The organism is Desulfobacter sp. (assembly GCA_028768545.1).
Classification (GTDB): domain Bacteria; phylum Desulfobacterota; class Desulfobacteria; order Desulfobacterales; family Desulfobacteraceae; genus Desulfobacter.
The window spans coordinates 2,888,015-3,650,000 of the sequence record CP054838.1; the positions used below are offsets into that span (position 1 = coordinate 2,888,015).

General features: G+C 46.1%; 682 protein-coding genes, 10 tRNA genes, 2 other RNA genes, 44 pseudogenes and 1 riboswitch (2 of these 739 cut by a window edge). Of the genes and pseudogenes, 404 read left to right on the forward strand and 334 right to left on the reverse strand.

Annotation, left to right across the window (positions count from 1 at the left end):
• The 8 genes in view from HUN05_13980 to HUN05_14015 are tightly spaced (at most 30 nt apart) and all read left to right on the forward strand, a layout consistent with a single transcriptional unit that may run on beyond the window.
• Positions 1 to 565, forward strand: the end of a protein-coding gene (locus HUN05_13980; GenBank protein WDP86097.1) for a M20/M25/M40 family metallo-hydrolase. The gene continues 578 nt to the left of window position 1, outside the view; 565 of the gene's 1,143 nt are visible here — the last part of the coding sequence; its start codon lies off the left edge, out of view; its stop codon occupies positions 563 to 565.
• A complete protein-coding gene (gene larC, locus HUN05_13985) occupies positions 566 to 1,816 on the forward strand; it encodes a nickel pincer cofactor biosynthesis protein LarC (GenBank protein WDP86098.1) in 1,251 nt (416 codons plus the stop codon).
• Positions 1,816 to 2,292 carry a phosphatidylglycerophosphatase A gene (locus HUN05_13990; GenBank protein WDP86099.1) on the forward strand — a complete coding sequence of 159 codons (477 nt, stop codon included), beginning with the start codon at positions 1,816 to 1,818 and terminating at the stop codon, positions 2,290 to 2,292. The genes larC and HUN05_13990 overlap by 1 nt, the downstream gene beginning before the upstream one ends.
• 11 nt (positions 2,293 to 2,303) lie before the next feature.
• Positions 2,304 to 3,347, forward strand: coding sequence for a recombinase RecA (gene recA, locus HUN05_13995; protein ID WDP86100.1), 1,044 nt, complete (start codon positions 2,304 to 2,306; stop codon positions 3,345 to 3,347).
• A gap of 30 nt (positions 3,348 to 3,377) precedes the next feature.
• Positions 3,378 to 5,999, forward strand: a complete 2,622-nt coding sequence (gene alaS, locus HUN05_14000; protein WDP86101.1) for an alanine--tRNA ligase — start codon at positions 3,378 to 3,380, stop codon at positions 5,997 to 5,999.
• Positions 5,996 to 7,024, forward strand: a complete 1,029-nt coding sequence (locus HUN05_14005; GenBank protein ID WDP86102.1) for an ABC transporter permease subunit — start codon at positions 5,996 to 5,998, stop codon at positions 7,022 to 7,024. The genes alaS and HUN05_14005 overlap by 4 nt, the downstream gene beginning before the upstream one ends.
• Before the next feature lie 8 nt (positions 7,025 to 7,032).
• The gene (locus tag HUN05_14010) at positions 7,033 to 8,079 is read left to right on the forward strand and encodes an ABC transporter permease subunit (protein ID WDP86103.1); all 1,047 of its coding nucleotides are present in this window, start codon (positions 7,033 to 7,035) and stop codon (positions 8,077 to 8,079) included.
• Between the two features lie 9 nt (positions 8,080 to 8,088).
• On the forward strand, positions 8,089 to 8,769 hold the full coding sequence (locus HUN05_14015) for a LysE family translocator (protein ID WDP86104.1): 681 nt from the start codon (positions 8,089 to 8,091) through the stop codon (positions 8,767 to 8,769).
• On the opposite strand, the gene HUN05_14020 is transcribed toward HUN05_14015, so the two are convergent.
• The gene (locus HUN05_14020; protein ID WDP86105.1) at positions 8,705 to 9,415 is read right to left on the reverse strand and encodes an IS6 family transposase; all 711 of its coding nucleotides are present in this window, start codon (positions 9,413 to 9,415) and stop codon (positions 8,705 to 8,707) included. The two genes, HUN05_14015 and HUN05_14020, sit on opposite strands and share 65 nt — an antisense overlap.
• A 20-nt stretch (positions 9,416 to 9,435) precedes the next feature.
• Positions 9,436 to 10,455 (reverse strand): L-2-hydroxyglutarate oxidase, encoded by a 1,020-nt coding sequence (gene lhgO, locus HUN05_14025; protein ID WDP86106.1) that lies wholly within the window; start codon positions 10,453 to 10,455, stop codon positions 9,436 to 9,438.
• A 231-nt stretch (positions 10,456 to 10,686) separates the two neighbouring features.
• Here lhgO and HUN05_14030 point away from each other — a divergent pair, with 231 nt between their 5' ends.
• From HUN05_14030 to HUN05_14100, 15 genes are all read left to right on the forward strand, one after another.
• Positions 10,687 to 11,085 carry an iron-sulfur cluster assembly scaffold protein gene (locus HUN05_14030; GenBank protein WDP86107.1) on the forward strand — a complete coding sequence of 133 codons (399 nt, stop codon included), beginning with the start codon at positions 10,687 to 10,689 and terminating at the stop codon, positions 11,083 to 11,085.
• Positions 11,086 to 11,305: 220 nt separating this feature from the next.
• Positions 11,306 to 11,704: a response regulator gene (locus HUN05_14035; GenBank protein WDP86108.1), complete on the forward strand. Its 399-nt coding sequence runs from the start codon at positions 11,306 to 11,308 to the stop codon at positions 11,702 to 11,704.
• A gap of 2 nt (positions 11,705 to 11,706) precedes the next feature.
• A complete protein-coding gene (locus tag HUN05_14040; protein WDP86109.1) occupies positions 11,707 to 12,945 on the forward strand; it encodes a Tmc redox complex protein TmcD in 1,239 nt (412 codons plus the stop codon).
• Positions 12,946 to 12,956: 11 nt separating this feature from the next.
• The gene (locus HUN05_14045) at positions 12,957 to 13,616 is read left to right on the forward strand and encodes a nitrate reductase (protein ID WDP86110.1); all 660 of its coding nucleotides are present in this window, start codon (positions 12,957 to 12,959) and stop codon (positions 13,614 to 13,616) included.
• Positions 13,617 to 13,672: 56 nt separating this feature from the next.
• Positions 13,673 to 15,022, forward strand: coding sequence for a (Fe-S)-binding protein (locus HUN05_14050; GenBank protein WDP86111.1), 1,350 nt, complete (start codon positions 13,673 to 13,675; stop codon positions 15,020 to 15,022).
• Positions 15,006 to 15,410, forward strand: a complete 405-nt coding sequence (locus HUN05_14055; protein WDP88071.1) for a cytochrome c3 family protein — start codon at positions 15,006 to 15,008, stop codon at positions 15,408 to 15,410. The genes HUN05_14050 and HUN05_14055 overlap by 17 nt, the downstream gene beginning before the upstream one ends.
• A gap of 11 nt (positions 15,411 to 15,421) precedes the next feature.
• Positions 15,422 to 15,778, forward strand: coding sequence for a response regulator (locus tag HUN05_14060; protein WDP86112.1), 357 nt, complete (start codon positions 15,422 to 15,424; stop codon positions 15,776 to 15,778).
• Positions 15,779 to 16,187: 409 nt separating this feature from the next.
• Complete coding sequence (locus HUN05_14065) at positions 16,188 to 16,922, forward strand: hypothetical protein (GenBank protein WDP86113.1); 735 nt, start codon at positions 16,188 to 16,190, stop codon at positions 16,920 to 16,922.
• 233 nt (positions 16,923 to 17,155) lie between these two features.
• Positions 17,156 to 17,881: a transporter substrate-binding domain-containing protein gene (locus tag HUN05_14070; GenBank protein ID WDP86114.1), complete on the forward strand. Its 726-nt coding sequence runs from the start codon at positions 17,156 to 17,158 to the stop codon at positions 17,879 to 17,881.
• Positions 17,882 to 18,361: 480 nt separating this feature from the next.
• Positions 18,362 to 18,754, forward strand: coding sequence for a hypothetical protein (locus HUN05_14075; GenBank protein ID WDP86115.1), 393 nt, complete (start codon positions 18,362 to 18,364; stop codon positions 18,752 to 18,754).
• 17 nt (positions 18,755 to 18,771) lie between these two features.
• Positions 18,772 to 19,473 (forward strand): MBL fold metallo-hydrolase, encoded by a 702-nt coding sequence (locus HUN05_14080; protein WDP86116.1) that lies wholly within the window; start codon positions 18,772 to 18,774, stop codon positions 19,471 to 19,473.
• Positions 19,474 to 19,609: 136 nt separating this feature from the next.
• Positions 19,610 to 20,443, forward strand: coding sequence for an adenosylmethionine decarboxylase (speD, locus tag HUN05_14085; GenBank protein ID WDP86117.1), 834 nt, complete (start codon positions 19,610 to 19,612; stop codon positions 20,441 to 20,443).
• 35 nt (positions 20,444 to 20,478) lie between these two features.
• A complete protein-coding gene (speE, locus tag HUN05_14090) occupies positions 20,479 to 21,342 on the forward strand; it encodes a spermidine synthase (protein ID WDP86118.1) in 864 nt (287 codons plus the stop codon).
• Between the two features lie 2 nt (positions 21,343 to 21,344).
• On the forward strand, positions 21,345 to 21,779 hold the full coding sequence (locus HUN05_14095; protein WDP86119.1) for a GNAT family N-acetyltransferase: 435 nt from the start codon (positions 21,345 to 21,347) through the stop codon (positions 21,777 to 21,779).
• An 8-nt stretch (positions 21,780 to 21,787) separates the two neighbouring features.
• Positions 21,788 to 22,717, forward strand: coding sequence for a DUF2156 domain-containing protein (locus HUN05_14100; GenBank protein ID WDP86120.1), 930 nt, complete (start codon positions 21,788 to 21,790; stop codon positions 22,715 to 22,717).
• A gap of 3 nt (positions 22,718 to 22,720) precedes the next feature.
• Here HUN05_14100 and HUN05_14105 read toward each other — a convergent pair whose 3' ends face one another.
• The 4 genes from HUN05_14105 to HUN05_14120 all read right to left on the reverse strand — a co-directional run bounded on the left by HUN05_14105 (position 22,721) and on the right by HUN05_14120 (position 24,677).
• Complete coding sequence (locus HUN05_14105) at positions 22,721 to 23,131, reverse strand: DUF3124 domain-containing protein (protein ID WDP88072.1); 411 nt, start codon at positions 23,129 to 23,131, stop codon at positions 22,721 to 22,723.
• A 147-nt stretch (positions 23,132 to 23,278) separates the two neighbouring features.
• Positions 23,279 to 23,671 (reverse strand): C40 family peptidase, encoded by a 393-nt coding sequence (locus tag HUN05_14110; GenBank protein ID WDP86121.1) that lies wholly within the window; start codon positions 23,669 to 23,671, stop codon positions 23,279 to 23,281.
• Between the two features lie 150 nt (positions 23,672 to 23,821).
• Positions 23,822 to 24,301: an LEA type 2 family protein gene (locus tag HUN05_14115; GenBank protein ID WDP86122.1), complete on the reverse strand. Its 480-nt coding sequence runs from the start codon at positions 24,299 to 24,301 to the stop codon at positions 23,822 to 23,824.
• Positions 24,302 to 24,323: 22 nt separating this feature from the next.
• A complete protein-coding gene (locus tag HUN05_14120; protein WDP86123.1) occupies positions 24,324 to 24,677 on the reverse strand; it encodes a hypothetical protein in 354 nt (117 codons plus the stop codon).
• A 179-nt stretch (positions 24,678 to 24,856) separates the two neighbouring features.
• On the opposite strand from HUN05_14120, the gene HUN05_14125 reads away from it, so the two are divergent.
• A complete protein-coding gene (locus HUN05_14125; protein WDP86124.1) occupies positions 24,857 to 25,396 on the forward strand; it encodes a hydrolase in 540 nt (179 codons plus the stop codon).
• Positions 25,397 to 25,402: 6 nt separating this feature from the next.
• Here HUN05_14125 and HUN05_14130 read toward each other — a convergent pair whose 3' ends face one another.
• Positions 25,403 to 25,981, reverse strand: coding sequence for a SprA-related family protein (locus HUN05_14130; protein ID WDP86125.1), 579 nt, complete (start codon positions 25,979 to 25,981; stop codon positions 25,403 to 25,405).
• Between the two features lie 340 nt (positions 25,982 to 26,321).
• Here HUN05_14130 and hisB point away from each other — a divergent pair, with 340 nt between their 5' ends.
• The 9 genes from hisB (at position 26,322) to ispD (ending at position 34,958) form a co-directional block, all read left to right on the forward strand.
• Positions 26,322 to 26,909 (forward strand): imidazoleglycerol-phosphate dehydratase HisB, encoded by a 588-nt coding sequence (gene hisB, locus HUN05_14135; GenBank protein WDP86126.1) that lies wholly within the window; start codon positions 26,322 to 26,324, stop codon positions 26,907 to 26,909.
• 94 nt (positions 26,910 to 27,003) lie between these two features.
• Positions 27,004 to 28,782: a DNA primase gene (locus HUN05_14140; GenBank protein WDP86127.1), complete on the forward strand. Its 1,779-nt coding sequence runs from the start codon at positions 27,004 to 27,006 to the stop codon at positions 28,780 to 28,782.
• A gap of 27 nt (positions 28,783 to 28,809) precedes the next feature.
• Positions 28,810 to 30,642, forward strand: a complete 1,833-nt coding sequence (rpoD, locus tag HUN05_14145) for an RNA polymerase sigma factor RpoD (protein WDP86128.1) — start codon at positions 28,810 to 28,812, stop codon at positions 30,640 to 30,642.
• Positions 30,643 to 30,697: 55 nt separating this feature from the next.
• A tRNA-Ile gene (locus HUN05_14150) sits at positions 30,698 to 30,774 on the forward strand.
• Between the two features lie 185 nt (positions 30,775 to 30,959).
• Positions 30,960 to 31,775, forward strand: coding sequence for a Nif3-like dinuclear metal center hexameric protein (locus tag HUN05_14155; protein WDP88073.1), 816 nt, complete (start codon positions 30,960 to 30,962; stop codon positions 31,773 to 31,775).
• 11 nt (positions 31,776 to 31,786) lie between these two features.
• Positions 31,787 to 32,500: a nucleotide-binding protein gene (locus tag HUN05_14160; GenBank protein ID WDP86129.1), complete on the forward strand. Its 714-nt coding sequence runs from the start codon at positions 31,787 to 31,789 to the stop codon at positions 32,498 to 32,500.
• A gap of 13 nt (positions 32,501 to 32,513) precedes the next feature.
• Positions 32,514 to 32,898: RNase P RNA component class A (rnpB, locus tag HUN05_14165), an RNA gene on the forward strand.
• A 23-nt stretch (positions 32,899 to 32,921) separates the two neighbouring features.
• Positions 32,922 to 34,232 carry an HPr family phosphocarrier protein gene (locus tag HUN05_14170; protein ID WDP86130.1) on the forward strand — a complete coding sequence of 437 codons (1,311 nt, stop codon included), beginning with the start codon at positions 32,922 to 32,924 and terminating at the stop codon, positions 34,230 to 34,232.
• A complete protein-coding gene (gene ispD, locus HUN05_14175) occupies positions 34,233 to 34,958 on the forward strand; it encodes a 2-C-methyl-D-erythritol 4-phosphate cytidylyltransferase (protein ID WDP86131.1) in 726 nt (241 codons plus the stop codon).
• A gap of 20 nt (positions 34,959 to 34,978) precedes the next feature.
• Here ispD and HUN05_14180 read toward each other — a convergent pair whose 3' ends face one another.
• Positions 34,979 to 35,452, reverse strand: a complete 474-nt coding sequence (locus tag HUN05_14180) for an acyl-CoA thioesterase (protein ID WDP86132.1) — start codon at positions 35,450 to 35,452, stop codon at positions 34,979 to 34,981.
• Positions 35,453 to 35,630: 178 nt separating this feature from the next.
• Here HUN05_14180 and HUN05_14185 point away from each other — a divergent pair.
• A pseudogene (locus tag HUN05_14185) lies at positions 35,631 to 36,569 on the forward strand (ABC transporter substrate-binding protein).
• A 31-nt stretch (positions 36,570 to 36,600) separates the two neighbouring features.
• Here the strand turns inward: HUN05_14185 and HUN05_14190 are convergent.
• The 3 genes and pseudogenes from HUN05_14190 to HUN05_14200 all read right to left on the reverse strand — a co-directional run bounded on the left by HUN05_14190 (position 36,601) and on the right by HUN05_14200 (position 38,941).
• Positions 36,601 to 37,302 (reverse strand): hypothetical protein, encoded by a 702-nt coding sequence (locus HUN05_14190; protein WDP86133.1) that lies wholly within the window; start codon positions 37,300 to 37,302, stop codon positions 36,601 to 36,603.
• Between the two features lie 96 nt (positions 37,303 to 37,398).
• Positions 37,399 to 38,016: a hypothetical protein gene (locus tag HUN05_14195; protein ID WDP86134.1), complete on the reverse strand. Its 618-nt coding sequence runs from the start codon at positions 38,014 to 38,016 to the stop codon at positions 37,399 to 37,401.
• Between the two features lie 20 nt (positions 38,017 to 38,036).
• Positions 38,037 to 38,941: pseudogene (locus HUN05_14200) on the reverse strand (nitroreductase family protein).
• Between the two features lie 279 nt (positions 38,942 to 39,220).
• Here HUN05_14200 and HUN05_14205 point away from each other — a divergent pair.
• Together HUN05_14205 and HUN05_14210 are read left to right on the forward strand one after the other, a co-directional pair.
• Positions 39,221 to 41,284, forward strand: a complete 2,064-nt coding sequence (locus HUN05_14205; GenBank protein ID WDP86135.1) for a serine protein kinase PrkA — start codon at positions 39,221 to 39,223, stop codon at positions 41,282 to 41,284.
• A gap of 76 nt (positions 41,285 to 41,360) precedes the next feature.
• Positions 41,361 to 42,428, forward strand: a complete 1,068-nt coding sequence (locus tag HUN05_14210) for a DUF444 family protein (GenBank protein ID WDP86136.1) — start codon at positions 41,361 to 41,363, stop codon at positions 42,426 to 42,428.
• Here the strand turns inward: HUN05_14210 and HUN05_14215 are convergent.
• A complete protein-coding gene (locus tag HUN05_14215; protein WDP86137.1) occupies positions 42,364 to 43,074 on the reverse strand; it encodes an IS6 family transposase in 711 nt (236 codons plus the stop codon). The genes HUN05_14210 and HUN05_14215 overlap by 65 nt on opposite strands.
• 75 nt (positions 43,075 to 43,149) lie before the next feature.
• Here HUN05_14215 and tadA (HUN05_14220) point away from each other — a divergent pair.
• Positions 43,150 to 44,202 (forward strand): annotated as a pseudogene (gene tadA, locus HUN05_14220) (Flp pilus assembly complex ATPase component TadA).
• Position 44,203: 1 nt separating this feature from the next.
• On the opposite strand, the gene HUN05_14225 reads toward tadA (HUN05_14220), so the two are convergent.
• The 3 genes from HUN05_14225 to maf are packed head-to-tail and all read right to left on the reverse strand — an operon-like array spanning position 44,204 to position 46,031.
• The gene (locus HUN05_14225) at positions 44,204 to 44,740 is read right to left on the reverse strand and encodes an epoxyqueuosine reductase QueH (protein WDP86138.1); all 537 of its coding nucleotides are present in this window, start codon (positions 44,738 to 44,740) and stop codon (positions 44,204 to 44,206) included.
• On the reverse strand, positions 44,737 to 45,426 hold the full coding sequence (locus HUN05_14230; GenBank protein WDP86139.1) for a YggS family pyridoxal phosphate-dependent enzyme: 690 nt from the start codon (positions 45,424 to 45,426) through the stop codon (positions 44,737 to 44,739). Before HUN05_14230 ends, HUN05_14225 begins: the two co-directional genes overlap by 4 nt.
• Before the next feature lie 11 nt (positions 45,427 to 45,437).
• Positions 45,438 to 46,031, reverse strand: a complete 594-nt coding sequence (gene maf / locus HUN05_14235; protein WDP86140.1) for a septum formation inhibitor Maf — start codon at positions 46,029 to 46,031, stop codon at positions 45,438 to 45,440.
• A 493-nt stretch (positions 46,032 to 46,524) separates the two neighbouring features.
• Here maf and HUN05_14240 point away from each other — a divergent pair.
• Positions 46,525 to 47,220, forward strand: a pseudogene (locus HUN05_14240) (IS6 family transposase).
• Positions 47,221 to 47,401: 181 nt separating this feature from the next.
• Here HUN05_14240 and HUN05_14245 read toward each other — a convergent pair.
• From HUN05_14245 to HUN05_14255, 3 genes are all read right to left on the reverse strand, one after another.
• Positions 47,402 to 48,613, reverse strand: coding sequence for an IS256 family transposase (locus tag HUN05_14245; GenBank protein ID WDP86141.1), 1,212 nt, complete (start codon positions 48,611 to 48,613; stop codon positions 47,402 to 47,404).
• 232 nt (positions 48,614 to 48,845) lie between these two features.
• Positions 48,846 to 50,675, reverse strand: coding sequence for an acyl-CoA dehydrogenase (locus HUN05_14250; protein WDP86142.1), 1,830 nt, complete (start codon positions 50,673 to 50,675; stop codon positions 48,846 to 48,848).
• A gap of 96 nt (positions 50,676 to 50,771) precedes the next feature.
• Complete coding sequence (locus tag HUN05_14255; GenBank protein ID WDP86143.1) at positions 50,772 to 51,383, reverse strand: TetR/AcrR family transcriptional regulator; 612 nt, start codon at positions 51,381 to 51,383, stop codon at positions 50,772 to 50,774.
• 1,111 nt (positions 51,384 to 52,494) lie between these two features.
• Here HUN05_14255 and HUN05_14260 point away from each other — a divergent pair.
• Positions 52,495 to 52,752, forward strand: a complete 258-nt coding sequence (locus HUN05_14260) for a hypothetical protein (GenBank protein ID WDP86144.1) — start codon at positions 52,495 to 52,497, stop codon at positions 52,750 to 52,752.
• Between the two features lie 49 nt (positions 52,753 to 52,801).
• Positions 52,802 to 53,512 (forward strand): IS6 family transposase, encoded by a 711-nt coding sequence (locus HUN05_14265; GenBank protein ID WDP86145.1) that lies wholly within the window; start codon positions 52,802 to 52,804, stop codon positions 53,510 to 53,512.
• Between the two features lie 141 nt (positions 53,513 to 53,653).
• Here HUN05_14265 and HUN05_14270 read toward each other — a convergent pair whose 3' ends face one another.
• Positions 53,654 to 53,929 (reverse strand): hypothetical protein, encoded by a 276-nt coding sequence (locus HUN05_14270; protein WDP86146.1) that lies wholly within the window; start codon positions 53,927 to 53,929, stop codon positions 53,654 to 53,656.
• A gap of 34 nt (positions 53,930 to 53,963) precedes the next feature.
• On the opposite strand from HUN05_14270, the gene HUN05_14275 reads away from it, so the two are divergent.
• Positions 53,964 to 55,175: an IS256 family transposase gene (locus HUN05_14275; GenBank protein ID WDP86147.1), complete on the forward strand. Its 1,212-nt coding sequence runs from the start codon at positions 53,964 to 53,966 to the stop codon at positions 55,173 to 55,175.
• Positions 55,176 to 55,280: 105 nt separating this feature from the next.
• Here HUN05_14275 and HUN05_14280 read toward each other — a convergent pair whose 3' ends face one another.
• From HUN05_14280 to HUN05_14315, 8 genes and pseudogenes are all read right to left on the reverse strand, one after another.
• Entirely contained in the window at positions 55,281 to 55,511 is a 231-nt protein-coding gene (locus HUN05_14280; protein ID WDP86148.1) for a hypothetical protein, read from the reverse strand.
• On the reverse strand, positions 55,508 to 55,708 hold the full coding sequence (locus HUN05_14285; protein ID WDP86149.1) for a hypothetical protein: 201 nt from the start codon (positions 55,706 to 55,708) through the stop codon (positions 55,508 to 55,510). The genes HUN05_14280 and HUN05_14285 overlap by 4 nt, the downstream gene beginning before the upstream one ends.
• Positions 55,695 to 55,901, reverse strand: coding sequence for a TraR/DksA C4-type zinc finger protein (locus HUN05_14290; protein WDP86150.1), 207 nt, complete (start codon positions 55,899 to 55,901; stop codon positions 55,695 to 55,697). Before HUN05_14290 ends, HUN05_14285 begins: the two co-directional genes overlap by 14 nt.
• Positions 55,902 to 56,351, reverse strand: coding sequence for a DUF2597 family protein (locus tag HUN05_14295; protein ID WDP86151.1), 450 nt, complete (start codon positions 56,349 to 56,351; stop codon positions 55,902 to 55,904).
• Positions 56,352 to 56,366: 15 nt separating this feature from the next.
• Positions 56,367 to 57,476: pseudogene (locus tag HUN05_14300) on the reverse strand (DUF2586 family protein).
• 9 nt (positions 57,477 to 57,485) lie between these two features.
• Positions 57,486 to 58,181: a virion morphogenesis protein gene (locus HUN05_14305; protein ID WDP86152.1), complete on the reverse strand. Its 696-nt coding sequence runs from the start codon at positions 58,179 to 58,181 to the stop codon at positions 57,486 to 57,488.
• Complete coding sequence (locus HUN05_14310; GenBank protein ID WDP86153.1) at positions 58,181 to 58,630, reverse strand: phage tail protein; 450 nt, start codon at positions 58,628 to 58,630, stop codon at positions 58,181 to 58,183. The genes HUN05_14305 and HUN05_14310 overlap by 1 nt, the downstream gene beginning before the upstream one ends.
• Positions 58,627 to 59,094, reverse strand: a complete 468-nt coding sequence (locus tag HUN05_14315; GenBank protein ID WDP86154.1) for a head completion/stabilization protein — start codon at positions 59,092 to 59,094, stop codon at positions 58,627 to 58,629. The genes HUN05_14310 and HUN05_14315 overlap by 4 nt, the downstream gene beginning before the upstream one ends.
• Positions 59,095 to 59,321: 227 nt before the next feature.
• Between HUN05_14315 and HUN05_14320 the strand changes: the two genes are divergently transcribed.
• Entirely contained in the window at positions 59,322 to 59,621 is a 300-nt protein-coding gene (locus tag HUN05_14320; protein WDP86155.1) for a type II toxin-antitoxin system RelE/ParE family toxin, read from the forward strand.
• Positions 59,622 to 59,624: 3 nt separating this feature from the next.
• Positions 59,625 to 59,903: a putative addiction module antidote protein gene (locus HUN05_14325; GenBank protein WDP86156.1), complete on the forward strand. Its 279-nt coding sequence runs from the start codon at positions 59,625 to 59,627 to the stop codon at positions 59,901 to 59,903.
• A gap of 90 nt (positions 59,904 to 59,993) precedes the next feature.
• Here HUN05_14325 and HUN05_14330 read toward each other — a convergent pair whose 3' ends face one another.
• Genes HUN05_14330 through HUN05_14340 form a run of 3 tightly spaced genes read right to left on the reverse strand, consistent with a single transcriptional unit; the run spans position 59,994 to position 62,641 of the window.
• A complete protein-coding gene (locus tag HUN05_14330; GenBank protein WDP86157.1) occupies positions 59,994 to 60,677 on the reverse strand; it encodes a hypothetical protein in 684 nt (227 codons plus the stop codon).
• A gap of 35 nt (positions 60,678 to 60,712) precedes the next feature.
• The gene (locus tag HUN05_14335) at positions 60,713 to 61,744 is read right to left on the reverse strand and encodes a phage major capsid protein, P2 family (protein ID WDP86158.1); all 1,032 of its coding nucleotides are present in this window, start codon (positions 61,742 to 61,744) and stop codon (positions 60,713 to 60,715) included.
• A 36-nt stretch (positions 61,745 to 61,780) separates the two neighbouring features.
• Positions 61,781 to 62,641, reverse strand: coding sequence for a GPO family capsid scaffolding protein (locus HUN05_14340; protein ID WDP86159.1), 861 nt, complete (start codon positions 62,639 to 62,641; stop codon positions 61,781 to 61,783).
• Positions 62,642 to 62,787: 146 nt separating this feature from the next.
• On the opposite strand from HUN05_14340, the pseudogene HUN05_14345 reads away from it, so the two are divergent.
• From HUN05_14345 to HUN05_14355, 3 genes and pseudogenes are all read left to right on the forward strand, one after another.
• A pseudogene (locus tag HUN05_14345) lies at positions 62,788 to 64,527 on the forward strand (terminase).
• Between the two features lie 12 nt (positions 64,528 to 64,539).
• Positions 64,540 to 65,556 carry a phage portal protein gene (locus HUN05_14350; GenBank protein WDP86160.1) on the forward strand — a complete coding sequence of 339 codons (1,017 nt, stop codon included), beginning with the start codon at positions 64,540 to 64,542 and terminating at the stop codon, positions 65,554 to 65,556.
• Between the two features lie 31 nt (positions 65,557 to 65,587).
• Positions 65,588 to 65,842: an ogr/Delta-like zinc finger family protein gene (locus HUN05_14355; protein WDP86161.1), complete on the forward strand. Its 255-nt coding sequence runs from the start codon at positions 65,588 to 65,590 to the stop codon at positions 65,840 to 65,842.
• A 775-nt stretch (positions 65,843 to 66,617) separates the two neighbouring features.
• On the opposite strand, the gene HUN05_14360 is transcribed toward HUN05_14355, so the two are convergent.
• Positions 66,618 to 66,693, reverse strand: a tRNA-Lys gene (locus HUN05_14360).
• Positions 66,694 to 66,877: 184 nt separating this feature from the next.
• Here HUN05_14360 and hemL point away from each other — a divergent pair.
• The 12 genes from hemL (at position 66,878) to HUN05_14420 (ending at position 80,170) form a co-directional block, all read left to right on the forward strand.
• Complete coding sequence (gene hemL / locus HUN05_14365; GenBank protein WDP86162.1) at positions 66,878 to 68,164, forward strand: glutamate-1-semialdehyde 2,1-aminomutase; 1,287 nt, start codon at positions 66,878 to 66,880, stop codon at positions 68,162 to 68,164.
• A complete protein-coding gene (gene mpl, locus HUN05_14370; protein ID WDP86163.1) occupies positions 68,164 to 69,564 on the forward strand; it encodes a UDP-N-acetylmuramate:L-alanyl-gamma-D-glutamyl-meso-diaminopimelate ligase in 1,401 nt (466 codons plus the stop codon). Before hemL ends, mpl begins: the two co-directional genes overlap by 1 nt.
• Positions 69,561 to 69,761 carry a hypothetical protein gene (locus tag HUN05_14375; GenBank protein WDP86164.1) on the forward strand — a complete coding sequence of 67 codons (201 nt, stop codon included), beginning with the start codon at positions 69,561 to 69,563 and terminating at the stop codon, positions 69,759 to 69,761. The genes mpl and HUN05_14375 overlap by 4 nt, the downstream gene beginning before the upstream one ends.
• A gap of 4 nt (positions 69,762 to 69,765) precedes the next feature.
• Positions 69,766 to 70,197 carry a hemerythrin family protein gene (locus tag HUN05_14380; protein WDP86165.1) on the forward strand — a complete coding sequence of 144 codons (432 nt, stop codon included), beginning with the start codon at positions 69,766 to 69,768 and terminating at the stop codon, positions 70,195 to 70,197.
• 565 nt (positions 70,198 to 70,762) lie between these two features.
• Positions 70,763 to 72,517 (forward strand): exodeoxyribonuclease V subunit alpha, encoded by a 1,755-nt coding sequence (gene recD / locus HUN05_14385; GenBank protein ID WDP86166.1) that lies wholly within the window; start codon positions 70,763 to 70,765, stop codon positions 72,515 to 72,517.
• 75 nt (positions 72,518 to 72,592) lie between these two features.
• Positions 72,593 to 73,918 carry a cytochrome c biogenesis protein ResB gene (locus HUN05_14390; protein WDP88074.1) on the forward strand — a complete coding sequence of 442 codons (1,326 nt, stop codon included), beginning with the start codon at positions 72,593 to 72,595 and terminating at the stop codon, positions 73,916 to 73,918.
• Between the two features lie 5 nt (positions 73,919 to 73,923).
• A complete protein-coding gene (gene ccsB / locus HUN05_14395) occupies positions 73,924 to 74,757 on the forward strand; it encodes a c-type cytochrome biogenesis protein CcsB (protein WDP86167.1) in 834 nt (277 codons plus the stop codon).
• Positions 74,758 to 74,991: 234 nt separating this feature from the next.
• A complete protein-coding gene (locus HUN05_14400) occupies positions 74,992 to 75,663 on the forward strand; it encodes a cytochrome c3 family protein (GenBank protein WDP86168.1) in 672 nt (223 codons plus the stop codon).
• A gap of 42 nt (positions 75,664 to 75,705) precedes the next feature.
• Entirely contained in the window at positions 75,706 to 77,832 is a 2,127-nt protein-coding gene (locus HUN05_14405; protein ID WDP86169.1) for a molybdopterin-dependent oxidoreductase, read from the forward strand.
• A 34-nt stretch (positions 77,833 to 77,866) separates the two neighbouring features.
• Positions 77,867 to 78,721 (forward strand): 4Fe-4S dicluster domain-containing protein, encoded by an 855-nt coding sequence (locus HUN05_14410; protein WDP86170.1) that lies wholly within the window; start codon positions 77,867 to 77,869, stop codon positions 78,719 to 78,721.
• A gap of 27 nt (positions 78,722 to 78,748) precedes the next feature.
• Positions 78,749 to 79,999 carry a polysulfide reductase NrfD gene (gene nrfD, locus HUN05_14415; GenBank protein WDP86171.1) on the forward strand — a complete coding sequence of 417 codons (1,251 nt, stop codon included), beginning with the start codon at positions 78,749 to 78,751 and terminating at the stop codon, positions 79,997 to 79,999.
• A gap of 12 nt (positions 80,000 to 80,011) precedes the next feature.
• The gene (locus HUN05_14420; GenBank protein WDP86172.1) at positions 80,012 to 80,170 is read left to right on the forward strand and encodes a hypothetical protein; all 159 of its coding nucleotides are present in this window, start codon (positions 80,012 to 80,014) and stop codon (positions 80,168 to 80,170) included.
• Between the two features lie 104 nt (positions 80,171 to 80,274).
• Here HUN05_14420 and HUN05_14425 read toward each other — a convergent pair whose 3' ends face one another.
• The 3 genes from HUN05_14425 to HUN05_14435 all read right to left on the reverse strand — a co-directional run bounded on the left by HUN05_14425 (position 80,275) and on the right by HUN05_14435 (position 82,232).
• A complete protein-coding gene (locus tag HUN05_14425; GenBank protein ID WDP86173.1) occupies positions 80,275 to 80,703 on the reverse strand; it encodes an Hsp20/alpha crystallin family protein in 429 nt (142 codons plus the stop codon).
• A gap of 195 nt (positions 80,704 to 80,898) precedes the next feature.
• Positions 80,899 to 81,186, reverse strand: coding sequence for a hypothetical protein (locus HUN05_14430; protein WDP86174.1), 288 nt, complete (start codon positions 81,184 to 81,186; stop codon positions 80,899 to 80,901).
• 302 nt (positions 81,187 to 81,488) lie between these two features.
• Complete coding sequence (locus HUN05_14435; protein ID WDP86175.1) at positions 81,489 to 82,232, reverse strand: hypothetical protein; 744 nt, start codon at positions 82,230 to 82,232, stop codon at positions 81,489 to 81,491.
• A 615-nt stretch (positions 82,233 to 82,847) separates the two neighbouring features.
• On the opposite strand from HUN05_14435, the gene HUN05_14440 reads away from it, so the two are divergent.
• Positions 82,848 to 84,521: a Na/Pi cotransporter family protein gene (locus tag HUN05_14440; protein WDP86176.1), complete on the forward strand. Its 1,674-nt coding sequence runs from the start codon at positions 82,848 to 82,850 to the stop codon at positions 84,519 to 84,521.
• A 27-nt stretch (positions 84,522 to 84,548) separates the two neighbouring features.
• Here the strand turns inward: HUN05_14440 and HUN05_14445 are convergent, their stop codons facing one another.
• From HUN05_14445 to HUN05_14465, 5 genes are read right to left on the reverse strand one after another with little or no spacing between them, the layout of a single operon-like run.
• Positions 84,549 to 85,364, reverse strand: coding sequence for an alpha/beta fold hydrolase (locus HUN05_14445; GenBank protein WDP86177.1), 816 nt, complete (start codon positions 85,362 to 85,364; stop codon positions 84,549 to 84,551).
• Between the two features lie 23 nt (positions 85,365 to 85,387).
• Positions 85,388 to 85,900 carry a DUF1232 domain-containing protein gene (locus HUN05_14450; protein WDP86178.1) on the reverse strand — a complete coding sequence of 171 codons (513 nt, stop codon included), beginning with the start codon at positions 85,898 to 85,900 and terminating at the stop codon, positions 85,388 to 85,390.
• A 5-nt stretch (positions 85,901 to 85,905) separates the two neighbouring features.
• Positions 85,906 to 86,742, reverse strand: coding sequence for a dihydrodipicolinate reductase (gene dapB, locus HUN05_14455; protein WDP86179.1), 837 nt, complete (start codon positions 86,740 to 86,742; stop codon positions 85,906 to 85,908).
• Positions 86,717 to 88,408, reverse strand: a complete 1,692-nt coding sequence (locus HUN05_14460) for a phosphotransferase (protein WDP86180.1) — start codon at positions 88,406 to 88,408, stop codon at positions 86,717 to 86,719. Before HUN05_14460 ends, dapB begins: the two co-directional genes overlap by 26 nt.
• A 4-nt stretch (positions 88,409 to 88,412) precedes the next feature.
• The gene (locus HUN05_14465) at positions 88,413 to 91,058 is read right to left on the reverse strand and encodes a 1-acyl-sn-glycerol-3-phosphate acyltransferase (protein ID WDP86181.1); all 2,646 of its coding nucleotides are present in this window, start codon (positions 91,056 to 91,058) and stop codon (positions 88,413 to 88,415) included.
• Between the two features lie 303 nt (positions 91,059 to 91,361).
• On the opposite strand from HUN05_14465, the gene HUN05_14470 reads away from it, so the two are divergent.
• Positions 91,362 to 91,625, forward strand: coding sequence for a hypothetical protein (locus tag HUN05_14470; GenBank protein ID WDP86182.1), 264 nt, complete (start codon positions 91,362 to 91,364; stop codon positions 91,623 to 91,625).
• Between the two features lie 33 nt (positions 91,626 to 91,658).
• Here HUN05_14470 and HUN05_14475 read toward each other — a convergent pair whose 3' ends face one another.
• Positions 91,659 to 92,276 carry a ribonuclease HI gene (locus HUN05_14475; protein WDP86183.1) on the reverse strand — a complete coding sequence of 206 codons (618 nt, stop codon included), beginning with the start codon at positions 92,274 to 92,276 and terminating at the stop codon, positions 91,659 to 91,661.
• A gap of 43 nt (positions 92,277 to 92,319) precedes the next feature.
• Positions 92,320 to 93,492, reverse strand: a complete 1,173-nt coding sequence (locus tag HUN05_14480; protein ID WDP86184.1) for a DUF1343 domain-containing protein — start codon at positions 93,490 to 93,492, stop codon at positions 92,320 to 92,322.
• Positions 93,493 to 93,619: 127 nt separating this feature from the next.
• On the opposite strand from HUN05_14480, the gene HUN05_14485 reads away from it, so the two are divergent.
• From HUN05_14485 to sppA, 4 genes are all read left to right on the forward strand, one after another.
• Positions 93,620 to 94,711 carry a histidinol-phosphate transaminase gene (locus tag HUN05_14485; protein ID WDP86185.1) on the forward strand — a complete coding sequence of 364 codons (1,092 nt, stop codon included), beginning with the start codon at positions 93,620 to 93,622 and terminating at the stop codon, positions 94,709 to 94,711.
• Between the two features lie 3 nt (positions 94,712 to 94,714).
• Positions 94,715 to 95,374, forward strand: coding sequence for a (d)CMP kinase (locus HUN05_14490; protein ID WDP86186.1), 660 nt, complete (start codon positions 94,715 to 94,717; stop codon positions 95,372 to 95,374).
• Between the two features lie 121 nt (positions 95,375 to 95,495).
• The gene (locus HUN05_14495; protein ID WDP86187.1) at positions 95,496 to 97,310 is read left to right on the forward strand and encodes a 30S ribosomal protein S1; all 1,815 of its coding nucleotides are present in this window, start codon (positions 95,496 to 95,498) and stop codon (positions 97,308 to 97,310) included.
• A 119-nt stretch (positions 97,311 to 97,429) separates the two neighbouring features.
• Complete coding sequence (gene sppA, locus HUN05_14500) at positions 97,430 to 98,332, forward strand: signal peptide peptidase SppA (GenBank protein ID WDP86188.1); 903 nt, start codon at positions 97,430 to 97,432, stop codon at positions 98,330 to 98,332.
• Here sppA and HUN05_14505 read toward each other — a convergent pair.
• Positions 98,270 to 98,878 (reverse strand): threonylcarbamoyl-AMP synthase, encoded by a 609-nt coding sequence (locus tag HUN05_14505; protein WDP88075.1) that lies wholly within the window; start codon positions 98,876 to 98,878, stop codon positions 98,270 to 98,272. The two genes, sppA and HUN05_14505, sit on opposite strands and share 63 nt — an antisense overlap.
• A gap of 291 nt (positions 98,879 to 99,169) precedes the next feature.
• Here HUN05_14505 and HUN05_14510 point away from each other — a divergent pair, with 291 nt between their 5' ends.
• Together HUN05_14510 and HUN05_14515 are read left to right on the forward strand one after the other, a co-directional pair.
• Positions 99,170 to 99,865: a universal stress protein gene (locus tag HUN05_14510; protein WDP86189.1), complete on the forward strand. Its 696-nt coding sequence runs from the start codon at positions 99,170 to 99,172 to the stop codon at positions 99,863 to 99,865.
• Complete coding sequence (locus HUN05_14515; protein WDP86190.1) at positions 99,837 to 100,109, forward strand: universal stress protein; 273 nt, start codon at positions 99,837 to 99,839, stop codon at positions 100,107 to 100,109. Before HUN05_14510 ends, HUN05_14515 begins: the two co-directional genes overlap by 29 nt.
• A 119-nt stretch (positions 100,110 to 100,228) precedes the next feature.
• Here HUN05_14515 and HUN05_14520 read toward each other — a convergent pair whose 3' ends face one another.
• From HUN05_14520 to HUN05_14530, 3 genes are read right to left on the reverse strand one after another with little or no spacing between them, the layout of a single operon-like run.
• Entirely contained in the window at positions 100,229 to 101,320 is a 1,092-nt protein-coding gene (locus HUN05_14520; GenBank protein ID WDP86191.1) for an ATP-dependent 6-phosphofructokinase, read from the reverse strand.
• Positions 101,317 to 102,456, reverse strand: a complete 1,140-nt coding sequence (locus HUN05_14525; GenBank protein WDP86192.1) for a glycerate kinase — start codon at positions 102,454 to 102,456, stop codon at positions 101,317 to 101,319. The genes HUN05_14520 and HUN05_14525 overlap by 4 nt, the downstream gene beginning before the upstream one ends.
• Position 102,457: 1 nt before the next feature.
• Complete coding sequence (locus tag HUN05_14530) at positions 102,458 to 103,282, reverse strand: nitroreductase family protein (protein WDP86193.1); 825 nt, start codon at positions 103,280 to 103,282, stop codon at positions 102,458 to 102,460.
• Positions 103,283 to 103,448: 166 nt separating this feature from the next.
• Between HUN05_14530 and HUN05_14535 the strand changes: the two genes are divergently transcribed.
• The 3 genes from HUN05_14535 to dnaE all read left to right on the forward strand — a co-directional run bounded on the left by HUN05_14535 (position 103,449) and on the right by dnaE (position 109,669).
• Positions 103,449 to 104,486 (forward strand): acetyltransferase, encoded by a 1,038-nt coding sequence (locus HUN05_14535; protein WDP86194.1) that lies wholly within the window; start codon positions 103,449 to 103,451, stop codon positions 104,484 to 104,486.
• 179 nt (positions 104,487 to 104,665) lie between these two features.
• Positions 104,666 to 106,135, forward strand: a complete 1,470-nt coding sequence (gene guaB, locus HUN05_14540) for an IMP dehydrogenase (GenBank protein ID WDP86195.1) — start codon at positions 104,666 to 104,668, stop codon at positions 106,133 to 106,135.
• A 6-nt stretch (positions 106,136 to 106,141) separates the two neighbouring features.
• The gene (dnaE, locus tag HUN05_14545; GenBank protein ID WDP86196.1) at positions 106,142 to 109,669 is read left to right on the forward strand and encodes a DNA polymerase III subunit alpha; all 3,528 of its coding nucleotides are present in this window, start codon (positions 106,142 to 106,144) and stop codon (positions 109,667 to 109,669) included.
• A 31-nt stretch (positions 109,670 to 109,700) separates the two neighbouring features.
• Here dnaE and HUN05_14550 read toward each other — a convergent pair whose 3' ends face one another.
• Genes HUN05_14550 through HUN05_14560 form a run of 3 tightly spaced genes read right to left on the reverse strand, consistent with a single transcriptional unit; the run spans position 109,701 to position 110,529 of the window.
• A complete protein-coding gene (locus HUN05_14550) occupies positions 109,701 to 109,901 on the reverse strand; it encodes a BON domain-containing protein (GenBank protein ID WDP86197.1) in 201 nt (66 codons plus the stop codon).
• Between the two features lie 13 nt (positions 109,902 to 109,914).
• Complete coding sequence (locus tag HUN05_14555) at positions 109,915 to 110,277, reverse strand: BON domain-containing protein (GenBank protein WDP86198.1); 363 nt, start codon at positions 110,275 to 110,277, stop codon at positions 109,915 to 109,917.
• Between the two features lie 6 nt (positions 110,278 to 110,283).
• Positions 110,284 to 110,529 carry a hypothetical protein gene (locus tag HUN05_14560; protein ID WDP86199.1) on the reverse strand — a complete coding sequence of 82 codons (246 nt, stop codon included), beginning with the start codon at positions 110,527 to 110,529 and terminating at the stop codon, positions 110,284 to 110,286.
• Positions 110,530 to 110,630: 101 nt separating this feature from the next.
• Here HUN05_14560 and djlA point away from each other — a divergent pair, with 101 nt between their 5' ends.
• The 4 genes from djlA to HUN05_14580 all read left to right on the forward strand — a co-directional run bounded on the left by djlA (position 110,631) and on the right by HUN05_14580 (position 113,340).
• On the forward strand, positions 110,631 to 111,395 hold the full coding sequence (djlA, locus tag HUN05_14565; GenBank protein ID WDP86200.1) for a co-chaperone DjlA: 765 nt from the start codon (positions 110,631 to 110,633) through the stop codon (positions 111,393 to 111,395).
• A 203-nt stretch (positions 111,396 to 111,598) separates the two neighbouring features.
• Positions 111,599 to 111,838, forward strand: a complete 240-nt coding sequence (locus tag HUN05_14570) for an amphi-Trp domain-containing protein (protein ID WDP86201.1) — start codon at positions 111,599 to 111,601, stop codon at positions 111,836 to 111,838.
• A 201-nt stretch (positions 111,839 to 112,039) separates the two neighbouring features.
• Positions 112,040 to 112,222, forward strand: a complete 183-nt coding sequence (locus HUN05_14575) for a hypothetical protein (protein WDP86202.1) — start codon at positions 112,040 to 112,042, stop codon at positions 112,220 to 112,222.
• A 56-nt stretch (positions 112,223 to 112,278) separates the two neighbouring features.
• A complete protein-coding gene (locus HUN05_14580) occupies positions 112,279 to 113,340 on the forward strand; it encodes a hypothetical protein (GenBank protein WDP86203.1) in 1,062 nt (353 codons plus the stop codon).
• Here HUN05_14580 and HUN05_14585 read toward each other — a convergent pair.
• Complete coding sequence (locus HUN05_14585) at positions 113,328 to 114,038, reverse strand: IS6 family transposase (GenBank protein ID WDP86204.1); 711 nt, start codon at positions 114,036 to 114,038, stop codon at positions 113,328 to 113,330. The genes HUN05_14580 and HUN05_14585 overlap by 13 nt on opposite strands.
• Positions 114,039 to 114,058: 20 nt before the next feature.
• On the reverse strand, positions 114,059 to 114,370 hold the full coding sequence (locus HUN05_14590; GenBank protein ID WDP86205.1) for a transposase: 312 nt from the start codon (positions 114,368 to 114,370) through the stop codon (positions 114,059 to 114,061).
• A 159-nt stretch (positions 114,371 to 114,529) separates the two neighbouring features.
• Between HUN05_14590 and HUN05_14595 the strand changes: the two genes are divergently transcribed.
• A complete protein-coding gene (locus HUN05_14595) occupies positions 114,530 to 115,279 on the forward strand; it encodes a transposase (protein WDP88076.1) in 750 nt (249 codons plus the stop codon).
• Positions 115,280 to 115,281: 2 nt separating this feature from the next.
• On the opposite strand, the gene HUN05_14600 is transcribed toward HUN05_14595, so the two are convergent.
• The 3 genes from HUN05_14600 to HUN05_14610 all read right to left on the reverse strand — a co-directional run bounded on the left by HUN05_14600 (position 115,282) and on the right by HUN05_14610 (position 117,180).
• Entirely contained in the window at positions 115,282 to 115,824 is a 543-nt protein-coding gene (locus tag HUN05_14600; GenBank protein ID WDP88077.1) for a lipocalin family protein, read from the reverse strand.
• A gap of 196 nt (positions 115,825 to 116,020) precedes the next feature.
• Positions 116,021 to 116,224 (reverse strand): hypothetical protein, encoded by a 204-nt coding sequence (locus HUN05_14605; GenBank protein ID WDP86206.1) that lies wholly within the window; start codon positions 116,222 to 116,224, stop codon positions 116,021 to 116,023.
• 5 nt (positions 116,225 to 116,229) lie between these two features.
• The gene (locus HUN05_14610; protein WDP86207.1) at positions 116,230 to 117,180 is read right to left on the reverse strand and encodes a DUF523 and DUF1722 domain-containing protein; all 951 of its coding nucleotides are present in this window, start codon (positions 117,178 to 117,180) and stop codon (positions 116,230 to 116,232) included.
• A 209-nt stretch (positions 117,181 to 117,389) separates the two neighbouring features.
• On the opposite strand from HUN05_14610, the gene HUN05_14615 reads away from it, so the two are divergent.
• From HUN05_14615 to HUN05_14635, 5 genes are all read left to right on the forward strand, one after another.
• Positions 117,390 to 118,559 (forward strand): IS4 family transposase, encoded by a 1,170-nt coding sequence (locus HUN05_14615; protein WDP88078.1) that lies wholly within the window; start codon positions 117,390 to 117,392, stop codon positions 118,557 to 118,559.
• A gap of 144 nt (positions 118,560 to 118,703) precedes the next feature.
• Entirely contained in the window at positions 118,704 to 120,239 is a 1,536-nt protein-coding gene (locus tag HUN05_14620) for an SDR family oxidoreductase (protein WDP86208.1), read from the forward strand.
• Positions 120,240 to 120,263: 24 nt separating this feature from the next.
• Positions 120,264 to 120,719, forward strand: a complete 456-nt coding sequence (locus HUN05_14625) for a pyridoxamine 5'-phosphate oxidase family protein (protein ID WDP86209.1) — start codon at positions 120,264 to 120,266, stop codon at positions 120,717 to 120,719.
• Positions 120,716 to 120,946 carry a hypothetical protein gene (locus HUN05_14630; GenBank protein ID WDP86210.1) on the forward strand — a complete coding sequence of 77 codons (231 nt, stop codon included), beginning with the start codon at positions 120,716 to 120,718 and terminating at the stop codon, positions 120,944 to 120,946. The genes HUN05_14625 and HUN05_14630 overlap by 4 nt, the downstream gene beginning before the upstream one ends.
• A 67-nt stretch (positions 120,947 to 121,013) precedes the next feature.
• Positions 121,014 to 122,225 (forward strand): IS256 family transposase, encoded by a 1,212-nt coding sequence (locus HUN05_14635; protein WDP86211.1) that lies wholly within the window; start codon positions 121,014 to 121,016, stop codon positions 122,223 to 122,225.
• 923 nt (positions 122,226 to 123,148) lie between these two features.
• Here the strand turns inward: HUN05_14635 and HUN05_14640 are convergent.
• Positions 123,149 to 123,334, reverse strand: a complete 186-nt coding sequence (locus HUN05_14640; GenBank protein ID WDP86212.1) for a hypothetical protein — start codon at positions 123,332 to 123,334, stop codon at positions 123,149 to 123,151.
• 60 nt (positions 123,335 to 123,394) lie between these two features.
• On the opposite strand from HUN05_14640, the gene HUN05_14645 reads away from it, so the two are divergent.
• The 6 genes from HUN05_14645 to pyk all read left to right on the forward strand — a co-directional run bounded on the left by HUN05_14645 (position 123,395) and on the right by pyk (position 131,106).
• Positions 123,395 to 124,105, forward strand: a complete 711-nt coding sequence (locus HUN05_14645) for an IS6 family transposase (GenBank protein ID WDP86213.1) — start codon at positions 123,395 to 123,397, stop codon at positions 124,103 to 124,105.
• A 263-nt stretch (positions 124,106 to 124,368) separates the two neighbouring features.
• On the forward strand, positions 124,369 to 127,164 hold the full coding sequence (ileS, locus tag HUN05_14650) for an isoleucine--tRNA ligase (GenBank protein ID WDP86214.1): 2,796 nt from the start codon (positions 124,369 to 124,371) through the stop codon (positions 127,162 to 127,164).
• Positions 127,165 to 127,172: 8 nt separating this feature from the next.
• Positions 127,173 to 127,658 (forward strand): signal peptidase II, encoded by a 486-nt coding sequence (gene lspA / locus HUN05_14655; protein WDP88079.1) that lies wholly within the window; start codon positions 127,173 to 127,175, stop codon positions 127,656 to 127,658.
• A gap of 14 nt (positions 127,659 to 127,672) precedes the next feature.
• Entirely contained in the window at positions 127,673 to 128,443 is a 771-nt protein-coding gene (lgt, locus tag HUN05_14660; protein ID WDP86215.1) for a prolipoprotein diacylglyceryl transferase, read from the forward strand.
• Positions 128,430 to 129,677 carry a DNA polymerase III subunit delta gene (gene holA / locus HUN05_14665; GenBank protein WDP86216.1) on the forward strand — a complete coding sequence of 416 codons (1,248 nt, stop codon included), beginning with the start codon at positions 128,430 to 128,432 and terminating at the stop codon, positions 129,675 to 129,677. The genes lgt and holA overlap by 14 nt, the downstream gene beginning before the upstream one ends.
• Complete coding sequence (pyk, locus tag HUN05_14670) at positions 129,622 to 131,106, forward strand: pyruvate kinase (GenBank protein ID WDP86217.1); 1,485 nt, start codon at positions 129,622 to 129,624, stop codon at positions 131,104 to 131,106. The genes holA and pyk overlap by 56 nt, the downstream gene beginning before the upstream one ends.
• Positions 131,107 to 131,352: 246 nt before the next feature.
• Here pyk and HUN05_14675 read toward each other — a convergent pair whose 3' ends face one another.
• Entirely contained in the window at positions 131,353 to 131,811 is a 459-nt protein-coding gene (locus tag HUN05_14675) for a DUF2799 domain-containing protein (protein WDP86218.1), read from the reverse strand.
• Between the two features lie 220 nt (positions 131,812 to 132,031).
• Positions 132,032 to 132,760, reverse strand: a pseudogene (locus tag HUN05_14680) (aminomethyl-transferring glycine dehydrogenase subunit GcvPB).
• A 75-nt stretch (positions 132,761 to 132,835) separates the two neighbouring features.
• Here HUN05_14680 and HUN05_14685 point away from each other — a divergent pair.
• From HUN05_14685 to HUN05_14695, 3 genes are all read left to right on the forward strand, one after another.
• Complete coding sequence (locus HUN05_14685) at positions 132,836 to 133,546, forward strand: IS6 family transposase (GenBank protein ID WDP86219.1); 711 nt, start codon at positions 132,836 to 132,838, stop codon at positions 133,544 to 133,546.
• Entirely contained in the window at positions 133,513 to 133,902 is a 390-nt protein-coding gene (locus HUN05_14690; GenBank protein ID WDP88080.1) for a GNAT family N-acetyltransferase, read from the forward strand. Before HUN05_14685 ends, HUN05_14690 begins: the two co-directional genes overlap by 34 nt.
• A gap of 323 nt (positions 133,903 to 134,225) precedes the next feature.
• Positions 134,226 to 134,933 (forward strand): Bax inhibitor-1/YccA family protein, encoded by a 708-nt coding sequence (locus tag HUN05_14695; protein ID WDP86220.1) that lies wholly within the window; start codon positions 134,226 to 134,228, stop codon positions 134,931 to 134,933.
• Between the two features lie 135 nt (positions 134,934 to 135,068).
• On the opposite strand, the gene glmM is transcribed toward HUN05_14695, so the two are convergent.
• Together glmM and HUN05_14705 are read right to left on the reverse strand one after the other, a co-directional pair.
• Positions 135,069 to 136,409: a phosphoglucosamine mutase gene (gene glmM, locus HUN05_14700; protein WDP86221.1), complete on the reverse strand. Its 1,341-nt coding sequence runs from the start codon at positions 136,407 to 136,409 to the stop codon at positions 135,069 to 135,071.
• Between the two features lie 54 nt (positions 136,410 to 136,463).
• A complete protein-coding gene (locus HUN05_14705) occupies positions 136,464 to 137,687 on the reverse strand; it encodes a protein GlmU (GenBank protein WDP86222.1) in 1,224 nt (407 codons plus the stop codon).
• 318 nt (positions 137,688 to 138,005) lie between these two features.
• On the opposite strand from HUN05_14705, the gene HUN05_14710 reads away from it, so the two are divergent.
• Positions 138,006 to 139,640, forward strand: a complete 1,635-nt coding sequence (locus HUN05_14710; GenBank protein WDP86223.1) for a glucose-6-phosphate isomerase — start codon at positions 138,006 to 138,008, stop codon at positions 139,638 to 139,640.
• 124 nt (positions 139,641 to 139,764) lie between these two features.
• On the opposite strand, the gene HUN05_14715 is transcribed toward HUN05_14710, so the two are convergent.
• Positions 139,765 to 140,778, reverse strand: a complete 1,014-nt coding sequence (locus HUN05_14715; GenBank protein WDP86224.1) for a ketoacyl-ACP synthase III — start codon at positions 140,776 to 140,778, stop codon at positions 139,765 to 139,767.
• A 229-nt stretch (positions 140,779 to 141,007) separates the two neighbouring features.
• Between HUN05_14715 and HUN05_14720 the strand changes: the two genes are divergently transcribed.
• The 8 genes from HUN05_14720 (at position 141,008) to HUN05_14755 (ending at position 148,909) form a co-directional block, all read left to right on the forward strand.
• Complete coding sequence (locus tag HUN05_14720; GenBank protein WDP86225.1) at positions 141,008 to 141,943, forward strand: calcium/sodium antiporter; 936 nt, start codon at positions 141,008 to 141,010, stop codon at positions 141,941 to 141,943.
• 103 nt (positions 141,944 to 142,046) lie between these two features.
• Positions 142,047 to 142,424, forward strand: coding sequence for a response regulator (locus HUN05_14725; protein ID WDP86226.1), 378 nt, complete (start codon positions 142,047 to 142,049; stop codon positions 142,422 to 142,424).
• Positions 142,425 to 142,440: 16 nt separating this feature from the next.
• Positions 142,441 to 143,511 carry a sigma-54-dependent Fis family transcriptional regulator gene (locus HUN05_14730; GenBank protein WDP86227.1) on the forward strand — a complete coding sequence of 357 codons (1,071 nt, stop codon included), beginning with the start codon at positions 142,441 to 142,443 and terminating at the stop codon, positions 143,509 to 143,511.
• A 322-nt stretch (positions 143,512 to 143,833) separates the two neighbouring features.
• Positions 143,834 to 145,009, forward strand: a complete 1,176-nt coding sequence (locus HUN05_14735) for an ABC transporter substrate-binding protein (GenBank protein ID WDP86228.1) — start codon at positions 143,834 to 143,836, stop codon at positions 145,007 to 145,009.
• 147 nt (positions 145,010 to 145,156) lie between these two features.
• The gene (locus tag HUN05_14740) at positions 145,157 to 146,092 is read left to right on the forward strand and encodes a branched-chain amino acid ABC transporter permease (GenBank protein ID WDP86229.1); all 936 of its coding nucleotides are present in this window, start codon (positions 145,157 to 145,159) and stop codon (positions 146,090 to 146,092) included.
• A 20-nt stretch (positions 146,093 to 146,112) separates the two neighbouring features.
• Entirely contained in the window at positions 146,113 to 147,420 is a 1,308-nt protein-coding gene (locus HUN05_14745; GenBank protein WDP86230.1) for a branched-chain amino acid ABC transporter permease, read from the forward strand.
• A gap of 2 nt (positions 147,421 to 147,422) precedes the next feature.
• On the forward strand, positions 147,423 to 148,196 hold the full coding sequence (locus HUN05_14750) for an ABC transporter ATP-binding protein (GenBank protein ID WDP86231.1): 774 nt from the start codon (positions 147,423 to 147,425) through the stop codon (positions 148,194 to 148,196).
• Entirely contained in the window at positions 148,196 to 148,909 is a 714-nt protein-coding gene (locus HUN05_14755) for an ABC transporter ATP-binding protein (GenBank protein ID WDP86232.1), read from the forward strand. Before HUN05_14750 ends, HUN05_14755 begins: the two co-directional genes overlap by 1 nt.
• 47 nt (positions 148,910 to 148,956) lie before the next feature.
• On the opposite strand, the gene HUN05_14760 is transcribed toward HUN05_14755, so the two are convergent.
• Positions 148,957 to 150,132 carry a pyridoxal phosphate-dependent aminotransferase gene (locus tag HUN05_14760; GenBank protein WDP86233.1) on the reverse strand — a complete coding sequence of 392 codons (1,176 nt, stop codon included), beginning with the start codon at positions 150,130 to 150,132 and terminating at the stop codon, positions 148,957 to 148,959.
• A 190-nt stretch (positions 150,133 to 150,322) separates the two neighbouring features.
• On the opposite strand from HUN05_14760, the gene tsaA reads away from it, so the two are divergent.
• The 5 genes from tsaA to gcvPA all read left to right on the forward strand — a co-directional run bounded on the left by tsaA (position 150,323) and on the right by gcvPA (position 153,375).
• Entirely contained in the window at positions 150,323 to 150,724 is a 402-nt protein-coding gene (tsaA, locus tag HUN05_14765; GenBank protein ID WDP86234.1) for a tRNA (N6-threonylcarbamoyladenosine(37)-N6)-methyltransferase TrmO, read from the forward strand.
• A gap of 181 nt (positions 150,725 to 150,905) precedes the next feature.
• Positions 150,906 to 151,349 carry an Lrp/AsnC family transcriptional regulator gene (locus HUN05_14770; protein WDP86235.1) on the forward strand — a complete coding sequence of 148 codons (444 nt, stop codon included), beginning with the start codon at positions 150,906 to 150,908 and terminating at the stop codon, positions 151,347 to 151,349.
• A 193-nt stretch (positions 151,350 to 151,542) separates the two neighbouring features.
• Positions 151,543 to 151,854: a hypothetical protein gene (locus HUN05_14775; GenBank protein WDP86236.1), complete on the forward strand. Its 312-nt coding sequence runs from the start codon at positions 151,543 to 151,545 to the stop codon at positions 151,852 to 151,854.
• 99 nt (positions 151,855 to 151,953) lie between these two features.
• Positions 151,954 to 152,352, forward strand: coding sequence for a glycine cleavage system protein GcvH (gene gcvH, locus HUN05_14780; protein ID WDP86237.1), 399 nt, complete (start codon positions 151,954 to 151,956; stop codon positions 152,350 to 152,352).
• Positions 152,353 to 152,358: 6 nt separating this feature from the next.
• Positions 152,359 to 153,375 (forward strand): aminomethyl-transferring glycine dehydrogenase subunit GcvPA, encoded by a 1,017-nt coding sequence (gene gcvPA / locus HUN05_14785; GenBank protein WDP86238.1) that lies wholly within the window; start codon positions 152,359 to 152,361, stop codon positions 153,373 to 153,375.
• 3 nt (positions 153,376 to 153,378) lie between these two features.
• Here gcvPA and HUN05_14790 read toward each other — a convergent pair whose 3' ends face one another.
• Positions 153,379 to 153,636 carry a DDE-type integrase/transposase/recombinase gene (locus HUN05_14790; protein WDP86239.1) on the reverse strand — a complete coding sequence of 86 codons (258 nt, stop codon included), beginning with the start codon at positions 153,634 to 153,636 and terminating at the stop codon, positions 153,379 to 153,381.
• 146 nt (positions 153,637 to 153,782) lie between these two features.
• Positions 153,783 to 154,043, reverse strand: a pseudogene (locus tag HUN05_14795) (transposase).
• Positions 154,044 to 154,099: 56 nt separating this feature from the next.
• Here HUN05_14795 and HUN05_14800 point away from each other — a divergent pair.
• Positions 154,100 to 154,810 carry an IS6 family transposase gene (locus HUN05_14800; protein WDP86240.1) on the forward strand — a complete coding sequence of 237 codons (711 nt, stop codon included), beginning with the start codon at positions 154,100 to 154,102 and terminating at the stop codon, positions 154,808 to 154,810.
• A 327-nt stretch (positions 154,811 to 155,137) separates the two neighbouring features.
• On the opposite strand, the gene HUN05_14805 is transcribed toward HUN05_14800, so the two are convergent.
• Positions 155,138 to 155,650 (reverse strand): hypothetical protein, encoded by a 513-nt coding sequence (locus HUN05_14805; protein WDP86241.1) that lies wholly within the window; start codon positions 155,648 to 155,650, stop codon positions 155,138 to 155,140.
• A 414-nt stretch (positions 155,651 to 156,064) separates the two neighbouring features.
• On the opposite strand from HUN05_14805, the gene HUN05_14810 reads away from it, so the two are divergent.
• The 5 genes from HUN05_14810 (at position 156,065) to HUN05_14830 (ending at position 161,703) form a co-directional block, all read left to right on the forward strand.
• The gene (locus tag HUN05_14810; GenBank protein WDP86242.1) at positions 156,065 to 158,212 is read left to right on the forward strand and encodes a DEAD/DEAH box helicase; all 2,148 of its coding nucleotides are present in this window, start codon (positions 156,065 to 156,067) and stop codon (positions 158,210 to 158,212) included.
• Between the two features lie 121 nt (positions 158,213 to 158,333).
• Complete coding sequence (locus HUN05_14815; protein ID WDP86243.1) at positions 158,334 to 158,717, forward strand: RidA family protein; 384 nt, start codon at positions 158,334 to 158,336, stop codon at positions 158,715 to 158,717.
• A 12-nt stretch (positions 158,718 to 158,729) separates the two neighbouring features.
• The gene (ettA, locus tag HUN05_14820) at positions 158,730 to 160,412 is read left to right on the forward strand and encodes an energy-dependent translational throttle protein EttA (GenBank protein ID WDP86244.1); all 1,683 of its coding nucleotides are present in this window, start codon (positions 158,730 to 158,732) and stop codon (positions 160,410 to 160,412) included.
• A 45-nt stretch (positions 160,413 to 160,457) separates the two neighbouring features.
• Positions 160,458 to 160,943, forward strand: a complete 486-nt coding sequence (locus HUN05_14825) for an EamA family transporter (GenBank protein ID WDP88081.1) — start codon at positions 160,458 to 160,460, stop codon at positions 160,941 to 160,943.
• Positions 160,944 to 160,992: 49 nt separating this feature from the next.
• Entirely contained in the window at positions 160,993 to 161,703 is a 711-nt protein-coding gene (locus tag HUN05_14830) for an IS6 family transposase (GenBank protein ID WDP86245.1), read from the forward strand.
• Here HUN05_14830 and HUN05_14835 read toward each other — a convergent pair.
• The 5 genes and pseudogenes from HUN05_14835 to HUN05_14855 form a co-directional block, all read right to left on the reverse strand.
• The gene (locus tag HUN05_14835; protein ID WDP86246.1) at positions 161,639 to 162,142 is read right to left on the reverse strand and encodes a hypothetical protein; all 504 of its coding nucleotides are present in this window, start codon (positions 162,140 to 162,142) and stop codon (positions 161,639 to 161,641) included. The genes HUN05_14830 and HUN05_14835 overlap by 65 nt on opposite strands.
• Before the next feature lie 48 nt (positions 162,143 to 162,190).
• Positions 162,191 to 162,526, reverse strand: a complete 336-nt coding sequence (locus HUN05_14840; GenBank protein ID WDP86247.1) for a histidine triad nucleotide-binding protein — start codon at positions 162,524 to 162,526, stop codon at positions 162,191 to 162,193.
• Positions 162,526 to 163,310 (reverse strand): annotated as a pseudogene (locus HUN05_14845) (NAD-dependent deacylase). The gene HUN05_14840 and the pseudogene HUN05_14845 overlap by 1 nt, the downstream one beginning before the upstream one ends.
• Positions 163,307 to 164,017, reverse strand: a complete 711-nt coding sequence (locus tag HUN05_14850) for a HesA/MoeB/ThiF family protein (protein WDP86248.1) — start codon at positions 164,015 to 164,017, stop codon at positions 163,307 to 163,309. The pseudogene HUN05_14845 and the gene HUN05_14850 overlap by 4 nt, the downstream one beginning before the upstream one ends.
• Before the next feature lie 3 nt (positions 164,018 to 164,020).
• Positions 164,021 to 164,251 carry a MoaD/ThiS family protein gene (locus HUN05_14855; protein WDP88082.1) on the reverse strand — a complete coding sequence of 77 codons (231 nt, stop codon included), beginning with the start codon at positions 164,249 to 164,251 and terminating at the stop codon, positions 164,021 to 164,023.
• Between the two features lie 232 nt (positions 164,252 to 164,483).
• On the opposite strand from HUN05_14855, the gene HUN05_14860 reads away from it, so the two are divergent.
• The 3 genes and pseudogenes from HUN05_14860 to HUN05_14870 all read left to right on the forward strand — a co-directional run bounded on the left by HUN05_14860 (position 164,484) and on the right by HUN05_14870 (position 167,335).
• A complete protein-coding gene (locus tag HUN05_14860; GenBank protein WDP86249.1) occupies positions 164,484 to 165,050 on the forward strand; it encodes a hypothetical protein in 567 nt (188 codons plus the stop codon).
• Between the two features lie 113 nt (positions 165,051 to 165,163).
• A pseudogene (locus HUN05_14865) lies at positions 165,164 to 165,874 on the forward strand (IS6 family transposase).
• 312 nt (positions 165,875 to 166,186) lie between these two features.
• The gene (locus tag HUN05_14870; GenBank protein WDP86250.1) at positions 166,187 to 167,335 is read left to right on the forward strand and encodes a M20 family metallopeptidase; all 1,149 of its coding nucleotides are present in this window, start codon (positions 166,187 to 166,189) and stop codon (positions 167,333 to 167,335) included.
• Positions 167,336 to 167,410: 75 nt separating this feature from the next.
• Here the strand turns inward: HUN05_14870 and HUN05_14875 are convergent, their stop codons facing one another.
• The 3 genes from HUN05_14875 to HUN05_14885 form a co-directional block, all read right to left on the reverse strand.
• Positions 167,411 to 168,121, reverse strand: a complete 711-nt coding sequence (locus HUN05_14875) for an IS6 family transposase (protein WDP86251.1) — start codon at positions 168,119 to 168,121, stop codon at positions 167,411 to 167,413.
• Between the two features lie 235 nt (positions 168,122 to 168,356).
• Positions 168,357 to 169,568, reverse strand: coding sequence for an IS256 family transposase (locus HUN05_14880; protein ID WDP86252.1), 1,212 nt, complete (start codon positions 169,566 to 169,568; stop codon positions 168,357 to 168,359).
• A gap of 272 nt (positions 169,569 to 169,840) precedes the next feature.
• Entirely contained in the window at positions 169,841 to 170,152 is a 312-nt protein-coding gene (locus HUN05_14885; GenBank protein ID WDP86253.1) for a hypothetical protein, read from the reverse strand.
• Positions 170,153 to 170,194: 42 nt separating this feature from the next.
• Here HUN05_14885 and HUN05_14890 point away from each other — a divergent pair, with 42 nt between their 5' ends.
• The 4 genes from HUN05_14890 to HUN05_14905 all read left to right on the forward strand — a co-directional run bounded on the left by HUN05_14890 (position 170,195) and on the right by HUN05_14905 (position 171,719).
• Positions 170,195 to 170,500 carry a hypothetical protein gene (locus tag HUN05_14890; GenBank protein ID WDP86254.1) on the forward strand — a complete coding sequence of 102 codons (306 nt, stop codon included), beginning with the start codon at positions 170,195 to 170,197 and terminating at the stop codon, positions 170,498 to 170,500.
• Positions 170,501 to 170,934: 434 nt separating this feature from the next.
• Positions 170,935 to 171,261 (forward strand): hypothetical protein, encoded by a 327-nt coding sequence (locus HUN05_14895; protein ID WDP83751.1) that lies wholly within the window; start codon positions 170,935 to 170,937, stop codon positions 171,259 to 171,261.
• Positions 171,240 to 171,527, forward strand: coding sequence for a tyrosine-type recombinase/integrase (locus HUN05_14900; GenBank protein ID WDP86255.1), 288 nt, complete (start codon positions 171,240 to 171,242; stop codon positions 171,525 to 171,527). Before HUN05_14895 ends, HUN05_14900 begins: the two co-directional genes overlap by 22 nt.
• A gap of 51 nt (positions 171,528 to 171,578) precedes the next feature.
• Entirely contained in the window at positions 171,579 to 171,719 is a 141-nt protein-coding gene (locus tag HUN05_14905; GenBank protein ID WDP86256.1) for a hypothetical protein, read from the forward strand.
• Between the two features lie 74 nt (positions 171,720 to 171,793).
• On the opposite strand, the gene HUN05_14910 is transcribed toward HUN05_14905, so the two are convergent.
• Positions 171,794 to 171,878: transfer RNA gene (locus HUN05_14910), tRNA-Leu, on the reverse strand.
• 211 nt (positions 171,879 to 172,089) lie between these two features.
• On the opposite strand from HUN05_14910, the gene HUN05_14915 reads away from it, so the two are divergent.
• The gene (locus HUN05_14915) at positions 172,090 to 173,259 is read left to right on the forward strand and encodes an IS4 family transposase (GenBank protein ID WDP88083.1); all 1,170 of its coding nucleotides are present in this window, start codon (positions 172,090 to 172,092) and stop codon (positions 173,257 to 173,259) included.
• A 341-nt stretch (positions 173,260 to 173,600) separates the two neighbouring features.
• Here HUN05_14915 and ssrA read toward each other — a convergent pair.
• From ssrA to HUN05_14935, 4 genes are all read right to left on the reverse strand, one after another.
• Positions 173,601 to 173,961: a transfer-messenger RNA gene (gene ssrA, locus HUN05_14920) on the reverse strand.
• 96 nt (positions 173,962 to 174,057) lie between these two features.
• Complete coding sequence (gene smpB, locus HUN05_14925) at positions 174,058 to 174,522, reverse strand: SsrA-binding protein SmpB (GenBank protein ID WDP86257.1); 465 nt, start codon at positions 174,520 to 174,522, stop codon at positions 174,058 to 174,060.
• A 4-nt stretch (positions 174,523 to 174,526) separates the two neighbouring features.
• Positions 174,527 to 176,296 (reverse strand): phosphoenolpyruvate--protein phosphotransferase, encoded by a 1,770-nt coding sequence (gene ptsP / locus HUN05_14930; GenBank protein WDP86258.1) that lies wholly within the window; start codon positions 176,294 to 176,296, stop codon positions 174,527 to 174,529.
• Positions 176,289 to 176,525: an HPr family phosphocarrier protein gene (locus HUN05_14935; GenBank protein WDP88084.1), complete on the reverse strand. Its 237-nt coding sequence runs from the start codon at positions 176,523 to 176,525 to the stop codon at positions 176,289 to 176,291. The genes ptsP and HUN05_14935 overlap by 8 nt, the downstream gene beginning before the upstream one ends.
• 269 nt (positions 176,526 to 176,794) lie before the next feature.
• Between HUN05_14935 and HUN05_14940 the strand changes: the two genes are divergently transcribed.
• Positions 176,795 to 177,457, forward strand: coding sequence for a TIGR00730 family Rossman fold protein (locus tag HUN05_14940; GenBank protein ID WDP86259.1), 663 nt, complete (start codon positions 176,795 to 176,797; stop codon positions 177,455 to 177,457).
• Positions 177,458 to 177,469: 12 nt separating this feature from the next.
• Here HUN05_14940 and HUN05_14945 read toward each other — a convergent pair.
• Positions 177,470 to 181,338 (reverse strand): annotated as a pseudogene (locus tag HUN05_14945) (class I adenylate cyclase).
• A 108-nt stretch (positions 181,339 to 181,446) separates the two neighbouring features.
• Between HUN05_14945 and parE the strand changes: the two are divergent.
• The 11 genes and pseudogenes from parE (at position 181,447) to topA (ending at position 196,777) form a co-directional block, all read left to right on the forward strand.
• Positions 181,447 to 183,564 carry a DNA topoisomerase IV subunit B gene (gene parE / locus HUN05_14950; GenBank protein ID WDP86260.1) on the forward strand — a complete coding sequence of 706 codons (2,118 nt, stop codon included), beginning with the start codon at positions 181,447 to 181,449 and terminating at the stop codon, positions 183,562 to 183,564.
• Between the two features lie 3 nt (positions 183,565 to 183,567).
• Positions 183,568 to 185,844, forward strand: a complete 2,277-nt coding sequence (gene parC / locus HUN05_14955; protein ID WDP86261.1) for a DNA topoisomerase IV subunit A — start codon at positions 183,568 to 183,570, stop codon at positions 185,842 to 185,844.
• Positions 185,841 to 187,223: a membrane-bound lytic murein transglycosylase MltF gene (gene mltF / locus HUN05_14960; protein ID WDP86262.1), complete on the forward strand. Its 1,383-nt coding sequence runs from the start codon at positions 185,841 to 185,843 to the stop codon at positions 187,221 to 187,223. Before parC ends, mltF begins: the two co-directional genes overlap by 4 nt.
• Before the next feature lie 121 nt (positions 187,224 to 187,344).
• A complete protein-coding gene (locus HUN05_14965) occupies positions 187,345 to 188,802 on the forward strand; it encodes an Rne/Rng family ribonuclease (GenBank protein ID WDP86263.1) in 1,458 nt (485 codons plus the stop codon).
• Positions 188,803 to 188,869: 67 nt separating this feature from the next.
• Positions 188,870 to 189,667, forward strand: a complete 798-nt coding sequence (locus HUN05_14970) for a hypothetical protein (GenBank protein ID WDP86264.1) — start codon at positions 188,870 to 188,872, stop codon at positions 189,665 to 189,667.
• A 39-nt stretch (positions 189,668 to 189,706) separates the two neighbouring features.
• Positions 189,707 to 190,051, forward strand: coding sequence for a preprotein translocase subunit YajC (gene yajC / locus HUN05_14975; GenBank protein ID WDP86265.1), 345 nt, complete (start codon positions 189,707 to 189,709; stop codon positions 190,049 to 190,051).
• A 23-nt stretch (positions 190,052 to 190,074) separates the two neighbouring features.
• The gene (gene secD / locus HUN05_14980; GenBank protein ID WDP88085.1) at positions 190,075 to 191,646 is read left to right on the forward strand and encodes a protein translocase subunit SecD; all 1,572 of its coding nucleotides are present in this window, start codon (positions 190,075 to 190,077) and stop codon (positions 191,644 to 191,646) included.
• A gap of 13 nt (positions 191,647 to 191,659) precedes the next feature.
• On the forward strand, positions 191,660 to 192,694 hold the full coding sequence (gene secF / locus HUN05_14985) for a protein translocase subunit SecF (protein WDP86266.1): 1,035 nt from the start codon (positions 191,660 to 191,662) through the stop codon (positions 192,692 to 192,694).
• 4 nt (positions 192,695 to 192,698) lie between these two features.
• A complete protein-coding gene (ybgF, locus tag HUN05_14990) occupies positions 192,699 to 193,364 on the forward strand; it encodes a tol-pal system protein YbgF (protein WDP86267.1) in 666 nt (221 codons plus the stop codon).
• Between the two features lie 11 nt (positions 193,365 to 193,375).
• Positions 193,376 to 194,498 (forward strand): annotated as a pseudogene (gene dprA / locus HUN05_14995) (DNA-protecting protein DprA).
• A 2-nt stretch (positions 194,499 to 194,500) separates the two neighbouring features.
• Positions 194,501 to 196,777: a type I DNA topoisomerase gene (gene topA / locus HUN05_15000; protein ID WDP86268.1), complete on the forward strand. Its 2,277-nt coding sequence runs from the start codon at positions 194,501 to 194,503 to the stop codon at positions 196,775 to 196,777.
• A 15-nt stretch (positions 196,778 to 196,792) separates the two neighbouring features.
• Here the strand turns inward: topA and HUN05_15005 are convergent, their stop codons facing one another.
• Both HUN05_15005 and efp read right to left on the reverse strand, forming a co-directional pair.
• Complete coding sequence (locus tag HUN05_15005; GenBank protein WDP86269.1) at positions 196,793 to 198,925, reverse strand: response regulator; 2,133 nt, start codon at positions 198,923 to 198,925, stop codon at positions 196,793 to 196,795.
• Positions 198,918 to 199,481: an elongation factor P gene (gene efp, locus HUN05_15010; protein WDP86270.1), complete on the reverse strand. Its 564-nt coding sequence runs from the start codon at positions 199,479 to 199,481 to the stop codon at positions 198,918 to 198,920. The genes HUN05_15005 and efp overlap by 8 nt, the downstream gene beginning before the upstream one ends.
• Positions 199,482 to 199,649: 168 nt before the next feature.
• Between efp and guaA the strand changes: the two genes are divergently transcribed.
• The 5 genes from guaA (at position 199,650) to HUN05_15035 (ending at position 203,913) form a co-directional block, all read left to right on the forward strand.
• A complete protein-coding gene (gene guaA, locus HUN05_15015) occupies positions 199,650 to 201,179 on the forward strand; it encodes a glutamine-hydrolyzing GMP synthase (GenBank protein WDP86271.1) in 1,530 nt (509 codons plus the stop codon).
• An 18-nt stretch (positions 201,180 to 201,197) separates the two neighbouring features.
• On the forward strand, positions 201,198 to 202,133 hold the full coding sequence (locus HUN05_15020; protein WDP86272.1) for a hypothetical protein: 936 nt from the start codon (positions 201,198 to 201,200) through the stop codon (positions 202,131 to 202,133).
• 87 nt (positions 202,134 to 202,220) lie between these two features.
• A complete protein-coding gene (locus HUN05_15025; GenBank protein ID WDP86273.1) occupies positions 202,221 to 202,934 on the forward strand; it encodes a hypothetical protein in 714 nt (237 codons plus the stop codon).
• Positions 202,935 to 203,708: a SidJ-related pseudokinase gene (locus HUN05_15030; protein ID WDP88086.1), complete on the forward strand. Its 774-nt coding sequence runs from the start codon at positions 202,935 to 202,937 to the stop codon at positions 203,706 to 203,708.
• Between the two features lie 52 nt (positions 203,709 to 203,760).
• Complete coding sequence (locus HUN05_15035) at positions 203,761 to 203,913, forward strand: hypothetical protein (protein ID WDP86274.1); 153 nt, start codon at positions 203,761 to 203,763, stop codon at positions 203,911 to 203,913.
• On the opposite strand, the gene HUN05_15040 is transcribed toward HUN05_15035, so the two are convergent.
• Entirely contained in the window at positions 203,910 to 205,007 is a 1,098-nt protein-coding gene (locus tag HUN05_15040) for a transglycosylase SLT domain-containing protein (protein ID WDP86275.1), read from the reverse strand. The two genes, HUN05_15035 and HUN05_15040, sit on opposite strands and share 4 nt — an antisense overlap.
• A gap of 423 nt (positions 205,008 to 205,430) precedes the next feature.
• Here HUN05_15040 and HUN05_15045 point away from each other — a divergent pair, with 423 nt between their 5' ends.
• From HUN05_15045 to HUN05_15090, 10 genes are all read left to right on the forward strand, one after another.
• Positions 205,431 to 206,549, forward strand: coding sequence for an ISAs1 family transposase (locus tag HUN05_15045; protein WDP86276.1), 1,119 nt, complete (start codon positions 205,431 to 205,433; stop codon positions 206,547 to 206,549).
• A 141-nt stretch (positions 206,550 to 206,690) separates the two neighbouring features.
• On the forward strand, positions 206,691 to 207,455 hold the full coding sequence (locus tag HUN05_15050) for an inositol monophosphatase (GenBank protein WDP86277.1): 765 nt from the start codon (positions 206,691 to 206,693) through the stop codon (positions 207,453 to 207,455).
• Positions 207,456 to 207,463: 8 nt separating this feature from the next.
• A complete protein-coding gene (locus tag HUN05_15055) occupies positions 207,464 to 207,700 on the forward strand; it encodes a hypothetical protein (protein WDP86278.1) in 237 nt (78 codons plus the stop codon).
• Positions 207,700 to 208,554, forward strand: coding sequence for a ribosome biogenesis GTPase YlqF (ylqF, locus tag HUN05_15060; GenBank protein ID WDP86279.1), 855 nt, complete (start codon positions 207,700 to 207,702; stop codon positions 208,552 to 208,554). The genes HUN05_15055 and ylqF overlap by 1 nt, the downstream gene beginning before the upstream one ends.
• The gene (locus HUN05_15065) at positions 208,538 to 210,595 is read left to right on the forward strand and encodes a carboxy terminal-processing peptidase (protein ID WDP86280.1); all 2,058 of its coding nucleotides are present in this window, start codon (positions 208,538 to 208,540) and stop codon (positions 210,593 to 210,595) included. Before ylqF ends, HUN05_15065 begins: the two co-directional genes overlap by 17 nt.
• A gap of 38 nt (positions 210,596 to 210,633) precedes the next feature.
• Complete coding sequence (locus HUN05_15070) at positions 210,634 to 210,915, forward strand: peptidylprolyl isomerase (GenBank protein ID WDP86281.1); 282 nt, start codon at positions 210,634 to 210,636, stop codon at positions 210,913 to 210,915.
• Between the two features lie 53 nt (positions 210,916 to 210,968).
• Positions 210,969 to 214,241 (forward strand): AsmA-like C-terminal domain-containing protein, encoded by a 3,273-nt coding sequence (locus tag HUN05_15075; protein ID WDP86282.1) that lies wholly within the window; start codon positions 210,969 to 210,971, stop codon positions 214,239 to 214,241.
• Positions 214,228 to 215,010 carry a hypothetical protein gene (locus HUN05_15080; protein WDP86283.1) on the forward strand — a complete coding sequence of 261 codons (783 nt, stop codon included), beginning with the start codon at positions 214,228 to 214,230 and terminating at the stop codon, positions 215,008 to 215,010. The genes HUN05_15075 and HUN05_15080 overlap by 14 nt, the downstream gene beginning before the upstream one ends.
• Positions 215,003 to 215,461 carry a regulatory protein RecX gene (locus HUN05_15085; GenBank protein WDP86284.1) on the forward strand — a complete coding sequence of 153 codons (459 nt, stop codon included), beginning with the start codon at positions 215,003 to 215,005 and terminating at the stop codon, positions 215,459 to 215,461. Before HUN05_15080 ends, HUN05_15085 begins: the two co-directional genes overlap by 8 nt.
• Positions 215,462 to 215,687: 226 nt before the next feature.
• A complete protein-coding gene (locus HUN05_15090) occupies positions 215,688 to 216,104 on the forward strand; it encodes a PilZ domain-containing protein (protein WDP86285.1) in 417 nt (138 codons plus the stop codon).
• 173 nt (positions 216,105 to 216,277) lie between these two features.
• Here HUN05_15090 and HUN05_15095 read toward each other — a convergent pair whose 3' ends face one another.
• Positions 216,278 to 217,411 carry an insulinase family protein gene (locus HUN05_15095; protein ID WDP86286.1) on the reverse strand — a complete coding sequence of 378 codons (1,134 nt, stop codon included), beginning with the start codon at positions 217,409 to 217,411 and terminating at the stop codon, positions 216,278 to 216,280.
• Positions 217,412 to 217,552: 141 nt separating this feature from the next.
• Here HUN05_15095 and HUN05_15100 point away from each other — a divergent pair, with 141 nt between their 5' ends.
• Positions 217,553 to 218,767, forward strand: a complete 1,215-nt coding sequence (locus tag HUN05_15100) for an ISL3 family transposase (protein WDP86287.1) — start codon at positions 217,553 to 217,555, stop codon at positions 218,765 to 218,767.
• Here HUN05_15100 and HUN05_15105 read toward each other — a convergent pair.
• Together HUN05_15105 and HUN05_15110 are read right to left on the reverse strand one after the other, a co-directional pair.
• Entirely contained in the window at positions 218,756 to 219,901 is a 1,146-nt protein-coding gene (locus tag HUN05_15105) for an insulinase family protein (GenBank protein ID WDP86288.1), read from the reverse strand. The two genes, HUN05_15100 and HUN05_15105, sit on opposite strands and share 12 nt — an antisense overlap.
• A complete protein-coding gene (locus tag HUN05_15110; GenBank protein WDP86289.1) occupies positions 219,843 to 220,406 on the reverse strand; it encodes an insulinase family protein in 564 nt (187 codons plus the stop codon). The genes HUN05_15105 and HUN05_15110 overlap by 59 nt, the downstream gene beginning before the upstream one ends.
• Positions 220,407 to 220,547: 141 nt before the next feature.
• Here HUN05_15110 and HUN05_15115 point away from each other — a divergent pair.
• A pseudogene (locus HUN05_15115) lies at positions 220,548 to 221,758 on the forward strand (IS256 family transposase).
• A gap of 56 nt (positions 221,759 to 221,814) precedes the next feature.
• Here HUN05_15115 and HUN05_15120 read toward each other — a convergent pair.
• Positions 221,815 to 222,381, reverse strand: coding sequence for a hypothetical protein (locus HUN05_15120; GenBank protein ID WDP86290.1), 567 nt, complete (start codon positions 222,379 to 222,381; stop codon positions 221,815 to 221,817).
• 62 nt (positions 222,382 to 222,443) lie between these two features.
• Positions 222,444 to 222,710, reverse strand: a complete 267-nt coding sequence (locus HUN05_15125; protein WDP86291.1) for an ISAs1 family transposase — start codon at positions 222,708 to 222,710, stop codon at positions 222,444 to 222,446.
• A 142-nt stretch (positions 222,711 to 222,852) separates the two neighbouring features.
• On the opposite strand from HUN05_15125, the pseudogene HUN05_15130 reads away from it, so the two are divergent.
• A pseudogene (locus HUN05_15130) lies at positions 222,853 to 224,021 on the forward strand (IS4 family transposase).
• Here HUN05_15130 and HUN05_15135 read toward each other — a convergent pair.
• Positions 224,018 to 224,839, reverse strand: a complete 822-nt coding sequence (locus HUN05_15135) for an ISAs1 family transposase (GenBank protein WDP86292.1) — start codon at positions 224,837 to 224,839, stop codon at positions 224,018 to 224,020. The pseudogene HUN05_15130 and the gene HUN05_15135 overlap by 4 nt on opposite strands.
• Before the next feature lie 1,141 nt (positions 224,840 to 225,980).
• Between HUN05_15135 and HUN05_15140 the strand changes: the two genes are divergently transcribed.
• The 7 genes and pseudogenes from HUN05_15140 to HUN05_15170 all read left to right on the forward strand — a co-directional run bounded on the left by HUN05_15140 (position 225,981) and on the right by HUN05_15170 (position 232,036).
• Complete coding sequence (locus HUN05_15140) at positions 225,981 to 226,232, forward strand: hypothetical protein (GenBank protein ID WDP86293.1); 252 nt, start codon at positions 225,981 to 225,983, stop codon at positions 226,230 to 226,232.
• Positions 226,229 to 226,375 carry a hypothetical protein gene (locus HUN05_15145; GenBank protein ID WDP86294.1) on the forward strand — a complete coding sequence of 49 codons (147 nt, stop codon included), beginning with the start codon at positions 226,229 to 226,231 and terminating at the stop codon, positions 226,373 to 226,375. Before HUN05_15140 ends, HUN05_15145 begins: the two co-directional genes overlap by 4 nt.
• A 20-nt stretch (positions 226,376 to 226,395) precedes the next feature.
• Complete coding sequence (locus HUN05_15150) at positions 226,396 to 226,992, forward strand: hypothetical protein (GenBank protein ID WDP86295.1); 597 nt, start codon at positions 226,396 to 226,398, stop codon at positions 226,990 to 226,992.
• 280 nt (positions 226,993 to 227,272) lie between these two features.
• Positions 227,273 to 228,772 carry a sigma 54-interacting transcriptional regulator gene (locus HUN05_15155; GenBank protein WDP86296.1) on the forward strand — a complete coding sequence of 500 codons (1,500 nt, stop codon included), beginning with the start codon at positions 227,273 to 227,275 and terminating at the stop codon, positions 228,770 to 228,772.
• Positions 228,773 to 229,229: 457 nt separating this feature from the next.
• Entirely contained in the window at positions 229,230 to 229,559 is a 330-nt protein-coding gene (locus tag HUN05_15160; GenBank protein WDP86297.1) for an antibiotic biosynthesis monooxygenase, read from the forward strand.
• A gap of 32 nt (positions 229,560 to 229,591) precedes the next feature.
• Positions 229,592 to 231,070 (forward strand): B12-binding domain-containing radical SAM protein, encoded by a 1,479-nt coding sequence (locus HUN05_15165; GenBank protein WDP86298.1) that lies wholly within the window; start codon positions 229,592 to 229,594, stop codon positions 231,068 to 231,070.
• Between the two features lie 147 nt (positions 231,071 to 231,217).
• Positions 231,218 to 232,036, forward strand: a pseudogene (locus tag HUN05_15170) (SPFH domain-containing protein).
• On the opposite strand, the gene HUN05_15175 reads toward HUN05_15170, so the two are convergent.
• Positions 232,034 to 233,203 (reverse strand): IS4 family transposase, encoded by a 1,170-nt coding sequence (locus HUN05_15175; GenBank protein ID WDP88087.1) that lies wholly within the window; start codon positions 233,201 to 233,203, stop codon positions 232,034 to 232,036. The pseudogene HUN05_15170 and the gene HUN05_15175 sit on opposite strands and share 3 nt — an antisense overlap.
• A gap of 129 nt (positions 233,204 to 233,332) precedes the next feature.
• Between HUN05_15175 and HUN05_15180 the strand changes: the two are divergent.
• The 26 genes and pseudogenes from HUN05_15180 to HUN05_15305 all read left to right on the forward strand — a co-directional run bounded on the left by HUN05_15180 (position 233,333) and on the right by HUN05_15305 (position 259,066).
• Positions 233,333 to 233,542: pseudogene (locus HUN05_15180) on the forward strand (SPFH domain-containing protein).
• Positions 233,539 to 234,576 carry a prohibitin family protein gene (locus HUN05_15185; GenBank protein WDP86299.1) on the forward strand — a complete coding sequence of 346 codons (1,038 nt, stop codon included), beginning with the start codon at positions 233,539 to 233,541 and terminating at the stop codon, positions 234,574 to 234,576. The pseudogene HUN05_15180 and the gene HUN05_15185 overlap by 4 nt, the downstream one beginning before the upstream one ends.
• A gap of 48 nt (positions 234,577 to 234,624) precedes the next feature.
• Entirely contained in the window at positions 234,625 to 235,653 is a 1,029-nt protein-coding gene (locus tag HUN05_15190; GenBank protein WDP86300.1) for a GGDEF domain-containing protein, read from the forward strand.
• A gap of 41 nt (positions 235,654 to 235,694) precedes the next feature.
• Positions 235,695 to 237,545, forward strand: coding sequence for an ATP-dependent metallopeptidase FtsH/Yme1/Tma family protein (locus tag HUN05_15195; GenBank protein WDP86301.1), 1,851 nt, complete (start codon positions 235,695 to 235,697; stop codon positions 237,543 to 237,545).
• 25 nt (positions 237,546 to 237,570) lie between these two features.
• Positions 237,571 to 237,990, forward strand: a complete 420-nt coding sequence (locus HUN05_15200; protein ID WDP86302.1) for an Hsp20/alpha crystallin family protein — start codon at positions 237,571 to 237,573, stop codon at positions 237,988 to 237,990.
• Positions 237,991 to 238,013: 23 nt separating this feature from the next.
• Entirely contained in the window at positions 238,014 to 238,154 is a 141-nt protein-coding gene (locus tag HUN05_15205) for a hypothetical protein (protein WDP86303.1), read from the forward strand.
• Positions 238,155 to 238,204: 50 nt separating this feature from the next.
• On the forward strand, positions 238,205 to 238,516 hold the full coding sequence (locus HUN05_15210; GenBank protein ID WDP86304.1) for a hypothetical protein: 312 nt from the start codon (positions 238,205 to 238,207) through the stop codon (positions 238,514 to 238,516).
• A gap of 230 nt (positions 238,517 to 238,746) precedes the next feature.
• Positions 238,747 to 239,958, forward strand: a complete 1,212-nt coding sequence (locus HUN05_15215) for an IS256 family transposase (protein ID WDP86305.1) — start codon at positions 238,747 to 238,749, stop codon at positions 239,956 to 239,958.
• Between the two features lie 214 nt (positions 239,959 to 240,172).
• Positions 240,173 to 240,496, forward strand: a complete 324-nt coding sequence (locus tag HUN05_15220; protein WDP86306.1) for a transposase — start codon at positions 240,173 to 240,175, stop codon at positions 240,494 to 240,496.
• Between the two features lie 23 nt (positions 240,497 to 240,519).
• Positions 240,520 to 240,786: an Hsp20/alpha crystallin family protein gene (locus tag HUN05_15225; GenBank protein ID WDP86307.1), complete on the forward strand. Its 267-nt coding sequence runs from the start codon at positions 240,520 to 240,522 to the stop codon at positions 240,784 to 240,786.
• 397 nt (positions 240,787 to 241,183) lie between these two features.
• Positions 241,184 to 241,933, forward strand: a complete 750-nt coding sequence (locus HUN05_15230) for a cytidylate kinase-like family protein (GenBank protein ID WDP86308.1) — start codon at positions 241,184 to 241,186, stop codon at positions 241,931 to 241,933.
• Positions 241,934 to 241,975: 42 nt separating this feature from the next.
• Positions 241,976 to 242,263, forward strand: a complete 288-nt coding sequence (locus HUN05_15235) for a co-chaperone GroES (protein WDP86309.1) — start codon at positions 241,976 to 241,978, stop codon at positions 242,261 to 242,263.
• 35 nt (positions 242,264 to 242,298) lie between these two features.
• Positions 242,299 to 243,924 (forward strand): chaperonin GroEL, encoded by a 1,626-nt coding sequence (gene groL / locus HUN05_15240; GenBank protein ID WDP86310.1) that lies wholly within the window; start codon positions 242,299 to 242,301, stop codon positions 243,922 to 243,924.
• A 184-nt stretch (positions 243,925 to 244,108) separates the two neighbouring features.
• Positions 244,109 to 245,509 (forward strand): glycosyltransferase, encoded by a 1,401-nt coding sequence (locus HUN05_15245; protein WDP88088.1) that lies wholly within the window; start codon positions 244,109 to 244,111, stop codon positions 245,507 to 245,509.
• A gap of 167 nt (positions 245,510 to 245,676) precedes the next feature.
• On the forward strand, positions 245,677 to 247,155 hold the full coding sequence (locus HUN05_15250) for a glycosidase (GenBank protein WDP86311.1): 1,479 nt from the start codon (positions 245,677 to 245,679) through the stop codon (positions 247,153 to 247,155).
• 86 nt (positions 247,156 to 247,241) lie between these two features.
• Positions 247,242 to 248,279, forward strand: a complete 1,038-nt coding sequence (glk, locus tag HUN05_15255) for a glucokinase (GenBank protein WDP86312.1) — start codon at positions 247,242 to 247,244, stop codon at positions 248,277 to 248,279.
• A gap of 218 nt (positions 248,280 to 248,497) precedes the next feature.
• Complete coding sequence (gene clsB / locus HUN05_15260; protein ID WDP86313.1) at positions 248,498 to 249,688, forward strand: cardiolipin synthase ClsB; 1,191 nt, start codon at positions 248,498 to 248,500, stop codon at positions 249,686 to 249,688.
• Positions 249,689 to 250,200: 512 nt separating this feature from the next.
• A pseudogene (locus HUN05_15265) lies at positions 250,201 to 252,492 on the forward strand (glycosyltransferase).
• A gap of 29 nt (positions 252,493 to 252,521) precedes the next feature.
• Positions 252,522 to 253,874 (forward strand): glycosyltransferase, encoded by a 1,353-nt coding sequence (locus HUN05_15270; GenBank protein WDP86314.1) that lies wholly within the window; start codon positions 252,522 to 252,524, stop codon positions 253,872 to 253,874.
• Positions 253,875 to 253,891: 17 nt separating this feature from the next.
• Positions 253,892 to 254,836: a glycoside hydrolase family 130 protein gene (locus HUN05_15275; protein ID WDP86315.1), complete on the forward strand. Its 945-nt coding sequence runs from the start codon at positions 253,892 to 253,894 to the stop codon at positions 254,834 to 254,836.
• A gap of 53 nt (positions 254,837 to 254,889) precedes the next feature.
• A complete protein-coding gene (locus tag HUN05_15280) occupies positions 254,890 to 255,138 on the forward strand; it encodes a hypothetical protein (GenBank protein WDP86316.1) in 249 nt (82 codons plus the stop codon).
• Positions 255,139 to 255,582: 444 nt separating this feature from the next.
• Positions 255,583 to 256,797 carry an ISL3 family transposase gene (locus tag HUN05_15285; protein ID WDP86317.1) on the forward strand — a complete coding sequence of 405 codons (1,215 nt, stop codon included), beginning with the start codon at positions 255,583 to 255,585 and terminating at the stop codon, positions 256,795 to 256,797.
• 27 nt (positions 256,798 to 256,824) lie between these two features.
• Positions 256,825 to 256,929, forward strand: a pseudogene (locus tag HUN05_15290) (IS6 family transposase).
• A gap of 102 nt (positions 256,930 to 257,031) precedes the next feature.
• Positions 257,032 to 257,214 (forward strand): hypothetical protein, encoded by a 183-nt coding sequence (locus HUN05_15295; GenBank protein WDP86318.1) that lies wholly within the window; start codon positions 257,032 to 257,034, stop codon positions 257,212 to 257,214.
• A gap of 56 nt (positions 257,215 to 257,270) precedes the next feature.
• Positions 257,271 to 258,431 carry a hypothetical protein gene (locus HUN05_15300; protein WDP86319.1) on the forward strand — a complete coding sequence of 387 codons (1,161 nt, stop codon included), beginning with the start codon at positions 257,271 to 257,273 and terminating at the stop codon, positions 258,429 to 258,431.
• A gap of 14 nt (positions 258,432 to 258,445) precedes the next feature.
• Positions 258,446 to 259,066 carry an IS6 family transposase gene (locus tag HUN05_15305; GenBank protein ID WDP86320.1) on the forward strand — a complete coding sequence of 207 codons (621 nt, stop codon included), beginning with the start codon at positions 258,446 to 258,448 and terminating at the stop codon, positions 259,064 to 259,066.
• 181 nt (positions 259,067 to 259,247) lie between these two features.
• Here the strand turns inward: HUN05_15305 and HUN05_15310 are convergent, their stop codons facing one another.
• The 5 genes from HUN05_15310 to HUN05_15330 form a co-directional block, all read right to left on the reverse strand.
• A complete protein-coding gene (locus HUN05_15310; protein WDP86321.1) occupies positions 259,248 to 260,459 on the reverse strand; it encodes an IS256 family transposase in 1,212 nt (403 codons plus the stop codon).
• A gap of 69 nt (positions 260,460 to 260,528) precedes the next feature.
• On the reverse strand, positions 260,529 to 261,500 hold the full coding sequence (locus tag HUN05_15315; protein ID WDP86322.1) for a hypothetical protein: 972 nt from the start codon (positions 261,498 to 261,500) through the stop codon (positions 260,529 to 260,531).
• A gap of 56 nt (positions 261,501 to 261,556) precedes the next feature.
• Positions 261,557 to 261,739 (reverse strand): hypothetical protein, encoded by a 183-nt coding sequence (locus tag HUN05_15320; protein WDP86323.1) that lies wholly within the window; start codon positions 261,737 to 261,739, stop codon positions 261,557 to 261,559.
• Between the two features lie 467 nt (positions 261,740 to 262,206).
• A tRNA-Phe gene (locus HUN05_15325) sits at positions 262,207 to 262,282 on the reverse strand.
• An 81-nt stretch (positions 262,283 to 262,363) separates the two neighbouring features.
• Complete coding sequence (locus HUN05_15330; GenBank protein WDP86324.1) at positions 262,364 to 263,101, reverse strand: 16S rRNA (uracil(1498)-N(3))-methyltransferase; 738 nt, start codon at positions 263,099 to 263,101, stop codon at positions 262,364 to 262,366.
• Between the two features lie 869 nt (positions 263,102 to 263,970).
• Here HUN05_15330 and HUN05_15335 point away from each other — a divergent pair.
• The 3 genes from HUN05_15335 to HUN05_15345 are packed head-to-tail and all read left to right on the forward strand — an operon-like array spanning position 263,971 to position 265,815.
• The gene (locus HUN05_15335) at positions 263,971 to 264,738 is read left to right on the forward strand and encodes an ISAs1 family transposase (protein WDP86325.1); all 768 of its coding nucleotides are present in this window, start codon (positions 263,971 to 263,973) and stop codon (positions 264,736 to 264,738) included.
• 21 nt (positions 264,739 to 264,759) lie between these two features.
• Complete coding sequence (locus tag HUN05_15340) at positions 264,760 to 265,062, forward strand: ISAs1 family transposase (protein WDP86326.1); 303 nt, start codon at positions 264,760 to 264,762, stop codon at positions 265,060 to 265,062.
• A 42-nt stretch (positions 265,063 to 265,104) separates the two neighbouring features.
• Positions 265,105 to 265,815, forward strand: coding sequence for an IS6 family transposase (locus tag HUN05_15345; GenBank protein ID WDP86327.1), 711 nt, complete (start codon positions 265,105 to 265,107; stop codon positions 265,813 to 265,815).
• On the opposite strand, the gene HUN05_15350 is transcribed toward HUN05_15345, so the two are convergent.
• A complete protein-coding gene (locus HUN05_15350) occupies positions 265,803 to 266,537 on the reverse strand; it encodes an aminotransferase class III-fold pyridoxal phosphate-dependent enzyme (protein WDP86328.1) in 735 nt (244 codons plus the stop codon). The two genes, HUN05_15345 and HUN05_15350, sit on opposite strands and share 13 nt — an antisense overlap.
• Before the next feature lie 94 nt (positions 266,538 to 266,631).
• Here HUN05_15350 and HUN05_15355 point away from each other — a divergent pair, with 94 nt between their 5' ends.
• From HUN05_15355 to nadC, 4 genes are all read left to right on the forward strand, one after another.
• Positions 266,632 to 267,333 carry a TetR/AcrR family transcriptional regulator gene (locus HUN05_15355; protein WDP86329.1) on the forward strand — a complete coding sequence of 234 codons (702 nt, stop codon included), beginning with the start codon at positions 266,632 to 266,634 and terminating at the stop codon, positions 267,331 to 267,333.
• Between the two features lie 277 nt (positions 267,334 to 267,610).
• The gene (locus tag HUN05_15360) at positions 267,611 to 267,961 is read left to right on the forward strand and encodes a hypothetical protein (protein ID WDP86330.1); all 351 of its coding nucleotides are present in this window, start codon (positions 267,611 to 267,613) and stop codon (positions 267,959 to 267,961) included.
• A gap of 88 nt (positions 267,962 to 268,049) precedes the next feature.
• Positions 268,050 to 270,710 (forward strand): valine--tRNA ligase, encoded by a 2,661-nt coding sequence (locus HUN05_15365; GenBank protein ID WDP86331.1) that lies wholly within the window; start codon positions 268,050 to 268,052, stop codon positions 270,708 to 270,710.
• Positions 270,711 to 270,727: 17 nt separating this feature from the next.
• Complete coding sequence (gene nadC / locus HUN05_15370; GenBank protein WDP86332.1) at positions 270,728 to 271,558, forward strand: carboxylating nicotinate-nucleotide diphosphorylase; 831 nt, start codon at positions 270,728 to 270,730, stop codon at positions 271,556 to 271,558.
• 33 nt (positions 271,559 to 271,591) lie between these two features.
• Here nadC and HUN05_15375 read toward each other — a convergent pair whose 3' ends face one another.
• Entirely contained in the window at positions 271,592 to 272,488 is an 897-nt protein-coding gene (locus HUN05_15375; protein WDP86333.1) for a diguanylate cyclase, read from the reverse strand.
• A gap of 129 nt (positions 272,489 to 272,617) precedes the next feature.
• Between HUN05_15375 and lepA the strand changes: the two genes are divergently transcribed.
• A complete protein-coding gene (gene lepA, locus HUN05_15380; protein ID WDP86334.1) occupies positions 272,618 to 274,420 on the forward strand; it encodes an elongation factor 4 in 1,803 nt (600 codons plus the stop codon).
• A gap of 26 nt (positions 274,421 to 274,446) precedes the next feature.
• On the opposite strand, the gene HUN05_15385 is transcribed toward lepA, so the two are convergent.
• Positions 274,447 to 274,851, reverse strand: coding sequence for a hypothetical protein (locus HUN05_15385; protein ID WDP86335.1), 405 nt, complete (start codon positions 274,849 to 274,851; stop codon positions 274,447 to 274,449).
• Positions 274,852 to 275,071: 220 nt separating this feature from the next.
• Here HUN05_15385 and HUN05_15390 point away from each other — a divergent pair, with 220 nt between their 5' ends.
• From HUN05_15390 to fusA, 6 genes are all read left to right on the forward strand, one after another.
• The gene (locus HUN05_15390) at positions 275,072 to 276,406 is read left to right on the forward strand and encodes an exodeoxyribonuclease VII large subunit (GenBank protein WDP86336.1); all 1,335 of its coding nucleotides are present in this window, start codon (positions 275,072 to 275,074) and stop codon (positions 276,404 to 276,406) included.
• Positions 276,407 to 276,409: 3 nt separating this feature from the next.
• Positions 276,410 to 276,640, forward strand: coding sequence for an exodeoxyribonuclease VII small subunit (xseB, locus tag HUN05_15395; GenBank protein WDP86337.1), 231 nt, complete (start codon positions 276,410 to 276,412; stop codon positions 276,638 to 276,640).
• Position 276,641: 1 nt separating this feature from the next.
• A complete protein-coding gene (locus HUN05_15400; protein ID WDP86338.1) occupies positions 276,642 to 277,583 on the forward strand; it encodes a polyprenyl synthetase family protein in 942 nt (313 codons plus the stop codon).
• 45 nt (positions 277,584 to 277,628) lie between these two features.
• A complete protein-coding gene (locus tag HUN05_15405) occupies positions 277,629 to 279,506 on the forward strand; it encodes a 1-deoxy-D-xylulose-5-phosphate synthase (protein WDP86339.1) in 1,878 nt (625 codons plus the stop codon).
• The gene (locus HUN05_15410; GenBank protein ID WDP86340.1) at positions 279,493 to 280,275 is read left to right on the forward strand and encodes a TlyA family RNA methyltransferase; all 783 of its coding nucleotides are present in this window, start codon (positions 279,493 to 279,495) and stop codon (positions 280,273 to 280,275) included. Before HUN05_15405 ends, HUN05_15410 begins: the two co-directional genes overlap by 14 nt.
• A gap of 184 nt (positions 280,276 to 280,459) precedes the next feature.
• Positions 280,460 to 282,529: an elongation factor G gene (gene fusA / locus HUN05_15415; protein WDP86341.1), complete on the forward strand. Its 2,070-nt coding sequence runs from the start codon at positions 280,460 to 280,462 to the stop codon at positions 282,527 to 282,529.
• A gap of 108 nt (positions 282,530 to 282,637) precedes the next feature.
• Here the strand turns inward: fusA and HUN05_15420 are convergent, their stop codons facing one another.
• The 5 genes from HUN05_15420 to HUN05_15440 all read right to left on the reverse strand — a co-directional run bounded on the left by HUN05_15420 (position 282,638) and on the right by HUN05_15440 (position 287,364).
• On the reverse strand, positions 282,638 to 283,318 hold the full coding sequence (locus HUN05_15420; protein WDP86342.1) for a 1-acyl-sn-glycerol-3-phosphate acyltransferase: 681 nt from the start codon (positions 283,316 to 283,318) through the stop codon (positions 282,638 to 282,640).
• 52 nt (positions 283,319 to 283,370) lie between these two features.
• On the reverse strand, positions 283,371 to 284,279 hold the full coding sequence (locus HUN05_15425; protein ID WDP86343.1) for a hypothetical protein: 909 nt from the start codon (positions 284,277 to 284,279) through the stop codon (positions 283,371 to 283,373).
• A gap of 97 nt (positions 284,280 to 284,376) precedes the next feature.
• On the reverse strand, positions 284,377 to 285,486 hold the full coding sequence (locus HUN05_15430) for a DNA photolyase (protein ID WDP88089.1): 1,110 nt from the start codon (positions 285,484 to 285,486) through the stop codon (positions 284,377 to 284,379).
• Positions 285,487 to 285,488: 2 nt separating this feature from the next.
• Positions 285,489 to 286,469: a ParB N-terminal domain-containing protein gene (locus HUN05_15435; GenBank protein ID WDP86344.1), complete on the reverse strand. Its 981-nt coding sequence runs from the start codon at positions 286,467 to 286,469 to the stop codon at positions 285,489 to 285,491.
• Between the two features lie 4 nt (positions 286,470 to 286,473).
• Positions 286,474 to 287,364, reverse strand: a complete 891-nt coding sequence (locus tag HUN05_15440; GenBank protein WDP86345.1) for a phosphoribosylaminoimidazolesuccinocarboxamide synthase — start codon at positions 287,362 to 287,364, stop codon at positions 286,474 to 286,476.
• A 212-nt stretch (positions 287,365 to 287,576) separates the two neighbouring features.
• On the opposite strand from HUN05_15440, the gene HUN05_15445 reads away from it, so the two are divergent.
• A complete protein-coding gene (locus HUN05_15445; protein WDP86346.1) occupies positions 287,577 to 288,884 on the forward strand; it encodes a TolC family protein in 1,308 nt (435 codons plus the stop codon).
• A gap of 193 nt (positions 288,885 to 289,077) precedes the next feature.
• On the forward strand, positions 289,078 to 289,392 hold the full coding sequence (locus HUN05_15450; protein ID WDP86347.1) for a hypothetical protein: 315 nt from the start codon (positions 289,078 to 289,080) through the stop codon (positions 289,390 to 289,392).
• Between the two features lie 18 nt (positions 289,393 to 289,410).
• Here HUN05_15450 and aroC read toward each other — a convergent pair whose 3' ends face one another.
• From aroC to HUN05_15535, 17 genes are all read right to left on the reverse strand, one after another.
• On the reverse strand, positions 289,411 to 290,478 hold the full coding sequence (aroC, locus tag HUN05_15455; GenBank protein WDP86348.1) for a chorismate synthase: 1,068 nt from the start codon (positions 290,476 to 290,478) through the stop codon (positions 289,411 to 289,413).
• Positions 290,465 to 290,992, reverse strand: coding sequence for a shikimate kinase AroL (aroL, locus tag HUN05_15460; GenBank protein WDP86349.1), 528 nt, complete (start codon positions 290,990 to 290,992; stop codon positions 290,465 to 290,467). The genes aroC and aroL overlap by 14 nt, the downstream gene beginning before the upstream one ends.
• A gap of 13 nt (positions 290,993 to 291,005) precedes the next feature.
• Positions 291,006 to 292,262 (reverse strand): 3-phosphoshikimate 1-carboxyvinyltransferase, encoded by a 1,257-nt coding sequence (gene aroA / locus HUN05_15465; protein WDP86350.1) that lies wholly within the window; start codon positions 292,260 to 292,262, stop codon positions 291,006 to 291,008.
• Between the two features lie 17 nt (positions 292,263 to 292,279).
• Positions 292,280 to 293,080 (reverse strand): shikimate dehydrogenase, encoded by an 801-nt coding sequence (gene aroE, locus HUN05_15470; GenBank protein ID WDP86351.1) that lies wholly within the window; start codon positions 293,078 to 293,080, stop codon positions 292,280 to 292,282.
• Entirely contained in the window at positions 293,077 to 294,195 is a 1,119-nt protein-coding gene (pheA, locus tag HUN05_15475) for a prephenate dehydratase (GenBank protein WDP86352.1), read from the reverse strand. The genes aroE and pheA overlap by 4 nt, the downstream gene beginning before the upstream one ends.
• Positions 294,196 to 294,452: 257 nt before the next feature.
• Complete coding sequence (locus HUN05_15480; protein ID WDP86353.1) at positions 294,453 to 295,721, reverse strand: HlyC/CorC family transporter; 1,269 nt, start codon at positions 295,719 to 295,721, stop codon at positions 294,453 to 294,455.
• 111 nt (positions 295,722 to 295,832) lie between these two features.
• Positions 295,833 to 296,981, reverse strand: a complete 1,149-nt coding sequence (gene lpxB, locus HUN05_15485; protein ID WDP86354.1) for a lipid-A-disaccharide synthase — start codon at positions 296,979 to 296,981, stop codon at positions 295,833 to 295,835.
• On the reverse strand, positions 296,978 to 297,811 hold the full coding sequence (gene lpxI, locus HUN05_15490; protein WDP86355.1) for a UDP-2,3-diacylglucosamine diphosphatase LpxI: 834 nt from the start codon (positions 297,809 to 297,811) through the stop codon (positions 296,978 to 296,980). Before lpxI ends, lpxB begins: the two co-directional genes overlap by 4 nt.
• A gap of 4 nt (positions 297,812 to 297,815) precedes the next feature.
• Complete coding sequence (gene lpxA / locus HUN05_15495) at positions 297,816 to 298,586, reverse strand: acyl-ACP--UDP-N-acetylglucosamine O-acyltransferase (protein WDP86356.1); 771 nt, start codon at positions 298,584 to 298,586, stop codon at positions 297,816 to 297,818.
• Positions 298,587 to 298,588: 2 nt separating this feature from the next.
• Positions 298,589 to 299,626, reverse strand: coding sequence for a UDP-3-O-(3-hydroxymyristoyl)glucosamine N-acyltransferase (gene lpxD / locus HUN05_15500; GenBank protein ID WDP86357.1), 1,038 nt, complete (start codon positions 299,624 to 299,626; stop codon positions 298,589 to 298,591).
• Between the two features lie 6 nt (positions 299,627 to 299,632).
• Positions 299,633 to 300,166 (reverse strand): OmpH family outer membrane protein, encoded by a 534-nt coding sequence (locus HUN05_15505; GenBank protein ID WDP86358.1) that lies wholly within the window; start codon positions 300,164 to 300,166, stop codon positions 299,633 to 299,635.
• Positions 300,167 to 300,195: 29 nt separating this feature from the next.
• Positions 300,196 to 302,826, reverse strand: a complete 2,631-nt coding sequence (gene bamA, locus HUN05_15510) for an outer membrane protein assembly factor BamA (protein ID WDP86359.1) — start codon at positions 302,824 to 302,826, stop codon at positions 300,196 to 300,198.
• Positions 302,827 to 302,858: 32 nt separating this feature from the next.
• Positions 302,859 to 303,542 carry an ABC transporter ATP-binding protein gene (locus HUN05_15515; GenBank protein WDP86360.1) on the reverse strand — a complete coding sequence of 228 codons (684 nt, stop codon included), beginning with the start codon at positions 303,540 to 303,542 and terminating at the stop codon, positions 302,859 to 302,861.
• Positions 303,535 to 304,758: a lipoprotein-releasing ABC transporter permease subunit gene (locus HUN05_15520; GenBank protein WDP86361.1), complete on the reverse strand. Its 1,224-nt coding sequence runs from the start codon at positions 304,756 to 304,758 to the stop codon at positions 303,535 to 303,537. Before HUN05_15520 ends, HUN05_15515 begins: the two co-directional genes overlap by 8 nt.
• A gap of 6 nt (positions 304,759 to 304,764) precedes the next feature.
• Complete coding sequence (gene lysS / locus HUN05_15525) at positions 304,765 to 306,246, reverse strand: lysine--tRNA ligase (protein ID WDP86362.1); 1,482 nt, start codon at positions 306,244 to 306,246, stop codon at positions 304,765 to 304,767.
• A 161-nt stretch (positions 306,247 to 306,407) separates the two neighbouring features.
• Entirely contained in the window at positions 306,408 to 307,748 is a 1,341-nt protein-coding gene (locus tag HUN05_15530) for a GHKL domain-containing protein (GenBank protein WDP86363.1), read from the reverse strand.
• Positions 307,702 to 308,901, reverse strand: a complete 1,200-nt coding sequence (locus tag HUN05_15535; protein ID WDP86364.1) for a type II secretion system F family protein — start codon at positions 308,899 to 308,901, stop codon at positions 307,702 to 307,704. The genes HUN05_15530 and HUN05_15535 overlap by 47 nt, the downstream gene beginning before the upstream one ends.
• Positions 308,902 to 309,140: 239 nt before the next feature.
• Here HUN05_15535 and HUN05_15540 point away from each other — a divergent pair, with 239 nt between their 5' ends.
• Both HUN05_15540 and trpS read left to right on the forward strand, forming a co-directional pair.
• Positions 309,141 to 311,816 carry a CBS domain-containing protein gene (locus HUN05_15540; protein ID WDP86365.1) on the forward strand — a complete coding sequence of 892 codons (2,676 nt, stop codon included), beginning with the start codon at positions 309,141 to 309,143 and terminating at the stop codon, positions 311,814 to 311,816.
• Positions 311,817 to 311,979: 163 nt separating this feature from the next.
• On the forward strand, positions 311,980 to 312,990 hold the full coding sequence (gene trpS, locus HUN05_15545) for a tryptophan--tRNA ligase (protein WDP86366.1): 1,011 nt from the start codon (positions 311,980 to 311,982) through the stop codon (positions 312,988 to 312,990).
• Here trpS and HUN05_15550 read toward each other — a convergent pair.
• Together HUN05_15550 and argJ are read right to left on the reverse strand one after the other, a co-directional pair.
• Positions 312,979 to 313,674 (reverse strand): rRNA pseudouridine synthase, encoded by a 696-nt coding sequence (locus HUN05_15550; GenBank protein WDP86367.1) that lies wholly within the window; start codon positions 313,672 to 313,674, stop codon positions 312,979 to 312,981. The genes trpS and HUN05_15550 overlap by 12 nt on opposite strands.
• Positions 313,675 to 313,677: 3 nt before the next feature.
• On the reverse strand, positions 313,678 to 314,859 hold the full coding sequence (argJ, locus tag HUN05_15555) for a bifunctional glutamate N-acetyltransferase/amino-acid acetyltransferase ArgJ (GenBank protein ID WDP86368.1): 1,182 nt from the start codon (positions 314,857 to 314,859) through the stop codon (positions 313,678 to 313,680).
• A gap of 152 nt (positions 314,860 to 315,011) precedes the next feature.
• On the opposite strand from argJ, the gene HUN05_15560 reads away from it, so the two are divergent.
• Entirely contained in the window at positions 315,012 to 315,464 is a 453-nt protein-coding gene (locus HUN05_15560) for a MarR family transcriptional regulator (GenBank protein ID WDP86369.1), read from the forward strand.
• Complete coding sequence (gene truA / locus HUN05_15565; GenBank protein WDP86370.1) at positions 315,451 to 316,206, forward strand: tRNA pseudouridine(38-40) synthase TruA; 756 nt, start codon at positions 315,451 to 315,453, stop codon at positions 316,204 to 316,206. Before HUN05_15560 ends, truA begins: the two co-directional genes overlap by 14 nt.
• On the opposite strand, the gene HUN05_15570 is transcribed toward truA, so the two are convergent.
• From HUN05_15570 to HUN05_15580, 3 genes are all read right to left on the reverse strand, one after another.
• Entirely contained in the window at positions 316,203 to 317,984 is a 1,782-nt protein-coding gene (locus HUN05_15570; protein ID WDP88090.1) for a chloride channel protein, read from the reverse strand. The genes truA and HUN05_15570 overlap by 4 nt on opposite strands.
• A gap of 14 nt (positions 317,985 to 317,998) precedes the next feature.
• Positions 317,999 to 319,315 carry an aminotransferase class I/II-fold pyridoxal phosphate-dependent enzyme gene (locus tag HUN05_15575; GenBank protein ID WDP86371.1) on the reverse strand — a complete coding sequence of 439 codons (1,317 nt, stop codon included), beginning with the start codon at positions 319,313 to 319,315 and terminating at the stop codon, positions 317,999 to 318,001.
• A gap of 137 nt (positions 319,316 to 319,452) precedes the next feature.
• Complete coding sequence (locus HUN05_15580) at positions 319,453 to 319,725, reverse strand: hypothetical protein (protein ID WDP86372.1); 273 nt, start codon at positions 319,723 to 319,725, stop codon at positions 319,453 to 319,455.
• Positions 319,726 to 320,012: 287 nt separating this feature from the next.
• Here HUN05_15580 and HUN05_15585 point away from each other — a divergent pair, with 287 nt between their 5' ends.
• Together HUN05_15585 and HUN05_15590 are read left to right on the forward strand one after the other, a co-directional pair.
• The gene (locus tag HUN05_15585; protein WDP86373.1) at positions 320,013 to 320,996 is read left to right on the forward strand and encodes a KpsF/GutQ family sugar-phosphate isomerase; all 984 of its coding nucleotides are present in this window, start codon (positions 320,013 to 320,015) and stop codon (positions 320,994 to 320,996) included.
• Complete coding sequence (locus HUN05_15590) at positions 320,993 to 322,318, forward strand: ATP-dependent 6-phosphofructokinase (protein WDP86374.1); 1,326 nt, start codon at positions 320,993 to 320,995, stop codon at positions 322,316 to 322,318. The genes HUN05_15585 and HUN05_15590 overlap by 4 nt, the downstream gene beginning before the upstream one ends.
• On the opposite strand, the gene HUN05_15595 is transcribed toward HUN05_15590, so the two are convergent.
• Positions 322,299 to 323,930, reverse strand: a complete 1,632-nt coding sequence (locus tag HUN05_15595) for a penicillin-binding protein activator (GenBank protein WDP86375.1) — start codon at positions 323,928 to 323,930, stop codon at positions 322,299 to 322,301. The genes HUN05_15590 and HUN05_15595 overlap by 20 nt on opposite strands.
• A 314-nt stretch (positions 323,931 to 324,244) precedes the next feature.
• Between HUN05_15595 and HUN05_15600 the strand changes: the two genes are divergently transcribed.
• The 3 genes from HUN05_15600 (at position 324,245) to HUN05_15610 (ending at position 328,976) form a co-directional block, all read left to right on the forward strand.
• Positions 324,245 to 325,681, forward strand: a complete 1,437-nt coding sequence (locus HUN05_15600) for a PAS domain-containing protein (protein WDP86376.1) — start codon at positions 324,245 to 324,247, stop codon at positions 325,679 to 325,681.
• Positions 325,678 to 327,072: a sigma-54-dependent Fis family transcriptional regulator gene (locus HUN05_15605; protein ID WDP86377.1), complete on the forward strand. Its 1,395-nt coding sequence runs from the start codon at positions 325,678 to 325,680 to the stop codon at positions 327,070 to 327,072. The genes HUN05_15600 and HUN05_15605 overlap by 4 nt, the downstream gene beginning before the upstream one ends.
• Before the next feature lie 266 nt (positions 327,073 to 327,338).
• The gene (locus HUN05_15610) at positions 327,339 to 328,976 is read left to right on the forward strand and encodes a response regulator (protein WDP86378.1); all 1,638 of its coding nucleotides are present in this window, start codon (positions 327,339 to 327,341) and stop codon (positions 328,974 to 328,976) included.
• Between the two features lie 166 nt (positions 328,977 to 329,142).
• On the opposite strand, the gene HUN05_15615 is transcribed toward HUN05_15610, so the two are convergent.
• Entirely contained in the window at positions 329,143 to 329,613 is a 471-nt protein-coding gene (locus HUN05_15615) for a LysE family translocator (GenBank protein WDP86379.1), read from the reverse strand.
• Positions 329,614 to 329,707: 94 nt separating this feature from the next.
• On the opposite strand from HUN05_15615, the gene HUN05_15620 reads away from it, so the two are divergent.
• Entirely contained in the window at positions 329,708 to 330,919 is a 1,212-nt protein-coding gene (locus HUN05_15620) for an IS256 family transposase (protein ID WDP86380.1), read from the forward strand.
• 325 nt (positions 330,920 to 331,244) lie between these two features.
• On the opposite strand, the gene HUN05_15625 is transcribed toward HUN05_15620, so the two are convergent.
• On the reverse strand, positions 331,245 to 333,140 hold the full coding sequence (locus HUN05_15625) for a SurA N-terminal domain-containing protein (GenBank protein ID WDP86381.1): 1,896 nt from the start codon (positions 333,138 to 333,140) through the stop codon (positions 331,245 to 331,247).
• A gap of 180 nt (positions 333,141 to 333,320) precedes the next feature.
• On the opposite strand from HUN05_15625, the gene HUN05_15630 reads away from it, so the two are divergent.
• The 6 genes and pseudogenes from HUN05_15630 to HUN05_15655 all read left to right on the forward strand — a co-directional run bounded on the left by HUN05_15630 (position 333,321) and on the right by HUN05_15655 (position 338,053).
• Positions 333,321 to 333,396 (forward strand) — tRNA-Ala (locus tag HUN05_15630).
• Between the two features lie 782 nt (positions 333,397 to 334,178).
• The gene (locus HUN05_15635; GenBank protein WDP86382.1) at positions 334,179 to 335,168 is read left to right on the forward strand and encodes a TRAP transporter substrate-binding protein; all 990 of its coding nucleotides are present in this window, start codon (positions 334,179 to 334,181) and stop codon (positions 335,166 to 335,168) included.
• A 122-nt stretch (positions 335,169 to 335,290) separates the two neighbouring features.
• Entirely contained in the window at positions 335,291 to 335,740 is a 450-nt protein-coding gene (locus HUN05_15640) for a TRAP transporter small permease (protein ID WDP86383.1), read from the forward strand.
• A gap of 52 nt (positions 335,741 to 335,792) precedes the next feature.
• Positions 335,793 to 336,959, forward strand: a complete 1,167-nt coding sequence (locus tag HUN05_15645) for a TRAP transporter large permease (GenBank protein ID WDP86384.1) — start codon at positions 335,793 to 335,795, stop codon at positions 336,957 to 336,959.
• Positions 336,910 to 337,056: a TRAP transporter large permease subunit gene (locus HUN05_15650; protein ID WDP86385.1), complete on the forward strand. Its 147-nt coding sequence runs from the start codon at positions 336,910 to 336,912 to the stop codon at positions 337,054 to 337,056. The genes HUN05_15645 and HUN05_15650 overlap by 50 nt, the downstream gene beginning before the upstream one ends.
• 20 nt (positions 337,057 to 337,076) lie before the next feature.
• Positions 337,077 to 338,053, forward strand: a pseudogene (locus HUN05_15655) (asparaginase).
• Between the two features lie 21 nt (positions 338,054 to 338,074).
• Here the strand turns inward: HUN05_15655 and HUN05_15660 are convergent.
• Both HUN05_15660 and HUN05_15665 read right to left on the reverse strand, forming a co-directional pair.
• Positions 338,075 to 338,722 carry a FadR family transcriptional regulator gene (locus HUN05_15660; GenBank protein ID WDP88091.1) on the reverse strand — a complete coding sequence of 216 codons (648 nt, stop codon included), beginning with the start codon at positions 338,720 to 338,722 and terminating at the stop codon, positions 338,075 to 338,077.
• Between the two features lie 709 nt (positions 338,723 to 339,431).
• Positions 339,432 to 340,313: a LysR family transcriptional regulator gene (locus tag HUN05_15665; GenBank protein WDP86386.1), complete on the reverse strand. Its 882-nt coding sequence runs from the start codon at positions 340,311 to 340,313 to the stop codon at positions 339,432 to 339,434.
• 118 nt (positions 340,314 to 340,431) lie between these two features.
• Between HUN05_15665 and HUN05_15670 the strand changes: the two genes are divergently transcribed.
• Positions 340,432 to 340,740, forward strand: a complete 309-nt coding sequence (locus tag HUN05_15670) for a hypothetical protein (GenBank protein ID WDP86387.1) — start codon at positions 340,432 to 340,434, stop codon at positions 340,738 to 340,740.
• A gap of 94 nt (positions 340,741 to 340,834) precedes the next feature.
• Here the strand turns inward: HUN05_15670 and HUN05_15675 are convergent, their stop codons facing one another.
• The 4 genes from HUN05_15675 to HUN05_15690 form a co-directional block, all read right to left on the reverse strand.
• The gene (locus HUN05_15675; protein ID WDP86388.1) at positions 340,835 to 342,247 is read right to left on the reverse strand and encodes a Do family serine endopeptidase; all 1,413 of its coding nucleotides are present in this window, start codon (positions 342,245 to 342,247) and stop codon (positions 340,835 to 340,837) included.
• Positions 342,248 to 342,324: 77 nt separating this feature from the next.
• Positions 342,325 to 343,746, reverse strand: a complete 1,422-nt coding sequence (locus HUN05_15680) for a HAMP domain-containing protein (GenBank protein ID WDP88092.1) — start codon at positions 343,744 to 343,746, stop codon at positions 342,325 to 342,327.
• Positions 343,739 to 344,419: a response regulator transcription factor gene (locus HUN05_15685; GenBank protein WDP86389.1), complete on the reverse strand. Its 681-nt coding sequence runs from the start codon at positions 344,417 to 344,419 to the stop codon at positions 343,739 to 343,741. The genes HUN05_15680 and HUN05_15685 overlap by 8 nt, the downstream gene beginning before the upstream one ends.
• A 10-nt stretch (positions 344,420 to 344,429) precedes the next feature.
• Positions 344,430 to 344,846 (reverse strand): YjbQ family protein, encoded by a 417-nt coding sequence (locus HUN05_15690; protein WDP86390.1) that lies wholly within the window; start codon positions 344,844 to 344,846, stop codon positions 344,430 to 344,432.
• Positions 344,847 to 345,025: 179 nt separating this feature from the next.
• On the opposite strand from HUN05_15690, the gene HUN05_15695 reads away from it, so the two are divergent.
• Both HUN05_15695 and HUN05_15700 read left to right on the forward strand, forming a co-directional pair.
• Entirely contained in the window at positions 345,026 to 345,262 is a 237-nt protein-coding gene (locus tag HUN05_15695; protein WDP86391.1) for a hypothetical protein, read from the forward strand.
• Between the two features lie 5 nt (positions 345,263 to 345,267).
• A complete protein-coding gene (locus tag HUN05_15700; GenBank protein ID WDP86392.1) occupies positions 345,268 to 347,082 on the forward strand; it encodes an ABC-F family ATP-binding cassette domain-containing protein in 1,815 nt (604 codons plus the stop codon).
• Positions 347,083 to 347,085: 3 nt separating this feature from the next.
• Here HUN05_15700 and HUN05_15705 read toward each other — a convergent pair whose 3' ends face one another.
• The 7 genes from HUN05_15705 to HUN05_15735 all read right to left on the reverse strand — a co-directional run bounded on the left by HUN05_15705 (position 347,086) and on the right by HUN05_15735 (position 356,927).
• On the reverse strand, positions 347,086 to 347,550 hold the full coding sequence (locus HUN05_15705; GenBank protein WDP86393.1) for a cyclic nucleotide-binding domain-containing protein: 465 nt from the start codon (positions 347,548 to 347,550) through the stop codon (positions 347,086 to 347,088).
• A gap of 562 nt (positions 347,551 to 348,112) precedes the next feature.
• Complete coding sequence (locus tag HUN05_15710) at positions 348,113 to 348,277, reverse strand: hypothetical protein (protein ID WDP83752.1); 165 nt, start codon at positions 348,275 to 348,277, stop codon at positions 348,113 to 348,115.
• A gap of 36 nt (positions 348,278 to 348,313) precedes the next feature.
• Positions 348,314 to 349,024 (reverse strand): 16S rRNA (uracil(1498)-N(3))-methyltransferase, encoded by a 711-nt coding sequence (locus HUN05_15715; GenBank protein ID WDP86394.1) that lies wholly within the window; start codon positions 349,022 to 349,024, stop codon positions 348,314 to 348,316.
• Position 349,025: 1 nt separating this feature from the next.
• Complete coding sequence (locus HUN05_15720; protein ID WDP86395.1) at positions 349,026 to 352,610, reverse strand: DUF3683 domain-containing protein; 3,585 nt, start codon at positions 352,608 to 352,610, stop codon at positions 349,026 to 349,028.
• Between the two features lie 3 nt (positions 352,611 to 352,613).
• Positions 352,614 to 354,194 (reverse strand): phosphoglycerate dehydrogenase, encoded by a 1,581-nt coding sequence (locus HUN05_15725; protein ID WDP86396.1) that lies wholly within the window; start codon positions 354,192 to 354,194, stop codon positions 352,614 to 352,616.
• On the reverse strand, positions 354,191 to 355,282 hold the full coding sequence (gene serC, locus HUN05_15730; protein WDP86397.1) for a 3-phosphoserine/phosphohydroxythreonine transaminase: 1,092 nt from the start codon (positions 355,280 to 355,282) through the stop codon (positions 354,191 to 354,193). The genes HUN05_15725 and serC overlap by 4 nt, the downstream gene beginning before the upstream one ends.
• Before the next feature lie 25 nt (positions 355,283 to 355,307).
• Positions 355,308 to 356,927 (reverse strand): peptide chain release factor 3, encoded by a 1,620-nt coding sequence (locus tag HUN05_15735; GenBank protein ID WDP86398.1) that lies wholly within the window; start codon positions 356,925 to 356,927, stop codon positions 355,308 to 355,310.
• A gap of 428 nt (positions 356,928 to 357,355) precedes the next feature.
• Between HUN05_15735 and HUN05_15740 the strand changes: the two genes are divergently transcribed.
• Positions 357,356 to 358,084, forward strand: a complete 729-nt coding sequence (locus HUN05_15740) for an L-2-amino-thiazoline-4-carboxylic acid hydrolase (GenBank protein ID WDP86399.1) — start codon at positions 357,356 to 357,358, stop codon at positions 358,082 to 358,084.
• Positions 358,085 to 358,245: 161 nt separating this feature from the next.
• On the opposite strand, the gene HUN05_15745 is transcribed toward HUN05_15740, so the two are convergent.
• The 5 genes from HUN05_15745 to HUN05_15765 all read right to left on the reverse strand — a co-directional run bounded on the left by HUN05_15745 (position 358,246) and on the right by HUN05_15765 (position 362,386).
• The gene (locus tag HUN05_15745; protein WDP86400.1) at positions 358,246 to 359,697 is read right to left on the reverse strand and encodes a hypothetical protein; all 1,452 of its coding nucleotides are present in this window, start codon (positions 359,695 to 359,697) and stop codon (positions 358,246 to 358,248) included.
• Between the two features lie 30 nt (positions 359,698 to 359,727).
• Positions 359,728 to 360,306, reverse strand: coding sequence for a hypothetical protein (locus HUN05_15750; GenBank protein ID WDP86401.1), 579 nt, complete (start codon positions 360,304 to 360,306; stop codon positions 359,728 to 359,730).
• 15 nt (positions 360,307 to 360,321) lie between these two features.
• Positions 360,322 to 360,582 (reverse strand): hypothetical protein, encoded by a 261-nt coding sequence (locus HUN05_15755; GenBank protein ID WDP86402.1) that lies wholly within the window; start codon positions 360,580 to 360,582, stop codon positions 360,322 to 360,324.
• 63 nt (positions 360,583 to 360,645) lie between these two features.
• The gene (locus tag HUN05_15760) at positions 360,646 to 361,128 is read right to left on the reverse strand and encodes a type III secretion system chaperone (protein ID WDP86403.1); all 483 of its coding nucleotides are present in this window, start codon (positions 361,126 to 361,128) and stop codon (positions 360,646 to 360,648) included.
• A gap of 88 nt (positions 361,129 to 361,216) precedes the next feature.
• Positions 361,217 to 362,386 carry an IS4 family transposase gene (locus tag HUN05_15765; GenBank protein ID WDP88093.1) on the reverse strand — a complete coding sequence of 390 codons (1,170 nt, stop codon included), beginning with the start codon at positions 362,384 to 362,386 and terminating at the stop codon, positions 361,217 to 361,219.
• 381 nt (positions 362,387 to 362,767) lie between these two features.
• Between HUN05_15765 and HUN05_15770 the strand changes: the two genes are divergently transcribed.
• The 4 genes from HUN05_15770 to ald all read left to right on the forward strand — a co-directional run bounded on the left by HUN05_15770 (position 362,768) and on the right by ald (position 367,959).
• Positions 362,768 to 363,250, forward strand: coding sequence for a tRNA (cytidine(34)-2'-O)-methyltransferase (locus HUN05_15770; protein WDP88094.1), 483 nt, complete (start codon positions 362,768 to 362,770; stop codon positions 363,248 to 363,250).
• A gap of 251 nt (positions 363,251 to 363,501) precedes the next feature.
• Positions 363,502 to 365,280 (forward strand): sulfoacetaldehyde acetyltransferase, encoded by a 1,779-nt coding sequence (gene xsc / locus HUN05_15775; GenBank protein ID WDP86404.1) that lies wholly within the window; start codon positions 363,502 to 363,504, stop codon positions 365,278 to 365,280.
• A 118-nt stretch (positions 365,281 to 365,398) separates the two neighbouring features.
• Positions 365,399 to 366,799 carry an aminotransferase class III-fold pyridoxal phosphate-dependent enzyme gene (locus HUN05_15780; protein ID WDP86405.1) on the forward strand — a complete coding sequence of 467 codons (1,401 nt, stop codon included), beginning with the start codon at positions 365,399 to 365,401 and terminating at the stop codon, positions 366,797 to 366,799.
• Between the two features lie 47 nt (positions 366,800 to 366,846).
• Complete coding sequence (gene ald / locus HUN05_15785; GenBank protein ID WDP86406.1) at positions 366,847 to 367,959, forward strand: alanine dehydrogenase; 1,113 nt, start codon at positions 366,847 to 366,849, stop codon at positions 367,957 to 367,959.
• Positions 367,960 to 368,042: 83 nt separating this feature from the next.
• On the opposite strand, the gene HUN05_15790 is transcribed toward ald, so the two are convergent.
• From HUN05_15790 to HUN05_15815, 6 genes and pseudogenes are all read right to left on the reverse strand, one after another.
• A complete protein-coding gene (locus HUN05_15790; protein ID WDP86407.1) occupies positions 368,043 to 368,852 on the reverse strand; it encodes an SDR family oxidoreductase in 810 nt (269 codons plus the stop codon).
• On the reverse strand, positions 368,845 to 369,771 hold the full coding sequence (locus tag HUN05_15795) for a bile acid:sodium symporter family protein (GenBank protein ID WDP86408.1): 927 nt from the start codon (positions 369,769 to 369,771) through the stop codon (positions 368,845 to 368,847). Before HUN05_15795 ends, HUN05_15790 begins: the two co-directional genes overlap by 8 nt.
• A 71-nt stretch (positions 369,772 to 369,842) precedes the next feature.
• Positions 369,843 to 371,531 carry a thiamine pyrophosphate-binding protein gene (locus HUN05_15800; protein WDP86409.1) on the reverse strand — a complete coding sequence of 563 codons (1,689 nt, stop codon included), beginning with the start codon at positions 371,529 to 371,531 and terminating at the stop codon, positions 369,843 to 369,845.
• A 52-nt stretch (positions 371,532 to 371,583) separates the two neighbouring features.
• Complete coding sequence (locus HUN05_15805) at positions 371,584 to 372,417, reverse strand: SDR family oxidoreductase (protein ID WDP86410.1); 834 nt, start codon at positions 372,415 to 372,417, stop codon at positions 371,584 to 371,586.
• Between the two features lie 124 nt (positions 372,418 to 372,541).
• On the reverse strand, positions 372,542 to 373,159 hold the full coding sequence (locus HUN05_15810; GenBank protein WDP86411.1) for a TetR/AcrR family transcriptional regulator: 618 nt from the start codon (positions 373,157 to 373,159) through the stop codon (positions 372,542 to 372,544).
• Between the two features lie 236 nt (positions 373,160 to 373,395).
• A pseudogene (locus HUN05_15815) lies at positions 373,396 to 374,746 on the reverse strand (UDP-glucose/GDP-mannose dehydrogenase family protein).
• 493 nt (positions 374,747 to 375,239) lie between these two features.
• Between HUN05_15815 and pepN the strand changes: the two are divergent.
• Both pepN and HUN05_15825 read left to right on the forward strand, forming a co-directional pair.
• Entirely contained in the window at positions 375,240 to 377,846 is a 2,607-nt protein-coding gene (gene pepN / locus HUN05_15820) for an aminopeptidase N (protein WDP88095.1), read from the forward strand.
• A gap of 251 nt (positions 377,847 to 378,097) precedes the next feature.
• Positions 378,098 to 378,808 carry an IS6 family transposase gene (locus HUN05_15825; protein WDP86412.1) on the forward strand — a complete coding sequence of 237 codons (711 nt, stop codon included), beginning with the start codon at positions 378,098 to 378,100 and terminating at the stop codon, positions 378,806 to 378,808.
• Between the two features lie 3 nt (positions 378,809 to 378,811).
• Here HUN05_15825 and HUN05_15830 read toward each other — a convergent pair.
• The 3 genes and pseudogenes from HUN05_15830 to HUN05_15840 all read right to left on the reverse strand — a co-directional run bounded on the left by HUN05_15830 (position 378,812) and on the right by HUN05_15840 (position 380,859).
• A pseudogene (locus HUN05_15830) lies at positions 378,812 to 379,101 on the reverse strand (hypothetical protein).
• Positions 379,102 to 379,832: 731 nt separating this feature from the next.
• Positions 379,833 to 380,108, reverse strand: a complete 276-nt coding sequence (locus HUN05_15835; protein WDP86413.1) for a response regulator — start codon at positions 380,106 to 380,108, stop codon at positions 379,833 to 379,835.
• A 40-nt stretch (positions 380,109 to 380,148) separates the two neighbouring features.
• Entirely contained in the window at positions 380,149 to 380,859 is a 711-nt protein-coding gene (locus tag HUN05_15840; protein ID WDP86414.1) for an IS6 family transposase, read from the reverse strand.
• A 100-nt stretch (positions 380,860 to 380,959) separates the two neighbouring features.
• Between HUN05_15840 and HUN05_15845 the strand changes: the two genes are divergently transcribed.
• Positions 380,960 to 381,610, forward strand: a complete 651-nt coding sequence (locus tag HUN05_15845) for a response regulator (protein ID WDP86415.1) — start codon at positions 380,960 to 380,962, stop codon at positions 381,608 to 381,610.
• A gap of 51 nt (positions 381,611 to 381,661) precedes the next feature.
• On the opposite strand, the gene HUN05_15850 is transcribed toward HUN05_15845, so the two are convergent.
• Together HUN05_15850 and HUN05_15855 are read right to left on the reverse strand one after the other, a co-directional pair.
• Positions 381,662 to 382,993, reverse strand: coding sequence for an anaerobic C4-dicarboxylate transporter (locus tag HUN05_15850; protein ID WDP86416.1), 1,332 nt, complete (start codon positions 382,991 to 382,993; stop codon positions 381,662 to 381,664).
• A 297-nt stretch (positions 382,994 to 383,290) separates the two neighbouring features.
• Complete coding sequence (locus HUN05_15855) at positions 383,291 to 384,460, reverse strand: IS4 family transposase (GenBank protein WDP88096.1); 1,170 nt, start codon at positions 384,458 to 384,460, stop codon at positions 383,291 to 383,293.
• A 213-nt stretch (positions 384,461 to 384,673) separates the two neighbouring features.
• Between HUN05_15855 and HUN05_15860 the strand changes: the two genes are divergently transcribed.
• On the forward strand, positions 384,674 to 385,078 hold the full coding sequence (locus HUN05_15860; protein ID WDP86417.1) for a hypothetical protein: 405 nt from the start codon (positions 384,674 to 384,676) through the stop codon (positions 385,076 to 385,078).
• Positions 385,062 to 385,529: a class I SAM-dependent methyltransferase gene (locus HUN05_15865; protein WDP88097.1), complete on the forward strand. Its 468-nt coding sequence runs from the start codon at positions 385,062 to 385,064 to the stop codon at positions 385,527 to 385,529. The genes HUN05_15860 and HUN05_15865 overlap by 17 nt, the downstream gene beginning before the upstream one ends.
• A gap of 56 nt (positions 385,530 to 385,585) precedes the next feature.
• On the opposite strand, the gene HUN05_15870 is transcribed toward HUN05_15865, so the two are convergent.
• Positions 385,586 to 386,797, reverse strand: a complete 1,212-nt coding sequence (locus HUN05_15870) for an IS256 family transposase (protein ID WDP86418.1) — start codon at positions 386,795 to 386,797, stop codon at positions 385,586 to 385,588.
• A gap of 56 nt (positions 386,798 to 386,853) precedes the next feature.
• On the opposite strand from HUN05_15870, the gene HUN05_15875 reads away from it, so the two are divergent.
• Positions 386,854 to 387,363 (forward strand): class I SAM-dependent methyltransferase, encoded by a 510-nt coding sequence (locus HUN05_15875; GenBank protein ID WDP86419.1) that lies wholly within the window; start codon positions 386,854 to 386,856, stop codon positions 387,361 to 387,363.
• A 172-nt stretch (positions 387,364 to 387,535) separates the two neighbouring features.
• Positions 387,536 to 388,987, forward strand: a complete 1,452-nt coding sequence (locus HUN05_15880) for an adenylate/guanylate cyclase domain-containing protein (GenBank protein ID WDP86420.1) — start codon at positions 387,536 to 387,538, stop codon at positions 388,985 to 388,987.
• Positions 388,988 to 389,007: 20 nt separating this feature from the next.
• Here HUN05_15880 and HUN05_15885 read toward each other — a convergent pair whose 3' ends face one another.
• Positions 389,008 to 389,850, reverse strand: coding sequence for an aminotransferase class IV (locus HUN05_15885; GenBank protein ID WDP86421.1), 843 nt, complete (start codon positions 389,848 to 389,850; stop codon positions 389,008 to 389,010).
• Between the two features lie 93 nt (positions 389,851 to 389,943).
• Between HUN05_15885 and HUN05_15890 the strand changes: the two genes are divergently transcribed.
• Complete coding sequence (locus HUN05_15890; GenBank protein ID WDP86422.1) at positions 389,944 to 390,657, forward strand: EI24 domain-containing protein; 714 nt, start codon at positions 389,944 to 389,946, stop codon at positions 390,655 to 390,657.
• A gap of 6 nt (positions 390,658 to 390,663) precedes the next feature.
• Entirely contained in the window at positions 390,664 to 391,053 is a 390-nt protein-coding gene (locus tag HUN05_15895) for a hypothetical protein (GenBank protein WDP88098.1), read from the forward strand.
• Positions 391,054 to 391,095: 42 nt separating this feature from the next.
• On the opposite strand, the gene HUN05_15900 is transcribed toward HUN05_15895, so the two are convergent.
• Complete coding sequence (locus tag HUN05_15900; GenBank protein ID WDP88099.1) at positions 391,096 to 392,265, reverse strand: IS4 family transposase; 1,170 nt, start codon at positions 392,263 to 392,265, stop codon at positions 391,096 to 391,098.
• A gap of 588 nt (positions 392,266 to 392,853) precedes the next feature.
• Between HUN05_15900 and HUN05_15905 the strand changes: the two genes are divergently transcribed.
• From HUN05_15905 to HUN05_15915, 3 genes and pseudogenes are all read left to right on the forward strand, one after another.
• Complete coding sequence (locus HUN05_15905; protein ID WDP86423.1) at positions 392,854 to 394,068, forward strand: ISL3 family transposase; 1,215 nt, start codon at positions 392,854 to 392,856, stop codon at positions 394,066 to 394,068.
• On the forward strand, positions 394,065 to 394,946 hold the full coding sequence (locus HUN05_15910) for a GDP-mannose 4,6-dehydratase (GenBank protein WDP86424.1): 882 nt from the start codon (positions 394,065 to 394,067) through the stop codon (positions 394,944 to 394,946). The genes HUN05_15905 and HUN05_15910 overlap by 4 nt, the downstream gene beginning before the upstream one ends.
• Positions 394,947 to 395,057: 111 nt before the next feature.
• Positions 395,058 to 396,143, forward strand: a pseudogene (locus HUN05_15915) (IS4 family transposase).
• A gap of 134 nt (positions 396,144 to 396,277) precedes the next feature.
• Here the strand turns inward: HUN05_15915 and HUN05_15920 are convergent.
• The 4 genes from HUN05_15920 to HUN05_15935 all read right to left on the reverse strand — a co-directional run bounded on the left by HUN05_15920 (position 396,278) and on the right by HUN05_15935 (position 400,160).
• Positions 396,278 to 396,988, reverse strand: a complete 711-nt coding sequence (locus HUN05_15920; protein WDP86425.1) for an IS6 family transposase — start codon at positions 396,986 to 396,988, stop codon at positions 396,278 to 396,280.
• Between the two features lie 49 nt (positions 396,989 to 397,037).
• A complete protein-coding gene (locus HUN05_15925; GenBank protein WDP86426.1) occupies positions 397,038 to 398,513 on the reverse strand; it encodes a PAS domain S-box protein in 1,476 nt (491 codons plus the stop codon).
• 36 nt (positions 398,514 to 398,549) lie between these two features.
• A complete protein-coding gene (locus HUN05_15930) occupies positions 398,550 to 399,764 on the reverse strand; it encodes an ISL3 family transposase (GenBank protein ID WDP86427.1) in 1,215 nt (404 codons plus the stop codon).
• A gap of 117 nt (positions 399,765 to 399,881) precedes the next feature.
• Complete coding sequence (locus HUN05_15935; protein WDP86428.1) at positions 399,882 to 400,160, reverse strand: hypothetical protein; 279 nt, start codon at positions 400,158 to 400,160, stop codon at positions 399,882 to 399,884.
• A gap of 651 nt (positions 400,161 to 400,811) precedes the next feature.
• Here HUN05_15935 and HUN05_15940 point away from each other — a divergent pair.
• Entirely contained in the window at positions 400,812 to 402,374 is a 1,563-nt protein-coding gene (locus HUN05_15940) for a sensor histidine kinase (GenBank protein ID WDP86429.1), read from the forward strand.
• An 84-nt stretch (positions 402,375 to 402,458) separates the two neighbouring features.
• Here the strand turns inward: HUN05_15940 and HUN05_15945 are convergent, their stop codons facing one another.
• Positions 402,459 to 403,169: an IS6 family transposase gene (locus tag HUN05_15945; protein WDP86430.1), complete on the reverse strand. Its 711-nt coding sequence runs from the start codon at positions 403,167 to 403,169 to the stop codon at positions 402,459 to 402,461.
• 75 nt (positions 403,170 to 403,244) lie between these two features.
• Here HUN05_15945 and HUN05_15950 point away from each other — a divergent pair, with 75 nt between their 5' ends.
• From HUN05_15950 to mfd, 3 genes and pseudogenes are all read left to right on the forward strand, one after another.
• Positions 403,245 to 403,814, forward strand: a complete 570-nt coding sequence (locus tag HUN05_15950) for a hypothetical protein (protein ID WDP86431.1) — start codon at positions 403,245 to 403,247, stop codon at positions 403,812 to 403,814.
• 22 nt (positions 403,815 to 403,836) lie between these two features.
• Positions 403,837 to 404,037: pseudogene (locus HUN05_15955) on the forward strand (hypothetical protein).
• Between the two features lie 165 nt (positions 404,038 to 404,202).
• Positions 404,203 to 407,679 (forward strand): transcription-repair coupling factor, encoded by a 3,477-nt coding sequence (gene mfd / locus HUN05_15960; GenBank protein ID WDP86432.1) that lies wholly within the window; start codon positions 404,203 to 404,205, stop codon positions 407,677 to 407,679.
• 113 nt (positions 407,680 to 407,792) lie between these two features.
• Here mfd and HUN05_15965 read toward each other — a convergent pair whose 3' ends face one another.
• The 7 genes from HUN05_15965 to HUN05_15995 form a co-directional block, all read right to left on the reverse strand.
• Positions 407,793 to 408,320, reverse strand: a complete 528-nt coding sequence (locus tag HUN05_15965; GenBank protein WDP86433.1) for a hydrogenase-4 component G — start codon at positions 408,318 to 408,320, stop codon at positions 407,793 to 407,795.
• A 318-nt stretch (positions 408,321 to 408,638) separates the two neighbouring features.
• Positions 408,639 to 409,973, reverse strand: coding sequence for a DUF362 domain-containing protein (locus HUN05_15970; GenBank protein ID WDP86434.1), 1,335 nt, complete (start codon positions 409,971 to 409,973; stop codon positions 408,639 to 408,641).
• A 52-nt stretch (positions 409,974 to 410,025) separates the two neighbouring features.
• Positions 410,026 to 410,679: a TetR/AcrR family transcriptional regulator gene (locus HUN05_15975; GenBank protein ID WDP86435.1), complete on the reverse strand. Its 654-nt coding sequence runs from the start codon at positions 410,677 to 410,679 to the stop codon at positions 410,026 to 410,028.
• Between the two features lie 78 nt (positions 410,680 to 410,757).
• Positions 410,758 to 412,206, reverse strand: a complete 1,449-nt coding sequence (locus HUN05_15980) for a DUF362 domain-containing protein (GenBank protein WDP86436.1) — start codon at positions 412,204 to 412,206, stop codon at positions 410,758 to 410,760.
• A 48-nt stretch (positions 412,207 to 412,254) separates the two neighbouring features.
• The gene (locus HUN05_15985) at positions 412,255 to 413,034 is read right to left on the reverse strand and encodes a hypothetical protein (GenBank protein ID WDP88100.1); all 780 of its coding nucleotides are present in this window, start codon (positions 413,032 to 413,034) and stop codon (positions 412,255 to 412,257) included.
• 1 nt (position 413,035) lies between these two features.
• Positions 413,036 to 414,049, reverse strand: a complete 1,014-nt coding sequence (locus HUN05_15990) for a transketolase family protein (protein ID WDP86437.1) — start codon at positions 414,047 to 414,049, stop codon at positions 413,036 to 413,038.
• Between the two features lie 55 nt (positions 414,050 to 414,104).
• Positions 414,105 to 414,701, reverse strand: a complete 597-nt coding sequence (locus HUN05_15995; GenBank protein WDP86438.1) for a transketolase — start codon at positions 414,699 to 414,701, stop codon at positions 414,105 to 414,107.
• 80 nt (positions 414,702 to 414,781) lie between these two features.
• On the opposite strand from HUN05_15995, the gene HUN05_16000 reads away from it, so the two are divergent.
• The gene (locus HUN05_16000; GenBank protein WDP86439.1) at positions 414,782 to 415,492 is read left to right on the forward strand and encodes an IS6 family transposase; all 711 of its coding nucleotides are present in this window, start codon (positions 414,782 to 414,784) and stop codon (positions 415,490 to 415,492) included.
• 112 nt (positions 415,493 to 415,604) lie between these two features.
• Here HUN05_16000 and HUN05_16005 read toward each other — a convergent pair.
• Positions 415,605 to 415,691: transfer RNA gene (locus HUN05_16005), tRNA-Leu, on the reverse strand.
• Positions 415,692 to 415,810: 119 nt separating this feature from the next.
• Here HUN05_16005 and HUN05_16010 point away from each other — a divergent pair.
• Genes HUN05_16010 through HUN05_16055 form a run of 10 tightly spaced genes read left to right on the forward strand, consistent with a single transcriptional unit; the run spans position 415,811 to position 424,984 of the window.
• Positions 415,811 to 416,740 (forward strand): bifunctional riboflavin kinase/FAD synthetase, encoded by a 930-nt coding sequence (locus tag HUN05_16010; GenBank protein WDP86440.1) that lies wholly within the window; start codon positions 415,811 to 415,813, stop codon positions 416,738 to 416,740.
• 2 nt (positions 416,741 to 416,742) lie between these two features.
• A complete protein-coding gene (def, locus tag HUN05_16015; protein ID WDP86441.1) occupies positions 416,743 to 417,273 on the forward strand; it encodes a peptide deformylase in 531 nt (176 codons plus the stop codon).
• The gene (locus tag HUN05_16020; protein WDP86442.1) at positions 417,270 to 418,220 is read left to right on the forward strand and encodes a methionyl-tRNA formyltransferase; all 951 of its coding nucleotides are present in this window, start codon (positions 417,270 to 417,272) and stop codon (positions 418,218 to 418,220) included. The genes def and HUN05_16020 overlap by 4 nt, the downstream gene beginning before the upstream one ends.
• Before the next feature lies 1 nt (position 418,221).
• The gene (gene rsmB, locus HUN05_16025; GenBank protein WDP86443.1) at positions 418,222 to 419,586 is read left to right on the forward strand and encodes a 16S rRNA (cytosine(967)-C(5))-methyltransferase RsmB; all 1,365 of its coding nucleotides are present in this window, start codon (positions 418,222 to 418,224) and stop codon (positions 419,584 to 419,586) included.
• Positions 419,583 to 420,617: a PASTA domain-containing protein gene (locus tag HUN05_16030; GenBank protein ID WDP86444.1), complete on the forward strand. Its 1,035-nt coding sequence runs from the start codon at positions 419,583 to 419,585 to the stop codon at positions 420,615 to 420,617. Before rsmB ends, HUN05_16030 begins: the two co-directional genes overlap by 4 nt.
• Positions 420,608 to 421,258: a ribulose-phosphate 3-epimerase gene (locus tag HUN05_16035; protein ID WDP86445.1), complete on the forward strand. Its 651-nt coding sequence runs from the start codon at positions 420,608 to 420,610 to the stop codon at positions 421,256 to 421,258. Before HUN05_16030 ends, HUN05_16035 begins: the two co-directional genes overlap by 10 nt.
• 23 nt (positions 421,259 to 421,281) lie before the next feature.
• Positions 421,282 to 421,839 (forward strand): ACT domain-containing protein, encoded by a 558-nt coding sequence (locus tag HUN05_16040; GenBank protein WDP86446.1) that lies wholly within the window; start codon positions 421,282 to 421,284, stop codon positions 421,837 to 421,839.
• Between the two features lie 11 nt (positions 421,840 to 421,850).
• Entirely contained in the window at positions 421,851 to 423,221 is a 1,371-nt protein-coding gene (locus HUN05_16045) for a PFL family protein (protein ID WDP86447.1), read from the forward strand.
• 16 nt (positions 423,222 to 423,237) lie between these two features.
• The gene (locus tag HUN05_16050) at positions 423,238 to 424,404 is read left to right on the forward strand and encodes an MFS transporter (GenBank protein ID WDP86448.1); all 1,167 of its coding nucleotides are present in this window, start codon (positions 423,238 to 423,240) and stop codon (positions 424,402 to 424,404) included.
• A gap of 7 nt (positions 424,405 to 424,411) precedes the next feature.
• Positions 424,412 to 424,984 carry a cobalamin B12-binding domain-containing protein gene (locus HUN05_16055; protein ID WDP86449.1) on the forward strand — a complete coding sequence of 191 codons (573 nt, stop codon included), beginning with the start codon at positions 424,412 to 424,414 and terminating at the stop codon, positions 424,982 to 424,984.
• Here the strand turns inward: HUN05_16055 and HUN05_16060 are convergent.
• The 5 genes from HUN05_16060 to HUN05_16080 all read right to left on the reverse strand — a co-directional run bounded on the left by HUN05_16060 (position 424,972) and on the right by HUN05_16080 (position 428,731).
• Complete coding sequence (locus HUN05_16060; protein WDP86450.1) at positions 424,972 to 425,682, reverse strand: IS6 family transposase; 711 nt, start codon at positions 425,680 to 425,682, stop codon at positions 424,972 to 424,974. The genes HUN05_16055 and HUN05_16060 overlap by 13 nt on opposite strands.
• A gap of 87 nt (positions 425,683 to 425,769) precedes the next feature.
• Complete coding sequence (gene rsmG / locus HUN05_16065) at positions 425,770 to 426,423, reverse strand: 16S rRNA (guanine(527)-N(7))-methyltransferase RsmG (protein WDP86451.1); 654 nt, start codon at positions 426,421 to 426,423, stop codon at positions 425,770 to 425,772.
• A gap of 15 nt (positions 426,424 to 426,438) precedes the next feature.
• Entirely contained in the window at positions 426,439 to 427,650 is a 1,212-nt protein-coding gene (locus HUN05_16070; protein WDP86452.1) for a nucleoside transporter, read from the reverse strand.
• A 236-nt stretch (positions 427,651 to 427,886) separates the two neighbouring features.
• A complete protein-coding gene (locus HUN05_16075) occupies positions 427,887 to 428,177 on the reverse strand; it encodes an SPOR domain-containing protein (protein ID WDP86453.1) in 291 nt (96 codons plus the stop codon).
• Positions 428,174 to 428,731: a tetratricopeptide repeat protein gene (locus tag HUN05_16080; GenBank protein WDP86454.1), complete on the reverse strand. Its 558-nt coding sequence runs from the start codon at positions 428,729 to 428,731 to the stop codon at positions 428,174 to 428,176. The genes HUN05_16075 and HUN05_16080 overlap by 4 nt, the downstream gene beginning before the upstream one ends.
• Before the next feature lie 210 nt (positions 428,732 to 428,941).
• Between HUN05_16080 and HUN05_16085 the strand changes: the two genes are divergently transcribed.
• From HUN05_16085 to HUN05_16095, 3 genes are all read left to right on the forward strand, one after another.
• Positions 428,942 to 429,871, forward strand: a complete 930-nt coding sequence (locus HUN05_16085; GenBank protein ID WDP86455.1) for a DUF4338 domain-containing protein — start codon at positions 428,942 to 428,944, stop codon at positions 429,869 to 429,871.
• 184 nt (positions 429,872 to 430,055) lie between these two features.
• Entirely contained in the window at positions 430,056 to 432,143 is a 2,088-nt protein-coding gene (locus tag HUN05_16090; GenBank protein WDP86456.1) for an elongation factor G, read from the forward strand.
• Between the two features lie 26 nt (positions 432,144 to 432,169).
• Positions 432,170 to 432,862 (forward strand): hypothetical protein, encoded by a 693-nt coding sequence (locus tag HUN05_16095; GenBank protein WDP86457.1) that lies wholly within the window; start codon positions 432,170 to 432,172, stop codon positions 432,860 to 432,862.
• A gap of 88 nt (positions 432,863 to 432,950) precedes the next feature.
• Here the strand turns inward: HUN05_16095 and HUN05_16100 are convergent, their stop codons facing one another.
• Both HUN05_16100 and HUN05_16105 read right to left on the reverse strand, forming a co-directional pair.
• Complete coding sequence (locus HUN05_16100) at positions 432,951 to 433,679, reverse strand: FkbM family methyltransferase (GenBank protein ID WDP86458.1); 729 nt, start codon at positions 433,677 to 433,679, stop codon at positions 432,951 to 432,953.
• A 112-nt stretch (positions 433,680 to 433,791) separates the two neighbouring features.
• The gene (locus HUN05_16105) at positions 433,792 to 435,954 is read right to left on the reverse strand and encodes an alpha/beta fold hydrolase (GenBank protein WDP86459.1); all 2,163 of its coding nucleotides are present in this window, start codon (positions 435,952 to 435,954) and stop codon (positions 433,792 to 433,794) included.
• Between the two features lie 143 nt (positions 435,955 to 436,097).
• Between HUN05_16105 and HUN05_16110 the strand changes: the two genes are divergently transcribed.
• Genes HUN05_16110 through mtaB form a run of 3 tightly spaced genes read left to right on the forward strand, consistent with a single transcriptional unit; the run spans position 436,098 to position 438,943 of the window.
• A complete protein-coding gene (locus HUN05_16110; protein WDP86460.1) occupies positions 436,098 to 436,529 on the forward strand; it encodes a 4Fe-4S binding protein in 432 nt (143 codons plus the stop codon).
• Positions 436,529 to 437,572 carry a tRNA 2-thiouridine(34) synthase MnmA gene (gene mnmA, locus HUN05_16115; protein WDP86461.1) on the forward strand — a complete coding sequence of 348 codons (1,044 nt, stop codon included), beginning with the start codon at positions 436,529 to 436,531 and terminating at the stop codon, positions 437,570 to 437,572. Before HUN05_16110 ends, mnmA begins: the two co-directional genes overlap by 1 nt.
• Before the next feature lie 48 nt (positions 437,573 to 437,620).
• The gene (gene mtaB, locus HUN05_16120) at positions 437,621 to 438,943 is read left to right on the forward strand and encodes a tRNA (N(6)-L-threonylcarbamoyladenosine(37)-C(2))-methylthiotransferase MtaB (GenBank protein WDP86462.1); all 1,323 of its coding nucleotides are present in this window, start codon (positions 437,621 to 437,623) and stop codon (positions 438,941 to 438,943) included.
• A gap of 71 nt (positions 438,944 to 439,014) precedes the next feature.
• Here mtaB and HUN05_16125 read toward each other — a convergent pair whose 3' ends face one another.
• From HUN05_16125 to HUN05_16135, 3 genes and pseudogenes are all read right to left on the reverse strand, one after another.
• Positions 439,015 to 440,229 carry an ISL3 family transposase gene (locus HUN05_16125; protein WDP86463.1) on the reverse strand — a complete coding sequence of 405 codons (1,215 nt, stop codon included), beginning with the start codon at positions 440,227 to 440,229 and terminating at the stop codon, positions 439,015 to 439,017.
• Positions 440,230 to 440,390: 161 nt separating this feature from the next.
• Positions 440,391 to 440,600, reverse strand: a pseudogene (locus HUN05_16130) (IS6 family transposase).
• 42 nt (positions 440,601 to 440,642) lie between these two features.
• Positions 440,643 to 440,894 carry a hypothetical protein gene (locus HUN05_16135; GenBank protein WDP86464.1) on the reverse strand — a complete coding sequence of 84 codons (252 nt, stop codon included), beginning with the start codon at positions 440,892 to 440,894 and terminating at the stop codon, positions 440,643 to 440,645.
• A gap of 42 nt (positions 440,895 to 440,936) precedes the next feature.
• Between HUN05_16135 and HUN05_16140 the strand changes: the two genes are divergently transcribed.
• The 5 genes from HUN05_16140 to HUN05_16160 are packed head-to-tail and all read left to right on the forward strand — an operon-like array spanning position 440,937 to position 449,536.
• Positions 440,937 to 445,184, forward strand: coding sequence for a beta-ketoacyl synthase (locus tag HUN05_16140; GenBank protein ID WDP86465.1), 4,248 nt, complete (start codon positions 440,937 to 440,939; stop codon positions 445,182 to 445,184).
• Positions 445,181 to 446,233, forward strand: a complete 1,053-nt coding sequence (locus tag HUN05_16145) for a 3-oxoacyl-ACP synthase III (protein ID WDP86466.1) — start codon at positions 445,181 to 445,183, stop codon at positions 446,231 to 446,233. The genes HUN05_16140 and HUN05_16145 overlap by 4 nt, the downstream gene beginning before the upstream one ends.
• Positions 446,227 to 447,153, forward strand: a complete 927-nt coding sequence (locus HUN05_16150) for an alpha/beta fold hydrolase (GenBank protein WDP86467.1) — start codon at positions 446,227 to 446,229, stop codon at positions 447,151 to 447,153. Before HUN05_16145 ends, HUN05_16150 begins: the two co-directional genes overlap by 7 nt.
• Positions 447,154 to 447,185: 32 nt before the next feature.
• Positions 447,186 to 447,887 (forward strand): hypothetical protein, encoded by a 702-nt coding sequence (locus HUN05_16155; GenBank protein WDP86468.1) that lies wholly within the window; start codon positions 447,186 to 447,188, stop codon positions 447,885 to 447,887.
• The gene (locus tag HUN05_16160; GenBank protein ID WDP86469.1) at positions 447,887 to 449,536 is read left to right on the forward strand and encodes an AMP-binding protein; all 1,650 of its coding nucleotides are present in this window, start codon (positions 447,887 to 447,889) and stop codon (positions 449,534 to 449,536) included. Before HUN05_16155 ends, HUN05_16160 begins: the two co-directional genes overlap by 1 nt.
• A 77-nt stretch (positions 449,537 to 449,613) precedes the next feature.
• On the opposite strand, the gene HUN05_16165 is transcribed toward HUN05_16160, so the two are convergent.
• Positions 449,614 to 450,915, reverse strand: a complete 1,302-nt coding sequence (locus HUN05_16165) for a CBS domain-containing protein (GenBank protein WDP86470.1) — start codon at positions 450,913 to 450,915, stop codon at positions 449,614 to 449,616.
• A gap of 811 nt (positions 450,916 to 451,726) precedes the next feature.
• On the opposite strand from HUN05_16165, the gene HUN05_16170 reads away from it, so the two are divergent.
• The 4 genes from HUN05_16170 (at position 451,727) to HUN05_16185 (ending at position 455,377) form a co-directional block, all read left to right on the forward strand.
• The gene (locus tag HUN05_16170) at positions 451,727 to 452,749 is read left to right on the forward strand and encodes a hypothetical protein (protein ID WDP86471.1); all 1,023 of its coding nucleotides are present in this window, start codon (positions 451,727 to 451,729) and stop codon (positions 452,747 to 452,749) included.
• 112 nt (positions 452,750 to 452,861) lie between these two features.
• Complete coding sequence (locus HUN05_16175; protein WDP86472.1) at positions 452,862 to 453,311, forward strand: hypothetical protein; 450 nt, start codon at positions 452,862 to 452,864, stop codon at positions 453,309 to 453,311.
• Positions 453,312 to 453,350: 39 nt separating this feature from the next.
• A complete protein-coding gene (locus HUN05_16180; GenBank protein ID WDP86473.1) occupies positions 453,351 to 454,115 on the forward strand; it encodes a hypothetical protein in 765 nt (254 codons plus the stop codon).
• 38 nt (positions 454,116 to 454,153) lie between these two features.
• Positions 454,154 to 455,377, forward strand: a complete 1,224-nt coding sequence (locus tag HUN05_16185) for a transporter (GenBank protein WDP86474.1) — start codon at positions 454,154 to 454,156, stop codon at positions 455,375 to 455,377.
• Positions 455,378 to 455,633: 256 nt separating this feature from the next.
• On the opposite strand, the gene raiA (HUN05_16190) is transcribed toward HUN05_16185, so the two are convergent.
• The 5 genes from raiA (HUN05_16190) to HUN05_16210 form a co-directional block, all read right to left on the reverse strand.
• The gene (gene raiA / locus HUN05_16190) at positions 455,634 to 455,981 is read right to left on the reverse strand and encodes a ribosome-associated translation inhibitor RaiA (protein WDP86475.1); all 348 of its coding nucleotides are present in this window, start codon (positions 455,979 to 455,981) and stop codon (positions 455,634 to 455,636) included.
• Between the two features lie 336 nt (positions 455,982 to 456,317).
• Positions 456,318 to 456,394 (reverse strand) — tRNA-Met (locus HUN05_16195).
• 59 nt (positions 456,395 to 456,453) lie between these two features.
• On the reverse strand, positions 456,454 to 457,419 hold the full coding sequence (rfaE1, locus tag HUN05_16200) for a D-glycero-beta-D-manno-heptose-7-phosphate kinase (protein WDP86476.1): 966 nt from the start codon (positions 457,417 to 457,419) through the stop codon (positions 456,454 to 456,456).
• A complete protein-coding gene (gene thrH / locus HUN05_16205; GenBank protein WDP86477.1) occupies positions 457,419 to 458,024 on the reverse strand; it encodes a bifunctional phosphoserine phosphatase/homoserine phosphotransferase ThrH in 606 nt (201 codons plus the stop codon). Before thrH ends, rfaE1 begins: the two co-directional genes overlap by 1 nt.
• Positions 458,025 to 458,077: 53 nt before the next feature.
• Positions 458,078 to 459,391: a homoserine dehydrogenase gene (locus tag HUN05_16210; GenBank protein WDP86478.1), complete on the reverse strand. Its 1,314-nt coding sequence runs from the start codon at positions 459,389 to 459,391 to the stop codon at positions 458,078 to 458,080.
• A 161-nt stretch (positions 459,392 to 459,552) separates the two neighbouring features.
• Between HUN05_16210 and HUN05_16215 the strand changes: the two genes are divergently transcribed.
• Both HUN05_16215 and tsaD read left to right on the forward strand, forming a co-directional pair.
• On the forward strand, positions 459,553 to 460,596 hold the full coding sequence (locus HUN05_16215) for a phosphoribosylformylglycinamidine cyclo-ligase (GenBank protein ID WDP86479.1): 1,044 nt from the start codon (positions 459,553 to 459,555) through the stop codon (positions 460,594 to 460,596).
• Between the two features lie 23 nt (positions 460,597 to 460,619).
• Positions 460,620 to 461,618: a tRNA (adenosine(37)-N6)-threonylcarbamoyltransferase complex transferase subunit TsaD gene (gene tsaD / locus HUN05_16220; GenBank protein WDP86480.1), complete on the forward strand. Its 999-nt coding sequence runs from the start codon at positions 460,620 to 460,622 to the stop codon at positions 461,616 to 461,618.
• A 17-nt stretch (positions 461,619 to 461,635) separates the two neighbouring features.
• Here tsaD and HUN05_16225 read toward each other — a convergent pair whose 3' ends face one another.
• From HUN05_16225 to HUN05_16235, 3 genes are read right to left on the reverse strand one after another with little or no spacing between them, the layout of a single operon-like run.
• Positions 461,636 to 462,634, reverse strand: a complete 999-nt coding sequence (locus HUN05_16225) for a glycoside hydrolase family 3 protein (protein ID WDP86481.1) — start codon at positions 462,632 to 462,634, stop codon at positions 461,636 to 461,638.
• Positions 462,635 to 462,650: 16 nt separating this feature from the next.
• Positions 462,651 to 462,914 (reverse strand): hypothetical protein, encoded by a 264-nt coding sequence (locus HUN05_16230; protein ID WDP86482.1) that lies wholly within the window; start codon positions 462,912 to 462,914, stop codon positions 462,651 to 462,653.
• Positions 462,911 to 464,353, reverse strand: a complete 1,443-nt coding sequence (locus tag HUN05_16235) for a DNA integrity scanning protein DisA nucleotide-binding domain protein (protein WDP86483.1) — start codon at positions 464,351 to 464,353, stop codon at positions 462,911 to 462,913. The genes HUN05_16230 and HUN05_16235 overlap by 4 nt, the downstream gene beginning before the upstream one ends.
• Positions 464,354 to 464,517: 164 nt before the next feature.
• Between HUN05_16235 and HUN05_16240 the strand changes: the two genes are divergently transcribed.
• Positions 464,518 to 465,240, forward strand: coding sequence for a TIGR04211 family SH3 domain-containing protein (locus HUN05_16240; protein ID WDP86484.1), 723 nt, complete (start codon positions 464,518 to 464,520; stop codon positions 465,238 to 465,240).
• A 22-nt stretch (positions 465,241 to 465,262) separates the two neighbouring features.
• On the opposite strand, the pseudogene HUN05_16245 reads toward HUN05_16240, so the two are convergent.
• Positions 465,263 to 466,572: pseudogene (locus HUN05_16245) on the reverse strand (aspartate kinase).
• Between the two features lie 130 nt (positions 466,573 to 466,702).
• On the opposite strand from HUN05_16245, the gene HUN05_16250 reads away from it, so the two are divergent.
• Both HUN05_16250 and HUN05_16255 read left to right on the forward strand, forming a co-directional pair.
• On the forward strand, positions 466,703 to 467,872 hold the full coding sequence (locus HUN05_16250) for an IS4 family transposase (GenBank protein WDP88101.1): 1,170 nt from the start codon (positions 466,703 to 466,705) through the stop codon (positions 467,870 to 467,872).
• Positions 467,873 to 468,158: 286 nt separating this feature from the next.
• Positions 468,159 to 469,853 carry a long-chain fatty acid--CoA ligase gene (locus HUN05_16255; GenBank protein ID WDP86485.1) on the forward strand — a complete coding sequence of 565 codons (1,695 nt, stop codon included), beginning with the start codon at positions 468,159 to 468,161 and terminating at the stop codon, positions 469,851 to 469,853.
• 25 nt (positions 469,854 to 469,878) lie between these two features.
• On the opposite strand, the gene HUN05_16260 is transcribed toward HUN05_16255, so the two are convergent.
• The 3 genes from HUN05_16260 to HUN05_16270 all read right to left on the reverse strand — a co-directional run bounded on the left by HUN05_16260 (position 469,879) and on the right by HUN05_16270 (position 473,071).
• The gene (locus tag HUN05_16260; GenBank protein WDP88102.1) at positions 469,879 to 470,244 is read right to left on the reverse strand and encodes a response regulator; all 366 of its coding nucleotides are present in this window, start codon (positions 470,242 to 470,244) and stop codon (positions 469,879 to 469,881) included.
• Positions 470,245 to 470,419: 175 nt separating this feature from the next.
• On the reverse strand, positions 470,420 to 471,631 hold the full coding sequence (locus HUN05_16265) for an IS256 family transposase (GenBank protein WDP86486.1): 1,212 nt from the start codon (positions 471,629 to 471,631) through the stop codon (positions 470,420 to 470,422).
• Between the two features lie 39 nt (positions 471,632 to 471,670).
• The gene (locus HUN05_16270) at positions 471,671 to 473,071 is read right to left on the reverse strand and encodes a hybrid sensor histidine kinase/response regulator (GenBank protein WDP86487.1); all 1,401 of its coding nucleotides are present in this window, start codon (positions 473,069 to 473,071) and stop codon (positions 471,671 to 471,673) included.
• A 120-nt stretch (positions 473,072 to 473,191) separates the two neighbouring features.
• Here HUN05_16270 and acnA point away from each other — a divergent pair, with 120 nt between their 5' ends.
• The 5 genes from acnA to zupT all read left to right on the forward strand — a co-directional run bounded on the left by acnA (position 473,192) and on the right by zupT (position 481,073).
• Complete coding sequence (acnA, locus tag HUN05_16275; GenBank protein ID WDP86488.1) at positions 473,192 to 475,849, forward strand: aconitate hydratase AcnA; 2,658 nt, start codon at positions 473,192 to 473,194, stop codon at positions 475,847 to 475,849.
• Between the two features lie 314 nt (positions 475,850 to 476,163).
• The gene (locus HUN05_16280) at positions 476,164 to 477,888 is read left to right on the forward strand and encodes an NAD-dependent malic enzyme (protein WDP86489.1); all 1,725 of its coding nucleotides are present in this window, start codon (positions 476,164 to 476,166) and stop codon (positions 477,886 to 477,888) included.
• Positions 477,889 to 478,218: 330 nt separating this feature from the next.
• A complete protein-coding gene (locus HUN05_16285) occupies positions 478,219 to 479,562 on the forward strand; it encodes a sigma 54-interacting transcriptional regulator (GenBank protein WDP86490.1) in 1,344 nt (447 codons plus the stop codon).
• 212 nt (positions 479,563 to 479,774) lie between these two features.
• Entirely contained in the window at positions 479,775 to 480,128 is a 354-nt protein-coding gene (locus HUN05_16290) for a dinitrogenase iron-molybdenum cofactor biosynthesis domain-containing protein (protein ID WDP86491.1), read from the forward strand.
• Between the two features lie 123 nt (positions 480,129 to 480,251).
• Complete coding sequence (gene zupT / locus HUN05_16295; protein ID WDP86492.1) at positions 480,252 to 481,073, forward strand: zinc transporter ZupT; 822 nt, start codon at positions 480,252 to 480,254, stop codon at positions 481,071 to 481,073.
• A gap of 54 nt (positions 481,074 to 481,127) precedes the next feature.
• Here the strand turns inward: zupT and HUN05_16300 are convergent, their stop codons facing one another.
• Positions 481,128 to 482,006 carry a DMT family transporter gene (locus HUN05_16300; protein ID WDP88103.1) on the reverse strand — a complete coding sequence of 293 codons (879 nt, stop codon included), beginning with the start codon at positions 482,004 to 482,006 and terminating at the stop codon, positions 481,128 to 481,130.
• Between the two features lie 152 nt (positions 482,007 to 482,158).
• Between HUN05_16300 and HUN05_16305 the strand changes: the two genes are divergently transcribed.
• The gene (locus HUN05_16305) at positions 482,159 to 482,737 is read left to right on the forward strand and encodes a DUF2889 domain-containing protein (protein WDP86493.1); all 579 of its coding nucleotides are present in this window, start codon (positions 482,159 to 482,161) and stop codon (positions 482,735 to 482,737) included.
• 7 nt (positions 482,738 to 482,744) lie between these two features.
• Here HUN05_16305 and HUN05_16310 read toward each other — a convergent pair whose 3' ends face one another.
• From HUN05_16310 to HUN05_16335, 6 genes and pseudogenes are all read right to left on the reverse strand, one after another.
• The gene (locus HUN05_16310; protein WDP86494.1) at positions 482,745 to 483,125 is read right to left on the reverse strand and encodes an MGMT family protein; all 381 of its coding nucleotides are present in this window, start codon (positions 483,123 to 483,125) and stop codon (positions 482,745 to 482,747) included.
• Positions 483,126 to 483,139: 14 nt separating this feature from the next.
• Entirely contained in the window at positions 483,140 to 483,973 is an 834-nt protein-coding gene (locus HUN05_16315; GenBank protein WDP88104.1) for an amino acid ABC transporter permease, read from the reverse strand.
• Positions 483,974 to 484,016: 43 nt separating this feature from the next.
• Positions 484,017 to 484,832, reverse strand: coding sequence for a transporter substrate-binding domain-containing protein (locus HUN05_16320; GenBank protein WDP86495.1), 816 nt, complete (start codon positions 484,830 to 484,832; stop codon positions 484,017 to 484,019).
• 36 nt (positions 484,833 to 484,868) lie between these two features.
• The gene (locus tag HUN05_16325) at positions 484,869 to 485,639 is read right to left on the reverse strand and encodes an amino acid ABC transporter permease (GenBank protein WDP86496.1); all 771 of its coding nucleotides are present in this window, start codon (positions 485,637 to 485,639) and stop codon (positions 484,869 to 484,871) included.
• A gap of 144 nt (positions 485,640 to 485,783) precedes the next feature.
• Positions 485,784 to 486,991: pseudogene (locus HUN05_16330) on the reverse strand (ammonium transporter).
• A 31-nt stretch (positions 486,992 to 487,022) separates the two neighbouring features.
• A pseudogene (locus HUN05_16335) lies at positions 487,023 to 487,121 on the reverse strand (P-II family nitrogen regulator).
• 232 nt (positions 487,122 to 487,353) lie between these two features.
• Between HUN05_16335 and HUN05_16340 the strand changes: the two are divergent.
• Both HUN05_16340 and HUN05_16345 read left to right on the forward strand, forming a co-directional pair.
• Entirely contained in the window at positions 487,354 to 488,523 is a 1,170-nt protein-coding gene (locus HUN05_16340; GenBank protein ID WDP88105.1) for an IS4 family transposase, read from the forward strand.
• 17 nt (positions 488,524 to 488,540) lie between these two features.
• A pseudogene (locus tag HUN05_16345) lies at positions 488,541 to 488,813 on the forward strand (IS630 family transposase).
• A 196-nt stretch (positions 488,814 to 489,009) separates the two neighbouring features.
• On the opposite strand, the gene HUN05_16350 reads toward HUN05_16345, so the two are convergent.
• A complete protein-coding gene (locus HUN05_16350; GenBank protein WDP86497.1) occupies positions 489,010 to 490,221 on the reverse strand; it encodes an IS256 family transposase in 1,212 nt (403 codons plus the stop codon).
• Between the two features lie 133 nt (positions 490,222 to 490,354).
• On the opposite strand from HUN05_16350, the gene HUN05_16355 reads away from it, so the two are divergent.
• A complete protein-coding gene (locus tag HUN05_16355) occupies positions 490,355 to 490,924 on the forward strand; it encodes a hypothetical protein (GenBank protein WDP86498.1) in 570 nt (189 codons plus the stop codon).
• 133 nt (positions 490,925 to 491,057) lie between these two features.
• On the opposite strand, the gene HUN05_16360 is transcribed toward HUN05_16355, so the two are convergent.
• The 3 genes from HUN05_16360 to HUN05_16370 all read right to left on the reverse strand — a co-directional run bounded on the left by HUN05_16360 (position 491,058) and on the right by HUN05_16370 (position 493,032).
• Entirely contained in the window at positions 491,058 to 491,498 is a 441-nt protein-coding gene (locus HUN05_16360; protein ID WDP86499.1) for a hypothetical protein, read from the reverse strand.
• Between the two features lie 90 nt (positions 491,499 to 491,588).
• On the reverse strand, positions 491,589 to 492,398 hold the full coding sequence (locus HUN05_16365) for a PhzF family phenazine biosynthesis protein (protein WDP86500.1): 810 nt from the start codon (positions 492,396 to 492,398) through the stop codon (positions 491,589 to 491,591).
• Positions 492,388 to 493,032 (reverse strand): TetR/AcrR family transcriptional regulator, encoded by a 645-nt coding sequence (locus HUN05_16370; GenBank protein WDP86501.1) that lies wholly within the window; start codon positions 493,030 to 493,032, stop codon positions 492,388 to 492,390. Before HUN05_16370 ends, HUN05_16365 begins: the two co-directional genes overlap by 11 nt.
• 157 nt (positions 493,033 to 493,189) lie before the next feature.
• On the opposite strand from HUN05_16370, the gene HUN05_16375 reads away from it, so the two are divergent.
• From HUN05_16375 to HUN05_16405, 7 genes are all read left to right on the forward strand, one after another.
• Positions 493,190 to 494,917 carry an AMP-binding protein gene (locus HUN05_16375; protein WDP86502.1) on the forward strand — a complete coding sequence of 576 codons (1,728 nt, stop codon included), beginning with the start codon at positions 493,190 to 493,192 and terminating at the stop codon, positions 494,915 to 494,917.
• Positions 494,914 to 496,029: a 2-hydroxyacyl-CoA dehydratase gene (locus HUN05_16380; GenBank protein ID WDP86503.1), complete on the forward strand. Its 1,116-nt coding sequence runs from the start codon at positions 494,914 to 494,916 to the stop codon at positions 496,027 to 496,029. The genes HUN05_16375 and HUN05_16380 overlap by 4 nt, the downstream gene beginning before the upstream one ends.
• Positions 496,030 to 496,064: 35 nt before the next feature.
• Positions 496,065 to 497,309, forward strand: a complete 1,245-nt coding sequence (locus HUN05_16385; protein ID WDP86504.1) for a 2-hydroxyacyl-CoA dehydratase — start codon at positions 496,065 to 496,067, stop codon at positions 497,307 to 497,309.
• 6 nt (positions 497,310 to 497,315) lie between these two features.
• Positions 497,316 to 498,071, forward strand: coding sequence for an SDR family oxidoreductase (locus HUN05_16390; GenBank protein ID WDP86505.1), 756 nt, complete (start codon positions 497,316 to 497,318; stop codon positions 498,069 to 498,071).
• Positions 498,068 to 498,862, forward strand: a complete 795-nt coding sequence (locus tag HUN05_16395) for a 2-hydroxyglutaryl-CoA dehydratase (protein WDP86506.1) — start codon at positions 498,068 to 498,070, stop codon at positions 498,860 to 498,862. Before HUN05_16390 ends, HUN05_16395 begins: the two co-directional genes overlap by 4 nt.
• Before the next feature lie 106 nt (positions 498,863 to 498,968).
• Positions 498,969 to 500,057: an HDOD domain-containing protein gene (locus tag HUN05_16400; GenBank protein WDP86507.1), complete on the forward strand. Its 1,089-nt coding sequence runs from the start codon at positions 498,969 to 498,971 to the stop codon at positions 500,055 to 500,057.
• 203 nt (positions 500,058 to 500,260) lie between these two features.
• A complete protein-coding gene (locus tag HUN05_16405; GenBank protein ID WDP86508.1) occupies positions 500,261 to 500,908 on the forward strand; it encodes an ISAs1 family transposase in 648 nt (215 codons plus the stop codon).
• Positions 500,909 to 501,203: 295 nt separating this feature from the next.
• On the opposite strand, the gene HUN05_16410 is transcribed toward HUN05_16405, so the two are convergent.
• The gene (locus tag HUN05_16410; GenBank protein ID WDP86509.1) at positions 501,204 to 502,415 is read right to left on the reverse strand and encodes an IS256 family transposase; all 1,212 of its coding nucleotides are present in this window, start codon (positions 502,413 to 502,415) and stop codon (positions 501,204 to 501,206) included.
• A gap of 75 nt (positions 502,416 to 502,490) precedes the next feature.
• Here HUN05_16410 and HUN05_16415 point away from each other — a divergent pair, with 75 nt between their 5' ends.
• The 5 genes from HUN05_16415 to HUN05_16435 all read left to right on the forward strand — a co-directional run bounded on the left by HUN05_16415 (position 502,491) and on the right by HUN05_16435 (position 506,194).
• On the forward strand, positions 502,491 to 502,835 hold the full coding sequence (locus HUN05_16415; protein ID WDP86510.1) for an ISAs1 family transposase: 345 nt from the start codon (positions 502,491 to 502,493) through the stop codon (positions 502,833 to 502,835).
• A 238-nt stretch (positions 502,836 to 503,073) separates the two neighbouring features.
• Complete coding sequence (gene dnaX, locus HUN05_16420) at positions 503,074 to 504,807, forward strand: DNA polymerase III subunit gamma/tau (protein WDP86511.1); 1,734 nt, start codon at positions 503,074 to 503,076, stop codon at positions 504,805 to 504,807.
• Positions 504,808 to 504,828: 21 nt separating this feature from the next.
• The gene (locus HUN05_16425) at positions 504,829 to 505,137 is read left to right on the forward strand and encodes a YbaB/EbfC family nucleoid-associated protein (protein ID WDP86512.1); all 309 of its coding nucleotides are present in this window, start codon (positions 504,829 to 504,831) and stop codon (positions 505,135 to 505,137) included.
• Between the two features lie 33 nt (positions 505,138 to 505,170).
• Positions 505,171 to 505,773 (forward strand): recombination protein RecR, encoded by a 603-nt coding sequence (gene recR / locus HUN05_16430; GenBank protein ID WDP86513.1) that lies wholly within the window; start codon positions 505,171 to 505,173, stop codon positions 505,771 to 505,773.
• Positions 505,763 to 506,194, forward strand: coding sequence for a YkgJ family cysteine cluster protein (locus HUN05_16435; protein ID WDP86514.1), 432 nt, complete (start codon positions 505,763 to 505,765; stop codon positions 506,192 to 506,194). The genes recR and HUN05_16435 overlap by 11 nt, the downstream gene beginning before the upstream one ends.
• Here the strand turns inward: HUN05_16435 and HUN05_16440 are convergent.
• The 4 genes and pseudogenes from HUN05_16440 to HUN05_16455 all read right to left on the reverse strand — a co-directional run bounded on the left by HUN05_16440 (position 506,191) and on the right by HUN05_16455 (position 509,652).
• Positions 506,191 to 507,003, reverse strand: coding sequence for a flagellar motor protein MotB (locus HUN05_16440; GenBank protein ID WDP86515.1), 813 nt, complete (start codon positions 507,001 to 507,003; stop codon positions 506,191 to 506,193). The two genes, HUN05_16435 and HUN05_16440, sit on opposite strands and share 4 nt — an antisense overlap.
• A 21-nt stretch (positions 507,004 to 507,024) precedes the next feature.
• Positions 507,025 to 507,783: pseudogene (locus tag HUN05_16445) on the reverse strand (MotA/TolQ/ExbB proton channel family protein).
• Positions 507,784 to 507,786: 3 nt separating this feature from the next.
• A pseudogene (locus HUN05_16450) lies at positions 507,787 to 509,086 on the reverse strand (HD domain-containing protein).
• A 14-nt stretch (positions 509,087 to 509,100) separates the two neighbouring features.
• Positions 509,101 to 509,652, reverse strand: a complete 552-nt coding sequence (locus HUN05_16455) for an HD domain-containing protein (GenBank protein WDP86516.1) — start codon at positions 509,650 to 509,652, stop codon at positions 509,101 to 509,103.
• A 273-nt stretch (positions 509,653 to 509,925) separates the two neighbouring features.
• Between HUN05_16455 and HUN05_16460 the strand changes: the two genes are divergently transcribed.
• Entirely contained in the window at positions 509,926 to 511,140 is a 1,215-nt protein-coding gene (locus tag HUN05_16460) for an ISL3 family transposase (protein WDP86517.1), read from the forward strand.
• Positions 511,137 to 511,874 carry a LysM peptidoglycan-binding domain-containing protein gene (locus tag HUN05_16465; protein ID WDP86518.1) on the forward strand — a complete coding sequence of 246 codons (738 nt, stop codon included), beginning with the start codon at positions 511,137 to 511,139 and terminating at the stop codon, positions 511,872 to 511,874. Before HUN05_16460 ends, HUN05_16465 begins: the two co-directional genes overlap by 4 nt.
• 373 nt (positions 511,875 to 512,247) lie before the next feature.
• Here the strand turns inward: HUN05_16465 and tadA (HUN05_16470) are convergent.
• Positions 512,248 to 514,058 (reverse strand): annotated as a pseudogene (gene tadA / locus HUN05_16470) (Flp pilus assembly complex ATPase component TadA).
• A 395-nt stretch (positions 514,059 to 514,453) separates the two neighbouring features.
• Here tadA (HUN05_16470) and HUN05_16475 point away from each other — a divergent pair.
• A pseudogene (locus HUN05_16475) lies at positions 514,454 to 515,665 on the forward strand (IS256 family transposase).
• 410 nt (positions 515,666 to 516,075) lie between these two features.
• Positions 516,076 to 517,194, forward strand: coding sequence for an ISAs1 family transposase (locus tag HUN05_16480; protein WDP86519.1), 1,119 nt, complete (start codon positions 516,076 to 516,078; stop codon positions 517,192 to 517,194).
• 193 nt (positions 517,195 to 517,387) lie between these two features.
• Here HUN05_16480 and HUN05_16485 read toward each other — a convergent pair whose 3' ends face one another.
• The gene (locus tag HUN05_16485; GenBank protein WDP86520.1) at positions 517,388 to 518,599 is read right to left on the reverse strand and encodes an IS256 family transposase; all 1,212 of its coding nucleotides are present in this window, start codon (positions 518,597 to 518,599) and stop codon (positions 517,388 to 517,390) included.
• 209 nt (positions 518,600 to 518,808) lie between these two features.
• Here HUN05_16485 and HUN05_16490 point away from each other — a divergent pair.
• Positions 518,809 to 519,691: pseudogene (locus tag HUN05_16490) on the forward strand (EamA family transporter).
• A gap of 34 nt (positions 519,692 to 519,725) precedes the next feature.
• Positions 519,726 to 520,137 (forward strand): annotated as a pseudogene (locus HUN05_16495) (hypothetical protein).
• A gap of 63 nt (positions 520,138 to 520,200) precedes the next feature.
• Here the strand turns inward: HUN05_16495 and HUN05_16500 are convergent.
• The 3 genes from HUN05_16500 to HUN05_16510 all read right to left on the reverse strand — a co-directional run bounded on the left by HUN05_16500 (position 520,201) and on the right by HUN05_16510 (position 523,737).
• A complete protein-coding gene (locus tag HUN05_16500; protein ID WDP86521.1) occupies positions 520,201 to 520,389 on the reverse strand; it encodes a 4Fe-4S binding protein in 189 nt (62 codons plus the stop codon).
• Positions 520,390 to 520,498: 109 nt separating this feature from the next.
• Complete coding sequence (locus HUN05_16505; GenBank protein WDP86522.1) at positions 520,499 to 521,452, reverse strand: hypothetical protein; 954 nt, start codon at positions 521,450 to 521,452, stop codon at positions 520,499 to 520,501.
• 5 nt (positions 521,453 to 521,457) lie between these two features.
• Positions 521,458 to 523,737, reverse strand: coding sequence for a cysteine synthase (locus HUN05_16510; protein WDP86523.1), 2,280 nt, complete (start codon positions 523,735 to 523,737; stop codon positions 521,458 to 521,460).
• A gap of 222 nt (positions 523,738 to 523,959) precedes the next feature.
• On the opposite strand from HUN05_16510, the gene HUN05_16515 reads away from it, so the two are divergent.
• From HUN05_16515 to HUN05_16555, 9 genes are all read left to right on the forward strand, one after another.
• Positions 523,960 to 526,089: an LPS-assembly protein LptD gene (locus HUN05_16515; GenBank protein WDP86524.1), complete on the forward strand. Its 2,130-nt coding sequence runs from the start codon at positions 523,960 to 523,962 to the stop codon at positions 526,087 to 526,089.
• Complete coding sequence (locus HUN05_16520) at positions 526,086 to 526,610, forward strand: UpxY family transcription antiterminator (GenBank protein WDP86525.1); 525 nt, start codon at positions 526,086 to 526,088, stop codon at positions 526,608 to 526,610. Before HUN05_16515 ends, HUN05_16520 begins: the two co-directional genes overlap by 4 nt.
• 75 nt (positions 526,611 to 526,685) lie before the next feature.
• Positions 526,686 to 526,961: an integration host factor subunit beta gene (locus HUN05_16525; GenBank protein ID WDP86526.1), complete on the forward strand. Its 276-nt coding sequence runs from the start codon at positions 526,686 to 526,688 to the stop codon at positions 526,959 to 526,961.
• A 20-nt stretch (positions 526,962 to 526,981) separates the two neighbouring features.
• Positions 526,982 to 528,040: a DNA polymerase III subunit delta' gene (locus HUN05_16530; protein ID WDP86527.1), complete on the forward strand. Its 1,059-nt coding sequence runs from the start codon at positions 526,982 to 526,984 to the stop codon at positions 528,038 to 528,040.
• Positions 528,037 to 528,849, forward strand: coding sequence for a stage 0 sporulation protein (locus HUN05_16535; GenBank protein ID WDP86528.1), 813 nt, complete (start codon positions 528,037 to 528,039; stop codon positions 528,847 to 528,849). The genes HUN05_16530 and HUN05_16535 overlap by 4 nt, the downstream gene beginning before the upstream one ends.
• Positions 528,846 to 530,753: a methionine--tRNA ligase gene (gene metG / locus HUN05_16540; protein WDP86529.1), complete on the forward strand. Its 1,908-nt coding sequence runs from the start codon at positions 528,846 to 528,848 to the stop codon at positions 530,751 to 530,753. Before HUN05_16535 ends, metG begins: the two co-directional genes overlap by 4 nt.
• Before the next feature lie 84 nt (positions 530,754 to 530,837).
• Positions 530,838 to 532,211, forward strand: a complete 1,374-nt coding sequence (locus HUN05_16545; GenBank protein ID WDP86530.1) for a PbpA — start codon at positions 530,838 to 530,840, stop codon at positions 532,209 to 532,211.
• A gap of 35 nt (positions 532,212 to 532,246) precedes the next feature.
• Positions 532,247 to 535,948 carry an SIS domain-containing protein gene (locus tag HUN05_16550; GenBank protein ID WDP86531.1) on the forward strand — a complete coding sequence of 1,234 codons (3,702 nt, stop codon included), beginning with the start codon at positions 532,247 to 532,249 and terminating at the stop codon, positions 535,946 to 535,948.
• Between the two features lies 1 nt (position 535,949).
• Positions 535,950 to 537,092 (forward strand): MFS transporter, encoded by a 1,143-nt coding sequence (locus tag HUN05_16555; GenBank protein WDP86532.1) that lies wholly within the window; start codon positions 535,950 to 535,952, stop codon positions 537,090 to 537,092.
• Between the two features lie 107 nt (positions 537,093 to 537,199).
• Here the strand turns inward: HUN05_16555 and HUN05_16560 are convergent, their stop codons facing one another.
• From HUN05_16560 to HUN05_16600, 9 genes are all read right to left on the reverse strand, one after another.
• Positions 537,200 to 539,068: a PAS domain S-box protein gene (locus HUN05_16560; protein WDP86533.1), complete on the reverse strand. Its 1,869-nt coding sequence runs from the start codon at positions 539,066 to 539,068 to the stop codon at positions 537,200 to 537,202.
• Positions 539,069 to 539,479: 411 nt separating this feature from the next.
• Positions 539,480 to 540,130, reverse strand: coding sequence for a ComF family protein (locus tag HUN05_16565; GenBank protein WDP88106.1), 651 nt, complete (start codon positions 540,128 to 540,130; stop codon positions 539,480 to 539,482).
• Between the two features lie 124 nt (positions 540,131 to 540,254).
• Complete coding sequence (gene rlmB / locus HUN05_16570) at positions 540,255 to 541,094, reverse strand: 23S rRNA (guanosine(2251)-2'-O)-methyltransferase RlmB (GenBank protein ID WDP86534.1); 840 nt, start codon at positions 541,092 to 541,094, stop codon at positions 540,255 to 540,257.
• The gene (gene gmk, locus HUN05_16575; protein WDP86535.1) at positions 541,094 to 541,660 is read right to left on the reverse strand and encodes a guanylate kinase; all 567 of its coding nucleotides are present in this window, start codon (positions 541,658 to 541,660) and stop codon (positions 541,094 to 541,096) included. Before gmk ends, rlmB begins: the two co-directional genes overlap by 1 nt.
• Positions 541,661 to 541,663: 3 nt before the next feature.
• The gene (locus tag HUN05_16580) at positions 541,664 to 541,939 is read right to left on the reverse strand and encodes a DUF370 domain-containing protein (protein WDP86536.1); all 276 of its coding nucleotides are present in this window, start codon (positions 541,937 to 541,939) and stop codon (positions 541,664 to 541,666) included.
• A 39-nt stretch (positions 541,940 to 541,978) separates the two neighbouring features.
• Positions 541,979 to 542,863 carry a YicC family protein gene (locus HUN05_16585; GenBank protein WDP86537.1) on the reverse strand — a complete coding sequence of 295 codons (885 nt, stop codon included), beginning with the start codon at positions 542,861 to 542,863 and terminating at the stop codon, positions 541,979 to 541,981.
• Positions 542,860 to 543,402, reverse strand: coding sequence for a DUF4416 family protein (locus HUN05_16590; protein WDP86538.1), 543 nt, complete (start codon positions 543,400 to 543,402; stop codon positions 542,860 to 542,862). The genes HUN05_16585 and HUN05_16590 overlap by 4 nt, the downstream gene beginning before the upstream one ends.
• Positions 543,399 to 543,572, reverse strand: coding sequence for a Trm112 family protein (locus HUN05_16595; GenBank protein ID WDP86539.1), 174 nt, complete (start codon positions 543,570 to 543,572; stop codon positions 543,399 to 543,401). The genes HUN05_16590 and HUN05_16595 overlap by 4 nt, the downstream gene beginning before the upstream one ends.
• A gap of 13 nt (positions 543,573 to 543,585) precedes the next feature.
• On the reverse strand, positions 543,586 to 545,346 hold the full coding sequence (locus HUN05_16600) for an ABC transporter ATP-binding protein (protein ID WDP86540.1): 1,761 nt from the start codon (positions 545,344 to 545,346) through the stop codon (positions 543,586 to 543,588).
• 59 nt (positions 545,347 to 545,405) lie between these two features.
• Between HUN05_16600 and HUN05_16605 the strand changes: the two genes are divergently transcribed.
• From HUN05_16605 to HUN05_16620, 4 genes are all read left to right on the forward strand, one after another.
• Positions 545,406 to 546,692 carry a 3-deoxy-D-manno-octulosonic acid transferase gene (locus tag HUN05_16605; GenBank protein WDP86541.1) on the forward strand — a complete coding sequence of 429 codons (1,287 nt, stop codon included), beginning with the start codon at positions 545,406 to 545,408 and terminating at the stop codon, positions 546,690 to 546,692.
• Positions 546,693 to 546,809: 117 nt separating this feature from the next.
• A riboswitch (cobalamin riboswitch) is annotated at positions 546,810 to 547,000 on the forward strand.
• Positions 547,001 to 547,116: 116 nt separating this feature from the next.
• Positions 547,117 to 547,404, forward strand: a complete 288-nt coding sequence (locus HUN05_16610) for a hypothetical protein (GenBank protein ID WDP86542.1) — start codon at positions 547,117 to 547,119, stop codon at positions 547,402 to 547,404.
• Positions 547,405 to 547,493: 89 nt separating this feature from the next.
• Positions 547,494 to 548,378 carry a sirohydrochlorin cobaltochelatase gene (locus HUN05_16615; protein WDP88107.1) on the forward strand — a complete coding sequence of 295 codons (885 nt, stop codon included), beginning with the start codon at positions 547,494 to 547,496 and terminating at the stop codon, positions 548,376 to 548,378.
• Between the two features lie 147 nt (positions 548,379 to 548,525).
• Positions 548,526 to 549,278, forward strand: a complete 753-nt coding sequence (locus HUN05_16620; protein WDP86543.1) for a hypothetical protein — start codon at positions 548,526 to 548,528, stop codon at positions 549,276 to 549,278.
• Positions 549,279 to 549,344: 66 nt separating this feature from the next.
• Here HUN05_16620 and HUN05_16625 read toward each other — a convergent pair whose 3' ends face one another.
• Positions 549,345 to 549,710 carry an STAS/SEC14 domain-containing protein gene (locus tag HUN05_16625; protein ID WDP86544.1) on the reverse strand — a complete coding sequence of 122 codons (366 nt, stop codon included), beginning with the start codon at positions 549,708 to 549,710 and terminating at the stop codon, positions 549,345 to 549,347.
• Between the two features lie 267 nt (positions 549,711 to 549,977).
• Here HUN05_16625 and HUN05_16630 point away from each other — a divergent pair, with 267 nt between their 5' ends.
• From HUN05_16630 to HUN05_16645, 4 genes are all read left to right on the forward strand, one after another.
• Complete coding sequence (locus HUN05_16630; protein WDP88108.1) at positions 549,978 to 550,127, forward strand: type II toxin-antitoxin system HicA family toxin; 150 nt, start codon at positions 549,978 to 549,980, stop codon at positions 550,125 to 550,127.
• A gap of 97 nt (positions 550,128 to 550,224) precedes the next feature.
• Positions 550,225 to 551,394, forward strand: coding sequence for an IS4 family transposase (locus HUN05_16635; protein ID WDP88109.1), 1,170 nt, complete (start codon positions 550,225 to 550,227; stop codon positions 551,392 to 551,394).
• Positions 551,395 to 551,479: 85 nt separating this feature from the next.
• Positions 551,480 to 552,097, forward strand: coding sequence for a type II toxin-antitoxin system HicB family antitoxin (locus HUN05_16640; protein ID WDP86545.1), 618 nt, complete (start codon positions 551,480 to 551,482; stop codon positions 552,095 to 552,097).
• 745 nt (positions 552,098 to 552,842) lie between these two features.
• Positions 552,843 to 553,172 (forward strand): hypothetical protein, encoded by a 330-nt coding sequence (locus HUN05_16645; GenBank protein WDP86546.1) that lies wholly within the window; start codon positions 552,843 to 552,845, stop codon positions 553,170 to 553,172.
• A 3-nt stretch (positions 553,173 to 553,175) separates the two neighbouring features.
• On the opposite strand, the gene HUN05_16650 is transcribed toward HUN05_16645, so the two are convergent.
• Positions 553,176 to 553,886, reverse strand: a complete 711-nt coding sequence (locus HUN05_16650) for an IS6 family transposase (protein ID WDP86547.1) — start codon at positions 553,884 to 553,886, stop codon at positions 553,176 to 553,178.
• 37 nt (positions 553,887 to 553,923) lie between these two features.
• Here HUN05_16650 and HUN05_16655 point away from each other — a divergent pair, with 37 nt between their 5' ends.
• Positions 553,924 to 554,304 carry a response regulator gene (locus tag HUN05_16655; protein ID WDP86548.1) on the forward strand — a complete coding sequence of 127 codons (381 nt, stop codon included), beginning with the start codon at positions 553,924 to 553,926 and terminating at the stop codon, positions 554,302 to 554,304.
• On the opposite strand, the gene HUN05_16660 is transcribed toward HUN05_16655, so the two are convergent.
• Positions 554,273 to 554,863, reverse strand: coding sequence for an HDIG domain-containing protein (locus tag HUN05_16660; GenBank protein WDP86549.1), 591 nt, complete (start codon positions 554,861 to 554,863; stop codon positions 554,273 to 554,275). The genes HUN05_16655 and HUN05_16660 overlap by 32 nt on opposite strands.
• A 109-nt stretch (positions 554,864 to 554,972) precedes the next feature.
• Here HUN05_16660 and HUN05_16665 point away from each other — a divergent pair, with 109 nt between their 5' ends.
• The 10 genes from HUN05_16665 to HUN05_16710 all read left to right on the forward strand — a co-directional run bounded on the left by HUN05_16665 (position 554,973) and on the right by HUN05_16710 (position 563,798).
• Positions 554,973 to 555,794 (forward strand): hypothetical protein, encoded by an 822-nt coding sequence (locus tag HUN05_16665; GenBank protein ID WDP88110.1) that lies wholly within the window; start codon positions 554,973 to 554,975, stop codon positions 555,792 to 555,794.
• Positions 555,794 to 556,768, forward strand: coding sequence for a rhomboid family intramembrane serine protease (locus tag HUN05_16670; protein ID WDP86550.1), 975 nt, complete (start codon positions 555,794 to 555,796; stop codon positions 556,766 to 556,768). The genes HUN05_16665 and HUN05_16670 overlap by 1 nt, the downstream gene beginning before the upstream one ends.
• Positions 556,758 to 559,619: a YdbH domain-containing protein gene (locus HUN05_16675; GenBank protein WDP86551.1), complete on the forward strand. Its 2,862-nt coding sequence runs from the start codon at positions 556,758 to 556,760 to the stop codon at positions 559,617 to 559,619. Before HUN05_16670 ends, HUN05_16675 begins: the two co-directional genes overlap by 11 nt.
• 15 nt (positions 559,620 to 559,634) lie before the next feature.
• Positions 559,635 to 559,847, forward strand: coding sequence for a hypothetical protein (locus HUN05_16680; GenBank protein ID WDP86552.1), 213 nt, complete (start codon positions 559,635 to 559,637; stop codon positions 559,845 to 559,847).
• Positions 559,847 to 560,212: a YdbL family protein gene (locus HUN05_16685; protein WDP86553.1), complete on the forward strand. Its 366-nt coding sequence runs from the start codon at positions 559,847 to 559,849 to the stop codon at positions 560,210 to 560,212. The genes HUN05_16680 and HUN05_16685 overlap by 1 nt, the downstream gene beginning before the upstream one ends.
• A 210-nt stretch (positions 560,213 to 560,422) precedes the next feature.
• On the forward strand, positions 560,423 to 561,205 hold the full coding sequence (locus tag HUN05_16690; GenBank protein ID WDP86554.1) for a DUF4198 domain-containing protein: 783 nt from the start codon (positions 560,423 to 560,425) through the stop codon (positions 561,203 to 561,205).
• A gap of 3 nt (positions 561,206 to 561,208) precedes the next feature.
• Entirely contained in the window at positions 561,209 to 561,811 is a 603-nt protein-coding gene (cbiM, locus tag HUN05_16695) for a cobalt transporter CbiM (GenBank protein WDP86555.1), read from the forward strand.
• A gap of 3 nt (positions 561,812 to 561,814) precedes the next feature.
• Positions 561,815 to 562,300: a hypothetical protein gene (locus HUN05_16700; GenBank protein WDP86556.1), complete on the forward strand. Its 486-nt coding sequence runs from the start codon at positions 561,815 to 561,817 to the stop codon at positions 562,298 to 562,300.
• Positions 562,297 to 563,046 carry a cobalt ECF transporter T component CbiQ gene (gene cbiQ / locus HUN05_16705; protein ID WDP86557.1) on the forward strand — a complete coding sequence of 250 codons (750 nt, stop codon included), beginning with the start codon at positions 562,297 to 562,299 and terminating at the stop codon, positions 563,044 to 563,046. The genes HUN05_16700 and cbiQ overlap by 4 nt, the downstream gene beginning before the upstream one ends.
• A gap of 8 nt (positions 563,047 to 563,054) precedes the next feature.
• Complete coding sequence (locus HUN05_16710) at positions 563,055 to 563,798, forward strand: ABC transporter ATP-binding protein (GenBank protein WDP86558.1); 744 nt, start codon at positions 563,055 to 563,057, stop codon at positions 563,796 to 563,798.
• 56 nt (positions 563,799 to 563,854) lie between these two features.
• On the opposite strand, the gene HUN05_16715 is transcribed toward HUN05_16710, so the two are convergent.
• Together HUN05_16715 and recJ are read right to left on the reverse strand one after the other, a co-directional pair.
• A complete protein-coding gene (locus tag HUN05_16715) occupies positions 563,855 to 564,283 on the reverse strand; it encodes a hypothetical protein (protein WDP86559.1) in 429 nt (142 codons plus the stop codon).
• 89 nt (positions 564,284 to 564,372) lie between these two features.
• Positions 564,373 to 566,076 carry a single-stranded-DNA-specific exonuclease RecJ gene (recJ, locus tag HUN05_16720; GenBank protein ID WDP86560.1) on the reverse strand — a complete coding sequence of 568 codons (1,704 nt, stop codon included), beginning with the start codon at positions 566,074 to 566,076 and terminating at the stop codon, positions 564,373 to 564,375.
• A gap of 260 nt (positions 566,077 to 566,336) precedes the next feature.
• Between recJ and HUN05_16725 the strand changes: the two genes are divergently transcribed.
• The 5 genes from HUN05_16725 (at position 566,337) to HUN05_16745 (ending at position 570,428) form a co-directional block, all read left to right on the forward strand.
• Entirely contained in the window at positions 566,337 to 566,546 is a 210-nt protein-coding gene (locus tag HUN05_16725) for a DUF4911 domain-containing protein (protein WDP86561.1), read from the forward strand.
• Positions 566,536 to 567,894: a tRNA (N6-isopentenyl adenosine(37)-C2)-methylthiotransferase MiaB gene (gene miaB / locus HUN05_16730; GenBank protein WDP86562.1), complete on the forward strand. Its 1,359-nt coding sequence runs from the start codon at positions 566,536 to 566,538 to the stop codon at positions 567,892 to 567,894. Before HUN05_16725 ends, miaB begins: the two co-directional genes overlap by 11 nt.
• Positions 567,895 to 567,899: 5 nt before the next feature.
• The gene (gene map / locus HUN05_16735; GenBank protein ID WDP86563.1) at positions 567,900 to 568,781 is read left to right on the forward strand and encodes a type I methionyl aminopeptidase; all 882 of its coding nucleotides are present in this window, start codon (positions 567,900 to 567,902) and stop codon (positions 568,779 to 568,781) included.
• A complete protein-coding gene (locus HUN05_16740) occupies positions 568,771 to 569,538 on the forward strand; it encodes a 1-acylglycerol-3-phosphate O-acyltransferase (protein ID WDP86564.1) in 768 nt (255 codons plus the stop codon). The genes map and HUN05_16740 overlap by 11 nt, the downstream gene beginning before the upstream one ends.
• A 179-nt stretch (positions 569,539 to 569,717) precedes the next feature.
• Entirely contained in the window at positions 569,718 to 570,428 is a 711-nt protein-coding gene (locus HUN05_16745) for an IS6 family transposase (GenBank protein WDP86565.1), read from the forward strand.
• Here HUN05_16745 and HUN05_16750 read toward each other — a convergent pair.
• The 3 genes from HUN05_16750 to HUN05_16760 all read right to left on the reverse strand — a co-directional run bounded on the left by HUN05_16750 (position 570,364) and on the right by HUN05_16760 (position 573,485).
• Positions 570,364 to 570,657, reverse strand: a complete 294-nt coding sequence (locus tag HUN05_16750) for a hypothetical protein (GenBank protein WDP86566.1) — start codon at positions 570,655 to 570,657, stop codon at positions 570,364 to 570,366. The genes HUN05_16745 and HUN05_16750 overlap by 65 nt on opposite strands.
• An 86-nt stretch (positions 570,658 to 570,743) precedes the next feature.
• Complete coding sequence (locus HUN05_16755) at positions 570,744 to 572,951, reverse strand: dynamin family protein (GenBank protein WDP86567.1); 2,208 nt, start codon at positions 572,949 to 572,951, stop codon at positions 570,744 to 570,746.
• Positions 572,952 to 572,957: 6 nt separating this feature from the next.
• Positions 572,958 to 573,485 carry a YqgE/AlgH family protein gene (locus HUN05_16760; protein WDP86568.1) on the reverse strand — a complete coding sequence of 176 codons (528 nt, stop codon included), beginning with the start codon at positions 573,483 to 573,485 and terminating at the stop codon, positions 572,958 to 572,960.
• Between the two features lie 117 nt (positions 573,486 to 573,602).
• Here HUN05_16760 and HUN05_16765 point away from each other — a divergent pair, with 117 nt between their 5' ends.
• A complete protein-coding gene (locus HUN05_16765) occupies positions 573,603 to 574,076 on the forward strand; it encodes a hypothetical protein (GenBank protein WDP86569.1) in 474 nt (157 codons plus the stop codon).
• A 12-nt stretch (positions 574,077 to 574,088) separates the two neighbouring features.
• Here HUN05_16765 and HUN05_16770 read toward each other — a convergent pair whose 3' ends face one another.
• From HUN05_16770 to HUN05_16965, 40 genes and pseudogenes are all read right to left on the reverse strand, one after another.
• Positions 574,089 to 575,522 carry a mannose-1-phosphate guanylyltransferase/mannose-6-phosphate isomerase gene (locus HUN05_16770; protein ID WDP86570.1) on the reverse strand — a complete coding sequence of 478 codons (1,434 nt, stop codon included), beginning with the start codon at positions 575,520 to 575,522 and terminating at the stop codon, positions 574,089 to 574,091.
• Positions 575,523 to 575,534: 12 nt separating this feature from the next.
• Positions 575,535 to 576,446 (reverse strand): metalloregulator ArsR/SmtB family transcription factor, encoded by a 912-nt coding sequence (locus tag HUN05_16775; GenBank protein ID WDP86571.1) that lies wholly within the window; start codon positions 576,444 to 576,446, stop codon positions 575,535 to 575,537.
• 17 nt (positions 576,447 to 576,463) lie between these two features.
• Positions 576,464 to 577,147 (reverse strand): metal-dependent hydrolase, encoded by a 684-nt coding sequence (locus HUN05_16780; GenBank protein WDP86572.1) that lies wholly within the window; start codon positions 577,145 to 577,147, stop codon positions 576,464 to 576,466.
• Positions 577,148 to 577,278: 131 nt separating this feature from the next.
• Entirely contained in the window at positions 577,279 to 577,671 is a 393-nt protein-coding gene (locus HUN05_16785) for a universal stress protein (GenBank protein WDP86573.1), read from the reverse strand.
• A 516-nt stretch (positions 577,672 to 578,187) separates the two neighbouring features.
• Positions 578,188 to 578,475 (reverse strand): hypothetical protein, encoded by a 288-nt coding sequence (locus HUN05_16790; GenBank protein WDP86574.1) that lies wholly within the window; start codon positions 578,473 to 578,475, stop codon positions 578,188 to 578,190.
• A 226-nt stretch (positions 578,476 to 578,701) separates the two neighbouring features.
• Positions 578,702 to 579,913, reverse strand: a pseudogene (locus tag HUN05_16795) (IS256 family transposase).
• A 39-nt stretch (positions 579,914 to 579,952) separates the two neighbouring features.
• Positions 579,953 to 580,141 carry a hypothetical protein gene (locus HUN05_16800; protein ID WDP86575.1) on the reverse strand — a complete coding sequence of 63 codons (189 nt, stop codon included), beginning with the start codon at positions 580,139 to 580,141 and terminating at the stop codon, positions 579,953 to 579,955.
• 300 nt (positions 580,142 to 580,441) lie between these two features.
• Positions 580,442 to 582,643: a catalase/peroxidase HPI gene (gene katG / locus HUN05_16805; GenBank protein ID WDP86576.1), complete on the reverse strand. Its 2,202-nt coding sequence runs from the start codon at positions 582,641 to 582,643 to the stop codon at positions 580,442 to 580,444.
• Between the two features lie 746 nt (positions 582,644 to 583,389).
• Positions 583,390 to 583,464: transfer RNA gene (locus HUN05_16810), tRNA-Cys, on the reverse strand.
• 5 nt (positions 583,465 to 583,469) lie between these two features.
• A tRNA-Gly gene (locus HUN05_16815) sits at positions 583,470 to 583,544 on the reverse strand.
• Positions 583,545 to 583,599: 55 nt separating this feature from the next.
• Positions 583,600 to 584,163 carry a CDP-diacylglycerol--glycerol-3-phosphate 3-phosphatidyltransferase gene (pgsA, locus tag HUN05_16820; protein WDP86577.1) on the reverse strand — a complete coding sequence of 188 codons (564 nt, stop codon included), beginning with the start codon at positions 584,161 to 584,163 and terminating at the stop codon, positions 583,600 to 583,602.
• Positions 584,164 to 584,808, reverse strand: a complete 645-nt coding sequence (fsa, locus tag HUN05_16825; protein ID WDP86578.1) for a fructose-6-phosphate aldolase — start codon at positions 584,806 to 584,808, stop codon at positions 584,164 to 584,166.
• Entirely contained in the window at positions 584,792 to 585,322 is a 531-nt protein-coding gene (gene folK / locus HUN05_16830) for a 2-amino-4-hydroxy-6-hydroxymethyldihydropteridine diphosphokinase (protein ID WDP86579.1), read from the reverse strand. Before folK ends, fsa begins: the two co-directional genes overlap by 17 nt.
• A gap of 3 nt (positions 585,323 to 585,325) precedes the next feature.
• Entirely contained in the window at positions 585,326 to 585,754 is a 429-nt protein-coding gene (locus HUN05_16835) for a hypothetical protein (GenBank protein ID WDP88111.1), read from the reverse strand.
• Positions 585,754 to 587,133, reverse strand: a complete 1,380-nt coding sequence (gene argH, locus HUN05_16840) for an argininosuccinate lyase (GenBank protein WDP86580.1) — start codon at positions 587,131 to 587,133, stop codon at positions 585,754 to 585,756. The genes HUN05_16835 and argH overlap by 1 nt, the downstream gene beginning before the upstream one ends.
• Before the next feature lie 26 nt (positions 587,134 to 587,159).
• Complete coding sequence (gene argF / locus HUN05_16845; protein WDP86581.1) at positions 587,160 to 588,074, reverse strand: ornithine carbamoyltransferase; 915 nt, start codon at positions 588,072 to 588,074, stop codon at positions 587,160 to 587,162.
• Complete coding sequence (locus HUN05_16850; GenBank protein ID WDP86582.1) at positions 588,071 to 589,267, reverse strand: aspartate aminotransferase family protein; 1,197 nt, start codon at positions 589,265 to 589,267, stop codon at positions 588,071 to 588,073. Before HUN05_16850 ends, argF begins: the two co-directional genes overlap by 4 nt.
• Positions 589,268 to 589,279: 12 nt before the next feature.
• Entirely contained in the window at positions 589,280 to 590,158 is an 879-nt protein-coding gene (gene argB / locus HUN05_16855; protein ID WDP86583.1) for an acetylglutamate kinase, read from the reverse strand.
• Positions 590,155 to 591,513: pseudogene (hslU, locus tag HUN05_16860) on the reverse strand (ATP-dependent protease ATPase subunit HslU). The gene argB and the pseudogene hslU overlap by 4 nt, the downstream one beginning before the upstream one ends.
• A gap of 48 nt (positions 591,514 to 591,561) precedes the next feature.
• Entirely contained in the window at positions 591,562 to 592,107 is a 546-nt protein-coding gene (gene hslV / locus HUN05_16865; protein ID WDP86584.1) for an ATP-dependent protease subunit HslV, read from the reverse strand.
• Between the two features lie 4 nt (positions 592,108 to 592,111).
• Complete coding sequence (locus HUN05_16870) at positions 592,112 to 593,008, reverse strand: tyrosine recombinase XerC (GenBank protein WDP86585.1); 897 nt, start codon at positions 593,006 to 593,008, stop codon at positions 592,112 to 592,114.
• A gap of 3 nt (positions 593,009 to 593,011) precedes the next feature.
• The gene (locus HUN05_16875; GenBank protein ID WDP86586.1) at positions 593,012 to 593,572 is read right to left on the reverse strand and encodes a uracil-DNA glycosylase; all 561 of its coding nucleotides are present in this window, start codon (positions 593,570 to 593,572) and stop codon (positions 593,012 to 593,014) included.
• A 4-nt stretch (positions 593,573 to 593,576) separates the two neighbouring features.
• Positions 593,577 to 594,776 carry a bifunctional phosphopantothenoylcysteine decarboxylase/phosphopantothenate--cysteine ligase CoaBC gene (coaBC, locus tag HUN05_16880; GenBank protein WDP86587.1) on the reverse strand — a complete coding sequence of 400 codons (1,200 nt, stop codon included), beginning with the start codon at positions 594,774 to 594,776 and terminating at the stop codon, positions 593,577 to 593,579.
• Positions 594,776 to 595,138: pseudogene (locus HUN05_16885) on the reverse strand (hypothetical protein). Before HUN05_16885 ends, coaBC begins: the two are co-directional and overlap by 1 nt.
• Before the next feature lie 375 nt (positions 595,139 to 595,513).
• Positions 595,514 to 595,900 (reverse strand): DUF4124 domain-containing protein, encoded by a 387-nt coding sequence (locus HUN05_16890; GenBank protein ID WDP86588.1) that lies wholly within the window; start codon positions 595,898 to 595,900, stop codon positions 595,514 to 595,516.
• Between the two features lie 388 nt (positions 595,901 to 596,288).
• Positions 596,289 to 600,362, reverse strand: a complete 4,074-nt coding sequence (locus tag HUN05_16895; protein WDP86589.1) for a hypothetical protein — start codon at positions 600,360 to 600,362, stop codon at positions 596,289 to 596,291.
• Between the two features lie 109 nt (positions 600,363 to 600,471).
• Positions 600,472 to 600,999, reverse strand: coding sequence for a hypothetical protein (locus HUN05_16900; GenBank protein ID WDP86590.1), 528 nt, complete (start codon positions 600,997 to 600,999; stop codon positions 600,472 to 600,474).
• A 7-nt stretch (positions 601,000 to 601,006) separates the two neighbouring features.
• Positions 601,007 to 601,243, reverse strand: coding sequence for a hypothetical protein (locus HUN05_16905; GenBank protein ID WDP86591.1), 237 nt, complete (start codon positions 601,241 to 601,243; stop codon positions 601,007 to 601,009).
• A gap of 108 nt (positions 601,244 to 601,351) precedes the next feature.
• Positions 601,352 to 602,512, reverse strand: coding sequence for a hypothetical protein (locus tag HUN05_16910; protein ID WDP86592.1), 1,161 nt, complete (start codon positions 602,510 to 602,512; stop codon positions 601,352 to 601,354).
• Positions 602,513 to 602,568: 56 nt separating this feature from the next.
• Positions 602,569 to 602,751, reverse strand: coding sequence for a hypothetical protein (locus HUN05_16915; GenBank protein ID WDP86593.1), 183 nt, complete (start codon positions 602,749 to 602,751; stop codon positions 602,569 to 602,571).
• A 56-nt stretch (positions 602,752 to 602,807) separates the two neighbouring features.
• Positions 602,808 to 602,963, reverse strand: coding sequence for a prepilin-type N-terminal cleavage/methylation domain-containing protein (locus tag HUN05_16920; GenBank protein WDP86594.1), 156 nt, complete (start codon positions 602,961 to 602,963; stop codon positions 602,808 to 602,810).
• A 15-nt stretch (positions 602,964 to 602,978) separates the two neighbouring features.
• The gene (locus tag HUN05_16925) at positions 602,979 to 603,668 is read right to left on the reverse strand and encodes a prepilin-type N-terminal cleavage/methylation domain-containing protein (GenBank protein WDP86595.1); all 690 of its coding nucleotides are present in this window, start codon (positions 603,666 to 603,668) and stop codon (positions 602,979 to 602,981) included.
• An 8-nt stretch (positions 603,669 to 603,676) separates the two neighbouring features.
• Entirely contained in the window at positions 603,677 to 604,120 is a 444-nt protein-coding gene (locus tag HUN05_16930; GenBank protein WDP86596.1) for a GspH/FimT family pseudopilin, read from the reverse strand.
• A 334-nt stretch (positions 604,121 to 604,454) separates the two neighbouring features.
• Complete coding sequence (locus HUN05_16935) at positions 604,455 to 605,555, reverse strand: hypothetical protein (GenBank protein ID WDP86597.1); 1,101 nt, start codon at positions 605,553 to 605,555, stop codon at positions 604,455 to 604,457.
• 1,029 nt (positions 605,556 to 606,584) lie between these two features.
• Complete coding sequence (locus tag HUN05_16940; protein WDP86598.1) at positions 606,585 to 607,364, reverse strand: ABC transporter permease; 780 nt, start codon at positions 607,362 to 607,364, stop codon at positions 606,585 to 606,587.
• The gene (locus HUN05_16945) at positions 607,361 to 608,203 is read right to left on the reverse strand and encodes an ABC transporter ATP-binding protein (GenBank protein WDP86599.1); all 843 of its coding nucleotides are present in this window, start codon (positions 608,201 to 608,203) and stop codon (positions 607,361 to 607,363) included. The genes HUN05_16940 and HUN05_16945 overlap by 4 nt, the downstream gene beginning before the upstream one ends.
• 56 nt (positions 608,204 to 608,259) lie before the next feature.
• Positions 608,260 to 608,823, reverse strand: coding sequence for a hypothetical protein (locus tag HUN05_16950; protein ID WDP86600.1), 564 nt, complete (start codon positions 608,821 to 608,823; stop codon positions 608,260 to 608,262).
• 194 nt (positions 608,824 to 609,017) lie between these two features.
• Positions 609,018 to 609,407: a prepilin-type N-terminal cleavage/methylation domain-containing protein gene (locus tag HUN05_16955; protein ID WDP86601.1), complete on the reverse strand. Its 390-nt coding sequence runs from the start codon at positions 609,405 to 609,407 to the stop codon at positions 609,018 to 609,020.
• A gap of 287 nt (positions 609,408 to 609,694) precedes the next feature.
• Positions 609,695 to 610,606, reverse strand: coding sequence for a flippase-like domain-containing protein (locus HUN05_16960; GenBank protein ID WDP86602.1), 912 nt, complete (start codon positions 610,604 to 610,606; stop codon positions 609,695 to 609,697).
• On the reverse strand, positions 610,603 to 611,166 hold the full coding sequence (locus tag HUN05_16965; protein ID WDP86603.1) for an acyltransferase: 564 nt from the start codon (positions 611,164 to 611,166) through the stop codon (positions 610,603 to 610,605). Before HUN05_16965 ends, HUN05_16960 begins: the two co-directional genes overlap by 4 nt.
• Before the next feature lie 416 nt (positions 611,167 to 611,582).
• Here HUN05_16965 and HUN05_16970 point away from each other — a divergent pair, with 416 nt between their 5' ends.
• Genes HUN05_16970 through HUN05_16985 form a run of 4 tightly spaced genes read left to right on the forward strand, consistent with a single transcriptional unit; the run spans position 611,583 to position 615,268 of the window.
• Positions 611,583 to 612,545 carry a Gfo/Idh/MocA family oxidoreductase gene (locus HUN05_16970; GenBank protein WDP86604.1) on the forward strand — a complete coding sequence of 321 codons (963 nt, stop codon included), beginning with the start codon at positions 611,583 to 611,585 and terminating at the stop codon, positions 612,543 to 612,545.
• Complete coding sequence (locus HUN05_16975; protein WDP86605.1) at positions 612,542 to 613,144, forward strand: N-acetyltransferase; 603 nt, start codon at positions 612,542 to 612,544, stop codon at positions 613,142 to 613,144. Before HUN05_16970 ends, HUN05_16975 begins: the two co-directional genes overlap by 4 nt.
• Before the next feature lie 34 nt (positions 613,145 to 613,178).
• A complete protein-coding gene (locus HUN05_16980) occupies positions 613,179 to 614,309 on the forward strand; it encodes a DegT/DnrJ/EryC1/StrS family aminotransferase (protein WDP86606.1) in 1,131 nt (376 codons plus the stop codon).
• A 17-nt stretch (positions 614,310 to 614,326) separates the two neighbouring features.
• On the forward strand, positions 614,327 to 615,268 hold the full coding sequence (locus HUN05_16985) for a glycosyltransferase family 2 protein (protein WDP86607.1): 942 nt from the start codon (positions 614,327 to 614,329) through the stop codon (positions 615,266 to 615,268).
• 33 nt (positions 615,269 to 615,301) lie between these two features.
• Here HUN05_16985 and HUN05_16990 read toward each other — a convergent pair whose 3' ends face one another.
• Genes HUN05_16990 through HUN05_17015 form a run of 6 tightly spaced genes read right to left on the reverse strand, consistent with a single transcriptional unit; the run spans position 615,302 to position 622,146 of the window.
• Positions 615,302 to 616,705 (reverse strand): sigma-54-dependent Fis family transcriptional regulator, encoded by a 1,404-nt coding sequence (locus HUN05_16990; protein WDP86608.1) that lies wholly within the window; start codon positions 616,703 to 616,705, stop codon positions 615,302 to 615,304.
• 19 nt (positions 616,706 to 616,724) lie between these two features.
• Positions 616,725 to 618,002, reverse strand: coding sequence for a dihydroorotase (locus HUN05_16995; GenBank protein ID WDP86609.1), 1,278 nt, complete (start codon positions 618,000 to 618,002; stop codon positions 616,725 to 616,727).
• Positions 617,986 to 618,924 carry an aspartate carbamoyltransferase catalytic subunit gene (locus tag HUN05_17000; protein ID WDP86610.1) on the reverse strand — a complete coding sequence of 313 codons (939 nt, stop codon included), beginning with the start codon at positions 618,922 to 618,924 and terminating at the stop codon, positions 617,986 to 617,988. Before HUN05_17000 ends, HUN05_16995 begins: the two co-directional genes overlap by 17 nt.
• 10 nt (positions 618,925 to 618,934) lie before the next feature.
• Positions 618,935 to 619,555: a signal peptidase I gene (lepB, locus tag HUN05_17005; GenBank protein WDP86611.1), complete on the reverse strand. Its 621-nt coding sequence runs from the start codon at positions 619,553 to 619,555 to the stop codon at positions 618,935 to 618,937.
• Positions 619,556 to 619,573: 18 nt separating this feature from the next.
• On the reverse strand, positions 619,574 to 620,737 hold the full coding sequence (locus HUN05_17010) for a homocysteine biosynthesis protein (GenBank protein WDP86612.1): 1,164 nt from the start codon (positions 620,735 to 620,737) through the stop codon (positions 619,574 to 619,576).
• A gap of 26 nt (positions 620,738 to 620,763) precedes the next feature.
• Positions 620,764 to 622,146: a M23 family metallopeptidase gene (locus tag HUN05_17015; protein WDP86613.1), complete on the reverse strand. Its 1,383-nt coding sequence runs from the start codon at positions 622,144 to 622,146 to the stop codon at positions 620,764 to 620,766.
• Positions 622,147 to 622,400: 254 nt separating this feature from the next.
• Between HUN05_17015 and kdsA the strand changes: the two genes are divergently transcribed.
• The 18 genes from kdsA to ahbD all read left to right on the forward strand — a co-directional run bounded on the left by kdsA (position 622,401) and on the right by ahbD (position 636,848).
• A complete protein-coding gene (gene kdsA, locus HUN05_17020) occupies positions 622,401 to 623,213 on the forward strand; it encodes a 3-deoxy-8-phosphooctulonate synthase (protein ID WDP86614.1) in 813 nt (270 codons plus the stop codon).
• Positions 623,214 to 623,220: 7 nt separating this feature from the next.
• Positions 623,221 to 623,736 (forward strand): HAD-IIIA family hydrolase, encoded by a 516-nt coding sequence (locus HUN05_17025; GenBank protein WDP86615.1) that lies wholly within the window; start codon positions 623,221 to 623,223, stop codon positions 623,734 to 623,736.
• On the forward strand, positions 623,733 to 624,311 hold the full coding sequence (lptC, locus tag HUN05_17030; GenBank protein ID WDP88112.1) for an LPS export ABC transporter periplasmic protein LptC: 579 nt from the start codon (positions 623,733 to 623,735) through the stop codon (positions 624,309 to 624,311). The genes HUN05_17025 and lptC overlap by 4 nt, the downstream gene beginning before the upstream one ends.
• Positions 624,289 to 624,852: a hypothetical protein gene (locus HUN05_17035; protein WDP86616.1), complete on the forward strand. Its 564-nt coding sequence runs from the start codon at positions 624,289 to 624,291 to the stop codon at positions 624,850 to 624,852. Before lptC ends, HUN05_17035 begins: the two co-directional genes overlap by 23 nt.
• Positions 624,852 to 625,574, forward strand: coding sequence for an LPS export ABC transporter ATP-binding protein (gene lptB / locus HUN05_17040; GenBank protein ID WDP86617.1), 723 nt, complete (start codon positions 624,852 to 624,854; stop codon positions 625,572 to 625,574). The genes HUN05_17035 and lptB overlap by 1 nt, the downstream gene beginning before the upstream one ends.
• Position 625,575: 1 nt before the next feature.
• On the forward strand, positions 625,576 to 627,018 hold the full coding sequence (gene rpoN / locus HUN05_17045) for an RNA polymerase factor sigma-54 (protein ID WDP86618.1): 1,443 nt from the start codon (positions 625,576 to 625,578) through the stop codon (positions 627,016 to 627,018).
• Between the two features lie 10 nt (positions 627,019 to 627,028).
• On the forward strand, positions 627,029 to 627,568 hold the full coding sequence (raiA, locus tag HUN05_17050; protein WDP86619.1) for a ribosome-associated translation inhibitor RaiA: 540 nt from the start codon (positions 627,029 to 627,031) through the stop codon (positions 627,566 to 627,568).
• A gap of 8 nt (positions 627,569 to 627,576) precedes the next feature.
• A complete protein-coding gene (locus HUN05_17055) occupies positions 627,577 to 628,035 on the forward strand; it encodes a PTS sugar transporter subunit IIA (GenBank protein WDP86620.1) in 459 nt (152 codons plus the stop codon).
• 2 nt (positions 628,036 to 628,037) lie between these two features.
• Positions 628,038 to 628,916, forward strand: a complete 879-nt coding sequence (rapZ, locus tag HUN05_17060) for an RNase adapter RapZ (GenBank protein ID WDP86621.1) — start codon at positions 628,038 to 628,040, stop codon at positions 628,914 to 628,916.
• Positions 628,913 to 629,326 carry a PTS sugar transporter subunit IIA gene (locus tag HUN05_17065; GenBank protein ID WDP86622.1) on the forward strand — a complete coding sequence of 138 codons (414 nt, stop codon included), beginning with the start codon at positions 628,913 to 628,915 and terminating at the stop codon, positions 629,324 to 629,326. Before rapZ ends, HUN05_17065 begins: the two co-directional genes overlap by 4 nt.
• Positions 629,327 to 629,366: 40 nt before the next feature.
• A complete protein-coding gene (gene gap / locus HUN05_17070) occupies positions 629,367 to 630,374 on the forward strand; it encodes a type I glyceraldehyde-3-phosphate dehydrogenase (GenBank protein ID WDP86623.1) in 1,008 nt (335 codons plus the stop codon).
• Between the two features lie 14 nt (positions 630,375 to 630,388).
• Positions 630,389 to 631,144, forward strand: a complete 756-nt coding sequence (locus HUN05_17075; GenBank protein WDP86624.1) for a triose-phosphate isomerase — start codon at positions 630,389 to 630,391, stop codon at positions 631,142 to 631,144.
• A gap of 9 nt (positions 631,145 to 631,153) precedes the next feature.
• Positions 631,154 to 631,441 (forward strand): preprotein translocase subunit SecG, encoded by a 288-nt coding sequence (secG, locus tag HUN05_17080; protein ID WDP86625.1) that lies wholly within the window; start codon positions 631,154 to 631,156, stop codon positions 631,439 to 631,441.
• A 19-nt stretch (positions 631,442 to 631,460) separates the two neighbouring features.
• Positions 631,461 to 631,545, forward strand: a tRNA-Leu gene (locus HUN05_17085).
• 284 nt (positions 631,546 to 631,829) lie between these two features.
• Entirely contained in the window at positions 631,830 to 633,575 is a 1,746-nt protein-coding gene (locus tag HUN05_17090; protein ID WDP86626.1) for an AAA family ATPase, read from the forward strand.
• Complete coding sequence (gene ahbC, locus HUN05_17095) at positions 633,572 to 634,762, forward strand: 12,18-didecarboxysiroheme deacetylase (GenBank protein ID WDP86627.1); 1,191 nt, start codon at positions 633,572 to 633,574, stop codon at positions 634,760 to 634,762. Before HUN05_17090 ends, ahbC begins: the two co-directional genes overlap by 4 nt.
• A complete protein-coding gene (gene hemB / locus HUN05_17100; GenBank protein ID WDP86628.1) occupies positions 634,762 to 635,736 on the forward strand; it encodes a porphobilinogen synthase in 975 nt (324 codons plus the stop codon). The genes ahbC and hemB overlap by 1 nt, the downstream gene beginning before the upstream one ends.
• Positions 635,736 to 636,848, forward strand: a complete 1,113-nt coding sequence (gene ahbD, locus HUN05_17105; protein WDP86629.1) for a heme b synthase — start codon at positions 635,736 to 635,738, stop codon at positions 636,846 to 636,848. Before hemB ends, ahbD begins: the two co-directional genes overlap by 1 nt.
• A 163-nt stretch (positions 636,849 to 637,011) precedes the next feature.
• On the opposite strand, the gene HUN05_17110 is transcribed toward ahbD, so the two are convergent.
• On the reverse strand, positions 637,012 to 639,087 hold the full coding sequence (locus HUN05_17110) for a 6-phosphofructokinase (GenBank protein WDP86630.1): 2,076 nt from the start codon (positions 639,085 to 639,087) through the stop codon (positions 637,012 to 637,014).
• A 24-nt stretch (positions 639,088 to 639,111) separates the two neighbouring features.
• Positions 639,112 to 640,524: a GGDEF domain-containing protein gene (locus HUN05_17115; GenBank protein WDP86631.1), complete on the reverse strand. Its 1,413-nt coding sequence runs from the start codon at positions 640,522 to 640,524 to the stop codon at positions 639,112 to 639,114.
• A gap of 157 nt (positions 640,525 to 640,681) precedes the next feature.
• On the opposite strand from HUN05_17115, the gene ftsY reads away from it, so the two are divergent.
• From ftsY to HUN05_17140, 5 genes and pseudogenes are all read left to right on the forward strand, one after another.
• Positions 640,682 to 641,623 carry a signal recognition particle-docking protein FtsY gene (gene ftsY / locus HUN05_17120; protein WDP86632.1) on the forward strand — a complete coding sequence of 314 codons (942 nt, stop codon included), beginning with the start codon at positions 640,682 to 640,684 and terminating at the stop codon, positions 641,621 to 641,623.
• A gap of 59 nt (positions 641,624 to 641,682) precedes the next feature.
• Positions 641,683 to 642,315, forward strand: a pseudogene (locus HUN05_17125) (LysE family translocator).
• 61 nt (positions 642,316 to 642,376) lie between these two features.
• A complete protein-coding gene (locus HUN05_17130; GenBank protein WDP86633.1) occupies positions 642,377 to 642,640 on the forward strand; it encodes a hypothetical protein in 264 nt (87 codons plus the stop codon).
• Complete coding sequence (locus tag HUN05_17135; protein WDP86634.1) at positions 642,637 to 643,836, forward strand: GGDEF domain-containing protein; 1,200 nt, start codon at positions 642,637 to 642,639, stop codon at positions 643,834 to 643,836. Before HUN05_17130 ends, HUN05_17135 begins: the two co-directional genes overlap by 4 nt.
• Positions 643,837 to 643,840: 4 nt before the next feature.
• The gene (locus HUN05_17140) at positions 643,841 to 644,296 is read left to right on the forward strand and encodes a GNAT family acetyltransferase (GenBank protein ID WDP86635.1); all 456 of its coding nucleotides are present in this window, start codon (positions 643,841 to 643,843) and stop codon (positions 644,294 to 644,296) included.
• 11 nt (positions 644,297 to 644,307) lie between these two features.
• Here HUN05_17140 and ligA read toward each other — a convergent pair whose 3' ends face one another.
• The 4 genes from ligA to HUN05_17160 are packed head-to-tail and all read right to left on the reverse strand — an operon-like array spanning position 644,308 to position 648,408.
• Positions 644,308 to 646,338 (reverse strand): NAD-dependent DNA ligase LigA, encoded by a 2,031-nt coding sequence (ligA, locus tag HUN05_17145; protein ID WDP86636.1) that lies wholly within the window; start codon positions 646,336 to 646,338, stop codon positions 644,308 to 644,310.
• Positions 646,335 to 647,102, reverse strand: coding sequence for a nucleoside phosphorylase (locus HUN05_17150; GenBank protein WDP86637.1), 768 nt, complete (start codon positions 647,100 to 647,102; stop codon positions 646,335 to 646,337). The genes ligA and HUN05_17150 overlap by 4 nt, the downstream gene beginning before the upstream one ends.
• On the reverse strand, positions 647,071 to 647,328 hold the full coding sequence (locus HUN05_17155) for a hypothetical protein (protein ID WDP86638.1): 258 nt from the start codon (positions 647,326 to 647,328) through the stop codon (positions 647,071 to 647,073). The genes HUN05_17150 and HUN05_17155 overlap by 32 nt, the downstream gene beginning before the upstream one ends.
• A gap of 36 nt (positions 647,329 to 647,364) precedes the next feature.
• A complete protein-coding gene (locus HUN05_17160) occupies positions 647,365 to 648,408 on the reverse strand; it encodes a galactokinase (GenBank protein WDP86639.1) in 1,044 nt (347 codons plus the stop codon).
• Positions 648,409 to 648,543: 135 nt separating this feature from the next.
• On the opposite strand from HUN05_17160, the pseudogene HUN05_17165 reads away from it, so the two are divergent.
• Positions 648,544 to 649,715, forward strand: a pseudogene (locus HUN05_17165) (IS4 family transposase).
• On the opposite strand, the gene recO reads toward HUN05_17165, so the two are convergent.
• From recO to HUN05_17195, 6 genes are all read right to left on the reverse strand, one after another.
• The gene (gene recO, locus HUN05_17170; protein ID WDP86640.1) at positions 649,712 to 650,521 is read right to left on the reverse strand and encodes a DNA repair protein RecO; all 810 of its coding nucleotides are present in this window, start codon (positions 650,519 to 650,521) and stop codon (positions 649,712 to 649,714) included. The pseudogene HUN05_17165 and the gene recO overlap by 4 nt on opposite strands.
• A gap of 6 nt (positions 650,522 to 650,527) precedes the next feature.
• Positions 650,528 to 651,892 (reverse strand): magnesium transporter, encoded by a 1,365-nt coding sequence (gene mgtE / locus HUN05_17175; protein ID WDP86641.1) that lies wholly within the window; start codon positions 651,890 to 651,892, stop codon positions 650,528 to 650,530.
• A 38-nt stretch (positions 651,893 to 651,930) separates the two neighbouring features.
• Complete coding sequence (locus tag HUN05_17180) at positions 651,931 to 652,872, reverse strand: SurA N-terminal domain-containing protein (protein WDP88113.1); 942 nt, start codon at positions 652,870 to 652,872, stop codon at positions 651,931 to 651,933.
• Positions 652,873 to 652,886: 14 nt separating this feature from the next.
• Entirely contained in the window at positions 652,887 to 653,444 is a 558-nt protein-coding gene (locus tag HUN05_17185) for a hypothetical protein (GenBank protein WDP86642.1), read from the reverse strand.
• A gap of 297 nt (positions 653,445 to 653,741) precedes the next feature.
• The gene (locus HUN05_17190) at positions 653,742 to 654,860 is read right to left on the reverse strand and encodes an ISAs1 family transposase (protein ID WDP86643.1); all 1,119 of its coding nucleotides are present in this window, start codon (positions 654,858 to 654,860) and stop codon (positions 653,742 to 653,744) included.
• 488 nt (positions 654,861 to 655,348) lie between these two features.
• Complete coding sequence (locus HUN05_17195; GenBank protein WDP86644.1) at positions 655,349 to 656,317, reverse strand: ABC transporter ATP-binding protein; 969 nt, start codon at positions 656,315 to 656,317, stop codon at positions 655,349 to 655,351.
• Positions 656,318 to 656,562: 245 nt separating this feature from the next.
• Between HUN05_17195 and HUN05_17200 the strand changes: the two genes are divergently transcribed.
• A complete protein-coding gene (locus tag HUN05_17200) occupies positions 656,563 to 657,810 on the forward strand; it encodes an FAD-dependent oxidoreductase (GenBank protein WDP86645.1) in 1,248 nt (415 codons plus the stop codon).
• Between the two features lie 80 nt (positions 657,811 to 657,890).
• On the opposite strand, the gene HUN05_17205 is transcribed toward HUN05_17200, so the two are convergent.
• The 3 genes from HUN05_17205 to HUN05_17215 all read right to left on the reverse strand — a co-directional run bounded on the left by HUN05_17205 (position 657,891) and on the right by HUN05_17215 (position 661,127).
• Positions 657,891 to 658,091 (reverse strand): cold-shock protein, encoded by a 201-nt coding sequence (locus tag HUN05_17205; GenBank protein ID WDP86646.1) that lies wholly within the window; start codon positions 658,089 to 658,091, stop codon positions 657,891 to 657,893.
• Positions 658,092 to 658,276: 185 nt separating this feature from the next.
• A complete protein-coding gene (locus tag HUN05_17210; GenBank protein ID WDP86647.1) occupies positions 658,277 to 659,260 on the reverse strand; it encodes an ABC transporter ATP-binding protein in 984 nt (327 codons plus the stop codon).
• Positions 659,244 to 661,127 carry an ABC transporter substrate-binding protein gene (locus HUN05_17215; protein WDP86648.1) on the reverse strand — a complete coding sequence of 628 codons (1,884 nt, stop codon included), beginning with the start codon at positions 661,125 to 661,127 and terminating at the stop codon, positions 659,244 to 659,246. Before HUN05_17215 ends, HUN05_17210 begins: the two co-directional genes overlap by 17 nt.
• Before the next feature lie 532 nt (positions 661,128 to 661,659).
• Here HUN05_17215 and HUN05_17220 point away from each other — a divergent pair.
• The 5 genes and pseudogenes from HUN05_17220 to dinB all read left to right on the forward strand — a co-directional run bounded on the left by HUN05_17220 (position 661,660) and on the right by dinB (position 666,377).
• Entirely contained in the window at positions 661,660 to 662,829 is a 1,170-nt protein-coding gene (locus tag HUN05_17220; protein ID WDP88114.1) for an IS4 family transposase, read from the forward strand.
• Positions 662,830 to 663,041: 212 nt separating this feature from the next.
• Positions 663,042 to 663,815, forward strand: a complete 774-nt coding sequence (locus tag HUN05_17225; protein WDP86649.1) for a MotA/TolQ/ExbB proton channel family protein — start codon at positions 663,042 to 663,044, stop codon at positions 663,813 to 663,815.
• Between the two features lie 2 nt (positions 663,816 to 663,817).
• The gene (locus HUN05_17230; protein WDP86650.1) at positions 663,818 to 664,552 is read left to right on the forward strand and encodes an OmpA family protein; all 735 of its coding nucleotides are present in this window, start codon (positions 663,818 to 663,820) and stop codon (positions 664,550 to 664,552) included.
• Complete coding sequence (locus HUN05_17235; protein WDP86651.1) at positions 664,521 to 664,910, forward strand: PilZ domain-containing protein; 390 nt, start codon at positions 664,521 to 664,523, stop codon at positions 664,908 to 664,910. Before HUN05_17230 ends, HUN05_17235 begins: the two co-directional genes overlap by 32 nt.
• A 4-nt stretch (positions 664,911 to 664,914) precedes the next feature.
• Positions 664,915 to 666,377 (forward strand): annotated as a pseudogene (gene dinB, locus HUN05_17240) (DNA polymerase IV).
• 222 nt (positions 666,378 to 666,599) lie between these two features.
• On the opposite strand, the gene HUN05_17245 reads toward dinB, so the two are convergent.
• Entirely contained in the window at positions 666,600 to 667,253 is a 654-nt protein-coding gene (locus tag HUN05_17245) for a lactate utilization protein (protein WDP86652.1), read from the reverse strand.
• 613 nt (positions 667,254 to 667,866) lie between these two features.
• Between HUN05_17245 and acs the strand changes: the two genes are divergently transcribed.
• The 3 genes from acs to HUN05_17260 all read left to right on the forward strand — a co-directional run bounded on the left by acs (position 667,867) and on the right by HUN05_17260 (position 673,306).
• Positions 667,867 to 669,897: an acetate--CoA ligase gene (gene acs, locus HUN05_17250; protein ID WDP86653.1), complete on the forward strand. Its 2,031-nt coding sequence runs from the start codon at positions 667,867 to 667,869 to the stop codon at positions 669,895 to 669,897.
• Between the two features lie 42 nt (positions 669,898 to 669,939).
• Positions 669,940 to 671,841: a propionyl-CoA synthetase gene (locus HUN05_17255; protein WDP86654.1), complete on the forward strand. Its 1,902-nt coding sequence runs from the start codon at positions 669,940 to 669,942 to the stop codon at positions 671,839 to 671,841.
• 253 nt (positions 671,842 to 672,094) lie between these two features.
• The gene (locus HUN05_17260; GenBank protein WDP86655.1) at positions 672,095 to 673,306 is read left to right on the forward strand and encodes an IS256 family transposase; all 1,212 of its coding nucleotides are present in this window, start codon (positions 672,095 to 672,097) and stop codon (positions 673,304 to 673,306) included.
• A 177-nt stretch (positions 673,307 to 673,483) separates the two neighbouring features.
• Here HUN05_17260 and HUN05_17265 read toward each other — a convergent pair whose 3' ends face one another.
• From HUN05_17265 to HUN05_17290, 6 genes are all read right to left on the reverse strand, one after another.
• Positions 673,484 to 677,065, reverse strand: a complete 3,582-nt coding sequence (locus HUN05_17265) for a DUF748 domain-containing protein (GenBank protein WDP86656.1) — start codon at positions 677,063 to 677,065, stop codon at positions 673,484 to 673,486.
• Between the two features lie 29 nt (positions 677,066 to 677,094).
• Positions 677,095 to 678,927 (reverse strand): UbiD family decarboxylase, encoded by a 1,833-nt coding sequence (locus HUN05_17270; GenBank protein WDP86657.1) that lies wholly within the window; start codon positions 678,925 to 678,927, stop codon positions 677,095 to 677,097.
• Positions 678,924 to 679,460 (reverse strand): hypothetical protein, encoded by a 537-nt coding sequence (locus tag HUN05_17275; GenBank protein WDP86658.1) that lies wholly within the window; start codon positions 679,458 to 679,460, stop codon positions 678,924 to 678,926. The genes HUN05_17270 and HUN05_17275 overlap by 4 nt, the downstream gene beginning before the upstream one ends.
• Positions 679,450 to 680,802: a M48 family metalloprotease gene (locus tag HUN05_17280; protein ID WDP86659.1), complete on the reverse strand. Its 1,353-nt coding sequence runs from the start codon at positions 680,800 to 680,802 to the stop codon at positions 679,450 to 679,452. The genes HUN05_17275 and HUN05_17280 overlap by 11 nt, the downstream gene beginning before the upstream one ends.
• Positions 680,799 to 682,508, reverse strand: a complete 1,710-nt coding sequence (locus HUN05_17285; protein ID WDP86660.1) for a response regulator — start codon at positions 682,506 to 682,508, stop codon at positions 680,799 to 680,801. Before HUN05_17285 ends, HUN05_17280 begins: the two co-directional genes overlap by 4 nt.
• Before the next feature lie 212 nt (positions 682,509 to 682,720).
• Positions 682,721 to 682,921, reverse strand: a complete 201-nt coding sequence (locus HUN05_17290; GenBank protein WDP86661.1) for a hypothetical protein — start codon at positions 682,919 to 682,921, stop codon at positions 682,721 to 682,723.
• A gap of 215 nt (positions 682,922 to 683,136) precedes the next feature.
• On the opposite strand from HUN05_17290, the gene murJ (HUN05_17295) reads away from it, so the two are divergent.
• Both murJ (HUN05_17295) and HUN05_17300 read left to right on the forward strand, forming a co-directional pair.
• Positions 683,137 to 684,738: a murein biosynthesis integral membrane protein MurJ gene (gene murJ / locus HUN05_17295; GenBank protein WDP88115.1), complete on the forward strand. Its 1,602-nt coding sequence runs from the start codon at positions 683,137 to 683,139 to the stop codon at positions 684,736 to 684,738.
• A complete protein-coding gene (locus HUN05_17300; protein ID WDP86662.1) occupies positions 684,717 to 685,211 on the forward strand; it encodes a hypothetical protein in 495 nt (164 codons plus the stop codon). Before murJ (HUN05_17295) ends, HUN05_17300 begins: the two co-directional genes overlap by 22 nt.
• A gap of 3 nt (positions 685,212 to 685,214) precedes the next feature.
• Here the strand turns inward: HUN05_17300 and HUN05_17305 are convergent, their stop codons facing one another.
• On the reverse strand, positions 685,215 to 685,925 hold the full coding sequence (locus HUN05_17305; GenBank protein ID WDP86663.1) for an IS6 family transposase: 711 nt from the start codon (positions 685,923 to 685,925) through the stop codon (positions 685,215 to 685,217).
• A gap of 387 nt (positions 685,926 to 686,312) precedes the next feature.
• On the opposite strand from HUN05_17305, the gene ilvD reads away from it, so the two are divergent.
• From ilvD to HUN05_17340, 7 genes are all read left to right on the forward strand, one after another.
• Positions 686,313 to 687,986: a dihydroxy-acid dehydratase gene (gene ilvD / locus HUN05_17310; protein WDP86664.1), complete on the forward strand. Its 1,674-nt coding sequence runs from the start codon at positions 686,313 to 686,315 to the stop codon at positions 687,984 to 687,986.
• A gap of 12 nt (positions 687,987 to 687,998) precedes the next feature.
• Entirely contained in the window at positions 687,999 to 689,690 is a 1,692-nt protein-coding gene (ilvB, locus tag HUN05_17315) for a biosynthetic-type acetolactate synthase large subunit (GenBank protein WDP86665.1), read from the forward strand.
• Between the two features lie 14 nt (positions 689,691 to 689,704).
• Positions 689,705 to 690,196, forward strand: a complete 492-nt coding sequence (gene ilvN, locus HUN05_17320) for an acetolactate synthase small subunit (GenBank protein WDP86666.1) — start codon at positions 689,705 to 689,707, stop codon at positions 690,194 to 690,196.
• Positions 690,193 to 691,794 (forward strand): citramalate synthase, encoded by a 1,602-nt coding sequence (locus tag HUN05_17325; GenBank protein WDP86667.1) that lies wholly within the window; start codon positions 690,193 to 690,195, stop codon positions 691,792 to 691,794. Before ilvN ends, HUN05_17325 begins: the two co-directional genes overlap by 4 nt.
• A 12-nt stretch (positions 691,795 to 691,806) precedes the next feature.
• Positions 691,807 to 693,351: a 2-isopropylmalate synthase gene (locus HUN05_17330; protein WDP86668.1), complete on the forward strand. Its 1,545-nt coding sequence runs from the start codon at positions 691,807 to 691,809 to the stop codon at positions 693,349 to 693,351.
• A 354-nt stretch (positions 693,352 to 693,705) separates the two neighbouring features.
• Positions 693,706 to 694,416 carry an IS6 family transposase gene (locus HUN05_17335; protein WDP86669.1) on the forward strand — a complete coding sequence of 237 codons (711 nt, stop codon included), beginning with the start codon at positions 693,706 to 693,708 and terminating at the stop codon, positions 694,414 to 694,416.
• Between the two features lie 65 nt (positions 694,417 to 694,481).
• Complete coding sequence (locus HUN05_17340) at positions 694,482 to 694,856, forward strand: DDE-type integrase/transposase/recombinase (protein ID WDP86670.1); 375 nt, start codon at positions 694,482 to 694,484, stop codon at positions 694,854 to 694,856.
• A gap of 117 nt (positions 694,857 to 694,973) precedes the next feature.
• On the opposite strand, the gene rocF is transcribed toward HUN05_17340, so the two are convergent.
• Positions 694,974 to 695,864: an arginase gene (rocF, locus tag HUN05_17345; protein ID WDP86671.1), complete on the reverse strand. Its 891-nt coding sequence runs from the start codon at positions 695,862 to 695,864 to the stop codon at positions 694,974 to 694,976.
• Between the two features lie 117 nt (positions 695,865 to 695,981).
• On the opposite strand from rocF, the gene HUN05_17350 reads away from it, so the two are divergent.
• On the forward strand, positions 695,982 to 696,674 hold the full coding sequence (locus tag HUN05_17350; GenBank protein ID WDP86672.1) for a histidine phosphatase family protein: 693 nt from the start codon (positions 695,982 to 695,984) through the stop codon (positions 696,672 to 696,674).
• On the opposite strand, the gene cmoB is transcribed toward HUN05_17350, so the two are convergent.
• Both cmoB and cmoA read right to left on the reverse strand, forming a co-directional pair.
• Positions 696,675 to 697,643 (reverse strand): tRNA 5-methoxyuridine(34)/uridine 5-oxyacetic acid(34) synthase CmoB, encoded by a 969-nt coding sequence (gene cmoB / locus HUN05_17355; GenBank protein WDP86673.1) that lies wholly within the window; start codon positions 697,641 to 697,643, stop codon positions 696,675 to 696,677.
• 63 nt (positions 697,644 to 697,706) lie between these two features.
• Positions 697,707 to 698,432 (reverse strand): carboxy-S-adenosyl-L-methionine synthase CmoA, encoded by a 726-nt coding sequence (gene cmoA / locus HUN05_17360; GenBank protein WDP86674.1) that lies wholly within the window; start codon positions 698,430 to 698,432, stop codon positions 697,707 to 697,709.
• A 183-nt stretch (positions 698,433 to 698,615) separates the two neighbouring features.
• On the opposite strand from cmoA, the gene HUN05_17365 reads away from it, so the two are divergent.
• Both HUN05_17365 and larB read left to right on the forward strand, forming a co-directional pair.
• Positions 698,616 to 699,761, forward strand: coding sequence for a ParM/StbA family protein (locus HUN05_17365; GenBank protein ID WDP86675.1), 1,146 nt, complete (start codon positions 698,616 to 698,618; stop codon positions 699,759 to 699,761).
• Positions 699,762 to 699,769: 8 nt separating this feature from the next.
• Positions 699,770 to 700,531, forward strand: coding sequence for a nickel pincer cofactor biosynthesis protein LarB (gene larB / locus HUN05_17370; GenBank protein ID WDP86676.1), 762 nt, complete (start codon positions 699,770 to 699,772; stop codon positions 700,529 to 700,531).
• 101 nt (positions 700,532 to 700,632) lie between these two features.
• Here larB and HUN05_17375 read toward each other — a convergent pair whose 3' ends face one another.
• The 3 genes and pseudogenes from HUN05_17375 to HUN05_17385 all read right to left on the reverse strand — a co-directional run bounded on the left by HUN05_17375 (position 700,633) and on the right by HUN05_17385 (position 702,738).
• Positions 700,633 to 701,343: an IS6 family transposase gene (locus tag HUN05_17375; GenBank protein ID WDP86677.1), complete on the reverse strand. Its 711-nt coding sequence runs from the start codon at positions 701,341 to 701,343 to the stop codon at positions 700,633 to 700,635.
• 72 nt (positions 701,344 to 701,415) lie between these two features.
• Positions 701,416 to 701,748: pseudogene (locus tag HUN05_17380) on the reverse strand (IS6 family transposase).
• Between the two features lie 42 nt (positions 701,749 to 701,790).
• Positions 701,791 to 702,738 carry a hypothetical protein gene (locus tag HUN05_17385; GenBank protein ID WDP88116.1) on the reverse strand — a complete coding sequence of 316 codons (948 nt, stop codon included), beginning with the start codon at positions 702,736 to 702,738 and terminating at the stop codon, positions 701,791 to 701,793.
• Between the two features lie 19 nt (positions 702,739 to 702,757).
• On the opposite strand from HUN05_17385, the gene HUN05_17390 reads away from it, so the two are divergent.
• A complete protein-coding gene (locus tag HUN05_17390; protein WDP86678.1) occupies positions 702,758 to 703,468 on the forward strand; it encodes an IS6 family transposase in 711 nt (236 codons plus the stop codon).
• A 466-nt stretch (positions 703,469 to 703,934) separates the two neighbouring features.
• A complete protein-coding gene (locus tag HUN05_17395; protein WDP86679.1) occupies positions 703,935 to 704,483 on the forward strand; it encodes a hypothetical protein in 549 nt (182 codons plus the stop codon).
• Position 704,484: 1 nt separating this feature from the next.
• On the opposite strand, the gene HUN05_17400 is transcribed toward HUN05_17395, so the two are convergent.
• Positions 704,485 to 705,114, reverse strand: a complete 630-nt coding sequence (locus HUN05_17400) for a TetR/AcrR family transcriptional regulator (protein ID WDP86680.1) — start codon at positions 705,112 to 705,114, stop codon at positions 704,485 to 704,487.
• Between the two features lie 216 nt (positions 705,115 to 705,330).
• Between HUN05_17400 and HUN05_17405 the strand changes: the two genes are divergently transcribed.
• The gene (locus HUN05_17405; protein WDP86681.1) at positions 705,331 to 707,247 is read left to right on the forward strand and encodes a GNAT family N-acetyltransferase; all 1,917 of its coding nucleotides are present in this window, start codon (positions 705,331 to 705,333) and stop codon (positions 707,245 to 707,247) included.
• Between the two features lie 87 nt (positions 707,248 to 707,334).
• On the opposite strand, the gene rlmD is transcribed toward HUN05_17405, so the two are convergent.
• Positions 707,335 to 708,723 carry a 23S rRNA (uracil(1939)-C(5))-methyltransferase RlmD gene (gene rlmD / locus HUN05_17410; GenBank protein WDP86682.1) on the reverse strand — a complete coding sequence of 463 codons (1,389 nt, stop codon included), beginning with the start codon at positions 708,721 to 708,723 and terminating at the stop codon, positions 707,335 to 707,337.
• Between the two features lie 96 nt (positions 708,724 to 708,819).
• On the opposite strand from rlmD, the gene HUN05_17415 reads away from it, so the two are divergent.
• Complete coding sequence (locus HUN05_17415; protein ID WDP86683.1) at positions 708,820 to 709,554, forward strand: alpha/beta hydrolase; 735 nt, start codon at positions 708,820 to 708,822, stop codon at positions 709,552 to 709,554.
• 118 nt (positions 709,555 to 709,672) lie between these two features.
• On the opposite strand, the gene HUN05_17420 is transcribed toward HUN05_17415, so the two are convergent.
• Entirely contained in the window at positions 709,673 to 710,905 is a 1,233-nt protein-coding gene (locus HUN05_17420) for a CinA family nicotinamide mononucleotide deamidase-related protein (protein WDP86684.1), read from the reverse strand.
• Positions 710,902 to 712,440 carry a radical SAM protein gene (locus tag HUN05_17425; GenBank protein ID WDP86685.1) on the reverse strand — a complete coding sequence of 513 codons (1,539 nt, stop codon included), beginning with the start codon at positions 712,438 to 712,440 and terminating at the stop codon, positions 710,902 to 710,904. Before HUN05_17425 ends, HUN05_17420 begins: the two co-directional genes overlap by 4 nt.
• 512 nt (positions 712,441 to 712,952) lie before the next feature.
• Between HUN05_17425 and HUN05_17430 the strand changes: the two genes are divergently transcribed.
• Genes HUN05_17430 through HUN05_17450 form a run of 5 tightly spaced genes read left to right on the forward strand, consistent with a single transcriptional unit; the run spans position 712,953 to position 717,522 of the window.
• The gene (locus HUN05_17430; protein WDP86686.1) at positions 712,953 to 714,431 is read left to right on the forward strand and encodes an anthranilate synthase component I family protein; all 1,479 of its coding nucleotides are present in this window, start codon (positions 712,953 to 712,955) and stop codon (positions 714,429 to 714,431) included.
• Between the two features lie 12 nt (positions 714,432 to 714,443).
• A complete protein-coding gene (locus HUN05_17435) occupies positions 714,444 to 715,013 on the forward strand; it encodes an aminodeoxychorismate/anthranilate synthase component II (GenBank protein WDP86687.1) in 570 nt (189 codons plus the stop codon).
• Position 715,014: 1 nt separating this feature from the next.
• Complete coding sequence (gene trpD, locus HUN05_17440) at positions 715,015 to 716,034, forward strand: anthranilate phosphoribosyltransferase (GenBank protein WDP86688.1); 1,020 nt, start codon at positions 715,015 to 715,017, stop codon at positions 716,032 to 716,034.
• A gap of 1 nt (position 716,035) precedes the next feature.
• On the forward strand, positions 716,036 to 716,842 hold the full coding sequence (locus HUN05_17445) for an indole-3-glycerol-phosphate synthase (GenBank protein ID WDP86689.1): 807 nt from the start codon (positions 716,036 to 716,038) through the stop codon (positions 716,840 to 716,842).
• On the forward strand, positions 716,839 to 717,522 hold the full coding sequence (locus tag HUN05_17450) for a phosphoribosylanthranilate isomerase (GenBank protein WDP86690.1): 684 nt from the start codon (positions 716,839 to 716,841) through the stop codon (positions 717,520 to 717,522). Before HUN05_17445 ends, HUN05_17450 begins: the two co-directional genes overlap by 4 nt.
• Before the next feature lie 208 nt (positions 717,523 to 717,730).
• Here the strand turns inward: HUN05_17450 and HUN05_17455 are convergent, their stop codons facing one another.
• Together HUN05_17455 and HUN05_17460 are read right to left on the reverse strand one after the other, a co-directional pair.
• A complete protein-coding gene (locus HUN05_17455; protein ID WDP86691.1) occupies positions 717,731 to 719,791 on the reverse strand; it encodes a GAF domain-containing protein in 2,061 nt (686 codons plus the stop codon).
• Between the two features lie 166 nt (positions 719,792 to 719,957).
• Entirely contained in the window at positions 719,958 to 720,680 is a 723-nt protein-coding gene (locus HUN05_17460; GenBank protein WDP86692.1) for a LysM peptidoglycan-binding domain-containing protein, read from the reverse strand.
• 137 nt (positions 720,681 to 720,817) lie between these two features.
• On the opposite strand from HUN05_17460, the gene HUN05_17465 reads away from it, so the two are divergent.
• Complete coding sequence (locus HUN05_17465) at positions 720,818 to 721,663, forward strand: formylglycine-generating enzyme family protein (GenBank protein WDP86693.1); 846 nt, start codon at positions 720,818 to 720,820, stop codon at positions 721,661 to 721,663.
• Here the strand turns inward: HUN05_17465 and HUN05_17470 are convergent.
• From HUN05_17470 to murJ (HUN05_17490), 5 genes are read right to left on the reverse strand one after another with little or no spacing between them, the layout of a single operon-like run.
• Positions 721,650 to 722,159 carry a DoxX family membrane protein gene (locus tag HUN05_17470; protein WDP86694.1) on the reverse strand — a complete coding sequence of 170 codons (510 nt, stop codon included), beginning with the start codon at positions 722,157 to 722,159 and terminating at the stop codon, positions 721,650 to 721,652. The two genes, HUN05_17465 and HUN05_17470, sit on opposite strands and share 14 nt — an antisense overlap.
• Complete coding sequence (locus tag HUN05_17475; GenBank protein ID WDP86695.1) at positions 722,098 to 722,601, reverse strand: rhodanese-like domain-containing protein; 504 nt, start codon at positions 722,599 to 722,601, stop codon at positions 722,098 to 722,100. The genes HUN05_17470 and HUN05_17475 overlap by 62 nt, the downstream gene beginning before the upstream one ends.
• 10 nt (positions 722,602 to 722,611) lie before the next feature.
• Complete coding sequence (locus HUN05_17480; protein WDP86696.1) at positions 722,612 to 722,977, reverse strand: hypothetical protein; 366 nt, start codon at positions 722,975 to 722,977, stop codon at positions 722,612 to 722,614.
• Positions 722,974 to 723,276 carry a septum formation initiator family protein gene (locus tag HUN05_17485; GenBank protein ID WDP86697.1) on the reverse strand — a complete coding sequence of 101 codons (303 nt, stop codon included), beginning with the start codon at positions 723,274 to 723,276 and terminating at the stop codon, positions 722,974 to 722,976. The genes HUN05_17480 and HUN05_17485 overlap by 4 nt, the downstream gene beginning before the upstream one ends.
• Before the next feature lie 58 nt (positions 723,277 to 723,334).
• Entirely contained in the window at positions 723,335 to 724,795 is a 1,461-nt protein-coding gene (gene murJ, locus HUN05_17490; protein ID WDP86698.1) for a murein biosynthesis integral membrane protein MurJ, read from the reverse strand.
• A gap of 101 nt (positions 724,796 to 724,896) precedes the next feature.
• Between murJ (HUN05_17490) and rpsT the strand changes: the two genes are divergently transcribed.
• Positions 724,897 to 725,148 carry a 30S ribosomal protein S20 gene (gene rpsT / locus HUN05_17495; GenBank protein ID WDP86699.1) on the forward strand — a complete coding sequence of 84 codons (252 nt, stop codon included), beginning with the start codon at positions 724,897 to 724,899 and terminating at the stop codon, positions 725,146 to 725,148.
• Between the two features lie 91 nt (positions 725,149 to 725,239).
• Here rpsT and HUN05_17500 read toward each other — a convergent pair whose 3' ends face one another.
• The 3 genes from HUN05_17500 to HUN05_17510 form a co-directional block, all read right to left on the reverse strand.
• On the reverse strand, positions 725,240 to 725,743 hold the full coding sequence (locus tag HUN05_17500) for a hypothetical protein (protein WDP88117.1): 504 nt from the start codon (positions 725,741 to 725,743) through the stop codon (positions 725,240 to 725,242).
• 21 nt (positions 725,744 to 725,764) lie between these two features.
• Positions 725,765 to 728,365, reverse strand: a complete 2,601-nt coding sequence (locus HUN05_17505) for a leucine--tRNA ligase (GenBank protein ID WDP86700.1) — start codon at positions 728,363 to 728,365, stop codon at positions 725,765 to 725,767.
• 619 nt (positions 728,366 to 728,984) lie between these two features.
• Positions 728,985 to 729,191 (reverse strand): hypothetical protein, encoded by a 207-nt coding sequence (locus HUN05_17510; protein WDP86701.1) that lies wholly within the window; start codon positions 729,189 to 729,191, stop codon positions 728,985 to 728,987.
• 190 nt (positions 729,192 to 729,381) lie between these two features.
• Between HUN05_17510 and HUN05_17515 the strand changes: the two genes are divergently transcribed.
• The gene (locus HUN05_17515) at positions 729,382 to 729,828 is read left to right on the forward strand and encodes a hypothetical protein (GenBank protein ID WDP86702.1); all 447 of its coding nucleotides are present in this window, start codon (positions 729,382 to 729,384) and stop codon (positions 729,826 to 729,828) included.
• A gap of 219 nt (positions 729,829 to 730,047) precedes the next feature.
• Here HUN05_17515 and HUN05_17520 read toward each other — a convergent pair whose 3' ends face one another.
• Positions 730,048 to 731,259, reverse strand: coding sequence for an IS256 family transposase (locus tag HUN05_17520; GenBank protein ID WDP86703.1), 1,212 nt, complete (start codon positions 731,257 to 731,259; stop codon positions 730,048 to 730,050).
• Between the two features lie 66 nt (positions 731,260 to 731,325).
• On the opposite strand from HUN05_17520, the pseudogene HUN05_17525 reads away from it, so the two are divergent.
• Positions 731,326 to 732,261: pseudogene (locus HUN05_17525) on the forward strand (IS3 family transposase).
• On the opposite strand, the pseudogene HUN05_17530 reads toward HUN05_17525, so the two are convergent.
• Positions 732,190 to 733,098, reverse strand: a pseudogene (locus tag HUN05_17530) (IS4 family transposase). The pseudogenes HUN05_17525 and HUN05_17530 sit on opposite strands and share 72 nt — an antisense overlap.
• 274 nt (positions 733,099 to 733,372) lie before the next feature.
• The gene (locus HUN05_17535; protein WDP88118.1) at positions 733,373 to 734,041 is read right to left on the reverse strand and encodes an RHS repeat-associated core domain-containing protein; all 669 of its coding nucleotides are present in this window, start codon (positions 734,039 to 734,041) and stop codon (positions 733,373 to 733,375) included.
• A gap of 542 nt (positions 734,042 to 734,583) precedes the next feature.
• On the opposite strand from HUN05_17535, the gene rpsF reads away from it, so the two are divergent.
• The 7 genes from rpsF (at position 734,584) to HUN05_17570 (ending at position 740,213) form a co-directional block, all read left to right on the forward strand.
• Positions 734,584 to 735,093: a 30S ribosomal protein S6 gene (gene rpsF, locus HUN05_17540; GenBank protein ID WDP86704.1), complete on the forward strand. Its 510-nt coding sequence runs from the start codon at positions 734,584 to 734,586 to the stop codon at positions 735,091 to 735,093.
• Positions 735,094 to 735,117: 24 nt separating this feature from the next.
• Positions 735,118 to 735,375: a 30S ribosomal protein S18 gene (locus HUN05_17545; GenBank protein ID WDP86705.1), complete on the forward strand. Its 258-nt coding sequence runs from the start codon at positions 735,118 to 735,120 to the stop codon at positions 735,373 to 735,375.
• Between the two features lie 24 nt (positions 735,376 to 735,399).
• A complete protein-coding gene (locus tag HUN05_17550; protein ID WDP86706.1) occupies positions 735,400 to 736,332 on the forward strand; it encodes a DUF2232 domain-containing protein in 933 nt (310 codons plus the stop codon).
• Between the two features lie 50 nt (positions 736,333 to 736,382).
• Complete coding sequence (locus tag HUN05_17555; protein WDP86707.1) at positions 736,383 to 736,841, forward strand: 50S ribosomal protein L9; 459 nt, start codon at positions 736,383 to 736,385, stop codon at positions 736,839 to 736,841.
• A 66-nt stretch (positions 736,842 to 736,907) separates the two neighbouring features.
• On the forward strand, positions 736,908 to 738,281 hold the full coding sequence (gene dnaB, locus HUN05_17560) for a replicative DNA helicase (protein WDP88119.1): 1,374 nt from the start codon (positions 736,908 to 736,910) through the stop codon (positions 738,279 to 738,281).
• Positions 738,278 to 739,894 carry a GTPase HflX gene (gene hflX / locus HUN05_17565; GenBank protein WDP86708.1) on the forward strand — a complete coding sequence of 539 codons (1,617 nt, stop codon included), beginning with the start codon at positions 738,278 to 738,280 and terminating at the stop codon, positions 739,892 to 739,894. The genes dnaB and hflX overlap by 4 nt, the downstream gene beginning before the upstream one ends.
• Before the next feature lie 100 nt (positions 739,895 to 739,994).
• Positions 739,995 to 740,213 carry a hypothetical protein gene (locus HUN05_17570; GenBank protein ID WDP86709.1) on the forward strand — a complete coding sequence of 73 codons (219 nt, stop codon included), beginning with the start codon at positions 739,995 to 739,997 and terminating at the stop codon, positions 740,211 to 740,213.
• Positions 740,214 to 740,231: 18 nt separating this feature from the next.
• Here HUN05_17570 and HUN05_17575 read toward each other — a convergent pair whose 3' ends face one another.
• Positions 740,232 to 741,611, reverse strand: coding sequence for an FAD-binding protein (locus HUN05_17575; GenBank protein WDP86710.1), 1,380 nt, complete (start codon positions 741,609 to 741,611; stop codon positions 740,232 to 740,234).
• Positions 741,612 to 743,024, reverse strand: a complete 1,413-nt coding sequence (gene dnaA / locus HUN05_17580; GenBank protein WDP86711.1) for a chromosomal replication initiator protein DnaA — start codon at positions 743,022 to 743,024, stop codon at positions 741,612 to 741,614.
• A gap of 495 nt (positions 743,025 to 743,519) precedes the next feature.
• On the opposite strand from dnaA, the gene pdxA reads away from it, so the two are divergent.
• Together pdxA and uvrA are read left to right on the forward strand one after the other, a co-directional pair.
• Entirely contained in the window at positions 743,520 to 744,566 is a 1,047-nt protein-coding gene (gene pdxA / locus HUN05_17585) for a 4-hydroxythreonine-4-phosphate dehydrogenase PdxA (protein WDP86712.1), read from the forward strand.
• Positions 744,553 to 747,387 carry an excinuclease ABC subunit UvrA gene (gene uvrA / locus HUN05_17590; protein WDP86713.1) on the forward strand — a complete coding sequence of 945 codons (2,835 nt, stop codon included), beginning with the start codon at positions 744,553 to 744,555 and terminating at the stop codon, positions 747,385 to 747,387. Before pdxA ends, uvrA begins: the two co-directional genes overlap by 14 nt.
• A 70-nt stretch (positions 747,388 to 747,457) precedes the next feature.
• On the opposite strand, the gene HUN05_17595 is transcribed toward uvrA, so the two are convergent.
• The 5 genes from HUN05_17595 to HUN05_17615 all read right to left on the reverse strand — a co-directional run bounded on the left by HUN05_17595 (position 747,458) and on the right by HUN05_17615 (position 752,487).
• Positions 747,458 to 747,700 carry a hypothetical protein gene (locus tag HUN05_17595; protein ID WDP86714.1) on the reverse strand — a complete coding sequence of 81 codons (243 nt, stop codon included), beginning with the start codon at positions 747,698 to 747,700 and terminating at the stop codon, positions 747,458 to 747,460.
• Positions 747,701 to 748,542: 842 nt separating this feature from the next.
• A complete protein-coding gene (locus HUN05_17600) occupies positions 748,543 to 749,142 on the reverse strand; it encodes a type I restriction enzyme HsdR N-terminal domain-containing protein (GenBank protein ID WDP86715.1) in 600 nt (199 codons plus the stop codon).
• Positions 749,143 to 749,296: 154 nt separating this feature from the next.
• On the reverse strand, positions 749,297 to 749,779 hold the full coding sequence (locus HUN05_17605; protein WDP86716.1) for a HyaD/HybD family hydrogenase maturation endopeptidase: 483 nt from the start codon (positions 749,777 to 749,779) through the stop codon (positions 749,297 to 749,299).
• Between the two features lie 62 nt (positions 749,780 to 749,841).
• A complete protein-coding gene (locus HUN05_17610; protein WDP86717.1) occupies positions 749,842 to 751,479 on the reverse strand; it encodes a nickel-dependent hydrogenase large subunit in 1,638 nt (545 codons plus the stop codon).
• A 63-nt stretch (positions 751,480 to 751,542) separates the two neighbouring features.
• Positions 751,543 to 752,487, reverse strand: a complete 945-nt coding sequence (locus HUN05_17615) for a hydrogenase small subunit (GenBank protein WDP86718.1) — start codon at positions 752,485 to 752,487, stop codon at positions 751,543 to 751,545.
• Between the two features lie 495 nt (positions 752,488 to 752,982).
• Between HUN05_17615 and HUN05_17620 the strand changes: the two genes are divergently transcribed.
• The 5 genes from HUN05_17620 (at position 752,983) to HUN05_17640 (ending at position 756,829) form a co-directional block, all read left to right on the forward strand.
• Positions 752,983 to 754,266 (forward strand): (Fe-S)-binding protein, encoded by a 1,284-nt coding sequence (locus HUN05_17620; GenBank protein ID WDP86719.1) that lies wholly within the window; start codon positions 752,983 to 752,985, stop codon positions 754,264 to 754,266.
• Positions 754,267 to 754,402: 136 nt separating this feature from the next.
• Entirely contained in the window at positions 754,403 to 754,825 is a 423-nt protein-coding gene (locus HUN05_17625) for a hydrogenase iron-sulfur subunit (protein WDP86720.1), read from the forward strand.
• 79 nt (positions 754,826 to 754,904) lie between these two features.
• Positions 754,905 to 755,219 (forward strand): IscA/HesB family protein, encoded by a 315-nt coding sequence (locus tag HUN05_17630; GenBank protein ID WDP88120.1) that lies wholly within the window; start codon positions 754,905 to 754,907, stop codon positions 755,217 to 755,219.
• Positions 755,220 to 755,237: 18 nt separating this feature from the next.
• Positions 755,238 to 755,711, forward strand: a complete 474-nt coding sequence (locus HUN05_17635; GenBank protein ID WDP86721.1) for a hypothetical protein — start codon at positions 755,238 to 755,240, stop codon at positions 755,709 to 755,711.
• A 218-nt stretch (positions 755,712 to 755,929) separates the two neighbouring features.
• Positions 755,930 to 756,829 carry a transporter gene (locus HUN05_17640; GenBank protein WDP86722.1) on the forward strand — a complete coding sequence of 300 codons (900 nt, stop codon included), beginning with the start codon at positions 755,930 to 755,932 and terminating at the stop codon, positions 756,827 to 756,829.
• Positions 756,830 to 757,127: 298 nt separating this feature from the next.
• Here the strand turns inward: HUN05_17640 and HUN05_17645 are convergent, their stop codons facing one another.
• The gene (locus tag HUN05_17645; protein WDP86723.1) at positions 757,128 to 757,991 is read right to left on the reverse strand and encodes a helix-turn-helix transcriptional regulator; all 864 of its coding nucleotides are present in this window, start codon (positions 757,989 to 757,991) and stop codon (positions 757,128 to 757,130) included.
• Between the two features lie 61 nt (positions 757,992 to 758,052).
• Positions 758,053 to 758,652 carry a class I SAM-dependent methyltransferase gene (locus HUN05_17650; GenBank protein WDP88121.1) on the reverse strand — a complete coding sequence of 200 codons (600 nt, stop codon included), beginning with the start codon at positions 758,650 to 758,652 and terminating at the stop codon, positions 758,053 to 758,055.
• Positions 758,653 to 758,808: 156 nt separating this feature from the next.
• On the opposite strand from HUN05_17650, the pseudogene HUN05_17655 reads away from it, so the two are divergent.
• A pseudogene (locus HUN05_17655) lies at positions 758,809 to 760,018 on the forward strand (IS256 family transposase).
• Between the two features lie 372 nt (positions 760,019 to 760,390).
• Here HUN05_17655 and HUN05_17660 read toward each other — a convergent pair.
• Entirely contained in the window at positions 760,391 to 760,714 is a 324-nt protein-coding gene (locus HUN05_17660; protein ID WDP86724.1) for a hypothetical protein, read from the reverse strand.
• A gap of 91 nt (positions 760,715 to 760,805) precedes the next feature.
• A protein-coding gene (locus HUN05_17665; protein ID WDP88122.1) for an IS3 family transposase occupies positions 760,806 to 761,986 on the reverse strand; the annotation gives its coding sequence in 2 pieces (ribosomal slippage) (positions 760,806 to 761,869 and positions 761,869 to 761,986; 1,425 coding nt in all); it runs 243 nt beyond the window's last position.

Below are 761,986 nucleotides of genomic sequence, written 5' to 3' on the forward strand. Positions count from 1 at the left end.
AGCCCCTGAAAAAGGCATTTCAGCCATTTATGCGGCATCAAGGGCCATTGCCAAACTGGAGCTTGGGCGCATCGACCCTGTGACCACCTGTAACCTCGGGGTGATTTCCGGGGGTATGGCCACCAATATCGTGCCCGAGTATGTGGAAATCTTAGGAGAGGCCAGGTCCCATGACATGGCCACCCTGGACAAGGTGACAACCACTATTGTTGAGACCTTTGAGCAGACGGCCAAATCCCTCAGGCTCCCGGGCCAGGATCTGCCCCGGGTGGAGATGGAGGTGGAACAGGATTTTCCCTATACCGATATTCCCGAAGACCACAGGACCATTGTTTTGGCCAGAAAGGCTGCCGCCGCTCTGGGACGGACCCTTGAATCCAAAACCATCGGCGGCGGGGCAGATGCCAATATCTTTTTTCGAAAAGGCATTGTGGCAGGAGTCCTGGGCACGGGCATGACCGATGTCCATACCCTCAAAGAATCCATTGCCCTCAAGGACATGGTCTCCTGCGCAGATCTGATTCTGGCGATTCTCAAGGTTCATGCCCAAGGTCAGGGGGTTTAGATGATTCTTTATCTGGATATGATGTCCGGGATTTCAGGGGACATGACCCTGGGCGCCCTGGTGGACCTGAGCGTTCCTCTGGACTGGTTGACCCAGAAATTATCTCCCATTTTAAAGGGGTTTGATCTCAGATCCGAGATTGTATACCGGCATCATCTGCGGGCGGTAAATCTTTTTGTGGATATTACTGACCATACCTCTTCCCGGCATTATGTTGATATCAGGGCAATGATTGAACGAGCAGACCTGCCCCCGGGGGTAAAAGACAATTCCCTGGCTGCCTTTGAGAAAATTGCAGCAGCAGAGGCCCATATCCACGGCAAGCCCATGGATCAGGTCCATTTCCATGAGATCGGGGGCATTGATTCTCTGGTGGATATCATCGGCTGTTTTTTAGGGATTCACTACCTTGGGGTGACCCGGGTTGAGGCCTCAAATATCCCGGTGGGCTCGGGGTTTATTGACTGTGCCCACGGTAAAATACCCGTGCCCGTACCGGCCACTCTGGGGATTTTAAAAGGGCTGCCCGTGATTCCCTCCGATGCCAAGACAGAGATTGTCACGCCCACAGGTGCCGCCATTGTGGCGGTTTTGGCTCAACATTTCGGTCCCATGCCTCAAATGCAGATTTCAAAGGTGGGATACGGCGCCGGCAAGCGGGAGACCGGGGCAAGCGTTCCCAACCTGGTCCGCATGGTCCTGGGAAAACCCTTGGCCGGAGAGGTAGAGGATCTGGACAAGAACCCGCATATTTTTCATGACCAGGTGATGGTGATCACCACCAATGTGGATGATATGAATCCTGAATTGCTCGGTTTTGTCATGGAGGCCCTGTTTGAAAAAGGGGCTCTGGATGTGAGTTTTTCTCCGGCCTTTATGAAAAAGAGCCGGCCCGGCACCCGGGTGGAGGTGATCTGTAAATCCAAAGACCTTAAGATTTTATCAGAGCTTGTCCTGACCCAGACCTCCGCCATTGGCCTGAGGTTTTATCCCTGTGACCGAATGGTTCTTGCGCGGGAAACCGTGTTGGTAAACACCTCTTCTGATACAGGCCTTGGCAAAGTTCAGGTGAAAAAAATCACAGATCCCAGAGGCGATCTGCGGTATGTGCCTGAATACGAAGACTGCCGGAAAAAGGCCCTTGAACTGGATATCCCCTTACGGGAAGTCTATGACAGGATTCTGACGGCCGTGAATCCACTTGACAGGGAAAAGACCAGATTATACAAGAGCCTTAAAGGAAAATCCTGATGGCCCTGAACCGGCGCGTGATTCTCTTTCTGGCCACAGGCTTTGGTCTGGGAAAGATGCCTGTGGCGCCCGGCACCTTCGGCACCCTGGCAGGCCTGCCCTTTATTTTTTTAATGGATAATTTGGGATCCTGGTCAGGCCAGGGGGGTCAATGTTTTTTTCTGGTCTGTTTTTTTCTGGTCTCAATCGTTCTTGCAGACCGGGCAGAAAAGATCCTGGGCCTTGATGATCCGGGCTGCATTGTCGTTGATGAGATGGTTGGATATTGTATTGCGGTGTGCCTTGTGCCGATAACCCCCATGACGCTTTTGGCGGGATTTGCGGCATTTCGGTGCTTTGATATACTAAAACCCATGCCGGTCCGGTATTTTGAGAAAAATTTTTCCGGCGGGGCCGGTGTGGTATTGGATGATATAATGGCAGGGGTGCTGGCTGCACCCCTGGTTAAAATGGTATACCTTTCAGGTGTGCTCTAGGAGAAAAAGGCATGGATAAGAACAAAGATAGGGAAAAGGCGGTCCAGACAGCCATGAGCCAGATCGAACGTCAGTTCGGCAAAGGCTCTATTATGAAACTGGGAGGCCGTGAGATTGAAGCGGTCCCTGTGATCCGGTCCGGCTCCCTGGCCCTGGACAAGGCCCTGGGTGTGGGCGGATATCCCCGGGGACGGGTGATTGAAATCTACGGACCTGAATCTTCAGGCAAAACCACCCTGGCCCTTCATGCCGTTGCCCAGGCCCAGAAGGACGGGGGCATTGCCGCATTCATCGATGCCGAGCATGCCCTGGACGTTTCCTATGCCAAGCGTCTGGGCGTGGACTGCGATGAGCTTTTAGTCTCCCAGCCCGATACGGGGGAGCAGGCCCTTGAAATTGCGGATATGCTTGTCAGAAGCGGGGGGATCGACATCATGGTTGTGGACTCGGTGGCCGCCCTTGTGCCCCGGTCTGAAATTGAGGGTGAGATGGGAGATTCCCACATGGGGCTCCAGGCAAGGCTCATGTCCCAGGCCTTGAGAAAGCTCACCGGCACCATCGGCAAGACCCAGACCACTATTATATTCATCAACCAGATCCGCATGAAAATCGGTGTGGTTTACGGCAATCCTGAAACCACCACCGGTGGCAATGCCTTAAAATTTTACGCCTCCATGCGCCTTGAAATCCGCAAGGCTGCGGCCATCAAGGAAGGCCAGGATATCATGGGCAACAGGACACGGGTCAAGGTGGTCAAAAACAAGCTGGCCCCGCCCTTTAAAAATGTGGAATTCGATCTCATGTACGGAGAAGGCATCTCCAGAACCGGGGATCTTCTGGACATGGGCGTGGAGCTGGATGTGGTGGACAAGAGCGGGTCCTGGTATTCCTATGGCGGAGAGCGCATCGGACAGGGCCGGGAAAATGTTAAAGCCTTTTTAATTGACAATCCGGATATCTTTGATGCCATTGAGACCAAGGTGCGCACGGAATTGGGTATTGCAGGACCGGAAACTAAAAAAAGCAAATCAAAAGACAGTTTGCTGGACGTATAGTCTGGTGGGAGAAGATCAGGAGCCAAGAAAATGACAGGTAATGAAGCCAGGAAAATCTTTTTAGACTATTTTAACAAACACAATCACCGCCAGGTAAGGTCTTCGTCTCTGGTCCCCCAGGACGATCCCACCCTTTTATTTGTCAATGCCGGTATGGTCCAGTTTAAACGGGTGTTTACCGGAGATGAAAAAAGAGAATATTCAAGGGCGGTGACCTCCCAGAAATGCGTGAGAGCCGGCGGCAAGCACAATGATCTTGAAAATGTCGGTTACACGGCCCGCCACCATACCTTTTTTGAAATGCTGGGTAATTTTTCCTTTGGCGATTATTTCAAGGACCAGGCCATTGAATTCGGCTGGGACCTGCTCACCAACGGGTACGGGTTTGACAAGGAAAAATTGTACATCTCGGTCTACAAGGATGATGACGAGGCCTATGATATCTGGCGGGACAAGATCGGGATTCCTGAATCGCGGATCTGCCGTTTGGGAGAGGAAGACAACTTCTGGGCCATGGGCGATACAGGTCCCTGCGGTCCGTGTTCCGAAATCCATATTGACCGGGGCGCCGAGTTTGGCTGCGATGATCCCAATTGTGCCGTGGGCTGCGACTGCGACCGGTGGTTAGAACTTTGGAACCTGGTATTCATGCAGTATGAAAGAAGTGAAGACGGGACCATGACGCCCCTGCCCAAACCGAGCATTGACACCGGCCTTGGCCTTGAGCGGATCATCTCGGTTCTTCAGGATGTGCTCACCAATTATGATACCGACCTTTTTATCCCCATCATGGAAAAGGTGGGAGATCTTGCCGGAAAAAAACGAGGGGAATCCAAAGAGGTTGAAGTGGCCATGAAGGTTATCGCAGATCATTCAAGGGCATCTGCCTTTTTGATCTGTGACGGGGTGTTGCCCGCCAACGAGGGCCGGGGCTATGTGCTGCGCCGGATCATGCGCCGGGCCATCCGGTACGGCAGAAGCATCGGCCTTGTTAAACCCTTTTTACATGAAACCGTTCAAACGGTTTTTTCCATCATGGATGAGGCCTACCCAGAACTCAAAGACTCTGCCGCCTTTATTCTCAACGTGGTGAAAAACGAAGAGGAAAAATTTTTAGAAACCCTGGGCACGGGCATGAAGCTTTTGGAAGCCACCATTGAAAAACTCATTAACCAGGGGCAGAAAACCATTCCCGGCGATGTGATTTTCAAGCTCTACGACACCTTCGGGTTTCCCGTGGATATTATTGCAGACCATGTTAAAGAGATGGAGATGGGGCTGGACATGGACGGGTTTGATCGGGCCATGGCCGAGCAAAAGGCCAGATCCAAATCCAAAACAAAATTTGCCGGCGTGGGCCAGGCCTATAAACCCTTGACCTCTGCCGGGGTGAAAACCGTGTTTTTAGGCTATGACCATCTTAAAACCGAGTCAGAACTGCTCATCCTGGTCAAAGATGACAAGGCCCTTGAAAAGGCCTGCAAAGGCGACGAAGTCGAACTGGTCACGAACGAGACCGTGTTTTATGCCGAATCCGGGGGGCAGGTCGGGGATCAGGGCCGGTTTGAAAATCGAGACTGCATTGTTGAGATCCAGGATACGGTAAAGGATCCTTCAGGCCTGTTTATCCACAAGGGAAAGGTGATTCAAGGAGAATGCAAAAAAGGGGATAAATTCACCCTGGGTGTGGATGCTAAGAGGCGTGGTGCCATTGCCATCAATCATTCGGCCACCCATATTCTGCATTCAGCCCTGCGGTCTGTGCTCGGGGATCATGTCAAGCAGTCCGGTTCACTTGTGACCCCTGAACGCTTGCGGTTTGATTTTACCCATTTTAGCGCCATCACCCCTGAGGATCTCTTTGCCATTGAGACCGAGGTGAATCTGCACATCCGGGAAAACCATGGGGTTCATACCCGGGAAATGGGCATGGACGAGGCGGTCAAGGCCGGTGCCACAGCCCTGTTTGAAGAAAAATACGGAGATGTGGTCCGGGTGGTTTCCCAGGGAAAATTTTCCCAGGAGCTTTGCGGGGGCACCCATACCCGGGCTTCGGGTGATATCGGACTGTTCCGCATTCTCTCCGAAGGCGGGATTGCCTCAGGGATTCGCCGCATTGAGGCCGTCACCGGACAGGCGGCCCTGTTAACGGTCCATAACGATCAGCAGGCCATTGAAGCTGCAGCCGCCATGCTCAAGGGAAACAAGGACGAGGTGGTGACCAAGGTTGAGACCCTGATTGCCGAGAAAAAAGCCTTGGAAAAAGAACTTGAAGCGATCAAGGCCCGCCTGGCCTCAAAGTCGGTTGACACGATTGACCAGAGCATCAAAGAGGTCAACGGGATCAAGGTGCTCTCCAAAAAGGTGGAGATTGAAAATCCGGGCCAGCTTCGGGATCTTGCAGACAAGTTCAAAAATAAGCTTAAATCAGGGGTTCTCCTTTTAGGGGCGGAATCCAAGGGCAAAGCCCTGCTCATTGCCGTGGTCACGGATGATCTGACCCAAACTTACAAAGCAGGCGATATTGTTAAAAAAGCCGCATCCATTGTGGGCGGCGGCGGCGGCGGGCGTCCGGACATGGCCCAGGCCGGCGGCATCCAGCCTGAAAACCTGGACAAAGCCCTTGAATCGGTATTTGATATCATGTCATGACCGCTTATTTTATTAGACGCCTCCTTTTGGTGATACCCACCTTTATCGGTATCACCATCATGGTGTTTACCATTACCCGGTTTGTGCCCGGCGGCCCCATTGAGCGGATCATTGCTGAAACACGGGCCATGCAGATGGGGGCGGAAGGGGGGCGTTCCAGGGCCGGGGCAGGCCAGGGTCAGCCCTTGTCCCAGGAGCAGATCAAAAAACTTGAAGCGTACTACGGTTTTGACAAGCCGGTTCTGGAAAGCTATCTGCTCTGGCTTGCCAAGGTGGTGCAAGGCGATCTGGGCCGGTCCACCCGTTACCATGATCCGGTTTGGGAGATGATCAAAGAACGCATCCCCATTTCTTTGTATTTCGGGGTCTTGAGCCTGACGCTCATCTACGGGGTCTGCATTCCCCTGGGCGTGGCCAAGGCCGTGCGCCACAATTCAGGATTTGACAATTTTTCCTCTGTTTTGATTTTTACAGGCTATGCCATTCCGGGCTGGGTGGCAGGGGTGCTCATGCTGGTGCTTTTGGGATCCCGGTGTGATATTTTTCCCTTGGGCGGTCTTGTGTCGGATTTTTTTGACCAGATGAGCCTGGCTGAAAAAGCAGCTGATATCGCCCTGCATACGGTGCTGCCCCTGGTCTCCTATGTGATCGGATCCTTTACCGTCATGACTTTGCTCATGAAAAACACCCTGATGGACAATCTGTCTGCCGACTATGTCAGAACCGCCATTGCCAAGGGCCTGCCCTTTAAAAAGGCCGTGTTCCGCCATGCTATCCGCAACAGCCTCATCCCCATCGCTACCTCGTTCGGCAATAATATTTCCATTATTCTCATGGGCTCTTTTCTCATTGAAAAGGTGTTCAATATTAACGGCATGGGGCTTTTGGGGTATGAATCCATTGTGGACAGGGATTATCCCGTTGTCATGGGAATATTGGTGATCTCCTCTCTGCTCTTTATGGTGGGCAATATTCTTTCTGATCTCTGTGTGGCAATGGTAGACCCGCGGGTCAGGTTTAAATAGGGGGCATCATGGGCATTTTAAATCCGGTAACCGTTCAGAAACTTAAACGGTTCCGCCATATCTCCAGAGGATTCTGGTCCTTTGTGATCATTGTCTCAATGATTTTTATCTCATTGTTTGCCGAGGTGTTTATCAATTCCAGGGCATTGATGGTCTATTATGAGGGCGAGTTTTTCTTTCCCACATACGGTCAGATGATTCCGGGAAACCGGTTTGGCCTTGACTATGCCTATGAGACCAATTACCGGGACCTTAAGGAGAAGATGAACCAGAACGGGTCCAGGGGATTTGTACTCATGCCGCCGGTGCCGTTCAACCCCTATGAAAACGATCTTCAGCTCAATGAATATCCCCCGTTTCCCCCTTCGGTTTCCCAGCGCCATTTTCTGGGAACGGACAATGTGGGCAGGGATATCCTGGCCCGTCTGGTATACGGGTTCAGAACCGCCATTATTTTTTCATTTATCCTGCTTTTGCTTAACTATTCCGTGGGCATTAGTATTGGCTGTGCCATGGGGTATTTTGGCGGGAAATTTGATCTCTTTTTCCAGCGGGTGATTGAAATCTGGTCCAATATTCCTTTTTTATACGTGATCATCATTATCTCTTCCATTGTGGTGCCCAATTTTTTGATCCTCATTCTGATCATGGCCTTTTTCGGCTGGATCGGCATTACCTGGGTGATGCGGACCATGACCTACAAGGAAAAGGAAAGAGAGTATATCCTGGCGGTGCGTTCCCTTGGGGCTTCCCATTTCAGAATTATATTCAGGCATATTATTCCCAATACCATTTCCGTGATTGTCACCTATGCCCCCTTTGCCGTATCCGGCGGGATTGTCTCTTTAACCTCCCTGGATTACCTGGGCTTTGGCCTGCCCGCGCCCACCCCGTCCTGGGGGGAGCTTTTGGCCCAGGGATGGCAGAACATGGAAGCCTGGTGGATTTCGGCTTCCGTGGTCGGGGCCCTGGTGCTGACCCTGATAACCGTGACCTTCACCGGAGAAGGCATCAGGGAAGCCTTTGATCCCAAAAAACATTCTATCTACGAATAGGAGGGCCTTTTGTCCCTGGAATTTTTTCTTGGATTTACCATTACCGTGTTTTTGGCCTCTATCATCCCGGGGCCTTTCATGCTCTTGGCCCTGACCCACGGGATGCGGCACGGGGTGATGCCGACCCTGGCCTCTGCCCTGGGCAATCTTGTGGTGACCATGATCCAGGCCATGGTTTCCATTGTGGGGCTGGGCACGGTATTGCTGGCATCGGAATTTTGTTTTCTCGTCCTTAAATGGGCAGGTGCGGCCTATCTGGTCTATATGGGACTCAGCATTTTTTTTTCAGCCAGGTTCTCTTTTACCCTGCCGGATTCAGACCGGCAGGGAACAACACCTGTGCCCTTGCGCAATCTTTTTTTCCAGGGGGCCATGGTCACTGCGGGAAATCCCAAGGCCATTGTTTTTTTTACGGCGGTTTTTCCCCAGTTCATCAGTCCTGAGACCGGATACCTGGCACAATCCAGCCTGCTTTTAGGGCTTATGGCCTTGATCGCCTTTGTCTGTTTTATGCTATATGCCGTTTTGGGACATAAAATTGTTTCTTTTTTTTCAAATGCAATGATCGGCCGGGTTCTGTTGCAAAAAATATTTCCAGGACAAAGAGATCGTTCAGGCGTAAAATTTACGCAGCATAAGAAAACAGATTTTCGACGAATTCTTTCTGCTTTAAAATTTCTCCCTTCCTGATATTTTTAACTTGTCCTTTTCTGATCATGTTCATAATTTCATAGCCTTTTAGCGTCCGCCAGGCAGAATGAAATGTCTTGAACCCCATACCAGCTCTGACAAGCTTTTTGATAAACCGGTGGTCTTGCTCAATAATATTGTTCAGATATTTATTCTGTCTTAGGATACAGTCCTTATTCAGAAGCTTTTTTTCTTTCAAAGCCTTTACTGCCGGAGGATATGCAGGATTTCCGTCAACACTCAGAACCCGAGGTCTGGAGCTATTGGAAGCTCGCAGCATCTTTTTAAAAAATCGTTTGGCAGATTCCATATTACGTCTGCTGCGAAGAAGAAAATCGATGGTATTTCCACGGGAATCGACCGCTCGGTAAAGATACTTCATTTTCCCCCGCACCTTGATATATGTTTCATCAATACGGTAAGAATCATTTGATTGCCGCAGATACTTCCTGCTTCGCTTTTCCATTTCAGGAGCATAGCGCTGAACCCATCGGTAAATGGTACTGTGATCCACAGACAAGCCCCGTTCTTTCATCATCTCTTCCAGATTCCTGTAACTCAGTTGATATCTCAGATACCAGCGAACATTCAACAGGATGATTTCTTTTTCATAATGACGCCACTTGAAAGGGTTTTCATTTTTCATACGATCTCTCTGCAAATAAATTAGTGCCAAAACGGACTTGTATCAGACATTAATAATTTTTTGCAACAGAACCATCCGGGTTTATACGCCGAATCAATCCATTCTTTCACCCCGGATTTGAAATTTGCCGCCAGCACCTGCCTGAATCCTTTGAATTTGATCATGGCCAAACTTTGACTGGCCGAAAAATTGATTTTCCCATATCCTTCTTTTTTCCATCCCATGACCGCATTGGGCCCCACGGTCATTCCATGGTCTATCATGGGGGTGAGGTGAACCCCTAAAAAGGGCAGATCAGGGTCGGGGATGGGGTAAATAAGATGGGAGACAATTTTATTGAGTCGTTTGGGCAGCCGGTAATATTCCCCCCTGAATGGAATGATCATAAAGTTGATATCAATGTCCATCATCCGGGCCAGCCGGTCTGCATTCAGCCCGCCGCAGACAATGAGATACCGGGTGGAAACCGTTTTTCGGCCCAGGGCAAGGGTCACTGAATCCTGTGTTTCCAGGATTCGGGTCACCTCATTTCCAAAGCATAGGGTGCCGCCTTTTTGTTGAAACAACTCTCCGAATTTGGCGGTGATTTTTACAAAATCCGTAATCCCGGTGCCAGAAACTTTTAATGCGCCCAGTCCAACAATATTGGGCTCCAGTCGACCAAGCTCATATTGGTTAACCCAATGGGTAGTGATATGGTTTTTTTCACACCTTGTTTTAAGCGCTTTCATCCGTTCAAGCTCTAAGGGGGTGGTGGCCACCAATAATTTGCCGCATTGCCTGAAAGGCAGGTTGTGGATCGCGCAAAAATTTTTGGTGTCCCTGGCACCCTGCCTGCAAAAATCTGCCTTAAGAGTGCCGGGGGCATAATATACTCCGGCATGGACCACCCCTGAATTATGGCCGGTCTGGTGGGAGGCTAAGTTTTTTTTCTTTTCCACCAATAGGATTTTTGCTCTTGGATACCGGGTTTTGAGTTCCAGGGCGGTTGCTGCGCCCACAATACCGCCGCCGATCAGGGTGATGTCAAATTTTGCCAACTGCCTATCCTTTTTGTGTGTGATCGTGTTTGGATTTGCCGGTCATTATAGGCGGGGGCACAAGGAATTTCAATCCCATTGAATTTTCTTTGTCAGGTTTGAAGATTATGGGCTTGGGTGTTTGTATATTTCATGATAAAAAGGGGGAAACAAATAAAAAATTATTATTTGTCTGAAGATATAGATAGAGCAAATCTGCCCTGAGATATTGTGAAAGGAGGGCAAAAATATATGGATGATACGGATTTTTGGAACAGCCATTCTCTGCATTTTCTTGAGATGGCCTATAAAAATGACCATAGGGAAAAAATTTTGCATCCGGACGGCTACGGCACCCGAACAGGCGATTGCGGAGACCGGGTGGAATTTTTTATCATGGTGGACCAAGGACGGCTTGCAACGGTCTCCTTTGAACTTGACGGGTGTGTTCATACGGTGGCCTGCTGCAATACCGTGGTTCAGATGAGCCAGGGATTAACCCTGGAAAAGGCCTGGGAAATCAATGCGGACAAAGTGGCATCATACCTTGAGACCCTGCCCGAGGACCATTACCATTGTGCTGAACTGTCAGTGGGGGGATTTTATTTGGCCCTTTCCGATTACCAGAATCATAATTTTAAAAAAAGGTAGGATAATTTTTCGGAATATTGTAACTTTTCTAAGTTTTTCAAAGAAAATAGTTTGAATTTTTATAAAAACAGGATTTTTTTGAAGAATAGATGACCAATGGTATGCATAACGCTCTGTTATAACGCATGAATTTTTGGAGTTTGGGGATGGCATGGTTTCTGCTGTTAACAACTTGGGATGTTTGACCTTTTACTAATTTTGACAAAGGGTTTTCAATATTATGAAAGTCAAAAATAATCTTCACATCATGTTCATTGATAATGACCGGCATGTGCGTGATTCGCTAAAGGTTCTTTTTGATACCAGCCGCACCCAGTTCCTCATATTTAAATCCGGCGAACAAGGGCTGAACTCGCTTAAATACCAGCAGGTGAGCCTGGTTGTTTCCGATTATTTTCTGCCGGATATGGACGGGATTGAATTTTTAAAGCAGGCCGCCCGAATTCAGCCCGGGGTGAGGCGGATTCTTATGGCAACCATTGCCAGTGAAGGCCTGGAACAAGAGATTATTGAGGCAGGAATCGACAGGTTTATTGAAAAACCACTGACGGTTGCCTCATTGGATACGGTGATCAATGAATTGAAACCCCTTAATTTATCTAACCAGAGTTGGAGATAAAAATGGAAGAAAAACAATCATGGGACTGGAGTACTCAACTCAAAGAGATACCGGTAAAAGAATGGGAATCCCGATTTAACTGGGTGGAAGATCCCTGTATCTCTCCTGACGGGGAGTCTGTTGCCAGTATTGTTAATCTGGATGAAATGGCATTTGGCATCTGTGTAAACTCAGAGCTCTGGGAGGGTGAATATGAAAAGGCCTGGAGCCTTAAAGCACTTCCGGACAACCGCTATGCCGTATGCACCTGCCAGGATGAGGAATGGGGATTGGTGGTAAACGGCCAGCCATGGGCCAATCAGTTTGATTTTATCTGGGATCTAAAGACCAGTTCGGACGGTTCCCATATCAGCGTGGCCTTTCAAAGGGATATGGAATACGGCATGGCCGTGGATGACCAGCCCTGGGAAACGGGGTATGAAAATATCACCGGCATGGTCATGGGGGAGCAGGGCAATGCCGCGGCTGTGGTTCAGGTGGATTCCATGACCGCAGCGGATGTGGACGCCTTTGCCCAGGGCCTTTTTTCCGTGGCCGTTGACGGAAACATCGGGAAAAAGCGGTTTGTCAATATCTGGGATATTTCCATGGGCGGTACAGGCCCGGATCTGGCATATGGGGTCCGCCTTGACCGGGAAGCATACGGGATTGCCGTCAACGAATCTGTCTGGGATACCAAATTCCAGGCGGTATGGCGGCCTGTGTTCTGTGACAAGTCTGTGGTGGCCCCTGTCCGGATCAATGGAAAATGGATGCTGTACAAGGATGATTCTCCTTTTTGGGCATCTGCCTATGAAAATATTTGGCGGCTGGAGACAGATCCGGCCAATGGACATGTTGCCGCTGCGGTGGCCAAAACCTTTGGTGAATGGACAATTGCCCAGAATGACATCCTCTGGTCCCTGTCATGGGACACCATGGTTCGCGATTTGTATTACTCCCAAGACGGTGCCCAGCTTGTGGTGGTTTTTAAGGACAAGGGAGACTGGGGGCTTGCCCAAAATGACAGGGCATGGACATTGTCCTGTGATAAAATATTTACCCCGAACATCAGTGATGACGGATCTGTCGTAGCGGTCTGTTTTGAAAAAAAGGGCAAGTATTATACTGCTGTCAATGACCGTGTCATTGCCGGTCCCTATGATTATATGGCCGATCCCGTGATCAGTCCGGACATGGATAAAATTTTGGTCAAGGGGATTGAAAACGGAATATATAAACGAAGTATAGTTGCCCTGTAAGGAGAGCTAAGATGAATGGATTTATTGATTTTATCATGGGGCCCATGGTCTGGATTTCGGTTATGATCTTTATCGTGGGGCTGATCCTGAAGGTTGCAGGCATTGTCCGTAAGGTCAGGGAAAAAGAGTCCTATATTTTTTCCTATATGACCTTGTACCACAGCTTAAGATCCATTGGGGCCTGGCTTATTCCCTTTTTTCCGAGAGCCACCCGGCAGCAGCCTGTGTTTTATGCCGTCTCTTATATATTTCATTTGGCATTGTTTGTGGTCCCCCTGTTTTTATCCGCCCACATTGTCCTTGTGGAAGAGGCGTTTAACGTCAGTTGGCCTGCGCTCAATGACGGGGTTGCCGATATTCTGACGGTTGTGATCGTTGCGGCACTCGGTTTTTTTGCAGGAAGACGGATACTTGTTCCCGAGGTTAAATTTTTGACCTCGGTCAAGGATTTTTTTCTGATTTTTATGGTTCTTTTGCCTTTTTTAACCGGATTTTTGGCCTACCATCAGGTGGCCGCCTATGAGTGGATGATGATTGTTCATATTTTGTCCGGGGAACTCATGCTGATCATTATCCCGTTTTCACGATTTTCCCATATGATTACAGCGCCCCTGACCCGGGCCTATATGGGGTCGGAATTTGGAAACGTTCGGCATGCAAGGGACTGGTAGGAAGTAAGATCAGATTGGAAAAGGTAAGAATCGGGTAACCCCTAAAGGAGATAACGATGCAGGAACCATCAGCCATGGAAACAAAAAAGATGGAAAAAAATACAGACCCGGCCGTTGAAGGCGGACTTGAACGACTGACCCAGGAAAAAATTACCAAAACCATTAATGAAGTCCTTGAAAAAGAAACCGGGATCCGTCTTAAAACTTATGTGGAGACCTGCATGCGTTGCGGACTCTGCTCGGATGCATGCTCGTATTTTTTATCCAATGACCGTGATCCCAGCTATTCTCCGGCAGCCAAAGTCAAGCAGACCATCTGGGAGATGATTGATAAAAAAGGAAAGGTGTCCAAGGATTTTTTGCGCAGGGCGGTTCATATCTCTCATCTGGAGTGTAATGTCTGCCGAAGATGTTCCATGTATTGCCCCTTTGGTATTGATATTGCCTATATGATGCTTTTGGTTCGAAGGATCTGCCACAAGCTTGAGATCACCCCCCAGTATATTCAGGATACGGTCAACTCCCATTCGGTCACCCTTAACCAGATGTGGGTCAAGGAAGACGAGTGGATAGACACGCTTCAATGGCAGGAAGAAGATGCCAGGGAAGAGTTTGAAGATTTACGGATTCCCCTGGACAAAGAGGGGGCGGACATTATGTATTCCGTGATTGCCCCTGAACCCAAATTTCAGGCAGGACTCATTTACCAGGCCGCCGTAATGATGCATGCGGCAGGCATGAACTGGACCATGCCGTCCATGCCGGGGTGGGACAATTCAAATATGGCCATGTACACCGGAGACAATGAGATTTCAGGCCGGATTGCCCGGACCTTTTATGAGGCCGCCGCCAACCTCAAGGTCAAGCGGATTGTCATGGGAGAGTGCGGCCATGCCTTCAGGTCTATTTATGATGTGGGCAACCGCTGGGTCTCCTGGGCCATGCCGCCTTTTGAGGTGGTTCATGCCCTGGAGTTTTACCATGAACTGCTCACCCAGGGCCGGATTACCATAAAAGAAAACTATACCAAAAAAGTCACCCTTCATGATCCTTGCAATGTGTCCAGGGGAAGGGGGCTCCATGACAAGGCAAGGGAAGTGGTCAACATGATTTGTACCGATTTTGTGGATATGGTTCCCAACCGTGAACACAATTATTGTTGCGGTGCCGGCGGCGGGGTGATCAACTGCGGCCCTCCCTACAAAGGAGAACGGATGGTCAACAACCGGGTCAAGGCTGAACAGCTTAAGGCCACAGGGGCCGAGGTCTTGATCGCGCCCTGTCATAACTGCCATTCAGGGCTTGAAGATATTGTCCACCACTATGAACTGGATATGGAAGTTAAATTTTTAGGTGATATTATTTTTGAAACCATGGAAAAGAAAGTCTATAAACAGGGAGAATAAGATGAAACTTCAGAGTCTGATAATTGTTTTTATCCTGCTCACCCTGGGTGCTTGGGGGGCAATGGCAAGTGATAACGGGGAAGAAAGCCGTATGGATGTCTCGGCTTTTGAAAATCCCCAACGGCCAGCGGCCCTGTTTGATCATGACACCCATAATGAAAACGCGGAACTGGAAGACTGTGCCATATGTCATCATGTCTGGGAAAACGGGCAGGTGGTGGAAGATGAGTCCAGCGAGGACAGCCCTTGTTCAGAATGCCATGGGTTGGTGCCCGGGCCTGAAAATGCCATGTCTCTTTCCAATGCATTTCATACCCAGTGCCGAACCTGTCATATTGATACGGGAAAAGGCCCTCTCCTTTGCGGCCAGTGTCACAAGAAACAATAAAGGAGGTTAGTATGAGCCAGAAGAAAATAATGATCGTGGATGATGATCCGTCCATCACCCGGTACCTGGATGCCTTGTTCCAGGACAATGGATACACGACCTGTGTTGCAGATGACGGCAAAGTTGCCATGGATCTGTACCAGGCTCAAAATCCTGATTTGATCACCCTGGACCTGGAGATGCCTGAAGAATGGGGACCCCGGTTTTTCAGGAAGCTGTCCAAGATTAAAGGGTTTTCCACCCCTGTGATTGTGATTTCAGGGTTGTCCGGCCGTAAATATTCCATTCCCAAAGCCCAGGGTTTTTTTGCCAAACCCTTTGACAAGGACGAGTTGCTCAAAAAGGTTGGGCAGATTTTAGCAGAGTAAAACAAGACCGACACAAATTCCCCCGCCATTCTATGAATGGCCGGGGAACCCACTATCCCCATTGGTCCGCCTTGAAAAACAGCGTTGGGTGAAATCAGGCGGTTTAAAGGGTGTGGTTTTCTTTGTTGGGGTCTTCTTGGCATGGCAGACCAGATTCAGGCTGCGGACATTGAAAACCCTTTTGTAGAGTCCTTCGTAAAATTCCCCCAGAAAAAAACCTGATATTACATGTCCGCGTTCGGTTTTAGCCTGGAAATCAAGGGCTTAAATTTACATTTTAAAGCGTGGTGACAATCAGGATAATTTTTGATTGAGTTGACATCCTTTTCGTTGATATGAGATAAAAACAAAATTCATTATTGTATCGTTGGTAAGTGTTCTTTTTATTTAATTGATGAAAGGTGAAAAAATGAATAAAATTGCTGCGCTTCTTATGGTTCTGTTCCTTGCCGTCTGTATTTCAAACACCTGGGCAAATTCGTACAAAGGCTGCTATCGAGACTCGGCCTCAAGGGATCTAAACGGGTATACCTTTAATAGCAACAATATGACAACCCAAGGTTGTATGGATGTATGCAAAGCCAAGGGCTTTAGGTATGCGGCGACCCAATATGTCTCCCATTGTTTCTGCAGCAATACCTATGGCAAATACGGGCCCTCCCAGGGATGCAATATGAAGTGCTCGGGCAATGCTGCTGAAATCTGCGGGGGAGGCTGGGCCAACAGTGTCTATGAATTGGCCTCTTTTTCATCTCCAGCAAAAGGTAAGAAAACTTCAGCCGGCGCAAAGGAGATAAAAATTTTTTCAAACAACAATATCGCGACAGTGTACAATCTTAGAACCACTCATTTTACTTTGACACAGCCCATGATTATTACCCGGATTGCCACCTACCATTGGAATGACGGGAAAGGAACCAAGGCGCCGGGCAAAATTGGGATTCGCGGGATAGGGGCCTGGCAGGCAAAAGGATCGCCCGGAATGCACAATACCCGCAATGCATACTGGACGGTGTCCCCGAACCTAAAGCTGGCAGCCGGAACCTATGCGATAACAGACTCCGATCCGGCCACCTGGTCACAGAACGCTAAATCCCAAGGCTTGGGTATTGTGGACGTTTTTGGCCGACCGGTTTCAAAATAATTTTAATAAAATAAGAAGACTTTGCTAAATGGTATGGTGGATAGGGCAACCATTCACATGGTCCTAGCGGGTTTTTAATTTTTAAAACCAGCTAAAGGTCTTATCCCCCATATTTCACGAATTGATTTTGCTTTAGCTGCAAGGCGTTAGGCCGTGAAGCCGTTGAAACTCTACTGCGAACGGTCTGCAATGACGCAGATGAGGTAAAATCGGTTCGCCTGAAGGGTGATAATTTGAAAAAGTGTTGGATTAACCCATTATTTTGCTTTAATAAAGGAATGAATGCATTTTGCATTTCTATATTGATTATTTTTTTGTCTACTAATCTTTGGGCTGAAGAAATTGTTGTTGCTATCGCAGATTGGCCGCCATATGAATATTTTGATGACCAGGGCCAGGCAAATGGTGTAAATGTGCTAACGGTTAAAGGTTCTGCAAATCTAATTGGATTAAAAGTTAAATTCAAATCATATCCCTGGACCCGTTGTTTGGAATATGTAAAAGAAGGTTCTGTTGATTCGATATTGTCTCTTTATCGAACTGTCGATCGAGAAAAGTTCCTCTATTTTGTAAGTGAATATTTAGGAACGGATCATAATGTCTTGTTTACTCACCATGAACGTGCATATGCTTTTAATGGCGATTTAAAATCGCTTGCTGGTGAAACCATTATTGTTGCCCGAAATAATTTTTATGGAAATGATTTTGAAAACGCAAATTTTATAAAAAAATATGAAGCCAACAACACGTCTCAGATTATTGAAATGATAGTACATGGCCGACATCCATTGGGTATAAGTAGCCGACTTCCACTTATTCATGTGGCAAAAAAAATGAAGCTGAGTGAAAAGATAAAAATTTTATTACCGCCTGTTAGCTCTGACCCCTATATCTGGGTTTCACAAAAGCCAAAGGTAAAAAGTATAAAGATATTGCAGACCAAATGGCCCGTGCTATAAAAAAATTTAAAAGCAGTGAAAAATATAATAAAATTATGGCAAGGCATCATTTTTAATTTTGAGTGAACACTGTAACAATTAAAGAAATCAAAAAACCGGGTAATTTTTCTTATCGTTCGGTGAGAGTCTTTTTTCAAAACCCCAGCATGGTGGTGTCACATTAAAAAATACATTTAGTACAGGATAAAAATGATATCTGGCAAATTACCAAAATAGATTCATGATTTCTGGTACAGACCGAAAAAATCAGAAAAATAAAATGAAATTTTTTGTGCTCTGGTTAGATGATATCAACTCAATTTTGATAGGATTATTTTTTTTTCAAGTGCTTACCCCACGTTTTAGGCTGAATTTATAAGGTGTTGCTATAAAATCCAACCCTTTGTGCAACCCTGGGATAATTTCTGATTTGACATCAAAAACAACTGCCATTATCATAGAAGGCATTCCAAAGCTTAAATTCACAGGGAGGGATGATAAATGGTAAAAAAAATGACCATTTTAGATGCCGTGGATGCCTTTGAGCTTTACGATTGTTTCAATGAAATGCTTGAACCCCTTGAAATTGATTTTTATACCCACTCTCAAATGGAAACAGATCTTCGGGATCTGATTGAAGAACACGATGATACTTATGAATTCACGCCGGATGAAAATGGATCGTATGCACAGAGCTTGGAACGGAATCTCAAAGAAGCACTGACCTTTATTTTTGAGGCCCATGGGGTAGAGCATCTGTTTGAAGACGACTTTTTGGATGAAGCCATGGATGATGACGAAATTGAGGGCATTTACGATGACGGACTTGAAGTCCATTACATGGACGAGACGGATGATGAAAATGAGCTCAGCGAGGATGACCCCCTTTTTTAACTGATCCGGGAAGAAAAATGAAAATTGAACAGTTTAGATATTCCCAAGATAATCTGGCCTATCTGGTTTACACAAAATCCAGCGGCATTGTCATTGACGGCGGAGATCCTGAGGCAATTTTAGCCTTTGCCAGACCCAGGGGGATCCATATTGTTTTTATCACCAATACCCATTCCCACCCGGATCATACCAGCGGCAATGCACGTCTGATTGAAAAAACGGATGCCGTCTTTATGGATTGCCGGTCCCTGACCCAGGGGCAGGTCCTGGCGCTTGACAACGGCCAGGGACTTGAGGTGATGCTCACCCCCGGACATACGACAGATTCTGTATGTTTTAAGGGGACAGGGTTCCTTGTGACCGGAGATACCCTGTTCAATGCCACCGTGGGCAATTGTTTTTCAGGGGACCTTGAGGCTTTTTTTCACTCTTTAAAGCAAATTATGGCTTTGGACAAAAAAACTAAAATTTTTGCAGGCCATGACTATGTCATGGAGTCCTTAGCGGTTGCCCTTTCCATTGATCCTGAAAATCCTGAGATTGAAATCTATAAAAACGCCTATCAAAATGAATTTGTATTTTCTTGCCTGGCAGATGAACTCAAGGTCAATCCGTATCTTCGGTTTAATGCGCCTTCCATGGTAAAGGGGCTTGAGAAAAAGAATCTGCCCAGGCAGACAGAATACCTTAGATTTTCTTCTATTATGGAAATTTATTGATAGATTCCTTTTTTTTCATTGATTATCTCCCAATAACGCTTAACTTTTTGTAACCTTATTATTACCGGTTCGTTTTCAGGTGAATGGGTCTGTTTATAATTTGCTGTAACTAATGATTGGTTTGGAGTGTTCCTGAATGCTTGATAAAAATATGAAATCCGTTAACGGGTTGCAGGACCCTGTGTTTGCCTTGGGCCGTCAGCTCACCATTGAGTATTACGACTGTGGTCCTAAAGCTTTGCTCGATAAGAAGAGCGTTGAAAAGACCCTGCTTACGGCTGCCCAGGATAGCGGCGCCACCATTATTTCAAGTTCGTTTCACGGCTTTAACCCCCAGGGGGTGTCAGGCGTCGTGATTATTGCAGAGTCCCATTTTACCGTACATGCCTGGCCCGAGCATAATTATGCTGCCGTGGACATATTTACCTGCGGAGATAATATTAATCTGGATACGGCGATTTCTTCCATGAAAAAAGGGTTTGAGGCAGGCCGGGTGCAGATTTCTTCGGACCAGAACCGGGGGCTGTTAAATCCTGTGCAAAAAGACGGGCCTGTTCAACAAGGGGTCAAAGATCGAAAAAATCTGCCCATTTCCTGGAAAAAATCCTATGACAATACCGCGCCCTGGGGGGTGCTTACCTCGGTGGACATCTATGACTGCGATCCTGACGGGATCAGAGATGCCCAAAATATAGAATCCTTTGTGGTACAGCTTTGTGACCGGATTAAGATGAAGCGGTTTGGAGACTGCCAGGTGGTTCATTTTGGTGAAGATGAAAAAGTGGCCGGGTATTCCATGACCCAGCTCATTGAAACCTCTTTGATTTCAGGTCATTTTGCCAATGCCTCTAACAGCGCATATTTGGATATTTTTTCCTGCAAATTTTATGAGCCCCGGGATGTGGCTGAGTTTGCCATGTCTTTTTTTAACGGCAGACACTATAAAATGCAGATCGGCCTGAGGCAATAGCCAAAAAGCCCATGATCAGAAAAAAGGTTTGAACAATGAAAAATTTGAGCAAAATTGAAAAGGGCTGGTTTTCAGAAATATGTCCCATGTGGGAAGGGGTGGCCCTTTCCCTTGAGGTGGATCAGGTGTTGTACTCGAACAAAACATCTTTTCAGCAGATTGATCTGTACCAGACAAAATCCCATGGGAAAATGCTGGTTTTGGACGGCATAATTCAGCTGACCGAACGGGATGAATTCGGATATCATGAAATGATGGCCCATCTGCCCCTGTTTGCCCATCCAAACCCTGAAACCGTGTTGGTCATTGGCGGAGGAGACGGGGGCGTCCTCAGGGAGATTGGTCGCCACAAAGAGGTGAAAACCATTGATTTTTGTGAAATTGATCCTGAGGTCATGAGGGTGTCAAAGCAATTTTTGCCTGCCCTTGCATGCGGGTTTGATGATCCCAGGGTTCAGATTCATATCCGGGACGGAAATCTTTTTGTCCAGGAAAAACCTGGAACCTACGATGTCATCATTGTAGATTCATCAGATCCTGTGGGTCCGGGTGAAGCCTTGTTTGAAAAACCCTTTTATGAGAATCTCAAAAAAGCCTTAAAACCCGGAGGGCTTGTGGCCACCCAGGGAGAATCTTTTTTTCTTCACCAGGCGTGTGTCAAAAATTTGATTCAGATTACAAAATCTATTTTCCCGGTCCGAGGATATGCCAATATCCTGGTGCCCACATATCCGGGCGGCCATATCGGGGTCTGCTTAGGCTCCCTTGGCCCTGGGGTTGATACACCGGCCAGGCCCGTTCCTGGGAAAATTCAAAATCAATTAAAATATTATTCTTCAGCCGTGCATGAGGCCGCCTTTGTTCTGCCATATTTTGCCAAAGAAATTTTGGAGGCCTAACCATGAAAGAGCAGGGGGACATAAAGGATGAGATCAACATTGAACTGGTCAAAGCCGCCCCGATCAAGGATATGATCCGTCTTTACAAGGCCGCAGGCTGGTGGGAAGATTCCTTTGACGAGGCCCACGATTTTTTAAAGGCTCTGCCAAAAGATTCCGCCCTGTTTGCTGGGGCCTTTTGCCAGGGCAGGCTTATCGGCATGGGACGTGCCCTTTCAGATCTTTGCTCCGATGCCTATATTCAGGATATTGTCGTATTAAAATCCTATCGGGGACATGGGATCGGCACCATGATCGTTGATGCCCTTGTGGCCGAATTAAAGCAACGGGGGGTGGACTGGATCGGCCTGATCGCAGAGCCCGGCACCAATAATTTTTATGAGAAAATGGGATTTGTGCAGATCAAGGATCATGTCCCGTTTAAACTGGGGAGCTGATCATGGACATGCCCTGCTGCACAATGGCTTTTGATGAAAAATCCCCGGTACATGTTTCCGGTTTTACAAAATTTACCATGGACACAGCTCCCATGGTCAAAGGCTTTTTAAACCGATATCCCTCCCTTTCCTGTGAGTATAATTTTGTGACTCTTTTCTGCTGGGCCAAGGCGTATCAATATTCATGGTTTACCTACAAGGGTCGATTCTTTATTTTTGACGGGGTGGACAATTTAATCTTCATGCCCTTGGGGCCTGCGATTGCGCCAGAGGATTTAAAGCAGATTTCCGCGCATTTTGCCGGAATAGGGCTTGGGCCTGACATTTGTCTTGCGACCAAAGCCTATCTTGATGCATATCCTCAGATCAAGCATTTTTATACCATCTCCCAGGACAGGGATGCTGCAGAATATCTTTATCTTGCCCAGAGCCTTGCAGAGCTTAAAGGGTCAAAACTCCATAAAAAAAGAAATTTAATCTCCCAGTTTAAACGGCGGTTTCCGGATTTTACGCTTGGGGCGTTAACCGCTGACAATATTTTTGATGTAAAGGCCTTTGCAAAGGATTTGCTTCACACGTTGGATCCTTTTCCCAGGGCCCTGGCAGATGAGTTCTCAGCCATGGAAACGGCCTTTGATCATTGGTCGTTTCTCGGTCTTGAGGGACTTGTGTTGGCAGTGGAAGGCAAGATTGCTGCGTTTTCTGTTTTCAGCCCTTTGAACAAGGATACCTATAATATCCATTTTGAAAAATCAAATATGGCCTTCAAAGGGGCCGCCCAGGTGATCAATCAAGAGACCGCACGGCTGTTGGCTGAAAAAACCAAGTATATCAACCGTGAACAGGATTTGGGCATCCCGGGTCTTCGCCAGGCCAAACTTTCCTATGCGCCCTGCACACTTTTAACCCCGTATATCTTAAGGTTTAAGAAAGATTGAAGATTATTCTATGATTTCCCGTGCCCTTGAGGTAAAGGAAATTCCCTGTTGAGACTGGGTGCCGATCATAATGGTCTCCACAATGGGGATATTGATCTGATCGTTTGATTTCCATTTGACAATAAAGTTGGCACCGGATCCCCCTGTTTTATTGGGTGCCGGAACCACGTACCGGGTCGAGGCCATGGGGCCAAGGGTGATCGGGGCCTCAAGGTAGTGGGTGATAAGATGACCTTCTGTACCGTAATAATCAATGGCAAAAAGTGTTATTTCAGCCTTGGGGTCAATATTGCGTATGCTCAAGGTCACGGTGAGCAAATAGGGTCTTGCCTTGTGTCCGATGTAAATATGGGAATAGGCCGGCACATAAAGGGTTTGGCCTTTGGACCGGTCAGGGCCTGCCCAGCACGGCATGCAGCTTTGAGCCAGAATGAGAACCAGGCCCCCAAAAAAGAGTATTTTTGGGATACACCGCCGATGGAATGAAATTTTAGCCATGATTGCTCCTGAAAATTAGGTTGTCCTATAATTTTACAAGAATATGTACCAGGTCTTTTGGCTTTATTCCAGAGATTTCTTTTGGGGACCTATGGTCTGGAGAAATGATTTTGCCCCGAGAAAATGCTTTTTAAAATATGGATTGGCCAGGGTAGACCGGGTTACTGTCCTGTGTTTGCCCGGGGCATGGATAAAATCGTTTTGCCCAATGAAAATTCCAACATGAAAAACATTTTTTTTATCCAGGGTTCTGAAAAAAACAAGATCTCCAGGTAAAATAGTGTCCAGAAAAACCGCCTGGCCTTTTAAAAATTGATTTTTAGCTGACCTGGGCAATCTAATGCCCGCACCTTTATGGGCATAGACCACAAGGCCGCTGCAGTCAAATCCTGAGGACAAGGATGTGCCGCCCCAGGTATAGGGGGTGCCTATGCTTTTAAGGGCCAGATCAACCACAATGGTTCGGTTTGGGGACAGATGGGTTAATCTGGTTTTGGATCGGCGGGTCTCAAAAGGTGTTGGGGTGGGTGGAATATGGGTTGAGCTAATGGGCGGTCTTGGTGATGAGCAGCCTAAAAGGGCAGCCATCACCAAGACAAAAAAAAATTATTGAAAGGATTCAAAGGAGAGGGTTCCTTTTTTGTTGACCCGGATAATGGGGTGAAAAGCGCCGGTGTCCAGTTTGGCATCAAGGCTGTAGGACAAGTCTTTTTGATTGGTTTTTTGGGTGGCAAGGTCTGCAAAAAAAGCAATGGAGTTGAACAGGCTGACCGTGCCGTTGAGCAGGATTTCTCCCTGGCCGTATGCCTCGATGGTTGGAAGGTCGTTGGATATGCCGGTAAGAAGCTTATGCCCTTCAACACTCACGGTATAGGCCACGCCTTTAAGTTCCAGGGCGCTCCTGTTTGGGTTGGTAATGTGAAGTCCGATTTCAAAATTGGGGGCAGCTCCCTGGCCGGGCAGGGCTTTAAAAGATGAGATGTTAACTGTGGGGGATTCATACCCGGAGCCGAGTCCGGCACACCCGGCCGCAAAAAGGGTTAAAAAAAGACAAAGAGTCAAAACAAGGTTGCGAAATGGGAACATGGGGTTTTCCTGAGGTTTGGGGTTATCCGATAATATCAATCAATGAGCCCAGGGTTTCGTCATAGGGCTGGATGGTTTTTGCATTGGCATCAAATCCGTGCTGTAAGGCAATCTGCTGCACAAGTTCCTGGGCAATATCCGTGTTGGACAATTCTTTGAGGGAACCGTCGTTTTTCAGGGGATCTTCCACCAGAGGGCCGGAAGCCTCAGATCGGGTAATGGCAGTTTTTACCTGATTGTTTTGTCCTTCTGTATTGTAGACTCTGCTGGCTTTGAATTCATCTGACAATACATTGGCCACATTGTTGGCAGAGACAGACATTTGTTTTGTAAATGCCTGTAATGCCGATACGTTGCTTTGTATGGAAATGCCCATTATTTCTCCTGCTTTTTAATCGGGTGCGTCTTTGTATTCTACCAAAAAATGCCTTTGAAGACAAATACAAGATAAAAAAAGTATTCCTTGCCTTTTTATGGGAAAATACGTTTAACTATAAATATATCTGCCTTTTTCAAACAACACAATACGCCGTTGGAACCAAAAAAGGAGGGGCTATGTTTAAAACTGAAAATTGTGTGATGTTCCTGGTGGATGTCCAGGGGCAACTGGCAAATCTTATGTACGAAAAAGACCAGTTGTTTGAACGTCTGGAAATCATGATCCGGGGAATGAAGATCCTCGGTATTCCCATTGTTTGGATGGAACAGATTCCGTCAAAACTCGGGCCGACCACAGAAAGGATTGCCCGATTAATGACGGATCAGTCTCCCATTGAAAAGTTTTCCTTTTCCTGTTGGAAGGAACCTGAATTTTTGTCAGCCTTTGAGGCCTTAGGCCGTCGACAGGTCCTGCTGACAGGGATTGAAACCCATATCTGTGTCTGTCAAACCGGGCTTGATCTGATCCGTCAGGGCTGCCAGGTCCAGGTGGTGGCAGATTGTGTTTCGTCCAGAACACAAGAGAATAAGCAAATCGGCATTGACCGTCTATCCCGGGCCGGGGCTGAAGTGACCAGTGTGGAAATGGCCTTTTTTGAATTAATGAAGGTCGCCAGGGGAGAGGCCTTTAGACAGATCATTAAATTGGTAAAATAAGAAAGTTTAGATGGCCAGTTTAAACGTGGACCTGTCTGATTCCGGCAAGGTGTTGACCTTGGAATAGGCATCTGCCGCTTTTTGGGGGGGGGTTGAAAAGGCCTGGGTCTCGCGCTGTTCAGCCTGGCTTTGGGCCTGTTCCATGGTGATTTCAGACATGGCCTTGATCGATTCGGATGCGGCATTGGCCGCCACTTTTATGTCCTGGGAAGAGGGGTCGGCCGGTGCCAGGGCTGCCGTTCTGATCTGGCGCATTTTTTTGACCGTGGCCTGGGGATCTCCGGGAACCGGGGAAACATCTATGCTGACCTCTCCGCCCACAGCATATTTTTTCCCGTCCGGACCCTGTTTATAGGTAAAATTGGCACCCGACGTGATGTATGCTCCGCCTGCTGTCACGTGGGCCATTTCATGGCGTCTGACGTCCGAGTCAATTTGTTTGAGCTGTTCACCCAGGCGAAGCTCGTTCTGGGTGAGTTCCGGCTGAGTTGTGGCAACGGCTTTGGATTGTGCAGACGAATCTTCTGCCTGGTCGTTTAATGAATTTATGTTTTTCTGGCCGAATGGATCCTGATCCGATTCCACCCCGCTACCAGGCTGTATTCTTGAGTCAGGAAGGGGCGGGGCAGGCCCTGAATTTTCAGAACGCCCTGTATTGGGTTGTGCATAAGCAGATGAAAGGGCAGGTTGTATGATCATGTCCGATCCTTATTTTGTCTGAATAGTCTTATAAATATAAAGCCTAAGCCATTCATTTTCAAGAAATTTTCATGTTTTTTTTCTCGCGGGGATAATGAATTGACAAATCCAAAAAGATCGGGTATTTTAAAAAGATTCGTTTAAGCGTACTCTTGCGTTTGAATGATACAGGGGAAGGTACCCGTGTTGTATAGAACAAATTGCTGCCAGTTTCAAGGAAGATTTTATGAGTCGACAATCCAATGTTTCCCGACAGACAAAAGAAACCCAGATAGAGATCCGTCTGGACCTGGACGGCTCTGGGCTGGCCGAGATTGATACGGGAATCCCTTTTTTTGATCACATGCTTACGGCATTTGCGGTTCACAGTTTTTTTGACCTTAAAGTCTTGGCAAAGGGTGATCTTGAAGTGGATTATCACCATACAATTGAGGATACAGGCCTGGTGCTGGGGCAGGCACTTCAGGATGCCCTGTCCGGAAAAGAGGGCATCCAGCGGTTTGGAGATGCTAGTGTCCCCATGGATGAAGCCTTGTCCCGGGTAACCGTTGATTTGTCCAACCGGCCCTATCTGGTGTATCATATCCCTGAAGATCTGAAATCAAGGGGGAATTTTGATGCATACCTGGCCAAAGAATTTTTTCAGGCCCTGTGTGTAAAAGGCGGATTTAATTTACATATTAATGCCTATTACGGTGTAAATGAGCACCATGTTCTGGAGTCTGTTTTTAAGGCCCTGGGACGGTCCCTTAACGCAGCGACCCGCACCGATAACAGGGTAAAGGGTGCGTTGTCCAGTAAAGGAAGCTTATAGGCAGTTTTCTGTATAATTGTTGACAGCTTGTATTGAGTACTTAACTTATATATCTTGCATAACCGCTTGAAATTTTGGAGTCGCACCGCCCAAAATGTTAATTCCTGAAGAAAAAATTTCAGAAATATTAAACACCTCAGATATAGTTGATGTCATATCTGAAGCTGTGATTCTTAAAAAGTCTGGCAGGAATTTCTTTGGGCTTTGTCCCTTTCATTCGGAAAAGACCCCTTCTTTTTCTGTAAATCCCGACAAGCAGATTTTCCATTGCTTCGGGTGCAGTGCCGGCGGGAATGCCCTTTCTTTTCTAATGAAATACCATGGTATCTCTTTTCCGGAGGCAGCTAGAATGCTTGCCAGAAAATATGATATTGTTGTTGAAACCAAAGATATTGATCCTGCCAAAAGAAAACAAATTCTGGTTAAGGAGTCCTTGTTCAAGCTCAATAAAAAGGTGATGGCAGGCTACAACGAGATGATTCAGGATGGGCCCATGGGCGGTCGGGTTCGCGCCTATCTTGAACAAAGGGGAATGACTGCCGAGACCATTGACAGGTTTAAGCTCGGGTATTCCCCGGATGCTTGGGATTTTCTTGTCTCTCTTTTTAGAAAAGAAAAGGTCTCTAAAAATGTGGCTGTGAATTCAGGGCTGATTCTGCCCAGACAACAGGGAAATGGGTTTTATGACCGGTTTAGAAACCGGCTGATGTTTCCCATATTTGATATCAATATGCAGGTGGCCGGATTTGGCGGCCGGGTCATGGACGATGCCATGCCCAAGTATATGAATTCACCTGAGACGCCGGTATACAGTAAAAGCCGGATTCTTTACGGGCTTCATGCGGCAAAGATTGAATGCAGAAAACAGGGCAAGGTCTTTATTGTTGAAGGGTATTTTGATTTTTTATCCCTGTACCAGAGCGGGATTAAAAATACAGTGGCAAGTCTGGGCACAGCCTTGACCCGGGAACATGTTCGGATACTCAAGGGGTATGCTAGCCAGATGATCCTGGTTTTTGACTCCGATGATGCCGGTATTAATGCCGCTAAGAGAAGCGTTAAAATTTTTGTAAGCGAGGGGATTGATACCCGGATTTTGGTACTGCCGGGCAAAAATGATCCTGATTCATTTGTCATGGAAAAGGGAAAAGAGGCCTTTTTATCATTGGCTGACAAGGCAAAGACGGTCATGCAGTTTTTGCTTCATCTGTCCATGGAAACCCACGGAAACTCGGTTGAGGGGCGGATTAAAATTCTGGATGAAATGAAGCCTCATCTGGCCTTAATCCGGGATTCTGCCCTGCGCTCTCTTTATGTGAAGCAATTGGCTGAAACCCTGAATATTGATGAAAAAGCTGTGCTTGAAAAGGTGAAAGACGCCTATGTCCGGCAGAATAGCACAGGTGTTCCCCTGATTCCTTCAAAAGAGAAAAAACAAGAACCCCTTGCCCTGGCATCGGACCCTAGAGAAAAACAAATTTTGGCCATGATGCTTCATCATCCTGAGCTGATTTCGGCAGTGGTTGAAAAAAAGGTGGTCCAGGCTTTTTATTCAAAGCAGCTTCAAAACCTTGCCCAGATAATTATTCAGACGCCTCTATCTTCAACGCATTTTATAACGGCTGTCATGGCCAAGGTTGAAAAAGCAGAAGACCATGAGCTGATTGCATCCATGGCAATGGAAGATTTTTCCGGTGATCAGGACATGGCAGAAACTGCCAATGCCCTTATGGACCGGATCATTAAAATTAAGAATAAAACAGATAATTTAATCATAAGCAAACTTTTAAGTGCGGAAAAGGGCTGTAATGCTGATGTGATGGACTTGCTCAAGCAAAAACAGCGAGAAATTCAGCAATTGCATAACAGTTAATTTTTTTAAGCCTTTGGGAGGCATTATATGGCAGGAAAGGACAACAAGTCTGGAGAGAGTGTGGTAATCAGTAAAAATGAAATGCGCAAACTCATTAAAAAGGGTGAGAAAAACGGCGTTCTCTCTTTTGCCGAAATAAATGATGCAATCTCTGACGATTTAAAATCCTTTGATCAGATCGATGATATTGTGGTTCAATTCAAGGAAATGGGAATTGAACTGGTTGATGAAGAGGGCGGGAAAAAATCCGGGAAAAAGAAAGCTGCGGCTAAACCTAAAAAAACAGCAGCTAAAAAGAAGAAAACAGCGGATTCCCAAAAAGAGGATACTGAAAAAAAGGATCTTTTTGCTCCGAAAAAAGACCGTGCAGACATGGAGTTTGGTGCGGTCACTGATCCTGTAAAAATGTACCTCAAAGAGATGGGTATGGTGACCCTGCTCAGCCGGGAAGGTGAAATCGAGATTGCCAAAAAGATTGAAGTGGGCGAACGGGATGTCTTAAGGGCCATGCTGGACTGTCCTTTGGCCTTGAATACCATTTTTATGTACGGCCAGAAAATGGAAAGAAAATCCATGCGCCCTAAACATGTGTTAAGGGATGTGGATGAGGGCGACGGGGTTGTTGATGAGGTCTCCAAACAGGAAAAATTTTTGGAATCTTTGTCTCGCATCAGGGAGCTTCACGAAGAGAGCCAGGACAAGCGGGATCTATTGTGTGAGACAAAAAAAGGGACCAAAAAATACACGGGTATACAAAAAGAAATTTTTGAAAATACCGAAGGGATTTTTGAGCTGCTAAAACGGTGGCGGTTTGAATCCAACGTTATTGATAATATAGAAAAAAGTATTCGAAATTCCATTGCCTGGTTTGAGAACGTGGACAGCCTTCTTGAAAAATGCGCCAACACCTTTAACGTGCGCAGGGCATTTATGCTCAAGCAGGCCACCAGTCAGACCGCCTTTGTGGCATGGGCCACGGCAAGGAGCAGTATTACCCGGGACAGGGCCATTGTTCTGTACAAAGATATTATCGCACTTTTAAACCAGGTCTCTTTGAGAAAAAGCCTGATCAAAGGCGGGGTAGACGAATTGATGCAGATCACCCGGGAGATTGACAAGGGGCGGAGAAGCGCTGATTTTGCCAAGCGGGAATTGGTCCGGGCCAACCTTCGTCTGGTGGTCAGTATTGCCAAGAAATATACCAACCGCGGGCTTCAGTTTCTCGATCTTATTCAAGAGGGAAATATTGGCCTGATGAAGGCTGTGGATAAGTTTGAATACAGACGGGGATATAAATTTTCCACCTATGCTACCTGGTGGATTCGACAGGCCATCACCCGGGCCATTGCAGACCAGGCAAGGACCATTCGTATCCCTGTGCATATGATTGAGACCATCAATAAACTGATCCGGACCTCCAGGTATCTGGTACAGGAAATGGGCAAGGAACCCTCGCCCGAAGAAATCGCAGAAAAAATGGAAATTCCCATTGATAAGGTGAGACGGGTGTTGAAAATTGCCAAGGAACCCATCTCTTTGGAGACACCCATCGGAGAAGAAGAAGACAGTCATCTGGGAGATTTTATTGAAGACAAAAAATTTTCCATTCCTTCGGAGGCGGCCATTGATTTCAGCCTGGCCGAGCAGACCCGCAAAATTCTGGCCACCTTGACCCCAAGGGAGGAAAAGGTATTAAGAATGCGGTTCGGAATCGGTGAAAAATCCGATCATACCTTAGAAGAGGTGGGCAAGGATTTTACGGTGACACGGGAAAGGATCAGGCAGATTGAGGCCAAGGCCCTTCGCAAGTTGCGGCATCCTACAAGAAGCAAGAAACTCAAGACCTTTATAGAGAATTAAGGCTTGACAGTCCGGTGGCTTTCCTATATATATCCCAAGTTTGTTTAAGGAAAACGGGCCTATAGCTCAGTTTGGCAGAGCCACCGGCTCATAACCGGTCGGTCCCTGGTTCGAATCCAGGTGGGCCCACCAACCATGACCCCGCAGAAATTGAGACATCCAAAAGGTATTGCCAATGAAAGCGACGGGAAGAAGAAAAGGACCACCAGGTCATATATGAATATGCCTGTAAAGTATTACAATGATATAAAATTTCAAAGCGTGGTATTTAACCACGCTTTTTTTATTTAACAGATGCGGCACCAGGACAAATGACAATTCCCTGTGTAAAAAATATCATCGGAGTTCTTAACCAAATAGCCCCCTTTGAATTGGCTGAAACCTGGGATAATTCAGGACTTCAGGCCGGCGATCCCTCCTGGCCTGTCCATAAGATTATGGTGGGTTTGGATGTGACCTTGGCAGGTCTGAAAGCAGCTGAAAAATTAAATTGTGATATGTTCATCAGCCATCATCCCCTGGTGATGACCCCTGAAAAATCCATTGATTTTGGACGAATGCCGGGTGCTGCCGTTTGTTTTTGTGCCCAGAAAAAAATCGCCGTGGTGTCTGCCCATACCAACCTGGACAAGGCCCATGACGGGCTGAATGATTATTTTGCCAGGGTGATCAATATTCCCTGCGATTCCCCTTTTTATGCGGATGATGCCAAGGATATCCAGGAACCCTTTCGTACCGGTCTTGGACGGATCGGGGTGCTGGACAATCCCATCTCCGTTGGCCAATTGGCCGACCAGATAAAAAAGAGGCTCAACATACCTGCCCTGCGCGTGGCCGGAGACATGGACAAGATGGTCCGGTCCATTGCCCTCTGCACAGGGTCCGGCGGTTCTTTAACCTCCTTTTTTCTCGACTCTTCAGCCGAGGTCTACATCACAGGAGATCTCAAATATCATGAGGCCAGGGATATTGAGACCCGGGGGAAAACAGCCATTGATGTGGGGCATTTTGCCTCTGAGCATATTGTTGTTGATCTATTAAAAAATCACCTGGACAGAGCATTGACAGCCAGGGGAGATAAGATAAAAATCTACGGATTTAATAAAGAAAAAGATCCATTTAAAATCATTTGAGGAAAATGCGTATGTCAAAACCAGATATTGCCACCCTTGTTAAACTCCAGGAAGCTGAAACGGAAATTGTCAGGCTTCGGGATGTGCTCGAACATGTCGAGAAAAAGAAAAACAAGCTGGCATCCAGGCTCAAACAGTTTGAAACTGCCCTGAAAGAGAACCGGGAAGATTTTGAAAGGGCCAGTAAATCCTGCCGGGACAACGAACTGGAGATCCAGATTGTTGATGAACGGATTATAAAGAGCAACGAGACACTTCGCAATGTGAAAACAAACAAGGAATATCAGGTGCTGCTCAGGGAAGTGGATGATAATAAGAAACGAAAAGATGCCTTGGAAACCGAACTGCTTGAACTGATGGATGAAAAAGAAAAATCCCAAACCATTGCTGAAGAAAGCCAAAAAGAATACCAGCTTTTAGACGAGCAGATCCGGGCCGAGCAGGCGGAGATTGAAAAGCAGTCCACTGAAGACAGGCACCTTTTGGACGATTTCCTTGAACAGCAGGAAAATATTGGCCAGAGCCTGGATACCCGACTGATGGAACGGTTCAGGAGAATTTCAAAAATGAACCAGGGTTCCGCTGTGACCCGGGTGAGTGACGAGGTCTGTCTGGGATGCTTCATGAATATTCCTCCCCAGATGTATATTGAAGTGCAAAGAGGAGAGGATCTGATTTCCTGTCCCCAGTGCAGCCGGATCCTATACTATGAAAATAAAGATTAATTAAGATTTCGGCCTGACCGGAACAAACGATCGCTGGGCAAGTATTTGCCTGGAGGAAAGTCCGAACACCGCAGGACAGGACGCTCCATAACGTGGAGTCACGGTGACGTGAAGGAAAGTGCAGCAGAGAGTAGACCGCCTGGATGCCGGCAACGGGATTCAGGTAAGGGTGAAACGGTGCGGTAAGAGCGCACCAGTTTTCCAGGTGACTGGAAAAGCTTGGTAAACCCCGTCCGGTGCAAGACCAAATAGAGAAACGCTTGAGGGTTGTCCGCCCGAGTTTCCGGGTAGGTTGCAAGAGGTGTATGGCAACATGCATCCTTAGATGAATGATCGTTGACCTGGTTCCGGGTAACTGGTTCAGGTAACAAAATTCGGCTTACGGGCCGGTCAGGCCGAAATTTTTTTTCGGATGCAGACTATGAATGAAAGATGTGATATCTCCTTTAAAGAAAAAGTGAATATTTTTTCTTTTGAATACCTAAAGTGTATATTGTTTATCAACGGCCTTGAATCCGATGACCATATTTTCACCAAAAAACTATACTCCAAACTCATCACGACCTCTCATATCCTAGAAGATTTTTTAGATTTTCACGGTGCCAAAAAGAACAAAGACTGGGTCTTTTACAGAGAATTGAGCGCAACCATCCGTCATCTCTCTTTGGCCTGTTATTCCCAACGTCATACTCTAAACCGGTTTAAATTCTATTATTTTGAAAACAGCAATCATGAGCTGTTCAAACAAGAATCCATGGATACCCTCAAGATTATTCAGGATTCCATCAAACTGGCTGTGCCCGTGATCTTAGATGAGGCCAGACGCCTGGATATCACCACCCCTGAAACCGGTTATGATTTAAGCTATTTTCCGGGAATTTCATCCACCGAACATCTGGCCCCGAATATTGATGAGACCATGATCAAAACGGATCAAAGAAAGAATTTGACCCGGATTGCAAGCGAATTTCTAGAGGTGGTCAATGATTTTGAGCAGTTTTCATTTTACGAACGCCACGACCTTAAAACCATTCATACCCTTATTCCTGAAACCATCAATGAGGTGACCATCCGCAGTTATGAAATGAAGATTCATAATATCCAATCTTCTTTTGATTCTTATGTGGTCTCCAACAAGGTCAGTTCAGACACCCTTATCCTGAATCAGCTGCGCAGCCATTTTTCAATTGTGTTCCATATTCTCCAGGTCATGGGCCGACTGCTGCATTTTTACGAACGCCATCTTTACGATATCGGGTTTAAAGATGTCTATAAAAACGTGAGCCTTTCCCTGTCTGACCTCATTGATCCGGATGTCTTGCTTGACCGGGCCGTAAATTTCTGCCTTTTTTATGCGGGTAAATTTTTATCTTCCGGCAAGCAGGTGGCCTCACGCATTCTCAATGAAAATATGGAAACCTCCACTGTTGAGGTGGGCATACCCAAGGACAGGGGGTTTCATTCCAGGCCCAGTCTGCTGGTGGCAAAAATTGTCCAGCATTACGGAGGAGAGGTCAAGCTTCTTGTGGGCGAGGATCAGTTTGACGCCTCATCGGTTTTGGATATTCAGTGGGCCGGAGGAAAGATAAAGAAAGAAGAACTGGAGACCGTGTCCTTTACAGGCGACTCCCGGGCATTGAATGACCTTGTGATCCTGGCCGGGGTCAACTACGGGGAAGACCATATGGGCAAAGGAATTCCACTACCCCGCGAGTTGAGTTATCTGATTTAAATGACCAAGGCATCACATATAGATGGGGTCAGGCGCGTTGCCGTGATCGTGGCCGGAGGCCGGGGGGTGCGTATGGCCTCGGACCAGAAAAAACAATACCTGGTTCTGGACGGTATCCCGGTTCTGGTGAGAACCCTGATGGCCTTTGATGCCCATCCCCGGGTGGATGATATTATTCTGGTGGTCCCTGGAACAGATATGGGATTCTGTCAAAAGGAATTGATGGCTTCTTTTGAGCCTTTAACTCCCCTATACTGGGCAAAGGGGGGGCAGACCCGCCAGGAATCCGTAGAAAACGGGCTGGCCGTTGCAGCCAATTTTTGTTCTAATCATGGAAAGACGCTTGTCCTTGTCCATGACGGGGTAAGGCCTTTTGTCAGTGCCGCCCTTGTGGATGCCTGTCTTGACAAAGCAAGAGAAACCGGGGCCTGTATCCCAGGGCTTGAGATTTCTGATACGGTTAAAAAGGTGGCTGATAATGATCAGATTAAAACGACCCTTGATCGGGATTCTCTGTTCAGGGCCCAGACCCCTCAGGTTTTTCGTCTGGATTTGATTCTGGCCGGATTTGACAATGCCCGAAAAACCCGGTTTCAGGGAACCGATGAGGCCTCTATTCTTGAACATGCCAATATTCCGGTGCATGTGGTAAAAGGAGATCGGTTTAATTTCAAACTGACCTGTCCTGAGGATTTGGTCATGGCCAGGTTTTTGCTCAGGCGTTAACAGGATCTGACCATGGAAGATCAACGCCCGTAATAATTCATAAAAATTGATTTTAATTTGTTGGGAAGGGCCACGGGTTCTGATCTGGCATTTGTACAGACCAGGTTCATTTCAACCTGGTTTTTAAGCAGGGGGGCGCAGCTTTCCATGGTAAACATCTGCTGGACAATGCCCAGACTTTTGGTCCTGAGCCATGATACCCGGGTATGAATAACGGGTGTTTCGCCGTACATCAGCGGTTTTAAAAACCGGGTATGAAGTTCGGCAACCGAAAGGTTCATGTCCTGGGTCATCAAGGATAAATACGGAAATCCAAGATCCGCCATAAACTGGTCCCTTGCCTGGTTATACAGGGCAAAATATTTGCCGTGGTAAACCCCGCCGCCGTAATCCGTATCCGATACCTGGACAATTACCCGGGTCTTGTGCCATTTGATCCTGTCAATGGTCAGGGTGCCTGATCGATCACCGAACGCTTGAATCCTTTGTTTCATATAGCCTCACAACTTATCACTTTACTTTAAAGGGAAATTATGCCACATTTTGTCCGTGTTTGGCTTTAAAGAATTCGCATCTGGTTTGTCAAGCATTTGTTATTGACATTGAGATAAACTTACGCATTATAGAAAAGAAACGCCCAATTATACGCTAACCATCCCGGAGGTGCCTCAAATGGCGGAAAAACCCGCAATCAAGATCGGATATTTGAAAATCACTGATCATTTTATTCTTGGTGTGACAGCTCGCAAACTTGAAAAAGGCATGGAGAATTTTGAGCATTGTACACTCGAGCCCGTGGCAAAAAACGGGTGGAATGAAGTTGCTGACGCCCTTTAGGTAAAATCCTTAGATGGTGCCCTGGTGTTGGCACCAACCGCCATGGACCTGTTTAAGTCAGGCGTTGATTTGAAATTATTGCTTTTGGCCCATAAATCGGGCAGTGTTCTGGTTAAAAATAAAAGAGCCAATATCCAGACGGTGGAGGATTTCGCCGGGAAAACCGTATTGATACCCTATCAATTGTCCATTCATAATATGCTGTTTCATAAACTTTTGTCCGAAAAGGGACTTAAACCCGGACGGGCAACAGAAAAGGATATTGATGTCACCTTAGAGGTGGTTGCACCCTTTCAAATGCCCGAAGCCCTGGAATATGACGAAGAAGGCGAAATCGGCGGTTTTATCGTGGCAGAACCCTTTGGATCACAGGTGATTGCCAATGGAAATGGTGAAGAATTTCAGCTGTCCAAAGACCTTTGGCCTAAACATCCCTGCTGTGTATTTGTCATGCGCAATGAGGTGATTGAAAAAAATCCCGAAGCGGTTCAGGAGATATGCACAAGTTTTGTAAGATCAGGGTTGGCCATTGATGCCCAACCAGAGCCTGCCGCCATGATCGGGGCTGACTTTTTTTCCCAGGACAAGGATATCATTCAGAGGGTGTTAACGGATCCGCCGGATCGTATTCTCACCGGGGAACTCATGCCCCAGATTCAGGATTTGGACACCATTCAAAAATATATGATGGATGAGATGAAAATCATGACATCTCTTATTGATCTTGATAAGTTTGTTGACACCCGGTTTGCCAAAGCTGCCGGTGCAAAATAGAGGTGTTTAACCGCAGGACTTTTTTAAGTTCCTATTGGGCAGAGTCGATAAATCCATAGATTTTTTTGATGGCGTTTTCCCCCCATTGGGGTTTGCCGGACAAGGTGGCAACCTCATCTTTGTTGAGACGGTCTGTTGCCTCTTTCGGGCTCAACCCATTGGATTTGAGTTCAATGATAATTTTCATTACAGCCGCCTTGTACTTGTTGACATCCTGGTCTGGATTAATATCCGGCTTAAGTGAGGGCTGGCTGGTTTCGGACTTTTTTTCTACCAATGTCCATAAATCTTCACCCAAAGGCTCTGGGGCTTTTGGGGGGATAGAAGGCGCATCCAAAAGTTGGGAAAGATCATCCATTTTTCCCTCTTCGTTTGAAATTGGGTTGATATCATTTACCAGGGCAGAAAGGTCGTCCATCCCATGGGATGCCGTGTCCTTTTCATTGGTTGCAGGCTCGTTAGCAAGCAATGAGAGATCATCTAAGTCTGCCGCCTCTTGGTCCAGAGAAAGGGATGATTCGGTTGTATTGTCAACAAGGCTGAAAAGGTCATCCATATCTGATTGTCCGTTTGGCTCTGTTGGCGTCTGGTCAATAAGGTGTGACAGATCATCCAAAGGGGGCAGGGCGGTCTCTTCGTCTAACAGGGTGTCAAGGCCCTTGTCCGAATCGGTGTCAACGAGAATGGATAAATCATCTAAATCAATGGATAAATAAGTGTTTTCATCTGCCACAAGCAAAGAAAGATCGTCCGTTGGAATCTCAGTGGTCTGGGGTGCGGGATCTTCAAAATCATTCGGGGTTATTGGGGCATCCGTGGGTGCGGGGTGTTATAGCAGGTCTTCAATGCCCGCAGGAACATCGGAATCATCTGGAGATATCTGGGATGCGACATCGTTCATGGTCAGCGCCTGTGCTGCTTTTCCTGCAATTTCCATGGTCTGTGTGTCAATGGATCGTTGACGGGTCATTTCCTGGAGGGCTATGGCAATGTTGTTCATGGCCGCCGCTTTTTTTTCTTCTGCTTGGGCCCGTTTTTCAATGGCCACGGCTTTTCGTTCCTCTGACTGGGCCCTTTTTTCGTGGGCTTTGGCAATGCGGCTCTGGTGACCTTGTATATCCTGAAACAGGTTCTGGAGAAATCCCAGGGCATCCTTGCTCATCCGGATATCCTCTTGTTGAACATCCTTGTTGTTTGTTTTAAATGGCGGTTTTTCAGGTTTTTCTTCAAGGATGTCCTGGATTTGGGAGGGGAGCATGCCCGAGTCCATAAGATCCCGGATCTGGATGAGGACCGGTATGCTCAAAGGCGAATACAGATGATCTCCGTTGATTCGGTCATGGCTGAGCCAGGGTCTGAACCGTTTGAGAATGAATTTAACAGTGGCCCTGCCAATATCCAATTCCTTTATGAGATCATTAACGCTTAAATAGTTCGCCTGGGTCATTTTTATCCTCGCTGTCTGGTTTAACTGAATCGTATGGTTGGTTTTTTCCGGCCCGTGATCTGCTGGTAAGTTTCGTCAGGATATCCCAATGCAATTACGGCATGGATTTTTTCATGGGCCGGGATGCCCATTTTTTTGGGGATTGATGGATCTGCCTTTATGGCCTCTACGGCAAATCCGACGAGACAGGACCCCAGACCCATGGTGTGAGCGCCAAGTAGGATATTGTCGGCAGCCAGCATGGCATCTTCCTTTGGACAGCTGGCATCCGGGCCTGAGCCAATGAGAATGCAGGCGGATGCACCGTGAAAAAGACGGTCACGGTTAAAATGGGCCATTTCGTATATGGCTTCTTTTACAGAGGTGTAGTATTCTTGATAATATCTGTCCAGGGCCTTGTACCCCACAAGGCTCAATCCTTTTCTCAGCAAGGGGTTGGCTGCTTTTTTATTCAGGTTTTCAAAAAAGGTTCTGATCTGCAAGGCCAAATCCATGACACGGTCCCGGGTTTTCAGGCAGGTAAAGGTCCACTCCTGACTGTTGGTGCCTGACGGTGCCAGGCAGCCCAGCTTAACCAGGTCTTTTAATTGATCGGGTTGAACCGCTGTTGTCTTGAAATTTCTGCAGGATCGTCTTGAGGCCATAAGCCGTGCAAGATCCTGGGGAGCGTATCCACCAAAGGGAAGCCAGTCGTGATCCATAACAAAGGTGTCAAATTGGGTCATGGCGGATCCAATGCCTTTACCCTAACGGCATTGACCGGACAAATTGCAGCACAATGGCCGCAGGACAATGATTTGTCGCCCACGACTTTTGCAGTCCTACCTTCCAGGGATAAGGTTTGTGACGGGCAGACCCGGATACATTCTCCACATCCGATACAGGCGTCAGGATCAATAATCGTGGTTACTTTTCTCGGGTTCATCCAATATCCTAAATCATTTGTCTCGTAAATACGATATTATTATCATAAATTTAAAGAATGGTAAAAGCGTTTATCCGTCTTTGGATTATTGTTTGACACTGATTTTTTAACTTGGTATTATTTTTATACGATCTTAGATTCAAACGGTTCAATCAAATACAACCCCGAACCGATGTCACCCTGCACAAGATGCTTCATCAGCCCGAGGAAAGGTGTTTAAAATTTCCAACCAACAAAATTGGCAGCATTCTCCTCCTTGCTGCCCTTAGGGAGGGTACAATGGCCAAACTATCAGATCCTAAATCTTTAATTTACCATGTAGATGCAGTGAAAAAAGGCAAACGGGTGTTTGAGGATGCCTTCCAGGGCGTGTCAAGGATGATTCTGGATGCCGGTATCCGCAAGGTCACGGTTAAAGGAAAAACCACCTATCAATTTGATCTGTTCAGTCAGGGGAAAAAGCATCTGGTGGGGATGTACGATGAAATCAACGCATTTGTCTCCTTTGTTAAAGACGCCTCAGAAGGGGGGTCTTCAAGGGAGATGGCCTTTGTGCTGGTGGGTGAGCCGGGCAACGGTAAAACCTTTCTTGTGGAATACCTCTGTGCAAGGTACAGAGAATTTTTGTCAATCCCCGGGAATCGTAAATTTACCTTTAAATTCAAAAATTTGGATAAAATTGGCGGGTATGGTAAAATCCAGGCCATTGAATCTCAGACCTATGAAGATCCCATGGTTCTTGCCATGAGTTTCAGGGAAACCAAAGAGGCATCCATGTCCTATTTGTCCAAACGGTTTAAATTCAAGGACAAGGACATTGAAAATCTTTACGATAAATACCGGCCTTTAGGTGCCTGCTCCGCTTATATCTGGAACCAGATCCGGGAATATGCAGACAATGACCCTGTAAAAATGATGGAATTTATCGAAATCGCCCCGGTGCCCCTGATCGAAAGTCTTGGCACTATCACGGGCAAGTATCCGGCCAAGGACAAGATCACCTCTTCGGCCGTGGATCTCATGGGAGAAGAATCCATCCAGCGTCTGCTTCACATCGCAGATACCAACAATCCCTACCGGTTTGACCTTCGCCGGGGGGCATTGGCCCGTGTGGCCGGAGGAGGGATTCATTTTTCCGATGAAATTTATAAAAATAAAAAAGATCTGGTCCAGGTTTATCTCGGGGTCATCCAGAATCGGATGATTGAACTGGACGGTTTTAAATGGCCCATTGACACCCTGATCGTTGCCACATCCAATAATTCAGAGTTCAACACCTTTTTGTCCGAACGCGAAGAGGCCCCCATCGTAGACCGGTGCCGGATCTGCTATGTGGCACATAACACGGATTATAAGATTCAAAAAACCCTTACCGAATACGCCATCGGTACCGATGTCAAACGCTCTTTAGACCATGAAATCCTGCACCAGGATCCTAATCTAAACTATGCCGCCTCTGTTGCTGCGGTCCTGACACGCCTGCCAAGATCAGATAAACTCACCCCGGTTGAGACCATGAAATTGGCGGCAGGCGAGGTGGCAGGGGAAAAGAGTCTTAAAACCCTGGCCGAACTTATTGATCTGCTCAACCAGGATACCGAGATTACCAAACGGTTCGGCCAGAAAGGGCTGGGCCAGCGTAACCTGGGTCGTGCTGTTCAACTCCTGCTGGAAAGCTCTGAAACTAACGAGGGCAAATGCATGTTTGCCCTGGATATTTTCAGGGCCCTTGAACGAATTGTGCTGGATTATGTCCAGGAACCTGCCGACCGGGCCAAGTTCAAAGAAGATTTGAAAATTGCAAAGGGCCTATACCGGGAACGGATTTTAACAGAGATGTTTAACGCCTATATGGATGAACCTCTGGCCATTAAAAAAGATGTGCTCAACTATGTGAATATGATCATTGGTGTGGATGCCGAACACCTGGGGCCGGACATGATGTGGAAGTACAAGGACCCCCAGACAGGAGAGCTTCGGGCCCTGAAAATAGACGAGCGGTATATTAAAAATGTGGAAGAGCGTCTCGGGCTTAAAACAGAGGAACAAAGGGCCTCTTTTAGAAATTCCATCCGTAAGATTTATGGTCAGAAACTTTCCGTGGATGCCAATTATGATTTCATGGACAATCTGGAACTGGTCAAGGCCATCACCGATGTCAGGCTTAAATCTGATATTGCCGGGGCAGGATCTCTGATCGGGGCCCTGGCTAACAGGACCAATGAAGAAAACCAAAAACTCTATGACCGAATGATTTACACCATGGCTGAAAAGCTGGGCTATTGCCACACCTGCGCCCAGAAAACCATTGAATATTTTTGCAGCCAGGAAGATGATAAATAATGACGCACCTGTTTGAAGCGGCTTGGGTTTTCTTGCCTTTGTCTCATTCAAACACTATTATCCGGGGGAAAAGCATATGGTAACCCTTGATGAACTTCTTGAGCGTGACCGGCAAAGGGAAGAGGACGGTTTTAACCGTAAAATTCGCATCGGGCGGATTGTGAAACCCGGGGTCGGAGGCAAGGAAAAAATTATTGTGGTCCCCACCACGGTGGAAGAAAAGTTTGTCCATGATGAGGTTCGTTTTGATCCGGATACGGGCGAGGGGGAACCCTCGGGCGGAACCGGAGACGGGGAAGAGGGCGATATCATCGGTGAAGCGCCTGTACGGCCTGAACAGGACCAGGAAGAAGGTGCAGGAGAAGGCCCGGGTGAGGGGGAAGGCGGAGAACATGAGTTTGAATCCAACGCCTATGAATTGGGAAAGGTTTTATCAGAAGATTTTCAACTGCCCAACCTACAGGACAAGGGAAAAAAGCGGACCTTGGCCCGGTATATCTATGAATTGACAGACAAGAACAAAGGCGTGGGTCAGATTTTGGACAAAAAGGCCACGCTCAAACAGATTGTCCAGACCAATATTGCCCTGGGCAGAATCCCGGATGTTTCTGATATTGATCCCGCAGGGTTTATTGTCTCGCCCCAGGACCTGGTCTACAGAATTTTATCCAGGGAAAAGGATTATGAATCCCAGGCCCTTGTTTTTTTTCTAAGGGATTATTCAGGATCCATGGGCGGCAAAGTTACCCAAACCGTAGTTTCTCAGCATGTGATGCTCTATTCCTGGCTCATGTATCAATATGAAAAACAGGTGGAAACGCGGTTTGTGCTCCATGATACAGAAGCCAAGGAAGTCTCTGATTTTTACAAGTATTACTCGTATAAGGTGGCCGGCGGAACCAAGGTTTTTTCCGCTTTTAAACTGGTCAATGATATTGTGCAAAGAGAGAGCCTGGACAGGGATTATAATATCTATGTCTTTCACGGAACAGACGGAGATGACTGGGACAAGGAAGGAACCCAGACGGTTCTGTTGCAAAAAATATTTCCAGGACAAAGAGATCGTTCAGGCGTAAAATTTACGCAGCATAAGAAAACAGATTTTCGACGAATTCTTTCTGCTTTAAAATTTCTCCCTTCCTGATATTTTTAACTTGTCCTTTTCTGATCATGTTCATAATTTCATAGCCTTTTAGCGTCCGCCAGGCAGAATGAAATGTCTTGAACCCCATACCAGCTCTGACAAGCTTTTTGATAAACCGGTGGTCTTGCTCAATAATATTGTTCAGATATTTATTCTGTCTTAGGATACAGTCCTTATTCAGAAGCTTTTTTTCTTTCAAAGCCTTTACTGCCGGAGGATATGCAGGATTTCCGTCAACACTCAGAACCCGAGGTCTGGAGCTATTGGAAGCTCGCAGCATCTTTTTAAAAAATCGTTTGGCAGATTCCATATTACGTCTGCTGCGAAGAAGAAAATCGATGGTATTTCCACGGGAATCGACCGCTCGGTAAAGATACTTCATTTTCCCCCGCACCTTGATATATGTTTCATCAATACGGTAAGAATCATTTGATTGCCGCAGATACTTCCTGCTTCGCTTTTCCATTTCAGGAGCATAGCGCTGAACCCATCGGTAAATGGTACTGTGATCCACAGACAAGCTCCGTTCTTGCATCATCTCTTCCAGATTCCTGTAACTCAGTTGATATCTCAGATACCAGCGAACATTCAACAGGATGATTTCTTTTTCATAATGACGCCACTTGAAAGGGTTTTCATTTTTCATACTATCTCTCTGCAAATAAATTAGTGCCAAAACGGACTTGTATCAGACATTAATAATTTTTTGCAACAGAACCCCGCAGAGGATCCTGTGGAGTTCAACTTCAAGGGGATTAACCAGGTGCCTGTGAAAGAAGATGTGGGCATGACCTTTGCCGCGGCACTTAAGGCCTTTCTTCGTCAGGATCCGGATATTATCATGGTGGGCGAGATCCGGGACATTGACACGGCTGAAATTGCCATCAAGGCGGCCATGACCGGGCATCTGGTTTTTGCCACCCTCCATACCAACGACTGCCCCTCAACCATCGGCCGTCTGGCCGATATTGGCATTCCGGCCTATATGCTGGCCTCTTCTGTGACCATGGTCTTGTCCCAGCGTCTGACCCGCAGGCTTTGCCCCGAGTGCAAGCAGGTAGTAACAGGCCATAACCCACAGGATCTTGAGCTTTACGGGTTTCAAAAGGATGAGATCGATGATTTGAAAATTTACGGTCCCAAAGGATGTGCCCATTGCAATGGTACAGGCTACAAGGGCAGGGTGGGGCTTTATGAACTCATGGAGATCACCGATGAGGTAGGCAAGGCCATCTCAGCTGAAGTGCCTGAAGACCAGCTTCGAAAAGTGGCGGTTTCAGAAGGGATGATCACCCTGAGGGATGCAGGCCTTGTTAAAATTAAAAGTGCAGAAACCTCATTGGAAGAGGTGCTTAAAAAAACCACCATCACCAAGGAGGCCCTGCCGGCCTATCTGGTGAATCCCGATGTGGAGCTATACGAGGATAAGGACGTTATCATCCGGGAAGGCAATACAGATATTGATTTCTTCAAGCTGGTCCAGGGAGCGGTGTATGTGGTCAAGGGCAGGAAAATGATTGCTGAAATTTCCCAGCCTGGAGAATATTTCGGGGAAATGGCCGCCATAACCGGGGATCCCAGATCAGCCTCCATTATTTCAAAGGGCCGGGCCAAGGTCAAGCGGTTTCCAGGGGATAAGCTCGGTGAAATCATTGGAAAATATCCTGAAGTGGCCAAGCATCTCTTCTCTGTACTGGCAGACCGTCTTCATGCCGCAGACAAGAAAATTGTGTCCATGTACAATCAGCTTCAACGGCCAAAAACGCCTAATTAAACTATTTTTCTTCTTTGAAGAACCTGTCTTTTTCGCTGTAAATACATCCGCAGTACTGCTGGCGGTACATTTTCCGCTGCTTTGAGGTTTCAATCCCCTGTTTCCACCCCTCTCTGAAGTCATGGTAGAAAAACTTTAATCCATATTCTTTTCCCAGGGCCTGCCCAATTTCGATAATCGCCTTATGGTTCTGGAATTTACTATAGAGCAGGGTGGTGGTGAACCCGTCAAATTTTCCTTTTTTTGCCACAAGGGCCGCAGCCTTAAGCCTTGCATGATAGCAATATCTGCACCTGTTTTTTTCCCTGAACGCCACAGATCTTAAAAAGGTTTCAAGTTCATATCTTTTTTGCCAGATCATTTTAAGGTCCATGTCCTGGGCAAATTCTTTAAGGGTCTCTTCTCTTTTTAAACATTCGGTAAAGGGGTGAATATTATGGCGGTAAAAATAGCCCATGACATCCATATCCATCTGTCTTAACACCTCAAGGGGATAAATGGTGCAGGGCCCGCAGCAGGCATGGAGTAATAGTTTCAATCCCGGCCCCCGAAAATGGCCGTGCCCACCCGGACCATGGTGGCGCCTTCTTCAATGGCCACTGGAAAATCATTGCTCATCCCCATTGAAAGATGATTCATGAAAACGGATGCTAAATTTAATTTTTCAATTTTCAGGCTAATCTCTTTAACGGCCCTGAAATACCCCCTGGCCTTTTTTGGATTATCAAAAAACGGAGGCATGCACATCAGCCCTTGAACACAAACATGGTCAAGCTGGCTGATCTGTTCTGCAAGCTCAATTACCTGGGCTTGATCAGCCCCGGATTTGGTCTTTTCATCGGCAATATTGATTTGAAGAAGGATATTCTGTACCTTATTGATTTTAGCGGCCTGTTTGCTGATTTCCCTGGCCAGTTTCAACTTGTCCACCGTGTGAATCAGGTCAAAATATTTAACTGCAAATTTGGCCTTGTTCGACTGGAGATGACCGATAAAATGCCAGCAAAGGTTCTCTTTTCCCAGGATATCTATTTTTCCCATGGCCTCCTGGATATAGTTTTCGCCAAAGTCTTTGTGCCCGGCCTCAATGGCCTGGTTTATCAGGGATACCGGTTTTCGTTTGCTCACCCCGATCAGGGTGATTTTTTTTGGATCCCTGCCACAGGTTGATGCGGCTTGGGCGATTTTTCCATAAATTTGATCGATATTTGTTTTTATCAACATAAAAATTTTCCTTAAAATTGAATCACCTGAAGCTCAGTCAGGATCTCGATGAGCTCGCATACCGGCAGTCCGACCACATTGGAATAGGAGCCTTGGATTTTTTGAACCATAAAGGCGCCGATCCCCTGAATTCCATATCCACCGGCCTTATCATAGGGCTCATCCGTGGAGGCATACCAAAAGATTTCTTTTTGGGACAAAGATTTAAACCATACCCGGGTATCAACGGTCAGGGATCTGGCCATTGATTTGGCCGGACAGACAAGGGTCATGCCTGTGAATACGGAATGGGCTCTGCCGCTCAGGCTGGTGAGCATGGAAACGGCATGGTCATGGTCACAGGGTTTGCCTAAAATGGTATTGTCAGCCATAACAATGGTGTCGGCTCCCAATGTCCAGGCTTCAGGGTCTTGACAGGCACTGTGTTCAGCCTTTTGTCCGGACAGAATCTGGACATAGGCCCCGGGATCATTTTTATAGGGGACACTTGCCTCATCAATATCTGCCACCAGGGTCTCAAAGCAAATGCCTGCCTGGGTGAGCAGTTCATGCCGCCGGGGGGACCCGGATGCCAGAATGATTTTTTCACAGTTAATGGGAGTCATGGCCCCTTATTTATCATAAAATAAGGCACAAGAACAGCATTGGCATTTGTAATTTATCAACTCAACTTTCGATATTTAAAAAAGGTGATTAATTAAAGCATAATAGTATGAAATGCTATGAGGTAAGCCAAAAAAATGGAAACCTGGTTTGTAAAAATTAATCCCACCTTGATTGAGAGAGTTTTGGAGACATAAAAAATTAGAAAATTTCTTTAGGGTACCTTTCAATAATCAGAATTTTGGTTTGAGTTCAAGGGCAGGCAGATTTTAACCGGAGCAATATATGGAATATTTTAAGCATATGTTTTTCTCCGAGCCGAAGATTCAAATTTGTCTGGTTCTGACCTTTAGGTTGAAACCAAGAAATCAAGCCAAAAGACAATTATTGGAAGTGGCCATAATGCAATGAATATAAAAAACGGTTCTGTTGCAAAAAATTATTAATGTTTGATACAAGTCCGTTTTGGCACTAATTTATTTGCAGAGAGATAGTATGAAAAATGAAAACCCTTTCAAGTGGCGTCATTATGAAAAAGAAATCATCCTGTTGAATGTTCGCTGGTATCTGAGATATCAACTGAGTTACAGGAATCTGGAAGAGATGATGCAAGAACGGGGCTTGTCTGTGGATCACAGTACCATTTACCGATGGGTTCAGCGCTATGCTCCTGAAATGGAAAAGCGAAGCAGGAAGTATCTGCGGCAATCAAATGATTCTTACCGTATTGATGAAACATATATCAAGGTGCGGGGGAAAATGAAGTATCTTTACCGAGCGGTCGATTCCCGTGGAAATACCATCGATTTTCTTCTTCGCAGCAGACGTAATATGGAATCTGCCAAACGATTTTTTAAAAAGATGCTGCGAGCTTCCAATAGCTCCAGACCTCGGGTTCTGAGTGTTGACGGAAATCCTGCATATCCTCCGGCAGTAAAGGCTTTGAAAGAAAAAAAGCTTCTGAATAAGGACTGTATCCTAAGACAGAATAAATATCTGAACAATATTATTGAGCAAGACCACCGGTTTATCAAAAAGCTTGTCAGAGCTGGTATGGGGTTCAAGACATTTCATTCTGCCTGGCGGACGCTAAAAGGCTATGAAATTATGAACATGATCAGAAAAGGACAAGTTAAAAATATCAGGAAGGGAGAAATTTTAAAGCAGAAAGAATTCGTCGAAAATCTGTTTTCTTATGCTGGGGAATGTTCAGAATTCTGTGTCACGGTTTCGGTTCCTGGATCTGCCTCAGCGCCAGCGGAAGTAAAAGTCAGGTCCGAGAATGGGCCTTCAATCAGCCACGTCGGAGGAGTTGACTTTTGCTGGAGTGGAGTTCCTGGAACCATCTTTTCCATCTGTAAATAAATCCCTATCAAATTCCCAGCTCTTTATCCAGCCGGCCTTCAAAGAAAATTGCCAACTGGGAAATTGTCAGTGACCAATTTTGAATCGGCATTGTCCATTTTTTACTGGCGTTCTGGATCCCCATGTAAAGCAGCTTTAACAGGCTGTCCTGGTTCGGGAATGATCCCTTTGTTTTGGTCAGTTTTCGAAACTGTCGATGCACAGCCTCAATGGTATTTGTGGTGTATATTATCCGTCGAATCTCTTCTGGATATTTAAAGAAATGACTGAGGCGTTCCCAGTTGTTCCGCCAGGATTTTATCACAATCGGGTATTTGTCATTCCATTTATTTTCCAAGATATCCAGTTCTTCTTCGGCCAGATCCTTATTGACCGCTTTATAAACACGTTTTAGATCTGCCATAAATTCCTTTTTATTTTTGGAACCAACGTATTTCAATGAATTTCGGATCTGGTGGACTACGCAGAGTTGAACTTCTGTGTCCGGGAATATGGTCTCAATGGCCTCGGGAAAACCTTTTAGACCATCAACACAGGCAATCAGGATATCTTTTACCCCTCGGTTTGAAAGGTCTGTTAACACCTGCAGCCAGAAGTTCGCACCCTCATTCTCGGATATGTACAGCCCAAGAACCTCTTTGCGGCCCTCGATATTCACCCCAAGAATTGTGTAAACGGCTTTGCTGCCGACCTTTCCGTTTTCTCGTACTTTATAATGTATGGCATCAAGCCATATGATTGGGTACACATTTTCCAACGGCCTGGCCTGCCATTCTTTGACGGTATGGATGATTTTATCGGTAATGGTGCTCAGAGTGGCATTTGAAATCTCAAGTCCATAGATTTCCTGTAAATGGGAAGCCATATCATTATAACTCATGCCCAGGCCGTAAAGGGCTATTATCTTTCTTTCAATTTCATCGCTGAGCGTTGTCTGATGTTTTTTGACGATCTGTGGAGAGAAGGTTCCGGCCCTGTCACGCGGGGTTTTTAGCTCAAATTTACCATCCAGGGATTTAATGGTCTTTTTGCTTTTTCCATTACGGCGGTTGGCAGAAACTTCCTGCCCGAGATGGGACTCCAACTCTCCTTCAAGAGCAGCTTCAGCAAGATTTTTGATTAATGATGTAAGGACGCCGCCCTTACCTGTGAAGGGTTTACCTTCCTGGATGCCTTTAAGGGCTTTTTGAAAATCAAATTCGGTGTTTTCTTCGGTCATGTCAGTTCTCCTTATTTAGCTGAGTATATCAGCTTTCATTCAACTGACACAGAATTTTGAACGCCCTCGAATCAAATTATGAAACTGCCTTTTTGTGTCGTTATGCTTTATTTTTTCTTATGGTGACGCCTGCAAACCCGAAAAGATCGATACTAAAAAAAGTGGCAAATCCTTTGGATTTTTTGTACTGAACACGGATAGATTTTGTAAAATCTATCCGTGTTCACATCTTCTATCCGATAAATGCGTCAAGGGGCATTTCCATGATTGCCGTTGAGGTGTTCTTAACTGAATCCATTTTACCCATTGCATTTGGAAGAAGCTGTTCCATGAAATATTTAGCTGTAATCACCTGGCCTTGGTAGAAAGCCATATCTTTTTTCTTAACTTTTCCTGCCATGGCTTTTGTTGCAGTCGTGGCTCTCCACAGGTGCATCCATGCCATAACAACATCACCGCAAACTTCGCAAAATGGTGTTGCAGAGCCAAAGGCATCCATTACCTTTTCACTCATGGCTGTCATGCCCATGTGCATTGCAACTTCACCCAGCTTGTTAACAGCCATTTCAACTGTTTGAGCCATTTCAGCCATACCTTCAGTTGCTCGTGCATCGGCGATGGTGGCATTCATTTCACCAAGAAAATCCATGAAAGGCTTACCTTTTTTCATTCCAAGTTTTCTGCCGAGCAGGTCCATTGCCTGGACACCGTTTGTTCCTTCGTAGATAGATGTGATTTTACAATCTCTTAGCAGCTGCTCCTGGGGATATTCCTTGATGAATCCGTATCCGCCAAACACCTGGATACCTTGTGTACAAACTTCATGACCTTTGTCAGTACAATAGGATTTAAGGATGGGGATAACGATCTCAAGAATGCCTTTGTGCTTATCTTTCTCTTCTTGTGTCTCCGCCAGATGCTCAAGGTCAAAAAGTCTTGATGAATAGTAAAGAAATGATCTCATACCATCAACATAGGTTTTCATAAAAAGAAGCTGACGGCGGACATCCGGATGGTTGATAATGGTGACAGGCTTGGGATTTTCGTTGAACATATCCATCAGGTTAACACCCTGGACCCTATCTTTTGCATAGTTTACAGCGTTCATGTATGAGGCTGAGGCAAGGGCATATCCCTGAAGACCAACGCCAAACCTTGCTTCGTTCATCATAACGAACATGGCCTTCATACCTTTGTTCTCTTCCCCAAGAAGCGTACCCACACAATTGCCCTTTGATCCAAAGGATATGGAACAGGTACAATTACCGTGAAGACCCATTTTCTCTTCAATACCGGTAATGGTTACATCATTGGACTCTCCGGGTGTTCCATCCTCATTTATTTTGTATTTTGGTACGGCAAATAAAGAGATGCCTTTTGTTCCGGCAGGCGCCCCTTCAATTCTTGCAAGAACCGGGTGAAGAATGTTGCTGACCATATCAGAGTCACCACCGGAGATAAAAATCTTGTTACCCGTAATGGTGTATGTCCCGTCTCCATTATCTTTTGCTGTTGTGGACAGGTTACCGACATCGGTACCGGCTTCGGGTTCTGTCAGGCACATGGTTCCGCCCCACTCACCTGAAAATAATTTCTTAAGATAGGTCTTCTTTTGTTCGGGAGTTCCAAATGTTTCAACGATTTTTGCAGCACCGTGGGTCAACCCTGGGTACATCATAAAAGCGATATTTCCGCCGGAGAACATTTCAGAAGGCGCTATGGAAACACAATGGGGCATTCCCTGGCCACCCCATTCAGGATCATCACTCATTGCAAGCCATTCACCTTCACAGAAGAGTTCGTAAGGCTTGTGGTATGATCTGGGAACCTTAACCGCACCATTTTCATGGATACATCCTTCCGGATGACCATTATCAACATCACCAAGGGCTCTTGTGGGTACAATCTCTTTTGTCACAAGGTTTCTGGCTTCCTTGAGAATCATATCAACCGTTTTTTTGTCAAAATCTTCATACTGCTCATACTCTGAAAAACTTTCAACATTTAACATTTCATGTAAAACAAATTCCTGATCTCTCTTATCTGCTACTTCCTGTGCCATGCTAAATTCTCCTCATACTGATAAAATTGATTTTCAACCTTTGTAGTTGCCACTAATTTTATATTGTTAATTTTAGGTACAGCGGTTTATTTTCTGCTATGCATAAACCCCTTCCATAAATATAGAAAAAATAGTATCAAGCCTCTTTTGTCCATAGTTCTCAGGATCGCCCATAATCAGCCATATTGTTGAAAAAACCACACTGCTAAACACATTTGCCATCTCAAGGGGAGGATGATCTTTAAACTCTCCTATCTTGATCCCCTCTTTAAAAATATCGGCTAAAAGTTCATTCATTTTGTTATGAAGTTTGTTGATACTTTCATTGATATTCGGGACAAGGACGGCATCTATTGAGCTTCTCTGGGAGTTGTAAATTAAAAAATACTCTCTTCTTTCAATTCCATAATTTAAAAATTCATTGAAACACTTTCTAATCTGATCTTTTGGAGACCCCTCATTTTTTTTAATGATATCGAGCAAGATATCTCCAAAAGCAATGCCCGTTTCCATGACCATCTCATGGTAGATCTGCTCTTTGCCCTGGAAAAATTTATATATGCTACCCAAAGGATACTCTGAAACCTGACTAATCTTAGCCATAGTTGCACCGTGATATCCTTTTTGAGCGAATACAGATAAAGCCGCAGCTAAAATCTCCTTACGTTTGCGTTTTTTTTCTCTCTCTTTCCGAGATAGAAGGTTCATTTACACTCCATTAGATTAATTTATAGAATGCATATTCTATTATTGGAATACGCCTTGTCAAGGGTTTTTAATTATTATTAAATAATAATTAGTACTCAGCTAAATTATAAGCGCTTTTACAGGGCATGAATCCAAATAAAAGGGAGGATATTTATGACATATCAATATGTTTTCTCTTCTGATCCCCTGCCCCCGACATATGATATGCCGCCATAATTTGAGCTTAGGACCTATAATCAAGAGTATGTCCTGTTAAATGGTTCGAACAGTTTCCGGTTGATCCGGTATTACCCTTTCCCTGGCACACGGTTTAAAAAAGGTCTGTGCCCTAACCCGGCGGGCACGGGCGGGTACTTCACCTAAAGCATTCCACCCGCACCCCCGCCTGATCTCCCTGGTAAACTTTAAAAGCTTTAAATTCTCCAAAAAAATTTTAGGACCTTAGACAAAACAAGGGGTTTTGAGAAATGGCAATCAGCAAATTTTAATAAACGGCGTTCGTAAACCAGGGTCTCCAGGCTGTGGCGGGGATGGCTTGCCAGCGGCGTGAGTACAAGCCGGATGTCAGGACGACAAATCCGGTTGTACGCCCGCTGTGTAGCGGATCAGGACGATCCGCAAAAGTTTAGCTGGATGTCCTCTTCGTTACGGCCGGGTTCAGGGTACTTTTTTCTTTTTAAAATCTTTTTAAAATCTTTTTAAAAACACTGGCAGGAATCAGCTATATCTCGAAAATTTTTTATTTGCCCAAAATCAGCTTTATCCGGTATAAAGTGTACTCTTCACTGGGAAGGCCTACCCCAATATGTTGTGGCCGAGGAAATTTTAAAGAAAGCAGTCAATCATAGACAAAGTGGACGCCCCCGATGCATGAATATTTTCAGCAATCGTTATACAGAATTATCAAGAAAACCTTGCAATAAGTTTGTTCAATGTATAGAGAAAGATTAAACGATCTTAATCTATGAGGTCTAAAATAACAGATCCTTATTTTTTCCTTCGTATGTTGTATTCTGTGGTTGAGAATTGAATGAATTCAACTGGAAACATGCGGCGTAATGAAAGGGAACTTTTCTATACTCTAAAAAGCCATTAACACTGGAGTGAGCCCATGAATAAGTTTAGAAAAATAAAAAATGCCATGACATTAATATTTACAAACCTACTGATACTTGCTCTCCTACCGACAATGGCGAGTGCTCAAGAAATGATAAGCCTTGCCGAAATGAAAGGAAACTTAGCTAAACTGGAGAATGAACTGTCATATTATCGCTACGTTATTCGAGAGAATGACGTAATGTGTTACGAAATTTACAAAGGAGATTACCAAGATAGAGAGATTTTGGGTTCTGTTGCAAAAAATTATTAATGTCTGATACAAGTCCGTTTTGGCACTAATTTATTTGCAGAGAGATAGTATGAAAAATGAAAACCCTTTCAAGTGGCGTCATTATGAAAAAGAAATCATCCTGTTGAATGTTCGCTGGTATCTGAGATATCAACTGAGTTACAGGAATCTGGAAGAGATGATGCAAGAACGGGGCTTGTCTGTGGATCACAGTACCATTTACCGATGGGTTCAGCGCTATGCTCCTGAAATGGAAAAGCGAAGCAGGAAGTATCTGCGGCAATCAAATGATTCTTACCGTATTGATGAAACATATATCAAGGTGCGGGGGAAAATGAAGTATCTTTACCGAGCGGTCGATTCCCGTGGAAATACCATCGATTTTCTTCTTCGCAGCAGACGTAATATGGAATCTGCCAAACGATTTTTTAAAAAGATGCTGCGAGCTTCCAATAGCTCCAGACCTCGGGTTCTGAGTGTTGACGGAAATCCTGCATATCCTCCGGCTGTAAAGGCTTTGAAAGAAAAAAAGCTTCTGAATAAGGACTGTATCCTAAGACAGAATAAATATCTGAACAATATTATTGAGCAAGACCACCGGTTTATCAAAAAGCTTGTCAGAGCTGGTATGGGGTTCAAGACATTTCATTCTGCCTGGCGGACGCTAAAAGGCTATGAAATTATGAACATGATCAGAAAAGGACAAGTTAAAAATATCAGGAAGGGAGAAATTTTAAAGCAGAAAGAATTCGTCGAAAATCTGTTTTCTTATGCTGCGTAAATTTTACGCCTGAACGATCTCTTTGTCCTGGAAATCTTTTTTGCAACAGAACCGTTTTCCGCTCCTGCCATCCTTTAATGGGTTCTTTGACCAGGTCCACGGCTCCGGAGAATAATCCGGTCAGGGCTGAATACCAGGCCATCAGATCACCTCCCTGATTTCCAGTTCAAAAGAAGATGTGGTACCGGCCCTGTTCAAAAAGTTTTTAAAGGTGACTCCTGAATTCAGCACGGCCCGGTTCCCAGTAAGTTTGCCGAAATACTGACCCAGGAGCACACAGCCCCGGGTGTGTTTTACCAGATTCCCGGGATGGATCAGAACATGGGTCCGGTTGGGCACGCCCGTAATCTCAAAGGTATCCCCGTATTTGGGGCTGATTTTTCGAGGGCGTTCAAAATTCTGTGTCAGTTGAATCAAAGCTGATATACTCAGCTAAATAAGGAGAACTGACATGACCGAAGACAACACCGAATTTGATTTTCAAAAAGCTCTTAAAGGTATTCAGGAAGGTAAACCCTTCACAGGTAAGGGCGGCGTCCTTACATCATTAATCAAAAATCTTGCTGAAGCTGCTCTTGAAGGAGAGTTGGAGTCCCATCTCGGACAGGAAATTTCTGCCAACCGCCGTAATGGAAAAAGCAGAAAGACCATTAAGTCCCTGGATGGTAAATTTGAGCTAAAAACCCCGCGTGACAGGGCCGGAACCTTCTCTCCACAGATCGTCAAAAAACATCAGACAACGCTCAGCGATGAAATTGAAAGAAAGATAATAGCCCTTTACGGCCTGGGCATGAGTTATAATGATATGGCTTCCCATTTACAGGAAATCTATGGACTTGAGATTTCAAATGCCACTCTGAGCACCATTACCGATAAAATCATCCATACCGTCAAAGAATGGCAGGCCAGGCCGTTGGAAAATGTGTACCCAATCGTATGGCTTGATGCCATACATTATAAAGTACGAGAAAACGGAAAGGTCGGCAGCAAAGCCGTTTACACAATTCTTGGGGTGAATATCGAGGGCCGCAAAGAGGTTCTTGGGCTGTACATATCCGAGAATGAGGGTGCGAACTTCTGGCTGCAGGTGTTAACAGACCTTTCAAACCGAGGGGTAAAAGATATCCTGATTGCCTGTGTTGATGGTCTAAAAGGTTTTCCCGAGGCCATTGAGACCATATTCCCGGACACAGAAGTTCAACTCTGCGTAGTCCACCAGATCCGAAATTCATTGAAATACGTTGGTTCCAAAAATAAAAAGGAATTTATGGCAGATCTAAAACGTGTTTATAAAGCGGTCAATAAGGATCTGGCCGAAGAAGAACTGGATATCTTGGAAAATAAATGGAATGACAAATACCCGATTGTGATAAAATCCTGGCGGAACAACTGGGAACGCCTCAGTCATTTCTTTAAATATCCAGAAGAGATTCGACGGATAATATACACCACAAATACCATTGAGGCTGTGCATCGACAGTTTCGAAAACTGACCAAAACAAAGGGATCATTCCCGAACCAGGACAGCCTGTTAAAGCTGCTTTACATGGGGATCCAGAACGCCAGTAAAAAATGGACAATGCCGATTCAAAATTGGTCACTGACAATTTCCCAGTTGGCAATTTTCTTTGAAGGCCGGCTGGATAAAGAGCTGGGAATTTGATAGGGATTTATTTACAGATGGAAAAGATGGTTCCAGGAACTCCGCTCCAGCAAAAGCCAACTCCTCCGACGTGGCAGATTGAAGGCCCATTCTCGGACCTGGCTTTTACTTCCGCTGGCGCCGAGACAGATCCGGGAACCGAAACCGTGACACAGAATTCTGAACATTCCCGATTTTTCGGATGGCAGTATAATGACCGCAGGGAATGCAGGACAGGTTCTGGCGGTTGCCTATGTTAGGCGGTTCCAGGGTGCAGCAAAACGCCTGGCCGTCCAGGACCAGGACACCCAGGGTGCCCTGGTCGGATTCTTCAACTCTGATAAGACGCGCTTTCATGGGTGTTTGCTCTCCTTTTCATACTCAATCTTCTTGAGTTTTGAATTGTAATAGACCAGCTTGAACTGGAATATGAGTACGGCCAGGGCCATGACGGAAGCAACCTTGTCCAGGTGGGCCAAAAGTCCCATGGCGCAGGTGATTAAAAATTGAAGCCCGGGCTTCATGGAATCGAATATTTGTTCAAGTCCTTTCATTTTCCAATTCCTTTTGGCAATTGATACACAGCCGGCAACCGGGAACAGCCCGACGGCGGGCCAATGAAATCGGTTCTTCACAATTTTGGCAGTGTTCTTGCCCAGGGCCGGCAGCAATGGCAGCCCGGGCACTGGCAATGGCCAGGGCCCGGTGATGCGCTTCAATATTTTGTGCCCGGTCCAGGATATCCATTTACACCAAGCCTTCCGTGCGATCCTTGGCCAGGTATGGTACGCCGTTGATCCGGACAAAATCCGGGCTGGTCACTTCAAAAGAAATCTTGGTAACGGATTTTTTATCGCTGGTGGGGTCGTATTCCACAATGTCGGACAGGTTGAGCAAACACCCGAAGGCCTCCACTTTCTCTTCCTCCTGGGTGCCTTTGGCAAAAAAGAGCAGATCAACCGGTTCGATCTCCTGCCATAATCCTTTGGTTTTTGCCTCCTGGGAGAGAATGGCCATGGAAGCGGCATCCAATTCAATGTCTCCGGATGCGCCCACCTCACCATCCACATATCCGTTGGGCACACCTCCGTCCTTGACTGCCTTGCGGGCATCTTCAATGGACAGGGAGGCTTTTTCCGCCCGCAGGCGAAAATCCCCCATGGTAAAAGAAAAACTGCTGTTACTGACTCGTTTCATATTGAAAAGCCTCCTTTATTCGCCTGTTGAAAGATCCAGGGCAAGGTTTACGGTGATGTCCTTGGGACAATTATAGGGCCGGACCATGATGTAAATTTCCACGGTGTTTTTATCCATCCAGACAATTTCAATGGCATCGTCGGAAGGCGGGTGGATCTCACCGGGAAATGTTCGGCCTAGGATGGTCACGCTCTTTGCAATGGCTCTTAAAGGCCGCATGAAATAGGACTTGTTTTCGGCAATGGAAACAGGTGTGGAGTTCAATCTGCGGTCACCAATACGGGCAACGGCCAGGGGATATACCCTGCGCATGGCCTTTTGAACCACCCGCAGATTTTCTACCACCTGGAAATAACCGCTCGGCACATCCAGCATATTGCAGTCCCCCTAATAGGTGCCCGGATAATCCGGATACCACTGGGGCACTGAGAATCTGTTGGTGTCCAGCTCTTTTAAGTGGGCCAGGGTGATGGCAACTTGATCTTTGTCCGTGGGTTTTGCCCCCCAGGTGCCGGCCATTGTCCCTGTGGCCACCCGCATGGGTGTATCTGCAATGGTGACGGATCTGTCACACAAACGACCGGCAAGGGCTCCCAGGTCATGGCCCCAAAGATAGGGGACCACACACACCTGGTCCGCAGCCACGCCTTCTGTGATCGGTTTGATTGCTGCAATGTAGGCGGCCCAGGTTTCTGTGTCCTCGGGCCCCCGGACTCCGGCCATGAAAAAAACAGGCCTCATGTATTGGGCCATGATTGATCTGCCCTTGGTCTGCATGGCTTCCAGATCGGTTTTGGCGGCAACCGGATCCACAAGCACAATGGCTTCGCAGGTGGTGACCGTCATGGCAAAATCCACGGCAGCGGCCCATGCTGTAGCATCTGCAATGGGCATGACCCCGGCTGACCAGTTCTGCCCGGCATTGACCCTGGCAGCTTCAACCTGGGTTTTTAATACGGATTCAGCTTCGCCCAGAGCCACATCAAGATCTGTTTCTACTCCGACAGCAAGGACGCTGTCCATATTGGTAGCGCCAACTCCGATGAACAGGAAACGGCATTCTATTTCAGGCAGCGGCCCCTGCATCAGGTTCAGGCGGTTAATTTGTACGGTTCCAAGAGACATGGGTTCTCCTTATATTTTATTGATTTCCCGCAGGGCATTGGTTGCCATTGCAGTCAAATAGGTATTGGCTTGTTCCGGGGTGGCTCCTAATATGGGGCGGGCAGGCACCTTGATTTCCCAACCCTGTTTTCCCTTGCGCGTCCCTGTTCTCATGAGCCTTAAAATCAGACCAGCCTGGCCCAGGCTCATATTGTCCCGGATCCACTTTTGGGAAACCCGCTTCAGGGTGGCTTTGCCTTTTCCACGTTTTCTGGCCACTGGCCTGCGGAATCCTTCCTTGTTCAGGGCCTTGGCCTGTTTCGGCGTGGCAGGTTTTGAGTAATCCGGCACTCCGTTTTGTCGGGCTGCTTTTTTGGCGGTGTATTTTTCCGGTACCCCATGGTGGTGCCGATCGGCCAGCTTGGCTTTGGCAGGATTTTTCCAGGTGACCATTGCCCTGTCAGTGCCTATAATCCGGGTGACCATGCCCTTGGCCATTTTGCCCATCATCCGTTTTCTCTTTTTGCCGGCCCTGGGCTCCATGGCAGCGCCTGTCACGGTCTGCTGTTTTCTGATATTGGTCCGCATATCTTTTCGGGTCTGCTTGGAGATTTCCTTTAAAAGGCGTTTGCGCCGGGCAGGGGGCATGGTCAGGACATCAATCTGATCCGCCAGGCGAAGGCGGGATCTTTTATCCGTATCTATGGAGATATCAGGCAGAGCCATCAGCGCTTATCCAGTTTGTCCAGTACCGTTGCCGTGTCCACGGGCACATCATCCACACGCCATTTTTTACCATTCCAGGAAATGGGGTCGGTGGGATCCTCCACAATGATCAGGGCCTCATCAAACTCTACAGAAATCTGGACAGACACGGTCTGCTCATCTTCCATGGTCACATCCACATCAGGATCGGCAAGTTCCAGCAGGTCCCGGTCAGGATCATTTTCAGAAAGCCAGATCAACAGGAAAGAAAGCAACTGGCCGGCAATGGATGCAGGGCACCGTTCCATGGAGATCACTGCATCATACCTGAATCGTCCGATTTCAAATCCATTGCCCAGGTCCTGGCCCGTAGGGATCAGCTTGCCCAGATCGGCAAACGCCTCCATCTGGTCCCGTGTGACCCCGGGCAGGGTTTCAAGGTTCTGTGCAAGGCCGGCCAGTTTTTTCATAGCGACTCCGCATGGATTTTGGGTTTGTCCTGAAGGGTGTTCAAGGCATCCATGGCAAAGGAATGCCATTTGTCTGCGGTTTCGTCAGATTCTTTGGCATCATTGATTGCATCAGATTTGCGCATCATGGTGGGATAATCAGCCAGGAGAAGGGCTTTTGCATGGCAGCTGACCGCTCTCGTATAGAAAAGGACCAGGGGACTTCCCCATGCCGGGCTCTCACCCACCGGCACATCACTCAGGGAAGTAACCCCGGCTGCCTCCTGCTGCTGCCTCCATAGCCTCAGCTGATCATTGGCCCAGATCATGGCAAGCTTTAAGCGATCCTCCACCATTGTTTCCCGGTATTCTCCGGGCAGGCGGTATCCAGCTGCAAAATCTTTCAGATTTAAATCCGGCCAGAAGGGTGAATTTTGCACCGTTTTGGCCGGATCAATATTATATGAAAATGCGGTAAAGCTCATGACCTCTCCTTAAAATATCATGTAAACAACTTCAGCATAGAGGGGGCTTTCCACTCTGTACACGAAAGCCATTCCGTTTTTCGCGTTATCGGAATAAAAAGGGGGTGTTTGAAAGAATGAAACAAAAAAGGCCGGGGGATTTGCCCGACAATTTTTTTTGGCACAGGGTGGGTTAACGTGTCAACTCAATCATTGACAATTTGTTTCCTGTAGGATACATTGTCTACATGGCATATACACTTGAAATCACCAAACACTATGACAAATGGTTCCGCAAGCTCAAGGATTCTTTGGTAAGAATTAAGATCCTGGCCCGCCTCAGTCGGGTAGAGAATGGCAATTTTGGAGATTGCAAGCAACTGGGCACAGATCTTTTTGAGTTACGCTTCTTTTTCGGGGCAGGCTTCAGGATCTATTACACGATTAAAGACGCTCGGATTGTCCTTTTGCTGGTGGGCGGGGACAAATCAAGCCAGCAAAAAGACATAGACAAAGCCGAAGCGCTTTTGAAACAAATGGAGGAATAATCCATGACCTTAGAAACTAAACCTTTTGATATTGCAGAGCACCTGAAGACCCCTGAAGCGATCCGCGCTTTTTTGCAGGAAGTGTTGGACACCGGGGATGAATCAGACTTTATCCATGCCTTGAGCACCGCAGCTCGGGCCATGGGCATGACCGAGGTCGCAAAAAAAGCCGGTGTTACCCGGGCCAGTCTGTATAAGTCTCTGACCCAGGGTGGAAACCCTAGGTTTGCCACCATCAGTAAGGTAACAAAGGCCCTCGGGTGTAGGCTGGCTCTGGCCTAAAATATTGAAAAAGCCGGCCCCCGCCTGGAAAGCGGTCTCAAAAAGATAAACGGCTTTCCGGCAGGATCGGCCGGCGGGGTGGGAGCTGGGTTATTTATTTTCTGCTGCGGCCGCTGCTTTTTTAGCCGCCCGGGTAAGCCAGGTTTTTACCTTGGCCCCGTACTCTTCAGCATATTCAAATTCAATGATTGCCTGTTTCCAATCTTCTTTTGAAAGGGCAATCAAGCCTCTCAGCCTAAAAAGCCTGGCCCGGATCTGATCCACAATGTCCCAATTTTCGGCCAGGTCACACACCTGGGTAAAATAGGGTTCACAACTTCGGCCAGCTTCATGCTCGGTTTCTGCCCATTCCACAATGGTGTCACACAGATAGGTGGTAAGATCCCGTTTGAACCGTTCCGGCATGGATACTTCATGCTCAATGCAGTAAAGGGCAAGCTCCATAGCGGCGGGAATATCCTTAATATCAAAAATCCAGACCAGGATTTGACCCAACAGGGGATGGTCAGAGCCTGATGCCGTGAGGCTTTTCACCAGGGGCATGTACTTGGGCACCAGGTGGGACGCTTTTTCGGTTTCTTTTTGTTTTATGCTTTTGATCATTCCCAGGGCTTCCAGGTCATTTGCCAGTTCTTTTTCAAACTTGGTTATGGCCTGCTGTTTACCGATGCTATTGCCCGGCATGCTGCCCACGACCTTAAATCCGCCTTGGGCCTCATTGCCGTATTCAGGGTCTTTCTTTTTCTTTTGCTGGAATTGTGCCATCAAACTCATGTTGTGATCTCCGGGTTCGGGTTAAGGTTTACAGGTTATGCCCAGGTTGTGCCGTCCGCCTGGAGGAGCTTCACGTTCTTGAATTCCAGGCCCACAAATTTTTCCGGGGTTTCAACCACATAACCTTCGTTCCGGCTGTTGTAATCTTCCACCCGGTCTTTTTTAGGTGCATCAACGATGCGCCGGCGCCAGGAGCCGGACTGATGATAAATGGACAGATTCTTCAGGCTGGTGATGACAAGGCCGCGTCCCGGGAAATTGGTGGGGGTCATCCAGGGCAGACCGCCGAATAGAGTCAGAGACGTGTTGGCCAGGGTTTTTTCCGTGGGCTTTTGGCCCAGAGACTGGAAAAGTGCAATCTGCTCTGCTGCCACAAGCTTACTGCCGGCCAGGGTAATCAGGTCGCTTCGTAAAAACACAGGAATCCCCTGCAAAAGGTCAATAACCGCATGGTCCAGGTTTACAAAATCACCACCGGCACCGATACGGACCTGTCCAGCTTCCTTTGTGCCTGCTGTCAGGATGTTTGCTGCATGGTTGGCCCTCATATACTGGATCCATCCGATATTAACGTCCTGCATCAAGGGATTGGCTTCAAGGTCAGTATCAGCCTCCGCTGTCTCACCGTACCAGCCGATGGTGGTGCGGTCCTTGGCAATGCGCTCCTGAACATAACCGGTATACCGGTCAGCCAGATCCGGGAACTTGGCCCAGGAATCCATAGTTTCATAATCCAGGTAAACATCGGAATCGGTCTTGTACAGCTTATATCCTGCCTCATCCAGGCCAAGCACGTTTTTAGGTTCCCTTTCCTTGCCCGGGGTGCTGGTATTGGTCCTGCCTGAAACAGGGCTGGATGCACTGCCAAAAACTCTTTTGCCTTCCATTTCATCAACGGGGACAATATTGATCAGGGGCAGGAAAGTGTCTTTTTCCACAATCTTGTCCTGGAGTTTTTGTTCAATGGTCGGTGTGGCAGCAAATGTTTTTCCTACACTGACAACGCCATATCCCTTGGCAATCCGCTGGCCCATCTGGTCAAACTTCTGTCTGGTCAAATCTTTCATGGTGGTTTCTCTCCTTATGATCGGGTCAACCAGACCCTATATAATTCCGTCCTGATCGTCAGCCGGCTGGGTGGTATCTGAAAATTGAGTGCCTGCAGGTGTTTTTTCGATTCTGGCAATAATCTGGTCGAATTTTCCGGTCAGGGCATCAAGGCGGGTTTTCAGTTCTGCAAACTGGTTGTCTGCTGCAGGGGCAGGGGGGGCGGTATCCGTGTCAGGGGTATCTGCCCCGTCTCCTTTATCAGAAGTTTGTCCGGATACGAAATTATTAATGGAATCAGCCACACCGGTCATGGTCTGCTGAAGTCCCGCAATGGCTTCTTTGAATTCTTTTAACTGTTGTTCGTCCATGGGCTCCTCTTTTTTTTCTGGTTTATTTGTTTTAGAAAAGATCATTGCCAGCTTGCGCATAAAGCTTTCCACCTGTTTGTCATCATCCGGCTCCCGCAGATCCGGCACAACTTCACCTGGGTAACGGGCGGTAAAGGTCCGGCCGGAGATTTTGGAAAACCGCATTTCATCGGTGCCAAGGCTGGCAGGGGAGTCTGTCATGCCCAGGCCAGTGAGATAGCACTTGCCGGTTTTGGCGAAATCCTCTGTGGGTTCAATGGAAAAATGCAGATGCTCTTCCCATACCTGGTTCATTTGCAGCAGGGGTCGGGTCGGGCTGATCTTGGCATAAAGCCTGACCAGATCCCCATCCTGTTCGGCTTTAAGTTCCCGGACAGATCCATAGGAGGCATACCGCATGTGGTCGATCCACAGCTTGGCCGTATAAACATCCGGATCATAGTTTTCTGCCATGTCTGTAAGCCAGTCGGCCTTGATAAACCGTCCGTCAACAGTCTCTCCGGATTGGGCTATGCGTTTCCAGCCTGTGACGAGAGAAGCGGGCATGATGATCTCCTTTAAATGATTGATTGAACTTAAATAATTCCATCATAAAAGGGGAATTCCTCCCTGTACACGAAAGCCATTCCGATTTTCGCGTTATCGGAATGCAACCTCACCAGGCGCTTGGGAAATATTGATATTGTTGGGTCATGAGCCATTACCCCCCTGAAATAAAAGACGCTGCAAAAGGTCTTTACCTGCGCCGTCATAAACCAAAAGAGATATCTGAACTCCTGGGAACTCCCTTGCGTACGATCTATGACTGGAGAACAAAAGGCGGCTGGGATGATCTTTTATCCCATGAGACTGTAGAAGGTTCCATGGCAAGGCGTTTGGCCCTGCTGGCAGAAAAAGAAACTAAAACAGAAATGGACCTGGCTGAAATAAGAAGCCTGACCGATTCTCTGGTTCGCCTCCGGGCAGGTAGAAACCAGCAGCCCAAAGGAGAGGGGAACGGACAACAGGGGAAAGGGAAACGATCAGGCAAACGGTCCAATACCCGTAAGAAAAAAAATGATGTAACCGGCATCAAAGCAGTTGATTTCAAGGAGAAGCTGCACAAGCATTATTTTGAATACCAGATGGCCCTGAGGGAAGCACGGCTCCATCGTATGCGCATGCTGCTCAAAGCCCGGCAGATTGGAGCCACCTGGTATTTTGCCCAGGAGGCTTTTGAAGATGCTGCTCTGGAAGGCCGGAATAAAATCTTTTTATCCGCCACCCGGGCCCAGGCTGAAACCTTCAGGCGGTACATTGTTTCCATTGCCCAGCAGCATTTTGATATTGAGCTCAAGGGAAATCCCATTATCCTGCACACGGCCAAGGGCCCGGCTGAACTTCATTTTTTGTCCAACAATTCCAAATCTGCCCAGAGTTACCATGGTGACGTATATATGGATGAGTTCTTCTGGATCATGGGATTTAATGAACTCTACAAGGTGGCCTCGGGCATGGCAGCCCATAAGAAATGGAGAAAAACTCTTTTTTCCACTCCGTCTGCTGTTACCCATGAAGCCTATGATCTATGGACCGGCGACCGGTATAACCAGAGATTTAGAAAGAAACGGGTGGAATTCCCAGGTTTTAAGCAGATGCAGTCCGGTATCCTCTGCCCCGATAATTCATACCGCAGGATCATCACCCTGGACGATGCGGAAAAAGGCGGGTGTGATCTCTTTGACCGATCCCAGCTCCTCCTGGAATACAGCCCCTCAGAATTTAAAAATTTATTTTTGTGCTAATTTGTGGATGACACCTTCGGCGTGTTCAGGTTTGCCTATCTGGAAGAGTGCGCAGCCGACATCAGCCAATGGAGGGATATTGATTTTAATGCCCCAAGGCCTGTGGGCAATTATCCGGTTTGGGCTGGGTATGATCCAAGCCGTTCCCGGGATGATGCAAGTTTTGTGATCCTGATGCCACCATTGAAACCAGGCGGAAAGTTCCGTGTGATTGCAAGGTATAAATGGGTGGATAAAAGTTTTCCCTGGCAGGCTGCAGAAATTAAAAAACTCTGCCAGCGTTATAATTTTAGCTATATGGGCATTGATGTTACAGGCCCGGGCATGGGTGTCTTTGATACGGTGAAAAACTTTTATCCCCAGGCCACCCCCATCCATTATTCAATCTCAAGCAAAACCCACATGGTGTTAAAGGCCCAGGAAGTGATAGGGGCAAACCGGCTTCTCTGGAATGCTGATGAAACCACCATTGCCCATGCTTTTTTAACCATCCGCAAAATTATGACCGGGGGCGGCCAGATCACCTATGCCGCAAATCGAACCAACACCACAGGCCACGCCGATGTTGCATGGGCAATTATGCACGCCCTTGCCAATGAACCCATCAGCCACGACCAGATATCATCTGCCACCGTGGAATGTCTTTAAGGAGAGGTAAGAATGAAAGAAAAACAGGAAAAAAACCAGATGCAAACCGACTCAACCGGAGCCACCGCCTTTTCCTTTGGGGATCCGGAGCCTGTCCTTGACAGCCACCTGACCGATTATATCGGCACCTGGCTTTGTGATAATGGCAGTTATTACAGCACACCGGTATCCTTGTCCGGCCTTGCAAGACTCAGGGGAGCCAATGCTTACCATGGCCCCTTGCTGGAGTTCAAAACCAACATGATCCTTCGGGTTTTTGTGGGATCTTCGGCCTGCTCCTGGTCTGAAATGCAGCCCTTTACCACGGATTATGTCACTTTCATGAATGAGTATTTTCAGAAGATTTACAATATTCTGGGGGAGGTCATAGCGGTAAAACATCTGCCGGCCATTAATATGCGCAGGATGAAAGAACCAAATAGATACTGCATGCTCAATGCAGATGGATCAAGAATTGAATTTAAAACAGGGGAGGTCATCCACATTAAAAACTATGATGTGGCCCAGACCATTTACGGTATCCCCTCATACCTGGGCGCTATCCAGTCCATGCTGTTAAATGAAGATGCCACCTTGTTCCGCCGTCGTTATTATCTCAATGGTGCCCATGTGGGCTATATCTTTTATTCGGCAGCGGCCAACCTGGGAGAAAATGAAAAAAACTCCATCAGGGATGCTGTAAAGTCGGCAAAAAAGTTGGGTAACTTCCGCAACCTTTTCCTTCATATCCCCAATGGCCGGGAAAAGGATGTCCAGATCCTGCCGGTGGGAGACTTTTCGACCAAAGATGAACTGCAAAAAATTAAAAATATTTCCAGGGATGATATCATCGCGGCCCACCGGATTCCCCCGGCCCTGGCCAGCATCGTTCCGGCCGAGGCAAGAGGCGGTTATGGAGACATGACAAAGGCAGATCAAGTCTATGAAAAAAATGAAATCAAACCCCTGCGAAAACACCCGATGCAAATCAATGAAGATCTGCCACAGGACAGGCGTATATCCTTTGACTCACCTGAATATTCAGAGTAAAATAGAGGGGAGAAAAACAAGGGAAATGTCTATGAAAATTAAGTGTAATCGGTGCGGATTTAAAGCAGTTATCAGTTCAAGTTCGGAAGAATCAGAGCAGGTGAAAAAACTCTATTGCTGCTGCAAAAATCCCAATTGCGGCCATACCTTTGTCATGGACCTGGCTTTCTCCCATACCTTGAGCCCGTCTGCCCTGGACATTCCAGAAGAGATTTTGACCAAAATTCACAGTGCCACCCGGATGGAACAGCAACGGCTTTTTAAAAGCCTTTCTCCTGCACGCTAATCCTATAATTGTCTTTGTTTTATCTTAATTCTGTACATATTTAATTCAACAAGGATGATCTCGGACAAATTAGGGGTACCCCCCCCTCTCTAAAAAAAAGGTGATAAGGTGATGAAGAGTTAAAATTGAGGTCTAACCTTATGATATAATAAAAAAAGTGTTTTGTCTAAAGGGTGAGGATTTGGTGATAGAAGGTGATGGAAAAAGTGATGTGTTATGATTACAGGTACTTATATATTTAAAAAAAGAGATAAAAAAAAGTGATGTCATCACCCTTCATCACCTTTTTAGGTTGTATCGAACTGACTAAAATTATTAAGTATTCCTTTTGTTTTTTTGTTTTCATCACCTTATCACCTTTTTTTCAGAGGGGGGTGGGTAGGTAAAAAAGTTTTTTCTCCGCGCATGCATGCGCACACGTGTGTGCTACGATTATACAATATTATGTTAGATGGTTATGTGAGACAGGTCCCTTGGATACATATAAATGGGTTAATGCAATCAAAAGTTTTTACAGGCTTGCATTGCAGTCTGTTTTCCCTATTTTTTTAAAGAAACAAGGTATGAATTTTATTGCCCCTTCTTTTTTATTAGGAAAGAACTTCAGATATTTTTAAGTAAATTGGCAGCACCATTATTTCCTCTGATTTTTTACAACAAGAGTTACAACAACCTGTTGTAAATTCAGTCTATATGTGCCAGATTGTGTCTGGATATGGTTCAAGAAGCAAAAAGGCCGAAACGCCCTTTAAGAGCGAATCGGCCTTTAGTTTCATGGTGGGTCGTCAGGGGATCGAACCCGGGACCTACTGATTAAGAGTCAGTTGCTCTACCAATTGAGCTAACGACCCATGAAATTATCGCCAGGAAAATACCAGTGATTCTCTGGGATGTCAATGGTTTTTTGGTCTGGTTTTTTTAAGAGGGCAACAAAGCAGTTGATCTTTTAATCCTGAGTTTGATATATTGCAGTGTTTTGGAAACTGAATCAAAATTGATCATAATATATAAAATGGATATTTAAGGAACAATCAAATGGGACTGACTAAATCCAAGGATTTGTTTGAGGCGGCTAAGTATTTGATTCCAGGCGGGGTGAATTCTCCTGTGAGGGCCTGCGGCTCGGTTGGCGGGGAACCTGTTTTTATTGACAGAGGAGAGCAAAGCCGGCTTTTTGATGCGGACGGTAATGCCTATATTGATTATGTGCTTTCCTGGGGGCCTTTGATCCTCGGCCATAGGCCGCCCCAAGTTGTTGAGGCCTTAAAGCAGGTGCTTGAAACAGGCACCAGTTTTGGTGCACCCACCGCCCTTGAAAATGATTTGGCAACCCTTGTGACGGAGATGGTGGATTCCGTGGACATGGTGAGGATGGTTAATTCCGGAACTGAAGCCACCATGAGTGCCATCCGTTTGGCCCGTGGATTTACAGGCCGGGATCTGATTGTGAAATTTGACGGGTGTTACCACGGTCATGCCGATACCCTTCTTGTGGCGGCAGGATCCGGTGTTGCCACCTTGGGTATTCCCGGAAGCCCGGGAGTTCCCAAGGATGTGATCAAAAACACATTGTCCCTGGCCTATAATGATGTAGAAGGATTTGAAAAACTCATGGCCGAGAAAGGGGATCAGATCGCCTGTGTTATCCTGGAACCTGTGGCCGGCAATATGGGTATGGTCCGTGCCCGGCAGGCGTTTTTGGAGAGTCTGCGGACCTTGACTGAAAAACACGGCAGCCTTTTGATTTTTGATGAAGTCATGACCGGGTTCCGGGTCGGGGGCAGGGCATGTGCCCAGGGGTATTTTAAGATCACCCCGGATCTGAGCTGTTTTGGCAAGGTGATTGGGGGAGGGCTGCCCGTGGGGGCCTACGGGGGAAAAAGAGAGATTATGGAACAGATTGCACCGGTGGGATCGATTTACCAGGCCGGTACCCTGTCAGGCAATCCTCTGGCCATGGCCGCAGGTATTGCAACATTGAACGCCTTAAAGCAAGATTCAATCTATGAAGATTTGGACCGGAGAACCGATATGCTGGTCAAAGGACTGAACCAGGCTGCGGCCGATGCCGATATTCCGTTTCAGGCAGATCATATCGGGTCCATGGCAGGGTTTTTCTTTACCGATCAGGCCGTGTTTAATTTTGAGGATGCCAAAACATCTGATCTGGATCGGTTTGCCAGATTTTACAGGGGCATGCTGGCCAAAGGCATCTACCTTGCCCCGTCCCAGTTTGAGGCCTGTTTTGTTTCTGCCGCCCATAGTGATGCAGATATTGAAAAGACCCTTGTTGCGGCAAGGGAAGTTATGGCAGCGCTTTGATGAAAGATTCAATTCGCCATATTCATCTCACGGCGGCCTGCGGTACCGGCATGGGCACCCTGGCCTGTATTCTTAAAAAAATGGGGTACAAGGTCACAGGATCAGACCAAAATGTTTATCCGCCCATGAGTGATTTTCTTGAAGAAAACGGAATCAGGCTTTTTTCAGGATTTAGTTCGTCTAATATTTCAAGAAATCCGGCCCCGGATCTTGTGATCATCGGTAATGCCGTGAGCCGGGACAATCCAGAAGCCTCTGCCGTGCTGGAGCAAGGCATTCCCTATATGTCCATGCCCCAGGCCGTGAATCATTTTATTGCCAAGGATAAAAAAATTATCCTGGTCACAGGAACCCACGGCAAGACCACAACCTCTTCGATCATGGCCCACCTGCTTGAAACAGCGGGACTCTCCCCCTCGTTTATGGTGGGAGGGATTTTAAAGGATTTTAATTCAAGCTTTCAGATTGGGTCAGGCCAATACATGGTGATTGAAGGGGATGAGTATGATACCGCCTTTTTTGATAAGGGCCCCAAGTTTATGCATTATGATCCTGAGATCACCATCATGACCGGGATTGAGTTTGACCATGCAGATATATTTACGGACCTGGACCATATCTGCCGCGTGTTTGAGGCCTTTGTTTTAAAAATCAAAGAGACCAGTACCATTATTGCCTGCAATGAAAGCCCGACCCTGATCCGGGTATTGGCAGAGGCTGGTGCATCTGCTCTTACCTACGGAGATCAAGGGGATATAGAGATAGATGACCATGGGACTTGCGGCCAGAGGACCAGGGCGCGGATCAAGGCAAATGATGGGGATATTCTTGTGGATACCCCCATGCAGGGACGGCATAATCTTCTGAATGCCTCCGCCTGTATTGCGGCCGCAAGAAAGCTTGATATCAGCGATGAAAAAATAGCACAGGGCCTGGCCTCTTTTTCCGGTGTTAAACGCAGGCAGGAGATCAGGGGGATCCAAAAGGGCATTACCGTGATGGATGATTTTGCCCACCATCCTTCTGCGGTCAGGGAAACCATTGCAGCGGTAAAACCCTTTTATTCCAAGGGCCGTGTTATTGCCGTGTTTGAACCCCGGACCAATACGAGCATGCGCAATATTTTTCAAAAAGAATACCCCCGGGCGTTTACCGGGGCCGATATGGTTATTATCTGTAATCCCTGCGTCAAAAAGAGTATACCTGAAGATCAGCGGTTTTCAACGGCCCGGCTGGCCCATGACATTGAGACATTAGGTACCAGGGCCGGTCATTTCGAAACCGTGGACCAGGTCATTGAATTTTTAACCCCCCAATTAAAAGATAAGGATTTGGTTCTGATCATGTCCAACGGCGGATTTGGGAATATCCATGAACGGCTTTTGGAGAAAATTGGGTGAAAAAGGTGGGGTTAAGAATTATCGGCATCGGTGTTTTTCATATGGTTTTGTACGCTTACCTGGTTCCCTTTGTGATTTATCCAAAATTTGGGAACCAAGGCATGACCTTTGCCTTTGTATTGGCTGTGATTGTTTCCATCACGGTCCTGGGAACTTTGTGGATTGGTAAAGATAAAAATAAGAATAAAGGAGAATAGGCAAATGGCCAATAAGATAGAGTGGGAAGAAAAGTTTAGTGTGGATATTCCGGAACTGGATGAATGCCAGAAAGCGTTATTTGAAAAGTTTAATGCACTCATTGACCTAAAAGCTGAGAATGCAGATGCCAAGGCTGTGATCAACATGATTTCGGAGATCAATGATTTTAGTAAAATGTATTTTTCAAAAGAAGAAAAAATGCTGAGGACAAAAAAGTACCCAGACCTGGAAACCCATGCAAAGGCCCATCGGCAATTCATTAAAAACGCCATCAGCATGCGGCGGGAAATTGCTGAGGATATCAACAACCTGACCATGGAAGCCCTTGTCCAGCAACGGGACTGGCTGGTGGATCATATCCAGACAAGTGACTGCCTTTATGTCCCTTTTTTAAGGATTCATCAATACATTGACGGGACCCAGAAGAAAAATTAAAGTGATCTGTCACAAGTGACGATATCTAAGTTAGGTTTAAGAAATAGTTAAACACTAAATTTAGGTGTGTGAAGATCATGGTATTTGACTACAAAATATTACCCATACAAAAAGAAACCTTAGATTCTCCCAGCGAGATCCGCGGCTTTTCTGAAAGGCGGAAAACCGTTACCCGCAAGCTTAAAAGAGAGAGACGTAAATCCAAACTTGACAGACGAAAAGGTGTAAGAGACGGTGTCATTGTCAGTCTCTCTTTTAAGAGCAACCGGCGCAGGGGCGGTGATCGTAGGCATAAGGCGGGAAATCGCAGGCAAGCCGTCCCCGGTAATGGGTTTAAGATTTAAAATGGTTGAAAAGACTTTTTTTTGTATTTCATGTCCCAGGCAATTTAGAAAACTGCCCCGGCAGGATTGGAAGTCGGGGGTCTAAGTTCCTTTCTCTTTTTTTTTGTTTTTTTGACTTTCAGATAAGACCACCCCAAAAAAAAATATACAAATTTAAGCAACCCCCTTTTGATCCCTGCCAGCCCCTTTCTTTTTGGATCAAAGGTTGGTAAAAAAGAGCCATGGCTGATTATTTTCTATCCGACCTTGATATGCTTCATGACCAGGGCGTGTTCTCCCATTTGGATTATTATTTTGCAAAGACCATGGCAGATATTTTTAAACCTGTGTCTCCTTTGGCGATTCTGTCGGCTGCCCTGGTTTCAAAAGCCCTGGGCCAGGGCCACATCTGCTTGAACCTTAAATTATCCGCGCAATTAGAACTTGGCCAGGGTGAGGCGGCACAGGTCTGTTTGCCCGAATTAGACCCGTGGATCGAGGTGCTTACCCATGAAAAGATGGTGGGAAAAGAACCTGAAGTTCAGACCCCAAAAACCGGAACGGTCCTTGATTGGGTCCGCAGGGTTCCTTTAATTCTGGACAGGGATAACAATCTGTATCTTTCCAAGTATTATGATTTTCAGTATCGTTTGATCCGCAATCTCTACGCCCGTGTGTCCACAAATTCTTTTGCAAAGGACAAGAAGGATATTTCAGATTGGGTGGAGCGTTTTTTCCCGGAAAAAGTGCCAGGAACAGACGGGCAGAAAACCGCAATCCTAAAAGCATTGACCCATAGGTTCCTGGTGATTTCAGGCGGTCCCGGCACAGGTAAAACCCATATCACCAATATTATCACAGCCGTTTTAAGGCAAAGGGCAGAACAAAAAAAAGAGCCCGAGCCCTGTATACGTTGCCTTGCCCCCACAGGCAAGGCTGCGGCCAGATTAAACCAGGGCATAACCATTCATGCGGCCCTTAAACCCAAGCCCGATGGGGTCGGGTTTATACACAATCGGGAGAATCTTTTAAAAGCGGATATGGTGATCATTGATGAGGCCTCCATGATTGATATTGCCCTGATGACCCGTTTGATGGAGGCGATCCCTTTGGATTGCCGTGTGGTGCTGTTAGGAGATAAACATCAGCTTTCCCCGGTTCAGGCCGGAGCCGTGTTTACCGATATCTGTGAAGTTGAATCCATGGCCGGTTTTCGTGTTTTTTTATCCCATAATTTCAGGTCCAAAGGACGGTCCGGAATCGAAAAGCTGGCCCGGGCCGTAAGTCAAAACGATTCAACCTCTTTGAAGCAAATTCTTTGCTCCCAAAAATATCCAGACGTTGTGTTTGAAAATACAAAAGAGATATCCAAGGGCCAGACCATTTTAGAAAAACACATATCCCAAGGGTATCAGGACCTGTCTTCTGCCATGACCCTGGACCAGGCCCTGGACCGGATGGATAATTTCAGGGTGTTGTGCGCCCACAACCTTGGAGATGACGGAACATTACAAATTAATCATCTTTGCGAAAAGATTTTACGACCTGCCATGGAAAATGATATAAAGGTCCCGTTTTTTAAGCGGATTGTGATGGTAAATCAAAATGATTACCATAAAGGGTTGTTTAACGGGGATACCGGTATTGTATGGGAAGAAAGCTTAAAATCTCTGGCCGGTTTTAAAGGGACGGATCAGGAAATTCAAAAGTTCAGGATTTTAGATCTTCCCTCCCATGATCCAGCCTTTGCCGTCACCATCCATAAAAGCCAGGGATCGGAATTTGATACGGTGCTCATCCTGATCCCCGAGAAAATATCACCTGTGGTGACCCGGCAATTGCTCTATACTGGAATTACCCGGGCCAGGAAAAAAGCCGTGGTCATGGGGCGGCTGGATGTGATTTTGAACGCCATGGATATGCCTTTTGAGAGCAGATCTAATGTGGTTGCCAAGCTTGACCGTAAGCTGGGTAACAAAGAAGGATCAGGTTTTTGACACGGGTGAACACACCCAAAGATAAACGAAAGAGAGATTTTGAAAAAACAAGAGAATTTTGCCAACCAGGTCTGGATGTTTTTTGCATCAGTTAAGCTTACGGTTTACACCCTGGTACTTTTGGCGCTGACATCCATTATCGGAACCGTTGTTTTACAAAACGGCAGTCCCCGGGCATATGTAAATCTTTACGGCCAGGGCATGTATAATTTGATCCAGGTGCTGAAACTCGACAATATGTACCAGGCGTGGTGGTATCTGTTGTTGATGCTGGTGCTGTGCATTAATATTGTGGTCTGCTCAATTGATCGGCTGTCTAAAACCTGGAAGATTATTTTCCCGGACAAGATAAAGGTCAATCCCAAGCGATTTAACGGCCTGAAAAATAAACAGGAATTTGAGTCCGACCAGGACCTGTCACAGCTTTTGCCTTCTTATCAAAAGGTGTTGTCCCGTCAAATGGGGGCGGTGATAGAGCATAAGACAGAACAGGGCCTGGTGCTTTACGGAGAAAAGGGGAGATGGAGCCGGCTCGGGGTCTATGTGGTTCATGCCAGTGTGCTTTTACTTTTGGCCGGGGCCTTGTTCGGGGCCTTGTTCGGATTCAAGGCGAGTCTGAGGCTGGATGAGGGCAAGTCTGCGGATACCGTGCTTGATTCATCCACAAGGATGCCCATCAAGCTACCCTTTGCCATCCGTTGCAACGAGTTTGAAGTAAAGTTCTATGATACCGGGGCCCCGGATGAGTTCAGGTCCAATCTGACGATCATAGAGGATGGAAAACAAAGTTTTACAAAGGATATCCGGGTCAATTACCCTTTAAGGTACAAAGGGATTAATATTTTTCAGTCCTCCTATGGTACGGCCCTTCCCAATGAGGCCGAGTTTGAGATCAAGGACAATCTCACCCAGGAAAGCGTTGTTCATACGGTTAAAAAGGGTCAGAGCGTGGCCTTGCCCCAGGATCTTGGCACCTTCACCTTTGAGGGGTTTTTGCCCCATTTTGATTTCAGAGGACACAATTTGGGTGAGGCCTTTGTCGGTCGGGTGGCGCCAAAGGACAAACAAAGTGTCCAGATCGTGATGCCCACTAAATTTCCCACCTTTGACAAGATGAGAAAAGGACAGTTCTCCGTGACGGTCAAAGATTTTCATCAGGCCTATTATACCGGTCTTCAGGTGACCAAGGATCCGGGTGTCTGGTATGTGTATTCAGGCTTTATTCTGATGATCATCGGCTGCTGGATCACCTTTTTTCTCTCCCATCAGTCCGTATGTATCGGACTTGAAAAGAGAGACACCGGCCGTGTCCGGGTCTGGGTTGCCGGCAAAGCCAACAGAAATACCCATGCCATGACATTGAAAATAAAGAAATTTGCAACCCAATTAAAGGAAATTTAAGGCCCATGAACTCTTCTTTACTTTTATCCGCAGCAACATTTATTTATGCCCTGGCATCGGTGTTCTATATCGGATCATTTTCATTCAAAAAAAAGGTGCTTGCCAAATTAGGGGTATGGGTTATTGTGATCGGGTTGGTGGCCAATACAGGGGGAATCCTTTTAAGATGGGTGGAGTCTTACCAGATGGGATACGGCCATGCCCCTTTTTCCAACATGTACGAATCTCTGGTCTTTTTTTCCTGGACCGTGGCGGCCCTGTATATTTTTGTTGAATTCAAGTACAGGGAAAGCATTATCGGGGTGTTTGTCTCTCCTTTAATCTTTCTGGCCATTGCCTATGCCTCTTTTGATCCCTCGATCTCTTCAAAGATCAGCCCCTTGATTCCTGCCTTGAAGTCCAATTGGCTCATTGCCCATGTGATCACCTGCTTTTTAGGATATGCAGGCTTTGCCCTGGCATTCGGGTTCAGCTTTATGTATTTTATCAAACCCAAGGATCCCGATGGGGTGTCCATATTTGCCCGGCTGCCGGACTGGGAAATCATTGATGAGATGACCTATCAGATGATTGTATTCGGGTTTTTATTTTTAACCATCGGTATTATCACAGGGGCGGTTTGGGCCAATTCTGCCTGGGGCAAATACTGGTCCTGGGATCCCAAGGAAACCTGGTCCTTGATCACCTGGTTTGTTTATGCCATTTTTCTTCATCTAAGGTTGATGAGGGGATGGCAGGGCAGAAATCTTGCCCTTGTTTCCATTATCGGGTTTGTGGCGGTTCTTTTTACCTATTTTGGAGTGAATTACCTGCTTTCCGGACTTCATAGTTATGGATAGACTTTAAAAAAGAAGCAAAACATATTTTTTATGGGCTTGACCCGGCCTTGTCCTTTCCTAATATACCTTGACAAGAAATCCAGATATTTATATAGATTAACCCAAATTTTATGTTTTGGACGTTTTGCGGAGGAGCAACGGGATTGCTGTCCGCACGAGATATGAGGCTTTGGGATTTGCACCCGGGGCCGACGGTTATAGTAACATCAACTTTTTAACATTGATGGAGTTTTCATGAGCGAAATAGAAAACAAAGATGAAAATGGTTCCATGGATGGTGCAGAGGAATGCACAGCCGATGGTCCAAAAGATGACAAAGGCTTAGGGCTGGGCGTCATTTTTTTTATGGTGGCATTTTTAATATGCTTCCTTTCCGGGTGGCTGCTTTTTCCCAAGTTGCTTTATTCTAAAAAAGAGCAACCTTTTAATTTTGACCACGCTCTTCACACGGCTGAAACCGGTGATTGCGAAACCTGCCATTACCTTCGGGAAGACGGCACTTTTGCAGGCCTTCCCAATCTTGAGTCCTGTATGGAATGCCATACAGACGAACCCATGGGTGAGACTGAGGACGAAGCGATTTTTGCCCAGAAGTATGTGGCAAAAGAAAAAGAAGTGCCCTGGCTGGTCTATTCCAAACAGCCGGATTGTGTTTATTTTTCCCATGCCGCGCATATTACAAAGGCAGGCATGGATTGTAAGACCTGTCATGGTCCTATTGGTGAATCCACCTCTTCTCGGCCCTATGAAGAAAACAGACTCACAGGCTACAGCCGTGATATCTGGGGCAAAAATATCTGGGGAATCAAAACCAATTCCTGGGATCGGATGAAGATGGATGACTGCGCAGAGTGTCACAAGGAAGAAACCGGCCATCAGGGCTATTGCTTCCAATGTCACAAATAGCGCCTCAACGACAAGAATTTCAAACTTTATAAAGGATGACTTATGAAAGTTGATAGACGAAGCTTCTTGGGATTGGGACTTGGCGCAGCTGCGGGTGTTGCGGTTTCTCCAGCTTTGGTGAAGCTCACAGATGATTCTTCCATCTGGACCCAGAACTGGCCCTGGACCCCGGTTCCAGAAGACGGTGAAATAACCTATGATAAATCAGTCTGCAGCCTTTGTCCTGGCTGTTGCGGCATCAGTGTTAGAAAAATAAACGGGCGGCCCGTAAAAATTGAAGGCGACTCAGACTTTCCCGTGAACAACGGTGGTGCATGCCTCCACGGTATTGCAGGTCTTCAGTATCTTTACGATCCTGCCCGGGTTAAAACCCCCATGAGAAAAAAAGCCGGAAAATTTGAAGCCATTTCCTGGGATGAGGCCATTGACCTGGCAGCCCAGAAACTTGGGGATATCCGGCAGAACGGTGCACCCGAAAGCCTGGGGCTTGTCACAGGTACCCGGGAGGGGTCGGTTTCTAAACTTTTTAACCGGTTCATGGATGCCTTTGGCTCTCCCAATGCCTATGCCATGCCCAGCCTTGAGGCAAACCTGGCCCTTACGGCCCAGACCCTTCACGGTGAAGGCAATACCATCGGGTTTGACCTTGAAAATTCAGATTTTGTCTTGAGCTTCGGCGCCGGCATTATTGAAGGCTGGGGATCTCCTGTGGCCTGTTTCAAGGCCAATGCCTCAAGAAAAGAGCGCCATGCAGAGCTCTACCAGATTGACCCAAGACTTTCCAACACCGCAGCCAATGCCGATCGCTGGATCCCGATAAACCCGGGAACCGAAGCGGATTTGGCCTTGGGCCTCTGTTCGGTTCTTCTTCAGAAGAATTTGTTTGTCCCCGGCCAACTCACCGGCGGGCTGAACCGGTTTACCGCGGTTCTTGCTTCTGAATATACCCCCCAAAAAGTGGAAGCCATTACCGGTGTAAAAGCCGCCGATATTGAAAAACTGGCCATGGCCTTTGCCAAGGCAAAAATGCCGGTGGCCGTGCCTGGAAGGGGCAGGGGAGATCAGGGCCAGAGCTTGAGAGAGTTTGCAGCTGTCCAGACCCTCAACGCCTTGGCAGGACGCCTCAACAAAGAGGGCGGGGCCTTTGTCATGCCCAAGGCAGATTATTTAACCTTTTCTGAAGCCTCCATGGACGAGGTGGCAGAAACCGGTGCTGGCAAAGAAAAACTGGCCAACTCCATTGATGAGCTGATTGAAAAGCTCTCTGCTTCTGCAAAGCCTCTGGTCAATGCACTTTTGGTATATAATGCCAATCCCTGCTACACCCTTAAAACCCCTGAACGGGTAAAAGAGGCCTTTAAAAAGGTGGATTTTGTTGTCAGTTTCTCCTCTTTTATGGATGAAACCGCTTTGGCATCTGATCTGATCCTGCCCGCATCCACCTTTCTTGAAAGACTGGAAGATGTGCCGTCAGGCGCAGGCCTTGCCAAACAGGTGGTCGGCCTTGCCCGGACCATGGTCGCCCCGGTGTTTAATACCAAAAATCCAGGGGATGCCCTGATTCTTCTGGCCCAGGCCATGGGTGGAACCATTGCTGAAAGCTTTGAGTGGGAGACCTATGACGAGGCCCTGGAAGCTGCGGCAGAAGGCATCTGGGACGGACTGAACGAAGAGGGATATGCTGTGATTTCCCAAGGCACACCCATGGAAAGCCCGGCAACGGATTTTGCCTTTATGGCCTCAAATCCTGCCCCGATCAGGCCTGGGTGCGAGGGTGAGTTTATCCTGATGCCCATTGATAATATGCGGATTTCAGGCTCTGCTGTTGCCTCATCTCCCTTTGCCGTGAAGACTGTATCAGACAAGGTCTTGTCCGGAACAGACGTCCTGGTGGAAATCAATCCTGAGACAGCCCGGGCCAAAGGCCTTAAGGACGGCGGTTCGGCCATGCTGAAAACCCAGGTGAAGAGCGTCAAGGTCAAAGTGAATTACAACGAAGGTATCATGCCGGGTGTCATCGGGATGGTAAGAGGCCTGGGCCATGCCTTTGACAACCCATATGTGGCTGGCAAGGGTGTAAATGTGAACGATTTGATAGGCCCGGTAATTGAGCCCGGTTCAGGACTGGATGCCGCCTTTGGAATCAAAGCCAGTATTTCCAAGGCCTAATTGATATGAAAAAGAAATCTTTTAAGAGGTTCTGATGATACAAGATAAAAAAGCACACAAGTTCGGAATGGTTATTGATCTGGACAAATGCACGGGATGCGGCTCCTGCATGGTGTCGTGCATGTCGGAAAATAATGTTCCGTTTAAGGAGGATGAATCCAGAAAAAAGGATAGTATTACCTGGATGCGGGTATACAAGCTGACCAACGGCAAATCCTTTCCGGACACTGAGGTGGTTTATATGCCAAGACCCTGCCAGCATTGCGGCGGACTTGGGGACCACGGACATTCTCCCTGCGTTTCCGTATGCCCTGCAACGGCAACTGATTATGGATATGATACCGGGATTGTTTCCCAGATTTATACCCGCTGCTTTGGCTGCCGGTACTGCATGGGGGCCTGCCCCTATCATGCCAGGTATTTTAACTGGTGGGATCCCACATGGCCCGAAGGCATGGAAAATTACCTGAGCCCCAATGTCTCCCCGAGAATGCGGGGCGTGGTTGAAAAGTGTTCCTTTTGCTACCACAGGTACCAGCTGGCCAAGGAAAAAGCCTATGTGGAAGAACGGGAAATTGAAGAGATGGAATACCAGACCGCATGCACCACGGCATGTCCTGCCGGTGCCATTGTGTTCGGAGATCTCAACAACCCGGCCCACAAGGTCCATCAGATTGTAAAACCCGATCCCCATCCCGACCCCATGAACAAAAACGTGGTGGGTAAATCCAGAAACCCAAAAGTATTCAGGCTGTTAGAACGCCTGGGCACCAACCCAAAGGTCTATTACATGTCCGAACGGGAATGGGTGAGAAAGGCCGGGGACAATTATCTTGATGGCGAATGGGATAAGGTTAAGAATCACCATGGGTCGTCATCCCATGATTAACTATCCAAGACTTAGGAGTAATTAAATATGGATTCTGCATTAATACCTGAAGGCGCAAAACGGTGCGAATTCCCCAAGTTTATGATCGGGATGGCCATTGTGGGTGCCGTCCTGCTCTGGGGCGTTTATGCCATGTTCCTTTGCTGGTTTAAGGGCTTAAACCAGACCAATATGAACGATTATTACGGGTTTGCCCTCTGGATCTGGGCAGACTTGGCGGTCATTGCTGTGGGTGGCGGAGCGTTTTTTACAGGTCTGCTCAAATATATTTTTAAAATCGATGAGCTGAAAAATATCATCAATTTTGCCGTGATCATCGGATTTATCTGCTATTCTTCGGCCCTGTTGATCCTGGCCATTGATATTGGACAGCCTTTGCGCGGCTGGTTCATCTTCTGGCATGCCAATGTTCATTCCATGCTCACCGAGGTGGCCTTTTGTCTCTCCTGCTACTTTGCCGTGCTGACCATTGAGTTCATTCCCAATATCCTGGAAAACCGTCAGGCTAACAAGGTGCCTTTTTTTCACCATCTGGCCCATAACATGCACGGGGTTATGGCTGTTTTTGCCGCCACCGGCGCATTTTTGAGCTTTTTCCACCAGGGCTCTCTGGGCGGGGTTGCCGGTGTCATGTTCGGACGTCCCTTTGCCGTGCGTGAAGGCCTTTTGATCTGGCCCTGGACCTTTTTCCTCTTTACCTGGTCTGCTGCGGCCTTTGGCCCCTGCTTTACCCTGTTGGTGACCAAAATAACAGAAATGGTGACCGGGAAGAAACTGGTCTCGGATAAAACCGTTCATCTTCTGGCAAAGATTTCAGGCTGGATGATCACCACCTATATCATTGCCAAGATAATCGACACCATTTACTGGGCCACCGTGACCGTGCCCAGCCTTGGATTTACCCTGGATCATTTTTTCAGCAACAATGCCTTTTACGGATATTGGATCCTGGTTGCTGAAATTATTGTCGGTGGTGTGGTTCCCGGGCTGCTTCTGGTCTTCAAAAGTACCCGTGAAAACCCAACAACCCGGACCATTGCCATCATCCTCGGGGTGATCGGCGTCTGTCTGAACCGGTGGGTGATGGTGCTTCAGATCATGGCCGTACCGGTCATGTCCTTTGATACCTGGGCCTTGTATATCCCGTCCTGGCAGGAAGTGGCCACCACGGTTCTGCCCGTTGCCTACGGCATTATGCTCATTGCCGTAGCTTACAGGTATCTGCCGGTATTTCCCCAGGAACCTGAACTGAACAAGCCTGTTGAGGCTGCAGAATAAAGGAGAATATCTATGTTTCCATTTTGTTTTGAATGGGCTTGGGACGTCGGACATGCCATTTTCTTTGGCGGGTTCTGGTATGCCATCTCCATCCTCGGCGCTGGCATGACCTTTGTGATTGTTAAGGCAGCCTACGATACAATGAATGACAGCAAGGATTCACACCACTAGATCCATTGGGTGTAGCTGAAAATAAAAAACGCATCCATTTGTCCGTTCAGGGCAAATGGATGCGTTTTGTTTTTATCTTTGGGCAATGGCCTGAAAGATGAAGATCAGTTGACTGTGATCTGTTTGACTTCCTGGGGTGTGGTCTCTTTTTTAAGGGTCACCTTCAGCACCCCGTCAACATAGTCGGCTGTGACCTCATCACTGAGGATTTCGTCAGACAGGGTAAAGGCCCGTTTAAACTGGCCGAATTTTCTTTCCCGCCTAAGGTAATTTTCTTTTGTATCCTCGGCTGTGTCTTTGCGTTCTCCTGAAATGGTCAGCACCTTGTCTTCGATGTTGACCTGGATATCCTCTTTTTTCAGGCCGGGCAGTTCCACGAACAGCAGAACGGTTTCATCTGTACTCACGATATCCACAGCAGAACTTAACGGCCTGGGGCCTGCTGATTTGAACACAGGATCGGTGAAAAAATCATTGAACGTATTTTGGAAAACGCTAAAATCGTTTAAAGGGTTATATTTTACAAGTCTCATGGTGGTTCCTACTCAATTAAAGTTGCCGGCTATGCCGGTTTGTTTTTACGTTAAAAGAAAATTAACCATAAAATAAAAGGTGTCAATAAAAATAATTAAACTTTTTAATTCATTACTAAAATCATTAAATGGAAAACAGTAATGAATTAAATGAACAATTCTGTTGTTAAGGCCACACCAATATTGATTTTAGGGTTATTTTTTTCGGGCCGCCAGGATCCAGACAATGCCCCAGCAGACGACCACCGGAAGAATGCCGGTGAAGATGTATGGCGTTGGGTTGACCTGCCAGGGTTTCATCAAAAGTGCAGTGAGGATGGGGAAAACAACGGAGGCCACAACACCTGCTCTCATTTTCATTGAAAATCCTTTGATCCCGGGTTTGGTCCTGACATTTTTAGGGGCAGGTTTGAGCATCCTTGGCAGGATCAGGACGCAGGTAATCAATAGGAGAAGAACAAGCACTTCGCTGATACCGGTCAATTAATTTTCCTTATCTTAGGCAATGGTCATTTAAGATTTTCTCTTATGGCAAAGATAGGGGGGTTTGTCAATCCCATTGTCAGATTCTGATCCACCATACCATCTTTTTCGTTGCCTTGGTTTGCTCCTCTCTGCGGTGTATGTCCTGTACACCTCATTCGTCGTTTGATAGGCACCGCAATCTGGTCCCTTGCTCGTGGCCAAAAAAACACGGAACATCCCCTTATTTAAGTAAAAATAAAATTAGGCGGTGGATTTGGGCAGCCAGAGTATTTTCAAAACTCTGGACCTCGGGGTATTGTTCAAGTGAACGGGGCATATTCATAGGGTTTTCCCTGCATTAAATTAAAAATTTGGCGAATCAATTCCTTATAATCATGGATATGTTTTTGGGCCGAAATCCTTGCTGCCCTGTGGGTGGCCAGGGGGATATCTGTGTCCTTGGTATGGGCAAAATCCTTGGCCTGCCTTCCTTTTTCGTCAAACAAAAAAAGATCTGCCCCTTCATCCACCAGCACCTGGCCGACAGATACCGAGCCTTTAAATACGGCTGCCATCAAAGGTGTGGTGCCGAAGGTGTGGGCTTTGAAATTGAGATCAGCCCCATAATCGATCAACAGCCTTGAAAGCTCTGGGTTGTCTGAAAAAGCAGACTGCCACAGGGGGGTTATTTTTACCCCCTCGCTTCCGTCGGCAAGGGCGCCGCCCTTGAGCAGGGCCAGGGCAGACGCTGTGTCATCAAGATGATCTTTGGCCAGAACATGAAGCAGGTTTTTTCCCCTGTACAGCCGGTTTGGATCGGCTCCCTTTTCCAGGGCCTTTGCCGTAAGATCTGCAACCCCCTTGGTGGCGGCAAGGTATAGGATATCATGGTGGTCGTCGTCAAACAGGTCAAGGTATCCCCGGTCAATAAAGGTCTCAAGCTGCCGTGTTTCAAGGCTGGCCTCATATTTTTTGATTCTGGACAGTTTGATCATATAAACCAAGATTAAAACCACCAGACTCAGGCCCAGATAGGGGGTGATCATGCCAGGATCAAGTGCCATCTTAATGTTTAAGAATCCTTTTGTTTAATGATTTTGCCGGGGCGTTTAACCTCATACACGTTTTTATTCCTGTCTTTGAGGATTAGAGGGGGGATGGTCGGTTTTTTTTTTGAGGATCATAAAAAGGAAAATAAGATTTCCGGTTAAGAATATCAAACAGAGTGCCAGGGGTTGAATCTCTTGAATTTGCATTGTTTTGTCCTCAATGAAAAGGGGTTTTCCGGCTCGCTTTCTATGTCGGAGCAAACCAGACAAAAAAAATGCCCTAAATGGTCTTGATTCGGAATATGACATAATTGGATATTATACAGGGAAATGTTACCCCATGTGGAAAATGAATGCAAATAACCGAACCAATCCACTTGTTTTTTTTCTTTTAACTGCATTTAATTCATATCGATACCAGGATGGGGTTCGTCCAAAAAGACTAAGGGAAAAGGCTTTGCAGGGTTGAAAAATAAAATCCTCGATGTTCTGAAATAATATAGGGTAGATTGATCGTATCTGTGCATTGAAAATTAAGCCCATTTGGGGTATACCAGAGCCGAAATATTAGATTTTAGTTAGTGTCGTGTTAGGTTTCAATTGGTTCTGAAAGCTCATGGGGAGAAGCGGGTGGACATAGCAGGCATATTGATCAAAACGTTGGGCGGGCTGGGGCTATTCATTCTCGGCATGAAAATGATGACCGAAGGTCTCCAGGCCACTGCCGGTCAGAAAATTAGAAGCATTCTGGAAGCCATCTCGTCCAACCGGATTATAGGCTGTATCACAGGGGCCGGCGTTACTGCCATGGTCCAGTCCTCATCAGCCACCACCGTGATGCTCATCGGTTTTGTCAGTGCCGGGATTATGTCCCTTGAGCAGGCCGTGGGCGTGGTCATCGGTGCCAATGTGGGTACCACCATTACAGGACAGCTGATTGCATTTAAACTCACTGAGGCGGCCTTGCCGGCCATTGCCCTTGGCGTGGGACTTAAATATTTTTCAAAAAAGCGGCGTTACCGTCATATCGGTGATATCATCCTCGGGTTTGGCCTGCTCTTTTTCGGCATGGCCGTGATGAAAAATGGCCTGGCCCCCATTAAAACCGATCCCCAGTTCATCTCCTATTTTACAAAATTTTCTACGGAAAGTGTCGGCGGACTATTGCTTTGCGTGGCCATGGGAGCGGCTTTAACCGTGGCAGTTCAATCCTCTTCTGCAACCGTGGGGCTGACCATGGCCCTGGCAACCTCGGGCCTGTTAAGTTTTCCCACGGCCCTGGCCCTGGTTCTCGGGGAAAATATCGGCACCACCATCACGGCACAATTGGCCACCCTTGGATCCCAGAACAGGGAAGCCCACCAGACCGCCAATGCCCATACTATTTTCAATGTTGCCGGCGTGGGCATTATTTTAATTATCTTTCCTTATTTTGTGGAGGTGGTACAACATCTTACCCTGAATATGGGTGCCGGGCCAGTGGATCATCGGGTCAACAATGAGTACATCAATGCCTCAAGGTATATTGCCAATGGGCATACGCTTTTCAACGTGATCAATGCCTTGGTTTTTCTGGCCTTACTGCCTAAATTGGTCAAACTCACAGTTTTTTTGTCTCCTAAATTAAAAGATTCAAAAGAGCGGTACAATCTGCCCCAGTTTGATGCAAGTTTTATGGACTCGCCCATTGGTGCGCTTGCAAAGGTAAAAGGGGAGATTATCAATTATGCCGATTATGTGAGTATGAATAATAAAAAGGTCTCGGCCTGCCTGGCCCGGAGGGATGACGATGTCCTCGGGGAAAGAGAGGCGGTTGAAACCCATATTGATGACTGCCAGAAAATAATTATTTCCTATCTGACCACCATCTACCAGGGGGAGGTCAATGAGCCCGAGGCCAAGGAGATTTCGGAAATGATGCGCATCACAAATAATATTGAACGCATCGGGGATTCCATGGAAAATATCTCCAAAATGCTTGAAAAAGTATATGATGCCAATATCCAGTTCAGTGATCAGGCAATCAGCGATCTTGTGGCCATTTCACACCAGTCAGACCTGTTTCTTGATCTTGTGGTCAATGAAATGAAGGAAAAATCCCAGGGGTTTTATAAAAAAGCATTGGCCAATGAGGATCTCATTGATCAGATGAGGGAAAATATGCGGTCCCAGCATATTCAACGCTTGAGAGCCGGAGATTGCTCTGTGGATGCAGGGGTGTTTTTCATCGCCCTGGTCTCCTCCTATGAAAAGATGGGAGATTATTGCTATAATGTGGCAACCGGTATCAACCGGATCATCTAAATTTGTTAACTTAAGCTGTCCCTTTGGTTAGCTCTTTATTTGATCTGTCTTTATTTGTTCTGGAAGGATTGAGCCCAAAAATTGGGTTATGGCTGCCAGGGTCTGTTTGGGCTGTTCCATAAATGGATCATGGTAGCAGTGGTCCAAAAGCCAGGTTTTACAATTCTTGATGCCCTTGTTCATAGCCTTTAGCTGTGCCTGTGTACCGTAAGGATCCATGGTGCCCTGAATGGCCAGAACCGGCAGGTCAATGGATTTAAGGTACCGCTCAATGTTCCAGTGGCAAAACCCGGGCGACAGCCAGACCTGGTTCCATCCCCAAAAGGCGGTGTCTGTGTTTTGGCCGTGGATGCGTGACAATTTTGATTTTAGATTTCCTTTTTGGTAACGTTCTTTTGTTTTTTGGATACCTTTCAAGGTAATGGGTTCGCAAAAAACATGGGCAGCCAGGCTGACCATGGCCTTAAGATTTTTCGCCCTGTCAGAGCCGGCGTAAATCAGGCCAATGGACCCGCCGTCTGAATGGCCCACAATAATATGGGATTTGATTTTGGCTGCGGCTAAAATTTTCGGCAGGATCCGGAGGGCTTCAACGTGCAGATAATTTATTTTTCGGGGAAGCGATATTGGGTCTGACTGGCCATAGCCTAAGCGGGAATAGGTAAATGTATTGCACTGGCAGGCTTTTGACAATTGTTTTGGAATATCCTTGAACGACTCAAGACTGCCAAGGCCCTGGTGAAGAAAGACCAGGGTTGGATTTTCAGGATCACCCTGGCCTTGCCATTCAAATTGGATTTGTCTTTTTTTCCCTTGATGCTCAATGGTCAGAACCTCTTTCATTTTCGTGTCTTTTTCAATCGGTCTTAGGCTGCCTGGATTTCCAGGAATTTTTCATTGGCAAGTGCGGAAAATTCATCTCCGAGATGGGAGAGTTTGTCCGGGTGGTACTGCTTGATTTTGATTTTATATGCCTCCTGGATCTCGGACCAGGCAGCGGTTTTAGGAACGCCCAGGATTTTATGGGGATCCTGTCCTTGTTCCTTGGGGTTTGCCTTTGATTTGGGTCTGTTTTTGGGCCTGGCCCGGGATTGGGTTTTTGAGCCTGATTCTGCCTGATCCGATTCTGCCTGATTTGGTTTTGGTCTGCCTGATGCCTTGTTTCCCTGGGGCCTGCCGGAAAAAGGGGTGCCGGCCTTTTTTTTGAACAAAAACCAGGGCAGTTCCCCGTACCGGATCAGGTAATAGACCGACCAGAGAACCAGGCTGTCGTCAATCCATCCCACCCAGGGCACAAGCAGGTCCGGAATAAGATCAAAAGGGGATATAAGATAGGCCAGTCCAAAAAGGATGAGGATGATTTTCAGTCTCGGATTCATAAAGATTATCCGTTCTGGGTCATCACATCAATCATGGAGTAAAGGCGTTTGTCGTTGTCCTTTGCACAAATTTTTGTGGACAAGAAGACAACCGCATCAAGGGTGCCGCTGACATAGATCTCTCTGCCGTTGATATTGTGTTTGAACTCAAACAATGAAGAGCCGTCCTCTGCCTTCAGGGTATAGGTATGCCACCCATGCCCCCCCAAATGTTGTTTGGGGATTTTCCATTCGGTTTCCTGGATCTTGGGGTCCCGGATTTGCTGGATCTCAGCGATATTAAACTCAGCCCCCAGGGTGTTGAAATAAGAGACCATGGCCTTGGCTGTGCCTGAGGTGTCAGCCTTGCCCTGCTGGTGGCTTTCCCTGACTTCAAGGGTATATCCTTTAAAGAGTCCGGGAAAAGTGTTGGCGGCAAATTCCATCATGGCCTGGAACCCGACAATCTGTTTGGCCATGTTCGGTGCAATGACAGCAGGGGTCAAAGATTGTTTCACCACGGCTTCAAGTTGATCCCGGTCTCCGCCGGTGGTGCCCATGACAAAGGGGATATTATTCCGGGTATAAAATTGGGCATTGGCATTGACCGCACTGGGATGGGTATAGTCCACGCAGATACATTCAGGATAGGTCTTTAAAATTTGTTTGATCTCCTGATCCCGGACACTGGGTTTGACAAGGGAAATCTTTTTTGTCTCAACTATCAGGCTTTTATCGTCCACATCCTCTCCTGTGAGGGAAAAGGGGACAAGAAGAAATCGGGAGTCTTTAATGGCGGCAGAGGCCATGATCCGGGCCACATTGCCGGGAAGTCCGTTAATCATTACAGGGATGGTTTTCATATTCACTCCTTATAATTTGGTTTACAAGCCGGGTTAAGGGGTTTAAGGCTTTTGAATCCATGGCCTCAAGCCTGCCTTTAAGCCCTGTCAGGGCCGCGGGAATATGGGATTCAAACCCGGGTTTGTTTTTGTTTCGGGTTAAAAAACCAAATGCGCCCAGGATCTGAAGATTCCGGGTCAGGCAGCAGTACTTGAAGCTGTGTACAAATTCGGCCTTCTGGGATTTGGCGTTTATCTTGAGTCTGGACAGGGCATAGGTCATCAGTTTTTCCTGAATTTTGGGCGCCAGAGTCACATAGGGATCAATTAAAAGTGAGGCCAGATCATATTGAATCGGGCCCTGGCGGGCAGACTGAAAGTCGATAAACCAGACCCGGTTTTTGTGGACCATGATGTTTTTTGACTGCATATCCCTGTGCATCAAGCCTGAAACGCCGTGAATCAGGGCATTGTCTGCAATATGGATGAACGCGGCTTCATAGTCCTGCCAGGAAACATCTTTTCCAAGATACCCCTTGATAAAGGCCTCAAGAAAATAGCGGCATTCCATGTCCAGGATCAGAGACTTTGAATAGGTTGGGGTCTGACAGGTCCACTCCGGGTTAAATTCCCGGATCCCTTCCCTTGAAAACCGGACCAGCCCGTCAATGACCTGTTGATACCAGAACAATAGGGTGGGTTCATCTTTTCCTTTGATCATATTTGCAAGATGGGTATCCCCAAGGTCTTCTAAGGCCACCTGGCCCGATATTCTGTCGTTGCCCAGAATTTTGGGGACCTGAAGGTTCAGGCGGTTTAAGTGTTGACCAATGGCCACAAAAGCTACGACCTGGGCAAGATTCTCTGGTTGGTTCTCTGTAATGCCGTGGTCTGACAAAACAAGGCTTTGATCCCGGTAAACCGCCCTGAACCAGTTTCTGTCCGACCCGTCTCCTGCCAGAGGACATATCTTAATTTTATTGATCACAGAATAGGGCAGGTTGAAAATCTTTGCTGCCATACACTGACGGCTGGTCTCTTCATAGGTTTTTGGGGTGCCGATATCTGTCCAATAGTGATCTTTTACCGTACAGGCATAAACTTTGCCGGAAGGACAAAGGGATTTATACAGATCAACACTTGAAAAAATGCGGGCCTGGTCCATATGGTCAAAAATTTTCGGGTTCAGAACCTGGATACCGGTAAAGGCCAACCCTTTGTCAGGAGACTGGTCAAAATCAAGGATCTGGTTTTCATGATTCACCAAAAGTTTATTGAATTTGTAAAAATCATGAACCACTAAGGTGGCCAGGGCCCCGGATGACTTGTGTGCCTGAATCACGGCAGCTAAATCAAGGTCCCAGACAATGTCTGCGTTGACCAGAATAAAATCATCGTCTGAGAGCTGGTCTTTTAAATTGGCAATGGCCCCGCCGGTATCCAGAATGACAGGCTCATGAACCAGTTCAATCGCTTGCTGTTCAGGATGGGCGCTGATAAAGTCGCGAATTTTATCTGACAGGTGGTGGGTGTTGATAAAAATTTGACTGCACCCCACATCCTTGAGCTGGCCTATGACCCGGTCAAGCACGGGGTGATTGTTGATGGTGAACAAGGGCTTGGGCAGGGTGCGGGTATGGGGCAACAGCCGTGTGCCGAATCCTGCGGCCAGTATCAGTGCTTTCATTGAATCAACCTGCAATCAGGCGGGACAGCCGGTCAATGATCGTTTTGTACTCATCAATTTGGATCTGGTCTCCTGACCCGTTAATATTGTTTCTGGCAAAATAATTGGCTGCATTCCGGTAATTGATCAGGGAAATGGATTCTTTTCTCACCACCTGGTTTCGCTTGTATAATTTGCCGCCAAACGAGAGTATTTTTTTGGCCCTTTCTTTGACATCGTACTTGTCTGTTTTTTTCTTTTCCAGGAAAAGCAGACAGGTTTTATAGGATTCTAAAAAGGGAATCAAAAAGGCAGCAAACCATTTGAGTTTTCTAAGGCCTTCCGAGGTCAGGTTCAGCTGGTCTGCCATGTCAGGGTCGGGCACCAGGATCCCTTCATTGATAAATCCTTTGACCACCAGGGAAATTTTTTCTTCTGCCGTGATTTCCTCGTCAAATGAAAACTCGTCCGTAAACATTTTTAACAAGAATTTATACCGAAGCACCAGGTCTGAAAGAACAAATTTAAACTGGTCTGTTTCAAGAATGGCCACCGCAGTATAGGCCGCAGGAACAAAAAAGCAGATCACCGAGTTCTTATAGTAGTCCAGGATGGCTCTTTTATTATGTTTGACAATCAGGGCGGTGATATCCGTGATTTCCTCTTCATCCTCGTCGGCCAGTTCAATAAAGTTTCTGGACAGAAAATTTTGGATCACCGAATCAAAGGCATTGTCCTGATCCATGATCAGGGTGTCTGACAAATAGGCATTGTTAAAGGTCAGCAGGTTCATATAGGTGTTGACCCGCTCAAGCATCTGTTTCTGGGTAAAGGTGTTTTTCGAGCAATTGAGGATGGCCGAGGCAATAATGCCGTGGGGGGTGGCCACGGTATTCTCGTTAATGGCATTGATCATCTTGTAGCCGAATCCCTTGACAAAGTCCATGTATTCGGTCTGGGTTGCCCGCTTTAGGTTAATGTTTTTTTCTTTGAGATATCCGTTCATGGAAAGGGGCTCATCAAATTTGAGATATACTTTTCCATATTTTTTCTTGAGAAATTTTCGGGTGTTCAAAAGTCCTTTTAGGGTTTCAGGGCTTTTTTGGCCGCCTTCAATCTCTTTTAAATAGGCATCTTCCTCCAATACCCTGTCATAGCCTACATAGATGGGAACAAAGTAAAGATCATCACAGGTCCCGTTAAGATAGGCCTTGATGATCATGGCAAGTCCGCCGGGTCTGGGGCTTAACAATTTTCCGGTCCGGCTTCTGCCCCCTTCAATATAGATTTTTATATTAAATCCTTCGTATAAAAGTTTTTCAAGGTAGGCGGCAAAGATTCTAGTATAAAGCTCTGCTCCCTTAAAGGTCCGTCTCAGGAAAAAAGCGCCCCCGCCTCGGAATATGGGTCCCAAGGGCCAGAAAGACAGATTTTTGCCCGCGGCAATATGGGGGCAGGGCATATTGTTTTTAAACATGACATAGGGCAAGAGCAGGTAATCCAAATGGCTCTTATGGCAGGGGATGAGGATCAGGGGGGCCTGGGTGTATTTTTCACGCATCCGGTTGATTTCATCCTGGTTAACGGACAAGCCTTCAAAGATATTGTGAAATACCCATGTCAGGATCCAGTTGAGAAAGTTGATCACCCTTAAATTATAATTGGCTGCAATTTCGTTGATATAGGCTGCAGCCTTTTTATTGACACGGCGAAGGGGCGTATTGGTTTTGGCTGCATGTTCTGCTAGAAATTCCCGAAGGGATTTGCGGGTGAGTATGTCCTCGGTAATTTCCTGGCGGGATTTAAGCACAGGTCCTGTAATGGATTTTCGCTGGCGGTTGAGTATATCCACAAGATAGCTTCTCAGTCTGTGGGTCTGGAATTCCGCATCCAGACGTTCGATCTCAGGGCGGTTGATGAATTCTTTAAGATCCACCGGCCTTGCCACCTCCACCCGCATTTTGTCTGGGGTTCGGATCAGGGTAAAAATCCGTTTGATAAGGCCCGGCTTTTCATGGGTGCCAAAAATAATGTCAGCCAGACCCGGGTCCTTGTGCATGGGTTTGGTGATATAAACGATGTCTTCGGGAACAATGACAACGGAGCGGTCAATTTGTTTTTGCAGTTCTATGAGTTGGTATAGGGGATCAGGCGTGGCCTTTATAAAGCGGTTATAAAAATCGTCTTCTTCGATCAGGCTGACAAACCCGGCCTTTTGATTCACAAGCGTTTTCTGGGCAAAGCCCGAGGTATAGATATCCTGGATTTGAAAATGATGGAAAAAATAATCCAGATGGGCCAAAAGGATCCGGCAGACCCGTTTTACCGGGAGAAGAAAGAAAAATCTTAGATCAAACCCCAGTTCCGGATAGGGCAGTGCCATGGATTTAAGCCGGGTGTGGAAAAATAAAAAGTCAAAAATACGTTTGTTTTTACAGGCAAAAACAACAATATTTTCTGGGTCAATTCCTTTGATTTTATCCAGGTTGTGGTCGTCTAAAGGGATTTTTTTAACCAGATGGGTGATGATTTTTTTTATGACATAGCTTTGGTTTCCAGGGTAAAAGCTTGTGTAGTATTCATGGGTGCCGTTGAGCAGGCAGTCAATGGATTGACGTATTTTACTTCTGATCTGGGTCGCCAGTTTTTTTATGGGTTGCACAAGGCTCATTGAGATATTCCTTTAAAGTGTATCCTTAAGACCATAAGATGCTTAAGGACTATTTCAATACCAAAGCTTGGGGGGGATGGCAATATGATAATTTTTTATAACCCGGGAAAGATGGCTGAAAAAAACAAGGTTAACCTCTTGAAATAAAAGGGTGTTTTCCCATGGGCAGGCTGCCTTAAAAACGCCTTGATAAAATTAGGACCCTGTGCTATTTTTCTTCATCTATTGACACATGCATTTCTTGATTTAAGGTATAAGTCACTTATTCGATAATTAAGATGGTAAATTTAAGGAGGATATTTTATGAAAACGTTAATTGGCGGAGCTATCGCAGTTCTTCTCGGTGTTGTTGGTCTGGCGGTCTGGTTTGGTGAGTTTTTATCCCTTCTGGCAGGATGTCTTCCCCCTGTCCTATTGCTGGGCGGCGGTCTTGCCCTTTACCTTGGATTTGACGAGTTAAAAGATTCCTGGAAAAATGACGCCGGTGTTGACGCGCCTGTTGAAGATGACAAATCAAAAATTGAAGAACTTGAAAAAGAGTTGAGCGAACTGAAAAAAGAAAAATAAGGTTCGATAGTTAGTATACAAAGAGGGGTCGTTTTATGACGGCCCTTTTTTTTTGGCCGAGGTGGCCAGAAAATCCGCCACTTCATTCTCCTTGATCCCGGCGTGGCCCTTGACTTTGATCAGGGCAATGTCATCAAATGTGCTGAGCATGGCCTTGATTTCATTGGCAAGACCCTGGTTTGCCCGTGGGTGCCATTTTTGAGTCAGCAAGCCAACGGCATAGGCAGAATCCGTGTAAATTCGAATTGGCAGATCTTTCCGTTTAAGGCAGGACAAGGCTCTGCGGATGGCAGCAAGCTCTGCGATATTGTTGGTAGCCGTCCCGATACACTCTGAGATTTCTTTTCTATTGTCTTTATAGACGAGCAGCACCCCGATGCCCGAAGGCCCCGGATTTCCGGATGATGCCCCGTCTGTATAGATACGGATGCAATGTCGCACATCAGGATCTTGTTCAGGGGAGAGGGTTTGTTCCTTTTTCTTTTTCTGGCCGGCCGGCACGGCCTGGTCTTCAGGTTTAAGCGCGTTTTCATGTACCCAATAGTCATAATCCTGGTTTAGATTATACTTGATCAATGCTCTGTCTTTTTTCAAAAGAAGGCTGTTTTTTGAATCATGGGCCACCCATACCTTATTGCCCTTAAAGCTCATTCTTATCCACTGAATATCCGTGAATTGATCTGTATTTTCAGGTTTAGTCATAAAGATAAAATAATTTTGATTCTTCTTTAAAATGATGGAGTTCCTCTTGCCAGCCCGCCTCTAAATCCCTCAGACAGGCCTGGTTTGTCAGGGCCTGTCTCAACGAACAACTGCCCAGGATCAGATCCATGGGAAGTCTTTCATACTCGTATTCATAGGGGGGCGGTTTAAATTCGAATTTTTCAGGATAGGCTTTGATGATTTTCTGGACAAGGGTTAAAGAGCAGATATAGGGTTTGTATACCTCAGGCCGGGTCACATGGATGAAAAACCCCTGGCAGACCTGATGGGCCCATTTGCCTGATGTGGGTTCAAAACAGACCGGCCTTAAAAAAATGCCAGGAAAGGATTGTCCGATCTCTTTGAGCAGGGCAGGTGCATCCAGGTAGGGGGCGCCGAATTGTTCAAAGGGCTGGGTGGTTCCCCGGGCTTCTGAGATATTGGTCCCCTCCAAAATGACCTGACCGGGGTAAACCATGGCTGAAAAGGGCGTGGGCAGGTTGGGGGAGGGGGCAATCCAGGGCAGGTGTGTGTCCGGCCAATACATGCGGCGCTGCCACCCTGTCATGGGGATGATGGTCAAATCACAGCCCATGGCCTGGGTCTGGTTAAAGTAGAGTGATATCTCCCCGACGGTCATACCGTGGCGCATGGGGATGGGAAACCGTCCCACAAAAGAGGCAGAGTCTTTTTCCAGCACATTCCCTTCCACCTCAAGTCCGCCAATGGGATTTGGCCGGTCAAGGACCACCACGGATTTTTTGAGCCGGGCTGCCACCTCAAGACAATAGGAGATGGTATATATAAAGGTATAGACCCGGGTGCCCACGTCCTGGATATCAATGACAAGGGTGTCAATGTCATCAAACATTTCAGGGCTGGGAATCCGGGTTTCGCTGTACAGACTGTAAATGGGAATGTCAAGCCCAGGATCCCGCCCATGTTTTGATTCGATCATATTGTCTTGTTTTTCTGCAAAAAAACCATGCTGGGGGGAAAACAGCGCCTTGAGCTGGCCTGGGAAAAGCTGGTTGATACGTGTTTTGGCATGGATAAAATGGCGGTCCAAAGAGGCGGGATTTGCCAGAAGGCCGAGCCTGCGGTTTTTCAAACACTCTGGATTTTTTTGGTTCAGGCGGTCAAGTCCTGTGCACACCCTTGGCATAATGAACTTCCTTGTTAAGTTTCTTGTAAATTTTGGGACACCTTCCCTTCCTATCATAGGTATTGACAAAAATTCAAATCCTAACTAAGTAATAGTGTTTTATCATAACCCTAGGAGAAAGACTGCCATGAAATTTGAGATCAGTGCGCCTGTAAAAACCATCAAGCCTTATGAGGCAGGAAAACCCCTTAAAGAGTTGGAGCGGGAATACGGGATCACCCATGCGGTCAAGCTTGCATCCAATGAAAATCCCTTTGGTTTTTCACCCAAGGTAACCGAGGCGGTTGGGGCACAACTATCTGCCATGAACCGATATCCTGAACCTGTGGCCCACGGGCTTTGTCAAAAATTGGCAGACCGGTTCAAGGTTATGCCTGAGAATATCGTGCTCGGAAACGGGTCCGATGACATCATTGCCCTGCTGGCCCATGGCTTTTTAAATCCAGGGGATGAGGCCCTGATGCCGCTGCCTTCCTTTCTCATGTATGAGATCTCCGTTAAGACGGCAAAAGGGGTCCCTGTTATGGTGGATCTTGAGGATTTTACCACCAACCTTGAGGGGCTGGTGTCTGCCATTACGGATAAAACCAAAATGGTCTTTATCACCAATCCCTTTAATCCCACAGGTGCCACCTTGACAAGAGAAGAATTTGCAGACTTTGCCGACCAGGTGCCCTCGGATGTCCTTATTGTGGTGGATGAGGCCTATATTGAGTTTGTCAGGGATCCTATGGTGTATAACTCTTTGGAAAATCCTTTGGCAGATCCGCGGATTGTGACCTTGCGAACCTTTTCCAAAGCCTATGGACTGGCAGGGTTTCGCATTGGATACGGCGTGATGGACCCCTTTGTGGCAGAAATTTTAAACCGGATCCGGCAGCCCTTTAATGTGAATGCCATGGCACAGGTGGCTGCAGAAGCGGCCATCGATGACGATGTCTTTCTTGAAAAAAGCATACAAGGGACCCACGAAGGCATTGATTTTTTAACCCGGAATTTGGAAAAGATGGGGTTTTTCGTGCTGCCCACCCAGTCCAATTTTTTAATGGTGGATTTGAAAACCAATACCCAAGCGGTGTTTGAAAAAATGCTGGGCAAAGGAGTGATTGTCAGATCCATGGCATCCTATGGTTTTGATACCTTTCTGCGGGTAAATGCCGGAACCTTTGAAGAGAATCAAATGTTTATCAAGGCCTTAACCGAGGTGATCAAAGGATAAAAGATGAATTATAGAATTGTCACCATAGACGGTCCTGCAGGGGCGGGTAAAACAACGGTCTCCAAACGGCTGGCCAAGGTATTGGGATGTGTTTATGTGGATACCGGGGCATTGTACAGAGCCGTGGCCTATGAGATTGACAGGCAAAAGATAGACTGGGAAAATCCGGCTGCCCTTGATATATTTTTAGACCGCCTGGATCTTACCCTTGCCATGGAAGATCAAGCACTTGTGCTGACCTCTTCGGGCAGAGACATTACCCCGTTTATCAGAACACCGAAAATTTCAATGCTGGCCTCTGCCACCTCGGCACTGCCCAAGGTCCGCAGGGCATTGCTGGGAATTCAAAAGCAGATTTCCGCCACAAGGGATGCCGTGTTTGAAGGCCGAGACATGGGAACCGCTGTTTTTCCCGAGGCCCGGTTTAAATTTTTTCTCTCTGCCGATCTTGGGGTCCGGGCCCTGCGGCGGCACGATGAAATGGACGGACCTGAAAAAAATATGAGCCAAATCAAGTCGGACATGGCCAAACGGGATAATGATGATGCCAGCCGCAAGGCGTGCCCCCTTAAACCGGCGGCAGATGCCGTTTGTGTGGATTCCACCCACATGACCATTGATCAGGTGGTTGAAAAAATATGTTCTGTGATTGAAAAAGCTTAGAGAATCTCATTATCTGCTTGATTTTCCTTTACTCAATTGGTATACAGGTAAATTGTACTCATCTTTACAGTTTTTTTTGTGACAGGTGAGTAACAAAATTCGATTAGGGGGAATAATATTAATGAACGACATTGCTGAAGAAAACGAAAATCAAAACATGAATACTGAAGAATTAGAGACGCAGGACGCCGTGACCGAGCCTGAAATTGAACTCACCGGCGAAGAAACCATGGAAGAGCTTCTGGGCATTTACGAGTCCAGCCTGAGCAAATTTGAAGAGGGACAAGTGGTCACCGGAACCGTGATTTCCGTCGGCAGGGAAATGGTCCTTGTGGATGTGGGTTACAAATCTGAAGGGCAGATCTCTATTCAGGAATTCATTGACGAAGACAGCAATGTAAATGTCAACGTCAACGACGAGTTTGAGGTAATGATTGAAGTCTGGGATGAGGAAGAGGAAACCGTTCTTCTCTCCCGGGACAAGGCCAAAAAGGTCAAGGTATGGGATGCCATTAAGGTTGTCTATGATGATGACGGCACCATTGAAGGGGTTATTACCAGTCGGGTTAAAGGCGGTTTTTCCGTTGATATCGGACTGCAGGCCTTTCTTCCCGGTTCCCAGGCTGATTTGCGGCCCATCCGTAATATGGATGAGATGGTTAACCAGACCTATGAATTCAAGATCCTCAAGTACAACAAGAAAAGAAACAATATTGTCCTGTCAAGACGGGTGCTGCTTGAAGCGGAAAGAGAAACCATGCGCGCCACAACCCTGGCAGCCATTGAAAATGATAAGGTCATGGACGGTATTGTCAAGAATATCACCGAATACGGTGTATTTGTCGACCTTGGCGGTGTAGACGGTCTTCTGCATATCACCGATATTTCCTGGGGCCGGGTCAAACATCCATCAGAACTTTTTTCTGTAGGGGATAATATCACCGTAAAAATTCTTTCCTTTGACTTTGAAAAGGAAAGGGTGTCTCTGGGCATGAAACAGTTGACGCCTGACCCCTGGACTACAGCGGTTGATAAATATCCCATCAATTCCAAGGTTGAAGGCCGTGTGGTCAGTCTGACAGATTACGGTGCCTTTATTGAACTGGAAGAGGGCGTTGAAGGCCTGATCCATGTGTCTGAAATGTCCTGGACCCGCAAGATCCGTCATCCATCCCAGATGGTTGCGGTGGGTGAGCAGGTGGAAGCTGTGGTTCTGGATCTTAAACCGGACAACAGACGGATTTCCCTGGGCATCAAACAGACCGTTGACAACCCTTGGGAAGTTATTTCCCAAAAATACCCTGTGGGCACCATTATCGAGGGTAAAATTAAAAATATTACTGAATTTGGCCTGTTCATCGGTATTGACTATGACATTGACGGTCTGGTTCATATTTCCGATATTTCTTGGACCAAACGGATCAAGCATCCTTCTGAAGTCTACAAGAAAAACGATACCATCCAGGCGGTTGTACTTGACATTGACAAGGGCAACGAAAGATTTTCTCTGGGTATCAAACAGACCCAGGCAGATCCCTGGGAAACCGTTGCAGAACGGTATGAAGTGGGCAAGGAAATTTCCGGTGAAATCACCAACCTTACCGACTTTGGTGTGTTCGTAGAGCTTGAAGAAGGCATTGAAGGCCTGGTTCACGTATCTGAGATCAGCAAAGAAAACATCAAGAGCCCCAAAGAACATTATCAGATTGGTGACTCCATCACTGCAAAGGTGATGAATATCAATTCCGATGAAAGACGGATCGGGCTGTCTATCAAACGTCTTGAAGACGATGATGATGACAAGTATCTTGAAGAATTTGCCAAGAACACCAAGCCTTCGGCATCTGCATTCGGAGAGATCCTGAGAAATAATATTCAGGAAAAACTTGAGGCGGATAAGGCCCAGGAAGAAGCAGATAATACAAAAGACGAATAAAATGCCTTCTTGATATAGATTGCATCTTGTCAATGCTTTTGTAGGGCCGGATAAATCCGAATGGGTTTATCCGGCCCCTTTTTTTTTAATCATCCGTGTATATAGGAAATTTTAGCCTTATGTTTTCACGACGCCATCCGTTTTTATTTTTTTTATCCATTGTGTGCGGTTGTATGACCTTGGGTTTTTTAGGGCTGGTCTGCCTGATGATGATCGGGACCACTGTGATGAGTTCCGGTATGGGAGATCCTCTGGGAAATACCGAGGGGAATATCGGTATTGTGGAGGTTGTGGGGCCGATTATGTCATCCAAAACCATTGTTGATCAAATCAAAGCGTTTCGTGAAGATGATCAGATCAAGGCCATCATTTTAAGGATAGACAGCCCTGGCGGCGGTATCGGGCCTTCCCAGGAAATTTACAGGGAATTGATTAAAACCCGGGATCATAAAAAGGTGGTGGCCTCCATGGGGTCAGTGGCAGCTTCGGGCGGGTATTATATTGCCGCTGCCGCCCAGGGTATTGTGGCCAATCCCGGCACGATCACAGGAAGCATCGGGGTGATCATGGAATATGCCAATCTCATGGAAATTGCTAAAAAAATCGGGATCTCCCCTGTGGTGATCAAAAGCGGGGAATTCAAGGACATGGGATCCCCTCTCAGGGAACTAAAAGAGGCTGAAAAAGTATTGCTTCAACAATTGGTGGATGAACTCCATTCCCAATTTGTTTCAGATGCAGCGGTGGCCAGAAATATGAAGGCGGCTGACATGGCCAAACTGGCGGACGGACGGATTTATACGGGCCAGAAAGCCCTGACCCTGAAACTTGTGGACCGGTTGGGCAATTTGGATGATGCAGTGCAATGGGCAGGTGACCTGGCCGGGATAGACGGAAAATTGATTCCCGTTTATCCCAAAGAGGATAAGATGACCTTTATCAGGAAGCTTGCCGAGACCTTATTCAAAGATATCAACATTTCCGGCGCCATATCTGATAATTTCAGGTATGTCATCCACTAAAGAGACCACCGAAGAGGGGGCACCCGGCACTAAGCCCCCGTCAATAACCGCGTCCAGCCGTTTACCAAAGTAATCATGGAGCAAAGAGGGATTCTCAAACACTTTTCCATCCGGATCGGTGGCTGATGTTGAGATAATTGGGTTGCCCAGTTCCTTTGCCAGGATCAGAGCGGTTTTATTGTCCGGTACCCTGATGCCGGCTGTTCTTCTCTTGGTGAGCATGATTTTGGGCACCATTTTAGATCCGGGCAGCACAAAGGTATAGGGCCCGGGCAGTAGCCGTTTCATGTTCCGGTAGGCCAGGTTTGAAACCTTGGCATAGGTGGAAATGTCTTTTAGATCCGGGCAGATAAAGCTGAAAGGTTTGGTCTTGTTCCGCTGTTTGATGGCATAAATTTTTTCAATGGCCTTTTTATTCATGATATCGCATCCGATACCGTAAAAGGTATCCGTGGGATAGGCAACAATCCCGCCTTTTTTCAGAATATCAACCACCCTGAGGATCTGTCTTTCCTGGGGGTTATACGGATTTACTTTTAATAGCATGATCTGCCCGTAGGTTAAGGTTTTAGGCGTTTTTAATTCAATATTTTGGATCACAAAATGTCCAAAGGCACAGTATAGGTAAAATTCCACCCTGTCAATACAGGGGTTTAAAGCCTCTATCTTTGTTGTATGTGCAATTAAGCTGGGAAGGGAATTAACCCTTACTTTTTAATAGACTTTTTGCCGGCAATCTTCTAAAAATTAACCAGGACTATTCATCGAATTGAATCCAATACATTGATTGTTCAATCTTATTTCAGTTTAAAGGTAGAAAAATTTTGGAGAATTGCCATGGAGAAAAAAGTACTCATTCCGGTGGCTGATTGCAGAAGAACCCTGCATGCGTTAAAATACGGGGTACACGCCACTTCCTTTGTCAATAATTTATACTTTGTTCTTTTTCATGTCCAGCCCATGATTTCACTTTATTTGGAAGATGAGGCCAAAAAAGACCTGCATGTCCGGGCAAAGTTAAATAAACTCAAGGCCAAAAACAAGGCTGCGGCCCAGGCCATTCTTGAAAAATTTAAGGGGCAGATGCTTGAGCTTGGAGTTGATGAGTCAAGGATCGAGTTAAAAACCCAGGTCCGGCAACTGGGCGTGGCCCAGGATATCATCGAATTTGCCCATGAGAATCTGTTTGATGCCATTCTGATTGGGCGACGACGGATTTCAGGCATTCACAAGATCTTTGCCTCCAGCGTCTCTTCTTCTGTACTAGAGCGATCCCAGGTTTTGCCGGTGTGGATGGTTGACGGTGTTCCGTCCTCTTGTAAAATCATGGTGGCAGTGGATGGATCTGAATCTGCCTTAAGAGCCATCGACCATGTGGGGTTCATGGTTTCCAAAAACCCAGATATTGAGTTGACCCTTGTTCATATCACCAATACGGCTCAGAACTATTGTGAAATTGATTTGAATATCTCTCCTGATCCGGAGTTAGTAGAAATAAGAAATAGTGGAAAAAGGGGACAGGGCCTGTATTGATCGGTTTTACCCCCTGGCAAAAAAAAAGCTGATGAATATGGGGCTGTCAGAAGATCAGATCGGCTTTGAATCCATAAAAGGGGAGAGACGGCTGGGTAAATCCCTGGTCAACTACGCCCAACCCCATGGATATGATACCATTGTCATTGGCCGAACCGGTATTGACCGCGCTTTTTTTATGGGATCTGTATCCAGGCAGGTGATCAACCGGTTCTCAGAAGCAGCCCTTTGGGTGGTGAATTAATAAAAGATCAAGCCCTGGTTCGCAAGATCAAAACGGTTGGTTTGCAAGATCAAAACGGCTGGTTCATAAAATCAAAAAGATTTGGGATCCAGACCCGTCAGAACTGACGATTTCTTGTTCTATTGGACGTCTCCGAAACTGATACCCAGGGCCCTGGCCGTCATGACCAATTCGCCTTCAGGGTCGACGCAGCGGATTTTATTGACCGCTTCCTTTAAAGGAACCGTCCCCATCATTCCGTTGGGCCTAAGGGAGACCATTTTTCCAAATTGGTTTTGGGTCACCATGTGAACGGCTCTGACACCAAACCGGGTGCACAATTGTCTGTCCCATTGTGTGGGGGCGCCTCCCCGCTGGAGATGGCCGAGGACCACGCACCGGCTTTCTTTTTTTGTCAGGGTTTCTATCCGTGATGCCACGGCATGGCCGATCCCCCCAAGCCGGATCTCTCGTTCCTGACTGCCCTCGTGGGCGGCTACACGTTTTTTTTCCAGCTTTGCCCCTTCTGCCACAATCACGATGGTGAAATGTTTGACAAGGCGTTCTCGTTCCTGGATTTTTTTTTCAATGGCCTTGAATTCAAATTCAATTTCCGGAATGAGGATGATATCCGCCCCTCCGGCAAGGCCGGCATAGGCGGCGATCCAACCCGCATACCTGCTCATGACCTCGAGCACCATGACCCTGTCGTGGCTCTGGGCCGTGCTGTGCAGTCTGTCCAAGGCATCAACCGCACAGGCCACGGCAGTGTCAAACCCAAAGGTCTGGGCCGTGGCATCCAGGTCATTGTCAATGGTTTTGGGCACACCGACCACAGGAAAGCCCATGTCAAACATCTGCTGTGCCGTGCTCAGACTGCCGTCGCCGCCAATGACCACAAGGGCACAAAGTCCTAATTTTTCAAAGTTTTTTTGGGCCTGGTTCAGAGTGGCTTGGGGCACTTTTCGCTCCTGCCCATCCCCTGCCTTGGCTGAAAACCGTCCGGAATTGGCTGTTCCCAGGATGGTGCCCCCCCGGATCAGCAGCCCGTCCATGTCTTTAACTGTCAGGGGGTGCGCCTGGACCGGGGTGAGCAGGCCGTCAAGGCCCCCATGAATGCCGATGCTTTTATACCCGTTTAAATTTCCCGCCTTTACAATGGCCCGGATAACCGCATTAAGGCCGGGGCAATCTCCGCCGCCGGTAACAATTCCGATTTTTTTGTCTGTCATATGGATTTCCTTCCAGCCAAAAAGGCCCGAACTGCCTGCTGAGTGGCACGGCTTAAAAGTTCAAATGCATTTGTTTTTGCCCGGTCAAGGGAAAGGGGGCGGTTGCAGATGGAAAATACAGCATCTATTCCCAAATCGTGAAGTTCATTTATCTGGTCTCCCATGCCCCCGCAAAGCGCAATACAGGGAACCCCCTGGGCAAGCGCCTGTCTTGCCACACCTGCCGGGGCCTTGTTAAACCGGGTCTGTTCATCCATTTGACCTTCGGCCGTGAGAACAAGATCGGCTTTTTTCAGGTGTTGTTTAAATTCAACCAGATCAAGAACCAAATCAATACCGGGAACAAGATCTCCGTTGAAAAAAGCCTTGATTCCCCCGCCAAGCCCCCCTGCCGCGCCGGCGCCTTTAAGTGAAAAAATATCAATGCCCAGATCTTTGGAAATGATTTGGCCAAGGTGTTCAAGTCCCTTGTCCAGCGATTCAACCTGGGCTTTTGAGGCGCCTTTCTGGGGTCCGAATATCCTGGCTGCCCCCATGGGGCCAGTCAAAGGATTTTTTACATCACAGGCCGTCAAAATTTGAACTGAATGGATTCTTGAATCCAGATCGGTCCGGTCAATTTTGGCCACCTTGATCATGGAGGCTCCAACAGGGGGGAGGATGGCGCCCTGTGTATCAAAAAACTGATATCCCAGGGCCATTGCCGCGCCCATGCCGCCGTCGCAGGTGGCAGATCCCCCAATACCCAGAACGATTTTTTTTGCCCCTTTGTCCAAAGCCGCACGGATGAGTTCTCCTGTACCCAAGGTGGTTGCAGCCAAAGGATCCTGAAGGGCAGGGGGCAAAAGAGCAAGGCCTGAGGCCAGGGCCATTTCAATAACCGCGGTTTGTTTTTTCTCATTGAATAGAAAATCAGCCTGAATTGGCCGCTGCCTTGGATCGTTCACACGGGTTGAGATCATCTGGCCGGCCATGGCCGGAATAAGGTCGTCCCCCCCGTCTGATACCGGTATTTTGATGATTTTGATATCCGCATGGATTTTGTTTATGCCCTCTGCCATGGCAAGGGCCGCCCGGTCGGGTGTCAAGCTGCCTTTGAACGCGTTGGGTGCGGCAATCAGGGTCAGGGGCGCCATCTTATTCTATCCAGGTGATTTTCGGGTCATTCCGATTGGGCATGCGGTGGTATTTAAATTTGGGGTAACCTGCCATCATCACCCCATAGGTTTTAAATCCCAGGTCTTTGCCCAGTTTTTGGGCAAGGGGTTCATACACCGAGGCTGCCCTTAAGAAATATCCGCACCAGCAGGTACCGACATCAAAGGACTGGGCCACAAGATCCAGGTAGGTCATGGCAATGGTACAGGCCTGGGGGGCCATGGGGTTGTTTTGCTCGCCCTGGGCAAGGATCAGGGTCGGGGCATTTCTGGTGACCACATCCATTTTGAATTTCCATGCCGCAACCAGCATGTCCAGATGAAGGGCTTTGGCAATTTTTGGGTTTTCCTTGCAGGTCAGCTTCATCCACTCTATGACCATGGCGGTATGTTCTTTGACAATATCCCGACCATTAAGGATTTTCCAGTGCACAGGCTGGGTATTATGGCCTGACGGGGCAAAGGATGCCAGCCGGATGATCTGATCCAGGGTTTGTTTGTCCACAGGAGTTTGTTTGAAATTTCGAATGGAGCGTCTTGACCGTATAAATTGTTCGGTCTGGGCAGGGGAAAGGTTAAAGGCCTTATCCTTTGTCAGGCAGTCCTGGGGCTTAAGATTTTCATGGGTGAGTGCGCCATGGGGGCAGACGGCAACGCAATGGCCGCAGTTGATGCACAGGGCCGCGGCATTGTCCGCAGCCACGGGAAATTTATCCTTTTTCCACTGAATAATGGCCATGGGACATTCAGCAGCACAGATTCCGTCTTTTTTACACAGGGTCTCATCAATGGTAATGATCGTCATTGCGGTTTTCCTTTGAATAATTAAGATCTTGGATCAGCTTTACCGGTGCTATACCAGATATTTTTGGATGAAACAATTGATATTTATCTGCTATGGAGGTAAAGCCTTAGGCAGATATCTTTTTATGTTAAAATTGATCATTAACCCAGAGGATCTACCTTTTATCATGCAAAAAAAAAGATGGTTTAAATGGACAATGCTGATCTTTGCGCTTGTGGTTTTATATCAGCTGGCACGCCCTTTTTTTATCCAAAAGGAATGGCAGGCCCGAAATTATGTTTATGACCGGGTAAAATCTGTTTTTTGGGAGGCCAATGAACAGGCAAGTCAATTGTACGGGCTTCGTCCCTATGAAAAAGGGTCTCATTTAATGGGAAAAGGGCCCATTGTCATTCTTGTCCACGGCCTGGACGAGCCGGGCCGGATATGGAGCAACCTTGCCCCTGTTCTGGATGAAAAGGGGTATGGGGTTTTGTTCATGAGCTATCCCAATGATCAGAATGTGGCAGCCTCGGCCAGGTTTTTTTTTGACTGCCTTAAAAAATATCCATTCAAGGACCAAAAAATGATTCATGTTATTGCCCATAGCATGGGTGGACTTGTGTCCAGGGAAATGCTGACCCACCCGGAAATTGACTATTTTTTTGAATCAGAAAAAGGTCGGCTGCCCAGGGTCAAAAATCTGATTCTGGTGGGCACGCCCAACCATGGGTCTGAACTTGCCCGTTTCCGGTTTTTCATGGAGATCCGGGACCAGGTCCAGAATTTATTTGAAAAAGATGGCCACTGGCTTCAAGGTCTTTTGGACGGAACCGGTGCCGCAGGCATTGACCTCATACCCGGCAGTGATTTTTTAACAATCCTCAACAGCCGTCCACATCCTTTAAATTCAGATCTCCATATCATTGCCGGAGTGATTTCTCCCTGGTCAGACCATGATATCCACGCCTTTATGGGCCATTTAAAAGTAAATGGGCCGGACAAGGGCCAAGCCCGGATAACAGGGTTTGAAAAGGCCCTGGTCAAAATCAATCATACCATAGGAGACGGTCTTGTGACCTTAGATTCAGCCAGGCTTGATTCTATTCCTTTAACCCAGGTTCAGGGCAACCATCTGACCATGCTTAAAAACATCCTCCCTGATTCAGACAAAATGCCGCCGGCCATTCCCGTGATCCTTGAAATCCTTGACCCCAAGTTGTAAAGGGGAAAATTTTTATGGCATTGCCTGGATAATGACCTTGTAAAAATTGGCTTATTTTGGTAAGAGTACGTGTTTATATACTAAATCTTGATTTTAAATTTGGCTGGCCATTTAAGTTCCCTTTAAATGCCCGGCCTTAATAGTATTAATAAACATTTTTTCCTTTCTGGAGGCTATTTATGTCCAATATATTACCCGAACAGGGGCTATCCTTTGATGATGTCCTTTTGGTGCCTGATTATTCAGCCATTCTTCCCGACGAAGTCACCACCCGTACACGGCTGACCCGGGAACTTGAATTAAACATTCCCATTGTCAGTGCGGCCATGGATACGGTGACCGAGGCCCTTGTCACCATCAGCATGGCCCGGGCCGGCGGCATGGGATTTATCCACCGCAACCTGAGTATTGAAGAGCAGTGCATTGAGGTGGACCGGGTTAAAAAGAGTGAAAGCGGGATGATTGTGGATCCTGTGACCGTACATCCGGATGCCACCATTTCAGAGGTGCTTGCCATCATGGCCAAATACCGGATTTCAGGTATTCCCGTGGTCGAGGAAGACAAGCTTGTGGGTATCGTTACCAACCGGGATTTACGGTTTGAGACCGAGCTTCAAAGATCGGCCCGGGAAGTTATGACCAGCGAAAACCTGGTGACCGTCCCTGAAAAATGCAGTCTTGAAGAGTCCAAGATCATGCTCCATAAACATAGGATTGAAAAACTGCTGGTGGTGGATCCCCAGGGCAAGCTCAAAGGCTTGATTACCATCAAGGATATTGAAAAAATCAGAAAATACCCCAATGCCTGTAAGGATTCATTTGGAAGACTTCGGGCCGGTGCTGCCATCGGGGTGGGCTCGGACATGATGGAGCGGGTGGAATCTCTTCTATCTGCAGGGGCGGATGCCCTGGTCATTGATACCTCCCACGGCCATTCCAAAAATGTGATTGATGCCATCTGCCGGATCAAGGCGGCCTTTCCCTCCTGTCAGCTTGTAGCCGGCAACGTGGCCACTGAATCCGGTGCCAAAGCCCTGATTGATGCCGGCGTTGATGCCGTGAAAATCGGTATCGGTCCCGGCTCCATCTGCACCACCCGTATTGTGGCAGGGGTCGGGGTTCCCCAGCTGACAGCGGTCCAGAACTGTGCGGCCATCTCTAGGAAAACAGGGGTCCCCATTATTGCCGACGGCGGGATAAAGTTTTCAGGTGATATTGCCAAGGCCCTGGGGGCCGGTGCCAATTCGGTCATGCTCGGCAGTCTGCTTGCCGGCACCAAGGAGAGCCCCGGAGAAATTGTGATTTACCAGGGCCGGTCCTACAAGGCCTACCGCGGCATGGGATCTGTGGAAGCCATGAAAAAGGGCAGTTCAGACCGTTACTACCAGAAAGATACCGGGGCTGACGAGGAATTGGTTCCCGAAGGTATTGTGGGCCGGATTCCCTACAGGGGAACGGTCAGGGAAAATATTGTCCAGATGATCGGCGGGCTCAAGGCCGGCATGGGATATCTTGGCGCTGCCACTGTTGAGGAACTCCATCAAAAGGCAAAATTTATCAGAATTTCAGCCGCAGGGCTCAAAGAGAGCCATGTCCATGACGTGGTCATTACCAAGGAAGCCCCCAACTATAGAGTGGAGAGCAACTAATTACCCATGACAACCCCGGGATCTCCATTTTACCATCTGCATCTGCACACTGAGTATTCCCTGCTGGACGGGGCGATTCGCTTGGATTCCCTTATTAAAAGGGCAAATGAATACCATATGGATGCCGTGTCCATGACCGACCACGGCACTATGTTCGGTGTGGCTGAATTCTATGAAAAGGCAACCAAGGCAGGGATCAAGCCGGTTTTAGGCTGCGAGGTCTATGTGGCCCCCAGAAGTCTTAACGACAGGACCCAGATGGATCATAAGGGATTGAGGCATCTGGTTCTTCTGGCCAAGAACAGGACCGGGTATACCAATCTGTGCAAACTGGTCTCCGTGGCCCAGCTCCAGGGGTTTTACTATAAACCCAGAATAGACAAGGAACTTCTGGCCGAGTATTCTGAAGGAATCATCGGGCTGTCTGCCTGTCTTAAAGGAGATATTCCCCAGGCCATCCTGGCCAACGACATGGACAAAGCAGACCAGCTGGCAGAATTTTATCAAAAGACCCTGGGAGAGGATAATTTTTTTCTTGAAGTTCAGGAAAACGGGATGGATATCCAGCATACGGTGAACCAGGGCCTGCTGGATATCTCCCAGCGCCTTTCCATCCCCATGGTGGCCACCAATGACTGCCATTATTTGTCCAAAGGGGATGCCAAGGCCCACGAAATTCTGCTGTGTATCCAGACCGGGGACACCTATGACAACCCCAAGCGGTTCAGGTTTGATTCAGACCAACTTTATTTTAAATCCGCAGAAGAAATGGAATCAACTCTGGGGCAGTTTCCCAATGCCATTGCCAATACCCGGGAAATCGTTTCCAGGTGCAATGTGGAATTCGGGAAAAAAACCTATCATTTTCCAAGATATGCCCTGGATGATTCTGTTTCTGAGGATGATCTGTTCAAAGACCTGGCCATGAAGGGATTTGAAGAGCGGCTGGCCAAAATCAAGGAAAAAACCCCGGATATTGACGAACAGGTCTACCGGGACCGGATCAAGTATGAGATTGACATTATCCTGGATATGGGGTTTCCCGGTTATTTTCTCATTGTGGCTGATTTTATCAGTCATTCTAAAGAAATCGGGGTGCCTGTGGGACCGGGCCGAGGCTCTGCTGCCGGATCCATGGTGGCCTATGCCATGGGGATTACCGCCCTGGACCCCATTGAACACGGGCTGATTTTTGAACGGTTTTTGAACCCGGCACGTATTTCCATGCCGGATATTGATGTGGATTTCTGCATTGAAGGCCGGGATCAGGTATACAAGTATACCATTGACCGGTACGGCGGACCCGAGTATGTCTGCCAGATCATTACCTTTGGTAGACTCAAGGCCAAGGCCGTGATCCGGGATGTGGGCAGGGCCCTGGGCGTTCTGCTTTCCGAAGTGGATGAAATTGCCAAGATGATTCCGGATATGTCCAAAAATTTGACCAAGGCAATCGAAGAAGTGCCTGGTATCCGAGACAAATGCAATGAAACCCCTGAAAAAGCCCAGATGCTGGAAATTGCCATGCTTTTGGAGGGTCTGCCCCGCCACGCCTCCACCCATGCCGCAGGCGTAGTGGTTTCTGACAAGCCTTTGTACGAATATCTTCCCTTGTTCCGTGGCAAGGAAGGTGAGACCATTACCCAGTTTGACATGACCTATACGGAAAAACAGGGCTTGGTTAAATTTGACTTTCTGGGGTTGCGCAACCTGACCGTGATCAAGAATTGTATCGGCCTGATTGAAAAACAGGGCAAAACACCGCCTGACCTGCTTCATCTTGATTTCAGCGATAAAAAGACCTTTGATCTTCTCCAGAGTTCAGATACCACAGGGGTGTTTCAGCTTGAAAGCTCGGGCATGAAAGAGCTGATTTCAAGGCTTAAACCGGCCAGTTTTTCCGATATTGTTGCCCTTGTGGCGCTTTACCGACCGGGGCCTCTGGATTCAGGCATGGCCGATTCCTATGTGGAAAGAAAGCACGGCCGTGAAGAGGTGGACTATATCTTTGACGAGCTTGAAGAGGTGCTCGAAGAAACCTATGGGGTAATTTTGTACCAGGAGCAGGTGATGAAAATCGCAGGCGTCCTGGCCAACTATTCCATGGCCGATGCCGACGGGCTTAGAAAAGCCATGGGTAAAAAGATTGCCGCCATGATGGAAGAACACCGCGCCCTTTTTATGAAAGGGGCCAAGGAAAATGGTCATGATCTTAAAAAGGCTGAAAAAATATTCGACCTCATGGAAAAATTCGGGGGGTACGGATTTAACAAATCCCATTCAGCTGCCTATGCCCTGATTGCTTATCAAACCGCCTATCTCAAGGCTAATTTTCCCTTAGAGTTCATTGCCGCCCTGATGACCTCGGAGCGGAGCAACTCAGATGCCGTGCTCAAGTACATGGATGAATGTAGGAACCATGAGATCAAGGTACTGCCCCCGGATGTGAACCAGAGCGATGCCTTTTTTACCGTGGACGACGACGCTATCCGGTTTGGCATGGCTGCAGTCAAGGGCGTGGGGGACGCCGCCATTGATGCCATTGTCCAGATTCGCGAAACCCAAGGGCCCTATGAAGGCCTTTACGATTTCTGTGAACGGGTGAACACCTCCAAGGCCAACAAGAAAGTCCTTGAAGCCCTGATCAAATGCGGGGCATTTGACGGTTCAAAGGACAAGCGCAGCCAGATGATGGCCGTGCTTGAGGATGCCCTGGACCATGGATCCAGGATTCAGCGGGAAAAGGCAGACGCCCAGCTGGATCTTTTTGCCGATTCAGGCATGGGGCTGGCCCTGCCCTTGTCCGTTCCAAAGATGCCCGTGATGGATGAATGGGAGGACAATGCCCTTTTGGAATTGGAAAAAGAGGCCCTGGGATTTTATATCACCGGCCATCCCATGGATAAGTTTACGGACATCATCAAAAAATATGCCAGCGTGAATACCATCACCCTCCAGGATATGGCCAATGAACGGATGGTTCGCATTGGCGGATTTCTCAAGGTCCTAAAGGTACACAAGACCAAAAAAGGGGATATGATGGCCTTTTGCGCCATTGAAGACCAGACCGCCTCGGTTGAAGTGGTGGTTTTTCCCAACCTTTATGCCAAGACCCACACCCTGTTATCCGATGAGCAGATTGTCATTCTGGAGGCTGAAGTTCAAAAAACAGAGAACATGGTCAAGCTCATCGGTGAAAGAATCGTTCCCATAGAACAGGCTGAAAAGGAATGGACCTCCGGGATTGTGATTCAGGTGGATGCCTCCTTGCATGAGAGTGATATTTTATCCCGGCTTAAACCTGTGATTGAACGGTATCCGGGTGAATGCATCTCCCTGATCAAAGTCAAAATAGACGATGTGCTTCCGCCGGTAATGATCAAGCTTGCAAATGAATACCAAACAGATGCCCACCCCTCTTTTTTTAAGGAAGTCGAAGAGTTGCTGGGTCCTGGAACCATTGAAACCTGGTGCGCACTGATCAAGGAAAAGGTCAAGAAAAAGAAACGCTGGCAGAATAAGAAATCCGCCTGACCCTGATTTGTCATGTGCGAGGTTGGTTTGTTTAATTTCCGACCTTGATCTGATTGATGACCTGGCGGTCTCCGGCATTTTTTTGTGCTATGGCCCCGGCTTTTTGTTTTTGTGCCTGGAAATGGACATTGCCCGAAAGTAAAATTTGTGTTTCAGAGGCGTTGATCACAACGGGCAAGGAATTTAATTCAGCGTCCTGAAGCATTTCGATTTTGATTTTTTTTTGGACCATGGTGTGGGCTGTTTCAAATGTGGTGCCCTGATCCTATGGTCAGCTGGTTTTCAATCCTTACAACCCCTTCAACGGTCCGGATAATATCCATTGCCATTCGCCGGTGGGCGTCGTCCATGGCCTGGCCTGTGAGATAGACCACCCCGTGGCGGACCAGGATATCGATTCCCTTGCCGTCCACCAGATCGTCTGAAAAGAGTTTGGTTTTAATCCGGGTCAGTATCAATGAATCTTCCATCATTGTGGTAAAAGATCGTGGGGCCTCTTTGGCAGAGGGGGGAGAATAAACCATTGGTTGAGGACCCTTGTTGGAGGTGCAGCCCGTCATGAGGATCAGGGCGGTCAATACACAGAGACTGAGAGTTTTTTGAGTCATAATCAATTATTCAAAATCATCCAGGTCTGACAAATCCATATCCTTGAGCAGGTCATCCTCGTCCGGAATAATGCTTTCATCAATAACCACGGGTCTTTTTTTCTTAACCACAGGCAGTACAAGCTCTATTTGGGGCTCTTCTTTGGGAAAGAGTTTGTTTATCAGGCCCAGAAAGACCAGATATAAAACATACCCGATGCCTGCAATATTGAGAACCAGGATAATGGTGCCGAAAATATTTTTTGACAGCATGGCTACGTTAATCCCCTTAATAGTTTGACGCTAAAGGCATTAGTGTTTATATATAATCTTTAACTTTGTGACAAGGCTTTATTAAAGGATTAGGGACAGGTATGAGCTGGCTTGGAAAAATGATCGGGGGAACCATTGGATTTGCCTTGGGCGGACCTATTGGTGCTGTGGCAGGTGCTGCTTTCGGGCACACCTTTGTGGATAAAAAAGAAGATGCATATTTAAAATCAATCCCGGGAAGAGATCCGGGCCTTTCCTCCAATGAGGAGGCGCAATTGATTTTTTTTACAGCAGCCTTTTCCATGCTGGCAAAAATTTCAAAGGCCGACGGGAGAATCCATGAAAAGGAGATCCAGGTGATTGAACGCTTCATGACCCATGATCTTCAACTGGACATGGCAGGGCAGACAACGGCTAAAAATATATTCAGGCAGGCGGTTTCCTCGCCGGATTCCTTTGAGGCCTTTGCCCGGCAGTTTTTTTCGGTGTTTCAATACCAGGCCAATATTATCGAGCTGATGGTGGATGTCCTGGTCAGGGTTTGTGCGGCTGACGGCAGCATTTCAGACCAGGAAGAAGAGATGCTCTTGTCTGCGGTTCATATATTCAACTATTCAAGAACCGATTATCATAGGCTTAAATCCAGGTATGTTCAAAAGAGTGATCCCTATTATGCCGTGCTCAAGTGTGATGAAAACTCATCCAATGAGGAGATTAAAAAGCAGTATAGATCTCTGGTTCGAGAATACCATCCAGACAAGATTGAAGCCAAAGGGCTGCCAGAAGAGTTTATTAAATTTGCAAATGACAAATTTGCTGAAATCCAGGACGCCTATGAGCATATTCGAAAAAGCCGGGGGTTTTAAAACAGACTTTTTCTCAAGGCCTTTTTATTCGTGATTTGGGGCGGATGGGTAAATTTTTGATTCTTCTTTTTTTGGGCAATGCCGATACTTGGTCTTCCTGGCCAGTGAACCTTTTCCATTTGGATATCCCATGATTGTAAAGATATGATCGTGCTATAAAAATGCGGTGAAATTTAATTATTATTCAATAACAGAGAGCGCTTATGGCAAACCGGAAACCCAAATCTGATCGAGACCTGGAAAAAGAATACTCCAAAAAAGAATTCGTTGATAAATTAAGGCGACTTGCTGATGCCATTGAGCAGAATAAAAGATTCAGGATACAAGTTTCAGGAGAGCGAATTTCGGTTCCCTTGGATGCTGTTTTTAATATAGAGCATGAAAGAGAAGGGAATAATGAAGAAATTGAATTTCAGTTAAAATGGGCTGTGCCTGAAAAATAAAAAATTATTCTATATAAGGTTTTAAAAAATCACGGTAAATCCATTTTGATTCCCGGACCTTTTGTTCATAAAGGCCTAACAACCGCTTGTCTTTTTGAGAGGGCGCATTCCCATTTTCCCGGTTTTAAAAAGGCCTGTCTTTTAGAGCAAAAAGAATGATATCCTCTGTTACGCTGAAATGAACATAAATGGATTGTGCTAATGAAGAAAGCTGAAGATTGTAATACTGTTGATGAAGTCCTTGCATGCCTCAAAGAACTGGAAGAAGATCCAAATCGCTTGGTTCGTAACGCTAACGAATTAGAACAGATGGAGCAGGAAATCCTTGAGTATACAAATCGGATAAGCGCCTTTTTTTTAAAAAAAAGATCCAGGCCTCAGTAGATTCCTCTGAACAGGTCGACCAAGAAAAAGAATTGATGTCCAATTGGCCGGGACGGATGAAAAGCGAAGGGCTTGAGACCGTTTGGATTCAGCTTTGTACAGATAGTTCGGTTGATATTCATGTTCGATACTATCGAAGGTCCTGTGACCGCCGAAAAGGAAAAAGATATAAAGGTGCATACGCTGGCTTAATCCTTCTTGGAATCCATGATCGCTGCTCGCCTGCTTTGGCTTCTATGGTGAGTTCTTGGTCAGCCTTATTAAGTTCTTTTGAAGAAGTCCGTCAAGTGCTTTGTGACCGTGGGATGACGTTGGGTATAAAGGTCATCCGTAAACTGACCTATCGGTACGCAGAGCGGGCTCGAGCCGAACAACAAGCGGGCCGAATCCCATTAAATGATGGAGATTTACTTGAAGGGCGGCGAGTCGTTATCAGCACTGATGGTGGCCGCACTCGGCTCAGAGAGAAGAAAAGGGGACCAAAAACCCAAAAGGATAGAACCCGATTTCGTGGGGCATGGCGAGAACCCAAGCTTTTGATCATTTATGTAGTGGACGCCCATAGAAAACAAGAAAAAAGCTTTTCACCATTTATTGATGGCTGTTTCAATGGACCGGATGGTGTATTCCACTTGTTAAAGGGTTATTTGAACTCCCTTCATATTCAGAACTCAGACAAAATACTGTTTGTTGCAGATGGGGCACATTGGATTTGGAATCGAATCCCCGGACTGCTAAAAGCATTGGGTTTGGCTCCTGAGCGTGTGTATGAACTTCTCGATTTCTACCATGCAGTTGAGCATCTGGGTACAGTAGCAGGCTTAAGGAAGACCTGGTCATCCAAGGAACGCAAACGCTGGGTATCGAAGCAGCGAGGTCTTCTGCTGAAGGGAAAGGCGATTGAGGTGGTACAGGCCGTCCAGAAGCTTTGTAGAGGCAGAAACAGTAAGGCTATCAAGACGGAACGGGATTATTTTGTGCGCAATGAACTGAGGCTTAATTTCTCAACTGTAAAAGCGTTGAACTTACCTATTGGCAGCGGTGCTATTGAAGGTTCTGTTGCAAAAAATATTTCCAGGACAAAGAGATCGTTCAGGCGTAAAATTTACGCAGCATAAGAAAACAGATTTTCGACGAATTCTTTCTGCTTTAAAATTTCTCCCTTCCTGATATTTTTAACTTGTCCTTTTCTGATCATGTTCATAATTTCATAGCCTTTTAGCGTCCGCCAGGCAGAATGAAATGTCTTGAACCCCATACCAGCTCTGACAAGCTTTTTGATAAACCGGTGGTCTTGCTCAATAATATTGTTCAGATATTTATTCTGTCTTAGGATACAGTCCTTATTCAGAAGCTTTTTTTCTTTCAAAGCCTTTACTGCCGGAGGATATGCAGGATTTCCGTCAACACTCAGAACCCGAGGTCTGGAGCTATTGGAAGCTCGCAGCATCTTTTTAAAAAATCGTTTGGCAGATTCCATATTACGTCTGCTGCGAAGAAGAAAATCGATGGTATTTCCACGGGAATCGACCGCTCGGTAAAGATACTTCATTTTCCCCCGCACCTTGATATATGTTTCATCAATACGGTAAGAATCATTTGATTGCCGCAGATACTTCCTGCTTCGCTTTTCCATTTCAGGAGCATAGCGCTGAACCCATCGGTAAATGGTACTGTGATCCACAGACAAGCCCCGTTCTTGCATCATCTCTTCCAGATTCCTGTAACTCAGTTGATATCTCAGATACCAGCGAACATTCAACAGGATGATTTCTTTTTCATAATGACGCCACTTGAAAGGGTTTTCATTTTTCATACTATCTCTCTGCAAATAAATTAGTGCCAAAACGGACTTGTATCAGACATTAATAATTTTTTGCAACAGAACCACTTGATGTCCATTTTCAGTCGCCCGATCTCCTCGTAAAGTGGGGCAGTGATTTCTTCCTCGGTCTTTGGCCGCCGTTTTTTCCCTGATGGGAAAAGCTCTAGGGCATTGGTGAGCAGTTGTTTCTTCCAAACCGATATTTGATTTGGATGAACCTTATAGGCCGTTGATAGCTCGGCTAAGGTCTTCATTCCCTTGATGGCTTCGACCGCCACTTTGACTTTAAATTTTGCCGAAAATTGTCTTCTTTTACGTGTCATTTTCATGCGTCCTTTCTTACCATTTTCAGGACGCGGATTCCACTTAAGCAAGTGGTCCTAAAATCGGGGGTAACCGCACTTCACTCGGACACGTATTGAGACCAGGCCCCATACCAGGTCTATGCCTCTCTTCTTGATAAAGGAAAATACTATTGCTCCATCAGAACGATGTATCGGCTTCTTCACAAAGAACATGGTTCTGTGCCGGAACGAAGACGGCAGGTAAATCGCCCGAAATATAAAAAAACTGAATTGCTGGCAACCGGACCGAATCAGGTCTGGTCCTGGGATATTACCAAGTTGAAAAGCGTCACAAAATGGACTTATTTCTATCTGTATGTAATCATGGATATTTTCAGCAGGTATGTTGTCGGCTGGATGGTCGCCCATAGGGAACAAACAGCATTGGCCAAAAGGCTTATTGAGAAGTCCTGTGAAAACCAAAATATATTACCCGGTCAGCTTGGACTTCATGCAGATCGGGGAGCCAGTATGAAATCCAAAGGGGTTGCCCAGCTTCTTGTCGATTTAGGGGTAACCAAAACCCACAGCAGACCGCACGTCAGCAATGATAACCCTTACTCTGAAGCTCAATTTAAAACATTGAAATATTGTCCAAAATTTCCAAATCATTTTGGTTCGATTGAGGATGCAAGAACCTTTTGCCAGGATTTTTTTAGATATTACAACAAAGAGCATTACCATTCTGGTATTGGCCTGGTAACCCCGGAACAGTTTCATTATGGCATTGCTAAAGAGATTTATGGGTCTCGCTGTAGAACTTTGAAAGAGGCGTTTATTAAAAACCCAATACGCTTTAAGGGGAAAATCCCTCGGCCACCAGCTTTACCAGAAGCAGCCTGGATCAACAAACCGGAACAGGAAGAGAAGGATAAGATTGGAGCCTAATTTTAGGCATAAAGTGTCTCATTGTCATTGACACATTCCGGATTGACAAATATGAACTGGTTTATGTCGAAACCAGCGTCTGCTGCTTTTCCCAATAGAACAGACGTTGTTTCTTCTTTCATAATTGGGTGTCTTCCAAGAATCCATAGATAGGATTTATCAGGCCCGCAAACAAGCGAATATTGGTAGTTTTCCTGGTCAAGGCCAAAAATGATATAAGACCCATAATAAGGGCCCAAAAAAGAAACTTTCAAATAACCTAAATTGGAGGCTTCTACAAAATAAGCCTTTCCTTGAGTTTCTTTCCACAAGCCTTTCTCCGCGGAATATCCACGATTTATGACTTTGACGCCACCGTCATTGCGCAATGAATACTCTGCGCTCACATGGGACAATCCGCGTTCAAATGAATGGTCAAATCTTGCAATTTCATACCACTTGCCCAAATATTTTTCTAAGGTAAAATTATTAACAGGGCTCACATTTTCAGGTATTCCAGTGCACCCGATTAAAAGTATAAAAAATAAGATGGATCCCTTTTTTATATTCCTGCCTTTTGGGCCGAATCTGTTTTCAGTCCGTAAAAGCATCAATGGCAATATCCTTTTTTTTAAAATTGAAGCGACAAGCGTTTTGATACGATCGAGTGCCGCCAGAAGAACCGCCCATTCGTCTTTGTACCGTCCGGGACAAAAAACATATGGCAAACGATTTTTAGGACTCTAAGTGAATCCGCCAATCTCAAACCTGCTGCATCTGCCCGTAATAAATGCCGGACAACTGCAATAAATTCTTCAAAAAAGCCGGCGACAGATATCTAATAAAATGTAACAATGGGGCTGTGGCCTCACGCTCAGCCATAAAACAAAGTACAGCATAGACTGTTTTATCCAAGGTCTCAGGACGTTTGCCATCTGCAAAATGGTCATCGATGGTATCGCACAAGCAACTCAAAAATAATTTCTAAGTTTTAATTCAAAAGGATGGGGGTTTAAATATGTCTGGACTTTCAACCACGGCTGGTCGTATTTCATGACATAATGTTTGATCAATGTCATCGGAACAATCAAAGGGACATATCCAGATCGATACTGATCAATGACTGACAATAGCTCCTGCTTCTCATCACCACCCAAATTCTTTTTAAAATATCCCATCATGTGATGAAGTACATTGATATTTTTCTTTAAGGTGGATTTAAGCTTTAGGGCTCTGAGTAACAGTTGTTCATACCTGTCAAACAACTCGTCCAAACCATAATCTTTACCTTGAGCGACAATCTTACCCATTTTTCTGTATATGTCCTGATTATGGGATAAAATGAGAAGCTTATTTTGTGTGTGAAATTCTACAAGTCCTCCCAATGATTTATTGTCATTGATAAGCGTTCTCCAGCGTTGCAGTGAAAAGAGGCTTTCAATGAAATTTTCACGCAGCTTAGGGTCATGAAGGCGCCCTGCCTCCTCAACAGGTATTCTTGGAAAAGCTTGTGTAAACGCCTTTGCAAAAAGGCCGGTGCCGTTTTTTCGCACCTTATCGTCATCGCCGTAAACGCGTATCCGGTATAAGCCGCTGCTGGGAGATTTGCTTCTGAATATAAAACCGCAAAGGTCATCCTTGGTCAGTTCTTTCAAACGCTCCTTAATCCAGGTTTCCATCTGAACTGTTTTGTCCACACAGGTTTTCTGTGTCACTAATCTTGGATTTTCGGTGGGACCTACCAGCCTGACCGCTTCACGGGGCGTTGGCATGCCGCATTCAACTTCCGGGCAGACAGGTACATACTCTGCAAACAGTCCAAGGGTCTGAGTCAAAAATCTATCATGACTGTGTCCACCGTCATACCGGACTTTATTTCCTAAAAGACAGGAGCTGATGCCTATTTTGATGGGTGTAAGCATTAAGATTCTCCATTAATTTAAAATAAAACGGCCTAAAATTACCAAGAGCGAAAAGAGAATTCGGTAACGATCGAATAACTATCAGTAGTGTCCGGTTAGGTTGTTGCATATAAAAAGCATCTAAAATCATTGAAAAACAGTCTGTTTTGTGTTGACAAATGTGCGTAAAAATTTTTGTGCGCCTTGAAAACTTAACTCAAGGAGCTCAAATGACGCACATCTCAGTCCCTAAAAAACAACTACGGTCCCTGAACTTTGACAATTTCAGGTGCCCTCTGATAAAGTCACTTTCAAAAGCACCGGAATTACAATCTCGAGGAGACCGCCCTTTAAAAATGACATTCGAAGACCAGATAAATGCTTTGGTTTATTTCCATCTTCAGGAGCACAAGTCTGCCCGACATTTAATTCAGGATCTCAAGGAGAATGTTTTTGCTAAAGAAAATATTGCGCCAGACGGTGGTATCAGCCGTAGTAGTTTCTGTGAAGCCATCAATCACAGGGGACTCGAACAACTGCAATTTATCTTTGAGGATCTTTATAAACAGGCTCTTGAGTGTCATCCGGGTGAACACGCCGAGTTAGGAGAGTTGGTTTCCATTGACGGTAGTCTCATAAATGCAGTCCTTTCAATGCACTGGGCGAACTACAGAAAAGGAAGTAAAAAAGCCAAAGTACATTGCGGATTTGACATTAATCACGGAATCCCAAACAAAATCTTTTTGACTGAAGGCAACGGCGCTGAACGCACTTTTGTTCCCAAAATACTTTCCAAGGGGCAAACAGGTGTTATGGATCGTGGATATCAATCCCATAAAGAATTTGACCTGCTTCAGGAGCAAGGCAAACATTTTGTCTGCCGTATAAAAACCAGGACAACAAGAACAATTATTGATAACCACGAGACCCCTTCCGACAGCTACATTTTTTATGATGCACTGGTTAAACTTGGTACTCCGAATCAAAACCAGACGAAAAGGCCTGTTCGGGTTGTTGGCTATAAAATTGCTGGCGTCAAATACTATGTGGCAACTGACAGGCATGATTTAACAGCGGAACAAATAGCAACAATTTATAAACTCCGGTGGACCATTGAGGATTTTTTCAAATGGTGGAAAGAACATCTGAAGGTATATCATCTCATTGCCCGCAGTGAATACGGCCTTATGGTTCAGATTCTTGGCGGCCTTATCACTTACCTGTTACTGGCAATCCATTGCCAAAAACAGTTTAATGAAAAGGTCACGATCAAAAGAGTTCGGCAGCTGCGAACCGCCATTCTAAATGACCTGTTTGGCTGCGAGGAGCAGGGCTCTCATAGTTCAAACAGGGACAATATTGTCAAAGATCAAAAAATTATTGAGCAAGCAAAAACCTAACCGGACATCACTGAATAACTATATAAGGTTTTGAAATAATTGACACTCATTTTCTTGATTAATCAGTCTTTTTATCAGTATAATAAATTTACAACAACTTTTCCATTCTTTGATTCTGACAGCAAATGATTTCAGGGAGCCTGAATGAACAAAATAAAACCCATTTTGGTAACAGGCGCAACCGGTTATGTTTCCGGCCGACTTATCCCATTATTATTGGCGGACGGATATAAGGTGAAAGCCATGGGGCGTTCCATCCCCAAGATGGCGGACCGGCCATGGGGGCAGGATCAGAATATCGAACTGGTCAAAGGCGATATTCAAGATTTAGAATCGCTGAAAAATGCGGCAAAAGGCTGTGGGACTGTTTATTATCTTGTCCACTCCATGATTTCCCAAAAAGGCAAATACCGGGATGCCGATAAAATGGGTGCGAAAAACATGGTTCAAGCCGCCACAGCGGAAGAAATAGACCATATTATATATTTAGGCGGCCTTGGAGACATCAACCATAAAAATATCAGCAAGCATCTTCTTTCCAGAAATGAGGTTGGTAACATTCTCATGAAAGGCCCTGTCCCGACAACGATACTGCGAGCGGCCATGATCCTGGGATCAGGCAGTGCCAGCTTTGAAATATTAAGATATCTTGCCGAACGCTTACCTGTAATGATAACCCCTAAATGGGTGAGTATGCCAACCCAGCCGATCTCCATAACCAATGTTTTGGGATATTTAAAAGGCTGTTTAAAATCCCCTGAAACACGAGGAGAAACATTCGATATCGGAGGGCCTGAGGTTGTGGCATACCGGGATTTATTCCGTATCTTTGCCAAAGAGGCAAACTTACCGGCACCCGTTATGATTCCTGTCCCTGTGTTAACGCCGAAGTTATCATCACTTTGGATTCACCTTGTGACACCGGTTCCTGCTGCCATTGCACAGCCCCTGGCAGAGGGGTTGAGCCTTCCGACAACCTGTACGGAAGACCGTATCACCCGGATCATTCCCCAGGATCTGATTCCATGCGCTGAGGCAATTAGAAGGGCCCTTGACCGGGTTCGTCAAGAACAGGTCGACACCTGCTGGGCAGATGCCGGAGACATCAAATATCCTGAATGGTCCCATTATGGTGATTCATCATATTCAGGGGGCACCATTCTTTCCTGCGGATACCAGGCAACCGTAAAGGGAACCCCCGCTGACCTGTGGAGATCCATTGAAAAGATCGGCGGCCGAACAGGGTATTACGGTGCAGATATATTATGGAAGATTCGCGGTATCATAGATATATTTACCGGGGGGGTTGGCCTATCCCGGGGCAGGCGCTCTAAAAAAGAGATCAGGGTGGGCGATGCCCTTGATTTCTGGCGGGTCCTTGAGATGAAATCCCAATCAAAACTAGTTTTGCTGGCTGAAATGAAAACACCAGGGGAAGCGTTGTTAGAAATAAAAATGCAGGCAATAAACAATGAGGTCTGCACGGTCAGTTTACTGGCACGGTTTCTTCCTAAAGGTATACCCGGGCTTTTATATTGGTATCTCCTGTATCCATTCCACCAATATGTATTCACGCAGATGTTAAAAGGTTTGGTAAAGGCCTCTTATTTAAAATTTGTAAAAAAACCGCACAAGTACGATCCCAGTTTGACAACGACATGTCGGTTACCAGATGAATAATGTTAAAAGGTATAGGGCGATGCTATGAGAGACGACAGAGAACAGATATTAAAAGCGATTGTGCAGCTGTTTGAATCCCAGAGCCTGGCTGTTCTTTCCACCCTGAAAAACGACCAGCCATATTCCAGCCTGGTTGCATTTGCGGCAAACTCAGACCTTGGCTGTTTTTATTTTCTAACCCCCAATACAACCCGTAAATATGAACATCTGACAACAAATCCAAAGGTCTCTATTCTTGTCAATGACAGCCAAAATAGGGCCGAGGATATTTACAATGCCGTCTCTGTTACCGGCACAGGTGTTTCGGCGGTTATTGATAAATCAATTGAACAAAAAGCACTTGATCTATATTTGACAAAGCATCCCCATTTAAAAGAATTCGCCAAGGCACCGACCACCGCTTTCATCCGTATCTCCATGGAGCGGTACTTTATGGTCAACCGATTTCAAAATGTCGTTGAAGTCAAGGTCAACCCATGAAACCGCTTCTCAAGACAGATGAATTCTTGACTGCCGGTCGAGACCAGGTTGGGGGCAAGGCCTATTGTTTAGCAAAGATCCATAACCATGGTATTCGGGTGCCCAAAACCTTGTGCATCCCCTGCACGGTTTATGATGATTATCTTGTCCAGTCCTATCTCAAAGACAGAATTTTTCTTGAAATAAACAAAAAACCACTTGAGCAGATGCGTTGGGAAGAAATATGAAGGGCGTTCAAAATTCTGTGTCAGTTGAATGAAAGCTGATATACTCAGCTAAATAAGGAGAACTGACATGACCGAAGAAAACACCGAATTTGATTTTCAAAAAGCCCTTAAAGGCATCCAGGAAGGTAAACCCTTCACAGGTAAGGGCGGCGTCCTTACATCATTAATCAAAAATCTTGCTGAAGCTGCTCTTGAAGGAGAGTTGGAGTCCCATCTCGGGCAGGAAGTTTCTGCCAACCGCCGTAATGGAAAAAGCAAAAAGACCATTAAATCCCTGGATGGTAAATTTGAGCTAAAACCCCCGCGTGACAGGGCCGGAACCTTCTCTCCACAGATCGTCAAAAAACATCAGACAACGCTCAGCGATGAAATTGAAAGAAAGATAATAGCCCTTTACGGCCTGGGCATGAGTTATAATGATATGGCTTCCCATTTACAGGAAATCTATGGACTTGAGATTTCAAATGCCACTCTGAGCACCATTACCGATAAAATCATCCATACCGTCAAAGAATGGCAGGCCAGGCCGTTGGAAAATGTGTACCCAATCGTATGGCTTGATGCCATACATTATAAAGTACGAGAAAACGGAAAGGTCGGCAGCAAAGCCGTTTACACAATTCTTGGGGTGAATATCGAGGGCCGCAAAGAGGTTCTTGGGCTGTACATATCCGAGAATGAGGGTGCGAACTTCTGGCTGCAGGTGTTAACAGACCTTTCAAACCGAGGGGTAAAAGATATCCTGATTGCCTGTGTTGATGGTCTAAAAGGTTTTCCCGAGGCCATTGAGACCATATTCCCGGACACAGAAGTTCAACTCTGCGTAGTCCACCAGATCCGAAATTCATTGAAATACGTTGGTTCCAAAAATAAAAAGGAATTTATGACAGATCTAAAACGTGTTTATAAAGCGGTCAATAAGGATCTGGCCGAAGAAGAACTGGATATCTTGGAAAATAAATGGAATGACAAATACCCGATTGTGATAAAATCCTGGCGGAACAACTGGGAACGCCTCAGTCATTTCTTTAAATATCCAGAAGAGATTCGACGGATAATATACACCACAAATACCATTGAGGCTGTGCATCGACAGTTTCGAAAACTGACCAAAACAAAGGGATCATTCCCGAACCAGGACAGCCTGTTAAAGCTGCTTTACATGGGGATCCAGAACGCCAGTAAAAAATGGACAATGCCGATTCAAAATTGGTCACTGACAATTTCCCAGTTGGCAATTTTCTTTGAAGGCCGGCTGGATAAAGAGCTGGGAATTTGATAGGGATTTATTTACAGATGGAAAAGATGGTTCCAGGAACTCCACTCCAGCAAAAGTCAACTCCTCCGACGTGGCTGATTGAAGGCCCATTCTCGGACCTGACTTTTACTTCCGCTGGCGCTGAGGCAGATCCAGGAACCGAAACCGTGACACAGAATTCTGAACATTCCCAAATAATTTAAAATCCAAGATCTTATTGCCACATGAGTTGTGTTAATCATTACCGTAAAAAAACGCACAATAATGGTATTAGCTGTCGTTTTTTCTCCTGATCCCCAACCCCAACGTATGGTATGCGGCCATCTTCTATGCATGTGGGTCAAAAATCAAGATTATGCCCTGTTAAATTTCATCTTCACGAATTTAAGAAACCAGGATTATATATTATTTTGTTGACATCTTATTTTGGTAGTCATATTTATTTTTTATGGATTACAACCATCAAACGGTTAAGCAAGCCATTCTGGATCATTGCATGGAAACAGGGATTTCTTTTGATGATTTCTGCAAAATTTGGTCAGCCCAAATAAACGAATACCCGTCAATTTTTGACACCTTTTTCAACACCCCGTTTTCAGAAATATCAAAGGTTGCCAAAGATGCCAGGGTTAAATTATTGATGGACATTTTCACCGAATAGCTCGGATCTCTTTTTTCATAACTCCCTTCCCTGCAAAAGCAGGGTTACACACAAATTAAGTATCCCCTGCCAAAGTACTTGTATTTGCCTGAACCGATTGAGTTCGAATTCTTGTTTACAATAAGCTGGGTACTCTGGAAAGTCTACGAATTTGAGAGACCCGACAAGGATAATTAATCCGAACTCCGGATATGGCACAACACTGGTGCTACCGGAGCCCTCAGGAGGCGTGAGTATCGTTTTCTCAAGGGCATCTCAAAAGGGCGCATTCCCATTTTCCCGGTTATACCGCTGGCACTGGATTGTGCATGTTTGCCATCTGCTTCAGGCAGTTCCAACGCCCTGCTTTATAAAATGATCGCAGCATAATCATTTTTTCTGCATTCTCCCGATACCAAAAGATGCATGGACCTTTAAGACGTAAATTCACGACTCTCCGAATCGAACTTTCAATAGGGTTCTGTTGCAAAAAATTATTAATGTCTGATACAAGTCCGTTTTGGCACTAATTTATTTGCAGAGAGATAGTATGAAAAATGAAAACCCTTTCAAGTGGCGTCATTATGAAAAAGAAATCATCCTGTTGAATGTTCGCTGGTATCTGAGATATCAACTGAGTTACAGGAATCTGGAAGAGATGATGCAAGAACGGGGCTTGTCTGTGGATCACAGTACCATTTACCGATGGGTTCAGCGCTATGCTCCTGAAATGGAAAAGCGAAGCAGGAAGTATCTGCGGCAATCAAATGATTCTTACCGTATTGATGAAACATATATCAAGGTGCGGGGGAAAATGAAGTATCTTTACCGAGCGGTCGATTCCCGTGGAAATACCATCGATTTTCTTCTTCGCAGCAGACGTAATATGGAATCTGCCAAACGATTTTTTAAAAAGATGCTGCGAGCTTCCAATAGCTCCAGACCTCGGGTTCTGAGTGTTGACGGAAATCCTGCATATCCTCCGGCAGTAAAGGCTTTGAAAGAAAAAAAGCTTCTGAATAAGGACTGTATCCTAAGACAGAATAAATATCTGAACAATATTATTGAGCAAGACCACCGGTTTATCAAAAAGCTTGTCAGAGCTGGTATGGGGTTCAAGACATTTCATTCTGCCTGGCGGACGCTAAAAGGTTATGAAATTATGAACATGATCAGAAAAGGACAAGTTAAAAATATCAGGAAGGGAGAAATTTTAAAGCAGAAAGAATTCGTCGAAAATCTGTTTTCTTATGCTGCGTAAATTTTACGCCTGAACGATCTCTTTGTCCTGGAAATATTTTTTGCAACAGAACCGAATTTACCATATGGGGTTGAATTTGAGACCCAGGTTTTTCCCCTGTAAAAACCCCTTAATTTAAATCCCTTGGATTATCCTGTGCTGCCCTGTGAACGTTTGGGTTTTCAAATCCGCAAATCATGCATATTTCTTGACTTTTTTACCGATTACCATTAAAAGGTAGGGTTTAGTATTAAATGTCAACTTATCCCTACACTGGAGGAATAATGGATTATAAAAAAACCTTGAACCTGCCTTCAACCAAGTTTGCAATGAAGGCCAACCTTCCCCAGCGCGAACCTGCCATGATCAAAGCGTGGGAACAAAAAAAGATATATGAAAAACTCAGAGAGCAGTCCAAGGACAAACCCCAATTTATTCTCCATGACGGCCCTCCCTATGCCAATGGTCATCTTCACATGGGCCATGCCATCAATAAAATTTTAAAGGACATCATTATCAGATCCAGGCAGATGAGCGGTTTTGATGCCCCCTATGTACCGGGCTGGGATTGTCACGGACTGCCCATTGAACATAATGTGGACAAGAAACTGGGCAAAAAAAAGAAAGAGATGACCCCGGTGCAGGTCAGGCAGGAATGCCGGGCCTATGCAGCAAAATTCGTGGAAATCCAGAAAGAGGAGTTCAAACGGTTTGGGGTGGCAGGCGAGTGGGATGACCCCTATTTGACCATGAACTATCCCTATGAAGCCAGGATCGCCAAAGAGTGCGGGGAATTTGCCCTGTCAGGGGATATGTTTCTGGGTAAAAAACCCATTTATTGGTGTTGTAATTGTCAGACCGCCCTGGCAGAAGCGGAGATTGAATACCATGACCATACCTCGCCTTTCATCTATGTGAAGTTTCCCTTAAAAGACGAGATCTCTGATCTGATTCCCGGTCTTGACGGCAACACCGTATCCATGGTGATCTGGACCACCACCCCCTGGACCCTGCCGTCCAACCTCGGGGTCTGTCTTCATCCTGATTTTGTCTATTCAGCCGTAAAAACAAAGGATCACGGGGTTTTGATCATGGCCAAAGAACTGGTTGAAACCGTGATGCAGGCCTTTGATATGACCGATTTTCGGGTCTTGGGTGATATGGCTGCCAAGGATCTTGAAAATAAAAAATGTTCCCATCCCATTTACGAGAGGGATTCCCTGATCATCCTGGGAGACCATGTCACCTTAGAGGCCGGTACGGGCTGTGTCCATACCTCACCCGGACACGGGGCGGACGACCATATTGCAGGAAAACGCTATGGCCTGGACTGTTATTCTCCGGTGGAGGACAACGGGGTTTTTTCCAAGGATGTGGAGCTTTTCGGGGGTCAGTTTATTTTTAAGGCCAATGCCGAAATTAACAAGGTTCTTGAAGAAAAAAATGCCTTGATTAAAAATGAAAATCTCTCCCATTCCTATCCCCATTGCTGGCGGTGCAAAAAGCCTGTGATTTACAGGGCCACCCCCCAGTGGTTTATCTCTATGGATAAAATGAAACTCAGGGCCAAAAGCCTTGAAGAGATTAACAATGTCAACTGGATTCCCTCCTGGGGCCGGGAGAGAATTTATGCCATGATCGAACATCGCCCGGACTGGTGTCTGTCACGCCAGCGCTCCTGGGGGGTTCCCATTCCTGTTTTTCATTGCAACGAGTGTAAAAAGGTCTATGTGACCAGAGCGTCTGTGGATAAAATTCATGAGCTGTTCACCCAGTACTCTTCGGATATCTGGTTTGACAAGGATGCGTCCTTTCTCATGCCCGAGGGTGCAACCTGTGAATGCGGTTCAAAAAAATTTACCAAAGACCATAATATCCTGGATGTCTGGTTTGACTCCGGTGTCAGCCATGCAGCGGTTCTTGAAGAAAGAGAAGGCCTTTGCCGGCCTGCGGACATGTACCTTGAAGGATCTGACCAGCACAGGGGATGGTTTCATTCATCCTTGCTGACCGGTGTGGGACGAACCGGCCATGCCCCCTACAAGGCGGTTCTCACCCACGGGTTTGTGGTGGATGAAAAAGGGCATAAAATGTCCAAGTCCGTGGGCAATGTGGTGGCCCCTGAAAAGGTGATCAAGCAGTATGGGGCAGATGTTCTCAGACTATGGGCCGCGTCTGCGGATTACCGCGGGGATGTCAGCATCTCGGACAATATTATCAAACAGCTTTCCGATGCCTATCGCAGGATCAGAAATACCTGCAGGTTTATGCTGGGCAACCTCAACGAGTTCACAACTGCGGACTATCGGCCTGTGGACAAGATGGGCGAGCTGGACCGGTTTATCCTCCACCGGCTTCACACGGTGGTCAAACGGTGTCTGGCAGCCTATGAGGATTATGAATTCCATGTGATCTACCACACCCTGCACAATTTTTGCGTGGTGGATCTGTCCTCATTTTATCTGGATATTATCAAAGACAGGCTTTATACCTCACCTGGAAACTCGGAAGAACGAAAAGATGCCCAGACGGCCATGGCGTTGATCCTGGACGCCCTTGTCCGGATCATGGCACCGATTCTGCCCTTTACCTCAGAAGAAATTTATACCCATATGTCCCTTGAGAACGGACCCAAGGAGAGCATCCACCTGGAAGATATGGTTGTGGTTGACAAGGCATGGGAAAATCAGGAACTTGCCGCCAAATGGGAAAATATCAGGGCATTGAGAGCCGAGGTCACCAAGGCATTGGAAGAGGCCAGAACAGCCAAACTCATCGGCCATCCCCTGGATGCCGCCGTTGAAATCAAACTGCCCAAAGGCGAACTTGCCGATCAGGTGGCGAACTTGCCTGAAGCCCTCAATGATATCCTCATTGTGTCCCAGGCCAAGATTGTGGATGCCCTGGAAGGTGATGTGTTTGAAGGCCGTGAAATCGAAGGCCTTGCCATCCGTGTAACAAAGGCAGTCGGTGAAAAATGTGAACGATGCTGGCGGTTTGATACCCAGATTGGCAGCCATGCGGATTATCCCACGGCCTGTCCGCGTTGTGCCAATGCCTTAAAAAACATTCTCGGGTAATTTTTGTGATATCAAACGAAATTAAACGATTGATCCTGGTCGGCGGGGGCGTGGCCCTTGCCGACCAGGTGACTAAGTTTTTCATTACCAAATACCTGGCCGTGTACGATTATATTGTCGTGGTTGAAGGTTTTTTCAATATCAATCATGTGCTCAATCCTGGCGGTGCGTTTGGTTTTTTTGCCACCCAGTCCCCGGCTGTCAGAACATTTGTCTTTTTGTTTCTTTCTTCCCTAGTGGCCTTGTTTGTTCTATGGCTGTACGGGAAAACCGCCCAAACCCATATTTTTCTTTCCCATGGTCTGGCCATGATTTTCGGCGGGGCAATAGGGAATCTCATCGACCGGTTCCGGTTTGGAAAGGTCGTGGATTTTTTAGATTTTTATCTGGGAACTGCCCATTGGCCGGCCTTTAATATTGCCGATTCAGCCATTTCCATCGGCATGGCCATTCTGATCTATCATGTGCTATTCAATAAAATACCTGAAATTTAGATAAAGGACAGATTATGTATCCCATTCTTTTGGAGATCGGCAGCCTCAAGCTATATACCTACGGCCTTTTTATGGCCTTGGGATTTCTTGCGGCCATCTGGTTTACCAAACGAAATGCAAAATTTTACGGGGTTTCAGACAGGATCGTATCTGATCTTTTTTTTACCATCCTGGTCTCAGCCATTGTCGGGGCAAGACTCCTCTATGTTTTGATCAATTTTCGGGCCTACCAGGATAATCTTTTAGAGATCTTTAAAATCTGGAACGGCGGGCTTGTTTTTTTTGGCGGTTTTTTATCTGCGGCCCTGACTGTGATCATCTTTTTACGAATCAAAAAGATGAACCTTTGGAAAACAGCTGACATCCTGGCTCCCGGACTTGCCCTGGGGCATTCTTTGGGACGGTTCGGCTGTCTTTTTGCCGGCTGCTGCTATGGAAGGCATTGTGATCTGCCCTTTGCCATCACCTTTACCCATGCCCAGAGTCTGGCCCCTTTAAATCAGCCCCTGCATCCCACCCAGCTGTATATGGTGGGGTCCAACTTTATTTTGTTTTTAATTCTTCTGGCCATCCAGAAAAGAAAACGGTTCAACGGCATGGTTTTTTTAAGCTATGTCATGCTTTACTCTATGTTCAGGGCAATTGTGGAATTTTTCCGGGGGGATTTTCGGGGGGATTTTTTCTTTGAATTTCTCTCCTTGTCCCAGGGCATCGGCCTGAGCGTGTCCATCCTGGCATTGGTATTTATAATCGTCCGTATTCGATCCGCCCATGGCACTGATTAAGTATAATACCCTGGCCTCGAGCCTGGATTCACTCACCGGGGATGGCTGTGCCAAGGTTTTTTTGATCTGCGGAGAGCCTTTTTTGGTCAGGCGGTCGTTGGACATGCTGACCCATGAGTTGCTCAAGGGGCTGCCCAGGGAATTTGCCCTGGAAAACCTGGACGGAAAGACCATCATGGTCGGAGATATTGTGGAACAGGTATCCACCTTTTCTTTTCTCCAGTCCCAAAAGGTGATTGTGCTCAAAGATGCGCCTTTGTTTTTGGCCAAAGCCCGTCCCAATGAGATTGCTTACGCGCCAAAAGACGTGGATATCCTGGGGGCACTCATTGAAAAGGGAATTCCTGAAAATCATACCCTGGTGATCACCTGCGGTCCTCCTGACCGGCGGAAAAAAATATATAAGCTTTTGTTAAAACAGGGTATGATCATTGACTGTACCGTGGCCTCAGGGGTTCGAAAGGCCGATCTGGATGAGCAAAGATCTGTGCTCAAAGACCTTGCCCGGGGGCTTTTGAGCGGGACCAATAAAAAGATGGACCCCCAGGGATTCAATGCGTTGGTGGACCAGACCGGATTTAACCCTGAGCTCTTTGCCCGGAATATTGAAAAATTGCTGGCCTATACCGGCACCCGGCCTGGGATTTTTCCCCAGGATGTAATGGCTGTGGTCAACAAGGATAAAAAAGACCCCATATTCAGCCTGACCAATGCATTAATGGAAAAAGACGGGCCCAAGGCCCTCGCTCTTTTATCTTCATTGTTTTCAGAAGGGTTTCATCCCTTGCAGATTTTAAAAACCCTGGAGAATCAACTGCGAAAACTTCTGGCTATCAAATGTTTTGTCATAGGTGTTTACAAGGAAATTTCTATCCTTCCGCCGTTGAAAACCATGCATTTTAACGGGTTTAAACAGGTGATGATGCCAAGGATTCAGGCCTATGATACTGTCCGAACCAAGGCGGATCAGACACTGGCTTCAAATCTGGCGTCTCATTTGAAACCGGAAAAAAAGAGCAAGGCAATCAGCTCAGATCTTTTGCTTGCTCCCAATCCTAAAAACCCGTATCCTGTGTTCCAGAATTTCCTAAAATCAGAAAATTTTTCCCTGGATGAATTGACACGGTCATTGACGGCATTGGCCGACCTGGATTATCGCCTGAAATCATCCGGCATGGATGCCAAAATCGGGATTGAAAATTTTATCATTATCCTTTGTTCAACAGGAGGTTGAATTGAATACTAGAAAAACAAAAATTGTGGCAACGATTTCCAACCTGAACTGCTCGCCTGAGTTTATCCAGAGGCTCTACGATGCCGGGATGAATGTGGTTCGGCTCAATACCGCCCATATGAGCCATGAAGATGCATTGGAGGTGATCCAGAACACCCGGAAAGTCTCTGACAAAATCGGAATTCTCATTGATACCAAAGGGCCTGAAATACGTACCTGTGATGCTGATGCGCCTTTGGTCGTCAAACACGGGGATTATATCCGGATCAAAGGGGCGCCCCATGAAAAATCTGCCGATGATGTCATCTGCGTTTCCTATACCCATTTTGTTGAAGATGTGCCTGTCGGTTCTTCCGTGCTTATTGATGACGGGTATATTGCCCTTGCCGTGATGAAAAAGGATGAGGACTTTTTGATTTGCCATGTTGAAAATGACGGGGTGATTCATCCCAGAAAGAGTATCAACATTCCCACAGTCCATGTGAAATTACCGGCGTTGAGTGAAAAAGACAAAGGCTTTATCCGGTTTGCCGCAGACCAGGACCTTGATTTTATAGCCCATTCCTTTGTCCGGAACCAGGAAGATGTGATTGCGGTTCAAAATATTTTGGACCAGAAAAAATCACCCATCAAAATTATTGCCAAGATAGAAAACTCCGACGGGGTAAAGTATTTGTATGAAATTCTTGAACATGCCTATGGGGTAATGATTGCCAGGGGAGATCTGGCCGTGGAAATTCCCACGGAACAGATTCCGTTGATACAAAAACAGATTGTCCAGACCTGCATTGAGATGCGGCGTCCTGTGATTGTGGCCACCCAGATGCTTCACTCGATGATTGAATCCCCGAGACCCACACGGGCGGAAGTTTCCGATGTGGCCAATGCCTGCCTGGACCATGCCGATGCCCTGATGCTCTCGGGGGAGACCGCCAATGGCAAATACCCTGAAGTTGCCGTACGGACCATGGCCAAAATTGCCGAAGAGGTAGAAGAAAAGAGAAGCTCATTTATTGATGTGCCCTATTCAACCACGAAAAAGGTCACGGCCTACCTTGCAAAATCAGCTGTAAAAGCGGCACTTCGCCTGCACACCAAGGGGATCGTGGCGGATTCTCTCTCAGGGGCAACCATTTTGGCCCTGGCGGCCTACCGGGGGGACAACCCCATTTTTGCCCAGGTCTATGACCGGCGGGTCATGCGTCAGCTTTCCCTGTCATTCGGGGTGTTTGCAGACTATATCCCCTTGGAAATCACCACGGCAAGAACGGCAGAGCCCTTGCAAAATGCCATCTGCCGGCTGCTGGATGAAAATCAATTCAAGGATGATCATCTGATCATCGTACTTGCCGGCAGCTTTGGACCTGAACATGGGGCGTCATTTATAGAAATCAGCACTGCCGCAAGTTTTAAGGATAAATGTAAATAAGGCTTAAAGGGTGATGAAATATCCAAGGTCAATAGGGGGCCTGGATTTCCATTTTGGACAGGGTGATCTTCATGTCTGAAATGGTTTGTTTTTTCATCCGCACAGAGTGTTTCATCCTGGATTTTTTCCTGTCAAGAGTCCTGATCTTATCAAGAAAGACCTGGCAGAGGTCCGCATTTTTGCACTCTTGAGCAAGCCGGGGCTCCAAGGCATCTATTTGGGTTTGAAGATCGGTGATCTTTTGGCTTAAGCGATCCAGCTCTTTTTTTGATGATGAATACTTTGTTCAAATTCATGGATTTGTCTGCCCTGGCGGTATCCCTGGATAAAGCCGGGTTTTAAAGCCTCGGGGCAAATATCTTTGAAAGCACGGCCCTTGCGTCCTAATACAAACCCTTTGTTCGGGGTGCAAAATTCAACAAGGCCATTTTTCCGGCCCTGTTGATAGAGGGTAAAATCCGGACCGACCCCGTATTCGGCACAGGCCTTTCGATGGTCTGAAATCCGGCCGGGCTCATATCCTTTTATCCCGTCTTCATATCCGATTTCATACCAGTTTGCTGTAAGGCATTCTTCCTTTTTCATGGTGGCACAGCCCATGAGGGCAAAAGAGATGAGTACAAAGAACAGGGTTGAAAAAAAAGGTCTTGGGTAAAAATGTTTCATGGCAGTTTTCAAGTGGGTGTAAACTATAAGATTCATCATGACTAAAATAGATCCTGGACATTGTAAGAAAATTGGACATCGTTGCCTGAAGCCTTCGTAAAAGCTTCGCCCGGGTCAACAGGGCAGAGCAGAGGCTGATTCCCAATTTGTTGATAACCGGGTAGGGCGCTTTTTTAAAAGGCCGGGGCCCGTGTGCATTCCCTGGTACCCCTTACCAGGGACTCACACGGGCTTTTGGGGGTGACTGCCATTGAAAAAATTATCCTTTCAGGCAGGGTTTTCTGGCTGCTGTTACCTCGTCAAGCCGCGTCACCTTGGGCAGAACAGGGGCTTTTTGCAACAGATGAGGAGTGTCACAGGCCTCTTTGGCAATGGCTTTGACCGCATCAATGAACTGGTCAATATCCTCCTTGGACTCGGTTTCCGTAGGCTCTACCATAAAGGCGGCATCCACCACCAGGGGAAAATAGACTGTGGGGGGATGAAACCCGTAATTCAAAAGGCGTTTGGCCATGTCCATGGTGGTGATGTGAAAGGGTTTTTGATTTGCATCGTTGAACACGCATTCATGCATGCAGGGACGGTCATAGGGCAGGTTCAAGGTCCCTTTGAGGCTCTCTTTGATATAGTTGGCATTGAGCACGGCAAGTTTTGAGGCATTGGCAAGCCCTTCTGACCCCATGGACAGGATATAGGCATAGGCCCTGATCATTACCCCGAAATGACCGTAAAAGGTGTGGAGACGTCCGATGGTATCCGGAGCATTGGTGATCCATTGATACTGATCCAGATTTCTTTCAACCCGGGGCAGGGGTAAAAAGGGAACTAATTTTTCATTCACGGCCACAGGGCCTGAACCGGGTCCGCCGCCGCCGTGGGGGGTGGAAAAGGTCTTGTGCAGGTTTAAATGAAGGACATCAATGCCGATTTGCCCTGGTTTGACAATGCCCATGATGGCGTTCATATTGGCGCCGTCACCATAGACCAGGCGGTTCGGTTGCAAAAAATTATTAATGTCTGATACAAGTCCGTTTTGGCACTAATTTATTTGCAGAGAGATAGTATGAAAAATGAAAACCCTTTCAAGTGGCGTCATTATGAAAAAGAAATCATCCTGTTGAATGTTCGCTGGTATCTGAGATATCAACTGAGTTACAGGAATCTGGAAGAGATGATGCAAGAACGGGGCTTGTCTGTGGATCACAGTACCATTTACCGATGGGTTCAGCGCTATGCTCCTGAAATGGAAAAGCGAAGCAGGAAGTATCTGCGGCAATCAAATGATTCTTACCGTATTGATGAAACATATATCAAGGTGCGGGGGAAAATGAAGTATCTTTACCGAGCGGTCGATTCCCGTGGAAATACCATCGATTTTCTTCTTCGCAGCAGACGTAATATGGAATCTGCCAAACGATTTTTTAAAAAGATGCTGCGAGCTTCCAATAGCTCCAGACCTCGGGTTCTGAGTGTTGACGGAAATCCTGCATATCCTCCGGCAATAAAGGCGTTGAAAGAAGAAAAGCTTCTGGATAAGAATTGTATTCTGAGACAAAATAAATATCTGAACAATATTATTGAACAGGACCACCGATTTATTAAAAAGCTTGTCAGAGCTGGTATGGGCTTCAAAACATTTCATTTTGCTTGGCGAACATTAAGGGGCTATGAAATTACGAATATGATTAGAAAAGGGCAGATTAAAAATATCAGGAAGGGAAAAATTTTAAAGCAGAAAGAATTCGTCGAGAATCTGTTTTCCTATGCTGCGTAAATTTTACGCCTGAACGATCTCTTTGTCCTGGAAATATTTTTTGCAACAGAACCGCGACAATAAAGGGGCATCTTGTCGGCTACATTTGTATTGATTTAAAGGCCAAAATTGATGACACAAAAGCCTATGAAATCGTCACCCTGTATGTTCAGGAACACTTCCAGAAAAAAGGAGTGGGCACAAAACTGATAGAGCATATCACAAAAGAACATGGGCCCAAACAATGGTTGACAACATGGACATACAACGACAATGCCATTCAATTTTATAGGCATTTAGGCTTTGTACCCGTCGGGGAAACCTATTTTGAATTTGATAATGAAAGGCACAAGAACTTAATTTTTAAAAAAAATTAAAGCATAATCTCAAAAAAAGAGAGAATCGGGTAAGATCCTTCTATGCCTTTTTTTAAAGGATTTTCTATCCATCTGAAATTTAATCGTTTATTCCCTTAATTATCGTTTTTTACCGGCAAACAAGATCTCCAGCCGTAAGACCATACAAGTATAGGGTCTGATAATAAATATTATGTAAACTTATGTTATTTAAACTCATTTATACAAGGACACAAGGCCCATGGTTAAAGGTTAATCAAAATGTAATCTTGAAATCTGCCCTGCCCGTGTTATATTAGCTTTCAAAGAATTAACTTTACCCCAACAGAACGGAGGATTCACAAATGAATGCAAATTTATCATTTCAGCAAGCCGGCGTTATGACCAAGGTCAATGCCTTTATCAGAAGCACCTATAACTGGATGGCCATTGGACTGGCAGCCACAGGGTTTACCTCTTATTTTATATCCACGAGCCCCGCAGCCCTTGAAATGGTCTTCGGCAACCCCATGATGCCCTGGGTCATGTTTATCGGATTGATTCTTCTCTGCGGGTTTTTAAGCGCAAGAATTCAAAAAATGCAGGCCAGTACGGCCACAGGCCTGTATATTGCCCTGACCGTGGTTTACGGGATCTGTTTGGCACCTATTTTTCTAATCTACACCTCAACCTCCATTGCATCCACATTTTTTATCTGTGCTGCAACCTTTGGAAGTGCCAGTGTCTATGGAATGATAACCAAAAAAGACCTTACCGGCATGGCCCAGTTTCTCATGATGGGACTGATCGGCATCATTATCGCCATGGTGGTTAATATATTTATCGGAAGCAGCATGATCCAGACGATGATCTCAATGGTCGCGGTTGTTATTTTCACAGGACTGACCGCCTATGACACTCAAAAGCTCAAAACAATGGCTGTTTCCATCCCTGACAATGCCACAGGCGCCATGGTCAGAAAAGGCGCCATCATGGGAGCCTTGAGTCTTTACCTTGACTTTATGGGTCTTTTTGTTCACCTGCTCAGCCTGCTGGGTATTGCCAGAGATTAAACCCTGCTTTTGGGCAAATTTTTATCCAAATAAAAATTTGCCGGCAACACCTTAATAAACATAGCCCCCCTCTGGGAAGTTCTGGCGTTTGACAGATCCCAGAGGGGGGTTCTTTTTTTTAAGGTTTTTCTCTGTTTAAAGGCTTTTTCTAACTGCCTGACAGATCCTTTCACAGCAGTCCGTGGTCGTGGTCTCATCCGGGCCCTCGACCATCACACGCAGCAAAGGCTGGGTCCCTGAGTACCGAACCAGCACCCTGCCCTGGTCTCCCAATTGAGTTTCAACACCCTTGATTGCATCTGCAACTAAAGGAATTTTCATAAAATCTGGTCGTGACTTATCCACCTCAACATTCATGAGAACCTGGGGGTAAACCCTCATCACCTTGGCCAGTTCAGAAAAAGTGTCCTGGGTCTTGAGCATGACTTCTAAAAGCATCAAAGCCGTCAGAATACCGTCTCCTGTGGTATGCTCCTTTAAAAATATCATATGCCCCGAGTCCTCACCGCCCATGACGGCCCGGACCTGTTTCATTCTCTCCAACACCTTGCGGTCTCCCACATCGGTCATTTCATGGGAAATCCCTAATTTTTTCAAGGTGTTGACAAGCCCTATGTTGCTCATAATTGTACTTACAACTATATTATTTTCAAGCCGGCCACAGGATTTTGCAAATTTCGCACAAATGGCCAGGATACAATCCCCTGTGATCCTTTGCCCTGTTTCATCCACGGCAATCAGCCGGTCTGCATCCCCGTCAAAGGCAAAGCCTACATCGGCATTCATCTCCAGAACCCTGGATTCAAGGCCCTGGATATGCTGGGACCCGCAATCATCATTAATATTCATGCCGTCAGGCCTGGAATGAATAAAATCGACATCAAAAAAACGCGGATTAAAAACCAGGTCAGCACAGGTGGATGCTGCCCCGTTTGCCAGGTCAATCACCAGCTTGATCCGCCTGCCAACAGGTTTCTTAAAAGGAAACTTATCCAAGAGAAAGTCAGCGTATCTCTGGCAACCATCTGAAATTACAGATATTTTTCCAACCTTTTTTCGTGGAACAATTTTTTCACCCAAAATCCGGGCTTCCATGGCAGCTTCCTGGTCATCTCCAAGTTTGATCCCCTTTTTTTGGAAAATCTTTATCCCATTATCATGGTAGGGGTTGTGGGAAGCTGAAATCATAATGCCTGCGCCGGCCCCTTCCACTATCCCGCTCAGGTAGGCGACCCCGGGCGTTGGAATCACACCGGCCAGCATCACATCAACCCCCATGGAGGTTATCCCGGCAGCCAGGGCCGCTTCAAGCATCTGGCCTGAAATTCGGGTATCCCGCCCTATCACCGCAGCGGTAAATCCCGCCTCTAGGGTGAACAGGCCCACAGCCTGTCCTGTTTTCATGGCCATTTCACAGGTCATGGGATAGGTGTTAGCCCTGCCCCGGATTCCGTCTGTACCAAATAGCGATCCCATACTTATTTTCTATCCTGTATTTTTTTTAAGGCCTGATCTGAAACCTATTCAACCTTAAGGTTTATAAAATTTATCCATACTCTTTTTTTCAATATTGGCCAGCCAGGCAGTGCCTTTAACCCCATCAGCAGGATCCAGATTTTGGATCACACGAACATAGTCTTTTCCCTGGTTTGCCACAGCCGTTTCAACAGATCGGATAAATGCTTGCCCATTGGGCCCGGGCAAAAAGGGCGGATCTTGTCTGTCAAAAACATCCTGGGCCAGACAAATTTTTTCCAGCACCCTGTTGTGGCTGTCAATCACAATACTTTTTTCAGTCTTGGTATTTGCCCCGAGAATATCCCTGGAAATTTTAAGTTTTTCTCCAAAATCAACAAGCCGTTTAATCCGTTCTTTAATACAAAGGGATAAATTTTCACCTAGCCCCTTGATCAATTCCCGGGAATGGACACCACTGACAAACAAGGGGCGAATATGGGCATACCATGCCTTTAAGGCAAATAATCCGCTGATATAGGCCAAATTATGCTCAAGAATCTGCCCCGGCTGGGTGTAAATCCCGGCTTTCCTTGGCACAGATGCGTTTTTAAATCCCCCGCCGAGAATCAGCCGATTCTCACGGGGCTCGCTTTTTCGAATGATGGACCCGGCAGCAGAGATACACCCGAACCCGATCTGGGCAGGCCCCACAAGTCCGCCCTGCCCTCCGAGAAACACAGGGGGCTTGTTCAGCATAACCCCCTGGTGAACATTTCCCATCATGGACGGAGTGGCCTTGTCCTGGTTCGGGGTATAATTAAAATGGATAAACGAAGACCCCACCTCAGAATGGTCCTTGCGGCTGGTTCCGCCTGCCATGAGACAGTCACAAAAATTGATCAGGCTGCCCAGGGTAACAAAGGGAAAAAGAATGGTCTGTTTTAGCCCCACTGTGTGGGCGGCATTGGCCTGTTCTTCAAGGATACACCCCTTTCGCACATGGGCGTTTGATCCAAACTGATTTTTCCCGAGAAGCACGGTATCCTGAAAATACCCCCCGTTAAGTTTGGAGTCAGGACCGACCAGGGTATTTTCCAGGGTCACCTGGGCCTCGTATCCAATTTGGGCATGATCCATGATCAGGCTTCGTTTGCCCATGATCTTGGTGCCGCTGTACAAGGTTACCTTGTTGCCGGATATCCTGTCTATATCCACATCAGAAGAAATATACACGGTTTCCGGGTTGGGTATCCTCACCCCTTTATCAATGAGTTGCTCTATTATTTTTTCAGTCATGGGCTATTAATTAGAAATCTATGGTCTATATTGTCAAGTTTTTTTGGTATCAGGCCAAATCAATGCTCCCTTAATCCACGGCACAGTTTGAGTCTTTCTCGCTGAAAAAATCTTGATCCCCCAAATTTTTTCCCTGTTGTCATTCCAGACCAATCCTTTGAATGATTCTTTTTTTGGATCTTTGGCCGATTTTTTTTTAATTCTTTATAATAAACACTTTATTCTCTGTTTTTTTTCCTATACTCTTTTATCTGTCCGTCAAGAAAAAAACAAATTTTTAGAACCCTTCTGGGTCTGCCCCTTATACAGGAGATAAAAATGAATCCATCTGGCCTGCTTGAGTCAAATCACCCTCAAATGAAAACCATATGTTCGGCGTTGGATGATCAGGCACAGGGGTTCAGCCGGGAAGGCTCGCACCTAAAACATTTGATCACAGATCCGGACAGGCTTGAAAAATATTCTATTCAATCCCCAAATTTTGTCTTTGATTTTTCCCGCCAGCGCCTGGATCAAAAAACCATTGATTTACTTTTAAACCTGGCAGAAGAGACCCATGCCCTTGACACCTTTTTTCAAATGACCCGAGGAGACCTTGTCAACCCGAGCGAAAAGAGACCGGCCTTGCACACTGCGGCCAGAGGATCAGGCAAAGGTCCCATTCAATATAAAACCCTGGATGTCAGAAAAGAAATGGACCGGGTAAATCAAAACATCGCAACATTTTCAAAAAAAATCCACCAGGGAAAAATCACTCCAGGCTGCAACAGGCCGTTCACCGCTGCTGTGGTGGTGGGTATCGGCGGATCCTATCTTGGATGCGAATTTTTATACGAGGCCCTGGGGGCCGGCCCCAAAAAAAAACTGCCCCTTTATTTTCTGGCCAATGTGGATATTGACAATTTTGCCCGGATCATTGGTGAAGTGGATCCTGAAACCTGTTTGTGGATCGTTATTTCAAAATCCTATACCACCACGGAAACCATGGCCAACCTCAACCAGGTACTCTGGTTTTTAAAAGAAAAGAACCTTAACCCCAAAAACCATCTGGTTACGGTCACCGCCCAGAAAAGTCCTGGAGACAATCCAGACACCCCTATGCTTGCAAGCTTTCACATCTTTGATTTTATCGGAGGACGGTATTCTGTCTCTTCTGCCGTGGGCGGCCTGCCCATAAGTCTTGCCTTTGGAACCCAATGTTTCGAACAATTTTTACAGGGATGTAAAGCCATGGACACCCATGTGCTTTCAGCTGAACCCCGAAAAAATATCCCTTTGGTTGCCGCCTTGATTTCCATCTGGAACACCATTTTTTTAAATTATCCGGGCCAGGCCGTGATCCCCTACGCCTCAAGCCTGTCAAAGCTTGCCCCCCATGTTCAGCAATTGTACATGGAAAGCATGGGAAAATCAGTCTCTGCCCAAGGCACTCCCCTGTCCCGGGCTGCGGGCACCATTATTTTCGGAGAACCCGGCACCAATGCCCAGCATTCATTTTTCCAGCTTGCCCACCAGGGCCCGGCCTTTCCCATTGAATTTATCGGGGTGTTGAATCCCGGGTACAAAGGGTATCAGGTTCTGTCCAAAGGCGTGACCAACCACCAGGAGTTATGGGCAAATCTTCTGGCCCAGGCCAATGCCCTGGCCAAGGGTCAGGCGCATGACACCCCGGCCCGGCAATTTACAGGAAACCGTCCCTCTTCCATCCTTGTGCTCAAGGACCTTGAACCTGAAAGTCTTGGAATGCTTTTGGCCTTTTACGAAGCCAGGACAGTGCTTGAAGGCTTTATTCTTGGCCTCAACCCCTTTGACCAGTTCGGGGTGGAACTTGGCAAGACCATGGCAACAAAAATAAGAGAAGAGATGGCTGCAAAAAACAAAGCCCCTGAATATGATTTTGACCCTCTGGACCCAGATACTAAATTCTACCTGAACCTGCTGTTTGACCAATAAAAAGGGCGGATAAAAAAAAGGGCCAATGGCCCCCACCAATATATTTGTTAACCCATTGGGCCCCGGCATTCTTGATCTATCAAGAAACCGGGGCCCAATGAATGTTAAAACATTTTTTTAAATTTTAAACAAAGGTGTAGAGCGACGCCCCCCAGGTAATACCGGCACCAAGTCCTGCAAACAAAACCGTACTTCCGGGCTGGCCGGTTCTGCCCTCTTCTATGGCCTCGTGCAAGGCAATGGGAATACTGGCGGCCGTGGTGTTCCCATATTTATGAATATTGTGAAAGATCTTGTCTTCGGGCAACTTCAAAAATTGACCAAAGGCCTGGTTAATGCGCTTGTTGGCCTGGTGGGGAATCACAAGATCAATATCTTCAAGTTTCATATCCGCCTTGGCCAGCACCTCGTGGGTGACCTTGGGCAGCATTCGCACCGCTTTTTTAAAAATAACAGGGCCGTCCATCACCGGAAAATACCTGGGATCATCCATGGGCACATCATCGGGCATCCGCTTGAATAAATTGGATGCCGGCAGTTCAGTCATGAGAGAATCGGCAAGATTTCCATCCGCATGAAGGGCGGATGCAATCAGCCCGACCTTCTCATGGGTATCATCGGCCTCAATACAGACAGCTCCGGCTCCGTCACCAAAAATAACCGTCACATCCCTGCCCCGGGTGGATTTATCAATGCCCGAAGAATGCACTTCCGCACCGATCAACAGCACCTTGGAGGCAAGACCCGACTTGATATAGGCATCTGCTGTGGCAAATCCGTAAAGAAACCCTGTGCACTGCTGGCGAATATCCAGGGCCGGAGTGGAATCAAGCCCAAGATTCCTGGCAACCAGGCAGCCTCCGCCGGGAAACATGATATCCGGGCTCAGGGTGGCAAAAATGATAAAATCAAGATCCTGGGCGGTCCATCCGGCAGCCGCCAGCGCTTTTTCTGCCGCTTTGGTGCCAAGGTCAGAGGCACCGCAGGGGTCTTCTTCAGTGATCCAATGCCGCTGGTGAATACCGGTCCTTTGTTTTATCCATTCATCAGAGGTATCCATGAACTGGGTAAGGTCCTGATTGGTAACGACATGGGGCGGAACAAACATGCCAGTGCCTTTGATTATTGATTTTCTCATTTAATGTCCTTTACTCTATATTCATTTATTTCCTGTCAAATAATCAATTGCCAAATATCTGAGACTGCTATATGATTTTGAAACTTTTGATTTCGATTAATCGTAAACAGCTTTATAGTATTAATTTAATGTTTAGGCAAGAAACTTCACCTCCGGCAGGGCTAAAATGATAAAGAATCCCCCCCTTCCGGGACTGACAATTTATCCATAAAGAATAATAAAGACTACCTTGGCAATAAATATACTTATCCTTTTGACAGGCCTTGCCCTGCTCTACTTTGGATCTTCCGTTCTGGTTGAGGGATCAGCCTCCACCGCTATCATGTTTTCAGTCCGTCCGGTCATCATCGGCCTGACCATTGTCTCCCTTGCCACATCCGCCCCAGAACTCCTGGTCAGCCTTGTTGCCGCCGTAAAAGGATCTGAAGGGATCTCACTGGGCAACATTCTTGGCAGCAATGTGATCAATATTGCACTGGTGCTGGGAGCTTCGGCAATGATTAAACCTGTGGCCATTAAACAACAGGTGATCTCCATTGAAATCCCCTATATGGTTTTAATCTCATTTGTTTTCTGGCTCTTATGTCTGGACGATAATATCAACAGAACAGACGGCTTTATCCTGATTACCTTGCTCATCATTTTTCTCGGGTATGGGCTGTATACGGCCAGCGACAAATCCCAGGACCGGACAAGGGAAAACAAAAAAGACCCGGTGAAAATTTTAAAAAACATCGCCTTTATTCTGGTCGGCATACTCATGCTGGCCTTTGGTGCCAATCTTGTGGTCAAAGAGGCCATTGAAATGGCCGAACAGATCGGGCTTTCCCAGACCTTTATTGGAATATCCGTTGTGGCCCTGGGCACCTCTTTGCCGGAACTTGCCACTTCGGTTGTGGCTGCGGCAAGGGGAGAAAGTGATATTTCAGTGGGCAATGTCGTTGGCTCCAACCTATTTAATATCTGCCTGGTCATGGGGGTGGTGGGACTGTTTAACCCCATGCAGGTGGAGCCCTCTTTGCACGGATTTGAGTTCCCCTTCATGATTTTTATCTGTCTTACGCTCTGGGCGATGGCCTATTTTTTCCACGGGGTGGGAAAAAAGGGAGGCATTTTGCTTATCGCCTTATTCTTAGTGTATCTTGGGGTTTCTTACTTAAAATAAACAATGGTTTCGCAGATTTTTATTTTTTTCCTTGCAAGTATTGACAAAACTATTATATGGACTGATAGGTAAAAATTTTCCACTCCCACTAAACGAGGCATAAATGAGCGATCCTAAACGACTTTTAATCGTTGATGACAATAAAGACATATTGTCCACCTTTTATGAATTTTTCAATTCATTGGGATATGAAGTTAAAACAGCTGTTGACGGATTTGCCGCTTTGAAAATTTTAAGGGATAAGCCCAAATTCTTTGACTGTTTGATTACCGACCTTGTCATGCCCAATATCAGCGGAGTCGGTTTAATTTCAATCGTTAAAAAAGAATTTTTTGATCTCAAAATCATCGCAATGACAGGATATGGAGATAAACCCGGGGCCATGGCATCAGAGGCCGAAGCAGACCTTGTTCTTTTCAAACCCATTGACCTGTTCAAAATTGAAGAAAAGGTATCAGAACTCCTTGAATTAACCCATTAAAGAGTAAATCAAGCTTATGAGTACAACACCTTTGATCGGCGTCAGTAAATCCATGTTAAAAATCAAGGAATTGATCAACCATGTGGCCAATACCTGCCTGAATGTTTTGATTACAGGCGAGACAGGTGTGGGTAAAGAGGTGGTGGCCCAAAGCCTGTATGCAGAATCCCCCAGAGCTAAAAACAATTTTGTGAAAATAAATTGTGCCGCACTGCCTGAGACCCTTTTGGAATCAGAACTTTACGGATATGAAAAAGGGGCATTTACCGGCGCCCACAAAAAAAGATCTGGCAAATTTCTCACTGCGGATAAAGGAGTGCTTTTTCTGGACGAAATCGGAGATATGCCCCTGTCCCTTCAATCTAAGATGCTCCACGTGCTTCAAAGCGGTGAATTTTCTCCCCTTGGATCAGATGAGGATTTTAAAACAGATGTGTGGGTGATTGCCGCAACCAACCATAATCTGGAAAAAAGCATTCAAAATAAAACCTTTAGAGAAGATCTTTTTTATCGGCTCAATATTATTAAAATAGATATTCCTCCCTTAAGGGATCGCCAGGATGACATCCCGGCCCTGGTTGAATATTATTTCAGAATGTACCGGGCCCAATATCCAAGCAGTCAGGGCAGTAAACCCGACCCCCAGACCCTGTCACGGCTGTGCAGCTATCCATGGCCCGGCAACGTCCGCCAGCTCCAAAATTGTATTAAAAAGCAGATGGTCCTCAACTCCTGGGAAAAGACCCTTGACGAGCTTCCCTGGGACCCCCCGGCTAAAAAGGCTGAAGATAATTTATCCTTGTCTGATCCAGGCCATCTCAGGTTTAACAACCATGAAAATAACAACAGGTTAAAAATCATCTCTGAATTTGTAGACCTGTCCACCAGCTCCGAAAAATTATTTGAAGACATTTCCCTTAAAAAGATTAAAAAACTGGCCTCTGACAAGGTTGAAAAAGAAGTCATTTCCTTTGTGCTTGAAAAAGTCGGGTGGAATCGCTCTAGGGCTGCAAAAATTCTCAAAGTCAGCTATAAAACCTTGTTGTATAAAATGACGGAGTTTGAGGTCAGACCCCCAGTCAAATAACCAGTGCACAACCGGTCTTTCTTCGGGATAAGCACCAATGCATTTTGGGGTCTGTTTTTCCAATGTCCCCGAACCAATTTTCCTTTGCCCGTCCATTTTTTTTTGCATTTTCAACAATTAGGTTTACTTCCCATGGGTTTTTAAATATAGAGTTAAGCTAAACCAAAACCAATGAATTACGTTTTAAAAACAGTACCCTGGGTCAATTTAAACCAATAATTTTGGTTTAATTAAAGATAGCTTTTGTTAAGTTGGATTTTCCTCATTTTATCATTTAAAAATGAAGTAAAATCAAAAAATTATTTTTATTCAAGGAGGAGATATGCGGAAAATTGCCTTACTCACGGTGTTCGCCATTTGCTTGGCCATGATCCTAACCCCAACGGCATTCAGTGCCAGAAAAACCATTATTAAAATCGGTATCAATGCCCCGTTGACCGGGGATATCCCCAAGGTGGGCGAAGGCAGCAAATATGCGGCCATGCTTTGGCTTGAGGACATTGAAAAAGCCGGTGGCCTTGAAGTTGGCGGGAAAAAGTACGAGGTAGAGCTGGTTATTGAAGACAATGAATCCAAGGCAGAATCCGCAGTAAAAGCCAACACCAAAATGATCACCCAGGATGATGTTCTTGCCATTGTCGGTCCCCAGTCCTCCAAACAGGCCGTGCCCTCAGGAGAAGTGGCCAACAAATATAATACGGTCATGATCTCCCCCTGGTCCACCAATGAAAATACCACTCTTGACAGACCCTATGTTTTCCGTGGTTGCTTCCTTGATCCTTTCCAGGGTCCTGTTGTGGCCAATTTTATCACAGACGAATTTGCGTTTACCAAAGCTGCGGTTCTCTATGATGTGGCAAATGACTATTCAAAAGGTCTTGCAGAAGTCTTCAAAGCTGCCTGGGAAAAAAAACACGGGGCCGGCTCTGTTGTGGCCTATGAAAGTTTTACCACAAAAGACACAGACTTTTCCTCCCAGCTGACCACCATAGTTAAATCAGGTGCCCAGGTTTTGTTTTCCCCCCAATATTACAATGAGGTCCCCTTGATTGTAAAACAAGCCAAAAACTTAGGCTGGAAAGGCCCCATAGTCGGATCTGATTCCTGGGGATCTGCTGAGCTGGTCAGCCTTTGCGGTAAAGACTGCAACGGTCTTTTCTTTTCCTCCCATTATGCGGCAGCCGGTGCAAAAGGCGCAACCAAAGCCTTTATTGACCGGTATGAAAAAACCTACGGCTATATCCCTGACGATGTGGCCGCCCTGACCTGGGATGCGCTTAAACTTGCCGAGCAGGCCATCCAGAATACCGGCAAAATTACAGGCAAAGTGGCCAAGGACCGTACCGCTGTGAGGGATGCTTTGGCCCAGATCAAAGATTTTGCAGGCATCACCGGAAACATGACCTTTACCCAGGAAGGTGACCCCATCAAATGTGCCGTTATTGTTAAGATCAACGATGAAGGCCAATTTGAATTCTACAAATCCAGTTGCCCATAACATTTTTTTTGTGCAACCCTTATAATGACTGCTGCACCCCTGTCAAAGGGGTTCAGCAGTCATTGCTGTATAAACAACCGCGGCCTTGCGACCGCCTTAGATATTGAAAGCCATATTTTTTCAATATAATGCAACAGGAGTTGGTGAATGGAATCCTTGACTGAATATGTACCATATATCATACAAAACCTGATCAATGCCGCCCAGAGAGGCAGTTTCTATGCGGTGATTTCCATCGGGTATTCCATGGTATACGGTGTACTTATGCTTTTTAACTTTGCCCACGGTGATATTTTCATGGTGGGTACCTATATCGGGTTTGGCATTGCCACCCTTTTTCTTGCCGTTTTTGCAGGTTTGTTACCAGGTCCTCTGATCTTTATCGCCACGGTTGTGGTGACCATGTTTTTGGCTTCATGGATCGGGGTCTTTGTCGAAGTTACAGGATACCGTCCCCTTCGCCAGGCCCCAAGGGCATCGGCTGCGATCACAGGGCTTATGATCGGTATTATATTTGAAACCGGTATTCTCATCCTGCTCGGGGCCAAACGCTTAAGCTTTCCACCGCTTATGGAATCGGTCACCTATAATGTTGGCGGGGTCTATTTTACCAATGTAAAGGTGATGATCATTATTATCTCTTTGCTACTCATGCTGGCCCTGCACGGATTTATCCAAAAGACCAAATGGGGGATGGCCATGCGGGCCATGTCCTATGATTTTCTTGCCGTCCCCCTCATGGGGGTTTCCATTAATATTATCGCCCCTCTCACCTTTGCCGTGGGCGCAGGACTGGCATCGGTGGCCGGCATTCTTTACGGCCAGGCCTATCCCATCCTTGACCCCTATATGGGCGTCATCATTGGGTGGAAAGCCTTTGTTGCCGCAATCCTCGGAGGAAGAGGCTCCATCAAGGGCGCGGCCCTTGCAGGCTATCTTCTCGGGTTTATAGAAATATTTGTTGCCACGATTTTCCCGTCTACCTTGAGGGATCTGATTGCCTATTCCATTATTCTGGTGATCTTAACCTTCAGGCCCAGAGGATTTTTCGGAATGGAACACAGTACAAAACTGCGATTATAATAAAAATTTAGGAATTTCAAATGGAACTTGCAAGAAAATTTAAATCTTTGTTTTCAACCGTGCCCATGCTGGGATGGATGTTGGGAACACTAGTGGCAGTGCTCATTGAGTATTACTGGGGATATGATTATATTTCATATTACCTGGGACTGCCAAAGATTCCCGTGCTTTTCGGCACCCTGATCATGCTCAAGGAGCCCTTAATGATTCCAGGGGCCCTTGGGTATGATCTTATTGTATATATCATCCCCATCCTGACCGTTGCCAAACTGACCACAGGCCTGACCAACCCCCTTGCTGCTGTGATGGAAAAACTGCCCCTGGCCCTTTCCGTACTCATTCACCTGGTGCTCTTTTACGGTGTTCTTCAGCTCTGGGCCGGAATCAACGATTACAGGGTTCTGGTCATTAAACTGACCATGATTTCCATCATTCTCACGGTGAGCATCAATGTGATCAACGGTTACCAGGGAGAGTTCTCATGCTCCCATCCCGGATTCATGGCCATTGGCGCCTATGTATCCTCCACCCTCACTTTGATTTTATTTGCCAATGACAAAATATTCGGGGCCGCGCTTTTACCGCCGTCTCTTGGGCCCTGGCTTTTTCCCATTGCCCTGATTGCCGGAGGTGCAGCCGCAGCTTTAGGATCATTGGCCGTTGCCATCCCGTCTTTTCGAACCCGGGGGGATTATCTGGCCATCATCTCTTTAGCCTTTATGTTCATTGTCAAATCCGCCGTGGAAAATCTTCATGTGATCGGCGGTGCCAGGGGCATGGGCGGCCAGCCTGATTTTGCCCCTCTCCATGTCATTTTTATCTGGACCATGCTCTGTATCTGGATCATTCACAACTTTGTCACCTCCATTGTGGGCAAAGCCCTGAACACGGTAAGGGATGATGAGGCCGCCTCGGAATCCATGACCATTAAAACCCGTAAGACCAAAATGACCGCCTTTATGTTCGGCGCCTTCTGGGCAGGGATTGCCGGCGGACTCTTTGCCCATGTCCTGGCCTATATCAATCCCGGGATGTTCAGCATTAACCGGCTTGCTGAAATTCTGGCCATGGTCTATTTCGGAGGCCTGAACTCCATTGTCGGGTCCATTGTGGGCGCTGTATCCATCAATATCCTGGGCGAAGCCCTTCGTCCCCTGGAATTGTTCAAATGGATCATCATCCCCTTGATTTTGATATTTGTTATGATTTTCAGGCCCTACGGGCTGATCTCTTTCAAGGAAATCAACGCCAAACGTTTATTAAAGGCCAGACATAAAAGAACCCCGGGTTCTGATCATGTCTCTTCAGAAAAAGAATTAGGAGCGTAATTATGACATCATTGCTCAGGGTCGAAAACATGACCCATTATTTCGGCGGGTTGCGGGCCGTTCATAATTACAACCTGAACATTGCCCCCCAGCAGATCACAGGGCTTATCGGGCCCAATGGTGCCGGAAAAACCACCATATTTAACCTGATCACAGGGGTTCACACCCCTACCCAGGGTCAAATCACCCTGGAAAACCAGAATATTGTCGGGCTTGAAACCAATGAAATTGCAGCCAGGGGATTGGGAAGAACCTTTCAAAACCTTGCCTTATGGCGGCATATGAACGTATTGGACCATATTAAAATGGCCCATTATTCCCAGCTCAACTACGGGTTGTTTGACTCCTTTTTCAACACCCCTGCCTGCAGAAGAGAAGAGGCAAGGGTTGAAGAAAATGCATACCGGCTTCTGGAACTATTTGACATCAAACAGCATGCCACCCAGATGGTGACCAACCTGCCCTACGGTGCACAGCGGAGGGTGGAGATGGCCCGTGCCATGGCCACCAACCCCAAGGTGCTCTTTCTGGACGAACCCACAGCCGGCATGACCCCGGACGAACTGGTGCAGATGATTAAGATTATCCGCCAGGTCCATGAGGATTTCAAGGTGGCCATTTTTCTCATTGAACATAGAATGAAATTTGTCATGGAACTTTGCCATTATATCCAGACCCTGGTCTTTGGCGAAGTCATTGCCCAAGGCGTGCCCGAGGAAATACAGAACAATCCCGAGGTGATCGAAGCCTATCTGGGTAAGGAGGATCTGACCTGATGCAGCTGAAAATAGAAAACCTGAAAGTCTCTTATGGCAATATCAAGGCCCTGCACGGCATCAACTTTACCGTGGATGCCGGTGAAATTCTCACCATCATCGGTGCCAACGGAGCCGGTAAAAGTACGACCCTCAGGGCCATTTCAAGGATGGTACCGGCAGAAACCGGGTCTGTGATGGAGTTTGAAGGAAAAAATATCCTCAAATACAGCACAGACAAGGTGGTCACAAACCTGGGGATTTCACATGTGCCCGAAGGCCGCAGGATCTTTGGAAACCTGACAGTGACCGAAAACCTGACCCTGGCCTGCTTTGCCAGAAAAGACAAGGAACAGATCACCAAAGACCTTAAGTGGGTATTTGATTTGTTCACCCGGCTTGAAGAAAGAAGAGACCAGCTGGCCGGCACCCTTTCCGGCGGAGAGCAGCAGATGCTGGCCGTTGGACGGGCCTATATGTCGGGCCGTAAAATCATGCTCTTGGACGAACCCTCCATGGGGCTTGCCCCTTTGCTCATGCTGGACATGTTTGATGCCCTAAAGGAGATCAACAAACTGGGGACCACGATTTTGCTGGTAGAGCAGAATGCCCGCCTTGCCCTGAAGTTTGCCCAAAGAGGATATGTCATTGAAAACGGGACGTTGGTACTCGAGGGACCGGCCGACGAACTGCTTGACAATCCAGATGTTAAAAAAGCCTATTTAGGGGCTTAAACGTTTGACCCAAAGTCCCCGGAAAACCGGGGACTTTGGGTCATCGGCTATAGATAAGGAAAAAAGGCTGAAACAAGCCGATTGCAGGCCTTTTCCAGAATGGCTCTGGGACAGGCAATATTCATCCGCTCAAACCCGGCACCGTTCTGACCAAACCAGTCTCCGTGATCCAGTGCAAGACCTGCCTTTTCTTCCATAATCTGGACGATCTTTTCATGGGAGAGCCCCAGGGCTCTAAAATCAATCCAGGGCAGGTAGGTGGCCTCAAGTTCAAATATTTTTACACCGGGCAGCCGGGTTTCGACCTGATCTTTGAGATAAGCATAATTTTCATGGAGATACAAAATCAACGACTCAAGCCAGGGTTGCCCGCCCTCATAGGCCGCCCTGGCTGCAATGGCCCCAAAAAGGCTTGAGCTTCCGGTTGAATGAAATCCCAAATTCTCAAAATAAATGCCCATTTCATCCCTTAGCCTAAGATTTGGAATGATCAAACTTGAATAGCCAAGGCCGGCCAGATTGAATGTTTTGGAAACGGCGTTGGCGGCAATGGAATGATCGGAAAACCATTTGGATATGGATTGAAAACTGGTATGCCTATATCCGGGCATGATCAATACATTATTTTTAATACAGATATCTCCGAATCGTCCAAGCTCATCCCGGGTCCAGACCCGGCCCACAGGATTATGGGGAGAACAGAGAATGGCCATTTTCAATCGTGGGTCAGAGGTTTTGATCTCCAGATCTTCAAAATCCATCTCATAATGTCCCGCCTTAATCACCAGGGAATTTTCAACCACCCTCCGGCCGTTCTTTTTGATGGCAGATGCAAAAGGATAATATACCGGTGTCTGGATGAGAACCTGGTCTCCTGGGTGTGTAAACTGCTGAATCAGATAATGGGTGGCCGGTACAATGCCTGGTGTATTTAGTATCCATCCAGGATCAATCTCCCAGTTGTGCCGGGTCTTAAACCAGTTGATCAAGGCGGTGTGAGCCCCGGGGTCCTGTACGGTATACCCGTAAATTTGGTGGCCAAGCCTGGACTCCAAAGCATCACACACCACTTGGGGAGATAAAAAATCCATGTCCGCCACCCAGAGCGGCAGCAACCCCTCTTTTTTGTTGCCAAACCGGGAGTTTAAAACCCAAGGCTCCCATTTCATAGACCCTGTGCCGCTTCTGTCAATAACCTGGTTAAAATCGATCTTTTTTTCCATAAAAAAGTTTCCACTTTACTTATTTTTGAGGACAAACCCCATTGGGATTGCTATGATACCGGCCATAAAAAATGGACCCTAATATTGTAAACTCACAGCCAGGATCTATACATGATGAGGGCTTCATTTTTCAGTGTGGTCAGGCGCAAATAGCATGGGCTGACCTTTTATTAAAATTTAAGGAGCATTCATGGACGCCCAACTCTCCTATGTCGGTATCATAAAATCCCCATTAAAGCATCTTAAAAACTGCCCCAAACAAGGATCTGAAGATGGGGTTCATGCCAGGATTGAGATATTTGAACCCTATCGGGAATGCCTTAAGGGAATAACGCCCGGTTCAAAACTTATCATTTTAACCTGGCTTCATAAATCTGACCGAAACTGCCTTTGTGTCCATCCCAGGGCCAACCCGGGCAATCCATTGACCGGGGTCTTTTTAACCCGTTCCCCCAACCGGCCTAACCCCATCGGACTTCATGAGGTAAATGTTCTTGAATCAGACAGCCAACACCTGATTGTCACCCCCCTTGAAGTCCTGGACAATACACCGGTGGTGGACATTAAAGTTCAATGGCCGTCAAACCCATAGGGGTCTTTATGGTTTATGCCAAAACCCTTTGATGCCACCTCACCCATGAGTTTCGTTAAGGTGGGACAGGCATAAAATCTATTTGACTTTATCATTGGGGTGCGATAATTTTCAATATAGTATAGTTAAATTTATCTTTTCCAAAATTTGTTCGTACAATTTTAGTACAAAAAGAGGTTAAATGAAGATCGATAAGACCAACATTGATATCATCAGAGAGTTAAAACAAGGAAAAAAATCCTTTAAAAGAATAGCGGATAAACTGGCCATTACAGAAAATACGGTAAGGTCCAGAGTAAATAAACTTCAGGATGAAGGGGTACTTGAAATTTGCGGTCTGGTAGATCCTGCAACCCTTCCGGGTCACAGGACAGTCATCATCGGAATCAAACTATCCCAGATGAATCTTGTGGAAAAAGGCAAAGAAATCAGCAAGCTAAAAGGGGTGATCTCGGTATCTGTTGTCACCGGCCGGTACGACCTGGTTGTGCTAGTTTTATTTAAAAAAGGGTTTGGGCTGCTGGAATTTTATACCGAAGAAATTTCCAAGGTTGCCGGCGTCAACTCGGTTGAGACCTTTGTTGTTTACAAATCCTATAACCTGAAAGTTCCCTACATCTTTTAAGCCCCCTCTCATCCTCAGGATTTGAACTTGAACCCAGGATGCAGGCAAGTTTTGCCTGAAAAATGTATACGTTTATCGGTCTTTTCTCCCCTTGGCAGCCGGGGGCCAAATTTGCCCGGCATATAAAACCGAGCAAAAAACACGTATCAGGCAAATTCTGAAAAATTAATATCCATTTAAAAAAGGGGGTGTGATGAACCATCATCTTAAAACCACGCCGCTAAATGAATGGCATAGACAGAAAAACGCTAATATGGCGGATTTTGGGGGATTTGACATGCCGCTCTGGTATGAGACCGGGGGCAAAACAGAACACCTGGCCGTAGTCAAATCCGCCGGCCTGCCTCTGTCCCACCAGGATATGGGTGAATTTTCTTTTATCAATCATCCCTGGGATTTTGTCCTGCCCCTTGATAAAACCAAACAGAGATTTACCAAACATTTTCCTTGGCAAACAACTCACCTTCAAAGAAGGAAAAAGGGCTATAGGCGTTCGGATTTTTAACGATACCAGACCGGACCGAACCGTAAGACAAGCGTTAAAACATTTTATTTAAATACGGGTACCCAACCCAATTAAACCCAGCATACAAGGAGGTAATTTATGAAAGCATTGGATGAACTTAATTTTCCTGAGGACCTAAAATACACAAAAGACCATGAATGGGCAAAAACACAGGACGACACCCTGGTCATCGGGCTTTCTGACTATGCCCAGGACCAGCTCGGGGAAATTGTATTTGTGGAACTGCCTGAACCTGGAGACAGGTTTTCCCAAGGGGATGAATTCGGCAGTGTGGAATCGGTTAAGGCGGTCTCTGAAATTTATCTGCCAGTTGGAGGCGAAATCCTTGAAATCAATGAGGATCTTGAAGAGGCCCCCGAACTTGTCAACAATGAATGCTACACCAAAGGCTGGCTGGTTAAAATCAAACCAGAAGACCCGTCTGAGATGAACAGCCTTATGGATTTAGGAGCATACCTTGAAATGCTGAAAGGATAAAAAGCCATGCGCTACCTTCCCCATACCCAGGAAGATATCGACCAGATGCTGGCCAAAACCGGCCATCCATACTTGGATCATTTATTTGAAACCATACCCGATGCCTTAAAACTCAAACAAGGACTGAATATCCCCGAGGCCATGAGCGAATGGGACCTGAACCGTTACATGGAAACCCTGGCCTCTGACAACATTGCCTGTAAAGAGTACACCTGTTTTATGGGTGCAGGATCCTATGACCATTACATTCCGGCCATTGTCCCCTACCTCATCTCCCGTTCCGAATTCATGACAGCCTATACCCCATACCAGCCAGAGGTTAGCCAGGGCACCCTCCAGGGAATTTATGAATTCCAGACCATGGTGGCAGCGCTTCTCGGAATGGATATTGCCACAGCCTCCCACTATGACGGGGGAACCGCTTTGGCCGAATGCGCCCTCATTGCCCTGAGAAAAGACAGAAAGGCCGATAAAATTGCCGTATCCTCCCTGATTCACCCGGCCCACAGGGAAATTATCAATACCTATATAGTCCCTGCAGGATATGAAATGGTTGAAATCCCTGCCAATGACCAGGGGCTCACCGATCTTGGTGCATTTGAAGCCATGAAGGGCGTTGCAGGAGTTGCCGTGCAATCTCCTAATTTTTTTGGAAACATCGAAGATTTAGGGGCCTTTAAAACTGCAGCCCAGGCCAAGAAAGTGTTGTTCATTACCTCCTTTACCGAAGCCATGGCCTATGGGCTGTTAAAAAATCCCGGCAGTTTCGGAGCGGACCTTGTGGCCGGTGAAGGTCAGAGTCTGGGCATTGCCAAAACATTCGGAGGCCCGGGTCTCGGCCTTTTAACCGGTACCCAAAAGATGATGAGAACCCTGCCCGGCCGCCTGGTGGGAAAAACAGCGGATGCCAACGGCGACTTGGGATATGTGCTTACCCTGGCCACACGGGAGCAGCATATTAGGCGGGAAAAAGGGTTCTGTTGCAAAAAATATTTCCAGGACAAAGAGATCGTTCAGGCGTAAAATTTACGCAGCATAAGAAAACAGATTTTCGACGAATTCTTTCTGCTTTAAAATTTCTCCCTTCCTGATATTTTTAACTTGTCCTTTTCTGATCATGTTCATAATTTCATAGCCTTTTAGCGTCCGCCAGGCAGAATGAAATGTCTTGAACCCCATACCAGCTCTGACAAGCTTTTTGATAAACCGGTGGTCTTGCTCAATAATATTGTTCAGATATTTATTCTGTCTTAGGATACGGGAATGTTCAGAATTCTGTGTCACGGTTTCGGTTCCCGGATCTGTCTCGGCGCCAGCGGAAGTAAAAGCCAGGTCCGAGAATGGGCCTTCAATCTGCCACGTCGGAGGAGTTGGCTTTTGCTGGAGCGGAGTTCCTGGAACCATCTTTTCCATCTGTAAATAAATCCCTATCAAATTCCCAGCTCTTTATCCAGCCGGCCTTCAAAGAAAATTGCCAACTGGGAAATTGTCAGTGACCAGTTTTGAACCGGCATTGTCCATTTCTTACTGGCGTTCTGGATCCCCATGTAAAGCAGCTTTAACAGGCTGTCCTGGTTAGGAAACGATCCCTTTGTTTTGGTCAGTTTTCGAAACTATCGATGCACAGCCTCAATGGTATTTGTGGTGTATATTATCCGTCGGATCTCTTCTGGAGGTTCTGTTGCAAAAAATTATTAATGTCTGATACAAGTCCGTTTTGGCACTAATTTATTTGCAGAGAGATAGTATGAAAAATGAAAACCCTTTCAAGTGGCGTCATTATGAAAAAGAAATCATCCTGTTGAATGTTCGCTGGTATCTGAGATATCAACTGAGTTACAGGAATCTAGAAGAGATGATGCAAGAACGGGGCTTGTCTGTGGATCACAGTACCATTTACCGATGGGTTCATCGCTATGCTCCTGAAATGGAAAAGCGAAGCAGGAAGTATCTGCGGCAATCAAATGATTCTTACCGTATTGATGAAACATATATCAAGGTGCGGGGGAAAATGAAGTATCTTTACCGAGCGGTCGATTCCCGTGGAAATACCATCGATTTTCTTCTTCGCAGCAGACGTAATATGGAATCTGCCAAACGATTTTTTAAAAAGATGCTGCGAGCTTCCAATAGCTCCAGACCTCGGGTTCTGAGTGTTGACGGAAATCCTGCATATCCTCCGGCAGTAAAGGCTTTGAAAGAAAAAAAGCTTCTGAATAAGGACTGTATCCTAAGACAGAATAAATATCTGAACAATATTATTGAGCAAGACCACCGGTTTATCAAAAAGCTTGTCAGAGCTGGTATGGGGTTCAAGACATTTCATTCTGCCTGGCGGACGCTAAAAGGCTATGAAATTATGAACATGATCAGAAAAGGACAAGTTAAAAATATCAGGAAGGGAGAAATTTTAAAGCAGAAAGAATTCGTCGAAAATCTGTTTTCTTATGCTGCGTAAATTTTACGCCTGAACGATCTCTTTGTCCTGGAAATCTTTTTTGCAACAGAACCAAATTTTGGATGCATTAACATTTTGAACGAGTCTTTGTTATCTGTACAATTCTCCATTTTTTAAAAAATCATTGGATTAACAAGTGTCGATCTAAAACAAATAATTTGCTGTAATAAAACCCGAGTGTCGTAAACGAAAGCGATACCATGACGATACTTATTCATCATCAAAAACCCACCGATGCTGGAGGCGTTGTTTATTTTTTTTCGATGCTTTTTTTGGGTAGCAAAGCCGCTTAGGACAAGTTTTTAAAAAAAACCATTCGGATCAAGGCTATAGATATTTGAGGTAGTGGCTAGCAGGGACAAGTTCGGGAAAGTCGCCATCTTTTAAATTTGGAATTTTAAAGGCGTTGGAATTCAGCCAAGAAGTAAGGTCTTGAAGGTCCTTGAAAAATCGCCAATGTATCGACTCCTTGAATTTGTTGTTGGCTATATCCAGAATATATTTTGAAAAATGAAAATTTTCAGAAGATAAAGAATACCCAATAAAAAGTTCTTGGTAATATCCTGAAATGTATTGGTTAAGCTCAATGAATTTCTGGTGACATTCCGGCGTTAGAAAGTCCCAATTCCGGCCATCCAAAATAATGCATCTTCTCGTTTGGGGTTTTGACTCCACCCGTTGTTTTAAAAGGCGGGTATAAATTTCCACGCATTCGAGGTTCCACGATTCTGCTGCGCTGATCAGGGTGTAATCCGGTTCAAATTTGAATGCAAAGGATCCATGAGCTTTTATATCCATCTGTTTAATATAGGTTAGATGATAATTTTTGTCAATAATCACAAAACAGCATAAAAAACGAACCTTTCCGGCTCTGTCAGGGGTTACACGAGAATACGATGGGTATAGTCATGAATGCCATAGGTCTGTTGAATTTTATGGTTTTGGGCTCGACCCACCCCTTAGGAATATTGACTGATGGTCAAGCCTCAAAATCGTTTATACGATCTTAAATCCTCTTCTTTGGCACAATCCCATGATCCAACCCTGTTCAAAACCAGCAAAAAGATTGATTTGAATTATGAATCAGTGTAGAAAGAAGCTGTGTTATAGTGCATGGAATTAAGGTGTCTTGTATAAGGTTGTCCCACCATGTGATCTGTGCACATTAAATCGATAAAAGCAAAGAATTTTAAATAGTATTTAATTTCGAGAACTTACCACCTTTTACCTTAACTCCACGGTTTATACTGATCCATGAAAAAAGATTACCGTTCCAAGCAAAGACCCTTTAAAAAAAATAATGGACGCCGATCTGAAAATCGCCCGAAAATGCAGCCGGGCGTGGATAAGGCCTTAAGACAAACCTTTGGCCAAATCGGAATTCCCGAAAAAAAGCCATTTGAGCCGGATCCCTTTCAGCTCCAGGCCCTTGAAGCCATTAAGGTTTCTGACTGCCTGGTCACCGCCCCCACCGGGGCCGGCAAAACCTGGATTGCGGAACAGGCCGCCAGAACCATTATGGAAAAAGGGGGGAAAACCTGGTATGCCACCCCGCTCAAGGCCCTGACCAACTCCATCCACATGGGATTTTCCAAGATTTTCGGCAAGGACAAGGTGGGCATACTCACCGGAGACATCAAGGAAAATACAGGGGCGGATATCATCATCGGCACCACTGAAATTTTAAGAAACCAGCTCTACGACGCCATGTATACCGGTGAAAACATGGATTGCGACCTCATTATTTTAGATGAGGCCCACTATCTTGGAGATGCAGAGCGGGGCGTGGTATGGGAAGAAATCATGATTTATCTGCCCGTACGCATCCCTTTGCTGCTCTTGTCCGCCACCATCGGCAACCCGGATCAAATTGCAGGATGGCTTGGACAAATCCGGGGAAAGCCCTGTGAAGTGGTGGAAAATACGGTACGGCCCGTCCCGCTTCACCCGGTGTTTTTCCATCCGTCAGGCACCTTGTTTCCCTTGCTTGAACCTGCAGAACGAGGCAGACCCCGCCTTCATAAAAAGGTATATAAATTTGTCAATTCCAGACGGCGGCCCATGCTGGCCCCGCCGGGAAAACTGCCCCGGTTTGCCGATATCCTCAAGGTCATGGCCCATTTTGATCTTTTGCCGGCCATATTTTTTCTCAAATCCCGGGCAGAATGCGACCAGGCCGTGCGGCTGTGTAACAACAGTCTTTTAAATAAAGATCCCAAACGCAAACAGGCCCTGGCAGACCGCATTGATGAACTCACCTGCAACAATCCCCACCTGGCCGCCCATCCCCAGCGTCAATATCTCGAAGAAACCGGCACGGCAGGCCATCACTCAGGCCATTTACCGGCCTGGAAAGTGGTGGTGGAGACCCTCATGGCCGAAGGGCTGCTCGATGCCATGTTTGCCACTTCCACCGTGGCAGCCGGGGTGAATTTTCCGGCCCGGTCCGTGGTGATTCTCAATTCAGACCGGTTCAACGGAAAGGACTTTTTATCCCTGACTCCCAGTGAATTCCAGCAGATGGCAGGACGGGCAGGACGAAGGGGCATGGACAATATCGGGTTCGCCATGGTATTGCCCGGCAAATTCATGGACATCTCCCTGATTGCCAAACTGGTCAATGCCCCGCCCCTGAACGTGGACTCCCAGATCAAAATCGATTTTTCAATGGTATTGAACCTGCTTTTATCCCATACCCCGGACCAGGTAAAAACCCTGCTTGAAAAATCCTTTGCCTCCTATCTCATTATGGCAGGCCACAACACCGGAAAAACTGGAAAAATGGCCCGAAAAAAATTCGGGGCCGATCTTGAACATCTCTGGCTGGATTTTATTTACCACATGGACTTTCTAACTGAAGAAGGCTTTGTCACCCCTGGGGATAAAAAACCTGCCGCCCTGACCGAAGACGGAATCTGGGCCTCAAAACTCCGCATTGACTCCCCATTGCTGGTGGCCCATGGGTTAAGGCATAACCTTCTGCCGGAACAGGACCCTGCCCTTTTGGCAGCCATCATGGGATCTTTTGTCAATGAAAAGGAATTCAAAGACGACCCCCTTTACCAGACCGCCCTGCCCAAACGGCTCAAAGAGACCTTTCTGGAGATTCGCAAAGGCCTTAAACCCTTTGCCATGACCATGCTGAAAAAAGGATTTCCTGCCCCCAACCTTTACATCCAGCCGGCCATCCTGCTCAATGCCTGGGCACATGATACCCCCTGGGACGAACTCATGCAGGGATCAGATTATGCTGAAGGGGACTTTGCCAGGCTTATTTTAAGAACCGCAGAGAATCTAAGGCAGATGACAAAACTTAACGAGGATTTTCCAATCATTGCAAAAACGGCCAGAGAGGCCATTGACCTGATCCTCAAAGAGCCTGTGGTCACCCAGTTCAACTGATGGGTATGACCACCCATGGTATTTACGCCTGGCACAACAAAACATGACCCCCTTATGGTTCCAATACCTGGACCGGGGGTTCATAATACTTTAAAAAAACAAGCTATTAAGGAGAACCCATATGACACCCTTTATTTCTGACAAGGCGCCGGCCGCTATCGGTCCATACAGCCATACCGTTATCCACCAGGATATGGTCTATTGTTCAGGCCAGATTCCCTTGGATCCGTCGACCATGGAACTTAAAGGAAATACCATTGAAGAACAGACCTTCCAGGCCATGGCCAACCTGAAAACCGTATTGGAAGACTCGGGTTCAGGACTTGACCAGATTGTCAAAGCCACCATATTTTTATCCTCAATGGATGATTTTGCCGGAATGAATACGGTTTATGAAAAGGCCTTGAACGGTCATAAGCCTGCCAGGTCAGCCTTTGAAGTAGGACGGCTGCCCAAGGACGCCCGGGTTGAAATCGAATGCATCGCCGTCCTGAACAAGGCATAAAAAGGAGACAAAATGACAGAAGATACTAAAAAAGTCATCTATTCAATGATCAATGTGAGCAAATTCCACGGAAAACGCCAGGTGCTCAAGGATATTTCCCTTTCCTATTTTTACGGGGCCAAAATCGGGGTCTTAGGACTCAACGGCTCGGGGAAATCCTCTTTGCTCAAAATCCTGGCCGGAACGGACACGGAATTTGCCGGGGAAACCATTTTATCCAAAGGCTATACCATTGGGTATCTTGAGCAGGAACCCCTTGTGGATTCTGACAAAACCGTAAGAGAGGTGGTGGAAGAAGGGGTTCAGGAGACCGTGGACCTGATCCGGGAATATGACAAAATTTCAGAAGCCTTTGCAGAACCCATGGAAGACCATGAAATGGATGCCCTGATTGAAAAACAGGGAAAACTCCAGGAAAAACTGGATCATATGGATGCCTGGGACCTGGACTCCCGCTTAAAAATGGCCATGGATGCATTGCGCTGCCCGCCGGAGGATACAAAGGTTGCCGTGATTTCAGGGGGAGAAAAACGCCGGGTTGCCCTGTGCAGACTCTTGCTCCAGAAACCCGATATTCTCTTGCTCGACGAGCCCACCAACCATTTGGACGCAGAATCCGTGGCCTGGCTTGAAATGCATTTGAGCCGGTTTGAAGGCACCATCATCGCCGTTACCCATGACAGGTATTTTCTGGACAATGTGGCCGGATGGATTCTGGAACTGGACCGGGGAGAAGGCATTCCCTGGAAGGGCAATTACTCTTCCTGGCTGGAACAAAAACAGCAGCGCCTGGCAACGGAGCAAAAAAGCGAATCCAAACGCCAGCAGACTTTGGCCCGGGAACTTGAATGGATCCGAATGTCTCCCAAGGGCAAACGGTCCAAGTCCAAAGCCAGAATAAAAGCCTATGATGATCTTTTAAAAAAAGATGCCAGAGAGCAGGAACAGGAGATGGAAATTTTTATTCCAGCCGGGCCCAGGCTCGGTTCCAAGGTCATTGTGGCCGAAAATGTTCAAAAGGCATTTAAAGACAAACTTTTGGTGGATGATATGAACTTTGTCATTCCTGCCGGAGCCATCATCGGGGTGGTCGGTCCCAATGGGGCCGGAAAAACCACGCTCTTTAAAATGATCACAGGACAGGACAGCCCGGACTCGGGCACCATAGAACTGGGTCAGAGCGTAAAGGCCGCCTATGTGGACCAGGAAAGAGATTCCCTGGACCCTGAAAAAACCATTTACGAGGTGATTTCAGGAGGCAGGGACAAACTTCTCATCGGCGGCCGGGAGATCAATTCCCGGGCCTATGTGGGAAAGTTCAATTTTTCAGGCACAGACCAGCAAAAAAAGGTCAAAGATATCTCAGGCGGTGAGCGCAACCGTGTCCACATGGCCACCATGCTCCAGGAAGAGGCCAACCTTCTGCTGTTGGATGAGCCCACCAATGATCTGGACGTCAATACCATGAGGGCATTGGAAGAGGCCATTGAAAATTTTGCAGGATGCGCCGTTATCATCAGCCATGACCGCTGGTTTTTAGACCGGGTGGCCACCCATATCCTGGCCTTTGAAGGTGAAAGCCAGACCCTGTTTTTTGAAGGCTCCTACTCAGACTATGAAAAGGACCGGAAAAAACGGCTGGGCATCAAGGAAAACCAGCCCACCAGAATCAAATACCGGCAATTGACACGGTAATATTTTGAAGCAGGGGCTGATTCAAATCCATATTGCGGTTTTTCTATTCGGATTTGCAGGGCTGTTTGGCAAATTTTTATCCTGCAGCCCCTTTTATATCGTTCTGGGCCGGACCTTTTTTGCAGGTCTGGCCCTGGGTCTTTTTGCCCTTGTCCAGCACCGGACAAAACTGACAGGCTTTACCCCCAAAGCCCTTGCGGGTTTTATTTTCCAGGGTATTCTTCTGGCCTGTCACTGGGTCTTTTTTTCCTGGCCATCCAGGTCTCGTCCGTGGCTGTGGGCCTTATCACCTTTTCAAGCTTTCCCCTTTTTGTCACCTTTATGGAACCTGTGTTCTTTAAAGAGCCCTTAAAATCCGTTGACATGGCCACAGCCCTGGCTGTATTTACCGGTATTATTTTGGTGGTCCCGGATCTGGACCTGTCCAACCAGACCACCTTGGGAGCCTTTTACGGCATTTTATCAGGCCTGACCTTTGCCCTTTTAGCACTGGTCAACCGTAAAAACGGTTCTGTTGCAAAAAATTATTAATGTCTGATACAAGTCCGTTTTGGCACTAATTTATTTGCAGAGAGATAGTATGAAAAATGAAAACCCTTTCAAGTGGCGTCATTATGAAAAAGAAATCATCCTGTTGAATGTTCGCTGGTATCTGAGATATCAACTGAGTTACAGGAATCTGGAAGAGATGATGCAAGAACGGGGCTTGTCTGTGGATCACAGTACCATTTACCGATGGGTTCAGCGCTATGCTCCTGAAATGGAAAAGCGAAGCAGGAAGTATCTGCGGCAATCAAATGATTCTTACCGTATTGATGAAACATATATCAAGGTGCGGGGGAAAATGAAGTATCTTTACCGAGCGGTCGATTCCCGTGGAAATACCATCGATTTTCTTCTTCGCAGCAGACGTAATATGGAATCTGCCAAACGATTTTTTAAAAAGATGCTGCGAGCTTCCAATAGCTCCAGACCTCGGGTTCTGAGTGTTGACGGAAATCCTGCATATCCTCCGGCAGTAAAGGCTTTGAAAGAAAAAAAGCTTCTGAATAAGGACTGTATCCTAAGACAGAATAAATATCTGAACAATATTATTGAGCAAGACCACCGGTTTATCAAAAAGCTTGTCAGAGCTGGTATGGGGTTCAAGACATTTCATTCTGCCTGGCGGACGCTAAAAGGCTATGAAATTATGAACATGATCAGAAAAGGACAAGTTAAAAATATCAGGAAGGGAGAAATTTTAAAGCAGAAAGAATTCGTCGAAAATCTGTTTTCTTATGCTGCGTAAATTTTACGCCTGAACGATCTCTTTGTCCTGGAAATCTTTTTTGCAACAGAACCAAAATATCCTTCTGGTGGGCCATATCAACATATTCCCCAAAGGATTTTTCATAGGCCCCAAGCCCGGTTGAAATGTCTTTTATCCCCTTGGCCAGATCATCATCCATACTGAGCCGGGTTATTTCCCCGATCTTTTCTTTCAGCTTGGAGATGTCTTTTTTCACCTGGCTGACCCCATCGGCCTCGTTGGTCAGAATAAATTGTTTTTCATTCTGGCGGGCATCCAGAATCAGATTCATCAGGGACTGAAAATGATTGGCAGCATCAACCCGGTCCACCACCCGGGTAATTCCGGTGCGGCCCACAAATGCCAATAAAATCAGCAAACATAAAATAATAGAAAATCCGCCTGCAATTTTTTTTGCCAGACTCAACCCCTTAAGCATAATTCCTCCGGATCTTGTGATGATCAAAAAAACGAAAATTCGCCGGGCTTATTTTTTCGCCCATCCCCCAAGCAAATGAAGATGAAGGTGAAAAATTTCCTGGCCCCCGCCCTTTTCCACATTAAACAAAAGCTTGTACCCGGATTCATTCACCCCTTCTTGTTCAGCCATCTTGGCTGCAATGGTAAAAAGCCTGCCCACAACGGCTTCATGACCGGGTTCAAGATCATTGATGCTGCGGATATGGGTTTTAGGAACCAAGAGCAAATGAACCGGAGCCGCAGGATTTATATCCCGGAACACCACATAATAATCATCTTCATATAAAAACTCACTGGGAATTTCCCGGTTTAAAATTTTACAAAACAGACAGTCGTCAGACATTACTTTTCTCCTAAGTTTGAAGTTATACAATCAATTTCATCCAATAAGTTTTCCATGGCCAGGCAGGCCTTGTCCTCTAAAAAAATATCTGTAACCCCTCTGGTGTATTCAGAAGGAAACGGGTTTATTTCAATGATCACGGCATTTGAGGCTTTGGCCCTGGCCGGAATCAGGTTGGCCGGTGCCACCGTCCCTGTGGTACCGATCAGAATCATGCAGTCGGTCTTATGGGCAGCCTCAAAAGAACGGGTGGCAGCAGGTTCCGGAATGGGTTCCCCAAAAAAAATCACATCCGGTTTTAACACACCGCCGCAATGATCACAGGCCGGCGGCAGGCGATTGAGGTCCACTTGGCTTACGGGAAAACGGGTAAGGCAATTTAAACAGACCACCTGTTTCAAGGATCCGTGAAATTCATGGACAACTTTGCTGCCCGCATCCCGATGAAGGTTGTCAACATTCTGGGTGATCACGGCCTTGACCATTTGTCTGGCCTCAAGTTCTGCCAGGGCATAATGGGCGGCATTGGGAAGCGCCTGACCAAAAAGCGAATAAAAAATTTTCCTGACAACAGACCAGGTTCCTTGGGCATCCCGATTAAAATGTTCAATATCAAAGGTGAAAGGATCATATTTATTCCACAAACCATTTTCCCCCCTGAACGGAGGAATTTTTCCCCCCTGAACGGAGGAATACCGCTTTCAACTGAAATGCCCGCCCCTGTGAATGCCACACAGGCCTCTGACTGAACAATTTTTTGGGCGGCTTTTTGATAATCGTTCATATCAAATCCATAACCTCCAGGGTATGGGTCCATAAATCCGCAATCAACAGCTTATTTCGCAAAACCTCCCCCTTGCCGATCAATATTTTCACGGCTTCAGAAACCTGGAGGGATGCAATAAAACAAGCGCAATAGGAAAGGTTGCCAACCTGGGTTTCAATGCCTTTTTTTGAAGCATCAATGGAAGCGGGACTGCCGTAAATCAGTTCAAATCCTCTGTCCTGGGGAAAGATGACCGTGACCTGTCCTGTCCCCCCGGCAATGGCACCGGAAACCAGAGGCTTCTTGCCTTTTTGGGCGGCCAGTTCAAGTACAAATCGGTCAGAAATGGTATCCAGGCAATCCATGACAAGATCTGCATCCCGGATCAGGGCCTGGATATTCTCGGGCCCTGCAAAGACCTTGTGAATCCCAATTTTCACAGATGAATTAATTTTTTCTATTCTCTTTTTTGCCTCATCTGCCTTAAAACAGCCCAAATTGTCCTCACGGCTCAACACCTGACGGTTAAGGTTGGTTGAATTAAAACGATCCCCATCAACCAGGGTGAGGCACTCTACACCGATCCGTGCCAGAAGCTCACACACCGTGCCCCCAAGCCCCCCAAGCCCAATAACAGCAACATGGGAGGTCTTAAGGCGATTTTGATCTGCCAAGCTTAGGCTGTTAAAATTTCTCAGATACCGGTCGTTCAAACAGGTCCCCATCCCTTATCCTCCGCCCACCGGGGGGAAAAGCCCCACACGGTCTCCTCGGCAAAGTGTTTGGTCTGCCGAAGCTTTTTTCCCATTGATAAAAATCAGCTTTACCGTATCCGGATCAATCCCAAGATCGAAAATCAGATCAGATATTGTACTCCCCTTTTCAACATTGTGAGGACCGCTGCCCCGGGGATGATATTTGGCCAGGGTAACAAAAAGCTTGAGATCTATTTGAATCATTTGATGCGCGTCCATACAGATTTTCCAAATCCTAAATTAAACGATTTAACCTAAACCCGATATTTTATCACCAGGCGCAATGCCAAAGGGCCATTAAGGTCCAACCCCTTAAAAATCCTGCCTGATTTTATAAGGCCGGGGTTTACACTTTTCCCCAAGGCTGATATTTATTGAACTTGAGTATAAGACAGATCCAATAATTTGTATATGATTTTAAGGCAGAAAAACATCCATGAATGCAGCCAAAAACGATAGCCCAACTCCCAGAGGCCAAGAGAAATTAAGCACAGAACAGGTGGCCAAAAACCTGGCAAACTTTGCCATTGACCGGACAGATTTAAAAGAGTTGATTCTGGCCCTGCCCCAAGAGACAAGCCTGAATAAAACCACCCTGGAATATGAGCTTGGCATACTCAAAATATTGAGTGTCGGATGGGGCATTGCCTTTTACATGGCAGCCACAGATAAGAACAAACCCGCCTTAACCGAATCCTATTGGGCAATGATCCAGGAAATTTCCCAGAATATTTCCACCCTTACCCAAACCACAACCGGTACCCAGGTTGACTATTTCGGTATTCTTAAACAACGGCTGGATTCTTATGTGGAACTCATGCAGACCAATCCTTCCCAGGCTACAGAACCCACGGCGGTCATGGGACCTGCATTTGCCCAGGCCTGCAAATGCCCCAACGACCCCATGGCGATTCTCACGGGAACCAAAATGTTTACCCTGACCTTAGGTGCTGTCAAAGAGTACCTAGCTGCCGTCAATATTAAAGAGATCACCATTCATTAAAATTAAAACCGACTGCCAATGAACCCATTAAAATATTTAGGGTTCTGTTGCAAAAAATTATTAATGTCTGATACAAGTCCGTTTTGGCACTAATTTATTTGCAGAGAGATAGTATGAAAAATGAAAACCCTTTCAAGTGGCGTCATTATGAAAAAGAAATCATCCTGTTGAATGTTCGCTAGTATCTGAGATATCAACTGAGTTACAGGAATCTAGAAGAGATGATGCAAGAACGGGGCTTGTCTGTGGATCACAGTACCATTTACCGATGGGTTCAGCGCTATGCTCCTGAAATGGAAAAGCGAAGCAGGAAGTATCTGCGGCAATCAAATGATTCTTACCGTATTGATGAAACATATATCAAGGTGCGGGGGAAAATGAAGTATCTTTACCGAGCGGTCGATTCCCGTGGAAATACCATCGATTTTCTTCTTCGCAGCAGACGTAATATGGAATCTGCCAAACGATTTTTTAAAAAGATGCTGCGAGCTTCCAATAGCTCCAGACCTCGGGTTCTGAGTGTTGACGGAAATCCTGCATATCCTCCGGCAGTAAAGGCTTTGAAAGAAAAAAAGCTTCTGAATAAGGACTGTATCCTAAGACAGAATAAATATCTGAACAATATTATTGAGCAAGACCACCGGTTTATCAAAAAGCTTGTCAGAGCTGGTATGGGGTTCAAGACATTTCATTCTGCCTGGCGGACGCTAAAAGGCTATGAAATTATAAACATGATCAGAAAAGGACAAGTTAAAAATATCAGGAAGGGAGAAATTTTAAAGCAGAAAGAATTCGTCGAAAATCTGTTTTCTTATGCTGCGTAAATTTTACGCCTGAACGATCTCTTTGTCCTGGAAATATTTTTTGCAACAGAACCCCCAGATATATTGCAACGGCAGGGGGTAAAATTCCCTTGCACAAAAGCAATGTTCAGTCCCATGAAAACTCGGATGTGATCCTTAAAAAACCCTGGAATGGCGAAGTTGTCAACTACCCTGATGCCGACCCCGAAATTTTTTCCTTTATGAAAAACTAAAAATGAATTCTAAGACATAAAATATAGCCCCGGGGCAGCCTTAAATTTAAGGCTGCCCTGTGTATTTTTTCATAACCCCCAACCCTTCAGGCAGGTATAGATGACCTTGAAAATAATTGACTATATTCATGAAAACAAAGCAGGGCTTTTTCAGCTGTTGGAAGAACTGGTTCTGATCCAGAGCTACTCTCGAAACAAAAAAGGCGTAGACCGTGTAGGTGAACAGATTGCAAAACAGATGACCCAGATCGGTTTTTCCTGTGAATTCACCCAGGAAAAAGACCTTGGCAACACCCTCATTGCAAGATCACCCAAAGCATCCGGTCAGCAGGGACAAGAGCAGATTCTAATCACAGGTCATATGGACACGGTCTTTCCCGAAGATACGTCATTTAACTGGTACAAGGAAAGTGACACCCAATGTTTCGGGCCGGGCGTGGCAGACATGAAAGGGGGACTTGTGGTGGGGATATTCGCCCTTAAGGCCCTTGTTCATTTAGGCTTGGCCAAAAATAAACCCATCACCTTTATATTCAACAGCGATGAAGAGATAGGCTCTCCGACCTCCAGGGAACTGATCAGAAAAGAGGCCCAAAAATCAAAACTTGGCCTTGTGCTTGAAGCCGGCGGGATGAACAATGAAATTGTCACCGGTCGAAAGGGTAACTTATCCGTTGATCTCACGGTCAAAGGCCAGGCCGGTCATGCGGCATTTGCAGGAAAAAACAAGGCCAGCGCCATCGTTGAATTGGCCCATAAAACCCTTGCCATTGAAGCCATTAATCAGCCTGAAAAAGGCATTTCAGCCAATGTGGGTACCATCAACGGCGGCATCGGACCCAACACGGTTCCCGACCTGGCCAGAGCAGGCGTTGATTTCAGATTTCTCACTGACAAGGATGCCCGCCAGGTCCAAGAGAACCTTGATCGGATTGTCCAGCATCAGAGGGTTCCCAATACCCGGTCCGAAATGAGGGTGGTGTCCAGCCGGCCGCCCATGCCCCAGACCCTGGCAAACCAGGACCTGTTCAAAACAATTGAAGGGCTGGCCCACACCCTTAAAACCCCGGTTATCCCTGAGCTTCGCCAGGGCGTATCAGATGCCAATATCATTGCAAGCCAAGGCATCCCAGTGATCGACGGTCTAGGCCCCCAAGGGGAAAAAGACCATAGTGAAGACGAGTATATTAAAAAAGCCAGCCTCTGGGAACGAAGTATTTTATTTGCCACCATCCTCAACGCCCTCTAACCTGCCAATGGGTGCTTTTTTGGGTTCTGTTGCAAAAAAGATTTCCAGGACAAAGAGATCGTTCAGGCGTAAAATTTACGCAGCATAAGAAAACAGATTTTCGACGAATTCTTTCTGCTTTAAAATTTCTCCCTTCCTGATATTTTTAACTTGTCCTTTTCTGATCATGTTCATAATTTCATAGCCTTTTAGCGTCCGCCAGGCAGAATGAAATGTCTTGAACCCCATACCAGCTCTGACAAGCTTTTTGATAAACCGGTGGTCTTGCTCAATAATATTGTTCAGATATTTATTCTGTCTTAGGATACAGTCCTTATTCAGAAGCTTTTTTTCTTTCAAAGCCTTTACAGCCGGAGGATATGCAGGATTTCCGTCAACACTCAGAACCCGAGGTCTGGAGCTATTGGAAGCTCGCAGCATCTTTTTAAAAAATCGTTTGGCAGATTCCATATTACGTCTGCTGCGAAGAAGAAAATCGATGGTATTTCCACGGGAATCGACCGCTCGGTAAAGATACTTCATTTTCCCCCGCACCTTGATATATGTTTCATCAATACGGTAAGAATCATTTGATTGCCGCAGATACTTCCTGCTTCGCTTTTCCATTTCAGGAGCATAGCGCTGAACCCATCGGTAAATGGTACTGTGATCCACAGACAAGCCCCGTTCTTGCATCATCTCTTCCAGATTCCTGTAACTCAGTTGATATCTCAGATACCAGCGAACATTCAACAGGATGATTTCTTTTTCATAATGACGCCACTTGAAAGGGTTTTCATTTTTCATACTATCTCTCTGCAAATAAATTAGTGCCAAAACGGACTTGTATCAGACATTAATAATTTTTTGCAACAGAACCCAGAATTCTGTGTCACGGTTTCGGTTCCCGGATCTGCCTCAGCGCCAGCGGAAGTAAAAGTCAGGTCCGAGAATGGGCCTTCAATCAGCCACGTCGGAGGAGTTGATTTTTGCTGGAGTGGAGTTCCTGGAACCATCTTTTCCATCTGTAAATAAATCCCTATCAAATTCCCAGCTCTTTATCCAGCCGGCCTTCAAAGAAAATTGCCAACTGGGAAATTGTCAGTGACCAATTTTGAATCGGCATTGTCCATTTTTTACTGGCGTTCTGGATCCCCATGTAAAGCAGCTTTAACAGGCTGTCCTGGTTCGGGAATGATCCCTTTGTTTTGGTCAGTTTTCGAAACTGTCGATGCACAGCCTCAATGGTATTTGTGGTGTATATTATCCGTCGAATCTCTTCTGGATATTTAAAGAAATGACTGAGGCGTTCCCAGTTGTTCCGCCAGGATTTTATCACAATCGGGTATTTGTCATTCCATTTATTTTCCAAGATATCCAGTTCTTCTTCGGCCAGATCCTTATTGACCGCTTTATAAACACGTTTTAGATTTGCCATAAATTCTTTTTTATTTTTGGAACCAACGTATTTCAATGAATTTCGGATCTGGTGGACTACGCAGAGTTGAACTTCTGTGTCCGGGAATATGGTCTCAATGGCCTCGGGTAAACCTTTTAGACCATCAACACAGGCAATCAGGATATCTTTTACCCCTCGGTTTGAAAGGTCTGTTAACACCTGCAGCCAGAAGTTCGCACCCTCATTCTCGGATATGTACAGCCCAAGAATCTCTTTGCGGCCCTCGATATTCACCCCAAGAATTGTGTAAACGGCTTTGCTGCCGACCTTTCCGTTTTCTCGTACTTTATAATGTATGGCATCAAGCCATACGATTGGGTACACATTTTCCAACGGCCTGGCCTGCCATTCTTTGACGGTATGGATGATTTTATCGGTAATGGTGCTCAGAGTGGCATTTGAAATCTCAAGTCCATAGATTTCCTGTAAATGGGAAGCCATATCATTATAACTCATGCCCAGGCCGTAAAGGGCTATTATCTTTCTTTCAATTTCATCGCTGAGCGTTGTCTGATGTTTTTTGACGATCTGTGGAGAGAAGGTTCCGGCCCTGTCACGCGGGGTTTTTAGCTCAAATTTACCATCCAGGGATTTAATGGTCTTTTTGCTTTTTCCATTACGGCGGTTGGCAGAAACTTCCTGTCCGAGATGGGACTCCAACTCTCCTTCAAGAGCAGCTTCAGCAAGATTTTTGATTAATGATGTAAGGACGCCGCCCTTACCTGTGAAGGGTTTACCTTCCTGGATGCCTTTAAGGGCTTTTTGAAAATCAAATTCGGTGTTTTCTTCGGTCATGTCAGTTCTCCTTATTTAGCTGAGTATATCAGCTTTCATTCAACTGACACAGAATTTTGAACGCCCTCTAATCAAAGACGTTCGAGGGTGCTTTGTTCCTGCAATCAAACCATGAACACGCTGCCCTTTGAGAGCATATCCCTAGCGACGGGTTGTATAAGGCGAAAAGCCGCTTTCATCAACATAAACAAACGTTTTGCAACGACGTACATAACGTTCACGAAGACGAAGATATGCCTTTCTTTTGCTGTCGCTTCGCTCCCTGTATCCCGTCATCTTTTTTTTCGAGTGATTCCGAGTTGTTTCATATTATACCAGATACAGGCACGGGATACTCCGAAATGCTGCGCCCTTTCCGATTGTGTCATGTCATCATTTGTCTCCACATGGAGGCGCAAAGCTTCCAGATCCAAACTTCGTGGTCCTTTTGGACCGGGTTTCTTGTATGACAAACCATCTTCGGCAGACGTCCAGTTGTGAACACTTCCACGGGATACATTAAACTGACTGGCAGCTTCCGTCTTGCTTCCTCCATTTTCTACAAAATCTATAACGCGTTTGCGTAAATCTGATGAATATCTCATGGGGAAAATATAAGTTGTATAAATCCTTGTTCAAGTAATTGTTTGCTCTGCTATATTCTTGAGAAGTCATCTATCCTCCAGCCCGAAAATTTTCCTGCCGAACTTTTTGCTTCACCAAAGGAGATTTTAACGGAATCCATAAACTCTGAGCTAACACTCTCTCAAGTGCGAAACCAGGAAATGTCACGAATAGAGAGAATTTACCTTGATCAGCTATTGAAAAAGCATTTTGGAAAAATCAATATCACAGCAAAAGCGGCCGGTATAACAACAAGGCAATTACATAAACTGATGACCAAGCACAATTTAAAAAAAGAAGCCTACAAAACAAAAAAACTGCTGAGCTGATCATGCGTGGAAACGGTCTGCAAATGTCTTTACTCGGCATTCGTGCGTCCATGGAAAATTTTAGTACCACAATAACAGGTTTTATGATGTCCGGTTATTTTTTGGGCTTGATATTTGGTTGCAATTTTACGCCTTTATATGCTGATTTCTTTTGGTATAGTGGCCCCCAGTGTCAATAGAGTTTTTTATTCAATTTAAGCGTTATCTTTAAAATTTCCCCGACAATTAGCGGAAGTGGAAGCCAGGCCCTGGAAATGGGCACCTCAAACATTGCCCGTCGGAAGGGGTTGGCTTCCGCGACATGTTGCCGGAAGCGACAATGACCTTCAGGAGTTAACGGAACGGTATCTTGAATTACCCAGACTTAAAAACTGGACTATTACAACGTATTGAAAGTGTAGTTGTCTTCTTTTAATTCCGTATTTGGTCCGCTGTTGGTAAAGGATCTAAAGCCCGTTGACCTGGAAAATTACCAGATTCGAAGAAAAGACCTGTGTAAATCTGATTCCTATATTGATCAGGAGATAGGGGCGGCCCGTGGGATGGTTAATAAAGCCTGGGACAATGACAAGGTATCTGGGGATGCCCTGAAACCTTTTAAAAAAATTACCAAATTATTGAAACGTGGCGGCAATGCCAGGGACAGGGCATTGAACATTGAGGAGTTTTTCCTTTTGGCAGACGCCCTACCCCTTCATGCCAGGAATATTTTCATCACAGGTTTTTTACGGGTATGCGCATGGGTGAAATTTTATCGTTAAAATGGGATCAGGTGAGCCTGAAGCACCGCAGAATTGAACTTGAGGCCGACCAAACCAAAGACAATGAAAAACGGTTTGTTCCTATCCCTGACACCCTGTCTGAATGTCTGGTGAAAATTTCCAGGGCATTGCATGATGACCATGTTTTTCTATGCAAGAGAAAAGCCTTGAAAAGTATTCGGGCCAGCTTAAAAAAGGCCTGTGAGACTGTTGGGATTCCTTACAGCAGGAACACCAAAAATGGGATCACACCCCACGACCTGTGACACACCTTTAACACGTATATGAGAAAGGCCGGGGCTCATGATACCGTGACCATGGATATCACCGGCCATTCCACCAGGGAAATGTTTGACAGGTATAATACAGTCGATGAAGTTGAAAAAGCCGAAGCTGTAAAAAGGATGGAATCTTTTTTGTTCGATCCAAAAGAAAATGAAGAGACTAAAAAAGGGTAACATTAAACTGGCTGATGTTACCCTAAAAGCAAAACGGGTAGTTAGGATGTTTCCTAACTACCCGTTTCTATTATTGGTACCGAAGAGAGGACTTGAACCTCCACGCCTCGCGGCACTAGATCCTAAGTCTAGCGTGTCTACCAATTCCACCACTTCGGCTTTGGAATCTGTTTTAAATCTTGGATTTAAAAGATCGGCAACTTATCTACATTTATTCTCTTCATAAATCAAGCATTTTTTATCAGTAGTGTCCGGTTAGGTTGTTGCATATAAAAAGCATCTAAAATCATTGAAAAAACAGTCGGTTTTGTGTTGACAAATGTGCGTAAAAATTTTTGTGCGCCTTGAAAACTTAACTCAAGGAGCTCAAATGACGCACATCTCAATCCCTAAAAAACAACTACGGTCCCTGAACTTTGACAATTTCAGGTGCCCTCTGATAAAGTCACTTTCAAAAGCACCGGAATTACAATCTCGAGGAGACCGCCCTTTAAAAATGACATTCGAAGACCAGATAAATGCTTTGGTTTATTTCCATCTTCAGGAGCACAAGTCTGCCCGACATTTAATTCAGGATCTCAAGGAGAATGTTTTTGCTAAAGAAAATATTGCGCCAGACGGTGGTATCAGCCGTAGTAGTTTCTGTGAAGCCATCAATCACAGGGGACTCGAACAACTGCAATTTATCTTTGAGGATCTTTATAAACAGGCTCTTGAGTGTCATCCGGGTGAACACGCCGAGTTAGGAGAGTTGGTTTCCATTGACGGTAGTCTCATAAATGCAGTCCTTTCAATGCACTGGGCGAACTACAGAAAAGGAAGTAAAAAAGCCAAAGTACATTGCGGATTTGACATTAATCACGGAATCCCAAACAAAATCTTTTTGACTGAAGGCAACGGCGCTGAACGCACCTTTGTTCCCAAAATACTTTCCAAGGGGCAAACAGGTGTTATGGATCGTGGATATCAATCCCATAAAGAATTTGACCTGCTTCAGGAGCAAGGCAAACATTTTGTCTGCCGTATAAAAACCAGGACAACAAGAACAATTATTGATAACCACGAGACCCCTTCCGACAGCTACATTTTTTATGATGCACTGGTTAAACTTGGTACTCCGAATCAAAACCAGACGAAAAGGCCTGTTCGGGTTGTTGGCTATAAAATTGCTGGCGTCAAATACTATGTGGCAACTGACAGGCATGATTTAACAGCGGAACAAATAGCAACAATTTATAAACTCCGGTGGACCATTGAGGATTTTTTCAAATGGTGGAAAGAACATCTGAAGGTATATCATCTCATTGCCCGCAGTGAATACGGCCTTATGGTTCAGATTCTTGGCGGCCTTATCACTTACCTGTTACTGACAATCCATTGCCAAAAACAGTTTAATGAAAAGGTCACGATCAAAAGAGTTCGGCAGCTGCGAACCGCCATTCTAAATGACCTGTTTGGCTGCGAGGAGCAGGGCTCTCATAGTTCAAACAGGGACAATATTGTCAAAGATCAAAAAATTATTGAGCAAGCAAAAACCTAACCGGACATCACTGACTAATAACATAAACTTGGTGTTTTTATATGGAAAAAATAAAATACGCCCCCTATTTTCGCACCCCTCTTGCCAAAAATTGAACATTGCGCCGGATCTGCCAACTTGAAAAAAAACAAAAAAATAATCGGATACAAATCCATAAGGCTGGTTTGTCAAAAAAGTTTTTTTTAAATCATGGACCGTCAAAAACAATTTACACGGGCTTTCCAGAGACTGGTTTTCGTCTTTTCGCAAGGCGAAAACGGGTTGACAACCCCTAAAAACAGAAAAAGCCCTTTAAATAAAGGGCTTTTGGTACATATTGCGAGGTTATCTTAAATATAATTTGGTGGAGGCGGCGGGAGTTGAACCCGCGTCCGAAAACAATCAACCCAGGCTTCTACATACTTATCCTGAACTTTAAAATTGGCCGTTGCGTCTCCCTCAGGATGGATGCGCTTCGGTATATCCTGAAAAATTCAACCTAAAGGGCTCAGGAAACCCCTATCGGCGGTCTTGCAAGAGTCGACGCCCCGATCTGAAATCTGCAAGAGGGATTTCAGGAGGACGGAAGCCGCCTTAAGCAGCTACAGCGTAATTATAATCGTCTGCGATTATGTTTTTTTCTGCCGGATTTACGAGCGGACAAAAAAACGCTCGGTATGCTACCTTGGGCATCAGAATCTCCGTCGAAACCATTTCGCCCCCAAATTGTAAAAGATCAAGTCACGCGCTTTAATATAATAACATGCATTGGAATGTCAATAAAGACCTGGGTTAAAAAAAACACAGGGTTATAAATCTTTAGCCGGAATATTTTTTTCTATCCCGGTCCATGTCCCTTTTAACGTCTTTTTGCTTTATGGTTTCCCGCTTGTCATATAATTTTTTACCTTTGCCAAGACCTATGAGCACCTTGATTTTATCATTTTTAAAATAAATTTTAAGGGGTACCAGGGTATAGCCTTTTTCTTTTATTTTAACGGTCAGCCGCTTAATTTCATACCTGTGAAGAAGAAGCTTTCGGGTTCTTAAGGCCTCATGGTTTGCGTTGTAGGCATATTTATAGGCAGATATATGCAACTGCCTTAAAAAAACCTCATCTTGTTTAATATCGGCATAGGCGTCCTGAAAACTGACCCTGCCTTCTCTCATGGCTTTGACCTCAGATCCCACAAGCACAATACCGGCTTCATACTCGGCATCTATCTGATAGTTATACCTTGCCTTTTTATTGGTGGCAATGAGTTTTGTGTATTCCGCATTCATGATTTTATTCTTCGTTGTCCCTGTAGGGGAGAATGGTTTTATATTTATCCAGGATAAAATCCGTGATCTCCTGGGTGGTTTTAAATGCCATCACTGTTTTTGCACATTTACGGGCCATATAAACATCCATGGACCGGACCATTTTTTTGATCACCGGGATTGAACCTGAATTCATGGACAAATTGGTCAGGCCGATGCCCAGAAGTACGGGGATATTAATGGGATCCCCTGCCATTTCACCGCACATGAACACCTCAATATTATTTTTCTGGGCAGCCTCATAGGTCAGGCGGATCATTTTAAGCACGGCAGGGCTTAATGCCTGGTACAGGTGGGCCACCCGCCGGTTGCCCCGGTCAATGGCCATGGAGTACTGGATCAGGTCATTGGTGCCGATACTGAAAAAATCGACCTGCCCGGCCAGCTCATCGGCCATGATCACAGCAGACGGGACCTCAATCATGATGCCCAGGGGGATATCTTTGTTAAAAATTTTGTCTTCATCTTCAAGCTCGATCACCGCCTTATTAATAACGGCTTTAACCTGAATGATTTCTTCCATGCAGGAAATCATGGGAATGAGCAGCTTGATGTTGCCAAAGGCTGCCGCCCTTAGTATGGCCTTGATCTGGGTGATGAAAATGGCTTCGTTTTCAAGGCAGAACCGGACAGCCCGAAGTCCGAGTGCAGGATTTGCCTCTTCCACAGGATCAATATAGGGGTTGAACTTGTCTCCGTTGATATCCAGGGTCCGGATGGTCACGGGCGCAGGATTCATGAGTTCCACAAGCTCCCTGTATTTTTTGAGCAGTTCGTCTTCCGTGGGAAACCGGTTCATATCCAGATACAAAAATTCGGTCCTGAAAAGCCCGATGCCTTCTGCCCGGTTGTCCTTGGCCGAAACCACTTCTTCCACCAGTTCAATATTGGCCATGAGATTCAAGGCCACCCCGTCATGGGTCACGGCAGGCAGGTGGCTGTCCCGTTCAATATCAGCCCGGTAGGATTCAAAACGGGCCATTTTTTCTTCATACTTGAACAGGGTATCCTCTTCGGGATTGATGATAATAATGCCTGAAGAGCCGTCAACAATAAGGATATCATCATTATTAACGTTGACGGTGGCGTTTCCAAGCCCCATGACCGATGGAATTTTCAGGGATTTGGCCACAATACTGGTATGGGAATCCTTGCCTCCCCGGTCAGTGACAAAGCCCTTGATTCTTTCGAGCTGGATCTGACTTGTATCTGCAGGGGAAAGGTCATGGGCCACAATGATCACCCGTTTGTTGATATCCTTGATCCAAATATCCTGGCCCCCCACAAGGTAGGTCATAATTTTGTCTGACACCTGGATGATGTCATTGACCCGTGCCTGAAGATAGGCGTCGTCAATCTGTTCGAACATCCGCCTTACTTTTCTGGACACCTTTCTCAATGCCCATTCCGCATTGACCCTGTCGTTGGAAATGGTATCAATGGTTTTGCCGTAGAGCATCTTGTCCTTGAACAAAACCATGTGGGTCTCAAGAATGTTGAGATTTTCACTCAGGTCTTCACCTAAAGACTTGATGGTTTTGGCATGGTCATTTTTGGCTTTGATTACCGCATTCTTAAACCGGTCTATTTCAGCAGGCACCATCCGGGCATCCACAGGATACCGTTTGATCAGGTTCACCCCTTCACGGTCCACAAGGTATGCCTTGCCGATGCAAATGCCGGGGGATCCGCTGATGCCGGTGATGGTAATCTCGCCTGCAGGGGATCTATTCATTGATCTGTTCTCCAAAACCCATATCGAAAAACGCCTTAAGTTCCTCTGCCAGCAGAGTATCACCTTTGTTTTCAACGTGAATGGAAATCCGGGTGCCGGTTACCGCACACAGGGTGAGAATATCGATGATGCTAGATGCATCCACGGTTGACACCCCGTCAGACAGCCAGATATTTCCCTTTGCCCCCATGGTCATCTCAGCTATTTTTGCTGCGGGGCGGGCGTGCATTCCCAGAGCGTTCACGACTTTGGTCTTCCGGGAACTTGAATATTTTGTGTTCAATTATCGTTCTTTCCAAAGAAAATTTTTTTTCTTGTTTATATCTTTCAATGTTAAAAGTCAACAGTGCCTGAACCAGAAGAGATCCGCCCGAGTTGATCAGGTTGATAAGCTGGCCCACTTTGTGTAGAATATACCAAATTTTTATAATTTTAGCCAGTTGGAAAACCAAGGTTGCCCCTCAGGTTGACCAAACACACAGATAAAGGAAAATTGCCATGACCTCCACAAAAGAGCCCCTCCAATACCCCATTGATGATTTTAAATCAGGTGAATCCTGGCGGCTGTTCAAAATCATGGGAGAATTTGTAGAAGGAATCGATACTCTCCATAACCTCGGCCCTGCCGTGTCCATATTCGGCTCGGCCAGAACAGATCCAAAGCATCCGGATTATCAAAGGGCCCGGGACACGGCCGCCTTGTTTGCCTCTTCCGGCTATGCGGTAATCACGGGTGGGGGCCCGGGTATTATGCAGGCCGCAAACCAGGGGGCCAAAGAAGCCAAAGGCAAATCCATAGGCCTTAAGATCAACCTGCCCTTTGAAGAAAAAGGCAACCCCTATCTCACCACCTCCGTTGATTTTCATTACTTTTTTGTCCGCAAGGTCATGTTTGTTAAATATGCCCAGGCCTATATCATCATGCCCGGCGGACTTGGCACCCTGGATGAGATGTTTGAAACCCTGACCCTTGTTCAGACAAGACGGATCAGGCAGATGCCGGTGATTTTAATGGACAAAAAATTCTGGTCTCCGCTTTTGGACTGGATTAAAACACAGCTTGTGGAAAGGGGATTGATCTCCCCGGAAGACCTGGATCTTTTCCATCTGGCCCAGGATCCGGACCAGGCCCTGAAAATTGTTCAAAATTTTTATCAATAAAAAACAATGCCATCAGATCCTTGCCATTCCCCTTGCAAAATAAAAGGCTGTTTTTTCCGGAAACGCCTTGAGGCTCAACCCCACCTGGATTTTTTGTTTGAGCGTCTCAAGGTTTGGCAGGGGCTCTGACGGCCTTGCGCTGCGCAGATACATCTCCCCCCAAGAATTGCGGTAGATCACGGCATAATCTGAAATCTGAGTCTTGGGTTTGGCAGAATAAAAGTTCAAGGAGATAAAGAGGCTGGCAATGTTGGGTTGTTTGCGCATATCCTTGAAATGAACATTCTTTTTTATTTCAGGATTAAAAAATTCATACATGGACCGATACAATTTTTCAACATCATCATGGGAGACAGAAGTGGGGTTGGGTACCAGCCCCAGAAAGGTCTGCTCCGTATACAGCCTGTTGTTGACCAGCCACGCTCCGATTTCTTCGACAGTCGCAGCCTTAATAATCGACTCCTGGTTTTGATCCCGGTGCCTCGGAATCTTATGTACCAGTTCCCAATGCCCCGGGGAGTTAGCCATGGGCAAATACTTGAGATGAAGCCTTGAAAAATGACGGTCCCCTCTGGACACTAAAAGCAATTTTTTTATTTTAAAGGGTTTGTCCTGGAAAAAAATATCCACTTTTCTTTCAAGTACGATGCGGTCCTGCTCTGAAATCATCAGGCTGGTCATGGACTGGGTATCAAATTGTTTTTTAAGGGCCATATACTTTGAGACCATATAGCGTTCAATGGTGAGGGAGAGGCGCTGTATGGCGGCATAAGGCCAGGCCTTGAACCGGCCGACTTCAAAAATTTTTTTAAAGGTCCACCCCCATTCGGCCAGACCGCATTCCAAAAGGACCTTGCGCAGGCCAAACACGGAATAATCGATCTCAGAGGGTTTTGAAATGCCCAGCTTAAGAAAAAAACAGGTCAGCAGCAGGTTGATGGACTTTTCATCCCCGGATTTTAGGTAAAAATCGATCAGGGTGTTGACCAGAATGATATAAGAGTCGTTCTGTCCCGGTTTTAGATGGGTGCCTGAATTCATCCACTCGTTTTTATACTGGTTGCACAAAAGGGTTTCCCTGCCGTAGGCATTGATATATTTTTCCAGCAGCGCCATCTTTATCACCGATTTAAACGGGCTTTTAATCCATTTGAACATCTGCCAGATAGAGGCGCCGAAAAACTCATTCACCGGGATGGCATGAATGTCGCCAAGATCAATATACCGGTGGGATTTTGTAAACTTTGAAATTCGATTGATAATCAGGTTGTAATAATTAATGGAGATGGTCGTGGGCAGCACAGACCAGAGCGGCAGTTTTCCCGCCACATGGATCATGGTTCTGTAGAACTCCTCCTTGAGCAGCCTGGATTGGGCAGATCCGGAGCTTTTCTGGGTGGACCCGCCAAAATCATTGTTCCGGGCCTTGAGAATGTCCACCATGAAAAAAGTCACATGGGTTTTAAATTTTTCCATGGCCTGGGCTTCAAGACCGTCCAGTTTTCTGCGAAGCAGGCCGATCTCTTCCGGGTAAATCATCCGCTCGTCAATGCAGACCCAGTAATCAATGTCCGATTCTGCGGTCTGGGCAAGGGATCCTACGCTCCCCATTGAAAACAGACCCTGGATGGCAGGTGAAAAATTGCGATGCGCCCTGACCTTATTTTTTCCCAAATATTTTTCCCCGACCCGTATGGCCTCTTGGCAGGGCAGATAATCTGCAATACCGCAGGGAGGCAAGAACGATGAAAAATCAGCGTCCAGAAATTCAAAATTTTCATGGAGCAACAACGGGATGAGCTGAAAAAAATCAGCCTGGGCAGGCTTGAATATATCAAAGGCTGTCAGCAGGCTGAGCTTGTTCTGATTTAAATATTTGGCCTCCCCATAGTGAATGAATTCACAAAATATCAACATATTAATTTCAGAGGCAATTTCAGGATCTATCTTTGGCAAATCATTAAAGGAGAGCTGGTGATCCCGGGCGTTATAGTCAATATTCCGGGTTCTGATCACATCCCTTGCATAGGAGGGAAACCGACTGAATATGGCCTTCACATTGGTAAAATAACCCATATTTAGACCGGATGTGGCAAACGAGACCCCTGAAATTCTTGAATGGGCAAAACAGGCACAGGTTAAGTCTGCATGCTTGAACGATGTTTTTGAAATCACCACATCTATGAATATGCCGTCGTTAAACTTGGCCCGGTTGAAATTGCAATTGTAAAACGAGGCCCCCTGGAAACTGCAACGGTTGAACCAGCCGCCTTCTGCCGTGACATTGACAAATACGGCATTGTCAAAACAGGCCCGGTCAAACAATACCCCTTTGATGTTGACATTGTAAAACACGGTTTTTTTAAACACGGCCTTGCCAAAGCTTGTGCCGGATAAATTGCAGTTCCCAAATGCAGCCTGGGTAAAAAAGAGGATTGAAGAGGACAGGTCCAATTGTGAAAGATCCTCTCCTCTGATCACCGTCTTGGTAAAATCAATCTGCCGGGAGACAATATTTTCCCTTAACAGGTCCAGTTTTTTCTTTAGAGGATCCTTTAACACGGCCTTTAAAAAAGACTTGGGTTTGTCTTTGTCTTTTATCTGACCAGCTATATGCTCGAACTGATTTTCAATGCTTTGTTTTTCTTTTAACAATAGTTGGGATGTTTTTTTAACAAACCCTCGAACACCAACGGACACCCCTTTTTCATTCAGGGTTTCAAGATCCTTGAGTATCCGGACTACCCGTTCGGGCCGCTTTTTGATCATCCCGAAAATACAGGCCAGGTTAATGTCAAAATTATCCGTTTGATACTCGTCCTTGTTCAGGGCAATATCCTGGATGACAAAAAAAGAAAGCCTGGATAAATTGGAAATCTCAATATGAATATTGGGAATAATGGCAGGATTGGTTTTCCTCACAAGCGCCATGAGTTGATAAAAGCTGAATTTACCTGACACCACAAGGGCTTTGAACGCATTGACCGCTTCATTTAAATCCGCGCGTTTAAACCGGTCAAAAATGGACTCAAACAGCTCGGGATACAACCCCATTGAAGAGTTTTCAACAAGGCTGTAAACCGCCATCCTCACCTTTTTTACCTCTTCTTTTAAAAGGACCTGCCATAAGACCGGATAGGCAATCTTTGTCTGCATCATTGACAAGGCTTTCAGCCCTGTAATCCTGGATTCAGGACTCCGAGAAAAAAGTTCGGTGTCAACGATCTTGTCCGGATCCCGCAATTTTTTATTGATATTATTTAAAAACGGGTCTGCATCTCTTTTCCGGTCAAAAAGACTGGCATAAAAAACAATCACCGGTTCTCTTTGTTCAAGCTCTATTAAAATTTTTTTGAACAAAGCGGCATATTTGAGCCTTATGGCAGGAGTGGCCTGGAGATATTGATCCACAAACTCAAGGCGCTGGTACTCGTTCATCTCCTGGATGCATTTTTTGATCACATCCAGAGAAAACCGATCCTGGTAAAGGGCTTTAAAGGCAAAAAAAGCCCCGAATCCCCAAAGGAAACCAGGGTAGAAAGCAAAAGAGTCTTGTCGGCAAATGCAAGGTCCCCGGACAATTTTAAATAAATTTTAGCGCAGATCCTGAGTGCGTCGGAACGTGCCTGTTTATAGGCCTGTGCATCCAAAGGAGCGTTAAGTTTTTTCCGGATATCGCTCCTTAACGCTTCAAGACTTTTTTTGGCAAAGGTCCGATCGTTGAAATGATAGGAAAACAGGCCTTCGAGTATGGGCAGTATGCCCAGCATGGGCATAAAAAGATGTGCCCGAGCAATGAGATCGGTTCTGGCATTGGAATCAAGAGACGCCCAATGAGTGTCAAAAGTGTTCAGATCAAATCCGGGCTTTGAATCAGCCATAATATAATGTTTTTTCCCGTTTGTACATTTCTACTTAAAAGTGGTATATGGGTATGCTTAAAATCCATAATTTAAGCTTTAACCTGTATAGCATAACAGAATAATTTTATGAAATTATTTGATACCAAACCAGAAAAAACAAGTTCGGATAACGGGTATGATGCCCAGTCCATAGAGGTGCTCAAGGGCCTGGACCCGGTCAAAAGAAGACCTGGAATGTACACGGATACCACAAGTCCTGACCACCTGGTCTTTGAAGTCATTGACAATAGTGTGGATGAAGCCATTGCAGGATTTGCCACAGCCATTGACGTGACCCTGACCCGGGACAATCGGATCATCGTGTCGGACAACGGCAGGGGCATGCCCGTGGATATCCACCCCAAAGAAGGCATTTCAGGTGTGGAACTGATCATGACCAAACTCCATGCCGGAGCCAAATTTTCGTCCAAGGATTATGCCTTTTCAGGCGGCCTTCACGGTGTGGGCGTTTCTGTGGTCAATGCCTTGTCCTCCCAATTGGATATTATTATCAAAAGGGAGGGTAAAAAATTTGCCATCTCCTTTGAAAACGGATTTAAAACAAAGGCCCTAGAAGCCATCGGTACGGTGGGACAAAAGAACACCGGCACCCAAGTCTGCTTTGCCCCGGCACCGGAATATTTTGACGTCAAAACATTTTCCAAAGAGGCCATTCAAACGGCCTTAAAATCAAAATCTGTTCTCTGCCAGGGTTTGACCACAAGTTTTACCCTTGAAGAAACAAAGGAACGCAAAACCTGGTGTTACACCAACGGCCTGGATGAATATCTCAAAGAACACCTAACCGAAAAAAAGATCTTGTTTCCCGATCCGTTTACCGGCAAATGCGAGGGAGAAGATTTCCAGGCCATCTGGGCCATCAACTGGGGCGACCAGACCAGCCTGAACATAGAAGAAAGCTTTGTCAACCTGATCCCCACAAAACTCGGCGGCACCCATGTCAACGGGTTCAGGTCAGGACTTCTCGAATCCATCAGGGAATTTTGCAAGTTCAGAAACCTGTTGCCCAAGGGGCTGTTTTTAGCACCGGAAGACATCTGGCAGAACGTGGGCTATGTCTTGTCCGTAAAACTTGTGGAAGCCCAGTTTTCCAGCCAAACCAAAGAAAGGCTTTCGTCCAGGCATTGTGCCAACCTGGTCAATCTCCAGGTCAGGGATGCCTTCAGCCTCTGGCTTAACCAAAACGTTGAACTTGGAGAGGCCCTGGCGGCCCTGGCCGTGGACAATGCCAGGGCCAGGGTAAAAAAAAGCAAAAAGGTCACCAAAAAAAGAGCATCCAACGGGGTGACCCTGCCGGCCAAACTCTCGGACTGCTCCAGTGACGACCAAAATTTAAGAGAGCTGTTCTTTGTGGAGGGGGACTCCGCAGGCGGATCAGCCAAGCAGGCTAGGGACAGACGTTTCCAGGCCATCATGCCCTTGCGCGGAAAAATAATGAACACCTGGGATGTCTCATCATCATCCATTCTTGAATCCAAGGAAATCCGTGATATCTCCCAGGTACTCGGCGTGGTGCCCGGATCCAGCGACATATCCAAACTGCGCTACAACAAGCTTTGCATCCTGGCAGATGCCGACTCTGACGGGCTTCACATTGCCACCCTGATCTGTGCTTTATTTTTAAAGCATTTCCCTGAAGTGGTGAAAAACGGTCATGTGTTTGTGGCCATGCCTCCGCTATACCGCATTGACATGGGCAAGGATGTCTTCTACGCCCTGGATGATTCTGAAAGAAACGCCATTATCAAACGCTTGAACAAACGAAAGAAAAAAACAAAAATCAATATCCAGCGCTTTAAAGGGTTGGGTGAAATGAACCCGGCACAGCTCAAGGAAACCACCATTGCCCCGGATTCAAGACGATTGGTTCAGCTCACCATTGATCCGCCTGTGGACCCGGGTTCGGGTCTGTCATACGACTCTTTTGCCCCCCAGGGGAACAAACCAGGCCAACAGGAAAATGAAAGTTTAGAAAAAAGCCGTGAACAGGCCCTGGACCGGCCAGACAAAGAGATTGAACCCCAAAGCGAGCTTCAATCCACCCCCTTCCAGGATAGCACCCCTGTGCCCTTTAACAATAAGGACAAGGATGTCTGGGAAATCATGGACATGCTGCTGGGAAAAAAGCGGGCCAAGGACAGAAAACGCTGGATTGAAACCCATGGTGTAATTAAAGAGAATTAAATAATGACCAATACCCTGCCTTCAACCGTAGAAGAATACGAAAAACTCCCCTTTCAGGAGTTTACCCAGAATGCCTATCTCAACTATTCCATGTATGTCATCTTGGACCGGGCACTGCCCCATATTGGAGACGGGCTTAAACCGGTTCAGCGGCGCATTGTTTATTCCATGAGCCAGCTGGGGCTTTCCTCCACGGCAAAGTTTAAAAAGTCCGCCAGAACCGTGGGGGATGTGTTGGGTAAATTTCATCCCCATGGCGACTCAGCCTGTTATGAAGCCATGGTGCTCATGGCCCAGCCTTTTTCACTTCGATACCCCCTGGTGGACGGCCAGGGAAACTGGGGGGATCCAAATGATCCCAAATCCTTTGCAGCCATGCGGTATACCGAATCCAGGTTATCCCCCTATGCCGCCATATTTTTAGGAGAGCTGGACCAGGGCACAGTGGACTGGGTACCCAACTTTGACGGCACATTGAATGAGCCGACTCTTTTACCGGCCCGCCTGCCCAACCTGCTTCTCAACGGGACCACAGGTATTGCCGTGGGCATGGCCACATCCATTTTACCCCATAATTTAAGGGAAGTTGCCAAAGCCCTGATTCACCTCATTGAAAATGAAGATGCCGATACAGCCCAAGTATGCAAATTCATCAAAGGCCCGGATTTTCCGACTGCCGCTGAAATCATTACCCCCCGCCATGAAATCCTCCAGACCTATGAGACGGGAAAAGGGCGGATCAAAATGCGGGCAAAGTATGAAATTGAGGATGGCGAAATTGTGTTTAACGCCCTGCCCTACCACGCATCCACCGAAAAAATTTACGAGCAGATCGCCTCACAGATGGCGGCCAAAAAACTGCCCATGGTCACAGACATCAGAGACGAGTCTGACCATGAAGACCCAACACGGCTTGTGATCATTCCCAAATCCAACCGGGTGGATTATACCGCCCTGGCCGATCATTTATTTGCCACCACAGATCTTGAAAAATCATATTCCGTTAACATGAATATGATCGGGCTTGACAAAAGACCCGGGGTGAAAAGCCTGGTTCAAGTTCTTTCAGAATGGCTGGTATTCAGACGCCGGACCATTGAGAAGAAACTCAAATTCCGCCTGGATCAAGTGCTGTCAAGGCTTCATATTATAGAGGGATTTAAAATTGCCTATCTGAATATTGACGAAGTCATAAGAATCATACGCCAATCAGACCATCCCAAAAAAGATCTCATCAAGGCTTTTGATCTCAGTGAAATTCAGGCCAAGGCCATTCTGGAAATACGCTTGCGACAGCTGGCCAGACTTGAAGAGATTAAAATCATCTCCGAGATGGATGCCCTTGACCTGGAAAGAAAAACCCTTGAAAAACTGCTCAGCTCTCCAAAGGCATTTAAAAAATTTTTCATCAATGAAATAAAAGAAGATGCCAAAAAATACGGCGACAAACGCAGATCCCCCATCAAGGAAAGAAAAGATGCCGAAGCCTTTTCCGCCACAGATGTCATTGATGTAGAGCCGGTCACCATTATCCTGTCCACCAACGGCTGGATCCGTTCTGCCAAGGGTCACGACATCAAACCGGAAAATGCCAAATTCAGGTCCGGCGATCATCTCATGTGCCATTTAAGGACCCGGAGCGACAAGCCCATTTCCCTCATGGACAACACCGGAAGGGCATATACCCTCTATTCCCATGATTTGCCTTCGGCCCGGAGTAATGGGGAACCTGTCACCGGACACCTGACCATGGCACCGAACACCTCCATTTGTCATATGATTTCAGGGGATGCCCAGGACCTGTACCTTGTCGGGGCAGACAGCGGGTACGGGTTTATCCTGAAATTTGGAGATTTGCTCACGAATTATAAAAACGGCAAGGCTATTGTGACCGTACCCTCCGGCCAGATGCCGGTTCAGCCAAGGCTGGTGCCGACAATTGAAACCGACAATGTCATTGCGATCACAACCAAGGGGCGGGTGTTGATCTTTGATATCAAACAGCTGCCAAGGCTTAAAAAGGGTAAGGGGAATAAAATCATCCACATTCCCCGGCCGGACAAATCAGACTCAGATCCGGAAAAACTTAAGTTCCTAAAAATATTGCCATTAAAATCAAACCTTGTTATACATTCTGGCAAGCATTTCCTAAGGCTGAGCCCGGGCAACCAACAAGATTATATTGGAATGCGCGGGAGAAGAGGCAAACTGTTGCCCAGAGGATACAGAAATGTTGACACCCTTGAAGTGATTCTATCATCGGATGACACAATTTCATGAGACCCTTTTTAAAAAAACATTCCATCTTTATCACCCTTATCGGGCTTAGCCTTGGATTTATCTGGGTATCCATTTTGATTCACACCCGGGAATTGGGCCAGTCCCTGAACACGGTGGAAAAAATTCAGCAGGCCGGAAAACTCAGACTGATTACGGCCAACGGAATGAACACCTATTATTATTACGGGGGACAGCCCACCGGTTTTGAATATGACCTGGCCATGGCCTTTGCCGAATACATGAATGTCGAACTGGACATAGTGACCCCTGGCTGGAACAACATATTCACCTATCTTGATCAGGGCAAAGGGGACTTTATTGCCGCGGGCATTGCCATTACCCGGCAGCGGTTGGAGCATGCCGATTTTTCAATCCCCTATATGACCATCCAGCAGCGGATCATTCACCACAACCTGGTTTTTGGTCCCCAAAACATTGATGACATGATATTTAGGACCTTTCATGTTCGCAGATCCACCTCATATCATTCCAGACTGTCCCAGATCAAAGACTCCGGCATTGACCTTAAATATATCCTCCATGACAACACCCCCACAAAAGAACTCATTGCCATGGTCCACGACCGGCAGATCAAATTTACCATTGCCGATTCCAACCTGGCCCTGCTCAACAAACGCTACTTTCCCGATATCGCCATTGGCATCCCCATTCAGGAAAAAGAATCCCTTGCATGGGCCGTGCGCAAAGACGATTCTGAAATGCTCAGGGAGGTCAACCGGTTCTTCCTTTATGCCAATGAAAAAGGAATCCTTAAAAAGATTACGGAAAAGTATTATGAAAACATCAAAAATTTTGATGTCTATGAATTAAAAAAGTTCCATCAACGCATCCAGACAAGACTGCCCAAATACAAGGATGTGATTGTGGAAGAATCTGCAAAATACGAATTTGACTGGCGGCTTGTGGCTTCCGTGGTCTACCAGGAATCCCATTTTGACCCCAGGGCAAAAAGCTTTACCAATGTCAGGGGCCTGATGCAGGTCACCCATGCCACGGCCAAGGAAATGGGGATTTCCAACCGCCTGGATCCCAATGAAAGCATAAAGGCCGGGATCAAATACCTCAACCTGATGTACCAGCGGTTCAACTATATTGAAGATGAATATCAACGGCTGTTGTTTGCCCTGGCAAGCTACAATGTCGGATACGGCCATGTTCTGGATGCCTTGAAAATAGCAGAACAAAAAGGCTACGATACCCAGACCTGGCAGGCCTTAAAAAAGACATTGCCCCTTCTGTCCAAGGCCAGCTACTACAAAAAGACCCAGCATGGTTATGCCAGGGGATGGGAACCGGTTCGGTATGTGACACGGATACTGACCTACTTTGATATTCTCAAACAAAAAACATTATCCTGAAAATAGATACAGGATAGACGATAAAAAATTTGACTTGCGTGGTTCAATTGATTAGTACCACATAGGGCTACCCATTATCAGGCAGGTCAACTCATACAAATTTTAAAAAACGAGAAACTGAATGACTAGAAAAATACTAATCAATGCATTGGATCCTGAAGAAAATAGGATTGCTGCCGTTTGTGATAACAAGCTAGATCAATTTCACATAGAGACCTCAGCCAAAGAAGTCACCAAAGGAAATATTTACAAAGGGATTGTGACCCGGGTAGAACAGAGCCTCCAGGCTGTTTTTGTGGACTACGGGGGAAATAAAAACGGGTTTTTACAAAAAAATGAAATCCATCCCGACTATTTCCAGGATGTTGAAAAAAAAGACAAAGCCCTGTTCAATCTCATTAAAAAAGGCCAGGAAATGATTGTCCAGGTCTCCAAGGATCCCATCAACCTCAAGGGGGCCATGCTCACCACCTATATTTCATTGCCCGGACGGTTCGGGGTACTCATGCCCGGCAATACCACCCGGGGGGTGTCCAGAAAAATCAATGAAGAGGACGAACGAAAACGGCTGGTTAAAATCCTAAAGGGAATGAAAATTGCCGAAGGATTCGGCATGATTGTCAGAACCGCCGGAAAAAATGCCACAAAAACCCTGCTCACGGCAGATTTAAGATACCTAATGCGGGTATGGAAAAATATTGACAAACTGGCCGTTAAAAACCAGGCCCCCTGTCTGCTGTACAAAGAACAGAGCCTGGCGGTCCGCTCCCTGAGGGATTATTTTACCACTGACATCAAAGAAATCCTCATTGACAGTCCTGAGACCTTTAAGGAGGTCAAAGAATTCATAGGACTGATTGCCCCCAAACAGCAAAAAATTGTCAGGCTGTTCAAAGGGGAAAAACCCATATTTACCAAATACCAGTTGGAAGAGCAGATCTCATCCATTTACCGCCGGGAGGTTGCCCTTAAATCCGGCGGATTTTTAGTGATTGAACAGACAGAGGCCCTGGTCTCCATTGATGTCAACTCCGGAAAATCAACCAAGAAAAAAAATATTGAAGAAACCGCTTATCATACCAACCTTGAAGCGGCAGAAGAGGTGGCACGCCAGCTTCGACTCCGGGACATGGGCGGGCTTATCGTGGTGGACTTCATTGACATGAAAGAACGCAGACACAAGGCGGATATAACCAAAACATTAAAAAAACATTTAAAATCTGACAAAGCCAAAACAAAGGTGGGCGGCATCACAGCCTTCGGCCTTTTGGAAATGTCCAGGCAGCGCATCCGCCATTCCATTACCTACGGGGCCTATGAAACTTGCAAACACTGCAACGGCAGGGGAATGACCCCTTCGGTTGAGACCCAGTGTCTGGCTTTTTTACGCCAGCTGACCCTGAAAACCCTGAAAGCTGAAAAAGACCAGACATTCAATTGTTTTGTCCCGCCCGAGGCGGCCTATTATATTTTAAATACCAAAAGGGAAGAACTCATTGATATTGAGACCAAAAGACAGGTCAGCATCAATATTGAGATTGATCCAAATATGGTCGCAGGAGAGAGCAGGATCAATTAGGCCGGGTTGACAATACCGGCACATTTGTGTATCTGAACAATTTCAACACAACTAAAAAGGAGAACAGATGCTCCTGAAACGGGGTAAACAAAAACCAGGAATGATTGCAGCCCTTGCCCTGTGTATTGCGGTTGCGGCACTGGGATTGTTTATGTTCCAAAAAAATTCAGCCTCAAAATTAAAACAGGCAGACAGGACACACCCGGGCAAGGTATCAGCACCGGCTGAATCCCAAAAAGTTACAGGCAAGATCAAAAAATCAGAGCCCATCGTTTTTCAGGATCTTAAAAAGGATGAAACCCTTAAAACAATGATGGGGCACAGGAAAGAAAAGCATGGCATCAAAAAAAGCCTGGACATGATTGTTCAGTCGGATGAATCCTTTACCGTTGGTAAATCCACTGTGTCCATGCAAAAAATCCTGGAACAGGCATTTAAAAAGAAAGGCCAGGTTTTTGAAGAACAAATCCTTGACTCTGGGACCACCCGGCCCGTAAAAACCCAAACCTATGGAATTTATGTGGTCCAGCCCGGTGATAATATCTGGAATATCCACTTCAGGATACTCAAAGATTATTATACGGACAAGGGCCTGATCATTAAAGAGGGAGCAGATGAACCCGGCACCGGCGGGATGAGTTCCGGCGTGGGTAAAATTTTAAAATTTTCAGAGACCATGGTGATCATCTACAACCTTCACGAAGAAAAGGTAACCCAGGATATAAATATCCTTGAACCCTTGAGCAAAGTCGTTGTCTATAATATGGACGCCGTGTTTGCTTTGCTCGAGCAAATAAATTTTGACAATGTAAACAGGATCCAGTTTGACGGGAAAAACATCTGGATCCCTGTGAAGAAATCTTAAAAAGCATGAAAGAATTTTTATCAGTTAAGGAGGAAGACCTTGATTAGCACAGCATTTGCAATGGGACAAACCGGTGGAGCACAAGGACAGGCAGGCGGACTTGCAGGATTTTTACCCATCATCATCTTGTTTGCCATTTTTTATTTTCTCTTAATCCGGCCCCAACAAAAAAAGGCCAAAGAGCACAGAGATATGATCAGCAACCTTAAAAAAGGGAACCGGATTGTCACTTCAGGGGGAATTTACGGCACAATTTTGTCCATTGACGACACCACCATCGGCCTTGAAATTGCCGAAAAAATTAAAATTAAAATTTCCAGGGGAAATGTTGCAGCCTTAGTGACGGACAATGAACCTGCTGCTAAATCCAAAGAAAAGAAATAAATTATCCTTTAGGAGTGATGAGATTGAAATTATTTACCTTTAAACGCATATTGATTCTGGGTACTATTGTTGCCGCTGTTGTCTGTCTGCTTCCCACCTTTATGGATACCTGGCCCCATAAAAAAATAAACCTGGGCCTGGATCTTCAGGGCGGCATGCACCTGGTTCTTGAAGTTCAAAATGAGAAAGCGGTTGAAGCCGAGATGGAAAGAACCATAGCAGAACTCAAAAAGGATTTAAGAAAAGTGGGGATCAAGCATCTGGGAATTACCCGTACCCCTGACAACCAGATTATTGCTAAAATTTCAGGCCAGGACAATAGGACAAAGGTGGAAAAATTGCTTTCAGAAGATTATTCCAACCTTGAAATTCCTTCTGTAAAGACCCTGGACCAGGGCCTGGCATTTACCTTAAACCTTCCTGACAAGGAAACCGCCTCCATTAAAAAAATGGCCACTGAACAGGCCTTGGAAACCATTCGAAACAGGATTGACGAGTTTGGGGTATCTGAGCCGGACATCCGGATTCAGGGATCAAACCGTATATTGCTCCAATTGCCGGGTATCAAAGATCCAGACCGGGCCAAGGGACTGATCGGCAAAACCGCACAGCTGACATTCCAGCTGGTCAATGATCAGGCAGATGTGAGAACAGCCCTTGAAGGCAACCCTCCGGTGGGATCTGAAATCCTCTATCAGCAAAAAGTCGATCCCAACTCCGGAAATGAAACCCGGGTGCCTTTTCTCATTAAAAAACAGGTACTTTTGGACGGCAGCCTTCTCATCAATGCCCGGGTGGAGTTTGACCAGTTTCAACAGCCCCAGGTGGCCATTGAATTTTCCCGGAAAGGGGCCCGGATTTTTGACAGGATCACCGCTGCAAACGTCAACAAACGTCTGGCCATTGTCCTTGATAAAACCGTCTATTCCGCACCCAATATCCAGGAACGCATTGCCGGGGGAAAGGCCAGAATTACCGGTCAATTTTCCTTGGAAGAGGCCAAAGACCTTGCCATTGCACTTCGGGCAGGTTCTCTTCCCGCCCCTGTGACCATCATTGAAGAACGGACCGTCGGCCCAACTCTGGGTGCTGATTCCGTACGCATGGGTCTGATGTCCATGGTCGTGGGCGGGGCCCTGGTGATTGCCTTTATGCTGATCTACTACAAAGGGGCAGGCCTGATTGCCGACTTGGCCCTGATTATCAATATCATTCTCATAGGGGGCGGACTTGCCGCTTTCCAGGCGACCTTGACTCTGCCGGGCATTGCCGGCATCATCCTTACCATTGGTATGGCCGTGGATGCCAATGTCATTATCTTTGAAAGAATCAGAGAAGAACTCAGGGCTGGAAGAACTGCTCTGGCAGCAGTTCATGCCGGTTACGAACGGGCCACATTGACCATTCTTGATGCCAATGTCACCACCTTGATCGCCGCCATTGTTCTCTTCCAGTTCGGTACAGGTCCCATCAAAGGATTTGCCGTCACCCTTGCTTTAGGTATCGTGGCCAGCTTGTTTACGGCCCTGATTTTGTCCAAGAGCATCTATGATTTGATTCTCCAAAATAAACAATCATCCACTCTCAGTATATAAAGGAACCTATATAATGCAGTTTATCAAGTCTGATGTTAACATAGACTTTATCGGAAAACAGAAACTCGGGTTATTTTTCTCCCTGACGCTTATTATTGCAGGTATTGTGGCCCTGATTGTCCACAAGGGTCCCAACTACGGGATTGACTTTGTCGGCGGCACTTTGGTCCAGGTCAAATTCACCCAGAAAGCAGCCATTTCCGATATCAGAAAAGGACTCAACACCCTGGGGCTCAAGGATGTGGCCGTCCAGGGATTTGGCCAGGCCCAAAACAATGAATACCTGATCAGGACCTCCAATGCCCATGCCCTTGGCAGCAACCAGGAAGAGGTCCTTATATCAGGGCTTGAAAAGGCCACCCAACTTGTTCCTGAAATCCGCAGGGTGGAAATGGTCGGCCCCCAGGTCGGTTATGATCTGAAAAAAAAGGCCCTTTTGGCAATTTTTTATTCCCTCTTGTTTATCACCATCTATATTTCAGGCCGGTTTGAACAAAAATGGACCATTGCCGGAATTACGGCAGGGGCATTGATGACAGCGGTGTATTTCTTATCTGTTTTCAACGTGTCCATGCCTTTTTTGATTACCGCGGCCCTGCTGGTCTCTTTGGGACTTTTCTGGACTTTAAAACTCCAATATGCCATTGGCGCTATTGTGGCCCTGATCCATGATGTATTTATCACCGTGGGTATTTTTTCCCTTCTTAATCTGGATTTTTCATTGCCCATTATCGCGGCCCTTTTGACCATTATCGGGTATTCCTTGAACGATACTATCATTGTATTTGACCGGATCAGGGAAAATATTAAAGGCATTACCGACAAGGCAGCCCTGCCCGATCTGTACAACAAAAGCATTAATGAAACCTTGTCCCGGACGATTCTGACCTCTTTGACCACCCTGATTGTTCTTTTGGCCCTGTTTTTTCTGGGCGGTGAAATTATTCATAATTTTGCCCTGGCAATGATCATCGGCGTTATCATTGGTACCTTTTCGTCCATATTTGTTGCAACCCCACTTGTGCTTGCAGCTCAAAAAAAAGGATAAATCCATGTTTCAGGCAAAACCCGTCCTGATCAAATTATTTTTCCTTATTTCAGCGGTGGTTCTGGTCTCTTCATGTTCTGCTTTGGATTATTTCAAAACCGAACATGGAGAGCCGGACCCGGCCGGTATAGGAACTGAAAAGCCCCTGCCCCAGTCTGATTCAAACAACAAACCCGCGCCAGAGCAAAACCAGATTCAGGATCTTGAAAAAAAAATCGTTGTACTTGAAGACAAGGTCACCACCCTTGAGACCCAGGTTGCCGGACAAAAAAAAGTGGTGTATACCATTGAATATTCTGATCCTGCAAAGCTTTATGAAAAGGCAAGAACCCTGTTGCTGGCCAATGAGACAGACAATGCAGCCGATCTTTTTGCCACCTTTGCCGACAAGCATCCGGGCCATGCTCTGGCAGACAATGCCCTTTACTGGTTAGGCGAATGCTATTACACCACCGGGGAATATCAAAAATCCATTGAAATATTCAAAACCCTGGTCAAACAATACCCCAAGGCGGGTAAAGTACCTGATGCCCTTCTTAAAACCGGGTATGCCTATGTTTCACTGGACGATGCCAACCGGGCCAGCCACTATTTCAAACAGGTGATTAAAAAACATCCCTTTTCTCTGGCGGCAAAAAAGGCGCAGGTAAAACTCAAAGAATTTCAATAGCCTGTGATGGAATGGACAAATACTGGGATACATATCTGCCATGGTTCATACTCAGGGAAATACCCGGGTTAAACCACCGGGTCATCAAACGATTAATCCGGGCGTTTGAATCTCCCAAGGCCATTTTCAATGCAGGCGTTGACCAATTGTCCGCAATTAAGGGAATCCGCAAAAAAAATATTCAGGCCATTCACCGCCATTTAAAATACCAAGACCTGGCAAAGCAGCAACTTGGAAAGATTTTGGCAAAAGGGCTCAAGATCGCAAGCCTGGTGGCTCCCTGGTATCCTGCCCTGCTCAAAAAAATACCGGATCCTCCTCCGGTTTTAACCTATGACGGCCACCTTGATTCTGACTCTCCTTGTATTTCCATTGTGGGTTCCAGAAAGGCCACACGGTACGGACTTGATACGGCGAGCCACCTGGCAAACCAATTGGCCCAAAAAGGATTTACCGTGGTCAGCGGCATGGTTGTGGGAATTGATACCGCGGCCCACAAGGGAGCCCTAAAATCTTCAGGCAAAACCCTTGCCATTTTGGGATCCGGCCTTGACCATATCTATCCCAGACAGAATAAACCCCTTTACGAAAAAATAAGGGCAAAGGGAGCGGTGATCTCTGAATTTAATCTGGACACCCCGCCTTTGCCTCAATTGTTTCCCCAGCGCAACCGGATCATTGCAGGGTTGAGTACCGGCACCATTGTGGTTGAGGCCGCCCAAAGAAGCGGTTCTTTGATCACGGCCCGGCTGGCCTGCGAATATAACCGGGAGGTGTTTGCCGTGCCGGGCAGTATCCGCTCTACAACCAGTCGGGGCACCCATGCCTTGCTGTGCCAGGGGGCCCACCTGGTCGAAGATGAAACAGATATCCTTGAAGAACTCAACCAGTTTGTTCATTCAGAGCCCTCAACCTCGGAAGAAAAAAGGGGGGATAAAAAAGAGTTTCCAGTCATGGACAAAACCTGGACTTTGGTATATAAACACCTGGATCCATACCCCCAAACATATTGATACGATCATAGCATCCACTGGAATGAAAAGCCCGATTATACTGGCAACCCTGGTTGACATGGAATTAGCAGGGCATATAATACGGCATCCTGGGAACTATTTTTCGAAATCGGAGGAATAAAATTGGCAAAACCGCTCATCATTGTCGAGTCACCCACCAAAATTAAGACCCTTAAAAAATATGTGGGCAAAGGATATAATGTCGCAGCAAGTGCCGGACATATCCGAGACCTTCCTGTTAAAAAACTCGGGATTGATGTGGATGACAATTTTAAGGCCGAATACGTTAATATAAAAGACAAAACCAAGGTCATATCCAACCTGAAAAAAATTGCCAAGGATACCGACCAGGTTTACCTGGCGCCTGACCCTGACCGTGAAGGAGAGGCCATTGCTTTTCATATCATGGATATCCTTAAAAAAAAGGGACGCAAATTTCACAGGGTTCTGATTCACGAGCTGACTAAAAAAGGGATCACCGAAGCCCTTGAAAAAACATTGGTGCCCGATGCAGACAAATATGATGCCCAGCAGGCCAGACGAAAACTTGACCGACTGGTGGGATACCAGATCTCTCCGATTTTATGGCAAAAGGTCCAGCGGGGATTAAGTGCAGGACGGGTCCAGTCCGTGGCTGTAAGAATCATCTGTGACCGGGAGCGGGAGATACGTCTTTTTGAACCTGAAGAGTACTGGACCATTACCAGCGATCTTCTGGCCCAAAATCCCCCTGAGTTCAATGCCGCCCTGACCAAAATCGCCAATAAAAAAGCCAAGGTCTCCGACCAGACCCAGGCCATGTCCATTGTTTCGGATCTTGAAGCTGCCCAGTTTGTTGTGGACCAGATCAAAAAAAAGACCGTCAAACGCAACCCTCTGCCCCCCTTTATCACCAGTAAGCTTCAACAGGACGCCATTAACCGGCTTCGGTTTTCAGCAAAGAAAACCATGGTGGTGGCCCAGCAGCTCTACGAAGGGATTGAAATCGGTACCGGCGGCCCCGAGGGTCTGATCACCTATATGCGTACAGACTCCACACGTATTGCCCCGGAAGCTGCCCATGAGGCCCTCTCGCTTATTGCCAGGGACTATGGCCCTGAATATGCCCTGAAGTCCCCCAGATTTTTCAAAAACAAAAACAAGGCCCAGGATGCCCATGAAGCCATCCGGCCCACCTCGGTCTATAATACCCCTGCCAAGCTTAAATCCTTTTTTACAGAAGATCAGTTTCGGCTTTATGACCTGATCTGGAAACGCTTTGTAGCGTCCCAGATGGCCCAGGCCCTGATTGATCAAAAAGCCATTCTCATCAAGGCAGGAGAAAAATATCTTTTTTCAGTATCCGGGTCTACAACTAAATTTGACGGGTATATGCGGCTTTATGCCGTTGCTGAAAAAACAAAGGAAAAGGATATTCAGGCCCTGCCCCCGGTGGAAGAAGGGGATCTGCTGTCCACCATAAAAATCAACCCCAAACAGCACTTTACCAAGCCGCCACCCAGGTTTTCAGAAGCCTCTCTGGTCAAGGAGCTTGAAAAAAACGGAATTGGAAGACCGTCCACCTATGCCTCCATCCTCGGGGTGATCCAGGACAAGGGGTATGTGGAACTGATCAAACGTTATTTTATTCCCAGCGAGCTTGGATTTATCGTAAATGAACTATTGGTCGACTCTTTTCCGGATCTTCTGGACATTTCATTTACCGCCCAGATGGAAACCAATCTTGATGATGTTGAACAGGGCAAGCTCGATGAAGTGGACCTGCTCAAAAAATTTTACAAAGGGTTTAAACTCACCCTGGACAATGCCAAAGACAACATGGTCTCTGTCAAGGGTGTGGGCGTGGAAACCGGTATTTCATGTCCCTTGTGCACCAAACCCGTCAATATCAAAATTGGGAGAAACGGACATTTTCTGGCCTGCACAGGCTACCCTGAATGCGGATTTACCAGCAATTACACCCGGGATGAAAAGGGGAATATCTCCATTGTCGAAAAAATTGCAGACAGTGAACCTGTCAAGGACTGTCCAAAATGCGGACAACCCATGGTTCAAAAAGACGGGCGGTTCGGCTTGTTTTTAGCCTGTACAGGGTATCCTGAATGCAAGCACACCGAATCTGTGGGCCAGGATAACGCCACCAATGATACAGGCGTGCCCTGCCCTGAAAAAGGCTGCAAAGGCAGTGTTCTGGAAAAAAAATCCAAACGGGGGAAAATTTTTTACGGTTGCTCTTTATATCCGGAGTGTAAATTTGCATCCTGGGACAAACCCGTTGACAAGGCCTGTCCCCTTTGTGATTCTCCCTTTCTTGTTCAAAAAGAGACCAAACGGGACGGTAAATTTTTAAAATGTCCCAATCGGGACTGCCAATTCAAAGAGAGCATTCTGCCCGAATAAAAGCAGGGGCACAGATCAGGTGATGGGTTTGGAATCCGGCTGGCGAACCCATTTTTGGATGGCGGAAAAGACCACCTCCCGCTTGATGAGTTTGGTTAAAAAATCATTCATGCCCACGGCTTTGCACCTTTGTTTAAAATCATCCAGAACATTTGCCGTCAGCGCCAAAACCGGTACGGGATTAAGCTCTTTTTCCTTTTCATAAAAACGGATTCTTTGGCAGGCCTCAAACCCGTCCATCACCGGCATATTGATATCCATGAGCACCAGATCAAATTTTGAAGGTACTGCCCGGTAGGCGCTAAGGGCCTCTTGTCCGTTCCCGGCCACTTCAACCTGGTATCCTGCCCGGGTCATCATGAGCATGGCCAATTTCTGGTTGACCGGATTATCTTCGACCAAAAGAATCAGGGCATCTGTTTTGGTCTTTTCAGAGATGGAATGGGAAGTCAGAATAGAGGCCTTGGCTGTTTGGGATTTTTCTTCATCAATCATACCCATCATATGGGCAGCCATTTCAAGGAGCGGGGCTTTTCTGGCAGGCTTGGGAATAAACCCCTTAAAACCACTTTTCTCAAATATCTTGGCAATGCCCGGAAAAGGAACCGAACAGGCCATCCATTTAAAGGGAAAATCCTCGGGTTTCGTGCCGTTCATCAACCCGGTAATATCCCGGGCAAAGGGTTTGATTGATTTGCCAAAATCAATGATCCCCAGATCATAGTCAGAAAAGGCAGCACCCGGAGAATCCATCCCCCTTAAAACCTGGGGAAGTTCATCCAAAGATTTGATATCGGCCTTTACCTGTGCAGAGACCAGAAGATGGGCCAAAACTTTGGATGCATCCTCTCCGGTTGACATCACCAATATCTTTTTTCCCTTAAGCCTTGCCGGCCGGATCCTGCCTGAGGAAACAATCTGACCGGTTTTAACATGGGCATCAAAATAAAATGTGGACCCCTTGCCTTTGGCAGACTCCACCCAAATATCTCCGCCCATTTTTCGGGCAATGTTCCGGCTGATGGCAAGACCTAAACCGGTTCCCCCGTAACGGCTGGTAATAGCATCTTCAGACTGGATAAAAGGCTCAAATATCCCGTCCTGATTTTCAAGGGCGATTCCAATTCCGGTATCTGAGACGTCTACCTTGAGCAATGTGTTTCCCTGTTCAAGGACGATGGCATCCAGACCGAGACTGATGCTGCCCTGGGGCGTAAACTTAACAGCATTGCCCAGCAGATTCAAAAGAATCTGGCGAAACCTGTGGGGATCTCCCACCACCTTTGCCGGCACCTGGTCGGAAATCCGGCAAAGCAGTTCTACACGGGATTCATCCACCTGGGTTCTGACCACATCAATAGTATCAAAACAAAGGACTTCAGGATCAAAGGCCATTTGCTCAAGGTTCATCTTGCCGGACTCCACCTTGGAAAAATCAAGGATGTCATTGACCACAGACAAGAGGGTATCGCAGGGAAATCTGGCACTCTCCAGAAAGGCTTTTTGCTCCGTGTCCAGGCGGGTGTCCATGAGCATATCCGTATATCCGACAATCCCGTTTAAAGGGATCCTTATTTCATGGCTCATGGCGGCCAGAAAAAAAGTTTTGGCCAAAGAGGCCTCTTTGGCTTCCTCGGCCAGATCGTTGGCCCGGTCCATGGCATGCCTCAGCTGCTCATTAGCCGATTCCAACTCGATCAGATGGCTTTTTTCCCTGGCAATACGATTGATTCGTGCCAGGGTGGAGTTGATGTTAAAGGGCTTGGTCATATAGTCCGACGCCCCGGCATCCATGATATCCACGTAGGAATACTGGGCCGCATAACCGGTCATGATGATAAAATGAATATCTGGATTATGGGCTTTGACTTTTTTAAGCAGCTCCATCCCGTCCATTCCGGGCATGGAGATATCTGAAATAATGAGATCAAATGCGTCAACGGTTTGGGAAAGAATCATATCCCATGCCGTTTCAGCATCACAGGCCTCTTCACAGGTAAAGCCTGCACGTGCAAGCGCACTGGTCAGCAGGGCCCGAAGGCTGGGTTCATCATCCACCACCAAAATCCGCTGAACAGGAGACGAACAGATGGTATCAGACCCACTGAGGCCCTGGTCTGACTTGCGGGTTTCAACTTTCTTATTCATTCACCCGTTCAACATACACCCGTGTACGGGTATCGATTCTGACCATCTGCCCCTCGTTGACAAAGGGCGGAACCTGAACCTCAAACCCGGTTTCAAGGGTGGCAGGCTTTGTGTCGCCTGTTGCCGTGTCGCCCTTGGCCCAGGGTTCTGCCGAAACAACTTCCAGAACAACAAAATTGGGCAGGGTTACCCCGATGGGATGTCCATTGTGAAGCAATACCGTGCACACGGTGTTGTCCTTGAGCAGGTCAGTGCTGTCCTGGAGCTGGTCTTTTGTCAAAAAAACCTGCTCGTAATTTGATGAATTCATAAAACACCAGCTATCCTTGTCAGCATAGAGGTATTCCATCTCCACTTCCTCAAGATCGGCTTTTTCAAATTTATCCCCAGACCTGTAAGTCCGCTCAAACTGGGATCCTGTAATCATATTTTTCAGCCTGCATTTATACAGGGACTGGCCCTTGCCCGGCTTTTTAAACTCAAATCCAACAATGACATGGGGGTCACCGTCAATATCCATTTTAAGGCCTTTTCTCAAATCACTGGCTAAATACATCCATTGCTCCTAATCGTTGAGGTGATGAAATCCATAGGTTATTAAAGTGATTCTAATAAAGCATAATACAGGGATATTGGCAAGATCCAGTTAAAAACAACTTGCTTTTTTCACGGGTTTGTAGGAAAATTTCCCGATTTAGAATTCAACTTTTTTAGGAAACAGATCATGATCATAGTAATTGATTTCGGTTCACAATTTAATCAGCTTATTGCCAGGCGGGTCAGGGAAAACAACGTCTATTGCCAGGTGGAGCCTGCTGACATCTCCCTTGAAAAAATCAAAGAGATGAACCCCACAGGCATTATCCTGTCCGGCGGCCCTTCATCCATTTACGAGGAGAACGCTCCTTTTATTGATCCTGCAATTTTTGACCTGGGCATCCCGGTGCTGGGCATCTGCTACGGGATGCATTATATGGTTCATGCCCTAGGCGGCAGTATCAAGCGTGCTGAAAAAAGGGAATACGGATTTGCCGAACTTCAACTCAAAGAGCCAAGCCCTTTGTTCAAGGATATGGACACTCAATTTCAGTGCTGGATGAGCCATGGAGACTCGGCCAAAGACCTTCCCCAAGGGTTTATTGTAACCGCATCCACTGACAATACGGCCATTGCCGCCATTGCCAACCATGAAAAAAAGTTTTTCGGACTCCAGCTCCACCCGGAGGTAGAGCATTCAATCAATGGAGCATTGATGATCCGGCACTTTTTGTTTGATGTCTGCCTTTGTGAACAAAACTGGACCATGAAATCTTTTTCCGACGGTTCCATTGCCCAGATCAAGGATGCTGTAAAGGATAAAAAAGTGATCATGGGATTGTCCGGGGGCGTGGATTCATCCGTTGCCGCTACCCTGATCCACAAGGCCGTGGGTAAAAACCTATACTGCATTTTTGTTGACAACGGTCTGTTGCGCCACAATGAAAAAGAGCAACTGGAAATCAGCCTGACCCAAAACCTTGACATGAACATCAAGTTTGTGGATGCCAGGGAAAAATTCATATCTGCCCTCAAAGGGGTCACGGATCCCGAGCTCAAGCGTAAAATCATAGGAAAACTATTTATAGAGGTTTTTGACGCCGAAGCCAAAAAAATTCAAGGGGCAGAATTTCTGGGCCAGGGCACCCTGTACCCGGATATTATCGAATCCAAATCCGCATTTGGCGGTCCCACATCTATTATCAAATCCCACCACAATGTGGGCGGACTGCCCGAAGAGATGAACCTCAAACTCATAGAACCGCTTCAGCTTCTGTTTAAGGATGAGGTCAGAAAACTTGGACTTGAACTTGGAATCAATGAAGACCTTGTCTGGCGCCAGCCCTTCCCGGGTCCTGGCCTGGCCATCAGAATCATGGGAGATATCACCGAAGAACGACTTGACATCCTAAGGGACGCAGACACCATTCTTTTGGAAGAAATCCGTGCCGCAGGGCTTTACAGGAAACTCTGGCAATCCTTTGTTGTGCTGCTGCCGGTAAAAAGTGTCGGGGTCATGGGAGACAAAAGAACCTTTGCAAACTGCGTGGCCATCCGGGCGGTGACCTCTAACGACGCCATGACAGCAGACTGGGCCAAACTGCCCCATGATCTTCTGGGTAAAGTTTCAAACCGGATTATCAATGAAGTGGATAAAATCAACCGGGTTGTCTTTGATATCACCTCAAAACCTCCCGGAACCATTGAGTGGGAATAAAACAGGATCTAAATTTAAATGGATGACAAAAGCCTTGGAGACTTTCGCAGTGATATATCCCGTCTCCCGGAAGAAGAAAATACATCCCCGGACATGCAGGGGTCAATCTATCACCAGGAAATCAACACCCTGAAGATTGAAAAACTGTCCCAGCGGATTACCATAATTTCAATCATCCTTCCCTGCATCATCATTGCCGTATTGGTCTTTGCCTATATTGACATGAAAGAACGGGTCGTGGATGTGGATCAGTCCAAGGGCAGTCAGATGGCAAAAGTGGCCAGGGATCTGGAAACAAAACTCAATGCTTTGGATGTCCGGATTGCAAAGGCCAAATTTGAACTGGATGAAAAACTGGTTCTGGTTGAAAAAAAGAGCCAGGCCCTTGAAAACCAGGCCGCAAAAATGTCCTCGGCCAAGGCCGATCTTGCAGCCGTGAACAAGGCAATGGCTAAACTTGAAAAACGGATCAAAACCAATTCAGGACAGGACAAGGCCACCTTGGCTCAAATGAAGAAAATCAACGGCCAGCTCCACGCTCAGATCAAGGACAACAACGACCGTTTTAAGTCCAGTGCCCAAAAGATTAAAGATGAGATCCAGCTTTTTAAAGAAGAATTTGATGCAAGACTGCTTGAACTCTCCTCCTATGAGCAGCAGATCGCCCAACTTTTCAAGCAGACCGGGTTAATGGACAAAAAAATTAAAACCCTGAAACAGGACACTCAAATCTCCATGGAAAAAGAGATGGCCAAGGCCCGCCTTTCTTTTGAAAAAACAATCAAAGAGTTAAAGGCAAGTATGACAGCCGGACCATCAGCCCGAACAACACCTGTGGACAAGCCTTCTGAGACCCAAACACCGCCTCAGAAATCTGGCCAGCCGTCAAGCCTGCCTCCCCTGCCCGTTTCTGACAAAACAGGGTCCATTTCAGAACAAAATCTCAGCCAATAGCGCCGAATGACGGCTTTCAATGAAACTGGCCGGCGTCATACGGAAAATCAGCTGGTCAGCCATTGCAAGGATTTTACTGCAGCTTATATGGGGGTCAAATATCTGGCCTCCCATATCCACAAGTATCCGGACACCATAACTCATCCAACCATAGATGCCCTGGTACATGTCATTGAATTTAGCCCCTTTGACAACCAAAAACAGGTCTTTTTTTTATATTCAGAAGCCTCTGAGGCACTGGTTTGCCTGGCAGAGAAGGCTCAAAACAAATGGGGTGCCGATATTATTCAAAGGCTTGTGGCCCTTCTGCCCGGATGCCGGGGCAAACGGCTTCGGGCAATTGGACAGGCCTTGGGCAAACTCTCCCTTGAATTTTCAGCGCCTTTTTTCTCATGGGATCTGTCTTTAGACTCCCTTGAAATCGAGCTTAAAGAGATAGAAAATTTTGTAACAAAAGACCGGGAACTATCCTATGCCTGGAAAGGCCGTAGCCTTATGATTCTGTCTCGTACACAGGTCATGGGCGTAGTAAAATTTGACACCTCCCAGGACAATATCAAGGCGCTTTCCCAGGAAAGCCAATGGATGGATTTTCTGGGGTCCCATACCCTGTGCCCGGATGAATCCTTTAAGGTGCCCTTGCCCATAAAATTAAAAAAAAAACGTTTGTTCAAACTCATAACGCCCCTTCCCCCGGGCGGACCTGAAACCATTGAAAAAAAAATCTGCATTGCCTTTGTCCCCTGTGACGGGTATTTTGACTATCCCAATGACAAAACTCAAAAATGGTCTGAAGAGTAAATCAAGGCGATCTTTTTTAAAAATGCAAGACTGCTCGGGGCCCTGTCCGGAAGAGGCGTTTTCCATACCGCCCTGATCCCCTTGTTTCACAACAGGGCTCAGCAGCTAAGAAGAAACGATAACGGTGCGTATCTCTGGGAGCATGGAGGAAGACTTGATCAATGGCTGGACTCCTGTCAATTCCCTAATTTTGGCGCCTCGGGTCCCAGGGATTTTGAACACCTGGTTCAAATGAACAACAGCCAGAAGCTTCGGCATTATATTGGAGAGCATCTCTTGAGCTTTACCCTGGTCATCGGCAGTTATTTCAGAAACAAAGCCCCCGACCGAAGGGGCAAAGATGAACATCAGCTGCCTCTGGACACAAGGGATTTGTTTTCACCCCCATTATTTATTGAACTCCTGTCCGGAGTGTGCAAGGCCTATTTTAAAGGTCTTGCAAATAAATCAATGGCTCCTGAATTTGACCTTTGCTCTTTTGAATTGGTAGAGGCACTTATTCAGGTCATGGGAAAAGACAAAGACATGGAAGAGGTATTAAGGGTTCATGACCAGAACCAAATGAGCCAGACCTATTTTTCCCAATTTTTAAAGCAACGAGGCATTAGTACGCCTCCCTTAAAAGGCAAACAAGATATTGTCCTTGAGACAGGTCCCCATCTGGGCGGATTTAACCAGGCCATATCCGTTCCCGAACTCATTGACGCCTTGTTCAGATTTTCCGCAATATTGGTTTCCACCTGTTTTCTCAATGAAAACAAGTGGAAAGCCTGAGTAAATTGAGGTATATTCACGCAACTGGGTAGACAATACATAAGGAACCGACATGTCCAAACAACATCCTGAATGCCCGCTCTACAACCATGCCACCTGTAAAGAACTTCACAATCCAAAGCTGTGCGCCATTATTCGGGATGACAAAATCTGCCTAAAAAAACAGCAAAAATCAAAGAAAGAATCTGTTAAACCGGTAAATTAACGAACCCGCAGCCTGTCTCCCGGATGAATCACCTTTTGATATGAAAATTTATTCAACCGAAGCAGGGCAGCCAGCGGCATCTTGTATTCCTTTGCAATCTTGATGAGACTCTCCCCCGGCATGACCACATGAAATTTCATCGTTACTTTTTTTTCCCAGGCCTTGCGCAAAATTGTAAAATTTTGCTTAAATCCTTTTTCTTTCTCCTTGGGCACCAGCACTGATGAGTCTTTTCCCTCCAGATAGTATCCCCGGATTTCAGGGTTATAATCTTTCAAGGTTTTAAAGGATATGCCGGCAGATCTGGCGATCAAAGACAGGGGTACTTCACGGTTCAAGGAAAAATTAATCTTTGAAAAACTAAACACTGGGTATAGATCCTGGGGCATTAAATGAAATCCATAGGCCTCGGGATTTTCAATAATCAATTTGGCAGCAACGATCTTGAGCAGATACCGCTGGGTTTCCAAAGGCAGATAAAGGGAAAAAAAATCTCTGGTTCCCTGGGCTTGGATTCCCGTATCCAGACCGAATTCGCCCATGTTATAGGCTGCAAGGGCCAAAAAATAAGAACCAAACTCCTGGTGAAGTTTTTTTAGATAAAGACAGGCCGCCCGGGTGGATTTAAAAAGGTTGCGGCGCTCATCCACCCGCTTATCTATCCGAAGCCCATACCGGGTTCCCGTACTCTTGAGAAACTGCCAATACCCCACAGCCCCCTTGCCGGAGCGGCTGTGGGGCCTTAGAGCACTTTCCACAACAGGCACATACTTTAAGTCCTGGGGCAGATTTTCCTGTTTGAGAATTTTTTCAATGTGAAAAAAATATCTCTGAGATCGTTTGAGCCATAAAAGGACCTGGGGCCTGTTCCATGCGGCAAGCATGACCTCTTTTTCAAGGCGTTCTCTTACCTGGGCATCTTCATACGGGATTTTCAGGCCGCAAAGACGGATATCCCCTGTAAACCTTGTAATTTGACTCAACTGGGGGATGTGGGTCCTCACAATTGCCTGGGTCACCCTTTCTTTGGCCAAAAGGGGGGAAGCCATTGCCAGGAGGGCCAGGATCCCACCAATGGCCCTAAAATAACTCATTGAAAATTTTCTCCCTAATTTTAAAATCAATGCATTGTTCATTGTCTGAGAATCATGCCATCATCCCTCTTAAAAATCAAGAATGGGGGCATCAATTCCATTTCAACACAAAACAAGAAAACCAAAGCTAAAGTTTTAAGCAGGGTCATCGCATGTAACTTTTATTAAGATTCGTCCTTACCCGGCTGGAATAGGTGAGGGGGATTCCGTTAAATCTTAAGCGGTCGTCCTGACCGCTTAAGAAGCGGAAATGATCGGACCTATGCCGTCCTGGCGGGCCGCTCATTTACGCCACTCCACCCCCTTCACCCTATCCCAGCCTGGCTCTCCTGGCTTGTTATAGTATATGAGCATCGAACAAAATTTTCCTAGACATCGCTGCACAGATACGATATATATGGCAATAAACACAAGGAGTTGCCAATGAACGAAAAAAAATCTCTTGAAACTTTTTTTGACAATATTCAGGACCCCAGACACCACAATAAGCTTCATAATTTAATTGATGTCGTCATCATCGCAATTTGTGCGGTAGTTGCTGGCGCAGACACTTATGAGCAAATTGAAAACTTTGGCAAAAAGAGAAAAAGGTGGTTGTCAAAATTTCTAAGCCTTCCCCATGGGATACCCTCCCATGACACCTTTGGCAGAATTTTTGAAAGGATGAACCCGAATGAATTTCAGAGCAGTTTTATGCACTGGGTTCAGTCGGTTGCAAAGATGACCAAAGGTCAAGTCATTGCAATCGACGGCAAAACTCTAAGGCGTTCACACGATACCTCCAATGATAAGAAAGCCATTCATATGATCAGTGCGTGGGCTTCGTCTAATAAAGTGGTTTTAGGGCAATTAAAAACCGAAGAAAAATCAAATGAAATTACGGCCATTCCAAATCTTTTAAAACTTTTAGATATCTCGGGCTGCATTATAACCATTGATGCCATGGGCACTCAAAAGAAAATCGCTGAAACCATAATAAACAAAGGGTGTGACTATGTCCTTGCCCTGAAAGAAAATCATAAAACCTTGCATGATGAAGCGGTACTTTTTTTCAATAAAATGGAAGAAATGAAAAATCAGGGGTACCAGTTTAATGAACAGACCAGTGTTGACGGAGGGCACGGTCGAGTCGAAACGCGCAGGGCTGTGATAACCTCTGATATTGATTGGTTTGAAGATAAAAAAAGTTGGAAAGGTTTGAAAAGTATTGGAATGATTGAATCCACCCGGGAAATGGACGGCCAGATCAGTCATGAAAAGCGATATTATATATCGAGCCTGGATAGCGACCCCAATATTTTTGGTAATGCTGTCAGGAGGCATTGGGGAATTGAAAATTCAGTGCATTGGGTATTGGATATTGCGTTCCGTGAAGACGAAAGCAGAGTCAGAAAGGGGAACTCTCCTGAGAATTTTGCAGCGATTCGGCACATTGCATTAAATTTATTACGGAACAATAAGACATTTAAAGGGAGTGTAAAAACCAAAAGGTTGAATGCTGCTATGGATATCAAATATCTGGAGGAAGTTATGTTTGGATGATACTTGAACCAATCAAAACTATAGGCACTTTACAATATTTACATGCGTGAGCCCTGAAGTTTTAAGGTCCAACCTTTTCAAACTCCTGAGGATATGTCATAATAATAAACTTGATTAAAATATTAAAAAAGTGAATTCATATTGATATCATTTATAAAAAGACTGGCCCAAAATGCCGGTCAAATCTGCTTAAAGGATCAGACAGCACTTTGTCCAAGCGATCTGAAATTTAAATCCCCCAAAAATATTGTCACAGCGATTGATCAAAAAGTGGAACAATTTATTATACGTGAGATCCAATCCGCATACCCGGGCCACGGCATTTTAGGAGAGGAAACCGGTTCCAGCAATCAGGACAGCCCGTATCGGTGGATCATCGATCCCATAGACGGTACCACCTCTTTTGTTCACAACCAGCCTTTTTATGCTGTGAGCATCGGTGTAGAAAAAAACGGACAGCTCATCCTCGGGGCCGTATATGCCCCTGTATTTGACCAGCTCTTTTACGGTGAAAAGGGAAAAGGTGCCTTTTTAAACGATGCTCCCATCAAGGTGTCAGCCACAAAAGAGATGAACCAGGCCGTCATGGCCACAGGGTTTGCCTGCCTCAGGTCGGACCTGAAAAAAAACAACCTGGGCTATTTCAACAAAATCGTGCCCAAACTTAGGGATATCCGCAGGTACGGATCAGCTGCCATGGATCTGTGTTATACCGCCTGCGGTCGTGTGGACGGATTCTGGGAGATGAACCTCAACCTCTATGACATTGCCGCAGGCGCGCTTATCCTAAAAGAGGCCGGCGGTACGGTCACTGATTTTTCAGGAAAAACCAATTTCCCCCAACAGGGCATTGCTGCGGCCAATGGACTGCTGCACCCCCAATTATTAAATTGTCTTAAAGAATAAAAGAATTTATGAATATTATTTTCACCATCATTTTTCTTTTAAGTATTGCCGGCGGTGCTGCCTGGGGGTATATAAACAACCTGACAGTGTGGGGGTATATCATCAGCCTGACCATATCCGGATTTATCGGATCCATGATTATTGCCCTCATCTTTACCTATCTTTATTTTTTCCAAAAAGAGAGTAAACAACAAGGGCCTGTACAAAAACTCAATGACCTTAAAGAAAGACCAAAAATAAAATAATGACGATTCAATGGTTTCCCGGCCATATGCTGGAAACGAAAAACCAGCTTAAAAACAGCATTTCCAAAGTGGATGCCATTTTAGAAATCCTGGACGCAAGGCTGCCTATATCCAGTGCAAACCCTTTTGTTACTCGCCTTGGACAGGGAAAGGCATGGCTTAAGGTACTCAATAAAACAGATCTTGCAGACCCCAAGGTTACCCAGGACTGGCTTGAGTATTTTAAATCAGAACAAAATATCAGGGCCATTGCCACCTGCGGCACCCAGGCCAGTCAGGCAGAAAAAGCTTTGGGCCAATGTGTTGACCAGGTGGTGCGGAACAAGGCCAGGAAAGCCAAGGTCATGGTGGTCGGAATTCCCAATACCGGAAAATCCACCATTTTAAATTCCCTGGCAGGAAAAAAAGTGGCCAAAACCGGTAATGTACCAGCAATTACAAGGCATCAGCAGAGAACCAGCCTAAAGAACAATATTGATATTTATGATACACCGGGAATTTTATGGCCGGTGATTGAGCCCAAAGAGCGAGCCTTGGCCCTTGCAGCATCCGGGGCTATTTCAGATGCTGCCGTTGATTACCATGAAATCGCTTTTTTTGCAGGCACCCTTCTTCTTGAACGGTATCCTGAAAATCTTATGACCCGGTACCCGTTTCTGGATACCCTTCCCAAAGACTCCCAGGAACTCATCGAGTCCGTTGGCCGATTTCGGGGATGTTTGAAAAAAGGGGGAATTATAAACTACCAAAAAGCATCCGAACTTATGGTCCGGGATCTTCGGTCCGGCAAAATCGGACAGATCAGTTTAGAAACTCCAAAGGACATTGAATCAGCCAATGAAATCAGCCATTAAATCTGTATATAGATACGGGTTAGCCCTGTTTATTATAGTTGTTTTAACAGGGCTTTTTGTTCAGCCCTGTTTGAGCGCCGTCACATCTCTTGCGCCTCTGCCCGCACAATCCAGCCAGTGCCGGGCCATTATCAAGGCCCTTGAGAGCACCCATTTTACCGGAAAAAAAATGGATAAGACCATGTCTGCCCAGGTATTTGACCGGTATATCAAACATCTGGACCCCAGTCGCCATCTGTTGACCCAGGCAGACTTAGATGAATTTGAGCCCTTTAAATACCTGATGTACACTTTTTTAAAAAAAGGAGATTTAGGGCCTGCCTTTGAAATTTTTAACCGTTACCAGGCCAGGGCATCCCAGCGGCTGACCCATATCATCACAATTGTGGATGACTGGGAAGATAAGATCGATCTGACCCTGGACGATACCCTTGTTATTGATCCTGATTCAAGGACCTTTGTTTCAGAACCCCAAGACCTTCTGGCCCTGTGGAAAAAGGAAATCAAAAACCATATCATCACCTTGAAAATTGACAACAAAGAGAACCAGGAGATCACCACCACCCTTAAAAAAATATATAAAAACCGGTTGAACCGTCTTTACCAGGTAAAATCCAGGGATGTATTCCAGATTTTCATGAATGCCGCAACCGCCTGCTTTGATCCCCATACCCAATATTTCCCTCCCAGGGTATCAGAAGATTTTGACATCCAGATGAGCCTTTCCCTTGAGGGAATCGGTGCCGTACTTCAAAATGAATATGAATATACAAAAGTGGTCCGCCTTATCCCCAAAGGCCCGGCCGACAAATCCCACCTGCTCATGCCCGGAGACAAAATCATCGGGGTGGGCCAGGGTAAAAAAGGGGAAATCAAAGATACCATCGGACAGCGGATAGATGATGTTGTCAAGCTGATCCGGGGGCCAAAGAATACCTTTGTCCGGCTTAAAATCATCCCTGCCAAAAAGACCAATGCCACGGCGACCATCAGTATCCTGCGGGACAAGGTCAAGCTTGAAGAGCAATCTGCCCAGAAAAAGACAGTGAGTATAGACTTAAACGACCGCACCTATAAGCTTGGCATAATCGAAGTACCCAATTTTTATATTGATTTCCAGGCCTATCACAACGGGGAAAAGAACTATAAAAGCACAACCCGAGATGTTGAAAAACTTTTATTTGAACTGAAAAAAGAAAAGATAGACGGTTTGATCGTTGATCTGCGGGATAATGGGGGGGGATCTTTAAAAGAGGCCAATGACCTGACCGGCCTTTTTCTTAAATCCGGCCCCACAGTGCAGATTAAAACCAAACACAGGATCTCCAGACTCTACGATCAGGACCCCTCCATTGCCTATACCGGTCCCTTAGTGGTATTGATGAACCGGATGAGTGCCTCTGCCTCTGAAATCTTTGCAGGGGCCATCAAAGATTATCACCGGGGCATCATTGTGGGTACCCGCAGTTTTGGAAAAGGCACGGTCCAGGAACTCAAACCCCTTGGCAATGGGCGGCTTAAACTGACCTCAGCTAAATTCTACCGTGTTTCGGGCAAAAGCACCCAGCACAAAGGCGTTGAGCCTGATATCTGGTTTCCTAAAATTTATAAGGTCAAAGAGACCGGGGAAAGTGCCTTGGACGGAGCCCTGCTCTGGGACAGAATTCTCTCAACCCGTTACAAGGCCTATCACCCTTTGCAGCCTCTCTTTGCTTTGCTTTCCGAACAATATGAAATAAGGGCGACCAAGGCTGCCGGCATGACCTACCTTAGACAGAGAATTGATATGGCAAACTCTTTTTCAGATTTAAAAGCGCTGTCTTTGAATCTTGAAAACCGCAAAAAGATGAACCTTGAACAAACCGCCCGGGAACTGGCCCTGGAAAATGAATTTAGAATCCAAAAAGGAAAAGAGCCTTTGGATTCTCTCAAGGATGTTGATCCAAAAATCAAAGAGTTCAAAGAAATCCTTATGGAACAGACCCAATTTCTTGCTGCCGATTTTATCCGCTTATCCCGGCAGCTGGGATATTATTGGTAAAAAAAATAACCCATAAAAATTTAAAAAGGAGCGTATCCATGGCAAAAGCCAGCGCAAGGCATATCCTGGTTGACAATGAAGATTTTTGCAAGGAACTGATCGAAAAAGTAAATGGGGGAGAAGATTTTGCCCAGCTTGCAAAACAACACTCGAAATGCCCTTCAGGAGCCAGAGGCGGTAACCTTGGACAATTCGGCCCGGGGCAGATGGTCCCTGAATTTGATACAGTGGTGTTTAATGAAAGTGTGGGCGTGGCCCATGGCCCTGTAAAAACCAGTTTTGGATTTCACATTGTCGAAATCACCAGCCGGGAAGATTAATTTTTGTTCCCCCTGTGAGCAGACTGCTGACAGGGGGCTTTTCGACCTGCCCCATGACTCCTGAAAAAAAAAACATAAAACGGATTGCCGTCTATACCACAGGGCTAATCCTTGTCCTGTTGATTGCCGCCCCTCTGGTCATCGAACCTTTTTTAAACTCCCCCCCTGTTAAAGCCCGATCAATCTGGGAAATTAAAAAAATTTCCCAGATTGATGTTTTGCCTGATGACATTGAGTTTTTCATCGCCCCCCTTCCGGGGCTCCGGTTTTTAAATCTGGATATTCCCCTGAATCAGGAAATGAGCCTGGCCATAAAGCAATTGGAAGTTAAAATTGACCTGAGCCAGCTGCTCAAGCGTAAAATTGCAGTCAGCCAGATTCTTATGGACAACCCGGATCTTAAATATTCTCCGAAAACGCCCAGCCCTTCTAAACCATCCGGGCCATCCCATCTTTTCCACACGCCTCTGCAGATGCCCGACCAGACCATCGAGCGGTTGTTTACCCTTTTTCCGGACAGTCAGGACGATCTTGAAATCATTATCAACCAGGCGCAGACAGATTATTTCGCCTTGATGGATGCACGATTTCAGGTCTTTAAAGATAATCGATCCCTAAAATTCAACGCCAGAATAAAAGAGGTGGATCTTAAAAAAGACCAGATATCGTCATTTGACCTGTCCATGAACGATCAGGTCCAAAGAATCAGGGTTCAGGATATTTTTTTAACTCTCAGCCTTGACCGGGACAACACCCTGTCAGGCAAAATCAGACTGAACCGTCCCCAAATCACCCTGTCTGGCCAGGGTCCGGCCCTGGCAGCAGAAGACCTCAACATTGGATTTTCCCTGTCAAAGGATCATATGACCGCCGCGCTTGAGCCGGCCGTGATCACCTATCCCAAAGCCCGTGTATCCATTGATTTTTCAGACAATCAAAACGATAAAAAAACAGCTGTGACCTTTAAGGGCAAGGATATTGATATTGGTCAGGCACGAGAGGTCTACCTGGACCTGCTCAAGGGAAACCAGGTGATTGATATCCTGTTTGACATTCTCAGGGGGGGGACGGCAAAAGAAATTGTTGTCGGATTCAAAGCCCAAAGCCTTTTGAAGCTGTTTGACGGTAACAACCTTGAGCTGGACGGAAATGCGGAATCTGCAATTGTAAAAATACCTGAAGTCCCCCTGATTGTTGACACGGTTTTTGGCAGGGCAAGGGTTGACAAAGGAATTTTGCACATAGAAAATCCAACGGGTAAAATAGGGTCAACACGCCTAGACAGCGGGACCCTTGACATTGATCTTCGCCAGGATGATATCGTCCCGTTCAAGGGCAGATTTCAATTAAACACTGGCCTTGATGAACTGCCCCAAACCCTTATTTCCCTTTTGCCCGGCACCCAGCTTGCCAAGGAACTTGAACAGGTTTCCCAGGTCCAGGGTCGTGCCGATGCGGTTTTAGAGCTGGAAATGCCTGAAAACAACACCCCGTTAAAGGTCAGGGTCTGGGCAAAAAATATTAATGCCCGGGCCAGGTACCGCCGGGTTCCTCTGCCCATCCGTATTGACACGGGTCAATTCCACTATGAACCTGAAAGCATCGTCATTTCAAACATAAAAGGCCAATTGGGAACAAGCCCCATAAAAGACCTTTTTGCAAAAATAACCAATCTTGAACAGGCCCCTGTTTTAACAATAAAAAATGCAAATGCCCGGCTGAATATAGCCCAGTTCATGCCATGGATCAAAAAACAACCCTCTATAATGGACCTTGTCTCTCCTGCACAGGCGCTTGACGGAACCCTGATTGTGGACCAGATGACCATGGAAGGCCCCATGTTCAGTCCGGACCAATGGCAGTTTGATATCCAAGGGTCAGGCAGTGAGATTTGTGTTAAATTTCAAAATAAAGATTTTTCCATTGAAAATCTTTCAGGACAATTTCAAACCGACCAGGACAATCTCAACGTTTCCTTGGGCACCGCTAAAATCACGGATATCTCATGGCTGGACATGAGGATTGACCCAAAGGCTCTCTCAAGCGTGGCCCTGCCCCTTCAACTCATCAAGGGGAGCATCAAAAAAAACAGGGGCAAAGATTTTTTCCACGCCGGAGTTTCAAGTCCGGGCGGACCTGAAATTTATATTGATTTCACAGGCGAATCCCTCTCCGATTTGGTGCCTTCCCTTGTGAGGATGAAAGACAAAGAGACCAGCAACGCCACAATCATTGTTAACCCGAATCCCAAACAGCCCATCTTCACATTTGATGGAACCCTTAACACAAAGAGCCTTGAAAAATGCCTGGTGCCCGGGTCTTTTCTTTTTCAAAAGCTATTATCCCTGACAGGGAAAAACCCCTTCAACCTTTCAATGGATCCTGAAAAAAACCTTTATGCCACAGCCCGGCAGATCAACCTTGACGCCCTGATGGGCGAAGGTCGGAAGACCGATTCCAAAAAGAAAAAAAACACGACAAAAAACCGTGCCCTGATCTCCCATAAAAATATGAGGGTTAAGGCGGACGCCCTGATTTATAAAGAAAAAACCTTTCATGGGGTAAATGCCGATATTTCCTTTGACCCTGAAAAAACAAAAGTTCAAATCCGTCATGCCCAATTATGCAGCCTGATCACCAAGGGATATGTGGATATCTTTCACAACACCTCTGAAATTGCCAGCGATTTTGAAATCATTTCCAATGAAAAGGAAGATATTTCCCTGATGCTAGGTTGCCTGTTTGGCACCCAGAGTGTCATTGAGGGCAGTTATCGCTTTAACGGCAAATTATCCGGCAAAGCCGATGCTCATCTTATCACCGCCCGTCAAAACGGCACAATAGACTTTAAGGCCGAATCCGGACGGATATTCAAGGCCACGATCTTATCCCGGGTATTGTCCGTGTTAAATGTTTTGGGTGATACGTATCTGCAGCAGCTCGGATTCGGATACAAAACCCTAACCCTTAAAGCCGAAGTAAAAGATAGTATCATCCATATTAAAAAAGCCTATATTGACGCCGATAATATGGCCATCATTGCCAGCGGGTGGATTGATCCTTTAAAGGATAAACTGGACCTGACCATTTTAGTGGCGCCATTTAAAACCATAGATACCATTATCCAGCATATCCCGGTGGTAAACACCATTTTGAGCGGGCGCCTGGTCTCCTTTCCGGCAAAAGCATCGGGAAAAATCTCAGACCCCAAGGTCATCCCGCTTCATCCATCGGCTGTCGGTAAAGGACTTGTCAACCTTTTCGGAGATCTGATCAAGGCGCCTGTCAGGCTCATTGAAGGAACAAAAAAGAATGACCAAAAATAATATTTTTTCCTGCCACCTGGACCTGCCCTACTCAGCTGTAAATGCCAACGGCAGGGTCAAGGTAGACTGGCTGCTCAATGCGTTTCAGGATGCAGCCTCACAGCAATGCCACACCCTGGGCATCTCAGGCTTTGATATGGCCAAAAAACAGCTTAAATGGGTGGTGGCCCAGTATAAAATTAATATCCATGACCAGATCCCCTGGCTGGCTCCCCTGACCCTGAGTACCTGGCGGGCCCCATGGAAAAATCTGTACGAAATCCGCGGTTTTTCCATGGGGATAAATTCCAAACCGCCTCTGGTGACCGCAGAGAGTATATGGATACTGACCAAGGCATCAAATGGTAAACCGGTCAGGCTCAAGCCCTATATGCCTGAGATATTAATGCAGGATACGGCCGAGCCCGCAGAATTGATAAAACCCAAAGACGATTTTGGTGAATACCAGCATGAGGCTATTTTTCCGGTTCAATTTATTGATCTTGACCTGAACCAGCACGTAAATAACCGGGTCTATCTCAGGTGGGCTGTGGAATCCTTGCCTGATCCCTATTGTTTTGAATATACCCCGGTAACCTGTGAGGTGATATACAGAAAAGAAGGATTATTCAAAGATAAAATCTCAAGCCGAATTCGAATGATTTTTTCAGATTCAGGGCTGACCACCCATCATTCCATACGAAAAACAGCCACCCAAGAGGAACTTGCAAGACTCACCCTTTGCTGGAAAAAATTTACCTTACAAAATCTATTTAACAATCATGAATGACCCCTATTCAAAGGCATTCAACCTGGCCTTAAGAAATCTGTCCAGGCGTGCCAAAACCATATTTGAAATCAAATTAGTTCTCTCTTCCAAGGGGGTTGAACCCATGGTCACAGAAGAGGTTGTTCAGCGGTTGGTTGAATTAAACTATCTGGATGACAAAGCCTTTGCCCGCCAATTTATTGACAACCGAATCAGATTCAAGCCCAAATCAACCTTTGCGCTGGGATATGAGCTCTCGTGCAAAGGTGTGGCCCCCTCTATTGCAGACGAACTGCTCAGCTCACTGGACAATACTCAACTTGCCTTTAATGCTGTGGACCGAAAGCAGAGCCAATGGCAGCACCTGGATCAGGATGCCTGTAAGAAAAAACTCATGAATTATCTTCGGTACAGAGGCTTTGACCATGGCGTCTGCCAGGCAGCCTGGCAACGGTTCCTAAAGAATAAATAAATTCTCATTTTAGGAAAAAATTTCACCAATATATTACTTTATTTTCCTAATTTTATCATTATTTCCGCCTGTCTCAGATGGATAGGGTCTTGGTTCTATCCTTATCCCGCTTATTTTATCAACAAAAAGAACACCTTTTATTTGTCTCAAGGTTTGGACAAAAACTGGCACGAATACTGCATTTTTCATTTTTAAAATTATAAACACCACCACAAAGGACGTGCTTATGGTTGGCAGAAAAAGAACAATAGAAAGGCGAAGAAACAAAAGATACAAAGCGGTTGAAGGGGCATATGCAGCCATCAGCCCGAACTCCCATAAACTGGGCCAGATCATTGATATTAGTATGGGAGGCCTTTGTTTCAAATATATTGACACTTCAAATGAAACAGACCCGGTTCAGCCGGCTGCCGAAGATGCCATATTTTTAAGCAGCATGGGGTATTATGTGGGAGATCTCCCTTTTAAAACCGTTTCAGACTATGAAATGACAAACGCCCCCTCCTTTAGTTCAATGAAAGTCAGAAAACGTCATCTTCGGTTTACAGACCTTACATTCAAACAATTGTTTGATCTGGACTACTATCTGAGAAATAATGTCACAGAACAAATTGAACGGCTTCCGGATCAATACCGGTCCTGATACAAACGCAAAAACGCCTTTGCCCTGACTTTTTTCAGAACAAAGGCGTTTTTATGGTCATGCCTGTTGAGCCACCCAAGCTTGCCTTTCCGTCTGTATCAGGGTGTGGCGTTACAGCGTCTGCCCTGAGTCTCTTGGAGGGCCAACCTTTCTGATTGTTGCAAGGCCCAAGGTTATTCTCCCGTCTTGGGTAAAATAACAATTAATGCACGGTCCTGGGCCTGAATAAATTGTCCGGCCACCCGGGTCACATCCCCAAGGGTAATATTTGAGTACCCCTTGACCAGGTCAAGGGCCCAGTCCAGGCGTTCTGGATGACGAAACGAGTCCGCCATGACCGAATTGAGCCAATAATTGTTACTCTGCCTGAGTACAGCCAGATGATTAATCAATGGGGCCTTGACAAGAGACAATTCTTCCGGGGTCACTCCGTTTTCAACCAGATCCTTAATCATCAGGTCTATTTGCTCTTTGACGGCTTGTACGGATTTGGGTGAAACATTCACCACAAAATTCATTACCCCGTATCCCTTAAATGCCAAAGAAGGATGATTATATACATAGGGAGAATAAGAGGCACCAAGAGTTTCACGAACGGTTTTTCTCAACCGTTCGGAAAAAACCCGTGAAAGCACAGACAAGGTTCTGGTCTGCTTGATATTCCAAAAATCATCAGTTAAAAATCCAACCCTGACCATCCCCTTGTCTATTTTGCTATCAAGATTAAAAGTACGGGTGTCTCCTTTGGGAAACGGCAAAGACTCTTTTGGCAGGGTCTCTGAAACCGGCTTGCGGTCTTCCAGAGCCCCCAAATAGGTTTTAGCAAGCACCTCAAAGGCTGATACATCAAAATCTCCCACAATGAAGACTTCCAAAGGGCTGGATTCAAATGCGGGTCTCAGCCAGGACTCAATATCATCCATGGTCATCTTTTGAATCCTGTCTGGATCTTCAAGACCGAACCGAAGATCCCCGCCTGCCAGAAACCTGTTTCCCAAAATTTTCATCACCCCGTCAGGGGGCCGCTTTAAAGCATTGTAATTTTGACGGTAACGGGTCTTGGCAAGATCAAGGCTTTTCTCTCTGAATCCCGGATCTTTTAGATAGGCATAAAGCAGTTGAAAAAAAAGCGTTGCCTCCTTGGGGGGTGCACTGCCCCCCAAGGCACAATAGGTCTGGTCAATCTGAAAACCAAGACGGACTTCTTTTCCGGCAAGAGCCGCCTCCAGCTCATCCATGTCCATATTCCCCAGCCCGCTTTGCCCCACGGCAGATTCGACAAGGGGAGTTAATCCTTGCAGGTTCATCAGAAAATCGCGTACCTGGACTGAGAAACATCACTGGGAAGGCAATAACACAGTAAGGATTTTTATGCTTGAAATGATGGTGTGAACATGATCATGTTCTAATTTTTTTGTGTTATTCGCACAAAATCGGAGAATGAATTAATGTCCACAAGCTTCATATACCATGCCTTTGGCCTTCGTGACTACTTTTATAAAACAACGCGTTTCATCGGTGGAATAATCACTTTTGAACTCATACCAAAACCGGAGGCGGTAAAATGCCCGGAATGTAATTCCAGGTCCGTCACCAGGAAAGGGATTGTGACAAGAGATCTCAGAACAATACCGGTAGGTTCAAAACCCGTGATTCTCAGGACGGCTATCCAGAGAATTTGGTGTTCGTTCTGTCAATTTGTCCGGCAAATCAAACTATCCTTTGCCCAGGAGGGGAAAAGCTATACCCGGGCTTTTGAACGGTATGTCTTGGAGTTGTCTCAGTTCATGACAATCAAAGATATTGCCATCCATTTAAGGATCAGCTGGGATACGATAAAGCAGATCCAGAAAGAAGACCTGCTGAGGCGTTATCGAAATATCCCCCTTGAGAAAGTCCGGCAGATTGCCATAGATGAAATTTCCATAGGGAAAGGGCATAAATACTTGACCATCGTGATGGATCTGGAATCCGGTAGAATTCTGCACGTGGGAGAAGGAAAAGGTGGTGAAGCTTTGAAATCTTTTTGGACAAAAGTGAAAATATCGAAAGCAAAAATCAAAGCCGTCAGCATCGATATGTCCCCGGCATACTTGAGTGCTGTTATTGAAAATCTTTCTGGTTCAGCAATTGTCTTTGACAGATTTCATGTTGTTAAATTGTTCAATGAGAAACTGTCGGATTTCAGGCGAAAGCTCTACAACCTTCTTGCCAATACCGGGCAACAAAAACTTCTGAAGGGAGTCCGGTGGCTTTTGTTAAAAAATCCCGAAAACCTCAGTGATGACAAGAAGGAGGCCCAACGGTTAGAAGAAGCATTGAAAATAAATCAGCCGCTATTGGTAGTCTACTACATGAAAGAGGAACTCAGGCAAATATGGAATCAAAAGAAAAAAGAAACAGCTGAAAAGATAGTCAGCAATTGGATCAATCTGGCCAATATTTCCAAAATTTCAATGTTGATGAAATTTGCCAAGACCTTGGCTGTGCACAGGCAAAGAATCCTTTCATACTATGATTACAGGATATCTACAGGTCCTTTAGAAGGGACAAATAACAAGATAAAAACCATGAAACGGAAAGCTTATGGATACAGGGATTCGGAGTTTTTCAGGTTGAAACTTTTGGACCTTCACAATAAAAGGTACGCATTAATCGGATGAACCTCCTTGCATCTGTTGGGGGAAATTGGCCCACCCCTTTCCAAACACGGCTTTAAAGGAAAATTCTCCCTTTTTAAATTGGGTCGGCTTAAGGTTGATCCGAACATTATTTCCAAGGTCAATCTGCTTTATACCCAGCCCTTTAACATTTTCACGGCTCTGGATAAGATGAGCCTTGTTCACAGGTAGTTTAAGATAGGGGAAAGATTTGGGTTCGGCCTGTTCATAGGGATGGACCGCCTGGGACCGGCTTTGGTTAAACACATTGGCAATCTTTAGTTCAGGCCGATCTCCCGGGTCAGCATTTCCTGTTACCAATACCAGACAATGATCGTCAGGCCAGGATGACCTGAATCCCAGGTTCACCTCGTCCAAGGTCAAAGATTGAATATGGGAAAAGAGCAGATCCCGTTCCTGTCCGGGCGAAAGAAACAATCCTTTTTGGTTCAGCGTAGAAAGCAGGCTCTGGGAAATCTCATGACTTTTCCGGGTCGATGCCTTGGCCGCCTTGGCATCAAGCGAGGACAGGACATCAGCTTTGGCCCGGGCAAATTCCTGGGGTGAAAATCCGAATTCAAGGGCCTGGCGCAGGGAAGATTCCAACTGAGTTAAGGTGGATTCCCAATGCTCCGGATCACAGGAGGCCTGGACCGCTGCAATCTTTAAATGCTTGAGGTAATTCCCTGAAAATACAGATGCGGAGGAAAAATCTCCAGACTGATCCCTGACCATCTTAGAAAGCCTGTTCTGATAAATAAGATTGCCGATATACTGGGTTGTCTCCTGTTTGAGGCTGTCTATGGTTTCAGGTTCAAACGGCTTATGAACCACACGCTCCATGGTGATCTGGGTGGTACCGGCCTCAGGCTCTCCATGATAAAAAAAACGTGTGCCCTTGTGGGGGGTCCATTTCACCTTTGGAACCGCCATGGACAGGTCCGACCGGGGCGCCAGCGAAGAAAAGGTGTGTTCTATCATGGTTTGGGCAAGCTTGATATCCATGTCCCCGACAATGACCAGAGCCATATTGTCAGGCCGATACCAATGATCGTAAAATCCTTTTAACAAGGTGCTGTCAGCAGACTCTATGATTTTCTTGAGCCCGATGGGCCAAACGGGACCCCGGCAGTTCAAAGGCCAGCTCCTTTTTAAAGGTTCGGTAGGAAACAGAATCCCGTTCCCGTTTTTCAGCCAGAATAACCCCTCTTTCCCGGTCAACCTCAGTCTCCAGAATAGATGCACCCTGGGCATAATCCTTGATGACCACAAAGGCATCTTCAAGATCTTTTTGACCTCCCTTTGGAAGGCTTAAATCATAGATCGTGGAATAAAAAGAGGTCCTTGCATTGGCATCCGCACCAAAATCCATCCCAATGGACTGAAAATAGGTAATCAGCTCACCCGGTTTAAAATGCTCAGAACCGTTAAAGAGCATGTGCTCAAGAAAATGCGCCACCCCCTGCTCTTCATCGGTTTCATGGACAGATCCTGCAAATACATTCAAATGAATACTGACCCGTTCCTTGGGAGTCATATTTTCCATGATCAGGTATTGGAATCCATTGGGCAGCACCCCGTAGACCAGGGCCGGATCACTGGGTATTTGAAGCGCCAAACGAGGCTGGGTTGTTTTTTCCACGCAGGAAGAAACAAAGCCTGTTAAAAAAATCAGAAAAATAAATATATATAAGGGTCGTTTTTTCAAATCAAAAGAGGGCGTTCAAAATTCTGTGTCAGTTGAATGAAAGCTGATATACTCAGCTAAATAAGGAGAACTGACATGACCGAAGAAAACACCGAATTTGATTTTCAAAAAGCCCTTAAAGGCATCCAGGAAGGTAAACCCTTCACAGGTAAGGGCGGCGTCCTTACATCATTAATCAAAAATCTTGCTGAAGCTGCTCTTGAAGGAGAGTTGGAGTCCCATCTCGGGCAGGAAGTTTCTGCCAACCGCCGTAATGGAAAAAGCAAAAAGACCATTAAATCCCTGGATAGTAAATTTGAGCTGGAAACCCCGCGTGACAGGGCCGGAACCTTCTCTCCACAGATCGTCAAAAACATCAGACAACGCTCAGCGATGAAATTGAAAGAAAGATAATAGCCCTTTACGGCCTGGGCATGAGTTATAATGATATGGCTTCCCATTTACAGGAAATCTATGGACTTGAGATTTCAAATGCCACTCTGAGCACCATTACCGATAAAATCATCCATACCGTCAAAGAATGGCAGGCCAGGCCGTTGGAAAATGTGTACCCAATCGTATGGCTTGATGCCATACATTATAAAGTACGAGAAAACGGAAAGGTCGGCAGCAAAGCCGTTTACACAATTCTTGGGGTGAATATCGAGGGCCGCAAAGAGGTTCTTGGGCTGTACATATCCGAGAATGAGGGTGCGAACTTCTGGCTGCAGGTGTTAACAGACCTTTCAAACCGAGGGGTAAAAGATATCCTGATTGCCTGTGTTGATGGTCTAAAAGGTTTTCCCGAGGCCATTGAGACCATATTCCCGGACACAGAAGTTCAACTCTGCGTAGTCCACCAGATCCGAAATTCATTGAAATACGTTGGTTCCAAAAATAAAAAGGAATTTATGGCAGATCTAAAACGTGTTTATAAAGCGGTCAATAAGGATCTGGCCGAAGAAGAACTGGATATCTTGGAAAATAAATGGAATGACAAATACCCGATTGTGATAAAATCCTGGCGGAACAACTGGGAACGCCTCAGTCATTTCTTTAAATATCCAGAAGAGATTCGACGGATAATATACACCACAAATACCATTGAGGCTGTGCATCGACAGTTTCGAAAACTGACCAAAACAAAGGGATCATTCCCGAACCAGGACAGCCTGTTAAAGCTGCTTTACATGGGGATCCAGAACGCCAGTAAAAAATGGACAATGCCGATTCAAAATTGGTCACTGACAATTTCCCAGTTGGCAATTTTCTTTGAAGGCCGGCTGGATAAAGAGCTGGGAATTTGATAGGGATTTATTTACAGATGGAAAAGATGGTTCCAGGAACTCCACTCCAGCAAAAGTCAACTCCTCCGACGTGGCTGATTGAAGACCCATTCTCGGACCTGACTTTTACTTCCGCTGGCGCTGAGGCAGATCCGGGAACCGAAACCGTGACACAGAATTCTGAACATTCCCTTTTTTTGGGCTTCAATGATGAGTTCTGCCTGTTTTAACTTATGCTCTAATTTAGATTTTTCTTTTTGAAGTCTGGCGACCTCTGTTGCCAATGGGTTCTTCTCTTTGGATTTCCTCCCTCGTTTTCGAGGTGCCATGGCGTTGAGAAGTCCTTTATCCCGGGCTTTGCGCCAATCGGCCAAATTTGAAGAATAGAGGCCCTCTCTTCGAAGGATCCTACCTATTCCTCCGGATTCATTGCAGTTTTCAACCTCTTGGAGAATACGCAGTTTATAAGAAGCAGTGAAATTACGCCGGGGCTTTTTCTCAGGAACTTCAGGATCAGGGATTGAATCCTGTCCCCCCAAGGAGGCACCAATTCCAGTCGCCCTATGGGCTCCTTCCATTGGTGCCTCCTTGGGGGCTGCCTGTTTTTCGGACTCTGGTAGTGGGTTCATTTTTATCGGTTTCATATAAGTATTGCCTTACCCGCCCTACACTAATTTATCAAGGGGTAAGTGTCTCACTTATATTGTTACAGAGGGCTTTTGGTTTTTACACTCCCTTTAAATGTCTTATTGTTCCGTAATAAATTTAATGCAATGTGCCGAATCGCTGCAAAATTCTCAGGAGAGTTCCCCTTTCTGACTCTGCTTTCGTCTTCACGGAACGCAATATCCAATACCCAATGCACTGAATTTTCAATTCCCCAATGCCTCCTGACAGCATTACTAAAAATATTGGGGTCGCTATCCAGGCTCGATATATAATATCGCTTTTCATGACTGATCTGGCCGTCCATTTCCCGGGTGGATTCAGTAGTGTCCGGTTAGGTTGTTGCATATAAAAAGCATCTAAAATCATTGAAAAAACAGTCGGTTTTGTGTTGACAAATGTGCGTAAAAATTTTTGTGCGCCTTGAAAACTTAACTCAAGGAGCTCAAATGACGCACATCTCAGTCCCTAAAAAACAACTACGGTCCCTGAACTTTGACAATTTCAGGTGCCCTCTGATAAAGTCACTTTCAAAAGCACCGGAATTACAATCTCGAGGAGACCGCCCTTTAAAAATGACATTCGAAGACCAGATAAATGCTTTGGTTTATTTCCATCTTCAGGAGCACAAGTCTGCCCGACATTTAATTCAGGATCTCAAGGAGAATGTTTTTGCTAAAGAAAATATTGCGCCAGACGGTGGTATCAGCCGTAGTAGTTTCTGTGAAGCCATCAATCACAGGGGACTCGAACAACTGCAATTTATCTTTGAGGATCTTTATAAACAGGCTCTTGAGTGTCATCCGGGTGAACACGCCGAGTTAGGAGAGTTGGTTTCCATTGACGGTAGTCTCATAAATGCAGTCCTTTCAATGCACTGGGCGAACTACAGAAAAGGAAGTAAAAAAGCCAAAGTAGATTGCGGATTTGACATTAATCACGGAATCCCAAACAAAATCTTTTTGACTGAAGGCAACGGCGCTGAACGCACTTTTGTTCCCAAAATACTTTCCAAAGGGCAAACAGGTGTTATGGATCGTGGATATCAATCCCATAAAGAATTTGACCTGCTTCAGGAGCAAGGCAAACATTTTGTCTGCCGTATAAAAACCAGGACAACAAGAACAATTATTGATAACCACGAGACCCCTTCCGACAGCTACATTTTTTATGATGCACTGGTTAAACTTGGTACTCGAATCAAAACCAGACGAAAAGGCCTGTTCGGGTTGTTGGCTATAAAATTGCTGGCGTCAAATACTATGTGGCAACTGACAGGCATGATTTAACAGCGGAACAAATAGCAACAATTTATAAACTCCGGTGGACCATTGAGGATTTTTTCAAATGGTGGAAAGAACATCTGAAGGTATATCATCTCATTGCCCGCAGTGAATACGGCCTTATGGTTCAGATTCTTGGCGGCCTTATCACTTACCTGTTACTGGCAATCCATTGCCAAAAACAGTTTAATGAAAAGGTCACGATCAAAAGAGTTCGGCAGCTGCGAACCGCCATTCTAAATGACCTGTTTGGCTGCGAGGAGCAGGGCTCTCATAGTTCAAACAGGGACAATATTGTCAAAGATCAAAAAATTATTGAGCAAGCAAAAACCTAACCGGACATCACTGGGGTGGATTCAATCATTCCAATACTTTTCAAACCTTTCCAACTTTTTTTATCTTCAAACCAATCAATATCAGAGGTTATCACAGCCCTGCGCGTTTCGACTCGACCGTGCCCTCCGTCAACACTGGTCTGTTCATTAAACTGGTACCCCTGATTTTTCATTTCTTCCATTTTATTGAAAAAAAGTACCGCTTCATCATGCAAGGTTTTATGATTTTCTTTCAGGGCAAGGACATAGTCACACCCTTTGTTTATTATGGTTTCAGCGATTTTCTTTTGAGTGCCCATGGCATCAATGGTTATAATGCAGCCCGAGATATCTAAAAGTTTTAAAAGATTTGGAATGGCCGTAATTTCATTTGATTTTTCTTCGGTTTTTAATTGCCCTAAAACCACTTTATTAGACGAAGCCCACGCACTGATCATATGAATGGCTTTCTTATCATTGGAGGTATCGTGTGAACGCCTTAGAGTTTTGCCGTCGATTGCAATGACTTGACCTTTGGTCATCTTTGCAACCGACTGAACCCAGTGCATAAAACTGCTCTGAAATTCATTCGGGTTCATCCTTTCAAAAATTCTGCCAAAGGTCTCATGGGAGGGTATCCCATGGGGAAGGCTTAGAAATTTTGACAACCACCTTTTTTTCTTTTTGCCAAAGTTTTCAATTTGCTCATAAGTGTCTGCGCCAGCAACTACCGCACAAATTGCGATGATGACGACATCAATTAAATTATGAAGCTTATTGTGGTGTATGGGGTCCTGAATATTGTCAAAAAAAGTTTCAAGAGATTTTTTTTCGTTCATTGGCAACTCCTTGTGTTTATTGCCATATATATCGTATCTGTGCAGCGATGTCTAGGAAAATTTTGTTCGATGCTCATATACTATAACAAGCCAGGAGAGCCAGGCTGGGATAGGGTGAAGGGGGTGGAGTGGCGTAAATGAGCGGCCCGCCAGGACGGCATAGGTCCGATCATTTCCGCTTCTTAAGCGGTCAGGACGACCGCTTAAGATTTAACGGAATCCCCCTCACCTATTCCAGCCGGGTAAGGACGAATCTTAATAAAAGTTACATGCGATGACCCTGGTATCCTTGTCCTATTGACCAGTTAAAAATACAAAAATTTAGAAAACTGGGAATACCTCTGCAATAGAGAATAAAAGGTTAGGCGTCGTCATTAGCACGATGTGCACATGGGTTAAGTGATTGGTTATAGATCAATTGGCTATTTTTCTTTAGAAACATTAACTTGTTAATCAGCGTGCAATGATGACCCCTTTATAAGGAAATTAGCGTCGAAAATTGCCCCCCCCTGATATACATCTTCCATAAAATTTTTCATGGAGGACAGGAGATGTTAATAGCGGAAACGATAACGTAAATTCGGCGGTATTATTTTGTAGAGAAGCGGAGCATCAAAAAGATAAGCAGAGACCTGAACATATCCAGAAACACAGCCCGCAAAGTTATCCGAAGCGGCAAAACCAAACATGAGTATACAAGGGAAAATCAACCTATTCCCGGTTGGGTCCCTATCTTAAAAGTTTGGATGAAGAATTAGAACGAGACTGGCAAAGGCCGAAAAAGAGAAGAATTACAGCGATGCGGCTGTATGAATTTTTAAGGGACCATGACTATGAGAGCAGTTATGACAGTGTCCAAAGATATGTTCGTCGGTGGCGCCAGGAAAAAAACAGGCAAGCCCCCCTCGGAAGACGAACAAAAACAAATTGCAGCATTACGGTTCATTGTTATCACTGCAAAATCCAATGTCATTTCAGAACAAGATAAGATCAGAGAATTGAAGACAGGTAAATACAATAGAAGTGAAACCCCCTTTGATACCATGGCCCGCATCCAGTTTAGGCAGAATATTGAAAAAATATCAGACGAATTGAAACCCTTGAAACACAAGAAGAGCTGGCAGAAAAATACATTGAATTTTTGCCCAAAGCAGACCGGGATCAGGCAAAAAGAACCCTTCAAAAGATCAGGAATGAATCTCCTGATGACATTAATAAATTTTTAAAACTCAATGCCGCATTGAAAAACAAGTGGCATGGACGAGTGGAGGCAAAAATCGCTAAAATGGATGAAGATCTGGCCTGGAAAGATGCACAGGTCAGTGCGCTGGAGAATATTAAAATGGGAGCTGATGTGGGTATGCTTGCCTGCATCCCCAGGCTGTCGCTTTGACCTATCAGTTTGCCACGGGCTGGGCTGAAAAAGATCTTCTCAACGGGGTCAAGCAATCGGTATCCATGTATTCAGATGCGGTTGATATTGCCAGGACGGATGGTATGGTGCAGCAAAAGCAGGGGGATTTTCTCTGGTCATGAATAAAGGTCTTCCCTTTCTTGTGGGTAAAATGGGCAAAGGAACTGATGGCCTGCCCGGCTCAAAAATCGGAAAGGCGTCTGACTCGGTTTCCAACGCTGCCAAAAAAGCCGATGTTGTAAAACCCAATATCGTGGTTGGAAAACCGAAAACTAAAGTTGCCCTGCCAAAAGTAGATGATGTTAAATTGTATAAAGCAGAACTTGACACTGCTGAAAAACAGGTTAAAGGATTTGTATCAGATTATCATAATTGGAAAAAAGGAATAAACAAGGGGCTTGCTGAAGAGGAGATCAAGCAGCTTCATAAAAAAGTAATTGCGTCAACCTCAGCCATTAATGCAAATCCAACGGCCAAGGGATATTTAAAATATAAGGCCCCGCCGGCAACCGGGCGGTTCTTTGACAAATCATTGGATCAGGTCCACGCCAATGCGAGGCAACAATACTATAAGACCATGAAATATGCCGGATACAGTGATCATGAAATATTTGCAATCCGGAATGCGGCAAGTTCTGGTTCCACAGGAATGGATTTTGACCAGGCTTTAAAAGAGCAGCCAGATTATCTTCCGTTTAAAAATAAAGATGGGTCGATATCCAAAAAACGCAATATCTGACATGACACAATCTCTTTTTATGTAAATAAAAACCCATCGTTTTTCATGGTGCCCTATTTTATCCATTTGGGTTAAACAAACACGATTGATATTATCTCTTGGACGTTTTAAATTGCCCCAGGCGCCTATTATACCATATGGGTTGTCCTTTTTTGACCCTCACGAGAAAAATATAGATCACGAATTTGAAAACCGTTCAATTGTTTATATAATTCATACTTTGACAAAATATAGATAATTTTCTATTAATAAAAATCTGAAAATCTTTTAGGATACATGAATGCAAGAAAATTTTTTGGACATTTTCACGAATATTTTCAGCTCAATCCGCGAGCCGCTCTTGATCCTTGATTCTGATTTGAAAGTTGTCAAGGCCAACCATTCTTTTTATATGACCTTTTGTGTTAAACCAGAAGAGACTGAAGGGGTATTGATCTATGATCTGGGAAACCGGCAGTGGAATATTCCCAAACTTAGAGAATTACTTGAAGAAATCCTCCCGGGTAATACCCTGTTCAATGATTTTGAAGTGGAACATTCCTTTGATGTCATTGGAACTAAGATTATGCATTTGAATGCCAGACGAATTTATAAGGATACGAAAAAGACAGAGTTGATTTTACTGGCCATTGAGGATGTGACGGAAAATGAATATCATAAGCGGCATCTTGAAAAGATGGTGAAAGAGAGGACCGCCCAACTTGTCCTGGAAAAACAAAAGACTGAGCAAAAAAAACGAATTGCTGAAAAATCTCTTGAGGAGATAGAAGTACTGAAAAAGCAACTTGAAGAAGAGCGGCCATACCTGAAAGATGAAATAAAGCTGGAACATAATCATGAGAACATTATCGGTCAAAGTGACGGGCTAAAATATGTGCTTTACAAGGTTGAACAGATTGCAGACAGTAATACTACGGTTGTGGTGCTTGGGGAGACAGGAACCGGAAAGGAGCTTATGGCCCGTGCGATTCACAGCTTCAGCAGCCGGAAAAAACGTGCGCTGATTAAAGTCAATTGTGCGGCATTGCCCTCAAATCTTATAGAAAGTGAACTGTTCGGCCATGAGAAGGGAGCGTTTACCGGTGCCGAACGCAAGCATCGAGGCCGTTTTGAAATCGCCGACGGCGCAACCCTGTTTTTGGATGAAATCGGAGAATTGCCCCTGGAATTGCAGCCAAAGCTGCTCAGGGTTATTCAAGATGGGGAATTTGAACGATTGGGAAATTCGCGCACCACTAAGGTAGATGTACGGATTATTGCTGCTACAAACCGGAATCTTGAACAAGAAGTCGAAAAAGGACGCTTCCGAAAAGATCTCTGGTACCGACTCAATGTCTTCCCTATTACCATGCCGCCGCTGCGTGAAAGAAGAGAAGATATACCACCTCTTGTTGATTTTTATATTAAAAAAATTTCCCGGCGTTTGGGTAAGCAGATCAAGATGATTCCCAAAACTGCAATGACAGCTATTTTGAATTATCACTGGCCGGGAAATATTCGGGAGTTGGAGAATGTCCTTGAACGGGCAGTGATCAATTCATCCAGTTCAAAACTCCATCTGGCTGATGACCTTGAAAAATCCTACCGGCATCTGAGCAAAGATTTAAAAACCCTGGAAGCGGTTGAACGCGACTATATTATTGGTGTGCTAGAGCAGACCTGCTGGAAAGTCAGCGGAAAAAACAGCGCGGCACAGATTCTTGGCCTCAATCGCAGCACATTGCGCGCCCGTATGCGCAAACTTGACATTGTCATCCCGGAACGCCTTTCGCGTCATTAGAACGCTTTTTTATTGGGTTGCGTTTTTTAAACGGTATCATATGACCCATTGAACAAATAAGACCCTTTCTTAAATCCTCCTGTTCACCTCGTTCGATCCTGTTTCATCCATAAAAATCAATACGATAGAACAAGCTTTCTCCTTACCATACTACTGGCACATTGATTGCTCTATGTCCTTGATATCAGGAAAAAAACAACAAAGCTCTATGATAATACCCTCAACCACTGGGACATATTTTCATTTCTAAATGAAGGAGGACGCTATGGGTGACAAGGGAAAACGAGACAAAGGCAAGCTTGAAAAACAAAAACAGGCAAAGACCGCAACTAAAGAAAAGCACTGGCTAAAAAAGGCAGATAAAAGATCTTCACAGTGAATCCGGTCTGTGGGTCAAGAAAGGATAGCCGTTTTAATTGATGGTAATTGCAGAATAAAATTTTAAAAGGTGGGTCAAATGATTGTTGTCAGAACAACCATGAATGTGCTTCCGGAAAAGCATCTTGAAGTATTACAAACCCTTTTGTCGCTGATAGCGCCTGTGGGGGCGGAACCCGGCTGTAAAAGCTATTGTGCCTTTTGTGACATCGATGACAAGAACCGTTTCACACTGCTTGAAGAATGGGAGACCCGAAAGGATCTGGATCGTCACTTTAATTCCCGTCGATTCGGGGTGCTTTTGGGAACAAAAACACTTTTATGCGCGCCGCCTGAAATGCAAATTCATACGATATCCCATACCGGAGGGATGGAGATGATCCATTCGGTCAGGCAGTCCAATAATTAAATGAAAAATTAGAGGCGCAACGGAGATAAAAAATGAATATCCTGCTGATTTACCCAAAATTCCCGGACACCTTCTGGTCGTTTAATTATGCCGTAAGTTTTATCGGAAAAAAAGCGGCTTTCCCGCCCTTAGGGCTTATCACTGTGGCCGCCCTGCTGCCGGAACAATGGCCCAAGCGACTGGTGGATGAGAATGTGGAGCGCTTGACAGACGAGGCCATCTTGTGGGCGGATATGGTTTTTATGGGGGGGATGACGGTTCAGCGAAAAGCCGTTGAAAGGATTACGGCCCATTGCCGTGCATTGGAAACGACCATTGTGGCCGGCGGTCCCCTTTTCACATCTGAGCCGGATGCCTTTTCCGCCATGGATCACCTGGTGCTGGATGAAGCGGAACTCACACTGCCCTGTTTCCTGTCGGATCTTGCAAAAGGTCACCCCAAAAGAATTTACCGGGCCTCCAAATTTTGCGCACCTGCCCAAACCCCCATTCCATTGTGGCCTCTTTTGAATATAAAACGGTACGCCTCGTTGAGCATCCAGTTTTCCAGGGGATGCCCGTTCAACTGTGATTTTTGCAATGTCACCGCCCTGTTCGGGCACAGACCCAGGTTGAAAACACCGGTTCAGATCATTGCGGAACTGGACTGCATTTATGCCATGGGCTGGCGGAACAGTATTTTTTTTGTGGATGATAATTTTATCGGCAACAAGGGCTTTTTGAAAAAAAAGCTGCTTCCGGCCTTAATTCAATGGAGACGCGGCAAAAAAGGATGTGTATTCTTCACTGAATCGTCCATCAATCTTGCCGACGATCCTAAGCTTCTTGATCTGATGGTACAGGCCGGGTTTGATTCGGTGTTTATCGGCATTGAATCCCCTGATGAAACCGCATTAAGCGAATGCCATAAAATCCAGAATAAAAACAGAGATCTTCTCGAAAGCGTGGCTGTGATACACCGTTCAGGTCTGCAGGTCATGGGTGGTTTTATTGTGGGCTTTGATAGTGACAGGTCTTCCATTTTTCAACAGCAGATCGATTTCATCCAGAAAAGCGGCATTATCATGGCCATTGTGGGAACGCTTCAGGCCCCTCCAGGAACCCGGCTTTTTGACAGGCTTGAACGCCAGAGCCGGGTGGTGAAGCCGTTCACCGGTGATAATGTGAACGGCACAACCAATATCCTTCCGCAGATGGGAATGGATGCGCTTGTTAAGGGGTATCAGCTCATCATGAAGCAGATTTATTCACCTCCAAACTATTACCAGAGGGTCAGGACGCTTTTGCGGGAGCTCAAAACGCCAAAGGTTCTCCAGCCCCTTGACGTCCAGCGGTTCCTGTCTTTTTTCAGGGCGGGTATCAGGCTCGGGATCATCGGAAAAGAGCGGTTTCGGTACTGGCAACTGATTCTATGGACTCTTTTTCGCAGGCCCCGGCTGATATCTGTGGCAGTCACGCTGTCCATATACGGGTATCATTACAGGCGGATCTGTGAACGGTATATCTATTAACCCCCTCATCGCCGTCTGTACGGACGGCACCTATAAAGGAGTCGTGAAATTATGGCCTCAGATCGGATGGATGAATTAACTGCGAATGTGATAAAACTGGGAGACCGCATCCGGCGTTCACCTGCGGGGTTGAAAATGGGGATGGGAGTGAAAATTCTTTTGGCATTAACCGCTTTTGCATATATTTGCTATGCGTTTTTGTTTGTATATGTAGAGCCTTACGAATACGGCATCAAAGTGGTCAGGATCGGGCTTACCCGTGGGGTTCAAAAACAAATTTATCATGCAGGCCTTACCTTTGTAATGCCATTTGGGCTACAGCAGATCTACCGCCTACCCAAAGGCATACAGGTACTGGAATTGACTAATTTTCCAAAAACAGCTGCTGATGGGGCCAGAAAAGACCGGGCGGCACACATTCAGACATCGGATGGTTTTTTTGTAGACGTGGATGTGTCCATGCTTTACCACATTAAAGACCCCTATCTTGTGTTTACCACCATTGGTCCGAGAAAGCTTTATGAGGACAACGGTATTATTCCCAAAGCCGAGCCTGCCTTAAAGGATACCTTGGGAAAGCTGACCACCGAAGAATTTTACAACAGTCCCATGCGGGTAAAAAAAGCCGAAGCGGCCAAAGACCAACTCAACAGGGAACTCAATACCAAGGGGATTGAGGTTGACCAGGTGCTGGTCCGGTATTTTAAATACAGCCCGGAAATCCAAAAAAATATTGAAGCAAAAAAACTCCAGGACCAGATGGTCTTTACCAACCGGGCTGCCGCCCGGGCGGCAAAGGAAGAAGCACAGCTCAAAAAAATCGTCCAGGAAGGCATGGTCATCGCTGCAGTGGAAATGGAAACCGGAAAGGCTTATGTCACCCGGAAGATTGCAGAAAAAGATTTATACGTCCGTAGGATAAAGGCCAATGCATATCTTCTGGTAAAACTCAGTGATGTCCGGTTAGGTTTTTGCTTGCTCAATAATTTTTTGATCTTTGACAATATTGTCCCTGTTTGAACTATGAGAGCCCTGCTCCTCGCAGCCAAACAGGTCATTTAGAATGGCGGTTCGCAGCTGCCGAACTCTTTTGATCGTGACCTTTTCATTAAACTGTTTTTGGCAATGGATTGCCAGTAACAGGTAAGTGATAAGGCCGCCAAGAATCTGAACCATAAGGCCGTATTCACTGCGGGCAATGAGATGATATACCTTCAGATGTTCTTTCCACCATTTGAAAAAATCCTCAATGGTCCACCGGAGTTTATAAATTGTTGCTATTTGTTCCGCTGTTAAATCATGCCTGTCAGTTGCCACATAGTATTTGACGCCAGCAATTTTATAGCCAACAACCCGAACAGGCCTTTTCGTCTGGTTTTGATTCGGAGTACCAAGTTTAACCAGTGCATCATAAAAAATGTAGCTGTCGGAAGAGGTCTCGTGGTTATCAATAATTGTTCTTGTTGTCCTGGTTTTTATACGGCAGACAAAATGTTTGCCTTGCTCCTGAAGCAGGTCAAATTCTTTATGGGATTGATATCCACGATCCATAACACCTGTTTGCCCCTTGGAAAGTATTTTGGGAACAAAAGTGCGTTCAGCGCCGTTGCCTTCAGTCAAAAAGATTTTGTTTGGGATTCCGTGATTAATGTCAAATCCGCAATGTACTTTGGCTTTTTTACTTCCTTTTCTGTAGTTCGCCCAGTGCATTGAAAGGACTGCATTTATGAGACTACCGTCAATGGAAACCAACTCTCCTAACTCGGCGTGTTCACCCGGATGACACTCAAGAGCCTGTTTATAAAGATCCTCAAAGATAAATTGCAGTTGTTCGAGTCCCCTGTGATTGATGGCTTCACAGAAACTACTACGGCTGATACCACCGTCTGGCGCAATATTTTCTTTAGCAAAAACATTCTCCTTGAGATCCTGAATTAAATGTCGGGCAGACTTGTGCTCCTGAAGATGGAAATAAACCAAAGCATTTATCTGGTCTTCGAATGTCATTTTTAAAGGGCGGTCTCCTCGAGATTGTAATTCCGGTGCTTTTGAAAGTGACTTTATCAGAGGGCACCTGAAATTGTCAAAGTTCAGGGACCGTAGTTGTTTTTTAGGGACTGAGATGTGCGTCATTTGAGCTCCTTGAGTTAAATTTTCAAGGCGCACAAAAATTTTTACGCACATTTGTCAACACAAAACAGACTGTTTTTTCAATGATTTTAGATGCTTTTTATATGCAACAACCTAACCGGACACTACTGGGTAAAACTGGCAGAAGCCGAACGGGTACGCCTTAAAAATGATGCCCTGAAAGGAATCGGTTCCGATCGCATGGTGGGATTGAAAATGGCCCAAGTTTATAAGGGGCTTGATCTGATTATCCTGCCCAGTGACGGGGCCCACGGGGTTAACCCCTTGGATTTGGACAATACACTTCAATTATTTGACGTTCGCCACGGAGGTAAAAAATGAAGAATTTATTAATTCTGTTCACTTTGCTGAGCTTTTTATCTGCATTAACCGGATGTGTGCCCCATACCACAGGAGAAACCGAGGTTGGAGTGAGGACTATAAAAGTTGCTTTGTTTGCTTCAAAGGGGGTGGAGGACCGGGTCTATGCCCAAGGCGCCACCTATTTTTTCCTGCCCTTTATCAATGACTGGCATGTCTTTGACACCAAGCTGCAGAATCTTGAAATGACCTTTTCCAAAACCCGGGGAGATCGCAGAAGTCAGGATGATCTGCTGTTTAAGACCATCGACGGTAATGATATCAGCCTTGATGTCATCATTGCCTACCGTATTGATGCCGCAAAAGCCCCTTATATTTTGCAGTATGTGGCCAGGGACGATGCCACGCTGAGGGATACCATTGTCAGGACCGTTGCCCGAAGCAAACCAAGGGATATTTTCGGCGAGCTTAAAACTGAGGCCTTTTATGTTGCAGAAGCCAGGGAAACCCAGTCTAACAAGGCCAAGGAAGCATTGGATGCCATTCTTGGCCCCATGGGAATTGTTGTGGAAAAAGTGCTCACCAATGACTACCGGTTTAACGCGGAATACACAAAGGCAATTGAGGATAAAAAAGTGGCGGACCAGCAGGTGGAGAAAAACAAATCTGCCCAGCATGCCGCTCTTGAGGAATACAAGCGCAAACTGGAAGAAGCCCGGGGTGAAGTCAATAAAATGGTGGCGGATGCCGACGGCCAATACCTTAAGGACAAGATCGAGGCGGATGTTTACTTGGAGCAGCAGCAGCTTCTTGCACAAGCCATTGAAGCAGAAGGGATTGCCCAGGCCAAAGGTATCCGGGAGATGAACAATGCCCTGGCAGGTCCAGGCGGTGAGATTATCGTAAAATTGAAAACTGCCGAAGCGCTTGAAGGAAAACGGATTATCCTGCTGCCGGTGTCCGAGGGGGGGATGAACTTGAAAACCACGGACATCAATCGATTGATTGAAACATTGGGGGTAAAAGCGCTGTCGAATAATTCAATACCCAAATAAAGGGCAGTAAGCCAATACCTCACAATTGCTGTACCGGAGGAAACGGCCATGAAAGACAAGCATATCTGGGAAATTATTTATCTATGTATCCGCATAAATACAAAGGCCATTGACATTTATATGAAATTGTCCGAGGCTGAACCCGTCAAATCGCTTGCCGCCATCTGGATTCATATGGCAAAAGAGGCAAAAATTCAATCCGACGTATGGATCATCGCAAAAGAAAAAGCACAAGAATACCGTTTCCCCTCACTTTTTGAAAATCCCTTTGTCATAAAAAAAGACCTAGAGGCGTTATTGGGTAAAATTGATCTGCTCCAGGATCGCTGGTCCCAAGAACAGACAATGGAAAATGCACTGATTTTGGTATACCGGCTGGAGTACCATATGTTGAATCCGGCTTTTGAACTGCTTTTTCGGGCATTAAAACCTCTGTCCGATAATATCAACCCCTCTGATACCTATGACCGGCATATGAATCGATTTATAAACATGTTCATCCGATACGGTGACATAACACCCGAATTGGAATTGCTGGGTGAGACCTTGCAGAGCCTTTGGAAGAGAAACCAGGATTTGATTGAAATTTCAATGATTGACGGATTGACAAAGCAGCTGAATCGTCACGGGTTTTTTATCCTTGCCCTTGAGTTATCCTACCTGGCTCACAGGAAAAAAGAAAATATCGCTATATTAATGATTGATATTGATCATTTTAAAAAAATTAATGACCGGTATGGCCATCCCACAGGAGATAAAGTCCTAAGGGCAGTGGCGCAATCATTCAGCGCCCATGTCAGAAAATCAGATGTCATCTGCAGATATGGCGGTGAAGAATTTGTTATATTGTTCCCGGATATCCTTCCAAAAGCCTTGCCTCTTGTGGCTGAGAAAATACGGAAAGGCGTTGAAAAAACCCGTGTCGACGGCATCGGGGTGACCGTTAGTATCGGCGTTGAACAAGGCACCATCCGAAGTAATCCGGACAAGACATTGTTTTCTCTGATTTCAAAAGCAGATGAACGGTTATACAAGGCCAAGGCAGGCGGCAGGAACTGTGTTGTCATGACATCTTAAAAAATGACGGTGCCCATGTTTAATAAATCGGAAAAACACCCATGAAAAGCATTGTAGACAAATTATTAGATCTGTTTAACATGTCCGGTCGTTCTGAGAAAAAGGATGCCGCGGCACCCTCCCCGAAATTCAATGCCTGGCCGCTGATCATCGGGTTTCTTATTGTGAGCTATTTTGGACAACTGATGTTTGCCCCGAAGATGAAACCCATTCCATACAGTGAATTCAAGCATGCCATGGTCGACGGCAACTTAAGTGATATCTCCATTGGCCCTGAGGCGATATCAGGGTCCATTAAGGGAACTCCGAGCTATGAATTTGTGGCGGTCCGGGTCAATGATCCAAATCTTGTAAACCAATTGGACGAACTCAATATCAGCTATTCAGGCCGCAGGGAAAATAAATTTTTTATTATCCTTTTGTCCTGGGTTCTGCCAATGGTCTTCATTTATCTGGTCTGGCGGTTTGCCACTAAAAGCATGAAGACCGGTGCCGGCGGGGTGATGTCTTTTGGAAAGAGCAAGGCCAAGATTTTTGCAGAGAGCGACACTAAAGTTTCTTTTGATGATGTGGCCGGAATCGATGAGGCCGAAGAAGAATTGCAGGAAGTGGTAAGTTTCTTAAGCACCCCTGAAAAGTTTCAGAAATTGGGTGGCAGAATCCCCAAAGGAGTCCTTTTAGTGGGGCCTCCCGGAACCGGGAAAACCCTTCTGGCCAGAGCTGTCGCAGGGGAGGCGAAGGTGCCTTTTTTCAGCATCAGCGGGTCAGAGTTCGTTGAGATGTTTGTGGGTGTGGGCGCATCCCGTGTTCGCGATCTTTTTTCACAAGCCGCAGCCCAGGCACCTTGTATCATATTTATTGATGAACTGGATGCCCTGGGCAAAGCCCGTGGAATGAATGTCATGGGCGGACATGATGAACGGGAGCAGACACTGAACCAGCTGCTGGTTGAGATGGACGGGTTTGATACCAACAAAGGGGTTATCATTATGGCGGCCACCAACCGACCCGAAATCCTGGACCCTGCGCTGCTACGCCCGGGCCGGCTGGATCGGCAAGTACTGGTGGACCGGCCGGATATCAACGGACGGGAGGCCATTTTGAAAATTCACTCCCAAAATGTCCTTTTAAGTCCTGAAATTGATTTGGGGAAAATTGCCGGCCGGACCCCGGGATTTGTGGGTGCGGATCTTGCCAATATCATCAATGAAGCAGCACTGCTGGCTGCCCGAAATGACAAGGAGGTGGTTGAAGCGGCGGACTTTGATGAGGCCATTGACAGAGTTGTGAGGGGGCTCCAGAAAAAGAACCGGGTAATGAATGTTAAAGAAAAGGAAATTGTGGCTTTTCACGAGTCAGGACATGCCATCGTGGCTGAATCTGTCGAGTTTGCGGATCCCGTGCATAAGATCTCTGTTATTCCCCGGGGTATCGCCGCCCTTGGATACACCCAGCAACAGCCTACCGAAGACCGGTATCTTATGACGCGCTCAGAATTGACAGACCGCCTGGCCGTTCTGCTGGGTGGCCGGGTGGCGGAGGAGCTGGTGTTCAATGAAATTTCAACCGGTGCCCAGAACGATCTTCAACGGGCAACTGACATTGTTCGGTCCATGATAACCGAATACGGAATGAGTGACCGATTGGGTCTGGTAAATTATGATCGCCCCCGCCAATCCATGTTCATGCCTGAAGGCTATCCGTCGGCCAAAAATTACAGCGAAGCCAAAGCAGCCCAGATTGATGAGGAAATTTCACGGATGATAAAACAGGCCCATGAGCGTGTGCAAAAAATTCTGTCCGAGAAAAGAAGTACTCTTGATGAATTGGCAGCACTTCTCTCGGTTCAGGAAACCTTCCTGGGGGAGGATCTCAGGAAAATGATGTCTTAAAACGCAATCTAAATGAGGAGGTATTATGTTTGAAAAAAAATCAAGTAATCTGGATTTAGCTATCCAGAAGGCCGTGGCCCAGGCAAGGGACACCAATTATTTTCAGACCGGTGTTACCGGTCGAGGGGTTTATCCGTTTATTAACTTGTTTGAGACAGACGGAGACCTGGTGCTGGCAGCAGAATTGCCTGGAATAAAAAAAGAGGAATTGACACTGGAAGTCAGGGAAGATGTGCTGCGATTGTCCGGTGCTCGCAAAATTGAGTATGCACAGGATTGTAGCTGCCACCGCCTGGAACGCAAAGGATTGCATTTTGACCGTTCATTGAAACTGCCTTTCCGCATAGAAAGTGTTAAAATCCGGGCAGAATTCCAGAATGGATTATTACAGGTGTTCCTGCCAAGGGCAGAGTCAGATAAACCCAAAAAAATTGTTATCAGTTAGTTTGGAAATACAAGGAGGATACCATGGCTGAAAAAAAAAAGATCGTCACCAAAAGCGAGGCTAAAGCTCTTCAAAAACAGGAGCATAAAGAGGAACGAACAGATGCCGGACGTTTTTTTATTCCCCAGACTGATATCGTTGAAAATATTGAAAGTCTGTTATAGCAGAGCAAACAATTACTTGAACAAGGATTTATACAACTTATATTTTCCCCATGAGATATTCATCAGATTTACGCAAACGCGTTATAGATTTTGTAGAAAATGGAGGAAGCAAGACGGAAGCTGCCAGTCAGTTTAATGTATCCCGTGGAAGTGTTCACAACTGGACGTCTGCCGAAGATGGTTTGTCATACAAGAAACCCGGTCCAAAAGGACCACGAAGTTTGGATCTGGAAGCTTTGCGCCTCCATGTGGAGACAAATGATGACATGACACAATCGGAAAGGGCGCAGCATTTCGGAGTATCCCGTGCCTGTATCTGGTATAATATGAAACAACTCGGAATCACTCGAAAAAAAAGATGACGGGATACAGGGAGCGAAGCGACAGCAAAAGAAAGGCATATCTTCGTCTTCGTGAACGTTATGTACGTCGTTGCAAAACGTTTGTTTATGTTGATGAAAGCGGCTTTTCGCCTTATACAACCCGTCGCTATGGATATGCTCTCAAAGGGCAGCGTGTTCATGGAGGGCGTTCAAAATTCTGTGTCAGTTGAATGAAAGCTGATATACTCAGCTAAATAAGGAGAACTGACATGACCGAAGAAAACACCGAATTTGATTTTCAAAAAGCCCTTAAAGGCATCCAGGAAGGTAAACCCTTCACAGGTAAGGGCGGCGTCCTTACATCATTAATCAAAAATCTTGCTGAAGCTGTTCTTGAAGGAGAGTTGGAGTCCCATCTCGGGCAGGAAGTTTCTGCCAACCGCCGTAATGGAAAAAGCAAAAAGACCATTAAATCCCTGGATGGTAAATTTGAGCTGGAAACCCCGCGTGACAGGGCCGGAACCTTCTCTCCACAGATCGTCAAAAAACATCAGACAACGCTCAGCGATGAAATTGAAAGAAAGATAATAGCCCTTTACGGCCTGGGCATGAGTTATAATGATATGGCTTCCCATTTACAGGAAATCTATGGACTTGAGATTTCAAATGCCACTCTGAGCACCATTACCGATAAAATCATCCATACCGTCAAAGAATGGCAGGCCAGGCCGTTGGAAAATGTGTACCCAATCGTATGGCTTGATGCCATACATTATAAAGTACGAGAAAACGGAAAGGTCAGCAGCAAAGCCGTTTACACAATTCTTGGGGTGAATATCGAGGGCCGCAAAGAGGTTCTTGGGCTGTACATATCCGAGAATGAGGGTGCGAACTTCTGGCTGCAGGTGTTAACAGACCTTTCAAACCGAGGGGTAAAAGATATCCTGATTGCCTGTGTTGATGGTCTAAAAGGTTTTCCCGAGGCCATTGAGACCATATTCCCGGACACAGAAGTTCAACTCTGCGTAGTCCACCAGATCCGAAATTCATTGAAATACGTTGGTTCCAAAAATAAAAAGGAATTTATGGCAGATCTAAAACGTGTTTATAAAGCGGTCAATAAGGATCTGGCCGAAGAAGAACTGGATATCTTGGAAAATAAATGGAATGACAAATACCCGATTGTGATAAAATCCTGGCGGAACAACTGGGAACGCCTCAGTCATTTCTTTAAATATCCAGAAGAGATTCGACGGATAATATACACCACAAATACCATTGAGGCTGTGCATCGACAGTTTCGAAAACTGACCAAAACAAAGGGATCATTCCCGAACCAGGACAGCCTGTTAAAGCTGCTTTACATGGGGATCCAGAACGCCAGTAAAAAATGGACAATGCCGATTCAAAATTGGTCACTGACAATTTCCCAGTTGGCAATTTTCTTTGAAGGCCGGCTGGATAAAGAGCTGGGAATTTGATAGGGATTTATTTACAGATGGAAAAGATGGTTCCAGGAACTCCACTCCAGCAAAAGTCAACTCCTCCGACGTGGCTGATTGAAGGCCCATTCTCGGACCTGACTTTTACTTCCGCTGGCGCTGAGGCAGATCCGGGAACCGAAACCGTGACACAGAATTCTGAACATTCCCTGTTCATGGTTTGATTGCAGGAACAAAGCACCCTCGAACGTCTTTGATTGCTGCCCGCATCGAATATAGTTTTGAAGAACCATTTTTGTTTCAGGGAACATGCAATGCGGATATCTTTAATGCTTGGATCGAACACCAGTTGAGTCCACATCTGAACGATAATCATGTCGTTGTGATGGATAACGCATCCTTCCACAAGGGCGAAGAAACCAAATATTTGATAGAAAGAACTGGTGCTGCTCTTTTGTTTTTGCCCCCGTATTCACCGGATCTCAATCCGATTGAACACGATTTTGCGGCCCTAAAAACCATCCGTGAATACAATGAAAACGAAACGATTGATGAAATTATCAGGATGTATAAATAATTATCGGCATTGCTATAATAACGATGGATCTGCCCGGTGTAAAAAAAGAGAATGTAAGTATAAAATTGGAGAAAAATATACTTGAGGTCGAGGGGAGGATTGATTATTTGCCCTATGAAAAACTTAATCCTGTCTACACGGAGTACAACATCGGTAATTACGCCAGAAAGTTTACCGTCTCCCATGCCGTGGACACCAGTAATATAGACGCGGTTTTAAAGGATGGTGTTCTGACCTTGGCATTGCTCAAGGTTCCTGAAGCAGAACCCAGGCAAATACCCATTAAATAAAAAATCCAGCAGGAACGCTGATACAGTCCCTGTTGGACTGTATCAGCGTTGAATTCAAACTGCCAGCAAGGCTACATCACGACAAACTGTTGCGCCCAGCCCAGGTAATGGTTGCAGTAGGTTAAACCGCGCCAGTCCAATGACATCTGGACTGAAATTTTAAGTGGTTGGCTTTTGGGACAGCCAAACTTAAATTCGGTCAAATATGACCCTTTGGATATATATGATCTAATTATCTGGCTGTCAAAGGCTTCTTATCTTTATCTTTGTACTGCAATTGTTTTAATTAATCAGCAGGTTATGGGCCGTATTCAGCGGCATATTTCCCTGGCATATAAATTGAATTATGCATTTAAAGAAAGACACATAAAATCAATCACTAAAGGAGATAAAAGATATGAAAAAGTCTTCTAACGAAAAACCGTATCCGCCTGGATATTATGGTAGAAAAATGATGAGTGCCTCAGATTGGGCTGGAACACAAGTCCGGAAATGGGAAAGAGAACAAGCAGAAAGGAAAAAGCTTAAAGATTTTTCACCCAAACACTGCATTTGTTTGTCGCGAGGTATCGGGGCCGGAGCATTAGAAGTGGCAGATATCCTGTCTAAAAGGACCGGATATCCTGTGATTGATAAAGAACTTATAGAACATATGGCAAAGGATTCTTCCTTAACCGAAAAGATCATTAAGTTTTTTGACGAACGGTTTCCGGGAGAAATGAATGAACTGCTTGTGGCACTCTCCATTGAAAAGAAATTCCTTAAAAATGATTATGTCAAGCAGCTTGCAAAAACGGTTACAGCATTGTCACATACTGAGCCGACTATATTTGTGGGCCGGGGAACCCACTTGATTCTGCCCCGCCATATAATTTTGTCAGTACAGTTGGTCTGCAGCAGGAAGCATCGGATTGAGAAACTGGCAGATATGCTGGGTATCGATAAAGGCGAAGCAGAGAGACGATTAAATATTATTGATGAGGAACATCATGAATTCTTTAAAGCGGTTTATCTCAGGGAAAAAACTTCTTCGGATGAATTTGATCTGATGATTAATATGGATCACATCAAATCAGTACACCAGATTGCTCAAGTCATCGCCTCTGCCTTTGAACAAAAATTTCAAGTAAATTTCAAAAAAAAATAATTTTGACCACAATGAAAGACTTGAATAATGGAGAAATTGATCATGAGTTTAAGACCATTAAGTGACAGAATCCTTGTTCAGCGTGGGCAAGAGGATACGGAAACCAAAGGCGGTATTATTATTCCGGACACAGCAAAAGAAAAACCAGTAGAAGGAACGGTTGTGGCCGTAGGAAAGGGTCGATTGGGTGAGAAAGGAAAACGGATTGCAATGGATGTTAAAGCGGATGACCGTATCCTTTTCAGTAAATATGGCGGAATCGATGTAAAAATTGGGGGCACAGATTATCTTATCCTGCGTCAGGATGATGTCTTGGGCATAATTGAATAACCAACAACCCGTGAAAAGAATGGAGATTAGTTAGGATGGCCAAAGAAATAAAATATGATGCAAAAGCCCGTGAAGTTATGCTCAAAGGTTTGCAGACACTGGCAGATGCTGTCGTGGTGACCCTGGGCCCTAAAGGCCGCAACGTGGTGATTGAAAAATCCTGGGGATCACCCGATGTGACCAAAGACGGTGTAACCGTTGCCAAAGAAATTGAGATTGAAGACAAGTTTGAAAATATGGGTGCTCAGATGGTAAAAGAGGTGGCCAGCAAGACCTCTGATATGGCCGGAGACGGTACAACCACGGCTACCGTTTTGGCTCGAGCTATCTATGAAAACGGTCAGAAACTGGTGGTTGCAGGCCATAACCCCATGTGGATTAAAAGAGGCATTGATAAAGCCGTTGCCCGGGTCGTTGAAACCCTTGAAGCAATGGCAACACCCACTAAAAATCAAAATGACATCGCCCAGGTCGGCACCATCTCGGCTAACAACGATGAGACCATCGGCAATATTATTGCCGATGCCATGGATAAAGTCGGAAAGGAAGGCGTTATCACTGTGGAAGAGGCCAAATCAATAGACACGACCCTTGAGGTTGTGGAAGGCATGCAGTTTGATCGCGGATACCTTTCTCCCTATTTTGTAACCGATACTGAAAAAATGAATGTATCGTTTGAAAATCCTTATGTGTTGATTTGCGAAAAAAAGGTCTCCTCCATGAAAGACCTTCTTCCGGTTCTTGAAGAAATCTCCAAAACAGGAAAACCCCTTTTAATTGTTGCCGAAGATGTTGAAGGTGAAGCCCTTGCCACCCTGGTTGTTAACAAACTTCGCGGCTCTTTAAATGTTGCGGCCGTCAAGGCGCCAGGGTTTGGTGACAGAAGAAAAGAGATGCTGGAAGATCTGGCCGTTTTAACCGGTGGACAGGTTGTTTCCGAAGATATCGGAATCAAACTTGAAAATGTAACCATCCAGGATCTGGGTCAGGCAAAAACCATTACCATTGATAAAGACACCACCACGATTGTTGATGGTGCTGGTACCCAAAAGGACCTTGAAGGCCGCGTTAAAATGCTTCGTGTACAGGTTGAAGAAACCACGTCTGACTATGACAAAGAAAAACTTCAGGAGCGTCTTGCCAAGCTCGTTGGCGGCGTTGCTGTCATTAATGTCGGTGCGGCCACTGAAACTGAAATGAAAGAAAAGAAAGCCCGGGTGGAAGATGCTCTTAACGCAACCCGTGCTGCGGTTGAAGAAGGCATCGTCCCGGGCGGCGGTGTGGCCCTTGTCAGATGCATTCCTGCCCTTAAAAAGCTTACCCTTGAAGGCGAGGAAAAACTGGGTATTGCCGTTATTGCAAGGGCCATTGAAGAACCGCTTCGCAAAATTGCCGACAATGCAGGGGTTGAGGGTGCCGTTGTTATCAATAAAGTCAAAGAGGGGCAAGGCGCCTTTGGCTACAATGCAAGAACCAATGTTTATGAAGATCTGATTGAAGCCGGTGTTATGGATCCGAAAAAAGTGGTTCGGTTTGCCCTCCAGAATGCAGCCAGTGTCGCATCTATTATGCTGACCACACAAGCCATGATTGCTGACAAGCCGGATAAAAAAGCAGAGGGTGGAATGCCAGGTGGTGGTGGAATGGGCGGAATGATGTAAACGTCTGCTAAAAAACCGACGTCCATATGGATAAATCCTTGACACAAAATTCACCCAAGTGTCTGACCATGGTGAATGGAATTTGCATATTGGAACGATTGCACAGAAGCCAATATCAGAGGGGTTTGGACCTATGAAATGACATGGTGCAATGAAGATTGATCCCCAAGAAAGGATGGTAAAAATGCTAACAAATACACAATTATTTGAAGGCATCAAATCCATTGCCGTTATCGGCAACTATCTGCCCCGGCAATGCGGTATTGCAACCTTTACAAGAGATCTGGTTGAAGGATTGTCTGCCCGGGCACCGGACATCTCTACCTGGGCGGTTGCAATGAATGATAAAGCTCAAGGATATGCATATCCTGAAAAAGTGCGTTTTGAAATCCATCAGAACAAATTGGCTGATTATGACATTGCCGCCCAGTTTTTGAATATCAGCCACACCGATATGGTCTGCCTCCAGCATGAATTTGGTATTTTCGGCGGACCCGCCGGCAACCATCTGGTCAAGTTGCTGTCAGATCTGCAAATGCCGGTGGTAACGACACTGCATACGGTGTTGAAAGATCCTTCTCCCGAATATCGTACCGTCATGATCAAGCTGGGGAAATTATCCGATAAACTGGTGGTCATGAGCAGAAAAGCAGAACATTTTCTTCATGATATTTACGGTATCTCACGGGGGAAAATCGCTTTTATACATCACGGTATTCCGGACATGCCCTTTATTGATTCAAGTTTTCATAAAGATAAATTCGGGGTGGAAGGCAAAAAGGTCTTACTCACCTTTGGTCTGCTCTCTCCGAGCAAGGGAATTGAAATTGTACTGCAGGCCCTTCCGGCTGTCATCGAAAAATTTCCGGACGTGGTGTACATTATTCTTGGTAAAACCCATCCCCATGTATTGAAAACCAAAGGGGAAGCATACCGGATCACGCTACAACAGATCGTTCACACTCTGAATATCAGTGATCACGTGATATTTCAGGATAATTTTGTTACCTTGGGGAAACTGGGTGAATTCCTCGACATTGCAGACATATACATCACACCCTATCTTGAAGAAGCACAGATTACTTCAGGAACCCTTGCCTATGCAATGGGAACAGGCAAAGCCATTATTTCAACCCCATATTGGTATGCCACCGAAATGTTGGCAGACGGCAGAGGTAAACTCGTACCATTCAACCATCCCAATGCGATGGCTGAACAGATTAATGAACTGTTGAAAAACGATACCCAGCGACATGCCATGCGTAAAAAAGCATATACCTTCACCCGTGAAGCCCTTTGGAAAGAAGTTTCGCAAAAATATCTTGACGTGTTCAGGGAGGTCCGTCAAAATCGCATCCGGCACCCACAGCCCATGCATTCCTATGTTGGAAATATCAAAACCATCACCCGGTTCGATCTGCCTGAGATCAAGCTGGATCACTTAAAGTCCATGACCGATAACACCGGCATGTTGCAGCATGCCGATCATACCATTCCCAACAGATTGCATGGATATTGCGCGGATGATAACGCCACCTGGTGGCGGCCAGAAAAATCTGGTGTTCATAGAGATTCAGACCGGTGATTATTTGGGCGAAGATGATATTGAACGGTTGGCCGATGATTTTGGAAGGATTTGACTGACCCATGAAAGGGCCGAAATGGACAAGAAAGATCTTGTAAGGTGTTACCCTAAAGATCCGATACTGGCCCGGGAGGATCTCCCTTACCTTAAAATTAGGAAATACACGTATGCTGCTGAAACGACATCGGAAACTTAAAGTAAAAAGAAAACCCAACAAAATTGTCGGGGATACCTCCCGTGTGATTACAATGCCGCATTTTCCCGATGATCCTAAGCGTCTATCCCTGATTATAGAACGAATCTGTGGTCTGACTATAGGGAAAAGCAAAAAATTATTAAAACAGATAATGAAGGATTTTTCAGGGCGGCATGAAGACCTGACTTATGTTTTTGAACGACACTTTAACTTGGTAAAAGGACTTATTGGTAAAAGTTTTGTACTAAGTGATATTCAAAAAGCATTGATCGGCGCTTACTTTACAAAAGAGTATGCCATTGAATCCGCAGCTCTATTCAATCCGTCCATTGTTCCTCATCCGATTCAAGGTCACCTTGAAAAAGGCAGTCTGCGGTTTGTCATGAGCTTGCGGGCCACCGGGGAAGGTCATATTTCCTCCATTGTTTTCAGAAGTGGTGTGCTCAACCGATATAACACGTTCCGGTTTGATCCGGTCAGTGAATTTGTGGAAACGCCGGTTCTGAAGGTAAACCCTTCCTACAAGCGCAGGATTTTTCAACATAAGCTCAAGGAAATAAATGCGGATAATGATATCTGCACCCATATTCTCAATGAGCTGCCTGAAGTATTCAGCAAAGAACAATTAATCAAGAAAATGAACACCCTGCGTATACATCCGCAATTTTCAAAGAATAAACAGAACAAGACATTTGAGATCATCCACTGGCTTTCCAATTCGAATTATGAGGTCGCATTCCATTCAGATCATCGCATATCTGAGAGGGTTATTTTTCCTGTTTCTAAAAATGAGAGCCGCGGGATTGAAGATGCAAGATTTGTTCAGTTTTTTCAAGGAAATGGAGAATCAATCTACTATGCGACCTATACCGCATATAATGGGTTTACCATTCTCCCCCAATTGATTGAAACCAAAGATTTTATCAGTTTTAAAATATCCATGTTGAACGGAAAGGCAGCACAGAATAAAGGCTTGGCTTTATTCCCAAGAAAAATTAACGGCCAATTTGCCATGCTGTCACGGCAGGATGGCGAAAACAACCATATTATGTTTTCAAAACATCTGCACTTCTGGCGAACGTCTAGAGTTCTCCAGATGCCTGAATATCCTTGGGAATTTATTCAGATCGGCAATTGCGGATCACCCATAGAAACGGGTGACGGCTGGATCGTTCTTACCCATGGCGTGGGACCCATGCGGCAGTACTGCATAGGGGCTGTTCTCCTTGATCTTGAAAATCCGTGCAAAGTCATTGCCCGACTTGAACAACCGCTTTTAGCTCCCACAGAGAAAGAGCGGGAAGGGTATGTTCCAAATGTTGTCTATTCCTGCGGTTCGATTATCCACAACAATGAACTGGTTATTCCATATGCCATGTCGGATATAAATTCCGGTATTGCAACCATTAAAGTCAAAACATTGATTCAGCATATGCGTGCAACAGCTTAAGATTTTGATTTTAAAGGAAATTAATAATGGGGAACTGATAGTGGGTCTGCACCCAATTTCTCCCTTATATTCATCCGGGAGATAAGATGAATCATCCTGTTTTTCTTGCCGCCGATATAGGCGCGACCAAAACAAATATATGCCTTTACACGTTTCCCGGGCGTTTGGTTGCCTATTCACCACCGGTTCAATTCCGAACGGCTGATTTTTCAGGCATTGAAGCGCTGGTTGCCCAATTTTTAGGCAGCCGGAAGCTGGATCTATGTTTTTGTGTCTTGGGGGTTCCCGGTCCCGTTGATAACGGCAGGGCTCATATAACCAACCTTCCATGGGTGTTGGATGAAAAGAAAATACAGAGTGAGTTGAATTTAAGGACGGTCAGGATCGTCAATGATCTTGAGGCCACCGCCTATGCATTGACCGAGCTTAAATTCAAAGACATTTTTACACTCAGTGCCGGGAAAAAAAAGGGTAAGGGAAACAAGGCTATTCTTGCGCCGGGGTCTGGTCTTGGTGAATCCTTTTTAACCTGGGACGGGGCGACATACGCTTCTTTTGCATCCGAGGGTGGGCATGGTGATTTTGCCCCCAATAGTAAGATTGAGTGCGATCTGTTTGAGTATTTACAAAAAAAATACGGTCATGTCAGTTACGAAAGAGTCTGTTCGGGACAGGGCATTTATAATATTTATCGATTTTTGAAAGACCAAAACCATGAAAAAGAACCGGCCTGGCTGACGAAAGAATTCAAATCCGCGGGAACAGACCCGGTCCCGTTGATCATTGAGACAGCCCTTAACACAGAGAGAGAATGCCTGATATGTGTTAAAACAATCATGATTTTTTCAGTAATTTTAGGAGCTGAAGCCGGAAATCTTGGGTTGCGCGTGTTGGCCAAGAGCGGCGTCTATCTGGGAGGAGGACTTTCTGCAAAGGTGTTGCCTTTTTTAAAGGAAAAAGCGTTCGTGCAGGCTTATTATCAAAAGGGTCGAATGAGCGGTCTGATAAAAGAGATCCCACTGCATGTGATCACAATCCCTACGGCCGGTCTCATAGGGGCAGCCCTGTATGGTGTCGTTCATTATTTGTCTGATTGCCAAAAAGGAAAATCCGGTAATGTGTGAAGATGGGAATGAAAATAATTGCAGTAATTCGTTCGGCAAAACATGAAATTGTCTCCTTTGACAGTAAGCCATGTTAGGAAGTGAACACAAGATTTTACATCAACCGGCTAACATTTTTCCTTAAAGTTTAGAAAAGAACGCCTCTTTAATAGCTTGGTACAAAAAAATTCTAACCCTCAACTTTATAGTTGAGCCCCCCTTAGGAGGACAATACTGCTGTGACCCGGTTTATTCCAAATAATTATATTACCCTTCTGCAAAACGGAGATACATATTTTCCGGCCCTTGAGGCAGCTTTGGACAGGGCCGAGTACGATATTTATTTGATAACTTATATTTTTAAAAATGATACGACCGGGCGATGCATTGCAGAAGCACTGAAGAGATCGGCTTTGCGGGGTGTAAAAACCCATGTGCTCATGGATGGATTCGGTTCGCATCTTTTACCCAAAACCATGGTTGCCGATCTGAATGCCGCCGGCGTCATGGTGATGAAGTTCCGGCCAAACATATCTCCCTGGACGTTTCGAAGGATGCGCCTGCGCCGTCTGCACCAGAAAGTGGTGGTTGTCGACCGGAAGGTCGCCTTTGTCGGAGGCATTAATATTATCGATGATAATGATCCCCCGGATCAAACAGCCCCTCGGTATGACTACGCCGTCCGTATGGAAGGGCCGCTGGTGGGTGCCATTCATATTGCTGCCCGAAGGATGTGGCGGCGGGTGGCCAGGCTTCGCCTGTATCCCCATGGGTACCGGGATACCCACAGACAACCGCCGTTCACAGAATCCAGGGGTGGCATGCGCGCCGCTTTTCTGGTACGCAATAACATCCGGCATCGCCGTGATATCGAATATGCTTATCTTCGGGCCATAAAACGCGCGCATTCTGAAATTATTCTTGCAAATGCCTATTTTCTGCCCGGAATAAAGTTTCGCCGTGCTCTTTTGGATGCTGCGGCCCGCGGCGTGCGTGTGATCTTACTTTTGCAGGGAAGAATGGACCATCGATTATTCCACTATGCCTCTACAGCCTTATATGGCAGTTTTCTGGATCAAGGAATCAAAATTTACGAATACCATAAAAGCCTCATGCATGCCAAAGTTGCCGTAATCGATACCCATTGGGCTACGGTTGGATCCTCGAATCTTGACCCTTTCAGCCTGCTGCTGTCACTTGAGGCAAACATCGTTGTTGATGATGAAACCTTTGCCGGAACATTAAAGCATAGCCTTAAGACTGAGATTAGTGCCGGTGCCCGCCAGGTAAACCTGCGCAGCGTTAAAAACCGGCCCGTACATCAGCGTATTGCAAGCTTGATAAGTTACGGCCTTGCGCGATTCATGACGGGAATGGCGGGTTCTGCCCCGGACAATCCTGCGATCAGCCATAAAAAGGATCAAATATGACCCTTTGGACAGATGAGACCTTTTTTATCGGCCACCCCTGATGCAGTAATGAATATTTGAAGATAAATTGTATTAATAAATCAAGCAGATAGGCTCGTTTTGCAATTAAAAGTCTCTGTGGCACATATGTTGAAATAATATGCGTCATATAGATGCCGATGTGTCGCCGAACATATGAACTTAACAAAGGGAGAACAGATCATGGATCTTGTGCAGTTAGTCATAACCTTAGTAATTATCGGGGCACTGATGTGGTTCGTGAACGCTTATATCACCAAGGACAAGAAGGTCAAACAGATGCTTAACATCTTTTTGGTAGTCGCTGCCGTATTATGGATAGGTAGCATGTTCGGCGTGTTCGGTTTTGTTTAAGACGTTCATATGGACAGATCATCTGATGCGCTTGCGCCTGGTTCTGGTGGCGCAAAGATAATGACGGGGGATACAGCATGGTTTGGACCCAGAAGACATGGTGCAATGAAGATTGATCCTAAAAAAACAGGAGGTGAAAAATGATATTAAAGGCACAACCGGTTGAGGGGATTAATTCCATTGCCGTCATCGGCAATTACCTGCCCAGGCAATGCGGTATTGCAACCTTTACCAGGGATTTGGTTGAAGGCCTTTGCGCCCGGGCGCCCCATATCCATTGCTGGGCGGTTGCAATGAATGACAGAGTCCAGGGGTATGCATATCCTGAAAAAGTGCGGTTTGAAATCAATCAGAACAAACTGGCTGATTATGGCATTGCTGCCCAGTTTTTAAATATCGGTCAGACCGATATTGTCTGCCTCCAGCATGAGTTCGGTATCTTCGGCGGATCAGCAGGCAGCCATTTGCTCAAACTGATATCCAACCTTCACATGCCTTTGGTGACCACCCTGCATACCGTGTTAAAAGATCCCTCTGACAAATATCGTACCGTGATGATTAAATTGGGAGAATTGTCGGATAAACTGGTGGTCATGAGCCGCAAGGCAGAGGGGTTTCTCCATGAAATTTATGGCATACCCCGGGAAAAAATAGCCTTTATCCATCACGGTATTCCGGACATGCCCTTTATCGATTCAAGTTTTCATAAGGATAAATTCGACGTGGAAGGCAAAAAGGTATTGCTCACCTTTGGCCTGTTGTCCCCGAACAAAGGTATTGAAACGGTTCTGAAGTCCCTGCCTGCGGTTATCGAAAGGTATCCGGAAGTGGTATATATTGTTCTTGGCACCACCCATCCCCATGTGTTGAAAGCCAAAGGCGAAGCATACCGGATCATGCTCCAGCAAATCGTTCACAACCTGAATCTGGGTGAACATGTAATATTTCAGAATAGTTTTGTTGAACTGCGTGAGTTGTGTGACTTTTTAGGTATCGCAGATATATACATCACCCCCTATCTTGAAGAGGCCCAGATTACCTCGGGAACCCTTGCCTACGCCATGGGAACCGGCAAGGCTATTATTTCAACACCATACTGGTATGCCATAGAAATGCTGGCCGAGGGCCGGGGAAAAATTGTTCCCTTTAGCAATCCCAATGCCCTTGCAGAGCAGATTAATGTGCTATTTGACAATGATACCCTGCGGCATGCCATGCGGAAGAAGGCATACACCTTTGTTCGTGAGGCCATATGGGGACAGGTGGCCCAGCAATATCTTTAGGTGTTCAATGAGGTTCGTCAAAACCGGATACGGCGTCCGCGCCCCAGGCATGCCTATGTGAAGGATATCAAAGCCATTACAAGGTTTGATCTGCCTGAAATCAAGTTGGATCATTTCAAGGCGCTCACCGATGACACCGGCATGCTGCAGCATGCCAACCATACCATCCCCAACCGACACCATGGATATTGTACGGATGACAATGCCAGGGCATTGCTGGTGGCAGCCATGGGACAAAAATACTTGCCCTCCAACGGTTTGGGGTTGAATGCCTTAAGCGGTCATTACATAGGATTTCTTTTATACGCCTACAATGACAAAAACGGCCGGTTTCGAAATTTTATGACCTATTCAAGACAATGGAGCGAAGATATCGGATCAGAGGATTCCCATGGCAGGGCCATCTGGTGTTTGGGAAAAGCGGTGTCGTTTCTGGACAACACAGGCCATCTGGCAATGAGTACGGTTCTGTTTAAAAAAGCATTGAAAGCAACTGAAAATTTTTTATCCCCCAGGGCCATTGCCTTTTGCCTGGTGGGCCTGAATGCCTATCTGGATAGATTTTCCGGGGACTCTGAGGCCAGAAAAATCCGGGATGTCCTGGCTGACCGGTTATTTACTCAGTTTAATACCAATGAAACCCAAGACTGGCCATGGGTGGAGGACACATTAAATTACGCCAACGCCAAATTACCCCATGCGCTTTTGGTCTCCGGCCATAAGATGCAGGTTCAAAATATGGTCGCCATGGGTATTAAAAGCCTTGAATGGCTGCTTGCCGTCCAGACGGCAGATTATCATTTCGCTCCCATCGGCTGCAATGGCTGGTTTAAAAAAGGCGGGAAACGGACACGGTTTGATCAGCAGCCCATTGAAGCCAAAACCATGGTTGAGGCCTGCTCCGAAGCCTATGCCATAACAGGGGACCCCAAGTGGGTCAAAAATGCCGTCCTGTGTTTTAACTGGTTTTTGGGGCACAATGATTTGAATATGCCACTGTATGACCCAAAGAACGGGGGGTGCCGGGACGGATTGATGGTGGACGGTATCAACCAGAACCAGGGGGCTGAATCCACGCTTGCCTGGTTGCTGTCGCTAATGACGCTACAAAAACTCTATGCAGATGAACTGTTAGATCAGTCCTCCTGATTAATTCGATTAATATAAAGGAAAGATTAATGCGTATTGCCATGCTGTCACCGATTGCCTGGCGGACTCCGCCACGGCATTACGGCCCCTGGGAAAAGGTGGCCTCACTCTTAACCGAAGCCCTGGTAAAAAACGGTCATGACGTCACCTTGTTTGCCACAGGGGATTCCATTACACGCAGCGCTCTTCATGCTGTCTGCTCCAAGGGATATGAAGAGGATTCGAGCATTATCCCAAAAGTATATGAATGCCTTCATATTTCTGAACTCTTTGATCATGCCGAAGAGTTTGATATCATTCACAATAATTTTGATTTTTTGCCTCTGACCTATACCGGCCATACGCAAACGCCTGTGGTTACCACCATCCATGGTTTTTCATCACCGGGAATTTTACCGGTGTATCAAAAATATAATCAAAAAACCTTTTACGTTTCCATCAGTGATGCGGACCGGGCAACGAGTCTGGAATATATTGACACCATTCATCACGGCATTGATATAAAAGAGTTTGATTTCCAGTCGAATCCAGAAGATTATCTGTTGTTTTTCGGTCGTTTCCATCCTGACAAAGGGGCAAAAGAGGCCATTGAAATTGCCCGGGCATGCGACAGAAGACTGATCATGGCAGGGATAATTCAGGATGTTGATTATTTTCAAAAATTCATCAACCCATATATTGACGATGGTTCAGTCAGTTATCTATGCAGTGTAGGGCCTGAAAAAAGAAATGAAATTCTGGGCAAAGCACATGCACTACTTCATCCCATCAATTTCAACGAGCCCTTTGGCCTTAGTGTAATCGAAGCCATGGCCTGCGGTACTCCAGTGATCGCTAATAGTCGCGGGAGCATGCCCGAGCTTATCCAGGACAATAAAAATGGATTTCTTGTTTCCAGTACAGAAGAGGCAATCCTTGCGGTTGACCGCATCAGAGATATTGACCGTGAATTTTGTAGGCGAACCGTGGCGGATCATTTCACCATCGACTGCATGGTAAAAAAATATATCCGTGTTTATGAGCAGATACTTGAAATAACCAAACGTGAAGACCACCGTCCCTGGGGTTTTTATCAAGTTCTTTCCGATGAAGATACGGTGAAAAATAAAAAAATAGTGGTCTATCCGGGAAAGCGTCTGAGCCTTCAGCGTCACCAATACCGAGATGAACACTGGTATATCGTTAGCGGCAAAGGAGAATGGACACTTGACAGTAAAACAATCGGAGTGACCGCCGGACAATCCGTTGATATCCCACGGAAATCCATTCATAGAATTAAAAATAATGGCCAGGAAAACCTGGTGTTTATGGAAATTCAGACCGGAGATTATTTTGGCGAAGATGATATTGAACGTCTGGCCGATGATTTCGGAAGAATTTGATCCATGAAAGGACCTAAATGGACAAAATAAAGGATATTGTAACCCGTTATCCGAAAAACCCGATACTGACCCGGGAGGATGTTCCTTACCCGGTTGCAACGGTTCACAATGCAGGGGTGATCAAGTACAAAAATAGGTATATCATGCTGTTTCGATCTCATCTGGAAAATGGGCGCTCCATTATTGGAAGAGCGGACAGTCCGGATGGCTTTAGCTTCAAGGTAAAACCTGAACCCTTTTTGACGCCTGCTTCTGGTGGACCTTTTGCAGAATATGAATCCTTTGGCGTGGAAGACTTAAGGATAAACCCTGTGGAAGATTTTTATCTTCTTACCTATAGTGCTTATTCTCAGCACGGGGTTCGCATCGCCCTTGCCCGCACAAGTGATTTTGAAAAAATTGAGCGGATTGCCCTGATCACCCAGGCTGATCTGCGCAATGTGGTTATTTTTCCGGAAAAATTTGACGGCCGGTATGTGAGACTTGACCGGCCGCACTCTGAAATATCCCCCTGGTCCATCTGGATTTCCTATTCTCCGGATCTGATTCACTGGGGGGATTCAAAAGTATTGATGAAACCCTTGGTCTATCATTGGGATGAGATGAAAATCGGCCCCGGAGCACCGCCTATTAAAACGGAAAAGGGCTGGCTGCATATTTATCACGGGGTTTTCAAAACCATGTCCGGAACCGTTTACAGGCTCGGTGTTGCCCTTCACAAGCTTGAAGACCCCGCCCGGATCATCGGGGTGGCTGACCAGTGGATCCTGCAACCCGAAGAGGTTTGGGAACAGACCGGCTATGTTCCCAATGTGGTTTTCACCTGCGGTGCTGTTCCCGAGGAAGACGGGACCGTAAAAATTTACTGGGGGGGAGCTGATACGGTGATGTGTGTGGGTACGGCAAAAATTTTCGACCTTGTGTCTCTTTGTCTTCAATCCGGCCGGCCGCCGGTTGAATGATTTGACGGTCGTTCTTAAATTTTCTCATCCTTTAATTTTAAGGAAATGCAACCATGCCGTTTAATTCACATCATAAGCTTGAAGTGAAAAGAAAACCAAACAAAATTAACATGGATACAGCCCGGGGCTTTCCCCTGCCCCATCTCCCGGATAATCCCGATCGCATATCCATGATCATACTAAGGATTGTCCGCCTGGGTGAAACCTGCGCAGGTTTGTTGATTGCAGATGTGATAAGAGATTTTTCAAATCGGCATGAAGACCTTTTACGCATTTTTGAGCGTCATTTAAAGGCGAACTGATTACTCCTTCTACCATGTCTGATATTGACTACGGTATTGCAGGTTTCGATTAAAAAAACTGCTCAATTGTCTGAGCAAAGCGGTTCCTTAACAGCGGGTTATGCAAAGATAACCGGAAAAAATTGCGAAAGGAGAAATACAATGAGCCCATCAATCCAAAAACCAAGACCAAGCAAGAATGATAAACGAGACACATGGATTGAATACGGCAAGGAGGAAGGAGAAAACTGGATTAAAAAGGTTCTGTTGCAAAAAATTATTAATGTCTGATACAAGTCCGTTTTGGCACTAATTTAGGTTCATCAGAAAATCGCGTACCTGGACTGAGAAACATCACTGGGAAGGCAATAACACAGTAAGGATTTTTATGCTTGAAATGATGGTGTGAACATGATCATGTTCTAATTTTTTTGTGTTATTCGCACAAAATCGGAGAATGAATTAATGTCCACAAGCTTCATATACCATGCCTTTGGCCTTCGTGACTACTTTTATAAAACAACACGTTTCATCGGTGGAATAATCACTTTTGAACTCATACCAAAACCGGAGGCGGTAAAATGCCCGGAATGTAATTCCAGGTCCGTCACCAGGAAAGGGATTGTGACAAGAGATCTCAGAACAATACCGGTAGGTTCAAAACCCGTGATTCTCAGGACGGCTATCCAGAGAATTTGGTGTTCGTTCTGTCAATTTGTCCGGCAAATCAAACTATCCTTTGCCCAGGAGGGGAAAAGCTATACCCGGGCTTTTGAACGGTATGTCTTGGAGTTGTCTCAGTTCATGACAATCAAAGATATTGCCATCCATTTAAGGATCAGCTGGGATACGATAAAGCAGATCCAGAAAGAAGACCTGCTGAGGCGTTATCGAAATATCCCCCTTGAGAAAGTCCGGCAGATTGCCATAGATGAAATTTCCATAGGGAAAGGGCATAAATACTTGACCATCGTGATGGATCTGGAATCCGGTAGAATTCTGCACGTGGGAGAAGGAAAAGGTGGTGAAGCTTTGAAATCTTTTTGGACAAAAGTGAAAATATCGAAAGCAAAAATCAAAGCCGTCAGCATCGATATGTCCCCGGCATACTTGAGTGCTGTTATTGAAAATCTTTCTGGTTCAGCAATTGTCTTTGACAGATTTCATGTTGTTAAATTGTTCAATGAGAAACTGTCGGATTTCAGGCGAAAGCTCTACAACCTTCTTGCCAATACCGGGCAACAAAAACTTCTGAAGGGAGTCCGGTGGCTTTTGTTAAAAAATCCCGAAAACCTCAGTGATGACAAGAAGGAGGCCCAACGGTTAGAAGAAGCATTGAAAATAAATCAGCCGCTATTGGTAGTCTACTACATGAAAGAGGAACTCAGGCAAATATGGAATCAAAAGAAAAAAGAAACAGCTGAAAAGATAGTCAGCAATTGGATCAATCTGGCCAATATTTCCAAAATTTCAATGTTGATGAAATTTGCCAAGACCTTGGCTGTGCACAGGCAAAGAATCCTTTCATACTATGATTACAGGATATCTACAGGTCCTTTAGAAGGGACAAATAACAAGATAAAAACCATGAAACGGAAAGCTTATGGATACAGGGATTCGGAGTTTTTCAGGTTGAAACTTTTGGACCTTCACAATAAAAGGTACGCATTAATCGGATGAACCCTAATTTATTTGCAGAGAGATAGTATGAAAAATGAAAACCCTTTCAAGTGGCGTCATTATGAAAAAGAAATCATCCTGTTGAATGTTCGCTGGTATCTGAGATATCAACTGAGTTACAGGAATCTGGAAGGGGCGCATTCCCATTTTCCCGGTTTTAAAAAGGCCTGTCTTTTAGAGCAAAAAGAATGATATCCTCTGTTACGCTGAAATGAACATAAATGGATTGTGCTAATGAAGAAAGCTGAAGATTGTAATACTGTTGATGAAGTCCTTGCATGCCTCAAAGAACTGGAAGAAGATCCAAATCGCTTGGTTCGTAACGCTAACGAATTAGAACAGATGGAGCAGGAAATCCTTGAGTATACAAATCGGATAAGCGCCTTTTTTTTAAAAAAAAGATCCAGGCCTCAGTAGATTCCTCTGAACAGGTCGACCAAGAAAAAGAATTGATGTCCAATTGGCCGGGACGGATGAAAAGCGAAGGGCTTGAGACCGTTTGGATTCAGCTTTGTACAGATAGTTCGGTTGATATTCATGTTCGATACTATCGAAGGTCCTGTGACCGCCGAAAAGGAAAAAGATATAAAGGTGCATACGCTGGTTTAATCCTTCTTGGAATCCATGATCGCTGCTCGCCTGCTTTGGCTTCTATGGTGAGTTCTTGGTCAGCCTTATTAAGTTCTTTTGAAGAAGTCCGTCAAGTGCTTTGTGACCGTGGGATGACGTTGGGTATAAAGGTCATCCGTAAACTGACCTATCGGTACGCAGAGCGGGCTCGAGCCGAACAACAAGCGGGCCGAATCCCATTAAATGATGGAGATTTACTTGAAGGGCGGCGAGTCGTTATCAGCACTGATGGTGGCCGCACTCGGCTCAGAGAGAAGAAAAGGGGACCAAAAACCCAAAAGGATAGAACCCGATTTCGTGGGGCATGGCGAGAACCCAAGCTTTTGATCATTTATGTAGTGGACGCCCATGGAAAACAAGAAAAAAGCTTTTCACCATTTATTGATGGCTGTTTCAATGGACCGGATGGTGTATTCCACTTGTTAAAGGGTTATTTGAACTCCCTTCATATTCAGAACTCAGACAAAATACTGTTTGTTGCAGATGGGGCACATTGGATTTGGAATCGAATCCCCGGACTGCTAAAAGCATTGGGTTTGGCTCCTGAGCGTGTGTATGAACTTCTCGATTTCTACCATGCAGTTGAGCATCTGGGTACAGTAGTAGGCTTAAGGAAGACCTGGTCATCCAAGGAACGCAAACGCTGGGTATCGAAGCAGCGAGGTCTTCTGCTGAAGGGAAAGGCGATTGAGGTGGTACAGGCCGTCCAGAAGCTTTGTAGAGGCAGAAACAGTAAGACTATTAAGACGGAACGGGATTATTTTGTGCGCAATGAACTGAGGCTTAATTTCTCAACTGTAAAAGCGTTGAACTTACCTATTGGCAGCGGTGCTATTGAAAGTTCGATTCGGAGAGTCGTGAATTTACGTCTTAAAGGTCCATGCATCTTTTGGTATCGGGAGAATGCAGAAAAAATGATTATGCTGCGATCATTTTATAAAGCAGGGCGTTGGAACTGCCTGAAGCAGATGGCAAACATGCACAATCCAGTGCCAGCGGTATAACCGGGAAAATGGGAATGCGCCCTCTGGAAGAGATGATGCAAGAACGGGGCTTGTCTGTGGATCACAGTACCATTTACCGATGGGTTCAGCGCTATGCTCCTGAAATGGAAAAGCGAAGCAGGAAGTATCTGCGGCAATCAAATGATTCTTACCGTATTGATGAAACATATATCAAGGTGCGGGGGAAAATGAAGTATCTTTACCGAGCGGTCGATTCCCGTGGAAATACCATCGATTTTCTTCTTCGCAGCAGACGTAATATGGAATCTGCCAAACGATTTTTTAAAAAGATGCTGCGAGCTTCCAATAGCTCCAGACCTCGGGTTCTGAGTGTTGACGGAAATCCTGCATATCCTCCGGCAGTAAAGGCTTTGAAAGAAAAAAAGCTTCTGAATAAGGACTGTATCCTAAGACAGAATAAATATCTGAACAATATTATTGAGCAAGACCACCGGTTTATCAAAAAGCTTGTCAGAGCTGGTATGGGGTTCAAGACATTTCATTCTGCCTGGCGGACGCTAAAAGGCTATGAAATTATGAACATGATCAGAAAAGGACAAGTTAAAAATATCAGGAAGGGAGAAATTTTAAAGCAGAAAGAATTCGTCGAAAATCTGTTTTCTTATGCTGCGTAAATTTTACGCCGGGAATGTTCAGAATTCTGTGTCACGGTTTCGGTTCCCGGATCTGCCTCAGCGCCAGCGGAAGTAAAAGTCAGGTCCGAGAATGGGCCTTCAATCAGCCACGTCGGAGGAGTTGACTTTTGCTGGAGTGGAGTTCCTGGAACCATCTTTTCCATCTGTAAATAAATCCCTATCAAATTCCCAGCTCTTTATCCAGCCGGCCTTCAAAGAAAATTGCCAACTGGGAAATTGTCAGTGACCAATTTTGAATCGGCATTGTCCATTTTTTACTGGCGTTCTGGATCCCCATGTAAAGCAGCTTTAACAGGCTGTCCTGGTTCGGGAATGATCCCTTTGTTTTGGTCAGTTTTCGAAACTGTCGATGCACAGCCTCAATGGTATTTGTGGTGTATATTATCCGTCGAATCTCTTCTGGATATTTAAAGAAATGACTGAGGCGTTCCCAGTTGTTCCGCCAGGATTTTATCACAATCGGGTATTTGTCATTCCATTTATTTTCCAAGATATCCAGTTCTTCTTCGGCCAGATCCTTATTGACCGCTTTATAAACACGTTTTAGATCTGCCATAAATTCCTTTTTATTTTTGGAACCAACGTATTTCAATGAATTTCGGATCTGGTGGACTACGCAGAGTTGAACTTCTGTGTCCGGGAATATGGTCTCAATGGCCTCGGGAAAACCTTTTAGACCATCAACACAGGCAATCAGGATATCTTTTACCCCTCGGTTTGAAAGGTCTGTTAACACCTGCAGCCAGAAGTTCGCACCCTCATTCTCGGATATGTACAGCCCAAGAACCTCTTTGCGGCCCTCGATATTCACCCCAAGAATTGTGTAAACGGCTTTGCTGCCGACCTTTCCGTTTTCTCGTACTTTATAATGTATGGCATCAAGCCATACGATTGGGTACACATTTTCCAACGGCCTGGCCTGCCATTCTTTGACGGTATGGATGATTTTATCGGTAATGGTGCTCAGAGTGGCATTTGAAATCTCAAGTCCATAGATTTCCTGTAAATGGGAAGCCATATCATTATAACTCATGCCCAGGCCGTAAAGGGCTATTATCTTTCTTTCAATTTCATCGCTGAGCGTTGTCTGATGTTTTTTGACGATCTGTGGAGAGAAGGTTCCGGCCCTGTCACGCGGGGTTTCCAGCTCAAATTTACCATCCAGGGATTTAATGGTCTTTTTGCTTTTTCCATTACGGCGGTTGGCAGAAACTTCCTGCCCGAGATGGGACTCCAACTCTCCTTCAAGAGCAGCTTCAGCAAGATTTTTGATTAATGATGTAAGGACGCCGCCCTTACCTGTGAAGGGTTTACCTTCCTGGATGCCTTTAAGGGCTTTTTGAAAATCAAATTCGGTGTTTTCTTCGGTCATGTCAGTTCTCCTTATTTAGCTGAGTATATCAGCTTTCATTCAACTGACACAGAATTTTGAACGCCCTCTTTACGCCTGAACGATCTCTTTGTCCTGGAAATATTTTTTGCAACAGAACCCAAAATAATCCCGTTCCGTCTTGATAGCCTTACTGTTTCTGCCTCTACAAAGCTTCTGGACGGCCTGTACCACCTCAATCGCCTTTCCCTTCAGCAGAAGACCTCGCTGCTTCGATACCCAGCGTTTGCGTTCCTTGGATGACCAGGTCTTCCTTAAGCCTGCTACTGTACCCAGATGCTCAACTGCATGGTAGAAATCGAGAAGTTCATACACACGCTCAGGAGCCAAACCCAATGCTTTTAGCAGTCCGGGGATTCGATTCCAAATCCAATGTGCCCCATCTGCAACAAACAGTATTTTGTCTGAGTTCTGAATATGAAGGGAGTTCAAATAACCCTTTAACAAGTGGAATACACCATCCGGTCCATTGAAACAGCCATCAATAAATGGTGAAAAGCTTTTTTCTTGTTTTCCATGGGCGTCCACTACATAAATGATCAAAAGCTTGGGTTCTCGCCATGCCCCACGAAATCGGGTTCTATCCTTTTGGGTTTTTGGTCCCCTTTTCTTCTCTCTGAGCCGAGTGCGGCCACCATCAGTGCTGATAACGACTCGCCGCCCTTCAAGTAAATCTCTATCATTTAATGGGATTCGGCCCGCTTGTTGTTCGGCTCGAGCCCGCTCTGCGTACCGATAGGTCAGTTTACGGATGACCTTTATACCCAACGTCATCCCACGGTCACAAAGCACTTGACGGACTTCTTCAAAAGAACTTAATAAGGCTGACCAAGAACTCACCATAGAAGCCAAAGCAGGCGAGCAGCGATCATGGATTCCAAGAAGGATTAAGCCAGCGTATGCACCTTTATATCTTTTTCCTTTTCGGCGGTCACAGGACCTTCGATAGTATCGAACATGAATATCAACCGAACTATCTGTACAAAGCTGAATCCAAACGGTCTCAAGCCCTTCGCTTTTCATCCGTCCCGGCCAATTGGACATCAATTCTTTTTCTTGGTCGACCTGTTCAGAGGAATCTACTGAGGCCTGGATCTTTTTTTTAAAAAAAAGGCGCTTATCCGATTTGTATACTCAAGGATTTCCTGCTCCATCTGTTCTAATTCGTTAGCGTTACGAACCAAGCGATTTGGATCTTCTTCCAGTTCTTTGAGGCATGCAAGGACTTCATCAACAGTATTACAATCTTCAGCTTTCTTCATTAGCACAATCCATTTATGTTCATTTCAGCGTAACAGAGGATATCATTCTTTTTGCTCTAAAAGACAGGCCTTTTTAAAACCGGGAAAATAGGAATGCGCCCTGATTCTTTTAGAGACCTTTTTGCAATGCCGCCGGTTGGACCGGTTCATCAAAACCCGTGTGCTGGCAAGACCCTATGACTATATCCTGCCCGGAAAAATTCATAGGTTTTAGCTTTGGCAAAACCATAGGGTATCTCAAATAATCAGGATTTGGGTTTGAGTTCAGGGTGCAGGCTAATTTTAACCAGAGGGATATATTCAATATTTCGAGGATTCAAATTTGCCTGCAACAAAGGAATCAAGCCAAAAGACAATTATTAAAAGTGGCCTATATTTGGATGGCGCTTAAAATCATTGAAACTGCAAAGCGGCTGCCCAAAAAAACAAAAGCCCTTGGCTGATCAGCCAAGGGCTTGTATTTTTTATGGTGCCCAGGAACAGAATTGAACTGCTGACACGGGGATTTTCAGTCCCCTGCTCTACCGACTGAGCTACCTGGGCGTGTCGAACAACGGGAGCTTTTATAGGCAATTTGGCATATGAAGTCAAGGGAAAAATGAATATTCTTCAGAATAATTAATTTTATCTTCCCCCCATATCCCCGAGAAGATACTGAACAAGCCCTGCCCCCAGGACTGCTGCGGTTTCAGCCCTAAGAATTCTCGGACCCAGGGTATAGAATAAAAATCCTGCCTCCCTGGCCTGGCTGATTTCACCGGGATCAAACCCGCCTTCAGGGCCGACAAGAACAATGGCCCTGGTCTTTTCCACTGCCGGCAATTTTCTTAAGGGCCTTGCCGCCTCTTCCCAAAAGGCAATTTTAACCGGGTAAGGGTTGGCAAAATCTAACATGGACTCAAATCCCATGGGCGGATGGAGTTTTACAAGGCAGCTTCTTCTGCACTGTTTTAAGGATTCTCTGGCAATGGACTGCCAGCGTTCCATCTGACGCGCCTGCTTTTTAGGATTAGACATTGGAATCGACCGTTTGGAAAAAAAAGGCAGCCATTGGGTCACCCCAAGCTGGGAGATCTGCTTGACCACCTCGTCCATTTTCTTATGTTTGAGCATGGCCGTGCACAAGGTCAAATCAAGGTCTGACTCGGTGATACTCTTTTTTTCTTCAGTGACAACCACCTCGACACTCTCCTGAGTCAAACCTATTATTTTTCCACAAAAGTCCTTGCCCCTGCCGTCTGTCATGGACAGATCATCGTCGAGCTTAAGACGGAGTACCTTTTTAATATGTCTGGCATCCTGGCCCTTTATATGTATCTTCGACATTTCAATTTCTTTGGAATCAATGATAAATTTTTGCATATTCTTGTCCTTTGGCAATCGGCCTAAATCCGTAATACAGCCGTTACTATAGTATACTACACTAAAGGGGGCCACAGATTTATCACCTTGCAGGACAGGTATCAAGTTCGCTGGATAGAAAAACAAGGCATAAATCCCAAAGTCGTCCTTTTCTCACTATCATTAGTTCAGCGGATAAAACTATGAAAAGCATAAATTTGTTCTATGTTTTTTTCATTCATACCTTTACTTCGGAAACAGGCCTGTCCAAGAATAAAACGCTGTTGATAACCAACTTGAATTTATCGGGGTCATGTTCTTTTTGACCAGGATTCGTATCTATTAAGAAAGGAGTTCACATGTCCAAATCTCAAACCGCTTCAGCCAGTCTTGTTCTCGTCGCACTAATCTGGGGAATGAAAAAAAGGCCAATCAGGATAATACCATTCCTGCCGTTATCCCGAACAAAATGTCGTCGAAAGAGTTTCGTCAAAACTGGCCTTGCCTTATCGAAAAAATCTATGAGGTGCCTCAATTAATCGCCAGAGGACCATAAGAATACGTTTACAAATAAAACCAAAAGTTCTTTATAAAAAAACGATCACTTCAGGGTCATCGCATGTAACTTTTATTAAGATTCGTCCTTACCCGGCTGGAATAGGTGAGGGGGATTCCGTTAAATCTTAAGCGGTCGTCCTGACCGCTTAAGAAGCGGAAATGATCGGACCTATGCCGTCCTGGCGGGCCGCTCATTTACGCCACTCCACCCCCTTCACCCTATCCCAGCCTGGCTCTCCTGGCTTGCTATAGTATATGAGCATCGAACAAAATTTTCCTAGACATCGCTGCACAGATACGATATATATGGCAATAAACACAAGGAGTTGCCAATGAACGAAAAAAAATCTCTTGAAACTTTTTTTGACAATATTCAGGACCCCAGACACCACAATAAGCTTCATAATTTAATTGATGTCGTCATCATCGCAATTTGTGCGGTAGTTGCTGGCGCAGACACTTATGAGCAAATTGAAAACTTTGGCAAAAAGAGAAAAAGGTGGTTGTCAAAATTTCTAAGCCTTCCCCATGGGATACCCTCCCATGACACCTTTGGCAGAATTTTTGAAAGGATGAACCCGAATGAATTTCAGAGCAGTTTTATGCACTGGGTTCAGTCGGTTGCAAAGATGACCAAAGGTCAAGTCATTGCAATCGACGGCAAAACTCTAAGGCGTTCACACGATACCTCCAATGATAAGAAAGCCATTCATATGATCAGTGCGTGGGCTTCGTCTAATAAAGTGGTTTTAGGGCAATTAAAAACCGAAGAAAAATCAAATGAAATTACGGCCATTCCAAATCTTTTAAAACTTTTAGATATCTCGGGCTGCATTATAACCATTGATGCCATGGGCACTCAAAAGAAAATCGCTGAAACCATAATAAACAAAGGGTGTGACTATGTCCTTGCCCTGAAAGAAAATCATAAAACCTTGCATGATGAAGCGGTACTTTTTTTCAATAAAATGGAAGAAATGAAAAATCAGGGGTACCAGTTTAATGAACAGACCAGTGTTGACGGAGGGCACGGTCGAGTCGAAACGCGCAGGGCTGTGATAACCTCTGATATTGATTGGTTTGAAGATAAAAAAAGTTAGAAAGGTTTAAAAAGTATTGGAATGATTGAATCCACCCGAGAAATGGACGGCCAGATCAGTCATGAAAAGCGATATTATATATCGAGCCTGGATAGCGACCCCAATATTTTTGGTAATGCTGTCAGGAGGCATTGGGGAATTGAAAATTCAGTGCATTGGGTATTGGATATTGCGTTCCGTGAAGACGAAAGCAGAGTCAGAAAGGGGAACTCTCCTGAGAATTTTGCAGCGATTCGGCACATTGCATTAAATTTATTACGGAACAATAAGACATTTAAAGGGAGTGTAAAAACGGTTCTGTTGCAAAAAATTATTAATGTCTGATACAAGTCCGTTTTGGCACTAATTTATTTGCAGAGAGATAGTATGAAAAATGAAAACCCTTTCAAGTGGCGTCATTATGAAAAAGAAATCATCCTGTTGAATGTTCGCTGGTATCTGAGATATCAACTGAGTTACAGGAATCTGGAAGAGATGATGCAAGAACGGGGCTTGTCTATGGATCACAGTACCATTTACCGATGGGTTCAGCGCTATGCTCCTGAAATGGAAAAGCGAAGCAGGAAGTATCTGCGGCAATCAAATGATTCTTACCGTATTGATGAAACATATATCAAGGTGCGGGGGAAAATGAAGTATCTTTACCGAGCGGTCGATTCCCGTGGAAATACCATCGATTTTCTTCTTCGCAGCAGACGTAATATGGAATCTGCCAAACGATTTTTTAAAAAGATGCTGCGAGCTTCCAATAGCTCCAGACCTCGGGTTCTGAGTGTTGACGGAAATCCTGCATATCCTCCGGCAGTAAAGGCTTTGAAAGAAAAAAAGCTTCTGAATAAGGACTGTATCCTAAGACAGAATAAATATCTGAACAATATTATTGAGCAAGACCACCGGTTTATCAAAAAGCTTGTCAGAGCTGGTATGGGGTTCAAGACATTTCATTCTGCCTGGCGGACGCTAAAAGGCTATGAAATTATGAACATGATCAGAAAAGGACAAGTTAAAAATATCAGGAAGGGAGAAATTTTAAAGCAGAAAGAATTCGTCGAAAATCTGTTTTCTTATGCTGCGTAAATTTTACGCCTGAACGATCTCTTTGTCCTGGAAATATTTTTTGCAACAGAACCAAGCGTCCCGTAATGGTCACACAGCTCTCTAACCCCTGTGAGATATCCGTCCTTTGGCAGGGGAAATCCATATGTGGCAGGGATGGTTTCCAGGATAACGGCTGCGGTTTGTTTTTGTGAAAGTATCTTTTCCATTGCGGCCAGGTCGTTAAAAGGCAGATGCTGGTACTCATCTTCGGCACCCCGGCTGAGAAAGAATTGGGCATTGTTGGGATCGCCCAGGTTCCCTGAAATTCCTGTACTGCCGTGGTATCCCTTGTCCAAAGAGAGAATTTTTTTTCTCTTTGTCGCCCATCTGGCCGTTTTTACGGCAATATCCACAGCCTCGCTTCCACCTGAAGCAAAGACGGTATAGTGGAGGTCTCCCGGCGTGTTTTCAGCAAGTTTTCGGGCCAGAACTGCCCGGGCTTCACTGGCAAAATGATGGTTGCCGATATCGGTTTTTTCAAGTGCGGATACAAGCACTTGGATCAATTCTGGCGGGCGATGACCCAGGTTGAAGGTTCCGCCGTTGATACGGAGGTCGATCAGTTTTTTTCCGTCATGATCAAAGATATAGGGGCCTTTTCTTTTTCCGATTACAAGATCGATGCCGATTTGCCCAAAGGTATCTATTTTCCCGGGACACAGATAATTTTTAGCCATCTCGATAATTTCAGATTTTTCCATGCTTACCTCCGATAATTTGGTTTTTCAGTCACCCGCCCCCTCAATTTTTAACTTGCTGATCTTGCTTTTATTTATTTAACGCGTTAATCAAAACATGATTTTTTATCCGGCACAAGAATTATTTAACACGCGTTCTAAAAAAGGTTTGCTTATGCCCTCCTCAAAAAAACAAAGAGGTCGCCCCCTTAAAAGTGAAACTCAAAAAGCGGTTATCAGAGACCAGATCATTGGATGTGCAAGAACACTTTTTCTGGAAGAGGGTTTTGAGAATGTTTCCATGAGAAAGATTGCCGCAAAGGCAAATTGTACCCCCACGACCCTGTATCACTATTTTCACAACAAGCGTCACCTGCTCCATTTTTTATGGGAAGAACTCTTTGAGCAGGTTTCTGATTTCAGTATGCCACAGGTTAAAAAAAAGACAGATCCTTTGTCGCAAATCCAAAGCATAATGACTCAATATTCAACATACTGGATTGAGAACCCAGATCATTTCCGTGTAATTTTTATGGTTGAAGATCTTTTGTCTCCTTTGGATGAAGACCTGAATGCCGAGACCATGATAAGTCATATGCAGATTTTTCAGGTGTTGATCTCCGCTATTGAACAGGGGATTAAAACCGGTCTGTTTGAATATGACAACACTGAATTGATCTGGCAGATTCTCCTGGCCCACAGCCATGGCATTGTATCAAGCCTTATCACGATTCGGGAAATTCCATGGAGATCAGATCATGAACTCATCCAGCATAGCGTTGAGATCACGCTCAAGGGACTTTTATCTAAACCAAGGTGAAATCCAGCTGCAAATTTTATATTTGCTTAAATATGGGAATCTTCCCTGGGTTCCTGGGCACCAGCAAGGTGCCATATTGCGGCGCTAAACGAGCGACAAATGAGGTGTATAAGTCATACTCCCCAGTGAGGAGCAAACCAAGGCAACAAAGAAGATGGGTCTTTGAAGGTGGATCAGGGCTGGTTTAATTTAGTTGACACTTTTATCCGGCTCTGATAATTTTCTAATCTCAAGAATGCGAGGGTACAAGGTTTAAATGGATTAAAGTGAGGGATTTATGGTTCAAGACAATGATGATATTATAGAACTGACTGAGGTGGTTGGGGATGATTCATCGGATGAGGCAGACCAAAACATCATTGAACTCACCCAAATTGTCCCCGGGGAAAATGATTTGGCGGATTCGGCCTCTTCCATTCCCTTTGATCCAGAGGCACAAGGCAAAACTGCATTGCCATCGGTGAGCCAGGAAGAATTTGAAGCGGCTTTGGAGCGGGTCATTGAAAAGAAATTTTCAAAGACCATTGAAGCGCTTTTGTTTGAAACCCTGGAAAAAGTCATTCAAACGGAAATTACACAGATTAAAGAGGGGCTGCAAAAAGATCTTGATGATATCGGCAGCGCCTGAATTGTAAAAACGATCATAATGGTTGACAGATTTTTGGGGATTCATTCAATCCCCTTTTTTCATTAATACGGGTTTGAGGAGTTAAATTATGGGTTCGGATTCTCTGGATAAAGGATATGAGCCAAAAGGCATTGAAGAAAAATGGTATTCATTCTGGCTGGAAAACGGGTTTTTTAAGGCAGAGGATAAAAGTGACAAGGAGGGGTTCTCCATTGTAATTCCCCCGCCAAACGTCACAGGCGTTCTTCACATGGGTCATGCCCTGAACAATGTAATCCAGGATATCATGTGCCGATACCGCAGGCTGCTCGGGTTTAATGTTTTGTGGATGCCGGGAACCGACCATGCCGGCATTGCCACCCAGAATGTGGTGGAAAGAAAACTGGCAGCCGAGGGCAGGACCCGGGATCAGCTTGGCCGTGAAGAATTCATTGAAGAGGTCTGGCGCTGGCGGGAAAAATCCGGCGGAGCCATTATCAACCAGCTCAAACGCCTCGGTGCCTCCTGTGACTGGGACCGGGAACGGTTTACCATGGATGAGGGGCTTTCAGAAGCCGTTCGCAAGGTATTTGTCCGTCTCTACAAAGAGGGCCTGATCTATCAAGACCAGTATATTATCAACTGGTGCCCAAGATGCCGTACCGCCCTTGCCGATCTTGAGGTGGAGTATGAAGAAAAAGATGCCTATCTTTACTATATCAGGTATCCGTTCAAGGATAGCAAAAAAGGGCTGACCGTTGCCACAACAAGGCCTGAAACCATGTTCGGGGATACCGCTGTTGCGGTCAACCCCAATGATGAACGATTCAAGGACATGGATCAGACAGAGGTGGTGCTGCCCCTGACCGACCGGACCATTCCCATTATCAAGGATGATTATGTCGATACTGAATTTGGTACCGGCGCTCTCAAGGTCACCCCGGCCCATGACCCCAATGATTTTCATCTGGGGGAAAAACACGGACTTAAAAAACTCAAGGTTATTGATGATTCGGGGATGATGAACAAAGAGGCGGGTCAGTTTGAAGGCCTGGACCGGTTCGAATGCCGTAAACAGGCGGTTGAAGCCCTGGCGGAACTTGGGCTGCTGGAAAAAAAAGAACCTCTAAAACACAGCGTGGGAAATTGCTACCGCTGTCACACCGATGTGGAACCCTCAATTTCCAAGCAATGGTTTGTAAAGGTTGGACCTCTGGCAGAAAAGGCCTCGGAAGCGGTCAGGTCTGGCAGGACAAAAATTATTCCAGACAATTGGTCAAAAACTTATTTTGAGTGGATGGATAATATCCGGGACTGGTGCATTTCAAGGCAGATCTGGTGGGGGCACAGGATTCCGGTTTGGAAATGTCCGGACTGCAAGGCCGTTATTGTAGAAGAGACAGATCCCACTGAATGTCCCCAGTGCGGGTGTAAAGATATTGTCCAGGAAACCGATGTGTTGGATACCTGGTTTTCTTCGGCGCTCTGGCCGTTTTCCACCATGGGATGGCCTGAGAATACAGAGCTTCTCAAAATTTTTTACCCCACCAATGTCCTGGTGACAGGCTTTGATATCCTTTTTTTCTGGGTGGCCCGGATGATGATGATGGGTATTCATTTTATGGATGACCAGGTGCCTTTTGATGATGTGTATATCCATGCCCTGGTCAGGGACGAACATGGCAAAAAAATGTCCAAGTCCAAGGGGAATGTCATTGATCCTTTAAAGGTGATTGACGAGTATGGGGCTGATGCCTTCAGGTTCACTTTGGCCGCCTTTGCCGCCCAGGGCAGGGACGTGAAAATGTCTGAATCCAGGGTTGAGGGCTACCGCCATTTTGTTAATAAGCTCTGGAATGCATCCAGGTTTGCCCTCATGCATATCACCTCAAAAGATACCCGGATTGAAACCGATAAACTCAGCCTGCCCGAACGCTGGATCCTTTCCAGATCCCAGGCCACAGCAAAGGCTGTGAAAGAGGGCATTGAAGGGTATAAGTTCAATGAGGCCGCCTCCTCTGTATACCAGTTTGTATGGCATGAATTCTGCGACTGGTTTTTGGAAACTGCCAAACCCGGATTGTATGAAAAAGAGGGCGTGGCCAGGCGGGATACCTCAAGGGCAGTGCTTGCCACCGTGCTTGAAGAAATTCTGATCATGCTTCATCCGTTTATGCCCTTTGTGACAGAAGAAATTTATCATATCCTTCCGACCACCCAGGGCTCTGTGATGAAGGCCTCTTTTCCATATTCCGAGCAAGGGTATGAGCGTTTCAGGGATGAAACCGCCGAAACCCAGATGGGTTTTTTGTTTGGACTGATTTCAGGCATCCGGAATATCCGCAGTGAGATGAATATCCAGCCGTCCATGAAAATAAAGGTGCTGGCCAATACCGAAGATGAACTGGAAAAACTGCTCATTGCCGAAAATAAGTCTGTGATTGCCAATCTGGCGACCTTGGAAAGCCTTTATTTTTGTGATGCCGATAATCTGCCCAGCTCTGCTGCAACGACGGTGACAGGTGATACTACCTGTTTTGTATCCCTTGAAGGGGTGATTGATTTTGACAAAGAGATTCGCCGCCTTGAAAAGGAATCGGAAAAAAATACCAAAGAGCTGACAGGGATCCAGAAACGCTTGAACAATGAAAGTTTTCTTGAAAAAGCACCGGATGAGGTCATTGAAAAGGTAAAGGCCCAGCATGCCGAGCTTCAGGAAAAGCAGGATAAGATCACAGCCAACCTGGAACGAGTCAAGGGGATGAAATAAACCAAAAGGAAACCGTTATGGACATGAATGACCAGATTATTCGTCTGGCCCTGTTTGAGGATTCAGGCCTTGGGGATGTCACCACTGAATCCATTTTGCCTGATCCCCGCTCAGGAAAAGGGATTATCGTGGCCAAGCAGGAGTTTGTCATGGCAGGGATTGACGTGGCAAAACAGGTGTTTTCCATTATTGATCCCTCCATTAGAACCGTTTCGCGGTTCAAGGATGGAGAAAAAATTCAGAACGGAGAGGTGATTCTTGAGATTACAGGAGATCTTTTATCCCTGCTCAAGGCAGAGCGGGTGGCCTTGAATTTTCTCCAGCGTCTTTCCGGTATTGCCACCTTGACCCGTACCTTTGTAAATGCCCTGGACAACAGCGATGTCCGGCTCGTGGATACGCGGAAAACCACGCCCGGTTGGCGGCGGATGGAAAAGGATGCCGTCCGGGCAGGCGGGGGATATAACCATCGGTTTGCCCTGTATGACGGGATCTTGATCAAGGATAACCATATTGCCGTGGCAGGCTCCGTTGAAATCGCCATTGCCCTGGTCAGGGCAAGAACCTCACATCTTATGAAAATAGAGGTGGAGGTCTCTTCCATGGAAGAAGTCCGTAAGGCCCTGGCTGCGGGTGCTGATGTGATCATGCTGGACAATATGGATATTGAATCCATGACGACTGCGGTGGCCTATATTGATGGGCGGGCCATTGTGGAGGCTTCGGGGAATGTCTCTCTTGACACCTTGAACGCCATTGCAAAAACCGGTGTGGATGTCATTTCCTGTGGCGCATTGACCCACCAGGCAAGATCAGTGGACCTGAGCATGAGGATCAACCCGGAATAGTCCTTGGCCTTATAAAAAAGATCGGGATTTTTTTTAAGAATAGGTGAGTTTGTTTCTGCCGGTTTCCTTGGATTTATACAGGGCCTTGTCCGTTCTTTTGATAAATTCTGTAAAATCCTCTCCATTTTTGAGTTCACTGGCCCCGATACTTACGGTCACCGATTGTTTTTCTCCTGTATCCGGGGTGAAAATTTCTTTGGCAATATTGTCCTTGATCCTGGCCCCGACCACACAGGCTTTTTTTAATCCGGTTTCCGGCAGGAGAATGGCAAATTCTTCGCCTCCGTATCGATAGGCCGTGTCCATGGACCGCATGCAGGATTTAATGATCCTGCCGATACCCATCAGCACCTTGTCCCCTTCAAGATGACCCAAGGTGTCATTGTATCGTTTGAAAAAATCAATGTCCAGAATCAGCAGGGACAAGGCCCTTGAATAGCGGTCATACCGTTTGATTTCCTGTTTGATCTGGTGAAAAAACTGTCTGGAATTGTAAAGTCCGGTCAAGGCATCGGTGATGGCCAGTTGTTCCATTTCCGCCAGGAGTTTGGCACGCTCTCTTTTAAAGGCTGATTCCCGTAACACCCGTTTGATTCGAAGATCCAACTCTTCAAACCGAAAGGGTTTGAAAATAAAATCACTGGCCCCGGCCTTGATGGCTTCTTCATAGGAATAATCCGCAGAGTAACCGGTCATGACCATGACGTCAACACCATGGTTCTGCTTGAGTTGTTTGGTGAGTTCAAGCCCGTCCATGCCCTGCATCATGATGTCGGTGAGCACCATGTCTGCCCGAAAGGTTTTAAGTATTTCCATGGCCTGACCGGCATTTTCCGCACTTTTAACCTTGTAGGATAATAGGGTGAGGTATTCCTCAACAGATTCTTTAATGGCAATATCATCGTCAACGATTAAAATGGCAGAGGCCATGATTTTCTCCGAACAATTAGGTTGGGTTCGATCGCCTAAATCTTGACACCTTTAGGCACAATTGCTACATGTACAGATTCAAAATTAGCCAGATAGATGGTATTTGTCAACTCTTAGTTTGGAGCTCAATTGAAGTTAAACGAGAAACATATCAGAAATTTTTCCATCATTGCCCATATAGATCATGGAAAATCCACCCTGTCCGATCGCCTGATTCAACTATCCGGGATTATAGAAGACCGGGATATGAAAGAACAAATTCTGGATTCCATGGATATCGAACGGGAGCGGGGAATCACCATTAAATCACAAACGGTTTCTCTGCCCTATACGGCAGAGGATGGCACCCAATATTTGCTCAACCTCATTGACACCCCGGGTCATGTGGATTTTTCCTATGAGGTGTCACGGGCCCTTGCATCCTGTGAAGGGGCGCTGATCCTGGCGGATGCCAGCCAGGGCGTAGAGGCCCAGACCCTGGCCAATCTTTACCTTGCCATAGAGCATGATCTTGAAATTCTGCCCGTGATCAACAAGATTGATTTGCCTTCGGCTGAAATAGACTGGGTAAAAGACCAGATTGAAGAGGATCTGGGTCTTGATTCGGAAGCCGCCCTTTTGGTCTCTGCCAAAAAGGGAACCGGGGTGGACAAAATTTTTCAGGCGGTTGTGGACAATATTCCAGCACCGACAGTCCAGGATACGGGCAAATTCAAGGCCCTGATTTTTGACTCCCATTATGATGCCTTCAGGGGCACCATCGTTCATTTCAGGATTTTTGAAGGGACGGTTAAAAAGGGAGACAAGATCCAGTTCATGTCCAACAAGGCCCAGTACAAGGTGGAAGAGGTTGGGCTTTTCCAGATTCAGCGAAACGCTCAAAAAGAGCTTGTGGCAGGCCAGGTCGGGTATTTTATTGCCGGAATAAAAACCATTTCCGATGTTAAAATCGGTGATACTGTGACCATGCTCGATACCCCTTGTGAAAAGGCCTTAGGCGGTTTTAGAGAACCGACCCCGGTGGTTTTTTCATCCATGTATCCGGTGGCGGCAGATGATTATGAAGAGCTTTCAGAGGCCTTGGAAAAACTCAAGCTCAACGATGCCTCTTTGATCTATGAAAAAGACGCCTCCGTGGCTTTAGGATTCGGGTATAGGTGCGGATTTTTAGGCCTGCTCCACCTTGAAGTGGTTCAGGAACGGCTGGAACGCGAGTACAATATTTCTTTGATTTTAACCTCTCCTTCGGTTCAGTATGAAATTACCTATACCTCGGGTGAGGTTAAAATTATTGACAACCCAACCGAATATCCCGATCCCATGGAGATTACCCGGGTAAAAGAGCCTTTTATCAATGCCTCGATCATTGTGCCGGATAGATACATGGGAAATGTCATGCAGGTCTGTCACGAGTTTCGCGGGGTCAGCACCAATTATCAATACCTGACCTCCAACCGGATGGAAATGAAATTCACCCTGCCTCTGGCCGAGGTGGTCTATGAATTTTATGACCGCCTTAAAAGCGTGACCCAGGGGTATGGGTCCTTTGATTATGAGATTGCAGGATACCAGGAGACCGATCTTGTCAGGCTTGATTTTCTGATCAATGGGGAACGGGTCGATGCCTTGTCCATGCTGATTCACAGGGATAAAGCCGAATCCAAAGCCAGGGCCGCCTGTAAAAAATTGCGGGAAGAAATTCCAAGACAGCAGTTTAAAATACCGATTCAGGGCGCCATCGGCGGCAAAATTATCGCAAGGGAGACCATTTCCGCATTTAGAAAAGATGTCACAGCCAAGTGCTATGGCGGCGATATTTCCCGAAAACGTAAGCTTCTAGAAAAACAGAAAAAAGGAAAAAAACGGATGAAAATGGTGGGATCGGTTGAAATTCCCCAGTCTGCATTTTTATCCGTGCTGAAAACCGATTAAAGGGCTGGGATTTTTCCGGGACAGCTTTAGTTGGGATCCGGTTTTGCCATATCTAATTTTTCCAGACGATACCTCAGGGTGGCCCTTGAAATGCCTAATATTCTGGCCGCCTTGGACACGTTGTTTTGGGTTTGGGACATGGCATGGACAATACAATGGTGTTCAAGGGATTCAAGATTCATCCCGTGTTCTGAAATGATAATGGAGATAAGCTTATCCAGGGGCAATGTTTCAAAGGATGTTTCTTGGGTTCGGTTTAAAATCAGGTAATCCGCCGTGATTGGGTTCCCGGTACACAGAATCATGGCCCGTTCCAATACATTCTTCAACTCCCGGATATTTCCCTGCCATCCGTAGCCCATGAGTTTTTCAAGCCCTTTGTCTGAAATGGCAGGGGGCTTTTTGCCAAGGGACTTTGAAAATGGGTACAAAGCTTGGGTATATCCTCTTTGCGCTCCCTTAACGGCGGGATATGGATGGGAAAGACGGTTCTGTTGCAAAAAATAGGGTGTTTAAAAAAAATTAACCTATTTGATAATTATGGTCGACTGCCCCCCCTTTTCTGTTCAAAGTTCATCTCTTCATTCATTGACTTTTTTCAGTGATATATTCTATAAATATAAACTTTGCTTTTGCACCGGGACACAATAGATGAGATCAGTTAAAAAAAATAATGGCCGTATATATACGGTAGCTGCACTGACCAGGGAACTAAAAGACCTTCTGGAAAACCAATATCCTTTTTTATGGATCAGCGGTGAAGTCTCCAACTATGTGACCCCCGCCTCAGGCCATTCTTATTTTTCCCTCAAAGATACCCATGCCGTTATTTCCTGTGTGATGTTTAAAAACCAGAAGCGGCGCCTTGAATTTACTCCTGAAAACGGAATGAAAATCACTGGAATGGCAAGACTTTCCCTGTATGAACCCAGGGGCTCTTATCAGCTGATTTTCGAGCATTTGGAAAAAGAGGGCCATGGAGACCTTCAAGCCGCCTTTGAACAGCTCAAGGCAAGTCTTGCTGCCAGGGGATGGTTTGATGCCTCCCATAAAAAAAAGCTCCCTTTTATGCCGGGTAAAATTTGTGTGGTGACCTCAGGCACGGGGGCGGCTGTCAGGGATATTATCCATGTGGCCAAACGGCGTTTCCCCGGATGTCTCCTGGAAATATTTCCAGTCAAGGTCCAAGGGGATATGGCTGAACATGAAATTGCACAGGCCCTAAACATCCTCAATGAATTAAACAGGAGCGATCTGATCATCCTGGCCCGTGGGGGTGGATCCATTGAAGATCTTTGGGCATTTAATACCGAAACCGTGGCAAAGGCCGTGTTTGAATCCCAGATTTCCGTGATCACAGGGGTGGGCCATGAAATCGATTTTACCATTGTTGATTTCGTGGCCGATGTCAGGGCCCCGACCCCTTCGGCTGCCGCTGAAATGGCCCTGCCTGACCAGGCTGCCTTGCTTCGTCAGGTTATGGCAAACCAAACCGCTTTAAATCAGCGCATGGAAAACCGTCTTCGGGTTTTGACCCAGCGACTTCAGGACCTGTCCGCCCGTTTGAAAAGTCCTGCCAGGGTCGTGGATGATTTTCGATTCAGGATTGAAGAAAAAGAGGCCAGTCTTCATTTAGCAATGAAGATGAGGCTCAGCTGGGACCGGGAACGGCTGTTCTGGCTGCGGCGCACCCTTGACAATACCCTGCCCCTGCCCAGAATTCATGAACAGGCCGTTTATGTTCGAGGGCTGGCAGCTGCTCTGGATCAGGCCATGGCCAAACAGACCCAAGGACTCAGAGCAAGGGTGCGCGAACTTGCCGCCGCCCTTGAATCTTTAAATCCCAAATCGGTTCTGGACCGGGGATACAGTATTGCAAGGCAGGTGGCCACAGGCCGTGTGATTGTGGATGCCAAAACCGTTGCCCGGGATGACCGGGTTGAAATTATTCTATCAAAAGGACGCCTGGTGACCCGGGTGGAATAAGATATGGCTAAAAAAAATTTTGAAACAGCACTCAGGCAATTGGAAGAGATTGTCCGTGAAATGGAATCCGGAGATCTTTCCCTTGAGCAGGCCGTTAAAAAATACGAAACCGGCATTGCCCATACAAAGTTCTGTCTTGATCTTCTGGACAAGACAGAACAGAAGATCACCCAGCTGACCCTGGACAATGACGGTAAGATTGAAGAATCTGCCTTTGAAAAAGATTTAGGCTGATATGAGTGAATTTAACCTGGCAGCCTATTTAACTGAAAATCGGGGGGTGGTGGAATCTGCCCTTGCCCGGATTTTAGGAGAACTGGATCCAAGCCTTGAACTGGTCCGGGCCATGTCCCATTCCCTCATGGCCGGGGGCAAGCGTATCAGACCCATCCTGGCTTTGGCAGCCGCACGGGCCTGCGGGAAAGACCCTTTGATCGCCCTGCCCGCCTGCTGCGCCATTGAAATGATTCATACCTATTCTCTGATCCATGATGATTTGCCGGCAATGGATGATGACGATCTTCGCCGGGGCATTGCCACCTGTCACAAAGAATTTGGCGAGGCCACAGCCATTCTGGCCGGTGACGGGCTTTTAACCCATGCTTTTTGCATTCTGGCCCGGCCGGATTCTTATTTTGATTGTTTTCCCGAGATGTCCACCCGGCTGGCCCTTGTGGCAAAAATAGCAAATGCTGCCGGTGTCAATGGAATGGTGGAAGGCCAGATGCTGGATATGCAGGCCGAATCAATGGATAAAAATGAGATGACCTGCGAACAAAGGCTTGGGCTCTTAAAAAAAATACACAGGCATAAGACAGGTGAAATGATTCAGGTCAGTGTTGAAGCCGGCGGCATTTCTGCCGGTGCTGACAATGAAACCCTTTCGGCATTAACAGCCTATTCAGGATTTTTAGGCTTAGCCTTTCAGGTGATGGACGATATTTTAAATGTGGAGGGGGATCCTGATGTCATGGGAAAGGCTGTTGGATCTGACCTGATTCATGATAAGATGACATTTCCCTCTATTATCGGCCTTGAAGGCTCTAAAACCTATGCCAGAGAACTTGTGGACAATGCCCTTGGCGCCATAGACGGTGGGCCTGCCCAAACCCTGTTTAATGGAAATACAGATGCCCTCAAGGCCATTGCCCGATATATTATTAACCGAGATCGATAAGGCCATGATTTTTTGCCTATCAACAACCAAAAAGGTAAGACCATATTGAGTTTTCTTGATCAGATTCATTCACCAGATGATTTAAAGCAACTATCCAGAAAAGAGCTAGGATTTTTGGCCCAGGAGATCCGGCACAGGATGATTGAGGTGGTCTCCAAAAACGGAGGACATCTTGCCTCAAGCCTTGGGGCGGTTGAACTGACCCTGGCCATACACTATGTATTTGATATCCCCAAAGATACCCTGGTCTGGGATGTGGGCCATCAGTCCTACGCACACAAACTGCTGACCGGGCGGAATCCGGATTTTGATTCTTTAAGGCAGTATAAAGGGCTTTCAGGATTTACCAAAATCAAAGAAAGTCCCTATGACGGATTTACCGTCGGCCATTCTTCCACATCCATTTCTGCGGGGCTTGGGATCTGTTATTCCAAATATTTGAACCAGGATCCTTCGGATGTGATTTCCGTGATCGGAGACGGATCCTTGACTGCAGGCCTTGCCTATGAAGGACTGAATCAGGCAGGAGACCTCAAGCGAAAACTCATTGTTATTTTAAATGATAATGATATGTCCATTTCCGCCAATGTGGGTGCCCTGTCCTCTTATCTGTCCCGGACCCTGTCCAATAAATTCCTTCAGAACAAGAAAAACCAGTTTGGCAACTTTTTAAAATCCTTGCCCAAAATCGGGGATGACATGTACGAGATAGCCAAACGGTGGGAGGATTCATTTAAAACCTTTGTAACACCGGGCATGCTGTTTGAGGCCTTTAACTTTGATTATTTCGGACCCATAAACGGACATAATCTCGATCATCTCATCGATATTATGACCAATATTAAAAATCCGGATTCCCCGGTGCTTCTCCATGTGACCACGGTCAAGGGCAAGGGGTATGAACCTGCTGAGAAAAATCCGGTGTATTTCCACGGGGTGGGGTCCTTTGCCGTGGACACGGGAAAGAGCAATTCCACAGCCTCCAAGGTGCCCTCTTACACCTCGGTCTTTGGCAAGCACATGGTCCGGTTTGCAAAAGAAGATGAAAAAATTGTGGCCGTGACCGCTGCCATGCCCGAGGGAACCGGGCTGACCCGGTTTTCTGAAGAATTTCCCGAACGGTTTTTTGATGTGGGCATTGCAGAACAGCATGCCGTTACATTTTCAGCAGGCCTGGCCTCAAAAGGCGCACATCCGGTGGTGGCCATTTACTCCACCTTTTTACAGCGCGCCTATGACCAGATTCTCCATGATGTCTGCATTGATAGCCATCCTGTGGTCTTTGCGTTGGACCGCGGCGGTATCGTGGGAGAAGACGGACCCACCCATAACGGGCTTTTTGACTATGCCTATCTGCGGTCCATGCCCAATATGACGGTGATGGCCCCCATGAATGAAAATGAGCTGGCAAGGATGCTTAAAACAGCCCTTGTCCACAACGGTCCCATTGCACTTCGGTATCCAAGGGGCAAAGGAGAGGGATTGGATATTGATCCCAATCCCCGGGTGATTGAGGTGGGAAAGGCAACGGTTTTGACAAGGGGGCCTGATCTTTTGATTCTGGCTGCGGGACAGCCGGCCAACGCCGCCCTTGAGGCGGCAAAGATACTGGCCCAAAAAGGGGTTGAGGCCACCGTGGTCAATGCCCGATTTGTCAAACCCCTGGATTCAGCCTTGTTCACAGAACAGGCTGATCAGATTAAAAAGGTGATCACCGTGGAAGAGCATGTGCTGGCCGGCGGTTTTGGTTCGGCTGTTTTAGAATTGTTTGCTGACGCGGGTTTGATAAATATCCGGGTAAAGAGGATCGGTATTAAAGATACCTTTGTTGAACATGGCCCCCAAAAACAGCTTCGAAAAGACCATGGAATTGATGTTGAATCCATTGTCAACGCCGGGCTTAAATTAAATGACAGAGAATAACCCCAAACAAAACCGCCTGGCAAAATCTTGCCTGGCAAAAAACCGCCTGGATATTATTCTGGTGAAAAAGGGGCTGATAAGGTCCAGACAAAGGGCCAAGGCCATGATCATGGCCGGAAAGGTTCTGGTCAATGATATGATGGTGGACAAGCCCGGTACCCAGGTTCGTGCGGATGCGGTGATCCAGGTTAAAAAAGAGGATCATCCCTATGTAAGCCGGGGCGGGCTCAAGCTTGAAAAGGCTTTTAAGGTTTTTCCGGTCTCCGTCAAAAACAGCGTCTGCCTTGATATTGGTGCATCCACCGGCGGATTTACAGATTGTCTGCTTCAATTCGGGGCCAAAAAAGTTTTTGCCGTGGATGTGGGATACGGGCAGCTTGACTGGTCTTTGCGGCAGGATCAGCGGGTTAAGGTGATCGAGCGGACAAATATCCGCAACCTTTGTTTTGAAGCCATTAACGAGCCCATGGACTGCGTGGTGGCAGACACTTCGTTTATTTCCCTGAAAACAGTGATTCCGTCTGCTGAAAAATTTATGCGCAAGGGGACCATTATTTTAGCCCTGATCAAGCCTCAGTTTGAAGCGGGCAGGGAAAATGTCGGCAAGGGCGGGGTGGTAAAAGATCCCAAAATTCGGGGCCAGGTGGTTGAGGATATTAAATCCTTTTTTGATTCAAGGGGATACAAGGTTCATGATACCGTAGCCTCTCCGATTTTAGGGCCCAAGGGAAACCAGGAGTTTATTATCTTCCTTGAGTTTGGACATTAAAATACCAATGGGTGAAAATAATCCTATTAATTTTATCTAAATTTGATTATTAAAATATTGGTTTTTAATTAATTGTTTAACCATGAAAGGATTGTATCCAAAAAGAGAAGAGATTAGGCAATCACTTATTAATAAAATCAAAATGCGTACAGTTTTATTCTATTAATTGATTAAAGGAGCAGTAATGAGCGAAGAAATTAAAACAATGAGAAATGTGGCCTTAGCCGGTCATGGAGGTGCAGGCAAGACTACTCTTGCTGAGGCTATGCTGTTTAAAGCCGGGGTGACCAATCGCCTTGGCAGGGTTGAAGAGGGAAATACCGTAATGGATTTTCAGCCTGAAGAAACCAAAAAGCAGCAGAGTATCAATACATCATTCATTAAATACACCCACAATAAGCATACTATTACCTTAATGGATACTCCGGGTGATCAAAATTTCTTTTCTGCTGCCAAGACCTGTTTTCCTGTTGCCGATAGCATGGCCTTTGTCATTGACGGAGTGGGCGGGCCTTCTGCCATGACAGAAGAGGCTGCAGCCTCTGCCCTTGAATATAATCTGCCCGGCGTTGTCATTGTCAATAAACTTGACCGTGAAAGAGCGGATTTTGAGACCGCAGTGGCAGCCAGCAACACAGCTTTGAAAAAGAAAGTCATTCCCATTTGTTATCCCATTGGCAAGGAGGAAGATTTCAAGGGGCTTGTGGATATTGTTTCCGGGCAGGCCTTTGAATATGATGAAGAGGGAAAAGCCAAAAAAATAGATATCCCGGCTGACATGGCAGATGAGATTGCCGTGGTTAAAGAAGAATTTATTGAAAATGTCGCAGAGCTTGATGATGATCTGCTTGAAAAATATCTGGAAGGCGAAGAACTGACAGAGGACGAACTCAAGTCGGCATTCCGCCAGGGGGTTTTGGATGCCCAGTTTTATCCGGCCATTTGTACCTCTGCCACTCAGATGATCGGCATTGATCTGGTTTTTGATTTTATCAACGACTATATGCCCTCTCCCCTGGATCGGGGCGCCTGGAAAGCCAAAGATGCCGAGGGGAATGAGGTTGAGATTGAACCGGATCCCGATGCTGAATTTACAGGCTTTGTCTTTGCCACGATTGTAGATCCCTATGCGGGCCGTCTATCTTTGTTCCGGGTGATTTCAGGAACCCTTGGCAAAGAGGGCAATATCCTCAATGTCACCAAGAGTTCCAAGGAAAGATTTTCCCAGCTTCTGGAAATTGCCGGCAAAGAGCAGAAAAATATCACCGGTGCCCTTCCCGGTGCCATTGTTGCGGTGGCCAAACTCAAGGATACCCTGACAGGAGATACCCTGACCACAGGCCAGGATATTCAGATTCAGGGACCCAAACCCCTGCCCCCATGCATCTCCTTTGCCATTTCTCCCAAGGCCAAGAGCGATGAGGACAAGATTCATGAAGCCATCCGCAAGATTCTTGAAGAGGATTCAGGCCTTGTGCTGAAACGGGAAGAAGAGACCCGCCAGACCATCCTTTCCGGACGGGGGCTGGTTCACATTGAAGTGACGGCAGAGAAGATTAAACGAAAATTTAACGTGGGCATGGAGATTGCCACGCCCAAGGTGGCCTATAGAGAAACCTTCAAGAAAAAAGTCCGGGTTCAGGGTAAGCATAAAAAACAGTCTGGCGGCCATGGTCAGTACGGTGACTGCTGGATAGAGCTTGAGCCTCTGCCCAAGGGATCCGGATATGAATTTGTCGATAAAATCGTGGGCGGCGTGATTCCCAGAAATTATATTCCTGCCGTAGAAGCCGGTATTAGAGAAGCAATGGTAAAAGGTCTTTTGGCCGGATTTCCCTGTGTGGATTTCAGGACCACCCTTGACTTTGGTTCCTACCATTCGGTTGACTCCTCTGAAATGGCCTTTAAAATGGCCGGCTCCCTGGCCTTTAAAAATGCAGCGGCTGAAGCCAAGGCGGTTCTCCTTGAACCCATCATGAAAGTGGCGGTCAAGGTACCTGATGATGCCACAGGTGATATCATGGGGGATCTGAACTCCAGACGAGGCAGAGTGTTGGGCATGGATTCAGAAGATGAAAAGCAGATCATCAATGCCCTGGTTCCCATGTCGGAAATGCTTCGCTATGCACCGGATCTAAGCTCCATGACCGGGGGACGCGGCACCTTTACCATGGAATTTGAGCAATATGACGAGGTCCCCGGGGATATGTCCAAAAAGATCATTGACGCAGTCAATGCGGAAAAAGAAGGGTAACTTCTTTAAATAAAAAGAAGGTGGGTTTGTTTTAAAGATAAAAAAGGCTATCTTTTTTTAAGTTAAATTAGACCCGTTAAGGGCCCGGGCAGATTGTCCGGGCCTTTTTTATCTGGAAAGCCAGTTGATTTGATCAAAAATCATCTCTTTTAACTCGTCTGTGGAAAGATGTTTGTAACGATTGTAGCCAAGGGGTCTGCCAATGCGAAGATTCACCCTGCCCGGCTTTAAGAGAAATCCCCCCCTGCTCTGAAATTCGTACAACCCGGAAATGCCAAAGGGAAGAATGGTGGCCTGGGTCTTTTTTGCCAGATGAAATGGACCTTTTTTAAAGGGTCCCAGTTTTCCTGTCCTGGTCCTGTGGCCTTCGGGAAGAATGGCAATGGATAATCCTTCAGACAATGTTTTTTGGGCCTGTTCAAGGTTACCCCGCTCTATGGGGATGCATCCCCATTTTTTGATGAGATATCCCCAGACGGGAATGGAAAAATGATAGGAGGCCTCTACCCCGGTAAAAACCAAAGGGATGGCCGCAGGGAGGACAAAAATGTCAAAGAGGCTCTGGTGATTGCCCATGATCAGATATGTCTGCTCAGGATCAATATCTTCCTTTTCTGAAATTTTCAAGCGAATGCCCATGAGCCTGATCTGTATGCCAAACAAGCTTTTGGCAAGGCCAAAGGTTTTTTTTCGGGTCAAGGTCCAAAAACTGATGAAAAGTATGGAAAAAGAGATTAAAAAAAATGTTCCGCCCACAATCCAGAGGCATAAGGAAATTATGTTTTTCATAATCCATCTTTCAATGGGTTTTAATGAATCTCAACTTTAGTCTGTGTTCAGCCTACCCCCCGGTGGCCTGGGCGTTTTCCAGGTCATATGAAATTTTTCTTACCGACCGGGTAAACTCGGTTTTAAATTTTTGATTTTCAGCGTCGGTAAAGTCTGCAAAATCCATGAGTTCAAGATCTTTTACTAAATTGAGCAGATCCAGAAGATAGGTCTGGGCAAGTGGCTCAAGGGAAGACCGCTCTTGTTTTTGACTCTCCTGGTCTTTATCCCTGGGATTTTTTTCCAAACGAAGGTGTATCTCCTGGGTTAAAAGAGAAAACAAGGCATCAATTCGGTCGGTTTTAATCAATGTGGGCTTATGGAAAAAACAATGGTTTTTATCCACAACCACCTCTTTATTTTTCAGGAATGCCATTTTTTCAAACCAGTTGACTGCGTAAGCCATGTAATCCTCTTTTTGCCAGGCCTCTTTTTGCCATGCATGGACCCGGATGGCCTTGGCCAATTCCTGCATGCAGATCTCATGGGTTTTATAGTCAAAGTTTCCCAGAAAGGCGCCTGACTGAAAAATATCGATTCCAGGACGGTGGGCATCCTTGGAAATTTCTGCGCAAAGTATCCGGTCGTCTTTGCCGGGCCGCTGGATAATGATTTTATAGGACGGATTTTGTTTGTTGATCCGCAAGAGTGTTTCAACCGTATCCGGGGCAAAGATGGCATTTGCAACGGAGGGGGGAAGAAAGGCTGCCCATAATCCGGGGCTTAGGTCTATGATGGCCAGGGCCTGGTTGAACAAATCCATTTCTTTTTCATCAAGGGGGCAGACCGGGGTGAGCCGTCCTTTTTCCAATTGAGGTATAAAAAGATCCATCACCGCTTCAAGCCCTGCCTGCCACCGTGCACTGATGGGATTTTTTTTCTCGTTAATCCATTGTTCTTGCTTTGATGCCATCGGATCCATTCACCCTCCGAAATTATCTTATGATAGGTTTGTTATTTTTTTTAGCCATTTAATTTTTACCATACCCCATGGTGGGGGTGTTCATTTTATAAACTACTTACAATAAAGATTTATCAAGGTTGCAGCGTTTGGCTGCCGCCCTGTCCAGCAGGTGGCCAAGTTCTCCTGGTTTGCCGGGAAAATAGCCAAATGTTTTTTCCCAGACCTCCTGGTCTTCCATGCAAAAATAGACCATGACCTTTGGGGCAATCTCTTTGAATAGTTTGGCCAGGCGCTGGTATAACTTTATTCTCAAGGGTTTGAAATACCGCATCTTATTGTCCAGTCCCAGGATAAATTCTCCATAGGGAATGGTGGAATCGGGAAACCGTGATTCTATAATGGATTTAAGCTGGGGCATGAACCTGAAAGTGCCGATGCTGATCCATACGATATCTTCCTGGGTGACATGGGTGAATATGGAAGAGATGACCCTTTCATACTCTTCCTCGCACCCCGGGTAGAGAATAATGGGATCAAAGTGAAAGGCCAGTTTATATCCCTTTTGAGCGGCTTTTTTTGCCGTGGCCAGCCGGGCACTGAGCCCTGATGTTCCGCGTTCTTGTTCCTGGATGATCTTGGGGGTGTTCAGGGACCAGGACAGAATGGTTTTTGAGTTATGGTCCAGGTCCAGCAAAGAGTCCACATTAATGGTTTTGGTTTTCAGCTCAAGTATGGATCTGTTTTGGCCGGCAAATTTTTTTACCAGAAAGCCGGGCATGGGGCTGATCGGTTCCCAGATCAGTGAGTCCGTATACTCTCCCGTACCAATCCGAAGAATTTTATTCTGTTTAAATATAGGATCAAGTTCGGATGAAAGCGTTGACAGGCCGGCAAAATACTGGAGCAGCGGGGGATGGAAATAGGCCTGGAGAATGCAGTAAGAACAGTCCATGGTGCAAAAGGTACCCGTATGGAGAATGGTGTAGTCACAACAGGTGTAATGGCTTGTCCCCGGGCATTTTCGGATCACAGCCCCTTTGTTTTTGGTGATGTATAAATTTTTTTTGGCAGCAAGGATGGGATCATCGGCCTGGTTGACAAGATCGTAAACCGGGGTGGCATTTTCAACGATTTCAGGACTCAGGTTTGTTTTATCGATAATATACTGGATTTCACGATCAACATCCAGGTTCGCATCCATGAAAAGCCGGGTGAGTTTTGTCATTTTCATCGGTTTAAAATCTCTATAAAATCAGGATGGTCCAAGAGGGTTTCAAGGGTTTTGAGTCTCTCTTTGAAATCATCGCGGCTGGTAAATCCAAGATGAATGGAGTAGATCATGCTTTCAAAATTTTCAGGCAGTATGAGTTTTAAATTTTGATCAAGTTTTAATTTCTTCAGGTGAACGCCTGCCTTTTGCCGAGCCTGTTCAAGTTCTGGAAACCGCTGTTTTAAAAGCGATGCCCGGATGCGATTGCCAAGGGCGGCAAGATCTTTGTGTCCCGAAGGCGGGCAAAGATCGTTGGCTTTAAGGAGTTTACTTGCGTTGAACAGGTCCTGGACCGTCGTGTTTTCAAGGGCGGCAATTTCCCTGGCCAGGGTCATGATCTCCATTTGTTTGCCCGAGGAGATATGTATTTTTGAAAATAAGGTTAAAAAAGCCTTGGCTGTTTCCATGTCGAACCGGGTAATGGCCTTGGCTGATTTAATGGAGAGCTGTCCTTTGTCCAAAAGGGATAAGGCCTGACTCGGCAGCCTATAAATGGCAGCCAAAGTTTTTAAATATCCGACATTCAAACTCATGTTGAACAGGGCCGATGACTTTTGGGCAAGGGTGGTATCATCCATGTATTGACCCAGAAGATGGACGGCACGGATCAATTCGCCAGGGTCAAGAGGTCTTTGGAATGCATTCTGGGCAACCGCATTCATGGCGGCATTTAACATAGAATCTTGGGTGTTTGCCCGCATGATTCTACAGTGAATTTTCTCCCATCCAAGAGATATGACGGCCTCAAACCGTCTAAAGCCTGAGACCATGACATATCCCTGGTCTTTTTCAAGAATTAAAGGGGGGGTGGTCAGCCCGATCTGCGAAATGGAAAGGGCCAGGCCTGGGATGTCAAATTCCGGGCTTGTAATACGAAACCCTGTGTCAGCCGGGTTGATGGCCGACACAGGGATGGTTGCATGGTCAATATCATTCATGGGCTTAGATGGTTTCACCTGTAAGGCGGTTAAAAATTTGTTTATAGGTGGCGCTTGTTTTTTCAACGATTTCTTGGGGCAGTTTCGGGCCTGGAGGGATTTTATCCCAGCCTGAATTGGTGAGCCAGTCCCTGACCGCCTGCTTGTCAAAACTGTTTTGTCCCCTGCCCGGTGCATAATCGTCCAAAGGCCAGAACCTGGAAGAGTCAGGGGTCATGATTTCATCAATGAGAATAATTTCTCCGTCAAGCATGCCGAATTCAAACTTTGTATCCGCAATGATGATTCCTTTTTCAAGGGCCAGTTTTGCACCTCGATTGTAAATTTCAAGGCTTAAGTCCCGCAGTTTTTCAGCATTTTCTCTGCCGATGATATTGATGGTCTCCTCAAAACTGATATTGATGTCATGGTCCCCGATTTCAGCTTTGGTGGAGGGCGTGTACAAGGGGGTGTCAAGTTTATCAGACTCTTTTAGGCCTTGGGGCAGGTCAATGTTGCAGACATGACCCTCTTGTTGGTAGGATTTCCATCCGGATCCTGAGATGTATCCGCGGACAATACATTCCACGGCCATGGGTTCAGCCTTTTTTACCAGCATGCTCCGACCTTCAAGTTGTTTTTTGAACCCCTGGAAGGCTTTGGGAAAATCATCCACTGAAGTTGAGATAATATGGTTTTTGACAATATCTTCCATCTGTTTGAACCAGAAGACTGAAATCTGGTTGAGTACCTTTCCCTTGTCAGGGATGGTATCGGGCAGAACCACGTCAAAGGCGGAAAGCCTGTCTGTTGTAACCATGAGCAGGGCATCTTCAGTATCAAAAATATCCCTGACCTTGCCCTGTCTGACCAGGGGCAACCCTTTGTATTCTGTGCTGGGAATTATACTCACCATAACCTCCTTTTGAATTACAATTTTTTACAAAAATTTTGCTGATTAATACCATAGAATAGGCTACTTTTCTATTCCCTGACAAAACTTTTCCGTTTCTGTTTGGAAAATGAGTTTTATCCATGACAATAGAGGGCTTGACCTGGATCATTCATCATAATATGTTTGGACCCAAATCAGTTTGCAAATAATTTTTCTAATCAAAGAGGAATTTTATGAAAAGGATCTATCGTTGTCTTTTCCTGACCCTAATGCTTAATCTGGGCTTGACCTTTCCTGCGGTTTCAGAACCGCTTTACACCCTAAAAGAGTTGTGTTCGCTGGCCAACCAGAATGCCGAAACCATTCAAATTGCCCAGGAAAACCTTTATATTGCCGAGCAGGACAAAGAGCGGGCAAGATCGGTTCTGATTCCGAGAGCCACCTTGTACGGCAGGTATTTAAATTATAAAAATGCTGACCAGATGTCTCCGGATACCAATACCCTGGGCGGTAAACTGACCCAGTCGTTTACCCTTAACGGCAGGGAGCTTATTGCCTATGATGTGAGCAAAAAAGGGATTGAAAAGGCCCAGTTTTCCAAAGAGGCCGTCAGGTCCGACTATATTTTTACGGTGGCCCAGTCCTATATCAGAACCTTGAGCAATAAACGGTTGGTCGAAGTGGCAGATGCGGAAGTTGAGCGGCTCACGGCCTACCGGAATTCGGTAAAGGAAAAACTGACTGTGGGCAATGTGACCAAGACAGCCCTTTACAGGGCCGAGGCTGAACTCTCCAGAGCCAAGACGGATCATATCGTGGCCGTGAACAATGTGGATGCTGCTAAGGCAAATATTGTCCGACTTGTTGGGGTTGAAGAGGGATTCAGGGTATCGGCCGAGGATGTGGTCAATGCGGATGATTTTTCTATCACCCGCCAGGAGATTGAAGCCAGTGCCAAAAAGAACCGGTATGAAATCAAAGAAGCCCAAAAGGCCATTGAGATCGCCCATCGTACCGTCAGTTATGAAAAGGGAGATTATTGGCCCAGCCTGGACCTTGAAGGGGGATACAATGAAAATGATATTCAGTACAAAGGCAGTAGCGCTGATACCAAATATGATACTGAAAATGCCTATATCCAGGCCCAGTTAACCTTTACCCTTTACGACGGCGGATTAAGAGGAGCCCAGGTCCGCCAGGCCCTTGCCAGGGAGCGACAGGCAAGGCAGGCTCTGGCAGACCAAAAAAAAGTCATTGTTCTTCAGTCCACGGAATCCTATTTGGAGTTTGAAGCGGCCAAAAACACTTTGATCAATTTGGAAGACGAATTAAAATCTGCCCAGGAAAATTATAATGCGGTTCAAATGCAGTTTAAATACGGCATGGCTGACAGTATTGACATCATGGATGCCAACTCCCTTTTGGTTGGCGCCCAAAGAAGGATCTCCAATGCAGAATACACCTACTATCTGGCAATTTTAAAAATAATCTATACCCAGGGCAATATTTTAACCCATCTTTTGGCAGATTCAGGCAAATGAGCTAGGATTCAATTAAAACTTGTTCTCTAAAAAAAGTGACACCCCCATGCACAAGGTCTGCATGGGGGTTTTTATTGGCCTGCATATACTGAATCCCTAATGTTTTCAGCACATACGCTTGACTAATTAAAAGGGCTTGCTTATCCTTTCTCCATGTCCGGTCTTGGATTAACATCTCAAAAGGAGCCAAATCATGTATGAAATTATCGCCAATCCTGAAGACTATCAGATTGATCACCTCATCAATGGAACGGGAAATGCCAACATCGAACTGAGCCAGGAAGAACGGAACAATTGGGCAGGTGAAATCGTTAATTTCAGCGAGCGGCTCAATGAATTTTCCCAAAAGGCAAATGAGCTGGCCAAAATACTCGGCTCAACAGACAGGATTTCAGCCACCCCGGCATCATTGAAAACCCTAAAGATTCAGCTTTTCATGATCAATGATGCGTTAAACTCAGCCCTGGCCATTGCCGATAAGCTGGAAACCGATATTGTCAAAAAATAAAAGGCTGTCAGGCGGAATTTAAGGAATATACCCTCCTGCCTGACAGGTCTGGCGTAAAAGATGGTCTGCGAGGACCAGAGTCAACATGGCCTCGCAGACCTTGTTTATTCTGGGGATGGCACAGATGTCATGCCGGCCTTGGGTTGAAATTGTCACGCTCTTTCCATCGTGTTTCAAGGTTTGCTGGGGTTTGAGGATTGAAGGAATGGGTTTGACATGAACCCGGACAATGATATCTTCCCCATTTGAAATACCGGCCAAAATACCGCCTGCATTGTTGGATAAAAAGCCTTGACGGGTCATGGGGTCATTGTTCTGGGATCCGGTCAGTTCTGCAGCCCTTGTGCCGGCACCGATTTCAACCGCCTTGACAGCGCCGATACTCATCATGGCCTTGGCAATCTCTCCGTCCAGCTTGTCAAATACCGGATCCCCAAGGCCGGCAGGTACATTGACAGCCCTGATCTCTACGATTCCCCCCAGAGAGTCCCCCTCTTGTTTGATTGTTTCAACCCGTTCTGCCATGGCATTGGCTGCCCCAAGGTCCGCTACTTTAAAAGGATTTTTATCAATGGCATCCTTGTCATATCCTTTGGCCCATATCCCTCCAAGGGCGATTGTATGGCTTTGGATTTTGATTTTATGGGGATCCAACACCATCTGGGCCACGGCACCTGCCGCCACCCTGGCCGCGGTTTCCCTGGCAGATGCCCTGCCCCCTCCCCGATAGTCCCGGATGCCGAACTTTTTAAAATAGGTATAGTCTCCGTGACCCGGCCTGAAAACATCCTTGATATCATCGTAGGATTTTGATTTGGCATCCTGATTTTCAATGAGAATCATGATGGGCGTTCCTGTGGTCTTTCCCTCAAAGGTCCCGGATAAAATTTTCGGGACATCCGGTTCTTTTCGTTTGGTTGAGGCCGGTCCTGTGCCGGGTTTGCGCAGATCCAGGGCCTTTTGGATGGTTTGTTCCTCAATGGGGATGCCCGCAGGACAGCCCTGGATGACAACGCCGAGGGCCTTGCCGTGGGATTCTCCAAATGTCGTGATCTGAAAGGCTTTGCCAAAACTAGAGCCTGTCATGGTCAAGTCTCCTTTTGATAAGGTCGGCTGCTGCTTCAGGGGTATGGTCAGCCGTGTTGATTTTAATATGGGCAAGATTCCGGTATAAGGGGGTTCGTTCATTGAGCATGGCAATGGTTTCCTCTTCAAGGTCCGCCTGGGTGAGACTCGGGCGCAATCTGGCTGAATTAGGATCAGCTAAAATCCGTGAAATCAGGGTAGAGGCATCTGCATCAAGCCAGACGGCCAGGCCTGAATTTTTGATCCATTTTCTGTTTTCAGCGGCCAGAACAATCCCTCCCCCTGTGGCCACGATGGGTGCCTTTGAAAGATCGATCAAGGACAGAGTTTGGCTTTCTTGTTGCCTAAAATACTCCCATCCCTTAGTTTTTACCATGTTTGCGATGGATGTTTTAAACCGGTCTTCGATTCTGCGGTCTGTGTCCAGAAAAGGCCGGTCAAGCATTTTTGCAACCAGCTTTCCAATGGTGGTTTTGCCGGTACATCGATATCCAATGAAAAAAACACAGGTCATGGGTAATGGGTCCTTACAAGGCATCAAACAGATGCCAATAGGTGGGAAATGATTTTTCAACACAATTTGGATTTTCAATTTCCATGCCCTTGACCCTGAGACCTGCCACGGAGAATGCCATGGCAATTCGGTGGTCGTTAAACGTGGATATCTGGGCGCCCTTGGGGCTGCCCCCAATGATTTCCATGGCATCGGATGTCTGGCTGACCTGGATACCCATTTTGGACAATTGGGAGCAGACAGCATCAATCCTGTCACACTCTTTGACCCTCAGGTGAGCAATGTTGGTGATCCGGGTTCTGCCCCTGGCAAAGGCTGCAACCACCGCAATGGCCGGGACGGCATCCGGGATCTCTGACATGTCCACATCCACCCCGGTCAGTTGTTGGCCCTGAACAAACAGGGTATTTTCCTTTTTTTCCAGGCAACACCCCATTTTTTCAAGAATTTTGACCTGTTTAAGATCTCCCTGCAAAGAGGTGGCTTCAATATTGGTCACACCGATTTTTTTCCCGGTGATGGCCCCCACGGCCCAGAAATATCCTGCATTGGACAGATCAGGCTCAACCACCCTTGTGCCCGGGACATAGGCCTGGCCGCCTTTTACCTGGTACACCCTGTCAGATACCTGCTCAGCTTGCACATTGAACTGGGACATAACGTCCAACGTCAGGTCAATATATGGTTTTGATACCAAGGGGCCTGCAAGTTCAATGACAAGACCCTGGTCAAACAAGGCCCCTGCCATGAGCAGTGCAGACAGATACTGGCTGGATTTTGAACAGTCAAGCCGTGTTGTGCCGCCCATGCGGTTGCCCCCCTGGATGACCACAGGGGGAGTGCCCTGGTCGTTTCGGGAATAGGCATTCACCTGGATATGTTTTAACGCGGTTAGAAGTTCGTTCATGGGCCTCTGGCACATGCGTTTGTCTCCGGTCAGGGTATAGGCGGTATCCCCTAAGGCTGCGATTCCGGCAAGAAGGCGCATGGAGGTGCCCGAATTTCCCAGATATATGGGTTGGGCATGGGGCATGGGCCTGCCGTTAAATCCGTCGACCTCCATCTGATGGTCAGTGATATCGTTGAATTTTGCCCCCATATGCTCAAGGGTCTGCCGGGTAAGAAAGAGATCTTGGGATTCCAGGGAATTATGGATGATTGATCTGCCTTTGGCCAGGGCTGCGCAAATCAGCATCCTGTGGGAAATACTTTTGGATCCCGGGATCTGGACAATTTGATCTGATATGGATTTTGGAAAGATCCGCTTCATTATTTTCTCCTTTTGACTCAATGGGTCAAAGCCGTCTGACGCATGAGGTCTTGGTCGGGCTCAATACCGGTCCATAGTTTAAATTGGGCAGCGGCCTGGGCCACAAACATGGACAGTCCGTCAATGGTCACGCATTTTTTTTTTCTGGCCGTTTTCAGCAGGCAGGTATCAAGGGGGGTGTAGACCACATCCATGACCACCATGCCCGGATGCAGGGCCTGGGCGGGATAGCTTAAGATCTTCGGGTCAGGCACCATCCCAAGGCTTGTGGTGTTGATCACCACCTCAGCCTGAATATTTTTCATATCCTCAAAGGGAATAAAATCGCCCCTGATCTGTTTGGCCAAGGCCTTTGCTTTTTGCCGGGTCCGGTTGGCAATCATCACCCGGGCCCCGTGGGCTACCATCCCAAAGGCCACTGCCCTGGCGGCTCCCCCTGCCCCGACAATGCAGATGGTTTTATTCTCTATCCCATGGGAGAGCAAAGGAGCCACTGCGGCATCACAATCGGTATTATACCCTTTAATTACTCCGTTTTCATTTACAAGGGTGTTTACAGCACCTATTTTTGCGGCCAAAGGATGGATCCAGTCCAGATGCGGGATGACCGATTCCTTAAAAGGAATCGTCACTGAAGCCCCTTGGATGCCAAGAGTGCGGATGGCCTGGACGGCTGCTTCTATGGTTTGGGGTTCAAAGGCCAGGTAAACAGCGTCAATCCCCTTGTCTTTAAAGGCTGCATTGTGAATCAAAGGGCTTTTTGAATGAACAACCGGACTGCCCAGAACACAATAAAGAGCCGTGGATGCGGTAATCATAGGCCAGGTTCCTCTTTGATAAATACGGGATATGATCCCAGTACCTTGAGTGTCAGGGTCTGGGCCTTGATTTTTTCTATGGTTTTGAAAATTTTTTCATCTTGAATATGGCCTTGAATATCCATGAAAAAATAATAGCTCCAGTTTTGATGCCGGGTGGGTCTGGATTCTAACTTGAGCATGTTAATACCGGACTGATCTATGGGGGCAAGGGCTTTGAACAGGGCGCCGGGAACATGGGAGGTGGCAAACATGATCGATGTTTTATCGGCCGTTGTTTTTTCAGGCCGTTGTTTTCCAATGACTAAAAACCGGGTGATATTTTTTCCCAAATCCTGGATTTTTGACTCCACCGGCAGCAGTTCATAGATATGGGCGGCTTTCTGGCTGGCAATGGCGGCCACGCTTTCATCTTCAGAGGCCATGAGGGCTGCCTTGGATGTGGAGCTGGTCTCTATAATCTCGGCATGGGCAAATTTTTTCTTAAGCCAGCCCTTGCACTGGGCAATGGCCTGGGGATGGGAATAGATGCGTTTGACATCCCGGGCGTCCCCTGTAATGGATAAAAGATCATGGGATATGGGCTCATAATGTTCTGCACAGATATTAAGATCAAACTCAGCAAAAAGATCCAGGGTGTGGTTTACGGCCCCTTCAATGGAGTTTTCCACGGGCACCACCCCAAAGTGGCTCTGGGACCGCTCTACATCCCTGAATATTTCAAATAAATTGGGCTGTTCAATAAATTGGCCTGAATGTTTAAAGTGATTGAGGGCGGCAATGTGGGTGTAGCTTGCCTTAGGGCCCAGATAGGCAATGGTTTTGGGCTTTTGTATCTCTCTTGTGGCCGTGATGATCACATTAAAAATATACTGGATTAAATCCTTTTCAGCCGGGCCTGGGTTTATCTTATGCAAGTTTTCAATTACCCTCCTCTCTCTTGCCCGGTCAAGGATCTGCCCGCCTTTTTGTTTTTTTACCGCCCCGACCTGTTGGCCGATTTCAAGGCGTTGGTTGATCAATTCCAGAATACGTGAGTCTATCCTGTCGATTTCATCCCGAAGGGAAACCAGTGGATTCTTGTGGACTGGAATTGATTTTTTTGGGCCTTCCATGAGTCTCCTCGTATATTTGTCTTCTATTGTCCAAAAAAAAACCGCATCAGGTCTTGCCTGCTGCGGTTGATTGGGTTTGGGACGGGTTAGTAAATCAATTTACCACAGACAGGCAGGCCCCCTTTTGAAAGGGGTGCAAAAATAAAAATATCTGTTCTCGGTAAAATTCATTGATCATCCTAATCATTTTTAAAATCATTGAACCTTATACAGATGGTTCCCATCTGTCAAGGGGGGCTTATGATTTTAGGGTAAAGTTACGGGCTGGTATCTTCCCCTGGTTTGATAATAAAAGATTGAATCCGGTTGCCGTCCATATCCTTGACCGTGATGATCCAATTGTTGATTCGTATGGATTCTCCGGGTTTGGGTATTCTTTCGATCTGTTCGAGGATAAAACCTGAAAAGGTGTCATAGTTGGCAGATTCGGGAATGGCCACCCCAAGTTTTTTGTTGAGATCATCCACGTCAATTCTTCCGGCCACCAACCATTTTTTACCTTTGAGCTGAACAATATCAGGGGTGTTGTGATCGGTTTCGTCAACGATTTCCCCAAAAATTTCTTCTACCACATCCTCTAAGGTTACAATACCGGAAACTCCGCCGTGTTCATCGACCACAACGGCCATATGGCTTTTTTTGGCCTTAAATTCCTGGAGCAGGGAATCGAGTTTTTTAGATTCAGGTATGAAATAGGGTTTTTTCATTATGGTCTTAAGATCCAGGGTATGGGTCTTCTTTCCTGCGGCCACCTGTTTTTGAAATTCAGCAAACAGATCCTTGATATGGACAACGCCCACAATATTGTCAATGGTATCTTCCATCATGGGGATCCTGGAAAATCCGGTTTTTAAAATGGCCTGGATATCCAGTCCTGAGGAAACATCAATGACAAACATATCTGCTCTCGGGGTCATGATCTCTGAGCAATAGGTATCATCAAATTCAAAAATATTGGTGATATATTCCTTTTCTTCCTCTTTGATTTCCCCCTCTTCTTCCACCACCTCGACCATGGTCATGAGTTCGTCTTCGGTAACCGTGTCCTGGCCATTGTCAATGGCCCCGTGGAGTTTGGGTATGAAGTTGAGAATAAAGATCAAAGGCCAGAATATTTTGGACAGCCAGTAGAGCGGATAGATCACTCCCCGGGAGACCAGGACATTGTTATGGTTGGCAAAGGATTTGGGAAAAATTTCACCAAATACGAGAATCAGCAGGGTCATGACCCCTGTGGCAATTCCAACGGCATTGACTTCCATGGACTTGGTCTCGAAAAAGGAGATGGCCAAAGAGGTGGCAAGTGCGGATGCACCGATATTTACCAGGTTGTTGCCAATCAGGATGGTGGTCAATAAGGTATGGGAATCCTCTTTCATTTCCATGATCAGTCGTCCGGTTCTGGAACCGTCTTTGGCAATGTGGAGTGCCTTGACCTTTGAGATGGAAAAGAGTGCAGTTTCTGAAGATGAAAAAAAACCCGATAAAAAAATACAGACGATCAGCAGGGTTAGTTCAAAAGTCATGGAAAATATAGTCCTTCAGGTTGTAAGAAATTTTGAGTCAATTCAATCTAATCGCTTTTGTCCTGGTTTGTCAAACAAGTATTTTCCAAGATTGGACAGGGGCGGGATAACTCAAGGATTGGATGCACTTGCTTTAATGAGATTTAAAATAATTTGGGCCGTTCTTTTGGGGGCGCCCGGGCTGCCGAGTCTTTGGCGGACCCCGGCGAGTTTTTCTCGGTGGGCCTCAAGGGTGTTGAGCATTGAAATGGCGGTCTGACAGATTTGTTCAGGATTTGCATCTCCCTGGAGCAGTTCCGGCATCACTTCCCGGCCCATGATCAGGTTGGCAAGGCCGGCATATTTTATTTTAACCACAAGTCTTGCAAGGCGGTAGGCTATGGGAGAAAGCTTGTAGACAATAATGGTGGGCAGCCCGCAAAGTGCAGCCTCTAAAGTCACGGTGCCTGAGGCGGCAATGAGCATGTCTGCCTGCTCAAATATGGACAAAGGCCGGCCCTCAATAATTTTATAGCTCCCATCCAGGCCTTGATTCTTAATAATTGTTTGGATTCTGTCTTGATTTTGTTTAGATCCTGCAGATACGATAATTTTTGCATCCGGGTGGATTTTTTTAATTTTCTGGCTTGCCCCAAGCATTACAGGCAAAAGCGTTTGAATTTCAGATCTTCTGGAACCCGGCAAAAGGCCGATAATCTTGTTTGGTTTCCTGGTACCTTGGGCCGGGGGCGGCAAAAGACGAGGATATTCATCCATCAGGGGATTGCCCACATAGGTGGCGGCAATTTTTCTTTGTTTGTAAATGGGGGATTCAAAGGGAAAAATCAGGGCCACATGGTCCACATAAGCCTTAATTTTGTCAAGCCTTGCCGAATTCCATGCCCAGACCTTGGGCGCAATATAATAGCATACCGGAATACGTGTATTTTCTTTGATATATTTTGCCACCCTGAGATTGAACCCGGGATAGTCAATGAGCACCACAATATCAGGCCGGTCGGATGTTAAGCGTGCCCGGACCGTTCTAAAGGCCTCTTTGATCGTACCCAATTGTTTGATAACCTGGACAAGACCCATGGCAGAGAGGCGTTCTATGGGGAAAAAAAGCTTAGCCCCCTGTTTTTTCATCCCAGGTCCGCCAATGCCTGAAATCCGGAGATTGGGATCTATCTGGTTTAAGGCCTGGATCAGGAACGCGGCATGGAAGTCACCTGAGGGCTCTCCTGTAAGGATCATGATATGCAAGGGGGGTGGGTTCATGGGATATCATCATCTGTCAGGGCAATGATGGCAATTTTGTACTTGTCGGCCAGACCAATCATTTCTTCCCGGTCAAAGGCCAGGGATTTTCCTGCTTCCAGGGCCAGCACGGTTGCCCCTGATTTATGCATGGTTTCAATGGTGGCGCATCCTGATGAGGGCAGATCAAACCGAAGATCCTGGTTGGGTTTTGACAGCTTAACCACCACAGCCCCGCTGTCATGGCTCAATTTCCCGCCCCTGAGAATGGTTTCGTCTGTGCCATCAATGGCTTCCACGGCCAGCACTGTGCCGTTGGAAATCACCAGGCATTGTCCGATATCAAGCTTGCCCACGGCCTTGGCCAACTGCCATCCCTGGAAAATATCTTTTTTTTCTCCACGGTCAGGCTTTTTCTTTGTCCAGCACCCTTTTGGGCTGATAAGTTCGGGTAATAAAAAAGTAGAGGGCATTAATTGGATCCCCTCCTTTTCCATGAGATCGGCAAATGAGGTTAAAATACTGTCGTCATGGGTCCTGGCGGTTTTGGCAATAAAGGAGAGCGCTTTGAGATCCGGACGTATATCTTTAAATATATTTGTTTTTTTAACAGAGCCGAGCATGACCGCCCGGGTAATGCCATGTTGTTTAAAATATTTTAAAAGCTTGTTGATTTGTCCCAGGTAGAGCCATTTGAATTCATGAACGTCTGAAACAAGGGTTTTGTCCGTTTCAGAGGGGAACCCTGCGGCAATGACTTTAAAGCCTTTTTGGGCCGCTTTTCGGGCAAATAGCAGGGGAAATTGTCCCCCGCCTGCAATGAGCCCGATCTTACCCTGATCTTCTTCCATTGGATTACCGGGTAACGCCCCGGTTGGATTCCTGGATAAATTTCATAAAGGTCAGCACTTCCGGGATCTGTTCAACCTCGGCTTTTGCCCGTTCCTGTGCCTGGGTAACGGTCAGGCCGATTCTAAAGAAAATCCGATACACTTTTTTAAGCTGGCTTAAAGTGGATTTTTGAAAATTATGACGCTTCAACCCCACATTGTTAAGCCCGTGAAGGGTGGCCCGGTCTCCAGCGGCAATGACATAGGGAGGTATATCCTTGACCACGGCAGATTTTCCCCCGATATAGGCGTAGTCTCCGACTTTAACAAATTGGTGGATGGCAACAAGCCCACCAATGGTTGCATGATCACCGATTTCAATATGCCCGGCCAAAGTTGAGTTGTTGGCTAAAATCACCCCTTTTCCGGTTTTGCAGTCATGGGCGATATGGGTATAGGCCATTAAATAATTTTCTTCCCCCACCTCGGTGACACCGCCGCCAAATCCGGTTCCCCGGTTAATGGTGACAAATTCCCTGATAATGGAGCCCCGCCCTATTTTTAAATAGGTTTTTTCTCCATGAAATTTTAAATCCTGGGGTGCCCCTCCAATGGATGCATACTGGAAGATCTGGCAGTCAGGACCGATGGTGACATGATTATCAATGGTGGTATAGGGGCCGATGGTGGTATTGGCTCCGATGCAGACATCGGCATTGATAATGGCAAAGGGGCCGATGGTGACGTTTTCATCGATCTGGGCCGATGAGTCGATAATTGCAGTTGGATGGATCATTCTTACTCCGTATCTTTGCTTTCTATTTCTTTGATTCTTTTTTCAAGGGAAAGCAGTTTTGTTCTCATTGCCGGCAGGCGGGAGATGATGTTGGCCACTTTGAGCCATATTTTATGGGGCATGTGAGGAATCCCCGAGACAACCTCATTGGGGGGAACATCTTTTGAAACCGCTGAAAACGGACCGACAATAGCCCCGTCTCCAATGGTCAGATGGCCTGAAACCGCGGACTTTCCTGCAATAATCACATTGTTTCCAACAACGGTGGAGCCGGCAATGCCGACCTGGGCCACAACAAGGGTGTTGTCCCCGATTTTTACATTATGGGCAATGTGAATCAGGTTGTCTGTCTTAACCCCATTTCCAATGGATGTGACGCCCAGGGTCCCTTTGTCAATGGTGTTGCAGGCCCCGATCTCAACCCGGTCTCCAATGTGTACGCTACCGGTATGGACCAGTTTTGCATGGCCTTCACTGTCCATGGCAAATCCAAATCCGTCCGAGCCGATAACCGTGCCCGAGTGTATGAGCACCTCAACACCCAGTTGTGTTTTATCCATCAAGGTGACATTGGGTTTAAGCTGGCAAGAATCTTTGATTCGACACTGGTCGCCCACATAGGTATTGGCCATGATATGGACCTTGTCACCAATGACCACATCATTTCCAACAACCACATTGGCATCAATGCGGGTATCCTGACCGATCCTCACCCTGTCCCCGATCACGGCCGTTGGATGGACGAAAGAAAATGGCTGCTCTTTGGGAGAAAAATATTCCACTATTTTAAAAAAGTCAACTTTGGGATTTGCACTTTTTAAAAGAATGGCAGTGCATTCTTTTTCAGTGGAAAAATCCTGGGGTACGAGCACTGCCCCTGCCTTGGAAAGGTCGAGTCTGGACAAATATCCATGATCAACGGCAAAGGTCAGATCCATGGGGCCTGCATCATCAAAAGAACAGACGCCATGGATCTCGTATTCACTTTCTCCTTGAATACAGGCATCTACCATTTGGGAGATTTGTCCTGTTGTCAACATGGGTGATTATTTCTTTTTGGCAAATTGGGTGTTGTATTTTTGAATGACCAGATCCGTGATATTCACCTGGGCCGGTGCATAAATAACACCTGCGGTTTTTCTTTCCAAGATGAGCAAAAATCCCTGATCTTTGCCCAGGGAATTGGAAATTTCAAACACATCTTTCTGGATTTCGTTGACCCGTTTATTTTGAAGAATTCTATACTCTTCAGTAAAATCGGCGTTCATTCCTTTGAAATTGTTGACCCTGTCCCTTAACTCCCGCTGTTTGTCCCGTTTCTTTTCAGGACTGAGTACTAAGGCCTCTCTTTCAATGGCAAGAGACATGGCTTCAACTTGTTTTTTTTCAGCTTCCAGTTTATTTTGCAGTTCTGTCCATTTGGCTTTAAGTTGTTTTTGTGTCACTTTTCCGGCACTGGAATTTTTTAATACTTTTTCAAAATTGACCACGCCGATTTTGGCCACATCCGCAGAAAATGCAGCAGGGTTTAAGCCAAGTGTAAAGATCAGGATTGTCAGTAAGATGAATCCTTTTTTCATTCATGCCTCCGAAATTAATTTTAAATTTTTTAGAAAAATGCACCAATGGAGAAGTCAAATTGTCCGTCTCCGGTATTTTTTACAGTTTTGCCGTCTATAACATACCCATAGGCCAGACGGATGGGCCCCATGGGAGAATTCCATCGAAGCTCGAATCCCGCGCTTGAAAACTGGTCTCCCAAGTCAATGGGGTCCCCGTAGGAGTAAACATCACCTCTGTCGTAAAAGAAGACCCCGTATACCCCGGCATCGGCCTGGATGGGAAAGAGCATCTCCGCGTTGAACTGAATATATTTTTCACCTCCGCGCTCAATGGTAGACTCTGGGGGAGTGGCATTTATATCGGTGTTGTCAAATCCCCTGATGGATTTGATACCCCCAAGATAAAAGCGTTCCCAGTCAATATCGATTGACCCCTCTGTTCTGTCGTCAAGATACCCGCCCTTGGCATAAATTCCGCCGGAAAATTTCCAGAATAAAGGAAAGAAAATGGCCGATTCAAGGGTGTATTTTGAAAAATCAATCTCTCCCCCTAAAAATTCTCCTGCATATTCCATTGAGAATCTGTGGTACATCCCCCTTGTGGCTAAAAACCTGTGGTTTCTAGAATCGTAGGAAATATAGGGTTCAAGGCTTGAGGTAAGATAGGATCCTGCCTTAACTTTGGTATAAGCGGTCTCCACGTCGGAGATATCAAAATCTTCAATGTTGTAGTTGATGCCGATGGCGGTATAATCCCAGAATTGACGGTATGCAGATCTTAGGGTCAGACCCATGGCATCCTTGTCGTAATGGTCATATTCATTTTCAAACTTGTAAATATCAAAGCCTCCGGATATGGGGCGGTCAAACATCCAGGGTTCGGTAAATCCGATGTTGAACAGGGCATTTTCACCGGAAAGCCGGGTGGTGAATTTCAGGCTCTGGCCCCGACCGAACAGGTTGCGTTCTTCAACTGAGAACTGGCCAAATGGACCGTCATCGCTTGAAAATCCGCCGCCGAATGCAAAGTTGCCTGTGGGTTTTTCCGTGACCTTGACTTCCACATTGCGTTGGTCAGGCACATTGGTTTTAACCGGTTTAATATCCACACTTCCAAAATAATCCAGAACCGACAGGTTTCTGTGACTGCGCTGGATTCCTCTCATACTGTACCGGCCCTGTTCCGCAATGGCCATTTCCCGACGGACAACCTTGTCCCGGGTCTTGGAGTTGCCGGTAATAATGATCCGGTTAAAATGGACCAGTTCTCCTTTCTGGATATCAAAGGAAATATTTACAATTTTCTTTTCTTCGTCCTTGTTGACCATGGGCCTGATCTGGGCATTGGCATACCCTTCGTTGGCGTAAAGGTCGGTCAGGGTGATCATGTCCTTGCGGACAAGTTCCCGGTTGTACAGTTCTGATTCCTGGGAAATGAGCAGGGGCAGCATCGCCTCTTCTGACGTCAGGATATCTCCTTGAATGCCCACAATCCCGTTTTTGTATTGATCTCCCTCCTCTATTTTAAAGCTGATGGAGATGCTCTCCTCCCCTAAGACGACCTTGGGATCAGAGACTTTAACATTGATAAATCCGTTGTTTTTATACAAGGATTCAATCCGGATAACATCATTGTCCAGTTCTGTTTCATCCAGGTCTCCAGAAGAGGTGAGAAAGGACCAGAATCCTTTTTCCTGGGTTTTCATCGCATCTTTGACATCATCATCGTCAAAAAATTCATTCCCTTCAAGCACAATGGTTTCAACCCGGATTTTTTTGCCTTCGTCAACTGTGAAAACAATGTCTGCCTGGTCATTTTTCAAGGGTTTTATTTCATAGGAAATCTGGCAGTTGTGATAGTTTTTTTCAAAATACAGCTGTTTGAGTTTTTCAACATCATTGTTGATCTTGTAGACGTTGAGAATTGATCCGGTACTGGTCCCCACCACATCAAAGAGTTCTTCGTCCTTGTAAATGCTGTTGTCTTCAAACCGGATATTTCTCACGCTGGGTTTTTCAGCCACCTCAAATATGATTTCAACGCCCCGGTCCAGGTTTTTTTTATTGACGGAGACATTGTCAAAATACCCCATCTTATAGACAAGCTTAAGGTCCTTGCCCAGGGTGTCAGGATTGAGAAGTTCCCCGGTTTTTGAGGTAATCACCCTTGAAATGGCATCCGATTCTATTCGTTTATTGCCTGAAATTAGAATGGCAGAGATAATTTTTTTCTGGAAAAGTTCACCTGTGATATCCCGGCCAAGGGATGATACGGCAGAGTAAAGCTCTCCTATGCTCGGTGCCTGGGAGAAAAAAATAAAGGGCTCTTGTTTTTCATATACATTATGCATCTGGGTATCAATGCTGATTCCCTGCCCTGCAATGAAAATATTTCCCGTGATGATCCAGTCAGCCCCTAAACGGATACCTTCTTTGCGGAATTGGGGGTATTCCCAGACAGAGGTATCTGCATTGGTTTTTATGAGAATGATTTTTGCCCCGTCTTTTTCAAGCTTTTCCTTGAGCATCTGGGGCAATGCGGTTCTCACCTTTTCATTGGGGGCCTCTGCCTGAACAGCAAATGGGAACACAGCCACAGTCTGTTCGGCCAAAAGGGGGGTGATACAACAAAAATAAAGAAGAATTGCCAGTCCTAAACTGATTTTAACCTGTTTCATAAATGTTTTCCTAAGAAAATTTTCCCTGTTGTTTATACCGGTATTATTTTGCCTTCTTTAAGGGTGACTTTTTTGCCCATGATTCCGGCAAAGTCTGAATTGTGGGTCACCACAATGATGGTCATTCCCATTTCAAGGTTCAGTTCCTTGAGAAGCCTGTGGACATCCTCACTATTTTTCTGGTCCAGATTCCCGGTGGGCTCGTCCGCTAAAAGCAGATCCGGTTTCATGACCAGGGCTCTTGCAATGGCAACACGTTGTTGCTCTCCCCCTGAAAGGTCCTCAACCCGATATTTAAGACGCGTACCGAGTTTTACTCTTTCAAGCATATTTGATGCATGTTTTTCAATACTTTTTTTGGATTTGCCGCAAATCAATCCGGGAATCATAACATTTTCAATGGCTGTAAAGCCTTGAAGAAGGTAGTGAAACTGAAAAACAAATCCGATTTTTCGGTTCCGGAACCGGGCCAGTTTTTCATCCCCAAATGAAAACAGGTTTTCCCCTTTGTAGATCAGTCTGCCCGCATCAGGTTTATCCAGTGTCCCGATGATATTGAGCAATGTTGATTTGCCGATGCCTGAAGCCCCGACAATGGCCATGGTCTCCCCTTTTTGAAGACTAAAATCAGCCTGGTTTAGAATATCCAGCCTGGAGTTCTGGGAAGCAAAGGCCTTGGATATCCCCTCAAGGCGTATAAAAGGATGGTTATCCATAACGGATGGCCTCCACAGGATCCATTCTCGAGGCTTTGTATGAGGGGTATAAGGTAGAGAGAAAACAGATGAAAATTGCCGACAGGGCAATCACGAGTACATCCATGGATTCCAGCTGCACCGGCAGGGTCGAGAATGGATAGGCCTCGGGCAGTTTGATAAATTCGTATTTTTTAAGCACATAGCAGATGATCACCCCTGCAAGGGTGCCGATAAAGGTCCCCAAGATGCCGATGATCATCCCCTTGATGATGAAAATACGACGGATCATGGCGTGGGTGGCTCCCATGGCTTTGAGTACGGCAATGTCTTTGGTTTTTTCCATGACCATCATGATCAAAGCCGATGCAATGTTAAATGCCGCCACCAGGATGATCAGGGTAAGAATGACAAACATGGCGGTTTTTTCAAGCTTAAGGGCTGAAAAAAGGCTGTGGTTAATGTCCATCCAGTCCCTGACATAAAAGGGATACTCAACAAAGGACAGGTGGTTTTCTCTTAAGGCCTTGACCTCAAACAATTGATCCACCCATATGCCCAGAGCAGATATTTTTTGCCGGGCCGATACCAGTGCCTGGGCCTGGTCAAGCCTGACATAGGCCAGCATGGCATCGTATTCGGACATTCCGGATTTAAAGGTGCCCCTGACAATGAACTGCTTCATGGAGGGAATTTGGCCCATGGGAGATATGATGGTATTGGAGGACATGAGCAAAATCTTATCCCCCTGGATTACCCCGATGGCATTGGCCAGCTCTTGGCCCAGAATTATTCCGGGCATACCCCCTTTTTGGGGTGGATCGGCAAGGGCTTTTTCCAGCTGTTCCGGACTGAAACCTTTGATCAGGGCCGAACCGCTTTTGGGTGTAATCCCCCTGACCATGATGCCGGAAAAAGATCTTTGGGTGCGGATCATGGCCTGACCGAACAGGACAGGTGATACGGTTTTAACCCCGGGTATTTTTTTGATTTGGTCTGCAAGTGCCGGGTCGTTGATAAAACGGCCCGAATAATTCATGATCAGAATGTGAGGTTCAAGTCCAAGAATCCGTTTGCGAAACTCTGTTTCAGCACCGCTCATTACGGCGATCACCACCACCAGGGCCATGACACCTAAAATAACGCCGGCAACGGAAAGAAAGGTGATCAAAGAGATGAACCCTTCTTTCCGTTTTGCCTTTAGGTATTTTTTCGCTATGAATAGTTCTACAGCCATCTGGCCCTAAGCGTTCTTTTTCATGTGAGGAAATAAAATGACTTCTCGGATGGATGGAGAGTCGGTCAGGAGCATGACCAGACGGTCAATACCAATGCCCTCACCCGCAGTGGGGGGCATGCCGTATTCCAGGGCTTCCACATAATCCGAATCCATGATATGGGCTTCGTCATTACCTTCGTCACGCTGGCGCACCTGCATGAGAAACCGGTTGTTCTGGTCTTCAGGATCATTGATTTCAGAAAATCCGTTTGCAATTTCACGTCCTGCGATAAAGAGTTCAAACCGATCTGTGAGTTCTGGATCTGAATCGCTTTTCCGTGACAATGGAGAAACCTCCACCGGATATCCTGTGATAAACGTGGGCTGGATGAGTTTGGGTTCGACCAGGGCATCAAAAAGTTTTGTTATGACTTTTCCATGCCTGTCTTTTTTAGTGATATGGATATTGCATTTTTCCGCATGGTCCAGCAGGGCCTTGGTGTCATTGATGATGGCCGGATCAATGCCGCCGATTTCAGACAGGGATTGGATCATGGGAATCCGTTTCCATCCCTTTGAAAAATCAATGGCTTCACCCTGGTATTCAAGCACGGGATTTCCTGTCACCTGGGTGACAATGGATTCAAACATCACTTCGGTCAGGTCCATGAGATCTTCGTAGGTGGCATAGGCCTGGTAAAATTCAACCATGGTGAATTCAGGGTTATGCCGGGTGGACACCCCTTCGTTTCGAAAATTTCTGTTAATTTCAAAGACTTTTTCAAACCCGCCCACCACCAGACGTTTGAGGTAGAGCTCCGGAGCAATACGTAAGAAAAGCTCCATGCCAAGGGCATTGTGCCAGGTCTTAAAGGGCGTGGCTTCAGCCCCTCCGGGCAAAGGCTGCATCATGGGGGTTTCAACCTCCATAAAGTCCTGGGTTTCAAAAAACCGTCTCATGGATGCCACAATCTGGCTTCTTTTGGTAAATATGTCCCTGGCCTTGTCATTCATGATCAGGTCCAGGTAACGCTGGCGGTATCTTTTTTCAGGATCCTTGATTCCGTGAAATTTTTCAGGAAGGGGTCTTACGGCCTTGGATAAAAGGCGGAACTCTTCTGCCAAAAGGGTCCATTCACCTGTTCTTGTTTTGAACAACGGACCTGTGACACCAATGAAATCACCAATATCCATCTTTTTAAACATGGCATATATTTCGTCCCCGACCTTGTTTTTCTGGATGTACAACTGCATTTGTTCGCCGCTGTCCTGGAACCGCACAAAAGAGGATTTACCCATTTTGTTGATGGCCATCATTCTTCCGGCCATTTTGAATTTTCTACCCTCTTCTCCAAGGGTATTATCCTCATTTTCAATTATTGTTTTCAGCTGGGGAACCGTGCAGTCAGGTTTGAAATCATTGGGGTAAAGGGGAATGCCTCCCTCTTTGAATTCATTTATTTTTTCTTTTCGAAGCTTGATCAGTTTACTTGTCGTCTTGTCCATAAATCACTACTTTCATAAATTGTGTCAGCGTTGACAGCCATAAGGTTATATTTTGAGTCCCTATCATATTTTTTAAAAGGCCGATTCCGGCCCGGACTTCAAAACAAAATAAGATAGCCTTTTTTATCTGAAATTGTCAATATATAGAATGGGGTTGTTTGCTATCCAGATGAGGTGTTTTTGAAAATCAGGGTAAACAAGGTCCCCTTTTCAGGGATGGATTCAAAATCAATCATCCCTTCATAGGCGTCTATGATTCTGTGAATGATTGAAAGCCCAAGCCCCGTACCTTCTTGTTTGGTGGTGAAAAACGGATCAAAAATATGGCGGGCCTGTTTTTCGTCAATTCCCTTGCCCGTATCCCTGATGGTCAGGTATATTCGTTTGTTTCTCGGGGAATTTAGTGTGATAATAATTTTGCCCTGCCCTTCAATGGCCTCGGCCGCATTTTTAATCAGGTTCCACAGGATTTGTTGTAAATGAACAGGGTCAATGGAAACACAAAGTTCTTTTTCAAGTTTTGTGATGAGCTGAATTCTGGATTTCCAATGGGGGGTATTTAAGAATAAGGCTTTAACATCTTCAATGCTCTGGGCCATATTTACAATTTTAGCATTGGCCCTGCCCGGCTTTGAAATCAGTCTGATATCATTGACGATTTGTTTGAGCCGGTCTGTCTCCCTTAGGATGATCTGCATCAGCCGGTTTTCATCACTTCCTTGCTGGGTTTCATCTTTGAGCAGCTGAATGGAGCCTGACAAGGATGCCAAAGGGTTTTTTATCTCATGGGCAATGCCTGAAATCATTTCATCCACAGCAGACATTTTTTCAACCCGTTTGAGGTGTTCCTGGGTGATTTTAAGGTCCTGTCTTGCGGTTTTAAGCTGGAAAGAGAGTATCCCGCTTAGAGCGGCCACGGCAAAACATGCGGCAATGGTGATGATAATGCGGTAAATTACCTGGGAATCATCAATGCCTGCCCCAAGGGAGGCGCCCCCCATAAAAGGCGAGATGATTCCGAAATATTCCAGTTCTACCAGGAGTCCGTATTGAACGCTTGACAGGGTGGCAATGACAAAACTGCCCCGCTGAAGCAGGAGCATGGCCGTATAAATGATCACCACAAGGTAGAGAAAGGTGAATATGCTGTGATAGCCTCCTGTGACAAATATGATTGCCGTAACAAGGATACTGTCTGCAATGGTTTGAACGTATGCCAGGATTTTCAGGTGTTTTTTCTGATTGAGCCAGAAAAAATATAAAATGGAAAGAACAAGCACTGCCCCTGCCATTTTATACAGGGACAAAAACGGCACCACCATGGACATCTGGGGGTTATTATTGGAAAAAAACAGGGTGGAAAAAATCAGGACAATGGCAAATACAGCCCGGGATAAAATCCCCCACTTGATCTGTCCGAAAAGTTCGTTGCTCCGCTGCAATAACGTGGTCTGGCTATCCAATTGAGCCTGCCATGGAGAAAATGGGCAGGTACATGGCAATGACCAGCCCCCCGAGAAAGACCAGCATAAAGGGCTCTATCATATCGGTGAGGTTTTTGACGGACTGGTCCACCTCATCGTCGTAAAAATCCGCTATTTTTTCCAGCATGGCGTCAAGGGCGCCTGTGGATTCCCCCACGGCGATCATGGAACAGACCATGGAGGGAAATACCCCGCTTTCAAGCAAGGGATCAGCCATGGAACGACCCTCTGCAATGCCGATTTTGACATCGGAAATGGCAAATTCTACAATTTTATTTCCCGATGTCTTTCCTACAATATCTAAGGCTTCCAGGATGGAGACCCCGGATGAAATCATGGTGGCGGTGGTTCGGGTAAATTTGGCCACTGCCACTTTTCTGATCAGAATGCCTACCACAGGCAGACGAAGGAAGAGATCATCCATAAAGATCCTTCCTTTTTTGGTTTGGTAGGTCCTGCCGATGAGAACACCGGCCCCAAAAAGACCGCCGGCAATCCAGAGAAAATTATTGATGACAAAATTACTCATGGACACCACCATCTGGGTCATGGCGGGCAGTGCGCCTCCCATGCTGGCAAACATGTCTTCAAACACGGGAATGACAAAGACCAGAATAATGGCCACAACAATCACGGCCACCACCATGGTAATAGCCGGATAGGTCATGGCACCCTTGACCTGTTTTTTGAGTTTTGCCATTTTTTCCATATAGGCTGACAGCCGTTGAAGAATCACATCAAGGATACCCCCGGCCTCTCCTGCGGCAATCATATTGACAAAAAGTTCATTAAACACTTTTGGATAGCGTCTTAAGGAATCTGCAAAGGTTTCGCCGGACTCTACCGCTTCCTTGATTCGTTTAAGCTGTCGTTTAAAGGTGGGGTTTTCCTGTTGGGACTTGAGAATGTCAAGGCATTGAAGCAGGGGGAGACCTGCATCAATCATGATTGAAAACTGCCGTGAGAAAATAATCACATCAGACTCTGTCACCTTGGGCTGGAGAAATTTGATATTTTCAAACAAATCCTTGGGTTTTTTTCTGATTTTTGTGGGAATGATTTTACGCCGCTCAAGACTTAAGCGAACCTGGTCCTGGCTTTCTGCCTCCATTTCCCCTTTAATTTTACGCCCCTTTGGATTCTTTCCTTTCCACTCATAGATGACAGCCATGGTTTATCCTTATTTTATGGGGTTGTTCTTGTTTACCAAGATTTTTGCAAAACCCTTTTATCGGCAATTTAAACCTCAATTGAGGCGCTTGAATTCATGGTCATACATGCAAAATTCCTTCCACTATACCAGAATCATTTTTCCTTTGCCAGTTAAGAGACCCATGAATCGGGCAATTGTAAATTATAAACAGATATACTATATAAATTTCAAACCACCTTTTCAACAGGAGTTAGTCTGTGGCCCATAAAAATAATCCTATTAAAGCCAAAACGCTGATTACAAGTCACGTGAATGCGGACTTTGATGCCATCGGCGCCATGCTGGCCGCCCAAAAATTATATCCAGATGCCGTTATTGTCTTTCCCGGGTCCCAGGAAAAAAGTCTAAGGGATTTTTTTGTTAATTCCATGAGCTATTTGTTGAACATGGCAGATTTGTCGAAAATTGATTTTTCCACGATCCAGCGCCTGGTGATCGTGGATACAAGGCAAAAAAGCCGGTTGACAGGGGTCTCTGACCTTCTGGACAAAGAGGAAATTTTAATTGATATCTATGATCATCACCCGCCCATGCCAGGAGAGATCAAGGGCTGTTTGGATGTGTCAAAACCCTATGGGGCAACCACCACCATTATGAGCGAAATCCTTCAGGAAAAAGGTATTGGGCTGACCCCTGAAGAGGCAACGGTCATGGCCCTGGGAATCTATGAAGATACCGGGAATTTTACCTATTCTTCCACCACCCGGGCTGATTTTATCCAGGCCGCCTTTCTGCTTGACTGCGGAGCCAGTCTGAATACCATTTCAAGTCTGGTGGTTAAAGAGATGAAAACAGAACAGGTGACCTGGCTTAATGAATTGATCAATGAAATGTCATCCCACCAGATTAATGGCATCCAGGTCCATGTGTCATCCATCTCTTCGTCTTCATACATTTCAGACCTGGCTTCCATTGTCCAAAAGATTGTGAGAATGGAAAACCTGGGAGTTTATTTTGCCGTGGTGCTCATGGGAACAAAGGTGAACATTATTGCCCGGAACCGACTTGCCGAGGTGGATGTGGGCAAAGTTCTGGCCCAGTTCGGAGGCGGGGGACACGCGTATGCCGCATCTGCCAAAGTGGAAAACCAGACCCTGGCCCAGGTGGAACTGAGACTGCTGGATATGCTCAATCACCAGCTTAAAAGCATCTGGGTTGCCAAAAAGCTGATGTCTTCTCCGGCCATCACCATTGATACCCAGCGGTCCTGCAGGGAAGCAGGCCAGCGTATGACCCGGTATAATATCAACACCCTGTTGGCCGTCTCTTCCACGGACAATTCCTATGAAGGGTATATTACCCGCCAGGTGGTTGAAAAGCTGCTCTTTCATAAATTAGGCAACCAGCCGGTGTTTGAGTATATGAATTCAGGGGGCGCCTTTGTTACCCAGGATGCAGATCTTGCAAAGATCGAGGAACAGATCATAGAGGCCAAACAACGGATTATTCCGGTCATGGACCAGGACCGGATTTTAGGGGTGATCACCAGAACCGATCTTTTGGATTACCTGGTAGAGCACAACAAGGAAGTTTCCCAAAATGAACACCAGATTGTCAACCGCCCCAATGCCCAGAAAAAATATATTAAACATATTCTTGACCAGCGACTGGACGTCCGTAAACAAACCTTGCTCAAAGAGATCGGCATTACCGCTGAAAAACTGGGGGTTGAGGTTTATGTGGTGGGCGGGTTTGTAAGAGATTTGATTTTAGATCGACCCAATGAAGACGTGGACGTGGTGGTTGAAGGGGATGGCATTGCCTTTGCCGGACATTTTGCAAAGGAACACGGCTGCAGAATGAGTCCCCATCAAAAGTTCGGGACTGCTGTTATTATTTTAGCGGATAATTTCAAGGTGGATGTGGCCTCGGCACGCCTGGAGTATTATGCCACGCCTGCGGCCCTGCCCATTGTGGAAAATTCTTCCATAAAACTGGACATGGCCCGAAGGGATTTTACCATCAATACCCTGGCCATTGCATTGAATCCCGACAGTTATGGGGTGTTGATCGATTATTTCGGGGCCAGCCGGGATTTGAAAGACAAAACCATCAGAATCATACACAATTTAAGCTTTGTGGAAGATCCCACCCGGGTGTTCAGGGCAATTAAATTTGCAAACCGGTTCGGATTCAATATTGGAAAGGTGACATCCAAGCTCATTAAAAATGCCTTGAAAATTGATACGTTCAAGCATTTGAGCGGGCTCAGGGTATTGTCGGAGCTCAAGCAGATCTTTACTGAACCCAACCCCATTCCAGCCATGGAGACCATGGTGTCCTACGGCGTTGAAAAGGTGATACACAAACAGTTGAATATTACCCCAAGGACCTATGAGCTGTTTGAGTCCGTGAACAAGGCGCTTTCCTGGCATGACCTGCTCTATGTGGACGAACGGTATCCAAGGTGGGCCGTTTATTTTATGGCCATGTTGTACCGGCTGCCTTTCAGGGTATGTGATGAGATTTTAGCCCGGCTCATGGTGCCTGATAAAGAACGTCATATCCTGCTTGAACGCCGTTACAAGGCGGAAAACAGGCTTACCATGATCCAGGCAAACTTTCCGATCACCCGCCAGGAAATGTATTGGGGGCTGATTAATTTTAAAACAGAATTTATTCTTTATATGATGGCCTTAACCGGGAATGAGGCGGTTCAAAAAGCAATTTCCAATTTTTATACCCACCACCGTCACATCAAGCCTGTGCTGGGGGGAAAAGATCTTTTGGCCATTGGTATTCAGCCGGGTCCTGTGTTTACCAAAATTTTAAACCTGATTATCAATGAAAAGCTGGATAAAAAGCTGGCCACCCGGAAAGAGGAACTGGCCTTTGCCACCCGATATGCCATAGAAAATGACCTTATTTCATGAAAAAAGGGCCGGATTTTTCTTTTGGGCTGGAATTTGAAAATTAAAAGATGAAATCAGTCAGAAAATGACTTGTTTAAATTTCAATGCCAGGCTTGATAAAACCAATGGTTTTTGATAAATTTTTTTGTTTGAGCAACTGACCATACAACCTTTAGGAAGATAAATGAAAAACGCAGATTTTTTGACCGGAATAACCACCTCAGGAACCCCCCATCTCGGCAACTATGTCGGTGCCATACGCCCTGCTGTCGAGACCAGTAAAAATCATGAGCTGACCTCTTATTATTTTTTGGCGGACTACCACTCTTTGATCAAAAACCATGACCCCAAAAAGCGGAGACAATCCTCCCTTGAGATTGCTGCGGCCTGGATTGCCCTGGGGCTTGATTATAAGAATTGCGTATTTTACCGGCAGTCCGATATTCCTGAGATTCCGGAATTGACCTGGATCCTCACCTGCCTGACAGCCAAAGGCCTCATGAACCGGGCCCATGCCTACAAGGCCGCGGTTCAGGACAATGAAGAACAAGAGCGCAAGGATGCTGACAAGGGCGTGACCATGGGGCTGTTTTCCTATCCTGTGCTCATGGCTGCTGATATTCTCATGTTCAATGCCAGAAAAGTGCCCGTGGGCAAGGATCAGATTCAGCACCTTGAAATGACAAGGGATATTGCAGCACGGTTCAACCATACCTATAAAAAGATGTTTATTCTTCCCGAAGTGGTGGTCGATGATACCGCTGCCGTACTCTCAGGCCTGGACGGCCGTAAGATGAGCAAGAGCTACAATAATTTTATCCCCTTGTTTGATACGGAAAAACGGCTGAGGAAAATGATCATAAAGATCCAGACAAACTCTCTGGGTCCTGATGAACCCAAAGATCCTGAGACCTGTACCCTTTTTTCAATTTACAAGGCCTTTGCAACCGAAGATGAAACCCGGAAAATGGCAGACCAGTACCGGGAGGGCATTTCCTGGGGCACCATGAAACAGGAGCTGTTTGAATATATCAATGGTATTTTAAAAGCGCCCAGGGACCAATACAATGAATTGATCCAGAACCCTGGTGATATTGAGGCGGTTCTGCAGGAAGGCGCCCTAAAAGCCCGGCAATTTTCAGTCCCGTTTTTGGAAAAGATTAGAAAGAGTATCGGTATTCAATCATTGGGTTAGAATTTTCACCTCTTTGTCCGTGAGATATCGCCATTTTCCCGGTTTTAAGCTGCCAAGGTTGATATTGGCCATGCGTACCCGCTTGAGCGTATCAACCTTGTTTCCGGTTTTACCCACCATTTTCCGGATCTGACGGTTTCTGCCTTGTTTGAGGATAATTTTAAACCCCTTGGGCGCCACCCGTTTAACCTGTGCCCTGCGTGTTTTTTCTCCCTCGATCACCATACCCTCGGCCATAGCCCCTAAGGCCTTGTCCGAGACCGGGTGCCGGGTGAATACCAGGTATTCTTTTTCATGGTCATGGGAGGGGTGGGAAAGCCTGTTGTGAAGGTGCCCGTCATTGGTGAGCAGGACAAGGCCCACGGAATCCTTATCCAGGCGGCCAATGGGATAAATTCGGTCTTTTACAGGAACCAGGTCAAGGATAATCTTTGTGTTTTTCTGGGAACAGGAGGTGACCACCCCTTGGGGTTTGTTCACGGCAATATAAATTAATTTGGGGCCGGAACCCAAGAAGGCAACCTTTTGGTTGTCAAAGAGGACCTGGTCTGTTTCAGGGTCCACCTGGGTGCCGAGCGTGGTGACAAGTTCTCCGTTGACCTTGATTCTGCTGTCAAGGATAAGGGCTTCTGCCTTGCGTCTTGAACAGACCCCTGCATGGGCCAGGTATTTTTGCAGCCGCATTGTTCAGGACCTGTAATCTGCGTTTATTTTGACATACTTCTCACTAAAATCACAGAACAGGAAATGGTCTGAATATTCTCCAAGGTTGAGATCCAGGGTGATATTGATCTCTTTTTTTTCCATTTGTTTTGCAATTTTCTTCTCCGCTGCCAATCCCAGCCATTTTCCCTTTAACACCAGGGCGGTTCCATCAAAAAAAAGATCCATCCTGTCCGGATCCACCATGGCACCTGATCTGCCTGCTGCCGCCGTGATTCTTCCCCAGTTGGGGTCCTGGCCGTAAAGGGCTGTTTTGACCAGGTTGGAATGGGCAATAGCCTCGGCCGCATTAAATGCATCCTTTTGGGTCTTTGCCCCGTTAACTGAAATAGAGGCAAGTTTGGTAGCCCCTTCTCCGTCTTGTACCACCATTTTGGCAAGCCCATAGCAGACCTCATCCAAAAGGGATTGGAAAATATTAAATTCTGCCTGATCTTTTATGGTCGCCTCTCCTGCCCCCGAGGCCAGACAGGCAAGGGTATCATTGGTGGAGGTGTCCCCGTCCACGGTTATACGGTTAAAGGAGCGGGCATTGGCATGAACCAGGGCCTGGTAAAGCAGGTCTTTATCAATGGCCGCGTCGGTGAGGACATAGGCCAGCATGGTGGCCATATCCGGGCGGATCATCCCCGACCCTTTGGCCACCCCGAGAATGGAAAATGATTTGATGCCCTCAGGCGTCTTAATTTCTCCTGTTTTTTGAACTATTTTTTGACAGGTGTCTGTGGTGAGAATTGCATCTGCAAAATCTTTGACAGATTCCTTTGCAAGGGCCTTTTTGATCCGGGGAATGGCGGATTCAAATTTGTCCATGGGCAAAGGAGAACCAATCACGCCTGTGGAAGAGACCATCACAAGATCAGGGTATAGTCCCAGGACATCGGCAGTCATATGGGCACAGGCCCTGGCATCTTCAAGCCCTTTTTCACCGGTAAAACAGTTGGCATTGCCGGAATTGGCAAGAATAGCCTGGATTTCTCCGTTTTGAATCATTTTCTGGCCAAAAATGACAGGGGCGGCCTTTACAAGGTTTTGGGTGAACAAGGCTGCGCCAACTGCCTTTTTTTCTGCAAATATCAGCCCCAGATCCTTAAGCCCGTTTTTTTTGATTCCTGCCGAAATTCCGGCAAATTTGAACCCGTTCATTGATCTTCCTTTTAGATATTTCTGATTATAGCCAGGTATTATAAGGGGGATTGCCTAGTCTGTAAATGAGGTTTTTTCTGATATCCTCTCTTCAACTTGACTAAATGGTCCCAAGGTAATATTTGTATGTGCAATGACATCAAGGAGGCCCCATGAATGCGCCTGTAGAAAATTTTTTAGATACCTGTCTTTTTTTTAATGCCAATGCCTTTTCAAGGCAATTGCTCAAACTTGCAGAAATTGAATTTACGCATTTAAAAATCTCTCCGGCCCATGCGTCGTTGCTGCTGCTGGTCTTTGAAACACCTGGAATTTCTCCCAAGGACTTAAGCCGCCTTTTGGAACTCAACCCTTCAACCATCACCCGGTTTATCGACAGCCTGGCCAAAAAAAAACTGGTCAGACGCCAGAACAAGGGAAAGGTGGCTTTTATCTATCCCACGCCAAGGGGGATTGGCATAAAGGCGGATGTGGCCAGGGCCTATAAAAATCTGTTTTTAAAATATTCTGAAATTCTCGGTCCTGAAACCGCAATTTTGCTTGCCCAAAATATGGCCAAGACCAACGCCCGGGTAAAGGATGCATTAAAAAATGACCGCCTCTGATCAACTGCGAAATTTTAAACTGGTCATTGAATATGACGGCACAGGGTTTTACGGGTGGCAGCGGCAGCCTGACAAACCCACCATTCAAAGTTCGCTTGAGTCTGTACTCAGTGTCATACTCAACCAGGATATTCGCATTCACGGATCAGGGCGTACCGATGCAGGGGTTCATGCCCGGGCCCAGGTCGCCCATTTTAAGGCATATACCCGAATTGAGCCCGAGGTTCTAAAAAAAGGAGTGAACAGTCTGATGAAACATCCCATTGTGATCAAGGATTGTGCCCCTGTGTCTGATGAATTCCATGCCCGGTACAATGCCCGGTCAAAAACATATTACTATTATATTCTCAACCGAAACACCCCCTGTGCGTTGGGTCGGGATTATTTTTGGCATGTAAATCATGCCCTGGATATCAGGGCCATGAACCGTTGTTGTGATTTTCTTTTGGGGATCCATGATTTTAAGGCCTTTCAAAACACGGGCAGTCCGAAATATTCAACCACCAGAGAAATTTTTAAGGCCCATTGGGAACACCAACCAGAAGATATGCTTGTGTTTAAAATTTCAGCGTCCGGGTTTTTAAAGAATATGGTGAGAAATATTGTGGGAACCTTAAAGGATGCCGGGACCGGGAAGATCAGTTCGGAGCAGTTTAATGAGATTTTAGTGTCATCTGACAGGTCCCTTGCCGGTGCAACGGCACCGGCAAGGGGACTGTTTTTACATCAGGTGATCTATTAAGAGGACTGCTGGGGGTCTTTTATTTTGGTCACATGATAGTTGTAGTGGGAGATGATGTCCCGCCTGTAGATCAATCCTAAAAAGGTGGATTTTTCATCTTTTTTTACAACGGGCAGGGCATCAATATTTTTCCGGGTCAATTTCAAAAGAACCGTGTTCAGGTCTTCGGAAGGATTGGTGGTAATCAGATCCGAAATCATGATATCTTTCATGACCACCAGTTCTTCAAGGTGGCTTGTGAAAATAACCTCCCGAATATCCGTGGATGAAAAAATGCCGGAAAATCCGCCCTTATTGTCCATGACCGGAAAATAATGCTGTTTGGTGGTCTGGAATATTTTTTTGAATTCACTAAAGGGCATATCCTCGTTCACGCACCGCACATCCTTGATCAAATGGGCAAGGCTTCCCACCTTGATGGTTTGGAGGATATCCATCATGAACTCGCCGGCATGGGCCGGAGAATCCACCCTGGATTTGACCTGGTTTTCAAATATGGTCCATTTTTTAGCCAAAAGATAGCATAGGGAGCAGACCAGAAGGCTTGGCAGCAGCAGATGGTATGAGTTGGTCATCTCACTGACAAAAATAATGGTTGAAATGGGGGTATTGGAGACAGCGGTAAAAAAACCGGCCATGCCCACAATAACAAAGGCGCCGGGCTGGGTGACCACCGAGGGCAAAAGGATGTGAAAAATATTTCCCACAGCCCCGCCCATGGCCCCGCCGATCACGATGGAAGGGCCGAATACCCCGCCGGATCCGCCGGATCCAATGGAAAACGCCGTGGTAAAAATCTTACCGATGGCCAGGGCAATGAGGGTGGGAATGGCCACTTTGTTAAAAATGGCATTTTGGGCCATCCCATATCCAAAGGAAAGGGTATAGGGTAAAAAGAACCCGATGATTCCGGTGAATAACCCGCCGATGGCAGGCTTGATATGGTTGGGAACCTTGAGCTTTTTAAATATGTCAATCATGCCGTAAAAGACTTTGACATAGAGAATCCCTGTAAGGGCCAGAACGCCTGCAAGCACGATATAGGGTCCAAGCTCAAGGGGGTTTTGGAATTTAAATGAAGGAGAATCAAACAAAGAGCCCCAGCCAAATATCAGGCAGAACGAACAATAGGCCACCACAGAAGAAATACCTGCCGGAATAATGACCTCTGATTCAAAATCAGGATCCCTGTACAATACTTCAGCGGCAAATAAAGCGCCTGCAAGGGGAGCCCTGAATATACTGCCCACCCCTGCCCCGATACCGGCGGCCATCATGATCCGGCGTTCCCGTTCAGAGAGGTTGAAACGCGTGGCCAGAAAAGAGGCAAATCCCGCCCCGATTTGGGCAATGGGCCCTTCCCTGCCTCCTGAGCCTCCCGTGGTCAGGGTGATGGTCGAGGCAATGGTTTTAATGAAGGGGATCCGGGACCGGATAAACCCGCCCTTATGGTGGTAGGCATCAATGGCAGCATCTGTACCGTGGCCTTCTGCCTCCGGGGCAAAGGTATAGACCAGCCACCCGGAAACAACCCCGCCGATGGCCGGTAGAATGAGCAGTATCCATTTATTGAAAGGGGTATTGGTATGGGGCAAAAGCAAATGTTCCCCTGCGGCGTTGGCAGGTCTGTATCCGGCCATAAGGTCCATAAAATAATGCATGCCAAGGCCGCAGAGATAGTGGAATAATGCTGCGCCCAATCCGGCAATAATGCCGATCAGGACAAAGTAGAACATCCATTTAGTGGCGTATTTGAGGTCGGTTCGTTTTTTGGTCATGGTGCTCATTGAACTTAGCCTTTTCTCAGATCGTTGATACCGCTTAAAATGATATCAAACAAGGTGGTCACATCTTTTTCTTCCAGGCAGGAAAACGCCACCCGGATATTTTTCTCTCCAATTGAAATCAATCCTGTGCCGTAATGGTCCAGAAGATGAATCCGAAGCTGTTCTGCATTGACATCCTTGAGCCGGATACACATAAAATATCCTGAATTAAAGGGGTATACCTCGAATCCGTCTGCATATTTGGGGTCTTTTAAAACCGTTTTCATTTTCAGGGCCCGGGATTTGAGCAGATCAAATTTTTCCTGTTTCAGCCGGGCATAATTTTCGTCTGCCATGGATTTGAGCAAGATGGTCTGGCTTAAATGGGAGGCATTGGAAATATTTCCCCGGATACAGCCGGCGGTTTTCTTTTCAAGGGCCAGGTTTACGGCCTCAGTATTTTGGTCGGCAGCAACAGCGTAGGTGACAAATCCGGTTCTAAATCCCCAGACATAATCTTCCTTGGTGGCCCCGTCCAATTTTACAGCCAACAGACGTTTGTCTTTGCCGGCAATTTTTGCAAACAAGGATTCTTTTGAGGTCTCCTCTTCAAAGAAAAGGCCGAAGTAGGCATCGTCGCAGGCGGCAACCACATTTGTGCCTCCCTTTGCAACCTCAATGAGGATGGCAGCCACCCGGTCCGCTTCATCCTTGCTCAGGGTATAACCGCTGGGGTTGTGGGGAAAATTTAAAACCGTAATGATTTTATCATTTTTGGCCGCCTCTTCTCTGATCACCCGTTCAAAATCATCAATGTTAAACTGGGTCAATGCCTGGTCATAGGCCTTGTAATGGACAATTTTTGCATGGTTTCGCACGCAGAAGGTCATGGTGTAATTGCCCCACATCATATCGGGCAGAATAATGACATCATCCGTGTCTACCCACATGTCCGACAATACACTGACCCCGTGGGTGATGCCCGAAGTCACCACTGGCAGACTGACGCTCTTTCCTTCAAGGGAGGGATTTTTTGTGTAAAGATCTTTTTTCCATTGTTCTCTTAAGGCGGGTATCCCGTATGAGGGGGCATAGGGAAGATAGTCGTCCGGTTCAATACCCGCGATGAACTGAGTGACCGAAGAAAGGCTCAGAACAGAATTTTTTTCTTTGGCAATACCGATGGTGGCATTGATTTTATCTGCCTTTATTTTGGCTTCGGCACTTTGACTTAAAATACCCTTGGGGAAAAACAAGGCCTTTCCCATTTGAGACAGCATTTCGTAAACATGGGGAACATCTTTTTGGATAGTTTTGTTGAGTTCCTGTGCAAGTGGATTCATGTGTCACCCTCTGATAACAGAATAGTTGATAAAAAAATCAGCCTTATCTTTGAACCTAAATATAAAAAACTCTGCAGCTTACACCTAAAATTCAAGGAAAACCGCAGAGTTCATTATCAAAAACAGCGTATCTTAGGTTATCTTCTTTTAGATGCCTTGATCGGATTAAGTTTCTGTTTTTTGGTGGATTCAACGGTTTTAACGTGGGTGGCAATGTTGCAGTTGCCGTTTTTCCATTTTAAGGAAGGATCCGGCGCTGCCGTACAATAAGATCCTGTGGAAAATTCACCAACTCTCTGGCATCCCTTGCATTCATCCACGATGGGAAGGCAGTGGCCTTCATTAAAACTACAGCCTTTGGCGGTCATGAATACACATTCATCGCCTTCTCTAACAGTTGTACAAATCATAATACACGTCCTGTTTTATTTATGGGTATAAAATTCAAACCACCTCTAAACAAAGGATTCACTCAGCTTAAGGCGGCATTATTATTATGTTTAACCCGGTACTCCGGGAATATAACCTTGAACAAATATCATAAGGATCATAGGATTGTCAATCACTTGATTCTGCCGATCCTGTTTTTACCGTGAAAGATACCCATTTTTTGCCTGGGAAAAAAACTTGGAGTGATGTATATATGAACATATTACCCATATTTCAATAACCTTTTTAAAATTTAAGAATATATATCATGATTATAGACGATGCCATTGAAGTGTTGAAAATTGAAGCCCAAAGCCTGATTGACCTGACCAAAAAAATTGACCTTTCCTTTGAAACCCTTGTAAATGATATTTGTAATTCCACAGGCCGGGTTATTATTTCCGGTATTGGAAAATCCGGTCTTATCGGCAGAAAAATTGCCGCCACCATGAGCAGTACCGGAACCAATTCCATGTTTCTTCATCCTGTGGAAGCGGTTCACGGGGATCTTGGCATGGTGAGCCAGGCCGATATATTCATCGCCATTTCAAACTCAGGAGAGACCAGTGAGCTCAATCAGCTTCTGCCGGTGATCCGGGATGTGGGGTGCCGGATGGCCGGATTTACGGGGAACCGTAATTCCACCATGGCCGGATTCTGCGACCTTGTGATAGACACAGGGGTTGAAAAAGAAGCCTGCCCCCTGAACATGGCCCCTACCTCTTCGACCACGGCCCAGCTTGCCATGGGAGATGCACTGGCCGTGGCCCTGATCAAAAAAAAGAAATTTCAAAAATCTGATTTTTTCCGGTCTCATCCCGGAGGTGCGCTTGGCCAGCGTCTTTCATGCCGGGTGGAAGAATTGATGCTTTCAACCGAATCTGCCCCCTGTATCAAACCGGGAGCAACCATGACCCAGGCGATTTTCTGCATGGATGAATACCGTCTGGGGGTGGTGCTGGTGGTGGACCGGGAGAATAAATTGATCGGCATCCTCACGGACGGCGACATCCGGCACTGCATTGCAAAAGGGGATCAGGATTTTAAAACAACCACGGTTGATGATTTCATGACCAACGCCCCCCTTTGTTTAGGACCCAAGGCATATCTTTACGATGCCCTTAATATTATGGAAAAGCATGAAATAACCGTATTACCCATTGTCGGACAGGACAATCAGCTTTCAGGTCTTTTACATCTTCACGATATTCTGGGCAAGGGCACCTTTAAGTTCAACGGAGGCAGTCAATGAAAGCGTTTGATTTCAGCACAACCATTCCCGTGCTTGGTGATGCCAGGATAAACTCTCCTTTGATCAAGGACGGCTCTGGCGCAGGATCCAGGTTTATTTTAGAAACCTCGAGAATTACGGTGGATGTCCGGGCGGATCGGATGTGTGCAAGTTTAGATTCCCCTTTGCCCAGTTTTGAACAGGCAGGTCCCAGGAAGAAAATTTATTTTGATCCCAGTAAACTTAAATGTGCGGTGGTGACCTGCGGAGGGCTGTGTCCCGGCCTGAATGATATTATCAGGTCCATTGTTCTGGAATTATATCATATCTATAAGGTCAAAAATATTTTCGGCATTCGCCACGGTCTTCAGGGCTTTATTCCGGAATTCGGCCATGACCTGATGGATTTGGATCCCGCTGCGGTGTCAGGTATTCAGAACACCGGCGGATCCATTCTGGGCTCGTCACGGGGAGACCAAAAAATATCCGAGGTGGTGGATTGCCTTGAACGGATGGGAATCGGCATTCTTTTTATGGTTGGCGGGGACGGCACGCTCATGGCCTCAAAAAAGATCGCGGATGAAATTTTAAACCGAAACCTTAAAATATCTGTTATCGGGATTCCCAAAACCATTGATAATGATATTTTTCTTGTGTCAAGGTCGTTTGGGTTTGATACGGCGGTTGATGTGGCCACTCTGGCCATTCAGGGGGCCCATAATGAAGCGGTGGCCTATCCCAACGGGATCGGGCTTGTTAAACTCATGGGACGTCATTCTGGATTTTTAGCTGCCACGGCAGCCCTGGCCCAGCCCGATGCCAATTTTGTACTCATTCCCGAAGAAGAGATCTTCTTATACGGTAAAAATGGATTTTTACAGGCCTTGGAAAAACGGCTTGCCTTGAGAAAGCATGCGGTCATTGTGGTGGCCGAAGGGGCGGGGCAAAATTTCTTTGATGACAAAGAGGTGGCCTATGATGCCTCGGGCAATGTGGTGCTCAAGGATATCGGTTTTTTTTTAAAGGATAAAATTCTCCAATGGTTTAAATCCAAGGAGATCCCCATTTCATTGAAATATATTGACCCCTCCTATATTATCCGCAGCCTTCCGGCCAATGCCAATGATTCCGTATTTTGCGGTCTTTTGGGGCGGGACGCCGTACACGCCGGCATGGCAGGAAAGACAAATCTCATCATCAGTTATTGGAATAATCATTATGTCCATGTGCCCATGGATGCTTCGGCCGGCAGACGGAAAAAAATGGATCCTCTGGGCAGACTCTGGCAGTCGGTGCTTGAAACAACCGGCCAGAATTCCTTTTTCAATGATTTATTTCCCTGAATTTTCCTTTTTTCACGGTGATTAAAAATAAATTTTTGTGAGGGCTGCCGTTGGTGTCAAAAGATGTTTGACCTGTGACCCCCTCAAATACCTTTCCGCTCTGGAGAAGGTTTTTAAGACTGTTCCTGGAATCTACACTGGGATCTATGGATGCGGTAAAAAGAATTTTAGCCGTATCATAGGCAATGGCTTCAAGAAATCCAGGGTCTTGTTGAAAAATCTCATTGAATTCCCGGTTAAACCTATGGGTCACGGGATTTTGGCTGTCCTTGAAATATCCGTCGCAGATCACAGCGTTTTTATTGTACCCCTTGGTCTGGGTGAGCAGGCTTTGCTGGTGCCACAGGTTGGTCCCAACCAGCACCATGCCCCTGACATCGTGAAAGGCAAGCTGGGGAAGGATCAGGTTGACCCTGGACAGGGCATCAGGAATAAACAGGGCCTGAAAATCAATTTCAATCCGGTCCTTATTGGCCACGGCAGATCCCCGGCTGGAAAGCCGTAATCCTTGGACTGAACTTTGTTTTTCCTGAGTGGTTTTAAGGTGTTCAGGCACAGGGTAATATTCCCCGGTCAGTTTTTGCAAGGGGATGGTAAAATCGGTTTTATTGCCGTCATAGGCTTCTACCCCCACCACCTGGCCGTTGAATTTATCAACTACGTCCCAGAATAATTCAAGGTAGCGTTTGCCATATCTTTCATTGGGGTAGAGAATGGCCACTTTTTTCAGTCCCAGGTTCATGAACAGATACTTACCCAGGGCCTCCACCTGCATTTCAGGGGTGATGAAATTTGAAAAAAGATAATCTCCCTGAAGGGGAAAATCCGTTTTTTGGGTCATGGCCATCAAAGGGATACCCTTTTGCTGAGCCAGGCTGCCCGCTTTTTCTGGCACCAGCAGCGGGCCTACAATGGCCAATACATTTTCTTGGGCCAGTTGTTCAACACATAACGCAGCACGGGCAGGGTCAGATCGGGTATCTTTGACCATCACTTTAAATTCAATTCCATGGGCAGCGCTCAGATCCTGAACCGCAAGCTGAATCCCCTGCAGAGCTTTTTGACCGTATACCTGGTATTTTCCCGACAGGGGCAGAAGGCACCCGATGGTGTCTTTTTTTACCACCTCCTGGTCCATGGCCTTTATAATGTCCCGGGCAGACTCGGCATGGGGGTGATCAATTTCATTTTCCAGAAATGCTTCAAGGGCTTGTCTTGCCTGATCATACTCTTGCTGGTGAAAATACTGATATCCGGTCCAGTATTGGAAAAGGGGCTGGGGAATGGTCAGGTTTTTAATCTCTGAAAATTCTTGGATAATCCGGGGCGGTGCCTGGGCCAGCACCTCTTCTATCTTTTCTATTATTTTTTTCTGGGTGGCCTCTGATGCCCTGCCCTGTTCAACCACTTTGGCCAGGGCCTGATTATAAACCAATAATGCATCTTGATAATTGGCCTGGTCCGCAAAGGTCTGAGCCTGGGTCATGAGAACTGAAATCAGAGGGGGAAGCGGTTTTACCCCTGGCTTCTGGGCACAGCCCCAAAAGGATGCAACAAGGAACATACCCATAAAGAGCATTGATATCTGCCAAACGTATCTATGTTTTTTCATTTGTTTTACCAGTGGTATCCTAAGTACTTTTGTTTATCATATTTTTATCCGGTTCATACCGCGACTTGGGTTGATTTTGTCGGCCAACTATATGTAAATTTGATATTGATGTCAAAAATCTTTTAAGGGTGGGCCGGCTGAATCCGGATTTTAACTTGCAAAATCCGCTTTTCTTTAGAAAAATTTAATACTATACCTGATATGGATGATGCAATTATCCGGTATCCTTAAATTCGGATCCGCATCCATGGCGTATCAGCTCTTGATTATCGCCGACAAGATCAGGATAAATGGTTCAAGATGAAAGGAGAGTTATGAGAGTAGCTATCGTGGGCGCCGGAAACAAGTGCTTGTATCTTATGGGTATTATCGATAAATATCAATTTCAGGTGGTCGCCCCTGTTGTTGTTGCCGTTGCCGATGCCGATAGTCAGGCGCCCGGATTGGTTAAGGCCCGTGAAAAAAATATTTTTATCACCACGGATTACAATGATTTGTTTGCAATGGACAATATTGATCTTATCGTGGAATTAACCTCCAACCTTGACGTATACAACGATATTTTATCCAAGAAAAAAGACCATGTCAGGGCCATTGCCCATACCACTGCCCTGCTCTTTTGGGAAATCGACAACTCTGCCCGGAAACATACCAAAACCCACCAGGAGCTTTCAGAGACACAGGCCATGTACAAGGCCATGATAAACGGCCCCATCCTGGATGACGTGATCGTGATTTCCCTGGATTACAAAATTCTGGACATTAACAAGACCTTTTTAGAAAAGCTGGGTCTGACCCGGGACCAGGCCGTGGGCCGGTATTGCCATGAAATCACCCATCGCAAGTCCATGCCCTGCTCAGGGGAAAAACACCCCTGCCCCCTTGAACAGGTGATAAAGACAGGCAAGCCTTCGGCTGCCACCCATATCCATTTGGGCAAAAACAACAGAAAGCATTTTGTTTCCATATCCTGCTACCCCTTAATTGAAAAGGGAGAATTAAAAGGAGTGATCGAGGTTTCAAAGGATATCACCAAGGAAATTGAGTTTGAGAAAAAAATGATGCAGCAGGAAAAACTGGTCTCCATCGGCCGGCTCAGTGCAGGGGTGGCCCATGAGATAAACAACCCTTTGACCACCATTTTGACCTCTTCCATGCTGCTTCAAGAAGACCTTGAACAAGGAACTTCCATGTATGACGAGCTGAGTATTATCAGCAACGAGGCCCTGCGCTGTCGAAAAATTGTGAAAAGCCTGCTGGATTTTGCCCGTGAAACCAAATCGATTAAACGGCCAGAAGACATGAATGCGGTGATCACAGAAAGCCTGGTCCTGACCCGTAAACAGGCAAAATTTAAAGATATTGATCTGGACATGTCCCTGGCCAGATCCCTGCCTGCTTTGTCCATTGACAAGGATAAAATTCAGCAGACCATTATTAATTTAACCTTAAATGCCATTGAGGCCACACCTCCGGGTGGAAAAATCCGTATTTTTTCAAAGCTGCTTGAAGATAAAAATGCCATTGAGGTTCAGGTCAGCGATACGGGTGAAGGCATTCCAGCCTCAAATCTGGATAAAATTTTTGAACCATTTTTTACGACAAAAAAAAGCGGTACAGGTCTTGGACTTGCCATTACCCACGGCATTATCGAACAGCATGCCGGAAGGATTTTTGCCACAAGCACCCCTGGAAAAGGAACTCAATTTCATATCCGTCTTCCCATTTGCCAGGAAGGAATGGACAAATGAGTTTAGCGTCCATACTTGTGATTGACGATGAAGAGCAGATCTGCCGCAATTGTATCAAAATTTTAGACTCTGCTGAGTATCGGGTTGAATATGCCCTGAATGGATTTGATGCCTTGAAAATGATGGCGTTAACCCCCTTTGACATTGTGATCACCGACCTGAACATGGAGCGTATTGGCGGGATGGAAGTGATTGCCCGGATCAATGAGTCTTTTTCAAAAACCATCGTGATTGTCATGACCGGGTATGCCAGTGTCTCTTCTGCTGTTGAAGTGATGAAGATGGGGGTGTTTGATTATCTGCCCAAGCCGTTTACCCCGTATGAACTTCGGGCAGTGGTTCAGCAGGCCGTTGAAAGAAAGGCACTTCGCCGGCAGCAAAAGGCCTTGTCCGGCCAAAAAGAAAAAAAGATATCACATCAATTGATTGGGGACAGCCCTGGAATCAAAAAGGTGATCAACATGGTCCAGAAGGTGGCCAAGACCGATGCCAATGTCCTGGTTTATGGAGAGAGCGGGACGGGCAAGGAGCTTATCGCCAGGGCCATTCATGCAAACAGCCTGAGAAAGGATCATGTTTTTTTTGCCGTTGACTGCGGTACCCTGACCCAGGAACTGCTCTCTTCGGAACTCTTTGGTCATGTAAAGGGTGCCTTTACCGGGGCGGATCGAGACAAGCCGGGCATTTTTAAACAGGCCCATGGGGGCACGGTTTTTTTAGATGAAATATCCAACAGCTCAAGGGAAATTCAGGCAAGACTGCTGCGGTTTCTTGAGACCCGCACCTTTTTACCGGTTGGGGGCACAACCCCTGAAAAGGTGGATGTCCGCCTGGTCTTTGCAACCAACCAGAAACTTGAAAAAATGGTCAAGGCTGGGGAGTTCCGGGAAGATTTTTATTATCGGATCTATGTATATCCCATTGTGATTCCCAGCCTGAATGACAGGCGGATGGATATTTTGCCCATTGCCTATTATTTTTTAAATCAGTTTTGTCAGAAAATGGGAAAAACGATCACAGGCTTTCATGAAAGATCTGCTGCACGGCTGATCGAGTACCAATGGCCCGGCAATGTCAGACAGCTTAAAAATGTGGTTGAACGGGCGGTCATCCTCTGCGAGACAGATGAGATCATGCTCAAGGACCTGCCCCTGCTCGGTGAAATCAGTGAAATCGATGAAATGATCGAAAGCATTCCCAAAACCAATGAAGACCTTAAAATTTTAAAAAAGAAAATCCGGCAAAAAGCCGTGAGTAAAGTTGAACGAAATTTTTTATTGAACAGTCTTGCCAGAAACGACTGGAATGTCACCCGGGCGGCTCAGGAAACCGGGCTGCAGAGAACCAACTTCCAGGCGTTAATGAGAAAATACAAGATCACCCGCCCCTGAACCCTGGGTTCATTTTTTTATACATACCCTGTATATTTTTTTAATACAGTCTGTGAAAGCACTGCCCGGACTGGGTTTGGCCGTAAAGCCCGGGATTAACCTGTATATAAATTATATACTATTTCAGACGATGGTTTTTGTGGTGTTTGTAATATTTTCTTTTATTACAGACACTTATAATTATTTTTTCGTCTGGCATCATCCCTGCAATTCCCTTTTCCCACAGAAACAAATCATTTGTTAATTTCAGCTTAAGGAGGGAGATTATGGAAAATCAGGTTAAAATCATGGTGGTTGATGATGAAATCGGCATTTGTCAAAATGTGGAAAAAATTTTAACCAAAAACAATTATAGTGTTGTTCACACCCAAAGTGCGGGCCAGGCCCTTGAGATGATGAAAGACGGGTCTTTTTCCCTTTTGATTTCCGACATTGTCATGCCGGAAATGAATGGTCTGGAACTGCTCAGCCAGGTGGCCAAAGAGGTTCCGGATATAAAAACGGTGATGATGACCGGTTATGCCTCTACCAATACAGCTGTCAAAGCCATTCGTCTGGGCGCCCTTGACTATATTCCCAAACCCTTTACCCCGGATGAGCTGAGAACAACCGTGAGCAAGGCCTTGCTCGGCAAGTATGAAGAGATCAGGATTTCCGAAGAAGAAAGGCAGACCATTGAAATCATGGACATCGATATTGATTTTGGCGGTGATGCTGCAGAAAATCTGGTCAAACCTTCCCCTGTTGAAAAGATCGTTGAAGAAAAACTTGAGCAGGTCCAGGAATTTCACTGCGCCGTGGGCGACATGGTCTGTGATGTCATGGAAAAGCTTGGGACCACCTGCAAAACAGGTCTGAATAAAAAGTATTGCCCCAAACTCAAGGCCCGGGCCAAAAAGATGGGTAAAAAGGCCAATGCATTTAATCCCAAAACCATGATCGGCATTGACCAGCCCTTTGACTATGATGAGGTTCTGGCCGTTACAGGCCCTGAATATATCCGGGATCTTGACCGGGACGGGTTTGCCTTTCTGCCCTATGAAGAACTTAAAAAAGTCGATCCCAAGACTGGGCCCCAAAAGGGTTCCCAAAATATCGGCATTGACCAGCCCTTTGATTACGATGAAGTGGCCCAGGTGACCGGGACCGAGTATGTTCAGCATGTGGACCGGGACGGCCATGCCGGCTTAGATTATGAAGCGCTTAAAAAAGTGGACCCAAACCCTGCAGAACAATTTCACTGCGCCGTGGGCGACATGGTCTGTGATGTCATGGAAAAGCTTGGGACCACCTGCAAGACAGGTCTGAATAAAAAGTATTGCCCCAAACTCAAGGCCCGGGCCAAAAAGCTGGGTAAAAAGGCCAATGCATTTAATCCCAAAACCATGATCGGCATTGACCAGCCCTTTGACTATGACGAGGTTCTGGCCGTTACAGGCCCTGAATATATCCGGGATCTTGACCGGGACGGGTTTGCCTTTCTGCCCTATGAAGAACTTAAAAAAGTGGATCCTTTAGGGGGTAAATTAAAAACAGAGGCCAAAAAGATTCTGGTGGTGGATGATGAGGTATCGGTAAACAACAATATCAGAAAGATTCTCGGTAAAACCGGATATGAGATTGACCAGGCCGTTTCCAAGGCTGAGGCCATTGAAAAAATCAATCATCAGCCCTATCGACTTGTACTTCTGGACTTGAGGATGCCCGGGGTAGCAGGACTTGAGCTTTTAGAAGCCATATCTGAGGCCCAGCCCTCAGCCCGGGTGATCATCATCACAGGCTACGCCAGTATTGGAACCGCCATTGAGACCGCCAGGATCGGGGCGGTGGATTACCTGCCCAAACCCTTTACTCCGGATGAACTGCGCCATGTGACCCAAAGGGCTTATACCCTGGCAGCATAAACCCTAAAAAAAACCTCCCCTTGGGCTTTCCAGGGGGAGGCTTTTTGCGTTTTAGCCTGTTTGATCTATTGGACCTAGTTTTGACCTGTTGGGCAAAAAGGTCAGTGTTTTAATCTCTTGATTTTCCAGTCATTTTCCGATCCCTTCTGCGTGGTTGATTCGGAATTTATGCTTTGCTCGATGACCTTGCCAGCATCAGGGACAATCCAATAAAACAGCTGCCTGTAATTTTGTTGAAGGCATTGGAATATTTTTTGATGGTCGGAGAGACCGCCTGGGCACCGATTGAATAGAAAAACAGGGAAAAGGTTGAACACCCCAGCAATGTCAATATGAGTATGATGAATTGAAAATAGGTATTATCATCAGGATTGATAAAGGGAAGAAATAGTGCGGAGAAAAATCCCAGAGCCTTTGGATTTACCATGGATACGCCGATGCCGTGGACGTATCGCATTATGACGCTTTTAGGGGACTTTTCAGGACACTCTTTTGTTTCAGGATCGGATTTTGTTATGAAAATTTTAATTCCAATAAAGCAAAGATAAGCCGCACCCATATATTGTAACCACAAAAACAATTCCTTTGAAGACTCTAGTATCATTCCAAGCCCCGTTATGGCCAATAAAGAAAGCAAAAAAAGTCCCGAGAGTATGCCCAGAAGAGGGCGTTCAAAATTCTGTGTCAGTTGAATGAAAGCTGATATACTCAGCTAAATAAGGAGAACTGACATGACCGAAGAAAACACCGAATTTGATTTTCAAAAAGCCCTTAAAGGCATCCAGGAAGGTAAACCCTTCACAGGTAAGGGCGGCGTCCTTACATCATTAATCAAAAATCTTGCTGAAGCTGCTCTTGAAGGAGAGTTGGAGTCCCATCTCGGGCAGGAAGTTTCTGCCAACCGCCGTAATGGAAAAAGCAAAAAGACCATTAAATCCCTGGATGGTAAATTTGAGCTAAAAACCCCGCGTGACAGGGCCGGAACCTTCTCTCCACAGATCGTCAAAAAACATCAGACAACGCTCAGCGATGAAATTGAAAGAAAGATAATAGCCCTTTACGGCCTGGGCATGAGTTATAATGATATGGCTTCCCATTTACAGGAAATCTATGGACTTGAGATTTCAAATGCCACTCTGAGCACCATTACCGATAAAATCATCCATACCGTCAAAGAATGGCAGGCCAGGCCGTTGGAAAATGTGTACCCAATCGTATGGCTTGATGCCATACATTATAAAGTACGAGAAAACGGAAAGGTCGGCAGCAAAGCCGTTTACACAATTCTTGGGGTGAATATCGAGGGCCGCAAAGAGGTTCTTGGGCTGTACATATCCGAGAATGAGGGTGCGAACTTCTGGCTGCAGGTGTTAACAGACCTTTCAAACCGAGGGGTAAAAGATATCCTGATTGCCTGTGTTGATGGTCTAAAAGGTTTTCCCGAGGCCATTGAGACCATATTCCCGGACACAGAAGTTCAACTCTGCGTAGTCCACCAGATCCGAAATTCATTGAAATACGTTGGTTCCAAAAATAAAAAGGAATTTATGGCAGATCTAAAACGTGTTTATAAAGCGGTCAATAAGGATCTGGCCGAAGAAGAACTGGATATCTTGGAAAATAAATGGAATGACAAATACCCGATTGTGATAAAATCCTGGCGGAACAACTGGGAACGCCTCAGTCATTTCTTTAAATATCCAGAAGAGATTCGACGGATAATATACACCACAAATACCATTGAGGCTGTGCATCGACAGTTTCGAAAACTGACCAAAACAAAGGGATCATTCCCGAACCAGGACAGCCTGTTAAAACTGCTTTACATGGGGATCCAGAACGCCAGTAAAAAATGGACAATGCCGATTCAAAATTGGTCACTGACAATTTCCCAGTTGGCAATTTTCTTTGAAGGCCGGCTGGATAAAGAGCTGGGAATTTGATAGGGATTTATTTACAGATGGAAAAGATGGTTCCAGGAACTCCACTCCAGCAAAAGTCAACTCCTCCGACGTGGCTGATTGAAGGCCCATTCTCGGACCTGACTTTTACTTCCGCTGGCGCTGAGGCAGATCCGGGAACCGAAACCGTGACACAGAATTCTGAACATTCCCAATCAAAGATGCTCATCTTTTGTTTAGATTGCCTTTTTAAAGATTAAATATCATCTGCCAAAAACAAAGATGGGGCATTTCCCAATCAAATCCTCCCTAAGGCGGTTCAAATCAGGCATGCCCCAAATCAGCCGACAAATTGTTGAACCTTATCTTAGTTGATAATCTCTGTATTGATCTCAATATTTGCATTGGCCTTCAAAGACTGAACCCAGGCGGTATAGTATTTTTGCTGTTTCATATACGCCATCTCCTGTCTTACTTTATCCTCATTTTCCATGGCCGCAGCCTCATCAGGCACTTGTTTGTCATTAAACCCAATGATATAAAAATCAGGACCGGCCTTGACCACCTTAGAGTAAACCGCACCTTGTTTGTCCAGTGTAAATGCTGCAGCCACCATCTCCTGGGATCCCGGGATACCCTGGATATACTGGTCTCGAGTGAACAAAGGCGAGGTTTTCAGATCCAGTTTATTTTCCTGGACGATTTTGGCAAAAGAGGCTCCGGACTCAACTTTTTCAAGCAGGGTCTGGGCCAGTTCAGCCGCGGCTTCTTTCTGCTGAATGGCGGTCAGGCTTTCAAGGATCTGAGCATCCACCTCTTCCAAGGGCAGTTGCTTGGGATCTATCTTTTCAACAATCTTTATCAGATAGTATTTATCCCCCATCTGCTTAACTTCACTGATATCATCTGTGGTCAAGGCAAAGGCGGTTTTGGCAAATTCAGACGCATTTTCCATGGCCAGGCCTTGGCCGTCATCCGTAAACGCCTGGGTTTCAATCACCTTTTTCTTGGCAACCAGGGCAACCTGCTCAAAATCATCTCCGTCCACAACAGCATCAAATGCCTCTCCTGCCTTGTAATACGCCAGATTCTGTAATTCCTGTGCCGCAAGTTCCTTAAAAATAGTATTTTTTGCCGTATCAAAGGGTTCCACCAGAACAGGGGTTTTATCCGTTACTTTTATGATGTGGAAGCCAAACTGGGTTCTGACCGGTTTTGAAATCTGGCCTTTTTCCATTGCAAAGGCAGCATCCCCAAAAGGTTTGACCATGCTTTTTTTATCAAAACGTCCCAGATATCCGCCGTCGGATGCGCTAGGTCCTTGGGAAACCGCCTTGGCCAGTTCGGCAAAGTCCCCTCCCTTGGATGCTTTTTCATAGGCGTCATCCGCAAGTTTTCGGGCAGCGGCAACATCTTCTTCACTGGCATCTTGATCCACCTTGATCAGGATATGGCTGGCCTCTACCTGCTCAGGCGTAGTAAACCTGGCCAAGTTCTGCTCGTAATATTCTTTAACCTGCTCGTCTCCTATGCCAGCAGCACTGCCCAGGTGATCATCCGGGGAAAATACAAGATACACGGCTTTTCGTTTGGGCCTGGACTGATACAGATTCAGATTCTCCTTGTACTGGGCCTTGACCTGCGCATCCGTGGGAACAATGTCTGTAAAACTGCCCGGATCCACCTTGATATAATCAATGGCCATCTGGGTATTTTTAAATGTGTACCAGGTTCTGGCTTCAGTATCGGACACCGTAATCCCGGATAGAACCATTTCTCTGAGTTTGGCATTTTTAATGGCTCTGCGCTGAAGCGCCTCAAAGGTTTCCGGAGTCAGGCTGTTCTGGGACAAAACACGCGTGTACATCTCCATGTTAAAGGCCCCGTCTTTTTGAAAAGCCTTGATGGACAGCAGGGCCTCTTCCAGTTCCTGGTCAGAAACCATGATTTTAAGCTTGTCCGCCTCCATATCCATGAGCTTTTGGTCAATCAGACTGTTAACAGCCTGCTGTTTGATATTCAATGCCTTGACCAGGTCATCATTTAATGAGTTTCCGAACCGCTGCCTCATCTGCTGAATCAAATTTTTATAAGCATCCTGAAACTCATTAAAGGTAATGGGCTGGTCATTGACTTTGGCAACTTCGTTTCTCTTGTTGGCGTTCATACTTCCCACACCCAGGAAAACAAAAACAATCACAATGATGCCCAGAAAAATTTTGATAATCCAGTTTCCGGTATTTTCACGCAAGTAACGCAGCATCCATTTCTCCTTAACTCTTTTAGGCTAAAATATTATGATAAAAAATCATACCATAGTATCGTTTCATAACTTATTGTGTCAATATATTATTCTTGGCAAACATCTGTTTTGTTCCAAAAAAAATATTTTTTTTGTTGACACACCCTAGTTGTTTCGATTATACATCTATCACTCTTTTGTGGGGCTGTAGCTCAGCTGGGAGAGCGTACGGCTGGCAGCCGTAAGGTCAGGGGTTCGATCCCCCTTAGCTCCACCACCAAAATACTAAGGCCACTGTTATTACAGTGGCTTTTTTATTTTTAAAGCCTGATTATTTAATCCTGGTACCTGTTGTCCACATTTAGCAGATGAAGGATGAAAATGATCAAGGCATCTTCACCCAGTTATCTTTGCAGGAATCCTTATAATTATTGTTTCAAAAGGAGAATCCCAAAAGATCTCTATTCCCCCCATGCCAAAAAAAATTGAGGTTTTTCCTTGGAACAGGTAATTTATCTGATGCTTCGGACAGGTCCCCAAACCATAAAGCATGCTTACCAATTGGTAATATTCCTGTCATGTTAAGGTTATAATCAACTGGTATAAAGGATCTAATGTTGGAAATTTGCCAACGTGCTCAACTTGCCAGGAGCACAAAATGCCCAACATGTTATCACCCTCCTCCTTTTTAACCGGGCTGTCCAATTTGGATGGCCTGGTTTTATTTTTCTCCCGCCCGGAGATTGCCCGGTGTGTATAAAAGATGAGCGCGAATGCCCTACAATTTAACAGCCGCCTCTTTAAACGACTGGGTGTGATTTTGAGGTTTTGACCTTTCTCTTCTGAATGAATTGTTATTTTACCCTTAAGAACCTGCCCAGAATGACTATAGCAGGTCAGTTTTCTGCCGAAACACGTAAGACATCAGATGTCTTACGTATGATGACTGACACCATATATATTGACATCTGTTATATTCGCGTGCTATGGTCATTTTCAGGATAAGGCAATGCTAAGTATAAGTATTTGAATTTATTAATTTAAGTAAAGAAGGATGCTATGAGAAAGCCATTTTTAAAAAGTTTGATTTTTGTTCTTGGATTGAGTATTGCGTTTTGCGGAACCGCCATTGCTGGTGAAAAGTATAAAATTAAACTGGGTCACACCGGTGCCCCCACCCACCATTACCAGGATATCTGCCTTGAATTTGCCAAAATCGTCAAACAAAAGACAGACGGAAATGTTGAAATCAGCGTTTTTCCGGCCAACCAGCTGGGCAAACAGTTAGAATCTGTGGAAGGCTGCATGTACGGTACCCATGATATGGTTCTGACGTCGGACACGGTGCTGTCCAACTGGGTACCGGATATGGGTATTTTAAACCTTCCTTTTTTATTCAACGACATGTGGGAAGTCCGCAAGGTACTTGACGGCCCTGTGGGTGATAAGCTTGCAAAACAGATGGAGCCTTTTGGAGCAATAGTAATCGGTTGGTGGGACAACGGCATGCGCCATATTACCAACTCAAAACGACCCATTAAAACCCCCGAGGATCTGGACGGGTTAAAAATCCGTGTGCCAGAAGGCGAGGTATTTGTGGATACGTTTAAAACCCTCAACGCCGGTCCCACGGTGATTTCATTCGGAGAACTTTATTCAGCACTTCAGCTGGGTACCGTAGACGGCCAGGAAAATCCGCCGGCCCACATCCTGACCCAAAAATTTTATGAAGTTCAAAAATATGTATCCCGTACCGGACATATCCACCTGTCTTCTCCCCTGGTCATGAACAAAGCGCTGCTGGACGGCATGCCTGCCAAATACCGGGCAGCTATTCTTGAAACAGCTCAGCAAATGGGTCCCGTCCATACCCAGATGGTTGAAGATTTAGAAAAACAGCAATGGATTGATGTTGCGAAAAACGGAATGCAGGTCATTGATGTTGAAAAACAACCCTTCCAGGAAAAAGTTCTGCCTGTCATTGAAAAATACAAGAAAAAATTAAACGCAGAAATCATTGATGAAATCATTAATACCTTGAAAAAATAAATACCAGCCCATCGGTAAGGGCGGCGAGTTGAAATCAAACATAGACAGCAGATTACCAACGGACAACTGATATTGCCGCCCGAACCGATGGATTAACCTTAACCCGCACAGGAAATTTTCAAATGGGGAAAACATTAACAAAGGTATTAGAAAGGCTCAACAACTGGATTCAGACCTTATCCGCTGTGCTCTTGGGCATCATGACGGTACTGGTCCTCACTCAAATTTTTTTCCGGTATGTCCTTGGCAACCCCCTGGGTGAAACCCAGGAGCTATCCATCTATGCCATGGTCTGGGTCATCATGCTGGGGTCTACCATTGCCGTTCGGAACAAGACCCACATTGCCGTGAATTATTTTGTGGAATTATTGCCCGGGGCACTCACCCGCCTGGTTGAAAAGCTTTGCTATATTCTCACCCTGACCTTTTTTGCCATTCTGATGTACCAGGGATGGGCGCTGATGACTCGGGCCATGCTCCAGCGGTCACCGTCAACAGGCCTCCCCGTGGGATATGTTGTAGCATCCATACCATTTTGCGCGGCCATCTCTATTTTTTATATTATAGAATAGATGCTCGCCAAAGAAAAAAACGGCCCGGCCGAATAAGAGACAGGAGCATATTATGGTATCAATTTTATTTATCTTTTTTTTCATCATGCTGATCTTAGGGGTGCCCATTGCAGTGTCCTTAGGCATCGCCTCCCTGGTGTCCATTTATTTTTGCAGCAATATTCCCTTTATTATTCTTGCACAAAAAATGTTCAACGGCATGAATAGCTTTCCTTTCATGGCCATTCCCATGTTCTTACTGGCTGGCAACATCATGGCCGAAGCAAAAATTTCAGACCGTCTTGTGGGGCTGGCCGCCATCATGGTGGGTCGGTTCCCGGGCGGTCTTGCCCATATGGCAACCGGGGCATCCGCTTTTTTCGGATCCATATCCGGATCAGCTCCTGCCACAACCGCCGCCATCGGTACGGTCATGATCCCCTCCATGATAAAAAAAGGATACTCCAAATCATACTCAGCCGCCGTTATTGCTGCCTCCGGCGCACTGGGATTGATTATTCCCCCGAGTCTGACCATGGTTGTTTTCGGGGTCATTGCAGGGGTGTCCATTGGCAATCTCTTTCTTTGCGGGGTGCTGCCCGGACTTATTATCAGTCTGGCCATCATGGGGCTCAACTATTATATCGCCAAAAAAAAGGGGTTTCAATGCGAAGCCCAATTGTCCGGTCCGGAAAAAAAAGCCATCATCAAGGACAGCCTGCTGGCCTTGCTCATGCCCCTGATCATTTTGGGAGGCATTTACAGCGGCGCCTTTACAGCCACTGAATCTGCCGCAGTGGCCTGCCTGTACGGTGTCGTGGTGGGATGTTTTATCTACCGGACACTGACCCTAAAAGGGCTATTCAACATCCTGAAAAACACTTCAGAAAATGCGGCCCTGATCATGTTTCTCATGGGAACGGCCAATCTTTTCGGATTTATCATCACCGCAGAACAGGTCCCCCAAAATTTTGCGGCCTTTATCATGGGGGTGACCCAGAGCCAGACCCTGGTGATGATCATCATCATGGCCATGCTTTTGGTCATCGGAACTTTTCTGGACAATGTGGCTGCGCTTGTGCTCTTTGTTCCTATAATGATCGGACTTGTAAACGCCATGCACATTGATCCCATTTATTTTGGGGTATTTACCATCATTACCCTTGCCGTGGGTCAGTTCACCCCCCCCTGTGGGTCTGAATCTTTTCATCGCCAGCAATATTGCCCAGGAAAAATTTGAAGTGGTGGTAAAGGATGTGATTCCATATTTTCTGGTCTATGTATCCTTTTTGATCCTTTTTATTCTCATTCCCAAAATTTTAACTATTTTCATCTGATATCAAACATAGGAACCCAAATGAAAAAAGTAGTTGTACTGACAACCGGCGGAACCATTGCCAGCGTTAAAAATAATTCCAACGGACTATTCACCTCAGGTGCCATGTCCGGTGATACACTCATTGACAAAAAAAAATTGATGCCGGCATCAGCGTAGAAGTGGATTCGGTTTTCCAGGTGCCCTCCAATGCCATGAGCTTTGAAAATCTTTTGATGCTCAAGGATAAAATCCTGGAATATTTTATAGATCCCCAGGTAACTGGAATCGCCATCACACACGGCACAGACACCCTGGAAGAATCCTCCTATTTTCTGGATCTGGTCATTGATGATCCCCGGCCGGTGGTCCTGACCGGATCCCAGCGGGCCACCTTTGAGGAGGGAACAGATTCCTATACCAATATCCGGGATGCGGTCACGGCTGCGGCCTGTCCGGACTGCAGGGACATGGGAGTGATGGTATTGTTTAATGAATATCTGTTTTCAGCCAAATATGTAAAAAAAATGCATGCCTATAATGTCCATGCCTTTACCAGCTTCGGCACCGGCTACCTGGGCTATGTGGATAAGGCAAAAATCTATATGATCAACCGGCCAGTCCACCAGGAATCCTATGAGATCAAAAATCCGATCCCCAAAGTGGAGATCATAAAAGCCAGCCTTGACGGGGACGGGGCCCTCATTGACTGCGCGGCTGGTTTAGGTATCCAAGGGCTTATCCTCGAAGGCGTGGGCAGGGGACATGTCACCCCCATGGTTGCCCGGGCCGCTGCCAAGGCCGTGGAAAAAGGTATTTTTGTAGTCATCACCACAGCATGCGAGCAAGGCCGGGTCCATCCGGTCTATGATTTCAAAGGCGGGGTGGTGGACCTTAAATCAAAGGGCGTAATCACCGGCCATGATTACGACAGTAAAAAAGCACGGATCAAGCTCATCGTGCTTCTCGCCTCAGGCATTGAAACAAAGGAGGCCCTGCAGCAGGCGTTTTTATACTGATTGATTAGGGGATACCGGCTCTTATGTGTAGGTAAGGCAGGTCTCCCAGCTTGTGGAGCTGACAGCTATGGCGTTACGCAGAGCGATTTCGTCTCGTTCGCGTAACGCCTTGAAAATGGCCTTGTGATCTTTCAATGCCACTTCGGGAAGCACCCGCATTGAGGTTTCTATGGAAGCGTCAAAAAGCTCCATCATGGTTTTGCCAATACGGATAACCATCCGGTTGTGGGTGGCCTGGAGCACGGCCATGTGAAAGGCCAGATCATGGCTGGCAGATTGATTCCCAGATGCGATGACTGCCTCAAATTCCACAAGCTTTTCTTCTATATCTTCAATATCCTTATCCGTGGCCGTTTCCATGGCCATCACAGAATAGGCCGGCTCAAACATCTTACGCAGATTAAGCAAGTCCTGGGGAATTCCCTTGGCCAGAATCAGCTGAAAGACCATGGGGTTTAAGGCATCTTCATCCGGACTTTTCCTTATAATGGTCCCCTGCCCCCGTTTGACCTCAAGAACACCCATGGCCTGGAGCATTTTAATGGCTTCTCTTACACTGGATTTACCCACCCCCAGGTTGTGGGTCATTTCAGATTCGGAAGGAATAAAATCCCCGGGCTTTAACTCTCCGTTGATCAGGGCCATTTTTATGCGTTCTATGACCAGCATGACCACAGATTTCTTTTTCAAAGGGGACGTGAGAATTGTACTTTTAGCTGATGCGTTCATGGATGATTAATTTCTATTTTTTTAATGCCGATTATATTCTATAACTGCGTTTAATTACGCAAATTTAATATCACAGCACAGGCCTATTGTACATAGGAATGTGCCTGTATCCCGTGTCCAATTTCAGGACTCCTTTAATCAAAAGAACAAAAAAGATTTCAAATTATTCAAAACCAGGTGAGTTTAATTGACGGATCTTACCTTTTTCGAGTTTGTCTTGATTCTTTAGATATTCTCTTATTTGATATGCATCAGCCCCAATCGTGCTGGCACAATAAACGCCATCCTGAAAAAGGGTATTCTCCGTGCAGGGACCCAAAAGACTTATGATAAAATCATGGGTAACATCTATGGGGATGTTTTTGAAAATGACACAGCGCATGCCGGATATGAAAAGAGTTTATCAAACCTGTTTGATATTGTATATAACAGGGGGCCCGGCGATGGCTTTCAGAAGAAAAAAGAAATTATCTTTCGTTTACCATCATCAAAATTTTAAACAGCCTCCATTATCAAGCCGCTGGTAAAACAGCGGCTTTTTTAGTTGTAAACCTGATTTTTTATAGCATCTCCTGCTCAAATTTAGAGCAAAAAAAAACTCAACTTTATGCTTTAGGATTTTTAGAATGCGGTGATACGCTTGTGTTTTTTAATCCGAAGGCTGCCAAACCGTATCATGGAGCCTGTGCATGGCCTCAATTACCGGGTCATCTCGCCGGGCGTCAAGAAACGCAAACAATAAATCCACGCACAAAGGTTTTCCCTGCCAGATTGCAACCTGACCTTTATCATAGGCTGCTTTGGCTGCGCTTTTCTCCATAAAGCCCAGGCCGGCCCCTGCCCGGATCAATCCGATCATGGCCTCATCGTCGGCTTCCACCGCAGTGTTCAACTCCTTTATGCCCAGGTCAAAGTGTTGGCGAATAATTCGTCCCAGGCGGCATCCCTCTGTGTTGACCACCCAGGGAAGATCTTTAATATGATGAATATTTGCATTGTTAAGCTTCTGCTCCCAGTCTGCCGGCCCGGTCACCCAAAATTCAATCTTCCCAAGACTTCGGGTCGCAATCCCCGGGGCAACGGCAGCGTCCAAAAAGTAACCGCAGGCAATGGCTCCGGCCTTAAGGGCTTTTTCAACCCGGTGGGAAGACTTCTGGATCAACTGGAATTTCAATCCAGGATACATTATTTTCCCCGCCTCAAACAAGCGGTTTACTCTCAGCAGATCGGGTTGGGCGTTCAGCCCTATTCTGACCTCGCCCATGGGGTTTCCCTTTAGTTTTTCAGCCTGATTGAAAAGATCCACAGAGGACGCCAGCACTGTTTTTGCCTTTTCCAAAAGAACTTTCCCTTGGCCGGTAAGATGCATTCCTTTTTTGCTTCTTTTAAACAGAGCAATACCAAATTCCTGTTCCAATGCCTTGATATGGGCGCTGACAGAAGGTTGACTCGTGTTCAGGCGGCAGGCTGCCCGGGTCAAGTGGCTCTCTTCGGCCACGGTCACAAATGTACGCAGTTGGTATAATTCCATGGGGTCCTTTTATCATCCATTTTTCCGAAGATATTTATCAGATCATACTATTATCTTTTTACCCTTAGTCAACCTAATATCTTTTGTATTCTTTATCGCAAAAAGGAGATTTAAAACCATGCACCCCATTATTTTAAGTTTTATGAACAAAGAACACATCAAAGATATCAAGGCGGAATTAAGCGTTGCCAGGCAAAAACAATCCGCACAAAAACCGGCCTGCTGCAAAGCGGGTTATGATCATCCCCCCCTTTTTGGGAAAAAAGGAGGTACACTGCAATATCCAGAAAATTGGCCACCTAAATTGCAGGATAACAAACAAATTGCCTGCAGGTTCTACAAATTAAACAAAGACCAAAGCCTGAAAAACCGTATAGGTAAATTTCTGTCGTTTACAGCGGTTAGATTAGGTGCAAAAAAAATTTAAAACCGCCCAAGACATACAACACAATCTACCCCATAAATAAAACCGGGCAGGACCTTTTGGGTCCTGCCCGAAAAAATATCTTACCTTAAAAGGCTTACTCTTTTACAAACCTGACCACAAAGACCCTTGAGTTGCCCCGCCTGAACAACAAGTGGGCGGTATCCCCTTTTGGAATCTGACCCAGGACCATGGCATAGTCCCCCGGGGTGTTTATCTTTTTATGGTTCAGTTCAACCAGCAGGTCCCCTGGCCTGACACCGGATCTTTCCGCCAATGATCCGGGATTGATCTGGGAAACAACCAGTCCTTTGAGCCCCGTGGGAAATCCAAGGCGCTGGGCGGTTTTATTGTCCAGTTCCTTGAACATGAACCCGAAATCATCATAACTGTTTGTTCCTGAAAATTGAGTATCCCCGACCTTGTCCGGTCTTTTGCCAAGCTTGACCTTGATGGTTTTTTCCTTTCCCTCACGGATCAATGCCACCTTGATCTTCTGGTCCGCTTTAAGATTGGCAATGGTGATGGTCAAATCCCTGGAGGAATTGATTTCTTTGCCGTTAATACTCATGATCACGTCACCCTGGCGGATCCCGGCCTCATGGGCGGGATTATCTTCATAGGCTTTGGCCACATAAACCCCCTGGCCGGGTTCAAGATTGTAGTATTCAGCCATTTCCTTGCTCACGTTCTGGATGGAAACCCCCAGCCATCCCCTGGAAACATGGCTGGATTCGGTGAGCTGATCAATGATGCCCGTGGCCATATCAGAGGGGATGGCAAAACCTATGCCCTGGCCGGATTTCACAATGGCCGTGTTGATGCCGATGACCTCGCCATCCAGGTTGAGCAAAGGCCCCCCGGAATTGCCCGGATTGATCGAGGCATCGGTCTGGATAAAATCATCATAAGGGCCTGACCCGATGATCCTGCCCTTGGCAGAAATAATGCCGGCAGTAACGGTCTGCTCAAGACCGAAAGGAGAACCGATGGCCACCACCCAGGAGCCCACCTCAGCATCTTGGGAAGATCCGAATTTAAGGGGTAAAAGCCCTTTTGCTTCAATCTTGATCAGGGCAAGATCGGTCATGGCATCCGCCCCGATGATCTTGGCATCATATTCCTTGTTGTTGTGAAGAATGACCTTGATCTCGTCGGCATCCTTGATCACATGGTTGTTGGTGACAATATATCCTTTTTTATCAATGATAAATCCAGAGCCAAGACTGCGCTCGGTGCGGCTTCTCGGCTGCTGATTAAAAAAAGGTCCGAAAAATTTTTCCATGTCCTGCTGGTTTCCCCCGAAAGGAGAACCGAAAAAATGCTGAAATACCCGTCCCCCGCCCTGAATGGTTTTAACGGTCTGGATATTGACTACCCCCGGCTTTGCCTGGTCTGCCAGAGCTGAAAACCCCGCAGGCACCATGGGCACTGAGGCCTGGGCAATGGCAGGAAGAAGCGCTATACAGAAAAGCCCTGCAATCATTATTATTTTTTTTATCTGTCTCATAACAAACCTCCTTAAAGCTAAATTTATAGATTGGCCGTGTTTTAACGTAACCTCACTATAATGCATAAAGATAATTTTTAAATGATCTCAAAGTGACGATATGGTAATCTAATACAAAAGACAGATCCGCCATAGTTGCGGTTTTCAACAAAAATCTCCCCCTTGTGCTGTTCCACAATGGTTTTGGCAAGACTCAAGCCCAAGCCCGTACCCTGGGTGGTTCTTGAAGACTCTGCCCTGAAAAACCGCTCAAAGATCTTTTCAAGGCAGTCAGGTTTAATTCCCGGTCCTGTGTCGGCCACCCGGATGGACACAAAAGATCTTTGGCCATCTGTGTCAGCTGTCAGGGATACCTGTACCTCACCTTTTTCAGGCGTATATTTCAAGGCATTGTCAACGATATTTGAAAAGGCCCGCTGGAGCATGGACGGATCTGCCTTGATCCTGATTTCTGGTTCGACCTTGTGGGTAAACCTAATCTGTTTATCCTCTGCTACGGGCACAAAAAGATCACAGGCATCGGAGACCAGAGAGCTTAAATCCATGGGCACAAACTCAAAGGTCTCTTCACCGCCTTCTGCCCTTGAAATCACAAGCATGGTGTTGATCATGTCCAAAAGCCTGTCAGACTCTTCAATGGTGTTGGCGGCCATGGCCTCATAGGTTTCAATATCATCGGGCTTTGCCTGAATCAGAGCAAGCTCTGCAAATCCCCGGATCCGGGTCAGAGGACTTTTAAGGTCATGGGCAATGTTGTCACTTATTTCCCGGATGCTTTTCACCAATGCTGAAATCCTGTCCAGCATCCGGTTAAAGGTGACGGCCAACAGGTCAAGTTCATCCTGGTTGCCGGTTTCAGGCACCCGCTGGTCAAGGTTGGACCCTTTAATGGTGCTGGCGGTACGGGTAATGGCAGCCACGCCGGAGAGGGCCTGGCGGGCCAGAAACATTCCGGAAACGGCTGAAAAAAAGATGACAAAGCCCATGGAAATGGAAAATATTTTTTTAAAGCTTGAAAGAAACCGGGAATGGGCGTTCATGGCAAGGCCGGTATGGAGGATCACATTCTGGGCCACAAAGGCGTACATCATCCTGGCGTTCTGGTGATGCCCTGTCACCTTGACGGTTTTAAATACGGGCACCTGTTTGTGCATCAGCCTGTCCACGGAGTTATCGTCAATGCCCACATCTTTCCAATAGGACATGTGGGAGGAGGCAAACACCTCGCCTGTGGGATAGAGCAGCCTGAAAAAAATCTGTTTTTCCCCTGCAGCCTGGGCTTCGATCACAGCAAGATTCTGTGCGCCCACGATCCCGTTGCGCTGGATTGCCGTCCTGAAATACCCGGCCTTGTCCATGAGTTCCTGGTCAATCTGGTTTAATATGGTCTGGGTGGCTAGAAAATAAAACAGGGCAAACACCACACAGGAAGAAATGGAAAAAATGCCTGCATACCAGACCGTGAGCCTAAAGGCGATGGTTCTGAAAAAATCAGGCATTTTGAGTTTTAAGGACATACCCTGCCCCCCGCACCGTATGGATGAGCTTAATTGGATATCCCTTGTCTATTTTATCCCGAAGGCGGCAGATCCTTGCCTCCACCACATTGGTCATGGGATCAAAATTATAGTTCCACACATGCTCCATAATCATGGTCTTGGACACCACCCGCTCCCGGTTCCGAATCAGATACTCAAGCAGGGAAAACTCTAAAGGCTGTAAATCAAGCAGGTCTTGTCCCCGCCGGACCTGGCGCTTGACAATATCCACGCTCAAATCAGCATAGGTCAAAGAAACCGGCTCGGTCTGGTTTCCCGCCCTTCTGATCAAGGCCTGAACCCGGGCCTGAAGCTCTGAAAAAGAAAAGGGTTTGGTCAGATAATCATCGGCACCTGCCTCAAGGCCTTTGATCCGATCTCCCACCCTCCCCCTTGCACTCAGGACAATAATGGGGGTATTTTTCCCTTTGGCCCTCAACTTTTCAATCAAGGAAAACCCGTCCATCTCCGGCAGCATAATATCAACGATCAGCGTGTCATAATCCACGCCCAATGCCATATCAAGGCCTTCAATGCCGGTTTGTGCATGGTCCACGGCAAAGCCTGCGGACCGCAGCCCCTTTTCAACAAAAGAGGCTATTTTCTCATCATCTTCCACCAATAACAATCTCATGTAATCTATCCTATTCCCCGATGATTTTTACCAGAACTCTTTTTTTGCGTTTCCCGTCAAACTCACCGTAAAAAATCTGCTCCCAGGTGCCAAAATCCAGTTTCCCGTCGGTCAAGGCAACCACGACCTCCCTGCCCATGACCTGCCGTTTCATATGGGCATCGGCATTGTCTTCTCCCACATTGTGCCGGTATTGGCCCACCGGGGCATGGGGCGCAAGTTTTTCAAGCCAGAGATCATAGTCGTGGTGAAGCCCTGCCTCGTCGTCATTGATAAAAACAGAGGCCGTAATATGCATGGCATTGCAGAGCACCAGCCCGTTTTGAATCTGACTTTGTTCAACACAACGTTCAATTTCCGGGGTAATATTAATAAAGGCCCGCCGTGTAGGGATCTCAAACCAGAGTTCCTTTCGATAATGCTTCATTTTATATCCTTAAATTCAGTTTAATTTGGATTCAAATCCATTGTACGAATCATCCCGCCCAGGCAAATAGTAGTATACGTCTCCTGGTTTAATCAATATTGATTTGATTTTTTTGTATTAAAACGATACCCTCTTCGCTTAATTTAAACCAAATTGATGTGTAGATTAAAGGATAATTAATGAAATATTTCTGGTGGGTTACCCAGGTTCTAATGCTCATGGTATCCATATTTTTTCTGGTATTCAGCATTGATCTGCTCAGAGCGTCCTACAGCCTGAAAGATCCCTTTAATTTCATCATGACCTTTTTTGCTGCAAGTTTTATTATCACGATCAGTCTGGCTTTAGGAGTCAGTTTTCTGATCAAAATGATCCGGGTCTTTCGTCAGATTAAAAATAGCCCGGCCAAGAATTAAAGCCTATGTCTGTATTGATCTCTTTAACAAATGTGACAAAAGCCTATGGGGATGACACCCTGTTTTCCGATCTCAGCTTTGATGTAAAATCCGGAGAAAAGCTCGGACTCATCGGCATGAACGGCTCGGGCAAGTCCACCCTGCTCAAACTTATATGCAAACGCTCTTTGCCCGACGAAGGGGAGTTGAGCCTCGCCCTGGGAGAAAACCTGGTATACCTTGCCCAGGAAGACCCGTTTGAGTTGGAAAAAACCATCGAGCAAATATTGTATCAAAGCCTATCCCATCAACCCATTGACGACAAAGAACGCCACAGACGGGTCAGCCAGGCCCTGGGCAAAGGCAAATTTGCAGATGCAAACATAAAAATCAAACACCTTTCCGGGGGGTGGCGCAAACGGCTGGCCATTACCCGGGCCCTTTGCATGGGTCCTGATCTTCTGCTTTTGGACGAACCCACCAACCATCTGGACATTGAAGGCATTCTCTGGCTTGAAAAAATGCTTCAGGCGGCAAGATTCTCCTTTATCCTTGTCAGCCATGACCGAACCTTTCTGGAAAATGTCTGCTCCCATACCATGGAAATCGGACGGTATTATGAAGGGGGATATTTTAAAATCCTGGGCCAGTATAAAAAATTTGAACAGGAAAGAGAAAAATACCTGGATGCCCAGGTCAAACAGCAGGCCTCTTTGGCCTCTAAAATGAGGCGGGAAGATGAATGGCTCAGACAGGGAGCCAAGGCCAGGACAACCAAGGCCAAATACAGAATTGACCAGGCAGGGGAACTCAGAAAAAAGCTTGGGCTTATCAAGGAAAGAAACCAGCAGACCGCCAAGGTCAACATTGATTTTTCAGGCACGGGCCGCCAGACCCGAAAGCTGCTCAGGGTCCACAATTTAGGCAAGGCATTCGAGGGAACCCAGCTCTTTTCAAATATTACCTTTGAACTGGGCCCCAAATTTTGTTTAGGAATTGTCGGGGAAAACGGCTCGGGCAAGTCCACCTTTTTATCCCTGGTGGAACGGACCTTGGAACCGGATCAGGGCACGGTCAAGTGGGTAGAAAACCTCAGGATTGCCGCCTTTCACCAGGACCGGACTCAGATTGATCCAAATATCTCCCTAAGGGATGCGCTCAACCCTGCCGGAGGCGATAGCGTAAACTACAAGGACCAGTCGATCCATGTGGTCAGCTGGGCCAAACGGTTTTTGTTCATGCCGGATCAATTGGACATGCCGGTAAAAAGGCTTTCCGGCGGCGAAAAGGCCAGAATCATCCTGGCCAACCTCATGCTTGAACCCTGTGATATCCTCTTGCTGGATGAACCCACAAATGACCTGGATATCCTGTCTTTGGAGGTTCTTGAAAATTCCATCAGAGAATTTCCAGGGGCTGTGATCATTGTCTCCCATGACCGGTATCTCATGGACAGGGTCTGCCATCGTATGCTTTTTCTGGATAAAAAAAAGGCCCCGGCATTTTACCAGAATTTTGACCAGATCCTTGCGGCCAGGCACACAGCCAAGCCGTCCAAGCCTGTTAAAAAACAGGTTGAAAATCAAAAACCAAAAGAAAAACCTGTTTTTTCCTACAAAGACAAATATGAGCTCGAACATATTGAAGATAAAATTCTCCAGGCCGAGGCCGTGGTGGAAGACCTGAGTCAAAAAGTCCAAGCCCCTTATGTGATCCGGGATACGCTTCTGCTGACCCAAACCTGTGCCCTTCTTGAACAGGCAGAATCACAGGTGCAAGACTTGTACGCACGATGGGAAACACTTGAAGCAAAAAAACAAGCGGCACAGGAAAACAAATAAAGATTATCCCGGAGAATCCCCCATGTAATCCACAAGTTTTCCCGTGGTGTTACGAAGGCGCTGGCTGATGAGTTTGGAAATTTTCCACAAAAGCTGAACCCCGAGTTTTGGATCATCTTCGGTCAGCTGGATCAGATGTTCTTCCCGCATGAAAAAAATAATGGTCTCTTTTGCGGCAATTCCGGATGCGGACCTGGGTTCCCCGTCAATCAGGGACATCTCCCCAAAGGTCTGGGAACTTTTCAGGGTGGTCACTTTTGTATTTTCCTTGATGATATCAATGGCCCCTTTGACGATAATCCCGAGACTCTTGTCCATCTCCCCTTCCTTGAACACAATGGCACCGGGTTTAGCCATGACCGGATCAATGTAAAGACAGATTTTCTTGATATGATTCCAGGAAAATTCATTGGCCCATTTGGTCTTTTCAAGTATCTGGGCATACTTGGCATATTTTTCCGCATTCATTTTCTTCTGGGATTTGGACGTAATGATCTCTCCATCGATTATGGGGTCCACATGGCTCTAATTGTAAGGGGTTAACTCGGGGTTGTCAATCTTTTGAAATAGAGGATCAATACCATTTTAAATGTTCAATCCTTAGCGCCTGGATATTTCACGAATCGATTTTATTTTGGCTGCAGGCATCAGGCCGTGAAGCCCTATTGAATCTACTGCCAACGGTCTGCAACAACGCAGATGAGATAAAATCGGTTCGCCCCAAGGGTGACTAGCCTTGGAATTGGTTTGGTAAGCAATTATAACTTGTTGTATTTAAAATAATTAATATCCAATCCCCTCAAATTGTCAGTTTCTGACCTTCAGGTATGAAATATTCGGCTAGTACAGAATCTGCTTGAGGCGGCAGGCCGGCCAGGCCTAAGATCTCACAAAAGAACAAACATCTGGCCGGTATTGGCTGGCTTTTGATCTTTGCACGCAAAAGAATATAGCTGTTTTTTTTAACCCGGCCAGATTGAAAAAACGTTGCCAATTCTAAATTTTGCCGGGATTTGCAAGATACAGGGCCTTACTCTTTGATAATAAACTCATCCAGTTTAGCAAAAAGGGTGTCAGGCCATTTTTCAGCTGTTAAAAATATTTCTTTTTCTTCTTGGGTCAGGCTCTCTTTGACTGCCGGCGGAAGGCTTTCAAAGGCAATCTTTCTCTCTTTTTGATTTTTTTTATCCATCATTTTATCCTATAAATTTAAAAAATTGGGGCTTTAAACTCATGTAAAAAGCCTTGATACAAGGGCTGTTACCGCAGTTTCGACCCTTAAAATTCTCGGGCCCAGGGTAAAAGATTCAAATCCCATACGGACAAAGGCGCTGATTTCCTTTTCAATAAATCCGCCTTCAGGGCCGATGACCAGCACAGTCTGTTTGTTCACCCCAACAGGACAGGGCTGTACACTTTTCGGGTGGGCCAGAACTAAGACCTTGCCCCTGGAAATCGATTCAATTTCCTCTTGAACAAAGGGCGTAAAATACCGCCTTAAGTGCACCCTGGGCATCTGGGTATCCTTGGCCTGTGCAAGCCCTAAACGCAAATGGCGCTCCAAACGGTCAGAGTCTAACACATCGCTTTTCCAAAAACTTTTTTCCACCCGCCAGGAATTGATCAGATAAATATCTTTTACCCCAAGGCTTGCCAAGGACTGGAGGATCCGCTTGAGCATCTTGGGCCGTGGCAGTGCCATCACCAGGGTTAAAGGCAAAGGGGGCGGCGGATCATCAACCAAATTCACCTTCATTTCAAAGCCCTGGCGGTCCATGGACAAGAGCGTCCCTGTGCCCATTTTCCCGTTGACCATGCCGCAGGTGAGAATGCTGTTATTTCCAGGTTTAATCACTTTTTTGACATGGATGAACCGTTGCCCTGTAATGCGAACATGGTCCGGTCCTGAAAAATCCTTTTCCTCCAACAGGATCAGGTTCATCTTAAAAGGTCACCACTTCAGGATGGATCAATTTTTCCCCAAGCTGGTCTGCCCAGTCAGGCCCCCCGATCAAACAGGCCAGTTCCTCAGCAATATGGACAGGGACCAAATCTTTTTGACGGCCAAGACCCTGGACACAGGAGGGACAATTGGTCAAAATTTTTATTCTTTTTGATTTCTCATTATTGACCCGGGCCAGGGCATTCTTTTTTCTCAGTAACATGGCATGGCTGATGTCCGGCCGGGATAAGGCCATGGTCCCGGCTTCGGAACAGCAATAGGGCAACTGCCTTATTTTTACCCCTGAATTAGAGAGGATATCTTTTCCCTGATCCTTGAGAGAATCATGGCAGGGGGCATGGTAAAGGCAAGCATCGGTCCGGGGGACCTTTAATCCCTTTTCAATCACATACCCTGAGACATCTTTTATCTGGCAGCCGAACACATCATTGGCCCCAAGCTCTGCCAGAGATTCCATACAGGTACCGCAGGAGACAAGGCAGGCGGAAAATTCAAGGTCGTGAAACATATCCCTGATCTGGGAAAAGATAATAATATTTTCCAGAAAGACCTTGTCAAAGGCCTCTTTTTGGGCATTGACCCTTAAAGGGTAACCGCAGCACAGATAGGGCGGGGGCAGGATCACCCGATGCCCGCAGGAGACCAGCAGATAAATGGAGGCCATGGAGATTCTTGAAAACATCCGTTCACTGCCGCACCCGGGAAAATAAAACACCGTGGAAATCTCGTTTCCCATAGGTTCGAGCATAATGGCCTGGTTTCGTCCGCTGGAAGGCAGATGGGACCTAAGGGTGGTGAATCCTGTTTTAGAGACCGGGGTTCTCAACAGCTGGAATGTCCGGGTTTTATTCAAAGGACTGATCATGGACAGGGGTTTAACAAGGGTTGTGCCGGCGCGCTGAAGCATACCGCCGGCACTGAGCAGCCCTGCCCTGTATACCGGGTTCAGGGTTTTATCCTTGGTGGAAAGATAGGTTAAGCTCAACCGTGTAGACAAAGGCGTATGCTTAAAGTTCATCTTTTTAAGGATATCCCGTTCCTGGATGGAAATGGCCCCTGAATCAATGTTGACAGGACATTTATCCAGACAGCGGTGGCAGATGGTGCAGTGGTCGGCAATCTGCTCAAGATTTTTAAGCACCTTGAACCCGGTGGACTGGGTCCGCTGGGTAATATAAAGCAATGCCTCAATCAGGGCGCCCAGGGCCAGGTTTTTGTTCCTTGGATGGAAAAACATATTCTTGGCCGGGTAAAACACGGGGCACTCTGGCTTGCACTTGCCGCAGCGAACGCAATTGGCAATGCTCTTGGCAAGATCAGACAAAGAGCCATGCTTTAAAATCCTGGCCTCAAGCTCTAAAAGGTTAAACGAAGGGGTAAAGACCTTGGATAAAATATCAGGCTCCTCAAGCTTGCCCGGATTCATCAGCCGGGTGGGATCCACATTTTCTTTGTAATCAACAAAGGCCTTTTTTTGTTCAGGTTCAAGGTAGTTAAACTTGGTCACCCCGATCCCGTGTTCCCCTGAGACCACGCCGTTCAAGCCAATGGCCTTGGCCATGATCTTGTCTGCGGACATATTGGCACGGGCCATCATCTCCCGATCATTGGAGAACACCGGAATATTCACATGAACATTGCCGTCCCCTGCATGCATGTGAGTGGCAATGACGATCAACCGGCTTGAGGTGGTATTATAAATATTTTCCACATTTTCTGTCACCAGGCTGTAGCCCCTGAGCCGTTCTTTTACCTGGGAAAAAAAATTTTTTGAATGGATAGAGGCTTCCAGAGCGTCCCTTGAGGCAATATCCAGTTTCTTCCGAGTGGCATAGGCAAGATCTTTGATCCGCCCGACTTTCTGGGTCAGCCATTGAGGATCGGACAGGGGAATGGCCTTATCAAGGTAATCCACAATATCCTGGATAACCCGGGTCTGGTTATATTTTTTCTCTTCAAGATTGGTCTGGTCCACAAACCTGACAAAGTCGGCCAGGCTGTCAATGGGCAGGACAATATCCTCGTTGAGCTTAAAGGCATTGGTATGGGATGCAATGGCACCCAGCCGTTTTCTGTCCTCCCAGAACCGAGCGGCTTCAGCCTTGTCTGCTGCAATGGTGAACCCGGTTTTGTCATAGGGATCCAGAATGGATTTTAATTGGTCCATACCCTGGTCAAGGATATCGGCCTCATTGGAGACCATATCAATGAGCAGCACCGCCTTGAGCCGATCCCCCACAGACTGCTTGGTCTTATATTTTATGGCCTTGATATACTCCTCGTCAAAATGCTCAAGCGCGATCAAGGCGGGATTGCAATTGTTAAACTGAGCGCAGACCTCGGTGATCACCTGGCCGGCCTCGGTCATGTCATTGCCGAAAAATTCAATGCAGCAGGTCTTTTTATGGGCAAACTCAGGATAAAGAATGAACTCGGCCCAGGTGATAATCCCGTCGCACCCTTCTTTTTGCAGTCCTGGAAGCCCCCCAAGGGCCTTGTTGGTCACATCCTTGCCCAATCCTTTTTTTCTGATTTCATCTCCCCTGAGCCGGATGGTGTCGCAGAGATTGCCCTGTTTATCTTTGACCGTAAATACCAGTTCATCCTCGGGAAGAATCTTTCTCAACGGATGGTTTTGCCGCTCAACCTGATAGGCGTTTCCATCAGACATGGTAATCCTGTAAGCCAGGACATTATCAATGGCTGTTCCGTAGAGCACGGCCGTCTTTCCCCCGGCATTTTCCGCAAGGTTTCCGCCAATGGTGCAGGCCCAGGCAGAGGTGGGATCCGTGGCAAAGATAAAGCCCTCGGCTGTGGCCGCGTCCTTGGCATCCTGGGTGATCACCCCGGCTTCAATGGCCATGGAGGCATAATCCCCATGACCGTTGGTCTTGCGCTCCACCGGGAAAATCATGTTTAATTTTTCCGTATTGATCATGACGCAAGAGGGTGTCAGAGGAGTTGCCCCGCCCGTAAGACCTGTACCAGCTCCCCTGGGTATGATGGAAAATCCAAGCTTTTGGATCTTTTTGATCAGCTTTGGCACCTGGGCCTCATGGTCGGGACGCAAAACCGCCACAGGAGAAAACCTGCGCCAATCCGTGGCGTCTGTGGCATGGGCCGTGATATTAAACGGATCAAAATAAATGTTATTTTTTCCCAGAACAGGCCCCAGCTTTCGCTGAACCCGACCCTGATCTGCGGTCACGGCCCTGATCTGACGGACAAGGTCCTTTAAGGCTTTTTTACAGGTTTGCAGCACCTTTTCCACATCCGCGTGCCGGGCATGGGCCTCGATGATGCGCAAATCATTTTCAAACTCTGCAAAAAGCTGTCTGCGCTGAAGGGGATGCTCCACCAATTCCTGGAATAAAAAGGCATTTCTCTGGATAATAAAGAGATCTCCCATGAAACGATGCAGCAGCCTCGAAGAACGGCCGGTCCCTTTTTTGCCTTCAAGGGATTGAATGGTCTCCAGGGTATCAGATCCAAAAAGATGAGTGATAATCTGGTCGTCGTCTGCGCTGGTATAGTTGTAAGGTATCTTTCTTTTGGGATCGATCATTTTCTATAATTCAAATGTTGTCATATTGACCACAAGGTTCAGGTCAATGATTTCCTTGACCACCTCGGGCGGCACAGGCGTATCGGTTCTTAAAAATATGATGTTTCTCTGGCCGTCTTCCTCACGGCCCACCATCATCCTGGAAATATTGATATTGTGCTCTCCGAGTTTCACCCCGATGGAGCCGATGGAGCCGGGTTTATCCACGTTGTGGATAATGGCCAGATGGCCTTCAGGGATCACCTCAAGCCTGAACTTGTTGATCCTGACAATTCGGGCATCATCCTTTCCAAAGATAGTACCTTCCACAATATTGGTCTGCTCCTCGGTGGTCACAGTCATTCGGATGAGATTTAAAAAGTTGCCTGCCTCCTGGGATGTGGATTCAGTGATTTTTATTCCCATCTCATTGGCCAGGGAGATGGCATTTACCGAATTGACCGCATATTGGACAAACTGGGCTAAAAGGCCTTTGATGGCATTGATGGTCACCGGCTTTAAATCAAGATCCGGAAATTTACCAATATATTCGATATCCACCTGCTTGATGCCGCCAGGGGTAATCTGTGCCTGCATCTTGCCCATTTTATCGGCCAGATACAAAAAGGGACGAAGTTGTTTTAAAACCTCTCCTGTGACCGAAGGCACATTTACGGCATTGATCACGGTATCCTCCAGAAGATAGGCAACGATCTGCCGTGCGGCTGCAACCGCCACATTGGTCTGGGCTTCCATGGTGGAGGCGCCAAGATGGGGGGTGGCAATCACCTGGTCAAGCCCGAGCAAGGGGCTCAACCCGGGAGGTTCTGTTGAAAAGACGTCCAGAGCCGCACCGGCAACTTTTCCTGAAACAATGGCATCATAAAGGGCGGTTTCGTTAATGATCCCGCCCCTGGCGCAATTGACCACCATCACCCCTGTTTTCATTTTTTCAAAGGCCTCAAAATCCAGAAGATCAATGGTGGAATCCATTTTGGGCACATGGATGGTGATATAATCGGACCTTTCATAGAGATCGTCCAGACCCACATACTCAAACCCTGCCTTTTCTATATGCTCAGAAGAGATGTTGGGGTCATAGACAATGACCTTCATCTTCAAACCTTTGGCAAGCCCTGCGGCGATGGAGCCGACGTTGCCGAACCCGATCACCCCCAGGGTCTTGTTGGAAATTTCCCTGCCCTGGAGATTTTTTTTCTCCCAGGTCCCGGCCTTGAGAGAAGCGGTGCCCCGGGGAATGTTGCGAGTCATGGCCATCATCATGGCAATGGCATGCTCGGCCGTGGTCACAGTATTGCCTCCAGGCGTATTCATCACGGCCACCCCTTTTTTAGTGGCGGCATCAATGTCCACGTTGTCAAGGCCGATGCCTGCCCTGGCCACCACCTTAAGATTTTTGGCAGCTTCCAGCACCTCTTCGGTCACCTGGGTAGCGGACCTGATGGCCAAGGCATCATAATCAGGGATGATCCTGATCAATTCTTCACGGGAAAGCTCTGTGTTCACATCCACTTCAATGCCGTCCTGGCCACTGAATATATCGATCCCAGCCTCGCTCATCTTGTCGCTGACCAGAATTTTCATGAAGTTTTCTCCTTTTCAAAAGATTCCATGAATTCCACCAGGGCATACATGCTTTCCATGGTGGCGGCATTATAAATGGAGGCCCTGCAGCCGCCCACGGAACGATGGCCTTTAAGCCCCCCAAGACCGTGATCTGTGGCCCGCTGAACAAATTCTTTTTCCAGGCTCTCGTCCGGCAGACGAAAGGTGACGTTCATCAGAGATCTTGAATATTTTTCAGCAGTTGTCCTAAAAAAATCACTTCCGTCAATATAGTCGTAAAGAATATCCGCCTTTTGAATATTGTAGGCCTCCATCTGTTCAAGGCCGCCAATCTCTTCTTCTATCCATTTTAAAACAAGTCCAATGGTATAAATCCCGAAACAGGGCGGGGTGTTGTACATGGAATTTTTATCTGCATAGGTTTTGTAGGCCAGCATGGAGGGAAGGTTGGCATTGGCCGTCTCAAGCAAATCCTTTTTCAAAATCACCATGCAGCAGCCAGAGGGCCCCAGGTTTTTCTGGGCGCCGGCATAGATCATGCCGAACTTTTCCATGGGCAGGGGTTTTGAAAAAATATCAGAAGACATATCACAGATAATGGGCACGCCATGGGTGTCAGGAAATTCAAAAAACTGGGTTCCCTTGATGGTGTTATTGGAGGTGAGATGAACAAATTTAGCACCCGTGTTAAAGGGGATTTCCTTGGGAATATAGGAAAAATTTTTATCCTCGGAAGAGGCCACCACATCCACGTTCTTGCCCTGGATCTGGGCCTCTTTAACCGCTTTGGCAGACCATGTCCCGGTATTGACAAAATCCGCCCGGTCATTCTCACCTAAAAAATTCATGGGAATCATGGCAAACTGCATGGAAGCCCCGCCCTGGATAAAGAGGACATGGTAATCATCCCCTATATTCAAAAGGCGCTTGGCCCGGACAATAGCATCATCAATAACCGCATCAAAATAGGAAGATCTGTGACTGATTTCCGTAACAGACATGCCTGAATTTTTAAAGTTGAGAAACTCTGCCTGGATCTCTTCCAGAACAGTCAGGGGCAAGGCAGCGGGACCGGCATTGAAATTGTAAATTCTCTGATCTGTCATTTTAAAATTCCTTTTAATTAAGAGGTTATGAGTTAATTTCCCTTGTTTTGTGAAATTCAACCCCAGGCCATTCTTCCATGGCAAACCCGAGCTGGTACTCGCTGGTGGTTAAAAAAGTAAGCCGGCCTTCGGCATCTCGTGCCAGGCTCGACTCGTTTTTCCGTAAAAAATCTTTTAAAAGGGCGTCATCTTCACAGGTGACCCATCTGGCAACGGAAAGGTCAATGGATTCATACCCTGCCTTGACGCTGTACTCTGCAGCCAGGCGGGCCATGGTCACATCAAACTGGAGCACACCCACGGCACCGATGATATGCATATTCCCGTTCAGGGGACGAAAGACCTGGATGGTGCCCTCTTCTGACAACTGGGTCAGCCCCTTGGTCAGGGCCTTGGCCTTCATGGGGTCTTTGAGCATCACCCGCCTGAAATGTTCCGGAGCAAAATTGGGGATGCCTAAAAAGGTCAAAGGTTCCTTGGTGGTAAAGGTATCCCCGATTTTTATGGTGCCATGGTTGTGGATGCCGATGATATCTCCCGGATAGGCTTCTTCCACATTGGACCGCTCCTGGGCCATGAAAATGGTGGCATTGGCAATCTTGATATCCTTGCCGATACGGTGGTGTCTCACCTTCATCCCCTTGGTAAACTTGCCTGAACAGATCCTAAAAAAGGCAATTCTGTCCCGGTGTTCAGGATCCATATTGGCCTGGATCTTAAAGGTAAAGCCTGAAAAACTCTTTTCCCCGGGATTTACATCCCTTGTGGCTGTCGGCCGAATGCCCGGGGGGGGCGCAATTTTAACAAAGGCGTTCAGCATTTCTTTTACCCCAAAATTATTGATGGCAGACCCGAAAAATACCGGGGTCTGGGTTCCGTTAAGATACAGATCCAAATCAAAAGGCTCGGCAGCAACAGAGACCAATTCCACATCTTCACGCAACTGGTCGGCCTGGGACTGCCCTATAATCTCATCCAGCCTCGGGTCTTCTAAGTCTTGGATCAAGATTCCCTCATCATCCTTGGGGGAGTATCCAGGAGAAAAAAGGCCCAGTTCCTGACGTTCAAGATTATACACCCCTTTGAACCGCTTGCCCATGCCAATGGGCCAGGTCAGGGGGATACACTCGATCTGGAGCTTGTCCTCAATGTCCTGGAACAGGTCCAAGGGCTCAAGTCCTTCCCTGTCCAGTTTATTGATAAAGGTTATAATGGGGGTGTTGCGCATGCGGCAGACCTCCATGAGCTTCTGGGTCTGGGGCTCAACCCCCTTGGCAGAATCAATGATCATAACGGCACAGTCCACGGCCGTAAGCACCCGATAGGTATCTTCGGAAAAATCCTTATGCCCGGGGGTGTCCAGAAGATTGATCTCATAATCCTTGTAATTGAACTTCATCACAGAAGAAGAGACTGAAATCCCCCTTTCCTGCTCAATGGAAAGGAAATCTGAGGTGGCGGCTCTGGCCACCTTTCTTGACTTTACAGCGCCGGCCTGCTGGATTGCCCCGCCGAAAAGCAGCAGCTTTTCTGTCAATGTGGTCTTGCCCGCATCCGGGTGGGAGATGATACCAAAGGTTCTTCGTTTTTCAATCTCCAGTAACAACATTTTTTCTATCGGCTTTTCCATGGTTTCAGATCCCATTAAAAAACATCCTTGTATCCTAAAAAATTAAGGGGTGGAAATTTAGCAATATTTTGAAACAGAATCAAGCCCTTAAGCTGGTCTAACACAAAATAAAGAATAAATTCAAACGAATAAAATTTGAAGGGATTTTAAGTTTTTATCAATTTGTATGGTAAAAAAAGAAGATGCCCTTAATCTTCATTATGATCATGCATCTAAACCCATGCAAAACAAAAAAGGTCCTGATCGATTTTCTTTCTCTCCATTTTATCCTCAATCCCTGGGACAGGGGGTTAAAAAATGTATTAATATCATATCTAATCTCTTTTTCAAACCATGATCTTGGTTCATTTTTCACCTGGGCTTTGAATAGTGCTTTGAACATTCCATAAAATTTGCTACACCTTTTTTAAATTCTTCATCAACACCAGGGTAAGGAAAATATAATGACCCGATCTGAACACAATATCCATTTCACAGCCTTTCACCATGCCCTTTTATTTTCCTGCATTTCAAAATCAGTTCTGGACAGTATCAAAACAGAACAGGGGCAAGCACTCATCCGCTCCGGGGTCAGGCGATACGGGGAACAGCGGGGGCACCGCATGGCCCTGAGGGCCTTGAAAAACAATCATTCTTTGACCATGGAAAATTATCTGGCCTATGGAGAGTGGACAGTTGAAAAAAAAGAGATGGAATTTAAATTTGCCCAAAAAAATCCCCATGCACGGATGATCGTATCCAAATGCCCCTGGAACCAAGCCTGGCAAACCCAGGGCCTTTTGGAATACGGCAAATATTTTTGCATGGAAATTGACCAGGCCCTGGTCAGGGGATTTAACCCGGACCTTGAAATCCAGGTCAACTCGACCCAGACCCAGGGGCATGACACCTGTGATTTTGTGTTCAAGCAGGCCCGTTTATCCATTTTCCGCCTGATTTGCCTTCTCTATAAAAAGAAAATCCATCCCGGAAAAAAAGCTGTCATGCCCTGGGAATACCATGCCGGCCATCTGTACAAAACCATGAAAGAAACCATTACAAAGGCGTTGGGCACCCAGGCAGATCTGATCATGGCCCAGGCCCTAGCAGCCTTTGCCCGCCAATTTTCCAACGCCCACGCCGCCTGTATTAAAACCTATGAAGATGTGGATTTTAACATTCTGCCGGACTAAGTCCGCGGACCAGCGCAGGGCCCCCAATCATCCCGATTAAAACCACCTGGGCAAATATCAACATAGTTTCCAAACGGTGCCACCAATCCCGACATGGATGCCCAAAATATTTTCATAAAAATTTTGGAACAATAAAGAGTCTCTTTCACATTTGGAGATATTTAAAAGGATCCGCCCTGGGCCTTTGTGAGTGAAAGATAATGTTGTGAGTCTATCAGCTCAATTAAAGGATTATTCGCCTGGATGGATTCCTTTGAAATTTTATAGGTCATGGAGGTAACCATGACACTGGATTTGGGATCACATCGGGTCTCTCCTCCTTCTCCGACAACCATTTGTACGCCCAGAGTTGAAGAAGAGGTGACAAACCAGTTGCCCTCTTCATCCGGGTAGGCATCATGAAGGATGGAGGTCATAATTTTCCCTTCATCGGATCCGCTTACGACCATGCCCCCCAAGGATCTGAAAGAGTATGCTTCCATGAACCGATTGATACCGTTCTGGTTCATGCAGAGACTGACGACTTTTGCAAGCTTGGTGTTTACCTTGTCTTTTGTATCTGTAAATGCAGATACAAACTTGGCAACAGACTTTTTAGGTTCATCTCTTGAGAGGACCTCCCCTTTGAGCCGATAGCTTGCCCGGTTGATATCTTTGTGAAAGGTGGCGCTAAGACCGGTGGTTTTATCAATGCCGTCTCTGTTGAGATGATCAAGTACCCCTTGTTTGTCATTGTTGCGAAATTCTTGAATATCAAAATCAGGGTTCACCAGTTCTTGTGCCAACCGGGATTCAGGATCCAGTCCCCTTTCATCTGATGTCAACCCGATAGTGGGCAAAAGGACATCCGGCGGCAGGAGGCCGACAGCGTTCTCACTCAAGGCAATCTGATCGTTAATCATGCCCGAATCCATGTCGAGCATTTCACCGACCACCTCAACCAGGCCGCGCTGAAGTTCCTGCAGCTGGCGAAATTCCATGCCCACCTCATCAAGGGGTGCATGATCCATGGCATGAAGCAGGTCTTTACCCGCTGGACTTGTCAAAGCATCAAAAAGTCCCTGAAGATCCTCTCGTGAAGTACCTGCCTGGGCCACTTTTTCAAATTGATTGACCAATACCTTGACATCATTGGCGCTGAACTGTGTCCAGCAGCCCATGGATCTTGCCTTTTCCTGGCAAGGGACAAGAGAGGGCAGTGTTGTCTCTTTGATGGATCTAAAGACCTCAAGTGTTCCCTTCATATCTCTGTTATTTAAAGCCGTTGCCAATCCTTTGAGGGAGGGTGCAAGGCTGCAGTTTTCCTTGAATTTTTCCACCTGAACCGTATCCATTCGCTGGGTATTGGCCAGTTCTTTGATGCTCTTGAGCTGTTCTGAAGAAATCCCTTCAAGGCTGTCCAGCATTTTCAAGGCTTCAAGATGTCCTGAGAGGGCTTGTTCACAACGTTCTTTAACGTGGGAGGTTAAGGCTGGCAAAAGTCTATCGAGTTTGGGCTCACAACCTAAAAGCCTTGTTTGATTGGAAGACATGATGATCTCATTGGTTAAATCCGAGGCAATGGCCTTTTTGACGCTGTCGGGAAGCGGATCACTCATGTTCATTTCACCCATGAGGCGACCCAGGGTTTTGTTGAACAAGGATTAAGGATTTTTCCGATCCAAAAGCCCAAAGGTTTTCTCATCCACAAGTTCCTTGCGGATAGATGAGATCAAACCGTTGGAAGATAAGGCTTGTTTGGTTTTATTGGCCATAATCGTATTAAGTTGATCCGGCTCAACCACATCCTGATCCTGAATTTCTTTTAAAAGATCCAGTGCTTCGTTGGCAATGGTGACCATCTGCTCGTTGGAAATTTGCCCTTTAGAATACTCCGGCAGGTCCTGGCATTTTAGGCGGAAAAGTTTTTCCAGGCATTGTGCCGGTCCCGGCTCTAATCCATCCTGCCATTGACTTTTACCGTGAAGGTTGATCCCTTTGTCAAGGAAAAGACCAACCATATCTTTTTCCCCACCCAAACGCAGACCGCCGGTGGTTGAATTTTCCAGAAACCGCATCATGGTAAAATTATTTTTTGCCTTCAGGGCCTTGGTTGCCTGCTCGACATTTTCCATGGCCCTGGTAACCGTTCGTGAGGTCAGGGGCGTTCCGCTGGTCTGATCAATATCTTTCATGGCCATATCGGCAATTCGGGGGCCGAATTCATTCTGAAGGCAGAGCATGAAGCTTTGCATCACCTAGCGGTTGGAAACCTTTAAATCATCTACCTGCTGATGATACTCATCCATTTGGGCACGTGCCTGGCGAACGCCTGAAAAATGTTTCAAAAGCGGCACATTGCTCAGAGAGACTTTGAAGCTGGTCCATTTTCCAGGGGGATTCAAGGGTTGCCTGAGTTGGACCTGATTTCCCTGACCAATGCTGAATTCATTGCCCATACGGTTTAGTTGCTCGGCCTGGCGGGCCGTATTTTGAAAATTGCGAACATTGAGAGTCATTGATAAATTCCTTTTGAAAGGCAGCAAAGTTATCTATTTATAGAATTATCCAGATAATGATTCTTAGACGTATTGAATGTTTGACTGAAACGGCGGAGCTGATTCCGTGGTTTTAGAATCCGGGTTTGATTGAGTCTGGTTTTTCATCTCAGATATTTTATTTTTCCACTCGCTAGCCTTTTGCACAAAATTATTGCAGATGTCCTCAAATTTGCCTGAATCAAGATCGTTAAGCTGATGGGCATAGCTGATCAGTATCCCCCCGGTCTCCTCCTCCAATGAAAGAGTGGCACCCTGGGTCCTGTACCAAAAAAAATTGGCAGCCAAAAGCTTGCGCAACAAGAATTCGCTTCCCTCTATCGGCAGTTCATCAAGGTAAACGTAAAGCATCATCCGATCCTGAATTGCATCATATTCCATATTAAGCAAAATATTGTCGTCAAAAAGCAGGGCGGCATAATTTTGTTCATTCAGTGTCATGTCCGGCAGGGTCAGCGTTTTACCCAGTTCGATAACAAGTTGATTGGCGATATCACGTTTATCCATAGCAATCTCCTGGTTTAATTTTTACTAGTTTGATCTCATCTTTAGGGTCGGCGCTTATTTTTTGTCAACCATAATCAGTGATGTCCGGTTAGGTTTTTGCTTGCTCAATAATTTTTTGATCTTTGACAATATTGTCCCTGTTTGAACTATGAGAGCCCTGCTCCTCGCAGCCAAACAGGTCATTTAGAATGGCGGTTCGCAGCTGCCGAACTCTTTTGATCGTGACCTTTTCATTAAACTGTTTTTGGCAATGGATTGCCAGTAACAGGTAAGTGATAAGGCCGCCAAGAATCTGAACCATAAGGCCGTATTCACTGCGGGCAATGAGATGATATACCTTCAGATGTTCTTTCCACCATTTGAAAAAATCCTCAATGGTCCACCGGAGTTTATAAATTGTTGCTATTTGTTCCGCTGTTAAATCATGCCTGTCAGTTGCCACATAGTATTTGACGCCAGCAATTTTATAGCCAACAACCCGAACAGGCCTTTTCGTCTGGTTTTGATTCGGAGTACCAAGTTTAACCAGTGCATCATAAAAAATGTAGCTGTCGGAAGGGGTCTCGTGGTTATCAATAATTGTTCTTGTTGTCCTGGTTTTTATACGGCAGACAAAATGTTTGCCTTGCTCCTGAAGCAGGTCAAATTCTTTATGGGATTGATATCCACGATCCATAACACCTGTTTGCCCCTTGGAAACTATTTTGGGAACAAAGGTGCGTTCAGCGCCGTTGCCTTCAGTCAAAAAGATTTTGTTTGGGATTCCGTGATTAATGTCAAATCCGCAATGTACTTTGGCTTTTTTACTTCCTTTTCTGTAGTTCGCCCAGTGCATTGAAAGGACTGCATTTATGAGACTACCGTCAATGGAAACCAACTCTCCTAACTCGGCGTGTTCACCCGGATGACACTCAAGAGCCTGTTTATAAAGATCCTCAAAGATAAATTGCAGTTGTTCGAGTCCCCTGTGATTGATGGCTTCACAGAAACTACTACGGCTGATACCACCGTCTGGCGCAATATTTTCTTTAGCAAAAACATTCTCCTTGAGATCCTGAATTAAATGTCGGGCAGACTTGTGCTCCTGAAGATGGAAATAAACCAAAGCATTTATCTGGTCTTCGAATGTCATTTTTAAAGGGCGATCTCCTCGAGATTGTAATTCCGGTGCTTTTGAAAGTGACTTTATCAGAGGGCACCTGAAATTGTCAAAGTTCAGGGACCGTAGTTGTTTTTTAGGGACTGAGATGTGCGTCATTTGAGCTCCTTGAGTTAAATTTTCAAGGCGCACAAAAATTTTTACGCACATTTGTCAACACAAAACAGACTGTTTTTTCAATGATTTTAGATGCTTTTTATATGCAACAACCTAACCGGACACTACTGAACCATAATATAAAATTTTACATAAAAATCCGATATATGATCTCCCACGGCAACATATGGTTATGCACATGACAGACCAATTAACTTTTCTGTATAATACCCTTGATAGAGGTTTAACCCGCATATCTCACAAAGCGTTTTTGCCTTAGCGGCAAGGCTGGCAATTTATTGAAAACAGCCTTGAAAAAATTGATGGATTTTATTTTTTAAAATCTGGTATGATCACAGCTTTTATAAGTGTAAGGATAAATCAATAGTGAATTTGAATATTGTATTATTGGAACCGGAAATCCCTCAGAACACGGGAAATATCGGCAGAACCTGTAATGCCATGGGCGCATCTTTACATTTGATCGAACCCTTGGGGTTTTCCATAGAAGATAAATACCTGCGGCGTGCTGGACTTGATTATTGGAAAAATCTAAAGGTTAAAACCTATACCAATTTCAAAGAGTATCTTGCCCGGAACCCCCAGGGTCAAAAAGTATTTCTTTCAAAAAAAGCAAGTGTTCAATGTGATCTTTTTCCTTATTCCGATCATGTCCACCTGATCTTTGGAAAAGAATCCAAAGGCCTGCCTGAAAAACTGCTCCTTGAAAACAAGGATGCCTGCGTAAGGGTGCCCATGTTTTGTGAGGCCAGATCTTTTAATCTGGCCAACACCGTTGCAATTCTCAGTTATGAGGTCATGCGCCAGCACAAGTTTGCAGGGCTTAAGATTGAGGGAATTCTTTAGGCCGGACACGCAATTTTGTTCAACCTTTGGCCCAGGGCTTATCCCCCCAAAAAACATTTCATTTTTTTTATTATTCAGCCACAAATTCTGTTTACATTCACCCGGTATCTGATGTATAAACAAAATACTGATATCTGATATATCACACATCAGATATTGTTTCGATTACCATCAGTTCCCCCGAGGGCCTGATTGAAAACGCAACAGGACTTTCGGGGAAAGAAAACAATGAGAGCAAAGGGAGAATACCCATGAAAATGACCACTGAAGAAGCCTTTGTAAAAGTGCTCCAAATGCATGGCATTGACAATGCCTTCGGGATAATCGGATCTGCCATGATGCCGATTTCAGACCTGTTTCCCAAAGCCGGGATCACCTTCTGGGACTGCGGACATGAAGGCAATGCCGGAATGATGGCTGACGGATTTACCCGGGCATCCGGTAAAATGTCCATGATGGTTGCCCAAAACGGACCTGGGATCACCAACTTTGTAACCCCTGTTAAAACCGCTTATTGGAATCATACCCCGCTTTTATTGGTCACCCCCCAGGCCGCCAACATGACCATGGGCCAGGGCGGATTCCAGGAAGTCCCCCAGATGGCCATTTTTGAAGATATGGTGGCCTATCAGGAAGAGGTGCTCCACCCTTCCAGAATCGCAGAAGTTCTCAACCGGGTGATCCTCCAGGCCAAAAGAGCATCAGCCCCTGCCCAGATCAACGTCCCCCGAGACTTCTGGACCCAGGTCATTGATATTGACATGCCGGCCGTGGTTGAATTTGAACGGCCTGCAGGGGGGGAGAACGCCCTTTCAAAGGCAGCCGAACTTCTGAGCCAGGCAAAATTTCCTGTGATCCTCAACGGCGGCGGTGTGGTGATCGGCAACGCCATTGAAGAGTCCATGGCCCTGGCAGAACAACTGGATGCCCCGGTATGTTGCGGCTACCAGCACAATGACGCCTTTCCCGGAAGCCATCCGCTTTACACCGGCACCCTGGGTTACAACGGGTCCAAAGCCGGCATGGAACTCATTGCCCGGGCGGATGTGGTTTTGGCACTGGGCACCCGGCTCAATCCCTTTTCCACCCTGCCCGGCTACGGCATTGACTATTGGCCCACCAATGCCGCCGTTATCCAGATTGATATCAACCCGGACCGCATCGGTCTGACCAAACCTGTGACCGTGGGTATTGTGGGGGATGCTAAAAAAGTGGCCAAATCAATTCTGGCCCAATTGCCCAAAACGGCAGGGGATGCAGACCGTGAGACCCGCAAAGCCACCATTGCCCAGGTTAAATCAGATTGGGACAAGGAACTTTCCACCATGGATCATGAAGCAGATGACGCCGGCACCACATGGAACGAGCGCGCCCGCAATCAGGATCCTGAAAAAATCACCTCCCGCATGGCATGGCGCGCCATTAAAGCCGCCCTGCCTGAAAATGCCATTATCTCTTCGGACATCGGCAATTCCTGCGCCATTGGTGCGGCCTATCCCAGTTTTGAACAGGGACGCAAATACCTGGCTCCCGGCATGTTCGGCCCCTGCGGATATGGGTTTCCCGCCATCCTCGGAGCCAAAATTGCCCAGCCCGATGTTCCTGTTGTGGGATTTGCAGGGGACGGGGCATTTGGTATTTCCATGAACGAAATGACGGCCTGCGGCCGTGATGAATGGCCGGCCATTACCATGGTTGTTTTCCGCAACTATCACTGGGGTGCTGAAAAACGAAATACCACCCTCTGGTTTGACGATAATTTTGTGGGAACCGAACTTGACCGCAACGTTAACTATGCACAGATTGCAAAGGGATGCGGGGTAGAGGGAGTGCAGGCTACCTCCATGGAAGATCTGAGTGCCAAACTGTCAGCTGCGGTTAAGGCCCAGATGGAAGAAGGCAAAACCACTTTTATCGAAGTGCTGACCAATATGGAGCTTGGCGAACCCTTTCGCAGGGACGCCATGAAAAAACCTGTGGCAGTTGCCGGTATTGACAAGGCAGACATGAAACCCCAAAAAGGGGTATAAGGCTGCACAGGCGTATTCAATATGTATAAATAGGGTCCGGCAATCACCGCCAGTGTTGCCGGGCCCTTTACACGTTAACCACAAAAGGTTAGAATCCTATGATTAAAAGGGGGGCCCCATGGAAAATCAATTCAATTGGCTGGATTACGATTCAGACGAAATAATAGCAGCGGACAGGGATGCGCTCTGGCATCACCTCAAGCCCCATAAATTTTTTGAATCCCAGGAACAGATGATCATTGTTGAAGGCAAAGGCCTGATGGTCAAAGATATCAGGGGACGCGAATATCTGGATGCCTCGTCCGGAGGCGTCTGGAGCGTGATGGTGGGCTATGGACGGGATTCCATTGCAGATGCGGTGTGTGCCCAGCTCAAAAAAATGCCCTATTTTGCAGGGGTATTCGGCAATGTGCCGGCCATCAAATTTGCCAAAAAACTACTTGAAAAACTGCCCAACCACCACAAGGTTTATTTTTCAAATTCAGGATCCGAGGCCAATGAAAAAGCCTTTAAAATTGTCCGCCAGGCCTCACGGATCAGCCCCCAGCGCAAAGGTAAATACAAAATCATGTACAGGGACCGGGATTACCACGGCACGACCATCGGCGCCATGAGCGCCACGGGCCAGGCCCAGAGGAAACAGGATTTTGGCCCCTTTGTAGAAGGGTTTGTGGAATTTCCCCATTGCTGCTGCTATCGCTGTCCCTATGATAAAACCTATGGATCATGCAAAATTGAATGCGCAACAAAGGTGGAAGATATCATCCTGGCCCAGGGGACCGACACCATCGGCGGCATGATTGTAGAGCCCATAACCGCCGGCGGCGGCATTCTCAAACCTGTGCCCGAGTATTATCCCATTCTCCAGAAAATATGCCGAAAATACGATATCTGGATGATCATGGATGAGGTGGTCTGCGGTTTCGGCAGGACCGGAAAATTCTGGGGTCACGAACACTATGATGTGGACCCGGATATCATTACCATGGCCAAGGGCCTTGCCTCTTCCTATGAACCCCTGTCAGCCACGGTTGTCAAACAAAAGGTCTATGATGTTTTTTTAAACGATCCGTCAAATCCAGAGACCCGGCTCAACTATTTTCGGGACATTTCCACCTATGGAGGATGTACCTCTGCCATGACCGCGGCTCTTGAAAGCACCCGGATCATTGAAGATGAAAACCTTGTTGAAAATTCAGTTAAAATGGGAGCCTATCTGCTGGCAAAATTATCGGCCCTGAAAAAATATGATGTGGTGGGAGATGTCAGGGGGCAAGGACTTTTTGCAGGCATTGAATTTGTTAAAGACAAAGAGACCAAAACTCCGGTCACCGAAGCCCAGATGGCCAATTTAATGGGCAATGTACTTGCCCAAAACGTGATTGTGGGCCGGACCAACTCAAGCTTTAACGGTCTCAATAATATCATGAATTTCGCCCCCTGCCTGATCATTACCCAAGACCAGGTGGATACCATTGTAGCGGCGGTTGAAAAAGCCATCCAGAAGACATTTACATGACAAAACCAATGATCGTAAGGTGAAATAACAACCAAAGGAGGCACAAGATGCGAGTCGGAATCTTAAAAGAAATCAAAGTATTGGAAAAAAGAGTCTGCATGACCCCGGCAGGCGTGGTGGCCATGAAACAGAACGGGCACGATGTCCTGGTTGAAAAAGAGGCCGGCATGGGTGCGGGGTTTCCCGATTCAGAATACCTTGCCGCAGGTGCCCTCATTGCAGATACCCCTGCTGAAGTTTATTCAACATGCGATATGGTCATGCATGTCAAAGAGCCCCAGCCCTCTGAATATGATATGATCAAAAAAGACCAGATCGTATTTACCTATCTGCATCTTGCAGCCGACGAACAGCAGACCCACGGACTGATCAAGGCCAAGTCCGTTAATATTGCCTACGAAACCATTGAAAAAGAAAACGGCTCTCTGCCCTTGCTTGTGCCCATGAGTGAAGTGGCCGGGCGGATGGCCACCCAGGAGGCAGCCAAATACCTTGAAATGCCCCAGGGCGGCATGGGGGTTCTGCTTGGCGGAGTAACCGGAGTGGAACCTGCTACGGTGGTCGTCATCGGTGGAGGGGTGGTCGGGATTAACGCAGCCAAAATGGCCTGCGGCCTCGGTGCCAAGGTCTATATCCTGGACACCAATCTGGAAAGACTGTCCTATCTGGATGATGTCATGCCGGCCAATTGTTTTCCGGTCATGTCCAACGCAGCGGTTATGGCAGAACTTGTGGCAAAAGCAGATGCGGTAATCGGTGCGGTTCTGGTGGCAGGTGCAAAAGCCCCCAAGCTTCTCACCCGCCAGATGCTCAAGACCATGAAAAAAGGATCGGTCGTGGTGGATGTGGCCATTGACCAGGGGGGATGCTTTGAAACATCAAAAGCCACCACCCATGCAGAACCGACCTTTGAGGTTGACGGTGTGGTCCACTATTGTGTTGCCAACATGCCCGGCGCCGTTGCCAGGACCTCCACCCGCGCCCTGACCAACGCCACCCTTCCCTATGCCGTTGAAATTGCCAACAAGGGATGGAAAAAAGCCATGCAGGACAACAAAGAAATCAGGCTGGGAGCCAATGTGATCAGCGGTAAAGTGGTTTACAAGGCCGTTGCAGATGCCTTTGGCCTTGATTATACGCCGGTTGAAACCTTTTTATAACCTTTTTGCCTTACACGAATCATTCATGGGAAGCCTTATCTTCCCATGAATGATTTTAGCCTTTCCCAGCCTGATTCTTGGTCTTATCCAAGTTCTGATTTAAACTGCCGGGTCATGAGCCGTTCATACAGGCCTGGAAACAGCCTTGATACAAAATAGCCCAACTTCCCAAAAAAGGTAAAGACCAGCATGGGACGATTGGCCTGTGCCCCTCTGCGAATCTGGGATGCGACAAATTCAGGGGTCTGCTGGGTCCCCACACGGGTCTGTTTGTGGGTAGCGATATTGCCGTCCCCGCCAAGGGCGAGGGTCTGGAGATTTGTTTGAATAAATCCCGGGCAGACGATCATCACATGGACCCCCTTATGCCGAAGTTCGCAACGCAATGAGGTAAAAAAACCGTGCATGGCATGCTTGGAAGCGGCATAACCACAGCGGCCGAGCAAGGGGGAGACCCCGGCAACAGACTCGTTCACCACAATGGTGCCGCAGGATTCAATCAGACTTGGCAGGGCAGCTTTTGTCATATACACGGATCCGAAAAAATTGACCTCCATGACCTTTTCAATGACAGCGATCTTGGTTTTTTCAAACAGGCTTCTCTGGGTAATTCCGGCATTGTTAAAGAGAAGGTCAATGGATCCGAACCTGGCCAATGCCTTGTCAACAACATCCTGGCAAAGGGCTTGATCGGTGACGTTGCATTGAACAGTGAGAATGGAAAATCCTTTTTCATTAAAAAGAACCGCCTGCTTTTCAAGCATGGCCCCGTCCATGTCCACCATGACAATTTGGGCCCCTGCCCTGGCAAACTCCCAGGCCGTGGCCAGACCAATGCCTGAAGCCCCGCCGGTGATAACAGCGGTTTTACCCTTAAATGTTCGTCTATCCATGGGTAACCTCAGGATTATTTTTCATGATTTTGGTAAAGAAAAATGCCGTGGAAAGTCCTGCAAAAATATGCCAGATCCCCCACCAGGCCACAACAATGGCCATGCCCCCAAGACCGTTGAAAAAATTAAAGACCAGGATCAGGCCCAAAGCAGAATTCTGGATACCCACCTCCACGCAGACCGCCCTGCAGTCAGGTTCGGGAAGGCCAAATATCTTGGCCGACCAATACCCGATATTCAGGGCCAGGGCATTGTGAAGCAGAACAGCAAAAACCACCAGGCCCACATAGGCGACAAAATTCTGCCAATTGGCAGCAAGCGCGCCGCAGACAATGACAATAAAGAAAATCAGGGAAAAAATCTTAAAGGGTTTTCTCACCTTATCGGCCAGGGATGGCACATATTTTCCAAGGCTCATCCCGATGATCAAAGGGATCCCCAAAATCAAAAAAACCGTGACAAACACATCCATGGGGTCCAGGCAAACCTGTTGTAAAATCGGGGCGGTATCCGGGTTAAGTCTGCCCCAAAAAGAGATATTAAAAGGGGTCATCACAATGGCCGCCACCGTTGATACGGCTGTCATGCTGATGGAAACAGCCGAGTTGCCCTTGGAAAGATAGGTAATGATATTGGACAGATTTCCGCCGGGACAGGCAGCCACAAGCATCATGCCCAGGGCAATGGACGGGTAGGGTTTAATGATCATGACCAATAAAAAGGTAAATGCCGGCAACAGGAGGAACTGGGCCACAAGCCCTATGGCAGGGGCTTTAGGGCTTGCAATGATCCGTTTAAAATCTTCAAAACTCAATTCAAGGGCTACACCGAGCATCATCAGGCCGATGGCACCGTTGATAATAGCAATTCCAGTCGGGTTGAAATTCAGTTGAACCTGGTCAAGTGTTACAGGATCCATGTCATCCCCCTTAATGCCAATGGATGAGGGGTTTTTCCCCCCATCCAAGGCTGCTTTGAAGTGTTAACTCATTAGGCTTTATACGCGCCGACATTGGCCAGGGCCATGGAGGCCGGGCTCACGGTTGTGGGATCTGTCATTACATTGATGCAGCAGACCTTGCCAGAGGCAAAGGCATCTTCCAATGCCGGTCTGATATCCTTGGGATCTTCAACCAGATACCCTTTTCCGCCAATGGCTTCAACCATTTTATGGTAATCCACCTTGCCGATAAAGGTGCCGCCTTCAATGGCATGGCCGATGCGAATCTCCTGGGAATGACGGATCATGCCCCAGCCAAGATCGTTGGAAATAACCACGACGATGGGCTGATTCTTGCGAATGGCGGTTTCAAATTCCATGAAGTTAAATCCCACGGATCCGTCACCGGTCATCAGACAGACCCGTTTATCCGGATTTAAAAGCTTTGCTGCATTGGCATAGGGAAGGCCCACGGCAAGAGAGCCGAAAATACCGTAATCCAGATAAGTCCCCCCGGTTTTAAGGGTGCGGGTCATGCCCAGCCAGGTGGTGGTATCCCCGCCGTCGGCCACAACAATATCATCCTCTCTGTTCATAAACTGGTTGATCTCCTGGGCCAGGCGCATGGGATGGACAGGAATATTGTCAGATTCCCAGTCATTTTTGGACAGGGACTTGCCCTCTTCATGGGCTTTGTTCAATTTTTCAATCCAAGGGGAAAATTGTTCTTTAAACCCTTGATCATTTTCAGCGAGCAAGGCATTGCAATTGCTCAAAAAGCCTTTCACATCGGAAACCACAGGCAGATCCACTGTCCTGTTTCTTCCGATTTCGTCGGGCTGGATATCCACCTGGGCAATCTTGGCTTCCGGATTAAATATATCCCCGAACAAATAATACAGACAAATCCGGCTGCCTAGAATAATGACCAAATCGGTTTCAAGGTAGGCGGCAAACCCGCCGCCGGGACGGATGGCCAGGGCCCCTTCAAAACAAAGAGGATGCTCATCTGACAAAATTCCCCGGCCTGAAAGATTTGTGAACAAAGGAATTCCGCTGGTCTCAATAAAGGTTTTAAGCTCTTCTTCGGCATGGGCCTGCCATGCGCCTGTGCCTGCAATGACCACAGGATTTTTCGCCCCTTTGATCATCTCCATTAAGGCCCCGGCCTTGCCCGGATCCGAAGGATTAGAGGTGACCACTGTACGGGTCTGACGCACGGCAGCCTTGTCCACAGGAGTGTTCAGCACATCAATGGGGAACTCAAGATATACCGGGCCCGGCCGACCGCTTTCGGCAATCCTGAAGGCCATGTCCACATATTCATTCACCCGTTCTGCCTTCATGCAGACCAGAGCCTTTTTAACCATGGGTTGAATCACAGACGACTGGGGCATGTCCTGAAGATCAAGCCTTTCCTTATTGTCCAGGCCCACGCACCCGGCAATGAGTACCAGAGGGGTATTGGAAAAATGTGCAGACGCCACGCCTGTCAGGGCATTGGTGAACCCAGGGCCTGCCGTGACCATGGCCACGCCCGCTTTTCGGGTCAGTTTGCCGTAGGCCTCTGCCATGAACAGAGCAGACTGTTCGTGGCGGGTATCAAATATTTTAACCTCAGTGTCTTCAAGATGCTGGTAAATCGGAGTGATATGTCCCCCGCTCAAAGAAAAAATATAATCGATCTTTCTGTCGGCTAATGCCTTGGCAGCCAATTCTGCGCCGGTAATGGTTTCCATAATAGCTCCTTATAATATAAAATTTAATTTGGCTAACACATCATTTCTTAGTCTAAAGTTCCATGAGCTGTCCGCCGCAGATGTTCAATGCCTGTCCTGTGACATAGGAAGAGGCATCTGAAGCCAGAAACACAGCCATGTCTGCCACCTCGGCCGGACTGCCAATCCGTCCTAAAGGAATGGAGGCTGACATTTTTTCTTCCTGTTCTTCCACACTGGTGTTGAGAAACTGGGCTTCAAGACCGAACCGCCATTTTTCAAGATCCGTCATGATTTGGCCAGGACAGATGGCATTAACCCGAATCTTAAGTCCTGACAACTCCTTGGCCATGACCTTGGTGAGCATGATCACCCCGGCCTTTGATACGGCATAGGCCCCGTTGAACAAAGGCGGCACCTTGCCTGCCCGTGATGCGGTATTGACAATGGCCCCTCCTTTTTCCTGCATCAAAGGAACAATGGCTTTGGATACACGGAATACACCGTGAAGATTGACATCTACCGTTTTTATCCAGGCCTGCTCGTCATAGGTGTGCACCCCATTGGGCACCCCAAACGTCGCGCCTGCATTGTTGCACAGGATATCCACACACCCAAATTCGTCAGATACGGTCTTGGCCATGGATTCGACAAGGGCTGTGTCTGTCACATCCAGGTTCACGGCCAGAGTCCTGACCTTGTACTGGGATGCCAGCTCCCGGGCAATGGTGTCCATTTCGTCAGAAGTGGAGGTCCCCACATCAGCATCAAATGTTTTGGCCGTGCCGAAATCCGCGATAATGACATGGGCCCCGAGTGAGGCGAACTTTTCAGCCATTGCATATCCAATGCCTGTTTTTTTCCCGGATCCTGTGACCAAAGCAACTTTATTTTCCAATGATTTCATTTGTCCTCCTAAAATTTGATATAAGATCCAGCCAAAATCTTGCAATCATACGAGCTTTATTTTCCATTGCACTCACAAGCAACTGCCATGGACCGGCCAGTTTCTGCCCTTTAGGGCATGCCGGTTATTCCCAGACTATGGACTGGATAAGTTTTTCCACGCTGTACTCATAAATTGTTTTGTGCTGCTCCTTGCCAAGGGTGGTATGTTCAAGTTTCCTAAACTGGACCAGGCCATGGATGGTTCCCAGGAACATGACAGAAAACTTGGCAGGGTCCCTTTCCATAAAAAAAACGGTTTGGTTACCGGTTTCAAGAATACTCTGGATCAAGGTCAAAATTTTTCCGCCTGCAAGGTCTACCTTTTGTTTTAAATCAGGTTTAAAAAAAACTTTGGTGGACGAAAGAAAATAATTGATAATATTATAATATTCAGAATGGGTCTGGTAAAAATCATAATAAACTTGAGCAATGTGGCGCAGTTTTTCATCAGGATCAAGATTGGCTTGGGCAGCCTGACTGACAATGGAAAATAAAATGGAAAGCCCCTCCTGCTGAAGAGCGATAAAGATTTCTTCTTTATTTTTATAATGAAAATAGATGGTGCCCACCCCCAGTTCAGCTTCCTTTGAAATTTTGCTGATGGACACCTTTTCAATACCCTGGGAAAAAAGCAGCTTTCTGGCTGCATCCAGAATTTGGGTCCGCCGCATCTGTTTTTCAAGTTTTCGCCGCTCTTTCACCCCATTGACCTATCTCCTGAACATTAATTCTAAAATATGTTTCGATTATCGAATCGCATTCTAATGTTTTAACTGTCAAGAAAAATCATACCCATCCCTTAATTATTTTTACCCCCCCCGGGATGGTTTAAAAAATCTCTTCGTTGGGCAATGTCCTGGCGGACCTCAAAATGGCATAAAAAAAGGCTGTCTTAAAAAAAGACAGCCTTTTTTCCGTTCAAATGACAAGGTTATGATCAGGTATCCATGATCAGACCTGCTTCCCTGCCAATGCCATGGTATTCAAACCCTGTCTCTTCCATTTCTTCTGGATCATATTGATTTCTGCCGTCAAAAATAACAGGAGACTTCATCAGTATCTTCATTTTTTTAAAATCCGGCTGACGGAATGTTTTCCATTCAGTGACCAGAATACAGGCATCTGACTCTTCCAGGGCCTGATAGGGATCTGAAACAAACACCACCTGGTCTTTGAACTCCTTTGAAATTTCTTTTCGGGCCTGGTCCATGGCCACCGGATCATAGGCCCTGATCATGGCACCTGATTTTGCCAGGGTTTTTATGAGAACCAAGGATGAGGCCTCACGCATATCATCGGTTCCAGGCTTAAAGGCAAGCCCCCATACGCCAAAGACCCTGTTGGAAAGATCTTTGCCAAACCGTTGGATGATCTTGGTGCCCAGCACCTGTTTTTTGAAGATTGTTTCTGCGCTCAACCAATTCAAGGAGAACAGCATTGAATCCGATATCCTTGCTGGTTTTTACCAAAGCCTTGACATCCTGGGAAAAACAAGACCCCCCATAACCGCATCCCGGATAGATAAAGGAAAACCCGATCCTGGAGTCTGAACCAATGCCTTTTCTGACATTTTCAACATCCACCCCAAGTTTTTCACAAAGATTGGCAATCTCATTCATAAAAGAAATCTTGGTTGCCAGCATTGAATTGGCTGCATATTTGGTCATTTCCGCATCCCTGACATTCATCAAAATAATCTTGTCACGATTTCTGGAAAAGGGTGCATACAAGCGTTTCATGATCTTGGCAGCCGGGTCAGAATCAGCGCCCACAATAATCCGGTCCGGTTTTAAAAAATCATTGACCGCAGCCCCTTCTTTTAAAAACTCCGGGTTTGAGACCACATCAAAGGGGATATCTTCCCCCCTGGCCTCAAGCGCCTCACAAATAACCGCATTGACCTTATCGGCAGTGCCCACGGGTACAGTGGATTTGTCCACCACCACGGCGTATTCAGAGATGACCCGGCCGATTTGTCTTGCAACCTCAAGCACATATTTTAGATCTGCGGATCCATCCTCACCCGGCGGGGTACCAACGGCAATAAAAAACAGATTGCAGTCCTTGGCAGCCTCTTTCAGGCTGGTGGTAAACTTCAAAGTGCCCTCTTTATAGTTATCCAGAACAATGGGCTCAAGCCCGGGCTCGTAAATGGGCAGTATCCCTTTTTTCAAATTTTCAATTTTTTCTTTGTCAATGTCCACACAGGTGACATGGCTTCCCATTTCAGAAAAGCATGCCCCGGTAACAAGCCCGACATAGCCGGTACCGATAATGGTCAGTTTCATTCTTGTATTTACCGCCTCTTGATTAATCTATTTATTTTTGTATTTATTGGGTCAAATTCTTCTATGGATATGTTCAGCCCTTGTCAACACTCTCTGCTAAGACCGCCATAATAGTCCAGGGCAACATTTTTTGTCAATCCGCCCCTTTTTACAACCACTGGGAAAAGCGTAAAACAAAGGGCTTAAATTTTATGAACGTTCATTATAATTAAAATGTTGGTTTGAATTCAAGGCAGGGATAAATTTTAACCTGATAAATATATGCAATATTTTGAGGAATCAAATCTGTCTGCAATTTATAAACCGAGCCAAAATACAATGATTTAACGGGTCCTATTTTTTGGGTGAAGCAATATGAATTCATTGTCAAATCATAATTTGAGTCGATCAAGACCGATATTTGAATCGAACAAAAAATTTATTCTTTTATTTATCCTTGTTATTTTTATCTGCAATTGACAAGTTTGGCAGATGGTTTTATTTTTTAATGATTATGACTATACATCAGACCAAATATCTCAAAGACTATAGGCCGTTTGAATTTATCGTCGACCATGTCGACCTTAAATTTGACATTGAAGAGGATCACACCCGGGTGACCTCAATCTTGAAACTCAGAAAAAAACCTGGGATGGCAAACAAAGAGCTCACCCTGGTATTGAACAAAGCTGACTATGAAATCACCTCGGTGGTTGCCAACGGGATGGTGCTTCTGCCCGGAGAGTACGAGGTAGATGACCAGTATTTTAAACTTGCTCGGACCCCTGAAGTCTTTGAACTTGAAATTAGTTCTATTCTGAATCCTGCAGCCAACACCTCCCTTGAAGGCCTCTACCAGTCAGGCAAGATCATCTGCACCCAGTGTGAAGCCCAGGGATTTAGAAAAATCACCCCATACCCGGACCGGCCGGATGTCATGGCCAGATTTTCCACCACCATTGTGGCGGATAAAACCCGTTTCCCTGTTTTGTTGTCAAACGGCAACCCGATCGCTTCAGGGGATCTTGAAAATAACCGGCACTTTGTCACCTGGAAAGATCCCCATAAAAAGCCCTCTTATCTTTTTGCTATTGTGGCAGGCGATCTTGCCCTGCTCCAGGACGAATTCACCACCCGATCCGGGCGGTCCATTGACCTTAGAATCTATTCGGAAAAAGAAAACATCGACCAGTGCGGACACGCCATGACCAGCCTCAAACAGGCCATGAAATGGGATGAAGACCGGTTTAAACTCGAATATGACCTGGATCTTTACCAAATTGTGGCCATCAATGATTTTAATGCCGGAGCCATGGAAAACAAAGGGCTGAATATCTTTAATGCCAAGTATGTGCTGGCAGATCCCTTAACCGCCACAGACGATGATTTCATGGGGATTCAGGGGGTCATTGCCCATGAGTATTTCCACAATTGGACCGGCAACCGGGTCACCTTAAAAAACTGGTTTCAGCTCAGTCTTAAAGAAGGGCTTACCGTGTTCAGGGACCAGGAATTTTCTTCAGATATGAATTCAAGGCCGGTCAAACGAATCCAGGATGTAAAAAATCTCCGGGCAGCCCAGTTCCCTGAAGATTCAGGCCCCATGACCCACCCGGTAAGGCCGGACGCCTATATCAAGATGGACAATTTTTACACCATGACCGTCTATGAAAAAGGGGCTGAAGTGGTGAGAATGATCTATCAGCTCCTGGGAAAAGAGGGGTTTGCCCGGGGAATGGATTTATATTTTGAAAAATTTGACGGAAAGGCTGTGACCATTGAAGATTTTTTAGATGTCATGGCCGAGGTGTCCCAAAGGGATCTGACCCAGTTTAAACTCTGGTATACCCAGTCAGGTACCCCCCGGGTAACCATGGAAAGAGATTATGATCCAACAAAAAAGACCTTAAGCCTGACCTTTACCCAGTCCACCTTGCCTGACCGGAACCAGACAGAAAAATCTCCCCTTCATATCCCCATTCTCATGGACCTCATCAATTCAAAAGGCGAAACAATCCAAAAAACAATGATGAAGGAATTAAAATCTTCCAAAGAGACCTTTGTCTTTGAAAACATGGACGAGATCAGTTTTCCATCGGTGTTCAGGCAGTTTTCAGCCCCCATCCGCTTGTCAACCGACTTTACAGACCAGGATTTAGCCTTTCTCATGGCCCGGGACACAGATGAATTCAATCAATGGGATGCTGCCCAGACCCTGTTTATCAAAGAGATCAAATCCCTGGTGGCTGCCATTGAGAACAAAAAAGACCTGGCCTTAAGCCCCATCCTTGTTCAGGCCTTTTCAAACGCTCTTGGCAATACAGATCAAGATAAAGCTTTTCTGGCCAAGGCCCTGGCCCTTCCACGAGAAACGGAAATCAAAGATCATTTTGAAATCATTGATGTTACAGCCATTCACCAGGCAAGGACATTTTTAAAACAGGAGTTGGCCCGCCAGGTTCATTCGCTTTTGATGGACACCTTTAAAAATTGTTCAAAAAGCGAGCCCCGGGATATCTCCCATACAGCCATGGCCGACCGGAGTCTGAAAAACATCTGCCTTTCCTATCTTGGGAGTCTGAACGATCAAACCAGCCAGACCCTGGTGCAAACCCAGTTTGACACGGCTCAAAACATGACCGATGAATTTATGGCATTCACCGTTCTCACCCGTATGGATGAAGAAACCAGGGACCGTGCCTGCATGACCTTTTACGAAAAATGGAAACATCATCCTCTGGTCCTGGACAAATGGTTTGGCGCACAGGCAATCTCTCCATTAAAAGACACCCTGGAACAGGTTCAGTCATTAACCCGGCACAAGGCCTTTTCCATGACCAACCCCAACAAGGTCCGGGCCCTTATTTATGCCTTTGCCATGCAAAACCCCATTCATTTTCACAGGCGAGACGGACGAGGGTATCAATTGATCTGCGACCATATTCTTGAATTGGACAAGATCAACCATCAGGTGGCAGCCCGCCTGGCATCCTGTTTTAATCTATGGAAAAAATATGATCAACCCCGGCAGGAAATGATGAAAAAAACCCTGGAAACCATTGGCTCGTCCCAGAACCTGTCAAAAAACCTTTACGAAATCATATCCAGAACTTTGGAATAAGCGGCATACCCTAAAGACCAGAAACCGGTCGGAGCTGGGGACACCGAAAAATCAAACGCGTATGATGGCCGTATCGTGTTGGGGTTTCATATCAAAAAGGATCACACATTAAACACACCGGGGGATGAAAATCCCCCGGTTTTCTAACCATAATCAGTGATGTCCGGTTAGGTTTTTGGGTTCTGTTGCAAAAAATTATTAATGTCTGATACAAGTCCGTTTTGGCACTAATTTATTTGCAGAGAGATAGTATGAAAAATGAAAACCCTTTCAAGTGGCGTCATTATGAAAAAGAAATCATCCTGTTGAATGTTCGCTGGTATCTGAGATATCAACTGAGTTACAGGAATCTGGAAGAGATGATGCAAGAACGGAGCTTGTCTGTGGATCACAGTACCATTTACCGATGGGTTCAGCGCTATGCTCCTGAAATGGAAAAGCGAAGCAGGAAGTATCTGCGGCAATCAAATGATTCTTACCGTATTGATGAAACATATATCAAGGTGCGGGGGAAAATGAAGTATCTTTACCGAGCGGTCGATTCCCGTGGAAATACCATCGATTTTCTTCTTCGCAGCAGACGTAATATGGAATCTGCCAAACGATTTTTTAAAAAGATGCTGCGAGCTTCCAATAGCTCCAGACCTCGGGTTCTGAGTGTTGACGGAAATCCTGCATATCCTCCGGCAGTAAAGGCTTTGAAAGAAAAAAAGCTTCTGAATAAGGACTGTATCCTAAGACAGAATAAATATCTGAACAATATTATTGAGCAAGACCAACGGTTTATCAAAAAGCTTGTCAGAGCTGGTATGGGGTTCAAGACATTTCATTCTGCCTGGCGGACGCTAAAAGGCTATGAAATTATGAACATGATCAGAAAAGGACAAGTTAAAAATATCAGGAAGGGAGAAATTTTAAAGCAGAAAGAATTCGTCGAAAATCTGTTTTCTTATGCTGCGTAAATTTTACGCCTGAACGATCTCTTTGTCCTGGAAATATTTTTTGCAACAGAACCCCGGGGCATACCCGATGCCGCCATGCCCCTTGCTCAGGACAAACCGATCTCTGTCCGGCTTGTCCGGGTTTGCCGGATCAATATCCATATACTGATAATAAAGAAGGACCAAAATTTCCACCATGCTCAACCCCCCCCGATATGGGCACCGCCTGCCCATTGAGTCACATTCACAATATCCTTTCGGGTCTTCCTGGCTATTTTTTCAAGGTTTTTAATTTCCGGTTCAGATACGGTCATTTTTCCCTCCTCATAAGAGTTTGGTTTTATATTCAATAGGATTGCCTTGTTCGTATAATCGGCATACCCTAAAGGGCAGAAACTGGCCGGGGCCTGGTATTTATTCCTGGCCACAACAAAGAATGAAACGCTTGTGATTGCAATTGGCGTTTCATATAAAAAAAAAGAACTTTGAAAATATAATAAAGAAGCGGTCCCCGGTATGTGGGAAAATTGTTGATAATCCACTTCCTTATCCATTGGTACAGTTAACTGAACAAGTGTTCAGCTAACATGCGTTCGTAAGTAGTGTCAAGATTTAAATTTTGATCCTGGGTTCCTAGGCATCCTGGTCAGAGGGTGTGATGACAGGATACTGTCCCCAGATATGGGAGAAATATTTTTATGATACATCAACGCTGATGGGTTGCATGCCACCTTCTAACAATCGCGTCCAGCAACCCACATGGAGAATAGAGGTCTATCATGTTCAGTAAGGATCAAAGCGGTAAAATACGACAGCTTTAGCCCTTGAACTAAAATCAAAATTCTGATTTTTAAAAGAGATTCTAAAATCCTTTGTCACTTGGCCGATACTTTACTTGTATCTGAATAACGCCTTTTCCGTTCAGGCTGTATTCAAAACAGATTTCTTAATTGGGTATCAAACACAAAAAAATTGTCCATGACCATTTCGAAAAATCCAGCCCATAGCCGTATTCAATTTATCACCCCCTTGACCTTGGGAGTATTTAACGCGGGGGAGGATGGGGGTGTTGAACAGGTTTGCTTTTTTGTTTTGCCAGCAACTGGCTGATGGAATTGATATAGTCTAAATTCATGCAGGGTTTTGACAAATGATCAATACACTGGTCTTTTTGTTTTAAACGTTTAATGGATTCCAAAAATTCAATATTGCCGGAAATAAAAAGAATGGGGATTAAAGGGTCCTTTTTTCTGAGATGGTGATATACATCCATACCGTTTAATTTTCCGGGCAGAATATAGTCTAAACGGTTCTGTTGCAAAAAATATTTCCAGGACAAAGAGATCGTTCAGGCGTAAAATTTACGCAGCATAAGAAAACAGATTTTCGACGAATTCTTTCTGCTTTAAAATTTCTCCCTTCCTGATATTTTTAACTTGTCCTTTTCTGATCATGTTCATAATTTCATAGCCTTTTAGCGTCCGCCAGGCAGAATGAAATGTCTTGAACCCCATACCAGCTCTGACAAGCTTTTTGATAAACCGGTGGTCTTGCTCAATAATATTGTTCAGATATTTATTCTGTCTTAGGATACAGTCCTTATTCAGAAGCTTTTTTTCTTTCAAAGCCTTTACTGCCGGAGGATATGCAGGATTTCCGTCAACACTCAGAACCCGAGGTCTGGAGCTATTGGAAGCTCGCAGCATCTTTTTAAAAAATCGTTTGGCAGATTCCATATTACGTCTGCTGCGAAGAAGAAAATCGATGGTATTTCCACGGGAATCGACCGCTCGGTAAAGATACTTCATTTTCCCCCGCACCTTGATATATGTTTCATCAATACGGTAAGAATCATTTGATTGCCGCAGATACTTCCTGCTTCGCTTTTCCATTTCAGGAGCATAGCGCTGAACCCATCGGTAAATGGTACTGTGATCCACAGACAAGCTCCGTTCTTGCATCATCTCTTCCAGATTCCTGTAACTCAGTTGATATCTCAGATACCAGCGAACATTCAACAGGATGATTTCTTTTTCATAATGACGCCACTTGAAAGGGTTTTCATTTTTCATACTATCTCTCTGCAAATAAATTAGTGCCAAAACGGACTTGTATCAGACATTAATAATTTTTTGCAACAGAACCGTTGAGGATGATACACGGATTGCTGAGATGCATCGGTTTTTTGTTGACAAGGTGTCCGGGTTTGAAGTGGTGGGTATTGCACAGAACTTGGAGCAGACCAGAGAACTTGTGGTTTTGCTGGCTCCGGATCTGATCCTTTTGGACCTTTATATGCCTGACGGCAACGGCATGGAGGTGCTTTTGGAGTTGAGAGGGCAGGGGCGTGCCGTTGATGTGATTCTGATCACGGCGGCAAGGCATGTGAAAGATGTTGATCAGGCCCTTCGTGCCGGAGCCTTTGACTATTTGGTAAAACCTGTGGTTTTTTTACGGTTCGAACAGGCATTGGTCAGGTTTCTTAGCTATCGCCAGCTTTTAAATCAGGGCGATGTTCTGGCCCAGAAGGATATTGATGAACTTAACCGCCCCGGTCTTGCTAAGACTGATGCCGGACCTGACAGCATGCCCAAGGGCATTGATGCGCTGACTTTAAAAAAGGTGAATCAGGTGTTTGACACGGTGGGGGACGATGGGTTTAGTGCCGAAGAGGTTGGAGAAGGGATCGGAGCGAGCCGTTCCACAGCCCGGCGGTACCTGGAATATATGATTACCACGGGCCAGCTGCGGGCGGATGTGATTTACGGCAGTGTGGGGCGTCCTGAACGACGGTATTTTCCACGGGCGCCTGGTGAAATATGACTGAGTTTCTTTCAAGGTAAAATCCCCGCACCTGTGATTTTTATGTTCAGATTATGCTCCGATGAACATTTGTGCCAGAGTATACCCCACGCAGCAGGCAATGATGACCCCGATGAGTCCGGGAACCATAAAACTGTGGTTAAAGTAGTATTTGCCGATCTTTGTGGTGCCGGTAACGTCAAAGTTGCAGGTGGCAATATCCGAAGGATAATTGGGAATGAAAAAATATCCGTAGCATGACGGCATGATACCGATGACAAGGGCGGGCGATAGTCCCATGCCAAGGGCCACAGGAAGCATCATCCTGCAGGTGGCAGCCTGGCTGTTGACCACCACAGAAACAGTGAACATGGCCAGGGCAAAGGTCCAGGGATAATTTTGTACCATTTCAATAATACCGGCCTTGAAACTGGGCAGGGCAAATTTGAAGTAGGTGTCGCTCATCCAGGCAATACCAAAGATGGCAATGGCAGCTACCATGCCTGATTTGAATACCACACCTTCAGGCACTTTGGCGGCATTGGTTTTGGTGACCAGAAGAATCAGACCGCCAAAGGCCAGCATCATCATCTGGATAATGACCGACATCTTGATGGCCTTGGTGCTATCGCCGATGGTCCTGATTTCAGGAAACATGGCAATGACCACAATGGTGATCAGGGCCAGGACAAAAAGAATCACGGACTGGCGGGCTGACCTGGGAAGGGTATCGTTCAATGTGGTGGCCGTGGTCTGTTCTATTTTTTTTCTCCAGTCGGGGTCTTCCATCCGCTTGAGGTAATCCGGGTCATCTTTGAGTTCGGCTCCCCGCCGCATGCTGTAAAGGGACATTGCAACAACCCCGGCAAGGGTTGCAGGAATGGTCACGCCCAAAATGGTGAACAAGGTAATATTGGCATTGATGTCCGTAAGCTGGGAGAGATAATAGACCACTGCCGCTGAAATGGGGCTTGCGGTAATGCCCATCTGGGAAGCAACCGAGGCTGCGGCCATGGGACGTTCCGGCCGGATGTTGTTTTTAAGGGCCACATCCCCGATAATGGGCATGACCGAATATACGGCATGGCCTGTGCCCAGCATAAAGGTCATGATATAGGTCACCAAAGGTCCAAGAAGGGATACCATCTTAGGGTTGGATCTCAGGACTCGTTCTGCCAGCTGGAGCATGTATTTTAAGCCGCCGGCAGCCTCTAAAATGGAGGCGCAGGTCACCACGGCCATGATGATGAGCATGACCGTAATGGGCGGAGAGGTCGGGGGCATCTGAAATACAAACACTTCAACGGCCAGGCCGATTCCTGAGACTACCCCAAGACCGATACTTCCGTACCGGGAGCCCATATACAGCATTAACAGCAAAAATAAAAATTGGATATACAGCATAATCAATACTCCTGTGTAAATTATTGGTTAATCCCTATGTCCCTATCATCGGACATTTAAAACCATGATAGAGAAATTGTGAAAACGGGTAAACCTTGTGAAATTAATGAGTTTTTAATTTTTTGCGTTTATTTTGTTCATTTTGGTTACGGAAAAAAAAGGAGCGATTTGGGTTTACTCAGAAATGATATCCTAAAGTTTTACCGAGAAAATCAGCGGCCAGGCCGATGGCCAGAACTTTTTTCAAGAAATTTAAATTTTTCTTTAGTTTTTTCATGGATTTTCAGTGATGTCCGGTTAGGTTTTTGCTTGCTCAATAATTTTTTGATCTTTGACAATATTGTCCCTGTTTGAACTATGAGAGCCCTGCTCCTCGCAGCCAAACAGGTCATTTAGAATGGCGGTTCGCAGCTGCCGAACTCTTTTGATCGTGACCTTTTCATTAAACTGTTTTTGGCAATGGATTGCCAGTAACAGGTAAGTGATAAGGCCGCCAAGAATCTGAACCATAAGGCCGTATTCACTGCGGGCAATGAGATGATATACCTTCAGATGTTCTTTCCACCATTTGAAAAAATCCTCAATGGTCCACCGGAGTTTATAAATTGTTGCTATTTGTTCCGCTGTTAAATCATGCCTGTCAGTTGCCACATAGTATTTGACGCCAGCAATTTTATAGCCAACAACCCGAACAGGCCTTTTCGTCTGGTTTTGATTCGGAGTACCAAGTTTAACCAGTGCATCATAAAAAATGTAGCTGTCGGAAGGGGTCTCGTGGTTATCAATAATTGTTCTTGTTGTCCTGGTTTTTATACGGCAGACAAAATGTTTGCCTTGCTCCTGAAGCAGGTCAAATTCTTTATGGGATTGATATCCACGATCCATAACACCTGTTTGCCCCTTGGAAAGTATTTTGGGAACAAAAGTGCGTTCAGCGCCGTTGCCTTCAGTCAAAAAGATTTTGTTTGGGATTCCGTGATTAATGTCAAATCCGCAATGTACTTTGGCTTTTTTACTTCCTTTTCTGTAGTTCGCCCAGTGCATTGAAAGGACTGCATTTATGAGACTACCGTCAATGGAAACCAACTCTCCTAACTCGGCGTGTTCACCCGGATGACACTCAAGAGCCTGTTTATAAAGATCCTCAAAGATAAATTGCAGTTGTTCGAGTCCCCTGTGATTGATGGCTTCACAGAAACTACTACGGCTGATACCACCGTCTGGCGCAATATTTTCTTTAGCAAAAACATTCTCCTTGAGATCCTGAATTAAATGTCGGGCAGACTTGTGCTCCTGAAGATGGAAATAAACCAAAGCATTTATCTGGTCTTCGAATGTCATTTTTAAAGGGCGGTCTCCTCGAGATTGTAATTCCGGTGCTTTTGAAAGTGACTTTATCAGAGGGCACCTGAAATTGTCAAAGTTCAGGGACCGTAGTTGTTTTTTAGGGACTGAGATGTGCGTCATTTGAGCTCCTTGAGTTAAATTTTCAAGGCGCACAAAAATTTTTACGCACATTTGTCAACACAAAACAGACTGTTTTTTCAATGATTTTAGATGCTTTTTATATGCAACAACCTAACCGGACACTACTGATGGATTTTATATAATACAAAATATCTGATTTTCGCTTGTTCTCAAAATCCTTTGTAACCATAAGGAATCGTCAAAGGAGAATCCATGACCCTTTCATCCTTATTCAGGTTCATTCCCGGAACCCGCCAGTTGGCGTTGAAAAAGTTTGTTCACACCTTGAATCAGGAGATGATTCCCCTGGAAATCATTGATACAAAAGGACGGACCTGGGCCACGGCCCCCAAAGATATCCGTCACCGTCTTTTTATCAAAGATTCAAGATTCTTTAATGCCCTTTTTTCTCCTGATGCCTATTCCCTGGGCCAGGCCTATATCAAGGGATACTTTGATATATCAGGAAATATCAAAGAATTGTATGAAATGGTATGCACCCGTTTGCTGGGTACGGATCAGCCAAGGGGTATCAAGGGCATTTTTTCAGTCTGGGTCATGGTCTTTTTTCTGACAGGATCCGGGCCAGGGAGAAAAAAACATTTCATATCATTATGATGCCCCTGGTGAGTTTTTTGCGTTTTTTTTAGGTGAAACCATGGGCTATACCTGCGGATATTATGCCCATCCCCATGCCTCAACCTCCCAGGCCCAGAACAATAAAATGGAAATGATCTGCAGAAAACTAAGGTTGAAAAAAGGAGAACACCTTTTAGACATGGGATGCGGGTGGGGAAATTTCGCCGTGTATGCAGCCAAAAAATTTAGGGTAAGGGTGACGGGCATTACCTTGAGCTGCGAGCAAAAAAAATTTGCCGATCAATGGGTGGCCCAGGAAAATCTTGAAGGCCTTGTGACCATCAAAGAGTTAAATTACCGGGATCTTGAAAAAACGGGAATGTTCAGAATTCTGTGTCACGGTTTCGGTTCCCGGATCTGCCTCAGCGCCAGCGGAAGTAAAAGTCAGGTCCGAGAATGGGCCTTCAATCAGCCACGTCGGAGGAGTTGACTTTTGCTGGAGTGGAGTTCCTGGAACCATCTTTTCCATCTGTAAATAAATCCCTATCAAATTCCCAGCTCTTTATCCAGCCGGCCTTCAAAGAAAATTGCTAACTGGGAAATTGTCAGTGACCAATTTTGAATCGGCATTGTCCATTTTTTACTGGCGTTCTGGATCCCCATGTAAAGCAGCTTTAACAGGCTGTCCTGGTTCGGGAATGATCCCTTTGTTTTGGTCAGTTTTCGAAACTGTCGATGCACAGCCTCAATGGTATTTGTGGTGTATATTATCCGTCGAATCTCTTCTGGATATTTAAAGAAATGACTGAGGCGTTCCCAGTTGTTCCGCCAGGATTTTATCACAATCGGGTATTTGTCATTCCATTTATTTTCCAAGATATCCAGTTCTTCTTCGGCCAGATCCTTATTGACCGCTTTATAAACACGTTTTAGATCTGCCATAAATTCCTTTTTATTTTTGGAACCAACGTATTTCAATGAATTTCGGATCTGGTGGACTACGCAGAGTTGAACTTCTGTGTCCGGGAATATGGTCTCAATGGCCTCGGGAAAACCTTTTAGACCATCAACACAGGCAATCAGGATATCTTTTACCCCTCGGTTTGAAAGGTCTGTTAACACCTGCAGCCAGAAGTTCGCACCCTCATTCTCGGATATGTACAGCCCAAGAACCTCTTTGCGGCCCTCGATATTCACCCCAAGAATTGTGTAAACGGCTTTGCTGCCGACCTTTCCGTTTTCTCGTACTTTATAATGTATGGCATCAAGCCATACGATTGGGTACACATTTTCCAACGGCCTGGCCTGCCATTCTTTGACGGTATGGATGATTTTATCGGTAATGGTGCTCAGAGTGGCATTTGAAATCTCAAGTCCATAGATTTCCTGTAAATGGGAAGCCATATCATTATAACTCATGCCCAGGCCGTAAAGGGCTATTATCTTTCTTTCAATTTCATCGCTGAGCGTTGTCTGATGTTTTTTGACGATCTGTGGAGAGAAGGTTCCGGCCCTGTCACGCGGGGTTTCCAGCTCAAATTTACCATCCAGGGATTTAATGGTCTTTTTGCTTTTTCCATTACGGCGGTTGGCAGAAACTTCCTGCCCGAGATGGGACTCCAACTCTCCTTCAAGAGCAGCTTCAGCAAGATTTTTGATTAATGATGTAAGGACGCCGCCCTTACCTGTGAAGGGTTTACCTTCCTGGATGCCTTTAAGGGCTTTTTGAAAATCAAATTCGGTGTTTTCTTCGGTCATGTCAGTTCTCCTTATTTAGCTGAGTATATCAGCTTTCATTCAACTGACACAGAATTTTGAACGCCCTCGAAAAAACCGCCTTTGACAAAATTTCCTGTGTGGGCATGTCCGAGCATGTGGGAAAGGCCAATATGAGACTTTTTTTTCAAATGGCATATGAGGCTCTCAAACCCGGCGGCCTGTTTTTGCAGCACACGATCACGGCAAAACATCAGCCCAAAAAGGGTCATGCCAATTTGTTTTTAAATACCTATATGTTTCCGGGGGGCCAATTACTGCCTGAACAGGATTTGATTGAGACAGCAGCCTTTTGCGGATTTGAATTGTTAAATGCTGAAAATTTCAGACCCCACTACGTTAAAACCCTGGCCCACTGGATTGGGAAGATGGAAAAAAACAAAGAGAAAATCCTGGATCTTGTCCAGGAACATACCTATAGGATTTACCATATTTTTTTTATCGGTTCCCTTGTTTCATTTCAACATCAAAATCTGTTTTATAAACCCAGATCCAGCCAGGTTGAGATGCACTATTTTTCAACCCCTTTTTTAAACAATGAAAGATAAACATCCTGATATTGGCGGGTTTACCCACGGCATTTTTCATAAAAGAAATGTCCTGGCCCATTTATTGTCCTTTACCCGTCAGTTAATGCAGGCAAGACAGGCCGGCCTCGTATACGGAACCGATGCCTCGGAAAAGCATTTTCGGCCGCCCAATCAATGGGACCGCGGGGTTATGGATAAGTTCTCAGGCCGGGGCGCCCGGGGGATTTTTCTGAAGTTTTTAGGCAAACATTGGGCAAGATTAACCGGCATGTCCCCAATCTACCTTTACAGGGCAGATGAAATGGGGACCCGGGTAAAAAAAGACGGCATAACAGCCTATACCCTTCGGAACCACAATGAGTTTTATGACAAGGGAATAAAAATCTTGTTGATTGATAATTTAGATCGTAAATCAACCCAGGTTGAATCTTCTTTTTTTAAACAGGTGAATGTCTCTTCCTATGACGGGAGGTGCTTTAAGCCCCTTCAAAAGTTTTTTGCTGACACAAGTATCATAGACCGGTTTCAGGCGAAAAATTTTATTTCAGCCTATGTGCCGGATTATGGGGCGATCGTGTTTAATACCATCGAAGATACTGGCCTGGTGGATGCGTCAGGGTGCTTTATTCTGGGCAAGGACCTGAAATTAAGGCTTGATTTGTTGACCGCTTCCATAGAAAAGGCCTCTTTGGCACATCTGGGCCGGGTCAGGGGGAAGTCTTCGGCCAGGATGATCTGGAGAAAAGAAAGGGGGCTGAGAAAAACAGCGGTCCGGCTAAAGGAGAAGGCCGCGCTTCTCAAAGAACAGGAAACCTATCTGCTGGCCGTGGGCGCGGTCACCTCTGACCAGCTTAACATGGCGCCTGTCAGTGTCCACGACGGGGTCTACGGGTTCATGGATATGGTCGGCTCTGTCAAGTTGAGCCGGCAGCTTGCCCCGAAGGATTATTTTTTCATACTCAATGCCTGCCATGAAATTGCAGCGGAAAATGCCGGCAGATTCACGTGCCGGGTGGATAATATTATTGGAGATGCCGTATTTTTTCAAAATGTTTCTGTGTTTGATCCGTACCTGGAAAAAATTCCGGGCCCTGTGGAAAGGCTGATGCTGATGACCCTGCTGCTGGCCTCGGTTTTGAGTGAAATCCATCAATTGTTCAAAGGTGGGCATCCCATTGACAGGGAGCGGCGGGTATACAGTTTGGTTAAAGGTCTTGGACGGGATCTTGGATTTCGGGCCGGTATGAATCAGGGCAGGGCAATGGTCGGCCCTTTGGGCAGTAAAAAGAGAAAAATTGTTACTGCCGTAGGAGAAGCCGTAGATCTTGCCTCCCGCCTGGAAAGTTCCGGCAGCCTGGATCATATCCATACAACCGCTTACCTTGCAGGGCTTTTGCAGGAGGCATGGATTTCAACGGAGACCCGCACACTGTATGATTTAGCATGGACCCGGACCGGTCTGGAGTCATGGGCTCAAAAGTCCGGGTTTTATTTTTTTGACTTTTTTAGGGCCCTGTTTAAAATCAACGGTCCAATGGTCCTTGAAATCAACGAGAGTTCCTATAAAGAGTTTTCCATGTCAAATACCCGGCTTATCCGGTGTCTTTCCGACGGCGGGCCCTCAATTTGTTCGGGCATATGATAATCCGTTTTATCCTATCATCAACGGGGAGTTTTAAAGGCCAGGGCATGATCATTCATTGCCTTGATCAGGGCTGTGGTACTCGTTCCTGGTTTCCCATTTCCGATGATTGTCTGGTCTATCTGAACCACGGGCACCACCCCTTTGTTGGTTCCGGTAATAAAGACCTCCTGGGCCTTTTTAAGCTCTGACAGGGGCAGGGGACGCTCACAGACCGTGAATAAATTTTGGGCCAGAGAAAGTACGGCTTTCCGGGTAATTCCTTTTAAAACCCCTTTGGCCGGGGTCACCAGAGTGTTGTTGATAAAGGCAAATAAATTGGAGGTAGTGGCTTCAAGGGCCAGGTGGTTCGAGGTGACATAAATGGCTTCTTCCGCCCCCTCTTTTTTGGCTTTTTTCAGCGCCAGTGCGGCTGAGACATAATCGGTCACCTTGGCATCTGGAAGGGCCCGTTCTTCATAATGGGAAATCACCTTTATTCCTTTGGAATACCAGTGTTCGGGCAGTCTTGGAATATCGGTTGCCAGAACAATGAGCCTGGGATTCTCACCCGGGGTGAAAAAATCAGGACTTGATCCGCCCGTGATCAGAACCCTGATGTTGGCTTCGTCAATGCCCGGGTTTTTTTCCAATACCTTGAGGATGATTTCTTTTATATGGGTTTCAGACCAGGGCAATTTAAGCCCTATTTTTTTGGCCGAGTAGATCAGGCGCTGGATGTGCTCATCAAAAAAAAATGGCCTGCCCTGAATGGTCCGCATAATATCGCATACGGCATACCCCCTGAGAACCGCCAAGTCATCCACCGGAATAACCGCCTGGTCCCAGGGTACAAATTTTCCGTCCACATAGACAATTTTCATAAATCGTTTCCCCAAGATTGAAAAATCATATCTTCTATAGTACAAAAATATAGGTGTAAAATAAATAATTAACCTCAATTGACAGGTCAAAAAATGGGAATACTTGCTGGGATCCGGTATAATTTAAAAGGGGTGGCATTGGCATTTAAGACCCCATCTTTGCTGATGCTCGGTCTGATACGCTTTGTTGTTGTGCTTTTTTTGACCCTGATGCTGTCAGGACTTGTGCTCTATTGGCATAATGAAATTTTGTCCATGATCTGGCAGATGCCCGAGGGCGGCTGGATGATTTATCTTTGGCATTTTGTCTCCTGGGTGCTCTCCTTTGTTCTGGCCGCTGTGGCCATGGTGGTCTCCTATTTGATTGCCCAGCTCTTTTTTTGCGTGTTTATCATGGATTATATGTCCAGAATTACGGAACGGATCATTCTGGGAAAAGAAGTTCCCATTGCCCAGGGATCATGGTTTGGATTCTTTATTTATCTTGTCCGCCAGGAGATTCCAAGGGCCATCATACCGGTGATGATTTCGCTTGTCCTTTTGGTTCTTGGGCTGTTCACCCCTTTGAGCATTGTGATTCTGGTCGCGTCATCCCTGTGTGCCGGCATTTTTCTGGCCTGGGACAATACTGACCTTGTTCCGGCAAGGCGGATGGTGCCGTTCAGTCAGCGGGTGGCTTTTTTAAAGGAAAATATCGGCTTTCACTTGGGCTTTGGCGTGTTGTTCCTTGTCCCGTGGCTTAATATTTTATTTCTCTCTTTTGCACCGGTTGGCGCGACCCTTTATTTTATTGACAAAGAAAGATAGGAAAAAATTGTCTTGGATTTGGTCTGCAAAAAAGTATCTGAGCACGCCCAAAACATGGCCGAGCCTGAGGTTGACCTAGATCCTGTTATTATGTGTAAACATTGTAATTTTTCAGTTACGAAGCCAGGATTTCAAATTTTGGTTTCCCAGAAATTTTCCCATGCCTTTGCCAATCCCCATGGACATGTGTTTGAAATCGGTTGTTTTTCAAGGGCAGACGGATGTGTCGGGGCCTCTATACCCTCGGATGAGTTCACCTGGTTTCCAGGATATGTATGGACCGTTGGACAGTGCCAGTCTTGCTCGACTCAGCTGGGGTGGATTTTTTCTTCGGCAAAGGCTTTAAACCCGGAACGTTTTTTGGGGCTGATTCTGGATCAATTGATTTTTCCATAGAAAAATTTGACAAATGTTGTATTTTTTATCAGTGATGTCCGGTTAGGTTTTTGCTTGCTCAATAATTTTTTGATCTTTGACAATATTGTCCCTGTTTAAACTATGAGAGCCCTGCTCCTCGCAGCCAAACAGGTCATTTAGAATGGCGGTTCGCAGCTGCCGAACTCTTTTGATCGTGACCTTTTCATTAAACTGTTTTTGGCAATGGATTGCCAGTAACAGGTAAGTGATAAGGCCGCCAAGAATCTGAACCATAAGGCCGTATTCACTGCGGGCAATGAGATGATATACCTTCAGATGTTCTTTCCACCATTTGAAAAAATCCTCAATGGTCCACCGGAGTTTATAAATTGTTGCTATTTGTTCCGCTGTTAAATCATGCCTGTCAGTTGCCACATAGTATTTGACGCCAGCAATTTTATAGCCAACAACCCGAACAGGCCTTTTCGTCTGGTTTTGATTCGGAGTACCAAGTTTAACCAGTGCATCATAAAAAATGTAGCTGTCGGAAGGGGTCTCGTGGTTATCAATAATTGTTCTTGTTGTCCTGGTTTTTATACGGCAGACAAAATGTTTGCCTTGCTCCTGAAGCAGGTCAAATTCTTTATGGGATTGATATCCACGATCCATAACACCTGTTTGCCCCTTGGAAAGTATTTTGGGAACAAAAGTGCGTTCAGCGCCGTTGCCTTCAGTCAAAAAGATTTTGTTTGGGATTCCGTGATTAATGTCAAATCCGCAATGTACTTTGGCTTTTTTACTTCCTTTTCTGTAGTTCGCCCAGTGCATTGAAAGGACTGCATTTATGAGACTACCGTCAATGGAAACCAACTCTCCTAACTCGGCGTGTTCACCCGGATGACACTCAAGAGCCTGTTTATAAAGATCCTCAAAGATAAATTGCAGTTGTTCGAGTCCCCTGTGATTGATGGCTTCACAGAAACTACTACGGCTGATACCACCGTCTGGCGCAATATTTTCTTTAGCAAAAACATTCTCCTTGAGATCCTGAATTAAATGTCGGGCAGACTTGTGCTCCTGAAGATGGAAATAAACCAAAGCATTTATCTGGTCTTCGAATGTCATTTTTAAAGGGCGGTCTCCTCGAGATTGTAATTCCGGTGCTTTTGAAAGTGACTTTATCAGAGGGCACCTGAAATTGTCAAAGTTCAGGGACCGTAGTTGTTTTTTAGGGACTGAGATGTGCGTCATTTGAGCTCCTTGAGTTAAATTTTCAAGGCGCACAAAAATTTTTACGCACATTTGTCAACACAAAACCGACTGTTTTTTCAATGATTTTAGATGCTTTTTATATGCAACAACCTAACCGGACACTACTGATTTTTTATATAATTTAAAGACTGGTTCCTGTTTTAATTTCTAAATCTTCCAATACTGCTGCACCATTTTCCGTATTTTTTTAATGTTTTAACCTAACCTTATGAAGACCAGGTAAGGAGTTTTTATTATGGAAGAACACGTCAAGGGCCGTGAGATGCCGACGATCCCGACAAAAAGCATTTATATGAAACGCTCGCCTGTTGACCGAAGATCCCCGGTTGACAGACGGATTTTGGATATGGGGCCTGGATAACCTCAATGACTATTACGATATCACCCTGAAAAAAGAAAGGCTCAACCGTCTAAAACCCGGTTCATCAGAAAATCGCGTACCTGGACTGAGAAACATCACTGGGAAGGCAATAACACAGTAAGGATTTTTATGCTTGAAATGATGGTGTGAACATGATCATGTTCTAATTTTTTTGTGTTATTCGCACAAAATCGGAGAATGAATTAATGTCCACAAGCTTCATATACCATGCCTTTGGCCTTCGTGACTACTTTTATAAAACAACACGTTTCATCGGTGGAATAATCACTTTTGAACTCATACCAAAACCGGAGGCGGTAAAATGCCCGGAATGTAATTCCAGGTCCGTCACCAGGAAAGGGATTGTGACAAGAGATCTCAGAACAATACCGGTAGGTTCAAAACCCGTGATTCTCAGGACGGCTATCCAGAGAATTTGGTGTTCGTTCTGTCAATTTGTCCGGCAAATCAAACTATCCTTTGCCCAGGAGGGGAAAAGCTATACCCGGGCTTTTGAACGGTATGTCTTGGAGTTGTCTCAGTTCATGACAATCAAAGATATTGCCATCCATTTAAGGATCAGCTGGGATACGATAAAGCAGATCCAGAAAGAAGACCTGCTGAGGCGTTATCGAAATATCCCCCTTGAGAAAGTCCGGCAGATTGCCATAGATGAAATTTCCATAGGGAAAGGGCATAAATACTTGACCATCGTGATGGATCTGGAATCCGGTAGAATTCTGCACGTGGGAGAAGGAAAAGGTGGTGAAGCTTTGAAATCTTTTTGGACAAAAGTGAAAATATCGAAAGCAAAAATCAAAGCCGTCAGCATCGATATGTCCCCGGCATACTTGAGTGCTGTTATTGAAAATCTTTCTGGTTCAGCAATTGTCTTTGACAGATTTCATGTTGTTAAATTGTTCAATGAGAAACTGTCGGATTTCAGGCGAAAGCTCTACAACCTTCTTGCCAATACCGGGCAACAAAAACTTCTGAAGGGAGTCCGGTGGCTTTTGTTAAAAAATCCCGAAAACCTCAGTGATGACAAGAAGGAGGCCCAACGGTTAGAAGAAGCATTGAAAATAAATCAGCCGCTATTGGTAGTCTACTACATGAAAGAGGAACTCAGGCAAATATGGAATCAAAAGAAAAAAGAAACAGCTGAAAAGATAGTCAGCAATTGGATCAATCTGGCCAATATTTCCAAAATTCCAATGTTGATGAAATTTGCCAAGACCTTGGCTGTGCACAGGCAAAGAATCCTTTCATACTATGATTACAGGATATCTACAGGTCCTTTAGAAGGGACAAATAACAAGATAAAAACCATGAAACGGAAAGCTTATGGATACAGGGATTCGGAGTTTTTCAGGTTGAAACTTTTGGACCTTCACAATAAAAGGTACGCATTAATCGGATGAACCTAAAACCCTATCCGGATTTTGAGTTTCATTTTCTTGACCTGGCTGACCGGCCGGGAATAAAAGCGTTGTTTGATTCCCATGAATTTGATTGTGTGGTAAATCTGGCTGCCCAGGCAGGCGTAAGGTACAGCATTGAAAATCCTGCCTCTTACGTGGATTCCAACATGGTGGGATTCGGCAATATTCTTGAAGGTTGCCGTCATTCATCGGTCAAACACCTGGTTTATGCCTCCTCAAGTTCAGTGTACGGATTGAACACTGCCATGCCCTTTTCAGTGGACCATAATGTGGACCATCCGGTCTCCCTTTATGCGGCATCAAAAAAGGCCAATGAACTCATGGCCCATACTTACAGCTATCTGTACAATCTGCCCACCACAGGCCTGCGGTTTTTTACCGTATACGGGCCTTGGGGAAGGCCTGACATGGCCCTTTTTCTCTTTACCCGCGCCATTTTGGCAGACAAGCCCATTCAGGTGTTTAACAATGGAAAAATGCAGCGGGATTTTACCTATATTGATGATATTGTCCAGGGGGTGATGCGGGTGATGAAAAATACGCCCGAGCCAGATCCTGAATGGGATCCCCAAGCACCAGGCCCTGCCTCAAGCTGTGTCCCCTATAAGTTGTATAATATCGGAAACAACCAGCCTGTTGCGCTCATGGATTTTGTTCATGCCGTGGAAGAGGCCATTGGTAAAAAAGCCAAGGTTGATTACCTGCCCATGCAGCCCGGAGATGTCAAAGCCACCTGGGCTGATGTTGATGGACTGATTTCAGATATTGGATTTAAACCGGCCATGTCTGTGCGCCAGGGGGTAAAAAAATTTGTAGACTGGTATAAAGAATATTATGGTTCAGTAGTGTCCGGTTAGGTTGTTGCATATAAAAAGCATCTAAAATCATTGAAAAAACAGTCGGTTTTGTGTTGACAAATGTGCGTAAAAATTTTTGTGCGCCTTGAAAATTTAACTCAAGGAGCTCAAATGACGCACATCTCAGTCCCTAAAAAACAACTACGGTCCCTGAACTTTGACAATTTCAGGTGCCCTCTGATAAAGTCACTTTCAAAAGCACCGGAATTACAATCTCGAGGAGACCGCCCTTTAAAAATGACATTCGAAGACCAGATAAATGCTTTGGTTTATTTCCATCTTCAGGAGCACAAGTCTGCCCGACATTTAATTCAGGATCTCAAGGAGAATGTTTTTGCTAAAGAAAATATTGCGCCAGACGGTGGTATCAGCCGTAGTAGTTTCTGTGAAGCCATCAATCACAGGGGACTCGAACAACTGCAATTTATCTTTGAGGATCTTTATAAACAGGCTCTTGAGTGTCATCCGGGTGAACACGCCGAGTTAGGAGAGTTGGTTTCCATTGACGGTAGTCTCATAAATGCAGTCCTTTCAATGCACTGGGCGAACTACAGAAAAGGAAGTAAAAAAGCCAAAGTACATTGCGGATTTGACATTAATCACGGAATCCCAAACAAAATCTTTTTGACTGAAGGCAACGGCGCTGAACGCACTTTTGTTCCCAAAATACTTTCCAAGGGGCAAACAGGTGTTATGGATCGTGGATATCAATCCCATAAAGAATTTGACCTGCTTCAGGAGCAAGGCAAACATTTTGTCTGCCGTATAAAAACCAGGACAACAAGAACAATTATTGATAACCACGAGACCCCTTCCGACAGCTACATTTTTTATGATGCACTGGTTAAACTTGGTACTCCGAATCAAAACCAGACGAAAAGGCCTGTTCGGGTTGTTGGCTATAAAATTGCTGGCGTCAAATACTATGTGGCAACTGACAGGCATGATTTAACAGCGGAACAAATAGCAACAATTTATAAACTCCGGTGGACCATTGAGGATTTTTTCAAATGGTGGAAAGAACATCTGAAGGTATATCATCTCATTGCCCGCAGTGAATACGGCCTTATGGTTCAGATTCTTGGCGGCCTTATCACTTACCTGTTACTGACAATCCATTGCCAAAAACAGTTTAATGAAAAGGTCACGATCAAAAGAGTTCGGCAGCTGCGAACCGCCATTCTAAATGACCTGTTTGGCTGCGAGGAGCAGGGCTCTCATAGTTTAAACAGGGACAATATTGTCAAAGATCAAAAAATTATTGAGCAAGCAAAAACCGGTTCTGTTGCAAAAAATATTTCCAGGACAAAGAGATCGTTCAGGCGTAAAATTTACGCAGCATAAGAAAACAGATTTTCGACGAATTCTTTCTGCTTTAAAATTTCTCCCTTCCTGATATTTTTAACTTGTCCTTTTCTGATCATGTTCATAATTTCATAGCCTTTTAGCGTCCGCCAGGCAGAATGAAATGTCTTGAACCCCATACCAGCTCTGACAAGCTTTTTGATAAACCGGTGGTCTTGCTCAATAATATTGTTCAGATATTTATTCTGTCTTAGGATACAGTCCTTATTCAGAAGCTTTTTTTCTTTCAAAGCCTTTACTGCCGGAGGATATGCAGGATTTCCGTCAACACTCAGAACCCGAGGTCTGGAGCTATTGGAAGCTCGCAGCATCTTTTTAAAAAATCGTTTGGCAGATTCCATATTACGTCTGCTGCGAAGAAGAAAATCGATGGTATTTCCACGGGAATCGACCGCTCGGTAAAGATACTTCATTTTCCCCCGCACCTTGATATATGTTTCATCAATACGGTAAGAATCATTTGATTGCCGCAGATACTTCCTGCTTCGCTTTTCCATTTCAGGAGCATAGCGCTGAACCCATCGGTAAATGGTACTGTGATCCACAGACAAGCTCCGTTCTTGCATCATCTCTTCCAGATTCCTGTAACTCAGTTGATATCTCAGATACCAGCGAACATTCAACAGGATGATTTCTTTTTCATAATGACGCCACTTGAAAGGGTTTTCATTTTTCATACTATCTCTCTGCAAATAAATTAGTGCCAAAACGGACTTGTATCAGACATTAATAATTTTTTGCAACAGAACCGTCTAAACTGATTAAATCGTAATGGTTTGTTTCAAACAGATCTATTGCCGCCTGCCCGTTGGACGCGACATCAACGGCATGGGAGCAGGGGGGATGGGTTAAAACGTTAAATTGAATGTCTGCGATGGCAGGTTCATCTTCAACCAAAAGAATCTGTTTGTTATAATGCCGGGTGGTGTCTCTTATTTTTTGTTCTTCTTTTGAGGTTAATTGTTTTCTGATGATGGGCAGGCAGATACGGACTCTGGTGCCGTGGCCTGCCTGGGAGGTAACTGAAATACGGCCCTTATGAAGTTCAACATATTTTTTAACATTGGCCATTCCATATCCTGTTCCCTTTATACCCGGTTCGTATGCCCCTTTTTCATCCCGGCTGCCTTTTAAGGTAAACGAGGGTTCATAGATATTGTCAAGGTGCTCCTCGGGTATGCCGCATCCATTATCCTGGATTTCAAAAACGATATTGTCATTCACGGCATATGCCCGGATGATAATTTGGGGGGCTTGAGAAAGGCTTAAGGCATGTATGGAATTTTGAAACAGATTGACAAGGGCATGTTCGATCATTCCGGGGTCGGCAATGATCTCTAATGGCACCAGGTCCTTTTTGATGACCTCAATTGTGTCCAAATCATTTTTTACAAGGTTGATAACAAAATCGATTTTTTCATTGATCAAAAAGGATTCCTGCCTGGGCTCCGTGCTTTTTGCAAATGTAATCAAGTTTTTGGTTAGATTTTTTCCCCTCAGGGTCTGGTTGAATATCAGGTCCAGGGTCTTTCTAATCTCAGGATCATGAGTGTTTATCAGGGCAAGTTCCGCATGGCCCATGATAATGCCCAAAACATTGTTAAAATCATGGGCCATTTTTCCTGCAATCTGTCCGACCAAGGCCAGTTTTTTGTGCTCTCCTGCAATGATCTGGGCATTGATTTTTTCTTTCTCATTCTTTTTTTGTTCACAGATATCCCGGGTGATGCCCAGAATGCTTTCCGGGGTATTGTCAGGACCCAGGATTATTCTTGCATGAATGCTTGTCCAGATAATTGTGCCGTCCTTGCAGTATTGTTCAGCTTCAAAACTAACCGGATCCCATGCAGCCTTATCTTTTGCCTCAACTTGTTTGAGTTTGCTTTTATACAGGCTTATGGCCATGTCAAAAGATTCGGGGAGCAGGGTCTGCTCTATGGATTTTTTCATGAATTCCTGGGGGGTGTATCCTTGTACCTGGAGGATTGAAGGACTGATATAGGTGAAGTTGAGATTCATGTCCGTTGTCCAGATCACATCTGCAACATTGTCCGCCATTAAACGATATCGTTTTTCATTTGAATTCAGACCCTTTAGCAAAGCCGCCACGGAAAATGAGGTGATGGCATTGAGTACGATGAAATTAAACCCTGTTGAGATCATCGTCTGGGGGGATTTAAAAAATGGAAAATCAATTCCCATTTTTTTTGTGGAAACGAGCAGCCCAATAATTAAGGTTCATCCGATTAATGCGTACCTTTTATTGTGAAGGTCCAAAAGTTTCAACCTGAAAAACTCCGAATCCCTGTATCCATAAGCTTTCCGTTTCATGGTTTTTATCTTGTTATTTGTCCCTTCTAAAGGACCTGTAGATATCCTGTAATCATAGTATGAAAGGATTCTTTGCCTGTGCACAGCCAAGGTCTTGGCAAATTTCATCAACATTGGAATTTTGGAAATATTGGCCAGATTGATCCAATTGCTGACTATCTTTTCAGCTGTTTCTTTTTTCTTTTGATTCCATATTTGCCTGAGTTCCTCTTTCATGTAGTAGACTACCAATAGCGGCTGATTTATTTTCAATGCTTCTTCTAACCGTTGGGCCTCCTTCTTGTCATCACTGAGGTTTTCGGGATTTTTTAACAAAAGCCACCGGACTCCCTTCAGAAGTTTTTGTTGCCCGGTATTGGCAAGAAGGTTGTAGAGCTTTCGCCTGAAATCCGACAGTTTCTCATTGAACAATTTAACAACATGAAATCTGTCAAAGACAATTGCTGAACCAGAAAGATTTTCAATAACAGCACTCAAGTATGCCGGGGACATATCGATGCTGACGGCTTTGATTTTTGCTTTCGATATTTTCACTTTTGTCCAAAAAGATTTCAAAGCTTCACCACCTTTTCCTTCTCCCACGTGCAGAATTCTACCGGATTCCAGATCCATCACGATGGTCAAGTATTTATGCCCTTTCCCTATGGAAATTTCATCTATGGCAATCTGCCGGACTTTCTCAAGGGGGATATTTCGATAACGCCTCAGCAGGTCTTCTTTCTGGATCTGCTTTATCGTATCCCAGCTGATCCTTAAATGGATGGCAATATCTTTGATTGTCATGAACTGAGACAACTCCAAGACATACCGTTCAAAAGCCCGGGTATAGCTTTTCCCCTCCTGGGCAAAGGATAGTTTGATTTGCCGGACAAATTGACAGAACGAACACCAAATTCTCTGGATAGCCGTCCTGAGAATCACGGGTTTTGAACCTACCGGTATTGTTCTGAGATCTCTTGTCACAATCCCTTTCCTGGTGACGGACCTGGAATTACATTCCGGGCATTTTACCGCCTCCGGTTTTGGTATGAGTTCAAAAGTGATTATTCCACCGATGAAACGCGTTGTTTTATAAAAGTAGTCACGAAGGCCAAAGGCATGGTATATGAAGCTTGTGGACATTAATTCATTCTCCGATTTTGTGCGAATAACACAAAAAAATTAGAACATGATCATGTTCACACCATCATTTCAAGCATAAAAATCCTTACTGTGTTATTGCCTTCCCAGTGATGTTTCTCAGTCCAGGTACGCGATTTTCTGATGAACCATAATTAAAAGGGTAACGGCATTTAATGTAATGGCCACAATGGCGGCATGGTTTCCCATGAGAATACCGGCAAGAACGGCAAACGCAAACAACCAGGCAGGTCCCCCGCTCAGGGGGCCGTCAGACAGGATGACGCTCACCCCGATTACATAGAAGGCTAAAAGGGTGGCAGACGCCCTGATCTCAAATCGGATTTTGTGTACAAACAAAAAGACAAGACAGAGGATAAGTCCTGTTAAATCAATCATGGCCAGGCCCCAGGCATTTTCTTTGAAAATTAAAACACCTGATGGGATTAGATCTATGGATCCGAATACCAGAGCGGCAACTAAGATTGAAGATAAAACATATGCCCGCCATCGATAAAGGCTGTCCTGATCGGATGAGTATGGCCAGGCGATTATGCGGATTAAAGATCTTTGGAAAGACCGGAAAGATTTCAGTCCACCATTATTATGGATAAAGGTATTAATTTTTTTTAGATTCCTGAATTTGGTGATTCCCGTGTTGTAAAACCCTAATTAGAGATAATATAGAGAAATTTACTAATTTACAAAAGATTTAGGATAATTTTTGCTTGTTTTGGGGGTTCTAATGATCCATCTCATTTCGGATCTGCCCCGGCAAGGACAAAATGAAAAATATTCATGGTACAGGTTCTTTTATCTGATATCGAAAATAAGATTGGCCTGTGGTATATTGCTGCCCAAGAGGAGAACCCCCTTATCAACCACGAGATATGAAATAAGAGTATACTGGACAATTTTATGACGCTCAATTCCGGAAACATACCCCGCACCATATTGCGACGGGCAAGGCGGATATTTTTTCATTGTTATCCGGCATCCCTCTATGGCCAGATGCTGATTTTGGTTTTTCTAGTGGTCTTTGGAGGCCTTATGGTTAGCCTGGCTATTTTTGCCTCGTTTATCGCAGATATTTCCAAAAGTCAGATCAGCAAACGCGCCCTGGATATCGGTCATTGCCTGGCACAGATGCCTGTGGTCCAACAGGTGCTGACTCAGGGGACGGATCCTGAAAAAAGACTTCAGGAATTGGCCGAACAGGTGAGGCTGAAAACCGGGGCCCAGTTTGTTGTTATTGCCGATAAAAACAGTTTTCGGTATTCCCATCCCGACCCTGAAAAAATTGGTCAAAGGTTTGTCGGTTCGGATGAAGTCGATGCCCTGACTCTGGGCAAAGCCTATGTTTCAGAGGCCACCGGCACATTGGGACTATCCCTTCGCAGTCTTGTTCCTGTCTTTAATTTCCAGGGCAAGGTGATTGGATTTGTATCTGTGGGATATCTTCAAACCCAGGTTGTCGGGACCATTCAAGGTTACCAAAGAGAGCCTGCCACCCTGGTTTTTATGCTCTTTGTAGTGGTGCTTTTAGGGGCCAGCGGCATTGCCAGGTATGTGAAAAAGCAGACCCTTGGCCTTGAGCCCAGGCAAATTTCTTCTTTGTATCTGGATCGTCAGGCCATCTTTGAATCCATCCAGAACGGCATCATTGCCGTGGGGGGAAAGGGGGAAATTCGGCTGATCAACCAGGCGGCAATTGATTTTTGCAGGTTTGAAAACCAGGAGAGTCTGATTGGTAAATCCATAGATGAAGTTTTTGTCCACAGTGATTTTTTAAGCCTTTTAAAGGGCCGAAAAAGAATTGTCCCCCATGAGTTTACAGTGGATGGGAAGCCTGTGTTGTTCACGGCTTTTCCCATTGAGTATTCAGAAAAGGTTCAGGGACTTGTGGCAAGTTTCAGCCCCTTGGAAGATTTTTACAGGCTCAGGAAAAAATTGCGCCACACCCTTGAGTTTTCAGAAATGCTCAGGGTCCAGGCCCATGAATATTCAAACAAGCTGCATACCCTGGCAGGGCTGTTACAGATGAAATCTTACCAGGAGGCCATTGAACTTGTGACCCGGGAGTCCTCAGGGCTCCAGAATTTGATTGGGATGCTGGCCCGTGCCGTGCCCCATCCTGCCCTTGCCGCCATTATCATGGGCAAGTATAACCGGGCCCTGGAAATGAAGGTGACCTTTGATTTTAATCCAGATTCCACCATGGAAAAGATTCCGGATGATTATGATTTTGACAAGCTTGTGACCATTTTAGGCAACCTTTTGGACAACGCTCTGGAAGCGGCCCTTAAATCGCCCGCCAGATCAAATGGCCAGTCTCCTTGCATCAGGCTTTTTATGACAGACTACGGCCATGATTTGATTTTTGAAATAGAAGATTCAGGACCGGGTATTTGCCTGGACTGTCAGGACCGGATTTTTTCCAAGGGGTATTCCACCAAACAATCGATCAAGGGGCTGGACAATATCCACGGGGTCGGTCTTTTTTTGGTGGATCAATATGTAACGGACCTGAACGGTCAGGTCATTGTTTCTACAGGGGAACTGGGCGGTGCCCTGTTTACCTTAAGTCTTCCCAAACAGGTAAAGGAGTCTTGATGAACCCGATTCGCGTACTGGTGGTTGAGGAGGTTCTGTTGCAAAAAATATTTCCAGGACAAAGAGATCGTTCAGGCGTAAAATTTACGCAGCATAAGAAAACAGATTTTCGACGAATTCTTTCTGCTTTAAAATTTCTCCCTTCCTGATATTTTTAACTTGTCCTTTTCTGATCATGTTCATAATTTCATAGCCTTTTAGCGTCCGCCAGGCAGAATGAAATGTCTTGAACCCCATACCAGCTCTGACAAGCTTTTTGATAAACCGGTGGTCTTGCTCAATAATATTGTTCAGATATTTATTCTGTCTTAGGATACAGTCCTTATTCAGAAGCTTTTTTTCTTTCAAAGCCTTTACTGCCGGAGGATATGCAGGATTTCCGTCAACACTCAGAACCCGAGGTCTGGAGCTATTGGAAGCTCGCAGCATCTTTTTAAAAAATCGTTTGGCAGATTCCATATTACGTCTGCTGCGAAGAAGAAAATCGATGGTATTTCCACGGGAATCGACCGCTCGGTAAAGATACTTCATTTTCCCCCGCACCTTGATATATGTTTCATCAATACGGTAAGAATCATTTGATTGCCGCAGATACTTCCTGCTTCGCTTTTCCATTTCAGGAGCATAGCGCTGAACCCATCGGTAAATGGTACTGTGATCCACAGACAAGCTCCGTTCTTGCATCATCTCTTCCAGATTCCTGTAACTCAGTTGATATCTCAGATACCAGCGAACATTCAACAGGATGATTTCTTTTTCATAATGACGCCACTTGAAAGGGTTTTCATTTTTCATACTATCTCTCTGCAAATAAATTAGTGCCAAAACGGACTTGTATCAGACATTAATAATTTTTTGCAACAGAACCATTTGAACTCCCTTCATATTCAGAACTCAGACAAAATACTGTTTGTTGCAGATGGGGCACATTGGATTTGGAATCGAATCCCCGGACTGCTAAAAGCATTGGGTTTGGCTCCTGAGCGTGTGTATGAACTTCTCGATTTCTACCATGCAGTTGAGCATCTGGGTACAGTAGCAGGCTTAAGGAAGACCTGGTCATCCAAGGAACGCAAACGCTGGGTATCGAAGCAGCGAGGTCTTCTGCTGAAGGGAAAGGCGATTGAGGTGGTACAGGCCGTCCAGAAGCTTTGTAGAGGCAGAAACAGTAAGGCTATCAAGACGGAACGGGATTATTTTGTGCGCAATGAACTGAGGCTTAATTTCTCAACTGTAAAAGCGTTGAACTTACCTATTGACAGCGGTGCTATTGAAAGTTCGATTCGGAGAGTTGTGAATTTACGTCTTAAAGGTCCATGCATCTTTTGGTATCGGGAGAATGCAGAAAAAATGATTATGCTGCGATCATTTTATAAAGCAGGGCGTTGGAACTGCCTGAAGCAGATGGCAAACATGCACAATCCAGTGCCAGCGGTATAACCGGGAAAATGGGAATGCGCCCATTGAGAATGAAAATTTCAGAAATGCCATCAAAGATTTTGACACGGAAAATTTTAAATCCCATGACAAGCGGATTAAACGGGATGTTAAATTTCTTATGGATAATCTGTCAAAGAAGTTTGGTTATACCCAGCAGGGGGCCAATGAGGTATGTATCTATGTGATTGACAATGATCTTGCCAATAAGTTCAAAGAGACATGAGTTTAAGAGCGTTTTGTGAATTTTGCACCCTTTGGGGCCATTGGGGGGTGAGCGCAAAGGCCTAAGTTTTGGCCCAAACCATAAATTATCGCTTGCTTCTTTGGTAAACTTGCTTTACTACCAGGGTGGTAATTTAAAGAAAATCTCAGTAACCCCTGGACACAGATGATTGATTCCATTATTCAGCCCCTAGTGAAAAGCCGCCGCAGTATTGTGACCATGCCCGGAGACGGATCCCATAAAGCATGGCTTACCGCCCGGATGTTTTCTTCATTTGACCGTTCCATGACCGTGGTTCTGCCCGATCAGAAACAGGCCCTTGGCTTTTTGGATGATCTGGCTTTTTTTATGCCCCAAGACCTGGACCGTGTCATCTATTTTCCCGGATACAATATTTTGCCGTTTAAATCCCTGTCCTATCACAGGGAAACCTCTACCTCCAGGCTTGCGGCACTGTCTAAGATCATGGAGGCAGGCAAAGAAAAATTTATTCTGATCACCTATGTGGATACCCTGCTTCAAAATCTTTTGCCAAGGCAGAAGCTTCAGGATTGTTGTGAACTTATTATGGTCAATGAAGAGCTGGACCGGGACGCTTTGGTGGACAATCTTGAAGCCGGAGGTTATACACGGGCCACCCTGGTGGAAGATCCGGGGGAATATGCCGTCCGGGGCGGAATTTTAGATGTCTTTTCTCCAGGGGAAGAAAAACCGGTGCGGGTTGAATTCTTTGGCGACCTTGTCGAGTCCATACGGTATTTTTCCCCCTATTCCCAGCGGGGAACCAAAGAATTGTCTGAGACTATCATTGTTCCGGCCACCGAGGCAGTCATTTCCAAAGAGAGCCTTCCCCACGTTCTGGCCCGGCTTCGCCAGGCCGGCTCCCTGGCAGGACTGGAAGCGGACCTGGTCAGGGATTATGTGACACAAACACGGGAATCCGGAAGGTTTCCCGGTATAGAGAGCATGCTTTCCATTGTCTATGAACGTCTGGACACCTTGTTTGATTATCTGCCGGACAATGGCGTATTTCTTATGGATGATCCTGAAATGCTATCCAGCAAGGCCATGGATTTTGAAGCCCATGCCCGCCATAATTTTGATACAGTGACGAGTGAAAAAAGACTTTGCGTTGCACCTGAATCCATTTATCTGCCCTGGGCACGGGTCCAAGAAAAGGTGTTGTCCTATCAATCCATATCGTTTAAGCAAATTTTGCTTGAAACAGACCGATCTAAGTCCCAAGTGCTTCATTTTTCCTATTCAGACAACCGGGCATTGAGCGACCAGATTAAACACCAGGCAAAACAGGATTCTCCGATCACTCCGCTGGTCTCCTGGGTTGAGGACAGGTGTGGCCAACAAAAAAATGTACTCTGCGTGGTCAGCCAGGACTCCCAGGCAAAACGGCTTGTTTCCCTGCTTGCCCCCTATGGGATCACCCCGGTGGAATGTAAAAATTTTTCAACGCTGCCATCAAATAAAGCAGGAGTTTATTATACCCTGGGCAATTTAAGTTCAGGGTTTGTGCCTGAATTTGAGCCCTTTTGCCTGGTGACGGAAAATGAGATCTTCGGCAAAAAAAGGATCCGGCGCAGACAGACCTCCCACCGGAATCTTAAAACCGAATTTATTGCCCCTGAAGAGTTAAAAAACGGGGATATTGTGGTCCATATTGAGCATGGGGTGGGGCAGTATCAGGGGCTGCACAGTTTAACCCTGTCCGGGATCTCCCAGGATTTTATCCTCATTGTATACCAGGACGAAGACAAGCTGTACCTGCCCGTAGACCGAATGGAAATGATCGGCAAGTATGTGGGCGTGGACGGGTATACTCCGGTTTTGGACAAGATCGGGTCCAAATCCTGGATTAAATCCAAGGCCAAAGCCAAGGCCGAGGTGGAGAAAATGGCGGCGGACCTTTTAGATCTTTATGCCAAACGACGGGTGAACAAGGGATTTTCCTTTAGCCGGCCGGATAATTATTACAATGATTTTGAAGCCTCTTTTCCCTATGAAGAGACAAGGGACCAGCTTCGTGCCATTGATGATGTCCACCTTGACATGGAGGCGGACACCCCCATGGACCGGCTGGTCTGCGGAGACGTGGGATATGGAAAAACAGAGGTTGCCGTGCGGGCGACCTTTAAGGCGGTCAATGACGGCAAACAGGCGGCGCTGGTGGTTCCGACCACCATCCTGGCAGAACAGCATCTTAAGACCTTTAAAGAGCGGTTTAAATCCTATCCTTTTGAAATTGAATGCCTGTCCCGGTTTAGAAGTAAAAATGAGCAGGCTAAAATTTTAAAAAGGGTCTCTTCAGGCCATGTGGATATTGTTATTGGTACCCATAGGCTGCTTCAAAAGGATGTGGATTTTAAATCCCTGGGCCTGTTGGTCATTGATGAAGAACAGCGGTTCGGTGTGCGCCACAAGGAGACCCTCAAGAAAAAAAGATCTGCCGTGGATGTGCTGGCTTTAACGGCCACCCCCATTCCCAGAACCCTGCACATGTCTTTGACCGGAATGAGGGATATTTCTGTGATCACCACCGCGCCGGCCGCACGCCAGCCCATTATTTCTTATATTTCAAAGCATGAAGACGCCATTGTAAAAGATGCTGTGCAAAGGGAGCTTGACCGCAAAGGCCAGATTTTCTTTGTTCACAACAATATTAAAACCATTTTTAAAACCGCGGATAATATCAAAAAAATTCTGCCCCATGCACGGGTGGGCGTGGCACATGGCCGGTTGTCTGAAGCCGAACTGGAAAATGTGATGATCCAGTTTGTGAACAAGGACATTGACGTTCTGGTCTGTACGACGATTATTGAATCCGGTCTGGATATTCCCTCTGCCAATACCATGATTATCAATAAGGCCGAACGGTTCGGCCTTTCCCAGATATACCAGCTTCGGGGCAGGATCGGCAGGGGAGACCACCAGGCCTATGCCTATTTGTTTATTTCAGATGAATCCAAATTGACCAAGGATGCCAAAAAGCGCCTGTCTGCCCTTATGGAGCACAAGGACCTGGGCTCAGGGTTTCAAATTGCCATGAAAGATCTTCAGATCAGAGGGGCAGGCACGGCCCTTGGGGCGTCTCAGTCCGGCCATATTGCAGCCGTGGGCTATGATATGTTTCTCCGGCTTTTAGACCATGCGGTCAAGGATCTTAAAGGAGAAGACCGTGCGGACCCTCTGGACCCTGAGATCAATGCCAGCATGTCTTCAGGATTTCCCGATGATTATATTGAATCGGTGGAGCAGCGGCTGACCCTCTACAGGCGGCTTTCCCGGCTGACACGGGTGAGCGACATATCAGAGATGAAAAGAGAATTGGTGGATCGGTATGGAAAACTGCCGAAACCTGCAGAGAATATGCTGCTCAAGATCATGCTCAGGGTTTATGCCATAAAGGCCGGGGTCAAGCGGTTGGATGTCTCTGCCAACGTTCTTACCCTTGAATTTTCACCTGAGCATATGTCAAGGCCTTTGGCCCGAATGGAGTCTTGCCTGGCCCGGGTATGCACCTATGAATATGTCAAGAAAACAAGTATCCGGATTCAATTGGGCACAAAGCGCAATCATATTTCAAGGGCCTTGCTGGAAACCAAGCAAATTCTCAAAGCCCTTGCCTGATGATGGGTGAAAAAAGCGTTTGAGTAAAAATTTTGAGTAAAAATATGGAACAGATCAATAATCTTATCCCCCCTAAAAAAAACATAGGATTCTTGGGTCAAGCGTCAAGACACTTAAGCAGATAGGTCAAGAATTGATCCGCCAAGCTTTTGGATTTTTTCATCAATGGTCTCAAGGCTTTTTGCCAGGGTCTCGTATGAAATGTCAGGCAGTTTTCCGCCCCATGCTTTTTCTGCGGCCTTAAACCCTTGGAGAACACCTTTTCGACCTGCCTTTAATCGATCCAGATCATCACCGGCTCCTGTGATAACAAAGTCGATAATCCGCTGGGATGTCTTGTCCACCCCAAAATAGCCATCTTCACGGAGAAGTGCTTTGGCCTGGTCTGTTGATAGATCTGAGATGGGCATATCCTGGTAAGTCAATGAGGCCTTTTGCTCAGGGCTTAACCGGTTAAAGTGGAAAATCGCATTCTGGTCACCAATATTTCGGTGCGTATTTGTCTTACCTTTGTCTGTGAATTCAATGAGTTGAGAACTGACTGAAATTTTATTTTTTGAATTCATTTTCCCGGTTCTGGGTTGCAATAAATGATAGTTAGTACTGGATGTAATCGATGAACTTGTCCCAAAAGAAACCATGGCATACTCTCCTGTTAAATGTTGAAGCGCTCAGTTTTACTTATCGGATGATCAGATAAATCCTTAAACATTATAGTCTATTGAAGCAAAATGACTGGTCGTTTCTGCTGGGATGTAAGTCCGTGTCTTAGCACGGCACCCCCGCATGGAATGTATGTAACAACCCACTGGCCTGGGGTTTTTTAAGCCTTCGGTGAGTTGCTTTATATGAAGCGCCAGTCAAGGCATTGCAATCACAAGTGTTTTATTTAAAACAACCCAGGGGTACTGAACAAAAATTTTGTTCGTCGATTCTGCCAGGGTTGTGTTTTTTATATTCTATAGGCGGGCTTTTTTTCTTAAGGGAATTGTCAGTTTCATCCAAGAGGATACAAGGGAATGATAAGCCAGCAACAGCAGATTCCTGAAATCAAATGCCGGACTTTTGATACCCAGTCGAAAAAGCAGAAAAAGCATGAGGTCTTTCACCTTTACCGGACAGCCTTTTATCCTGATAATTTTTTTGGCCTCAAGCCGACCGCTTACGCCGGCACAGGTGCCGATCAGCGCAACAATGCCTTCCGGACAAATGACATCACCCTCATAAAAGCCCATAACAATAGCGGCTTTTATGGCCTTTTTTAGGGTGCCGGGATATTTTTTTTCCGCTGTTCCCAGGGCGCCTTTGATTGAGCAGATACAGCCTCCGTAACAGATCTTTCCCGAACTTTTGTTTATCCCTTCATAAAAGGTCAAGGGGGTATCGAGTCTGCTTAAATCCTGAAAAGGTGATTCCACGTCTTTTATACGGTCTGCCAGCTCTTTAATGGTGATATCACCCGTTACAATAATATCATCAAAATTCAGCGACCCGTACCCCCGTTGTTTTGCCTCAACAAGGTGACGAACCGACTCGGGCTCATATCCCAGTATCCTTGCCGCCACCATATCGCATGCCAGCGGTTCATTTGAGATCAGAATAGCGCCAAGATGCACGGGATAGGGGCTGGATTCAAATCCCTTGCCGATAATGACCGCATCCGAGACGATGAGATCCGGATACCCGATTTCAAGCATGTCGACAATTTTTTCATGGAGCCTGTCATCATGATACAAAAAACGCTCTTTGTGATTGAGTATACCGATATTGAGCTTTAAGGTATTGGTGATTTCCGTCACAATATGGAACTTGAGTTTGGGCATCCATATCTTAAATTCAGCTTCAACCAGGGACTTGGCAACCGCCATTGTTTTATGGAGTTTCGCCTTTTTGAGGGGAATCTCCCGGGCCTGCTCCTCATTAAAGTCCACCAGGGGAACATCAATGTGTTTACTCATCCGGCCGATACCGGATTCGGCAAAAAACATCCGCGTGGGGATGCCGATGCCCCCGGATTCACCCATGGTGATTTTTTCCTGACAATAGTCCTGTCGCAGACTGTCCACCATGGCTTCAAGTACATCAGGTTCGGTAAAGCTGTGATGAATATATTCCTTGTTTGCCGCAACAATATTGGGTTTGATGAGTATTTTTCCCCTGGGCATAAGCTTGAGTTCATCAATCCCCTGTTTGATGATTTTACGGATCATATCCTTATCATAGGTATCACATCGTCTGATGATGACTTTTCGTTCAAAGCGAATGCGGTTCTCGGAAGGGTCATGAATTTTCATTTTTCATCCTTGCTAAATCTGCGATTACCCTTGATAGAAGCTGCCTTCCCCTCTAATGCTCAGGTTTTTTAATAAAACGGAACAATATCTCATGAATGAGGCCTGTGGCCTCCTGAAGTGTTTTCTCCGGTGTTGTGTTAATTTCAGATATGAGTTTATTGTTATAAAGTGAGACTAAACCGTGAACCTGACCCCAAATCATGACCAAAAAAGGATCTGTATTTTCAGGCAGGCAATATCCCTCCTCCTGTAAATTTCGGATACACTTTTGCAGCAGCGCAAGGCTTTTTTCCGTGGATTCTTTTTCTTTGAGGGCCAGTTTTTCAAGGGGAGAAGCGACATAATCGGCAAACTTTGGCGTTTGCATGTCAAACAGGATCGAATAATAATTGGCTTTGACAATGCCGAAACGGGCATAGGCCTCGATCATAAAACAAATTTTCTCAGAAATGGCCCCTCCTTTTTGATAGGCGTTTTCAAGGGCATCAAAAAGAATCATGCCGGCCCGGGCCCGGATGGCAATATTCAATTCATCCTTGTTGGAATAATAATTATAAATATTGGCTGCCGTCATTCCGATTTTAGACCCGATTTTCCGCATGGAAAGGGTCTGGTATCCGTCTTCCATGATAATTTCTGCCGCTATATCAATAATCTGTTCTTTTTTTTTAAAAAATTTTGCTTCATCCATGGGTGCTCTGGGCATTGGAATCTCCCACAATTCATAGGGGTCTGATAAAATAAGGAATACATACGATGTCCATATACTTGCCTGTGCAGGGTATCATTGTTTTTTTTGTTTTAAAATATCCAATCGTGCCTGAATTTCTCCGGCACAATCTGATCGCTCAGAGGGTGTTTTCAACGCTTCGATGATTTCGGGTATCCGAACCAGCCTTGAGAACGTGGAATCAGGCAGCAAAAACCATTTTTTGTTTGCATATACCTTGTGTCCATAAATTTGGGGAGATCCGGCTGATCCCGAGCTGAGACATTCAAGCAGCAGTTCAAGCTCAGGTGCATCAAGCCGGTCCAGATCGGCTCTCACCCTTTTAGGGGCCGTGCCGCGGGATTTTATCTTCCAGCGAAGACAAAAATCCTTCCATTTTTGGATCATCCAGTGCCGCCGGTGAAAGCCATACAAAAGAAGCGGTATAATTAAAATATAGGTCAGCACCACCCCAATGGGTTTTCTTCGAAACGGAAAAGACCCGAAACCATCTGAAACCGTTTGCTGAAACCGATAATATTGATAATATTTTTCAGTAACCGGAAATCCGGAAACAATAAATCCGGGAACATTCCTCCATTTTTTTAACGGGCGAATCTGTCCGTCTAATTCTGCGGTTTCAGCAAGAAAATCAATAGCCTCTTTTGTCATCAGACTTCGTTCTACATCGACGCCCATGATACGACAGGCGGCACGCTCTGTTTCCCCAATATTTTTTCCGGCAAGGATAAAGCCCGGACGTCTTGGAATGGCACGATCCCACTTCACCCCCATCCATCCGTCGGCCGCGATAACACCATCGATGATACCAAAATGAACAGGACATTTCTTAAGCTGCACAATCGTTGGTCTGGCGCATCCTGTCGGCCGGTGGTAATGCCACATTTTATTCACTTCGGGCAGGCACCCATAGGTGTTTTTGATAAGAAAGGTATAGCCACCGTAAACATGGGTCTTGAATTTGGCAAAGCTTATCCTGAAATCCGCATTCAGCCAGGCTGTGGACAATTTCAGGACGTTATCCGGCATTTGGTCGGTGCTGATTTTTGTGGTATCCGCGCCTAGATCAACCAGCCGGTAGGGCAAAAGGCTGCCCTGGCAAGACGCTACATGGGCAGTCATCTCCGGCCGCCCGGAAACATAGGTGTGAACCCCTCCGTTCAGGCCCATGGCAGTCATTACGGTAACGGGATTCCGCTCTGTGTATGTCAGTTCATAGGCATTGGAACTTTCAACCACACTGATATTGGGATATCCTTTTTTGTGGAGATATTCCACAAGGGCGAGCACCAGCAAGGGATCTGTTGTGACACCGTCGTCATCCCTTCGGACAAACATCGATGCGTTGGGTTTTATGGCAATATTAAAATCATCAAGGGATTTTTTGTTTGCACTTTTGACACGTTCAAGCTCCTTTTCCAACCCCGCAATATCCAAAACATCATTGAGCAGGGTAATCTTATCTTTTCCGTCAAGATATCTTAACACGACTTTTGTGGTCATATGATCCTTCTTTGTTTCATGTGCAATGACAAATAATAATCCTGGTTTTTACACAAGGAGGGCTTGAATCCGCTGCATAAAATCATTTAATTGAGACGCGTACTCCGGAGACCCTTCAACGGTAACAAAGTTCTTGGCAAGGGCTTGTACAAATTCTACATCATTTAAAAGAACCGGCAGTGCCGCATCCACACTGGAAAATTTGATATGCACAAAGGGTCGCCGTTTTTTGTATATCCCCCGGCCTGCTTTTGATTTTCCCGCCTTAATCCTGATATAACCGGCTATCTCTTCTTCACCAGCCACTGACATTTGATAAATTCTGTCCGGCTGTTTTCCGGTCCATGCCGTCATTTCAGAGTCCCCGCCTTTATTATACTGACTCAGCGCTGTTGTGATCATATATATGACCATTCGGGTCTTAAGCCTTTTTTGGACAGGATCTGTGGGTCTGGCGTTTGGCATCAAAAGCTTCATTGCAAGCAGGAGCCTCACCACTTTAATTAAAAGCCCTGTTTTTAAAATTCCCTTGATTTTTGGAAGAACGGTTTTGCCGCATAAAAAATCATTAAATTTCTCCAGGGTTGAAAATGAGAATGTGATGTCCGCTATAGGCCAGACACCCTGTTCAATGGTAAGTTCCCCCTTTGTAAAGACCAGAGCGGCACCATATTGGTCACTGCCCTTGCCGGCAACAAACTGAATTTTTGCATCCATCCCTTTAAATATTTTTTTTATCTTCAAGTTATCTGAAACCACCACTTTCATCACAGAAAAAATGGCATTCAATGTGATCCTCGTTGTGAGCAATATCCTGTCGTCAGCCATATTATACCTCATCATCCCAGTCTTCATCTTCTTCAAAATCACGGCCCATGACGTCACGGACCTTGTCGATAATGCCGTTGGTATCCAGCTTGTAATGGGCATACAGATCTTCAGGGTATCCCACAAGCGAAAATTCATCCTGAAGTCCCAGTTTTTCAAAGGCACATCCCTTGCCGCTTGAAGCAATCATATCTGCAACAGCAGACCCCAGACCGCCAATGATACTATGCTCTTCAATGGTAATAATTCTTCTGGTTTCGACAACCGCCTTCATGATGGCTTCCTGGTCAATCGGCTTGAGGGTGTGGACGTTCAAAACCCTGACACTAAGGCCTTCTTCGGCAAGCACCTTTGCTGCTTCTGCTGCCTGAAGAACCGTTATACCGGTACAAACGAGCGCTATATTCGTGCCGTCACTTATGGTTACAGCCTTTCCGATTTCAAACCCATAGTCTTCATCCGCATACCAGGTCGGCTCAAACCCTCTTCCTACCCTGATATAAACCGGCCCGGGATAATCAATACAGGCCTTGACCGCATTGGCGGTTTCGATACCGTCAGCCGGAACAATGACGGTCATGTTCGGGAAAGATCTCATGATGGCAATATCTTCCTGGGCATTATGGGTGCTTCCCGCCGTACCAAATGAAATACCACCATGGGTTGCAATGATTTTGCAATTTAAATTCTGATAGCAGATATCGGTTCTGACCTGTTCGCAGGCCCGCATGGAAACAAAGGCGGCCATTGTGGATACAAAGGGGGTAAACCCTGCTTTGGCAAGACCTGCTGCAACGCCGAAAAGATTCTGCTCGGCAATGCCGACATTAAAAAACCGTTCCGGAAACTTTTCCCCGAAAAGACCTATCTTGGTCGATTTACCAAGATCTGAGGTCAGGCCGATGATCTGAGGATGTTTATCCCCCAGCTCACTCAGGACATGCCCGTAAATTTCAGCCTGGCTCATTGAATTTGCATCATAAACGGTCCAGGTGGTGCCTGTAACTTCACTCATGGAGCCCTCCTTATAGATACCTTTAATACCGTTAGGGTAAGGGATTCTTTTGGGTTTATGTGTACATTCTGTCGATGGATTCTTGTGCCTGTTGTGCGAGGGTTGAATTCATACTCCCATAATGCCATCTTACGTCGTCTTCCATATAATCAACCCCGCGTCCCTTTTTCGTGTTGGCAATAATAACCACGGGCGCCTCATCCTGGTTATGGGCAAAGTCAATGGCAGTTGCCAGTTCAGTAAAGCTGTGACCGTCAACATCCTTAACAATAAAACCAAAGGATTTCCATTTGTCTGCAAATGGCTCAAGCCCCATGACATCTTCTGTTCTGCCATCCATCATCAGGCGGTTACGATCGACAAGGGTAATCATATTGGTGAGTTTAAAATGGCTGGCTGACATGGCGGCTTCCCAGACAGTCCCTTCGTTGCATTCGCCATCGCCCAGAAGGCAATAAACTTTCCAGGACTCCTTTCTCAGCCTGGCACCCAGTGCAAGTCCGACGGCCATGGGAAGGCCATGCCCGAGAGATCCGGTGGAAACATCGACGCCTTTGACTTTTTTTGCATCCAGATGCATCCCGAACGGCGACTTAAACTGGTTAAAGGTTTTTAAAAGATTGAAATCAAAGTATCCTTTTCTGGCCAGCACCGGGGCAGGTTCTGTTGCAAAAAATTATTAATGTCTGATACAAGTCCGTTTTGGCACTAATTTATTTGCAGAGAGATAGTATGAAAAATGAAAACCCTTTCAAGTGGCGTCATTATGAAAAAGAAATCATCCTGTTGAATGTTCGCTGGTATCTGAGATATCAACTGAGTTACAGGAATCTGGAAGAGATGATGCAAGAACGGAGCTTGTCTGTGGATCACAGTACCATTTACCGATGGGTTCAGCGCTATGCTCCTGAAATGGAAAAGCGAAGCAGGAAGTATCTGCGGCAATCAAATGATTCTTACCGTATTGATGAAACATATATCAAGGTGCGGGGGAAAATGAAGTATCTTTACCGAGCGGTCGATTCCCGTGGAAATACCATCGATTTTCTTCTTCGCAGCAGACGTAATATGGAATCTGCCAAACGATTTTTTAAAAAGATGCTGCGAGCTTCCAATAGCTCCAGACCTCGGGTTCTGAGTGTTGACGGAAATCCTGCATATCCTCCGGCAGTAAAGGCTTTGAAAGAAAAAAAGCTTCTGAATAAGGACTGTATCCTAAGACAGAATAAATATCTGAACAATATTATTGAGCAAGACCACCGGTTTATCAAAAAGCTTGTCAGAGCTGGTATGGGGTTCAAGACATTTCATTCTGCCTGGCGGACGCTAAAAGGCTATGAAATTATGAACATGATCAGAAAAGGACAAGTTAAAAATATCAGGAAGGGAGAAATTTTAAAGCAGAAAGAATTCGTCGAAAATCTGTTTTCTTATGCTGCGTAAATTTTACGCCTGAACGATCTCTTTGTCCTGGAAATATTTTTTGCAACAGAACCGATTGCAGACTCTGAAAATAAAAAAAGCCACTGTGATTACAGTAGCTTCTTATGAGAGATGGTGCCGAAGGGGAGATTCGAACTCCCACAAGCGTGCGCTCGCCAGTCCCTGAAACTGGTGCGTCTACCAATTCCGCCACTTCGGCTCATCCGTTCTTCGCTTAAAAGCAGGCAATTAAAGATTGCTTAAAAGCAATGGTTGGGATATATATATTTGTTTGTGGTATTTGTCAATACTATTTTTGCGCCAAAATTGAAGGACAACATGGAATTAATCGAAAGCTTGAACCAGATCGACTCACCATTTAAAAATGCAGTCGTTACCATAGGAAATTTTGACGGGGTCCACAAGGGCCATCAGTCTTTAATATATCAGGTCATTGAACAGGCTGCCCAGATAAACGGGACCTCAGTCGTCATTACCTTTGAACCTCACCCCTTAAGAGCGCTTGGTATTTCAAGCCCCTCTTTGATTACCCGGCATGACCAAAAACTTGAGCTCATTGAAAAATCAGGCATTGATATTCTGATGTGCCTGCCGTTTGACAAAGCGTTTGCCGATATATCTGCCCATGATTTTATCCAAAAAATACTTGTGGACAAGATCGGCATGAAGGCAATTATTGTGGGCGGGGATTATTATTTTGGAAAAAAACGGACCGGCAATATTGACCTGCTCAGATCCGAAGGCCAGCGTCTCGGATTTAAAACTATTGTTTCAGAGTGGATCAATGATTCTAAAACCGGGATGGAACGGATTTCCTCGACAAGGATCCGTGAAATTGTGATGGATGGCCAGGTGGAGCTTGCCATGAAGTATCTGGGCAGGCATTATCAGATCCGGGGCAAGGTGATCAAAGGCCGGGAACGCGGGGGAAGCCAGCTTGGATTTCCCACGGCCAATATTAAACTTCATGATGAACTCTGTCCTAAAATCGGGGTCTATGCCGTTCAGGTGGAAACCCTTCATGGTAATTTTAAAGGGGTGGCCAACATTGGGTTTTCCCCCACATTTGGAGATCAGATGTTTACCATAGAGGTTCATATCCTTGATTTTGACAAGGATATCTATGATACACGAATCCGGGTCAACATGGTGGCCCGGCTCAGGGATGAGATTAAATTTTCCAATATTCAACAATTATCAGAGCAGATTAAAAAAGATATTCAACGAGCAAAGGAAATATTAAGATAAAAATGGCTGTATTGAAGATCGTAAAGTATCCGGAAAAATCATTAAATAAACCTTCGGTACCCATAGAAACCATTGATGAGAAAATAAAAGAACTCATTGAAGATATGGGTGAAACCATGTTCCATGATTCAGGTGTGGGACTGGCTGCCCCCCAGGTGGGAATAAACAAAAGAATTTTGGTCTATGATGCCCATGCCCCTGACCCTGAAATTGAAAATGAGGCCCATGAGTTTACCGCTTTGATCAATCCTGAAATCATTGCCAGAAGTGAGCCCACATTTATTTCTGAAAACGAGGGATGTCTGAGTGTGGTGGATTACAGGGCCGATGTGAAACGGCATGAACAGGTTACGGTCAGGGCGTTGAACATTGATGGTAAAAAATTGGAATTTAATGCTCAAGGGCTTTTAGCCGTGATCATGCAGCATGAAATAGACCATCTTGACGGCATATTGTTCATTGACCGGATTTCAGCTTTGAAACGGGCCATGTATAGAAAAAAACGTTTAAAACAATTGAAAAAAGATTCATGACACCCAGCAGAATAATTTTTATGGGAACCCCTGAGTTTTCAGTTCCCGCACTAGAGGCCCTGGCCAAGGAAGACCAATTTTCAATCCCGTTGGTGGTGACCCAGCCGGACCGGCCCAAGGGACGGGGGAAAAAATTGACGCCCTCCCCTGTGAAAAAAGCGGCCCAGGCCCTTGGTATCGACGTGTTCCAGCCGGAAAAAATCAATTCCCCTGAAGGGGAGGCCAGGTTAAAAGATCTTACCCCTGACTATTTTGTGGTGGTGGCCTTCGGTCAGATCCTCTCACAAAAAATTTTGGACATCCCCAAGGTTTATCCCATTAATATCCATGCCTCGTTGCTGCCAAAATACAGAGGAGCAGCCCCGATCCAGGCCGCGGTCATGAATATGGACAAGGAAACCGGTATCACCACCATGGTCATGGCCAGGGGCATGGACACAGGCGATATGCTGCTGCGTTCCAAAACAGCCATCCTTGAGGAAGAAACAGCCCAGGACCTTCATGACAGACTGTCCATGATGGGCGGAGAACTGATTGTCCGGACCATCAACCAGATCAACCAGGATGCCATTACACCTGAACCCCAGGATGAGACCTGTGCCACCCATGTGACCATGCTTAAAAAAAGCGACGGCAAGATAGACTGGACCCGGTCTGACCGAGGGGTCTGCGCCCATATAAATGCCATGACCCCCTGGCCCGGGGCCTTTACCCATCTTTTGGGAAAACGGTTTAAAATTTTTAAGGCCGTGCCCTGGCATGACCTTGAAATTGATGATGATCCGGAACCGGGACAGATCCTTTCCTGTGATGCCAGAGGCATTTGTGTGGCCTGCGGTAAAAAAAGGGTTATGATTTTGGAACTCATGGGATCTTCCGGCAAACGGCTTACGGCCGAAGCCTTTCTCCGGGGGCATAAAATAGATCTGCCGGCACGGTTTGAATAAAATGCATAAAGATTTACGCCATATTGCTTTTTCCCTGCTTGAATCCAGTCAAAAAAAAAAAATGACCCTGGACCGGGCCATTGAGGATGCCAGAGAAGATCTTGACCGTCTCAGTGTCCAGGACCGTTCCTTGTGCAACGCCATTGTATTTGGGGTGCTCCGACACAGGGGCCGATTGGATCAGATCATTGAAACATTTTCCAAACTTCCGTTTCAGCGTCTGGACAGACCTGTAAAAACCATATTAAGAATGGGAATTTTCCAATTGGTTTTTCTGGACCGGATTCCTGATTTTGCCGCAATTCATTCAAGCATTGAGCTGGCAAAATTAAAGACCAATCAAAAGAGCTGCGGTTTTATTAATGCCCTGCTTCGAAAGGCATCAGACCCAGGACGCGCCCCTGCCCTGCCGGACAAAAAAAAACAATTTATTGCCTATCTCAAGGTGGCCTATTCCATTCAATCATGGATGGGAAAACGATGGACGGCAAGGTTTGGGAAGCAACGAACCCAGGGGCTGTGCGCTGGTCTTATGGAGATTCCCCCCATCACTTTAAGGGTAAACACCCTTAAATCCAGTCCCAAGGATTTAAGCTGTGACTTGTCCGAGCATGGGATAGAAAATACCCGAACAACGGTCAGCAAGCTCGGGATTCTGATTTCAAAACCGGGACGGTCCATGGCTGATCTGCCCGGTTTTGACCATGGACATTTTCAGGTGCAAGATGAGGCGGCCCAGCTGGTGACCCAGATCCTTGGGCCGAAACCTAAAGAACGCATTCTGGATGCATGTGCAGGACTTGGGGGCAAAACCTGCCACATCGGTCAGATGATGAACAATATGGGCAGGATCACTGCCAATGACCCTGATCCGGGCAAGCTTGAGCGTCTGTCCACAGAAGCCCAAAGACTGGGCATCAGTATAATTGAACCTGAGTCCCTGGATCTTGTGGGATCTTCAGTTAAAAATTTTAACGGCTATTTTGACCGGGTGCTTGTGGATGCTCCCTGTTCTGGTCTTGGTGTCATGCGCAGAAATCCGGATACCCGGTGGAAAAGAGGATTAAAAGACGTCCAGCGCATGGCAGGGCTTCAAAAAAAAATATTAAATGCCGCAGCAGGTCTTGTCAGGCCCGGAGGGGTCCTGGTTTATGCGGTATGTTCCTGTGAACCGGAAGAAAACGAGATTATCATTGATTCATTTTTAAAACGGCGCAAGGATTATCTGCCTGACAACCAGGACTTTTTGTCCAGTTTGTGTGAAATGTCCAACTCAGGCTCTGATTTTCAATTCAAGACCTATCCTTGCCTGACCCAGATGGACGGTTTTTTTGCCGCCCGGATGAGACGGAGGCAGGCCCCTTGAAAAGCTTGGTGAAATATCTATTTGTATTTATTTTTGCTTTTGTTTTGGCAGGTGCTGCAGGCTACCTGGGGGTGGGGGTGTTTACCCGGTCTGCGCCTGAAGTTGTTTTGCCGGATTTTTCCGGAAAAAATATAATTCAGGTTTTAAAAACCCTTACCCGTCTTGGCCTGAATCCAAAATTATATGACACCCAATACCATGATACCATCCCTAAATACGGGGTTATTTTCCAGGATCCAAAACCCGGGGCCATCATTAAAAAAGGCCGGGATGTGGTGATTAATATTTCCAAGGGATTTAAAGAGAGCCAGATGCCGGACCTTCGGCAGGTAGTGCTCAAGCAGGGGATTTTGACTCTGGAAGAAAACGAACTGCGTCCCGGGCGTATTGTTTATGTCTATTGTTCCCATACGCCCAAACAAGGCATTATCTCCCAGTACCCTTTGCCCCTGACCCGGGTGGTCTCCAATTCAAAATGTGATTTTCTGGTGAGCAAAGGGCCAAGACCCAGTGTACAGGTTATGCCCGATCTTGAAAATATTTCCCTGGATGCTGCTGCCAATAAACTTGAGGCACTCTCTTTCAGCCTGGATGAAATCCGGTCTGAATTTGATCCAAACCGGCCCAGGGGCCAGGTGGTAAAGCAGGATCCCAAATTCGGGACCCAGGTGCAAGAGGACGTCACCATCGCCCTTGTGGTCAATGACCCCCAGGGAGAAGGGGTGATGAAACCCCGGCGTTTAAAAGAAATGACCTGGGTTTCCCATACGCTTAACCCCGGGTTTTCAAATCAGCATGTCCGTGTGGTTACGGATCTGTTCGGCAAAAAAAATAATTTTTTCAATGGGTATATGAAACCTGGAAAAACCATAAATTTATTGGTTCCCGGCGGCATTAAAACCAGAGTCCTTATTTTTGTTGATCACCAATTGGTAAAAACCTTAGATATCGATCCCTGGCATGGAAATTTGCGCCTGGCCTGGGAAGACCCTGTTAGACATTTTATTTTAGGAGAACAATCATGGCAATAATTGCCCCTTCCATATTGTCCTCAGACTTTACCTGTCTGGGCCAAGAATTATTATCCGTGGAAAAAGCGGGTGCTAACTGGATTCATATTGATGTAATGGACGGGCAGTTTGTCCCGAACATTACTTACGGTCCCATCATTGTGGAGGCCTGTAAACGGGTGTCAAAACTCGTACTTGACGTTCATCTCATGATTGAAAAACCAGACAGCATCATTCCTGAGTTTGCCCGGGCAGGGGCTGATTATATTTCCGTCCATGCCGAGGCCTGTACCCATCTTCACAGAACGCTTCAGCTTGTTAAAAGCCTGGGGGTAAAGGCTGGGGTTGCACTCAACCCTGCCACCCCGCTGTCTTCAATTGAATACATCATCGACCAGCTTGATTTTGTGTTGATCATGAGTGTTAATCCCGGGTTTGGCGGACAAAAGTTCATCAATTCCAGCATTGATAAAATCAAATCATTGGCAGATCTGCTCAAGGCCCACGGTTCTGATGCCCTTATCCAGGTTGACGGCGGGATCAACCAAGAGACCATTGGCCGGGTTCACAAGGCCGGTGCCCGTTCGTTTGTGGCAGGATCTGCAATTTTCAATACCCCTGATTATACCCAGACCATCAAGGGTCTGCGCAGTGCAATTTAAACGAGATAGGCTTAAGGTAATTTATGAATAAATTAATCATTACTGTTCTTGGAAAGGACAGGCCCGGTATTATCGCCCAGGTGAGCAACGATCTGTTTGACCTGGGCTGTAATCTGGAAAATGTTAACCAGATGATTCTTCAAAATCAATTTGCAGGCTTTTTCATTGTGGACGCCCCTAAAAAGATAGAGCCCCGGGATCTTGAAGAAAAGCTCAATAAACGAGAAAACCATAACGGATTGACCATCCATGTTAAAATTCTCGAGACCAACGGATCTTTTGACGCTCAAGAACCCGGCAGGGAAATCTTTTTGATCACCACCATCGGACCTGACCAAAAAGGCCTTGTGGCCAGGTTCTCTTCAATTATTGCCTCGTTTAACGCCAATATTGTTAATCTTAAGGCCGTATTCAAAGGCGGTACAGAACCCGGTGCCAATGTCATGTCCTACCAGGTCGCTGTTACCAATGAGGTCCTTTCCCAGGATCTTTTTGCAGCGCTGCGAAAAAAAGCGGTTGAACTTGATCTGGACATCCGCATTCAGCATAAAAATATTTTTGACGCCATCAATAAAATTTAAGAGGAAGTTCCATGTTTGAAGACCATGAAATTATGTCAACCATTGAGATGGTGAAAAACGAAAACCTGGATGTCAGGGCTGTTACCCTCGGGGTAAACCTTTTTGACTGCGTAAGCCACGATCTTTCAGTGTTCAAAAAAAATATCAGAAAAAAAATATTGTCCCATGCCAAAAATCTGGTTGAGACCTGTGACCAGGTGGGGGAAAAATACGGGATTCAGGTGGTAAATAAACGGATTTCCATTTCTCCCATTGCCCTTGTGGGCGCAAGTTTTAACTCTGATCAGATGGTTGAAATCGCCCACGAACTCAACGATATTGCCAAGACCGTTAACATTGATTTTATCGGGGGATTTTCCGCCCTTGTGGAAAAGGGCATGGCCAAGGGTGACCTAGCCCTGATTGAGGCCATCCCCCGGGCACTGACCGAAACCCAGCGGGTCTGTGCTTCAGTCAATGTGGCCACGACCAAGGCTGGCATCAATATGGATGCCGTGGCCAAGATGGCGTCTGCCATCAAACAAGCGGCCCAGCTGACAGCTGAGGATGACGGCCTTGCCTGCGCAAAACTCTGTGTATTTTCAAATATCCCCCAGGACATGCCCTTTATGGCCGGAGCCTATCTTGGCGTCAGCCAGGCGGATGCCGTTATCAATGTCGGAGTCTCAGGACCCGGAGTGGTCAAGCGGGCCATTGAACGCAACCTTGCAGACCAGCGTCTCACCCTTGGTAAAATTGCAGAAATCATTAAACGCACGGCCTGCAAGGTCACCCGGGTCGGTGAACTCATCGGCAGGGAAGTGGCTGAAAACCTGGGTATAAAATTTGGTGTTGTGGATCTCTCCCTTGCCCCGACCCCCACTGTGGGAGACAGTATTGGTGAAATTTTTCAGGCCCTGGGCCTATCACATATCGGGGTTCCCGGCTCCACTGCCGCCCTTGCCATGCTCAATGATGCCGTTAAAAAAGGAGGGGCATTTGCAAGCTCCCATGTGGGCGGATTAAGCGGGGCATTTATTCCGGTGAGTGAGGACCTCAATATTGCCAATGCCGCCCGTAAAGGCTATCTGACCATTGAAAAACTTGAGGCCATGACCTGTGTCTGTTCCGTGGGCCTGGACATGGTGCCGGTGCCCGGTGACATAACCGAACAGACCCTTGGTGGAATAATTGCCGATGAAATGGCCATTGGGATGATCAATGCCAAAACCACTGCCACACGGATCATACCCGTTCCCGGAAAAAAAGCCGGGGACAAGGTCTTTTTCGGCGGTCTTTTGGGCGAAGCAAAGATCATGGATGTGCCCCATCTGGATCTTGAAGATGAGTTTGTCAGTTTTGGCGGACGAATCCCTGCACCCATTCACAGCCTGAAAAATTAGGCCGGACAGATACAGAATGAAAAACAGTGCCACACCCAATCCGGTAAATTTTAAAATTATCCTGGTATTGACCCTGGTCCATTTTACCGGTGATTTTTATTCCTCTTTTTTCACACCGCTATTACCGGCCTTTGTGGACAAGCTCAGCCTGACCCTGACCCAGGTTGGACTGATCACGGGTCTTGTAAGGTTTCTGGCCTTTGTGATCCAGCCTGTGGTCGGATATATGGCCGACCGGTATGAGACCCGAAGTTTTGTGTTTATGGGACTTTTTCTCGCCTTTTTTGCCATTCCCTTTTCAGGAGTGGCCACCAACTTCTGGGTATTGCTGGGCATTCTCAGCCTGGGGTCATTGGGATCTTCCATGTTTCATCCGGCCACCACCGGCATGGTCAATCTTTATGCCGGGAACAGGGCGGGATTTTCCATGTCTCTTTTCAACACCGGCGGCACCCTTGCCTTTGCCATAGGTCCTGTGTTCATCACCTGGTATGTAATGCAGTTCGGGCTTGAGGCCATGCCCTATACCTTGATACTCGGCCTTGTCTCGTTTTTATTCTGCATTCGGTATCTGCCCAAGCCTGTATCGGAAAACATGTCATCCCAGGGGTTTTGGGGTTCTTTGAAAAAAACATTGGGCAAGGTATATAAAAGCATTTTTCTGATCTGGCTTGTCATGGTGCTCAGGGCTGTGGCCGGACAGACCTTTATGACCTTTATGCCCATTTATCTCCACGACATGGGGCATACCCTGCCCTCTGTCGGGCTGATTGTGGCCCTGTTTATCATGGCCGGCACTCTAAGCGGGCTTTTGGCAGGGTTCATGGCGGACCGGAAAGGGTTTAAACCCATTTTTATTTTATCCTTTCTGCTCATGCCCCCGACGCTTTTGCTCTATCTTTACCTGCCCGGGCCCTGGGTCTATCTGGGCTCTTTTCTGGCCGGATTCACCGTGCTTGCACCTTTGCCCCTGGGCGTGGTCATGGCACAGAAACTGGCACCCGGATCCAGAGCCATGGTGGCCAGCCTGATGATGGGATTTGCCTATGGCCTTGGGGGCGCAATCGCCCCGGGGGTGGGTAAACTGGCAGATATTTTCGGGCTTGAGGCCGTGCTTTTATACGCCTCATTTATTCCTGTTTTATGCCTGGGGCTTATCTCCAGGTTTCCAAGCATAAAATAGATTGGTCATGAACTCTGTTGTCCTGCTCCAGCCCCCGATCCAGGAGTTCTATCTCACCCACAAGCGGACCATTCCCTACGGGCTTTGCTCCATTGCCGCAAGCCTTGAACAGGCCGGATTTGAAACAAAAATCATTGACGGCCTTACCTGCAGCAAATCCAAGGTCTTAAACTATCCCAAGCCATTTGAATATTTAAATGAATTTTACGGGCAAAAAGACGGGTCCTTATTTTCACTATTCCATGAATTTCGCCACTTTGGATACAGCCACGAGCACCTGGCAAATCAGGTCAGACGAGACCAGCCTTTTGTGGTTGGGATCTCCTCTTTGTTTACCACCTATTGCGACCAGACCATTGAAACTGCCCTTGCGGTTAAACGCTTTTTTCCAAAGGCGTATATTGTTGCCGGCGGACATCACCCCACAGCTTTTCCCGAACATATGCTTCAATGCAAGGCCATTGATTTTGTCCTGAGAGGAGACGGGGAAAGGTCAATGACGAAGCTTTGCAATGGTTCTGTTGCAAAAAATATTTCCAGGACAAAGAGATCGTTCAGGCGTAAAATTTACGCAGCATAAGAAAACAGATTTTCGACGAATTCTTTCTGCTTTAAAATTTCTCCCTTCCTGATATTTTTAACTTGTCCTTTTCTGATCATGTTCATAATTTCATAGCCTTTTAGCGTCCGCCAGGCAGAATGAAATGTCTTGAACCCCATACCAGCTCTGACAAGCTTTTTGATAAACCGGTGGTCTTGCTCAATAATATTGTTCAGATATTTATTCTGTCTTAGGATACAGTCCTTATTCAGAAGCTTTTTTTCTTTCAAAGCCTTTACTGCCGGAGGATATGCAGGATTTCCGTCAACACTCAGAACCCGAGGTCTGGAGCTATTGGAAGCTCGCAGCATCTTTTTAAAAAATCGTTTGGCAGATTCCATATTACGTCTGCTGCGAAGAAGAAAATCGATGGTATTTCCACGGGAATCGACCGCTCGGTAAAGATACTTCATTTTCCCCCGCACCTTGATATATGTTTCATCAATACGGTAAGAATCATTTGATTGCCGCAGATACTTCCTGCTTCGCTTTTCCATTTCAGGAGCATAGCGCTGAACCCATCGGTAAATGGTACTGTGATCCACAGACAAGCCCCGTTCTTGCATCATCTCTTCCAGATTCCTGTAACTCAGTTGATATCTCAGATACCAGCGAACATTCAACAGGATGATTTCTTTTTCATAATGACGCCACTTGAAAGGGTTTTCATTTTTCATACTATCTCTCTGCAAATAAATTAGTGCCAAAACGGACTTGTATCAGACATTAATAATTTTTTGCAACAGAACCCAAAAAATGGCCGGTTATTTGGGTGTGAGTCTTAAAAGATACCGGTCTGCCTTTAAAAAGGGAAGCAGATAATGATCTATCTTGATATCAAACCTGGATCTTACAGCCGGGGTAATTTCGTTTTGGGCATTTTCCCCTTTCAGGGCATAAATTTTCCCGGACGGGGTCAAAAAGGGTGCGGCATAATCAACAAAGGACTCTAAACCTGAAAACCCTCTGGACATAACGGCATCGTACGATTTGAAATGGTCCGGATCCAAGGCCAGGGCCTGGACTCTGGAATGAAAAGCCTTGATCCCTTCAAGTTCGAGCGTCCGTACGACGTGGTTGAGAAAACTCACCTTTTTCCGTACCGAATCCACCAGGCTGAAATGAAGTGACGGATTTAAAATTTTCAGGGGCAATGCGGGAAATCCCCCGCCTGAGCCCATGTCCAGGATTTTATTTTCCCCGTTTAAAAGACCTGCCACCCCCACGGCATCTAAAAAATGTTTTTCCGCCATTTCCAAGGGATTTCTGATGGCGGTCAGGTTAATTTTTTTATTCCATACCATGAGTTGTTCTGCATGGTCTGCCATAAGCCCCATCTCTTTGGAACTCAACTCATATCCAAGTGCTTGCCCGCCCTGGAACAGGCGCTCTTTAAAGGGGTCAACCCAGGAATTCATTGTTATCTTTTCCTCCTAATTTCCCAGCAAAAGGCTTGCTCGGGTATAAAACGTACCGGCCACACAGGCCGTCAGCAAACAGGCAAAGGTTGAGGCCAGCAATGCCCTGCCCCCGACACTTGCAATGTCCGCTGTCCGCTTGGGCGCCAACGCAGAGACCCCGCCCACAAAAATAGCCATGGAGGCAAGATGGGCAAACCCGCAAAGGGCATATGCCGTAATCACGGCGGATCTGCCGTGGATAAGACTATTGTCTGCCAGGACACGGGCCAAATCCTGGTAAGAGGCCACCTCGGTCAGAATAATCCGTTCACCAATGATTTTTGATACAATGCCGGCATCTTCCACAGGCACACCGATCATCAGGGTAAAAGGATAAAACACATAGCCCAAAATCCCCTTTAAGGACCAGTTCATCTCCATATGGACCCAAGACCCGACAATATCGGATGCCCAGTCCAGACCGAGATCCACAAGCGCCACAAGGCCGAGTACGGCAATGAGCAGGGCAACAATGCTGAACACCACTTTTAAGCCGGCCTGGGCCCCGTTAATGATGGCCTCAAACAAATTGGTATCTTTTTTATAATGAATATTTACGTTCTTGCCCAGGGTCTTTGGCGTCCCTGTTTCAGGAAAAAAAAGTTTGGCCATGACAAGGGCTGCCGGAGCAGACAAAAAAGAGGCTGAAATCAAATGCCCTGCAATGCTGGGGAATATGTCATAAAGGGTAAACACGTAGAAGGCCAGGACATTGGAGGCCACCGTGGCCATCCCTGCGGTGAGAATGGTGCACAGCTCTGATTGGGTCATATCCCCAAGATGGGGCTTTACGGTAAATGCCGATTCAACCCCCACAAAAATATTTGAGGCCGCACACAGGGATTCTGCCCCTGAGATTCGCATCACCCGGGTAAATAATTTTGCAAACGCCCTGATCACAAAGGGAAGAATATTATAATAGTAGAGCACGGCCACAAGGGCGGAAAAAAACAAAATGGTCGGAAAGGCCTGGAATGCCAAAATAAAGCCCAGAGACCCCTGGGTGCCGGGGGGCAGTGCCAGGGGACCGAAAACAAACTGGGCCCCTTGGGCTGCAGCCGCCAGAACCGTGACCGCCATATCGTTTACCCCCTGAAAAACCCTTACCCCTGCCGGGACAACAAAAATAAACAAGGCAAAAAAAAGCTGAAGCCCGATCCCACATCCCAAAAGATGCCAATTCACCTTTTAGACATGGCCGAACACAAAACGGCCCATGGCCCAGGCCAGAAACAACAACCCGAATATGCCTGCAAAACTGACCAGATTATACCACTCCACTTTTTTATCCTCTTTTAAAAACCCGTATTTGTCACACCATAGGCGCTATGAATTAAAACATATCATGGGGCCGGACAAGAACCCCCGCACCAATCTTGGTTTTAATCCTCATCGCCTGGATCTTTGCCTTTTCCAAGGAATCAAACTCTTTTGTCAGATCTTTCAATTTCAAATATCCTGGCCGAGTATCCTTTGTCAGCCAGGTCTTTTACCATCTTTTCCGCATTTTTTCTAACCTGAAAAGCACCCATTTGAATTTCATAGGCTCCCCCATGGTCCCGGACAGGCTGAACGGATGATTTTTTTGACGTTACCGATTGTTTTGACTTATTTTGCTTAATTTTTTTTAATTGGGCCAGCCTTGTTTTTGCATAGGCTTGATCCGGTTCAAGGGAAATGGCCTTTTCATAGGCCGTTGCTGCCTGGCTCACCCTCTTTTTTTGACCAGCAAATCCCCTTGTAAACACCAAACCAAATAATGGCCGGAAAACAAATCCAGACTTTTATTGACATCCTCAAGGCTCGAGTCGAACTGGTCAAGCTTGGCCCAGGAGATGGCCCGGTTAAAATAGGCATAAGAGTTGTTCGGCCTCAGGGCAATCTCCTGATTATAATAGTCGATGGCCTTTTTAAAATCGCCTTTATAATACCAGCCCACCCCGAGATTGGAATACAACCCCTTAAGCTCCTTGTTTATCTTCAAGGCCGCCTCAAAATCCGTGATGGCCTTATCATACCGGCCAAGTCGCATATACCCGACCCCCCGGTTTCTCAGGGCATCTGCATTATCAGGCTGCTCCACAATCAGACGGGTGAACACCTCAATGGCCTTGTCAAATTTGTCCTGACTAAGCAGGGCAACCCCCTGGTTAAACAAGGGGTTGTCATAAAATTTATCCGGGGCTGCAATAGCCGGCCTGCCAGGGTCAAAACAAATCGGGCCAAACCAAATCAGGACAAAACTTAAAACAATTAATATTTTCATGGCCCCTCCAAATGTTATATTCCTGAATAGCCGATTCTATAATCTGAAATATTTAAACACAACAAAAAATCATCGATTAAAGCCCGCCTCTTTTTGCACCCCTTTATTTTTATTGAATGGGGCCCGTAAAATTAAAAAGTATAGACAACCCGCCCACGCTTTGATAAGAGTACACTTGCCCCGTATATCCTCATTTTAAGGAAACCCATTATGATCACCATCCCAAAACCAGTGACCAGGTTCGGCAGCCGAAGCATTACAGAACAAGAACTTGAACATATAAAACAAACCATTGATATGTTCGGCAACTTAAGCGTAAAAGAACTGACCCATACCATTTGCGAACACCTGAACTGGCGGACACCTTCGGGCACAAACAAATGGGATGCCTGCGCAAAAATGCTAAGAGCCTTTGAAAAAAAAGGTGAATTTAAACTGCCTGCCAAACGCTTACGATCAAAACCAAAACCCAAAAGCATTGTCCATTCAAAAAAAACAGATCCCAGTGCCCTGCTCTCCTGCGACCTGAAAGAACTTGATCAAATCTGCCTGACAGAGGCTGACACCCGTGAACAAAAAGAACTCTGGAACGAGTATACCGACCGATACCATTATCTGGGATATAAAAAGCCCTTTGGCTACAGAATCCGTTATTTTATCACCTCCGGGGACAGAATTTTAGGCTGCCTGCTGTTTTCAGGCGCAGCAAAAACCTTGGCCCGGCGGGACAGATGGATCGGCTGGTCTTCATCGCAAAGGGAGCAGACCCTGCCATGGGTGATCAATAACTCCCGGTTTTTAATTTTTCCCTGGGTACGGATCAAAAATCTGGCCTCCCATGTTCTTGGCAAAGCAGATGCCAGAGTGGCCAAAGACTGGAAACGCAAATGGGGGTTTTCTCCGGTGCTCATGGAGACCTTTGTGGACCCGGCGCATTACCCGGGCACCTGCTATCTTGCCGCCAATTGGAAATATATCGGCATGACCACGGGAAAAGGACGTGTTCGAAACCATGCATCCTATAAAACCAGCCCTAAAAAGATTTTTGTGCACCCGTTGACCCGCCAGTTTTCCACCCGGCTTTGCCTGGGCCTGGACACCCCCCGCCCTGATCTGCCGTTTGCCGGACACAGGGCTTAGACCCGACAAATATTTGATTAAGCCCTTGACAAACCAAGAAAAAAAGCGTAGGGATACTTTTTCATATATTTAGGCAATAATCTGGATTCAATTTAATAAAATCGTAATAAAAATATAGTAACAAATATATGACAATGCCTTTGGCAATGGTTGTACCTTTTTATTCACTTAAGGATGAGATAAAATGATCAAAGATCTTAAACGGGTAAGAAATATCGGAATCAGTGCTCATATTGATTCGGGTAAAACCACACTTACTGAAAGGATTCTCTTTTATACGGACAGAATCCACAAAATCAATGAAGTCAGGGGAAAAGACGGTGCCGGCGCTGTCATGGACTCCATGGAACTGGAAAAAGAAAGAGGAATCACCATTGCCTCTGCTGCCACCCATACGGAGTGGGACAACCACGGTATCAATATTATTGATACACCGGGCCATGTGGATTTCACAGTTGAAGTCGAGCGTTCCCTAAGGGTCCTGGACGGGGCTGTGCTCATCCTCTGCTCTGTATCAGGCGTTCAGTCCCAGTCCATCACTGTTGACCAGCAGATGAAACGGTATCAAGTTCCCTGTATTGCCTTTGTCAACAAGTGTGACCGTTCAGGAGCCAATCCGGCCAAAGTCAGTGATCAGCTCAAGGAAAAACTGGGTCACAACTCCGTTATGATGCAGCTTCCCATCGGCCTTGAAGACCGGCACGAAGGTGTTGTGGACCTGGTCACCATGAAGGCCTACTATTTCGAAGGCGACAACGGGGAGAAGATGGTTGAAAAACAGATCCCCGAAGATATGCTTGACGAGGCCCAAATGGCCAGAGAAGAGATGCTGGACGAGGTTTCCCTGTTCTCTGAAGAACTGACCGATGCCCTTTTAGAAGAGTCAGACATCACAGAGGAGATGATCAGGTCAGCTGTCAGAACCGGTACGATCTCCCGTCAGATGACCCCTGTTTTCCTCGGGTCAGCCTATAAGAACAAAGCGGTTCAGCCCCTGCTCAACGCAGTGGTCAGCTACCTGCCCTCTCCTTTGGATATTGAGAACGAAGCCATTGACCTGGACAAAAACGAAGAGGCTGTGATTCTTGAGAGTGATTTTGACAAACCCACTGTGGCCCTTGCCTTTAAGCTTGAAGACGGTCAATACGGCCAGCTGACCTATATCCGGGTATACCAGGGATGTATTAACAAAGGCGACACCCTGATCAACTCCCGTGACGGTAAAAAAGTCAAAGCAGGACGCCTTATCCGCATGCATTCCAATCAGATGGAAGATGTGGACTCCATTCCAGCCGGCCACATCGGCGCCATGTTCGGCATTGATTGTGCCTCGGGTGACACCTTTGTCTCACCTGACGTTAATTATTCCATGATCGCCATGAATGTTATGGAACCGGTAATCTCTTTGTCCATCATGCCCAAGGACAACAAAGCCCAGATCAACATGTCCAAGGCGTTGAACCGGTTTACCAAGGAGGATCCCACATTCAAAACCTATGTGGACCATGAAACCGGAGATACCATCATCCAGGGCATGGGCGAACTTCACCTGGAAGTCTATGTTGAAAGGATGAAACGCGAATACCAGGCAGAAGTTGAAACCGGAAAACCGCGGGTTGCCTACAGGGAGACCATCACCCGCAAGGCCCCGTACAACTACACCCACAAAAAACAGACCGGTGGTTCAGGACAGTTTGGCCGGGTGCTCGGGTTCATAGAACCCTGTGAAGAAGAATTTGAATTTGTCAATAAGGTGACCGGCGGCAGAATCCCCACCCAGTTTATCTCTTCCTGTGAAAAAGGATTTCTGGGCTGTATGGAAAAAGGACCCAACCTTGAATTCCCGGTGACCGGTATCAAGGTGACACTTGAAGATGGTGCATTTCATGCGGTTGACTCTTCTGAAATGGCGTTTCAGGCTGCGGCCAGAGGCGGGTTTCTTGAAGCGTATAACAAGGCCAAACCCGTCATTATGGAACCGATCATGAAGGTGGTTATCGAGACCCCCAATGAATTTCAGGGTGCCTGCATGGGCCTGATCAACCAGAGACGTGGTATTATCCAAGGCTCCCAGGAAGAAGGGGTGATGTCAGTGGTTGAATCCCAGGTGCCATTGTCTGAAATGTTCGGATTTTCCACGGTCTTAAGATCAGGAACCCAGGGAAAAGCCCAGTTCACCATGGAGTTTTCTACCTACAAACAGGTTCCCCAGTCTGTGGCTGAAGAAATTGCCAAAAAGAAGGCTGAAGAAAAAGCTGCCAAAAACAAATAAGACCTTTTATACATAAGAGAGGAACTATGCTTAAAAAAGATCTCATTCTCAGAAGCCCGGCTGAAAAAGCTGTTGGCATTGAAAACATCGCTGATGGTCGGTTTGGCGCTGTCCTGTCACGGGCCGGCGTAGGTAAGACCGGTTTTCTGGTTCAGATTGCCCTGACTCAGCTGCTGTCGGATGAAAAAATTCTTCATATCAGCCTGGATGATTCCATGGAAAAAATCAACCTGAGATATGATGAAGCCTATACCAACCTGGTTGACAGTATTGGATACGTTGATCCCCAGAAAGCGGTCCGGTTGTGGGAATCAATCAAACACAACAAAGTCGGAATCAGTTATACTGAATCCTCCTTTGATACCAAAAAGATCCGGGATTATCTCAAGAGTTTTAAAAAGGCCGACTTGGCCCTTCCGACCATCATTGTCATTGATGGTCTGGACTTTGATTCTGACCTGTCTGAAATCCTGGAAGACTTAAACCAGCTCAACAAAGAATTTTCCATTTTCACCTGGCTTTCAATGAAAAGTCACCGGGAAGAACCCTTGAGCAATGACGGATTCCCGGTTCAGTTGGCAACCCATGAAACCCAGATCGACAAAGCCATTTTTCTCATGCCCGTGGACAATAAAATCCAAGCGGTTGTGCTCAAAGACGGTGACAAGACAGACCAAAAATTCACTCTTGATCCGGCCACCATGATGCCAATGGATTAAAGATAAAGCCCAGGACTGTTAAAATTAAAACACCCGCAGATTTTCATAGATCTGCGGGTGTTTTATATTAAATCAGACTGTTCTTTTTTTAGGGCTGTTTAATCATAACAGCATCAAATTCAACCACCAGAAGGGTTTGCATATTTCTTGACACAGGGTAAAGCCCTGTCAGTTCAAAGCCATTCTCCCTGAAGCAGGAAAGGGATTCAATATAGTCAGGCATGTTTTCATAAATGGGAATCACCGATATTTCAGACTGGATCCCCTGTATATTTTGAATGCTCTGTTCTGCCCCTTTGAACACCTCCAGATCAAACCCCTGGGTATCCATTTTCAAAAAGATATTTCTTTTTTCCCCCAGATCCCGGACCAGAAATTCAAAGACCTGATCAAGAGCTTTTACCTGGACCTGCTCCTGGGCCATGGCTGAAAAATCCGTTGCCCAGATCTCTTTTGCCCCGTCGGTCACATCCAGAAAAGAGGCAAAATCATTGGATCGAGGCACATTAATGGTCAGGACTTTGTCCTCAGGTCCCAGGGCAAAATTATGGGCGATCCATTTTTTGTCATTGCCGATGGTCTCTTGGAGTGCCTTGTAACATCTTTTCACCGGCTCAAAAGAGATGATATGCCCCTTATATCCCATCTGCCTGAGCATTGTCCCATACCCCCCGTTATTGGCCCCCACATCAAGGACCAAATCTATGGACAGGGCATCAAACAATATCTTTAAATGGGATTCAATTGTGGGATGGTATTTGTTGATCTTTAAAATCTCAAACCCACAGGCATTGATAATTTTTCGTGGAAAATTCATTAGGACTCAGGATATAAGACAGGAACACGGGGTTTGTCAACACTTTACAAAAATATTCACCCGGCATCCTCCCATTTGACCGGGGGATGATTACCCCCTTCCGTTTGCCCGACTAAACCCAGAGCCGGATGAAATTTTCAATGGCCTTGAACACCCTTTCCTTGCCTTTTCCCAGAAGAATACCATGGCGCTGGAAATCAAAAAGATAATACTCTTTGATGTCTGAGCCGATTTTGTTGAACAGCTTTAAACTGCCCTTGGCACTGACCACAGGATCCTGCCTGGACTGGACCACCAGAACCGGTTTTGACAAGGTCTTAAGCTTGGGGACCAGCTGATCCATGAGCCTTTCCAGTTCATGAATTCCAACGATGGGATTTCGCAGATAATTAATATGGGGATTTTCAGGCTGATTTTCAATAAATTCCTTTGCCCCGGCAGTCAGGCGCAACTTTTTGACCACGGCATTCCAGGTGTCAATGACGGGAACAAAATACGACCCCATATCGTTGAGCTGCATGGGCGGGGCCACGGCAAAAATCGCCTGGAAATCATCCACCCTGCTGGCCAGTTCCAGGGCCAGTCCCGCACCGGTTGAAAATCCGCCCACAATAATTTTTTCACAAGAATGCCTCAGGACCACATACCCCTCTTCCACGGATTCCACCCATTGCTCATGACCGGTGGATGCAAGATCTTCGGGAGCGGTACCGTGCCCTGCAAGGCGTGGGGCATAGACTGTAAATCCTTGTTCATACAGATAATTGGCAAAGGCGGCCATCTCTCTTGGGGCGGCCATATACCCATGGATGAGCAAAACTCCGGCAACTTCATTGGTCTGCTTGAGAAACAAGGGCTTTCCCACCCGTTTGCTCTTGGACTCTTCTTCTATAAAAAAGGCTGAATATGCCCTTGAATAATCCACATTCATCTTTTCAACCAGTCTGGATCTGACCCGTTCCATGATCTGTCTGCCTGGCTGCTGTGCAATCTTTTTCAGGCAAATTTCAGCCTCTTTTACCGGCTCTACCTCGTTGGCCATGACCAGAATCGGATTTTCCAGCCGCACGGAATGAAACGGGCTCTTGGCCCCAAAACGGGTCTGATCTTTGAACATCCTGTCCCCGTCAATGCGGACCACCAAGGTTTTCTTGGCCAGAGATAAAAACCGGCCCACCCGGTCAAACCGGTCATTGGTCAGCAAATGGATCTGGTTCTGATAAAAACTGTCTGACACATTGCACAGCCGGTTCAATACCAGGCAAGTGATGGCGTAATATACCTTGCACCGGAACTCATAAATGTATATCCCCTCCTGCTTGTAGGGAAAATGTTTGAGAATGCAGGCCATGACATGATCATAATTGATGGTGGTCATGGCGTAGACATCTGCCATATACCGCTCCATAATTTGGCTGGAAATGCTTTTAGTAACCGCTTTTGAATAAATATCACGGTTGAACCGCACCCGCCTTTTTATGGTGAGCATACTTTCAATATAGGGATCATTTAAATAGGGATAAATATCAATGGGGTCACCAAACCGGATGGTGATATCCACCCCGGAAAAAAGCATGGATCCTTCTGTCATGAGTTCGTCCATCATCCGTTTGGACGGTTCTTTCATGAGGGTATTGGCAATGGACCCTAAAATATTTTCCCGGGGATTTGCCGGATAATAAGAAATATTTACAGGGACAATAAAGGTCTTTCCTTCCAGCACGGCCTGCTCATCATCTATCTTAAGCTGTGATTTAAGCCGCTCGTATTCAAATGGATTTGTCCCGGACAAACGCCTTAGCCGCTCTTGAAAAAAAGCACACCGAAATGCCTGGACAGCGGCCCCGGTATGGGGCCGGGTCTTTTTTTCGTCTTCAACCAGGGTAAATTGATCATTTTTAATGAGTTTTTTATTTTTAACCATCATGCCTTCTGGAAAAATTATCCATTGGACCTGGCCTGACAAAAGCGTGGTTAAAATTTTTTCATCCCTGAGGGGGTCATGGGTGGAAACCCCGCCAAGCTGATCCATTAGCCCTTTGAGCACCGGAATTTCAAACAATTCTCCGGCAGCAAGGGACCAGACCTGCTTTCCGGTAATGGAATGGACATGATAGGGCATGAAAATGGTTTCAATGCGGGTAAAATGATTGGCGCAGAAAATGACCGACCCCTGGGGAATCTTTTCTTTGCCTTTGATCTGGATGGAGGCCTTTGAAAAGCCTGAAAATGTTTTTAAGGTATACCCGGAAAGCTCAAAAACAAATGGATTCATGACAAGCGTCCTTAAAGCATTGATTATTGATCCGCCTATAGTATATAATATCAGATTGGCTTTGCCGTATTGATAATTATCATACTCAATGTAAACGGTTTAGACAAACACTTTAATGCAATCTACTTTAGGGAGGATGATCATTGTATTCAAAAATTGTCATCTTGGACTTTCCAGCCCAGGTGGCCCAAAAAGCCCTGGTCTGCCAATTGGTTAAAAAATACGATCTTTTATTTAATATATTAAATGCCCAGATCTCAACCCAGCGCGAAGGTCACATGGTATTGGAAATCTCTTCGGTCAGCCGGGCCGGATTCAACAAGGGGGTGGGATTTTTAAAAAAGCAAGGGGTCCTGATCTCAACGCCTGAACACCAGATTTTCAAGGATGAAGAAATCTGCACCCATTGCGGGGCCTGCCTTGCGGTCTGTCCTACAGATGCCCTGTATATCAAACGGCCTGAGATGGAGGTCATTTTTGATAAAGAAAAATGCAGTTTATGCGAACGCTGCATTGTCACCTGTCCGACCCGGGCAATGGGGCTTTTCAGTCAAAACAAGGAAGAGATCGTCTAATGTCCTCTCCTGTGGTTGCCGTGGCCCTGAGCGGGGGAATTGATTCCCTTGTGTCGGGGTTTTTGATCAAAAAGGCATACAAAGAGGTGTTCGGCATCCACTTTACCACCGGCTATGAATCCATGCCCGTGGATACCCATGCCATTGAATCCCAGCTTGGATTTCCGATTCACATCCTGGATCTTTCCTCTGTGTTTGAAAAAGAAGTGGTCTCCTATTTTACCTCCACCTATTTATCCGGCAAGACCCCCAATCCCTGCCTGGTCTGCAACCAGAAAATTAAATTTGGCGCCCTTTTATCCCATGCCCTGGACCTGGGAGCAGATGCTTTGGCCACAGGCCATTATGCCCGGGTGCACAATGGATTTTCCGTTACCAATATGGACGAAACTTGCCCCTGGCTTGAGAAAGGAGTTGACTTGAACAAAGACCAGTCCTATTTTCTGGCCCGCCTGGGGTGTTCACAGCTTGCAAAATCGATTTTTCCTCTGGGATCCATGGATAAACCCAGGGTCAGAAAAATTGCCCATGACCAGGGTCTGGTGCCTGTTATCCCCTCTGAAAGCCAGGATATCTGCTTTATCCGGGAAAAAAATTTTGCCCAGTTCATCAACGACAAACAAGGTATCTCCCCCCTGCCCGGGCCTGTGATGGACATCACAGGAAAACAGGTAGGCACTCATAACGGCCTTCACACATTTACCATCGGCCAGAGACGGGGAATCAATATCCCGGCTTCAGAACCCTATTATGTCCGGGGGATTTGCATGGCTGACAACACCCTCCACGTCTGTTTTAAAAAAGATTTGGGCCAAAAAGAGATGGAGGTCGACCAAATCATATGGAATCATCCCCGTACAGAAACCTGCCATGATCTGATCACTAAAATACGATACGCCCACAAGGGTGCAGCCTCTGTTCTGACCCGGACCGGTCAAAGGGGCAAGGTGAAATTTAACACCCCGCAAAATGCAGTCACCCCGGGCCAGGCCGCTGTTTTTTACCGGGACAACCGCGTATTGGGAGCCGGGATTATCCAATAGGATAAACGCTTCTCTTTAAAATTTAACCCAATCATATATCCGAGCCAAATGAGCAAAAAAACATTTTATATCGAGACCCTGGGATGCAAGGTTAATCACTACGAATCTGACGGGATAGCTGCCGCACTTGAAGACCAGGGTTTTGTCCGTAACATAAAGGGACAAAAGGCAGACGTCTGCATTATCAACACCTGTGCCGTCACCTCCAAGGCAGGCATACAGTCAAGACAAACGATCCGGAGACTGATCCGGGAAAATCCTGATGCCAAAATTATGGTCACAGGATGCCACGCACAAACCGATCCCGAACTTGTGGGTAAAATCCAGGAGATTGACCAGATAATCTGTCACCAGGACAAGGCAAAACTTGCACCGTATATTGCCGCAGACTTCAACGACGAACAGGATCTCTCCTATAAAAAAACAGATCATTCTAAAAATGCCAGATTCATTGGATTTGACAAACCTGTGTCAGGGTCCATGACCCGGGCCTACCTGAAGATCCAGGACGGATGTAATGCCTTTTGCACCTATTGTATTATCCCCTATGCAAGGGGGGCTTCGGTGAGCATGCCCAAGGCCCGGGTAGCCGACCATTTAAAAGGCCTTGCCGCAAAAGGGTTCAAAGAGATCATCCTCACCGGCATCCACACAGGGCTCTACGGTCTTGACCTTGATCCCCCAACCACCCTTTCCGGCCTGGTTCAGGATATAGACAAACACAAATGGGTGGATCGCATCCGAATTTCATCAATTGAACCTGTTGAAATTACGGACGAACTCATCGACCTTGCCCGTCCGGGAAACATTCTTTGCGACCATTTCCACATCCCTTTGCAATCCGGAGACACCAAAATACTCAAACGGATGAAACGGCCCTATACCACCGGAGAATTTGAGGCTGTCGTCCAAAAAATCCACACGGCCATCCCCCATGCCAGCATCGGCATAGACATTATCATGGGATTTCCCGGCGAGACAGACCAAGCGTTTGAAACCACATATAATTTTGTAAAAAACCTGCCGGTCTCCTACCTTCACGTCTTTCCCTTTTCTCCGAGAAAAGGGACCCCAGCCTTTTATTTTAACCCCAAGGTGGAATCAAAGGTCATCAAAGAAAGATGCGCCCGGATGCGGCAGCTTGACGCTCAAAAACGCAAAGCGTTTATCCAGGTCAACCAGGGCAGAATTCTAAAAGGACTGGTCCAGCACCAAAAGGATAAAAAAACAGGGATGCTCAAGGCTGTGACCTCAAACTATATTACCCTTCTTTTTGAGGGAACAGAGGATCTCAAGGGGAAAATTGTTGACCTGGTCTATGATAACGACCATGAAAACCAGGATATCGTTGCCAGAAAAGTCAACCCCTGATGGACCATAACGGTAGATCCCTTTAATTTGAGGCGTTAAAAAAACGGGCGGTCTTTTGAATTATAATCGGTTCATCCGATTAATGCGTACCTTTTATTGTGAAGGTCCAAAAGTTTCAACCTGAAAAACTCCGAATCCCTGTATCCATAAGCTTTCCGTTTCATGGTTTTTATCTTGTTATTTGTCCCTTCTAAAGGACCTGTAGATATCCTGTAATCATAGTATGAAAGGATTCTTTGCCTGTGCACAGCCAAGGTCTTGGCAAATTTCATCAACATTGGAATTTTGGAAATATTGGCCAGATTGATCCAATTGCTGACTATCTTTTCAGCTGTTTCTTTTTTCTTTTGATTCCATATTTGCCTGAGTTCCTCTTTCATGTAGTAGACTACCAATAGCGGCTGATTTATTTTCAATGCTTCTTCTAACCGTTGGGCCTCCTTCTTGTCATCACTGAGGTTTTCGGGATTTTTTAACAAAAGCCACCGGACTCCCTTCAGAAGTTTTTGTTGCCCGGTATTGGCAAGAAGGTTGTAGAGCTTTCGCCTGAAATCCGACAGTTTCTCATTGAACAATTTAACAACATGAAATCTGTCAAAGACAATTGCTGAACCAGAAAGATTTTCAATAACAGCACTCAAGTATGCCGGGGACATATCGATGCTGACGGCTTTGATTTTTGCTTTCGATATTTTCACTTTTGTCCAAAAAGATTTCAAAGCTTCACCACCTTTTCCTTCTCCCACGTGCAGAATTCTACCGGATTCCAGATCCATCACGATGGTCAAGTATTTATGCCCTTTCCCTATGGAAATTTCATCTATGGCAATCTGCCGGACTTTCTCAAGGGGGATTTTTCGATAACGCCTCAGCAGGTCTTCTTTCTGGATCTGCTTTATCGTATCCCAGCTGATCCTTAAATGGATGGCAATATCTTTGATTGTCATGAACTGAGACAACTCCAAGACATACCGTTCAAAAGCCCGGGTATAGCTTTTCCCCTCCTGGGCAAAGGATAGTTTGATTTGCCGGACAAATTGACAGAACGAACACCAAATTCTCTGGATAGCCGTCCTGAGAATCACGGGTTTTGAACCTACCGGTATTGTTCTGAGATCTCTTGTCACAATCCCTTTCCTGGTGACGGACCTGGAATTACATTCCGGGCATTTTACCGCCTCCGGTTTTGGTATGAGTTCAAAAGTGATTATTCCACCGATGAAACGTGTTGTTTTATAAAAGTAGTCACGAAGGCCAAAGGCATGGTATATGAAGCTTGTGGACATTAATTCATTCTCCGATTTTGTGCGAATAACACAAAAAAATTAGAACATGATCATGTTCACACCATCATTTCAAGCATAAAAATCCTTACTGTGTTATTGCCTTCCCAGTGATGTTTCTCAGTCCAGGTACGCGATTTTCTGATGAACCAATCATTTGATTGCCGCAGATACTTCCTGCTTCGCTTTTCCATTTCAGGAGCATAGCGCTGAACCCATCGGTAAATGGTACTGTGATCCACAGACAAGCCCCGTTCTTGCATCATCTCTTCCAGATTCCTGTAACTCAGTTGATATCTCAGATACCAGCGAACATTCAACAGGATGATTTCTTTTTCATAATGACGCCACTTGAAAGGGTTTTCATTTTTCATACTATCTCTCTGCAAATAAATTAGTGCCAAAACGGACTTGTATCAGACATTAATAATTTTTTGCAACAGAACCTTATTCTGGCCCTGATCATGGGCTATGAGGAGAAACGAAAACAAAGTTTTGTGGACCGAATTTTGAGTATCAGCCTGGCCATGGTCACTCTTTTTTTCCTGGTCCGCACCGTGGGCCAGGGCATAATCCTTGTTTTTCCAGACCTGTTCACGCCTGGGACCTAGAAAAAGCATGATGGTAAACAGCTCCAAAAGCCCCGGCATCAAAGGATTTTTACACAATTTTTACACTCCTGCCTTGAAATCCTTTTCCGTCTCATCTATATGAGGCCCATGACTTTCAAACATCCCAACATCGCCGTGGTGTCGCTGGCCAATATTTTTCCCGGCGCTGATACACCCAAACGTTTCATCACCAATGTCCTTGAGAAAAAAGAGGCCATTATCAAAGTCCCGGGTCACAGGTGGGCAGCCCCCCCTAATGTTATGGTGGCCCAGAACGGTCAGGATTGCCCGGAAGGGCTTGCAGCATCAGACCGGGCCGGGCTGATCACAGATTTCCAATTTGACCCCCGGGGATTTCAAATTGATCAAGACCTTTTGGCAGAACTGGACCCTGTCCACCATTTGGTCTTATCAGCAGGACGCAAGGCCATGGAGCTTTGCCATATCACGCCTGAACTTAAAAAAAGCTGCGGGGTCATTTTGGCAGCCATTGCCCTGCCCACCCAGGGATCGTCCAAAATTGCCAGAAAAATTTTTTGCACCCCCACCCCCCAGTCCCTTTCTCCTGTCCATGCCATGGCCGCTTCCATGGTTTCAGCTCCGGCCGCCATCCTGGCAAGCGCCTTGGGATGTATGGGGGGCAGTTTCACCCTGGATGCCGCCTGTGCCTCTTCTTTGTTTGCAATCAAGCTTGCCTGTGAGCAATTGATCCGGCACAAGGCCGATGTCATGGTGGCCGGCGGGGTATCAAGACCTGATTCTCTCTATACCCAGGTGGGATTTTCCCAGCTGAAGGCCCTGTCTCCCACAGGCCGGTGCGCCCCGTTTGACAAAAATGCAAACGGTCTTATGGTGGGTGAAGGTGCAGGCATTGTTGTGCTCAAGCGCTTAGAGGATGCCATCACCTGCGGTGACACCATCCATGGGGTGATTAAAGGATGGGGGGTGTCAAACGATATCGAGGGCAACCTTGTGGCACCGGCCTCGGAAGGCCAGATCCGTGCCATGGCAGGGGCCTACAAAATGGCAGACTGGTCCCCTGAACAGATCCAGTATATGGAATGCCACGGATCCGGCACGGTCAAGGGCGATCAGGTGGAAGCATCCAGCATTAAAACCATTTTAGATCACTTCCAATGCCCTGATGCCGCCCTTGCCATTGGATCTGTAAAATCCATGATCGGCCATTTGCTCACCGCAGCAGGGGCTGCCGGATTTATAAAAACCCTGATGGCCATGAACCAAGGGGTTCTCCCCCCCTCCCTTCATTTCAACGCCCTGCCTGACAACAGCCCCATGAACGGATCAAATATCCGGGTACTATCAGACCCAGAGCCCTGGGAGGTGAAAACAAAAACTCGCCCGCGGCGGGCAGGAATTTCAGCCTTTGGGTTCGGCGGTATCAACGCCCATATTCTGGTTGAACAATTTAATACAGCCTCACCGGTTTACCAGGTGCCGGAACCACCAGAACCCGGAGTTCAAAAGGAGGTGGACTGCGCCATCATTGGTATGGATATTTTGTCCGGGGCAGCCAAAAATCTCAAGGATCTTGAAAAACTCATATTCGGGCAAATAAAACCAGAACCTGAATCAGGGCACCACCGGTGGCGCAGGTCCGCCCACCTGGCCAAGGAGATCCAGCAACGCCAGACCCTTTTTTTAAAATCACTCGCTTTGGATCTAAAAGAATTTCATATCCCTCCCAAGATGCTCTCAGATATCCTGCCCCAGCATCTGGTCATGCTCAAGGCAGCCAAAGGAGCGCTGGCAGATGCGGGTATCAGACCTCGACCTTCAAGTTCAGATCCGCTTCGCCTTCGCATGGGCTGTGCCATGGGCATTGATTTTGATTTCCAGGCCACAGACTTTTACCTGCGCTGGCTTCTCCACGACCTACCCTCCCATGTAAAGGACCATATCAGCCCGAAGTTGAACTTTGACCGGACCCTGGGCGCTTTAGGCGGTATAGTGGCATCCAGGACAGCCCGTGAATTTAAATTCGGGGGCCCCTGCTTTACCCTGTCCGCAGGCTCTGCATCCGGCATTAAGGCCATTGAAACAGGGATTCAGTCTCTGGGAAGCCTTGAGACTGATATTTTCCTGTGCGGGGCCGTGGATTTGGCCGGAGAAATACGCCGGTTCACCCAGAATCTGGCCCTGTCAGAACAGGACCCTTTGGTCCTGCCCTCTGAAGGCGCTGCCGCCCTGGTCCTCAAACGGCTGGACCAGGCCGTCAAAGACCAAGACAAAATTTATGGTGTGGTCACAGGAGCAGGCAGTGCAGGCGGTGCCCCTTTTGAAGGAGAAAAAGGCAGGCAAATGAGCAACCAAAAGCAAACCTGCTATGGCCTGTCTTTACAAAAAGCCCTTGATTCATCAGGACAAAAATTCAAGGATCTCTCGTTGATCTGCCTGGCAAACAGCCAGGATCATATTGATGGTAAAACCGAACGCCACGCGATTGACACCTTTGTCTCCAACGGTTCAAACCCGGCCGCCCCGGTTGAAACCACCCCAAGGCCAGACCTGTTTTGCCCGGCACAAATTTTTGGAAACACCCATGGGGCATCCGGGCTGTTTTCTGTCATCGCCACAACCCTCTGCTTATTTCACGATAGATCTGCCAAAGGGGTTGCACAAAACTCAAAAAAGAAAAAAGCGGTTGACCTGGCAGCCGTGGGAAGCCTGACCCCGGACGGGGCAAGCGCACATCTTATCCTGGCCCCTAGCCCTGTGCCTTGTAAGAAATCTGAATCTGACAAAAATGGAGAGGATACAAAAAAGGATCATCCCCCCTTTCAAATCCAATTGCCCGTCACCCGGCCTCTGATTTCAGAAGAATTTATCCGATCCCTTGGGATCCAGCCCCCGCCTATGGCTGCAGGCCCAAATAAGACCAGACTGGCAGAGCAACATTTTAATTTGCTGAGCGCAACCCAGGATTCAGCCGCAAGAGCCCATGAACTTTTTCTTGAATTTTCCAGTCAGAACATGGATGAAATGGGCCGCCAGATAACGGCCATGGCAGGAGCTGAACCTGGGTCCAAACCTGAAACGACACCAGCCCCCATGGTCACGCCCCTGGCGATAAAAAAGCCTCTTTCTCCTCCTCCCCCAAGCCCCCCAAAAAAGCGGCCCGTCTTCCTGGACCGGGACCAATGTATGGAATATGCCGTGGGCAAGGCAGGCCGGGTTCTGGGACCTGCATTTGACATCATTGACACCTATCCTGTGAGGGTGCGCCTGCCCAATGAGCCCCTGATGCTGGTGGACAGAATCATGGAAATCCAGGGGGAGATGCTCTCTTTGGGGTCCGGTAAAATCGTCACCCAGCACGATGTCCTTGAAAATGCCTGGTATCTGGACGGGGGCCGTGCCCCGGTGTCCATCTCCATTGAGGCAGGCCAGGCCGATCTGTTTCTCTGTGCCTGGCTGGGCATTGATCATCAGGTCAAAGGCAAACGAAAATACAGGCTTTTAGACGCCAAAGTCACCTTTCACCGAACCCTGCCCTGCCCCGGGGAAACTATCGAATACCATATTGAAATCGACCGGTTTCTCAAGCAGGGTGAGATCTATCTTTTCTTTTTTCATTACAAAGGGTATATTGACGGTCACCTTTTTATTTCCATGCAAGATGGCTGTGCTGGATTTTTCACGGAAACAGAGGTGGAAAATTCAGGGGGGATTATACTGAAAAAACAGGATCTGGAAACCATAAGACCTGAAAAAACCATTCCGCCCCTGGTGAAAATGACAAAAGAATCCTATTCAGAGGCACAAATTGAGGCCCTGAGAAAAGGAGACCTTGAAACCGCCTTTGGCAAACAGTTCAAGGGAATCGCTCTGGGCCAAAACCAATGGCTGCCCGGAGGGCAGATGACCCTGATTCACAGGGTGCTTGAACTGGATCCCCTGGGAGGACGATTTGGCCTGGGGAAAATTGTGGCCCAGGCCGACATCCATCCGGATGACTGGTTCTTAACCTGCCATTTTATTGATGACATGGTCATGCCCGGTACCCTGATGTATGAATGCTGTGCCCACACCCTGAGGGTATTTGTCCAGCGCATGGGCTGGGTGTTGTCCGCGCCTGGGGTACATTACGATGTCCTGCCGGGCAATGAAAGTGATTTAAAATGCCGGGGGCCCGTGACCCGAAAGACCCGAAACGCACGGTATGAAATAGAGATAAAGAAATTGGGATACGGACCTGAACCTTACGTGATTGCCGATGCCCACATGTTTTCCGATGACCTTGAAATTGTGTTTTACAAAGACATGGGAATGAAGCTGGCAGGAACTACCCGCCAGGATCTTATGGATTTTTGGAGAAAAAAATGAAATACACCAAAGTGTTTATTGAATCCTTTGGATATGAACTGGCCCCGCACATTGTGACCAGCCTGGAAATTGAAGAAAAAATGGCCCCGTTTTACAAGGCCACCGGATTTATGCCGGGCCAGCTTGAAATCCTCACCGGCATCAAAGAGCGTCGTTACTGGGATGTGGACCACACCCTTGCAGAGCATGCTGCCGTTGCAGGCAAACGGGCGCTTGAAGAGGCCGGGATCGACCCCAAAGAAATCGGAGCCTTAACATTCTGCGGCGTGGGCCAGGACGGGTTTGAGCCTGCCACCTCCTGCGCGGTTGCAGATGCCTTGGGCATCGGTCCCCAGGCCATTGTCTACGATGTTAAATCGGCCTGCCTGGGCATGATCACAGGCATGGTCCAGGTGGCCAATGAAATCGAGCTTGGCAATATCAAAGCAGGCCTTGTGGTTTCCTGTGAGACGGCAAGACAGATTGTAGAGGGCACCATAGATGAAATCAACACCCGGAAAAGCGTTGATTTTTACAAGGAAACCATTGCCACCATGACCGGGGGATCAGGCGCTGCTGCCGTACTCCTTACCGACGGCACCTTAGGACGCAAAGACACCCAACGCCATGCCGTCAAGGGCGGGGTGGTCCAGAATGCCATCCGCCATTTCGGCCTCTGCCACTGGGGATTTGAAGAAAAAGGAATGCCCACGAACAGTCGGGTGATCATGCGGACCCAGGCCCAGGACGTTCTGGACAACGGCACAGAACTGGCCGTTTCCACCTATGAATTGTTCAAAAAAGAGTTTAACATCCCTGATGACAAACCCGACAAATTCATTGCCCACCAGGTGGGGGAAGGCCACCACCAGCGATTTTACACCACCATGAACATTGATCGGAAAAAAGACTTTATCACCTTTCCTTTCTTAGGCAATGTGGGCACGGTCTCTTTGCCCATTACGGCAGCCATTGCAGATGAACGCGGATTTCTTGAACCTGGGGATTTTGTGGCCTTTCTAGGGGTGGGATCCGGGTTGAACTGCTATTTTATGGGGGTTCAATGGTAAGCCGGCAGATCAACCAGACACTGACCTCCACAAAAGGGTTTGAACCCCTTTACCCCTTTGAACCCAATTATCTGGATATGGGCGGGCAAAAGCTGCACTATGTGGATAAGGGCAAAGGCGACCCCATACTCATGGTCCATGGAAATCCCACCTGGTCTTTTTACTATAGACACCTGATCACAGGATTGTCAGCCACCCATCGAACCATTGTCCCGGACCATATGGGATGCGGATTTTCAGACAAGCCAGGGGCAGAGGATTATGAGTATACCCTCAAATCCCGGGTGGATGATCTGGATTCTCTAATCAGCCATTTAAAACTCAATCAAAAAATAAGCCTCATTGTCCATGACTGGGGCGGCATGATAGGGCTTGCCTGGGCCCTTGATCACCTGGACCGGGTGGATAAAATTGTCATCACCAATACCTCAGGTTTTTTTCTTCCAAAGGACAAGCCCTTGCCCATGGCTTTGCGGATGATTAAATATTTGCCTTTTTTTGCCCTGCCTGCTGTTTTAGGCGGCAATATCTTTGCCAGGGGCGCCCTTTTTCTGGGATCAAAAAAGCCCTTGGATCCAGAGGTTAAAAAAGGACTTGTGGCCCCGTACAACTCCTGGAAAAACAGAATTGCCACCTTAAAATTTGTCCAGGACATCCCCATAACCGAAAAAGACCAAAGCTATAAAATAGTGGAAAAGGTAGATCAGCACCTGAACACCCTTGCCCCGGAACAGCTGATGTTTCTCTGGGGAATGCGGGATTTTGTGTTTGACAAACATTTTTTCAACGAGTTCAAACGCAGGTTTCCAACAGCCGAATCCCACACATTTGAAGACGCAGGTCATTATCTTTTTGAAGACAAACCCCAACAAACCCTGGACCTGGTCAAATCGTTTCTAGTTAAAAACACGAATTTTTGACTTTTTGGTTCAGGACAGGTAAAAAAGAGCCTATGCTTGAATTCTTGAAAAAAAAGAATAAAAAAACGCCTGAACCTCCAAATCCCCCTGGGGAAAATGCAGGGGCACCCGGGGATAAAGAGGGAAATGCGCCTGACAACGCCTCTGTAAAAAAGAAAAAACGGTTTTCCATCAAAAAACTGATTTTTATGGTTCTGGTATTGACCGCCGCTGGCACGGCTGGATTTTTCGCCTACACTTGGTATTTTTCAGGTCCGGGAACCCATTCCAGAACTTACAAACCCATGGTCCTTGCCCATGTCAACCTGCCCCCGGAGATGCTCAAATTTTCCTTTGAACATTTTCCAGACCTGTATGATGCTTTGATTGTTTTTAACGGACAAATTGACATTTATGACAGTGAAATCCAGCGGATCCAGGCCATTGGGGAGCAATATCCCGAACAAAATAAAATTGCCCAAAGCCAGAAAAAAATCTGGGTCAACGGCAAAAACAAACTGCTAAAGGCATTTGCAAAACTTGAAAAGCCCGTAAAAGAAACCTTTGTCCTCTTCCAGGTAAACCCGGCCAAGGGCCTTGTCCAGGTAGAGGCAAGCGCCAAAGACCTGACCACCAGCGGCCAGACCGCCTTAACCGTCTCCCGGGAGCAGACCGCCCAGCTAAACGCTTCGGCAGACACCCCCCCGGAAGGGATGGTCCAGACCATTTTATTTAAAATTAAAAAGATATTTTAATGACATCCTATATCAACATCTCCCACAGACTCAAACAATCCTGCGATAAATACCCTTTTAAGCGGGCCGTGGTATACCCGGCCGGACGGGACAAGGCCGGCAGGGTCCTTTACAGCCAGATGACCTTTACCCAGCTGGAAAAAGAATCAGATGCCCTGGCATTCGGCCTTGAACGCATCGGCATCAGCCGGGGCATGCGGACCATTTTAATGGTGACCCCGGGCATGGAATTTTTCACGACCATTTTTGCCATGTTCAAGGTCGGGGCCGTTCCCGTGGTGGTGGATCCGGGCATGGGCATAGACCGGATGCTCCAATGCCTTGAACAAAGCCGCCCCAAAGCCTTTATCGGCATAGAAAAGGCCCATGTGTTAAGATCCCTGCGCCCGGGTTTTTTTAAAAGCGTCAAACATTGGGTCACGGTGGGAAAAAAATGGTTCTGGGGAGGATATACCCTGGACCAGCTCATGGCCCATGCCCCGGAGCCCTTTCCCAGGGCCCAGACCACAGCCAATGAAACCGCCGCCATTGTATTTACCACAGGCTCCACAGGACCTGCCAAGGGCGTGGTCTATACCCATGGTAATTTTGATGCCCAGATCCAGCAGATCCAGGCCCATTTCAATATTGCACCCGATGAAGTTGACCTGCCCACCTTTCCTCTCTTTGCTTTGTTTGACCCGGCCCTGGGCATGACCGCAGTCATTCCGGACATGGACCCCACAAAACCGGCCCAGGTGAATCCGTTGAAAATCATCGAAGCCATTGAAAACCAAGGGGTCACCAATATGTTTGCCTCTCCTGCCCTGCTCAACCGGGTGGGCGCATACGGGAAAAAAAATAAAATTAAACTGCCCTCCTTACGGCGGGTGGTCTCTGCAGGGGCGCCGGTCAGTCCTACCAATATAGAACAATTTTCAACCATGCTGTCAAAGAACACTCAGATCCACACCCCATACGGCGCCACCGAAGCGGTTCCCATCATTTCCATTGGCTCCCATGAAATCCTCTCTGAAACCAAAAAACTTTCTGAACAGGGGTTTGGCATGTGTATTGGCCGGCCCATCTGTGACACCCAGATAAAACTGATCAAAATCAGTGATGATCCCATCACCCAGATCAGGGACACCCTGGTTGTACCTGAAAACCAGGTGGGCGAAATCGCGGTCAAGGCAGATCTGGTCACCAAAAATTATTTTAACAACCGCAAAGCAGACCTTTTGGCAAAAATGGATGATCCAGACGGTAATGTCTGGCACAGAATGGGGGATCTTGGGTGGCAGGATTCCAAAGGAAGGATCTGGTTCTGCGGGAGGAAAAACCATCGGGTTGAAACCGGGAAAGAGCCCTTGTACACCATTCCGGTGGAAGCCATTTTCAATACCCATGCCAAGGTGCTTAGAAGTGCCCTGACAGGGGTGGGGCCAAAGGCCTGCCAGGTTCCGGTAATTTTTATTGAGCCCATGGGGAAAATAGCGAATAAAAAAAAGTTTATCCAAGAGCTTAGAGATCTGGCCAGATCCAATCCTTTGACCTCAAAGATCGAGCATATTCTCATCAACCCCTCATTCCCGGTGGATATCCGTCATAATTCAAAAATCTTCAGGGAAAAACTGGCCGTACAAGCCCAGTCAAAGCTCAAGCTTTAGCCGATGCGAAATACCGTGCCCCGGGCCAAACCCCGGGGCTAATTTCAATTCAATGCAAACCAATGTAAAGGTCCCAATTAATCGGGCAGCAGATCATAAAAATAGAGCATGGCATCTGACCGTGTTATAATCCCGATAATTTTATCATCTTCCATCACCGGCACCCGGCCGATGTCATGGCGGATCATAAGCCGGGCAGCCTCAATGGCGCTTTTATTATGGGGAATGGTGATTAGATTCCGGCTCATAATGGCTTTTACGGGGGACTGCATCTGTTTGGTTTTTCTCACCTTTTTAAAATCCCGCCTGGAAATCACACCCACAAGGTGGTCCTCATCATCCACCACAGGCATGCCTGTGCACCCCATATCCCGAAGCATCATGGCCACCTCCTCCACAGGGGTGGCTGCATTGACCGTCACCACGGGATAGGACATGATATCGGCCAGCATCACGGATGAATACTGATTGCCCTGAATCAGCTCCATTATCATTTCGCGCACGGTCTCAGGATTGGTCCCCTTGAGCAGGGCAGATCCTGCCCCGGGATGTCCGCCCCCGCCCATGCTGCGCATCATAAATCCAATATTCACCTCATCCACCCCGCTCCTGCCGATGACCATGCATTTGTCTTTGTCTTTGTCCTTGAAAATGCCAAAGGCCACATCCACGTTGACAATTTCCCGGTACATCTGAAGCACCATGGCAAGGTTCTGCACCCGGCCGCTGATCTCCATTTCCGACAGGCTCAGGGTAAACCCGTTGATTTCGCTTCGCTCTGCCAGCTGAATCATCTCAAAGAGAACATCCTTTTGTTTTTTCCCATAGGCAGGTTGTAAAAAAGTGGTTAAAATATTCAAATCCGCCTTCCAGTCCAAAAGGAATCCAGCGGCATAGGCATCTTCTGCAAGGGTTGAGGGAAAAGACAGATTTCCCGTATCTTCATAGAGCCCCATGAGAAACAAGGTGGCCTGAATCGGGGTAATGAGTTTACGCTGTTTTTCTATTTCCTGAACCAGCATGGTCACCGTGGCCCCGATTTCTCTGATATGTTTTTCATTGGCCTTCATATCCCCTTTAAGATGATGATCCCATATGATTATTTCAAGATTTGGCTTGTCGGCAAGGACAGAAAGGCGCTGGTCTATACGGTTCCATGAGTTGGTGTCCACCACAATCAAGGTGTCAACCGAATCAATGTCAATCTCCTTTGGACTGTACAGCTCAAACAAATCCTTGTGAATGGATAAAAACGCTTTAAGATTCGCATTCACCGTGCCCGGAAGCACGGGTTTGGCATCAGGGTAAACCAGGGTGGCAGCCACCAGGCTTGCCAGGGCATCAAAATCTGAACCTTTGTGGGTGGTTATAATCTTCATAGGGCCTCATCTTCAGGATTAAGTCAGAATAAAATATTATACCAACCAACCCTTTAAAATCAACGGATTTCTATAGTTATCCGGGTTTAAACCCGCCCAATCCCTTTACAAGAGAATCCATGTTCAAAAATAAACCCTCGGCCAGGGAAAAACAAAAAAGCCATGCCGGTTTGAGCTGTAATCAAGCGACAAAAACATTAAAAAAACGCAATACCATAACATCTTAAATTAACAGGACAAAACAATTCACACTATTTTAAACATCGTTAAACCGCCCGAAGCCTAAAAAAAATGATTGACAATCCAAAAGCAGATTGTTTTGAGGCAGTCTAAGGGGTCATTAAGCAGATAACAATCATTAGTTACCCAGAAGAATGATTTCTTTGAATTCCGCTTCAATTTTTGATACTTAAATTTTGTTTCCTAAAACACTTGTATTATTGATACGCCTTTTTCCTGTTTCGTATTCCTGCACAATTTGTTTTGATCTTTGTGTTATTTCTTAAAACGGATCACCTTGAATTTATTAACCATTTTTTTAAGGAGGGCGATTCATGAAAGGCAAATGGTATTTAATTTTAATCTCTGTTTTTATCGGGTTTTGTTTTGTCCTGCCGGTCCAGGCAGGCCCCTAGCTCATAGGAGATACGGGTCTGGACAAGGTAACTGCAGGCAGGGGACACCACGGCGGTGACACCGACGGCGGTGCCATTGTGGCCGGTAATTCTAAGGCCACCATTAACGAGGCCGGGGGCATAGAGCTTTCCGGCGATGCCCAGAGCGGTCTTCAGGGTCTAAATGTGGTAACCAGGTGGCCAACGGGGTCAATGTCCAGACCATAGGTGAATTCACATCAGCCTATATCTTTGATGAGGGTAAGCCCTCAAACACGATAGAATTTGCAGGAACAGATCTGAATTTAAACCAGAATAACTTTATCAAGCAGGTCTCCGGCGGCGGGGCAGATCTGGATGAGTATCGAAGAGAAGGGTATGACGTCATCATTGATGCCGACGCCCAATACAAACAGACCAGAAACCTGGCCATCAACAATGAGCTTGAGTATGCAACCATCGAAGGGGAACTCCACCGTTTTACCTATGACGGGAAGGTCACTGTGGATGGGGTCTACAATGAAGAAACTGGCGAGACCACCGGATACGGCCAAGGGTTTGTGGGACAGGGGTTTGCAGCATACGGCAGTGAGGACTGGAACGAAACCGCCTCTGCTGAATGCTCGCAGGAGACCAGTGGATCTTCAAGCAACTATGCGACCGATTCTGGGGGAACCACGGGTGACCCTGGATATCCCGATTCATCATGGTATGATCTGACCAGTGGCGGCCAAAGCGAAAACAGTCAAGCCTCAGGCGGATCCTACGATTGGTCAGATACCTATAACGCCGAAGCCGGCGCAGCAGGCTTCAACGGCGCCGGGTGTGCTGCAGGCGACGGGGCGTCCTGTACAGGGTCCCAAAGCGCTACTACCACCTATGCATGGGTGGATGCCACCTACCTAAAGGATGTCTTCAATCTTGAGGCAAGCGAAGAAACTAGCCTGGACGTGGATGTCTATGCTAAATTCCGCGCCCCCATCTTCATTGAGGAGGCAGAAGCTGAGTATATCGTGGTTGACGATTCAGCCCTTACCGTGAACTCAGCCTACGGTATCAGCCTGTCCGGCAGTGCCCAAAGCAATCTTCAGGGACTGAACGTGGTTACGGCAGCCGGCGGCCAGGTGGCAAACGGAGTCAACGTTTCTACCGGCGGCAACATGGACGGTGTCAGTATGATCAATCTCAACCAGAGCAACTTTATCAGCCAGACCCATTAAATTTGCAAAAGGAAAAAAAGCGGGGGTAGGGCTGTTAAACCTTAACAGCCCTACCCCCGCAAAACCGAACAGCTTGTTTGTTAATGATCAACACAAGTTTTAAAGGTGTATCATGAAAACAAAAAACGGTATTATCATTTCAGCTCTGATACTTGCCTGTTTAATGATGCCTTTGCAGGCATGGGGCATGGACCCGCTCAGCGATGAGCAAATGGACAATATCACCGCAGGAAGCACAAGCACCTGGGATGGGATACTGGACAATCTCCTGACCAACATCCCCTTTAATTACAGAGGCAACAACTCTGAGGCGATTGGGGATATTCTCATTTTCAGCCCCCCGGCCCAGTCAACCTATAACACCACCAACAACTTTCATCAGACAAATAATATGGGGTCTTTGAACATTACGGACAATGCCCAGCAGAACTTGAGTTCTCTGATCAACATCAATGCGGTAAACTCCCCTGTCAATGTGCTGTTAAATTTAAATATCACCCTTGATTCAACCATAGGGACTTTAGTCCAGCAAAACTGGCTGAACGGGATGTTGCAACCCTAAAAAATTAAGTCCTAAAAACGGGCTGAAAGAGAGAAGAAAATGATGGAAAGTTCTGTGCTTTCCCATCAAAAAACTTGGATTTTTCTTTTAATTATTTTTATTTTATTCACCTGGCCGGACCCTTCCTGTCCGGCCAGCCGGGTGAACCTGCGTCTCGGGAATCTTCACTTTGGACAGAACACCTTGAGCTTGAACCAGATCCGCTGGAACAATATCACCCGCCAGGGGTGGGATGTCAGCTGCGGGGCAGCCGCCCTTTCCACCCTTTTGACCTTTCACCACCATAAAAAATTTTCGGAAATGGCCATTACCCTGACCATTTTAAAAAATTCAGATCCGGCCAGGATAAAGGCAAGGGGTGAATTTTCCCTTTACGATCTCAAGCGGTTTGCCAAGGCCGTGGGCTATGAGGGCCTGGGCTTTGCAGACATGAGCGTTGATGATCTTGAATTCTTTGATTTGCCGGCCATCCTGCCTTTCCGCATGAAAGAACTGGATCATTTTGTGGTCTTCAAAAAAAAACTGGGAAACCACATCCTTCTCGGGGATCCGGCATTTGGGAATCTCTCCTTGCCCCTCAAGCAGTTCGAATCCCTCTGGAAAAGCCGGATCGCCTTTTACGTGGCCAATCCTGAAGAAAAGACAGCCCTGATGAGTCAGACCAAAACCGGGAAATTAAGCCCGCTTGCCCCCAAAGCCATGGAGGCAACCATTCCTTTTCCCGACTATGTGGGACGGATGGTTCTTCGCATCCCCATGGTTCCGTTAACCCGAAAAAAAAAAACAGTGAGCCCAATACAATGAGATATCCACGATTTTTGATTTTGGTTATGGTATTGCTGATGACCTGCCAGACACTTCGGGCACAAGAAAATCTCCCCCCAGCCCCCGCAGGTGAGGCCTCCTATGAAGGCCTTAAGCAGGAAATCAACAGGCTTGAACAGATGAATCAGGATAGTAGCCAGACCATCAAAAACCTGTCAGAACGGATTGAGGCGCTCGAACGCATGATCATGGAGAAGCCGCCCCAAAAAAAGAAAACCCAGACAGAACCGCTTGAACAAAAATCAGATGAGACCCGGGCAGCCCTTGAACAGGAGGCCCAGGAAAATTATGAACTGATCCAAACCGCCTTTGAAAGGCGATTCGGCGTGGAACAGGGCATGCTCCTGCGGCCCTATGAATTTGTATATGAACCCAGCCTTTTTTATGCCCATACCTCTTACGATAAAATTGTAATTGACGGGTTTACCATATTTCCTGTTCTTGTGGTCGGCGACATTGTATCTGAATCCATGAGCCGGGATATTATGATGACCAACCATTCCTTTAGGATCGGGTTGCCCTGGGATCTGCAGTTTGACCTTTTTATTCCCGTGGGATACCAAAAGGAGCGCACCGTGCGTGCAGACGGCTTGTATACCTCTGACGATACCGGCGGCATCGGGGATATCTCACTGGGGCTAAGCCATCAATTGTTCAAATCCCATTCATTCATGCCGGATACCCTGATCGGGGTGAGCTGGAAATCCACCACAGGGGATGATCCATATCGAATTGTCACAGCGGATGAGCCGGCCCTTGGAAGCGGGTTTCAAACCTGGGGTCTATCTTTAACCTCCATGACCACCCTGGATCCGGTTATCCTTTACGGGGGATTATCCTGGACCTATTCCCCGGGTAAAGACAAGGTAGTCGGCCATGTCAAGCCCGGACAGAGCTTTGGCTTCCATCTTGGCACCGCCCTTGCCCTGAACCTGGATACCTCCTTAAGCTTTGGATTTCAGAGTCGCTATACCCTGGAAACAGAGCTTGACGGAACCAGCGTAAATGGGTCTTACTTTACCACATCCACCTTTTCCATTGGCCTGTCAAAGGTCATCAATGACTTTTCGTCCGTTGATTTTAACGTGGGCATCGGCCTGACCAGCGACTCTCCGGATTTCCAGGTCAGTGTCTCATTTCCACTTAAGTTCTTATTAAAAGATGAAGAACCCGCTGAAGACAAAATTGAGAGCCAGACTGAAAATGAGATACAAGTCAAAAGCACGGACGAAGATTCCTAGGGCATTTTCAAACATCAACTGTATTAAACATACAGATACCGGGTTATGTCATATTCCACCTGCCACCCCAAAAAGCATTCACCTGGGGTTAAAACCACCCAGCCAATTAAAGCAATGAAACAGTCATTGCTTTAATTGGGCAAATCAAGTTTGGGCCCATTGGACTTGTTTTATCATCCAAATTCATACTGGAACAGATGAAAAACCCATTGCGGCACCAGGATTCATCCAGAACAAAAGACTTTGTATATCAGCCTTACCCGGTCATAAGCGTATCTGTCATCTGGGTTTTGATACTCTGCTTGTCTCCGGCCAAATGGCGTCTTTGTTTATCCTTATATTTTCGAATCTGAAGCCGGACCTTATCAGAAAGGGTGTCAATGGCTGAATACATGTTATTTTCAACCGTTTCCCTTGCGTGAATCTTGATTTTATCACAGGCCAAATTCATTTCTGCAATATAGGTTAATTTTTCCACAGAAAGAACAATATGGACATCAGCGGAATGATCAAGCATTTTGTCCAATTTTTCAAATTTTTCGTGAATGTGGGATTTAAGGGCGTCTGACGACTCAATGTTCTTAAACGTAATAGAAATTTGCATGGGACCTCCTCTGTTTATACTGAGGTTATGCTCTAAAATAACACAGACCCAGGCCCTGATCAATGGTACAAAATTTCTTTTCCGATCAAGCCTGCAATTTTTTTCACCTAAAAAAAAAGGGGATCACCTGGGACCTGCTGCCCCAAGGCTGCATAAAAAAACAAAATCGCCCAGTGCCGTCTTGAAATGCTATGAAAAAACAGGGCAAAAAAATACCCACAGGTTTAAAATCATAAAACCCCTGTTTTCCGTCACTGAGAAAGAATCTCGTATGGACGGAAAACAGGGGCCTTGTATAAATACAAAAGCCTTGCTGGGCAAGGCTTTTATTTTTAGTGGTAGCGGGGAAAGGATTTGAACCAATGACCTTCGGGTTATGAGCCCGACGAGCTACCAGACTGCTCCACCCCGCAACAACGAAGCGTAATATAGCCCAGAGACCTTACCAAGTCAAGGACTATTTTCACAAAATTCAAATATTGGAGTCCATGGCCTGTTTTAATTCATCAACTGAAGGGGTGGCGGTTCCCACCTTGGCCACCACAATACCGGCCGCTGCATTGGCTGTCATGGCAGCAGCGGCAAATCCGGCCCCGGCGGCCAGGCCCAGACCCAAAAGCGAAATCACAGTATCTCCGGCACCTGAGACATCAAAGACCTGACGGGCTTTAGAAGCGATGGTCTGTGAAGGGCACCCCCTTTCAAACAACACCATTCCGTCTTTTCCGCAGGTAATGAGCAGCCGTTCAAGCGAGGCCAGGTCCATGATCTTTTGGGCAGCCGTTTCCAGGTCATCCAGGGTAAGAATCTCCATATTGGCGGCCAGGGCAGCCTCCTTTTTATTGGGAGTCAGCACAGAGACCTTATGGTATTTGGAAAAATCCAGGGATTTGGGATCTGCCAGGGTAAGGACCCCATGCTTGCGGGCAAGGGCAACGGTGCGGGCAACAAGTTCCCTGGTGACCAGCCCCTTGTCATAATCTGAAATAATGATCAGGTCCACCTGGCGGATATGGGACTCAATAATGTCCACCAGTTTTTCCAGGGTGTGGGATTTAATTCTCTGCTTGATTTCCTTATCAATGCGGATCACCTGCTGATTGGAGGCAATGACCCGGGTTTTTCTGGTGGTGGGCCGATCCTTCTCGCTGACAATGCCCGAGGTTTCCACCCCGAGATCCTTAAGCTTTTTAAAGATCATCTGCCCCGCCTTGCCGGTTCCGGCCGTGCCAATGGCAAAGACCTTTGCCCCCATAGCCACCAGATTATTGATCACATTGCCCGCCCCTCCCAGGGTCTGACTCTCTTTTTCAACAGCCACCACCGGCACTGGAGCTTCCGGTGAAATCCGTTCCACACAGCCCCATAAATACTCATCAATCATCAGATCCCCGATCACAAGGGCGCGAAGATCTTTAAACCGGTCAATATCCATCATCAATCTTCCAATACCCTTGTAATCATGGATTTTAACTCATCATAGGAATGGGTAATGGGAATCTTTGGAAAATCCACACCAATGGATTCAGGGGGTTTAAAAAAAAAACCATGGTCAGCCGCCTGGATCATACCGGTATCATTATAGGAGTCCCCAAAGGCAATAACCTCATAGTTAAGACTTTGGAGGGCTTTGACAGCCCTTGTTTTCTGATTGTCTATCCTGAGATTATAATCTTTAATTTTGCCTTGGGAATCCACGGTCAGATTATGACAGAGCAGGGCCGGAGACCCGAGCTTGGACATCAAAGGGCCTGCAAATTCTTCAAAGGTATCTGAAAGGATAATAATCTGGGCCCTGCTCCTGATCCAGTCCAGCATCTTTTTTGCCCCGTCCAAAGGATCCAGGGTGGCGATCACCTCCTGAATATCTTTGAGGGTGAGATTGTGCGCCTCCAGTATGGAAAGGCGTTTGGTCATAAGTAGATCATAATCGCTGATATCCCTTGTGGTCAGCTTGAGTTCCTCTATTCCTGTTTTCAGGGCCACATTGGCCCAGATTTCCGGCAGAAATACCCCTTCCAGATCAGCAACTAGTATTTTCATAATTTTGTCGTTTACTCCCAATGCTGTAATTTTACCTTTGAAAAGGCAGGATTTTATTCTTTTTCATCGTCTTCAATACGGATCACAATGGGATCCCCCACCACCGAATCCGATGCCCTGATAAGGGAAAGAGCAAATTGCACCCAGCGTTCCTTTGCCATATGGGTGATCATGACCACAGGTACCTTGCCGTTGGCCTGACGCCCTTTCTGGTGAACCGACTTGATACTGATCTTATTTTCTCCCAGAATCCCTGAAATCTTGGCCAGCACCCCGGGATGATCCTGGGCTTCAAACCGTAAATAGTACCGTGTAAACAATTCCGCCATGGGCAGGATAGGAATTTTTTTAATATTGTCTTCAGGATATCCCAGGATGGGCACCCGACGCGTGGTGCCGGCAATGATGTTTCTTGCAATATCTGCAATATCAGAAAGCACGGCCGAGGCTGTGGGCATCATGCCGGCCCCGTGTCCGTAGAGCATGGTCTTGCCCGTGGCATCGGCATCAATGGCAATGGCATTCATGGAAAGGTCCACATGGGAAAGGGGATTTGATTTTAAAATCATGGTGGGATGAACCCTGGCTTCCACATGATTTTTGTGAATCTTTCCAATGGCCAGAAGCTTGATGGTGTATCCAAAATCCCTTGCAAATTCAATATCCTTGGGAGTGATATTCCGGATGCCTTCCACATGGATATCATCCAAATTGATCTCCATGCCGTGGGCCAAAGAATTGAGGATGGCCAGCTTATGGGCGGTATCATGGCCGTCCACATCCAAAGAGGGTTCCGCCTCTGCAAACCCGAGTTCCTGGGCAGATTTAAGGGCATCTTCAAATTCAGATCCGTCCTGGGAAATTTTGGTCAAAATATAGTTGCAGGTGCCGTTGAGAATGGCGGACATGGAATTGATATCATTGGCCACAAGGCTTTCACGCAAGGACTTTATAATGGGCATGCATCCTCCGCAGGAGGCTTCAAACCCAAGGTCCACCTGGTTGGTCCTGGCCGTCTTGACAAGGTCATTGCCATATCCTGCCAGCAGGGCCTTGTTTGCCGTGACCACATGTTTTTTATTCTCAAGGGCCTTGAGGGTGAGTTCCCTGGCAATGGTTTCCCCGCCAATAAGTTCAACCACAATATCAATTTCAGGATCATTGATCACAGCCATGGCATCAGAGACCAGACGGGTGTCTTTCAAGTCCACTCCCCGGTCTGTTTCAATGTCAAGATCAGCAATGGTTTTAAGATTCAGCAACGCGCCTATCCTGGCTTCGAGCAGCTGTTCTTTCAGTTTGAGCAAGTTGGCAACACCGGCGCCTACCACGCCATATCCCAGTATTCCAATATGGATTGTTTCCATGAAATTTACATCTCCGAAATAGTCAGGTTTTAAAATAAATATAGATACTCCATCTGGCTCTCCATGTCAAAAAGCTTTTGACTTTTGAAGGGTTTTGGGGGTATTATTGACGGATTTTAGATATAATTAATTCTTTTCCAGGTTCCATAAGGTGAATATAAATGAATGATTCTTTGACATATGCAGATTCCGGTGTTGACATAGACAAGGCAAATCAGCTGGTAGACCGGATAAAAAACATTGCCAAATCAACGCCCAGATCCGGTGTCATAGGTGAAATCGGCGGATTTGGCGGTCTTTTTTCACTGAACTTGTCCAATACAGCCAACCCCGTGCTGGTCAGCTCAACCGATGGTGTGGGCACCAAGCTGAAAGTTGCCTTTCAGATGGATAAACATGACACAATCGGAATTGATCTTGTGGCCATGTGCGTCAACGACATCATTGTTCAGGGAGCAAAACCCTTATTTTTCCTGGATTACCTGGCCATGGGCACTCTGGACAACACCGTGGCGGAACAGATTATCAAAGGCATTGCCGCAGGCTGCACCCAGGCGGGCTGCGCCTTGATCGGCGGCGAAACCGCTGAGATGCCGGGGATGTACCAAGACGGAGAGTATGATCTGTCCGGTTTTTCAGTCGGCATCGTGGACAATGATAAAATCATTGACGGCTCCTATATCCGGCCCGGGCACAAGCTCATTGGCCTTGCCTCCTCCGGTATTCACTCAAACGGATTTTCTCTGGTCAGAAAAATATTTTTTGACAAGTGCGGCTATGACGTCAACACCCGGATTCAAGATCTGGGCACCCCCCTTGGAGAAGAACTGCTCAAGCCCACCATCATTTATGTGTCCACCATTTTAAGCCTGCTTAGAGACCTGCCGGTCCACGGTCTGGTCCATATCACAGGCGGGGGCATTGATGAAAACATCATCCGGGTCATTCCGGATGCCTGCAAGGCCGTCATTCACAAAGGGTCATGGGAGATTCCACAGGTCTTTAAAATCCTTCAGCGAGAGGGTAATGTACCTGACACAGACATGCAAAGAACCTTTAACAACGGTATCGGAATGGTGCTGGTTGTTCCGGAAAAATCCGCCCAGGAAATCATGGACCGCTTGAATGCCATGAATGAAAAAGCCTATTTTATCGGAGAAATTCTGGCCAGGGAAAACAACGAAATTCAGACGCAGTATATCTGATCACCGTTTTTTTAAGATAATCCATGCTTATTCTCGGGATCGAATCCTCGTGTGATGAAACCGCGGCTGCCCTTGTGGAAAACGGCACCCAAATTCATTCTTCCGTCATTGCCACCCAGATTGACACCCATGCCAGATACGGAGGCGTGGTGCCGGAACTGGCCTCGCGCATGCACATTGAAGCCATTGAACCTGTGGTGGATCAGGCCGTAAACCAGGCCGGCATTACCCTGGACCAGATTGACGGGGTGGCAGCCACCCAAGGCCCGGGACTCATCGGGGCCTTGCTGGTCGGTTTTTCCTTTGCAAAGGCCTTTGCCTGGGCCAGAAACCTTCCCCTGGCAGGGGTCAATCATTTGGAAGCCCATATTTACTCCCTGCTGCTTCTGGAAAAATCCCCCAAGTTCCCCTTTATTGCCCTGGTGGTCTCAGGGGGGCATACCAATATTTACCATGTATCTTCTCCCCATACATTCGAACTCATGGGTCAGACCCGGGACGATGCCGCAGGGGAAGCCTTTGACAAGGTCTCAAAAATGATGAACCTGGGCTATCCCGGAGGACCTGTGATCGAATCTTTGGCCAAAGAAAACCATAAAGAACTCATCAAATTTCCAAGGAGTATGCTGGGAAAGAACAGTTTTGACTTTAGTTTTTCAGGGTTAAAATCTGCGGTGGCACGCTATCTTCATGATCATCCCCAAATAAAAGACTCAAACAAGAAACTTGTGGCGGCAAGCTTCCAGGCGGCCGTTATTGATGTGCTCTCCCAAAAGCTGATGAATGCGGCCCTGGCAAAAAATTGCAAACGCATCGGTATTTCAGGCGGAGTCTCTGCCAACCAGACCTTTGCCAAAACGCTTGCACACAGCGCAAAAAAAAGGGGAATTCAGGTGTATTCCCCGCCACCGGCCCTGTGCGGAGACAATGCTGCCATGATTGCGGCCCGGGGATTTACCATGCTCCAAAATAAAAAGATCTCCAGCCTGGAGCAGGATGTCTTTTCCAGGGTAAAAATTTAATTGGGCTGCAACTTAATTTAATCGCTTAAAAATTTTTCCTTGGCCCTGAGTATCCGCTGCACAGAGGCGTTTCCCTTTTTAAACAGATCCGAATTTGTTTCAAGTATCCCCAGGACGGCATCCCTGGCCTTTTGAATATTGGGGCCTGAATGACAGATCAGGGCAAGATCGATCTCTGCGCTCATGATCTGACGCATACAGGTTTTGATATCATGATCAATGGCTTTCATGTCCAGATCATCTGTCATGACAAGGCCGTCATAGCCCAGTTCGTTTCTCAGCAACTCCCCGGCAATAAGAGGAGAAAGACTGGCCTGCCAGACGGGATCCAATTGGGGATAGAAAATGTGGGAGAGCATAATCCCTGCCACCTTAACATCCCGGGCCGCTTTAAAGGGCTTGATATCACTGGCCCATAACATCTGTATCTCGGCATCCAAAACAGGTAGAGAAAAATGAGAATCTTTGACCGTCCTTCCGATTCCGGGAAAGTGCTTTGCCACGGCCATGAGGTTTTGGTCCTGAAAGGTCTGAATCATGGCGGTGCCTAATTTTGACACAAGGTCATGATCCCCGGGAAACACCCGCTGTTTCATGATACTGTCCACCCCACGGGGGGCCACATCCATGACCGGGGCCATATTCATATTAACGCCCACATCCAGAAGCTCACGGGCAGTAATCCGGGCAAACTCCCGGGCCGCTTCAAGGGTCTTCACATGGGGGTTGCCCGGAAACTGGGTAAAAGGCTTGCCAAGCCTTGCCACCACCCCTCCTTCCTGGTCCATTGCAATGAAAAGAGGCGGCAGACCACAGTCCAAGGCATATTGACCTGCATCAAAGCATAATTTTTTCAGCTGGTCGACAGATTCAATATTGGATTTGAACAGGATGATCCCCCCTGCCCTGTACTCCCGGATCAGATGCTTTAATTCTGAGTTAAGAAAAAGGCCGTCAAAACCAAGCATCAGCCTTTGACCCGCCAGTTCCTCCATGGACAAACCAGATACATTCATATGATCTCTAACCGCCCTATGCCTTAAGATTTGCCAGGGCCTGTTTGAGTTTTTCCGTCACTTCCTGGGACAGGGTACCGGCCTGTTCAAGGGAGAGGGCCACAGAATCAAGGCCGGCTTCCCTGGCCTTGGTTGCCCAGGAGATAAAATTATCCTTGTGGCTGTCATTGTGGTTGATCCAATGGGAAAACAGGGTCAGCAATTTTTCTTCCATGGTCATTTCACTGCCCTGGCTGTGGTCGTGGTCGTGGTCGTGGGAATGCGTGTGATCGTGTGTCATATCGTGACTCCGTTTAAATATTTGTTAAGGGTCATAATTTCAGGCATATACTGGTATACCGGCTTCCACCGGCAAAAGGCATTCAGTTCAATACCGTTGTAAATAATGGATACGGGCCTGTCTGCCGAAACCACCACCACAATCACATTTGGGGTGGCGGCTGAAAACCGCAGGGCAGAATTATACCTTGCCCCCCTGGCCATATTTTCCCAGGAAATGGTTTTCCCGTCCAAAAGACAGGCAAACCCGTCAATCCGGGTATCCGGGGTCAAGTGTACGGCCCCGTCAATACGCATAAGTGCTCCGGCAAGTTCATAATTTTTTGATTCCAAAAGGCTCAAAGGAGGATCCAAGACATGGCCGGACAGCTGGATCGGCTCATCGTTAAGGTCTATCACCAGGGTGCACCCGTGGCGGGCATGACCGGCCCTGTGCACCAGACCCGAAACCACATTAAAAAGCGTGCTTGCAGCCTGGGTGTCCAGCTTTGAATCCAAAAGCAGTTCTTCGAGTTCAACCATCCTGGCTTCCCGTGTAGACGACTGAAAATTGCCGTCTGAAAAAGAGGCCACCTTTTCATGGCCCATGCACAAAAAACCATAATCTCCTTTAAAATGGGCGCAGATAGCGTATTCCGGCACATCTGCATCTGTGATGCCGATAATGGTATTTCCATCGGAAACCAGTTTTCGATCCGACCGTTCAACCCCCACAAGCAATTTCCTGATATGCTTGACATTACTGATCAAAGGGCGTTCATGACGTTGAATTTTTGTCAGGAACTCAATGCTTTCAATGGTTACAGGATCGGTAAAAAACAAGGCCCCCCTGGCCCAGGACCCCTCTTCACGGGTTTTTGAAATGGTCAGGATATGGTTGAGAATACTGGGGATTTGAATTTTGGTATCAAACCCCAGATTACGGTTCCGATCATCCACAAGATAGTCGGCAATGGCCTGAAGACCATAATTTTTAACCACATAATCCGAAGAATTAATGGGCGTGTTATTGGAATTGTAATCGTTGGCCAGCAGTGTGGCAGCCTGTTCCAGCCATTTTTCAGTAGGTCGGATGGAGCACATGTCTGGATGGTGCTCGGTAAACCAGATCTGATAAAAAAAGTCGCTGCAAGCACCGGCAAAGGAAATCAGCCCTGACAACGCCGGATCCTCATTAAAGATCAAATATCCCCTTGGCTGCCTGGCGATCTTGGTTTTAATCCGCTCCCGCCATGTCTCTTCCTGGGTTAAAAACTCTTCTTCAAGCTTTGATTCGTGCCCCCCTAAAAGGTCCTGGGGATCAAAGACCTGGATGGGGTCATCCGGGCTGTGGGCAAAAAGAAGGGCCACCCGGCTGGGATTGGAAAATTTGGATAACCCATCAGATACCCCGTTAAGGATATTGGCAATACACAACTTTTTATAGGATTTATAATTCATTCCATACCGTTTAAGTTTGCCTTAAATCTTTTATTTGATTTATTGATACCCATGTTCCACGCTTTTTGACAAGTTTTTTTTAGGGGTATTACAGCTCAAGTATTGTAAAATAGCATAAGGATTGATATTGAAACAGAAAAAACTATAGGAGACAAATAAAAAAAATGAAAAAAATCTTCACAATGACATGGGCCATGGTCCTGTTTATAAGTCTTACAGCATCTTTTTTGCAGGCCAAAACCGCCTATGTTTCCGACATGCTTCTTCTCACCTTCCGACAAGGGCCAGGGACCAATTATTCGGTCATTAAAACCCTGAGAAGCAATACCTCCTTAACCATTCTCAAAGAGGAAAACGGATTTTACAAGGTTGCTCTGGCATCTGGAGATCAAGGATGGGTGGACAAACAATTTGTGGTGTTTGACACTCCAAAGTCCAGGATCATTGAACAGCTGACCCGGGAAAAAACAGAACTTGAACGCCAGGTTGATCAGCTCAAAACAGAGTTTAAACAAAACAAGGCCCAATGGGCTGTCCAGCAGAATGAAGAGGGAGAGAAGGCCCGTGAACTGACCGTAGAACTGACCCGGGTCAACCAGGAAAAAAACCAATTGAGCCTGGCCTTAAAAAAATCTTCAACAGACCTCACCGCCCTTAAAGAGGCATCAAAGGATGTCACAGGCACCCTGGAAGAAAACAAGACATTAAAGGCTGAAAATATTGCCCTTACTCAAACCATTGACCAACTTGAAAGCGAATCCCGCCACATGTTCAGAACCGGCATGATAAAATGGTTTCTGGGGGGTGTGGGGGTGTTACTCTTAGGATGGATTATCGGCCAGTCCATCTCTTCAAAAAAACGAAGAAGAGGCTCTCTTTTGGACTAGAATTTTTATTTTCAGCCAAAGATCATTTTTCAAAAAATATCGTGTGCAGCGCCTGGATGGTTTCATCCAGGTGTTTTTCTTTGACCAAAAAATAAAGGGCCGCATTTGAGGTTCCCGAAGAAATCATTTCAATATTGACACTGGCATGGGACACGGCTGAAAAACATTTGGCAGCAATCCCCCGATTGGCATGAAGCCCTTCCCCGACAATTGATACCAGTGCCAGATCCGTTATTACCATTGATTTTCCATAGGGGGCAGATTCCAAGGCAATCACGGCTTTGTGAGCCCTGTGAATATCCTTTCTGGACAAAATCAGACTGATGCAGGTCTGGGAGGTGACAACGGATTTTACATTGATCCCCTCTTTTGCAATGGGGTCCAGAATCTGGGATAAAAATCCAAACCTTGCCCCCACGCCCGGGGCATAATTCTTTAATACAGCCACATCCGTGGTATAGGATACATTTTGATAATATTGGCAGATATCGGTACATCCCGGGTAATCAGACTGCCCTGGGCATCAGGATTGTAGGTGTTTTTAATGGCAATATCAATACCGGCATTTTTCGCAGGTTCCACTGTTCTGGGGTGAAGAATGCCTGCCCCGGTGTAGGATAACTCTGCTGCTTCCTCGTAGGTGAGTTTGGGAATGAGTCGGCAATGGGGAATATTGTCTGGATCCGCTGTCATAAACCCCTGGGTATCCTTCCAGATTTCAAGGACATCCGCTTTGGCCCCGGCCGCTGCAACGGCAGCGGAATAGTCATACCCACCCCGGCCAAAGGTGGTGATATCGCCCTGTTCGCTGATACCGTAAAATCCGGGTATAAAAAGTATTTTTTTGTCCGTCATATGGCTGGACAGCCAGGACTGAATATTTTCAGAGGTTTTGTCCATCAGGGCTGAGGCATCCATGAATTTGCCGTCGGAAACGATCCCTAAGGTTTCGGGTAAAACAAATTCGCTGTCGCATCCTTTGGCTCGAACCGCCTTTGACAGGATGACAGCGGAAATGCGTTCTCCGAATGTGGCAATCATATCCTTCATCCTGGGAGTGGCCTCCCGTGTAAAATTGATACCGAAATAATACCGTTCCAGCTTGGCATAAATCTCTCCAAGGGATTTTGACAGCTGTTTTCTCTGGAAAGGATCATCGATCAAGTCTTGTATAATGGAATGGTGAAGCCCCTTGAGCCGGGTAATAATCTTGGGAATATTATCTTCTGCAGCAAGGGCTTTTTCAATGCCGGATATCAATATATCCGTGACCCCGTAAAAGGCAGAAAGTACAAAGATATCCCCCTGGCCCCGCTGGGAGATCAACTCAATTACAGTAGTGTCCGGTTAGGTTGTTGCATATAAAAAGCATCTAAAATCATTGAAAAAACAGTCGGTTTTGTGTTGACAAATGTGCGTAAAAATTTTTGTGCGCCTTGAAAATTTAACTCAAGGAGCTCAAATGACGCACATCTCAGTCCCTAAAAAACAACTACGGTCCCTGAACTTTGACAATTTCAGGTGCCCTCTGATAAAGTCACTTTCAAAAGCACCAGAATTACAATCTCGAGGAGACCGCCCTTTAAAAATGACATTCGAAGACCAGATAAATGCTTTGGTTTATTTCCATCTTCAGGAGCACAAGTCTGCCCGACATTTAATTCAGGATCTCAAGGAGAATGTTTTTGCTAAAGAAAATATTGCGCCAGACGGTGGTATCAGCCGTAGTAGTTTCTGTGAAGCCATCAATCACAGGGGACTCGAACAACTGCAATTTATCTTTGAGGATCTTTATAAACAGGCTCTTGAGTGTCATCCGGGTGAACACGCCGAGTTAGGAGAGTTGGTTTCCATTGACGGTAGTCTCATAAATGCAGTCCTTTCAATGCACTGGGCGAACTACAGAAAAGGAAGTAAAAAAGCCAAAGTACATTGCGGATTTGACATTAATCACGGAATCCCAAACAAAATCTTTTTGACTGAAGGCAACGGCGCTGAACGCACTTTTGTTCCCAAAATACTTTCCAAGGGGCAAACAGGTGTTATGGATCGTGGATATCAATCCCATAAAGAATTTGACCTGCTTCAGGAGCAAGGCAAACATTTTGTCTGCCGTATAAAAACCAGGACAACAAGAACAATTATTGATAACCACGAGACCCCTTCCGACAGCTACATTTTTTATGATGCACTGGTTAAACTTGGTACTCCGAATCAAAACCAGACGAAAAGGCCTGTTCGGGTTGTTGGCTATAAAATTGCTGGCGTCAAATACTATGTGGCAACTGACAGGCATGATTTAACAGCGGAACAAATAGCAACAATTTATAAACTCCGGTGGACCATTGAGGATTTTTTCAAATGGTGGAAAGAACATCTGAAGGTATATCATCTCATTGCCCGCAGTGAATACGGCCTTATGGTTCAGATTCTTGGCGGCCTTATCACTTACCTGTTACTGGCAATCCATTGCCAAAAACAGTTTAATGAAAAGGTCACGATCAAAAGAGTTCGGCAGCTGCGAACCGCCATTCTAAATGACCTGTTTGGCTGCGAGGAGCAGGGCTCTCATAGTTCAAACAGGGACAATATTGTCAAAGATCAAAAAATTATTGAGCAAGCAAAAACCTAACCGGACATCACTGACTCAATTATTATTTTTGCTGCAGGTCCGTCTTTGAGACAGCCGCCGCCTATTTTGATAACTTTCATGGCCGGGAACCTACCACAGGACTGCCAAGGTTTCAAGTCGGTTACCCCCGGTCCCGTCATTGAAACTCTTTTACTAAAAAAATATTTCTATTTGAATAAATGAACAATGTTCAATAATTTTCGTTTTTTCTCTTGACAGACCCCTTAATTTCTTCCTATCAAATCATTTGCAGTTTCTCTTTTAATCCCAAACCAGAAGAAAGGAGATGACCTTGTCTGATCAAAGCATCTATTCACAAAAAATCTGGACCGATTCCTATGAAAAAGGGGTCACAGACCAGGTGGATTACCAGGAGACCCTGGTTCCCCAATACCTTGAAGAATCTGTGAAAAAATTCCCCGACAATCCGGCACTGATCTTCCAAGGCTATACCCTGACCTATCGGGAGTTTAACGAAATGGTGGGCAGATTTGCTGCAGCACTCAAGTCCTTTGGCATCAAAAAAGGCGATAGTGTGGCCATATTGCTGCCCAATGTCATTCCCTGTGTGGTGGCCTATTATGCCACCTTGAAAATCGGTGGTGTTGTGGTGCTCAACAACCCCCTTTATTCGGACCGTGAGCTGGAGCACCAGTTCACAGACTCCAGTTCCAAAATTCTCATCACCCTGGACCTTCTGGCCAACCGGATGGTAAAACTGCGGGAAAAGACCCAGATCAAAACCATTGTCTATACCTCCATCGGCGAGTATCTTCCCTTTGTTAAACGCTTGCTATTTCCTTTGGTTGCTAAGAAAAAAGGCCTTGCAGCCGATGTATCCCCTGCTCCTGATCTGTTTAAATTCAAGGATGTGATCGCCAAACACGAACCTGATTATTCCCAGACAGCGCTTTCCATGGACGATGTGGCCATGTATCAATATACCGGCGGCACCACAGGGGTTTCCAAAGGCGTTATGCTCACCCATAAAAACATCTCCTACCAGATCCAGCAGCTTGAAGCCTGGTTTCCCTCTTTTAAAATGGGAGAAGAAGTCATGCTCGGGGCGTTGCCCATCTTTCATGTGTTTGGCATGTCCACCTCCATGAACTTTGCCATCCGCATGGGCTGGACCAATATTCTGGTCCCCAAACCCCAGCCGGAACCTCTTTTGGAAGCCATTTCAAAATTCAAAGTCACCTTTGCCCCCCTGGTCCCCACCATGTACATCGGCATTCTGGACCACCCGGAACTGGCCAACACGGATCTGACCTCCATTAAAGGATGCTTTTCAGGATCAGCTCCCCTGCCCATAGATGTGATCAACACCTTTCAGGAAAAGACAGGATCCATTATCGTAGAAGGGTTCGGTTTGACCGAATCCACCCCGGTGACCCATATCAACCCCTTTCAAGGCAACCGGAAAACGGGGAGTATCGGCCTGCCCATAGCCAATACAGAGTGCAAAATAGTCGATCTTGAAGACAATAGCAAAGAGATGCCCGTGGGAGAACCGGGTGAATTGCTCATCAGAGGGCCCCAGGTCATGAAGGGATATCTGAACAAGCCCGAAGAGACTGAAAAGACCCTGACTAAAGATGGTTATCTTTGCACCGGGGATGTGGCCAAAATGGATGAAGAGGGATATTTTTACATTGTTGACCGAATCAAGGATATGATCATCTCCGGGGGCTACAATGTCTATCCCCGGGATATTGATGAGGTTTTGTTTGAACATCCCAAAGTGCTTGAAGCCTGCTGCATCGGTATTCCCCATCCTAAACGGGGAGAAGCTGTAAAAGCCTTTGTCATTCTCAAAGAAGGCCAGTCCATGACTGAAAAAGAGGTGATTGAATATTGCAACGGAAAACTTGCAAAGTATAAATTGCCCGTGGCAGTTGAGTTCAGACAGGAACTGCCCAAGTCCAATGTGGGAAAAATTTTAAGAAAAGATCTCAGAGCCCAGGAAGAATCCAAATAAGGTTAAAATTTAGGCCCGGCTTTTTTTAAAGGCCCAAAGCCCGGGCAATGGCCAAAAGCAATTTCTGGGGATGGGTCGGTTTGGTTAAATACTGATCCATCCCTGCTTGTTTGCAGGCCTTTGCATCCTCATCCATGGCCATGGCGGTAAGGGCGATAATCTGTATATTTTTTTGTTTGACCAAAGAATGCTTGTCCCGGATGATACGGGTGGTTTCAAGGCCGTCCAAAACAGGCATCTGAACATCCATAATCAATACATCATAGGATTTTTTTGCCATTTTCCCAAGCACAGCCTGCCCATGGGCAACCATGTCCGGAAAAAGATTCATCTTTTCCAAAATAAGGCTGATGACTTTCTGGTTGGTTGGATTGTCTTCGGCAACAAGGATATTGGGGAATGTTCAGAATTCTGTGTCACGGTTTCGGTTCCCGGATCTGCCTCAGCGCCAGCGGAAGTAAAAGTCAGGTCCGAGAATGGGCCTTCAATCAGCCACGTCGGAGGAGTTGACTTTTGCTGGAGTGGAGTTCCTGGAACCATCTTTTCCATCTGTAAATAAATCCCTATCAAATTCCCAGCTCTTTATCCAGCCGGCCTTCAAAGAAAATTGCCAACTGGGAAATTGTCAGTGACCAATTTTGAATCGGCATTGTCCATTTTTTACTGGCGTTCTGGATCCCCATGTAAAGCAGCTTTAACAGGCTGTCCTGGTTCGGGAATGATCCCTTTGTTTTGGTCAGTTTTCGAAACTGTCGATGCACAGCCTCAATGGTATTTGTGGTGTATATTATCCGTCGAATCTCTTCTGGATATTTAAAGAAATGACTGAGGCGTTCCCAGTTGTTCCGCCAGGATTTTATCACAATCGGGTATTTGTCATTCCATTTATTTTCCAAGATATCCAGTTCTTCTTCGGCCAGATCCTTATTGACCGCTTTATAAACACGTTTTAGATCTGCCATAAATTCCTTTTTATTTTTGGAACCAACGTATTTCAATGAATTTCGGATCTGGTGGACTACGCAGACTTGAACTTCTGTGTCCGGGAATATGGTCTCAATGGCCTCGGGAAAACCTTTTAGACCATCAACACAGGCAATCAGGATATCTTTTACCCCTCGGTTTGAAAGGTCTGTTAACACCTGCAGCCAGAAGTTCGCACCCTCATTCTCGGATATGTACAGCCCAAGAACCTCTTTGCGGCCCTCGATATTCACCCCAAGAATTGTGTAAACGGCTTTGCTGCCGACCTTTCCGTTTTCTCGTACTTTATAATGTATGGCATCAAGCCATACGATTGGGTACACATTTTCCAACGGCCTGGCCTGCCATTCTTTGACGGTATGGATGATTTTATCGGTAATGGTGCTCAGAGTGGCATTTGAAATCTCAAGTCCATAGATTTCCTGTAAATGGGAAGCCATATCATTATAACTCATGCCCAGGCCGTAAAGGGCTATTATCTTTCTTTCAATTTCATCGCTGAGCGTTGTCTGATGTTTTTTGACGATCTGTGGAGAGAAGGTTCCGGCCCTGTCACGCGGGGTTTTTAGCTCAAATTTACCATCCAGGGATTTAATGGTCTTTTTGCTTTTTCCATTACGGCGGTTGGCAGAAACTTCCTGCCCGAGATGGGACTCCAACTCTCCTTCAAGAGCAGCTTCAGCAAGATTTTTGATTAATGATGTAAGGACGCCGCCCTTACCTGTGAAGGGTTTACCTTCCTGGATGCCTTTAAGGGCTTTTTGAAAATCAAATTCGGTGTTTTCTTCGGTCATGTCAGTTCTCCTTATTTAGCTGAGTATATCAGCTTTCATTCAACTGACACAGAATTTTGAACGCCCTCGGATATTGATATCCATTTTGCCAATTTGTTCGAGCAGAACAGATTGAGCCTCTTTGGAAAAAGGATCGTCATCCTTGAGGCTGGGCACTCCCGAATACTTTTTCAGCTTGAGGCCCACCTTGAAAACCGCCCCGCCGCCCGGCCGGTTCCAAGCGTCAACATGACCGTCCATCATATTGGCCAATTGTCTGGTAATGGCAAGACCCAAACCTGTCCCTCCGTATTTCCGGGTTGTTGAGGCATCTGCCTGGGAAAAGGTATCAAACATACGGGCCTTAAACGCCTTGTCAATTCCAGGCCCGGTATCTTTAACTTCAATATTCATCAAAATATGCGCTTTAAATTCTTTGGCCAGACACACCCCAAGGTCTACCCGGCCTTTGGAGGTAAACTTGACGGCATTGCCCAAAAGATTGACCAGGATCTGCTTGAGCCTCACCGGGTCCCCGGCAAGACAAGAAGGCAGTGCCGGATCAATATGGGCAATCAATTTTAAGCCTTTTTGATCGGCCTTTATCTTAAACAAGGCCAGGGCTTCATGAACCAATGCGTTAAGTTCAAAATCTTTGAGTTCAAACACGAGCTGTCCGGCTTCTATCTTGCTTAAATCTAAAATATCATTGATCAAAGCCAGCAGGGTGTTGCCGGACGACCTTATGATACCGGCCACCTTTTTTTGTTTCAGGGTCAGGGGTTCATCCAAAAGCAGGTTGGCCATGCCGATGATCCCGTTCATGGGGGTTCGTATTTCATGGCTCATATTGGCAAGAAACTGGCTTTTCAGCTGATTGGCCCTGGACACTTGTTTTGTCCGTTCTTCAATCCTTTTTTCCAGGTCCTGGTTAAGCTCTCTCAAATCAGACTCGGCTTTTTTACCTTTGACCAGGGCCTGCTGCAGGGCCAAAGAAAGCTGATAGGTGCGAAGAGAGGTGGTCACAAGACTCACAAGTTTTTGGGAGGTCACCTCGGTTTTTGAAAAATACGAATTAATTTGGTAGTCGGAAATCACCCGGTCTTCCGGGGCATATCCGGGCTGGCCTGTTCTGATAACCACTTGGACAATACTGTTTTTCAATTCATTTCGGAAATAGCGGACAAACTCAAGGCCTGCATTTTCCGATTCCATGACCACATCCACCAGCATGAGTGCGATATCCGGAGTGGCCTGAAGATAAGCGCGGGCCTGTTGGGCAGAATAGGCATTGATGAACTCCACCCCTTGGCCGTCAAAGGTAAATTCCTTTAGACTCAAAGTGGTGATGTCATGAATTGATTTTTCATCATCAACCACCATGATTTTCCAAGGCCGGTTTTCCCGGCAATGGTCAATGGAATCTGGTTCATCCATGAATGTAAGAAAGGTATCGTCCATGGCTGCATAATATTAAAAATGATTTCTGAGAATTGGCGCTTGATCTATTGGTTTATTGATAATATCTTATTGATTACAAATATTCAACGAATTCATCATAAAACGTTTAAGGAGCCGATAATGACCCTGCAGAGCGTTCAAGAAAAATTGTCATTCCAAGAAAAAGAGTTGATCGTTCACAATATTCAACTTTTGGAAAAACATCAGATTGCCCGAATCAGTTCCCTTCCCTTTTCCGCCCGCGTGATCATTGAAAACCTGGCCCGGAACGTTGGCAACGGCATTGTTGTCTGGGAAGATGTGGTCAATGCGGCCCGGTTTTATGAAACACCCGAATCTGACCCGGGCCTTATCGCCTTTTACCCGGGCCGGGTGCTGATGCAGGACTTTACCGGGGTTCCGGCAGTGGTGGATTTTGCAGCCATGCGGGATGCGGTGAACAAGGCTGGGGGTGATCCCAAAAAAATTAACCCTCTGGTGCCTGTGGACCTGGTCATTGACCACTCTATCCAGGTGGATCACTTTAAAGAAAAAAATTCTTTTTTCCTGAATGCCCAAAAAGAATATCAAAGAAATGCCGAACGGTATACGCTTTTAAAATGGGCCCAGAAAAACTTTGACAACTTCAGGGTGGTGCCCCCCGAATCCGGGATCTGCCACCAGGTCAACCTGGAATACTTGGCCTCTGTCGTAGCCACCAAACCCACCCAGGACGGCACCCTTGCCTTTCCGGACACTCTGGTGGGAACCGACTCCCACACCACCATGATCAACGCCTTGGGTGTTCTGGGCTGGGGCGTGGGCGGCATTGAGGCTGAAGCGGTGATGCTGGGGCAACCCTATTATATGAACCTGCCCAGGATCGTGGGGGTCAACTTTAGGGGCAAACCCCAAAAAGGGATCACCTCCACGGACATTGCCCTGGTGGTCACCCAATTGCTCAGAAAAGAAAACGTGGTGGAAAAAATTGTTGAATATACCGGAGAGGGTCTTAAAAACCTGACCCTCACAGACCGGGCCACCATTGCCAATATGTCTCCGGAGTACGGGGCAACCTCAGGCTTCTTCCCCGTGGATTCCCAGACCCTGGATTATCTGGAAAAGACCAACCGCAGTGACACCGCAGCGTTGACCCAAACCTATTGTCAAACCTGCGGATTGTTTAACACCCATGACCAGAACCTTATTTTTTCAAAAACCCTTGATGTGGATCTCTCTGCCATTGAACCTTCCATTGCCGGTCCCTCAAGGCCCCAGGACAGAATTGTCCTTTCCGGGGTCAAGGAAAAAACAACCGCCATCTATGATCTTGAAAAACGAAAAACCACCCAGATTCCCCCGGAATCTGGAAAAGATAAAAACAGCCCCTGCCTGACCCATGGATCGATTGTCATTGCCGCCATTACCTCCTGTACCAACACCTCCAACCCCTATACCATGATCGGGGCAGGACTTGTGGCCAAAAAAGCCGTTCAAAAAGGACTCAGTATTCCCTGGTACGTTAAAACAAGTCTATCCCCAGGCTCAAGGGTGGTCTTGGATTACCTTGAAGACGCAGGGCTCATGGATACTTTTGAAGCCATTGGATTCAACAACACAGGGTTTGGCTGCATGACCTGCATCGGCAATTCAGGGCCCATCGATCCCTATATTGAAAAGGCCATTAAAACCCACGACCTGGATGCGATCTCTGTGCTTTCCGGCAATAGAAATTTTGAGGCCAGAATCCACCAGGATGTTAAGGGCAACTTTCTCATGTCCCCGATCCTGGTGGTCATCTATGCCATTGCCGGCAGAATCGATATTGATTTTGAAACAGATCCATTGGGCATGAGCACGGATGGCAACCCTGTCTTTATGAAAGATATCTGGCCCGAAGCAGATGAAATCAACCGGGTGGTGGAAGCCCATGTCCAGAAAAAATTTTTTAAAAAACAATATGCCAATATTTTCCAGGGAGATCAGCTATGGCGTGATCTTAAGGTCAAAGAAACCACCACATTTGAATTTGACAAAGAGAGTACCTACATCAGGAACCCCCCGTTTTTCAAAGATTTTTCCATCCATACCCAGGGGCTCAAAGATATCAAAAATGCAAGACCCCTGCTGGTGTTAGGCGATTCGGTCACCACCGACCATATCTCTCCTGCCGGCACCATTCCGGTGGACTATCCAGCAGGACACTATCTGACTGAACATGGGGTAAAACCCTGGGAATTTAACTCCTATGGATCAAGAAGGGGCAACCATGAGGTCATGATGAGGGGAACCTTTGCCAATATCAGAATCCAAAACCGACTGGTGGATGATACCGGCGGGCTCACCAAGGCATTTCCTTCGGGTGACACCCGATATATTTTTGATGCATCTCAATCCTATCAAGCGTCTAAAACCGATCTTATCGTCTTTGGGGGCAAGGAATACGGAACGGGATCATCACGGGACTGGGCAGCCAAAGGCACCTGCCTGCTCGGGGTCAAAGCGGTGATTGCCGAATCCTTTGAACGGATTCACAGGTCCAACCTGGTGGGCATGGGTGTGCTTCCCCTGGTATTTTCCGATAATGACTCTTTTGCCAGTCTCGGCCTCACCGGAGAAGAGACCTTTGATATCCTGGGACTTGAGGACATCAAACCGGGGAAACCCGTTGAGGTCAAAGCCAGACTCGAGGATAAAACCGTTTCTTTTTTGGCCATAGTCAAGCTCAATACCCAGATTGAAATTGATTATATTAAAAATCAGGGTATCCTTCATTATGTCCTGCGCCAAATGATCTAGTTTTCCAATGTATTTTTCCAGCCCTGTACCCTTTTCGGGTACAGGGCTGGTTTTGTTCATTTTTTCCCATAGTTTACTAATTTTTCTTTCCTTTGTTTTTTTCTTATTCTTCGAACAAAACCCGAATATATTGCTGTTGTCTTTGATCTTTTTTTTTAATATTATGGAACAATATTCCATCACAATAAATTAGCTTCAACTAATGAAAATAATTCATTTTTCTTTAGCTTTCTTGAATATTTGTGCTATACTCCCCCCTGCTGTTTGTCTATGTTTGTATGTCTAATTTTTATACTTTAGGGATTATGTGTATCATGGAAATTAATCATTACGAGTTTCAGTACGGGGAATACGGCGAAACAACGGGTGTCACCATTAATTTAAGGGGATTTGATGTCCTGCGTTTCAACAATATCAGCAAAGGTACGGCCTTTACCATTGATGAAAGACGCAAGCTTAAACTCAGCGGATATCTGCCCCCCAGGGTAAAAAGCCTTGAACAACAGGTGACGTCAAGTCTGAAAATCGTTGAGGAAAAAGAAAATGATATTGAAAAATTTATCTATATCAGAAGCCTGTATGACAGGAATGTTGTCCTGGCCCATGCCGTAATCGCCTCTGATGTGACCCGTTTTCTGCCCATCATCTATACTCCCACCGTGGGCCAGGCCTGCCAGCAATACTCTTCCATGTTCCGCAGGGCAAACGGAATTCATTTTTATCCTGGCAACATTGACTATGCAGAACATATTTTAAGAAACTATACAGACCAGGACATCCGTGTGGCTGTTGTCACGGACAACCAGGGGATTTTAGGCATCGGTGATCAGGGTGCCGGCGGCATCCCCATCTGCCTTGGCAAACTCATGCTTTATACCCAGGGCGCAGGAATAGCGCCCTGGCACTGCCTGCCCATATCCCTTGATGTGGGCACGGACAACCAGACCTTGATTGAAGATCTCCACTACCTGGGATGGAGAGAGCCACGCCTCACCGGGAAAGACTATGATGCCTTTATTGAAAAATTTGTCGTTGCCTTTAAGAAAATCTTTCCACAGGCCCTGTGCCAATGGGAAGATTTTTCAAAACAGACCGCATTCAGCGTCAGGGATAAGTATATTCAAGAACTGATCTCATTTAACGATGATATCCAGGGTACAGGATCCATTGCCCTGGCCGGTATTCTTGCGGCCATGACCGTAAAAAAAGAAAAAATGACAGACCAGGTATATCTGGTCAACGGGGCCGGGGCCGGTGGCATCGGGATTGCCGAACAGATCCAGACAGAGCTGATGGCCCAGGGACTTGGCCAGCAAGAGGCTGCAGCTAAAATCTTTACCATGGATTCAAGGGGGGTGGTCACCTCTGACCGTGACCTTGAACCCTATAAGGTCAAGTTTGCAAAAGACCCCAAAACCTTATCCTGGCTCAACACATCAGCCGATAATACCCTGATCAATGTGATTGAAAATGAAAAAATTACCGTGCTTATCGGTACCTCAGGGCAGCCGGGCATGTTTACCCGGGAAGTGGTCGACGCCATGGGAAAAAATACCGACCGGCCGGCTATTTTACCCCTGAGCAACCCCACCACCAAAGCAGAAGCCCTGCCCAAAGACGTTTATGAATGGACGGACGGCAAAGCTCTGGTGGCCACCGGTTCCCCCTTTGCAGATGTGACGCACAAGGGAGAAAGCTTTCGGATCGGCCAGATGAATAACTCCTTTGTCTTCCCTGGAGTAGGCTTAGGAATTGTGGCATCCGGTGCCACAGAGGTGCTGCCGGCCTTTTTCTCTGCCGCAGCCCATGCGGTAGCAGAATTTATCAGCGAAGAGGACCTGAACAAGGGCATTCTTTGTCCGCCCCTGGACCAGTTGAAAAAAGTCTCCATAGAGGTGGCCAAAAGGGTGGGGGCTGAAGCCATAAAAGCCGGGGTGACCCAGAATGACTGTCCCTTTTCAGACTTCAAGCATGAAAACAACCAGGAACGGCTAAACACCCTGATTGAAAAAATGTGCTGGAATCCGGTTTACTTCTAATCTGCCGATAACCCCATCCTAAGTCATCCCGGCCACTGCCTCTTTGCTTTGGCCGGGATGATCATTTTACAGGAGGATCCTCCCACCTGTAAATCACGCTGGCCCATCATCATTGCAATACAGCGCCTCTTTTTCTTCTCCCACCGGGCAAAACGCCATTGCATTTTTGCAACCCACACCCCTAAATATTAGATAACTATTTAAAAAAAGAGAATAATCACCCAAAACAGTCAAGGTTTCAATTTTGCATCATATCCTTTTTAAAAATAAATTTAATGGTTGCAAAACTGCAAAAAATATGATTTATTTTAACAAAACAAGGATAAACCCATGAATAAAAATACAAGCGTAGCCCCCCTGACCCAGACCACCACAAAAGTCATTCTCGACTCCATATCCGACGGGGTTTTCACCATTGACTATAACTGGGAAATCACCTCATTTAACCGGGCAGCCGAAGAAATCACCGGCATTTCCCGGGATGAAGCCATGGGACGCCACTGCTGGGAAGTCTTCCGGTCCAACATGTGCGAGCAGAACTGTGCCCTGAAAAAAACCATGGAAGAGGGAAAACCATTCATTTCCACCTCAGCCTATATTATCAACTCCAGTCAAAAAAAGATTCCCATTACCGCCTCCACCTCTTTGCTCATTGATAAAAACCAGGAAGTGATCGGCGGGGTTGAAACATTTAGGGATCATTCTGTGGTGGAAGCCTTGAGAAAAGAACTCAGACAAGGGGTCGGGGTCGAAGATATCATCAGCAATTCAGATTCAATGAAAGATATTTTCAACATTCTTCCCCAGATATCTGACAGTGACGCATCCGTACTCATCGAAGGCGAAACCGGCACGGGAAAAGAACTCATGGCCAGGGCCATTCATAATATGAGCCACCGCAAAGAGGCCCCGTTCATCGCCATAAATTGCGGGGCCCTGCCGGACACGCTGCTTGAATCTGAGCTGTTCGGATACAAAAAAGGGGCATTTACCCACGCGGTCAAGGACAAGCCCGGCCAGTTTGCCCTGGCCGAAGGAGGAACGGTCTTCCTGGATGAAATCGGGGATACCAGCCCGGCATTCCAGGTCCGGCTTTTAAGGGTGCTTCAAGAACATGAGTACACGCCCTTGGGCGGGATCTCAAAGGAAAAAACCAATGTCAGGATCATTGCGGCAACCAACAAAAATTTGACCACCCAGGTGGAAACAAAACAATTCCGCCAGGACCTGTATTATCGAATCAATGTGATCCGAATCGCCCTGCCCCCCCTGCGCCAGCGAATGGAAGATATCCCCCCCCTGGTGGACCGGTTTATTTCAAAACTGAACCTGCGCCAGAACAAATGCATCCAGGGCATTGATCAGGATGTTCTGGCAGCCTTTATGGTCCATGAATTTCCGGGCAATATCCGGGAACTTGAAAATATCATAGAGCATGCCTTTGTGCTCTGTCCTGACGGGTATATTCATACCAGCCACCTGCCCGGATCTCTTTCCACCATTCAAAGTTCAGATCCTCAAACAGACAAGGATCCGGTCAAAGCCGCACAGGTCAAAATGATCTCAGATGCCCTGGCCCGCAATAATTACAACCGCAATGCCGCGGCAAGGGATCTTGGCATCCATAAAAGCACACTTTTCAGACGGATAAAAAAACTGGGCATTACACTATAGGCCATAAACCTGCAACCAGCCCCTTGAAACAGTCTCATTTTTGCAACGATTATTCCCAAATTACTTTTTACCCCCAACAGCCAAGTTTTCTTTAAAATCAATAAACATCGGGATTTTTAAAAACTGTTGCCTTAACAACCCTTTAAGGCACACCCCTTGCAGTTCCTCAAATCATGTTAATACCCAAAGACCAGAATAAAAGGGAATAACCATTGAAAATTGCAATAACGGCATGGGGCAACCGGGTCTCTCCTGTTTTTGATGCTGCCAGAACCTTATTGATTGCCGATATTAAAGGACATACAATTAAGAGCAAAACCTATGTTTCCTTTCACCCTGATGATATTCAGGATCTGGCGGCATTGCTGAGCCATGAACAGGTGTCCACCCTGATCTGCGGTGCCATCTCCACAGAGCCCTCAGATCAAATCGCTGAAAATCATATCCGCCTGATTTCATTTGTATCCGGGAATGCCCTGGATATTCTCAACAGCTTTGCCAGCAGATATACCATTGACCAGAGCCATATGATGCCGGGCTGCAGTCTGGATTACTCCCGCAGATAGCATCTGGGAAATGCCTCTTTTCCATTGGGTTGACAATCTCAAGAAAAATTTCATATCATTCCAATTAATTCTATTCAGTTAAAATGAAAACCCAACCTGGAAAAAAAAGATTAGGAAAGCATTATGGCCCCTGATACCCCGACCCTTATATTTGCATTTTCCCTGACCCTTTTTGCAGGACTTTCCACCGGTATCGGCTCAGCCCTTGCCTTTTTTGCAAAAGAAACCAATACCCGGTTTTTGACAGCCTCCCTGGGATTTTCCGCAGGGGTTATGATCTATGTCTCCCTGGTTGAAATTTTTGCAAAGGCAAAGGATGCGCTGACAGCTGTCCTGGGGCCTTCCCAGGGATATTTACTGGCCACACTGGCTTTTTTTGGTGGAATCTTTTTGATCGCCATGATTGATAAACTGGTGCCAAGTTTTGAAAACCCCCATGAAATCAGGGGAGTTGAAGAGATGTCACAGATGAGCAAAGAGGCCCATAAAAAAAAGGACCTGGAACGGATGGGAATGTTCTCTGCCCTGGCCATAGCCATTCATAATTTCCCGGAAGGCCTTGCCACCTTTGTGGGCGGGCTCCAGGACCCGGCCCTGGGACTCAGCATCGCCGTTGCCATTGCCATTCACAATATACCTGAAGGCATTGCCGTTTCCGTTCCCCTCTACTATGCCACGGGCAGCCGAAAAAAAGCATTTGGTCTCTCTTTTCTCTCCGGTCTGTCAGAACCTGTGGGTGCCCTGGTGGGGTATTTTCTGTTCTTTCGGTATTTTAACGATTACATATTTGGGCTGCTCTTTGCCATGGTGGCCGGAATCATGGTCTTTATATCCTTGGATGAACTATTGCCCACAGCGGAAAAATATGGGGAACACCATATTGCCATGTACGGGGTGGTGGCAGGAATGGCCGTCATGGCGGCAAGCCTTGTCCTCTTTGTCTGACCCGCGCCCCGGTAAAACTGCCTTAATCTTTCAGCCCCTTGCAGTCATAAAGGTCTATGAAGACGATTTTTTCCTTCCGTAAACCATTCCCATGTAGATGGCAGCCAGTACCAGAGCCACCCCGATCCAGCCGGCCCCACCGGTCTGCCGGCTGAAAAAAACCACATCCCAGACAAATGAGAGGGCAGGCTGAAGCAAAAGTGCAAGACCAGCTCTCGAGGCGTCAACCCGGGGCAGACAAAACCCTATCATGGCCCAGGCCAATGCCTGGGACAGCCCTCCCAGCCCCAACAGCGATGCCAGGGACCCCATGTTGGGAATCACAAAAGAATGACCCGATCCTACCACCACGATCCCCAAAAAAACAGAACACGAGCCTGTCACTATCACCTGGTAATAAAAAACCAGCCCTTTTTGATCCGATTGGACATGCCTGATCATCAAAAGGAATCCGCCATAGCTTATGGCTGTGACAATCCCCAGTCCGACACCCAAAAAATATTGGGGGCTCAATTGATTCATGTCCACACCGATGATCAGGTAAAGGCCAGCCAATGCCATGGGAAGGGCCAGCAAAAACAAAGCCCCCAGTGGTTCCTTAAAGAGAAGCCATCCGGCAAGAGCCAGAATAAAGACCTGGCAATTGCCTAAAATAGTGGCAAGTCCCGGCCCAACATACTCAATACTAAAATGCCAGCAGAACAGATCAATACTGAAAATAAGGCCGCAGGCAACGGCCAGAAGGCTATTTTTCAGACTCGCTTTTTTAAATTCTTTTTTAACGGCACAGGCAAGGGACAAAAAAAGGCAGCCAAAAAGCACCCGGTAAAAAGCCGAAACCATGGGGTTTACCTGGGAAATCTTGACAAACACACTGGAAAAGCTGATGATCAGGGCACCCACAAACAGGCCAAAAAAGGAATGTTCAATCATTTTATACATATAGGCCGCTCCTTGGTTTTATAACTAAGGGAGACTAGGGGGGTGATGAGCCCAGGTCAAGCAAAAAAAATATTAAAAAGGATTATCCATCAAGGCGGCAGAACAATTCAACCCAAGATAAACAATTGCACCCAGGGGCAGTCATGCTAAAAGATATCATACAAACCCATTCACCCATCCATTGCCGGAATATTTGCCTGTCAACAATGGCTCAAAAAGCCAACCAGATCATTGTCCACGGAGAACTCAAGGATAAAAGGCGGATTCATATCATAGACATTCTCGGCCGTGATAAGGCTCCGGGAACCATCCACCACATGTCGGTCACCCTTCTCATTGCATTGGATCGGCTCAGAATCATCCAGGCAGAGGCTGAAATGTTGACCACCCCCATGGCAGAATGTGCCCAGACCCTGGACTGCATGGACAGACTCATCAATCTTGAAATCAAACCTGGATTTTCCAAAAGCATCAGCACTCTGGTAGGCGGGCCCAATGGATGCGCCCACCTTTGCACACTCGTAACGGCCATGGGAACCGAGATTGTCCACGGCGGGATGGCCTGGAAACAGCACCAGGACCCGGACCGAAAAATACCCCTCCAAAACGCAGACACCTATCTTTTTGATTCATGCAGAATGTGGAAAAAAAACGGGCCCAAGCACAGGGAACTGGTTCAGGCCATAAAAAAAGAAAATAAAACCAGTGGCGGGACAATTTAACCCGACCTTATTCCAACCGGGTTTTGGGTACCCATAAATAAGTTAAAAAATCAATCCTGCGGGCTCTGGAAAAACATATGCCTTCGGATTCAAGCAATGCCTTTTGAAGCTCATACCCCCTGCCCTCTGGCAGGGAAATCTTTCCGGACGCATTGACCACCCGATGCCAGGGAAGATCGTACTTTTGGGACATGGAATGAAGAAGTCTGGCAACCTGCCTTGCCCCCTGGGGGTTTCCGGCCAGGGACGCAACCCGGCCGTAGGAGAGCACCCGGCCCGAAGGAATGGCCTGAATCACATCCAGTACTTTGCGGGTAAACGGCGCTAACTTAGATCCTGGATCAAAATCCTCCGATTTTTGACGACCTCCGGACAGGATCGGGTCCATACCGGCCATCCCCCCTACCGGATTTCCCGGTTAAAATGCCTTTCCATAAAGGCCATGACCCTGGACAAAGAAAAGGTCAGAAGAAAATACAAAAATGTAATAGTGACCCAGACCTCAAAGGTCAAAAATGTGGCTGCCATGAGTTCCATACCCTGAAAGGTCAGTTCCTGGATGGAAATCACCGAGACAATGGCTGAATCCTTGATCGTGGAGATAAACTGGCCAGCCAGAGGAAAGGCCACCTTTCTAAAGGCCTGGGGCAAAACCACCAACCGAAAAGTTTTAAACCCGGACAGCCCAATGGAAGAAGATGCTTCCCACTGCCCCTGGGGAATACCCAAAATACCGCCCCGGACAATTTCAGAAATATAGGCCCCCTCATAAAGGGCCAGGGCGGCCACGGCCGACACAAAGGAGTTGATCTGTCCGGGTTCGGAAAAAAGCAGACCAATGATGCTTTGGACCCCCCTTGGCTGGTCCCGGACCCAGGCATCCAGCCCTAAAAAGTCCAGAAACTGACTGGCCACAAAATAATAAAAAATAATGAGCAGGACCAGGGAGGGAATATTTCTGACAATTCCCACATACGTCTGGGAAATAAAACGCTGGAATCCGTCCCCCCTGGCCCCCATGACACCGGACAGGGTACCCAATACAAAGCCAAGCCCGGTGGCCCAGACGCTGAGCCTGATGGTGGTAAAAAACCCCTGGACAAGAATATTGGGGACAAGCTGTCCTGTGTCAGGGTCCCTGAAAAAAAAATACTGGGGTATGGCTGCCCAATTCCATTCATAGGCAAGGACTGTTCCCATGCGGGCTAAAAAAAACCAGACAAAGGCAATACCCATTCCCAATGCGGCAATATCCACAAGGGTGATTCGATTTGAGGGTTTATTGAACAAGGCTTTCCCATTTTTTTGTTTCAAACCAATAGGTTTGTCTTTCCTTTAAAAACCCGGAAGCATGGTTGATGAGTATCCAATTGTTAAAATAATTCAAGGCATCGTAATCCCCTTTTCGAATGGCAAATCCAATGGGCTCTCGTGTAAAATTTTCCTTGATGGGCACAAAAAGTTTATCAGGAAATTTCAAGGCATGAAAGGCAGGCATGGGGGCTGAGGATACGACGGCATGAACCCTGCCCAGGTTCAGTTCCTGAAGGGCCTGGCTCTCATTTTCAAAAAGTTTAAACCGGGCCTTTGGCATATATTTTTTTGCGGCCTGTGCTGCTGTGGTTCCCGTACGAACGGCAATAATGACCTCTTTTTGATTAAAATCTTCTATACTTGAAAACCCGTCAGCCTTTTTTCGGTGAGCCACCATGGACATGCCTGAAAATTCGTAGGGCATGCTGAAATTGACCTTTAGATTGCGTTCCGGGGTAATGCCCATACCGCCGATGATCACATCAAATTTTCCCGTGAGCAAGGCTGGAATAATACCGGACCAGGCCGTGGGGACCAACTCGATTTTAACCCCCATATCTTTGGCCAGTTTTTTGGCCACATCAATTTCAAATCCGATAAGTTTGCCTTTTTTATCTTTCATGGCCCAGGGAACAAAGGTGGACATTCCCACCCTGAGCACCCCTTGTTTCTGAATTTTTTCAATAATACTTTCATTGGACAACGCCGTACCGGTCTGCCCTGCAAGAGCTGTGGACACCGCAAGCATTAAAAAGATAAACCCAAGACCTAATTTTTTCATCCTGATCTCCTTTTAGCCAAAAATTTTTATTTTTTATTAAAGAATAAACCTCATCCGATGCTCCAGCTTCCTGATCAAGAAGGACAGGCTTGCTGTAATGACCAAGTAGCATAATGCCACAGCAAACCAGATTTCAAAAGTCAAAAATGTTTCAGATACGATTTTCTGGGCCTGCATGGTCAAATCAAAAATGGAAATTGTGGACACAAGGGCCGAGTCCTTGATCAAGGATACGCTTTGCCCTGCCAGCATGGGAAGGGTGGTTCTCAACATCTGGGGAATGATCACCTTATAATAAATCACAGGTTTGGTCAGCCCCAGCCCCAGGGCCGCCTCAATCTGGCCTTGGGAAATGCCCATGATGCCCGACCGAATAATCTCCGAGGCATAGGCCCCTTCAAACAGGCTTAGGGCCCAGACCGCTGACCAGAAGGCAGATATGTCCAGCACTGGAGAAATCACAAAATACATCAAAAAAATCTGGATGAGCAATGGGGTGTTCCGGATGGTCTCCACATAGACCCAGGCAAAAATCCGCAGCACCGGAAAAGGCGACAACCTTGCAAAGGCGGACACAGCACCGAGAACCAGAGAGAAAACAAGGCCGATGGATGAAATTTTAAGGGTGATGAACACCCCCTGAATCAAAAGCCCCGGCACAAGCTCACCGCCCTGGCGTGACAAAAAATAAGGCCAGATGCGATACCATTGCCAATTGTAGTCCAGACTCAGGTATCCCCATGCCAGTACAAGGGTCAAAACAAAAACAAACAACACGGACTTGATAAAATTTCGGACCGGAAACATCCTCTTCCTTTACAGGATCTGCGATTAAAATCATGACCATATCATGAACCCGGAAAACCTTAAAGGTAAAAACCCCGCTCTCTTCACAGGGAAAAAAGAGCGGGGTTGGATGCTTCGCGTGTAAAAAAATGCGAAAAACGATGTTTAACTCTGGCGCGCCAGTTTTGCACAATATGGCTTAGCGCTTTCTTTCATACCGCTGGGTGTACCGCCTGTAAAAGCGCTGGCATGGTTGATGGTTGAAAAATCAGGATATGCATTGCCGCCATGCTCTGTTGCGTCCAGACCTTCGAGCTCTTCTTCAACAGAAACCCGCAGTCCCATGGTGGCGTCAATGATTTTAAACAGGATATAGGCCGCGCTAAAGGTCCAGGCAAAACAGGATACAATCCCGATACATTGTACGGACAAAATCTTAAAGCTAGTGCCGCCGATGTTGAAGATACCTGCGGCCAAAGTCCCCCAGGCACCGCAGACCCCATGAACTGAAATAGCACCCACAGGATCATCTATCCTGATTTTGTCAAAGAAAAGAACCGCAAAAACCACCAGGATACCGGCAATGGCACCAATGATCACAGCAGAAAAGGGAGTGACATTGGCACATCCGGCAGTAATCCCCACAAGTCCTGCAAGTGCACCGTTCAAACTCATGCCGACTTCGGGTTTGCCAAACTTCATCCATGAGACGATCATGACCAATACCGCCCCGGCAGCAGCGGCCAGATTGGTGTTGACGAAAATCATGGCAATGTCTTTATTTGCAGCAGTGGTTGAACCGGGGTTGAATCCGAACCAGCCCACCCAGAGAATAAACACCCCCAGGGCCAGGAACCGAAAATCGGGTAAATCAATGCCGTCACACAGGCCGTGTAGATCAGGTAGGCGGTAAATTTAGTCCGCTCTGCCATGGCGCCGGAGACGATGGTGGCTGCGGTGACTGCAAAAACCACCTGGAACATCCAAAAGGCAAGCACCCAGGGATCCCCCCCAAGTTCAAAATCGCTTAGAAAAAATCCAGTGGTGCCGAAAAACCCGGTTTTAGAAGCACCAAACATCAACCCAAACCCAACAACCCAGAAAGAAATGGACCCCATGGAAAAATCCATAAGTTTTTTCATCATGATGTTTACGGCATTTTTCGCTCGTATAAATCCTGCCTCCACCATGGCAAACCCGGCCTGCATGAAAAAAACAAGAACAGCACAGACAAGTGTCCATACATAATCGGCATGGGACTGAACAAGGGTGATGGCCGATTTATTGGTTAAAACCGTTGGGGTTTCGTCTCCGGCCCAGGCCGCTGATAAGCTGCAGATCAAAAGAATAACTGCCATTCCAATATATTTCATTTTTTTCTCCTTTAACATTTCTTAATTTTTACTATAAGGCGTCAATACCGGTTTCATGGGTACGAATACGGATCACCTCTTCCACTGGCAGAATGAAAATTTTCCCATCCCCAATTTTTCCTGTTTTCGCCATTTTATAGCAGAGCAAACAATTACTTGAACAAGGATTTATACAACTTATATTTTCCCCATGAGATATTCATCAGATTTACGCAAACGCGTTATAGATTTTGTCAGTAGTGTCCGGTTAGGTTGTTGCATATAAAAAGCATCTAAAATCATTGAAAAAACAGTCTGTTTTGTGTTGACAAATGTGCGTAAAAATTTTTGTGCGCCTTGAAAATTTAACTCAAGGAGCTCAAATGACGCACATCTCAGTCCCTAAAAAACAACTACGGTCCCTGAACTTTGACAATTTCAGGTGCCCTCTGATAAAGTCACTTTCAAAAGCACCGGAATTACAATCTCGAGGAGACCGCCCTTTAAAAATGACATTCGAAGACCAGATAAATGCTTTGGTTTATTTCCATCTTCAGGAGCACAAGTCTGCCCGACATTTAATTCAGGATCTCAAGGAGAATGTTTTTGCTAAAGAAAATATTGCGCCAGACGGTGGTATCAGCCGTAGTAGTTTCTGTGAAGCCATCAATCACAGGGGACTCGAACAACTGCAATTTATCTTTGAGGATCTTTATAAACAGGCTCTTGAGTGTCATCCGGGTGAACACGCCGAGTTAGGAGAGTTGGTTTCCATTGACGGTAGTCTCATAAATGCAGTCCTTTCAATGCACTGGGCGAACTACAGAAAAGGAAGTAAAAAAGCCAAAGTACATTGCGGATTTGACATTAATCACGGAATCCCAAACAAAATCTTTTTGACTGAAGGCAACGGCGCTGAACGCACCTTTGTTCCCAAAATAGTTTCCAAGGGGCAAACAGGTGTTATGGATCGTGGATATCAATCCCATAAAGAATTTGACCTGCTTCAGGAGCAAGGCAAACATTTTGTCTGCCGTATAAAAACCAGGACAACAAGAACAATTATTGATAACCACGAGACCCCTTCCGACAGCTACATTTTTTATGATGCACTGGTTAAACTTGGTACTCCGAATCAAAACCAGACGAAAAGGCCTGTTCGGGTTGTTGGCTATAAAATTGCTGGCGTCAAATACTATGTGGCAACTGACAGGCATGATTTAACAGCGGAACAAATAGCAACAATTTATAAACTCCGGTGGACCATTGAGGATTTTTTCAAATGGTGGAAAGAACATCTGAAGGTATATCATCTCATTGCCCGCAGTGAATACGGCCTTATGGTTCAGATTCTTGGCGGCCTTATCACTTACCTGTTACTGGCAATCCATTGCCAAAAACAGTTTAATGAAAAGGTCACGATCAAAAGAGTTCGGCAGCTGCGAACCGCCATTCTAAATGACCTGTTTGGCTGCGAGGAGCAGGGCTCTCATAGTTCAAACAGGGACAATATTGTCAAAGATCAAAAAATTATTGAGCAAGCAAAAACCTAACCGGACATCACTGAGATTTTGTAGAAAATGGAGGAAGCAAGACGGAAGCTGCCAGTCAGTTTAATGTATCCCGTGGAAGTGTTCACAACTGGACGTCTGCCGAAGATGGTTTGTCATACAAGAAACCCGGTCCAAAAGGACCACGAAGTTTGGATCTGGAAGCTTTGCGCCTCCATGTGGAGACAAATGATGACATGACACAATCGGAAAGGGCGCAGCATTTCGGAGTATCCCGTGCCTGTATCTGGTATAATATGAAACAACTCGGAATCACTCGAAAAAAAAGATGACGGGATACAGGGAGCGAAGCGACAGAGGAATGTTCAGAATTCTGTGTCACGGTTTCGGTTCCCGGATCTGCCTCAGCGCCAGCGGAAGTAAAAGTCAGGTCCGAGAATGGGCCTTCAATCAGCCACGTCGGAGGAGTTGACTTTTGCTGGAGTGGAGTTCCTGGAACCATCTTTTCCATCTGTAAATAAATCCCTATCAAATTCCCAGCTCTTTATCCAGCCGGCCTTCAAAGAAAATTGCCAACTGGGAAATTGTCAGTGACCAATTTTGAATCGGCATTGTCCATTTTTTACTGGCGTTCTGGATCCCCATGTAAAGCAGCTTTAACAGGCTGTCCTGGTTCGGGAATGATCCCTTTGTTTTGGTCAGTTTTCGAAACTGTCGATGCACAGCCTCAATGGTATTTGTGGTGTATATTATCCGTCGAATCTCTTCTGGATATTTAAAGAAATGACTGAGGCGTTCCCAGTTGTTCCGCCAGGATTTTATCACAATCGGGTATTTGTCATTCCATTTATTTTCCAAGATATCCAGTTCTTCTTCGGCCAGATCCTTATTGACCGCTTTATAAACACGTTTTAGATCTGCCATAAATTTCTTTTTATTTTTGGAACCAACGTATTTCAATGAATTTCGGATCTGGTGGACTACGCAGAGTTGAACTTCTGTGTCCGGGAATATGGTCTCAATGGCCTCGGGAAAACCTTTTAGACCATCAACACAGGCAATCAGGATATCTTTTACCCCTCGGTTTGAAAGGTCTGTTAACACCTGCAGCCAGAAGTTCGCACCCTCATTCTCGGATATGTACAGCCCAAGAACCTCTTTGCGGCCCTCGATATTCACCCCAAGAATTGTGTAAACGGCTTTGCTGCCGACCTTTCCGTTTTCTCGTACTTTATAATGTATGGCATCAAGCCATACGATTGGGTACACATTTTCCAACGGCCTGGCCTGCCATTCTTTAACGGTATGAATAATTTTATCGGTAATAGCGCTAAGGGTGGCATTTGAAATCTCAAGTCCATAGATTTCCTGTAAATGGGAAGCCATATCATTATAACTCATGCCCAGGCCGTAAAGGGCTATTATCTTTCTTTCAATTTCATCGCTGAGCGTTGTCTGATGTTTTTTGACGATCTGTGGAGAGAAGGTTCCGGCCCTGTCACGCGGGGTTTCCAGCTCAAATTTACCATCCAGGGATTTAATGGTCTTTTTGCTTTTTCCATTACGGCGGTTGGCAGAAACTTCCTGCCCGAGATGGGACTCCAACTCTCCTTCAAGAGCAGCTTCAGCAAGATTTTTGATTAATGATGTAAGGACGCCGCCCTTACCTGTGAAGGGTTTACCTTCCTGGATGCCTTTAAGGGCTTTTTGAAAATCAAATTCGGTGTTTTCTTCGGTCATGTCAGTTCTCCTTATTTAGCTGAGTATATCAGCTTTCATTCAACTGACACAGAATTTTGAACGCCCTCTTTCACCATTTATTGATGGCTGTTTCAATGGACCGGATGGTGTATTCCACTTGTTAAAGGGTTATTTGAACTCCCTTCATATTCAGAACTCAGACAAAATACTGTTTGTTGCAGATGGGGCACATTGGATTTGGAATCGAATCCCCGGACTGCTAAAAGCATTGGGTTTGGCTCCTGAGCGTGTGTATGAACTTCTCGATTTCTACCATGCAGTTGAGCATCTGGGTACAGTAGCAGGCTTAAGGAAGACCTGGTCATCCAAGGAACGCAAACGCTGGGTATTGAAGCAGCGAGGTCTTCTGCTGAAGGGAAAGGCGATTGAGGTGGTACAGGCCGTCCAGAAGCTTTGTAGAGGCAGAAACAGTAAGGCTATCAAGACGGAACGGGATTATTTTGTGCGCAATGAACTGAGGCTTAATTTCTCAACTGTAAAAGCGTTGAACTTACCTATTGGCAGCGGTGCTATTGAAAGTTCGATTCGGAGAGTCGTGAATTTACGTCTTAAAGGTCCATGCATCTTTTGGTATCGGGAGAATGCAGAAAAAATGATTATGCTGCGATCATTTTATAAAGCAGGGCGTTGGAACTGCCTGAAGCAGATGGCAAACATGCACAATCCAGTGCCAGCGGTATAACCGGGAAAATGGGAATGCGCCCTCAAATCCAGCAGCCGTCCCGGCAGGACCCGCGCCTATGATAATCACATCATACATGGAAAGGTTGTACCAAATTTTAAAATCATAGCCAAACCATTTTTAAGGCATCATTTCACCGGGTCCCCATGGTCTGGTAAATGGTCAGCACAAGGGTCTTGGCACTGACCGCCTTGATTTGATAGGCCACATCCCCAAGCCGGACCACCTGATCATGGTCCAAATCTTCCGGCAACACCTGGGCATAGGCATGGTCAGGATCCAGCTCTTTTAAAAAAAGATCTATACTGACCCGGCCGTGATTTATCCCTTTATACACCAGGCTGGTATTATGAATTCGTATCCGCTCGCCTTTGACCAGAATGACTTGATCATCAATGGTTCTGGATTTTTCCAGGGTGGCATTTTCTGGCGGGACAGGCAAAGGCCCACGCCATTTTGCATATTTATCCTTAAAGCCATCGGTGGATACATAATAGGTGATGCCAAAGGGTATGGCCAGACAGAGCAGGATAAAAAAAATGGCCAGCCATCCTTTTTTATTGGGCATTGCCATTTCAATTCCCCCTTTTTTAAGATCAATCTTAAACCCAAGGACAAGGGTTGAAATACAGATATATGATCATAGGCCCAGGATATAATCTTGTCAAACCCTAAGCGAATCGTCCAGATAGATCCAGCCATCCATATACTTTACGGCCCGGCCCCGGATAATCACCCGGCCCGTAAAAGCACCGGTTCCCAGCTCGCAGTCCAGGTATCCGGACCGGGCTGAAACCTGTTTGGCAGTCAAACAGGTTTTGCCGAGGCGCTCTGCCCAATATGGGGTTAGGGTGGTATGGGCAGAGCCTGTTACCGGATCTTCAGCCACGCCCACGCCGATTCCAAACCATCTGGAAATAAAATCAGTCTTGTCTCCGGGCGCGGTTACAATAATCCCCCGAAGGTCAAGGTCTGCAAATTTTTCATGATTGGGGACAAGGGATCTGACCTGAGCTTCGGTTTCCAGAACCACCAGATAATCTTCGGCCCGGAGAACCTCTTTAATTTCAACGTCCAGGCCCTCCACGAGTGCATCTGGCAGGTCGCAGGGAATGGGGGGCTGGCAGGGAAAATCCATGACAAAGGCATCGGCATTACAGGTCACGGTCAACGGACCTGACCGGGTGTGAAAAACAAAGGGACCGGGAAGACAAAACTCTCTTGCCAGAACAAATGCGGTGGCCAGGGTGGCATGGCCGCAGAGATCCACCTCAACTTCAGGGGTAAACCAGCGCAGATCATAGGTATTGTGAGAATTTTCAACATAAAAGGCGGTTTCAGACAAATTGTTTTCCATGGCAATGGACTGAAGAACAGAATCTGGCAGCCATTTGTCCAGGGGACAGACAGCAGCCGGGTTCCCCCTGAACCGGGTCTGGGTAAAGGCATCTATCTGAAACATCCTAAGCTTCATCTGACCTGCCTTTTTTTTTGTTTTCGTCTATCAGGGCCAGGGTCATGGTTCCCACCATCTCGCCAATCCGTTTCATATGAGAGATACGCTCTTTTTCACTGCGGCCCGGATAATTTCTAAAGGCAATAAGGATGCCTGAAAGACAGGCAAAGAGGGTATGGGCCAAGATGCGAGACCGCTCTTTGCTGCCCAGGGCCTTGAACACCTTTTCAAATACGTCCATAAGCCGTCTTCCGATTTCATTGAGCTGCTCCACCGCCCCCATGTCTTTGTTGCCGTGGAGGGCAAAATGGGTGATCATCCGCCATTGGGCAATATGGGCAATATAATACTCAAGAAAATAATCAATGCTGGCACCCAGAGGATCGTCAGGCCGATGGTCTATCTGATCTTGAAGATCGCTTATAAATTCGCAGGCATCCATGTAGGCAATCCTGGCATAGAGTTCTTCCTGGGAATTGAAATAGGTATAAATGGAAGACTTTGCAATGCCTGCGGTTCTGGCAATTTCGGCCATACTTGCCTTGTCATAGGTTGTCTGGCCGAAAACCTCCCGGGCCGCGTCAACAATGATCTGCTGCCTCATCTTCCGTTCCTGAATCTTAAGACGGCTTAATGTATCTTTTTTCTCCATGGGGTCCTTTGAGGGTAGGGTTGTCATTTCAAGTATTTACACTACCACAATCAGGACAAAATCACAAGTGATGGTTGACACGCCGACCGTCGTTCGGTATAGAAACCAGTAGACAGTAATTCGTTTAGCGTTTGATTACATTGTAAAAGGAGATAAAATGCAGACCCAGCGCCCATGGCTTGAGCATTACGCCGATGTTCCCCATTCAATAGACTATCCCAAGATCACCATGTATGAATCTGTCATAAACTCTGTCAACCGGGTCCCGGATAAAATTGCCTGGGATTTCATGGGCACCCAATGCACATACCAAAAATTTTCCGACCATATTGACAAATGCGCAGATGCCCTAGCCGGACTGGGTCTAAAAAAAGGGGACACCATCACCATTTCCATGCCCACCTCCCCCCAGGGCATTATCTGTTTTTATGCTGCCAACAAAATAGGGGCTGTGGCCTCCATGATCCACCCCTTGTCCACGGAGACAGAAATCCGATTTTACCTGAACCTCTCCAATTCAACCATGGCCCTGACCCTGGATGCCTTTTACCATAAATTTAGGGCCGCCATGGATCAAACGGCCTGCAAACGACTCATCCTCGCCAAAATAGGAGACTTTTTATCCCCGGTAAAACAATTTGGATTCTGGCTGACCAAGGGGCGTAAAATACCAAAGGTGCCTGAAGACAAAACCACCTTTTTCTGGGCAGATATCATGGCCGCATCCTGGCAATCCCAGCCCAAGGCAGATATGGACTCTGACGATACTGCTGTTATCCTCTATTCAGGCGGAACCACGGGCAAGCCCAAGGGAATCTTGCTGTCCAATATGAACTTTATTAGTGAGGGCATGATGGTGGCAGCCTGGGGCCAGCTGGACGAAAGCGACTCCATTTTGGCCATCCTGCCCATATTTCATGGATTCGGCCTGGGGGTATGTATCAATGCCGCCTTTATGGGCGGAGGCAAAAGCATCCTTGTCCCCCAGTTCACCCCGGAAACCGTGGCCGGCCTCATCAAGGACAAAAAAACCTCCTTTATCATCGGTGTGCCCACCCTTTATGCGGCATTGTGCAAAAATAAAAAATTTAAAAATGCCGGACTGTCCTGTCTTAAGGCCGCATTTTGCGGGGCCGACACCCTGCCTGAAACCGTAAAAAATGAGTTTGAAGCCATTGTCAAGGCCAGGGGCGGTAATGTCAGGCTTCTGGAAGGATACGGACTGACAGACGCGGTCACTGCGGTCATGGCCATGCCCATGGACAGTTACCGTCAAAAAAGTATTGGGGTGCCATTTCCGGATATGAACGCCAAAATTGTAAGGCCGGGAACCATAGAGACCGCAGACCTGGAAGAAGACGGGGAAATCTGTTTGTCAGGCCCTGCTGTGATGAAAGGATATCTTGACCAGGAAAAGAAGACAAATAAAACCTTAAGAATCCACAAGGATTCAAAAACCTGGCTGCACACCGGAGATATCGCCCATCAGGACAAACAGGGATTTTTCTATTTTAAGCTGCGGCAAAAAAGGATGATCAAATCTTCAGGTATGAACGTCTATTCGGCCCAGGTGGAAGACCTGCTTTACCAGCACCCCAAGGTTAAAGAGGCCTGTGTCATCGGGGTGCCGGACCCGGACCAGGTTGAACGGGTAAAAGCGTTTGTGGTAAAGGCCGATAAAGTTGAACAGGCAGATGCTAGCCTTGAAAAAGAACTTATTGACCATTGCCGGCAACAACTTATAAAGTGGAGCTGTCCCAGAACCATTGAATTCAGACCAGAGCTACCCACCACCCTGGTAGGCAAGGTGGCCTATAAAGTACTTGAAGATCAGGAAAAAGAACAAATCACCGAAAACGGCAGATCTACAGGAGATCATTCATGATAGAGGAACTCACCCCGTTTTACACAACAATAAAAGATCCTGAACAAACAGCCCAGTCCATTAAAACAAAGGGCAAAAAAATCCTGGGCTATCTGTGCTCCTATGCACCGGAAGAATTAATTTTTGCAGCCGGCTGCCACCCCATGCGGCTGTTTTCCCGAAAAACGGAGATCAGCCTGGCGGAAAATCATCTCCAGGCCTATTGCTGCTCCCTGGTCAGGGGAATTCTGGAGCAAGGCCTTTCAGGCGATCTTAACTACCTGGACGGAACCGTATTCCCCCATACCTGTGATTCCATCCAGCGGTTGTCAGACATCTGGCGGCTGAACATGGACCAGGCTTTTTTCGCCGATGTGATCATGCCGGCCAAACTGACCACCGCCTCGGCCAGAGATTATATGAAAACCGTTCTCAACAAATTTAAAACCGATCTTGAATCCTATATCGGCCACCCCATAACCGAAGATGATCTGGCCGAATCCATTGCCCTGTTCAACAGAATCCGGACCCGCCTTGACCAAATTTACACCCTGAAAGCAGAACATCCGGCCGTCATTTCAGGCAAAGACCTGTTCTGTGTCATCAAAGCGGCCATGATCATGGACAGAAACCTTCTGGATACCTGCCTTAAAGATCTTTTATCGGCATTAAAAAATTTGCCACAAAAGCCTGGTGATCCAACGCGGTTAATCCTTTCAGGCTCTGTCTGTGACATGCCCGACCTTTACACCCTTGTGGAGGATGCAGGCGGTGCTGTGGTGGGAGATGATCTTTGCTCGGGCCAGCGGTGGTTTCAAGGTCTTATCCCCCAGGATCTCCCGCCCATGGACGGGCTGACCGCCCGGTATACGGACCGGGTGGTCTGCCCTGCAAAGCACAGCGGCAATTTTGCCAGGGCCAAGGCCCTGATTGATCTGGTCAAGGCAAAAAAGGCCCAGGGCGTTGTGTTTACCCTGCTCAAGTTCTGTGACCCCCATGCCTTTGACTTTCCCTATCTCAAAGAATGCCTGGACAAGGAAGGCATCCCTTCCCTTCACCTGGAAATGGATGATCAGCAGACCAACTCAGGCCAGATGACCACCCGTGTGGAAACCTTTATTCAGATGATCTAATTGAACCAAAGATTAAATCGGTATGAGGAGCCCTTATGAACGACAAAGCAACACCCAAAGATCCTGAAAAAGAAAAACGGAAAATTAAATCCGCCAAAAAAATGCGGGATATCATGACCACCTATTATATGGACGCATTGACCGCCCGGGAAAACAACAAGACCGTGGCCTGGATCACCTCGGGAGGCCCGGTTGAACCGTTGATTGCCATGGACATTATTCCGGTTTACCCTGAAAACCACGGGGCCATGATCGGGGCCTCTAAAATGGGGGAAGATCTTTGTATCAAAGCCGAAGACATGGGTTATTCCAGTGACCTATGCTCCTATGCCAGGGCCGATATTTCCTGCGCTGTGGTCAATGGCGGCCCTCTGGGCGGGCTTCCCAAACCAGACATGCTCATCTGCTGCAACAATATCTGCGGCACTGTACTCAAATGGTATGAAATCCAGGCCAGACACTTTAATGTCCCCTTGTTCATCCTGGACACCCCGGTCTGTCACTCAGGATACACAAAAGAGATTGCAGCCTATGTCCAGAATCAGATAAAAGAATATGTGATTTTTTTAGAAACCGCCACCGGTAAACCGTTTGACTATGACAGAATCAAAACGGTGGGCGCCCTTGCCCTGGAAGGCCAGAAGCTTTGGCAAAAGGTGCTGAAGACCACCGCCCAAAGGCCCTCCCCCATGTCTGCCTTTGATGCCTTCTTCTTTCTGGCCCTGATTGTGACCCTCAGGGGAACCCAGACGGCTGTGGATTTTTATACCCAACTGCTCAAAGAAATGGAAGAACGGGTGGAACAGGGCATTTCCATTGTGCCAGAAGAACAGCACCGGCTGCTTTGGGACAATCTGCCGGTATGGTATAATCTAAAATGGCTCTCCCAAAAATTTTCAGACCACAATGCCTGTCCGGTGGCTGACACTTACACCTCGGCCTGGTGTTCGGCCATCCAGTACATAGATGCAAATGATTTTCTAGGATCCATGGCCGAGGCCTACACCCGGATATATCTCAATATCGGGGTGGACCAGATGGCAGACCAGGTTCTTGGGATGATCCAATTTTACGGGGTGGACGGATTTGTCATGCATTCCAACCGCTCCTGCAAACCCTATTCCTTCGGACAGATGGATATCATGAATATTGTCCGGGAAAAAACAGGAATCCCCGTACTCATGCTGGAAGCGGATATGGTGGATCCCAGAAATTTTTCCCTTTCCCAGGCAGATACCCGGATTGATGCATTCATGGAAATCATAAAACAAAAAAGGTGAAACCCAATGCAATTTGATCTTAAAAACAAAACAGCCCTGGTCACCGGCGGCAGCAGGGGGCTGGGTCTTGAAATTGCCCGAGCGCTTTTGGAACAAGGGGCAACGGTATTTATCTGCAGCAGAAAACAGGCCAACCTGGACCAGGCAGCAGAGGCACTGGGTCATCCTGAACAATTTTTCACCATCCAGGCCCACATCGGCAAACCCCAGGAGGTGGACCAGATGTTTGAGACAATTGACACCCAGGCCGGCTGCCTGGATATTTTGATCAACAATGTGGGCATGAACCTGATCACCCCGGGAGTGGCAAATCTGGATCCAGGCCTTTGGCAGAAAATCATGGAAACCAACCTGACCGGCACCTTTCTGGTCAGCCGCAGGGCCGCAGCCATGATGCGGACCAAAAACTCAGGCAAAATCGTATCCATCTCCTCCATTGCAGGCAGAAAAGCCACCCCGGGCATGGGCATATACGGTATTGCCAAGGCAGGCATCGAAATGCTGACCAAAGTATTGGCCGCAGAACTTGCCATGTTCAATATCCAGGTCAATGCCCTGGCCCCGGCCATGGTCAAAACAAAATTTTCAGAACCGTTCTGGTCAAACGAGGAACTGCTGGCCCATGTGACTTCAACCATCCCCATGGGCAGGATTGCAGACCCCAAAGACCTGGTGAATCCGGTACTCTTTCTGGCCTCAGAGGGCACTTGCTTTATCACCGGGCAAACCCTGGTGGCAGACGGGGGGGCAACCATCATATGATATTTGCAGGCATTGATATCGGGTCCATCACAGCCAAGGCGGCCCTGTTAAAGCAAAATTCAGAAAATAAATCCCTCACTCTCATGGGCACCTGTGTGATTCCCACAGGCTATAACCCGGTCATTGCCGGAGAAAAGGTCTTTTCCGGCCTGCTCAAAAAGACCCAAACCAGCCAGGCAGATGTCAGATCAATCGTATCCACGGGGTATGGCAGGCATTCTGTTGATTTTGCCAACAAGGCCATGACGGAAATCATCTGCCATGGGGCCGGGGTCTATTTTTCCCATCCAAAGGCCAGAGGAATTATTGATGTGGGGGGACAGGACTCCAAAGCCATTGCCCTGAGCACCTCAGGCCAGGTGGAAAACTTTGCCATGAATGACAAATGCGCTGCCGGTACAGGCCGTTTTTTAGAGGTGATGGCCAATGCCCTGGAACTCAAACTTGACGAACTCGGCCCTTTAGGGCTGACATCACAAACCCCTGCAAAAATTTCTTCCATCTGCACGGTATTTGCCGAATCAGAGGTTATTTCCATGATTGCGGCAAGGGAAAAAAGGAAAAATATCATTGCAGGCATCCATGATGCCGCAGCCGCAAGAGTTGCAGGCTTGGCCAACAAAATAAAAATCCAGGCCCCTGTGATCATGACCGGGGGGGTGGCCAAAAATATCGGGCTTGTCAAAGCGCTTGAAAACCGCTTGGGCCTTGATATTATCGTGGCAGCACATGCCCAGGAAAACGGGGCCATTGGTGCAGCGGTACTTGCCGCCGAAAAAAATAAAAATTAAATAAATGGCTCAAAAATTGACAAAAACCCTTTCTTGTGTCTTGAATTCATTATCATCGTACAGATGATCGCCCATAGGAGAACAATTTAAGATATTGGGGATAAAAATGAAAGACAGGTTAACCCTTCCACCGGAATCAGACATTAAAAAGGTATTAAGGCTTGATCAAAAAAAGCTGCCCAGCTTTCCACAGGTCGCAACCAAGCTGCTCGAAGCCTCTAAAGATGAGACAATTTCCTTAGAATCGGTTTCAAAAATCCTTGAAACCGATCCGGGCATTTCTGCCAGGGTTCTGGAAATTGTCAACTCGGCCATGTACGGCCTTGCCAGGAAAATCACCACCCTTTCCGAAGCTGTGGTGCTCTTGGGCCTGGATGAAATTAAAAAACTGGCCCTGGGGATGACCATCTTTGAAAACATGTTCAAAAAAGACCAGGCCGGCCGGTTTGACCGTCTTTTGTTCTGGCGCCACAGCCTTGCCGTTGCCGTTCTGAGTATGGAAATTGCCAATGAAATCGGGTATGATGATCCGGAAGAAGCCTACATTGCAGGGCTTCTCCATGATGTGGGCAAAATTTTTCTCGATATCCAGGGCAAAGAAAATTACGGGCAGTTCATTCAGGATCTCTCAGTTACCACCGACCTTGTGATTGAAAAAGAGAGAAGCACCATCGGCCTTGGCCACGATGATGTGGGCGCCTACTTCTGCCTTGAGTGGAAACTTCCTGAAAAATTAATCCTGGCCGTAAAATACCACCACCAGCCCTTTGATCACCTGGATCTGTCCCAGGATGAAAAAGCATTGATCTCCATTGTGGCCATGGCCAATTTTCTCTGCTGGACCCAGGGCATCGGATCCTTTGATTTCATCCGCCCCCCCATCCTTGCCCCGGAAATTGAACAGATTATTGACCCGGACCAGGTGGACATCATCAAATGCATCCTTGAAATGAACAAAGAAGTGGAAAAGATTTCAGCCTTTTACCAGTTTGCATTCCCCTCTGTAAGCCAGCTTCAGGAAAACCTGCTCTGGGCCAACCTGAAACTTTCCAAGGCAAACACAAGGTACTATTACCAGGAAGACCCCCTGGCTGCCATCCAGGAAAGCCCGTCCACAGGGTCATCGCATGTAACTTTTATTAAGATTCGTCCTTACCCGGCTGGAATAGGTGAGGGGGATTCCGTTAAATCTTAAGCGGTCGTCCTGACCGCTTAAGAAGCGGAAATGATCGGACCTATGCCGTCCTGGCGGGCCGCTCATTTACGCCACTCCACCCCCTTCACCCTATCCCAGCCTGGCTCTCCTGGCTTGTTATAGTATATGAGCATCGAACAAAATTTTCCTAGACATCGCTGCACAGATACGATATATATGGCAATAAACACAAGGAGTTGCCAATGAACGAAAAAAAATCTCTTGAAACTTTTTTTGACAATATTCAGGACCCCAGACACCACAATAAGCTTCATAATTTAATTGATGTCGTCATCATCGCAATTTGTGCGGTAGTTGCTGGCGCAGACACTTATGAGCAAATTGAAAACTTTGGCAAAAAGAGAAAAAGGTGGTTGTCAAAATTTCTAAGCCTTCCCCATGGGATACCCTCCCATGACACCTTTGGCAGAATTTTTGAAAGGATGAACCCGAATGAATTTCAGAGCAGTTTTATGCACTGGGTTCAGTCGGTTGCAAAGATGACCAAAGGTCAAGTCATTGCAATCGACGGCAAAACTCTAAGGCGTTCACACGATACCTCCAATGATAAGAAAGCCATTCATATGATCAGTGCGTGGGCTTCGTCTAATAAAATGGTTTTAGGGCAATTAAAAACCGAAGAAAAATCAAATGAAATTACGGCCATTCCAAATCTTTTAAAACTTTTAGATATCTCGGGCTGCATTATAACCATTGATGCCATGGGCACTCAAAAGAAAATCGCTGAAACCATAATAAACAAAGGGTGTGACTATGTCCTTGCCCTGAAAGAAAATCATAAAACCTTGCATGATGAAGCGGTACTTTTTTCAATAAAATGGAAGAAATGAAAAATCAGGGGTACCAGTTTAATGAACAGACCAGTGTTGACGGAGGGCACGGTCGAGTCGAAACGCGCAGGGCTGTGATAACCTCTGATATTGATTGGTTTGAAGATAAAAAAAGTTGAAGGTTGGGAATGTTCAGAATTCTGTGTCACGGTTTCGGTTCCCGGATCTGCCTCAGCGCCAGCGGAAGTAAAAGTCAGGTCCGAGAATGGGCCTTCAATCAGCCACGTCGGAGGAGTTGACTTTTGCTGGAGTGAAGTTCCTGGAACCATCTTTTCCATCTGTAAATAAATCCCTATCAAATTCCCAGCTCTTTATCCAGCCGGCCTTCAAAGAAAATTGCCAACTGGGAAATTGTCAGTGACCAATTTTGAATCGGCATTGTCCATTTTTTACTGGCGTTCTGGATCCCCATGTAAAGCAGCTTTAACAGGCTGTCCTGGTTCGGGAATGATCCCTTTGTTTTGGTCAGTTTTCGAAACTGTCGATGCACAGCCTCAATGGTATTTGTGGTGTATATTATCCGTCGAATCTCTTCTGGATATTTAAAGAAATGACTGAGGCGTTCCCAGTTGTTCCGCCAGGATTTTATCACAATCGGGTATTTGTCATTCCATTTATTTTCCAAGATATCCAGTTCTTCTTCGGCCAGATCCTTATTGACCGCTTTATAAACACGTTTTAGATCTGCCATAAATTCCTTTTTATTTTTGGAACCAACGTATTTCAATGAATTTCGGATCTGGTGGACTACGCAGAGTTGAACTTCTGTGTCCGGGAATATGGTCTCAATGGCCTCGGGAAAACCTTTTAGACCATCAACACAGGCAATCAGGATATCTTTTACCCCTCGGTTTGAAAGGTCTGTTAACACCTGCAGCCAGAAGTTCGCACCCTCATTCTCGGATATGTACAGCCCAAGAATCTCTTTGCGGCCCTCGATATTCACCCCAAGAATTGTGTAAACGGCTTTGCTGCCGACCTTTCCGTTTTCTCGTACTTTATAATGTATGGCATCAAGCCATACGATTGGGTACACATTTTCCAACGGCCTGGCCTGCCATTCTTTGACGGTATGGATGATTTTATCGGTAATGGTGCTCAGAGTGGCATTTGAAATCTCAAGTCCATAGATTTCCTGTAAATGGGAAGCCATATCATTATAACTCATGCCCAGGCCGTAAAGGGCTATTATCTTTCTTTCAATTTCATCGCTGAGCGTTGTCTGATGTTTTTTGACGATCTGTGGAGAGAAGGTTCCGGCCCTGTCACGCGGGGTTTTTAGCTCAAATTTACCATCCAGGGATTTAATGGTCTTTTTGCTTTTTCCATTACGGCGGTTGGCAGAAACTTCCTGTCCGAGATGGGACTCCAACTCTCCTTCAAGAGCAGCTTCAGCAAGATTTTTGATTAATGATGTAAGGACGCCGCCCTTACCTGTGAAGGGTTTACCTTCCTGGATGCCTTTAAGGGCTTTTTGAAAATCAAATTCGGTGTTTTCTTCGGTCATGTCAGTTCTCCTTATTTAGCTGAGTATATCAGCTTTCATTCAACTGACACAGAATTTTGAACGCCCTTGAAAGGTTTGAAAAGTATTGGAATGATTGAATCCACCCGGGAAATGGACGGCCAGATCAGTCATGAAAAGCGATATTATATATCGAGCCTGGATAGCGACCCCAATATTTTTGGTAATGCTGTCAGGAGGCATTGGGGAATTGAAAATTCAGTGCATTGGGTATTGGATATTGCGTTCCGTGAAGACGAAAGCAGAGTCAGAAAGGGGAACTCTCCTGAGAATTTTGCAGCGATTCGGCACATTGCATTAAATTTATTACGGAACAATAAGACATTTAAAGGGAGTGTAAAAACCAAAAGGTTGAATGCTGCTATGGATATCAAATATCTGGAGGAAGTTATGTTTGGATGATACTTGAACCAATCAAAACTATAGGCACTTTACAATATTTACATGCGTGAGCCCTGCACACCATTGGTTGACCTGAGCCCCATGCTTTGATATAGTCGCCTCCTGGTAGAAAATTGGTACTAACGGTGGTACTAAGAAACAATAACAAGGATGACATCCGGCATGGATCAAGGGTTTTGGGGCATAGGGTCCTTTACTTTGCGATCTTTTTGCCATATAGCATGTCCTTTACATCTTCATGTCATATCAAGTTTTAGCATTAAAATACCGCCCCCAGACATTTGAACAGGTTGTGGGACAAAATCATGTCACCACCACTCTGACAAATGCCATTACAACGGACCGTGTGGCCCATGCCATTTTGCTCACAGGTCCCCGGGGAACCGGTAAAACCACGATTGCCCGAATCCTTGCCAAGGCCATGGCCTGCAGCCAGGGCCCCACGCCGACCCCCTGCAACAATTGTAAAATCTGTACCGATATTATTCAGGGCCATTGTTCAGATGTGTTTGAAATTGACGGGGCATCCAACAATAGTGTGGAACAGATCAGGGATCTTCGGGAAAACGTGACCTATATGCCGGCCGCAGCCCGGTTCAAAATTTATATCATTGATGAAGTTCACATGCTTTCGGTAGCAGCCTTTAACGCCCTGCTCAAAACCCTTGAAGAGCCCCCGGACCATGTGCTTTTTATCTTTGCCACAACTGAAGTTCACAAAATCCCGGCCACCATCCTGTCACGGTGCCAGCGTCACGATCTTGCCCGGATTTCCTTGCCCGAAATCTCGGACCATCTGGCATTTTTATGCCAAGAAGAAGGATTTTCCCTGGACAGGGAAAGCCTGGATCTGATTTCCCTTGAGGCGGACGGATCCATCAGGGACGGCTTAAGTCTTCTTGACCGGATTCTCTCTTCAAGCCCGGAAAAAATCGTTGACCACAAGACTGTGGTGGACAATTTAGGGGTAATGGACCGGCAGCTCATGCGGGATATTGCTTGCGGGGTATTTAAAAAAGACGGGGCCGCCCTGATCCGTCTGGTGGATCAGGTCAATGACTCAGGCCTGGATCTGAAAAAATTCTACGCAGACATGATTACCCACTTTAGAAACCTGAATATCATCAAGATCTGTGGCGGGGACAGCCCAAGCCTGAATTTGATCGAATCGGAAAAGCAAGAACTCTTTCAGACAGTTGCAGACCTTCCCCAGACCTATCTTGGCATGCTGCTCCAGCTGCTGCTGGACCAGGAAACCCTTGTCCGGTTTTCCTCCCATACCCAGACAGCCGTTGAAATGGTCCTGCTCAAACTCATCCAGATCAATCCGGGTGCCCAGCTGGATGAAATCATCTCCAAACTTGATATCCTGGCTCGCCAGATCGATACCCAGCTTGCAGCCCCTTGTTCAGCCAAAACCAGGCCCGAACAACCCGGCACAACCCGGCACAACCCGCCCTTGCCTTCCCAACCCGCCATGGTTGACCCGCCGCCTGCACAGCAAAGAGGAGAAAACCAGGTCTCTACGGCAGAACCGGCCCGGGAGACCAGAGCCTATCCCGCGGACCAGGCAACAATGGAATCTCAAGTCCGGGAATCTCAAGTCCGGGCCGCCCGTGCTTCGGGGCAGACCAGCTGGGAAGAGTTCTTAACGATTCTCCAGACAAAACTGCCCTTTATTTTTGCCCTGTTCTCCAAAGGAAAAATAAACAAAACCCAAGAGGATAAAATCATAGTTGAACTGGATCATTGTTCCGGGTTTGAAATATCAAGGCTCAAGGGCAAAGACCGGCAGTTAAAGGAACTTAGCACCCAGCACCTGGGCAAATCCATTGAGGTTAAAATTAAAACCAAGGCCAGCGCCATGGATACCTCCCAAGATCAAAAAGCTGAAACCAAGGCCAGACAGACTGCCTCCCGCCACCCCATGGTCCAGCAGGCCAGGCAGTTGTTTGATGGCGAAATATTATAAACCATACAGGAGAAATACATTATGAAAAATATGAACACCATGATGAAACAGGCCCAGAAACTCCAAAAAAAAATGCTCAAAACCCAGGAAGAACTGGCCAAAAAGACAGTGGAAGCCTCGGCAGGTGGCGGCATGGTCAAAGTTGTGGCCAACGGCGGCCAAAAGGTTGAATCCATTGTATTGGAAAAAGAAGTGGTGGATCCCGAAGACCTGGAAATGCTTCAGGACCTGATCATTGCCGCAGTAAACGATGCCCTGAACAAAGCCCAGGAAATGGTTTCTTCTGAAATGGGAAAACTGACCGGCGGTCTGAACATCCCGGGCCTTTAGTCCGGTGACCGCTGTCAGCTCAGGATATCCATTGTGAACCATTACCCGGAAGCCATTCTTAAACTGATCCGTTCCCTGTCCACCTTGCCCGGTATCGGTAAAAAAACCGCAGAACGCCTGGCGCTTCACATCCTTCATGCGCCCGACCATGAAGCCGCTGCCCTGGCAGGGGATATTGTCGAGCTTAAAAGCAGTGTGCGGCTGTGCACCTCCTGTTTTGCCTTAACCGATACGGATCAATGCCGGATATGCAAAGATCCCGCCCGTGACACCTCCCTGATCTGTGTGGTTGAAAACCCAACAGACATGGCAGCCATTGAAAAATCCGGGTCATTTTCAGGGGTCTACCATATCCTGGGCGGGGTTCTTTCTCCCATTGAGGGCATCGGGCCGGATGATATCCGCCTGGCAGAACTCTTTAACCGGACCCAGCCCCCGGCCCAGCTAAATGAAATCATTCTGGCCACCAAGACCAATGTGGAAGGAGAGGCCACAGCCGCCTATATCCAGGACAGATTGGAAAAATCAGGCATCAAAATCACCCGGATTGCATCCGGGGTCCCCATGGGCGGGGATCTTCAATATGTGGACCCGCTGACCATGCAAAAGGCAATTGAAAAAAGATATGGAATCTAAACAACTCACGGCTCACGATATATTTGAATGCCAGCTTTGCGGCCGATGCTGCAAAGGCTTCGGAGGCACCTATGTCACGCCCCAAGACATTTTAAACATTGTAGCTTATATCAAGGCGGATCCTTCAACCTTTGTCGACACCTATTGTGATATGTCAGGGTCCAGACCCGTCCTTACCCTGGCTGAAAACGGATTCTGCATCTTTTTTGATCCTGAAAAACAATGCACCGTTCACCCGGTAAAACCTTATATGTGCAAAGCCTGGCCCTATATCAAAACCATTATTGATTATCCTGAAAACTGGGATATCATGGCCAACTCCTGCCCGGGCATGAAAAAAAAGATTGCCCATAAAGAGCTTAGTCGAATTGTTGCAGCGGAAAAAGAAAAACTGGACAAGGCCTGTAACATCAAGCCCTAGTTGGACTGCATGTCGGCAAACTGACGGGCAATGGAATCGCGTTCATAGACAATTTCCACCCGGCGGTTCCGGGCCCTGCCCCGGGCCGTGTCATTGGTGGCCACAGGATGATATTGGGCATAGCCCTCTGCTGAAATATAAAAGGGCGGCACCCCGTTTTGGACCAGGAGACGGACCACGGTAGAGGCCCGGGCACTGGACAATTCCCAGTTGGACGGGTAGAGGGCCGATGAGATCGGTTCAGCGTCGGTATGCCCCTTGATCTTGACGTGATAGGCCAGCTTTGCCAGGACAGAAGCCACCTTTTCAAGGATGTCCAGCCCCTTGGGCGCAAGCTTGGTACCGCCTTCGGCAAAGAGCAATAGATCCGACGTGGTAATGACCACCCCTTCGTCGGTCTTGGTCACACTGACCTCGCCGCCCAGCTTGTTGAACAGCACCAGTTCCCTGACTTCGGAAACAATATCCTCCATCTCCTTTTCAATCATGGCGCCCAGCTCATCAATCTGCTGGTTTTCAGAGGGTTCTTCCGAAGGCACCGGATGCATGGTCAACCCTTCCCTTGTGCCGGATTCAGGAACCGCCTGGGCCCCCAGGGCGCTTCTCAAAGACTGGACCAACTCTTTGTAGGTCTCCTGCTGGGTGGTGCTCATGGCAAACAAAAGAACAAAAAAGCACATTAAAAGGGTCACCAGGTCGGCAAAGGTCGCCATCCAGGCAGGGGCACCCTGCACTACGGTTATCCCCTCTTCTGACGGAGATGCCTGTCTTATCTCCTCAATTTTTTCTTCACCGCTCTCTTCAGGCATGCTTGGGATCTCTTTTCAAATTTATTTTTTTTCTTCTTTTGAATCTGAGAGATAGACCTTTAGTTTATCTTCCATGAGCTTGGGGTGCTCCCCTTCCCGGATGGATAAAATACCTTCCAGAATAATGTTCATATTGGTAATCTCCTCTTCGTTTCGTCCTGACAGCTTGTCGCTCATGGGGATGAAAAAGAGGTTGGCCATCACTGCCCCGTAAAAGGTGGTGATCATGGCCACGGCCATCTTGGGGCCGATGGAAGAGGGATCATCCAAATTGGCCAGCATCTGGACCAGGCCGATCAAGGTGCCGATCATCCCGAATGCCGGGGCATAAGCCCCCATGGAGGTAAAAATATCCGCTCCGGTGTCCAATCCCTTTTTGGTCAGCTGCATCTGTTTTTGCATGATCTAGGAAATATCCCCTGTTTTCACTCCGTCCACGGTCATCTGCAATGCCTGGGCAAGGTAGGCATCCTGAGTATTCTGAATATCGCCTTCAATGGAAAGCAGCCCCCCCTTTCTGGCCTTGTTGGATATTTCTACCAGGTTGGCGATAATATCTTCAGGTTTTTCAATCTTGAACATAAAAACCTTGATGGCCACCTTGAACATGCCTAAAACCTGTCCAAGGGGATAGCCGATCATGACCGCAGCAACGGTTCCGCCCACAACAATCAGAACAGAGGGGATATTGACAAACATCATGATAGAGCCGCCCAGCAAGATGGTGCCCATTACGAATCCCAATCCGGAAACAACACCGATAACCGAAGAAATATCCATTTTCTAAACCTTTATGTAAACAGTGTCATCCACAGGATATTCCCTGTGATATTGTATAATCTTATCAATTGAGTCTTGGGTCAGCAGGGTATTGGATTTAAACAATTTGGTCCCTGTGGTCGTAAACAGGGCCGTACCCAGAACCATTCCCGGTTCAAGCTGTTCAATGCCCACCCCTCTGACCTGGAATGCATCCGTGCCCATATGGGCCACCGCATATTTTTCCAGCCATCCGACAATCACCGGATCCAGGCGGACGCCGGATAGATCTTCCAGGGCAGCTAAAAGGGCCTCCTGCCCCTGGATATCCTTTCTGTCTTTAAGCTGTTCAAGCTCATCTGCACCGGCCAGAATTCTGGAAGCCATGGAAATATCCCGACGCTTGAGCCCGTCCGGATACCCGGTACCGTCGGAATTCTCATTCAGAGAACCAATGATTCGCGCCGGGCTTTCAAACCCGGGGCATTGACTTAATAATTGAGCACCTTTTACAGGGAATTGCATCATAAGTGTTTTATCATAGGCTGCTGACTGCCTGGGTATTTGCTCCTTTGTTTTCCCATCATCGCGGATGTCCGTATCCGGGGGGTCAGACATGAAAAGAAGCCCGACCTCATGAAGCATAGCAGCTTTTCCAAGATCCTCCAACTTTTTTTCGTCAAACCCCATTTCTTTGGCAATAAATCGGGCCACTGCGGCCACCCGCTGGCCATGGCCCCGGTTTTTTTCGACCCGCCGGGTGACCAGGGTCTGCAATAATCGTCCAAACCCGTCCACATTCTGCTTTAAGGCTGTTTTCAACTGAGCAGCACCTGATTTAAGCCGCCCCCGTTCCAAGGTCATCTGCTGAATCTGTTTTAAGGCGGTATTCAAATGATTTTGCCAAAGCGTCCTTCTTTGAAACAAGCTGCTGTTCCATTTGATATTTCTCACGATAGACCCGGATTTTAAGCTTTATTTCCTGTCCGGAGATCGGCCAGTCAAGAATCTGGTCAAACCCGGATGCCATGAGGTCCAATCGGACCTGTTTGCCTGAGTCCTCAGGAACAATCGCAAACAAAGGAGGAAAAGATCGGCATTGATCCGGGTCAAGGCCTTTTTTCCATTCAAGTCCAATTTCTGGATCCAACCCAGGTCCGGATTCCGTTGAAAAAGGATCCAAGAGAATCAGATCCGGCGGTTGGATCAGACCGGCAAAATCGGCCGGGCCCTGTCCTGAACTCACCGAGAACTGCTTGTCCCCGGACAGAAGATCTTTGCCCCGGGGGCCGATATAAAACACAAAAACAGGTCTTTTATCCATGGGCAAGCTCACCTTTATTCAGAATAGTCACGGGTCCACCATCCATCCCAGGGGGTTTTTAAAATCTCTTGGGCTATTTTTCTGCCCGTGTCTGTTTTCAACCGCTCGAGCACCAGGGGAAGCCATCGTTCAGAAGAACTGGCCCCATTGTCTTTGAGTTTTTTAAGTTCTAAAATAAAAGAGAGCTGATCGGCATCATTGGCCAGTTTGGCCTCCTTTGTCTCTTTTTGATTAAACTCGTCAATGAGTTCACAAATATCGCCTCCAAAGGCCAGCCCGGCAGTCATATCCCTGACTGCACGGGATTCGTCCACAGTGTTGTATCTTTTATGAACATAATTCTGATCATTTGTCCTGGCCTCGGGGATATCGTGAACCAAGGCCATGGCCACAAGTTTTTCCCGGTCTATGCCCGGCTCCAGTCTGGCCATTGCAAAACAAATAAAGGCTGTGGTAAAGCTGTGTTCGGCAACACTTTCTCGCCCAGCGCCGAGGAAGGCATAACCGGTACGGTCCAGGTCTTTGAGCATCCGAACCTCAAAAAGCAGATCTGCAATCTGTGTCATTTTCTATCCATATTTAGTAATTTGCGTAACAATTCTTGACTTTTTATAGAACAGGGGCTTAAATAAAGTCAAGATTTCAAAGGGATCAACGCATCAGGGGGACGCTATGCTTTATCAAATTTTAGGTTCATCAGAAAATCGCGTACCTGGACTGAGAAACATCACTGGGAAGGCAATAACACAGTAAGGATTTTTATGCTTGAAATGATGGTGTGAACATGATCATGTTCTAATTTTTTTGTGTTATTCGCACAAAAATCGGAGAATGAATTAATGTCCACAAGCTTCATATACCATGCCTTTGGCCTTCGTGACTACTTTTATAAAACAACGCGTTTCATCGGTGGAATAATCACTTTTGAACTCATACCAAAACCGGAGGCGGTAAAATGCCCGGAATGTAATTCCAGGTCCGTCACCAGGAAAGGGATTGTGACAAGAGATCTCAGAACAATACCGGTAGGTTCAAAACCCGTGATTCTCAGGACGGCTATCCAGAGAATTTGGTGTTCGTTCTGTCAATTTGTCCGGCAAATCAAACTATCCTTTGCCCAGGAGGGGAAAAGCTATACCCGGGCTTTTGAACGGTATGTCTTGGAGTTGTCTCAGTTCATGACAATCAAAGATATTGCCATCCATTTAAGGATCAGCTGGGATACGATAAAGCAGATCCAGAAAGAAGACCTGCTGAGGCGTTATCGAAAAATCCCCCTTGAGAAAGTCCGGCAGATTGCCATAGATGAAATTTCCATAGGGAAAGGGCATAAATACTTGACCATCGTGATGGATCTGGAATCCGGTAGAATTCTGCACGTGGGAGAAGGAAAAGGTGGTGAAGCTTTGAAATCTTTTTGGACAAAAGTGAAAATATCGAAAGCAAAAATCAAAGCCGTCAGCATCGATATGTCCCCGGCATACTTGAGTGCTGTTATTGAAAATCTTTCTGGTTCAGCAATTGTCTTTGACAGATTTCATGTTGTTAAATTGTTCAATGAGAAACTGTCGGATTTCAGGCGAAAGCTCTACAACCTTCTTGCCAATACCGGGCAACAAAAACTTCTGAAGGGAGTCCGGTGGCTTTTGTTAAAAAATCCCGAAAACCTCAGTGATGACAAGAAGGAGGCCCAACGGTTAGAAGAAGCATTGAAAATAAATCAGCCGCTATTGGTAGTCTACTACATGAAAGAGGAACTCAGGCAAATATGGAATCAAAAGAAAAAAGAAACAGCTGAAAAGATAGTCAGCAATTGGATCAATCTGGCCAATATTTCCAAAATTCCAATGTTGATGAAATTTGCCAAGACCTTGGCTGTGCACAGGCAAAGAATCCTTTCATACTATGATTACAGGATATCTACAGGTCCTTTAGAAGGGACAAATAACAAGATAAAAACCATGAAACGGAAAGCTTATGGATACAGGGATTCGGAGTTTTTCAGGTTGAAACTTTTGGACCTTCACAATAAAAGGTACGCATTAATCGGATGAACCAAATTTTAAGAGTCATATCCATCTGGACAATGGTTTTATTATTGGTCCCGGTTTCGGGGATATCTGCCTGGGCCCAGGCACCCCAGCCGTTTGACACAGATGAGGACCAGGGATTTTACTATACCATCCAAAAGGGAGACACCCTTTGGGATCTCTCCCAAAAATTTTACAGCTCCCAATGGGACTGGCCGGGATTGTGGGAAATAAACAAAGAGATCAAAAACCCCCACTGGATTTATCCTGGAAATAAAATCAGGGTCTATCTCAAATCAGCGGACAAACAGCCCCTGCCCCAGCCAGCGGTACAACCTGCCAAGCCCAAGGTTGCGGTCGCCCCAAAATTCAACTATCCAGGAATTGACAAGGTCGGATTTATCAAGAACACCCAGGAAAACAGTCTGGGAGAGATTATCCGGGAAAGAGACGGCAATCTGATGATGTCTGCCAATGATATCATCTATATCAAACCCACAGGTGTGGGTGCCCTGATTCCAGGGGCAATCTACCAGATTTTCACCACCGAACCTGTGCGAGAAAAAACTGGCAGCACCGTTTTTACCGGCATAAAGCATCTGATCAAAGCTGAAGTTGAAATCCTGGAAAACAAGGTGCAGTATGCCAGGGCAATCATTAAAAAATCCTATAGGGACGCCACCGTGGGAGACAAAATCATGGCCTTTTACAAGAGAGAGTCCATGTTGCCGGTCCAGCCCGCCCCCTGCCCCCATTGATGCCGTCATTCTTTGTTCTGAAGACAATACCGTCACGGTCAATGATTACAGGATCGCATTTATCAACAAGGGAAAAGAAAGCCGGATACGCCCCGGCCAAATTTACTCTGTCTTCCAGACCCAGAAAAACAAGTCGGTTTATGATGGTACAGATACAATTGATCTTGACCCCTTAAAATCCGGAAAACTCATTGTTTTGCACACAGAGGATACCAGTTCAACCGTGGTGATCCTCTCCTCTAAGAGGGATATCCACCCCGGGGATATGGTAAATTAACCCAGATTACTCCCAAAAAAGCCAAAAGCAACCTGCCAACGAACACAGCTCAGGGCGCTCGAAAAACAGATTTTCCGGTATGGTGGGTCTCACCTGTTATTGGTCCCAGGTGACCCTGAGGATCTCCTGGTAGGTGGTCTGCCCCTCAAGCATCTTTTTGATCCCGCTTTCCCTGAGAAGCACCATTCCCTCCTGCCTGGCCTTTTCCTGGAGCTGACCAATGGTGGCATCACTGGAGGTCAGCCGCTTTAAGGTATCTGAATAGGGCAAGATCTCATAAATGCCTGTCCGCCCACTGTACCCTGTGTTTCTGCATTTAACGCACCCTTTTCCGTGCTTGAGCTGCAGCGTTCCGGTCTGGGAAACGCAAAGGCCCAGGTCTTCAAGTTCTGCAGCATCCATTTCAAAGGACTGAACACAATGGGGGCAGATTTTTCTGACCAGGCGCTGGGCCACCACCCCGATAAGGGAAGAATGCACAAGATATGGGGGAATTCCCAGGTCCAGCAGGCGGAAAATCGTTGACACCGCATCATTGGTATGGAGGGTGGAAAGAACCAAATGCCCGGTAAGTGCGGCCTGGGCAGTCTCAAGATCCCGGATTTCCCCCACCATGATGATATCCGGGTCCTGCCTGAGAATATTTCTCAACACCGATCCAAAGGTGACATTAACGGCCGGCTGGATCGCGATCTGGTTGAACTCCTCATGGATCATTTCAATGGGGTCTTCAATGGTGGTGATATTGACCTCGGGTGAAGAAAGCATACGCAGGCTGGAGTAGAGGGTGGTTGACTTGCCTGACCCTGTGGGGCCTATGACCAGAACGATCCCGAAAGGCATGGTGATCAGTTTCTTGTATGCCTGAAAATCCGTTTGCTGGAACCCGAGCATTTCAAGATCCTGGAACAAAATATCCGGGTCCATGATCCGCATGACCACTTTCTCCCCGAACGCCACCGGAATGGTGGAGACCCGGATCTCGATCTCAACCTCAGCCTTGGCCATTTTTATCCGGCCGTCCTGGGGACGACGCTTTTCAGCCATATCCAGTGCGGACAAATTTTTTATACGGCTGACCACTGCATTGTGAAGCTTTTTGGGCAGTTTGTAGACCGTATGAAGGGCCCCGTCAATCCGCATCCGCACAAGACAGATGTCCCGTTTGGATTCAATGTGGATATCACTGGCCTTTTGATCAAAGGAATAGGTGAACAGATGATTCACGGCATTGACGATATGCTGATCTGTCGAGGGAAACTCATCCATGGCCGAAAGGCTGACAAACTGCTCAAGATTGCCCAGATCAACCCCTTTTTTGGCAAAAAGATCTTCAGCCGCTGAAATGGAATACTGAAACCCGAAAAACTCATGGATAAGCTTGGTGATGTCGGTTCTGGAACTGACAATGGTTTTCACCTTTAGTTTCGACGCCTATTCCACATCCACGATGGCCTCGTGGTTAAAGGGATCCGGGGTGGCCACCACCAGCTTGCCAGCCTCCATTTTCAAGGGCAAAAGCAAATGCTTTAATGCAAAAGATTTTGAAATGGTGCCTGTGACCAGGTTTAACTCAAGTTTTAAAGGGTCAATCTTTTTATAGGGCAGGTTCCAGGATTCGGCCAGGGTTTTGTAGACCAGGTCTTCATCAATGATTTTTTCAGGCGAGTCCAGCCGGTTCAGCCGTGAATAGAGTAACACATCAATAAAAGAAAACTCTGACAGGGCCTTTTGCCTGTCTAAAGGGGTCATTTTTGCCCCCCCCCGGCATTGGCCACAAGGGTCTCCCTGATCTGCCGCTCGCCTCTCAGCAGTTCTCTTGCCTGGTCCGAAGAGATCAGCCGGGCTGTAATCAATGCCTGACAGACCGCCTTTGAACTCAATTGCTTTTTAGAGACTGAATACATGAACACCCTTTCGATGAAATTAAAATTAAATCCTCATGATTTTATATATGATCGCGGATCGGAATGTAAACCCCCAAAAGATGAGACACCCCCAAATCCACCGCCTAATTTCATTTTTGTTTAAATATGGGGATGTTTTGTGCTTTCCTGGCCACCAGGCGGTACCATATTGCGGCGCCAAGCGAGCGACGAGAGAGGTGTATAAGTCATACTCCGCAGGGAGGAGCAAACCCAGGCAACGAAGAAGATGATATTTTGATGGTAGATCAGGGACACAGGGTCATCGCATGTAACTTTTATTAAGATTCGTCCTTACCCGGCTGGAATGAGGGCGTTCAAAATTCTGTGTCAGTTGAATGAAAGCTGATATACTCAGCTAAATAAGGAGAACTGACATGACCGAAGAAAACACCGAATTTGATTTTCAAAAAGCCCTTAAAGGCATCCAGGAAGGTAAACCCTTCACAGGTAAGGGCGGCGTCCTTACATCATTAATCAAAAATCTTGCTGAAGCTGCTCTTGAAGGAGAGTTGGAGTCCCATCTCGGGCAGGAAGTTTCTGCCAACCGCCGTAATGGAAAAAGCAAAAAGACCATTAAATCCCTGGATGGTAAATTTGAGCTATAAACCCCGCGTGACAGTGCCGGAACCTTCTCTCCACAGATCGTCAAAAAACATCAGACAACGCTCAGCGATGAAATTGAAAGAAAGATAATAGCCCTTTACGGCCTGGGCATGAGTTATAATGATATGGCTTCCCATTTACAGGAAATCTATGGACTTGAGATTTCAAATGCCACTCTGAGCACCATTACCGATAAAATCATCCATACCGTCAAAGAATGGCAGGCCAGGCCGTTGGAAAATGTGTACCCAATCGTATGGCTTGATGCCATACATTATAAAGTACGAGAAAACGGAAAGGTCCGCAGCAAAGCCGTTTACACAATTCTTGGGGTGAATATCGAGGGCCGCAAAGAGGTTCTTGGGCTGTACATATCCGAGAATGAGGGTGCGAACTTCTGGCTGCAGGTGTTAACAGACCTTTCAAACCGAGGGGTAAAAGATATCCTGATTGCCTGTGTTGATGGTCTAAAAGGTTTTCCCGAGGCCATTGAGACCATATTCCCGGACACAGAAGTTCAACTCTGCGTAGTCCACCAGATCCGAAATTCATTGAAATACGTTGGTTCCAAAAATAAAAAGGAATTTATGGCAGATCTAAAACGTGTTTATAAAGCGGTCAATAAGGATCTGGCCGAAGAAGAACTGGATATCTTGGAAAATAAATGGAATGACAAATACCCGATTGTGATAAAATCCTGGCGGAACAACTGGGAACGCCTCAGTCATTTCTTTAAATATCCAGAAGAGATTCGACGGATAATATACACCACAAATACCATTGAGGCTGTGCATCGACAGTTTCGAAAACTGACCAAAACAAAGGGATCATTCCCGAACCAGGACAGCCTGTTAAAGCTGCTTTACACGGGGATCCAGAACGCCAGTAAAAAATGGACAATGCCGATTCAAAATTGGTCACTGACAATTTCCCAGTTGGCAATTTTCTTTGAAGGCCGGCTGGATAAAGAGCTGGGAATTTGATAGGGATTTATTTACAGATGGAAAAGATGGTTCCAGGAACTCCACTCCAGCAAAAGTCAACTCCTCCGACGTGGCTGATTGAAGGTCCATTCTCGGACCTGACTTTTACTTCCGCTGGCGCTGAGGCAGATCCGGGAACCGAAACCGTGACACAGAATTCTGAACATTCCCGCTGGAATAGGTGAGGGGGATTCCGTTAAATCTTAAGCGGTCGTCCTGACCGCTTAAGAAGCGGAAATGATCGGACCTATGCCGTCCTGGCGGGCCGCTCATTTACGCCACTCCACCCCCTTCACCCTATCCCAGCCTGGCTCTCCTGGCTTGCTATAGTATATGAGCATCGAACAAAATTTTCCTAGACATCGCTGCACAGATACGATATATATGGCAATAAACACAAGGAGTTGCCAATGAACGAAAAAAAATCTCTTGAAACTTTTTTTGACAATATTGAGGACCCCAAACACCACAATAAGCTTCATAATTTAATTGATGTCGTCATCATCGCAATTTGTGCGGTAGTTGCTGGCGCAGACACTTATGAGCAAATTGAAAACTTTGGCAAAAAGAGAAAAAGGTGGTTGTCAAAATTTCTAAGCCTTCCCCATGGGATACCCTCCCATGACACCTTTGGCAGAATTTTTGAAAGGATGAACCCGAATGAATTTCAGAGCAGTTTTATGCACTGGGTTCAGTCGGTTGCAAAGATGACCAAAGGTCAAGTCATTGCAATCGACGGCAAAACTCTAAGGCGTTCACACGATACCTCCAATGATAAGAAAGCCATTCATATGATCAGTGCGTGGGCTTCGTCTAATAAAGTGGTTTTAGGGCAATTAAAAACCGAAGAAAAATCAAATGAAATTACGGCCATTCCAAATCTTTTAAAACTTTTAGATATCTCGGGCTGCATTATAACCATTGATGCCATGGGCACTCAAAAGAAAATCGCTGAAACCATAATAAACAAAGGGTGTGACTATGTCCTTGCCCTGAAAGAAAATCATAAAACCTTGCATGATGAAGCGGTACTTTTTTTCAATAAAATGGAAGAAATGAAAAATCAGGGGTACCAGTTTAATGAACAGACCAGTGTTGACGGAGGGCACGGTCGAGTCGAAACGCGCAGGGCTGTGATAACCTCTGATATTGATTGGTTTGAAGATAAAAAAAGTTGGAAAGGTTTGAAAAGTATTGGAATGATTGAATCCACCCGGGAAATGGACGGCCAGATCAGTCATGAAAAGCGATATTATATATCGAGCCTGGATAGCGACCCCAATATTTTTGGTAATGCTGTCAGGAGGCATTGGGGAATTGAAAATTCAGTGCATTGGGTATTGGATATTGCGTTCCGTGAAGACGAAAGCAGAGTCAGAAAGGGGAACTCTCCTGAGAATTTTGCAGCGATTCGGCACATTGCATTAAATTTATTACGGAACAATAAGACATTTAAAGGGAGTGTAAAAACCAAAAGGTTGAATGCTGCTATGGATATCAAATATCTGGAGGAAGTTATGTTTGGATGATACTTGAACCAATCAAACTATAGGGAATGTTCAGAATTCTGTGTCACGGTTTCGGTTCCCGGATCTGCCTCAGCGCCAGCGGAAGTAAAAGTCAGGTCCGAGAATGGGCCTTCAATCAGCCACGTCGGAGGAGTTGACTTTTGCTGGAGTGAAGTTCCTGGAACCATCTTTTCCATCTGTAAATAAATCCCTATCAAATTCCCAGCTCTTTATCCAGCCGGCCTTCAAAGAAAATTGCCAACTGGGAAATTGTCAGTGACCAATTTTGAATCGGCATTGTCCATTTTTTACTGGCGTTCTGGATCCCCATGTAAAGCAGCTTTAACAGGCTGTCCTGGTTCGGGAATGATCCCTTTGTTTTGGTCAGTTTTCGAAACTGTCGATGCACAGCCTCAATGGTATTTGTGGTGTATATTATCCGTCGAATCTCTTCTGGATATTTAAAGAAATGACTGAGGCGTTCCCAGTTGTTCCGCCAGGATTTTATCACAATCGGGTATTTGTCATTCCATTTATTTTCCAAGATATCCAGTTCTTCTTCGGCCAGATCCTTATTGACCGCTTTATAAACACGTTTTAGATCTGCCATAAATTCCTTTTTATTTTTGGAACCAACGTATTTCAATGAATTTCGGATCTGGTGGACTACGCAGAGTTGAACTTCTGTGTCCGGGAATATGGTCTCAATGGCCTCGGGAAAACCTTTTAGACCATCAACACAGGCAATCAGGATATCTTTTACCCCTCGGTTTGAAAGGTCTGTTAACACCTGCAGCCAGAAGTTCGCACCCTCATTCTCGGATATGTACAGCCCAAGAACCTCTTTGCGGCCCTCGATATTCACCCCAAGAATTGTGTAAACGGCTTTGCTGGCGACCTTTCCGTTTTCTCGTACTTTATAATGTATGGCATCAAGCCATATGATTGGGTACACATTTTCCAACGGCCTGGCCTGCCATTCTTTGACGGTATAGATGATTTTATCGGTAATGGTGCTCAGAGTGGCATTTGAAATCTCAAGTCCATAGATTTCCTGTAAATGGGAAGCCATATCATTATAACTCATGCCCAGGCCGTAAAGGGCTATTATCTTTCTTTCAATTTCATCGCTGAGCGTTGTCTGATGTTTTTTGACGATCTGTGGAGAGAAGGTTCCGGCCCTGTCACGCGGGGTTTCCAGCTCAAATTTACCATCCAGGGATTTAATGGTCTTTTTGCTTTTTCCATTACGGCGGTTGGCAGAAACTTCCTGCCCGAGATGGGACTCCAACTCTCCTTCAAGAGCAGCTTCAGCAAGATTTTTGATTAATGATGTAAGGACGCCGCCCTTACCTGTGAAGGGTTTACCTTCCTGGATGCCTTTAAGGGCTTTTTGAAAATCAAATTCGGTGTTTTCTTCGGTCATGTCAGTTCTCCTTATTTAGCTGAGTATATCAGCTTTCATTCAACTGACACAGAATTTTGAACGCCCTCAAACTATAGGCACTTTACAATATTTACATGCGTGAGCCCTGATCAGGGACATCATACCCCTTGACTTTTTATCCATTGTCTGCGCAGATATTCTGTTTTGATTTGCCGGGTGTTTACCCCAAATCCCTTGAAGCAGAATCCATGACCTATATAAAATTATTGATGACCGCCTTTTTCTGGGGCGGTACCTTTATTGCCGGGAAAAAACTTGCCGGGCATGTGGATCCCTATTGCGCTGCATTTTTAAGATTTGCCATTGCCTCTTTTTTCCTGGTCGGCCTGACCCTGAAAACCCAGGGCCGGCTTCCCAAAATCAACCGCCGTCAGGCCGTGATCATTTTTTTTCCGGCCTTTTGGGCATATTTGCCTACAATCTGTTTTTTTTCTCCGGCCTGACCTTGATCAATGCCAACCGAGCATCCTTGATCATTGCCACCAACCCTATCTTTATCAGCCTTGCCTCGGCCCTGATTTTTAAAGAGCGGTTAACCGGATTGAAAATCTGTGGTCTTGTCCTCTCGGTTTCAGGGGCCTTTGTCATTATTTCTGGCGGCAGTTTAACCCAAATATTTGAAACCGGCATCGGCCGAGGCGAGCTTGCCATTTTCGGGTGTGTCGCTTCCTGGGTCTCCTATTCCCTGCTGGGCAAATCCCTGATGAATGATCTGTCCCCCCTGGTATCGGTCTGCTACTCTTCTCTGGCAGGCACCCTGATGCTCCTATTCCCAGCCTGTTCAAAGGACTTTTGGGAAATATTCCCGGATACGGAATCCAGGAATGGAGCAGTTTATTTTATCTTGGATTTTTCGGAACCGTCCTGGGATTTTACTGGTATTACCAGGCGATCAAATCAATCGGTCCCATGAAATCAGGGGTGTTTATTAATTTTGTTCCGGTTTCAGCCCTGATTTTATCCTATTTTATCTTGGATGAATCCGTGACCCGTGAAATTATTATCGGTGCAGTTTTGGTGGTCACCGGGGTCTATTTGACCAATTTTTCAAAATCTGCACCTAGGTCATAGCCCCCAGTCTTAACCTATGCCAAAGGAGCCTTATATGTTCACCCAAGCCATTGTAAAACAACCGTGCAAAAATATGGTCAAAGGCATCAGCAAATCCGGCCTTGGTCTGCCCGACTATTGCCTGGCAAAATCCCAGCACCAGCATTATGTCAGCACCCTTAAAGCCTGCGGATTAACTGTCACGGTGCTCGAAGCAGATGAGGCCTATCCGGATTCGGTCTTTATCGAGGATACCTGCCTTATCCCAATTCACCATGCTTGAAGTTGCTCCAGACGAATCCTATGCAGCCAATTGTGTGTGGATCAACGAAAAGGTCATTATCCCTTCAGGATTTAAAAAGACCTGTGCCATGATTCAAAACAAAGGATATGAGACCATTGAAGTGGATGTATCGGAATTTAGAAAACTGGACGGGGGGTTGAGCTGTCTTTCTTTAAGATTTTAATCAAAAAAAAAATGCCGGGTACCTGAAAGCACCCGGCATTTTTTTTGACAAAAAAGAAACGAATTAATCCTCTTCTACAACAATCGCATCTTCTTCACATACTTCAACGCAGCTTTCGCAGCCCATGCATTCTTCAGCATTGACAGGAACTGATTTCTCATCTTCCATTTCAAATACTTCTACAGGACAAACGTCTACACATTCTTCACAACCAACACATTTGGATTGGTCAACAATCGGGGTAAATGCCATTTTAATAGCCTCCTTAGATTAATGGTACAATTTTATAAACTCATTTTTTAAATTTATACCTGATTTAAAAAACGCTTTTACAACATATTTTTTGATAAAATCAAGTCTTTTATGAGTTTAGTTCCACCAGGCAGACACCAACCTGCCTGCCTGGTATATTTAATTTCCTGTTCAGCTCTCCTCCGGGAAATAGACAAAACCGAATCCGGCCCGACAAAGAGCAGCACGAATTGCTGTTTTCAAAACCTGTCTCAGCCAGGGTTCCGGTCTCAAGAATCCTATCAAAAATTGCATAAAGTTCTTTTTGCCATCTCTCCTTTTGGTCACAATCATTGTGATGCACTTTTATGGATTCAATGTCAAGCCCATTTATCACCTGATCCGCATCTTCAATCAACCAGTCCAGAACCGCCTGGCTTGTGGTTAAAAGCAGGCAGGTCTCATCATCCAGCAAAGACAGCCCGGCTTCGGACGCAACCTTAGACCAGGCCAAAATTCTCTCTTGGGTTCGTTGTCTGCCCGGATCATCTCCCCCCTCTTTAAGGTCAGCATCGTCCAGAGGATCAATCTCACCTTTGAGTTCGGCAAAAAGCGCGGAACTGCTGGTTTCAATATCCGTCAATTCTTTTTGAATGGCCTCGTTTTCCTGATCCCAGATTTGGGCAAACCTCAAAAAAAGCAGGGGATCTTTTTCTTTAGTTCCCTCCTGAAGCACGGGGCGGTCATTCATTGCGCAGCGGATTTGGGAAAGGATGGCTGTGGGGCCTGAATCATCTTTAAGATAATCCGTTTCCCGCGCCAGGGCCTTGAGATTTCTTTCATTTCCCTTGTGGATCTTTGCCCATTCCACATAGGATTTCACCTTTTTATCAACCTCAGCAGCCCTTTGTTCTGGGATGGGCAGAAGATGAATCAGGCCTGAATCTTTCATCTTTGAAATACGATCCCCAGATTCTGTTTCTCGGCCCAGGCTCAAAAGTCCGACACCTGAAAAAAAACACTCCAGGGTAGACGCCTGCACCTCACTCAAATGGGTAAAGGGAAAAAAATAAAACGTTTTCATTGCACTCACACCTTTTTATCATGGACAAGGACCCCCATGGATTCAAGCTTCTCCCGAATCATGTCCGCAGTTGCCCAATCTTTTTCCCGGCGGGCAGACTCACGGTCTTTAATAAGAGAATCCACATCCTCTGGATATTCCTTTTTTTGACTAAAATCAAAGATATTCAGCACCGCATTAATATCTTTAAAACAGCGGCGCAGCCGTTCTGCACCGCCGGGGCCGATATGGTTTTTACTGATCAGGCGGTTGATCTTTTTCACACTGGATAAGAGCCCGGAGACCAGGGTGGGCACTTTTAGGTCGTCTGCCATGGCCGACATCATGCCCTGGCGTATCTCATAGGTAATTTCCTGGATTTCACCCTCATTTGAGACCCCGGTCACAGCCCCCAGGGTATTGATGCACCGATTGATCTTGGCCAGGGTAAATCCGGCATCCTCAAGATTTTTACGGGAAAGGACCAGAGATTTCCGATAATGGGCCGACAATAGCCAGAACCGGAGAGTCTTCATATCCCATCCCTGGTCGACCAGTGTTTCCAGGGTCAGGGTTTCAATATCATCGGCGTCCAGAGAGCCGTCATAGCGGACCGGATCACAATGCATCCACACCCGGGCAAAATCCTTGCCCGTGGCCGCCCTGGCAATGGCGATTTCATTTTCATGGTGGGGGAAAATCAACTCCCGGCTGCCGGTATGGATATCAAACCCGCTGCCCAGATACTTTAATGAAATGGCGGCACATTGGAGGTGAAGTGAGGGCCTGACATTGCCCCACTCGGTTTTAATCCCCACACCCTGTTTAAGTTCGGAAAGCTTCACCCGTTTGAGCAGGGTAAAGTCCCTTGGGTTCTGTTTTTCATACTCGTCCAAATCCACGGTGGCCCCGATACGGATCTTATTGACATCCACCTTGGACAATTGACCGTAGCCGCTGAGACTGGAAAGATCAAAATACACCGAGTGCAGTTTTTCATAGGCATGATTTCGGTTGATGAGTTTCCGGGCAACATCGGTCATCTCTGAAAAATGATCTGACACCTTTGGATAGGATTGGGCCGGCCGTATGCCAAGCCCTGCAAGGTCGGACAAAAAACCTTCCAGATAGGGCCGGGTAAAGTCATCAATGGATAATTTTGCATCCCTGGCCCCTGCGATGGTCTTGTCGTCATAGTCTGTGATGTTCACCACATGGTTGACCTTAAAGGCCTGGTATTCAAGATAACGCACCAGAAGATCGGTAAAAGCATACCGCCTGAACTGGCCGATGTGAAGCCGTTTGTGGATGGTGGGACCGCAGGTATAGACACCGATATCGGCATCCTCGTCCGGGCCAAAGGATTCTTTTTTACAGGAGAGAGAATTGTACAGGCTCAGATGGATATCTTTTTTCACTGAAAACAGTTCAGTGGACAGGTACCGTTCTCCTGAATCCGGGAAAATGGCCACCACCACCCCCTGCTGAATCCGCTTGGCCTCTTCAACGGCCACCGCAAGAGCAGCACCAGAACTCATGCCCACAAAAAGCCCCTCAACTTTCGCCAATTGCCTGGCCGCCTCAAAGGCGGTATTATCATCAACGTGAACGCTTAAATCCAGCAGAGACTTGTCAAAAATTTCCGGGGTATAGGACTCTTTCATGTTTTTAAGTCCCTGGATTTTGTGCCCAAGATAGGGTTCGGCACAAACAATATTAATATCGGGATTCTTCTGTTTTAAATACCGTGACAGCCCCATAAGCGTGCCCGAAGTCCCGACCGTGGCCACTACGGAATTGACACGCCCCTGGGTCTGGGCCAAAATTTCAGGACCGGTTGTGTGATAATGGGCCTTCCAATTGGCCTCATTATTGTACTGATCCGTAAGAAAATAGGTGTCTGGATTCTCCCTGGCCAGGCGGTAGACCTCTTCAATGGCCCCGTCCGATCCAAGATGCCTGGGGGTGAGTATGATTTTGGCCCCCCGGGCCCTTAAAATCCGTTTTCTCTCTTCACTGGCATTTTCAGCCATGGCCAGGGCAAGCTTATACCCCTTTACCGCACAGATCATGGCAAGCCCGATCCCTGTATTCCCCGAGGTCGCCTCGATCACCGTCTTTTCCGGGGTAAGCGCTCCGCTGGCCTCTGCCTGGTTGATCATGTACAAGGCGGCCCTGTCCTTGATTGACCCGCCCGGGTTCATATATTCGAGTTTGGCAAACACCCTTACCCCGGGAACCGGGTTGAGGTTTCGTATTTCCACAAGCGGGGTATTACCGATTGTATCGATGATTGAGGAGATCATCCGGGTCCTTTCATCACTGGCTGTGCAACCATTAATTTACGCCATTGTTCTTGACTTTTAACCTATAAAATGGCTTTATACAGTAATTTTAATTGATGTGCAAAATATTTAAGTGGAAAGCTCATGGCCCCTTTGTTTTCGTGGAAAAAGCTGCCAACGACAGTGACGTTTGTCCTGTTCTTCTGGCTGGGATCGGTTTCTTGTGTCCTGGCATTGCCTCAAATGGAAAATCCCAAAGAAATCTCCTGGCATATTTCCGCCCTCATGGTGACCTATGATAATGAGCGTGAGCTGTATATTGCCGAAGACGATGTGGTCATCACCGGAGGACAGACCCGTTTGGAAGCGGACTATGTTGAATTTTCCAATAAAACCAAGGACGCCTTTGCCCAGGGAAACGTGCTGTTTATTTCCGGAGGAGACACCATTACCTGCAATGCCATGCAGGTCAACCTGCTCACGGAAAAAGGCACCATAAACAAGGGCACCATATTTATCCAGGACGGCAATTATTATATTTCCGGGGAGAATTTAAGAAAAACCGGGGAGTTTTCCTATGATGCCCAAAAGGGGTCCATCACCACTTGCAAAGGGGATACTCCAGACTGGAAAATCACGGGCAAAAATATCAAAGTCACTGTGGAAGGGTATGGAACGGCAAGCCATACGACCCTGTGGGCAAAAAAAATGCCCGTCATCTACTCTCCCTATCTGGTATTTCCGGTTAAAAACAAACGCCAGACCGGCCTGCTGTTCCCCAGGGTCTCAAGCTCCGAGCGTAAAGGGTTTGAGTATGAACAACCGCTGTTTATTGCCCTTTCAAGAAACACCGATGCCACCTTGTATACCGATTATATGTCTGACAGGGGGCTAAAGGTGGCAGGAGAATATCGTTATGTTCTGGATAATAATTCCAAAGGCATGATGATCATTGATTATCTTAAAGACGATAAAATCGATGACGGCACCGACGCCACCAAGGACTACAGCTTTACCTCAACCCCCCAGCGGACCAACAAGGACAGGTATTGGTTCAGGATGAAGCATGACCAGGCCTTTGACTACGGGATCACGGCCAAGCTGGATGTCGATTATGTCAGTGACGCCGATTACCTTCAGGAATTCAAGGACGGATTCACAGGGTTTGACAACACCAATACCAAATTTGAAGAGATGTTTGGCCGCAGTCTGGATGAATATGATGACACCACCCGTAAAAACAACCTTTTGGTCAGCAAGTCCTGGTCCAATTACAATTTAAACATCCAGACCCTCTGGTATGATAATGTGACTGCAAGGCAGCTGGACACGGATGACACAACCCTCCAGACCCTGCCCAGCATCGAGTTTGATGCCTCCCGCCAGGCGTTGGGCAAATCCGGACTTTACTATACCCTGGATTCTGAATTCCGTTCTTTTTACCGCCAGGACACCACCTCCACCCTGGTCAACGGGCAGCGGGCAGACGTTTATCCCAAGCTCTACTATCCCACCAACCTGGGCAAGTCCTTTTTCTTTGAACCCTATATCGGTATCCGGGGAACGGCCTGGCACACGGACAAGTTCACAGACGTCAACGGAGATGACTCAGACTTCAGAACCCGGGGGCTCTATGACATGGGAGCACAGCTTTCCACCAGCCTCAACCGGGTCTTTGTCCTGAACACCGATTTTGCCGAAAAAATCAAACATGAAATCATACCCAAGCTAGAATATGCCTTTTTGCCCACAGAAAATCAGGAAGACCTGCCGTATTTTGACACCTTAGACAATATTTCTGAAAAAAACATTGTTACCTGGTCCCTGACCAATACATTTACCTCCAGAAAAAAAGTAGAACAGCCCGACGGCACCACAACCCACCAATACAAAGAACTTGCATGGATTAAATTGTACCAGGGCTATGATATCCGGTATGAAAGGGATGATGAAGATGCCGCAGACAAGCCCTGGCAGGATATCAACTTAAAATATGAACTCAATCCCTTTACCTATCTGAGTTCCGACGGCACCCTTGCCCTATATCCCTACAACAGGCATTTTACCAAAATCCAGATCGGCGCCCAGATCAAAGACAACCGGGGAGACAGCATTTACACCTCCTATCGGTATACGGTGGAAAACGCCCATACCTGGTACACAAAATTCAACGCCCAGATCCTGGACTATTTGATGGCTTATTATTCTTTTGAAAGTGACCTTGAAGATCAAGAAACCATTGAAACCCGTGCCGGTATAAAGCTTGAGCAGGACTGCTGGGGACTGCTTCTGGAATTAAGAGAAGAATCTGCAGACAAGTCCATAGCCTTTATGGTGACCTTGAACGGCATAGGGGATTTCGGCAATCAATGAACACCTCTCTGCAATGGTTTGCCCTCCTGACCCCGAGCAATTTCGAGCAGGCCGTTTATACGGTGATCTGCAAAAAAAAGATCGATGCCTTTCTACCCAGAATTAGAAAACAAAGCCTTCGAAAAGACAGACAGCTGATGATTGAAAAGCCCTTGTTCCCGGGCTATATCTTTGTCAAATCCAGCCAGGAATCGGCAGACCAGCTTAACATTTTAAAGACCAGCGGAGCTGTAAGGCTTTTGGGCAATACCCAGGGACCGGTCCCTGTCCCGGAAAATCAGATCCTGGCATTAAAGCTGCTCACCTCGGCCGGCCGGGACCTGATCACAGGCTCCACAATCCACCTGAAAAAAGGGGACGGGGTCATGATTTTAAAAGGCCCCATGGCAGGATTAAAAGGAGAGTTCCACAGACACAAAGGCCAGGACCGGGTGATTGTTAAAATTGACCTGCTCGGCCAGTATGCAGGTGTTGAGGTGGATTCGGACAATATTGAAAAAATACCGAACCTGCTCTCATAACGCCTTGACTTTTTATTGAATATTAATTAAAACCCTGACAGAAAAACGATCTGTTTTAAATGATTTTGAGGTTCTATGAATAAACTTGAATTGATTTCCACTTTAAAGGATAGGGCAGACCTGACCAAGGCAGAAGCAGCAGAAATTATCAAAATTTTTTTTGATTCCCTTGCTGACTCTTTTGTCAAAGGAGAGCGGGTTGAAATAAGGGGGCTGTGCAGCTTTCATATTAAAGAGTATAAAAGCTATGTGGGCAGAAACCCCAAAACCGGACAAAAAGTTGACATCCCCCCCAAGCGGCTTCCGTTTTTTAAATGCGGTAAAGAACTTAAAGAACGGGTCGACTATTAACAGTACCTGTTGATCAAAGGATGCAAACATTTGATCACAATCCTGCCCCCCCCGGAGCCATCCCCCCCCATGGACCGGGTCCAGCGTCCCATACTGAATTAAACACTATTATTCAGACCGGTAAAATTCCAAACGGCCTTATTTTTCATGGTGCCCGGGGCACAGGAAAAATCAAAGCCGCAATTAAATTTGCCAAGGCCTGTAATTGCAGTTCAGGTGGGACAGGTCCCTGCAACCGATGTCTGTCATGTAAAAAAATAGACACAGGCATGCATCCGGACCTGATTTTTCTGGGCTTAAATGAGAACAAAAAAGCCATTTCCATCTCCCAGATCAGGGAAATGGGGCGTTTGATCTCATCTAAGCCCAATGAGGCAAGTCATCGGATGGTCTGTATTCAGGATGCAGACCTGATGAATGTCCAGGCACAAAACGGTCTGTTAAAGGTGTTGGAAGAACCGCCGGAAAACACCTTTTTTATCCTGGTGGCCACAAACACAGACCCGCTGCTGCCGACCATTCTGTCCAGGTGCCGAAAATTGAGGTTCTCTCCCATGGGTGTCGGACAGATTCAAACGATACTGCATTCAACCCATGGTATTGATGCCCAGACCGCCCATATCATATCCCGCACCGTTGGATCCGATCTCAACCGCGCCCTTGAATGCGCAGGGTGCGCAGGCACGGATGGCCTAAACTGGAAGCTCAGGCGGGAATGGATCATCAATGGACTTTTGGACCTGGTCAGGGGCAATGTTCACAAAAAGGTGGAAAAAGGACTTGCTCTGTCACAAAAAATATCGGGTGATCCCAAAGGAATTTATGATGCAATGGCTTTTATCCGTACGGTTTTGAGAGATTTATGCATTTTCAGATACAGCCGGGAACAAATAGTTAACCTTGATTTTTTTGACGCATTTAAAGATATTAGTCAGATACATGTTTACCCGACATTTCTTGAATGGCTGACCGAGCTTTATGAAACCGAAAAAAGGCTTGAATCCAACAGTGGTCAAAGGCTGACTCTGGATCGCTTTTTCCTGAAATTGTCTTTCTATAAAGGGGCTGCACAGGTATGATTAAAGTAGCTGGCGTTAAGTTTAAAACCGCAGGAAAAATCTATGATTTCAAAAGCGACGCCTTTGTTCTGACCCAGGGAGACCGGGTGATTGTAGAGACAGAACAGGGCTTAGGCTTCGGCACCATTGTCAAGCCTCCCGCGGAAAAGGACCGGGGGGGAAAAAAACTCAAAAGCATTGTCAGAATAGCCACCAAAGAAGATTTCATCAAGCGAGAAGAAATCAAAAAGCTGGAAAAAAGGGCCTTTGAATTCTGCCAGGTCTGTATTGGCAAGTTGGGGCTTTTAATGAACCTGTTCAGCGTGGAAAGCACCTTTGACCGGAACAAGCTGACCTTTTTTTATACGGCGGACGGCCGTATTGACTTTCGGGAGCTGATCAAACTTCTGGTCAAAGAGTATAGTATACGGATTGAAATGCGCCAGGTGGGAATCCGCAATCTGTCCAAGCATTGCGGGGGCGTAGGAAAATGCGGAAGGGAGCTGTGCTGTTCCTCTTTTATGCATTCCTTTGAGCCCGTGTCCATTAAAATGGCCAAGGAACAGGGCCTTTCCCTGAATCCCACCAAAATCTCCGGGGTCTGCGGACGGCTCATGTGCTGTCTCACATTTGAAAACCAGACCTATCGGCAGTGCAAAAGAAAAATGCCCAAACTTGGCAAATCCATTACCCTGGAGGCTGGCAAGGGAAAGGTTGTACGCCAGAATGTCCTCAAGGAGAGCATCACCGTGAGAATGGAGGACAGAACCGAAGTTGAACTGCCCTTAAACCAATTGAAAAAAAATAATACAGGATCCCAAAAGAAATGAGTGAGCAATTCTTTACCACCCCCATATATTATGTAAATGCCAAGCCCCACCTGGGGCATGCCTATACGTCCATTGCAGCCGATGTGGCCACCCGTTTCAAAAAAATGCAAAAAATCGACACCTTTTTTCTCACCGGCACGGACGAGCACGGGGATAAAATTGTTCAGGCGGCTGAACGAGAAAAGACCTCGCCCAAGGCCTATGCGGATAAAATCAGCCGATTGTTCCAGGACCTGCTTCCTCGCCTTGAGGTTAAAAACGATCGGTTCATCAGAACCACGGACTTAGATCACATAGAAGTGGTAAAAGGGTTGCTGACCAAGATTCATGACCGCGGTGATATCTATTTTGCAAGCTATGAAGGGCTGTACTGCTTCGGGTGCGAACGCTTTTACCAGGAACGGGAACTTGTGGACGGCAAATGCCCGGACCATGGGACCGAACCCCAGACCATCAAAGAGTCCAACTATTTTTTCAAAATGAGCAAATATCAAGAATGGCTCATTGATCACATCAAGACCCATCCGGATTTTATCCGGCCGGAGCAATATAAGAATGAAACTTTATCCTTTTTAAAGGAACCCCTGGAAGATCTTTGTATTTCAAGGCCCAAAACAAGGCTCACCTGGGGGATCACCCTTCCCTTTGACGAAGATTATGTCACCTATGTCTGGTTTGATGCCCTGGTCAATTATGTCACGGCCCTGGGATATCCGGATTCCCAGAAGTTTAAGGCCTTCTGGCCCACCACCCGCCATTTTGTGGCAAAGGACATCATAAAACCCCATGGAATTTATTGGCCCATCATGCTCAAAGCCGCAGGCTTAGATATTTACAATGGTCTCAACGTTCATGGATTCTGGAATGTCCAGGGCTCTAAAATGTCAAAAAGCATCGGCAATGTTACAGATCCGGTGGAAGTGACAGACCAGTACGGAACAGACCCGTTCCGGTATTTTCTCATGCGGGAAATGGTGTTTGGCCTGGATGCCAATTTCACCGAAGATGCCATTGTGGCCAGGATCAATTCAGATCTGGCCAATGACCTGGGCAACCTTTTTTCCAGGGTTTTGTCCATGAACCAGCGGTATTTCAAGGGCAGGGTCATGGGAGCGGCCAAGGATGCCGATGAAAAATACTCAATTAAATCCCAAGCGGCCAGGGTCATTGACGCCTATATTTCTCCCATGGAAATCTGCCAGTCCCACAAGGCAATGATTGCCGTCTGGGAACTGATTTCATTCATGAACAAATACATAGACACCCATGAGCCCTGGGCCCTGGCCAAAGAAGAATCCAACATGGCGGCCCTGGGAACAGTCCTCTATGAATTAATGGAAGGACTGCGAACCATTGCAGGGCTTATCTGGCCTGTGATGCCTGAAACCAGTGCAAAGATCACCGCAGCCCTGGGCCTTGACCTGCCTGAAAAAGGATTTTTCACCCTGGACGAGATCCGCCCCTGGGCCCAGATTGCCCAAGGCATTGTTCTGGATAAGCCGGCAATCCTCTTTCCCAGAATTGAGGTCAAAAAACAAAAGGCAGCACCGGTTGCAAAACCCTTTAAGCCTGAACTCAAACCAGAAATTTCCATTGAGGAATTTAACAAGGTGGACCTGAGGGTGGGCAAGATCATTAAAGCTGAAAAAGTTGAAAACTCCAATAAACTGCTCAAACTCCAGGTGGACCTCGGAGCCCAGGTTCGTCAGGTCATTGCAGGCATCGGCAAAACCTACCGCCCGGATCAGGTCATTGGAAAAGAGGTCATTGTCGTGGCCAATCTCAAAGAGGCCAAACTCATGGGAGAGGTTTCCCAGGGCATGATCCTTGCGGCCAGCAAGAAAAAAGAACTGGTCCTGTCAGGATTTGACAATCCGGCCAAACCCGGGAACCAAGTCAAATAGTATTGGGGAGACCCTCTTTTTAATTCACAGAGAATCAATCCCGCCAGGACCTGACCGACCGGGATTTATATAGCGGATAACTGTTTGTATACTTTTAAAAAAGAAAACTCCTGGCAAAAACTTCAATCTGATTTTCTTCTCCAAAGAAGAAAAAAAAGCCTGATTTTAAAATCTGCACGGGTGGGTGGACTTGTTTTGGCCATTGCCGGGCTGGGTCTGGCAGGGCTGTTTCTCACAGGTTATTTTTTCCCTGAAAAACAAAGCCCTGGCCCAACGCCTCCAACGGCGCAGTCCAGTGCCAAGGCTGAGGTGCTTTCAAAACCAGCCCTGAAGATCATGACCCGAAATCTTGATATTTTAAACTCGCCCAAAGATCATTTCTTTGTGGACACCCCCGCCCAAAGCTATACGGTTTATACAGGACTTGATACCCGGCTCCAGGCCTTGCTCGGCAAGACCCTTGACCGCCTTCAATCAAGAGACCGGGGCAAGCCCCAGCGTATCGCCATGGTGGCCATGGATGGAAGTACAGGGTTGATCAAAGCCATGGCCGGGTTTGACCTGGCCGATCCAAAGGCCAACCCCTGCACGGCGGCCGATTATCCGGCCGCCAGTATTTTTAAAATTGTCACGGCCTCTGCGGCCGTGGATGCCCTGGGATACTCCCCTGCAACGTCCATGTATTTTAACGGAAATAAATACACGCTTTATAAACGGCAGCTTACGGAGAAAAAAAACCGGTATACCTATAAAATTTCTCTGGGCCGGGCCTTTGCAGAATCCATCAACCCGGTGTTCGGCAAACTTGGAAAACTCTACCTGGGCAAAAAAAAGCTCAATACCTATGCCCATGAATTTGGGTTCAACCAGGGGCCTGAGACCGATTTCGACTTTGAATCCAGTGCGTTCAGCCTTACCCAGAGCGACTATCATCTAGCCGAGCTTGGGTGCGGATTTAACAGAGATACCCAAATTTCTCCCATATTCGGCGCCATGCTGGTCTCCCCCATCATCAATCAGGGTCATTCTCTTGTGCCCCGCCTGGTGGACCGGGTCACGGATCTGGATGGCAAATTGATCTACAAAAGCCAAAAAGAGGTCTTTAAAATTCCCGTGGGGTCCAAAACTGCCCTGACCATGATCGAACTGATGAAACAAACCATTTCCAAAGGAACGGCCAGAAAGGCGTTTCGGGGCTATTCCAGGGACAAGGTCCTTTCCGGCCTGATCATCGGGGGCAAAACCGGCTCTTTGTTCAACCGAGAAAGAACCGTTAAATACGATTGGTTCACAGGATTCGGCAGGGACAAAAAAAGCGGAGAAACCCTGGTGGTTACCGTTGTGGTCGGCCATCGTAAATATATCGGGACCCGGGCAAGCACCCATGCCAAAAATATGCTTAAAACCTATTTTAAACCCATTCCAACCAACCACCTGGCACCTGGTACCAGGTCTTGAACCCCTTATATCAGGCAGACTGATTGGAGAAAATCATGACCCTTCGACAAACTAAAATAATTCAAAGGATCAAAGATATTTGCCGGCTGAAATTTGCATTTGGCAAATCCCCGGCCAGAGTCCAGAACCATACCCTGATCTTCTTTCCTGACCAGAAAAATCTTTTGTGCTGCGGGATCTCTGCCTTTGTTGCCTATAAAGGAATTGAAAACAACCCAGGCCTTGACCTTTCTTGTTTTATCATTGGCATTGATGCCTTTAAAACCAATCTGCTGCCCAAAACCACGAAAACCCAACTGGCTATCGACACTTACCTGGGCGGTGACCGCCTGCTTTTAAACTTGTTTGAACAGGCGCAGCACCTGAAAACAGAACACCTGTTTACCGACCTGTTTCTGGACACAAAAAATGCCCGGGAACTTGAAAAAATAATCCAGGATATTGAAGATATTCTCGACCAGGAGGACCTGAGGTTCAAGCAGATCACCTCCGGCCTTTCTGCTCAGGATGTGGACCGGGTCTCAGGCCGGATTGAACAATTAAAAGATATCTGGTGGTGTTTGAAAAAAGAAGTGTTCGGCAACATCGCCGCCATTGAGAATCTTATTTCAGATTCAAATGCCAGGCAAAACGGGCTGTTCCTTTTTAAACGGATCAATGCCGTGCTCAACAGCATTGACCGCCTTGAGGTCAGGGGAAGGGATTCGGCCGGTATCTCCATCATGTGCACCCTGGGGGCGGCAGAATTTGAAACCTACAGAAAAACCCTGGCCAAGGCAGGCCTTTTAGACGGTTTGAAAAATCGAACCAACCATCCCATCCTGTCAAACAACAGTATTTCCATAAACCAGACCACAGGCCGGGATCCTGAAAAATTATCGGCCAGTATCTGTTTTGTATACAAATTTGCCGCAGAAATCGGGGCGCTTGGGGACAATATTGCCTTTATCAGAAGCCAGATTAAAAATGACCACCTGCTCCAACTGGTTGCAGGATTTGCCATGGAGTCCTCTTCTGTTTCCGCCCACACACGGTGGGCCTCTGTGGGGGACATCACCGAGGCCAATTGTCACCCCCTGGACAACACCCCCACGGACAGAAAAATTGAAAAATCAGGCATTATCCATGTCTGCCTCAACGGAGATATTGACAACTACCTGGACCTTAAAACCGAATACGAAACCCGGTACGATAAAATTCACCCGGAGATCAATACCGACACCAAACTCATCCCCCTACAGATCGAGCACCATGTAAAACTCGGGTTTCCCATTGAAGAGGCCTTCCGCCTGGCGGTGAATGAATTTCACGGTTCCCATGCCATCAGCATGCATACCGACCTTGCCCCAGGCAAACTTTTTTTGGCCCAAAAAGGCTCCGGCCAGGCCATTTTTATCGGCATTGCTCCGGATCATTATCTTGCCGCATCAGAACTTTACGGGGTCGTGGAAGAGACCCAGGCCTATATTAAACTCAACGGAGAGGAAAAAGGCCAGATTGTCATTCTTGACCAGCATTCTGCCGGGGGCATTGAGGGCATCAAATCTCTTTGCTACGACAACACCCCCATCCCCCTGGGATCGGCCGATATCATGAAAAGCCAGATTACCTCCAGGGATATTGACCGCCAGGGATTTCCCCATTATTTTCTCAAGGAAATCTGTGAATCTCCCCTTTCAGTTGAAAAAACCCTTGAGAATAAATTCACCCAGGACCCTGACACCGGGCTGTTCTTCATCAGCCTGGAACAAGGAATCATTCCCAAGGTGATTGAAAACGATCTTTTATCCAGCACCATCAAAAAGATTTATTTTATCGGTCAGGGCACCGCGGGCATTGCCGCCCAGGGCTGTGCAGACCTGCTCTCCTTTTACCTGGGTGAAAAGGCCCTTGACGTCCGGGCCTTAAAGTCCTCGGAACTTTCAGGGTTCTGCATCGTGGGAAACGGAGAATGCAAAAATACCATGAACGACACCCTTGTGGTGGCCATCAGCCAATCAGGCACCACCACAGATACCAACAGAACCGTGGATATGATCAAGGCCAGCGGCGCCAGAACCCTTGCCATTGTCAACCGCAGGGACTCGGACCTGACCTTTAAAACTGACGGGGTATTGTATACAAGTTCAGGCCGGGACATTGAAATGTCTGTGGCATCCACCAAGGCCTTTTACTCCCAGCTCACTGCAGGTGCTGTATTAGGACTGCGTCTCACCGCAATTCTCAAGGCCAGGCCAAAAGAATTTATCAGCGACCAGGTCCAAACCTTGATGGGGCTTTCTGAAAAAATGCAGGCCGTCCTTGAAATGAAGAGTGAAATCAAAGCTTCGGCCGACAAACGGGCAGTGGCCAAAAACTATTGGGCAACGGTGGGCTCCGGCGCCAACAAGACCTCGGCAGATGAAATCAGGATCAAGCTGTCCGAGCTTTGCTACAAGACCATTTCCTCGGATTTTGTGGAGGATAAAAAACATATTGATCTTTCCTCCGAACCCCTGATCCTGGTCTGTGCCGCCGGCACCCGGGAAAGCGTGCTCAAAGACATTATAAAAGATACCGCCATTTTCAATGCCCACAAGGCCTGCCCCATCGTCATCACCACAAAGGGGGAAAACCGGTTTGATCTCTATGCAAGGGATGTCTTTAAAATCCCGGAAATTCAGGAGCATTTTGCCCCCATTCTCAATACCCTGGTCGGCCACATCTGGGGGTATTATGCCGCCCTTGCCATCAATGAGAGTTCTCGATTCATGTACGATGCCAGGGCCCAAATCCATGAGGCCCTGGATGAATACAGGCAGATCGGCCACGATGATTATGAGGTGCTCCTGGAAAACAAATTCAGGGAAAAAATTGCCTTTTTTTACAACCAGTTCTCCCAGAAACGCAGGCAGAAAGAGTTTCCCTCTGCCATTGGACTGGACACCATTGCCAATATCACCCTGGTTCTCAAATACCTTTCAGGCCGGCTGCCGGTATCTGACTTTGAAATTGATTTTGGCATCAAAGGGACCCCGCCCAATATGCTGGCCACATTTTTTGACAATATGGGCCGCGCCATCAACGCCATGGCAAGGCCGGTGGATGCCATCAAGCACCAGGCCAAAACCGTGACCGTGGGCACCAGCCGGATAAATGAAACCTTTGAAGGCCTTGTTTTTGATGCCTTGAATGCCCACAATATCCAGATCTCACAGCTGACCAATAAAAATGTTCTGGTCCTCAAAAACCTCCAGGAAATCATTTCAAAGGTTAAAGGGGCCCTGCTCTACCGTATCTCAGGACTCAACCTGTTAGGAGAGGTCACGGACAAGACCCGGATCCAGGTCATATCCAAGACCGGGGGACTGGCCAATGAGGTCTCCAGGGTGGAAACCGATCACAGGCTCAAAGGGACCAAGCATATCATTGTTAGGGAAGGCAACGTGTATATGGGAAAAGGCCGCAAGGACAATAAAAGTATTCTGGTCATCCCCGTGTTCTCCGAATCCGGTGCCAGCCCCAATATTATTGAATTTATTCTCTCTTTAAACGTCTCTTTTAAATCTGCCGATGAGATCTCGCTGCTCAAAAAGATCAAGGCCCTGGGCGGAAAATATACCCGTCTCAAGGACTGGATTCTGGAAAGTGAAACCATTGTCTGGGACGATAAATACCTGAACCTGGTTGACATTGACACCCTGTTCGGTGCCAGTGCTGAAAAAGCGGTTGAAGCCATCATCCAAAAGCTAAAATAAAATGAACCGCCCCAATTTCAGGCAGCCCATGTATGCCTACCTCATCCTGCTCACGGTATGTTCAACCAGCGGCCTGCAATGCTGGCGCACCCTGTTTGATAATTTTGCAGTGCACAAAGTGGGCCTGGACGGCCATCACATGGGCATTCTTCAGTCGGTCAGGGAAATCCCCGGATTTTTAGCCCTTTTGGTCACCTATGTGCTTTTAATCATTAAAGAGCACTGCTTGGCAGCCCTGTCCATCGTGATTCTCGGGGCAGGCATTTTTTTTACAGGCCTGCTGCCAAGCTTTACAGGATTGATCCTCACCACCCTGGCCATGAGTTTTGGGTTTCACTATTATGAAACCTGCTGCCAGTCCCTGACACTTCAGTATTTTGACCACAATTCATCGCCCATGGCCTTTGCCGGCCAGCAGCGCTGGGCTGCCCTGGCCAATATCGGAGTGGGCATCGCTATCTTTGCCATTGCCCCCAAACTCAGCTATACCGCCATGTTCATCGTTTTCGGGGCCCTGATCATGGGATGCGGGATCTGGGCCATGACCAAAAAACCGGAAACACCGGGCATGCCCGCTCAAAAAAAATCAATGGTGATCAAAAAAGAATACTGGCTCTATTATTGTTTGACCTTCATGGCCGGGGCCAGACGCCAGATATTCATTGCCTTTGCCGTATTCTTGCTGGTCCAGAAATTTGGATTCACCGTCCAGGAAGTCACCCTGCTCTTTTTATTCAACAACGGGATCAACTTTTTCATCAACCCGCTGATCGGAAAAGCCATCATCCGATTTGGAGAGCGAAAAGTGCTGTCATTGGAATACCTTGCCCTGATTCTTATATTCACAGCCTATGCCGCAGCCGATGCCAAGTGGATCGTGGCTCTGCTCTATGTGCTGGACCATATCTTTTTTGGATTTTCCATGGGCATCAAGACCTATTTTCATAAAATCTGCGACCCCCGGGACATTGCCCCGAGCGCGGCTGTGGGCTTTACCATCAACCATATTGCAGCCGTGGCCCTGCCCATAATCGGCGGGATCCTGTGGATGGTGGATTATCGGATCCCCTTTTTGGCAGGGGCAGGACTGAGCCTTGTCTCCCTGGCCCTGGTTCAGCTGATCAAAATACCGGCACAAAATTAACCTCAAAAGATCTTTTATTGGCCCCGGCAAAACCATCCCCCGGGCTGCGCCCTAAATTTGGCACCGCCATAAAATTTGGCATTGTAGATATCGACCTTGCCTTGGAATCAATCGGCTTTGTTTTCTTTTACCATATCCGGCAAATGACGATTTAGCATCCTGCCCAGGGCGGAAATTAAAAAAGGCTTTTCAATGCCTGCGGTAAACCCGAATTTTTCAGGATCGGCCAATACTGGACTTTCAGAGTATCCCGAGGCCACAAACACGGGTATGTTCATATCTTTTTCACGAATTTTTTTTACGGTTTCCTTGCCGCCCATGGCCCCGGGAATGGTCAAATCCAAAATCACGGCACAAAAGGGCAAGCCTTGGTTGGCAGCCTTTGAGAATGCGTCTATTGCCTGGGTGCCGTCCTGGACGGGGACCACAGAAAAGCCCATACTTTCAAGCATTCTGGCCAGCATGTCCCTGACCAGAGGTTCATCATCCATGACCAGAATCCGCCCTTTACCCTCATAGGAAAATTCTTTATTTTCAGAATTAGCCCCCTTTGTGGTTCCAGTGGCCGGCAAAACCACATAAAAACAGGTCCCCTGGCCCAAAACAGACTCCAGAAAAATTTTCCCCATATAACGGTTGACAATGGAATAGGCAGTAGCAAGGCCAAGGCCGCTGCCTGTGGGCTTTGTGGAAAAAAAAGGATCAAATATCCGCTTCATATCCTCAAGCCGGATACCTGCCCCCGTGTCTGAAATGGATATTTCCACGTATTTGCCAGGTTTAACCCCGACATCGACCTCATCTGCCTTGACCTCCCTGTTTTTGGCTGCAATGGTGATGCTGCCCTGTTCAGGCATGGCGTGAACCGCATTGATCACAATATTGTCAATCACCTGGCCGATTTGATTCGGGTCAAACTCGCAGGCCCAAAGCCCCTTTTGAAATTTAAACTCGCAGGAAACTTCAGAACCGCTCAAGTTAAACCGTGCGGTTTCCTTTAAAAAGAGTTCAAGGGTGTTCACCTCTTTGATGGGGGTCCCGCCTTTTGAAAAGGTGAGCAGTTGATGGGTCAAGGCCCGGGCCCTGTCCGAAGATTTCAGGGCCTTGGACAGAAACCCTGACGTTTTTTGGTCTTTGGCATATTTTCTGGCCAGATCAATATACCCGAAAATACCGCTCAAATAATTGTTGAAATCATGGGCAATCCCCCCGGCCAATGTCCCCAGAGATTCCATTTTCTGGGCATGTTCATACTGAGCTTCGAGCCTCTTTTGTTCACTGACATCTGTAATATTCACCATCATACCATAGGGAATTTTATTATCGTCCTTGATCACAGCGGCACTCAGGATAATATCCAGAATCTTTTTTTCTTTTGTCTGTCTCCGGGTTTCAAAGGTCAGGGATCTGCCTTTTTCGATAATGTCCTTTATTTTTTCCAATGTTTTTTGGACCTGGTCTTCAGGTACAAATGGAATTTTCTTCCCCTTTAACTCATCAAACGTCCATCCGAACACCTGGGTAAAGGCTGGGTTCAGGTAAAGGGGATGGCCTTTAAGGTCGTATACAATCATGGGGTCAGGATTGGCCTTTAAAATGGCCCGAAGCTGATTTTCACTTTCCTTTAAGGCCTGCTCTGATTTTTTTTTCAAGGTCACATCCCTGACAACCCCTTCGGAACCAAGCAATTGCCCCTTTTCATCCCTGTAATAATGGGCATTGGCAGATGCCCACCATATGGACTTATCTTTTTTCTTAAGGCGGATTTCAAAATTTCTCACGGATCCGTCCGCCTCAAGCCTTTTCCAAAATCTTTCTTGCTCCTCAATATTAAAATAAAAATCCCGGGTCAGATCCTTTGACAAGGCTTCTCCCACCGTATATCCGGTCAGTTCAAAAATTGATGAAGAAACAAAAACAAAACGGCCATCCATGTCTGTACGAAACAAAAAATCCGGGCTGGAATCAATCACCATCCGATATTTTAATTCACTTTGATTTAATTGATGCGTTAACGTTACAAATTTTCTCATCTCCTTTTGGAGACGAAAAAAAATACAACCCGGTCGGAAAACAGAATCCACATCCCTGAAAACAACAGATAAATTAAGGCAATTTTAACTGCAAATTTTACATCAACGGCAAAAAAAGGATTCCCCATAGGCGTGGTTCCCCAAATGCATTTTAATTTTTTTGGCATATCCGGCCCAAAAGAAAAAGACCGCTTAAAAAAGAATAAAGACCGTCTTGATTAAATAAAAGTATACGCGGTCTCCTGTTTTAGAGTCAAGGGCAAAGCTGTGGGGCCTTTTTTGGAAAAGAGGCGAACCTTTCAAAAAAAAAGCCGTTCCTGCCCCCCTCGGCCCTTCTCTGAAGATTTGACCCTGTCAGGCCCGGGCCAGGACCAGGGCAAAGACCCGGGCAGCCCCGGCAGAGATCAGGCATTTTGCAGCAGCGCTGCAGGTGGCGCCCGAGGTAAAGACATCATCGCACAAGAGGATGGATTTTCCTTTGAATTTGCGCTTTTCCCGGCAGTCAAATGCCCGGGTTAAATTTTTTTGTCTTTGCCTGATATCCAGGCCGGTCTGGCTCGGGGTCTGTTTCACCCGTACAAGGGAATGGATATCAAGCTGCCAGGGTGGAAGATTTTTGTAGGTTTCCAAATAGAGCAGGATAAAATGCCGGACCAGAAGATAAGACTGGTTAAACCCGCGTTTTCTCACCTTTTTCTTATAAAGGGGAATCGGGATGATATAATCGATGTGGGTTTGGCTAAAATGGGTTTCAAAGGCGGCCCTGACCCGGTCCAGGGGAAGTTTGGTTTTTAAACAGGATTCGCAAAAATGATTGCTGCCCTCCTTTCCTGAAAAAACATGGCCGCAGCAGGTACAAAAGGGCGGGGTGAAAAAAGGAAGTGGGGGGTCCAGACATTGGGGGCAATAGCAGGCGGACAAGGGAATGAGCCTGCCCCGGGTCATATATCGTTTGCATTTGACACATTTGTCAGGAAATACAAAGGCTGCCAAACGTCCGGCCAGAGCGTAAACAGCCCTCTGGTGTTTGATCAACCCATGATGTCTTAAAAAACCGACCATGGCCCCGCCCTTTGCCGGAATATGAATCGGTCCGGCCCTGTTTATCAGGTCTGACTAAACCCGGGTGTCAACCGGGCGCCATCCGCTGCCGCCCGGCCTCATACATGGCAATGCCTCCTGCCACCGAGGCATTCAAAGAGTTGATCTGACCTGAAATCGGAATGGACAAGATAAAATCACACTCTTTTCTCACCCCGGGCCGGAGCCCCCTGTGTTCCCCGCCCACAACCAGGGCCAGGTTCCCTGTGAGATCTGCCTCAAACAGTCCCTTGTCCCCACAGGCATCCAATCCCGAGATCCAGGCCCCTTTTTCCTTAAGCTCTCTCATCAGGGAGGCCAGATTGGTGGCCAGATAAATATTGGCATGCTCCATGGCGCCTGCCGAGCTTTTGGACACCCCACAAGAGGGCAGTGCCGACCTGTCCTTGGGGATAATGATATACTCCACCCCGGCACAAAGGGCCGTGCGGATCAATGCCCCTAAATTATGAGGATCTTCAATACTCTCTAAAATCAGGATAAAAAACGGGGTCTCCTGTTTTCCCAGTTCTGCCCAGATTTCTTTGATCCCTTTGACCGGAAAGGCCGTGACCCTGGCGCAGATCCCCTGGTGATTGCCCCCTTCGGACAAAAGGTCAAGGGATTGAGCATTCATCTGTTGAACCTCAATACCTGCCTTTTGGGCCAGGGCAGTCACTTTTTCCGCCCGGGGGTCAGACCGTCTATTGCCGATCAATATGCTGTCAAAGGTTCTTTTCCGGGCTTTTAATGCTTCATACACAGAATGAAACCCGTAAAGAACTTCTGTTTTTCCTTTTCCCGGACGCTCGCCCAGCACCTGCTTTATTGATTTTTCAGGACGCCGACCCTGGGCTTTTGTCTTTTTTTTATGGTAAGGCCCGGCCATCAGTTCTGGAGCTCCTTTTCAAAAATCTGTGCAAGGGTTTCAACGGCAAGATCCAGCTTGTCATTGACCACCAGATGATCATAAAAACCGCGCTGTTCCATCTCGTGCCTGGCATTGTCCAGGCGCATCTGGATCACCTGATCGCTGTCTGTCTGCCGGGCCCTAAGTCGCCGGGCCAGTTCTTCCATGGAAGGAGGCATGATAAAAATGGACACAGGCTCAAGGCCGGAATCCATAATCTGGCGCGCCCCCTGAACATCTATGTCCAAAAGAATGTGGCGGCCTGCCCCAAGCTGGTCTTCCACAAAGGGCCTGGACGTGCCGTAAAAATTATTGTGAACCCTGGCCCATTCGAGCATCATCCCTTTTTCGATCATGGTCTCAAACTGTTTTTCATCCAAAAAAAAATAATCTTTCCCATCCACCTCACCTTTGCGGGGGGCGCGTGTGGTATGGGAAATGGAATAGGACAATTGATCAAACCGATCCAGAATTGCCCTGACCAGGGTGGTTTTTCCGGCCCCTGACGGGGCTGAAACCATGAAGAGTGATCCTTTAAATCCCATGGTCTATCCTTTGGATTCTTCCTGGCCTGAATCCTGAACCAGGGCCTCAAATCTTGAAGAAACGGTTTCCGCCTGGATGGCAGAGAGGATCACATGGTTTGAATCCGTCACAATAATGGCACGGGTTTTTCTGCCGTGGGTGACATCAATGAGGCGTCTGTCATCCTTGGCCTCGTCCTTGACCCGTTTCATGGGAGAAGAATTCGGGGATAAAATTGCCACGACCCGGTCTGCCACAATGGTATTTCCAAAGCCGATGTTTAAAAGCACCTGTTCCATATCTATCCTTTTTATGAAATCTTTTGCCCGAAATCCGGGTTATTCAATATTCTGCACCTGTTCTCTAATCTTTTCCAGTTCGGATTTCAAATCCACCACCGTGTGAGACAAGTCAGCATTGCCTGCCTTTGATCCAATGGTGTTAAATTCCCGGTTAAACTCCTGGATGAGAAAGTTTAGTTTTCTGCCTTGGGACTCATTCTCATCCATAATCTCCCTGAACATTTTAATATGGCTGTGAATCCGGACAATCTCTTCTGACACATCACTCTTGTCCGCAAGAATCGCCACTTCCTGGGCCAGGCGGATGGGGTCGACAAGGCCTGAATCTTCTGCTGCCAGCTTTGACAATCTTTCTTCAAGTCTTTTTTTATAAACTTCCGGGATTGCCCCTGCCTGGGATTCAACCTCTTTCATCCGGTCCTGAATCCAGATCAGCCGGGCGTTGAGATCCAAGAAAAGATTTTCCCCCTCGTTTCTCCGCATCTGGTCCAGATCCTCTGCCGCAGTTTGAGCGGCCTGGCAAAGGACTTGTTTTAAACTCTTCTGGTCGACCTCTTTTTTAGCGGCCATGATGACCTGCCGGGCATTTAAAACGGTCTCAAAAGGAATATCTTCGGACAGGGACAGGGTCTGTTTAAGCTCGTTCAATGCCTTAAAATAGGATTTGGCCTTGACCGTGTCCACCTCGTACAGATCCTGATCTTCGGAGGCATCTGAAAGGTTTACCCGGATATCCATCCGTCCCCGGCTGTGATATTGACCCATGATTTTTTTAATATCCTCTTCCAGGGTCTGACAGGATTCAGGCAGGTGGATGGAAAAATCCATATACCTTGAATTATAAGACCGGATCGTTAAATCAATTGTGAGGTCTTCCAGGGTGGCCGAGGCCTTTGCAAAAGCGGTCATGCTTTTTATCATATGGCTTTCCTTTTATGGGCTTTCAGGTCCAGAATGTATTTTTGCCGAACCTGGCCTAGAAATTGAAAAATATCGGCAGAGGCATAATCCGGATAGGTCCAATCCAGGGTTTTAAACCCTTGTTTGGTGTACATCAGGGTCAAGTCTGCATAGATTTGATCTCCAATATAAATTCTGTGTGAATAATCCTTGCCCGTTGCCAGGATAAACCGGGACGAGAGCAGGTATCCAGGATCAATATTCACCTGGCGAAGATCGCCGTCAAGATGCTGTTTTTCAATTTCATTGGTTTTTATTTTAATGGATGCCAGCCTGTCCTGGGCAATGAGCGGCTTGAATGCAACCAGTTTTCGAAACAAAGGCGCACCCATTTCCCTATAGTAATAGTCGGTAAAATCAAAATCAAGCCATTTGGAAATTATATCGGCAGATCCCCCAACCGCTTCCAGACTCTCAAACACCCGGTCAAATAAAGATTTATCCTTCATGAACACCGATACCACAAGCTTTGCAGGATCAGCATCCTTGGGTGTGCTCACTGGCCCACCGGTTTGGCTTCTTCGACCAGCATGATGGGAATATCTTCCCTGATCTCATACACGAGGGCACAGGCATCACAGATCAGCCCGTCCTGATTTTTATTTAAATAGACGTCCCCTTTGCACTTGGGGCAGACCAGTATTTCAAGCAATTCCTTTGAAACGGCCATATTAAGACTCCTTTTATTTTCCGGTTTTTGCCGCCTGAATCGATTGTAATTTATAATAGGCCCCTTGTTGGGCCATAAGATCTTCGTGGGTGCCCTGTTCCTCAATTCTGCCTTTTTTGAGCAGGATAATTCTCGAGGCATAGTCAATGGTGGAAAGCCTGTGGGCAATGACAAAGGAGGTTCTGCCCTGCATCAGGTTTTCAAGGGCCTTTTGCACCACATTTTCCGCCTGGGAATCCAGCGCTGAGGTGGCCTCGTCAAGGATGAGTACCGGGGCGTTTTTGATCAGGGCCCTGGCAATGCAGATCCGCTGTTTTTCCCCGCCGGAAAGCCTGGATCCCAGTTCTCCGATCACCGTGTCATACCCATGGGGAAACCCTAAAATAAACTCATGGGCATAGGCGGATTTTGCAGCGGCCTCAATTTCATCGTCCGTGGCATCCATTTTTCCGTAGCGGATATTCTCTTTTACCGACTCGTTGAACAGAATCGGTTCCTGGGTCACAATGGAAATATGGCGCCGAAGGGATTCAATGGAAAGATCCCTGACATCCTGGCCCCCAATGGTCACCCGTCCCCGGGTCACATCGTAAAGCCTGGGGATAAGATTGACCAGGCTGGTCTTGCCTCCCCCGCTCATGCCCACAAGGGCCAGAACCTCTCCCGGAGCTACTTTTAAATTAATATGACTTAAGGCCTCGCCCTCGTCTTTGCCGTAGGAAAATCCCACATCCTCGAATGCCACCTCACAGGATCCCGTATCAAGTATGGCAGCACCGGGTTTCTCACGGATACTGGTCTCCTCCTCTAAAATGTCAAAGATTCTGGATGCCGCAGCCACCCCTTCCTGGATGGTATTGTTGAGCTGGGATAATTTTTTGACCGGGTCATAGAGCATCATCACGGCCGTGAGAAATGAAAAAAACACCCCCGGGGTCGAGGTGCCGTTGATCACCCGCATCCCCCCGAACCAGATGATAAAGGCGATCCCAAGTCCCCCTAAAAACTCCATCACAGGAGAGGAGAGAGCCCTGGCAGTCACTTTTTTCATCTCAAGGCGGAACAGCCGTCCTGTTTTTTTTCTGAACCTGGACTTTTCAAAATCCTGAAGGTTGAATATCTTAATGATCTTGGCCCCGGAAAAGGTCTCGTGGAGAAAAGAGGTCAGATCGGCCATGGTTTCCTGGGACCCGGTTGAAAACCGCCTGATCCTGCGGCCGAATATCAAAATGGGATAAAAGGCCAGGGGCAGCACAATAAAGGCGCCGCAGGCCAGTTGCCAGTCCCTGTAAAAAATCACCCCTAAAAAGGCAATCACGGAAAAAGAATCCCTGAAAAGATTGATTACGGCAGTGGAAACCATGCCTTTGACAATGTTCACGTCATTGGTGATCCTGGACATGAGGGCCCCGGTTTTTTCCTTGTGAATAAAGGAAATGGGCAAATCTGTGATCTTTTCATAGAGGCTGTCCCTGAAATACCGGATGATCTTTTCCCCGATATAATTCATGAGATACTCAGACCCGTAGGAGCCGGCCCCTTTGAGGAAAAATACCAAAATGGCAAGACCCGGGATCAATAAAAGCATTTCCTTGTTTCTGGCAATAAAAATATCATCCATCACCGGTTTTACCAGCAACGCCATTGCACCGTTGGCACCGGCCACCACCACCATGCACAGGGCAGCTAAAGCCAAGCGTTTCCAGTATAATAACACCTGGCGGATGATTTTTTGTTGTCTGGATTTGGAGAGCACGGCTTTTTTGGGTTCCATGTTTTTGGATTCGCTTTCTTAAATCTAAATGGGGAGACTATTGTCAATTCCCTTAAAACATGAGAGCATATGCTCCCATGACAAAGTGTGCTTTTATACCCAATTTTTTTAAATTTTACAATATCCTCTGGCAGGCGGGCTTGCCTTTTTTAAAGCGAAACCCGAGGATTTGCGCTTCCTTTTCCAAACGGACCCGTGCCTTTCACCTTCAAAGGGCTGATATTTGGATCCAGGCGGCATCGGCAGGAGAGGCATTTCTTGCCCTGTCCATCATTAAAAACCTGAAGCCGGATCACCCAACCACCCTTCTGGTGACCACCACCACAGACCAGGGATTTGATATCCTGAAACAGGGATTGGGCGACCTGCGCCTTCATCCCAATATCCAATTGCGTGTGGACTGGTTTCCCTTTGATATACCGGATACAGTCAAAGAGGCGGTCAAGCGGGTCAATCCAAAGGTGATGGTATTGCTTGAAACTGAATTATGGCCGGCCCTGCTCTATGAGCTGAAAATCAACCGGACAAAAATCCTGATTCTCAATGCCAGACTCTCAAAAAGCAGCCATAGAAACTACAAAGCCACAAAAGCGCTGTGGAATCGCCTGGCACCGGACACCATCCTGACCACCTCCTTTCGGGATGCCCAAAGGTATACCCATATTTTCCCTGACGCCCGGGTGGGCCGGATAGAAAATATTAAATTTGACATCATGGAGACGGGTCCCCAAAAAACAAAATCCCAGCCGTGTGACCTGATTCTGCCCAAAGACCTGCCCCTTTCCATCCTGGCCTCTGTGAGAAGGCAAGAAGAGCCTGAGATGGTAAAGCTGATCTCAGCCCTGAAAAAAGGATATCCAAACCAGGTGATTACTGTTTTTCCAAGGCATATGCACAGGATCAAAAAAATCCAGAAAAAACTCACCCGGGCAGGACTCAGCTTTTGCCTTCGATCCACACTTAACTCTCCTTTAACAGGGCCCGGCATCATCCTCTGGGACCAGTTCGGAGAGCTGCGTTCAGCCTATGGCCGCGCATCAGCCGTATTTGTGGGCGGCAGCCTGCACCCCCTTGGGGGGCAAAACTTTATAGAGCCTGCTGTTTTAGGTATCCCCACGGTGATCGGACCTTATTGGGAGGATTTTGCCTGGGTGGGCAAAGAGATCTTCAACCTGGATCTGGTGACCCAGTGCCATGACTGGACAAGCGTTGCCCAAACCATGATTGCCCTTTTGAACACCCCCAAAGATCCCCTGGTTGGCATCACCTGTGCCCAGGCCTATATTGACACCCGTAAAGGCGGATCAAAAACCGCCTGCAAGGCAATCCTTGATAAACTAGGATAACCCCCCGGACTCAGGCCCCTATCCCGAATATTTAATGACAATTTGAGGCGGCTGGATCTTAATGCTTTAAATATGCGGAATAGGATTATTTTTCCTTGATTTTTCGGTTTGCATTTTCTATGAATACCTTATTCAGGTGCTAGTTATGAGCATAAAAAGGGAATCCGGTTAAATTCCGGAGCGGACCCGCCGCTGTGATTGGGGACGAAAGCTGCAAAATGCCACTGTCGGTTGTACAATAGACGGGAAGGCGCAGCCATTAGGATGATCCATAAGTCAGAAGACCTGCCTGGATAACCCGCATGACATGTCCCACGTGGTAATGGGGCAAAAAAGAAGATCTTGGATAAAAAAAGGGATACCCCGGATCGATGTAAAAATCGGTTCGGGGTTTTGTTTTTTACGCCAGCCATAAGGAGGCCATATGCAACACCCCCATCCAAAATTATTCAACTTGTCAGACAAAAAATCAAAAGATCTCCCGGTCTATATGTTAAGGGACGGGCATCTTTACAGAACAGCCTTTCATCCCAGGGGCTGGTCTGAGCATCCCCAGTACTGCCTTGAGAGAGACGGCAAATTCTACAGAACCCAGTTTCATGAAAAAGGATTCTCCAGCGAGCCGGCCTATCGGTTTGGCAAAGACCAGATGATCTACCGGGTCGCCCCCGGGAACCAGACAGATCGTCCGATTTACCAGCTCAAGGATTAAGGCTGGCAATTGATTTTAATTCCTTGTGGTTTTGCGGATCCACAAGGCCATCAACCCAATGCATTTACAAAAAGGTGATCTTTATCATGATTAAAAAAATTTTACACTCTATGCTCTTTGTTCTCGTTCTTGGCCTGACCCTTATTTACGCAGGCAATGCCTTTGCCGGTCCCCATGATGCAAAAAAAGAAAAAAAGACAGGGATATTGCTGGTGGCATTTGGTTCAAGTGAAGACAGCGCCCAGGTTTCCTTTGAGAATATCGAAAAGAAAACCAAGGCTGCCTACCCGGATATCCCGGTATTTTGGGCATTTACCTCCCATATTATCCGCCACAAACTTCTCAAGGCCGGTAAGGTGCTGGATTCTCCTGAAGTGGCCCTGTCCAAAATGGCAGATCAAGGCTTTACCCATGTTGCGGTTCAGAGTCTTCATTCCATCGGCGGGGCTGAATACCACGGCCTGAGAAAAGTGGTATCAGGATTTAAAACCATGGGCGCCTTTGAAAAAATCATTTTAGGCTATCCCTTGCTGTCCACCCAGGACGATATGGAAAAAGCCGTTTCCGCCATTCTTAAGACCATTCCCAAAGACCGGAAAAAAGGAGAGGCGGTTGTTCTCATGGGGCACGGCACCCATCATCCGGCCAATGCCTTTTATGCGGCCCTCATGTTCCAGGTCCAGCTTTCAGATCCCAACGTCTTTATCGGAACCGTGGAAGGATACCCGGCCATTGATGATATCACAGCCTTGCTCAAGGCTAAAAAAATCAAGACGGCCTGGCTCATGCCTTTTATGTCAGTGGCAGGGGATCATGCCAAAAACGATATGGCCGGCAATGAAGACGATTCCTGGAAAACCATCCTCACCAAGGCGGGCATCAAGTGCAATACCATCCTCAAAGGCACGGCAGAATACGATGAGTTCACAGATATCTGGGTAGATCACATCAATGGCCCCCTCAGCCATTTCTAACCCCTGATTATAATTTTACGACCCGGGCAGCTGTTGTCTAACAGCTGCCCTTTTTTTAAAAAATTGACAATCCTGGCCATCCCCATTATAACCCTTGATCTGAAACAAAATATCCATGGTTTTTGCCGAAGAGATTAAGGAAACAAAATGCATTATTGGGTGAGCGTTGACGATACAGACATGCCGGATACCAAAGGCACAGGCTGGCTGCTTGAAAAAATTTGCACCAGGCTTGAAAAAAAAGGGTTGGGCACCTGCGCTTCCATATCCCGGCACCAGCTGTTCGTCCATGAGGATATTCCCTTTACCTCCCACAATTCATCCATGTGCGTTGAAATTGATCTGGCAGCAGACAAAGATCAGGATCAATTGATCGCCCATATGATATCCGCCCTTGAACGCGATTCCCAAAAGGGATCGGATCCAGGCCTCTGTGTGGCCCCAAAACTTGAGATGGAAGATCAAAAACGGCTCATGGCATTCGGGAACCAGGCCAAACAAAAAATCTGCACCAAAGAATCTGCCTATGATCTTGCCCGACAAATCGGTATCCATCTGTCTGAACACGGCGGGACAGGAGACGGGGTCATCGGCGCCCTTGCCGGAATCGGTCTTAGAATGACCGGAAATGACGGCAGGTACCGGGGGTGGTATCATCTGGGCAGGCCCGGAGATATCCTTGAAACAAAAGAGATCTGCAAACTTGCCCGTATTGACCGTCTGATCACGGAATCGGGCAGGCCCTTATCGTCTGCAGAACGGGTGGTGCTTGGGTCTGAAAAGACCAAAACCCTGAGAAAAGATCATGCACAGGTGATCATGGTCACCCTCAACGATACGGATTTTAACAGGGAGATCCCCTTTAGGACCATTACCAAAAAAGAGGCCAAAAAATATTAGGTCCTCAATTTATAAAATTTGCGGTCATTAGATTCCAAATTATGCCTCAAGGTGTCAGGACCGTCCTTATTCACCTTTTAAAAACGCCAGGGCAAGGTCTTTTTCCTCAAGTGCAAACCTTTTCATCTCAACATTCTTAAACAGTTTCCCCTCCAGGTCCACCAACTTTGGAATCCATTTTTTACGGGGCACCACAGCCACCCGGCCAAAATGGGAGACTCCCAGCTCCAAAAAGAATTTCAACTTTTCCACCATGGCTTCAAGCTCAACACCCCCAAGGCTGGTCACTTCCTGGTAGAGATTGATCTTCTCTCCTCTGTCTATGATCTGCCTGAACAGATCCAGCACCTCTTTCATCTCTTGGGTTGAAATTTTACCCGCCAGCCGGTAGGCCACGACCCCGTCTATCTTTAAATCCAAAAATTCCAGCATGGGTGTTCACCTCTACAATAAAATGGATTAAATTGCCCCCTGTCTTAAAAAAAGCCAGGCGCGTATATCGCGATTTTATATTGGATAGTGCAACAAGGTCAAGCCGGGCCATCGGTATGTTTAACTGTCGGCTTCGAAATAAAAAACAGGGCTGTCTCTGTATTACCTTTGAACATCATGATTGATGGAAGGATGGTTCTCTTGAAAAAATATTTTCACCAACCAATTCTAATGGGCAGTTGCTTTTGGTGTGTATGGTGTGTATAAATAAATATGAACAGCCAGCAGATTATAAAAGAGCTTAAAAAAGAAGGATTTGTGTTGGTTAAAGTATCTGGAGATCATCATAAATTCAAAGATGAAAATGGCAAAATAGTAATTGTGCCCAGTAGTGTCCGGTTAGGTTGTTGCATATAAAAAGCATCTAAAATCATTGAAAAAACAGTCTGTTTTGTGTTGACAAATGTGCGTAAAAATTTTTGTGCGCCTTGAAAATTTAACTCAAGGAGCTCAAATGACGCACATCTCAGTCCCTAAAAAACAACTACGGTCCCTGAACTTTGACAATTTCAGGTGCCCTCTGATAAAGTCACTTTCAAAAGCACCGGAATTACAATCTCGAGGAGACCGCCCTTTAAAAATGACATTCGAAGACCAGATAAATGCTTTGGTTTATTTCCATCTTCAGGAGCACAAGTCTGCCCGACATTTAATTCAGGATCTCAAGGAGAATGTTTTTGCTAAAGAAAATATTGCGCCAGACGGTGGTATCAGCCGTAGTAGTTTCTGTGAAGCCATCAATCACAGGGGACTCGAACAACTGCAATTTATCTTTGAGGATCTTTATAAACAGGCTCTTGAGTGTCATCCGGGTGAACACGCCGAGTTAGGAGAGTTGGTTTCCATTGACGGTAGTCTCATAAATGCAGTCCTTTCAATGCACTGGGCGAACTACAGAAAAGGAAGTAAAAAAGCCAAAGTACATTGCGGATTTGACATTAATCACGGAATCCCAAACAAAATCTTTTTGACTGAAGGCAACGGCGCTGAACGCACTTTTGTTCCCAAAATACTTTCCAAGGGGCAAACAGGTGTTATGGATCGTGGATATCAATCCCATAAAGAATTTGACCTGCTTCAGGAGCAAGGCAAACATTTTGTCTGCCGTATAAAAACCAGGACAACAAGAACAATTATTGATAACCACGAGACCCCTTCCGACAGCTACATTTTTTATGATGCACTGGTTAAACTTGGTACTCCGAATCAAAACCAGACGAAAAGGCCTGTTCGGGTTGTTGGCTATAAAATTGCTGGCGTCAAATACTATGTGGCAACTGACAGGCATGATTTAACAGCGGAACAAATAGCAACAATTTATAAACTCCGGTGGACCATTGAGGATTTTTTCAAATGGTGGAAAGAACATCTGAAGGTATATCATCTCATTGCCCGCAGTGAATACGGCCTTATGGTTCAGATTCTTGGCGGCCTTATCACTTACCTGTTACTGGCAATCCATTGCCAAAAACAGTTTAATGAAAAGGTCACGATCAAAAGAGTTCGGCAGCTGCGAACCGCCATTCTAAATGACCTGTTTGGCTGCGAGGAGCAGGGCTCTCATAGTTCAAACAGGGACAATATTGTCAAAGATCAAAAAATTATTGAGCAAGCAAAAACCTAACCGGACATCACTGAATTGTGCCCCAAAAAAGATCTGCCTATTGGGAATATTTATAAAATGGCAGGATTGAAATGGAGAAAGTAAAATGAAATATCCGGTAATTATTCATAAGGACGATGACACCGGTTACGGGGTGACCATTCCTGATATACCGGGATGTTTTGCCTATGGCGATACCCAGGAAGAAGCCATCCTCAATATACAAGAAGCGGTAGAGTTATATTATCACGGAGAAGAGATATCTGAACCCCCGGCGCCGTCTCAAATGGAAAACCTTTTAAATTCTGATCTGTATACCAGAGACAGCTTTTTGTATCTTGCAGATATTGATTTTGCCTTCATCGCTCCCAAAACTCAGCGGGTCAATATCACAGTGCCTGAGTATAAACTTGTCAGGATTGACAGGGCAGCAAAAGCCAGGGGGATTTCCAGGTCTGCTTTTTTTGTGGATTCTGCTGAAAAACACATCCGTAATTTAGGTATTTCGAAAACTGTTAAGGGAGTGCAAAAAAAAAGTGTGCCCCCCATCAGATTCAACAGGATTCAGACCGTTCCGGACAGCACCTCGCAGATTAAAATTGAGCCAAAAAACAGGAATTTTGATAATGTGGCTAAATACTTTTTGAATTGCACTTATAGGGATAGTCTGGGGGAGTCATCCATCCGAAAAATGGATACTGGCCGACAGGTAGTCCTCATATAGAACAGCTTGGTTTAACCTGCCAAATTTTATTTTTCAACACCTCTGACGGAATCATAAACAACCGCCCAGAGCAATCGCTTGAACTTCGTTCTCATACAACCTAATACACATTGCAATGAATTGAATAATATGTTTAGGTGAATGGCCGATATTTACAGGCCAGATGCTGCTGAGTGTCGTTGTGTATCACCTTTCAACAAACTTTTATTAGAGCCAAAAAAATGCGTATAGAAACAACCGTCCTCAACCACACAATTGTAATGCCGTCAAAGTTAGCCACTGAAGACTTTAGTATTTTCCATGGATTTTCAAGATCAATGTTTGATGATTATAGTAGTATTTTCCATGCACTTTCTCTTTCCGCATGATTTTATGGAAATTTATGCCAATTGCGAGGCATATATTGGGATTAAATCCGCATTCGCTTCTCTGAGTATTAATATGATTAGAAAAGACATACTTATCAAAGAAATGTTGGAGTTCATTCCTGCGTTCAATGTCATTTGGAGTTCAAAAGACACCTATAAAAAAAGCAATGCTATTGCCTCTAAATGTAAAGTTCGCCCCATTCACATTTCTACCCAAAAAGCTGATAACTGCACTTTTATAGAGGATCTCAACGACGAGACGTTGCTAAACAACCTCTTAATTAATCTGGTCAAGCGTTCGCTTGAGAACAATTCAAATAAAGAATTATCTAAATTTATTATGCCGTATCTTGGCCAATCGCCTGTGAAACGAGACTGTGGAACGAGACTGTGGAAATTTTGAATTTCCAGTTTACACCCACAATTGTACGACGCCATTACTGCACACGCTTCGTTCATATGGCTACAATATTGAGAAAACCAAACCAATGCCCATAGGCGAAGGAAATAAATTACATGTTGCGGAAATAAAAAAACTTACAGATAAAATAGATGAAATAAATGCATCCGCAGAACTTCCCGATTGGATGACCAAAAATGATGCTGTACTTTTTTGCCCATCAATATATGCACCCTTATTTAAGGTAAAACATAAATGGTTCTGTTGCAAAAAATATTTCCAGGACAAAGAGATCGTTCAGGCGTAAAATTTACGCAGCATAAGAAAACAGATTTTCGACGAATTCTTTCTGCTTTAAAATTTCTCCCTTCCTGATATTTTTAACTTGTCCTTTTCTGATCATGTTCATAATTTCATAGCCTTTTAGCGTCCGCCAGGCAGAATGAAATGTCTTGAACCCCATACCAGCTCTGACAAGCTTTTTGATAAACCGGTGGTCTTGCTCAATAATATTGTTCAGATATTTATTCTGTCTTAGGATACAGTCCTTATTCAGAAGCTTTTTTTCTTTCAAAGCCTTTACTGCCGGAGGATATGCAGGATTTCCGTCAACACTCAGAACCCGAGGTCTGGAGCTATTGGAAGCTCGCAGCATCTTTTTAAAAAATCGTTTGGCAGATTCCATATTACGTCTGCTGCGAAGAAGAAAATCGATGGTATTTCCACGGGAATCGACCGCTCGGTAAAGATACTTCATTTTCCCCCGCACCTTGATATATGTTTCATCAATACGGTAAGAATCATTTGATTGCCGCAGATACTTCCTGCTTCGCTTTTCCATTTCAGGAGCATAGCGCTGAACCCATCGGTAAATGGTACTGTGATCCACAGACAAGCCCCGTTCTTGCATCATCTCTTCCAGATTCCTGTAACTCAGTTGATATCTCAGATACCAGCGAACATTCAACAGGATGATTTCTTTTTCATAATGACGCCACTTGAAAGGGTTTTCATTTTTCATACTATCTCTCTGCAAATAAATTAGTGCCAAAACGGACTTGTATCAGACATTAATAATTTTTTGCAACAGAACCGTTGTAGACGATGATTCGGGGATCAGAAATTTTACGGTAAATGCCTTAACCTATTGCGTGAACCGTAAGGTTTTATCTTTTCCGGACGGTGCAGCTGCCTGGGATTACATAGCAGAGGGCGGAGAGGTGGATATTGTTATTTCCGATGTGGATATGCCGGAGATGAACGGGTTTGAACTGCTTGAAAAAATTAAGGCCAAATGGGCTGATAAAATTTTCATTCTCATGTCAGGACAGGAAACTCATGCCCAAAAATCCGAAACACTCGGGGCCGATGCCTTTTTGGATAAGCCTTTTTCCATCAACGATCTGTTTAAAATTGTTCAGTTTTACGTGGTGGATTAGCTGATTTTTTGACCACAGGCATAACCTTCCCGGAAAGTTCTGCCGGAGAAAAGTTAATTTTTTTGAATAATTTGGTTTCCAACGCCAGGGTGTTTTCCCACATCTCTTGGATTTTAGGACCGAATTCGGGTTTTTTACCATATTTAATCTTGATATATGCCAACCGCTTGTCAAGGGATACCACCTGGTCATGAAGCACCCGTTTATCTGCGTAGTTTACGATTTCCTCGGGTAAAATGGGGGCTGTTGTGGGGGTTGGATCAAGCATGACATGCTGGCGTATGATCTCGCCGATTTCCGGGTATCCCATTTGGATCATCAGGGCAGCACCGGTGTCAGAATGAATCTCCCCGGTATCAAAGCTGCGGGTTTTGGTGATGTCATGGAGCAGGGCCGATGATTTGACCAGATCTATATTGATAACACAATTTGTACCCCGGATAGAGTGGCAAAGACAGACCGCCACATTGGAGACCATAACGGAATGGTCGACAATATGTTCCATCATTTCCATCTTTCGTATAATCTTAAAGCATTGTTTTTCAGTGGGCAGGTTCATTGACCTTGAAAATACCTTGTTTTAATCAAATTATAGATACAAATTAGTATTGCAGTTATACCCTGTACTGTTATGATAGAAAAGGACTTTTTAATATACGGAATATTCTATAGAAATGCTTGAACAAATAATTTCAGGCGGGCAGACCGGGGCCGATCAAGCTGCCCTGGATACCGCCATAAAATTTGACATTCTCCATGGCGGTTGGATATCCAAGGGAAGAAAAACCGAAGCAGGGCCTTTGCCGGCAAAGTATAATTTAAAGCAGATGGATACCCCGGATTACCCCAGCCGGACCCGCCAGAATATCCTTGACTCCCACGGCACGGTCATCATCGCAAGGGGGCCGCTGAAAGGGGGATCCCGCCTGACCTATTCTTATACACTCGAATCTGAACGCCCCTGTTGCCGGATTGACCTGTTCAAACAAGATATATTTGAAGCAGCCCTTGTGCTCAAAGACTTTATTTCCCAAAATTATATCCAGATCTTAAATGTGGCAGGGCCCAGGGCCAGTCATGATCCAGCCATATATTTTGATGTCAGGTCGGTAATTGAATCCATGCTTTACCTTTTTTATCTTGAATCAGATGCTGAAAAGGATCTGGATTTGGCCCTTCCTGAAACCTTGAACAAGGATATTTTTCCCCAGGATCTTGAACAGGCCTTAAATTTGATCTGTGAAGATTTGTCTTTGAAGACAAAAACCCGTATCGCCAGAATGGACAATACCCGGCTAAAGGATATTTACTTTGCAATGCTCGATTATATAAAAGCCAAAACAGGAATAGACGAGGCAAATTTAGATTTTTTCAATCGTCTGTCAGGCGGAAAACCATCTTGGGAATATACCCCTGAGGATGGTGTAATGGATATTGTTCGTGCCTTAAAAATTGGTTTAAACCACCATTATTCTCTTAGGATTTTATAGTGATCCCCATCCGGGACAACCAGGAATCAGATATTCTGCCCGTTGCTACCTATTCCATCATGGGGGTAACCTTGCTGGTTTTTTTATGGCAGATGATCCTGGGGCTTGACAATGAGTCTGTCTTTTATGTGTACGGATTTGTACCGGGCAAGTATACCATTCCTGAACTTTCAGTCCATTTTTCCAATGCCAATAAATTGTTGTCTCCTGTTTTTTATATGTTTTTCCACGGAGGATTCTGGCACTTTATAGGCAATATGTGGTTTTTATATATATTTGGAGACAATATCGAGGGGCATTTCGGGTCGTTGCGGTTTATCGGATTTTATCTGGCCTGCGGACTTTTTTCAGCCCTGTTTCATTTTATGCTCAACTTTTATTCTCCTGTGCCGACCATTGGTGCCAGCGGTGCCATTGCAGGGGTGATGGGTGCCTATTTTCTTTTATTTCCCGGTTCACGCATTCTGACCCTTATTCCTGTGTTTATCTTTCCTATTTTTATTCACATCCCCGCATTTGTTTTTTTAGGAATATGGTTTTTGCTCCAATTTTTTAATGCCGCCGGTCCCGAAGGCAGTTCAAATATTGCCTGGTGGGCCCATGTGGGCGGATTTATCACGGGCGTTGTCCTGGTTAAACTTAACCAGGGACTGCCCAGCACCGGCGCCCGGCAGAGGCTTGATAAATTGATCAGAAAAAAACACACCCATAAGCTCCAGGTAATTACGCCGGGTTCAATGGATGGGGGACCCGATCTTTACGGTACACTCGAAGTCACCTCATTAGAAGCACTGACCGGCACATGGAAAATGATTACCATTCCCTGGGGGTTTGCCAAACCCTTGTACCGGGTCAAGGTCCCTTCGGGGATTAAACGGGGCACCCGGCTGAAATTAAAAGGCATGGGAAAACATTTCCAAGGGCATCCTAAAGGAGATCTTTTTTTAAGGGTGGAAATTAAAAATGTGGTTTAAACCGATTATCAAATATTTAGTGCTCGTTCTTGTTCTCGCCATTGTTGGGATTGAGGCCCTGATCATCGGGTTGCCCGTGATTGCAGAGAGCCTGATCAAAAAAAAGATGCACGAACAGATATCCCAATTGGATTTAGATTTTAAGATCCAGCGCATCGGATTGACCCGCACCCTGGTCACCAACCTTCGATTCGGCAATGGATTTTCAGCCGATCTTCTTGAAATTAAATATGAATTTAAAGGGCTTAATAGTTTTTTAATCAAATCCACCCAGGTTTCAGGATCTACAATCAAAATTGACCTTGAAGATTCAAACCAGGTTCGATTCGATCAATTTGTTTTTCCCCCCCCTAAACCAGAGCCATCCCAGAATAACGGGGGAATAAATGGGTTAAACCGGGCTGAGCTGGCAAAATTTCTTAATTTTATTCCCGAAAAAGTTCAGATCAAACAATCCAAGGTTACCATTTGCCGAAAAAAACAAAGCCTTGACATCCCCTTTGATATCCTTGCCCAAATACAGGCCAAAGAGGGCAGGGCAGAGGCCCGGATCTCGATTAGGCCGCTGGGGCAGACCTTTGATCTTATCCTGGAAGGAGAAATGCAAAAAGGCATCACCCTGTTTGATCTTTCAGCCAGGCAGATCAATCCCGGGTGTTTGTTAGGCCTTGTGCCTGACATTAAAAACCGGATCAGAATCAAAGGACCTGTTGATATCGACTTGAAAAAAAAAGGTCAAGGGGCCTGGGCGTTTGAAGTTTCAGGGCTTGGGGCCAAAATGAAAGATTTTCCCTGGGTCATGCTTGAAAAGGTCAAGGGGCAAATGAACCCGGCATCAGACTTGGACCCTATGGGGATTCAGGCAAATGGGAATTTAAGCGTTCAGGCTGACGGACTGAGTCAAACCAGGTTTCAGTTTAATATGAATTCTGATTCCAAGGCAGTTGAGTTTCACCTTGATAATTATGATATGAGATCCTTGTCCCTGGATCCACAAGAGGCAAACTCGATTTTGGCCCGGATAAAATCTTTTGAACATTTTGAAATTTCAAACCCTCGGATAGGTGTGGCAATCTCCGGTACAAAAACCAATCAGACCTGTAAAATTAATTTAGGCGGGGATGGGCTTGTCCTGGAGTCTGGCCCAAAAAAGTTTAATTCAGGTCCTGTTGTTGTCTCAACTGACATCAAAGGCAAGTTTTTAGACACAGACCAGGAAAAAAAGATCTGCTTTCATTCCGAATTTAAGGGTTTGGGCCTTGAAGCGGGCAGACAAAAAATTAATTTGAAAACAGCTAAAGCAAAAGGCTGTTTAAACATTTTAGGCGCAAGCAGTCAGGATTTTCCAATAAACACAGGCCAAATGCGGTTTGAGGCTGAGGGCATAGAGTTTCCAACAAAAGATTTTAATCTAACCTGCCAAAAAATAAAGCTGAAGGCTGATTTTAAACCTGATTCCAGCCCCCTTGTGATCGATCTTGATACTGTGGTCACCGGCATTGGAGGGGAAAACAGCAGCGCACGCTTTAGATTAAAAAATAACAGGATCAAGGGAAAAATCACCCTTGATTCCAAATTAAATCCCACAGCAGATCTTGACCTCCGGCTCAACCAGGCAAGCCTTATCCTGGCAGACCAAAAGATTGAGGCAAAAAAAATCGATCTGCACCTTCCTTTGGGATTTCCGTTCAAGCCGGGCATCGAGCCTGGCAGGTTAAGGGTTCAACAGATCCAATACGATCAAAAGATAAAGGCCAATTTTTCTGCCAAAGTCAGTCAGACCGGTGATATGGGAATTATACTTGCAGGCAGGATACAAGGGTTGGATCCCTGGCCCATTGATATGAGCGTTGATCTTGATGCAGGACTTGATTCAAAATTAATCCCCTGGGCCCAGATAAATTTTAAATCAGACCATTTTCAAGTGACCCAAAATCACATGGCAGCGATGATGCCTGAAAATAAATTTTTGGGTGATTTCCAGGTGGATACCTCTTTGGATCTTAAAATCTCATTGAAAAACAGCCGGATTGACACCTATGCAAACCTGAGCATTCACGACGGCAGTCTTGATTTTCCAGACCTGGATTTTACAGCCCAAGGCATTTCCGGGCAAATAATTTTCAACGACCTTTTGGTGGCTGAGACCATTCCCGGCCAGACCCTTTTTGTGGAGACTGTCAATGCAGGGCAGTTTAAATTCAACAATGCCGCGCTCAGGTTCAGCATTGAAGATGGAAAATCTGTGAACATTGAAAATTTAAATCTCATCTGGTGCAACGGAATCGTGTCAACCGAATCCATACGCCTGCCTTCCCCGGATGACAAACTCTCTTTAACCCTTTATTGTGACCGGCTTGAAATGGACAGCCTGCTTCAGCAAATAGGGGCCTTTGACGCAAAGGGGGGAGGCACGCTCAACGGACGGATTCCCGTGATCTACCAGAACGGAAATATCTCATTTAACAATGGATTTTTATTTTCAACCCCCGGCCAGGGCGGACGGGTCTTTGTCAAGGATCTGGACCGGATGATGAAAGGATTTCCCAGGGACACGCCTGAATTTTCCCAGTTGGATCTTGCAGGCGAGGCCTTAAAAGACTTTGAATATGACTGGGCCAAACTTAGAATGAATACCCACAAGGATACTTTAAATGTGCACATGGAACTGGACGGGAGACCTGCAAAAGTATTACCCTTTGAGTATCGAAAAGATCTTAACTCGTTTATGCGGGTGGATGCTACCAGCCCGGGATCCAAGTTCCAGGGCGTTAAACTGGATGTAAATTTGAAACTTCCCTTTAATCGTGTCATGAAATTTGGTAATAAATTAAAAACCATTATGGATTAGTGCAGAGGAGAGAATATGGTCAAAGAATTGAGTACCATCACTATCTGTCTATTTTTCCTGGCCTTAACCGGATGCAGCTCCACCCACCAGGTGGAGATCAAACCGGTTGAAATTAAACCCATTCACATTACCATTGACGTGAATGTAAAGGTTGATAAGGCTCTGGATGATTTCTTCGGTGATATTGATGCGGCTGAAGATCAACTTGAAGAGGACAAGGGGGAATAATGACACATATGAAAAAAATCTTTTTATTTACGATTGCAGTCTTTTTTGTTTTTTCAGCAACCGCATGGTCATCAGGTATTAAGGATCGGATGAAACAACGACTGCCGGTTATTTCCAGCCTGAAAAATAAGGGAATCGTGGGAGAAACCAATCAGGGGTACCTGGCCTTTGTCAGCTCAACCGTTGATCGTCAGGATGTGGTCTCCGCAGAGAACAAAGACCGGCGGGCCATTTATCAGCATATTGCCAAGCAGCAAAGCGTTTCACTTGAACTTGTACAAAAACGCAGGGCCAAAGCCCTGGCAGAACGGGTCAAGCCCGGACATTATTATCAAAATGAGGCTGGTGCCTGGGTTAAAAAATAGGGGTATGTTCATAAACGATCCTGCAATAAAGAGTTGACAAATTCAGGATCAAAAGGATACATACTCTCCTAAATAGTCAGGCAGAAGCCTGCGACAGATTAAAAAAACACGCTTTATTTTTATAATACAGACCACGAAGGTTAAAAAAGGTATACCCCTTTTTCCTTCGTGGTTTTTTTTTGGATAACATTTAACCTTAAGGAGTTAGAAATGAAGTTGAAATTTCGTTTATTACCTGTGTTTGCCATTGGTTTGAGTCTGTTTTTTTCCAGTGTCTGCTTTGCCCATTTTGGCATGGTGATTCCCTCGGACAATATGATTGCCGCTGATGATGCCCGGAAAATCACCCTGGACCTTTCATTTTCACATCCCTTTGAAGGCCTTGGCATGGACCTGGTTAAACCCAAATCATTTATGGTATTCACAGAAGGAACTAAAACCGAGCTGCTCGGTCAGCTCAAAGCAAAAAAGATAATGGATCATCCCTCCTGGACAATGGAATACACCTTTAAACGTCCGGGAGCCTATGCCTTTGTCATGGAGCCTGAGCCCTATTGGGAGCCTTCTGAAGACTGCTTTATCATCCATTATACCAAAACCGTGGTCTCTGTTTTTGGGGATGATTCAGGCTGGGACAATGAGCTTGGACTCAAAACCGAAATCATTCCTCTGTCACGGCCTCTGGGTCTGTACAATAACAACAGCTTCCAGGGCATTGTCAAACTTAACGGTAAAGCCGTTCCCTTTGCAGAGGTTGAGGTTGAATTTTACAACCAGGATCAAACAGCATCAGCGCCGGCAGAAGAGATGATTACCCAGACCATCAAGGCCGACCAGAACGGGGTTTTTACCTATAGCGTACCTGCTGCCGGCTGGTGGGGATTTGCCGCCTTAAACACCTCTGATAAAAAAATGGTGCATCAGGGAGAAAAAAAGGATATAGAGTTAGGCGCTGTTATCTGGGTTAAATTTGAAAATTGGCAGGAAAAATAATTTATGCATATTTCAGAAGGGGTATTATCCGGCCAGGTTTTAGGGGCAGGGGCCGCGGCAACAATCGCTTTAACTGCCCTTGGCCTTAAACGGATATCCTATGACCAGATGGTTCATGTGGCCATTTTGGCATCAGCCTTTTTTGTGGCCTCATTGATCCATGTCAATATCGGGCCTGTGAGCGTTCACCTGATTTTAAACGGAATTGTGGGACTGCTCTTGGGAGTGGCTGCATTTCCGGCCATTCTCACGGCATTGATTCTTCAGTCCCTGCTGTTTCAATACGGCGGACTGACAGCCCTGGGAGTGAACGCCCTGGTCATGGCCCTTCCTGCGGTCATGGTCCATTATCTGTTTTTGCCCCTGGTGGGTAAAACCCCTTCTTTGAATTTTGTTGCAGGTTTTTTGTCGGGCCTTTTTTCCATATTGGGATCCAGTATTCTTTTGGGGGCAGCCCTCTGGTTTACGGACCAGCAGTTTTTAAAGACCAGTATTGCCATTATATCGGCCCATGTCCCTGTGATGATCATTGAAGGAATCATCACAGGATTTTGTATCTCCTTTCTGGTCAAGGTTTATCCTGAAATTCTGCCAAGGAAAATTTAAATAATGATTTTAAAAAAAGCAAAGGGCTTGATACTGATTTTGATCTGCGCAGGGTTAATTTTGCCCCCTATGGCCATGGCCCACAAGGTGATTTTTTTTGCCTGGGTGGAAAATAATCAAATCATGGTTGAGGCGGGCTTTGGAAGCAAACGGCCGGCCGTTGACTGCGATATACTGGCCCATGATCACCAGGGCAATCTGGTTTATCAGGGAAAAACCAATAAAAACGGCCGCCATTCCTTTAAGGTGCCCAAAGGCTTTGACACGGATATGATTTTAGAACTCAAAGCAGGTCCGGGGCATCGCGGGGAATGGACCATCAAAGCCGATGAGTTCAATTCCCAGAAACCCAAAGATACGAACCGAGCCGATTCTTCGCGGAACTCACTTGAAAACGGGCCTGATCCCCTAAAGATCATTGCCGGGATCGCATTGATATTTGCCCTGGCCTTTGGGCTTAAAAAATTAAAAAAGGGCAATCCCCAATGACCCACTCTTCCCTTGAATACGGGGACTCGCCCATCCATAAGCTGGATCCGAAAATCAGAATTTTAGTCGCTTTTTTCCTTAGTTTTGCAGGGGCGTTGTCCAATGAAATCTATATTATTCTGGGATATCTTTGTTTGGGCATTTTGTTTAATATTTTCGCCCATCTTGAGTTTGATCAGGTGGCAGCCAGGTTAAAGCCCTTATTCTGGTTTCTTTTGATGATCTGGCTATTTTTACCTTTGACATTTACCCAGGAAATCCTTTTTGACTTTGGATGGATAAAAATCAGTCAGCAAGGGATTCTTTTAAGTGCGAAAATCACCTTAAAGTCCATTGCCATTTTATTGATATTTACAGTCCTGATCACCACCATGCCTGTGGCATCTTTGGGCCGGGGACTTCATCAGCTCAAGGTACCGGACAAACTGGTCTTTTTACTATTGATGACCTATCGCTATATTGCCGTGATCCAGGAAGAGTATCAGCGACTGCTCCGGGCGGCCCGGTTCAGGGGGTTTAAACCCGGAACCAACCTTCACTCATACAAAACCTTTGCCTACCTTGCGGGCATGCTTTTTGTCAGAGCCTCTTTCCGGGCAAGGCGGGTATACCAGGCCATGCTATGCCGCGGCTTTGATCAAAAATTTCACACCCTTGACGTTCATGCCCCCTATGGGCTAAACTCGGTCTTCTTTTTTGCAATGATCGTTGCAGGAAGCATACTTATATTTATTGAAAGGCTGTGAATAAGCTAATGACCCGATTTAAGACCCAGGCAGGCCCTATCATTCAATTGGAAAAGATCTGTTTTTCATATCCCGGGGCATCTGAACCGGTGTTAAACGGGCTTGACCTTGAGATAAAGTCAAAAGAAAAAATCGGACTGATGGCGCCCAACGGCACCGGTAAAACAACCTTGCTGCACACCATCATGGGACTGTGCCGTCCAGAATCCGGCCAAATAAAGATCTTTGATACCCCCATGAACACGGAAAAAGATTTTTCATCCATTCGCACCCGGGTCGGTCTTTTGTTCCAGGATTCAGATGATCAGCTTTTTTGCCCCACGGTTTTGGATGATGTGGCCTTTGGTCCGCTGAACATGGGCGCCTCGCGCAGCCAGGCGGTTGATACCTCTGTAAAAGTGCTGGAAAGCCTTGGTATTGGAGAATTTCAAGATTCGGTCACCCACCGTCTGTCAGGGGGGCAAAAACGGCTGGTTGCCCTGGCCGCAGTCATGGCCATGTCCCCTGAAATTTTGCTTTTGGACGAACCCACCTCTGGCCTTGATACCACGGTCAAACAAAAACTGACCGATATTTTAAACGGCCTGGATATTTCTTATTTGATCATTTCCCATGACTTTAACTTTTTAAGCAAGGTAACAGACAAGATTTTTTCCATGGAAGCTGGGAAAATTCTGACCGATGATCAGATCCATGTCCACCACCATGAACATTTTCACAAACATGGGCTTCAGCCCCATGTTCATAAGTGATGCCTGCCTGAAAAACGTTTAAAAAATAAACTATAATTGCAAAGATGGGTGACAGATCAATGTCTGCCTTCCAGTAGATTGGTCAACTCTTTTTGGATGCAGTAATAAATGTCGTCATCACTGCCGTAGACATCAATGACATCCTTGTGATTGATGAGTTTTTCAACCACAAAGGCGGTCAGATAAAGACTTGCGATGTTGGGGTTGGAAACCAGGGTTCTAAAGGGAGCCACAGCATAATCAATATCAAAATCTTCTGCCCGGCACATCTCGTCCAGGCAACGGACAATTTGATTTTCAATGCTGGATTTGGATACGGTTTCAATCAGTCCTGTTTCAATTAGCTTCATGGAGACTTTGTTGCTGAATAAATCAATGTTGTCCCGGATGGAGCTGATGGTTTTTATTCTTTCCCGCTCTTTGGAAGATTCGATTTTTGAAAGAAGCTTGGATTCTCGATTTCCGGTATAAAAAATTTTGGCCATTGAATTATCCTTAAATTAACAAAATTGTTAAACCCTAATCTTAACTTATATTATAAAACCCATACCTTTTTCAAGTTAAAAGTAACGGATTAAATATCCTGAATGATAATCTGGGCTCTATCTGCTTTGAATTTATTAATCTTTAGTTTAAAAAGAATTTTATTATAATAGGCGGGCAGATCTTTGGTGGATGACAAGTTAAAATGAAGGGCCTCTATTTCATTGACCCCGGCTTCCCCTTTTAGAATCATTTTCCGATGACAATTGCCAATAATATGGGAAGAGGCGACCCATAAATTTCTCACCAGAAAAACAGGTTCTGGGTTGCCAGTGCCAAAAGGTCTCATCTGGTTGATTTCAACGGCCAGGTCATGGGTGATATCTTCCAAGGAAAGTTCGGCATCCACTTTTATTTTCCGGGTGTAAGCCTCAATTGAATAATGGGTCTTAAAATAGGAGACAAGGCCAGGTTTGAGTTGTTCAAGATTCTCTTGTTTCAAGGTCAGGCCCGCAGCCATGGCATGGCCGCCAAATCTTTCAAACAAGTCTGAATTTGCCATTAACGCATTGTGGATATTAATTTGATTCACGCTTCTGCACGATCCTGTGGCCTGTCCATCTTTTAATGCCAGCAGTACCACAGGACATGCGTATTTTCTCGACAGGCGGGAGGCCACGATTCCGAGAACAGAAGGTGCCCAGTGACGGTTCCACAACACCAGCAGTTTTCCATCCAACAAAGAGGGGGTCGCTAGGATTTGCTTTTCTATATCTTGAACAATTTCCCTTTCAATCTGCTGGCGTTTCACGTTCAGCTCATCCAAAAGTCTGGCGCTGGTCATGGACTGGTTCAGCCCGGAAGCCAAAAGATGGGAAACACAAATTCTGGCATGAGACATCCGGCCTGCCGCATTGATCCTGGGTACGATTTTAAATGAAATATCATCTGAATCCATGGTTCCAAGATCCATGCGTGCCACCTGGGCAATGGCCAGAATTCCCGGTCGGATCCCTCGTTTAATCTGTCCAAGTCCTGCCACACACAAGACCCGGTTATCATGGATCAAAGGCACCATATCCCCCATGGTACCGATGGCGTACAAATCCAAAAACCCTAAAAGGCTGGGTTCTTCAAAGGTTTCCCATACCCCTTTTTCCCTGAAAACCTTGCGCAAAGCCATGATCAGGTAAAAGGCCACGCCCACCCCGGCCAGATAATCCAAACCGGAATCACAATCATGGCGTTTCGGGTTGATAACAGCCAGTGCAGACGGAAGGGTATTGCCGGGTTCATGATGATCTGTGACAATCACGTCAATATCTTCATTCCGGGCCTTTAAGACAGCAGCTTCCGAGCTGATGCCGCAGTCCACAGTAATGATCAGGTCCACATCCATGGCCACGGCCATGTCCACGTGAGAAGGATAAATGGAATACCCCTCTTTGATCCTGTGGGGAATGTACCAGGTAAGGTCAGCCTCTACCCTGGAAAGAAACTCGTAAATCAGGGAGGTTGCCGTTACCCCGTCGGCATCAAAATCGCCGAAAATTAAAATCTTTTCCTTGTTGGCAATTGCCGTAAAAATTCGGTCAACCGCCTTGTCCATATCTTTAAGAGCAAAGGGGTTGGTCAGGTGACTGAAGTTGGGATTGAGAAAAAAACGACCTGTTTCAGGATCTGTTATTCCACGGTCAACCAAAAGTTGAGCCACCACAGGATGGCAGTTTAAGGCAGAGGCCAGAAAAGAAACTTTTTGCTGATCAGGAGCAGCATATGTCAATTGGGTATCCATATCTTAGGTTTCATTTTTATATCGGCTAAATCTTTGAAAGTCAAATAAATCAGCCTTGACCAAGGCCGGTGAAACACGGGAAATAACCATATTTTAAGCAAATATAGAAGAAGTCTTCTGATTTGGATCTTGATATTTGCAGGCACAACTAAATTCCATTTGACCATAATAAAAGACAGGTAAGATTTTGTTTGAGTAATGAATCTTATTAGTGGTATATTTAGGGCTTATGGAATAAATTTTAATTGAGAACGCTGATAATGCAGACCCTTGTAAAAGAATTTATGGTAGACAAGACCCGGATCGGGTTTATCCGGTTTATTTTCGAGGCCTATGAAGGGCTTGCCGTGGTCACCACCTTGGACCCAAAAACAGGCCATATCAAACTGACCATTGCGCCGGACCAAGAGGAAATTGCATTTCAGGTGATTGAGGATCTTAAAAAGGATTTTTGTTTTAATGCATTGTAAAGGTAAGGCTTACATCAATACCATTGGGTGCCAGATGAATGTATATGATTCTGAAAAGCTGGCAGGCATTCTTCACGCCTATGGATATGAGACCACCCAAATCATGGAAGAGGCAAACCTTGTGCTCTGCAATACCTGCTCTATCAGGCACAAGGCCGAAGAAAAGGCCTTTAGCTTTCTTGGCAGGTTTGCAAAGGAAAAGAAAAAACGCCCCCATCTGATCACCATTATGGCCGGATGCGTGGCCCAGCAGGAAGGGAAAAAGGCCTTTGCCAGACTCCCCCACCTGGACATTGTTTTAGGGACCCAGGCCTTTGCCAGGCTGGGAAAACATTTGGATGATTTTTACTCTGGAAAACGCAAAATCGTTGATACCGGAGAATCTGAAATGATTTTTGAGGCCATGCCGGATGACGCCTGCTTTGACCAGAACCAAATCTCTAAATTTGTCACCATCATGCAGGGGTGTGAAAATTTTTGCACCTATTGTGTGGTCCCCTATGTCAGGGGCAGGGAAAAGTCCAGGCCCCATGAAAACATTATCCGGGAAATTGAAATCATGGCCCAGTCCGGCATTAAAGAGGTGACCCTTCTAGGGCAGAATGTCAATTCCTACGGGGTCAAAAATGGGGATATCAGTTTTCCTGAACTTCTTTCAAAGGTCAGCCAGGTTAAAGGCATTCATAGAATACGTTTTGCCACTTCCCACCCCAAAGATTTATCCTTGGAATTGATCCAGGCCATGAGTAAAATAGACAAGGTGTGCAACCATCTCCACTTGCCGATTCAGGCAGGGTCCAACCGGGTTTTAAAAAAAATGAACCGTGGATATACCCGGGAAACATACCTTTCAAGAATTGTCGCCCTAAAAGAATTCTGCCCTGATATGGCCCTGTCCACAGATATCATTGTGGGATTTCCCTCGGAGACCGAAGAAGATTTTCAGGAAACCATGGATCTTCTTGAACAGGTTGAATATGATTCTATTTTTGCCTTTGCATATTCGGACAGGTCGTCTGCACCGGCCGCAAAATTTGCAGACCAGGTGGACGAATCCATAAAAATGGAACGGTTAAACCGGCTTCTAAAATTCCAGGATCAATATACTGAAAAGAAAAACAAGGCGTTGATCGGATCGGATCTTGTGGTTTTGGTGGAAGGAAATAGCCCCAAGCCAAGGGACGGTTTTGTCAAAACAAATCATAATATGAAACAGATGTTCGGTAGAAGTGAATCCAATAAGATTGTACATTTTCCTTCGGATCAGGCCGTGATTGGAGACCTGGTTAAAATACATATTGAAAACGCTTATCCCCATTCTCTTTGGGGAGAGGTTTGCGGGAGTTGATCTCCATGAAAAATAAATCTTTGAAAATAGGAAGAAACGAACTTTGCCCCTGCGGCAGCGGAAAAAAATTTAAAAATTGCTGTAGAAATAAAAAATCGGAAATATCCATTAAGGATGAGTATAAAAACCGGTATGACATCATTATCAAATCTGCAGAACAGATAGACGGCATCAGAAAATCAGGTGAACTTCTCTTGTCCATCATGGACGGGGTGGAAAAAATGATCCGCCCAGGGTTGAAAACCGAAGAAATCAATACCTTTGTTCATGAACAAACCTTAAAGGCCGGTGCCATATCAGCCCCGCTCAACTACAAGGGATTTCCCAAAAGTGTCTGTGTTTCCATCAATGAGGTCATCTGCCATGGCATTCCCGGGGACCGGGTGATCCAAGACGGTGATATTGTCAATGTGGACATCACACCCATCCTCAACGGATACTATGCCGATGCCAATAAAACCTTTTTTGCAGGCACCCCGGGCCCGGATGCTAAAAAAATTGTTGCCGTGGCCGCAGAATCATTAAAGCGCGGTATTGAAACCGTTGCTCCGGGTGCCACGCTCGGGGATATTGGCTACGCGATCCAGAACTATGCCGAAGGCCAGGGATGCTCGGTGGTCAGAGAATTTGTGGGCCATGGGGTGGGCATTGATTTCCATGAACAGCCCCAGGTGCTTCATTTCGGACGACCTGGCAAGGGGATTGCTCTGGTGCCTGGAATGGTGTTTACCATTGAACCCATGATCAACATCGGCAAAAAAGATCTCCATGTATTGGAAGACCGGTGGACTGCCGTGACAAATGACGGGTCTTTGTCTGCCCAGTTTGAACAGACCATTCTTGTCACAGAAGAGGGGTATAAGAGCCTGACACCTTATGAGCTATAATCAGAGCTTGCCCAACAAGATCTTTGCCATAGCCTATGTTGCCTTTATCGGCATCAGCTCTATCTTGTTTTTTTGTATTGCCTGCCTGATCCGCCTGATCACTTGGCCCTTTGACCCACGCAGGTTGATCACCAACGTTTTCAGCGCCTTTTGGGCCTCTGTCTATATCTGGTGTATGCCGATCTGGTCAGTGCGGATCATTGACAGGCACAAGCTGTCCATTGATAAAAATTATGTTTTTGTCTCCAACCACCAGAGCCAACTTGATATTCTTGTCTTATACCGTCTTCTTTTCCCCTATCGCTGGGTATCCAAGGCCGCTGTGTTCAACCTGCCGTTTATCGGGTGGAATATGCTTCTCAACGGGGATATTAAACTCAAGCGGGGAGATAAAACAAGCATTGGCTCCATGATGGCTCAATGTGAAGCTTTGTTGAAAAAAAATATTTCTGTATTTTTTTTTCCGGAAGGGACCCGGTCAAAAGACGGCCGGCTGCGCCCCTTTAAACAAGGGGCCTTTATCCTTGCAAAAAAAACCGGAGTGGCCATCCAGCCCATTGTGCTCAATCACACCAGAAAGGCCCTGCCCAAACATGAGCTCATACTTCAAGGAAATACCCCCATGGAGGTCAAGATTTTGGATCCCATTGAATTTTCAAAATTCAAGGATCTGGAACCTGGTGAGATTGCCGCCATGGTCAGAGAAAAAATAGCCGCCCATGTCCATGAACATTCCCGGGAGAAAACTTTCGTCTGACAGGGCTAAAATCAGGTTGAATTCACTCCTGTGACCTTGTGATCCCGGGTCCAGTTCAAAAAATGATGAACCAGATCAGGATCTGTTTTGTGGGCATAGATTTTTTGGTTCTGTTGCAAAAAATTATTAATGTCTGATACAAGTCCGTTTTGGCACTAATTTATTTGCAGAGAGATAGTATGAAAAATGAAAACCCTTTCAAGTGGCGTCATTATGAAAAAGAAATCATCCTGTTGAATGTTCGCTGGTATCTGAGATATCAACTGAGTTACAGGAATCTGGAAGAGATGATGCAAGAACGGGGCTTGTCTGTGGATCACAGTACCATTTACCGATGGGTTCAGCGCTATGCTCCTGAAATGGAAAAGCGAAGCAGGAAGTATCTGCGGCAATCAAATGATTCTTACCGTATTGATGAAACATATATCAAGGTGCGGGGGAAAATGAAGTATCTTTACCGAGCGGTCGATTCCCGTGGAAATACCATCGATTTTCTTCTTCGCAGCAGACGTAATATGGAATCTGCCAAACGATTTTTTAAAAAGATGCTGCGAGCTTCCAATAGCTCCAGACCTCGGGTTCTGAGTGTTGACGGAAATCCTGCATATCCTCCGGCAGTAAAGGCTTTGAAAGAAAAAAAGCTTCTGAATAAGGACTGTATCCTAAGACAGAATAAATATCTGAACAATATTATTGAGCAAGACCACCGGTTTATCAAAAAGCTTGTCAGAGCTGGTATGGGGTTCAAGACATTTCATTCTGCCTGGCGGACGCTAAAAGGCTATGAAATTATGAACATGATCAGAAAAGGACAAGTTAAAAATATCAGGAAGGGAGAAATTTTAAAGCAGAAAGAATTCGTCGAAAATCTGTTTTCTTATGCTGCGTAAATTTTACGCCTGAACGATCTCTTTGTCCTGGAAATATTTTTTGCAACAGAACCTTTTTGTGAATCCATGCGGCATTTTCAAGAACGGCTTTTTTTCTATATTTCCCAACGGGGTAGCCTTCCAATTCAGCCTTGACCATAATGATCATCAATTGCAGGCCCATGCGGAACAGATAGGTCTGATCCATTTGAGTTTGTGCTGCAGTAATTTTGCTTTTGAAACGTTTCATTTTTTTCAGCAGACCCAAAGTTGAATAAATTAGGTTAAAAAAGCTTAGATTTTTTTATCATATTGAGATAAAAATTCAATAGTTTTTTATGAAATGAACCCCTTGCCGGAGAATTGATCAAGACGACGGTCTATATATTCTGCCTTCTCAAGAACAGAGCTTATGGTATTTTGATACCTGATTTTTTCATCCTGTTTTAATCCAAATAATGTCTGAATTTCATTGTTCAACGATTCATACAGGGTAAACCGCTGGAGAATTTTATCCTTGAAGTCGCGGGTGACCGCACGGATCAGGGGGGCAAAATAATCCTGTCTCAAAGCCTGGTGATACCCCTTGACCTGGTGACGGACGAGCACCAGGCTTTCTTTTTTTATTTTATCCGCGGCTTTGTTGAACCCCGGTGTGAAAGAAAAACGGACATGCTTGTCAACCAAGGCGGAAATGAAAAGGGCAAAAGAGTGAAAACCAAAATCAGTTAATGCATTGGCACGCATCCGTGTGGTAAACTTGGGCGAGAATACCTTTCTGGGCAAACCAAGGCCTAAAATTTTTTTGATCTGATTAATATCCACGGCCTGTATATTTCCGGGATCCTTTTCCAGCTCCTGTATTGAATATGATCTGGCATCTTCATCCATTGAGCTGCCCAGGGTGAAAAAATCAATCTGGTAAGAGTCCATCAGCGATTGAAAATAATCCTGAATCCGTTGTTCCTGGGATTCTACCAAGGTCTTTATCATGGGAAGGATCTCGTCTATGGCAAACAGGTCCAGCTGCCGCTTAAAATCCTGGAACATGAGATAAAGAACCTGTTTGAACCCGGTCTCTTTAATGCCGGATCGATAGGGCTCCACATTGATCTCTGCAGATTTGATAAATTGAGTGATCTTCTGGTTGATCTTGTCCCTGACAAAGGCCTGTTTTAAATTGCCTTCTATTTCCCGGCTTAACCCTGAAACCGCCCCTTGGATTGAGTTGTCAACGATGACCCTTAAGCGCCGGGCGTTTTCTTCGATACCCTCCAATTTAGCCCTTGCCCTGTCCTGATCTTCAAGATCGGTTGCTAAAACATCTTGGATAATATTGGCCTTTTTTTCCAAGGCATGTATTACAATTTTTAACCGTTCTATGGGGTTGGCATATAAAAGTTCAAACTGGTTGAGTTTGGTCAATTGATTAAAAAGCGAAAAAAAATCTTTGGTGTTCTGGCTGCAGAATTTAACCATGCCTGAATCTTCTTGCCAGAGACTAAGGCGTTTGGCATCTTTTTTAGTCAGTTTCTTGCTGATGGCATCAAAAAGATTGTAAAGGGCTGAAAAACTAAACAGCCTTGGATGGGGGGTTAAAAATAAAAGCTCTTCAAAGATTTTACCTTGAATTTTATTCAGGTCGTCCAGGGTGTCATGCTCTGTTAAATCACAATTGTTGATAAATATGATATTTTCCATGAGTCCCAATTGTTTGATTTTTTTCAAAAAACTCATGTCAGACCGTCTGAGGCCTGTTCTGGAAGAAATGCAATACATAATAAGGTTGGCAGATTCCATATAGGATATGATCCGGGAAAGCTGTGCAGGATCAGTGGAATCCGCCCCCTGGCAGTCTGCAATTTCAATGTTGGGATCGATTGCCTTGCCAAAGACCTCAAGGCAGACGTCATTCACATAAAAGGCCCGGGCAGGATCTGCTGTAAATTTTTTATGGGTTTCAAATGATTTCCCTTCAAAGCAAATTTGCCGTTCTTCTGCGCCAATAATATCTTTGCAGGCCTCATATCCTTCAAGGCCGTTTTTGATTACCAGGGTTTCAGGACGGATCCCCTCTTGGGTAATAGGGAATTCACGGCAAAGATCCTCATAAACCTGTTTGAGAAATCTACGGTCTGTCTTTCTCCTGATATCAAAAGTTTTCTGGGGTAACTGCCTTGGAAACATGTCCAGGCTGTTTGCAATGACCAGGTTGACCTCGTCCCAGGATTTTAAATAAAGACAGGCCCTGTTCTTTTTTCCTTTTCGAATCCGGGTGGTAATTGATGTCACAACCCCTGCACCGCGCTTGACCAATTCTTTTTTTGTCAAGGCATTGATAAACGTACTTTTTCCTGATTTAATCACCCCCACAACAGCAATGCGCAACAGGCCTGTTTTAATATGGTCGGGAATCTTGCAGCACAGATTCTGATATTCGTCCAAAGCCCTGTCACTGCCGTGGGGAACCGATTTTAACCGTTCAATGACCAAAAGGGTTTCTGCGACGATATCTTCAATGGATTCAAGGGAAGGTGGAGTCATCTGGGATTAAATTAGCATCATGGCTTTTTCGTATTTGAGATCCGGGCTGGTTTTAAACATGATCTCGGTGGAAAGATCACAGGTAAGCCAGGCGCTGTCGTTTAACTCACTGTCCAATTGCATGGGGCCCCAGCCGGCACAACCAAGCATGATCATGAATGTTTCAGGGCCTTGACCTATGGCAATGGCTTCAAGAATATCCCTGGAATTACTCAGGGCAAGCCAGTCAGATACCTTAAGGCTTTCGTTCCAGTCAAAGGGGCTTCCATGGAGAACAAAAACTCCGGACGGCTGAACCGGTCCGCCCAAGAAAATATCCAGCTGGTCCACGCTGTCGTTACATTCAATACTTAAATCTTCAAACAATTCCCTGCCGGTGAGCAAGGGATGGACCTTGTTGACAATAAACCCCAAAGCGCCCGACTCGTTATGTTCGCACATGCAGGTAAGGGTCTGGGAAAAGTTAGGATCAGGAAGCCCGGGCATGGCCATGAGAAATTTTCCCTTCATATTCTGTGAAAAATTGTCGGTCATAGCCTTCCCCATGTTTGATCTTGACATTCCAACTGCTCTCCTCCTATATTTATCAGTCAAATAGTTTGAAATATTTTTAAATGATTTGCAATACTTTTATTCGGGTCAATCAGTTTAATGAAAGAAATTATCCCTGAAAATAAAGGGATTTCAAACCCCTCCCAGACAATAGCCAAGAGCTGCGATCTGATTCTGGATCCGGGACAGACAAAAAAATTTGACCATATTCTGTCCCGGACGCTTGATCTTCCTTCGGCCCCTGCAACCGACCCGGTAAAAGGCCTGCCTGAACTTTCTGCCACAATCACCGCCCAAAAGTCCAAACACGCACCGGACAATGCCCCTGCCCTGGTCAGGATATCTGAGGCCATTGATCTTTTGGAGGCCTATGCCTCAGGTCTGATCCATCCTGACAACAGCCTTAAACGATCCTATGATCTGCTGGATCAAATCTTAAATCACACCCGTGAGATCAATACTGACCTGGACAAAGATCAGGATGACAATCCTTTGTTCAAAGAGATTTTAACTCATTTATCCACTGTGGCCCAATTGGAGAAAATTAAAATCAACCGTGGGGATTATGCTTAAACTCCCTGCTGCCTATTGCTCTTTTCTGCCGTACGCATCATCAAACCGGACAATGTCATCTTCCCCCAGATAGGATCCAGACTGGACTTCAATGAGTTCCAAAGGAATATTTCCCGGATTTTCAAGCCGATGCAGGGTGCCCAAGGGAATATAAACAGATTCATCTTCTTTTACCAAAATCTCTTTTTCGCCTTTTGTGACAACGGCTGTGCCTGAAACCACGGTCCAGTGTTCAGCTCTGTGAAAATGTTTTTGCAAGGAAAGTTTGGCTCTTGGTTTCACCGTTATCCGTTTGACCTGGTACCTGTCGGCCATGTCAATGGTTTCATAATCTCCCCAGGGCCGAAAGACTTTTGCATGGGTCAGGGCCTCGTTCCGGTTGTTTTCCTTTAACTGCCCCACAATTTTTTTAACATCCTGAACCTGGTCTCTGGGGGCGACCAGAACAGCGTCCTTGGTTTCGACAATCACAAAATTTTCAAGGCCGATGGCGGCCACCAGACGGTTTTCCGCATGAATATAGGTCTGTTTTACATTGTGGACCAGCACATCCCCTGAAACCACATTCTCAAGATTGTCCTTTTCTCCTGTCTGCCACAGGGCGTCAAAAGACCCAAGATCGTTCCACCCTGCATCCATGGGGAGGACTACACCCTTATCGGTATTTTCCATCACCGCGTAATCAATTGAATTTGCTGATATGGATTCAAAGGATGCCTTGTCTAACCTGAAAAAATCAAGATCTTTGCCCCCCTTGTCAATTGCTCGGCGGCAGGCATCCATTGTCTGGGGTGCAAATAAAGCAAGTTCATTGCAGATTACAGAGGCTTTGAACATGAACATGCCTGAATTCCAGCAAAAGTCATTGGAGTCCAGATATTTTTTTGCCGTTTCAAGGTCGGGTTTTTCAACAAATCTGTCAATCTTAAAGGCATTGGTGCAGGATTCAAGAACAGGTCCTTTTTTAATGTATCCGTATCCTGTTTCAGGAGATCCCGGCACAATTCCAAAGGTGACAAGGGCACCTTGTTGTGCAAGCTCAGCCCCCTGGGAGACAATTGAGTAAAATTTATCCTTGTCTTCAATCACATGATCTGCCGGAAGGACCAGCATGATCGGATCCTGATCCGGGTCAGGATTCCGGTCAACCAGGGTCAAACCGGCAAGTCCAATGGCCGGGGCGGTATTTTTTTTGGCCGGTTCAAGTATAATGGACAAGGCCTTTTGATCAATCTGTCTTAATTGTTCTGCCGTCATAAAGCGATGGTCTTCATTGCATACCACAACCGGAGCCCCAATATCCTGGAGACCGGAAACCCTGAGCAGGGTATTTTGAAGCAGGGTATGTTCATTATAGATGTCAATCAATTGTTTGGGATACAATGACCTGGACATGGGCCATAGACGTGTTCCGGATCCGCCGGACAAAATTACTGGAACAATCATTTCAAAAGTCCTCTATTTTTGTGCAAGGTAAAATGTAATACTTAAATTTTTTTCAACAGGAAAAAGACTATCGCTTTTCAGAGTAAACCCGCAGGATAATAGCCAGTTTTGAATCTGCTTTCGGGTAAACCCCAGCCAGGTGCCGCCGATAATTTTTTGGATCTCTTCTTGGTCGTGGCGCAAAAAATCAGCCAAAAGGAAGATGCCGCCGGGTTTAAGCACCCTAAAAACTTCCTGAATGGATTTTTCCGGCTCGAAAATATGGTGTAATACCATGCTCATCACGGCCGTATCCACTTCCTGGTCTCTCATGGGCAAATTTTCAAGTTCCCCCAAACGAAGCTCCAGGCAGGAACGTTCCGGCAGTTTGATTCTTGCCTGTTCGAGCATTTCAGGTGAGGCATCCACACCGATAAGGGGGGCGTTAGACTGACCGAGAAAGTGCTCGAGCAGTTCTCCTGTACCGCAGCCAAGGTCGGCAATAATATTTTGATTCATTACATTTTCAATGAACAGGCTGTTCAGATCAAATTCGCCGAGAACCTCTTTTTTCAGACGGTCCCATTGGGGGGCCACGGTTCTAAAAAAGCGTTTGGCACGGCTTTTTCGAAGAAGAATACATTGTTCCGCCCGGCTGATGTCTCCTCGGAACACGGAATCATTTTCCACCCGGGCGCGGACAAGAGAGACCAAATCCTGGCTTTGTTTTGTATTCTTTGCCGAATAATAAATATAACTTCCCTCTTTTCTGGAAGCCACAAGTCCTGCTTCAAGAAGTATTTTAAGGTGCCGGGATACCCCGGACTGAATCATGTCCACAATAGAAACGATTTCATTTACATTGAGTTCAAAATGATCAAGGATATGGGCAAGCCTCAACCGGGTAGGATCGGACAAGGCCTTAAATTGTTTGAGAATGTCCATGTAAGGGATTGGGTGTCTTAAATTTTTAAGGTTATTTCCTGGCCAAATGCCATGGCCTGGCAGGATATATTGAGGGTCCTGACTTTGTCACAAAACAGATCAGGGTCGGCCTGGATCACAGGAAAAGTATTGTAATGCATGGGAATCACCTGGGCTGGGTTGACAAATTCACAGGCTTTTACGGCATCCTCAATCCCCATGGTAAAATTATCTCCTATGGGGACCATCATGGTATGGACATCGTTCAATTGGCCGATGAGTTTTAGATCTGAAAATAATCCGGTGTCTCCGGTATGATATAAAACAATATCATCAATTTGAATCAAAAGTCCTGTGGCCGTACCATGGCATAGGTTGTCCGGAGTGACTGACCCGTGAAAGGCCTGGGTCAGCTTTACCCTGCCGAATTCAAAATCAAATCCTCCGCCAATGTGCATGTTATGGACCCTGATGCCTTTGGCTCCCACATAATTTGCCAGTTCGTTTTCACAAATGCACAGGGCATCGCACCGCTGGGCAATGGAGATGGTATCGCCCAGATGATCTCCGTGTCCATGGGTCAAAAGGATATAATCGGCCTCCACATCAGCGGCCGGGCAAGGGGATGTGGGGTTATTATCCAAAAATGGGTCTATCAGGATTTGCTCTGACTTATCTGTCGTGATCATAAATGCAGAGTGGGAAAAATATTTTAGCTTCATAGGTGACTCCTCTATTATCTGACTATTTTTTTTTCCGTTTACGGGCAGGGAAAAAATCCCTGAACTCAATAGCCATATTTTCCTTTTTTACCCTTGAATCTATATCCTTTTGGTATCCATTGACCACAATCTTACTTTACAGAAACAACCGGACAGTCTGAGGTAAGGATAACGGCCTGGGCAGTGGATCCGAACAAAAGCTTACCAACCTTGGACCGGCTTTTGACGCCAATGAGAATTTCATCCACCTGTTTTTCATTGGCAAAGGCAACAATGTCATCTCCCGGATCAAGGCCTCGAATGAGCAGATGGGTTTTACAGTCCACCCCTTTTTCATCAAAAAAATTCTGGGCCTGCTCCAAATTTTTTTCAGCATCGGAAATCATCTCCTGATCTGTTTCAGCCCCTTCTTTCATTGAGGTGACAACCAGGACACTTGCTTTAAATGCCCGGGCATGGATCGTTGCAAGGTCAAGCAGATCTTTACCCACATTACTTCCCTTGTATCCAACCAGAATTTTCATGCCTACTCTCCTTTTTTCGGTTTTTACAATGATATGACACGCTATAAACAGGCTTAGATGGCTGACCATAAAAGATTTAGCCGGTTATCTCAAGAAAAAAATGGGCAAGACAATTGATTTTAAAACAAGGGGAATTCGATTAAAGCCTCATCCCCAGAAAATTCGAATCCCGGTGGCGATTTTCCCAGGGGGTTTTTCTTTGCCCGTAGCTTCTTTAAATGCATGAATAAGATATTGAAAATTATTCTTTTTTTGGGACTGCCGAGAAAGTTTTTTGATTAATTTTTTAATAGTTTTGGGATCATTGACTTCGGGCAAGCTCAGCCAGAGGTTAACGAACCCAAGGATAGTCTCATCATCTATGAGCTGGTCTCCAAAAAAGGCGCCTTTTTTAAAAAAAACATTGATAAACTGGGCGTGCTGTTGTTTTAACAGCCTGACCTTAGGAAGAAGGGAAATGGCCGTTCTCGGGGTAATATCCTCAACGTAAGAGCAGATATTGTAAAATACATTTACCTAATCCGGGGTCATCATCTTCTCTTTGACCTCTTCTGTATAGGCTTCTTCTCCTATTTTGCCCCGCTGGCCCTTAACCAAAGTCGTTGTAAAAAACTGGTTCAAAGGACCGGGGCCCACCCCGTCAATATCTGCAAAGACACGAAGTGCCAGAATTCTTTCAGTCCCAAATTTTTTTATGGATTGAACAAATTCCAATATATCTTTGACCGTATATTCTCTTTTAAAACAAATCATCTCAATAATTTTGAGCTGTTCATCACTTAACCCTTGAATTCTTTTAACCAATACCCGAGCATCAACGGAAGTGGCTTTTTTTTCTTCACAAAACAAATGTATAATCGGGAATGTTCAGAATTCTGTGTCACGGTTTCGGTTCCCGGATCTGCCTCAGCGCCAGCGGAAGTAAAAGTCAGGTCCGAGAATGGGCCTTCAATCAGCCACGTCGGAGGAGTTGACTTTTGCTGGAGTGGAGTTCCTGGAACCATCTTTTCCATCTGTAAATAAATCCCTATCAAATTCCCAGCTCTTTATCCAGCCGGCCTTCAAAGAAAATTGCCAACTGGGAAATTGTCAGTGACCAATTTTGAATCGGTATTGTCCATTTTTTACTGGCGTTCTGGATCCCCATGTAAAGCAGCTTTAACAGGCTGTCCTGGTTCGGGAATGATCCCTTTGTTTTGGTCAGTTTTCGAAACTGTCGATGCACAGCCTCAATGGTATTTGTGGTGTATATTATCCGTCGAATCTCTTCTGGATATTTAAAGAAATGACTGAGGCGTTCCCAGTTGTTCCGCCAGGATTTTATCACAATCGGGTATTTGTCATTCCATTTATTTTCCAAGATATCCAGTTCTTCTTCGGCCAGATCCTTATTGACCGCTTTATAAACACGTTTTAGATCTGCCATAAATTCCTTTTTATTTTTGGAACCAACGTATTTCAATGAATTTCGGATCTGGTGGACTACGCAGAGTTGAACTTCTGTGTCCGGGAATATGGTCTCAATGGCCTCGGGAAAACCTTTTAGACCATCAACACAGGCAATCAGGATATCTTTTACCCCTCGGTTTGAAAGGTCTGTTAACACCTGCAGCCAGAAGTTCGCACCCTCATTCTCGGATATGTACAGCCCAAGAACCTCTTTGCGGCCCTCGATATTCACCCCAAGAATTGTGTAAACGGCTTTGCTGCTGACCTTTCCGTTTTCTCGTACTTTATAATGTATGGCATCAAGCCATACGATTGGGTACACATTTTCCAACGGCCTGGCCTGCCATTCTTTGACGGTATGGATGATTTTATCGGTAATGGTGCTCAGAGTGGCATTTGAAATCTCAAGTCCATAGATTTCCTGTAAATGGGAAGCCATATCATTATAACTCATGCCCAGGCCGTAAAGGGCTATTATCTTTCTTTCAATTTCATCGCTGAGCGTTGTCTGATGTTTTTTGACGATCTGTGGAGAGAAGGTTCCGGCCCTGTCACGCGGGGTTTCCAGCTCAAATTTACCATCCAGGGATTTAATGGTCTTTTTGCTTTTTCCATTACGGCGGTTGGCAGAAACTTCCTGCCCGAGATGGGACTCCAACTCTCCTTCAAGAGCAGCTTCAGCAAGATTTTTGATTAATGATGTAAGGACGCCGCCCTTACCTGTGAAGGGTTTACCTTCCTAAATACCTTTAAGAGCTTTTTGAAAATTAAATTCGGTGTTGTCTTCGGTCATGTCAGTTCTCCTTATTTAGCTGAGTATATCAGCTTTGATTCAACTGACACAGAATTTTGAACGCCCTCGTATAATCTGGTATTGTTTTGTGCCTTGTTCAAGGTTATGGCTTTTGGCAATTTTTGCAAAATCAGCTTTTGAAGATGAAGAAATCACCACGGTCTTTTTTTCTGTATCCGTAATTGATTCAGGCTCGGTCACGGCCTTCACGATTTCTTCACGAGTCATTGGCCGTCCAAATTTTTTTGCGAAAAACTCATAAGCTTAAATTAAGCCTTATTCCTTTGTTTGAATTTATGGGTTAAAGCAGGTGACACGTTAGTAATTATCTTATTTTTAGTCAAGGAAAGTATCTTTTTGTGTAAAATTTTATACGAAAACACCTATCTCATTGACAAGGTCAGATCTGAAAATTTCCTGGCTGTTCAATTCAGCGTAAAAAACATCTCATTAAATGTTCATTCAAAGATACCTTTGACCGATATTCAATCGGCCAAAGGCATCTTTTGTTATGAATTTACAGCATCTTTATTGCTCAAGATCGTAACGGTCAAGATTCATAACCTTGTCCCATGCGGCAATAAAATCTTTAATAAATTTTTCCTGGGCATCTTGGCATCCATAGACATCTGAAATGGCCCTCAGTTGAGAGTCTGAGCCAAAAATAAGGTCCACCCGGGTACCAATCCATTTAACCTCTCCTGTTACACGGTCATGGCCGGCAAATAGATTGTCGTCTTCGGGTGTGGGTTTCCATTGAATACCTATATCCAGAAGATTGACAAAAAAATCATTGGACAATACGCCAGGGTTGGCTGTAAAAACCCCATGCCCGGACTGCTCAAAATTAGCATTTAAAACGCGCAGGCCGCCAATGAGAACTGTCATTTCAGGAGCTGTCAGGGTCAGCAGCTGGGCACGATCCACCAGCATTTTTTCTTCAGATACTGCATATTTGGTTTTAAGGTAATTCCGGAATCCGTCGGCCTTTGGTTCCATCACGGCAAATGAAAACGCATCTGTCTGCTCCTGGGAGGCATCTGTTCTTCCAGGGGTAAACGGAACAATAACCTTGTGCCCTGCATTTTTGGCAGCCTGCTCAACCCCAGCGCATCCGCCAAGGACAATCATGTCTGCCAGAGAGACTTTTTTGTTGTTGGATTGGGCCGCGTTAAATTCCTTTTGAATACCCTCATAAATCTTTAAAACACCGGCAAGTTGTTCAGGCTGATTTACCTCCCAGTCTCTTTGCGGCGCAAGCCTGATACGGGCCCCGTTCGCCCCGCCGCGTTTGTCCGAACCCCTGAAGGTGGACGCCGATGCCCAGGCAGTTGAGATCTGTTGGGAAACCGACAGATCCGAGGCCAGAATCCTAGCCTTAAGATCAGCCGTATCCTGAGCATCAATTAAGTCGTGATCTACTGCAGGAACCGGGTCCTGCCATACCAGTTCCTCTTTGGGAACCTCGGGGCCAAGATATCGCGACCGTGGGCCCATATCCCGATGGGTCAGTTTAAACCAGGCCCTTGCAAATGCGTCAGCAAATGCATCTGGATTTTGGTGAAACCGTTGGGCAATTTTTTTATAAACCGGGTCCATTCGAAGAGAAAGATCCGCTGTGGTCATTATGGTGGTCACCCATTTTGACGGATCATGGGCGGCAGGGGCAAGATCCTTTTCATTCGGGCTGACCGGTACCCATTGATAGGCCCCTGCCGGACTTTTTACCAGGTTCCAGTCATAGCCGAACAGCATGTCAAAATATCCCATATCCCATTGAACCGGATCTGGGGTCCAGGCACCTTCTATACCGCTGCTGATGGTGTCATCCCCGTGGCCGCTTTTAAATTTACTCGTCCAGCCCAGTCCCTGTTCTTCAATGTCAGCAGCTTCAGGTTCGGGGCCCACATGGGTTGGACTGCCCGCACCATGACATTTGCCAAAGGTGTGACCACCGGCCACCAGGGCAACGGTCTCCTCATCATCCATGGCCATCCTTGCAAAGGTCTCCCGGACATCTTTGGCGGAAGCCACCGCATCGGGTTCGCCGTTGGGGCCTTCCGGATTTACGTAAATCAGGCCCATCTGAACAGCTGCAAGGGGGTTTTCAAGGTCCCGGTCTCCGGAATAGCGTTTGTCATCGAGCCATTCTGTTTCAGTTCCCCAATAGGTGTCATCTTCGGGCTCGTAGATATCCTCACGCCCGCCCCCAAAACCAAATGTTTTGAACCCCATGGACTCAAGCGCACAATTGCCAGCCAAAATCATCAGGTCTGCCCATGAAATTTTATTGCCGTATTTTTTTTTGATCGGCCAAAGCAGCCGCCTTGCCTTGTCAAGGTTTACATTGTCAGGCCAGCTGTTGATCGGTGCCAGACGCTGATTACCTGATCCGGCACCCCCGCGGCCGTCGTTCATTCGGTATGTACCGGCACTATGCCATGCCATGCGGATAAACAGTCCCCCATAGTGACCGTAATCGGCAGGCCACCAGGCTTGAGAATCTGTCATCAGCGCATAAAGATCTTTTTTAATCCCCTCATAATCCAGGGTTTTAAATTCTTCTTTGTAGTTAAAATCATCTCCCAGGGGATTACTCTTGGAAGAATGCAGATGAAGAATTTTAAGATTTAACCGATCCGGCCACCAGTCTTGATTTGATGTGCCTCTGCCTGCGATGGATGCTTTTGATGCGCCGGTTACCGGGCATTTGATTTCTTCTTTTGACATCTCCTCCCCCTTTCATTTCAGTTAAATGTGGTTTGTAACCTGCGTGGCATTAGTTATGGTGTTAACTAATTTGGCTAAAAGACTTTATTTTATCAAATTTTTTTTAATTGTCCTTAGGATGCTTTTTAAGACCTCGATTTGTGCAGCAGAAATATTTTTGCTCATGGATTGAATATTGGTCTTGGCCAGAGGAATCAGCGTCTGGACCAGTTTGCGCCCTTTGGATGTTAAATAAATCCGTTTGGCTCACCTGTCAACAGGATCTGGTCTGCGAATAACATAGGGCTCTTTTTTAAGCTTTTGAATTAAATTCAGGGCAGACACTTTGCTTTTGTTATACCGGTTGGCTAACTCCTGTTAGGAGATACCATCCGGCTGGCTTAAATGAATAAGAAACACCCACTTCAGTCGTGATATTAAATCCGGCAGCACGAAATCGTTGATTTAAACTCTCCCGCATGTGTTTTTCACAATTGGCTATCAACATAGGGAAAGATTCATTTACATCATATTGGTGCGCTATCTTTTCCATATCGTTAACCTATTAACTTCTTTAGAGATGTCAATAGATCAGGTTTTAATATATGTAAAAGGCCAGTTGGCTATACCTTTTGCATATAATGTACGATTTTAATAATTTTAGATGTTAACAGATTTATTCAAAAATGGGGATGGGTGTGGATGAATAAATATTTCCCCACTAAAAAAGGGTTTCAGAAAAATTTCTGAAACCCTTTGATGTTTTATGGAGGCGGCTTCCGGATTTGAACCGGAGAATAACGGCTTTGCAGGCCGTTGCCTTACCCCTTGGCCAAGCCGCCATGTGTGGAGCGGGAAACGGGATTTGAACCCGCGACTTCGACCTTGGCAAGGTCGCACTCTACCACTGAGTTATTCCCGCTCAGCAACAAAAGTGATTTATATATGGGTCTCTGTTTTTTGTCAATAAAAAAAAGCTAAATCAGAAACTTTTTGGCCTTGAAAAAATAATCAAGGCCGGACCAAAGCGTGAATATCAAGGCACCATATAAGAACAATTCTCCAATGGCATTAAAATTGACGCCAAAATAGGGATAGTGGACAAGCAAGGGGATGATGGCCGCAATTTGAAATCCGGTTTTGTATTTACCCAGCCATGAGGCCTGAACATCCTGGGATTTTTCAATGAGCACACATCTTAAGCCTGTGACACTCAACTCCCTGCCGATGATCACACAGGTGATCCATCCCGGGATAAACCCAAGCTGGGTGAGCATGATCAGAGAGGATGAAACCAGAATCTTGTCTGCCAGCGGGTCTAAAATTTTTCCAAGGCTGGTGACAAGCCCCCGGGTCCGTGCCAGATAACCGTCCAGATAATCGGTAATTGAGGCCAGAGAAAACAATACGGCGGATATAAAGGTGGTGATCCTGTTTTCATACATCAAAAGGACCACGATCACAGGAACCGCAGCAATCCTTGAAATGGTGATAAAATTAGGGGTCAACACCAGGGCTTTTAGCTTTTCCGGCCTGATCATTTATTTATTCTTTTTTTCCCAGTCTGAAAGAAAGGCTTTAATGCCCTTGTCCGTCATGTGATGGCCTGCCAGTTTTTTAAGCACGCCATAGGGAATGGTGGCAATGTCTGCACCCATGAGGGCGGAATCCAACACATGGAGCTGGCTTCTGACCGAGGCAACAATGATCTCTGTTTTAAAATCATAGTTGGCAAAAATCTGGACGATCTCTTCAACCAGGCCCATGCCTTCCTGGGCAAGGTCATCAAGTCGTCCCACAAAAGGGGAAACAAAGGTGGCCCCGGCTTTGGCAGCCATGAGTGCCTGGAGTGCTGAAAAAACCAGGGTAACATTTGTTTTGATCCCTTCCGAGGAAAGGGTTTTAACCGCTTTGAGCCCTTCGACGGTCATGGGGATTTTAACGGTGATATTGTCGGCAATTTTGACAAGTTCCCTGGCCTCTTTGATCATGCCGTCATATTCCAGACTGATCACCTCTGCTGACACAGGGCCCTCTACAATGCTGCAGATTTGGGTGATGATATCCTTGAACTCGCCCTCTTCTTTTGCAATGAGCGAGGGGTTTGTGGTGACCCCGTCCACCATGCCCATGTTGTTGGCGTCCTTGATCTGGTCGATGTTGGCTGTATCAATAAAAAATTTCACGAATCTCCTCCTGGTCCAGGGGTATTACCGCCTGAGCCTGATCTGTTTGTATTTGTTTTAGCAATTCATCCGGACCCAGTCCTAAAATTGGATGAATTTGAGTTTTTCCTATGTCGCACAAAGGTTTTAAGACAAAGCATCTTTCATGCATCCTGGGATGGGGAAGTTCAAGATCTTTGGTCTTAATGACCAAGTTGCTGTAATAAATAATATCAAGGTCTATGATTCTTGGCCCGAACCTGAACGGCTTGCCCTCTTTATCCAGCTTTTTTTCAATCAATTTAAGCTGGTCGAGCAGGATCTTCGGGGTATAAAGGGTGGCAATTTTGACAGCGGCATTTATAAACCAGTCCTGGTCCGTATAGTTCTGGGGCGCTGTTTTGTAAAAATTTGACACTTGGTCGACCTTAAATCCCTTGTCTTTTTCAAGGCATTGAATGGCCAAAGAAAGATTTTTAAGCTTATTGCCCCGGTTTGAACCTATGCTCAGGTATGCCGTGTTCCAGGTTTGCATATCTTATGGAAAATCAATATACAAGGTATCGGAAAATTGACTCTTTATATTGTTTTTACCCATGGCCTGGATCCTGAAATAATAGTGCAGATCCTGATCAAGATCATAGGTAAAGCTTTTGGCGGGCATGGAAACCTTGCCTGCAGATTTGAAAATAAAAGGGCATCCTTCACATCCTTCAAGGGCTTTGGTCGCAACAAATAGCTCAAACCCTTCCGGGGGTATTTTAGCATTTTCAGGGTCAATCTCATGGGTCCAGTTTAAAATCACCTGTCTGTGCTTGAGTGTATATGAAAGATTGGCCGGAGCCGCCAGGATATTGCCCGGTGTCAGGGGGGCAAGGGGCATGCCTTTTTTGCCGCACCCTATGGCAATGGCCAGGATCAATATCAGTAAAGCCAAAAGGACAGAAGGTCTTTTCTTAAAACAGATCACAGATTAAGCTCCTTTTTTGCCGTTTCAAGGGCATGGGCCACATTGTCAAATCCTGTGCCGCCGTATGATACCCGCCTTGCAATCATCTGATCCAGACAGATAAATTCATAGATATCCTCGTCCACAAGGTCTGAAAACATTTTCATTTCATCCAGGGTTAAAGCGTCCAATTCCTTGTCCCGGGTTATGGCAAAGGCAACGGCCTTGCCTGCAACGGCATGGGCCTGCCTAAACGGCATTCCATGGTTTACCAGGTAATCGGCAAAATCCGTGGCATTTAAAAATCCCTGGGAGCATGCCTGACGCATGGTCTCTTTGTGAACCTCGATATTATCAAACATCCGCGTATACACTTCTGTACAAATTTTTAAGGTGTCTACGGTATCGAACAAGGGTTCCTTGTCTTCCTGCATATCTTTATTATAGGCCATGGGCAAGGACTTCATGGTGATAAGAATGGCCACAAGATTTCCCACCACTCTGCCGGTTTTACCCCTGACAAGCTCGGCCACATCCGGATTTTTCTTCTGGGGCATGATCGAAGACCCCGTAGTAAACGCATCGGAAATGGTAATAAAGGAAAATTCAGAGGAAGACCAGAGGATCAGCTCTTCTGACAGCCTGGACAGATGGATCATGCAGATTGAGGCATGGGAAATGAATTCCATGACAAAATCCCGGTCCGATACCGAATCAATGCTGTTTTCAGAGACCCGGGCAAATTCAAGCAGGTCACAGGTATAATGCCGGTCAATGGGGAAGGTCGTGCCGGCCAGGGCCGCAGCTCCAAGGGGCATAACATCCACCCGTTTTAAAGAATCTTCAAACCGTTGCACATCCCTTTTGATCATCTCGTAATAGGCCAGAAGGTGGTGGGCAAAAAGAACGGGCTGGGCCCGCTGCATATGGGTATACCCCGGCATCACCGTTTCTTTGTGATTTAAAGCCAGGCGGACAATGGCGGCCTGAAATCCTTTGAGCATCTCTATGATGTTCAGGGTTTCTTGTTTCAGGTAAATTCTGATATCCAGGGCCACCTGGTCGTTTCTGCTCCGGCCGGTATGAAGTTTTTTAGCCACCCTGCCGCAGACCTCTCCTAAAGCTGATTCCACGTGCATGTGGATATCTTCAAGGCTGTCTGACAGCAAAATTTTATCCTGATCCATCTGGGTTTCTACTGTCTTAAGCCCCTGGACAAGCGTCTTGGCCTCATCAGCGGTGATCATCCCCTTGTGGGCCATCATTTTTAAATGGGCAATGGAGCCTTTAATATCACTGGGATAGAGTCGTTTGTCCACATCAATGGATGCATTAAATTTTTCCACCAATTTATCAGTGGATTGGGAGAATCTGCCGCCCCATAATTTTTCACTCATGAATCTAATCTACCTTATTTTGATCCTTATTTTAAAATCAGGCTTTCCAAAATGGCCTTGTGCATATGCCTTTTATTTTCAGCCTGGTCCCAGAATGCACCGTTTTCAGCTTCAAGAACAGACTCTGAAATCTCTTCTCCCCTGTGGGCCGGAAGGCAGTGAAGCACAAGTGCATCTGATTTGGCTGATTTTAAAAGTGTCTCATTCACCTGAAACCCTTTGAAAGCGGCCAACCGTCCTTCAAGCTGTTCTTCTTCGCCCATGCTGGCCCAGACGTCGGTATAGACCACATCTGCATTTTTCACGGCCTCTTTGGGATCGTTGGTCAACTGGATATTGTCCATGGTGTCAGCACCTGAAGCGTCAAGGATTTCTGATTTAATAGGGTGCTTTTCAGGACAGGCAAGGGACAGGTCAAGACCTAGCACACTTGCCGCATTGATCCAGGAATTTGCCACATTGTTGCCGTCCCCCACCCAGGCGATTTTGACCCCTTTATATCCGCCTTTATGCTCGATCACCGTCATGATATCGCTTAGAATCTGGCAGGGATGAAAAGAATCGGTCAGGGCATTGATTACCGGAATTGTAGAACTTGCGGCAAATTCTTCTACCAGGTCATGGTCAAAGGTTCTCATGGCCAGGCAGTCAATATACCGGGACAGAACACGGGCCGTGTCCTTGGCCGGTTCATTTCTAGAAATCTGGGTGTCCTGGGTGGACATATAAATGGGGTGTCCCCCCATCTGAATCATGGCTGTTTCAAATGCGATCCGGGTCCTTGTGGACTTTTTATCAAATATCAGGCCCAGGGTTTTCCCGGCCAAAAGGGATTCTAATATCCCTTTTTGGTGCCTTTTTTTTAGTTTTATAGCACGCTCAAACAAATGTTCAAAATCATTCAGTTCAAGATCCAGCAAGGATAATAAATCTTTTTTCAATGGTTTTCCCCCATAAGCAGGCTCTCTAATGCTGCCACTAGTCGGTCAATATCTTGTTTTTCTATAATTAAGGGCGGTGCAAACCTTAAAATTTTATCCTGAATGCCGTTAATTATAAATCCTTTTTTAAAACATCCCGCAACAAAATCGCCGGCACCTATACCAGGTTCAAGCTCAAGGGCCATGCCGAGCAACAGCCCTTTTCCTCTGATATCCTTAACCTGGGAGTATTTCTTTTTTAACTCTAAAAGTCTGGTTTTAAAATACGCTCCCTTTTCTCTGACAGATTCAAGAAAACCTGGATCTGAAATAAGGGTCAGCACTTCAAGGGCGGCAGCTGTGGCAAGCGGGGTCCCCCCGAAGGTGGTGCCGTGACTGCCCAAATCAAACCCTTTGGCCGCCTCTGAGGTGGCCAGCATTGCACCGATTGGAATGCCGTTGGCCAGTGCTTTGGCCAGGGTCATGATATCCGGGGTGATCCCATAGGACTCATGGGCGAACAAGGTACCGCATCTGCCCATGCCGCACTGGATCTCATCCAGAATCAACAAGGTGCCGGTCTCATTGCAAAGATGTCGCACCTTGGAAAGATACTCCTGATTTGCCGGAACAACTCCACCCTCTCCTTGCACCGGTTCCAGCAGAACCGCACATACCGTGTCGTCCATCTGGTTTTTAAGGGCATTAATATCATTAAACGGCACATGGGTAAACCCTTCAAGCAGAGGAGAAAACCCTTTTTTGATTTTGTCCTGGCCTGTGGCGCTTAAAGTGGCCATGGTACGACCGTGAAAACTCTGGTTCATCGTAATGATCCTGAACCGGTTTTTGTCCCCTTTTTGGTAAAAGTACCTTCGGGCAAGTTTGATGGCCGCCTCGTTGGCCTCAGCTCCGGAATTGGCAAAAAACACCCGGTCTGCAAAGCTTTTTTCAACCAAAGCCTGGGCCAGTTGGGCCTGGGGCTGGGTATAAAAAAGATTGGAAACATGAACCAGGGTGGATGCCTGGGCTTTGATCGCTCTGGTGATGGCCGGGTGGCAATGCCCGAGATTGCAGACACTGATGCCGGCCAGAAAATCGGTGTAAACCTTTCCCTGGTCATCTGTTAACTTGCAGCCCTCTCCTTTTACAAAGGGGTGGCCCTGGCGAAGATATGTTTTAAAAATATAATTTTCTGTATTTTGAATGCTCACGTTTTTCCCTTTCTATTGTGTAAATAACTGAGTACCAATGCCTGAATCCGTGAACAATTCAAGCAACACCCCATGGGAAATTTTTCCATTGATGATATGGGACTTTTTCACCCCTGCTTTTAAGGCGGACAACCCGCATTCGACTTTTGGGATCATCCCGCCGCTGATCTCTTTGATCTGGATCATTTTTTTTATCTGGCCGTCATCCACGGAAGAGACCAGTTTTTTGTTCCCATCCAGCACCCCGTCCACATCGGTCACCAGGATGAGCCGTTCGGCATTGAGAGCTGCTGCAATCTGTGAGGCCACCACATCGGCATTGATATTATAAGTCTCTCCTTTGCTGCCGATGCCCACAGGCGCAATAATGGGGATAAAGCCCTGGGTGGTCAGGGTGTGAATAATTTCAGGATTAATCCGTGCCACATCCCCAACCATGCCCGGATCTATGATTTCAGGGGGTTTATCCCCGTTTTCCTGAACATAAATTTTCATTTTTTCGGCCAGGATCAATCCTCCGTCCTTGCCGGTGAGTCCCACCGCACGGCCCCCTTCCCTGTTGATCCGTGCAACAATATCCTTGTTGACCTTTCCGCCCAGAACCATTTCCACCACATCCATGGTCGCATCATCCGTATACCGCATCCCCCGGATAAATGTGGAGGTGATACCCATGGCCTTGAGCACCTCGTTGATCTGGGGTCCGCCCCCGTGAACCACCACAGGATTGAGACCAATGGTTTTGAGCAGAATAATATCATTGGCAAAATCCTGCTTTAACTGCTCGTCCACCATGGCATGGCCACCGTATTTAATCACAACGGTTTTATTGGAAAATTGCCTGATATAAGGCAGGGCCTCGATTAAAATGTCTGCAACGGTCTGGCTCATAGGATATACCTGCTCAAGTCTTCATCTTTTACAATATTCATAAGCTGTTTTGACACAAACTCGGCATCAATACTGATCTGTTTTTCATCCACATCAGGTGCATGGAACAAGATATCTTCCAATAACTTTTCCATGAGGGTGTGCAGCCGCCTTGCTCCGATATTTTCGGTACTGGCGTTTACTTCAACCGCAATGTCAGCAATTTTTTCTATGACATCCTGGGTAAAACTCAAATTCACCCCTTCTGTTCTCAAAAGGGCAATGTACTGAAGCACCAATGCATTTTTCGGCTCGGTCAAGATTCGTGTAAACTCATTGGCGCCCAAGGAGTTGAGTTCCACCCGGATGGGAAATCTGCCCTGGAGTTCAGGAATCAGATCCGATGGTTTTGACACGTGAAAAGCGCCCGAGGCAATAAATAGAATATGGTCTGTTTTAACCGTATCGTATTTGGTGGGCACGGAGCTGCCCTCTACAATCGGCAGAAGATCGCGCTGCACTCCTTCTTTGGAAACTTCGGGTCCCTGGCTTTTTTCCTTGCCCGCAATCTTGTCAATCTCATCGATAAAGATAATGCCTGCCTGCTCAACCATGGTGATGGCGTCGGTTTTAACCCGTTCCATGTCCACCAGAAGACCAGCCTCTTCCTGGGTGATAATCTTGAGGGCTTCTTTCACGGTCAGATGCCGCCTTTTCGTATTTTTCGGCATGAGATTGCCCAGCATATCCTTGACATTGATACCCATTTCCTCCATGCCCGTATTTGAAAAAATTTCAACCATGGGGGATGATTTATCCGTGACATCCAGGTCAATTTTGCGCTTGTCCAGTTTGCCGTTTAACAGCATTTTTCTCAGCTTTTCCCGGGTACCGGCATTGGCCTTTTCTTCTGGAGGAAGATCTTGTGATTTATTTTCAAAAGGATGCCCTGAAGAATCCGCATCAGGCAAGAGAAGATCTAAAATTCGTTCCTGGGCAATTTTACCGGCCCTTTCCTGTACCGCATCCTGCTGCCTTACCCTGAGTGTGTTCACGGTGAGTTCAACCAGATCCCGGATCATGGATTCCACATCCCTGCCCACATATCCGACTTCGGTAAATTTAGAGGCTTCCACCTTTTAAAAAGGAGAATCGGCAAGATTGGCCAGGCGTCTTGCAATCTCGGTCTTGCCCACACCTGTGGGGCCGATGAGAATAATATTTTTAGGCGCAATCTCATCCTGGAGATCCTTTTCAAGCTGCCTGCGCCTCCATCGATTTCGAAGGGCAATGGCCACAGATTTTTTAGCATCATTCTGGCCGATAATATAGGTGTCAAGTTCGGTAACGATCTGCTGGGGTTTTAAATCTTTCATCTTAAAATGTCTCGCTGGGCAATGGTTACTTGCCCTAAATTCCCTTGTTTATGATTCTATTTCTTGGATTGTAATATGATGATTTGTGTATATACACAGATCACCGGCTATTTTCATGGCCTTTTCAACAATCTGTCTGGGGGTCATCTGGGTGTTTTCATTCAATGCAATGGCTGCGGACTGGGCAGAGATGGAGCCCGAACCAATGCTGATCACCCCGTCATCAGGTTCAATCACATCTCCGTTGCCTGAAAGCAGATAGGTATTGTCCTTGTCCGCGGCAATCATCATGGCTTCCAAGCGGCGCAGATATTTATCCGTGCGCCATTCCCTTGCAAGCTCCACACATGCCCGGGTCAGACTGCCGTTGTATTGTTCAAGTTTTTGCTCAAGTTTTTCAGAGAGGGTCAGGGCATCTGCCGTGGCGCCTGCAAATCCGGTGATGATTTTGTCATTATAAATTCGGCGGACCTTTTTGGCCTTGTGTTTGGTCACAATATTGCCCAAGGTCACCTGGCCGTCACCTGCCACCACTACCGTGTTTTTACGGCGCATGGCAAGAATGGTGGTGCCGTGAAATGTTTCATTGGTCATATTCTCAACTCCTGGGATGTGCTTTGTCATATACCTGCATCAACCTGTCCATGCTCACATGGGTATAAATCTGTGTGGTCGACAGGCTTGCATGGCCTAAGATTTCCTGGATCCCTCTTAAATCAGCACCGGAATCCAGCATATGGGTGGCAAAAGAATGCCTTAGGGTATGGGGTGAAATTTTAGTTTCAAGTCCGCATTCCTGAACTATCTTGTCAAGAATGCGGCGGATGGACCTTTGGCTCAGCCGTCGATGGTCTTTGTTCAAAAATACCGCCTCTCCGGGTTCCAAAATTTGGGTCCTGTAATATTTAATGGCGTTCAATGCCCTTTGGCCAACCGGAATCACCCTTTCCTTACTTCCTTTGCCAAAGACTCTAATCATTTGGGTTTTAAAGTCAATATCTTTGATGTTCATACCGTGAATTTCAGAAATACGCATGCCGGTTGAATAAAAGGTTTCAAACATGGCAAGGTTTCGTTTGTCCATCCAGGAATCGGTCTTTATACCGTCCAAGAGCCTGAACAGATCATCAATACAGAGAAACTGGGGGATTTTTTTTTCCTTTTTAGGAAATGGAATGGCATCGGCAGGATTGATTTTGATCTCCCCTGACCTGACCATATAATCAAAAAAAGACTTTAGGGCTGAAAGCCGCCTTGCCATGGTGGCCTTGGATTTTTTTTTATTGACCATCAATGCCAGGTATTTACGGACAATTTGTTTGTCCACCTGGCCGGCCTTTTTTTTAAAATCATCCTCGGTCCATGACTCTTGGGCAAAAATTATTTTAAGACAAAAACCCATGAAATCAAGGACATCTGACCGATAGGCCCGAAGGGTGTGGGCAGAATACCCTTTTTCTGCTTCAAGGGTCTGGATAAATCCTTTGACCAGCATGATCTATAGCCCGGCCTCGGACATGACCTGTTTCATATCATCCCAGACCTCCCGCTTGAGCACAGGATTTTTAATCAGTGCTTTAGGGTGGTGGGTGGCCATGAGTCGGATCCCGTTAAAGGGAATAAAACAGCCTCGAACCTCTTTTAGATTCTTTTTTTTGTCGACCAAAGCCCTATAGGCGTTTTCACCTAAAGTGACAATGAATTGGGTGCCGTGGGTTTTCACATGATAACCAATCTGCTCAGGATCTGCTGCATTGCAGATATACACCTGCTCTGTGCGAAGATGCATGGCAGATAAAATTTTAACAAGCAGCTGCCCTGAAGGACCTTCAAAAAAACTTGCCTCGCTGTCCACGATCATCAGTTTGGCATCAAGGGGGCCGCGGCCGATAAACCGCTGATTTTGCCAGGCAGAACCCGTCCAGGAATCAATGGTTTTTTTTGATCTTTGGGATAAAACGATCTCCTGGTTGCCAAGTTCCCTTTGGACCTTAAGATACTGGGATAAATCTTCTAAAAGGGTAAGAAACCGGGTGGGGATATCTTGGGATGCGGCCATGGGATCAGCCCATCTTTTCCAAGACAGCATCCAAAAGGGTATGTGCCACCTTGAATTTGTCCATCATGGGTAAGTCCTGTACCAAACCGTCCCTTGAAAAGATCTTGACTTTATTGGTGTCAGACTTGAATCCTGAATCTGTGCCGCCCACAAGGTTGGCAACAATCATGTCCAGGTTTTTTTGTTCCATTTTGGCGAGGGCATGGGTTTCAAGGTCGTTGGTTTCCGCTGCAAACCCCACCAGAAACTGTTTGTTTTTTTTCTGCTGGCCAATGGTTTTGAGAATATCCAAATTTTGGGCCATCTCCAAGGTTAATCCATTGGCAGCCCCTGTTTTTTTAATTTTTTTGTTTTGCTTGGACACGGGTTTGTAATCGGCCACGGCCGCAACTTTAATGATGATATCAGCCGGGTCCAACCGATCGAGCATGGCTTTGGCCATCTGGTCACAGCTTTCAACACAGATCTGGTCAACGCCCACAGGAGCGGACAGATTGACCGGACCCGAGACCAGGGAGACCTGTGCCCCTCTGTTTTCAGCAGCCCTGGCAATGGCGTATCCCATCTTGCCTGAAGAATGATTGCTGATGTACCTGACAGGATCAATGGCTTCCACGGTAGGACCTGCCGACACCAGAATCTTTTTACCCTTTAAATCCTTTTGGGTTAAAAGGGCCTTGAGACGATCCAAAATAAACCAGGGCTCAGGCAGACGGCCTGCGCCCACGGTTTTGCAGGCCAGGGCCCCTGAATCCGGATCAATGATCTGCATCCCGGATTTTTCAAGAAGATCAAGATTCTGCTGGACCCTGATATTTTCATACATGGCTGAATTCATGGAAGGACATATCATCACAGGACAGGTCACGGCCATCATGGTGGTGGTCAGTCCATCATCTGCAATACCATGGGCAAGCTTGCCTATGATATTGGCCGTGGCCGGAGCAATAACAGCTACCCGGGAACGGGACGCCACATCAATGTGGGTGACCGAAGATCGGGTATCAGTCCAAAGATCGGATAAGACCTCATTTTCCGATAAAACCTCAAAGGTGGTTTTGCCGACAAACCGGGTGGCGGCCTGAGTCATTGCAACGGTGACCTGGGCTCCTGCTTTTTTAAACAACCGGAGCAGTTCAACGGATTTATAGGCGGCAATCCCGCCGGTGACTCCCAGAAGAATATGTTTGTCTTTAATATCCATTAGTATGTCAGGGTCTTTGATTTTCCAAGAGAAGATGATTCAAGGGTCGGGGCCACCCCGATTTCCACATAGGTATAAAATTGTTCGTCACGGATGGTAATCACGGCACACCTGGATCGTTTATGATACACCATGATGGTGGTTTCCGGAGATTTAATCCTGGAAATCACTTCCCAATTGTCCTTTTCCATATTGTTGGAGAAAAAATTATACAATGAGGTGGAATCCACCCGTCCTTTGAGTGTAAGAATACCTGACCGATACCCGGGGGTTGAAATGATCATGGTTCTGTTTTTTACAATGCTAAGCTCCAACGGAACGAGTACATCTTCAAAATCATGGTAAACGGCTGTGGGTTTTTTAAGTTCAGCATCCTGTTTATCCGCTGCTGCCGGAGGCGGGGTATCCTCGGGTTTTGATGCTCCGGTATTAAACATGCACCCTGAAGCCAAAAGGCATGAAAGGATGACAAGGCAAAGAAAGATAACAGGTCGAATAGAATAAGGGTGTTTCATTTTTCCTCCAGATTAATCAAATGGTGCAAATGGTGCAAATGGTCTTTTATCTAAAACGAATTGTACTAAAAGTCAATTGATGGGAATGAAAGGCAGATAAAAATGAGACCGTAACTTTTGTGACAGTCTCATTTTATTTTTTGCTAAAATAGATTTAGTCTTGTTGATGAGTCCTTTGGCGGTAGTCGGCAAGCTTTTCTTTATAAATATTTATTCTTTGATTTATAAGAGTCCTTTTTCATTGTAGGCGTTTTGATCCTCTAAGGTATTAATGCCGGGCTTCATCGCTTCAAGCTCTATCTTTTGATTATCCAAGGCTATTTGCTCGTCAAGAATCCAGTTTTTTAGGGCAGTTAAATCCGCATCAGATGCTTTGTCAATTTTCCGTGGGTCTGTTTGCTTTTTTTCAGGGTTGCTCCTGGGCTGAGCAGGACTTGTAATGGTTTTATATCGAATTAATTTTTCCCGTTGAGCTTGTGGAATTTTTGAAAGATCATCCGTAAATAGCGTATTGCCCTGCCCGTCTGTATATTTATAAAATTCGGCATTTAGGGTAGCCGACAAAATCATAAAAAGGATGACGGCGGCAGATAAAATTTTGGTTTTCAATGGTAAGCCTCCTGTGGCCTTTTATTTGTCCAGGTCTATGGCCAGCTTTGTAATTGTTTTACCCGGGCCTGTAAAATAATAAACAAACATTCCCTTGGCCAAAGGGTCTGAAAATTGAATCCCTTGGGTGGAAATCAGTTTTAGGCTGGATCGAATGTTGAAATTTGAGTCATTGATTACCAGACGATCGGGATAACCCCGTCAACACGTCCCCGGCCATTCCACTTCCCGATTATGGATTCAAGGGATGGTGCTTTTATCTCCAATTTGGGAACAGACTGAATATCCTTTAGATCAAAGCTTTGGGCATTTAAACCAACCGGGGCCAACAGGATACAAACGATCAAAATATACATTTTTTTTTTCATTATTTTCCTTATTTTCCGGGTTAATGGGTTCTCCAATAAAACATCCCCCGGGGTTCAGCTAACTCGTACAGGGTTTCTGTGGAGGCAGCAGAGGTGGAAAAAATCTTCATTTCCACAGGTTTATCGGGAAAGCGTATAAACACAGGGATATGAAGAAGACCGGTTTGCATTTTACCTGTGGGGGGAACAAATATGGTTACTTTCCCGCCCGTGACAGGATCGGTCACTTCAATTTCCAAAAGATCGTCATCGGTAATTTCCCTGTCATTGTTAATGTCAAACTGGGCAGAATCAAGCCGGCCGCCAGTGCAGGCATTGACCTCGTGGATGATGGAATTGCCGCCGCCTGAGCAAGGGGAGGTATCCGGGATAAATGTTAAATAAATCAGATTGTTGTTACGGATAATCATATCCTTGATCACCCTTTCACCGCCGTTGAGTTGAAAAAACCATCCAACATTGGCGGTGGGGTCGGGATTTTCATCCGAATCCGTATCACAGGCCACGGTCCAGTCCGGAATATTTCCGGTCAGAATTCTAAGATAAACCCCGTTATAATATCCGCTTGACGCCTCTTCTTTTTGTTCAACCAAAGAGATGGTATTGGCCAAATTGCCGAGCTGGGGCGTGGCTGTTGGGTCAAAACTGCCCAGATACTCATCATCGTCATCATCATCACCATAATCCCAGAGACCAAATACATATTCGCTGGCGGCGGAGGTCCTGTCAGATTCGTTTAGATATTTTCCGGTGCCAAAGGTCACAAGATACCCTGGGGTGGTATTCATTGCGCAGGAAAGATCGGTATTCACATAACCTGAATTGCAATGGCGCATAACATCGGGTTTGGAGGTAATGGCTTTTCCCGGGACCGAGAAAAACGGGGCCGGAGTGGTGCCGTCCATGTGGGCCACCTCCCATTTGTCAGGATCGCTGGAGGTCAGATCAAATTTCCATAGATTGCCCTTTAAATCCCCGGCATATACGTAATCCGCACGAAGATCATTGTTTACATCAATGATGAAGGGGGTGGACAGGCCGTTGCACCCCAAAGCCTTGGTATCGATTTTTCGGATAAGCTTTCCGTCCATGTCAATGATGAATAATTCAGAACTCCCGTTATCGCTTCCATATCCATTGCCGAAAATCACAGCCCATTTGTACTTGGTTTTTTCCACATTGGAGGCATCTTTTTCCGTGTAACTGATATTGGTTCTTACGATAAAGGGCATGCTGTAGGAATACCCAAGGCTGTCTATTTCATCTGGAGTGGCTGTTGTGGTGGGATATTCCCATTTAACCATGGGTTTAACCGAACTGATGTCCGTTGAATAGGTTTTTGAATCCGCATTCGTGATGTCCAGGCAATAATATCCTTTGCCCCCTTTGCCAAGGCCCCCCACAAGATAGGTAAAGGTTGAATGGGAATAGTCAGACCCGGGTTCAACTCCGGACCTTGCATGGGGAGTCAGGTCAACAAAATAGCGATGGGTGTAGCCTGAGGCATAAAAGCTCTCCTCAGGGGTAGTTTGATTGTGAAAATTATCCATAACCAGATTGGGGATATAGGCAAACCGCTCCTGGCCGGTGTCAGCATCAAAAGCATGAAACATACCGTCATTTGCACCTGCATAAATACTTTCTCCCATGAACAAAGGGGCTGAATGGATAATATCCCCCAATTTTTTGCTTCTGGATCTGAATCCTGAAATCTCCTCGCCTCTGATAAAACGGACAACTTTTTCAGCAGTGGCAGGGTCCGGATTCATATGGTTTTTCTGGTCTGCATCCAGTTCGGAATAACTAAATTCAACGCCGGATCCGGACAGCGGATCATAGGTGATAATGTTTCGCTGGGCAGCAGACAACAGCTGAAGCTGATCCGAGGCATGCCATAGGATGTCCGATTCCTCTTTTTTAATTTCTCCTGTGGCCGGATCCACCGGATATGCGGTGACATCCCCTGTCCAATTGTCGGAAATATAACTGGCCTGGTACAGGGTGGTACCGGTATTGAGTTCTTCACCATTTACAGAGACCGAGGCACCCGAAGAAATTCTTGAGGCAATATTGGCGGTCACACTGGCCAGAGAGGCCACAAGTTCCTGGGGGTTGCCGGCACTGAAAAACAAGCCCCTGCCGTTGACCGATGCATGGTAAAGATCGTCAATTTTTTCAGAATCCGTATTTACATTATCCGGCCAGGGCGGTTTGCTTCCATCCAAAAGGCAGGAATGATAATTTTCAGGGGTTAAACCTCCTGTAACCCCGAAAGAGACCCCGTAGGTAACCATATGCTGGTGATTGGCAGGATCACATGAATTGGTCGGTACAACATTATCAAGGTTAGAGGATAAATCGTTTTTATAAAAATACATGGCCACGTCGGCCAGGGTGTTCGAGTCCGGATCTGCATAGGGGACCCCGTCGTAAATATTTGAGGTATTGGCATCTGCATTTCCCACCCCGGGATCATCACCATTCCAGAATCCGTCGGTCATCACAATGGCAAATGCCTGCTGACAGGCCCCGCCGTTGGCTTCACTGGCATAGGGGGAATCACCCAGCCCCCCGGAATGTCCGTCATCTGCGTGAAAATATTCTCCTACATTTTCAAGGGCGGTTCTTAAAGGGGTGCCTCCGGAAGAATTCATGTCATAGAGGTTGTTGAGCAGGGTATCGGTTTCATCAAGAATGGAGGTGGTTGAACTGCCGGTAAGTTCCACAAATTTTACAGCATCGGCTGAGCTGCTGGATCCTGTACTTGTATTGTCCCTTTTCACTTCAACATAACCGGAGGTGCCGGCCTGAAACTCGTAGTCACCCAACTCAACCCATTCTCCGTCATCCACCTGCTGGTTGATTCTTTTTGTATAGGTTCCTCCGTTATAAGAAACCGTGTAAAGGGCTTGGGTATCGCGGGTTCCCGCCTCGGTGTACCAGACATAGACTTTATAGGTGCCGACAGAAGAAATATTGGGAGTAAATCGTGCATATCCCCCTCTTCTTGTGGTGTATCTTGAACTGCCGTTATACTCTTTGGATGCACTGGATTCATACCATGAGTCATGTTCGGAATATCCTGAATCCTTATTGTCAATTACAATTTCAGATCCTGTGCCTGGAACATCCACCTCAATGCCTATGGGTAGAACCGTCTGTCTTAATCCTGAATTAATGGAATAAAATCCCACATATACCCAGTCAAGATTATAAATAGCTCCTGCAACAGCCGCCTTTGCCGTGAGTTCCCGCTTTCTGTAAAAAGAAAACCAATTGGCAAAATTCTGAAGGTCCTGGGCATCTGTGACATAGCTTAAAAAGGTATCATCTTCATCATACCGGCTTGCCTTTACGCCATTGGGGATTGCTGCCCCGGTTTTCAGGTAGAGCTCGCCATTGTCCATGGTGTTGTCATTGTCATGATCGGTGAACAGGTAATAGGCCCTGACACCTGCAACAAAATTCACCAGATAAACATCCTCTCCCGTATCCTGTACACCATCTGAATCAGTATCATCTAGGACAAAATAATGGGCGTTTTTTACAGAGACGGTTCCCCCGGATCCGGCCGTTAAAGCGTAATACTCTCCTTCCATGTTAAACTTGGAACTTGAAGAGTTGGTATTATAGGGGTTGGACCATGGCGTTGAGGTGTCAGCATCATTCATCTTGGGCCAGGGCGAATAAATGGCATTGGCATCAAAAAAAAGTTTGTTATAGCCAGCCCATTGCCCTTTCCACATCCTGCGCTCAGTGGAGTTCAGGATATAGTCTGAGTTATATGCCCTGTCCTGGTAGGAATTGATAAAGGCAGAATCTGGATACAAATAAAATTCCCCTTCAAACTTACCATCGCTTTGGGGGGTCATAAATTCCCAGTCCATGGACCCTGAATTATCAAGAACAAACATGACATTGGCAGGCGCTGCCTGGACTTTGGTTTCCATGGGAACGTTGGATATATCATCAGCACAAACGGCCAACAAGACATCAACCGGCGCAAGCATGATTATACAAGCCAACCAGAGGGTCAGCCTGAAAATAAGTTTATTTTCCAATCTTAAGGTTTTCAATCGCTTGCCTTTCATCATGCCTCCTAAATTACGTTTGGCTTTACCGGCTTTAAAAGTTCAGGTAAGGATTAAGCTAAATATGCAAAAAACGAACCACGACCTTTTAAAGCCTTCGGCTCGGTGCTGATCAAAAGCGTTTTAAATACCCGATTTCGATGACTGCACTTCCATTGTTGGAAGCCGATTTTCCATAGACGGCAAACTCGTAAAGCCTTGATGAGCCGATATCCAGAGAACTGCCATCTCTGAGGCCTTCAGCAATGGTTGAAAAACTTGAATTGTCAATGTTGGTAATGGAAGAGGTGCCGGCATTGTCTGACGCCCCGCCTGCCGTGATCCAGTTGTCAGCATTTGAAAAATCTATGGTTCCGTCATCCGGGTGAACCCAGGCTTTATTGGTATATTCAGGAATCAGTTCACTTGAATTATTTTCTTTTTCCAAATAAAAGGCACCCTCATTGGCGCAGGATTCTGCATGGTAAAAATTGGTCTGATAAATGCGTTCATTTCTGACAATCTGGTATTCAGTGGAGGTGGTATTGATCGAACTTAATCCCATAACGGTTAAAACGGACAAGAGAATCAATGCCAGGAGCAGAACAGATCCCTTTTCATTGTTTAAAATCGGGTCTTTTTTAAAAATTAATGGCTTCATTTTAATTTTATATCCCTGATTTGATAAAGGTGATATTTGATCTGATCTTCTGTTCATTGTCTTTTACCCTTAAATTGATTTCCTTTACATCATCGGTTCCATCCGTATCAAGATCAATTCCCGTCACCTTGTATTCCAGGGTAAATCCGGCAGGAACGGTATCCAGGTCAGCAGTGGTGACCACGGTATACCCGTCTGCCGTGGAGGCACCGGCATTTGTTATGGAGTTATAGCCGGCCATCACAAAGGATTCAACCTGGCTTTGGGCCGTGAGATTGGCGTCGGTAAATTTAACGGTATCTGCATTGCCCTGAATGGAACTGATGTGCAGGGCGCATTCCCATTTTCCCGGTTATACCGCTGGCACTGGATTGTGCATGTTTGCCATCTGCTTCAGGCAGTTCCAACGCCCTGCTTTATAAAATGATCGCAGCATAATCATTTTTTCTGCATTCTCCCGATACCAAAAGATGCATGGACCTTTAAGACGTAAATTCACGACTCTCCGAATCGAACTTTCAATAGCACCGCTGCCAATAGGTAAGTTCAACGCTTTTACAGTTGAGAAATTAAGCCTCAGTTCATTGCGCACAAAATAATCCCGTTCCGTCTTGATAGCCTTACTGTTTCTGCCTCTACAAAGCTTCTGGACGGCCTGTACCACCTCAATCGCCTTTCCCTTCAGCAGAAGACCTCGCTGCTTCGATACCCAGCGTTTGCGTTCCTTGGATGACCAGGTCTTCCTTAAGCCTGCTACTGTACCCAGATGCTCAACTGCATGGTAGAAATCGAGAAGTTCATACACACGCTCAGGAGCCAAACCCAATGCTTTTAGCAGTCCGGGGATTCGATTCCAAATCCAATGTGCCCCATCTGCAACAAACAGTATTTTGTCTGAGTTCTGAATATGAAGGGAGTTCAAATAACCCTTTAACAAGTGGAATACACCATCCGGTCCATTGAAACAGCCATCAATAAATGGTGAAAAGCTTTTTTCTTGTTTTCTATGGGCGTCCACTACATAAATGATCAAAAGCTTGGGTTCTCGCCATGCCCCACGAAATCGGGTTCTATCCTTTTGGGTTTTTGGTCCCCTTTTCTTCTCTCTGAGCCGAGTGCGGCCACCATCAGTGCTGATAACGACTCGCCGCCCTTCAAGTAAATCTCCATCATTTAATGGGATTCGGCCCGCTTGTTGTTCGGCTCGAGCCCGCTCTGCGTACCGATAGGTCAGTTTACGGATGACCTTTATACCCAACGTCATCCCACGGTCACAAAGCACTTGACGGACTTCTTCAAAAGAACTTAATAAGGCTGACCAAGAACTCACCATAGAAGCCAAAGCAGGCGAGCAGCGATCATGGATTCCAAGAAGGATTAAACCAGCGTATGCACCTTTATATCTTTTTCCTTTTCGGCGGTCACAGGACCTTCGATAGTATCGAACATGAATATCAACCGAACTATCTGTACAAAGCTGAATCCAAACGGTCTCAAGCCCTTCGCTTTTCATCCGTCCCGGCCAATTGGACATCAATTCTTTTTCTTGGTCGACCTGTTCAGAGGAATCTACTGAGGCCTGGATCTTTTTTTTAAAAAAAAAGCGCTTATCCGATTTGTATACTCAAGGATTTCCTGCTCCATCTGTTCTAATTCGTTAGCGTTACGAACCAAGCGATTTGGATCTTCTTCCAGTTCTTTGAGGCATGCAAGGACTTCATCAACAGTATTACAATCTTCAGCTTTCTTCATTAGCACAATCCATTTATGTTCATTTCAGCGTAACAGAGGATATCATTCTTTTTGCTCTAAAAGACAGGCCTTTTTAAAACCGGGAAAATGGGAATGCGCCCGATGTGCATGCTCATGATCCCCAGCATTCCAATGGAAAGGATGGCCAAGGCAATCATCAGTTCAATCAGGGTAAATCCGGCCTGGATTTTGATATGGTTTTTATTTTTCATCTGCAAACATCCCGGCTAAAGATTTAAATTTCTGCACTGAATAATGGTGGTGACATTCCGTGTGGAATTTTGAACCGTACGGTCCACTTCTCCTGTCCCGACCTTGGCCGTAATATTGAGCTGCACAGCAGCAATATTATTGATAACCGTTGTGGCATTTCCGCTCGAATCAAGATAAGAGATGGTAAAATTGGTATCATCGATATTTTCGGCTATGGCTGCGACATTGGCCGTACCGATTTTCATTCCAAGATCCAAGTCATTGTCAGCATAGGCATCGTAAAGATAAAAAGAGATGGTCGAAAGCTCTCCTTTTTCACCAACAACACCGTCAGTTCCGTTTAAAACCCCATCCCCGTCCGTATCTTCTGCATTGTCTTTTCCGTCATCATCTGTCACATAGGAAAAGGTCAAAGCATTGGCCTGGTTGCTTCCGTTTCCCGCATTAATAATACCGGCATTGGAATCTCCATTATAAGGATCATATCCGGCCATGCGAATCTCCCGGGTCATGATATAAATGCCTGACCTGATATTCTGCTGCATGGCAACCACCTGCTCCTGGCCCATATGGGCCTCCTGCTGCCCTAGAAAACTTGAAATCAGGCCTGCTGCAACAATACCAACCAATGCCATGGTCACAAGCAGTTCAATCAGGGTAAACCCCTTATTGTTGAATCCTTTTTGCTGTTTTGTCTTGTCCATGGATCCCCCTATTCCACCCTGATATTCCCGGCAGTGTTGATAACAACCTTTTTAGAATTTCCTCCTGCAAGCGTGAGGGTAATAGTGCCATTGCCCAGTCCGTCACTTGGCAGCCCCCTGCCGTTGAATCCGAATTCATTATCTGCATAATTGGAGGTGAGCGTCAGATAAGTTTTAAGCTCAATGGTCTTGAGTTCTTCTCCGACATCATAATCCGCATTATTGTTTGCATCCAGAAAGGTAATGTACTGGGACTTGCCTCCGGTCTGGCGAATGGCAATCCTGATTTCTTTATTTTCCTTTACTGCCATGAGTTTTATATTCTGAATGGCGGCAACCAACCCTCTTGCCGCGCTTCTAAGCTGATATTCTTTGATCATCCCGCCCATATTAGGAAGTGCTATCGCGGAAAGAACAGCAATCATGGATAAAACAATGACAAGTTCTATCACCGTGAATCCTGATTCCTTTGTTTTATGGGCTGTTGATTTTATCATGTTCACCTTTTGATATGCAAAATGAATGCAATGGCTTTGGATAAATAAAAATATATCTAAAAATTAAGGGTTAAGGGTTTTAAGCGTACACTTATCTTTACTCAGCACACTCTTTGAATTTGATCATATTTGGTTAAATATCATGTCAACTGATTAAATATCACCAATGTTATTTTTTCTGAAAACAAATAATTCAAAATCAATTCTATTCCCATTGGCTAAATAAAATCGAATATTTAAAATTTAATAAAGTATACAAAGATGACCCGATTTTTTCAATTTTTTTATCTTAAATATTAGGCTCTTGGGTTTTCCAGGCCCGGCCGTTTTCCAATTCTTTGGTTTGTACTTTAATTTCTCTGGCAAAGGCAGCCCTTATTTCCTCCTCGGATAAGGGTAAAATCGGATAAGCATCCTTTTGAATACTATCCAGCATGGAGAAAATATCCTCCAAAGAAAAATGTTCAAGTACTTTGAGAGTTTGTTCCTCTGCTTTTGCCATATCTTTCTGGCCGAAATAGTTTTGAATCAGGGCAATACCGATGTACAGCTGATTGGGAGAATTGAGGGAAATGGCTTTATTCAGATAGTGCTCTGCCCTGGCATACTCATTGTTCACCATATTGGCATACCCAAAATAGGTGATAGCATCAAGGTCAAAAGGATCTTTTAAAATGGCTTCAAGCCCACTTTTTAAAGCAGGCTTTAATTGATGATCTTTCAGATATATCAAGGTCCTTAGGTTTAACCCCATCTGATTCAAATTTTTATGCTTGATATTTTGTAATATAGCCTTTGCAGCAGTCTCTATTTTGTCAGCCTTAACCAAAAGTTGAAGATAGCCGGCTATATTTTCTTTTAGAGGAAAAACTTCGATTGCTTTTTGTCTATATTTGATTGCCTTTTCAATCTCGCCCTTTTTCTCATATCCAAGACCTAAATTAACATAGGCCACCATTTTTGAATAGGCAGGCTTGCTATTATTTTTTTCCAGAGATTCCTTATTCAACTCTATGACAAAATCCCAGTCTTTTTGAAATTGAACATGAAAGGCTGAATAATTTTGGTACGGCCTGGATCTGCCAGGTGCTTTTTCCAGAGCAGAAAGCCAGAGGCTTTTTTCGGTTTTCCATTCAATATTTCTAAGATAGGTTCCCATTCCCAAAATAAAAATAAAACAGGTAAGAAGTATCGAAGAAAGAACGAGCATAAATCTATTATTTTTTTGGATTTTAAGGTCTTTGAAATAGCTGACGCAAAAAAAAGACAAGGGCAGAAAGAAAAACATGGAAGGGATATAATTACGATGTTCAAATACAAGTTCGAGGTCAAGTATAGTGGATTCTACCATATGATTTAAAAAGAAAAACAATAGGGCAAATCCAAGCAAGGGCTGTTTTTTTAAGGCTGCAACACCCGTTAAAATCAAACCTATGACAAATAAAATTGAACTAAGCGTTGTCCAGGGTGATATAAGCCCTGTGGACAAGTTAAAATCATGCTCTATGGAAAAGAGGGATGCCACAGGATAGACAAGTTGATAAAGATAAAAACAAAGAATCCTTGATTCGGTCATCAAACGCTGAACCGGAGTATACCGCCTTTGGGAATAGTTTTGGAATAATTCATTAATGTCTCCGCCGGTATAGACAAAGGCGACCATACCAAAAAATAGGCCGAGTATAAGAAAACTTAAGAGAACCTTCGGTCTAAATATTTTTTTTGCTGTAATCTTCTGGAAAAAAAATAATTCAACCAGCAAAGTGGCTCCGGGCAAAAGTATGGCATTTTGCTTGGCCCCAACAGCAAGACAAAAGGCTAAAATATAGCCCAGAAGAAAAAAAAGTTTAGATCTTATTCTGGAGGCAAACCTGAACTTTAAATAGGTAAAAAGGCCGATAATATAAAACATCCCGGCCATGGAGGCCATGCGCTGGACAATATAGGTGACCGCCATGGTCTGAATTGGATGAATAGCCCAGACAATAGCTGCGAGCAATGCGGTTTGGTATCTTAAGGTCTTGTCTTCAACACTCATCCTGGGGGTTAACAGCAGAAGATTGATTGAAAAAAACAAAAAAACAGCTGCTGTGATATGGATGATCAGGTTGACCAGGTGATAGCCAAATAAACTGTCTTGGTGAAAATACCAGTTCATGGCAAAGGTAAACATGGCTACAGGACGGTAGATTTCTCTACCCTCATATTTCCCCCCGTCAAAAGAGGCAATAAAGTTATTGGCAAGGGTATCAGGATATAGGTCGGATATGGTAATCCTGGGATTTTTTGTGATGTTGTCGTAATCGTCGAGATGCCATGAGACATCAAAGGTGTTGGCGTAAACCAGGGTAATGATCAAAGCCGTTAAAACCAGTCCGAAGAGAATATTCTTTTTTTCCAAGGTATACGGCATATCGTTCTAATCCAGTTTTTTTTGGTTAAAAATAAAAACGGCCCCTACAATCCCTGCAACTATCCATCCGGATCCGGTTAAAAGACTTTGAACTAAAAGTGAGGAATCAACGGCTTGCTCATAAATCACCAGGGTTCTGTAATTTAAGGCTTCAAGGTTGGGAAAAAGAGTGTACAACCCTGTCAGGATATATTTTAAACTTAACTCCTGTGTATTCTGGGCATAGGCATAAAGGTATTTTGTCCAATGACCTATAAAATAGATGGCGGTCAGAAAAATCCCATGGAGAAAAGGAGAGGTAAAAACGGCAAAAAAAAGGCTGAACCCTGCCATTACAGACCATTCCAAAAAAATGGATATAAGCACAATAAAAAATTTACCTGATATGGGGGTGTGGGTCAGAGACAAGAGCAGGATAAAAATCCCGGATAAAACCAGATAAAGGAGAAGCATGATTATGAATATCCCGAAAAATTTACCCAGGATATAATTTGTCCGGCTCATAGGCCTTGAAATCATCATATAAATAATTTTTCTTTTCACCTCTGCCTGAATGATGTTCAAACCGAAAAATAATGACGAAATCAGCCCGAATATCCCCAATATCCAAAATCCTCCATCCAGAATAACCCGGCTTGTATCTCCAACGGCCATCATCCCAAGAATGGCGCTAAAAAAGTATAGAAGCATTCCGGCAAAAACAAGAACGAAAAAAGCCCTGTTCCGCAGGTTTTCCTTAACGGTGATTTTTGAAAGGGCAAAAATCTGAAAAAAAGTTATTCTCATACAAAAAGCTCCTCAAGACCAGGATAAAGCGGGGTAATTGAAGACAGGGACAAGGATTTTTCCACGGCCAGCTTTAAAATGATATTTTTCTTTTCGGATTCGAGAATTATCCTAAAGCTACCGTCGGGCTGGGCCTTGTATGAATCTGGAATCATTTGGATAATTTTTTCAATATTATCTGACCTGAAAATGATCTCATACATTGTTTTAGTATCAGAGACCTCATTCGCACTGCCCTGCCATTTGATCTGCCCACCCGTAATAAAGGTTAAATGATCAGAGAGCCTTGCCAGATCAGAAAGAATGTGAGAGCTGAACAACAAGGTACCGCCCCTGTTTTTATATGCGATCAAAATTTCCTGGATTCTGGAGCGCCATGAAGGATCCATACCGCTCATGGGCTCATCCAAAAGCAGAATTTCAGGTTTATGGATCAAGGCCTGGGCAAAGCCTGCCCGCTGGGCCTGGCCCTTGGAAAGGGTATGGATCCGTGAATCTCCAAGTTTTACCAGATCAAACAACGCCAGGACCCAATCCATTGCCTCTTTAAGCGTTCTCCCAGACAGTCCTGAAATCCGCCCCAGCAGACTCAGCCATTCTTTGACCGTGAGGTGAGGCGGAAAATACTGATTTTCAGTTAAAAGCCCGATTTTTTTTCTGGAAAAGGCGTTGTTAACAGGTTTTCCATGGATTAGAATCGTTCCGGAATTGGGATTGATGATGCCTGCACACAATTTGATGGTGGTAGTTTTCCCTGCCCCGTTAGGTCCAAGAAATCCCATGGAACACCCTTTGTCTACAGATAAACTCAGGTCTTTAATGATTGGTTTTGCCTTCATTAAAAAACCTGTAGGGACAGCATAATTAAGTTTTATAAGTTCTATGGCCGTGTTTTTCATTGGTTTGATTGTCCGGACATTTTTTTTTGGATTATTTTTTTCTGGTTCTCATCCTTTAGGGAGTTCATAACAAATTGTGCAAAACTTGCCGTAAAAATATCATCTCCGGTTTTTTGGGCAAGGGTTACGGACAAAGGGGCAAAATAGTCAGGAGATCCTCTAATCTCTGAGGCTTTGAAAATTTGCTCAGCCGCCCCCTTGTAATTATTAAACGCCTTCCAGAGAATATATCCCTTCATAAAGTATAATTCCCAGGATGTTTTGTGAAAGGCAAGCCCCTTATTGGTCAATTTCAAGGCCTGGACAGGCATGTCTGCCTCCAATAGCAGGACGATCCCTCCGAAATGATAGGGATATTCCCATCCAGGCGCAAGATCAGTGATTTTATTCAACAGATAGTAGAGATAAAAATAGTCCTGGTCGGTCACGGCATGGGAACCAAAGTAATAGGCCGTCCTCAACCAAAGCAGATCTGCAGTAAAATCAGGATCTGCCGGGGCAAATGAACGCAGAACCAAAGTATTGGTGGGAATGAATACCACTTCATCCACATTTTCCACATCGTTTTCATTGCACCAGGTACAAAATGGGTTGGTAAATGAATAATTAAAACGTGCTTTAAGAAGGTTGGCCTGGAAAAAGATGGTAAGTATTAATATGGAGAAAATGATAAGGTATGGATAAAAAGATTTCATTTAAAATAGATTCTGCCCTGAAAAAAGGGCAGAATCATTACGGCTCGTAAGAATGGGATTTAATCGCAGGCGTTGGCTGTATTGGTCAGACTGCCTGTACTATCGATCCGCCATTGATCAGCCTGGGTGCTCAAGGTGGCATCTGCCTGGGCAACAAAACCTGTGGAATTTGCTGAATTCATGGTGTAGTCATAACGACCGGAGGCAGCACCGCCTTTGAGGGACCATCCCACAGTACCCAGAGCGGCATACGCGTCTTTTTCAGCATAATAGGCTTCCTGGGTTTTTCTGATATCACCCAGGTTTGATTTTGCTTCACTCTGTTTGGCTTTGCACTGATAGGACATGAAATTGGGGATGGCAATGGCAGCCAGGATACCGATGATGGCCACAACGATCATCAATTCGATCAGGGTAAAACCTTTTTTGTTGTTTAAAAGTTTTTTCATAATGTTCTCCTTGGTTAGGATTTTAGGTTAAACCATTTTTGTTCTGCATTTTCTTGGGAATCTGGATCTGCAATTAGTTTGCCAAAGTTTCTATTTTCCATATTTTTTATAAAAAACACTCAGATTTAAAGGGTTTGGACAAATATTTCTTAAAAGTAGGGCCAAATTTTAAAAAACGGATTGGGGTGAATTCAAAACAATTTTTGACAACTATTTCAAAAATTGTAATCAAAGGGACAAAAATGAGCATCCCCCAAATTTAAAATTCTTAACGAAGCTCATCTTTTTTATCTCTGCCCCTTTATTCCTGTGAAAAGGGCAGCCCCCCCTAAAACAACCACGTAAAAAATCAAAATCCCGTGGGAAACCAGGGCAAATTCCAGACCTGTGTCCGAAGAAAATCCCATGAGCATCATGGCAGTTACCCATCCGCCCTCATGGTTTCCTGTATTGGCAAGGCCCTGGACCGGCAGCATCTGCAAAGGAAATTGAATGGCAGATATAAAAATAACTTCAGAAAAGCCTAAATCAAGCCCCATGGATCTGACCACACACAATTGGGTGGCATACATGAAGACCCAGATCAAAAAGGTGAATAAAAACTCTTTTGAATCAAATTTGAGAATAGATAAAATATCTAAACTGCTATTTAATTTTTTTTTAACCAGATAATTGCCGATATATCCGAGTCTTTGCATTATAAAGAAAGAAAGCGCCAGTAAGATTCCTGTAAAAAACCAGATCATCTGCACCTGTGAAGAGATCATTCTGGCCCCGACAAGTGACCCTGCAAGGGTGAATATACCCAGCATGGAAAGATCTAAAAATCGGGTTTTTATTAAAAACAAGGTCCCCTGTTTCAACCCTATTTTACTGGTGGATTTCAGAAGAAGGGGAAGGGAGGCATCACCGGCACGCAAGGGAAGAAGATAGGAAAAAAAGCCATGTAGGGCTGACATTTTAAATGCCTGGGTGAAAAAACAAAGCTTATTTTCTGACAGTCTCTGCAAGCGTAAGCTTCGAAAAAAATAATTGGCCAGATAGCAGATCAGACCTGTCCCTACCCAATACAAATCTATTTTTCCGTACAAGTCAACCAGTTGAACACGGTTGGTCCATACAAGAAATAATATGGCAAATGCCAACAGAACAGATAAGAATTTTAAGATTTTTTGATATACATCAACCCTATTTTTCATTTCGTATAATCAATTCCTTTGTAGGGCTTTTTCTCACGAAGAACCCGGCAGGGGTTTCCAACGGCAACACAATTTGAAGGAAGATCCTTGGTCACAACAGAATTTGCACCGATAACCACATTGTTTCCGATTTTTATTTCAGGAAGGATAACCGTATTCATTCCGATCCAGACGTTGTCCCCGATCACAATGGGTTTACCCTTTAAATGCAGATCATAATCTTCTTCACTGTGATCGGCACTGATGAGTCCGACACCAGGACCCATCCTGAAATTGGATCCAATCTGAATCCCGTTTCTGGCCTGGATATAACAATTTCCAGTCATACCCGGTGCACTGTGAACACCTATCTTAATATTCTTATGAAAAAGAATTCGTGAGGTATAATGCACCGGCCAGGGAATTGACCCGTGAATGCGCATCACCTTCTGGGGAACAAAAAAATATAAAAGATAGAGCAGGTGGATCCCTTTGGCTTTTGGATAAAACCATCTTATCCAGTTGAACAAAAAGTCGTAATTATCTAAAAATTGTTTTATGGTATCCATTTTCTCTATCATTATCTGGTCCTCTAATTTACGGCTTTCTTTATCTGGTTATCCGTTGGCAGGCCAAAAGATAAAGGTCGAATATATTGAGTTCATCATAAATTTATCAATAGGTAGGATAGGAGTCAGGTTTTTGTCAACCCAAACATCTATACCCTTTGTAAAAACTGGTTTAAATACCTGGTACCATGCTGTAAGATGAGCTAAACTCAATGAAAGGCTTGCCCTGTTGACAATATCTTAAATAGAAAAACCGAACCGGGTCACATGTTTTGAATGAAAAGCAAATCTGCTGGACCGGAACCTGCATAGTAAAACACGTATGATTCTGCCGGGCAAATCGTTCAAACTTAAAATTCATCACAGGCGGATTCATATTTTGCAGTTTATAAAAAAAAAGAAAAAATAAAATCAATCAGGAGAAAAAAATGAAAAATAACTTTGCCTTGATCGGAACCGGAGGATATGTGGCGCCAAGGCATATGAAAGCCATTACAAGTACAGGGAACAACTTGGTGGCTGCCCTTGATAAACACGATTCAGTCGGTGTCCTGGACAGTTTTTCCTATGATATTTCATTTTTTACGGAGTTTGAACGATTTGACAGGCATGCTGAAAAACTTCGAAGACTTGGACAAGATAAAAGAATTCATTATGTCAGCATTTGTTCCCCAAATTATCTCCATGATGCCCATATCCGGTTTGCATTGAGAATCGGTGCCCATGCCATCTGTGAAAAACCTCTGGTCTTAAATCCTTGGAATTTAGATGCCATTGAACTCATGGAAAATGAAACCGGACAAAAAGTGTTCAATGTGCTTCAATTAAGGGTTCATCCTTCAATCATTGCTTTAAAAAAATCATTTGATCAGATAAAAATCAAAGAAAAAAAAGAAATCACCCTGACCTATATCACCTCGAGGGGCAAATGGTACTTTACCTCCTGGAAAGGGGATACGTCAAAGTCAGGTGGGATTGCCACCAATATCGGTATTCATTTTTTTGATATGCTCATCTGGATTTTTGGTGAAGTAAAGTATTCTGAGCTCCATTTGTCAGACCCTAAAAAAATGGCCGGATTCATGGAACTTGAAAATGCCCGGGTCAAATGGTTTTTATCAGCAGATCATGGGGACCTGCCCGCACAGGCCGTGGAAAAAGGCTCCCTTACCTTTAGATCCATTACCGTGGATGACTCAGAAGTTGAATTTTCAGGCGGGTTTACCGATCTTCATACCCTGGTTTACCAGGATATCCTTAAGGGAAACGGATATGGTATCAAGGATGCCAGGGCCTCTTTGGAACTGGTTGCAGGATTTAGAGGCAAAATCCCCAAAATTCAAGACCCCCGACATTGCCACCCGTTTCTTAAAAAAAAAGGAGAGATATGAGTCAATATTTTGTTCACAAATCCGCCTTTGTTGATGAGGGAGCCATCATCGGCAAGGGAACTAAAATCTGGCATTTTTCCCACATCCTTTCCGGGGCAAAAATCGGAGATGGATGCAGTCTCGGCCAGAACACTTGCATATCAGGTAATGTTGTCATTGGAAATAATGTCAAGATCCAGAACAATGTCTCTGTATACGAAGGGGTTGTTATTGAAGATGATGTATTTTTAGGTCCCTCCTGTGTATTGACAAATGTAACCAACCCAAGATCTGAAATTTCCAGAAAACATTTATATCAAAAAACCCGAATAAAAAAGGGGGCCAGTATCGGGGCCAATGCCACCATTGTCTGCGGGGTGACCATCGGCAGATTTGCCTTTGTGGCTGCAGGAGCGGTTGTGGCAACGGACATTCCCGATTATGCTCTGGTCATGGGTGTTCCTGCCCGAAAGGTCTGCTGGATTTCCAGACATGGTCACAGGATGGACAAGGCCGATCATAACGGAATTTATATTTGCCCTGAATCCAAACTCAGATATAAGGTCTCACCCGATCAAACCCTTGTTTGTATTGATCTGGATGAAAATAAACGTCTTTAACCATTATTTAAATTGCCAAAAAGAGAATTAATCCATGAACCCCCCTATTTCTTTTGTTGATTTAAAAGCCCAGAATAATCTTATTGGAGATAAAATCAAACAAGCCATGGATGATGTGGTCACCCACGGTAAGTTTATCATGGGACCTGAAGTCCTTCTTTTGGAAGAAAAATTATCCCTATTTACAAAAGCCAAATACGTCATATCCTGCTCTTCTGGAACCGATGCTTTGTTAATGGCCTTGATGTCGATCGGAATTAAACCTGGCGATCATGTTTTGACCACCCCTTTTACCTTTATTGCCACGGCAGAAGTCATCTGTATGCTCGGCGCTATCCCCGTGTTTGTGGACATTGACAAAAAAACTTTTAATATCAGTCCTGAAAAACTTGAACAAACATTGGACCGGTGCCAGGGTCATCCAAAGCATTCGTTTAACCCCAGATGCATTATTCCTGTGGACATATTCGGGCTTTTGGCTGATTATGAAGCCATAAATAAAATTGCAAAACAGCATGGGCTCGTTGTGATTGAAGATGCCGCCCAAAGCCTTGGGGCAAGCTTTAAGGATAAGATGGTCGGCAGCCTCTCCAAGATTGCCGGAACCAGTTTTTTTCCTGCCAAACCCCTGGGCTGCTATGGAGACGGCGGTGCCGTGTTTACCAATGACAAAGCACTTGCCCAAACCCTTTTATCCATTCGTGTCCATGGAAAAGGTCAAAATAAATATGACAACATCAGAGTGGGGATCAACGCAAGGATGGACACCCTGCAGGCGGCCGTACTTTTAGAAAAATTGAAAATATTTGAATCAGAACTTGGTCGGAGGCGAAAAATTGCATCCATCTACCAAAAACTGCTGAAAGATGAGATCCGCATCCAAAAGTTCCAGGACCCAGGTCAAAGTGCATGGGCCCAGTTTTCCATTGTTTCAGAGCGCAGAGCTGCCATTGCCCAGGCATTGGACAAGAATGCGATTCCATGGGCTATATACTATCCCAAACCCCTTCATCTTCAGACCGCCTTTTCCCGGCTTGGATACAAACCAGGAGATTTTCCCGTGTCAGAATATCTGTGCAAAAACATTTTAAGCATACCTGTCCATCCCTATATGACAGATGACCAGGTTCAGTTCATTGCAGACACCATTAACAAGGCATTTTAAGGTTCAAGGAAAAAAATATGTATAAAAATCACACCCTGTGCGCCGTCATTCCCTGCTATAACGAAGAGACCCAGATCCAAATAGTAGTTGAGACCATGCCCGACTACGTGGACGTTATTGTGATTATAGATGATCTAAGCACGGACCGTACGGTGGACAGAGTGAAAAAAATTATGCTCAATCATCCAAAAGTTGTCCTGATAGAGCATGAAACCAACCAGGGTGTGGGGGGCAGCATTGCCACAGGTTATAAATGGGCCAGGGACCATCAAATGGATATGGCCGTGGTCATGGCAGGGGACGGTCAGATGAATCCTGATGATCTGCCTGCCCTGGTTGACCCTATCGTGGAAGAAAAGGCGGATTATACCAAGGGCAACCGCCTGTTTACCGGTGAAGCATTCACCAAAATTCCTAAAATCAGATATTTTGGGAACAGTATCCTGTCTTTACTGACCAAAATTGCTTCAGGATATTGGCAAATTGCAGATTCCCAGTCCGGCTATACCGTGATCAATAAAAAGGCTTTGGCCGCCATTGACTGGGACAAAATGTACAAACGCTACGGCCAGCCCAATGATGTATTGGTCAGGCTGAACGTTGAAAATTTCAAGGTTCTGGATATCCCTGTGGAGCCGGTTTATAATATCGGAGAAAAATCCGGCATTAAAATCCATCGGGTCATCTTCAGCATCGGGTGGCTGCTGGTCAAATTGTTTGCATGGCGGATGAAGGAAAAGTATATTATCCGTGACTTTCACCCTCTGGTCTTTTTTTATTTTCTGGGAATTCTTTCCGGAATCGCTTCTGCACTTCTGTTTGTACGGCTTTTTATCATGTGGTATATGAACGGCCAGATCCCATCCATTAATGCATTGGCTGCCATGGTCTCTTTTCTCAGTGCCAGCCAGTTCACCCTGTTTGCCATGTGGTTTGATATGGAGGCCAATAAAAAATAGCCCGATTTTATATTTTTAAATCGGAAAGAAACCCTAATCGCTGTCAGGCTCGGTTTCCATCTTGTCCAGACGGTACCGAAAAGACCGCATGCTCAAGTTGAGGTATTCGGCTGCCTTTTTTTTGTTCCCGCCGGACAATTCCATGGCCTTTTCAAGATAGGCAGACTCAATACTGGCAAGGACTTCATCCAGATTTACCCCGCTTGCCACATCATCTAAATCAAACCGATTTCCCTTGATCCCTTCTATCCATCTTCTTTTTTTATGCATGGAAATGGTCAGGCTTTCGGGCAGAATAATATTGGTTGAAGAAAGCGCCACAGATCGTTCAATCAAATTTTCAAGTTCCCTGACATTGCCGGGAAAAGAATATTTATTTAAAAAATCAATGGCATAGGAGGAAAGCTTGACAATGTCTTTGCCCAGTTTTGTTGAGTATTTTTCAGCAAAATGGGCAGATAAAAGTTCAATATCCCCTTTTCTGTTTCTCAGGGGCGGAACCTTTATGGGGATCACATTGAGGCGGAAAAAAAGATCTTCCCTGAAATTGCCCTCAATGACTTCCTGCTCCAATTTTTTATTGGTTGCAGATATGATCCTGACATCCACATCGATTTCCGCTGTACCGCCCACGGGTTTGAATCGGGTCTCCTGAACAGCCCTGAGCAATTTCACCTGGAGAAAGGTGGACAATTCACCAATTTCATCAAGAAAAATCGTGCCCTTGTTAGCCGCCTGAAACAATCCTTGTTTATCGCTGATCGCCCCGGTGAATGAGCCTTTGACATGGCCGAAAAATTCACTTTCCATAAGGGTGTCAGGAATCCCCCCGCAATTGACCACCACAAAGGGATTATCCCTGCGGTCGGAATTTTCATGGATGGCCCTGGCAATGAGTTCTTTGCCCGTGCCGCTCTCCCCTGTGATCAGAACATTGGTCTTGGTGGGCCCGATCTGACGGATCCGTGTGTAAATACCCTGCATGCCCGGGCTGTTGCCGATAATCTGGTTAAAATGAACATGGGTTTTAAGCTCTGAAGACCGTCTTTCCTTTTCATGCTCAAGCGTTCTAAGTTCAAGGGCCTTGGCAATAGTCTGGCGCAATTCGTTATTGTCAAAAGGCTTGGGCACAAAATCATATGCCCCTTCGTTCATGGCTTCCACGGCAATTTCTGTGGTGGAATAGGCTGAAATCATGATAACAACGGTTTCAGTATTTTCCTTTTTAACGGCCCGGAGCACATCCAGTCCGGTGATATCACCCAGACGGATATCTGTGAGCACAAGGTCATAGGTCTTTTTTTGAATTTTTTTTAAGGCCTGGTTCCCGTTTTTGGCCAAAGAAACCTTATACCCCTGCTTGGAGAGCAGCATGTCCAAGAACTCACGCATGCTGATTTCATCGTCTACCACTAAAATGCTGTGCTTGTGTTCCATGGTCCCCTTGTCCTGCACCCTAAATTTTTGAATGAACGATTCTGCCGTCAACCAGAGTCATCACCGCCTGCCCCCTGACCTTGAGGCCTGCAAACGGGGTGTTGCGGCTTTTGGAAATAAAGGTATCAGGATTGATGATAAGATCAGAGTCAAGGTCAATGAGGGTCAAATCGGCAGCATTTCCCGGTGTTATATCATTGCTAAGACCCATGAGCTGTGCCGGTGCCTTGGCCATTTTTTTTACCAGGGTGTTTAAAGAAAGATGGCCGTCCAAAACCAGTTTTAACGACAGGGGCAAGGCCGTTTCCAGTCCGATAATCCCAAAGGCGGCCCGGTCAAACTCCACATCTTTTTCATCTGCATTATGGGGGGCATGATCTGTGGCGATCATGTCAATTGTACCGTCCTTAAGCCCTTCTATGATGGCCTGTCTGTCCTTTTCAGACCGCAGGGGCGGATTCATCTTATAGTGAGTGTCATATGGGGGGATATCCTGGTCAGTGAGTGTAAAATAATGGGGTGCGGTTTCACAGGTGACATTCACTCCCCGTTTTTTGGCCTGGCGTATGGCCTCAATGGACTCTTGTGTGCTCATATGACAAAAATGAACTCTTGAGCCGGTGAGTTCGGCAAGGGCAATGTCCCTGCAGACCATGATGGATTCGGCAGCATTGGGGATTCCTTTGATGCCCAAAATGGTTGCAGGCAGTCCTTCATTCATGGCCCCCCCATTGACCAGATCCTTGTCTTCTGCATGAACAAGCACGGGAAGATCCATGCTTTTGCAGTATTCCAAGGCCCGTCTCATCAATTGGGCGTTTTTCACGGGCAGACCGTCATCGGTCACCGCCCGGATGCCGGCCTGCTTCATGTCAAAAATTTGGGCCAGATTGGTGCCGCAGGAGCCTTGTGAGATGGCGCCGGCCGGATAAACCTTGGCGGATTTCGCCCGTTTGCCCTGGCTGATGATAAAGGTGGTGACCTGGCCGTTGTCATTGACAGGCTGGGTATTGGGCATGGAACACACCGCTGTGAATCCGCCTGCGGCTGCAGCACAAAGCCCGGACGCAACGGTTTCCTTATACTCTTGTCCTGGTTCCCTTAAATGAACATGGACATCGATCAACCCGGGAACGGCAATCAATCCTTTTGCATCAATCACCTGGGTATCGGGTTCAATCGCATGGGAATCCGGGGTCAGGATCTGTTCAAAAAATCCATCTTTAATGAGAATATCCTTGGATTCATCCAAATTGCCCGGGTCCACTACCCTTGCCCCTTTAATCAGTATCTGCATGTCTGCTGCCTCCTGCCAAAAGATAGAACAGCGCCATACGCAATGCCACGCCATTGGTGACCTGGTCCAAAATCATTGAACAATCTGAATCTGCAATATCACTTGAAATTTCAACCCCCCGGTTCATGGGCCCCGGGTGCATGACCATTACGTCCGGGCTTGCCAGCGCTATCCTTTTTTTGTTGAGCCCGTAAAGGCTTGCATATTCACGTTCGCTGGGAAAAAGCATATTTCCCTGGCGTTCTTTTTGAATTCTGAGCATCATGATGACATCGGCATCTTTGACACAGGATTCCATGTTTTTTGCCACTGTGCAGCCCATGTTTTCGATGCCCATGGGGATCATGGTTTCAGGGGCGCAGACCCGGACATTGGCCCCCATTTTGGACAGGCCTACAATATCGGACCTGGCCACCCGGGAATGGGAAATATCCCCGACAATGGATATGTTAAGCCCTTTAAGACATCCTTTTTTTTCTTTTATGCTCATCATGTCCAAAAGGGCCTGGGAAGGATGGGCATGGGTGCCGTCGCCTGCATTGATCACCGAACAATTTACCCGTTGGGAGACCTGAAAAGCAGCCCCTGATGAAGAATGCCGCATGACAATCACGTCCGGCTTCATGGCCTCAAGATTTTTGGCCGTGTCAATAAGGGTCTCTCCCTTGACAATGGAAGATGAGCTTTTTGCAATGGACACGGTATCTGCAGACAGCCGTTTTGCAGCCAGTTCAAAGGAAAGTTTTGTCCGGGTCGAGGGTTCTTGAAAAAACAATACAATGGTTTTACCCCTGAGGGTCGGTACTTTTTTGACAGGCCGTTCTGAAACCTCTTTCATCCCAAAGGCCGTATCCAGAATCATTGAAATCTGGTCTTGGCTTAAACTGTGGATATCCAGAATATTTTTCTTTTCAAACCGCATAGCGTTGTCCTTAAAATAAAAGATTACCGATTCGGTTCCACCGGATTCCGAAACGATCCTTGTTCCAGGACCAATAAATCATAAAGGCCTCTCCTTTGACCTGGCGAAGATCAACAAATCCCCAAAACCTTGAATCGTGACTGTTGTCCCTGTTATCTCCCATGACAAAGATCTTTTTGGGCGGTATGGTTATTTTTTTCATATTGTCCCGGGTGGTATACTGGCCCGGGATAATCCTGTCGTCTCGGTAGACCGCCCATGGCTGGTCAACAATACGCTTGTCATTGACGTAAAGCTGTTTGTCCACAATCTCAACCGTATCCCCTCCCACGGCAATCACCCGTTTAATATAATCTTTGGACGGGTCTTCTGGATATTCAAAAACCACAATATCTTCTTTTTGGGGATTTTTGCCCAGGATCAGGGTTTTGCCATGGGTAAATGGAATTTTAACCCCGTAGATGAATTTATTGACCAGGATCTGATCTCCGATCTGAAGGGTTTCAAGCATTGAGCCCGAGGGGATTTTAAAGGCCTGGACAATGAAAGTCCGAATAAATAAGGCAATGATAATAGCAATGACAATGGCCTCTATATTCTCACGCCAGACGTTCTTCTTTTTAGATTTCATCTTGATTTCTTTTCAATTTTAACAGAACAGGTGCTGGGGATGTCCGATAAAAAACCTGGACCGCTGGATTTCAAGTTTAAGTATATCTGCAATTTTTCTTGCCTTTACCATGGAGGAAAGCGGCACCGTTGGCACGGTTTTGCCCTTGACCATAATGGTTCCACTTTTTAGCTCATCATAGCTGACCTGGCCGTAGGATTTGGAAATCGCCCGGGGATAATCATACCCGTAATCCACAATCTGTGTAAAAATTTCCTTGTCCGATACGGAGGTGAATTTTAAAATTTCTTCGTTTAATATGGGGATGGGGATGCCCACGCCCACAGAAAGGGAGACCCCGTATCCTCTAATGCTCTGGCCCACGAGCCAGTCCGGGGACATCTGTTTTAAATCGCCTGTCAGCGCCAATGTACCTGCCGCACTCAACGGGACCCCGTTAAGTCCGCGCTCCACCTCTTTTTTATGCTGGGTACCGGTCCAGGTCACATACCCCTGGGCCCCGCCAAGAAAAATCCGGGTGCCCACACCAATGGTTTTTAAATACGGGTCATTGAACAAGGGGCTGAGTTCACCTGAAGTAGAGTAATTGGCATTGCCCATATTGGATTTCAAAGTTCCCATATAGGTGTACTTGACCCTGTCGGCCCGGTTAATTGCGCAATTATAGTTTTGGTAACAATTTCTGGGATTGCAGAGCATGGCATTGGGAAGATCTTTTAAGGTGACCATTTTCTCAATTTTTAAATTGGGATAACAGTCTGTACCGTAACTTTCGGCACGCAAATGAACTTCTTTGCCCGCCACAAGATCCTGGATCACATGCCCCCCCCCATAGTTGAATTCCCCTGGGTGGTATTTGTTAAGCGGGTCGTTATCACAGGTCTGGGTGGCCCCAAGATAGCAGTCCACAGCCGCAATTCCAGAATAGGCCGGCACGTTGTTAAACCATGTTTTGGTGGTTCTGACCAAGGGGTTTGACTGGCCGATATTGATAAAGGCCCCGGAAGAACACATGGGTGCAAAGGTGCCTGTGGTCACCACATCGACTTTTTTTGCAGCTTCCACCACCCCTTGTTTTTGAGCAATGTCAATAATCTCTTCGGCGGTCACCACCACAGCCTCGCCCTTGGCAATTTTATCATTTATCTCTTGGTATGTTTTATTAACCTGATACTGGCTCATTTTGTGAATTATCCCGATTATAAATTCTAGTTGGCCTGGTTTTCCACAGCCGCTATTTTTGAGGTAATATTATGCTTGATCCAGGTGCTGTCCCACCATTCCAAAGGATTGACAAATACATTGTTTACAATCATGGAAAAATGAAGATGATCCCCGCCTGCAAGGCCGGTAAGCCCGGTATTTCCGATAATATCCCCCTTGGACACCTCATCCCCCTCTTGTACCCGTATGTCACTTAAATGGGCATAAAGACTTGCAAGGCCAAATCCATGATCAATGATCACGGTATTGCCGAATATGCCCACATCCCGGGTCATGATCACTCTGCCCCCATTGGCTGCGGCCACCTTAGCATTTGAGGTTGAGGCAAGATCCACCCCCATGTGAACCGCCCGGTCAATTTCGCGGCCCCGGTGCTTGTAAATTCTTCGATCTGCAAATCCTGCACGGTTGGCAGCTGCCGCAAGGCGGACAAAGCGTCCCTCCCACATCAACTGGCCCACAGTATCTTGGGGAACGGCTAAAACCGTGTTTACATTTTTCTCTCTCAATACTTTATTGACGTATAAAAACTTGTTCAAAAGCGAGTGCTTGCCGGTTGAAAGGCTCTGCTCTTTTTCCGGTCCAATATCAATATCAGGCACTTTTCTTTCTAAAAAACGGTCAGAGATGTTGAGCACATCTGTTTTAAAATTTTTATCGCTGATGTAGTGGTGAAACCCTCGTTTGGAAACATTTCCAGCAGGATCTGTCGCCTTGACAAAAATACGGGTGCCAGGTCCCTGATGGTGGTCCAGGGCAAAAAAGGAGGCAAAGACCGCGGTATCTTTTACAATGCCTGGGTATCCTGGAAAAAAATGCTCGCCAACCATTACCCCGCTTTTTATATTCTCTTCGTTGATTCGGTAGAGGACAAGACCTGTTCCCCCCTTTGTCACATTATGCTGCTGGGATAAAACTCTTATCTGAGGCGGCTTTGTGTCTATGACCACCTGGCGTTCCTCGTAGAATTGATTTCCTTTGTTCCACCCGTGCCAGGAATAATCAAGAATAAGAATACGGATCACCGCGTCTCCATCATTCATACCGTACTTTCTTGATTCAACCGGTATTTTAAAGCTGTCTGTATTTTTTTTCATATCCGAAAACAAGGATAAAATGGATGAAGGGGGATAGGTTTTGTCCAAAAGCACTTTTTCATTCCCATTTTGCATCAAAGAGACCATGACCCGCCTCAGCCCGATTCCCTGGTCCCTGACCGTCAGGTTCATTTCATATGATTTTTTAAGATAATTGGACGGCAGACTGATATCTGCCTGGGGAGCCTTTCCTTCATACTTGTAGAATAACACCCATGCAAGGGGGACCATTACGGCCAGAAACACCAAAACAAAAACTGCTTTTTTCATCAAATAGACCTATTTATTCAAGAGGTTAGAATACTGCAAAAACAAAATCAACATAAAATACCAGCAAAACCCGGACATATCAAGGAATTTTACCCTTCCAGGGAAAACCGGGTCAAAGGATTTCCCATCCCTGTCTTTTTCCATCCAGGCCAATCTATGAAATTTTTATCTGAGGCCATGGTTTAGATTCTTGACTTTTACCCGCCATAACTATAGTTTTACCCCAACATGTCATCATTTTAAGGATATCTCAAATGACCAATTTCTTTTTTAAATTAACCCAGCCCAAACCTTCAGTTTTTTTTCTGATTGCAGGTCCCTGTGTGATTGAAGATTACGATACCAGTTTTAATATTGCCGCCCACCTCAAAGACCTAACCCAGGCGCTGGGAATTCCCTTTATTTTTAAAGCCTCGTTTGATAAAGCCAACCGGACATCTATCCATTCCTTTCGAGGCCCGGGATTTGACAAAGGGCTTGAGATTTTAAAACAGATAAAAACACGATTGAATGTTCCGGTTATCTCAGATATTCATCTGCCGGATCAGGCTGAAAAAGCAGCCCAGGTGCTTGATGTGATCCAGATTCCGGCATTTTTATGCCGGCAGACAGATTTAATTGTTGCCGCCTGTGGTACAGGTAAACCTGTGTCCATTAAAAAGGGTCAGTTTTTATCCCCTTTTGAATGTAAAAACATCATTGCCAAAGCCAAGTCCACTGGTAACCATGATCTGGCCATTACAGAACGGGGCTCAAGTTTTGGGTACAATAACCTTGTGGTGGATTTCAGATCCATTCACATACTCAGTGAAATGGGACTTCCCGTTATTTTTGACGCCACCCACAGTGTTCAGCTGCCCGGCGGCGGCGGGAATGCCTCGGCAGGAGAAAGGCAATTTGTTCCGACCCTTTCCAAGGCAGCCATTGCCGCAGGCGCCCACGGACTTTTTATGGAAACCCATCCAGACCCTGACAAGGCCCTTTGTGACGGACCCAACTCCATGCCCTTGGATGAAATGAAGCCTTTATTGACCACCCTGGCAGCCATTAAACGCGTTGTAAACTAAAATAATCATGAAGAAAAAACTTAAACGTATCTACCTTTTACTGCTGGATGTGGACGGGGTTTTGACCGACGGAAACATTACTTACACAGATTCCGGCGAGCAGATTAAAACCTTTAATTCCAAAGACGGATTAGGCCTTCGCTTGCTCATGGACGCCGGTGTAAATGTCGGTATCGTGACCGGGAGAAGTTCTGGTGCCCTTTTGCACCGATGTAAAAATCTGGGCATTGATATGATCTTTGACGGCATTAAGGACAAGGCCAAGGCGTTTGATGCCATTGTGAAAAAAACAGGAATTTGTGCTGATAACATTGCCTTTGTAGGGGATGATCTTATGGATCTTCCGGCCATGACCCGTGCAGGCGTCAGCTTTACAGTGTCAGATGCTCCTTTGGAAATCAAACAACATGCAGACATCACAACCGACCTGCCCGGCGGGCACGGTGCCGTAAGGCAGGTGTGTGAATCCATTCTTAAGGCCAGGGGGGATTGGGAACATATGGTTTCTCAATTTTTGTCATGACAGGCTCAGGCAAAAAAAAATTCATCCTGCCTCTGGCCCTGATTTTGGGAGCCATTTTTATCGGGCTTGGGATCTTTTACTATGTCAATCATTTACTGACCACCCCCATCACCATTGAAAATATCAATGTGGATGCCAAGGCGGCATTAAAGCTTAATGTTCTTGAGCAGGTCTCCAAAAAGAACGGAATAACCGAATGGAAACTCAAGGCATCCTCTGCCACCTTGCTCAAAGACGAGCAAAAGGCAATTCTCAAAGATGTGGATGTTACTTTTTACACCAAAGAAAAGACCATTGTCCACCTCACCGCAAACCAGGGCGTTTTGAACACCAAAACCCATGATTTAAGCTTTACCGAGAATGTAATCGTCCGTTATCAGGCCTACACTATGAAAAGTGAAACATTGCATTATGACAAAGAACCACATATAATACACACCGATTCAGGGGTGGTGATTGACGATGGCCAATCTGTTCTTGAAGCGGACGCCATGGTAACCAAACTCAATCAGAACCTAATCTTTTTAAAAGGACGTGTAAAAGGAAACTTCAGTGAAAAATTCGATCTACCATAATCCTGGCCTCCCTGGTCTGATCATTTTAGTTTTATCCCTCTGGTTATTTGCTGCCCAGGCGTTTTGCGCCTCAAATGACACAGCAATCTCAGATTCGAATCTTCATGTTGTTTCAGATGAAATGATTGCCGAACAAAACAACTCCATGGTGGAATTTATCGGAAATGTAAAGGCAACAAGGGAAGACTCCATCCTTTTGGCGGATTCTGTAAAGGTTTTTTTTCATACCTCTGAGACCAAAGAAGAGGGACAAAGTAATGTTAAAAAAATTGTGGCCACCGGTAATGTGGAGTATACGGCGGGTGAGCGCAAGGCCTTTGCCGACAAGGCCGTATATACCACCGGAGATGAAATTTTAATACTTACGGGCAAAGCACCCAAACTGATCACGGGTAAAAGCTATGTCACCGGAAAAAAAATTACCCTGTTCAGGCTTGAAGAACGGGTCATGGTAGAAAGCGACGGTCAAAAAAGAGTGCAGGCATTTTTTGATTCCCAGGACCAAAACCAGCCCACAGGCCAACTTAAAAAGAAGAATTAATGAGTCATTTGGTATTGGACAATTTAGTCAAGACCTATTCGGGAAAGACCGTTGTAAACAAGGTCAATCTCACGGTTAAACAAGGAGAGGTAACCGGTCTTCTCGGACCTAACGGTGCCGGCAAAACCACGACCTTTTATATGACCGTCGGCATGATACGGCCAGACGGCGGCAAGGTCTCTTTGGACAAAGAAGAGATCACCCAATACCCTATGTATGTGCGGGCAAGAAAGGGGATCGGCTATCTGCCCCAAGAGTCCTCGATCTTTAAAAAACTAACCGTAAAACAAAATATAACCGCCATACTTGAAGTGCTACCTAAAGACAAAATTTCCATTGAAAAAAAAGCAATTGCCTTGATGGATGAACTCGGGATTCACCAACTGGCTCACCAAAAGGCAGCCTCATTGTCCGGAGGGGAAAGGCGCCGCCTTGAAATCTCAAGGGTTTTGGCCACCAATCCCATGTTTATACTTTTAGACGAACCCTTTGCCGGAATTGATCCGCTGGCCGTAATCGATATTCAGCAAATCATATCCCAGCTGACCCAAAAGGGAATCGGGGTATTGATTTCCGACCATAATGTCAGAGAGACCCTGGGAGTGTGTGATCATGCCTACATCATGAGTCAAGGTGTGGTCATAGAATCAGGTCCTCCTGAGAAAATAATATCAAGTGAAATAGCCAAAAAAATCTATCTGGGAGATAATTTTAAACTTTAGCATGGAACTTGGACTACAACAAAGCCTCACCTTGACCCAGCAGTTGGTCATGACCCCGCAACTACAGCAGGCCATAAAGCTGCTGCAATTGTCCCGGCTCGAGCTTGCCGAAATGATCGAACAGGAGATGGAACAGAACCCGGCTCTTGAGGAAAAGATCATCGATGAGGGATCAGATAACAAAATTACTGCGCAGGAAAATGAGCCTTCAGACCCTGAAAATGAAGCACCTGTCAAGGAAGTGACCATTGAAGAACGGGTGAGATCTGACACGGACTGGGAAAACTATATTAATGAATATAACTCCACAGGCCGGATTTACACGGAATCTGAAAATACAGAAGCCCCTAATTTTGAAGCCTTTACCTCTGAAAAAAAGACCCTGGAGCAACATCTCAAGTGGCAGTTGATGCTTTCGGGACTTGCGCCAGAACAAGAGGCCATCGGTAATCTGATTATTGGTAATCTGAACCGTGACGGATACCTTTGCTCTGATGTTGAAGAACTTGCACAGGCTGCCGGCGCAGAACCTGAGACGGTAACCGGAGTCTTATCACTTCTCCAGACCTTTGATCCTCCGGGGGTCTGTGCCCGGAATTTGTGCGAAACCCTGTTGATCCAGGTAAAACAACTGGGCATTGACAACCATATCATCAATGAAATTATTACCCATCATCTAAAAAATCTGGAAAACAGAAACAGTAAAAAAATAGCAAAAGCCCTTAAAATTTCAACCGATGATGTCCGTGCTGCAGTTAAAATAATCCAGTTTCTTGAACCCAAGCCCGGTCGAAAATTTACCACGGAAGATCCGGCCTATATTACCCCGGATATCTACGTGTACAAGGTCGGAGATGATTTCAAAATCGTTATGAATGATGACGGGCTGCCCAAATTAAGAATTTCCAGGTTCTACAGGGAGGCGGTTGCTGACGGGAAAAAAATCCCCAAGGAGACCAAAGCATATCTGAATGAAAAAATGCAGTCTGCCTCCTGGCTGATCAAAAGCATCCACCAGCGTCAAAAAACCATTTACCTGGTTATGGAGAGCATCATTAAGTTCCAAAGGGAATTTTTTGAAAAAGGGATTGCCTATCTTCGTCCGCTGATCCTCAAGGATATTGCCGAAGATATAGAGATGCATGAATCCACCATCAGCCGGGTGACCACCAATAAGTATGCCTATACCCCCCAAGGTCTTTTCGAGCTTAAATATTTTTTTAACAGCTCAATTGAACGGACCGGCGGGGCATCCATGGCATCGGCAAGCGTCAAGGAGAGGATTCGCCAACTCATTGAAAAAGAAGACCCCAATGCCCCCTTAAGTGACGACAAGATTGCTGCCATACTTCAGGAATCCGATATCCAGATTGCACGCAGAACCGTTGCCAAATACCGGAAGGTCCTCAATATTCTGCCTTCCAATAAACGAAAACAACTATAGGAGATTTTTTATGCAGACAATGGTGACATTTAAAAAAATTGACTCCTCTGATGCGCTCAAGGCATATATCCAAAAAAAACTGGACCGGTTTGACAAAATGCTGGAAAATCCTGCAGAAGCCCATGTGGTGCTGTCTGTTGAAAAGATAAGACATATTGCGGAAATAACCTTGACCTGCGACAAGCTCAATATCCATGCAAAAGAAAAATCCGAAAACATGTATTCATCCATAGACGCGCTTATGGATAAGGTTAAAGCCCAGATCAACAAGCATAAAGAAAAAATTAAACGCCATATGTCCGGCAATAAAAAAAGCCTGAACGACACCTATGAATTCAATCCGACGGTCCCCCAGGCCGGCCCGGACAATATACCCCAAATTATCATTGAACCCATTGATGACAAACCCATGGATATTGAAGATGCGGTTGTAGAACTCAATTCCGGTAAAAAATCCTTTTTTGTTTTCAACAATGCACGCACAGAACAATTAAATGTTGTTTATAAACATAACAATGGAAAGCTGGGCCTGATCCAGCCCAGAGGATAGTTTAGCCAATGAAAATTAGTGAAATTCTGAACAAAGACTCAATTCTTGCCGATCTTGCGGCCGATAACAAAACAGGGGTGATCAGAGAGCTGGCCAATGCCGCAGCCAAGGCTGCAGGTGCACCGACTGAGGAGATTGCCTCTGTGATCATGGAAAGAGAAACATTAGGCTCAACAGGCATCGGCGGCGGCATTGCCATCCCCCATGGAAAATTAGACGGGGTCTCGGATGTGACGGTTGGATTTGGCCTCAGCCGGAAAGGAATCGATTATGATTCTCTTGATAACCAGCCTGTCCACATTTTCTTTCTTCTGCTCACACCGGAAAACAATACCGGCAGCCATTTAAAAGTGCTGGCCCAGATTTCCAAGCTATTAAAAATGGACTCGTTTAAAGACCGCCTCCAAACGGCAGAATCAGCTCAGCAAATCCATGGGATCATCATGGAACAGGACGAAGAGTTCTGATCATGGATCGCCAAAAAGTCTATATCATCACCGGCATTTCAGGATCTGGAAAAACAACGGTGATTCAGGCATTTGAAGATGCCAGCTTTTACTGCATCGACAATATGCCAATGGAACTTTTGCCCAAAGTCCTTGAGCTGCCGTTCAAGGACCACCATGAAGTCAAGGGCGCAGCCTTTGTCATGGACATGAGATCCAAAACCTTTATCAAACATTTTGTTTCAGGAATTTCCGCATTGGAAGAAATGGGGATCACACCCATTATTATTTTTCTTGAAGCAGACGATAAGACCCTGGTGACCCGGTACAGCCAGACCCGGCGCCACCATCCTTTGGACGGTGAAAAAAGCCTTTTAGACAGTATCAGGTCTGAAAAACAAACCATGGAATCAATCAGGACCCTTGCGCATCATATCATTGACACCTCCGCCTATAACGTTCACAAACTCAAGTCTGTCATTCTGGATCTGATCCTGGATAAAACCAGTGTCAGCCTCATGAAGCTCAATATTCTTTCTTTTGGGTATAAATACGGTATCCCATTTGATGCCGACCTTGTGGTGGACTTAAGGTTTCTGGCAAACCCGTATTTTGTGTCTGAACTCAAATCATTGGACGGAGAATCAGCAGCGGTTAAGTCCTACGTTCTGACCCATCCTGAAACCATTCGATTTCTGGATAAATATAATGCATTTATTGACTATTTGATTCCTTTGTATAAAAAAGAAAACAAAGCATATTTAACCCTTGCGCTGGGATGCACCGGCGGCCGTCACAGAAGTGTCGCCATTGCCCGCTCGGTTTTTGAACGACTGGTTCAAAAAAACCTTAACCCCAGTATTATGCACAGGGATATTGACAGGGATATAAAAGAATTATGACAGGAATTTTAATTGTAACCCATGCCGGACTCGGTAAAGCATTAATAGATACCCTTGAATTCATTCTGGGCAAACCCCAGGAGAATCTGATTTCCATTTCCATTGATATTCAGCAAGATCCGGATAACCTGAGAAAAAAAATCAAAAAAGGGATTAAAGAGGTACGGTCCGACGATAAAGTGATCATATTTACCGACATGTTCGGAGGGACCCCGTCCAACCTTGCGTATTCATTTCTAGAGGAGGGACAGGTTGAAGTCATTTCAGGGGTAAATCTTCCCATCCTTATGAAAGCGGTGACATCAAGGGATAAAATGGACATGGAAAAACTGACCCAAACTTTGGTGGAACACGGAAAAAGAAGCATTTCTCTGGCAAGTGATATCTTAAAAGGGACCAAGCGGTCTTAAATTGTCATCGGCATTCAATGCCGGAAAAGGAGAACATCTAATGAGTATAAATATCGGTATCAACGGATTTGGACGAATCGGAAGAATGGTTTTTCGGGCTGCCTTTCAATCCCCAGGCATTGAAATTACGGCCATTAACGACTTAACAGATACAAGGACCATTGCACATTTACTCGAATATGACTCGGTTCACGGCAGACTCGGCAAATCCGTCACTGCGGGTGACGGGTCAATTGAGGTTGACAACAAAGAAATATCGGTGACTGGGTTCAAGGACCCGGGCCAGATTGCCTGGGCAGATGCAGATGTTGACATTGTACTCGAATGCACAGGATTGTTCAGAAATAAAGAAACCGCCTCAAAGCACCTTGAAGGCGGTGCCAAAAAAGTGATTATCTCGGCCCCGGCGGCCGACCCTGACATCACCATTGTCATGGGGGTAAACCACGAGGATTATGATCCGTCTTCCCACCATATTATATCCAATGCCTCATGCACCACAAACTGCCTGGCCCCGGTGGCCAAGGTTCTGCTTGAAAATTTTGGAATTGTCTGCGGACTGATGACCACCATTCACGCATATACAGGAGATCAGCGCCTTCTTGATTTTCCCCACAAGGATCTTCGCAGATCCCGGGCAGCGGCGTTGTCCATGATACCCACCACTACGGGTGCGGCCAAGGCGGTCTCCCTGGTTCTGCCGGAACTTGACGGCAAACTCAACGGATTGGCCGTTCGGGTGCCCACTCCCAACGTCTCCATGGTTGACCTTGTGGTAAACACTGAAAAATCGGATTTGACCGCAGAAACCGTAAACCAGGCCCTTAAAACCGCCTCGGAAACCAATTTATCAGGTATTTTGGGATTCAGTGACCTGCCTTTGGTCTCCATTGATTATAATTCCTGCCCCCTGTCTTCCATTGTGGATGCATCCTGCACCGATGTGATCAACGGCAGCATGGTTAAAATTTACTCTTGGTACGATAATGAGGCTGGATACTCCCACAGAATGATTGATCTTGCCGCCATGGTCGCAAAAGCCCTATAAACCAGGAGGAAAAAATGATCCGTACCCCTTTGATAGCAGGCAATTGGAAAATGTATAAAACAGGGCCTCAAGCCGTTGAAACTGCCTCAAGGCTTGCCACGCTCTGTAAAGATATATCCAATATCGATATAATGATTGCGCCCACCCATCTGTCTTTGCCCCTGGTGGCCCAGGTTCTTCAGGATTCCCGTATAAAACTTGGGGCCCAAAACCTATATTTTGAAAAACAAGGGGCCTTTACCGGAGAGGTTTCGGCAGATATGATCCAGGCAGCAGGCGCCAGCTATGTCCTGATTGGCCACTCCGAACGCCGCCAGTATTTTGGAGATACAGACCAGAGGGTCTGCCAGAAAACACAGGCGGCAATAGATGCCGGCCTGACCCCTGTTGTTTGTATCGGGGAGACAGAAAAAGAGCGGGACCAGGAAAAAACCTTTTTTGTCCTTGACAAACAGGTCTCAGATGGGTTAAAAGGCTTTGTTCTTGAGGAACTTGAGAGCCTTGTTCTTGCCTATGAACCCGTATGGGCCATAGGTACAGGAAAAACCGCCAGCAAAGACCAGGTGGATGAGGTTCATAAATTTTTGAGAAATCTTTTGGAAGAAAAATTTTCCAAAGGGTTTGCCCAAAAAACAAGAATACTTTACGGAGGATCGGTCAATCCTTCCAATGTAAAGGAACTGATGAGTATTGACGATGTTGACGGCGCTCTGGTAGGCGGAGCAAGCCTTGATGCAGATAAATTCATTAAGATAATAAGGTATGAATAAAATATTATTATGACAAGTTTCGTAGTTGCATTACATGTCACGGTCTGTATCCTTTTAATACTCATCGTTCTGCTCCAGACCGGTAAGGGAGCTGAAATGGGCGCCTCCATCGGCGGTGCAGGAAGTCAGGCATTGTTCGGTGCCGCAGGCCCGGCCAATATTTTGACCAAGATTACCACGGCGGTCGCCATTATTTTCATGATCACTTCTCTGAGCCTTGCCTATATATCAGGCCACCAGTCCCAGACCAGTGTGATGAAAGCAACCAGCCAGCCTGTGGAGCAGACAACAGAATAATTTTAAGATATTAAAGCTTGCCGAAGTGGTGGAATAGGTAGACACGCACGCTTGAGGGGCGTGTGGGGCGACCCGTGGGAGTTCAAATCTCCCCTTCGGCACCAATATTCAAAAAGCCGCGGCCTGAAAAGCTTGCGGCTTTTTTGTATTTAGGGCGAGTATGACTCAAAATTTTAAGAAAAATTGTTACCAATGCAAATTTTTCTATGTCACCTGGCAACCCAGCCATCCAAACGGGTGTCGGGCAATGGGATTTAAAACCAAACAACTGCCCAGTGTCGTTGTTTATCAATCCTCTGGAAAACCCTGCCAGCTTTTCCAGAGAAAAAAGACCTGATCATACCGTCCTGCCTTGATTTATGGGAAAGCTGGCTTATAATATTCTATTATGACTTTTAAACAGAGCATTAAGGGCCAAGACCCTAAAAAAATAGAAAAGGAACTTGGAGAATTTTTAAATAAAAAATTTGGCGGCAACGTCAAAATTCTCTCCCCCTCAATTCAACCTCAACAAGACGCTGTATCTGGCAATACGCCCTCCAAAGGGAAAAAAAAACAGGTAGAGTTCAACACCAAGCCGGCAGATCTCATTGCCTATCTTGACCAATACGTGGTCAAGCAGGACAAGGCGAAATCGGTTCTGTCCACAAAGATCTGCACCCATTTCAACCGAATCCGACATCAGGAATCCTTAAAAGAAACCCCGTCCAAAATCACAGGGAATATTAAATCCAATATTCTCATGCTCGGACCCACAGGAATCGGCAAAACATATTTGATAAAACTCATTGCCCAGAAAATTGGGGTTCCCTTTGTTAAGGCCGATGCCACAAAATTTTCCGAAACAGGATATGTGGGCGGGGATGTTGAAGATCTCATCCGGGACCTTGTCAAAGAGGCCAATGATGATATCGATCTGGCCGAATGCGGAATTGTTTATATTGACGAAATTGACAAGATTGCCGCAAGTCCCAATGTTATCGGGGCCCAGGTTTCCCGTACCGGGGTACAGCGGGCTTTGCTCAAACCCATGGAAGAGACGGATGTGGATTTAAAGGTGCCCCATGATCCCGTATCCATGATGCAGGAACTTGAATCCTTCCAGAGGACCGGAAAACGCAGTGATAGAAGGGTCAACACGGGCAATATACTATTTATTCTTTCCGGTGCCTTCTCAGGGCTCACAGATGTAATCAAAAAACGGTTGAGCAGACAGTCCATCGGATTTGGCGCGTCCCTTGCCAAGGCCCACACTCAAATGGACCTGCTCAAGGAGACCCGGTCAGAAGACCTGGTTGCCTATGGATTTGAATCTGAATTCATCGGCAGGGTGCCGGTAAGATGCATCCTGGACACCCTTGAACAAGAGGATCTTTTTGCCATACTTAAAATGCCAAATAACCCGGTTATTTTAAGCAAGCGTCTGGATTTTCAAGCCTATGGCATCAACATTGTATTTACGGATGAGGCTTTGAAAATTCTTGCCCAACTTGCCCATAAGGAAAACACAGGAGCCAGGGGGCTTGTCAGTGTTGTTGAACAACGCTTAATTGATTTTGAGGAAAAACTACCCTCCACCAATATCCGGCAGTTCATTGTCACCCCAGAGGTGATTCATTCACCCCAAAAGGTTTTAAACGCCTTGACCACAGGCCAGGATAAAAAAAAATTCGGATTGGAATATAATACCGCCCTTGCCGATCATAAGGATTATATAACCCAGTATGTAAAAGACAACTGGAAGGTATTTTCCATCCGCCACGGGCTGACCCTGACCGAGATCAGGTCCCAGTTGGTGGCCCAATATTATACAACCCATGTGATGGAAATTGAAGATGCGGTTAAACAAATCAAAAAATTTTATGACAGCATAAAGGAAATTGAAGTTGAGGTATCAAAAAGCTATGATTTAAATGTGCTTTTTGAGGAAGATGCCACAGATTTTCTTATCCAGCAGTTCATTGACCATCGCGCGACCACAGAAGAGATTTTATCCAAAATTTATACTGATTTTTATGACGGATTCAATTTGGTCAGAGAAAAGACAGGAAAATCACGGTTTTTCTTGTCTAAGAATGCCCTTATTGACCATGAGACATACCTTAACGATCTTATCAGGAAAGAATTAAGATGATTGGAATTTCAAAACTTTATTGTGCCACTGTCGAGCCATCCGATACCCTGAGATATTCCAGGGAATCCGGAAAACTGCCCTCCCACCTGCTGCAGTTTTCCATTGATAAAAAACCTGTGGTGGTCTGGAATATGACACGGCGGTGCAACCTTAAATGTGTTCATTGTTATGCCAAATCCGAAGATATCAACTATGACAATGAGCTGAACCATGAACAAAGCCTTGCCATGATGGATGATCTGGCTGAATTTGGTGTGCCTGTACTTCTTTTTTCAGGCGGGGAACCCACCATCCATCCCAGACTTGTGGAGTATGCCCAATATGCCGTTTCCAAAGGCATGCGGGCCGTGATCTCAACCAACGGCACCCTGATTACCAAAGAAAAGGCAAAACAGCTTAAAGAGGTGGGTCTTTCCTATGTGGGCATCAGTTTGGACGGACTTGAAGATACCCATGATAAATTCCGGGGAGTGCCCGGGGCTTTTAAAAAAGCCATGCAGGCGGTTGACAATTGCCAGGAAGTCGGGATCAAGGTGGGGTTGCGCTTTACCATCAACAAACGCAATGTCCAGGATATTGACGGAATTTTTGATCTGCTCGAAGCAAAAAATATTCCCAGGGCCTGTTTTTATCATCTGGTCTATTCAGGCCGGGGCTCTGAAATTGCCAAAGAAGACCTTTCCCACGAAGAAACCAGAAAGGTGCTGGATTTGATCATGGACCGGACCAAAGCCCTCCATGACCGGAATAAACCCAAAGAAGTGCTCACCGTGGACAACCATGCCGACGGCCCATACCTATACCAACGTCTGCTCAAAGAGGATCCTGAACGGGCAGCAGAGGTATTAGAACTTCTTGAGATGAACGAGGGCAACAATTCAGGCCGGGGTATCGGCTGTATTTCCTGGGACGGAGAGGTTCATCCGGACCAGTTCTGGAGGGAAAAATCCCTTGGCAACATCAAGGACAGACCCTTTTCAGAGATCTGGATGGATCCTGAGAATGACTTTCTCATGAAAATGAAAGAAAAGAAAAAACATGTCAAGGGCCGATGCGCTGAATGCCGCTGGCTGGACATCTGTGCCGGGAATTTTCGGGCCCGTGCAGAATCGGTTGCCAATGACCCCTGGGATTCAGATCCAGCCTGTTACCTGACTGACAAAGAGATTAAAAAGGAGGAAGGCTGATGTTATTTCCCGACTACCGGGGCAGACGGCTTAGGGCCACAGATAGTTTCAGACGAATGATCAGGGAGACCCGATTATCTCCGGATGATTTTATCCTTCCGCTGTTTGCCGTTGAAGGCAAGTCAGTTAAACAGCCCATTGAATCCATGCCCGGTCATTTTCAGCTTTCCTGTGACCATATTGTCACCATGGCCCAAAAGGCTAAAGATGCCGGCATTCCGGGCATTATCCTTTTTGGCATTCCTGACAAAAAAGATGAACTGGCGACCCGGGCCTATGCTTCGGACGGTATAGTCCAGAAAGCCATTGCCGAAGTCAAATCCCATGTACCTGAAATATCTGTGATCACAGATGTCTGCCTCTGCGGATATACCGACCATGGCCATTGCGGGGTGGTGGACAAAGGGATCGTTGACAATGACGCCTCTTTGGATCTTTTGGCCAGAACCGCCCTTTCCCATGCAAAGGCCGGCGCAGACATGGTAGCGCCCTCTGACATGATGGACGGACGGGTGGCTGAAATCCGGGGCATGCTCGATGAAGAAGGCTTTTCACATACCCCGATCATGTCCTATGCAGTAAAATATGCCTCGGCCTTTTACGGTCCTTTTCGGCAGGCAGCTGAATCGGCTCCCACCTTTGGTGACAGACGAACCTATCAGATGGATCCTGCCAATGCAGTTGAAGGGATCAGGGAGGCCACCATGGATATAGAAGAAGGGGCAGATATCATCATGGTCAAACCTGCCCTCTCCTACCTGGATATTATCTGCCGCCTTAAAGATGAAATTGACCTTCCCATTGCGGCCTATAACGTATCCGGGGAATATTCGATCATGAAGGCCGGAGAAATGATGGGCTGGGTCGATGCCAAAGCCCTGATTATGGAAACGCTGCTGTCCATTAAACGGGCCGGTGCTGACCTGATTTTGACCTATTCTGCCATTGACGCGGCAAGGGAGCTTAATTCGTGATGACGACATCCCATTCCAGCAACAGCCACCCCCCAAGGCACGGTCATCCGGGTCACACCGGACAAAATAATACATTGCGGCTTGTGGCCTGGGAAACCACCCGGCGGTGCAACCTGTCATGTAAACATTGCAGGGCATTGGCCGAAGACCATCCCTATGAGAATGAACTGTCCACCCAGGACTCGTTTAAACTTCTGGACCAGATCCGACAAGTCGGCACCCCCATTATCATACTCACCGGAGGGGAACCGCTGCTGCGTGATGATATATTTGATATTGCCGCCTATGGAAATAAAATAGGGCTTCGCATGGTCATGGCCCCCAATGGCACCCTGCTCAACCAGGAGAATGTCGCCAAGCTCAAGGCATCGGGGATCAAACGGATCTCAGTCAGCCTAGACGGGGCAAGCCCTGAGACCCACGACGATTTCAGAGGTCTTAAAAATGCCTTTAAACAGACCCTGAAAGGGATTGAAACGGCCAAGGCTGCCGGCCTTGACTTCCAGGTCAATACCACCATTACCAAAACCAATCTGGATGAAATCCCACGCATTCTGGCCCTGGCCGAAGAGTTGGGTGCGGTTGCCCACCATATTTTTCTTCTGGTCCCCACAGGCCGGGGAAAATATATTGTGGATTCAGCCATAGACGCCCAAGAGTATGAAAAAACCTTGAACTGGTTCTATGACCAGCAGTCTAAAACCAAGCTCCAGCTGAAGGCCACCTGTGCCCCTCACTACTATCGAATCTTAAGACAGCGGGCCAAAGCAGACGGCCAAAAAGTCAACTTTGAAACCCATGGACTGGATGCCGTCACCCGGGGCTGTCTTGCCGGCACCGGATTTTGTTTTATCTCCCATGTGGGCCGGGTCCAAACCTGCGGTTTTTTGGATGTGACCTGCGGAGATATCACCCAGCAGACCTTTAAAGAGGTCTGGGAAAATTCTGAGGTCTTTAATAAACTTCGAAATTTTAATAATCTTGAAGGCAAATGCAGCATCTGCGAATTTAAACAGGTCTGCGGCGGTTGCCGTGCCCGTGCCTATGAAGCCACAGGCAGCTATCTTGCCGAAGAACCCCTCTGCTCGTATCAGCCCCGCAAGGCCAAATAAACAAATCTATTCCCCCAAAAAAGGCCCTGTATTTTTTTACAGGGCCTTTTTTAAAAGCCGGACACCCTGTCGGTTTGAAATAGTCCTTTGTCAAGTTCAAACCAGAGTGTAATATTTTTTTCTGCCTGTTTTTACATCTTGAACAGAGGCTCTAATTTAAAAATTATAGTGAATTGAGTTTAAGCATCAAGGGCCTGTCTTCTTCGGTCTGGCCTGAGAACAAAACAGGGCCCGGATTTCTGAACCGGTCAGGTCCCGGGTCCGCGGCCACCCAATCCTCTCTTATTTGCTGAAAAATCTTAAAGGCATTGGAGTTCAAATCCACAATGCTTTTTTCAATCACAAGTTCCAGCCGCCCTTTTCGTTCTTCTAAATGCATCAGCCGGGCAATGGGTATTCCGATGGGCTCCCAATGCGTGAAATCCTGTTCCAGATTTAAAATCGCTGCCATCTGTCCTGTGGCATTGCCGGCAATGAGATGAAAGGCAGTCAAACCCAGATTATAGGTATAATTGCAGTCAAAATTGGTGGGGTCCGACCCCCTGCCGTCATACCCGTAAAAATGAGTCTGGATCTTAAAGTCGGGCTCTGATTTTTTAAACAAGGTCTTGAGTGCTTCGGGCAGTTCCTCCTCGGCATCCATCATGCCCGAGTTAACCAGGGCGAGTTTCATGGTTTTAAGGGAAATAATTTCCGGTTTGACCAAAAGATATTCCCCGTCAGGATTTTTGAAAATGGCCGGTGCGAACATCTCAGGATCCATTCTGGCCAACTCCATAAATCGAAGGTAATCCCGGCGTTTGATCCCCACCTTGTATACTCCCTGCTCCTTAAGTACATCAAGATATTCTCTGACCATATCCATGACAATCTTTTCTGTTTTAACCTGGGAAAATTGAAAATTGCCGTGTAAATCCCTTTCCACCAAAAGCCCTTCTTTAAAAAATGAAGGCAATTGATTGAACAGCTCGTCATCTCTCAGGTTCCAAATGGGAAAGGCCCCGGTATCAATCATTCCCTGGCTCATTAGTCTGAGGTAGTCCAGCTTTTCATTGAGCCCTGGAAAAGATCTGTGAAAATCAAGATCATGGATATTGTTGTAATCGGCAATGATCTTGTTGAGTTTGATGATAAACACCTGAATTTCATTGATAAATTCCAGAATACCCTCGGGGATGATCATGATCCCGAAATTTTTACCAAAGGCTGCCCGTTTAACAATAATATCACAGATCACCCGGGAAAGATGACGCAGGGTAATCCCGTAGGCATTGTAATCCGTGCCCTCAAGAGAACTTGCTTTTTCAATTCGTTTCTCGTCAATATAATCGGCAAGTTCCTCACCGATAAGGGCCAGGTTAACATGGGTCTGAAGGGCGGATTCCAGGGTCAAATGACTTGCCACCCGGCCCATGACCTTGCACACATGCCAATATTTGATATCAGAACTGCCGTCATTGGCAAGGTTGGAAATATTTCGTGCAAAAGATCTTGCCGCAGAATGAAAACCAAATGAAATAGCGCAAAGGGTCTGCCCCTCATCTGTTTTCACCTGGATATCTCCGTCTATGGTCTTGGGAATCCCGATCACTTTAATGCCGGAAGATTTAAAATGCTGTGCCAGAAAGGCTGCATTGGTGTTGGAGTCGTCCCCGCCGATAATCACCAGGGCGTCCAGATCCAGGCCCCGGCAGGTGGTCAAGGCTTTTTCCATTTTCCCGCCCGAATCGATTTTGGTCCGTCCGGTTTTGATCATGGAAAATCCGCCCATGTTTCTGTACCGGTCAACCAGTTCCTGGGTGATCTCTATGTACCGAGCCTCTAACAGGCCGTCAGGTCCCTGCAGAAACCCGTATACCTTGGAATCGGAATTATACTTTTTAATCTCGTCATAGAGCCCGGCAATAACATTATGCCCTCCGGGAGCAGGGCCTCCTGAAAAAACCACCCCGACATTGCGCTGTTTTGAAAATGCCTGTTCTTCGGATTTGGATATTTTTGTTGCCGCCACAACCTGCTGAACCGAATTATTGATAATCCCGGGCAGCATCCGTTCCGCCTCTGTATCCTTGATAAACTGATATTGTTTTCTGGATTCCAAGGTTGAATATTGGGTATTGAAAATGTCAATTTTTTTGGGGGAAAATGATCGTCTTGCCAAGGTGTCCATGCTATCGTCTGACATAACGTGGCAGGCGGCGTCCAACAACGCCTGTGGTACCGTCTCTGTCGATCCCATTCATACTCCTGTTTATCGCGGGGTCTAATGAACCATTACCTGGTTCCGTCCGTTTTCTTTGGCCTTGTATACGGCCATATCGACTCGTTCAAAGACCTGTTCATGTTTTGTGTCTCCCTTGTTCACACAGGAGACCCCTATACTGACCGTTACTTTAACCTTTTCGTTCTTATATACAAATTCGATTTTCTCAATCGTGGTTCGAATTTTTTCAGCAGCACTCCGGGCACCTTGTTCATCGGTTTCCGGCATGATGATAATAAACTCTTCTCCGCCGTAGCGGGCAAGCATATCATTTTTTCTCAACAAAGGGTGAGTTCTTTTAATAATTTCCTGAAGGCAGCGGTCTCCGACGGCATGACCATACCGGTCATTGATTTTCTTGAATTCGTCCGCATCAATGAGCAACAGGGAAAAAAGGTTGCCATATCTTAAAAACCGGTCCATTTCTTCATCAATTTTTTTGTCATAGGCCCTCCGGTTTAAGGCCCCGGTCAGCTGATCCTCATTGATCTTTTTTTCAAGCTCTTCAGAATACCGGGTGGCATCTGCCAGTTCTTTTTTAAGTTTGGCAAATCCTGATTTAAAAGAAACTTGGTTTTCTTTTGCAAGTTTGCTGACCGCATCATCCACTCGCTGCTTTTTGTGCAGGGCATTTTCAATGGAGGTCAGGCGCTGGGTAATTTTGATTTTCAGTTCATCCAGACTTGCTGCCATGTCAGAGGATTTTTTCAACCCGTTCATCTCATTGCTTAAAATGGTTTCAAATCCCGTGTTGGATGAAAACAGGGAATTGGTCTGCTCATAGGAATTGACAAAATGGGCTTCTATGTCCAGGATTTTGCTGACAATATCTTTGACAAAGACATTGACCTTTTCCCTTTCATGGCTGGTTTGTGAAATATATTGAAAAATTAAGGCAAAAATATTTTCCCTGACATCGTTGATATCGCTTGAATCCTGAATCCTGATAATCTGGGCCGTAACATTTTCCAGTTTTTTAACATAGGTTTTATCCAGGGTGGATTTGAGGGTGTTGACCACCTCATGGTAGCTTTGTTTAAAATCTTCTATAAATGTGTCGGAAGAAGATTTTAAAAAAAAGGAAAACATCCCCTTTTTCTTTTTAAGGGAAACAGGGCCGATATCCTCTTTGAGCATGGCGTTTTTCATCTGCTGGAATATATAGTCAATTTTGGAAAAGGAGGCTTTTTTCCTCATGGCAGTGCCCAGGTCCTTGCAGGCTTTACCAAAGAGGGTCTTTTCCTTTGAAACTATATCCAAAATCACGGGAAAATACTTTCGATACAGCCTGTCCTGGCTTTCAAACCGTTCTTCTAGACCATCCAGCTCTTTTAAAAGGATATCCTTCTGGGATTCTAATTTTTGAATACGATCTTTTAAAACCGCTATTTTATCGTCCAGTTGCCCCGCCATAATTAAAATCCTTGTTAATGGGATCGATTGCTGACTTATTTTTAGCTGTTGACAGAAAGAAAGTAAAGGCAATTTCACTTTTCTTGGCTTGATTCCAGCCCAAGAAAAATGTAAAAGATCATAAACTTATAACTGATCTGCAAGGAGATTCAAAGGCGTGGCCTTTAATATTTTTAAAAAAAAAGAAAAAGAGACTGAATCCGGACTGTTTTCAAAGCTAAAAACCGGATTGTCAAAAACCCGTCAGGTATTAAATACCGATGTTGGACAATTGTTTTCCAGTGCAACTGCCATTGATGATCATCTATTTGATGATCTTGAAGAACTATTGGTTACCTCGGATCTGGGCATAGATATTTCCATAAAGATTATGGACAAAATCCGTAAAAAGGCAAAATCCCTTAAAACCGGACAAGAACTCAAACAGGCGCTCAAACAAGAACTTCTCACCTTGTTTTCCGGTGAACCCGAACCTGCCCAAAAAACAAAACCCCATGTTATTATGATGGTGGGCGTGAATGGTACAGGAAAAACCACCACCCTTGGCAAACTTGCCACACGATACACCAAACAGGGTAAAAAAGTCCTGATTGCCGCAGCAGACACCTTTCGGGCCGCAGCCATTGAACAGGTTGAAATCTGGGCAGACAGGGCCGGTGCAGACCTTGTCAGGCACAAGGAAGGGGCTGACCCTGCTGCTGTGGCCTATGATGCGGTCGAAGCTGCCATGGCCCGGGACGTGGACCTGGTGCTCATTGATACGGCCGGCAGGCTGCACACCCAAAAAAATCTCATGGAAGAGTTAAAAAAGATCAAACGGTCCGTGGACAAAAAGTTAAAAGGAGCTCCCCATGAAATCATGATGGTGATCGATGCCACCACAGGACAAAACGCCATTTCCCAGGCAAAAATATTTAATCAGGCCGTAGGACTTACGCAGATTACCGTGACCAAACTTGACGGCACGGCCAAAGGCGGGATTGTGGCAGCGGTATCATCCATTATGGATCTTCCAATCACCCATATTGGTGTGGGCGAAGGCATTGAAGACCTCCAGGACTTTGATGCCCAGCGGTTTGTCAATGCATTGTTTGATTAAGATGTTATGTATACCCTGCAAAATCGCATTTTTGACCTGTTCTTGCCACAGGAGACCCAATGTTTGGAATTGAAAATTATATTGGATTTATCATTGCCGCCCTTATTTTAAACCTGACCCCGGGTGCAGACACCTTTTATGTCCTGACCCGGTGCGTCTCCCAGGGCAGGTAGGCTGGCCTTGTCTCTTTTGCCGGCATCATATCAGGCTGTGTTGTTCATGTCCTGTGTGCCGCCTTTGGGTTATCCATGATTTTAACCACATCTGCTGCGGCATTTAACCTGGTCAAGTGGGCCGGGGCATTTTACCTGATCTTGCTTGGGATCAAAACCCTGCGAGACAAATCCAGCCAATTTGACACCCATGGCAGCAGAGGGATTTCCAAAGATCTTGTTTCAATTTACCGGCAGGGGGTTATTACCAATGTGCTCAACCCCAAGGTAGTCCTTTTCTTTCTCTCGTTTCTGCCCCAATTTATTACTCCGGAAAAGGTCACAGGTCCCCTGCCCTTTCTGGTTCTCGGGGGTACCTTTCTTATCACAGGCTCCCTTTGGTTTCTCTTTCTTGCAGGGACAGCAAGTCTTATGACCCAGACCCTGAGAGACAACAAACAAATCGGATTGATTCTACAAAAAATATCCGGTATTATTTTTATCGGATTCGGTGTAAAGCTTGCCTTTAGCTCCAAATAAAAATTGATGGTTGCAAATTAAAAACTCTAAATCAGCATGAACCTTATTTTAGGAATACCTGATGATATCCACCCGCACCAAACTGATCGTTTGCCTGAGCATTATTTTGCTGTCCGGATTTTTTTTGACCAATTATTTTTCGTATACGGCATCCAAAAAATCGGTCAGAACCGGAATTATTAAAAACAGTCTGCCCCTGTCCCGGGACAACATCTATTCGGAAATACAGCGAGATCTGACCCGGCCCATTTTTGTATCCTCTCTCATGTCCAATGACACCTTTTTAAAAGACTGGGTCCTCAAAGGGGAAAAAAAATTGAGTTGATTCAAAAATACCTTGAAGAAATTCGTGACAAGTATGGATTTTTCAGTTCTTTTTTTGTTTCAGACATCAGTTTGAATTATTACCATTTTAATGGGATTTTAAAAAAAATATCCACTGATGACGACCATGATGTCTGGTATTATCAATTCAAGGACAAACAAAAAGACCATGACCTTGTTGTGGATACCAATGAAGCCGAACAAAATCATTTGACCATATTTATCAACCATCGCCTCATAGGATATGAAGGCCAATTTTTGGGGGTGGTGGGTGTAGGCCTTGATTTTAACCGGGTGGCCACCCTGCTTGAAGAGTATCGAAAAAAATACAATCGAAATATTTATATGGTAGATCCTGCCGGAATGATCATGGTGCACAAGGATAAATCAAAAATAAATACATTATCCATTCACCAGGTTCCGGGATTAAAAAAAGTGGCGCCCAAGATACTGAACACCTATGATAAGCCTGCTTTTTTTGAATATGATAAAGAAAATCAGCACATCCTTTTGACCACCCGGTTCGTCCGGGAACTGGGCTGGTTTCTCATGGTTGAACAGGATGAAACCCAGGCCTTGTCGCCCATTAAGGCAGCCTTGTATCAAAACCTTGGCTTCAGCATTGCCACCACCTTGCTCACCATAGCTTTTGTCTTTCTGGTGATTAATTTTTTCCAAAAAAGACTGGAGGCCATGGCCATTACAGATCCTTTGACCCGGGCCTTTAACCGGAATGAATTTGAGCAACGGTTCAAATATATGACTGAGATGAACCGGCGCACCCGGGAAAATATCTGTATTGTTCTTTTTGACCTTGACCACTTAAAAGCGGTAAATGATACCCTGGGTCATCTCATGGGTGACCAGGTGATCAAAAAAGTGGCCCAAATCGCTTCCAAGACCATCCGGGATCAGGACATGCTTGTCAGATGGGGGGGGGATGAATTTGTGCTTTTAATTAAAAACAATCTTGAGATTTCATGCCGGGTGGCAGAACGGCTGCGTCAAGCGGTTGAATCCCATGATTTTTATGCATCAGTGAATGCCAAAAAATTGCCTGAGAAGGTAACCATCAGCTGCGGCATTGCCAAATACCAAACTGGCCAAAGCCTGGATGATATATTGCACAGGGCCGACAGGGCCATGTACCGAGGAAAAGAAAAAAACCGTAATGTCGTTGTTGTGGACAAGGACTAAAAATATGCAGGACCTTATCATTTCTCCCTATACCCAGAAAGACCATGACCCGGTCATTTTTCTTTGGGACCAATGTCATCTTATTGTTCCCTGGAATGATCCAAACAAGGATATTCAACGCAAGTTGCAAGAATGCCCGGACCAGTTTTTTTTGGCCCGGCAACATGACCTGGTAATCGGTTCATGCATGGCAGGCTATGATGGTCACAGGGGATGGTTTTACTATCTTGGGGTATTGCCAAAATTCCGGCATCAAGGGGTGGCAGGTCAATTAATTGCCCACGGAGAAACCCTGCTCACAAGGCTTGGATGTTCAAAAATAAATCTGATGGTCAGACAATCAAATACAGAAGTCATCCAATTTTATAAAAAAAACGGATATGGTCAAGACCCGGTTATGGTGATGAACAAGCGGCTTGAATCTGATATCAAAATCCAAGTATCGCCACCCCCCTTATGAAAATGGGGGGCTCAGGATGGATTGACTGAATCCATGATTTCCATAAACCCTGTTTCATCTAATATACGAATGCCCAGGGCTTTGGCTTTTTCAAGCTTTGAACCGCCATCCTTGCCTACCAGAAGATAATCCGTTTTAGAAGAGACACTGGAAGTCACTTTTGCCCCCGCCCCAAGCAGTTTTTCCTTGGCCTGGGACCGGGAAAATTGGCTTAAGGTCCCCGTGATTACAATCGTTTTATTGGAAAATGGATGGTCTTGGGGCTGTTTTTCAAAAAACAGGTCATTGACCGGCCTCAGACCCGCAAGTATCATCTCCTTGACCAAAATTTTATTTTCCATCACGCTAAAAAAATCCGTCACAGCTGCGGCGGTCTTTTCTCCCATGCCGTGAATAGCAATAATATCTGCCTTGGATGCCCCCATCAGCGCGTCCAGGTCTTTAAATTGTTTGGAAAGCAGGCGGGCGGCATTTTCACCGGTGTGATCAATGCCCAGGGCAAAGATAAACCGGGCAAGGGAAACGGATTTCCCCTTTTCCACGGCCGCCAGAAGATTGTTTGCAGATTTTTCTCCCATCCGGTCTAATCCAGCAACCTGGTCAGCCTCCAGTTTAAACAAGTCGGCAAAGGAATTCACCATGTTTTCATCCACCAATTGCTCAACAATTTTTTTGCCCAACCCGTCCACATCCAACCCTTTTTTGGAAACAAAATGCCGGATCCGTTCTTTGAGCTGGGCCAGACAGCCAGCATTCACACATTTGACGGCGGTTTCATCCTTTTGCCGTTGCACGGCAGAGCCGCAGACAGGACAGGTCTCGGGCATGGTAAAGCCTTGCTCATTTCCCTTGCGTTCCTGGTCAAATATCTTGACCACCTTTGGAATCACATCCCCTGCCCGGGTCACAAGGGCCTTGTCATTGATACGGATATCCTTGCGCTTGATTTCATCTGCATTGTGAAGGGTGGCTCTGGAGACCATGACCCCACCGATATTAACAGGTTCCAGCAGGGCCACCGGCGTTAAAACCCCTGTTCTGCCCACCTGGATGATAATATCATTGATCCGGGTGACTTTTTCCATGGCAGCAAATTTGCAGGCAATGGCCCATCTCGGGCTTTTGATCTTTTCACCCAGGGCCTTTTGAAGGACCAGGTCTTCTATTTTGATCACCATACCGTCAATTTCGTAATCCAGATCGGGCCGAATGGATTCAAGATGCCCAAAGGCCTGGATCACCCCTTTGATATCAATCTTTTTTTGAACATGAGGATTCACGGGAAATCCAAATTGTTCAAGCCGGCCGAGAATCTGGGACTGGGAAGAAAATTCTATCCCACGGGCCAGCCCCACCCCGTAAACAAAAATATCCAAGGGTCTTTTGGCCGTGACTCTGGAATCCAGCTGGCGTAGTGATCCTGCAGCTGCATTTCTCGGGTTTGCAAAGGCAGATTCGCCCTGGTTGATCCGGGTCTGGTTCAGGCGGATAAAATCCGCCTGGGTAATGATGACCTCCCCTCTGACTTCTATAAATTTGGGAACAGGGGCCTGCGCATGGGTCAATCGTAAGGGAATTTTGTCAATGGTTCTGATATTGTCGGTAATAACTTCACCGTTTATGCCGTCTCCCCTTGTGGTGGCAAGGACCAAGACCCCGTTTTCATAGGTCAGTTCAACAGCCACCCCGTCAAGTTTGGGTTCAACCGTGTATATCATCCGGTCCAGGTTCAAGGCCTTTAAATTTCTCTGGTGAAAGGCCAGAATATCTTCATTGGAAAAGGCATTATCCAGACTGAGCATGGGCAGGGAATGGGGAGCGGTTTTAAAAGATTTTAAAGGCGGGGCCCCTACCCTTAATGTGGGAGAATCCGAAACCTTGAGTTCCGGGTGAGCGGTTTCGATCTCCACCAGCCGTTTGAGCATCAGATCATAGGTCTCATCATCAATCACAGGATCGTCAAGCACATGGTAACGATAACTGTGTTCTGTCAGTTCTTTTTGCAGTTTACAAGCTTCTAATTTAAGCTGGTCTTGATTCATAGGGCAAGGGTTCCAATCATTTCCACCATTGATTTACAGGCAAATTGTCGCCTGCTCTTAAACTTTTTTTTTCTGAACCCAGGATCCCAGTCTCCGGTTTCAGAGACAAGGGAATCAGAGACCACCAGCAAAGCCGCTGCCCTGACCTTTCGGTATGAAGCAGCACTAAAAAGTGCCGAACATTCCATGTCCACGGCATGGGCGCCTTTATTTTTAAACCAGTCTACCTTGCCCCGGGTTTCCCTGTAAATGGCATCTGTACTCCACACCGGCAGTCTATGGACATTTTTCCCGGCATCTGCCAGGTGGGAACAAAGGGCGTCAGACAAAGAGGGATCAGAACTCACCTCGGCCGGATCTCCTTTAAGGTCCATATAATGACGGGAGGTTCCCTCATCCACAAGCGCCCGGTCCGGTACGACAAGATCTCCGGGGACAAGGTGTTTGGAAATTGCCCCGCACCAGCCCAGAATAAGGATGTTTTTCGTCCCTTTTGCAATCATCGATTCCATGAGCATGACCCCGTACGGGGCACCAATATAAGGACCTGCAATGCAACTGCCGTCCTGTTGGGATTCTCTGGTCATGATGCTTCCCATAAAAAAAGGCCGGGAAGTGAACTGGCCGCAGTTGTTTTTAATAAACCGCAGATCAGGCTCTGTACTGACCATCAGGGCGGCAGGCCCGATATCGTTTGCCTGCCTTGCCCCTAAGGGAGGTACAATGGACGGATTATTCAGGTCCGACCATGTCGGATAACTCATCTTTGACCTCATCAATAATCTCGTAGAGCCACATAATATCTTCCACAGACAGTCGGCCCGCCTTTGAAGGCGCACGGTCTGAACCATCTTTTTTCTTGAGTATTCTGGGTCCGAGCTGAACCTTTGGCTCTCCTTCACCGTATTGCTGAATGGATATTAATAAACCGGTTTCTTCATTTTTCCACTCTTTTATTTTTTTATCCTTTTCAGGATCATAACCTGCCATGGGGTCTCCTTTGATTCATGGGTTAATCTAAACATTTTATACTTCAACACATATGCCTTGGGTATCGATCCGGGTCGCGAGAATAGATCCCGTTTCCACATTATCAAAAAGTTTTTGCCAGCAAAGGCTAAGGGCCTGGATACGATCCTCTTCTCCAACAGCCCAGAGGCATCCTCCGGCACCCGCACCTGTAAACCTGGCTCCGCAATTTTGTGCCACAGCGCTTTCAAACATTTTTTGACCGGTCTTGTCAAGAACATCCGGAGTCATTTCACATCTTAGCCGGGTCTCTTTATTCATTAATTTACCCGCCTGATCATACTCTTTGGCCATTAAAGCCTGTGAAAAATCCCGGGTAATTTTTACAATCTGTTCAAAAGGGGCAAACAGATCTCCGGATTTAAATCCTGCAACCCATCTTGAATTAACGTCCGCCGACACATGGGTAATGCCGCAAAAGGCCACCAGAATATGACGGTTTAAATCCATGATGTCTGCATGCCGTTTATAAAGGGGGGTCTGAATAAATTCAGGGCCTGTTTTGCCGAGTTTCCACTCCCAGAGATTGACCCCGCCAAAGGCGGCCGCTGTCTGGTCCTGCATCCCGCAAGGAACGCCTGCCACCGCAGATTCAATATAATGGGCAAGCCAGGCAATCTGTTCAGGATCAATGGATTTGCCAAGGGCCGTGTAAAACCCCGCAATAAGAGCCACTGCAGCTGAAGAGGATCCGCCCAGGGCACTTTTAGGAGGCGAGCTTGATTCAATATGAATATGCAGGCCATGGGCATTGAAAAACTTTGCAATGGCAAACATCAGCCCCATGGGATTGTCAGTCACGTTTTCATCTCTGTCCCGTTCAATGGTGGCAAAGCCTTTGGATGAAATTTTGATCCGTCCCCGGGTAAAGGAAGATAAGGTTACACAGGTCCTCAAATCCAGGGCCAGATTAAAGGTGGCAGGATTGACACGGGCCAGGGGAATGAAAAAAGTTGAAATATCAAGGGTACCGCCAAGATCAACTCTGCAAGGCACTGAGGTTTTAACTCTTTTTCGGTCAAGAATGGGTTTAAAATTCATTTTTCCTCAGTAGTGTCCGGTTAGGTTGTTGCATATAAAAAGCATCTAAAATCATTGAAAAAACAGTCGGTTTTGTGTTGACAAATGTGCGTAAAAATTTTTGTGCGCCTTGAAAACTTAACTCAAGGAGCTCAAATGACGCACATCTCAGTCCCTAAAAAACAACTACGGTCCCTGAACTTTGACAATTTCAGGTGCCCTCTCTGATAAAGTCACTTTCAAAAGCACCGGAATTACAATCTCGAGGAGACCGCCCTTTAAAAATGACATTCGAAGACCAGATAAATGCTTTGGTTTATTTCCATCTTCAGGAGCACAAGTCTGCCCGACATTTAATTCAGGATCTCAAGGAGAATGTTTTTGCTAAAGAAAATATTGCGCCAGACGGTGGTATCAGCCGTAGTAGTTTCTGTGAAGCCATCAATCACAGGGGACTCGAACAACTGCAATTTATCTTTGAGGATCTTTATAAACAGGCTCTTGAGTGTCATCCGGGTGAACACGCCGAGTTAGGAGAGTTGGTTTCCATTGACGGTAGTCTCATAAATGCAGTCCTTTCAATGCACTGGGCGAACTACAGAAAAGGAAGTAAAAAAGCCAAAGTACATTGCGGATTTGACATTAATCACGGAATCCCAAACAAAATCTTTTTGACTGAAGGCAACGGCGCTGAACGCACTTTTGTTCCCAAAATACTTTCCAAGGGGCAAACAGGTGTTATGGATCGTGGATATCAATCCCATAAAGAATTTGACCTGCTTCAGGAGCAAGGCAAACATTTTGTCTGCCGTATAAAAACCAGGACAACAAGAACAATTATTGATAACCACGAGACCTCTTCCGACAGCTACATTTTTTATGATGCACTGGTTAAACTTGGTACTCCGAATCAAAACCAGACGAAAAGGCCTGTTCGGGTTGTTGGCTATAAAATTGCTGGCGTCAAATACTATGTGGCAACTGACAGGCATGATTTAACAGCGGAACAAATAGCAACAATTTATAAACTCCGGTGGACCATTGAGGATTTTTTCAAATGGTGGAAAGAACATCTGAAGGTATATCATCTCATTGCCCGCAGTGAATACGGCCTTATGGTTCAGATTCTTGGCGGCCTTATCACTTACCTGTTACTGGCAATCCATTGCCAAAAACAGTTTAATGAAAAGGTCACGATCAAAAGAGTTCGGCAGCTGCGAACCGCCATTCTAAATGACCTGTTTGGCTGCGAGGAGCAGGGCTCTCATAGTTCAAACAGGGACAATATTGTCAAAGATCAAAAAATTATTGAGCAAGCAAAAACCTAACCGGACATCACTGATTTTTCCTGCCTTATTCTCTGCAAAAATAAAAGACTTTTGAATCTGCGGCCGATATGAAAGGGAATAAACGACTCGAGCAAAATTTCTCCTTCCTTGATGGCAAAGGGAGAAAACCGGATCCGGTCGGCCCGCTCGACCTCATTGGTATTCATCCAGAATAATTGTTTTAAGGTGCCTTTGGACACTTTTGTAAAAAACTTTGATTCATGACGCCTTGCCTGGCCGTGACATTTGGGACAAATAATCTTTCCCTCTTTAAAATCAAAATGCAAATGGCTGGCATCCACCTCATCCATACGGGTTTGGCAATGATCGCAGCAATCCAAATTCGGGGAAAACCCTGACAGACTCATAAATCGAATCTGAAACAACAGGCTGATCACCTGGGTGCGGATATCTGATTTATCCAACATGTCCAAAGCAAAATACAAAAGATCATACAACTCTTTTTGGGGTCTTCCCTCTTCAAGCCAAAACATTAGAATTTCAATCCAATAACAGGCATAGGCAGTTTTGAAGACATTGTACCGGATATTTGCAAATCCGTTGCCAAGAAGAGTCTGGGTTAAGATCACCAGCCCCTCTTTATTCTTTTTGGGAAATGAACAATGGATGTGATTGGCTGAAAACAGGTCAAGGGCCCCTGAAAAACGGCGTACACTCTGTTTTGCATTCTTTGCGATCACTACAATTTTTCCCCTGTCCCGGGTCAAAAAGGTAATAATCAGATCATGATCCCCATACTCGATTTTACGCAGCAATATAGCGTCTGTGTTAAAGTCTTTCGTCATATGCTGTTACAGGCCGAGCAAAAAACGGGCAATCGTAAAATAACAATAGACACTGACAATATCGATGGAGGTGGTAACAAAAGGACCTGTGGCCACGGCAGGGTCGATGTTCAGACGCTGAAGAACCAGGGGAACCATGGACCCCACAAGGGCTGCCACGGACATGGAAAGAAAAATGGCAAGTCCCACAGCCATGGCCAAGGCCCAGGAAAAAGGCTCGGACATAAAACTGATCTTTGCAACCATGCCGATTAATGCCCCGTAGACAACGCCGAGAATCGACCCCACAGCCAATTCCTTTGTGACCACCTGGGCAAAGTCTTTAACATCCACCCGTCCTGTGGCAATGCCCCGGACAACAATGGTTGAACTCTGGGTACCGATATTGCCTCCCATTCCCATGATCACCGGAATAAATGCGGCAAGTCCTGCAAACTTCACCAGGGTTTCTTCAAACCCGCCAATGATAAAAAAGGCAGCCACACCGCCCAGGCAGGATGCAAACAGCCAGGGCAGCCGTATCCTTGTTCCCTTGATGATGGTCTGGGTTTCAACGTACTCTTCACCCACGCCCGCCATTTTCAACATATCTTCTGTGGCAGCCTCGTGAAGAATATCAATAACATCGTCCACGGTCACAATACCCACGATCCGATTATCGTCATCCACCACAGGAACGGCCAGGTAATCATACCGGGAAACAATCCTTGCCACCTCTTCTCTGTCCGTATAGGGCTTGACCGAAACAATATCCGTTGCCATGAACTCTTTAAGGGGACGGTCCGGTGATTCCACCACAAGCTGGCGCAACGAACTTACCCCAACCAATTTACCATAGGAATCTATCACATAAATATAAAAAGGCATTTCCACATCCAGATATTTGTTCTGTAATGCTTCGATCACCTCTTTGGCATTTACATCCTCTTCCAATGCCACAAAATCTTTGACCATAAGAGAGCCTGCGGTGTCTTCGTCATAGCTCATGATCTGCTCGACATTGTCAGACTCTTCTTTTTTCATCTTTGAAAGGATTTTATCAGACAGTTCTTCATCCAGAAGCCCGAGCAATTCAGCTGCGTCATCCGAAGGCATGTGGTCAAATATTTCCACAAGCGTTTCAAATTTCACAGTTTTAACAAACTCGACAAAGGTGGCTTCATCCAGTTTGGAAAACAGGATACCAATCTCTTCAGGATCCTCAAGAAGATTAAAAAGCTTTTGCTGGTTGAGCAGGGTCAAATCCCGAAAAACAATGGAAAGGTCAGCCATATGGGTTTTATTGATAATATTGAGCAAGGGTTTGTTGGCCCCCCTGCGCAACAACCTTTTAATGCTGACTTTTAGTATCTGGATTTGTTCTTTTTGCATAAAATTTCCCCGGCAAAAAAGCCCTAAGGACTATATAATTAGAGCATCAGTTTGATATGGGCGTTCTGTTTAAGAGATTCCATCCATTGATTAAACTGCTTTTGACCCTGTTCTTTAAAAAGGATATTTTGAATTTTTGTTTTGGCCTGATCTGCTGTCTGATTTCCTTCCATGATGATATCTTCCACATAGATGATCTGAAAAGCGGAACCCGTTTTCATTACAGGGGTATGATCCCCTTTTTTAAGACCCTCCAGAGCTGTTTTAATATCCTGACTAAAAGAATTGATGTCAAACAGACCCAGTTCCCCGCCCTGGGAGGCATTGGATCCAATTGAAAATTCTTGGGCAAGATCGGCAAAGGACTCACCGGATTTGAGCCGGTTTTCGACAAGGGTGATCTCATCTTGGCTCTGGGATAAAATATTTCTCAATTGGTATTTTTTGATCCCGATAAACTCATCTTTGTGTGCATCATAATAGGTTTGAATGTCTTCATCCGTAATCACAATTTTTGAACGGACCGCCCTGTTGACCAGCATGGACTGAAGAATCTGGTCTTTCATTTTTTCCCGGTATTCGGCTATGGTCATGCCTTCTGCGGCAAGACCGCGCTCAAGGCCTTCATCATCAATCTTGTTGGCGGTTTTGAAATTTTCAATGGCCCGATCCACATCTTGAGTCTTTACCTCAATTCCGTATTTTCCGGCTTCCTGAATGGTCAGCGAACTTTCAACCAGCTGGTTGAGCATATCAGATTCAAGTTGAGTGATAAGCTCTTGTTTGCGTGTATCAGAATTTTGAGAGGCTTGAATATTCTTTCGATATACCATGGTGGCCTTGTTCAATTCTGAAAGGGTTACAATATCATTGTTAACAATGGCCACAATCCGATCGATAACTTCTGCAGAAGACTGAGAAAAAAACCCCATCATTGCCATACCGATACCAAGGAAAATAATTTGTCTTATCTTCACGATCAATCCGTCCTTTTTTATTCCTGTTTCATTAAAAAAACAGCCAGAGCCTTTTGATTTATTTCCACAGGGTATTTAATTTTCAACCCTGAAATCCACTCATCATAAAAGGCCTGACTTTTTTCCATTCTCAGTTGTTTGACTAGTCCGGCTTCATCTAAAGCGTGACGTTCGTCCTCTGGCTGCCCGGCAATACGGCTATAAAAGGCCACCATATCTTCAGGACTGATTTCCTGAACATCCACAAGTTCAAGCTGAACAATTTTATCAATGACCATATCCTTTTCAAGTCTGTTTCTCCAGACCGGGTACGGGATTGCATTTTCCAAGAGCATCTGCTCAAAACTATCTTGTGGATAGTCTTTTTTAAATTCAGATTCAGCCAGGGCCACATCCTCTTCACTTAAAAAGATTTTTTTTTCTTTTGCCCTGGCCAAAATCACAGTCTCGTCAGTCAAAATTGAAACCAAATCCAGAACCATGCTGTTATAGGCAAGGGGCTGATTCTTTATATCATAGGGATAGGCGGTTAATTTTAAATCAAGTTCATCTGCAAACGCTTCAGGGCTTACCAAAACCGAACCGGACTTGATGATAAACTCTGGGGAAGGGGGAGCCGGAGGAGCACAGCCTAAAATCCCTGAACAAAAAAAAAGCCCCGTCAGCGCAAGTGCCCAGACTGTTATATTTTTTAGGACCGAATTCAAAAAACGGCCCTTATTTTTCCGGTTTTCCCTCAAGTTAATCCCTCCCTTTTAACAGGTTGGAAACTTTATCATTGTCGCCTTAATTTCGCAAGTTAATTCAGCCCCCCTGCAGGGCTCAAGCATGTAAATATTGTAAAGTGCCTATAGTTTTGATTGGTTCAAGTATCATCCAAACATAACTTCCTCCAGATATTTGATATCCATAGCAGCATTCAACCTTTTGGTTTTTACACTCCCTTTAAATGTCTTATTGTTCCGTAATAAATTTAATGCAATGTGCCGAATCGCTGCAAAATTCTCAGGAGAGTTCCCCTTTCTGACTCTGCTTTCGTCTTCACGGAACGCAATATCCAATACCCAATGCACTGAATTTTCAATTCCCCAATGCCTCCTGACAGCATTACCAAAAATATTGGGGTCGCTATCCAGGCTCGATATATAATATCGCTTTTCATGACTGATCTGGCCGTCCATTTCCCGGGTGGATTCAATCATTCCAATACTTTTCAAACCTTTCCAACTTTTTTTATCTTCAAACCAATCAATATCAGAGGTTATCACAGCCCTGCGCGTTTCGACTCGACCGTGCCCTCCGTCAACACTGGTCTGTTCATTAAACTGGTACCCCTGATTTTTCATTTCTTCCATTTTATTGAAAAAAAGTACCGCTTCATCATGCAAGGTTTTATGATTTTCTTTCAGGGCAAGGACATAGTCACACCCTTTGTTTATTATGGTTTCAGCGATTTTCTTTTGAGTGCCCATGGCATCAATGGTTATAATGCAGCCCGAGATATCTAAAAGTTTTAAAAGATTTGGAATGGCCGTAATTTCATTTGATTTTTCTTCGGTTTTTAATTGCCCTAAAACCACTTTATTAGACGAAGCCCACGCACTGATCATATGAATGGCTTTCTTATCATTGGAGGTATCGTGTGAACGCCTTAGAGTTTTGCCGTCGATTGCAATGACTTGACCTTTGGTCATCTTTGCAACCGACTGAACCCAGTGCATAAAACTGCTCTGAAATTCATTCGGGTTCATCCTTTCAAAAATTCTGCCAAAGGTGTCATGGGAGGGTATCCCATGGGGAAGGCTTAGAAATTTTGACAACCACCTTTTTCTCTTTTTGCCAAAGTTTTCAATTTGCTCATAAGTGTCTGCGCCAGCAACTACCGCACAAATTGCGATGATGACGACATCAATTAAATTATGAAGCTTATTGTGGTGTCTGGGGTCCTGAATATTGTCAAAAAAAGTTTCAAGAGATTTTTTTTCGTTCATTGGCAACTCCTTGTGTTTATTGCCATATATATCGTATCTGTGCAGCGATGTCTAGGAAAATTTTGTTCGATGCTCATATACTATAGCAAGCCAGGAGAGCCAGACTGGGATAGGGTGAAGGGGGTGGAGTGGCGTAAATGAGCGGCCCGCCAGGACGGCATAGGTCCGATCATTTCCGCTTCTTAAGCGGTCAGGACGACCGCTTAAGATTTAACGGAATCCCCCTCACCTATTCCAGCCGGGTAAGGACGAATCTTAATAAAAGTTACATGCGATGACCCTGAGCCCCCCTGATCCACCTTACAGAACCATCTTCTTGGTTGCCTTGGTTTGCTCCTCACTGCGGAGTATGACGTATACACATCATTCGTCGCTGGCTTGGCGCCGCAATATGTTCCCTTGATAGAGGCCAGAAAAGCACGGAACATCCCCTTATTTAGGCAAATAAAAATTTAGGTGGTGGTTTTGCCTTCCCACCCTGTAAAATATCAGGGGGTAAACAAGTGGCAGGCCGCTTTATGGTCAGGATTATCCAGATCAGTGACAAGTTCGGGCTCTTGTTCAAAACATAGGTCAAAGGCCTTGGGACACCGGGTATTAAACCGGCAGCCTTGGGGCGGATGTTCGACCGAAGGGATTTCCCCTTTTAAGGGCACCTTTTGGGTTCTGATTTCAGGATCGGGAACCGGAATGGACTCCAGCAGTGCCCGGGTATATGGATGGGACGGAGAGGTATACAGGGTATGGGCATCTGCAATTTCCATGATCTTGCCAAGATACATGACCAAAATCCGGTCGGACATGTGCCTGACCACAGAGAGGTCATGGGAGATAAACAGATAGGTTAATTTTAAATTTTTTTGAAGGTCAAGCAGCAGATTCAAAATCTTGGACTGAACAGATACGTCAAGTGCGGATACGGGTTCATCGCATACAATGATTTCAGGGGTCATGCTGACCGCCCTGGCAATTCCAATCCGCTGGCGCTGGCCCCCGGAAAATTCATGGGGATACTTTTCAAGGGCCTCGGATCCGAGTCCGACCTGATCGAGCAATGCTTGGACCTGAGTTGAAACATTGGATCCTTTCTGGCCGTGAATAAGATATTTTTCTTCAAGTATCTGTCTTACGGTCTGCCTTGGATCCAGAGATTCAAACGGATCTTGAAATATCATCTGTACACGGGTGGAAAAGGTCTTGCGCTCGGATGAACTCATCTGGGCCAGAGAAATGTTGTCCAATGTAATCTTGCCTTGGGTCAGAGGGTACAGCCCCATGATACACCGACCCAAGGTGGTCTTTCCGCAACCCGATTCCCCGACAATACCAAGGGTTTCTCCCTTTGAGACACTAAAAGACACCCCGTCCACTGCATGTATATTGCCTTTGGCACGCAAAAAGACCCCGCTGGTGACGGGAAAATATTTTTTTAACCCCTTGATTTCCAGAATCTGCATCTTTGTCCTGTCTTTATTAATTGGGGCTGCTTTTATCCCCCATAAATTTGATGTATCTTATATACCATCTTTAATTGTCTGGACAAGAAATTAACTCAATAATTGATTATCTGTCTTTATTTTGGCATTGAAATTTACAAAAAACTGTCTTAACCTGACATTTTTCTTGAGGGTTGCAGTTTCAAATCAACTTTAATCCTTGGACCATGTTTTAACCTAAGCTTTCTAAAAAAAAAAGGAAATCCATGGAAAAGAACCAGTCCGTAATCGTTATCGGCGGGGGAGTGATCGGTCTTGCCTGTGCCCACTACCTTATGAAACAAGGTGCCCGGGTGACAATCATTGAAAAAAACACGGCAGGGTCGGGTTCTTCCCACGGCAACTGCGGGTTGCTCTACTTTACAGATGTCATCCCCTTGTGCGCACCAGGCGCTGTCAGCCATGAGATATACAGAACACTTTTGGGCACCTCTCCTTTGTATATTAAGCCCGGGATGGATATTGAACGGATGCTCTGGCTGGTCAAGTTTGCCTTAAACTGCAGGATCGGTCATATGAATCAAGCGGCCACAGCCAAATATGAGCTTTTAAAATATTCATCAAAATTGTTTACAGCTCTTTTAAAAAACAAGAATTTCCCATGCGATTTTGAACAAAAGGGTATTTTATCTGTGTTTAAAGAGGAAAAGAATCTTGAATCCTTTGAAAAAACAAATAATTTTCTCCAAAAATTCAACCTTGGGTATAAACGGCTTGGCAAAAAAGACACCCTTGATTTGGAGCCTGCATTATCCCCTGAAATTGCAGGCGCATGGTATAGTGACCAGGATCATCACTTAAGACCCGAACACTTTGTCAGATCATGGAAAACCATGCTGGTTAACCAGGGATTGACCCTAATAGAAGAGTGTGAGGTCATTGATATTTGCATAAACAAAAGATCAATCAGACATGTGAGCACTTCAAGGGGAAATCTTTTTGCCGATGCCTTTGTACTTGCCGCCGGTGCCTGGAGCCCGTTAATTGCCAGCAGTTTGAATTTAACCCTGCCGGTGCAGCCTGGAAAAGGATACAGTATCACCATGGAGCGGCCGGATCCATGTCCCAATATCCCCTGCATGCTCTGTGAAAAAAATATGGTGGTCACGCCCTGGAAAACCGGATACCGCCTTGGGGGCACCATGGAATTTTCCGGCTATTCAGATCATTTAAATTCCAAACGCCTAAAAAAACTCATACAAGGGGCAAAAGAATATATGAGTGCTCCTTGCGGCCACCCCATAATTAAAGAATGGACAGGCCTTCGCCCCATGACCTATGATGACATGCCAATCATCGGCAGATCTCCTTTTCAGGACAATCTGGTGATCGCAACAGGCCATGGCATGCTCGGTCTGACCCTGGCCACCGGTACAGGAAAGTTGGTTTCAGATATGATCTTTGAAAAAAAGACGCAGATCGACACAGAACCTTATTTGCCTGGCCGGTTTTAAACCAGGATTCAACCGAAGAAAAGAGACCAAAGAAAAAGGGTTTTTAAACTTGAGCAGCCAAAAACCCTTTAAAAAAACTACTAGAGAACTGTTACATTAACCGCTGCGGGCCCTTTCTGTCCGTCTTCTACATCAAATGTGACCCGATCTCCCTCATTCAGGGATTTGAAACCAGTTGCATTGATGCCGGTATGGTGGACAAATACGTCAGGTCCTTCTTCCTGCTCAATAAATCCATAACCCTTTGCATCATTAAACCATTTTACGATCCCATTTGCCATTGTGACTCTCTCCTTACTTTAAGTGAATAATTGTAGTTTCAAACTTTAGGTCCTGCCACTTCAACAAATGGGTCCAGCCCTTAGAACGAAACCGACAAAGCCCTTTATTGCCAAGCTTTGAATGTATATTATTAGCTTTTACTTAAAAATCAAGTATTATTTTAAAAAGAGTCCATTTTTTTGTTTCAGGTCAGCAAATGGCAGGCGGCTGAACGGTCTTTACCAACTGAACCTAGGTTGGGCGTTTGTACAAGACAAATCTCTTTTTTAAGGGGACAACGGTCTGAAAATCGGCACCCTTTAGGCATCTTGGACAAAGGGGGCACATTGCCGGCAATGGTGGGCAGATGCTTTTTCGCGACCTTCGCCCGTGATGGAATTGAGGCAAGCAGTCCTTGGGTATATGGATGACACGGATCTTTAAATAATTGACCGACACCGGCGATTTCAGCAATCTGTCCTGCATACATGACCACCACATCATCACAATTTTCTGCAATAACCCCGAGATCATGGGTGATCAATATCACGGACATCTTTATTTTTTCCTTGAGCCCGATGATCAAATCCATAATCTGAGCCTGTACGGTGACATCAAGGGCTGTGGTGGGTTCATCGGCAATCAGAATATCGGGTTCACAGGCAAGGGCCATGGCAATCATCACCCGCTGACGCATACCTCCGGATAGTTGATGGGGATATTTACCCATGACCTGTTCAGGATCCGGGATGCCGACCTGCTCAAGCATTTGAACCGAAGCCAACACCATTTGGGCCGATGACATGGTGGAAAAATGCAGTTCATACACTTCAATCATCTGCCGGCCTATGGAATGAACAGGGTTTAATGCCGTCATGGGTTCTTGAAAAATCATTGAAATTTTTCTGCCCCGGATGTTGTGCATTTTTTCAATGGGAAGGGCCAGAAGATCATTTTCCTGGTAAAGGATACGTCCGTTGAGGATCATGGCTGCCGGTTTTGGCAGCAACCGAACAATGCTCAGGGCGGTCACACTTTTTCCGCATCCGGATTCACCGGCAATCCCGAGGACCTGCCCCTTTTTAAGGCTAAAACTGACATGGTCAACCGCCCTAAGATCTCCCTGATCCGAACCAAAGGAAACCACCAGATCCTCCACCTTTAAAATGGGCTCATTTGCCTGGTTCATTTTTTTTATCCTCTCTTTTGTACTGCTTGTCCACAATCAGCACAGGCAAAAATGATTTATCCGCCTTCATGGCTGCCAGGGTCTGTTTTCTGACCTTGTCATCAATCCAAAACAACCCGCCGATGGTGGATGAAAACGGGTTAAAAAGGTCGTCTGACATGCGGGTGCCGTGAAACTCCGGCAATTTCATCCACCGCCAATAGGCAAGTCTGACATAGGGGATCATAAAGGTGGGCACATAGGCACCGATCTTGTGAATTTTATTTTGGATGGCCAAAGAAAGGCGAATCCGTTCTTCTTCGTCCAGACTGTCCCGGTACTGGTCAATCAAAGAATCAAGTTGGGGATCATCGGTATTGGTAATATTATTGGTCTGGGGTTTATGGGCATTATCAGAATGCCACCCCTGCCAATAGGAAGGCCTTAAACTGGTGCTCCAGCCCATCCATGCCACCTCATGTTTTTTTTCAAGAAATTTTTTAAACATGGCAGAGGGGTCAAGCTTTTCAAGCCGGAGTTCAATCCCTGCTTTAAGTGCATCTTCTTTGAGAACTACAAGTCTTGCCATATGCTCATCATAGGAATAGGTCACCTTGACTGAAAACCGTAACTTGTCTTTAACCCAGATCCCGTCATGCCCCCTGTGCCACCCAGCATCCCTCATCAAGCGGTCTACTTTGTCAATGTCATACTCTCTTGGGCGGATGGAATAATCGGTATATCGTCCATATCCGTAGAAGGCCTGGGGCAGCCTGAAATAATCAGATCTCAACACCTGTTTGATGACTTTTTCAACATTCATGGCATGGGCAAAGGCATAACAAAGCCTTTGATCTTTGAATATGGGCTGGTCTTGGTTTAGCCACAAGCCCCTGGAGGGATGCTCCTGGTCATTGAAAAACCAGATCCGTTCAACATATCCCTTTTCGATCACCGGGGTTTTGGATTTTACATGCCAGAACTTGGGCAGGGTCATTCCAAAGGCATCCAGCCGTGCTTTTTTAAAAAATTTCCATTGAAAATTAAAATCCCGAATCACCGTGTACTGGACCATGTCCACGTTAAACCTGTGTTTAAAATAGCGTTTATCCTTGGCCCAGAAATTTTGTTTGCGCTTAAACCGGATAAACCGCCCTTTTTTAAACTCATGAATTTGATATGCCCCTGTATTGGGTACCACGGCCCAGTTGTATCGGGTGGTAAACTCATGATCAAGTCTCTTATAGTAATGTTCGGGCGTGGGGCTGATTCCCAGCTTAAGATAGGGGTTGGGCACGGCTTTTGTGCTTTTCACCCCTATGGTATAGTCATCGTACACAATGACCTTTTCTATCTCCCGGGTGTAATAATCATTATACCAGGGAGCAATAATATGTTCCGAACGCATAAATTTAAGGGTGAACAGATAGTCCCTGGCAGTGACCTTGACCCCGTCCGACCATCGGGCATCAGGGTCAAGCTTGAAATACATGGTTTTTTTATCATCATCAAAGGCCCAGTGGGTGGCAAGTTCGGGAATAATATTGCCGGTATTGGGATGGCGGTTGATCAACGAAAGCTGATTGTCAAGAATGGCACTTCTAAACCCGCCGTTGGAATCCGGGCCCACCACCCTGAAGGTCATGGGAAAACTGAGCAGGGCGGCTCTGACCATCCCTCCTTTTTTGGCCTTTTCAGATGAAAATACAGGATCTGTATTATTGGTCAGCCAATGAATATTTTCAGGCAAAGGGCTGTAGATTAAAGGCTTTAGATCAACCGCCTGGGCTAAATTTTGATTAATTTGATCAGTTTGACCGGGCTGTTCCTGGCACCCGGACAAGAGACAGGCGGCCAAAACACACAACAAAATGAGGTATAAACGCATCCGTATCCTATGGCCTTTCTTCAATTCAAAGTTGGCGTTCAAAACTTAGGTTCCAAGACAAGCATAAAAAAAGATATCAGATTAACCCTAAGTTGAGCAATCTTTCTTTTGACCCTTGATCCACCTTACAGCACCTTCTTCTTTGCTGCCTTTGTTTGCCCTCACAGCGGAGTATGGTTTGTACACCTTACTCGTCGCACGCTTGGCACCCCAATATGGTACCATGCTGGCAGCCAGGAAAGCACGGACCATCCCCATATTCTAACAAACATAAAATTAGGCGGTGGATTTGGGTTGGCAGTGAATATGATATCAACCCGATGATCCAGCCTAGAAAAATCCATATTTGCCCATTGCTCCCAGTCCAGGAGCAGGTTTGATTTTATCCTTATTTTATTTTGAATCAGTAGTGTCCGGTTAGGTTGTTGCATATAAAAAGCATCTAAAATCATTGAAAAAACAGTCTGTTTTGTGTTGACAAATGTGCGTAAAAATTTTTGTGCGCCTTGAAAATTTAACTCAAGGAGCTCAAATGACGCACATCTCAGTCCCTAAAAAACAACTACGGTCTCTGAACTTTGACAATTTCAGGTGCCCTCTGATAAAGTCACTTTCAAAAGCACCGGAATTACAATCTCGAGGAGATCGCCCTTTAAAAATGACATTCGAAGACCAGATAAATGCTTTGGTTTATTTCCATCTTCAGGAGCACAAGTCTGCCCGACATTTAATTCAGGATCTCAAGGAGAATGTTTTTGCTAAAGAAAATATTGCGCCAGACGGTGGTATCAGCCGTAGTAGTTTCTGTGAAGCCATCAATCACAGGGGACTCGAACAACTGCAATTTATCTTTGAGGATCTTTATAAACAGGCTCTTGAGTGTCATCCGGGTGAACACGCCGAGTTAGGAGAGTTGGTTTCCATTGACGGTAGTCTCATAAATGCAGTCCTTTCAATGCACTGGGCGAACTACAGAAAAGGAAGTAAAAAAGCCAAAGTACATTGCGGATTTGACATTAATCACGGAATCCCAAACAAAATCTTTTTGACTGAAGGCAACGGCGCTGAACGCACTTTTGTTCCCAAAATACTTTCCAAGGGGCAAACAGGTGTTATGGATCGTGGATATCAATCCCATAAAGAATTTGACCTGCTTCAGGAGCAAGGCAAACATTTTGTCTGCCGTATAAAAACCAGGACAACAAGAACAATTATTGATAACCACGAGACCCCTTCCGACAGCTACATTTTTTATGATGCACTGGTTAAACTTGGTACTCCGAATCAAAACCAGACGAAAAGGCCTGTTCGGGTTGTTGGCTATAAAATTGCTGGCGTCAAATACTATGTGGCAACTGACAGGCATGATTTAACAGCGGAACAAATAGCAACAATTTATAAACTCCGGTGGACCATTGAGGATTTTTTCAAATGGTGGAAAGAACATCTGAAGGTATATCATCTCATTGCCCGCAGTGAATACGGCCTTATGGTTCAGATTCTTGGCGGCCTTATCACTTACCTGTTACTGGCAATCCATTGCCAAAAACAGTTTAATGAAAAGGTCACGATCAAAAGAGTTCGGCAGCTGCGAACCGCCATTCTAAATGACCTGTTTGGCTGCGAGGAGCAGGGCTCTCATAGTTCAAACAGGGACAATATTGTCAAAGATCAAAAAATTATTGAGCAAGCAAAAACCTAACCGGACATCACTGATTTTGAATATATGAATTTTGTATTGAAATTTTGGACAAAATAATCTGTTTTTTTTTTAACCCGTTGGATTAAATATATCCCGGGTTCTAAGCGCTTGACCCTGTAAGCGGAATATAATAGCATACAGACTCAAAACAAGGCTGTAAGGATCTTATGAATCAATGATTAAATACAGGTGAGCAACACGCTAAGGTGATTATGGATTTAGCTTCTTTTGTTGGCATTATTTCAGGACTTTCACTCATTATTTCCGCTATTTTTCTGGGCGGGGACTCTTATAATTTTATTAATATTCCAGGCCTGATGATCGTATTCGGAGGGACCTTGGCCACCACCTTGATCACCTTTCAGTTTAGAGATGTATATGCGGCATTCAAGGCGGCCTATTTTGTCTTTTCCAAGGACAAGGAAGATCCCAATCAGGCTGTTGCCACCATGATTAAACTCAGTCGGATCAGCCGGCGGCAGGGACTTTTACATTTGGCCAGTGTCAAAACCAGGTCTTTGTTTCTCAAAAAAGCCTGCGGCCTTCTGGCAGACGGATCTTCCGAAGAGGTGATCCGGGCGGCCTTGACCACGGAAATCCAATCCTTGCAGATGAGGCATTTTATTGTTCAGGATGTTTTTCGGAAAATGGGAATTTATGCCCCGGCATTCGGCATGCTCGGCACCCTTATCGGCCTGGTTCAAATGCTCTCCCACCTTCAGGATCCGTCCCATATCGGGCCGGCCATGGCAACCGCCCTTTTGACCACCTTTTACGGCTCTTTTTTATCCACCCTTTTTTTTCTGCCCGTGGCAGGCAAACTTCGGTCCAGAACCGTCATTGAAATCATGAACCTTGAAATCATACGGGAAGGTGCTATTTCAATTTTGAACAACAATAATCCGGTGATTATTTATGAAACATTATCCAGTTTTATATCCTCACGTCTTCGCCAGCCCCTGGACCAGATGAATCTAAAGGACTAACCATGAAAGATACCGGGTATAACAATCCTTATATTGTTGAAGAAAATGATGCCGGATGGCTTGTCACCTATGCCGATCTCATGACCCTGCTCATGGTCTTTTTTGTACTGCTCTACTCATTGGCCTCCTTTGAAAAAGAGCGGTATAAAACAACGGTCACCTCATTGACAGCAGCGGTGCAGACTCAATCAGAAATGGAAGGAATAATGAAATTTCTTGGCAAACCAGACGGGTTTGACCAAAAAATCCGCATAGATGAGATCACCGGCCTTCGCAACCGGGACACGGCATTATATCGCTCCATGGACCGTTTGGTTAAAAATGCCGCTCAAAAAGAGAGCTTATCTCTGGAGGCAAGTTCTGGTAAATTAATCATTACCGTTTCAGGGGAAGCCTTGTTTGCTTCGGGCTCAGCCAGACTAAATTCCCAGGCCCTGCCCGCCATGGATGAGATGATCAATCTGCTTAAAAAATACACCGAGTATAATATTAATATCAAAGGCCATACCGATAATGTGCCCATTGCCACCAAAGCCTTTCCCTCCAACTGGGAGCTGTCGGCCATCCGGGCCACTACGGTATTAAAACATTTGATTGCCAAGGGAATCAGTGCCCAGCGCCTTACGGCAACCGGATATGGGCAGCTTATTCCCCTGGCTGCCAACACCACAGAAGAGAACCGGGCTAAAAACAGGAGGGTTGAATTTGTTCTGGAAAAAAACCAAAGCACCTGGTAATGCGGTCTCCTCTATTGACCAGACAGATCAACGCGCCTCATTTCGGTATGTGTTTTCAGGCAATACCCAATTGGCAATCAAATTTAAAGGCAGAGAGGTCAACCTTACAGACATCAGTGCGGGAGGGCTTGGGTTTTCAAATCCAGGAGCCAAACAATACGATTCAGATAAAATTTCTTTAATCCTGAACATGCCGAACTTTACAGGAGATCCCGCCCTGAATGTTCAGATCAGAATTTTGCATATTTCTGCGAATCAGATCTGCCACTGCATCTTTGAAAACTGCACGGTCCAAGAGTATGAAGTCATACACAAATTCGTTCTTGAAATGCAAAAACAGGACTTAAAAAAACGGTGATTTAATGATCCTTCATGTGGATATGGATGCTTTTTTTGCAGCCATAGAGCAGCGGGACAACCCAAGGCTCAAGGGTCGCCCTGTTATCGTGTCCGGTCATTCAAAAAGAAGTGTGGTGTCCACGGCCAGTTATGAGGCCAGAAAATTTGGCATTTGTTCAGCCATGCCCGTTTTCCAGGCCAAACAAAAATGCCCGCATCTTATCATCCTGCCCGGCAGCCGAAACAAATACCTGAACGATTCCCAACAAATCATGAAGATTTTAAAACGCTTTTCCCCGGTTGTTGTGCCTGTATCCATTGATGAGGCCTATGTGGATACCCAGGGGTGTGACAAATTATTCGGCAGTCCAAAACAGATTGCAGTCCAGATTAAAACTGCCGTGCTAAACGAAATCGGCCTGACCTGTTCGGTGGGCATTGCCCCTGTAAAATTTTTGGCCAAAATTGCCTCTGACATGAATAAACCAGACGGGCTGACATATATTTCAAGAAAAAATATGGACAATGTCATTGCCACCCTTCCCATTAAAAAAGTGCCGGGGGTGGGGACCCAGGCCTTAAAACTTTTGACTGCCCTTCAAATAAAAACCCTTGGGGATGTCAAACATTTCGATCAGGCCCTCTTGAGCCGAAAGCTGGGTAAAATGGGAACACGCCTTTCAAAACTATCCCTTGGTCATGACACCCCGCTGCAAGCCCAATCCGTTCGCAAATCCATTTCCAGTGAAACCACACTTTCCAAGGATATTTATACTCTTGCAGAGGTACGAAAGGTCCTGTTAGAGCAGTCCCACCGTGTAGGACGGGATCTGAGAAAAAAAAACTGGATCTGCCGTCATGTTTCAATTAAAATAAAATTTTCAGACTTTTCCCAAATCACCCGGAGCAAAAAAACCGAATCCTGGATCTCTTCTTCCAATGCAATTTATGATCTTGCAACTCAATTGTATGACAAGGTAAGCATCAAAAAAAAAATCAGGCTGATCGGGGTTGGGGTCTCTGATTTTAAGCACACATCTGAGCCGGTTCAGATGTCCTTGCTTTTGGACAGGGATGAAAAAATCGATCAACAATGGGATTGTGTAGACCAGGCCATGGATTCGGTTTTACAAAAGTTTGGTTCAGATATAATCAAAAAGGCCAGCCTGAACACACCGTGTGATAAAAAATCAAAGGGGACCAAATGAGTATAAAAACCGCTGTTCAAGTCAGGATAAAAGGACGGGTTCAAGGGGTTTGTTTCAGGGCTGAAACCCGGGAGGCGGCAATAAATCTGCACTTGGCAGGTCATGTGAAAAATTTACCTGACAGAACAGTCCAGGCCCTTTTCCAGGGAGAAAAAAACAATATTGATATGATGCTGACCTGGTGCCAGACGGGGTCACCCCATTCCCGTGTGGACAAGGTGACCTCCTGGCAGGTTGATGTCCAGCCCGATTTAAGCGGGTTTAAAATCCAATATTAAGGCTCTTGATCAGAATAAAACCTCCCATATGCCTTGTCTTTTTAACCCTCTTCGTCGTTGGTGGCTGGCACGTCTAATATGCTCCCGGCCACCCGCCTTGAATACGATTAAAAATCCTAAGCCATATTTTGGAAAATTTTAATTCAACCGTGAGCCTAACCTGGATGATACTGCTTTTTTAATTAAATTTCAGGACGACCAAAAAGGAAAACTCACATATGGCTAAAACCCCATATCTTCGTTCACCAGAATAATCTTGATCCGGCCTTTGGAAAAACATTTTTCTGTGATGGTCCAATAATTACATATTCTGTCAGGGCTGTCACAATCGTGGCAGATCCCTGTTTTTGCACAGGGGGTCTTTTTATCCAAATTCATTGTATTTACGGGTGCCGCATAATTTTTAATCCTGAACATGGCATCTTCAAGGTCACTGCAAATTTTATTTCTACCGACTATCAACAAAACGTTTTTAGGCCCCCAGATCATTGCTGCCACCCGGTTGCCGATCATGTCCAGATTGACCAGATACCCTGCTTCAGTGACAGCATTGATGCCGGTGATAAAAAGATCCACCATCAAGGAGCGCCGCCGAAGTTCAAGCATATCCTCGACGGCCAAACTTTTGTCAAAGGTATTTAAGACCTCAAAGCTCGGGTCATCCACAAGCGCATGAAAAAGCCCGGTACCCACAAAAGACATGGACCCTCCCCATGACACGCTTTTCGGTTTCAAAGAAGGAATAATCTTTTCAAGGGCCAGATCCTTGGCCGCTTTGGCTGATTGGGCAATATGAACCTCAAAATGATTATTTTCAAGCCCCTCTTTAACCGCCTCAAGTTTTAGTTGCCAATAATGATCAACAGGGTTTTTCATACTCTCTCCTTGTACAATTTAAGTTTAGATATCTGACACTGCATGGTTTTTTCCCCTTGCCACGATTATTCACTATTCACTGCTGACGAATTTAAACTCTAAAACAGCAATATGTTCACCGGTCAAAATCTGGGTTTGAACCGGATCCGAACATACTTTTGCATAAACGTCTTAATCAGATCAAGTTTATTGCCATCAAACAAAGTTAAACATCTTCCAGATGGTTAATTTTCTTTTTTTTGTAAACACTTAGGTTCTGAAACCATTATTATGAATATAACAGGATGGATAAAATTTAAAGATAATTCCCCAAGAAAACAAAGTTTTTTATTGACTTCGAAGCCATATCTTAATATTGATTTATTTAAGATATAAATCAAATTCAGTAAATGGCAGCGATTTCCACACTATTATCTCCTCAACTACTGCCTGCACTGGTTTTTAAAAAAAAGCGTGTCTAAACTGACAGGCTTACACATAGACACAACATATATAAAACACCTTTTTCAACTCTTTTTCCATCCATAACAAGGGAGGTGGAGCCGGCATCGGCACGCTTGAAAATCATCTATAATATAAGTTCCTTAAACATATACCAACAAGGAGATGAGTGATGAGCAAAAAAGAAGTTGTCGAAACTACGGAAGCCCAGATCGCAGTTCACTGGAAAGAAGAGGAATATTATTATCCTTCATCCAAGTTTATCGGCCAGGCCAATTTAACGGATCCAGATATTTTTGAAAGGTTCAGTCTGGACAACTTCCCGGATTATTTTACTGAATATGCCGAACTGCTCACCTGGTATAAATACTGGGATGAAGTACTTGATGCCAGTGACGCCCCTTGCTACAAATGGTTCAAAGGCGGCAAAATAAATGCATCTTATAATTGTATTGACAGACACCTAGAAAAAAATAAAAACAAAACCGCCATCCATTTTGTTCCGGAACTCGAAGAAGAGCGGACAGATCATATCACCTACCAGGAACTTTACGTCAGGGTAAACGAGTTTGCCTCTGTACTTAAAAACGATGCAAAACTCAAACGAGGAGACCGGGTCACAATTCATATGCCCATGTCAGCAGAACTTCCCATTACCATGCTGGCCTGCGCAAGGCTCGGCGTGATCCACTCTGTGGTCTTCGGCGGATTTTCAGCCTCGGCATGTGCCGACAGGGTGGTGGACTCAAATTCACGGGTGTTGATTACCATGGACGCCTATTACAGGGCAGGTAAACTGCTCAACCACAAGGTCAATGCAGATGAAGCCGTCAAACTCTCTGCCCAACAAGGCCAGGTAGTGGATACAGTTCTGGTCTGGCAGCGGTATCCTGGAAAATATTCGTGTGACACCCCAATGGTTGACGGGCGTGATGTATTTGTGAATGAGGCTTTGAAAAATCATTTCGGGAAGATCATAGAGCCCGAACAAATGCTCTCTGAAGACCCGCTTTTTCTCATGTACACCTCTGGCACCACCGGCAAGCCCAAAGGCTGCCAGCATGGTACAGGGGGCTATCTTGCCTATACCACAGCCATGTCAAAATATATTCAGGATATTCACCCTGAAGATGTCTATTGGTGCATGGCCGACATCGGCTGGATTACCGGACATTCATTTATCGTATATGGTCCCCTTGCCCTTTGCGCCTCAACCGTGATCTACGAAGGAGTGCCCACCTATCCTGATGCCGGCAGGTCTTGGCGGATTGCCCAGCAGCTGGATGTTAATATCTTCCATACAGCTCCCACAGCCATCCGGGCCTTAAGAAAACTTGGACCGGATGAACCGGCCAAATACAACTATCATTTTAAGCATATGACCACGGTGGGCGAGCCCATCGAACCGGAAGTCTGGAAATGGTATGAATCTGCCGTGGGCAAGGGGGAAGCCATTATTGTGGATACCTGGTGGCAGACGGAAACAGGGGGATTTTTATGTTCCACCGTTCCCGGACTCAAACCCATGAAACCCGGAAGCGCAGGCCCGGGTGTTCCCGGAATTCATCCTTTTATTCTGGATGATGAAGGCAAGGAAATCACAGAGACCGGAATTGCCGGAAACATTTGTATCCGCAACCCATGGCCCGGTCAGTTCCAGACCATCTGGGGTGACAGACAACGTTTTGTAGACACCTATTTTGCCGACATTTGCAGAAATCCTGAATCCAAGGACTGGAAAGACTGGCCCTATCTTGCAGGAGACGCTGCAACCATGTCAGATGACGGGTATTTTAGAATCCTTGGCAGGATTGATGATGTCATCAATGTATCCGGCCACCGCCTGGGCACCAAAGAGATTGAGTCTGCCTCCCTTGTGGTAAATGAAGTGGCTGAAGCCGCAGTTGTGCCAGTTTCTCACGATATTAAGGGAAAAGAGCCCGATCTTTATATTGCCCTTAAAACAGGCGTGGAACCCACCGAGGCCCTGGCACAGAAAATTTCCGATGCGGTGTGCGAACAGATCGGGAAAATTGCAAAACCCAGAAAGGTATGGCTGGTGCCGGATATGCCTAAAACCAGATCCGGTAAAATCATGCGCCGGGTTCTAGGGGCCATTTCAAACCGGGGGGATGTGGGCAACGTCATGACCTTGGCCAATCCTGAGGTGGTGGAAGAGATCAAAAATATGGTCCAGAATTAATCTGGTCTTGAACCATTAACATATTGCGCTAGGAGAAAATTCATGTCCAATTTGTATGCGAATGCCTATGATCAGTCCATTAATGATCCTGAAAACTTCTGGGGACCTGTTGCCGAAGACTGTTTCTGGTATAAAAAATGGGACAAGGTATTGGATGACACCAATTTACCTTTTTACCGATGGTTTAAAGGGGGACAGACCAATACCTGCTATAACGCTGTGGACCTTCATGTTCAAGAAGGCCGTGGAGACCAGGATGCCATAATCTATGACAGTCCGGTCACAGATACCATAAAAAAATATACCTATAATGACCTTAAAAAAGAAGTCTCTTTATTTGCCGGTGCCCTTGCTGCAAAAGGTGTGTCCAAAGGAGATCGGGTCATTATCTACATGCCCATGATCCCTGAAGCGGTGTTTGCCATGCTGGGCTGTGCTCGGTTAGGTGCGGTTCATTCGGTGGTTTTCGGCGGATTTGCCGCCAATGAACTGGCCACCCGTATCAATAATGCCAAACCCAAGGTGATTGTCTCTGCATCCTGCGGTATTGAGGTCAAAAAAGTCATTGAATACAAGCCCTTGCTCGATGAAGCCATTGACCTCTCAGAATCCAAGCCCGATGCCTGTATTATTCTCCAGCGTCCCCAGGCCCAGGCCAGTATGATAGACGGCAGGGATTTTGACTGGCAGGATGTGATGTTTCAGGCAAGCCCCAAAGAGTGTGTACCGGTAGAGGCAACAGATCCTTTGTATATCCTTTATACGTCTGGCACCACAGGAGAACCCAAGGGGGTGGTCAGGGACAACGGCGGGCATATGGTCGCCCTCAAGTGGACCATGAACGCCATTTACGGGGTTAATCAGGGGGATGTCTATTGGGCTGCCTCTGACATCGGTTGGGTGGTGGGTCATTCGTATATTGTATACGGTCCCCTGCTCAAAGGCTGCACCACCATCATATTTGAAGGAAAACCTGTGGGCACGCCGGATGCCTCCGTATTCTGGCGAATCATATCAGAACATAAGGTCAAAACTTTATTTACAGCACCCACAGCCTTCAGGGCCATCAAGCGCGAAGATCCAGCAGCTCAGATGATGAAGGATTTTGATTTGTCAGAATTTAACTATTTGTTTCTTGCAGGAGAGCGCACCGATCCAGATACCTTGTCCTGGGCGGAGAACAGCCTGAAAGTGCCGGTCATCGATCATTGGTGGCAGACGGAAACAGGCTGGGCCATTGCTGCCAACTGCGTGGGCATAGAACAATTCCCGGTAAAACCAGGCTCTCCCACAAAAGCGGCTCCCGGATGGAATATGGAGGTATTGGACAATGATGGCAAGCCTGTATCCAAAGGGGATATCGGCGCCATTGTGGTCAAGCTTCCCTTGCCCCCGGGTACCCTGCCCACCCTGTGGCAGAATGATGAACGATATAAAGAGGCCTATTTGTCTAAATTTCCAGGTTATTATGAAACCTCGGATGCAGGCTTTATTGACCAGGACGATTATATCTATGTCATGGCCCGTACCGACGACATTATTAATGTGGCCGGCCACAGGCTGTCCACAGGGGCCATGGAAGAAGCCATTGCAGGGCATCCTGATGTGGCCGAATGCGCGGTTATGGGGGTTGAAGATCAGCTCAAGGGCCAGATCCCCTTAGGCATGATGGTGCTCAATGCCAGCGTGGACAGGGATCACAGCGAGGTGGTCAAAGAGGTGGTTCAGCTGGTCAGGGAAAAGATCGGTCCTGTGGCTGCCTTTAAAACAGCCACCGTGGTCAAACGCTTACCCAAAACCAGATCAGGTAAAATATTGAGAGGGACCATGCGGTCCATTGCAGATAAAAAAGAGTACAAAGTTCCTGCAACCATTGACGACTATGCCATCCTGGATGAAATCGAAGAGTCTTTAGGAAAGATCGGGTATGGAAAACAAGCATGAGCACGTTCATATTAGAAAATATTAAAAGAGAGGGGGTGGTGTAATATGTCCTGATTATCCCTTGATAATCATAACTTTAATCCGATCAACTCAAACAAAGGTCAAACAGGAGGAAACATAGTATGGATCCAAAAATGTGGGTATATATCCTTTTGGGATTATACATTATTTACTGCTTTTGGTGGGAGGGCGTTCAAAATTCTGTGTCAGTTGAATGAAAGCTGATATACTCAGCTAAATAAGGAGAACTGACATGACCGAAGAAAACACCGAATTTGATTTTCAAAAAGCCCTTAAAGGCATCCAGGAAGGTAAACCCTTCACAGGTAAGGGCGGCGTCCTTACATCATTAATCAAAAATCTTGCTGAAGCTGCTCTTGAAGGAGAGTTGGAGTCCCATCTCGGGCAGGAAGTTTCTGCCAACCGCCGTAATGGAAAAAGCAAAAAGACCATTAAATCCCTGGATGGTAAATTTGAGCTGGAAACCCCGCGTGACAGGGCCGGAACCTTCTCTCCACAGATCGTCAAAAAACATCAGACAACGCTCAGCGATGAAATTGAAAGAAAGATAATAGCCCTTTACGGCCTGGGCATGAGTTATAATGATATGGCTTCCCATTTACAGGAAATCTATGGACTTGAGATTTCAAATGCCACTCTGAGCACCATTACCGATAAAATCATCCATACCGTCAAAGAATGGCAGGCCAGGCCGTTGGAAAATGTGTACCCAATCGTATGGCTTGATGCCATACATTATAAAGTACGAGAAAACGGAAAGGTCAGCAGCAAAGCCGTTTACACAATTCTTGGGGTGAATATCGAGGGCCGCAAAGAGGTTCTTGGGCTGTACATATCCGAGAATGAGGGTGCGAACTTCTGGCTGCAGGTGTTAACAGACCTTTCAAACCGAGGGGTAAAAGATATCCTGATTGCCTGTGTTGATGGTCTAAAAGGTTTTCCCGAGGCCATTGAGACCATATTCCCGGACACAGAAGTTCAACTCTGCGTAGTCCACCAGATCCGAAATTCATTGAAATACGTTGGTTCCAAAAATAAAAAGGAATTTATGGCAGATCTAAAACGTGTTTATAAAGCGGTCAATAAGGATCTGGCCGAAGAAGAACTGGATATCTTGGAAAATAAATGGAATGACAAATACCCGATTGTGATAAAATCCTGGCGGAACAACTGGGAACGCCTCAGTCATTTCTTTAAATATCCAGAAGAGATTCGACGGATAATATACACCACAAATACCATTGAGGCTGTGCATCGACAGTTTCGAAAACTGACCAAAACAAAGGGATCATTCCCGAACCAGGACAGCCTGTTAAAGCTGCTTTACATGGGGATCCAGAACGCCAGTAAAAAATGGACAATGCCGATTCAAAATTGGTCACTGACAATTTCCCAGTTGGCAATTTTCTTTGAAGGCCGGCTGGATAAAGAGCTGGGAATTTGATAGGGATTTATTTACAGATGGAAAAGATGGTTCCAGGAACTCCACTCCAGCAAAAGTCAACTCCTCCGACGTGGCTGATTGAAGGCCCATTCTCGGACCTGACTTTTACTTCCGCTGGCGCTGAGGCAGATCCGGGAACCGAAACCGTGACACAGAATTCTGAACATTCCCGATATCTTATTTTATTACGAACAAGGTCTTGACCCTGCCAAAGGATTCTTCTTCCTGGTCTACGCGCCCAGGGGCATCCAGAAACAGACGTTCTGGTTCAATTTTTTCCGAACTGAGAATATAATCCCTGACCTCTTGGCTGCGAAGCTGTCCAAGATTCTTTAACTCTTTTTGCCCCACCTTAAAATGGGTAATGAGCAGTTTTTCTTTTTCAAGGGGGGAAATCTTTTTTTCAAGCCCTGCTTCATCCCTTGGTTTTGGAAACAGTGCAAGCCCGTAAGCTTTTTCAATGAGTTGATTTCGCTTTTCCCGGGAAAGGGTATCAGGATCTATGTTTTTTTCAGACATCATGGAGACCAGCAATGCCTTAAGTTTTAAAATTCGAATCTGCTCACCGTCGTTTGTCAGGTCAAATTGACCTTTAATTTCAAGATTAAGGCGTTCTTTTTCAATCAAAATTTTGACAAGCTGGTCAATTTTATCTTTATTCTTTTGATCCAAGTTTGAAGTTCCGGGAACAAATTCAACAAATCCCAGTTCTCCGTTGTCTCCCAGTCCGACCAGGGACCCAAGAAATTTAAAAGGAGCCGTCACAACCGAAAGAATTAAATTTTTAAAGGTGGTCACCACAACCCGGCCATAGTCAAACTCCGGATCATCCAATTGTCCTTGAATGGGCAGGTCCAAATCAATTTCACCCTCTGCGTTTTTCAAAAGGGAAATGGCAAGAGGTATGGGTAAGGATGTGGCATCAGGGCTTGTCACTTGTTTGCCCAGGGTCAGTTGATCAAAGAAAAGATTATTGGTGGAGACAAGCTTATTGCCTTGAATATGATAGTTAAGGTCGAGTATGAGTTTGCCCTTTTGTATTTCATACCCAATATACTTGACAGCATAAGCGTTGAATTGGGGCAATTCAATGTTTTTAAAAGAGACTGAAAAATCAGCAGATTTTTCCGGTTTAAACAGGTCAAAGGATCCTGTAATGTCCAGGGAAGACTGGGTTTTATGAATTCCTTTAAGGTTGATTTGAGCAGGGGCTTTTTCCGATGAGCCAAGCCCGGAAACACTGCCGGCAATCTGGGTCATATTCGCACTAAAATGGGGTTGATTAAAAAAATCATTAAAATTAATCTGCCCGCCCTGAAGGGTAATGGCCTTGATGTTGATCTTTGGAATTTGCTTTGATTTTGAAGAATTTGAATTCGTCTTTTTTTCAGGCGAAGACCCTTTTTGTGTTTCTGCCAGGATGTTGCTGAGATTTAACTGCCCTGTTTTTGAGATAATGACCTGTTGATAAAAATCGGTTAATGCTATTTTTTGAACCATGACTTGAATTGGATTCAAAGCAATATCCATCCCGGAAAAATGCAGGGACTTGCATTTAAACAGATCTTTGCCATCTGTTTTATTTTTGGATTCAAAATCATTGAGTGCGGCTTTTCCTTTGAACCGGATTTTAGGGGCATTTGCCTTGTCCATATCAACAAAAAGGCGACCCTTGGACATCATTTGGCCCTTGGCAATCAGAATATTAAGTTTCTCTGTAAAATACGGCTCAAAGGGGGTTAAATCCATTTGAGCCAGGTTAAAATCTATACTGGCGCTCGGCCTGGAAAGTAAAAGATCTCCTTTAAACGCCATCCGGCCTTTTTCCTGAAAAGTTAAGGCCCCCTTGATATCCGCCTTTTGATTCTCTGAGGTTGACAGGTTGGTGGCAAGGGCCCCAATATCTGACACCTGTATTTGAACAGGCTTTTGGAGCCCAAGGTCTGAAAATGTCACCTGGTATTTTTCAAGAAGAAACCGCCCTATTTCAAGGGACCAGGCATCTACACCTCTTTGAGAAGGTTTCTTCTCATCGGATGGATTCTGCTCTGTTTCTTTCACAGGCCTGCCAGGATCCAGGCGGGTCAAAAGATTAATTTTGCCTTGAGAATCTCTTATGAGATTAAACCTTCCCTCCCTTGTGAGGATCTCTTTAACTTGGACCTGTTTTTGCCCCAGATCCAGGTTAATATCATTGACCTCAAGCCTGTTAATATCCATGGCCGGAGCGGTTTTGTCCAATATTTTTAAGTCATCAACCCCGAGGCTGCCATTTATAATCTCTAGGTCGGGTATGCCTTGGGTAGTTGAAAAAACAAATCCGGCACTGATATCTGTGTTGCCCAAACTTAAATTTTTCCCGGTATAGGCGCTGTAATACGGGACATATTTATCCGGCCAAATATTTTCAAGATTAAGGCTGCCTTGAATTTTATAATCCTTTTCTACTAAAAAATTACCCTGGGTTGAGACCTTTTCTTCGCGCTCGGTTAAAAAGCTCAGGTCAAACTCGCCTGATATTTCCGGGCCCATGTCCACATTTTTAAGGCGAGCGTCCAGGTTGGAAAGACGAGTGGAAAAACCAGGCTCAACTTTTTCATCTTTGAAATCAAAAGAGCCGTCTTCAACAGACGCCTGAAGTATTTTAACGGATACAGGAAAGGCCAAAGCTGATGAATCCGCCAAATCCTGATCTTCCTTTAAAGGAGAGGGCCTGGCCCCAGGGTCTGTAAAATCAAGATTTAACCGGCCGTCAGCCCCTCTTTTTAAATAAATATGGGCCCCTTTCATCACCAGGTTTTTGATTGTAAGCTCTTTTGAAAACAGATTGGCGCACCCTGCTTCAAGCTTAAGATTTGGGCAGGAGAACAACGGCTGGTCCCCAAGCATACGCAGGTCCAGGTCTTGTCCTGAAACCCGGACCTTTAATTCAAGGACCTGGTTTCCGCCTGGATGTTTCCCTTTTTCAGCCCGGGTATAACGGGCTTCCAGATCCAGGTCAAAAAGCCCGGGCCGGACAAATGTCACGCCCTTTGGAAGGTTCAGGTAGTTTAAATAAACCTCCGGGTCAAAATTTTTAATGCTTAAACTCATTTTTGAGGCTTGGGAAGGATCAAAGACCAGGGAGTTGAAATTTGAATTAATTTGTGCCTGGTTCAATAAAAAACGGAGTCCGGCAACGGCTGACTTTTTCTTGTCCAAATTGGTTAAAAGGGGAATTTCAAGGTTAAAGGCTTCAATTTTATGGGTCAGATCCTGGGTTGAATCTATAAACTGCACCCCTGCATTTTTAATGTTTATATTGGCCAGTGAAAACTTGAATTCTGTTGTGTCCTGTGATTTATCCGCCTCTTTTGTTAAAGAATCATTTTCAAAATTTTGAATCAAATCAGATATGTTCAACCGATTATTCTTGTTGAGCCTTAAAAAAATTTGGGGGCTGTGCAGGTCAATGTCTGAGACCACCGGAGCCATTTTGAACAATGAAAGCACAGAGAGATCAAAATGAATTTTCTCTATGGATAAAAGATCGGCCTGTTCTTTTCCCTGAATCTTTAACCCGTTAATAAACAATTCCAAAGTATAGGGGTTAAACTGGACGTTCTGGATAACAGCCTTGCGGTCAAGGGTCTGGTCTATTGAATTGACAATTATTTTTCTGGCGGCATAGGGAACCCCAAAAAAACCAAGAACAGAATAAATTACCACCAGACAGGCGAGCGAATAGAGCAATGGTTTCACGTATCTGTATTTGTTCATTTTTTCCTCCATGTTCAACATCCTTAAGCTTAGATCAACCCGAAAAGCGGGCCATTTATTTTACCAAGTTCCTTGACCTTTTTTTCCACATCAGGATCGGGTTCAAGGGCGGCCGCATGAAAGGGCTTGATCCGGGCATCAATGATCAAAGGCCCTTTACATCCCCAATGCTTATATTCCTGGGTCTCATCTATTCCGTATATGTCGTGGGAAGGGTTGGACCGTAAAAAAGTAACCCAGAGAAAATTGGCAAAGGTTTTTCCGGCAAACCCAGGATCATCCACAAGAACAAATAGGGGCAGGCCCTCAAGTCCGCAGGTTCTTTCAAGACCGCTTTTAAATGTGCGGATCTCTTGTTCAGCCCGTTCATAGGATGAAAATTGGGGTCCTTTGACCACCACCATTCCGGGAGTGGCGCACACAGGATGGGAAAATCCATCCCCCAATGACAGGCCGGAAGGAAACCCGGAGTCAAGGGTTCGAAGTTTGGGTCCGGCCGCTGCCATAATGACCTTAGAGCCCTGGTTAAGGCCTGATCCGGAATAATCCAGGGTATCCATGGTGGTTTTGGTGATAAAATGCAGATCCCTGGAAAAATCCATACGTTCAAGCATATGGATCAAAAAGGCCTTTTCATCATTGACCTCAAGTTTTTCATTGTCCTCGTGGGCACAGATAAACAAATATTTGGCAAGGGAAAGCTGTCCTGTGCCAAGGATGGCATTGGCATGGGTGAGCAGCTCTCTGGGTTTTCTTTTTTCATAGGGGATATACCGTTCATGGGCTTTGGCCAAAAGCAGGGGATGAACCCCGGCCTCATCCACGGCATTGACGGCCACAACACCCGGCAGGGCATCTGAGACTGCACTGCGGGTAATTTCATGGATAAGCCGCCCAAAAATAGAGTCTTCCTGGGGCGGCCGTCCCACCACGGTAAACGGGAAAATGGCTCCGGGTCTGTGAAAAACCGAAACCACCTTTAGATATGGAAACTCATGGACCTGTGAATAATACCCAAGATGATCTCCAAAAGGCCCTTCGGGTTTGGTGGCGCCTGGAACGATAAACCCTGTAATACAAAAATCTGCATCATTTGAAATAATAAACCCCTGTCTTTCACTATACCGAAAATTACGTCCGGCAAGTGCGCCGGCAAACGCGACTTCCGGTATATTTTCCGGCAGCGGCATTACAGCTGCCAAGGTATGGGCAGGCGGTCCGCCGATAAAAATAGAGACCTTTAAGGGTTGGTTCAACTCCAAAGCCTTTTTATGGTGGATGGAAATCCCCCGGTGAATCTGATAGTGAATCCCGATGTCACGGTTGGTCTCATAGTCATTTCCCGATAGTTGAATCCTGTACATCCCCAGATTTGATCTGAGCATGGAGTTAAACCCGGGCTCCCTTGAAAAGACCTGGGGCAGAAGCACAAAGGCACCCCCGTCTTTGGGCCAGCATTGAATCAAGGGCAGGCGATCAATGGTGGTTTTTGCACAAGGCCCCAGGCGGGATGGTGTTTTGACGGGAAGTGCATGCACCAGGGCCTTGGCAGCTTTTACCCCGGAAAAAGGCGATTTCAACCATCTGCCGGGATCAGACTTTAATTCAACCAATGCCCTGACCCTGTCCATCTGGGGTTCAAAAATCTTAAGGGTTCTTTCCCAGGTCCCGAAAAGGTTGGACAGGGCATAAAACTTGGAATGCTTTACCCGGGTGAACAAGAGGGCCGGCCCCCCGGCACGATTGACCTGGCGTGTGATTTCAGCCATTTCAAGATAAGGATCCACCTCATGGTCAATGCGTGCAACCTCCCCTTGTTTCTCAAGATAGTCTATTGTTGATTTTAACGAGTCAAATTTCATAAGCTCAGCTCTAATCTGTTCCCTATTCCCTGTTCATTGTCCATGTAATAAATAAGATCCGGGGCAAACAAATACATTTTGGCATTGAACCGGGTCCAGAAAAAATCAAAAATTTCTTTTGTCCCGGCCGTGATGCCAAAACGCCGACAATAGCTAAAGGCAATGGCAATGGTTTTGGCTTTGGCATCACAGGGCTGGATACGGCCTGACATCTGAACCCCTTTAATTTTGGAAAATTGACTGGCGTCCTCAAAAATAGAAGCGGCGCAGACCCGGTTGACCCCTTGCCTGATATGGCAGGCCCCAGGGCTAGAAAAAAAATAAAACCCCGGGGCATGATACCAATAGTATACCGGAGCGATCCAGGGCAGAGCCCGGTCAAAGCCATGATTCTCTTTAGAGCAGCATTCTTTTGTACTGCTGGGGCCTGTCTCATCACAGGTACCCAGGGACATGACCTTAGCGGTTTGAATCAGAGCCAGGCAGTTTTTTTTCATTTGCGCTTTGGAGACTTTGCCGGGTTTATTTGGCATACCCCCACGCTTTCAACCTTTTATAGGCATATTGACTGTACTGGTTGGAGGCATAGTTGATCTGTTTTAAATAGGCAATATACAGATCTGCCGCTGTCTTTTGGTTACTGGTTTTATCAAGGGTAAACCCTTGATAAAAGGTCAGTTGCGGATTGCCGGGCAAAAGGGCATCGCAGCGTTTAAAATCCTCATATGCCCGGGTATATTTTTTTTGACCCAGACCTGCCAGTCCAGACACATAATACCCCTGGGACTCTTTGGGGTACAATTGCTTTGCCTTGTCAGCATAGGAGAGCGCTGATTTTGATTTTTTCTGGGTCAGCATGCATTTGGCCATGAGCAGGTGGGCGGTATAATCCTGGTCGGCTTTTTTAATGGCCGATCCAAATGCCTGCTGGGCTTTATCATATTTTTTTTGACTTAAATAGGTTTCTCCCTGCTGCATCAGCACAATGGCTTTTGCCTTTTTTCTCAGTCCTGCAGTCTTGTCCATATACCGTTCCCTGTGCAGGGGAAAGTCTTTTGTACCGGCATATTCACTGTCATCTCTTTTTATGGCGGCCTCAAGGCGGTCCGTGCTCATGGGATGGGTGGCAAAGAGCATTTGCACACTGTTGCCATGGGATTTATTCAAGCTGTTGAGCATATTCATAAGGCCGACAAATCCTTTTGAACTATACCCGGCACGGGTCATATACAGCTGTCCCAAAGCATCTGCCTCATTTTCGTTGCTCCGGCTGTATTTGGACAAGAATAGTCCCTGGCTTAAAGCCCCGAGTTGCTGGGTCAGTTCCCTAAATCCTGAATTCTGGGTGGAGGCAATGGCTGATAAACTGCCGATCAACAGGCTGGAAATGGTTCCTTTTGAGGCCTGTTCTGCTGAATGGCGTGCATTGACATGACCCAATTCATGCCCGAGCAAGGCAGCCAGTTCCCCTTCGTTTTCAAGTTTTAACAATATGCCCCGAGTCGCTGCAATGGAGCCGCCTGGAAAGGCATAGGCATTGATATAGGTGGCATTAACACATTGAAAATTATAATTCATGGCCGGACGGTGAACCCCTTTGAGCAACCCTTTTCCCACAGAGGAAATATACTCATTAAGGCCGGGTTCCTGGGTGACCCCGTAATCAGATGAAAACTGAAACGGGGACTGCTGCCTGTCAATGGCCATCTCCTGCTCCTGGGACATGAGCATAAGCTGTTGTTGTCCGGTTACAGGATCAACAGCACATCCGAAAATCCCGCCAATGCCGGCACCTGACAAGGCTGCCATAGCAGAAAATTTTAAAAAATCCCGTCGGCAGACTTTTGAATGAGTCAAAAAATTATCCAAGATCATTTTTTTATCCCTTTGTCTTTTCTTTTCTCCAATTCCGCTTTGACGGCCAGACCAAGGGTCTGGAGGGAAAATGGTTTTTTAATAAACGGGCCTGCACCCAGGTTTTGAATCTGGATCACATCATCTGTCTTGGAATATCCCGAGGCAATCACCGCCCTGATCTCGGGATCAAGAGACCTAAGTTCGCGAAAGGTGGCCAGCCCGTCCATGCCCGGAGTCATAATCATATCCAGAACAACCAGATCCACCCGAGCATCTGTGAGATATTCCACGGCAGCTTCGCCAGAGGCCTTTGTCACCACCTGATATCCCATACGGCAAAGCATGTTCGAAGTGATCTTGAGTTGGTCATTGGAATCATCAACCACAAGAATAATTTCATTGTTGCCGGTATAATCGCTTAAGGTATATATTCTATACGGTTTTGACGCCCCGGGCAAGTCCTGGGTCACTGGAAAATAAAGATCAAACCGGGTCTTTTCTTTCCTGCTTGTCACATGGATATAGCCCTTGTGGTCATGGACGATATTCCAGACGATTGACAGGCCCAGGCCGGTTCCGCTCCGGCCGAGAATCTTTTTGGTGTAAAAGGGTTCAAATATCCTGTCCAGATCCGCATTGGGTATTCCAGGTCCGGTATCTTCCACGCGCATTCGGACAAATTCACCATCCAGGTAATTTTTATACCCTTTGAGCATTTTCTGGGATAAACAACAAAAGGTGGTGGATAAGAAAATCTGGCCGGACCCCTGGATCGCTTCCATGGCATTTCCCACAAGATTCATCACGACTTTGTGCAGATGATTTCCTGATGCGCTTAACAAAGGGATATCCGGATCCAAAAGGGTTTCAACCTCGACCCTGGGATGAAACTCACGACTTTTTTGACATTCAGGAGACCTTAGATAGGTTTGAATAACCGAATTCAGATTTACAGCTTCCACCACCTTGGCAGATCCCCTGCCCAGGGTGAGCAATTCATCCACAATCACTGATGCCCGCTTGCCTGAATCTTTTATGGTTAAAAGAGGCTCTCTTAACTGGGAATCACGGGGCAGATCCATGAGCAAAAGCTCAGGTGTGGATACAATCCCGGACAATACGTTGTTTAAATCATGGGCAACGCCGCCGGCAAGCAATCCCAGGGCTTCCATTTTTTTTGCCTTTTCAAGTTCCGATTCCAGCCGGGTTTTATCCGTGCGGGCCTTGAGTCGCTCGGTAATGTCCCTTAGGGTAAAAAGCTGTGCAGGTTTTTCCTTGTACGCAATTTGAACCCATTGTTTTTCAACACAAATTTTTGAGTTGTCCTTTGCCCTGATAAACTCATACCCGTCTGGATCAGGTTCTAGGTCCTTGTTTTGGACAAAAAGAAGGTCAGGATCCATGCCGAATAATTTTTCCCCGTCATATTGGGTTAACAATTCAAGGCCGGGATTAAAAAAAACAATTTTCCCCTCTTGGACAATAAATATACCTTGGGGCAAAGAGTTGACCAGATTTTTATACTTTTCCTCGCTTTCTTTGAGCCTTGTTTCAGCTTCTGTATGGGCCCTGATTTCAAGGACAAGGCTTTTATTCATCCGGACCAGTTCATTGTCCTGGTTTTGCTCATCCTGTTTTGCCTTTTGTTTTAACTTTAAAACCACGCCTTCAAGCGCAGCTTTTTTTTGATTTGCCTGTCCAATCAAATAAAGGGCGCAGGCCATCTCTGCCCAGAAGAAAACCAAAATGATACCCTGGGTCAAAACAGAAAAATTTATCAAGAAAAGAATTGACAGATAGACAAGGCACAGAATTCCTCCGCAAATGATAGCCTTAAGGGGGACCTGTCTCACCTTGAGCATCAAGGTTCCGCTAAGAACCAATACCAGTATCATTCCGGAAAGGTTGCCGGGATTGAACAATGCCATGGCAAAAATTAATGTTCTTTGATAAAAATGGCAATGACAAAGAAAAACACCCCAAGTCCCAAAAGCACACCGCCCAGGGGGATCTCGTAAAAAAGTGTATCCAGGGCATTTTGAACACTTTGGACTGAAACAAGATTGACAATTGACTGGACAAAATCTTCAGACAAGGAGGAAAGGGTAAGCCCTACCCAGATGTTGTCGGTACTCATGAACTTGGAAATCATGGAAAATAATCCGACAAAACACCCCGCTAATATTGAAAAAATCCCAAGTTTTGAGAACATAAACACTATCCTTTAAAAAGTTAAAAGAATCCTCTGGTTCCGTATCAAGAGTATATCGGCGGGCCCTGCCCATAGTCAAATCTTTTTAGACCTTGTCCTTTAATTTGGCCTAAGTTTATGCTAAATCTGATTTGATAATGATGACTTCATCCAAGACCCCAAAAAACAAGACCCTAAAAAAAATCGGCTTTGCTTCATTTATCATGATGGCCTCTGTATTTGCAAGCAGGCTCATAGGATTGCTGCGTGAATCCACCATAGCATGGCTTGGGGGCGCCAATTACGGGGTTGACGCCTATCAGATCGCCTTTGTTATCCCTGAAATTTTAAACCATGTAGTGGCCAGCGGGTTTTTGTCCATCACCTTTATTCCCATTTTTACCCACTATTTGACCTCGAACCGGGAACAAGAGGGGTATAAGGTCTTTTCTATTATTTTAAACGGATTTGGCCTGGCCCTGATCTGCATCATGGGCGAGGCGATTGTTTTTGCCCCCGAGCTGATCAAAGTTTTAGCCCCGGGATTAACCCATGGGCCCACCCTTGACCTGGCCGTCCGCATGACCCGAATTATCATCCCTGCCCAATTCTTTTTTTTCAGCGGCGGCCTTTTCATGGCAATCCAGTTTTCAAAGGAACGATTTCTCATCCCGGCTTTAGCCCCTTTGATCTACAATTTGGGAATCATTGCCGGAGGCATCTGCCTATATCCGCTCATGGGTATGGAGGGATTTGCATGGGGCGTTCTGGCAGGCGCTTTTGTCGGCAGTTTTGGCCTTCAGATGTGGGGGGCCAGACGCGCCGGGTTAAGATACTTTCTATGCTTTGATCTTAAACATCCTGATTTTAAAAAATATATCCTCTTAACCCTTCCGTTGATGCTCGGGTTGACCATGACCTTTTCAACGGAAATTTTGATGAAATTTTTCGGATCATTTCTTGATGAAGGAAGTATCTCAGCCATGAACTACGCCCTTAGGATCATGTTTATCCTTGTGGGTTTTTTCGGGCAGGCCGTTGGCATGGCCTCTTATCCGTTTTTGGCCAAACTTGCTTCAGATAACAAGCTGGATCAGCTCAATCAAATTATCAACAAGACCCTTAAATTTATATTTCTGGTTCTCCCTTTTTCAGTACTGTTCATGGTGGTCAGAACTGAAGTGGTGGCCATCTTATTTAAACGGGGGGCCTTTGACACCCATGCCGTTGAATTGACCGCCGGCGTGCTTCCCTATTTCATGATCGGTGCCTTTGCCTTCTCAGCCCAGACCATAGTGTCACGCGGATATTTTGCCGTTCAAAACACCTTGTTTCCGGCCCTTTTTTCCACTGTCTGCGTTCTTTTAAGCCTGCCTTTGATTTATGCGGGCATGATCAGTATGGGTATCAAGGGGGTGGCCTTGGGTCTCTCCCTTTCCGTTGCCCTGACCTGCGGCCTTTTGTTTGAAACCTGGAACCGAAAAACCCAAAACACTGAAAAACATGAGGTATACCGATTCTTTTTTGTTCTGGTCCTGGTCAGCTCCGGTTTAGGGGCGATGCTCCAAGGCGTGTATCTTCTGGTGATACAACTCATTCTCCCGGGCAGCCTAATAAACAACTTGATGATCTGCGCTCTCATGGGTATTGTTTTTTTGTTCATGTTCGGACTGATTGGAAAAATTTTCCATATTCCCGAAATCCACACCCTTTATCACACCCTGTTTAAAAAGGTTTTCGCATGGGGAAAAAAAGCAGGATAACACCTGCAACACGAGATTGTCTTAACACCCTTGCCCTTCGCATCAAAGGGGCTAAACAAGTGGTGGCATTCACCGGTGCCGGCATATCCACGGAAAGCGGAATACCTGATTACCGAAGCCAGGGCGGGTTGTGGGATCAATTTAAACCCATATTTTTTGATGAGTTTCTCTCATCTAAAACCGCAAGAATCAAGTATTGGAATCAGCACCTTGCCATGAAAAAAAGCCTGAGACATGCCCGGCCCAATAAAGGCCACAAAGCCTTGGCCCGGGTTGAACGCAGGGGATTTCTCTCCTGTATCATCACCCAGAACATTGACGGACTCCACCAGGCATCCGGGATTCCTCCTGAAAAAATAATTGAACTTCACGGAAATGCCAGAAAAATTGCCTGTATGTCCTGCGCTAAACAGTTCACCTGGGGGTTCTGTTGCAAAAAATATTTCCAGGACAAAGAGATCGTTCAGGCGTAAAATTTACGCAGCATAAGAAAACAGATTTTCGACGAATTCTTTCTGCTTTAAAATTTCTCCCTTCCTGATATTTTTAACTTGTCCTTTTCTGATCATGTTCATAATTTCATAGCCTTTTAGCGTCCGCCAGGCAGAATGAAATGTCTTGAACCCCATACCAGCTCTGACAAGCTTTTTGATAAACCGGTGGTCTTGCTCAATAATATTGTTCAGATATTTATTCTGTCTTAGGATACAGTCCTTATTCAGAAGCTTTTTTTCTTTCAAAGCCTTTACTGCCGGAGGATATGCAGGATTTCCGTCAACACTCAGAACCCGAGGTCTGGAGCTATTGGAAGCTCGCAGCATCTTTTTAAAAAATCGTTTGGCAGATTCCATATTACGTCTGCTGCGAAGAAGAAAATCGATGGTATTTCCACGGGAATCGACCGCTCGGTAAAGATACTTCATTTTCCCCCGCACCTTGATATATGTTTCATCAATACGGTAAGAATCATTTGATTGCCGCAGATACTTCCTGCTTCGCTTTTCCATTTCAGGAGCATAGCGCTGAACCCATCGGTAAATGGTACTGTGATCCACAGACAAGCCCCGTTCTTGCATCATCTCTTCCAGATTCCTGTAACTCAGTTGATATCTCAGATACCAGCGAACATTCAACAGGATGATTTCTTTTTCATAATGACGCCACTTGAAAGGGTTTTCATTTTTCATACTATCTCTCTGCAAATAAATTAGTGCCAAAACGGACTTGTATCAGACATTAATAATTTTTTGCAACAGAACCGCCAGACCCATGCTTGAATGTCAAACTAATTTCACCCCAATTTATTGTCCTGGGAAAATTATACATCAGAAGATAATTTATTTTTTTCTTGACTTTCTCAAGATTAATATATAATAAACTCATTTTAAAAAGAGTAAATTATTATGAAATTAAATATTATCCACAGCCTATTAGTCCTTATTATCGTGGAGGTGATTATTGTCACCTCCTGGCGAAGGGGCGTTTAGTGGCTTAAACTAAAGAGAACTTAAAAAAAGCCGTTACCAGCCCCGAGGGGGGCGGGTAACGGCTTTTTTAGTTTTTGGAGACTTTAAATGAGAAGCCATATTGCAACAAAAGGAGTGGCAAGAGCACCCCACAGGGGTCTGATGAAAGCCCTTGGGTACACCAACAGGGAAATTGGTCAGCCCATGATCGGAATTGCCAATTCCGCCAATGAGCTCATACCCGGTCACATGCACCTGGACACCATTGTAAACGCGGTTAAATCCGGAATTTCCATGGCCGGGGGCACGCCCATGGAATTTTCCACCATCGGGGTCTGCGACGGCATTGCCATGAACCACAAGGGCATGCACTACTCTCTGGCCTCACGGGAACTCATTGCCGACAGTATTGAGGTGACGGCAACGGCCCACCCCTTTGATGCCATTGTCATGGTCCCCAATTGTGATAAAATCGTTCCGGGCATGCTCATGGCAGCAGCCAGGCTCAATATTCCCTGTATCTTTGTCTCAGGCGGCCCCATGCTGGCAGGCCGTCATCCCAAGGACAACACCCAGAAAATAGATCTGGTCTCTGTATTTGAAGCCGTGGGGGCAGTACAGACCGGAAAAATGACCGAGTCCGAACTCACCGAAATAGAAGATGCCGCCTGCCCCACCTGCGGTTCCTGTGCAGGCATGTTTACGGCCAACTCAATGAACTGCCTCACTGAAGCCATTGGTATGGCCCTGCCCGGGAACGGAACCATTCCCGCCCCCATGTCAAGCAGAATCCGCCTGGCCAAAGAGGCGGGCATCCAAATCATGGACCTTTTTAAAAAGGATATCACCCCGGATAAAATCATGACCAAAGCGGCCTTTATGAATTCCCTGGTCGTGGACATGGCCCTTGGATGTTCCACCAATACCGTGCTCCACCTCAAAGCCATTGCCCACGAGGCCGGGGTGGACATCGACCTGAACCTTATTAATAAGATCAGCAAAAAGACGCCCCATCTTTGCTCTCTGAGTCCCGGCGGGGCCGACCATATTGAAGATCTGGACTCAGCCGGCGGCATCCAAGCCGTGATGAAAGAACTGAGCGACCATGATTATATTGACAATTCTTTGATCACCGTCACAGGCGATTCCATAAAAATAAACCTTGAAAGCGTAAAAGTCAAAGATCCTCAAGTGATCAGGCCGGTTCAAGACCCATATCATCAGGAGGGTGGACTTGCCGTTCTTTTCGGCAACCTGGCCCCCGAAGGGTGTGTGGTCAAGCAATCTGCTGTTCTGCCGGCCATGATGACACACAAAGGGCCTGCCCGGGTTTTCAACTCCGAAGAAGAGGCCACAAAAGCCATCATGGGCAGACAGATCATACCCGGAGACGTGATCATTATCCGGTATGAAGGCCCTGCAGGCGGACCCGGAATGAGAGAGATGCTCACCCCCACCTCAGCCATTGCCGGCATGGGATTGGATGACAGATGCGCCCTGATCACGGACGGACGGTTTTCCGGCGGCACCAAAGGGGCCAGCATCGGCCATGTATCTCCTGAAGCCGCACAGGGCGGACTCATTGCCCTGATCCAAGAAAAAGATATGATCTGTATTGATATCCCGGCCAAAACCATTGAACTTAAAATTTCTGACCAGGAAATTGAAAAGAGAAAAGCCCTTTGGCAAAAGCCTGAACCTAAAATTAAAACAGGATATATGGCCCGGTATGCCCGGATGGTGACATCTGCAGGTAACGGCGCAATATTTAAACATAGTTAACAGGAGACAAGTATGAAACTCACAGGAGCTCAAATCCTCGTTCAAATGATCAAAGCCCAGGGCGTGGATACCATTTTCGGTTATCCCGGAGGCGCCACCATTGACATCCACGATGAGCTCGACAGGCATGATGACCTGCGTCATATCCTTGTCCGCCATGAACAGGGAGCTGTTCACATGGCCGATGCCTATGCCCGTGCCAAAAAAGCCACGGGTGTGGCTCTGGTCACCTCGGGTCCCGGTGCCACCAATACCGTCACAGGTATTGCATCTGCCCATTCTGACTCCATCCCCATGGTGGTATTCACAGGACAGGTTCCCACAGGTCTCATCGGCAATGATGCCTTTCAGGAAGTTGATATTGTCGGCATCACAAGGCCCTGCACCAAGCATAATTATCTGGTCAAGAATCCTGCCAAACTTGCCGACACCATCCAGGAAGCCTTTCACATTGCACGGTCAGGCCGGCCCGGCCCGGTTCTTGTGGATCTTCCCAAGGATGTGATCCAGGCCCAAATTGAGTTCAACTTGCCTGAACCCACTCAAATGAAATCCTATAAGCCCAATTACAAGCCCAATAAAAAGCAGATGGCCAAGGCTATTTCCATGCTCAAACAGACCCGCAGACCCGTGATTTTTGCAGGCGGGGGGGTTATTTTATCCCAGGGTGCCGAGGAACTCACCCAGATTGCACGGCTTGCCAATATCCCTGTGACCGGATCTTTGATGGGACTTGGGGCCTTTCCCGGGTCTGATCCCAACTGGCTAGGGATGCTGGGCATGCACGGCACATATCGTGCCAATATGAGCATTGGCCATTCAGACCTGATTTTTGCCGTGGGGGTCAGATTTGACGACAGGGTCACAGGGAATATTGAAAAATTTGCACCGGATGCCAAAATTATCCAGATTGATATTGACCCTACTTCCATCCATAAAAATATCGAGGTGGACTGCCCCATTGTAGGGGACTGTAAAACAGCTTTGAAAGATATTTACACGCTTATGGAAAAAGAAGATCCAAAAGATTTTCAAACGGACAGAACCGCCTGGCTTGCCAGAATTGAGGAGTGGAAACAGACCACACCCTTAAAATATGACCAAAACTATGAGGTGATCAAGCCCCAGTATGTGGTTGAAAAACTCTATGAGATCACCCGAGGAGAGGCCCTGGTCACCACCGAGGTGGGGCAGAATCAGATGTGGACCGCCCAGTATTACCACTTTGACAAACCAAATCATTTTATCACCTCAGGCGGACTCGGGGTCATGGGTTTTGGTTTGCCTGCAGCCATCGGGGCCAAGGCGGCCCAGCCAGACAAGCTTGTGGTCAACGTGGCCGGGGATGGATCCATCCAGATGAATATCCAGGAACTCATGACCGCCATTGAATCTAAACTTGATGTCAAAATTGTCATTCTTAACAACCGGTTTTTGGGCATGGTTCGCCAATGGCAGGAATTTTTCTATGACAAAGCCTATGCCTCCACCAACATGGAAAATGCCCCTGACTTTGTCAAACTTGCCGAGGCTTACGGCGCAAAAGGATTTAAATGTACCCAGCCTGCCTGTGTCACCGAGACCCTTGAAACAGGCCTTAACACCCCGGGCACCGTGATCATGGAGTTTGTGGTTGAGCGGGAAGAATCGGTTTATCCCATGGTGCCGGCCGGCGGGGCCATCACTGACATGCTTCTGGTTTAAAAAGGATATTTTCAATGAAAATTAACAGATACCTGCTTTCCATTTTAGTTGATAATGAACCCGGGGTGCTTTCCCGGATTTCCGGTCTTTTTTCAGGCCGGGGCTTTAATATTGACTCTTTGAGTGTTGCCAAGACCACGGACCCTGACGTCTCCGTCATTACCATGGTCACCTATTGTGACGCTCACATTATAGAACAGATTAAAAAACAGCTTCACAAGCTGATCAATGTGATCAGGGTAAACGATTTAACTGAAAAACAATATGTGGAACGTCAACTGGCCCTGGTCAAGGTCCATGCCAGAACTGAAAAACGGGCCGAGATCATGAGAATCGTTGATATTTTCAGATCAAAAATTGTGGATGTAGGCCATTCCCATTTTGTTATTGAAGTCTCAGGAGACAGCGGAAAAATTGAGGCTTTTATCTCGTTGATGCAACCTGTGGGCATTGTTGAAATTGCCACCACAGGGGCCATTGCCCTTGGCAGGGAGAACGGAAAATGACACAGGTATTTACCCATCAAAAAGCCCTCCTATATGACACCACCCTCAGGGATGGTATGCAGGGAGAAAATATCTTTTTTTCCCCGGATGACAAGCTTAAAATAGCCTTACGCCTGGATGAGGCCGGTATCCATTATATAGAAGGGGGGTGGCCCGGATCCAACCCCGGTGCCCAGGCCTTTTTCGAACTGGTTCGGGACAAAGAATTTAAACAGGCCAAAATCACGGCATTCGGTGCCACAAGACGCCCGGGTACAACCTGTGACCAGGATGCCAATCTTAAGGCCCTCATTGATTCAGGGGCAAACGCGCTCACCATTTTCGGCAAATCCTGGGATCTTCATGTGGAATCCATCATGTCAAATACCCGAACGGAAAACCTTGCCATGATCCAGGAGAGCGTAGCCTATTTGCTCTCCCACGGCCGGGAAGTGATCTATGATGCCGAACATTATTATGACGGGTTTAAGGCAAATCCTGAATTTGCCCTTCAGACCCTGGATGCAGCCCTGAAAGGCGGAACCCACTGCCTTGTTCTCTGCGACACCAACGGGGGATGCCTGCCCTGTGATATTGATACCATTACCAGGCAGACCATTGCCCATTTTAAAGATCGTAAAGATATTATTTTCGGCATCCACACCCATAATGACTGCGCCATGGCCGTTGCCAATGCGGTAAATGCCGTCCATGCCGGCGCCTCCATGGTCCAGGGGACCATTAACGGATACGGAGAGCGCTGCGGCAATGCAGATCTCACCGCCATTATCCCCATACTCTCTTTAAAAATGAATAGGGACTGTATTTCCCGAGAGAACCTTGGCAAGCTTCAGAATCTGTCCCGGTTTGTCTCAGAAACCGCCAATGTGCCTCCGGTGAGTTCCCGGCCCTTTGTGGGAAAATCCGCCTTTGCCCACAAGGGCGGGGTTCATGTCTCTGCCATCATGAAAAACCTTAAAGCCTACGAGCATATGGCACCCGAACTTGTGGGCAATGAGCGGCGGGTGCTTGTCTCCGAACAGTCGGGCAAGAGCAATATTGCCTACAAGGCAAAAGAGTTTGGAGTGGACATTGGGGATGATGAAACCCGCAAGGCCTTGATTGTATCCAATATCAAAGAGCTTGAAAACGACGGGTTTGAATTTGATGCCGCAGAAGGCTCACTCAAGCTGATCATGGAAAAACTCACCGAACAATACCAATCCCATTTTGATCTGGAATCGTTTCGGGTGGTGGTGGAAAAAGACAGGGAACGCCCCTGTTATTCCCATGCCATGATCAAAATCCGGGTGGGAGATAAAACAGAGATCACCTCGGCCGAAGGAGACGGTCCTGTGTCTGCCCTGGATAATGCCTTGAGAAAGGCCTTATCTGCCATGTATCCAAAAATCAATGACATGCATCTGGTTGACTTCAAGGTTCGTGTGATTGACGGATTTGACGGCACGGATGCCAAGGTCAGGGTATTGATCGAATCCCGGGATACGGATAATATTTTTTCCACCATCGGGGTTTCAGAAGATATAATTGAGGCCTCGTGGCAGGCATTGGCAGACAGTTTTCAATACAAGCTTTCATTGGACAACACTAACAAATAAAGGGTAATAAAAATGAACGACGACAGACGGATCATCGTATTTGACACCACCTTGCGTGACGGGGAACAATCTCCGGGCGCCTCCATGAATCAGGCGGAAAAGCTCAGGATCGCCACCCAGCTTGAGGCCCTGGGAGTGGATGTCATTGAAGCGGGGTTTCCTGCAGCCTCGGAGGGAGACTATGAGGCGGTAAAAGCCATTTCCGCTGCCTTGAAAAAAACCCAGGTGGCCGCCCTCTGCCGTGCCAGTGAACAAGATATCCGCCGGGGCTGGGATGCCATAAAAGATGCGGTAAACCCCAGGATTCACACGTTTATCGCCACCTCAGAGCTTCACATGAAATACAAGCTTCAGATGGAACCTGGGGACGTGCTCAAACAGGCGGTGGAATCGGTAAAACTTGCCGCCTCTTTTACCGACAACGTAGAATTTTCAGCCGAAGACGGGTCTCGGTCTGACAAGGATTTTTTATGCACCGTGTTTGAGTCGGTGATTGATGCCGGTGCCACTACCGTCAACCTGCCCGACACCGTTGGCTATGCCATCCCCGAAGAGTTTGGCGAACTTGTCAAATACGTGATGGAAAACACCTCCAATATTGACCAGGCCATACTTTCAATCCATTGCCACAACGACCTGGGTCTTGCCACCTCAAATACCCTTGCTGCCGTTAAAAACGGGGCCCGCCAGGTAGAGGTCACCATCAACGGCATTGGAGAGCGGGCAGGCAACACCTCCATGGAAGAGGTGGTCATGTCCCTGAACACCCGGCCCAACTTCTTTCCCCACACCACAGGAATTGATACCACAAGGATCTATCCCACCTCCCGTCTGGTCTCCATGATCACAGGCATCCTGGTCCAGCCCAACAGGGCCATTGTCGGTGCAAATGCCTTTGCCCACGAGGCCGGCATCCACCAGGACGGTGTCCTTAAAAACCCCATGACCTACGAGATCATGAAACCTGAAACCGTGGGTATTTCCAAAAATAATCTGGTATTGGGAAAGCATTCGGGCCGCCACGCCCTGAACGCCCACGTTCAGGAAATGGGATACAACCTTTCAGACGATGAACTCAACATTGTCTTTAAAAAATTTAAAAACCTGGCTGACAAAAAAAAGAACATTTTAGACGAGGATATCGAAGCCTTGATCAACGAAGGGGTTTTAAGATCCTCGGAAGTCTTCACCCTTGAATACATCCATGTATTGTCCGGGAACACGGTATTTCCAACGGCCTCTGTCATGCTCCACATCAACGGCAGACCGGTTCAAGGCGCCACTGAAGGCTCAGGCCCCATTGATGCGGTCTACAATATCATCTCCAAGCTCACCTCGACCAAATCCGAACTTCTGCGGTTTACCATCTCTGCGCTGACTGAAGGCACAGATGCCCAGGGCGAGGTTACGGTCCGCCTCCAGGAAGACGGAGTCGTAGCCTTGGGTAAAGGAACTGATCCTGATATTATCACAGCATCGGCCCTGGCCTATATCAACGGGCTGAACCGGCTGGAATACATGAAGGCCCATCCTGTAAAAGAGCCCTCTCCCCTTTAAAGTCAACGCCGGTTTACCCGGCCCGATTTTCGTGCGCCCGGTGCTCAATTTAAATTTTGTACCGGGCGCAGTTCTTTTTTTCAAAAAAGGGTAAAGATCGCAACACTCATGAAGGTTGTGATTTTTCTTAATAAACCTGTTAAATGGAGACTTAATCCAATCGAGCCTCGTGTATATATTGAGCGTATTTTCCACTCTCTTTTAGTTTTTGAAGACCCCGATTGAATCGTTGAAGCATAAGTTTATTACCCTCTACTTTTTTTGATAAAGACAGCCTGTAGGGTTCTGTTGCAAAAAATTATTAATGTCTGATACAAGTCCATTTTGGCACTAATTTATTTGCAGAGAGATAGTATGAAAAATGAAAACCCTTTCAAGTGGCGTCATTATGAAAAAGAAATCATCCTGTTGAATGTTCGCTGGTATCTGAGATATCAACTGAGTTACAGGAATCTGGAAGAGATGATGCAAGAACGGGGCTTGTCTGTGGATCACAGTACCATTTACCGATGGGTTCAGCGCTATGCTCCTGAAATGGAAAAGCGAAGCAGGAAGTATCTGCGGCAATCAAATGATTCTTACCGTATTGATGAAACATATATCAAGGTGCGGGGGAAAATGAAGTATCTTTACCGAGCGGTCGATTCCCGTGGAAATACCATCGATTTTCTTCTTCGCAGCAGACGTAATATGGAATCTGCCAAACGATTTTTTAAAAAGATGCTGCGAGCTTCCAATAGCTCCAGACCTCGGGTTCTGAGTGTTGACGGAAATCCTGCATATCCTCCGGCAGTAAAGGCTTTGAAAGAAAAAAAGCTTCTGAATAAGGACTGTATCCTAAGACAGAATAAATATCTGAACAATATTATTGAGCAAGACCACCGGTTTATCAAAAAGCTTGTCAGAGCTGGTATGGGGTTCAAGACATTTCATTCTGCCTGGCGGACGCTAAAAGGCTATGAAATTATGAACATGATCAGAAAAGGACAAGTTAAAAATATCAGGAAGGGAGAAATTTTAAAGCAGAAAGAATTCGTCGAAAATCTGTTTTCTTATGCTGCGTAAATTTTACGCCTGAACGATCTCTTTGTCCTGGAAATATTTTTTGCAACAGAACCAGCAGACGTAATATGGAATCTGCCAAACGATTTTTTAAAAAGATGCTGCGAGCTTCCAATAACTCCAGACCTCGGGTTCTGAGTGTTGACGGAAATCCTGCATATCCTCCGGCAGTAAAGGCTTTGAAAGAAAAAAAGCTTCTGAATAAGGACTGTATCCTAAGACAGAATAAATATCTGAACAATATTATTGAGCAAGACCACCGGTTTATCAAAAAGCTTGTCAGAGCTGGTATGGGGTTCAAGACATTTCATTCTGCCTGGCGGACGCTAAAAGGCTATGAAATTATGAACATGATCAGAAAAGGACAAGTTAAAAATATCAGGAAGGGAGAAATTTTAAAGCAGAAAGAATTCGTCGAAAATCTGTTTTCTTATGCTGCGTAAATTTTACGCCTGAACGATCTCTTTGTCCTGGAAATATTTTTTGCAACAGAACCTAATCTTTTATGGGATTTTAAGGCATGAATATAGGCATTGAGTGTCAAAAAAAGACCTTTTCCATTATAAAATGCTTTTACCCAGAGCAGAGAGGGCAAGCTCAACAGCAAGCTCAGCGGTTTTATTGCCCACATCCAGAATCGGATTAATCTCCACAAGGTCCATGGATCCGAGTTTTCCAGAGTCAGATAAAATTTCCATGAGCAGATGGGCCTCTCTGTAACTTATGCCGCCCGGGACCGGGGTCCCCACCCCAGGTGCTTCGACCGGATCCAGTCCATCCATGTCCAAGGTCAGATGAAACCGCTTTAAATGGGCAAATTTCATCATGGCTTTGGAGGCAACCGCAGAGATCCCCTGTTCATCAATGTCTCTCATGGTAAAGATGGTAATACCGGATGCTTTGATTCTTTGTTTTTCTCCGGGGTCCAGATCCCGCTGGCCGATCAGCACCACATTGTCCGGATGAATCTTTTTGCCAGGTTTTCCCACATTGACCAAAGAGGCGTGGCCCTCGCCAATGAGTGCTGCCAGGGGCATGCCGTGAATATTGCCAGAAGGTGAGGTCTCAGGCGTGTTAAAATCCCCATGGGCATCCACCCAGATCAATCCGATATCATCCTGGCCCACCACCGAGGCCACAGTGCCCACGGAAATGGAATGATCTCCGCCGAGAAAAAGCGGAAACCTCTTCTGTTCCACGGCCTGACTTCCAGCCGTGTAAATGGACTCACAAACCTGGGTAATCTCTTTGATATATTTATCATTTGCCATGTCAAGGCTTGTGTCCCGAATGGGAATTGACACATCCCCCTGGTCGGTGACCGTGTGGCCTAAACGTCTGAGTCTTTGAATCAGCCCTGAATACCGAAGGGCGGCAGGCCCCATGTCCACCCCCCTGAGCATTTGTCCAAAATCCATTGGCACGCCGATAATACTGATATGTTTTGACATTATTCCCCCTGAATTGAGTTGCGCCCAAAAGGTTTGGTGAAACTGTTTATTGACAGCTCATATAGCATAGAGTATGAAATCTATTCAATGAAAATCCCCTTGAATCGGAGCCTTTAAATGGAAAGAAAATACCCTGTCAGATCCCAACAGACCATTGATACCCTGACTGCTCTGCTAGACAGAGGGGTTAAAAAAATGTCCGTTATTTTAAGGCATTCGGATCGCTATTATCCTAAAGATGCCAGGATGGAGCCTTTTATGGGATTAACCGATCCGGGCAAATCCTATGCCCTGGATCTTGGCCGGGCCCTGCCCGATCATATCACCCCCCAATTATTTTCAAGCCATTTTGGCAGATGTATTGAAACCGCCTACCTTATTGACAAGGGATTTACCCTTTCCCACGGCAGCCTATTGGATCATGTGATCACCCAGGATACCCTGGCCCCGTTTTACATTAATGATATTGAACAGGCCCTCGGACTGATGCAGGACTGCGGCAGCCAGCAATTTATCCGGAACTGGTTTGACAATACCATCGATCAAACCATCATGGAGCCCCCTGAAAAAACAGCAGATATTCTCACCGCATACATGATTCAACGGTTGAGCGAGCTTGAGACGGGTCAGGTGGCCTTTTGCGTCTCCCATGACTGGAACATCTTTCCCATCAAAGAATTTAAACTCGGGCTTGCCCATGAAGGCGCCGGGGATGTGGGATATTTGGACGGGGTGATTTTCTTTGAAGAAAACGGCCAGGTCTATGCCGAAACCTTTCAGACAGACCCTGTGGCCATTAAAACCCTGTGATCAGGCCTTTGCCATAAAAATCGCCCTTACCGGTCCGGGATAGCCTTCAACGGTTTTACCAGGGTCATTGGGATCTAAAAAATCGGCCAGGGATTCGGTCTGAATCCAATTAGTTTTTCGCTGTTCACAAGGAGTGGTCGGGGTCACATCCACACAGCGGATATCAAAAAATCCCGCCCGGGCAAGCCAGGACTCCATGGCTGCAAGGTCAGGAATAAAAAACACGTTCCGCATCTTCTGGTAGCGGTCATGGGGAAAAAGACAGATATTCTTCCTTGAATCCAGCACCAGATTTTCCAGGACAATCTGTCCGCCTTTGGCAAGGCTGTCATGGATCTGTTTGAGCATTTCCACGGGGGACTTTCGATGATAGAGTATTCCCATGCAGAGCACCAGGTCAAAGGACTTTTCCATCAAAGGCATCTTTTGATAGGGAATGGGCAGGCAAAACACATTGTCCAGGTTTAAATATTTCTGGATGGCCAGGTATTGGTAATAAAAGGAACTCTGGGGTTCAAGCCCCAGAACAAAGCCAGGGTTTAATGCCGCCATTTTAAACATGTAATACCCGTTGCTGGACCCAATATCCAGAACTTTATTACCCTCAATATTGGGCAGGTGGGAGGCAAAGCGTTCCCACTTCATCCAGGACTGCCATTCGGTATAAATGGGGACACCAAACAGATCAAAGGGGCCTTTTCGCCAGGGGCAGAGCGCCTTTAGTCCCTGAAAAAGCCTTTGTTTTTTCAGGGAAGAAATCTCATTTCTCCCCCCTGCCCTGACCGCCCGGCCATCCAGGTCAATCCATGAACAGTCCAGATCGGGCAGATCCTGCACCACCTGCTTAAACTTTGAAAAATTACCCTTGGCATGGTCGAGAAATTCTCTTTTATTTCGGACAATCTCACCAAGAGCATCATCCCATTGATCCAGTCCGGACTGCCTACAGTGTTTTAAAAACCGTTCCATAGTTGTTGTATATTTCCACCATGACCGAGATTGAGTCCGGTCTTTTTTGGCAATGGCCCAAGCTTATTTTATGGCCAGCATTGATGTAAAGTTAAACCACTTAAGCCAGATATTGAACACGGAAAACCCGGCTGACAGCAGCCGGTTCTCATGGATCTGGACAGATTCCGGGATCAAAACCTTTTCAAGGGCATCTCTTTTCTGGCTGATTTCAAGTTCTGAATACCCGTTCTCCCGCTTGAACTGGCAGTAAAAATCCAGTTCAAGATCTTTTAATCCAGGATCCGGGTGAATGGTTTTCTCGGTCAGAAGAAGCACCCCACCGGGAGATAACCCCTGGTAAATTGAACGGATCAACCCGTTTCTTTTTTCAGGGTTTAAAAATTGAAGGGTTAAATTGACCACCACCACCGAGGCATTGTGAATCTTCATATCCTCAATACACCCGCAGACAAGATCAATGGACTGGGCATTTTTTTTTGTGCCAAGCCTTGTTTGATACTTTTGAATCATGGGATAGGAATTATCCACCCCTGTCATGGCAAAAGGAGCGGCATCAAAAAGAGAAAGAATACGCATGCCCAGATTGCCGTGGGAACACCCCAGATCATATATTCGGGTTCCTGGTACGTAATACCGTTGGGTCATCATTGCCTGCTGTTTTAATACCTCTGAATAAAACGGGACCGAACGCATCAGCATATCGTCAAAAACAGCGGCTACTTTTTCATTAAAACAAAAGGGGGTGATTGATTTTTTTTTCTCTGCAAATACCGTATCTTTTTCCATAGCTCTTTTTCTTTTGTAAATCCGGCCCTGTATTACCTTATTTTCTAAATTTACGCAAGCTGTGCCAGGATCAATTTTTTCCTTATGCCTTGACGTGAATGCACTGGCAATGGTATCCTCGGGGCGAATAACTTCAAAAGGCAACCCACGGCGATCCAAATACATTTAGCAGGAGGTTGGTACATGGAAATAGTTGGAATTGATGTCGGTTTCGGTTTTACCAAGGCATACAACGGAAAAAATTCCGTTATTTTCAAGTCCTTGATCGGGGATGCCGCCGATATCCAGTTTAAATCATCTTTAGGGGATGCCCAGACCACGTCAAACCTGCACATCACCTTGAACGACAAGACTTATTTTCTGGGCACCTATGCAGAACTCCAGTCCAGTATCACAGAATTTACCCTGGACCAGGATAAGCTGGTGGAAGAATTTATCAAAATTCTGGCCATTGCCGCTGCCGGGCTCTGCTCGGAGACCAAAGGGCCGATTAATGTGGTTACAGGATTGCCTGTGGGATATCTTAAACGGGACACCCGCCGTCTCAAGGAGATCATCAAGGGGAATCATGAAATCACCTTTCACAACCAGGATGAACCCGATAAAACGACCCGGATTCATATCAACAAGGTTCATGTGATTCCCCAGCCTGTGGGGTCTATCTTTAATTTGATATTTGATAACACCGGTAAAATCACAAACCGGGCCCTGGCAGCATCAAAATTAGGGGTGGTGGACATTGGGTTTAAAACCACGGATTTTTCCATCTTTGATCATCTTCAGTATATTGAACGGGGATCATCAACCATGGATACAGGCATCTCAAAATGCTTTTCCGTGATTGCCAACAAGCTCAGACAAGAAAGCAATATCAATATAGAACTCTACCGTATTTTTAAATTTGTCGAATCCGGAATGATCAAAATCAAGGGTAAAGAGTATAATATCACCAACCTAAAAAAACGGGTCTACATCCATGCGGCATCTGCCATTGCCGCCGATTTAAACAGACTTTGGGAAAACGACTGGGACATTGATTCCATTATTTTATCCGGCGGCGGTTCCATTCCCTTGGCCGAATACCTAGTTCCCGGTATTGAGGGCAATGTCATTCCCATCCAGCGGGACATTGACGCCAGGTTCAACAATGTCCAGGGATATTGCAAGTTCGGCCATTATAAATGGGGAAATCAGAAAAACAGCCCCGAAAAAAAAGAAACCGCCCAAAAAGCAGGGCCTGACCCCGCACCGGAACCGCCCCAGGATACGGCCAAAGAAGACGGCGAAAAATCAGGTAAAGGCCTGGCCTGGCTGAGGCGTCAAAATTAGGAAAATTCATGGACAATCAGACCCTAACTAATATCCTTGACCGGGTTGCCAGCGGCGAACTTAGCGTGGATGCCGCCCAAAACCGGTTTAAACATCTATTTTTTGAAGATATTGGATTTGCCCACATTGATCATCACAGGTCCCTTCGGAAAGGGTTCCCCGAAGTCATTTTCGGCCAGGGAAAAACCTGTGAACAAATTTTAATCATCCTTGAAAAAATCAAGGCAAAAGAAAATATTGTCCTGGTTACCCGGCTGAGCCCTGAAAAGGCCGGACCTGTTCTGGAAAAATTCAGCAATGCCCAATATTTTGAAGATGCCCGCCTGCTGCGACTTCAACAATCGCCTCCGAAAATCACAGGTTCGGGTACCATATTGATCATGTCGGCCGGGACCTCGGACATTCCCGTGGCAAGGGAGGCTGCACTGACGGCACAGGCCATGGGCAACCGGGTAGAAACCTTATTTGACGTGGGTGTGGCAGGGATTCACAGGTTGTTTGCCCACTCAGATCTGATTGAACAGGCCAGTGTCATTGTGGTGGCCGCAGGCATGGAAGGTGCACTTCCCTCAGTGGTCGGCGGCATGGTTCAGGCCCCGTTGATTGCCGTACCCACCAGTGTGGGATATGGTACCAGTTTTAACGGAATGACAGCATTGCTGGGCATGCTCAATTCGTGCAGTTCAAATATAGCAGTGGTTAATATTGACAATGGATTCGGAGCCGGTTATATGGCCTCATCCATCAATCACGTGGCAGCCCCTTTATAAATTTTGTCTCATTGAAATGGCGCTCTCATTTCCCGGATCAATTCTGAGGGTTCTGTTGCAAAAAATATTTCCAGGACAAAGAGATCGTTCAGGCGTAAAATTTACGCAGCATAAGAAAACAGATTTTCGACGAATTCTTTCTGCTTTAAAATTTCTCCCTTCCTGATATTTTTAACTTGTCCTTTTCTGATCATGTTCATAATTTCATAGCCTTTTAGCGTCCGCCAGGCAGAATGAAATGTCTTGAACCCCATACCAGCTCTGACAAGCTTTTTGATAAACCGGTGGTCTTGCTCAATAATATTGTTCAGATATTTATTCTGTCTTAGGATACAGTCCTTATTCAGAAGCTTTTTTTCTTTCAAAGCCTTTACTGCCGGAGGATATGCAGGATTTCCGTCAACACTCAGAACCCGAGGTCTGGAGCTATTGGAAGCTCGCAGCATCTTTTTAAAAAATCGTTTGGCAGATTCCATATTACGTCTGCTGCGAAGAAGAAAATCGATGGTATTTCCACGGGAATCGACCGCTCGGTAAAGATACTTCATTTTCCCCCGCACCTTGATATATGTTTCATCAATACGGTAAGAATCATTTGATTGCCGCAGATACTTCCTGCTTCGCTTTTCCATTTCAGGAGCATAGCGCTGAACCCATCGGTAAATGGTACTGTGATCCACAGACAAGCCCCGTTCTTGCATCATCTCTTCCAGATTCCTGTAACTCAGTTGATATCTCAGATACCAGCGAACATTCAACAGGATGATTTCTTTTTCATAATGACGCCACTTGAAAGGGTTTTCATTTTTCATACTATCTCTCTGCAAATAAATTAGTGCCAAAATGGACTTGTATCAGACATTAATAATTTTTTGCAACAGAACCCGTCTGCTGCGAAGAAGAAAATCGATGGTATTTCCACGGGAATCGACCGCTCGGTAAAGATACTTCATTTTCCCCCGCACCTTGATATATGTTTCATCAATACGGTAAGAATCATTTGATTGCCGCAGATACTTCCTGCTTCGCTTTTCCATTTCAGGAGCATAGCGCTGAACCCATCGGTAAATGGTACTGTGATCCACAGACAAGCCCCGTTCTTGCATCATCTCTTCCAGATTCCTGTAACTCAGTTGATATCTCAGATACCAGCGAACATTCAACAGGATGATTTCTTTTTCATAATGACGCCACTTGAAAGGGTTTTCATTTTTCATACTATCTCTCTGCAAATAAATTAGTGCCAAAACGGACTTGTATCAGACATTAATAATTTTTTGCAACAGAACCCGGAAAATGGGTATGGTTCTGCCCGTGCCCCTGAGGCTGACCTCTCTGTGGGGGGATTTTCGGGCAGAAAACCAGATCGTTCCGTCCCGGCTTTGGAGTAATTTGCCCTTGTCGGCCATGGACTGAACCGCCGCTTGAACACCCGGCGCTTTGAAAAAATCTTCCCGGGTTCTAAGACTCAGTTCTGCTGCGGCGCAGTCAATGTGCTGACTTAAAATCACAGGGTTTTCAGGATTGATCAGAGCAGTTTCCTGGGGCATATTAAAAAAAACATCAGGATGATGAATAAAATACTGGTCCAGGGCATCCTCGTGTCCGATGAGCACCATGGCCGAATCATGTCCCTTTCTTCCGACTCGGCCTGCTCGCTGCCAGGTGGACATCATGGTGCCGGGATAGCCCACAAGAATGCACAGATCAAGATGTCCAATATCTATGCCCAGTTCAAGGGCCGAGGTTGACACCACGCACAAAAGGTCTCCTGATGCCATTTTTTTTTCAATCTCCCGCCTTTCTTCGGGCAAGAAACCTGCCCGGTAAGCGCAGATTTTATCTGCAAAGGATTTTGCCCTTTGACAGGCCCAGACCGCGATCAGCTCGGTGATCTTTCGGGATTGGGTATATACGATGGTCTTAAGATTTCTGTGCATGGCCGCATGTATCAAGGAGATAGCGGTTTGGGCGGCCCCTTCAAAGCCTTGCATGAGCAAGACCTCTTTTTGGCCCATGGGGGCGCCCTGGTCAGCCACCACTTCAACCCTGAGCCCGGTCAGATTCCTGGCCAGCTGGGAAGGATTTGCAATGGTGGCAGAACAAAAGACAAACACAGGATCAGATCCGTAAAACTGACAGATGCGCAATAGGGTTCTGTTGCAAAAAATTATTAATGTCTGATACAAGTCCGTTTTGGCACTAATTTATTTGCAGAGAGATAGTATGAAAAATGAAAACCCTTTCAAGTGGCGTCATTATGAAAAAGAAATCATCCTGTTGAATGTTCGCTGGTATCTGAGATATCAACTGAGTTACAGGAATCTGGAAGAGATGATGCAAGAACGGGGCTTGTCTGTGGATCACAGTACCATTTACCGATGGGTTCAGCGCTATGCTCCTGAAATGGAAAAGCGAAGCAGGAAGTATCTGCGGCAATCAAATGATTCTTACCGTATTGATGAAACATATATCAAGGTGCGGGGGAAAATGAAGTATCTTTACCGAGCGGTCGATTCCCGTGGAAATACCATCGATTTTCTTCTTCGCAGCAGACGTAATATGGAATCTGCCAAACGATTTTTTAAAAAGATGCTGCGAGCTTCCAATAGCTCCAGACCTCGGGTTCTGAGTGTTGACGGAAATCCTGCATATCCTCCGGCAGTAAAGGCTTTGAAAGAAAAAAAGCTTCTGAATAAGGACTGTATCCTAAGACAGAATAAATATCTGAACAATATTATTGAGCAAGACCACCGGTTTATCAAAAAGCTTGTCAGAGCTGGTATGGGGTTCAAGACATTTCATTCTGCCTGGCGGACGCTAAAAGGCTATGAAATTATGAACATGATCAGAAAAGGACAAGTTAAAAATATCAGGAAGGGAGAAATTTTAAAGCAGAAAGAATTCGTCGAAAATCTGTTTTCTTATGCTGCGTAAATTTTACGCCTGAACGATCTCTTTGTCCTGGAAATATTTTTTGCAACAGAACCTAATTTCTCCTAACCACTGACTGCAAGGCGATTCTGCCTTGCAGGCGTCTATCCATGATGAACAGGGGAGATCGCTTTGGCGCTGCAAAATGTTTTGACTTTATCTTAAAAAACGTGATAAATAATAGACATATATTATAAACTTCAGATGCCTATATACGTATAAAGATTCGCCGCGGACTTTGCCCGATAAAAGTATTGACCTTGTTCATATTTTAATCGCCATTTTTCCGAGACAATCAATATGGACCCGAATGAATACTAAGGGGCTGTAACCGTGCATTTAACTTTGACACAAATTTTTATTAAAAAGAACCTGTGTCACCCCTGAAAATCAGGGCACAACTATTTCACAAAAGGTATAGCTAAAGAATAAAAGGCTTTAACCTCTTACAGACCCAGAGGAGATACGCATGAGCGATTTTTTAAGAAATCTGAGAAGTTCCCACAAAAAAGAGACCCCTGCCCAGAGGAAAAAGATGGATCCCCATTTTTATCCCCAGCCTGACCGGCGTATAATCCAGGACAGGCGACTTACCCAACCGCTTCCGCAATCAAAGGATAACACTGATGTCAACCGGCAGATCAGTGATATCCTGCCCATGATTTTAGACAATTCAACCCTCATCGCCGAACAGGTTGAAAAAATGGCCACAATCAACGAGATGATGGTTGAATCCAGAATTCGCCAGTACAATGCTGTGGCAGATTTTTTTGAAGGCCTGGGACAATTGATCCGTGAGACACCTCGGACAGGGATGCACAAGCCTCCAAAGGCGACAACCAGCTATACCTCAGGCACCCACTACACAAAAGACGATATCTTGTCCATCATCAATAAAATGAGGGACGAAGGCACCACCTTTGCCATTATTGCAGAATACCTAAAAGAAAAGGGCATACCCACCTTCTCCGGCAGGGGAGAGTGGCATGCCCAGACCATACACAGACTCTGCAAATAGATTATTGGGTTTTAAGCCCCTTGATAATCAGGTTAAAGGCGATTTTCAGCGTGGGTTTGACAAAATCCTTTTCATCGTTGAGCAATCGTTTGGAATCCACCCATAAAACCACTCCGGCATAGGTGGCCCAGAGCACATCAGCCAGGGCCACTGGATGCTCTTTAATAAAAATACCGGTCTCAATCCCCTCCTTGACCACAGAAATAATGGCGCCATGGGCCCTGGAGGAATATTTTTTAAGTTCCTGCATGACCTCATCGGAAAGATTTTGAAGGGTCTCTCCGGACTGAAGGTGAAAAAGATTAATTAAAATACTTGAGTCATAGTCATAAACATCGATAAACACATCGCGAAATCGGCCGATCTTCTCCTCAACTGAAATGTCCTGACTCACCACCTTTTCAATCTCAGCCCCGAGATGGGCCAGGATATCAATTGACAGAGAGGTGTGAAGCTCTTCCTTGTTTTTAAAGTAAAGATACAGGGTTCCTGGACTCAGTTCCGCCTTGGAGGCGATCTCTTCCATGGTGGCAGAGTTGAACCCTTTAATGGAGAACACTTCCCGGGCCGCCACAAGAATTTCCTGGCGGCGACGTTCCTTTTCCCTTTGTTTTCGTTCATATATGCCCATACCGGACCTCTTTATTTTTTGAACAGCATTCATAAACTACACAACAGCACAGATAGATACAAAACTATGGTAAAAATCTCAAGGAAAAGATGAAAGAAAGAAAATTTAATCTGATTTTTAATTTATTTTTTCTAAACTTTTACCAAGGACCGTCTCTTTTGTATTCACATCCAGGCCTTTTTCGACTATTATAATCAAAAAAAAGGAGAGGTAAATATGACTAAAGCAACCTATTGGGCTGATTCCTACGTGGATAAACTATGTTCCGCCCAGGAAGCCCTTCAGCATATACGTCCCGGGCAAAGGGTGTTTATCGGATCTTCATGCGGAGAACCCCAGCACCTGGTCAATGAACTGTCCGAAATTTCCTCTAGATTTACCGACCTTGAAATTGTAAGGCTTTTGAGCATTGAAAGCGGCCCGCTCACCCTCATTGCCAACCAATCCCATTCCCAACAATTTAATATCCGTTCCTTTTACCTGGGGTCAGGATCCCCGAGTATTATTCGGAAAAACCAGCGGTTTATCACCCCGGCCAACCTCTCCCAGATTCCCCATCTGTTCAAGTCAGGACTCATGCCCCTGAATGCCGCCCTGATCCAGGCATCTCCCCCGGACGATTTCGGATGGATGAGCTTAGGGATTTCCGTGGATATCAACCTGTCCGCCTGTGAAAGCGCAGACATTGTCATCTGCCAGATCAACCCCAATATGCCCAGGGTCCTGGGAAGAAGCTTTATCCACGTCAATGATGTTGACCATATTGTAGAGCACGAAGAAGATCTGCTCACCATACGGCCGCTGCCCGAGCTTGAAACCGCCAATATTATTGCCAGACATATTTCAAGACTCATTGAAGACGGATCCACGCTTCAAACCAGTCTCGGGGTAACCAATGAGGCCACCATGGTCTGTCTGGCTGAAAAAAACGATATCGGCATCCACTCCCAATACCTGTCCAATTCCATCATGCGGCTGTTTTCCATCGGGGTGATCACCAACAAACGAAAGGGATTTAACGACGGAAAGCTTGTGGCAGGATCTGCCGTGGGGTCAAACCTGCTCTATGAATTTTTGGATGACAACCCCTCCATTGAATTCCACCCCTCAGACTATATCAACAATCCCGGGATCATCGGCCGCCATAACCGCGTGGTGACCCTGAACACGGCCATTGCCATTGATCTTACAGGCCAGGTCGCGGCAGATGCCCTGCCCTTTAACAATTACACCGGCATTAACGGACTTTTGGACTTTACAAGGGGCGCTGCCATGTCTGAAAACGGGAAATCCATTCTCATGATGACCTCGACCTCAGATCACGGCCGGCAAAGCCGTATTATTCCATCCATGGACAATACCGCAGTGGTGGTGCCAAGGGGAGATGTCCAGTTTGTGGCCACGGAATACGGGGTGGTAAACCTGTACGGAAAAACCCTCCAGGAAAGGGCCATGGCCCTGGTCTCCATCGCCCATCCCGATTTTCGGGATGAGCTTTTTGCCAAGGCAAAGGAACTGGACCTCATTGACAAGGAACGCAAATTCAAGCAGGCCATTAAAGGGGTCTACCCTCTAAAATACGAAGAACACATGGTCATCAACGGGATCGCTATTACCATCCGTCCGGCCAAGCCCGTGGATGAAAGAAGCATTCAGGAACACTATTACACCATGAACAGAGGAGACATTGTCTCAAGATTCTTCCACGAGAAAAAAAGCTTTGTCCATGACCAGATCGAAACCACCTATGAAATTGATTATATCAATGATCTCACCATTGTGGCCACCATTGGAGAGCTTGGATTTGAAAAGATTGTTGCCGTGGGCGAATATTTCAGCAACACCATCATTAACATGGCCGAGGTGGCCTATTCCGTGTCCAAGGAATACCAGGGCATGGGCATTGCCAAAATCCTTCAAAAAAAACTGGCAAGGGCAGCCATTGACAACGGCATCAAGGGGCTGATTGCCTACACATCCCCCCAGAACAAAGGAATGATCCGCCTTTTTAACAAATTGCCCTATGAAATCAAGACGGAAAAGGATGATGATATGCTCATCCTCAACTGCCTGTTTTCAGAACCGGCGGACAAGGAAAATCCCTCCATCCAGTCGATCATGCCCATGGGATAGACAAACCGGTTAACCATAGGTATTTAAAATAAGACAAGATATAAAATGGCTGTGATCGAACAGCCATTTTTTTGTCTTGGATATGTTTTATTTTCTAACCAACAGGGCCACAGATTCAATGTGATAGGTATGGGGAAACATGTCCACGGGTGTGACTTCCAGCACAGCATACCGGGTGGAAAGCATTTCAAGATCCCGGGCCAGGGTGGCAGGATTGCACGAGACATAGACGATTTTTTCAGGAGAATGGGCAAGGACCTGGCCCACCACATCTTTGTGCATGCCCACCCGGGGCGGATCTATGATCATCACATCCGGTTTTTCAGGAACCTTGTGCAATACATCCTTGATATCCCCTTCAAAAAATTCGCAATTGTCAATTTGATTGAGACGGACATTTTCCCTGGCATCCATGACCGCAGAAGGGACAATTTCAATGCCATAGACTTTTTTGGCCTGATTGGAGAGCCAGATGGGAATGGTACCCGTGCCCGAATAAAGATCCAAAACAATTTCAGATCCTGTCAAACAGGCATAATCTCTTACCTTGGCATACAATTTTTCACAGGACCGGGTATTGGTCTGGAAAAAAGAGTTGGCGGAAATTTTAAACTGAAAATCCCCAAGCTTTTCCATGATATGATCCTGGCCGTGGATGAGAATTTCCTCTTTGCCTGCAGAAACCCCGGATTTTGAATCGGTGATATTGTTCATGACCGAACCGATATTGGGATACTTGTCAGCTAAAAGCCGGCCAAGTTCAGATACCACATCCAAATTTTTTTCCCGGGTCACAATATTGACCATCCAGGAATCATGGGCCACGGAATGGCGCAGCATTAAAAACCGCCAGAACCCCTCGTGGTTTCTCAAATGATAGGCAGGCAGGCCAGAGGCTTTGATAAAGGTTCTGACATCATCTAAAATCTGGTTGCCCATGGCCGGCATGATTTCGCATTGCCGGATATCAATGACCTTGTCAAAGGTGCCCGGCACATGAAGACCAATGCCGAAATCCTTTTTTATATTTTCATCAGCCAGTTCATCCGGCATGAGCCAGCGCTGGGATGAGCAGGAAAACTCCATCTTGTTCCGGTACTCGTAAATGGGGTCCGAGGGGATCACATCCAATACCCTGGCATCCTTGAGCCGGCCGATATGGGCCAGGGATTCAGTGACATGGCGTTTTTTATATTCAAGCTGCCAGTCATAGGGCAGCTGCTGCCACTTGCATCCCCCGCAAAAATTACAATAGGCACACCGGCCCTGTTCCCGCAGAGGGGAAGGGGTTAAAATTTTGATCAGTTTTCCCTCTGCCCAGGATTTTTTTTTCTTTACAATTTTGACAAAGGCAAGATCGCCTGGCACACATCGGTCAATGAACACGGGAAACCCGTCCGGTTTGGCAAGGCCCTTGCCGCCAAAGGCCAGATCAATTATTTCCAGCTCATATGTTTTTCTTTTTTTTACAGCCATTTTAGTATATATTTTACCTGATTTTATTCTTCAATTAACAGTCAAGTTTCTATTATAAAACAGATATTCGTACAGGAAAATTAAAATAAAAACAAGATGAAAACCATAGATACTCAGTTTAATGCAGATACGCTTGTGCTCAAAGGAAAACTTCATTTGCCTGACACCCCGAATCCTCCCCTTGTTGTGGGCTCCCACGGCCTTGAAGGCACAATGAATTCAGCCAAGCAGCAGGTTCTGGCAAAGATTTTACCTGAAAACGGAATGGCTTTTTTCCGTTTTGACCACCGCGGGTGCGGCCAAAGCCAGGGCGACTTTGTCAAAGATACCTCCCTGGATCTGAGGACCCGGGATCTTGCCGCTGCCGTGAATCATCTTATGGGGCTCGGCCTGACCTCAAACCACCTTGCCCTGTTCGGATCAAGCATAGGCGGGGCCACCTGCATCAACTCCTGGGAAACGCTTGAACTCATGGGAAGGCCTCCCATGGGCGGGGTGCTCTGCGCATCCCCTGTGAAAAGCCAAACCATTAAAAACATCCCCACCCAGGCCAATGGCAACCGCCCGGCCCTGCCCATGGCCTTTTTTGAAAAAAACCTGCTCTTTGACATTCTGGGCAAGGCCAAACACCTTCACCATGTTATGATATTTCACGGGGATAAAGATGAAATTGTGCCCATATCCAATGCCCAAGACCTGTTTAACACCATTCAGTCTCCCAAAGAGCGAATTATCCACAAAAACGGAACACACCAGATGACCCACCCTTCAGATCAGACAGATTTTGAAGTCCGGGCCCTGGCCTGGTATCAACAGATTTTTAGTCTTTAGCCCGAAATTTTCATAACCTGAAGGTCAGAAACTGACAATTAGGGACAACTGGATATTAATATCTTTAAATACAGCAGGTTATAATTGATTACCAAGCCAATTCCAAGGGGGGCCGCCTTTAATCTTGGGACAGTTCTCTTCTGAGCAATTCCAAAGCCGTGGCTGCAAACAATAACTTGTTTTTTGCCCTGTCCCCGGTATTCAGGACAAACCTGCGGCCAGAGGCCCCGTCAGGGCCTGCCACCCCGATACAGACCGTTCCCACAGGTTTTTCATCGCTTCCGCCGCCCGGCCCTGCAATGCCTGTGGTGGACACGGCCCAATCTGATTTTCCGGCCTTGCGCGCCCCTTGGGCCATTTCAACGGCCGTTTGCTCATGGACGGCCCCATGGGCCTCCAATGTGGATGGGCTTACCTTTAAGATATCCATTTTTGCCGTGTTGGCATAGGTAATGGCGGAAAATAAAAAATAATCAGAGGCCCCGGCCACATCTGTAATCAAATTTGCAATCAGTCCCCCGGTGCAGGACTCGGCAATGCTCAGGGTCTGCCCTTTTTCGGCCAGAAGGCGGCCTGTTTCCTGGGCCAGGGTCAATCCCTCGGTTGAAATCACCTTTCTGCCCAACTGAGCCATGACCCAGTCCCTGGGGGCTGCCATCTCCTGGTCAGAGGCATGTGAAGCCATGATCTTGACCTCGATCATGGGAAACCTGGCCCTGAATCCCAGAACAAATCCGGGAAATTTTAAGGCAAATTTCTCAAGCTTGGATCCCACCATTGACTCGGCAAGTCCAAATACCATGAGACGCTCAATTTTAATTTGGCCCGAATCTCCTGTCATCTTGCGCAGATCGGGCCTGATCACCATCTTAAACATCTGCTGCATTTCCAAAGGCACCCCCGGCATAAAGAAAAACCGGCATTGGGCAATTTTCATTTCAAACCCGGGCGCTGTTCCCCAGTCATTTTCAATCACCCGGGCATCTAAGGGCAGCATGGCCTGTTTTTCATTGGCCTTGGAAAAGGGGTATCCTTTTTTTTTAAAATAGGATTTCATGGAGCTGAGGGCATGGAGGTTGAGTTCGATATCCTTGCCTGCGGCCACAGCGCAGGCCTGGGCGGTCAAATCATCGCAGGTGGGCCCAAGGCCTCCTGTCACCAGGCAGATATCCACCCTTGCCCCGATGGCTTTAAGAACGGAACTGATCTTTGACAGATCATCTCCCACTGCCGTGATCCGTGACACGGCAATGCCTGCATCCTTGAGCCGCCGGCATAAAAAACGGCTGTTGGTATCCGTGATATCTCCGAGCAGGACCTCGTCTCCTGTGGAAAGAATTTCTGCAATCATTTTTCTGTCTCCAAATCGTTGAAAAACATGGCATGGTTGGATGAAAAAAAGGCAGGATTTTTCCTGAATCGAGACCCCACCCCCAGCTGTTTTTTAAATTCTTTGTCTAAAAAGGATTTCACATGGCGGCGGTCCCATCCCTTGGGATGATCAAAATTCAAATACAAGGACAGGTCCCCATGGTAAAATTCTGTTGTTTTAAGCCCCTTTGCATCCTGACTGAACTTGGGCAGGTTAAATACGGCAAGGTTGAGATAATCCATATTATTCTGGTGAACTTTGACATAGTCAAGGGTCTTTTTCGCAGCTGCCTCATCTTCAAAGCTGGTGCCGAACAGCAGATAAACAAAGGTTAAAATCCCTGCCTTTTTGAGATTTTCAAGGGTCTTGGATGCCAAAGACAAGTTTGTACCCTTGCCCATTTCATCCAAAACATCCTGGTCACCGGATTCAAGGCCGAGCTTGAGCATTTCACAACCGCTGTTTTTTAAGCCAAGGCAGAAGTTCAGATCTGCAAAATCCCTTTCAAACCGCACAAATCCGTACCATTTAAAGGGGAATTGTCTTTTGGACATGACCTTTAAAAGCGCCGGGGTCACGGCGTTATCAATAAAATGGACGACCTCAGGCCCATGGTTAAGACCTAAAGAATCCAGGTCCTGGATTACCTTGGAGGCCCGCTGGGCACTGTAGGGTCTTGTCTCGGCCCGTTCAGGACAAAACCGGCATTTGCTCCAATAACAGCCGATGGATGCCCTGAAAGGCAGAATCCGGGCCGGCGCAATATAGTCATGATTGTCAACAAATTCATAATCAGGCACATAATGTTTTTTATCCACATTGCCTGCCCCCAGCAATTTCAGCAAAGGCTGCTCCCCTTCTCCGGGGATCATCACATCAATGAGATCTGAAAACGGATTGTTAAAGTCCGGCCGGCTCATCCAGGAGGAGATCAGTCCGCCTCCCATGACCAATTTTTTTTCAGGAAAATTTTTCTGGATCCAGCCGGCCAGGGCAAAACTGACCAGGGCCTGGTTCAAAAAACAAAGGGATATTCCCACCCAGGGGCTATCCCATGAAAGGATCAAGGGCCTGATTTTTTCCTCAAAAAAGGGGTAAAAGGGATTTTCTTTAAAGGTTGCAGCACTTGTGAGCAGCCCCTTTGAATCCACCGAGGAAAGCTGATTGTCCGAGTAGTCACTCAGGGTGATCCTGAACCGGTTTGGATCGCAGGACATGGTCAGCAGCCGGTTTAAATCATAGACCCGCTGATGGTAGCGGTCCATATTCTTATACAGGCCCGGGTCTTTCAAATCCCCAAAAATGGCCTCTTTATTTTTCAGCGCCCTCCGGGTCCAGGAATCATCTGCCTTGACATCTGAAAGGCAGACAGAATCAATCAAAAAGCGCAACCCGTCAACATTGGCATCAAAGACCTTGCAGTCTATGTTGTTTGATTTGAGGGCCGATGAAAGCAGGGCAACCCCTGCCGGGGGTTCACAGGGCTTGGCAGCCGGGGGAAATATTAAAAGCATGATAAAGCATCGTTTCCGTCATTCCGGTTAAAATCGCCCTTTTGTATCATATTCTGATTCAATTCACACCTTGAATTTTCACTCTCTTTACCCGGATGGGTATTACCCATGCCGGCGTTTATCTTCATCCCTATGTGCAAGCTGTCGGCCATCATCTTTGCAACCTGCTGGCCGTCATCCCCCTTAAAAAGAAAAACCCGTTCCGTTTCTTTAAACAGAAACATTTGTCTTGACAATCGGCCAAAAAGCCTTTAATTTACCCTTTAACAGATCAAAAAGGCAGAGAGGAAAAAATGAACTTCATTGGATGCAAATACCACCTTAGATGGCAAAAAAACTGGCAGGCAATGCCTTGCTGGTTTTTGCTGCTGCATCTTTTTTCAAACAGGATCTGACCTTAAAAGATATTAGCTGCAGCAGCCGAAACCCAACCATGGTGCTGTTGCAGTCCCAAGGCTGCATAAAAGATTATGCCGGCCTTTTTTTTTGATGCTTTGTTTAGGAAAAACCCAATGATTTTAGATCAACTCCCCGATAAAACTAATTTTATAAAACTTGCACGGACCGCCAATGTCATCCCTGTGGCCACACAGGTTTTGGCCGATATGGACACCCCGGTCTCCATCCTTGAAAAATGCTATGACAAAAATAAAGAATGCTTTTTACTTGAAAGCGTTGAAGGCGGGGAACGCTGGGCCAGATACAGCTTTTTAGGGGTATCTGCCTTTGGCCATATCAAGGTCTTTAATACCCATGTTCAGGTCACCACGGCCCAGGGCTGTGAAAAAATAGAACACAACAATGATCCTTTAGGGGTGATGCGCAAAATTGTCAAATCCTATACCCCTGCAGATATTGCTGACCTGCCACGGTTCTGGAGCGGGGTCACCGGATATTTCACCTATGAAATGGTCTCTTTTTTTGAAGATATACCCGTGTCCCTGCCCGATGATACCCCCTATGGTCACTTTATCATCCCCGAACAGATGGTGATTTTTGACAATGTCAAACAGACCATGACCTGTCTTAATATCTGCTATCTTACAAAGGATGTTGATCCCGGTGCGGAGTATGAAAGGGCAAGACAGGCACTGGACTATCTGGTTCAAACCATAAAACAGCCCGTTGCCCCCAAAGCATATCCCCCTGCAGCCGAGGTGAGTTTAAGCCCTGTAACCCCTTCCGAACAATATATGGACGGGGTCAATAAAATCAAAGACCATATTGTACAAGGCGATATTTTCCAGGCAGTCTATTCCCAGCCCTTTGTCTGCACAACGGATGTGGATCCTGTGCTCATTTACAGGGCCCAGCGGTATATCAACCCCTCTCCCTATATGTTTTTCATGAATTTCAAAGAGCGGGTGATTGCAGGTTCCTCCCCTGAAACCATGGTCCGGCTTGAAAACCACGTGGCCACCCTGCGGCCCATTGCAGGCACAAGGCCCAGGGGCACAACCGAGCAGGAGGACCGCTTTTACGCCGACGACCTTTTAAATGACGACAAGGAAAAGGCCGAGCATGTCATGCTCATCGATCTGGGACGCAACGATCTTGGCAGGGTGGCCCAGGCCGGAACCGTCCAGGTCACCGATACCATGGTTGTCGAACGCTACTCCCATGTCATGCACCTGGTCTCCAATATCACCTGTGATTTAAAACCCGAGGCAGATGCCTTTGACCTGTTCCGGGCCACCTTTCCTGCAGGCACCCTGTCAGGGGCCCCGAAAATCAGGGCCATGGAAATCATCGGCGAACTTGAGAACCGCCCCAGGGAAATCTACGGCGGGGCGGCCGGATATATTTCCTTTACGGGGAACATGGATTTTGCCATAACCATACGCACGGCAGTCATGGAAAAAGGAAGGCTCACGGTCCAGGCAGGGGCAGGCATTGTCCATGATTCAGACCCCGAAGCTGAACTTGAAGAATGCATTAACAAGGCCAAAAGCGTGGAAACCGCCCTGAAGCTGGCCCTGTCACAATCCTAAGGGAGAGTTGTCATGAAGGTTGTTATTATTGATAATTATGATTCCTTTACATTCAACCTGGTCCATTATGTACTGAACACCGGGGTGGATGTAGAGGTATTTCGAAATGATAAAATATCAGTTCAAGAACTTGAAACCATGAACCCAGGCGCCATTATCATATCACCCGGACCCGGACGGCCTGAAGATGCAGGCATCTCCCTGGATCTTGTAAGAAAGATTTCAGGTAAAATTCCCATTTTAGGGGTATGCCTTGGCCACCAGACCATTGCCCAGAGCTTTGGAGGCACTGTGGTCCATGCCAAATCAATCATGCACGGCAAAACCTCAATGGTCAAAGCAGACGGAGAATTTATTTATACGGGCATTAAAAAACCATTTTCAGTCATGCGCTACCATTCCCTAGCTGTCCGGGAATCTGACCTGCCCGACTGCCTTGTGGTAACCGCCAGGACCGATGACGGCGAAATTATGGGCATCAGGCATAAAACCCATCCCACCCAGGGAGTTCAGTTCCACCCGGAGTCATTTATGACCACCGTGGGCAAACGGCTTGTCCGAAATTTTATCAAAGGAGTATAAGATGAGTTTTACCTGTCACCTGAACAAAATCATTTCAGGACAGAACCTTGACCAGGACAGCATGGCAGATATGCTGACCCATATTTTTTCAGGAAAAATCACAGAAGCCCAGATCGGGGCCTTTATGGCAGGCCTTGCCACCAAGGGGGAAACCTTTGAAGAAGTGGCAGGGGCGGCCCGGGCCATGCGGCGCAAAGCCGTACGGGTTCAGACCCTGGCAAAAACGGTCATTGATATTGTGGGCACGGGCGGAGATGCCTCAGGATCCTTTAACATTTCCACCACCACGGCCTTTGTGGTGGCAGGGGCCGGCATCACGGTGGCCAAACACGGCAATCGAAGTGTTTCAAGCAAATGCGGATCAGCCGATGTGCTTGAAGCTTTGGGCGTCAATCTTGGGGCAGATCCTGAAATTGTTGAAGAGGCCATCAATGAAATCGGTATCGGGTTCATGTTTGCTCCCATGTACCACGGGTCCATGAAATATGCCATGAAAGCCCGTACAGACTGTGGTATCCGAAGTATCTTCAACATGCTGGGACCTTTGACCAATCCTGCGGCAGCCTCCTGCCAGCTGCTGGGGGTATATGCACCCGAACTCACGGAAATGTTTGCAAAAGCGCTCAAGCTTTTAGGGGTACAAAAGGCATTTGTGGTCCACGGCCACGACGGTATGGATGAGATCACCACCACCGATCTTACCCGGGTGACCGAACTTGATGACGGAATGATCAAAACCTATGATATTGATCCCTTAAACTATTTTGACGACTACAGCGATCCCAAAGACCTGCTTGGCGGGGATGTGCCCTATAATGCCAAAATTACCCAAGCCATCCTCAAGGGAGAACAAGGTCCCAGGCAGGATGTGGTGCTGCTCAACGCTGGTGCCGCTCTTGTTGCGGCAGATGCAGCCCCCAACATTGAAAAAGGCATCGCCCTGGCCAGAACCTCCATTGAATCGGGCAAGGCCTTTGAAAAACTGGAACAATTGGCAGCCTACACCCGGGAGAACAGCTAAAATGGAAGGTTTTCTCAAAATAGTCGTAGATGCAAAAAAGCAGGAAATCGCCATGGCCAGGGCATCCATCCCTTTGACCGCTGTGCGCCACGATGCCGAGCATGCCAAATCTCCTGCTGATTTTCTGGCGGCCATGGCCCAAAGCCACAGCCAGGACCCCGGCATCATTGCAGAAATTAAAAAAGCCTCCCCGTCCAAAGGGGATATATATGTGGATCTGGATGTGCCAGCCTATACCCAAACCTATACCCAAGGCGGTGCCAGGGCCATTTCAGTACTCACTGAACCCCAATTTTTCAAAGGCAGTCTCAATGACCTTGAAATTGTGTGTTCCCATACAAATCTTCCGGTGCTGCGCAAGGATTTTATCTTTACCGAATACCAGATCTATGAAGCCAAACGGGCAGGCGCATCCGCCCTGCTCTTGATCACCACCCTGCTCTCCCCTGCCCAGCAGGCAGAATTCACCCTCCTTTCAAGGGAACTTGGAATGGAGCCTCTCGTAGAGATCAATTCGGAATGGGAATTTGAACAAGCCTATACGGCTGGAGCAAAGGTGGTGGGCATCAACAATAGAAACCTTGCGACCCTGAAAACCGACCCTGATGTTGCCAAACGGGTGGCAAAAATATTTCCCAAGGATGTTATTACCGTGGAAGCGTCGGGCATAGGTGCACGTTCGGGCATTGAACAGGGCCTTGAAAAAAATATTTTCAACTTTCTTGTGGGAGAAAGCATTGTCAGGGCAAAGGATCCTGAAAACTTTATCCGGACGCTCAGGGGAAAAAGGCCGACACCCCAGCCATGAAACCAAAAAATCCACACCCGTTCTTTTTAAACAAGACCCGACCCCTTGTCAAAATCTGCGGTCTTACCCAACCTAAAAATGCGCTGGCATGCGTCCATGCCGGCGCTGACATGATCGGCCTTGTCTTTTTAAAAAAAAGCCCTCGAAATATAGAGTTTGACAAAGCAAAACAGATCACCTCGGCCCTGCCGGTTTCAGTCCTGGTCTGCGGGGTGTTTGTGGATGAAGATTTTGATACCATCATGCAAACCGTGGAAGGCACAGGAATTCAGGGGGTACAGCTCCACGGCAGCGAGCCTCCCCTTTTGGCAGAACAGCTTTCACACCAGGGGCTTGTGGTGATCAAGGCCTTTTTTGCCGCCCGAAAACCAGATTTCTCCCTTGTTAAAACCTATGAATATGCTGATTTATGCCTGGTGGAATACGGAAAAGGGGTGCTGCCCGGTGGAAACGCCGAGACCTGGGATTACGGCCTGACACAAAATCTTACCCCCCAGGTTCCCCTGATGCTGGCCGGAGGCCTGAGCCCTGACAACATAGGGCAAGCCCTGGCCCAGGCACCCCCCATGGCCGTTGATGCCTCCTCAGGTGTGGAACTCTCGCCCGGCATCAAAGATATACCCAAAGTGCTTGCCTTTGTTGAGGCTGCAAAAGCCTGCCCCATGCAAAGAGTTTGGTAATTTAACAAATTCACACCCAAAACAATCAATCCACGGCAAAAAATAGTGTGGGCCCCACGGTATCAACATACCCCTTGATGATTCCGGGCAATTGATCATTTCTGGAAGCTGAGGTTGCGTCAATTGAAAAAATCAGTAAAAATCAAGGTCTTTTTTTTCAAGTAAAACCTGCTGATAATATTCAATCAGTATACTCACAATTTTTGGATCAAACTTTTGTATCTGGGACGCCTTTTTTGAGGCATCCATATCTGAGTGGAATATATTTATCAGCGCTTGAATATCTAATTTTTCCCTGAAAGGGGGTATCTGAAAGAATGGAATCTATGGCATTGGCAATGGCGACAATCCGGCATTCAATGGGTAACTTTTCTTTTGAGGGATTATCTTCAAACGACTCTTTTGTATCAGAATCATTAAAATAAGATCCTGAATATTTCACAAGATATGCAAATGATCTCAGTTCATGAATGCTTTCCATGATTGAACAGCCCAAAGAGCTGACCAATCGGTTAAACACCCGAGTTTCATTTCTGTTCAGCTCTCGAATACTTTTGGTCGGATCAATATAGGCCTTTACCTGATCATTGAGAGCATGTTTGCCGATGTCATGCAGCAGGGCAACGATCACGGTTGTTTTTTTCTGCTCAAAAGTGATTGTCTGAATTTTACCCGACTCATTTTTCTCAATATGTTTATTGATCAAATCAATGATATGAAGAGAGTTGATGGCCACCCTTTTTGAATGATCAACCAAATACTTATCACCCATTTCAATTTTATAGATTGCATAGTTAAACGGCAGTGTTTTTTGCTCGATACGGTCCAAAGCATTCATTTGGACCCCGATCTCTTTTTTATAACGGGAAAAAAGAGTTTGGGGAATCAAGGCCCTGTTTTCTAATGATTTTAAGCTGTCAATGGAATAAATATAAATCGGGTCTTCCTTGCCTTTGACCCGGATATAATTTTTTGTTTTGTTGATAAACTCTTTTTGGGGTAAAAGCGCATTAAAGTTTGGTCCAATCAATAAGGGCTGTTCCACAACCCTATCAAAAATTGAATAATTATTTCCTTTGTCCGTAATCCTGGATGCCACATTTACAGTATCGCCAATGGCATCTATCCTGCCGTAAAAATCAAAATCAATGATAATAGAGCCAAACTCAGCCCCGCCCTTGATAAATACCCTGTGTTTTTTTTCTTGGGTTAAAATCTTTTTTGCAAAGAAAAAATGGTTCAGCCGAATCATATTTTTTTGGGCCATGTACATAAACCGAATGACATTTTCAGCCCATAAAGATTGCTTGAATTTTTCCGCTCTATGAAGGGTTTTCTGATCAAACCGGTCTTTGTGGGTTTCAAACCAGTGCGTGTATTTCAAAATAAACGGGTTTAAATTCGTGTGGTTTGAAATCTTTTGTTTTAAACGGATAAAGGTGTCAAGGGTGATTGGGTTTATCCCAAACGGATCTGACGGAGGTTGGGGCTCGGTTGATAATGCATCCATCCCAAACAAAGACATGATTTCGTCCCCGACCGACTTGACATAAATGCCGCCATAGGCATTTATCAATCGAATATGATCTTCTTCCCAGGCTTGTAGAATTTTTTTGATTTTATCATCTCCCAATGCCTCACTCAGCCTTGTATATTCAATGATATCAAAAAAAGCCACAAAGCGTTTTTGGCTGCCCAATAATTTTTTCTGATCGGTTTCTGAAAAAATCTTTGCCAACTCCTGGCGCTGCAAACGATTGATTGAAATGATGGTATGGCGGACGATATTTTCCAAAATAAATTCGTCTTTTTTAGAAAACCCATGGGGTGATGCACTGTTTAAAAGGCTTATAACACCGAGCAATTGATTGTCCCCATCAACCAAGGGCAGGCATAGGATGGATTTTGTTCTATAATGATTTAACTTGTCAAAAAAGCGGTCAAATTTAAGGCCCTTATATTGCTTGCCAATATCGCCATAGGCATCGGCAATATTCATTTTGATTTTATGAAATCCGCAGTATCCGGCAATGCTTTTATTATTCAGCGGAAGTGTAATCTTTTTAACGGGCATGCCATAATAAAATTCAGAATAAAGTTCATTCATATTTTTATCCAACAGATACAAGGTACACCTGTCGGCATTGACAAGCTGAACTGTTTTTTCAACGATCAAGGATAATACCTTTCTCATGTCCTCAAGCGAGTAAAGTTCAAGGGTAAAATCCATAAGCGATTGAAATATTTTTTCTGTCAACGGATTGTTCAAACCCATATCCTTTTTTCCATTCAAACGTTAAAATACGATCACCAAAAAATTTACAAACTTGCCCTTGGAATGATCTGCACTGATGAATTAAAACTAAAGATATTCTTTTAAAAAAAGCCGGACAACTTTTTTTAAACAGGTCTTTTTAAATCTGTCTTTTTAAAAATCAGCGGACAAGAATATTGTTGCCCGGATAAATCTTGTCCTTTGCAGAAAGGTTGTTGAGCTTTCTTATGGCGGTCACCGATATTTTATATTTTTGTGAAATAAACCAAAGAGTCTCTCCTTTTTTCACCGTATGAAACAAGGATTTACTGGGCTTGGGCTGGACACTTGTTTTTTTCACAGACACGGCAGGCCGCTTAACCGGAGCTGAGGAGACCTTGTATTTCATGGCGTCCATCTTTTTTTCAAGTGTTGCCATCCGTCCGATCAATGCGTCTAATTTCACACTCATTGCCGTTTCAAGCCGGCTCACCCGCTGATCAAGCTCTGACAGTCCCTTGGGAGAATTTGCAGCCTGGCCCTGGGTGGAAGACGCTGAGATCATCCGGGCCATTTCAACTTCCAAATCCGCCACCCTGGTTTCCATGGCAGCGGTTTTCTGTGCTGGATGGGCCGTTAGATCCTTGGCTGACGATTCCTTTTGGGTTAAATTTTCATCCGACGCCCTGAAAAAAAGAAAAAAAACAAGGATCGTAACCACCAGCGCCCCGACAATAATCAGGGTGAACTCATTTTTTTTAAGCAATGATCCCCCATAATCCGGGGCCTCTGCCTTTTTTTCTGATTGGTGTTCCTGCCGGTGGTGGGTATTTTTGACTGAGGCTTGGCCTTTTGTTTCATCCTTGCAGCTCCTGTGATAAGAATTTCTCGCCTTGTCTTTCATATCATCTGGGCCTTATTTTTCAACCCATAACCCAAATTTACCCATGGATTTTTAAGACGGAAAAAGGATTGAATCACAGGTTTTAAGTGTGATAGAGTCGCAATTAGGATACCGACCCAAACCCTTAGGATATATCTATGAATTCAAAATTGATTCTCGTTGCCTTGTTTTTTTTCGTCATGACCATGATTCCTTCGGCCATGGCCCAGTCCGGCTTTACCAACAAACTGGGCATGCGCTTTGTTTTCATCCCCCCAGGATCCTTTGTCATGGGAAGTCCTGAAACCGAACAGGGCAGGCAATGGAACGAAACCCAGCACCGAGTGACCATCAGTAAAGGCTTTTACATGGGTGAAACCGAGGTCACCCAGGGAGAGTGGAACCGCCTGGTCTCGCCCAATCCCTCTTCTTTTAAGCTGGGAGATGCCTATCCTGTGGACAATGTTTCATGGCAGGATGCCGTAGCATTTATTGAGTTTCTCAATCGATGGGAAGGCACAAACAAATACAGCCTGCCAACGGAAGCCCAGTGGGAGTATGCCTGCAGGGCCGGAAGCACCACAGCCCTTTCCTCAGGAAAAATCACCACCTTTTCCTGCAATACCCCAGAACCTGCCCTTATTGACACGGCATGGTATTGTTACAACTCAGGGCTTGCCGGGCCTGCAAGGGATTTTAAACCCCATCCTGTGGGCGTTTTAACCCCCAATGCCTGGGGATTGTACGACATGCACGACAATGTCCAGGAATGGGTCCAGGACAGCTGTAAATGGCGGCATTTCTGGAAAGCAAAGGTCGGGGTTGTCACCCGCACCTATGTGGACAAGATCATAGATCCCCTTGAAACCAAAGGAGATCACCGGGTGGTCAGGGGAGGCGGCTGGTACCAGACCAGCAAATACCAGCGGTCTGCCTACCGGACCTATTATAAACCCATTGCCCGGAAAAACAGCTTGGGCTTCAGGATCGTCAGGAAGAAATAAGGCTGTTTTTACCTGAACTTGTCAATCGGGTCCAAACCCAGATCCCGGCCCCCAGTAACCCCAAGTCACGGACCAGCAATCCCACTGCACTGGACTGGTCATGGGTGCTGCCAAAGGAAAAACAGCCGCAGTCAAACTGATATCCTCTCAACAGATTAAAGGAGATCAGAAGAATAAAGCCCAGCAGCATGGCATTGATGATGATAAGGGCAGAACGTTTATACCGGCCTGCAATAAGGCAAATTCCTGCAAGAAGCTCCACAAAGGGCAGGCAGATGGCCATCAGATTGATCCATTTGCCGGGAAAGACACCATACCCGTAAAGAATCTTTGCAAACTGGTCCGGTGCTGCGATTTTATGCCCTGAGGCATAGATAAATGTTCCTCCCAGAACCAGGCGCAGGGCAAAAATAATGATCTTTAAATATCCATGTTCAGCTTTCATCGGCTTCCACCTCAAATCCCATCTCTTTCCACTCGCGAAATCCCCCGGCATAGACCTTTACACTGACAAAGCCCATCTGGATGAGGCGGGAGGCAAAGGCATGGCTGTCCTGGCATTCAACCCCGGCACAATAAACCAATACCGTATCTTGTTTTTTAATCAGGTCCAAAAAAAAGGACAAGGCCGTGTCAAATTCATAAAGGGGAAAGGAAACTGCCCCGGGAATATGGCCCATCGCATAAATATCGGCCCGCCTGACATCCACTAAAACAGCGGTTTTCGCCTGGACCATCCGTATTACCCGCAAAGGATTATTAAGCTCGTCGGCAACGAGATGATTTTCCTGATTGGATCCGGCCATGACCACACCGGTATCAGGATCCCACTGGCCGAACAGGGCAATGCCATGGGGAGAAATCCAATTCACTCCGATTCCAAGACCCATAGCAAGGCCGATAATCAACACACACCCTTGAATATCTTTAAAATTCATGACACGCGTATTACAACCTCTTGCTTATCGCCTTAAAGGATTGGACCCGTTTTTGAACCACCATGAGCATCAGCCATTTTTCCATGAGCCGGGCAATCTTTTCCCGATCAAACAAAGGCGAGTCTGAAAAGCGTTTGGCCGCATCCTGGTTGAGCAGGGCAAGGATCTTTTGAATATCTTTTTTAGGTTCTGAATATTCTTTTTTTTGTACGTTTCCATCAAGGGCCATTTCCACCCGTTTGACTGCGGCCCTGACTTCTGCGCCGCCTTTGAGCACATCATCATCCAATTTTTTATAGGTATCCAGTGCATCCTGAAGATATCCCTGGGTTTCATAGAGACGTGCAAGTTCAATACTGGCAAACTTATAGCTCATTTTAAAGCGTCCTTTGGCTTTACCTTTTCTTTAAATATGAATTCATCCGGATCGGCCATTTCGTGTTCATGCTTTGCCAGATGACGTATATATTCAATATCATGTTTAAGGCTCTTGATTTCTTTTTCTATTTTCCGGTTCTGTCCGGCCTCAAATTCGGCCTGAATTTGAATGCGTTCTTCGGTCTTTTTCAGGGCCTGGTAATCCATCACCCCTTTGGTGGAAAAAAAAATCATTCCCAGCAATACAAGACAGAGGCTGATTCCAAAATAAAAACACAATTTTTCAAGACTGGTCATTTACGCTTAACCATCTCCTTTAACAAGGTCATTTCAGAATTTGCAAAAACCATTGCCCCTAAAAAATAATGCCGGTAAAAATGGTTGCAACCAACCCGGCAGCCTGAACAATCATCGTTCCTTGCATCCAAAATGTCCATATCCAGCGTACGAGAAAAAACATTATACCAGAGATAAAAACAGCTCTGCAAGCAGAAACAAGTATTCGGGTCAGCCTGATGTGAGCCAGAGAGCCGATCAGCAAAATTATAAATCCTGCCACAGAAGAAAGACAAACAGACAGGGCAAGGCCTTCCACTCCCAAAACATCGGCCAATACCCGAACCAGACATAGATTGGTAACAATGGTGACCATCCCTGCTGCAAATGGCAGCCAGACGTTTGACAAGGCCTGGTGAAAGCTTGCAAAAATCCGGGTTCCGGCAACGGCCCACAGCCCTGCGGCCAGAAAAAAAAGGCAGCGTCCCGTATGGGCAACGGCCAAGGAATCAAAGGCCCCCCTGCCGAACAACACCGCCACAATCGGCCGGTTTAATGCCATGATCCCTGCCATGGCCGGAATTGTCAAAAAAAACACCAGCCGGATACCCGCTTCAAAGGCCGGTTGCACAAGGCCCAGGCTCTGGGTGGCGGCCCTGCCGGCAAGCAATGGGAAAAAGACCGTGGACAGGGACACGGCAAACAATGCCAGGGGAAGCTGAACAAGACGCTCTGCATAATAGAGAAAAGAGACAGCCCCCGGAATCAGGGTTGAGGCCCAAAGGCCTGCAACCAGAATATTGACCTGGAAGGCTGCCGCCCCCACCATTGAGGGAATTATATTTTTCAAGGTTTGGATCACACCGGGATGGAAAAATACAAAGTGTTTAAAGTCCAGCATCTTGAATTTTATCAAAGACGGCAGGTGAAACACCAGCTGGGCAATCCCGCCCAGGGTCACGCCCACCCCGAGAGCCAGAATCTTGGGGTGAAACTTGTCGGCCAGAAACAAGGCCGCCCCGATCATGGTCAGATTCAGTAGAACAGGGATGAATGCCGGGACATGAAAACTGCCCAGGCTGTTGAGGCCCCCCATGGACAAGGCAACCCCGAGAATGGTCAACAGATATGGCAGCATGATTTTAAATAACAAGGCCCCAAGGGTCACGGCATAAAGGTCCTGGGCATACCCCGGCGCAAGGAGCTTGATGATTGCCGGGGCAAAATAAAAGCCCAGACAAATCATGCCGGCAGAGAGAGAAACGATGATGAACACGGCGGAAAGAAACATGGAAACCGCCTGATCTTTTCTGCCGCAGGCCAGGTAGGATGAAAACACAGGGATAAAAGAAACGCTCAACAGGCCCTCGGACATCATCTTTCTGAGCAGATCAAAGGGCCGAAAAACAATAAAAAAAACATCAGAGGTAAGGCTGGCACCAAAGACAAAGGCAATCAATGCATCTCTGATCATCCCCAGAATCCGGGAACACAGGGTGATGCCGCTGATGGAGGCTGCTTTTCGAAAAAAACTTACCACAGGTTTTCCTTGACAATGACCATTAATCCGTATATGTTATCGAATTTGAAATATGCGTCATTAAATTTAATTCACTAATTATATGAAGGAGCTAGACCAAGTTGGCTAATCATAAATCCGCAAAAAAACGTGCAAAACAAAGTCAGGTCAGACGGATGAGAAACAAATCCGTCAAAACCGCCCTTAAAACCCTGGAGAAAAAGCTGCGTGAAGTCAAAACCTCCGGTGAAAATGCAGAAGAGCTCATGAGACAGACCCAGTCTGCCATTCACAAAGCCGCTAAAAAAGGCATTATTCACAAGAAAACCGCTTCCAGAAAGATCTCAAGACTTTCCAAATTTGTAAACGCATAAATTGCGGGCAATGGCCTTTCATTAGCACAGCCGGTCCAGACAATTAAAAACAGGAGTTATACCTGAATTACGGTATAACTCCTGTTTTGTTTTAAAAGTTGCTCAGCATCTGACTGACCAGGCGTTCGGCCACACGCTCTGCAATGGTATCCACGGCATCACGCTTGTTGGATTCATCATTTATTGTATCTGTGGACACGGTATAAGATTCTTTGGCTGAGAAATCTTTGACCGACCAGGTAATCTTTCCGTCAGGATCTGTCAGCTTGACATCCACGACGGCGGTCACCTGTCTTTCCGTAACATTTTCCGTTGAGGATCTGGACAGGGTGGAAAAGGTAATGGACTGAATCACCCCGGTGATGCTCTGGACCGTACCTGCGGTATCCACCACCCGGGTATCTGACTTTTCCGTAATTTCCCTGATCATTTCATTGGTAAAACTCATGCCGGCACGGGACTGGGCACTGTTGTTTTCAAACACGGCCACAGAAACCCTGGACACGGTTTCGTTAAGATACCCTCCCCCGGCCAGGCGGTAGCCGCAGCCGGCAACCAAGAAGCCTGCCGCCATCACCAATACAATTTTTTTCATCCAACGAAATCTTTTCATAGGCTACACCACAATATTAACAAGGGTTTGTTTTTTCTGAATCACGATTATCTTTTTGATGGGTTTGTCCTGAACATGCTTGATGATATTATCATCTGCCAGGGCAGTCTCCTTGATTTTCTCAGGATCCATACCCGCATCAATGGTGAATTTTGCCCGAAGCTTTCCGTTCACCTGAACCACCACAAGCAGTTCATCGGTTTTCAGGGAATCCTCTCTGAACTCAGGCCAGGCCTGCTCCAGGATTGAACCTGAATGCCCCATACGTTCAAAAAGCTCTTCGCAAAAATGGGGAAGAATGGGACTGAGCAAAAGCAGCACATTTTCAAGGCAGAAGAGAAAAACAGATTTCAGCTCATCGTCTGTCTTGGCAGGATCCACCCCGTACATGGCATTGACCAGCTCCATGACCGCAGATATGGCCGTATTAAAATGAAAACTTTTATCAATATCCTGGGATACCTTTTGAATGGTCTGATTGGCCTTGATGTACAGCGCCTTTGCTTCTGAAGAGCCAAGATCTTTGGCAACGCCGGCATAGGGGGCTATCCCCTTAATCGTTTCCATGCAGGTCATGGCCAGGCGCCAAACCCGGTTGACAAACCGGTTGGATCCTTCCACCCCGTCTTCACTCCACTCAAGATCCCGCTCAGGCGGGGCTGCAAACAGACAAAATAGCCTTGTCACGTCTGCCCCGTACTTTTCCAGCAGTTCGTTGGGATCCACCACGTTTTTCTTGGATTTGGACATTTTGATCACCCGGCCCACATCCACATCTTTGCCGCAAAGGGTGCAGACAAGTTTCTCCCCGTCTTTTTCAGCCTGTTCCGGAAATAAAAATCCATGTTCAGGACAGGTCATGGTTTCCTTGCAGACCATGCCCTGGGTTAAAAGCCGGGTAAAGGGTTCTTTAAAATCAATGAGCCCCAGGGTGTTGAGCACCCGCATAAAATACCTGGAATAGAGCAGATGAAGCACGGCATGCTCCACACCGCCGATATACTGATCCACCGGCGCCCAGTATTCAACTGCCTTGGGATCAAACATGCCCTGATCAAACCGCGGCGAACAATACCGCAGATAATACCAGGAAGATTCCACAAACGTATCCATGGTATCGGTATCCCGTCGGGCATCTTTTCTGCCGCAGGCAGGGCAGACCGCCGTTGCAAAATAATCAAGGTGGGCCAGGGGAGATCCGCCTTTTTCAAGCAGATTGGCATCTTCGGGCAGGGTAATGGGCAGGTCAGACTCAGGCACCGGCACCACCCCGCAGGAGGGGCAGTGAATCACAGGGATGGGGGTGCCCCAATACCGCTGTCTTGAAATTCCCCAGTCACGAAGACGATAGGATACGGCTTTTTTACCGTGGCCCTGACTGTCCAGCCAGTCGGTCATGGTTTCAAGGGCCTCCTTGGAATCCATACCGTTAAACTCTCCTGAGTTGACCATGGTACCCGGGCCTGCATAGGCCTCGGTCATGGTTTCAGGATCAAGGTCTTGTCCCGCAGGCTGAACCACCACCCGTATATCCAGGTTGTATTTTTTGGCAAAGTCAAAGTCACGCTGGTCCCCTGCGGGTACAGACATAATGGCGCCGGTACCATAGCCCATCAATACGAAATTGGCCGTGTAAACGGGAATCTTCTTACCGGTTGCAGGGTTGATGCAATATGCACCTGTGAACACCCCTTCTTTTTCATATTTTTCAACACCGTCGGCAGACCGTTCCTGCTTGGATACCTTTTCCACAAACTCAGTGACCGCAGATTCCTGGTCCGTCCCTTTGGACAAGGTTTCCACCAGGGGATGTTCAGGGGCAAGACACATAAAGGTGGCCCCGAATATGGTATCCGGCCTTGTGGTAAATACGGCCAGTTTTTCATCTTTACCCTCAATCTGGAAGTTGAGTTCAGCTCCGATGCTTTTTCCGATCCAGTTTTTCTGCATCACCGTGACCTTGTCAGGCCACCCGGGAAGTTCATCGCAATGGACCAGAAGGTCTTCTGCATAGTCTGTGATCTTGAAAAACCATTGCCAGAGTTTCTTCTGCTGAACCACCTGGGAGCATCTCCAGCACCGATCCTGTTCAACCTGCTCGTTGGCAAGAACAGTCTGGCATTTTTCACACCAGTTTACATAGGACTCTTTTCTGTATGCCATGCCTTTCTCAAGCATCTTGAGAAACAGCCATTGTTCCCAGCGGTAATACTCGGGCCTGCAGGTGGCAATCTCCCTGTCCCAGTCATAGGAAAACCCCATTTTTTTCAACTGGGCCCGCATGGCCCTTATATTTTCATAGGTCCAGGCCGCAGGATGGGTATTATTGTCAATGGCGGCGTTTTCAGCCGGCATGCCAAAGGCATCCCAGCCCATGGGATGAATCACGTTGAATCCCTTCATCCTTTTATACCGCACCACCACATCGCCGATGGTATAGTTGCGGACATGGCCGATATGAATCTTGCCCGAGGGATATGGAAACATTTCCAGAAGATAGTATTTCTCCCGGGAGGGGTCTTCTTCAACCTTGAAAAGCTGATTTTTATTCCAATAATCCTGCCATTTGGGTTCAACCAAAGAAGGGGTGTACCGTTCCTCCATTATCTATATTCCTTTCAAAAGCATCTATATTATATACTAAACTCTTTTAGATGCCATAAGCGGATATAAATAGCAAGTCCGGGACAAAAACAAAGGGCCGACCCAGGTAAATATTGAGAAGCGCCCATAAATTTTTTTCACCCAACACCAAAGGATCAAAAAACCTGTAGGGATTCCCTTGACCCAAACATCAATGTTCAGCCCATGCCGGGAATATTCAAAGATTCAACAGTCTCCAGATTATTCGGCTCCCAGGGCGGCTTTAGGTTCGTTGTGAGCCCAGGGTCATCGTACCGATTCGGGCTGTGGTGCAGGTTGGTCTCATCATCGAAATACTGGCCTGCAAGTGCTTTGATGTATCCCCCTTAGGAAACTATTTTCTGCCCTGACTTAATTTTGCTTTCCCACATTCGCATCATAACCTGACGCCTATTGTGCCAAATTAAGACCGCCCAGTCACACATCAAAGCCACCGTTAATTTGGCAAATCTCAGTGTTTTATTCGATCATAACCTCAAACATATGCCCTGTCCTCACTACAGGCACCGCAGGTCCGGTGTGGCAGGACCTTTTCGCTTCTCAAATCCCGGTTCATCCGGCATTTCATGATCAATAATATTTATTCATCTGAAAGTTTAATTAAAACAATTTTTAGAGGGCCATATCGTTTTTCAATTTCTTTATTTTTTTTCTCCAGAATAATTTGTAAGTGTAATTTCTTTCGAAGAGGAAGATGATCGGGAACCGAATATTTGAACAAAAAAAAGCCCGTTTCCCCGTTATAGTTTTCCATCCAACTTTTATAGGTTCTTCCCTGTTTTTCCAATATTATATTTCCGTCCAATCTAACCTGTACTACGTTTTCGATATTAACACTACCCTCTGTGACAATGTGAGTGAGACACTTACCCATTGATAAATTAGTGTAGGGCGGGTAAGGATTATTACTTATGAAATCGATAAAAATGAACCCACTACCTGAATCCGAAAATCAGGCAGCCCCCAAGGAGGCACCAATGGAAGGAGCCCATAGGGCGACTGGAATTGGGGCCTCCTTGGGGAGCCAGGATTCAATCCCTGATCCTGAAGTACCTGAAAAAAAACCCCGGCGTAGATTCGTTGTTTCTTATAAACTGCGTATTCTCCAAGAGATTGAAAATTGTACCGAAATCGGAGGGATTAGCAAGATTCTTCGAAGAGAAGGCCTTTATTCATCAAATTTAACCGATTGGCGCAAAGCTCGGGACAAAGGACTTCTCAATGCCATGGCACCTCGAAAACGAGGAAGGAAACCAAAAAAGAAGAACCCATTGGCCATAGAGGTCGCCAGACTTCAAAAAGAGAAATCCAAATTAGAGCACAAGCTAAAGCAGGCGGGACTCATCATTGAAGCTCAAAAAAAAATTTCTCAGATCCTGGGAATCCAGCAGAATCTGGACGACCTCAAAGGAGAAGACTTATGAATGCCGCCCTAACGTTAAGTTGCGATATTGGAAAAAAGCCTTCATGTGGGGAATGTTCAGAATTCTGTGTCACGGTTTCGGTTCCCGGATCTGCCTCAGCGCCAGCGGAAGTAAAAGTCAGGTCCGAGAATGGGCCTTCAATCAGCCACGTCGGAGGAGTTGACTTTTGCTGGAGTGGAGTTCCTGGAACCATCTTTTCCATCTGTAAATAAATCCCTATCAAATTCCCAGCTCTTTATCCAGCCGGCCTTCAAAGAAAATTGCCAACTGGGAAATTGTCAGTGACCAATTTTGAATAGGCATTGTCCATTTTTTACTGGCGTTCTGGATCCCCATGTAAAGCAGCTTTAACAGGCTGTCCTGGTTCGGGAATGATCCCTTTGTTTTGGTCAGTTTTCGAAACTGTCGATGCACAGCCTCAATGGTATTTGTGGTGTATATTATCCGTCGAATCTCTTCTGGATATTTAAAGAAATGACTGAGGCGTTCCCAGTTGTTCCGCCAGGATTTTATCACAATCGGGTATTTGTCATTCCATTTATTTTCCAAGATATCCAGTTCTTCTTCGGCCAGATCCTTATTGACCGCTTTATAAACACGTTTTAGATCTGCCATAAATTCCTTTTTATTTTTGGAACCAACGTATTTCAATGAATTTCGGATCTGGTGGACTACGCAGAGTTGAACTTCTGTGTCCGGGAATATGGTCTCAATGGCCTCGGGTAAACCTTTTAGACCATCAACACAGGCAATCAGGATATCTTTTACCCCTCGGTTTGAAAGGTCTGTTAACACCTGCAGCCAGAAGTTCGCACCCTCATTCTCGGATATGTACAGCCCAAGAACCTCTTTGCGGCCCTCGATATTCACCCCAAGAATTGTGTAAACGGCTTTGCTGCCGACCTTTCCGTTTTCTCGTACTTTATAATGTATGGCATCAAGCCATACGATTGGGTACACATTTTCCAACGGCCTGGCCTGCCATTCTTTGACGGTATGGATGATTTTATCGGTAATGGTGCTCAGAGTGGCATTTGAAATCTCAAGTCCATAGATTTCCTGTAAATGGGAAGCCATATCATTATAACTCATGCCCAGGCCGTAAAGGGCTATTATCTTTCTTTCAATTTCATCGCTGAGCGTTGTCTGATGTTTTTTGACGATCTGTGGAGAGAAGGTTCCGGCCCTGTCACGCGGGGTTTCCAGCTCAAATTTACCATCCAGGGATTTAATGGTCTTTTTGCTTTTTCCATTACGGCGGTTGGCAGAAACTTCCTGCCCAAGATGGGACTCCAACTCTCCTTCAAGAGCAGCTTCAGCAAGATTTTTGATTAATGATGTAAGGACGCCGCCCTTACCTGTGAAGGGTTTACCTTCCTGGATGCCTTTAAGGGCTTTTTGAAAATCAAATTCGGTGTTTTCTTCGGTCATGTCAGTTCTCCTTATTTAGCTGAGTATATCAGCTTTGATTCAACTGACACAGAATTTTGAACGCCCTCTTCATGTGAGGCTTTCGGTATTCCCCGATCATCTTTTTACAGATTTCATTCTCCAAAAAAACATATTGGACTTAGTCGGACCGGATCTCCCCTTTCTTTGAATTCTGATGAACAACAAACGGTTTTGGATATTTTACATTCTGAAAAATATCAAGATCGAGCCCCATATCAGGTATATGCTTCTCTTCTTGATAACGGGCAATACTATTGTTCCATCAGAACGATGTATCGGCTTCTTCACAAAGAACATGGTTCTGTGCCGGAGCGAAGACGGCAGGTAAATCGCCCGAAATATAAAAAACCTGAATTGCTGGCAACAGGACCTAATCAGGTTTGGTCCTGGGATATTACCAAGTTGAAAAGTGTCACAAAATGGACCTACTTCTATCTATATGTAATCATGGATATTTTCAGCAGGTATGTTGTCGGCTGGATGGTCGCCCATAGAGAACAAACAGCATTGGCCAAAAAGCTAATTGAAAAGTCCTGTGAAAACCAGAAGATATTACCCGGTCAGCTTGGGCTACATGCAGATCGGGGAGCCAGTATGAAATCCAAAGGGGTTGCCCAGCTTCTTGTCGATTTAGGGGTAACCAAAACCCACAGTCGACCACATGTCAGCAATGATAACCCATACTCTGAAGCCCAGTTTAAAACATTGAAATATTGTCCACAATTTCCCAAAACTTTTGGTGCTATTCAGGATGCAAGAACCTTCTGCCAGGATTTTTTTGGATACTACAACAAAGAGCATTACCATTCTGGTATTGGCCTGGTAACCCCAGAACAATTTCATTATGGCATTGCTAAAGATATTTATGAATCTCGCTGCCGAACATTAGAGGATGCATTTATTCAAAACCCAAAACGATTTAAGGGAAAAATGCCGAGGCCACCGGAGTTTATAAATTGTTGCTATTTGTTCCGCTGTTAAATCATGCCTGTCAGTTGCCACATAGTATTTGACGCCAGCAATTTTATAGCCAACAACCCGAACAGGCCTTTTCGTCTGGTTTTGATTCGGAGTACCAAGTTTAACCAGTGCATCATAAAAAATGTAGCTGTCGGAAGGGGTCTCGTGGTTATCAATAATTGTTCTTGTTGTCCTGGTTTTTATACGGCAGACAAAATGTTTGCCTTGCTCCTGAAGCAGGTCAAATTCTTTATGGGATTGATATCCACGATCCATAACACCTGTTTGCCCCTTGGAAAGTATTTTGGGAACAAAAGTGCGTTCAGCGCCGTTGCCTTCAGTCAAAAAGATTTTGTTTGGGATTCCGTGATTAATGTCAAATCCGCAATGTACTTTGGCTTTTTTACTTCCTTTTCTGTAGTTCGCCCAGTGCATTGAAAGGACTGCATTTATGAGACTACCGTCAATGGAAACCAACTCTCCTAACTCGGCGTGTTCACCCGGATGACACTCAAGAGCCTGTTTATAAAGATCCTCAAAGATAAATTGCAGTTGTTCGAGTCCCCTGTGATTGATGGCTTCACAGAAACTACTACGGCTGATACCACCGTCTGGCGCAATATTTTCTTTAGCAAAAACATTCTCCTTGAGATCCTGAATTAAATGTCGGGCAGACTTGTGCTCCTGAAGATGGAAATAAACCAAAGCATTTATCTGGTCTTCGAATGTCATTTTTAAAGGGCGGTCTCCTCGAGATTGTAATTCCGGTGCTTTTGAAAGTGACTTTATCAGAGGGCACCTGAAATTGTCAAAGTTCAGGGACCGTAGTTGTTTTTTAGGGACTGAGATGTGCGTCATTTGAGCTCCTTGAGTTAAATTTTCAAGGCGCACAAAAATTTTTACGCACATTTGTCAACACAAAACAGACTGTTTTTTCAATGATTTTAGATGCTTTTTATATGCAACAACCTAACCGGACACTACTGACCTGAGGTGGACAATGGAGAATAAAAATCGGCGGGCGGTATTAAATAATTTACCAATACACTTTTCCTTGTGTGCAAGCTCATAATAAGCCCAATTATAAAAACAACAATAAGCGTATAGCAAATATACCTCAAGATAAGTTTCATTAGTTCTGAGCCCCTAATTCTTTTAATCTATAATATTCTTTTCTCAAGCGAGATGCCCAGTCTTGGCAGTTATTTTGTCTCATATACATATTTCCAATTGTCAAATAGTCGCCATCTATATTTTGAAATTTTAAATTGTTCAAAGCTTTACGCATAAGAGTACCTTCAAACAATTTACCACTCATTCTATAATCAGAGGGATCTTCAGTATTCCACCTACGTCCATCTGGGAAAAAGCCGACGTTTGCACCATAGTTACCTGCACCATAGTTACCTGCACCATCGATAAAAAAGCCATGCTCATGTGACAGTTCGATATTAAAAAAATCGTGAACTGGATGACGTGTTAAAAGAAAGATATCTGGCAATACACCTAATGGGCGTTTGCCAAAACAAAACATTTCTCTCTGATGATTATTTGCAGCACAAAGTCCCAAAGGATCAATCAGGCTGTTAGGATTATTAAAGCAGTAAGCATACAGATTGAGCCCATCCCCGAAGGGATCTGCTCTAAAGTATCGGCCTATCTGAGGATCATAGTAACGATTGAGATTGTAATGCAGGTTCGTCTCCGCATCGAAATACTGGCCTGCAAGTGCTTTGATGCATCTCCCCCTTAGGACGCTGTTTTTGCCCTGACTTAATTCCCATAATGTAAAAGATCTGATTTGAGATTATGATACTCAAATCAAGAATTCAAGTCTGTTAAATTTTAAACAGCGATTGAAATATTTGGTTTTTCTCCAAGAAGATTCTCAAACTTAAAATGATGATTTTAAGTTCTACCTGGTGAGTATACCCCTCCCTCTGGCTTTCTTTTTACCCTCCACCACCTACTTGTTCTGTTTCGATTACAATTTCGAAAACTTATATGAAAAATATCTGCCCGACGTCTACCACTGCAAGTGGGCCACTTCATGGGATACTATGAAGTGGCTTATGCGATCAGTGTCAGCTCTATTGAGTTTTCAGGATCATAACACTCGGCAAATTTATTTTTCAAGACCTGCCCTCAAAATTTGGACCCCAAAAATTTACGATTCTGTTCTGCAGGCCTGCAGATCTTTAAAATTCATCTTGACCCAGACCCTGGCATGATGATATATAGAATGGTTTTTACAGCCCCCTGAAAGGCAGGGGGCACAAGCACTAATCCTTGCTCCGGGCTTGGAACAAACCAACCGGGGCTTTATATCCGTAAGGAGACAAAATGAGGAAATATGAAACTGTATTTATTTCTGACCCTGATCTTCAGGATCAAACACGCCAGGAGCTGTTTGATAAAGTCAGAAATATCATTGCCAAGGAAAATGGTATTCTTTTAGACTTTGACGAGTGGGGCAGCAAAAAGCTGGCCTATGAGATCAAAAAGAAATTACGCGGTTATTATGTCTGCATGACTTATGGCGGCACCGGTGACCTTGTAAACGAACTTGAAAGAAATTTCCGTCTCAGTGACGGCATCATGAAATTCATGACCATCCTTCTTTCCGACAAAGTAACTGCCGAATCCCTTGAAAAAGAAGTTGCAGAGGCAAAAGAAGCCGAAGAGTCTGCCAAGGCAGCAGAAGCTGAAGCAACGGCAGCCAAAGCCCAGGCAGCATCCGAGGCCAAAGAAGAAAATGCTGAAGAAGCGGCTGCCCAGGAAGAGACCCCGGCAACAGAGGCGGATTCTGAACCTGCTGATCAAACCCCGGAAGCCGGTGAAGCCAAGGAATAATCAAGGAAAGCAAGGAGATTAAATATGTATAGAGGTCAAAGAGGCGGCGGAAAAAACAGATTCTATCAGCGCCGTAAAATTTGCAGATTTTGTGTGGATAATGGTATGGAAATCAATTATAAAAATCCCAAATCCTTGAGGCAGTTCATTACGGAACGGGGTAAAATCATTCCCAGACGGATCACCGGGACCTGCGCAAAACACCAGCGTCAACTCTCTCTTGCAATCAAACAGTCCCGTCAGATTGCCCTGTTGCCGTTTGTCGGACGCCCCATGCATTAAGATAAGGTCTTGGAGTATACGACAATGCCTTTATCCCTTACCCATCCGATATTCATCAAAGAAACCTTTATCGGGATTTCTTTGTGCATATTGATATTTGCCGCAGTATTTGCATTTCCCTTTTTAGGGGTATTTGCCCTGTTGTTCCTGCCGTTGCCGGTATTGTTCTACCGGCTTAAGCTGGGACGGAACAGCGGCGGCATCATCATGGCGGTCAGCTTTTTTGTTCTGCTGCTCATGACCCGGGAACTGGCATTTGATGTACTCTATTTTGGATCTTTACTGATCACCGGTTTTTTCTTGGGTGAATGCATTGAGCGGCACCTGGATATCCAGCGAACCATGATTTTCACCGTGATCCTGGTGGCAGGCGCAGCCTTTACGGCGTTTGCCCTCTACACAGGGCTCCAGGGAAAAACCATGGGGGGTGTCCTGTCAGACTATCTGACCCGCTACTTTAGCATGACAGCCGAGATTTATTCGGGAATGGGTATTGAGCAGGATCAGATCCAGCAGCTTAACTCAGCCTTTATGGTCATTTTACCGGGAATGTTCATGGTTTCCTATATGACCACCATCTGGCTGAACCTGCTGATTATACGCACCCTGCTGCAAAGAAAAGGGATTACCTTAAAAAGCATTGAACACCTGAACCATTGCCGGACACCTGATGTCCTGGTATGGGTGGTCATTGGTTTGGGCCTGGCCCTGATGCTGCCGGTTGACGCCCTTAAAATGATCAGTATCAATAGCTTGATCGTCTTAATGCTTGTTTATTTTTTTCAAGGAATTGCTGTTGTCTCTTTCTTTTTCCAAAAAAAAAAGACCCCCATGGCCCTGAAAGTATTTTGTTACAGCCTGATTGCCGTACAATTATATGTGCTGATTATGGTCATTGGTCTGGGATTCTTTGATAATTGGATCAATTTTAGAAAGATCGCCCCAGCAAAAGAATAAATTAAAACCCGGACGGCAGAGAATGCCGCCTGGATTTTGGAGGTTTTAAAATGAAAGTCATATTAAAAGAAACCATAGATACACTGGGCATTGCCGGCACGGAATGTGACGTGGCCCCCGGGTACGGCAGGAACTATCTGCTTCCCCAGGGTAAAGCCGTGCTTGCCACCCCCCAGAACCGGAAGGTCATGGAACAGACCCGGGCAAAGCTTGAACTCCAGATTGCCAAGGAAAGAAAGCTTGCCGAGGAAATGGCAGACAAAATCAAGGATATTGTCTGCACCATTAAAGCCAAGGTCCGCGAAGAAGTCTATCTTTACGGTTCAGTCACCAGCCATGATATTAAAGATGCCCTGAATGCACAGGATGTTGAACTTGAACGCCGTGCCATTCTCCTGGCAGAACCCATCAAGGAAACCGGTGAATACAAAGTCCCCATCCGGTTGTACAAGGATGTTGAGCCGGAAATCACCGTTAACGTGATTGCTGAAGAAAAAGAAGAAAAATAGAACCAACCGACAGGGTCTGCAGCCGGTTTCGGATGCAGACCCTGTCAGACCCTAGGATATTTTGCCATAAAAGAGCCCATAAAAAGCGACCCCCTGCTCAACAGGACCCCTCCCCATGATATTGATGCGGAGGAATCCCTACTCAGTGCTGTCTTTATCAACAATGACAGCCTTTTAGATATTCTTGATATCCTCACACCAGATGATTTTTACAAAGGGGCCCATAAAAAAATTTTCAGGGTCATCATTGAGCTGACATCCAAAGAAGACCCCGTGGATCTGATCACGGTGGCGAATGCCCTCAACGAAAAAGATGAGCTTGAAACCATTGGCGGTGCAGCCTCATTGGCAGCCATTTCCGATGCCGCGCCCGTGGCGGTCAATGCCGTCCACTATGCAAAAATCATCCGGGGAAAGGCTGCCCTGCGCCAGCTCATTGACGCCTCTTCAAAAACCATTGAACGCTGTCTTGAAGACAAGGGTGACTTTAAGGATATTCTGGATGAAGCAGAAGCCTCTGTTTTCCAAATTGCCGAACGCAAATCCGGTACCGCCTTTAAATCCCTTGGTGAACTCATTGACCTGAACATTGACCAGTTAGAAGAGCAGCAGGGTAAAGCCGGCGGCCTTTCAGGACTTTCCACGGGATATCCAAGACTGGATCAGATCACCTCAGGCCTTCAGGGCTCAGACCTGATTATTCTGGCAGCAAGGCCGAGTATGGGGAAAACCGCATTTGCTTTGAACATGGCCAGAAACGTGGCCTTTGGAGAACGCAAACCCGTGGCGGTATTCTCACTTGAAATGTCATGTGAACAATTGTCCATGAGACTGCTGACCTCTGAAGCTCGAATCGACTCCAACCGGCTGCGCACAGGATTTATCAGTCCGGAAGACTGGCAGAACGCCACAGATGCTGCCGGTATCCTCAATGAAATGCCCATCTTTATTGATGACACCCCCAATATCTCGGTCATGGATGTTCGGACCAAGGCTAGAAAACTCTATCAAAAACACGGGGAACTTGGGGCGGTGATCATTGACTATCTCCAGCTCATGAAGGCCCCGTTTAAATCCGACCGCAGGGACCTTGAAATCGCTGAAATTTCAAGATCCCTCAAAGCCCTGGCAAAAGAGTTGAACATCCCTGTCATTGCCCTGTCCCAGCTCAACCGGATGCTCGAGCAGCGCTCTGACAAACGGCCCATGATGTCTGATTTAAGAGAGTCAGGCGCACTTGAGCAGGATGCGGACATTATCTCCTTTATTTACCGTGACGAGGTATACAACAAGGAGCCGGACAATCCTAAAAAAGGAACCGCTGAAATCATTGTGGCCAAGAACAGAAACGGTGCCATCGGCACAGCCCACATGGTTTTCAACGGACAATACACCCGGTTTGAAGAATTGGCACCCGATGCCTACCAGGGATTTGAATGAAGCAGATAGTTTACGGTAATACGGACGGCCTTCGTAAAACCCAGATCAAGCGCATTGAAGATCTTTATACCTTAAAATCTTTGCCCGAATTTATCCTGACCCCTGAAATGGCTGAAGAACTTGCGGCCATCAGCCACGAAATTCGCCGGCAGATCGGTATCCTTTTGGACCGGAACGGAAAAACCGTGTGTGTGATTGCAGGGGATCCCCATCGCATTGTCATACCGGTGACCTCTGATTATATGGCAGGACCCGGTCGGCTCAAAGGCGTTCGTTGCGTTCACACCCATCTGACAGAAGAGGCATTAACCAGAGACGATCTCACCGACCTTGCCCTTCTCCGGCTGGACTATATCACAGCCATCTGCATCACCTCCCAGGGCAGTGTCGGCAGCATTTATTCCGCCCATATTCTGCCGGATCCCAAAGCAGATCCCTACCAGGTGATTGCCAGGGCCGGTATTGATACCCTTGATATTGACTGCCAGGCTCAGATTTTTGCGTTGGAAAACGAACTGGCCCGGCACAATCGACAGCACAGACCCAAGACTGGAAAAGAAAACGCATTTTTGATCAATGCCACCACCACCCATCCCCAATCCGCCCATATCTCCATGGATGAACTCAAAGAATTATGCAAAACCAGCCGCATCAAAGTGGTGGGGTCTGCCATCCAGCGGCGGAAAACCATTGATCCTAAATTTGTGGTAGGCAAAGGCAAACTGTCCGATTTGATCATAACGGCCATTCAAAATTATGCCACCATGCTGGTCTTTGACAGGGAACTATCCCCGTCCCAGATCCGTTCCATCACCGATTTTGTGGAAATGAAGGTCATTGACAGAACCCAGCTGATCTTGGACATTTTCGCCAAACAGGCCAAATCCCGTGAGGGCAAATTCCAGGTGGAACTGGCCCAGATGGAATACCTTCTGCCAAGGCTTGTCACCAAAAATACGGCCATGTCCAGGCTTGCCGGAGGTATCGGCGGCAGGGGACCGGGTGAAACCAAGCTTGAAGTCAACCGTCGGCGGGTCAGGGACAGAATTGCCCGGCTGAAAAAAGAGATTGTTAAAATCAGAAAGCAACGGTCCCAGCAAAAAGCCAAACGCAGGCGCAGGGACCTGCCCATCATCTCCATTGTGGGATATACCAATGCCGGAAAATCCACCCTGCTCAACACCCTGACCCAGAGCAATATCATTGCGGCCAACCGGCTCTTTGCCACCCTGGATCCCTCTTCCAGAAGACTGAGGTTTCCCCGTGACAAAGAAGTGATCATAACCGATACGGTGGGGTTTATCCAAAACCTGCCCAAAGAACTTATGGAAGCCTTTCACGCCACCCTGGAAGAACTTGCTGAAGCGGATCTGATTCTCCATGTCATTGATATATCCAATCCAAGATATATGCAGCAAAAAGAATCGGTTGAACAATTGCTTAAAACACTTTCTTTGGATAAAATCCCCTGCCTTTACGTGTTTAATAAGATGGACCAGGCGAACTTGAATGATTTTGACAACCCCTGGCTGCTGACCCAGGGCACTTTGGTCTCGGCCCTTGAAAAGAAAAGCCTGGCCCCTCTGGTTGAGCAACTCGAGCTCATGGTTTAAACTTAGAATAAACAAATTTTGGACTCTTTTTTTTTCAGGTTGAAAAAGATCATCATTTACTTTACAAAGAGACCATAACTTAACCGATAATGGACGCTATATGGAAATAAAACTGGACCGGGTTCTTGAAGAAAACCAGGTCAAAAAAGATTCACTGGACGTACCCGAATGTTTTGGAGAATATGATAAAGAGAGCAAACTCTGTTTTAAGTATTGTGCCATTTCAATTAAATGCTGTGTCATGCAGCACCGGCATCCAAAGGTTGATATCCTTGAAAAACTCTTGATCTATAACGATTATTCCCTAAAGCCCAATTAGCAGATACAAGACAGGAGCTTAGGAAAAAATTTTTCCCGGATTTAAGAGGTTTTTGGGATCAAAACTTTGTTTGATCCCTTTCATGAGTTCAATTTCCCTGGGGCCGATCTCCTTTTTCAGATAGGCCTTTTTCGTAATGCCCACCCCATGTTCCCCAGTGATGGTGCCCCCAAGTTCAAGCGTGACATCAAATAGTTCATCCACAGCCTTTTGCGCCTTTTGCGCCTGAATCGGATCTGCTTTATCATGCATGATATTACAATGAATATTTCCATCCCCGGCATGGCCGAAACTGACCACGGTCAGGCCGGACCTCTTCTGGATGCCCTCTATGGCGGTAACCAGTTCGGGAATTTTTGAAATGGGCACCACAATATCTTCATTGATCTTATGGGGGGCAATTTTATAGAGCACTGGGGATAAAGATTTTCTGGCCTGCCACAGGACAGCAGCCTCTTTTTGGTCAGAGGCCACCATCACCTCTAAAGCCCCCTGGTCCAGACAAAAGGCTTTTATGCGTTCTGAATCCTTTTCAACCTGGTCTTTTGTGCCGTCCAGCTCGAGGATGAGCAATGCCTGTGTTTTTTGGGGCATGTCAAAGGAAAGAAGGTTTCGGACAAGTCCAAGAGCGGCCTGGTCCAAAAATTCAACACATCTTGGCACCACCGCATCTTTCATAATACCGGATACGGTCATGGCCGCCAATTTAACCTGGTCAAAAAAAACAGCCATGGTGTTTACGGCATCCGGCTTTGGCAAAAGCTTTAAGGTAATCTGGGTCACCAGGGCAAGGGTGCCTTCGGACCCAACGATAAGGCGGGTCAGGTCATACCCTGCCACCCCTTTTGCTGTTGATACTCCGGTTTTGATAATCTCTCCTGACGGGAGCACCGCCCTCAGACCCAGGACATAATCACGGGTGACCCCGTACTTGACCGCCCTTGGACCGCCGGCACATTCTCCTATATTGCCGCCGATGGTACATACCGAAGAAGAGGCCGGATCCGGAGGGTAAAAAAGGCCTTGGGCTTCAACGGCCCGGTGAAGGTCGCCCACAATGACGCCGGGTTCTACAATGGCGATAAAATTTTCAGTATCAATATCAAGAATATGATTCATCTGACCGGTCACCACCACGACCCCGCCCTGAACCGCGACAGCCCCGCCGGTCATTCCCGATCCGCTGCCCCTGGGAATAATAACAAACTCCTCTTGAAAGGCAAGTGAAAGGATCTGGGAGACCTGTTCTTCGGTCTGGGGAAACACAACCGCATCCGGCAGATAAGAGGTGCCCGTGGCATCGTAGGAATAGACAAGCCGTTCCTCTTTTCCCGCGTAAAAATGCTTGGTACCCACAATCTTTTCAAGGGCATTTAACCCTGAAACGGTGATACCCATCTAAAATTTACCGGTTTCTAATTTTTTGGACAAATAATTGATCTGCTCAAAAAGCACCCCTTTTTGCCGAAGTTCCTTTTCCACGGCATTCACCGAATAAATGGCAGTGGCATGGTAACGCTTGAAACTCGAACCGATCTTTTTTATGGGCTGGTCCGTATACCGTTTGGATAGAAACATGGCCACTTGGCGGGGTTTGACAATTCTGCGCTTCCTGGACTTGGAGACGATATCCTGTTCTGTGATGGAAAACTCATCGCAGACCAGTCGTTTAATAAGATCAATGGTAATGGACTTACGGTTCCGGGTCATATTTTCCAGCACGCTTTGTGCCAGTTTAATGTCAATATTCCGGCCCATGAGCTGGCCCTTGGCCACCACACCAAAAAGCCCGCTTTCCAGCTGTCTGACATCATCGCAGAGTTCCTGGGCAATATATTCTGTCACAGGCATGGGAAGCGCGCATCCAAGCCCTTTTGATTTCTTGTTGAGAATTTTTATCCGGGTACGAAAATCAGGGGCCTGAATTTCAGTGACCAGGCCCATGTTCAAACGGGATTTAAGGTTCTCATCCAACTTGGGAATATCATCAGGCCGTTCGCAACCGGAAAAAATAATTTTTTTATCTGCATCCAAAAGATAATCCAGGGTCATGGCCAACTCTTTCTGAGTCGCTGTTTTACCCGAGAGAAAATGAATATCTTCCAGGATAAGGACATCGCATTTTTGACGATATTTTTCCTTAAATCGTTCAATTACATTATTTCTAAGAGAAAAAATCATCTCATTGGTGAAATCTTCGGCAGTCACGTAAAAAACTCTGCCAGCCTGGCTGTTGGCAATAATATGATGGCCTACCGCCTGGGATAAATGACTCTTTCCCAGACCGGTCTTGCTCAAAAGAAAGAGCATGCCAGACCCGTTGCTCTGCCCCTGGGCAAGAGAAAGGGAAGCCGAATAGGCAAAGTTGGAATTGTCTCCCACCACAAAATCATCAAAGGTAAATGTTTTTTTAAGCATCCGCCCGCTGTTGAATGTTGCATCAATACCCGGCAGCATGGGCTGTTTCATGGGGATTGAGGGGTTAACCAAGGCCTTTGCAGCAAAGGCCCCTTGTTCTTTTTTCTCTTTGCCTTGTACTTTTTTGGCTTTGCCTTTTTTTTGGGCAGACCGGGTTTGGGTATCCGTTCTAAACTCAATCTGCAACTTTTGCCCCAATTTTAAAAACTCTTTTTCAAAACAGCCCTGATAATTCTCCTTGAGCCGTTTTGCAAAAAAAGCATTGGGTGCTGATAGGGTAATCCGATCTGAACCATGATCAAAAAGCGCCACCGGTTCAATCCACATCCGATAACAATGGTCGGGTACTGATTTTTTAACTTGGGACTTTACTTCTTTCCAGAATGACTCCATTCGATATAAAATAACCTTCCAATAAACAACAGCCACGACCTATAGCTGACAGAATTAATAAATTAAGCGAACCATGATGATAAAACAAAAAGTAACTATTTTTCTATTCGAATATGAATTTGCGGTCAACTGGAATAAGAATGGTTGGCCAAAGGTTAGGCCATTGCTTGATATATTTTTTTAACCTATTGTTTTTACGTTGTTTTTTTGTGGAACAAAAGAATTTCTCAAATATTACAGGCAGTTCGACAACCCCCTATTTTTCAAGGCAATTTTCAAGATTTTCTCTATTACCAGAAAAATCTCATTTTTTTTACTCTATTTTCCTTTGATTTGCTTAAAATTGCGCCCAATTAAATAAAAATTAAGATTATTTCTTAAACCTGAAAATCACAAGGGTTTCACAATTTAGCGGATTAATTTTATTTACACCTGGTGCCTGCAATAGTATATTTAATTAAATTTCAACCCCAACAACGGAAAGCTGATATTAGAATGAAATCTTCCCAGATCCTGCCAGTTCAGTCCAGGCCGATCATTGGGATCACCATGGGTGATCCTGCCGGAATCGGACCTGAAATTATTGTACAAGCCCTTGAGGACAAAAATATCACAAAAATCTGCAAGCCCGTGGTGATTGGAGACAAAGCCATTTTAGAAAAAGCAGTTTCCTGCTTGAACTCTTCTATGACCCTTTTCCCCATTGACCGGGTTGACCAGTTTTCAGACAATGCGTGTCAGATCAACCTGATCCAGGTATCCACCCTTGATCCAAACCTCAGAAAACTAAAGATCCCCTCCAGGGAAACCGGAAAGGCAATGGAGAACTATATCCTCAAAGGAGTCGACCTTGCCCTGAACAACGACATCCAGGCCATGGTGACCGCCCCGATCACCAAGACCGGGCTGAAAATGGCCGGATCTCAATTTCACGGTCATACCGAACTCATTGCCCACAGAACCCAAACCCAAGACTTTGCCATGATGATGGCAGGCACTAAACTCAAGGTGGTTTTAGCCACCATCCACATTCCCCTGGCAGATGTGGCCTGCCAACTGACCTGTGACACCATTATTAAAATAGCGGATCTCACCTGCAATACTTTGATTCACCGTTTTGGCATTGATCAGCCAAGACTTGCCGTGGCCGGTTTAAACCCCCATGCAGGAGAAGACTCCATGTTTGGCAGGGAAGAAGAAGACATTATCAGACCCGCCGTGGAGGCAGCCCGTAAAAAAGGATATCATATCCAGGGCCCCCTGCCCCCGGACACGGTGTTTTACAATGCCCTTAAAGGAAAATTTGATGCCGTGATCTGCATGTACCACGACCAGGGGCTTATCCCTTTTAAACTGATCCATTTTAAGGACGGGGTAAACACCACCTTAGGCCTTCCCATCATAAGGACCTCTGTGGATCATGGCACGGCCTACGATATTGCCTGGACAGGCAAGGCGGATGAATCAAGTCTCAAAGAGGCGATCAACATGGCTGTTCTCCAGGCTCAGCATGTTCAAGGATCTGCCAATGGCCAACGATAAAATCATCATCCAGGGGGCCAGGGAACACAACCTTAAAAATATTGATCTGGAAATCCCAAAAAACCAATTGACCGTTGTGACCGGGCTTTCAGGATCGGGGAAATCCACCCTGGCCTTTGATACCCTTTACGCAGAAGGCCAGCGCAGGTATGTGGAATCCCTTTCCACCTATGCCAGACAGTTTTTAGGGCAGATGGACAAGCCGGACGTGGATGCCATCATCGGGCTGTCTCCTGCCATCTCCATTGAACAAAAAACCGCCTCCCATAATCCAAGATCCACCATTGGCACGGTCACTGAGGTTTACGACTATTTAAGGCTGCTCTTTGCACGGATCGGACATCCCCATTGCCACAAATGTCACACACCCATTGCCCCGGCTTCCATTGACCAGATCAAAGACCAGATTCTGACGGTCTCATCCATGGCAGCCCAGGAAAAAATCCTTGTGCTCTCTCCTGTGATAAGCGCCCAGAAAGGCAGCCATAAGTCCTTGATCGCCACGATGCGCAAAGACGGGTTTGCCAGACTCAGGATCAATCAACACATTTTTAGGATTGAAGAACTGCCCGAACTTGAAAAAAATAAAATGCACACCATAGATGTGGTGGTGGACCGGCTGGTGCTCAAGCCGGGCATGGAAAACAGACTCACCGACTCCCTGGAAACCGCCCTTTTTCTCTCCGAGGGCCAGGTGATTATTGTCAACCTTGACCAGGATCAGCAAACCCTTTTCAGTGAAAAAGCAACCTGCCTTGAATGCGGGATTTCCTACCCTGAATTTACCCCGGCCTCTTTTTCATTTAACTCTCCTAAGGGGGCCTGCCCCCATTGCGACGGACTCGGCCATATCACCGAATTTGACCCGGATCTGATTGTACCGGATACCCATATCTCCCTTCGCCAGGGTGCAGTACTGCCTTGGGCCAATAAAAATTCAGTCCAGCACATGGAGTTTTTAGATGCCCTGGTCACCCATTATAAGGAAGACATATACAAACCCTTTAAAGACTTGTCCCCCAAATTCCAAAAGGTGATCCTCAAAGGATCAAAAAAAGAACAAATCCCCTTTTATCTGGAACGGGCCGGGAAAAAAATTATCTATAAAAAAGCATTTGAAGGGGTGATCCCCAACCTCAAACGCAGGTTCCATGAAACCGATTCTTCAAGCATACGAGAAGATATCCGTCAGTACATGGGATTTACCACCTGCTCAAAATGCAAGGGCACAAGGTTGAACCCAGGATCCTCAGCTGTGCTTGTGGGGGGAAAAAAGATATGGGAAATTGCCTCCATGTCCATTAAACAGGCAGGTCAATTCATCGAGAACTTAAAACTTGAGGGAAAAGAAAAAACCATTGCACGATCCATTCTCAGTGAATTATCCCAGCGAATGGCATTTTTAGAAGATGTGGGCCTGGACTATCTTACCCTGGACCGGTCTGCTGCCACCCTTTCAGGAGGGGAAAGCCAAAGGATCCGGCTTGCCACCCAGATCGGTTCAAAACTGACCGGCGTGCTTTACGTGCTGGATGAACCCAGCATTGGTCTTCACCAGCGGGACAATGCAAGGCTGCTTAAAACCCTGATGAATTTAAAGGACCTGGGCAATACCGTTCTTGTGGTGGAACATGATGAGGAGACCATTTTGGCATCGGATCATGTGGTGGATGTCGGCCCGGGCGCCGGGATAAACGGAGGCCATATTGTTTTTTCAGGACCGCCTGAAGCCCTGGTCAAAAGCAAGGATTCCCTGACAGGGCTTTACCTTTCAGGCCAAAAGAAAATCCATGTCCCTGAATCAAGACGCAAGGGCAACAATAAAAATCTTCTGGTAAAAGGGGCATCTGCCAACAACCTTAAAAATTTAGATGCAGCCTTTCCGCTGGCATGCTTTACCTGTGTCACCGGCGTCTCAGGGTCCGGCAAATCCACCTTGGTGCTGACCACCCTTTATCAGGCCCTGGCCAACCAGATAAACCGGTCTGCAAAACCTGTGGGCCCCCACCTGGGCATTGAAGGCCTTGAACACCTGGACAAGATCATTCATATTGACCAGTCCCCCATCGGTAAAACCCCCCGGTCAAATCCAGGCACCTATACCGGGGTGCTCACCCATGTGCGCGAATTGTTTGCCAAAACCCAGGATGCCAGGGCCAGGGGCTACAAGCCCGGCAGGTTTTCCTTTAATATCAAAGGCGGACGGTGCGAGGCCTGCACCGGAGACGGAATTGTAAAAATTGAAATGCATTTTCTGCCTGATGTCTATGTGACCTGTGATGTCTGCAAGGGGGAACGGTTTAACCGGGAAACCCTGGAGATCAAATACAAGGGGAAAAATATTGCCCAGGTTCTGGACATGACCATTAACCAGGCCGTGGTTTTTTTCGACCGGGTCTCTGCCATTCGAAACACCCTTTCCACCCTGGTGGAAACAGGGCTTGGATATATCAAGCTCGGCCAGGCCGCCACCACCCTTTCAGGCGGTGAGGCCCAGCGGATCAAGCTTGCCAGGGAATTGTCCAAACGCAGCACAGGTAAAACCATTTATATCCTTGACGAACCCACCACAGGGCTTCATTCAGATGATATCTCAAGACTCTTGTCCGTCCTGGACAAACTGGTCAGGGCAGGCAATACCGTGGTGGTCATCGAGCATAACCTGGATGTGATAAAATCGGCCGACCATATCATTGATCTCGGGCCTGAAGGCGGGGACAAAGGCGGATTTATCATTGCCCAGGGCACGCCTGAACAGGTCGCCAAAAACCCCAAGTCCCATACGGGATTTTATCTTTCAAAGGTGCTGCCCCAGGCCTGAGACCACGCCCGGTCAGGGGTATCGCTTTTCTTCAAGGCCACCAGAACAATTTACTGTTTCCCCCCCTGCCCTAACGACAGTCAAGGATCACTTTTTTATTGTCCCATTCCGCCTCTGGGGACAATCTTTTTTCTTTCACCTGGGTGCTGTTTCCACATTTGTACCGAACCCGGTAAGTCTTTTGGCAGCCTCTGGCAGGATCTCCGATGACCTTATAATTGACAACATAGTGGCAGGATTGTTTGCCGTCACATTGCCCTGGGGAGCGCCGCAGTTGCCGCCATATGTGGCTGTAATCACCTTGATATTTCACCCTTGGGGTGATGCTTTTGGGGGGGACGGGGGTAAGGGCTGCGGAGTTGATGTAGACCCTGGGCTATTTTTAACGGGCCTGCCAAAAATCCGGGCAAATCCGATTCCTCCTGATCCGGCATTCTGGGACCAGGTAGAAGGGTCAGAATCGGTAACAATATAAGTCCCGGGATTCAAAACAATATTGGGATATACTTTCCAATAGGCATTAGGGGTATTGTACATCCCTGGCGATCCTTTTGCCTGCCAGGATCCAACCCCTTTGATCCCGACCCTGCCGACAGTTTGGGTGCCCTGCTGATTATTCCAGTGGTAGGTCTCTATTCGGGTGATTACCATGGGCTTGGATAAAGTGAAACGAGTAGATTTAAGATTGAAAACGGTGGATTTATTAAAGTTGGAAAAGAGTTTAACTTCCCCGGCCCCTGCAGAGGACAGGATAAAGAACAAACAAATCATCACCCCATGGCTGCTATAAAAAACTGAACACCGTTTAATTTTTGTTTTTTCATCATAAATGCCTGCCTTCTTCATGAAGTTAATCATTCAATCCGGGACCAGGCATTTGGGGCGGTATCTTTTCTTGCAATTGTTAGGACAAAATGAATACAAAAAAAGAGTAACTCCGATAGATCAAAAAAGGTAATTTTAGATCTATAGATAACTACAATAAAAAAGCACCCCGCTTCAATACCCGAGATAAAAAATTAGACCCGGTCAATATCCGACTTAAAGCATTATACCTTTTTAATAAGTTTCATTGCAGATTCTCGTTAGTTTTGTCAATCACTAAAACAAGGGGGGGGGGGGTCCAAGATCATCTTCGGGAAGGCCTGGACCGGGTTAATTTTGATCAGGCCGCTGGGATGGATAGCAATAAAAATTGGAACATTTAAAATCATTATCGATCATGCATGATCCGTCCACCTCGCAGGCATAGGCAATTTTGGAGGCCTTTTCAAATAAACTTAGACCAATGGGTTTTAAGGCACCCGGCAGGGAATAAAGATCTGTCTCTTCGGGACCTGGAATGCTGGAGATCCCCTGGCCTGTCACCTTGCCTGAACTCCCTGAAATCACTTCTGCATCCTCGCCATTGGTGGTTACCACCACAGGAATCTGATAGGGAAAAATTATCCTGGACAAGGCCAGATTGGCGAGGCGCCGGGTCACAAGGGAACCTGGGGCATACTTGATCATCATCACGGCCCGGTCCCCTGAAAAAACCATCAAATCCATCTCTAAATGGGCTGTTTTCCCGTTGGTCTTAATTTGGATCTTCCGATTCTTTTCAACTCTTTGTTTATCATAGCCAAGCACATTGACCAGATGTTTTGCAAGTGTCTGACGGTAACGTTCATCATGGGTATCTAAAAGAGTCTCTCCTGTTAAAAAGTCCTTAATCTTTCCCATAATAAGGTGATGTGAATGGGTATCTTCCATGGGCTGAATTCTCCTCAAACAAATATTTTTATTCAAGGTAAGTCTGATCTAAAAAAAAACAAGGCAGTTGAAGATTGTGCCCGTTTTAAAGTTGACCAAGCCCGGTATGCCTGGATCACCTTAAATCATCACCCGATCTGGCAATCTGCCGGATTTATTTGATGGTGAATGTCCCCCCGCATTCCACCAAGGTGTCCAGGGTCTTTTGGATGAGCGCATCCATTTTTGAAGCAATTTCCGGAGTCAGTTCTTCACTCAGGATGGCCAGGTTTTTAGGTTCAATTCCGACGATGGTGGTTTGGGGAACATGGTCCAGCGCGTGGCAAAGGGTAAGGGCCTCGATAAGGTCGACCTGGTGAAGTGAGTTCTTGGCAAGGATACGGTTTGGGATCTCATCATGGTCAAGGCGGTGAAGATCACCGGGCTGCCCATGGTTTAAAACCGTATCCACCACAATCAGCCGGCCGGCATTGGAAATGATTCCCAACAGGTTGATCCCGAGGACTCCTCCGTCCACCACCAGTACATTGTCCGGGAACTCATATTCCTCGTTTAGCCGTTCAACCACCCGGATGCCCACTCCGTCGTCACTGTAGAGGGTATTTCCCACCCCTAAAATTGTAATATTATTCTTCATGCGTTTCCTAAAAAAAAAGGTCCCGGTAAGCGTATACCGGAACCCTGATAAAAATAAAGACCTTAAATAACGCTGACCTTATAGGTTTCATTGGTGTGCGGATCAATCACATGGACGGCACAGGCAATACAGGGGTCATAGGAATGTACGGTTCTTAGAATCTCAAGGGGTTGCTTGGGATCGGCAACCGGGGTGCCGATCAATGAATTTTCAACCGGCCCTTTTTGATTTTTCCCGTCACTGGGTCCGAAATTCCAGGTGGAGGGCACCACATATTGATAGTTTTCAATTTTCCCTTTTTCAATATTAATCCAATGCCCCAGAGCCCCTCTGGGTACATCGTTCAAACCAAACCCCCTTGCCTTGTCCGGCATTTCCCAGGGCTGATAAGTCTTTTTGTCCCCTGCCCCGACATTGGATTTAAGAGACTCAATCCAGTTGCCCATGGCATTGCCCACCACAACGGTTTCAATCCCCCTGGCAGCAGTTCGGCCCAGGGTTGAAAACAAGGCCTCTACGCCCACGCCCAGTTTGTTTAATACATGGTCCACCAATGCTTTGACCTCTTTATGGCCACGGGTATAGGCCACCAGATTTCTGGCAAGAGGGCCGACTTCGGCGGAACGGCCGTCGTATCTCGGGGCCTTCATCCAAGTGTATTGATCTTCTGTGTTATAGGTGACCTCTCCCTGGATGGGTTTGGTTTCTCCCTCATAGGGGTGTTTGGCTTCACCTTTTTCATACCAGGCACGGGTCACATCTTCTGTGATTTGACGGGTATCAACCGGAAGGGGATTTAAATCACCCATGAGCACACCACCCGGCAGCAGCAGATCCTCATTTATCCCCTGCTGGGGAAAATCGCCATAGGCAAGATAGGTTGTATTATTGCCGCCGATCGCAGCCCAATCCTTATTAAAGGAAGCCACGGCCAAAAGGTCGGGAATATACACCTCATCCACAAAGGCTTTGGTTTCCTTCCAGATATCGGTGAATTCATCAAGCCTTTGGGGGGTCAGATCCCCAACACAGGTAACACCACCCACCACCAAAGATTGGGGATGGGGATTTTTCCCGCCGAAAATGGCATGCATTCTGGCGGCTTTTGCCTGGAGCTTGATGGCTTCCAGATAATGGGAAGAGGCCATGAGGTTGGCTTCAGGCGTAAGTTTATAGGCCGGATGCCCCCAATACGCATTATTAAAGGGTCCCAATTGCCCGCTATTGACAAAGGTTGAAAGCTTGGCCTGGACCTCTCTAAAATAATCTGCTGTTTGGGGCCTTCCGCTGACATTTTCAGACAATTTGGCGGTTTTGACCGGGTCTGCAGCAAGACCGCTGACAATATCCACCCAGTCCAGGGCGTGGAGATGATAAAAATGAACAATGTGATCATGCTGATATTGGGCGCCGTGGAGCAGGTTCCTGATAATCCGGGCGTTTTCAGGAATTTCAATCTGGCAGGCGTCTTCCACAGCTCTTACGGAAGAGAGCGCATGGATATAAGTACAGACCCCGCAGGATCTTTGGACAAAATGGTGAGCATCCTGGGGATCCCTTCCCTTGAGCATCATCTCAATACCGCGAAACATCTGTCCCGAGGTCCAGGCATCCTTAACGCGTCCGTTTTCAATTTCAACTTCTATTCTTAAATGACCTTCGATCCTTGTGATGGGATCGATAATAATTCTTTTCCCCATAATAATTTCCTTTTAGTGTGACTATTTATTTTGGATTGCAAAATTTTTACTGCGGACAGATTTTTATGATTCCTCGTAAAAAGGGGTCATGGCATCCCAAAAATCCGGCTCACTGCACCCGATGCAGGGATGACCCGCCTGAATGGGAAAACTTGTGGCATCATTAAATTTTGCAGTCGGACAATTATTATAGGTTTCAGGGCCTTTGCATCCCATCTGATAAAGACAATACCCAAGTTCTGCTTCTTTGGATCCAAATTGGGTGACAAAATTTCCCTCTTCATAGTGTTTGAGCCGGGGGCAATTGTCATGAACGGTTTCCCCATAGGCAAAGGCGGGCCTGCCCAGGTCGTCCAATTCCATGGTTTCCTTGTTAAGATATTTCACAATGGTCGCCAAAAGGTTTAACGGATTGGTGGGGCATCCGGGCAAATTGATAGGTGTCATATCCAAAGCCTCTCCCACACCTTTATATCCGCCGGGGTTGGGGCTTGCGGCAGCCACGCCCCCATAAGCGGCACAGGTTCCCAAGGCGATGGTTGCAGCGGCTTTGGGCACCACCTCCCGGGCAATTTCAAGAAAAGTTTTGCCGGCAACTTTGCCATAGGCGCCGTTGTAGCGTGTGGCAATAGCACCTTCAACCACACAGACAAACTGGCCCTCATATTTTTCAACGGCATTGTGCAAATTTTCTTCTGCCTGATGCCCTGAGGCTGCCATGAGAGTTTCATGGTATTCCACGGAGATGGTTTCCAAAATGATGGCACCGACATCCGGTGTTCGTAAAAAGGCCTCTGAGCATCCGGTACATTCTCCAAAATGGAGCCATACCACCGGGGGTCTGGGTTTAGATGCTGCTTTTTCAATCTGGTTTGCCACTTGGCCCACACAGGAATAAGTCAGCCCCATGGATGCGGTCAGTGCAGTGCAGTACTTGAGAAAATCTCTTCTTGAGACCCCTTTTTTTTCTAATTTTTCATAAAATCTGGTTTTTGGATCTGTTTTCATCTCACCTCCGTATTTGTGATTATGATTTCATATCATAACTGCTGAACGCTTATTAATAGAGCGGAGAGAAAGTTTAGATCAAATTGATTCTTTTGATTAAAACCTGTATCCCCATTGGGTATCTCTATAGGAAGTATTTAAAGATTTATTATGATTCTTTATCCTGGTAAAAAAATGGGCCGGTATAAAAATTTTCCATGCAAATTACAACTCTGATAAAAATTATCAATTTGTTAATCTGATATTTATTTTATACTCATACAATCCAATGGAATGTAGGAATGTAAACAACAGCCCAAGGACAATTATAAATGATGATGAACCTTCCCAATATCCACTGAGTGCTTTATGAGCGCCCGGCCCGTGCAAGGCTGGTGCAAAATATTTTGGGGAGATCATTTTCATCGGAACCTTAATTGCTAAGTTATAGTGATTTCCCCCATAACCCGGGTGATAGAAAAATATTTTTCCTGAGCCCCTGGAGGAAATTAGCTTATGTTGGATACACTACGGATTGTTTATAAAAATAACGGGATCAGGGAACAGGTAAAAGCCTTGATCCCTGATGGTAATTTAAGTGCCTGCCTGACCTGCGGTGCCTGCGCAAGCGGCTGTCCTGCCACGGGTCTTCAAAATATGGATCCCAGAAAATTTGTCCGCATGGCTGTTTTTGGAATGGATGAGGAGTTGGAGCGTCATCCCTGGGTCTGGTCCTGCACCATGTGCAAGCGCTGCTATGATGTTTGTCCCATGGCTATCAATATTCCCCAGCTTGTTTTTTACCTGCGTTCCCTTTGGCCCAGAGAAGAGCGTCCCAAGGGAATTTTAGGATCCTGTGACCATCATGTCAATTCCCGCGGTGGGGCCATGGGCGTTCCCCTGGAGGATTTCAAGTTCACTGTGGAAGACCTGGCCGAAGAATGCAGAGAGGAACAGGAGGGGTTTGAAGACCTGACCGTGGATATTGACCGTGAAGGGGCCTATTTTGCCCTGAACCAGAACTCCAGGGAACCTGTGACAGAGCCTGATGAATTGCTGCCTCTGTGGAAAATTCTGCATACGGTCGGGGCCGACTGGACCTATTATTCAGAGTTCTGGGGAGGGGAAAATTATTGTATGTTCCTGGCCGATGACCATGCCTGGGAAAAGATTGTCAGGGCCCAGGCCGAGCATATCGACAAACTGGGGTGCAAAATCTTTATCAACACCGAGTGCGGCCATTCCTTTTTTGCGGTTTGGGAAGGCCTAAGAAAATTCAATATCCCCCATAATTTCGAATTCAGAAGCATTGTTGAATACTATGCAAAGTGGATCAGGGAAGGCAAGCTTGCCGTCAATTCCGATTGGAATACGACACATATCAAATTCACAGTCCAGGATCCTTGTAATGTGGTCAGAAAATCCTTGGGGGATAAGTTCGCAGATGATCTGCGATATGTGGTCAAAAAGGTGGTCGGCAGCGACAACTTCGTGGATATGGCCCCCAATAAATCCAACAATTATTGTTGTGGCGGCGGTGGCGGTGCCCTCCAGGCCGGCTATACGGAAGACAGACGACAATACGGCCAGACAAAATTCGATCAGATCATGGCCACGGGTGCCACCTATGTGGTCACCCCCTGTCACAATTGTCATGCCCAGATCGAGGATCTGGCCCATCACCACGAGGCCGATTATCATACCGTCCATCTGTGGACCCTGATCTGTCTTTCAATGGGAATCCTGGGTGAAAATGAACGAACCTATCTGGGACCGGACCTGGCTGGGTATGGACTATGATCTCTTCCAATTTTAACTTTGAATTTAAATGCCTGATGAAAAATTCAATTTTAGAAAAATTCATATTGAAAGCCCAGGCGGAATTGTTTGTCCCTAATCGCTGCAATGCAGATCTAAAGGCGAGGAAATATGTCTAATGGTTGAAAACCGAATAAAGATCGTCGCATTTTTGTGTCATTGGTGCAGCTATGGTGCCGCCGATCTGGCCGGGGTGAGCCGGATGCAGTATCCCGCTGATATCCGGGTGATACGGATCCCGTGCTCGGGCAGAATAGATGTCAAACTGATTTTATCCGCACTGCAAGAAGGGGCCGATGCGGTATGGGTATCCGGCTGCCATCCCGGGGAATGTCATTATTTGGAGGGCAATTATTATGCCCGTCGAAAATTAATACTCATGGCCAATCTTATGACCCATGTGGGTCTTGGCAGAGACCGAATTTTATTGTCATGGATCTCTTCAGCAGAAGCCAGCAAATTTGCACGCCTGGCAAAAACATTAGCCCAGACCATTGCAAAGCTGGGGCCCAATGACAAACGGATGAAAAAAACAGCATAGGTATCTGGATGATGATAACCAAAAGGATAAAAAAAAGCAGGCCCATAACATGAATTCATTTATTGATAAAGGAAATCCCATGATCATCGTGAGTGAAAAAGCGCAGGAACAAGTGAATATTTATTTTAAAGAAAAAACCATTCAGCCGGTAAGAATTTTTCTCAACAATGGGGGGTGTGGCGGGCCCAGTCTGGCCATGGCCCTGGACAATAAAAAAGAAAATGATGCCGTGTTCACCCATGGTGGCCTGGCCTTTATCATGGAAAAAACCCTTCTTGAAAAGGCCTCGCCTGTTCAAGTGGATTATTCAGGTATGGGGTTCACCATAAGTTCAAGTTTAGACTTGGGCACAGGCTGCAGTTCCTGCGGCAGTAACGGCTCCTGCTGCCGGTAAAGACAAGGAAAAGACAAGATGCCGACCCAGGTACATATTCACGCCAAGGTTGAACGACAATTGGCTGCCCTTGAAAAACAGGGTAAGACCCGTTCCATTGCAGCAGACAGATCAAGGCGGATCATTGATGCTCTGATTCAAGGAAAAAATCCAGCCGGTGCAGGGCTATTGAAACGGAAAACAGACCGGCGGGTGAAAAATTGCCTCAAATTTGACCTTGGCGCAGGATTTCGCCTGATCTGTGTCAGCGAAGGAAAAAATATCCATGTACTCTTTGTCGGCGACCATGACAGCACTGACAACTGGCTGGACAATCATAGAAAAAAACGCCCCCATAAAACAGAGCTTGCAATGCACTCTTATACTGTTGGCAAAGGATGTGATCGTTTATCCAAATTACCTGGAACCGTGAATGATGTCCTTGGGGATCCCGGATTTTTCCAACTTTCCCAGGAGGATCTGAGACGGGTTTTCAAAGGCCTGATCGGATAAAGTCAAGGGGGTTATAAAATTCCCTGAACACAGGTCAAATGTATTTGTCAGGCATGGAAGAATAAAATGGCAAGACAAAAAAATGATTAAAAATCAAAAATCACCCATACGGGTTCAACAATTTTAAGTTCTTTTTTTTTAAAAGGAATTGCAAAATCCTTAAAAGTTTGTAATGGTGCATAGAAATAATTCACCCATTATCTTTTAAGGATACCAAAATGAAAAAACACTGTTTGATTGTATTGTCAATCCTCTTTATCCTGGCAATGCCCCAAATTCTTCTGGCTGGAGCAAACACCCATTACACCAATGGAATCGAAGGCATAAAAGGAGGCAGCGTTCCGCCTCCAGGTGTTTATTATAAGATGTATAATGTGATGTATACGGCGGATGATTCCAAAGACGTGAACGGTAACAATCAGAACATCGGTTTTGAACTGGATGTCTTTGCCGTGGCCAATCGATTCATCTGGGTGACCCATAAAAAATTTCTGGGGGGCGACTTTTTCATGGATGCCACCATCCCCCTGATATATACCGATATCAGTATTGCAGCGGCCAATATTTCCGACGATGAGTTCGGCCTGGGAGATATCTGTATCGAGCCCTTAGGGCTTGCATGGCACGGGCAAATGTTTGATGCGGCTGTAAGCCAGGCATTTTATCTGCCCACAGGCAGTTACGATCCTTTGGAACCTGCATCCCCTGGAAAAGGGTTCTATACCAGTATGACCACTGTCGGGGGGACCCTCTTTCTGGATCAGGCAAAGAGCTGGTCCTTTTCAGTTCTGGCCCGGTATGAAATACATTCCGACCAGGAAGACAAAGACTTTACCCCGGGTGATGATTTCCACTTTGAATGGGGACTTGGCAAAGCCTTTGCTAAAACCTGGGAAGCAGGCATTGCAGGGTACTGCCAATGGCAGGTCTCTGATGACTCGGGCACAGATGCCCTGAATCCGAATGTCCATGACCAGGTTTATGCCGCCGGACCTGAGATCAGCGTCTTCATTCCCAAGTTTAAAATCTTCCTGTCCTTGCGCAGTCTCTTTGAATTTGAAGCCCAAGACCGTCCAGAAGGCAATACAACCGTGTTGACTTTGACAAAAATATTCTAACCATTTACAGTTTTCCGGTCATCACCACAGCTGTCCGGACGACCTTCTGCTGTAACCTGCCGGAAAAAAGAGCTGATCTTTTTTCCGGCCATTTTAACTTATGCCAAGAAACTTATGCCGACGGCCGGCATAAGTTCTGGCAATATGCATTGGCCTTTTCCCTTTGAGATCTTTCATGCCTTGGGGAATGAAAATCAGGCATATACCGAGGTTCAATTAGTTTAATTCCAGCTTTTTTCAGAGGCAAAACAAATGTTGAAGCATGTTCATACAACCCAATATCGGTATGTCATGACGATTATACCCGGTGCATTTTCAAGTAATGCTTGGGCAGAATGCCGAACCGTTTTTTAAATGCAGCACTGAAATGGCTGACGTTGACATATCCCACCTGCCAAGCCGTTTCACTCACATTGGTAAGGGGTTGGGACAAAAGTTGTCTTGCCTTTTCCATCCGGTATTCCCTGAAATAATCAAACACGCTCATACCGTATTCCTGCGTGAACCCGGCCTGGAGTTTGGCCACGGTCAAACCGGTCATGGCTGCCAGATGGAGGGACAGCAGCTCCAGGCTTTTACCCTCCAGGTAGAGGGACCAGGGATATGCATTGCTAGAAGTGTTCAGCAGCTGGTAAACCACGGATTGGATGTCCGGGGCCATGGGTTTTATACTGGTGAATTCGGCCTTGGAATCCCCTTTTAATGCGTCTCTCAGGGCTTTGGGCAGCATATTGGATTCGTCCTTTACCACTTGTCTGAAAAACGGGAGGGTCATATGAATATGAAGAATTTGCTGCTCATGGTGGGCCGGAACCATAAAAGTCCCGGACTGCCTTGCTTCAAGGCGGGTGCCGCTGATGCCGTTTTGTATCTGCAGCGGGTCCGGGCCCGGATTTGGTCCGTTTAAATTTCTTTGGATATTCCCGGAAATAACAAACCCAAAGTCAATGCTCGGAAACTGTTTTTCATATGCCAGACTTACATGATCCGATGATGTGAAATTGATCAGGCTCATCCACAGGCCGGGTCGTATACAGATCTCCCTGTGAGCCCCAAAAACGGGTTCCCGGCTTGTGGCCGATGACAGGGGGGTATCCGATGGCCAATTTGTTTTTGACAATGGTTTAAAATGAAACAGCCTGGGGCATTCGAGTTCCCGCATCAATATCTCCTGTGTTTTCCGGTCTGATATTCATACTTAATCGGCAGATAATAAGCCATAACTATTCTAATGTAAACTTAAGCAAATAGTTAAATCCCAGATCTTTATAATCCTTTTTTGTAAATCCCCATCCCTCAATATAGTCTTCAATCTCTTGTGGGGCCAGGCGCATATGAACAGGCGGACCAAATGACCATTCCTCTTTTTTACATTCCAGTATTGCCAGGCAGCCACCAGGGGTGATTATCCTGGCCAGCTCCCCAAACACTTTATCTTTACAGCAACTAAGGTCAAAAATATGAAGCACTGTGAACACCATGCACAAATCAATGGTATTGTCTTTGAGGGGCAAAGGAGGGTTGAGGATATCCCCTGTCATGGGACGGATCTGGGGCAGACCTGCTGCACTGGCAGCCTCTTTTATTCCATCCACAATCGGGGGCCAATGGTCTATGGCGCTAACGCACCCTCCTGTACCTGTTCTGCGGGCGGCTTCAAGTGTATATTCTCCGGCACCGCAGCCCAGATCAAGGATATTTTGTCCAGGCATTATATCAAGACCATCAAACAAGGGTTCCGGGGACTGCATCCAGAAACTGGTGGGCCCCTGCCCTTTATGGCCGAAACCATGGCGGCCGCCTTTCTTTATTTCAGGTGTCATCATCTGTCTCCTTAAAAATTAGGTATTGCCTCTATCTTATCGTCTTCAACTCTTAGCCGCCGGTACGCTCAAAATATCCGGATTTAAAAAAGGCGTTCAAAATTCTGTGTCAGTTGAATGAAAGCTGATATACTCAGCTAAATAAGGAGAACTGACATGACCGAAGAAAACACCGAATTTGATTTTCAAAAAGCCCTTAAAGGCATCCAGGAAGGTAAACCCTTCACAGGTAAGGGCGGCGTCCTTACATCATTAATCAAAAATCTTGCTGAAGCTGCTCTTGAAGGAGAGTTGGAGTCCCATCTCGGGCAGGAAGTTTCTGCCAACCGCCGTAATGGAAAAAGCAAAAAGACCATTAAATCCCTGGATGATAAATTTGAGCTAAAAACCCCGCGTGACAGGGCCGGAACCTTCTCTCCACAGATCGTCAAAAACATCAGACAACGCTCAGCGATGAAATTGAAAGAAAGATAATAGCCCTTTACGGCCTGGGCATGAGTTATAATGATATGGCTTCCCATTTACAGGAAATCTATGGACTTGAGATTTCAAATGCCACTCTGAGCACCATTACCGATAAAATCATCCATACCGTCAAAGAATGGCAGGCCAGGCCGTTGGAAAATGTGTACCCAATCGTATGGCTTGATGCCATACATTATAAAGTACGAGAAAACGGAAAGGTCGGCAGCAAGGCCGTTTACACAATTCTTGGGGTGAATATCGAGGGCCGCAAAAGGTTCTTGGGCTGTACATATCCGAGAATGAGGGTGCGAACTTCTGGCTGCAGGTGTTAACAGACCTTTCAAACCGAGGGGTAAAAGATATCCTGATTGCCTGTGTTGATGGTCTAAAAGGTTTTCCCGAGGCCATTGAGACCATATTCCCGGACACAGAAGTTCAACTCTGCGTAGTCCACCAGATCCGAAATTCATTGAAATACGTTGGTTCCAAAAATAAAAAGAAATTTATGGCAGATCTAAAACGTGTTTATAAAGCGGTCAATAAGGATCTGGCCGAAGAAGAACTGGATATCTTGGAAAATAAATGGAATGACAAATACCCGATTGTGATAAAATCCTGGCGGAACAACTGGGAACGCCTCAGTCATTTCTTTAAATATCCAGAAGAGATTCGACGGATAATATACACCACAAATACCATTGAGGCTGTGCATCGACAGTTTCGAAAACTGACCAAAACAAAGGGATCATTCCCGAACCAGGACAGCCTGTTAAAGCTGCTTTACATGGGGATCCAGAACGCCAGTAAAAAATGGACAATGCCGATTCAAAATTGGTCACTGACAATTTCCCAGTTGGCAATTTTCTTTGAAGGCCGGCTGGATAAAGAGCTGGGAATTTGATAGGGATTTATTTACAGATGGAAAAGATGGTTCCAGGAACTCCACTCCAGCAAAAGTCAACTCCTCCGACGTGGCTGATTGAAGGCCCATTCTCGGACCTGACTTTTACTTCCGCTGGCGCTGAGGCAGATCCGGGAACCGAAACCGTGACACAGAATTCTGAACATTCCTTGCACAAAGGCATCCCATCTTTTGTCAGTTTACGCGGCAATCAGTCCATTCAAAGGCAAAACTCAGTATTCAAAAGGCCTTTTACGCAAAAGACCCGGATTATTAATAATAGTCGTGATGTTTGATTCCCAGAATTTGCGAAAGCCCTAATAGACAAAGTCCTCGGTATTTCCCACCTGAATTTCCCGTGCACTTATACCATTAGTGTGAGATTTTATAACTATAAGATTCTAACCATTTCAAGCTTTCCTGGAAGTCATCAAAAATGGCTTTTTTGAATGGGCCAGCGTCTTTAGTCATTGTATCAATCACCCATGATTTGAGCGCAGAATCCCCAACTACATACGCAACATGTGTTGGGAGGTTAATATTTGCATTAGCGAATGTCTCCTTCCAAAATTGTGTTGCGTCTGGCGTATTAATTTCCCATTTTCTACAATCATCAAGTACAGCATACGGCCTGTGGGAGTACCGTTGTCGGATAATTGCAAAGGCTTCCTCAAGATATTCCTTGGTTACAGTCATATCCCAAGATCCGAAAAATTCCGAAACGATAAAGTTTTCGTAAGGAATTATCGGAATGTGTCAATGACAATGAGACACTTTATGCCTAAAATTAGGCTCCAATCTTATCCTTCTCTTCCTGTTCCGGTTTGTTGATCCAGGCTGCTTCTGGTAAAGCTGGTGGCCGAGGGATTTTCCCCTTAAAGCGTATTGGGTTTTTAATAAACGCCTCTTTCAAAGTTCTACAGCGAGACCCATAAATCTCTTTAGCAATGCCATAATGAAACTGTTCCGGGGTTACCAGGCCAATACCAAAATGGTAATGCTCTTTATTGTAGTATCCAAAGAAATCCTGGCAGAAGGCTCTTGTATCCTCGATCGAACCAAAATGATTTGGAAATTTTGGACAATATTTCAATGTTTTAAACTGAGCTTCAGAGTAAGGATTATCATTGCTGACGTGCGGTCTGCTGTGGGTTTTGGTTACCCCTAAATCGACAAGAAGTTGGGCAACCCCTTTGGATTTCATACTGGCTCCCCGATCTGCATGAAGTCCAAGCTGACCGGGTAATATATTTTGGTTTTCACAGGACTTCTCAATAAGCCTTTTGGCCAATGCTGTTTGTTCCCTATGGGCGACCATCCAGCCGACAACATACCTGCTGAAAATATCCATGATTACATACAGATAGAAATAAGTCCATTTTGTGACACTTTTCAACTTGGTAATATCCCAGGACCAGACCTGATTCGGTCCTGTTGCCAGCAATTCAGTTTTTTTATATTTCGGGCGATTTACCTGCCGTCTTCGTTCCGGCACAGAACCATGTTCTTTGTGAAGAAGCCGATACATCGTTCTGATGGAACAATAGTATTCTCCTTTATCAAGAAGAGAAGCATAGACCTGGTATGGGGCCTGGTCTCGATACGTGTCCGAGTGAAGAATATCCAAAACCGTTTGTTGTTCATCAGGGTTCAAAGAAAGAGGAGAACTGCCCCGCTTTGATTTTACATGTTTTTTCGGAGAATAAAACCTATAAAAAGATGAACGAGGGACACCGAAAGCCTCACATGAAGGCTTTTTCCCAATATCGTAACTTAACGTTAGGGCGGCATTCATCAGTCGTCTCCTTTGAGGTCGTCCAGATTTTGTTGGATTCCCAGGATCTGAGAAATTTTTTTTTGGGCTTCAATGATGAGTTCCGCCTGTTTTAACTTATGCTCTAATTTAGATTTTTCTTTTTGAAGTCTGGCGACCTCTGTTGCCAATGGGTTCTTCTCTTTGGATTTCCT

Coding starts and splice junctions, on each gene's coding strand:
- larC (WDP86098.1), top strand. CDS start 566: ATGATTCTTTATCTGGATATGATGTCCGGGATTTCAGGGGACATGACC.
- HUN05_13990 (WDP86099.1), top strand. CDS start 1,816: ATGGCCCTGAACCGGCGCGTGATTCTCTTTCTGGCCACAGGCTTTGGT.
- recA (WDP86100.1), top strand. CDS start 2,304: ATGGATAAGAACAAAGATAGGGAAAAGGCGGTCCAGACAGCCATGAGC.
- alaS (WDP86101.1), top strand. CDS start 3,378: ATGACAGGTAATGAAGCCAGGAAAATCTTTTTAGACTATTTTAACAAA.
- HUN05_14005 (WDP86102.1), top strand. CDS start 5,996: ATGACCGCTTATTTTATTAGACGCCTCCTTTTGGTGATACCCACCTTT.
- HUN05_14010 (WDP86103.1), top strand. CDS start 7,033: ATGGGCATTTTAAATCCGGTAACCGTTCAGAAACTTAAACGGTTCCGC.
- HUN05_14020 (WDP86105.1), bottom strand. CDS start 9,415: ATGAAAAATGAAAACCCTTTCAAGTGGCGTCATTATGAAAAAGAAATC.
- HUN05_14030 (WDP86107.1), top strand. CDS start 10,687: ATGGATGATACGGATTTTTGGAACAGCCATTCTCTGCATTTTCTTGAG.
- HUN05_14035 (WDP86108.1), top strand. CDS start 11,306: ATGAAAGTCAAAAATAATCTTCACATCATGTTCATTGATAATGACCGG.
- HUN05_14040 (WDP86109.1), top strand. CDS start 11,707: ATGGAAGAAAAACAATCATGGGACTGGAGTACTCAACTCAAAGAGATA.
- HUN05_14045 (WDP86110.1), top strand. CDS start 12,957: ATGAATGGATTTATTGATTTTATCATGGGGCCCATGGTCTGGATTTCG.
- HUN05_14050 (WDP86111.1), top strand. CDS start 13,673: ATGCAGGAACCATCAGCCATGGAAACAAAAAAGATGGAAAAAAATACA.
- HUN05_14060 (WDP86112.1), top strand. CDS start 15,422: ATGAGCCAGAAGAAAATAATGATCGTGGATGATGATCCGTCCATCACC.
- HUN05_14065 (WDP86113.1), top strand. CDS start 16,188: ATGAATAAAATTGCTGCGCTTCTTATGGTTCTGTTCCTTGCCGTCTGT.
- HUN05_14075 (WDP86115.1), top strand. CDS start 18,362: ATGGTAAAAAAAATGACCATTTTAGATGCCGTGGATGCCTTTGAGCTT.
- HUN05_14080 (WDP86116.1), top strand. CDS start 18,772: ATGAAAATTGAACAGTTTAGATATTCCCAAGATAATCTGGCCTATCTG.
- speD (WDP86117.1), top strand. CDS start 19,610: ATGCTTGATAAAAATATGAAATCCGTTAACGGGTTGCAGGACCCTGTG.
- speE (WDP86118.1), top strand. CDS start 20,479: ATGAAAAATTTGAGCAAAATTGAAAAGGGCTGGTTTTCAGAAATATGT.
- HUN05_14095 (WDP86119.1), top strand. CDS start 21,345: ATGAAAGAGCAGGGGGACATAAAGGATGAGATCAACATTGAACTGGTC.
- HUN05_14100 (WDP86120.1), top strand. CDS start 21,788: ATGCCCTGCTGCACAATGGCTTTTGATGAAAAATCCCCGGTACATGTT.
- HUN05_14105 (WDP88072.1), bottom strand. CDS start 23,131: ATGCCGTGCTGGGCAGGCCCTGACCGGTCCAAAGGCCAAACCCTTTAT.
- HUN05_14115 (WDP86122.1), bottom strand. CDS start 24,301: ATGTTCCCATTTCGCAACCTTGTTTTGACTCTTTGTCTTTTTTTAACC.
- HUN05_14120 (WDP86123.1), bottom strand. CDS start 24,677: ATGGGCATTTCCATACAAAGCAACGTATCGGCATTACAGGCATTTACA.
- HUN05_14125 (WDP86124.1), top strand. CDS start 24,857: ATGTTTAAAACTGAAAATTGTGTGATGTTCCTGGTGGATGTCCAGGGG.
- hisB (WDP86126.1), top strand. CDS start 26,322: ATGAGTCGACAATCCAATGTTTCCCGACAGACAAAAGAAACCCAGATA.
- HUN05_14140 (WDP86127.1), top strand. CDS start 27,004: ATGTTAATTCCTGAAGAAAAAATTTCAGAAATATTAAACACCTCAGAT.
- rpoD (WDP86128.1), top strand. CDS start 28,810: ATGGCAGGAAAGGACAACAAGTCTGGAGAGAGTGTGGTAATCAGTAAA.
- HUN05_14160 (WDP86129.1), top strand. CDS start 31,787: ATGTCAAAACCAGATATTGCCACCCTTGTTAAACTCCAGGAAGCTGAA.
- HUN05_14170 (WDP86130.1), top strand. CDS start 32,922: ATGAATGAAAGATGTGATATCTCCTTTAAAGAAAAAGTGAATATTTTT.
- ispD (WDP86131.1), top strand. CDS start 34,233: ATGACCAAGGCATCACATATAGATGGGGTCAGGCGCGTTGCCGTGATC.
- HUN05_14180 (WDP86132.1), bottom strand. CDS start 35,452: ATGAAACAAAGGATTCAAGCGTTCGGTGATCGATCAGGCACCCTGACC.
- HUN05_14195 (WDP86134.1), bottom strand. CDS start 38,016: ATGACCCAGGCGAACTATTTAAGCGTTAATGATCTCATAAAGGAATTG.
- HUN05_14205 (WDP86135.1), top strand. CDS start 39,221: ATGGCCAAACTATCAGATCCTAAATCTTTAATTTACCATGTAGATGCA.
- HUN05_14210 (WDP86136.1), top strand. CDS start 41,361: ATGGTAACCCTTGATGAACTTCTTGAGCGTGACCGGCAAAGGGAAGAG.
- HUN05_14215 (WDP86137.1), bottom strand. CDS start 43,074: ATGAAAAATGAAAACCCTTTCAAGTGGCGTCATTATGAAAAAGAAATC.
- HUN05_14230 (WDP86139.1), bottom strand. CDS start 45,426: ATGTTGATAAAAACAAATATCGATCAAATTTATGGAAAAATCGCCCAA.
- maf (WDP86140.1), bottom strand. CDS start 46,031: ATGACTCCCATTAACTGTGAAAAAATCATTCTGGCATCCGGGTCCCCC.
- HUN05_14245 (WDP86141.1), bottom strand. CDS start 48,613: ATGACCGAAGAAAACACCGAATTTGATTTTCAAAAAGCCCTTAAAGGC.
- HUN05_14250 (WDP86142.1), bottom strand. CDS start 50,675: ATGGCACAGGAAGTAGCAGATAAGAGAGATCAGGAATTTGTTTTACAT.
- HUN05_14255 (WDP86143.1), bottom strand. CDS start 51,383: ATGAACCTTCTATCTCGGAAAGAGAGAGAAAAAAAACGCAAACGTAAG.
- HUN05_14260 (WDP86144.1), top strand. CDS start 52,495: ATGAATAAGTTTAGAAAAATAAAAAATGCCATGACATTAATATTTACA.
- HUN05_14265 (WDP86145.1), top strand. CDS start 52,802: ATGAAAAATGAAAACCCTTTCAAGTGGCGTCATTATGAAAAAGAAATC.
- HUN05_14275 (WDP86147.1), top strand. CDS start 53,964: ATGACCGAAGACAACACCGAATTTGATTTTCAAAAAGCTCTTAAAGGT.
- HUN05_14280 (WDP86148.1), bottom strand. CDS start 55,511: ATGAAAGCGCGTCTTATCAGAGTTGAAGAATCCGACCAGGGCACCCTG.
- HUN05_14285 (WDP86149.1), bottom strand. CDS start 55,708: ATGAAAGGACTTGAACAAATATTCGATTCCATGAAGCCCGGGCTTCAA.
- HUN05_14290 (WDP86150.1), bottom strand. CDS start 55,901: ATGGATATCCTGGACCGGGCACAAAATATTGAAGCGCATCACCGGGCC.
- HUN05_14295 (WDP86151.1), bottom strand. CDS start 56,351: ATGAAACGAGTCAGTAACAGCAGTTTTTCTTTTACCATGGGGGATTTT.
- HUN05_14305 (WDP86152.1), bottom strand. CDS start 58,181: ATGGCTCTGCCTGATATCTCCATAGATACGGATAAAAGATCCCGCCTT.
- HUN05_14310 (WDP86153.1), bottom strand. CDS start 58,630: ATGAAAAAACTGGCCGGCCTTGCACAGAACCTTGAAACCCTGCCCGGG.
- HUN05_14315 (WDP86154.1), bottom strand. CDS start 59,094: ATGAGCTTTACCGCATTTTCATATAATATTGATCCGGCCAAAACGGTG.
- HUN05_14320 (WDP86155.1), top strand. CDS start 59,322: ATGGCATATACACTTGAAATCACCAAACACTATGACAAATGGTTCCGC.
- HUN05_14325 (WDP86156.1), top strand. CDS start 59,625: ATGACCTTAGAAACTAAACCTTTTGATATTGCAGAGCACCTGAAGACC.
- HUN05_14330 (WDP86157.1), bottom strand. CDS start 60,677: ATGAGTTTGATGGCACAATTCCAGCAAAAGAAAAAGAAAGACCCTGAA.
- HUN05_14335 (WDP86158.1), bottom strand. CDS start 61,744: ATGAAAGATTTGACCAGACAGAAGTTTGACCAGATGGGCCAGCGGATT.
- HUN05_14340 (WDP86159.1), bottom strand. CDS start 62,641: ATGCCCGCTTCTCTCGTCACAGGCTGGAAACGCATAGCCCAATCCGGA.
- HUN05_14350 (WDP86160.1), top strand. CDS start 64,540: ATGAAAGAAAAACAGGAAAAAAACCAGATGCAAACCGACTCAACCGGA.
- HUN05_14355 (WDP86161.1), top strand. CDS start 65,588: ATGAAAATTAAGTGTAATCGGTGCGGATTTAAAGCAGTTATCAGTTCA.
- hemL (WDP86162.1), top strand. CDS start 66,878: ATGGGACTGACTAAATCCAAGGATTTGTTTGAGGCGGCTAAGTATTTG.
- mpl (WDP86163.1), top strand. CDS start 68,164: ATGAAAGATTCAATTCGCCATATTCATCTCACGGCGGCCTGCGGTACC.
- HUN05_14380 (WDP86165.1), top strand. CDS start 69,766: ATGGCCAATAAGATAGAGTGGGAAGAAAAGTTTAGTGTGGATATTCCG.
- recD (WDP86166.1), top strand. CDS start 70,763: ATGGCTGATTATTTTCTATCCGACCTTGATATGCTTCATGACCAGGGC.
- HUN05_14390 (WDP88074.1), top strand. CDS start 72,593: ATGTTTTTTGCATCAGTTAAGCTTACGGTTTACACCCTGGTACTTTTG.
- ccsB (WDP86167.1), top strand. CDS start 73,924: ATGAACTCTTCTTTACTTTTATCCGCAGCAACATTTATTTATGCCCTG.
- HUN05_14400 (WDP86168.1), top strand. CDS start 74,992: ATGAGCGAAATAGAAAACAAAGATGAAAATGGTTCCATGGATGGTGCA.
- HUN05_14405 (WDP86169.1), top strand. CDS start 75,706: ATGAAAGTTGATAGACGAAGCTTCTTGGGATTGGGACTTGGCGCAGCT.
- HUN05_14410 (WDP86170.1), top strand. CDS start 77,867: ATGATACAAGATAAAAAAGCACACAAGTTCGGAATGGTTATTGATCTG.
- nrfD (WDP86171.1), top strand. CDS start 78,749: ATGGATTCTGCATTAATACCTGAAGGCGCAAAACGGTGCGAATTCCCC.
- HUN05_14420 (WDP86172.1), top strand. CDS start 80,012: ATGTTTCCATTTTGTTTTGAATGGGCTTGGGACGTCGGACATGCCATT.
- HUN05_14425 (WDP86173.1), bottom strand. CDS start 80,703: ATGAGACTTGTAAAATATAACCCTTTAAACGATTTTAGCGTTTTCCAA.
- HUN05_14435 (WDP86175.1), bottom strand. CDS start 82,232: ATGGCACTTGATCCTGGCATGATCACCCCCTATCTGGGCCTGAGTCTG.
- HUN05_14445 (WDP86177.1), bottom strand. CDS start 85,364: ATGAAAGAGGTTCTGACCATTGAGCATCAAGGGAAAAAAAGACAAATC.
- HUN05_14450 (WDP86178.1), bottom strand. CDS start 85,900: ATGAATCCGAGACTGAAAATCATCCTCATCCTTTTTGGACTGGCCTAT.
- dapB (WDP86179.1), bottom strand. CDS start 86,742: ATGAAAACCATCCCTGTAATGATTAACGGACTTCCCGGCAATGTGGCC.
- HUN05_14460 (WDP86180.1), bottom strand. CDS start 88,408: ATGAAAGCACTGATACTGGCCGCAGGATTCGGCACACGGCTGTTGCCC.
- HUN05_14465 (WDP86181.1), bottom strand. CDS start 91,058: ATGAGCCTTGTGCAACCCATAAAAAAACTGGCGACCCAGATCAGAAGT.
- HUN05_14470 (WDP86182.1), top strand. CDS start 91,362: ATGAAAACGTTAATTGGCGGAGCTATCGCAGTTCTTCTCGGTGTTGTT.
- HUN05_14475 (WDP86183.1), bottom strand. CDS start 92,276: ATGAGCTTTAAGGGCAATAAGGTATGGGTGGCCCATGATTCAAAAAAC.
- HUN05_14480 (WDP86184.1), bottom strand. CDS start 93,492: ATGCCAAGGGTGTGCACAGGACTTGACCGCCTGAACCAAAAAAATCCA.
- HUN05_14485 (WDP86185.1), top strand. CDS start 93,620: ATGAAATTTGAGATCAGTGCGCCTGTAAAAACCATCAAGCCTTATGAG.
- HUN05_14490 (WDP86186.1), top strand. CDS start 94,715: ATGAATTATAGAATTGTCACCATAGACGGTCCTGCAGGGGCGGGTAAA.
- HUN05_14495 (WDP86187.1), top strand. CDS start 95,496: ATGAACGACATTGCTGAAGAAAACGAAAATCAAAACATGAATACTGAA.
- sppA (WDP86188.1), top strand. CDS start 97,430: ATGTTTTCACGACGCCATCCGTTTTTATTTTTTTTATCCATTGTGTGC.
- HUN05_14505 (WDP88075.1), bottom strand. CDS start 98,878: ATGCTATTAAAAGTAAATCCGTATAACCCCCAGGAAAGACAGATCCTC.
- HUN05_14510 (WDP86189.1), top strand. CDS start 99,170: ATGGAGAAAAAAGTACTCATTCCGGTGGCTGATTGCAGAAGAACCCTG.
- HUN05_14520 (WDP86191.1), bottom strand. CDS start 101,320: ATGACAGACAAAAAAATCGGAATTGTTACCGGCGGCGGAGATTGCCCC.
- HUN05_14525 (WDP86192.1), bottom strand. CDS start 102,456: ATGGCGCCCCTGACCCTGATTGCCGCACCCAACGCGTTCAAAGGCAGC.
- HUN05_14530 (WDP86193.1), bottom strand. CDS start 103,282: ATGACGATCATTACCATTGATGAGACCCTGTGTAAAAAAGACGGAATC.
- HUN05_14535 (WDP86194.1), top strand. CDS start 103,449: ATGCAAAAAAAAAGATGGTTTAAATGGACAATGCTGATCTTTGCGCTT.
- guaB (WDP86195.1), top strand. CDS start 104,666: ATGTCCAATATATTACCCGAACAGGGGCTATCCTTTGATGATGTCCTT.
- dnaE (WDP86196.1), top strand. CDS start 106,142: ATGACAACCCCGGGATCTCCATTTTACCATCTGCATCTGCACACTGAG.
- HUN05_14550 (WDP86197.1), bottom strand. CDS start 109,901: ATGGTCCAAAAAAAAATCAAAATCGAAATGCTTCAGGACGCTGAATTA.
- HUN05_14555 (WDP86198.1), bottom strand. CDS start 110,277: ATGACTCAAAAAACTCTCAGTCTCTGTGTATTGACCGCCCTGATCCTC.
- HUN05_14560 (WDP86199.1), bottom strand. CDS start 110,529: ATGCTGTCAAAAAATATTTTCGGCACCATTATCCTGGTTCTCAATATT.
- djlA (WDP86200.1), top strand. CDS start 110,631: ATGAGCTGGCTTGGAAAAATGATCGGGGGAACCATTGGATTTGCCTTG.
- HUN05_14570 (WDP86201.1), top strand. CDS start 111,599: ATGGCAAACCGGAAACCCAAATCTGATCGAGACCTGGAAAAAGAATAC.
- HUN05_14575 (WDP86202.1), top strand. CDS start 112,040: ATGAAGAAAGCTGAAGATTGTAATACTGTTGATGAAGTCCTTGCATGC.
- HUN05_14580 (WDP86203.1), top strand. CDS start 112,279: ATGAAAAGCGAAGGGCTTGAGACCGTTTGGATTCAGCTTTGTACAGAT.
- HUN05_14585 (WDP86204.1), bottom strand. CDS start 114,038: ATGAAAAATGAAAACCCTTTCAAGTGGCGTCATTATGAAAAAGAAATC.
- HUN05_14590 (WDP86205.1), bottom strand. CDS start 114,370: ATGACACGTAAAAGAAGACAATTTTCGGCAAAATTTAAAGTCAAAGTG.
- HUN05_14610 (WDP86207.1), bottom strand. CDS start 117,180: ATGCTTACACCCATCAAAATAGGCATCAGCTCCTGTCTTTTAGGAAAT.
- HUN05_14615 (WDP88078.1), top strand. CDS start 117,390: ATGACGCACATCTCAGTCCCTAAAAAACAACTACGGTCCCTGAACTTT.
- HUN05_14620 (WDP86208.1), top strand. CDS start 118,704: ATGAACAAAATAAAACCCATTTTGGTAACAGGCGCAACCGGTTATGTT.
- HUN05_14625 (WDP86209.1), top strand. CDS start 120,264: ATGAGAGACGACAGAGAACAGATATTAAAAGCGATTGTGCAGCTGTTT.
- HUN05_14630 (WDP86210.1), top strand. CDS start 120,716: ATGAAACCGCTTCTCAAGACAGATGAATTCTTGACTGCCGGTCGAGAC.
- HUN05_14635 (WDP86211.1), top strand. CDS start 121,014: ATGACCGAAGAAAACACCGAATTTGATTTTCAAAAAGCCCTTAAAGGC.
- HUN05_14645 (WDP86213.1), top strand. CDS start 123,395: ATGAAAAATGAAAACCCTTTCAAGTGGCGTCATTATGAAAAAGAAATC.
- ileS (WDP86214.1), top strand. CDS start 124,369: ATGGATTATAAAAAAACCTTGAACCTGCCTTCAACCAAGTTTGCAATG.
- lgt (WDP86215.1), top strand. CDS start 127,673: ATGTATCCCATTCTTTTGGAGATCGGCAGCCTCAAGCTATATACCTAC.
- holA (WDP86216.1), top strand. CDS start 128,430: ATGGCACTGATTAAGTATAATACCCTGGCCTCGAGCCTGGATTCACTC.
- pyk (WDP86217.1), top strand. CDS start 129,622: ATGCCAAAATCGGGATTGAAAATTTTATCATTATCCTTTGTTCAACAG.
- HUN05_14675 (WDP86218.1), bottom strand. CDS start 131,811: ATGATGAATCTTATAGTTTACACCCACTTGAAAACTGCCATGAAACAT.
- HUN05_14685 (WDP86219.1), top strand. CDS start 132,836: ATGAAAAATGAAAACCCTTTCAAGTGGCGTCATTATGAAAAAGAAATC.
- HUN05_14695 (WDP86220.1), top strand. CDS start 134,226: ATGAATGCAAATTTATCATTTCAGCAAGCCGGCGTTATGACCAAGGTC.
- glmM (WDP86221.1), bottom strand. CDS start 136,409: ATGGGATCGCTATTTGGTACAGACGGAATCCGGGGCAGGGCTAACACC.
- HUN05_14705 (WDP86222.1), bottom strand. CDS start 137,687: ATGACTGAAAAAATAATAGAGCAACTCATTGATAAAGGGGTGAGGATA.
- HUN05_14710 (WDP86223.1), top strand. CDS start 138,006: ATGAATCCATCTGGCCTGCTTGAGTCAAATCACCCTCAAATGAAAACC.
- HUN05_14715 (WDP86224.1), bottom strand. CDS start 140,778: ATGAGAAAATCAATAATCAAAGGCACTGGCATGTTTGTTCCGCCCCAT.
- HUN05_14725 (WDP86226.1), top strand. CDS start 142,047: ATGAGCGATCCTAAACGACTTTTAATCGTTGATGACAATAAAGACATA.
- HUN05_14730 (WDP86227.1), top strand. CDS start 142,441: ATGAGTACAACACCTTTGATCGGCGTCAGTAAATCCATGTTAAAAATC.
- HUN05_14735 (WDP86228.1), top strand. CDS start 143,834: ATGCGGAAAATTGCCTTACTCACGGTGTTCGCCATTTGCTTGGCCATG.
- HUN05_14740 (WDP86229.1), top strand. CDS start 145,157: ATGGAATCCTTGACTGAATATGTACCATATATCATACAAAACCTGATC.
- HUN05_14745 (WDP86230.1), top strand. CDS start 146,113: ATGGAACTTGCAAGAAAATTTAAATCTTTGTTTTCAACCGTGCCCATG.
- HUN05_14750 (WDP86231.1), top strand. CDS start 147,423: ATGACATCATTGCTCAGGGTCGAAAACATGACCCATTATTTCGGCGGG.
- HUN05_14755 (WDP86232.1), top strand. CDS start 148,196: ATGCAGCTGAAAATAGAAAACCTGAAAGTCTCTTATGGCAATATCAAG.
- HUN05_14760 (WDP86233.1), bottom strand. CDS start 150,132: ATGGAAAAAAAGATCGATTTTAACCAGGTTATTGACAGAAGCGGCACA.
- tsaA (WDP86234.1), top strand. CDS start 150,323: ATGGACGCCCAACTCTCCTATGTCGGTATCATAAAATCCCCATTAAAG.
- HUN05_14770 (WDP86235.1), top strand. CDS start 150,906: ATGAAGATCGATAAGACCAACATTGATATCATCAGAGAGTTAAAACAA.
- HUN05_14775 (WDP86236.1), top strand. CDS start 151,543: ATGAACCATCATCTTAAAACCACGCCGCTAAATGAATGGCATAGACAG.
- gcvH (WDP86237.1), top strand. CDS start 151,954: ATGAAAGCATTGGATGAACTTAATTTTCCTGAGGACCTAAAATACACA.
- gcvPA (WDP86238.1), top strand. CDS start 152,359: ATGCGCTACCTTCCCCATACCCAGGAAGATATCGACCAGATGCTGGCC.
- HUN05_14800 (WDP86240.1), top strand. CDS start 154,100: ATGAAAAATGAAAACCCTTTCAAGTGGCGTCATTATGAAAAAGAAATC.
- HUN05_14810 (WDP86242.1), top strand. CDS start 156,065: ATGAAAAAAGATTACCGTTCCAAGCAAAGACCCTTTAAAAAAAATAAT.
- HUN05_14815 (WDP86243.1), top strand. CDS start 158,334: ATGACACCCTTTATTTCTGACAAGGCGCCGGCCGCTATCGGTCCATAC.
- ettA (WDP86244.1), top strand. CDS start 158,730: ATGACAGAAGATACTAAAAAAGTCATCTATTCAATGATCAATGTGAGC.
- HUN05_14830 (WDP86245.1), top strand. CDS start 160,993: ATGAAAAATGAAAACCCTTTCAAGTGGCGTCATTATGAAAAAGAAATC.
- HUN05_14835 (WDP86246.1), bottom strand. CDS start 162,142: ATGCTTAAGGGGTTGAGTCTGGCAAAAAAAATTGCAGGCGGATTTTCT.
- HUN05_14840 (WDP86247.1), bottom strand. CDS start 162,526: ATGTCTGACGACTGTCTGTTTTGTAAAATTTTAAACCGGGAAATTCCC.
- HUN05_14850 (WDP86248.1), bottom strand. CDS start 164,017: ATGGGGACCTGTTTGAACGACCGGTATCTGAGAAATTTTAACAGCCTA.
- HUN05_14855 (WDP88082.1), bottom strand. CDS start 164,251: ATGATTCAAATAGATCTCAAGCTTTTTGTTACCCTGGCCAAATATCAT.
- HUN05_14860 (WDP86249.1), top strand. CDS start 164,484: ATGAATGCAGCCAAAAACGATAGCCCAACTCCCAGAGGCCAAGAGAAA.
- HUN05_14870 (WDP86250.1), top strand. CDS start 166,187: ATGACCTTGAAAATAATTGACTATATTCATGAAAACAAAGCAGGGCTT.
- HUN05_14875 (WDP86251.1), bottom strand. CDS start 168,121: ATGAAAAATGAAAACCCTTTCAAGTGGCGTCATTATGAAAAAGAAATC.
- HUN05_14880 (WDP86252.1), bottom strand. CDS start 169,568: ATGACCGAAGAAAACACCGAATTTGATTTTCAAAAAGCCCTTAAAGGC.
- HUN05_14885 (WDP86253.1), bottom strand. CDS start 170,152: ATGAGATATTCATCAGATTTACGCAAACGCGTTATAGATTTTGTAGAA.
- HUN05_14900 (WDP86255.1), top strand. CDS start 171,240: ATGGGTGAAATTTTATCGTTAAAATGGGATCAGGTGAGCCTGAAGCAC.
- HUN05_14905 (WDP86256.1), top strand. CDS start 171,579: ATGGATATCACCGGCCATTCCACCAGGGAAATGTTTGACAGGTATAAT.
- HUN05_14915 (WDP88083.1), top strand. CDS start 172,090: ATGACGCACATCTCAATCCCTAAAAAACAACTACGGTCCCTGAACTTT.
- smpB (WDP86257.1), bottom strand. CDS start 174,522: ATGAATGCGGAATACACAAAACTCATTGCCACCAATAAAAAGGCAAGG.
- ptsP (WDP86258.1), bottom strand. CDS start 176,296: ATGAATAGATCCCCTGCAGGCGAGATTACCATCACCGGCATCAGCGGA.
- HUN05_14935 (WDP88084.1), bottom strand. CDS start 176,525: ATGCACGCCCGCCCCGCAGCAAAAATAGCTGAGATGACCATGGGGGCA.
- HUN05_14940 (WDP86259.1), top strand. CDS start 176,795: ATGACCTCCACAAAAGAGCCCCTCCAATACCCCATTGATGATTTTAAA.
- parE (WDP86260.1), top strand. CDS start 181,447: ATGAAATTATTTGATACCAAACCAGAAAAAACAAGTTCGGATAACGGG.
- parC (WDP86261.1), top strand. CDS start 183,568: ATGACCAATACCCTGCCTTCAACCGTAGAAGAATACGAAAAACTCCCC.
- mltF (WDP86262.1), top strand. CDS start 185,841: ATGAGACCCTTTTTAAAAAAACATTCCATCTTTATCACCCTTATCGGG.
- HUN05_14965 (WDP86263.1), top strand. CDS start 187,345: ATGACTAGAAAAATACTAATCAATGCATTGGATCCTGAAGAAAATAGG.
- HUN05_14970 (WDP86264.1), top strand. CDS start 188,870: ATGCTCCTGAAACGGGGTAAACAAAAACCAGGAATGATTGCAGCCCTT.
- secF (WDP86266.1), top strand. CDS start 191,660: ATGCAGTTTATCAAGTCTGATGTTAACATAGACTTTATCGGAAAACAG.
- ybgF (WDP86267.1), top strand. CDS start 192,699: ATGTTTCAGGCAAAACCCGTCCTGATCAAATTATTTTTCCTTATTTCA.
- HUN05_15005 (WDP86269.1), bottom strand. CDS start 198,925: ATGAATAAGAAAGTTGAAACCCGCAAGTCAGACCAGGGCCTCAGTGGG.
- efp (WDP86270.1), bottom strand. CDS start 199,481: ATGTATTTAGCCAGTGATTTGAGAAAAGGCCTTAAAATGGATATTGAC.
- guaA (WDP86271.1), top strand. CDS start 199,650: ATGATCATAGTAATTGATTTCGGTTCACAATTTAATCAGCTTATTGCC.
- HUN05_15020 (WDP86272.1), top strand. CDS start 201,198: ATGGATGACAAAAGCCTTGGAGACTTTCGCAGTGATATATCCCGTCTC.
- HUN05_15025 (WDP86273.1), top strand. CDS start 202,221: ATGGGGGTCAAATATCTGGCCTCCCATATCCACAAGTATCCGGACACC.
- HUN05_15035 (WDP86274.1), top strand. CDS start 203,761: ATGTCCAAACAACATCCTGAATGCCCGCTCTACAACCATGCCACCTGT.
- HUN05_15040 (WDP86275.1), bottom strand. CDS start 205,007: ATGAGTTATTTTAGGGCCATTGGTGGGATCCTGGCCCTCCTGGCAATG.
- HUN05_15045 (WDP86276.1), top strand. CDS start 205,431: ATGAACGAAAAAAAATCTCTTGAAACTTTTTTTGACAATATTCAGGAC.
- HUN05_15055 (WDP86278.1), top strand. CDS start 207,464: ATGAATATTATTTTCACCATCATTTTTCTTTTAAGTATTGCCGGCGGT.
- ylqF (WDP86279.1), top strand. CDS start 207,700: ATGACGATTCAATGGTTTCCCGGCCATATGCTGGAAACGAAAAACCAG.
- HUN05_15065 (WDP86280.1), top strand. CDS start 208,538: ATGAAATCAGCCATTAAATCTGTATATAGATACGGGTTAGCCCTGTTT.
- HUN05_15070 (WDP86281.1), top strand. CDS start 210,634: ATGGCAAAAGCCAGCGCAAGGCATATCCTGGTTGACAATGAAGATTTT.
- HUN05_15075 (WDP86282.1), top strand. CDS start 210,969: ATGACTCCTGAAAAAAAAAACATAAAACGGATTGCCGTCTATACCACA.
- HUN05_15080 (WDP86283.1), top strand. CDS start 214,228: ATGACCAAAAATAATATTTTTTCCTGCCACCTGGACCTGCCCTACTCA.
- HUN05_15085 (WDP86284.1), top strand. CDS start 215,003: ATGAATGACCCCTATTCAAAGGCATTCAACCTGGCCTTAAGAAATCTG.
- HUN05_15090 (WDP86285.1), top strand. CDS start 215,688: ATGGTTGGCAGAAAAAGAACAATAGAAAGGCGAAGAAACAAAAGATAC.
- HUN05_15095 (WDP86286.1), bottom strand. CDS start 217,411: ATGAACCTGCAAGGATTAACTCCCCTTGTCGAATCTGCCGTGGGGCAA.
- HUN05_15100 (WDP86287.1), top strand. CDS start 217,553: ATGTCCACAAGCTTCATATACCATGCCTTTGGCCTTCGTGACTACTTT.
- HUN05_15120 (WDP86290.1), bottom strand. CDS start 222,381: ATGAAACCGATAAAAATGAACCCACTACCAGAGTCCGAAAAACAGGCA.
- HUN05_15125 (WDP86291.1), bottom strand. CDS start 222,710: ATGGACGGCCAGATCAGTCATGAAAAGCGATATTATATATCGAGCCTG.
- HUN05_15135 (WDP86292.1), bottom strand. CDS start 224,839: ATGAACGAAAAAAAATCTCTTGAAACTTTTTTTGACAATATTCAGGAC.
- HUN05_15155 (WDP86296.1), top strand. CDS start 227,273: ATGCAAGAAAATTTTTTGGACATTTTCACGAATATTTTCAGCTCAATC.
- HUN05_15160 (WDP86297.1), top strand. CDS start 229,230: ATGATTGTTGTCAGAACAACCATGAATGTGCTTCCGGAAAAGCATCTT.
- HUN05_15165 (WDP86298.1), top strand. CDS start 229,592: ATGAATATCCTGCTGATTTACCCAAAATTCCCGGACACCTTCTGGTCG.
- HUN05_15175 (WDP88087.1), bottom strand. CDS start 233,203: ATGACGCACATCTCAGTCCCTAAAAAACAACTACGGTCCCTGAACTTT.
- HUN05_15185 (WDP86299.1), top strand. CDS start 233,539: ATGAAGAATTTATTAATTCTGTTCACTTTGCTGAGCTTTTTATCTGCA.
- HUN05_15190 (WDP86300.1), top strand. CDS start 234,625: ATGAAAGACAAGCATATCTGGGAAATTATTTATCTATGTATCCGCATA.
- HUN05_15195 (WDP86301.1), top strand. CDS start 235,695: ATGAAAAGCATTGTAGACAAATTATTAGATCTGTTTAACATGTCCGGT.
- HUN05_15200 (WDP86302.1), top strand. CDS start 237,571: ATGTTTGAAAAAAAATCAAGTAATCTGGATTTAGCTATCCAGAAGGCC.
- HUN05_15205 (WDP86303.1), top strand. CDS start 238,014: ATGGCTGAAAAAAAAAAGATCGTCACCAAAAGCGAGGCTAAAGCTCTT.
- HUN05_15210 (WDP86304.1), top strand. CDS start 238,205: ATGAGATATTCATCAGATTTACGCAAACGCGTTATAGATTTTGTAGAA.
- HUN05_15215 (WDP86305.1), top strand. CDS start 238,747: ATGACCGAAGAAAACACCGAATTTGATTTTCAAAAAGCCCTTAAAGGC.
- HUN05_15225 (WDP86307.1), top strand. CDS start 240,520: ATGGATCTGCCCGGTGTAAAAAAAGAGAATGTAAGTATAAAATTGGAG.
- HUN05_15230 (WDP86308.1), top strand. CDS start 241,184: ATGAAAAAGTCTTCTAACGAAAAACCGTATCCGCCTGGATATTATGGT.
- HUN05_15235 (WDP86309.1), top strand. CDS start 241,976: ATGAGTTTAAGACCATTAAGTGACAGAATCCTTGTTCAGCGTGGGCAA.
- groL (WDP86310.1), top strand. CDS start 242,299: ATGGCCAAAGAAATAAAATATGATGCAAAAGCCCGTGAAGTTATGCTC.
- HUN05_15245 (WDP88088.1), top strand. CDS start 244,109: ATGCTAACAAATACACAATTATTTGAAGGCATCAAATCCATTGCCGTT.
- HUN05_15250 (WDP86311.1), top strand. CDS start 245,677: ATGCTGCTGAAACGACATCGGAAACTTAAAGTAAAAAGAAAACCCAAC.
- glk (WDP86312.1), top strand. CDS start 247,242: ATGAATCATCCTGTTTTTCTTGCCGCCGATATAGGCGCGACCAAAACA.
- HUN05_15270 (WDP86314.1), top strand. CDS start 252,522: ATGCGTATTGCCATGCTGTCACCGATTGCCTGGCGGACTCCGCCACGG.
- HUN05_15275 (WDP86315.1), top strand. CDS start 253,892: ATGGACAAAATAAAGGATATTGTAACCCGTTATCCGAAAAACCCGATA.
- HUN05_15280 (WDP86316.1), top strand. CDS start 254,890: ATGCCGTTTAATTCACATCATAAGCTTGAAGTGAAAAGAAAACCAAAC.
- HUN05_15285 (WDP86317.1), top strand. CDS start 255,583: ATGTCCACAAGCTTCATATACCATGCCTTTGGCCTTCGTGACTACTTT.
- HUN05_15295 (WDP86318.1), top strand. CDS start 257,032: ATGAAGAAAGCTGAAGATTGTAATACTGTTGATGAAGTCCTTGCATGC.
- HUN05_15300 (WDP86319.1), top strand. CDS start 257,271: ATGAAAAGCGAAGGGCTTGAGACCGTTTGGATTCAGCTTTGTACAGAT.
- HUN05_15305 (WDP86320.1), top strand. CDS start 258,446: ATGCGCCCTCTGGAAGAGATGATGCAAGAACGGGGCTTGTCTGTGGAT.
- HUN05_15310 (WDP86321.1), bottom strand. CDS start 260,459: ATGACCGAAGAAAACACCGAATTTGATTTTCAAAAAGCCCTTAAAGGC.
- HUN05_15315 (WDP86322.1), bottom strand. CDS start 261,500: ATGAAAAGCGAAGGGCTTGAGACCGTTTGGATTCAGCTTTGTACAGAT.
- HUN05_15320 (WDP86323.1), bottom strand. CDS start 261,739: ATGAAGAAAGCTGAAGATTGTAATACTGTTGATGAAGTCCTTGCATGC.
- HUN05_15330 (WDP86324.1), bottom strand. CDS start 263,101: ATGCAAAAATTTATCATTGATTCCAAAGAAATTGAAATGTCGAAGATA.
- HUN05_15335 (WDP86325.1), top strand. CDS start 263,971: ATGAACGAAAAAAAATCTCTTGAAACTTTTTTTGACAATATTCAGGAC.
- HUN05_15340 (WDP86326.1), top strand. CDS start 264,760: ATGATTGAATCCACCCGAGAAATGGACGGCCAGATCAGTCATGAAAAG.
- HUN05_15345 (WDP86327.1), top strand. CDS start 265,105: ATGAAAAATGAAAACCCTTTCAAGTGGCGTCATTATGAAAAAGAAATC.
- HUN05_15350 (WDP86328.1), bottom strand. CDS start 266,537: ATGGAAAAATCTGAAATTATCGAGATGGCTAAAAATTATCTGTGTCCC.
- HUN05_15355 (WDP86329.1), top strand. CDS start 266,632: ATGATTTTTTATCCGGCACAAGAATTATTTAACACGCGTTCTAAAAAA.
- HUN05_15360 (WDP86330.1), top strand. CDS start 267,611: ATGGTTCAAGACAATGATGATATTATAGAACTGACTGAGGTGGTTGGG.
- HUN05_15365 (WDP86331.1), top strand. CDS start 268,050: ATGGGTTCGGATTCTCTGGATAAAGGATATGAGCCAAAAGGCATTGAA.
- nadC (WDP86332.1), top strand. CDS start 270,728: ATGGACATGAATGACCAGATTATTCGTCTGGCCCTGTTTGAGGATTCA.
- HUN05_15375 (WDP86333.1), bottom strand. CDS start 272,488: ATGGCCTCTGCCATTTTAATCGTTGACGATGATATTGCCATTAAAGAA.
- HUN05_15390 (WDP86336.1), top strand. CDS start 275,072: ATGAGATCAGTTAAAAAAAATAATGGCCGTATATATACGGTAGCTGCA.
- xseB (WDP86337.1), top strand. CDS start 276,410: ATGGCTAAAAAAAATTTTGAAACAGCACTCAGGCAATTGGAAGAGATT.
- HUN05_15400 (WDP86338.1), top strand. CDS start 276,642: ATGAGTGAATTTAACCTGGCAGCCTATTTAACTGAAAATCGGGGGGTG.
- HUN05_15410 (WDP86340.1), top strand. CDS start 279,493: ATGACAGAGAATAACCCCAAACAAAACCGCCTGGCAAAATCTTGCCTG.
- fusA (WDP86341.1), top strand. CDS start 280,460: ATGAGCGAAGAAATTAAAACAATGAGAAATGTGGCCTTAGCCGGTCAT.
- HUN05_15420 (WDP86342.1), bottom strand. CDS start 283,318: ATGAAAAACATAATTTCCTTATGCCTCTGGATTGTGGGCGGAACATTT.
- HUN05_15425 (WDP86343.1), bottom strand. CDS start 284,279: ATGGATCCGATGGCATCAAAGCAAGAACAATGGATTAACGAGAAAAAA.
- HUN05_15430 (WDP88089.1), bottom strand. CDS start 285,486: ATGACAAAACTCACCCGGCTTTTCATGGATGCGAACCTGGATGTTGAT.
- HUN05_15435 (WDP86344.1), bottom strand. CDS start 286,469: ATGAATGATATTGACCATGCAACCATCCCTGTGTCGGCCATCAACCCG.
- HUN05_15440 (WDP86345.1), bottom strand. CDS start 287,364: ATGGTGAGTATAATTCCCAGCACAGAATACAAAGGGTTGCCCCTGGTC.
- HUN05_15445 (WDP86346.1), top strand. CDS start 287,577: ATGAAAAGGATCTATCGTTGTCTTTTCCTGACCCTAATGCTTAATCTG.
- HUN05_15450 (WDP86347.1), top strand. CDS start 289,078: ATGTATGAAATTATCGCCAATCCTGAAGACTATCAGATTGATCACCTC.
- aroC (WDP86348.1), bottom strand. CDS start 290,478: ATGACAGGCTCTAGTTTTGGCAAAGCCTTTCAGATCACGACATTTGGA.
- aroL (WDP86349.1), bottom strand. CDS start 290,992: ATGACCTGTGTTTTTTTCATTGGATATCGATGTACCGGCAAAACCACC.
- aroA (WDP86350.1), bottom strand. CDS start 292,262: ATGAAGCGGATCTTTCCAAAATCCATATCAGATCAAATTGTCCAGATC.
- aroE (WDP86351.1), bottom strand. CDS start 293,080: ATGATTACCGCATCCACGGCTCTTTATTGTGTTCTGGGCAGTCCGGTT.
- pheA (WDP86352.1), bottom strand. CDS start 294,195: ATGGAAGGCCCAAAAAAATCAATTCCAGTCCACAAGAATCCACTGGTT.
- HUN05_15480 (WDP86353.1), bottom strand. CDS start 295,721: ATGACTTTTGAACTAACCCTGCTGATCGTCTGTATTTTTTTATCGGGT.
- lpxB (WDP86354.1), bottom strand. CDS start 296,981: ATGAACCCACCCCCCTTGCATATCATGATCCTTACAGGAGAGCCCTCA.
- lpxI (WDP86355.1), bottom strand. CDS start 297,811: ATGGAAGAAGATCAGGGTAAGATCGGGCTCATTGCAGGCGGGGGACAA.
- lpxA (WDP86356.1), bottom strand. CDS start 298,586: ATGATCCATCCAACTGCAATTATCGACTCATCGGCCCAGATCGATGAA.
- lpxD (WDP86357.1), bottom strand. CDS start 299,626: ATGTTGACAACAGGACAAATCTCCCAAATGGTAGATGCCTGTATTCAA.
- HUN05_15505 (WDP86358.1), bottom strand. CDS start 300,166: ATGAAAAAAGGATTCATCTTACTGACAATCCTGATCTTTACACTTGGC.
- bamA (WDP86359.1), bottom strand. CDS start 302,826: ATGAAACAGGTTAAAATCAGTTTAGGACTGGCAATTCTTCTTTATTTT.
- HUN05_15515 (WDP86360.1), bottom strand. CDS start 303,542: ATGGATAACCATCCTTTTATACGCCTTGAGGGGATATCCAAGGCCTTT.
- HUN05_15520 (WDP86361.1), bottom strand. CDS start 304,758: ATGGCTGTAGAACTATTCATAGCGAAAAAATACCTAAAGGCAAAACGG.
- lysS (WDP86362.1), bottom strand. CDS start 306,246: ATGGACAAGACGACAAGTAAACTGATCAAGCTTCGAAAAGAAAAAATA.
- HUN05_15535 (WDP86364.1), bottom strand. CDS start 308,901: ATGGCTGTCATCTATGAGTGGAAAGGAAAGAATCCAAAGGGGCGTAAA.
- trpS (WDP86366.1), top strand. CDS start 311,980: ATGAAAAACGCAGATTTTTTGACCGGAATAACCACCTCAGGAACCCCC.
- HUN05_15550 (WDP86367.1), bottom strand. CDS start 313,674: ATGCGGCTGCAAAAATACCTGGCCCATGCAGGGGTCTGTTCAAGACGC.
- argJ (WDP86368.1), bottom strand. CDS start 314,859: ATGAACGGGTTCAAATTTGCCGGAATTTCGGCAGGAATCAAAAAAAAC.
- HUN05_15560 (WDP86369.1), top strand. CDS start 315,012: ATGAATGCGCCTGTAGAAAATTTTTTAGATACCTGTCTTTTTTTTAAT.
- truA (WDP86370.1), top strand. CDS start 315,451: ATGACCGCCTCTGATCAACTGCGAAATTTTAAACTGGTCATTGAATAT.
- HUN05_15570 (WDP88090.1), bottom strand. CDS start 317,984: ATGACCAAAAAACGAACCGACCTCAAATACGCCACTAAATGGATGTTC.
- HUN05_15575 (WDP86371.1), bottom strand. CDS start 319,315: ATGAATCCACTTGCACAGGAACTCAACAAAACTATCCAAAAAGATGTT.
- HUN05_15580 (WDP86372.1), bottom strand. CDS start 319,725: ATGATTTGTACAACTGTTAGAGAAGGCGATGAATGTGTATTCATGACC.
- HUN05_15585 (WDP86373.1), top strand. CDS start 320,013: ATGATTATAGACGATGCCATTGAAGTGTTGAAAATTGAAGCCCAAAGC.
- HUN05_15590 (WDP86374.1), top strand. CDS start 320,993: ATGAAAGCGTTTGATTTCAGCACAACCATTCCCGTGCTTGGTGATGCC.
- HUN05_15595 (WDP86375.1), bottom strand. CDS start 323,930: ATGAAAAAACATAGATACGTTTGGCAGATATCAATGCTCTTTATGGGT.
- HUN05_15600 (WDP86376.1), top strand. CDS start 324,245: ATGAGAGTAGCTATCGTGGGCGCCGGAAACAAGTGCTTGTATCTTATG.
- HUN05_15605 (WDP86377.1), top strand. CDS start 325,678: ATGAGTTTAGCGTCCATACTTGTGATTGACGATGAAGAGCAGATCTGC.
- HUN05_15610 (WDP86378.1), top strand. CDS start 327,339: ATGGAAAATCAGGTTAAAATCATGGTGGTTGATGATGAAATCGGCATT.
- HUN05_15620 (WDP86380.1), top strand. CDS start 329,708: ATGACCGAAGAAAACACCGAATTTGATTTTCAAAAAGCCCTTAAAGGC.
- HUN05_15625 (WDP86381.1), bottom strand. CDS start 333,140: ATGCTGCGTTACTTGCGTGAAAATACCGGAAACTGGATTATCAAAATT.
- HUN05_15635 (WDP86382.1), top strand. CDS start 334,179: ATGAGAAAGCCATTTTTAAAAAGTTTGATTTTTGTTCTTGGATTGAGT.
- HUN05_15640 (WDP86383.1), top strand. CDS start 335,291: ATGGGGAAAACATTAACAAAGGTATTAGAAAGGCTCAACAACTGGATT.
- HUN05_15645 (WDP86384.1), top strand. CDS start 335,793: ATGGTATCAATTTTATTTATCTTTTTTTTCATCATGCTGATCTTAGGG.
- HUN05_15660 (WDP88091.1), bottom strand. CDS start 338,722: ATGCTGGTCATAGAACGCATAAAAATGGCCCTGATCAACGGAGAGTTA.
- HUN05_15665 (WDP86386.1), bottom strand. CDS start 340,313: ATGGAATTATACCAACTGCGTACATTTGTGACCGTGGCCGAAGAGAGC.
- HUN05_15670 (WDP86387.1), top strand. CDS start 340,432: ATGCACCCCATTATTTTAAGTTTTATGAACAAAGAACACATCAAAGAT.
- HUN05_15675 (WDP86388.1), bottom strand. CDS start 342,247: ATGAGACAGATAAAAAAAATAATAATGATTGCAGGGCTTTTCTGTATA.
- HUN05_15680 (WDP88092.1), bottom strand. CDS start 343,746: ATGCCTGATTTTTTCAGAACCATCGCCTTTAGGCTCACGGTCTGGTAT.
- HUN05_15685 (WDP86389.1), bottom strand. CDS start 344,419: ATGAGATTGTTATTGGTGGAAGATGATGAGAAAATAGCCTCTTTTGTT.
- HUN05_15690 (WDP86390.1), bottom strand. CDS start 344,846: ATGAAGCATTATCGAAAGGAACTCTGGTTTGAGATCCCTACACGGCGG.
- HUN05_15695 (WDP86391.1), top strand. CDS start 345,026: ATGAAATATTTCTGGTGGGTTACCCAGGTTCTAATGCTCATGGTATCC.
- HUN05_15700 (WDP86392.1), top strand. CDS start 345,268: ATGTCTGTATTGATCTCTTTAACAAATGTGACAAAAGCCTATGGGGAT.
- HUN05_15705 (WDP86393.1), bottom strand. CDS start 347,550: ATGAATGCGGAAAAATATGCCAAGTATGCCCAGATACTTGAAAAGACC.
- HUN05_15710 (WDP83752.1), bottom strand. CDS start 348,277: ATGATGGATAAAAAAAATCAAAAAGAGAGAAAGATTGCCTTTGAAAGC.
- HUN05_15715 (WDP86394.1), bottom strand. CDS start 349,024: ATGAACCTGATCCTGTTGGAGGAAAAGGATTTTTCAGGACCGGACCAT.
- HUN05_15720 (WDP86395.1), bottom strand. CDS start 352,610: ATGATCGATCCCAAAAGAAAGATACCTTACAACTATACCAGCGCAGAC.
- HUN05_15725 (WDP86396.1), bottom strand. CDS start 354,194: ATGAAAATTCTGGTCAGCGACAAGATGAGCGAGGCTGGGATCGATATA.
- serC (WDP86397.1), bottom strand. CDS start 355,282: ATGACAGATCAGAGAATTTACAATTTCAATGCCGGTCCCGCTGCCTTG.
- HUN05_15735 (WDP86398.1), bottom strand. CDS start 356,927: ATGGGATCTGAAACCATGGAAAAGCCGATAGAAAAAATGTTGTTACTG.
- HUN05_15740 (WDP86399.1), top strand. CDS start 357,356: ATGACCCGATCTGAACACAATATCCATTTCACAGCCTTTCACCATGCC.
- HUN05_15745 (WDP86400.1), bottom strand. CDS start 359,697: ATGGGTGAAATGAACATGAGTGATCCGCTTCCCGACAGCGTCAAAAAG.
- HUN05_15750 (WDP86401.1), bottom strand. CDS start 360,306: ATGCTCTGCCTTCAGAATGAATTCGGCCCCCGAATTGCCGATATGGCC.
- HUN05_15755 (WDP86402.1), bottom strand. CDS start 360,582: ATGACTCTCAATGTTCGCAATTTTCAAAATACGGCCCGCCAGGCCGAG.
- HUN05_15760 (WDP86403.1), bottom strand. CDS start 361,128: ATGGATAAACGTGATATCGCCAATCAACTTGTTATCGAACTGGGTAAA.
- HUN05_15765 (WDP88093.1), bottom strand. CDS start 362,386: ATGACGCACATCTCAGTCCCTAAAAAACAACTACGGTCCCTGAACTTT.
- xsc (WDP86404.1), top strand. CDS start 363,502: ATGAAAATGACCACTGAAGAAGCCTTTGTAAAAGTGCTCCAAATGCAT.
- HUN05_15780 (WDP86405.1), top strand. CDS start 365,399: ATGGAAAATCAATTCAATTGGCTGGATTACGATTCAGACGAAATAATA.
- ald (WDP86406.1), top strand. CDS start 366,847: ATGCGAGTCGGAATCTTAAAAGAAATCAAAGTATTGGAAAAAAGAGTC.
- HUN05_15790 (WDP86407.1), bottom strand. CDS start 368,852: ATGGATAGACGAACATTTAAGGGTAAAACCGCTGTTATCACCGGCGGG.
- HUN05_15795 (WDP86408.1), bottom strand. CDS start 369,771: ATGGATCCTGTAACACTTGACCAGGTTCAACTGAATTTCAACCCGACT.
- HUN05_15800 (WDP86409.1), bottom strand. CDS start 371,531: ATGGAAACCATTACCGGCGCAGAATTGGCTGCCAAGGCATTAGCCGAC.
- HUN05_15805 (WDP86410.1), bottom strand. CDS start 372,417: ATGAAATCATTGGAAAATAAAGTTGCTTTGGTCACAGGATCCGGGAAA.
- pepN (WDP88095.1), top strand. CDS start 375,240: ATGACTATACATCAGACCAAATATCTCAAAGACTATAGGCCGTTTGAA.
- HUN05_15825 (WDP86412.1), top strand. CDS start 378,098: ATGAAAAATGAAAACCCTTTCAAGTGGCGTCATTATGAAAAAGAAATC.
- HUN05_15840 (WDP86414.1), bottom strand. CDS start 380,859: ATGAAAAATGAAAACCCTTTCAAGTGGCGTCATTATGAAAAAGAAATC.
- HUN05_15845 (WDP86415.1), top strand. CDS start 380,960: ATGCATCGGTTTTTTGTTGACAAGGTGTCCGGGTTTGAAGTGGTGGGT.
- HUN05_15850 (WDP86416.1), bottom strand. CDS start 382,993: ATGCTGTATATCCAATTTTTATTTTTGCTGTTAATGCTGTATATGGGC.
- HUN05_15855 (WDP88096.1), bottom strand. CDS start 384,460: ATGACGCACATCTCAGTCCCTAAAAAACAACTACGGTCCCTGAACTTT.
- HUN05_15860 (WDP86417.1), top strand. CDS start 384,674: ATGACCCTTTCATCCTTATTCAGGTTCATTCCCGGAACCCGCCAGTTG.
- HUN05_15870 (WDP86418.1), bottom strand. CDS start 386,797: ATGACCGAAGAAAACACCGAATTTGATTTTCAAAAAGCCCTTAAAGGC.
- HUN05_15880 (WDP86420.1), top strand. CDS start 387,536: ATGGATAAGTTCTCAGGCCGGGGCGCCCGGGGGATTTTTCTGAAGTTT.
- HUN05_15885 (WDP86421.1), bottom strand. CDS start 389,850: ATGAAAATTGTCTATGTGGACGGAAAATTTGTACCCTGGGACCAGGCG.
- HUN05_15890 (WDP86422.1), top strand. CDS start 389,944: ATGGGAATACTTGCTGGGATCCGGTATAATTTAAAAGGGGTGGCATTG.
- HUN05_15900 (WDP88099.1), bottom strand. CDS start 392,265: ATGACGCACATCTCAGTCCCTAAAAAACAACTACGGTCCCTGAACTTT.
- HUN05_15905 (WDP86423.1), top strand. CDS start 392,854: ATGTCCACAAGCTTCATATACCATGCCTTTGGCCTTCGTGACTACTTT.
- HUN05_15910 (WDP86424.1), top strand. CDS start 394,065: ATGAACCTAAAACCCTATCCGGATTTTGAGTTTCATTTTCTTGACCTG.
- HUN05_15920 (WDP86425.1), bottom strand. CDS start 396,988: ATGAAAAATGAAAACCCTTTCAAGTGGCGTCATTATGAAAAAGAAATC.
- HUN05_15925 (WDP86426.1), bottom strand. CDS start 398,513: ATGGGAATTGATTTTCCATTTTTTAAATCCCCCCAGACGATGATCTCA.
- HUN05_15930 (WDP86427.1), bottom strand. CDS start 399,764: ATGTCCACAAGCTTCATATACCATGCCTTTGGCCTTCGTGACTACTTT.
- HUN05_15935 (WDP86428.1), bottom strand. CDS start 400,160: ATGATTGATTTAACAGGACTTATCCTCTGTCTTGTCTTTTTGTTTGTA.
- HUN05_15940 (WDP86429.1), top strand. CDS start 400,812: ATGGTTAGCCTGGCTATTTTTGCCTCGTTTATCGCAGATATTTCCAAA.
- HUN05_15945 (WDP86430.1), bottom strand. CDS start 403,169: ATGAAAAATGAAAACCCTTTCAAGTGGCGTCATTATGAAAAAGAAATC.
- mfd (WDP86432.1), top strand. CDS start 404,203: ATGATTGATTCCATTATTCAGCCCCTAGTGAAAAGCCGCCGCAGTATT.
- HUN05_15965 (WDP86433.1), bottom strand. CDS start 408,320: ATGGTTTCTTTTGGGACAAGTTCATCGATTACATCCAGTACTAACTAT.
- HUN05_15970 (WDP86434.1), bottom strand. CDS start 409,973: ATGAAAATTCATGACCCTTCCGAGAACCGCATTCGCTTTGAACGAAAA.
- HUN05_15975 (WDP86435.1), bottom strand. CDS start 410,679: ATGCCCAGAGCACCCATGGATGAAGCAAAATTTTTTAAAAAAAAAGAA.
- HUN05_15980 (WDP86436.1), bottom strand. CDS start 412,206: ATGACCACAAAAGTCGTGTTAAGATATCTTGACGGAAAAGATAAGATT.
- HUN05_15985 (WDP88100.1), bottom strand. CDS start 413,034: ATGGCTGACGACAGGATATTGCTCACAACGAGGATCACATTGAATGCC.
- HUN05_15990 (WDP86437.1), bottom strand. CDS start 414,049: ATGAGTGAAGTTACAGGCACCACCTGGACCGTTTATGATGCAAATTCA.
- HUN05_16000 (WDP86439.1), top strand. CDS start 414,782: ATGAAAAATGAAAACCCTTTCAAGTGGCGTCATTATGAAAAAGAAATC.
- HUN05_16010 (WDP86440.1), top strand. CDS start 415,811: ATGGAATTAATCGAAAGCTTGAACCAGATCGACTCACCATTTAAAAAT.
- def (WDP86441.1), top strand. CDS start 416,743: ATGGCTGTATTGAAGATCGTAAAGTATCCGGAAAAATCATTAAATAAA.
- HUN05_16020 (WDP86442.1), top strand. CDS start 417,270: ATGACACCCAGCAGAATAATTTTTATGGGAACCCCTGAGTTTTCAGTT.
- rsmB (WDP86443.1), top strand. CDS start 418,222: ATGCATAAAGATTTACGCCATATTGCTTTTTCCCTGCTTGAATCCAGT.
- HUN05_16035 (WDP86445.1), top strand. CDS start 420,608: ATGGCAATAATTGCCCCTTCCATATTGTCCTCAGACTTTACCTGTCTG.
- HUN05_16040 (WDP86446.1), top strand. CDS start 421,282: ATGAATAAATTAATCATTACTGTTCTTGGAAAGGACAGGCCCGGTATT.
- HUN05_16045 (WDP86447.1), top strand. CDS start 421,851: ATGTTTGAAGACCATGAAATTATGTCAACCATTGAGATGGTGAAAAAC.
- HUN05_16050 (WDP86448.1), top strand. CDS start 423,238: ATGAAAAACAGTGCCACACCCAATCCGGTAAATTTTAAAATTATCCTG.
- HUN05_16055 (WDP86449.1), top strand. CDS start 424,412: ATGAACTCTGTTGTCCTGCTCCAGCCCCCGATCCAGGAGTTCTATCTC.
- HUN05_16060 (WDP86450.1), bottom strand. CDS start 425,682: ATGAAAAATGAAAACCCTTTCAAGTGGCGTCATTATGAAAAAGAAATC.
- rsmG (WDP86451.1), bottom strand. CDS start 426,423: ATGAATTCCTGGGTTGACCCCTTTAAAGAGCGCCTGTTCCAGGGCGGG.
- HUN05_16080 (WDP86454.1), bottom strand. CDS start 428,731: ATGAAAATATTAATTGTTTTAAGTTTTGTCCTGATTTGGTTTGGCCCG.
- HUN05_16085 (WDP86455.1), top strand. CDS start 428,942: ATGATCACCATCCCAAAACCAGTGACCAGGTTCGGCAGCCGAAGCATT.
- HUN05_16090 (WDP86456.1), top strand. CDS start 430,056: ATGATCAAAGATCTTAAACGGGTAAGAAATATCGGAATCAGTGCTCAT.
- HUN05_16095 (WDP86457.1), top strand. CDS start 432,170: ATGCTTAAAAAAGATCTCATTCTCAGAAGCCCGGCTGAAAAAGCTGTT.
- HUN05_16100 (WDP86458.1), bottom strand. CDS start 433,679: ATGAATTTTCCACGAAAAATTATCAATGCCTGTGGGTTTGAGATTTTA.
- HUN05_16105 (WDP86459.1), bottom strand. CDS start 435,954: ATGAATCCATTTGTTTTTGAGCTTTCCGGGTATACCTTAAAAACATTT.
- mnmA (WDP86461.1), top strand. CDS start 436,529: ATGTCCTCTCCTGTGGTTGCCGTGGCCCTGAGCGGGGGAATTGATTCC.
- mtaB (WDP86462.1), top strand. CDS start 437,621: ATGAGCAAAAAAACATTTTATATCGAGACCCTGGGATGCAAGGTTAAT.
- HUN05_16125 (WDP86463.1), bottom strand. CDS start 440,229: ATGTCCACAAGCTTCATATACCATGCCTTTGGCCTTCGTGACTACTTT.
- HUN05_16140 (WDP86465.1), top strand. CDS start 440,937: ATGAGGCCCATGACTTTCAAACATCCCAACATCGCCGTGGTGTCGCTG.
- HUN05_16145 (WDP86466.1), top strand. CDS start 445,181: ATGAAATACACCAAAGTGTTTATTGAATCCTTTGGATATGAACTGGCC.
- HUN05_16150 (WDP86467.1), top strand. CDS start 446,227: ATGGTAAGCCGGCAGATCAACCAGACACTGACCTCCACAAAAGGGTTT.
- HUN05_16155 (WDP86468.1), top strand. CDS start 447,186: ATGCTTGAATTCTTGAAAAAAAAGAATAAAAAAACGCCTGAACCTCCA.
- HUN05_16160 (WDP86469.1), top strand. CDS start 447,887: ATGACATCCTATATCAACATCTCCCACAGACTCAAACAATCCTGCGAT.
- HUN05_16165 (WDP86470.1), bottom strand. CDS start 450,915: ATGAAGATTATAACCACCCACAAAGGTTCAGATTTTGATGCCCTGGCA.
- HUN05_16175 (WDP86472.1), top strand. CDS start 452,862: ATGAAAACAAAAAACGGTATTATCATTTCAGCTCTGATACTTGCCTGT.
- HUN05_16180 (WDP86473.1), top strand. CDS start 453,351: ATGATGGAAAGTTCTGTGCTTTCCCATCAAAAAACTTGGATTTTTCTT.
- HUN05_16185 (WDP86474.1), top strand. CDS start 454,154: ATGACCTGCCAGACACTTCGGGCACAAGAAAATCTCCCCCCAGCCCCC.
- raiA (WDP86475.1), bottom strand. CDS start 455,981: ATGCAAATTTCTATTACGTTTAAGAACATTGAGTCGTCAGACGCCCTT.
- rfaE1 (WDP86476.1), bottom strand. CDS start 457,419: ATGATGGATATTGACCGGTTTAAAGATCTTCGCGCCCTTGTGATCGGG.
- thrH (WDP86477.1), bottom strand. CDS start 458,024: ATGAAAATACTAGTTGCTGATCTGGAAGGGGTATTTCTGCCGGAAATC.
- HUN05_16210 (WDP86478.1), bottom strand. CDS start 459,391: ATGGAAACAATCCATATTGGAATACTGGGATATGGCGTGGTAGGCGCC.
- HUN05_16215 (WDP86479.1), top strand. CDS start 459,553: ATGAATGATTCTTTGACATATGCAGATTCCGGTGTTGACATAGACAAG.
- tsaD (WDP86480.1), top strand. CDS start 460,620: ATGCTTATTCTCGGGATCGAATCCTCGTGTGATGAAACCGCGGCTGCC.
- HUN05_16225 (WDP86481.1), bottom strand. CDS start 462,634: ATGAATGTATCTGGTTTGTCCATGGAGGAACTGGCGGGTCAAAGGCTG.
- HUN05_16230 (WDP86482.1), bottom strand. CDS start 462,914: ATGACACACGATCACACGCATTCCCACGACCACGACCACGACCACAGC.
- HUN05_16235 (WDP86483.1), bottom strand. CDS start 464,353: ATGAATTATAAATCCTATAAAAAGTTGTGTATTGCCAATATCCTTAAC.
- HUN05_16240 (WDP86484.1), top strand. CDS start 464,518: ATGAAAAAAATCTTCACAATGACATGGGCCATGGTCCTGTTTATAAGT.
- HUN05_16250 (WDP88101.1), top strand. CDS start 466,703: ATGACGCACATCTCAGTCCCTAAAAAACAACTACGGTCCCTGAACTTT.
- HUN05_16255 (WDP86485.1), top strand. CDS start 468,159: ATGACCTTGTCTGATCAAAGCATCTATTCACAAAAAATCTGGACCGAT.
- HUN05_16265 (WDP86486.1), bottom strand. CDS start 471,631: ATGACCGAAGAAAACACCGAATTTGATTTTCAAAAAGCCCTTAAAGGC.
- HUN05_16270 (WDP86487.1), bottom strand. CDS start 473,071: ATGGACGATACCTTTCTTACATTCATGGATGAACCAGATTCCATTGAC.
- acnA (WDP86488.1), top strand. CDS start 473,192: ATGACCCTGCAGAGCGTTCAAGAAAAATTGTCATTCCAAGAAAAAGAG.
- HUN05_16280 (WDP86489.1), top strand. CDS start 476,164: ATGGAAATTAATCATTACGAGTTTCAGTACGGGGAATACGGCGAAACA.
- HUN05_16285 (WDP86490.1), top strand. CDS start 478,219: ATGAATAAAAATACAAGCGTAGCCCCCCTGACCCAGACCACCACAAAA.
- zupT (WDP86492.1), top strand. CDS start 480,252: ATGGCCCCTGATACCCCGACCCTTATATTTGCATTTTCCCTGACCCTT.
- HUN05_16300 (WDP88103.1), bottom strand. CDS start 482,006: ATGATTGAACATTCCTTTTTTGGCCTGTTTGTGGGTGCCCTGATCATC.
- HUN05_16305 (WDP86493.1), top strand. CDS start 482,159: ATGCTAAAAGATATCATACAAACCCATTCACCCATCCATTGCCGGAAT.
- HUN05_16310 (WDP86494.1), bottom strand. CDS start 483,125: ATGGACCCGATCCTGTCCGGAGGTCGTCAAAAATCGGAGGATTTTGAT.
- HUN05_16315 (WDP88104.1), bottom strand. CDS start 483,973: ATGGGTATTGCCTTTGTCTGGTTTTTTTTAGCCCGCATGGGAACAGTC.
- HUN05_16320 (WDP86495.1), bottom strand. CDS start 484,832: ATGAAAAAATTAGGTCTTGGGTTTATCTTTTTAATGCTTGCGGTGTCC.
- HUN05_16325 (WDP86496.1), bottom strand. CDS start 485,639: ATGTTTCCGGTCCGAAATTTTATCAAGTCCGTGTTGTTTGTTTTTGTT.
- HUN05_16340 (WDP88105.1), top strand. CDS start 487,354: ATGACGCACATCTCAGTCCCTAAAAAACAACTACGGTCCCTGAACTTT.
- HUN05_16350 (WDP86497.1), bottom strand. CDS start 490,221: ATGACCGAAGAAAACACCGAATTTGATTTTCAAAAAGCCCTTAAAGGC.
- HUN05_16360 (WDP86499.1), bottom strand. CDS start 491,498: ATGGCAATGCCCAATAAAAAAGGATGGCTGGCCATTTTTTTTATCCTG.
- HUN05_16365 (WDP86500.1), bottom strand. CDS start 492,398: ATGAAGCTTAGGATGTTTCAGATAGATGCCTTTACCCAGACCCGGTTC.
- HUN05_16370 (WDP86501.1), bottom strand. CDS start 493,032: ATGGAGAAAAAAGATACATTAAGCCGTCTTAAGATTCAGGAACGGAAG.
- HUN05_16375 (WDP86502.1), top strand. CDS start 493,190: ATGCAGACCCAGCGCCCATGGCTTGAGCATTACGCCGATGTTCCCCAT.
- HUN05_16380 (WDP86503.1), top strand. CDS start 494,914: ATGATAGAGGAACTCACCCCGTTTTACACAACAATAAAAGATCCTGAA.
- HUN05_16385 (WDP86504.1), top strand. CDS start 496,065: ATGAACGACAAAGCAACACCCAAAGATCCTGAAAAAGAAAAACGGAAA.
- HUN05_16390 (WDP86505.1), top strand. CDS start 497,316: ATGCAATTTGATCTTAAAAACAAAACAGCCCTGGTCACCGGCGGCAGC.
- HUN05_16395 (WDP86506.1), top strand. CDS start 498,068: ATGATATTTGCAGGCATTGATATCGGGTCCATCACAGCCAAGGCGGCC.
- HUN05_16400 (WDP86507.1), top strand. CDS start 498,969: ATGAAAGACAGGTTAACCCTTCCACCGGAATCAGACATTAAAAAGGTA.
- HUN05_16405 (WDP86508.1), top strand. CDS start 500,261: ATGAACGAAAAAAAATCTCTTGAAACTTTTTTTGACAATATTCAGGAC.
- HUN05_16410 (WDP86509.1), bottom strand. CDS start 502,415: ATGACCGAAGAAAACACCGAATTTGATTTTCAAAAAGCCCTTAAAGGC.
- dnaX (WDP86511.1), top strand. CDS start 503,074: ATGTCATATCAAGTTTTAGCATTAAAATACCGCCCCCAGACATTTGAA.
- HUN05_16425 (WDP86512.1), top strand. CDS start 504,829: ATGAAAAATATGAACACCATGATGAAACAGGCCCAGAAACTCCAAAAA.
- HUN05_16435 (WDP86514.1), top strand. CDS start 505,763: ATGGAATCTAAACAACTCACGGCTCACGATATATTTGAATGCCAGCTT.
- HUN05_16440 (WDP86515.1), bottom strand. CDS start 507,003: ATGCCTGAAGAGAGCGGTGAAGAAAAAATTGAGGAGATAAGACAGGCA.
- HUN05_16455 (WDP86516.1), bottom strand. CDS start 509,652: ATGACACAGATTGCAGATCTGCTTTTTGAGGTTCGGATGCTCAAAGAC.
- HUN05_16460 (WDP86517.1), top strand. CDS start 509,926: ATGTCCACAAGCTTCATATACCATGCCTTTGGCCTTCGTGACTACTTT.
- HUN05_16465 (WDP86518.1), top strand. CDS start 511,137: ATGAACCAAATTTTAAGAGTCATATCCATCTGGACAATGGTTTTATTA.
- HUN05_16480 (WDP86519.1), top strand. CDS start 516,076: ATGAACGAAAAAAAATCTCTTGAAACTTTTTTTGACAATATTGAGGAC.
- HUN05_16485 (WDP86520.1), bottom strand. CDS start 518,599: ATGACCGAAGAAAACACCGAATTTGATTTTCAAAAAGCCCTTAAAGGC.
- HUN05_16500 (WDP86521.1), bottom strand. CDS start 520,389: ATGGCATTTACCCCGATTGTTGACCAATCCAAATGTGTTGGTTGTGAA.
- HUN05_16505 (WDP86522.1), bottom strand. CDS start 521,452: ATGAAAACGTTTTATTTTTTTCCCTTTACCCATTTGAGTGAGGTGCAG.
- HUN05_16510 (WDP86523.1), bottom strand. CDS start 523,737: ATGATCTCCTCAATCATCGATACAATCGGTAATACCCCGCTTGTGGAA.
- HUN05_16515 (WDP86524.1), top strand. CDS start 523,960: ATGGAAAATCCCAAAGAAATCTCCTGGCATATTTCCGCCCTCATGGTG.
- HUN05_16520 (WDP86525.1), top strand. CDS start 526,086: ATGAACACCTCTCTGCAATGGTTTGCCCTCCTGACCCCGAGCAATTTC.
- HUN05_16525 (WDP86526.1), top strand. CDS start 526,686: ATGAATAAACTTGAATTGATTTCCACTTTAAAGGATAGGGCAGACCTG.
- HUN05_16530 (WDP86527.1), top strand. CDS start 526,982: ATGCAAACATTTGATCACAATCCTGCCCCCCCCGGAGCCATCCCCCCC.
- HUN05_16535 (WDP86528.1), top strand. CDS start 528,037: ATGATTAAAGTAGCTGGCGTTAAGTTTAAAACCGCAGGAAAAATCTAT.
- metG (WDP86529.1), top strand. CDS start 528,846: ATGAGTGAGCAATTCTTTACCACCCCCATATATTATGTAAATGCCAAG.
- HUN05_16550 (WDP86531.1), top strand. CDS start 532,247: ATGACCCTTCGACAAACTAAAATAATTCAAAGGATCAAAGATATTTGC.
- HUN05_16555 (WDP86532.1), top strand. CDS start 535,950: ATGAACCGCCCCAATTTCAGGCAGCCCATGTATGCCTACCTCATCCTG.
- HUN05_16560 (WDP86533.1), bottom strand. CDS start 539,068: ATGGTGATTGATTCCAGCCCGGATTTTTTGTTTCGTACAGACATGGAT.
- rlmB (WDP86534.1), bottom strand. CDS start 541,094: ATGGCCGGGCCTTACCATAAAAAAAAGACAAAAGCCCAGGGTCGGCGT.
- gmk (WDP86535.1), bottom strand. CDS start 541,660: ATGGGATTTAAAGGATCACTCTTCATGGTTTCAGCCCCGTCAGGGGCC.
- HUN05_16580 (WDP86536.1), bottom strand. CDS start 541,939: ATGGAACAGGTGCTTTTAAACATCGGCTTTGGAAATACCATTGTGGCA.
- HUN05_16585 (WDP86537.1), bottom strand. CDS start 542,863: ATGATAAAAAGCATGACCGCTTTTGCAAAGGCCTCGGCCACCCTGGAA.
- HUN05_16595 (WDP86539.1), bottom strand. CDS start 543,572: ATGGCCGTTTCAAAGGAATTGCTTGAAATACTGGTCTGCCCCAAGTGC.
- HUN05_16600 (WDP86540.1), bottom strand. CDS start 545,346: ATGGAACCCAAAAAAGCCGTGCTCTCCAAATCCAGACAACAAAAAATC.
- HUN05_16605 (WDP86541.1), top strand. CDS start 545,406: ATGAGAGCATATGCTCCCATGACAAAGTGTGCTTTTATACCCAATTTT.
- HUN05_16610 (WDP86542.1), top strand. CDS start 547,117: ATGCAACACCCCCATCCAAAATTATTCAACTTGTCAGACAAAAAATCA.
- HUN05_16620 (WDP86543.1), top strand. CDS start 548,526: ATGCATTATTGGGTGAGCGTTGACGATACAGACATGCCGGATACCAAA.
- HUN05_16625 (WDP86544.1), bottom strand. CDS start 549,710: ATGCTGGAATTTTTGGATTTAAAGATAGACGGGGTCGTGGCCTACCGG.
- HUN05_16635 (WDP88109.1), top strand. CDS start 550,225: ATGACGCACATCTCAGTCCCTAAAAAACAACTACGGTCCCTGAACTTT.
- HUN05_16640 (WDP86545.1), top strand. CDS start 551,480: ATGAAATATCCGGTAATTATTCATAAGGACGATGACACCGGTTACGGG.
- HUN05_16650 (WDP86547.1), bottom strand. CDS start 553,886: ATGAAAAATGAAAACCCTTTCAAGTGGCGTCATTATGAAAAAGAAATC.
- HUN05_16660 (WDP86549.1), bottom strand. CDS start 554,863: ATGAACCTGCCCACTGAAAAACAATGCTTTAAGATTATACGAAAGATG.
- HUN05_16675 (WDP86551.1), top strand. CDS start 556,758: ATGTGGTTTAAACCGATTATCAAATATTTAGTGCTCGTTCTTGTTCTC.
- HUN05_16680 (WDP86552.1), top strand. CDS start 559,635: ATGGTCAAAGAATTGAGTACCATCACTATCTGTCTATTTTTCCTGGCC.
- HUN05_16685 (WDP86553.1), top strand. CDS start 559,847: ATGACACATATGAAAAAAATCTTTTTATTTACGATTGCAGTCTTTTTT.
- HUN05_16690 (WDP86554.1), top strand. CDS start 560,423: ATGAAGTTGAAATTTCGTTTATTACCTGTGTTTGCCATTGGTTTGAGT.
- cbiM (WDP86555.1), top strand. CDS start 561,209: ATGCATATTTCAGAAGGGGTATTATCCGGCCAGGTTTTAGGGGCAGGG.
- HUN05_16700 (WDP86556.1), top strand. CDS start 561,815: ATGATTTTAAAAAAAGCAAAGGGCTTGATACTGATTTTGATCTGCGCA.
- cbiQ (WDP86557.1), top strand. CDS start 562,297: ATGACCCACTCTTCCCTTGAATACGGGGACTCGCCCATCCATAAGCTG.
- HUN05_16710 (WDP86558.1), top strand. CDS start 563,055: ATGACCCGATTTAAGACCCAGGCAGGCCCTATCATTCAATTGGAAAAG.
- HUN05_16715 (WDP86559.1), bottom strand. CDS start 564,283: ATGGCCAAAATTTTTTATACCGGAAATCGAGAATCCAAGCTTCTTTCA.
- recJ (WDP86560.1), bottom strand. CDS start 566,076: ATGGATACCCAATTGACATATGCTGCTCCTGATCAGCAAAAAGTTTCT.
- HUN05_16725 (WDP86561.1), top strand. CDS start 566,337: ATGCAGACCCTTGTAAAAGAATTTATGGTAGACAAGACCCGGATCGGG.
- miaB (WDP86562.1), top strand. CDS start 566,536: ATGCATTGTAAAGGTAAGGCTTACATCAATACCATTGGGTGCCAGATG.
- map (WDP86563.1), top strand. CDS start 567,900: ATGAAAAATAAATCTTTGAAAATAGGAAGAAACGAACTTTGCCCCTGC.
- HUN05_16740 (WDP86564.1), top strand. CDS start 568,771: ATGAGCTATAATCAGAGCTTGCCCAACAAGATCTTTGCCATAGCCTAT.
- HUN05_16745 (WDP86565.1), top strand. CDS start 569,718: ATGAAAAATGAAAACCCTTTCAAGTGGCGTCATTATGAAAAAGAAATC.
- HUN05_16750 (WDP86566.1), bottom strand. CDS start 570,657: ATGAAACGTTTCAAAAGCAAAATTACTGCAGCACAAACTCAAATGGAT.
- HUN05_16755 (WDP86567.1), bottom strand. CDS start 572,951: ATGACTCCACCTTCCCTTGAATCCATTGAAGATATCGTCGCAGAAACC.
- HUN05_16760 (WDP86568.1), bottom strand. CDS start 573,485: ATGACCGACAATTTTTCACAGAATATGAAGGGAAAATTTCTCATGGCC.
- HUN05_16765 (WDP86569.1), top strand. CDS start 573,603: ATGAAAGAAATTATCCCTGAAAATAAAGGGATTTCAAACCCCTCCCAG.
- HUN05_16770 (WDP86570.1), bottom strand. CDS start 575,522: ATGATTGTTCCAGTAATTTTGTCCGGCGGATCCGGAACACGTCTATGG.
- HUN05_16775 (WDP86571.1), bottom strand. CDS start 576,446: ATGGACATTCTCAAACAATTTAAGGCCTTGTCCGATCCTACCCGGTTG.
- HUN05_16780 (WDP86572.1), bottom strand. CDS start 577,147: ATGAAGCTAAAATATTTTTCCCACTCTGCATTTATGATCACGACAGAT.
- HUN05_16785 (WDP86573.1), bottom strand. CDS start 577,671: ATGAAAATTCTGGTTGGATACAAGGGAAGTAATGTGGGTAAAGATCTG.
- HUN05_16800 (WDP86575.1), bottom strand. CDS start 580,141: ATGACTCGTGAAGAAATCGTGAAGGCCGTGACCGAGCCTGAATCAATT.
- katG (WDP86576.1), bottom strand. CDS start 582,643: ATGTCAAAAGAAGAAATCAAATGCCCGGTAACCGGCGCATCAAAAGCA.
- pgsA (WDP86577.1), bottom strand. CDS start 584,163: ATGATCAGGCCGGAAAAGCTAAAAGCCCTGGTGTTGACCCCTAATTTT.
- folK (WDP86579.1), bottom strand. CDS start 585,322: ATGCAAACCTGGAACACGGCATACCTGAGCATAGGTTCAAACCGGGGC.
- argH (WDP86580.1), bottom strand. CDS start 587,133: ATGAGTGAAAAATTATGGGGCGGCAGATTCTCCCAATCCACTGATAAA.
- argB (WDP86583.1), bottom strand. CDS start 590,158: ATGAGCCAGACCGTTGCAGACATTTTAATCGAGGCCCTGCCTTATATC.
- hslV (WDP86584.1), bottom strand. CDS start 592,107: ATGACCAATGAAACATTTCACGGCACCACCATTCTTGCCATGCGCCGT.
- HUN05_16870 (WDP86585.1), bottom strand. CDS start 593,008: ATGCTGGTCAAAGGATTTATCCAGACCCTTGAAGCAGAAAAAGGGTAT.
- HUN05_16875 (WDP86586.1), bottom strand. CDS start 593,572: ATGGCCGCATCCCAAGATATCCCCACCCGGTTTCTTACCCTTTTAGAA.
- coaBC (WDP86587.1), bottom strand. CDS start 594,776: ATGGATATTAAAGACAAACATATTCTTCTGGGAGTCACCGGCGGGATT.
- HUN05_16895 (WDP86589.1), bottom strand. CDS start 600,362: ATGATGAAAGGCAAGCGATTGAAAACCTTAAGATTGGAAAATAAACTT.
- HUN05_16900 (WDP86590.1), bottom strand. CDS start 600,999: ATGAAGCCATTAATTTTTAAAAAAGACCCGATTTTAAACAATGAAAAG.
- HUN05_16910 (WDP86592.1), bottom strand. CDS start 602,512: ATGAAAAGCGAAGGGCTTGAGACCGTTTGGATTCAGCTTTGTACAGAT.
- HUN05_16915 (WDP86593.1), bottom strand. CDS start 602,751: ATGAAGAAAGCTGAAGATTGTAATACTGTTGATGAAGTCCTTGCATGC.
- HUN05_16920 (WDP86594.1), bottom strand. CDS start 602,963: ATGAAAAATAAAAACCATATCAAAATCCAGGCCGGATTTACCCTGATT.
- HUN05_16925 (WDP86595.1), bottom strand. CDS start 603,668: ATGGACAAGACAAAACAGCAAAAAGGATTCAACAATAAGGGGTTTACC.
- HUN05_16940 (WDP86598.1), bottom strand. CDS start 607,364: ATGAGAATAACTTTTTTTCAGATTTTTGCCCTTTCAAAAATCACCGTT.
- HUN05_16945 (WDP86599.1), bottom strand. CDS start 608,203: ATGAAGGCAAAACCAATCATTAAAGACCTGAGTTTATCTGTAGACAAA.
- HUN05_16955 (WDP86601.1), bottom strand. CDS start 609,407: ATGAAAAAACTTTTAAACAACAAAAAAGGTTTTACCCTGATCGAATTG.
- HUN05_16960 (WDP86602.1), bottom strand. CDS start 610,606: ATGAAAAATAGGGTTGATGTATATCAAAAAATCTTAAAATTCTTATCT.
- HUN05_16965 (WDP86603.1), bottom strand. CDS start 611,166: ATGATAGAGAAAATGGATACCATAAAACAATTTTTAGATAATTACGAC.
- HUN05_16970 (WDP86604.1), top strand. CDS start 611,583: ATGAAAAATAACTTTGCCTTGATCGGAACCGGAGGATATGTGGCGCCA.
- HUN05_16975 (WDP86605.1), top strand. CDS start 612,542: ATGAGTCAATATTTTGTTCACAAATCCGCCTTTGTTGATGAGGGAGCC.
- HUN05_16980 (WDP86606.1), top strand. CDS start 613,179: ATGAACCCCCCTATTTCTTTTGTTGATTTAAAAGCCCAGAATAATCTT.
- HUN05_16985 (WDP86607.1), top strand. CDS start 614,327: ATGTATAAAAATCACACCCTGTGCGCCGTCATTCCCTGCTATAACGAA.
- HUN05_16990 (WDP86608.1), bottom strand. CDS start 616,705: ATGGAACACAAGCACAGCATTTTAGTGGTAGACGATGAAATCAGCATG.
- HUN05_16995 (WDP86609.1), bottom strand. CDS start 618,002: ATGCAGATACTGATTAAAGGGGCAAGGGTAGTGGACCCGGGCAATTTG.
- HUN05_17000 (WDP86610.1), bottom strand. CDS start 618,924: ATGCGGTTTGAAAAGAAAAATATTCTGGATATCCACAGTTTAAGCCAA.
- lepB (WDP86611.1), bottom strand. CDS start 619,555: ATGAAATCTAAAAAGAAGAACGTCTGGCGTGAGAATATAGAGGCCATT.
- HUN05_17010 (WDP86612.1), bottom strand. CDS start 620,737: ATGAGCCAGTATCAGGTTAATAAAACATACCAAGAGATAAATGATAAA.
- HUN05_17015 (WDP86613.1), bottom strand. CDS start 622,146: ATGAAAAAAGCAGTTTTTGTTTTGGTGTTTCTGGCCGTAATGGTCCCC.
- kdsA (WDP86614.1), top strand. CDS start 622,401: ATGACCAATTTCTTTTTTAAATTAACCCAGCCCAAACCTTCAGTTTTT.
- HUN05_17025 (WDP86615.1), top strand. CDS start 623,221: ATGAAGAAAAAACTTAAACGTATCTACCTTTTACTGCTGGATGTGGAC.
- lptC (WDP88112.1), top strand. CDS start 623,733: ATGACAGGCTCAGGCAAAAAAAAATTCATCCTGCCTCTGGCCCTGATT.
- lptB (WDP86617.1), top strand. CDS start 624,852: ATGAGTCATTTGGTATTGGACAATTTAGTCAAGACCTATTCGGGAAAG.
- rpoN (WDP86618.1), top strand. CDS start 625,576: ATGGAACTTGGACTACAACAAAGCCTCACCTTGACCCAGCAGTTGGTC.
- raiA (WDP86619.1), top strand. CDS start 627,029: ATGCAGACAATGGTGACATTTAAAAAAATTGACTCCTCTGATGCGCTC.
- HUN05_17055 (WDP86620.1), top strand. CDS start 627,577: ATGAAAATTAGTGAAATTCTGAACAAAGACTCAATTCTTGCCGATCTT.
- rapZ (WDP86621.1), top strand. CDS start 628,038: ATGGATCGCCAAAAAGTCTATATCATCACCGGCATTTCAGGATCTGGA.
- HUN05_17065 (WDP86622.1), top strand. CDS start 628,913: ATGACAGGAATTTTAATTGTAACCCATGCCGGACTCGGTAAAGCATTA.
- gap (WDP86623.1), top strand. CDS start 629,367: ATGAGTATAAATATCGGTATCAACGGATTTGGACGAATCGGAAGAATG.
- HUN05_17075 (WDP86624.1), top strand. CDS start 630,389: ATGATCCGTACCCCTTTGATAGCAGGCAATTGGAAAATGTATAAAACA.
- secG (WDP86625.1), top strand. CDS start 631,154: ATGACAAGTTTCGTAGTTGCATTACATGTCACGGTCTGTATCCTTTTA.
- HUN05_17090 (WDP86626.1), top strand. CDS start 631,830: ATGACTTTTAAACAGAGCATTAAGGGCCAAGACCCTAAAAAAATAGAA.
- ahbC (WDP86627.1), top strand. CDS start 633,572: ATGATTGGAATTTCAAAACTTTATTGTGCCACTGTCGAGCCATCCGAT.
- hemB (WDP86628.1), top strand. CDS start 634,762: ATGTTATTTCCCGACTACCGGGGCAGACGGCTTAGGGCCACAGATAGT.
- ahbD (WDP86629.1), top strand. CDS start 635,736: ATGACGACATCCCATTCCAGCAACAGCCACCCCCCAAGGCACGGTCAT.
- HUN05_17110 (WDP86630.1), bottom strand. CDS start 639,087: ATGGGATCGACAGAGACGGTACCACAGGCGTTGTTGGACGCCGCCTGC.
- HUN05_17115 (WDP86631.1), bottom strand. CDS start 640,524: ATGGCGGGGCAACTGGACGATAAAATAGCGGTTTTAAAAGATCGTATT.
- HUN05_17130 (WDP86633.1), top strand. CDS start 642,377: ATGATATCCACCCGCACCAAACTGATCGTTTGCCTGAGCATTATTTTG.
- HUN05_17140 (WDP86635.1), top strand. CDS start 643,841: ATGCAGGACCTTATCATTTCTCCCTATACCCAGAAAGACCATGACCCG.
- ligA (WDP86636.1), bottom strand. CDS start 646,338: ATGAATCAAGACCAGCTTAAATTAGAAGCTTGTAAACTGCAAAAAGAA.
- HUN05_17150 (WDP86637.1), bottom strand. CDS start 647,102: ATGAGTTATCCGACATGGTCGGACCTGAATAATCCGTCCATTGTACCT.
- HUN05_17155 (WDP86638.1), bottom strand. CDS start 647,328: ATGGCAGGTTATGATCCTGAAAAGGATAAAAAAATAAAAGAGTGGAAA.
- HUN05_17160 (WDP86639.1), bottom strand. CDS start 648,408: ATGAATTTTAAACCCATTCTTGACCGAAAAAGAGTTAAAACCTCAGTG.
- recO (WDP86640.1), bottom strand. CDS start 650,521: ATGACGAAAGACTTTAACACAGACGCTATATTGCTGCGTAAAATCGAG.
- mgtE (WDP86641.1), bottom strand. CDS start 651,892: ATGCAAAAAGAACAAATCCAGATACTAAAAGTCAGCATTAAAAGGTTG.
- HUN05_17190 (WDP86643.1), bottom strand. CDS start 654,860: ATGAACGAAAAAAAATCTCTTGAAACTTTTTTTGACAATATTCAGGAC.
- HUN05_17195 (WDP86644.1), bottom strand. CDS start 656,317: ATGCAGATTCTGGAAATCAAGGGGTTAAAAAAATATTTTCCCGTCACC.
- HUN05_17200 (WDP86645.1), top strand. CDS start 656,563: ATGGAAAAGAACCAGTCCGTAATCGTTATCGGCGGGGGAGTGATCGGT.
- HUN05_17205 (WDP86646.1), bottom strand. CDS start 658,091: ATGGCAAATGGGATCGTAAAATGGTTTAATGATGCAAAGGGTTATGGA.
- HUN05_17210 (WDP86647.1), bottom strand. CDS start 659,260: ATGAACCAGGCAAATGAGCCCATTTTAAAGGTGGAGGATCTGGTGGTT.
- HUN05_17215 (WDP86648.1), bottom strand. CDS start 661,127: ATGCGTTTATACCTCATTTTGTTGTGTGTTTTGGCCGCCTGTCTCTTG.
- HUN05_17220 (WDP88114.1), top strand. CDS start 661,660: ATGACGCACATCTCAGTCCCTAAAAAACAACTACGGTCTCTGAACTTT.
- HUN05_17225 (WDP86649.1), top strand. CDS start 663,042: ATGGATTTAGCTTCTTTTGTTGGCATTATTTCAGGACTTTCACTCATT.
- HUN05_17230 (WDP86650.1), top strand. CDS start 663,818: ATGAAAGATACCGGGTATAACAATCCTTATATTGTTGAAGAAAATGAT.
- HUN05_17245 (WDP86652.1), bottom strand. CDS start 667,253: ATGAAAAACCCTGTTGATCATTATTGGCAACTAAAACTTGAGGCGGTT.
- acs (WDP86653.1), top strand. CDS start 667,867: ATGAGCAAAAAAGAAGTTGTCGAAACTACGGAAGCCCAGATCGCAGTT.
- HUN05_17255 (WDP86654.1), top strand. CDS start 669,940: ATGTCCAATTTGTATGCGAATGCCTATGATCAGTCCATTAATGATCCT.
- HUN05_17260 (WDP86655.1), top strand. CDS start 672,095: ATGACCGAAGAAAACACCGAATTTGATTTTCAAAAAGCCCTTAAAGGC.
- HUN05_17265 (WDP86656.1), bottom strand. CDS start 677,065: ATGAACAAATACAGATACGTGAAACCATTGCTCTATTCGCTCGCCTGT.
- HUN05_17270 (WDP86657.1), bottom strand. CDS start 678,927: ATGAAATTTGACTCGTTAAAATCAACAATAGACTATCTTGAGAAACAA.
- HUN05_17275 (WDP86658.1), bottom strand. CDS start 679,460: ATGCCAAATAAACCCGGCAAAGTCTCCAAAGCGCAAATGAAAAAAAAC.
- HUN05_17280 (WDP86659.1), bottom strand. CDS start 680,802: ATGATCTTGGATAATTTTTTGACTCATTCAAAAGTCTGCCGACGGGAT.
- HUN05_17285 (WDP86660.1), bottom strand. CDS start 682,508: ATGGCCTGCGCCCTTTATTTGATTGGACAGGCAAATCAAAAAAAAGCT.
- HUN05_17290 (WDP86661.1), bottom strand. CDS start 682,921: ATGAGTACCGACAACATCTGGGTAGGGCTTACCCTTTCCTCCTTGTCT.
- murJ (WDP88115.1), top strand. CDS start 683,137: ATGACTTCATCCAAGACCCCAAAAAACAAGACCCTAAAAAAAATCGGC.
- HUN05_17300 (WDP86662.1), top strand. CDS start 684,717: ATGGGGAAAAAAAGCAGGATAACACCTGCAACACGAGATTGTCTTAAC.
- HUN05_17305 (WDP86663.1), bottom strand. CDS start 685,925: ATGAAAAATGAAAACCCTTTCAAGTGGCGTCATTATGAAAAAGAAATC.
- ilvD (WDP86664.1), top strand. CDS start 686,313: ATGAGAAGCCATATTGCAACAAAAGGAGTGGCAAGAGCACCCCACAGG.
- ilvB (WDP86665.1), top strand. CDS start 687,999: ATGAAACTCACAGGAGCTCAAATCCTCGTTCAAATGATCAAAGCCCAG.
- ilvN (WDP86666.1), top strand. CDS start 689,705: ATGAAAATTAACAGATACCTGCTTTCCATTTTAGTTGATAATGAACCC.
- HUN05_17325 (WDP86667.1), top strand. CDS start 690,193: ATGACACAGGTATTTACCCATCAAAAAGCCCTCCTATATGACACCACC.
- HUN05_17330 (WDP86668.1), top strand. CDS start 691,807: ATGAACGACGACAGACGGATCATCGTATTTGACACCACCTTGCGTGAC.
- HUN05_17335 (WDP86669.1), top strand. CDS start 693,706: ATGAAAAATGAAAACCCTTTCAAGTGGCGTCATTATGAAAAAGAAATC.
- HUN05_17340 (WDP86670.1), top strand. CDS start 694,482: ATGGAATCTGCCAAACGATTTTTTAAAAAGATGCTGCGAGCTTCCAAT.
- rocF (WDP86671.1), bottom strand. CDS start 695,864: ATGTCAAAACATATCAGTATTATCGGCGTGCCAATGGATTTTGGACAA.
- HUN05_17350 (WDP86672.1), top strand. CDS start 695,982: ATGGAAAGAAAATACCCTGTCAGATCCCAACAGACCATTGATACCCTG.
- cmoB (WDP86673.1), bottom strand. CDS start 697,643: ATGGAACGGTTTTTAAAACACTGTAGGCAGTCCGGACTGGATCAATGG.
- cmoA (WDP86674.1), bottom strand. CDS start 698,432: ATGGAAAAAGATACGGTATTTGCAGAGAAAAAAAAATCAATCACCCCC.
- HUN05_17365 (WDP86675.1), top strand. CDS start 698,616: ATGGAAATAGTTGGAATTGATGTCGGTTTCGGTTTTACCAAGGCATAC.
- larB (WDP86676.1), top strand. CDS start 699,770: ATGGACAATCAGACCCTAACTAATATCCTTGACCGGGTTGCCAGCGGC.
- HUN05_17375 (WDP86677.1), bottom strand. CDS start 701,343: ATGAAAAATGAAAACCCTTTCAAGTGGCGTCATTATGAAAAAGAAATC.
- HUN05_17390 (WDP86678.1), top strand. CDS start 702,758: ATGAAAAATGAAAACCCTTTCAAGTGGCGTCATTATGAAAAAGAAATC.
- HUN05_17395 (WDP86679.1), top strand. CDS start 703,935: ATGAGCGATTTTTTAAGAAATCTGAGAAGTTCCCACAAAAAAGAGACC.
- HUN05_17400 (WDP86680.1), bottom strand. CDS start 705,114: ATGGGCATATATGAACGAAAACAAAGGGAAAAGGAACGTCGCCGCCAG.
- HUN05_17405 (WDP86681.1), top strand. CDS start 705,331: ATGACTAAAGCAACCTATTGGGCTGATTCCTACGTGGATAAACTATGT.
- rlmD (WDP86682.1), bottom strand. CDS start 708,723: ATGGCTGTAAAAAAAAGAAAAACATATGAGCTGGAAATAATTGATCTG.
- HUN05_17415 (WDP86683.1), top strand. CDS start 708,820: ATGAAAACCATAGATACTCAGTTTAATGCAGATACGCTTGTGCTCAAA.
- HUN05_17420 (WDP86684.1), bottom strand. CDS start 710,905: ATGATTGCAGAAATTCTTTCCACAGGAGACGAGGTCCTGCTCGGAGAT.
- HUN05_17425 (WDP86685.1), bottom strand. CDS start 712,440: ATGCTTTTAATATTTCCCCCGGCTGCCAAGCCCTGTGAACCCCCGGCA.
- HUN05_17430 (WDP86686.1), top strand. CDS start 712,953: ATGATTTTAGATCAACTCCCCGATAAAACTAATTTTATAAAACTTGCA.
- HUN05_17435 (WDP86687.1), top strand. CDS start 714,444: ATGAAGGTTGTTATTATTGATAATTATGATTCCTTTACATTCAACCTG.
- trpD (WDP86688.1), top strand. CDS start 715,015: ATGAGTTTTACCTGTCACCTGAACAAAATCATTTCAGGACAGAACCTT.
- HUN05_17445 (WDP86689.1), top strand. CDS start 716,036: ATGGAAGGTTTTCTCAAAATAGTCGTAGATGCAAAAAAGCAGGAAATC.
- HUN05_17450 (WDP86690.1), top strand. CDS start 716,839: ATGAAACCAAAAAATCCACACCCGTTCTTTTTAAACAAGACCCGACCC.
- HUN05_17460 (WDP86692.1), bottom strand. CDS start 720,680: ATGAAAGACAAGGCGAGAAATTCTTATCACAGGAGCTGCAAGGATGAA.
- HUN05_17465 (WDP86693.1), top strand. CDS start 720,818: ATGAATTCAAAATTGATTCTCGTTGCCTTGTTTTTTTTCGTCATGACC.
- HUN05_17470 (WDP86694.1), bottom strand. CDS start 722,159: ATGCCGGGGGATTTCGCGAGTGGAAAGAGATGGGATTTGAGGTGGAAG.
- HUN05_17475 (WDP86695.1), bottom strand. CDS start 722,601: ATGAATTTTAAAGATATTCAAGGGTGTGTGTTGATTATCGGCCTTGCT.
- HUN05_17480 (WDP86696.1), bottom strand. CDS start 722,977: ATGAGCTATAAGTTTGCCAGTATTGAACTTGCACGTCTCTATGAAACC.
- HUN05_17485 (WDP86697.1), bottom strand. CDS start 723,276: ATGACCAGTCTTGAAAAATTGTGTTTTTATTTTGGAATCAGCCTCTGT.
- HUN05_17500 (WDP88117.1), bottom strand. CDS start 725,743: ATGAAAAAAATTGTATTGGTGATGGCGGCAGGCTTCTTGGTTGCCGGC.
- HUN05_17505 (WDP86700.1), bottom strand. CDS start 728,365: ATGGAGGAACGGTACACCCCTTCTTTGGTTGAACCCAAATGGCAGGAT.
- HUN05_17515 (WDP86702.1), top strand. CDS start 729,382: ATGGAAGGAGCCCATAGGGCGACTGGAATTGGGGCCTCCTTGGGGAGC.
- HUN05_17520 (WDP86703.1), bottom strand. CDS start 731,259: ATGACCGAAGAAAACACCGAATTTGATTTTCAAAAAGCCCTTAAAGGC.
- rpsF (WDP86704.1), top strand. CDS start 734,584: ATGAGGAAATATGAAACTGTATTTATTTCTGACCCTGATCTTCAGGAT.
- HUN05_17545 (WDP86705.1), top strand. CDS start 735,118: ATGTATAGAGGTCAAAGAGGCGGCGGAAAAAACAGATTCTATCAGCGC.
- HUN05_17550 (WDP86706.1), top strand. CDS start 735,400: ATGCCTTTATCCCTTACCCATCCGATATTCATCAAAGAAACCTTTATC.
- HUN05_17555 (WDP86707.1), top strand. CDS start 736,383: ATGAAAGTCATATTAAAAGAAACCATAGATACACTGGGCATTGCCGGC.
- hflX (WDP86708.1), top strand. CDS start 738,278: ATGAAGCAGATAGTTTACGGTAATACGGACGGCCTTCGTAAAACCCAG.
- HUN05_17570 (WDP86709.1), top strand. CDS start 739,995: ATGGAAATAAAACTGGACCGGGTTCTTGAAGAAAACCAGGTCAAAAAA.
- HUN05_17575 (WDP86710.1), bottom strand. CDS start 741,611: ATGGGTATCACCGTTTCAGGGTTAAATGCCCTTGAAAAGATTGTGGGT.
- dnaA (WDP86711.1), bottom strand. CDS start 743,024: ATGGAGTCATTCTGGAAAGAAGTAAAGTCCCAAGTTAAAAAATCAGTA.
- pdxA (WDP86712.1), top strand. CDS start 743,520: ATGAAATCTTCCCAGATCCTGCCAGTTCAGTCCAGGCCGATCATTGGG.
- uvrA (WDP86713.1), top strand. CDS start 744,553: ATGGCCAACGATAAAATCATCATCCAGGGGGCCAGGGAACACAACCTT.
- HUN05_17600 (WDP86715.1), bottom strand. CDS start 749,142: ATGGAAGATACCCATTCACATCACCTTATTATGGGAAAGATTAAGGAC.
- HUN05_17605 (WDP86716.1), bottom strand. CDS start 749,779: ATGAAGAATAATATTACAATTTTAGGGGTGGGAAATACCCTCTACAGT.
- HUN05_17610 (WDP86717.1), bottom strand. CDS start 751,479: ATGGGGAAAAGAATTATTATCGATCCCATCACAAGGATCGAAGGTCAT.
- HUN05_17615 (WDP86718.1), bottom strand. CDS start 752,487: ATGAAAACAGATCCAAAAACCAGATTTTATGAAAAATTAGAAAAAAAA.
- HUN05_17620 (WDP86719.1), top strand. CDS start 752,983: ATGTTGGATACACTACGGATTGTTTATAAAAATAACGGGATCAGGGAA.
- HUN05_17625 (WDP86720.1), top strand. CDS start 754,403: ATGGTTGAAAACCGAATAAAGATCGTCGCATTTTTGTGTCATTGGTGC.
- HUN05_17630 (WDP88120.1), top strand. CDS start 754,905: ATGATCATCGTGAGTGAAAAAGCGCAGGAACAAGTGAATATTTATTTT.
- HUN05_17635 (WDP86721.1), top strand. CDS start 755,238: ATGCCGACCCAGGTACATATTCACGCCAAGGTTGAACGACAATTGGCT.
- HUN05_17640 (WDP86722.1), top strand. CDS start 755,930: ATGAAAAAACACTGTTTGATTGTATTGTCAATCCTCTTTATCCTGGCA.
- HUN05_17645 (WDP86723.1), bottom strand. CDS start 757,991: ATGCGGGAACTCGAATGCCCCAGGCTGTTTCATTTTAAACCATTGTCA.
- HUN05_17650 (WDP88121.1), bottom strand. CDS start 758,652: ATGACACCTGAAATAAAGAAAGGCGGCCGCCATGGTTTCGGCCATAAA.
- HUN05_17660 (WDP86724.1), bottom strand. CDS start 760,714: ATGACTGTAACCAAGGAATATCTTGAGGAAGCCTTTGCAATTATCCGA.